Annotated in this window: 832 protein-coding genes, 13 tRNA genes, 2 other RNA genes, 18 pseudogenes, 2 riboswitches and 1 other annotated feature (2 of these 868 only partly in view); of the genes and pseudogenes, 500 read left to right on the top strand and 365 right to left on the bottom strand. The window is 40.4% G+C overall.

All coding sequences use genetic code 11. The features are described 5' to 3' along the window. The 4 genes from ftsQ to lpxC all read left to right on the top strand — a co-directional run. On the top strand, positions 1-294 hold the end of the coding sequence (gene ftsQ / locus O7C57_RS06575; protein ID WP_154622675.1) for a cell division protein FtsQ. The gene continues 516 nt to the left of window position 1, outside the view; only the last 294 of its 810 coding nucleotides appear in the window; its start codon lies beyond the left edge, outside the window; its stop codon occupies positions 292-294. A 36-nt stretch (positions 295-330) separates the two neighbouring features. Then, positions 331-1,587: a cell division protein FtsA gene (gene ftsA, locus O7C57_RS06580; protein ID WP_008910356.1), complete on the top strand. Its 1,257-nt coding sequence runs from the start codon at positions 331-333 to the stop codon at positions 1,585-1,587. 56 nt (positions 1,588-1,643) lie between these two features. Continuing rightward, positions 1,644-2,813, top strand: coding sequence for a cell division protein FtsZ (ftsZ, locus tag O7C57_RS06585; RefSeq protein WP_154622674.1), 1,170 nt, complete (start codon positions 1,644-1,646; stop codon positions 2,811-2,813). A 99-nt stretch (positions 2,814-2,912) separates the two neighbouring features. Then, the gene (lpxC, locus tag O7C57_RS06590) at positions 2,913-3,830 is read left to right on the top strand and encodes a UDP-3-O-acyl-N-acetylglucosamine deacetylase (RefSeq protein WP_154622673.1); all 918 of its coding nucleotides are present in this window, start codon (positions 2,913-2,915) and stop codon (positions 3,828-3,830) included. A gap of 58 nt (positions 3,831-3,888) precedes the next feature. Here the strand turns inward: lpxC and O7C57_RS06595 are convergent, their stop codons facing one another. Then, positions 3,889-4,410, bottom strand: coding sequence for a DUF721 domain-containing protein (locus O7C57_RS06595; RefSeq protein WP_154622672.1), 522 nt, complete (start codon positions 4,408-4,410; stop codon positions 3,889-3,891). 106 nt (positions 4,411-4,516) lie between these two features. Between O7C57_RS06595 and secM the strand changes: the two genes are divergently transcribed. The 3 genes from secM (at position 4,517) to mutT (ending at position 8,298) form a co-directional block, all read left to right on the top strand. Further along, on the top strand, positions 4,517-5,041 hold the full coding sequence (gene secM, locus O7C57_RS06600) for a secA translation cis-regulator SecM (protein WP_154622671.1): 525 nt from the start codon (positions 4,517-4,519) through the stop codon (positions 5,039-5,041). A gap of 102 nt (positions 5,042-5,143) precedes the next feature. Next, entirely contained in the window at positions 5,144-7,855 is a 2,712-nt protein-coding gene (gene secA, locus O7C57_RS06605) for a preprotein translocase subunit SecA (protein ID WP_163860899.1), read from the top strand. 53 nt (positions 7,856-7,908) lie between these two features. Further along, complete coding sequence (gene mutT, locus O7C57_RS06610; RefSeq protein WP_196713374.1) at positions 7,909-8,298, top strand: 8-oxo-dGTP diphosphatase MutT; 390 nt, start codon at positions 7,909-7,911, stop codon at positions 8,296-8,298. A 237-nt stretch (positions 8,299-8,535) separates the two neighbouring features. Here the strand turns inward: mutT and yacG are convergent, their stop codons facing one another. The 7 genes from yacG to ampD form a co-directional block, all read right to left on the bottom strand. Further along, positions 8,536-8,733 (bottom strand): DNA gyrase inhibitor YacG, encoded by a 198-nt coding sequence (yacG, locus tag O7C57_RS06615; protein ID WP_154622668.1) that lies wholly within the window; start codon positions 8,731-8,733, stop codon positions 8,536-8,538. A gap of 17 nt (positions 8,734-8,750) precedes the next feature. After that, on the bottom strand, positions 8,751-9,509 hold the full coding sequence (gene zapD, locus O7C57_RS06620; protein ID WP_154622667.1) for a cell division protein ZapD: 759 nt from the start codon (positions 9,507-9,509) through the stop codon (positions 8,751-8,753). 9 nt (positions 9,510-9,518) lie between these two features. After that, positions 9,519-10,124 carry a dephospho-CoA kinase gene (gene coaE / locus O7C57_RS06625; protein ID WP_154622666.1) on the bottom strand — a complete coding sequence of 202 codons (606 nt, stop codon included), beginning with the start codon at positions 10,122-10,124 and terminating at the stop codon, positions 9,519-9,521. A 156-nt stretch (positions 10,125-10,280) separates the two neighbouring features. After that, complete coding sequence (locus tag O7C57_RS06630; RefSeq protein WP_154635761.1) at positions 10,281-11,468, bottom strand: type II secretion system F family protein; 1,188 nt, start codon at positions 11,466-11,468, stop codon at positions 10,281-10,283. Then, positions 11,468-12,868 (bottom strand): ATPase, T2SS/T4P/T4SS family, encoded by a 1,401-nt coding sequence (locus O7C57_RS06635; protein ID WP_269723794.1) that lies wholly within the window; start codon positions 12,866-12,868, stop codon positions 11,468-11,470. Before O7C57_RS06635 ends, O7C57_RS06630 begins: the two co-directional genes overlap by 1 nt. A gap of 15 nt (positions 12,869-12,883) precedes the next feature. Beyond that, a complete protein-coding gene (gene ppdD, locus O7C57_RS06640; protein WP_154635759.1) occupies positions 12,884-13,309 on the bottom strand; it encodes a prepilin peptidase-dependent pilin in 426 nt (141 codons plus the stop codon). 399 nt (positions 13,310-13,708) lie between these two features. After that, positions 13,709-14,257, bottom strand: coding sequence for a 1,6-anhydro-N-acetylmuramyl-L-alanine amidase AmpD (ampD, locus tag O7C57_RS06645; RefSeq protein ID WP_250000490.1), 549 nt, complete (start codon positions 14,255-14,257; stop codon positions 13,709-13,711). Positions 14,258-14,513: 256 nt separating this feature from the next. Here ampD and nadC point away from each other — a divergent pair, with 256 nt between their 5' ends. The 14 genes from nadC (at position 14,514) to O7C57_RS06715 (ending at position 34,632) form a co-directional block, all read left to right on the top strand. Further along, a complete protein-coding gene (gene nadC, locus O7C57_RS06650) occupies positions 14,514-15,413 on the top strand; it encodes a carboxylating nicotinate-nucleotide diphosphorylase (RefSeq protein WP_154625097.1) in 900 nt (299 codons plus the stop codon). 945 nt (positions 15,414-16,358) lie between these two features. Beyond that, the gene (gene pdhR, locus O7C57_RS06655) at positions 16,359-17,129 is read left to right on the top strand and encodes a pyruvate dehydrogenase complex transcriptional repressor PdhR (protein WP_154625096.1); all 771 of its coding nucleotides are present in this window, start codon (positions 16,359-16,361) and stop codon (positions 17,127-17,129) included. A gap of 165 nt (positions 17,130-17,294) precedes the next feature. Beyond that, entirely contained in the window at positions 17,295-19,961 is a 2,667-nt protein-coding gene (gene aceE, locus O7C57_RS06660) for a pyruvate dehydrogenase (acetyl-transferring), homodimeric type (protein ID WP_196713371.1), read from the top strand. A 13-nt stretch (positions 19,962-19,974) separates the two neighbouring features. Beyond that, the gene (gene aceF, locus O7C57_RS06665) at positions 19,975-21,837 is read left to right on the top strand and encodes a pyruvate dehydrogenase complex dihydrolipoyllysine-residue acetyltransferase (protein WP_269723795.1); all 1,863 of its coding nucleotides are present in this window, start codon (positions 19,975-19,977) and stop codon (positions 21,835-21,837) included. Between the two features lie 204 nt (positions 21,838-22,041). After that, the gene (lpdA, locus tag O7C57_RS06670) at positions 22,042-23,469 is read left to right on the top strand and encodes a dihydrolipoyl dehydrogenase (RefSeq protein WP_154625094.1); all 1,428 of its coding nucleotides are present in this window, start codon (positions 22,042-22,044) and stop codon (positions 23,467-23,469) included. A 365-nt stretch (positions 23,470-23,834) separates the two neighbouring features. Continuing rightward, on the top strand, positions 23,835-24,188 hold the full coding sequence (locus O7C57_RS06675) for a VOC family protein (protein WP_154625093.1): 354 nt from the start codon (positions 23,835-23,837) through the stop codon (positions 24,186-24,188). Positions 24,189-24,749: 561 nt separating this feature from the next. Then, positions 24,750-27,347, top strand: coding sequence for a bifunctional aconitate hydratase 2/2-methylisocitrate dehydratase (gene acnB / locus O7C57_RS06680; protein ID WP_163860905.1), 2,598 nt, complete (start codon positions 24,750-24,752; stop codon positions 27,345-27,347). A gap of 899 nt (positions 27,348-28,246) precedes the next feature. Further along, complete coding sequence (locus O7C57_RS06685) at positions 28,247-28,879, top strand: fimbrial protein (protein WP_163860906.1); 633 nt, start codon at positions 28,247-28,249, stop codon at positions 28,877-28,879. 62 nt (positions 28,880-28,941) lie between these two features. Next, positions 28,942-29,580: a fimbrial protein gene (locus O7C57_RS06690; protein WP_251463853.1), complete on the top strand. Its 639-nt coding sequence runs from the start codon at positions 28,942-28,944 to the stop codon at positions 29,578-29,580. Positions 29,581-29,645: 65 nt separating this feature from the next. Next, positions 29,646-30,353, top strand: coding sequence for a type 1 fimbrial protein (locus O7C57_RS06695; protein ID WP_269723796.1), 708 nt, complete (start codon positions 29,646-29,648; stop codon positions 30,351-30,353). A gap of 25 nt (positions 30,354-30,378) precedes the next feature. Next, complete coding sequence (locus tag O7C57_RS06700) at positions 30,379-31,011, top strand: hypothetical protein (RefSeq protein WP_269723797.1); 633 nt, start codon at positions 30,379-30,381, stop codon at positions 31,009-31,011. Between the two features lie 36 nt (positions 31,012-31,047). After that, positions 31,048-33,474 (top strand): fimbria/pilus outer membrane usher protein, encoded by a 2,427-nt coding sequence (locus tag O7C57_RS06705; RefSeq protein ID WP_163860909.1) that lies wholly within the window; start codon positions 31,048-31,050, stop codon positions 33,472-33,474. A gap of 42 nt (positions 33,475-33,516) precedes the next feature. Then, positions 33,517-34,197, top strand: a complete 681-nt coding sequence (locus tag O7C57_RS06710; protein WP_154622352.1) for a fimbria/pilus chaperone family protein — start codon at positions 33,517-33,519, stop codon at positions 34,195-34,197. A gap of 78 nt (positions 34,198-34,275) precedes the next feature. Continuing rightward, positions 34,276-34,632 carry a helix-turn-helix domain-containing protein gene (locus tag O7C57_RS06715; protein ID WP_154622353.1) on the top strand — a complete coding sequence of 119 codons (357 nt, stop codon included), beginning with the start codon at positions 34,276-34,278 and terminating at the stop codon, positions 34,630-34,632. Between the two features lie 90 nt (positions 34,633-34,722). Here O7C57_RS06715 and O7C57_RS06720 read toward each other — a convergent pair whose 3' ends face one another. After that, positions 34,723-35,100, bottom strand: coding sequence for a VOC family protein (locus O7C57_RS06720; RefSeq protein ID WP_154622354.1), 378 nt, complete (start codon positions 35,098-35,100; stop codon positions 34,723-34,725). 216 nt (positions 35,101-35,316) lie between these two features. Between O7C57_RS06720 and O7C57_RS06725 the strand changes: the two genes are divergently transcribed. From O7C57_RS06725 to O7C57_RS06740, 4 genes are all read left to right on the top strand, one after another. After that, on the top strand, positions 35,317-35,688 hold the full coding sequence (locus O7C57_RS06725; RefSeq protein WP_154622355.1) for a YacL family protein: 372 nt from the start codon (positions 35,317-35,319) through the stop codon (positions 35,686-35,688). A gap of 147 nt (positions 35,689-35,835) precedes the next feature. Beyond that, positions 35,836-36,711, top strand: a complete 876-nt coding sequence (gene mscS / locus O7C57_RS06730; RefSeq protein ID WP_154622356.1) for a small-conductance mechanosensitive channel MscS — start codon at positions 35,836-35,838, stop codon at positions 36,709-36,711. 207 nt (positions 36,712-36,918) lie between these two features. After that, complete coding sequence (gene argO / locus O7C57_RS06735) at positions 36,919-37,539, top strand: arginine exporter ArgO (protein ID WP_154624327.1); 621 nt, start codon at positions 36,919-36,921, stop codon at positions 37,537-37,539. 113 nt (positions 37,540-37,652) lie between these two features. Beyond that, a complete protein-coding gene (locus O7C57_RS06740; RefSeq protein WP_163860911.1) occupies positions 37,653-38,387 on the top strand; it encodes an oxidative stress defense protein in 735 nt (244 codons plus the stop codon). Here O7C57_RS06740 and O7C57_RS06745 read toward each other — a convergent pair. Next, positions 38,384-39,286, bottom strand: coding sequence for a LysR family transcriptional regulator ArgP (locus tag O7C57_RS06745; RefSeq protein ID WP_154624326.1), 903 nt, complete (start codon positions 39,284-39,286; stop codon positions 38,384-38,386). The genes O7C57_RS06740 and O7C57_RS06745 overlap by 4 nt on opposite strands. Before the next feature lie 192 nt (positions 39,287-39,478). On the opposite strand from O7C57_RS06745, the gene rpiA reads away from it, so the two are divergent. Together rpiA and serA are read left to right on the top strand one after the other, a co-directional pair. Then, on the top strand, positions 39,479-40,135 hold the full coding sequence (gene rpiA, locus O7C57_RS06750) for a ribose-5-phosphate isomerase RpiA (protein ID WP_154624325.1): 657 nt from the start codon (positions 39,479-39,481) through the stop codon (positions 40,133-40,135). Positions 40,136-40,516: 381 nt separating this feature from the next. Beyond that, on the top strand, positions 40,517-41,767 hold the full coding sequence (serA, locus tag O7C57_RS06755; protein ID WP_154624324.1) for a phosphoglycerate dehydrogenase: 1,251 nt from the start codon (positions 40,517-40,519) through the stop codon (positions 41,765-41,767). Between the two features lie 40 nt (positions 41,768-41,807). On the opposite strand, the gene O7C57_RS06760 is transcribed toward serA, so the two are convergent. The 3 genes from O7C57_RS06760 to zapA form a co-directional block, all read right to left on the bottom strand. Then, entirely contained in the window at positions 41,808-42,398 is a 591-nt protein-coding gene (locus O7C57_RS06760; protein ID WP_163860912.1) for a 5-formyltetrahydrofolate cyclo-ligase, read from the bottom strand. Between the two features lie 142 nt (positions 42,399-42,540). After that, a non-coding RNA gene (gene ssrS / locus O7C57_RS06765) (6S RNA) lies at positions 42,541-42,722 on the bottom strand. Between the two features lie 111 nt (positions 42,723-42,833). Beyond that, the gene (gene zapA, locus O7C57_RS06770; RefSeq protein ID WP_154624322.1) at positions 42,834-43,163 is read right to left on the bottom strand and encodes a cell division protein ZapA; all 330 of its coding nucleotides are present in this window, start codon (positions 43,161-43,163) and stop codon (positions 42,834-42,836) included. A 174-nt stretch (positions 43,164-43,337) separates the two neighbouring features. Between zapA and O7C57_RS06775 the strand changes: the two genes are divergently transcribed. From O7C57_RS06775 to gcvP, 7 genes are all read left to right on the top strand, one after another. Beyond that, positions 43,338-43,913, top strand: coding sequence for a YecA family protein (locus O7C57_RS06775; protein ID WP_154624321.1), 576 nt, complete (start codon positions 43,338-43,340; stop codon positions 43,911-43,913). A gap of 273 nt (positions 43,914-44,186) precedes the next feature. Further along, on the top strand, positions 44,187-45,503 hold the full coding sequence (gene pepP, locus O7C57_RS06780; RefSeq protein ID WP_154624320.1) for a Xaa-Pro aminopeptidase: 1,317 nt from the start codon (positions 44,187-44,189) through the stop codon (positions 45,501-45,503). 29 nt (positions 45,504-45,532) lie between these two features. Then, a complete protein-coding gene (gene ubiH / locus O7C57_RS06785; protein ID WP_154624319.1) occupies positions 45,533-46,711 on the top strand; it encodes a 2-octaprenyl-6-methoxyphenyl hydroxylase in 1,179 nt (392 codons plus the stop codon). A gap of 25 nt (positions 46,712-46,736) precedes the next feature. Then, complete coding sequence (gene ubiI, locus O7C57_RS06790) at positions 46,737-47,966, top strand: FAD-dependent 2-octaprenylphenol hydroxylase (protein WP_154624318.1); 1,230 nt, start codon at positions 46,737-46,739, stop codon at positions 47,964-47,966. A gap of 504 nt (positions 47,967-48,470) precedes the next feature. Then, on the top strand, positions 48,471-49,565 hold the full coding sequence (gcvT, locus tag O7C57_RS06795; protein WP_247047063.1) for a glycine cleavage system aminomethyltransferase GcvT: 1,095 nt from the start codon (positions 48,471-48,473) through the stop codon (positions 49,563-49,565). A 54-nt stretch (positions 49,566-49,619) separates the two neighbouring features. Continuing rightward, positions 49,620-50,012 (top strand): glycine cleavage system protein GcvH, encoded by a 393-nt coding sequence (gene gcvH, locus O7C57_RS06800; protein WP_154624331.1) that lies wholly within the window; start codon positions 49,620-49,622, stop codon positions 50,010-50,012. Positions 50,013-50,104: 92 nt separating this feature from the next. After that, complete coding sequence (gcvP, locus tag O7C57_RS06805) at positions 50,105-52,981, top strand: aminomethyl-transferring glycine dehydrogenase (RefSeq protein WP_269723798.1); 2,877 nt, start codon at positions 50,105-50,107, stop codon at positions 52,979-52,981. Between the two features lie 96 nt (positions 52,982-53,077). Here gcvP and O7C57_RS06810 read toward each other — a convergent pair whose 3' ends face one another. Beyond that, positions 53,078-53,698: an HD domain-containing protein gene (locus tag O7C57_RS06810; protein ID WP_154624315.1), complete on the bottom strand. Its 621-nt coding sequence runs from the start codon at positions 53,696-53,698 to the stop codon at positions 53,078-53,080. A gap of 11 nt (positions 53,699-53,709) precedes the next feature. Next, the gene (gene ygfZ / locus O7C57_RS06815) at positions 53,710-54,699 is read right to left on the bottom strand and encodes a tRNA-modifying protein YgfZ (protein WP_154624314.1); all 990 of its coding nucleotides are present in this window, start codon (positions 54,697-54,699) and stop codon (positions 53,710-53,712) included. A 253-nt stretch (positions 54,700-54,952) separates the two neighbouring features. On the opposite strand from ygfZ, the gene sdhE reads away from it, so the two are divergent. Beyond that, complete coding sequence (sdhE, locus tag O7C57_RS06820) at positions 54,953-55,219, top strand: FAD assembly factor SdhE (RefSeq protein WP_154624313.1); 267 nt, start codon at positions 54,953-54,955, stop codon at positions 55,217-55,219. Then, a complete protein-coding gene (locus O7C57_RS06825) occupies positions 55,200-55,610 on the top strand; it encodes a protein YgfX (RefSeq protein WP_163860914.1) in 411 nt (136 codons plus the stop codon). Before sdhE ends, O7C57_RS06825 begins: the two co-directional genes overlap by 20 nt. A 44-nt stretch (positions 55,611-55,654) precedes the next feature. Here O7C57_RS06825 and fldB read toward each other — a convergent pair whose 3' ends face one another. After that, complete coding sequence (fldB, locus tag O7C57_RS06830) at positions 55,655-56,173, bottom strand: flavodoxin FldB (protein ID WP_154624312.1); 519 nt, start codon at positions 56,171-56,173, stop codon at positions 55,655-55,657. Between the two features lie 84 nt (positions 56,174-56,257). Between fldB and xerD the strand changes: the two genes are divergently transcribed. The 7 genes from xerD to O7C57_RS06865 all read left to right on the top strand — a co-directional run bounded on the left by xerD (position 56,258) and on the right by O7C57_RS06865 (position 66,790). Next, positions 56,258-57,181, top strand: coding sequence for a site-specific tyrosine recombinase XerD (xerD, locus tag O7C57_RS06835; protein ID WP_154624329.1), 924 nt, complete (start codon positions 56,258-56,260; stop codon positions 57,179-57,181). A gap of 19 nt (positions 57,182-57,200) precedes the next feature. Beyond that, positions 57,201-57,902, top strand: a complete 702-nt coding sequence (dsbC, locus tag O7C57_RS06840; protein ID WP_154624311.1) for a bifunctional protein-disulfide isomerase/oxidoreductase DsbC — start codon at positions 57,201-57,203, stop codon at positions 57,900-57,902. A gap of 9 nt (positions 57,903-57,911) precedes the next feature. Further along, positions 57,912-59,645, top strand: coding sequence for a single-stranded-DNA-specific exonuclease RecJ (recJ, locus tag O7C57_RS06845; protein WP_196713356.1), 1,734 nt, complete (start codon positions 57,912-57,914; stop codon positions 59,643-59,645). Positions 59,646-59,782: 137 nt separating this feature from the next. Beyond that, positions 59,783-60,884, top strand: a protein-coding gene (gene prfB, locus O7C57_RS06850) for a peptide chain release factor 2 (protein WP_154624310.1) whose coding sequence is annotated in 2 segments (ribosomal slippage) — positions 59,783-59,860 and positions 59,862-60,884 — 1,101 coding nt in all. Because the reading frame shifts where the segments join, the coding sequence is not laid out codon by codon here. A gap of 7 nt (positions 60,885-60,891) precedes the next feature. Continuing rightward, complete coding sequence (gene lysS, locus O7C57_RS06855; protein WP_154624309.1) at positions 60,892-62,409, top strand: lysine--tRNA ligase; 1,518 nt, start codon at positions 60,892-60,894, stop codon at positions 62,407-62,409. Positions 62,410-63,038: 629 nt separating this feature from the next. Then, positions 63,039-63,575, top strand: coding sequence for a hypothetical protein (locus tag O7C57_RS06860; RefSeq protein WP_154625090.1), 537 nt, complete (start codon positions 63,039-63,041; stop codon positions 63,573-63,575). A 26-nt stretch (positions 63,576-63,601) separates the two neighbouring features. Further along, a complete protein-coding gene (locus O7C57_RS06865; RefSeq protein ID WP_269723799.1) occupies positions 63,602-66,790 on the top strand; it encodes a hypothetical protein in 3,189 nt (1,062 codons plus the stop codon). Between the two features lie 274 nt (positions 66,791-67,064). Here O7C57_RS06865 and O7C57_RS06870 read toward each other — a convergent pair whose 3' ends face one another. The 4 genes from O7C57_RS06870 to O7C57_RS06885 form a co-directional block, all read right to left on the bottom strand. Further along, entirely contained in the window at positions 67,065-67,880 is an 816-nt protein-coding gene (locus O7C57_RS06870; RefSeq protein WP_251463868.1) for a helix-turn-helix transcriptional regulator, read from the bottom strand. Positions 67,881-68,619: 739 nt separating this feature from the next. Continuing rightward, positions 68,620-69,728 (bottom strand): IS3 family transposase gene (locus O7C57_RS06875; protein ID WP_269723985.1). Its coding sequence is split into 2 segments (ribosomal slippage): positions 68,620-69,464 and positions 69,464-69,728, totalling 1,110 coding nucleotides; the frame shifts between segments, so codons are not numbered across the junction. A 234-nt stretch (positions 69,729-69,962) separates the two neighbouring features. Then, positions 69,963-70,322, bottom strand: a complete 360-nt coding sequence (locus O7C57_RS06880; protein WP_163860980.1) for a nitrous oxide-stimulated promoter family protein — start codon at positions 70,320-70,322, stop codon at positions 69,963-69,965. A 233-nt stretch (positions 70,323-70,555) separates the two neighbouring features. Continuing rightward, complete coding sequence (locus O7C57_RS06885; RefSeq protein WP_154635748.1) at positions 70,556-70,774, bottom strand: DUF465 domain-containing protein; 219 nt, start codon at positions 70,772-70,774, stop codon at positions 70,556-70,558. Between the two features lie 269 nt (positions 70,775-71,043). On the opposite strand from O7C57_RS06885, the gene eco reads away from it, so the two are divergent. After that, positions 71,044-71,520, top strand: a complete 477-nt coding sequence (gene eco, locus O7C57_RS06890) for a serine protease inhibitor ecotin (protein ID WP_154624155.1) — start codon at positions 71,044-71,046, stop codon at positions 71,518-71,520. A gap of 60 nt (positions 71,521-71,580) precedes the next feature. On the opposite strand, the gene O7C57_RS06895 is transcribed toward eco, so the two are convergent. Further along, positions 71,581-72,018, bottom strand: coding sequence for a universal stress protein (locus O7C57_RS06895; protein WP_154624154.1), 438 nt, complete (start codon positions 72,016-72,018; stop codon positions 71,581-71,583). 297 nt (positions 72,019-72,315) lie between these two features. On the opposite strand from O7C57_RS06895, the gene O7C57_RS06900 reads away from it, so the two are divergent. The 7 genes from O7C57_RS06900 to O7C57_RS06930 all read left to right on the top strand — a co-directional run bounded on the left by O7C57_RS06900 (position 72,316) and on the right by O7C57_RS06930 (position 80,962). Beyond that, on the top strand, positions 72,316-73,245 hold the full coding sequence (locus O7C57_RS06900; protein WP_154624153.1) for a cation diffusion facilitator family transporter: 930 nt from the start codon (positions 72,316-72,318) through the stop codon (positions 73,243-73,245). Positions 73,246-73,547: 302 nt separating this feature from the next. Continuing rightward, positions 73,548-74,573 (top strand): UDP-glucose 4-epimerase GalE, encoded by a 1,026-nt coding sequence (gene galE / locus O7C57_RS06905; RefSeq protein WP_154624152.1) that lies wholly within the window; start codon positions 73,548-73,550, stop codon positions 74,571-74,573. Between the two features lie 23 nt (positions 74,574-74,596). After that, positions 74,597-75,649 carry a UDP-glucose--hexose-1-phosphate uridylyltransferase gene (locus tag O7C57_RS06910; protein ID WP_269723800.1) on the top strand — a complete coding sequence of 351 codons (1,053 nt, stop codon included), beginning with the start codon at positions 74,597-74,599 and terminating at the stop codon, positions 75,647-75,649. A 67-nt stretch (positions 75,650-75,716) separates the two neighbouring features. After that, a complete protein-coding gene (gene galK / locus O7C57_RS06915; RefSeq protein ID WP_425476434.1) occupies positions 75,717-76,892 on the top strand; it encodes a galactokinase in 1,176 nt (391 codons plus the stop codon). 1 nt (position 76,893) lies between these two features. Then, positions 76,894-77,934, top strand: coding sequence for a galactose-1-epimerase (galM, locus tag O7C57_RS06920; protein WP_196713350.1), 1,041 nt, complete (start codon positions 76,894-76,896; stop codon positions 77,932-77,934). Positions 77,935-78,083: 149 nt separating this feature from the next. Continuing rightward, positions 78,084-79,088 (top strand): substrate-binding domain-containing protein, encoded by a 1,005-nt coding sequence (locus O7C57_RS06925; RefSeq protein ID WP_154624148.1) that lies wholly within the window; start codon positions 78,084-78,086, stop codon positions 79,086-79,088. 242 nt (positions 79,089-79,330) lie between these two features. Further along, positions 79,331-80,962, top strand: coding sequence for a sodium/sugar symporter (locus O7C57_RS06930; RefSeq protein ID WP_154624147.1), 1,632 nt, complete (start codon positions 79,331-79,333; stop codon positions 80,960-80,962). Positions 80,963-81,331: 369 nt separating this feature from the next. Here O7C57_RS06930 and O7C57_RS06935 read toward each other — a convergent pair whose 3' ends face one another. The 3 genes from O7C57_RS06935 to prpB are packed head-to-tail and all read right to left on the bottom strand — an operon-like array spanning position 81,332 to position 84,889. Next, complete coding sequence (locus O7C57_RS06935) at positions 81,332-82,780, bottom strand: bifunctional 2-methylcitrate dehydratase/aconitate hydratase (protein ID WP_269723802.1); 1,449 nt, start codon at positions 82,778-82,780, stop codon at positions 81,332-81,334. 14 nt (positions 82,781-82,794) lie between these two features. Then, entirely contained in the window at positions 82,795-83,958 is a 1,164-nt protein-coding gene (prpC, locus tag O7C57_RS06940; RefSeq protein WP_163860987.1) for a bifunctional 2-methylcitrate synthase/citrate synthase, read from the bottom strand. Between the two features lie 46 nt (positions 83,959-84,004). Beyond that, entirely contained in the window at positions 84,005-84,889 is an 885-nt protein-coding gene (gene prpB / locus O7C57_RS06945; protein WP_269723803.1) for a methylisocitrate lyase, read from the bottom strand. A gap of 253 nt (positions 84,890-85,142) precedes the next feature. On the opposite strand from prpB, the gene prpR reads away from it, so the two are divergent. Continuing rightward, positions 85,143-86,735, top strand: a complete 1,593-nt coding sequence (gene prpR / locus O7C57_RS06950; protein WP_154635749.1) for a propionate catabolism operon regulatory protein PrpR — start codon at positions 85,143-85,145, stop codon at positions 86,733-86,735. Positions 86,736-87,387: 652 nt separating this feature from the next. Further along, entirely contained in the window at positions 87,388-88,530 is a 1,143-nt protein-coding gene (locus O7C57_RS06955; RefSeq protein ID WP_163863516.1) for an MFS transporter, read from the top strand. Between the two features lie 60 nt (positions 88,531-88,590). Here the strand turns inward: O7C57_RS06955 and O7C57_RS06960 are convergent, their stop codons facing one another. Further along, complete coding sequence (locus O7C57_RS06960) at positions 88,591-89,535, bottom strand: ATP-grasp fold amidoligase family protein (protein WP_154623621.1); 945 nt, start codon at positions 89,533-89,535, stop codon at positions 88,591-88,593. Between the two features lie 399 nt (positions 89,536-89,934). Here O7C57_RS06960 and O7C57_RS06965 point away from each other — a divergent pair, with 399 nt between their 5' ends. Then, positions 89,935-90,828, top strand: a complete 894-nt coding sequence (locus O7C57_RS06965) for a hypothetical protein (protein WP_250000252.1) — start codon at positions 89,935-89,937, stop codon at positions 90,826-90,828. Positions 90,829-90,847: 19 nt separating this feature from the next. Here O7C57_RS06965 and O7C57_RS06970 read toward each other — a convergent pair whose 3' ends face one another. From O7C57_RS06970 to O7C57_RS07010, 9 genes and pseudogenes are all read right to left on the bottom strand, one after another. Next, positions 90,848-91,942, bottom strand: a complete 1,095-nt coding sequence (locus O7C57_RS06970) for a fatty acid desaturase family protein (RefSeq protein ID WP_196713348.1) — start codon at positions 91,940-91,942, stop codon at positions 90,848-90,850. Positions 91,943-92,001: 59 nt separating this feature from the next. Further along, positions 92,002-92,478: a GNAT family N-acetyltransferase gene (locus tag O7C57_RS06975; RefSeq protein ID WP_269723804.1), complete on the bottom strand. Its 477-nt coding sequence runs from the start codon at positions 92,476-92,478 to the stop codon at positions 92,002-92,004. Positions 92,479-93,258: 780 nt separating this feature from the next. Then, entirely contained in the window at positions 93,259-93,708 is a 450-nt protein-coding gene (locus tag O7C57_RS06980; RefSeq protein ID WP_154635750.1) for a hypothetical protein, read from the bottom strand. A gap of 687 nt (positions 93,709-94,395) precedes the next feature. Further along, on the bottom strand, positions 94,396-95,280 hold the full coding sequence (locus O7C57_RS06985) for a hypothetical protein (protein WP_269723805.1): 885 nt from the start codon (positions 95,278-95,280) through the stop codon (positions 94,396-94,398). 989 nt (positions 95,281-96,269) lie between these two features. Then, positions 96,270-96,398: pseudogene (locus tag O7C57_RS06990) on the bottom strand (integrase); the annotation flags it as partial. A gap of 408 nt (positions 96,399-96,806) precedes the next feature. Beyond that, on the bottom strand, positions 96,807-98,645 hold the full coding sequence (locus O7C57_RS06995) for a hypothetical protein (RefSeq protein WP_269723806.1): 1,839 nt from the start codon (positions 98,643-98,645) through the stop codon (positions 96,807-96,809). Beyond that, positions 98,642-100,354: an AAA family ATPase gene (locus O7C57_RS21590; RefSeq protein WP_269723807.1), complete on the bottom strand. Its 1,713-nt coding sequence runs from the start codon at positions 100,352-100,354 to the stop codon at positions 98,642-98,644. The genes O7C57_RS06995 and O7C57_RS21590 overlap by 4 nt, the downstream gene beginning before the upstream one ends. 188 nt (positions 100,355-100,542) lie before the next feature. Next, positions 100,543-101,157 carry a hypothetical protein gene (locus O7C57_RS07005; RefSeq protein ID WP_269723808.1) on the bottom strand — a complete coding sequence of 205 codons (615 nt, stop codon included), beginning with the start codon at positions 101,155-101,157 and terminating at the stop codon, positions 100,543-100,545. Between the two features lie 403 nt (positions 101,158-101,560). After that, a pseudogene (locus O7C57_RS07010) lies at positions 101,561-102,199 on the bottom strand (site-specific integrase); the annotation flags it as partial. Positions 102,200-102,201: 2 nt separating this feature from the next. Between O7C57_RS07010 and O7C57_RS07015 the strand changes: the two are divergent. The 9 genes and pseudogenes from O7C57_RS07015 to O7C57_RS07055 all read left to right on the top strand — a co-directional run bounded on the left by O7C57_RS07015 (position 102,202) and on the right by O7C57_RS07055 (position 107,133). Then, on the top strand, positions 102,202-102,582 hold the full coding sequence (locus O7C57_RS07015) for an antiterminator Q family protein (protein WP_006658141.1): 381 nt from the start codon (positions 102,202-102,204) through the stop codon (positions 102,580-102,582). 222 nt (positions 102,583-102,804) lie between these two features. Next, positions 102,805-103,800 (top strand): YbgA family protein, encoded by a 996-nt coding sequence (locus O7C57_RS07020; protein WP_036960261.1) that lies wholly within the window; start codon positions 102,805-102,807, stop codon positions 103,798-103,800. 521 nt (positions 103,801-104,321) lie between these two features. Further along, a complete protein-coding gene (cspE, locus tag O7C57_RS07025) occupies positions 104,322-104,534 on the top strand; it encodes a transcription antiterminator/RNA stability regulator CspE (protein WP_006661258.1) in 213 nt (70 codons plus the stop codon). Further along, positions 104,491-104,652, top strand: a pseudogene (locus O7C57_RS21865) (hypothetical protein); the annotation flags it as partial. The gene cspE and the pseudogene O7C57_RS21865, both read left to right, overlap by 44 nt. Before the next feature lie 324 nt (positions 104,653-104,976). Continuing rightward, positions 104,977-105,054 (top strand) — tRNA-OTHER (locus tag O7C57_RS07035). A gap of 497 nt (positions 105,055-105,551) precedes the next feature. Beyond that, on the top strand, positions 105,552-105,710 hold the full coding sequence (locus O7C57_RS07040) for a hypothetical protein (protein ID WP_269723809.1): 159 nt from the start codon (positions 105,552-105,554) through the stop codon (positions 105,708-105,710). A gap of 137 nt (positions 105,711-105,847) precedes the next feature. Beyond that, positions 105,848-106,048: a phage holin family protein gene (locus O7C57_RS07045; RefSeq protein ID WP_006658152.1), complete on the top strand. Its 201-nt coding sequence runs from the start codon at positions 105,848-105,850 to the stop codon at positions 106,046-106,048. Further along, positions 106,029-106,601: a lysozyme gene (locus O7C57_RS07050; protein WP_036960270.1), complete on the top strand. Its 573-nt coding sequence runs from the start codon at positions 106,029-106,031 to the stop codon at positions 106,599-106,601. Before O7C57_RS07045 ends, O7C57_RS07050 begins: the two co-directional genes overlap by 20 nt. Positions 106,602-106,683: 82 nt before the next feature. Next, on the top strand, positions 106,684-107,133 hold the full coding sequence (locus O7C57_RS07055; protein WP_230084951.1) for a lysis protein: 450 nt from the start codon (positions 106,684-106,686) through the stop codon (positions 107,131-107,133). 616 nt (positions 107,134-107,749) lie between these two features. Here the strand turns inward: O7C57_RS07055 and O7C57_RS07060 are convergent. Both O7C57_RS07060 and O7C57_RS07065 read right to left on the bottom strand, forming a co-directional pair. After that, positions 107,750-107,983, bottom strand: a complete 234-nt coding sequence (locus O7C57_RS07060; RefSeq protein ID WP_006661264.1) for a DUF1161 domain-containing protein — start codon at positions 107,981-107,983, stop codon at positions 107,750-107,752. A gap of 186 nt (positions 107,984-108,169) precedes the next feature. Continuing rightward, positions 108,170-108,301 carry an entericidin A/B family lipoprotein gene (locus O7C57_RS07065; RefSeq protein WP_006658157.1) on the bottom strand — a complete coding sequence of 44 codons (132 nt, stop codon included), beginning with the start codon at positions 108,299-108,301 and terminating at the stop codon, positions 108,170-108,172. 471 nt (positions 108,302-108,772) lie between these two features. On the opposite strand from O7C57_RS07065, the gene O7C57_RS07070 reads away from it, so the two are divergent. Continuing rightward, positions 108,773-109,288 carry a lipocalin family protein gene (locus tag O7C57_RS07070; protein WP_036952464.1) on the top strand — a complete coding sequence of 172 codons (516 nt, stop codon included), beginning with the start codon at positions 108,773-108,775 and terminating at the stop codon, positions 109,286-109,288. Positions 109,289-109,401: 113 nt separating this feature from the next. Here O7C57_RS07070 and O7C57_RS07075 read toward each other — a convergent pair whose 3' ends face one another. Then, positions 109,402-109,770: a VOC family protein gene (locus O7C57_RS07075; protein WP_036960277.1), complete on the bottom strand. Its 369-nt coding sequence runs from the start codon at positions 109,768-109,770 to the stop codon at positions 109,402-109,404. A gap of 408 nt (positions 109,771-110,178) precedes the next feature. Between O7C57_RS07075 and O7C57_RS07080 the strand changes: the two genes are divergently transcribed. The 10 genes and pseudogenes from O7C57_RS07080 to O7C57_RS07120 all read left to right on the top strand — a co-directional run bounded on the left by O7C57_RS07080 (position 110,179) and on the right by O7C57_RS07120 (position 117,291). Continuing rightward, on the top strand, positions 110,179-110,814 hold the full coding sequence (locus O7C57_RS07080) for a hypothetical protein (protein WP_269723986.1): 636 nt from the start codon (positions 110,179-110,181) through the stop codon (positions 110,812-110,814). Then, positions 110,730-111,677: pseudogene (locus tag O7C57_RS07085) on the top strand (DUF4055 domain-containing protein); the annotation flags it as partial. The gene O7C57_RS07080 and the pseudogene O7C57_RS07085, both read left to right, overlap by 85 nt. Positions 111,678-111,706: 29 nt before the next feature. Next, positions 111,707-111,976 carry a DUF1799 domain-containing protein gene (locus tag O7C57_RS07090; protein ID WP_224050447.1) on the top strand — a complete coding sequence of 90 codons (270 nt, stop codon included), beginning with the start codon at positions 111,707-111,709 and terminating at the stop codon, positions 111,974-111,976. Positions 111,977-112,424: 448 nt separating this feature from the next. Then, positions 112,425-112,838, top strand: a complete 414-nt coding sequence (gene umuD / locus O7C57_RS07095; protein WP_036960306.1) for a translesion error-prone DNA polymerase V autoproteolytic subunit — start codon at positions 112,425-112,427, stop codon at positions 112,836-112,838. Further along, positions 112,838-114,100: a translesion error-prone DNA polymerase V subunit UmuC gene (gene umuC / locus O7C57_RS07100; protein WP_036960309.1), complete on the top strand. Its 1,263-nt coding sequence runs from the start codon at positions 112,838-112,840 to the stop codon at positions 114,098-114,100. The genes umuD and umuC overlap by 1 nt, the downstream gene beginning before the upstream one ends. Positions 114,101-114,428: 328 nt before the next feature. Beyond that, positions 114,429-114,953: a Dps family protein gene (locus O7C57_RS07105; protein WP_006659243.1), complete on the top strand. Its 525-nt coding sequence runs from the start codon at positions 114,429-114,431 to the stop codon at positions 114,951-114,953. A gap of 79 nt (positions 114,954-115,032) precedes the next feature. Next, a pseudogene (locus tag O7C57_RS21870) lies at positions 115,033-115,215 on the top strand (hypothetical protein); the annotation flags it as partial. 127 nt (positions 115,216-115,342) lie between these two features. Next, positions 115,343-115,804, top strand: a complete 462-nt coding sequence (locus tag O7C57_RS07110; protein ID WP_269723810.1) for a hypothetical protein — start codon at positions 115,343-115,345, stop codon at positions 115,802-115,804. Between the two features lie 271 nt (positions 115,805-116,075). Then, positions 116,076-116,822, top strand: a complete 747-nt coding sequence (locus tag O7C57_RS07115; protein WP_036960316.1) for a hypothetical protein — start codon at positions 116,076-116,078, stop codon at positions 116,820-116,822. Positions 116,823-116,931: 109 nt separating this feature from the next. Next, positions 116,932-117,291, top strand: a complete 360-nt coding sequence (locus O7C57_RS07120) for an MmcQ/YjbR family DNA-binding protein (protein ID WP_006659239.1) — start codon at positions 116,932-116,934, stop codon at positions 117,289-117,291. A gap of 88 nt (positions 117,292-117,379) precedes the next feature. On the opposite strand, the gene ivy is transcribed toward O7C57_RS07120, so the two are convergent. Next, a complete protein-coding gene (gene ivy / locus O7C57_RS07125) occupies positions 117,380-117,826 on the bottom strand; it encodes an Ivy family C-type lysozyme inhibitor (protein WP_036960318.1) in 447 nt (148 codons plus the stop codon). Positions 117,827-118,115: 289 nt separating this feature from the next. On the opposite strand from ivy, the gene O7C57_RS07130 reads away from it, so the two are divergent. From O7C57_RS07130 to gpJ, 5 genes and pseudogenes are all read left to right on the top strand, one after another. Continuing rightward, a complete protein-coding gene (locus O7C57_RS07130) occupies positions 118,116-118,460 on the top strand; it encodes a phage tail protein (protein ID WP_006659235.1) in 345 nt (114 codons plus the stop codon). Beyond that, positions 118,457-119,200, top strand: a complete 744-nt coding sequence (locus tag O7C57_RS07135; protein ID WP_006659234.1) for a phage minor tail protein L — start codon at positions 118,457-118,459, stop codon at positions 119,198-119,200. The genes O7C57_RS07130 and O7C57_RS07135 overlap by 4 nt, the downstream gene beginning before the upstream one ends. Beyond that, on the top strand, positions 119,197-119,907 hold the full coding sequence (locus O7C57_RS07140; RefSeq protein WP_036960323.1) for a C40 family peptidase: 711 nt from the start codon (positions 119,197-119,199) through the stop codon (positions 119,905-119,907). The genes O7C57_RS07135 and O7C57_RS07140 overlap by 4 nt, the downstream gene beginning before the upstream one ends. Further along, complete coding sequence (locus tag O7C57_RS07145; protein ID WP_006658704.1) at positions 119,904-120,509, top strand: tail assembly protein; 606 nt, start codon at positions 119,904-119,906, stop codon at positions 120,507-120,509. The genes O7C57_RS07140 and O7C57_RS07145 overlap by 4 nt, the downstream gene beginning before the upstream one ends. A gap of 60 nt (positions 120,510-120,569) precedes the next feature. After that, positions 120,570-121,223, top strand: a pseudogene (gene gpJ, locus O7C57_RS07150) (TipJ family phage tail tip protein); the annotation flags it as partial. Here the strand turns inward: gpJ and O7C57_RS07155 are convergent. From O7C57_RS07155 to O7C57_RS07220, 14 genes and pseudogenes are all read right to left on the bottom strand, one after another. Next, positions 121,224-121,874: pseudogene (locus tag O7C57_RS07155) on the bottom strand (GTPase family protein); the annotation flags it as partial. A 332-nt stretch (positions 121,875-122,206) separates the two neighbouring features. Next, complete coding sequence (locus O7C57_RS07160) at positions 122,207-122,623, bottom strand: hypothetical protein (protein ID WP_269723811.1); 417 nt, start codon at positions 122,621-122,623, stop codon at positions 122,207-122,209. Positions 122,624-122,667: 44 nt separating this feature from the next. Beyond that, positions 122,668-122,922, bottom strand: a complete 255-nt coding sequence (locus O7C57_RS07165) for a hypothetical protein (protein WP_269723812.1) — start codon at positions 122,920-122,922, stop codon at positions 122,668-122,670. A gap of 23 nt (positions 122,923-122,945) precedes the next feature. Continuing rightward, positions 122,946-124,070, bottom strand: coding sequence for a hypothetical protein (locus O7C57_RS07170; protein ID WP_269723813.1), 1,125 nt, complete (start codon positions 124,068-124,070; stop codon positions 122,946-122,948). Next, positions 124,067-124,330, bottom strand: coding sequence for a PAAR domain-containing protein (locus O7C57_RS07175; RefSeq protein ID WP_006662595.1), 264 nt, complete (start codon positions 124,328-124,330; stop codon positions 124,067-124,069). The genes O7C57_RS07170 and O7C57_RS07175 overlap by 4 nt, the downstream gene beginning before the upstream one ends. Positions 124,331-124,342: 12 nt before the next feature. Further along, positions 124,343-125,311: an SEL1-like repeat protein gene (locus tag O7C57_RS07180; protein ID WP_269723814.1), complete on the bottom strand. Its 969-nt coding sequence runs from the start codon at positions 125,309-125,311 to the stop codon at positions 124,343-124,345. 3 nt (positions 125,312-125,314) lie between these two features. Next, positions 125,315-127,237 carry a phospholipase D-like domain-containing protein gene (locus tag O7C57_RS07185; RefSeq protein WP_006662745.1) on the bottom strand — a complete coding sequence of 641 codons (1,923 nt, stop codon included), beginning with the start codon at positions 127,235-127,237 and terminating at the stop codon, positions 125,315-125,317. A 1-nt stretch (position 127,238) separates the two neighbouring features. Continuing rightward, on the bottom strand, positions 127,239-129,950 hold the full coding sequence (locus O7C57_RS07190; protein ID WP_006662744.1) for a type VI secretion system Vgr family protein: 2,712 nt from the start codon (positions 129,948-129,950) through the stop codon (positions 127,239-127,241). Between the two features lie 383 nt (positions 129,951-130,333). Next, positions 130,334-131,134 carry a serine protease gene (locus O7C57_RS07195; RefSeq protein ID WP_269723815.1) on the bottom strand — a complete coding sequence of 267 codons (801 nt, stop codon included), beginning with the start codon at positions 131,132-131,134 and terminating at the stop codon, positions 130,334-130,336. A 181-nt stretch (positions 131,135-131,315) separates the two neighbouring features. Next, positions 131,316-131,531 carry a YagK/YfjJ domain-containing protein gene (locus tag O7C57_RS07200; protein ID WP_269723816.1) on the bottom strand — a complete coding sequence of 72 codons (216 nt, stop codon included), beginning with the start codon at positions 131,529-131,531 and terminating at the stop codon, positions 131,316-131,318. A 115-nt stretch (positions 131,532-131,646) separates the two neighbouring features. Next, positions 131,647-132,264 (bottom strand): inovirus Gp2 family protein, encoded by a 618-nt coding sequence (locus O7C57_RS07205; protein WP_269723817.1) that lies wholly within the window; start codon positions 132,262-132,264, stop codon positions 131,647-131,649. Positions 132,265-132,559: 295 nt separating this feature from the next. Then, a complete protein-coding gene (locus O7C57_RS07210) occupies positions 132,560-133,144 on the bottom strand; it encodes a recombinase family protein (RefSeq protein WP_269723818.1) in 585 nt (194 codons plus the stop codon). 39 nt (positions 133,145-133,183) lie between these two features. Next, positions 133,184-133,921, bottom strand: coding sequence for a hypothetical protein (locus O7C57_RS07215; protein ID WP_269723819.1), 738 nt, complete (start codon positions 133,919-133,921; stop codon positions 133,184-133,186). Between the two features lie 163 nt (positions 133,922-134,084). Beyond that, entirely contained in the window at positions 134,085-134,291 is a 207-nt protein-coding gene (locus O7C57_RS07220) for a helix-turn-helix transcriptional regulator (RefSeq protein WP_048608913.1), read from the bottom strand. A 112-nt stretch (positions 134,292-134,403) separates the two neighbouring features. Here O7C57_RS07220 and O7C57_RS07225 point away from each other — a divergent pair, with 112 nt between their 5' ends. Both O7C57_RS07225 and O7C57_RS07230 read left to right on the top strand, forming a co-directional pair. Next, positions 134,404-135,210 carry a hypothetical protein gene (locus tag O7C57_RS07225; protein WP_269723820.1) on the top strand — a complete coding sequence of 269 codons (807 nt, stop codon included), beginning with the start codon at positions 134,404-134,406 and terminating at the stop codon, positions 135,208-135,210. A 165-nt stretch (positions 135,211-135,375) separates the two neighbouring features. After that, positions 135,376-141,522 carry a hypothetical protein gene (locus tag O7C57_RS07230; RefSeq protein WP_269723821.1) on the top strand — a complete coding sequence of 2,049 codons (6,147 nt, stop codon included), beginning with the start codon at positions 135,376-135,378 and terminating at the stop codon, positions 141,520-141,522. A gap of 510 nt (positions 141,523-142,032) precedes the next feature. Here O7C57_RS07230 and O7C57_RS07235 read toward each other — a convergent pair. Together O7C57_RS07235 and O7C57_RS07240 are read right to left on the bottom strand one after the other, a co-directional pair. Then, positions 142,033-143,274 (bottom strand): annotated as a pseudogene (locus tag O7C57_RS07235) (integrase). 354 nt (positions 143,275-143,628) lie between these two features. Then, positions 143,629-145,056: an SEFIR domain-containing protein gene (locus O7C57_RS07240; protein WP_269723822.1), complete on the bottom strand. Its 1,428-nt coding sequence runs from the start codon at positions 145,054-145,056 to the stop codon at positions 143,629-143,631. 392 nt (positions 145,057-145,448) lie between these two features. Between O7C57_RS07240 and O7C57_RS07245 the strand changes: the two genes are divergently transcribed. After that, the gene (locus O7C57_RS07245; protein ID WP_112843662.1) at positions 145,449-146,522 is read left to right on the top strand and encodes a DUF4297 domain-containing protein; all 1,074 of its coding nucleotides are present in this window, start codon (positions 145,449-145,451) and stop codon (positions 146,520-146,522) included. Between the two features lie 51 nt (positions 146,523-146,573). Next, positions 146,574-148,316, top strand: a complete 1,743-nt coding sequence (locus O7C57_RS07250; protein ID WP_112843663.1) for a hypothetical protein — start codon at positions 146,574-146,576, stop codon at positions 148,314-148,316. Positions 148,317-148,439: 123 nt separating this feature from the next. Here O7C57_RS07250 and O7C57_RS07255 read toward each other — a convergent pair whose 3' ends face one another. The 4 genes from O7C57_RS07255 to O7C57_RS07270 form a co-directional block, all read right to left on the bottom strand. Next, on the bottom strand, positions 148,440-148,820 hold the full coding sequence (locus O7C57_RS07255; RefSeq protein ID WP_112843664.1) for a hypothetical protein: 381 nt from the start codon (positions 148,818-148,820) through the stop codon (positions 148,440-148,442). A gap of 97 nt (positions 148,821-148,917) precedes the next feature. Continuing rightward, positions 148,918-149,670, bottom strand: coding sequence for a glycine zipper domain-containing protein (locus tag O7C57_RS07260; RefSeq protein WP_269723823.1), 753 nt, complete (start codon positions 149,668-149,670; stop codon positions 148,918-148,920). A 5-nt stretch (positions 149,671-149,675) separates the two neighbouring features. Continuing rightward, positions 149,676-150,071, bottom strand: a complete 396-nt coding sequence (locus O7C57_RS07265) for a hypothetical protein (protein WP_129466153.1) — start codon at positions 150,069-150,071, stop codon at positions 149,676-149,678. A 10-nt stretch (positions 150,072-150,081) separates the two neighbouring features. After that, positions 150,082-150,642, bottom strand: coding sequence for a recombinase family protein (locus O7C57_RS07270; protein ID WP_129466152.1), 561 nt, complete (start codon positions 150,640-150,642; stop codon positions 150,082-150,084). A 32-nt stretch (positions 150,643-150,674) separates the two neighbouring features. Here O7C57_RS07270 and O7C57_RS07275 point away from each other — a divergent pair, with 32 nt between their 5' ends. Continuing rightward, positions 150,675-150,836, top strand: a complete 162-nt coding sequence (locus O7C57_RS07275) for a hypothetical protein (RefSeq protein WP_259695255.1) — start codon at positions 150,675-150,677, stop codon at positions 150,834-150,836. Positions 150,837-150,892: 56 nt separating this feature from the next. On the opposite strand, the gene radC is transcribed toward O7C57_RS07275, so the two are convergent. Next, a complete protein-coding gene (radC, locus tag O7C57_RS07280; RefSeq protein WP_269723824.1) occupies positions 150,893-151,324 on the bottom strand; it encodes a RadC family protein in 432 nt (143 codons plus the stop codon). Between the two features lie 131 nt (positions 151,325-151,455). Between radC and O7C57_RS07285 the strand changes: the two genes are divergently transcribed. From O7C57_RS07285 to O7C57_RS07295, 3 genes are all read left to right on the top strand, one after another. Beyond that, positions 151,456-152,346 (top strand): hypothetical protein, encoded by an 891-nt coding sequence (locus tag O7C57_RS07285; RefSeq protein WP_269723825.1) that lies wholly within the window; start codon positions 151,456-151,458, stop codon positions 152,344-152,346. Positions 152,347-152,438: 92 nt separating this feature from the next. After that, positions 152,439-152,690, top strand: a complete 252-nt coding sequence (locus O7C57_RS07290; protein WP_269723826.1) for a hypothetical protein — start codon at positions 152,439-152,441, stop codon at positions 152,688-152,690. Positions 152,691-152,765: 75 nt separating this feature from the next. After that, complete coding sequence (locus O7C57_RS07295) at positions 152,766-155,432, top strand: DUF927 domain-containing protein (RefSeq protein WP_269723827.1); 2,667 nt, start codon at positions 152,766-152,768, stop codon at positions 155,430-155,432. Positions 155,433-155,770: 338 nt separating this feature from the next. Here the strand turns inward: O7C57_RS07295 and O7C57_RS07300 are convergent, their stop codons facing one another. The 3 genes from O7C57_RS07300 to smpB all read right to left on the bottom strand — a co-directional run bounded on the left by O7C57_RS07300 (position 155,771) and on the right by smpB (position 158,436). Continuing rightward, positions 155,771-157,459 carry a site-specific integrase gene (locus tag O7C57_RS07300; RefSeq protein ID WP_060555580.1) on the bottom strand — a complete coding sequence of 563 codons (1,689 nt, stop codon included), beginning with the start codon at positions 157,457-157,459 and terminating at the stop codon, positions 155,771-155,773. An 82-nt stretch (positions 157,460-157,541) separates the two neighbouring features. Then, positions 157,542-157,905: a transfer-messenger RNA gene (ssrA, locus tag O7C57_RS07305) on the bottom strand. Positions 157,906-157,953: 48 nt separating this feature from the next. Next, a complete protein-coding gene (gene smpB / locus O7C57_RS07310) occupies positions 157,954-158,436 on the bottom strand; it encodes an SsrA-binding protein SmpB (RefSeq protein ID WP_154624285.1) in 483 nt (160 codons plus the stop codon). Between the two features lie 154 nt (positions 158,437-158,590). Here smpB and O7C57_RS07315 point away from each other — a divergent pair, with 154 nt between their 5' ends. The 4 genes and pseudogenes from O7C57_RS07315 to O7C57_RS07330 all read left to right on the top strand — a co-directional run. Beyond that, positions 158,591-159,025 (top strand): type II toxin-antitoxin system RatA family toxin, encoded by a 435-nt coding sequence (locus O7C57_RS07315; protein WP_154624286.1) that lies wholly within the window; start codon positions 158,591-158,593, stop codon positions 159,023-159,025. Next, positions 159,018-159,311 (top strand): RnfH family protein, encoded by a 294-nt coding sequence (locus O7C57_RS07320; RefSeq protein WP_163861004.1) that lies wholly within the window; start codon positions 159,018-159,020, stop codon positions 159,309-159,311. Before O7C57_RS07315 ends, O7C57_RS07320 begins: the two co-directional genes overlap by 8 nt. Before the next feature lie 173 nt (positions 159,312-159,484). After that, positions 159,485-159,678 (top strand): annotated as a pseudogene (locus tag O7C57_RS07325) (transposase); the annotation flags it as partial. After that, positions 159,669-159,806, top strand: a pseudogene (locus O7C57_RS07330) (PCC domain-containing protein); the annotation flags it as partial. The pseudogenes O7C57_RS07325 and O7C57_RS07330, both read left to right, overlap by 10 nt. Positions 159,807-159,985: 179 nt before the next feature. On the opposite strand, the gene bamE reads toward O7C57_RS07330, so the two are convergent. The 3 genes from bamE to nadK form a co-directional block, all read right to left on the bottom strand. Further along, positions 159,986-160,465: an outer membrane protein assembly factor BamE gene (gene bamE, locus O7C57_RS07335; protein WP_154624288.1), complete on the bottom strand. Its 480-nt coding sequence runs from the start codon at positions 160,463-160,465 to the stop codon at positions 159,986-159,988. A gap of 112 nt (positions 160,466-160,577) precedes the next feature. Further along, entirely contained in the window at positions 160,578-162,239 is a 1,662-nt protein-coding gene (recN, locus tag O7C57_RS07340) for a DNA repair protein RecN (RefSeq protein ID WP_163861005.1), read from the bottom strand. Positions 162,240-162,324: 85 nt separating this feature from the next. Continuing rightward, a complete protein-coding gene (gene nadK / locus O7C57_RS07345) occupies positions 162,325-163,224 on the bottom strand; it encodes an NAD(+) kinase (protein ID WP_195848186.1) in 900 nt (299 codons plus the stop codon). 101 nt (positions 163,225-163,325) lie between these two features. On the opposite strand from nadK, the gene grpE reads away from it, so the two are divergent. Then, positions 163,326-163,916 (top strand): nucleotide exchange factor GrpE, encoded by a 591-nt coding sequence (gene grpE, locus O7C57_RS07350; protein WP_154624291.1) that lies wholly within the window; start codon positions 163,326-163,328, stop codon positions 163,914-163,916. A 231-nt stretch (positions 163,917-164,147) separates the two neighbouring features. On the opposite strand, the gene ung is transcribed toward grpE, so the two are convergent. After that, entirely contained in the window at positions 164,148-164,828 is a 681-nt protein-coding gene (gene ung, locus O7C57_RS07355) for a uracil-DNA glycosylase (RefSeq protein ID WP_154624292.1), read from the bottom strand. Positions 164,829-165,148: 320 nt separating this feature from the next. Here ung and grcA point away from each other — a divergent pair, with 320 nt between their 5' ends. Then, positions 165,149-165,532 (top strand): autonomous glycyl radical cofactor GrcA, encoded by a 384-nt coding sequence (grcA, locus tag O7C57_RS07360; protein ID WP_154624293.1) that lies wholly within the window; start codon positions 165,149-165,151, stop codon positions 165,530-165,532. A gap of 159 nt (positions 165,533-165,691) precedes the next feature. Beyond that, positions 165,692-167,146, top strand: a complete 1,455-nt coding sequence (locus tag O7C57_RS07365; RefSeq protein WP_269723828.1) for an ankyrin repeat domain-containing protein — start codon at positions 165,692-165,694, stop codon at positions 167,144-167,146. Positions 167,147-167,177: 31 nt separating this feature from the next. Here O7C57_RS07365 and srmB read toward each other — a convergent pair whose 3' ends face one another. The 4 genes from srmB to O7C57_RS07385 all read right to left on the bottom strand — a co-directional run bounded on the left by srmB (position 167,178) and on the right by O7C57_RS07385 (position 171,834). After that, on the bottom strand, positions 167,178-168,518 hold the full coding sequence (gene srmB / locus O7C57_RS07370; RefSeq protein ID WP_163861006.1) for an ATP-dependent RNA helicase SrmB: 1,341 nt from the start codon (positions 168,516-168,518) through the stop codon (positions 167,178-167,180). 163 nt (positions 168,519-168,681) lie between these two features. After that, positions 168,682-169,887 (bottom strand): sodium/glutamate symporter, encoded by a 1,206-nt coding sequence (gltS, locus tag O7C57_RS07375; protein ID WP_269723829.1) that lies wholly within the window; start codon positions 169,885-169,887, stop codon positions 168,682-168,684. Between the two features lie 295 nt (positions 169,888-170,182). Beyond that, entirely contained in the window at positions 170,183-171,100 is a 918-nt protein-coding gene (hutG, locus tag O7C57_RS07380) for a formimidoylglutamase (RefSeq protein ID WP_269723830.1), read from the bottom strand. 2 nt (positions 171,101-171,102) lie between these two features. Next, a complete protein-coding gene (locus O7C57_RS07385) occupies positions 171,103-171,834 on the bottom strand; it encodes an IclR family transcriptional regulator (RefSeq protein ID WP_269723831.1) in 732 nt (243 codons plus the stop codon). A 164-nt stretch (positions 171,835-171,998) separates the two neighbouring features. Here O7C57_RS07385 and trmN point away from each other — a divergent pair, with 164 nt between their 5' ends. Further along, positions 171,999-172,727, top strand: coding sequence for a tRNA(1)(Val) (adenine(37)-N(6))-methyltransferase TrmN (gene trmN, locus O7C57_RS07390; protein WP_163861007.1), 729 nt, complete (start codon positions 171,999-172,001; stop codon positions 172,725-172,727). Positions 172,728-172,763: 36 nt separating this feature from the next. Here the strand turns inward: trmN and nadB are convergent, their stop codons facing one another. Continuing rightward, entirely contained in the window at positions 172,764-174,365 is a 1,602-nt protein-coding gene (gene nadB, locus O7C57_RS07395) for an L-aspartate oxidase (protein ID WP_269723832.1), read from the bottom strand. A gap of 493 nt (positions 174,366-174,858) precedes the next feature. On the opposite strand from nadB, the gene rpoE reads away from it, so the two are divergent. From rpoE to O7C57_RS07420, 5 genes are all read left to right on the top strand, one after another. Continuing rightward, on the top strand, positions 174,859-175,437 hold the full coding sequence (gene rpoE / locus O7C57_RS07400) for an RNA polymerase sigma factor RpoE (RefSeq protein ID WP_154624301.1): 579 nt from the start codon (positions 174,859-174,861) through the stop codon (positions 175,435-175,437). Positions 175,438-175,542: 105 nt separating this feature from the next. Continuing rightward, the gene (gene rseA / locus O7C57_RS07405) at positions 175,543-176,169 is read left to right on the top strand and encodes an anti-sigma-E factor RseA (RefSeq protein ID WP_269723833.1); all 627 of its coding nucleotides are present in this window, start codon (positions 175,543-175,545) and stop codon (positions 176,167-176,169) included. Beyond that, a complete protein-coding gene (gene rseB / locus O7C57_RS07410) occupies positions 176,169-177,113 on the top strand; it encodes a sigma-E factor regulatory protein RseB (RefSeq protein ID WP_154624303.1) in 945 nt (314 codons plus the stop codon). Before rseA ends, rseB begins: the two co-directional genes overlap by 1 nt. A 9-nt stretch (positions 177,114-177,122) precedes the next feature. Next, on the top strand, positions 177,123-177,584 hold the full coding sequence (gene rseC, locus O7C57_RS07415) for a SoxR-reducing system protein RseC (protein ID WP_154624308.1): 462 nt from the start codon (positions 177,123-177,125) through the stop codon (positions 177,582-177,584). A 722-nt stretch (positions 177,585-178,306) separates the two neighbouring features. After that, positions 178,307-179,506, top strand: a complete 1,200-nt coding sequence (locus O7C57_RS07420; protein WP_269723834.1) for a tyrosine-type recombinase/integrase — start codon at positions 178,307-178,309, stop codon at positions 179,504-179,506. Positions 179,507-179,519: 13 nt separating this feature from the next. Here the strand turns inward: O7C57_RS07420 and xis are convergent, their stop codons facing one another. From xis to O7C57_RS07520, 21 genes are all read right to left on the bottom strand, one after another. Beyond that, positions 179,520-179,708: an excisionase Xis gene (gene xis / locus O7C57_RS21875; protein ID WP_350572664.1), complete on the bottom strand. Its 189-nt coding sequence runs from the start codon at positions 179,706-179,708 to the stop codon at positions 179,520-179,522. A gap of 17 nt (positions 179,709-179,725) precedes the next feature. Further along, positions 179,726-180,043 (bottom strand): hypothetical protein, encoded by a 318-nt coding sequence (locus O7C57_RS07425; protein ID WP_269723835.1) that lies wholly within the window; start codon positions 180,041-180,043, stop codon positions 179,726-179,728. Then, entirely contained in the window at positions 180,040-180,219 is a 180-nt protein-coding gene (locus tag O7C57_RS07430) for a hypothetical protein (protein ID WP_193450673.1), read from the bottom strand. Before O7C57_RS07430 ends, O7C57_RS07425 begins: the two co-directional genes overlap by 4 nt. A gap of 1 nt (position 180,220) precedes the next feature. Next, the gene (locus O7C57_RS07435) at positions 180,221-180,373 is read right to left on the bottom strand and encodes a hypothetical protein (RefSeq protein ID WP_158002586.1); all 153 of its coding nucleotides are present in this window, start codon (positions 180,371-180,373) and stop codon (positions 180,221-180,223) included. Continuing rightward, complete coding sequence (locus O7C57_RS07440; RefSeq protein ID WP_269723836.1) at positions 180,363-181,100, bottom strand: hypothetical protein; 738 nt, start codon at positions 181,098-181,100, stop codon at positions 180,363-180,365. The genes O7C57_RS07435 and O7C57_RS07440 overlap by 11 nt, the downstream gene beginning before the upstream one ends. Then, on the bottom strand, positions 181,090-181,335 hold the full coding sequence (locus O7C57_RS07445; RefSeq protein ID WP_196993056.1) for a hypothetical protein: 246 nt from the start codon (positions 181,333-181,335) through the stop codon (positions 181,090-181,092). Before O7C57_RS07445 ends, O7C57_RS07440 begins: the two co-directional genes overlap by 11 nt. Next, entirely contained in the window at positions 181,332-181,559 is a 228-nt protein-coding gene (locus O7C57_RS21595; RefSeq protein ID WP_269723837.1) for a hypothetical protein, read from the bottom strand. Before O7C57_RS21595 ends, O7C57_RS07445 begins: the two co-directional genes overlap by 4 nt. Before the next feature lie 12 nt (positions 181,560-181,571). Further along, a complete protein-coding gene (locus O7C57_RS07455) occupies positions 181,572-182,144 on the bottom strand; it encodes a hypothetical protein (protein ID WP_269723838.1) in 573 nt (190 codons plus the stop codon). Continuing rightward, positions 182,144-182,566 carry a Lar family restriction alleviation protein gene (locus O7C57_RS07460; protein WP_269723839.1) on the bottom strand — a complete coding sequence of 141 codons (423 nt, stop codon included), beginning with the start codon at positions 182,564-182,566 and terminating at the stop codon, positions 182,144-182,146. Before O7C57_RS07460 ends, O7C57_RS07455 begins: the two co-directional genes overlap by 1 nt. Positions 182,567-182,576: 10 nt before the next feature. Continuing rightward, a complete protein-coding gene (locus tag O7C57_RS07465) occupies positions 182,577-183,371 on the bottom strand; it encodes an ORF6N domain-containing protein (RefSeq protein ID WP_269723840.1) in 795 nt (264 codons plus the stop codon). A 2-nt stretch (positions 183,372-183,373) separates the two neighbouring features. Then, positions 183,374-183,589, bottom strand: coding sequence for a hypothetical protein (locus O7C57_RS07470; protein WP_269723841.1), 216 nt, complete (start codon positions 183,587-183,589; stop codon positions 183,374-183,376). Beyond that, positions 183,586-183,795, bottom strand: coding sequence for a hypothetical protein (locus tag O7C57_RS07475; protein ID WP_230494543.1), 210 nt, complete (start codon positions 183,793-183,795; stop codon positions 183,586-183,588). The genes O7C57_RS07470 and O7C57_RS07475 overlap by 4 nt, the downstream gene beginning before the upstream one ends. Continuing rightward, the gene (locus tag O7C57_RS21600) at positions 183,782-184,132 is read right to left on the bottom strand and encodes a hypothetical protein (protein WP_105874176.1); all 351 of its coding nucleotides are present in this window, start codon (positions 184,130-184,132) and stop codon (positions 183,782-183,784) included. Before O7C57_RS21600 ends, O7C57_RS07475 begins: the two co-directional genes overlap by 14 nt. Before the next feature lie 74 nt (positions 184,133-184,206). Then, positions 184,207-184,617 (bottom strand): hypothetical protein, encoded by a 411-nt coding sequence (locus tag O7C57_RS07485; protein WP_014656515.1) that lies wholly within the window; start codon positions 184,615-184,617, stop codon positions 184,207-184,209. Between the two features lie 4 nt (positions 184,618-184,621). Next, positions 184,622-184,873: a hypothetical protein gene (locus tag O7C57_RS07490; RefSeq protein WP_269723842.1), complete on the bottom strand. Its 252-nt coding sequence runs from the start codon at positions 184,871-184,873 to the stop codon at positions 184,622-184,624. A gap of 230 nt (positions 184,874-185,103) precedes the next feature. Continuing rightward, positions 185,104-185,298 (bottom strand): hypothetical protein, encoded by a 195-nt coding sequence (locus tag O7C57_RS07495; protein ID WP_105874178.1) that lies wholly within the window; start codon positions 185,296-185,298, stop codon positions 185,104-185,106. Next, on the bottom strand, positions 185,298-185,480 hold the full coding sequence (locus O7C57_RS07500) for a hypothetical protein (RefSeq protein WP_269723843.1): 183 nt from the start codon (positions 185,478-185,480) through the stop codon (positions 185,298-185,300). The genes O7C57_RS07495 and O7C57_RS07500 overlap by 1 nt, the downstream gene beginning before the upstream one ends. A 5-nt stretch (positions 185,481-185,485) precedes the next feature. Beyond that, the gene (locus O7C57_RS07505) at positions 185,486-185,620 is read right to left on the bottom strand and encodes a hypothetical protein (RefSeq protein ID WP_269723844.1); all 135 of its coding nucleotides are present in this window, start codon (positions 185,618-185,620) and stop codon (positions 185,486-185,488) included. Positions 185,621-185,650: 30 nt separating this feature from the next. Continuing rightward, a complete protein-coding gene (locus O7C57_RS07510) occupies positions 185,651-185,884 on the bottom strand; it encodes a host cell division inhibitor Icd-like protein (protein ID WP_269723845.1) in 234 nt (77 codons plus the stop codon). 3 nt (positions 185,885-185,887) lie between these two features. Further along, positions 185,888-186,370 carry a helix-turn-helix domain-containing protein gene (locus O7C57_RS07515; protein WP_269723846.1) on the bottom strand — a complete coding sequence of 161 codons (483 nt, stop codon included), beginning with the start codon at positions 186,368-186,370 and terminating at the stop codon, positions 185,888-185,890. A gap of 160 nt (positions 186,371-186,530) precedes the next feature. Then, entirely contained in the window at positions 186,531-187,247 is a 717-nt protein-coding gene (locus tag O7C57_RS07520) for an XRE family transcriptional regulator (RefSeq protein ID WP_269723847.1), read from the bottom strand. Between the two features lie 109 nt (positions 187,248-187,356). Between O7C57_RS07520 and O7C57_RS07525 the strand changes: the two genes are divergently transcribed. The 8 genes and pseudogenes from O7C57_RS07525 to O7C57_RS07560 all read left to right on the top strand — a co-directional run bounded on the left by O7C57_RS07525 (position 187,357) and on the right by O7C57_RS07560 (position 192,539). Further along, on the top strand, positions 187,357-187,611 hold the full coding sequence (locus O7C57_RS07525; protein ID WP_269723848.1) for a transcriptional regulator: 255 nt from the start codon (positions 187,357-187,359) through the stop codon (positions 187,609-187,611). Continuing rightward, on the top strand, positions 187,580-187,864 hold the full coding sequence (locus tag O7C57_RS07530) for a hypothetical protein (RefSeq protein WP_269723849.1): 285 nt from the start codon (positions 187,580-187,582) through the stop codon (positions 187,862-187,864). The genes O7C57_RS07525 and O7C57_RS07530 overlap by 32 nt, the downstream gene beginning before the upstream one ends. Positions 187,865-188,123: 259 nt before the next feature. Beyond that, positions 188,124-189,092 (top strand): annotated as a pseudogene (locus O7C57_RS07535) (DEAD/DEAH box helicase); the annotation flags it as partial. Positions 189,093-189,181: 89 nt separating this feature from the next. Further along, the gene (locus O7C57_RS07540) at positions 189,182-189,772 is read left to right on the top strand and encodes an HNH endonuclease (RefSeq protein WP_269723850.1); all 591 of its coding nucleotides are present in this window, start codon (positions 189,182-189,184) and stop codon (positions 189,770-189,772) included. Beyond that, on the top strand, positions 189,765-190,505 hold the full coding sequence (locus O7C57_RS07545) for an ATP-dependent helicase (RefSeq protein ID WP_269723851.1): 741 nt from the start codon (positions 189,765-189,767) through the stop codon (positions 190,503-190,505). Before O7C57_RS07540 ends, O7C57_RS07545 begins: the two co-directional genes overlap by 8 nt. Continuing rightward, on the top strand, positions 190,502-191,482 hold the full coding sequence (locus tag O7C57_RS07550) for a DUF7146 domain-containing protein (protein ID WP_269723852.1): 981 nt from the start codon (positions 190,502-190,504) through the stop codon (positions 191,480-191,482). The genes O7C57_RS07545 and O7C57_RS07550 overlap by 4 nt, the downstream gene beginning before the upstream one ends. Further along, positions 191,482-192,261, top strand: a complete 780-nt coding sequence (locus tag O7C57_RS07555) for an antitermination protein (protein ID WP_269723853.1) — start codon at positions 191,482-191,484, stop codon at positions 192,259-192,261. The genes O7C57_RS07550 and O7C57_RS07555 overlap by 1 nt, the downstream gene beginning before the upstream one ends. A 47-nt stretch (positions 192,262-192,308) precedes the next feature. Continuing rightward, positions 192,309-192,539, top strand: a complete 231-nt coding sequence (locus tag O7C57_RS07560; RefSeq protein WP_269723854.1) for a hypothetical protein — start codon at positions 192,309-192,311, stop codon at positions 192,537-192,539. 727 nt (positions 192,540-193,266) lie between these two features. Here the strand turns inward: O7C57_RS07560 and O7C57_RS07565 are convergent. Then, a complete protein-coding gene (locus tag O7C57_RS07565) occupies positions 193,267-193,545 on the bottom strand; it encodes a hypothetical protein (RefSeq protein WP_269723855.1) in 279 nt (92 codons plus the stop codon). A gap of 415 nt (positions 193,546-193,960) precedes the next feature. On the opposite strand from O7C57_RS07565, the gene O7C57_RS07570 reads away from it, so the two are divergent. The 30 genes from O7C57_RS07570 (at position 193,961) to O7C57_RS07710 (ending at position 217,382) form a co-directional block, all read left to right on the top strand. Next, a complete protein-coding gene (locus tag O7C57_RS07570; RefSeq protein WP_269723856.1) occupies positions 193,961-194,374 on the top strand; it encodes a putative holin in 414 nt (137 codons plus the stop codon). Continuing rightward, positions 194,374-194,730 carry a hypothetical protein gene (locus tag O7C57_RS07575; protein WP_269723857.1) on the top strand — a complete coding sequence of 119 codons (357 nt, stop codon included), beginning with the start codon at positions 194,374-194,376 and terminating at the stop codon, positions 194,728-194,730. The genes O7C57_RS07570 and O7C57_RS07575 overlap by 1 nt, the downstream gene beginning before the upstream one ends. A 9-nt stretch (positions 194,731-194,739) precedes the next feature. Beyond that, entirely contained in the window at positions 194,740-195,168 is a 429-nt protein-coding gene (locus O7C57_RS07580) for a structural protein (protein WP_269723858.1), read from the top strand. Further along, the gene (locus O7C57_RS21605; RefSeq protein WP_269723859.1) at positions 195,165-195,524 is read left to right on the top strand and encodes a hypothetical protein; all 360 of its coding nucleotides are present in this window, start codon (positions 195,165-195,167) and stop codon (positions 195,522-195,524) included. Before O7C57_RS07580 ends, O7C57_RS21605 begins: the two co-directional genes overlap by 4 nt. After that, on the top strand, positions 195,442-195,675 hold the full coding sequence (gene lysC / locus O7C57_RS21880) for an Rz1-like lysis system protein LysC (RefSeq protein WP_425476435.1): 234 nt from the start codon (positions 195,442-195,444) through the stop codon (positions 195,673-195,675). The genes O7C57_RS21605 and lysC overlap by 83 nt, the downstream gene beginning before the upstream one ends. 15 nt (positions 195,676-195,690) lie before the next feature. Next, on the top strand, positions 195,691-195,915 hold the full coding sequence (locus O7C57_RS07590; RefSeq protein ID WP_036940646.1) for a hypothetical protein: 225 nt from the start codon (positions 195,691-195,693) through the stop codon (positions 195,913-195,915). Between the two features lie 426 nt (positions 195,916-196,341). Beyond that, positions 196,342-197,022 (top strand): phage tail tip fiber protein, encoded by a 681-nt coding sequence (locus O7C57_RS07595; protein WP_269723860.1) that lies wholly within the window; start codon positions 196,342-196,344, stop codon positions 197,020-197,022. Continuing rightward, entirely contained in the window at positions 197,019-197,357 is a 339-nt protein-coding gene (locus O7C57_RS07600) for an HNH endonuclease (RefSeq protein ID WP_269723861.1), read from the top strand. The genes O7C57_RS07595 and O7C57_RS07600 overlap by 4 nt, the downstream gene beginning before the upstream one ends. 36 nt (positions 197,358-197,393) lie before the next feature. Next, on the top strand, positions 197,394-197,603 hold the full coding sequence (locus O7C57_RS07605) for a hypothetical protein (RefSeq protein ID WP_105874216.1): 210 nt from the start codon (positions 197,394-197,396) through the stop codon (positions 197,601-197,603). Positions 197,604-197,726: 123 nt separating this feature from the next. Continuing rightward, positions 197,727-198,203: a terminase gene (locus tag O7C57_RS07610; RefSeq protein WP_269723862.1), complete on the top strand. Its 477-nt coding sequence runs from the start codon at positions 197,727-197,729 to the stop codon at positions 198,201-198,203. 9 nt (positions 198,204-198,212) lie between these two features. Further along, positions 198,213-199,730 (top strand): terminase large subunit, encoded by a 1,518-nt coding sequence (locus O7C57_RS07615; RefSeq protein ID WP_269723863.1) that lies wholly within the window; start codon positions 198,213-198,215, stop codon positions 199,728-199,730. Next, complete coding sequence (locus tag O7C57_RS07620) at positions 199,730-201,046, top strand: phage portal protein (protein ID WP_269723864.1); 1,317 nt, start codon at positions 199,730-199,732, stop codon at positions 201,044-201,046. The genes O7C57_RS07615 and O7C57_RS07620 overlap by 1 nt, the downstream gene beginning before the upstream one ends. A 5-nt stretch (positions 201,047-201,051) precedes the next feature. Further along, positions 201,052-201,903, top strand: a complete 852-nt coding sequence (locus tag O7C57_RS07625; protein WP_269723865.1) for a head maturation protease, ClpP-related — start codon at positions 201,052-201,054, stop codon at positions 201,901-201,903. Positions 201,904-201,914: 11 nt separating this feature from the next. Next, on the top strand, positions 201,915-203,129 hold the full coding sequence (locus O7C57_RS07630; protein WP_014656489.1) for a phage major capsid protein: 1,215 nt from the start codon (positions 201,915-201,917) through the stop codon (positions 203,127-203,129). 47 nt (positions 203,130-203,176) lie between these two features. Beyond that, a complete protein-coding gene (locus O7C57_RS07635; RefSeq protein WP_014656488.1) occupies positions 203,177-203,362 on the top strand; it encodes a hypothetical protein in 186 nt (61 codons plus the stop codon). After that, positions 203,362-203,688, top strand: a complete 327-nt coding sequence (locus tag O7C57_RS07640) for a head-tail connector protein (RefSeq protein WP_014656487.1) — start codon at positions 203,362-203,364, stop codon at positions 203,686-203,688. The genes O7C57_RS07635 and O7C57_RS07640 overlap by 1 nt, the downstream gene beginning before the upstream one ends. 9 nt (positions 203,689-203,697) lie before the next feature. After that, positions 203,698-204,021, top strand: a complete 324-nt coding sequence (locus O7C57_RS07645) for a phage head closure protein (RefSeq protein WP_014656486.1) — start codon at positions 203,698-203,700, stop codon at positions 204,019-204,021. Further along, positions 204,014-204,463: an HK97-gp10 family putative phage morphogenesis protein gene (locus tag O7C57_RS07650; protein ID WP_269723866.1), complete on the top strand. Its 450-nt coding sequence runs from the start codon at positions 204,014-204,016 to the stop codon at positions 204,461-204,463. The genes O7C57_RS07645 and O7C57_RS07650 overlap by 8 nt, the downstream gene beginning before the upstream one ends. Then, positions 204,460-204,792: a hypothetical protein gene (locus O7C57_RS07655; RefSeq protein ID WP_053110561.1), complete on the top strand. Its 333-nt coding sequence runs from the start codon at positions 204,460-204,462 to the stop codon at positions 204,790-204,792. Before O7C57_RS07650 ends, O7C57_RS07655 begins: the two co-directional genes overlap by 4 nt. 61 nt (positions 204,793-204,853) lie before the next feature. Continuing rightward, a complete protein-coding gene (locus O7C57_RS07660; RefSeq protein ID WP_196993042.1) occupies positions 204,854-205,336 on the top strand; it encodes a phage tail tube protein in 483 nt (160 codons plus the stop codon). Beyond that, complete coding sequence (locus O7C57_RS07665; RefSeq protein ID WP_014656482.1) at positions 205,336-205,728, top strand: phage tail assembly chaperone; 393 nt, start codon at positions 205,336-205,338, stop codon at positions 205,726-205,728. Before O7C57_RS07660 ends, O7C57_RS07665 begins: the two co-directional genes overlap by 1 nt. Before the next feature lie 56 nt (positions 205,729-205,784). Beyond that, a complete protein-coding gene (locus O7C57_RS07670; protein ID WP_014656481.1) occupies positions 205,785-206,012 on the top strand; it encodes a phage tail assembly protein T in 228 nt (75 codons plus the stop codon). Positions 206,013-206,033: 21 nt separating this feature from the next. Continuing rightward, positions 206,034-209,114 carry a tape measure protein gene (locus tag O7C57_RS07675; protein ID WP_269723867.1) on the top strand — a complete coding sequence of 1,027 codons (3,081 nt, stop codon included), beginning with the start codon at positions 206,034-206,036 and terminating at the stop codon, positions 209,112-209,114. A 2-nt stretch (positions 209,115-209,116) separates the two neighbouring features. Next, complete coding sequence (locus O7C57_RS07680; RefSeq protein WP_014656479.1) at positions 209,117-209,713, top strand: hypothetical protein; 597 nt, start codon at positions 209,117-209,119, stop codon at positions 209,711-209,713. Beyond that, entirely contained in the window at positions 209,713-210,294 is a 582-nt protein-coding gene (locus O7C57_RS07685) for a hypothetical protein (protein ID WP_269723868.1), read from the top strand. The genes O7C57_RS07680 and O7C57_RS07685 overlap by 1 nt, the downstream gene beginning before the upstream one ends. Before the next feature lie 52 nt (positions 210,295-210,346). Continuing rightward, complete coding sequence (locus O7C57_RS07690; RefSeq protein WP_269723869.1) at positions 210,347-210,721, top strand: hypothetical protein; 375 nt, start codon at positions 210,347-210,349, stop codon at positions 210,719-210,721. A gap of 59 nt (positions 210,722-210,780) precedes the next feature. Next, complete coding sequence (locus O7C57_RS07695; protein WP_269723870.1) at positions 210,781-211,179, top strand: DUF6950 family protein; 399 nt, start codon at positions 210,781-210,783, stop codon at positions 211,177-211,179. Continuing rightward, positions 211,180-214,935: a phage tail tip protein J-related protein gene (locus O7C57_RS21610; RefSeq protein ID WP_269723871.1), complete on the top strand. Its 3,756-nt coding sequence runs from the start codon at positions 211,180-211,182 to the stop codon at positions 214,933-214,935. It begins immediately after the preceding gene. Positions 214,936-214,960: 25 nt separating this feature from the next. Then, positions 214,961-215,938: a DUF6453 family protein gene (locus tag O7C57_RS07705; protein WP_269723872.1), complete on the top strand. Its 978-nt coding sequence runs from the start codon at positions 214,961-214,963 to the stop codon at positions 215,936-215,938. Positions 215,939-216,011: 73 nt separating this feature from the next. Beyond that, positions 216,012-217,382 (top strand): hypothetical protein, encoded by a 1,371-nt coding sequence (locus tag O7C57_RS07710; protein WP_269723873.1) that lies wholly within the window; start codon positions 216,012-216,014, stop codon positions 217,380-217,382. A 38-nt stretch (positions 217,383-217,420) separates the two neighbouring features. On the opposite strand, the gene O7C57_RS07715 is transcribed toward O7C57_RS07710, so the two are convergent. Continuing rightward, a complete protein-coding gene (locus O7C57_RS07715) occupies positions 217,421-217,699 on the bottom strand; it encodes a DinI-like family protein (RefSeq protein ID WP_269723874.1) in 279 nt (92 codons plus the stop codon). A 284-nt stretch (positions 217,700-217,983) separates the two neighbouring features. Between O7C57_RS07715 and lepA the strand changes: the two genes are divergently transcribed. The 7 genes from lepA to acpS all read left to right on the top strand — a co-directional run bounded on the left by lepA (position 217,984) and on the right by acpS (position 224,697). Next, on the top strand, positions 217,984-219,780 hold the full coding sequence (gene lepA, locus O7C57_RS07720; protein WP_163863540.1) for a translation elongation factor 4: 1,797 nt from the start codon (positions 217,984-217,986) through the stop codon (positions 219,778-219,780). 17 nt (positions 219,781-219,797) lie between these two features. Further along, positions 219,798-220,769 carry a signal peptidase I gene (gene lepB / locus O7C57_RS07725; protein ID WP_154624305.1) on the top strand — a complete coding sequence of 324 codons (972 nt, stop codon included), beginning with the start codon at positions 219,798-219,800 and terminating at the stop codon, positions 220,767-220,769. Between the two features lie 268 nt (positions 220,770-221,037). Further along, positions 221,038-221,718: a ribonuclease III gene (gene rnc, locus O7C57_RS07730; protein WP_154622128.1), complete on the top strand. Its 681-nt coding sequence runs from the start codon at positions 221,038-221,040 to the stop codon at positions 221,716-221,718. Further along, on the top strand, positions 221,715-222,623 hold the full coding sequence (gene era, locus O7C57_RS07735) for a GTPase Era (protein WP_154622129.1): 909 nt from the start codon (positions 221,715-221,717) through the stop codon (positions 222,621-222,623). Before rnc ends, era begins: the two co-directional genes overlap by 4 nt. Then, the gene (recO, locus tag O7C57_RS07740) at positions 222,623-223,366 is read left to right on the top strand and encodes a DNA repair protein RecO (RefSeq protein ID WP_154622130.1); all 744 of its coding nucleotides are present in this window, start codon (positions 222,623-222,625) and stop codon (positions 223,364-223,366) included. The genes era and recO overlap by 1 nt, the downstream gene beginning before the upstream one ends. A gap of 213 nt (positions 223,367-223,579) precedes the next feature. Continuing rightward, positions 223,580-224,311 (top strand): pyridoxine 5'-phosphate synthase, encoded by a 732-nt coding sequence (gene pdxJ, locus O7C57_RS07745; RefSeq protein WP_154622131.1) that lies wholly within the window; start codon positions 223,580-223,582, stop codon positions 224,309-224,311. Next, complete coding sequence (gene acpS / locus O7C57_RS07750) at positions 224,311-224,697, top strand: holo-ACP synthase (RefSeq protein ID WP_154622132.1); 387 nt, start codon at positions 224,311-224,313, stop codon at positions 224,695-224,697. Before pdxJ ends, acpS begins: the two co-directional genes overlap by 1 nt. A gap of 150 nt (positions 224,698-224,847) precedes the next feature. Here the strand turns inward: acpS and O7C57_RS07755 are convergent, their stop codons facing one another. The 3 genes from O7C57_RS07755 to O7C57_RS07765 form a co-directional block, all read right to left on the bottom strand. Further along, positions 224,848-225,108 (bottom strand): YfhL family 4Fe-4S dicluster ferredoxin, encoded by a 261-nt coding sequence (locus O7C57_RS07755; RefSeq protein WP_154622133.1) that lies wholly within the window; start codon positions 225,106-225,108, stop codon positions 224,848-224,850. A 718-nt stretch (positions 225,109-225,826) separates the two neighbouring features. Continuing rightward, on the bottom strand, positions 225,827-226,045 hold the full coding sequence (locus tag O7C57_RS07760; protein WP_154622134.1) for an ANR family transcriptional regulator: 219 nt from the start codon (positions 226,043-226,045) through the stop codon (positions 225,827-225,829). Positions 226,046-226,177: 132 nt separating this feature from the next. Further along, positions 226,178-228,235, bottom strand: coding sequence for a DNA polymerase (locus tag O7C57_RS07765; RefSeq protein WP_163861009.1), 2,058 nt, complete (start codon positions 228,233-228,235; stop codon positions 226,178-226,180). 19 nt (positions 228,236-228,254) lie between these two features. Here O7C57_RS07765 and O7C57_RS07770 point away from each other — a divergent pair, with 19 nt between their 5' ends. Beyond that, positions 228,255-228,818: a hypothetical protein gene (locus tag O7C57_RS07770; RefSeq protein WP_154635753.1), complete on the top strand. Its 564-nt coding sequence runs from the start codon at positions 228,255-228,257 to the stop codon at positions 228,816-228,818. Here O7C57_RS07770 and O7C57_RS07775 read toward each other — a convergent pair. The 3 genes from O7C57_RS07775 to O7C57_RS21615 all read right to left on the bottom strand — a co-directional run bounded on the left by O7C57_RS07775 (position 228,810) and on the right by O7C57_RS21615 (position 230,715). Beyond that, on the bottom strand, positions 228,810-229,361 hold the full coding sequence (locus O7C57_RS07775; RefSeq protein ID WP_269723875.1) for a DUF2815 family protein: 552 nt from the start codon (positions 229,359-229,361) through the stop codon (positions 228,810-228,812). The two genes, O7C57_RS07770 and O7C57_RS07775, sit on opposite strands and share 9 nt — an antisense overlap. Positions 229,362-229,869: 508 nt before the next feature. Then, complete coding sequence (locus O7C57_RS07780; protein WP_269723876.1) at positions 229,870-230,571, bottom strand: hypothetical protein; 702 nt, start codon at positions 230,569-230,571, stop codon at positions 229,870-229,872. Between the two features lie 9 nt (positions 230,572-230,580). Further along, positions 230,581-230,715, bottom strand: a complete 135-nt coding sequence (locus O7C57_RS21615) for a hypothetical protein (RefSeq protein WP_269723877.1) — start codon at positions 230,713-230,715, stop codon at positions 230,581-230,583. Between the two features lie 145 nt (positions 230,716-230,860). Here O7C57_RS21615 and O7C57_RS07790 point away from each other — a divergent pair, with 145 nt between their 5' ends. Next, positions 230,861-231,256: a hypothetical protein gene (locus O7C57_RS07790; RefSeq protein ID WP_154621888.1), complete on the top strand. Its 396-nt coding sequence runs from the start codon at positions 230,861-230,863 to the stop codon at positions 231,254-231,256. A gap of 29 nt (positions 231,257-231,285) precedes the next feature. Here the strand turns inward: O7C57_RS07790 and O7C57_RS21620 are convergent, their stop codons facing one another. Further along, entirely contained in the window at positions 231,286-231,522 is a 237-nt protein-coding gene (locus tag O7C57_RS21620; RefSeq protein WP_163861012.1) for a hypothetical protein, read from the bottom strand. A gap of 484 nt (positions 231,523-232,006) precedes the next feature. Further along, positions 232,007-232,630, bottom strand: a complete 624-nt coding sequence (locus tag O7C57_RS07800) for a LexA family protein (RefSeq protein WP_154621886.1) — start codon at positions 232,628-232,630, stop codon at positions 232,007-232,009. Positions 232,631-232,745: 115 nt separating this feature from the next. On the opposite strand from O7C57_RS07800, the gene O7C57_RS07805 reads away from it, so the two are divergent. From O7C57_RS07805 to O7C57_RS07905, 21 genes are all read left to right on the top strand, one after another. Then, on the top strand, positions 232,746-232,958 hold the full coding sequence (locus O7C57_RS07805) for a helix-turn-helix domain-containing protein (RefSeq protein WP_154621885.1): 213 nt from the start codon (positions 232,746-232,748) through the stop codon (positions 232,956-232,958). Positions 232,959-232,961: 3 nt separating this feature from the next. Next, positions 232,962-235,199: a VapE domain-containing protein gene (locus O7C57_RS07810; protein WP_269723878.1), complete on the top strand. Its 2,238-nt coding sequence runs from the start codon at positions 232,962-232,964 to the stop codon at positions 235,197-235,199. A 328-nt stretch (positions 235,200-235,527) separates the two neighbouring features. Beyond that, a complete protein-coding gene (locus tag O7C57_RS07815; protein WP_163861014.1) occupies positions 235,528-235,959 on the top strand; it encodes an antiterminator Q family protein in 432 nt (143 codons plus the stop codon). Between the two features lie 628 nt (positions 235,960-236,587). After that, complete coding sequence (locus tag O7C57_RS07820) at positions 236,588-236,857, top strand: HP1 family phage holin (protein ID WP_154621882.1); 270 nt, start codon at positions 236,588-236,590, stop codon at positions 236,855-236,857. Further along, positions 236,857-237,327 carry a lysozyme gene (locus O7C57_RS07825; RefSeq protein WP_163861015.1) on the top strand — a complete coding sequence of 157 codons (471 nt, stop codon included), beginning with the start codon at positions 236,857-236,859 and terminating at the stop codon, positions 237,325-237,327. Before O7C57_RS07820 ends, O7C57_RS07825 begins: the two co-directional genes overlap by 1 nt. Continuing rightward, positions 237,309-237,482 carry a hypothetical protein gene (locus tag O7C57_RS07830; RefSeq protein ID WP_167520916.1) on the top strand — a complete coding sequence of 58 codons (174 nt, stop codon included), beginning with the start codon at positions 237,309-237,311 and terminating at the stop codon, positions 237,480-237,482. Before O7C57_RS07825 ends, O7C57_RS07830 begins: the two co-directional genes overlap by 19 nt. A 20-nt stretch (positions 237,483-237,502) precedes the next feature. Next, a complete protein-coding gene (locus O7C57_RS07835) occupies positions 237,503-237,952 on the top strand; it encodes a lysis protein (protein WP_269723879.1) in 450 nt (149 codons plus the stop codon). 471 nt (positions 237,953-238,423) lie between these two features. Continuing rightward, positions 238,424-238,939, top strand: a complete 516-nt coding sequence (locus O7C57_RS07840; RefSeq protein ID WP_251463908.1) for a phage gateway protein — start codon at positions 238,424-238,426, stop codon at positions 238,937-238,939. Between the two features lie 10 nt (positions 238,940-238,949). Next, a complete protein-coding gene (locus O7C57_RS07845; RefSeq protein WP_163861016.1) occupies positions 238,950-240,437 on the top strand; it encodes a DUF3383 domain-containing protein in 1,488 nt (495 codons plus the stop codon). A gap of 9 nt (positions 240,438-240,446) precedes the next feature. Next, positions 240,447-240,899: a phage tail fiber protein gene (locus tag O7C57_RS07850; RefSeq protein ID WP_154621877.1), complete on the top strand. Its 453-nt coding sequence runs from the start codon at positions 240,447-240,449 to the stop codon at positions 240,897-240,899. 50 nt (positions 240,900-240,949) lie between these two features. Continuing rightward, complete coding sequence (locus tag O7C57_RS07855; protein WP_154621876.1) at positions 240,950-241,408, top strand: hypothetical protein; 459 nt, start codon at positions 240,950-240,952, stop codon at positions 241,406-241,408. 82 nt (positions 241,409-241,490) lie between these two features. Beyond that, positions 241,491-244,004, top strand: coding sequence for a hypothetical protein (locus tag O7C57_RS21625; RefSeq protein ID WP_269723880.1), 2,514 nt, complete (start codon positions 241,491-241,493; stop codon positions 244,002-244,004). Continuing rightward, entirely contained in the window at positions 244,001-244,528 is a 528-nt protein-coding gene (locus O7C57_RS07865; RefSeq protein WP_247047228.1) for a phage baseplate protein, read from the top strand. The genes O7C57_RS21625 and O7C57_RS07865 overlap by 4 nt, the downstream gene beginning before the upstream one ends. A 2-nt stretch (positions 244,529-244,530) precedes the next feature. Then, entirely contained in the window at positions 244,531-244,824 is a 294-nt protein-coding gene (locus O7C57_RS07870) for a phage baseplate plug family protein (RefSeq protein ID WP_154621874.1), read from the top strand. Next, the gene (locus tag O7C57_RS07875; RefSeq protein WP_196713276.1) at positions 244,817-245,632 is read left to right on the top strand and encodes a baseplate hub protein; all 816 of its coding nucleotides are present in this window, start codon (positions 244,817-244,819) and stop codon (positions 245,630-245,632) included. Before O7C57_RS07870 ends, O7C57_RS07875 begins: the two co-directional genes overlap by 8 nt. Positions 245,633-245,635: 3 nt before the next feature. Beyond that, positions 245,636-246,328, top strand: coding sequence for a Gp138 family membrane-puncturing spike protein (locus tag O7C57_RS07880; protein ID WP_154621872.1), 693 nt, complete (start codon positions 245,636-245,638; stop codon positions 246,326-246,328). Next, complete coding sequence (locus tag O7C57_RS07885) at positions 246,325-246,669, top strand: hypothetical protein (protein ID WP_154621871.1); 345 nt, start codon at positions 246,325-246,327, stop codon at positions 246,667-246,669. Before O7C57_RS07880 ends, O7C57_RS07885 begins: the two co-directional genes overlap by 4 nt. After that, positions 246,662-247,849 (top strand): baseplate J/gp47 family protein, encoded by a 1,188-nt coding sequence (locus O7C57_RS07890; protein ID WP_269723881.1) that lies wholly within the window; start codon positions 246,662-246,664, stop codon positions 247,847-247,849. The genes O7C57_RS07885 and O7C57_RS07890 overlap by 8 nt, the downstream gene beginning before the upstream one ends. Beyond that, positions 247,846-248,505, top strand: coding sequence for a DUF2612 domain-containing protein (locus tag O7C57_RS07895; protein ID WP_154621869.1), 660 nt, complete (start codon positions 247,846-247,848; stop codon positions 248,503-248,505). Before O7C57_RS07890 ends, O7C57_RS07895 begins: the two co-directional genes overlap by 4 nt. Before the next feature lie 5 nt (positions 248,506-248,510). Continuing rightward, positions 248,511-250,010, top strand: a complete 1,500-nt coding sequence (locus O7C57_RS07900; RefSeq protein ID WP_269723882.1) for a gp53-like domain-containing protein — start codon at positions 248,511-248,513, stop codon at positions 250,008-250,010. A 309-nt stretch (positions 250,011-250,319) separates the two neighbouring features. Then, entirely contained in the window at positions 250,320-250,880 is a 561-nt protein-coding gene (locus tag O7C57_RS07905; protein WP_269723883.1) for a gp53-like domain-containing protein, read from the top strand. A gap of 99 nt (positions 250,881-250,979) precedes the next feature. Here O7C57_RS07905 and O7C57_RS07910 read toward each other — a convergent pair whose 3' ends face one another. Continuing rightward, positions 250,980-251,990, bottom strand: coding sequence for a glycosyltransferase (locus O7C57_RS07910; protein WP_269723884.1), 1,011 nt, complete (start codon positions 251,988-251,990; stop codon positions 250,980-250,982). An 879-nt stretch (positions 251,991-252,869) separates the two neighbouring features. Next, positions 252,870-253,328: an XRE family transcriptional regulator gene (locus tag O7C57_RS07915; RefSeq protein ID WP_154635754.1), complete on the bottom strand. Its 459-nt coding sequence runs from the start codon at positions 253,326-253,328 to the stop codon at positions 252,870-252,872. 201 nt (positions 253,329-253,529) lie between these two features. On the opposite strand from O7C57_RS07915, the gene leuE reads away from it, so the two are divergent. Beyond that, complete coding sequence (gene leuE, locus O7C57_RS07920) at positions 253,530-254,177, top strand: leucine efflux protein LeuE (RefSeq protein ID WP_154635755.1); 648 nt, start codon at positions 253,530-253,532, stop codon at positions 254,175-254,177. Between the two features lie 195 nt (positions 254,178-254,372). After that, positions 254,373-254,909 (top strand): tRNA adenosine(34) deaminase TadA, encoded by a 537-nt coding sequence (gene tadA, locus O7C57_RS07925; RefSeq protein WP_163861019.1) that lies wholly within the window; start codon positions 254,373-254,375, stop codon positions 254,907-254,909. A gap of 58 nt (positions 254,910-254,967) precedes the next feature. Here tadA and mltF read toward each other — a convergent pair whose 3' ends face one another. Beyond that, positions 254,968-256,602 carry a membrane-bound lytic murein transglycosylase MltF gene (gene mltF, locus O7C57_RS07930; RefSeq protein WP_269723987.1) on the bottom strand — a complete coding sequence of 545 codons (1,635 nt, stop codon included), beginning with the start codon at positions 256,600-256,602 and terminating at the stop codon, positions 254,968-254,970. Positions 256,603-257,047: 445 nt separating this feature from the next. Between mltF and purL the strand changes: the two genes are divergently transcribed. After that, positions 257,048-260,935 (top strand): phosphoribosylformylglycinamidine synthase, encoded by a 3,888-nt coding sequence (purL, locus tag O7C57_RS07935; protein ID WP_269723988.1) that lies wholly within the window; start codon positions 257,048-257,050, stop codon positions 260,933-260,935. Positions 260,936-261,159: 224 nt separating this feature from the next. Here purL and O7C57_RS07940 read toward each other — a convergent pair whose 3' ends face one another. Then, entirely contained in the window at positions 261,160-262,191 is a 1,032-nt protein-coding gene (locus O7C57_RS07940) for a methyltransferase (protein ID WP_154624684.1), read from the bottom strand. Between the two features lie 902 nt (positions 262,192-263,093). On the opposite strand from O7C57_RS07940, the gene O7C57_RS07945 reads away from it, so the two are divergent. The 5 genes from O7C57_RS07945 (at position 263,094) to glnB (ending at position 268,806) form a co-directional block, all read left to right on the top strand. Continuing rightward, a complete protein-coding gene (locus O7C57_RS07945) occupies positions 263,094-264,533 on the top strand; it encodes a sensor histidine kinase (RefSeq protein WP_154625172.1) in 1,440 nt (479 codons plus the stop codon). Between the two features lie 2 nt (positions 264,534-264,535). After that, positions 264,536-265,387: a two-component system QseEF-associated lipoprotein QseG gene (qseG, locus tag O7C57_RS07950; RefSeq protein WP_154625171.1), complete on the top strand. Its 852-nt coding sequence runs from the start codon at positions 264,536-264,538 to the stop codon at positions 265,385-265,387. Continuing rightward, positions 265,374-266,714, top strand: coding sequence for a two-component system response regulator GlrR (gene glrR, locus O7C57_RS07955; protein WP_163861020.1), 1,341 nt, complete (start codon positions 265,374-265,376; stop codon positions 266,712-266,714). The genes qseG and glrR overlap by 14 nt, the downstream gene beginning before the upstream one ends. A gap of 118 nt (positions 266,715-266,832) precedes the next feature. Next, entirely contained in the window at positions 266,833-268,455 is a 1,623-nt protein-coding gene (locus O7C57_RS07960; protein WP_154625169.1) for an NAD+ synthase, read from the top strand. A 12-nt stretch (positions 268,456-268,467) separates the two neighbouring features. Continuing rightward, on the top strand, positions 268,468-268,806 hold the full coding sequence (gene glnB / locus O7C57_RS07965) for a nitrogen regulatory protein P-II (protein WP_004912721.1): 339 nt from the start codon (positions 268,468-268,470) through the stop codon (positions 268,804-268,806). A gap of 445 nt (positions 268,807-269,251) precedes the next feature. Here glnB and hmpA read toward each other — a convergent pair whose 3' ends face one another. Continuing rightward, positions 269,252-270,451 carry an NO-inducible flavohemoprotein gene (gene hmpA / locus O7C57_RS07970; RefSeq protein WP_154625168.1) on the bottom strand — a complete coding sequence of 400 codons (1,200 nt, stop codon included), beginning with the start codon at positions 270,449-270,451 and terminating at the stop codon, positions 269,252-269,254. Between the two features lie 352 nt (positions 270,452-270,803). Here hmpA and glyA point away from each other — a divergent pair, with 352 nt between their 5' ends. Both glyA and O7C57_RS07980 read left to right on the top strand, forming a co-directional pair. Continuing rightward, on the top strand, positions 270,804-272,057 hold the full coding sequence (glyA, locus tag O7C57_RS07975) for a serine hydroxymethyltransferase (protein ID WP_154625167.1): 1,254 nt from the start codon (positions 270,804-270,806) through the stop codon (positions 272,055-272,057). Positions 272,058-272,137: 80 nt separating this feature from the next. Next, positions 272,138-273,289 (top strand): 3-phenylpropionate MFS transporter, encoded by a 1,152-nt coding sequence (locus O7C57_RS07980; RefSeq protein WP_247046765.1) that lies wholly within the window; start codon positions 272,138-272,140, stop codon positions 273,287-273,289. 246 nt (positions 273,290-273,535) lie between these two features. Here O7C57_RS07980 and suhB read toward each other — a convergent pair whose 3' ends face one another. Next, positions 273,536-274,339 (bottom strand): inositol-1-monophosphatase, encoded by an 804-nt coding sequence (gene suhB / locus O7C57_RS07985; protein ID WP_154625165.1) that lies wholly within the window; start codon positions 274,337-274,339, stop codon positions 273,536-273,538. Between the two features lie 124 nt (positions 274,340-274,463). Here suhB and trmJ point away from each other — a divergent pair, with 124 nt between their 5' ends. The 24 genes from trmJ (at position 274,464) to rluF (ending at position 303,180) form a co-directional block, all read left to right on the top strand. After that, positions 274,464-275,195: a tRNA (cytosine(32)/uridine(32)-2'-O)-methyltransferase TrmJ gene (trmJ, locus tag O7C57_RS07990; RefSeq protein ID WP_196713267.1), complete on the top strand. Its 732-nt coding sequence runs from the start codon at positions 274,464-274,466 to the stop codon at positions 275,193-275,195. A 106-nt stretch (positions 275,196-275,301) separates the two neighbouring features. Continuing rightward, a complete protein-coding gene (gene iscR, locus O7C57_RS07995) occupies positions 275,302-275,799 on the top strand; it encodes a Fe-S cluster assembly transcriptional regulator IscR (RefSeq protein WP_154625163.1) in 498 nt (165 codons plus the stop codon). A gap of 118 nt (positions 275,800-275,917) precedes the next feature. Next, positions 275,918-277,132 carry an IscS subfamily cysteine desulfurase gene (locus O7C57_RS08000; RefSeq protein ID WP_154625162.1) on the top strand — a complete coding sequence of 405 codons (1,215 nt, stop codon included), beginning with the start codon at positions 275,918-275,920 and terminating at the stop codon, positions 277,130-277,132. 24 nt (positions 277,133-277,156) lie between these two features. Further along, entirely contained in the window at positions 277,157-277,543 is a 387-nt protein-coding gene (gene iscU / locus O7C57_RS08005) for a Fe-S cluster assembly scaffold IscU (RefSeq protein WP_154625161.1), read from the top strand. Positions 277,544-277,693: 150 nt separating this feature from the next. After that, positions 277,694-278,017 (top strand): iron-sulfur cluster assembly protein IscA, encoded by a 324-nt coding sequence (gene iscA / locus O7C57_RS08010; protein ID WP_004921385.1) that lies wholly within the window; start codon positions 277,694-277,696, stop codon positions 278,015-278,017. 107 nt (positions 278,018-278,124) lie between these two features. After that, positions 278,125-278,646, top strand: coding sequence for a co-chaperone HscB (gene hscB, locus O7C57_RS08015; RefSeq protein ID WP_154625160.1), 522 nt, complete (start codon positions 278,125-278,127; stop codon positions 278,644-278,646). An 11-nt stretch (positions 278,647-278,657) separates the two neighbouring features. Next, positions 278,658-280,508 (top strand): Fe-S protein assembly chaperone HscA, encoded by a 1,851-nt coding sequence (hscA, locus tag O7C57_RS08020; protein WP_154625159.1) that lies wholly within the window; start codon positions 278,658-278,660, stop codon positions 280,506-280,508. Between the two features lie 2 nt (positions 280,509-280,510). Next, positions 280,511-280,846: an ISC system 2Fe-2S type ferredoxin gene (gene fdx / locus O7C57_RS08025; protein ID WP_154625158.1), complete on the top strand. Its 336-nt coding sequence runs from the start codon at positions 280,511-280,513 to the stop codon at positions 280,844-280,846. A 33-nt stretch (positions 280,847-280,879) separates the two neighbouring features. Next, complete coding sequence (gene iscX, locus O7C57_RS08030; RefSeq protein ID WP_154625157.1) at positions 280,880-281,080, top strand: Fe-S cluster assembly protein IscX; 201 nt, start codon at positions 280,880-280,882, stop codon at positions 281,078-281,080. 157 nt (positions 281,081-281,237) lie between these two features. After that, on the top strand, positions 281,238-282,533 hold the full coding sequence (pepB, locus tag O7C57_RS08035) for an aminopeptidase PepB (protein ID WP_154625156.1): 1,296 nt from the start codon (positions 281,238-281,240) through the stop codon (positions 282,531-282,533). 94 nt (positions 282,534-282,627) lie between these two features. Then, entirely contained in the window at positions 282,628-283,083 is a 456-nt protein-coding gene (locus O7C57_RS08040; RefSeq protein WP_154625155.1) for an enhanced serine sensitivity protein SseB C-terminal domain-containing protein, read from the top strand. A gap of 478 nt (positions 283,084-283,561) precedes the next feature. Continuing rightward, a complete protein-coding gene (locus tag O7C57_RS08045; RefSeq protein WP_269723885.1) occupies positions 283,562-284,560 on the top strand; it encodes an Rpn family recombination-promoting nuclease/putative transposase in 999 nt (332 codons plus the stop codon). A 121-nt stretch (positions 284,561-284,681) separates the two neighbouring features. After that, the gene (locus tag O7C57_RS08050; protein WP_269723886.1) at positions 284,682-284,912 is read left to right on the top strand and encodes a hypothetical protein; all 231 of its coding nucleotides are present in this window, start codon (positions 284,682-284,684) and stop codon (positions 284,910-284,912) included. Between the two features lie 341 nt (positions 284,913-285,253). Further along, positions 285,254-290,302 carry an alpha-2-macroglobulin family protein gene (locus O7C57_RS08055; RefSeq protein WP_269723887.1) on the top strand — a complete coding sequence of 1,683 codons (5,049 nt, stop codon included), beginning with the start codon at positions 285,254-285,256 and terminating at the stop codon, positions 290,300-290,302. A 69-nt stretch (positions 290,303-290,371) separates the two neighbouring features. Next, positions 290,372-292,693, top strand: a complete 2,322-nt coding sequence (pbpC, locus tag O7C57_RS08060; RefSeq protein ID WP_269723888.1) for a peptidoglycan glycosyltransferase PbpC — start codon at positions 290,372-290,374, stop codon at positions 292,691-292,693. A gap of 244 nt (positions 292,694-292,937) precedes the next feature. Then, positions 292,938-293,363, top strand: a complete 426-nt coding sequence (ndk, locus tag O7C57_RS08065; protein WP_154625151.1) for a nucleoside-diphosphate kinase — start codon at positions 292,938-292,940, stop codon at positions 293,361-293,363. A 149-nt stretch (positions 293,364-293,512) separates the two neighbouring features. Continuing rightward, a complete protein-coding gene (locus O7C57_RS08070; RefSeq protein WP_154625150.1) occupies positions 293,513-294,694 on the top strand; it encodes a bifunctional tRNA (adenosine(37)-C2)-methyltransferase TrmG/ribosomal RNA large subunit methyltransferase RlmN in 1,182 nt (393 codons plus the stop codon). 191 nt (positions 294,695-294,885) lie between these two features. Next, complete coding sequence (gene rodZ, locus O7C57_RS08075) at positions 294,886-295,827, top strand: cytoskeleton protein RodZ (protein ID WP_154625149.1); 942 nt, start codon at positions 294,886-294,888, stop codon at positions 295,825-295,827. A gap of 153 nt (positions 295,828-295,980) precedes the next feature. Further along, positions 295,981-297,102 (top strand): flavodoxin-dependent (E)-4-hydroxy-3-methylbut-2-enyl-diphosphate synthase, encoded by a 1,122-nt coding sequence (gene ispG / locus O7C57_RS08080; protein ID WP_154625148.1) that lies wholly within the window; start codon positions 295,981-295,983, stop codon positions 297,100-297,102. A 214-nt stretch (positions 297,103-297,316) separates the two neighbouring features. Then, positions 297,317-298,609, top strand: coding sequence for a histidine--tRNA ligase (hisS, locus tag O7C57_RS08085; RefSeq protein ID WP_163861027.1), 1,293 nt, complete (start codon positions 297,317-297,319; stop codon positions 298,607-298,609). A 10-nt stretch (positions 298,610-298,619) separates the two neighbouring features. Then, positions 298,620-299,243 carry a YfgM family protein gene (locus O7C57_RS08090; protein ID WP_154625147.1) on the top strand — a complete coding sequence of 208 codons (624 nt, stop codon included), beginning with the start codon at positions 298,620-298,622 and terminating at the stop codon, positions 299,241-299,243. Between the two features lie 132 nt (positions 299,244-299,375). Beyond that, positions 299,376-300,548: an outer membrane protein assembly factor BamB gene (bamB, locus tag O7C57_RS08095; RefSeq protein ID WP_154625146.1), complete on the top strand. Its 1,173-nt coding sequence runs from the start codon at positions 299,376-299,378 to the stop codon at positions 300,546-300,548. Between the two features lie 138 nt (positions 300,549-300,686). Beyond that, positions 300,687-302,159, top strand: a complete 1,473-nt coding sequence (gene der / locus O7C57_RS08100) for a ribosome biogenesis GTPase Der (protein ID WP_154625145.1) — start codon at positions 300,687-300,689, stop codon at positions 302,157-302,159. 148 nt (positions 302,160-302,307) lie between these two features. Next, on the top strand, positions 302,308-303,180 hold the full coding sequence (gene rluF / locus O7C57_RS08105) for a 23S rRNA pseudouridine(2604) synthase RluF (protein ID WP_154625144.1): 873 nt from the start codon (positions 302,308-302,310) through the stop codon (positions 303,178-303,180). 78 nt (positions 303,181-303,258) lie between these two features. On the opposite strand, the gene O7C57_RS08110 is transcribed toward rluF, so the two are convergent. Both O7C57_RS08110 and hemF read right to left on the bottom strand, forming a co-directional pair. Then, entirely contained in the window at positions 303,259-304,407 is a 1,149-nt protein-coding gene (locus tag O7C57_RS08110; protein WP_269723889.1) for a M4 family metallopeptidase, read from the bottom strand. A 156-nt stretch (positions 304,408-304,563) separates the two neighbouring features. Beyond that, positions 304,564-305,481, bottom strand: coding sequence for an oxygen-dependent coproporphyrinogen oxidase (gene hemF / locus O7C57_RS08115; protein WP_163861029.1), 918 nt, complete (start codon positions 305,479-305,481; stop codon positions 304,564-304,566). 137 nt (positions 305,482-305,618) lie between these two features. On the opposite strand from hemF, the gene O7C57_RS08120 reads away from it, so the two are divergent. The 8 genes from O7C57_RS08120 (at position 305,619) to cysM (ending at position 313,190) form a co-directional block, all read left to right on the top strand. Then, positions 305,619-306,050: a GNAT family acetyltransferase gene (locus O7C57_RS08120; RefSeq protein ID WP_154625141.1), complete on the top strand. Its 432-nt coding sequence runs from the start codon at positions 305,619-305,621 to the stop codon at positions 306,048-306,050. 95 nt (positions 306,051-306,145) lie between these two features. Further along, entirely contained in the window at positions 306,146-306,742 is a 597-nt protein-coding gene (locus tag O7C57_RS08125; RefSeq protein ID WP_269723890.1) for an RpoE-regulated lipoprotein, read from the top strand. Positions 306,743-307,033: 291 nt separating this feature from the next. Then, entirely contained in the window at positions 307,034-307,930 is an 897-nt protein-coding gene (locus O7C57_RS08130) for a Dyp-type peroxidase (RefSeq protein ID WP_163861030.1), read from the top strand. Between the two features lie 319 nt (positions 307,931-308,249). After that, positions 308,250-309,215 (top strand): thiosulfate ABC transporter substrate-binding protein CysP, encoded by a 966-nt coding sequence (gene cysP, locus O7C57_RS08135; protein WP_269204878.1) that lies wholly within the window; start codon positions 308,250-308,252, stop codon positions 309,213-309,215. Then, positions 309,215-310,045: a sulfate/thiosulfate ABC transporter permease CysT gene (gene cysT / locus O7C57_RS08140; RefSeq protein WP_154625137.1), complete on the top strand. Its 831-nt coding sequence runs from the start codon at positions 309,215-309,217 to the stop codon at positions 310,043-310,045. Before cysP ends, cysT begins: the two co-directional genes overlap by 1 nt. Further along, positions 310,045-310,911, top strand: coding sequence for a sulfate/thiosulfate ABC transporter permease CysW (cysW, locus tag O7C57_RS08145; RefSeq protein ID WP_163861031.1), 867 nt, complete (start codon positions 310,045-310,047; stop codon positions 310,909-310,911). Before cysT ends, cysW begins: the two co-directional genes overlap by 1 nt. Next, the gene (gene cysA / locus O7C57_RS08150) at positions 310,908-311,996 is read left to right on the top strand and encodes a sulfate/thiosulfate ABC transporter ATP-binding protein CysA (RefSeq protein ID WP_154625135.1); all 1,089 of its coding nucleotides are present in this window, start codon (positions 310,908-310,910) and stop codon (positions 311,994-311,996) included. The genes cysW and cysA overlap by 4 nt, the downstream gene beginning before the upstream one ends. Before the next feature lie 309 nt (positions 311,997-312,305). After that, on the top strand, positions 312,306-313,190 hold the full coding sequence (gene cysM / locus O7C57_RS08155) for a cysteine synthase CysM (RefSeq protein WP_196713261.1): 885 nt from the start codon (positions 312,306-312,308) through the stop codon (positions 313,188-313,190). Between the two features lie 236 nt (positions 313,191-313,426). Here the strand turns inward: cysM and crr are convergent, their stop codons facing one another. From crr to cysZ, 5 genes are all read right to left on the bottom strand, one after another. Continuing rightward, positions 313,427-313,936, bottom strand: coding sequence for a PTS glucose transporter subunit IIA (gene crr, locus O7C57_RS08160; protein WP_154625134.1), 510 nt, complete (start codon positions 313,934-313,936; stop codon positions 313,427-313,429). A 49-nt stretch (positions 313,937-313,985) separates the two neighbouring features. Continuing rightward, positions 313,986-315,713 carry a phosphoenolpyruvate-protein phosphotransferase PtsI gene (ptsI, locus tag O7C57_RS08165; protein ID WP_154625133.1) on the bottom strand — a complete coding sequence of 576 codons (1,728 nt, stop codon included), beginning with the start codon at positions 315,711-315,713 and terminating at the stop codon, positions 313,986-313,988. A 142-nt stretch (positions 315,714-315,855) separates the two neighbouring features. Next, on the bottom strand, positions 315,856-316,113 hold the full coding sequence (ptsH, locus tag O7C57_RS08170) for a phosphocarrier protein Hpr (RefSeq protein WP_008910625.1): 258 nt from the start codon (positions 316,111-316,113) through the stop codon (positions 315,856-315,858). Positions 316,114-316,465: 352 nt separating this feature from the next. Next, positions 316,466-317,419, bottom strand: a complete 954-nt coding sequence (gene cysK / locus O7C57_RS08175) for a cysteine synthase A (protein ID WP_163861033.1) — start codon at positions 317,417-317,419, stop codon at positions 316,466-316,468. Positions 317,420-317,721: 302 nt separating this feature from the next. Beyond that, the gene (gene cysZ, locus O7C57_RS08180) at positions 317,722-318,486 is read right to left on the bottom strand and encodes a sulfate transporter CysZ (protein ID WP_154625131.1); all 765 of its coding nucleotides are present in this window, start codon (positions 318,484-318,486) and stop codon (positions 317,722-317,724) included. Positions 318,487-318,834: 348 nt separating this feature from the next. On the opposite strand from cysZ, the gene zipA reads away from it, so the two are divergent. The 4 genes from zipA (at position 318,835) to O7C57_RS08200 (ending at position 323,706) form a co-directional block, all read left to right on the top strand. Continuing rightward, positions 318,835-319,848 carry a cell division protein ZipA gene (gene zipA, locus O7C57_RS08185; protein WP_269723989.1) on the top strand — a complete coding sequence of 338 codons (1,014 nt, stop codon included), beginning with the start codon at positions 318,835-318,837 and terminating at the stop codon, positions 319,846-319,848. A gap of 57 nt (positions 319,849-319,905) precedes the next feature. Then, positions 319,906-321,921: an NAD-dependent DNA ligase LigA gene (gene ligA, locus O7C57_RS08190; protein WP_154625129.1), complete on the top strand. Its 2,016-nt coding sequence runs from the start codon at positions 319,906-319,908 to the stop codon at positions 321,919-321,921. A 317-nt stretch (positions 321,922-322,238) separates the two neighbouring features. Beyond that, the gene (locus tag O7C57_RS08195) at positions 322,239-323,423 is read left to right on the top strand and encodes a NupC/NupG family nucleoside CNT transporter (protein WP_154625128.1); all 1,185 of its coding nucleotides are present in this window, start codon (positions 322,239-322,241) and stop codon (positions 323,421-323,423) included. Positions 323,424-323,490: 67 nt separating this feature from the next. Then, entirely contained in the window at positions 323,491-323,706 is a 216-nt protein-coding gene (locus O7C57_RS08200) for a DUF3820 family protein (RefSeq protein WP_163861035.1), read from the top strand. 68 nt (positions 323,707-323,774) lie between these two features. On the opposite strand, the gene O7C57_RS08205 is transcribed toward O7C57_RS08200, so the two are convergent. Further along, entirely contained in the window at positions 323,775-324,794 is a 1,020-nt protein-coding gene (locus tag O7C57_RS08205) for an LLM class oxidoreductase (protein WP_231131775.1), read from the bottom strand. Positions 324,795-324,803: 9 nt separating this feature from the next. Next, entirely contained in the window at positions 324,804-325,427 is a 624-nt protein-coding gene (locus O7C57_RS08210) for a glutathione S-transferase family protein (protein WP_154625126.1), read from the bottom strand. A 113-nt stretch (positions 325,428-325,540) separates the two neighbouring features. Here O7C57_RS08210 and O7C57_RS08215 point away from each other — a divergent pair, with 113 nt between their 5' ends. Continuing rightward, positions 325,541-326,443, top strand: a complete 903-nt coding sequence (locus O7C57_RS08215; protein WP_269723891.1) for a LysR substrate-binding domain-containing protein — start codon at positions 325,541-325,543, stop codon at positions 326,441-326,443. Between the two features lie 46 nt (positions 326,444-326,489). Here O7C57_RS08215 and O7C57_RS08220 read toward each other — a convergent pair. The 3 genes from O7C57_RS08220 to gltX form a co-directional block, all read right to left on the bottom strand. Next, a tRNA-Ala gene (locus tag O7C57_RS08220) sits at positions 326,490-326,565 on the bottom strand. 38 nt (positions 326,566-326,603) lie between these two features. After that, positions 326,604-326,679, bottom strand: a tRNA-Ala gene (locus O7C57_RS08225). 218 nt (positions 326,680-326,897) lie between these two features. Further along, on the bottom strand, positions 326,898-328,319 hold the full coding sequence (gene gltX, locus O7C57_RS08230) for a glutamate--tRNA ligase (RefSeq protein WP_154625124.1): 1,422 nt from the start codon (positions 328,317-328,319) through the stop codon (positions 326,898-326,900). Positions 328,320-328,775: 456 nt separating this feature from the next. Here gltX and O7C57_RS08235 point away from each other — a divergent pair. The 6 genes from O7C57_RS08235 (at position 328,776) to O7C57_RS08260 (ending at position 331,809) form a co-directional block, all read left to right on the top strand. Further along, positions 328,776-328,851 (top strand) — tRNA-Val (locus tag O7C57_RS08235). 37 nt (positions 328,852-328,888) lie between these two features. Further along, positions 328,889-328,964, top strand: a tRNA-Val gene (locus O7C57_RS08240). A gap of 34 nt (positions 328,965-328,998) precedes the next feature. Continuing rightward, positions 328,999-329,074, top strand: a tRNA-Val gene (locus O7C57_RS08245). Positions 329,075-329,126: 52 nt separating this feature from the next. After that, positions 329,127-329,202: transfer RNA gene (locus tag O7C57_RS08250), tRNA-Lys, on the top strand. 30 nt (positions 329,203-329,232) lie between these two features. Next, positions 329,233-329,308: transfer RNA gene (locus O7C57_RS08255), tRNA-Lys, on the top strand. A gap of 2,207 nt (positions 329,309-331,515) precedes the next feature. Further along, entirely contained in the window at positions 331,516-331,809 is a 294-nt protein-coding gene (locus O7C57_RS08260) for a helix-turn-helix domain-containing protein (RefSeq protein WP_154635756.1), read from the top strand. Between the two features lie 317 nt (positions 331,810-332,126). Here O7C57_RS08260 and O7C57_RS08265 read toward each other — a convergent pair whose 3' ends face one another. From O7C57_RS08265 to O7C57_RS08285, 5 genes are all read right to left on the bottom strand, one after another. Continuing rightward, positions 332,127-333,854, bottom strand: a complete 1,728-nt coding sequence (locus O7C57_RS08265; protein WP_154623655.1) for a potassium/proton antiporter — start codon at positions 333,852-333,854, stop codon at positions 332,127-332,129. Between the two features lie 482 nt (positions 333,855-334,336). Next, entirely contained in the window at positions 334,337-335,005 is a 669-nt protein-coding gene (locus tag O7C57_RS08270; RefSeq protein ID WP_154622346.1) for a methionine ABC transporter permease, read from the bottom strand. Then, positions 335,002-336,015, bottom strand: coding sequence for a methionine ABC transporter ATP-binding protein (locus O7C57_RS08275; protein ID WP_163861037.1), 1,014 nt, complete (start codon positions 336,013-336,015; stop codon positions 335,002-335,004). The genes O7C57_RS08270 and O7C57_RS08275 overlap by 4 nt, the downstream gene beginning before the upstream one ends. A gap of 3 nt (positions 336,016-336,018) precedes the next feature. Then, positions 336,019-337,479, bottom strand: coding sequence for an NAD(P)-binding domain-containing protein (locus O7C57_RS08280; RefSeq protein WP_269723892.1), 1,461 nt, complete (start codon positions 337,477-337,479; stop codon positions 336,019-336,021). 4 nt (positions 337,480-337,483) lie between these two features. Further along, a complete protein-coding gene (locus O7C57_RS08285; RefSeq protein WP_269723893.1) occupies positions 337,484-338,608 on the bottom strand; it encodes an alkylhydroperoxidase domain protein in 1,125 nt (374 codons plus the stop codon). A 171-nt stretch (positions 338,609-338,779) separates the two neighbouring features. On the opposite strand from O7C57_RS08285, the gene O7C57_RS08290 reads away from it, so the two are divergent. The 4 genes from O7C57_RS08290 (at position 338,780) to O7C57_RS08305 (ending at position 342,392) form a co-directional block, all read left to right on the top strand. Next, entirely contained in the window at positions 338,780-339,667 is an 888-nt protein-coding gene (locus O7C57_RS08290) for a MetQ/NlpA family ABC transporter substrate-binding protein (protein ID WP_154621782.1), read from the top strand. Positions 339,668-339,880: 213 nt separating this feature from the next. Then, positions 339,881-340,618, top strand: a complete 738-nt coding sequence (locus O7C57_RS08295; protein ID WP_154621781.1) for a cyclase family protein — start codon at positions 339,881-339,883, stop codon at positions 340,616-340,618. A gap of 190 nt (positions 340,619-340,808) precedes the next feature. Beyond that, positions 340,809-341,588, top strand: a complete 780-nt coding sequence (locus O7C57_RS08300) for an SDR family NAD(P)-dependent oxidoreductase (protein ID WP_269723894.1) — start codon at positions 340,809-340,811, stop codon at positions 341,586-341,588. Positions 341,589-341,597: 9 nt separating this feature from the next. Then, entirely contained in the window at positions 341,598-342,392 is a 795-nt protein-coding gene (locus tag O7C57_RS08305; protein ID WP_269723895.1) for a MoaF C-terminal domain-containing protein, read from the top strand. A 43-nt stretch (positions 342,393-342,435) separates the two neighbouring features. Here the strand turns inward: O7C57_RS08305 and O7C57_RS08310 are convergent, their stop codons facing one another. Further along, on the bottom strand, positions 342,436-343,680 hold the full coding sequence (locus O7C57_RS08310; RefSeq protein WP_269723896.1) for an SLC13 family permease: 1,245 nt from the start codon (positions 343,678-343,680) through the stop codon (positions 342,436-342,438). Between the two features lie 597 nt (positions 343,681-344,277). On the opposite strand from O7C57_RS08310, the gene O7C57_RS08315 reads away from it, so the two are divergent. The 4 genes from O7C57_RS08315 to O7C57_RS08330 all read left to right on the top strand — a co-directional run bounded on the left by O7C57_RS08315 (position 344,278) and on the right by O7C57_RS08330 (position 349,048). Further along, positions 344,278-346,233 carry a PTS mannitol transporter subunit IICBA gene (locus O7C57_RS08315; protein WP_154621777.1) on the top strand — a complete coding sequence of 652 codons (1,956 nt, stop codon included), beginning with the start codon at positions 344,278-344,280 and terminating at the stop codon, positions 346,231-346,233. A 10-nt stretch (positions 346,234-346,243) separates the two neighbouring features. Continuing rightward, a complete protein-coding gene (locus tag O7C57_RS08320) occupies positions 346,244-347,395 on the top strand; it encodes a mannitol-1-phosphate 5-dehydrogenase (RefSeq protein ID WP_154621776.1) in 1,152 nt (383 codons plus the stop codon). Between the two features lie 104 nt (positions 347,396-347,499). After that, positions 347,500-348,030: an MltR family transcriptional regulator gene (locus O7C57_RS08325; RefSeq protein WP_154621775.1), complete on the top strand. Its 531-nt coding sequence runs from the start codon at positions 347,500-347,502 to the stop codon at positions 348,028-348,030. 298 nt (positions 348,031-348,328) lie between these two features. Beyond that, the gene (locus tag O7C57_RS08330; protein ID WP_269723897.1) at positions 348,329-349,048 is read left to right on the top strand and encodes a hypothetical protein; all 720 of its coding nucleotides are present in this window, start codon (positions 348,329-348,331) and stop codon (positions 349,046-349,048) included. A gap of 126 nt (positions 349,049-349,174) precedes the next feature. Here the strand turns inward: O7C57_RS08330 and O7C57_RS08335 are convergent, their stop codons facing one another. The 4 genes from O7C57_RS08335 to O7C57_RS08350 all read right to left on the bottom strand — a co-directional run bounded on the left by O7C57_RS08335 (position 349,175) and on the right by O7C57_RS08350 (position 354,692). After that, entirely contained in the window at positions 349,175-350,488 is a 1,314-nt protein-coding gene (locus O7C57_RS08335) for an NAD(P)/FAD-dependent oxidoreductase (protein ID WP_247047616.1), read from the bottom strand. Between the two features lie 467 nt (positions 350,489-350,955). Continuing rightward, on the bottom strand, positions 350,956-351,621 hold the full coding sequence (locus tag O7C57_RS08340; RefSeq protein WP_154635757.1) for a hypothetical protein: 666 nt from the start codon (positions 351,619-351,621) through the stop codon (positions 350,956-350,958). An 852-nt stretch (positions 351,622-352,473) separates the two neighbouring features. Beyond that, a complete protein-coding gene (locus O7C57_RS08345; protein ID WP_251463961.1) occupies positions 352,474-353,514 on the bottom strand; it encodes a M48 family metallopeptidase in 1,041 nt (346 codons plus the stop codon). Beyond that, positions 353,511-354,692 (bottom strand): YjgN family protein, encoded by a 1,182-nt coding sequence (locus tag O7C57_RS08350; protein WP_269723898.1) that lies wholly within the window; start codon positions 354,690-354,692, stop codon positions 353,511-353,513. Before O7C57_RS08350 ends, O7C57_RS08345 begins: the two co-directional genes overlap by 4 nt. A gap of 921 nt (positions 354,693-355,613) precedes the next feature. Here O7C57_RS08350 and O7C57_RS08355 point away from each other — a divergent pair. From O7C57_RS08355 to O7C57_RS08365, 3 genes are all read left to right on the top strand, one after another. Then, on the top strand, positions 355,614-356,120 hold the full coding sequence (locus tag O7C57_RS08355) for an AAA family ATPase (RefSeq protein WP_163861055.1): 507 nt from the start codon (positions 355,614-355,616) through the stop codon (positions 356,118-356,120). A gap of 293 nt (positions 356,121-356,413) precedes the next feature. Beyond that, the gene (locus O7C57_RS08360) at positions 356,414-357,016 is read left to right on the top strand and encodes a DJ-1/PfpI family protein (RefSeq protein ID WP_154624807.1); all 603 of its coding nucleotides are present in this window, start codon (positions 356,414-356,416) and stop codon (positions 357,014-357,016) included. Between the two features lie 445 nt (positions 357,017-357,461). Then, on the top strand, positions 357,462-357,728 hold the full coding sequence (locus tag O7C57_RS08365) for a MafI family immunity protein (protein ID WP_196713244.1): 267 nt from the start codon (positions 357,462-357,464) through the stop codon (positions 357,726-357,728). Positions 357,729-358,013: 285 nt separating this feature from the next. Here O7C57_RS08365 and O7C57_RS08370 read toward each other — a convergent pair whose 3' ends face one another. Next, complete coding sequence (locus tag O7C57_RS08370; protein WP_269723899.1) at positions 358,014-358,235, bottom strand: hypothetical protein; 222 nt, start codon at positions 358,233-358,235, stop codon at positions 358,014-358,016. Positions 358,236-358,934: 699 nt separating this feature from the next. Here O7C57_RS08370 and O7C57_RS08375 point away from each other — a divergent pair. The 11 genes from O7C57_RS08375 to O7C57_RS08425 all read left to right on the top strand — a co-directional run bounded on the left by O7C57_RS08375 (position 358,935) and on the right by O7C57_RS08425 (position 368,385). Continuing rightward, positions 358,935-359,147, top strand: coding sequence for an AlpA family transcriptional regulator (locus tag O7C57_RS08375; protein ID WP_269723900.1), 213 nt, complete (start codon positions 358,935-358,937; stop codon positions 359,145-359,147). Beyond that, complete coding sequence (locus O7C57_RS08380) at positions 359,147-359,986, top strand: hypothetical protein (protein WP_269723901.1); 840 nt, start codon at positions 359,147-359,149, stop codon at positions 359,984-359,986. Before O7C57_RS08375 ends, O7C57_RS08380 begins: the two co-directional genes overlap by 1 nt. 21 nt (positions 359,987-360,007) lie before the next feature. Further along, positions 360,008-361,027, top strand: coding sequence for a P2 family phage major capsid protein (locus O7C57_RS08385; protein ID WP_269723902.1), 1,020 nt, complete (start codon positions 360,008-360,010; stop codon positions 361,025-361,027). Next, positions 361,024-361,545 carry a GPO family capsid scaffolding protein gene (locus O7C57_RS08390; protein ID WP_269723903.1) on the top strand — a complete coding sequence of 174 codons (522 nt, stop codon included), beginning with the start codon at positions 361,024-361,026 and terminating at the stop codon, positions 361,543-361,545. The genes O7C57_RS08385 and O7C57_RS08390 overlap by 4 nt, the downstream gene beginning before the upstream one ends. Positions 361,546-361,614: 69 nt before the next feature. After that, on the top strand, positions 361,615-362,127 hold the full coding sequence (locus O7C57_RS08395; RefSeq protein ID WP_269723904.1) for a host cell division inhibitor Icd-like protein: 513 nt from the start codon (positions 361,615-361,617) through the stop codon (positions 362,125-362,127). Positions 362,128-362,129: 2 nt separating this feature from the next. After that, on the top strand, positions 362,130-362,360 hold the full coding sequence (locus O7C57_RS08400) for a hypothetical protein (RefSeq protein ID WP_150375674.1): 231 nt from the start codon (positions 362,130-362,132) through the stop codon (positions 362,358-362,360). Then, positions 362,357-365,071: a DUF927 domain-containing protein gene (locus O7C57_RS08405; RefSeq protein WP_269723905.1), complete on the top strand. Its 2,715-nt coding sequence runs from the start codon at positions 362,357-362,359 to the stop codon at positions 365,069-365,071. The genes O7C57_RS08400 and O7C57_RS08405 overlap by 4 nt, the downstream gene beginning before the upstream one ends. A 300-nt stretch (positions 365,072-365,371) precedes the next feature. Then, on the top strand, positions 365,372-365,590 hold the full coding sequence (locus tag O7C57_RS08410) for an ogr/Delta-like zinc finger family protein (protein ID WP_269723990.1): 219 nt from the start codon (positions 365,372-365,374) through the stop codon (positions 365,588-365,590). Positions 365,591-365,671: 81 nt separating this feature from the next. Next, positions 365,672-365,830, top strand: a complete 159-nt coding sequence (locus O7C57_RS08415; protein WP_269723906.1) for a hypothetical protein — start codon at positions 365,672-365,674, stop codon at positions 365,828-365,830. A 661-nt stretch (positions 365,831-366,491) separates the two neighbouring features. Further along, on the top strand, positions 366,492-367,679 hold the full coding sequence (locus O7C57_RS08420; protein WP_269723907.1) for a reverse transcriptase family protein: 1,188 nt from the start codon (positions 366,492-366,494) through the stop codon (positions 367,677-367,679). Then, positions 367,669-368,385: a retron Ec48 family effector membrane protein gene (locus O7C57_RS08425; protein WP_269723908.1), complete on the top strand. Its 717-nt coding sequence runs from the start codon at positions 367,669-367,671 to the stop codon at positions 368,383-368,385. Before O7C57_RS08420 ends, O7C57_RS08425 begins: the two co-directional genes overlap by 11 nt. On the opposite strand, the pseudogene O7C57_RS08430 reads toward O7C57_RS08425, so the two are convergent. Together O7C57_RS08430 and O7C57_RS08435 are read right to left on the bottom strand one after the other, a co-directional pair. Next, positions 368,376-369,541: pseudogene (locus O7C57_RS08430) on the bottom strand (tyrosine-type recombinase/integrase). The gene O7C57_RS08425 and the pseudogene O7C57_RS08430 overlap by 10 nt on opposite strands. 164 nt (positions 369,542-369,705) lie before the next feature. Continuing rightward, positions 369,706-369,780, bottom strand: a tRNA-Arg gene (locus O7C57_RS08435). 553 nt (positions 369,781-370,333) lie between these two features. Between O7C57_RS08435 and mlaA the strand changes: the two genes are divergently transcribed. Then, positions 370,334-371,086 carry a phospholipid-binding lipoprotein MlaA gene (gene mlaA, locus O7C57_RS08440; RefSeq protein ID WP_154623994.1) on the top strand — a complete coding sequence of 251 codons (753 nt, stop codon included), beginning with the start codon at positions 370,334-370,336 and terminating at the stop codon, positions 371,084-371,086. An 843-nt stretch (positions 371,087-371,929) separates the two neighbouring features. On the opposite strand, the gene fadL is transcribed toward mlaA, so the two are convergent. Continuing rightward, positions 371,930-373,255 (bottom strand): long-chain fatty acid transporter FadL, encoded by a 1,326-nt coding sequence (gene fadL / locus O7C57_RS08445; RefSeq protein ID WP_163861077.1) that lies wholly within the window; start codon positions 373,253-373,255, stop codon positions 371,930-371,932. 352 nt (positions 373,256-373,607) lie between these two features. On the opposite strand from fadL, the gene O7C57_RS08450 reads away from it, so the two are divergent. The 4 genes from O7C57_RS08450 (at position 373,608) to sixA (ending at position 378,669) form a co-directional block, all read left to right on the top strand. Then, positions 373,608-373,904, top strand: coding sequence for a YfcZ/YiiS family protein (locus O7C57_RS08450; RefSeq protein ID WP_154623995.1), 297 nt, complete (start codon positions 373,608-373,610; stop codon positions 373,902-373,904). Between the two features lie 413 nt (positions 373,905-374,317). Next, a complete protein-coding gene (gene fadI / locus O7C57_RS08455; protein ID WP_154623996.1) occupies positions 374,318-375,637 on the top strand; it encodes an acetyl-CoA C-acyltransferase FadI in 1,320 nt (439 codons plus the stop codon). Further along, positions 375,637-377,814 carry a fatty acid oxidation complex subunit alpha FadJ gene (gene fadJ / locus O7C57_RS08460; protein ID WP_269723909.1) on the top strand — a complete coding sequence of 726 codons (2,178 nt, stop codon included), beginning with the start codon at positions 375,637-375,639 and terminating at the stop codon, positions 377,812-377,814. The genes fadI and fadJ overlap by 1 nt, the downstream gene beginning before the upstream one ends. 372 nt (positions 377,815-378,186) lie before the next feature. After that, entirely contained in the window at positions 378,187-378,669 is a 483-nt protein-coding gene (sixA, locus tag O7C57_RS08465; RefSeq protein ID WP_154623998.1) for a phosphohistidine phosphatase SixA, read from the top strand. An 88-nt stretch (positions 378,670-378,757) separates the two neighbouring features. On the opposite strand, the gene smrB is transcribed toward sixA, so the two are convergent. After that, positions 378,758-379,300 (bottom strand): endonuclease SmrB, encoded by a 543-nt coding sequence (smrB, locus tag O7C57_RS08470; RefSeq protein WP_154623999.1) that lies wholly within the window; start codon positions 379,298-379,300, stop codon positions 378,758-378,760. A gap of 336 nt (positions 379,301-379,636) precedes the next feature. Here smrB and hutI point away from each other — a divergent pair, with 336 nt between their 5' ends. Further along, positions 379,637-380,875 carry an imidazolonepropionase gene (gene hutI, locus O7C57_RS08475; protein WP_269723910.1) on the top strand — a complete coding sequence of 413 codons (1,239 nt, stop codon included), beginning with the start codon at positions 379,637-379,639 and terminating at the stop codon, positions 380,873-380,875. Between the two features lie 146 nt (positions 380,876-381,021). Here hutI and O7C57_RS08480 read toward each other — a convergent pair whose 3' ends face one another. Further along, positions 381,022-381,144: a hypothetical protein gene (locus tag O7C57_RS08480; protein WP_269723911.1), complete on the bottom strand. Its 123-nt coding sequence runs from the start codon at positions 381,142-381,144 to the stop codon at positions 381,022-381,024. 311 nt (positions 381,145-381,455) lie between these two features. Between O7C57_RS08480 and hutC the strand changes: the two genes are divergently transcribed. Further along, positions 381,456-382,199, top strand: a complete 744-nt coding sequence (hutC, locus tag O7C57_RS08485; protein ID WP_163861087.1) for a histidine utilization repressor — start codon at positions 381,456-381,458, stop codon at positions 382,197-382,199. Positions 382,200-382,246: 47 nt separating this feature from the next. Here the strand turns inward: hutC and O7C57_RS08490 are convergent, their stop codons facing one another. Then, positions 382,247-382,816, bottom strand: coding sequence for a hypothetical protein (locus tag O7C57_RS08490; protein ID WP_269723912.1), 570 nt, complete (start codon positions 382,814-382,816; stop codon positions 382,247-382,249). 376 nt (positions 382,817-383,192) lie between these two features. Here O7C57_RS08490 and hutU point away from each other — a divergent pair, with 376 nt between their 5' ends. The 9 genes from hutU (at position 383,193) to O7C57_RS08535 (ending at position 392,702) form a co-directional block, all read left to right on the top strand. Further along, positions 383,193-384,878, top strand: coding sequence for a urocanate hydratase (hutU, locus tag O7C57_RS08495; protein WP_154624003.1), 1,686 nt, complete (start codon positions 383,193-383,195; stop codon positions 384,876-384,878). An 11-nt stretch (positions 384,879-384,889) separates the two neighbouring features. Next, a complete protein-coding gene (hutH, locus tag O7C57_RS08500) occupies positions 384,890-386,422 on the top strand; it encodes a histidine ammonia-lyase (RefSeq protein ID WP_154624004.1) in 1,533 nt (510 codons plus the stop codon). A 195-nt stretch (positions 386,423-386,617) separates the two neighbouring features. Further along, positions 386,618-388,015: an amino acid permease gene (locus O7C57_RS08505; protein ID WP_154624005.1), complete on the top strand. Its 1,398-nt coding sequence runs from the start codon at positions 386,618-386,620 to the stop codon at positions 388,013-388,015. 157 nt (positions 388,016-388,172) lie between these two features. Next, a complete protein-coding gene (prmB, locus tag O7C57_RS08510; protein ID WP_154624006.1) occupies positions 388,173-389,105 on the top strand; it encodes a 50S ribosomal protein L3 N(5)-glutamine methyltransferase in 933 nt (310 codons plus the stop codon). A 74-nt stretch (positions 389,106-389,179) separates the two neighbouring features. Beyond that, entirely contained in the window at positions 389,180-390,274 is a 1,095-nt protein-coding gene (aroC, locus tag O7C57_RS08515) for a chorismate synthase (protein WP_154624007.1), read from the top strand. A 177-nt stretch (positions 390,275-390,451) separates the two neighbouring features. Then, positions 390,452-391,255 carry a TSUP family transporter gene (locus O7C57_RS08520; protein ID WP_163861094.1) on the top strand — a complete coding sequence of 268 codons (804 nt, stop codon included), beginning with the start codon at positions 390,452-390,454 and terminating at the stop codon, positions 391,253-391,255. 16 nt (positions 391,256-391,271) lie between these two features. After that, positions 391,272-391,820, top strand: a complete 549-nt coding sequence (locus O7C57_RS08525; RefSeq protein WP_269723913.1) for an elongation factor P hydroxylase — start codon at positions 391,272-391,274, stop codon at positions 391,818-391,820. Positions 391,821-391,849: 29 nt separating this feature from the next. Then, positions 391,850-392,122, top strand: coding sequence for a YfcL family protein (locus O7C57_RS08530; protein ID WP_154624010.1), 273 nt, complete (start codon positions 391,850-391,852; stop codon positions 392,120-392,122). A 58-nt stretch (positions 392,123-392,180) separates the two neighbouring features. Then, complete coding sequence (locus O7C57_RS08535; protein WP_269723914.1) at positions 392,181-392,702, top strand: GNAT family N-acetyltransferase; 522 nt, start codon at positions 392,181-392,183, stop codon at positions 392,700-392,702. A gap of 203 nt (positions 392,703-392,905) precedes the next feature. Here the strand turns inward: O7C57_RS08535 and mnmC are convergent, their stop codons facing one another. Further along, entirely contained in the window at positions 392,906-394,957 is a 2,052-nt protein-coding gene (gene mnmC / locus O7C57_RS08540) for a bifunctional tRNA (5-methylaminomethyl-2-thiouridine)(34)-methyltransferase MnmD/FAD-dependent 5-carboxymethylaminomethyl-2-thiouridine(34) oxidoreductase MnmC (RefSeq protein WP_247046783.1), read from the bottom strand. A 204-nt stretch (positions 394,958-395,161) separates the two neighbouring features. On the opposite strand from mnmC, the gene fabB reads away from it, so the two are divergent. After that, complete coding sequence (gene fabB / locus O7C57_RS08545) at positions 395,162-396,376, top strand: beta-ketoacyl-ACP synthase I (protein WP_163861098.1); 1,215 nt, start codon at positions 395,162-395,164, stop codon at positions 396,374-396,376. 63 nt (positions 396,377-396,439) lie between these two features. Here fabB and O7C57_RS08550 read toward each other — a convergent pair whose 3' ends face one another. The 4 genes from O7C57_RS08550 to O7C57_RS08565 all read right to left on the bottom strand — a co-directional run bounded on the left by O7C57_RS08550 (position 396,440) and on the right by O7C57_RS08565 (position 400,011). Further along, positions 396,440-396,868, bottom strand: coding sequence for a hypothetical protein (locus O7C57_RS08550; RefSeq protein WP_154624014.1), 429 nt, complete (start codon positions 396,866-396,868; stop codon positions 396,440-396,442). Positions 396,869-397,061: 193 nt separating this feature from the next. Further along, on the bottom strand, positions 397,062-398,582 hold the full coding sequence (locus O7C57_RS08555; RefSeq protein WP_269723915.1) for a tripartite tricarboxylate transporter permease: 1,521 nt from the start codon (positions 398,580-398,582) through the stop codon (positions 397,062-397,064). Between the two features lie 10 nt (positions 398,583-398,592). Next, a complete protein-coding gene (locus tag O7C57_RS08560) occupies positions 398,593-399,024 on the bottom strand; it encodes a tripartite tricarboxylate transporter TctB family protein (RefSeq protein ID WP_163861100.1) in 432 nt (143 codons plus the stop codon). 12 nt (positions 399,025-399,036) lie between these two features. Next, complete coding sequence (locus O7C57_RS08565) at positions 399,037-400,011, bottom strand: Bug family tripartite tricarboxylate transporter substrate binding protein (protein WP_163861102.1); 975 nt, start codon at positions 400,009-400,011, stop codon at positions 399,037-399,039. 291 nt (positions 400,012-400,302) lie between these two features. Here O7C57_RS08565 and tctD point away from each other — a divergent pair, with 291 nt between their 5' ends. Both tctD and O7C57_RS08575 read left to right on the top strand, forming a co-directional pair. Beyond that, positions 400,303-400,971 carry a transcriptional regulator TctD gene (tctD, locus tag O7C57_RS08570; RefSeq protein WP_154624017.1) on the top strand — a complete coding sequence of 223 codons (669 nt, stop codon included), beginning with the start codon at positions 400,303-400,305 and terminating at the stop codon, positions 400,969-400,971. Next, entirely contained in the window at positions 400,968-402,401 is a 1,434-nt protein-coding gene (locus O7C57_RS08575; RefSeq protein ID WP_163861103.1) for a sensor histidine kinase, read from the top strand. The genes tctD and O7C57_RS08575 overlap by 4 nt, the downstream gene beginning before the upstream one ends. Positions 402,402-402,496: 95 nt before the next feature. Here the strand turns inward: O7C57_RS08575 and O7C57_RS08580 are convergent, their stop codons facing one another. Together O7C57_RS08580 and O7C57_RS08585 are read right to left on the bottom strand one after the other, a co-directional pair. Continuing rightward, the gene (locus O7C57_RS08580; protein ID WP_269723916.1) at positions 402,497-407,164 is read right to left on the bottom strand and encodes a tetratricopeptide repeat protein; all 4,668 of its coding nucleotides are present in this window, start codon (positions 407,162-407,164) and stop codon (positions 402,497-402,499) included. A gap of 298 nt (positions 407,165-407,462) precedes the next feature. Then, entirely contained in the window at positions 407,463-408,392 is a 930-nt protein-coding gene (locus tag O7C57_RS08585) for a DMT family transporter (protein ID WP_269723917.1), read from the bottom strand. A 99-nt stretch (positions 408,393-408,491) separates the two neighbouring features. On the opposite strand from O7C57_RS08585, the gene O7C57_RS08590 reads away from it, so the two are divergent. The 12 genes from O7C57_RS08590 to O7C57_RS08645 all read left to right on the top strand — a co-directional run bounded on the left by O7C57_RS08590 (position 408,492) and on the right by O7C57_RS08645 (position 420,725). Beyond that, positions 408,492-409,286, top strand: a complete 795-nt coding sequence (locus O7C57_RS08590; RefSeq protein WP_154624021.1) for an AraC family transcriptional regulator — start codon at positions 408,492-408,494, stop codon at positions 409,284-409,286. A 126-nt stretch (positions 409,287-409,412) separates the two neighbouring features. After that, the gene (gene pdxB, locus O7C57_RS08595) at positions 409,413-410,543 is read left to right on the top strand and encodes a 4-phosphoerythronate dehydrogenase PdxB (RefSeq protein WP_269723918.1); all 1,131 of its coding nucleotides are present in this window, start codon (positions 409,413-409,415) and stop codon (positions 410,541-410,543) included. A gap of 94 nt (positions 410,544-410,637) precedes the next feature. Next, positions 410,638-411,648: an aspartate-semialdehyde dehydrogenase gene (locus O7C57_RS08600; RefSeq protein ID WP_154624022.1), complete on the top strand. Its 1,011-nt coding sequence runs from the start codon at positions 410,638-410,640 to the stop codon at positions 411,646-411,648. After that, the gene (truA, locus tag O7C57_RS08605; protein ID WP_269723919.1) at positions 411,648-412,463 is read left to right on the top strand and encodes a tRNA pseudouridine(38-40) synthase TruA; all 816 of its coding nucleotides are present in this window, start codon (positions 411,648-411,650) and stop codon (positions 412,461-412,463) included. Before O7C57_RS08600 ends, truA begins: the two co-directional genes overlap by 1 nt. A 47-nt stretch (positions 412,464-412,510) precedes the next feature. Beyond that, on the top strand, positions 412,511-413,197 hold the full coding sequence (locus O7C57_RS08610; RefSeq protein ID WP_269723920.1) for a DedA family protein: 687 nt from the start codon (positions 412,511-412,513) through the stop codon (positions 413,195-413,197). Between the two features lie 152 nt (positions 413,198-413,349). Next, a complete protein-coding gene (gene accD / locus O7C57_RS08615; RefSeq protein ID WP_154624025.1) occupies positions 413,350-414,333 on the top strand; it encodes an acetyl-CoA carboxylase, carboxyltransferase subunit beta in 984 nt (327 codons plus the stop codon). After that, positions 414,326-415,615 (top strand): bifunctional tetrahydrofolate synthase/dihydrofolate synthase, encoded by a 1,290-nt coding sequence (gene folC, locus O7C57_RS08620; protein WP_195848178.1) that lies wholly within the window; start codon positions 414,326-414,328, stop codon positions 415,613-415,615. Before accD ends, folC begins: the two co-directional genes overlap by 8 nt. A gap of 5 nt (positions 415,616-415,620) precedes the next feature. Then, positions 415,621-416,277, top strand: a complete 657-nt coding sequence (gene dedD, locus O7C57_RS08625) for a cell division protein DedD (RefSeq protein ID WP_163861114.1) — start codon at positions 415,621-415,623, stop codon at positions 416,275-416,277. Positions 416,278-416,456: 179 nt separating this feature from the next. Next, on the top strand, positions 416,457-416,960 hold the full coding sequence (gene cvpA / locus O7C57_RS08630; RefSeq protein WP_154624027.1) for a colicin V production protein: 504 nt from the start codon (positions 416,457-416,459) through the stop codon (positions 416,958-416,960). A 14-nt stretch (positions 416,961-416,974) separates the two neighbouring features. After that, positions 416,975-418,492 (top strand): amidophosphoribosyltransferase, encoded by a 1,518-nt coding sequence (purF, locus tag O7C57_RS08635; protein WP_154635736.1) that lies wholly within the window; start codon positions 416,975-416,977, stop codon positions 418,490-418,492. 762 nt (positions 418,493-419,254) lie between these two features. Then, positions 419,255-420,079: a YwqG family protein gene (locus O7C57_RS08640; protein ID WP_163861116.1), complete on the top strand. Its 825-nt coding sequence runs from the start codon at positions 419,255-419,257 to the stop codon at positions 420,077-420,079. A 73-nt stretch (positions 420,080-420,152) separates the two neighbouring features. Beyond that, positions 420,153-420,725, top strand: a complete 573-nt coding sequence (locus O7C57_RS08645; RefSeq protein WP_269723921.1) for a UbiX family flavin prenyltransferase — start codon at positions 420,153-420,155, stop codon at positions 420,723-420,725. 112 nt (positions 420,726-420,837) lie between these two features. Here O7C57_RS08645 and O7C57_RS08650 read toward each other — a convergent pair whose 3' ends face one another. After that, positions 420,838-421,572, bottom strand: coding sequence for a methyltransferase family protein (locus tag O7C57_RS08650; protein WP_163861118.1), 735 nt, complete (start codon positions 421,570-421,572; stop codon positions 420,838-420,840). A 275-nt stretch (positions 421,573-421,847) separates the two neighbouring features. Then, on the bottom strand, positions 421,848-422,750 hold the full coding sequence (locus O7C57_RS08655; protein ID WP_269723922.1) for a TIGR01777 family oxidoreductase: 903 nt from the start codon (positions 422,748-422,750) through the stop codon (positions 421,848-421,850). Positions 422,751-423,047: 297 nt separating this feature from the next. Between O7C57_RS08655 and yfcD the strand changes: the two genes are divergently transcribed. From yfcD to O7C57_RS08675, 4 genes are all read left to right on the top strand, one after another. Continuing rightward, positions 423,048-423,590: an NUDIX hydrolase YfcD gene (gene yfcD / locus O7C57_RS08660; protein WP_163861122.1), complete on the top strand. Its 543-nt coding sequence runs from the start codon at positions 423,048-423,050 to the stop codon at positions 423,588-423,590. A 215-nt stretch (positions 423,591-423,805) separates the two neighbouring features. Next, the gene (locus O7C57_RS08665; protein ID WP_154622644.1) at positions 423,806-425,041 is read left to right on the top strand and encodes a M24 family metallopeptidase; all 1,236 of its coding nucleotides are present in this window, start codon (positions 423,806-423,808) and stop codon (positions 425,039-425,041) included. An 18-nt stretch (positions 425,042-425,059) separates the two neighbouring features. Continuing rightward, positions 425,060-425,257, top strand: coding sequence for a DUF3311 domain-containing protein (locus O7C57_RS08670; RefSeq protein ID WP_154622643.1), 198 nt, complete (start codon positions 425,060-425,062; stop codon positions 425,255-425,257). After that, positions 425,254-426,708 carry a sodium:solute symporter family protein gene (locus O7C57_RS08675; RefSeq protein ID WP_154622642.1) on the top strand — a complete coding sequence of 485 codons (1,455 nt, stop codon included), beginning with the start codon at positions 425,254-425,256 and terminating at the stop codon, positions 426,706-426,708. Before O7C57_RS08670 ends, O7C57_RS08675 begins: the two co-directional genes overlap by 4 nt. A gap of 169 nt (positions 426,709-426,877) precedes the next feature. Here O7C57_RS08675 and O7C57_RS08680 read toward each other — a convergent pair whose 3' ends face one another. The 3 genes from O7C57_RS08680 to ackA all read right to left on the bottom strand — a co-directional run bounded on the left by O7C57_RS08680 (position 426,878) and on the right by ackA (position 431,590). Then, the gene (locus tag O7C57_RS08680) at positions 426,878-427,978 is read right to left on the bottom strand and encodes a hypothetical protein (RefSeq protein WP_163861124.1); all 1,101 of its coding nucleotides are present in this window, start codon (positions 427,976-427,978) and stop codon (positions 426,878-426,880) included. Between the two features lie 181 nt (positions 427,979-428,159). Beyond that, complete coding sequence (gene pta / locus O7C57_RS08685; protein ID WP_163861126.1) at positions 428,160-430,304, bottom strand: phosphate acetyltransferase; 2,145 nt, start codon at positions 430,302-430,304, stop codon at positions 428,160-428,162. An 83-nt stretch (positions 430,305-430,387) separates the two neighbouring features. After that, entirely contained in the window at positions 430,388-431,590 is a 1,203-nt protein-coding gene (ackA, locus tag O7C57_RS08690) for an acetate kinase (protein WP_163861128.1), read from the bottom strand. Between the two features lie 606 nt (positions 431,591-432,196). On the opposite strand from ackA, the gene yfbV reads away from it, so the two are divergent. The 5 genes from yfbV (at position 432,197) to O7C57_RS08715 (ending at position 436,447) form a co-directional block, all read left to right on the top strand. Further along, positions 432,197-432,652 carry a terminus macrodomain insulation protein YfbV gene (gene yfbV / locus O7C57_RS08695; protein WP_154622732.1) on the top strand — a complete coding sequence of 152 codons (456 nt, stop codon included), beginning with the start codon at positions 432,197-432,199 and terminating at the stop codon, positions 432,650-432,652. Between the two features lie 127 nt (positions 432,653-432,779). Continuing rightward, a complete protein-coding gene (locus O7C57_RS08700) occupies positions 432,780-433,274 on the top strand; it encodes a YfbU family protein (protein ID WP_154622734.1) in 495 nt (164 codons plus the stop codon). A gap of 21 nt (positions 433,275-433,295) precedes the next feature. Beyond that, complete coding sequence (locus O7C57_RS08705; protein ID WP_163861130.1) at positions 433,296-433,970, top strand: sugar phosphatase; 675 nt, start codon at positions 433,296-433,298, stop codon at positions 433,968-433,970. A gap of 87 nt (positions 433,971-434,057) precedes the next feature. After that, positions 434,058-435,887, top strand: a complete 1,830-nt coding sequence (locus O7C57_RS08710) for an SLC13 family permease (RefSeq protein ID WP_154622731.1) — start codon at positions 434,058-434,060, stop codon at positions 435,885-435,887. Positions 435,888-436,030: 143 nt separating this feature from the next. After that, positions 436,031-436,447 carry a hypothetical protein gene (locus O7C57_RS08715; protein ID WP_269723923.1) on the top strand — a complete coding sequence of 139 codons (417 nt, stop codon included), beginning with the start codon at positions 436,031-436,033 and terminating at the stop codon, positions 436,445-436,447. Positions 436,448-436,490: 43 nt separating this feature from the next. Here O7C57_RS08715 and yfbR read toward each other — a convergent pair whose 3' ends face one another. Beyond that, positions 436,491-437,072, bottom strand: coding sequence for a 5'-deoxynucleotidase (gene yfbR / locus O7C57_RS08720; protein WP_154623041.1), 582 nt, complete (start codon positions 437,070-437,072; stop codon positions 436,491-436,493). A 211-nt stretch (positions 437,073-437,283) separates the two neighbouring features. Between yfbR and O7C57_RS08725 the strand changes: the two genes are divergently transcribed. Further along, positions 437,284-437,658 (top strand): hypothetical protein, encoded by a 375-nt coding sequence (locus tag O7C57_RS08725; RefSeq protein ID WP_244316494.1) that lies wholly within the window; start codon positions 437,284-437,286, stop codon positions 437,656-437,658. Between the two features lie 541 nt (positions 437,659-438,199). Here the strand turns inward: O7C57_RS08725 and O7C57_RS08730 are convergent. Continuing rightward, positions 438,200-439,414, bottom strand: a complete 1,215-nt coding sequence (locus O7C57_RS08730) for a pyridoxal phosphate-dependent aminotransferase (RefSeq protein ID WP_154622103.1) — start codon at positions 439,412-439,414, stop codon at positions 438,200-438,202. A gap of 771 nt (positions 439,415-440,185) precedes the next feature. Here O7C57_RS08730 and O7C57_RS08735 point away from each other — a divergent pair. The 14 genes from O7C57_RS08735 to nuoN all read left to right on the top strand — a co-directional run bounded on the left by O7C57_RS08735 (position 440,186) and on the right by nuoN (position 456,874). Continuing rightward, a complete protein-coding gene (locus O7C57_RS08735) occupies positions 440,186-441,115 on the top strand; it encodes a LysR family transcriptional regulator (protein WP_154622114.1) in 930 nt (309 codons plus the stop codon). Positions 441,116-441,875: 760 nt separating this feature from the next. Next, positions 441,876-442,319, top strand: a complete 444-nt coding sequence (locus O7C57_RS08740; protein ID WP_070929231.1) for an NADH-quinone oxidoreductase subunit A — start codon at positions 441,876-441,878, stop codon at positions 442,317-442,319. A gap of 18 nt (positions 442,320-442,337) precedes the next feature. Then, on the top strand, positions 442,338-443,012 hold the full coding sequence (locus tag O7C57_RS08745) for a NuoB/complex I 20 kDa subunit family protein (protein ID WP_154622104.1): 675 nt from the start codon (positions 442,338-442,340) through the stop codon (positions 443,010-443,012). A 73-nt stretch (positions 443,013-443,085) separates the two neighbouring features. Next, a complete protein-coding gene (nuoC, locus tag O7C57_RS08750; RefSeq protein ID WP_195848136.1) occupies positions 443,086-444,885 on the top strand; it encodes an NADH-quinone oxidoreductase subunit C/D in 1,800 nt (599 codons plus the stop codon). Positions 444,886-444,887: 2 nt separating this feature from the next. After that, the gene (nuoE, locus tag O7C57_RS08755) at positions 444,888-445,430 is read left to right on the top strand and encodes an NADH-quinone oxidoreductase subunit NuoE (protein ID WP_154622105.1); all 543 of its coding nucleotides are present in this window, start codon (positions 444,888-444,890) and stop codon (positions 445,428-445,430) included. Further along, positions 445,427-446,785, top strand: a complete 1,359-nt coding sequence (nuoF, locus tag O7C57_RS08760) for an NADH-quinone oxidoreductase subunit NuoF (RefSeq protein ID WP_154622106.1) — start codon at positions 445,427-445,429, stop codon at positions 446,783-446,785. The genes nuoE and nuoF overlap by 4 nt, the downstream gene beginning before the upstream one ends. A gap of 102 nt (positions 446,786-446,887) precedes the next feature. Then, entirely contained in the window at positions 446,888-449,611 is a 2,724-nt protein-coding gene (gene nuoG / locus O7C57_RS08765; protein ID WP_269723924.1) for an NADH-quinone oxidoreductase subunit NuoG, read from the top strand. Beyond that, positions 449,611-450,588: an NADH-quinone oxidoreductase subunit NuoH gene (nuoH, locus tag O7C57_RS08770; RefSeq protein WP_154622116.1), complete on the top strand. Its 978-nt coding sequence runs from the start codon at positions 449,611-449,613 to the stop codon at positions 450,586-450,588. Before nuoG ends, nuoH begins: the two co-directional genes overlap by 1 nt. A gap of 14 nt (positions 450,589-450,602) precedes the next feature. Then, complete coding sequence (gene nuoI, locus O7C57_RS08775) at positions 450,603-451,145, top strand: NADH-quinone oxidoreductase subunit NuoI (protein ID WP_154622108.1); 543 nt, start codon at positions 450,603-450,605, stop codon at positions 451,143-451,145. 12 nt (positions 451,146-451,157) lie between these two features. Beyond that, positions 451,158-451,703, top strand: a complete 546-nt coding sequence (gene nuoJ / locus O7C57_RS08780) for an NADH-quinone oxidoreductase subunit J (RefSeq protein WP_154622109.1) — start codon at positions 451,158-451,160, stop codon at positions 451,701-451,703. Further along, a complete protein-coding gene (gene nuoK / locus O7C57_RS08785; RefSeq protein WP_004921109.1) occupies positions 451,703-452,005 on the top strand; it encodes an NADH-quinone oxidoreductase subunit NuoK in 303 nt (100 codons plus the stop codon). Before nuoJ ends, nuoK begins: the two co-directional genes overlap by 1 nt. Next, positions 452,002-453,864, top strand: a complete 1,863-nt coding sequence (gene nuoL, locus O7C57_RS08790) for an NADH-quinone oxidoreductase subunit L (RefSeq protein WP_154622110.1) — start codon at positions 452,002-452,004, stop codon at positions 453,862-453,864. The genes nuoK and nuoL overlap by 4 nt, the downstream gene beginning before the upstream one ends. Positions 453,865-453,883: 19 nt before the next feature. Next, complete coding sequence (nuoM, locus tag O7C57_RS08795; RefSeq protein WP_154622111.1) at positions 453,884-455,404, top strand: NADH-quinone oxidoreductase subunit M; 1,521 nt, start codon at positions 453,884-453,886, stop codon at positions 455,402-455,404. 6 nt (positions 455,405-455,410) lie between these two features. Continuing rightward, positions 455,411-456,874, top strand: a complete 1,464-nt coding sequence (nuoN, locus tag O7C57_RS08800; RefSeq protein ID WP_154622112.1) for an NADH-quinone oxidoreductase subunit NuoN — start codon at positions 455,411-455,413, stop codon at positions 456,872-456,874. Between the two features lie 65 nt (positions 456,875-456,939). Here nuoN and O7C57_RS08805 read toward each other — a convergent pair whose 3' ends face one another. Both O7C57_RS08805 and O7C57_RS08810 read right to left on the bottom strand, forming a co-directional pair. After that, on the bottom strand, positions 456,940-457,947 hold the full coding sequence (locus O7C57_RS08805; protein WP_154622113.1) for an alpha-xenorhabdolysin family binary toxin subunit B: 1,008 nt from the start codon (positions 457,945-457,947) through the stop codon (positions 456,940-456,942). Between the two features lie 10 nt (positions 457,948-457,957). Then, entirely contained in the window at positions 457,958-459,163 is a 1,206-nt protein-coding gene (locus O7C57_RS08810; RefSeq protein WP_269723925.1) for an alpha-xenorhabdolysin family binary toxin subunit A, read from the bottom strand. A gap of 872 nt (positions 459,164-460,035) precedes the next feature. On the opposite strand from O7C57_RS08810, the gene O7C57_RS08815 reads away from it, so the two are divergent. The 6 genes from O7C57_RS08815 to menE all read left to right on the top strand — a co-directional run bounded on the left by O7C57_RS08815 (position 460,036) and on the right by menE (position 467,169). Further along, positions 460,036-461,370 (top strand): isochorismate synthase, encoded by a 1,335-nt coding sequence (locus tag O7C57_RS08815; protein WP_163861139.1) that lies wholly within the window; start codon positions 460,036-460,038, stop codon positions 461,368-461,370. A 118-nt stretch (positions 461,371-461,488) separates the two neighbouring features. After that, on the top strand, positions 461,489-463,162 hold the full coding sequence (gene menD / locus O7C57_RS08820; protein WP_154622137.1) for a 2-succinyl-5-enolpyruvyl-6-hydroxy-3-cyclohexene-1-carboxylic-acid synthase: 1,674 nt from the start codon (positions 461,489-461,491) through the stop codon (positions 463,160-463,162). Beyond that, the gene (menH, locus tag O7C57_RS08825) at positions 463,162-463,935 is read left to right on the top strand and encodes a 2-succinyl-6-hydroxy-2,4-cyclohexadiene-1-carboxylate synthase (protein WP_154622138.1); all 774 of its coding nucleotides are present in this window, start codon (positions 463,162-463,164) and stop codon (positions 463,933-463,935) included. Before menD ends, menH begins: the two co-directional genes overlap by 1 nt. Positions 463,936-463,937: 2 nt before the next feature. Then, entirely contained in the window at positions 463,938-464,795 is an 858-nt protein-coding gene (gene menB / locus O7C57_RS08830) for a 1,4-dihydroxy-2-naphthoyl-CoA synthase (protein ID WP_154622139.1), read from the top strand. Beyond that, positions 464,795-465,766 (top strand): o-succinylbenzoate synthase, encoded by a 972-nt coding sequence (gene menC / locus O7C57_RS08835; RefSeq protein WP_269723926.1) that lies wholly within the window; start codon positions 464,795-464,797, stop codon positions 465,764-465,766. Before menB ends, menC begins: the two co-directional genes overlap by 1 nt. Further along, the gene (menE, locus tag O7C57_RS08840) at positions 465,754-467,169 is read left to right on the top strand and encodes an o-succinylbenzoate--CoA ligase (RefSeq protein WP_269723927.1); all 1,416 of its coding nucleotides are present in this window, start codon (positions 465,754-465,756) and stop codon (positions 467,167-467,169) included. The genes menC and menE overlap by 13 nt, the downstream gene beginning before the upstream one ends. Positions 467,170-467,271: 102 nt before the next feature. Here menE and O7C57_RS08845 read toward each other — a convergent pair whose 3' ends face one another. Then, positions 467,272-468,711: a catalase gene (locus O7C57_RS08845; protein WP_154622142.1), complete on the bottom strand. Its 1,440-nt coding sequence runs from the start codon at positions 468,709-468,711 to the stop codon at positions 467,272-467,274. A gap of 299 nt (positions 468,712-469,010) precedes the next feature. Between O7C57_RS08845 and O7C57_RS08850 the strand changes: the two genes are divergently transcribed. Next, positions 469,011-469,559: a YfaZ family outer membrane protein gene (locus tag O7C57_RS08850; RefSeq protein ID WP_154622143.1), complete on the top strand. Its 549-nt coding sequence runs from the start codon at positions 469,011-469,013 to the stop codon at positions 469,557-469,559. 79 nt (positions 469,560-469,638) lie between these two features. On the opposite strand, the gene tyrP is transcribed toward O7C57_RS08850, so the two are convergent. After that, positions 469,639-470,799, bottom strand: coding sequence for a tyrosine transporter TyrP (gene tyrP, locus O7C57_RS08855; protein ID WP_281506360.1), 1,161 nt, complete (start codon positions 470,797-470,799; stop codon positions 469,639-469,641). Positions 470,800-471,285: 486 nt separating this feature from the next. Here tyrP and O7C57_RS08860 point away from each other — a divergent pair, with 486 nt between their 5' ends. Beyond that, the gene (locus tag O7C57_RS08860; protein WP_163861148.1) at positions 471,286-472,626 is read left to right on the top strand and encodes an anaerobic C4-dicarboxylate transporter; all 1,341 of its coding nucleotides are present in this window, start codon (positions 471,286-471,288) and stop codon (positions 472,624-472,626) included. A gap of 61 nt (positions 472,627-472,687) precedes the next feature. Here the strand turns inward: O7C57_RS08860 and yfaE are convergent, their stop codons facing one another. From yfaE to ubiG, 4 genes are all read right to left on the bottom strand, one after another. After that, complete coding sequence (yfaE, locus tag O7C57_RS08865) at positions 472,688-472,951, bottom strand: class I ribonucleotide reductase maintenance protein YfaE (RefSeq protein WP_154624738.1); 264 nt, start codon at positions 472,949-472,951, stop codon at positions 472,688-472,690. Positions 472,952-472,953: 2 nt separating this feature from the next. Further along, complete coding sequence (gene nrdB / locus O7C57_RS08870; RefSeq protein WP_154624739.1) at positions 472,954-474,090, bottom strand: class Ia ribonucleoside-diphosphate reductase subunit beta; 1,137 nt, start codon at positions 474,088-474,090, stop codon at positions 472,954-472,956. 11 nt (positions 474,091-474,101) lie between these two features. Then, a complete protein-coding gene (gene nrdA, locus O7C57_RS08875; protein ID WP_154624740.1) occupies positions 474,102-476,393 on the bottom strand; it encodes a class 1a ribonucleoside-diphosphate reductase subunit alpha in 2,292 nt (763 codons plus the stop codon). A 335-nt stretch (positions 476,394-476,728) separates the two neighbouring features. After that, positions 476,729-477,451 (bottom strand): bifunctional 2-polyprenyl-6-hydroxyphenol methylase/3-demethylubiquinol 3-O-methyltransferase UbiG, encoded by a 723-nt coding sequence (gene ubiG, locus O7C57_RS08880; RefSeq protein ID WP_247047129.1) that lies wholly within the window; start codon positions 477,449-477,451, stop codon positions 476,729-476,731. Between the two features lie 241 nt (positions 477,452-477,692). Here ubiG and gyrA point away from each other — a divergent pair, with 241 nt between their 5' ends. Next, positions 477,693-480,290, top strand: coding sequence for a DNA topoisomerase (ATP-hydrolyzing) subunit A (gene gyrA, locus O7C57_RS08885; RefSeq protein ID WP_154624742.1), 2,598 nt, complete (start codon positions 477,693-477,695; stop codon positions 480,288-480,290). 194 nt (positions 480,291-480,484) lie between these two features. Continuing rightward, entirely contained in the window at positions 480,485-483,265 is a 2,781-nt protein-coding gene (gene rcsC / locus O7C57_RS08890) for a two-component system sensor histidine kinase RcsC (RefSeq protein ID WP_247047131.1), read from the top strand. Positions 483,266-483,354: 89 nt separating this feature from the next. On the opposite strand, the gene rcsB is transcribed toward rcsC, so the two are convergent. Together rcsB and rcsD are read right to left on the bottom strand one after the other, a co-directional pair. Next, complete coding sequence (gene rcsB, locus O7C57_RS08895) at positions 483,355-484,005, bottom strand: response regulator transcription factor RcsB (protein ID WP_154624744.1); 651 nt, start codon at positions 484,003-484,005, stop codon at positions 483,355-483,357. A 1-nt stretch (position 484,006) separates the two neighbouring features. After that, on the bottom strand, positions 484,007-486,718 hold the full coding sequence (gene rcsD / locus O7C57_RS08900; protein WP_269723928.1) for a phosphotransferase RcsD: 2,712 nt from the start codon (positions 486,716-486,718) through the stop codon (positions 484,007-484,009). 215 nt (positions 486,719-486,933) lie between these two features. Between rcsD and O7C57_RS08905 the strand changes: the two genes are divergently transcribed. Next, a tRNA-Ser gene (locus tag O7C57_RS08905) sits at positions 486,934-487,021 on the top strand. A 5-nt stretch (positions 487,022-487,026) separates the two neighbouring features. Beyond that, positions 487,027-487,102: transfer RNA gene (locus O7C57_RS08910), tRNA-Thr, on the top strand. Between the two features lie 265 nt (positions 487,103-487,367). Here the strand turns inward: O7C57_RS08910 and O7C57_RS08915 are convergent. Beyond that, positions 487,368-487,967 (bottom strand): annotated as a pseudogene (locus O7C57_RS08915) (site-specific integrase); the annotation flags it as partial. Positions 487,968-488,009: 42 nt separating this feature from the next. Between O7C57_RS08915 and O7C57_RS08920 the strand changes: the two are divergent. Further along, the gene (locus O7C57_RS08920; RefSeq protein WP_269723991.1) at positions 488,010-488,171 is read left to right on the top strand and encodes a DUF2612 domain-containing protein; all 162 of its coding nucleotides are present in this window, start codon (positions 488,010-488,012) and stop codon (positions 488,169-488,171) included. Between the two features lie 654 nt (positions 488,172-488,825). On the opposite strand, the gene O7C57_RS08925 is transcribed toward O7C57_RS08920, so the two are convergent. Both O7C57_RS08925 and O7C57_RS08930 read right to left on the bottom strand, forming a co-directional pair. After that, positions 488,826-489,113 (bottom strand): DUF2645 family protein, encoded by a 288-nt coding sequence (locus O7C57_RS08925; protein ID WP_269723929.1) that lies wholly within the window; start codon positions 489,111-489,113, stop codon positions 488,826-488,828. A 499-nt stretch (positions 489,114-489,612) separates the two neighbouring features. Then, positions 489,613-490,721 (bottom strand): IS3 family transposase gene (locus O7C57_RS08930; RefSeq protein WP_269723992.1). Its coding sequence is split into 2 segments (ribosomal slippage): positions 489,613-490,457 and positions 490,457-490,721, totalling 1,110 coding nucleotides; the frame shifts between segments, so codons are not numbered across the junction. Positions 490,722-491,999: 1,278 nt separating this feature from the next. Between O7C57_RS08930 and catA the strand changes: the two genes are divergently transcribed. Beyond that, entirely contained in the window at positions 492,000-492,641 is a 642-nt protein-coding gene (gene catA / locus O7C57_RS08935; RefSeq protein WP_247048089.1) for a type A chloramphenicol O-acetyltransferase, read from the top strand. Between the two features lie 112 nt (positions 492,642-492,753). On the opposite strand, the gene O7C57_RS08940 is transcribed toward catA, so the two are convergent. The 3 genes from O7C57_RS08940 to O7C57_RS08950 form a co-directional block, all read right to left on the bottom strand. Continuing rightward, positions 492,754-493,707 carry a glycoside hydrolase family 6 protein gene (locus tag O7C57_RS08940; RefSeq protein ID WP_154623201.1) on the bottom strand — a complete coding sequence of 318 codons (954 nt, stop codon included), beginning with the start codon at positions 493,705-493,707 and terminating at the stop codon, positions 492,754-492,756. 404 nt (positions 493,708-494,111) lie between these two features. Beyond that, on the bottom strand, positions 494,112-495,419 hold the full coding sequence (gene gltP / locus O7C57_RS08945) for a glutamate/aspartate:proton symporter GltP (RefSeq protein WP_154635563.1): 1,308 nt from the start codon (positions 495,417-495,419) through the stop codon (positions 494,112-494,114). Positions 495,420-495,943: 524 nt separating this feature from the next. Next, on the bottom strand, positions 495,944-496,606 hold the full coding sequence (locus O7C57_RS08950) for a GntR family transcriptional regulator (RefSeq protein WP_154621940.1): 663 nt from the start codon (positions 496,604-496,606) through the stop codon (positions 495,944-495,946). A gap of 391 nt (positions 496,607-496,997) precedes the next feature. Here O7C57_RS08950 and O7C57_RS08955 point away from each other — a divergent pair, with 391 nt between their 5' ends. From O7C57_RS08955 to O7C57_RS08975, 5 genes are read left to right on the top strand one after another with little or no spacing between them, the layout of a single operon-like run. Beyond that, positions 496,998-498,242 (top strand): NRAMP family divalent metal transporter, encoded by a 1,245-nt coding sequence (locus O7C57_RS08955; protein WP_154621939.1) that lies wholly within the window; start codon positions 496,998-497,000, stop codon positions 498,240-498,242. A gap of 15 nt (positions 498,243-498,257) precedes the next feature. After that, the gene (locus O7C57_RS08960) at positions 498,258-499,031 is read left to right on the top strand and encodes a LamB/YcsF family protein (RefSeq protein WP_269723930.1); all 774 of its coding nucleotides are present in this window, start codon (positions 498,258-498,260) and stop codon (positions 499,029-499,031) included. Next, positions 499,028-499,834, top strand: coding sequence for a putative hydro-lyase (locus tag O7C57_RS08965; protein WP_163861161.1), 807 nt, complete (start codon positions 499,028-499,030; stop codon positions 499,832-499,834). Before O7C57_RS08960 ends, O7C57_RS08965 begins: the two co-directional genes overlap by 4 nt. A gap of 9 nt (positions 499,835-499,843) precedes the next feature. Next, a complete protein-coding gene (locus O7C57_RS08970; RefSeq protein ID WP_154621936.1) occupies positions 499,844-501,457 on the top strand; it encodes a 5-oxoprolinase/urea amidolyase family protein in 1,614 nt (537 codons plus the stop codon). Continuing rightward, the gene (locus O7C57_RS08975; protein WP_154621935.1) at positions 501,444-503,189 is read left to right on the top strand and encodes an acetyl/propionyl/methylcrotonyl-CoA carboxylase subunit alpha; all 1,746 of its coding nucleotides are present in this window, start codon (positions 501,444-501,446) and stop codon (positions 503,187-503,189) included. Before O7C57_RS08970 ends, O7C57_RS08975 begins: the two co-directional genes overlap by 14 nt. Before the next feature lie 46 nt (positions 503,190-503,235). Here the strand turns inward: O7C57_RS08975 and O7C57_RS08980 are convergent, their stop codons facing one another. After that, positions 503,236-503,505 (bottom strand): hypothetical protein, encoded by a 270-nt coding sequence (locus tag O7C57_RS08980; protein WP_154621934.1) that lies wholly within the window; start codon positions 503,503-503,505, stop codon positions 503,236-503,238. Positions 503,506-504,785: 1,280 nt separating this feature from the next. Between O7C57_RS08980 and O7C57_RS08985 the strand changes: the two genes are divergently transcribed. Continuing rightward, a complete protein-coding gene (locus O7C57_RS08985; RefSeq protein ID WP_154621933.1) occupies positions 504,786-505,328 on the top strand; it encodes a DUF924 family protein in 543 nt (180 codons plus the stop codon). 251 nt (positions 505,329-505,579) lie between these two features. Here the strand turns inward: O7C57_RS08985 and O7C57_RS08990 are convergent, their stop codons facing one another. The 4 genes from O7C57_RS08990 to O7C57_RS09005 all read right to left on the bottom strand — a co-directional run bounded on the left by O7C57_RS08990 (position 505,580) and on the right by O7C57_RS09005 (position 510,975). Next, entirely contained in the window at positions 505,580-506,356 is a 777-nt protein-coding gene (locus O7C57_RS08990; RefSeq protein WP_250000362.1) for a dimethyl sulfoxide reductase anchor subunit family protein, read from the bottom strand. A 1-nt stretch (position 506,357) separates the two neighbouring features. Beyond that, on the bottom strand, positions 506,358-506,975 hold the full coding sequence (locus O7C57_RS08995; protein ID WP_154621931.1) for a DMSO/selenate family reductase complex B subunit: 618 nt from the start codon (positions 506,973-506,975) through the stop codon (positions 506,358-506,360). A gap of 11 nt (positions 506,976-506,986) precedes the next feature. Next, complete coding sequence (locus tag O7C57_RS09000) at positions 506,987-509,416, bottom strand: DMSO/selenate family reductase complex A subunit (RefSeq protein ID WP_251464028.1); 2,430 nt, start codon at positions 509,414-509,416, stop codon at positions 506,987-506,989. Between the two features lie 293 nt (positions 509,417-509,709). After that, entirely contained in the window at positions 509,710-510,975 is a 1,266-nt protein-coding gene (locus tag O7C57_RS09005; RefSeq protein ID WP_163861162.1) for a mechanosensitive ion channel family protein, read from the bottom strand. A gap of 335 nt (positions 510,976-511,310) precedes the next feature. Here O7C57_RS09005 and O7C57_RS09010 point away from each other — a divergent pair, with 335 nt between their 5' ends. Then, on the top strand, positions 511,311-511,814 hold the full coding sequence (locus O7C57_RS09010) for an anti-virulence regulator CigR family protein (protein ID WP_269723931.1): 504 nt from the start codon (positions 511,311-511,313) through the stop codon (positions 511,812-511,814). Between the two features lie 309 nt (positions 511,815-512,123). Here the strand turns inward: O7C57_RS09010 and O7C57_RS09015 are convergent, their stop codons facing one another. Then, positions 512,124-512,699, bottom strand: a complete 576-nt coding sequence (locus tag O7C57_RS09015) for a DUF308 domain-containing protein (RefSeq protein WP_154622390.1) — start codon at positions 512,697-512,699, stop codon at positions 512,124-512,126. A 318-nt stretch (positions 512,700-513,017) separates the two neighbouring features. Between O7C57_RS09015 and O7C57_RS09020 the strand changes: the two genes are divergently transcribed. Further along, the gene (locus O7C57_RS09020) at positions 513,018-513,866 is read left to right on the top strand and encodes a D-amino-acid transaminase (protein ID WP_154622392.1); all 849 of its coding nucleotides are present in this window, start codon (positions 513,018-513,020) and stop codon (positions 513,864-513,866) included. 19 nt (positions 513,867-513,885) lie between these two features. Here the strand turns inward: O7C57_RS09020 and O7C57_RS09025 are convergent, their stop codons facing one another. From O7C57_RS09025 to O7C57_RS09035, 3 genes are all read right to left on the bottom strand, one after another. Continuing rightward, positions 513,886-514,467, bottom strand: a complete 582-nt coding sequence (locus tag O7C57_RS09025; RefSeq protein WP_154622389.1) for a cysteine hydrolase family protein — start codon at positions 514,465-514,467, stop codon at positions 513,886-513,888. 97 nt (positions 514,468-514,564) lie between these two features. After that, positions 514,565-515,926 carry an ATP-binding protein gene (locus O7C57_RS09030; RefSeq protein WP_163861167.1) on the bottom strand — a complete coding sequence of 454 codons (1,362 nt, stop codon included), beginning with the start codon at positions 515,924-515,926 and terminating at the stop codon, positions 514,565-514,567. Next, on the bottom strand, positions 515,916-516,593 hold the full coding sequence (locus tag O7C57_RS09035) for a response regulator (RefSeq protein ID WP_154622388.1): 678 nt from the start codon (positions 516,591-516,593) through the stop codon (positions 515,916-515,918). Before O7C57_RS09035 ends, O7C57_RS09030 begins: the two co-directional genes overlap by 11 nt. Before the next feature lie 175 nt (positions 516,594-516,768). Between O7C57_RS09035 and O7C57_RS09040 the strand changes: the two genes are divergently transcribed. Together O7C57_RS09040 and O7C57_RS09045 are read left to right on the top strand one after the other, a co-directional pair. Beyond that, entirely contained in the window at positions 516,769-517,011 is a 243-nt protein-coding gene (locus O7C57_RS09040; protein WP_269723932.1) for a hypothetical protein, read from the top strand. A gap of 22 nt (positions 517,012-517,033) precedes the next feature. Continuing rightward, the gene (locus O7C57_RS09045) at positions 517,034-517,834 is read left to right on the top strand and encodes a MipA/OmpV family protein (RefSeq protein WP_269723933.1); all 801 of its coding nucleotides are present in this window, start codon (positions 517,034-517,036) and stop codon (positions 517,832-517,834) included. 84 nt (positions 517,835-517,918) lie between these two features. Here O7C57_RS09045 and O7C57_RS09050 read toward each other — a convergent pair whose 3' ends face one another. Beyond that, complete coding sequence (locus tag O7C57_RS09050; RefSeq protein ID WP_154623476.1) at positions 517,919-518,179, bottom strand: DinI-like family protein; 261 nt, start codon at positions 518,177-518,179, stop codon at positions 517,919-517,921. A 258-nt stretch (positions 518,180-518,437) separates the two neighbouring features. On the opposite strand from O7C57_RS09050, the gene O7C57_RS09055 reads away from it, so the two are divergent. Beyond that, a complete protein-coding gene (locus O7C57_RS09055) occupies positions 518,438-518,971 on the top strand; it encodes a GNAT family N-acetyltransferase (RefSeq protein WP_163861171.1) in 534 nt (177 codons plus the stop codon). Between the two features lie 21 nt (positions 518,972-518,992). Here the strand turns inward: O7C57_RS09055 and O7C57_RS09060 are convergent, their stop codons facing one another. Further along, complete coding sequence (locus tag O7C57_RS09060) at positions 518,993-519,403, bottom strand: GNAT family N-acetyltransferase (protein ID WP_163863561.1); 411 nt, start codon at positions 519,401-519,403, stop codon at positions 518,993-518,995. A 121-nt stretch (positions 519,404-519,524) separates the two neighbouring features. On the opposite strand from O7C57_RS09060, the gene O7C57_RS09065 reads away from it, so the two are divergent. Then, complete coding sequence (locus O7C57_RS09065) at positions 519,525-519,647, top strand: hypothetical protein (protein ID WP_255427368.1); 123 nt, start codon at positions 519,525-519,527, stop codon at positions 519,645-519,647. Between the two features lie 63 nt (positions 519,648-519,710). Here O7C57_RS09065 and O7C57_RS09070 read toward each other — a convergent pair whose 3' ends face one another. Beyond that, on the bottom strand, positions 519,711-520,388 hold the full coding sequence (locus tag O7C57_RS09070) for a DUF1345 domain-containing protein (protein ID WP_269723934.1): 678 nt from the start codon (positions 520,386-520,388) through the stop codon (positions 519,711-519,713). 251 nt (positions 520,389-520,639) lie between these two features. On the opposite strand from O7C57_RS09070, the gene O7C57_RS09075 reads away from it, so the two are divergent. Then, positions 520,640-521,059: a hypothetical protein gene (locus tag O7C57_RS09075; RefSeq protein WP_154635578.1), complete on the top strand. Its 420-nt coding sequence runs from the start codon at positions 520,640-520,642 to the stop codon at positions 521,057-521,059. Between the two features lie 15 nt (positions 521,060-521,074). Here O7C57_RS09075 and O7C57_RS09080 read toward each other — a convergent pair whose 3' ends face one another. Further along, a complete protein-coding gene (locus tag O7C57_RS09080) occupies positions 521,075-521,236 on the bottom strand; it encodes a thiamine biosynthesis protein ApbE (protein ID WP_154635582.1) in 162 nt (53 codons plus the stop codon). Between the two features lie 488 nt (positions 521,237-521,724). Between O7C57_RS09080 and O7C57_RS09085 the strand changes: the two genes are divergently transcribed. Further along, positions 521,725-522,051, top strand: a complete 327-nt coding sequence (locus tag O7C57_RS09085) for a hypothetical protein (RefSeq protein ID WP_154622302.1) — start codon at positions 521,725-521,727, stop codon at positions 522,049-522,051. 197 nt (positions 522,052-522,248) lie between these two features. Here the strand turns inward: O7C57_RS09085 and O7C57_RS09090 are convergent. The 3 genes from O7C57_RS09090 to O7C57_RS09100 all read right to left on the bottom strand — a co-directional run bounded on the left by O7C57_RS09090 (position 522,249) and on the right by O7C57_RS09100 (position 524,365). Further along, positions 522,249-522,325, bottom strand: a tRNA-Pro gene (locus tag O7C57_RS09090). A gap of 72 nt (positions 522,326-522,397) precedes the next feature. Continuing rightward, positions 522,398-524,116, bottom strand: a complete 1,719-nt coding sequence (yejM, locus tag O7C57_RS09095; protein WP_163861318.1) for an LPS biosynthesis-modulating metalloenzyme YejM — start codon at positions 524,114-524,116, stop codon at positions 522,398-522,400. A 21-nt stretch (positions 524,117-524,137) separates the two neighbouring features. Beyond that, positions 524,138-524,365, bottom strand: a complete 228-nt coding sequence (locus O7C57_RS09100; RefSeq protein ID WP_154622300.1) for a YejL family protein — start codon at positions 524,363-524,365, stop codon at positions 524,138-524,140. A 242-nt stretch (positions 524,366-524,607) separates the two neighbouring features. On the opposite strand from O7C57_RS09100, the gene yejK reads away from it, so the two are divergent. Beyond that, positions 524,608-525,609 (top strand): nucleoid-associated protein YejK, encoded by a 1,002-nt coding sequence (gene yejK, locus O7C57_RS09105; RefSeq protein ID WP_163861321.1) that lies wholly within the window; start codon positions 524,608-524,610, stop codon positions 525,607-525,609. Positions 525,610-525,696: 87 nt separating this feature from the next. Here yejK and rplY read toward each other — a convergent pair whose 3' ends face one another. Both rplY and O7C57_RS09115 read right to left on the bottom strand, forming a co-directional pair. Next, complete coding sequence (rplY, locus tag O7C57_RS09110) at positions 525,697-525,978, bottom strand: 50S ribosomal protein L25 (protein ID WP_154622298.1); 282 nt, start codon at positions 525,976-525,978, stop codon at positions 525,697-525,699. A gap of 163 nt (positions 525,979-526,141) precedes the next feature. Further along, a complete protein-coding gene (locus tag O7C57_RS09115; protein ID WP_269723935.1) occupies positions 526,142-527,902 on the bottom strand; it encodes a DEAD/DEAH box helicase in 1,761 nt (586 codons plus the stop codon). Between the two features lie 225 nt (positions 527,903-528,127). On the opposite strand from O7C57_RS09115, the gene rsuA reads away from it, so the two are divergent. The 3 genes from rsuA (at position 528,128) to O7C57_RS09130 (ending at position 531,147) form a co-directional block, all read left to right on the top strand. Continuing rightward, positions 528,128-528,832 (top strand): 16S rRNA pseudouridine(516) synthase RsuA, encoded by a 705-nt coding sequence (rsuA, locus tag O7C57_RS09120; protein WP_154622296.1) that lies wholly within the window; start codon positions 528,128-528,130, stop codon positions 528,830-528,832. Between the two features lie 162 nt (positions 528,833-528,994). Next, on the top strand, positions 528,995-530,125 hold the full coding sequence (locus tag O7C57_RS09125; protein ID WP_230085779.1) for a Bcr/CflA family multidrug efflux MFS transporter: 1,131 nt from the start codon (positions 528,995-528,997) through the stop codon (positions 530,123-530,125). Between the two features lie 680 nt (positions 530,126-530,805). Beyond that, positions 530,806-531,147 carry a hypothetical protein gene (locus O7C57_RS09130; RefSeq protein WP_163861328.1) on the top strand — a complete coding sequence of 114 codons (342 nt, stop codon included), beginning with the start codon at positions 530,806-530,808 and terminating at the stop codon, positions 531,145-531,147. 88 nt (positions 531,148-531,235) lie between these two features. On the opposite strand, the gene mepS is transcribed toward O7C57_RS09130, so the two are convergent. Continuing rightward, on the bottom strand, positions 531,236-531,817 hold the full coding sequence (gene mepS, locus O7C57_RS09135; RefSeq protein WP_154624342.1) for a bifunctional murein DD-endopeptidase/murein LD-carboxypeptidase: 582 nt from the start codon (positions 531,815-531,817) through the stop codon (positions 531,236-531,238). A 574-nt stretch (positions 531,818-532,391) separates the two neighbouring features. Further along, complete coding sequence (locus tag O7C57_RS09140) at positions 532,392-533,015, bottom strand: YrbL family protein (protein WP_154635579.1); 624 nt, start codon at positions 533,013-533,015, stop codon at positions 532,392-532,394. A 318-nt stretch (positions 533,016-533,333) separates the two neighbouring features. Between O7C57_RS09140 and O7C57_RS09145 the strand changes: the two genes are divergently transcribed. Continuing rightward, positions 533,334-533,672: a hypothetical protein gene (locus tag O7C57_RS09145; RefSeq protein ID WP_154635580.1), complete on the top strand. Its 339-nt coding sequence runs from the start codon at positions 533,334-533,336 to the stop codon at positions 533,670-533,672. Between the two features lie 97 nt (positions 533,673-533,769). Here O7C57_RS09145 and yeiP read toward each other — a convergent pair whose 3' ends face one another. The 3 genes from yeiP to O7C57_RS09160 form a co-directional block, all read right to left on the bottom strand. Continuing rightward, a complete protein-coding gene (gene yeiP, locus O7C57_RS09150; protein WP_154635581.1) occupies positions 533,770-534,342 on the bottom strand; it encodes an elongation factor P-like protein YeiP in 573 nt (190 codons plus the stop codon). 132 nt (positions 534,343-534,474) lie between these two features. Beyond that, the gene (gene mtr / locus O7C57_RS09155) at positions 534,475-535,719 is read right to left on the bottom strand and encodes a tryptophan permease (protein ID WP_154624868.1); all 1,245 of its coding nucleotides are present in this window, start codon (positions 535,717-535,719) and stop codon (positions 534,475-534,477) included. Between the two features lie 163 nt (positions 535,720-535,882). After that, entirely contained in the window at positions 535,883-536,320 is a 438-nt protein-coding gene (locus O7C57_RS09160) for a nucleotide triphosphate diphosphatase NUDT15 (protein WP_154624867.1), read from the bottom strand. Positions 536,321-536,481: 161 nt separating this feature from the next. Here O7C57_RS09160 and fruK point away from each other — a divergent pair, with 161 nt between their 5' ends. Further along, positions 536,482-537,417, top strand: coding sequence for a 1-phosphofructokinase (fruK, locus tag O7C57_RS09165; protein WP_154624866.1), 936 nt, complete (start codon positions 536,482-536,484; stop codon positions 537,415-537,417). A gap of 66 nt (positions 537,418-537,483) precedes the next feature. On the opposite strand, the gene nfo is transcribed toward fruK, so the two are convergent. Both nfo and O7C57_RS09175 read right to left on the bottom strand, forming a co-directional pair. Beyond that, positions 537,484-538,326, bottom strand: a complete 843-nt coding sequence (gene nfo / locus O7C57_RS09170) for a deoxyribonuclease IV (RefSeq protein ID WP_154624865.1) — start codon at positions 538,324-538,326, stop codon at positions 537,484-537,486. Positions 538,327-538,431: 105 nt separating this feature from the next. Continuing rightward, a complete protein-coding gene (locus O7C57_RS09175; protein WP_154624864.1) occupies positions 538,432-539,511 on the bottom strand; it encodes a YeiH family protein in 1,080 nt (359 codons plus the stop codon). Between the two features lie 227 nt (positions 539,512-539,738). Between O7C57_RS09175 and yieE the strand changes: the two genes are divergently transcribed. The 9 genes from yieE to dld all read left to right on the top strand — a co-directional run bounded on the left by yieE (position 539,739) and on the right by dld (position 551,949). Then, the gene (gene yieE, locus O7C57_RS09180) at positions 539,739-540,602 is read left to right on the top strand and encodes a DNA-binding transcriptional regulator YeiE (protein ID WP_154624863.1); all 864 of its coding nucleotides are present in this window, start codon (positions 539,739-539,741) and stop codon (positions 540,600-540,602) included. A 220-nt stretch (positions 540,603-540,822) separates the two neighbouring features. After that, positions 540,823-542,313 (top strand): amino acid permease, encoded by a 1,491-nt coding sequence (locus tag O7C57_RS09185; protein ID WP_154624241.1) that lies wholly within the window; start codon positions 540,823-540,825, stop codon positions 542,311-542,313. 471 nt (positions 542,314-542,784) lie between these two features. Next, positions 542,785-543,885 carry an ABC transporter substrate-binding protein gene (locus O7C57_RS09190; protein ID WP_244316512.1) on the top strand — a complete coding sequence of 367 codons (1,101 nt, stop codon included), beginning with the start codon at positions 542,785-542,787 and terminating at the stop codon, positions 543,883-543,885. Between the two features lie 22 nt (positions 543,886-543,907). After that, positions 543,908-545,002: a FecCD family ABC transporter permease gene (locus O7C57_RS09195; protein ID WP_154621898.1), complete on the top strand. Its 1,095-nt coding sequence runs from the start codon at positions 543,908-543,910 to the stop codon at positions 545,000-545,002. Next, on the top strand, positions 544,999-545,787 hold the full coding sequence (locus O7C57_RS09200; RefSeq protein WP_154621899.1) for an ABC transporter ATP-binding protein: 789 nt from the start codon (positions 544,999-545,001) through the stop codon (positions 545,785-545,787). Before O7C57_RS09195 ends, O7C57_RS09200 begins: the two co-directional genes overlap by 4 nt. A gap of 254 nt (positions 545,788-546,041) precedes the next feature. Continuing rightward, the gene (locus tag O7C57_RS09205; RefSeq protein WP_154624461.1) at positions 546,042-548,015 is read left to right on the top strand and encodes a ligand-gated channel protein; all 1,974 of its coding nucleotides are present in this window, start codon (positions 546,042-546,044) and stop codon (positions 548,013-548,015) included. A 388-nt stretch (positions 548,016-548,403) separates the two neighbouring features. Further along, positions 548,404-548,619: a hypothetical protein gene (locus O7C57_RS09210; protein ID WP_154624460.1), complete on the top strand. Its 216-nt coding sequence runs from the start codon at positions 548,404-548,406 to the stop codon at positions 548,617-548,619. Continuing rightward, positions 548,609-549,991, top strand: coding sequence for an APC family permease (locus tag O7C57_RS09215; protein WP_154624459.1), 1,383 nt, complete (start codon positions 548,609-548,611; stop codon positions 549,989-549,991). The genes O7C57_RS09210 and O7C57_RS09215 overlap by 11 nt, the downstream gene beginning before the upstream one ends. Positions 549,992-550,215: 224 nt before the next feature. After that, positions 550,216-551,949, top strand: coding sequence for a D-lactate dehydrogenase (gene dld, locus O7C57_RS09220; RefSeq protein ID WP_154624458.1), 1,734 nt, complete (start codon positions 550,216-550,218; stop codon positions 551,947-551,949). A gap of 45 nt (positions 551,950-551,994) precedes the next feature. Here the strand turns inward: dld and sbcB are convergent, their stop codons facing one another. Next, positions 551,995-553,422 (bottom strand): exodeoxyribonuclease I, encoded by a 1,428-nt coding sequence (gene sbcB / locus O7C57_RS09225; protein WP_154624457.1) that lies wholly within the window; start codon positions 553,420-553,422, stop codon positions 551,995-551,997. A 409-nt stretch (positions 553,423-553,831) separates the two neighbouring features. Between sbcB and O7C57_RS09230 the strand changes: the two genes are divergently transcribed. From O7C57_RS09230 to tmaR, 3 genes are all read left to right on the top strand, one after another. Further along, positions 553,832-554,029: a hypothetical protein gene (locus tag O7C57_RS09230; protein ID WP_230085896.1), complete on the top strand. Its 198-nt coding sequence runs from the start codon at positions 553,832-553,834 to the stop codon at positions 554,027-554,029. Positions 554,030-554,293: 264 nt separating this feature from the next. Next, positions 554,294-555,562 (top strand): MFS transporter, encoded by a 1,269-nt coding sequence (locus O7C57_RS09235; protein WP_269723936.1) that lies wholly within the window; start codon positions 554,294-554,296, stop codon positions 555,560-555,562. Between the two features lie 288 nt (positions 555,563-555,850). Continuing rightward, positions 555,851-556,183 (top strand): PTS system regulator TmaR, encoded by a 333-nt coding sequence (gene tmaR / locus O7C57_RS09240; protein ID WP_154624455.1) that lies wholly within the window; start codon positions 555,851-555,853, stop codon positions 556,181-556,183. 45 nt (positions 556,184-556,228) lie between these two features. On the opposite strand, the gene O7C57_RS09245 is transcribed toward tmaR, so the two are convergent. Both O7C57_RS09245 and rne read right to left on the bottom strand, forming a co-directional pair. Further along, entirely contained in the window at positions 556,229-556,855 is a 627-nt protein-coding gene (locus tag O7C57_RS09245; RefSeq protein ID WP_269723937.1) for an NAD(P)H-binding protein, read from the bottom strand. Between the two features lie 136 nt (positions 556,856-556,991). Then, positions 556,992-560,267 carry a ribonuclease E gene (rne, locus tag O7C57_RS09250; protein WP_269723938.1) on the bottom strand — a complete coding sequence of 1,092 codons (3,276 nt, stop codon included), beginning with the start codon at positions 560,265-560,267 and terminating at the stop codon, positions 556,992-556,994. Between the two features lie 543 nt (positions 560,268-560,810). On the opposite strand from rne, the gene rluC reads away from it, so the two are divergent. Continuing rightward, entirely contained in the window at positions 560,811-561,767 is a 957-nt protein-coding gene (gene rluC / locus O7C57_RS09255; protein WP_154624452.1) for a 23S rRNA pseudouridine(955/2504/2580) synthase RluC, read from the top strand. A 59-nt stretch (positions 561,768-561,826) separates the two neighbouring features. Here the strand turns inward: rluC and O7C57_RS09260 are convergent, their stop codons facing one another. Further along, a complete protein-coding gene (locus tag O7C57_RS09260; RefSeq protein ID WP_247047308.1) occupies positions 561,827-562,411 on the bottom strand; it encodes a Maf family protein in 585 nt (194 codons plus the stop codon). Positions 562,412-562,554: 143 nt separating this feature from the next. Here O7C57_RS09260 and yceD point away from each other — a divergent pair, with 143 nt between their 5' ends. The 20 genes from yceD (at position 562,555) to umoD (ending at position 579,983) form a co-directional block, all read left to right on the top strand. Then, positions 562,555-563,079 carry a 23S rRNA accumulation protein YceD gene (yceD, locus tag O7C57_RS09265; protein WP_269723939.1) on the top strand — a complete coding sequence of 175 codons (525 nt, stop codon included), beginning with the start codon at positions 562,555-562,557 and terminating at the stop codon, positions 563,077-563,079. A gap of 12 nt (positions 563,080-563,091) precedes the next feature. Next, on the top strand, positions 563,092-563,262 hold the full coding sequence (rpmF, locus tag O7C57_RS09270) for a 50S ribosomal protein L32 (RefSeq protein WP_004253223.1): 171 nt from the start codon (positions 563,092-563,094) through the stop codon (positions 563,260-563,262). 23 nt (positions 563,263-563,285) lie between these two features. Next, entirely contained in the window at positions 563,286-564,332 is a 1,047-nt protein-coding gene (gene plsX / locus O7C57_RS09275) for a phosphate acyltransferase PlsX (RefSeq protein ID WP_154624449.1), read from the top strand. 3 nt (positions 564,333-564,335) lie between these two features. After that, on the top strand, positions 564,336-565,286 hold the full coding sequence (locus O7C57_RS09280; RefSeq protein ID WP_154624448.1) for a beta-ketoacyl-ACP synthase III: 951 nt from the start codon (positions 564,336-564,338) through the stop codon (positions 565,284-565,286). An 18-nt stretch (positions 565,287-565,304) separates the two neighbouring features. Next, the gene (gene fabD / locus O7C57_RS09285; protein WP_154624447.1) at positions 565,305-566,237 is read left to right on the top strand and encodes an ACP S-malonyltransferase; all 933 of its coding nucleotides are present in this window, start codon (positions 565,305-565,307) and stop codon (positions 566,235-566,237) included. Positions 566,238-566,244: 7 nt separating this feature from the next. After that, entirely contained in the window at positions 566,245-566,979 is a 735-nt protein-coding gene (fabG, locus tag O7C57_RS09290) for a 3-oxoacyl-ACP reductase FabG (RefSeq protein ID WP_154624446.1), read from the top strand. 155 nt (positions 566,980-567,134) lie between these two features. After that, positions 567,135-567,371 carry an acyl carrier protein gene (gene acpP, locus O7C57_RS09295; RefSeq protein ID WP_099110956.1) on the top strand — a complete coding sequence of 79 codons (237 nt, stop codon included), beginning with the start codon at positions 567,135-567,137 and terminating at the stop codon, positions 567,369-567,371. A gap of 78 nt (positions 567,372-567,449) precedes the next feature. Further along, positions 567,450-568,700 carry a beta-ketoacyl-ACP synthase II gene (gene fabF, locus O7C57_RS09300; protein ID WP_196713187.1) on the top strand — a complete coding sequence of 417 codons (1,251 nt, stop codon included), beginning with the start codon at positions 567,450-567,452 and terminating at the stop codon, positions 568,698-568,700. A 173-nt stretch (positions 568,701-568,873) separates the two neighbouring features. Further along, a complete protein-coding gene (pabC, locus tag O7C57_RS09305; protein ID WP_247047307.1) occupies positions 568,874-569,704 on the top strand; it encodes an aminodeoxychorismate lyase in 831 nt (276 codons plus the stop codon). Positions 569,705-569,723: 19 nt separating this feature from the next. Continuing rightward, positions 569,724-570,752, top strand: a complete 1,029-nt coding sequence (gene mltG, locus O7C57_RS09310) for an endolytic transglycosylase MltG (protein WP_154624444.1) — start codon at positions 569,724-569,726, stop codon at positions 570,750-570,752. A 1-nt stretch (position 570,753) separates the two neighbouring features. Then, complete coding sequence (tmk, locus tag O7C57_RS09315; protein WP_269723940.1) at positions 570,754-571,380, top strand: dTMP kinase; 627 nt, start codon at positions 570,754-570,756, stop codon at positions 571,378-571,380. 9 nt (positions 571,381-571,389) lie between these two features. Continuing rightward, the gene (holB, locus tag O7C57_RS09320; protein ID WP_154624442.1) at positions 571,390-572,382 is read left to right on the top strand and encodes a DNA polymerase III subunit delta'; all 993 of its coding nucleotides are present in this window, start codon (positions 571,390-571,392) and stop codon (positions 572,380-572,382) included. A gap of 13 nt (positions 572,383-572,395) precedes the next feature. Continuing rightward, the gene (locus tag O7C57_RS09325; RefSeq protein ID WP_154624441.1) at positions 572,396-573,187 is read left to right on the top strand and encodes a metal-dependent hydrolase; all 792 of its coding nucleotides are present in this window, start codon (positions 572,396-572,398) and stop codon (positions 573,185-573,187) included. 28 nt (positions 573,188-573,215) lie between these two features. Continuing rightward, positions 573,216-573,566: a purine nucleoside phosphoramidase gene (hinT, locus tag O7C57_RS09330; RefSeq protein WP_154624440.1), complete on the top strand. Its 351-nt coding sequence runs from the start codon at positions 573,216-573,218 to the stop codon at positions 573,564-573,566. Between the two features lie 9 nt (positions 573,567-573,575). Next, complete coding sequence (locus tag O7C57_RS09335) at positions 573,576-573,992, top strand: YcfL family protein (protein ID WP_196713183.1); 417 nt, start codon at positions 573,576-573,578, stop codon at positions 573,990-573,992. After that, positions 573,992-574,576, top strand: a complete 585-nt coding sequence (lpoB, locus tag O7C57_RS09340; protein WP_154624439.1) for a penicillin-binding protein activator LpoB — start codon at positions 573,992-573,994, stop codon at positions 574,574-574,576. The genes O7C57_RS09335 and lpoB overlap by 1 nt, the downstream gene beginning before the upstream one ends. Continuing rightward, a complete protein-coding gene (locus O7C57_RS09345; RefSeq protein ID WP_154624438.1) occupies positions 574,566-575,438 on the top strand; it encodes a phosphotransferase in 873 nt (290 codons plus the stop codon). The genes lpoB and O7C57_RS09345 overlap by 11 nt, the downstream gene beginning before the upstream one ends. A 76-nt stretch (positions 575,439-575,514) precedes the next feature. Continuing rightward, a complete protein-coding gene (gene nagZ / locus O7C57_RS09350) occupies positions 575,515-576,534 on the top strand; it encodes a beta-N-acetylhexosaminidase (protein WP_154624437.1) in 1,020 nt (339 codons plus the stop codon). 845 nt (positions 576,535-577,379) lie between these two features. Next, the gene (locus O7C57_RS09355; protein WP_154624436.1) at positions 577,380-578,684 is read left to right on the top strand and encodes an NAD(P)/FAD-dependent oxidoreductase; all 1,305 of its coding nucleotides are present in this window, start codon (positions 577,380-577,382) and stop codon (positions 578,682-578,684) included. Positions 578,685-579,380: 696 nt separating this feature from the next. Further along, positions 579,381-579,983: a UmoD family flagellar biogenesis regulator gene (gene umoD / locus O7C57_RS09360; protein ID WP_247047612.1), complete on the top strand. Its 603-nt coding sequence runs from the start codon at positions 579,381-579,383 to the stop codon at positions 579,981-579,983. Positions 579,984-580,049: 66 nt separating this feature from the next. On the opposite strand, the gene mfd is transcribed toward umoD, so the two are convergent. Beyond that, positions 580,050-583,493 (bottom strand): transcription-repair coupling factor, encoded by a 3,444-nt coding sequence (mfd, locus tag O7C57_RS09365; RefSeq protein WP_269723941.1) that lies wholly within the window; start codon positions 583,491-583,493, stop codon positions 580,050-580,052. Between the two features lie 195 nt (positions 583,494-583,688). On the opposite strand from mfd, the gene lolC reads away from it, so the two are divergent. From lolC to lolE, 3 genes are read left to right on the top strand one after another with little or no spacing between them, the layout of a single operon-like run. Beyond that, positions 583,689-584,891: a lipoprotein-releasing ABC transporter permease subunit LolC gene (gene lolC / locus O7C57_RS09370; protein ID WP_250000392.1), complete on the top strand. Its 1,203-nt coding sequence runs from the start codon at positions 583,689-583,691 to the stop codon at positions 584,889-584,891. Beyond that, the gene (lolD, locus tag O7C57_RS09375) at positions 584,884-585,585 is read left to right on the top strand and encodes a lipoprotein-releasing ABC transporter ATP-binding protein LolD (RefSeq protein WP_154623833.1); all 702 of its coding nucleotides are present in this window, start codon (positions 584,884-584,886) and stop codon (positions 585,583-585,585) included. Before lolC ends, lolD begins: the two co-directional genes overlap by 8 nt. Continuing rightward, positions 585,585-586,832 (top strand): lipoprotein-releasing ABC transporter permease subunit LolE, encoded by a 1,248-nt coding sequence (gene lolE / locus O7C57_RS09380; protein WP_154623834.1) that lies wholly within the window; start codon positions 585,585-585,587, stop codon positions 586,830-586,832. Before lolD ends, lolE begins: the two co-directional genes overlap by 1 nt. Before the next feature lie 37 nt (positions 586,833-586,869). On the opposite strand, the gene O7C57_RS09385 is transcribed toward lolE, so the two are convergent. After that, positions 586,870-587,427, bottom strand: a complete 558-nt coding sequence (locus tag O7C57_RS09385; RefSeq protein ID WP_269723942.1) for a class IV adenylate cyclase — start codon at positions 587,425-587,427, stop codon at positions 586,870-586,872. 115 nt (positions 587,428-587,542) lie between these two features. Then, positions 587,543-588,040, bottom strand: coding sequence for a TIGR00645 family protein (locus tag O7C57_RS09390; protein ID WP_154623836.1), 498 nt, complete (start codon positions 588,038-588,040; stop codon positions 587,543-587,545). Positions 588,041-588,335: 295 nt separating this feature from the next. On the opposite strand from O7C57_RS09390, the gene cobB reads away from it, so the two are divergent. Beyond that, entirely contained in the window at positions 588,336-589,169 is an 834-nt protein-coding gene (gene cobB, locus O7C57_RS09395) for a Sir2 family NAD+-dependent deacetylase (RefSeq protein ID WP_195848174.1), read from the top strand. A gap of 60 nt (positions 589,170-589,229) precedes the next feature. Here the strand turns inward: cobB and O7C57_RS09400 are convergent, their stop codons facing one another. Beyond that, positions 589,230-589,943, bottom strand: coding sequence for an SDR family NAD(P)-dependent oxidoreductase (locus O7C57_RS09400; RefSeq protein ID WP_230085859.1), 714 nt, complete (start codon positions 589,941-589,943; stop codon positions 589,230-589,232). Between the two features lie 584 nt (positions 589,944-590,527). On the opposite strand from O7C57_RS09400, the gene ssuD reads away from it, so the two are divergent. Together ssuD and pepT are read left to right on the top strand one after the other, a co-directional pair. After that, a complete protein-coding gene (gene ssuD / locus O7C57_RS09405; protein ID WP_154622253.1) occupies positions 590,528-591,676 on the top strand; it encodes an FMNH2-dependent alkanesulfonate monooxygenase in 1,149 nt (382 codons plus the stop codon). 310 nt (positions 591,677-591,986) lie between these two features. Beyond that, positions 591,987-593,225: a peptidase T gene (gene pepT / locus O7C57_RS09410; RefSeq protein WP_196713179.1), complete on the top strand. Its 1,239-nt coding sequence runs from the start codon at positions 591,987-591,989 to the stop codon at positions 593,223-593,225. Positions 593,226-593,284: 59 nt separating this feature from the next. On the opposite strand, the gene O7C57_RS09415 is transcribed toward pepT, so the two are convergent. The 8 genes from O7C57_RS09415 to rluE all read right to left on the bottom strand — a co-directional run bounded on the left by O7C57_RS09415 (position 593,285) and on the right by rluE (position 601,283). Then, on the bottom strand, positions 593,285-594,409 hold the full coding sequence (locus O7C57_RS09415) for a cupin domain-containing protein (protein WP_163861383.1): 1,125 nt from the start codon (positions 594,407-594,409) through the stop codon (positions 593,285-593,287). 86 nt (positions 594,410-594,495) lie between these two features. Then, on the bottom strand, positions 594,496-595,953 hold the full coding sequence (gene phoQ, locus O7C57_RS09420) for a two-component system sensor histidine kinase PhoQ (protein WP_196713177.1): 1,458 nt from the start codon (positions 595,951-595,953) through the stop codon (positions 594,496-594,498). 1 nt (position 595,954) lies between these two features. Beyond that, on the bottom strand, positions 595,955-596,629 hold the full coding sequence (gene phoP / locus O7C57_RS09425; RefSeq protein WP_154624138.1) for a two-component system response regulator PhoP: 675 nt from the start codon (positions 596,627-596,629) through the stop codon (positions 595,955-595,957). A 216-nt stretch (positions 596,630-596,845) separates the two neighbouring features. After that, a complete protein-coding gene (purB, locus tag O7C57_RS09430) occupies positions 596,846-598,216 on the bottom strand; it encodes an adenylosuccinate lyase (RefSeq protein WP_163861388.1) in 1,371 nt (456 codons plus the stop codon). A 17-nt stretch (positions 598,217-598,233) separates the two neighbouring features. Then, positions 598,234-598,866: a high frequency lysogenization protein HflD gene (gene hflD / locus O7C57_RS09435; RefSeq protein WP_163861391.1), complete on the bottom strand. Its 633-nt coding sequence runs from the start codon at positions 598,864-598,866 to the stop codon at positions 598,234-598,236. A gap of 2 nt (positions 598,867-598,868) precedes the next feature. Then, positions 598,869-599,972 (bottom strand): tRNA 2-thiouridine(34) synthase MnmA, encoded by a 1,104-nt coding sequence (gene mnmA / locus O7C57_RS09440; protein ID WP_154624136.1) that lies wholly within the window; start codon positions 599,970-599,972, stop codon positions 598,869-598,871. 203 nt (positions 599,973-600,175) lie between these two features. Beyond that, positions 600,176-600,625 (bottom strand): NUDIX domain-containing protein, encoded by a 450-nt coding sequence (locus tag O7C57_RS09445; RefSeq protein WP_154624135.1) that lies wholly within the window; start codon positions 600,623-600,625, stop codon positions 600,176-600,178. Beyond that, entirely contained in the window at positions 600,618-601,283 is a 666-nt protein-coding gene (rluE, locus tag O7C57_RS09450) for a 23S rRNA pseudouridine(2457) synthase RluE (protein WP_269723943.1), read from the bottom strand. The genes O7C57_RS09445 and rluE overlap by 8 nt, the downstream gene beginning before the upstream one ends. 1,026 nt (positions 601,284-602,309) lie before the next feature. On the opposite strand from rluE, the gene icd reads away from it, so the two are divergent. From icd to lpxL, 6 genes are all read left to right on the top strand, one after another. Continuing rightward, positions 602,310-603,563 (top strand): NADP-dependent isocitrate dehydrogenase, encoded by a 1,254-nt coding sequence (gene icd, locus O7C57_RS09455; RefSeq protein WP_154622573.1) that lies wholly within the window; start codon positions 602,310-602,312, stop codon positions 603,561-603,563. A 139-nt stretch (positions 603,564-603,702) separates the two neighbouring features. After that, on the top strand, positions 603,703-604,206 hold the full coding sequence (locus tag O7C57_RS09460; protein WP_269723944.1) for a DUF2971 domain-containing protein: 504 nt from the start codon (positions 603,703-603,705) through the stop codon (positions 604,204-604,206). 119 nt (positions 604,207-604,325) lie between these two features. After that, positions 604,326-604,856 (top strand): hypothetical protein, encoded by a 531-nt coding sequence (locus O7C57_RS09465; protein ID WP_251464063.1) that lies wholly within the window; start codon positions 604,326-604,328, stop codon positions 604,854-604,856. Positions 604,857-604,975: 119 nt separating this feature from the next. Beyond that, entirely contained in the window at positions 604,976-605,503 is a 528-nt protein-coding gene (locus tag O7C57_RS09470) for a hypothetical protein (protein WP_154622570.1), read from the top strand. A 749-nt stretch (positions 605,504-606,252) separates the two neighbouring features. After that, on the top strand, positions 606,253-606,717 hold the full coding sequence (locus tag O7C57_RS09475; RefSeq protein WP_154622569.1) for an Hsp20 family protein: 465 nt from the start codon (positions 606,253-606,255) through the stop codon (positions 606,715-606,717). Between the two features lie 244 nt (positions 606,718-606,961). Further along, complete coding sequence (lpxL, locus tag O7C57_RS09480; RefSeq protein ID WP_154635547.1) at positions 606,962-607,885, top strand: LpxL/LpxP family Kdo(2)-lipid IV(A) lauroyl/palmitoleoyl acyltransferase; 924 nt, start codon at positions 606,962-606,964, stop codon at positions 607,883-607,885. A gap of 300 nt (positions 607,886-608,185) precedes the next feature. On the opposite strand, the gene O7C57_RS09485 is transcribed toward lpxL, so the two are convergent. Then, a complete protein-coding gene (locus O7C57_RS09485) occupies positions 608,186-608,365 on the bottom strand; it encodes a hypothetical protein (RefSeq protein WP_154622787.1) in 180 nt (59 codons plus the stop codon). A gap of 634 nt (positions 608,366-608,999) precedes the next feature. On the opposite strand from O7C57_RS09485, the gene O7C57_RS09490 reads away from it, so the two are divergent. Further along, a complete protein-coding gene (locus O7C57_RS09490) occupies positions 609,000-609,389 on the top strand; it encodes a nuclear transport factor 2 family protein (protein WP_196713174.1) in 390 nt (129 codons plus the stop codon). A gap of 69 nt (positions 609,390-609,458) precedes the next feature. On the opposite strand, the gene O7C57_RS09495 is transcribed toward O7C57_RS09490, so the two are convergent. Then, a complete protein-coding gene (locus O7C57_RS09495; RefSeq protein ID WP_154622864.1) occupies positions 609,459-610,301 on the bottom strand; it encodes an MBL fold metallo-hydrolase in 843 nt (280 codons plus the stop codon). A gap of 160 nt (positions 610,302-610,461) precedes the next feature. After that, positions 610,462-612,096 (bottom strand): methyl-accepting chemotaxis protein, encoded by a 1,635-nt coding sequence (locus O7C57_RS09500; protein WP_269723945.1) that lies wholly within the window; start codon positions 612,094-612,096, stop codon positions 610,462-610,464. A 374-nt stretch (positions 612,097-612,470) separates the two neighbouring features. On the opposite strand from O7C57_RS09500, the gene O7C57_RS09505 reads away from it, so the two are divergent. Together O7C57_RS09505 and O7C57_RS09510 are read left to right on the top strand one after the other, a co-directional pair. Further along, a complete protein-coding gene (locus tag O7C57_RS09505; RefSeq protein ID WP_154622866.1) occupies positions 612,471-612,809 on the top strand; it encodes a GlpM family protein in 339 nt (112 codons plus the stop codon). A 159-nt stretch (positions 612,810-612,968) separates the two neighbouring features. Beyond that, complete coding sequence (locus O7C57_RS09510) at positions 612,969-613,400, top strand: hypothetical protein (RefSeq protein WP_154622867.1); 432 nt, start codon at positions 612,969-612,971, stop codon at positions 613,398-613,400. A gap of 7 nt (positions 613,401-613,407) precedes the next feature. On the opposite strand, the gene O7C57_RS09515 is transcribed toward O7C57_RS09510, so the two are convergent. After that, positions 613,408-614,190, bottom strand: coding sequence for a class I SAM-dependent methyltransferase (locus O7C57_RS09515; protein ID WP_269723946.1), 783 nt, complete (start codon positions 614,188-614,190; stop codon positions 613,408-613,410). Positions 614,191-614,322: 132 nt separating this feature from the next. Beyond that, complete coding sequence (locus O7C57_RS09520; protein WP_269723947.1) at positions 614,323-614,811, bottom strand: N-acetyltransferase; 489 nt, start codon at positions 614,809-614,811, stop codon at positions 614,323-614,325. A gap of 161 nt (positions 614,812-614,972) precedes the next feature. Between O7C57_RS09520 and O7C57_RS09525 the strand changes: the two genes are divergently transcribed. Beyond that, positions 614,973-615,317 carry a DMT family protein gene (locus O7C57_RS09525; RefSeq protein WP_154622869.1) on the top strand — a complete coding sequence of 115 codons (345 nt, stop codon included), beginning with the start codon at positions 614,973-614,975 and terminating at the stop codon, positions 615,315-615,317. 329 nt (positions 615,318-615,646) lie between these two features. Here O7C57_RS09525 and O7C57_RS09530 read toward each other — a convergent pair whose 3' ends face one another. Further along, a complete protein-coding gene (locus tag O7C57_RS09530) occupies positions 615,647-616,798 on the bottom strand; it encodes a pyridoxal phosphate-dependent aminotransferase (RefSeq protein ID WP_163861413.1) in 1,152 nt (383 codons plus the stop codon). A gap of 271 nt (positions 616,799-617,069) precedes the next feature. On the opposite strand from O7C57_RS09530, the gene O7C57_RS09535 reads away from it, so the two are divergent. Continuing rightward, positions 617,070-617,573: a DUF1543 domain-containing protein gene (locus O7C57_RS09535; RefSeq protein WP_154623413.1), complete on the top strand. Its 504-nt coding sequence runs from the start codon at positions 617,070-617,072 to the stop codon at positions 617,571-617,573. A gap of 57 nt (positions 617,574-617,630) precedes the next feature. Here O7C57_RS09535 and O7C57_RS09540 read toward each other — a convergent pair whose 3' ends face one another. Together O7C57_RS09540 and O7C57_RS09545 are read right to left on the bottom strand one after the other, a co-directional pair. Continuing rightward, complete coding sequence (locus O7C57_RS09540; protein WP_154623412.1) at positions 617,631-617,972, bottom strand: hypothetical protein; 342 nt, start codon at positions 617,970-617,972, stop codon at positions 617,631-617,633. Between the two features lie 308 nt (positions 617,973-618,280). Beyond that, a complete protein-coding gene (locus O7C57_RS09545; protein ID WP_154635549.1) occupies positions 618,281-618,502 on the bottom strand; it encodes a HEAT repeat domain-containing protein in 222 nt (73 codons plus the stop codon). A gap of 329 nt (positions 618,503-618,831) precedes the next feature. Here O7C57_RS09545 and O7C57_RS09550 point away from each other — a divergent pair, with 329 nt between their 5' ends. Next, on the top strand, positions 618,832-619,206 hold the full coding sequence (locus O7C57_RS09550) for a hypothetical protein (RefSeq protein ID WP_154622805.1): 375 nt from the start codon (positions 618,832-618,834) through the stop codon (positions 619,204-619,206). Between the two features lie 70 nt (positions 619,207-619,276). On the opposite strand, the gene O7C57_RS09555 is transcribed toward O7C57_RS09550, so the two are convergent. Further along, a complete protein-coding gene (locus tag O7C57_RS09555; RefSeq protein ID WP_154622806.1) occupies positions 619,277-619,651 on the bottom strand; it encodes a hypothetical protein in 375 nt (124 codons plus the stop codon). A 370-nt stretch (positions 619,652-620,021) separates the two neighbouring features. Next, positions 620,022-620,258 (bottom strand): DinI-like family protein, encoded by a 237-nt coding sequence (locus O7C57_RS09560; protein ID WP_154622807.1) that lies wholly within the window; start codon positions 620,256-620,258, stop codon positions 620,022-620,024. Between the two features lie 647 nt (positions 620,259-620,905). Here O7C57_RS09560 and O7C57_RS09565 point away from each other — a divergent pair. Both O7C57_RS09565 and yddG read left to right on the top strand, forming a co-directional pair. After that, a complete protein-coding gene (locus O7C57_RS09565) occupies positions 620,906-622,363 on the top strand; it encodes an alanine/glycine:cation symporter family protein (protein ID WP_269723948.1) in 1,458 nt (485 codons plus the stop codon). A gap of 149 nt (positions 622,364-622,512) precedes the next feature. Then, positions 622,513-623,439 carry an aromatic amino acid DMT transporter YddG gene (gene yddG / locus O7C57_RS09570; RefSeq protein WP_154624067.1) on the top strand — a complete coding sequence of 309 codons (927 nt, stop codon included), beginning with the start codon at positions 622,513-622,515 and terminating at the stop codon, positions 623,437-623,439. Positions 623,440-623,468: 29 nt separating this feature from the next. Here the strand turns inward: yddG and brnQ are convergent, their stop codons facing one another. From brnQ to O7C57_RS09585, 3 genes are all read right to left on the bottom strand, one after another. Continuing rightward, entirely contained in the window at positions 623,469-624,800 is a 1,332-nt protein-coding gene (gene brnQ / locus O7C57_RS09575; RefSeq protein WP_154624066.1) for a branched-chain amino acid transport system II carrier protein, read from the bottom strand. 214 nt (positions 624,801-625,014) lie between these two features. After that, positions 625,015-625,830 (bottom strand): sugar-phosphatase, encoded by an 816-nt coding sequence (gene yidA / locus O7C57_RS09580; RefSeq protein ID WP_269723949.1) that lies wholly within the window; start codon positions 625,828-625,830, stop codon positions 625,015-625,017. Positions 625,831-626,082: 252 nt separating this feature from the next. Then, complete coding sequence (locus tag O7C57_RS09585) at positions 626,083-626,466, bottom strand: helix-turn-helix domain-containing protein (RefSeq protein WP_154624064.1); 384 nt, start codon at positions 626,464-626,466, stop codon at positions 626,083-626,085. A 651-nt stretch (positions 626,467-627,117) separates the two neighbouring features. On the opposite strand from O7C57_RS09585, the gene mgrB reads away from it, so the two are divergent. From mgrB to O7C57_RS09600, 3 genes are all read left to right on the top strand, one after another. After that, positions 627,118-627,195: a PhoP/PhoQ regulator MgrB gene (gene mgrB, locus O7C57_RS09590; RefSeq protein ID WP_230085875.1), complete on the top strand. Its 78-nt coding sequence runs from the start codon at positions 627,118-627,120 to the stop codon at positions 627,193-627,195. A gap of 197 nt (positions 627,196-627,392) precedes the next feature. Then, on the top strand, positions 627,393-628,775 hold the full coding sequence (locus O7C57_RS09595) for an amino acid permease (RefSeq protein ID WP_196713165.1): 1,383 nt from the start codon (positions 627,393-627,395) through the stop codon (positions 628,773-628,775). A 52-nt stretch (positions 628,776-628,827) separates the two neighbouring features. Beyond that, entirely contained in the window at positions 628,828-629,244 is a 417-nt protein-coding gene (locus O7C57_RS09600; RefSeq protein WP_154624061.1) for a GFA family protein, read from the top strand. A 74-nt stretch (positions 629,245-629,318) separates the two neighbouring features. On the opposite strand, the gene pagP is transcribed toward O7C57_RS09600, so the two are convergent. Then, entirely contained in the window at positions 629,319-629,894 is a 576-nt protein-coding gene (gene pagP / locus O7C57_RS09605; RefSeq protein WP_154624060.1) for a lipid IV(A) palmitoyltransferase PagP, read from the bottom strand. A 263-nt stretch (positions 629,895-630,157) separates the two neighbouring features. Then, a riboswitch (TPP riboswitch) is annotated at positions 630,158-630,248 on the top strand. Between the two features lie 51 nt (positions 630,249-630,299). Between pagP and thiD the strand changes: the two genes are divergently transcribed. After that, positions 630,300-631,097, top strand: a complete 798-nt coding sequence (gene thiD / locus O7C57_RS09610; protein WP_269723950.1) for a bifunctional hydroxymethylpyrimidine kinase/phosphomethylpyrimidine kinase — start codon at positions 630,300-630,302, stop codon at positions 631,095-631,097. A 207-nt stretch (positions 631,098-631,304) separates the two neighbouring features. Here the strand turns inward: thiD and fbaB are convergent, their stop codons facing one another. From fbaB to purM, 15 genes are all read right to left on the bottom strand, one after another. Next, positions 631,305-632,354 (bottom strand): class I fructose-bisphosphate aldolase, encoded by a 1,050-nt coding sequence (fbaB, locus tag O7C57_RS09615; protein WP_154624058.1) that lies wholly within the window; start codon positions 632,352-632,354, stop codon positions 631,305-631,307. Positions 632,355-632,400: 46 nt separating this feature from the next. Then, positions 632,401-633,306 carry a lipid kinase YegS gene (gene yegS / locus O7C57_RS09620; RefSeq protein WP_154624057.1) on the bottom strand — a complete coding sequence of 302 codons (906 nt, stop codon included), beginning with the start codon at positions 633,304-633,306 and terminating at the stop codon, positions 632,401-632,403. Between the two features lie 438 nt (positions 633,307-633,744). Then, a complete protein-coding gene (yegQ, locus tag O7C57_RS09625) occupies positions 633,745-635,124 on the bottom strand; it encodes a tRNA 5-hydroxyuridine modification protein YegQ (RefSeq protein ID WP_154624056.1) in 1,380 nt (459 codons plus the stop codon). 146 nt (positions 635,125-635,270) lie between these two features. Continuing rightward, complete coding sequence (baeR, locus tag O7C57_RS09630; RefSeq protein ID WP_163861431.1) at positions 635,271-635,966, bottom strand: two-component system response regulator BaeR; 696 nt, start codon at positions 635,964-635,966, stop codon at positions 635,271-635,273. Next, positions 635,963-637,357, bottom strand: coding sequence for a two-component system sensor histidine kinase BaeS (gene baeS, locus O7C57_RS09635; protein WP_154624055.1), 1,395 nt, complete (start codon positions 637,355-637,357; stop codon positions 635,963-635,965). The genes baeR and baeS overlap by 4 nt, the downstream gene beginning before the upstream one ends. Before the next feature lie 9 nt (positions 637,358-637,366). Beyond that, positions 637,367-640,441, bottom strand: coding sequence for a multidrug efflux RND transporter permease subunit MdtC (mdtC, locus tag O7C57_RS09640; RefSeq protein ID WP_154624054.1), 3,075 nt, complete (start codon positions 640,439-640,441; stop codon positions 637,367-637,369). Then, a complete protein-coding gene (locus O7C57_RS09645) occupies positions 640,441-643,563 on the bottom strand; it encodes an MdtB/MuxB family multidrug efflux RND transporter permease subunit (protein ID WP_154624053.1) in 3,123 nt (1,040 codons plus the stop codon). Before O7C57_RS09645 ends, mdtC begins: the two co-directional genes overlap by 1 nt. Then, the gene (locus O7C57_RS09650; protein ID WP_154624052.1) at positions 643,563-644,801 is read right to left on the bottom strand and encodes an MdtA/MuxA family multidrug efflux RND transporter periplasmic adaptor subunit; all 1,239 of its coding nucleotides are present in this window, start codon (positions 644,799-644,801) and stop codon (positions 643,563-643,565) included. The genes O7C57_RS09645 and O7C57_RS09650 overlap by 1 nt, the downstream gene beginning before the upstream one ends. Before the next feature lie 271 nt (positions 644,802-645,072). Continuing rightward, positions 645,073-646,428: an MFS transporter gene (locus tag O7C57_RS09655; protein WP_269723951.1), complete on the bottom strand. Its 1,356-nt coding sequence runs from the start codon at positions 646,426-646,428 to the stop codon at positions 645,073-645,075. Between the two features lie 595 nt (positions 646,429-647,023). After that, positions 647,024-648,484 (bottom strand): magnesium transporter, encoded by a 1,461-nt coding sequence (gene mgtE / locus O7C57_RS09660; RefSeq protein WP_154625008.1) that lies wholly within the window; start codon positions 648,482-648,484, stop codon positions 647,024-647,026. 178 nt (positions 648,485-648,662) lie between these two features. Next, entirely contained in the window at positions 648,663-650,192 is a 1,530-nt protein-coding gene (gene ppx, locus O7C57_RS09665; protein ID WP_154625007.1) for an exopolyphosphatase, read from the bottom strand. 4 nt (positions 650,193-650,196) lie between these two features. Next, positions 650,197-652,266 carry a polyphosphate kinase 1 gene (ppk1, locus tag O7C57_RS09670; RefSeq protein WP_269723952.1) on the bottom strand — a complete coding sequence of 690 codons (2,070 nt, stop codon included), beginning with the start codon at positions 652,264-652,266 and terminating at the stop codon, positions 650,197-650,199. A gap of 54 nt (positions 652,267-652,320) precedes the next feature. After that, positions 652,321-652,908 carry a spermidine N1-acetyltransferase gene (gene speG / locus O7C57_RS09675; protein ID WP_154625005.1) on the bottom strand — a complete coding sequence of 196 codons (588 nt, stop codon included), beginning with the start codon at positions 652,906-652,908 and terminating at the stop codon, positions 652,321-652,323. A gap of 269 nt (positions 652,909-653,177) precedes the next feature. Then, the gene (gene purN, locus O7C57_RS09680) at positions 653,178-653,813 is read right to left on the bottom strand and encodes a phosphoribosylglycinamide formyltransferase (protein WP_154625004.1); all 636 of its coding nucleotides are present in this window, start codon (positions 653,811-653,813) and stop codon (positions 653,178-653,180) included. Continuing rightward, a complete protein-coding gene (gene purM, locus O7C57_RS09685; RefSeq protein ID WP_163861446.1) occupies positions 653,813-654,853 on the bottom strand; it encodes a phosphoribosylformylglycinamidine cyclo-ligase in 1,041 nt (346 codons plus the stop codon). Before purM ends, purN begins: the two co-directional genes overlap by 1 nt. A gap of 438 nt (positions 654,854-655,291) precedes the next feature. Between purM and upp the strand changes: the two genes are divergently transcribed. The 3 genes from upp (at position 655,292) to hda (ending at position 658,108) form a co-directional block, all read left to right on the top strand. Beyond that, the gene (gene upp, locus O7C57_RS09690; protein WP_154625002.1) at positions 655,292-655,918 is read left to right on the top strand and encodes a uracil phosphoribosyltransferase; all 627 of its coding nucleotides are present in this window, start codon (positions 655,292-655,294) and stop codon (positions 655,916-655,918) included. Positions 655,919-655,982: 64 nt separating this feature from the next. Continuing rightward, the gene (gene uraA / locus O7C57_RS09695) at positions 655,983-657,284 is read left to right on the top strand and encodes a uracil permease (protein WP_154625001.1); all 1,302 of its coding nucleotides are present in this window, start codon (positions 655,983-655,985) and stop codon (positions 657,282-657,284) included. Positions 657,285-657,400: 116 nt separating this feature from the next. Continuing rightward, positions 657,401-658,108 carry a DnaA inactivator Hda gene (gene hda / locus O7C57_RS09700; RefSeq protein WP_196713477.1) on the top strand — a complete coding sequence of 236 codons (708 nt, stop codon included), beginning with the start codon at positions 657,401-657,403 and terminating at the stop codon, positions 658,106-658,108. A 33-nt stretch (positions 658,109-658,141) separates the two neighbouring features. Here hda and arsC read toward each other — a convergent pair whose 3' ends face one another. Further along, positions 658,142-658,498 (bottom strand): arsenate reductase (glutaredoxin), encoded by a 357-nt coding sequence (gene arsC, locus O7C57_RS09705; protein ID WP_163861448.1) that lies wholly within the window; start codon positions 658,496-658,498, stop codon positions 658,142-658,144. A 13-nt stretch (positions 658,499-658,511) separates the two neighbouring features. Continuing rightward, entirely contained in the window at positions 658,512-659,975 is a 1,464-nt protein-coding gene (locus O7C57_RS09710; RefSeq protein WP_154624998.1) for a tetratricopeptide repeat protein, read from the bottom strand. Positions 659,976-660,113: 138 nt separating this feature from the next. On the opposite strand from O7C57_RS09710, the gene O7C57_RS09715 reads away from it, so the two are divergent. After that, positions 660,114-661,187 (top strand): AI-2E family transporter, encoded by a 1,074-nt coding sequence (locus O7C57_RS09715; RefSeq protein ID WP_154624997.1) that lies wholly within the window; start codon positions 660,114-660,116, stop codon positions 661,185-661,187. A gap of 10 nt (positions 661,188-661,197) precedes the next feature. After that, on the top strand, positions 661,198-661,719 hold the full coding sequence (locus O7C57_RS09720; RefSeq protein WP_154624996.1) for an O-acetyl-ADP-ribose deacetylase: 522 nt from the start codon (positions 661,198-661,200) through the stop codon (positions 661,717-661,719). A 399-nt stretch (positions 661,720-662,118) separates the two neighbouring features. Here the strand turns inward: O7C57_RS09720 and bcp are convergent, their stop codons facing one another. Both bcp and O7C57_RS09730 read right to left on the bottom strand, forming a co-directional pair. Continuing rightward, positions 662,119-662,589, bottom strand: a complete 471-nt coding sequence (gene bcp, locus O7C57_RS09725) for a thioredoxin-dependent thiol peroxidase (RefSeq protein WP_154624995.1) — start codon at positions 662,587-662,589, stop codon at positions 662,119-662,121. 14 nt (positions 662,590-662,603) lie between these two features. Further along, positions 662,604-663,161: a glycine cleavage system transcriptional repressor gene (locus O7C57_RS09730; protein WP_154624994.1), complete on the bottom strand. Its 558-nt coding sequence runs from the start codon at positions 663,159-663,161 to the stop codon at positions 662,604-662,606. 273 nt (positions 663,162-663,434) lie between these two features. Between O7C57_RS09730 and dapA the strand changes: the two genes are divergently transcribed. From dapA to purC, 3 genes are all read left to right on the top strand, one after another. Further along, entirely contained in the window at positions 663,435-664,343 is a 909-nt protein-coding gene (gene dapA, locus O7C57_RS09735; RefSeq protein ID WP_269723953.1) for a 4-hydroxy-tetrahydrodipicolinate synthase, read from the top strand. Between the two features lie 16 nt (positions 664,344-664,359). Next, a complete protein-coding gene (gene bamC, locus O7C57_RS09740) occupies positions 664,360-665,409 on the top strand; it encodes an outer membrane protein assembly factor BamC (protein WP_154624992.1) in 1,050 nt (349 codons plus the stop codon). A gap of 420 nt (positions 665,410-665,829) precedes the next feature. Further along, on the top strand, positions 665,830-666,543 hold the full coding sequence (gene purC, locus O7C57_RS09745; protein ID WP_154624991.1) for a phosphoribosylaminoimidazolesuccinocarboxamide synthase: 714 nt from the start codon (positions 665,830-665,832) through the stop codon (positions 666,541-666,543). 60 nt (positions 666,544-666,603) lie between these two features. Here purC and O7C57_RS09750 read toward each other — a convergent pair whose 3' ends face one another. The 6 genes and pseudogenes from O7C57_RS09750 to O7C57_RS09775 form a co-directional block, all read right to left on the bottom strand. Continuing rightward, on the bottom strand, positions 666,604-667,023 hold the full coding sequence (locus O7C57_RS09750; RefSeq protein WP_250000413.1) for a hypothetical protein: 420 nt from the start codon (positions 667,021-667,023) through the stop codon (positions 666,604-666,606). Between the two features lie 83 nt (positions 667,024-667,106). Then, positions 667,107-667,859: pseudogene (locus tag O7C57_RS09755) on the bottom strand (energy-coupling factor ABC transporter ATP-binding protein); the annotation flags it as partial. A 70-nt stretch (positions 667,860-667,929) separates the two neighbouring features. Next, positions 667,930-668,772, bottom strand: coding sequence for an energy-coupling factor ABC transporter ATP-binding protein (locus O7C57_RS09760; RefSeq protein ID WP_250000417.1), 843 nt, complete (start codon positions 668,770-668,772; stop codon positions 667,930-667,932). Continuing rightward, entirely contained in the window at positions 668,763-669,467 is a 705-nt protein-coding gene (locus O7C57_RS09765; RefSeq protein WP_154624987.1) for an energy-coupling factor transporter transmembrane component T, read from the bottom strand. Before O7C57_RS09765 ends, O7C57_RS09760 begins: the two co-directional genes overlap by 10 nt. Positions 669,468-669,469: 2 nt before the next feature. Beyond that, on the bottom strand, positions 669,470-670,051 hold the full coding sequence (locus tag O7C57_RS09770; protein WP_154624986.1) for an ECF transporter S component: 582 nt from the start codon (positions 670,049-670,051) through the stop codon (positions 669,470-669,472). A 30-nt stretch (positions 670,052-670,081) separates the two neighbouring features. Continuing rightward, positions 670,082-670,525, bottom strand: coding sequence for a PPC domain-containing DNA-binding protein (locus O7C57_RS09775; protein ID WP_269723955.1), 444 nt, complete (start codon positions 670,523-670,525; stop codon positions 670,082-670,084). Positions 670,526-670,914: 389 nt separating this feature from the next. Here O7C57_RS09775 and ypfJ point away from each other — a divergent pair, with 389 nt between their 5' ends. From ypfJ to O7C57_RS09800, 5 genes are all read left to right on the top strand, one after another. Then, a complete protein-coding gene (gene ypfJ / locus O7C57_RS09780) occupies positions 670,915-671,805 on the top strand; it encodes a KPN_02809 family neutral zinc metallopeptidase (RefSeq protein ID WP_154624984.1) in 891 nt (296 codons plus the stop codon). Between the two features lie 9 nt (positions 671,806-671,814). Next, the gene (locus tag O7C57_RS09785) at positions 671,815-672,108 is read left to right on the top strand and encodes a DUF7677 family protein (RefSeq protein ID WP_154624983.1); all 294 of its coding nucleotides are present in this window, start codon (positions 671,815-671,817) and stop codon (positions 672,106-672,108) included. Positions 672,109-672,230: 122 nt separating this feature from the next. Continuing rightward, positions 672,231-672,542: a hypothetical protein gene (locus O7C57_RS09790; protein WP_154624982.1), complete on the top strand. Its 312-nt coding sequence runs from the start codon at positions 672,231-672,233 to the stop codon at positions 672,540-672,542. Between the two features lie 195 nt (positions 672,543-672,737). Further along, entirely contained in the window at positions 672,738-673,190 is a 453-nt protein-coding gene (locus tag O7C57_RS09795; RefSeq protein WP_154624981.1) for a DUF441 domain-containing protein, read from the top strand. Between the two features lie 7 nt (positions 673,191-673,197). Continuing rightward, positions 673,198-675,210, top strand: a complete 2,013-nt coding sequence (locus tag O7C57_RS09800; protein ID WP_269723956.1) for a tRNA(Met) cytidine acetyltransferase TmcA — start codon at positions 673,198-673,200, stop codon at positions 675,208-675,210. Here the strand turns inward: O7C57_RS09800 and O7C57_RS09805 are convergent. Next, positions 675,191-675,382, bottom strand: coding sequence for a YpfN family protein (locus O7C57_RS09805; RefSeq protein ID WP_154624979.1), 192 nt, complete (start codon positions 675,380-675,382; stop codon positions 675,191-675,193). The two genes, O7C57_RS09800 and O7C57_RS09805, sit on opposite strands and share 20 nt — an antisense overlap. Before the next feature lie 179 nt (positions 675,383-675,561). Here O7C57_RS09805 and O7C57_RS09810 point away from each other — a divergent pair, with 179 nt between their 5' ends. Next, on the top strand, positions 675,562-675,951 hold the full coding sequence (locus tag O7C57_RS09810) for a DUF454 family protein (RefSeq protein ID WP_163863576.1): 390 nt from the start codon (positions 675,562-675,564) through the stop codon (positions 675,949-675,951). Positions 675,952-675,994: 43 nt separating this feature from the next. Here the strand turns inward: O7C57_RS09810 and O7C57_RS09815 are convergent, their stop codons facing one another. From O7C57_RS09815 to O7C57_RS09830, 4 genes are all read right to left on the bottom strand, one after another. Then, on the bottom strand, positions 675,995-676,663 hold the full coding sequence (locus tag O7C57_RS09815) for a M15 family metallopeptidase (RefSeq protein WP_269723957.1): 669 nt from the start codon (positions 676,661-676,663) through the stop codon (positions 675,995-675,997). Then, the gene (gene dapE / locus O7C57_RS09820; RefSeq protein ID WP_154624976.1) at positions 676,660-677,790 is read right to left on the bottom strand and encodes a succinyl-diaminopimelate desuccinylase; all 1,131 of its coding nucleotides are present in this window, start codon (positions 677,788-677,790) and stop codon (positions 676,660-676,662) included. The genes O7C57_RS09815 and dapE overlap by 4 nt, the downstream gene beginning before the upstream one ends. A 14-nt stretch (positions 677,791-677,804) precedes the next feature. Next, entirely contained in the window at positions 677,805-678,170 is a 366-nt protein-coding gene (locus O7C57_RS09825; protein WP_269723958.1) for an ArsC family reductase, read from the bottom strand. Positions 678,171-678,337: 167 nt separating this feature from the next. Continuing rightward, positions 678,338-678,958: a LuxR C-terminal-related transcriptional regulator gene (locus O7C57_RS09830; RefSeq protein WP_269723959.1), complete on the bottom strand. Its 621-nt coding sequence runs from the start codon at positions 678,956-678,958 to the stop codon at positions 678,338-678,340. A gap of 417 nt (positions 678,959-679,375) precedes the next feature. Here O7C57_RS09830 and maeB point away from each other — a divergent pair, with 417 nt between their 5' ends. From maeB to O7C57_RS09855, 5 genes are all read left to right on the top strand, one after another. After that, on the top strand, positions 679,376-681,655 hold the full coding sequence (gene maeB / locus O7C57_RS09835; RefSeq protein ID WP_269723960.1) for an NADP-dependent oxaloacetate-decarboxylating malate dehydrogenase: 2,280 nt from the start codon (positions 679,376-679,378) through the stop codon (positions 681,653-681,655). A gap of 123 nt (positions 681,656-681,778) precedes the next feature. Beyond that, positions 681,779-682,666 carry a ChaN family lipoprotein gene (locus O7C57_RS09840; protein ID WP_269723961.1) on the top strand — a complete coding sequence of 296 codons (888 nt, stop codon included), beginning with the start codon at positions 681,779-681,781 and terminating at the stop codon, positions 682,664-682,666. A gap of 126 nt (positions 682,667-682,792) precedes the next feature. Next, positions 682,793-683,590: an energy transducer TonB gene (locus O7C57_RS09845; protein ID WP_154623918.1), complete on the top strand. Its 798-nt coding sequence runs from the start codon at positions 682,793-682,795 to the stop codon at positions 683,588-683,590. A gap of 20 nt (positions 683,591-683,610) precedes the next feature. Further along, positions 683,611-685,773 (top strand): S9 family peptidase, encoded by a 2,163-nt coding sequence (locus O7C57_RS09850; protein ID WP_269723962.1) that lies wholly within the window; start codon positions 683,611-683,613, stop codon positions 685,771-685,773. Between the two features lie 158 nt (positions 685,774-685,931). Continuing rightward, the gene (locus O7C57_RS09855; RefSeq protein WP_269723963.1) at positions 685,932-688,187 is read left to right on the top strand and encodes a TonB-dependent receptor domain-containing protein; all 2,256 of its coding nucleotides are present in this window, start codon (positions 685,932-685,934) and stop codon (positions 688,185-688,187) included. A gap of 255 nt (positions 688,188-688,442) precedes the next feature. On the opposite strand, the gene xseA is transcribed toward O7C57_RS09855, so the two are convergent. Continuing rightward, positions 688,443-689,822 carry an exodeoxyribonuclease VII large subunit gene (gene xseA / locus O7C57_RS09860; protein WP_163861479.1) on the bottom strand — a complete coding sequence of 460 codons (1,380 nt, stop codon included), beginning with the start codon at positions 689,820-689,822 and terminating at the stop codon, positions 688,443-688,445. Positions 689,823-689,993: 171 nt separating this feature from the next. Between xseA and guaB the strand changes: the two genes are divergently transcribed. The 4 genes and pseudogenes from guaB to O7C57_RS09880 all read left to right on the top strand — a co-directional run bounded on the left by guaB (position 689,994) and on the right by O7C57_RS09880 (position 696,438). After that, positions 689,994-691,460: an IMP dehydrogenase gene (guaB, locus tag O7C57_RS09865; RefSeq protein WP_154624339.1), complete on the top strand. Its 1,467-nt coding sequence runs from the start codon at positions 689,994-689,996 to the stop codon at positions 691,458-691,460. 86 nt (positions 691,461-691,546) lie between these two features. Next, the gene (gene guaA / locus O7C57_RS09870) at positions 691,547-693,124 is read left to right on the top strand and encodes a glutamine-hydrolyzing GMP synthase (protein ID WP_154624338.1); all 1,578 of its coding nucleotides are present in this window, start codon (positions 691,547-691,549) and stop codon (positions 693,122-693,124) included. Positions 693,125-693,425: 301 nt separating this feature from the next. Further along, a pseudogene (locus tag O7C57_RS09875) lies at positions 693,426-694,004 on the top strand (tyrosine-type recombinase/integrase); the annotation flags it as partial. Positions 694,005-694,335: 331 nt separating this feature from the next. Beyond that, positions 694,336-696,438 carry an AAA family ATPase gene (locus O7C57_RS09880; protein WP_269723964.1) on the top strand — a complete coding sequence of 701 codons (2,103 nt, stop codon included), beginning with the start codon at positions 694,336-694,338 and terminating at the stop codon, positions 696,436-696,438. Between the two features lie 338 nt (positions 696,439-696,776). Here O7C57_RS09880 and O7C57_RS09885 read toward each other — a convergent pair whose 3' ends face one another. The 3 genes from O7C57_RS09885 to O7C57_RS09895 all read right to left on the bottom strand — a co-directional run bounded on the left by O7C57_RS09885 (position 696,777) and on the right by O7C57_RS09895 (position 699,660). Beyond that, positions 696,777-698,093: a type II toxin-antitoxin system HipA family toxin gene (locus tag O7C57_RS09885; protein WP_269723965.1), complete on the bottom strand. Its 1,317-nt coding sequence runs from the start codon at positions 698,091-698,093 to the stop codon at positions 696,777-696,779. Further along, positions 698,087-698,413 carry a helix-turn-helix transcriptional regulator gene (locus O7C57_RS09890; protein ID WP_154624335.1) on the bottom strand — a complete coding sequence of 109 codons (327 nt, stop codon included), beginning with the start codon at positions 698,411-698,413 and terminating at the stop codon, positions 698,087-698,089. Before O7C57_RS09890 ends, O7C57_RS09885 begins: the two co-directional genes overlap by 7 nt. A 275-nt stretch (positions 698,414-698,688) precedes the next feature. Then, positions 698,689-699,660: an SDR family NAD(P)-dependent oxidoreductase gene (locus O7C57_RS09895; RefSeq protein ID WP_154624334.1), complete on the bottom strand. Its 972-nt coding sequence runs from the start codon at positions 699,658-699,660 to the stop codon at positions 698,689-698,691. Positions 699,661-701,127: 1,467 nt separating this feature from the next. Between O7C57_RS09895 and O7C57_RS09900 the strand changes: the two genes are divergently transcribed. The 3 genes from O7C57_RS09900 (at position 701,128) to rlmA (ending at position 704,220) form a co-directional block, all read left to right on the top strand. Continuing rightward, on the top strand, positions 701,128-702,450 hold the full coding sequence (locus tag O7C57_RS09900) for a serine hydrolase domain-containing protein (protein WP_163861488.1): 1,323 nt from the start codon (positions 701,128-701,130) through the stop codon (positions 702,448-702,450). Between the two features lie 638 nt (positions 702,451-703,088). Beyond that, positions 703,089-703,289, top strand: coding sequence for a hypothetical protein (locus O7C57_RS09905; RefSeq protein WP_154623323.1), 201 nt, complete (start codon positions 703,089-703,091; stop codon positions 703,287-703,289). A 109-nt stretch (positions 703,290-703,398) separates the two neighbouring features. Next, positions 703,399-704,220 (top strand): 23S rRNA (guanine(745)-N(1))-methyltransferase, encoded by an 822-nt coding sequence (gene rlmA, locus O7C57_RS09910; protein ID WP_163863580.1) that lies wholly within the window; start codon positions 703,399-703,401, stop codon positions 704,218-704,220. 47 nt (positions 704,221-704,267) lie between these two features. On the opposite strand, the gene mntP is transcribed toward rlmA, so the two are convergent. The 8 genes from mntP to pabB all read right to left on the bottom strand — a co-directional run bounded on the left by mntP (position 704,268) and on the right by pabB (position 712,571). Then, entirely contained in the window at positions 704,268-704,852 is a 585-nt protein-coding gene (mntP, locus tag O7C57_RS09915) for a manganese efflux pump MntP (RefSeq protein ID WP_154623324.1), read from the bottom strand. A gap of 6 nt (positions 704,853-704,858) precedes the next feature. Next, a riboswitch (yybP-ykoY riboswitch) is annotated at positions 704,859-705,036 on the bottom strand. Between the two features lie 151 nt (positions 705,037-705,187). Next, complete coding sequence (locus O7C57_RS09920; protein WP_154635697.1) at positions 705,188-705,646, bottom strand: DUF986 family protein; 459 nt, start codon at positions 705,644-705,646, stop codon at positions 705,188-705,190. Between the two features lie 90 nt (positions 705,647-705,736). Next, positions 705,737-706,588 (bottom strand): PTS mannose transporter subunit IID, encoded by an 852-nt coding sequence (locus O7C57_RS09925; protein ID WP_154622924.1) that lies wholly within the window; start codon positions 706,586-706,588, stop codon positions 705,737-705,739. Between the two features lie 12 nt (positions 706,589-706,600). Then, positions 706,601-707,407 (bottom strand): PTS mannose/fructose/sorbose transporter subunit IIC, encoded by an 807-nt coding sequence (locus tag O7C57_RS09930; RefSeq protein ID WP_154622923.1) that lies wholly within the window; start codon positions 707,405-707,407, stop codon positions 706,601-706,603. Positions 707,408-707,494: 87 nt separating this feature from the next. Further along, on the bottom strand, positions 707,495-708,460 hold the full coding sequence (gene manX, locus O7C57_RS09935) for a PTS mannose transporter subunit IIAB (protein WP_269723966.1): 966 nt from the start codon (positions 708,458-708,460) through the stop codon (positions 707,495-707,497). 652 nt (positions 708,461-709,112) lie between these two features. Next, entirely contained in the window at positions 709,113-710,477 is a 1,365-nt protein-coding gene (locus O7C57_RS09940; protein ID WP_163861497.1) for an L-serine ammonia-lyase, read from the bottom strand. Between the two features lie 173 nt (positions 710,478-710,650). Then, positions 710,651-711,211, bottom strand: coding sequence for a CoA pyrophosphatase (locus tag O7C57_RS09945; protein WP_154622922.1), 561 nt, complete (start codon positions 711,209-711,211; stop codon positions 710,651-710,653). After that, entirely contained in the window at positions 711,204-712,571 is a 1,368-nt protein-coding gene (gene pabB / locus O7C57_RS09950; protein WP_154622921.1) for an aminodeoxychorismate synthase component 1, read from the bottom strand. Before pabB ends, O7C57_RS09945 begins: the two co-directional genes overlap by 8 nt. A gap of 153 nt (positions 712,572-712,724) precedes the next feature. On the opposite strand from pabB, the gene O7C57_RS09955 reads away from it, so the two are divergent. Together O7C57_RS09955 and yebF are read left to right on the top strand one after the other, a co-directional pair. Further along, positions 712,725-712,898, top strand: a complete 174-nt coding sequence (locus tag O7C57_RS09955; RefSeq protein WP_154622920.1) for a YoaH family protein — start codon at positions 712,725-712,727, stop codon at positions 712,896-712,898. Between the two features lie 189 nt (positions 712,899-713,087). Further along, positions 713,088-713,453, top strand: coding sequence for a protein YebF (gene yebF, locus O7C57_RS09960; protein WP_154622919.1), 366 nt, complete (start codon positions 713,088-713,090; stop codon positions 713,451-713,453). Positions 713,454-713,528: 75 nt separating this feature from the next. Here yebF and O7C57_RS09965 read toward each other — a convergent pair whose 3' ends face one another. Continuing rightward, positions 713,529-713,759 carry a DNA polymerase III subunit theta gene (locus O7C57_RS09965; protein ID WP_154622918.1) on the bottom strand — a complete coding sequence of 77 codons (231 nt, stop codon included), beginning with the start codon at positions 713,757-713,759 and terminating at the stop codon, positions 713,529-713,531. A gap of 378 nt (positions 713,760-714,137) precedes the next feature. On the opposite strand from O7C57_RS09965, the gene ftnA reads away from it, so the two are divergent. From ftnA to O7C57_RS09985, 4 genes are all read left to right on the top strand, one after another. After that, positions 714,138-714,641 (top strand): non-heme ferritin, encoded by a 504-nt coding sequence (gene ftnA, locus O7C57_RS09970; RefSeq protein WP_154622384.1) that lies wholly within the window; start codon positions 714,138-714,140, stop codon positions 714,639-714,641. Between the two features lie 186 nt (positions 714,642-714,827). Then, entirely contained in the window at positions 714,828-715,214 is a 387-nt protein-coding gene (gene copC, locus O7C57_RS09975; protein ID WP_154622385.1) for a copper homeostasis periplasmic binding protein CopC, read from the top strand. A 2-nt stretch (positions 715,215-715,216) separates the two neighbouring features. Continuing rightward, complete coding sequence (copD, locus tag O7C57_RS09980) at positions 715,217-716,113, top strand: copper homeostasis membrane protein CopD (protein WP_269723967.1); 897 nt, start codon at positions 715,217-715,219, stop codon at positions 716,111-716,113. Positions 716,114-716,154: 41 nt separating this feature from the next. Next, positions 716,155-716,502, top strand: a complete 348-nt coding sequence (locus O7C57_RS09985; protein WP_163861503.1) for a YebY family protein — start codon at positions 716,155-716,157, stop codon at positions 716,500-716,502. 388 nt (positions 716,503-716,890) lie between these two features. Here O7C57_RS09985 and O7C57_RS09990 read toward each other — a convergent pair whose 3' ends face one another. The 3 genes from O7C57_RS09990 to yebS all read right to left on the bottom strand — a co-directional run bounded on the left by O7C57_RS09990 (position 716,891) and on the right by yebS (position 720,805). Beyond that, on the bottom strand, positions 716,891-717,124 hold the full coding sequence (locus O7C57_RS09990; protein ID WP_154623811.1) for a DUF1480 family protein: 234 nt from the start codon (positions 717,122-717,124) through the stop codon (positions 716,891-716,893). 146 nt (positions 717,125-717,270) lie between these two features. Beyond that, positions 717,271-719,604: a PqiB family protein gene (locus O7C57_RS09995; protein WP_196713141.1), complete on the bottom strand. Its 2,334-nt coding sequence runs from the start codon at positions 719,602-719,604 to the stop codon at positions 717,271-717,273. Beyond that, complete coding sequence (gene yebS, locus O7C57_RS10000; protein WP_269723968.1) at positions 719,579-720,805, bottom strand: membrane integrity lipid transport subunit YebS; 1,227 nt, start codon at positions 720,803-720,805, stop codon at positions 719,579-719,581. The genes O7C57_RS09995 and yebS overlap by 26 nt, the downstream gene beginning before the upstream one ends. A gap of 134 nt (positions 720,806-720,939) precedes the next feature. On the opposite strand from yebS, the gene O7C57_RS10005 reads away from it, so the two are divergent. The 5 genes from O7C57_RS10005 to O7C57_RS10025 all read left to right on the top strand — a co-directional run bounded on the left by O7C57_RS10005 (position 720,940) and on the right by O7C57_RS10025 (position 725,879). Continuing rightward, complete coding sequence (locus O7C57_RS10005) at positions 720,940-721,422, top strand: GAF domain-containing protein (protein ID WP_154623814.1); 483 nt, start codon at positions 720,940-720,942, stop codon at positions 721,420-721,422. 111 nt (positions 721,423-721,533) lie between these two features. Then, complete coding sequence (gene proQ, locus O7C57_RS10010; RefSeq protein WP_154623815.1) at positions 721,534-722,226, top strand: RNA chaperone ProQ; 693 nt, start codon at positions 721,534-721,536, stop codon at positions 722,224-722,226. Positions 722,227-722,245: 19 nt separating this feature from the next. Beyond that, positions 722,246-724,288, top strand: a complete 2,043-nt coding sequence (prc, locus tag O7C57_RS10015; protein ID WP_154635698.1) for a carboxy terminal-processing peptidase — start codon at positions 722,246-722,248, stop codon at positions 724,286-724,288. A 178-nt stretch (positions 724,289-724,466) separates the two neighbouring features. Beyond that, a complete protein-coding gene (gene htpX, locus O7C57_RS10020; RefSeq protein ID WP_154623633.1) occupies positions 724,467-725,348 on the top strand; it encodes a protease HtpX in 882 nt (293 codons plus the stop codon). Positions 725,349-725,597: 249 nt separating this feature from the next. Beyond that, a complete protein-coding gene (locus O7C57_RS10025) occupies positions 725,598-725,879 on the top strand; it encodes a hypothetical protein (protein ID WP_154623634.1) in 282 nt (93 codons plus the stop codon). A 178-nt stretch (positions 725,880-726,057) separates the two neighbouring features. Here the strand turns inward: O7C57_RS10025 and O7C57_RS10030 are convergent, their stop codons facing one another. Then, a complete protein-coding gene (locus O7C57_RS10030; RefSeq protein ID WP_154623635.1) occupies positions 726,058-726,279 on the bottom strand; it encodes a DUF2594 family protein in 222 nt (73 codons plus the stop codon). Between the two features lie 156 nt (positions 726,280-726,435). On the opposite strand from O7C57_RS10030, the gene O7C57_RS10035 reads away from it, so the two are divergent. The 4 genes from O7C57_RS10035 (at position 726,436) to O7C57_RS10050 (ending at position 729,499) form a co-directional block, all read left to right on the top strand. Next, positions 726,436-727,293, top strand: coding sequence for an NAD(P)H-hydrate dehydratase (locus O7C57_RS10035; RefSeq protein ID WP_269723969.1), 858 nt, complete (start codon positions 726,436-726,438; stop codon positions 727,291-727,293). Positions 727,294-727,483: 190 nt separating this feature from the next. Continuing rightward, entirely contained in the window at positions 727,484-728,686 is a 1,203-nt protein-coding gene (locus O7C57_RS10040; protein ID WP_269723970.1) for a sugar transporter, read from the top strand. Between the two features lie 138 nt (positions 728,687-728,824). Continuing rightward, positions 728,825-729,157, top strand: a complete 333-nt coding sequence (locus O7C57_RS10045; protein WP_154623638.1) for an SMR family transporter — start codon at positions 728,825-728,827, stop codon at positions 729,155-729,157. A 36-nt stretch (positions 729,158-729,193) separates the two neighbouring features. Further along, a complete protein-coding gene (locus O7C57_RS10050) occupies positions 729,194-729,499 on the top strand; it encodes a DUF333 domain-containing protein (RefSeq protein WP_163861509.1) in 306 nt (101 codons plus the stop codon). A gap of 310 nt (positions 729,500-729,809) precedes the next feature. Here O7C57_RS10050 and dsbB read toward each other — a convergent pair whose 3' ends face one another. After that, a complete protein-coding gene (dsbB, locus tag O7C57_RS10055; protein WP_154623640.1) occupies positions 729,810-730,331 on the bottom strand; it encodes a disulfide bond formation protein DsbB in 522 nt (173 codons plus the stop codon). A gap of 232 nt (positions 730,332-730,563) precedes the next feature. Continuing rightward, a complete protein-coding gene (nhaB, locus tag O7C57_RS10060; protein ID WP_154623641.1) occupies positions 730,564-732,111 on the bottom strand; it encodes a sodium/proton antiporter NhaB in 1,548 nt (515 codons plus the stop codon). A 222-nt stretch (positions 732,112-732,333) separates the two neighbouring features. On the opposite strand from nhaB, the gene fadR reads away from it, so the two are divergent. The 4 genes from fadR (at position 732,334) to O7C57_RS10080 (ending at position 736,874) form a co-directional block, all read left to right on the top strand. Further along, a complete protein-coding gene (gene fadR, locus O7C57_RS10065; protein WP_154621783.1) occupies positions 732,334-733,050 on the top strand; it encodes a fatty acid metabolism transcriptional regulator FadR in 717 nt (238 codons plus the stop codon). A gap of 512 nt (positions 733,051-733,562) precedes the next feature. Next, positions 733,563-734,864, top strand: coding sequence for a D-amino acid dehydrogenase (locus tag O7C57_RS10070; protein ID WP_244316419.1), 1,302 nt, complete (start codon positions 733,563-733,565; stop codon positions 734,862-734,864). A 48-nt stretch (positions 734,865-734,912) separates the two neighbouring features. Next, a complete protein-coding gene (gene alr, locus O7C57_RS10075) occupies positions 734,913-735,983 on the top strand; it encodes an alanine racemase (RefSeq protein WP_269723971.1) in 1,071 nt (356 codons plus the stop codon). Between the two features lie 138 nt (positions 735,984-736,121). Next, a complete protein-coding gene (locus O7C57_RS10080; protein WP_154621950.1) occupies positions 736,122-736,874 on the top strand; it encodes a MipA/OmpV family protein in 753 nt (250 codons plus the stop codon). 66 nt (positions 736,875-736,940) lie between these two features. Here O7C57_RS10080 and O7C57_RS10085 read toward each other — a convergent pair whose 3' ends face one another. After that, positions 736,941-737,822 carry a D-hexose-6-phosphate mutarotase gene (locus tag O7C57_RS10085; RefSeq protein ID WP_154621949.1) on the bottom strand — a complete coding sequence of 294 codons (882 nt, stop codon included), beginning with the start codon at positions 737,820-737,822 and terminating at the stop codon, positions 736,941-736,943. A gap of 171 nt (positions 737,823-737,993) precedes the next feature. Next, the gene (gene gapA / locus O7C57_RS10090; RefSeq protein ID WP_269723972.1) at positions 737,994-738,989 is read right to left on the bottom strand and encodes a glyceraldehyde-3-phosphate dehydrogenase; all 996 of its coding nucleotides are present in this window, start codon (positions 738,987-738,989) and stop codon (positions 737,994-737,996) included. A gap of 355 nt (positions 738,990-739,344) precedes the next feature. On the opposite strand from gapA, the gene msrB reads away from it, so the two are divergent. Both msrB and O7C57_RS10100 read left to right on the top strand, forming a co-directional pair. Beyond that, positions 739,345-739,758, top strand: a complete 414-nt coding sequence (gene msrB, locus O7C57_RS10095; RefSeq protein WP_154621948.1) for a peptide-methionine (R)-S-oxide reductase MsrB — start codon at positions 739,345-739,347, stop codon at positions 739,756-739,758. Positions 739,759-739,876: 118 nt separating this feature from the next. Further along, the gene (locus O7C57_RS10100; RefSeq protein WP_163861518.1) at positions 739,877-740,179 is read left to right on the top strand and encodes a YeaC family protein; all 303 of its coding nucleotides are present in this window, start codon (positions 739,877-739,879) and stop codon (positions 740,177-740,179) included. 721 nt (positions 740,180-740,900) lie between these two features. On the opposite strand, the gene pncA is transcribed toward O7C57_RS10100, so the two are convergent. The 3 genes from pncA to sppA form a co-directional block, all read right to left on the bottom strand. Continuing rightward, positions 740,901-741,557, bottom strand: a complete 657-nt coding sequence (gene pncA / locus O7C57_RS10105) for a bifunctional nicotinamidase/pyrazinamidase (RefSeq protein WP_196713136.1) — start codon at positions 741,555-741,557, stop codon at positions 740,901-740,903. Beyond that, the gene (ansA, locus tag O7C57_RS10110) at positions 741,544-742,563 is read right to left on the bottom strand and encodes an asparaginase (RefSeq protein ID WP_154621946.1); all 1,020 of its coding nucleotides are present in this window, start codon (positions 742,561-742,563) and stop codon (positions 741,544-741,546) included. The genes pncA and ansA overlap by 14 nt, the downstream gene beginning before the upstream one ends. Positions 742,564-742,758: 195 nt before the next feature. Next, positions 742,759-744,615, bottom strand: a complete 1,857-nt coding sequence (gene sppA, locus O7C57_RS10115; RefSeq protein WP_154621945.1) for a signal peptide peptidase SppA — start codon at positions 744,613-744,615, stop codon at positions 742,759-742,761. 326 nt (positions 744,616-744,941) lie between these two features. Between sppA and O7C57_RS10120 the strand changes: the two genes are divergently transcribed. Genes O7C57_RS10120 through O7C57_RS10130 form a run of 3 tightly spaced genes read left to right on the top strand, consistent with a single transcriptional unit; the run spans position 744,942 to position 748,484 of the window. Beyond that, a complete protein-coding gene (locus tag O7C57_RS10120) occupies positions 744,942-745,493 on the top strand; it encodes an NAD(P)H nitroreductase (protein WP_247047376.1) in 552 nt (183 codons plus the stop codon). Positions 745,494-745,507: 14 nt separating this feature from the next. Next, positions 745,508-746,548 (top strand): selenide, water dikinase SelD, encoded by a 1,041-nt coding sequence (selD, locus tag O7C57_RS10125; protein ID WP_163861526.1) that lies wholly within the window; start codon positions 745,508-745,510, stop codon positions 746,546-746,548. A gap of 4 nt (positions 746,549-746,552) precedes the next feature. Next, the gene (locus O7C57_RS10130; RefSeq protein ID WP_154621942.1) at positions 746,553-748,484 is read left to right on the top strand and encodes a DNA topoisomerase III; all 1,932 of its coding nucleotides are present in this window, start codon (positions 746,553-746,555) and stop codon (positions 748,482-748,484) included. A gap of 83 nt (positions 748,485-748,567) precedes the next feature. Here the strand turns inward: O7C57_RS10130 and xthA are convergent, their stop codons facing one another. Continuing rightward, positions 748,568-749,383, bottom strand: coding sequence for an exodeoxyribonuclease III (gene xthA, locus O7C57_RS10135; RefSeq protein ID WP_154621941.1), 816 nt, complete (start codon positions 749,381-749,383; stop codon positions 748,568-748,570). Between the two features lie 460 nt (positions 749,384-749,843). Here xthA and O7C57_RS21630 point away from each other — a divergent pair, with 460 nt between their 5' ends. Then, positions 749,844-750,719 carry a LysR family transcriptional regulator gene (locus O7C57_RS21630; protein WP_269723993.1) on the top strand — a complete coding sequence of 292 codons (876 nt, stop codon included), beginning with the start codon at positions 749,844-749,846 and terminating at the stop codon, positions 750,717-750,719. A gap of 1 nt (position 750,720) precedes the next feature. Here O7C57_RS21630 and O7C57_RS10145 read toward each other — a convergent pair. From O7C57_RS10145 to O7C57_RS10155, 3 genes are all read right to left on the bottom strand, one after another. Then, positions 750,721-750,805 (bottom strand) — tRNA-Tyr (locus O7C57_RS10145). Positions 750,806-750,943: 138 nt separating this feature from the next. Further along, positions 750,944-751,792, bottom strand: coding sequence for a formyltetrahydrofolate deformylase (purU, locus tag O7C57_RS10150; protein ID WP_154623829.1), 849 nt, complete (start codon positions 751,790-751,792; stop codon positions 750,944-750,946). Positions 751,793-751,991: 199 nt separating this feature from the next. After that, positions 751,992-752,471 carry a YchJ family protein gene (locus O7C57_RS10155; RefSeq protein ID WP_269723973.1) on the bottom strand — a complete coding sequence of 160 codons (480 nt, stop codon included), beginning with the start codon at positions 752,469-752,471 and terminating at the stop codon, positions 751,992-751,994. Positions 752,472-752,602: 131 nt separating this feature from the next. Here O7C57_RS10155 and rssB point away from each other — a divergent pair, with 131 nt between their 5' ends. Further along, positions 752,603-753,613: a two-component system response regulator RssB gene (gene rssB, locus O7C57_RS10160; protein WP_154635699.1), complete on the top strand. Its 1,011-nt coding sequence runs from the start codon at positions 752,603-752,605 to the stop codon at positions 753,611-753,613. A gap of 165 nt (positions 753,614-753,778) precedes the next feature. Then, the gene (gene galU, locus O7C57_RS10165; protein ID WP_251464099.1) at positions 753,779-754,708 is read left to right on the top strand and encodes a UTP--glucose-1-phosphate uridylyltransferase GalU; all 930 of its coding nucleotides are present in this window, start codon (positions 753,779-753,781) and stop codon (positions 754,706-754,708) included. 442 nt (positions 754,709-755,150) lie between these two features. Here galU and hns read toward each other — a convergent pair whose 3' ends face one another. After that, positions 755,151-755,561 carry a histone-like nucleoid-structuring protein H-NS gene (gene hns / locus O7C57_RS10170; RefSeq protein WP_163861532.1) on the bottom strand — a complete coding sequence of 137 codons (411 nt, stop codon included), beginning with the start codon at positions 755,559-755,561 and terminating at the stop codon, positions 755,151-755,153. Between the two features lie 550 nt (positions 755,562-756,111). Between hns and O7C57_RS10175 the strand changes: the two genes are divergently transcribed. Beyond that, on the top strand, positions 756,112-756,741 hold the full coding sequence (locus tag O7C57_RS10175; RefSeq protein ID WP_154623371.1) for a thymidine kinase: 630 nt from the start codon (positions 756,112-756,114) through the stop codon (positions 756,739-756,741). Positions 756,742-756,887: 146 nt separating this feature from the next. Here O7C57_RS10175 and adhE read toward each other — a convergent pair whose 3' ends face one another. Beyond that, the gene (gene adhE / locus O7C57_RS10180) at positions 756,888-759,545 is read right to left on the bottom strand and encodes a bifunctional acetaldehyde-CoA/alcohol dehydrogenase (RefSeq protein WP_154623668.1); all 2,658 of its coding nucleotides are present in this window, start codon (positions 759,543-759,545) and stop codon (positions 756,888-756,890) included. A gap of 493 nt (positions 759,546-760,038) precedes the next feature. Here adhE and O7C57_RS10185 point away from each other — a divergent pair, with 493 nt between their 5' ends. The 7 genes from O7C57_RS10185 (at position 760,039) to oppF (ending at position 768,583) form a co-directional block, all read left to right on the top strand. Further along, positions 760,039-760,683: a YchE family NAAT transporter gene (locus O7C57_RS10185; RefSeq protein ID WP_163861536.1), complete on the top strand. Its 645-nt coding sequence runs from the start codon at positions 760,039-760,041 to the stop codon at positions 760,681-760,683. A gap of 628 nt (positions 760,684-761,311) precedes the next feature. After that, entirely contained in the window at positions 761,312-762,928 is a 1,617-nt protein-coding gene (locus O7C57_RS10190; protein ID WP_425476432.1) for an ABC transporter substrate-binding protein, read from the top strand. A 92-nt stretch (positions 762,929-763,020) separates the two neighbouring features. Next, complete coding sequence (oppA, locus tag O7C57_RS10195; protein WP_269723974.1) at positions 763,021-764,661, top strand: oligopeptide ABC transporter substrate-binding protein OppA; 1,641 nt, start codon at positions 763,021-763,023, stop codon at positions 764,659-764,661. Positions 764,662-764,739: 78 nt separating this feature from the next. After that, positions 764,740-765,660, top strand: coding sequence for an oligopeptide ABC transporter permease OppB (gene oppB, locus O7C57_RS10200; protein WP_154623666.1), 921 nt, complete (start codon positions 764,740-764,742; stop codon positions 765,658-765,660). A 15-nt stretch (positions 765,661-765,675) separates the two neighbouring features. Further along, positions 765,676-766,584 carry an oligopeptide ABC transporter permease OppC gene (oppC, locus tag O7C57_RS10205; RefSeq protein WP_163861540.1) on the top strand — a complete coding sequence of 303 codons (909 nt, stop codon included), beginning with the start codon at positions 765,676-765,678 and terminating at the stop codon, positions 766,582-766,584. An 11-nt stretch (positions 766,585-766,595) separates the two neighbouring features. Then, on the top strand, positions 766,596-767,585 hold the full coding sequence (locus tag O7C57_RS10210; protein ID WP_269723975.1) for an ABC transporter ATP-binding protein: 990 nt from the start codon (positions 766,596-766,598) through the stop codon (positions 767,583-767,585). Further along, the gene (gene oppF / locus O7C57_RS10215) at positions 767,582-768,583 is read left to right on the top strand and encodes a murein tripeptide/oligopeptide ABC transporter ATP binding protein OppF (protein ID WP_163861546.1); all 1,002 of its coding nucleotides are present in this window, start codon (positions 767,582-767,584) and stop codon (positions 768,581-768,583) included. Before O7C57_RS10210 ends, oppF begins: the two co-directional genes overlap by 4 nt. 72 nt (positions 768,584-768,655) lie before the next feature. Here oppF and O7C57_RS10220 read toward each other — a convergent pair whose 3' ends face one another. Next, a complete protein-coding gene (locus O7C57_RS10220; protein WP_154623663.1) occupies positions 768,656-768,988 on the bottom strand; it encodes an HI1450 family dsDNA-mimic protein in 333 nt (110 codons plus the stop codon). 23 nt (positions 768,989-769,011) lie between these two features. Next, positions 769,012-770,472 carry a cardiolipin synthase gene (cls, locus tag O7C57_RS10225; RefSeq protein ID WP_154623662.1) on the bottom strand — a complete coding sequence of 487 codons (1,461 nt, stop codon included), beginning with the start codon at positions 770,470-770,472 and terminating at the stop codon, positions 769,012-769,014. A gap of 312 nt (positions 770,473-770,784) precedes the next feature. On the opposite strand from cls, the gene O7C57_RS10230 reads away from it, so the two are divergent. Together O7C57_RS10230 and O7C57_RS10235 are read left to right on the top strand one after the other, a co-directional pair. Next, positions 770,785-770,958, top strand: coding sequence for a YciY family protein (locus tag O7C57_RS10230; protein WP_154624651.1), 174 nt, complete (start codon positions 770,785-770,787; stop codon positions 770,956-770,958). 125 nt (positions 770,959-771,083) lie between these two features. Beyond that, on the top strand, positions 771,084-771,815 hold the full coding sequence (locus tag O7C57_RS10235) for a TonB family protein (protein ID WP_269723976.1): 732 nt from the start codon (positions 771,084-771,086) through the stop codon (positions 771,813-771,815). A gap of 104 nt (positions 771,816-771,919) precedes the next feature. On the opposite strand, the gene yciA is transcribed toward O7C57_RS10235, so the two are convergent. Continuing rightward, a complete protein-coding gene (gene yciA / locus O7C57_RS10240; protein ID WP_154624649.1) occupies positions 771,920-772,336 on the bottom strand; it encodes an acyl-CoA thioester hydrolase YciA in 417 nt (138 codons plus the stop codon). Positions 772,337-772,629: 293 nt separating this feature from the next. On the opposite strand from yciA, the gene O7C57_RS10245 reads away from it, so the two are divergent. After that, positions 772,630-772,824, top strand: a complete 195-nt coding sequence (locus O7C57_RS10245; protein ID WP_154624648.1) for a YqaE/Pmp3 family membrane protein — start codon at positions 772,630-772,632, stop codon at positions 772,822-772,824. 63 nt (positions 772,825-772,887) lie between these two features. Here the strand turns inward: O7C57_RS10245 and O7C57_RS10250 are convergent, their stop codons facing one another. Continuing rightward, positions 772,888-773,442: a septation protein A gene (locus tag O7C57_RS10250; protein ID WP_163861549.1), complete on the bottom strand. Its 555-nt coding sequence runs from the start codon at positions 773,440-773,442 to the stop codon at positions 772,888-772,890. A gap of 227 nt (positions 773,443-773,669) precedes the next feature. On the opposite strand from O7C57_RS10250, the gene O7C57_RS10255 reads away from it, so the two are divergent. Next, positions 773,670-775,391: a SulP family inorganic anion transporter gene (locus tag O7C57_RS10255; protein ID WP_247047247.1), complete on the top strand. Its 1,722-nt coding sequence runs from the start codon at positions 773,670-773,672 to the stop codon at positions 775,389-775,391. 107 nt (positions 775,392-775,498) lie between these two features. Here O7C57_RS10255 and O7C57_RS10260 read toward each other — a convergent pair whose 3' ends face one another. Beyond that, the gene (locus tag O7C57_RS10260; RefSeq protein WP_154624646.1) at positions 775,499-776,251 is read right to left on the bottom strand and encodes a YciC family protein; all 753 of its coding nucleotides are present in this window, start codon (positions 776,249-776,251) and stop codon (positions 775,499-775,501) included. Between the two features lie 421 nt (positions 776,252-776,672). Between O7C57_RS10260 and ompW the strand changes: the two genes are divergently transcribed. Next, positions 776,673-777,308, top strand: a complete 636-nt coding sequence (gene ompW, locus O7C57_RS10265; RefSeq protein WP_154635701.1) for an outer membrane protein OmpW — start codon at positions 776,673-776,675, stop codon at positions 777,306-777,308. A gap of 318 nt (positions 777,309-777,626) precedes the next feature. Here the strand turns inward: ompW and O7C57_RS10270 are convergent, their stop codons facing one another. From O7C57_RS10270 to O7C57_RS10295, 6 genes and pseudogenes are all read right to left on the bottom strand, one after another. Next, positions 777,627-777,941 (bottom strand): BON domain-containing protein, encoded by a 315-nt coding sequence (locus O7C57_RS10270; protein WP_154624934.1) that lies wholly within the window; start codon positions 777,939-777,941, stop codon positions 777,627-777,629. A gap of 220 nt (positions 777,942-778,161) precedes the next feature. Continuing rightward, a complete protein-coding gene (trpA, locus tag O7C57_RS10275) occupies positions 778,162-778,968 on the bottom strand; it encodes a tryptophan synthase subunit alpha (RefSeq protein WP_154624935.1) in 807 nt (268 codons plus the stop codon). After that, on the bottom strand, positions 778,968-780,158 hold the full coding sequence (trpB, locus tag O7C57_RS10280) for a tryptophan synthase subunit beta (protein ID WP_154624936.1): 1,191 nt from the start codon (positions 780,156-780,158) through the stop codon (positions 778,968-778,970). The genes trpA and trpB overlap by 1 nt, the downstream gene beginning before the upstream one ends. Before the next feature lie 87 nt (positions 780,159-780,245). Beyond that, entirely contained in the window at positions 780,246-781,607 is a 1,362-nt protein-coding gene (trpCF, locus tag O7C57_RS10285; protein WP_163861555.1) for a bifunctional indole-3-glycerol-phosphate synthase TrpC/phosphoribosylanthranilate isomerase TrpF, read from the bottom strand. Between the two features lies 1 nt (position 781,608). After that, a pseudogene (gene trpD / locus O7C57_RS10290) lies at positions 781,609-783,240 on the bottom strand (bifunctional anthranilate synthase glutamate amidotransferase component TrpG/anthranilate phosphoribosyltransferase TrpD). Beyond that, complete coding sequence (locus O7C57_RS10295; RefSeq protein ID WP_269723995.1) at positions 783,240-784,814, bottom strand: anthranilate synthase component 1; 1,575 nt, start codon at positions 784,812-784,814, stop codon at positions 783,240-783,242. Before O7C57_RS10295 ends, trpD begins: the two are co-directional and overlap by 1 nt. A 28-nt stretch (positions 784,815-784,842) precedes the next feature. Then, positions 784,843-784,943, bottom strand: a sequence feature (Trp leader region). A 168-nt stretch (positions 784,944-785,111) separates the two neighbouring features. On the opposite strand from O7C57_RS10295, the gene rnm reads away from it, so the two are divergent. From rnm to O7C57_RS10315, 4 genes are all read left to right on the top strand, one after another. After that, positions 785,112-785,984: an RNase RNM gene (gene rnm, locus O7C57_RS10300; protein ID WP_154624940.1), complete on the top strand. Its 873-nt coding sequence runs from the start codon at positions 785,112-785,114 to the stop codon at positions 785,982-785,984. A 306-nt stretch (positions 785,985-786,290) separates the two neighbouring features. After that, on the top strand, positions 786,291-786,911 hold the full coding sequence (locus tag O7C57_RS10305; protein WP_154624941.1) for an L-threonylcarbamoyladenylate synthase: 621 nt from the start codon (positions 786,291-786,293) through the stop codon (positions 786,909-786,911). A 142-nt stretch (positions 786,912-787,053) separates the two neighbouring features. Beyond that, complete coding sequence (gene rluB / locus O7C57_RS10310; RefSeq protein ID WP_154624942.1) at positions 787,054-787,971, top strand: 23S rRNA pseudouridine(2605) synthase RluB; 918 nt, start codon at positions 787,054-787,056, stop codon at positions 787,969-787,971. 171 nt (positions 787,972-788,142) lie between these two features. Next, positions 788,143-789,051 (top strand): hypothetical protein, encoded by a 909-nt coding sequence (locus O7C57_RS10315; protein WP_154624943.1) that lies wholly within the window; start codon positions 788,143-788,145, stop codon positions 789,049-789,051. A 43-nt stretch (positions 789,052-789,094) separates the two neighbouring features. On the opposite strand, the gene cobO is transcribed toward O7C57_RS10315, so the two are convergent. Both cobO and O7C57_RS10325 read right to left on the bottom strand, forming a co-directional pair. Continuing rightward, positions 789,095-789,685, bottom strand: a complete 591-nt coding sequence (cobO, locus tag O7C57_RS10320; protein ID WP_269723091.1) for a cob(I)yrinic acid a,c-diamide adenosyltransferase — start codon at positions 789,683-789,685, stop codon at positions 789,095-789,097. Positions 789,686-789,689: 4 nt separating this feature from the next. Further along, positions 789,690-790,454: a YciK family oxidoreductase gene (locus tag O7C57_RS10325; protein ID WP_154624945.1), complete on the bottom strand. Its 765-nt coding sequence runs from the start codon at positions 790,452-790,454 to the stop codon at positions 789,690-789,692. 179 nt (positions 790,455-790,633) lie between these two features. Here O7C57_RS10325 and sohB point away from each other — a divergent pair, with 179 nt between their 5' ends. Continuing rightward, complete coding sequence (sohB, locus tag O7C57_RS10330) at positions 790,634-791,680, top strand: protease SohB (protein WP_163861558.1); 1,047 nt, start codon at positions 790,634-790,636, stop codon at positions 791,678-791,680. Between the two features lie 92 nt (positions 791,681-791,772). On the opposite strand, the gene O7C57_RS10335 is transcribed toward sohB, so the two are convergent. Next, the gene (locus O7C57_RS10335) at positions 791,773-792,021 is read right to left on the bottom strand and encodes a DUF2498 family protein (protein WP_154624946.1); all 249 of its coding nucleotides are present in this window, start codon (positions 792,019-792,021) and stop codon (positions 791,773-791,775) included. Positions 792,022-792,311: 290 nt separating this feature from the next. On the opposite strand from O7C57_RS10335, the gene topA reads away from it, so the two are divergent. Beyond that, positions 792,312-794,906: a type I DNA topoisomerase gene (gene topA / locus O7C57_RS10340; RefSeq protein ID WP_154624947.1), complete on the top strand. Its 2,595-nt coding sequence runs from the start codon at positions 792,312-792,314 to the stop codon at positions 794,904-794,906. A gap of 367 nt (positions 794,907-795,273) precedes the next feature. Beyond that, positions 795,274-795,798, top strand: coding sequence for a superoxide dismutase family protein (gene sodC / locus O7C57_RS10345; RefSeq protein WP_163861561.1), 525 nt, complete (start codon positions 795,274-795,276; stop codon positions 795,796-795,798). Between the two features lie 345 nt (positions 795,799-796,143). Here the strand turns inward: sodC and O7C57_RS10350 are convergent, their stop codons facing one another. Further along, a complete protein-coding gene (locus O7C57_RS10350; RefSeq protein ID WP_196713131.1) occupies positions 796,144-798,177 on the bottom strand; it encodes a M13 family metallopeptidase in 2,034 nt (677 codons plus the stop codon). Positions 798,178-798,499: 322 nt separating this feature from the next. Here O7C57_RS10350 and cysB point away from each other — a divergent pair, with 322 nt between their 5' ends. From cysB to O7C57_RS10365, 3 genes are all read left to right on the top strand, one after another. Continuing rightward, a complete protein-coding gene (cysB, locus tag O7C57_RS10355; RefSeq protein WP_154624593.1) occupies positions 798,500-799,474 on the top strand; it encodes an HTH-type transcriptional regulator CysB in 975 nt (324 codons plus the stop codon). 304 nt (positions 799,475-799,778) lie between these two features. Continuing rightward, entirely contained in the window at positions 799,779-802,451 is a 2,673-nt protein-coding gene (gene acnA, locus O7C57_RS10360) for an aconitate hydratase AcnA (protein WP_154624594.1), read from the top strand. A gap of 318 nt (positions 802,452-802,769) precedes the next feature. Further along, positions 802,770-803,234, top strand: coding sequence for a hypothetical protein (locus O7C57_RS10365; protein ID WP_269723092.1), 465 nt, complete (start codon positions 802,770-802,772; stop codon positions 803,232-803,234). A gap of 48 nt (positions 803,235-803,282) precedes the next feature. Here O7C57_RS10365 and hemB read toward each other — a convergent pair whose 3' ends face one another. Next, positions 803,283-804,266, bottom strand: coding sequence for a porphobilinogen synthase (hemB, locus tag O7C57_RS10370; protein ID WP_250000447.1), 984 nt, complete (start codon positions 804,264-804,266; stop codon positions 803,283-803,285). Between the two features lie 192 nt (positions 804,267-804,458). Then, complete coding sequence (ribA, locus tag O7C57_RS10375) at positions 804,459-805,055, bottom strand: GTP cyclohydrolase II (protein WP_154624607.1); 597 nt, start codon at positions 805,053-805,055, stop codon at positions 804,459-804,461. A 203-nt stretch (positions 805,056-805,258) separates the two neighbouring features. On the opposite strand from ribA, the gene pgpB reads away from it, so the two are divergent. The 5 genes from pgpB to yciH all read left to right on the top strand — a co-directional run bounded on the left by pgpB (position 805,259) and on the right by yciH (position 808,713). Then, a complete protein-coding gene (gene pgpB, locus O7C57_RS10380; protein WP_247047042.1) occupies positions 805,259-805,963 on the top strand; it encodes a phosphatidylglycerophosphatase B in 705 nt (234 codons plus the stop codon). Positions 805,964-806,117: 154 nt separating this feature from the next. Beyond that, positions 806,118-806,435, top strand: coding sequence for a LapA family protein (locus O7C57_RS10385; RefSeq protein ID WP_163861572.1), 318 nt, complete (start codon positions 806,118-806,120; stop codon positions 806,433-806,435). Positions 806,436-806,441: 6 nt separating this feature from the next. After that, entirely contained in the window at positions 806,442-807,611 is a 1,170-nt protein-coding gene (gene lapB, locus O7C57_RS10390) for a lipopolysaccharide assembly protein LapB (protein WP_250000450.1), read from the top strand. Positions 807,612-807,652: 41 nt separating this feature from the next. Then, a complete protein-coding gene (pyrF, locus tag O7C57_RS10395; protein WP_269723093.1) occupies positions 807,653-808,384 on the top strand; it encodes an orotidine-5'-phosphate decarboxylase in 732 nt (243 codons plus the stop codon). Between the two features lie 2 nt (positions 808,385-808,386). Further along, positions 808,387-808,713, top strand: a complete 327-nt coding sequence (gene yciH / locus O7C57_RS10400) for a stress response translation initiation inhibitor YciH (protein ID WP_269723094.1) — start codon at positions 808,387-808,389, stop codon at positions 808,711-808,713. Between the two features lie 40 nt (positions 808,714-808,753). On the opposite strand, the gene osmB is transcribed toward yciH, so the two are convergent. The 10 genes from osmB to O7C57_RS10450 all read right to left on the bottom strand — a co-directional run bounded on the left by osmB (position 808,754) and on the right by O7C57_RS10450 (position 818,689). Further along, on the bottom strand, positions 808,754-808,972 hold the full coding sequence (osmB, locus tag O7C57_RS10405) for an osmotically-inducible lipoprotein OsmB (RefSeq protein WP_154624600.1): 219 nt from the start codon (positions 808,970-808,972) through the stop codon (positions 808,754-808,756). 192 nt (positions 808,973-809,164) lie between these two features. Next, positions 809,165-811,108 (bottom strand): exoribonuclease II, encoded by a 1,944-nt coding sequence (locus O7C57_RS10410; RefSeq protein WP_250000452.1) that lies wholly within the window; start codon positions 811,106-811,108, stop codon positions 809,165-809,167. Between the two features lie 108 nt (positions 811,109-811,216). Next, a complete protein-coding gene (nth, locus tag O7C57_RS10415; RefSeq protein ID WP_269723096.1) occupies positions 811,217-811,858 on the bottom strand; it encodes an endonuclease III in 642 nt (213 codons plus the stop codon). A gap of 15 nt (positions 811,859-811,873) precedes the next feature. Next, on the bottom strand, positions 811,874-812,590 hold the full coding sequence (locus tag O7C57_RS10420) for an electron transport complex subunit E (protein ID WP_154624603.1): 717 nt from the start codon (positions 812,588-812,590) through the stop codon (positions 811,874-811,876). Positions 812,591-812,592: 2 nt separating this feature from the next. Then, on the bottom strand, positions 812,593-813,219 hold the full coding sequence (gene rsxG / locus O7C57_RS10425; RefSeq protein ID WP_154624604.1) for an electron transport complex subunit RsxG: 627 nt from the start codon (positions 813,217-813,219) through the stop codon (positions 812,593-812,595). A 9-nt stretch (positions 813,220-813,228) separates the two neighbouring features. Then, positions 813,229-814,314 (bottom strand): electron transport complex subunit RsxD, encoded by a 1,086-nt coding sequence (gene rsxD / locus O7C57_RS10430; protein WP_154624605.1) that lies wholly within the window; start codon positions 814,312-814,314, stop codon positions 813,229-813,231. A gap of 13 nt (positions 814,315-814,327) precedes the next feature. Continuing rightward, complete coding sequence (rsxC, locus tag O7C57_RS10435; protein ID WP_269723097.1) at positions 814,328-816,961, bottom strand: electron transport complex subunit RsxC; 2,634 nt, start codon at positions 816,959-816,961, stop codon at positions 814,328-814,330. Beyond that, positions 816,954-817,580 (bottom strand): electron transport complex subunit RsxB, encoded by a 627-nt coding sequence (rsxB, locus tag O7C57_RS10440; RefSeq protein ID WP_154624829.1) that lies wholly within the window; start codon positions 817,578-817,580, stop codon positions 816,954-816,956. The genes rsxC and rsxB overlap by 8 nt, the downstream gene beginning before the upstream one ends. Further along, the gene (gene rsxA, locus O7C57_RS10445) at positions 817,580-818,161 is read right to left on the bottom strand and encodes an electron transport complex subunit RsxA (RefSeq protein WP_154624828.1); all 582 of its coding nucleotides are present in this window, start codon (positions 818,159-818,161) and stop codon (positions 817,580-817,582) included. The genes rsxB and rsxA overlap by 1 nt, the downstream gene beginning before the upstream one ends. Positions 818,162-818,248: 87 nt before the next feature. Then, the gene (locus tag O7C57_RS10450) at positions 818,249-818,689 is read right to left on the bottom strand and encodes a DUF2569 domain-containing protein (RefSeq protein ID WP_250000457.1); all 441 of its coding nucleotides are present in this window, start codon (positions 818,687-818,689) and stop codon (positions 818,249-818,251) included. 227 nt (positions 818,690-818,916) lie between these two features. Between O7C57_RS10450 and O7C57_RS10455 the strand changes: the two genes are divergently transcribed. Both O7C57_RS10455 and O7C57_RS10460 read left to right on the top strand, forming a co-directional pair. After that, positions 818,917-819,960: an oxidoreductase gene (locus tag O7C57_RS10455; RefSeq protein ID WP_163861587.1), complete on the top strand. Its 1,044-nt coding sequence runs from the start codon at positions 818,917-818,919 to the stop codon at positions 819,958-819,960. 54 nt (positions 819,961-820,014) lie between these two features. Further along, the gene (locus tag O7C57_RS10460) at positions 820,015-820,989 is read left to right on the top strand and encodes a bile acid:sodium symporter family protein (protein ID WP_154624825.1); all 975 of its coding nucleotides are present in this window, start codon (positions 820,015-820,017) and stop codon (positions 820,987-820,989) included. Positions 820,990-821,452: 463 nt separating this feature from the next. Here the strand turns inward: O7C57_RS10460 and add are convergent, their stop codons facing one another. The 3 genes from add to manA all read right to left on the bottom strand — a co-directional run bounded on the left by add (position 821,453) and on the right by manA (position 825,490). Continuing rightward, positions 821,453-822,454: an adenosine deaminase gene (add, locus tag O7C57_RS10465; protein ID WP_247047038.1), complete on the bottom strand. Its 1,002-nt coding sequence runs from the start codon at positions 822,452-822,454 to the stop codon at positions 821,453-821,455. 114 nt (positions 822,455-822,568) lie between these two features. Beyond that, entirely contained in the window at positions 822,569-824,203 is a 1,635-nt protein-coding gene (locus O7C57_RS10470; RefSeq protein WP_154624823.1) for a YdgA family protein, read from the bottom strand. Positions 824,204-824,311: 108 nt separating this feature from the next. Further along, positions 824,312-825,490 carry a mannose-6-phosphate isomerase gene (gene manA / locus O7C57_RS10475; protein ID WP_269723098.1) on the bottom strand — a complete coding sequence of 393 codons (1,179 nt, stop codon included), beginning with the start codon at positions 825,488-825,490 and terminating at the stop codon, positions 824,312-824,314. Between the two features lie 178 nt (positions 825,491-825,668). On the opposite strand from manA, the gene fumC reads away from it, so the two are divergent. Continuing rightward, positions 825,669-827,066, top strand: a complete 1,398-nt coding sequence (fumC, locus tag O7C57_RS10480) for a class II fumarate hydratase (RefSeq protein WP_154624821.1) — start codon at positions 825,669-825,671, stop codon at positions 827,064-827,066. Positions 827,067-827,187: 121 nt separating this feature from the next. Here fumC and tus read toward each other — a convergent pair whose 3' ends face one another. From tus to O7C57_RS10495, 3 genes are all read right to left on the bottom strand, one after another. Further along, positions 827,188-828,033: a DNA replication terminus site-binding protein gene (tus, locus tag O7C57_RS10485; protein WP_269723099.1), complete on the bottom strand. Its 846-nt coding sequence runs from the start codon at positions 828,031-828,033 to the stop codon at positions 827,188-827,190. 200 nt (positions 828,034-828,233) lie between these two features. After that, complete coding sequence (locus tag O7C57_RS10490) at positions 828,234-828,797, bottom strand: lytic polysaccharide monooxygenase (protein ID WP_154624819.1); 564 nt, start codon at positions 828,795-828,797, stop codon at positions 828,234-828,236. Between the two features lie 104 nt (positions 828,798-828,901). Further along, on the bottom strand, positions 828,902-830,164 hold the full coding sequence (locus O7C57_RS10495; protein ID WP_269723100.1) for an MFS transporter: 1,263 nt from the start codon (positions 830,162-830,164) through the stop codon (positions 828,902-828,904). 115 nt (positions 830,165-830,279) lie between these two features. Between O7C57_RS10495 and O7C57_RS10500 the strand changes: the two genes are divergently transcribed. The 3 genes from O7C57_RS10500 (at position 830,280) to bioD (ending at position 833,308) form a co-directional block, all read left to right on the top strand. Beyond that, positions 830,280-831,182: a LysR family transcriptional regulator gene (locus O7C57_RS10500; RefSeq protein ID WP_154624817.1), complete on the top strand. Its 903-nt coding sequence runs from the start codon at positions 830,280-830,282 to the stop codon at positions 831,180-831,182. Positions 831,183-831,283: 101 nt separating this feature from the next. Next, the gene (locus O7C57_RS10505) at positions 831,284-832,492 is read left to right on the top strand and encodes an ROK family protein (RefSeq protein WP_154635668.1); all 1,209 of its coding nucleotides are present in this window, start codon (positions 831,284-831,286) and stop codon (positions 832,490-832,492) included. Between the two features lie 141 nt (positions 832,493-832,633). After that, positions 832,634-833,308, top strand: coding sequence for a dethiobiotin synthase (gene bioD, locus O7C57_RS10510; protein ID WP_154635669.1), 675 nt, complete (start codon positions 832,634-832,636; stop codon positions 833,306-833,308). A gap of 37 nt (positions 833,309-833,345) precedes the next feature. Here bioD and O7C57_RS10515 read toward each other — a convergent pair whose 3' ends face one another. The 3 genes from O7C57_RS10515 to ydfG form a co-directional block, all read right to left on the bottom strand. Next, positions 833,346-833,582 carry a DUF1161 domain-containing protein gene (locus tag O7C57_RS10515; protein ID WP_154635670.1) on the bottom strand — a complete coding sequence of 79 codons (237 nt, stop codon included), beginning with the start codon at positions 833,580-833,582 and terminating at the stop codon, positions 833,346-833,348. Positions 833,583-833,608: 26 nt separating this feature from the next. After that, entirely contained in the window at positions 833,609-833,977 is a 369-nt protein-coding gene (locus O7C57_RS10520) for a DUF1283 family protein (RefSeq protein ID WP_154635671.1), read from the bottom strand. An 81-nt stretch (positions 833,978-834,058) separates the two neighbouring features. Further along, complete coding sequence (ydfG, locus tag O7C57_RS10525; protein WP_154635672.1) at positions 834,059-834,808, bottom strand: bifunctional NADP-dependent 3-hydroxy acid dehydrogenase/3-hydroxypropionate dehydrogenase YdfG; 750 nt, start codon at positions 834,806-834,808, stop codon at positions 834,059-834,061. A 748-nt stretch (positions 834,809-835,556) separates the two neighbouring features. Between ydfG and O7C57_RS10530 the strand changes: the two genes are divergently transcribed. From O7C57_RS10530 to O7C57_RS10540, 3 genes are all read left to right on the top strand, one after another. Next, positions 835,557-836,117, top strand: a complete 561-nt coding sequence (locus tag O7C57_RS10530) for a hypothetical protein (protein WP_269723101.1) — start codon at positions 835,557-835,559, stop codon at positions 836,115-836,117. A 65-nt stretch (positions 836,118-836,182) separates the two neighbouring features. After that, the gene (locus O7C57_RS10535; protein WP_269723102.1) at positions 836,183-838,375 is read left to right on the top strand and encodes an ATP-dependent nuclease; all 2,193 of its coding nucleotides are present in this window, start codon (positions 836,183-836,185) and stop codon (positions 838,373-838,375) included. A 3-nt stretch (positions 838,376-838,378) separates the two neighbouring features. After that, positions 838,379-840,319: a UvrD-helicase domain-containing protein gene (locus O7C57_RS10540; protein ID WP_269723103.1), complete on the top strand. Its 1,941-nt coding sequence runs from the start codon at positions 838,379-838,381 to the stop codon at positions 840,317-840,319. Positions 840,320-840,418: 99 nt separating this feature from the next. Here the strand turns inward: O7C57_RS10540 and O7C57_RS10545 are convergent. The 16 genes and pseudogenes from O7C57_RS10545 to O7C57_RS10620 form a co-directional block, all read right to left on the bottom strand. After that, positions 840,419-840,748 (bottom strand): annotated as a pseudogene (locus tag O7C57_RS10545) (ISNCY family transposase); the annotation flags it as partial. 638 nt (positions 840,749-841,386) lie between these two features. Next, positions 841,387-841,734: a DUF7079 family protein gene (locus O7C57_RS10550; RefSeq protein ID WP_269723104.1), complete on the bottom strand. Its 348-nt coding sequence runs from the start codon at positions 841,732-841,734 to the stop codon at positions 841,387-841,389. Between the two features lie 124 nt (positions 841,735-841,858). Beyond that, positions 841,859-842,293 carry a GNAT family N-acetyltransferase gene (locus O7C57_RS10555; protein ID WP_269723105.1) on the bottom strand — a complete coding sequence of 145 codons (435 nt, stop codon included), beginning with the start codon at positions 842,291-842,293 and terminating at the stop codon, positions 841,859-841,861. Between the two features lie 195 nt (positions 842,294-842,488). After that, positions 842,489-843,541 carry a hypothetical protein gene (locus O7C57_RS10560; protein ID WP_269723106.1) on the bottom strand — a complete coding sequence of 351 codons (1,053 nt, stop codon included), beginning with the start codon at positions 843,539-843,541 and terminating at the stop codon, positions 842,489-842,491. A gap of 343 nt (positions 843,542-843,884) precedes the next feature. Beyond that, positions 843,885-844,946, bottom strand: a complete 1,062-nt coding sequence (locus O7C57_RS10565) for a hypothetical protein (protein ID WP_269723107.1) — start codon at positions 844,944-844,946, stop codon at positions 843,885-843,887. A gap of 14 nt (positions 844,947-844,960) precedes the next feature. Then, entirely contained in the window at positions 844,961-846,064 is a 1,104-nt protein-coding gene (locus O7C57_RS10570) for a fimbria/pilus outer membrane usher protein (protein ID WP_269723108.1), read from the bottom strand. Beyond that, positions 846,061-847,527 carry a fimbria/pilus outer membrane usher protein gene (locus O7C57_RS10575; protein ID WP_269723109.1) on the bottom strand — a complete coding sequence of 489 codons (1,467 nt, stop codon included), beginning with the start codon at positions 847,525-847,527 and terminating at the stop codon, positions 846,061-846,063. The genes O7C57_RS10570 and O7C57_RS10575 overlap by 4 nt, the downstream gene beginning before the upstream one ends. Then, positions 847,524-848,273, bottom strand: a complete 750-nt coding sequence (locus O7C57_RS10580; protein ID WP_154622724.1) for a fimbrial biogenesis chaperone — start codon at positions 848,271-848,273, stop codon at positions 847,524-847,526. The genes O7C57_RS10575 and O7C57_RS10580 overlap by 4 nt, the downstream gene beginning before the upstream one ends. Then, positions 848,264-849,013 (bottom strand): fimbrial biogenesis chaperone, encoded by a 750-nt coding sequence (locus O7C57_RS10585; protein ID WP_269723110.1) that lies wholly within the window; start codon positions 849,011-849,013, stop codon positions 848,264-848,266. The genes O7C57_RS10580 and O7C57_RS10585 overlap by 10 nt, the downstream gene beginning before the upstream one ends. A gap of 21 nt (positions 849,014-849,034) precedes the next feature. Then, on the bottom strand, positions 849,035-849,571 hold the full coding sequence (locus tag O7C57_RS10590) for a fimbrial protein (RefSeq protein ID WP_269723111.1): 537 nt from the start codon (positions 849,569-849,571) through the stop codon (positions 849,035-849,037). A gap of 15 nt (positions 849,572-849,586) precedes the next feature. After that, positions 849,587-850,141, bottom strand: a complete 555-nt coding sequence (locus O7C57_RS10595; protein ID WP_154622726.1) for a type 1 fimbrial protein — start codon at positions 850,139-850,141, stop codon at positions 849,587-849,589. After that, positions 850,119-850,847: a fimbrial biogenesis chaperone gene (locus tag O7C57_RS10600; RefSeq protein WP_154622727.1), complete on the bottom strand. Its 729-nt coding sequence runs from the start codon at positions 850,845-850,847 to the stop codon at positions 850,119-850,121. The genes O7C57_RS10595 and O7C57_RS10600 overlap by 23 nt, the downstream gene beginning before the upstream one ends. An 81-nt stretch (positions 850,848-850,928) precedes the next feature. After that, positions 850,929-851,456 carry a fimbrial protein gene (locus O7C57_RS10605; RefSeq protein ID WP_154622728.1) on the bottom strand — a complete coding sequence of 176 codons (528 nt, stop codon included), beginning with the start codon at positions 851,454-851,456 and terminating at the stop codon, positions 850,929-850,931. 1,372 nt (positions 851,457-852,828) lie between these two features. After that, on the bottom strand, positions 852,829-853,062 hold the full coding sequence (locus O7C57_RS10610; RefSeq protein ID WP_154623238.1) for a YgdI/YgdR family lipoprotein: 234 nt from the start codon (positions 853,060-853,062) through the stop codon (positions 852,829-852,831). Between the two features lie 325 nt (positions 853,063-853,387). Next, positions 853,388-854,671 (bottom strand): arsenic transporter, encoded by a 1,284-nt coding sequence (locus O7C57_RS10615; protein WP_269723112.1) that lies wholly within the window; start codon positions 854,669-854,671, stop codon positions 853,388-853,390. A gap of 140 nt (positions 854,672-854,811) precedes the next feature. After that, the gene (locus tag O7C57_RS10620) at positions 854,812-855,147 is read right to left on the bottom strand and encodes a metalloregulator ArsR/SmtB family transcription factor (protein WP_163861651.1); all 336 of its coding nucleotides are present in this window, start codon (positions 855,145-855,147) and stop codon (positions 854,812-854,814) included. 542 nt (positions 855,148-855,689) lie between these two features. On the opposite strand from O7C57_RS10620, the gene O7C57_RS10625 reads away from it, so the two are divergent. The 4 genes from O7C57_RS10625 (at position 855,690) to O7C57_RS10640 (ending at position 859,705) form a co-directional block, all read left to right on the top strand. Further along, positions 855,690-856,316, top strand: a complete 627-nt coding sequence (locus tag O7C57_RS10625) for a GrpB family protein (RefSeq protein ID WP_269723113.1) — start codon at positions 855,690-855,692, stop codon at positions 856,314-856,316. A gap of 38 nt (positions 856,317-856,354) precedes the next feature. Beyond that, positions 856,355-856,867 carry a GNAT family N-acetyltransferase gene (locus tag O7C57_RS10630; RefSeq protein WP_196713115.1) on the top strand — a complete coding sequence of 171 codons (513 nt, stop codon included), beginning with the start codon at positions 856,355-856,357 and terminating at the stop codon, positions 856,865-856,867. Positions 856,868-857,537: 670 nt separating this feature from the next. Then, entirely contained in the window at positions 857,538-858,635 is a 1,098-nt protein-coding gene (locus O7C57_RS10635; RefSeq protein WP_154635614.1) for a hypothetical protein, read from the top strand. 80 nt (positions 858,636-858,715) lie between these two features. Further along, positions 858,716-859,705, top strand: a complete 990-nt coding sequence (locus tag O7C57_RS10640; protein ID WP_163861660.1) for a patatin-like phospholipase family protein — start codon at positions 858,716-858,718, stop codon at positions 859,703-859,705. Between the two features lie 182 nt (positions 859,706-859,887). On the opposite strand, the gene O7C57_RS10645 is transcribed toward O7C57_RS10640, so the two are convergent. The 6 genes from O7C57_RS10645 to O7C57_RS10670 form a co-directional block, all read right to left on the bottom strand. Beyond that, positions 859,888-864,264: an AAA family ATPase gene (locus tag O7C57_RS10645; RefSeq protein ID WP_269723114.1), complete on the bottom strand. Its 4,377-nt coding sequence runs from the start codon at positions 864,262-864,264 to the stop codon at positions 859,888-859,890. A 5-nt stretch (positions 864,265-864,269) separates the two neighbouring features. Further along, positions 864,270-865,856: a hypothetical protein gene (locus tag O7C57_RS10650; protein ID WP_269723115.1), complete on the bottom strand. Its 1,587-nt coding sequence runs from the start codon at positions 865,854-865,856 to the stop codon at positions 864,270-864,272. Between the two features lie 573 nt (positions 865,857-866,429). Then, positions 866,430-867,527 carry an alkene reductase gene (locus tag O7C57_RS10655; RefSeq protein ID WP_154623446.1) on the bottom strand — a complete coding sequence of 366 codons (1,098 nt, stop codon included), beginning with the start codon at positions 867,525-867,527 and terminating at the stop codon, positions 866,430-866,432. Positions 867,528-867,580: 53 nt separating this feature from the next. Then, complete coding sequence (locus tag O7C57_RS10660) at positions 867,581-868,180, bottom strand: TetR/AcrR family transcriptional regulator (RefSeq protein WP_154623445.1); 600 nt, start codon at positions 868,178-868,180, stop codon at positions 867,581-867,583. A 126-nt stretch (positions 868,181-868,306) separates the two neighbouring features. After that, the gene (gene uxaC / locus O7C57_RS10665) at positions 868,307-869,734 is read right to left on the bottom strand and encodes a glucuronate isomerase (protein ID WP_269723116.1); all 1,428 of its coding nucleotides are present in this window, start codon (positions 869,732-869,734) and stop codon (positions 868,307-868,309) included. Between the two features lie 14 nt (positions 869,735-869,748). Beyond that, positions 869,749-871,215, bottom strand: a complete 1,467-nt coding sequence (locus tag O7C57_RS10670) for a fructuronate reductase (RefSeq protein WP_269723117.1) — start codon at positions 871,213-871,215, stop codon at positions 869,749-869,751. Positions 871,216-871,579: 364 nt separating this feature from the next. Between O7C57_RS10670 and O7C57_RS10675 the strand changes: the two genes are divergently transcribed. The 3 genes from O7C57_RS10675 to mnmH all read left to right on the top strand — a co-directional run bounded on the left by O7C57_RS10675 (position 871,580) and on the right by mnmH (position 874,525). Then, complete coding sequence (locus O7C57_RS10675; RefSeq protein WP_154623448.1) at positions 871,580-872,344, top strand: FCD domain-containing protein; 765 nt, start codon at positions 871,580-871,582, stop codon at positions 872,342-872,344. Positions 872,345-872,381: 37 nt separating this feature from the next. Beyond that, a complete protein-coding gene (gene aadA33 / locus O7C57_RS10680) occupies positions 872,382-873,167 on the top strand; it encodes an ANT(3'')-I family aminoglycoside nucleotidyltransferase AadA33 (protein ID WP_269723118.1) in 786 nt (261 codons plus the stop codon). Between the two features lie 263 nt (positions 873,168-873,430). Next, positions 873,431-874,525 carry a tRNA 2-selenouridine(34) synthase MnmH gene (mnmH, locus tag O7C57_RS10685; protein WP_154623441.1) on the top strand — a complete coding sequence of 365 codons (1,095 nt, stop codon included), beginning with the start codon at positions 873,431-873,433 and terminating at the stop codon, positions 874,523-874,525. A gap of 102 nt (positions 874,526-874,627) precedes the next feature. Here the strand turns inward: mnmH and O7C57_RS10690 are convergent, their stop codons facing one another. Next, positions 874,628-874,891, bottom strand: coding sequence for a DUF3811 domain-containing protein (locus tag O7C57_RS10690; protein WP_154623440.1), 264 nt, complete (start codon positions 874,889-874,891; stop codon positions 874,628-874,630). Between the two features lie 294 nt (positions 874,892-875,185). On the opposite strand from O7C57_RS10690, the gene O7C57_RS10695 reads away from it, so the two are divergent. The 3 genes from O7C57_RS10695 (at position 875,186) to O7C57_RS10705 (ending at position 880,586) form a co-directional block, all read left to right on the top strand. Continuing rightward, positions 875,186-876,193: a DUF481 domain-containing protein gene (locus O7C57_RS10695; RefSeq protein WP_269723119.1), complete on the top strand. Its 1,008-nt coding sequence runs from the start codon at positions 875,186-875,188 to the stop codon at positions 876,191-876,193. A 290-nt stretch (positions 876,194-876,483) separates the two neighbouring features. Beyond that, a complete protein-coding gene (locus O7C57_RS10700) occupies positions 876,484-877,503 on the top strand; it encodes an efflux RND transporter periplasmic adaptor subunit (protein ID WP_154623438.1) in 1,020 nt (339 codons plus the stop codon). Then, positions 877,500-880,586 (top strand): efflux RND transporter permease subunit, encoded by a 3,087-nt coding sequence (locus O7C57_RS10705; RefSeq protein WP_269723120.1) that lies wholly within the window; start codon positions 877,500-877,502, stop codon positions 880,584-880,586. The genes O7C57_RS10700 and O7C57_RS10705 overlap by 4 nt, the downstream gene beginning before the upstream one ends. 66 nt (positions 880,587-880,652) lie before the next feature. Here O7C57_RS10705 and O7C57_RS10710 read toward each other — a convergent pair whose 3' ends face one another. The 4 genes from O7C57_RS10710 to O7C57_RS10725 are packed head-to-tail and all read right to left on the bottom strand — an operon-like array spanning position 880,653 to position 890,754. Continuing rightward, complete coding sequence (locus O7C57_RS10710) at positions 880,653-882,011, bottom strand: hypothetical protein (RefSeq protein ID WP_154623436.1); 1,359 nt, start codon at positions 882,009-882,011, stop codon at positions 880,653-880,655. 16 nt (positions 882,012-882,027) lie between these two features. Next, entirely contained in the window at positions 882,028-888,264 is a 6,237-nt protein-coding gene (locus O7C57_RS10715; protein WP_269723121.1) for an AAA domain-containing protein, read from the bottom strand. 18 nt (positions 888,265-888,282) lie between these two features. Next, on the bottom strand, positions 888,283-888,912 hold the full coding sequence (locus O7C57_RS10720; RefSeq protein WP_154623434.1) for a 4Fe-4S single cluster domain-containing protein: 630 nt from the start codon (positions 888,910-888,912) through the stop codon (positions 888,283-888,285). Between the two features lie 3 nt (positions 888,913-888,915). After that, positions 888,916-890,754 (bottom strand): AAA family ATPase, encoded by a 1,839-nt coding sequence (locus tag O7C57_RS10725; protein ID WP_269723122.1) that lies wholly within the window; start codon positions 890,752-890,754, stop codon positions 888,916-888,918. A 229-nt stretch (positions 890,755-890,983) separates the two neighbouring features. On the opposite strand from O7C57_RS10725, the gene O7C57_RS10730 reads away from it, so the two are divergent. Beyond that, entirely contained in the window at positions 890,984-891,421 is a 438-nt protein-coding gene (locus tag O7C57_RS10730; RefSeq protein WP_244316425.1) for a VOC family protein, read from the top strand. Positions 891,422-891,558: 137 nt separating this feature from the next. Here O7C57_RS10730 and O7C57_RS10735 read toward each other — a convergent pair whose 3' ends face one another. The 3 genes from O7C57_RS10735 to alkB all read right to left on the bottom strand — a co-directional run bounded on the left by O7C57_RS10735 (position 891,559) and on the right by alkB (position 894,316). Further along, complete coding sequence (locus O7C57_RS10735; protein WP_269723123.1) at positions 891,559-892,023, bottom strand: YaiI/YqxD family protein; 465 nt, start codon at positions 892,021-892,023, stop codon at positions 891,559-891,561. A 320-nt stretch (positions 892,024-892,343) separates the two neighbouring features. Next, complete coding sequence (locus O7C57_RS10740) at positions 892,344-893,369, bottom strand: threonine aldolase family protein (RefSeq protein ID WP_163861692.1); 1,026 nt, start codon at positions 893,367-893,369, stop codon at positions 892,344-892,346. A gap of 314 nt (positions 893,370-893,683) precedes the next feature. Then, complete coding sequence (gene alkB, locus O7C57_RS10745) at positions 893,684-894,316, bottom strand: DNA oxidative demethylase AlkB (protein WP_154622938.1); 633 nt, start codon at positions 894,314-894,316, stop codon at positions 893,684-893,686. A gap of 859 nt (positions 894,317-895,175) precedes the next feature. Between alkB and O7C57_RS10750 the strand changes: the two genes are divergently transcribed. Next, positions 895,176-897,359 carry a glycoside hydrolase gene (locus O7C57_RS10750; protein ID WP_269723124.1) on the top strand — a complete coding sequence of 728 codons (2,184 nt, stop codon included), beginning with the start codon at positions 895,176-895,178 and terminating at the stop codon, positions 897,357-897,359. Positions 897,360-897,467: 108 nt separating this feature from the next. On the opposite strand, the gene O7C57_RS10755 is transcribed toward O7C57_RS10750, so the two are convergent. Then, positions 897,468-898,346, bottom strand: a complete 879-nt coding sequence (locus tag O7C57_RS10755) for an EamA family transporter (RefSeq protein ID WP_163861701.1) — start codon at positions 898,344-898,346, stop codon at positions 897,468-897,470. An 84-nt stretch (positions 898,347-898,430) separates the two neighbouring features. Between O7C57_RS10755 and O7C57_RS10760 the strand changes: the two genes are divergently transcribed. Further along, positions 898,431-898,919: a MarR family winged helix-turn-helix transcriptional regulator gene (locus O7C57_RS10760; protein WP_154624243.1), complete on the top strand. Its 489-nt coding sequence runs from the start codon at positions 898,431-898,433 to the stop codon at positions 898,917-898,919. A gap of 171 nt (positions 898,920-899,090) precedes the next feature. On the opposite strand, the gene O7C57_RS10765 is transcribed toward O7C57_RS10760, so the two are convergent. From O7C57_RS10765 to O7C57_RS10785, 5 genes are all read right to left on the bottom strand, one after another. Next, entirely contained in the window at positions 899,091-899,975 is an 885-nt protein-coding gene (locus O7C57_RS10765) for a 4Fe-4S binding protein (protein WP_154624244.1), read from the bottom strand. A gap of 141 nt (positions 899,976-900,116) precedes the next feature. Further along, positions 900,117-900,776, bottom strand: coding sequence for a CerR family C-terminal domain-containing protein (locus tag O7C57_RS10770; protein WP_154624245.1), 660 nt, complete (start codon positions 900,774-900,776; stop codon positions 900,117-900,119). Positions 900,777-900,797: 21 nt separating this feature from the next. Continuing rightward, positions 900,798-901,580: a M24 family metallopeptidase gene (locus tag O7C57_RS10775; protein ID WP_269723125.1), complete on the bottom strand. Its 783-nt coding sequence runs from the start codon at positions 901,578-901,580 to the stop codon at positions 900,798-900,800. Continuing rightward, positions 901,556-902,062, bottom strand: a complete 507-nt coding sequence (locus tag O7C57_RS10780; protein WP_269723126.1) for a hypothetical protein — start codon at positions 902,060-902,062, stop codon at positions 901,556-901,558. Before O7C57_RS10780 ends, O7C57_RS10775 begins: the two co-directional genes overlap by 25 nt. Before the next feature lie 138 nt (positions 902,063-902,200). After that, the gene (locus O7C57_RS10785; RefSeq protein ID WP_269723127.1) at positions 902,201-903,397 is read right to left on the bottom strand and encodes an anthrax toxin-like adenylyl cyclase domain-containing protein; all 1,197 of its coding nucleotides are present in this window, start codon (positions 903,395-903,397) and stop codon (positions 902,201-902,203) included. 273 nt (positions 903,398-903,670) lie between these two features. Here O7C57_RS10785 and O7C57_RS10790 point away from each other — a divergent pair, with 273 nt between their 5' ends. Further along, positions 903,671-904,828, top strand: a complete 1,158-nt coding sequence (locus O7C57_RS10790) for an iron-containing alcohol dehydrogenase (RefSeq protein ID WP_269723128.1) — start codon at positions 903,671-903,673, stop codon at positions 904,826-904,828. Between the two features lie 49 nt (positions 904,829-904,877). Then, complete coding sequence (yghU, locus tag O7C57_RS10795; protein ID WP_269723129.1) at positions 904,878-905,717, top strand: glutathione-dependent disulfide-bond oxidoreductase; 840 nt, start codon at positions 904,878-904,880, stop codon at positions 905,715-905,717. Between the two features lie 60 nt (positions 905,718-905,777). Here the strand turns inward: yghU and O7C57_RS10800 are convergent, their stop codons facing one another. Continuing rightward, positions 905,778-907,199 (bottom strand): MFS transporter, encoded by a 1,422-nt coding sequence (locus tag O7C57_RS10800; RefSeq protein WP_249998747.1) that lies wholly within the window; start codon positions 907,197-907,199, stop codon positions 905,778-905,780. A gap of 97 nt (positions 907,200-907,296) precedes the next feature. Between O7C57_RS10800 and O7C57_RS10805 the strand changes: the two genes are divergently transcribed. After that, a complete protein-coding gene (locus O7C57_RS10805; RefSeq protein WP_269723130.1) occupies positions 907,297-908,082 on the top strand; it encodes a helix-turn-helix transcriptional regulator in 786 nt (261 codons plus the stop codon). A 303-nt stretch (positions 908,083-908,385) separates the two neighbouring features. Beyond that, a pseudogene (gene ydeE / locus O7C57_RS10810) lies at positions 908,386-909,576 on the top strand (efflux MFS transporter YdeE). 38 nt (positions 909,577-909,614) lie between these two features. Here ydeE and O7C57_RS10815 read toward each other — a convergent pair. Together O7C57_RS10815 and O7C57_RS10820 are read right to left on the bottom strand one after the other, a co-directional pair. Further along, positions 909,615-910,769 carry an MFS transporter gene (locus O7C57_RS10815; protein WP_269723131.1) on the bottom strand — a complete coding sequence of 385 codons (1,155 nt, stop codon included), beginning with the start codon at positions 910,767-910,769 and terminating at the stop codon, positions 909,615-909,617. A 269-nt stretch (positions 910,770-911,038) separates the two neighbouring features. Then, the gene (locus tag O7C57_RS10820) at positions 911,039-911,536 is read right to left on the bottom strand and encodes an aminotransferase class I/II-fold pyridoxal phosphate-dependent enzyme (protein WP_269723132.1); all 498 of its coding nucleotides are present in this window, start codon (positions 911,534-911,536) and stop codon (positions 911,039-911,041) included. Between the two features lie 21 nt (positions 911,537-911,557). Between O7C57_RS10820 and O7C57_RS10825 the strand changes: the two genes are divergently transcribed. Together O7C57_RS10825 and O7C57_RS10830 are read left to right on the top strand one after the other, a co-directional pair. Then, a complete protein-coding gene (locus tag O7C57_RS10825; RefSeq protein WP_269723133.1) occupies positions 911,558-911,896 on the top strand; it encodes an MFS transporter in 339 nt (112 codons plus the stop codon). Between the two features lie 3 nt (positions 911,897-911,899). Further along, positions 911,900-912,391 (top strand): hypothetical protein, encoded by a 492-nt coding sequence (locus tag O7C57_RS10830; RefSeq protein WP_269723134.1) that lies wholly within the window; start codon positions 911,900-911,902, stop codon positions 912,389-912,391. Between the two features lie 38 nt (positions 912,392-912,429). Here the strand turns inward: O7C57_RS10830 and O7C57_RS10835 are convergent, their stop codons facing one another. Further along, entirely contained in the window at positions 912,430-913,584 is a 1,155-nt protein-coding gene (locus tag O7C57_RS10835) for an MFS transporter (protein WP_269723131.1), read from the bottom strand. 269 nt (positions 913,585-913,853) lie between these two features. Then, complete coding sequence (locus O7C57_RS10840) at positions 913,854-915,260, bottom strand: PLP-dependent aminotransferase family protein (protein WP_163861734.1); 1,407 nt, start codon at positions 915,258-915,260, stop codon at positions 913,854-913,856. A gap of 151 nt (positions 915,261-915,411) precedes the next feature. Here O7C57_RS10840 and O7C57_RS21635 point away from each other — a divergent pair, with 151 nt between their 5' ends. Continuing rightward, complete coding sequence (locus O7C57_RS21635; RefSeq protein WP_195848625.1) at positions 915,412-915,573, top strand: hypothetical protein; 162 nt, start codon at positions 915,412-915,414, stop codon at positions 915,571-915,573. A gap of 131 nt (positions 915,574-915,704) precedes the next feature. On the opposite strand, the gene O7C57_RS10850 is transcribed toward O7C57_RS21635, so the two are convergent. The 5 genes from O7C57_RS10850 to O7C57_RS10870 all read right to left on the bottom strand — a co-directional run bounded on the left by O7C57_RS10850 (position 915,705) and on the right by O7C57_RS10870 (position 921,403). Beyond that, positions 915,705-916,361 carry a Crp/Fnr family transcriptional regulator gene (locus O7C57_RS10850; protein ID WP_154623555.1) on the bottom strand — a complete coding sequence of 219 codons (657 nt, stop codon included), beginning with the start codon at positions 916,359-916,361 and terminating at the stop codon, positions 915,705-915,707. Positions 916,362-916,379: 18 nt separating this feature from the next. Further along, entirely contained in the window at positions 916,380-917,648 is a 1,269-nt protein-coding gene (locus tag O7C57_RS10855) for a NupC/NupG family nucleoside CNT transporter (RefSeq protein ID WP_154623556.1), read from the bottom strand. A 19-nt stretch (positions 917,649-917,667) separates the two neighbouring features. After that, positions 917,668-918,915, bottom strand: coding sequence for an adenosylhomocysteinase (locus O7C57_RS10860; RefSeq protein WP_154623557.1), 1,248 nt, complete (start codon positions 918,913-918,915; stop codon positions 917,668-917,670). 153 nt (positions 918,916-919,068) lie between these two features. Further along, on the bottom strand, positions 919,069-920,133 hold the full coding sequence (gene ada / locus O7C57_RS10865; RefSeq protein WP_154623558.1) for a bifunctional DNA-binding transcriptional regulator/O6-methylguanine-DNA methyltransferase Ada: 1,065 nt from the start codon (positions 920,131-920,133) through the stop codon (positions 919,069-919,071). A gap of 85 nt (positions 920,134-920,218) precedes the next feature. Continuing rightward, complete coding sequence (locus O7C57_RS10870; protein ID WP_269723135.1) at positions 920,219-921,403, bottom strand: MFS transporter; 1,185 nt, start codon at positions 921,401-921,403, stop codon at positions 920,219-920,221. A 122-nt stretch (positions 921,404-921,525) separates the two neighbouring features. Here O7C57_RS10870 and O7C57_RS10875 point away from each other — a divergent pair, with 122 nt between their 5' ends. Then, positions 921,526-922,425 carry a LysR family transcriptional regulator gene (locus O7C57_RS10875; protein ID WP_269723136.1) on the top strand — a complete coding sequence of 300 codons (900 nt, stop codon included), beginning with the start codon at positions 921,526-921,528 and terminating at the stop codon, positions 922,423-922,425. A gap of 42 nt (positions 922,426-922,467) precedes the next feature. Here the strand turns inward: O7C57_RS10875 and O7C57_RS10880 are convergent, their stop codons facing one another. Next, positions 922,468-922,746 carry the 3' end of a helix-turn-helix domain-containing protein gene (locus O7C57_RS10880; protein ID WP_269723137.1) on the bottom strand. 531 nt of this gene lie beyond the right edge of the window, so 279 of the gene's 810 nt are visible here — the last part of the coding sequence; the start codon falls outside the window, past its right edge — the gene reads right to left on this strand; the stop codon is at positions 922,468-922,470.

The raw sequence follows: 922,746 nt of genomic DNA on the forward strand, positions 1-922,746 counted from the left end.
GAAGTTATCAAAGAGTATGTTGAATTTAAAAGAATACTGGCAGAACAAAATTTAAAATTGAAATCAGTCTCTATGACTGCACGCCATGCTTGGCAACTTATTTTAGATAATGATGTTCGAATAGAACTCGGAAAAAAAGATGTACTTGAGCGGTTAAATCGTTTCCTTGAACTTTATCCGCTGTTGCAGCAAACCACAGATAAACGTGTTGATTATGTCGACCTTCGTTATACCAGTGGCGCTGCGGTGGGGTGGGCTCCTTTATTAGTGGATGCACCACTGGAGTTACAATAATGAATATTGCTAATAACTCAGACTAGGCAGAAGCAAATGATCAAAACGACGGACAGAAAATTAGTTGTAGGCCTTGAAATTGGGACTTCCAAGGTGTCGGCCCTTGTAGGCGAAATTCTGCCCGATGGTATGGTGAATATTATCGGGGTGGGAAGTTGTCCATCTCGTGGAATGGACAAAGGTGGCGTTAACGATCTGGAGTCAGTCGTTAAATGTGTACAAAGGGCGATTGATCAGGCTGAGCTGATGGCAGATTGCCAAATTTCTTCAGTTTATCTTGCGTTATCGGGTAAGCATGTTAGCTGTCAAAATGAAATTGGTATGGTACCTGTGTCAGAAGAAGAAGTGACACAAGAAGATGTTGACAGTGTTGTTCATACCGCTAAATCAGTCCGAGTTCGCGATGAACATCGCATTCTTCATGTTATACCGCAAGAATTCGCGATTGATTATCAAGAAGGTATTAAGAACCCTGTTGGTTTGTCTGGTGTACGTATGCAAGCCAAAGTTCATTTGATCACTTGCCACAACGATATGGCAAAAAATATCGTGAAAGCCGTTGAACGTTGTGGGCTGAAAGTTGATCAGTTAATTTTTGCTGGACTTGCTGCTAGCTATTCTGTTTTGACGGAAGATGAGCGGGAGTTGGGGGTTTGTGTCGTTGATATTGGCGGCGGCACGATGGATATGGCGGTGTACACCGGTGGTGCATTACGTCATACCAAAGTGATTCCTTATGCAGGCAATGTTGTGACCAGCGATATTGCTTATGCTTTTGGAACTCCACCAAGTGATGCAGAAGCGATCAAAGTTCGTCATGGCTGTGCTGTCGGTTCGATAGTCAGCAAAGATGAAACGGTGGAAGTACCTAGCGTGGGAGGACGCCCACCAAGAAGTCTGCAACGTCAGACTTTAGCGGAGGTCATTGAACCACGCTATACAGAGCTGTTAAACCTCGTAAACGAAGAAATTTTAAATTTACAGGAACAGTTACGTCAACAAGGTGTCAAACACCATTTGGCAGCGGGGATCGTGCTTACTGGAGGCGCTGCGCAAATAGACGGTCTCGTCGAATGTGCACAAAAAGTCTTCCATACACAAGTCAGGATTGGTACCCCGCTCAATATAACAGGCTTAACGGATTATGCTCAGGAGCCATACTATTCAACTGCGGTTGGGCTTCTGCATTACGGTAAAGAAAGCCATCTTGGCGATGATACCGAAACGGAAAAACGTGCTTCAGTTAAAGGGTGGTTTAGTAAAATCACTGGTTGGCTGAGAAAAGAATTTTAATTTTTATTCAGAAGCATATTATTAGCTTCGAAGTAAGCACAAAACGGAGAGACATTATGTTTGAACCAATGGAGCTAACCAACGATGCGGTGATTAAAGTCATCGGCGTTGGTGGCGGCGGCGGTAACGCCGTTGAACACATGGTGCGTGAGCGTATTGAAGGCGTTGAGTTTTTTGCCGTCAATACTGACGCACAGGCACTGCGCAAAACCGCAGTCGGACAAACAATCCAGATTGGTACTGGTATTACTAAAGGCCTAGGTGCAGGAGCAAACCCTGAAGTAGGTCGTAATGCCGCTGAAGAAGATCGTGAAGCTTTACGCAATGCACTTGATGGTGCAGACATGGTCTTCATTGCAGCCGGTATGGGTGGTGGTACAGGTACAGGTGCTGCTCCAGTCGTGGCTGAAGTTGCTAAAGAGCTGGGTATACTAACGGTTGCTGTCGTGACTAAGCCTTTCAATTTTGAAGGCAAAAAGCGTATGGCATTTGCGGAATCGGGAATTACTGAGTTATCAAAACATGTTGACTCATTGATTACGATCCCGAACGATAAACTATTAAAAGTCTTAGGTCGTGGTATCTCTTTATTGGATGCTTTTGGTGCTGCAAACGATGTCCTTAAAGGTGCCGTTCAAGGGATTGCAGAACTGATCACACGCCCTGGCTTGATGAACGTGGACTTTGCTGACGTACGTACTGTTATGTCAGAAATGGGCTACGCAATGATGGGTTCAGGTGTTGCTCGTGGTGAAGATCGTGCTGAAGAAGCGGCTGAAATGGCTATTTCAAGTCCACTTCTAGAAGATATCGACCTTTCTGGTGCACGCGGCGTTCTTGTCAACATTACCGCTGGTTTCGATCTGCGTTTGGATGAGTTTGAAACGGTCGGTAATACCATTCGTGCATTCGCATCTGATAATGCGACCGTTGTTATTGGTACATCACTCGACCCTGAGATGAATGATGAACTACGTGTTACTGTTGTTGCAACAGGTATTGGGATGGACAAGCGCCCAGAAATTACACTGGTCAATAACAAAATGTCACAGCAGGTTTCTATGGAACAGCGCTACCAGCAAATGCAAAGTAGCATGTCTTCTATGTCTTCATTGACAGAAGAAAAACCAGCTGCGGCGAAAGCGGTGAATGACCAAAATACGCAAACAAATAAAGAACCCGATTATTTGGATATTCCTGCATTTTTGCGTAAACAGGCCGATTAATTTTAATTATATTGGTTTCTCCGCTTTTTGTGCTAAACTTTCCTGCTGGTTATCTAGTATGATAATCAGCAGGACGGATAACATTGCGAGAAAAAAACGATGATCAAACAAAGGACACTTAAACGTATAGTTGAAGCGACTGGTGTTGGTTTACATACTGGCAAGAAAGTCACGCTTACTCTGCGTCCAGCGGCGGCAAACACCGGGGTCATCTACCGTCGTACTGACCTAAATCCTCCGGTTGATTTTCCGGCTGATGCTAAGTCTGTCCGTGATACCATGTTATGTACTTGTTTAGTTAATGAAGATAACGTGCGTATTTCGACCGTAGAGCATCTGAATGCTGCTTTGGCAGGATTAGGTATCGATAACATTGTTATTGAAGTCAATGCGCCTGAAATCCCGATTATGGATGGCAGTGCAGCACCGTTCGTCTTCTTATTGCTAGATGCAGGTATTGAAGAACTGAATTGTGCGAAAAAATTCGTACGTATTAAAGAAAAAGTGCGTGTAGAAGATGGTGATAAATGGGCTGAATTCACACCATATAATGGTTTTAGCCTTGATTTTACTATCGATTTTAATCACCCTGCTATTGATAGCAGTACGCAGCGTTATAAAATCGATTTTTCTGCTGAAGCCTTTGTTAGCCAAATTAGCCGTGCGCGTACATTTGGTTTTATGCGTGATATTGAATATCTGCAATCTCAAGGCCTATGCTTAGGCGGTAGTTTCGATTGTGCTATCGTTGTTGATGACTATCGTGTCCTCAACGAAGATGGTTTGCGTTTTGAAGATGAATTTGTTCGTCACAAAACACTTGATGCTATCGGTGACCTATTCATGTGTGGACATAATATTATTGGTGCATTTACTGCCTATAAATCTGGTCATGCATTGAATAACAAACTTCTACAAGCGGTACTGGCTAAAGAATCTGCTTGGGATTTGGTGACATTTGAAGATGAAGCTGAATTACCCGTGGCATTCAAAGCACCTTCAACGGTTTACGCTTAATCAAGTTAAGTTGGTAAACAGTTGAATCAGTTGTTGTTATAAAACGCGAATGTCAGCGTTAATCTTTTCTGTTGGTTGTGCTGGTACTCTCTCCGGCCAGCGCAGCCAGCCGCTCTAGTCTCTGTTTTAAATCTTTTGAACTATTCTCTGCTAAACGTAAAAGATGCTTAGCCGTTTCCGCACTTATTCTCCGTTCATTCCTAGTTTGCATATTTTTAACTGTTTGATTATTCAGTGAGCTATTTTCAGTCTTTTTTCGCATAAGAGTAGGATTGATTCTGATGTCTATGGAAGATAAAGATGGTAGAATAGAGCCTCGTAATGCAGAAAGTAGATTAAGTTTTTCGTAATTTAATCGGGTCATCCAGCTTGCATTAGCAACCTCGATAATCAAAATGCTGTTACGATAGTTTGCAACGCGGCACATCGGCTTAAGTTCGCTAGGGAGCAATCCTTTAACAGCTTTGTTAAGCCGATTAATCGCGTTAGCAGTACGCTGAATAGTTAATAGGGGGCTGCTCGTTTTAGCGAGTGACTCCTCAAGGACATCGAATAATGCTTGTGGGTGACTATCTCTCATTTTTCGGCTCCGCCTAATGTGTTAGGTTTATTCTTAAGTATAGCTTGAGTAGTATAACGCGAACTTGAATAAAAATAGTGTAACAGCAACATAATATAAGACTTTGATGGGCATTTTAAATCTTTGGCGACAATTTGGTAGAAGATACTTGTGGTCTCATTTCCTATTAGGACTTGTCGCTACAGGGATTGGCATGCCTGCGATTTTAAATGCCTTATCAGATGCTCAGCAAACCCAGTTTAATTCGTCTGTTAATCGCCAAAATCAAGCGGTTAGTGCTTTTGATAACTTATTTGCACAACAACAACCCCAACGTTCTTCACCGTCATCGTCCTATTCTGTGAATTATTGGCAGCAACATGCGGTTAGGAATGTCATTCGACAACTGACTTTCGCTTTTTCAAACACTGAAGATGGCGATACGAATTTACAAGATGAAGCTAAAGGTTCACTACTAGCTCCACAAGTCATGCTTGATACGTTGTATGCCATGCTGGCACAACGTTCACTTCAATGGGGTGACAATGTTACCCAACCGGAACGCTACGCTTTTCCACATTTTGTAGCATATCAACCTGCAATTTGGGTTGCTCAGGTTCATGGGATCCGTGCCGGTCCTCTTATGAGTTAATTAGCAATAACATTGTCGATCTTGAGATATGCACTATGTTCTAAGCAAATTACATGATTTAATTGTTTAGTAATTAACTGAATTACCTGAGAATATATAAATATGTTAACAAAATTATTAACCAAAGTTTTTGGTAGTCGTAATGACCGTACCCTCCGCCGTCTACGTAAAGAAGTCGAAAAGATTAATCGTCTTGAGCCGGAGTTTGAAAAGTTAAGTGATGATGAACTCAAAGCTAAAACCCAAGAATTCCGTGAGCGTCTGAGTAAAAACGAAAGCCTTGAAAGCATCATTCCTGAAGCGTTTGCAACTGTTCGAGAAGCCAGTAAACGTGTTTTTGGTATGCGTCACTTTGATGTACAGCTGATTGGTGGGATGGTTTTGAACGAGCGCTGTATCGCTGAGATGCGTACTGGTGAAGGTAAAACACTGACAGCGACTCTCCCTGCTTACTTGAACGCATTAACGGGTAAAGGGGTTCACGTTGTTACAGTTAACGACTATTTGGCTAAACGTGATGCTGAAAACAACCGTCCATTATTCGAATTTTTAGGCCTGAGTGTTGGTATAAACCTTCCAGGTATGCCAGCAGGACTTAAGCGTGAAGCTTATGCGGCTGATATTACTTATGGTACTAACAACGAATTCGGCTTTGACTACTTACGTGACAACATGGCATTTAGCCCAGAAGAGCGCGTGCAGCGTAAATTACACTACGCATTGGTGGATGAGGTTGACTCAATTCTTATCGATGAAGCGCGTACACCACTTATTATTTCTGGTCCGGCTGAAGATAGCTCAGAACTGTACAAAAAAGTTGATAAATTAATTCCTAAACTTGTGCGTCAAGAGAAGGAAGACTCTGACACTTTCCAAGGTGAAGGGCATTTCTCAGTAGATGAGAAATCACGTCAGGTCACGCTGACTGAGCGTGGGTTAGTACTGATTGAGCAACTGTTAACGGAAGAAGGCTTAATGGAAGAAGGTGAATCACTGTATTCTCCATCAAACATTATGCTGATGCATCACGTGATGGCAGGCTTACGCGCTCATGCGTTATTTACACTGGATGTGGATTATATTGTTAAAGACGGTCAAGTTATCATCGTTGATGAACATACAGGCCGTACAATGGAAGGCCGCCGTTGGTCTGATGGATTGCACCAAGCGGTGGAAGCAAAAGAAGGTGTTGAGATCCAAAATGAAAACCAAACACTGGCATCAATTACCTTCCAAAACTATTTCCGCTTATACGAAAAACTGGCGGGTATGACGGGAACCGCGGATACCGAGGCATTTGAGTTTAGCTCTATCTATAAATTAGATACCATTGTTATCCCAACTAACCGTCCTATGATCCGTAAGGATTTACCTGACTTAGTCTATATGACTGAAGAGGATAAATTCGCAGCGATTATTGAAGATATCCGTGAAAGAACACAAAACGGTCAACCCGTGCTCGTGGGGACTATCTCAATTGAGAAATCAGAGCTGATTTCTAATGCATTGAGAAAAGCAAAAATTGAACATAATGTATTGAACGCGAAATTCCATGCTTTAGAAGCGGATATTGTTGCGAACGCAGGTCAAGCTGGAGCGGTTACTATCGCGACTAACATGGCTGGTCGTGGTACGGATATTATGTTGGGTGGTAGTTGGCAATCTGAGGTTGCAGCTTTGGAAGCGCCAACTCAAGAGCAAATTGATGAAATCAAGGCGCGTTGGAAAGAGCGTCATGACGCGGTACTTGCTGCTGGTGGTTTACATATCATCGGTACAGAACGTCATGAATCTCGTCGTATCGATAACCAGTTACGAGGTCGTGCGGGTCGTCAAGGTGATGCCGGTTCTTCACGTTTCTACCTCTCCATGGAAGATGCATTGATGCGTATTTTTGCCTCTGATCGTGTCACAGGCATGATGCGTAAATTAGGCATGAAACCGGGTGAAGCGATTGAACACCCATGGGTCACGAAAGCTATTGCAAATGCGCAACGTAAAGTTGAAAACCGTAACTTTGATATTCGTAAGCAGCTGCTTGAATATGATGATGTAGCGAGTGACCAACGTCGTGCTATTTATACTCAGCGTAATGAGCTGCTTGACGGTGGTGATATTAAAGAAACGGTAGATAGCATTCGTCAAGATGTATTCACGACCACTATTGATGCCTATATTCCACCACAATCTTTGGAAGAAATGTGGGACATTGAAGGGCTGCAAAAACGCTTAGTCAGTGATTTCGATTTAGATTTACCAATCAAAGAATGGTTGGATAAAGAGCCTGAATTACATGAAGAAACTCTTCGTGAGCGTATTATGGAAAAAGCCATTGAAATCTATCAGAAAAAAGAAGAGATCGTTGGCGCGGAAATGATGCGTAATTTCGAAAAAGGTGTCATGCTACAGACGTTAGATACATTGTGGAAAGAGCATTTGGCTTCGATGGATTATTTACGTCAAGGTATCCATTTGCGTGGTTACGCGCAGAAAGATCCAAAACAAGAATATAAGCGTGAATCTTTCAACATGTTTGCGAATATGCTTGAATCGTTGAAATACGAGGTTATCAGTACACTATCTAAAGTTCAGGTTCGTTTACCTGAAGAAGTTGAAGCTTTAGAACAACAGCGTAAAGAAGAAGCAGAACGCTTAGCGAAAAAACAGCAGTTGAGTCATGATGCCGGCGCTGAATCATTGATGTCTGAAGCTGAAGCACAGATAGCCACACAGGGTCATAAAATCGGTCGTAATGATCCTTGTCCTTGTGGTTCAGGCAAAAAATATAAGCAATGTCATGGTCGCTTAAAGTAATTTAATATCACATCACACAAGGCGGGGTAACCCGCCTTTTTAACGAAGAAATTATGGAAAAAAAACATCTGTATATTGCCGCTGGCATCATCCGTAATGATGACCACAAAATATTTATTACTGAGCGCCCAAGCGGCACTCATATGGCGGGTTTTTGGGAATTCCCTGGCGGAAAATTAGAAGACGGGGAACAGCCTGAAGATGCGTTAATTCGCGAGTTAGAAGAGGAAGTAGGGATAATTGTCACTGAATGTGAGCTCTTTCACTGTGTTGAGCATGAATTTGATGAACGCCGTGTGACTCTCTACTTTTATATGGTTTCTCGTTGGGAAAATGAGCCTTATGGGAAAGAGGGACAAAAAAGCCGTTGGGTCGATCAGAAAGATTTAGTGGCTAGTGAGTTCCCACCTGCGAATCGTATTATTATTGATATGCTAAAATAATTTTCCCTGAACTCACCGTCTGTTAAGAGGGGATTAATCATCATTTCTGTGCTGATAGAAGAGGGTGATTAAAATCAGGCTGTGAGTAAAAGTAAGGTAAGCTTTCGTTTATTAAGCGGTTTACGCTAAAGTGAAATGGCGCGAGTTATTCGCATAATGCCTTATATTCCCGTTAATTTATTAACAACAGGATATAAGGCATGTCATTAACAGCAATAGCTATCTTGCTTGTTGCTATTAATGTTCAGGTTGTTCACTCCAATTATCACTGTCAGAAATATCACCTTGGCTGGCAATTCGTTTTTCTTCAGCCGCCCACTCACCAAGATCGATAAGTTGGCATCGCTTACTGCAAAATGGCCTAAATGGGCTTTCTTCTCCCCAAATAACAATTTTCTGGCATGTTGGACAATTAACTTCAATTTTTTCCGTCATTTACTACTTCCCCCTTATTAACAGCAGGATAATTCAAAAGTCATCATTGCGGGTACAATACCATTTTCGCTGTCAATGTGAAGAAAACGAATTGCAAATCGTGTTTTATGGCCTGAAATTTGAGGGAAAATCAGCTTATCGCTTGATAGCCTCACCCTTAATAACTCTTTATCTTCGACACTATCTTGATAAAAGCCATTGTGACACTCTTTAATTTCAAAAGAGCCCGCTTGACGAATAAGGTTCAAGATTGTATCTAACGTATCTTTCAAAGGGGCTAGGCTTTTAAGCCAACCGCTAATAGCTTGCTCTTTCTGTTCTTGCGGCATATGTAACCACAATTGGAGTGTGGGGAGATCAAAACTACAGCATCCGCCGGGAATACTTAATCGTTGGCGAACCATACTAATGATTTTATCGTTCCTTAGCTGTTGACCAAATCTAGGTGCCGTTGTGATATTTGCGGCTTTAGTTGCAAGGTCGTTAAGTAGAGATGAAATAAGCTGATTGTCTGCATTCGGTGCATCGGACCAAGCAGATAAACGTCTACGTTGCTTTTCAAGCTCTTTGATCATATCAGATCGCACTTCGCCCCTATCAAGAATTTCTATTAATTCTGATACGGAACGGAAAAAAGCAATACCGGATGTATAGGAGGTAATGTGGCTAAGTTCATAAACTTGATTTAGCAGTGTTTCGAGCCTTAGCCATGAGCGAATTTTTTCATTCAATGGATACTCGTAAGTGACGAAGTTTACAGTGTTTGATTCACTCATATTGATTTCCTATTTGTTCTGTTGTGCTAGCGTCATATACTTTTCGTGGAGTGCAGCGACCTTTTCAGCAATATCAGATTCACCATCATGATTTGTAATAATGTCATCACTTTGTAACAAGCGGTTTTCTCTGCTAGTTTGCGATTGCATAATATTAGCTACATGTTCTTGATTAACATTATCTCTTTGCATTGTGCGCTGAATTTGTTCTTCAGGGGTAACATCAATGACAAGAACCCGATCCGCTAGGTGTGATAGCTTGTTTTCAAATAATAAAGGAACAACCCAAATGACATAAGGGTTGGTAATTTGTTGTAATTGTCTTTGTGTCTCTTGCTGAATGAGGGGATGAAGTAGGGCATTTAGCCATTGTTTTTCAGATTCATTAGAAAAAATAATTTTCCTAAGATGCTGGCGATTGAGAGAACCATCCGATTGAATAATGTTTTCATCATAACGGTTTTTAATCGCTGCAAGAGCAGGCGAATTAGGTTCTACCACCTTTCTAGCAATAATATCGGCATCGACCAGTGGTACCCCTAGCTTAGCAAATTGATTAGCAACGGTTGTTTTTCCGCTACCAATTCCTCCTGTTAGTGCAACAATATAGGCCATAATCGTATTCATTGTTTTGAAAAATAATAGGTTACACGGATTTCTCCTGTTTGTCTTCACTCAGGAGATAATACGCACTGTAAGCTTACCGGACTTACCGTCAGTAGGTAGTTTTATAGCATAAATAGATAAAATGCTATCCTATAATTAACTATATCAAATGGTTGTTATAACATTTCCTAAATTAAATATAGGGAGGTACATTGCGACCATTATGCTCCCAACAAGTAAGGCCATTAATAGGAGCAATATGGGTTCTAAGTTTTTGAGTGATTTTTCCATGAGGGCGGTATGTTGAGTTGAAAAATGAGTAAATAAGTATTGTGAAAAGTGAGGTAGTTGGCCTGACTCTTCTGCCACCGCAATCAATTGATAGACTATTGCGGGGAAAAAAGAGTTATGTTTAACGGCATTAGACAATGATTCTCCTTTTAACACAGATTGATATACCAATAAGCTAGTTTTTTTATAGATTGGTGTATGGATCGTCTCTGCTGTGCATTTCAGACATTCTGTTAATGGCAGTCCCGCGCCTAGTGTAGAGGATAAGGTTAGAAAGAATATATTGAGATTATTTATTTCAATGAGTTTTTTTATCGGGGGAATATAAAACAGTAAACTCGCCATGAATATTGAAAAATAAGCATTAAACCGCCAAATAAGTGATAAGGAAATTAGGGTAATCGGCAGTAAATAAACTAAATACTGAGTGATTAAATTAGAAATGCTTATCATTAATTTAGTGATCGCTGGTAACTCATGTTGAAAACTATGATAAATAGTTTCAAATTGAGGTAGTACATAAATTAACATAATAAAAACTAACACAATTGACAATAACACGAGTATTAACGGATATCTCAGTGACTTTATAACCTTTTTTTGGGCTTCAGCATCGTGTTTTAGCATGGTAGCGATAATTTTAAAGGTTTTTTCATAATCTCCTGTTTTTTCGGCTACTTTTACTAAACTGATAATTGTTGGAGTGAATATGTTTGGGTGCTTCTCAAGATTATTGGAAAGATTATTCCCACGTTTTAAATCATAAATTGCTGATGCGATGATTTTTCTCCACAATGGATCTTTTATATTTTTTTGTAAAATATATAGGCTTTGCAATAAATTAATGCCAGAGGAGAGGAGCGTATTTAATTGATAAAAAAAATGGACGCGATAATGAATGTTGCTCTTATTCAGAATGAATAACGATCTAAAACGGATTTGAATAGGCGTGTGTTCAGACTCGAGTAACTCAATAAATGCAGATTTTTTATTTCTAGAGATAATGGTATCTTTAATAAGATTATTTTCATGAGATAACGCGATATAGGAATAAATAAACATTATAATTCCTCTCCATATCCGATGACTGAATATAGCTCTTGTAGCGTTGTTTCTCCGCTATCGATTAAATTTAAACCATCTTGAAAAAGCGTTTGAAAATGATTGGTATGATTTTTTTCATAATGAAAAATTTGGCTAAGCGCATTTTGTTCCAGATATTCATAGATTGCTGTTCTTCCCATAAAACCCGCAAAACAGAGATCACATCCAGCCGATGACCATTCTTTAATTGAGATATTTTCACTTATTTGCACGACCTTTGGCTGTTTTACTTTACAGTTAGGGCATAATCGACGTACGAGTCTTTGTGCAATGACCATTTTTAAACACGAACTGAGTTGTGATTTACTCACCCCGAGTTGAGTCATTCTATCAATGGCACTTAACGTGCAGTTGGTATGCAAAGTTGATAATACTAGGTGCCCTGTTTGTGCAGCTCTGGTTGCAATCTGGGCTGTTTCCTCATCCCTAATTTCTCCGATCATAATAATATCTGGGTCTTGTCGAAGTAACGCGCGTAATATATGTGCAAAACTTAGCCCATATTTATCATTAACGTGTATTTGATTAATGCCTGACAATGGGATTTCAATCGGGTCTTCAATAGTCGATATATTACGTGAAGATTGATTGAGATATTCTAATGAACTGTAGAGTGTGACTGTTTTTCCACTACCGGTAGGCCCAGTCACGAGAATTAACACCTGTGGCTGCAATAATTTTTTCTTTAAACTGACCAGTAACTGATTATTCATACCAATTTGTTCAATAGAATATTTTAGCTGAGTATTCTGTATTCGTAGAACCAACTTTTCTCCATATAGCGTTGGAATCGTTGATAAACGGATACTGTAGTTGTGTCCATCAAAATACCAATTCATTTGCCCATCTTGCGGTAATCGTTTTTCCGCAATATTTAATTTTGCTAGTATTTTTATGCGTGCAATAATTTCATTATTGATTTCTAATGGTGGGGATGGAATAAAATAGAGTTTACCATCAACGCGTAGGCGGATTTTCAGCCCCTGTTTTGTCGGTTCAATATGAATATCAGAAGCGCGTTTTCTTACTGCGGCTTTCAACATATTTTCAGCAAAATCAACGGCTGGAGAAGTGATAGCTAATTGTTCTTTTTCCTGGCTATGGTATACGGTTTCTGGTTCTTGAATCTCTGCATATTTTTTATTGAAGTAGTGGTCAATTTTTTCTTTTGGCCAAATATCATAACATACAGGCACACCAGCAATAAAACGTAAAGTCGCAAGAACATTATCATGAGGTTTTTTAGGTACACCGATAGACAGTCGTTTATTATTATAATCTACAATAATAATATAATGTTTGTCACAGACACTTTTAAGCTCTTTGAATATAAAATCCTGTTCCCTGGTGGTCATCATAATTTATCCTATTTTTCAGAATACAAATGTATTTTCACATAACGTTTTTAATTTATTATCATTGCTGCTTTCACATATGACTTGCCATTGAAAGGGGGAGCTATCAGTCGGGACTGTTGGTGTTAATGTGACGGATAAACTGTCGAGATTTTTGTCTGCAGTGAAATTTATCACTCCGGATGCTACATCTATATTTTTTATATATTTTCCTTTTATATTGTTGGGGATATTTTCACTCCCTGCATTACAGGCTGCGAGTGTTCCTCTATTAAAGGCACAGATCTCTATATTATTCTTATAAGGTAAAATAGTTTGCAATACATCGGTTATGGCGGCCTTTTGCATATAACCTTGATAACCGGGGATAGCAATAGCACTTAATATGGAAATTATTGCAATAACGACCATGATTTCAATTAAAGAAAATCCTTTTTGATTCATATAGCCTCCTTGTTGGGTGAGGGGATACTTTAAAATGGAAGGGATGATTATTTAATTTAATAAAATTCATTTTGCGAAAGGCTATGTAAATGAAAAATTGAAAATGACACATATTACATTTTCTTGGGAGGAGCCTCGCAAATACAGATTGAATGGAAAATAATATGTTTTATTTATTAGCGAGTATGATAGCTATAATATGTATAAAGAATAAATAGGATAAGTTGATTATAAAAATAATAGGAACCTTATTATATATTTCTATTATTTATTGCGATTAAACGAGATTAGCAAGATATGTGATAGATCCAATTTGAAAAACGCTATGGTGCGATTAAAACAGTGGATAAATAAAAGCGGCAAAAGATGCCGCGAGATGTTAATTCATAATAGTGTTTATTAACAGTGTGTGGCTAACTGTGTTTTAAATCGTTGCCAATCAAAATAAGGTCCAGGATCTGTCTTTCGATTGGGGGCGATATCGCTATGTCCCGTGATGTGGTTCTTGATTTCAGGGTATAGCGTGATAAGAGAACACGTGAGTTTGGTTAATGAATCGTACTGTGCAGTAGTAAAAGGTTCAAAATCAGTACCTTCTAGTTCAATACCAATAGAAAAATCATTACACTTTTCTTTACCTTGATAACTCGATTGTCCTGCGTGCCACGCTCGTAGATGAAAAGGAACATATTGAATAATTTCGCCATCTCGGCGAATTAAACAATGAGCAGAAACACGAAGGTGTTTAATTTCGTCGAAAAAGGGATGCTCTGTTGGATTAAGTGTTCCAGTAAAAAGTTGGTTGATATAAGACCCCCCAAACTGCCCTGGCGGGAGGCTAATGTTGTGGATCACCAAAAGAGAAGGGGACACATTTTCTGGTCGTTCATCATGATGTGGTGACGGGATATGGGTCACATTTTGCAACCAACCATTATGTATTTTCATATCCAGTGCCATAGTATTCCTTTCTATCTATTCTTCATTTGCAAACATCGCTGTGAGGAAGAAAGATTAGCATATACATAGAATAATTCGAGTTGTATGTTTGTATTCAATAACGTGTTTTTTTTGTTAAAGCGAAGAAGATGCTAAAGTAATTTGGTTGATTATTAAGCGAGAGATAGGTTTATCACACATGCCATGTGCCTTGAAGTGACAGGATAGATGGCGAATAGCACAATACAGGTATTGGAGTTTATTGATGGCGACAAGGCGTTATGACGAAAATCAAAGACGTGAAGCACTGTTTGAAAAATTAAATACTGATATTCCTTTTATGGTCACTCATGCATTAAAAGAAGACCTTGGCCAAATTGTAGATGTTCGACAAGACATCACGGGGCAATTGTTACAGCCAGCAGCCCGCGCAACTGCTCGTATTATCACGAGAGAAGATGGTGTGTTTTGTGGTCAAAAATGGTTAGAGGAAGTATTTAAGCAGCTTGGTGGGCAAATCGATATCACATGGCATGTTAATGATGGTGATAAAGTGGTTCCAAACCAGCTACTTTGTGAAATGTCAGGCCCTTCGCACATCCTATTGACTGGTGAAAGAACGGCCTTAAATTTTATTCAAACGTTGTCTTCAGTTTCCACGGTCACCGCGCAATATGTGGCACAACTTGAAGGCACTAAAGCAAAACTCTTAGATACGCGTAAAACTATTCCAGGGCTAAGAAGCGCTTTAAAATATGCAGTATTAATGGGAGGAGGATATAACCATAGACTTGGTTTATCAGATGCTTATTTAATTAAAGAAAACCATATTATTTCTGCTGGCTCAGTAGCTAAAGCTGTCACGTTGGCACGACAAGCTCATCCTGAAGTGCCAATTGAAGTTGAGGTTGAAAATTTAGATGAATTACTGCAAGCATTAAAAGTAGATGCAGATATCATCATGCTCGATAACTTTACCGTTAATATGATGAAAGAAGCCGTGGTGCTAACGGCTGGTAAAGCCGCCCTCGAAGTGTCAGGAGATGTAACATTAGACACGATCAAAGAGTTTGCAGAAACAGGCGTTGATTTCATTTCTGTCGGTGCGCTCACGAAACACATTAAAGCGATGGATCTATCGATGCGTTTTGCGGAAGAAAAATAAGTAAGCACTGATAGATAGAAGTAGATTTAACCTATTTATGAGTTTTAACCTTCTGTATATACAGCAAAACTCTCGACCTTGATGGCTAGGTAAGAGAATGACCAAAGCGAGAAAGTGCCTTATTTTCTGGCTTTGGTGTCATCGAGTGAGCCTCGATTTCTATATCGTTATTTAATAGAGACGGTGCCGACTGATCGTTTTACTGGTGCACTGAAGTGACTTTCTAGGGAAGGAACATTGAGCATGACAAAATGCGTTGACGATGTTGATTTTATTTCTATTGTAATCAACCAATCAACCAATCAACCAATCAACCAATCAACCAACCGGTTAACCGACTGACCAAGTTATAAGCAGAGTACATATTTATTTCAGGGTGTTAAACGACATTTGGCTTATCTGTGTGGAGAGAGCTTAAAATAACGACACGGCTACGCTTTGGGCTGCATTCTTGTCTGAATACGATGTAATCGGGTTGCTTGTAGATTTTTGTATGGTTAAATTTTGCTATTTTAGTGAATCCATACAACTCTTATATTGAATAAAACAACAAATAGTATGAATAGTTAGCGATATTCTTCACTCCAACTCATGTATGTTTCTTGCGCGTATCGCTTTGATTGAGAGCAGTAAGAGAATATTCATTTTTTATGAATTTAAATTCCAGATATCTGTAACTATATCGTTTCAGCTTCTTTGTTTAAGCATATAAATTCGATAGAAATGTTAAATCGACGTGTTTGTGATAGGCGAATTGGTTATCAAAACATGCTAAATTTTAAAAAAATCTGTTAAAATTTGCAGGATTTTATGATTTAGCGCAAGGTCTTTATGGACAGTTAGTGAATACTTTGTTACTTTATTAATCCATAATGAAATTGGTATTACCAATTAACACTGAGTGATACCTAATCAATAATTAATCACTAATGATCATGGCAGGTTATGGCTTACGGTAAAATTCGCCAACCAAAATTATCGGATGTCATCGAGCAGCGCCTCGAGCATCTTATTTTCGAAGGGACATTACGCCCCGGCGAAAAGCTGCCTCCTGAGCGTGAACTGGCAAAACAGTTCGACGTTTCTCGGCCATCAGTACGTGAAGCTATCCAAACCCTCGAAGCCAAAGGGCTATTATCACGCCGTCAAGGTGGTGGTACGTATGTTCAAAAACAAATGTGGCAAAGTTTTAGTGACCCACTAACCGAACTCCTTACCGGTAATCCAGAATCTCAATTCGATCTTCTTGAAACTCGTCATGCCCTTGAAGGTATAGCGGCTTATTATGCCGCATTACGCGGTACTGATGAGGATTTAGAACGTATTCGACAAAGTTATGAATTGATCATAAAAGCTCAACAAAGTGGGGATATTGATGCGGAATCTAATGCGGTTTTGCAATATCAACTTATTGTCACAGAAGCAGCACATAATGTAGTCATACTGCACTTATTACGCTGTATGGTGCCGATGTTGGAACAGAATATTCGTCAGAACTTTGAGTTTTTATATACCCGTAAAGAAATGTATAAAGCAGTTAGTGAACATCGTGCTCAGATATTCTCCGCTATAATGGCAAGAGAACCTGAGAAGGCAAGAGAAGCTTCTCATCGTCATTTAGCATTTATTGAAGAGTTACTTTTGGATATTAGCCGTGAACAAACAAGACGTGAACGCTCTTTACGTCGGTTGCAACAACATCCTGAATTAAATTAGTAATGCAGATTACTGACTGCTGCGTCTGTATTACTGTGACTACTCTCTGTGAGAGTTCTAGCGGCAACAACAGCAGGGCCTATCTTCCCGCTATTTTCTGCAAAGTAGCGCGAAGATAGGCTCCACATAAACATTAAAAAATAGATAACAGATAAGGAATACACCATGTCAGATATGTTGAAAAATGACGTGGATCCGATTGAAACTCGCGACTGGCTACAGGCGATTGAATCGGTCATCCGTGAAGAAGGTGTTGATCGTGCTCAGTTCATTATCGAACAGGTATTGAGCGAAGCGCGTAAAGGCGGTGTAAACATTGCTGCTGGTGCATCTGGTAGTTCTGATTATATCAACACAATTGCTGTTGAAGACGAGCCTGCATACCCTGGTAACATGGATTTGGAGCGCCGTATTCGCTCCGCAATTCGTTGGAACGCAGTGATGACTGTACTGCGTGCTTCTAAGAAAGATTTGGAACTGGGTGGCCATATGGCATCATACCAGTCTTCAGCGACTTTATATGAAGTTTGCTTTAACCATTTCTTCCGCGCTCATAACAATAATGATGGCGGGGATTTGGTCTTCTTCCAAGGTCATATTTCTCCAGGAATTTACGCTCGTGCATTCTTAGAAGGGCGCTTAACTGAAGAGCAGATGAACAATTTCCGTCAAGAAATTGGTGGTAAAGGTCTATCTTCTTATCCTCACCCTAAACTGATGCCTGATTTCTGGCAATTCCCAACAGTGTCAATGGGTCTTGGTCCAATTAACGCAATCTATCAAGCTAAATTCTTGAAATATCTTGATAACCGCGGTTTGAAAGATACTTCTGCACAAAGAGTCTATGCATTCTTAGGTGATGGTGAGATGGATGAGCCAGAATCTAAAGGTGCAATCACTATCGCAACTCGCGATAAGCTAGATAACCTCGTATTCGTTATTAACTGTAACTTGCAGCGTTTAGATGGCCCTGTAACAGGTAACGGCAAAATTGTTAATGAGCTAGAAGGTATCTTTAGCGGTGCTGGCTGGCAAGTTATTAAGGTTATGTGGGGTGATCGTTGGGATGAACTGCTACGTAAAGATACTAGCGGTAAACTTGTCCAATTGATGAACGAAACCCTTGATGGTGACTATCAGACCTTTAAATCACGTGATGGTGCATACGTTCGCGAGCACTTCTTTAATCGTTATCCAGAGACAGCTGCATTAGTTAAAGACATGACTGATGATGAGATTTGGGCTCTGAACCGTGGTGGTCATGATCCGAAGAAAGTCTATGCCGCATTTAAAAAAGCAGCAGATACTAAAGGTAAACCAACTGTTATTTTAGCTCAAACCATTAAAGGTTATGGTATGGGTGAAACAGCAGAAGGTAAAAACATTGCTCACCAAGTGAAAAAAATGAACATGGATGGCGTTCGTCACTTCCGTGATCAGTTCAACGTGCCAGTGGCTGATGATCAACTCGAAAAACTGCCATATGTTACGTTTGAAAAAGATTCTGAAGAATACAAATATCTGCATGAGCGTCGTCAAGCATTAGGCGGTTATCTGCCAGCGCGTCGTACTCACTTTGATGAGAAATTAGAAATCCCTACATTGTCTGATTTCAGCCAATTGCTAGAAGAGCAATCAAAAGAAATTTCAACCACTATCGCATTTGTTCGTGCGTTAAACGTGATGTTGAAAAACAACTCTATCAAAGATCGTTTAGTCCCAATCATTGCTGACGAAGCACGGACTTTCGGTATGGAAGGTCTGTTCCGTCAAATTGGTATCTATAGCCCGAAAGGTCAGCAGTATACGCCTCAGGATCGTGAGCAAGTGGCTTACTATAAAGAAGACTCTAAAGGTCAGATCCTACAAGAAGGGATTAACGAACTGGGTGCAGGTGCATCATGGTTAGCGGCTGCAACATCCTACAGCACGAATAACCTGCCGATGATCCCATTCTACATCTACTACTCCATGTTTGGTTTCCAACGTATCGGCGACCTATTGTGGGCAGCAGGTGACCAACAAGCTCGTGGTTTCTTGATTGGTGGTACTTCAGGCCGTACAACTTTAAATGGTGAAGGCTTACAACACGAAGATGGTCATAGCCATATTCAATCACTGACTATCCCTAACTGTATCTCTTATGACCCTGCTTATGCTTATGAAGTTGCAGTCATTATGCAGGACGGTTTAGAGCGTATGTATGGTGAGAAACAAGAGAACGTGTACTATTACATCACGACTCTGAATGAAAACTATCATATGCCAGCGATGCCAGAAGGTGTTGAAGAAGGTATCCGCAAAGGTATCTATAAACTGGCTTCAATTGAAGGTAGTAAAGGTAAAGTTCAGCTGTTAGGTTCTGGTTCAATGATGCGCCATGTTCGCGAAGCGGCTAACGTGCTGTCGACTGAATACGGTATCGGTTCTGATATCTATAGCGTAACCTCGTTCACTGAGTTGGCGCGTGATGGTCAAGATTGTGAGCGTTGGAATATGCTGCACCCATCTGAAGCACCACGTGTACCTTATGTTGCTCAAGTGATGAATGATGCGCCAGCTGTTGCATCAACTGACTATATGAAACTGTTTGCAGAACAGATTCGTACTTTCATCCCAGCAAGCGATTATCGTGTATTGGGTACTGATGGTTTCGGTCGTTCTGACAGCCGTGAAAACCTACGTCACCACTTTGAAGTGGATACATCTTATGTAATCGTTGCGGCGCTAGGTGAATTGGCTAAACGTGGTGAGATTGATGTTAACGTCGTTGAAGAAGCGATTAAAAAATACAACATCAACCCAGAAAAAGTTAACCCACGTCTGGCATAAGAGGTAAGAATCAATGTCTATTGAAATCCAAGTGCCTGATATCGGTGCTGATGAAGTTGAAGTCACCGAAGTGATGGTCAAAGTTGGTGATAAAGTAGAAGCAGAGCAATCACTTATCACTGTTGAAGGTGATAAAGCTTCTATGGAAGTACCATCTCCACAAGCGGGTGTGGTTAAAGAAATTAAAATTGCAGTTGGTGACAAAGTTACCACCGGTAAATTAATTATGGTATTTGAATCAGCAGAAGGTGCCGCTCCAGCGGCTCCTGCTGAGGCTCCGGCTGCACCAGCGGCGGCAGCTGCTGCTGAGTTAAAAGAAGTATCCGTACCTGATATTGGTGGTGATGAAGTTGAAGTCACTGACATCATGGTTAAAGTTGGTGATACTGTTACAGAAGAACAGTCACTCATCACTGTTGAAGGCGATAAAGCGTCTATGGAAGTTCCTGCTCCATTTGCAGGTACGGTCAAAGAAATTAAGATCGCAACAGGTGATAAGGTGAAAACTGGGTCGCTAATTATGGTCTTTGAAGTCGCCGGTTCTGCACCAGCGGCAGCACCTGCACCAGCAGCGTCAGCATCTGCACCTGCTCCAGCAGCTTCTGCAATTAAAGATGTGAATGTACCAGATATCGGTGGTGATGAAGTTGAAGTCACTGAAATCATGGTTAAAGTTGGCGATACTGTTACAGAAGAACAGTCACTCATCACTGTTGAAGGCGATAAAGCGTCAATGGAAGTACCAGCGCCATTTGCAGGTACAGTCAAAGAAATTAAGATCGCAACGGGTGATAAGGTGAAAACTGGCTCGCTGATCATGACCTTTGAAGTGGCAGGTGCAGCACCAGCGGCAGCAGCCTCTGCGGCTCCAGCTCCGGCTCCTGCATCATCGGCTCCGGCACCTGCGGCAGCGCCAGCGAAAGCGGCTGATAGCAAGAATGAATTCGTTGAAAACGAGGCTTATGTTCATGCGACACCAGTTATTCGCCGTTTAGCTCGTGAGTTTGGGGTTAACCTTGCTAAGGTAAAAGGTACTGGTCGTAAAGGTCGTATTTTACGTGAAGATGTGCAATCTTACGTTAAAGATGCGATCAAACGTGCTGAAGCGCCTGCCGCAGCGGGTGGTGGCCTGCCAGGTATGCTGCCATGGCCAAAAGTGGATTACAGCAAGTTTGGTGAAGTTGAAGAAGTTGAACTGGGCCGTATCCAAAAAATCTCCGGTGCTAACCTGAGCCGTAACTGGGTCATGATCCCTCACGTTACGCTGATGGAAGACGTTGATACTACTGATGTTGAAGAGTTCCGTAAGCAGCAGAACAAAGAAGCAGAGAAGAAACAGCTAGGTGTTAAAATTACCCCACTGGTGTTTATCATGAAAGCTGTGGCTCGTGCGCTTGAAGAAATGCCACGTTTCAATAGCTCTATTTCTGAAGATGGGCAACGCCTATTCATGAAGAAATATATCAATATTGGTATTGCGGTTGATACACCTAACGGTCTTGTTGTTCCTGTTATCAAAGATGTGAACAAAAAAGGCATCATGGAACTTTCTCGCGAACTGATGGAAGTTTCTAAGAAAGCACGTGCAGGTAAATTGACGGCTTCTGATATGCAGGGCGGATGCTTCACGATTTCTAGCCTTGGTGGTATCGGAACAACTGGTTTCGCACCAATTGTTAATGCGCCTGAAGTAGCTATTATGGGGCTATCTCGCTCTTCCATGAAACCAGTATGGAATGGCAGTGAGTTTGTACCTCGTTTAATGCTACCAATGTCACTTTCATTCGACCATCGTGTGATTGACGGTGCTGATGGTGCTCGCTTTATCACCTTAGTAGGTCAATTGATGAGCGATATTCGCCGACTGGTGATGTAATAAATAAGACCGGCTAATAGGCCGGTCTGTTTTATTTAGGCTGGGGCAGAATTTTTTACTGTTCATCCGAAACGTTGCGAGTCACGTCACGTAATGAGCCTTTTCAGGATGTTAACAATTCTGTAAACTGCTCGCGGTGTGTATTTTCCGGTGGAATAATTCGTTTTTTCGGCAGCCCGCTGGACAAAACAAAAAGAGGTCATGATGAGTACTGAAATTAAAGCCCAAGTAGTGGTACTTGGTGCAGGCCCTGCAGGGTATTCTGCGGCTTTCCGTTGCGCTGACTTAGGTTTAGATACTGTTTTAGTTGAACGTTATTCAACTCTGGGTGGAGTTTGTTTGAACGTTGGTTGTATCCCTTCTAAAGCACTATTGCATGTAGCTAAAGTGATTGAAGAGGCTAAAGCCCTCGCTGAACATGGTATTGTTTTTGGTGAGCCAAAAACGGATATTTCCAAAGTTCGCCTGTGGAAAGAAAAAGTTATTAATCAGCTGACAGGTGGTTTGGCTGGTATGGCAAAAGGCCGTAAAGTGAACGTTGTTAACGGTCTTGGTAAATTTACTGGTGCTAACACACTGGTTGTTGAAGGCGAAAACGGTAGCACAACGATCAACTTTGATAATGCGATCATAGCTGCGGGTTCACGTCCTATTCAGTTACCATTTATTCCTCATGAAGATCCACGTATTTGGGATTCAACGGATGCACTAGAACTGAAAGAAGTTCCAGAGCGTTTGTTAGTTATGGGTGGTGGTATCATCGGTCTGGAAATGGGGACTGTGTATCATGCTCTGGGTTCTCAAATTGATGTTGTTGAAATGTTTGACCAAGTCATCCCAGCGGCTGACAAAGATGTGGTTAAAGTATTCACCAAACAAATTAGTAAAAAATTCAACTTACTATTAGAAACAAAAGTGACGGCTGTTGAAGCAAGAGAAGACGGCATCTATGTTTCTATGGAAGGTAAAAAAGCACCTGCTGAACCACAACGTTATGACGCTGTGCTTGTTGCAATCGGCCGTGTACCAAATGGTAAAAACCTTGATGCAGGTAAAGCTGGCGTCGAAGTTGATGACCGTGGTTTCATCCATGTCGATAAGCAAATGCGCACGAATGTTCCTCATATTTTTGCTATCGGTGACATCGTTGGTCAACCAATGCTGGCACACAAAGGTGTTCATGAAGGGCACGTGGCAGCTGAAGTTATCTCTGGCTTGAAACACTATTTCGATCCAAAAGTTATCCCATCTATCGCTTACACTGAGCCAGAAGTTGCATGGGTAGGTCTAACAGAGAAAGAAGCGAAAGAGAAAAACATCAGCTATGAAGTCGCAACATTCCCTTGGGCTGCTTCAGGTCGTGCAATTGCTTCAGACTGTTCAGAAGGTATGACCAAACTGATTTTCGACAAGCAATCTAACCGTGTTATCGGTGGTGCGGTTGTTGGTGTTAACGGTGGCGAACTGTTAGGTGAAATTGGCCTAGCAATTGAAATGGGTTGTGATGCAGAAGATATCGCATTAACTATCCATGCTCACCCAACACTGTATGAATCAATTGGTATGGCGGCAGAAATCTACGAAGGTAGCATTACTGACTTACCAAACGCTAAAGCGAAAAAGAAAAAATAATTTCTTAAGTCGCTTTGGTAAACAGCCTTTTTAATTCGCTGTTTATCAGTAAAGTAGATAGAAGCCAATGTGGAAGCACATTGGCTTTTTGCTTTTGTATATAGGTAGTTATATTTTTTGGGTGATTATCATATTCATTTAAATAGTTTTCTTAAATAAAAAGCGTCTTTAAGAGTGAAAGATAAATCAATATTAATGATAATGCGTATTTGGCTCATGAAATATTACATTATTTGCGCTAATTACGCTTATACTTCAAGTCGCAGCGTTGTTGACTGCGCTCACTCACACTAGTCACATAGTTGCACCTCGAATTATTTAGAGTGTAGATTAGTCCTCATAACGTATATCAATAAGCAAATGCCATGAAACTGATACCCGCTGCAATTTTAATTCATGTTCCTAATGTTTCCGTAGGCTTAGCTTGGTACCAGCAAGCTTTTTCGCAAGCGGTAGCCGAGTATCTCCCTGAGTTTGATTTTACGTTATTGCATATAGGGAATTTCACCATTGAAATTGTGCAAGCGGATGAAAAGGTCAGAGAAGGTAAGCGGGGAACCGTGCTTTATTGGCAAACTGCATCTTTAGATGCTGCAATGAAACATCTAATCACTTTAGGTGCGAAACTATACCGAGGACCAATGCGAATCGATGGTAACAACCGAATGTGTCAGCTTGAAGATCCGTTTGGTAATTTAATTGGTTTAAAAGGGCAATAAAATCAATTAAAACCGTTAAAAAAATTATAACCAATCGTAATGATTTTCCTTATCAATTAGAGAGATAAATAAAATTACGATAAAAGATATAATTTGTGATAACTAATGAAAAAGGGCACAAAAGAGGGTGCGTTAACGGTATAAATGCATTATAAAAAGTGTGGCTATAGGCTCTACTGCCAGTTGTGCGCTTTTAATTAAGGTGTTGTCATGCTCTTCATCGGGGTTTGATGCCCCTTGCGGCTGATTCACTGGTCGCCTAGCTGCACCTTGAATTAACTAGAGTTTATATCTGCTTTTTGTGACTGATTATAGAATCTTAAACTAAAAACAACCTGTAATAGATGATTAGGGCCTAAAGTAAGTAGAAGTATGTTGCTTTCTTGTGAATGAATTAACATTCTATTTAAACTCTGCTATGCTGAGTGCCCGAAGCTGGACATAATTTTACTGCCATTGAGATTATGCGAGCAAATTCCTCTGACCTGGCACCGGATGATGTTTTTTCAAGATGGTGCAGACAGCCGGGTATATAAATTACAATGAAGCGAGGAGAACGTCGTGCTAGAAGATTACCGTAAGCACGTAGCCGAGCGTGCCGCTCAAGGGATTGTCCCTAAGCCATTAGATGCTGCACAAGTAGCTGCACTAGTAGAACTACTGAAAAACCCACCTAAAGGTGAAGAAGATTTCCTGTTAGACCTGCTGACCAACCGTGTGCCCCCTGGTGTTGACGAAGCAGCTTATGTTAAAGCCGGCTTTTTAGCGGCTATCGCGAAAGGCGAAACCGCCTCACCTCTTATCTCCCCTGAAAAAGCGATTGAGCTGCTTGGTACAATGCAGGGCGGATACAATATTCATGCACTCATTGAAGCGTTAGACGATGCGAAGCTTGCGCCAATAGCCGCTAAAGCACTGTCACATACTCTGCTGATGTTTGATAACTTCTATGATGTTGAAGAAAAAGCGAAAGCCGGAAATGAATACGCCAAACAAGTTATAGAATCTTGGGCAAATGCAGAATGGTTCTTAGAGCGCCCAGAGCTCGCCGAAAAATTAACCGTGACCGTATTTAAGGTAACTGGTGAAACAAACACCGATGATCTTTCCCCTGCACCAGATGCTTGGTCACGCCCAGATATTCCATTGCATGCGCTAGCCATGTTGAAAAACCCACGTGATGGTATTGAACCTGATGATGCGGGTAATGTTGGTCCAATTAAACAAATCGAAGCTTTGAGCGAGAAAGGTTTTCCTTTAGCTTATGTGGGGGATGTTGTTGGTACGGGCTCCTCTCGTAAGTCAGCGACTAACTCAGTGCTATGGTTTATGGGTGACGACATTCCATTTGTACCAAACAAACGTGGTGGTGGCGTGGTACTTGGTGGCAAAATTGCCCCAATCTTCTTTAACACGATGGAAGATGCGGGTGCACTGCCGATCGAAGTCGATGTGTCTAAGCTGAATATGGGTGATGTCATTGATATCTATCCTTATAAAGGTGAAGTTCGTCACCATGAAACGGGTGAATTACTTGAAACATTTGCACTGAAAACGGATGTTTTAATTGATGAGGTTCGTGCTGGTGGCCGTATTCCTCTGATTATTGGTCGTGGTTTGACAGCCAAAGCCCGTGAATCTCTCGGCTTAGAACCGACCAAAGTATTCCGTCATGCTAAATCTGTTGCACAAAGTCATCGTGGCTTCTCTTTAGCGCAAAAAATGGTAGGTCGTGCTTGTGGTCGTCCTGGTATTCGCCCTGGTGAATACTGTGAACCGAAAATGACTTCTGTTGGCTCGCAAGATACTACGGGTCCAATGACTCGCGATGAGCTGAAAGATTTAGCATGTCTAGGCTTCTCCGCTGATTTGGTTATGCAGTCATTCTGTCATACTGCGGCTTATCCAAAACCTGTCGATGTGACAACTCACCATACGCTCCCTGATTTTATTATGAACCGTGGTGGTGTTTCCTTACGTCCGGGGGATGGTATCATCCACTCATGGCTAAACCGTATGCTGTTGCCTGATACAGTTGGTACAGGTGGTGACTCACATACACGTTTCCCAATTGGTATTTCTTTCCCTGCCGGTTCTGGCCTAGTGGCATTTGCTGCTGCAACGGGCGTCATGCCGCTTGATATGCCAGAGTCAGTATTGGTGCGTTTTAAAGGTGAAATGCAGCCGGGGATCACTTTGCGTGATCTGGTGCATGCGATCCCGCTATATGCAATCAAAGATGGTTTATTGACGGTTGAGAAAAAAGGTAAGAAAAACATTTTCTCGGGCCGTATTCTAGAAATTGAAGGTTTACCTGAGCTGAAAGTCGAGCAAGCTTTTGAATTAGCAGATGCCTCTGCTGAACGTTCTGCCGCGGGCTGTACGATTAAACTGGATAAAGCGCCAATCATTGAATATCTGCAATCAAATATTGTTCTATTGAAATGGATGATATCTGAAGGTTATGGCGATCGTCGTACGATTGAGCGTCGTATTAGAGGCATGGAAAGCTGGTTAGCCGATCCACAATTGTTAGAAGCTGATGCTGATGCTGAATATGCCGCGGTGATTGAAATTGATCTTAATGAAATTAAAGAACCAATTTTATGTGCGCCGAACGATCCTGATGATGCTCGCTTACTGTCTGATGTGCAAAATGAAAAAATCGATGAAGTCTTCATTGGTTCTTGCATGACTAACATTGGCCATTTCCGTGCAGCAGGTAAATTGCTCGATCAGCATAAAGGTCAGTTACCGACACGCCTATGGGTTGCTCCGCCAACTAAGATGGATGCAGCGCAATTAACTGAAGAAGGTTATTACAGTGTGTTTGGTAAGAGCGGGGCGCGTATCGAAGTTCCTGGCTGCTCGTTATGCATGGGGAACCAAGCGCGTGTTGCCGATGGTGCAACAGTTGTATCAACTTCAACACGTAATTTCCCTAACCGATTAGGTACAGGCGCTAATGTATTCTTAGCCTCTGCTGAATTAGCCGCTGTAGCGTCTCTATTAGGTCGCTTACCAACGCCTTCAGAGTACTTGCAGTTTATGGATAAAGTTGATGAGACTGCTGCTGATACTTATCGTTACTTAAACTTTGATCAGTTAGAACAGTACACCGAGAAAGCTGATGGCGTGATTTTCCAAACCGCCGTGTAGTTTTCATCTGGAAGAAAGTAACAGCCTCGAATTTATTTCGGGGCTTTTTTTTACTCTAAAAATGATATTAATTACCTATTTTATGTACAGCAATAATATAGAAAGGATAAAGTTATCCTATTAGATAAGTTAATTTATAAATATAAAACTTATCGAATTCATCATTATTCGATTAAATAATAAAGAACATGAATTTAATAAATTGTTAGTGTTATTACAAATACCGTCTTATTTTGAATGACTAAAATGGTCAATATAATAATGTTACTCTCACATCTGATAAGTAAAGTAATGATATATGACCTTTCTATCTCATTGATAAATATAATTAAATATATTGAGTTTAAATATATGTATGTTTTTATCGATAATTATACACTCCATTTGCGTATAATTTGTTAGTAAATATTAACAACTGTTAAATAAAAATAAATAAAGAGTTTAATATTATTTTTTTGTTCATAATACGTCATTTTTAATTTTATAAACTAGATGGGATGGTGTGTGAAATTAAGAAAGTAGTATATTGTCCTGTTTTTCATGATGAAATTTTTTGTTACATTTGTTTTTGTATCTGTCTATCTAGGTTTTACGTCTATTAGGTGTAATATGAATTAGTGTATAAATTGCCTATAATGTTTGCATCTGTGAAGCAGTAGGGGAATTAATAAATTTGAAGGTGAGATAAATCTTATTCATTAAATTTTCATTGTTTATAAGCCATCTAAAAAAGAGTGATGTTTTATTTGTTATTAAAATTTAATGAGTGTCTGAATATAATCTTTATTGGATGAAAGTAATTTTTATTACTGATTATGTAGTCTTATTAATGGCTGATATTCATTATTAGCTAGGGTTTTGTTTTTATTTTTTTTTATATTAAATTAAAGGTCAAAAAAATGTTTAAGAAAACTTTGTGTGCATTGTCGTTAATTTCTGTTTCATGTGCAGCTTTATCTGCTCCAGTTGCTAATTTAAAAGTAACAGGTTCAATAACACCACCGACATGTACTATTAATAATCAAAATGAAATTGATGTGGAATATAAATTTGATGTTGCACCACAGATGTTCCCTGCTACTGGTGCTTTAGTTTTACCTCCTGAATCTAAAAGAATTGAAATAGTCTGTGATGCAACAACCTATTTAAGTTTTGATGCTACAGATAATCGTAGTGATAGCGTTATGACGGTAGGAAATGGTAACTTTGGTTTAGGTAAATATGGTACTGATAATGATAAAAACATTGGTTTTTATACTATCGCTATGAAAAATGCAACGACCAAAGCAAATGCTGATGCAACAGAAAAGAAAGTAGGTGTGTTAGTTGGAACAATCTATAATGCAACTGAGCTTTCAGTAGTGAAAAATAGAAAAGCATCTTGGGGATTAGCCTCACAGGTACCTGCAGCTGCACAAATTTTTGCAGCTGACTTTGAAGTGAAACCAACATTAAGTGCAGAACTAAAGAACTATTCTGGTGATGTATCTTTAGATGGTCATACAACATTGTCATTTGGTTTTTCTATTTAATTTTACATAGATAAAGGTGGGCCTTGTGGGGCCTACCTTACTGAATAAGGTTACGGATAAAGATGAACAATTCAGTGAAATATGTAGCGTTATTACCATTATTTTTTTTAAGTGCAAGCCATGCTGATGTTGATGCAAATTTAAAAATTATGGGAACAGTAAAACCACCAACGTGTAGTATTAATAATGGAGATGAAAGTGATATTGAATATAAATTTACGGTATCTCCACAAATGTTTCCTACGACAGATAATTTAAATCTAGCACCAGAAACTAAACGTATTGAAATAATTTGTGATGCTACAACAGTTTTAAATTTTATGGCGACAGATAATCGTAGCGATAGTGTTTTAATTAAAGGTACTCGTAATTTATTTGGTTTAGGTAAGTATGGTACTGATAATAGCAAAAACATTGGTTATTATTCGATTAAGATGAAAAATGCGACAACGAAAGCAAATAGCGATGCTGAGGAAACTAAAGTCGGGATTGCATCTGGTTATAGTTTTAATGATTCGCAATTAGATGTCTATGTTGGAAAAAAAGTATTTTGGGCATCTAAATTTGCACAATTCGCTGCTGCGCAAATTTTTGCAGCTGATTTTGAAGTAATACCAGTATTAAATGGTGCTTTAAAGGATTTTTCTGGTGATGTGTCTTTAGATGGCCATGCCACTTTAGCGTTTAGTTTTTCTATTTAACCTAATGCTGAAGTTAATTATATACTCTATCTATTATGTAAGTGACTGAGGTTATTGATTTATTCATGAATAAGTTGACAAAATGTATTACACTATTTCCATTATTAGTTTCAGGCATGAGTTATGGTGATATTAATGCAAACTTAAAAGTTAATGGCGATATTAAGCCACCAACATGTTTAGTTAATGGGATGGAAAAAACAGATATTATTTATGATATGGGAAAATTATCTCTTGATGTCATACCGGTATCTGATATGTATATATTCCCTAGCGAATCATTAGTTAAAAACACGGTAACAGTGACATGTGACGCAACAACCTATTTAACGTTTATGGCGAATGATACATACCAAAGCTTAAACTTACCGGCTACTCCGTTAAAGTCATCATACGGTCATATCTATTTCCGTTTTAATGTGGGGGAGCCTCAAGCCCTAGGTGGAGTGTATTTTTTACTTGAGGATCTAGAAGTAGATAACAAGGCTGTTTATGCTCGTCGCCTTTATAGCAATATAAAGCCCACTTCTGGGATTAGAGACAATACACTGACCAAAGATGAATATTATGGCTGGGCTAATGTAGCAAAGGAAACTGTTGATACATCTGAATTTCAAGAATCACTCGTTCCTGGGAAAGTCTTTTCCGTATCATTTAAACAAGGTGGTGCGTTTATTAATTCAAGAACTGACTTATCTAAAGCCAATATTAATCTAAATGATGGCGTAAATTATAACGCTGAAGCTGTGATTACATTTAACTTTGGCATCTAATTATAAATAAACTAGGCACGTATCTATGCGTTTAATTTCATTAAAAGTAACGTTGTTTTTTATGTGCTTTTTGAGTGTTTTTGTAAAAGGCCAGGGAATATATGCCCAAAATATTCCGGCTGAAACTGTGATACCACCAAGTTGTGACATTATTCCACCGAATGATGGAAATTATCAATTTTCACAGCTTCATGCTAGTCATTTTAAATTAAATGAGTTAACAGAAATTCCAGAAGTAAAAAAAACATGGCAGGTTTTATGTAATACACCGGTAAGTCTGTTTCTTAAAATAGTTGATAATCGCCATGATTCTTCACGTATGGATAATGAAAGCTATTTTGGCTTAGGTCATGTTAATAGGCAGGGTAAAATAGGTAATTATCAATTAACACTAAGTCATGCCAGCGTTGATAATGAAAGAGCTGATATGTTCTTAAGTGAAAATATGTCTGCCTCTAAAGCATCTTCTATGACCGTGAAAAAAAATAAAACTTATGGCTGGCTGCTGGGAGAAAATACGCCAGCTTCAGGAAAAGTGTTTTCTGTAGACATTACCGTTTCAGCTAAACTGAATTCGTTAAAAGAAACGGATGGGCCTATTGTTAATGGCGCTGAACTGGATGGTAATGCTGAGTTGATTTTTTCATTTGGTATTTAATGTTTTAATAATCATCTAATAAAACAATGAGCATGTATGTTATATACTAATAAAAAAACACGATGTTACTATTTTTTTATTGCATTGATATTCATATTTTATAATGAGTCCTCTTATTCATCGAATAGCGATAAGTTAAATAAGAATTCAAAAGTAGACTTTGATATTGATTCATTGAAAGCGCTTGGCTATGGTGAAGAAGTCGCTGATTTTTTTATGCAAGGGAGTAAGTTTCTTCCTGGTAATCATGATGTCACAATAAAATTAAATGGGAGCAATAGCTATTCTGTAAATGCTAAAATAGATGATAGTGGTAACCTTTGTATCGATGAAAGTTTGCAGAAAACATTGAGACTAAAATCGACTCATCTTGGTGAGCGATGTCATATTTTTCAGGATGTATATCCTGATTCGCAGGTTGTGATGCGTCCAAATGAATTCATTATTGATATTATTGTTTCTGAGGATAACTTTGATCCTAAATTACAGGGGAGTGAATTGACCTATGGAGGTTTTGGTTTAGTCAATAATTACCGTATTTATGGTATGAAGATTAATGGAACTAATAATCAAAATTTTTATCAAGGGCAGTTTGAGACTGGCGCAAATTGGAATAATTGGGTTCTACGAAATAATAGTAGCTTTTCATCAAGTAAAGGAAACTCAGAATACCAGTTTAACGAGACAGTACTGTCGCGCAGTATCGAGTCATTAAAGTCACAATTCGAAGTTGGTCAGTTAAATAGCGTAGGTCATTATTATTCTGGTATTCCAATTAATGGTGTTCAAATTTATTCAGATAGTGCCTTACAGCTTAATAGCCGCTTGGTTGTTCCAATTACAGGAGTAGCAAATTCACTCTCAACAGTGGAAGTGCAGCAAAATGGTCGTCTGCTTTATCGAACTATCGTACCGGCTGGTCCATTTGAATTAAATAGAATTAATAATATTAGTAGTGGTGTGCCTGTCGATGTCACTATTATTCAAGACAATGGTGAACGTCAGAGATATCAAGTACTGACATCGAATCAAGCAACCGATAATTTATCGCCTTTATCTTATCAATTTGCTCTTGGTCAGTATCGCCGTGTTAATCGTGATCAAAAAGTCGATACACCGTTGATTGGTAGCTTGGAATTAAGTGCGCAGTATAAGCAAATAGATTATTCAGCAGGGTTGCTTTATTCAGATAAATATCAATCGATGAGTGGTGGAGCAAATACGTCGTACGGTTCAGACGTGGTGGTTAGTGGTGGCATTAGTGCGACAGCGTCCCGTAATGATAAAAAGCAAGGTAACCAAATTGATTTTAATACATCAGTTTCCAGCGGTGGTGCATCATTAGGAACTTCATTTCTCTATCGTAGTAATGAGTATCCAACGTTGGATGATACAGTGCAAAAAGATCTCCCCATTATTGAAGACGAGCGATTTGATTGGCCATGGTTTAGTGGTGAACTTCAGTCATCGACTTCTCTGTTTGCTAGCTGGGGTAATATGACGTGGGGAAGTTTCAGTTATAGCCTGAACCACAACAATTATTATGGAAATACACCTGATTCGGTCAGTCACACAGTTGCTTATGGGCGAAAATTTTATGATATTTCGTTGAATTTCTCTTTTCAATCTAGCCGTGAGCAAGGGGAGCGCTATTTCTTAAATGCATCGATACCAATAAATAAGCGCTCGAATGTCACTTTACAAAGCCAATATTATGATGACCGTAGCACTCTGATGGCGAATTACCATTATCGGCCAAATGATAGATGGAATTATTCCCTAGGAGCAGGTCGCAGTAGTGATACTAATCGTATCAATGGTAGCGTGAGTAATAGAAATGCATATTCACAACTGTCACTAAATGCCTCTATGACAGAAAATGATGTTTATTCATTTATGTCATCGGCTTCAGGCTCGATTGCGTATTCTAATGGGTTAGTTGCAACTTCACCATTACCTTTAAGCAATACATTTGGCATTGTTTATATTCCAAATCAGCCAAATGTTAAGATTAGTGCGTTAGGAAGTGGAACAACGATAACGAACCATTTTGGAACTGCTGCTATTTCAGCATTACCAACAAATAGGAAAACAACCGTTCAGCTTGATACGCAAGATTTACCATTAAATATTCGACTTGATACAACCACATTTGATGTTGCGGTGGCTAAAGGTAGTGTGATCACAAAAGAGATCAAAGCAACGGAAATGAGACAACTATTACTTAGTATTACCCTAAAAGATGGTTCAGAAGCACCTAATGGCGCAAGTCTTGTCAATAAAAATGGAAAGTATATTGGAACGGTGATGGGTAATGGAAATGCGCTTTTAACGAATGAACAAATTGGTGATGAATTAATTCTTCGTTCAGTGAATTCAGATGATTGTATTGTGAGTTATACCGTCTCAGATCATTTTTCACCTGAAAATCTTTATGAAGAAGCTGATGCCGTATGCCAATAAGTTATCACTAAATTCAATATGAGTTTTATGTAGAGGTTATTTATGAAGAAGTTACTTACAGTTTTAGGTTCAGTTTGCTTATTAATGATAAGCGCAAATGTTATGGCCAGTTTTCAGTTGGAAACAATGACAGTGATATTGGATGCGGGTGAAAATAGAAAGGTGTTTAACGTTAAAAATACAGGGAGTGAACCTATTTTATTATCCACAAAAGTTGAAGATCTTGAAGGCTCAACGAAACTGGCCGGTGATATTATGATTACGCCTCCTATCATTCGTATTGAGCCTCATGAGAGCCAACAAATTAATTTCATTTTGAAAAATGGCGTTAAATTATCTGATGAAGTTATTTTAAAAGCATCATTTCAAGGTGTAGGTGCTAAAAGGGAAAATGCAGCTAAAATGCCTATTCGCCAAGATGTTGCAATGTTAGTAATGCCTGAAAATATGAATGTGAGTTTGACACCTTGGGATGCACTTTCTGTTACGCAAAAAGGTGAGCAATTAATATTTAAAAATGAAGGTAAACAAGTTATTAGATTGTCACCCTCTTTTAATGTTATTCCTGGAAACCATACTTATTCTATAGGTCAGTTTTATATTAGACCTGGTGAAAATAAAGCAGTCAATATAACAGGTAATGCTACTGATATAACAATAGCACCGTTAAGCCGTTATGGATTTAAACTTGAAAGTGATGTCAATGTAAAAGTGAAACACTAATTAATAATGATGTTTTAGATTAATCAGTGTTGGTATCAAAGGATGATATTTATAGCTCTTTAGTAGGGAAGTGATAATATGAATGAATCAATTTTAGATAGCTCGATACCTAAAAATTTTTTTACTCAAATTATTGGTCGAGAGATTCAAAGGTTAAGAAAAGAAAATACTATGTCAGGAACCAAACTGGCAAATAAGTTGGGTATTTCACAACAACAATACTCACGTTATGAACGAGGTATTAATACGATATCTGTCGATACGTTATTGCATATATTATATATCCTTGAGTGTGATCTCGATTCTTTTTTTGCTTATTTACGTTATCAAATAGAAAGAGATAATCTTCCAGCTTATACTAAATTTAAGCCACTTTTTAATAAGCTGGGAACATACGATGAAATAGAACAATATTTTCTCAAAACTAAAGAGTAGATAAATTGTTCTAATAACGACGAGTCGAATGTTAAACATTCAATATGATTTATCATGCCACACTGCATGTGGCATGGTAGCGAATCACGATTAGATATAATTTGATATTTCGATAAGATTTAAATCTGGATCACGTACATAAATCGATAAGATTTCCCCCATCGCTCCGGTTCGTTTAATTGGCCCATCAATAATTTTAACCCCTTGTTTCTCAATATGTTTGATCACCTGTTCAATGGGTGTCTTGCTAATAAAGCATAAATCGAGAGAGCCAGGAACGGGCAAGTGTGCTTTCGGCTCAAATTCTTTACCATATTGATGAATATTGATTTTTTGCTGACCAAATTGCAACGCATAACGCTGTGTACCAAAGGTGATGAGCTCCATTCCGAGTACTGAGGTATAGAAGTCAATGCAGGCATTTTGATCGGTTGTTGTTAATACGAGGTGGTCTAAATAGTCAATCATCTGTGAGTTCCTACCATTATTTATAGGTGATTGTTGTTTGATAATAGATAGGCTGTCTGTTATCAAAGTGATTTTAGTCTAATATCAATATGCTCAAAGATGTATCAATGTTGCCGATTTTGTCGATAATTTTCTTTTTATGCGCAGTGAAGAGGACACAATAATATCTAACTAGAGGTATAATTATAAATAATAGAGTCTGCTTCGAGGTGTATTATGGAGTACCAATTTTTTCAAGACATAACAGGTGAGATATCGGCAAAGTTTTCGATGGATCATGAAGCGATTGGCCATTGGCTTAATGAAGAGGTTAAAGGTGATTTAAGCTTATTGGATGAAATAGAGGCTAATTACGCATTAATCAAAGGAAGCGAAAAACAGTGGGAGCTGATCGGTCACGAATATACATTATTATTGGATGATGAAGAAGTGATGATCCGTGCTAATCAATTAGCTTTTGAGACCGAGGGACTAGAAGAAGGCATGAGTTATTATGATAACGAAAGTGTCGCTTTTTGTGGTATTGACGACTTTATTAGCATGCTAAATGAATACAGACGATTTGTTTTAGAAAACAAAGTGAAATAAACTTTAATTTTGGTTGATTGTCTGATTTCGGAGACTGTCGTTATTATTTAATAATGATGCGATATGATTCGTCTGAATAGGATTAACTGTTTGGAAGATGTGGTTGTTTCATATACAAAGTAATTTAATTTAAATTTAGAGGACTCTATGAATACTGATGATGTTACAGGGGCGTTGAATGACGCAACCAACTGGTTTGCAGCTAATCAGGATCTGTTAGTTCAGTATGCGGTGAATATCGTTTCCGCAATTATCATCCTTATTGTTGGTTTGATGGTGGCGAAATGGGTAGGGCGTGGGTTACATCGTGTGATGGTAGGTCGTGGTATCGACCCTACTGTGAGTGATTTTTTATCTGCGATAGCGCGTTATACCATCATCGCGTTTACCTTCATTGCCGTACTTGGCAAAATTGGTGTTCAAACAGCGTCAGTGATCGCGGTTATGGGTGCCGCAGGTTTAGCGGTTGGTTTGGCTTTACAAAATTCACTGGGTAACTTTGCGGCTGGCGTATTGTTAGTTGTCTTTAGGCCACTACGTGCGGGGGAATATGTGCAAATCGGCGCGGTAGAAGGGACAGTTCAAAATGTGCAAATTTTCTCAACCACATTAAGAACTGCGGACGACCGCATCATTGTCATTCCAAACGGTAAAATTATTGCAGATAATATTATTAACGTAACTCGCGAACCTGACCGTCGTACCGACATCATTGTGGGTGTTGCTTATGATTCCGATATTGACCTAGTGAAAAAAGTATTAGGTGATATTGTTGCAGCAGATGACCGTATTTTACATGATAAGGGTGTGACAATTCGTCTGCATGAAATGGCGCCTTCTTCATTAAATTATTTAGTCCGTTTTTGGGCTAAAAATGGTGATACGTGGCCAGTCTATTGGGATCTGATGGAGAATTTTAAACGTGCACTCGATAAGCACGATATTGGTATTCCATTCCCACAAATGGATGTGCATGTGCATCAACAAAATCCAGTGGCGGTAAAAAAAGATTCTGCTGAATAAGATTATTAGCAGACTATTTAGAAATGAGCTGATTCATTGGATTGGCTCATTTTTTTTCACCTTTTCTCCTTCCTTTCTTGCGGTTTTTGACTCATTTATCCAAATAAATTTTTCTAATGTTCGATAAGAATTAATAATTTTCACTAATAATTTTTTCTCGCTAGAATTTGCGTGTATAAAATATGAATAATTATTAGGAATTTATGCATGTTTACTATTTATATTCAAGGCGCTTTATTGGGGGCTGCAATGATCCTTCCTCTTGGGCCACAAAATGCATTCGTTTTACAGCAGGGAAGTCGCAAGCAATATCATATCATGAGTGCATTTTTATGCGCTTTAAGTGATACCGTTTTAATTGTCGCGGGGGTATTTGGTGGAAGCGCGTTATTGAGTCAGTCCGAAATGTTAATGCAGTTGATCACTTGGGCTGGTGTCGTATTTCTGGTTTGGTATGGTTATGGTGCATTTCGGACAGCTATCAGTCACGATGATGTGGTTATTCAAGCAGAAAATAAGGTCATTAGTCGTTGGCGAGTGGTGGTAACGCTATTTGCTGTCACATGGCTAAATCCTCATGTTTATTTAGATACATTTGTGGTGTTAGGTAGTGTAGGAGGGCAGCTAGAAAGCCAGCTACGACCTTGGTTTACCGCGGGAGCATTGACCGCATCTTTTAGTTGGTTTTTTGCCTTGTCACTATTAGCAGCTTGGTTTTCTCCTGTATTAAAAAAACCTCGTTCACAGCGGGTCATTAATCTCTTTGTTGGGCTGGTCATGTGGTTCATCGCATTTCAATTAGCGAGACAGGGGATAAGTTATTGGTAATTTCTTATTAATCCGAAAATAATTTCACATAGGATGTGTTAAGGTTTAGGCAGGGTTGTAGACTAGATAATGTGTCACTACAACTTTCTTATTATTATTTATTAGGAGGTCCTGTGAAGTTAAAGTCTCTAGTTCTTGCGGCCATGATGGCTGGTGTTGCGGTTCCAGCTATTGCACAAGCTAATCCGCTTCCTGAAGGGCCACATATTACAACATCAGGTAATGCGGTAATTAAAGCGGCACCCGATATGGCCACATTAAATATCAATGTTGAAGTGACCGAAAAGGATGCCGCGGCAGCGAAGGCTGGTGTTGATAAGCGTGTCGCTGAGTATTTTGAATTTTTAAAACAAAATGGTATCGAGAAAAAAGATATCAATGCCGCGAATGTGCGCACTCAGCCTAAATATGAATATGATAAAGATTCGCAAAAATCATCGATTGTCGGTTACACCGCAGTTCGCTCTGTTGAAGTGAAAGTGACGAAACTTGATCAATTAAATACACTTCTTGATGGCGCGTTAAAAGCGGGCCTTAATGAAATTAATGCGGTACAGTTCGGTGTTAATAACCCTCAACAATATCGCGATGAAGCACGTGAAAAAGCCATTAAAAATGCGATTGAACAAGCGAATGCGTTAGCGAAAGGCTTCAATGTTCAATTAGGGCCTGTATATAGCGTAAATTATCGAGCGCCAGATGCGGTACCATATCCTGCACCAGTGATGAATTACAGAGGTAAAATGGCACTCTCTGCTGCCCCAGAGAGAGATGTGAATGAAACCTATGAGCAGCAGAGTATTGATTTTAATGACCAAGTTGATGTGGTTTTTGAATTAAAACGCTAAAGTTCATCTTCTTGTTTTAACATTTGACGTCCTGTTTTGAGCAGGGCGTCAGTGACTTTCTTCATCGTGCGGCTCTCAGGCGCAAAACGATGCCAATAGAGCATCCGGCGCTGACATAGGCCCGGTGTTAAATCTATCAGTTCACCATTTTTTAATTCATCGGCAATTTGCAAATGTGGGATCATACAGCAAGTAGAGCCCTGTTTTGCTAATTGTACGAATGCCTCTGATGAGTTCACTATATGACAGGGCACACTACCGGGTGATAAGCCAAAATTCTGCTGAACAAAAGCTTGGTGCATGTCATCAAGGTGGTCGAATGCAACGGCTGGTGCTTTAAGCAATGATGAACGTGTGACCCCTTCAGGGAAGTATTTGCTAGCAAAATCGGGAGAGGCAACAAAGATATAATCTAGAGCACCTAGCTTATCAACTAAACAGCCCGGTAGTGCTTGAGGTTGGATACTGATAGCACCCACGACTTCACCTCGTCTCAAACGCTCTTGTGTGCGCGTCTCATCTTCCACTTGAATGTTTAAGCGAATGGGAGTGTTACCTAAAACAGGATTCAGGGCTGGTAATAGCCATGTGGCCAAACTGTCGGCGTTGACCGCAAGTGAAAGTAATAGTGGCGTTGAACCCCCATTTTCGTCACCTAGCCACTGCTCTTCGAGTAATTCTACCTGATGGAGTAAGGCTAATAGCTTTTGCCCTTGCTCTGTGGGATGTGGCGGAACTGTTCGAACGAGTAGCGGTTGACCAAATAGATTTTCTAATTGTTTGATCCGCTGTGAAACCGCAGATTGTGTAATACACAGTTTTTGAGCCGCTCTCTCAAATCCTCTTTCACGAATGACAGCATCCAGTGCTTGCAACGCGCGGTAATCAGGGCGCTTCATTAGGGGGTATTCTCCTTGTTGTTATTCTACTACTCACTATGCCATATTTTATTTCAGAACTCCTGTAATATTGATGACAATGTGTGAATCACAGAATACAACGAACAAAGCTGACCTTGTTAAGGGTCCGTTATATAATAGGCTTATTCAACAAACTTTATTTACTTGTGAAAAATAATAGAAGGCATGGGCATGACTCAGGACGAACTAAAAAAAGCAGTAGGTTGGGCAGCATTAGAATACGTAAAACCGGGTACGATCGTGGGGGTTGGCACAGGCTCTACTGCTTCTCATTTTATTGATGCACTGGCGACCATGAAAGGCCAAATTGAAGGCGCAGTATCAAGTTCTGAAGCATCAACCGCTAAGCTTAAATCATTAGGTATCCCTGTACTTGACTGTAATGATGTCGACTCACTGGATGTTTATGTTGATGGTGCAGATGAAATTGACCATCATATGAATATGATCAAAGGTGGTGGAGCGGCTTTAACACGTGAAAAAATCGTTGCAGCTATTTCTAAAACATTTGTTTGTATTGTTGATGAGTCAAAACAAGTGGATGTATTGGGCAAATTTCCACTGCCTGTTGAAGTGATCCCGATGGCGCGTAGCTATGTTGCGAGAGAGCTTGTTAAGTTAGGTGGAACACCTGAATATCGTCAAAATGTTGTGACAGATAATGGTAATGTTATTTTAGATGTTCACAACCTTAGCATTGTTGACCCCGTTGCTCTTGAAAATAAAATCAATGGGATAGCAGGCGTTGTAACGGTAGGCCTATTTGCAAATCGCGGTGCTGATGTTGTTTTAATGGGAACGTCTGCTGGTGTTAAAACCATTAAATAAATTAGCATGACAATCATGATTTGATTGTCATCGCCTTACCTAGCCGTCAATCAGATAAGCCAGCCATTATGTGGTTGGCTTATTTTTTTATGTGGCATGGATTTTTGTTATCTATTTTAGCGGTATCACTGACCCGTAAAAAATTTCACTAATTTTTATTTATGATTATTTTGGTGATATATCTCACACTAATGCTTATAGTGCAGGCAAAATCCTTATTTTGTGTTACTCACCCTGATTTTCTACCATATTACTTCTTTTTCATCGCGTTTAGTGAGAGGGGCTAGGCAAACGATTGTATTGATACTGTGCCGTTTTTTGCTATGTTGGTACACGGTCAGTTCATCTGTTACAAATCTTAAGCATGATAGGGTAGGGTAAATGGTCAAAGTATCTTTGGAAAAAGACAAAATTAAATTTTTACTATTGGAAGGGGTTCACCAAAGCGCGGTTGATAATTTAAAAGCAGCAGGTTATACCAACATTGAATATCACAAAAGTGCGTTGTCGGACGAAGAATTAAAAGAAGCAATTAAAGATGCGCGTTTTGTTGGTATTCGTTCCCGTACTCATCTGACTGAAGACATTTTTGCAGCAGCTGAAAAATTGGTTGCTGTTGGTTGTTTTTGTATCGGTACAAACCAAGTGGATTTAGATGCTGCGGCTAAACGCGGTATCCCAGTTTTTAATGCACCGTTCTCAAATACCCGTTCTGTCGCTGAGATGGTGCTTGGTCAATTACTGTTATTGTTACGTCGCATACCTGAAGCGAACATGAAAGCGCACCGCGGTATTTGGGAAAAACAAGCTAAAGGTTGTTTTGAAGCGCGCGGTAAGCGTCTAGGGATTGTGGGTTATGGTCATATCGGTACTCAGCTAGGTATATTGGCTGAAGGCATTGGTATGGATGTTTATTTTTATGATATCGAAAATAAACTGCCTCTTGGTAACGCGACACAGGTGCGCTCAATGGCTGAGCTATTGAACATGAGTGATGTGGTCAGCTTGCATGTGCCTGAAACAGCGAGCACCAAGAATATGTTTGCAAAAGAGCAGTTTGAATTGATGAAGCCAGGGGCTATTTTCATTAACGCTTCACGCGGAACAGTCGTTGATATTCCTGCTTTAGCCGATGCCCTTGAGAGTAAACATTTATCGGGTGCCGCTGTCGATGTCTTCCCGACTGAGCCTGCTGCTAATAATGATCCGAATGATCCCTTCATTAGTGAGCTAATCAAATTTGATAATGTGATTTTGACTCCGCATATCGGTGGTTCAACGGAAGAAGCGCAAGAAAATATTGGGCTAGAAGTCGCAAGTAAATTAGCGAAATATTCAGACAATGGCTCGACGCTTTCTGCGGTGAACTTCCCTGAAGTTTCTCTGCCAGTTCATACAGAAGATACTAACCGTTTACTGCATATTCACGAAAACCGTCCTGGTATGATGAATAGCATTAACCAAGTATTTACTGAAAATAATATTAACGTTGTTGGTCAGTATTTACGTACTTCAGGAAATGTAGGTTACGTTGTTATTGATATTATCACTCAACAACCTGACCACGCTGACGATATCTTGGTTAAATTGAAACAATTGCCGGGAACGATCCGCGCACGATTATTATATTAATCGTTAACCAACGAGATTGAATACACATGATGGCACTGGATCACCAGTGCCATATTTTTTGGGGCGTAATAATTTCAGGTAGCGGGATATCCCAATGTGCCACAGGGAGCAAGGGAACGCGCTGGCAATCGTGTGCCAAACCAATGGGGTAAAAGCCTTTCTGTTGCCAGTTAGCTAAGGTTCTATCATAAAAGCCACCCCCCATGCCTAAACGTTGGCCTTGTTCATCAAAGGCAACTAATGGGATCATCATGATATCTAACTGATTGATAGGTAGCACTTGAGTGACATCGAGTGGTGGCTCATCGATGTTAAATCTATTTTTGATTAATTGCGTCGTTGGCGCATAGTTTAAAAACAGCAGATGATGACGGCTAAAGGGGTGTAATACAGGCAGGTAGACTTTTTTATCCTGTTGCCAGAGTGCATCGATTAAGGGCTGGGTATGGATCTCACCATCGAAAGAAAGAAACAAAGCAATGTGCTGCGCTTGAGCTATTTTAGGGTGAGATAAAGTCTGCTGTACGATGTTTTTCGCGGCCAGTTGTTGTTGCTCTGGAGTCAACTGTCGGCGTAATTGACGAACGGATTGGCGAATTTGTTGACGCATGACTGATAACTTATCTTCCATAAGATCCGCAACCTCAGAGGCTATTAACGCTATTATTATTAAAGGGTTGATAAATTTGTGAGTAAGCGTTGGAAGTATAGCGTAATGAGCGCGAGATGGTAGTACTAGACGTAAACTCAGGGGGAAGTGTCACAGAAAAATGAGGGTCTCCAAGATGCCGTTGTAGGCTGTAACCCTTGAACCCTTGGTTCAAGGTGAACGCAGTTTAGCAACCTTTAGGCTTCCTGAGCGAATCAGGCGTGCTCACCAGCGCAATAACCACATTCTATTTTTTTGAAATATCGGCTCAGGGGACTTACCCACTGACGAGCATCTCAGAGAAATTTGTTTGAGTACATATCGTTACTCTATGTACTTCATTGTATGAGTTTGGATTGAAAAAGCAACCCCATTTTTGTTTATTTTTTTATACTAATGTATGATTATTAAGCAAATTTAGCCGATAGGCATAACCTGCCTCTCAGTAATTTTCACCTGATCATGTAATGCTTGCTCAATGGTTTGTTGCAGCATTTTTATTTTCTCTTCCATATTATATGCATAATCACGCGTTTTTGTCTTTTCTTGTGTTAATTCGTGACACACGTTCAATGCAACGATAAAAATAAGCTGTTCTGTGTTGGTGACCCCACTTCTATCTTTAAGATCTTGAAGGCGTTGCTCAAGTTCTTGGGCTGATGCAATCAGGGCTTCTTTTTGTTCGACAGGGCAGTTGACTCTCATTGAGCGCCCAAATATTTGAATGTCAACAGGTTGTGCGGACATGATACCTCCATACGAATAGGACTCGCCGCAAATACAATGCTCGGCGTAAAGTAATAGATGTTATTTCACTAGTATTGGTTGCTTTATTCAAAATACAGTTCAAAAGCTTACTGGTACAGCGACCATCCTTGATGGTAGCATATCATGAATGATTAGCTAACATGACGAATTCAGATGTCTATACAAAAATCTTTACCAAACTATGAAACGTTGGACAATCTTCTCCAACAATATTCTATCGCACTTACCGCCGCAGAAATTCATGGCTTAATTACTGGGCTGATTTGCGGTGGTAGCCGCGATGGCGGCTGGCAGACATTAGTCCATGATTTGGCTAATGACGGTTTAGCCTTCCCTCAAGCGGTTGCTCAACCGCTACGTGAACTCTACGATACGACTTTTCAAGTGTTAGATGAAAGCGAATTTGCTTTTTCTATGCTTTTTCCTGATGACAATGCGTCTGTATTTGATCATGCGGATGCTTTAGCGGGTTGGGTTAATCATTTCTTACTAGGAATTGGTGTGGCGCAACCTAAATTAGCGGATAAAAAAGAAGTCAGTGAAGTGATCACTGATTTACGTAATATCGGCATGCTTGGTTACGATGAGGATGAAGACCAAGAAGAGCTTGAACAGGCGTTGGAAGAGGTGGTGGAGTATGTCAGAGTCGCTGTACAGCTTTGCTATATCTCTTTCACCGAAGGCAAAAAAGTGCAAACAGCGGCGAATAATAAACCTATTCTTCATTAATACTGTCTGGCTTTGTTAAGTCTATTTGCTTATTTGAGCTAAATCGCGCTTTACAAGGCAAAACAGATACAGATTAAGCGCTTGCCGTTGTACTCTAATTTCTTGTTGCTAGGTGACACTCGAAAGAAGCTTAGGATGTTTGCGAAGTCATCGTCATTCAAAGCGTTGTATGGTGTCAGTACTGAGGCAACTTGAAGAATGGCGAGTCTATATGCTTAAAATAGAAAGGTATAACGTTCAACTCAACAGTCTAGATAATAAGGCAGAAACGGTATGAATAAACAGGAATTTATTTCTCGTCGTAACGCATTATTGGCTCAGATGGAGCCAGCAAGTGCCGCTATTATTTTTTCAGCGCCCGTCGCTCAACGCAACGCGGATTGTGAATACCCGTATCGCCAGCACAGTGATTTTCTTTATTTGACGGGGTTTAGTGAGCCTGAAGCCGTTTTACTGTTAATTAAAAGTGATGAAAAACACAGCCACACCGTTCTCTTTAACCGTGTTCGCGACCTGACCGCAGAAATTTGGTTTGGTCGTCGGTTAGGGCAAGAGGCTGCGCCGGAAAAATTAGGGATCAGTAAAGCACTGCCTTTTGATGAAATTGAAGAGCAACTGTATCAATTATTAAATGGTCTTGATGTCATTTATCATGCACAAGGCGAATTTGAATATGCCGATAAGTTAGTTTTCGGCGCGCTCGATATTTTACGCAAAGGGGGACGTCGTAACTTACGAGCTCCACAGACAATCATTGATTGGCGTCCTTTGGTACATGAAATGCGTCTATTTAAATCAGAAGCTGAAATTGCCGTGATGCGTAAGGCTGGTGAGATATCCGCATTAGCGCACATTCGTGCAATGAAAACGTGTCGGCCGGGCATGTATGAATATCAACTCTGTGGCGAGCTGGAGTATGAATTTACGCGTCATGGTGCACGTTTTCCATCGTATAATTCGATTGTTGGTAGTGGCGAAAATGCGTGTATTTTGCATTACACCGAAAATGAATGTGAAATGAAAGATGGGGAAATGGTGTTAATTGATGCGGGGGCCGAGTTTGATGGCTATGCAGGCGATATCACCCGTACATTCCCTGTAAATGGTAAGTTTACTGAACCACAACGAGCGATTTACAATATCGTTCTTAAAGCATTAAATACCGCTTTAGAATTGTATCGCCCTGGTACCAGCATTCATGAAGTGACACAAAAAATCATTCGAATTAAAGTGGAAGGCTTAGTGGAGCTGGGTATTTTACATGGCGATGTCGATCAATTGATCGAAAACAAAGCACACTTCCCATTCTTTATGCATGGTTTAAGCCACTGGCTGGGGTTAGATGTTCATGATGTTGGATTCTATGGCGTTGACCGTGATCGCATTCTAGAACCTGGAATGGTATTGACGGTTGAACCTGGACTGTATATTGCGCCTGAAGCAGATGTACCACCAGAATATCGCGGTATTGGTATTCGTATTGAAGACGACATTGTGATTACCGAAACGGGTAATGAAAACTTGACCGATTTAGTGGTGAAGGACCCTGATGAAATAGAAGCATTAATGGCCGCAGCTAACAATGCTTAAATAAGCTGTAATAAGGTAATAAATACAACATGAACGTGATTATTGTTGGTGGTGGAATGGCAGGGGCAACCTTGGCTCTGGCTATTTCTTCATTAAGCCAAGGACGGTTATCAGTTTCGCTGGTAGAGGCCGCCTTACCAGAAGGAAAGCACCCAGGGTTTGATGCTAGGGCGATTGCACTTGCTCATGGAACATGTCAGCGGTTATCTAAAATTGGTATTTGGGATTCATTCGTTGACTGTGTCACACCAATAACTCATGTTCATGTTTCCGATAGAGGCCATGCTGGTTTCGTTAATATCCATGCACAGGATTACCATATTCCAGAATTAGGGAGTGTGATTGAGTTACATGACGCCGGTGCACGGTTATTTGATTTATTGCATAAAGCAGCGGGCGTTTCGTTGTATTGCCCTGCAAAAGTTGAAAACATTCAACGGCACAACGATAGCGTTACAGTAACCTTAGATAGCGGTGAAACCCTTTCAGGGGCTCTTTTAGTGGCCGCGGATGGGAGTCATTCAGCCGTCGGTCAAGCATGCCATGTACAGTGGCAGCAGGATGACTATGGTCAAGTGGCGATTATTGCGAATGTTAAAACATCAATTGACCCACAAGGGCAAGCGTTTGAGCGTTTTACTGAATTTGGCCCACTCGCGTTATTACCCATGTCGCATGGACGCAGCTCCTTAGTATGGTGTCATCAACAAGCGCAAGCGGAACTTATCAAAACGTGGGATGATGAAACCTTCATGTCTAAGCTGCAACAAGCTTTTGGATGGCGTCTGGGTAAAATCATTCAGGTTGGTACCCGTTTTTGTTATCCGTTATCACTTCGAAAAGCGTTAAATCCGATTAGTCATCGCACCGTTTTGGTGGGAAATGCGGCTCAAACATTACACCCTATCGCAGGTCAAGGTTTTAATCTGGGGATCCGTGATGTCATGCAGTTGGCTGAGTCGGTGGTGGCCGCCCATCAACAAGGGCAGGATATCGGTGCTTATGCACTTTTGAATACCTATCAGCAAGCGCGAGCTATTGATAGAGAACGAACCGTGACAATGACTGATGGTTTAGTGCGCGTGTTTGCAAATCGTTGTTTACCGTTAGTGGTTGGACGTAATTTAGGTTTAATGGCAATGGAAATGTTACCGTCAGTACGTGATGTTTTAGCTCGTCAAACACTTGGCTGGGTCGCGGAACAATAACCACAAAACTAAGAGGAATAAAAATATGCAATCGTTTGATGTGGTTATCGCCGGTGGTGGTATGGTTGGGTTAGCATTGGCTTGTGGTTTAGAAGGAACAGGATTACGTGTTGCTGTTATTGAACCTCAGCCAGCAAAACAGCCGTTTTCTGAGAATGAACCATATACCCTTAGGGTTTCTGCTATTAACGCAGCAAGTGAAAAGTTATTAAGCTATTTAGCTGTTTGGTCAACGATTAAATCGATGAGAGCATCGGCCTACAAAGGTATGGAGGTCTGGGATAACGATAGTTTTGGCCGTATCCAGTTTTCTGCTAAAGAGCAAAATCTTTCCCATTTAGGGCATATTATTGAAAATCATGTTATCCGAGATGCGCTCTGGCAAAAGGCCTCGTCATCCCGAGATATCACTTTATTCGCTCCTGCAACGATTCAAAAGGTGGTTTGGGGGGAAAATGATGTGTTTATTACACTCTCTGATGACTCAATGCTTACAGCAAGGTTGATTGTTGGAGCCGATGGTGCGAACTCTTGGTTGCGTGGGCATGCAGATATTCCATTGACGTTTTGGGATTATGAGCACACGGCGTTAGTGGCGACTATTCGTACGGAACAACCTCATGAGGCCATAGCACGTCAAGCTTTTGATGGGAAAGGGATACTTGCATTCCTTCCTTTAACTGACCCTCATCTCTGTTCTATTGTGTGGTCTCAACCTGCAACAGAAGCGGCTAGACGTCAGCAGCTTGATAAAGCCAGTTTTGAAAAAGAATTGGCCGTGGCGTTTGATACCCGCTTAGGGTTGTGTCATTTAGAAAGCGATAGATTGACTATTCCGCTAACAGGACGGTATGCACGTCAATTTGCCGCGCAACGTTTAGCGCTTCTCGGGGATGCCGCACACACCATCCACCCACTGGCTGGACAGGGCGTTAACTTAGGCTTTATGGATGTGGCGATGTTACTCGGTGAAATCAAACGATTACATCGTGAAGGCAAAGATTTTGGACAATATTTTTATTTGCGTACTTTCGAACGTCATCGTAAGCATAGTGCAGCGTTGATGTTAGCGGGCATGCAAGGGTTCCGTGAATTGTTTGATGGCAATAACCCCGCTAAAAAATTATTCCGCGATTTAGGCTTAGTGCTCGCGGATAGTTTACCTGGTGTTAAACCCCAACTTCTTAACCATGCTATGGGCTTATTTGATATGCCTGAGTGGCTACAAAAAATTCAAATTGATTCCGCGGAATAATCCCTTTCTATAGATTGGTGGCCATATTTTCCACCAATCTTTCCTTCCTGATAGGTTAAAAATACCCATCTTTATGTGATGGCTCATCCTGCCTTACGGTTTTTAATGTCATCATTAATTTAATTGTCAATGACTGAGAAATTCTAATTACAATCAGTTTTCGGATTAGTTTTACTAATTTTATGACTGAGTGCTAAGATTGATTTTTCGCTAACTTCTGTGAACACACGTTGATTAAGTCTACTCTTTTACACCAAATATGGTGGTATTGAGTGATCATTCTCAATTTTTTAACAAATTTAGCTGGATTATATCCCTTGTAATCAGTAATACAGAGTATCGGTAGCCCTATTTTTTTTAATGGTTTCTTACTAAAAACAGTGGTAGTTTTTAATAAGATGTTATCGTTTGCGTAGCGTTATTGGTTGTGGAGTCATAGGTCTTTTCTCTGCATAAAAAAGAGTAACGCTCACCCTATCTTATTCAAATGTAAAGAGGGTATTCATGGCAAAGCAGACCCCGCTATATGATGAACATATTGCTTGCGGTGCGAAAATGGTGGACTTTCATGGTTGGATGATGCCACTGCACTACGGTTCACAAATCAATGAACATAATTTAGTGAGAACCGAGGCTGGGATGTTTGATGTCTCCCACATGACTATTGTTGATTTACATGGTGAAGGTTGCCGTGATTTCCTTCGCTATCTTTTGGCAAATGACATTGCCAAGCTGACTGATAAGGGAAAAGCACTCTATACCGGCATGCTAAATGCCTCTGGTGGCGTGATTGATGACCTGATCGTTTATTATCTTGATGATCACTTTTATCGTCTTGTCGTCAACTCTGCAACCCGTGATAAAGATATTGCATGGATTGAAGAGCATGTTAAATCATATGCCGTTTCTATTCACGTTCGTGATGATCTTGCGCTATTAGCCGTTCAAGGCCCTACAGCACAACAAAAAGTTCACTCTCTGCTGACTCAAGCGCAATGTGCACAACTTGCTGACATGAAACCTTTCTATGGTATTCAAGTTGATGATTTGTTCATTGCGACAACCGGTTATACGGGCGAAAAAGGGTATGAAATCGCTTTACCGAAAGAGCAAGTGATTGATTTTTGGCGTCAGCTAGTTAAAGCCGGTGTGCATCCAGCAGGATTAGGGGCTCGTGATACGCTACGTCTTGAGGCCGGTATGAACTTATATGGCCAAGATATGGATGAAAGCATTTCACCGCTGGCCGCCAATATGGGGTGGACGATTGCTTGGAAACCTGAAGAGCGCCAGTTTATTGGGCGTGAAGCATTAGAGAAGTTGAAAGAACAAGGCACAGAAAAACTAGTTGGTATCGTAATGCGTGAAAAAGGCATATTACGGGCGGGTCAAACGGTACGTTTTACTGACGATCTAGGCAAATTACAAGAAGGCGTCATTACTAGCGGCTCTTTTTCGCCAACGCTCGGTTTTAGTATTGCTTTGGCGCGTGTACCAAAAGAAATACAAGATAAAGCTATTGTTGAAATACGTAACCGAGAAATGCCAGTTGAGGTGGTAAAACCGGGATTTGTTCGGGAAGGAAAGGCGCTTGTTTAAGACGAGTTAAATCCTATCTATCTAAAAAATTTGTAAATAAGAGTGAGGTTGATGATGAGTAATGTTCCTGCTGAGCTGAAATATACCCGTGAACATGAGTGGGTCCGTCATGAAGGTGATGGTGTATACACCGTAGGTATTACTGAGCATGCACAAGAATTATTAGGTGATATGGTGTTTGTCGATCTACCTGAAGTGGGAAGCTCGGTGGATATTGGTAGTGAATGTGCGGTTGTAGAATCTGTTAAGGCGGCATCGGATATTTATGTTCCACTAAGTGGAGAAATCATTGAAGTTAACGAAGCTCTTGGTGACTCTCCAGAGTTAGTCAATGAACAGCCTTACCAAGAAGGTTGGATCTTCCGTATAAAAATCTCTGATGAGTCAGAATTAGCTGATTTGTTAGATGCAGATGCTTATTCTGCGTTACTCGAAGAAGACGAATAACACAACTAACGCCCCGTAATGACTGTCATTACGGGGCGTTTTGCTTTTATACCAACCCTGTTGTTGCAGATATTAGGAATGGGAACATAGATATGACGATGTCTCTGAGTCAATTAGAAAACCGTTCGGAATTTATTCAACGCCACATCGGTCCTTCAGAACAACAAGTAAAAACCATGTTGGACACTGTGGGGGCCACATCCCTTGATGCATTAACGGACGATATTGTCCCGAAAGCGATTTTATTAGCTGAACCGCCAAGAGTAGGCAGTGGTGCGACGGAACAAGAAGCACTTGCCGAGTTGAAAGCGATTGCAAGCCTGAATAAACGTTATAAAAATTATATTGGCATGGGGTATGCCCCAGCCATTTTACCGCCTGTGATTTTACGTAACTTACTGGAAAATCCGGGTTGGTATACAGCGTATACCCCTTATCAACCTGAAGTTTCTCAAGGTCGTTTAGAATCCTTGTTAAACTTCCAACAATTAACCATTGATCTAACTGGCTTAGAGCTAGCGTCCGCTTCCCTCTTAGATGAAGCGACAGCGGCCGCAGAAGCAATGGCAATGGCAAAACGGATCAGTAAACTGAAAGAAGCTGAACGTTTTTTTGTCGCAGATGATATTCACCCTCAAACATTGGATGTAGTCCGTACTCGAGCGAACACATTTGGTTTTGAAGTGATTGTTGATAAAGCAGAAAAAGTGCTTGAGCACGAGGGTGTTTTTGGCGCTTTATTACAGCAAGTTGGGTCGACAGGTGAGGTGCATGATTACAGCGAGCTGTTGGCTAAATTAAAAGCGCGTAAGATTATTAGCTGTGTCGCGGCTGAAATGATGGCTCTGGTGGTGCTAACGGCTCCTGGAAAACAGGGGGCCGATATCGTATTTGGCTCGGCGCAACGTTTTGGTGTGCCTATGGGCTATGGTGGCCCACATGCTGCGTTCTTTGCTTGTCGTGATGAATATAAACGTGCCATGCCCGGTCGTATTATTGGGGTATCTCGTGATGCGGCGGGTAACACGGCATTACGTATGGCGATGCAAACTCGTGAACAGCATATTCGTCGTGAGAAGGCGAACTCAAATATTTGTACCTCTCAAGTTCTGTTAGCAAACATCGCGGCTATGTATGCGGTGTACCATGGCCCACAAGGGTTAAAATTGATTGCAGAACGCATTCATCGTTTTACGTCTATTTTTGCTAAAGCGTTAGAGGATGCGGGGGTTACGTTACGCCATCACAGCTGGTTTGATACCTTATCTATCGAAGTTGCAGATAAAGCAGCTGTTCTCGCACGTGCAGAAAAAGCGAAAGTTAACTTGCGTAGTGATATTCATGGCGCTGTAGGTGTTACCTTTAATGAAACAACTACACGACAAGATTTGAATGAGTTATTCACTATTATCACGGGTAGTGAGCAAAAGTTAGATTTCGAAAAACTGGATAAGCAGGTTGCATCTGCTGAGAGTGCGATTAGCCCTGCAATGCAACGAAATGATGTGATTTTGTCACATCCAAATTTCAATCGCTATCACAGTGAAACGGAAATGATGCGCTATATGCATAGCTTAGAGCGTAAAGATTTAGCGCTGAATCAGGCGATGATCCCATTAGGTTCTTGCACCATGAAACTGAATGCGGCGGCTGAGATGTTACCCATCACTTGGCCTGAATTTGGTGAAATGCATCCTTTCTGCCCACCAGAACAAGCGCAAGGTTACCATCAAATGATCGAACAGCTATCGCATTGGCTTGTTCAGTTGACAGGGTATGATGCGGTTTGTATGCAGCCTAACTCCGGCGCACAAGGTGAGTATGCGGGGCTATTGGCTATCCGACGCTATCATGAAAGTCGAAATGAAGGTCATCGTCACATTTGTTTGATCCCTGCCTCAGCGCATGGTACCAACCCTGCATCGGCACATATGGCGGGTATGGAAGTCGTGGTGGTGCGGTGTGACGACGAAGGCAATATTGACCTGACAGATTTACGTCAACAAGCGGAAAAACATCGTGCTGATCTTTCTTGTGTGATGGTGACCTATCCGTCAACGCATGGGGTATACGAAGAGAGTATTAAAGAGGTTTGTGAAATCGTTCATCAGTTTGGTGGGCAAGTGTACCTTGATGGTGCCAACATGAACGCTCAAGTTGGTCTGACAACACCGGGCTATATTGGTGCCGATGTTTCCCACCTGAATTTACACAAAACGTTCTGTATTCCTCATGGTGGTGGTGGACCGGGCATGGGACCCATTGGTGTGAAAAAACATTTAGCACCATTTGTACCGGGGCATTCCGTGGTTGAGCACGAGATGGTTACGGAACAAGGCGCCGTTTCAGCAGCACCATTTGGCAGTGCTTCTATCCTACCTATCAGCTGGATGTACATCCGCATGATGGGCTCCTACGGTTTGAGAAGAGCGAGTCAGGTCGCTATTTTAAATGCAAACTATATAGCTAAACGCTTACAAGGTCGCTATGACATCCTGTATACCGGTCGCGATGGTTATGTCGCGCATGAATGTATCGTTGATTTGCGCCCGATTAAGAAGGATACAGGGATCAGTGAATTAGACATCGCAAAACGTCTGATCGATTATGGATTCCATGCGCCAACGATGTCATTCCCTGTTGCGGGAACCTTGATGATTGAGCCAACGGAGTCTGAAAGCCTTGTTGAGATTGACCGTTTTATCGAAGCAATGTTATCGATTCGTAATGAGATTGACAAAGTCGCTAATGGTGAGTGGACCCTAGAGGATAACCCTTTGGTGAACGCTCCATATGTTCAAACAGAGCTTGTTGAGCAATGGGAACATGCTTATAGTCGAGAGTTGGCGGTGTTCCCGACTTCAGCAACCAAAGCTAACAAATATTGGCCTGCCGTGAAACGTTTGGATGATGTGTATGGCGATCGTCATCTGCACTGTTCGTGTGTGCCGATTGAAGATTATATTTAGTCAGTCTGCTGGCAGTAACAAGCGAGTAGTCTATTAGAAGTGACCCCCAATCGTTGAATAATCAATGATTGGGGGGCTTGTTATTTTAAGAGAGGCTTACAATAACCAGCCTTTTTGTTGAGCAATTTTTAATTGTGGTAACAACTGCTCCCAAAACTCAGGGAAAACCTCTTCAATAAACTCATTTCGAGCGATAACTTGCTCAAGACGAATATTATTTTCAACCCAGCTCTGCCCTTGGTTATGTAAATTTAAAAGCATTGGAATAGTTCTATCAATGACGTTGGCAAACTTAGCATCTAACGTTTCAGCCGCATCATATTCATTCCACAAGGCTAAAAATTGTTCATTTTGCGGAGAGGGAAGCAGGCCGAAAATACGCACAGCCGCTTTTACCTCTTGTTCGCGGATTGCTTCTCGTGCGGCAACATCATAAACCAGTACATCACCAGCATCGATTTCAACCACATCATGAACCAAGGCTAATTTGATGGCATGATCAACATTCACCCCTTTCACATAAGGGGCAAAGCTCATCGCTGCCATCGCGAATTGCCAACTATGTTCCGCTGTGTTTTCTTGTCTTTCATTGTTGAGCAACTTGTTTTTGCGATAAACACTTTTTAGCTTATCCAATTCCATTAAGAATTGGATCACTTCGGTAAAATCGCCAAAATTTAACACGTCTACTGGCTTATTACCTGTTACTGATGACATAAAAACCTCAATTATTGTTCTTCTTCCAAAGAGTATGGGAGTGGCTGGATAGTCAGGTGACTGTTTTCATCACCAATAACACGAAAGACACTGTCTGCTTCCATGTCATTATTCATAATGACCTGAATGTTGACGTCACCATTTGCTAATTTGACTGCGGCAAGCACTGTGCCTGTACGACGCCACTTGTCACCAAGTTGCCATTCAACGCCTTCACCAATCGCAGGTACGGAGGTTGAGTTGCCTTTTAGCCAATACATCGCGCGTTTGTTTGCACCTCGGAATTTCGCACGAGCGACCATTTCTTGTCCGGTATAACACCCTTTTTTAAAGCTAATTCCGAAAGGCAGTGCTTGTAGATTGGTAGCTTGTGGCAGGTGTTGCGCGCTATTTGCTTGATCGATAATTGCATACCCCGCTTCAATGTCTAAAGAAAGCCATTGGTCATCGCCTACCATAGGAGCATTGAGTGCATTCGATATTTTCTCGGCAGAATCATTGCCAGTAATAACGAGAAAACGCTCTTTGGGGAGTGCAAAGTGAAGGATCGTAGAGTCTCCATCAACGACAACTTGATTTTCAGCATCGGGGAGGGTACTGAACACACGAGCGAGTGCCTCTTTAGCGCCTTCTCCGGCAATACCAAGTAGCTTCAAATCATTTTTTTGTTCAAAGGTCACTTTTGAGAAAACCGCGTATTTTTTCAGTTCCGCTAACTGGCTCTCGATGAGGCTGTTTCTTACGATATAAGAAAAGCCATCAAGATGGTGGAATAGACGTAAATTACTCCACATTTTACCTTTTGGGTCACAATGGGCGGTTAAGGTATGTTGAGAAGGTGTCAATGCGGCCACGTCGGCCGTCACTTGCCCTTGAAGGTATTTTTCAGCATCAAGGCCATGTGAGTGAATCAGCCCCCAGTTTTCCAGTGAAATCAATATAAGTGGTAAAGACTGAGAATCGAGGGGGAATTGTTGAGAGTGAGCAACTTCAGTAGTCATGATTTCACCTGTTTTTTCTTTCTGATCAGAAGGTGGTTAATGGTAAAAGAGCTGGATAACATTGCAAGTAGTTATTATGATGCACCATCAATTATTCAATATTTTTAATTATCATTCTTAGATAAAAGCGCCATGAGGCATGGAAATTAGCGACATTGTACTATAGGTCATGTTTTCCTAATCGATTATCTGTTAGAGTGTTGAAAATAATCAATCTTATCAGTTAAATGTAACAAAGTAAGGTCGTAACGGAATGGATATAGAGAACAAAGCAAGAATTCATTGGGCTTGCCGCCGTGGTATGCGTGAATTGGATATTTCCATCATGCCATTCTTTGAGTATGAGTATGATAGCCTTTCCGATAAGGACAAACAGACTTTCGTCCGTTTACTTGAGTGCGCTGATCCAGACCTATTTAACTGGTTAATGAATCACGGGCGTCCAGATGATGAAGAGTTGTTTGGTATGGTTAAATTGATTCAGGAAAGAAATAAAAATCGTGGTCCTGTGGAAATCTAATCTCTCCATTTCATGGAAGACACAACTTTTTTCAACCTGTGCACACGGGCTGGTAGGTTTTATTTTATTGGTAGCACCGTGGGCGCCAGGTAATTCCATGGTCTGGTTACCTTTACTTGCCATTGTGATTGCAAGTTGGGCTAAAAGCCAAAAAAGTATCAGTAAAATTAAAGGCACCGCAGTGCTCGTGAATGGCAACAAGGTGCAATGGAAAAAAAACGAGTGGAATATTATTAAGCAACCGTGGTGTAGTCGTGTTGGTATATTATTGACGCTAAGTGCACTACAAGGTAAGCAACAGAAAATCCGCTTATGGATAGCAAAGGATGCGTTATCTGAAGAAAGCTGGCGTAATTTAAATCAACTATTACTGCAATATCCAGATATTTAATCTTAGATAATATTGCAGTAATAGAAAATATAACTATTAGATAGTTATAATAATTGTTCCAGCTCGGTTAAAATTTGCATACACCATTTGGCAATACGCTCATCGGTTTCTTCAAATTGGTTAACGTCATCTAACGCTAAACCAACAAATTGTGTTCCATCTTCAGTCAATGGTTTAGGACTTTCGAATTCATAACCATCGAGTGGCCAGAAACCGATAAATTTAACCCCTGTTGGTTTTAGCTGGTGGTAAAGCATACCGAGTGCATCGAGAAACCATTCACTATAGTCAATTTGGTCGCCCATCCCATACATGGCAACAATCTTGTTGTTCAAATCAAGTTTGGGAAGTGCATCCCAAATGGCTAGCCAGTCTTCTTGTATTTCACCAAAATCCCACGTAGGGATCCCCAAAATTAAGGTGTCATACTGTTCCATTAATTCAGGAGGTGTGTCGTTGACGTTATGTAATGTCACTAAATCGTCGCCGAGGATATCGCGTATTTTTTCAGCGACGATTTCGGTATAACAAGTACTAGAACCGTAAAAGAGACCTATTTTCATGTTAATGTAACTAGTTTTCATTGCAGTAGAGAGGTATTGTAACAGAATGAATGCTATTCGGGCAGACTCGATTGTGTGGTAATGATGAAGGGGAACACAGGTAGCGTGGAAATAAAACAACTTAATCCATTAATTGAGCAGTTTCTTGATACAATTTGGCTGGAACAGGATCTCGCTGAAAATACCTTAGCATCTTATCGTTTAGATTTGCAATCACTCGATAAATGGTTAGACGCGAACCAATTGCATTTAGAAAATGTTCAATCGATAGATTTGCAAACTTTTCTGGCTGAACGTATTGATAGTGGTTATAAAGCAGCAAGTTCAGCGCGTTTGCTGAGCGCGATTCGTCGGTTATTTCAATATTTATGCCGTGAAAAAATACGGAACGATGACCCTTCAGCGGTGATTGCAGCACCTAAAATACCGCAGCGCTTGCCAAAAGATTTAAGCGAACAACAAGTTGAAGATTTGCTGAATGCCCCAGCAATTGAAGATTCACTGGAGCTTCGTGATAAGGCAATGCTTGAAGTCCTGTATGCCTGTGGGTTACGTGTTTCTGAGCTGGTCGGGTTAACATTCTCTGATATGAGTTTGCGGCAAGGTGTTATTCGCGTCGTCGGGAAGGGCGATAAAGAACGGTTGATCCCATTGGGAGAAGAAGCTATTTATTGGGTGGAAAAATATATTCAAGAAGGTAGACCTGAATTACTGAACGGCAAGGCTAGCGATGTGCTATTTCCAAGTAAACGTGGCACTCAAATGACGCGCCAGACATTTTGGCACCGTATTAAGCATTATGCTGTGATTGCGAATATAGATTCTGAAGCATTATCACCCCACGTTCTACGTCATGCATTTGCGACCCATTTATTGAATCACGGCGCAGATTTACGCGTTGTGCAAATGTTGTTAGGACATAGTGATCTCTCTACTACACAAATTTATACACATGTCGCAACAGAACGTTTGCGCGTGTTACATGAGCAACACCACCCACGGGGGTAGTGTGCGTAAAAGGATAATTATGAAACGTAAATTATTATTATGGGCAGCTTGCATTGCGACATTTTCCACATCGATACCTGCTGCAACTGACGATAAGGTTATCGAAGAAAAACTGGCAAGGTATAACATATCTGTGGAATCAATTAAGCCATCGCCAATCGTGGGGTTAAACACAATCGATACCTCAGATGGCATTATTTATGTCACTGATGATGGTAAATATCTGGTGCAAGGACCGATTTATGATTTAAGCGGCAAAGTGCCAGTCAATATTTCGAATCAGCCGTTACTGAAAAAGGCTGATGCATTAAAAGATGAAATGATTGTATTTAAGGCTCCGAAAGAGAAGTATGTCGTGACGGTATTTACCGATATCACCTGTGGTTACTGTAAAAAACTTCATGAGTCTGTGGGTGAACTCAATGATAAAGGCGTGACAGTACGCTACCTCGCATATCCTCGACAAGGTTTAAATCATGAGTCAGCAAAACAGATGGCATCAATTTGGTGTAACGCATTGCCTCAAAATGCGTTAACTAAAGCATTTAAGGGCGATGAAGTGGCGATCATTGATGACTGTAAAATTGATCTCAGTAAACATATGAAACTCGGTAGCCAGTTTAAAATGACAGGTACACCAGCGATTGTTTTACCTGATGGCCAGCTGCTTTCAGGTTATTTAGCCCCTGATGATCTTTTAAAAATACTCGAACAAAAATAGTTAACTATCGTGAATGTAGAAACTTTTTTACAACGGCGAACACTCGCGGATGACATGAAAACATTGGACGGTTTTCCTGAGATCCTTCAGCGAGTTTATGCCCATAGAGGCATTACCGATATTGCTCAATTAGAACGTAAAGCGGCTAACTTATTGGATTACCGTGCATTATCAGGTATCGATCATGCGCTATCACTGCTGTATGACGCACTCGAAAACCATCGCGTTATCACGATTGTTGGCGATTTCGATGCTGATGGTGCAACGAGTACCGCACTCGCGATTCGCGCCTTGAAAGCGATGGGGTATGTAAACCTAAATTACATTGTGCCAAATCGATTTGAAAATGGTTATGGATTAACCCCTTTAGTCGTGGAGGAAGCCCATCATCGGGGGGCCGACCTTATCATTACCGTTGATAATGGTATCTCCTCACATGAAGGGGTCGAATTTGCCCATCAACTTGATATTAAAGTGATAGTTACCGACCACCATTTACCTGGAGAAACGTTACCCAAGGCAGATGCGATCATTAATCCTAATTTAGAAAACTGCCAGTTTGCCTCTAAATCCTTAGCGGGAGTCGGGGTCACATTTTATCTGATGTCAGCATTACGAGCGAAATTACGACAAGAAGGCTGGTTTGTTAAGCAAGGCCTAAAAGAACCTAATTTAGCCGAATATTTAGACTTAGTTGCGCTTGGAACGGTTGCCGATGTGGTGCCTCTTGATACAAATAACCGTATTTTAGTGCATCAAGGATTAAACCGAGTAAGAGCAGGGCGCTGTTGTGCGGGCATTAAAGCGCTTATTGAGGTCTCAAAGCGAGAATGTTCTCGCCTAGTCGCCAATGACTTTGGTTTTGCGTTAGGTCCTCGATTGAATGCGGCAGGGCGTTTGGATGATATGTCAGTCAGTATTGAATTATTACTGACTGATGATATGGCTTATGCGAGAGAACTGGCTAACGAACTGGATGGTTTGAACCAAGCTCGACGCGAAATTGAAGTGGGTATGCAGCAAGAAGCCTCTGTTTTATTTAATAAAATTGAGTATGGTGACAGCCAGCTACCGAATGGTCTGGCGATTTATCACCCCGAATGGCATCAAGGTGTGGTGGGTATTTTGGCTTCAAGAATTAAAGAACAATACCATCGTCCCGTCATTGCTTTTGCGCCCGCAGGAGATGGCACTCTCAAAGGTTCTGGACGCTCAGTGCCCGGTGTACATATGCGCGATGCATTAGAGCGTTTAAATACCTTACAGCCTGGACTTATGCAAAAATTTGGTGGACATGCGATGGCAGCCGGGCTAAGCCTTGAGGAAACTAAATTTGAATTATTTAAGCACCATTTTGAGTTATTGATGGGGGAGCTCATTCATCCTGAACAATTAGCTGGTGTGGTCTGGAGTGATGGTGAATTGAAACAGAATGAGTACACGCTAGAAACAGCAGAGTTGTTACGTGAAAGTGGCCCGTGGGGGCAAGCATTCCCCGAGCCTGTGTTTGATGGGCACTTTCAACTTTTACAACAACGAATCGTCGGTGAGCGTCATCTTAAATTGATGTTAGAACCTGTCAGTGGTGGGCCGATGCTCGATGCCATTATGTTTAATATCGATGTACGGCGGTGGCCTGACCATAGTGTCAAACGCGCTAAGATAGCGTTTAAACTTGATGTGAATGAGTTTCGAGGGCAAAAGAGTGTGCAATTAATGATTGAACATATTTGGCCCGAATAATGCGTTTACCTTAGCCGAGCGTGTTTATTGCAATATTGATTTTCATGGTGCTATAAACTTTGCGGAAATTTCGTTATAATTGACGGTTTCTAAAGAATTCATTCTATTTATAACGACCAAACATAAGACATTGAAAAATGACGTTTGAAATAAACCCAGTAAAAAGTAAGATTCAGGACTTGTCTGAGCGCACAGCGGTTCTTAGGGGGTATCTTTGACTATGATGCCAAGAAAGAACGCTTAGAAGAAGTTAACGCAGAGCTTGAACAACCTGATGTTTGGAATGAGCCTGAAAGAGCACAGGCGTTAGGTAAAGAGCGCTCATCGCTTGAAGCTATCGTCGATACTATCGATCAGCTGACTCAAGGCCTTGAAGATGTGGAAGGTTTACTTGAACTGGCAATTGAAGCCGATGATGAAGATACCTTTAATGAAGCGGGTGAAGAGCTAAATCAGCTACAGGGCAAATTAGAACAACTTGAGTTTCGCCGGATGTTCTCTGGTGAATATGACAGTGCCGATTGCTATATCGATCTACAAGCCGGCTCCGGTGGTACGGAAGCGCAAGATTGGGCAAGTATGCTGATGCGTATGTATCTCCGTTGGGCTGAATCGAAAGGTTTCAAAACAGAAATTATTGAAGAGTCAGACGGTGACGTTGCCGGTTTAAAATCCGCAACAATTAAAGTCATTGGGGATTACGCGTACGGATGGCTTAAAACCGAGTCCGGTGTTCATCGCTTAGTTCGTAAAAGTCCCTTTGACTCTGGTGGGCGTCGTCATACTTCATTTAGTTCAGCATTTATTTACCCAGAAGTTGATGACGATATTGATATCGAAATTAACCCAGCTGATTTACGCATTGATGTGTACCGTGCGTCTGGTGCGGGTGGGCAGCACGTCAACAAAACAGAATCAGCGGTACGTATTACCCACATACCGACCAATATTGTTACCCAGTGTCAAAATGACCGCTCGCAACATAAAAACAAAGATCAAGCTATGCGCCAGTTGAAAGCGAAGCTGTACGAACTGGAAATGCAGAAAAAGAATGCTGACAAACAAGCGATGGAAGAGAATAAATCGGATATTGGTTGGGGAAGCCAAATTCGTTCTTATGTCCTTGATGATGCACGTATTAAAGATTTACGTACTGGTGTGGAAACGCGAAATACGCAAGCCGTACTGGATGGTGATTTGGATAAATTCATTGAAGCTAGCTTGAAAGCTGGCCTGTGAGGAAAAAATGTCTCAGCAACAACAGGGCGCAGAACAAGCCCCCGATTTGAATAACGAATTAAAAACACGTAGAGAAAAACTGGTCACTTTACGTGAAAAAGGGGTTCCATTCCCAAATGATTTCCGTCGTGATATCACGTCGGATAAGATCCACGCACAGTACGATGAAAAATCCGCAGAAGAACTCGAAGATTTAAACATCGAAGTTGCCATTGCGGGCCGTATGATGACGCGCCGTATTATGGGGAAAGCATCATTTGCGACACTGCAAGATGTGGGTGGTCGTATTCAAATTTATGTTTCTCGCGATGATTTAGCGGAAGGCGTTTATAACGAACAATTTAAGAAATGGGATTTAGGCGATATTTTAGGTGCAAAAGGTCGCTTATTTAAAACCAAAACAGGTGAATTAACCGTTCACTGCCACGAAGTGCGTTTGTTAACCAAAGCATTACGTCCGTTACCAGACAAGTTCCACGGTCTAGCCGATCAGGAAACTCGTTATCGTCAACGTTACCTTGACCTAATTGCTAATGATGAATCACGCCATACCTTCATGGTTCGTTCTAAAATCTTGGCCGAATTACGCAATTTTATGGTAGGCAAAGGCTTTATGGAAGTTGAAACACCAATGATGCAGGTCATTCCTGGTGGTGCTTCTGCTCGTCCATTTATTACCCACCATAATGCACTTGATATTGACATGTACTTGCGTATTGCGCCTGAGCTATATCTAAAGCGTTTGGTTGTTGGTGGCTTCGAGCGTGTGTTTGAAATCAACCGTAACTTCCGTAATGAAGGTTTATCACCACGTCATAACCCTGAGTTCACTATGATGGAACTCTATATGGCATATGCGGACTATCGCGACTTGATCGACTTGACCGAGGAATTATTCCGTACGCTAGCGCAAAAAGTACTTGGTAACACCGTGGTGAAATATGGTGATCAAGAGTTCGATTTTGGCAAACCATTTGCCAAATTGACAATGAAAGAAGCCATTTGCAAGTATCGTCCTGAAACCAATGTTGCCGATTTGGATGACATGGATAAAGCGGTTGCGATTGCACAATCTCTTGGTATTAAGATTGAAAAGAGTTGGGGATTAGGACGTGTTCAGTGTGAAATTTTCGAAGAAGTTGCTGAAAGTCATTTGATCCAGCCAACGTTTATCATTGAATACCCAGCGGAAGTTTCGCCTTTGGCACGTCGTAATGATGACAATCCGTTTATTACGGATCGTTTTGAATTCTTTATTGGTGGCCGTGAAATCGGTAATGGTTTCTCTGAGTTGAATGATGCAGAAGACCAAGCGGAACGTTTTGCTGAACAAGTTCGTCATAAAGATGAAGGCGATGATGAAGCAATGTTCTATGATGAAGACTATGTGACGGCATTAGAACATGGTTTACCACCAACTGCTGGGTTAGGCATTGGTATTGACCGTATGGTGATGTTGTTTACCGACAGCCATACTATTCGTGATGTTATTTTATTCCCAGCATTACGCCCATCGAAAGCTTAATTTTATACCATCATTATGCCCAGATATTTCTGGGCATAATTTTATCTCATCCCAAACTATTTAATTCATAAAAGAAGACCGTCTAACACGATAAAATCGTAACTTAAGTGAAACTGATTGAGTGATATATTTGTATGGTAATAGATATAGATTATCTATTATTCCCAAGTAGGTAAAAACACATAATCAATATAAATTATATTGATAACATATTAAGTGTAATTTATTTAAGCCAATGCCAATCGTGTAACGCTGTCAATTTATTTTTTTGTTAGAAAATATTTCTCAATTGAAATATTTTACTTTATTCGAAAAATCAATTTCCTATAGCGACTCGCTTGAGATAACTGATCATTTACCAAATAAAAGTTACCACTCGGTTTGTAAGATGATAATTTGTTGTCGTGATTATTTATAAAACTCAAATTAAGTGTTCTTTAGTTTATTGTCACATTAAAAAGAGTGTGGTTAGTTCTGATTTAATGCTAAGATTAAAATAATTAACCAAAATTTATGAGATGAATCTATTTCTAGATTGGGGATTATAGAAAATAGATAAATTTTAGCTTACACTAGGTTTCTTGGATCTCATTATAATAGCGAAGAAAAAGTGCTGGTAAGGTAACCATATGTTTTTAAAAGATAAATTTATTGTTGCATCTCTGCTTTTAGTTGGGACGACGATGCTCTCTGGCTGTTCTTTGGGCTATCACACGGATAATACAGAGAAAAAGGAAGCGATAACCTCAACCGCATCTGCTTCTAATTCTTCTGAAACAAAACAGCAGTATATGGATTATTCCTATGCTGATTCCCAGTCTGCTTTAAACTCGGCTATTAGTAAAAAACCGACAGAACAGCGTTCGATGGGATTAAATGCCACTGGAAATGACCAAGAATCATTTCAACATTTAAATACCTGCATTAAAGAGCTTAATGCTTTAAAAACACTGTCACCAGCAGATTACAATCGCTTAGTTGGTTCGTTTAAAGAGGTGAGTGAAATAAATCAACTCTATAAACAAGTCTCCTCAACAGCGAGTCCAGATACGATCGAATTATTACAGATGGCAATAGAAGCTAAAACAAAGGTGCTTTGTGCCAAAGTTCGTTATAACTCAGTCTTGTCTACCGAATCAACATTGGAAAAAATTAGTGGATTATGAGAATTAACCTAAGGCTTTGTATATCATTGGCCATTTTTTCGGCTACTTTTAGTCAATTAGCAAAATCGGATAGCTTTAATAACGTCATTGATGACTTTGACACTTACCTGCAATTAGAGCAGGAAGGAAAATTGCCTGAAAAACCACTGAATATTCAAAGTCAGGGCTATGACTCATTTTCATCTTTACCACTTGCGCCTGAGCCAAAAGAAAAATCCAAATCTGCGGCGGGTAGAAACGTTGGGCAAGGAAAAACGTCTGTACGGACTCAGCCTAAGGCACAAGGTTCGGTAACGAAACAAACTCAGCCAAAAGTCACGACGACAAAGGTTGTTACACAACCAACAGAAAAAACAACGGTGCCGTTGTCTGAATGTCCATTACCTGAAAACACAACAGCACAACAAACTGGTTCAGCACACCAGTCTTTGCTATTGTCTTCCTACCCTTATTTCTTTAATTCAACGCAATGGCATCCCCAGTATTTATCGAAAGACTTTGCGAAATATCAGCTTGTTTTGGATCCGTTGGGGCTTTATTCCGCCAAATACTCAACCCATGTATTACGTGACAATACCGACTATTTAGAACAGCTCGCTGACTTATTAGCACAACAACAGTCAACACACTTATTTAAGTTTGGTGCTGCTCAAGGTGCTGGTCAGTTAATTGCTTATAAGCAGCTTTTAACTGATAGGCAATTAGTTGAAAAGTTAATCGCACATAATAAAAGTGTTGCGGAATTGAGCCATGAAATTGCTGAGAAGCAATTTGAAATAGAGCGCATTAATAACCAGCTGACTGAAAACAAGAATCAGGTTGCTTTATTAAGAGAAAAGCTAAATGCAACAGATGATAAAGAAACCATTGTATTACTCACCGATGAACTCACCGCGGTTAAAAATACGCTGACTGAAAAGCAACATAGTTTAGAACAACTGACATTAAATAATCAGCAAGCTCAGCAGGCCATTGACGCGCTTGAAAAGAAATTAAGTAACAGTATTCAAGCGCAAACAGCCGCTGAAAAGCAGTTAGCAGAAAAAGATAAAGAACTCGTACGAGCACAATCACAATTTGAAAATGCACAGAAGCAAGTTCAACAATTAACCGAGCAATTGGCTAAATTAGAAACTGATGCAAAAGAACAAGCCGATAGGTTAAATAAAAGCAGTGATGAACAAGTTAAACTTGTCACGGCTTCCCTTGAAAAACAGAAGGAACTGCTGAAGCAAAAAGAAGCAGCTCTTCAGTTAGCTCAAAAACAAAATAGTGATATTCAAGCCGAATTGGCTAAGCAGCAAGAAACATCTAAAGCTTTTGAGGCTGAACTAAAATTAGCGCAACAACAATTAAAAGCGGGTAAAGCAGAACAAGAAGCGTTAGCGAAGCAGTCTGCAAGCAACGAAAAAACACAGCAACAGCTGCAAGCGAAATTAGCGCAACAAGAACAGAATTATGCGACGGCGCAAGCGCAGTTGAAGCAAGCTAATGCGGATGTCGCACAGCTGCAAAAAGAGATTGAGAAGCAAAAACAGTTAATGACACAAGCGTCAGATCAACAGGTTAAAGCGTTGACCGCTGATCTGAACCAGCAAGTGGCGTTATTAAAGCAGCAAGAGCAGGCGTCGAAGAAAGCGGAAGCTGACAGCCAAGCGACCCGTGAGGCATTGGCACAGCAGCAGGCGGCAGCGAAGCAGCTAGCGGAACAAAATCAGCAGTTGCAAGCCAAGTTAAAAGAGCATGAGCAACAGGCAGCAAAACTGCAAGCCACGTTGACTGCACAGATGGCACAGTCTGAACAGAAGAAGAAGTTAGAGGCAGAACTAAAAGCTGCACAACAACAGCTACAATCTCAAAAAGCTGAACAAGAGGCGTTGGCGAAGCAGTCTGCAAGTAACGAAAAAACACAACAGCAACTGCAAGCGAAATTAGCGCAACAAGAACAGAATTATGCGACGGCGCAAGCGCAGTTGAAGCAAGCTAATGCGGATGTTGCACAGCTGCAAAAAGAGGTTGAGAAGCAAAAACAGTTAATGGCACAAGCGTCAGATCAACAGGTTAAAGCGTTGACCGCTGATCTGAACCAGCAAGTGGCGTTATTGAAGCAGCAAGAGCAGGCGTCGAAGAAAGTGGAAGCTGACAGCCAAGCGACCCGTGAGGCATTGGCCCAGCAGCAGGCAGCAGCGAAGCAGCTAGCGGAACAAAATCAGCAGTTGCAAGCCAAGTTAAAAGAGCATGAACAACAGGTTGCGAAATCGCAAATTATGTTAGCTGCTCAAATAGCGCAAGTAGAGCAGAAAAAAACGTTAGAAGCGGAACTGAAAGTCGCTCAGCAGCAACTGCAAACCCAAAAAGCAGAAATTGAAAAGCAAGTTAAAGAGCGTGAACAAAAAATTCAGCGCCTTGAGAGCGACGTTACTGCAAAAGATAAACAGGCAGTTGAAATTGACAAACGATTAGCAGAAGCTAATAAGCAAATCAGTGCATTAAAATTAGACGCTGAAAAGCTGAAAACGATTGATACAAAATATCAAGCTCAGCGTGCTGAATTAGAGAAATTGAAAAAGCAGCTGTCTGATAGTGCTCAATTGCAAAAAGAATTAGCAACCGCGAAAGAACAGTTGAAAACGTTGCAATCTGAGTTAAAGCAACAAAAATTCTTATCTTCAGATGAAGCACTGAAATCGCAAATTATGGAGCTGAATAAAAAGGTGATGCAGCTTCAAGAAGAGAACGATAAGCTAAAAGCAAAACCATCGTCTACAGGTGCTGCTGCGGTTCGTCCATCTGTAAAACAACTCACACAGAAAGAACTCAATGCGATTGCGGAAGAAAATAAAAAACGCAATCAAAAAATGATTGAAGAAATCACCAAGCAGAAATATAGCAAACTTGATGCCTTTACGTATTATAAGATCCTACAAAAAGGTAAGCCAATTAGTAATGTGAAGAAGAAAAGTATCACATTTATTATGCGTGAACAGCTTACCGATGGAACCGTGACGGTGTTATATACGGATAAGAATCCAGTCACATTACCTTATAATGAGTTACCTGTTCCGTTGAACTCATTTATTGAGAAGGCGGGTGAAGGGGGTATGGTTAAGGTTTATATCAAACCGGAAGGTGGTTATGGGGTTGATGGTATACCTGGACAAATACCACCAAACTCCATGTCAATTATCGATTTAAAAATCATTAGCGTTAAATAACGTATAACAGATCAAAAAAGGCCGTTTACATATTAGTAATACGGCCTTTTTTATGACGTTATCGATAGACATATTATTCACAAATTATCGATGCGATATAAAGGTTTAATTAATAGACTGTCCACCTCTAAACTAATAGCGTTGGTGGGATAAGAAAGGCTGTGTTTCATTACATGGCCATAAGATGTGCCTTTCTGTCAGTATACAGTGAATGGGCACTGCTATCACTGACAGGGCATGTATTCTTTGTCGTTTAGTTACTCAAATTAATTGGCTAACTTCTCGATTTACTAGGTGTAAATCCAAAGCGTTTACGATAACTTTGGGTGAAATAAGATTGGCTTGAAAAACCCGCCTCCATTGATATTTCCACAATACTCATTTGAGTGTTGATGAGCAATTGGTGTGCATACATAATTCTTTTCTCACTAATCCATGAACGTGGTGAGGTTGAGTAAACAGTATTAAATAATTCTTTAAATGTTGTTAACCCCATACCGAAGGTTTTTGCAAATTCAGCAAGTTTCCATTCCTTTAAAAAATTATTTTCCATAAAATTCTGTAAACGTTCAGCCTGTCGATTGGTGAGTTGTCTTAGGTTTGAAAGTAGTTGTGATCCTTGCTCACTATAAGAGAGTAACAAAAGAAATTCAGAAATACGCAATGATTCCAGTAATGGTGGACATTGTTGTTTAATAAGGTTTTTAAAACTATTCTTTAGGTCATCAATAATGGCTGATGTGGTAAATTTAATCACATCATGGCTACTATTATCTGAGCGCTCAATTTCACTTAATTGGCTACCATAGTGATTCATGAACTCACGCAAAAATTGATCTTCTAAGGATATTGAAAGAAACTCACACTCAGATTCATAATCTAAAGTTTTTAAAGCATATGAACCTTGTTGATGATAAAGAATATCACCTGGGTGTAACATTTCTATTGTTGTCGGACTTTCCCATATTAAGGTTCCTTTTTCAATAATAAGTAATCCTTTTGTGGGACGTTCTATAATAGAATATGAGCTATTTTTATTAATAGCGGTTCTTTTTATACGACAATCAGTCACATTGTTATCATTTTGCATGACGCATCCTGTATGTTAATTCTATGTAGTCAAATGTTATTTTTTTAATTTAATATTAAATACCTTTGTTGTTTTAATCAGTGAAATATAAATTCACCTTCCTTTGATTGATTGAAATTATATAAACCTCATTTTTTTGTGTCACAGTTTAATTCTAAATATTAATAAATGTGTCTAAAGGTTGTTTTTACGAGTTATTTTGAGATTTATGACGTAAATAACGAATATTAACACAGCTTGCCTTTTTTATTACCTATTGATTTTGTTTATGCTGGTTTATTATTTTGGTTATTAGGTTTTGGCAGGATGAAAACTATTTTAAGGGATTTGCTCAATTTCATTGTTTATTGATCTAGTTAGGGTTACTTACCGTTTTCAGTGTGTGAAGAAGAAATTTAGTTATATATTTTACTGTCATTTACCTCGGTAAACATATAACTGATTAACAAAATTAATGATAGGAATTGTTAACTACGTCACTAATCAAATATAATTATCGTAACGATTAATTATATATATTAAAGTCGTAAGACAATTCCTATTATTGAGACAATAATCTCATTTAACCCCAGTATTTTTGCGAATGAGCATTTTGAGTGAACATATAAACATGCATTTTAATTATTAGTTACCAAAGGGTATTAATTTTTAGAAAAACGTCACGATGGGATTTAAGATAAATACATTTCGTCATATAAGATGCAGGAAAACGCGATGTAAAGTGAGTGTCCACTCCCCATTAATTAAGACACTTCAAATTAGAGATTTCTAACTGTTTACGGTATGTCTCCGGTGGGAGGTTATTTAAACTTTCGTGGGTTCGATTTAGATTGTAATCTTGCTGCCAAAACCACACCATCTCTCGTACTTGGCTTAATGATTCAAATAAATAGGCATTTAAAAATTCACGGCGAAATGAACCATTAAATCGTTCGATAAAACCGTTTTGTTGAGGTTTACCGGGTTGAATATGACATAGCTCAATCTGATTATTTGTACAATAATTCAATAGGTTGGTTGAAATAAGCTCAGGTCCATTATCCACGCGAATTTGTTTCGGCAATCCTCTATCGATTTTCAAACGTTCTAGTACTCTAATGACTCGTTCAGCAGGCAATGACGTATCAACTTCAATTGCCAGGCACTCACGTGTCCCCTCATCAATAATATTCAAGGTTCTGAAGCGTTTACCACAGTACAAACTGTCGTGTACAAAATCCAAAGCCCATTGAATATTCGGGACTTTTTCTATCACTAATGGTCTTTTTTCACGCTTCGGAAGCACCTTTTTAACCCGTCGTTTCAAGTTCAATCCTAATCGACAATAAACGCGATAAACTCGTTTATGATTAAAAGAATAGCCTTGAAATCGCAGCCGAAAATAGCATTTCCAAAATCCTGATTTTGGTGATTTCGCTAACACAGATTGTATGGCATCGATCACCACTTGGTCTTTTTTACGCCAATCTAACGGTTGACGGTAAAAAGTAGCTCGGGGCAATGAAGTTAGTTTGCAAGCCTTAATGACTGATAAACCTGCCTCTTTTAATGATTGTGCACAGGACTTCTTTTCAGTCACTACCACCCCTTTTTTGCAAAAAGCTCCTTCATCGCATGATTTTCAAGGCTGACTTCCGCAAAGAGCTTTTTCAGTTTCGCATTTTCATCCTCAAGCTCTTTTAATCGTTTAACATCATTAGCTTCCATGCCACCATATTTTGATTTCCAATTATAATAAGTGGCGTTACTGATCCCATTTTGGCGACAAATGTCTTCCACTTTCATCCCTGAATCAGCGAGCTTTAAAATATTAACGATTTGAGTTTCAGTAAAACGGGCTTTTTTCATCATGACCTCTGCAATTTTTAGGGCAGAAACTCTAATTATAGCTGTCTTATTTTAGGGGGAGTGGACATGAGGGGGGACTGGTAAAAGTTCACAGAGGTACAGTGATAAATTAATATCGACGGTTTTAACTGTAGATAAAAGAGTTTTTACTATTAATTAACAATCTTTCTATGCATCAGAAATAGGCTATATCAATAGAATTTTCATGATGGAATATTTTTAATCAAGACATAGTTAATTATTTGTATCTGACGACCTTCTTGATTTTTTTGCAGGAAGTTCGGGGACTGGTTTTCTATCATCTAATAAATGGCGTATTGCTAATATAGGATGATGAAAGAGCATTTTGGGCCCTGACCACCGCATAATCAGTTTCATTTGTTCACGCATTTTAGGCTGATAGCAATGTATTGGGCACTGTTTACAGGCGGGTTTTTGTTCTCCATAACGGCATTTTTCAAGGCGATTAATTGCATAATCATATAATTTTTGATATTGCTCTGGTGAGTCTGCGGAGGCGGGATGCGCCTTTTCATATATTTGGATCATTTTTTCAATAGTTTTAATTTCTCTTTGAATACGTTTACCGACCATTGAATCACCTCAATTTATGCAATAAATTGCATTTAATATACAACTTATTGCATTTAATAGAAAGTAAAGATAAACGCAAGTCACGTAAATGGCATAAGTTGATACTTATGCCATAATAAAATTAAAATTTATTGAGTAGGTCTATCAGTGAGTTTAGATGACTTACAAAATTAAACACAACAATGTGGCGTGATAAGCCAAACGTCTCCTGCTATGACCTAGCCGATTGCGATTTAGACCTTATTGACGGATTGCATTATTTTTTGCATTTCGTCTTTTAAATGTAATTTTTCTTTTTTGAGTTTCACAACATGCTCGTTATAACCAGCACCGGACGGGCCTTCTAATTTGCTGATTTCTTTATCAAGCTGATGATGTTTTTCATAAAGGTTTTGAAAGCGGGGGTGTGTAGATATTAACTTTGAAACTAAATCTTGATCTGTAGATAACATACTACCTCCTCAGAATGTATTAAGCCTCACACTCAGTATAAGCATCGTCTATTATTTATGCATTATAACAAATAGGAATTTACATAGTTTTTATCAAATTTATGATCATTCCACTAAAATTAGCTATGATTAACTTTATTGAGATAGTTATATTTTCGTATTTTTAAAATTAAGAATCATCCAGAGTAGGAAAGTTAGACTTTTTAACTTATTCTAGATGCATGATATGTATTTTCAGTTAGCTTTGTTATTTTTAATAGGATTTTATAATGAAAAAAGCGATTTTATCTGTAATGGCAGCAGCATTAGTGTCTTCTTGTGCAATGGCAACAGGGGAGTTGGAAAAGATCGCACCTTATCCTAAAGCGGAAAAGGGCATGACTCGTCATGTGATACAACTGCCTACAAAACCTAATGAAGATAACTTGCAAGTCGAATTAGTTATCGGTAAGACGATTAAGGCTGACTGTAATCGCCAATGGTTTATGGGCGATTTAGAAGAAAAAACCTTAGAAGGCTGGGGATATAACTATTACAAATTAGAAGATGTAAAAGGGCCAGCTGGAACGATGATGGCGTGTTCAGAGCCAGCGAAAGAGCGTTTTGTAACAACACAACTTGGTGATGATGCTTTTGTTCGTTATAACAGTAAACTACCTATTGTGGTTTATGCACCAAAAGAGATGGATGTGAAATACCGTATTTGGTCAACTGACGATCAGTTACTTGATTCGAGCAAAAAATAATTTGTCGTCATTTTGTCTTATCAGTGCCACATGATGATATGTGGCACTTTTTCTTAGCGTTTATCTAATGACCAGTACCGATGTCTTGGCATGGCGAACAAGCGTAGATGCGGTCGAACCAAGTAAATAGGTTGAGGCACTTGGTCGATGGGAACCTATTACAATTAAGTTAGCTTCGATATCATCGGCATAACTGAGAATTTCATCTTTGGCTGAACCAATGCCAATTTTACATACCATTTTGTCATCAGGGATATTGATGTCCTTGATCACTTCTTCTAACGCTCTGAGTGCGAGAATAGAACGCTCCGCTGAGTTTTTATGACTTTCAGGCAGAATAGTCACTTCAATACCAAAAAATAGTTCAGCGCTTGGGATCACTGATAAGAAGTGGATTTCAGGGGAACCTAATTTTGATAGCTCTTCAATATGTTTGATGATTTGTGGATTAAGCGAATCTTCTAGTAGGTCGATAGGGACTAAAATTTTATTATACATAACCACCTCATTCGTATGTTAATTGGCGCTATTATAGCAGCTAGCCGTTAATATAGTATAAGTGAGTTGCCTTTTGTTAATTACATTGGATTTAAATAGAAAAACGTCTTTTTTAGCTATTCAAATTAATATTATTTTATAGAAAGTGATGATTATTAATTAACAGAATAAGCGATAATTAAATAACAAGACTTTTCTTGTTTCTTGTGTCAATATGAGTGATGCTATTAGGTAACATATTGATTTAAAAGTTCATTTAAATGATAATTGTTTTGTTTTTCATTAAGAATATAGATTATGAATAAGCGTACGCAATCAGATACAACAGACAATGAGTTAACACTCCAACAACAAAAATTTCATGCTGCTAAAAAGAGCACATTGATTAGTGTGATCGTTAATATGCTGCTTTCGTTGTGGCAAATTATTATTGGTTTCATTTCTCATTCACAAGGTTTAATTGCAGATGGTATTCATACATTATCTGATTTGATTGCGGATTTTGTTGTTTTAATTGCCAACAAAAAAAGCCATAAGCAGCCTGATGACGATCATCCCTACGGACATTTTCGTTACGAAAATGGAGCATCTTTGATTTTAGGTGTGATTTTATTAATTGTTGGTGTTGGCATGATTTGGTCGGCAACACAAAAAATGCTTAATCCAGAGTTGATTCAAGAGGTGCATACAATTGCATTAGTGGCTGCATTGGTATCATTAATCGCCAAAGAAAGCCTCTTTCGCTATATGTTACGAGTGGCGAATCAAGTTAACTCGAGTATGTTGGTTGCGAATGCTTGGCATGCACGCTCTGACGCCGCCTCATCGTTAGTTGTGGCTATCGGGATCATAGGTAGTTTATGTGGCTTTAAAATTTTTGACCCTATCGCTGCATTGATCGTCGGGACTTTTGTTTTTCGTATGGGTTATAAATTTACATATCAGTCAATGCAAGATTTGATGGATAAAGGTGCCGATGAAGAAACATTACAAGAGATCCGTACCGTTCTTGATGGTATTGATGAAATCAAAGGCTTCCACGATTTAAAAACGCGTAAGTCGGGGGATTTTTATTTAGTCGATGTGCATTTGGAAGTCGATGGGAATTTATCGATCATTGCAGGTCATGAAATTGCGGTAAACGTCCGTGATAAGCTAATGGAAAATCCACAAATTCTTAATGTAATGACTCACTTAGATCCCTATGACAAAGAGTGCATTCATTAATTCATTACCCATAATCCACGTATAGCCAGAAAATAAGACTTTCTGGCTTCTTATTACAACCAGCATTTAGTTATTTGTATTTGCACACTAATCTTTTTTCTTGCCGACATACCAAGTCTTACTATTCCCTGTTACGCCTCATGCAACTTATTTTTGCCGATTGACCGCTTATTCAGCGTTATTGCCTCTATTTGTGTAAACGTTTACACTATCGCGAGTCAGATCACAGATTAGTGGGTTAGCCCGTTGTTATACTCTGTGCAATGAATTTTTATATCCTTAAATGAATCAAGGGGTAAGCTATGCAGCCTACAAAAGTGCTTGTCACTGGGGGGATGGGATACATCGGTAGTCATACGTGCGTCCAAATGATCCTCGCAGGGTTCACACCGGTGATTATTGATAACCTGTGCAATGCAAAAACAGAAGTATTAAACCGGATAGAAAAACTAACAGCAGTACGACCTATTTTTTATCAAGGGGATGTCCGTGATGAAGCGTTGTTAGAGGCTATTTTTCGTGAACATAAAATCAGTGCGGTTATCCATTTTGCAGGTTTGAAAGCCGTTGGTGAATCTGTCGCTAAGCCACTTGAATATTATGACGTGAATGTGAATGGAACGTTAGTACTTGCCCGTTGTATGCAGCGTGCAGGCGTACACAGTATTATTTTCAGTTCCTCAGCAACGGTATACGGTGAACCCGATACTGTGCCTATTACTGAAGCATTTCCAACGGGCAATACGCAAAGCCCTTATGGCACGAGTAAATATATGGTTGAACGTTGCTTGTCAGATTTGTTTACGGCTCAACCTAATTGGTCTGTCACATTATTACGTTATTTCAATCCTGTGGGGGCTCATCCTTCAGGTTCTATGGGGGAGGATCCTCAAGGTATCCCTAATAATTTAACCCCTTATATTGCGCAAGTTGCGGTGGGACGACGTGACAAACTGTCTATTTATGGAAACGATTACCCTACCATTGATGGAACAGGGGTCCGTGATTATATCCATGTTATGGATTTAGCGGATGGGCATGTTGCTGCTCTGAAAGTGGTCAGCCAGAAGGCGGGATTACATATTTATAATCTTGGAACGGGAAAAGGAAGCAGTGTGTTGGAAGTGCTGCATGCATTTGAGAAAGCGGTAGGAAGGAAAATCCCTTATACCATCGTTCCTAGAAGGGCGGGCGATATTGCTGAGTACTGGTCAACATCTGAAAAAGCGCAACGTGAACTCGGATGGAAAGCGTGTCGTACGATTGATGATATGGCTATAGATTCATGGCGTTGGCAATCCAATAACCCTAATGGTTATGAATCATAATAGAGGATAGGAGAATAATTACGATGAATAAGCTTCCATTTAATCCGTCAGATTGCCCCCACAGACGTTATAACCCATTAACGGGGCAGTGGGTGTTAGTTTCCCCACATCGAGCTAAGCGTCCTTGGCACGGGCAAGATGAAAAGCCAGAAATAAAACAATTACCTGAATATGAAGCGAGTTGTTTTTTATGTCCAACTAACCAACGGATCTCTGGGGATATCAACCCAGACTACCAAGGTACGTATGTTTTTCAGAATGACTACTCCGCCTTATTACCCGAAGCATGCCAGCAGCCGGAAGAGCAATCTGCGTTATTTAAAACACAGTCAGTTAGCGGTTTGAGCCGCGTCATTTGTTTTTCGCCTGATCATAGTAAAACTTTACCGGAGTTATCCACGCAACAAATCGGTCGAGTGATTGACACTTGGATACAACAAGTTGACGAGCTGAGTCAACGCTTTGTGTGGGTGCAAATTTTTGAAAATAAAGGTGAAATAATGGGGTGTTCTCAGCCTCACCCACATGGACAAATCTGGGCAAGTGATTTTTTACCCAATGAAATTGCTCGTAAAGATGCCCAGTTACAGCGTTATTATCAGCAGCAAGGCAGTAATTTATTATTGGATTATGCGCAAGCCGAATTGCAAGAGGGGTCAAGAACGGTTGTTGAAACAGCGCATTGGCTTGCTGTTGTTCCTTACTGGGCGGCTTGGCCATTTGAAACAATACTAATGCCGAAAACGCCTATTAGACGTATGAACGAGATGAGTCTTGAAGTACGAGAAGACCTCAGTATTGCATTGAAAAAGCTCACATGTCGCTATGATAATTTATTCCAATGTGCATTTCCCTATTCAATGGGATGGCATTTTGCGCCTTTCTTGAGTGATGATCAAAACAGGGATCATTGGCAGTTGCATGCGTTGTTTTATCCACCTCTTTTACGTTCGGCGACAGTCAAAAAATTTATGGTTGGGTATGAAATGCTAGCAGAAACTCAGCGTGACTTAACGCCAGAACAAGCAGCTGAAAGGTTACGTGCTGTCAGTGAAGTTCACTATAAACAGCAGTGAATATTCGAAAAAACACAGTGACGTATCAAAATAGTTTAATTATTATCAAGAGGTTGCTATGAGTAGCATTGAAATTCTTCGCCAAAAAGTCACCGACGCCTTCCACCAAAAATTTGATTCTCAACCAGAGGTGTACGTACAAGCACCGGGTCGAGTGAACATAATTGGTGAACATACAGATTATAATGATGGTTTTGTATTGCCTTGTGCGATTGATTATCAAACGATAACGGCCGCTAAAAAACGTCATGACCGCATCATTCGAGTGGTTGCCGCTGATTATGCGAATGATATCGATGAATTTAGTCTCGATGAAGAGATTCAATTCTTACCTGAAAAAATGTGGGCAAACTATATTCGTGGCGTGGTTAAGTTTTTACTTCTCAGAGGTTACCAGTTTTCAGGCTGTGACATTGCGGTGAGTGGTAATGTGCCGCAAGGTGCAGGGCTTAGTTCTTCTGCTTCACTGGAAGTGGTGATAGGACAAACATTGAAGGTGCTATATCAGCTCAAGATCAGCCAACAAGATATTGCATTGAATGGGCAGCAAGCAGAAAATAAATTTGTAGGTTGCAATTGTGGGATCATGGATCAACTCATTTCTGCTTGTGGTGATGAGGGGCATGCTCTACTCATTGATTGCCGCAGCTTAGCATTGGCGCCTATTCCGATACCTGATGACCTTGTGGTCATGATTATCAATTCAAATAAACAGCGCGGTTTGGTTGATAGTGAGTATAATACCCGCCGCCAGCAGTGTGAAAGCGCCGCTAAACACTTTGGTGTTAAAGCATTACGTGATGTCACCATGGAGCAATTTAATCAAAAACAAGGGGAGCTGGAGCCTCTGGTGGCCAAACGAGCCAAACATGTTATTAGTGAAAATGATAGAACACTTGCAGCCGCAAAAGCCTTAACAGAAAATAATCTGCCTCTACTCAGTACATTAATGGAACAGTCACACATTTCTATGCGTGATGATTTTGAAATCACCGTCAAAGAGATTGATACGTTAGTTGATATTGTGAAAGCCGTTCTTGGTGAACAGGGGGGTGTCCGAATGACTGGAGGGGGATTTGGCGGATGTGTTGTGGCACTGATGAAACAACAATTGGTTGAATCTGTTGTTCAGGCTGTTGAAACACACTATCACGCCATGACAGGGCTACAAGCGGATATCTATGTTTGCCAGCCAAGCGATGGCGCTGGGCTGATAACGAATGCATTATCGTTGGGAGAATAAAGTGCAGTTATCAAAAGACCAAAGGTATGTTGCCCGTGCATCGAAAGTCATTGCACTCACCAACCGTCATGGCATGAAAATTTTATTGTCGACTTTGGGGGCAAGTTGGATCAGTTGCATCTTACCACTGCCAACGGGTAAGCGCGATGTTTTACTTGGCTCACCAAACATGGCTGCCCAGATGGATCAGGGGGTTTATTTGGGGGCAACGGTTGGTCGGGTAGCAAATCGTATCGCAAATGGCCGTTTTAATTTAGCGGGTCGTGAATATCAAGTGACAAAAAATCAAGGCGAAAATTGTTTACATGGTGGTGTGGATAATTTTAGTTATCGGGTTTGGAAAGTCACACAATTAGATCCACAAGAGGCAATATTCTCATTAACTTCTGCGGCAGGTGATCAGGGATTTCCGGGTGAACTCCAAGTGGAAGTACGTTATGTATTAACAGATGAAAACAAAGTGATCATTCATTACCGCACTCAAGTGAATGAATTGTGCCCTGTCAATCTGACAAATCATGCTTATTTTAACTTGGCCGGTGAGGATTCCGTAAGAACCGCGCTTGAGCACGACTTACAATTATCAGCGACTCACTATCTGCCTACGGATGAGCGTGGTGTCCCAACAGGAGAATGGCGGGATGTTACGGAGACTTTTTTTGATTTTCGTCGCAAAAAACGCATTGGGTATGACTTTTTACAAGATGCGGATCAAAAAGCAGCGGGGGGATATGACCATACGATGATCCTTTCAACTGACTTGATTGATGGTGAGCAAACCGTCGCTTCATTCTTTGCACCTGATGGTGACGTTCGGATGGATATAGCAACAACGATGCCATCAATGCAGTTTTATACTGGAAACTATTTAATTTCGGTACCAGGGAAATCACGTCATTATACCCCGTTCTCTGGCGTGGCTTTTGAGACCCAGTTTCTTCCGGATGCGGTTAATCATCCCGAATGGGGCGATGAATACAGGGGAATTTCACAACCGAACCAACAATACGAACAACAAACGAGTTATCAATTCATTTTTTAAGCTTAACGCCGCTTTAATGCGGCGTTTTTCGTGATGAGTCATAGAGTTGATATATTGGTTCCATGACATTATCAGGTTCTAAGACATACCCCATTGTTTTTTCTACTAATTCATTGTTTAATGAAACCAACTGAACTTAGGGGTAAAAAATGGCAACAATAAAAGACGTGGCGAAAGAAGCGGGAGTGTCGGTAGCGACAGTCTCCAGAGTGATTAATCAATCACCTAAGGCGAGTAAAACTTCAATTGCTGCGGTGAAAAGTGCCATGTCTAAGCTTGGTTATCGGCCTAATGCCGCAGCCCGTGCATTAGTGAGCCAAAGTTCAAATACGATTGGCGTGTTGGTCAATGATGTTTCAGACCCCTTTTTTGGTACCATGGTGAAGGCTGTTGATGCGGTCGCCCATAAAAATGGTAAGCATATTCTGATTTGTAATGGTTACCACACTGCCCAAGAAGAACGTCAATCAATAGAATTATTAATTAATAATCGCTGCGATGCACTGATCATTCATTCAAAAGCCTTATCAGATGAAGAGTTAATTAAATTTGCTGATGAAGTGCCGAGTTTAGTCCTGATCAACCGACGTATTGAGGCGATTGCTGACCGCTGTGTTTCACTGAATAATTATAAAGGTGCTTACCTAGCAACCGAACATCTTATCCGCCAAGGCCATACAAAAATCGCTTATATTTCATCAAATCATAAAATTGAAGATGCTGAGCAGCGGTTGCTTGGTTATTGTGATGCGCTGAAAAAACACGCTATCTCACTTCCTGAAAGTTATATTGAATATGGTATGCCTTATGGGGAAGGTGGAGAACAAGCGATGACGAATTTATTAATGAAATCATTAGAGATAACCGCGGTTGTGGGGTATAACGATTTTATGGCCGCAGGCGCTATCGCAGTCCTCGATGAAAATGATATCTCTTCCCCTGAACAAGTATCAGTCATCGGTTTTGATGATGTATTGATCGCGCGTTATATCCATCCTCGTTTAACAACGATCCGTTATCCTATCCAAATGATGGCTGAGCGTGCGACGGAGTTAGCGTTGGCACTCGCTCGTAATGAAAAGATAGATACGGGTGGTTTGATCTACTCTCCAACATTAGTACAGCGTAATTCTGTACGTCCATTAAAATCATAGCAATGTAAACGTTATCATCACTTTATGATGGTATCCTTTTTTATATTATGATTTTTTTTGAATTTTTCAAAAAAATGATATTTCAGCGATGGTTAGCGTATTTAATATACGCATAAATAGCCACTTATTTCACGATTGATCACCGAAATTAATTTATTGTGAAAATATGTGATTAATCTAACAGTGATTTTTAATGGTAACGTTTACACTGATTGCGAATCATTTTGGTGAGGGAATTGATCATGCATACAGAAGGTGTTGGCTTAAGTACATTAGATTACGGGGTATTTATCCTGTATGTACTTATCATCATATCAGTGGGTTTATGGGTTTCTCGGAATAAAAAAGGTGAGAAAAAGGGGACTAAAGACTATTTTCTAGCGGGCAAAACGTTACCTTGGTGGGCCATCGGCTCTTCACTCATTGCGGCAAATATTTCTGCTGAGCAGTTTATTGGCATGTCTGGCTCAGGATTTTCTATTGGATTAGCGATCGCGTCTTATGAATGGATGGCGGCACTAACATTAATTATTGTTGCTAAATACTTTATGCCTATTTTTATCGATAAAGGCATTTTTACCATTCCTGAATTTGTTGAAAAGCGTTTCAACCGCACACTAAAAACGATTTTAGCGGTATTTTGGCTCGCATTATTCGTGTTTGTTAACCTAACGTCAGTATTATATTTAGGGTCGTTAGCTTTACAAACTATCCTAGGTATCCCAATGTCTTACGCTATTTTTGGTTTGGCATTGTTTGCGGTTGCTTACTCTTTATATGGTGGCCTATCGGCAGTCGCGTGGACTGACGTTGTACAGGTATTCTTCCTGATCCTCGGTGGCTTACTCACGGCAATAATGGCGGTCAGTTATATTGGTGGAGACGGTGGGCTCTCTGCGGGAATGAGCCGCATGGTGAGTGAAGCACCTCAACACTTTGAAATGATCTTAAGTCAAGATAACCCTCAGTTCAGTAATTTACCGGGTATCGCTGTGCTGATTGGTGGCCTATGGATTGCTAACTTGTATTATTGGGGTTTTAACCAATATATTATTCAACGTGCTTTAGCGGCGAAATCGATCAATGAAGCGCAAAAAGGCCTCGTCTTTGCCGCTTTCTTAAAACTTATTGTGCCTATTCTGGTTGTTGTACCTGGGATTGCGGCGTATGTGATTGTGACTGACCCACAACTGCTAGCTGGTTTAGGTACCATGGCGCAGGAACATATTCCAACACTTGCTCAGGCAGATAAAGCTTATCCTTGGTTAACGCAATTCTTACCTGTAGGCGCTAAAGGCATTGTTTTTGCCGCATTGGCAGCAGCGATCGTGTCATCATTAGCTTCTATGCTGAACTCAGTGGCTACGATTTTCACCATGGATATATATAAAGAATATATCGCACCTTCAACAAGTGATCATAAATTAGTGAATGTGGGTCGAGTTAGTGCTGTAGTTGCATTAATTATTGCCTGCTTTATTGCTCCATTACTGGGTAATATTGGTCAAGCTTTCCAATATATTCAAGAATATACTGGATTAGTAAGCCCTGGAATTTTAGCCGTATTCTTGCTGGGTTTATTCTGGAAAAAAACGAATGCAAAAGGGGCCATTATCGGTGTACTGCTCTCCATTCCATTTGCTTTATTCTTAAAATTAATGCCATTAGGAATGCCATTCCTTGATCAAATGATGTATACCTTCTTCTTTACAGCCGTTGTCATTGGTTTAATTAGTTTAACCACGTCAAAAGAAGATGATAGCCAAGGCGCCATTATTTTGACATCTGAAACCTTTAAAACCTCCGCGGGTTTCAATATCGCCTCTTATGCAATCTTCATTATCTTGTGTGTTCTGTATGCACTGTTTTGGTAAGTGAATAGATTGAAACAATCAACAGGGGACGAATGTCCCCTCAGACGGCTGACAAACCGAGTATGTTTGGCGGCAAGTCGAATAGGTTTTGAAAATAAACGAGGAAAATCAATTTATTGATTTTCGGCTGATAATACAACGCGGGAAAAACCACGCTTTTATCCCGCGTTGTCAACCACCTCAGGGGACGAATGTCCCCTGTTTTACTTGATAACCCAGTATCTAGCTTGATGAAAGCCATGTTTTCATTCTTGAATGACAACACACTCTATTTAATTTTTATCTAAAACAGGAATTGATGAATAGCAAGGCGCTATTCATCAAATATGGGCGTATGGGCGCTAATGCTCCCATACTTAAACTTCATGATTAAATAACAAATAAGTCCATAAACTCATTGACGGGCATCGCTTCTAATAGCGGTTTATCTAATGAAGCAGCAAGAATGCGTAATTGCTGAGTTTCAGGAAATTGACGAGCCAAATTAGTGCGATATTTCTTTAATAGCAAAGGGATCCCTTCTTGACGGCGGCGTTTATGACCAACAGGGTATTCGATTAACAACTCATCAAAGACTTGTCCATCTTTCAGTTTGATCGTTAATCCATTCGCGATAGAGCGTTTATCAGGGTCATGATAGTCTTGAGTGAAGCTAGGTTCTTCACGGCAAACTATTTTGCTACGCAAGGTATCGATGCGTGGATCATGAGCAATATTGTCTTCATAATCAGCAGCAGTTAAACGTCCAAAAATCAGCGGGACTGCGACCATATATTGAATACAATGATCACGATCAGCTGGATTATTCAGCGGACCTTGCTTATCGATAATACGTATACACGCCTCATGGGTGCGTATTGATACACTCTCAATATCCTCTGCACTTTTTCCGAGTGATTTCAGTTTATCGTGCAGTTGTAATGCTGCCTCTACAGCGGTTTGTGCATGGAATTCAGCAGGGAAAGCGATTTTGAATAGCACGTTTTCCATGACATAGGAGCCGTAAGTGCGTTGAAAACGGAAAGCTTGCCCATTAAACAACACATCATAGAACCCCCATGTTTTGGCGGTTAATGCGCTGGGGTAGCCCATTTCACCTTTTTGTGCCATTAAAGCTAAACGCACTGCGCGAGATGTTGCATCTCCAGCCGCCCAAGATTTGCGTGAACCCGTGTTCGGTGCGTGACGATAGGTACGTAAACTATGACCATCAATCCAAGCAAGAGATACCGCATTCAGGATTTCTTCGCGATTGAGTCCTAGCATGTGAGCGACAACAGCAGTAGAAGCCACTTTCACTAAGATGACATGGTCAAGCCCAACTTTATTGAACGCATTTTCTAAGGCAATGCATCCTTGTATTTCATGGGCCTTAATCATCGCCGTTAATACATGCTTAATGGTTAAAGGGGCTTTACCTTTTGCGATAGCTTCTCGTGATAACCAATCAGCAACCGCTAAAATACCACCGAGATTATCAGAAGGATGCCCCCATTCAGCAGCAAGCCATGTGTCATTAAAATCTAGCCAACGGATCATCGCGCCAATATTAAAAGCCGCTTGAACAGGGTCTAGCTGAAATTGCGTTCCTGGAACTTTAGCGCCATTAGGTACGAGAGTACCGGGAACAATAGGACCGAGTAATTTTTTACAAGCCGGATATTCGAGAGATTCCATGCCACAACCGAGTGTATCTAAAAAACAATAATAAGCGGTTTCATAGGCAAGCTCAGAAGTAATTGGATATTCAGTAACATAATCAACGATATCACTGATCACTTTATCGAATTCTTGTTGAGTTGAAAGAGCAGTTGTCATGAATGTCATCCTTATTAACGTTGTTCCATACGAGTAAATAATTTATTTTCTGGACCAATATAATTAGCAGAAGGTCGGATAATTTTATTATCTTGGCGCTGTTCGATAATGTGGGCAGACCATCCAGCGGTGCGCGCCATTACAAACAGGGGGGTAAACATCGCGGTAGGGATCCCCATTAAATGATAGGTTACGGCTGAAAACCAATCTAAGTTGGGGAACATGTTTTTTTCTCGCTTCATCACTAACTCTAAATGATGGGCAATATCATAGAGTTGGCGATTTAAATTCTGTTCGGATAGTTGTAGCGCCACGGACTTAATAATAGGGTGGCGTGGGTCCGCAAGCGTATAAACAGGATGACCAAAACCAATCACCACTTCCGACCTTGCAAGGCGAGCGATGATATCTTGTTCTGCTTCTTCAATAGAGGAATAACGCTGCTGAATTTCTAATGAAACCTCATTTGCCCCACCATGTTTAGGGCCTCGCAATGCGGCAATGGCTCCGGTAATCGCGGAATAAAAATCGGTGCCAGTTCCTGCTATTACTCTTGCTGCAAAAGTGGATGCATTAAATTCATGCTCAGCATAGAGAATGGAGGCAATATGCATGAAACGCTCCCATTGAGCGGGCGGTTTTTTACCGTGTAATAAGTGCAAGAAATGCGCGCCGATTGAATCATCATCGGTTTCTGTTTCAATACGACGACCATGATGGCTGAAGTGATACCAATAGAGCAACATGGAACCAAGAGAGGCAAGTAACCTGTCTGCAATGTCTTTTGCACCTGCTAATGTGTGTGCTTCTTTTTCAGGTAATACACAACCCATGACTGAAACACCGGTACGCATGACATCCATTGGATGTGCGTTGGCCGGGATGGACTCCAAGGTCTGTTTGACACTAGCAGGAAGTCCTCTTAACGCTTTGAGTTTTTCTTTATATGCGGTTAACTCCGAGCTTGTCGGTAATTTTTCATGAATAAGCAAATAGGCGACTTCTTCAAATTCACATTGTGTCGCGAGGTCGTGAATATCATACCCTCGATAGTGCAAATCATTACCGTTTTTACCAACAGTACAGAGTGCAGTATTACCAGCGGCAATACCAGAAAGCGCCACGGATTTTTTAGGTTTAAATTGTGATGTTCCAGTCGTATTAAGTTGTTCATTCATCGGATTATCCTCTGTCGGTGTCGCACAACTTTTTTTATTGGAGCGATTATTTTTGTTGTGAGAAAAGTGCGTCTAATTTTTGTTCATAATCGTAATAATTAATGCTCTGATAAAGTTCATCGCGGGTTTGCATCAATGGGATAACACTTTTTTGAGTGCCTTCTTGACGTAATGTGGTGTAAACCTGTTCAGCCGCTTTATTCATGGCACGAAAAGCAGAGAGTGGGTACAGGGCGATTGCAATACCGACACTGCGTAATTCATCAAGTGTGAAAAGAGGGGTTTGACCAAATTCAGTCAGATTAGCAAGCACAGGAACTTGAGTATGATCGACAAACTGTTGGTACATATTTAATTCAGTAATTGCTTCAGGGAATAGCATATCTGCGCCGGCTTCAATATAAGCATGAGCTCTTTCTAATGCGGCTTCTAATCCTTCGACGGCAAGCGCATCTGTACGTGCCATGATCACAAAACTATCATCAACACGAGCATCAACCGCGGCTTTAATACGATTAACCATTTCTTGCGTAGAAACGATCTCTTTATTCGGTCGATGTCCACAACGTTTAGCGCCAACCTGATCTTCTAAGTGTAAGCCAGCGGCTCCTGCTTTATATATTGATTTCACGGTGCGTGCGACATTAAATGCAGAAGGGCCAAACCCAATATCAGCATCAACCATTAAAGGCAAATCACAAACATCTGTAATGCGTCGAATATCAATCAGGACGTCGTCTAAGGTCGATATACCGAGGTCTGGCATCCCTAAAGAGCCTGCTGCAACCCCTCCACCAGAAAGATAAATCGCTTTATAACCTGCTCGTTGAGCTAATAAAGCATGGTTGGCATTGATAGTCCCGACGAGTTGTAAAGGTGTTTCACTACTTAATGCATGACGAAAAGCTTGGCCTGCGGGCATTGATGGCATAGAAACCTCACGTTATCAAATTGCTAACAAAATGTATCTGTGTTTGTTATTTTATGTATAGCAAGTACCATGCCAAAATCTAATATAGGTGTAATAATTATTTTATCTATTTGAAATCAATGTGATGTGAAATAGATGAGGTTTGTGACTGACTTTTGAATTCTTGAACAAGAGGCTGTGATGTTTCATTGAAACAATGCTAGTGTTAAATGAAACGTTATCGAAACATCATAAGACTTTTAGGGCTAACAGTATGCAAAAACCGATTATTTGGACAGTTTCTGTTTCGCGATTATTCACACTTTTTCGTGATATTAGCCCTGAATTCAGTGCACAGGCGGATATTACACCGCTGAATATGGGGTTTGAGCAGGCCGCTGAAGAGGTGCGTGAACGATTAAAAACAGGTCATTGTGATGCAATAATCAGTGCGGGTTCAAATGGTGCTTACTTAAAAAGCCATGTATCGGTGCCAGTCATTATTGTTAAAGTGAGTGGTTTCGATGTGATGCAAGCCTTAGCTAAGGCTCGTGAAATTAGCCATAAAGTTGGCATTATTAATTATCAAAAAATCATTCCATCACTGGATGAATTTCAGCGAAATTTTGGTTTGCGCATTGAACAACGTAGCTATATCACCGCAGAAGATGCGCGTGCACAATTAAAAGCGTTGAAAGCGATGGGAATTAATGTCGTTGTTGGCGCTGGGTTAATTATGGATCTCGCTCAAGAATTAGAAATGACGGGGATCTTTATCTATTCAACCGAAACGATACGCCAAGCATTTTATGATGCAATAGAATTAAGTCGTATCTCCTATGACCAAAAAACCATACCAACAGGTTATCAATCTGAAAATACAACCAAAGTACGGCACACGATTAACGACTTAATTGGTGCTTCACCGCTAATGGAGCGCGTTCGCCAAGATATTATGCTATATGCGAAGTCAGAAGCGACCGTATTGATCCAAGGAGAAAGCGGAACAGGTAAAGAGATGGTCGCTCAGGCTATTCATCATGAATATCGATTATTTAATCAACATAAAAGGAATAAATCTCCGATTCCATTTGTCGCAGTCAATTGTGGCGCCATTCCTGAAAATTTATTAGAAGCGGAACTGTTTGGTTATGAAGAGGGGGCATTTACTGGATCACGACGTGGTGGACGTGCGGGATTGTTTGAAATGGCAAATGGAGGAACGCTATTTTTAGATGAAATCGGTGAGATGCCATTGGCCTTACAGACGCGATTACTCAGGGTTTTGGAAGAGATGACCGTCGTCAGAATTGGTGGCTATCGCCCCTTGCAGGTGAATGTCCGCGTCATTTGTGCAACACATTGTGACCTTGATAACTGGGTAAAAGAAGGCCGTTTTAGAGCCGATCTATTTTATCGTTTGGGCGTATTGCGTATGAAGGTACCTTCGCTACACGAACGAGGAGAGGACATTTACATGTTAGCAGAAAGATTGCTCAAACTGGCTTTCGCTGGGTTACAGCAGTCATTGCCTGCTTTTAGAGTACAACAGCTATTTAGTTGTCGTGAGTTTTTTAGCCAATATTTATGGCCTGGCAATGTTCGAGAATTACGTAATTTGATGGAACGGGTTGCATTATATTGCAGTGCTTACCCCGATAAAGGCATTACCCAAAAAATGCTCATGAATTTATCACCTGAGCGTAAAACCGAGAGAAATGATTTAGTCGAAAATCAACCGATAGGAGAGACGCTATCTGAAGTCATGGATTATTTTAATGGGGATAGGCAAGCCGTAGCACGCTATTTAGGGATTAGTCGCACAACATTGTGGCGTCGATTAAAACAAGAAAATAGCTCTCTTTAATTAAAATGAAATTAATTAAAGATAAATAAGATTTTCAATTCAAAAAATGAATAAAATAGATGATTCATACTAGTAAGTGACTTTATCAAGTAAATAGTGCAGCACAATATTGTAAGAAAATATTTTTTAATGGTTGTTCCACTAAATAAATTAACGTGATGCGGTTTAAAATTAACCAACAATGCGGCATAGGTTACAATAGAATGAGGTTTTTTCAACCTATTGTTTTTAATGCTATTTATTTATTATCTAACCTGATGGGCGTAAAAATCAAGTCGCAAAAAAACGTGATTTTTCTCACATAAATATTTTTGCTAGTGAGCATTAGTTTTTCTCATTTTAATTTAACTGAGTAAAGTTCTATATTGCCGCCAAATTAGTCTTATCATTTTATTTTAACACCTGCAGTAGTCGCCGGACTGAGTGCTTTTTAGGTACTCAATATTGCCGCGTGGCCCCCCGATGAATGCAGCGCAGATACTCTAAAAATTTTTAAATACAGCTAAGTGACCCGTGAATGTGTTACTAGGCGCATACTCCATTATGCCTCTAGTCCTAATCGCAAAGTCAGGCATGCTGCAATTTGAAATATGACGAGTCATTATTTATTTTGTCAGTGGGAGAGTAGGTCGTGAAACAGGCCTCTACATTAATGCGCAAACAAGACAGTACTTTCGTTCCTGTCGCTGGCTTGACTATTTTTGCCATCGCATCGGGCTACCTGATGAGTTTAATCCCATTATCAATGGGTGGATTCAATATTGATACCAGTTATGCGGGGTGGTTAGCGAGTGCCTATTATATTGGATTATTAATAGGTTCAATGATGATTGAGCCTATTATTGCTAAAATTGGCCATCGTCTTTCATTTATTGCCTTTTTATTACTGCTTGCGGCAACGGTAGTTATCTTACCTTGGACTCCAAGCATTGCGGCTTGGCTACCAAACCGTGTGGTTGCAGGGATTGCTGTTGCAGGGATTTTCGTGGTTGTCGAATCATGGTTGCTTATCGGTGATAGCCCTAAAGAAAGAGCTAAACGACTGAGTTTTTATATGACGTCCCTGTATGGCGGAACCACATTAGGGCAATTAGCCATCGGGGTGATTGGTACTCATGGTGCCTATCCTTTTATGGTGGTTCTAGGGTTATTATTGCTGGCGGTTTTGCCTCCCTTGTTATTTCGTCAAGGGCAACCTGCTTGCGACTCCCATCAAAAACTGTCATTGAAAAAAATAACTCGTCTGAGCAAGCCTGCCATTATCGGTTGCATGACGTCAGGTATTTTGATGGGCACAATTTATGGATTAATGCCGTTATCACTCAAAAATGGTCCATTTACTACCCAACAAGTGGGCGTATTAATGGCATCGATTATTTTAGGTGGCATGTTAATTCAGCCCGTCGTGAGCAAGCTTTCTGTGATCATGAGTAAAACGCTTCTGTTAGCGATGGTCTCATTATTAGGGGTATTCGCGATGGGGATCATTTATGTCTCTAGTGATTATCTGGTAATGATAGTGGCATTGGCGTTGTTAGGCATGTCTTCATTCGCCTTGTACCCCATTGCGATTACGCTAGCTTGCGATAACTTGGATTCTTCTTACATTGTTGCTGCAACTCAAGTCATGTTATTTAGCTATAGCGTAGGCTCTGCTGTCGGGCCGCTAGTAGCAGGTACTTTCTTAGAACAACATAATGGATTAGTGAACTTCTTCTTTATTGTTTTAACCGTCACAACCATTTATATGTTGATTGCAAGTGTACGCCGTAAAGCTGGAGTATTAGCGAATTAGCGATGATATAAAAAAACCGTGTTACTCATTGAGTGAACACGGTTTTTTTAACTAAATCAGTTATTTTTTCTTATGACTAAAAGTACCTGTGGCTAATGCTCCCTCAGCCTCTATGTTACCAGTCGCACCAATAATTTTTTGTTGCCACATCTCTCCCAATCTAAAATCCCATGACAACGGCTGAATTTCTGTACGTCCAGCATTGGGCGCAAAAGTCAGTTCACTAAAATATAATGTCTCTTCAGACATTAAAAAATCGGCGCGGCAATAATCAAACGGGCTGACAAGTCGCTGAGCTAGCCTTAACATATCTTGAAACAACGCTGGTTCAGCAACAGGTTCTAACATGTTTGGATAACCAAACGTGAAAGGTTGTAGTTGCCATTCGGTATCATAAATATTGATGAACTCATTTCCAAATTCATCGGTATAGTCGATTTCAACAAAGGTCGGTTTCCCTGCAAAGCAGTGAATACGACAAGTTTCAGGTACAAGCTTCCTATTTTTGTTTGTAAATAGGTCGATATATGATTCACAAATTATTTGAGCTTGAATATCTTTATAATGCCGTTCACGAGTAATGTAGTACAAATTTTTTATAAGATGGAATGAAAGCTTATCTTTTGCTTTTTGGAGATCAAAACGCTTTTTATCCACACAAATAATACTACTACCACTATCATGATTACACTTTAATACAAAACGCTCTGGTAACTTATCAATATCGATTGCATTAACGTCATCATAAGTGGCCAAAATGGGGACTAAATATTGCTCACCAATTTTTCGAGAGACATATTCTCTCACCGCTAGCTTGTCTGCCAGTTGTGTATATAACGGATTCCTATCATATAACATCCTATAGTTTACTTTTTCATTAAAGCTTTTAGGATTATTGAAATTAGGCGTATAGTTAAGTTTTTTTCTAAATTTATTAGATAGATAGAGCCTATCGCTGATCACTAATGTGCGCAGTTTTTTGAGTGAATATTCGACTTTTTTCATATGAGTCGCCAACCATTCTTAATGTTATTTATAATAAATTGTTACAATCTGAAATTGTTTAGTAATTATATTTCTACAAACATAAATAGATATTAAATATAGAGGCATTGTTATCTTAATTAACCTAGTGATGAACAGTTTCTTAAGAAACACTTAAGCTAAATAAAATAAGTAATAACGAATTGGGCTAGTTAATCTTATTTTGGCCTAGACTGATATCAAAAGTAGTCATTATATTTTATAGTCAATAAATTAACGTTAAGAATACATTCTCGCAACATACGATCTTCGCTAGGTACCTAAAAGCACATTATATTTCTAATCATTAGTTAGCTAATTATCAATTGGCTAACTATATTTGTAGTATGACGTTAATTAAATACATGATGAGGTATTAATGTGAAACCTAGCGAGCTCTCTCAACCTTATTTATTACTATTGGATGTTATCAATCCCGCAATTATTCAGCTTCACAAATCAACAGCCCAAATTGATACACTAATTGAAGGCCTTGGCGGTACACCGGATGGTATCGCTGTTGACCCTATAAAAAGGTTAATTTATTGGAGCAATATGGGGGATGACTATGACGCCGATGATGGTTCTATAAATGTCATGAGTTTTGATGCCACAGAAAGAAAAATGTTGGTAGGAAATGGGCTTGTACGAACGCCAAAACAACTCCAACTCGATCAACAAACTCAGCGTTTATATTGGTGTGACCGAGAAGGCGGAAAAGTTAGCTCATGTAACATTGACGGAACAGATTTACACGTTCATATTGAGCGACCTCGAAATAGCCTAAACAAAGTCGATATACTTGACCAATGTGTGGGAATTGCCGTTGATGCTCCGAATAACTGGCTTTACTGGACCCAAAAGGGAACGGCAAAGGGTGGGGTTGGTCGTTTATTTAGGGCGCCTTTACATCCCGCTAGCCATTATCAGCCATCGTCGAGAAAAGATATTGAATTATTGCTCGGTGATCTTCCTGAGCCTATTGATCTATTACTTGATCAACAAGCGAATGTCCTTTATTGGACCGACAGAGGCGGTGAACCAAGGGGTAATAGTTTAAACCGTGCTGACATTACCAGCAATGGGCTAACTCATTATCGCGTTATTTGTCGAGGCTTTAATGAAGCAATAGGTTTAACACATGATAAAGAAGCACAATTAATGTATGTTGCAGATCTGCTTGGTGGCGTTTATAAAGTGGCATTAGCGACAGGGGATGTCGATAAAATATACCAAGGTAAAGGTTATACTGGCATCACTCAGTATGCAGGTTAACCTATTTTAGACCGTTTTATTATTGTGGCTCTTTCCCCATCTGGCGTAGAAAACGAATTTGAGCGCTCAGCAATTGTCGATAGCTAATACAGCGATACGGCATATTATGTTGTTTTGCAAGTTTTTCGATAATTGCTGCAAGTGCAGGGTAATGCCGATGATGCCAACCAGGAAAGAGATGATGAGTGAGGTGGTAATTTAATCCCCCAGTTAAACGCCATAAGTATTTAGGGGAGGGGAGCCAATCACACGCAGTAATAAAATTATGTTGATACCAGCCGTGAGGCATCTGCTGATTATCAGGTGCCTCAAAAAAGGCAGTTTCTGCCCAATGTGTGCCTAACAGCAAATAGACAACAAATAAAGAAGCAATCATCTGGCTTACTAGATAGGTGAGCAAAATGGTCATCACACTAATACCATTATGATGGGCAATGAATAAGGGTAATCCTAGCATTAATAATAGATGAGCAAGTTTGCTAGTAAAAAATAATAGCCAACCTGACCAGCCTGTTAAAATTCCACGTGATTTTAGCGGGGTTTTCCCTGTCCGATCAGACCAATCAAAAACGAATGCAATCCAAGTTAGAGAGAATGAAGCAATGAGTGGCCAATACAGGTATTGGTATTTCATGACTGGGCGCCATTTTTGAAAAGGCGTTTGTCGAAAAATACCATTTTCTTCCGTATCTAAATCATAATGCTCAATATTGGCATAGCGATGATGAAAATAGACATGTCTCGCACGCCAAAATTCAGGTTCAAGTCCCAGAGGTAAGGTAACTAGACGACCAAAAATACGATTGAGCCATGGTGTTTTAAACAGCGTATTATGGCAGGCATCATGTTGTCCAAGGACATTTAATAACATGATTAACAACACAAAACAGATATAGGCAATAACATAGACAAACGTTGAATACGTCAATAGCGTGGGAATATAACAGATAATGGCAATCACAAACATACCGAGAACTAAGCAGATATCCATTGAGCTAGCGTAAACATGGTCATTTTTACATTTTAGATATTCATTACTAGCCTGTTTTAATGCAAGATGAAAACGTTGCTCATCATTATTTTTAAAGTGCAATTCACTCAATGGTGTATCCATAATCTCACATAGCTAAAAAGTTAAATAACAGGCTAGGTGGTAGTAAAATAATGATGACATTATTCGACACTATCATGACTGTCAGTGGTGTGTTTGGATAAGATAATCAAATTATTGTGTATCGTAAAGCCATTGCGTTGATAATAATTCTCGGCAGGAAAGCCTTTTTCTGTATTTAGGATAATAGCATTAAGATTATGCTGAACGCATTGTTGTTCAATGTGTTGCATAAAAGCACTTCCAAGACCTTTTCCTTGAAAATCAGGATGAATAAAGAGTTCATCAATATAATATTCTACTCCCTGATTCCACGGTTTTTTAAAGCCAAGGCAGGCACCCACAATGCGTTTATCTATTTGAATAACAAAGCCCATAAAGTAATTATTACCTAAATGATGGGTAATAAATTCGATAATGGGCTGATGCGATGGCCAATGTTCAAACCAAGGTGCTGAGCTATAGGCCTTGCAATAGAGTCTAGCGCATTCCTCAGTCATTTCTTTTGTTAGTGGTATAAAATCAGCTTGTAGAGGCATTGTGTGGTGCTCCATTATTTTTGATGGCAATAGTCTACCCAAATGGATTTAAAAGAAAATAAATGACTCGTATTTTTGAAAAATGCCTATTTCGTTTTTATTGCCGATGGAGTCTGAGTTAGAGTTTTAAGGTATTGGCCTAAATAGCTCTCTGAGGAAATGTTTTTATATCTACGTTGCACATCCGTTTCGACTTCTCTTCTAGGCTTCTCATAATGTTTTTGTAACGATTTTTTAGGTGAATTAAACCAACATTGATGTCATTCAGCTTCTACCGTACTACTCATTATTATGCCATCGAGCTGGGTATGATGACTCACTGTGATATCAAAATCTCCTTTGGCTGCATTGATACCCATTTGTTTATTTATCGATTGGTAATTACTGTGCATCTCGATTTTGCTTGATCCCCTTGCGTGTTGATGGCACGGGTTAGGCTGATAGCGTTTTTCGAGTATGGAGATAAAAAGAACGTGTAAATAGACCGATACCTTGAAATTTGAAAGTTAAGGGATGAGCAAGAGGGAGAGTGTAAAAAAATGAGGTAGCTAAATAAGAAATGGCAAAACCTCAAAATATACAAGAGGGTTATGTCCCAACCGAGGTAAACACAACGGCATACCACAACTCGTTTTACGTGGTCAGTGGCTAAAAGAACTAAGGTTTGAGGTGAGAAGCCACTATCCCCTTACTCGTTAAGCTGGACAGTTGATTATCCGGTTGGCTGAGAGCTTGTAAGATCGTTAATTTAGATTTCAGTGTGGAATAGAGATCCTCCCATTAAGTAATGGAATAAAGATCTTGAATGTAACGCTCAACAAATAGTTTTAATTCACAAGATGGATAAGACTCTTTAGTTTGAATTAAATAAGCATCATCATAAATTATTCTTGAATTCAATGAGCTAGATATTATATATAAAATTAAAGCTGAAAATTTTAAGTTAGCCTCACCTCTTGTAGAGACACTTCCCATATATGGGTACTCTATATCTTCTATATCACGTAGATTTTCTTCAATAAAATTAAAGCTTACCCAACAAAAATAATCATACTGGTGGTCATGTATATAGATAAACTTATCAACTAAGTTTACTCCTTTTTTCGCGGATATCCCTATCGTTAATTGTTTTGTAGACAAAGAAAAGTCATTAAATCCATCGATGATACTATTGAGGATATCTTCAAATTGAGGAAGCTTTTTAATTGGAAATAAAATTTCGGTAGACATTATTTTCCTCCATTTGTGCTAATTGAGCTACGTTACGTATAGTAATCTTCGATACAGTTTAACTCTACCTAGGTCTTACATAATGACTCGCTACTGTAAATAAATCAAAAATTTAACTTTATGTTAGGTAACAACTGTCTGAAATGACATTAGCTATGTTCGCTTCACAAAGTGGGCAAGCTCATTGAACCAGAGATCCGCTGAGAGCGAATTGCGGAAGTTGACCTTGCTCCGATATAATTAGTTTGTCTGAAGATCTCTAAAAATTAATGGTACGTTTTGTAGGGATACTTACACTACTTTCAGCCATTACCTTAAAAAATCACTGGCTGAAAACGGCAGGACTTGAGATCGGTTTCACATTTACCGTCAATATTTTAAACTGCTGTTTGGTATTAAATACCGGACAGTGAAGATATCCAGACGATTAAGCAGCAAAATCAGCAACAACAAGCTCAGATCACCGCATTTAAGCTTAAGGCGCTGATCGGGGAGTGGTGTGGGGTGATTTACCTGTGTTGGTGTGCAGTTATAGCCAAAGTAGGTAATTATACAATTGATTTTTTTAATTATTCATATATACCTTTTTCTTCTGCAATGGATATTAATTCATCCTCCAATGATCCCTGAATTTCATCACCTTTATACGAAATGATTGGCTTACATGCCTAAATCACATAAAGCTTATTAATAATTCACCATCGTCTTTCTTATATTTTCAATGCGTTCAGCTATATCTGGGGGAAGACGAGGTGTTAAATATGACGCAATTTTTCCGGGCATTTTCCCTGTAGCAAAACTATCTAGGCCTGATTGAAGGTAGGCATTGATTTGTTCATAAAACTGGGTTTCTGCTTTAGGATTATCAATATTCAGAAAGCTGAATAGATGAACGGCAGGGTTAAATATATATTCTTTTTTCTCGTCATTATTATATGTGAAGAGTATTATGCGTGAAAGTTCCCTATAGGAGCGTAATGATAAGTTGTCATTTATATAAACACTTTTTCCATCCCATAAATAGAAACACTTTAGTACCCTATCAATATAAAGCAACGGATGCTTCTTCCGGAAAATTATCTTCTTTGCAATCCAAATAAAACCAATAAAGCTAATCAGAAAATGAACAGAATGCATAATAAATGAAGGTGTTTCTGATACATAAGTGCTCATGTTAGGATTTAACTTACTATAAATGTAATCAAAAATATTAATTCCATCTTTTTCAGCAAGATAGCCATATCTTGCATAATATGTCTTCAATAGTCTCGTTTCAAAATTATCAGCATCGTTTTCGTCTGTATTATATTTATCAAATCCTTCCGGTGTTTTTTCTTTCATGTAAGAAATTTTTTCATTCAAAATGTACATTTTAGACTGATAAATTTCTATCTGTTCACATGTCGTGATAATACACATTATAAAAAAGAAAGCTGCCAGAGGTATATAAAACAATCTGACCTTTTGATTTTCCTTGCAATTCAGACTTATTTTTTCGGATGAAATTTTTTGGTAGAGACCTTGTCTGAAATAATCAACCTTTGTTATTTTTTCTGGGGTTTCCATTTCCATTACACTCCATTATACGTATTTATAATCTCTTTTTTATATTCAATACACAGCGCTATAACACAAAGAACTGCCATAATGATTTTTTCATCATGCACACTGCCATAATAAATTTTTGAATCATAAAAAGATAAAAAAATTAATATGACAGCCAGCGTTAATGGAAATCGGAACTTCCTGTTGTGGAAAATCAGTTTTTTTTCAGGATACATATAAATTTTGTCAGCATAGACGCGCCGCTGGATTTCAATGAAAATATAAATAATGATAAATGAGATAGAAATGCGGTTTATGATAAAAACCTCGTTCCCCATGTCAGCTCTGATTATAAAAAAAGACCATAAATAAAGTAAAACAGGCAGGAGTACCATTTTATGACGAATAATGAGAGTTGGTAGTATGACCAGATTGAGAACTGCTATAGTCAGATATTCTATGGCATTTGGCATAATAAACAGTATGTGATGAATTTAGGGTCTATTTTACAGGAGGAAGAACCAAATAACACGTAGTTTATTGGGCTTGACGTCTAGGAATTTCAAAATTCCGGAGGCCACGTAAAACCAGGCTTGCTAAGGACGAAATTCGCCCTTAATTACGCCATAAAAAGCTTGTTAAATGTCTCAAGGAGTGAAGCGGACGATGAATATGATTAACGTGGCAAGAAATAACATTCTCGATATGCGCTTACAGACAATAATTTATTTTTATACGAAAATCCGAAATGAAGATTTAAATATATTAAAAAGGGAATATATGCGTACTCGTCCAGCCTCTCGATTGATAGTCCTTTGATCTGCCTTAATAAAACAGGACACTTTAATAATAGAATATAATCTAATTATTGAGGTGTTAAATGAAAAAACGAACAAACAGAATTTATACCACTGAGTTTAAGCAAGAAGCGGTTGCATTAGTCACTAAACAAGCTACTCCAACTTTAAGTAATTATAATTAAATTCACTCGTATAAATATGTCTGCTATTGGCACAGAGCGGAACAGTGTGTTCACGATTTATCTTAATTCTGGCAGCGGGTATCTGCCATTCCTTGGTTTCAAAGTTGATTTCGTCCCAACGGGCTTCAGCGGCTTTCGCAGGGAGAGATATGGTGAGTCGCTGAGCTACATAAACAAGCATTGATCTCTTTAACTGATAAGGGGTTGGTTTGTCTTGCCAATTTTGATGTTTTATTGTTTTTAGGCATCTCAAAAACGATAAAGGTTTGCGAGGTGCCTATCAAGGTGCCTAAGATGATTGGATTTAATTAGGTGACATCAGACTGCGCAGGACATAAAAAAGCCCGCAACTCATTGAGTTAGCGGGCTTTTCAGTCTTCTTTGGACGTCCTTAGAAGATAATTTGGTGGGCTGGCGGGAGTTGAATCCGCATCCGTAATTTTTTAATTCTTTGAATATAATAGAGTATTTTAAATAAGCTGCAATCATGTGCACTAGACGTGCACATGAGAGTCCCTATATAGCTTTACTAGTGACTTTTGTCAGTGCTAATTAATTACAAACTATATTTTTAATGTATTGATTCTATCCCTACAGTTCCTGTAACTATTTTCCTTATAGCGGAGAGATGTTCGTTTAAAAGTGAAACATCATTAGTCTGTAGGGCTATAGCAGTTGATTGTGGAAAAACTGGATATTGTCCAGTTAAGCAATGACGAGGCGCTACCCTTCGTAACAAGGTTCCTGATTTTGTATGGGCAAATAAAATTATTAACATATCCACAGATGACATTTTTATTTTACCATTTTCATCCACAGAATGTATGTTCATTAGGTACTTATTAGTCAGAGTATCCATATCAAATTCTTTAACTGTATTCGAATCTTTAAATTTGGCATCTAGAATGACGGTAAATGATAAACCAGTCTCTTTAGAAGTAACTTTCATAATAAAGTCTGGACAAAAATGATGCTTTCCAAATTTATTTGCTTTAGTGTTACTTGTATCAATTAAATCTCCTGATTTACTATCAGGGCTATAAGGGTATATTTTAGCTTCATAGAGTAAGTCAATCAAAAATTCTGGATTTGAGAATACAAAATGATTATTAGTAACGCCCTCCGGACGTATGAGATCGATCCCTCCAAAGGGATTTGACTCTGAATGATAGCGAAAATTTTGAATAGTTAATTGTGTCTGAAAAACATTTTCAATTTCTCTACTAAGTAATAACAAAGTAGTAATTTCATAAATAATTGAAAGATTTTTTAATCCCAAGAGTAATTTATTGTTAGAAAAATCAGGCGAATTTGTACTATAACATTTTTCTATTCGAGAAAATGCCTCTCTGTAGTGGGAGTGCTTCTTGATATATGAAGACATTCTAGGTAAGGCAAAAGCTTTAATTTTAGAAGGTATAATTTTAAAATAGACACCTTTTAATTCTATAGCTTTATTTATTAAAATATCAATTTCTTTTATTTTTACTTCTAAAACCATTTTTGAAAATTTTTCCATCGTATGATCGAATCGTACATAATCACTCATGGGTTCTATAGTAGAAACTTTACTTTGGGTGTTGTATTCATTTTTTAAAGATTTCAAAAAATTAATTGAGTTAATTATAAACGTATTTATAACTCTATTTTCATAAATATCAAAATCTTCAAATAATATTTCTTTTGGTAATTGGTCATAATGATAACCGCGGTTATTAAAATAAATATTTATGCTATCTTGACTTGCAGGTGATAATTTATCCAAATTAGTTAAGGCCCAATATACTGAGTCAGGACCGGTAGGCGCTCCGTTTTCAGATAAAATAAGGTCAGATTGTAGCTGAGATTTTCTTTCTCGTAAAAAAAGATGAACTGAATTGCTTAAATAATCAAAAGCTTGAATGATTGCATCCACTTTATTGAATTTTTGCTCATCAGAACCAGATAAATCAGCTCCTTTCTTACTACGAGAAAAACATATTGCAATTGCATCTTCAAGATTTGCTGTTAAAAAATGCAACATTTCATTTGCTATAAATGCATTTTCTTTTCTTGCTAGTATGTCAACTGTAACAGTGATTGGTTCTTTTACCATATTCTCAAAATATAAAATAATTTCACTTTCGCCAAAAAAATTATAAAAATATTTAGACTTTGATGATGTTATTAGCTCATTGGATGTGAAGATATAATAATTTTTTTCTGCATCTTCTTGTTCTTGCATTGTCATAATTAATGGAATATCACCAATGATTATAATTGGTTCTCCATGAATAGAAAAATCAGCCGAATCCATAAGAACAGAAAATACAATTCTGTCAGTTTCTTTAAACTGTATTTTTTCACCATGCGAGAAGATTCGACAAGTTGATTCATCTATATGATTTATATAAGCCTTCCACTTTATCATAAATTATGTCCATAGCTAAACATATTTTGGTTACCATGGTTTAAAACTTTTTTGAGCATTTTAATTGATTTATCCATCTCATCAGGGAGATTCAGCATTAATGCTTCTAATCTTTTTCCAAAGTTATGACCATAGCCATTTAGGAGTGGAATAACATGTTGACATATAGCATAATCTAAACCGAGATATTTACTTTCCATGGACATTAAAGGGCCTGCGACATTATAATAAGCTCTAATTGATTTTATTTTTCTATATGAAATTATTATGGGAGTGCCATATTCAGGGCGGTCATCTCTTAAGGTTGAAACAATTAATTGCAATACTTTTTCAATATCTGCGGGAAGTTCTAAACTATTTGCTTTAAATATATCAATGAATTTTTTTCCACTTATAGCTTCGGAAGCAAAATCTATAGTATTCTCAGGGGGGATTAGGCTAATTTCATAATTTGGTTCAAAATCATCGAAGTTAATGATTGCTGCTCTGTCAAGCATTCTAGGGGTTAAAGATTGAACTGATTCATCTTGATTTATTGTACCTAGGAAGCGTAAGTATTCAGGAATATTAAAATAAGCTTTATCAGGATTTCCAGTAGTTAAAACTCTTTTAGATTCTGGATCTGCCATTTCTAAAAATGGGCTAAAATAATGTTCTGGCTGAGATAAATTAAATTCATCTAGTAAAATAATTGATGCAGCAACTTCTTTATTGTCATCAATTTCTGAGCTTAGTTGCTGAATTAGCTCATACAGTCCTGTCGATGCTGGTGAAAATGATTGAGATAGTGCATTATAAAAACCTAAAATATCTCTAGATGATGTCCAGCCTCGAGCAACAGGTATATTCAGAAAGCGATTTTTTAAACCTAAGCAGTTACCTAACATTTTTGCTAAAGATGTTTTTCCTGTTCCTGGTAATCCACTAAATAAAGTAAATTGACATTGAGATATTGTTGTTAGTATGTTGGCTGCAGTTGCATAGTCAGTTTTCCTTCCTTGTTTATTTAAGGAATCTAAAACACTATCAATTAAGTCTTCTCTGATATCTTCAGTATCATTTGAATTATAATGTATTTTAATAGCTGCGCTATAATCTAACTGTTGAACAGCAATTCTTGGTTTTAATCCACAAAGAGCATCAACATCAGGCTTTAGTTGAACTAAACGGCTGGTTAAATTCTCATTGTTTTCTTTAAGTCTAGCGCTAACTTCACTAACTTGATCTTCCATTTGTTTTTTTCTATCTCGAGCTCGATCTCTATCATCTTCAAGTGTTTGAATTTCTTTGTGAAGGTTGCTATACTCTTTTAATTTGCTATATTTTTCCTCTATAGATTTTACTTCACTGATAAGTTTATCAAGCTTACTTTTTTCATTTGAAATTTGACTTTCAATAATTTTTCTTTTTTCATCTGTTAATGTGGTTAAACTTCCTGAATTATTGACTTCAAAATCATTTCTTTCTCTTGTTTTTTTACGAATTTCTGATTCTAAGGCTTCTTTTTTCTCTTTTAGTTCATCAAATGCTTTTTGTTGCCTTTTTGTTTCTTCTTCCATCTTTCTTGTAAAATTAGCTTTTTCCTCTTTAAAATAATTGTCTTTATTTTTTGATATATAGTCAATTAATACTCTTTCACCTTCCTTAGTATTTAAAAATGACTGAATTAATTCTGTTTTAGTTGAATCCCAAACTAATGCATCCTCCAAGCATTTAAACAATCGATTGAATCTTTGAGGAAATGTTCGGTATTCAGTTGTTGATGAAAAATGTTTTCTAATTTGTGCTATTGTGCCTTTTGTGAAAGATCTTATGTCTGAGTTTAAAGCTATTTTAGTGCCATAAATTGATAGAATTTGGTCGTCAGTAATGAAATCTATTTCTTCATTTATTATTTCTAATATTTTTTTATATTCGCTAAAAATAAAGGATTTCTTTTGTCATTAGATAAATAGCTTATACAATTTTGAGTGCCTATCTTACCTATATGGTATTGTGGTAATTTACTTATAGGAGTATTAATAGACTTTAGAGCTAATGTATAGCTTTCCGTTTTTTCATCAAATTTACTTGTATAGTCAAAGGGGCCATAAATAAACCCATTATCTCTAGTAAATAATGTTTTAGTTAATGGAATATCATCTACGATTATTAGTGGATCATTAGGAGAGGGTAGGTTTACGTCATAAATTTGTGAAACTTGTAATCCTTTTATATCTTCACATGAGCTAGCACGAGTAACGTACCTACAATTTCCATCTTTTTGCTCAAAGCTAGTTGGGACACAAATAGCTTCAAATAGATTATTTTTGAATTTTTCTTTAATATCGCTATATCCGCTAGTGACAAAAACTTGCTCTGTGTCACAAAAAAAATCAATTTGATTGATGGGTGATATGTCACCGTTTTCAAGCACTTCAAAATAGGCCCTTAATTTTCCAATTTGCTCATCTCTTTCTGATGTGTATCCTTTTTCAACTGTACATAAGACTTTTCTTTCTTGCTGTGTCATTTCATGAATTCCGTGTATTAATAATTTATTATGATTTCTTACTTTATTTGAATAAAAATTAATTCGTTTTGATCAAGCCATAGATTACTTTTAATTTCAAGGCATAAATATAACTGTATTTTTTTGAGTGAAAATTACACTAATTTTTTGCAATGAGATTTAGTTAATTATCAATTTTATTTTATGCTGAAATGGTGTTTGTTTTTGGTTTTTTGGTTTTTTGGGTTTTTATTTTTTGTTTTATCATTTTTTAATTTTAATAATTAATTGAAAATAAAAGTTTTAAAATTATCCCTTTATTTTTAATTTGAGAGGACTAATCCATTGAATGGACTGTTAAATTTTATCTAAAATTGATGCTCCATAGATGATAATTTCTTTTTGTATGACAGAGTAAAATGAATTATTTAGTAATGTTATCATCATATTCTTTAAGATAAGAACCATAATGCCTAAACAACATTTCAGGTCCCTTATGCCCCATTTGTCCAGCTAGCCAAAACAGATTAGCGCCATGGCTGATATGCATCGTGGCAAAGGTATGCCTAGTTTGGTAAGGATTGCGGTATCGGATACCAGCCTTTTTCAGGGTTGGCACCCATGCTTTCTTCCTGATTGCATCAGCACTTGCCCAAGCTTTATTTGTTTTTGGATCTTCGAAAATTACACCGTCTTTCATAAACGTGAATTGCTTCTGCTCATTCAGGGCGTTCATAGCTTCACTATTTAACTCCACCTTTCTGGTACCCGCTTTAGTTTTTGTTTTCTTAATAACACCAACAACACTGGCGGATTGTACGTGTGCAGTATTTTCTATGAAATCTATATCACTCCATCTCAATGCACATAATTCAGAGCTTCTTAACCCAGTGTTAATGGCAAACTGAAATAAGTTTTTCCATTGTTCATACTTTGTTGCAGAGAGTAGGTCGGATACTTCTTGTGGTGATAACGGGTCGACAATATAGTTACTTTCGGCACCGCTATTTTTTGATTGATATCTTGATGCCGATACAAGGCTGACAGGATTAATTGATATAACGGATGCGTAATATTCAACAGGTACTAGAAATGTGGGGCGCATGGGCTGCGAATAATGTCGAGTCAGTTCAGTGGTATTCTACAGCAGCAGGCTTTAGTCGCTTAATACCTAATAAGGTTAAATCTCGACTTCAATGTTGTGACGACGATGCAATGATTATCTCTAGCTGTATGGCTCAATTAAATAAAAAGAACCGTCATATGCATGACCTGCTACTGGATTATTATTTATTTGGAAAAACATTCATGCAGCTAGCTAGAGAACATAAATGCTCAGATACTCACATAGGGAAAAAACTCCAGAAAGCAGAGGGTGTTATTGACGGAATGTTGATGATGTTAGACATAAAATTAGAATTAGATAGGTATGTAGAGAAGATTTAATAAAATACTTTACGATCGTAAAATAGCTGATATTGTGATAAGAATGACTACAATGTCAGCAGCTTATGAGCCTCACTTCAGTGGGGCTTTTTTGTTTGTTTTATTAGAGTGTGGAGTAGTGATTTATAAAGCTAGTAAATAAAGTGCAATGTTACTAATATGAATTCAATTATTACTATAAATCAATTTCGTATATAAGTGATTTCATATAAGGTGGCAATGATGGTTAATCTTCTTACCTCTAGTGATATGAGCAATACATCAGGTAAAAAAATCACTGTAGGTATTAGCTCATGCTTATTGGGTGATAGTGTTAGATTTGATGGTGGTCATAAGCGTTTTCATTTTGCTGTAGATGAGTTATCAGATTATTTCGAATACCAACAAGCATGCCCAGAGATGGCAATTGGCTTACCAACACCTAGACCCGCATTGAGGCTAGTTAAATCTGAAGAAAATAACGTTAGACTCAAATTCAGTGATGGTCGAGAAGGCGATTTAACTGAAGAAATGGTTCAGTTTTCGACTGACTATTTGAGTAGGCTTTCAGATTTAAGTGGTTATATTGTATGTAAAAACTCACCTAGCTGTGGCTTGGAAAGGGTTCGAGTGTATGATTCTGTTGGCAATGGTAATAAAAAATCTGGAATGGGGCTTTTTACTGAACAATTACTCAAAGTAATGCCTTGGTTACCAGTTGAGGAAGATGGTAGGTTAAGTGACCCCCATATTCGCGAAAATTTTATTATACGGGTATTTGCTCTTCATGAGCTAAATGAACTAAAGAAAAACTCCTTGAATCGTCACTCATTAATCGACTTTCATACTCGATATAAGCTCCTTTTATTGGCTCATTCACAACCTCTTTATCGAGAACTTGGTCGTTTTGTTGCTAGTAACAATGAATGGGATTCAATCGACTCTTATTTTGATGAGTATCGAAATAAGTTTATGAATTTATTACAGAACCAAGCAACTAGGCGCAATCATACTAATGTACTTATGCATATCCAAGGTTATTTTAAACGCTATCTAACATCAAACCAAAGACAAGCATTAAGCAAGTTAATCCTCGAATATCGACAAGGAACACAACCGTTATTAGCACCCTTAACATTAATAACGCACTATTTATCTGAATATCCTGATAACTATTTGAATAATCAAAAGTACTTTCATCCATATCCTCAGTCATTAAGACTGCGATATGGGTTATGATATTAAAAATAATACTCTAGAATTTCAAAGTTATTCATATGATTGGATTGTCCTGTCATATGAATATTGAACCTAAGAGCTATGTTAGCGTATAACTGTCTGAATGAACGAAATCATCCATATTTAAATAAATCACCTAGTGAGGCTTTTTCATATACAACCTCAGTTAATCAAATCAATACTGTTGCAAAAAATAATTGGGTTGATAAGAAATTGGCTATCAACATGATTTGTTTGAAAAAGTTATTGACGGTGAATGTGTGGTGTCTTATGCAAAATCAACTCTTTTGCGGTGAGAGTGAAAATTAAATTTGCTATCCCTGTATTTGTGTGGCTTAATAATATCACTGGTTTGGAAGTACAGACCTATTTATGAAAGCAAGTTTTGAAAGTTCCCCCGTTTAGCGTTATCCCATAGATACCCATTCGTAGTGAATTCCTCCTAATTAGTTCCATAAGTAACAAGAAACATCAAACCTATACGCCATGTGGCAACAATTAAAAATTCAAAGGAATTCAATATGTCTAATACAATGACTGGTTTAGTAAAATGGTTTAACGAATCTAAAGGCTTTGGCTTTATTTCGCCTGCTGATGGTAGCAAAGATGTGTTCGTACACTTCTCTGCAATTCAAAGTGACAGCTTCAAAACGCTGAACGAAGGACAAAAAGTTAGCTTCTCAGTAGAGAATGGCGCAAAAGGTCCAGCTGCGGCAAACGTGGTGGCGCTTTAAGGGCGATATCTTTATGAGATGCCCTTGCTGTAAAGGGTCTCAGTACAGACGGTACCATTTTGAAGCAACGAAAAGTAATCCTTCTGGTGCTAAATGTATTTTCTGTAAATCTAATATGACGTTAGCTTAAATAATACATAGATTATGAAACCCTGCAAAAAGCGGGGTTTTTTGTTTTATATATCATTACAACCCCCCAGTGAGAGAGTTATGTGTTACAATAGCTGTGACATCATACCTCATTGCTATAAAAGCAAATCTTGCAGTTGCGAGTTTTTATTTTAAAAATAGATGCGGTATCCAAAGGATTCATTTCCTAAGGGATCACCTATGAACTTACCTACCTTTTATCAACGAATTTTGTCACTAACGCAAAATGCACTAACTATTTTAGGGCTGCTTTTAGCCTCCCTTGCATTGGTCTACTGGATGTAAAATCATTCCGCCATTAACTCAATTGGAAGAGTATTTAGTCTTAGCAAAACTAAGAGTCGGGGTTCGATACCTCGATGGCGGTCCATAAGTTATAAATCTTTTGTACAATGTAAATGCGGAGATGTATGAACTATTACATTCAGACGACGATGGGACCAAAAGGTAATTACAAAATACACAAAGTTGGCTGTAAACAAATGCCGATGACTTCAAATCGTTTCTACCTAGGTAACCTATTTAATGCTATACATGCAATAGCAGCAGCTAAAGCTTCAGGATATAACCTTATTAAAATATGTGCATGTTGCACCAGTAGAAGTGCGAGGTAATACGATGAAAATATCCTACCTAGTGCAGTTTTTTGTTTGAATTCGTCGTTCAAAGCTAAAGTTAGTAAATCATAATTGTACTGTTTAGATTTAAGTCTTTTTTGGTGCGCTAAATACGCGATTACCTCAATATTTTAATCAATCTAAATCATTTGACGAATGGTGATTGTGTACGGCTATCTCTATTCAAGATATAAGCTAAATTAATCTTTATGTATAATGGTATTCTCACATATACATGAATGAGGTATTTATGTTTTTTGGTATATTTATTGTCTTCGCGGGCATAATTACATTACTCGAAAATTATGGTGTCATCTCCGGAGATGTGAAGTGGGGGTTGCCTCTAGCCATTATTATTTATGGTTTAAGTGTTGTTTACGATGCTATAACGGGTAAGAAAAAAAATTAATTATCTAGAATTTACTAAGGTCACTTCGGTGACCTTTTTTATTGCCTAAATTTCAACTGACTTCATTAACACCTTCTAGTTTTTATAGCGGGTGGACTTCTATTAACCAAATATTGGAACACTCCGCAGGGGTGGATATGCGTATGCACGAAAAATACTCTAGCCCCTTTTCTTATGCTCTTGGAGTTATCACTACTGCAGCTGGGGCGTTATCACTAGACCAGTGGGCGGTGCTCATTGGGATTATCTGTACTGTCGCTACCTTCTTGGTGAATTGGTACTACAAACGGAAAGAATTCAAATTAAGAGAGGCTAACAGTGGCAAAGATACCAAATAAAATAAAAATAGCCGCTGTGACAGGTGGGCTGATGGCATTAACTGTTGCAATGGTGACTAATTTTGAGGGATATGAGCCCAAACCCTACCGTGATGTAGGTGGTGTTCTTACGGTGTGTTACGGGCATACAGGTTCTGACATTATTCCGACGAAAACCTATACAAAAGTCGAGTGTGACGAGTTACTGGAAAAAGACTTAGCAATCGTCGCTAAAGCAGTAAACCCCTTAATTAAAATCAATATTCCTGATTACACCAGGGCGGCACTTTATTCATTTACTTATAACGTGGGAATAGGTGCTTTCTCGCGCTCAACATTACTTAAAAAACTTAATACTGGTGACCAAGCTGGCGCATGTCATGAACTAAAACGCTGGATATATGCAGGGGGGAAGGCGTGGAAAGGGCTAATGACGAGACGAGAGGTAGAAAAAAACGTGTGTCTTGGCGAGTTTGCTTATGCTTATCCTCCTTTATTATCTGTCTACCCATCTACTTGGCAATTGGCGTATACGCACTTCGAGACGACACTTGTGGTGGCATTGACAAGATGAGTTTAGAGAAGCGTTGCCAAAAAGCTATCGAGCATTATAAAGGTCGGCAAGTTAATTTTTAAACGTCTTTATGGTAATCGCCATGAATAAAGTCAGCGTATTGTTATTTATTGTCGCATTGATAGCGATATGGGGAATGTGGAAACAACACGAGAGGGTAGGTGAGTTAAATACCAAAAATGCCGGACTACTCGTTGAGTTGACAGAGCAGGTCAAAATTAATGAGGATTACCAAGAACGTGTCCAATCTCTCCATAAACTCGATACTAAACATATTCAGGAGCTAGCCAATGCAAAAATTGAAATTGATGAGTTGCGTATTGCCGCTGAGCGTAATCCTGAGCGGGTGTACATCAGAGCCAGCTGTCCGAAAGGCGAAACCGATTCCACCTCCGGCTTGGATGATGACATCGCCGCCAGACCTACAAACACCTCTATCCGAAATTATTGGTTACTCAGAGAGCGAATTGAAGAGTCTAAGCAAATGATACTTGGCTTACAGGATTACATTAGAACGGAGTGTTCACGTTAATACCAATCAGTAAATGCTCTTGCAAAAAAAATTAAATTTACGAAGGTAAGAGCGCTTAACAAGTAGATAGAGAACTTTAAAAAAAGTGTCATGATATCTGGTTGTTGTTTATCTTGAGCAATAATGAATAGGATACAGGCAAGGATAGGGATAAAAATTAGTAAGAGAGTAATAGGATTAGTATACATATAGATATCTTTATACAACTCTCTTATGTAATGAAAATTTTATCCAATAGTAAAGTATATTTTTAACGGGAAAGCAATACGAGAAATTGAACAACAAAGAAAAGCCCCAAATATCGGGGCAAAATAGAAAATAACTGCTTATGAATAGAGCGCCACTATACATTAACTATAAGTGACTACTACATAAAAAAAGTAGTAATCTCAATAAGATATTATAATTTTGACCGTCTTAAAGGTATTTTTGAGGTTTCAGAATATTTTTGCGGTAACTAGAATTGTATTGATATCAATGCGAATAATGCAGAAGCAAGCACAAGAAGGGTGACTTTGGTTAGGATTTTAAGCTAATTCTATTAAGCTATAATTTGAGACGCCGATGTTTTACGATTAAAATGGAAGGGCTCCGTGACGAGCCCTTTTGGGGCAAATTATTTTTTTGTATAAATAATTTTTTGTGTTTCATTAGAACAGTTACCTACAACAGTACCTTGTTGTGAGGCTGCTTCTTCACTTGAAACGACAGTAATGGTAAAGCTATCGCTTGGGACACCATTGTTAATAATTTTTTGTGTAATTTCTTCAACAACGCTTTCGCACGAAGCACTCGCAATGACTGGAATAAATAATGTCATTAATATTGCTGTAATTATTTTTCTTTTCATATGTAATATCCCTTATAAGTTAGAGTCAGTTAATAAAAACACACTATGATAAGTTCAATTATCTGTCTTAAGTGAAATATTTGATTTTATCAATTAATGCTAGCCATGGTATTTTATTTTTTGAAAATTGAGGCATAAAAGGTTGTATTTATATCTAAGCCTCAAGGGTTGGGTAAAAGTAAGATTTTACTCTGCAGCCCTTTGTATTGCTTCTCCACCGGCTTCTATATCTTTACCTACGCCTTTAGTCGTATTGCAGGCAGCCAAGTTCATAACGATAACTAGTGAGCATATGAGGAAACTGAATTTTTTAATCATACTTCCTTCCTTACATTGTATGAGGTTATAAGCTACAAAGGTCGTCTTTCATTATAGCAGAATAATTTGATTGTTTATTGGAACGATATGTAACGTGATAGATGATTATAAGCAATAGCTAAGTGCTTTAGTGAGATATGATATCTGACAAATTAAAAAGAGCTGCTATATTTTAGGTGGTGCTATTCATTTTGGTAATAATATAACATTAGCAATAAGGGGTACGCTCTATGATATTAAAAGAGTTATTTATCCGTATGCTTCATGTTTTTCAATACCTTTTAGTCGGTATTCTTTTAATATTATCATCAATCGCTTTACCACACTGGTTAGGGTAATTCGGGTTAGCGCGGCAATGACTTTATTTAAATGCTAGGGCTCTATAGTTACGAAATATTAAATCACTATAGTCGCTCTGTGCTCTTTTTTATGCGAAAGTATCTTCATAGATCAATTTTATGTGAGGTTGCAATGCAGATAAAGTCAGTTTTTATGTTTGTAAGTATGCTGTTACTTAATGGGTGTAGTGTGAAAGTTCCACATGACATAACACCAGTTAAACATTTTGAACTATCCCGTTATCTTGGCGAATGGTATGAAGTTGCTAGAATAGATAATCGATTTGAAAAGGGACTAAGTAAAGTTTCTGCAAACTATTCTCTACGCAATGATGGTGGTGTAAAGGTAGTCAACAGAGGATGGGATTCACAAGGGAAAAAGTGGAAAGAGAGTATAGGAAAGGCTTATTTTGTTGAATCTTCGGATATAGGTGCCTTGAAAGTGTCGTTTTTCGGTCCTTTTTACGGCGGCTATAACATTATTAAGCTTGATGACGACTACCAGTATTCACTAGTTGTGGGTCCTAATAAAGATTACTTATGGGTATTATCGCGTACACCAACTATGCCGCCAGAACTTTTAGATGAATACCTTAGCTTTGCTAGCGCTAATGGTTTTGATAGACAAAGAGTATTGATATTTCAATAGAATCAAAAGTGGATTATTTATAGCGACATTAATTTATTGAAAAGTAAAATGTAATTACTGCAAGAGACAACCCGCCTTGTGCGGGTTTTTTATTACCTAATTAACTATGATTTTTATATTTTGAAGTGCTCATATGTTGTTATTTCATACTTATTTTCGTATGGGTCTGTGAAATAGATGGATATAGACACATCATGGTCAACGATAGAAAATTGAATGTTGTTGATTCTCAGGTGTTCTATGAATTCCATCAGTGTAGTCTTATCTGTGCCAAAAGCGATTGTGTTACCGATGCTTTGTGATGTCCTTTTGAATAAGGAAAGGTGGACCTCATTATTGTTTATGACTAATGGACCACCCTGGTCAAACCAAAGCTTGTATTTGGGAGTAACGGCAAAGAATAAAATATCTTTATACCATTTTACGGCTTCATTGAGGTCATCGACATATACATGCACATGGTCTATTGAAGTTAGTTTCATTTGACTCTCCTTTAAATATTTAAAATAACATATCTTCAATGTAAATATTTTCGCTAAAAATGGTTTTAATTTGTTATGAGAAATTCTTTAAGAAATATTAATAGTTAAAGCATAAGTGTTTTTTTACTAAAGGTTTTAGGTTTTTGGTGAAACCAATCGACAGAAGAATTGCTGGCTAAGATGTAAAGATAAGAGTTTGTAGATAAAAAACCCCTTATTGCAATGAACACAGTAAGGGGAATTGCAACAATACTAAATATTGCATTTGGCAATAAAATTAACAATTAAAATCTAAAATAAAATAATTTAAATATTATTATTCTGATTTAAATTAAATTAAAGGTTTTTGCGAAAGATGCAGATCTTGTTTTTGTGTTGACTTGTTGATTTATCATGAAGGTGAAAATGATCAAAAGACCAGACTGGGAAGCCATTGAGTCGGCTTACCGAGCTGGCGTAATGTCTATAAGAGAAATAGCCTCTCAATATGAGATAACCCATCAAGCGATAAGTAAACGGGCAAAGAAAGAAGGATGGGAACGAGATCTAAAGGCAAAGGTTAAGGCTAGAGCTGAAAACTTGGTTGCCAAAAGAGAGGTTGCCACTCTGGTTGCCGCCGAGAAGGCTATTTCTGAGCGGCAACTTATCGAAGCTAATGCTGAAGTCATTGCCAATGTTCGTATGGAACATAGGGGTGATATTCGCAGGGCTAGGGAGTTAACCAACAGTTTATTTGATGAGCTATCTGCTGAATGTACGGATGTACCTGCTTTAAGGAAGCTAGGTGAATTAATGTTTGAGCCTGATAGCAATGGGCGAGACAAACTCAATGAACTCTACAATTCAATCATCTCCCTCCCCGAACGTGTTAAATCTGCTAAAGCATTAAGTGAGACACTTAAAAACCTAATTGGACTTGAGCGCCAGGCATACGGGCTGGATGACGCGCAGCAGAATAAAGTAAGCTCCCGTACATATTTCAATATCGTGCTGAAGATATTATTAACTGGCGGACTGATCGTATTAATGGCAGGACGATGCTAACGCTGGTGGTATTGCGAGAGACTGTTGAAGAGGCGGACGGTTTTGGATTTAAAGATGCCATTCAATACCGCGTGTTAGTGATAGAAGATGGCAAGTTTATCTGTAGAGTATATCGCAAGACAGCTGGCAGCAGTGTGTATCAAATCCACTCTGAATATATTCCAGAGCGTGCAGGTAGTGGTGCTTGGGATGAAATTCCATTTACGTTTATGGGTGCTCAAAACAATGACCATACGATAGATGAGGCGCCATTGTTAGGTTTGGCAAAAATTAATCTAGGGCATTATCGAAATTCTGCTGATTATGAAGATTCAGTGTTTTTCTGTGGGCAAGTTCAGCCATATCTAGGTGGGTTAGATATAGAGTGGCGAGATCACTTAGAAAAAACAGGAATCATGGTTGGGTCTCGTTCACCTTTAATGCTGCCAGTGAAAGGGTTCTTTGGTTACGAGCAAGCTCAGCCAAATATGTTGGCTAAAGAAGCTATGGACAGTAAGCGTGATTATATGGTGGCACTGGGCGCTCAATTGGTTTCCGCTGACAGTAAAGTCAAAACGGTTATTCAGTCTGTTGGTGAGCAAAACGCCCAAACTTCTATCCTTAGTATTTGTTGCTCAAATGTCTCAGATGCGTTTAGCAAAGCGTTAATGTGGTGCGCTGAATACTTAGGTTTAGATACTAAAGACACTTCTTTTGAAATTAACAAAGACCTCGTTAATCACATTGCTGATAGTTCGATGATCCGTGAAATTGTGGCTGCATGGCAATCTGGTGCAACACGCAAGTCTGACTTGGTGAGAAGTTTACAGAAATATGATGTTATCGATCCCGCTGATGATATTGATAATCGCGAAAAAAACTAATATCGGTCGCTGAAGCAATGTATGGGGGAATGACAAAGCAAGAGGCTGAAAATTTTGAGCGAGCTTTTGGCTTTCCGCCTGATATTGATGATGTTGAAGTTGTTCCTGATGTATGGGAGTCATATCTGGTATTTTCTGCGATGAGTACACAGTGGAGAGTTGGTATGAATGGTGCTACGGGACTCGACTATAGCGTTATTCCCAATGTTTTAGAGCTACTTAACATCAAAAATAAAGCGACCATATTTGATGACTTAAGGGTTATGGAGCTAAAGGCTCTTGAGTTGATAAACGAGTAGTCAGGGGCTGTAATGCCCCCAGTATTAACTTTAAATTAATAGAGCCGGTTAAAGTCATTGTCGTCTCTATCGAGAAAGCAATCAGTACGTTTAGATTGATTTTCTATACGATTGCATTTTCTAGATATTTTGGCACTTTTATCATGAGCAGCTCTGACTTCAGCTTTTTCTGCTGGAGTTAATTCTGAATAACTTCTTCCTTGACATCCAACCATTAGAATTGATGTCAGTAACAATAATGTATATTTCATATTTTCGGCAATGCAGTTAATAGTTATAAGCCATAAGTTTACTTTATAAAAAGTAAATGAAGGAGGAATAACGACACTGTAGGTCTGATTTTCTAGGAGGGGATTGCATATTTCTAGTCTTTTGATACTTGAAAATGATCTTTACAATGAAAATGAGTGAAATATACTGTATATAAATACAGCAATATTGGTGCGTTATGAAGCTAAAGCCTATCGATTCCGAATCAATTCTCAACATTCCATTATTCTTAGATAGAGTAGCAGCGGGATTTCCATCTCCTGCGGCTGACTACATGGAGGAAAGAATAAACCTTAACAGCACATTGATTAAACATCCAGATAGTACGTATATGTTACGCGTCGAAGGTAATTCTATGATTGACGCTAACATTAACGATGGCGATGTTGTGATTGTCGATAGCGCATTGGTAGCAAAGGACGGGGATATTGTTATCGCCAGTGTTGATGGGGAGTTTACAGTTAAGAGATTAAAGTCTTATCCGCCGATGTTGATACCGATGAATCCTGATTTTCAACCAATACATATTGGTGATACGCAGGATTTACAGATATTTGGCGTAGTCACATTCATTATTCATAAGGCTCAGTAATGTTTGCCTTAGTTGATGTAAATTCGTTTTATGCGAGCTGTGAGAAAGTTTTCAGACCAGACTTAGCAGGAAAGCCAGTAATTGTTCTGAGTAATAATGATGGCTGTGTAATTGCTCGTTCTGTTGAAGCAAAAAAACTCGGTGTAAAAATGGGAGAGCTTTACTATGAGAGAAGAAACTATTACCTGCAAAATCATATTAACATTTTTAGCTCGAACTATGCGTTATACGCTGACATGAGCAACAGAGTGATGTCTCTACTATCAATGTATGCTCCGCGTTTGGAAGTGTATTCAATAGATGAGGCATTTCTTGATTTCACTGGCTTGGTTCATACCTTTAATTTAGAAGACTATGGGCGAGAAATTCAATCAACGATATTGCAGCGAACTCACTTGCCAGTAAGTGTTGGCATCGGTCCGACTAAAACGCTGGCTAAAATTGCGAATCATGCCGCTAAAACGTGGAAGAAGACTGATGGTGTGGTTGAGCTATCTGATAGAAGTCGGCAAAGAAAATTACTGTCATTTATTCCGATTGAAGACGTGTGGGGAATTGGACGAAGGATTTCAGCCAAGTTAAGAATTATGGGCATTTATACCGCTTTAGACTTGGCTAATGCATCAGTGGCTACAATACGCAAAGTGTTTGGCGTAACGCTAGAAAGGACGCTCAGAGAACTTAACGGTGAGTCCTGTATTGAGCTTGAAGAAGTCAGAAAAGTTAAGCAGCAAATATTATGCTCTCGCTCGTTCGGTAAGAAAGTTTTAGATATCGACATTATGCGCAAGGCTATTTGTGACTATGCAGAACGAGCAGCGGAGAAACTACGCGAAGAAAAACAGCGATGTCGAGTTATTGGTTTATTCATTCAAACAAGCAGACACGCATTTGGTGAAGATTACGCTAATAGTGTCAGTATCAAACTTGAATATCCTAGCAGCGACACGCGAGACATCATTAATGCTGTTATGCGTGGTTTAGATTCTATATGGCGAGATGGTTACCGCTACTATAAAGCCGGGATAATGTTATCTGACTTCACAGATTCAGATGTTACTCAGTTTGATATGTTTTCTACTCAAAAACCATTTAAGAACGGCGATGAACTTATGAAAACATTAGATACAATAAATAATAGTGGTTTAGGTAAAGTCTGGTTTGCTGCGAAAGGGAGCGATAGTGGATATCAGATGAAGCGCGAAATGTTATCACCAGCGTACACGACAAGTTTTAATGAGCTGCCTGTAGCTAAAATCTAGCATGGAAAATAGAATATCGAGGATTACAAGAGTTTAAATTCAGTAAGTTAGGTTTAAAGTCTGAAGATCGGATTTAATTAGGTAGTCACATAAAGATTGATATTCAATTTTGTTTTTTAGTTAATTTATTCAATGCATTAGAATTTGATATAGATCAATGAATGATGTTATTAAGTACATAATTAAAATAATCAGCACATATTGAAAAGCAATGTTGGCTAAATAGTTTCATAACCAATTAAGAGATATATAGAAAGAACATTAGTGTAATAATTTGTTTTAACATCTTTAATATCAAAACAGATGTGACTATCTTTAGGAGTTAATTATGAGTAAAGCTAAAGAACTACAAATTCGCCCACTTAAAACGCCAACAGATTTATCTCCAAAAGCAACAAAAGATATCAGTGGAGCAATGAATGCAATTTTGGCTGATATTTTTGCTATTTATTTAAAAACTAAAAACTTTCATTGGCACATGAGTGGTCCACATTTCCGCGATTATCATTTATTGCTTGATGAACAAAGTGAACAACTATACTCCATGACAGACCCTATAGCTGAAAGAGTTCGTAAAATAGGTGGTGTGACTATACGTTCTATAGGGCAAATATCAAAAATGCAAAGGATTAGCGATAACAATGCGGAATACGTAGAACCTTTAGATATGCTTGCTGAGCTTTGTGAAGATAATAAAATGTTGGCTTCAGAATTTCGAAAAGCACATGAAGTATGCGCAGAACATGGCGATTATTCCACTACAAGCCTAATAGAAAACTGGATTGATGAAACAGAACGCCGTGTCTGGTTTTTATTCGAGGCTTGTCGAGAAGCTAAAACGTCCGGTCATTAATGTAAAATTTATGTAGTTAAGCGAGTTTAATACTAGAGGGCTTCTAAATCAGAAGCCCTCTTTGTGATTAAGAATATGGTTAGAAGTGTCAGCAAATAAAATTGGTCGTATTGCAAACAAGAACGGATTGAAAACTGACGAATTCGGTAAGTTCTTTTTGGACAAGTCAGCTTACTCATCAAAGCAGGTTGAAGCGTTCCGTTATAATGAGAACGGTATTAGCGCGTTACGCCATATTATTCACGGGAAGGAAGTTGCCTAACCTACACATAGCCCAAGGATGAGCTTGCATTCTAGATCACATAATTATTTTTAACTAAAGAGTTCGATTATGTGTAGTAAAGCTATTCAGGTATATTCAGGGGGCTAATTTATTAATGAGGTTAAAGATGATTAAGTATATTTGCGCCCTGTTTATTTTATTTTCTGGATATACCCTGTCTGCTAATAACGAGAATGATATGGGGTTATATCGAGATAATAACTATAATATTTTGGCTTTGGAGGGAAAGTATAACTGTGGAGTTTATTCCATACCTGATGACCTTAGTGATAGCAATAGATATAACGGAGTGCAAATCGGGACTGTTAAGTTGGAAGTAACTCCACATGCAGATTATAACAATGCAATGATAAATATAACCTTTGATACAGGGGTAGTTATAACATCACCAAAGCTTGAGTTGCTTTCAACTGATGCTAAAGCTACTGTGTATTTTAGTGAAAATTCAGGGGTTACATTTGCTTATATGATATACGACAGAATGGGTATTAAAGTTATTTTGCACAATAGCAACAAAGGTCAAGAAATTAGTGTCGGTCTAGCTGATTGCAAATACGAAAACAGTTGACCCGTCTATAGGTAATAGATTTATTTTAAAAAACATGAATAGATGAGAGTGACATCAAAAATTTGAAGGAATGGAACCCAATGAATACCAGAGATCTCTAGAGTCTCTAGAAGTCACACAAGAAGAGATTGCTAATATTCGTAATTTTTAATGTACATGTGCTCAACTATAAATAGTGTTAATAACCCACTCCGGTGGGTTTTTTATTGCCTGAAATTTGCATCTATCCTAATATCCATTGGACTTAAATTAAACTTATTAAGGCAATGGAATGAATAAATTACTAGCGTGCTTTTTGAGCGTATCGATTTTAAGTTCTACTGGGTGCGTAACTGCGGCGGTTTGGGATTCGAACACGGCAAAAGAGACCAATATAAGGGAACGTGTTGATTTAAAAGATAATATTGTATCTACTTTTGAATATAAAGATATTAGTGTTAAAAATAAACTAACTAATCAAAAATTAAAAGAGATTGAGCTTCCTACTTCAGGTTATGGTTTTTTAGGTGATAAATATATTTATATACTGACGAATGGTTCTGCTGAATTAATGAAATTAAATGAGTTGGTTAAAGTAATTCCATTGTCAGCATTTAATAACCCGGAGGGAGTTATTAGAATCGAGATAAAGCCAGATGAGCGCAGAGAAGGACTAGTAAAATTTAATGACAGTTACTTTGTTTATATAGATAAAAAGTACAGGTTAAGTCCAGAACAAGAGAAAAGCCTTAAGGATTTTGGTTTTAGTGAGAGGCGATTTGATAATGATAAGTCATGGGTTAAAACAATCCCGCTAAGTGGATATTTATTTGATAGGAATGGAATAACTCTTCCATTAGTACCCAATGCTAAGCTAAATCAATCATATAAGGTTGAGTTTTATACTACAGAGGAATACACATCACTTAGTGCTGGTAAATTGGCTGGTAATGTCATGATTACACCATTTACTATTGCTGCTGATATTATTGCAACGCCAATATTACTTATACTGTATGCAAATTACGTCAATAAGTAATAAAAAGTAGCAAAAGTATTGATTGGGTCGCTTATGCGACCTTTTTGTTTGCTTCAATTTGCACTCCCACTAAGTTAGCATAACTAAAACTTATTCGTGGGATGGTGAGATGAACAAAAATGAACTTATGGAATATATCCAGAGTAATTATGGTGCTGTCGCTGAGTATCCATGGGCTAAGTTTCCTAGTTACATCATTTATAGGCATAAAAATAACTCAAAATGGTTTGCTGCCATTCTGACAATATCATCAAAGAAGTTATATGAAAGCGAGAGTGATGAGATGGTAGATATTATAAACCTTAAATCACCTCCTGAATTAGTTGGTTCGTTGAGGTTAAAGAAAGGGGTATATCCAGCATATCACATGAATAAAGAGCACTGGATTACTATAAAGTTGGACAGTGGATTTCCTGAAGATGAGCTTAAAGTGTTGATTGATGAGAGTTACAAATTGACTGCAAAGTAATTAATCTAGCCCGTCCTTGGGCTTCTATTTTAACGCCATTCTATTGGCATTGGTGGGCTAATTCTGAAAATAACTACTTTAAGTTTAATTACTTATAGTTAAAATCATTAGGGTGATTATCTAGGCTGCCCGTAAGTGCTGCAAATAAAACCGTTTTCCCATCGATTGATAAATCATCGGTGATATTAAACCAGAGTAAATCCTCAGTATTGTTCTTTTCATCATTTGAAGAGAATACACCTGCCATAACATTCTTTTCTTTAGAGTACATAATCGCAATTCGCTCTGCTGGGCAATTGTGAGGTTTGCACGCTGTTGCTACTTGGTATTCATTACCGTTTAAAGTCACAGTATTTGATGGGGATTCAGTACCACCAGTTAAGACCCATGATGGGAGGTCGTTATTTTTTACAACTTGAAGGAATGCTGTTTTAGTCTTTGCATCACTAGCTAACTTACTGATAGTTAACTCGTTTCCAGCATGAGCATTGGCTGCGATGAAAAGGGCTGCGATGAGTGTCAATTTTCTAAGCATGTTAATAATCCTTTGTGTGTTTAAAGGTTATCTGGTTAGTGATGAATGTTGGAAAATGAAATTCTAGAATAATATGGCGTTAATTTAAATAAAAGTTACATACAAGCTAATTTAACCACCTATGAGTGGTTTTTTTATATCTGGAGAAAGGTAAATGGCAGATAGCCGAATACTTTGACGAAGCTAAAGATCACGCACGGAAAACTATCAAATTATTAAATCAGTAAAGATTATCTAGATTGATCCTCACATAGCCACCTTCGGGTGGCTTTTTTATTTAGGGGTAATAATGATTGAAGAGTTTAAGTGGCGAACTCAAATCCAAGACTCGCCAACTGGCGAATTTAAGCATCGAATAAAAGAAGTGGCATTTGGTGATGGCTATAAGCAAGTTTCAGGCGATGGTCTCAATACTGAATCTCAATCATGGGGATTTACCTATACAGGTCATAAATCTGAGGTAATGCCTATTTTTTCCTTTATCCGGTCGCACACAGCAAAATCATTTATCTGGGTTCCACCATTTGGTGATAAAGGTCTGTATCGGGTGAAGGCAGATTCCATCACATTAAAGCCAATTGGCGGTAGCTCTATCACTATAACTGCAACCTTTGAACAGGCGTTTAGTGTATGAATATAACATCTGACATTCAAAAATTAGAGCCGGGGAGTAAGGTTCAATTAATTGAAGTGGACGGTAGTGAGTTTGATGGACCAACTCTTCGATTCCATGCTTACAATTTGCCGCATGCACCCGAAGAAATTGACGCTGCAGAGGGAGGTATCAAACCAAAATCTATTTGGTGGCAAGGAAATGAATATGGCGCATGGGCTTATGAAATCGAGGGCATGGCTAAAAATAGTGATGGTAGTCCAGCCAGACCCTTATTAAGAGTGGCTAATATTGATGGTTTGATATCCTCGTTGTGCTTGCAATTCGATGATATGGCACTGGCGAAAGTGACTATTTATGAAACCTTCGCTCACTATCTAGATGCTAGGAATTTTCCAGAGGGAAATCCTACCGCTAACCCTGAAGAATTTTTCAAACAGGTTTATTTCATCGACAGAAAAATGAGCGAAGTCGCGGGAGAAGCAGTTGAATTTGAGTTGTCGAGTCCGTTCGACTTGCAAGGGGTTATGATCCCCGGTCGCCAAATCCACAACCTCTGTTTCTGGTGTATGAAAGGCGATTATCGAAGCGGGCGAGGTTGCAATTATACGGACAATAAATATTTCGATGAGCGTGGTGAACCGGTTGATGATCCGGCATTAGATAAGTGCGGTGGACTCATTAGCGATTGTAAAAAACGATTTGGCGAAAATGAACCTTTGGATTTTGGAGGTTTCCCTGCCGCGGGGTTAGTACGATGATCACGAAGAAATTAACAGAGGTAATATTTCAGCATGTCAAAGCGGAATACCCTAAAGAAGCGTGTGGCGTGATTTGCCAAAAAAGTCGAGTCAAAAAATATTTTCCCTGCCGAAATCTTTCCGATAATCCAACTGATCATTTCGAACTTTCCCCAGAAGACTATGCCGCAGCCGAAGATTGGGGCAATCCAATAGCGATTGTTCATAGCCATTGCGGGGATGGAGTGACGTCTCAACCGAGCGAAATAGACAAATTGCAATGTGATGCTTCGGGACTACCGTGGGTGATAGCTTCCTATCCGGAAGGTGATATCCGCATAATCCAGCCTAGAATTGAGCGTGAGTTAGAAGGTCGTCCGTTTGTGCTTGGTCACGCAGATTGTTGGTCGCTCATTATGGATTATTACCGACAGATGCACGGGATTGAGCTGCATAATTACAGCGTTGAGAGACACTGGTGGGAAGAGGGTGAAAACTTGTATATGGATAACTGGCAGCAAGCGGGCTTTGTCGAGTTTGCCGGTGACTTAAAGGAGGGCGATATGGTCATTATGCAAGTGCAAGCTCATGTTCCGAACCATGCAGGGGTGATAGTGAATGGTATGCTGCTTCACCACTTATACGGTCAGCTCAGCCGCATCGTTCCATACAGTGATTATTGGCGTGATAGGACAGTGAAAATAGTCAGACGTAAGGAGTTGGCATGAGTTTAAAAACAATACGACTCTATGGTGTTTTGGGTACCCAATTTGGTCGCGAACATCAACTTGCTATCGATTCTCCGCGTGAAGCGATTAAAGCGTTATCGGTACTCTATGATGGATTCGAGCAGTTCCTTGCCAATGCGCATCTGAAAGGGCTGGAATTTGCGGTATTTAAAGGTCAGCGCAATATTGCTGAAGACGAATTGCATCTTGATACCAGTGAAGAAATTCGCATTGCTCCGGTAATTAAAGGGAGTAAACGGGGTGGTTTCTTCCAAACTATTTTAGGGGTTGCACTAATTGGTGCTGCCGCATTTTTATCGGGAGGTCTCTCTGTCGCATTTACCGCTGCAGGGACATGGGGAGGGGCATTGGCGTTGAGTGGTGCTGCTATGGCAATCGGTGGTTTGGTGCAAATGCTCTCACCCCAGCCTCAAGGCTTATCCATGCGACAAGATGCGGATAATAAGCCATCCTATGCATTTGGTGGTGCTGTAAATACCACGGCGCAGGGCAATCCTGTGCCGCTGTTATATGGACTAGACCGCCGTGAAGTCGGAGGTGCGATTATCTCCGCGGGTATCTATACCGAAGACCAAAAATAACAAAATTAATCTTTATCATATACGGAAACGGCTTGAGTGCCGTTTTTTTATGGGTGAAATATGGAAACGATATACGGCGCTAAAGGTGGCGGCGGGGGCGGTCATACGCCCGTAGAAGCCAAAGATAATTTGCTTTCAGAATCGACTGCAAAAATTCTGTTAGCCATTTCTGAGGGGGAAATTGCGGGGGGCTTGGATGATACGCGTATTTTTTTAGATGAGACGCCAATTGGTAATGCGGATGGAACGAAAAACTTCGAAGGGGTAACATGGGAGTTTCGCCCCGGTAGCGAGCAACAAGAGTATATCAAAGGGATACCGTCGGTTGATAATGACAACGCCGTGGGTGTAGAGCTGCGAGACGATCAGCCGTATATCCGAATGATTAATAATACGCAGTTATCCGCTATTCGCCTTCGCTTTTCAGTGCCTCAGTTAATGCGTCAACACGATAATGGTGATACAACGGGATATCGCATTGTCTATGCGATTGATTTATCTACAGACGGTGCTGGGTATCAAGAACTCGTTAAGTCTGCATTTGATGGTAAAACGACCAGTGAATATCAGCGCACCCATCGTATCGATTTACCCTCAGCCACGACAGGTTGGCAATTGCGCGTTCGGCGACTCACCAAAAATCAGAATACCGCTCGTATTGCCGATAAAGTCTCGATTGCTGCGGTCACCGAGGTGATTGACGCCAAGTTACGTTAACGCCTGTATTAATTGCTCTGCTAATTCAGTGAGTTGATAGTTTTCGACCGCAGAGACTGTCATCACAGGGTGGTGCGGCTTGAATGCTGTTATCACGGCTTGCTGCTTCAATTCTAAGTTAGCCGCTTGTTCAGGGGATGGCTGGTTGTTGTGTTCATTCCACTCACGGCAGGGCTCTATCTTGTCAGCTTGATTCAGCACAAATAGAAAGCGACTTGGTTGATAACCACATTGCTCCGTGAGAAAGCGATAGCACTGTTCATCGGAAGACCATGCTCTGTCATCGGCTTTGAGTACCCAGATAATTAAATCCAGTTCGGGTAATAAGCTGTGATAGAGCTGGTGGTACTCTCTATCTCGCTCAAGGCTTTCCCCCACACCGGGTAAATCAATAAAGGTGAGGGTGTGGTTGTTTATGATCATATTGAAGCGCTGGGCTTGCCGCGTACAACCTGAAACATTACTCACAGACGATAGTTGGGACTGGAATAGTGCATTGATCAGACTGGATTTTCCAACTCCCGTTTTGCCCATCAAACCGATGGTAGGGGAGTAGTTGATTAGGTGGTTAAGTTGGTTGAAAAAAGAGGTTTGGAATGAATGAGGTAGTGCTGATAGGGGTAGTTTAAAGTGAGAATGCTGAGGCATATTACTCCTTGAAATAAAAGAAAATAACAGTTATTCAAGGAGATAATATATATCTGAAAGTATTTTGATTATTGTAATCGTGGGCTATACCAGTAGATTTATCATTGCATTGTCAAACCAAGATGGGTGGCGTAATGGCATAATATCATCAGGTATGTTTATTTCACCTATTACATTAAAATCACTAGACATTTTGATGATAGATCTTTGGGCTTGGGTGGTGTTGTTCCAAAGCTGATCCAGAGTTCGAATTAATGGCGATAAAATAAAAAAGAAATCTGTTTTCCGAAAATGAGGATTGTCTTTTTGTAAAAATAAATCAACAAAGGTCACTAGAATATACGGAACGAAAGCCAGTGTAAGTCCCCTTTGTAACGCCAAATATTCATCTTATCGGCTAGATTTAGAGCCTCTTTAAACTCTTGCCATTTACCAACGTCTGTGAGAGCGTGAAAAGTAAGATAGATCTCATAGAGATTATGGCGTACCTGCGCTCGAAGATTAAGAGCCTGTTCGTCATCATATTCACTCGATGCTAATTGCTCATATTTAATTCTATTTTTTGTGATGGTCAGGCAATTGATATTTCGTCCATGCCAAAAATGTGTGGCAGTATTGGGTGTATGAGCCGCGCGTATTTCCATTTTAGTTCCACAAACAGCACACAGTCCTTGTTCAATCCGGTGCTCTTGAAACCAATCAATGTGCTCCAAATTTAAGGTGTTTGGATCTAATGCAAAAAAAGCCATATGCGACTCTCCGCTCAGTTAATGATGACAAAATTGAATTGTGTCTAAAGTTTATTGTATATTTTGACGGCAAACTCATGGACTGCTTGCGATAAGTTTGAGGGCGTTCCTAACAGAGTCGGTGTATCATCGACATAAAAATGAATCGCTTCTTTTATTTCTAGTAAAGTCGGAGGCGGTGATATTTTTTTTAGGTTCCTGATAGCTTGTCTAAGCTCTTTGACATCCATGGGATGGGAACTAAACCATGTCGGGCGGCTAGCCCAGTACTCAATGGCATGACGAATTTTATCACTCATAACAATCACCTCTTATTAGCTTATTAACATATTATTTGTTGTAACAATAAGTTATCGTGTTCTTGGCAGACTATCAGTTGGTTTTCGGGATTATCGCTGACCAAGGACAAGGTGGTACTATGCCGAGCAATCCCACCCTTACCGAAAAAGTTATCGACATCATAAAACTGATTTAAGAGACAATGAATATCTTGCTGTACATAGCTTTCAATACATTGGCTTTTGTTTTTATCTGTGATCCTGCTATGCCACACTGAATTTAATTGGTGACCCGGTAATTGAAATTCACATTGTGTTTTCAATGCATCAGGGAAAGATTCTTTATCCGTAGATATTGGACGCAGGAGCTTCGCTTTGATTGGCACTCTTAAACGCTCGTAGAACCCTTGAGGGGCAAGTAATAGGCTAGCAGCTTCTTCACTTGCCGTGGAATCTAACTGAAATGCTAAAATAGCGTATAATTTGGGTTCAAAGGCGTTTTCATACAGCGCTAACAGCCATTCACTGAGTGATTTGTATGGCAATATTTCAACAGATTCAAGTGGCAATGATAGGCGAGCCGCTTCCTGCTCAATAAGTTCCGTCCAATTAGCCCCACTTTCTTTTGCTTGCCAATACAGTGTTATCGGCTGGGTGAGGGCGTGTTGATGATAAAACGTCGCGATTGGGGTAAGCAATTTTTGTATCGCTGTTTCTTGTTTTTCCCATAACGAAAGGGATTTCAAGGCGTTTAGTGTCAATATATTATCTTTATTAATTGGTAAAGAAGATAACGGCACACCCTCTTGTTTCTCTTCATCGATTTGAGTTAATCGTGAATGCGTTAATAATCCAAGGTGCTTACCCGCCCAATAACGCCATTCATTGTGGGCGTCATCTAACATATTCGTAAAAAGTTGATGACGATAAGCCGTGATTGAATAAATAAGTAATCGGATGAACAAGATAATGATCACCGGAAGAACAACAAATAAAGCGATTATTTGATTGTTACTGATTTCGCTAGACAATACGGTAATTGAAGATAAATACACGCCAATACCAAATCCAGCAATACCAATGAGAACAACCAAAAACAACCAAAGCCCCACACGCGGTAATGGAGGCTCTGGTGGATGCTCTAAAGAGGGGATTTTCCAACTCATCATGACTGTTCACCTGACGAGGAAAGGCTCGCAATGAGGGTACAGCCACATTCGGTTTGAAAGCCATTCAATGCCGCTTGGCGACCGGATATTAAAATACGCGTTGAGCCGGGTAAAATGGCATTGACACCATGTCCTTTTTTAGGACAACTGACTTTGTCACCCACTAAAGCTATCGGTTTGCCGTACATCACCGAACCAGAAGCGGAGATCACTTCGCCGCCATGAGTAGTTTTGTCACCTAATCGAACAAGTGCGCGCATGATAAAATCCTTTTATTGATTATCCGGTTGTTTTTTATATTCAAAGGTGCCATCCCATTCAGGGAGCTCGGCAGGTGGGAGGGGAACTATTTTATCGATATCGGGGAACTTGGCTGTTTCGTCAGAAGCGTCAATTTCTTTGACGATTGATTCATAACGGGCGGAGCGATCGAGATCTGGTTTAATAGGAATATAATACATCGAGTTTTCCTTTACATTAGGCTTAAAACCTTCAGCTAATGCTGAAGCTGATGCTCGATAACCATTTTTTACAGCTAATTGATGATATTTCATCCCATTGTCTAATTCCTTATCTACATCTAAATAATATGTTGCTAAATAATATGCAGCTTTTCCATGTTGTTGCTGTACGGCACAATCTAGCATTTGTTTACCAATTTCAGGGTAAAAGGCTGGATTGTCTTGCATATTCTCTAGCCTTTTTGAAAGGAAGATATTACCAATGACAAATTGAGCCTCAGGATTACCTAAATCTGCCGCTTGACGAAAATATGCTAACGCTTTTGTACGATCAGCAGCTACGCCATAACCTGTATCGAGATAATGTCCCATTTGGTAATAACCATAACTGATGTTTAATTTAGCCATTTTTCGGATAATATCCCACACTTCTTGTGCTGGGCCTTTACCTTTAACCGGGGGGACTTTTCCATAACTGATTAAGTTACTGAGATTCAACATGGCCTTGGGGTGATTACGTTCTGCGGCTTTACGGTATAGCTCACCAATTTGCTTATAATCCCGTTGGTGTTTATTGATTTTTTCAAGCTCACGCGCTTGTTTAAACCAAATATCGGCTTCCGGATCAACGGGCGGTAGCGTGTCTTTTTCATACACGCAGGTGAAGGTTAAATCGGGTTCAGTTTTTTGAGTCACAATGGTGTCCTTTTTATCAATGGGTTTACAAGCTGTCAGTAAAATCAAGCCAATTAATAATGTGACTTTTATTTCTATACTCATTAGTTAGTCCGCATTTTTTAAACTAATTGTTTTATCCTCAAAGGGAATTAAAGAGCTAACAGGCATTAATTTTCTACTTTTATTCAACTTATTTTTATCTATAATTTGAGTCCATTGTTTGAACTCAAGTGCCAAATTACTTGAAACACTTCCCGTCCTTTTATGCAATCCCCATAACTTTTCTCTTAACGGCTTCACAATTGGAAAATCATCGGTATCTTGCAATATCACGGCTATTTCACTGTCGAATGCCATACTGCGTAAATTAATATTAGCAGAGCCTTGGATTAAGAAAGTATCATCGACTAAGGTTAATTTACTGTGTACATACACTTGCTGCCATCTATCCGAATCAGGAGAAACAAGAGTACAGATCATTGTTTCTAGCCCCTCTATTTTTTCGGGTTGGATATCATCAGGGCTTTTGATGTTTTCATCTGGGATATAGATCCCCCAATAACCCGACTTAGGTTTGTACGACTGATCGTAAACGTGCTCTTTCATTAAATCTCGACGACCAAGTTGTTCTAGCATCTTATAAGTTTGATAGCCGCCTACCTCATTAGAACTCCCTACAGAGGGTTTTTCCGTTGAATTAGTGACAACAAAAAGATAGAACGGAGGTGGCTTAATGCCTTGTAATTTGCTGTCAGTTTCAGCAGCTTGTAAAAAACGTCGGTTTCGTTCTTCAACCATATTCCGTAAATTGGTCGCGATAGATGACAAACGAAAATATTGGTTTTCAAAATAGATGTAGTTACGGGCATGTTTAACACCATGATCATAGGCTTTTAATATATCGTATTCATCGTGTTGTGGCTGGGTTCGGCAAATTTTTCCGCCCGTGGGAACTAAAGGATTATTCGCTAAAAAGGTGTAATGGGCGTTGAGGTTTTTGATATGCTCAGGTGTCGGGATATAGTCACATCGTGAACGATTTTCTCTCTGTGCAAGTTGCTCTACATCGTCACCTTTGCTGGCGAAGAACCCATCAGTTTTTTTCCACGCCGACACAAAGTTATCATTTAAATCATACAGTAGCTCACCATACACACAGTTTGAGGTATCCTGCCAAGCAGTTACGCCATCGCGACCAAGCCATGACTCTTCCTTATAACGAGTGATGGCATGTGCATCTTGATCCCAATATTCCGAGTGCATATTGTGCCCCATCACAAAACCAATCGCATTTTCAGGCTCTTCATAATCGATTAAAACCGCTTTTTGATGATGCGTTGAACCAGCCGCTAAAGCAGCCCAGCGAGCACTTAGCTCAGTTTCTTGACTCGAAAATTGATGATTGGTTCGCGCCGTAACATCTTTTAATCGCGAATCAGGTATACTCATTGCAATATCACGAGTCCGTACTGACAAGTTTTTGACAAGGCCCATATGAACTTTACGGTTCCAAGCGATATCAAACTGATATTGTTTTTGGGTTTGATAATCGAGCTTTGCACCAAAGACAAGAAAATCATTGAGTTGGGATGGCGATATCACTTGTTTCCCCCAACCGGGAAAGCTTTTCTCAAAATGTTTTCCCACATGATCAAACCACACAAGTACACGCACTTGCACACCTTCATTGGCCTTTTGCTCTAACAACTCGCCAATCATCGGATATTGACCTTCTCGGGCATTCGAACTACGTTCAAAATACATAGAGGGTTGAAAGCCCCATGTAATAATATCAATACTTTTTTTCGATTTTCGAATGGCTTCCGCAACGGCGGCAAAGGTTTGTTGTCCATTAATTAATGGTGCATAGGTAAATAAACTCATGGGGTATTTCGTGCGTTCAGGTATCCAGCTTGGCGTCATATGTGCCACCATGCAACTTGATACTGGTATATCAATCATCGGTGGCGTTGCTGATGTTGGGAGTTGAACCCCGAGCGGGAATTGGCTCCAATTACCTGCAGACATATTACTTATCCTTTTTGAATGCGGTTAAAAACTCTGAAAGGTTTTGACTCCATGCATCGCCAATACGTGTATTTTCACGCTCTTGGCTAGGTGCGCTTGGTCTAAATCCAATATTGACTGTAGGCTCGTTACTGTCATCATCTTCAGCAGGTGGTGGTGGCACTGTAATGTCATAACGATCGCCACTGAGTAGGTATAGTTGATAGCTATCTGTGGGAATATCATGGTCAATTTGGACATTACCTTGCGCATCACTCATACCTTTTAGGAGTAGCGCACCATTGGCATACAGCTCATACGGCTCAAACGCACGCGCCTTCATCGGACTCTGCGGAGAGGAGCTCAGTTGAAAGCGCAAGGTTTGTTTTGGCATTGATTGCGGAAACTGTGGATGAGTGACATCCATTGAAGCCGCTCCTTCAACCACCCAGTTAGTTGCTTTGACGGTTTGGTTGCTGGGGCTGCCGTACTCAATCTGCCCGCCTTTCAAGCGAATATAAGCACCACCGCAAGTCAGCAATAACTCATCTTTAGCGGCGACGACAGTTTTACCGCCCGTGCTGGTGATGGTCATGTCTTTGAGTGAGGTCAAATGCATTTCATCACTTTGCGCTTGAATTTCCACTTTACCTTTTGCTGCAAAAGCTTTAATTCCTAGGGTGTGCGCAAATAAACTGATGGCTTTTCCTGCTGCTAAGGTGATTTTTTTACCTACCGAGATATCGGCCTGCTTATTTGCCGTCAGGGTGATATTTTCGCCACTGTTAGCCTGTACGGTTTTGGGGGAGGTGAGAGCAATACCTGCAGGGGCGCTGAGTAATAACGCCGCTTGCTGCAATTTATCGATAGATTGAGTCAGTAACGTTTGTTGCGCTTTTAAATCTGCTAGTTCGGCTTTTGCCACCTCTGCCGCTTCGCGTAGCGAACTGACTAAATTCAGCGCATCATCAAGCTGTTGCTTGGCTTCGCGCATATCCAGTTGTTCAGACGAGGCTTTCGTGCGTAAATCTGTGCTGATAAACAGCCCTTTTCCTGCTCGAATAGCGCCCCAGCTGTCGGTTCGCAGCTCAAAGCCATCACCGCGCTTTTCACGCCCTTGATTAACCAGATGCCCTAAATTGAGTTGCGATTTCCCCCCGTATTCGGTGCTGAATTTGATGTGTTCTTCCCCGCGTTTGTCTTCCATGCGTAGCTTATTATTTGCCGGAGTACGAATGACATTGCGGGTATTATTTTTGTCGGTGATGTGGTCGGGACGATGCGAGTCATGCAAGGCATGGGCAATGTACGGTCGGTCTGGGTCACCCTCATGGAAGGCAATGGCAACTTCTGTCCCTTGGATTAACGGAAAGTGCATCCCGTAGGTATCGCCCGCGTACGGTTTCGCTAGCCGCACAGGCATACTTTCATACCCCGTCGGTTTTTCATCACGATCCGCATCGAATTTAACCCAATAAAAGCCATGCTCATTCTGGTGGGCGTAGATATCGTGAGGTTTAGCACTGGTGACGCGTGCCATCAATGTCCCTGCAATCACAGGGCGAGGCTTCAAGGTCGGACGCCAGCACAGAGCTTCGGTGTACGACGTTGCTTCAAATTGCACGACTAAGGCACTGCTGCGGCTACCTGAAAATCGCAATCGAGTAATCAGTATTTCAGATTGAAAGTCAGACGGTAATGTTGAAGGCAGTTGGTTATCGGTAATTTTGAGCACCAATAATGGCGTTAGCATCGGTGAATTACTTTTACCGTGCAGCTGAGTTTGACGAGCCAGAAAACGCTCATGGTCAAGGCGTGACCAAAAGTGAGCGGTTTCCGTTTCTGGTTGGTACTTCTCACCGCGCTCAAGATGACGAGGTTTATAATGATAGACATCACCGTAGTGGATGTCCTCTCCCTCACCTCGCGTCATGTCCGTTTCAATGGATTGCAAGGTTTGCATCGCTTGGCGGTGATTATAATCTTTGGTGGTGACACTGCGCTCAACCACTTGATGACGTAGTGATAACCCCCAGACACTTTCTACACCCTCGTCATTCATCCCTGATGGGCTATTGAGAGGTAGCTTGAGGTCATACACATAGGCTCGTTGGCTATCCCCAAAATGAATAACTTCGGTTTTGGTATCCGGTTGCAAACTGAACGAATAGAAAATCCCCACTTCACTTAGCAGGCGTTCAATAAACTGCCAATCACTCTCATTGATTTGGTTAATTTGCTCTCGCTTGGGGTATTGGCGCTGCAAATGAAACTCAAACTCCCAGCCTTTCATGTCATGCTCACGTAAGATGAGGTCAATGATGTCTGGCACGGATTTATTTAAGAAGAAGCGGTGAGTGCGCATTTGGTGGCGTAATAAGGAGACAAACGGTTCTATCACAATTTGGTATTGTGCTTCATCAGCGGAGCCAGACAGCCGCTTGAAGTGGGTAATTACGCCATGAACACGTTTTTGCGGCTCATTCAATGTGTTCAGCATAGCCAATGGTAGGGTAGGCGATGAAAAGGTAAAATCAGCACTGCGGCGTAGAAATTGTTGCGCTTGCAGGTTTTTGTTTGGGGAGGTAAAGGTAATCTGATAACGATAAGTTTCACTAATGGCTTCACGTCCCGTGAAGTGCTCAACATCTAAGTGGGTCTGGCAACCTTGTACAGCAAGCTGGTAGCGATTATGGGATAAAAAAGGTCGTAGTGCAGTATCCATTAAGCTCATCTTATTTCCTTTGTGTCCACCGTGGTAACCGAAAGTACAATAAGCCGCGAGTGAGGTTACCCACTTTAATGTTAAGTAATTTACGTTAAGATAACGAATTATCACAAACAAAAGCAAATTGAATGTGAAATAATGTTGAAGTGTTTAGCATAAAAGAGATTTATCTGAATTCATCTACACTTACGTTGAGTTTTATTCCTTGCATTTCATTCAGATGTTGCTGACAGGATAGTTGAGTATGACAAATTAACTAAAGTTGTATACGTAGTTAATCTGCTATTTGAGAGTTTTGTTTTGCTGACCATTAATAGCCTGCTTTGTGTTAGATGCTGGTGGTATTAACATCATGGGAGCCGGATGAAGATGGGTACAGGTGACGATATTTATTTAAAGAACGCATTTAGTTCATTAGAGAAATCAATAAAGGTAGAACCCACTAGAAAGTTTCCTCTTTTAGCTCGATGTTCTTTAAATGAGCCAACTGCTCGCAGTGAATATCGTTCAGCGTCCCTACTCATAACGATCTGAGCAATTACTCCTCCACTCATCCCAGCCAGTGAAGGTGTGGATGTTTTATAACTGTTCGATCCAAATGTGATATTTTTCTTTTTGCCATTAGGGATAAAGTGGAAGAATATATCACCTGTTACCCGATCATATTGAAAAATGTGAAAAGTTAGGGCAAAAGGGGTTAACCCTCTATTTGGTCGCAATCTATGTAGTTTGTTGTGCGTTGCAGGATAACCAATAATGACAAAAGAGGAAGTTTTAATCTCCCTAGTATTAGGGAGAGAAGTGAATAATTTGCTATTAGGAATATCCATTGCAATCTTTTCTGGCAAAGGTATCACTGCATAATCCTGTTCATGATTAAAAAATATTTCTAGGTTTTCAAACAGGAATTTAACACCATCAATGGAGATAAAAGGTAAATCGCTTTTACGCATCTCAGTGATAACATGAGACGCGGTCATAATGCATGGTGCTTTACCATCAAGCAAGTAGAGAAAACCGCTACCGACCAGCACAGACTCCTGAGTACTGAATTCTTTTTTGACGAAGAATGACACTAGCGCACTTCGCCAATCCAGAACTAAGGTTGATGTTAAATTTTTTTCTATCCAGTCTGGAACAAAGGCTTCAATAGATAGATAGGGATAAATCATGGAAGTGTCAGTTAGCATACTATTCCTTACATATTGCCAGATAAATTACATTCCCTATAAAAACATCTATTGGAGTCATGTTCAACTCAATGGCGAATAATCATTCTCATCGCGGGCAGTTCTCAGGTGTACGAATGTTTGGGGTACTATGAAATCAGCTAGGTTAGTGGCGTTTTAGAACCACTAACCTTGGTTATAATCAAGAGAGGTTATACCCTATGTTCCGGGAGCTAGCACGATAGATTTTAGTGTGCTCTTTCGCTAAGTAGTTCATCCTTTGTACTAATGCAGCATAATCAGCTTCAAATGTGGAGGATTTTTGGTTTAGCCAATACGCGCAGTTTTCAGGATATTCAACTAAGGTTCCTTTATCTATGATAGGATCTAATTGTAGCTGTAACGCACTGTATACCATGCGGATGTTATCATCGTACGTAAATGGGTTTAACCGTGAGGTATTAGCTCCACCATTTGAGTAGCTACTAATATCGATTATTGTATAGGTGGCCCGAAGGCCACCATAAGTATTATTAATACTGACTACGCCCTAAACTACGACGCACAGGGCTGTACTGCTTGGAGTATTCTTTTGCTAAATAACTTAATCGTTTCATGACTAATTGGTAATCGTCAGAAAATGATGATGAAAGTTTATTTAAGCAATATCGGCAGTTTTCTGGGTAGTGTACTAATGTGCCTGTATCAAAAGAAGGATCAAATTCGAGCTGTAATGCATTGTACCAAGCAGTGGTGATCATGGTCCGTAAACTAGGCTCGAACAAATTGTAGTCCCCTAAATGGTAGTATGCGTCTTTATTGAAGACTAAAAATACATGGTAGTGAGGGAGTGTCGCGGTTGCAATTTCTTTTACCCACATATAACGCATGTTGTTTTCAAAAGTACGTTTACCTTGAAGCTTTTTACGGTGTTGATCGTGCTTAAGTTTAGCCTTTAAGGAATCAGTAAATCGGGATATAGGACTTCCTTCTAAATAAGGGAAACATGTCGGCATATCTCCATTATCGATAATAGGCGGAAAGTGAAGGTCAACTCGTATTACAGTGATACGAGAGTATTCCTTTAAAGCATAATTCAATGTATCAGCAATGCATTCTAGATAAAATTCATTATATTCATTTTTAGACATGAGTATTCCATAGGGTAATATTAACTTACCCTTTAATATGATTAAAGTAATATAGGGATAGGGCAAAGGAGCTGTGTTATCCCTTTTTTATAATTTAGCTAGTAAGGTTTAAAATGGTTTTTTATTAAATTAGATATCTTCTCCTTGGTGGTTTTTTTATGTAATGCATTCCTACTATATTTTTATCATTTGCTAGTTATGATAGATGGTATATAATACCTATCCAACACGAAAACTATATTTAGAGTCGTACTGTAACTACATTTTCTATTAATTAATTACTCTGGAGTTAGTCCTATTCGAAAATGTCTTTATTCCAGTGGCGTTTTATAGTTGAAAGACTAATGTTAAGCTTATTTGCTATCTCGCGTTGTTTATATCCCTTGTATTTCAGATCGTAAATATAATCTTTATACTTACTTCCTACTGGTCGACCTAATGACTTATTTTGGGATAACGAAATGTAATGTCGCCTGCTTAGTTTTAGTGCGTCATAGCTTTCTTCTAAATCATTTAATAGATTCAGCACGTCTAGCAAGAAAAACTTCTGTTCAAATATATTCGTGATAGACTGATTAAGGATGATAACAGCCATACCAAGTTCGTGGCATCGAGATAAAATCTGTGTAGCCTGCTGAGTATTGTTTCCTATGTCATCGAGACTCCTTGTTATTAAAGTGTCTTCTGGTGTTAAAATATGGTCAATATGCTCCATAAGTTGTGGTGGAGGAAGTTTCACATCAAGCAATGGTTGACGTTCAATGATGATATTATCCTTAACCTCAGGGCAAAACATGACAATTTCCTGTGTGTATTGCTCAAGATTTGCTAAGGCGTCACTGTCATCATGTCTTACTCGGATGTATGCATAATGGCTCATTTTATTCCCTTAGGTATCAAAAAACGTATTAATGACCTGTTATAGTGGGTTAATGATTATGGTGTTTGAGCTTTTGTCTATTCTTTTGTTGGTATTGTTCCTATCAATAACCCCAATTAGAATGCACTGATGGTTTGTGTGATAAATGGGTATAAAAGCCTCATAGGTATGTTTTAACTGTACCTTACTTTTCTTTATCGCCTCTTCAATGCCAAAGAAAACAATATCATTCATCGGTATGTTAATAATCCCATTAAAGTCAAAAACGTAATTTTTATACTCAGTGTTTTTAATTAAAATTGTATTTGATAATCCACCTGCTTTATGTAGCTTATAGTGAACATGCCTATCAGTATAAATAAAGATAGCCTTCTTAATATTGGGCTCGCTAATATAGTGCTCTAGTTCTTCTTGAATGCTTATTTTTTCTTTGAGACCAACTTTAGGACTTTTAAATGCATGAGGATAAGCATGTTGATCAATAATGACACCTTTTTCTATTATGTGCGTTTGCCATATGTCTAAAAGATGTTCAGATAAAGAAAATGTAGATGCTTTCCCTTGATAATTCATTGAAGATTTATCTGGGGAAAATAATTTACTTTCAAGCTCATTAGTTAATTGAGTGTATTGGTTTATCTCTGAAAGTAATGGGCAAGCACTCTTTAATATACTGGATATTAAAGATGAACGTGAAGTTTTATGCTTACAGCAATACTCATCTATCTGTTTTAAACTGTTTTCATTTTTTACAGTAATAGTTATCCGTTGAGACATGATAATTATTCTCTCTTACGTTTTGTATAAATAAATTTTAACGTTATTGAATAGTCAATATTCGATAATTTAGGCCGGTTTTGGTTTTACTTCTTTAACTTCTTCACAATAATAAACATTCTCAATAAAACATTAATATCGTTAATGATAAAATAATGACTAGCTAAGTTGACTCTCGTTGAAGTAACCAATCGTTGATTTCGGATTCGATCCAACCAACAGATTGTTTCCCTAATTTTTTTTGTTTAGGAAACGTTGGGTCATACCTTGGTGATGTTGGGTTGATCCAGTCATAGATGGTGGAACGACCGATACCAATACGTTCGATTACAGTGGGTAGTCGAAGAATCATGATATTGGATTGATTCATAGTGTGATTTCCTCTACTTATTAAGTTATGTCTAAGTTTGTAATAGCTATTTTATTGCGGCTTAGGGATGAAAAATATGGTGGAAGCAAAAATAATATTGAGGGTGTTTTAAGTGGATGATTTAATTGATTTAATACGTGTCGTTTGTAAGGCTACTGAAAGTAAACAAGCACAATTTCATGATGAAATAAAAAAAAGAGGGTGGAGGGGTTTACGAGCTGATTCAACGTTAAAAGTTTTAGGTATGTTGAATGGGGAAGATGATGAAGTTAAAAAGTATGCAGCGGAGTTATATGCCAAAATATCAAATAATAAAGATCCAGTAGGTAGTTATCGCAGACGAGTTAGGAGTCTGCATCTTAAATTTAATGATAAAGATAAAGGCGTTAATGTTTATCTTTTAAACAGTGTATTTTGGTCAAGTGTTAACTTTCAATTAGCGATGAATTTTTATGAAAGAAATACCCCATTCCAGCATAAAGTTGTCGTTGTTGAGTGTTTAATGCAAAGTCTAGAGGTGCTAAGCGAGAGCTTTGGATTAGGCGTTTATAGTTATTTTAGTGAAGAGTTAAATCGATTGAATAGACAACGATCTGAGGCGGCTAAAAAGGGAATCCGAACTAGGAGTGATGGCTACGCTAAAATAAGACAAAAAGCATGTGAGTTGTTGCTTGAATCGAACCCTAAGTCTTTAAAATGGAAAAACAAAACTGTTGCAGCAAAAATAATTACAGAAGATTTATGGGGGTATATTGAATTAGTGAAAAATAAATATCCACAAATAGAGATCAAATATGATGATTTAACTAACAAAATTGTCAATTGGTCTAGAGATTACGATGATGTCAGAGCTGCCATGGAGGAAGTAGCTATAACCAGAAAGTATAAAAAGAAAAATGCCAAGAAAAGATCTAAGTGAGTATGATTAAATAAATCAGTTTTGATAGCTATGTTGATATGCTATTGGTTTAGTTATAACTTTTCTAAGTTAATAGTGTTACAACGGGTAAGTGAATCATAAAGTTATCATTTTTTATATATCTAAAGGGAAGCGTGGCATTGTCTTTTTAAGGAGAATATTTGAGTGTCAAATACTAATTCAGGTGACGGTGAACGTATTGCAATGCTGGGGTATGTACCGCAGTATGAAATAGCAGCAGGCCTAATATATGAGGCTTTGCTTGATGGAAGTCTTGAGTGGTTTCGAGTGGCAGATCCAGATGCAGGAAGCTTGGATGACATACTTATAGCGACTACTGGTAAGCTTGATGCATATCAGGTGAAATGGGCGGAATACGTTGAATCAATTAGTTATGCAGACTTTGTAAGAGATAGCACTACAAAGCAGGGAGACGAAAAGCTTAGCCTTTTCAGGCAGCTTGCAGAAGGATGGAAACACTTAAATAAAAATTACAAAGAAAGAACTGTAAAAGTTCATCTGCTTCACAAATTAGTACCTAGCTCAAACCCTAGCGCAAAGATTCCTTTAAGCGATACAGCCCCTCAACATGCTCACTTTCAATCTTTCTTAAAAGAATGCTGGTTTGACAGAAGATGGTGTGAAATTGGCCTTGATAAAGTAGCCGCATGTTGGAAAGAGGCACTGTTGGACCTACAGAAACGGTCAAATTTTAATGATGACCAATTTTTGAATTTTATTCGTTGTTGTGAGCTTGAATTCAACTATAAGCGACCAACTGATATCCCTATAGCCAATCAGGGACAAGCAAGAAAACAAGAAGATGTTGAAAAAATATATAACCTACTGACGAAAATGGCGGGAGGTGAACGTCGAATTATTGAGCTATCCAAAGATGATATGTTGGACAGGTTAGCGTGGAGTCATAGGTTTAAGCATAAGTTTGTTCACGAATTTCCTATCGACCGAACCTATCAAGAAATTGAAGACACTGTTGGTGCTATATCTGATGTTTTATCAAAAATTAAGCAGGGCTATGTCGCATTGCTTGGAAATCCAGGCTCAGGGAAATCAACAACGCTTACTCATACTTTAAAGTATAAAGCAGGATATAAATTAGTTAGATATTATGCATATGTTCCCGATAGCACTTATCAAGGGCGTGGTGAAGCAACTACTTTTCTTCATGACATCACCTTGTCGCTAAAAAATCATGGATTTCGTGGTGAAAGTTCTGGGCAGTCAGGCTCAAGAGAAGAATACCTATCGTTGTTAGGAGAGCAGCTTCAGCAAGCCCATGATAAATGGAGAAATGATGGCGTAACTACCGTCATCATGGTTGATGGGTTAGACCATATTCAGCGAGAGCAAAATCCTCTACAGAGTTTGTTGTCAGATTTGCCTCCCCCTAATACCGTTCCTGATGGAGTAATATTTGTTCTAGGTAGCCAAACGTTGGAGTTGAACGATCTATCTAACACGATAAAGGAGCATGTCAGACATGAAAGTCGAACTATTGTCATATCTCCTTTGACTCGGATAAATGTCTATGCAGCCATAAACAAATGGCCAGGTTGTTCGGAACTAACAGATGATAATAAGAAGAAAATTTTCGAAAAGTCATTGGGACACCCACTATCTTTGGTTTATTTGCTGCAATTTATTACTAACGGATCGGGTAGGGATTATGATAAAGCTATTGATGATTTCCCTCTTTACCAAGGGCATATTGAGCAAAGCTACTCAGTTTATTGGCGACAAATAGAGAGTAATCAGAAGCTTGTTGACTTGCTTGCATTATTGTCAAGATTGAGAGTGCCAATAAATACTCAAGTACTTGAGAAATGGTCTGATCATTCAACTATTCGCGCTTTTATTTCAAGTGCATCTCACTATTTCAAGAAGGATAGTGAGATAAGTTGGCGTTTTTTTCATAATAGTTTTCGACAGTTTATTTTAGATAAAACGAGCCGAAACTTATTTGGTAATTTTGATGACTCAAAGAATGTTGAATATCACAAGGTATTAGCTGAGCACTGTATTCAATCGTCTAAGTATAATGATCCAATGCGATGGGAAACAGTTTATCATCTTTTTAATGCTCGGCAGATGGAAGCTGTAATTGATACAGGAACTCAAGATTACTTTAGAGACCAGTTCTTTAACCTTCGGAATACTTCGAGTTTAACAGATGATATTGACGCTGTTCTATTGTCGGCGAAGGAGCTGAACGATCCACTTGCCTTAGTGCGATGTCTTTTAATTGAACACGAGCTTAGAGAGCGAAGAGATGCCCTTAATGAGGTTGATGTACTTAATCTCTTATTTTCATCGGAAGGGGTGAGTTCAGCTCTCAGCTATATATTCGACGGAGAGCTGCTAAGGGTAAGTGATTCAGAGGCACTCAAGTTTTCTAAAGTTCTTGCTGAGAACAAATTCTTTAATGAAGCAAAAAGGGTCTTTGAATCTGCTGAGCCGCTAAGTTACTTATCGGGTGGTGACGCTGTTGTTCCGCATTATGGTGAAACCGAAGATTTGAAACGGTGGGCTGATGTAGCTCATTATTTCATACCGCTAGGCGACATTGTCTCAACTATACACCAAACGAAGTATGAAGTTGATGATGTGGGAGCATGTAGCGGAAATGATGAAGATCTGCATGCTCGCTTAATTAGACGGTTGGTTAATGGTATTTATGAAACAAAAGACGAAGGAAAAATAGGTGAGCTTTTTTCTTTCTTGTCAGAAAAAAATGAGATCTTTGATAGTGTTATAAATTTATGTTTTTCCATATGCATTAACCAATATCCATTGGCTTTGGTAGACGCCGCATTCGAGGCAGTAATTGACTGGTCTAAAAATGATGACTTGGGCTTTTCGGATAAGTTGCTAGTTGCTGAGTTGGATTATAGAGCCAATGGAAGTGTAGAAAAAACTAAAGAATTGTTTGAAAATTTAGAACAGCCAAAACTTTATAAACATGGAGATCATGGCCAATGGAAGAACTTAAGTCCATTCACAGATAGAATTCGTCTTAATAGACTACGAGCAGCTCTGGGCCAAGGGGTTGATCCTGTTAAGGTAGTCCCAAATGAAATTAAAGAAGAGTATACAGGAAACGTCTTGTTTGAACGTGCTTTAGTGAGATTTTCAAGTATTTGGGGACGGGGTTGGGCTGGAGATAAATTGCTACCAAGCTTTATTGTTCAAGAAATAAAGCCATCATTTGAATTGTTACGAAAGCCTTATAATCAAACAAGAAGTTGGATTGGGTGGTATGAGTTCAAATCAGCTGCTGTTGATTATTTTAACTTCGCAATAAGCGCTACTGCTCAACATGGGCATGATTGTATTTTGGCTCTAGCTGATGCTTTTAGAAAAGATTGGGATAGACGGTATTGGCCGACTAGTTGGCGCAGAGAAATTGCTTTCACTTTATATAAGGAAGGGTATGGCAGGGAGGGTTTAGTTGACGTACTGGATCAAATCGAAAAAGAGATCCCCGAGCTTGATGAAGTACACTCCAAAATATCAGAGTACTACGAACTTTCTATAATGTGGTCAAAGATTGGTAAGTCAGAACGAGCGGCTAGTTTGTTACCAAAAATCTTCATGGGTTCGTTTGGAATATATCATAGGAAAGATAGGCAATTTTCCCATTGGGTATCGTGGTTAGGTAAGTTTATCAGTCAATATCCTGATTTAGCTTATGATGAAATATGTCGATTTTCTTTGGCATTAGTGGACTTGGAACGGTCCGGAAATGGTCGTGGTACGCAGGAGGCCGGAGTTGATCTCATCACTATGGCCACAAGTTGGAATCCGGGATATGGTTTAAAACTCTTGAGGTGGTTATTCGATCATAAAGGACTTGATTATGCTCCGGGTCTAACAGGGTTGTTGTCTGGAATGCTTGATGGCTCTAGTCCACCATTGAAAGAAATATCAGTGATGGCCAGGAAGTTGCTAATCCCTTTCGAAGAGTACAATCCTTCTGATCTGCCTAAAAAATTAGTGTATCAGTGCTGCCAATCTTCTGATGATGGAGTGAAGGATGAGATAGAAGAACTTATTGCATCTATCAATACACATTCATTACCTTCAAATCGTTACTCATGGTTAGAAGGGATAGCACTTGGCGTCAGGGACGCGGGATTGGACAATAGTTTGTATGCATCAATGGCAATTTCTACCCCCCAAGAAAAGCATGTTACTCATGAACCTTATCTGACATTAAATACTGGGGAAAAACTTACAGATGAAGAGGCTCAGCTGAAAGTAAATTCTCCTGAAAGTCTTTTTCAGCTTCTTCGATCTGTGGAGTCGGTTGATTATTTTCGCTGGATAAACTTAATACAACCTTTTTTAAAAGGTATGAATGTCGCTCAATTAGAGGAACTCTATAAGCTCTTAAAGCCAGTTAAGCCTGATAATATTGTTGTTGCTTGTATTGCTGGTGCATTGTCTTCACATGGTGAAGTGGATAAAGCGAAAAATTTATTAGAAGGTTTATTCGATAACTCAGATGCTAAAGGTTGGGATTTGCATTGGGATGGGGGGTCTAGGCTGTCGATTTTCAGAGCCCTTGTTGAAATTGATGCTAAACAGTGGCGACCTAAAGCGCTCGCTTGTTTAGTCGATGATTATATTGGTGAATATAGGTATCCAAGCAGTTTAATTTGGAACTTACCAGAACTTGTCGATATCCTCTTTGAGGATAAAGATGTTCTGCCCATTTGGAAGGAAATCAAAGAACATGTATACCAGCTAGACGTTTTTGAACAAGGTGCTGAGAAATCACTGGCACTGTTAGATGACATTGGCGAGAAAAAGGATGCTAGTTTACTCGTTGAGTTTGCATTCAATATGCTTGATGTTGCTACTCCTGAATTAGGGGTTATGGCTCATCAGGTAATCGTTGATTTGGTTAAAATTGAAGCAAATTGGCCGGAAATTCTTAAACAAATAGCTAATAGAATAGACAAAATTGGGTTGACTCAGGTAAAAGTAGTGTCTTTGTTAAGTAGTTTGGTAAACGATTTCAAAGGGTTTGTTCTTCTATTTGAGCTGGAAATATCTTCACTATGTGCGTCAGAAGACTTTAGTGTAAGGATGATTGCTTTGGATTTGTCTAGTAGGCTAGAAATCGAAGGTAGCCTACCTCGACATGAACGTTCAACGTTATCTTTGATATACGAATTGGAGTTACCAGAAATAAGTAATAGGAAGGAAGCTATTCCTTTTTCAGCTATCCGCCCAGGTGAAGTACTTCCTGATATTGATGACCCAATTGAGTTGCTTAGACCTTTGATAACCGAAGCGAAGCTTGTGGCTAATATGTCAAACGTGCCGTTTGAGAATTTAGCCTACAGAGTTTGTGAGTTTATGAAAACTTTGATTCCAGAGAATGAATGGAATAAGCAAGCTGAGGAAACTTATAGAAACTGGCTGGAAGGGATTGGGCTCAAGCTGACCTATCATCGACTGAGACCAAAAATGGCAAAGCTAGCACTCTCTTATGTGGTTTGTGAATTATTTGACGCGGGGAGAATACCTTCTCAAGAAGTTGATCTTCTGCGAACTATTTTCAAACGTAGTGATGAATTGTTATTGAAGCTTGAGCCCGCTATTAGACCTGAATGTATTGTTGTACGGAAAGCAAAAGATCGAGATATACCTCATAACCACGATGAATGGTTGGGAAATATTGAACAAGGTATTACACAATTTGTTGATCGTATAGATACTGGAAAACAAATTGTTGGTGAACTTACAACTTGGCGTTGGTTAGATTGGGATTTACCGACGGAGGTTCGCATGTCTACAGTCTGTCATCCTGAATGGAATGATGATGTAGAAATTACTTCACCTTATGATTTCTTCCCAAATATGATGCATTGGTCTGCAATTGATTACCCTGAAATCACTGCTACCAGAGAACCATCACTGGTAATTTATGGTACAGGTACATACATCGATCATGGAGGCGTTGAGTGGTTAGCATTAAATCCATCAATTGGTTTGTTCCTAGGTTGGTCTGTTTCTGATGAAGGAGTGTTTCGCTGGATCAATGAGAAAGGGGATGTAATGGTTGAAAGTATCTACTGGAAAGATGGTCCTATTTCTCGACAACCACCTAAAATAGATGATATTTGTTCTAATGGATGGTTTGTCATTGCCTCTGACGAGGCAGTTGAAAAAATCAAGGAAGTCATTGGCGAAGCGATAAAAGTAAATGCAGTAATACGCAGTTATGGTAGAAATGCATACGAGCCTAACATTGCTTTCATCAAACAGAGAGTTAATTGGTAGTCAAACTGGTATCATTGTGCGCTGTTGCAGAGATATGCTAGAGGTAGCTATTATGCTCTAGAGAATGTCGAACGGAAAGTGAATATTAGGTTCAATTCATTCTGTAAAATGCGAAACGCATACCGCAACTTCGGTATCGAATATATTCAATAAATCGTATCATTTAAAAATACTTTTTCCATGAATAAAATACAAATCCAAAAATAAATTTCTGATTCTGATGTAAAGCGATTAAAGTTTTATTACGTGGCTATGACTCGGCCTTCACATCTCCTTTGCTTGGCAATGAAAAGGAGCTATACCGAGAATAAAAGTGGAGAAATAAACCAAGAGGAAGTTGATGTGTTGAGGAAGCAAGGATGGAGTAAAATAGCTGCTGTCAATCATACAGGAAGATGTGATTGGTTGTAATGTAACTAATGCCCGCTTTTGGCTGTAAGTTCAGCTGATGGATGGTGTATACTCTGTGCTGTTACAGTACCAGCTCAAATTTGAGCTGGTACAAATAAGTTACCCAACTAACGATATTCCCCTTATCCCGCCTTCTATAATACTTCCCCTGTCAGCCGATTCAATAAAATCAGCCCACCATTGCATCATGGGGCGTCTTTGCTCTAGGTAGTCACTGCGGTTATAGGCACGTCTCACTTCGTTTTTATCGACGTGGGCGAGGGCGGCTTCAATCACATCAGGTGGGAAGCCTTGCTCATTGAGAGCGGTACTAGCAATTGAGCGAAGGCCGTGTGAAACAAGCACACCACCAAACCCAGCGCGTTTTAATGCAGCATTGACAGTTTGGCTGTTCATTGGCTGAGTAGGCTTGATACGACTAGGAAAGATAAACTCACGATTACCACTTAATGGTTTCATTAGCTCTAGAATAGCTAAAGCAGCGTCAGATAGTGGAACCGTGTGCTCACGGTTCATCTTCATTCTAGCAGCCGGTATCTTCCATTCCTTGGTTTCAAAGTTGATTTCGTCCCAACGGGCTTCAGCGGCTTCGGCAGGGCGTGAGATGGTAAGCAGCTGCCACATAAACAAACATCTGGTAGGTAAGATAATATTAGCTGTACGCATTGTTTGCATGAGCTGCGGTAATTGCTCAGGGCGAATACTTAGCATGTTTTTTTTCTTTGGTTTTTCAAAAGCTTTGCCAATGTTGATACTTGGAATAGCATCAATTAATCCAGTATTTTGAGCATAGATCATCACTTCGTTGATACGTTGACAAAGGCGACGAACAGTTTCTAATGCACCTCTGGCTTGAACGGGTTGTATTGCTTGAACCAATATATGCGCTTTGATATCGGTAACGCTGATATTACCTATAGCGGGAAACACATCTCGTTCAAGTGAACGCCAAATATCGTTACCATAATCTTCGGTTACAGTGGACTTCTTCACTTCCCACCAACGTTCAGCGACAAGTTGAAAGGTATTGGTTTTGGCTTCTTGAGAGTTTCTTATTTGATCTTTCTGATATTCTTGAGGGTCAATATCTTTCGCCAGTAATGAGCGAGATTCCGCTCTAAGTTTTCTAGCATCGGAAAGTGTGACTGCTGGGTAGGCCCCAAAACTTTGTTTGGTCCTTTGTTTTGTATAAGGGCGGTAGTAACGGAATTGCCATAACTTGCTTCCGCTAGATTTGATTAGCAGTGTGAGTCCATCACCATCATACAGCTGATAGTCCTTGTCCTACGGTTTAGCTGCTTTGATTTCGGTATCGGTTAATGGCTTAGTTTTTCTTGCCATGAAAAATCTCCATGCGTTTAGGCCCAACAAAGATGTTAGTTCTTTTCGTTGGGCCTATCAATGGGCCTAAAGGAATTAGCTTGGGTGGGATAAAATAGGACAGTGTAGGACATAAAAAAGCCCGCAACTCATTGAGTTAGCGGGCTTTTCAGTCTTCTTTGGACGTCCTTAGAAGATAATTTGGTGGAGCTGGCTTGAAGCTCCTCCCCAATACAACTAGTTGATTCTTCTATCTATGTCGATGAGGTTAATGGCACAATAGTGTGGCACAGTTAGTTTATGGCTACAAGCGTGGGCATTGAGGTTTACTTTCAGTTCAACTCCCTTTTAAGGAGCTGAACTCAATTCTGTTTTCTATGGTGCTGTTGCAAGTTTTTTATAGCCAATTAGTGTTTCAGTATCAGTAAAGTGAGATTCCCAATGCGGTAATCTTTGTTTTCCAGCAACCATTATTGGAGCTAAATCTGACGCTTTATCTATTCCAATAAGGCATTTAATTTTATTAAAATAAGTTTTAGAACTTGCTCTAACAAATATTTCTAATGTTGGATTGAATCGATTAAGATATAGCATTGTTTCAGGATACCAGCGACTATATTCACCACGATGGAGAACTGATGATCTTAAGTATAAAATAAAATCAGCCTGCATTATATGATTAAAAGCGATATCAGTATGAGCGTTTCTTTGTTCTAATAAGTCTGCTCGTAGAGATAATCGTCTGAGTTCTAGTCGGCTATTTCTATATTCAAATGATTTTAAATATTCACGAAAAATATCATAGCCGACCATTACATCTCTGCCCAAACTGGATATATTACCGACATAATATTGCTGTGTAATAAACTGGTTAGCTAATATAAACCTTTCATTTTTAATAAGTATTGCTATGAGATATAAGTATAATTCGTGAATAATAAATTTGAAGTTATCATAATCCCAATCTGACCATTGACTAGTGTTAGGTGGTGAATACATATAAGGAATCAATGACTCAAAGAAATTGTGAAGTTTTGAAATATTTTCTTCTGTTGGAGCATATTGAGCTATACTTGTAAATAGAGAGATAGCCTCATTTCTGAATGGTAGGAACTTTTCTATATTATCGATAACTTGATCATCAAACTCGCCAGTTTTTTCTGTAATTCTAAAATTTTCAAGGTTATTGGCAAACATTGTTAGGTATTCATCAATAGCACCAGCCATGAAAGATTTATTTTCACGAATTGCAGTAACTGCTCTTTTATAACATGCTGTTGTTCCAAGAGTGATGCTGTCAGAATCATCAAGAAATGATGGGCGTTTGCCTATTTCAGGCTTAACAAATAGTGGCTTATTATAAATCCAGCGTAATAGTTGCTCAAAGCCCTCGTTATAGTTGTCTTGTTCACTGAAATCTATATACATTCGAGATTTGTAATAAACAGGCAAGTATGCTTTTCCACTACTATCTTTTTCTGTAACAATAGCAACAAATTTGCTTTGCTCTTGCTGCTGGTATACTTCACTCGATATGATCTGTGTCTCTGTGCCAACTCCGCCAGCTCTGCCATTTGCTTTTTCAGCATACATTTTATCACTGATGATTATTACTTTTTGTATTTCAGGATCAGTAACCATTTTTTCCATGAATGCAATGGCATCATGGCCTTCTTTTAAATCCCATTTGTCTAAAATAGCTTCAACGCCAGACTCCCTTAATTCAGTAGCTAAATTCAAGACAAATTGCTCATGGTCAGGGTTAGACCAACTATACGAAATAAATAATTTAGGGTTGTCCATAAGTTCATCAATTCCGAAAATCAGAGTTAAGTATTCAGGCTGAATTATAACTTCTTGGAGATGAAATGAAAATCAAAAATGCTATATATAGTTGTGATATCCTCATAAATGTACAATATGTTGTTTTTCATCTTGAGTCTTGAGTGTCGGACAATTAAGGGGAAATCAAAGAATCTTTAATTTCAATAGGTTAAAAGTTAAGTAGATCAAAATAAACGGCAGGATAATTAGAAAACATTAATGCTTAACATACTAAATGTGAGTTGAATATCTTTAAATTGTGACGTACTTCATTAGCAATACGTTGAAAATCGAATTGATTAGATAGCCTAATTTATCTATATGTCATATGCTAATTCATATAGGGAATAATGTTTAGTTGGTATAGGTATATGTCAAAGAATCCACTTGCAGAAGCGCAGCGTGAATCAGCAGGAGCGAGTACTTTTGGGAAATATAACTTTCAGTTTCATTGGGCTCTTTGTGAAATTATCAAAAAGCATAAGAGTAAGAATGAGTACGCGTTACTTATTGAGTATCATGAGGATGTAGTAATTGCGAGTAGTTTAGACCCTGAGAATGCTCAGTTTGAATTTTACCAAGTAAAAAATCAAGGGGCTACGTATACGCCATCATCACTAACAAAAAGAAAGAAAGGAGCAAATAATACCTTTAAAAGCTCAGTACTTGGTAAGCTGCTTAGTTCTTGTGTTAACACAACTTATGCGAACCGAATTGTTAAAATTGGGTTGGTTTCATCAAGTGGTTTTAGCTTAAGTATTGACGAGGGGCTTAAATTAGATGTCATCAAAATAGGTGATCTTTCTGACAATGATTTAGCTAGTTTAACTAAAAATATAAGAGATGAACTAGGAATTGAGGTATTACCAGAACATTTACAGTTTATTGTTCCTGAGATACAACTAGAAAATCAAGAAGATTATGTATTAGCTCATTTTGCTCGTCTTGTTGATGCATTATTCCCTGGAGCATTATGTAATCCAGTGAATATATATCGCTCTATTGTTGATGAAATGGGGCGTATTGGTCGTGTAGAGTATGACTATAAAGATTGGGCAAGACTTATTGATAAAAAATCACTTACATCTTCGGACGTTCAGAATGTGATAGTTCAATATTCACGGCATCCTAGTGTTGATGATTTAAAAAGTGCTTTTGATGATTTAGCTAATGACCTAGGTTGGCGTTCGAAGCAGAAACGCCAATTTAAAAGCAAACTTACTTTGCTAGCATTACGGAGAGCTGGTTTTATGAGCGCCCTAGATATTGAAATTACAAACTCATTTAAAAGGTCGCATAGCAAAATCTCTGAAGATGTCTATGCTGATGATTCCTCATATGTAGATGCTTTGCACCAACAGGCTATTGATGATGGCTTACTTAGTAAAGTAAACGACCCTGAGGAATTACTTCTAGAAGTTATATACAGTTTTTTAACGGCTTAATAATGCAAAAAAATTACAAATTATTGATTAGAAATCTTAGGAAACGAAAAAATGAAAGGCTTGCAATTTCAACGTCTAGTTCTATTGTCAGATTCGAAAAAATTGGCGAATCAGTACACGTTTCCGAAGCGGCTCAATCTCGTTACAGGAAAAGACAATAGTATAGGTAAGTCTACTTTAGTAAAATGCTTATTTTGGACTATTGGTTGTGACCCAAAATTTGATGAAGAATGGAAGTCTCACGATGTTAAGGCTATCTTATATTTTAAGATAAACCAGCAAGAGTATATTGTGAGCCGTTATTCAGATGGGATCTATTTTGGACTAAAAAACTCTTTATTGCAGCATTATTCTAAAATAACAGGGCAATTTTCTAAAGATTTTGCAAAAGAAGTTGGTTTCGATTTATTGTTAGCAAGCAAAGATGGTAATTTAGAATGCCCACCACCAGCGTTTTACTTTTTACCATTTTATATTGACCAAAAGAAAAGTTGGGATGAACCTTGGAATGGATTCGAAAAGTTACAGCAATATAGTAACTTTAGAACGAGTCTTATAAAATACATTTGTGGCTATTTATCAGTTGCTCATTTCCAACTTGAAGAGGATATATTCGAACAAAAAGAAATAGATAAAGCAGCAATTCATCAAGTTGAACGAATTGAAGAAACAATGAATGTTCTTAAAGAAATAACTCCAGAGCTTCCAGTTGCTATTACACATGCGGAATTAGAATCTATTCAAGCAGAAATAGAAAAAGATCTCATAGAGTTTTCGAATCGTCAAACATCTCTATTCAATAGTCAATCTATTTTAGCAAATGAAATTCATGAGTTAGAGCAACAATATTATATTGTTAGAGCATCTGTAGTTGAACTTGAAGAAGACTATACTTTTGCTGTAGAAAATGTGCCATTGAATTCTCTAGAATGCCCGTTATGTGGTGTTGAACATGACAATTCATTACTTAGTCGAGCTGGACTATTGGCAGATAAGGAAAGCCTACAACAACAAGCAAATAGTATTGAAAATATCCTCAAAGAAAAGTATAGGCAACGAGATAGTTTGTCAAAAGAAATAAATTACCTTACTTTTGAAATAGATAGGATTAATGAGAAATACTTAAAAGAAGATCTTCTAGAAAATAGTACTGATGAACAGCAAGTTTTTGAAAGTGCTTTATACGCACTGTCACAAAAAAAAGTAAATAGTAATGTTCTTCAAAAGAAAGAAACATTTATTCTTCAATCTAAAAAAGCTAAAGAAAACCAAAGTGACATAAAGAAAGAACAGCGAAAACTTCTTAAAAAGAAAGATAAAGATGAATTAAATGAACTATTTATCGGTAATTTAAGTGAAAATATTATTAGCTTAGCTGCAACAGGGGTAAATTTAAATGGTGTAAAATCCCCAATGAATTATAAAAAAATTCTTGGTGGGGGGGCAGCGGAAGGAACTCGAGGAATATTAGCATATCAGCTAGCTGTTCTTAGACAAATTGAGTATGCTAATAATTGTCAGATCGCCCCTTTTGTTATAGATACTCCTAATCAACAAGAACAAGCTAAACATCGATATGAACAAATTATTGATGTTGTTACTGATAATATTTCTGATAGTTATCAAGTAATTCTTTGTGCAATGGATGATAATGAAACTCTATCTACATATAAAAAGAGTGCTCATATTATAGAGCTTGACGATAATAAATTGTTGCAAAGAGAATTCTATAAACCTCTTCGAGAAGAGTATGAAAAGGTTATTCTTTCTAATATAAAAATTGTTAGAGAATAATTATTCAACTCGATTCTATCTATAAATTGTTATTGAAGTGAGTATGTCATATTAACTGTTTTTGCAATAAGTTTGATCGTTTAATGATAGCAAGTCCGAAATATAATGGACTTGCTATATTAATCACACTTTCTTTTGTATTGGTACGCAGAAAAACACGGCATGCATTGCGGGTTCATTTTCCATATTTTTAGCCATTTCTTTTATAGCACCTACACAAGTTTCATATTCATCATCTTCAAATACGTGAAGTTCTGAATACGGCGGGGTTTTACCAGCTTGAGTGCCTTTTCCTCCAGCCAGTACACCGCTGAGGTAAGGCCCCGATGGATAGTACATCGGTGTTTCTCTACATGCAGATTTTATGGACATGCCTTTTGTGCCTGCAACGGTTAGTTGACTTTGAGCTTGCTTACATGTTTCCATATCATTGTATGTGCCTACAGGGTTGGTTCCCATAGCAACAGAGCCGAGCATAAATGACAGATATAATGATGCGTACATATTGACCTCTTAAGGGTAGCATTTGTTGATTTTGATAGTCAGTCGGAGCGGCTAGGGTGCCTATGATTATTTTGCTAACCGCCATATTTGATGGTTGTTATTTGGATTTTGCCTCTCTAGTTTCAGTAAAGCCTTGGCCAGCAAGATTACCCATGCGTTTACCAAATACTTTGCCTGCGGCAGCGCCAATTCCTCCACCAACGATTGTGCCAACACCGGGGAGGATGAATGAACCAATGATTGCACCTGCTTTGGCTCCTACAACAAATCCACCTACGTTACCCGCCAATTCACCATACTTAGCTTCCTTGCTGTCAATTTGACCTGATACAACACCAATATCGACGTTAACTTGCACGACTTCATCAAAGTTTTCACAAGGAAGGTTGGCGAGTTGATAATCGGAAAAGTCGGCTAATAACTTGTTAGGTGGTACACCTTGGTTAATGAGTTCATCACAGACGCCAAGCACTAAATCAAGGCCGAATCCACGGTATAAGCGTGTGATCTTTCTAACCAGTGGATTCTCATCATATTGTTTAGTGATGGTATCTCGAATGGTTTTACCCAAAGGGTTTGAAAATAGATTATAGAGATGAGCCGCTTGACTTAACCAATTATCGTTATCCGCTAGCATAGCTGTAACTGCACTGATGCTTTTTGCTCTTTGCTTATCAGTTAGCTTTAAGTGGGTATAAAGCTCCGAATTGTTCGCTTCACAAAGTGATTTGCACAGTGTGTAGGGTATATCGACAAGACTGTCAGTATCATCTTCTTTTTCTATGAATTCGGTAGCTTGCATTATCATGATGGTTAATGCAGTAGCTTCAATGCGTTGAAAGTCGTCCATACCAACTACCCCAGAAATTTATGAAAGAAACTGGACAACCCATCAACGTGTTCGTCAGTGAGGTTATCACCAATCATTGAGATATGCTCAGATGAACCCTCAGCAATATCATGCAGTGTCATCCCTTGAAAATCGGGTATAGACATGGCTTGAAATGACCCCGTCGAACTTAAGTAGTCAACGCCACCAAAGATGTTGGGTCTCGCAAAGCCCTCTAGTTGACCCATATCGCCGTGAAACATTTCAGTGTCACCTAAGGTGCTAGTGTGGCCTAGAGACTCTCCAGTTGCTCCTGAGAGGTTATAACCACCGAATACGTTTGGCATTGCTGAACCTACATACTGACCATCTTTCATGAAAGAGATGCGGCCTGCAAAGTTTGTCATTGTATAAAACGCCATGATAATTTCCTTATAATGAAAGTCTATTTGAGTTACTTTTAACGATGCGATAGATGCTGGTAATACTGATATCAAGTTGTTTTGAAATAGCAGGTTTGGTTGCGCCTTGGGCTAGTAGCTCCAAAACTTCCGCTGTTTTGGCTCTAGCGGTTGCTTTTCGCCCTGTATACCGACCTAGTTGTTTAGCTAGTGCAATTCCTTCTGCTTGGCGTTCTAACATGATTTCACGTTCAAATGTTGCAATAGCACCTATCATTGTAAGCATTAGCTTACCTGTCGGGGTATCTGTATCTATACCTATATTCATAATCAATAACCGTACTTTTTTTGTTTCTAAGTAAGCGGATATTTCTAGTAAATGCTTTGTATTGCGAGCAAGCCGATCAAGTTTTGTCACTTTAACTGTGTCACCTTCACGAACGTAATCGAGTAGGGCAACTAGCTCTGGGCGATTATCTTTTGCCCCACTGATGATTTCTTTAAATATCTTGTCACAATCGTGTAATGCATTAAGTTGAGAATCGAGGCTTTGACCTCGGGTTGATACACGAGCGTAGCCGACAATTGCCACGAAATCCTCCTTACCTACCAATAGGGCATGGTATGATGAAAAACCACGCCAAATCAGAAAAGAGACCTTTTGGTATGGTTTCGTCACTTATTGAATGGTTTGGCTGGTGGCATGACTTTAAAGCATGCTTATTGGTAGGGGTGATAATGAAATTTAAGTTAGGTTTAGTTGTATGCCGCCGATACAACCTTTAGTAGATGAAAGGCAAACGTAATAAGTCCTTTTATTAATGCCGTTAGGATAATCCCTTTCATAGCAGACCTTTTTCAGCAAATGACATTGTTTCTCCACCAGCCACAATAATGTGGTCAAGCAGTGTTATGTCGAACAACTGCATGACTGTTTTCAACTTATCGGTAACTTTAATATCACTTTTTGATGGAGTTACCGTACCAGAAGGGTGGTTATGGGCACAGATAATGTTGGCGGCGTTGAGTTTTAAGGCTAATTTCGCAATCTCTCTAGGATAGACATTAGTGTGATTGACTGTACCGTTAAACATCTCTACGTACTGTATAACTTGGTTTTGAGCATTCAGATAGATTACTGAAAACACTTCTTGTTCTTTATCACCTAGTTGAACAGCGAGGAAGTCATAAGTATCTCGAGGGGATGTTAGTTGTTCGGTATGGTATAGCTGCATAGATAGGTATTCTCTAACCTCGTTGATTTTTTGTTGCATAACAATCTCCTAATTTATTGTTCTATTTTCTTATACCTTTTAATTAGCGTATTATTTTATGTATTCATATTGAATGATTTGCTTTACATTCTAACTGTTACATTCAGACTTTAATAACTAGAGGGATTAACATGATGGATAAAAATAAAAACAATAAAGATTTAGTTGACTATGAGCATTTACATAATTTAGTTATGTCAATGGTAAAAAATAAGAAGTATATAAGCCAGAAAGATAGCTTTAGTAAGCTACAAGCTAAAAATAAAGATGAAATTCCAGAAATACCTTATTTAAAGTATGAAAAAAACAAAAGAGTCCCAAAAGGAACTGCGGAAATGTTGTTGCGCTTTATATCCTCTATGTTAAAAATGAATATGGAATTGCCCCCTAATATTAGACGTTATTTATATGAGGCTATAGATAATCAATTAAAAAAAGGTGATGAATTTCAGTCGTTTCAGGATTCTTTTTTTCTAAATGTAGTTTATAGAAAGCAAGGGAATAAAAAAGAGACAATAAATGATTACATTTATCATTACTTGCTAACAAGGGTTTCTACAATGTATACCTTGGGTTATCCAAGGGAAAAATTAAAAAAATATAAAAACAGTAAAAAAGGAACACTCTATGATGAATTGTCTGATGAGCTTTGTTTTAAATTTAAACTTAATGGTGATATATATAAAAGAGAAAGTTATATTATAGATGGAGTCTCAGTGCATCCAGATAATTTAAAAGAGTTATTCATTAAAGAAAATATAAACTCTACAATTAAGTTCGATAATGATAATTTGCTCAATGATAACCATAAGGCGAAATTGAATGATTATGTCAAATATTTAAATTCAATAATAATAAGCAGAAAGGACCTATGGCCTTTTAATGCAGATGACGCAATAAAACGCCTAAAAGCATTGAACGATTGTCAAACGCTCATAGGTGCTCGTACTGTTTATTGGAAATACAAGTTAAAACCTTTTACTGTCACATTTCCCTTAAAAGAAATCAAGGGGGGCTTGTGAGAGGCTTTTAGGGGGAGGATTAATTTTGTAATTTATTTCTTATGATATGACCCAGCTCGCCAAGAGTGGGTCTAACTATCATAGGAGATAATATGAATAATCAATTAAATAACTTAAACCTTCGCACTAAAATCGCGCTATTTAGAGAAATCAGTAGTGAAGAAGCTCGCCTCGAATACATACCTGAACTTCTCGAAGATATTCTTTACGTAGAAGATGGTTTCGTCGAGTACTGCCCTGAATCCAATGACTATAAATTTTTCACTTGTGATGGTCATTATTTCCTCAAACTTATATTTGATGATTATGGTGACCTTGAAGAGTTTTCTATAAAAAACTATTAATTCATTAATCAATTGCCTCATTCAAATGAGTGAGGCTCATCAAACTTTTATCTTAAACACTCATTGGAGTTAAATATGACTATTGATGAACACAATCAATATGCATTCGATTCGGGATTACAGTTAGCTAAAGAACATCAACTTGCAGCTGAGGATGCTGAAATAAAAGATATCGAGGTCGACTATCCTCGTTTTAAAGATATACATGACAAAGAAGGAGAAACTAGTGGTTATATAAAAACATTAGCCGATGAAAATGGCAAAATTCATTGGTTAATGGCAAAAAGTTTTCATGAGGATTTAGGTGAGGTAACTTGGCGTAGTGATGGGTTAAGTTCAGTATCAGTAGAACAGCAAAATATAAAAATTGGTGAATATACCCAGTTGAAAGAAGCCAAGGAAACGGCTCGACAAACTCAATTTGAAGAAAACAGAGCAGAATTAAGCGAACATATTCAAAGGTTCCCTTTAGCTTCAAATAATCATCCTTATTTGTTGCGAAAAAAAGTGGAGGCGCACGGTATATTAGTCAATGGTAATCAATTGGTTATTCCATTGAGTGAGTATCAAGGTAGTTTCATTACGGCTCAACGTATTTGGCCTGATGGTACTAAACGCTTTTATAAAGATTGTGGCAAAAAAGGGGCTTGCTATGTGATTGAAGGTGATAGCAGCACCATATTGATAACCGAAGGATTTGCGACAGCGGCATCCTGTTATGAGGCGACAGGGTATACCTGCATTATGGCGATTGATTGCGGTAATTTGCCTGAAGTAGTCAAAGCTGTGCGAAGTAAAACAAATGTACCGATTGTGATTATTGCTGATAATGATAAGTATAAAGAGCGAAATGCGGGGGTTGAAGCTGCGGAAAAAGCGGCAAAGTCACATGATTGTTCGTGTTTTATACCTCAGTTTCAAGATGAATCAACACAACCGACAGATGCCAATGATTTAGCTGTTTTAGAAGGGATTGATGAGCTTAAACGTCAGTTGTGCCCTGCTATTTCTCTGGCTCGAATGGGGATACCAGCTGATTATTTTTTCAATAATGGGTGGTTGTATCAAAAACGAACTACGGATAAAGGAACGTATGACGCACAAATTTGTTCTGCATTGTATCCGCAAGCGTTGTCACGTGATAAATCGAACGAAGAGTGGGGGATCGTTTTCAAGTTTGCCGATTTAGACAGTCATGAGCATATGTTTGCTTTGCCACGGGCTGCTCTTGTTAAAGACCCATCAATAATACTGGAGCCTTTAGCGTCTAGAGGCTTGCATTTCAACCCGAGTGAATACAAAGCGTTACTAAGTTTTATTTCAACTGTTCAACCAGTAGAACGTGCCCGCAATGTATCTCAAACGGGCTGGTATGGTGAAGTATTTGTTTTACCGAATGAAGCTATTGGGGCGAGCTCTGAACGCGTTGTTTATCAGTCTATGTATGGCGCTCCGGCAGGCTATGAACAATTGGGGACGCTAGAAGAATGGCAGCGTAATGTAGCAGCTTATTGCCAAGGTAACAGCCGATTAATTTTGATGGTAGCTGCTGCTTTTGCGGGACCATTATTGGATTTAGACCATGCATTAGAATCGGGTGGCTTTCATATTCGAAGTGAAAGTAGCCGAGGAAAAACAACGGCCTTACGTCTGTGTAAATCAGTGTGGGGGCCAGCGGATAAATTGGTGACATGGCGTGCAACGTCCAATGGGCTTGAGAGTGTCGCATATGCTCATAATGATGCAACGCTTGTCATTGATGAATTAGGTCAGATGGCAGATGAAAACCCAAGTGAAGCAGCTCAGACCGTGTATATGGTGGCTAATGGGTCAAGCAAGCAACGTGCAAACCGTTCCGGTGGGGCGGCATCGCTGAAAACATGGAGACTCATTTTTGTTTCAGCGGGTGAAGTATCCTTGTCTAATTTAATGAGCCAAGCGGGAAAAATGGTCAAAGCGGGGCAAGAAGTTCGCTTTATTGACATTCCAGCGGATGCTGGAAAAGGGTTAGGTCTTTTTGAAGAACTTCATGGTTTTTCTGATGCGGCAAGTTTTGCCGAAATGTTAAATAGCAATAGCAAGCAGTACCACGGTGTCGCTTCCAGAGCGTTCTTGAAGGCGTTAGCGGGTAATAAGGTTGAGTACTCGATAAAGCTAAGGGAGCTGATGACAGCGTTTTTACAATATGTACCCGATAATGCGGATGGACAGATAAAACGCGCTGCAAATCGGTTTGCTCTCGTTGCGGCAGCGGGAGAATTGGCGGCAAACATTACTGGCTGGGAAGAGGGCGAGGCTTTTCGTGGGGTAAAAACCTGTTTTGATGCATGGCTGTTAGAAAGAGGCGAAGGCTCACACGAATCTAACCAAGCACTTGAAGTTGTTAGAGGCCGATTACTCAAATGGGGAGACTCTCGATTTGGCCAAAATACGAACGGACCAGTCTGGGGTTGTAAAGATGGGAATGACTTTTGGGTTTTCCCTGAATCGTTTAGAAACGATATTTGTCAGGGACTCGACCATAAAAGTGTTGCCAACATATTGGTTAAATTAGGATTTTTACCTCAAAAGTCATCCGTAACTAAGCGGTTGCGGGGTGGTGATTCTCACCGCGTGTACCCAATTTCCGGGCGAATATTTGATGCTGGACAGGCGGAAGAACAACAGCCCTATGTTGTATCAGGGACACACTTAGGCCAAAGCGATGAGGAGAGTGAGGTACTGGAAAGCTATACAGTTTAATCATGAAAGTTAACAAGGGGAGGGTTACCTCTCCTTGTTACGTTACACCACCAGCGGGATGTAACAAAAAGTGCTTCAATGTCGGCTTGTATCGTTGTTACGCGTGTAACGCAACTAAATACGTAATAATAGAAATAACCTTTAGATTAACTTTTAGCCTGTTCTAATTTTCGTTCAGATACGTATTTTTATGACGTAACAGTCGTAACAGCGATACACGTTGATATCACGGGGATCCCTAGTTACGTTCTCTTAAAATGTAACGTTACACTCCCACTGCAACCCGCAACACCCGCAATCTCGATTTCGTAAGTAGACTATTGAGTCATTACCCACTATTAGTGGAAGATATCCAACGTTTCATAAGGCTTTACCTGAACAATAATGGCAGAAAAATCGAGCTTATTAACCAGTTCATGCATAGCTTGTTGTTCCTTTGGTAAGGCTTTACCGTAAGAACTGGTTTGATGTCCCATAATCTTATTCAAATATTCATCAGACGGATGCAGTGCGAGCAGCTTATCCCTAAAGTAATGACGAAAACTGTAGAGTGTAACGTGCTCGGGGAGAGATCGACGGTCTCGTAAATTACGGTTGAACCATTCTCCGGGCTTGGTGGCGAAAGAATCTTGGATGAGCATAATTTCAGGGAATAGGCGAGTGTTTTGGCTATCTTGACCTGCCTTATCGTTCACAAATACCAAGAAGCCTAAATCAATAAGTTGTTGATGGATTGGGATGTAGCGTTTGGCATTTGGTGTTTTCAACCGCTGTTTTTCATATCGGTTATCCACACGAATACACCAAATGTCATTCACCTTTTCAATGTCATTAGTGAATAACTGGCAAGCTTCACCGGGGCGCATACCCGTAAATAAACACAATAGCGGTAACCAAAAATGGTAAGGCTGCTGTATCTTTTTGGTTTTGACGCCTTGATGCATCGTAAACAGGGGATGCTGAAAAACTTGTATAGCTTCCTCGTCAGTTATGACGGCTCTATCGTCTTTATGGTTAACCCGTGGAGCCGGAAGCGGCTCTTGAGGGATAGGATTGTAGGTTAAATACCCTAAGGACACTATCCAATCAAAAAACTGGGACACTTTTTGTAGGTGTGAATTCGCCGTTTCCACCGATATGATTTGAGTACGTGGATGTTTTTTTATGATTTCACTCAGTGGCTGTGCCAGCATCTCTTTTGTTTTAATCCCAAGAGGAAATGTCTTTAAGCACTCTCGAAAATGTCTGCCTTGCTCGGGTGTGATCGTATCAACAAGCACATCACCAAAGTAGCTAATTGCTAAGGCGAGGCATTGAGCATACTTATTTTGGGTCTTTTGACTGTGTCCTTTTTGCTGGCTTTCTTCTTGATATTCGCTAATCAGTTTAGATAGGGGGTAACGTGGTTTATCATCAATGATTGATTCAACCTCAAAGGTTGTGGGTGCGTTTAACCAGTCTGGTGTTGGGTTTGATAAATACGTATTGAGTCGTTGATAGTGCTGCAAAGACGCTTGGTCAACCATAAGAGCCAGTTGCTGATAGTCTTGTTCGGTTAAGTTAGAGGTGATATCCGATTGTTGCTCTTGGATTTCATCTAATAACGTGGCAGCTATTCTCTGGTTTTTGGCATTATCTCGATACTCTTTTTTAATAATACGCTTGTGATGAAACTCAATAAGCCCCGTTGCGACGTGCTGTAAATCATTGAGCTCATCAATTCCCTTATCAAGGTTGCCATGAAAATCATCCATTTCACGCTGCCACCATCTGTTGACTAATAACTTGAGTTGCTGCTGAAAAAAGGCAATGTGTTCCTTGGTCATTTTCGGGCTTCCTGAATATTGGGCTTTCCAGTGATTATATTGACTATTGAGGATTAAGGCTAATGATCGGGCTGCATGCAGTTGCTTTGTTTTGAGGCTCAGCCGGATGTCATGGCGAGCGTTTACAGTCGGGATGGTTTTACGAAACCACCACGTATTAGCACGTTGGTAAAGGTAGTGGGGGAGTTTTAATGTCGTCATGCGGTACATTCCTGCGGCACAATTTCGACATGATAGAAAGAAAAACGACCTGAAACTTGTTAAGAATCAGGTCGTTAGATAGTGGTGGAGCTGGCGGGAGTTGAACCCGCGTCCGAAATTTCTACATCCTCGGTACTACATGCTTAGTCTAGTCTTTAAATTCATTTGCCAGCTGCGGACAGACACGCCACTAACAAACTATCCTGATTAAATTTAACGCTTCAACCCCAGGCAAGGCATCCACGCGATCTCTTTTAGGTTTGACCTCTCTTGATCCCCGTCCTAAGAGCGGAGGCTAGGGAGAGAGGGCTCTATGCAGGTTATTAAGCTGCTAGTGCGTAGTTTTCGTCGTTTGCGACTATTTTTTTGCGGCTTTTATCGAGGCCAACCGCCCCTCGGCATGCACCTTGGGTTTCGCAAATCCCGTCGAATCCAGAATCAGCCCCAAGTTGTTGAACGCAGTATAACAGAAAAATACTCTAAAAAGCTAGAACTTAGCGATTAGAATGTTTCATTATACGTGCTTTATCTAATTGCCACTCACGTTCTTTAATATCAGAACGTTTGTCATGCGCCTTTTTACCTTTTGCTACGCCAATTTTGACTTTGCACCAAGCATTTTTCCAATAAAGGGAAAGGGCGATGACCGTATAGCCTTCACGGTTAACACGACCATAAAGGGTATCTAATTCTCGTTGGTTTAGTAACAACTTCCTGCTACGTGTCGGATCACAGACAACGTGAGATGATGCTACATTCAGTGGTGTGATATTTGCACCAAATAAATAAGCTTCACCATCTCTGAGTAAGACATAGCTATCACCAATGTTAGCTTTGCCAGCACGTAGTGATTTTACTTCCCAACCTTGTAAGGACAGGCCAGCCTCGAACTCTTCTTCGATAGAATATTCGTGGCGAGCACGTTTGTTCAAGGCAATAGTTGCCGAACCAGGTTTATAAGCTTTTTTCTTTGTCATAGTTTGTTCATTATACTGTAAGCTGAAGTTAAATAAATCTTTCTACGTTTAAAAATGTGCCGATTGTGCAATTATTGTGCTTAAGGCGTTTTGTTTTTTGTTTAACCAATCAATAGTGGTATTATATGTGCAGTTTTTGGGGATAGGAATTGATATGCCACAGATTAGTCGCTCTGCGTTAGTGCCATTTAGCGCAGAACAAATGTATAAACTTGTTAATGATGTTATTGCATATCCAAGTTTTTTGCCTGGATGTGTTGGTAGTCGGGTGATTAGTCATAGTGATGATGAGATGACGGCCTCTGTAGAGGTTTCAAAAGCAGGTATTAGTAAAACGTTCATAACCAAAAATGTGTTAGAGGATAATAAAGGTATCCACATGCAATTGGTTGAAGGGCCTTTTCGAAAGCTAACAGGGGGATGGCGTTTTATACCGTTAAGCTCGGATGCGTGTAAGATTGAATTTCACCTTGATTTTGAGTTTACGAATAAGCTGATTGAACTTGCTTTTGGCAAAATCTTTAAAGAATTAGCGAATAACATGGTTCAGGCATTCACGCTCAGAGCAAAGGATGTTTATAGTGTCTGAGTTAAACGTTGAAGTCACTTATGCTTTACCTGAGAAGCAATATCTACTGTCGGTCAATGTCGCTGAAGGGGCAACGGTTGAAGATGCGATTATTGCTTCAGGTATTCTTGCACTACGAGCAGATATTGACCTGAAAAAAAATAAAGTTGGTATCTATAGTCGCCCGGTAAAGCTAAGCGATACATTGAAAGACGGGGACCGTGTTGAAATTTATCGGCCACTGATTGCTGACCCTAAAGAGTTACGCCGTAAAAGAGCTGAAAAATCGAAAGATAACAAAAAATAGTGACTGTTTTTTGTTCCTTCTATTAAACCGAGAGTTCTCTCGGTTTTTTATTGTCCGCTGTAAACCACCAGCTAAGGTGATAATTGAGCCTGTGAGGCTATAGTCTAAAAGAAATCCCATGTCAGAAAACATCCTCTTATTCACACAAGTACAAAGGAAATCACACGGGTTTTATACACAGTTCATCACATGGTATTGGCACTGCACATATCATCAAGTTTGGATACCTAAATATCGTTATAAGATATTGAAAGATAAAGTAGTTAAGGCGCTTTATAGAACAATTTATATTCTCTGTAATATGAAGGACTGTGAAGCGCTAGAGCTAAATGTTCAGTCAGACCTTGTCCATTCATCGGTAAGTATAAAGTTGTTTCTCTGTTCGGCACCTTAGATGCGATGAGTGAACATTTACATCTAGCTATCTCAGATGAAAATAGCCATGTTCAAGGTGGGCATATGATGAACGGTTGTACCGTTAGAACAACCTTAGAATGAGTCATTGAAGAGTGAGATAATATCACCTTCACTCGAGAATATTATCAAAATGATTTGATCGAGGTGAGGCTGGTTAAAATTGTAATAACTACCTGTATTTATTGATGGCAGGTAGCTATTACAAATTGAGTAAAAAATAGCCAGCCGATGTAAGCTAGCTATTATTTATTAGTCAATTACTGACTTAGCATTTTTTTAGCGGGAGCTGGTTGCTCAGTAGTCGGCATACTGGGCTCTGCTGGGCTAGTAGCAGGTGCTGGCTCAGCAGAAGCTGGTTCAGATGGTGAACTTTCAATTTCTTTGGCTTCCATCGCTTCTTGCTCTGCAAGATTTTTCTCATTTTTGATCTCAGTAAGGATACCGTTGCGATCAAAAGTTAAGGTCAGCGTTTCTTGCTTAACAGGGTCATGACCAAGCTCTTGGCGGAAAACATAGTACCAAGTTTGAGTACCAAACGGGTCGGTTAACATTGGTGTGCCCAAAGTATAAGCGACCTGTTGCTGAGTCATTCCTTTTTGGATCTTAGCAACATCTTTCGCTGTCAGGTAATTACCTTGGTTAATGTCAGGATGATAGACCAAACGTTCCATCATTGAACAGCCCGTGGACATTAATGCGAGTGATAGTGCAGCAGCAGTTAACAGTTTATAACGCATGGATATCTCATTCCTTTTGGAGTCAGAACATCAATGATAATCGACATTGATACAATTTAAAACCTTCCGTATTGACTCTAAGACCATAGGAGAGCAAAAAAGTTGTCAAAATTTATGCTGCGAGTAATTCTTTTGCATTCGCCAGTGTATTTTTGGTCACTTCGCTGCCCGCTAATAAACGTGCAAGTTCTTGTAAACGTGATTTTTTATCTAGCAATTGCATCCGAGTTTCTGTTTCTACGCCATTTGTTTCTTTGCTGACATAAAAATGTTGGTGTCCACACCCTGCAACTTGAGGTAAATGTGTCACGCACATGACTTGAGTGGATTCACCTAATTCACGGAGTAGTCGACCAACAATAGCGGCGGTAGGGCCACTAATTCCGACATCAACTTCATCAAAAATCAGGGCTGGTGTATCCATTTTTTTCGCGGTGATCACTTGGATTGCTAAGGCAATACGTGATAACTCGCCCCCTGACGCAACTTTCGCGAGTGATTGATGCGGTTGCCCTGGGTTTGTTGTGACGTTAAACGCGACTTTGCTTGCACCATCGATTTGCAAATGGTCGGGGGTGAATGTGACATCGATGGTGAAGCGACCATGGGGCATGGAGAGTTGATGCATACTATTTGTGATCAACTGACTGAGCTCTTGGGCATACTCGACACGAACCTGATGTAGCTGTTGAGCGCAGGCAAGCGCATGTTGATGGTCTCGGCGTACTTGTTCACTGAGCATTTCACAGTCATCATTTTGCTCCGCAGTCTTTTGCTGTTCATCTAATAATTGCTGGTATAGCTCAGGTAGCGCTTCAGGCATAATGTGGTGCTTACGAGCAAGATGAATTTGCTTTGAGATACGTTGTTCAAGTTCATACAAACGATTAGGATCTAGTTCATATTGATCACAATAATGCCTTAGTTCATCGCTTGCTTCACTCACTTGAATAGAGGCTTCCTCGAGCATATCCAACAAGCTAGAAAACTTAGTATCCAGAGTGGCTAACTCAGTTAACTCATGTTTTGCGCTATTTAGTAAACTTAAAATATTAACGCCATCATTTTCGGACATAATCTGCATTGCATTTTGTCCGAGTGTTAAAAATTGCCCATAATTAGCTAGCTGTTTATATTCTTGTTCAATACTTTCAAATTCCCCTTGGACAGGGTTAAACTCATTTAACTCTTTTAAATGATACTCCAAAAGCTGTTGGCGTGATTCACGCTCCTGCATCTGTTTTTGAAACATGGCGAGTTGTTGGCAGGAGTGATGCCATTGTTGCCAAGCCTGTTTCATATTAGCAAGTTGTGCTTGCTGATTTGCATAAGCATCCAGTAATGATTTTTGGTGTGTATTATCTAAGAGGAGTTGATGCGCGTGCTGGCCATGAATTTGGATCAGTAAGGCACCCAGCTCACGTAATTGAGAAAGAGGGACAGCAGTACCATTGATAAAACCACGAGAGCGGCCATCTAACGTGATCGTACGCCGTAAGAGGCATTCATTATGATTATCCAGTTCGTGAGCGATAAGCCATTTAGCCGCCATATCGGCATCCACTAAGGAAAAACGCGCACATAAGTCAGCTCGTTGTGCGCCAGGGCGGACCATATTCGCATCACCCCGGTTACCTAAGCACAGACCAAGTGCATCAATAGCGATAGATTTACCTGCACCAGTTTCACCTGTAATTGTGGTCATACCGCTACGGAAATCAATTTCCAGATCACGAACGATAGCAAAATTATTAATGGTAAGTTGGGTAAGCATCTGCGCTCTCCTGTAAAAATACACACCTGTGTTTGTATACAGTGTATCCTGTTTTTTTATACAGTAAAGAGGCAGATGAAAAAAATTAGAAAGTTTTTTTAGCCCAACCCAATTTTGAACTTAATGTATTGAAATAATTGTAATCTTTAGGGTGAATGAGATTAAGGCTTTTGTTACTACGCTGTATAACAACCTCTTCACCATCTTGGATGGGTAACATAATTTGGCTATCACAACTCACTTCATAGTCAATGTTACTACGTAAAAATTTAAGTCGGATACGGCTGTCACTGCTGATAACCAGTGGGCGTGATGACAGGGTATGAGGAAACATCGGAACGAGTACAATCGCATCTAAATTAGGTGTCAGAATAGGCCCTCCGGCAGAGAGCGAATATGCTGTCGACCCCGTTGGTGTGGCAATGATTAGGCCATCTGAGCGTTGTGAAAAGGCAAAACGATCATCAATATAGACTTCAAACTCAATCATATGAGCAACTTTGCCGGGGTGGAGAACCACTTCATTAATCGCGCTACTTTTACGCGCTTTTTGGTTTGGTTTGATGACTTGAGCTTCAAGTAAAAAACGCTGCTCTTCTCGGTATTCACCATCAAGAACCCGTGAAAGTTGTTGCAAAGCGTTGTCTGGGTCAAGGTCGGTAAGGAAACCAAGATTGCCGCGGTTGATACCAATCACTTTGTTATTGTAACGGGATAAAATTCGGGCGGCTCCCAGCATGTTGCCATCGCCTCCAACAACAATCACTAAGTCTGCTTGTTGACCGATCTCTGTTAAGTTTCCCGTATTTGCATTTTGGAGTTTTAAATCTTTGGCAACTTGCTTATCAATAATGGCGTGATAATTTTTAGATAATAGCCAATTATAGATTAATTCATGGGTAGCCAAAGCTTCGGGGTGGCGTGGGTGACCAACGATACCGATGGTTCGAAAAATGGTTTGGTGCGTGCTTTTATCCTGACGCATAATTTTTTGGCCTCTCATTGCATGACGTCCCTTGAATCCCTGTTTTATATCCCCATAATACTCTAATAAATGGGATTAATGCTAAATACGCGGAGATATTCATGAGTAGTAAAGAACAAAACATGCATGATGAGCAAGCCCCTGAGCTGAATGAAGTCCAAAAATCGGAGTCAGAGCAAGAGCAAGAAGCGCAGCAGGCTGAGTCACAGGCAGAGGTGCAAGCGTTAGCAGCGCGTATTGCTGAGCTTGAAGAACAACTCGCAGCTTCACAAAAAGTTGAGCGTGAAGCGATGTTACGTGCGCAAGCTGAAATTGAGAATATTCGTCGCCGTACAGAACAAGATATCGAAAAAGCACATAAATTTGCGCTTGAGAAGTTTTCTAACGAGTTATTGCCTGTTATCGATAATTTAGAGCGCGCAATTGATGCCGCGGATCACGAAAGTGAAACGTCGAAGGCGATGTTAGAGGGCTTAGATTTGACACTGAAATCATTTTTAAATGCTGTAGGTAAATTCGGCATTGAAGTGGTTGGTGAATCTAATGTGGCATTTAACCCTGAAATACATCAGGCTATGACGATGATTGAGTCGCCTGATCATCAACCAAACCATGTTATTGACGTGATGCAGAAGGGCTATCTATTAAACGGTCGTTTGTTAAGACCGGCAATGGTTATCGTCTCTAAATAAGGTCGCGTGAATGATGAAACCGGGTCACTTATGTATTACCCGGTTCAGACGGCTGACAAACCTATGATGTTTGGCGGCAAGTCGAACAGGTTTTGAAAATAAACGAGGAAAATCAATTTATTGATTTTCGGCTGATAACACAAAGCGGGAAAACCACACTTTATCCCGCTTTGTCAACAACCTCAACCGGGTCACTTATGTGTTACCCGGTTTTTTTATGGCGATAAAACGTCACGCTTCAATGACGGGAGTCCAATCTATTGGTGTGAGGCCTTGTTGTTGTAGCAGCGCATTCGTTTGTGAAAAGTGTCCACATCCCAAAAAGCCACGATGCGCAGAGAGTGGAGAAGGGTGCGGTGCTTTTAATACATGATGGCGTTTGGTATTAATGATCTTGCCTTTTTTCTGAGCATGTGAGCCCCATAATAAGAAAATGACCCCCTCTCTGTGCTCATTAATTGCGGCAATCACTTTATCTGTAAATGTTTCCCATCCTAAATGCGCGTGGGAATGCGCATTACCTTGTTCAACCGTTAATACGGTATTGAGTAAAAGCACCCCCTGTTTAGCCCAACTGAGTAAATAACCGTGATCAGGGCGTTTAAAACCTGGGATATCCTTTTCTAACTCTTTATACATATTGACTAATGAAGGGGGTGGCTTAATGCCGGGTAGCACTGAAAAAGATAGGCCATGAGCCTGCCCTGGGCCGTGATAAGGGTCTTGCCCTAAAATGACGACTTTAACGTCAGCGAGCTCGGTATATCTAAAGGCATTAAACACATCTTGTTGAGGCGGATAAATAATTTTTCCGTTTTGACGTTCATTCGCCACATAGGCGAGAGTGTCTTTAAAGTAACTTTGTGTTTTTTCTGAACCAATAACATCGTGCCAAGTTGGAGTATTTGACATGAAAATTCCTATAACAACCAAATTATAGCTATAAGCTTACTGGTTAAGTTGCGAGAGATAAAGATGAGTTTTCGCTTAAATCATTAAAAAATAGTTTAAAAACAGCAAAAAAAATTGATTTCAATAAATGATAAAAATTGATTTAAAACATGGTGTTGAGTTAATGAGCGTTAATTCCCTCTGGAAATTATTGATAAATATCAAAGAAGCCCTAGGTTCTTGCTGGTATATAATGTGTAGAGAAATTGGTTAGACCAAATATTTAACTGACAGTCAAATGATGGGATTGATCTCAATCCTGCTCGAGCGTGGAGGTCGACATGATTACAGGTATTCAAATTACTAAAACTGACAATGCTGCATTACTAAACTCTTTTTGGTTACTTGATGAAGAGAAAAATGAAGCACGTTGTGTCTGTGCAAAAGCAGATTACAGTGAAGGGCAAATTGTGGCTAAAGATGAACTCGGTGCTTTTGAGTATCGTGAAGTGCCTTTAGAAGTCAAACCAACCGTCCGTGTTGAAGGTGGTCAGCATTTAAACGTCAACGTGTTAAGCCGTGAGACTTTAGAAGATGCGGTTAAAAACCCTGAAAAATACCCACAATTAACGATTCGTGTTTCGGGTTATGCAGTGCGTTTCAACTCATTAACGCCAGAACAACAACGTGATGTTATTACTCGTACTTTCACTGAAAGCCTGTAATAACGATATTGTTCAAGATAAAAGTATTAGCCTATAACTAATTTATAAAGCCATTGAATTCAATGGCTTTTTTATGCCCATCTAACAAAGTACATTCTTTTTCCCTTCTGGATTTTCCCTTTTAATGTTGTTTCCTATCACCATTATTTGGGAGGCTTTATGTCCTCAATTAACCAAAATATGCAAATTGAACCTGATAATCAAATTGCTATGATCCAAGAAATCATCAGCATTTATTTGAAGAAGAAGGGGTCATTGCCACAGTGTGCTCATCAAATGGAGGAGCCAGAACAATTATCATTTCAGCAATTTTTTGGTCGTGATCCACAAAATTATGATTATTTGATGGGGTTAATTGCGTATGGCGCTTATTTTTCGGATTGGGAAAATAGATATGGTGTTGAGCGTCTTAACCATCAGCAACTGAGTGACATTGGCGTTGATCCAAGACTGTTATCTGATAAGGCGACAGGCTTTGAAGCGCATATTTGTCGCATGAATGATTTATATATTATTAGCTTTGCTGGCTCAAATGAGCTCATTGATTTTTATGCGGATATACGGCAAGGGATTGGTTGCTTTGAACCTCAATATTTTCAAGCGGTTAATTTAACTAATGTGTTATTTAACGCGTCAAAAGGAAATATGATCTGTGTCGGTCATTCTTTAGGGGGAGGGCTTGCAACTTTTGCTTCCTTAGCTAGCCAAACCCCCTGTATTGGATATACGCCAGCAGGAATTGCCAAAAATACGTTACGGCAGATTGGGATGGATTATCAAGAAGCGAAAAAAATGGCAGAAAATGGTTTATCGCGTTTTTATGTTGTTCGTTACGATTGGTTAGATTTACTACAATCGCTATCGCCTTTTCCATCCGCATTAGGGAGTCGAATACTGTTAGATTATTATGATGACAGGAAATCATGGCGTGACTGGTTACCTCATCGCATAGTGACTCGTAATTTTATTGCCCATACGATGCCTAAAATACTCAAAATGATGTGTCATTTTGCGCCTTGGTCAAATTATCAAAAGGTTGTTAATGATGATTTTGATAAGCAATTAGAGGAGTTTAGTTGTAACGTATCATCCAGCCATGATCATTATACCGAATGCTGGCAAAACTGTTGTGAAAACAGTATTAGGCAAGGGAATATAACGGAATTTTCAAGATTAGTCGCAATTAGCAATAAAACGGCGCAGTTTGATGAATTAGTCAGTTATACCGTCAGATCAACAGATCCTGAGTTTATGCAAATCTTGCTGAATTCTTTCTATGCCAAGGAAATCAAAAAAACACATTTGGCCGACAATCGAAGCTATTTACACCTTGCTGCTCAATCAGGCAGGTTGGAACAATCGAAAGTGTTGTTGCAAAGCGGATTTGCGGTGAATGTCGTTGATGACTTTGGGAATAGACCATTACATGATGCGCTAGGTAGTCATGCGTTATCCGTCGCAGAGTATTTATTAAATAAAGGTGCTGATTGGAGGGTTAAGAATCACCGAGGGTATAACTGTCGCGATGTATTAAAAAATCATATGGTTAAGGCTGACTGGTTATCTTCACAAGGACGTATAATACGCGAAAGATTGATGGCCAAAATGTCGTAATCAAAAAACGGGCCTAAGCCCGTTAAGTCATTTATTCAGATTTTTGATGACTAGGTTCTGAAGCTGTTGTCACGGGTTTACGGCGTTTACCGATGTTCTTTTTATCACGATGACGGACTTTAGCTTTTTTCTTCGATTCTTCTTCTTTTTTCTTTTCTTTACGTTTAGCGAGCACTTTCTTAGATGGTTTTGGTTTGTTCATCATTGATGCAGAAGGTGCTTTAGTTGATGGACGTAAAGAATCGACAACACGCATTTTTATAGGATCTTCAATATAACGTGTCACTTTACCGAATAAAGGGTAATCGTGTGATTCAATCAGTGAAATCGCGGTACCTTTTCGGCCAGCACGACCGGTACGACCAATACGATGCAGATAAACGTCAGCAGTCCGTGGCATATCAAAGTTAAACACATGGCTGACATTTTCGATATCTAAACCTCGAGAGGCCACATCGGTAGCCACAAGAACTTTGACTTGGCCTGAAACTAAACGGCGAACCGCTTCATTACGTTTTGCTTGAACCATTTCTCCTTCAAGATAGCAAGGCTCAATACCCGCATCACGTAACCACTGAACAACTTCGCGCACACGTTCACGTTTGCGAACAAACACAATTGATTTCGTCACATCGCTCTGTGCAATGAGATGGCATAACAAGGCGGTTTTGTGTTCTAAATTATCTGCACGATAGTAAAATTGCTGTATTTTTTTCCGTTCGCGGCGGGAAGATTCAGCGTCGATCTCAACGGGGTCTTCCAACAGACGCTCGGAGAAGTCACGAATCGCCTCGCCTTCAAGAGTCGCAGAAAACAGCATCGTTTGCTTACGCCAGCGTGTTTCCCCCGCAATTGTTTCAATATCATTAGCAAAGCCCATGTCGAGCATACGGTCTGCTTCATCAAGAATGAGAATTTCAACAGCACGGCAGTCAAAATTTTCTTCTTTAATGTATTGAAGTAAGCGACCTGTTGTTGCAACAACAATATCTTGGTTTTCGCTAAAGACTTCAGCATGGTTCATATAGGCGACACCACCAGTGATTGTCGCGACATCAAGATGATTATGTGCACATAATTCTTTTGCTTGATCTGCAACCTGCATCGCGAGTTCGCGAGTTGGCGTTAATACAAGAACTCGCGGAGGGCCTGATTTTTTTCTTGGAAAATCAAGTAAATGTTGGATGGCTGGTAGCAAGAATGCCGCGGTTTTCCCTGTACCAGTTGGGGCTGAACCTAAAACGTCACGGCCATCCATCGCCGCAGGGATAGCGGCTGCCTGAATTGCAGTAGGGCGTTCATAGCCTTTATCTGCCAGCGCGTTGATCAGGCTTTCATCTAATTCAAGTTCAGAAAATGTGGTTGCAGTCATGATATACCTCTATTTGGGGCGCTGATTATAAACAGGTTAGCCAAATTGTTCATTATAAAATATAGATCTTTTAGCAAAGTGTACCTGTTTTAGCGTTTAACGGGCAGTCTTATTGCCAGAAAGCGTGCTTTTCCGAGGTGAAAAGCACGCATGCCCAAGAAGATTAACTGAGGATGTTAATTAACCAAGTGTGGTAAGGAATACCCACTAAATCAATGAGTACAGCTCCACTTAATGGAACAATCATGAAGGCTTTCATGGAAACTTGCTTATAGCGTTCACACACGGAAGACATGTTTGCCATTGCATTCGGGGTCGCTCCTAATCCGTGCCCCATTAATCCTGCACACATAACGGCAGCGTCGTAGTTTTTGCCGAGGAGTCTAAAGATAACGAATACCACTAACAGAATTAATACCACGACCTGAGCAAAAAGAATGATAAAGAGGGGTAAGGCAACATCTTTCAGTTCCCAAATCTTAAGGGACATCATTGCCATGGTTAAAAATAGGCCGAGAGAAACTTCAGAAATTAAATCGACAGATTTTTGGTTAATTTTAAATAGATGAACTTGGTCGTTGATATTACGAATGACAATCGCAATGATCATTGCTCCCACATAACTGGGTAAAGAGAAGCCCGTCGCTTTGGTAAATTGTGCTGACGCAAATTGCCCAATGACCATGATACCTAATACTAATGCCAACATTTTTAAAAAGGCATGGGCATCAATAGACTCAATTTTACTTGAAATGGTTTCGGTGACTTTTGGACTGGTGACGGTCTCATCGGCTTGAATAGTCACACGATGCTTTTTGATTAAGAAAGAGGCGATTGGTCCACCTAATAAGCTGCCAGTAATTAAACCAAAAGTCGCTGCTGCAATGGCGGCAACTGTTGCTGATTGTACACCTAAGCCTTCGGCCATTTGACCAAATGCGGCTGCACCACCATGACCACCAGTTAAAGAGACGCCTCCTGCCATCACGCCAATGACGGGGTTGATATCTAATAAATGTGCGAGTCCGGCACCAAAGGTGTCTTGGAATAATACGGTAAACCAACAAATAAATAAGTAGATAAACAGTAGACGCCCGCCACTTTTTAGAATACGGAAGATGCCATCAATCCCGATTGTTGTGAAGAAAGCAACCATTAAAAAAGTCTGTAGGCTGGTATCAAAATGGATTTCAGCCAAATTAAAGGATTTCAGTCCCCAAATAATGAGACTCACTAAAAAGCCACCGATAACAGGTGATGGAATACAAAAGCGTTGTAACCATTCAATACGCTTTTTTAAGTGAATGCCCATTAGGAGGCACAGTACCGTAAGGAGGAGTGTAGATAATGTATCGAGTTGTAATGTCATATGGATGTTTCCCTGTGTAATCTATAACCGTTCTCGCCATTTGCCGTTTTTGGCGACACGCCTACGCTCTAGCCACAGTGTGAATGTCTCTAAAGAAGTATTCGGCTACCCTTTCGCAACAGTTTAATTCTCAAGTTTTAAATTTTTATTTTGTGGTTAACGTCATAAAATAAACTTTAATGTTAAAACTGTTGCGATATTTTTTTGTCAGTATTGTTTCAATTACTGTTATGGTTATTGGGTTACAAATGTATTGAACGGTATATTTATCAGTCGCGTTGTTGTGTTTGTTTAATTAGAATAAAAATTGGTAAATCAAATAAGCTGCTAATTTTGACGTGTGGTTATCAATATCAAATTCTGGATTACATTCAGCAATGTCAAATACCGCAATTTTTTTGCTCGTTTTAATGACTGAAAATAATTGATCGAATGTTTCTGTATTAATTCCTCTCGCCGCGGGGGCGCTAACGCCTGGAGCGATTGCCGCAGAAAAAACATCAAGATCAACGGTGACATATAAATAATCGACGTGATTAATAAATTGTTGAACTTGTTCTATGGCTTTAGGTAATTGAGAAGCGGTCAGTGCCTTATCACGAATATATTGGCAACCTAATTTATCCGCCGTATCGAATAACACTTTAGTGTTGCCATGATCGGCAATACCAAGACAGAGATAATGAAAAGGGCGATTATGCTGTTCGCATAATTGTGCCGCTTGTAAAAATGGCGTGCCAGATGTTGCTATTGGCGCTGAACGTAAATCAAAGTGGGCATCAAAATTAATGATGCCAATGGTTTTCGTTGGTTGAGTCTGTTTAACGAAATCAAACAGTCCTTGAAAACTGGCAAATGCCACTTCATGTCCTCCCCCTAAAACAATAGGGGTTTGTTTCGATGATAAAATCGTGATGAGCTCATCCGAAAGACGGCGTTGTGCTGATTCTAATTGGCCATCGTCACAATAGATCGTTCCTGCATCTCGAATCGCTAAAGGTTGATGCAGTGGTAGACCTGCAAGTTGCTGGCGGATAGCATCAGGTCCTGCTTTAGCGCCTAGTCGTCCTTTATTACGTTTAACGCCTTCATCGGAAGCAAAGCCAATTAAAGCAAATTGTGCAGGGGTATTTTTATTCATGACTTGATGGATCCGTAGGTGTTCTTCGGTATCACCATCAGTACGGCCTTGCCAAATAAAAGGTGCTGCCATAATTACTCCAGATTAATGAGTTTGGTCATGTTATGAGCTGCTTTGCAGGTCTCAGAGATAAATTCGTCAATTCGATGAGTTGAACGAAATTCCGGTGCCATTACAGAAACAACTGCAATAACATCATTGCCTTTAAAAATAGGTGCGGATACACCTAAAACGCCTTCATCTATTTCGCCACATGAGATGCCATAGCCTTGCTGGCGTATTTGCATGAGTGAATGTTTTAACTGCTGTATACTGCCGGGTGATTGCAATTGTTCTGTATGGGTTTCAAACACTAATGATTGATATTCTTCGTCGCGAAACGCGAGCAATGTTTTTGCACTCGCCCCTTTGATGAGGGTATTGCCTCGCCCGATGACAAAGGAACAGCGTAGTGCTTGTGAACTCTCTATCATGTCAACACAGATGGTCTCGCACAGATTTGATGTAATAATTGCGACGGTTTCTTGTGTCTTTTTACTCAGTGATAGCAGTTCTATTTTTGATGAATTCATTAACAGGCTGTGGTGATAGTATTTTTCTTGAGTTTTGATACTCTGCGCACCAACAGTATAGGTACCATATTGTTTAGCATAAGTCACAAATTCCCAGTTTATGAGAATGGCGAGTAGTCGATAAACAGTCGAAACAGGAATATTCAATGCCTTGGATATCACTTGTGGAGTGACGGGAACCGCACTAGCAGTGATATAAGATAGAATATTTAATGTTCGGTTAATACTGTTCATGGTATCCCCCTTTTTTTCGAAGTTAGCAGTAAAAATTTTTAGGCTCAAATAATATTCTCATATTGTGAGAATTATTTTGTGAGAAAAGTGTAAATATTGCATTTTAAAATTGTCGTATAATGAAAATTTGAATGATTAAAAAATAATTAGAGTGGTTGAATAACGTGAAAAAAAGTTATCGCAAAGGCGGTTTTACCTTTAAGCAGTTTTTTGTGGGACATGATCGCTGTGCAATGAAAGTTGGAACGGATGGGGTATTACTGGGGGCATGGGCGCCCGTGCAACAGGCAAAAACAGCCTTAGATATTGGTAGTGGCAGTGGCTTAATTGCTTTGATGCTTGCTCAACGAAATCAACAAGTCATTATTGATGCGGTTGAATTGGATAGTGCGGCGGCACAGCAAGCACAAGAAAACTTTATCGAATCTCAATGGCGTGAAAGGTTACAAGTCTTTGCGCAAGATATTGTTGAGTTTTGTACTCAAAGACAACATGACTATGATTTGATCGTCAGTAATCCGCCTTATTTTGAGCCATCTGTGTCATGCAGTAGCGAGCAGCGCGAACAGGCTCGCTATACTGCCACGTTAACTCATCAAACATTATTAGATAGTGCACGGCACTGTTTGGCACCGGATGGCTTATTTTGTCTTGTACTACCTTATGATGTTGGCGAAAAGGTTGAAGCAATGGCGCATAGCGATAACTGGTTTACCGCTTATCGAGTGAATATTCGTGACAAAGCCACGATGCCATTTCACCGCATGCTATTGGGGTTAAAACGAGAGCCTGTGGTAGCGCAAATCACAACGTTAGTATTAAAAGAGGCCGATAATACGATTTATACCGAAGATTTTCAGCGGCTCATACGTGATTTTTATTTGAAATATTAATAGCTAATCCAACGGACTAGCTATTAATTCATGAGATTAAGGTTTGAGGATAGTCGGACCTGAGAGTGGCAATAACGCGGGATAATCTAACGTATAGTGTAAGCCGCGGCTCTCTTTACGTTCCAGCGCACAGCGAACCATCAATTCAGCGACTTGAACTAGGTTTCTAAGCTCTAGTAAGTTATTTGAAATACGGAAATTAGCATAATAGTCATGGATTTCTTGCTGTAATAGATGGATGCGTCGTAAGGCGCGTTCTAAGCGTTTAGTTGTTCGAACGATCCCCATGTAATCCCACATAAACAAACGTAATTCATGCCAATTATGTTGAATGACGACTTGTTCATCTGAATTATGCACACGGCTTTCATCCCACTCAGGGAGTATCGGGATATCATCGACCTGTGAGATCGTTTGATTAATATGCTCCGATGCTGACCAGCCATAAACCAAGCACTCTAAAAGTGAATTGGATGCCATGCGATTAGCCCCGTGCAGCCCTGTATAACTGACTTCTCCAATGGCGTAGAGGTTGGGGATATCTGTCATGCCATTTTGGTCAACCATGACGCCGCCACAGGTGTAATGCGCTGCTGGTACAATAGGGATTGGGTCTTTAGTCAGATCAAGCCCTAAGGTCATTAGTTTTTCATAGATAGTTGGGAAGTGGCTCTGAATAAAGTCCGCGGGTTTGTGGCTAATATCAAGGTACATGCAGTCCGCACCGAGTCGTTTCATTTCATGATCAATGGCTCTTGCAACAATATCCCTTGGTGCCAGTTCACTACGAGGATCATAGTCTGGCATGAATCGACTTCCATCAGGGCGTTTCAAATAAGCGCCTTCTCCACGCAATGCTTCCGTTAATAAAAAATTTCTGGCCTGTGGATGGAACAAGCATGTTGGATGGAATTGATTAAATTCCAAATTTGCCACACGGCAGCCGATGCGCCATGCCATTGCAATACCATCTCCCGATGAAATATCAGGGTTTGTGGTATATTGATAAACTTTCGCTGCACCGCCAGTGGCTAGAATGACGATTTTGGCACGGATCGTTTCGACGTGTTCTTTTTGTCGATTCCAGACATAAGCCCCGACAATACGCGGTTGGCCAGATGTGTCGATTTTATCAGATCGAATAAGATCGACAGCGTTATAACGCTCTTTGACATGAATATTGGGGTGGGAAAAGGCCAGATTGACGAGAGTCGTCTCAACTTCTTTGCCTGTGGCATCGGCATGATGGAGTATTCGGCGATGGCTGTGCCCACCTTCACGGGTAAGATGATACTGTGTTTCACCCGTTTCAGTCACTTCAGTATCAAACAATACGCCTTGATCAATCAACCATTGAACACAGTTTTTGGCATTGGAAGCAATAAATTCGACCGCTTGTGGATCACAAATACCTGCGCCGGCAATTAAGGTATCTTCGACGTGAGACTCTACGCTGTCTGTATTATCAAAAACAGCAGCAATTCCGCCTTGTGCATAGTAAGATGCACCTTCACTGAGCGTGCTTTTGCTTAGGATGGTCACTTGATGAAATGGTGCGAACCGTAATGCAGCGGAAAGCCCTGCGACACCGCTACCAATAATAAGTATATCAGTGTAATGCTGTGGGTAATCGTTCATAAGTGTTTTGCATGTTGTATATGCTCGCCATCTTTCAAGTTGCAGTATTGTTGGCTAGGATGACTGGTACGAGTCACTGACTGATAGACGCGTCTAGCGGTTCATTGGTTGTTGCCTAGCTGCACCTCGAAGTATTTAGAGTATAGTATCTATTGGAAGTTTCATGTTAGCCTATCAGACTTGGTAATGCTATTTTTGAAGTTGGGCTTACGCTGATTTTATTGACTCACTATTGAGTACTGTTTTACCGTTTTGTATCAGAGGGGATAACACGCAACACGCTTGGTTATCTATCTGAACTTAAAGTGAATTATTGAGGATCGTGTGGATCCTTTATCAGTAAAAACATCTTTTTTTTGTAAGTTTTTTACTATTTTTATGTATTAAATTGAACTTCACTTGTTTTTACTACTCAAAGTAACGCTTGCTTTAGGAAGGGAGACATGATCGAGTTAACAAATTTACAGCCTGATTGCGGGAGATTTTCCCAGGAATGAGCGAGCAACTGACAGACCAGATGTTGGTCGAAAAAGTTCAAAAGGGCGATCAAAAAGCGTTCAATTTACTGGTGGTGAAATACCAGCATAAAGTCGCAAGTTTGGTTTCCCGTTATGTGCCACAAGCGGATGTGCCTGACGTTGCTCAGGAGTCATTCATTAAAGCTTATCGTGCGATTGGCTCGTTTCGTGGTGACAGTGCTTTTTATACTTGGCTATACCGGATTGCGGTTAACACGGCCAAAAATTATTTAGTCGCTCAAGATCGACGCCCTCCCGCGTCGGATCTGGAAGCGAGCGATGCAGAAAATTACGAAACTGCAGGCGCACTGAAAGAAATTTCGAACCCAGAGAACTTAATGTTGTCTGAAGAATTGAAGAAGGTAGTTTTTCGAACGATTGAGTCGTTACCTGAAGATTTAAAAATGGCAATAACACTCAGGGAACTTGATGGTTTAAGCTATGAAGAAATCGCGGAGATTATGGATTGCCCTGTAGGCACTGTGCGCTCCCGTATCTTTAGAGCAAGGGAAGCTATCGATAATAAAGTACAACCGTTGATTCAGCAGCACTAGAAGTTGTTTGTATTCGTGTTATTTTTGGAATACAACACCGTGCAATATAGCGAAATCAGGGTATTAAACTGTAATTGTGATGCAATTAACTGAAGGTATTCGGGCATGCAAAGAGAGAAACTTTCCGCAATGATGGATGGCGAAGTTCTAGATGTAGAACTGATTAACGCTATCTCATGTGATTCAACGTTACAAAAACGTTGGGAGAGCTATCATCTTATTCGTGATACTCTGCGTAACGACACCCCTGATGTCATGAATTTTGACATAGCAGGTAAGGTCGCCGCAGCATTAGAGAATGAAGTTGTGCAATTTAATCCTCAGGGAGTTGTTGAGTCACAGCCTGAGCCGGCAACATGGGGAAGTATGCCGTTTTGGCAGAAGGTTCGCCCATGGGCTAGCCAAATCACCCAAATTGGTGTTGCAGCATGTGTGTCTCTTGCCGTCATCGTTGGTGTGCAACAATATAACCAAAGTAACCCCGATGAGTCGATGATTGATGAACCCGTGTTTAACACTATTCCTGTTGGGGCTGGCGCACCTGTAAGCCTAAATTTCTCTGATGGCCAACTTTTTGGTAACGAGCAACAAATGCAACAAGTTGAGCAACAAAATCAGCGTGTTAATGCAATGCTTCAGCAATATGAAATTGAAAGACGCTCCATGCTAAATCAGCAATATCATGAAAATGATGATAAAGCAGCGGTATCGGCTGGAGTTAAACAGCACTAATGAATAAGTGGTTATCCGTCATCTGCCTGGCGGGCAGCCTGATTATTGCTAATCAAGCTTCGGCATCTCAACAAGATGCCGAAGTTCTCTTTAAAGAGATGGGAAGTGCTGCCCAGAATCTTTCCTACGAAATGTCATTCATGTCTTTTAGCCCGAGAAGTATCGTTCCTGTTCGCTACCGCCATGGACTCATCAATAATGTGCCGATATCTCAGATGATCCAAATGGATTCGACGCGGCGTGAGATTGTTCAAAAGGGCGAGCGAATTAGTTATTTCGAACCCGGTTTCGATGCCTTTAGTTTGAATGGCAAACACATTGTCGATAACTTGCCTTCAGTGCTGTTCGCTGATTACGACAAAATTAAGCCATACTATAATTTTATCGATGCAGGACGCACACATATTGGTGATAAGCCGTCGTTAGTTATTCGTATTATCTCTAAAGATAACTCACGCTTTAATTATGTGTTGTTAATTGATGAAGAGAACAAGTTACCCCTACGAGTTGATCTTCTTAATAACAATAATCAAACGTTAGAACAATTTCGCGTGATCTCGACCGTGTTAGATAGTAAAGCGGTAAATGACTCTTTGGTGAATTTAAGTAAAATTAATTTACCACCATTATTAGTCTCTCCTCAAAATACGAGCCCGTCATTTAAATGGCGCGTGGGTTTTTTACCCCCAGGATTTGAAGAAATTTCACGTTCAAAGCGTAGTCTCGCACAGAATGATGAGGTTGAAAGCGCATTATTTAGTGATGGCTTGTTCACCTTTTCTGTGAATGTCACTAAGGCCGAACAAGGGCAACCTTTAGAGCAACCTATTCAAAATGGTCGCCGCACAATTTATACAATGACTCAGAAACAAAATGTGATTACCATAATAGGCGAATTGCCGTTGTTAACGGCACAGCAAGTCGCTGCGAGCATTCGTTTTTAGGAGTAAATGATGGTAAAAGAGTGGGCAACAGTTATTCGTTGGCACCAAGGAAGGGCATTATTGCGTTATGGGGCTTCTTCCGGGTGTGGTAGCTGTAGTGCACGTGGGGCTTGTGGTTCGTATGCATTGAGTAAGATAGGACCAAATACTGAACATCAATTAGAGGTTGAAATACAACAACCTTTAGTTGTGGGGCAGAAAGTTGAAGTCGGTATTCCTGAAGGGAGTTTACTTCGATCTGCGATGTTAGTGTATTTGACACCCTTAATTGGCCTATTTTTCGTTGCAGCGTTAGTACAGTTAGCAGGCTTGGAACAAATTTGGGTCGCGATTTCTGGTGTCATAGGTGGGTTTTTAGGATTCTTTTTGGCCCGAAAAATCGCCTCTTATTGGCGGGATGAGACAGCGTTTCAACCTGTTATCCTACAAATAGGCTTGCCTCCAGAAGAACGCTTAGTTCAAGTTGATTAATCAGTTAAACCACCTGTTATTTGCAGGTGGTTTTGTTTCATTAAAGTACCATTCATTGCCATTATTAGGCTAAAACCCGCATAGTTTACAGTTGTTTTACATTGAACCTTTGTGTTACAGGGATCTTCTATGTAAAATGCAGCTAATTAGCAATCTTGTGATAATCATAGCATTTTAGTTCTGTGATATATTTTTATACAGAGCTGATTTTGTAGGCAATTTAAAAGAAGATATTACCTTGAAAATCAATAACATAAGAAACTTTTCTATCATTGCTCACATCGACAATTCGACCCCCGTCAAGCCATGACAACCTAAGACAAATTAACGTTGTAATAAATTGAATTATAACGAAAAAACAAAATCAATATTGACAAGCTAAGACAACCAAAGTCACCTCAAGCCACTATTTTTGTGTCCATCATTGTGTCCATATATCCATTTGAGCTATTATAAATTACTATAAAAGTATAGCCCTATTTATCTTATTGAAAAATAAACTTTCGTATGAAAAATGCACATACCTATGGGTGAGATATGATAAAGCAATAATGGAGTGAAAATTATTACTATAACAAGTTCATATTTTAAGCGTAATCTCGAAAGAAAATAGAAAAAATACTGAAATCACGCATTCCTAACATGCTGAAAAATAAAGTGATGGACACGAATATGGACACAGTAATGGGGGCGCGGATGAATAATAATGGAGCAGGATCATCATGGCGATAACGAATGCATACTTAAAATCTAATCTTGGGAAAAAGAGAGATAAGGTTGAGGAGAAAGCTGATCGTGATGGTTTGTGGGTTAGGGTATCCCTGCAGGGGGCAGTTACTTTTTTTTATCGTTATCGATTTAATGGCAAGCAAGATAAAATGACAATTGGTAAATATCCCCAAATGTCCTTAAAAGAAGCTCGCGATGAATTATTGAAATGGTCCTCAGTTTTAAGTAAAGGTCAAAATCCAAAATACCAGAAAGTTATTATTGCGAGCGAAAAAAATAATATAGGCTCCTTCGAGGAAGTATTTCGAGATTGGTTTGATGTAATGTGCAAGCAAAGAGTTAGCGCCCATCAAATTATGAGAACGTTTGAATTACATGTATTTCCTCAAGTAGGTAGATATCCAATAAATGATTTAACTGTTCACATGTGGCTGGATTTATTAGATCAGTTATCCAAAAAATACTCAGAGATAACAAAACGTGTAATTAGTAATGCTAGGCAATGTTATTCATGGGCAGTAAAAAGGAGAGTGGCATTATCAAATCCATTAACTGATTTGACGGGTAAGGATTTTGGTATTCAAAAAGGCGTTGGTGATAGAACCTTATCTTCAGAAGAAATCGCGCTTTTTTGGTGGGCGTGCGAAGAATCGAGAGTTTCTTTTGTCAACGAGATGCTACTAAAACTCTGTCTATTCTTTGGGTGCAGGGTTTCAGAGCTAAGATTGGCTAAAATTTCTGATTTTGATTTAGTGGAAAAGTTATGGACTGTTCCTCCTGAAAATCACAAGACTGGCGGAAAAACAAAAAAACCATTAGTGCGCCCATTAATTGATGATGTTATTCCTATAATTAAAAAGCTGGTGGATCTCGCTGCTGGTGATTATTTATTTTCCAATAGCAAAGCACCTCAACTACCATCAGCACATTTAAAACTTCCTGTTAACTTGATAATATTTATCAAGAAGCACAAAAAAAGAGACTTACCTCATTTTTCTATACATGACCTTCGTCGGACTGCACGGACTAATTTTTCGGAACTGACACAGCCGCATGTGGCTGAAATTATGTTAGGTCATAAATTACCAGGAGTGTGGGGGGTATATGATAAATATAACTACATTGATGAAATGCGAGAAGCCTATCAATTATGGTGGGATAAATTAATGGCCATAACGAAAACCGCCCAATGAAGGGCGGCTTTATTTAGCGACTAGATCGGTTCAGTTCAGCATCTTGTACTTGCCACTCCAATACTTTATATTTGAACCATCGGTTTTTTGAGCCCTTGGAGCTACAGTCAGGGGCTGGGAATGGTAGTGCGGCTCTATTTCTTAGGCGGTTTAATGTTCTAGATGAAATACGAAGATGATTGCATACATCTTTTGTTGTCATATAGGCATTATCACAAATCACTCCGCACCTCCTTTTCTATACCCGTTCATTAATATTTCTGCAGCAACTTCTGCTGGAGTTCCTTCCCACATTGCATCATCGATAATGGCGTTTAAATTTCCCTTACTGAGACTTTCAACTGTTTTTGGCCATACATTTTGCGGGACGTCATAATAAAGGCATTCAGCTATCTGGCTAGTCGTCATCTCAATAATCTGTTCTGTAGTGAAATTCATTCGTTGATAGCCGGCATTCCAAACAGCCTCAGTTACATCACTCGGATCCCCACCTGCATTTTTAATGATACTGACGAGGTTAAAATCAAGCGTTGTCATAGCATCACCTTCTTACCTTGAATTTTTCCGCAATGAACGCATTGAAGGTGATAGAGCGTTCCTTCACTGAAGTCACCACCACCATAGTTTTCCTTAAAAGGATTTTTGCTAATAGCTACCCACTGATGCATACCAAAGAAACACTTCCAGTTTCGGGTATCTTTAATTTCACTCATATCAGGCCTCTTCAATTAGAAGGCTTGCTATGAAGCCAGTCCAAAGACCCAGCGCATAAACCGCTGGCTTAGGCATACCAGTTTCCATGCCGATGACGACAGTGCATACAAAAGCGATTAAGTAGATGAAGAAAAGCCTAAATTTACCCATCATTACCCACCTCCATTAACCCCTCAAGCCTCACGACTAACTCATACATTTCACTTTTGTATTGACGCACTTTTGTTAATTCGCTCATGCGGCTGTTTATCTGAATCAGCTCATCATCAATTTTCACCAGTTCGGCACGTAATTGCTTGCTGTTTGGTACGTTCAGGGTTCCGTTTGAAACGGAGGTGTGCTGCTCTGGTATAAGGTGATTTTTCTCACTTTTAAATTCTGGCTTTGTGACAGAATTAAGTGGTATCAATTGGTTGTAGGAGGTATTTTCTAAAAGAGGTGATTTCTCCTCTTTAGCGTCAACCCACTGATAAACTTTTAAGCCGTTTTTAACTAAGCTAATCACATTTCCATTTTTGATATCAGTTTTTAAACGCCCACCAATGTTATTTGCCGAATCTCCAGTTGCTTTGGCTAATTCAGCAGCCGTCATAGCATGCGTGCTTTGCTGTAAAACCTCTCTTAAGATTTCAATCTTAGGGCGCTCATCGCTAGCCTGACATGAAAACTTTGAAGCAATAGAGCTCTTGTTTATTTTTGGCTCTGGCTGGTTAGTAAGTTGATACATACCATTAACCAGTTTTACCGTACCTTTTCTCATTTGATTGGTAATCATTGCATTAACAACTTGGGCGCTTTGATCCATATGCAAAGCAAGCGTATCGATATCACATGGGCCCACTTCTTCAAGAGCATCGATAATTAAAGGGTTATTGCTCATCTTTCACCTTCCTTGCGCGTTTTTTCTTTTTGGTGATCGGGATTAATTTAGGTGCAACGATTTGTGGTGCTGGTGGTAGAGGAGGGCATACACCCATCCTGATATAACAGCGTTGTCTGAACCAGTGAATAATTCGAGCTGTGTGATCCCTACCATCATCCACATAGTGAGTAACCCGAACTATCACATCGTCGTAATCAACCATTTCATAGTCATTGTTATCTTGTTCAATCACTTGCTTTCCTCCGAACAAATGATTTTGTATGCCCTTAAAACGTGGCTTGCTTTGCCGTAAATCGTCGTCACTCGAAAAAAGAAGCCTGTTGATGATTCTTGAACTGGCGTCCATAGTTTTACTGTGTCGACAATGCGATTCAGTTTTCGGCGCTCGGTAATGAAAGACAGAATCACTACTTTGGCTGTGTTGCCTGTTTTGCTGGTGATATATTCAATTTTCATTTTTCACCATCCTTAGTGCATCGTTGGCATTGCAGGGAAAATCCCCTCTGATTGCAGTGCACGGATATAATCATCGTGAAGAATGCAAAGACCTTCACGTCCTTTGGCTGATAGGCGAGGTCCACATTCAAGTGAGATATCAAGAAAACCGACATACATTCGAACAGTAAAATCAGCCCATAGTGCTTTCCCGAACGTTTCAACCATGATCCGTTCTAGATTTTCACTTAGTGCAAGGCGTAGAGGAGCAGGGTAAATACTTAGTGACGATTTACCGTTGCTATAGATGGTTGCCAAATCAAAACCGCCGTTACCATTTGGCACTTTAATCGTGCCATTTTTTTCCTGTTGTTCTCGGATAAAGCAAGCCACTACTACCCAGCGCCAAACTGAAACTCTTTGTTCTGGTGTCAGTGTGTCTGGTTCATCGGCTAATTTGCCCATCACGGCGGCCGCCAAATGCAAGCCTTTCAGGAGTTCTTCATCGTATTGACCACATTCAAGCGCATTAACTGCATCAGAATAGGTAATCAAAGTGCCATCGTCGGCAATAACACCATTACCTGTGTCAGTAAAATAAGCCATTATTTAACCTCCGTTGTTGGCAATACTTCACGTTGATTCCAGATGCGAACGGCAGTATCTAGATAATCCTCGGGTTGTTTGGCACCGCAGCAATCGCAATGGATCACAAACATATCCTCACCATCCCAATTGGAATAATTCAGTTCAACCTCGTCATTGCCGCAGAATGGGCAGGGAAGTAGCTTAATTTGGTCTCTTGGTGGGCATAAGTTAATTTCTGCTAAAGAACTCATACCAAAACCAACTGGAACTACTGAATAAAGGGTGTGGTTAGTTGATTTGATATCACTGTCACTAAGAATTTCTTTTGATTTTTCGATGGCGTCAGCAACGCCTAACGCTTCAATTTCCATCGATAATGTGTGACGGTGTCCGCAAGGGTAATCACCTAAATAAGTCACTTGATAGCTTGTCATTTCCATTTTTATCCCCTTACTTTGAACCGAATAATTTTTTTAGATCGACGCCGTGCACTTCTAACCAAGCCTCTGCTGGCCATGATTTAACACTACCGAACCGAGAGTCGGGCACGGTTTCAACCTCAAGTGCTCGCTCTTTACACCACTTACGCATTGGATAAGGGTTGTGCTTGATGCCTGTTACATTCTGTACTGCGGTAATAGTTGCGTGCTTTACACTCTCACCTAGGCGCTCAGACAATTGGCGATTTTGGCGAGTGACAGCGCTTAATTTACCGAGTGCAGAGGCCTCACGGCTGCGGCTTATTTGTGATTTAGTACGCTTTGCTTCTTTCAGCTTGATAGTGAGCAGGTCGCTTTCTTTTTTAGCTTCCGCCCATGCTAAGGCTGATGAAACAGGGTCTAAGAAATTAGGCAGCCCCATTGCTGTAGGGTCGGCTTGGACAACTTGAATTGGGCGAAAATAAGCATCTTCCATTTTTTCAAAGAAAGACCATGCCTCATCGGTATCAACAATTTTTGACATACGGGCTGCGCCTTTTTCGGTCCACAGAATTTGCTGGCTTGTATATTTACTAACCAACCCAATACTGTTGGGTAGCCTTTTAAATTGCTGTAAATTGTCACCCTCAAGCTTGAAATAATGATCACCCTCAACAAATCTTGTTTTGTGATTAGCTAAATTCATTTGAATGCTTTTAACATCAGAACCATAACCCGCCGCTAATGTTTCCGTGGTAACAACTCGAACACCTTTCCACTCAATGACGGGCAGTCTATTTGCATCAATTGTGATTAATTCGCTCATAATTAAACTTCCTTAATATCAATTTTTAGCTTTTTGGCTAATCGGCGCTGTTGTCTATTCATTGGCATTCGAATGTCATCACCGTTTCTTTCAAATTGGGATAGGTGTTTGCAGACATTGGTATAATCTTTAACTTCATTTCTTTCTAAACTAAGCCCTTGGGCAATGGTCATGCCTGCAATTCCCTGTTGAGTTCTGCTGCGTTTTCTTTTACTCATAAATAACTCTCCGTCACTTTAACTTTTGCCTTAGATAAACATCTATCTGCTGCCGTCTTGCTTTCCTTTTCTTGATAACTCAAACCATCAGAACTGCCGGGGATTGAAATAGAAAAGGCTTGGTTGTATTTATCTGCAGCACGGCGATATAATTTCTTTGCTTCTAGCTCTTTCCCTTCATTCATTAATTGGTCAAATCTCGTCATATACATACGGCTCCCCATTTAAATAAGCAGGCATATATTTTGTAATTACATTGATTAATAATTTTCCTAGTTCGGTTATGTTTCCGTATTTCGTATAAAGTAATGCGTAAGTATCGTATATATCCTTGTCTGAATACTTACAGCGCTGCTTGCAATCCAACTCCTCATATACATCACGAAAGAAATTATTAAGGTTTTCGTTAGTTAATGTGATTATGACTTCTTCATTGTTAACGACTGCTTTAAATTGGGGCTTTTTACCTTCATGTTTAAAGTAATCTAATAGACAGTTGATGTAAGTCATTCTCCTTTTGCCTATTAATAGTTTATATTCCATTTAATTACTCCTAAGTTTAGATAAAGGGATTCCCTCAGCGTTGACGCTGATTTAAATTTAATTTGGTTATTTAATTATAAGTTTTGAGCAGCCATTAATTTTTTATATACTTCATTAGCTACGATATCTGCATCTTTGCATTTATCTTTTGCTTTTTTGTATTCCATTTCAAGGCGTTTAATTTCGCGTTCTTTTTTCAGCTTTTCGCTTAGCTCAGCATATTTAGCTTCTTTACGCTCCATGAAATGCTCAGTTGGCTCACCTCGTTTGTGAGCGATAGTACCGTTTTCAAGGGTAATATGTTCATCTTCATAGTTTGTTTCAATACCTTTTTCACGGAACTCACGTTCTGTTAGGATGCTAGATAATTTATTGAGAGCTGCACGCTCACTGAGATATGCACGTTTGGCGCCATTAATAATATACACGGGGCGCTCAACGACCTGAATCTCAAATCCTGTTGCTAATTCAATTGCTTTAACCATGACTTTATTTCCTTAAGTTTAAAAATGCGATAATTCGCTCTTTCATTTTTGGTAATTGATTCATTATTTCTTTAGCTTCACTTGATGCGTTTTCATATTCGAAAAATGAATTTACTAATTGATAATCACCATCTACCAGTTTATATATCTTGCACTCCCATTCACCATGATGTTGCCAAAATTCATCAATGTATTTAGGGGGGGGCATATTGTTCATTTTACACATGGTCATTACGTTATAAGTTGTAGTATTCATGCTTAGTCCGTATTCATTAATTTTTCTACCCCTGATAGTGTAACGCTAGTCATTAAATCAAGTTCGCTCAATAAACCAATAAGTCGACCAGCCTCTTTTGGAAATGATGTAGACAATCTATTCAGCAATGGTTTTATTTCTATTGTTAGCTCTCTTGCATATCTTTGAGCAAGTGAAGCTGTTTTATGTAAATCAGAATTCTTGCTCTCAACAGGGGGGGGGACATTAAATTATGCATTTGGAACCTCAATATTTATCTGAGCTATATTGTTATTTGCCCGTTCAATTAATTTTAATGCCGCTTCTAAAGTGTTTTCGATATCTTCATTATCCAAAATGGCTGAATTTAAAATAGTATTTATAATTGCTCTAGCATAAGTTAATTCTGTATTTGCTGAGTTTCTTAATTTAATATTGTCATTCACTATTCTTTCTCCAAAATATCATCAACCTCAGCTTCACATTGAGCGATCAATTGACTGGCAATATGTTTTTCGCTGTTATCTCGGTTTAAATATTGAGCAGCTTCTAAAAACACTTTCACTCGGTTAAATACATACATGCATTCACTAACTTGTACTTTTTTTTGGGGGGCTGTTTTATTCATGTCCATTAATCCCGTTGTGCATTTTCTTCAATTAACCAACCTGCCACAGGGTTTGATAGTTCGTAAGCCAGCTCAATTAAACTATCCACTACTGGATCCCCTACAAATTGGCTATTGAGTTGAAACAGTACCGCATTCAATTGAGCGCTTTTTTTGCGGCAACACTTAATTTAATTTCGTGTGACATGACACGCTCCTACAGGTGTTTGTGATGCCAGTGATAAAACATACTCACGAACAAGTTGTAATTTTGCTGATTTCAAATCCGTTGCGTAAACTTCCTTGCGTTCGCCTTTAGCTTGTGGATCACTACGCTTTACAGCAAAGAAGCAGAACTTAAATAGACCTGTACGGATATCAGGTTTAAGTACATCGGTATTTGACGCATAATGTATAATCGGCATTTTTTAAACCTCATCATTTTGAGTTAAATTTTTAGCTGGCTGCATTTCACCTTCACCGAGCATGAGCCACCTTAGATTTACACCTAAAGCTTCAGATAAAACTGCTCCTCGCCCAATTCCCACGCCTTTTACTCGACCAGTAGCCAATGCACTAATTGTGCTTTGTGATACGCCAATCTGTTTTGCTAAATCCGCCTGTGTCATTCCAGAGTGCGCAAGAGCTAGGCGCAAGCGTGCGGCGAATGAGGTTTGGGTGTTTATTTCGGTTTTTGATGGCGCATATTCTTTGGTTGTCAGTAATGTATTAACTAGACCGTCAGCCTTGCGCAAGGATGAGCTTGTTGATCTCATAACACATGAGATGACAGCAGAGATTTTTTCATCTTCACTCTCACTATAAGCCATTTCTAGCAGCGTCATGGATTCGCGAATTTCAGCAGTAATGGTTTCGATAGTATCTTTGATTTCTACATTGCAAATAACCATAGTTAATTACCTTTGATTTGTTTCGATGCCTTAAAGGTAATTCATAACTTAACTTATTGCAATAACTAAAGTTAATAAAAGTTATTTTAATTTGTAGTTAATTGATTTTAAATATAAAAAAACCAGCAATCAGAGGCTGGTTTTAAGTGAGGGGTGGGGGTTATACCATTACAGACCACCAAAATACACGTCCAATAATCTCAACGCTTGATAGAGGGGCGGTTTCGTCTGGGTATTCGTCAGTGTTGTAACTTTTGATTGTCAGTAGGTCTGGGCCTGTTCTATAGAGTAGCTTAATTCTTTTCCATCCATCCTGATTAATCGCGTAAATCTTGCCATCATCAATCCTTTTATCGCTAGTAATAATTCCTACTGTTGAGCCATCTGGCAGTATAGGCTCCATGCTATTCCCTCTAGCTGGAAAACATAATATATCGGAGCCGTCAGACTTTGCGCCTATTCTTCTCAGGGTTGATTTGGAAAAACGTAATTTAAATCCGTTGTAATCTGCTTCGCTACAAGCGCCGTCACCACAAGCAAACTCTATATCTTTTAGGAAAGGAACTTCAACCTCATCATCATCTAAAGGCGTTGTGGAATCCCAAGTTTTGATTGGAATCTCGCTACCTACGTTACTTTCAGTTATAGATTTTTTGTTTGAGTCTGCTTGATAGGGCTCACCAACACCAGTGGTTAACCATACGGGATCGACACCAAGGGCTTGAGCTATTTCAAATGAGCGCCTACTTGACTGAGATGCTCCGGTGGCTAGCTTCCATATTGAAGGCTGAGAAACCCCAACAGCATGCGCTAGCTCGGCTTGTGATAAGCCAGCTTTTTGCATTGCGTAGTTAAGTCTATCTGAGAATGTTTTCATAATAAGATTCTATACCTTTTGTTATTAATCTTAAACAAACTATAAGTTATTGCTCAAAGTTATTCCAGATGTTATTCTGATAAAGTTTAATAACTAATGGAATTAACTTATGAATGAATACATTCAAAAAGCTATTGATTTATTAGGTAGCCAAGCGGCTTTAGCCAGAGCCTGTGGCGTTAGTCAGCCAGCTGTTTTCCGTTGGTTGAATGGCCGTAGGGTTAAAGCTGATCATGTAATGGCTATCGTAAATGCGACCAATGGTCATGTAAAGCCCCATGAGATCCGTCCTGACCTACCTGATTTGTTCCCTCACCCAAAGGGTAAATCACATGAACCAGATACACAACATACCGATGCCTAAACATTACTTTCCTGATCGCGATGACATTGAGTTTATTCAACGAATGTTATCGCAATTGTCACCGAGTGCCAGAAATAGGGCGCTGGTGGCTTATTCAGAAGTGTATCAGCAGCATTGGGAATTAGAGCCAGTTCCATACCGCAAGGTTAACAAAGCGAGACATGAAGCGAACTCAAGGCTAAGGCAGTACGTGAGACGTTATTCGAAGGCAATGCAAGGTTATACCTCAGCGCCGTTGTTGGTTGGTCAGTAATTCATTAAGGGGGATTTAGAGGTTAAGACGTTTAGCCATCTAGATTGTTTTCTGGGGAAGAGGGGAAAACTTTCTAGGGGGGGTAAGGGGGGGTGATCTTTGAAAGGGGTGTTAGGGAAGGCACTGCCAAGGAAGGAGTTAGATCTTAAATATAGATCTCTATAGGGGGTATAAAACCCACCAGCCGTTTAGATGGCTAAATGATAAATCTTCCAAAGGCTTCGACCTTGGCAGGGTAAATTATTCAAGTGAGGAACGGATGTTAAACATTACACCAAATTTTGCACAGGAACGCGGTTTAGCTATGTTGCGTCAAAACTGGAAGCAAAACCGCACGTTCATGATTTATAGCCCAACAGGGAGCGGTAAGACAGGGCTAGCGGCATTTATCACAAACGGTTACATCAAGCGCAATATGCGAGTTATGTTCTGTGCGCCATACACAAATCTGATCGCTCAAACAGCGGAGCGTTTTCAAGAGTATGGCATACCACTGGAAGAAATCGGATTTGTTTGGGCCAATCATCCCAATTATGACCCAACAAAATTAATCCAAATTGCCTCAGCAGATACGGTTATTCGTCGTGAGTTTCCTGACAACATTGATTTACTCATCATCGACGAGGCCCATTTACGCCGCAAGAAAATACTCGAAGTCATTCGCGATACTGACCTCAAAGTAATCGGGCTGTCGGGAACGCCGTTTTCCCCGTTTCTTGGTGAGTATTACGAAAGGCTGATTAAACCCACAACGATGAAGGAGCTTATTCAGCGTGGGGATCTAAGTAAATACGAATTTTACGCGCCGACAAAACCAGATTTATCAAAAGTGAAATCAGTTCGTAGTGAGGAATTCGGTAGTGATTATAAAGAGGCTGAGATCGCTGAAATTATGTCGGGTGCGGATTTGGTTGGCGATGTGGTCGATAACTGGTTGGCTAATGGTGAAAACCTACCAACGATCTGTTTTTGCGTCAATGTCAGCCATGCAAACTACGTCACCGTTGCTTTTAACCGCTCAGGGGTAAATGCGGAAGTCATTACAGCTGATACACCACATGACGAGCGCCGAGGCATTATTCACCGTTTCGAACAGGGTGCAACTAAGATCATTGTTAATGTCGGAACGCTTGTCGCAGGTTTTGATAGTGATGTTCGCTGCATCATTTACGCCCGACCTACTAAATCAGAAATCCGCTGGGTTCAGGCGTTAGGGCGCGCATTAAGACCTGTAGACAATTACACCTCTCTATACGATGAGTATCTGTCCAAGAGAGCCAGTCTGCTAACGGCTATTAATAGCGAGGGCAAGTAACTATGGAATTTAAGCCTGTTTTTTCATGGCGTAGCGATGATATGCCAGAAACCACAGAAGCTATCGTTTTTGTGTCACGTTGCGGGAATGTGGTGAAAATCGGGAGCTACCGACACTGGAATAAGAAAAATAAGTCCTACTCAACTCGTAAAGAGCGCATTTGTGAGCAGTCAACAAATCGCGGTAAAGATGCGAAGTCTGAATTAGGTCCTTACGGTAAGTACAAACATGTTTATATCCGTAATCGCTGGTATCAGGTTCATCGTTTAGTCGCCTTAGCATGGATACCCAATCCAGATAATAAACCTCAAGTTAACCACATTAACGGTATCAAATCAGACAATCATTTCGATAATTTGGAATGGGTTACAAATCTTGAAAATAGACAACACGCCGGAGATGTATTAGTCCGAAACATGCCATGTGGTGAGGATGTTAGCACTGCAAAGTTAACAGCTGCTAATGTTGCCGATATCCGAAATCGACTTAAAAAGCCATACAAAGGGCTTTGCCGAGACCTTGCTGCGGAATTCGGTGTAGCGAAATCAACTATTAGTTGGATTAAAAAAGGTGAGACCTGGAAACATGTTTAAAGTTTTATTTAAAGTGAGTTGCGAAGAAGACGTCGAGCATGTGAGGGGCATCATCATGGCTCGCCATGTACCTAACGGGGATACAATTATTGTCTCCAATGAAACTGTACCAGCAGATATTGTAATTAATGTCCCCAAAGTAAAAAAACGCGCTGCACTCATCTTTGATCATTCCGGTTCTGTCCATCGCTTAGGCTTTCCTGATGATATCGAATATGACGAACTGCCTAGCAAAAATGACGGCATGAAAGAGGCTAATAGTTTTCGTGAGCAGGAAAAGCGCGAAAAGAAACCGAAAGAATGCACCTCATGCCACTACATGAAGCCAGCCGGTGTTTATGCTTGCCCTAAGTGTGGATTTAAGCCACTCGCTGGGGAAGACGTAGAAGTCGATACGACACGCAATATCAAAAAACTAAGCAAGACAGAAAAAGTTTATACACATCAAGAAAAGCAGAGTTTTTATTCTCAACTTAAATATTACCAAAACGTCAGAGCGGTTGAAGGTAAGCCGATTAGTGACGGGTGGGTAGGTCACACATTTAAAGAAAAGTTCGGTGTATTCCCCTATGGGCTACACAACACTCCTCAAGAGATTACACCAGAGGTTAGCAATTTTATTAAACATAAGCGGATCCGTTTCGTAAAAGGTCAGCAAAAAGCAAAAGAGCAGTTCGCTCGTATTAAAGGTCAGTTAAAAAATAGCACAGCACAGCAAGGAGCATTACTTTGAACACAATTGATGCTGCAAAAGGACAATGGGCAAAGATATTTGCGTACTATGGACTCCCTCCTATAACTGGGCGCAAACACTTTAAAGGCAAATGTCCATTATGTGAGAGAAAGGGCAAGTTTCGTATTGATGATAAAAATGGGCTGGGAACATGGATTTGCACCTGTGGTTCGGGCACTGGTTTTCAGTTGCTGGAAAAAACACAAGGTAAGAGTTTTAAAGTTCTGGCTGATGAAGTGGATATACTTCTTGGCAATCACCGAGAAAACATAGTGCCTAAACCACAAACTAAAGATACCTCAATTGCAGGATTTAGGAAACGGGTCATTAAGTGCTATTCAAACCTGAAATCGCTGAAAGATACCTCAGGGGCTAAATATCTACACAATCGCGGTATCTATGAGCTGCCGAGTGAACAGGTTAAATTTTGTGATAAGCAACCCGTAAAACATAACCCTAACAGCTTTCAAGCGATATGGGCGCTGGCAACAGACTCAAAAGGGCAACCTTGTTACCTGCATAGGACGTATTTAGAAGGCGATAAAAAGGCACGGCTATCCCTAATCAAACGAATGGACTCGCTGCAGGAAGATAATTATTTAGAGTATGCAAATTCAGTCGCTATCCGCATGTTTCCTGTGGCCTCAACACTGGGGATCGCCGAAGGACTAGAAACTGCACTCTCCTGTAAGCAAATCTATGGCGTTAATACTTGGTCAACAATGAATGCGGGCCATATGGCGAAGTTTGTTGCACCAAAGGGTGTTAAGCACCTAATTGTTTTCGCTGATAACGATTGGAGTGCAACGGGTGAGGCGGCAGCTTATGAATGCGCCAGAAAAAACCTAGTGGCTAACAATGATATTGAAAAAGTTAGTGTGAGATGGCCTGACTTAAACGATTTTAACGACATGCTCACACAAGGTTGTGAAGCAAGGGAACGTGTTTTTATTCGGAAACAGAGAGAGGCGGCTTAATGAAACTCGAAAATGCACTGAAAAACTTTCACCCTAAGTCACCGACATTTGGCAATGTAGCAGGTTGCACCTCCCCTGACCGAATAACGGGAACGGATATCATGGCTGCTATGGGGATGACTGAATCACAAGCTAAGTTCGGTATGACAGCCTTTCTGGCTAAAAATGACATCAGCGAAGAGGATAAATTTTCGACTGTGGAAGCCTTGACCCAATATGCACTTAAAGTAGCACCTAAACTAGTTCGCAAAGCTGCGGGTAAGAAACTGGGTTACTGTTTAATTGTTCTGGCCAAGATGGCATTTGAAGATTATGCCCGTTCAGCTGGTTCAGTTTGTCAGTGTTCAGTATGTAACGGGAAAGGGTTGATCTACAAAATGAAAGATGTTGTCAAACATCCCGGCATAACTACTCTTGAAGGCGAAACGATTGTTGATCCAAATATCAGAGAGGAATTGGTAGGTGAGCTATGTGTTTCTTGCAATGGCAAAGGTCAAATCACACACCGTTGTCGCTGCAAAGGACGCGGCAAGGTATTGGATGAAGCACAAACTAAATTACAGGGCGTTCCCGTATTTAAAGATTGTCCTCGTTGCGCTGGTAAGGGGTTCAACCGTGTGCCGTCGTCTGTGGCATATAATGCAATAAGACATTTAGTACCCGACCTTAACGAAAGAACATGGCGTAGAAATTGGAAGCCGCTCTATGAAAAATTAACAAGTAAGTGTTTTATTGAAGAAAGCGTAGCAGAAAAGGCTTTTAGTTGTGTCACAAAATAGAGTTCGATGTATCATTTTCGATTTATATTCAGCATAAGGAAATAAAAATGAGTCTACAAAATATTGCAAATGACTTAAGGGCAGCATTAGAAACTGGTGTGTTATCTCCATTTTGCGAAGATAGAAGCCTCCCACCAATGCAAACAATACGGAATGTGTTTTGGGATAGTTATACTAGGAATAACGCCGTTGCATACGAGCGCCTCTATGATGCACTTGATTTCCTATGCGACCAAGGATATCTAATTCAGCGTGGTCAATGGTATCGCTTCGCATAACCTGCTTGGTCAAAGCTTGCATTTTGTCCGAAATTGGCTTATTATCTTCTAATAATGGACATTCTATACCTAGTCGCATTAAACCAATTCAAGACCTCGCTTTGGCGGGGTTTTTGTTACCGAAACAGTGCCCCTCATAACCTCTACGCAGAACGGAGAAATCTGGTTTGCGATACGTTTGGGGCTTTCGATGTACCCTTATGGGGCTTGAAGACCACACCACCCGCTCGCAGGCAATAGTTGCTACCTGTACAGTGGCTTGGTGTGGCAACCTAATTTAGACAAAAGAAAATCCGCAACACCACATTACAGTTGATCTTTTGACTAAATACACACTCTTCATTCTGGAGAGTTGTGTGATTAGGGACACCAGATGATGTTTTGGTCGACGGATATCTGGTGTCCCTTTCTTAATTTAGAGGTTTATATGCTTGATGAATTCGAGTGAGCATAAAAAAGCCACCATCTTAAAAAACTGGTGGCGAATGAGTGGTACTACAAAATAATATAAGAGGTTTCTATTGTAACCATCTAATTTAAAAAAAGAAACAAACTTTATCTGACAGTCTATTTATAACTGGTTGGTATTATTCCGATGCTGGAATTCCGGTGTCGCCAATTAAAGCTGTAAGGATTGCTTACAAGTTCACATTCAAGAGGCTGCCTAGTGCGGCCTTTATTACAGGCACAAAAAGGCTACCGAAGTAGCCATTGATTATTTTCAATCTTATGCAGCTTTGCTTAGTGCCATATCAACTACTGAGTTATACCCGAGGTTATAAGCTTCAAATGCATCTTTGTGTCGAACTGCGCCAGCCTGACTATCTGGAATATATTCCAAAACAGAATCATTTTTGGCTTTTGGTGCTCCAATAAGAGCGTGTTGACGGCCTAATTCAAATGCACAGCCTGCGCATTTATGTCGACCAGTTTGACCTTGGTTATCAGAAAGATAATCGAAAGCCGGGTCATAACGATGTGGGTTTTTACAGATATTTCTACCCATATAAAGAACTCCTGTATAAATAACAGGGCTTTACACAGATCACCAAGTGAACTAGACTGAAAGGGTGATCACATGTAAAACCTGACAGTTTTATTTACCCCTTTGTAGCTCGATACTACTTAGGGGTTCCCTATATCTAGTGTGGCGTTCTCGATAAACATACTAGATACTCGGTCATTATATGTTCAAACGCAAAAAGATCAAATAAATGATCAACTTACATCAAATTCTATAAGACCCTGCCCGCTCCGGCGGGGTTTTTTGTTTCTACCATATCGAGCATATCCTCGGAATGGTCACCATTTTGCCAACGTCGGGAAAATGGTCACTCATACAGCCGCCACAGATTCGACTGCTAATCTTTACCCTCGCTAAAGAGCTGTGCGCGGCTTTCTATTAACTAAGAGAAACACAAATGAGCACATCATTAGGTATCGCCATCGGTGCTGCTGGCGGTGGCGCTATGGGCGGTATCCTTGTTGGTGCCGACTATGGTGTAGTTCTTGGGGCGATTATTGGTGCCTCAGCTTCCGTCATTGCATCAAAAGACAATAACCGACGAAAAATCTTACATTTCATTCTTGCGCTTGGCGCTGGGATATTAATCGCTAAAGAAGCCTCAGATGTTATTGCACAGATATGGAATTGGGATATTAGCCCTAAGATAACGGCTATTGCGATTTCAGCACTATTGATCCCCGTTCTCGTCTTGATGGCAAACAAGGATAATTTGAGAAAGCTATTTAGCCGGATCATGGCATCGATAGATAAGAACTTCAGCACCATCACTCAAGCGATAAAAGACTGGCGCAATAAAGGAGGATCCTAATGGAAAACCTTCTCTTATTTGGTAATGACATCATTAGTTGGTGTAAACAGAATCCACTCGGGGCTACTGACATATTGTTTATGACAGGCTCAGCAGTCACTGTGTTTCTTTGTCGCTATAAAAAGTTTCGTGATTCTATTGTGGGTACAGCGTTATTTATTTGCTGGGTCTACAAGGTCTATGAAACAACCGTTGGTGACCGAGTGTCAGCACCATCGGATGTCTTATTTAACGGTGTTATGTTTCTGGTGATCTTCTCGGCGGGTGGAAACATCATGTCAGTTATTGTTATCCGTCATTTCTTCGAAAAACTTAAATCACTCTGGCTGCTTATTAAGCGGCCTTTTCTTCGTTAAGGCGGCTATATGAATAATCAGCAACGAAAAATTGCACGCGGTGAGCGTAACAATAACCCCGGCAATATTGATTATAATCCAGTGAATAAATGGCAAGGGCAATTGCCGCACGACCCAAATATTGAATCTCGTTTCTGTCGTTTTGAATCTGCTGAATATGGAATTCGTGCTATTTATAAACTACTTCAAACATATCAGCGTAAATATAAATTAAATTCAGTCTCTGCAATCATCAATAAATATGCGCCACCGATTGAAAATAACACTGCTGGTTACATTAATCGCGCAGCGGCTTCTATTGGTGTGGGTATCAATGATCACATCAACACTAGCGATAAGAAAACAGGCATCGCATTAGCAACTGCAATTGTCAGTGTTGAGTTGGGTTATCAGCCCTATGATGAGGCTACGTTCGAAAAAGCGTGGAGCTTGTTGTGAAACTCGGTGAGATAGTTGTTAGCGCTTTCGTTACCTTGGCTATGTGTGCCTTCATTGGTTGGCAGAGTGGTAAAATTGATAGGTTAAATACCCAATTATCAGCAAGCCAGCTACTAAACAAAGTAACTCAGTCCGCTATTACTCTTCACTATCAAGCATCACTCGATAACATCAAAGCAAAGCAGCTTGAGGACTCAGAACATGTCAAAGTTAAGACTGTTATCAAAACAGTACTCAAAGACAATGAGTGCGCTAATACTTCTGTGCCCGATGATGTTGTTAGTAAGCTGCGGGAATACAAAAGAGGTATTGATTCCCGTTCAGTCGCCACAGATACCGGCGCATCTAACCGCTGATTGTCCTCAGCCTGATATTCCTGAAAAAGTGGACTGGGGCGACATGCCACAACTGCTAGTTGATGCGATGAATTCAATCGCAAAGTGCAATTTAGATAAGAAAGCCATTCGAGAGATTGAGGCAGCTAGAAATAACTCAACATTACATTAGAGAGGAGTAACAAGAATGAACAAGTCATTAGGTCAAAAATTAGTAGGTATTAGCTTTAACCCATCATCCTTGTCAGCAGTAGATGAAGCCAAGCAGAAATCAGCTGAACTTATCGATTTAGTGCATGACAGTATGCAAGGCGTGACATCAGAAGAGGCATTGATGATCCACAATGAAGCCATGCGTCGCATTATGGATGCTCAAATGTGGGCGGTAAAAGCTATCACTTGGAAGGATTGAATATACCCTCAGATTGCCGCAAGAGAAAAAAATGCCTTAGTAGCGAGAACTAAGGCAATTATGAGCTTATAACTGTTTTTGTAATTAAATGAATCCTTCAAGGAAGAGTCACTTTCACTTGGAGTTAGCGAATAATATTTTATAAAGAATTATTAATCAATTGATAGTTTGTAACTAAATACGGAAAAGAGCATACAAATTTAATTTGTTATTCAAAGAAGGCGAACTATCACCAGAGACAGCAGAACGGTATTAATTTTATTTAATTCTGCAAATGCTATTCATTGAGTGGCATTGATAGAGTTTTATATATGTTTTTACCACAGGCAGTCTCGGAATTTACAAGATCCATATAAATAAACCTAGAATAATATTCCAAATGCCATCAGTTAACCGCCGATGGCTTTTTCATTTATGGGGACAATCATGTCAGATAGAAAGACGATTCATCTAAAAGTAACGGTAGACACAACCGACTTAGATAAGCTGGAAGCACAACTAAAGCGCATTAAAGAGTTGATGGGTAGTGCAGGATTGAAGCAGCCAGCAAGCGTTGGGTTTGATGCTGATGTATTCCTTATTACAAACGGGCAAGTGTTTCTTAATGAAGCATGTATTGCAAAAGGAACAGTCACAAGCGCAAAAATTAATGGTGTAAAAGTTACACGAGAAGATAAGCAGCGAGAAGAAAATGTTTTTCGTGGTGATATTAAGGTTGAACCTGAATACTCCGTTACTTTGCCTAATGTGGTCGCTAGTATTCAAGAAACTGCAGAATTGATTAATAAATCCCAAAGCGAGTACGAAGAAACCGTGAAGCGGATTGACCAGCAATTCTGTGAGCTGCAATCACAGATAACCAATATTCAATGCTCATCAGCCGCCAGTGAGCAATCGATAGCGCAACACATTTCAGGGTTGAAACGTCAGCTTATTCAGCTAAGCAAAGAGCTTGAAGAAATGCGACTGAAAGATAGCGCCAATACGGACTCTATCATCAGCTTAAGACAAGCTATGGAGCAGCAAGAAAAGTCGATGACAGAATCTATCAAGCGGACGATTGCAGAGGATCTGTGTCGCGGTGGTACTTTGTCGCGCATGTTATGAAGAAGCCAAATGTTTATGGCGGTCGATGGGCGAAGGTCAGGCTTAGCTATTTAGCCAAGCATCCCTTATGTGTGATGTGCCAAGAGCAAGGGCGCGTTACTGCCGCAACCGTCGTCGACCATATCATCCCTCACAGATTGAAGGATGCGCTTGATTCAGGTAATCCTGAGCAGATAGCCAAAGCTCAAAAGTTATTCTGGGATACCAACAACTACCAAAGTCTATGTGCACCACATCATAACTCCACTAAGCAACGGATGGAGAAGAGCGGTATTGTTGTTGGTTGTAGTGAGGATGGCATACCGCTAGATCCTAATTCACATTGGAATAAATAGCATGACTGAATGGTCAGTGGAACAGGACAAAAGAATATGAAGAATGAAAAGCAAGCAAAGCTATCAAAACTCTATCGAGGCGATGCGTTTGTAGGATTTGGATTATCAGTGGATGGAGTTCTGCTGAGCAATCAAACCTTACTTCGTATAGAGCACTCAAATGGACGTCACCCACCACAAGTGACGGTTACATTTAATTCGAATAGTGATTTGACAGTAGATGCACCTGATATTCATTTGAAATAGTTTTGCGATGAAATCATAGCGGGAGGGGTGAGGTAAAACTTCAAAACCTTTGCCCTGAATTACCGACCGCTAACCTTCGAAATAACGCTAACCCGATTTTTTTTCTTTTTTTACGAGGCACTAATGGCAGGAAAACGAAAGCGCTCTGACAGTGTCAGCGCCGAACTTCAAGCCATGCAAAATGCTGCCGCTGATACCATCGAACCGCCACGCCATGCAGGTTTGGAGAAAAAAGCGGAGCCATTTTGGCATGACAATATCCGCTCGAAAGCCCTAGACAGTTGGACACCATCTGACCTGTTGGCGGCGGTAGAATTAGCCAATAATCAGTTCTATATCACCGTTTTACGGCTTGATTTACGCAAAGAAGAGCGAATACGAGGTGAGGAGCGTAACGAAGCACTCATTAAGGATTTACGTAAACAGATAGTGGAGTTACAGCGCACCATTTTGGCTCAACGCCGCGATTTACAGATCCACTCTCACGCCACCAATGGTGAAAGTCGTGACCAACGCAAGCGAAATCAAAATGATGCGGTCGCGAGAAAAGCGCTGAGTGACCTGCGGGATGATGATTTGCTGGCCGTGCCCATGCACTAAGGAGGAACCATGACACGAGGTGAACGTGTTATCGCGTTTATTGAGCGTTACTGTATTGTTCCCGAGGGGGAGCTATTAGGCCAACCTATGCGGTTGGATGATTTCCAAAAGCGGTTTATTTTGGCGATTTATGATAACCCACATCGTACCGATAAAGCCTATTTAAGTATTGCCCGTAAGAATGGCAAAACGGGGTTAATTGCCGGTATTTTACTGGCGCATTTAATTGGCCCTGAAGCTGTACAAAACTCACAAATTGTCAGTGGCGCCATGAGCCGAGAGCAAGCGGCCATCGTGTTCAATTTGGCAGTGAAGATGATTAATCTGAATCCGACGCTGCAAGAGATTGTCCATATCATTCCCAGCGGTAAGCGATTAGTGGGTAAACCGTGCAATGTGGAGTATCGCGCCTTGTCCGCCGAAGGGAAAACCGCGCACGGCTTATCGCCTGTTTTGGCTATTCTTGATGAAGTCGGGCAGATAGTGGGGCCGCGCAGTGAGTTTGTGGATGCCATTGTCACTTCGCAAGGGGCACATAAAAATCCCTTACTGATTGCGATCAGTACGCAAGCCGCGAGCGATGCTGACTTATTCAGTATTTGGCTCGACGATGCAAAAAACTCTAAAGATCCACACATTGTGTCTCATGTGTATGAAGCTGATAAAGATGCGGATGTGTTAGATCCCGAAGCATGGAAAGCCGCGAACCCTGCACTGGGTAATTTCCGCTCCTTGGATGATATGAAGCGATTAGCGGAGATGGCTTCACGCATGCCGTCGAGTGAAAACACCTTTCGTAACCTGAATTTAAATCAGCGTGTTTCCACGGTATCGCCGTTTATTTCCCGTTCGGTGTGGGAGTCTTGTCAATCACCGGTTCAACCGATTGTCGGCAAATGTTATGCCGGCCTTGATTTGTCAGAATCGAAAGACTTAACCGCCTTAGTAGTGATTGGTCAGTCTGCCGATGGCAAATGGAACCTGTATCCGTTCTTTTGGACTCCGAAACAGACACTATTAGACCGTGCAAAAACGGACCGTGTGCCGTATGACGTGTGGGCGAAACAAGGCCTACTTCGCACGGCCCCCGGCTCTATGGTTGATTACGATTATGTCGTGAAAGATATCGCGGAAATTCTGGCTGATTTTGATATTGAAGTCATTGCGTTTGACCGCTGGCGTATCCAAATGTTTAAGAAGGCGGCTGAAAATATCGGTTTAAGCCTGCCGCTGGTTGAATTTGGGCAGGGGTACAAAGATATGGCTCCCGCCCTCGATAAGCTTGAGCAGATGTTACTCAATAAGCAGATCCGGCATGGCAATCACCCTGTGATGAATATGTGTGCGGCAAATGCCATTACCATTAAAGATGCTTCTTCAAACCGTAAACTGACCAAAGAGAAATCAACGGGGCGGATGGACGGCATGGTTGCTTTTGCGATGGCCGTTGGCGCGTCAAACGGCGTTGAGATTGAACACGGAGATATCGACGGCTTTTTTGATGATCCAATCATGGTAGGGTGCTAATGGCCAGACGAAAATCACAACGCAAGACTCGGCAGCTACAGGCTAGCCAGCAAAAAACGCCGGTAGGGATTGATACTCAAGATTTATTAAAAGCGCTAGGCGGACTAAGCAGTAGTGGGAAGACCGTATCAACAGATAAGGCGCTACAGCTTTCTGCTGTCTGGTCATGCGTTCGGCTCCTGAGTGAGTCGATTTCAACACTGCCCTTGAAAATTTACCAGTATCAAGCTGACGGCTCTCGGGTGATAGCGAAAGACCATCCTGCTTATCGTGTACTGTGCCGGCGGCCTAACGCGGAAATGACCCCCTCACGATTTATGTTGATGGTTGTTGCTAGCCTTTGTTTACAAGGTAATGCGTATATTGAAAAACGCTATATCGGTGGAAAGCTGGTTTCCTTGCAGCCATTATTGCCACAATTAGTGACGGTAAAGCGACTTGATAATGGCCTGTTGGATTATCAATACGTGGAGCAAGGGGGGAAGAATCGGCCTATCCCCGTTAAAAACATGATGCATATTCGTGGGTTTGGGTTAGACGGGGTTGTTGGTCTCACGCCGATCCAGGTGGGGCGCAATATCTTAGGTTCGGCGATAGCTACCGATGAAACGGCCGCTAAGATTTTTCGCAATGGCTTACTCGCATCAGGCTTCTTATCCTCAAAAACAGCACTAACTAAAGAGCAGCGCGAAAAGTTGCGGGGTTACTTGAACGCATTTATCAGCTCTGAAAATGCAGGGAAGTTGATGATTTTGGAAAATGACCTGTCCTATAACGGCATTTCCATGAATCCCGAAGATGCGCAGCTATTGCAGAGTCGCTCATGGAGCATTGAGGAAATTTGTCGCTGGTTCCGGGTGCCGCCTTTCATGGTGGGGCATGCCGATAAACAGAGCAGCTGGGCATCCAGTGTGGAAGGGATGAACATGCAGTTTCTGACCAACACCTTGCGGCCGTTACTGGTCAATATTGAGCAAGAAATCAACCGTTGCCTGCTTGATAGTGATGATGACTATTACGCTGAGTTTTCAGTTGAGGGATTGCTCCGTGCGGACAGTGCGGGTCGCGCTGCATACTACACGACGGCATTGCAAAACGGGTGGATGAGCCGAAATGACGTAAGACGGCTCGAAAACTTACCCCCCATTGAAGGGGGAGACATCTATACTGTTCAGCTCAACCTGACGCCCATTGAACAATTGGGAAAAGACACATTGCGTCATGATCCTGAACAGCTCAAGGCGCAAATCACAAATTGGTTGTTCCCTGAGGGTGCTCCCACGGTTCAACACAACTCACCTCATATCGAGGAGTAATTTAAATGAAAAAAAATCATCTGCCAGTTGCACTGGAGGATCGCCCCTGCACATCGATTAGCTATGAGCTTAAACCCAAGGCGCTGGATAAATGGAATAGCGGTATTCGTGCCGCCAGTTCGGATAACACTATTTCGGTGTTGGATGTGATTGGTGAGGATTTTTGGGGGGAAGGCGTTACCGCTAAGCGGATTTCTGCCGCCCTCCGCGCTATCGGAAACCAAGATGTTGTTGTCAACATCAATAGCCCGGGTGGGGATATGTTTGAAGGATTGGCCATCTATAACCTGCTTCGTGCACACAATGGTAAAGTCACCGTTAACATTCTCGGTATTGCAGCCTCAGCCGCTTCTGTTATTGCCATGGCGGGCGATGAAATCAGAATGGGGCGTGGTGCTTTTTTGATGATCCATAACTGCTGGGCTGTGGGGGTCGGCAATCGCCATGACTTTGCGAAGTTGGCGAATGATCTGGCTCCTTTCGATAAATCCATGTCGGATATCTATGTTGCGCGTAGCGGTCTGCCAGAAGAGACCATCAGCCAGATGATGGATAACGAAACCTATATTGGTGCGAATGATGCGATTGAGAAAGGCTTTGCCGATAGCCTGCTCGCTGCCGATGCTATGGATGATGGCGATGAAAGCCCACAAGCGGCTATCCGTAAATTAGATGCCTTACTGGCTAAAGCTAAAACACCACGCTCTGAACGGCGAAGGCTCATCAGTGCGTTAACACGAAGTATGCCGAGCGCTACTTCAGATCCTCACGGTATGCCAAGCGCTACCACTGACATTAATCCCGAAACGCTTTCTGAATTGGAAAAGGCAGTCAATGCTTTTGCCACTGTTAACTAATTGGAGACACTATGTCTGATACAAATGAATTACTGAAAAACCTGTCGGCTAAAATTGAAGAAGCCAACGGTAAATTTAATGCTAAAGCCGAAGAGGCGCTAAAAGAAGCGCAAAAAGTAGGCAGCCTTAGCGCGGAAACTAAGGCCGCGGTCGACAAGATGGCGACAGAGCTCAATGCGCTGCGTGAGTCTGAAAAAACACTGAAAGCTTCCTTAGGCGAGTTGGAGCAACATGTCGCTCAAATGCCGCTAGGTAACGCGGTTCAGGCTGCAAAAAGTATCGGTCAGCAAGTCATTTCAGCCGACGTGTTGAAAGATATTAATTCCAGCATTCAGGGCAACAAGCGAATTTCGGTTCCCGTTCAGGCTGCATTGACCTCGGTTGATGTTGCAGAAGGCGTGGTTGAGCCACAACGCTTACCGGGAATTGATGTTGCGCCGAAACAACGCTTATTCATTCGCGATTTAATTGCTTCTGGGAAGACAACCTCACCGGCCATTTTCTGGGTGCAACAAACGGGATTTACTAACGCGGCTACCGTGGTGCCGGAAAATACCACCAAGCCGTACAGCGACATTCAGTTTGCAACCAAAATTACGCCGGTCACGACGATTGCACATATGTTCAAGGCGTCTAAGCAGATCTTGGATGACTTTGCACAGTTGCAGTCATTGGTGGATGCTGAAATGCGTTACGGCTTGAAGTTTGTCGAAGAGCAAGAAATTTTGTTCGGTGACGGCTCTGGCGCGCATTTGCACGGTATCATCCCGCAGGCGTCTAAGTTCAAGGCGGAGTTTGAAGTCGATAAACAAAACGGCATTGATGATTTGCGTTTGGCTATGCTGCAAGCACAGTTAGCGCGTTTCCCAGCAACGGGGCACGTTCTGCACTTCATCGACTGGGCGAAGATTGAACTGCTGAAAGATTCACTGGGCCGTTACATTCTGGCGAATCCGTCGGCATTAACAGGGCCAACGTTATGGGGCTTGCCCGTCGTGGTCACGGAAACTGCCGCATTTAAAGGTAAGTTCTTAACCGGTGCCTTCAACGCGGGCGCTCAGCTTTTTGACCGCGAAGAAACCAACGTGGTGATTTCAACTGAAAACGCGGATGACTTTGAGAAAAACATGATCTCTATCCGTTGTGAAGAGCGTTTGGCATTAGCCGTGAAGCGTCCAGAGGCGTTTGTTTACGGCGATTTTACAGCGCCTGCGTCGGGTGAGTAATCCACTTAGGCGGCCTTTGCGGTCGCCTTTCTTTTGGGAGCATCGAAATGAAACTAAAGCTATTGCGCCCCATTTGCTTTGGCGGTGGCGTGGCCGTTGAAGGTGATGAAATTGAGACGACTGAGCAGCATGGGCGTGAATTGATCCAAAAAGGCTATGCCTCTGACAGTGTTGCCAATCACACCACTGGACAGTCGAGCACAAAGCAAACGAAGGCGAAAAAGGAGAAATAATGCTTTCTCTTGAACTCGTTAAAGCGCATTGCAATATCGAGGCTGATTTTACTGATGATGATAAGTTACTGGATGTTTATACAGCGGCTGCCGTGAAGTATGTCGAAAACTACACGCGGCGGAAATTGTATGAAAGCGAATTATCTACCGGTTATCACGACGATCCCGAACCATTACTGCTAAGTGATGATGTCAAAAACGCCATGCTATTACTGATTGGTCAATGGTATGCCAATCGGGAAAATGCGGTGATTGGGTCGTCTTTCTCATCCCAGCCTCTCGCGGTTAGCGCGCTACTTCAACCTTACCGTATTTATGGTTTATAAGGAGGCGGGATGCAAGCAGGGCGATTACGACACAAAGTCACCTTTCAGAAAAACAATCCTGTTGAATTACCGTCAGGCACTTATGTGGATAATTGGCAAGATATTGCCTCGGTTCGGGCGGAAGTGAGAATGATTAGCGGTCGCGAGTTACTGGCCGCGGATGCAGAGATGGCCGAAGTGACTGTGCGTGTTTGGTTGCGCTATCGGCCGGATATTACTCCTGCATGCCGCATGGTTTACCGCGGCTTAAATTACGACATCCAATCGGTGATCCCTGATGTTAAATTCACACGTCTTGAGTTGTTGTGCAAGCAAGGAGTTTCCGATGGTTGATGTGCGTATTGATTTTGGCGGACTCCATGACGTTTCTAGGGAGTTGGAATTACTTAGTCAGGCAGAAAGTAACAGAGTATTGCGACAGGCGGCTTATGCGGCAGCGAGTGTGCTACGTGATGAAGCCAGAGTGAAAGCCCCAAAGCGTACAGGGAAACTGGCCAAAAACATTGTTGCAGGTAATCAACGCGGCCGTCAGCGTGGTGAGGTTTCGGCTGGCGTCTATGTTCGTGGCAGCAATAAAGAAGGCACAAACAGTGATAGTAAGATGAAAGCGGATGATCCGCATAACGCTTACTATTGGCGCTTTCTTGAGGAGGGAACATCAAAAATGCCCCCGCACCCCTTCATTCGCCCTGCATTTGACAGTAAAGCGGATGAAGCGGCAGAGTTTGCGATCAGCAAGTTAAATCAGGCCATTGATGAGGTGCTGCGACGATGACAGAAGGCGATATCATCCCACTGTTAAAGCCAGTTTTGCCGAACAAAGTCTTTTCTTATGTTGTACCACAAAACAAACCCGTCACCCCGCCTTGGTCTATTTTGTCTATTTACGATATCCCAAACGATGTTTTCAGTGGGCAAGCGGAAACCATGACCAACATTCAAATTGATGTTTATGCCAATACAGTTGACGAAGCGCGGATCATTCGTGATGGGATGCGGCAGGCTATAAAAATATTAGGACCCACATCAATAACGGAACGACAATCTTATGAATCAGACACTAAGCTGTTTCGTGCAACATTAGAGTGTCAAGTCTGGCAATAACTTCAAATTACCCTCACAAGCTGCTTCGGCAGCTTTTTTTATGTCTATAGGAAATCAAAAAATGGCTAAATATGAAAAAACGCAAGGCACCAAAATCAGTGTATCTAGACTGGCGGCAACGGATATTACTGCTGTCGAAACAGATTCGGTGTCGATTGATTGCTCAACGAAAGAAATTAGCTATACGGGCGGTCAAAAGGCCGACATTGATGTTACAACACTATGCTCTACCGAGCAGGAGACCATAAACGGGCTGCCAGCTCAGGCGGAAGTGACTATCAGTGGCAACTGGACACCTGACGAGGGTCAGGAGGTGTTACGTCAGGCGTATGACGACGACACGATTCATGCCTTTAAAGTGGTTTTTCCCTCGGGTAATGGTTACGTCTTTTTAGCGGAGGTGCGTCAAAATAGCTGGTCAGTTTCCACTGGTGGCGTTGTTAGCGCTTCATTTACGCTGCGCTTGAAAGGTAAGCCAACGCCCGTCGTAAAAGGCAAGTCAGCACCAGCAACGCAGTCTCAACCGACCGGAGGCACTAAGTAATGGCAAAGAAAACCTTAAACTTGCGTGATGTTGCTTTGAATGCGGCTAATTCATTTCGCACTAAAAAAGTACACGTCCCTGAGTGGGGTTGTGATGTTGTATTGCGCGAGCCGTCGGTCTCTATCTGGCTGAAATGGCTAAAAGAGCACCGCGATTTGGGGGAAACGACCGAAATGAGCACGGAAGAGGTGGTGAAGCGTAACCTTGAAACGGATGTTGAGTTCCTGATCAACGTCCTGCTTGACGAAGACTTAACCCCAGTTTTTACCCCCGAAGATAAGGGCGAGGTACTGAAAATTTACGGCCCCGTTCATGCACGGTTGGTTAATCAGGCTTTTCAACTCATTACCAGCACGAATGAGGCAGAAAAAAAGTCCGTGAGCCTGCACTAAAGTTCTTGCTCACCTTGGCCTTACGGCTAGGGAAAACCCTCTCTGAAATCAGTCAGATGCCTGCCAGTGAATTACAGCTCTGGTGGGCATTTGATTCGATAAACCCCATTGGTGATGCGCGTCAAGATGTGCATGCAGCCCAAATTACAGCCGCTATTTTTAATGCTCAAGGGGTCAAGACAACCTTGAACGATACGCTGCTCCGGTGGGATGTCGAGAGTGTGCAGGCGGAGGAGCAAGCAGGGTCGGGATTAGAAGATTTTTTTGCATCATTATCAGGGTAACGATTTTGCTGAGGGGTTTTTATGTCAAAACTTCGTGAACTTATTATTAAAATTTCGGCTAACTCAACCAGTTATCAGGCTGAAATCGCACGCGCCAGCCGAATGGGAACGGATTATTATCGTTCGATGGGGGCAAACAGTCGTCGCCTTGAGCGTGAATTACGTGCTCAGCGTCAGGCATTAAGCGACATCAATAGGCAACTAGCCACTGTCACTAACACCGCTAAGATGATGTCAGGGGCGTTAGCGGGCTTCTTTTCGGTATCAACGCTGATCACCGTTGTTGATGACTGGGGGCAGATGTCCGCACGGATAAAAATGGCATTAAATTCAGTTGAAGGCGATGTCAGTCGTTATGAGGAGCTTCAGCAGCGCTTTTTAACGGTGAGTAACCGCAACGGGAAGGCGATTGAAACGACCCAAGAATTGTATGTGGGTTCAGCTTCGGCCATGAAAGAGCTGGGATATTCCACGGAAAATACGCTGGATTACATTGAATCGTTATCGTCGGTTTTTACGGCCAATGCGACCAGTGCACAACAAACTGAATCCGCATATAACGCACTAAACCGTGCTATGGTCACCGGTGTTTTAAAGGGCAATGACTGGCATTCTGTCTTAAATGCGATGCCTAGTGTGGTGGGGGATATTGCCAAAGAGCTTTCCCGTATGCGCGGCGGGGTTAAGGTCACAGAAAATGATGTTAAACAGATGGCATCCAAAAGTGGCATTGCAATGACATTATTTGCCAACGCGTTGATTAATGCCAAAGAGGCGAATAATGCCCTTGCAGACAGCATGGATAACACAGTTTCGGATAGTTTCACCAAGGCGACCAATGCAGCCAAATCTTATTTTGGTGAAATTAACGCCAGTTTGGGGATCACTCGTTCCATGGCGGCAGGGTTAGCTACAATCAGTGAAAACTTTAGCAGCTTTGCGACAGCGGCAATTGCGATAGGGGGGATTGGTTTATCGCGCTATATGGGCAATTTGTCGCTGAGTGCGTATGAAGCGGGTAAAAACATGCTTGTTACAGCGAAAAACAATTATGTTTTGAATGCAGCACAGGCGAAAGGGCTGGAGACTACACTTGCACAAATTCGCGCTGATAAAGCACATGCAATGTCTACTCAGGAGGCGCTTGGTGTTCAGCTTCAGGCGGCAAGAACCGAGGAGCGTCGAGCAGCGATCAGACAACAACAGGCGGCTAATTATGCGAAAATTATTGCACTTAATAAAGCCGAAACAGCAAGTGTTAACGAGCTAACCGCAGCACAAAATCGCTTGAATTTTGCATCGCGAGCTTTGCGCGGAACAATGGCATTATTGGGTGGGCCTGTCGGTGCTGCCATGATGTTGGGTGGCGCTTTATTTTATGTGACTGAAAAGGTTGGTGAAACTAAACAAAAAGCTCTTGAGCTCAACTCTGTTCTTAAGATCACGGTTGCTGAATTAGCAAATCTAAGCAAGGCTCAGTTAGGAGCAAAGCTAATCGAATATAAAAAAGAAATAATGGAAATGGAGAAGGTTGCTAATGGCATTCAGGGGCAAATCCATGGTATCAAAAACGATCATACAAATAGCTTCGGTCGGATTTTCGGGAAGAAAGGCCCTGACAATGATAGGTTAACAGAAGAACAAGCTAAACTTGATACAGTAAATCAAAACCTTAACACGCTAAAAGCTAACGCCGCAACGGTGAAGGAGCTAATAGATAAAATAGATTCAGGCTCAAAGGTCGAAGTATCTGGAAATGGCGAGCTCCCCACCCCGAAATTGACTGAGAGCGATAAAGACAAAGGTAAAAATAAAGCGCTTAACGATTACCAGCAATTGCGGAAATCGATTGAGTCTGAACATTTTTCAAGTCTGCAAAAGATACTTGCTGATGAAAAGGAGAATAACGACAAATTAATTGAGTTGAATAAAAAAGGCTACGTCAGTCAGTCTGAGATGAAGCGTCTAGCGCTGCTGAATGAAGAAAATCATCAGCGCAAGCGCTTAGAGCTCGCAGAAAAATACAGTCCTTATGAAGCTATTGTTCGCAAAGAAAAAGAAGCCGCCAAGGAGTTGAACGAACTTCGTCAAGCCAATCTGTTAAGTGAGCAGCAGTATTATACCGCCAGCTTGCAACTGCGTAATGATTACATCAAGCAAAAGTTAACCGAAGAAGCCAACCAAAAGGCCTTACCAAGTTATGAGATTTCGGGGGAAATTGACCCTGTTGTTAAACTGCAAAACCAGCTTAATGAACAACGAGCATTATATGAGGCCTACCGCAACAATGACTTGATTAGTCAGGAGCGGTACCAGGAACTCATGATTGCAGCAACTAATCGCTCGAAAGAGGCTCAATTAGAAGCTGCAAAAGAGCTTTATGGTGCACAGGGCAAATGGCAGAAAATGCAGATGAACTTGTTGGAAACTGTTGAGCAACGCACTAGCAATGCGCTGACGGGAATATTGACAGGCTCTAAGTCATTTTCAGAAGCGTTGCAAGAGCTATCAGCATCACTGGCTCAAGCTATTATTCAAGACCTTGTTCGTATTGCTATGCAAGCCATGATAACAAACTCACTGACGGGGTTGTTTGGCGGCTTTGCAGGTGGCGCATCTGCAGGCGCTAGCGCAGGAGCCTCTAGTGCAAATACAGGTGCCATGGGGATGTCTACGAGTTGGCAAAGCTATGTGCCGAACGCTAAGGGCGGCATGTACAACACACCGGGGCTTAGTGCTTATAGTGGTCAAGTTATTGACGCTCCGACATTCTTCCCGTTTGCAAAAGGGGGCGTTCCATCGCTAGGTTTAATGGGCGAGGCTGGTCCCGAAGCCATTATGCCACTGACTCGCGCTAAAGATGGCTCGCTGGGTGTTCGTGCTCAACTCCCTAAAATTGATATGCCTGTTAATGAGAAACCGGCTGGTGGCACAACTATTCAGCAGGAAATTCATGTTCATGGTAATGGTGATGCTGCGCTTGAAGCGGCATTAAGAGAGGCGGCGCGCCAAGGGGCGGAAGAAGGCGCGGCAAAGGCTAAGGCTGATATCATGCGAGATTTTCAAACAAATGGTAAATTGCGTAAAACGCTAGGGAAATAAACATGGACATTCTCACTTGGCCTAAAGAGTTGGAGCCATCATCCCTTGATTGGCAACTGATTAGCAACACCAAAACCTTTATTTCAACGTTTACTGGGAGCGCACAAACAGTGCGTTTCCCTGGTAGCCGCTGGCGCTGTGATTTAGCACTCAATAACTTAACGGATGATAAATCGCGGATACTGGAAGTTATTCTGGCTCAATTAGATGGGGAGTCGGGGCGTATCAGGTTATTTGATTGGGCAAGGCGTGGTGTTGACAATGTGGGGGAGCCTGTTGTTAATCAACCCAATCAAACTGGGCGCTCCTTGTTAACTAAAGGTTGGATACCCAACTCGTTAGTGCTAAGAGCTGCTGATAACATCACAATTAATCATGAACTTAAAAAAGTAACCTCTGACGTGATAAGCGATGCGGAAGGAAATGCAACTATTGTGTTTTCCCCGATGCTTCGCAATCCCCCTTCAGTAGGTGAAAAGATTGAAGTACAAAATCCTTATGGCATCTTTAAGCTAACCGACAATAACCAAGGTCGGCTGCGTCGGGTGCCGGGTATTTTTACATCAACGACACTTTCTTTTGAGGAGGCGCTTTATTGATGAATTATCATCCTTTTTCGAATGAGATGGTTAAAGCGATTAATGAGGGGTGCTATATCGTCGTCGCCGCAAAACTTGACCTAAAGTCCGGAGTAACACGGGTGCATACATCGACGGGTAATTTAATCATTGCAGGTGAAGTCTATCAAGGTGTGGGGCAGTTTGGTGCTATTGAGACGGTATCAGAAGAAAATACAACTAGCCCTCAGCAACTTATTTTATCGCTGAGTGGCTTTGACGCTTCACTCTTAGGTGATGTAATGAACGAGCGAAGTCGAGGGCGCGAAGTTAGGCTAATGATGGTTGCGCTTAATGAGGACGGGCAGCCCGTTCTTGCTGAGGTGTTATTTGCGGGGCAGATTAGTAATATTGGTGTGAGTGCGGGGGATAAATGTGAGGTGGCTGTTACTGTCTCAAATCGATTTGAGCGTTGGTCACAAGGGTTACCTGATAGGTTTACTGACGAATCGTGGTCAAAGCGGCACAATGGTGATCGTATATTCCGTTACTCAGCACAGATGGCAGAGCGTGCAATTTACTGGGGTAGCAAAAAAGATGCTCCTGTATTTATTTATAAATAGTTAGTGTTAATATGAGGGGGAACTGTTGTTACTTACTTAATTGGGGTCTTACATGGCTAAAGTGAAAGTACATGCGGCGAATTTTCCATACTCAGAAATATCCATTACTAGTGGAGCTTTTTTTATCAAAGAAGGGGTCTTTCAGTTCAATGGTGAATGTGTTTTGGCTAACAAAATAAAAACCATTGATATAGCAAGTGAAGATAGCGTTAAAAAAGTCGGCGGTGCTCTTGGTTGGGGAGTTGCAGGAGGCGTATTACTGGGTCCTATAGGCGCGATAGCTGGTATATTTTTGGGTGGAAATAAAAAAGAAGTGACTTTTATTGTTGAGCTTGAAGATGGAAGAAAATTCATGGGAACCACAGATACAAAATCCTATACTAAAGTGGTTGCTAAAAAGATGGAATATGATTCATTTAAAATCTAGTCAATAGCACAGAAATCTGACCCGCTTCGGCGGGTTTTTTTATGCCTGGAGATCATCAAATGCGACACATCAACTGGACAACTCGACTCCCTCAAACCTTACAAAAAGCAATGAGTCGCCCTTTTTCATGGGGTGAACATGATTGCTGCTTATTTGCGGCGGATTGCGTGATGGCGATTTGTGACTTTGATCCATGTGCAAATGTGCGAGGTCGATACAAAACAAAAACAGGCGCAGCGCGTGTCCTGAAATCCGAGTTTGGTGATATCGAGTCAGCATTATCACGCTTTTTTGCTGAAATTCCCGTGAGTGCAGCAAGTCGCGGTGACATTGTTCTGTTTGAGGGTGGCGAAGGTAAAACTCTTGGCGTGTTGTGGGCGAATAAAATTTGGGCAGTTACTGAAGAAGGGGCTAGACCTGTGAAGCATCAACCAATCAGAGCATGGAGAGTAGAGTAAATGGGTAAAGTTGTATCAAGTGTTGTTTCGACGGGTCTGATGATTGCTGGCGTTATTGTTACTGGTGGACTAGGAACAGCTTTAATTGCAGCGGGCATTGCTGTTCAGGCTGCTAGCTCAATGCTCTTCAAGGATAAATTGCCTTCCGGCTATCGCGACCAATCCGAACGCAAACAAATATTACGCTCTGCTGTAGCACCAGAAACCATTATCGTCGGTAAAACAGTGTGTTCAGGGCTGCTCTTTTTTGCCGAAGAAGAAAAGGGTGACCAAACAGAAAACGAACGCTTATTTATGGCACTAGCCATTGCAGCACATAAAGTAGACCGCATTGGCAAGATTTGGCTGAACGACGATTTGATTAGTGAATTCGGCGATAAAGCGGATTATGAGTTTCACAATAGCCGCACGGATTGTGACCCCTACATGTTAAAAAATGCGCCATCATGGAAAGAAGACATGATAGGGGATGGCTTAGCGTGGTTACGCTTAACGCTAAAGTACGATGCTGAGAAATTTCCATACGGCGTACCAAACGTCAAAGTAGAAGTGTGGGGGAAGCAAATCTATGACCCGCGCACTGGTAAAACCGTGTGGAGTAATAACGGCGCATTAGTCATTCTTGATTATTATCGTAGTTATTTAAACGTTCCTGATTCCGACATTGATTTTGATGCGTTCAAAGTCGCTGCTGATTTATGTGATGAGCCTGTAATGACCCCAGAGGGTAATACGGAGCCTCGCTATACAATTAATGGCGCTTATGAACTTTCCGAATCGCCAGCATCAGTGCTTGACCACATGCACAAATGCATAGCTGCTGAGCCAACCTATGTGGCTGGAAAGCACGGTATCTTGATGCAAGCGTACAATGGGCCTGCTGTATTGCGTATCGAGCCAAATCAAATCATTGATACAGTCAATATCACACCAGAATTAGGGTTACGTGATGCAACCAATGCGATTTACGGTACGTTTGTCGATGCAGAGCAACAATATATTCAAACAGACTTTGAGCCTGTTATTGTTGAAGAGTGGGTTGAAGAAGACGGATTAGAGATAAAAGAGAACATTGACTATCGTTTTATTGTTAGCCCGTATCAAGCCGCAAGAGTCACAAACTTGTATCTACGTAAAAAACGTGCCGGTCGTCGTATTCAGTTAAAGATGAATATGGATGGTTATGCATATAGACCGGGGGATGTTGGCTTGCTGAACTTGCCCCATATCGGTATACAGAACTTTGAGTGCCGCGTGGCTGAGTGGAAGTTTCATCCGCAAGAAGGGGTCGAGTTACTGCTCGAAGAGGATGGACCACATATCTATGAAGACATCATTGGTAAGCCTTTTGTGCGCCCGCCATTTACGGTTTTACCGACTGGCGGTGTCGCTCCACCACTAAACCTAACTTTTGTGCCAACAAATATTGGTGAAGTGGTTCAAGGCTATCTGAGTTGGCAGTCAGCTGCTGCCGATGTTCGCTATAACACAGTGAATATTCTTGAAAATGGCAAGGTTATCCAGTCGATTCAAGTGCCGCAAGATAGAGTTGATTTATCTGGGCTTGTGCGCGGCTCTTATCGTGCCGAAGTTCGCTCTATCAATGCGGCGGGCGCAATGTCTGCCCCTGCTATTGTTGATTTTGACATTCAGGCACCACCTAAACCCGTTAGTGTTGAAATGGTTGGCGGCATGTTCTCATTGACCTGTATTCCACATGGCGGAGAAACCGCCCAACATGGTTATACGTTTGAGTTTTGGTTCAGCGACAAGAAACTGGCCAGCACGAATGACACCGAAGTTACCACTAAAGCCAACCGACAAGGTCAGGGGCAATTTTGGACTAAAGATAACTTAAAGGCGGGTACTGACTATTGGTTTTATGTTCGAACAGTCAATAGTTATGGAAAATCGCAATTTGTCGAAGCTGTGGGTCAAGCTAGTGGAACGCCAAAGGATATGGTTGACGAGCTGGGCGACACCTTCCTCACCAACGAGGGCGGCAAGCAGATGCAAGAGCAGATTGACTTTAGCAAAGAAGCGATTGCAGAGCTTGAGCTTGATGCTATTGATGTGAAGCAGAAAGTTGTCAGCATTGATAGAGATGTTGAAGCTGTCAACGAAGCGGTGATGACTTTAACTCAGTTTTCGACTGAGAATTACTATGAACTCAAGGAAGAATCCGCTAAAGGTAAGGCGTCAATTAAGCAGTTAGAGCAAGTTCAAGCTGATTTCACCGCCTCTCAAGCAAAGTACCAGCAAGAAGTTGCGGCTCAATTTGAGCATACGGCTGCTGATGTTCTGAATGTTCAAAATGCGCTAGCAAAATCAAATGAAGCTTTTGCAGAGGATATTAGGCAAGTTCGTGCTGATTTAGGTGAGACCAACGAGGAAGTTGGCACCATTAAAGGGCGCGTCACAACAGTCGAAACAGCAACCGCCGATTTAAAGCAATCACAAGCGAAGTTTGAACAATCAACGACAGCTGAATTCGGCGAGATGCGCGGCTATATCACGCACTTTGAGACGTCATTGTCAAATGTGGAGCTTGCTGTTTCAGAAGCGATAATGCAGACGACTGCTCAAGTGAACCAACACAGCTCTGAGTTGCTACAGTCGAAAGCGGACGTCAAGCGTATTGCGAATGCAACTGCGACGAACGAAAAAGCAACAGCCGAGCTTGCAGAGAGCGTGAAAGCGCACTACGAAGATTCGCAAGCTGAATTCGTGGATGTGCGTAAATCAATCGCAGAGCAAGACAAAGCACACTCAGAGCGCACAGAGCAAGTACGCGCAGAGCTCGGGAAAGATATTAACGCTAATAAAGAGGAAATAGACAAGACAAACAAAGAGTTATCAGATATCAGCGCCGCAGTGACAACTAACACAAAGGCCATCGCTGAGACGGATAAGACATTGACGGAGCTTGAGCAAGTGTCTTCTTCACGCTTTGATAGCAATGAAGCGACGATAGCGAACCTTCAAAACACGCAGTCTAACATCGAATCATCGCAAGCTGAAACGACGTTACAGCTCGCAGCACAGCAAAATGAGCAAGGGTCTGAGCTTTTACGTGCTAAAGCGTCAATCACTCGTATTGATAAAGTTGTAGCTGATAACAACCATGCGTTTGCTCAGTCGATTGAAAAACTAGAAACTCAGTTTGATGATGTTAATTCGAGCATCACAACGCTCAAGAAGACTGTTTCTGACAATGAAAAAGCACAAGCGGAAGTTAACGAGCTTATCAAGTCTGAAATTGGAGAGAATAAAGCAGCTATTGAGCAACGTGGGCAAACCATTTTTGACCACAACGGCAATGGCTCGGCAATTTACACTATCAAAACAGGGATTTGGTGGAATGGTCAGTATTATGATTCCAAGTTCATGATGGGAGCGGAGGTAAAAAACGGCCAAGTCGTCACGCAAATTGGTTTCAGTGCTGATACGTTTGGTATCTTTAACCCTGTAAGTGGCAAGTTGGAACCGGTTTTCTTTGTTGAAAAAGGACAAGTTTTTATCAATGAAGCGTTTATTAATCAAGCAACAATCGAAAAAATCATTGTTGGCACTGATATGCGCTCAAAGAATTATGTCGCAGGGAAAACAGGAACACGGATTGATATGAATAATGGCACTATTGAAATCAATGGTAGTGATGACTCAGGGTCACGAATGACCATCAAAAATGACCAAATTGCAGTCTATGCAGGAGGAAAACCCAAAATAGTGATAGGGCGGCTTTATGGAATATGATGTTTATATATTCAATGAGGTAGGAGTGAAAAACCCCTACTCACTGTCTGGAACGCGTAATTTTGCCTATTTGACATCGTTGCAGCTAGGTAAGCCCCCCAAAAAGACTTATGAGTATTCAGAGCAGTTCAAGATAGCAGGTAAATCATCAGGCTCAACATTGGTCGCCGTGCCTTATAAGGCGTGTAATGTTTGGTTACCCAGTCATAGGTGGCTTCAATTCAGTGTGATTAAAGATATTGTTATCTCCGATGATACAGTGACGGTTCATATGTATGTTAACTACATAAACCCTAACGGGGAAGGTGACTATGAAGGCTTCGTTGCGCCGACGGCAATCGTTCATGTTTTCGAGGTTTTTGGTGCGGATGAACAAAATTCAGCATTTGGTGTTGCCATTGATAATGCCACTGACTACACAAAAATCACGGACAAATCAAAGTTGGGATTTATTGTGTGGTCGTATAGCGGGCTTGTAACAGACGGCATGGCATTGCCAACGGATTTACCTAATAACTCATCTCAGTTAGTTTTGGCTCATTGGGATCATGATTCAGCTGTTATTGAATATGACCACAAAAACAATCGCATTGTGACAAATGGTCACTCATTAAATATGGATATCGTTATCACGCAGGGTGGATTCAATCCTCCTGCAAAAGTTGGTGAGTGGGGATTGTTTATTTTTAATGATAATGGGGAGCCGGTGCTAACACATCATTACCCGCCAATTAAAGAGCCTAAATATATTCGCTTAGGTAAAAACCCCAGTAAAGTATTTGATAAGCCGATGGTGACGCTAGGGCAGTACGGCTTATTTTTTACAGGGGCGACAGGTTCAAGTCGTCGTTCATATAACGCTGGATTACAAATGAAAAGTGGAACAATCAATATTGCTAGAGGATCTTATTCTGGGCAGCAGGGGAATCACCATTCAGGACAAGGAAGCGAGTTTTATTCTGAATGTAATGTTTTGGTTTTAAACCGAGATGATTATTTCTAACAATCAACTTAATCTATCACATAAACAAGCCGCTTAATTGCGGTTTTTTTGTATCTAAATTTCGGAGAATATTATGTACAGCGCAGGAACAGTTACCACAACAGCAAACAGCACAAAGTTAATTGGAACTAACACAAAGTGGAAAGATAACAACTCGCGAGTATCCGCAGAGCAGGTTATTTTAATTCAAAATGGCGCAACGATTTACATTAACAGCATTGCGTCTATTCAGAGCAACACAGAGATAACACTGAGTTTCCCTGTGCCTGCATCGGTGAGCAATGCACCGTATCAAATACTGACAACGATGGTGAATTCCGTTTCAGATGCAGCAAATAAAATCGTAGCAATGAACGTTTCGAATGTGCAGTTCAGCGATATCTTAAATCGATGGGCTACAGAAAGCGGTACGATTACAGTGACGTTACCCGATGGTACGACACAGCAGCTGAGAACGGCGAAAGAAATGGATAAGCTGCTAGATGGGAAGTTTGATAAGACGGGCGGAACTATCTCTGGTGACGTAACTTTCAGTAAGAACGCGATTAAGTCGACTAAAGGGACGCATACCCTACCTGCTGAATCCGGCACGTTGATGCAGGTTGGTGATTATGGATGGGGTGGAAAAGGGCCTGGATTTGAACTAGATGAGGAGTCCTATGCTTCATTTTTGAAGGAATTAAATACAGAGTCTCAAATATTTAGAAACTCTGCTGATACATCAAAATATCATTATAAGCATGGTGTAGCGATATACGGAAAGTCTTATGACACATACACTGTAATTTCAGCGGACTTTGAAGGAAAGGGTGTTATTGCTATTGGTGGCAATTCAAAAGTTCTTTATAAATATAATTTATATAATGATAGAAACACCACCAAAGACTCAAACGGCAACTTAAAAGCAGCATCGCCGATTGTTAAAGTGTTTGCTGAGCATATTGAAACCAATGACGAAGCCGAGGGGGTGACTATGCAGAAACTGGGTGTCGGTCATTACCTCATTAAAGGCGTTGTGGGTTTTAATGCAGATGGTGCATGGGGTATCAATAACGGCTTTGTTATCCCTCAAGACCACAATGGTAAAAACATGGTCCTCATTGATTACGAGGTGAGACCAGATAGTGATATTGAAGTTTTTGTTTTCCACCAACAGAACGCAGATATGCCAGAACGTTTCCAGAACAAGCGCATTAAGTACATAGATAAAGACGGCAACCCTGTTTACTACAAAAACTATGAGCCGTGTGACGTGCCTGAATCGCGCTGGATAGATATGCGCGTCGAAATGCCACCTAACTCTATCTACAACCTCAAGCAAGCAGAAGCCGAGCGATTGGCGAAAGAGGAGGCGGAGAGGCAAGCGGAGGAGGAGGCTAAGAAGGCTGAATTGGAAGCTGAAAGGGTAGAGCAGGAAGCTGCGGAACAGGTAGAGCAGCAATAAAAACTAATGCGCCAGCTCGAGTAGTTGGCGCATCTAGATCACTTATCAAAATATTCCACTTCGTCTTCTTGGGTTTCAGGAAGCCACTCACCATCATTCCAAATTTCTTCTAGTGTTTCTTCAATGTAAGTTTTCTTCTCATTCTTCCCAAGACCATCAATCGATAAATTATCTTGAGCACCCCAATTAATATCGACTTTAAGATCAGAATACTTAGCACTTAATCTTTTTGTTACTTCATTTTTCAATGCTTCGAATGTGCCTGTGGGTAGTTGACCTTTTCTGTTGCTATTAAAGCGGATCTTGATGGTAACCATAAAACACTCCTTCGCAGATTAAATTAACTGGGTTTTTATACAGTGAAATATAACTGTAATTATATACAGCAGATTGCAATCAAAGGTCAATGGATATCTCAAAGTTTATTTATTGCTTTAATTGTAAATAAGGGCTGACAAGAAATTTTTGTGTTAGGTAACTGTTGTATGTAGAATGCAATTCATTGTGAATAAATCCCTGTTTTATAGGGTTTGGTCTTGTGTCCATGAGTGTGCCCAAGGCTGATTTTGTAGGCAATTTAAAAGAAGATATTACCTTGAAAATCAATAACATAAGAAACTTTTCTATCATTGCTCACATTGACCATGGTAAGTCCACGTTATCTGACCGTATTATTCAAATTTGTGGTGGTTTGACGGACAGAGAAATGGCGGCTCAAGTTCTAGACTCCATGGATTTAGAGCGTGAACGCGGAATTACAATTAAAGCGCAAAGTGTGACGCTTGATTATAAGGCCTCCGATGGGGAGACCTATCAGTTAAACTTCATTGATACGCCTGGCCACGTTGACTTCTCTTATGAAGTATCACGTTCGTTAGCCGCTTGTGAAGGCGCACTGTTGGTTGTTGATGCGGGGCAAGGGGTTGAAGCCCAAACACTGGCTAACTGCTATACAGCGATTGAAATGGATCTCGAAGTTGTTCCAGTCTTGAACAAAATCGACTTGCCAGCGGCAGATCCGGAACGCGTAGCGGAAGAGATTGAAGATATTGTGGGCATTGATGCTCATGATGCAGTGCGGTGTTCAGCGAAAACCGGTATCGGCGTGCAAGAGGTTATTGAACGTTTGGTTCAATCAATTCCTGCTCCCGTCGGTGATTCTGAAGCACCTCTGCAAGCCCTGATTATTGATTCATGGTTTGATAACTATTTAGGTGTTGTATCGCTTATCCGTATTAAAAACGGTACCTTGCGTAAGGGCGATAAAATTAAGGTTATGAGTACTGGCCAGGTATATAACGCTGATCGACTCGGTATTTTCACACCTAAACAAATCGACCGTGATTCATTAAGCTGCGGTGAAGTGGGCTGGTTAGTTTGTGCGATTAAAGATATTACCGGTGCACCAGTAGGGGATACGCTCACAGGTGCTCGTCATCCAGCAGAAAAAGCCTTACCTGGATTCAAAAAAGTGAAGCCGCAAGTTTATGCCGGTTTATTCCCAGTCAGTTCAGATGATTATGAAGCATTCCGTGATGCACTGGGCAAACTGAGTTTAAATGATGCTTCATTATTCTATGAGCCAGAAACGTCGAGTGCGCTAGGTTTTGGTTTCCGTTGTGGTTTCCTCGGCTTACTGCATATGGAGATCATCCAAGAGCGTTTAGAGCGTGAATATGATTTAGATCTGATCACCACGGCGCCAACCGTCGTTTATGAAGTTGTACAAACGAACGGTGAGGTTGTGTATGTTGATAGCCCTGCTAAATTGCCACCGCTGAATAACATTGAAGAGCTGCGTGAGCCGATCGCGGAATGTCATATGTTGATGCCGAAAGAGTATCTCGGAAACGTGATTACACTTTGTGTTGAAAAACGCGGCGTTCAGACAAACATGGTCTATCATGGTAATCAGGTATCGCTAACCTATGACATTCCAATGTCAGAAGTTGTGCTAGATTTCTTCGATCGTTTGAAGTCTACCTCCCGAGGTTATGCTTCTTTAGATTATACGTTTAAGCGTTTCCAAGCGTCAGATATGGTGCGTGTGGATGTGATGATTAACGGTGAGCGTGTGGATGCACTGGCATTGATTACTCACCGCGCAAATTCACAGTATCGTGGTCGTGAACTGGTTGAAAAAATGAAGGAGTTGATTCCTCGTCAACAGTTTGATATCGCGATTCAAGCGGCGATCGGTAACCATATTATTGCTCGTTCTACAGTTAAACAATTACGTAAAAACGTGCTTGCTAAGTGTTACGGTGGTGACGTTAGCCGTAAGAAAAAACTGTTACAGAAGCAAAAGGAAGGTAAGAAACGTATGAAGCAAGTCGGTAATGTTGAATTGCCTCAAGAAGCGTTCTTGGCGATATTGCATGTTGGTAAAGACAACTAAAATTACAAGGAGTCTCAATGGCTAACACCTTTGCCTTGATCCTAACACTGGCAACAGTGATTACGGGGATTATCTGGTGTTTAGATCGCTTTAAATTTTCGCCTGCGCGGAAGAAGAAGCTCAAACATATACAGGAAGTGAGTCAAGGCTCATTGACTCAAGACGAGATGGAGAAAGTGGTACGCCGTCCGTCATGGGTCGAAACAGGATCTTCAATTTTTCCTGTTTTAGCAATTGTTTTGGTGGTTCGTTCGTTTATTTACGAACCATTTCAAATTCCATCTGGATCGATGATGCCAACGTTATTAGTTGGGGATTTCATGTTGGTTGAAAAGTTTGCTTATGGGTTGAAAGACCCAATAACGCAAACCACCTTGATTGAAACCGGTAAACCCTCTCGCGGTGATATTGCAGTATTTAAATATCCAAAGGATCCGAGTGTGGACTTTGTTAAACGTGTGATTGGTTTACCCGGCGATAAAATTGTTTATAACCCAGATGCGAAGGAACTGACAATTTATCCGAATTGTGCGGACAATAACTGTACCAAGCAATTGCCAATTAAATATGGCCCATTAGCGCCAAGTGAATGGACAATGTTCTTCAATGTTGATTCTGTCGTTGAGAGCCAAAAAGGGAACTATGAAATCCCCGTTGATCAACCTGTTCCAAGTAATGCATTACGTCAATATCAAAGAAGTGAAAAGCTTGATACTGTCGAGCACCAGATATTGATTATTCGTCAGGCAATAACAGAATCGCGTTATATTCAACCGAATATGCCACCAAATGAATGGATTGTGCCTGAAAAACATTATTTTATGATGGGTGATAACAGGGATAACAGTTCTGATAGCCGTATGTGGGGCTTTGTTCCTGAAGAAAATCTTGTTGGTCGCGCGGTGTTTATTTGGTTAAGCCTCGATAAACAAGAAAACGAGTGGCCTACCGGTATTCGTTTTAGTCGTATTGGACCACTAGGTTCATAATCATGTTATACGGGTTTTCGCACGAAAACCCGTATAAACCGAAGCATTATTGTTTTTCTCAGTGTACAATATAATTTAATTAAATATTTATTGGCTTCTTAATTAACTCCTATAATCATATTAATAGTATTTAGCTATATTTTTAGCTGAAATTTATTATTTAAAATTAAGGATAAAGCGTTAAGAGTCAGTGCAAACGCAACAGTTTTGTTCCTTACAGGTCTGTTGCGTGTGCTTTTTTGTCAATCAGAAAAATGGCTGGGCGCGCATGAACCCCTCTTTACTTGAGCAATTACAACGAAAACTTGGTTACAAGTTTAATCAACACGACCTTTTAATTCAGGCGCTTACACATCGTAGTGCGAGCAGTAAACATAATGAACGCTTAGAATTCCTTGGCGATTCTATTTTAAGTTTTGTTATTGCCAATGATTTATATCATCGATTCCCTAAAGTGGATGAAGGGGATATGAGTCGTATGAGAGCAACGTTAGTTCGTGGAAACACGTTAGCGGAAATTGCTCGTGAATTTGAGCTTGGTGAATGTTTACGTTTAGGACCGGGTGAATTAAAAAGTGGCGGATTCCGCCGTGAATCTATACTCGCAGATACAGTTGAAGCACTGATCGGCGGGATTTTTCTCGATAGTGATATTCAAACGATAGAACGAATTATTCTAGATTGGTATCAAAACAGGCTGAATGAAATCAGCCCGGGCGATAAACAAAAAGACCCGAAAACGAGATTACAAGAATATCTACAGGGGCGTCATTTGCCTTTACCTAATTATATGGTTGTTCAGGTAAAAGGTGAGGCTCATGATCAGGAGTTTACTATCCACTGTCAAGTGAGTGGTATTGAACAGCCTATTCATGGTGTTGGTTCAAGTCGTCGTAAAGCTGAACAAGCCGCTGCGGAGCAAGCATTGAAAATTTTGGAGATTGAATGAGTGAAAAACAACCCCACTGTGGCTTTGTGGCTATTGTTGGGCGACCCAATGTCGGCAAATCAACGTTATTAAACCAGTTGTTAGGGCAAAAAGTTTCGATTACATCGAGAAAGCCCCAAACGACTCGTCACCGTATTATGGGGATCCATACTGAAGAGGAATACCAAATCATCTATGTGGATACTCCAGGGCTGCATATTGAAGAGAAACGGGCAATAAATCGTTTGATGAACCGAGCTGCTTCAAGCTCCATTGGTGATGTTGAGCTGGTTATTTTCGTTGTTGAAGGCACGAACTGGACCGACGATGATGAAATGGTGCTTAATAAGCTAAAAAGTCTACGCTGCCCAGTCATTTTAGCGATCAATAAAATTGATAATGTAACGGATAAAACGGTTCTGTTACCGCATATTAGTTTTGTTAGCCAAAAAATGAACTTTTTGGATGTGGTACCAATTAGTGCAGAAAAAGGCAAAGGTGTTGATACAATTGCAAAAATTGTCAAGCAACACATTCCTGAAGCTGAACACCATTTCCCAGAAGACTATATTACTGACCGTTCTCAACGCTTTATGGCATCGGAAATCATCCGTGAAAAATTAATGCGTTTCTTGGGCGATGAATTACCTTATTCTGTCACTGTTGAAATCGAACAATTCAAAGTTATGGAAAAGGGCGGTTATCATATCAATGGCCTTATTTTGGTTGAACGTGAAGGCCAAAAGAAAATGGTTATTGGTAATAAAGGCAGTAAACTCAAAACGATCGGCACAGAAGCCCGTATCGATATGGAAAGACTGTTTGATACCAAAGTCCATCTTGAACTTTGGGTGAAAGTTAAAGCTGGCTGGGCTGATGATGAACGAGCGCTACGCAGCTTAGGCTATGTTGATGACCTAAAATAATGGGTGAAACGGTGAGTGCGGGCTGGCAACGTGCATTTGTGCTTCATTCTAGGCCTTTCAGTGAAACAAGCCTATTAATTGATTTTTTTACTGAAGGTGAAGGCAAAATTCGACTGTTAGCAAAAGGTGCTCGCCGTAATCGTTCACCGCTGAGGGGCTGCTTGCAGCCCTTTACGCCATTACTTATCCGTTGGGGAGGTAAAGGCGAAATCAAAACGTTAACCCATGCGGATCCGATTTCACTCTCGCTGCCATTATCGGGTACTGTGCTTTATAGCGGTTTATATCTCAATGAGTTAGTTTCGCGCGTCATTGAGTTTGGAACACCGTATTCCGCGTTATTCTTTGACTACCTTTCATGTTTACAATTACTTGCCGCGAGTGAACAAACACCTGAATCGGCATTACGTCAATTTGAATTAGCATTATTATCCTACCTTGGTTATGGAGTTGATTTCCTTCATTGTGCAGGCAGTGGCGAACCCGTTGCAGATACAATGACTTATCGTTACCGCGAAGAAAAAGGGTTTATCGGTAGTTTGGTGATAGATCAATTAAGCTTCACGGGGAGGCAGCTCAAAGCGTTAGCCGCTCGTGAGTTTCCAGACAGTGATACGCTAAAAGCGGCAAAACGTTTTACACGCATGGCGTTAAAGCCTTATTTGGGCGGAAAGCCATTAAAAAGTCGTGAGTTATTTAGGCAATTCGTGAAAGTTCCGCCTACCCATCCCCCTAAAGCCTGATTGAATCTGCACATATCCCGCATTGTGCACCGTTGACGGTTTTACCCTCCAAGTTTTATTCACCGTTATCAAACGATAAGAGATTGCAGAAAAAAACAGCGAAATGTGGAAAGGTACGCGTAGTGATAGAGATTTATTCCCAATAAATATTAAATTGCAGTAGGATAGGGGCATTCGTGCGTATTTGACCGTATCAATTATAGGGAGTGAAAAATGGCTGAGCTTTTGTTAGGTGTCAACATAGATCATATCGCGACAGTGAGAAATGCGCGGGGCACCCAGTATCCTGATCCTGTTCAGGCGGCATTTGTTGCTGAGCAAGCAGGCGCTGATGGCATTACTGTACATTTACGCGAAGACCGTCGTCATATCACTGATAGGGATATTGAATTGCTGAAAGAGACTATCCAAACGCGGATGAATCTTGAAATGGCAGTGACAGAGGAAATGCTGACGATCGCATGCCGTATTAAACCGACCTTTTGTTGTCTTGTACCTGAAAAACGTGAAGAAGTGACCACCGAGGGTGGATTAGATGTGGCGGGCCAATTACCAAAAATCACAGAAGCAGTGAAACGTCTCACTGAAGCAGGTATTCAAGTCTCTCTATTTATCGATGCTGACCACGCACAAATTGATGCAGCCCAAGCCGCAGGCGCGCCATTTATTGAAATTCATACTGGTGCATATGCAGATGCAAAAACAGAGCAAGAACAGGAAATTGAGTATCGTCGTATTCGTGATGGCGTAACTTACGCGGCGAATAAAGGTTTAAAAGTTAATGCGGGTCATGGGTTAACCTATCATAATGTTCAACGCATCGCGTTATTGCCTGAAATTTATGAACTGAATATCGGACATGCGATCATTGGTCGAGCATTGTTCAGTGGATTAGCCGATGCAGTATCCGATATGAAGAAATTACTACGAGAAGCGCGTGACTAATGGCAATTATCGGTCTAGGTACAGATATTGTCGAAGTTGCTCGGATTGAAGGTGTCATTAAGCGTTCGGCCGATAGCTTGGCTAAGCGTATATTAACCGAAAATGAATTTAAGCAATTTCAGCAACAAGCTCAACCAGCGCGTTTTCTGGCAAAGCGCTTTGCGGTTAAAGAAGCGGCGGCTAAAGCTTTAGGTACTGGCATTCGTAATGGCTTAGCATTTAATCAATTTGAAGTCAGCAATGATGCCCTAGGCAAGCCACAACTTACATTGCTCGGAGAGGCGAATCAGTTGGCTCAACGAATGAAAGTGACGCATATCCATGTTTCTATTACCGATGAGCGTCATTATGCCGTGGCGACGGTGATCATTGAAAGTTTGTCGTGATAATCGTTTAAACGCCATTTTGATAAATGGAATTCTCAGGCGGTAATCGCGATTCAAAACAGGATGCCTCGCCGTTTACGGCGGGGTATCTCATTTCGTCATAGTCATAGGTTGGTTTATTAGCGACGAACGGCAAAACGTATAAACTGATTAAATCTTATCAGCGTGATGGATCATCACAAATTTATCCCACAGTTGTTCTTGGGTTTCGATATGCTGAGGGTCGGTAATAATAGTATTAGTGATAGGACAAACGGACTGACAGGTCGGTTTATCATAATGGCCAACACACTCAGTACAGAGATCTGTGTCGATCTCGTAGATTTCATCGCCCATATAGATTGCATCATTAGGACATTCAGGCTCACACATATCGCAATTGATGCATTTTTTGGTAATTAATAGTGCCATATCAATAGGTTATATATTATTCAGTTAAAGTCAGTGAGTGATATTATTTCAGTATTCGTTATTTTTGGCGATGAGCTGCCATTTAATACCGTCTATTTTACATTGTAAAACCTAAATTCATAACACAAAACCGCAACGCATATTCTTTTTATCGATTCAAAAACAGTGAATGTGTGAGCTTTATATTTAATGTGTTGATATAAATAGGCAATCTCATGCCGACTATCGTATCATAAAAGGGCAAAAGCCCCGATTCTGATGATCATACTGACGCTTTATCGTATTGAGAATTACCTAAGTTATACACATAACTCACTGTCGTATAAGCATTTTAAAATAGCTCAATAAGCCGCGTCGATGACATGGCGAAAAAGCGCTCAATTTCCTATCAATCAACTCTCTCTTTCGCCGAAGAGGTTCCTATCAAATTTTTCCATTATTGTAGCGATCTATCTGGCAGTACTTATGACGACCTTGTGTTTTTCTCTTTGTATCCTTTCAAGATTATTGCGACCCAAAATAACGTGGCGAACCCCGAATATAAAAAGCCTCGCGTGTTCCCGTCATTGATCGGGGGCGAGGCTTTTGACTGGGGCTTTGTACTCCATAACATGTTGTTACCATCTGGCAGAATACGCCCCTACTGGGGGGATCTTGACCATTAGGAGACGTCAATGTATAAGCAATACCACCGATTTTTGGTTCATTTTCATGTACTTTACTTATGACTCGCGAGTTTATACTGTTCGCGTTTAATTTGCATAAAGCAAAAGTCAGAGCGTCGTTCGCTCCATATTTGGTTATCTCGTGATCGGGATAACCTATGGGCTTGTGACCAAGCTTTAGAAGCCTCAAAATATTTCTTTGCCTGTTCAAGACGAATCGCATCCCGAGCCGCGCGGAAATACAACGGGCTATCGTTGTTTATGAATGTCATATAGGATTCTCAAAGATGAAATTGATATGGATAGATTAAAGTGAAGATAAAGTGTGTTGTTCAACCAACGCATTAGATTGCGTAACCGTTGGGCGGCATAGGAGCCAATGTCATTGTAGTCAGCGGGACAATTTAATCCTTCCTGTAGTGATAGGCCTCAAAGCCTCCGGCATTAAGCGGAAGGTCTAAGGCCCATTCGGGGTTGGTGGCAAGTAATTTGGATAAATGTTCATGGTTGAATGCAGGGGTATCGAGTGCCTCGGTCAACACCTCATCGTGAATGGTGAGTACAATGTCATAACCGTGATCTTCAATAATTGGCATGTTACTGGCGAGAATATCACGGGCAGCGGCTTGGGTTACGTTTTCTACCAATTTCCCGCCATAGGTTTTCAAACGTTGCCATTTGCGGTTATAAGGATTAATCCCCATATAGCTGATTTGGCCGTTATCATGACGTGGGGCGGGGTAGCAAACCGCGCGGCCTGACGGTAAAACAATACGTAGCCATGCTTTATCCCGTCTAATTTTAAGCTTACGACATGGAAAGGTTACCCTCGGTGAAGCAATCGCCCGACGCACGGTATTTTCCAATTCATACCAGAAAGAGACCGTTTCGGGGTGTGCATTGCGCCACATGCGCTTAAGTGAGTCACAGGTGATAAATACGGTTTCACTGAGACCATAGGTTTTTTGGGTTTCCACCGATTTTCTATACCAACTGATCGCCTCGTGTTTCACTTTGGGTGGAATGTTAGGCAATGCCGCTTCAGCCAGCTCCTCTAAATTCAGACCATAGGTGAGGGCAAATGTTAAGAATGCGGCGACTCCTCCCCCGTAACCTAAGCCGAGTTCCATCACTTTACCGATTTGGCGCATATCTTTATTAACCTCTTCTGGACTGATATTGAATGCGCGCGCGTAAGCCAATTTATAGAGATCAGCGCCGATACCCCTGTCGAATTCGCTAAACGCGTTAATCTTCCACGCTTCACCGGCTAACCAAGCGAGCATACGGCCCTCAATATTGGAAAGGTCGGATACTACAAGCTTTTTACCTTCAGGTGCTATAATGCAACCGCGCAAAGCTGAGCTGGTCAGTTGCATAATGTCATCGTAAATGAGGTCGGCACATCCTGCTTTTAACGCTTCAATACCGTTATCAATGGTCTCTTGGTCAAGTGTTGGCCTTGGTAAATTTTGTGGCTGAAATAATCGACCCGCCCAACGCCCCGTGCGTGAAGCACCACAAAATTGCAATGTTCCACGTAAACGACCGTCTGAGCTTACGCCATTGATCAGCGCTTTGTATTTACTGGTGCTGGTGCTACTGGCTTGTAATCGAATGGCTAACAATTCACGTAGAGATAAGGGAATATCAGGATCGTTAATGCGACGTTCTAATGTGCTTTTTTGCATATCAGGCAAATCAACACCAAAAGCGGCAGAGATATGTTTTAGTAGGGCATCACGCTGAGTTGCCGCCTGAACTTCATTATCTGTCAGTTTTTGGGTGAGTTGGGCTAAACGTTTTTGTTCAACTTCAACCGCTTTAATCGCGGAGGCGGCTAATTGAATATCCATACACACCCCGCGATCGTTAATTCGTTGGTCACGATGCCAGTGTTTTAATTCACTGTCGCGGTAGTTCCAATTTGGCAAACGTTGGTGCACTTCGCGCATGGCTTCGATATCTCGCCCTGCATAGGCCACAAAACGTTTCCACTCTTCGGGATGGGTTTTGCTTGTTGCGCGGCGTAATGCTGAGTTGTTAGGTCGAGGCTTACAAAATAGCTGTATTAATGCTTTACCTTCTTGGTCTTTGGCTTTATCCAAAGGCACACCAAGCACGTCACATAACGCCCCTAAAGCACCGGGTAAACCGTGCGCGAGTGCTTGTACCATCGTATCACGCCAACGACTAACATCTATTTTGATACCACTATGGTTGAGCATGGTGCGGTCAAAATGGCTGTTATGTGCATAAATTATAGTGTTAGGGTCTGTTAACGCTTGCTGTAATTCAGTAGGCATAGAGGATTTATGCGTAATATCCCAAACGTTAACTGAATCGTTGTTTAACGCCCAAGCAAAAAGCATAATTTCAACGGTTTCTGCGTAAGAATGCGTACCGTATTGAATTGGCTTTTCACTGAATGTTTCGAGGTCTAGCCAGAGTGTATTTTTCATAATTTATAGGAGGTAATGTATGAGTAATAGTAGGGATAGATTGGCACTCGGTATTGCAATTTTATCACTAGCGGTATCTGCCGTGGCTGTTTACCTTACTTATTCAGGAAATAAAAGTCAGGAAGCTAACTTTATTCGTGCGGTTCAGCCTCGTATTTCTATTGTTCCCCAAGCGGATCCTAATAATAACGGGATAGGTTTTTATTTTTATAATGATGGTCCTGGCGTTGGCTATATTGAAAATTTAATAGTTATTGATAAAAACGGTCAGAAATTTGATTTATCTGATACCAGCGAAAAAAGTCCCTCTATAGCGTTAGCGGATATAATTGAATTCAATCAAACTTGTTTAAGGATGGGGTACCCTAAAAAAGGAAATTCGTTAGCAGTAGATAAAATGGAGCCGTTAATTGCGATTAGTACCCCAATTACCAGAATAGATTGTGCTAAATATTTAAATGAAATGGCTCGATACACAAAAAATAAAACATATAACTTTCAAGTTGAAATAATTTACCTTTCAAGTTATGGGAAGAAATACGAATATTCCTTCCCGTCAAATATAACAAGAGAACTAGATTAGTGATTCTTCCTCTTCGGCGACGCTTAAGTCGTCGAAGTCATCTTCACTCGCGACACGGGCACCTGCGAAAGCGTCACCATCACGGAAGAACTGAACACCACCAAGTGAGGCGGAAATACCCTTGCCTTGGTTGTCATAGGCAAAAATGGTGATGGTTGCGTTAACATAACAACCGGAGTAAGGGCGATGATCTTGTGTTGTTAACGGAGTGCGGTCACGGTCAATAACCAGCGGTCGCACTTTATTGCTCGCACTGATGTACATATGATCTGCATAACCGTCATACTCAATCTTTTCATCACCATCACGGAAGTTAAAACGTTTAGAATTACCACGAATTGATTTGAGAATAGCACTGGCTTTTGCCCCCCATTTTGCGGTAGCGGCTTGTTTAATCGCGCTTTCAATCGATTCGATTAAATCAGTACGGTTTTTCGGGATGAGAAACGTTCCGCGGAATTTATAATCACCTTGCCCGTTAACTTGGGTTGCTTCAAATAAATCAGGGAATGCCAAACGGACGTTGGATAATTTAACTTTCATATTGGGGACCTTTAATTAAATGGGATCAGCGATAAGTGATTTTTCGGTCACATTATCAAAATCATTTTTAGGATTCATAATGAGGGCAGCGGGGAATACAATCACAGGCTTACCTTCAGCTCAGCGAATGAGTGCCGCGAGTTTTGTCTAGCGATGAGGGTTAACTTGCTTAACCAATTTTCGGTTTTGTCAATTTTAGCTTGGCTACCCCATTTATTCGTGACTAGCTTTAAGCCTTATATTGTGTGGCTTGTATAGAATAGTTCTTTCCTACGGCGAGTTACCAAACGGTGTTAACATGCGGGCTTATTGCCTCGGCTATTTCAGCATTAACTTATGGGCTATCTGTTTTATTTAACGGATATGACCTAGCCCTGAGCTATTTTCTTATCGATTTTGTAAAACAGATTCACCCAGCGTATGAGCGACGGTACTTGCTAAAGTCCATTCAGGTTTCGTATTGAGTGCCGTTAATTCTAAGGATAAGTTCCTGCTGCATATCAGGGAGTTAACTTTCTAAGGCTTTTTTCGCCAGCGCAACCACTTCGGCTAATTTATCTTCGGGCACTTGACCTAATTTTTTAGCACCAAACTGAGTAAGAATTTCAACCGCGTCATTGCGATAGCCGCCTTTTGCTAACTGCAAAATGAGTTTTTCAGCTTGCTCAAACAGCACTTTAGGGTCGGTATCTTCTGGCGATTTGCTCGTGACCTTACCGGCCCTGAGAAGTTCGATAGCAAATTCGCGACGTTCAGTAATACCGACGATATCAGACCAATGGCGTAGCATTTCCAAACACAGGTCGTGGATGGTGTTATTTGGTAAGTTGGTGACTTCCTCTAAATTCACTAGCGCCATATAGAGGGCATCGGCTTGGGTATTTCGATGTTTACCCGTAGCAGCTATGGTTGCATTGACTTTATCAAGTTGTTCAGTCGTGAGTTCGTCAAAGTTACCGTTAAATAATACCGCTAAGACAGCGAGTTGCTCTAAATTGAGGGTATGAATATCAATCGGATTAATGACAGAGTGTGTGTCTATTTTAGCAGTTTCTTTTTTACTGATTGTTTTTGTTTCAGCTTTGCTCAGTTGAGATTCTGCATCTAGTGTTAATGTGGTATGAGGCTGTGCGACTGCGCCTGATTGCATTGTGGCAATTAATTGGCGCATGACTTCGGTGTTTTCTTTAATTGCTAGTTCGAGACTCATTTTGATACCTCAAAGATATAAGGTGATAGGGAAGGTGGTGTTAGGATTTTGTTTAAGAGCTTCACGTTTTTGTTGATAACGTAAACGGCGAACGTTGTTATTCATCGGAAATTTATCCGATGGCAACACTTTGGCTTTTTTCATTGAATGATTTCCGAGGAATAATAAAGAATTATTTTTTAAATATTAGGTGGAGTATTTTTGATGATCATTGACAATACTCCTTTGCGTTATCATTAAACACAAATACTGATATACTCCATTTCACTTAAATAAATGGATTATGATTGTGAAATTACTTACTGCTGCGGCGATCTTGTTCTCAGCATCTGGCATGGCTACAAATCAGTGCAAGCCGGATGATGTTTGTATTGTATTTAGGCCAGACTCTATAGAAGAGAAGGGCTTCTCTGTTGAGTGTGAAAATATTTACTTGGCTGAGTTAAAAGATGACTTGTACGACAGCAAGAAATTGATTGTAAAAATGACAAACCCCATAGACATAAAAAATAAATCGTCACTAACCGGCTATAGTTTTGGGGTTATCAATATCCTTAACCATAACTATGGCGGAGCAAGAATTGACATTAGCCTTTCAGATAATATTTATTTATCCATAGATGAATCTCAAGTCAATGCCGCAAATGCACTAATAAGTTGCGTTGATTCGCTTAAAGCTAAGTAGTTAACTACCATTTTTAACTAAACACGATGCTAGCTGTTATATTTCACGCCGCAGAAAGGGCAGAACGAGAATGTAACGGGGAAATCCTGCCTAGTCATGCGAGCTTTTGGTGTGCCGTCCTTCTTGAATTCTTGATAACTGATACTGTATTCAATGAAATAATTAACTGACATGATGCCGCTAGACATAAACAAGCCCGACTGTTTCCACCCAGCGGATCGTAGGTTTGCGTCTTCTGGACGTTTTGCTTTGATGCGACTTTCCATGTCCTTGCCTAGTTTCGTAAAGCATTCACACATATCTCCATCGCCTGCCTATTAATCAACTCATTATAGGCCACTCATTGAATGGCCTATAATGAGTGGTTTTGCGTTTGTACAACGCCTTACTGCCAGTGTTGCCCATTCCTTGCCGTTCTCACTCTCGTGCGGAAGTAACCTTCTTAGCAAACAGATCGTGCCTGCTAATACGTCGCATTTTTGCGTAGGGGTCTAAACAGGTGGCTTTGTACTGTTCCGACTTTCTAGATTGTTAAAGAGCAAAATCTTACTAGTTATGTAGTAAGTCGTGTGAATAACAATACTATAAAAATAGTATTTGTAAACAGTTAAAATTGTATTTTAGCCTGTGAGATACTTATCTATTTGTTTTATAAATTAATTAAACGAGTAAAAATGATATGGAGATGTGGCAAAGAGTCTTCTTGGCTGCTTGCAAGAAAACTCTCTTTGAAGGAATTGGGGGGAGAAATTACCTTTTTCGACGGTAAATTCGGTGTTCCACCATGACACCAATAAGCGCAATTTGGTAGTCGTGGCTATTGAGTGTAGGATAATCGGGATTTAACGGAACAAGCTCAAACTCGCCGGTACCAATGCCTAGCGGGCGATATTTCTTAAATGTTCCCTGATTTCCGCCATTTTTTGCAAAAACGAATTCGCCAGGATTAGGGCAAAGTTCCGTGTCGATAACAACGATATCCCCCTCTTTAAACTCAGGGTTCATGCTGTCACCTTCTATTCTTAGTGCGAATGCGTTTTCACTAATATCATCATCAACTAAGATATATTCAAAATTTCCTTCATGATCAGTAATGGGGTCTGCATCCTTAAATAATCCGGCCTGAACGTAGCTTAATAGGGGAACTCTACGAGAGTTTACCTCCGCCATTGGCATAATGCTTTTACCATTGAGTAGCCACTCTGGGTGACACTGTAAAGCTTTAGCCAGTTCTATGATATTTCTTGGTTTTCGTGTCCTACCGTTTTCAATCGACTCGACAGATTGCTGGCTGATATTTGCGCGTTCAGCTAATTCAGATTGGGTCAAATTAAGTGCTAACCTACGCTGTCGTACCCTTGTTGCTAGTGACATTTTTGTGATTCCTAGGAGTATTTTTACCTCCCACTATTAATACTAATTTTATTGTATTTGACAAACAGTTTTTGTGGTGATGAAATACTACGAATATTGTTAAAGGGGGTCGTTAATGACACTTGGTAATAGAGTAAAACAAAGACGTAAGCTACTTGGTTATACGCAGCACGATTTAGCTGAAGAAGTAGGTTTAACGCAACAAGCGATTAATAGAATAGAGAGTAATGTCATTTCTCGACCTCGATTTATCCTTGAATTAGCACAAGTTTTACAGTGTGACCCGGAGTGGTTGTTAAAGGGCTCATCAGTTTCAACGAAGGTTTAGCCTATGCGGATCACCTATTCAGTAGGGCGCTCCGCTAGGGATAATCGTCCTCAATTAGCGCAAGCGCCTAGCTTTGATGAGTATAAGTTAGCTATCAAAGCGCTTAAAAAAACGATTAATGTGTCTCCAAATGACTCAATAGAGGCCATGCGTGAGAAAAAGGCGCGTCTTAATTATATTTGGGGTGCGTTGATCAATAAAACCAAAGGGCGTAGTGCGGCTAATGCCGGTCATCGTCACGTTCTTTGGTTAGATATGGATGGCTGCTCTTTAGATGCTTGGAACCGGTTAACCGGTGTCCTGAGTATGTACCGCTGTTTTTGTTATACGACGGCTAGCCATAAACACCCAACCGCCAATAATGAGCAACGCTGGCGCATCGGCATTATGCTAGATAACAGCGTGACAGCTCACATGTATGCCGAATTAGGTCCACGTGTTGAACAAGAGATCATGGACTGTTACCAGCTGTTAAGCGATGAGCCTGTCAAATGGGATCGCTCTGTTTATGAGCCATCTCATATGGTATTTGCCCCGCATGAAGGCGCTCAATTTCTTGAATTTGATGGTGCGGTGATTAATGTTGATACCGTTCTGGCATCCAATCTCGTCTTGCACAGTAACGCTGTTGATGGCTCTGATTTTAATACAGTATCGGGCGATGACCTAACGCGCTTAGTCGATTTAAGCCACATTGATAGTCACACTTTTGAGGATATTCGCTCTGCGCTGTGGCATCCGCAGGTATTACGCCTTGCTGAAAATTACCCAACTTGGGTTGATATGGGGAATCGTTTGGCCTGGTTCAAAGATACCGATTATGAAGATAAGGCCAAAGCGTTATGGGTTGAATGGTCCGCTAAAGCAGATAAGGGCGATGAAGAGGCTGCAATAAATAAGTGGTCTCAACTCCGTGCTGACCGCACCGGCTACCAAGCGATATTCACGTTAGCCCAAAAAGAAGGGTGGATTAACCCTGGTTGTGAGCGTTTAAAAACAGCGGTTGTAACCGTAGACGATTTTGAGGCGATCCAAGTCGTTAACGAGCCATTGCCTTTACCTTCATTTAAGCGTGATAAATATGGCCGGATAGAATCTACCATTGATAATGTGGCTAAAGCGGTCATGCACCCCGACTTTATCGATATCGAAATTCGCTTTGATACCTTTCGCGATGAAATTATGTTCGCGCCAACCGGGACCAATGAATGGCAACAGTTTAGCGATGCGGACTATTCGCGTTTACGTATTGCGATGGAAAAGCGCGATTTTAAACCTGTAGGGCGTGAGCTGATCCGTGATGTGGTTTTACTTGCTGCGGAAGAGAATCAATTCGACTCGGCTATCGAGTGGCTGACTAACCTAGAGTGGGATGGCGTTAGGCGTGTTGAGACGTTTTACCACACGCATTTTGGTGCGGAGAACACACCTTATACCCGCGCTGTTTCTCTCTATATGTGGACGGCGATGGCAGGGCGTGTTTTGGTACCGGGGATTAAAGCTGACATGGTGCCTATCTTAATTGGTGCTCAAGGATGTGGGAAGTCCACGGGGGTCGCGGCGCTATGCCCTGATCCGACGTTCTTTACAGAAATCTCTTTTGCTGAAAAAGATGATGACTTAGCACGTAAAATGCGCGGTCGTTTAGTCGCTGAAATTGGCGAGCTACGCGGACTGAATACGAAAGAGCTTGAATCCATCAAAGCCTTTGTCACCCGCACACATGAGAACTGGATCCCAAAGTTTAAGGAGTTTGCCACACAGTTCCCGCGTCGTTCATTAATTATCGGTACCACCAATGAGGACGAGTTCTTAGCCGACCGTACGGGGAATCGCCGTTGGCTTCCGGTCGAGGTGATTAAGGTCAACGTTGATGATATTCGGCGTGATGTTCTTCAACTGTGGGCCGAAGCCCGCGAAATGTTTAAAGCGGATGGTGTCCAATATGAAGCCGCTGAATATTTAGCCTCACACATTTATGAAAAATACACCATTAAAGACGCTTGGTTAGAAATTATTGAACGTTGGTTGGATGAGCCTGATTTGATGACGGGTGAAAAACCGCGAACGCGTGGTTTTTTACGTGCTGCCGACGTTTTGCGAGAAGCGTTGAATCTCGATCCTAAAAATATCTCAAGACGCGAACAAATGCGAATTAGCAATGTTCTGCAAAATTGTGGGTATAAATCGATGCGTAAATTCCTTGAAGGTAAGCAGCAACGTGTATTTATTTGCGAATAAGACAACCTAGACAACCTAGACAACCTAGACAACCTAGACAACCTAGACAACCTAGACAACCTATAAGCGCGAGGTTGTCTGCTTTTAACATATTGATAATTCATTAATTAGTTAACCTAGACAACCTAGACAACCGTTTAAAAAACGATACACATATAAGTATATCGGCGCTAAAAAAGTATTAATAGAAATAGGTTGTCTAGGTTGTCATGGGTTGTCTAGTTGCTCAATGAGTTATTTTTACTTGCTTCAGTTAACCAAATGCTTTTTGTCGTGATCGATGCCTGAAATTGGGGCAATTGGTACAGAAAAACACAGGTCGGAAACTATGAACAGAGATATACAGAAAATTTTGACACATTGGGGCGGCTGGTCTGCTGGTAATCATTATGCTGCGTTAGGTTGGTCAACAGTGGCGGCAGGCTTTAGCGATTATTCACCGAGATCTAGTGGTAATAGGCTGTCGTGTAGTGATGAGGACGGTTTAGTCATTGACTTATGTGTCGCTAAACTTTCAACCGTCGGTATGGAACGTGAGCGCGCTTATCTTGAAGAATATTACATCAAGGGCAAATCTAAACGTGCCGTTGGGCGTAAGTTCAAAATCCGAGAAGATGAAGTGCGAAGGCAGATGCAAATTGCTGAAAGTTTTGTTTTGGGTTTCTTAGAAGCACTTAATATTCAATTGGATATAGATATTTTGTATAAAAAACACTCAATCGATACGCTGAAATTAGTGCGACCGCAAAATGTGTGTTAATCTGATAAAAATGGTGTTCTACCCATGGCAAAGGCCCTCAGTTTGAGGGCCTTTTCTTTTTGGGGACCGCAAAAAAACTATCAAAAATAAACCTTACGCTCCGGTTTTTAGTTAAACAGCAATAGTGACGATTTGTTAATAAAATGTTGTTCGCGATAAACAGTAAAAATAGCCTAGAAGATAGTGATTTTTAGCTGTTTGAGGTGACATTTTAATTGAGTTCAAAAATCGCGGGGCGTGTAAGGGCTATAATGTTAAATAGACCTGTTTTTCACGAAATTATTTAAAAGTCACCTCGGTGGCTTTTTTGCTTTCTAGGCAATGAAAACTCTATTTGCTAGCTTCTATCTTGCACATAGCGGCATTAAAGCGAGTAGGGTTCTCATTGTGGGGAAAATTAGCCGCAGGTGACTGATGCTTGATAAGGCATGGCGCAAACTCAAACTGACGAAAGACTGCCTTCACAATACCTATAACACGCTGAAAAAGTTCTGGTAGCACGGAACAGCCCGCATGAGCTAAATCATGCTTCAAATAATCACTTCTTCTTTTATCCCCTCAAATGAGGGCGAAAAAACAGAAATCCCCAAAAACTTTTAATTTCGGGCACTCCGTAGGGGGTGGGATTATGCGTATGGATAAATACAGCAACGCAGCCTACGGCAGTGCTGGGCTTACAGCATTCTTTGCAAGCTTATCGCTGTATGAGTGGGGCTTTATTATCGGGATGGCGTTTAGCATCATTCTTGGACTCGCCACCTTCTTTATGAATCGACGAGAGCAGCGAAAACGAACGCGTTTATTTGAAGAACTGGTACATAAAACCGATCCACAAAATCCCTCTGCGACAGCACGAATAGCGGCTGAACTTATGGCAAAAGCGCCTAAGGATATCTAATGTCACTCAAACAAAAATTAACTGTGCTTGTAGGTGCAGGGGCATCGGCTATCGCTTTAACCGTGATTGCGCATTTTGAAGGGGTTAGATATGAGCCTTATGAAGATGTCGGCGGGGTATTAACGGTCTGCTATGGGCATACAGGGAAAGACATTGTTCCTAATAAAGTTTATTCAAAAGAAGAGTGCAACGAGCTGTTAGAACGGGATTTCATGAGAACCAAACAGCAGGTCGACCGGCTAATCAAAGTTCCCATCAACGAACACACAAAAGCGGCACTATATTCATTTGCTTTCAATGTGGGTACCGGCGCATTCGCTAAATCAACCATGCTTAAAAAGCTTAATGCAGGTGATCAATATGGCGCTTGTGAAGAGTTAAAAAGATGGGTTTACGCGGGTGGTAAAGTGTGGCGTGGGTTGGTTAGTCGCCGAGAAGTGGAGGCCGCTATATGTCATGGAAAGCTGTAGTGGTTATTGCTGGTTTTGTTATTTATTTCATGGTGTTCATTGTTTCGGGCGTATACCTGCTTACTGACAACACGTGCGCTATTGACAAAACCAGTTTAGAAAAACGTTGCTTGAAGGCATTCGAACATTACAAAGGGCGACAAGTTAACTTTTAATTTTCTAGACGGTAATTGTCATGAATACAGCGAGAGCATTGCTATTTATTGCAGCGTGGGTGGCCGTATGGGGGATGTGGAAGCAGCATGAAAGGATAGAGGAATTAAACACCAAAAATGCTAGGTTGCTGGCTGAACTTACAGAGCAAATCAAAATCAATGAAGATTTCCAAGAGCGCGTCCAATCCCTTCATAAGCTGGATATTAAGCATACTCAGGAATTAGCCAATGCACAGATTGAAATTGACCAGTTGCGTATTGCTGCTGAGCGTCATCCTGAGCGGGTGTACATCAAAGCCAGTTGTAAAAAATCCGAAGGCACTACCGCCTCCGGCTTGGATGATGCAACCACCGCCCGACCTGATGACGCCGCTATCCGAAATTATTGGTTACTCAGAGAGCGAATTGCGGAGTCAACTCAAATCATCTTAGGTTTGCAAGATTACATAAAAATGCAGTGTATCCAATAACCAATATGCAAGGTTTTACCCATGTCATTCGGTGAGTGGGATGTAACCTTGTGGCACCCAGTGAAGTGAGATACCAGCAGATAAACGCCAATTATCCCAAATTTTTTTTCTCACCTAAATTCATCGGGCTAAGCGGTGGGAGATAGCTCAATACAATGAGTGTGGCGATTCGACATGTGCTTCCCGTCAAATATCAGTTGCTAGGTTAATCATCTCAAATCAAAGGGAATTCAGTCGATACGACGAACACAGACGCTGACCTATTTGGCCCAACCGCCTGACTACTGTTTGATTAACGCCATCTTTTTTACGCCCTCAAATGAGGGCTTTTGGGTATACACGATATTCAAGCCATACAGCGTGGCTTATCACCCGGTTTTCAGTTGTTAACGGTCGAAACATGATGTGCGGGTGATACGAATTGAAAATGAAATGGTTGTAAATCAATGGTTTGTATAGAGACAGAAATTTATGAAAGATTATGATGTTGAAATAGCTATTCAAAAACAAATCTTGATGCAGCTGAAAGAAGTCGGCATCGAGATCCCCGTTAAAGCGGGTTTTCCGTCTATCAAGCAAGACCGTGAAGATAATATGGTGGTCTTTTTTCCCATAAATGAACACGGTCACGGTTGGCAAAGTAGAACCTATCACGTTCAAGGTAATAAAGCGGGTCACCAAGAACATCAGTTATCTGAAAAAACGTATCAAGTTCAAGTGTTTGTGAATCAAATAGAACATTATACGTCCACTGATATTGCGGCTATTGTCAGAATGATTGTCAATTCGCTACCTTTTGCCACCACGCTGAGAAAGCAAGGTATTGGCGTGCAGCGAGCAACGTCAGTTCGCCAACCTTACTCTGTGAACGAACATGGTGATTACGAACAAAATCCTTCATTTGATTTTAATGTGACCTTTAAACGTTCTCTTTTCCCTGATACAGCTGCCATTAGTGCACTTTATCCTGATATCCATCGCATATAAGGTTTTTACTATGCCAATTAAACAAACTCGATACGTTGATATCGCATCGGCGGTTGTTGGCGCGTCTTCTGTTCCGATGCGTAAACTAACTGCTCGTTTATTTTCTACCAATCCTAAAATTCCAGCGGGTAAAGTGCTTGAATTTGCAAATGGTCAAGTCGATGAATTTCTGGGTGTTGATTCTCCAGAAGCGCATTTTGCTCGACAATATTTTAGCTATGTCAGTCCTGCTCCCGTGAGTAAGCCAAAAGAATTACAAATTGCGTCTTATGAACCAGTAGGGCGGATGCCTACACTGTTTGGTGTTAAAGCGGCAGCGTTAGCGGACTTAAGCGCGATTGCCGATGGCACTCTCTCTGTCACTATCGGTACTGTGACCAAAAACTATAAAGACATTGATTTATCGGAAGCAAAATCTTATGCGGATATTGCGTCCATCATTCAAACGAAACTCAATGCAGAAAAGGAACCGCAATTTTCCAGCAGTTACTTGACGTTTAATGCATTAGAGAGTGCTTTTGAACTCAGTGGAGGAGTGCAAGAGAGTGCTTCTATCCACGTTGATTATTCCGTGCTGGCTGATGCCATGGGGCTGTCTTCAGGTAGCGCATCTGAAGGTAACCCTGCACAAACACCGCTGGAAGCCTTTATTGTGGCAGAGCAAGTGTCGGACTCATTTGGGAGTGCCACCTTTTTAGCTGAACTGACGTTAGAGCAAGCAGTGCCATTAGCGCAGTATGTATCGGGTGAGAACGTCAAATACCAGTTACACATTAACGTTAGTGAAAAGCAGGTTGAAGATTTCAGCGCGGCTTTAATGGACACTGCGTCTGTGGGCTTGAACCTAAAAACGGACAACGTTCACTTTATTCAATCGTTACCTATGGCGGTGATGGCGGCGACCGATTATGACCGGACTAACGCCACGACAAACTATATGTTTCGCCAACTCGGAGTGACATTCCCAGCACAAGTGACCACGGATAAAGCGGCTGATCGATTCGATAAGTTGCGTGTGAATTATTACGGTGAAACCGCGATAGCAGGCTCACAAATTCGTTTTTATCAGCGAGGCTTCTTATGCGGTGGAGCATCAAACCCATTAGATATGAGTGTGCACGCCAATGAACAGTGGTTAAAAGCCTATATTGCTCAGCAGTGGTTTAGCTTGCTGTTGGCAACACGCGGTGTTCCAGCGAATAAAGACGGTGAAGCACGAGCGTTAATGGTGATTGCTGGTGCGGTCACAAAGGCGATTAATAATGGCACGATTTTAGCCGGGAAAACATTGACAGATGCGCAAAAACTCGCCATTGCGGACGCATCCGGTGATGACCTCGCATGGTATGACGTACAAGATAAAGGCTATTGGTATAACGCACAGATTGTTGAAAATACAGGAAAAAGTGGTCTGCCTGAGTATGTCATGAAATACGTATTGATTTATGGCAAAGGCGATTGGGTTCGCAAAGTCGAAGGTTCTCATAATTTAGTCTAGGAGTAGAACATGCATGATGTATCTGCAACCGGTTTGAGTTTTATTATTCAAGCCAACAAAACATTTCCCACAGGGATTTTAATTACCGCCTTTGCTGACGATGCGGATCCGCTGGATTTACCCGCGGTCGATATCGCACAAACGGGCATGGATATTAACGGTAACTTGGTGAGTTGGTCCACTCCGACACCACAAACCGTCACAATTAACGTCGTAGCAGGTAGTGAAGAAGATCAGAATCTGTCTATTTTGCTCGAGGCTAATACCGCTAAAAAAGGGCGTCGACATGCTGGGGATATCATTACCTTTGTGGCGTCTTATGGTGATGGTTCAACGGTCACGGCGCGTAATGGCAAAATTACCAATGGGAGCCGTGGTAACTCAGCGGCTTCCGCAGGGCGTTTGAAATCCAAAGCCTATACCTTTGTGTTTCAGGATTTCGATAGCACGCGAGTACGTTAATTTATTTCAAATTATGGCGGGGGATCCCGCCTTTTTTATTGGTGTTCACTATGCTAATTAAGCCTAAAGAAGTTGCTATCAAAGATGTTGATGGTATTGAAAAATCATTTGTAATTAGTCGACTACCCGCTACGGTTGGGCGCGAAATCTTAGCTAAGTACCCGTTATCCAATGCACCTAAAATTGGTAATTACGAGGTCAGCAAAGAAGCCATGCTGAAGATGATGGCATACGTATGTGTGGTTATCGACGGTGAAGAAATACCGCTTAAAACACAAACGCTCATTGATAATCATGTGACTGACGGCGAATCCCTGATCCGCTTAGAGTTGGAAATGCTGAAATATAACACCAGTTTTTTCGGGAACGACGGGAGTCAAGGTTTCCTCCACTTCCTGCTCAGCAAGGTAAGCGGTTCACTCCCGTCGATTATAAAAACGCTGATGGGTTCTTTGCCGTCATCGTCAGTGAACGCCTCGCCACCTTCACAGAGCTCAAAACCTCAATAGATTTAGAAGAAGCAATGGACCTATGGGAAATTGCCATTACTAACCGTTATAACGAAGCCCTTGCGGCTTCAAAGGATCGCTAATGTCATTAATGGATACCTTTGTGCAGGTCTTTGAGTTTGATACAAGGCAAGCGAATGAGGCATTTAAAAAAGTGCAACGTTCGACCGATGACATTATTGATGCCATGAAACAAACTCAACAGGCAGCGGAGCAAAGTTCACTGACCATTGGGAGTGTCATGGCTGAACTTTGGCGATCACTACAAAGCCTATCAACCGACCATAAAATCCATTTCACAACCAATGCCAATGACGTCAGCGCTGAAATAAGTCAAATTATGGTTCGGTTGGATGCGGTGGGGTCATCATTAAGCGCCCTTGATGCGCTGCGTCAAAATACAGAAACCGCGTGGTCATCCGCTGGGGAGGCATTAGGGCGTTGGGGGCAATCGCTACAGACTGAAATCGCCCAACTTAAAAATGACCTTGGTACCTTATCCGTGGGTGACCAAAAAACGGCATTAGAACAAGTAAAAAACGCAGTCAGTGAGTTTATTCATGAGCTGCAAAAAATTCCGCTAACCACAGCCGATGGTGCCACAGAAGTTGAACGTGTGATGGCGCATTTGCACGAATCGGTACAGGGCTTATCCGTTGAGCATGCTATTGGTTTTGTAGTTAATGCGAGCGAAGCCATTGCACAAACTGATGCTATCAAAACACGGTTAGATACGGTTACGAATTCGATGGCTAACCTCGATACACAAAGAGCAATCTCTGATGAAGGTATGCGATCAACGAGTATTGTTCTCAGTGACGTAGAGGCTCATTACCAGGCATTGCAACAAGAGTTGACTCTGCTGAATCAAGGTGTCACAGACCTGGCTAATACCGAGCATCAAGGCATCACAGCTAAACGGCTCTCAAACGCGATTATTCAAGCATTGCAAGGTAATTACACGGAGTTGATTCACCTTGTGGATACGATGAAGGTGAAGGGAATCGAAGCGGCTAACAGCGAAATTAATGCTCAAAGAAATGTGCAACAAAACATTGATAGCACGCAAAGCAAATATCAGCGGTTGGGTAATACGGTCATGTCTTTTGTTAAAAAGGCATTTGCTGCGGAGAAGTTACTGGCGGGGGCGAAAGCCTTAGTGGAAGCCTCTATCACACGTTCGGCTGAAATAGAATCTCTCGATAATCTAGGCAAAAAAATCAATGTAGCGGCAGTCGATGTGGATGCTTTCGCTGGTTCAATGGCCGAACTTGGTGGCTCGCGTGATGCAGCTCAAGCCGATTTATCTGCGATGGCAAAATCGTTTGGATTTGCTAAAAACTCCATGGAAAAGGTGTTACAAACCGCGGATAAAGTGCAGGGCATGAAGTTTGATAAAGCGAAAGCGACGCTCTCTGCCTTGGGTGTCACGGACGATAAAACCGTTGAACTCATGATGAAAGGGCGTAAAGAGTTTGAGCACATGATGGAGGCTCAAAAAGAATACTCCGGTATCAACAAAGATAGTATTGAGCAATCTATTAGGTTTAACAAAGCGATGCGAGGCTTTCAGCAATCGTCAGATATGCTGAAAAATAGCTTACTCGAAATGGTGATCCCGATTTTAGCCAAAGGGGTAGAGTGGATTAATCGGTTTGTCAGCTTCTGCAAAGAAAATCAAACATTCATCGTGGGTTTTTTTATTGCGATGGGCGCTGCTATTACAGCTTTTTATTTGCCTGCGATGTTATCGGCAGCAGCAACGACTTTGGCGTTTACATGGCCTATTTTAGCGTTAATTGCCGTTATTGCCTTATTGGCAACAGCGTTCGCATTAGTTTATGACGATATCATGAACTTTATTGATGGCAACGATTCGATGATTGGTCGCTTGCTAGATAAATATCCCGCCTTAAAAATCGTCATTATGGCGTTATGGGAAGCGTTTAAAGCGCTTTTTGAATACCTCAAAGTTGCCGCCAAATTTGTGGCTGACATTGTTATTGATGCGTATAACCTCATGAATGATGCCATGGATGAGTTCATCGGTTGGCTGGTGGCAAGTATTCAAGACGTTATCAATTGGGGGAAAGGGTTTGAAGGTATCTTTAATACGGTTTCTGATACCGTTGTGGGTATTTTCAAATGGCTTTGGAACCAAATTAAACAGTATTTAGGCTGGATTAATGACGGGTTGGATGCGATCAAAAATGGCTGGAAGACGGTTAAAGGTTGGTTTGGTTTTGATGATGATGCCGAAATAACGCAGACCGTTGAGCGCAAAGTGTCAGTGAATGGCACGATTGAATCTCAAATACCGGAGACCCCTAAACTTTCCGAGGATGATACGGCTTTTCTAGTCACAGGTCTGAGTCAGCACATTAACGGCATGTCAGCGAATACGATGAATTCGATGACCAGTCAGGCGATCAGTAATCAATCTAACATGACTAATGAAACTAACGTGTCTATTGGTGAGATTAAAGTGGAAACCCAAGCGACAGATGCTCAAGGTCTCGCAGCCGTCATGAAAGAGGCATTAACTCCCCACTTACAAGATTTAGGGCAGCAAAACAATACAGGGCTGAGTAAATGATCACAGAAATTAAAATTTTCAACATTGATGACTTCACGGTGCTATTTGAGACGGCTAGCCCCATCCAAATTAATGTACGCGATGAACACAAAGCCACGCAGTTTACTGTTGAGTCTGGGGAAACGCGTAGCGATCACGTTGTGGTACAGCCAGTTGAAATTAGCATGAGTTTGATTTTAGTCGGTGAATTGAAAAATGCCTTTGAAATGATGCAACAAGCCTATGATCAACATCAATTGGTTGGCATACAAACGCGAGTCAAAACGTATCAACCACTCTTGTTAGTGAGTTTTGATCACGATGAAAGTCCTGACATGACAGACGCGATCAAACTCTCATTGCGGTTTACAGAGTGGCGCAATATAGAGCCTGAATACGGGGCTCTGCCGCCCAGAAAAGTGGCTAAAAAAGCGCAGTCGAGCACCGTTAATTGCGGCAAGGTACAAACATCGACAATCCCTAAAAAAAAGAAAAAGTCTGTTATCGTCAAAGTCGTAGATGGTTCATTTAATGCAGAGGAGTGAGCATGCAAGAAATTCCATTAAGTGCGATACCCAATCAACGGATCAGAGTGACACTTGATGGCGATGATTGGGAATTTACGCTGAAGGCAGCGCGTGATGTGATGTGCTGTGATATCAAGTGTAATGATAGGGTTTTGTTACAAGGCTTGCGAGCGATGCCAAACCAATCCTTGATCCCCTACCGGTATTTATCAAGTAAGAGCAATTTTGCGTTTATCACGAATAATGATGTATTACCTTGGTGGGAGCAATTTAATCAATCTCAATATCTGGTGTGGTGGAGGGAGGATGATTGATTTACGCCGTATTCGATTAGGCATTGAAGTCAATGGTCGATTGCAATGGTATGAGGGGCTACGTGTTCGTGCAAGTGGCACCAAGTACGCTAACCCTTTACAGAATGAATGTACCGTCAATATCGATGGCCTCAATTCTGCAACACGTAATATGTTGTTGACCGAAACTAGCCCTTATACCAAAGCGAAGAAGCCACATCGATTAATTGTTGAGGCGGGTCGTGCCAGTACTGGTGTGTTTCGGATTTATGTAGGCGATATTGTCAGTGCCGAAATTGCCTCGCCACCTGATGTCACACTCACATTAAAGGCCAAAACTAACAATGCAACGGCACGTGACATTGTTTCTTCATCGGGTAGCGCGATGAGCAAAATGAGTGAGTTAGCTAAAAATATTGCACAGGATTGTGGGGTGAGATTGGACTTTCAAGCGACCGATAAAAATATTGCTAACTGGTATTTTTGTGGGTCGGCACTCAAACAAGTGGAGCGATTGCAAGATGCCGGTAATGTGAAAGCATTTATTGATGATGACACCTTGTATGTGAAAGACCGCGACAAAGCTTTAAACGGCCGTTTACGTATTCTCAATCAAAAGTCGGGCATGGTGGGTATTCCGAAAGCGACTGAAAAAGGTGTTGACGTCACTTATTTAATTGATGGTGAATCGTCATTAGGTGGCATGTTACGCCTGGAAAGCAAGTTTAATTCTGCGCTAAACGGTGACTATATTATTGAGCAATTAAAGTTCGACATTGCCTCTCACGACGACGCATTTTTTTACCAAGCGTCCTGCAAACGAGTGTAAACCATGAACCAACCTAATAATGATATTGCTAGCGAAGGCAGCTTGGCAGGGCAATTTATGGCTGCGTTTCGTAGTCTATTGATGAATATTGATGACATGCTTCCCGCCACAGTGGTGAGTTATGACGATAAAACTAACCGCGCTGTTATCAAACCATTAGTCATGATGGTGTCGACTGAAGGACAAAAGATTGCTCGTGCAGCCGTTCCTAATATCCCTGTGTTTCGCTTTGGTGGCGGCGGTTTTTTTATTCGTATGCCGATTAAGGCGGGGGATTTTGGCTGGCTCAAAGCCAATGACCGCGATATTAGCTTAATCTTTCAGCGAGGAGGGTTGGAAGATGAACCGAATACGGCTCGCTTACATACCTTCAGCGATGCGATGTTCTACCCCGATACGCTTAAAGGTTGGCTGATTGATGGTAAAAATACGGATGCGTTGGTTATTCAATCTATGGATGGCTCGGTGTGTTTAGCACTGCATGAGGGAAAAGTGGTGTTAGATTCTCCCATTCTTGAGGTCAATGTTCCTGAAACGACATTTAATGGCAACGTGACGATTAATGGTAACCAGCAAACCCATGGTAATAGTGAGTCAAGTGGTGGCACGTTGAAACATAATGGTAAAGATATCGGTTCAACGCATAAACATAGCGGCATTCAAAGTGGTAATAGCAATACAGGAGCGCCCATATGATGACCTTTGATGTGAATAAAAACAATGATATTCATTTGGGAAATAGCGGCAATTTAGCTATCGCCAATGGTGAACGATCATTGAAAAATCGCTGTGAACACTATGTCAAAGCGATACGCGGTGAAATGCTGCATAAGCTGGATAGGGGGATTCCTTATTGGAAAACGACATTTGGACGCCAGGCTGATATTCCGCTCTTTGAATCCGCGTTTCGGGATCGTATGCGTGAACTCAATGATGTGATATCGGTCCTGTCTTTTTCGGCTTCATTGGCGGATAACACACTGAAATATACCGCTGTGATCCAAACGATTTATGGGGAGATAACACTCAATGGCTGATTATCAATTCATTACATCGCAAGGCGTTATTATTCCTGATACCAGCACCTTACGTGATGATGTTGAAAGCGAATTTAAAAGTGTGTTTGGCCAGGATCTGGATGTTTCGCCAGAAACACCACAGGGCGCACTGATCACCATGGAAGTTGAAAATCGGGATGCAATTGTGCGAAATAATGCCGAACTGGCTAACCAAATTAACCCTGATTTAGCCGGCGGTATTTTCCTTGATGCAATATGGGCGTTAATGGGTGGACAGCGTTTTGATGCGACACATTCTTTTTTATCTCAGGTGCAATTCACCGGTATTGCCGACACCATTATCCCGAAAGGTTCACAAGCTGCCTCGCTCAATGGTGATTTATTCGAAACCACTAAGACTTTAATTATCGGTCAAGATGGTTCCGTGACGGGGGATATGCGGTCCATTGAAACAGGGGCAATTGAATGCGGAGTGGGGCAACTCAATAAAGTGGCCAGTTCGGTATTAGGCTGGGAAACCGTTCATAACCCGAGTACCGCAGTATTGGGGCGTAATGCGGAAACCGATCTACAATCAAGGCGACGACGTAAGCAGACGTTAGCGAAAAACACCGTCAGTGTGGGGGAGGCGATCACTTCCGCACTTTACGCATTAGAAGGTGTGCGTTCGTTGGCGTATCGAGAAAATTACACTGACCAACCGATGGTTTTTGACGGTATCACTTTAGTTCCTCATAGCATTTATGTGTGTGTTGAAGGGGGCGATAAAGAGGCGATTGCCCGTTCATTGTTACGCACAAAGACACTGGGTGCCGCTTTTAACGGTAGTGAAAAAGTTGAAGTATTGGAAGCTATCAGCGGTCAAACTTACCCAGTTAAATTCGATAGAGCCAAAGAAATTGTGCTGTTTTGCCGAGTAACGGTAAAAAAAGCGACGGTGGATGCACAAACAATTATCCCCGCCGCGGTTGAGGCGTGGGCAAATGGTGATATCGATGGTGAGGGGGGGTTAGTGGTTGGGCGAGATGTTTCTCCATTTGAAATTTCGGCAGGGATTAATGCTGTAGAACCTCGATTATTTATTACAGGTGTTGCACTTTCGAACGATGGTAAAACTTGGTCATCCAATAACTACGAAATCAAAATGAATGAGGTGGCAAGGCTCAAACGTAGTGCAGTACAAGTGGTGATCACATGATAAAAATCCAATCCTTCGATTTTCATTCTGATTTATTAAAAGCCATTCTTTGGCAATATGAGGATGCTGAGAATCTCAAGGCGTTAGCCAAATACAAAGCGGACTACTTTGATCAATCCACGATACAGTTTTGGCGTGATTGGTACCGTGATGTGTTTAATATCGATACAGCAAATGAGTTCGGGCTTAACATCTGGGCGCGTATTCTTGATGTGCCATTGGGGATTGATGTTCCGCCCAGTGATAAAACCAAAATTGGCTTTGGTTTTGGCAAAAAGAAAGCCAATTTTAACGCTAACTTTCGGCGTAATGCCGATTACACCTTATCACTGACCGTCGACCAAAAACGCCTCATTGTGCGTATGCGCTATTTTAACCTTACGCAAAGCCCAACGGTGACCAATATTAACGAATTTCTTAAACGATTCTTTTGGCAAGCAGATAGCAAAGTGTTTGTGCTTGATCCGCTGGATATGACCTATCTGTATTACGTGTTTAATTTCAATCCTGACGAACATTTACGAGTACTTCTTGAAAACTTTGATCTCATGCCACGCCCATCGGGAGTTGGTGTCAAATATCGTATCGTGACGAAGAAAGCTTTCGGCCACGGCCAACATCGTAAAAACTTTCTAAGCAGTAATTTCGGAGCCTAAAACCCATGACAAAAATATTTAAAATCCCCTTTGCAACACAAGGGGATCGTAATGCTATTCCTGATGCAGTGCAGGGGGATGATTCAGTTTCTTACACTCAAGGTTACAGCTATGACTATGAGCGTGATCAACAAACTGACCCTGCTGCTAAGGATATTGAACGTGAAAAAATGAATGCGTTGTTTCACGATATCACGGGAGCGATTGGTGAATTGCAAAGTTATGGCATTCCCCTATGGGCAGTGGAGGGGAAGCCCTACCCAATTCGTAGTGTTGTTTATCATAAAAATAAAACATGGCAATCCAAGATTGAGAATAACAATGTTGAACCTGCCGCAGGGGCTGCATGGCAAGAGCTGAAAGCGGATTTAACGGCGGGAGATATTCAGGTTTATAACAAAACCGAATCGGACAAGCGGTTCCAACCATTAGGCAACTATCAAACCGCCGGCTACAGCTATTCGAAGGCAGAGTCAGATACGCATTTCCAACCGAAAGGAAACTACGCCCCAGCGGGTAACTATGCCGTCAAAGGCGAAAGCTACACGAAAGCAGAAGGGGATACACGATACCAGCCAAAAGGCAGTTATCAGCCCTCGGGGGATTATGCCTTAAAAGGAAGCAGTTACACGAAAAGCGAATCCGATGGCAAATATCAACCAAAGGGCAGTTATCAAGCGGCAGGCTACAGTTATTCAAAAGCAGAATCTGACACTAGTTATCAACCCAAAGGCAATTATGCCCCTGCGGGGAATTATGCGCTTAAAGGTGACAGTTACACCAAAGCGGAAGGGGATGGGCGATATCAGCCAAAAGGCAGTTATCAGCCGTCAGGGGATTATGCGACAAATAGCACAGTAAACTCAAAATTTGACGCAGCGAACAGCAATGCAAATAACCGTGTGCCAAATACGCGCAAAGTGAACAATAAGCCACTCAGTGCAGATATCACAATTACAGCGAGCGATGTCGGTGCTTACACGAAAGCGGAATCTGACACTAAGATAGCAGACGCTAAAAAAATGGGTACAGATGCGCAAGTCACAGCAAATGCGGCTAACACGAATGCTACAAACGCAAACAATAACGCAAATGGGCGCGTGCCAAATACCCGTAAAGTGAATAATAAAGCGTTGAGTGCTGATATCTCATTGAATGCAGGGGATGTTGGGGCGTATACCAAGGCTGAAGTTGATAGTAGAATCAGTGCATCAGGTGGTAAAAACACAGCAAATAAAACAGATAATGGTTGGTGGAAATGTGGTGATACGGGAATGATGCTTCAAAACGTGCATACTACATTTAAAGATTGGTCTGATAACGTAGTTAATTTTCCTATTCCATTTCCCAATAAATGTATAAACGTTGTTGTTTCAGTAAATTCATCAACAAATAATCCTGGTAATTACGCTATTTATGTAAAAAGTTGGAATGCAAAAAGTGTAACCGTATACATATCAGGAATTGCTCCTGGTCCTTTGCACATTATGGCTATGGGGTATTGATTTTAAAATGAGAAGCTTAGGGCTATTGTGAACTATAGCCCTTTGAATAAATATAGGAACTTTAAATAATATAAAATTCTTATTTTATAAAGCTATATTCCATCAGGGAATGAACTATCTCTATTTAACAAAATGCTATTCTACCTATTTTGAATATATATTTTTCTTCTGAATAGCAATTCATTGAATTTAATCATATTACCTTGCTTTTTTAAATCTATATCGCGTTATTTAAAAATAACGTCATCAATAGGTATTTTCCAATTCATACCAGAAAGAGACTGTATCGGGGTGTGCATTGAGTCACAGGTGATAAACACCGTTAAAGGCGAAAGCTACACGAAAGCAGAAGGGAATACACGATATCAACCTAAAGGGAGCTATCAGGCCTCGGGGGATTATGCGACAAATAGCACAGTAAACTCAAAATTTGACGCAGCGAACAGCAATGCAAATAACCGTGTGCCAAATACCCGTAAAGTGAATAATAAAGCGTTGAGTGCTGATATCTCATTGAATGCAGGGGATGTTGGGGCGTATACCAAGGCTGAAGTTGATAACAAAATTGGTGCAATGGGAGGAAAAAATACAGCGAGCAAGGCTGCTAGAGGTTGGTGGAAAGATGCTAGCACTGGAATTATTATTCAGTGGGGTTCCGATTTGACCCAAAAAGATACGCTTAAAAAATTTACGTTTCACACACAATTTCCTAATGCGTGTTTTTCTGTTACGGCAACTATGAATAATGCCACAGGAAATGAAGCAATCAACGTTAGGGAATTCACTAAAGATTACTTTTCTGCAATCGGCATCAACGGTAGAGGGAGTTGGTGGGATTTCCATTTTACATGGATAGCAATAGGACATTAATAATTAAGATAAATTGAGAAGTGGGTCTCTAACATAGAGACCCATTTAACAATGAAATAGCATGAAATTTACATGGTTAATTATTCTTTTAATAATGTGCTATTTTCTAAGTATTTTTAAATAAGCGTATAAAATATACTGATAGAACGCTTGTAAATATTCTTTACAATATTTTAAGTGTTTAAATGCATATTTATGGTGTGTAATGTTTTGGGGGGTTATTAAACTTATATTTTTCCACGGCGATTTTTCTTTTGCATTCAAGAAGTAATTAACCTCATGGTAATACTTAGACCAGCTATGCCAAGGTTTAGTTACTCCAATAAAATGGACTAATACAGGGGGAGAAACAATACGGATAGCTCTATTCTTATACTTATCGTTAAGGTTTATTTTGAGGTTAAAGTTAGTATCTAGCTTTAACCAATCACCATTAATCGCAATATTTAGTGCGTCTTGATCATAATACTTGATAACAGATAATAATTTATTATCTGTAAAAACAGATATTGACTTTTCTGTTATCTGTCTGCGTTTCCATTCTTCAGTATTTATTAGCATCACACCAGAGTTAAAATATCCTTTTTTAATACCTTCAGCATTAAATAATTCAGACATTTCTATTGAGAATGAATCATTCACATCCATGACAGCGGCGACTGGTGTAGACGTTAGATCTAATTTTTTTAGCTCTTTAATGCTTCCTGCACAAAAAACATCAGAATCCATGTATAAAATTCTGTCACATTTGTTATAGAAATAATCCGCTATAATGAGCCTAAAATAGATGGCATAAGACCATTCTTTATTTGTTGGAAGGCTTCTCAAGGCATCTACATTTAAGGTGTATAGCGTTATGTTTGTATTGTAGAGATTTGTAATTTCTTTAAAAAGTTCAATATCTCTATCACTCAAAATATCCGTGAATATGTGAAAATGAAAACTCATATCCTTGTTATTTAACAAAACTGAGCAAATGGAAACACCTGTTCCAAACAAAAAATTTTTGTCGGCGCCATATGCAACATGAAGAGAGTCTGATGTATTTTCGTCTGAACTACTACCAAAAAATAACGCGTTGTTATTTACGGCATTTTCAAAGCAAATCATTTATCTTCCTGATTTTTAGTCAATTGTCTACAATTGATGGGTTTTAGATTAAAACTATAGTATGTGGACAACCTATTAGGTTTACGTATGTAACTATAATAGCAAACAATATAAAGAGCTAAAAACAAAAATCCACCATAACGCTAGCCTTCCATCACATTAAGCATTTTTTTACTGATTCAGGATAACCATCATCCGTTTTTCCAAATATTCTCCGGTCTTAGCGTACATATGTCCCATAATCTCACAAGATAAATAGCTACGCTGTGCTGCCTATCAATATCTTCTCATTTGTGTGTTTTTTTGTTGATGGCTCCACCTGCAAAAGTGATTTCTAACACAAGAACGTCATAAGGACTATTAACGCCAACTTTCATTTCTGTAATTCGAAGAACGATCTCGACATTACTTTCTCTGCAATTATTTTTTATGCTGGCACCCATGAGTCATCTTGCTAGATCTCTTCCCATATTTGACCTATCTTCTCTTTTCCATCATCTGTTTTAGCGTCGTTGATAGTGAGTGATTGTGACGAACCTATCGCGATATGTAAGCTTAATAGCGCGAATTACTCACCGATTCTTTGCATTATCTGTTCTTGTCGTGTATTACCCGTTTTATCGATTAGCTTGTGCTTGTGCTTTTTATCATAAAAGAGGGAGTATTTTGGGAAGGTCTAATAGCGTAGTGATTATATCCATCTAATTAAGAATAATATAGTTTTTTTATGCAGTAGAATAATTGACATTTTAATTCAGAAATATATTGAAAGTTTTATATAGATGAATAAACACAATAAAGTGTTGATGTGAATTTGATCAGGCTTAAAGAATTAAGGATTGAAAACAATCCTTAATTCTAGTGTGCGAGCGCTTTATTTTATTTAACGATAACTACACTAAATGATTCCCAGTTTTTTGATTTTTCGTATTGGTAGTAGTAATACAAAACACCATTAATAACAAAGAATGAGGCGGTTCTAATTTGCATTCCAGTCGCGTTAAAGGTGAAATCATAGACATTTTCAAGGCTACCATTATCCTGAACTAAATAGAATTGAATCGTTTTCTCTTCTAAGTTATAACCGTAAATATATTGCTTGTTCAGCGTTAAGTCTTGGACATATTGAAGGTTGCTGAGATAACTGTTTAATTTACCTTTATGAACAGGTGCGCTTGTATCAATAATTCCTTTATCATTTACACTATAAATAAAATACGCTTTTTCTTGAGGCGTATGACCTAAGAAGAAGACTTTTTTAGCAGCAGAATATACAAGCGTTGTCGGATAAAATTGTTCAAATATACCGGCTTGGATACCTGATTGAATAAGTGCCATATCATATCCTTTATTTATTAGTTGAGTTAAATATTTCTTAAGCACATTTATAGTATGAAAATAAAAGAAAATTAAAAATAATGATTATTATTAGCTTGTTTTAGCATTTGAAATTAATAAGCAAATAATGAGTTGAATTAAATATTCACAACTCAGAAAGATTGTGATAATAATAAGAAAAAAATCACAAAGGTCTTAATTATGTTTGAAAGTTTTGGTGTTTTAAATTTTTGGACTTACATGGCAGGGCTGATCCTAATCATCATTGTTCCGGGGCCAAACTCTTTATATGTTTTAAAATCAAGCACTTCACATGGTACTCGTGCTGGGTATCGTGCTGCGTTAGGTGTGTTCACGGGCGATGCGATATTGATCTTCCTTTCATTCATTGGTGTTGCCTCTGTCATAAAAGCCTCCCCCACGCTGTTTATGATCGTGCGTTATTTGGGGGCTGCTTACCTATTATACTTAGGGAGTAAAATTCTTTTTGTTACTTTTAAACAGAAAAAATTACCCAATACTGGTGATGATTCGGTCGTGGTCAAATCAGAAAAAATCTTCACGAGAGCGCTGATCCTCAGTTTAACCAACCCAAAAGCCATTCTCTTTTATATTTCCTTTTTTATTCAGTTTATTGACTTTAGTTATGCACAAGCATGGGTACCTTACCTTGTGCTAGCGTCAATCCTTGAATTTGTTAGCTTTCTCTACCTAAGTTTATTAATTTTTAGTGGCTACCTCATTGCGCGTTTTTTACGTGAAAAACAAGTGTTAGCTAAATTAGGAAATTGTGCAGTAGGCAGCTTTTTTATGGGATTTGCAGCGAAACTGGCAATTTTCAGTAACTAATCATAATCTTTTTGAATAAAATCTCATTGAATCAATAGGTTGCGCTTATTATCTTTGACGTTGCCGTTGCGCTAATAATAACGGCAACGTTCAGGTATTTTTTAACTCACCTAGGTATCTACATGATTCATCATCTGCATGCAAGCCACACTATTTGGGGTATAATCTATCAAAATAGACAGTGAAGAGGTTGGTGTGACGCAAGTAGAGATTGATGAGTACTGGATGAATCGCGCTTTAGAATTGGCGAAAAATGCTCAAGATGCAGGTGAAATACCTGTAGGTGCACTATTAGTTAAGGATAACCAATTAGTTGCATCTGGATGGAATCGTTCAATTGAAAGTCATGACCCTACAGCTCACGCTGAAATTATCGCCTTACAGCAAGGTGGGAAGGCACTTAATAATTATCGACTATTAGACACCACACTGTATGTGACTTTAGAACCCTGCATTATGTGTGCAGGTGCATTAGTGCATAGTCGAATAGGGCGCTTAGTTTATGGCGCCAAAGATTTTAAAACAGGGGCTTGTGGTTCATTTATTAATCTATTAGAACGCCCAGGATTAAATCATTATATTGATGTAACGGGTGGGGTACTCGAAGAAACCTGCTCTACGATGTTAAGTGCTTTTTTTAAAATGCGCAGAGCACAAAAGAAAGAACAAAAAAGAATGCTAAGTCAAATTCAATGTGAGTGTGTTGAAAATCGAAACAGCAAAAATGCCTGAATAAACGAAAGCGATATCTAACAACACATTCCTTATCGACCAATCAGATAATCATTGATTAATTCGTTACAGTATCTTCTTTATCCTGCTCGCTTTTTTCTGGGTTGATGGAGAGGAGATATTGTCCTAAAGAGGGCTGGCCATTTGCAGGTGAAATGGCTGGCAGTTTGTATGCATTGTGGGGGGATTGTTTCTGTTTTAGGCTGACTTTCTCTTTCACATCACTTTGCGTGGTAGACGGCGGCACGTTATCGACGATTGTTTCCGGATCCCTTGACGTCTCAGTGCTTTCAGTTTTGTCATTGGGGCTGTGAGGGGAGACAAGCGGTGGAAATAAAATCAATGATTTTTCGGCAATAGCCAATGCACGTTGCTTCTTATCTTGATTTTGTAAATAGCCGACTAAGCTTTGATGGTAGCGACGAATGTTTTCAACATAGCGATAGGCTTCATGCCCTCGCGCATAACCATAGTTAAGCTGTGAATAATACTTTTTTTGAGTTAACAGAGGGAGTCTCGATTTTACATCTAACCAGCGGTCTGGGTCTCCACCTTGTAATTCAGTTAGTTTTCTGACATCTTGCATATGGCCATACCCCATATTATAGGCGGCCAGTGCAAACCAAATTCTATCATCATCGGCGATAGAAACTGGAAGGCGTTGCATTAAATATTCCAAATATGCAGCTCCGCCTTTAATACTCTCTTCAGGATCTAATCTATCTGCAACGCCCATTGTTTCGGCGGTTGGTTTGGTGAGCATCATGAGCCCACGAACCCCTGTTGGTGATGTCGCCAACGGATCCCAATGCGATTCTTGCCACGCAATAGCCGCTAATAGTTTCCAATCAAGCGCCGTAGCATATTTTTCAAACAGTGGTTGATAAGTAGGAAGTTTTTTATTGATAGCATTGATAAATGATATGGTATCAAAGTAGTCAAATGAACCGACATGGCTAAAATATTTTTCATCGAGCCTTGCGAGCAAATCGGATTCATTGCTGGCATTAAAAAAATCAAGTAGAGCAGCGTTCAAGCTATCATCATTAAGGCGTTTCATATACCAAGTGATGGCATGGTCATCGACTAAATCGAATCCGACCGCAATTTCAGGATGAATACGTTGTTGTAATGCAACAGAAATAGAGTCTTCTAGCGTATAGTCAATCAGCCCTTCCGCCACCATCTCTAATAGCTGGCTAGTTGTGTATTCGGTTGTTTCTTCCCAAACCAACTCAGGATGTTTTTCTGCCGCCATTTTGAGGGTACTAGCATGAGCAGAACCTGCCATCACGACGAGCTTACCGTTAATATCCTCAAAACTTTTAGGGCGTGTAGAGCCTTTTCGGTAAACCAGTTGCTGTGTGACATTGAGATAGCTAGGCCCTGTTTTCATTTTTTTCAGCCTATCTTTATTATAGAGCAATCCAGCAACACCAATATCTGCATTGCCATTCTCAATATCATCGAAAATTAGCTCAACGGTTGGTCGCAGGGTGATGTTCAATTTAACGCCGAGATAGTCGGCAAAGCTTTGAACAAGCTCATAATCAAAACCATGCAAGTTTGCTTCGTCATCTTGATAGATCAACGGAGAACTAATTGCACTCACTCGTAGCTCACCGCGAGAGATGATTTGGTTGAGCTGATTGTCTTGCGTATTGGGCCAACGGAGATTAAGTCCAATAATCATGGCCGCTAAAAGCGCAACAATCACAATGATTAAATAGTTAACCTTTATGTTATTCAAGAAAATATCTCATATGTATACCCTCTGAACTTTTCATTGCTTTATCAATTGAGCAAATTAAGTTGCCATCCGAATATTTCATTATAGTGGCGCTAAGAAACTTTGCTGCCTACTTGTGGCTCGGAAAACCATGAGGGGTTTTATGCCGGTGTTGTTGTAAAAAAATAATTATAAGTAATGGTTATATTTCCAGTGTTTGGACATTTTGCTCAACAATTATGATCCGTACAACCAATATTGTGCTATTTCATTCCTAATAATTTTTAACGGTTTGCTTTATTTTTAGTCACGCAAACGGTTTCGTATTGATTCGCATTGCTCTATAATGTCTCCCAGTTCCCCTGCTTTTATGATCAGGGCTGGCGTTTAAATGAGAGAAATTATGACTATGGAAATTTTGCGTGGTTCACCTGCTCTATCAGCATTTCGTATTACTCGCCTTTTGGCGTTGTTTGCTGAAAAACAGCTTCCTGTTACGGATATTTATGCTGAATATATGCACTTCGCTGAACTATCAGCACTTTTGAGTGATAGCGAGCAAGGCAAATTGCGTAGTTTGCTAAAATATGGACCTTCTCTCGCGGAGCATGAGCCATTTGGCACACTGATATTAGTGACCCCACGCCCTGGTACCATTTCTCCTTGGTCATCCAAAGCGACTGACATTGCACATAATTGTGGTTTACCTCAAGTCGAAAGAATTGAACGTGGTCTCGCTTATTATGTGCAGGCGGATGCTTTATCACAGGCACAATGGCAAGCCATTGCGGCACTGCTTCATGACCGCATGATGGAAACGGTTTTTAGCGACTTTGAGCAGGCTCAAGCGCTTTTTGTTCATCATCAACCACAACCAATGAAAGTTATCGATATCATTCGCTCAGGGCGTTCAGCACTTGAAAAAGCGAATATCGAAATGGGGTTAGCGCTGGCTGATGATGAAATCGACTATCTGTTTGATGCATTTACAGGATTAAAACGTAACCCAACAGATGTTGAGTTATATATGTTTGCACAAGCAAACTCAGAACACTGCCGCCATAAAATTTTTAATGCTGACTGGATCATTGATGGTGAAAAACAGCCGAAATCGCTGTTTAAAATGATTAAAAACACCTTCGAGACAACACCTGATTATGTTTTATCGGCTTATAAAGATAATGCCGCAGTGATGGAAGGCTCTTCTGTCGGGCGTTTCTTCCCTGAACCAGAAGGTCGCACTTATCGTTATCATCAAGAAGATGCTCATATTTTGATGAAAGTGGAAACGCATAACCACCCAACAGCAATTTCACCGTGGCCAGGTGCTGCAACAGGCTCTGGTGGTGAAATTCGTGATGAAGGTGCAACAGGCCGTGGGGCAAAACCAAAAGCAGGGTTAGTGGGTTTCTCCGTGTCTAACCTCCGTATCCCGGGATTTGAGCAGCCTTGGGAAGAAGATTTCGGTAAACCAGAACGCATTGTTACTGCACTCGATATTATGCTTGAAGGGCCACTAGGGGGGGCCGCATTTAATAATGAATTTGGCCGCCCAGCGCTTTTAGGCTATTTCCGTACCTATGAAGAAAAGGTCAATAGCCACAACGGTGAAGAGCTACGAGGCTACCATAAACCGATTATGCTAGCGGGGGGGATTGGTAATATTCGCGCTGATCATGTCCAAAAAGGGGAGATCCCAGTTGGTGCAAAACTGATTGTGCTTGGTGGCCCATCAATGAACATTGGGCTTGGCGGTGGTGCAGCCTCTTCAATGGCCTCGGGTCAATCCGATGCGGATCTGGATTTTGCGTCAGTACAGCGTGATAACCCTGAAATGGAGCGTCGCTGCCAAGAAGTGATCGATAATTGCTGGCAGTTAGGTGATAACAACCCAATTCTCTTTATTCATGACGTTGGTGCGGGTGGTTTATCTAATGCAATGCCTGAACTCGTGAGTGATGGTGGCCGAGGTGGTTGTTTTGAATTACGCAAAATTCTTAATGATGAACCGGGCATGAGTCCATTAGAAGTCTGGTGTAATGAATCACAAGAACGTTATGTATTAGCGGTAGCCCCTGAACAAATGCCCCTATTTACCGCCATTTGTGAACGTGAGCGTGCTCCTTTTGCTGTGATTGGTGAAGCCACTGAGCAGCGTGAGCTCGTGTTGAAAGATGAGCATTTTAATAATCAGCCTATCGATATGCCTCTGGATGTGCTACTCGGTAAAACCCCTAAAATGCTGCGAAATGTCGACACATTAAAAGCACAACCCGATGCGCTAGATAGAACATCGATTAATTTAAATGAAGCGGTTAAGCGCGTTTTACACCTGCCTGCTGTGGCAGAAAAGACCTTTTTAATCACCATTGGTGACCGTAGCGTAACGGGAATGGTTGCGCGTGACCAAATGGTTGGGCCATGGCAGATCCCTGTCGCCGATTGTGCCGTGACGACTGCTAGCCTAGATAGTTATTATGGCGAAGCGATGTCTATTGGTGAGAGAACACCTATTGCATTACTGGATTTTGCCGCTTCTGCTCGCATGGCGGTTGGTGAAGCGTTAACGAATATCGCTTGTGCGTATGTGCAAGACCTTAAACGTGTGAAACTGTCTGCTAACTGGATGTCGGCAGCCGGTCACCCTGGTGAAGATGCAGGTTTATATCAAGCGGTTAAGGCAGTTGGTGAAGAATTATGTCCTGCTCTGGGATTAACGATTCCAGTAGGTAAAGACTCAATGTCAATGAAAACGCGCTGGCACGAAAATGGGGCAGAGCGTGAGATGACTTCACCATTGTCATTGATTATTAGTGCATTTGGTCGCGTTGAAGATGTGCGTTTGACCGTGACCCCAGAATTAAAACAACAGCCTGATTCTGCATTGATGCTGATTGACCTTGGGCAAGGACATAATGCTCTAGGTGGTTCTGCACTTGCTCAAGTTTATCGCCAGTTGGGCAATAAAGCGCCCGATGTTCGTGATCCTAAACTGCTGTCAGGTTTCTTTACGGCTATCCAAAGCTTATTATCAGAGCAAAAGCTATTAGCTTATCACGACCGTTCTGATGGTGGTTTGTTTGTCACATTAGCGGAAATGGCCTTTGCTGGTCACTGCGGTATTAACGTGGATATCAGTGAATTTGATGAGGATATTTTAGCCGCATTGTTTAATGAAGAGTTAGGTGCGGTGATCCAAATTAAACAACAAGATAGACCGTATGTTGAAGCTTGCTTTGCGGATGCTGGCTTGGGTGAGTGCCTACATTATTTAGGCACAGTAACGCAAGAGGATGCGTTAGTGATTAATAGCCGTGACACGGTAGTTTATCATGAATCACGTAGTACATTACGCGAATGGTGGGCGGAAACGACATGGCAGATGCAACGCTTACGTGATAACGAAGATTGCGCCGATGAGGAACATAAGGCTAAGTTAGACTCTCAAGACCCAGGTTTGAATACGCACCTGACCTTTGACATTGCTGATGACATTGCTGCGCCTTACATTATGTCTGGTGTTCGTCCTAAAGTTGCTGTTTTACGTGAGCAAGGGGTGAACTCTCATGTTGAAATGGCAGCGGCATTTGACCGTGCTGGTTTTGATGCTGTCGATGTGCATATGAGTGATTTGTTAGCGGGCAATCTATCATTAGCAGGTTTCCAAACACTGGTTGCATGCGGTGGTTTTTCATACGGTGATGTATTAGGTGCCGGAGAGGGCTGGGCGAAGTCGATTCTGTTTAACCCTCAAGTACGTGACGAATTTACCGCTTTCTTTGAGCGCCAAGATACCTTATCTCTCGGTGTGTGTAATGGATGCCAAATGATGTCTAACCTGTATGAGTTAATTCCAGGGGCAGAGTTCTGGCCACGGTTTGTTCGCAATCGTTCTGAGCGTTTTGAAGCTCGCTTTAGTTTAGTTGAAGTGGCGAAGAGCCCATCATTATTGCTGCAAGATATGGTTGGCTCACGTATGCCTATCGCGGTCTCTCATGGTGAAGGGTTCGTTGAAGCAAGACAGCCTACTCATATTCAGCAACTGGAAAACAAGGGGTTAGTCGCGTTACGTTTTGTGAATAACTACGGGCAAGTGACTGAGCAATATCCGGCGAACCCAAATGGCTCTGTAAATGGGATCACGTCTGTAACCTCAATGGATGGCCGAGCGACGATTATGATGCCTCATCCGGAGCGTGTATTCCGTACTGTGAGTCATTCGTGGCATCCTGATAATTGGGGTGAAGATGGCCCATGGATGCGTATTTTCCGTAATGCACGTAAACAATTAGGTTAACTCGATTAAATATAAAGTGGATAGCCCCGTCTGATGGGGCTATGAGGTTGTTGACAAAGCGGGATAAAAGCGTGGTTTTTCCCGCTTTGTGTTATCAGTCGAAAATCAATAAATTGATTTTCCTCGTTTATTTTCAAAACCGATTCGACTTGCCGCCAAATATAATAGGTTTAGCGGCAGTCTGATAGCCCCGTCTGATGGGGCTATTTTTTGTTTGCCGCGAATTAGATTGGAACAGTTTCAATGATGCTGATATGACTGTTTGTTGGGATGATTTGGGTGATCCTTAGACCCGCTTGCGAAAATAATTCCATAAATTCGTTTTTTGTCCGTTCGTTACTGTCATGAATCACACTCAAACATATAAGTTCTAACTCTTTTCCAAAATGAGGCGCATTATCTTCAGGGATAACAGCATCCATGATCAGTAATTTTGAGGTGGGCTTCATTGCGTTGCGAATAGTTTTAAATATCTCAACAAGTTTATCATCGGGCCAATCATGAGTGATGTATTTCAACAAATAGATATCGGCCTCTGGACACTGCTCAAAAAAAGAACCCGATTGCAATTTCCAGCGAGTATTATCGTTTAATTTGGACAAAATATTTTTTTCAAGCACATGCTTTTTATCAAATAAAATCCCTTTCAATGAGGGATTACGGGCTAATACTTCAAGAAGTAGGTTGCCTAAGCCGCCGGCAATATCGGCAACAATAATATTTTGGGGAAAGGTATAGTTTTGTAGGATAAATTCATTTTCAATCTTTGATAAAGAAGCCTGCCCTTCATCAAAACCATCCGGTTGTGAAGCCTTTTTTTCCCAGTACTCAAAGAATGTAGCGCCGAATAGCTCTTCAAATGGCTTTCTTCCATAAGCGAATTGTGCAAACCTTGCACTGGTTAACCAAAAGGTTTTATCTGTCAGCCAGAGGATTGCGGGACGTAATGAGTAGGGGTGATCCGAGCATAAAAATGCGGCTTCTGGAGTGAGCGCGTAATGGGTTCCCCCTTGGCAGGTAAAAATGTTACGTGTCGCAAGTACTCGCAGGATTTTTTTAATTATTTTTGCATCCACATTCATGCTATCGGCTAACTGATGAATGGTTTTTGCTCCCTGTGTTAAATGGTCTGCGATATTTAACTGCACAGCAGCACGTAGCGCAGCTTGGAAGACAAAACCGATAGTTTGTTCCAGCACATGCAGCGCGGGCTGCATATCAATGGTTTCTATCCTATTGTTTGATTGTACGTTCATAAATTTCCTCATTGAGTTTTCGAAGGCTAAAAAAGATTACCTTAACTTAAGTATTATTGATGTTTTTAGATTGGTGAAATTTTCCGTTAAAAATATCAAGTTAATAAATATCAATATAGTTAGTCATTTTGTTGTTGTGTTTTATTTTTGATACTTACAGTTAATACTTTTATTAAGTAATTTTATTAATGATTTTGTGGTTTTAGGGGTAGGCAATCAGGCGTATTTACGGATGTGTATAAATTTAGCGACAAAACCACCATTAGACTGTCGCTAATTGGCGACATTTAACTTATTGAAATTAAAGGATAATTTATATCCGAGTGATAGGTGTCTTTAATAAGAGACAATTTGTGATAATGGGGGATAGGTTTAGGGCCAGAAAAAGAAATTAATTGCGAGGTTTTAAATAAAAAACCTTAATTTTCAATTATATAAAAAATATATTGAAAAGTTGGCACGATGTATGCATAATAATATTCAGTTGCTCATTCAACATTATTATGTCGGTCCACAATAGGGTGGGAACATACCACATAAAGCAAGAATGATGCCAAAGTAAGGTGCCTACCGTCCAACAGCACAGATATTCGTCTTTAGACCTTATCAAACACCGGACGACACGTGGAGTGAGGCACCACCTATATGATTATAGAGAGATAATCATATATCAGATCAGTAAATCGCTGGCGGAATAGAGTTGAACACTTTATTCCGCCTTCCTGTTTTTATCCCCAAATTCATTCTTTTCATATTCATTTTTGTTTTCAAATAGATTGGCACATTGCTTGCTGTGACTAGCGGGATCATCCTTTTTTGAAGTGGAAAACTGAACTGTCGTAATCAGGTTCACCTAATGTACTCAGTTCTGCTACCATGGAACCACGTTTAATAGGTGTGAGATGAATGCATTGAGTAAATGGCGTCTATTTCCGCGCTCCCTGCGCCAATTGGTTGTCATGGCATTTTGGTTAGTGCTATTACCGCTATTGGTATTGGCTTATCAGGCTTATCAAAGTTTGGAGCAATTAAGTAACCAAGCGGCTCAAATTAATAAAACAACACTTTTGGATACTCGCCGTAGTGAGGCTATGGGGGGATTAGCTTTAGAAATGGAAAGAAGCTACCGTCAGTATTGTGTATTAAAAGATGCCTCTTTACATTCGCTTTATTTAAAACAATTCTCTGATTATCAACAAATGTTCGAACGGCAGAAAACAATACTGCCTAAAGAAACAGATACTTCAGCGCTTTCTCAAGCATTGAGTGAGCTAAAAACAGTGGTTTGTGAAAATAGTGAGCCACCAAAAGAAGTCACGACCGCATTAAGCCAATTTTCTGAACAAAATAATGTATTGATACAAGAAACGCGTGATGTCATTTTTAGTCGAGGCGAGCAGCTACAAAAAGCGATTGCAAATAAGGGGCAACTCTTTGGTTGGCAAAGTCTGATCCTATTTCTATTAAGCGTTTTATTGGTTGCGCTATTTACACGGATGATTATTGGACCTGTGAAAGGGATTGAGCGAATGATCAATCGGTTAGGCACGGGAAGGACCTTAACAAATAATCTTAAGCAATTCAAAGGACCCCGTGAGCTACGGTCTTTAGCGCAGCGTATTATCTGGTTAAGTGAACGCTTGGCTTGGCTAGAGTCACAGCGACATGAATTTTTACGGCATATTTCTCATGAACTTAAAACACCATTAGCCAGTATGCGTGAAGGCACAGAATTACTTGCGGATGAAGTGGCAGGGCCACTCACCGCTTCACAAAAAGAAGTCGTCGAAATTTTAGATCATAGTAGTAAGCATCTTCAGCAACTTATTGAACAGCTTCTCGATTATAATCGCAAGTTGGCTGATAGTCCGCCAGAAGCACAGCATGTCGACTTACAAAAATTGATTGAAGACATTGTTATGGCTCATAATTTACCAGCGAGAGCGAAAAATATTCAAACAGATATCCGTTTACGAATTGATCATTGCCTTGCTGAACCAACGTTACTTGGACGTGTTATTGATAATATCTACTCCAATGCGGTGCACTATGGCAGTGAATCAGGTAATATTTGGATCACAAGCCGCAGAATAGATAATAAGCTTGTCATTGAAGTTGCTAATACTGGCACGCCTATTCCTGAATCAGAGCAAAGTATGATTTTTGAACCTTTCTATCAAGGGTCACTGGTGAGAAAAGGGGCCGTCAAAGGAAGTGGTCTAGGATTAAGTATTGCGCAAGATTGTATTAAGCAAATGGGGGGTGAATTGTCACTTGTTCCCCATAAATTAGCAGATGTCTGCTTTAGAATTGAACTGCCTTTAACTGCAGAGAATGAATAATAATGGCAAATAGGTCTACAGATGTTTTGACAGCACTGCATTTGACAATGCTGTCAAAGCGATACATCGAATTAACGAAAAAAACAACGACATTTATCCAAAAGCGAAAAACGGTACAGTTAGGCGCATTATTATTGTCATTAATTTTGACAGGGTGTGCGACTAAAAGTGGACAATCGCCATTAGATACATTGGCGCAAGTTGTGGTACCCGAGGTCAAAGTCACAGACTACCGTTATGCTGATTGTCATGGAATTTGGGATAATCAGCAGCAGAGTGCGCGTGAAAATGCCCTTTTTTGGCTGAGGATGATGGATTGTGCCGATCGTCTTGATCCGAAAACAGCCCGCGCACAAGCCTTACAACTGTCTATTGATAATTGGTCGAATGCATTTCAACAAAGTATTCTTATGGGAGCAGCAGAGCCCTCGATTGCTGAGCGACGTAAAATGGTCGATAGCATGAATACCTTTAGCCTTAACTTCCCGACGGCAATTCGTCCGTTACTTCAGCTCTGGCGTGAGCAGCAAGTACAAATTATCAATCTCGCGGAAGCCAATTCTCGTTTTAAGCGCTTACAGCAAGAAACAGATAATAAGCTTGATCGTATGAAAGAGGAGAATGCTCGACTACTCTTTGAGTTGGACACGACATCACGCAAATTAGAGAATTTGACAGATATTGAAAGACAGCTCTCTTCCCGCAAGCAAAATACCAATGAAACAGAAAAAGAGGTAGAAGCAGTTGATAAAAATCAGGCCAAAGAAGCGGTTAAAGTAGAGAAGCCTGTTACTGAGAGCGAAAATTCAACCACAAATAATCAATTGGAGAGTGAGCGTAATGACCAGCCGTAAATCAGCAAATCTATTGTTGGTGGATGATGATCCTAGCCTGCTGAAATTACTCGGTATGCGCTTAAGCAGCGAAGGGTTTAAAGTCATAACAGCTGAAAGCGGAATGGAAGCGTTAAAGCTACTACAAAAAGAAAAAGTTGATTTAGTCATTAGCGACTTGCGAATGGATGAAATGGACGGCATGGCGCTGTTTGATGAAGTTCAAAAACACCATCCTAACTTACCTGTGATCATCTTAACTGCCCATGGCTCTATACCTGATGCCGTTGCAGCAACCCAACGGGGGGTATTTAGTTTTCTCACTAAGCCTGTTGATAAAGATGCATTGTATAAAGCGATTGATGACGCACTGGCATTGTCTTCAACACCGATCAGTGATGAAGAGTGGAGCGAGGGGATTGTGACACGTAGCCCGTTGATGATTCGGCTGCTAGAACAAGCCCATATGGTGGCACAATCGGATGTCAGCGTATTAATTAATGGGCAAAGTGGTACAGGTAAAGAAGTCCTCGCGCAAGCCATTCACAAGGCCAGTCCTCGGGCGAATAAGCCATTCATTGCTATCAACTGTGGCGCTTTACCTGAACAGTTATTAGAGTCAGAACTCTTTGGTCATGCAAAAGGGGCATTTACAGGTGCTGTGAGTAGCCGTGAAGGGCTATTTTTTGCAGCGAGTGGAGGCACCTTATTTCTTGATGAAATAGGTGATATGCCAATGCCTTTACAGGTGAAATTACTGCGTGTGTTACAAGAGCGTAAAGTACGGCCATTAGGGAGTAACCGTGACTTAGACATCGATGTGCGGATTATTTCTGCTACCCATCGTAATTTGCCTAAAGCCATGGAAAAAAATGAATTTCGGGAAGACCTCTATTATCGTTTGAATGTCGTGAACTTACGGATACCTGCACTGAACGAAAGAGCAGAAGATATCCCTATTTTGGCGAATCATTTATTACGTGAATCGGCATCAAGGCATAAACCGTTTGTACGTAGTTTTTCCACCGAGGCAATGAAATGCTTAATGTCAGCCAGCTGGCCGGGTAACGTGCGTCAATTAGTTAACGTAATCGAACAATGTGTTGCGTTGACGACAACACCTGTTATTAGTGAAGCATTAGTGAGCCAAGCTTTACAAGGTGAAAATACGGCATTGCCAACCTTTGTTGAAGCGCGTAACCAATTCGAATTGAACTATTTACGCAAGTTACTGCAAATGACGAAAGGTAATGTCACTCAAGCGGCTCGTATGGCGGGAAGAAACCGTACAGAGTTTTATAAGTTATTGGCTCGTCACGATTTAGAAGCGAATGACTTCAAAGAATAATGAATAACATAGTCTACATTTATCCTGTTAAGTGACTCAAGACATAGTCGCCGTAAACGAGTCACGGCTAAGAGTGAATGAAGGTATCAATATAAATGCTCGGGAGAATAAATACCTTATGAGCCGTAAGCTTAATATTTCATTAGCTCAATTAAATTGGTTAGTGGGTGATATTGAAGGTAACTGCGATCGTATGTTGCAGGTTTTTGAGAAACAAAAAGATATTGCTGACATTGTGATGTTCTCTGAGCTATCACTCACGGGATACCCCCCAGAGGATCTGCTATTTCGCTCCGATTTTAACCAGCGCTGTTTAGTGCAATTAGAACGTTTACAAAATGCGAGTACTGAAACCGCCATTATTGTTGGTCATCCATGGCATGAAGCGGGTCAAATGTATAATGCACTCTCTTTTTTCTATCAAGGAAAGTTATTAACGCGTTATTTTAAGCAAGAATTACCAAATTATGGTGTCTTTGATGAACCGCGTTATTTTTCCGCGGGCAATAAATCCGCTGTTATCGATTTTAAAGGCTATCGCATAGGCTTACTCATTTGTGAAGATATTTGGTTCGATGCCCCTGTTGATGCCATTAAACAAGCTGGCGCCGAGTTATTATTAACGATTAACGCATCTCCCTATGATCGTCATAAAGAGCATATTCGTAGTGATTTGCTGGTCGCTCATTGCCAACGCACACAGCTGCCAATTGTCTATTTGAACCAAGTTGGCGGTCAGGATGAACTGATTTTTGACGGCGCGTCTAAGGTTTTGGCCAGTAATGGTGATATGACTCATCAACTCATGGAATTCGAAGAACAAGTGGTGAACTGCCAGTTCAACGAGCTCAGCATCGTGCCTATGGAAAAGTTACCTCCTGTATTGTCGCCTGTTGCTCAGGTTTATCAAGCACTCGTTATGGCAACTCGTGACTATATTAATAAAAATGGTTTTAATGGCGCGATACTTGGCTTATCGGGCGGGATCGATTCAGGTCTTACCGTTGCGATTGCAGTGGATGCAATTGGTCAGGAGCGTGTTCAAGCCGTCATGATGCCATTTCGTTACACGTCAGAAATGAGCATTCATGATGCGAAAGAGCAAGCTGAACTGCTGGGAGTTGAATTTGATATTGTGTCAATTGAGCCTATGTTTGATGCTTTTATGGCACAGCTTCAACCAATGTTTGAAGGAACGCAAGTCGATACCACAGAAGAAAACTTACAAGCGCGTTGTCGTGCAGTTATTTTGATGGCAATGTCAAATAAACGTCGCCGTTTAGTGCTGACAACCAGTAATAAGAGTGAATCTGCTGTTGGTTATTCGACTTTATATGGTGATATGGCGGGTGGTTTTGATGTGCTAAAAGATGTGCCAAAAACATTAGTTTTCGAGCTAGCACAATACCGTAATACCGTGTCTCCAGCGATCCCACAACGCGTGATCGATAGACCACCTTCAGCGGAATTAGCGCCGGGGCAACTCGACCAAGATAGCTTACCACCTTATGATATTTTAGATGCATTGCTGGAAGGCTATGTAGAAAAAGATTATTCTGTCGCACAACTGATTGAACAAGGTTTTGATGAGGCGATTGTGCGTCGCGTTGTGCGCCTTGTCGATATTAATGAATATAAACGCCGCCAAGCACCTGTTGGGCCTCGCATTACGGTGCGTAACTTCGGGAAAGATCGTCGTTATCCAATCACGTCGGGTTTTGGCCGTAAAAATTGGTCATAACAGGAACTATTTATGAAAAAAATTGATGCAATTATAAAACCTTTCAAACTGGATGATGTCCGAGAAGCCTTAGCTGAAGTTGGGATTACTGGTATGACGGTAACCGAAGTGAAAGGTTTTGGTCGTCAAAAAGGCCATACTGAATTATACCGTGGCGCAGAATATATGGTGGATTTCTTGCCAAAAGTTAAAATTGAGATCGTTGTGCCTGATGACATCGTTGAAAACTGTGTCGAAACGATCATGCAAACGGCTCAAACAGGCAAGATTGGTGACGGCAAAATTTTTGTCTATGATGTTGCCCGTGTTATCCGAATTAGAACAGGGGAGCAAGACGAGGAAGCGATTTAACCAGCAACCCTCATCTTATTTTGTGTCATCACCTTGTGCTCTTCTTTTGCGGGCCCTAGTGACATACTTGTGTATGTTCTTAGGGATCCGCACCATCAATATCCAGCGGAAGCATTATATTTTTCAGGCGTTGTAACGCTCTCGAAGCCCTATTATCGTTGTATCAATCCCTCATTGTGTAACTCCTGATTTCTGCCATTGAGCTGGTTTTGTGTGTGCTCGCACAGCTCTTTTTTATGGCTATTTAGCGATACATCACCCCTGTTTTATCGAAGCCAACGCTCAGGAAAATAATGGTAGAGGGGATTGAGTGTGGGGAAGGGAAGGTTAATCTGTCAAGCAGTAAAAGATATCGCTGGTTTGATAAAAGGCGGTAATGGCATAAACACAGGAATGGGATTAGAACAGTGTTTAATATGCGAAACCATTACCGCTAAATTTTAAATTAGTTTAAGGATAGGACTTTGTGAGGGCCAAAACACTCATAATGAATATTATCTTCAGATATCCCCATTTCAATCAATTGCTTACCAATGTATTGCATAAAACCAACGGGGCCACAAAAATAGAAGTGCATATTCGGCTCTACAAGCCACTCTTTTACTTGTGAAAGATCCATCAATCCACTGAATTGATAGTCGAAACCTTGCTTATCTTCTGAACGAGGCTGATTAAACCATACCGCAGAGTGACTGTTTTGATGATGAGTTAAATGCTTGTTAACTTCATGCTGGAACGCATGAACCGCACCATTTTCCGCTGCGTGTAGCCAATTGATTTGTGCCTCATGGCCTTCTTTTGTTAACTGATTGAGCATACTCAACATTGGTGTTAAGCCGACCCCCGCAGAAATTAGCGTGACTGGGGTTTTATTATCAATATCAATGAAGAAATCGCCACATGGTGGCGCTAAGTAAACAATATCACCTTCATTGAGATTTTGATGGATATGGTTAGAAACAATACCTTTATCTTCTCGTTTTACAGCAATACGATAGCTGCGACCATTTGGTGCGGTCGTGAGTGAATATTGGCGGATCTCTTGATTGGCCAAACTATCATCATTGATATAGAGGGTAATATATTGTCCCGGACGATAATCAGCGACAGGTTGACCATCGACAGGTAAAAATTCAAAACTCGTGATGACATCACTTTGTGCTTGTTTAGCGGCAACTCGGAATTCACGTAAGCCTTCCCAACCACCGACTTTATCGGCATTTTGACGATAAATCTCCGCTTCACGGTGGATAAAAATATCAGCGAGAACACCATAGGCTTTACCCCACGCATCAAGGACTTCTTGGCCTGGGCTGAGTAATTCATCAATGGCGGCCAGTAAGTTTTCGCCAACAATTGGGTAATGTTCAGGTTTGATGTTTAAACTTGCATGTTTTTGCGCGATTTTTTCTACCGCAGAAATTAACGCTTCTGGGGTTTCAATGTGTGTTGCATAAGCACAAACAGCATTAAATAACGCCTCGCGCTGTGAACCGTTACTTTGATGCGTCATGTTAAAAATATCTTTTAGCTCAGGATGTTGCTTGAACATTCTTTCATAGAAGTGAGCCGTTAATTTTGGTCCTGTCGCAGCAATGGCTGGAATGGTTGATTTAACAATGGCGATAGTTTGGCTGTCTAGCATACAGGTTCTCCTGAAATAATTTCATTAGAAGATGAATTTTTATAACATGCATTTTTAATACAACTTATAACTTTTAATACACAATGTAAATAGGTCTATTACAAAAAGAGTTGAAAAATAGAGGCTTTATAAAATCAGATAGAAAAAAACAGTATTTAATGTTTTTACAGTGTGAATATGACTGATTTTATCTCGATACAACCGAACTCTTTTTAGGGCAATTAAAATATATGCAAACGTTTGCGTATATTTTTTCTTTAGGGCTATCACCCTGAAGAAAAAGAGTTTACACTGTGTGCTATTGCGATAGTTTTGTTATCAACTTATTGAATGGCTGAGGCAGGAGAAGCGAATGTTAAAGCGTGAAATGAATATTGCAGATTATGATCCACAACTGTGGGAAGCAATGGAGAAAGAAGTTCAACGTCAAGAAGAACATATTGAATTAATTGCTTCAGAAAACTATACCAGTCCACGAGTTATGCAGGCTCAAGGATCTCAGCTAACAAATAAATATGCCGAAGGTTATCCGGGTAAGCGTTATTATGGTGGGTGTGAGTATGTTGACGTGGTTGAGCAGCTAGCAATCGACCGTGCAAAAGCGCTGTTTGGTGCGGACTATGCAAACGTACAGCCTCACTCAGGTTCACAGGCTAACGCAGCTGTTTATATGGCGTTACTGCAACCCGGTGATACCGTATTAGGTATGAACTTGGCGCACGGTGGTCACTTAACGCATGGCTCACCAGTTAACTTCTCCGGTAAGCTGTATAACATCGTTCCTTATGGTATCGATGAAAGCGGTAAAATCGACTATGAAGACATCAAAGCACAAGCTCAGAAACATAAGCCAAAAATGATCATCGGTGGTTTCTCTGCTTATTCAGGCATTGTTGATTGGGCTAAAATGCGTGAAATCGCAGATAGCATCAATGCTTACCTATTTGTTGATATGGCTCACGTAGCGGGTCTAATTGCAGCAGGTGTGTATCCTAACCCTGTTCCTCATGCACACATCGTAACGACAACAACACACAAAACCTTGGCGGGTCCACGTGGTGGCTTAATCTTAGCGAAGGGTGGTGATGAAGAGCTGTATAAAAAACTAAACTCCGCAGTATTCCCTGGTTCTCAAGGTGGTCCGCTAATGCATGTGATTGCGGGTAAAGCGGTAGCACTGAAAGAAGCGATGGAGCCTGAATTTAAAACGTATCAACAGCAAGTTGCTAAAAATGCGAAGGCAATGGTAGAAATTTTCCAGCAACGCGGCTATAAAGTAGTGTCTGGCGGTACTGAAAATCACCTATTCTTAGTTGATTTGGTTGATAAAGATATCACAGGTAAAGATGCAGACGCAGCATTGGGTCGTGCGAATATCACGGTGAACAAAAACAGTGTTCCTAACGATCCTAAGAGTCCATTTGTTACCTCTGGTATTCGTGTAGGTACACCAGCCATTACGCGCCGTGGTTTTAATGAAGCGGATGCGCGTGAGCTGGCGGGCTGGATGTGTGATGTTCTGGATAACCTCAATGATGAAGCGACCATTGAAAGTACCAAACAAAAAGTATTGAATATTTGCGCAAAATACCCAGTTTACGCATAAAATTAAATTAATTTAATTTTTTAAACCCGCTTCTACACGTTGGTAAAAGCGGGTTTTTTGCATTGAAAAAAGGAGGAATAATGGTAATCCCATCAACTCGCTGGCTGGCGATTGATTATTTTACCTATTTTTTCGCTTACAGTATTTTTCTACCATTCTGGCCTATATGGTTACAGGGGGAGGGAATTGATGCTGAAATGAGCGGGATACTGTTGGGGGTTGGACTCGCTGCACGTTTCCTTGGTGCAATGTTCATTACACCGATGGTAAAGGATCCATCAAGCCTCATTAATGCATTAAGAATATTGGCGGCATTATCGTTGTTATTCTCTGTCGCTTTTGCGTTTGGCTCCCATTGGGCATGGCTATTTTTTGTCATGGTTGGATTTAATTTATTTTTTGCACCATTGGTGCCACTCGGTGACTCATTAGCGGGAACATGGCAAAAACAATTTCCATTCGATTATGGACAAATTAGGCTTTGGGGCTCCATTGCTTTTATTATTGGCTCGATAGTTATGGGCTATTTTGCTGATATATTAGGTCATAAATCAATTATGGCGGCCTTAATTATTAGCTGTTTAGCGTTATTACTCACGACGATGTTAAAACCCGCCATCATGCCTAAAGGCGCCCCGATGGTTGCAGATGAAGATAAGGTGTCTTTTAAGCAACTTATTGCCGATAAAAATGTCGTTAAGTTTTTAATTTGCGTCACCTTACTGCAAGGTGCTCATGCAGCATACTATGGTTATGCTTCGTTATTTTGGAAAGAGGCTGGCTACTCAGATGTTGTGATAGGTCGATTATGGGCGCTTGGCGTTGTGGCTGAAGTGATTGTTTTTATGTTGAGCAAGAAGTTATTTCGCCGCTGGAGCTCGCGTAACTTACTTTTACTCTCTGCTGTGAGTGGAATTATCCGTTGGGGACTCATGGGGGCTTTCACTTCATTACCTATTCTCATTATCGTTCAAATATTGCACAGCGGTACTTTCACGGTATGTCATTTGGCGGCAATGCGTTTTATTAGTGCGCGCAAAGAGAATGAAATTATTCCATTACAAGGTGTTTATTCGGCATTAGCCACGGGGGGAGGGTTAGCGATTATCACTGTCATGGTGGGGGCTATTTATGAACGGGTTCCCGATCAGCATGGCATTGTCTTTTATTTAATGGCTCTTTTGGCAATTCCAGCTTTGTTTATACGACCAAAAATCGCTGCACACTCATAGAATCATACACTTAGGTATATTCGAGCCATATTGATAACAGAATATACTGTGATGAGAAAGTATCTGTGCATGAACTCACTGCTCAGGATGCTAGGGCCATTATACCGTCGACTAATCAACACGAGTGCGATTTGGGGATGATGAGAGGAAAGGCAAGAAAATAGTGAGTATGACTTTAGACTTTGTTATAAATGAAAGACGTTGAGCGATGCTCAACGTCTTTTTCATCATGATACGACAACGCGATCAACGTTTTAATGCTTCTGACAGCTCTTCACGCATAACAGACAAAATATCTTTCACGATGCGTGGGCTACCCGCAACAATGTTACCTGAAGCTAAATAGTTATGGTTACCTACGAAGTCAGTCATGATGCCGCCTGCTTCACGCATAATTAGCTCACCACCCAAGAAATCCCAAGGTTTCAAACCAATTTCATAGTAGGCATCAACACGGCCAGCGGCGACATAGCATAAGTCTAAGGCTGCTGAACCTGTACGGCGGAAGTCAGCACAGCTATCAAACATTTTGCTCATGATATTCATGAACACAACGGAATGTTGTTTTTGTTTGAAAGGGAAACCAGTAGCAACGATTGCCCCATCTAATTCGCGAGCATCAGCACCACGCAGACGATAACCGTTTAATTGTGCACCTTGGCCACGAACAGCGCTAAATAACTCATTACGCATTGGATCGTAAACCACTGCAACTTCAGTACGGCCTTTAACACGAACAGCGATAGATACAGAAAAATGTGGGAAGCGTTTGGTGAAGTTTGTCGTACCATCCAGTGGATCAATTACCCATTGAATATCATCTTCTTTACCGAGTAATTCACCACTCTCTTCAGTAATGATGGTGTGCTCTGGGTATGATTTACGGATGATCTCGATAATGAAATGTTCAGCTTCACGATCGACATTGGTAACGAAGTCATTGGAACCTTTTTGTGAAATCTGGACATTGTCAGGCGTTTCATAGCTTTTAGCTATATGATTACCAGCCTTACGTGCTGCACGTATGGCGATATTAAGCATCGGATGCATGGGCTTTTTCCACTGGAATGTTAAAGAACGAAAAACATTGAGTGGGCGGATTATATAGATGTTCGTCACAATAAGCAATTTTGTGTTAAACTCTTGCGATTATTTTTTGAAAAACGACTAAATCATGTTAGACAATATCCGCATTATTCTTGTTGAGACCTCACACACAGGCAATATGGGCTCTACAGCCCGCGCTATGAAAACGATGGGGTTATCCAATCTTTATCTTGTTAATCCTCAAGTACAACCTGATTCACATGCCATTGCGCTCTCTGCGGGGGCCAGTGATGTCATTGGCCAGGCAACAATTGTCAATTCGTTAGATGAAGCATTAGAAGGGTGTCAGTTAGTGATTGGCACTAGTGCACGCTCACGGACACTCTCTTGGCCGATGGTTGCGCCACGTGAATGTGGAGAAAAATCAGTTGAGCAAGCGAAAACGGCGCCTGTTGCCATTATTTTTGGTCGTGAGCGTATCGGGTTGACCAATGAAGAATTGCAGAAATGTCAGTACCATCTCTATATTCCAACCAACCCCGAATACGGTTCTCTCAATCTGGCGATGGCAGTGCAGTTAGTCAGTTATGAAATTAGAATGGCATATTTAGCCTTAGATGAAAAAAATGCGGTTAACTCAGATTTGTCTGAGGTAGAATATCCCCCTGCACAAGATATAGAACGTTTTTATGTGCATCTTGAAAGCGTATTGAATGAGTCTGGGTTCATTCGTAAGGCACATCCGGGATTAATTATGAATAAATTAAGACGGTTATTTACCCGTGCTCATATTGAAACCCAAGAGCTACATATTTTACGTGGTATCCTGACGTCGATGGAAAAATGGGCTAAAAAATGAGTGGTTACTCCGTGCAGAATACTTGAGTAAATTAGTCAGGTAAATAGTTGACTAAATTAGTCGGGAATGTCACAATTGGCCTATATTTTACCACGGAGTATATGTTATGAGACTCACTTCCAAAGGACGTTATGCAGTAACGGCGATGCTAGATGTCGCATTACACTCTCAGACAGGGCCTGTGCCCCTAGCTGATATTTCTGAGCGTCAGGGAATTTCCCTCTCTTATCTTGAACAGCTTTTCGCTCGCTTACGTAAAAACGAGCTCGTGTCGAGTGTTCGTGGTCCAGGTGGTGGTTACCTACTTGGCCGAGATGCCGATCAAATTTTTGTTGCTCAAGTCATTGCTGCGGTTGATGAATCTGTTGATGCGACGCGTTGCCAAGGTAACAAAGAAGGTTGCCAAAATGGTGATCGTTGCCTGACTCATGCGCTATGGCGCGATTTAAGTGACAGAATTACGAGCTTCCTTAGTAGCATTAGCCTTGATGAGCTGGTTAAGAATCAGGAAGTGATGGATGTTGCCGATAGACAAGATAATGAAAAACGTCGTGCAACATTAGGTGGACTTTCACCTGAAACAATTATTAATGTCCGTGCTTAATTATACAATATTTTAATAAATTGCAGTTAGATACATAACGTGGTGGCGTTTCAACCATTAAGCACCGCAAGTATCATTGGAAAATGAAGACAACGTTGTCTTTTGGAGTAAGTGAGCAATGAAATTACCGATTTATCTTGATTATTCAGCAACAACACCGGTAGATCCCCGTGTTGCTGAAAAAATGATGCAATGTCTAACAATGGACGGCATTTTTGGTAACCCCGCTTCGCGTTCCCACCGTTTCGGTTGGCAAGCAGAAGAGGCCGTTGATATTGCACGTAATCAAATCGCTGAATTGGTGAATGCCGATCCACGCGAAATTGTCTTTACTTCTGGCGCAACAGAATCTGATAATTTGGCGATCAAAGGTGCTGCTAATTTCTATCAAAAGAAAGGCAAGCACATTGTTACTTGTAAAACGGAGCATAAAGCCGTTTTAGATACTTGCCGCCAATTAGAACGCGAAGGCTTTGAGGTGACATACCTCGCTCCGCAAAAAAATGGTTTGATTGATCTGAAAGAGCTAGAAGCTGCTTTACGTGACGACACCATTCTTGTTTCTATTATGCATGTGAATAATGAAATCGGTGTTGTACAAGATATCGCGGCTATTGGTGAAATGTGCCGTAGTCGCAACATTATTTTCCATGTCGATGCAACTCAAAGTGTCGGAAAACTACCTATCGACTTATCAGCTCTGAAAGTTGATTTGATGTCATTCTCTGCACATAAACTGTACGGCCCTATGGGGATCGGTGCTCTTTATGTACGTCGTAAACCACGTGTTCGCCTTGAAGCTCAACAGCATGGTGGTGGTCATGAGCGCGGTATGCGTTCAGGTACATTGCCTGTTCACCAAATCGTCGGTATGGGTGAAGCTTATCGCATCGCGAAAGAAGAAATGGCCGAGGAATCTGCACGGTTACGTGAATTACGTTTACGCTTGTGGAATGGGATTAAAGATATTGAAGAAGTGCACCTTAATGGTGACTTAGAGAACGGCGCGCCACATATTCTGAATGTCAGCTTCAACTATGTTGAAGGTGAATCGCTGATGATGTCTCTCAAAGATTTGGCTGTATCTTCAGGTTCTGCATGTACCTCTGCAAGCCTTGAACCTTCTTATGTTTTACGTGCACTGGGAATGAATGATGAACTTGCACATAGTTCAATTCGTTTTTCTTTAGGGCGCTTTACAACAGAAGAAGAAATTGACTATGCAATCAAACAGATTCATGGCGCAATTGGCCACTTACGTGAACTGTCTCCTTTATGGGAAATGTTCAAAGACGGCGTAGATCTTAACAGCATCGAATGGTCTCACCATTAATCAGACAGTTTCAGGAGCTTAAAAATGGCATATAGCGAAAAAGTAATCGATCATTATGAAAATCCACGTAATGTGGGTTCATTTGATAATAGCGATCCAAGTGTGGGTAGCGGTATGGTTGGTGCGCCTGCTTGTGGTGACGTGATGAAACTGCAAATTAAAGTCAATGATGATGGCATCATTGAAGATGCACGTTTCAAAACCTACGGTTGTGGTTCAGCCATCGCTTCAAGCTCACTCGTGACTGAGTGGATGAAGGGCAAAAGCCTAGACGAAGCAGAAGCGATTAAAAATACCGCTATCGCGGAAGAGTTAGAATTGCCACCAGTGAAAATTCACTGCTCAATTCTAGCGGAAGATGCAATTAAAGCAGCCATTGCGGATTATAAAAGCAAACGCCAAGGCAAATAATGCTTAAATTCCGGCCTCTAGGTTGTAGAAACATAGATAAATAAAATCTGTGCGACAGAACCATTGGTCGGTATAATAATGATGATTTTGAAGGCGGATGCTGCGATTAAGTGGGTATCTGCCTTGTTTGTTTCTATAGTGAGGTTCGCAATGTCTATTTCTCTAACAGAAAGTGCTGCGCAACGTATTCAAGCTTTTCTTGCAAGCCGTGGTAAAGGCGAAGGTTTACGCCTTGGTGTGAGAACATCCGGTTGTTCAGGAATGGCTTATATTCTCGAATTTGCAGATATTATCAATGAAGAAGACACTGTGTTCGAAGATAAGGGTGTCAAAGTGATCGTTGATGGCAAAAGTATCGTCTATTTAGATGGCACTGAGCTGGATTTTGTCAAAGAAGGTTTAAACGAAGGCTTTAAATTTAATAACCCTAATGTCAGCAGTGAATGCGGCTGTGGGGAAAGCTTTCACGTATAACGTCTTTCTATAGACAATATTCTTAACCAATGCGCTTTTCGTGAGCTACACGATAGGTAGGTGCTGTTAAACGACATTGGTATTCTAGTTCGAGAAACTAAGCACTTATGGATTATTTTACTCTTTTTGGGTTAACACCCAGCTATGCGATAGACAATGAACAACTAGCTCAATGTTTTCAATCGCTACAGCGTCAATATCATCCAGATCGCTTTGCAACCTGTACTGAACAGGAAAAAATGCAAGCGCTTCAGCAGGCTGCAACCATAAATGCGGCTTACCAAGCCCTTCGTCATCCACTAAAACGTGCAGAATATCTGTTGTTATTACAAGGTATTGATATTAATAACGAACAACATACTATGCATGATACTGCATTTTTAATGGAACAACTTGAGCTACGCGAAGAACTAGACAATATCGAGCGCCACAGTGAGGCGAACGATTTACTCACTGAGTTTATGGCTAAAGTAAAACAGATGCAAAAAACGCGCTCTCTTGTGATGGTTGAACAACTTGATCGTGAGCAGTGGGAACAGGCGGCTGACACAGTACGAAAATTACGTTTTCTCGATAAACTGCAACAACAGGCAGAACAGCTCGAAGAACGTTTACTGGATGATTTTTAAGAGAAACGATTATGGCTTTACTGCAAATCAGCGAACCGGGTATGACGGCTGCACCTCACCAACGTAAGTTAGCAGCGGGTATTGATCTCGGCACAACTCACTCTTTGATAGCGACTGTGCGTAGCGGTGAGGCGGCGGCTTTGCCTGATCACGAAGGACGCTATTTATTACCTTCTGTTGTTAATTATCAGGCTGATAATAAACAGGTCGGCTGGGCAGCGAAACAATTAGCTGAACGCGACCCTGTAAATACCATCATCTCCGTCAAACGGATGGTGGGGCGTTCATTGGCCGATATTCAACAGCGTTATCCTGAGCTACCTTATAATTTTACGGCAAGTGAAAATGGTTTACCGTTTATTCAAACCGCTGCGGGGCAAGTTGATCCGATTCAAGTCTCTGCTGACATTTTAAAAACGCTAGCGAAGAGGGCAGAAGCAACGTTGGGGGGGGAAATGGACGGTGTGGTGATCACTGTTCCTGCTTACTTTGATGATGCCCAGCGCCAAGGTACAAAGGATGCAGCCCGTCTTGCGGGATTGCATGTCCTGCGTTTGTTAAATGAGCCTACGGCTGCCGCTATTGCTTATGGTCTTGATTCAGGACAAGAAGGGGTTATTGCCGTTTATGATTTAGGCGGAGGAACATTTGACGTTTCTATCTTACGCCTGAGTCGTGGTGTTTTTGAAGTGTTAGCGACAGGTGGCGACACAGCCTTGGGTGGTGATGATTTTGACCATGTGTTAGCACAGTGGATTGCAGAGCAAGCAGGCTTAGTCACTCAAGGTAACCACCATTTAACCCGTCAGTTATTAAATGTCGCTACAGACGCTAAAATTGCCCTCAGTGAGGCAAATACAGCATCAATTAACTTGCCACAATGGCAAGGTGAAATTCAACGTGATGTCTTTGAGCAACTGATCCAAAACCACGTAAAACGTACACTGATGGCGTGTCGTCGTGCCTTGAAAGATGCACAAGTAGAGCCAGAAGATGTACTTAATGTGGTGATGGTTGGTGGTTCGACGCGTGTGCCTCTCGTCAGAAATAAAGTGGGCGAGTTCTTTGGCAAACAGCCCCTTACCTCGATTGATCCAGATAAAGTGGTTGCAATAGGAGCGGCTATTCAAGCGGATATTTTGGTCGGAAACAAACCGGATAGCGACATGCTATTATTGGATGTGATCCCTCTATCTCTAGGCCTTGAAACAATGGGCGGACTGGTAGAAAAAATTATTCCCCGTAATACCACGATACCTGTAGCACGAGCTCAAGAATTTACCACGTTTAAAGACGGGCAAACGGCGATGTCGGTTCATGTCGTTCAAGGTGAGCGTGAGATGGTTGCTGATTGTCGTTCATTAGCCCGCTTTACATTACGTGATATTCCTCCGATGCCAGCGGGGGGCGCACATATTCGTGTCACCTTCCAAGTTGACGCGGATGGTTTATTAAGCGTGAGTGCCATGGAAAAATCGACAGGCGTTGCAGCTTCGATTCAAGTCAAACCATCATATGGTCTCACGGATACTGAAATTTCAAGCATGATTAAAGATTCAATGACTAACGCGCAAGATGATCTTAGTGCGCGCCGCTTAGCGGAGCAAAAAGTTGAAGCTGCAAGAGTCCTTGAAAGTTTGACAAGTGCATTAGCACAAGATGCCAATCTATTGACTCCAGAAGAAGAGTCAGCGATTGATAATGCAGTCAATGTTTTAATTGAAGCGGTAGAAGGTACAGACCCTACCGCTATTGAGAATGCCATTAAACAACTGGATAAGCAATCACAGGAGTTTGCTGCGCGTCGAATGGATGCTTCTATTCGTCAAGCGTTATCAGGCCAATCTGTGGATGAGATATAATTATGCCTAAAATAGTTTTTTTACCTCATACAGAGTTATGTCCGGAAGGTGCGGTTGTTGATGCACAACAGGGCGAGTCGATTTTAAATGTTGCATTGCGTTCAGGTATTGAACTTGAGCATGCATGCGAGAAATCATGTGCTTGTACTACATGTCATTGTATTGTTCGTGAAGGATTTGATTCCCTAGAAGAAAGCAGTGAATTAGAAGATGACATGCTTGACAAAGCGTGGGGATTAGAGCCAGAAAGTCGCTTAAGCTGTCAAGCACTCGTTGCTGACGAAGATTTGGTTGTTGAGATCCCAAAATATACAATTAATCACGCTCGTGAACATTGATACTGATACAATCAACTGTGTGGGGAAACGAAGATGAGCCTTAAATGGTCTAATAGCCGAGAAATCGGCGAAGCATTGTATGATGCGTATCCGGATTTGGATCCAAAAACAGTACGTTTCACAGATATGCACCAATGGATTTGTGAATTAGAAGATTTTGATGATGACCCACAAAAATCTAATGAAAAAATCTTAGAAGCCATTTTGTTAGTTTGGCTAGATGAGTTTGAATAATGGCCAAATTGAATCGATGAACCGGGCGAACAGTCCGGTTTTTATTTATGAGCACTATCTTGATACCTATTTAGCCTCTAATAAGTTAAGTTACTTTTATCAGCTATAGAAATAGATAAAAGCTGCCTGTAAAAAAACAGATAAAGTGGGAGAAACAATGACAAAACAGATTATGCCAGTAATGATTTCATTTGAAGCCGCAGCTCCTTGTTGGGGTGAAGGTGCACTGATCAGTTCTGGTGATAAAGGAATCACTATTCATTTAAAACATCCAGGCAAGCTTTGTGCAGTACAAAGCGCAGGACGTAAATTGGATAGCCAAGGTATTCGTAATGTTTCTTTGACAGGTGAAGGTTGGGATCTGGAAAAAAGTTGGGCATTTTGGCAAGGTTTCCGTGCGCCAAAAGGGGCGAGAACAATTGAATGGCCAATTTTGCCAGAAGCTGAACGCCAAGAGTTAGAAAGTCGTATCCGTACGATTGATTGGGTACGTGATGTGATTAACGCGCCAGCTGAAGAGCTAGGTCCTGAGCAATTAGCGCAACGTGCTATTGATTTACTATGCCACATCGGAGCTGAAGAAATCAGCTATCGCATTATTAAAGGCGAAGACCTACTTGAGCAAGGTTATGCAGGTATCCATACTGTCGGTCGTGGCTCAAACCGCTCTCCGGCCTTATTGGCACTGGATTACAACCCAACTGGTAATGCGAATGCACCTGTTTTTGCTTGTCTTGTTGGTAAAGGCATTACCTTTGATTCAGGTGGTTACAGTATTAAACCTTCTGCATCAATGAATTCAATGAAGGCAGATATGGGCGGTGCTGCAACATTGGTTGGTTCATTGGCACTGGCGATTAATCGTGGTTTGAAAAAACGCGTCAAGTTATTCCTCTGTTTGGCGGATAACATGGTCAGTAGTAACGCGTTTAAATTAGGTGATATCATTCGTTACCGTAATGGTAAGTCAGTGGAAGTGATGAATACAGATGCCGAAGGCCGTCTGGTTTTAGCTGATGGTTTGATTGATGCATGTAAAGAAAAACCCTCTTTAATTATTGATGCTGCCACGTTAACCGGCGCAGCAAAAACAGCGGTGGGTAACGACTATCATTCCGTACTCAGCTTTGACGATAAATTAGTGGCTGACTTAATGGATTCTTCCGATGCAGAACATGAGTTGTTCTGGCGTCTGCCATTAGCCGAATTCCACCGTCAGCAGCTGCCATCAAGCTTTGCTGATTTGAATAATATCGCAGCACCATCTAATACGGCGGGGGCGAGTACCGCAGCGGCATTTTTATCTCATTTTGTTGAAAACTACCGCCAAAATTGGCTACATATCGATTGTTCAGCCACTTATCGCAAATCTCCGGTTAGTCTGTGGGCTGAAGGTGCCACGGGAATTGGAGTGAGAACAATTGCGAACTTGCTGATGAAAAAAGCAGGCTAAAAGGTTATTCGTTTTCTTAACAGGCACGAAAGGGGCGACTTTTCGTGCCTGTTTTTTTATTATAGTTACAATTATTTTTACATAGGGCATGAGCATGTCGCAGCAATATGAATCGAATAAACCTTTAAGCGCCGATAATGATATTGAATTTACTGAGTTAATTATCCCTGAAGGGGCCTCATTAAAACTCAGTGTGCTTGAAACAGAACCAGAAGCATTGACAGAAGCTTTAATCGAATGCTTTAAGCAACACAAAGTAGTCCGTCGTGCCTTTTTAGTTTCTGCCCAAGCTGATGATGATACTGACGAAGCCATACTTATGGTGGCATTGGAGTTTGTACCCGGAACTGAAAATATCGATGAGATTATTCATCAAGCGGGGACTCTAGCTTGTGAGTATTTAAATGATAATGAGTCTATTGATTTTTGTTTAGTTAACGAAGCTGAAAAAGGGATTAGCCATTTTATCACTGAACATGTTCAACCTTTCTACCAGCGTAAGTTAGGTAGTTGGCTACGCGATACTATCCCGATTAAAAATACCAAGTAAGTTTCCGCAGTGGGCTAGATAATGGCTCACTGTGCTTTTGGCCCGCCGTTGTTCTTTCTTATCTAATCACTATTTCCTCTAGCCCAAATAGCAGGGCGATATTTTGAGCACGTGTTCGAATTCTTCTGTTTTTCAGAGTAACTTTCACGGCGAAGTAGCTGAGTCGCTAATGACCCTTTCAGCGCTTAAGTGATACGGTTATCGTGCAATGACAAGCAGTAGGGGCACACTGTTTCTGCTAATTAGAAATAGTTAAATGACATCAATATGGCTAGATCACGAGATGATACTTTGAGCTATGCTAACGGCGTAAATACTTTATGATGAGTTTGTTTGTGATGAGTCACGTTATCGCTTGAAATAGGACGAGTGTAGGGTCATTTCAAATGTGATGCCCTTTCTAAGGTAATAATCCATTGCACCTAAAAATAAATATCTACGATGATTTTTATAGGTTTATTTTAGATAAGGCTCAATAATGAAAAAAGTACAACGACACTCAGCTCATGATGCGGCATTTAAAGGTTTTATGGCGCAAATAGAGAATGCTAAAGATTTTTTCCATTTTCATTTACCTGCTCACATCCATGCGCTCTGTGATTTTGAAACACTCGCGTTAACCAATTCTTCTTTCATCGATAAACAGCTGCGTTCACGGTTATCTGACGTATTATATTCGGTCCAAACCGCAGAGGGTGATGGGTATATTTATTTACTTGTTGAGCATCAATCGTCACCTGATAAATTGATGGCTTGGCGATTAATGCATTATGCATTTTTAGCTATGAATCAACATTTACAACAAGGTCATAAACACTTACCGCTCGTGGTGCCTGTTTTATTCTACCACGGAGATTGCTCGCCTTATCCATATTCACAACGATGGACAGATTGTTTTCCATTAGCGGATGTGGCGAAGGATTTATATACCCGCTCTTTTCCCTTGGTTGATGTCACAGTCATTGATGATAATGAACTTGTTAATTACCGTAAGGTTGCCATCATGGAATTAGCCATGAAACATAAACATTTACGGGATGAAAGTGAACACGTGATCTCCTTATTGGCTCAGGCGCTCAATAATCACTATAATACTGATAGCGATGTTATTACTATTCTCAATTATTTATTTTTTACGATGGATGCAGCAAATGTTGAGAAAATAGTCCAACAATTGAGTGAAAAAACTGAAAAGCATCAAGAGGTTATTATGAGTATTGCACAACGTTTGCAAGAGAAAGGTGCCAAAGTGGGCTGGGCAAAAGGGCACCAGAAAGGATTGGAAGAGGGCCTTGAAAAAGGCCTTGAAAAAGGTATTGAAAAAGGCATTGAAAAAGGCATTAAAAAAGGCATTAAAAAAGGAAAGCATGAGGCAAACCTAGCGACAGCAAGAACGCTTTTAAAAAACGGGATTAGTCTTGAGTTAATTATGGAAAGTACTGGGCTAAGCCGAGAAGAACTTATTTCTCTTCAATAATATGATAAGTTCCCCGTTTTGTTGATGCGAAAGGCGCTCTTTTCTTGAATTATTGCTCTTAAACGTTGAGAAAATAATCCAACAATTGAATGAAAAAACTGAAAAGCATCAAGAGGTTATTATGAGTATTGCACAACGTTTGCAAGAGAAAGGTGCCAAAGTGGGCTGGGCAAAAGGGCACCAGAAAGGATTGGAAGAGGGCCTTGAAAAAGGCCTTGAAAAAGGCATTAAAAAAGGAAAGCATGAGGCAAACCTAGCGACAGCAAGAACGCTTTTAAAAAACGGTATTAGTCTTGAGTTAATTATGGAAAGCACCGGACTAAGCCGAGAAGAACTTATTTCTCTTCAATAATATGATAAGTTCCCCGTTTTGTTGATGCGAAAGGCGCTCTTTTCTTGAATTATTGTCTTCGCATATTATAAGTCGTCGCAATATTTTCTATTGATATATTTGCTCATTATTTTTATACCCGCTATTGCCTATTTCACCCGCCGTATTGCCCCAAATAGTAAGATTTTTTTCCGTTTTGTCTTATAGGTGCTCACCGCACAATCTGTTAAATTATATAATTGATTGATACAAACTATTTTAGTTTTCGCCTATTTTATCATCAGGTCAAAATTTTTATTGCTCTCATTGAGTTAGATGAGAGTGAAAGCTCAATATATTAACTATTAAAGGAAGAATCGGTCATGAATCAACATTTTAGTTGGGCTTCATTGGCGGGTCTAAAGACAAAAAAACGTTATATTGCAGCGGCATTAGCTTCTGTCATTGCACTAACGGGTTGTGATAATACAGACGACACAAGCAAAAAAGATACAAATATTGCAGCAGAAAACAAATCAACGGTAGAAAATCCAACGAAGACTGCACCACTTGCAACGGAAAATAAATCTGCAACAAAATTATCTAAAGAAGAGATGATCAAGCGTTATGCAGGTAAAGAGTTAACGATTCTTGATGCCTCTGAGTTACAGCTAGATGGCGCGAGTGCAATTGTCGTTACTTTCTCTGTTCCCCTAGAGCAAAACCAAGATTTTAGCCAATTTTTAAATTTAGTTGATGTTAAATCAGGTAAGTTAGATGGCGCTTGGGAGCTATCTGATAATCAAATGGAGTTGCGCTTTCGCCATATACCGCCATCAAGAGAGCTAAATCTTACGGTCAATACGGGGATCAAAGCGGTCAATGAACGGACAATAACTCAACCATTTGAGAAAAAATTACAAACGGCACAAATTATCCCGACAGTTGGGTTTGCAAGTAAAGGCTCCTTATTACCTAGCAAAGTTGCACAAGGCTTGCCAGTTATCGCATTGAATGTCGATAAAGTGGATGTGAACTTTTTCCGCATTGATGAAAAACAATTGCCACAATTTTTGGCAATGTGGCAATACCGTAGTAATTATGAATATTGGTATTCAGAAGAGTTCCTCAATAAAACCGAACTTGCCTACACAGGGCGTTTTGACCTAAATCCAACCAAAAATACTCGTGAAACGGTTTTATTGCCGCTGAAAGAGATTAAAGAACTCCAGCAAGATGGTGTTTATTTAGCGATTATGCAAAAAGCAGGTAGCTATAGTTATCAATTCCCTGCAACCGTATTTACGCTCAGTGATATTGGCGTGTCATTGCATAGCTATCAAGATCAGGTTGATGTATTTACACAATCACAGGCAAAAGGTTCTGCACTAAAAGGCGTGGAATTACGTATTCTTGATGAAAAAGGGCAATTAGTTAATAAAGCCACTACTGATGGTGATGGGCATGCCAAATTAGATAAGTTAGCGGGTGGGAAACTATTGTTAGCGACCCTTGATGGTCAAACAAGTATGATTGACCTGACACAGCCAGCACTAGACTTATCCGAGTTTGATATTTCAGGTCCAGTTGGTTATGCAAAACAGTTCTTTGTGTTTGGCCCTAGAGATTTGTATCGCCCAGGTGAATTGTTATTGGTGAATGGTTTATTACGTGATGGTGATGGCCAGCCAATTAAGGCTCAGCCAGTTAAAGTCGATGTTTTAAAAACCGATGGGCAAGTCGTTAGAAGTTTTGTGTGGCAGCCTGAACAAGATCACAATGGGTTATACCAGTATCAATACGAAATTCCAAAATCCGCTGAAACAGGCGGCTGGTCTTTACGCTTTGATTTAGGTGATGGTTCACCGTTGCGTTACTATAAATTCAACGTTGAAGATTTCATGCCTGAGCGCATGGCATTGGAGATGAGTGCTCAAGAAAAACCTATTCTGAATAATGAGCCTGTTGAGTTTGATATTCAGGGGCGTTATTTATATGGCGCACCAGCCGCAGGTAATGAACTTCAAGGACAAATTTTTATTCGACCTGACCGTGAAGCGGTAGCAAAACTACCCGGTTTTGAATTTGGTTTTGAAAATGAAGAAGGGCTACAACGTAAGCTGGATGAGTTTGATTTAACATTAAATGATAGTGGTGAAACCGTTATCGCTGTACCCCAGAGTAATTGGGAATCTTTGCGTTCACCAATTAAAGTTATTGCACAAGCGAGTTTATTGGAAGCAGGGGGGCGCCCTGTGACTCGCCGAGCAGAACAGGCGGTATGGCCTGCGAAAGCAATGGTTGGTATTCGTCCATTATTTAATAAAAAAGAAATTTATGATTATCGGACTGACCGTTACACACAGCGCTATAACGTCGATGAAAACTCTCTTGCTGAATTTGAACTGGTATTTGCTGACGCGGCAGGTAATAAGCTTGCGGCCGAAAATTTAACCGCTCGTTTAGTCTATGAACGCCGTGATTATTTCTGGAGCTGGTCAGAAAGTGGTGGCTGGACATCAAATTATGATCAAAAAGATTTGATGATGGCGAATGAAAACATCAAGATTGAAAAAGATGGTACTGCGAAAGTGTCTTTCCCAGTTGATTGGGGTTCTTTCCGTCTTGAAGTGATTAATGAAGATAATAAATTAGTTAGCAGCCTACAATTTTGGGCGGGTTATTCATGGCAAGATAATGCGGGTGGTAATGGGGCTATACGCCCTGATCAAGTAAAACTAAGCTTAAATAAACCTGCATATTTACCTGGAGAAAAAGCAAAAGTTCGAGTGGAATCTCCTAAAGCGGGCAAAGGCTATATTTTGCTTGAATCCAGTAGTGGTCCGCTATGGTGGCAAGAGATTGACGTCCCTGAAAAAGGGATGGAAATTGAAGTGCCTGTTAATAAAGAATGGGCACGCCATGATCTTTATATCACTGCGGTAGTTGTACGCCCAGGGGATGATTCGAAAGAGGCGACAGTAAAACGCGCTATCGGTGTACTCCATCTACCATTGGCGGATGAGAATCGTAAAATTGGCTTATCACTGACCGCACCCACAAAGATGCGACCTAATCAAGATCTTACCGTTAAAGTGAAAGCAACCGCGCAAGATGGTAAACCATTACCTGAAAAAGTGAATGTGTTGTTGTCCGCGGTAGATACGGGTGTCTTGAACATTACTGATTTTAAAACCCCTAATCCGTATGAAGCCTTCTTTGGGCGCAAACGTTATGGCGTAGACCAATACGATGTATATGGTCACTTGATTGAGGGGCAGGGCAAACTTGCTAATCTGCGCTTTGGTGGTGATAGTGAAGAAGCCGCGTTAGAGCGCGGAGGAATGAAGCCGCTAACAGAAGTGCAAATCATTGCGGAACAAGCTCAACCTGTGACACTGGATAAAAATGGTGAAGGTGAAATCACATTACCAATCCCTGATTTTAATGGGGAATTACGCGTGATGGCACAAGCTTGGAATGACAAAGATTTTGGTCATGCCGACAGTAAAGTTGTGGTTGCCGCACCATTGATTACACAAATGTCGATGCCACGTTTTATGGCTGGTGGTGATAAATCTTACTTTGCACTGGATCTGACTAACACAACTGATAATACACAAAATGTCACGGTGACCTTTAAAGCCTCGGGTATGGTGAAATTAGATGGGGCGACCTCGAAAGAACTCTCTTTAGTGAAAGGCAAACGAACAACAGTTACCTTACCTGTTCGTGCTGATTACGGTTATGGGGAAGGTCAAGTGTCGATGACAATCAATGGTATTAACATCCCCGGCGAGTCATTGAAAGAATACAGTAATAGTTGGAAAGTCGGAGTACGTCCTGCTCAACCAGCAGAAACTCTTTCTTATGCGATTGCGATTGAGCCCGGTGAACAATGGACATTACCAACGGAAGAGTTGCGCGGTTTATCACCGGATACGCTTGAAGGGCAGGTACTGTTGACGAGTCGTCCTCCACTGCAAATCGCACGTTATATTCGTGAGTTATTTGCATATCCATATGGCTGCCTTGAGCAGACGATCAGCGGACTATATCCTTCACTGTACTCCTCGCAAGCGGAATTAACGAAGCTGGGTGTGAAATCACAAACGGATGATGATCGTCGGAAAGCCATTGAAATCGGTATTCCGCACTTATTAAGCATGCAGCGTCCTGATGGAAGTTTCTCGTTGTGGGATCGGAATGGCCGCGAAGAGTATTGGCTGACGGCTTACGCAACAGATTTTTTAAATAGAGCTCATCAACGAGGCTATTCAGTACCTCAAGATGCGTTAGTGAATGCAAATAGCCGTTTGTTAAGCTACTTACAAGATGGTAATCAAATCAATTATCCATATACCAATAATCCGGATGCATCGCGCTTTGCTGCTCAAGCTTATGCAGGCTTGGTATTGGCCACACAGCAGAAAGCTCCTTTAGGAGCCTTGCGCCAATTGTACTCTAGGGCCAATGAATCCAATAGTGGATTACCGCTAGTGCAGTTAGGGATCGCATTGAATCTCATGGGAGATAAGGCACGTGGTGACAGCGCCATTATCGATGGATTGAAAAAACAGCGTAGTCGTTACAGCTATGATGGTGACTATGGTTCAACGATCCGTGACGATGCAATGATAGTGGCTTTATTAAATGAACATCAATTAATGCCGAAATCGCGTGATCAAAAACTACAGATATTGTCCAATAACCTAGTTTCACAACAGTACTTCTCAACTCAAGAGAGTAATGCGTTGTATCTAGCGGGTCGTTATTATGTGAATGATTCCGAAACGCCATGGAAAGCGGTTATCAATGGTCAAGAGCCACCAATGACATCGGACAAACCGGTCAATGAGTTCTTGAGCAAACAACAGCTACAAACAGGCTACAGCATTGAAAATGCGGGTACCAATACATTGTATAGCCGTTTGAATGTGGTGGGATACCCGATGTATACACCAACGCCGAGTTCCAATGTATTAAGTGTGAAACGTACCTATTTAGATTTACAAGGCCAACCAATTACACTTGACCGTTTAAGATCGGGCGAAATGGTAGTTGTGAAGTTGGAAGTGAACGCTTCACAGATGGTTCCTGATGCATTAGTCGTTGATTTATTGCCAGCAGGTTTAGAGCTAGAAAACCAAAATTTGGCAAACAGCAGTGCAAATCTCAGCGAAACAGCGCCAAACTTACAAGAAGTGATCGATGATATGCAGCAAGCACAAATCAGTCATATGGAATATCGTGACGACCGTTTTGTCGCTGCCGTTGAGGTACAGCAGTATAAACCAACCACTTTAGTGTATTTAGCTAGAGCGGTGACGCCGGGTGTATACAACATTCCTGTTCCACAGGTGGAATCCATGTATGTGCCTGAATGGCGAGCTGTCGGTAATGCTAGTGGTCAATTAGAAATCGTTCGTTAATCTTTGCTAAGCCCTTATACTGTGTAGTGCTAGTCGTATAAGGGCTATTTCTTTGCGGTAGATCCATTTATGAAAAAAGGGTTACGACGCACTGGGATGACATTGATCGTCTTGGTGATTTTTTTGCCTCTGCTATTTTTATTGCTTGATAGGTTATGGCCATTACCCATCAAGCAAATTGAAATGGCACGTACCGTAGTGGCCGAAGATGGCACACCACTTTGGCGTTTTGCTGACAGAGAAGGCATTTGGCGCTATCCCGTAAAATTAGATGAAGTATCACCTGAATTTATTGAAGCACTCCTCACCTATGAAGATCGCCATTTTTATCAACATCCGGGCGTTAACCCTTTTTCGTTGCTGAGGGCATTATGGCAGGATGTGAGTTCAGGGCGTATCGTATCAGGGGGAAGTACGATTTCTATGCAGGTTGCTCGGTTAATTGACCCTCATGACCGAACAATAACAGGTAAACTCAAACAACTCTGGCGTACCGCACAGCTTGAATACCATTATTCAAAAGATGAAATCTTGGAAATGTACCTGAATCGAGCCCCTTACGGGGGAACTATTGAAGGAATTGGTGCTGCAAGTTGGGTGTATTTAAATAAATCGCCAGATAAACTGACGTCAGGTGAGGCGGCGCTCTTTGCGGTATTGCCACAAGCGCCAAGCAGACTGAGACCTGACCGTTATCCCCAAAGAGCGCAAGCTGCACGCGATAAAGTCCTTGATAGGCTCGCTGAATATCAGGTTTGGTCGGCAGATAAAGTTGCTGATATTAAACAGGAACAAATCTGGTTAGCTCCGCGTAAAAATCCTCATTTAGCGCCTTTATTAGCGCGTCGCGTCGTCAAAGATGTTCAAGATTCAATTATTGAAACCACAATTGATGCAGGGTTACAGCGTCAGTTAGAGGATATGGCGATTAATTGGAAAAACCAGCTGCCTAAGCAAACTTCATTAGGATTATTGGTTGTTGATCATACTGATATGAGTGTGAAAGCTTATCTTGGGTCAATTGATTTTACAGATAATAGCCGTTTTGGTCATGTTGATATGATCACGGCTTGGCGTTCGCCGGGATCGACACTTAAACCCTTTTTATATGCACTCGCAATGGATGATGGATTGATCCATGCCGAATCACTGTTACAAGATGTACCACGTCGTTTTGATGATTATCGACCAGGTAATTTTGATAGTGGTTTTAATGGTCCTGTGAGCGTCAGTGATGCATTAGTGCGTTCACTGAATTTGCCGGTAGTGCAAGTACTTGATGCTTATGGGAGTAAACGTTTTACGGCCAAGTTACGTAATGTTGGGACAGAATTACGTTTTCCTTTAGCAAGTGAACCCAATTTATCACTCATTTTAGGTGGAACGGCTGCACGTATGGATGAGCTAGTAGCAGCTTACAGCGCTTTTGCTCGCCAAGGAAAAGTTTCACCACTGCGCTATCGACCCAGTGAAGTGATACGCGATCGCCAGCTTATCTCACCGGGAGCTGCGTGGATTGTGCGACGTATTATGGGGGGAGAGGCGCGCCCTGTGCCAGACAGTAGTTTAAGCGCACAAGTGAATTTAGCATGGAAAACCGGCACCAGTTATGGCTATCGTGATGCATGGGCGATAGGGGTCAATCCGCGTTATACCATTGGTGTATGGGTTGGGCGGCCAGATGGTACACCTGTTGCAGGGCAATTTGGCTACGCAACGGCTATTCCGATAATGAATCAGGTGAATAATTTATTGTTAGCTCGTTTATATCAATCAACCCAATCGATACCGAAGGATACTAAGCCCGCAAGCGTTAGCCAAGCGGTGATTTGTTGGCCGAGTGGCACCGCGTTGCCAAAAGAGGATAGCAATTGCCGGCAACGTCGCTTAAGTTGGATTTTGGACAAGACGATCCCACCAACACTCATTGCGAAAGGACAGGAGTCATTATTAGGGCTACGCCAGAAAATATGGGTCAATACTCAAGGTTTACAGGTTGCGCCAGATTGCCCTAACGCAATAGAAAAAGAGATCTATTTGTGGCCGATTACATTAGAGTCATGGCTACCGTCGGGTGAGAAACGTGCTAACCGGTTACCTCGTATTGATCCCCACTGTCCACCAATGAGGAGTGAAATGCCGCTACTGTTGATTTCGGGCGTGCGTGAAGGTGAAATTCTACAGCGGTTACCAGGTAAAAGTAGTTTAGATGTACGCTTAGTGACGCAAGGTGGGCAAGGACAACAATGGTGGTTTTTAAATGGCGAGCAAATAAAAGAAACAGGACACAATGGCAGCGTTTTACTGACTTTTGATAAATCAGGAAACTACCAAATTTCTGTTTTAGACATGGGGGGACAAGTGACCTCAGTCAGTTTTAAAGTGAAGTAACGAATAAAAAGTGTGACTTAGTCAAAAAAATAGTCTTTTTTGCTATAAAAAGTTTAACAAAATGTTGATGTAACTGTAGGAAATTGTAATCGTAGCCCCTATAATCAACGCCTTGTTTCTGTTACTGGGTAGCAGAAGATTAACACTATAAAAAACAACAACTGACACATACTTTTCGTTTTTGAATTACTTGAAAAAGTTAAGAACGCTGGGTAAAAGTCACGATATCGCTAAGAGGTTATTTATGACGGTTCAACGTACATTTTCTATTATTAAACCAAACGCAGTAAAGAAAAATGCTATTGGTGCAATCTATCATCGTTTTGAAAGCGCTGGTTTTTCAATCGTTGCCGCCAAAATGCTGCATTTGACTCGTGAGCAAGCTGAAGGTTTCTACGCAGAGCACAAAGGTCGTCCTTTCTTTGAAGGTCTGGTTGAATTCATGACTTCAGGTCCAATTATGCTGCAAGTTCTGGAAGGTGAAAATGCGGTTCAGCGTCACCGTGACCTGATGGGTGCAACTAACCCAGATAACGCATTAGCAGGAACGTTACGTGCTGACTATGCGGATAGCTTCACTGAAAACGCAGTTCATGGTTCTGACTCTGTTGAGTCGGCAAATCGTGAAATCGCGTATTTCTTTACTGAAGATGAAATCTGCCCTCGCTAATTAACAAACTAATGCATTAGCATTATTCTAATAAAGTTTGTACAATGCGACGCCCTGTTAATATAATTGTTAACAGGGCTTATTTTATTATGAACGTTGTGCTATTCACATAGCACTCGCCGAAAGTGTAACAACGAGGCAACTTAAACATGTCCGATATGACAACAAGTGCACAATGTGCAACTTCCTCCGCTATTTCTGTCACACCAGAAAAAAACACACAAAAAATTAATCTCCTCGATTTGAATCGTAAACAAATGCGTGATTTTTTTGCGCAAATGGGTGAAAAACCATTCCGTGCCGATCAAGTCATGAAATGGATATATCACTACTGTTATGACGATTTCGATCAAATGACAGATATAAACAAAGCATTGAGAGCGAAACTCAAGGAAGTCGCTGAAATTCGTGCTCCTGAAGTCGCTGAAGAACAGCGTTCAGCTGATGGTACGATAAAATGGGCGATAACAGTAGGTGACCAGCAAGTTGAAACGGTTTATATTCCAGAAGATGACCGCGCAACATTATGTGTCTCTTCACAAGTGGGTTGTGCGTTAGAATGTAAATTCTGTTCTACAGCGCAGCAAGGATTTAACCGTAACTTACGTGTTTCTGAAATTATCGGGCAAGTTTGGCGTGCGGCAAAAATAATCGGTTCATTAAAATCCAGCGGACGCCGTCCTATTACTAACGTCGTCATGATGGGAATGGGGGAACCGTTATTAAATCTGAATAACGTCGTCCCAGCGATGGAAATCATGATGGATGATTTCGGCTTTGGTTTATCGAAGCGGCGTGTCACCTTATCGACTTCTGGGGTTGTACCAGCACTCGATAAGTTAGGTGATATGATTGATGTGGCGTTAGCGATTTCATTACATGCTCCGACGGATGATATCCGTGATGACATTGTACCGATTAATAAAAAGTACAATATTGAAACCTTCCTTAGCAGCGTAAGACGTTATTTGTCTAAATCAAATGCGAATGGTGGTCGTGTCACGGTGGAATATGTGATGCTGGATCATGTCAATGACAGTATTGAACAAGCGCATCAATTAGCGGAATGTTTAAAAGATACGCCAAGTAAAATTAACTTGATCCCTTGGAATCCGTTCCCAGGCGCACCTTATGGTCGTAGTTCGAACAGCCGTATCGATCGTTTTTCAAAAGTGTTGATGGAATATGGCTTTACGACGATAGTGCGTAAAACTCGTGGTGACGATATTGATGCCGCTTGTGGTCAGCTGGCGGGAGAGGTCATTGACCGTACTAAACGGACATTGAAAAAGCGCATGGCTGGGGAACCTATCAAGGTGAAAGCAGTCTGAGTTATAGATAATATCTAAATATTTGGTCTAATTATCATTTAGGTCATTTATGGATAGGCAAAATGACCCTCATCACCTACAATGATTTGTAGGTGATGATATTAATAAAATTGTCACGTTAGGATTATTACGAGTAAAGCTAAGGAAAATAGCTTTATATTTCATTCACTCGAACACAGTGTTGCTAGCAAATGACTATCGATAACAATACCGAACAAACTCCAATTACAGTAGGAAAACTACTCTCTCAAGCGCGTGAGCGAATGGGATTAACGCAAGAATCGGTCGCGGAGCGTCTGTGTCTTAAAGTTAGTACGGTAAGAGAAATCGATGAAGATGTAAAACCTGCTGGTGTCGAACCCACCTTTTTACGTGGTTATATGCGTTTATACGCACGTATGGTGAATGTGCCAGAAAGTGAATTAAATGCGCTACTTAGAAATGATGAGCCGATTGCAACATCAACGGTTTCATCTATGCAAAGTTACTCATTAGGTAAAAAACGTAAGAAGCGTGAAGGTTGGTTGATGAAGCTAACTTGGTTAATTGTCATTGTATTAATTGCAATGGTCGGCGTTTGGTGGTGGCAAGATCACCAAAAACAACAAAGTGAATTTGTCACAATGGCTAATCAAAATGATTTGCTATTATCCCAACAAAATAGCAGTGAAAATCAAGTGGAAGTGACGAGTAACGCCACGGAAACGCCTCCTGCAACAGAGACGCCAACGAATTCTGCGGTCGATCTCACCTCAATTCAGCCAAACGATAATCAAACAACCGAATCACAACCGGTTAAAACTGTGCCACTGCCAAATTCACCAAGCGCAACAGTGAACATTGATCGTACCCAATCAATTGAAGAACCTGCAACGGCACCTGTCGTTCAAGATGCACTCGCGATGAGTTTTAAAGGCTCATGTTGGTTGGAGGTTCGCGATGCGAATAATAAAGTCTTATATAGTGGTATCAAGAACAATGGTGATACCTTGGATTTACAAGGCAAATTGCCTTACCGCTTAAATATTGGTGCTCCCGCAAACGTTGATATCAAATTCAATGGCAATGCGGTTGACTTAAGCCGTTTTATTAAAGCGAATCGTTCTGCTAAGTTAAAAATACCAGAAGCATAAAGTCACAAATTAAGAAGACGCAAACTGTATCCTAAAACTAGAATTGTGATAGTTTGCAGTTTGCGTTTTTGTGTATAGTGGTCATCGAAGCAATGATTATCCACTACACAACAGTGTTTAAGAGCACATGGATGTCCAGAGAGTAAAATTAAAATGCATAATGAATCACCGATAAAAAGACGTAAATCCACCCGAATTTATGTAGGTAATGTGCCTATTGGCGATGGGGCACCTATCGCTGTCCAATCTATGACCAATACGCGCACGACGGATGTTGAAGCAACAGTGCGGCAAATCCAATCATTAGAGCGTGTAGGCGTGGATATCGTACGGGTATCTGTACCTACGATGGATGCAGCAGAAGCCTTTAAACTCATTAAGCAGCGTGTGAATGTGCCATTGGTTGCTGATATTCACTTTGACTATCGTATCGCGATGAAAGTCGCGGAATATGGTGTTGACTGCCTACGAATTAACCCAGGTAATATCGGTAGTGAAGAGCGTATTCGCCAAGTTGTGGATAGCGCTCGCTATCACAACATTCCTATCCGTATTGGGGTCAATGGCGGGTCACTGGAAAAAGATATTCAAGAAAAATACGGTGAGCCAACACCTGAAGCGCTAGTTGAATCAGCGATGCGACATGTCGATATCTTGGATAGATTGAATTTCGATCAGTTCAAGGTCAGTGTTAAAGCATCGGATGTTTTTCTTGCCGTCGGCTCTTACCGTTTATTAGCACAAAAAATTGACCAACCACTGCACTTAGGTATTACCGAAGCTGGTGGGGCACGCTCTGGTTCTGTTAAATCAGCAATTGGCCTTGGCATGTTGTTGGCTGAAGGTATTGGCGATACATTGCGTATTTCGTTAGCGGCGGATCCAATTGAAGAAGTTAAAGTCGGTTTCGATATTCTAAAATCATTACGGATTCGTTCTCGTGGCATCAACTTTATTGCTTGTCCAACGTGTTCTCGTCAAGAATTTGATGTGATTGGCACAGTCAATGCCCTAGAGCAACGTCTTGAAGATATCATCACCCCAATGGATGTATCCATTATTGGTTGTGTCGTCAATGGTCCCGGTGAAGCTGAGGTTTCCACCTTAGGGGTGGCTGGTGCGAAAACCAAAAGTGGCTTCTATGAAGATGGTGTTCGTCAAAAAGAGCGTTTTGATAATGACAATATTATTGATCAGCTAGAGGCGAAAATTCGAGCAAAAGCAGCCATGCTTGATGAAAATAACCGCATACAGATAAACCAAATAGAAAAATGATTGTCAAATAACTGGCTCTAATGGGCCAGTTTTTGTTTTTATGGTATTTTGGCGAGCACTCAACGGCACTATTTTGAGTGAAAAGGACAGGGGCAACCCTAAAAAGAGCAGAATATTCCCGATTGAAGAGGAATATTATGGTTTGTTGATTGAACCTAATGACATTTCGCTTTTATAATCGAGGCTATTCGATTCCGAAAAATAGAGACATAACGTGGCAAAAAATATCCAGGCCGTTCGTGGCATGAATGACTACCTGCCGGCAGACACTCGAGTCTGGCAGAAAATTGAAGCAGTTCTCAAAAATATTTTACAGGGTTATAGTTTTAGTGAAATTCGTACCCCGATTGTAGAGCACACCCCGCTATTTAGTAGAGCGATTGGTGAAGTGACGGATGTGGTTGAAAAAGAGATGTACACCTTTATCGACCGTCATGACACAGACAAAACTGAGGTTAGCCTCACTTTACGCCCTGAAAATACTGCTGGCTGCGTCCGTGCAGGTATTGAGCATGGTTTGCTGTACAATCAGGAACAGCGCTTATGGTATCTAGGGCCAATGTTTCGTCATGAACGTCCGCAAAAAGGTCGTTATCGCCAATTTCACCAACTAGGTGCCGAAGTGTTTGGTCTTGCGGGGCCAGATATTGATGCTGAGCTGATCATGATGACAGCACGCTGGTGGCGTGCATTAGGTATCAGTGAATATGTGACGTTAGAGTTAAACTCAATCGGTTCTTTAGAAGCTCGTGCAAATTATCGTGAAGCATTAGTGGCTTTCCTTGAGCAGCATAAAGAAAAGCTCGATGAAGATTGTCAACGCCGTATGTACACCAATCCATTGCGCGTACTTGACTCAAAAAATCAAGAAGTACAGGCATTATTAAATGATGCACCTGAGCTGTTTGATTATTTAGATGATGAATCTCGTGAGCACTTTGATGGCCTGTGCAAATTGTTAGATGCGGCTGGTATTCAATACCGAGTGAATCAACGTTTAGTGCGTGGTCTGGATTACTATAACCGTACTGTGTTTGAATGGGTGACAACCGCTCTTGGCTCACAAGGTACGGTGTGTGCAGGTGGCCGCTATGATGGCCTAGTTGGTCAACTCGGTGGTAAGCCAACACCAGCAGTTGGTTTTGCGATGGGTATGGAGCGTATGGTGCTCTTGGTTAAAGATTTGAACCCTAACTTCACTGCTGATGATTCTGTCACTGACGTGTATTTAGCTTCATTTGGCGATAATAGCCAACAAGCAGCATTGTTATTAGCTGAACAAGTACGTGATGCGTTGCCAAACATACGTGTGATGACCAATCACGGTGGCGGCAACTTTAAGAAACAATTAGCACGTGCAGATAAGCAAGGTGCAAGAATTGCGCTGATTTTAGGTGAAGATGAAATTGCTAATCAGCAAGTTAGTGTGAAACACTTACTGACTGGTGAGCAAGAAACCGTATCGCAGCAGCAATTAGCACAGCGTTTAGCTGAACTGTTAGGTTAAGGAGAAACTAATGGAAGTTTACACAACTGAAAACGAACAAGTTGATGCTATCAAACGCTTTTTTGCTAATAATGGCGTGGCGTTAATCATTGGACTTGTTGTCGGTATTGGGGCTGTTCTAGGATGGAATTATTGGCAGTCTCACAAGAGCAATGTGTTACAAGAAAGCGCTCAAAAATTTGAAAATGTCAGTACACAACTGCATTCAGGTTCAGCTCAAGGTATTGAAGCTGCACAAAAATTCGCTGCTGAAACAAATGATGTATACAGTGCGATGATTGGGTTAGAACTTGCTCAAGTTGCTGTTGATAAAGGTGATTTAGCGTTAGCAGAAAAATCATTATCAGATGCTTTAACCAAAGCAAAAACCGATGATATGCTGGATCTCATCAACTTTCGTTTAGCGCGAGTACAGCTAGCACAAGGTAAAGCTGATGCCGCGATAGCGTCAGTGGGTAATATTAAAGCTAAATCATGGCAAGCAGCAGCACAAGATATTCGTGGAGACGCTTTACTCCATAAGGGCGACAATGCAGGCGCAAAAGCTGCATATACTCAAGGGCTGGAAAGTGATGGCTCACAAGCAATTAGAAGCCTTCTTACCCTTAAACTGAACAACGTATCTGTACTCTAAGTAATTTGCGTCGCATCTAGGCAACAAGTGCAAGCATCCGAGCAAGAAATTTGTTCGGATGACTGAATGCCGATAATGATGTGACTTGGAATATGGTGAGTATAATTTATAAGAAGAAAGGAAACGATTATTATGCAGTTGCGGAAAACACTTTTGATTGGCCTAGTCGCTTCAGCTTTACTTGCAGGTTGTTCCAGCGAAACTGATTCTATCGTTATGGCGCCACTTCCTCAGGTTGAAAACCAATTTACACCTTCGATAGTTTGGGATAAATCAGTCGGAAATGGTGTTGAACAGTTTTATTCTGATCTGTCACCTGTTTGGGATGGCAGTGCAATTTATGCCGCTGATCGCAAAGGGCTAGTTAAGGCGTTTGAGCTTGATAGCGGTAAAGAAATCTGGTCAGTCGACCTTTCTAAGCGTACAGGTTTTCTTTCTGCTAACTTATCCGCACTGTTATCGGGTGGGTTAACGGTTTCTGGTGACCATATTTATATTGGAACCGAGCGTGGAACCGTCATCGCATTAAATAAAGAAGATGGTTCAGTCGTTTGGGATGTGGAAGTTGCGGGGGAAGCGCTTTCTCGTCCAGTCGCAAGTAATGGCCTCGTCATGGTTCATACTAGTAACGGTATGCTCCAAGCACTTGATGAAAATAATGGTGAAATCAAGTGGACAGTGAATATGGATACACCATCCTTGTCACTAAGAGGGGAATCAGCTCCGAGCGTCGCTTACGGTGCGGCCATTGTGGGTGGAGATAATGGCCGAGTTAGTGCGGTATTATTGTCTCAAGGCCAACTCATTTGGCAGCAACGTATTTCCCAGGTGACAAGTTCAACAGAGATTGGGCGTTTAGACGATGTGGATATGACGCCAATTATTGATGATGGTACTATTTATGCGATTGCGTATAACGGTACATTAGCAGCACTTGATATGCGTTCTGGGCAAATAAAATGGAAACGCGATTTAGGCTCCGTCAATAACATGGTCTTATCTGGTGAGAATTTATACCTTGTCGATCAAAATGACCGTGTATTATCAGTACGTAAGAGTGATGGTGTGACCTTATGGACCCAAGAGGGTTTGCTTAATCGTGGCTTAAGTGCCCCAGAAATGTACAATGGGTATATTGTTGTGGGTGATAAAGAAGGTTACTTGCATTGGTTAGATATGAGCACTGGCGGTTTTGTGGCGCAAAATAAAATCAATAGCTCAGGTATTCATAGTCGCCCAGTTGTTGCTGGTGATAAGCTCATGGTTCAGGCAAGAAACGGGACAGTTTATCTGTTAACGCGTTAATTTTCTGACAAGCAGCAAATTTCTCGATAAAATCAACAGCTCCTAATATTGGGAGCTGTTTCGTTTTTTGTTTTCTAGGTCAGTTTCACTGAAAGCACCGAATTCTTTTAGTTAATTAAAGTAGTGAGGCATCAAATAATGATACCCGTCGTAGCGCTGGTTGGGCGTCCAAACGTAGGAAAATCCACGTTATTTAATCGATTAACCCGTACCCGTGATGCACTGGTAGCGGATTTTCCTGGGCTGACTCGTGATCGCAAATATGGTCGTGCTGAAGTTGAAGGGCATGAATTTATTATTATCGACACTGGTGGTATCGATGGTACTGAAGAAGGCGTCGAAACACACATGGCTGCACAGTCACTGCAAGCGATTGAAGAAGCCGATGTGGTTCTCTTTATGGTCGATGCACGCGCAGGACTTATGCCAGCAGATGAAGGTATTGCTAAGCACTTACGTAGTCGAAAGAAAAAAACCTATCTGGTGGCGAATAAGACCGATGGTATCGATGCTGATAGTGCCATTGGTGATTTTTATTCACTCGGCCTAGGTGAAATACATTCTATTGCGGCGTCACATGGCCGTGGTGTAACCCAACTCATTGAAAAATCATTAAAGCCTTTTATTGAGATAGAAGAAGAAATTGAGCTAACCGAGGAAGAAGAAAATGCCGCTTACTGGGCTGCACAAGAAGCGGAAGCTGAATTTGACGAAGATGAAGATGATTTTGACCCAACCACATTACCGATTAAATTAGCCATTGTTGGTCGACCAAATGTTGGCAAATCAACACTCACTAATCGTATTTTAGGTGAAGAGCGGGTTGTGGTATTCGATATGCCAGGCACAACGCGTGATAGTATCTATATCCCAATGGAACGTGATGGGCGCGAATATGTCCTGATTGATACGGCGGGCGTACGTAAGCGTGGTAAAGTCACTGAAACGGTTGAAAAATTCTCAGTTATCAAAACATTACAAGCCATTGAAGATGCTAACGTCGTCTTACTCGTGATTGATGCTCGTGAAGGTATTTCTGACCAAGATCTATCATTATTAGGCTTTATTCTTAATGCAGGCCGTTCATTGGTGATTGCGGTCAATAAATGGGATGGCATGAAGCCTGAAGACCGCGAACATGTGAAAGACATGTTAGAGCTGCGTCTCGGCTTTGTCGATTTTGCGCGCATCCACTTTATCTCCGCGTTACATGGTAGTGGTGTGGGTAATTTATTTGAATCTGTGCAAGAAGCTTATGAATCAGCAACACGTCGTGTAGGTACTGCACTGCTGACGCGGATAATGAAAATGGCAGAAGATGAGCATCAACCGCCTCTTATTCGTGGTCGTCGTGTGAAAATGAAATACGCGCATGCGGGGGGGCATAATCCTCCTATTGTGGTCATTCATGGTAACCAAGTCTCTGATTTACCTGATAGCTATAAACGTTACCTAATGAATTATTTTCGTCGTTCATTACAGGTCATGGGGACACCGATTCGTATTCAATTCAAAGAAGGGGAAAACCCTTATGCGAATAAAAAGAACCAGTTAACAGCAACACAATTGCGTAAACGTAAACGTTTAATGCAACATCTGAAAAAACGTTAATCCTAGAAGTCGCACATATTTGTGATACTTCGAGAAAGCCGTGACAATTTACTCTGTTACGGCTTTTTAATAACTATTTGTTATTCGTTGTGGTGAGCTAACGTGTATCTATTCCAGCTCCCAATTATGCAGATTACAGAGGGTAACCATGCAAACTAAATCTTCTACACGTCTAAATAAGTACATCAGTGAGAGTGGTATTTGTTCAAGGCGTGATGCGGATCGTTACATCGAACAAGGAAATGTGTTTATCAATGGCAAGAGAGCGACCATTGGTGATCAAGTTTTTAGTGGTGATGTTGTCAAAGTGAACGGACAACTGATTGAGCCTAGAAATGAAGAAGATTTAGTGTTAATTGCGCTGAATAAACCAGTGGGCATCGTGAGTACTACTGAAAGCGGTGAAAGAGACAATATTGTTGATTATGTGAATCACAGTAAACGTATTTTCCCGATAGGTCGGCTCGACAAAGATTCCCAAGGGCTGATTTTTCTCACTAACCACGGTGACTTAGTGAATAAAATTTTGCGTGCGGGCAACGAGCACGAGAAAGAATATATTGTGACCGTTAATAAACCCATTACCGATGATTTTATTCGTGGTATGGGCGCGGGGGTACCGATTTTAGGTACTATGACGAAAAAGTGTAAAGTAAAGAAAGAAGCTCCTTTTGTCTTTCGAATTACGCTGATTCAAGGATTAAACCGCCAAATCCGTCGTATGTGTGAATATTTCGGTTTTGAGGTCACAAAGCTTGAACGCGTACGGATTATGAATGTGAATCTTTCAGGTATCCCATTAGGTGAATGGCGTGATTTAACGGATGATGAGTTGATTAAGTTATTTGATATGATTGAAAAATCAGACTCAATGGCTCAGGCTAAGAAACCGGCTAAAGCGAAATCAGTGGCGACAAAACGGGTAAGTAAACCGAGTGCAGGTAACAAACCAAAGGCAACGACAGATACTGCATCTCGTAAACGTTTTACTCAACCGGGTCGTAAGAAGAAAAAACGTTAAATTTTTATCTCATAAAGTCAGCCGTATTATATGGCTGACAAACTTTGTCAGTGTTTGACCGTTGTTGCATTGATATTCTTAAATGTAGATCCCAACGCCTTCCCAGCTTTTACGTGTAATATCCACCACCTTATGATCAAAGAGTTGTGTTGCTGTTCTTAGCATCGCTTGGGCAAACTCATTAAATGTTGTTCTGGTCGTGAGTGTTTTATCAAACATCGTACGGATCCAAATTTGTCCCGCTCGCTCCCATGAATAACCCCCTAACATGGTCGCTAATAGGTAAAAGGCTTTATTAGGTATGCCTGAGTTAATATGAACGCCGCCATTATCTTGGAAAATCGATAAATTTCGATAGTTTCGCATATGCCCAACTTGTGGATCTCGATTATTTTCGGATAGGCGATATGCAGTGCCTGGTGCTGACATAGAGCGTAAGGCAGGTGCTTTTTGTTTATCAATGAACAAGTTTTCACCCAGTAGCCAGTTAGATTGAGTCGCGGTTTCATTGGCTGCATATTGCTTGACCATGATCCCGACCACATCGGCGACAGATTCATTTAATGCCCCTGACTGGAAGACATAGTCAAAGTCTGTCGTGAAGGTAATAAAGCCATGGGTTAACTCATGAGCAATAATATCAATATCATTGTAAAACGGACCAAAATAGAGATTATCGCCGTCACCGAAATAGATGGCCTGTGAGTTCCAGAATGCATTAGGGTAATTTTTATCAAAATGAATGACGGCATTAATTTGTGAATCGCAGCCAAAAATTTTATTAATATTCAGTTTTTCTTTAAAAAATGATCTCACATGGCCAATGGAATCATACACAGTTTGTTCTGCTGTTGATGGCTTTATAGGGTCGCCTTCCTTCATAACGATCTGATAATCTTCATGAGGCATATGAAGTTCATAGGGACTTGGATAGCTTTCATCTAATGAGAGGTCGGAACGTGAACAAATAGGTAGATTTGAATGGACATGATTGGGTAAAAACTCTCTTTCCTGTGCATCTCTGATAATACGTTCATAATTGGTGCCAGGGCGTGCTGAACAAGCAAATAACTGTTTTAGATGCTCTTTATCTTCTGTTGAATAGGCGGTGCTCATTAGTTCATTGATATGAAATAACGTAGATTTTAATTTTTTACATTTCGACTCCTGATAGAGATGTGCAATAAGGTACGGAGGAAGATAGGAACGACCAAGAATATGACTCATAAACAGACTCCATTTTGTGTGTGAAAATGGAATCATAAGATAATGAGTTGTATATGTAACTATGTGATTAATAAGTAAATTTATTAACTATTATTGTTTTTTATCACAAAAGCCGCCAAGTCTTATGACGACTTTTATTAAGAGTAAATAATGTTACTATTTGTTCAACCAGTCTTTATTAGTCACTAAAAAATCACTATAGAGTTTTGCCTCGGGGGTATTTGGTTCAGGGTGATAGTCATATTCCCAGCGAACCAAAGGAGGCATAGACATTAAAATGGATTCAGTGCGCCCACCGCTTTGTAAACCAAATAATGTGCCCCTATCCCAAACAAGGTTAAATTCAACATAGCGACCACGTCGATATAATTGGAATTGACGTTCTCTTTCCCCCCAAGTGTGATGACGACGTTTCTCAACGATAGGCACATAAGCATCGAGAAAACCATGGCCAACAGCTTGTGTGAAGTTAAAGCAAGTCGTGAAATCAGGTTGGTTGAGGTCATCATAAAATAGTCCGCCTACGCCTCTAGGCTCATTACGATGCTTCAAAAAGAAGTACTCATCACACCAATTTTTATACTTAAGATACGTCTCTGAACCAAAAGGCGCACAGAGGTCGTGAGCGATGGTATGCCAGTGAACCACATCCTCTTCAAAACCATAATAAGGGGTTAAATCGAAACCGCCACCAAACCACCACACTGGCTCGTGACCCTCTTTTTCGGCAATAAAGAAGCGTACATTAGCATGAGTCGTTGGAATATAAGGGTTTTGAGGGTGAATGACTAAAGAGACGCCCATGGCTTGGTAGCTGCGACCTGCTAATTCAGGACGATGTGCCGTAGCGGAAGCGGGGAGTTGTTTCCCTTGAATATGGGAGAAATTAACGCCAGCCTGCTCAAATAGCGCTCCTTGAGTCAATACACGGCTACGTCCACCACCACCTTCAGCACGTTCCCACGTTTGTTCAAGGAAGGTTTCCTTACCATCCAGTTCAGTGATTTTTTGACAAATCGTTTCTTGTAGTTCAAGTAAAAATGTTTTTACTTGAAAAATATCAGGGTAATTCATTGTTTTCCAATAGAACGGTTGGTAAAAAAAAGTGACTAAAGTATACCCTTTTGAATGAAAAAAGGCATATTGAAATATTGATTGTGTGTGAAAAGCGGTGATAATGACAGAAAACTCAGTTAAAACGGGTCACTAATATGGAAATACGTATCTTCCGGCAAAGCGATTTTGAAGAAGTTATCACATTGTGGGAACGATGTGATTTAAATGAGTTTGGGGGAGACCCTGAACTTGATATTGAACGCAAACTCCAATGTGGCGCAGACCTTTTTTTGGTTGCTGAAGTGTCGGGCGAAGTGGTGGGCACGGTAATGGGGGGCTATGACGGGATCAGAGGAACAGCATGCTATCTTGCTGTACATCCAGATTATCGTGGCCGCGGTATTGCTAATGCGCTCGTGAGCCGATTAGAAAAAAAATTACGAGCGAGAGGATGTGGTAGGATTGAGTTTCTGGTTAGCGAAGAATCGGATGCCGCCATTTATATGTTTGAAAAAATGCTATACGAAGAAGAGCAGCCAGCTCGACTCATTTATGCGAAAACACTGACGAATGATCTCGATTTTTAATGTTGTTGATGATTTATTGGGTGATGAGTTGGAATGTTTTTAGGAATAGGTTGTCACAGTATGCATCAAGTAATCCAATATGAATTGAGGATGTTATGCCCAAAAGTGTCATTGTGAAGCTTTCTCAGATAGCTATTTTGAGTGGTACATTTATTCTATCGGGGTGCGCAGGCTCAGGTGGGTTTTGGTCTTCACTTTCGCCAATGAACTGGTTTAGTAGCCCTATAACGGCCAAAGCTGCTGGGGTAGGAGGGATCACGGGGTTCACCCCAATGCAAGCTGACATCACCAAAGAGCGTCTGGATGATCGTTATGTCATCCGTAGTGGAATGCAAACTGAACAAGGTGAGATTGTCACTGTATTTCAAGGCTTAGATGATGATAAGGTGAAAATTGAAGTATTTGGCCCTGAAAAAGGCTATGTTTCACGCATTAGCGTCAGTGATCCTGATATTGTCACCGAGTGGGGAATTAAAATTGGTTCACCGTTTAGTGATATTTATGAAAAAGCCTTTGGTGCCTGTAAAATCGCTGAGCCTATTGATGACCAACCTACTGTTGAATGCGTCGCACCACAGACGGCACATATTGTGTATAGCTTCACTGGTAAATGGCAAGGACCAGAAGGTTTAATGCCGCCTGATGATGAATTAAAAAATTGGACAGTGTCGCGAATTATTTGGAAGAAATAATCGCTCAGCTGCTGGTTCGATTCATTCCCTATTTGCTATGTCGCTCAATCTAAATATAGTGAGAATTTTGAGGGTGTGAGTGCGTTCAATGACGTTGTTACGGAGTTTAACTTTCGTTATTAAGCCCTCAGCTCACTATTAATGCCTAGCCTTAATCAGCCCCTTAAATTCTTTTTTGTATTATTTTCCTGTGCGCCTGAATATTTGCGTTAAAACAAGGTGAAAATCATCATTGATGAGATACTATATCTCACGCACAAATAATAAATTATTTCAAAGAGGTTGATTAGCATGTCTCATTCTCAGAGCGGTATTCTGAAAGATCATAGCCGTTTCGGTATTTTTATTGAAGCAATGGTGCAAGGGCCTCTTGCTGACATAAAAACGGGATGTCAGCGTTTTGTCGACGCATTAACACAATTACAAGAACAGTACCCATCTGATAGGTTAGGCGCGGTTATTGCATTTGGTTCTGATATTTGGAAGCAATTATCAGCACCTGAAAGCGCACCTGAATTAAAGCCTTTTCGTCAATTAGGGAAAGGTCTTGCACCCGCAACACAACGTGACCTTTTTATTCATATTCAATCTCAGCGTCACGATATTAACTTTTCATTGGCACAGGCTGCACTGAAGGCATTTGGTCCTGCGATTAAAGTTGAAGAAGAGATCCATGGTTTTCGTTGGGTCGAAGAACGTGATTTGAGCGGATTTATTGATGGTACCGAAAACCCTCAGGGAGAAGAAATCGCTGAAGTTGCACTGATTGCAGATGGCATTGATAAGGGAGGCAGCTATATTCTTGTTCAACGTTATGAGCATAGTTTACATAAGTGGGATCGCTTCTCAGAGCAAGAACAAGAAAAGATGATTGGCCGTACTAAGAGTGATAGTGTGGAGCTTGATGAAAGTGAACGTAACGTTACTTCACACGTTTCTCGTGTAGTGGTTGAAGAGGACGGTGAAGAGCTGTCTATCATGCGTCATAGTTTACCGTATGGTACAGCGAGTGGAAAACATGGATTATACTTCCTTGCTTACTGTGCGCGTCTCCATAATATTGAACAACAGCTTCTTAGCATGTTTGGTGAGAAAGATGGCAAGTATGATGATTTATTGCGCATGACGAAAGCCGTTTCAGGAAGCTACTATTTTGCTCCTTCAATCGACACGTTATTATCGCTATAACATCGCCGTATTGCCGCCAGTTGGCGGCAATTGATGTTTTCATAAACACCTGATTTTTTATTCCCATCTTATCGCCTATCCATGAAGGGCGCTCATGTGACTAACCTATTGATCATCAATATAATTTGATTGCTTATTGCCATAATTTCTTGATTATATCAATTTGATATATTAAAAGGCGATTGATAGCTACACAGTTATAACTAAAGCAGCTAAAGTAGCTTAACAGCGTAGTTTTGGTTTAGTCATAAGTAGGTGCCTAATGCAGAAAGCGATCTTAAAGAAAACAGTCTTAGCGGGTTTCGCAACCTTCTCACTTATGGGTAGTGCGCCACTGATGGCGGCTGAACTACTTAATAGCTCTTATGATATTGCACGGGAATTGTTCGTTGCATTAAATCCTGAATTTGAAAAACAGTGGAATGAGCTACACCCAGATGACAAGTTGACCATCAAGCAATCCCACGCGGGATCCTCTAAGCAAGCTTTGGCCATATTGCAAGGTTTGAAGGCCGATGTTGTGACTTATAACCAAGTCACAGATGTGCAAATTTTGCACGATAAAGGGAATTTGATCCCAGAAAATTGGCAATCAAGATTACCAAATAATAGTTCACCTTATTATTCCACGATGGCGTTTTTAGTCCGTAAAGACAACCCGAAAGGGATTAAAACCTGGGATGATTTGGCACGCGAAGACGTTAAATTAATTTTCCCAAACCCAAAAACATCGGGTAACGGTCGTTATACCTATTTAGCGGCATGGGGAGCCTATGCACAAGAAAATAAAGGTGACGAAAAGAAAACGCGTGAGCAAATGAAACAGTTTTTGAAAAATGTTGAGGTATTTGATACTGGCGGGCGCGGTGCAACCACCTCCTTTATTGAAAGAGGACTGGGTGATGTATTAATTAGCTTTGAATCGGAAGTGAATAATATTCGCCAGCAATATGGTGAGTCCGATTATGAGGTTATTGTTCCTCCGGTGGATATTTTAGCTGAATTCCCTGTGGCTTGGGTTGATAAGAATGTCGAGAAAAATGGTACGCAAGATGTTGCCAAGGCTTACCTTTACTACTTATATAGCCCAAAAGCACAGCAGATTATCACGAATTTTAATTATCGAGTGAACGATAAAGACGTGATGGCTGCAAATAAAGATAAATTCCCTGAAACACGTTTATTCACGGTTGAATCACAATTTAAAAGCTGGCCTGCTGTGATGGAAACGCATTTCGCCACCAATGGTGAATTCGATAAATTGATGGCAGAAGGGCGACGTTAATGCGTCAGTCAGGGAAACGTTTTTTGCCAGGATTTGGCCTCACACTAGGTAGCAGCCTATTTTATACCTGCTTGATATTACTGCTACCTTTGAGTGCTTTAGTCATTCAGCTATCGGAAATGACATGGCAACAGTATTGGGATGTGATCAGTTATCCGCAAGTTGTGGCGGCTTATAAGGTAACCCTCCTTGCGGCATTAGTCGCGAGTTTGTTTAATGCCGTTTTTGGTATGTTACTGGCGTGGATTTTAACTCGTTATCGTTTTCCTGGCCGTACTTTTTTGGATGGCCTCGTTGATTTACCGTTTGCGTTACCTACAGCGGTAGCGGGTTTAACATTAGCGACGCTATTTGCTGCTTCGGGTTGGTATGGGCAGTATTTGCATCAATTCGATATTAAAGTCGTCAATACGTGGCTTGGTATTGCCGTCGCCATGGCATTTACCAGTATTCCGTTTGTCGTGAGAACGGTACAGCCTGTGTTAGAAGAGCTTGGCCCTGAATATGAAGAAGCTGCGCAAACATTAGGTGCAAGTCGCTGGCAAACTTTTCGTCGAGTAGTATTACCGGAGGTTTCTCCTGCGCTTATTGCTGGCACCGTATTATCTTTTACCCGTAGTTTGGGAGAGTTTGGTGCGATTATTTTTATTGCGGGGAATATTGCTTGGCAAACTGAAGTCGTATCTTTAATGATTTTCAGCCAGTTACAGCAGTTTGATTATCCTGCCGCCAGTGCGATTGCTTCAGTGATTTTAGCGGTTTCATTAGTGCTGTTATTCACAGTCAACATAGTACAAAGCCGCTTTGGTAAAAGGTTGGGGGGCAAATAATGGCTCAAATTACGCCAATTATGGTGAGTTCACGTCAACCAATCAATTGGGCTAAATGGTTCTTGATTGCTATTGGTGTCTTATTTTCAGTTCTATTACTGGTCGTGCCCATCATTTGGATCTTTATGACCGCTTTTTCGAAAGGGTTAGATGCGGTTTTAATGAATTTAAACGATGCCGATATGCTGCATGCAATTGGTTTAACAGTACTTATCGCGTTGATAACCGTGCCAGTCAATTTAATTTTTGGCACGATGCTAGCTTGGTTGGTCACACGATTTCAGTTTCCCGGTAGGCAGTTATTATTAACATTGGTGGATATCCCATTTGCCGTATCGCCAGTGGTTGCTGGTCTACTCTACCTATTGTTTTATGGGTCCAACAGTTGGTTTGGTGGTTGGCTAGAAAGCTATGACATCCAATTGATGTTTTCGTGGCCAGGCATGACCTTAGTGACTATTTTTGTGACTTGTCCTTTTGTGGTGAGAGAGTTGGTGCCTTTGATGCTGAGCCAAGGTAGCCAAGAGGATGAAGCCGCTGTGTTGTTGGGGGCATCTGGCTGGAAAATGTTTTGGCGAGTGACATTACCCAATATTCGTTGGGCGTTACTGTATGGTGTTGTTCTAACGAATGCGCGAGCGATAGGGGAATTTGGGGCGGTTTCTGTTGTTTCCGGTGCGATCCGAGGGGAAACCTACACATTACCATTACAAGTGGAATTATTGCATCAAGACTACAATACCGTCGGTGCGTTTACTGCGGCTGCAATCCTCGCTGTGATGGCAATTATCACCTTAATTATTAAAAGTGCATTGCAATGGCATTTGAGCCGGCAGCGATCCGAATCAGGAGTTCATCTACCATGAGTATTCAAATCGAAAAAATTGGAAAATTATTTGGTAGGACACAAGTGCTACAGGATATCTCATTGGATATCGCATCGGGTGAAATGGTTGCGCTGCTTGGGCCATCGGGGTCAGGTAAAACAACGCTATTACGAATCATTGCTGGTCTAGAGCAACATAGCTATGGGGCGTTGCGTTTTCATGGACAAGACGTTAGCCGGATCCATGCAAAAGATCGGCACGTTGGCTTTGTGTTTCAACATTATGCTTTATTTCGCCATATGACCGTGTTTGATAACGTGGCATTTGGGCTAACGGTCGTGCCAAGAAAACAGCGTCTATCATCACAAGCGATCAAACAAAAAGTGACTCAATTACTTGAGATGGTGCAATTATCTCATTTAGCTTCTCGTTTTCCTGCTCAACTGTCTGGTGGGCAAAAACAGCGCGTGGCTTTGGCTCGCGCCTTAGCGGTGGAACCACAAATTTTACTGCTAGATGAACCGTTTGGTGCGTTGGATGCACAAGTACGTATTGAATTACGTCGTTGGTTGCGCCAGCTACATGATGAATTAAAGTTCACAAGTGTATTTGTTACTCATGACCAAGAAGAAGCCATGGAAGTTGCGGATAGAGTCGTCGTTATGAGTGAAGGCCATATTGAACAAGTTGGGACGCCTGATGATATTTGGCATCGTCCAGAAACACGCTTTGTGCTTGAGTTTATGGGGGAAATTAATCAACTTCATGGTCAAATCAATGGTTCCCAGCTGTTGATTGATGGTTATGAATTCCCTCTGCATCATGCAAGCGCCCATCAAGGGGAAGTGGATATTTTTCTACGCCCTTGGGATATCACACTCGTGAAAGAGGTGGATGAACAGCATCGTTTACCTGTTCGAGTGGTTGAGTCAGGGCCTAGAGGGCATTTCTGGCAGTTAACGGTACAACCGATAGGTTGGGGAGCAGGGCAGTTATCAGTAGTATGGCAATCATCGCAGCAGATCCCAATACGTGGGGAACATTATTTTCTTGGGAGTCAGAAAGCGAGAATTTACCAAGGGGATCATGAGTTGCTATTTCCCCGACTCGCGCAAAGCGCCTGATACTTGTCCAATCTGAAAGGTAGATAGTGCAAGTATATCGCTTCAATATCTCCGCGATAGGGTAATTTATCCTTCTATATTGTTTTCTACGGGGCCATATGGCCCCATTTTCGATATCTTATGACGCCTTCTTGTCAATCAAAGCCATGAGCAGCTTTTCATATATCGATATTAGTAATAAGTCTAATCACTATTATTAATTACTGATATATAAGTGAATTTTTTTCATGCTGCTAATTCCTAGGTGTTAGGATACTATCTATAACCATCAAGATAGTGATAATAGATAAAGAGAATAAGGAATTAGCAGTGGCAACTCTTGAACAATTTATAGGTAATACGCCGCTAGTAAAACTACAGCGTTTAACAGAAGGGATGGATGCTGAAATCTGGGTTAAGCTAGAAGGTAATAACCCAGCAGGCTCAGTCAAAGATAGGGCGGCTTACTCTATGATCACTGAAGCTGAAAAGCGTGGCGAAATAAAACCTGGCGACACGTTAATTGAAGCAACAAGTGGTAATACAGGGATCGCGCTAGCCATGATTGCGGCAGTTAAAGGCTATCACCTTAAATTATTGATGCCTGAAAATATGAGCAAAGAGCGTCAAGCCTCGATGAAAGCTTATGGTGCCGAACTTATTTTAGTGAGTACTGCGGTGGGGATGGAAGGCGCCCGAGACTTGGCTCAAGAAATGGAGGCGCGTGGGGAAGGAAAGGTGCTCGACCAATTTAATAATCCAGATAACCCACTGGCACATTTTAAAACGACAGGGCCAGAGATATGGCAGCAAACTAACGGCCGTATGACCCATTTTGTTTCCAGTATGGGAACGACGGGCACAATTACAGGAGTGAGTCGCTATTTGAAGTCACAATCACAAAATGTGCAGATAGTCGGACTACAACCTGCCGAAAAGAGCCAAATCCCCGGTATTCGCCGTTGGTCTCCTGAATATTTACCCGGAATTTTTCATCAAGAACTGGTTGATACCATACTGGATGTGAACCAACAAGAAGCCGAAGAGACGATGCGAGCGCTGGCTAAGCAAGAAGGTATTTTTTGTGGTGTTAGCTCTGGTGGCGCTGTGGCTGGTGCACTGAAAGTGGCCAAAACACATCCAAACGCGGTGATTGTAGCCATTATCTGTGATCGGGGCGATCGCTATCTTTCTACTGGCGTATTTGATGATTAATGGCGTCAGTGTTATTCGTTGTTTTTCACCGTAAGGTAAAAATAACAATGGCTAAGCTCGGTGAACGGTGAGAAGTGATGATACTGTCATTTATCGATCGTTAGCATTGTTAGCGTGGATGTATCGAGGGGCGAGTGTCATTATTTTGAGTCGTACAGGCCGTTGAGAGCGAGAAAAAACCACCAGCGACATTAATGCCATCTGGTGGTTTTATTGAATAATTTAAAACGACTGTATTATTTTTTGATTCGCATAATAACAGTTTCACCGACGGTGACTGCACCACTCAGCTTAGTCAGTTCTTTAATTTCATCCATGTTGGAGATCACAACAGGCGTTAAAACTGATTTCGCTTTTTCTTCCAGTAGTGCTAGGTCAAACTCAATAACTAAATCACCTTTTTTGACGAATTGACCTTCTTCTGCGATACGTTTGAAACCTTCACCTTTCAGTTCGACGGTATCAATACCGAAATGAACAAACAGTTCGATACCATCATCGGACTCAATAGAAAATGCATGATTGGTTTCAAATATCTTACCAATAGTCCCATCTACAGGTGCGACGATTTTATTCCCCGCAGGTTTGATAGCAATGCCATCCCCAACAATTTTTTCAGCGAAAACAACGTCGGGAACATCTTCAATATTGACGATTTCACCTGATAAAGGTGCGATAATTTCAATACTGCCACTGCTATTCTTATCATCCGAAACCAGTGATTTCAGTTTGTCAAACAGACCCATGGACCTTCTCCTAATCGTTTTTATATGGGACCGAACTAATGTGCTGTTCCTAGCATAACGTTTTTTCTTGGATAAAGGTATCAACAAGTTTCATCAATTCGTCAGCGGTTGGTTGAGCAAGTGCTTGTTCAGCCAATGCCTTAGTATCCGCAAAGTTTGCATTACGAATTAATTTTTTAATACGAGGAATAGAAATTGCACTCATACTAAATTCATCTAAACCCATGCCAAGCAACAATAAGGTTGCACGTTCATCACCTGCTAATTCACCACACATTCCTGTCCATTTGCCTTCTGCATGCGATGCATCGATAACCTGTTTGATCAGGTTCAAAACAGCAGGTGACATCGGATTGTAGAGGTGAGAAATCAGCTCATTACCACGGTCAACAGCTAGAGTATATTGAGTGAGATCGTTTGTCCCAATACTGAAAAAGTCAACTTCTTTTGCTAAATGATGAGCAATAACCGCCGCAGCCGGTGTTTCCACCATGACACCCACTTCAATTGCTTCATCAAAGGCTTTGCCTTCTTCACGTAATTGACCTTTTAGCATCTCAAGTTCTGCTTTTAGTTCGCGAACTTCCTCAACGGAAATAATCATCGGGAACATAATACGCAGTTTACCAAAACTTGAGGCTCTTAAAATAGCTCTTAACTGAGAATGTAGAATTTCTTTGCGATCAAGGCAAATACGAATTGCACGCCAACCTAAGAAAGGGTTCTCTTCTTTAGGTAAGTTCATGTATGGTAAATCTTTATCACCACCAATGTCCATTGTACGTACAATCACTGCTTGGCTGCCCATTGCTTCCGCAACGGCTTTGTATGCTTGGAACTGCTCTTCTTCAGTGGGGAGCGAATCTCGGTCCATGAATAGGAATTCAGTACGGTATAAACCAACCCCTTCAGCCCCATTACGTTCAGCACCCGCGACATCACGCACAGTACCGATATTTGCACAAACTTCCACTTGATGACCATCAAGTGTAATCGCTGGCAAATCTTTTAATTTAGCCAGTTCATTCTTCTCTTGCTGGTACTCTTCATTAAATTTTTTCAGCTTGTCGATTTCTTGATCTGACGGATTCACATAAATGTGATTGTTCACACCATCGAGGATTAGGTAATCACCATTTTTAATTTTAGTTGTTGCCTCGGAGGTACCCACAATCGCCGGTAGTTCAAGTGAACGGGCCATAATAGAGGTATGTGATGTCCGGCCACCTAAATCCGTGATAAAACCTAAAACCTTCTCTAAGTTTAATTGAGCGGTTTCTGAAGGGGTTAGGTCAGCGGCAACAAGAATAACTTCTTTGTCGATAGCGCTTAAATCAACAATTGGTATGTTGAGAATATTTTTTAATAGACGTTTACCAATATCACGAACGTCAGCTGCACGCTCTTTTAGATATTCATCATCAAGTGCTTCGAGCGCTTGAGCTTGGTCTTCAATAACGGAGTAGACGGCAGCGTCAGCGGTTTTTTTATCGCCTTTGATGAGGGAGATAATCTCTTGTTCAAGCTCTTCATCTTCCAGCAGCATAATATGGCCTTCAAAGATCTCAGCTTTTTCTGCACCAAGATTTTTTTCGGCTCGCTCTTTAATAAGGCTGAGTTGTTCGGCTGATTTGTTGCGTCCTTCAATAAAGTGTTGGATCTCGGTTTCTATCTGGTCGTCAGCAATTTTTTTTGTGCTAACAATGATAGGATCTTCTTTGAGGATTAAAGCCTGACCAAAAGCAAAACCTGGGGATACTAAAATACCTGAAATCATAATATTACCTTACTACTGCGGGTAGGTGTTCTGATGTTGAAGAGATAACAGTAAGTCTATCAATATGTAAACTGATATCCCTGAATGATGCCATTCAGGGATGAAGATTAACGCGGTAACACTGGTTCTCTCGCTAGCAAGATTACTCCAGCTCGCCCATCAGTTTAACTAAATGTTCAACTGCTTGTTTTTCATCTTCGCCTTCGGCAGAAATGGTCACAACAGTACCTTGAGTTAAGCCTAGAGTCTGTAGCTTGAACAGGCTTTTCGCACTTGCTGATTTGCCACCAGAAATCAAAGTAATATCAGAAGTGAATGCTTTGGCTTCTTTCACAAATTGCGCGGCAGGGCGAGTATGTAAGCCATTTGGTGCTGTAATAGTGACTTCTTGCTGGAACATATTATTTCCTCAATAACTTTAGTTTTTTATAATGACCCAAGCTATTGTAGTTGAATAAACTTGAGTTTGCGTATAGTTAGATTATTAACTGTTAAAAAGGTTTCCTACTTTGTCGAGAGTCAACACTTTTTCAGTTTCTCAGTGCAAAATACACCCTTTAATCTTCAAAGAATACCGTAAACAGCGACTATCTTTAACTTAAGGTGGATTAATTTCGCGCCTCAAAATAATTACTATGTTTAATACTAAACCCTCGTTCAGAAATCATCTCAATACGTGCTAAAGTTTGATCCATACCACAAAAAAAGCACCATTGAGGTGCTTTTTTAACGATAAATTAACGGTTTTAATATTATTCAGCCGATAGGTCAGCAAACAGAACCGTTGATAAATAGCGTTCGCCCGATGAAGGTAAAATGACGACAATATGTTTATCTTTGTATTCAGGCTCCGCTGAGAGTTTTACGGCGGCTGCGAGTGCTGCACCGGAGGAGATGCCAGCAAGAATACCTTCTTTTTCCATTAATTGGCGGGCAGTGTGAACAGCTTCGTCATCGCTGATCTTAAATACTCTGTCGATAAGTGAAATATCTAAGTTGCCAGGGATAAATCCAGCACCAATGCCTTGGATCTTATGTGGACCGGGCTTCACTTCATCACCGGATAGTGTTTGGCTAATGACGGGGGAGGTTTCCGGTTCTACAGCGACCAGTGTGACATCCTTACCCTTGGTTTTTTTCAAATAACGACCGATACCCGTGATTGTTCCGCCAGTCCCGACACCCGCGACGACAACATCGACCTTACCGTCGGTATCTTCCCAAATTTCTGGTCCTGTGGTTTGTTCATGAATTTCTGGGTTAGCTGGATTACTGAATTGTTGAAGTAAAACATATTTGTTCGGATCGCTTTTGACAATGTCTTCGGCTTTTTCAATAGCGCCTTTCATTCCTTTAGCGCCTTCCGTTAAAACAAGGTTAGCACCTAAGGCTTTCAACAGTTTACGACGCTCTACACTCATGGTTTCAGGCATCGTCAGTGTGAGTTTGTAGCCTCTGGCTGCTGCAACATAGGCTAAAGCGATACCGGTGTTACCACTCGTTGGTTCAACTAATTCTTTTCCCTCTTTGAGTAGTCCTTTTTTCTCTGCATCCCAAATCATATTCGCACCAATACGACATTTAACGCTGAAACTTGGGTTGCGAGATTCAACTTTAGCTAAGATATTACCATTACCAAAATGTTTTAAGCGTACTAATGGGGTATGGCCGATGGTTAGCGAATTATCATCATAAATTTTACTCATGGGATATCCTTATAATTAAGGCAATTAGCCAACTAGAAACTGGGTTTGAGAAAGAATATTGCTTCCCAACATACGTGAACTCATTATTATTGCAAATATAAATTAAACATAAGCTTATAACTAATCGCTATCTTAATTTTATAACCAATTGCTATATGTATGAAAATATTCTGTGTAAAAGGTTATGAGCCAAAAGCATCACTTACCACATTTAGTATAACGTTGAATAGGACGTTAAAATGAGAAAGCGCGATAGAGTTGTGAGCTCTAGCGCGCTTTTGAATGGCTATCGAAGAGTCAAATTAATAACGTGCATAACGCGCACGATATTGGTCTACCCACATTAATGTGGCGCCGCAAACCGCGACTGGCATAATCAATAAGTTGACGATAGGGATCATCATTAGCACGCTTACAGCACCGCCAAATTGAATGTTATTCATGCGATCTTTTGCTAATGCTTGTTTCATATCGTTAAAACTAACGCGGTGGTTATCAAATGGATAATCACAGTACTGAATAGACATCATCCATGCGCCAAATAGGAACCAGAGAACGGGAGCGACGGTTTGTCCAATACCGGGGATAAAAAATAAAATTAAGAGACCAATCGCTCGGGGAAGGTAATAGCCAATTCTGACGAATTCACGCTTCACCATGCGTGGCACATCCTTAGCAACATCAATAATACCGCCATCAGGTGCGGGAATACCGGTTAATTCGGATTCAAGCTTTTCGGCCAGCCAGCCGTTAAATGGCGCTGCGATAATGTTGGCCACGGTACTAAAAAAATAAGTGAATATTAATAAGATTGAAATAACAGCAATCGGCCAAATGAGATAATCTAGCCATTGCAACCAACTTGGCACATAGCCCATGATTTGGTCAATCCAACCACCAAGCTTGCTGTATAACCACCAAAACGCGCCACCAAGTAAAATAATATTGGCTAAAAGTGGTAGAATGACAAAGCGCTTAATGCCTGGGCGCGTGACAAGACGCCATCCTTGAGCGAAGTAATAAAAACCAGAGTGATTTTTTTGTTGCGAATCTGTCGATTGAATCATACTTCTTGTTCTCTCCTTTACGGTTGACCATGTATCATATAGATAGGTTTTTAGGCTGGCTAGTCAGTATTTGCTTAAAAAATCAGCAAACGAAAGCAGAATTGTCTCTTTCTTATAAGAAAATCGTTCAGAGGGTTGCACTTAGAGCGTTTGCCAAATAATCTTAAGTATATCCGTCATATTTTAAGTTGAATCTAAGTTGACGGCGTTCAGTGACTTGAATTCCTTAAAATCACACGGTAATGTGGCTCTAAGGGCGGGTGGCTGCGCATTAGCTTGCAACTTAAAGAGTTTGACTTAGTTTTTTGCCGTGGTGGCATTATCATTCAACAATTAGAGATAGCAGCGATGCAGGATTTGCGTCTAATATTAGTGGTCGTAGGTGCGATAGCCATAGTTGCGTTATTACTGCATGGTTTATGGACTAGCCGTAAAGAGCGCTCAAAATTATTTCGTGATCGTCCCGTAAAACGCCGAAAACATGACTCTCAGGATAAATCATCTCACTATGATGATGATTCTGCACTATTCAATGAAACCCATGTGGTTGAGCCATCGACCTCGTCACCTGAGGTTTCTGAACCTGCACGTCAGGTGAAAGAAGAACGTCGTGTCGAACCTGATTTGCCACCCATTTCACCTACTGTTCGTGATACTGAGCCCGTATTCACGATAACGCCCGAGCATTCAGAACCTAATGAACCTGAAATTGCTCCGCGTCCTCATGCTGTTAATGAACCCACTGCGGTAAAACCTGAACCTGCACCGTCGCAACGGGCTCAGCCAAACACAGCAATCAATCAGCGAGCGACAACGGTACCAGAACAACCTGAATTTGATTTTGATACAAGCGACAACCAAGAGGAGCCACAGCCGATACACCATGAACAGGAACAGGCGCACACTGAGAAGAAAACTGAACAACCGCAAAACCAATCTCCAGCGAACAACAAGGAGACGGTTCTGGTTCTTCATGTAGCTGCTCATCAGGGCCAAGTTCTACAAGGTGAAGCGCTGTTGCAAAGTATTCTTCAGGCAGGGTTCCAATTTGGTGAAATGCGCATTTTCCATCGTCATGTGCATCCTTCAGGAACAGGACCTGTCCTCTTTAGCCTTGCAAACATGGTTAAACCGGGTTCATTTGACCCAGAAACCATGTCTGATTTCACCACACCGGGTGTCTCGATGTTTATGATGGTACCTTCTTATGGTGATGCAGGACAAAATTTCAAGTTGATGCTACAGGCAGCGCAACGCATCGCCTCCGATGTCGGAGGGGTCGTCCTTGATGATGAACGTAAAATGCTGACACCTCAGAAAATCGAGGTGTATCATGCCCGGATACGCAATACATTGAATTAAAAATCAGTATTAACTAAACCCCCTTAACTGGGGGTTTTTTATCTTTATTGGTGAAACATGACAACAAAACAATATCTTGAGACACTCAAACAGCAATTACGCCATCATGAATATCAATACCATGTATTGGATGCACCTGAAATTCCCGATGCTGAATATGACAAATTGATGCAAGAGCTCAAGGGTATCGAAGCAGAACATCCTGAGTGGATCACCAGTGATTCTCCAACTCAACGCGTAGGGGCTGCACCATTGGCCGCATTTGATACGGTGCGCCATGAAGTGCCTATGTTGTCGCTGGATAACGTATTTGATGAAGAAAGCTATCTTGCGTTCGATAAGCGTGTCAGGGATAGATTAAAAAACAATCAAGAACAAACATTTTGCTGTGAACTAAAATTAGATGGCCTTGCGGTGAGTCTGCTGTATGAAAATGGTGAACTTGTCCAAGCAGCGACGCGTGGTGATGGTACTGTCGGTGAAAATATCACCTCAAATGTCCGAACGATTCGTGCCATTCCGCTACGTTTGATAGGTGATAACATTCCTACACGAGTGGAAATTCGCGGGGAAGTGTTCATGCCACAAAAAGGCTTTGAAGCTTTAAATGAAGAGGCTCGCCGTACAGGTGGCAAAGTGTTTGCTAACCCACGTAATGCGGCAGCGGGCTCATTACGTCAACTCGACCCACGAATTACGGCTAAAAGACCATTAACTTTCTATTGTTACGGCGTCGGCTTGGTAGAAGAAGGCTCTTTACCCGATACGCATTATGAGCGTCTCATGCAATTTAAAGCATGGGGACTACCGGTCAGCGATTATGTCCAATTACGTACAGGTGCTCAGGCCGTATTAGACTTCTATCATGAGATAGAAAAAGCGCGGCCGACCCTCGGTTTTGATATTGATGGCGTAGTGATTAAAATTAACGCCATAGCGACTCAGGAAGAGTTAGGTTTCGTTGCACGTGCCCCGCGTTGGGCGACAGCCTTTAAATTCCCTGCACAAGAGCAAATGACCCTTTTAAAAGACGTGGAATTCCAAGTTGGTCGTACAGGCGCTATTACGCCTGTGGCTCGTCTTGAACCTGTTCAAGTGGCGGGGGTCATCGTCAGTAATGCTACGCTACATAACGCTGACGAAATTGAGCGTTTAGGTGTGCACATCGGTGATACTGTCGTGATCCGCCGTGCCGGTGATGTTATTCCTCAAATTGTTAGCGTCGTCGAATCAGAACGTCCTGCTGATAGCCGTGAAATTGTCTTCCCAACCCATTGCCCTGTCTGTGGTTCAGACGTTGAACGCGTAGAAGGTGAGGCAGTTGCACGTTGTACTGGCGGTTTGATTTGTGGTGCTCAGCGCAAAGAGGCACTTAAACATTTTGTTTCCCGACGAGCCATGGACGTCGATGGAATGGGCGATAAAATCATCGACCAATTAGTCGAAAAAGAATATGTGAAAACCCCTGCTGACCTGTATCAATTAACCGCGGGGATTTTGACGGGGCTTGATCGTATGGGGCCGAAATCAGCACAAAATTTGGTCGATGCATTAAACAAATCCAAATCAACCACATTAGCTCGTTTTATCTATGCGTTAGGTATTCGTGAAGTGGGAGAGGCAACCGCTGCAAATTTAGCGGCACACTATGGCACGTTAGAGGCAGTGATGACGGCTGATGAAGAGTCCCTAAAAACCGTACAAGACATTGGTCATGTTGTCGCGAAGCACGTAGTTAACTTTTTCCGTGAAGAACACAACCAAGCTGTTATTCATGATCTCGTACATAAAGCGAATATCCATTGGCCGCAAGCGGTTGCTGTAGATGCGAGCACTATCGACAGCCCATTTGCAGGAAAAACCGTTGTCTTAACTGGCTCTCTCAGTCGACTCACTCGCGATGAGGCGAAAGATAAATTAGTTGCCTTGGGCGCGAAAGTTTCTGGTAGCGTTTCTAAGAAGACGGATTTGGTTATTGCGGGTGAAGCTGCGGGTTCAAAACTGGCGAAAGCGAATGAGTTAGGTATACCCGTCATTGATGAAGATGAGCTTATTGCGTTATTAGGTGCCTAATCTTTTTATTGACGTATCGTATTTAAGTTGCAGTGCTGTTAGCGGTATTTATGCCTCTGCTGACTCACTGCTGCTTAAAGTTTATTGCATCAATATTTGAAGAAATGGTGTATTACCTATAAAATGCGTATTGATATGACCTGCGTCAATCTTCCTGCCGAGAATCGAATTTCTCCTTAAAAGTGTGAGCCATATAGTCTTTTCACAAAATACACAGTGTTCATTTTCATGCTAATGTGATGCTTATCGCATTTAAATGTCGTCTATTACATAGAATAGTCATATGACCGCATTATTAAATTTGTATGGAGTCGCATATGACCTCGATCCTGCATTTTGTTTTATCCCTTATAGTCATTGGCGCACTTGCCGTATTAGCGAGTAGTAACCGTAAAGCGATACGGTTACGTTATGTTATTCAACTCCTCGTTATCCAAGTTGCATTGGCATATTTTTTCTTACATTCGAATATAGGTTCTTCATTCGTACTTGCTGTTGCGGGGGTCTTTACCCATTTATTAGGTTATGCAGCGGAGGGAACCAAATTTATTTTTGGGGGGATGATCGAAGAAAATTTAGCATTCTTCTTCTTACAAGTTCTTTGTCCCATTATCTTTATCTCCGCGCTCATCGGTATTTTACAACATATCAAAGTGTTGCCGATTGTGATCCGTGTCATCGGGACGGTATTATCTAAAGTTAATGGAATGGGCAAGTTAGAGTCATTCAATGCGGTCAGTTCACTGCTCTTAGGACAATCAGAGAACTTTATTGCTTATAAAGATCAGTTAGGCAAAATGTCTGAGCGTAGAATGTATACGATGGCAGCGACCGCGATGTCGACAGTGTCGATGTCTATTGTGGGTGCCTATATGACCATGTTAGAACCGCGTTTTGTGGTCGCAGCATTAGTGCTTAACATGTTTGGTACTTTCGTTATTCTCTCTTTGATTAACCCGTACCCACCAGAAGCGGAAGAAGAGTTGCAAATGAGCAACATTCATGAGGGGCAAAGCTTCTTTGAAATGCTGGGTGAATATATTCTTGCAGGTTTTAAAGTTGCGATTATCGTATCAGCAATGTTAATCGGTTTTATTGCATTGATTGCCATGGTTAATGGTATTTGTATGGCTATCTTTGATATCAAATTCCAAACCATGTTGGGCTATGTATTCTATCCATTCGCTTGGATACTTGGAATTCCAGCCGACGAAGCATTACAAGTAGGTGGTATTATGGCGGTGAAAATGGTAACCAATGAGTTCGTTGCGATGAGTGACTTACAAGCCGTTGCTGCTGGACTATCGACCCGCTCAGTGGGGATCCTATCGGTTTTCTTAGTCTCATTTGCTAACTTCTCTTCAATTGGTATTGTTGCAGGTGCTATCAAAGGGCTGAATGAGAAACAAGGGAACACAGTTGCTCGTTTTGGTCTTAAATTACTGTTCGGTTCAACCTTAGTGAGCTTCCTATCAGCGGCTGTTGTTGGATTGATTCTGTAACTCACTAAAAAGTGTTAAAGTGTTGAGCGGCATTCATGATGAATGCCGCTTTGTTTTTGGAGGGCAAATGGAAAAACAAGATCTGATCGATATAGCAAACACATCAATGCCGTTTGGCAAATATAAAGGTCGTGTTTTGATTGACCTTCCAGAAGAATACCTCTTATGGTTCTATAAAAAAGGGGAATTTCCACAAGGGCGATTAGGGCAACTGATGGAAATGGCATTAGGCTTAAAAATAGAGGGACTAGATGGCCTTGTAAAGCCTTTAAAGCGTTCTTAGGCTTGTAATTGATTAACGGCTATCATCGTCTGTGAGAGCCGTACATAAATAAATTGAGTGATTATTTGCTACCAATCCATAGGCCGTGTTGCCACGGTCTGATGTGTTGGAAAAAGAGGCAAAATGTCTAAGGCAATTTCTTCAATAACGTCTTTAGCAGGACGCTGAGAAAATTGAATGCCAAGGGCGGCATGATTAACACCCGCTGACTGCCATTGTTCTAATAATTCGATCAGCCCATGACGTCCTGTTCGTAGCACGTAACCCCCATTTAATGCTGTTCTTGGATAATTAGGGTCATCAACTAAATCAATCCATTCATTAGTGATATGCGGGCGAAAATGATTGTCTGGTATTAAATTACGCCATGTCCGAATTTTCTCAGCGAGTCGTATCGGGCCTTGTTTATCGCTAGTGGAACCGGGGTAGGTTAACCATCCATCTGAATGATCTGCAATCCATTGCAACGACTGTCCTGAATTACCCGTCACAATTAAAGGGATTTCTCCTGTACTAGGCTTAGGAAGCAACTCTACCCCCGTAAATTGTCCAAGTGATGAATTAACGGTTAATTCCCCGTGTTGCATCAATTGTCGGAAAAGCTGTATAGACTCTGCAAAACGTTCTGCTCGTTGATTGTGTTGCAAACCATAAGCAGGAAACTCGATATATCTATCACCAGAAGCGACACCTAGCACAAGGCGGCCTCCTGATAGTTGGTCAATGGTCACTGCCATTTTGGCAAGGTCGATAGGATGACGTAAGGTAAAAATGGCACTGCCTGTGGCTAAAGCAATATTTTTTGTTTGGGCTGCAATAAAAGCAAGATAGGTAAAGGGATCGAAAAGTTGCCCTGCGTCGCCGAAATCAGCCGTGAATAAGGGAATATCGCGTACCCAGATGGCCGCGAAGTTATGCTTGTCAATTTCTTGAATCAATACACTTTGTCCAGTCAGCACACGAATATCATTGCGGTAAAAACGTAGAGGTAAAAATACCCCGACTGTTAATGAATCGGCTTTGAACATCCTTTGATAGCCTGGATGATTGGAAAAGGCCATATTGTTTATTTCGTTAATATTATTCATTTTATCCTTTTAGGCTCCAGTGGCGGGGGCTGGCAAAGTGATGCCTTTGACGACGGCAGGGCGTTTAGCAATACGCTCGTACCATGCACAAAGGTGCTCAAAACGGCTGAAGTCAAAATTAACAATACGTGCAATATGCAACCAACCAAAATTAGCAATATCTGCAATGGAATACTGTTCTCCAGCGAGATAGCGGTGATGTTGTAGTTGGTTATTTAAAACGGATAAAGCATTGTCACTTAGATGTTGATAACGTTGGATGGCTTCAGGGATCTGTAACTCACTAAAAATTTCAAAATGAACTCTTTGCCCTAGCATTGGCCCAACACTTGCGGAGTGAAACTGTAGCCACTTTATGGTTTCCCAGCGAATTCTTAGGTCTCTATCAAGAAGTTTTCCGGTTTTTTCAGCTAGATAGAGCAAAATTGCAGCTGATTCAAATAAAGTTATCCCTGTTTCCGTATCCGTTATCACAGGGATCCGTCCATGTGGGTTTAAATTTAAAAAATCAGCCTGTTTATGCTCCCCCTTATCAATATTAACGGTATGCAAACGGTAGGGGAGTGCTAATTCTTCTAATAGAATGGTGATTTTAAAACCATTTGGTGAGCTGTCAGTATAGAGTTCGATCATTTTATTTCTCGATGAGTTAAACTAAACATATGATGTAAGACTTTTTAGTATTTCGTTTAAAACCAGTAAAATAAAACGATTTAATCTAACTCTGAGTTTAGAGAAACTAAATTATGAATCCCGTATTACCGCTATTAGCATTACGCGCTTTTACCGAGGTGGCTCGGTACAACAGCATAAAACAGGCAGCGCAAGTTCTCGGCGTGACTTCAGGTGCAGTTAGCCAACAAATTCGCTTGCTAGAAACGCGTGTAGGGCGCCCATTATTTATTCGGCAGCGCTATCACATGGTACTAACCGAGGAGGCTGCTCGCATCTATCCTACGCTTTTACAGGCATTCGAACAGATCGAAAGTAGTATGCGGCAATTGGAAGAGACGAAAGTCAAAAATAGTTTAACCATTAGCATCGTTCCTTCTTTCGCCGCCTCATGGTTAATCCCTCGATTAGGCGATTTTAGAACTCGTTATCCAGAAATTGAATTACGTATCGAAGCTTCTGCAAATCTCGTTAATCTAAGAAAAGATCCTGTTGATATTGCGATCCGTCATGGATTGGGAAAATATCCGGGATTGCATACAGAGCATCTAATGACGCCAACGTTACTGCCAGTTGCTAGCCCGCATTTTTTCACTCATGGTAAAATCACAAAAATGCCCGTCACCCCAGAGGCGTGTTTAAATTACCCATTATTACAAGACAGTGATCGTGCAGACTGGTCATTATGGTTAACCGCTCATGGCGTTAAAATTGATGAAAGAGCAAAAAGGGGCAGCACCTTTGATGATGATTATTTACTGATTCGAGCGGCTATTGCAGGGCAAGGGATTGCGTTGGTGCCTCAAGCCTATGCTCAACAGGAAATGACTGAGGGAAGATTAATTCAAGTGCTTGATAAGCCTTGGCCAGCTCAATTCGCGTATTATTTAGTGATGTTGGAAGCCTCACGGCAACGACCTGAAATAGATGCATTTGTTTGCTGGATACAGCAGCAGGCTGCAATGAATATAGAATAATAACGAGGTCAATTTCTAATATTTAGGGGGAGACTGAAAAAGGGAGTGGTGGAGCTAAGCGGGATCGAACCGCTGACCTCTTGCATGCCATGCAAGCGCTCTCCCAGCTGAGCTATAGCCCCAACAAAATGATTTTGATACCACCTAACAGGGAATTAGATGGTGGAGCTAAGCGGGATCGAACCGCTGACCTCTTGCATGCCATGCAAGCGCTCTCCCAGCTGAGCTATAGCCCCAAACAAAATCCTTTGGACGGAGGGCATAATATTCAAGCAATGCTAGGGTGTCAATCAAATAATGTGAAATTGAGTTTAACTGCTGAATTATAGAGCATTTAATCATCAAGAACGGGGTTTGGTGAGGTATTGGCCGGTGATTAATCGTTGCGAATGATTTATTAACAAAGCTAAACATGGCAAAAAGCCCTATTTTAAATAGGGCTTTGGGGGAGGCGTTATTGTGCAGACGCTTCGCGTTCGCTGATGAAAGCTAATGCTTTATCAATACGAGTGATTGAACGCGCTTGACCTATCGCATGTACAGTCACATCTAACGCGGGTGATTGGCCGGCACCTGTCACTGCAACACGTAATGGCATACCGACTTTACCCATACCGACTTCAAGCTCTGCGGCTGTTTGCTCAATGGCTTGATGAACATTTTCAGCTGTCCAATGAGTGATTGCCGCTAATTTTTGTTTGACGGTTTCTAATGGTTGACGAGCAACAGGGCGCAAGTGTTTTTTCGCGGCATCGGCATCAAACTCAGCAAAGTCTTCATAGAAGTAATGGCAAGATTCTGCGATTTCCTTCAACGTCTTACAACGTTCGCCTAACAATTTCACTAGCTCAGCTAATTGTGGGCCGTTTTCAGTATTGATATTTTGTTGTTCAATATGCCATGCAAGATGAACCGCGACTTCTTCAGCAGGTAACTGATTAATATAGTGGTGGTTTAACCAAAGTAATTTATCGGTGTTGAATGCACTGGCTGATTTGCTAATGGCATCTAGGCTGAAGTATTCAATCATCTCTTCACGAGAAAAGATTTCTTGGTCGCCATGTGACCAGCCCAAACGAACTAAATAGTTGAGTAGCGCTTCTGGTAAATAACCTTCATCACGATACTGCATTACACTGACTGCGCCATGACGTTTAGACAGCTTTTTCCCATCATCACCTAAAATCATTGAAACGTGCGCGTATTCTGGAACCGGCGCGCCCAGCGCTTTGAGGATATTAATTTGACGAGGGGTGTTATTAATATGGTCTTCACCACGGATAACGTGAGTAATTTCCATATCCCAGTCATCAATCACCACACAGAAGTTATAAGTTGGTGAACCATCTGTACGGCGGATGATGAGATCATCGAGCTCTTGGTTACTGAACTCAATAGGACCGCGGATGTTATCATCAAAAATAACTGAGCCTTCTTGTGGATTACGGAAACGAACGACATGAGGCTCGTCTGGTGTGTGATTATGGGCGTGATCTCGGCAGCAGCCGTCATAGCGCGGTTTTTCACCAGAAGCCATTTGTTGGTCACGTAATGCTTCTAAACGCTCTTTAGAGCAGTAACAACGATAAGCGGTGCCCGCGTCAAGCATTTGATCAATGACTTCGTTGTAGCGATCAAAGCGCTTCGTTTGATAATAAGGGCCTTCATCCCAATTCAAATTTAACCAGTTCATACCATCCATAATGGCATCGATAGCTTCCTGGGTTGAACGTTCTAAATCGGTATCTTCAATACGCAGAACAAATTCGCCCTGATTGTGACGGCTGAATAACCAGGAATAAAGCGCAGTACGCGCTCCACCAACATGTAAATAGCCTGTTGGGCTAGGTGCAAAACGGGTTTTAATTTTACTCATCGAGATTGCCTTAATTGCGATACGTGGTTTCTAACATGTTGGGCTTCTCTAGACTAAGAAGATAGATGAAGCACAAACTTATCTTCTACTTTAGGTTCATTTGATGAAAACGGGGTCAGCAGCACACGTTATTCATCACGAGAAACTCGTCAACAAGTCTAAAATGTTGCTCTATTCTATCACTCTAAAGTGATACCTCAATCAAGTTATCGATAGTTGAGGCAAATAAAATCAGTCGTAAAAGAAAAATAAAGGAGATTTTTCAAGCATAAAAATATTTTTGTTCTAGTATTGTATTTGTTGGGTGATATGGATTAACCATTTATTGGTTAAATAAGGTTCTTTTCTGGCGAATATTGGTACATCTTGCTTATTTTTACAACGAACAGAAAAAATCTATTCAAAAACCGTTGACTCAGAACGAGGGATCCCTATAATGCACCTCCATCGACGGCAGGGCGATTAGCTCAGTTGGTAGAGCATCTCCCTTACAAGGAGGAGGTCACTGGTTCGAACCCGGTATCGCCCACCACTGTCGACGATAAAAGAAGTAAATGAAGTAAATAAATGGGCGATTAGCTCAGTTGGTAGAGCATCTCCCTTACAAGGAGGAGGTCACTGGTTCGAGCCCGGTATCGCCCACCATTTATTTACAAATATGTGAAGCTTGTCATGAAGTGGGCGATTAGCTCAGTTGGTAGAGCATCTCCCTTACAAGGAGGAGGTCACTGGTTCGAGCCCGGTATCGCCCACCACTTCATTAGTTACTCGCATTATTCATAATACTGATTACAAAAGTTTATAGATGGGTCGTTAGCTCAGTCGGTAGAGCAGTTGACTTTTAATCAATTGGTCGCAGGTTCGAATCCTGCACGACCCACCATCTTAAAATTCAAAATCAGTCATACCAGATGGGTCGTTAGCTCAGTCGGTAGAGCAGTTGACTTTTAATCAATTGGTCGCAGGTTCGAATCCTGCACGACCCACCATCTTATTTATTCCTCTAAATCATCCAACAAACGTTGAAATTCCTTATTGCACATAGCGTGCAGGTGAGAAACTGCATTCAAGTTCAAGTTCAAGTTCAAGTGCAAGTGCAAGTGCAAGTGCAAGTCGGAGCGCAGCAGAGCAGCGTTGCTTTTGTCACAACGACTCGCAGGGGGAGGCCAAAGGCCGAATCATCCTGTACGACCCACCATCTTATCGACTCCTCTAGATCACCCAGCAAAGGTTTAAATTATCTATTGTACTAAACGTGTAGCTGAGAAGCTGTATTCAGGTTCGAGCCAAGCGAAGCGAGACAGCGTTGTGCTAGTGCTTCCCAATGGACATTAACTTTATTACACGCCTAGCCGCTTTTTATTCATAGGAATCGACCTAAGTCTAGCGGAACATCATCGCGAATATGCAAAACAAATAATAGTTCGTTGCACAGCATCCAGCTCCAAACTGTAAAACAGAAACTCCGCAACGCCTTTCAAAGCTCATTTATGGTGAAGTTAGAAATGATGTATTGCCATGAATGGGCGTAAAAGAAATACAGCAATCCTAAAACATAACTTAGAAGCGTATTTAGTTTTGATTGATGATTATCTTTCGATTAATAAATGTACGGAATAGCCTTAAGGATATACTTAATATCGCTTTAGTTTAACTCTTTAGCATTATTCTATATGTATCCAGATTTTGTTTTATTAAGTGTCTGGACGAGAGATTGATCGTGTTACTTGGGAAATTCGGTGGCGAATTCATTAAATATCGCGTATGTCATCGGCGAGTACGCTTATCTGAGTATATGCAGTATGAAGTATTTTTCGCGGAACAAATAGGAAGTCTATTTGCTTATCACTCAAATTAAAGATGCTCTATTTTTAAGCAACAGAATCGGGCTTGTTAAGTGTAAATTTTTCTTAATCATATTATTTCATTTATCCTCTCGAATAGAGAATATTCTATTAACGGTCATGTATAGTTGATTTTCTTATTGTCACGCCGCGTTATTTCATTGTGGGTCTAGCAGCAAAGCTGGCTGGGTCAGCTCTTTAATATGTTAAAGCTTAAAAAATGATTCATCTTGATAATGTTAGTCTTAATAGGAGTAATGAATCTTCTATAAGATAGGCTTATTAATACTAAATTTAACAATCAATAAATAAAATATCATTTCGAGCAGTTGTGGTGTGTTTTGTGCAAAAAAAGAGTATCACATAAAGATGTTTTTATTATTGTTCGTTTTACCTGACAGGGTGTTTTTACACGTAAAAATAGTAAATATCTTCCCTAATAAGTGCTTATATTTCATTTGCCTAGCGAAAAAGAGGAAAATCAAAAATAGTGGGCAATATTCTATAAAAGTTGATGATATAAAAAACTGCCAATGAAAATTTTATAGATATAATTCTCGCAAGTTTAATTTACAACAGGAATATAATTACAAATAATCGTATATAGAGGGATTTATCAGTATAAAAATCTGTGTATTTGTGGAAATTTAATTTTTTGTTTTTTGTGATATGCTTCATGTATAGCAAACCAAAATGATACTTAGGGTTAATGTTTTGTTATGTTGAGTACATTGGCTATAGTCTATTTTTTATGCTGCTTTAAAAATCGAGTATTTTTTGCCGATTGTAACAAAAGGACTATTGTTATAAGTTATTGATATTTAAGTTATCAAAATGATAATATGGGAAAGATTTCCATTTTTTACTTAGTTTTACAGTTTTAGTGTATTTATCGTATTATGTATATTCATAAAATGAATATTACTTTGAAAAATCATTAATACTGTTACAGTGTTAAATTATTCTGTTTATTTCTTTTATTTTTAGATTTTTTATCGGTTAAATGAGCTTAATTTAGATAATAACTCTGTAGCTACCTGTTGGGTTGAGTTCGAACAGAACAACAATTATTAATTGTTAAGTTAATTAACTCATTGAAAATTAAGAGTAATATGCGAGCTGTGGATTTTTTGTGATTATGAAAATATTTAGTTACATAGTTGCAATGTCTTTTTTGGATTAGTTGAAACTAATTATATGGCTAGTATATCATCCCTCTCAAGATATATGCTGAATCGTCGTTAACACACCCTAATGGCTATATCATAAATAAAGATAACAATAGAAAAACACAGAGAATCACCTGCTGATTTTTTATTTCATTAATAATATAAGTTGAAGCGAGAATGTTTATGAATACAAAATATCCTGTCGCTTGTGCAGTTGGACAAAAAATTAAATCGTTAAGAAAATCTCAGGGCTATACCGTTTTCCAGTTAGCTAAAGAGATTGATATCAGCGAACAACAGCTATTCCGTTATGAGCGTGGAGTAAATCGTATAGATATTGATTGCCTAGTAAGAGTACTAAAAGTATTAGATGTGAATATGGGCGAGTTTTTCAGTGAAGTTCTACAAGATGATTCTCATGCTAATGAGGACAAAGAATCTAAAGGGTTTGACGACTCTATTTATTCTCTCATTTAAAGAACAGTTAATTATGTTTCAAAATGAAACTTAATTAAGTGAACAACGCTTAATTGTTTCAATTAAGAACATTATTATACTAATAGCAATTGAGAATTCTCTCTATTGAGAATACTGATAAATTCTTGTATCTATCTTTATTTATCTGCTATCAAATAAAAGCCCTATTATGGGCTTTTATTTTTTTATCAATAGAATTTCAGGAGATTGTCTAAGTGAAAAACGGAGAGATGGATAAGTGGATAAAAGAAGGCGACAGATTCAACATCAGTTAATTTTATTATTCACCAAATTAACTGATGTTATGAATTTTTTGACTAATTCTCTTCTTGGGAAATAGGCTCTAATACAGCAGTAACAATCCGAGAACCAATCATCTCACTAATTCTTATCTGTAAGCTGGCAAGGCTAATCACCGTGCCTTGTGTCGGCTCACTTGTGGTAATGCTATAAATAAACTGGTCGAGAGTTTGGTTATTTTCATTATCAATCAAAATGCCGTAAGACTCATAGATTTCATCTAATCTTGTTGTTCCTTTTAGACTAAGTCCGGAGGTCGGCAGTTCAATAGGGCTGAGATCCGGAGAAACTTGTTCCGAAAACAGACGTTCTAAAAAAGGACGATTTTCTGGTTTTAGCACAACAAACAAATGGTCGTCAGCAAATAACTTTGTTGAGCCTCGTGGTGGAAGCACTCCTTTACCACGGGTTATCATCGCAATGACCGTTTGGTCAGGCAGTGCGAGCTGAGATAAACGTCTTCCCACGGCAGAACAGTCCTCACCTAAGGTGTATTCCACTAGGTCAGCATCGATTTGGTCTACCGCTGTAATATCTAGCGTCGCGGCTGGTAGCAGCGGAGGGGGTTGCATCAAATTCAGTTTTCGTGCGACATATGGCAAGGTGGAACCTTGTAAGGTTGCAGAAATCAGTACAACGAAGAAAACCACATCAAAAATGAGATTCGCGCCTGGCAACCCATAAATAAAGGGGAAAATCGCCAAAATAATAGGAACAGAACCTCTGAGTCCAACCCACGAAACTAGCGTGATCTCTTCACGGGTAAAGCCAAAAAATCTCAAAACAGGCACAACGGCAATAGGGCGAGCAATAAAGGTGAGTACCAGTGCAATAACGAGCCCTTCAAACCACACCTCGAGCAACGAGCTTGGATTGACTAATAGGCCTAACATAACGAACATAATGATTTGGCTTAACCAAGCTAATCCATCATGAAACAAAAAAGTGTTACGCTGGAAAACAAATCGTGCGTTACCAATAACCACACCAGTGACAAAAATAGATAAAAAACCACTACCTTGTAGATTACTCGCAAGACCAAATGACAACAGGCCACAGGCAGCGACAAGCACAGGGTAGAGACCCGTTGCTAACAACTTTATCTTATTAATGATTTTGATGGATATCCAACCAACGCTGAGACCAACAATCGTACCAATTCCCATTTGGCTGACGAACAGTAACAACAACTCTGTTCCTGAGGCGGTTTGGTTCATCAACAGCTGCAATAAACCAACAGTTAAGAAAATTGCCATTGGATCGTTGGTGGCACTTTCTATTTCTAACGTAGACTGCAAACGCTCATTGAGATAGATACCGGCATTACGTAATAAAGAAAAAACGGCAGCCGCGTCTGTAGAACCGACGATGGCACCGAGTAAAAGCCCTTCAAGTAATGGGATCCCAAGAATATAGGCCGCAGCGAGTCCAGTAATCCCAGCGGTGATCAGAACACCGAATGTTGCTAGGGTAAATGCTGGTTTCCAAACAAGGCGAATAGATTTTACCGACGTTTGCAAACCACCATCAAATAAGATCAGGGCTAATGCGAGTGAACCTACGGCATAAGAAACGTTAACATTATTAAACGCGATTTGGCCGATACCATCTTCACCTGCTAGCATTCCTATAAATAAGAACATAACAAGCATGGGTAAACCTAATCGAGCTGAGAGCTTACTGGAAAAAATGCCCAGTAAAATGAGGATTGAAGTGAGTAATATCAGTTGTTCTATAGTCGGCATAATCAGATTTAAGTTAGGGGTTGATAACACGCTGATGATGCAGTAGTGTTGCGTATAACGTAATCAGCAATATGATAAAAAATTAAAATTGATATGGCATTGATACTGTTTTTGTTGAAAGTAGCTGAAAAACATTTCAATCTGCCTATCGTTATGATTATACAATAAATAATATAAATGAATTGACAAATAACTGCATTATATTAAATGAAATTTACATTTGTTGCCTATTTTTATAGCCTTTTAATGGCAACTAACACTAAAAATCAGCCTTTTATTTATGCTTTTTGGTAAGACTGAGCGATAAAGTGTCTAAAATTTGGTTTTTTGTATGTTTTTAATACTAATCAATAGGCTATATGTGTTAAACACAGTGATGAGGTAAAAAAAGCCTGAAAAACATGCGGGAATAGTGAATAAAAAAGCGATTTACAGATGAAAGTGAGGTATGGCCGATATAAATGTATATCGGCCGAAGAGAATTAGTGATAGCGAGCCTTTTTAGCAAGGTAATCACCGATCATTTGCATTCCTTGCACAATAATAACCAATGTGACTACGGTGATTGCCATCGCCACGTTGTCAAAACGTTGGTAACCATAATTGAGCGCGAGATCGCCTACACCACCACCGCCAACGGCGCCTGCCATTGCGGTTGCGCCAACTAAAGTAATACTTGCTGCGGTTAGGCTAAGGATTAATGAGGACTTCGCTTCCGGTAAAATAAAATGCCAAACAATTTGCCAATTAGTGGCACCCATTGAATCCGCGGCTTCAATGATCCCAGAATGAACGCTTAACAGCGAGTTTTCGATTAAACGTGCAGTATAAGGGGCGATATAAATAACAAGCGGTACGATCGCCGCGGTGGTGCCAATTGAAGTTCCAACCATAAAGCGTGTTAATGGGATCATCGCCACCAGTAAGATGATAAAAGGTAATGAACGAATGGTATTGATCATTGGATTAAGAATGCGATAAATCCATTTATTTTCCCAAATCCCATCTGGGCGGGTCACGACAAGCAAAATGCCCAGTAAAATACCCAATAATGAGCCTATCACCAGCGCAATAGAAACCATGGTGAATGTTTCAGACATAGCAAGTAAAAACTGCTTACTTGTTAATGCGGTATCAAACCATTGTGTCATAGAACCCCCTTGCTAACAGCAACACCACGCTGGCGTAAAAACTCAACACCTTGATGAATATTTTCGTTGTCACCAATCAGTTGTACAAACATACTGCCAAGCACGACGCCACTGATTTCCTTCATATTGGCAAATAAAATATTAATTTTAATTTTATCTTGTAAGATCAGTTCATTCACAACAGGTTGTTGAGCTGAACTTCCTAAGAACTCCAAGCGATAAATATTATTTTGATGCTCTAAATTGTGGAGAACACGTTCAGGTATCTCTTCATTGAGGACGGTGCGAACAAATTTTTGGGTGGTTGGATGTTGTGGATTCGAAAATATCTCTAACACAGTACCTTCTTCGACGATACGTCCCGCCTCCATCACCGCAACGCGATGACAAACTTGTTCAATCACCTCCATTTCGTGCGTCACCAGTAAAATCGTGATTTTTTGCTCACGATTAATCTTTTTGAGTAAGGATAAAATTGAAAGTGTTGTTTGTGGGTCTAGCGCCGACGTAGCTTCATCACACAAGAGAATTTTAGGATTATTAATTAATGCACGAGCTATACCCACCCGTTGCTTTTGTCCTCCTGAAAGCTGTCCCGGATATTGGTGTTTTTTATCACTGAGCTCAACATAAGCTAAAATATCATCAACTCGCCGCTCAATGTCTTTTTTACTAACGCCAGAGAGTAACAGTGGCATCGCAATATTTTGAGCAACAGTTTTGGTTTCTAGTAAATTAAAGTGTTGAAAAATCATCCCAATACTTTTTTTATGATCGCGAATTTCAGATGCACTATGATGAGCAATGTTTTGCCCATTAATGACCACTTCACCAGATGTTGGTTTTTCTAGCTGATTCACTAAACGAATCAATGAGCTTTTGCCCGCACCGCTGTAACCAATAAAGCCAAAAATATCACCTTCATTGATTTGCAAATTAACGTCTTGTAGAGCCGTGAGGGAGTGTCCTTCCTTCTGGTATATCTTTTGAATATTTTGAAACCTAATCATATGTCACCCCACATGACTCGTTTGCTTGACGCGTTGCTGATAAGGCAACGCAGGCTGCCATTCATCACCAAGTAATTCGGCTTCAGTACTCTGTTTTACTTGTTGTAAGTGCTGCTCGTGGTAAGCGAGATACAATTTAGCGGCGATATGTTCCGCCAACTTTTGGGCGCTAGTATTGGTATTGGGGATCAAGCCAATCATGGGGCCCATACTTAAGGAGGCGGCTAAATTAAAGCAGTAGATATTGCTGAGTTCTGGTAAGTCACATTCCGCTTTCGGCAGGAATTCAAAATGCCCGCCTAAATAAGGGTAGGCGCTAAACTCGGCATTCTGTTCTTCGTTTGGTGGGGTATACATATCTGCCCATGTTCTAATAAAAGGAGCAATGTTGCTAAACGCGTTGTGTCGCTGCCAGTTAATGCGGTAACCAGTCGCTAAGATCAAATAATCAACGACGTAATTACCGGTTGTCGTCGAGATATGTAATTTATTGTCTTTGACATCAATCTGTTTAATTTGAGTATCGAAATTAAAGTAAGCATTGTCATGACGAGAAACTCTTAGCGTACTGCCGTGTGGAGCCGGTGTTTTCGCTTTAACGACATAATCACTGTAATGCCATTTTTGTGCATCGGTTAGGTGCTCATAAGCTTGGGTGAAGCCAGGGTTGCCAGCGACTTTACCGCGATTGACTCTGGGCATATCTTTATCGCGGATCAGTAATTCGACCGAACGCGCACCATGCTCAAGGGCGGTTGCTGAACTATCCATTGCCCCCGCGCTATAACCAACAACGGCGATATCTAATCCATCAAAGCGACTATAGTCGCTACCTGCATAAGAGTGTTCCCAGTAACGATGAGGAATGCCATCCATAAAATCAGGAATATTGGGTTCACTAAAGGATTCCATCCCCGTTGCTAGGATCACATGTTGTGCCTGATATTGCTGTTGCCCATGATGAGTTTGGAAAGTCAGTATGCAACCTTGCGAATTGAGTTGAGTATCGATTAATTGATACTCATTTAACACCGTGGGTGCGGTCATTTTTTTAAACCATTGTAAGTATTCATCCCATTGTAAGCGTGGAATTTTATCGAGAGCTTCCCATGCATCAGTACCAAACTGAGCTTTAAACCATGCTTGAAACGTTAACGAGGGGGAAGCGAGCGCTGGACCAACAACATGTTTTGGTGAGCGTAATGTTTCCATCAAAGCAGGCTGTTTCCAAGGACCTTCGTTGCCTTCTGGCGCTTGATCAAAAACAATTGCTTCAACACCTTGTAATTTAAGAGCAAATGCGGCAGTAATCCCGGACATTCCTGCACCGATAATCGCGACATCTAGTTGATGATTATCCGTAGAGTTTGGGGATAATGACCAGCGGTTAAGGGGTAAATTAAGATATTGTAGGTCTTGAATAATGTGTTCTTCCAAAGCCTTTAAGCCATTTAACTGTTTCATAAACTTATTCCTTGTCTTGCGTGACTTCAAAAGGCTCGCCTAAAGACAGCATCAGACGGTTCGCCCAAGAGAAAAAGGCGGTTGATTGAATAAGATCGAGAAGCTCCAACTCAGTCAGTCCGAGCTGACGAAGGGTATTAACGTGCTGAGGAGTCGCCTGTATTGGTGTTGCCGAGAGTGAGGCCGCTAAGTCAGTTATTGCTGTTAAGCGTGCATCATAGCCATTAGCTAAAACGTCTCCCGCTGGTGTTGCGAGTAACCTTGCTACATCGGTTTGGCGATCCTTAGCATATTGGCTTGCTTTACGCGCATGCACCGAAGCACAATAGATACAACCGTTAACTTTACTCACAACAGCCGCAGCAAATTCGCGTTCCCAGCGAGGTAAGCCATTAGCGGTATAAAAAATATCACGATCAATCATCGTACGTATTTCTAAGATGTTGCTGTGGTGAGCAAGCAGTAAAAAATATTCGGAATTGAGTTGGCCAAATTTTTTCATCACTTGTGCTTCATCAGCAGTAAGGCTGTGTTTATCACGAGCCTGCAACCAAGCCTCCCAGCCTAGTTGTTCTTGCGTGAAAGCGACTGGCGACGGTCTGCCTTGATGAGTGAGAGGATGGTTGTTCCAAGGGCCAGCCGTAATAGGTTCAGCTTGGTTACTGGTTGCACTTGCATCATGCAGCAATTTCAACCCTTCAATTAAGCGAGCTTGGTAAGTCACAAAGGTGACTAGCTGAGCTAGCAAAATAATATCTTGCTCATTCCATCCGCTTTCTATTAGCGAATGAATAAGCTGATAGTGCGTTTGTTTTGGATGACTAACCAAGGTTTCTACATACTTTGTAGCAGCTTTAAGTGCTGGAGTATCGAGAGCAGGTGAACGTTGTGCTAATAGCTGATGATAAAAATCAGCTAACGCTGGACTGCCTGTTTGCTCGGCAACACAGCGAGCCAATAAAAATTTAACGTCACCGGTTAATTGTGTCGAGGGAGCAGAAAAAATCGCTTCAAAAGCAGCTTGAGTATGTTCTGTCGTGTTTAAACGTTTCTTTCTAGCTTCAGCTAGCGTAGATTCTGGTGTTAGGTTTATTAGCGCATTAACTAAATCGTAATTTAAAATAGGCATCTTATAACTCACTTTTTTTTAACGTTTTTATCCTCTCCATTACATCTCAAGCAGATGGTTATTCGAACGAACAAATTATTATATTTTTATAACTATAAGTTATAAAAGTGGCTATATATATTCTTTTTGTATTAAGTTATAACGAGATGATCTAAATAGGATGTAAAAAATATGATTATACTGACCACATTATTGACACAGGGTCGTAACATCATGTTGAAACAAAAAATAAAACTTTTATCACTAATGGGTATTGCGGTTATCGCGTTAGCGGCATGTAATGATAATAATGAAAAGGGTAACCCCAATAAGAAAGAAATAACGATTGGCTTTGGTGTCGGTAATTATATCGACCAAGTCGAAAAAGGTGTTGTGCCTATTTTGGAGAAGAAAGGCTATAAAGTGAATTTACGTCAATTCTCTCAAAATAGACAAATTAACCCTGCTTTTGAAGAAGGCTCAATTGATGCGTCAGTGAACCAAAGTCGTGCATATATGGAAGCCTATAATAAGAAAAATAATATTAATATGGTGGCATTGACTGATTCGCCTAGTGCACCACAAAGTTTGCGTTCGAATAAACATAAATCTCTTGATGAAGTCAAAGACGGTATGATCGTCGCTTTATCAAATGACCCCGTGAATGCTGAACGTGGGGCTCGTATTTTAGAAGAATTAGGTTGGATTAAAATTAAACCTAATGTCAGTACATTGACATTTAGCGTTAATGATATCGAACCGGCTAAATATCGTTTAGATATTCGAGAAACAGATGCAGCACAAGGGTTACGCTTATTAGATGACGTTGATTTCGTTGTTGTTAATGGTAACTATGTTGCAAGTGCTGGACAACGAATTGCAGATGGATTAGTCGTCGAAAACTCACCATTAGAACACCGGGTGATTGTGACCGTGATGCAAGATGATGTGAATTCACAGTGGGCGAAAGACTTAAAAGAAGCATTCGAATCAAAAGAATACGCGGATTATATTCGCTCCCAACGTATTTATGATGGCTTTATTGAGCCTCAAGCATGGGCCTCTTATCCAAAACCCTAGTCTTTTTATGATGTTTAACATTGTTATTTATTACCACCTAATATCCCATTAGGTGGTTTTATTTTATCTCGATGACCCTGTTAGCCACTAAAATTTAATATGAAAATTTTTCTTATTATCGATATGGACAAAAGGGTGTTTTTGGTTAATTAATAACATAAGCAAACTGAAAATAAAAAAAATGTAATAGCGATATCATCAGGGGGAACCGTTATGACGAATGAACTTATCACAGCACTCAATCTATTAAAGTCAAAAACATGGATTGATTTAACACACGCTTTCGATAAAGATTCTCCCCATTTTTTTATGTTTGAATCAGCAAACTTTAAGACACTATTTGATTATCAAGATGGTTTTTTTGCACAACAATTTACCTTTCCTGGGCAATATGGCACACATATTGATGCTCCATGTCATTTTGTACAAGGAAAACGTTACTTGCATGAACTTGAGCTAAAGGAGTTAGTGTTACCCTTGATTGTTATCGACCAGTCAGCAAGAGCAAAACAAGATCCTAATTTTGCCTTTTCACGAGAAGATGCCCTTAATTTTGAAGCGGAACATGGAAAAATAGAGCCTGAAACGTTTGTTGCGTTACGCACTGATTGGAGCCATCGCTGGCCATCACAGCAAGCAATGGAGAATAAAAACGCGGAAGGCCATAATCAAATCCCAGGATGGGGAATGGATGCATTGAAGTTTTTATTTGAAGAAAGAGGCGTAAAAGCGATCGGCCATGAAACTTTTGATACCGATGCAGCGAAAGATTTCCGTCACAATAATGCGCTATTAGGTGAATATTATGTCTTAGAACAAGACACCTATCAGATTGAATTAATGACTAACTTAGATAAATTGCCAACGCGTGGCGCGGTTATTTTCAATTTGGTTGCTAAACCTAACAATGCAAGTGGTTTCCCTGTTCGCTCTTTTGCTATTTTGCCATAAATCATTTTCTCTCTATCAGCCTGTATCTGTTCTTAAACAGGCTGATAACCCCTCTTAATATTCACAAAAGTCATTATCTATCTTGCACTTCAGCGCATATCGTCCCTTAGGTCGATAGTCAAGCAAAGTTATTTCTATCTATATTAATACTCGAATTAACTTTATTTTAACAAATGCTGGTGGGGGTTGGATGAATTCAAGAACCGTAATCATTACCGGTGGGGGAACTGGAATTGGTGCCGCATGCGCGCAGGTGTTTGCAGAGCAAGGTGATAACGTATTGATTGTTGGACGACGTCCAGAACCGTTACAAGCCGTTGCTGCTCGCACCGGAGCGATTGCCATCGTCGCCGATGTGTCGACTGGAGACTCATGGAATGAAACCATCTTACAGCAAATCAAACAGCATACAGATGCTATCGATGTTTTGATTTGTAATGCGGGCGGAATGGGGCTAGGCCGAGTGGAAGATATGAATGACCAACAATGGCACCAAGGGATGAAAGCGAATCTCGACAGTGCTTTTGCCAGTGTTCGTGGCTGCTTACCATCGTTGATACAGCGTCGCGGTAATGTCCTTTTTGTTGGTTCGCTTGCCTCTTTAGCCGCAGGACCAGAGGCCTGTGGGTATGTGACAGCAAAGCATGCGTTAATTGGGCTAATGCGCTCTGTCGCACGTGATTATGGTCGTCAAGGCGTTAGAGCAAATGCAATTTGTCCGGGCTGGGTAAGAACACCAATGGCAGACGAAGAGATGCAACCTTTGATGGAACAACATCAATTCACGTTGGATGAAGCCTACCAGTATGTATGCCGAGATGTTCCCTTACAGCGTCCTGCTAGCGCACATGAAGTTGCATTAGCGTGTCGATTCTTGTGCTCTGCGGATGCTTCTATGATTACCGGTGCAGCACTCGTTATCGACGGTGGGGCGGCTGTTGTTGACCTACCTACACTGGCTTTTACCTAAGGAGTTATTATGATTGAAGAAGTGGCATTTATCCAAGTTGGCGCATTATCTGATGGATTTGCACCTGATAGCTATATATTAGATACCAATAATCAACTAACAGGTAAAACATTCCAATTAACGTTTGCCGAGACAGCAGCTCAGGAAATAATCTCTTTTCCAACCGAGCAACAAATAGAATGGCAAGGTGTGGTGCGTGATTGTCGTATCACCTCAATTCGTGAAGGCATTTATTTTATTAATTTTATTTCACCAGAAGATTGGCGTACAAGTATTACGATCATTATTAATGAAGCAGAGGATAATTGCGTATTAGTGCGGGGCACGCTTCCCACTGAACAAGATATCCGTATGTCAGCTTTTACAAAAGTCGAACAAAATCAACCCTTGACAGGCGTTGATGTCGATATTCATTTTGGTAGTCTGAGTAATACTCAACATCCACTACCTGCTTATACTTCAGAGTTGATTGGTATGCGTAATATGTATACCTATAACCCTAAAGAGCGTTATGAACATGTTTATTTAAATGAACAATTTTATGCGTGGCATTGTTTAGATGGCGTAGAAAAAGGATTGGCGGATGTTGATCGCTGCCATTATATAAAGGTATCCGACAATTTATATTTATTCATTTGGCGCGAAAAGATTATCCCAACGCTCGGTATTATTCTCATTGATTTACAAGGTATGAGAACGGATGGCGGAATTATGGGGTATCAAGATCAGGCATTTAGTTCAGTTAGCCTATTCCCCGTTGGGGCACATGCTACCATTTTAAATAAAACTCACTACCCTAAATAAGTATTCTATAGGCCACCCGCCGTAAACAGCGAGTGGCTTTTTTTTAAAGGACTAACACTATCCATGCGGCCGCTAAAAGCATACACAGCAGCGCAACGATGCCCCCCGACTTGGCAAATTCTGAAAATGAGATTTTGACGCCGTAAGCGGCAGCTTGCTCAACGACAATAATGCCGGCAAGACTTCCAAATACAAATAAATTACTTGAGAACCCAGAGCCTAAGACTAAGGCTGCACCTAATGAATCGGCATTGCCACTTGTGGATAGGAAAGGGACAAGTAACATCACGGCGGGGTTATTCCCGACAATAGTACTTAATACTCCCGTGACCAAAAATAGAACAATAGGGTTGTTTAATTCAACGCCATTACTGCGCAAGTCATTTAACATTTGTTGTGGTAAGCCAGTCGATGCAAAGGCGGCATTGACAACAAATAGCCCCATAATCAGTAATAGTAAATTACCATCAACGAGTTTCAACATATCACTTGAGGCTATCGAACGGTTTAAAAGTAAAAAGCCCGCAGCCGTTAAGGCAATAAGTTCTCTTGGTATATCACTGATAACGAAAGCGATGATCACAATGAATGTGATAATACCGGCTTTGGTGGTTTCCCATACATCAAGTTTTGTCGCGGAGTCAGTTGGTGCAGTAGGGGCCGAGGGCGTTGTCGCCGTTTTAGCGAGATACCAACGATTACGATAGAGAAAAACTAAAATAGCCCATGTAATAGGTAATGATAGCAAAGCTGGGATCGCCGAAGCTTGTAATAAACCAATAAAGGAAATATCTAACCCTTGTGCCGCAATCATGTTTTGGGGGCTGCCAATTAATGAACCTGAAGCACCATTGTTAGCGGCAAAACAAAATCCTAACAGAAAGGGAATTGGGTTTAATCCACGAGATAAGGTAATTGAGACTAACAAAGGTGTCATGGCGACAACAACGACATCATTTGTGAGTAAGGCGGAGAGTAGTCCGCCAACGGCAATTAATACAGCAAGTAGTACTGGAGCACTGACGTTTAGCATCGCAACGCGGTTCGCCGTCCAGCTATAGAATCCGGATACGACAAAAGATGCGGAAACGACCATCAAGCCAAATAACATCCCAATAGTACGATAATCGATAGCATTCCATGCATGTGGTGGCGTAATACTCCCTACAGCCATCATGGCCAAAGCACCAATAACCGCAGCTCCTGTTCTATCGACTTTAAAACCGGGCAACTTACCAAACCCCATCGCAACATAGACTAGCAGAAAAATAATGATCGTGAGGCTCATAACCTATTCACTCTTATTAGTAAAATTACGGCTAATTTAGCGGTGAAGAATCAATGAAGCAAGTAGAATAACCTTTAAATAATAATAAGTTGCAACAGGTCATTTAATGATGATTTTAATGAGATGAAATAGGGGCGAGATGTTGAGAAATTGAATTTCCTCACTTCAAAAAAGAAAAGCGCATCAAACGAGAGCGATATGCGACGAGATGAAAGTTTATTACAAAAATATTGAATAACAGTAACAATAGACCAAATGGTGAATTTTACTGAGTTAAAAAGTAGGCAACCTAAAAATATTTTGTGATTTTAATCACTATTTAACAAAAAACATCGCCGTAAAAAATGTGATAAAAATCACGTTAAATTGGTTTGGTGAACAAAAAACACGCAATGTAGTTTTGCTACATGCCGTTATTGAGAGTTTGATCACTAAAAACATAGGGGGAGTGAGGGGGGAATAGTGATATCAATCACAAAAAGCCCGCGTGGTACGCATCCGATAGCGGTCATGCTAGAGTGAAACTGTTCAAAAATCACAAACGTTATTTGGCGATAACGTTATAACCGTATCATTTTCGTACCACGGGGTTCTATTATGGTAACATCAAATGTCAAATTAAAGGTACAGAATTTTGGGCGCTTCCTGAGTAACATGGTTATGCCTAATATTGGTGCCTTTATCGCGTGGGGGTTGATTACCGCGCTCTTCATTCCAACGGGCTGGTGGCCAAATGACACGTTGGCGCAACTTGTCGGCCCGATGATCACGTATCTTCTTCCCTTACTCATTGGTTATACTGGCGGTCGCTTAGTGGGTGGCGAACGTGGCGGCATTGTTGGGGCGATCACCACTATGGGGGTTATCGTAGGGGCGGATATGCCAATGTTTATGGGAGCGATGATAGCCGGTCCATTAGGAGGATTTGCAATCCGTCGTTTTGACCGCTGGATTGAAGGCAAAGTCAAAACAGGTTTTGAGATGTTGGTGAATAATTTTTCATCAGGCATTATCGGGATGCTGCTCGCCATTCTTGCATACCTTGCGATTGGTCCTTTAGTGGAAGGTTTATCCAAAATACTTTCCGCTGGGGTCAATGTGATGGTGGCCCATAATCTATTACCGTTGACCTCAATATTTGTCGAACCAGCCAAAATCTTATTTCTCAACAACGCGATTAACCATGGTATTTTTTCTCCTTTAGGGATACAGCAAGCCACAGAAACAGGGGCATCCATCTTCTTTTTAATTGAAGCAAACCCAGGTCCAGGTTTAGGCGTACTGCTGGCTTATATGTTTTTTGGTAAAGGCAATGCGAAACAATCAGCGCCCGGTGCCGCGATTATCCATTTTTTTGGCGGAATACATGAAATCTATTTCCCCTATGTGTTGATGAATCCGAGATTAATTATTGCTGTTATTCTTGGTGGAATGACGGGCGTATTTGTGATGAGCATCTTTCATGCGGGGCTTGTTTCACCAGCATCTCCAGGCTCTATTTTTGCCGTATTGCTGATGACGCCGAAATCATCATTAATCGGTGTGATTTTATCGGTCACGAGTGCCACATTAGTTTCATTTTTAGTGTCGGCTATTTTATTAAAACGAACGCGTTTAGGGGATGAAGATGAGCTTGGTAACGCAACGCAAAAAATGCGTGAAATGAAAGCGCAATCGAAATCTTCAAGTGGAAAAAGTGACAAGGCTGTAGCAAACCAGACAGCAAATTTGAGTCAGGTTCGCAAAATTATCGTTGCCTGTGATGCAGGAATGGGGTCCAGTGCGATGGGTGCCGGAGTCTTAGCGAAGAAAGTGCGTGATGCTGGGCTAAATGAAATTGCAGTGACCAATATGGCAATTAATGATCTCCCTGCCGATGTAGATATTGTTGTGACACATAGAGATTTAACTGCACGAGCAAAAAACTATGCGCCTCATGCACTTCATATCTCACTGACAAATTTTTTAGATAGCCAAACGTATAATGACCTCATCACGCGTCTTATTGCTGAAAAAAGCCCACACGCCGCGAATGACAGTCGCTTGATTAAACAAACGCTAATCGCGGCAAACGATGAACATTATGATCCAGAAGAGCAAGAAGAAGCATTGTTTACTCTCAGTTCACAGCATATTCATCTTAATTTAAGCGCACCGAATAAAGAACAAGCCATTCGCTTTGCGGGAGAAAAGCTCGTTGAAGGGGGATATGTTGAACCTGAATATGTGGAGGCGATGCTAGAAAGAGAAAAGTTAACATCAACCTATTTAGGCGAGTCTATCGCGGTACCACACGGCACAATTGAAGCGAAGGCACGCGTATTAAAAACAGGCATTGTTATTTGCCAGTACCCTACTGGTGTTCGATTCGGTGATGAACCAGAAGATATTGCCCATTTAGTGATAGGAATTGCTGCCCGTAATAATGAACATATCCAAGTCATTACAAAAATTACCTCTGCACTTGATGAAGACGGAATGATTGAAAAACTCTGCAAAACTCAGAGTGTTCAGGAAGTTCTCGATATTTTATCAACACAAAGTGCCGCTTAAGGAGATTGCTATGAAAGTCATTCATTTTGGTGCAGGTAATATTGGACGTGGATTTATCGGCAAACTATTAGCAGATGCAAATTCAGAAATGATTTTTGCAGATGTTAATCAACAGCTTATTGACCAATTAGCACATCAGCAGTCCTATCAAGTCCATGTGGTTGGTGAAGAACATATCGTTGAAAAAGTTCAACGAGTGAATGCGGTTAACAGTATGGATCCAAAAACAGTGGAGCATATCGCCATTGCAGATATGGTGACGACTGCTGTCGGGCCTCAAATATTAGAAAAAATTGCAGCAACATTGGCAAAAGGTATACAGAAACGAAGGGAAATCGGCAACAGTAAACCCTTGAATATTATTGCCTGTGAAAACATGGTAAGAGGAACAAGCCAGCTGAAACAGCATGTGTTAGCTCATCTTTGCGATTCAATGCATCAATGGGTAGAGGAAAATGTTGGCTTTGTAGATTCTGCTGTCGACCGCATTGTACCTCCTATGGAGGCGGCAAACGATGACCCGCTCGATGTAACGGTAGAGACATTTAGTGAATGGATCGTTGATCAAACACAGTTTGTTGGCGACATTCCTGAAATCAAGGGAATGGAGCTGACAGAAAATTTGCTGGCATTCGTTGAGCGTAAGCTATTTACTCTAAATACTGGGCATGCAATTACAGCGTATTTGGGGCAACTCAAGGGATATCAGACGGTCTACGATGCGATCAATGATCCGCAGATTGCAGAGATTGTGAAAGGAGCCATGCAGGAGAGTGGGCAAGTCTTAATTCAACGCTATCGCTTCGATCCTATCAAGCACCAACAATACATAGATAAAATTTTAAAGCGTTTCGCTAATCCTTACCTCCATGACAATGTTGAGCGAGTCGGACGCCAGCCTATGCGTAAACTCAGTCCTGAAGATAGGCTAATTAAACCGTTACTTGGCACCCTTGAATACCAATTAGCGAATCACTATTTAGTCATTGGTATTGCTGCTGCTTTGCATTTTAGGAGTGAAGCTGATCCTCAAGCAGTTGAAATGGCTAAATATATTAGCGAAAATGGAGTCGATGAAGCTGTTAAGCGATTCTGTGGGTTAGTCGATCACCCACAGTTGGTTCAAGCTATTTGTCATGAATACCAGCACATGAATAAATAAATGGATAGCTTTATTCTTTTTATAGCCTCAAAATTATAAAGGTAGTCAACTTATCACTTGGTAGTTGTTGAATTTTCAGCTACCAAGTGGTGTAAAGAGTCATTATGGAAAATAGACAGTATACAGAAAATCAAGTCCTTGAAAGGCTGAATAAACATTCAGATATCAGGCCATTTATTCAGGAAGTGATTGTTCTGATCACCGAAGCCATTGATCAACTGATGCTAAAGGTTTTTCGCAAAGATGATTATGCGGTTAAATATGCTGTTGAGCCACTCCTTGAAGGCAACGGTCCATTAGGGAAACTCTCTGTACGCTTAAAATTATTATTTGCCTTAGGGGCTATTTCTCGCGAATTATATGAAGATATTGAACTTTTTCTTGCATTAAATGAAGTTCTCTCAACAGAACAATTGCCATTGGCTTTTACTGATGATGAGATTATTGGACCAATAAAAACACTGCATTGCATTGACCCCTTACCTGAAATGATGCTGTTTAATTTACCTGAAGATTTAATTGACCAACAATTAATTGACTTACAAAAATATCGCTATCAAGAGATGGTTAAATCAGCATTAGTGCTTTCAGTGACCTCTTTAATTTCTCAGATATTAGATACTGAGGTTTTTTAATTCAATAACACCTTTTCAGTGATTCTTATTACAACCATCATAATAGATGAATCTATTATGTTTTCTATTCTGTACAAACTCGCCATAAAGATAATATTCTCTTTCTGTTTAAAGCCAGAGTTAGCTTATCTATAAGTTAAAAAATCATACTATTCGTTATAAGAATTAATGCGTTAATATGACTTTTATATAGAGAAATGTCTTAGGCTACCTTAGATAAGAATCATTTTTTATTGGTCATCAATACTCGGGAAATGTAATGAGCCATAATTCTAAATCATTAAAGGAGAAGGTTATTATGTCAACGGCAATAACAAAAATAAACATTGATACACGCTATCAAGAAATTAACACGATTAACTCAACGTTACCGGATTCAGAAACAAATTATACCACGAAGGTGTTAGCATATAGCCATGACGCCATGCTTAGATTGAATACGGTCATAAACTCACTCGTTATTGATGTGAACCTCTTACTACCTATGTTCCAACAAACACAGAGAAACTCGATACTTGGGGATGCGGTATTAGCTAGCATTAACATGATATGTGATAAGGCTAATCACTTAGAGATAGAGACAAAAAACAGTTTTTCGGCAATCGCTATTGATGATGAAATAAATCATCAATCAATCTATAAAGCGCAAATACAAAAATCCATTGGAGGGTTTGAAAATAATTTAAATAACCTAGTGTTACAAAAAGCATCACTCATGTCAGTTTATACTGATAAAGTAAAGGACGTTAATGACTTCTTGCCTTTTTTAGATGAAGTGACTGAACGTATTAACAAAGAAATTTCACGTTTGAACGATTTTTTAGAAAAATTAAATGAATTACTATCATTAATTCTAAAAATAAAAGAATTGATTACTATGATAATAGCGGTGATTAAGACTTTAATGGAAATAATTAAACGCTTTGATGTATATAGGGTTAAAGGTAGCTCTTCTGATGGCTTAGTAAACCTTGTTAATGAATTAAAAGATTATCTTAATGGTTTTTTGAATACATAAAATTAAAAATTCTATACTTTATATTATTCAGCTTATGAGATAACCCAATAAGATTATCTTATGAGGCTATCCTAATAGCCTCTATAAACGGTATGGCGTATGTGATTATTTATAACGACATTATTGTTACATTTCACGTCTACCAAGGTACCTTTCTTTCATTAAAGATGTACTAATTGCAATGTCTAAAATGGGGGATGGGGGAAGGTAATTTGCCTTACCAAGTGCATTCATGGCTTCAATTAAAGGATGCTCAATGCCTAAAGCATAATCAGCGAGTAATGTACCTGCTATCGTTTGTTTAGATATACCTGCACCATTACAGCCTCCGGCACTATAAACCCCATGCATTAATTTCCCCCAAACAGGTGCTCCATTGCGGGTGACACTAATGGTGCCAGACCAAGTATTAACCAGTGGTACATCTGATAATTGCGGATAAATTCTATTAAAGAGCTGCTTGTGTTGTTGCGTCACTTGATAGGTTTGTTCGGCTGTTATACGGCCTTTTAAAGCAGGGGTAACATGTTGACGAATTAATAAACGGTGATCTTGAGTATAACGTAAGGTCGCGCCTGCAATAGCATTCACAGGTGTTAATCCCCAACTATTCATTGCAGGTAATCTCTGTCTCTGCTCAAGGGTCAGTGGCGCACTAATGCTTGCAAACGTTGCCATAGCGGCTTGGTAATTCGCTATAGGTCTCAATTCGCGAGAAAGTGCATTGGTAGCTAGCATGATATTGGGCGTCCGAATATTACCGTAGGGCGTAAAAATCGTATGTACTTTCGCTGTGTGAACCGCCATGACAGGGGTATTATTATAAACGGTGATATTTTCCGGAAGGCTATTTGCTAGGCCGACCACGAGGCTGGCAGGATTGACCAAAATTGAATTAGGCGTATAAATGCCTTTATTGTAAAAATGCGTACCGAGCTTTTGATACAGAGCGTCTTTATCTAAGAGTTGATAAGACTCATGCATAAGATTAAGGTTCTCAACATATTCCTGCAACACACGTTGGTTTTTGGTATCGACTTGGCAGTGATATTTGCCTACATTTTCCCAATCACACTCGATATTAAATTGCGCTATTAATGCCGTGAGTTGATTTATACCTTCTTCAAGTAATGAACGATAAAATTGTGCCTTTTTTAATTCAGCAGTCGAGCTACCAATATTATGAGGCAATCCAATAATAAATCCGGAGTTCCTTGCCGATGAGCTGTCAACCGCGGTTGCTGAATCAATCAGAATAATATTTAGGCTCGGGTTATTTTGCGCGAGCCTTCTAGCAAAAGAGAGACCTGCATAGCCTGAACCAACAACGACCCAATCTGCATCAGTATCGTTATTTAGAGTAGGGTAGGTATTGATCACTAAACCTTCTTTTAACCAACCATTTTTATTTTGATTAAATGGCACTGAAGCGTATTTCATCGATTTTGCCTAATAGTATCTGATATTGATATAGCTGATATGGACGTGTTTAAATCATAATCAAAAGATTAAATAACACCGAAAGATCATGACTATAGCGTAAATCTGATTTTTTGATAGTGAAGAAAACTCAACTTGAAATAAGGCAAAGGCGCTATTAGGATAATCTGTAAGCAAAGAAAATCGTATCGCTTTAATGAATGGTATCTATGACGAACGTGTCACATCGATCGTGTATCAACAACGAACAACTGGTTATAACTCGATATTTCATCCAATGATAATAGGCAAGTAGATGACACCTGCATTATCAGACATTCTCTACCCAGTAGCCGGTAAGTCATATTTTGATAACTAAAATTATTTATTATCAGTTAAATTAAAATAAACTTTATTCCCTGATAGGTTATATTTCATCTGGAAATAAAGCTATAATAATTTTTAATATGATATATTATCGTTATTGACTAATTTATTGCCCCTCGTTGAATAGATAATATTTCTTCTTGAATAAACTTTCGACGTTGCTCTTGAGATTTAATTTGTTCTCCCAGTGAGTCTAATTCAGCTTTATACTTAGATGATTGCTCACAAATATTACCGTAAAAATCACTCCCTCTTTTTTCGCACTCTTTCTGTGAATATCCATATTCTGAGCTTAATCTAGAATGAGTCAGATAAAGGGTATGGATATTTTTTTCAACGGAATTTAGTGTCTGTCTGAGCGCAAGAATGTTTTCATTATTTCTTTTATTGATTTCTAATTGCGTAGTATGTGCATTTTGTGCTAACTGTGAAATAAGAGTATCCCTCTCTTGCATTAATTGATTATTCTTTCGGTTTAAATCTGTAATGACTTCATTATATAAAGCTTTAACATTAGCTACGTTTTTTTCTAACCTAGAGTCTTCGCTATCGATTTGTTTTTCTAAGCGATTTTGAATGTCTTTTAATTGACTAGCCAAATGATTTTTATCTTTATTTAACTCTTCGATACGGGAAACTTTCTCTTTAATAATCAGTTCATCGATAGCAAAGTATGACCCTACGCAACTTAAAATTGCTACAATCACTATTAATTTTATATTCTTACTGTCTGTAATGTATTTAAATGATGATTCTAAAAAAGACATTTTCATAGTCCAATGAGAGAAATATTATTTAATTACATCATGTTATACAATTAAGGAAAAATCAATTAAATATAAAAATGTTCTATAAAAGTAATTTCATATCATTGGCCATAATCATGACTATTTAATTAACTATCAATGACTTATTGATATTTAAAAAGTGTCTAAATGTAATTGTGAGTATTTAAAATATAGAATAGGTCGCACCGCAGTATTTTTATTATGGCTTTAGCCAGTTTAAGTCGCGTTAGGGTCTTAAACATAAAACATCGCTTTATGGATGATCATGTTGTAAAGAACTCATACTATCCATACAGCAGCTAAAAGCCTACACAATAGGGCAACGATGATTGGCACTGTAGGCGGCAGCTTATTCAATCATGACAAGTCGGCGAGGCTACTAAATGCAAATCAATCTTCACTCGTATTTTGATTTAAAGCCGAGTATCGGGGAGTAAGTCAAGATTCCATTTAACCAACGATTTTTGTTTTGATTAAATGGCACGGATACGTATTTCATCTAATCTTGCATAATAGCATCTTGTGCTAACGATGATATATGATGGAGACTAATAGCATAATTATGAGGATAAATAAGATTTAAAGCTCATAGATATAACATAAATTTACTTTTTGATAGAGAAGAAAACTTAATTTCACAGAAAACAGAGAGTACTCGTGTGGTCACAGAGTCATAAAACGAGGCATAGTATTTTCATAAATACTGTCTCTAGCGAATGTATAAATCTTCCATTAATCATCAGGTATCTGCTGGTTTCTTTGCCAATAGGGCAATAGAGAATCCCTATCTTAGTGGGAATTCTCTATTTAGTGATTAATCAAGGGAGGTTATTAGTGTTTTTCACTCTCATTATTGGTTTTAGACGCATTTATCATATTTAAGCGCTCTTTCCATAGAGGATGGGTACTTAATAACTTACTATTCATTTCAGGTGATATGTTAGCCAACTTTATAAATATTGACTCCATCATCTCTAATGGCCGTTCTTGTTTTAACATATGCTCAATGGCAAATTGGTCAGCTTCTAATTCCATATCTCGAGAGTAGTTCAATGCCATTAATTGATTACCTGAATTTAACAATATCTCTTCAATTCCCGATGATTTACGCAGTATCCACATGCTGAAAAATTTTAACGATGACGAATTCACTAAAGAGTTCATTATGTGATGATGATAATGGTGCCCCATTTCATGCAATAAAACGGAAACGAGTTCATTTTCATTTTCAATTAAGTTAACTAGCTCATCAGTAATAATAATTGTACCGTCAGTTAATGTTAAGGCGTTGGCTTGTTTCGGATAGTCTCTAAAAATAAGCTGTGGCTTTAACTGATAGTGATTAAATTCTTTAGGCGTAATTCTGTCAAATAGGGCTTTAAGTTCTCGCTGCTTTTTTAATGGCAATTTACTTGGTTCAAGTACACTTTTATCTAACAGGACAAGTGTTTCTTGACCAAGGTCCTTTTGAATTTGAACAGGCGTCTCTTTAGCAATAACCGATGCCATTGATGGCAGAAAGAATTGGAAAAAGAGATATACCATAGGAATAATACAGGCGAGTAAATAAAGGCTAGCCATTTTATAGCGTTCTAAAAAGTGAATAACACCAAAATGGAGCTTGCTTTTTTTCAAAACAAGCTTGTTACGTAACTTTTGCTCTTTTTCACAGATAAAGCATCCACCATCAGAAAAATAGATAGAGTCTGGTAGTGATCCTAGCGGCTCTGATAAACGAATATCTTGATATGAATATGTTTTAACTTCATCGTTTACATGAAGGATGATTTGATGCTTATCATTATCTAACTCAATAAAGGCACTGTGTTTCAGTGCCTTTTTATTATAAGTATATTCACCCGCTATGTTCACAACGATAATCCAAAGTCGAAGGAATCAAGCGTTTCATCATGAAAAGAATTGGCATCAGTCTCATCATGAGCGAGTTCATTCTCTAGAGACATATCACCTGTAATTTTAGTATTTATGGCGAAATATCGTGCATAGCGAATTTGAGCAATCGGTGTCGCTAGCCCTAGCGTAAATATAATAATAAGACTATTAGAGAACAGTAGAATAAGATAAGAAAAATAGGTTATGGATGAGCTAAATTTTAGCTCGTTACTGAACTCTAATTTATTGAAAAACTCACGTCTCATCATGAGGTGAATGTAACTATAAGAGAGTAACAACCCCACGTAAAAGTACAGATATATGAATAAAAACATGAAAATAGGCATTTCCGATTCGCTGGCGCTGTTTTTGTATATTGCAATGGCCTCTGCTATAGAGATGATGCTAAACCCGCTTAAGATGATGAAAGGGAGCAGTATTAAAAACGCGATACTATAAATTTTAGCAACTGCTCGATAATTCATTTGTAGCTTAAATGCGGATTTTCCAAAGTAAAAGTTATTGGCAAAATACTCATACAATTGTTTTGTTCTTATTGCGGAAACTACATATATAGAGATAACGATTAAAAATAAAGTAACGTATGTGCCGATTAAATATTTACTATAATTTAAATGGTCATAGCTATTCGATGAATTAAATATAATGATTAAACTTATAATATTTCCTATCAAGAAAGAAACACCCGCGCCAACTAATAAAAGTAAGAGTGGAAGAATGAAAAAGTGCCAATACCCTTTTTTATAGCTACCGAGAAAATTAAATCTTACATTTCTATAGCTTGTCATAATGGCATGGAAACGGCATGAGCGAATAATAAAGTAAGGTAGCATCAAGCAAAACAAAAACAGAATAACATATGCTATTGGTAGGTAAATATAGTTAACGACTAAATATAATGCAAAACAGAAAAATATAATAATCCTAGATATTAGAATGCTTACAGGTGAGGCATGATATTCAAGGCGTGAGCCATTAATCTCAGTGTTACCTAAGAAGTAGCGTCGGGTTCTGACGGTGGCCCACGCTGAATAGATACCTAGAGTGAGTATCGTCAATAAAACATTCACTATCCATATAAAGAAATACTCAGTATTATCACCATGAAATTTAACATGATGGACTTGACTACGCATATCTTCCTTTTCAATATCAATATCCAAAAGGTTTTTGTTACATTTTCCATAAAGATCACTCTATTTATGTTTTATTTATAGCACGCTTGAGGAGTAAAAAGTAACTTACACGCAGACAATTAGGTTGAAACTAATGAGATATAACGCATAGTGATGTATATTTAGATGAAAATAATAGTGGTAATGAATTTTCAGTATAAAACACAGTAAGCTAAATATGACTCAACAGTTTATTCGTTAAAGGTGTAAATTCCCAATTTTACCAATCACAAATTTTGTGACTTAATCTAAATTATTATTAAGTGAAACTCAATATAAATAAATCATCATGTGGAGGGTTATCTTCATAAAAGGATAATTTATGGTTATTTTATTGACATTAATAGGGTAAAATAGTGAATTCAAGAATTATCCTATTTTGAGTGAATACACGGTATTGCTCATACTTTATGTGAAACACATCTGGATTTGATGAGTTTTGTCATGAAATAGAATGTGTTCTTTTTAGATATAGAGGGTACCGATACTATAAGTATTTCTTTTATATTTGGCGATAATAGCATTTTTGATTTATCGATTATGTTGGTTTAATATGGATACTTGTCACTCTCCATTTATCTAAGGAAATAGAATAAGAGGTTGTACAGTAGCGACCAGATACAAAGGATATCTCTTATAGAGATAGAAGAGTTGTATTGATGTTACTTAGCTAATGAATCATGAAAAATAGATATAGGTTATTTAGACTAGAAGATATTAATTATGGTTAATTTTATTCACCATTCAAAATGTCAATTCAGTTAGCAGCAAGAAACATCCGAACGTTGTAAGGTAATTTATATCTTTTTAGTTAAATGGATATAACGAGCCCTTAGATAGGCTTTGTTGTTTTGTGATTTACTATGAGTTAGTGAGGTTTTAGTGAAGGTTTGTATTATTGGTATTTCCGGTGCAGGTAAAACAACATTAGCTAAAAAATTATCAATTAAATTTAATACACCCGCATATGCGTATGATGATGTGTACTGGGATAAAAGCAACGGAGAATACATTAAGAATACTCAGGAAGTGATGAATTCACTGATTTCTGACATAAAATCTCAAGGAGGTTGGATAGTTGAAGGGGCTTATGACCGGCGAATGACTCCATTCTTTGAAGAGTGTTCTTTGATTATCAGATTAAAGACCCCATATAGGGTATGTGCGTTCAGAATAATAAAGCGGTTTCTATTAGCAAGAATCGCAAGACAAAAACCTAAGGAAACGTTGCTAAACACAATTGAATTACTTCGTTTTGCAAAGAAATTTGATAACAAGCTAGATATCTTTTTTAATTCAAATCAATCACTACTTCAAAAAGTGGTTGAAGTGAATGATATCAACCAGTGCTCACTGGCAATCAACAAACATTTCATTGAAACTGCATAGTATGAAAGGGGAGTAATGTCATTTCCTATGTTGCAAATAGTAACCTTTAAGTGCTCCTTACAAGCTCAACTCTTCAGTATTTCCGTATAATCACATAACGTATGTATTAGTGTACAGTGTGAATTAGGATGCGTTATGCGAGTCTAGAGCACATGCTTGGTTATTCTGAATATTCGTCATAAAAAGGAAATGAATATCAGCGTATCCAAAAATGCTCTACGTTTAGCATCTACTTTTTTTTGCGACATAAAATATTATTATGGAAATAGGTAATTATTGAGTAAGAGGTCAGAATGTTTAATGTCGCGATTGTTATTTTCGATGAGTTTACGGATATTGATTATTTTTTGATGCGGGATATTTTTGGTCGTTGTCGTGAGGACTGGAATGTCAGTGTTTTGGGAACCAAGCCTTATCACACCTCGACGCTTGGGCAAAAAGTCGACACGGATGGACATGTCTCATTAGCAAATCAAGCTGATGTTGTTTTATTTAGTAGTGGCCAGCAAGGTATTCCTAATGCCCTTGCAGATGAAGATTTTATGCGATCTTTTAAGCTTGATAGTCAGCGACAAATTATTGGTTCTATTTGTGCAGGTTCCTTTATTTTGCATCAACTTGGCCTATTGGATAATACCCAAGCGACGACACACCCAGATGCAAAAAATGCATTGATAAGCATGGGGGCAGATGTTGAAGATAAGCCTCTTGTTATTCGTGGTAATATTGGTACTGCTGGTGGTTGTTTATCGGCATTATATTTAACGGGATGGATTGCAGAAAAGCTTTTTGATAGTAATAAACGCCGAGAAATGCATCGCCAGATACTCCCCGCAAACCAACACGAGTTATATGAAAAAATGATTGTAGATGCGATCGCAGAAGCCAAAATATAGTGTCATTTTACGTTTGTGAGTATTTAAAATATAGAATAGGTCGCATTTGATTTGCCCCAAAAAGTTGGATGCTTTTAATTTAACGTAAAGGGTACAAACACATTGTGTGGCCTTTTTTATTTCACTTGTGAATCTTCTCGCTCAGAAAATGCCTGTAACTCTCTAACGTATCTATGCCATTCCATCTAACGGGCAAGCAGAAAAAATTATTCATGAAATTGGCGATATAAGAATATCACCCACGACTCAATGGTATGCTCAAACCAGAGCCAGAGGAGCATCTACTAGCAAAGGAAAGGCTGCTAGATGGGGTGCTTACGAAGAACGAGATGGTGTTAGAATTCGAGTTGTTTACTTACCTGAGACAGGTAAAGTAATAATTGTATTTCCTGATTAAAATCCAGTATCTAAAGCATATAAGCCAATTAAGTGAGAACTATAAATCATGAATAAGTTAGATGCTCAAATTAAAAATTTTGGATCACTGTTTTTCGAACGTTTAGATACAGAATTATTACAAGATGCTATTAATTACATAGAGTATGATGAAAGAGGTCTAGCGTTTGAAACTATTTGTGACTATATAAGTGAATACGAAATCCTTATAACGCCAGAGGAATATGATATAGCAATTCAAATCAGTAATGAGCTAAAAATTAATACCAATGATATTAGCTTGCTACATATGAAAGAGCTGATATTGAAAAAATAGTAAATTAAAAAATCTCAGCTTCACACTGGGAGCTTCCTTAGCGATCTAACTCGCTCTCACTCAGCCGGATAATCAATTGTCCAGCTTGGCGAGTGAGGATATAGTGGTTTCCTACCTCAGACCCCCATATCTTTCAACCACTTACCACTAAATATCAGTTGCGGGCTGGGGGTAGGTTTACTTTGGTTGGGGACGTAACCCTCTGTATACTTTCTGGTTTTTCCCCCTTCTTCTTTAGTCGTCGGTGCTAATTGCTGTATCTAATCCTTTTATTGACTTCTCTTTTTATTCAAAAATACCTTCATAAGCCATCGACAAGCGCAACTCAAAGCAATAGTGGGGCAGTTTACGCGGTAGCATCAGCCAAGCGGGCGGTGGCTCACTGAGTCTCAATGCCAGTAAACCGAAATGCACAGTGATTATCAATTGGTGGATAAACAAACTATCAGAAAGTCGATATGATTTATCTTTAGGCTTTGCCGTTTTTATTTGTTTAATAGTTAACATGTGGGCATCTCTGTATTGATTATTTTATTGGTGCCCGCACATATGCCCACTTTTAATTGTTGTAGGCAAGTAATGGGTGGTTATGTAGGGTAATGGGGAGATTGTGGTAATAGCTGTATTTAAAGTACTTTTGGTAATGGATGGGAAGGTGGGGTTATTCGGTCATGGCGTCCCCTGCAGGAATCGACTAGTAAATTCAATATATTGATTTTAAATAAATATTATTCTCTTGTTTTATTTCCTATACACATTGTTATACATAAACTCTTTGCCATAGAACCTCAATTTCAGGAATTTGTTTTAGAGTAAATATTACACAAATAATGTGTGGTTTATTTTGAGTATTTTCCTGAAATTTAAATGCATTAAATTTCAATGACTTATTTATTTCCTGCGTAAAATCACAAATTATTACAAATTGTTATAATTTATAATAAATGAAGATTATTTAACCGTTTGTTAAATTTCTAATTTGATATTGGGAACGATTAGTTATGAATGATAATGACTAGTAATACTGATAATTTTTCACTGTTATTTGCAGCGTTTAAAAATTAGACAATAATAATAATTCTAAAAATCACGCCTTAGCGCCTCTCTTTACCATTCTCAATGTTTGTGTATATATAAAGACATCCAACGACATCTAGTAACATCTAATAAAATTCAAAAATAGAATTTAATTATAAGGGAATAACTATGAGCTTATTACCTTTGGGGGAACTTAACACCGAAAGTAGGTTGTTAAGGCTACCAGAAGTAACTTTATTAACAGGTCTACCAACTTCCACAATTTATTTAAAAATGAAATCGAACGATTTTCCTAAGCAAATGAAAATAGAGTCACGTTCTGTTGCATGGTTAGAGTCTGAAATAAATGAATGGATAATCAATAATGCAAGGAGAAGATAATGACCGAAAATATATCTTTCTATAAAGATGAGTCATTAAGTTTTGTTTTAAATTATAAATCAATCCCATTTGAAGCTAACAGTAAAGATACAGGGTTTATTATTCGCGCTATAGAAATAAACCATCTATTTATGTTAAGAAATAAAATTAATACATTAGGTGAAATCATAGGGTTTAGCTTTGATAATTCAATGCCAACTGCAAAAGAAGTGAAGCTACTCATTGATAAAGGTAATCAACTATTAGAAAAATATACAGCAGATTGTGATGTACAGGTTCAGCAACTAAAGGATGCGGAAACCTACTTGGAAAACCTAAGTGAAGGGCGATTGAAAAAGCCAAGTAACTATAGAACTGCTCATGCATGGGCATCAGACTCCTACGATAAAGTTGAAAGAGCGAGAGGATGCTTAGGTAATGCTCAAGACAAGTTAAGTAAGATTAGTGGGGTATATGGACTGTTAAGGCCAGTGGTTGAACAGTTATTAAAAGAAAACGTAACTGGTTATAAATCGGAGTTTTTAATTTCAATACCGAATGAGAAAATAACTACGCATTCATTAAGATCTAATATGAATTGGGTTTATTCAAATGAATGTAATTTAATATTAGATGAGTGTGAGAACTTAAAGAAGCACATAAATAAAATTGTTAGTGATTGTCATCTATCAACTGATAAATATGTGAGAAGAAACACCTCTGATAATCAACTAAATTATTATAAAGAGTATTATGATGTTAATAATAAGTCAATGAATACAGTATTAACTGCAGATGAATATGTTTCTAAAATGGTTTCTATTCAAAAAAGAATTCAAAATAAACTAGATTTAATGTAATAAATATAAAAGGAATACGTTATGTATGCTACTACAGTACCAAATGTGGCAAGGGATTTTCACGCCAATTTTACACGCGGTGCAAATTACTTTTCTAAAAATAGTAAAACATTTTCAATTACTAATGCATCTGAAACTTTATTGCGCGTAGCAATATCAGACTCAAATTGGTTCTTAAATAAATTAACAATAGCTGATGTAAGTGAAATCAATGGGGATACAGTTAACCTTGGTGATAGTAGCCTTCATACTGGTCGTTCAATTGAGGAGCGTTTTCATAAGCGTTTAAGCACGGATGCTATTTCTTATACGTTAGAGGAAACGGATACCTGTACGGCTCTTACCTACGAACAGCTTTCGATAATTGCAAATAGCCGTAGTGGTGATGATGAGCACTTTACTAAAGTGATGTCTGATTTATTCTCTAAAACAGTATCGTTAGACATGATACGTGTTGGCTTTAATGGCGAGTTTTGTGGGTTTCCAACAAAGCCAGAAAAATATAAACGAGGGCAAGATGTTAACTGTGGTTGGCATACCATAGCAAAATCATTTAATAACGGCTCTCAAATTGTAACGGATCAAATTGTTTTAGGTAAAGACGGTGATTTCCCTAACTTAGATGCCATGGCCAACTTTCTTATTATCAAAAAAATACCCGAAGAGTTCCGTGAAGACCCTAGACTAGTCGTATTGGCTGGCTCAGAACTTGCTGCTTTATACCGTGAAAAATTATTTAGAGGGGCAGATAACGCCGCAGATATTCAAGCAAGCCAAATGGCGTTAAGTACGGTTGCAGGGCGCTTCGCTATTATTCCACCGTTTATGCCTGGTCGTCGCTTAGTGGTTACCATATTAGATAATTTGCATATTTATACCCAGAAAAAAACTCGTCGTTTTCGTGCTGAGTTTGTGGATGACAGAAAAGTCTATGAGCACAGTTATATTAGAAATGAAGGTTATGGCCTTGGTGATGGAAATCTCTATGCTGCCATTGATGAAAATGCCATCCAAATTGAAGAAGGGGTATTTTCATTATGAGTGACCCTCAATTAATAACTAATTGGATTTGTGTTGCTACAGAAGGGCAAACAGTCGATGAGCGTACTATTAAATCTGAATGGTTACAGAAAATGGCAGATACCTATGATCCTAAGTATTACACGGCTTTAATTTGGGAAGAACATAACCGTAATCTTGAGAATTTAGGTGAGGTTATCGATGCAAAAGCCGACATGATGAATGGTAAAATGCAGCTATTTTTGCGATTAAAACCAACCAAGAAACTGATTAAATACAATGAAGAAGGTCAGAAATTATTTTGCTCAATTGAGGTAGAAGAGGACTTTCAAGGAACGAGTATTTTTTACCTTGGTGGATTAGCGGTGACGGATAACCCAGCAAGCATAGGTACGGATAGATTACGTTTAAGAATTAACAAATTATATTTCGCTAATAAAAATTATAGGTATTTATTTAGTGCACCAATGCATTTTAATCTATCAGGTGGTTTAACCAAATCTAAAAATAACTGGTTTTCTGCTATCTCTGCGGGGTAAACCCTATGCCCAGATTGCTCTGGGCATAGCCTCAAATATCTATTCTTCCCAATTTAAGACATGTTAATTATGAAAATAAAAGGGTTGCATCCGTCTAAACGGTTGGGCTATATTGATCGCACGTTAGCAAAATCTAACGTCGGGATTGGCGTCCTGAATCAGTTACTGGCGACACATGACGCGCCTTGCGTCTTTTTTTGTGTCTATGCCTACGCGCACCTATTAAATGCGGTTTTGTATCGCCCTGATTCTATGGTGGCGTTGGCGGGGCAGCCTTCGGGCTGGCTGGATTCCAGTAACTCCAGTTACGCCAACCCTGTCAACGTCACCACCCCCGAAATTGGCGTTTCAGGTGGTGACTCCTTAACTAAGTTACTGGAGATCATCGACATGATGGCAACCCCTACCCAAACTCAATTTAAATTCTTATTCCTGAGCATTAAACGTGCTGATATCTCTGCAAAACCTTGCCGTCGGGCTGCTATTGCGTCAACTGAATATGATGCACGAATGCTGCTTGCTCATGATTTCATCTTGCTTTTTGCAGGTCGTTTACCTGTAAGTCAAACAAGGGAATGCTAATCATGAAAAATACAAATCATATCAATACAGTCATTTCTGCATCGGGCGAAAAACAATTATTAAGAGCCGCGCAAATGACGAGCTTTCTATCTGAATTACTTATAGCTAGTTCTATTAATGGCCAGCGTCATGTCTCAAGTGAGGGAATGGCTGCAATGATGGAATGTTTAGCAGAACAGGTTGAATTTGTGATCAGCGAAAGTAGTTTAATGAATAAGGACATAAAACAATGAGTTTACTAAATAGTTCTAATTCATTAACTGCCTCCACTCAATTGCCATCCGTTACGGATATTATGCGCTCTGCAAATGGGCGTTGGCACTATATTTTAACGAGTTTGGGTGTTTGCGTTCCTGATTATCATAAACATGGCGCTTGCCCGAAATGTGGTGGTAAAGACCGTTTTCGTTTTGATGATAAAAATGGAAAAGGTACATGGTTTTGTAACCACTGTGGCAGTGGTGATGGGTTGGATTTGCTCAAACTAGTGACAGGAAAAGATACGAAAACCGCTTGTTTTGAAATCAATAAAATATTGTTTCTACCAGAGTTTAGTAAGATCACACCAACCAAAGTAAAAAAGGTGAATACTACTCGGGGCATCGAATTATTTGAAAAACTGAAAGCGTCGTCATACCTAGGGGAAAGCCAATACTTAACAAATAAGGGCTTAATTAACCATCAATGTTTAATTACTCGGAATTCCTATAAACAAGGTGAATTAACGTTCTCAATTGGCTCAATTTTATTGCCATTGGTCGACAATCAATTACAGGTCAAAGGTGGGCAACTTATCAGCCCAGAAGGTGATAAGGCATTGTTATCTGGCTCAGGGCTTTCAGGTTCATTTATTGTTGTGTCGGGGAAAGCACAAGACACGCTTGAGCAAATTGTGATTACTGAAGGCTTTGCTACGGGGTTAAGCCTATCGAAGGCAATTGATACCTTTATTGTGGCCGCTGTTGCGGCCACTAATCTTGTGAAAGTCGCTCAGCAGCTACGGGAACGTTATCCATCGGTAAAAATCATTATTGCGGGTGATAATGATTTTATAGACGGTAAAGAGAATACGGGTAAGGTGTGGGCGGAGAAAGCCGCCAAAGTAGTTGATGGTTGGATCACCTTACCGCCAACCCATTACAAAGCGGATTGGGATGATTACCGACAAGAAAACAGCACGGTCAAAGTCAAAGAAGCATTCTTTGAGGAAATGACATACTGCGGTAAGGATAAAGCCTATTTGCCCCAAGGCTTTAGGCTGACTCAAGAATATTTGTGGTATGACAAACTGGTGAATAAATCGGATGGTGACACCGAGGTCAGAAATATCAAAATCAGCAGTCCGATAAAAGTTACCGCGATCACATGCGATGCAGACGGCAGTAATTACGGCCGTTTATTGGAATGGGATGATACCTACGCAAATTGCCGTAAATGGGCAATGCCAATGGAAATGTTAAGCGGCAGCGGTGAAGAATTACGTCGTGTACTTTTGGTGAACGGGCTTTCATATATCAACATTTCGGGGCAGGCTCGCGCTCATTTAATGGAATATATTTCATTGTGCCGACCAGAGAGAAAAGTCACTTGCGTAAATAAAACGGGCTGGCATGGCAACGTGTATGTGTTGCAGGATGAAGTGGTTGGTTCAGGAGCAGATTCTGTTATTTTGCAAACTTCCAGTGTGCAAGGCAAAGATTTTAGGGTAGCAGGCACTAGCGACGAATGGCGGGAGCATATTGGTAAATATTGCGTTGGAAACGCTAGGCTGGCATTTTCTGTAAGCCTTGCCTTTGCATCATCATTATTAAAGTTAGTCGGTGTGGGTGGCGGTGGCTACCATTTAAAAGGCGAATCAACAGACGGTAAGACGACCACCATGAAAGTGGCCGCTTCTGTTTGTGGTGGTACCGATTACTGGTACACATGGCGGGCTACAGGTAACGCGCTTGAGGGAACGGCTTGCCGTCGTAATGACGCTACGTTAATGCTGGATGAAATCCGTGAAGTGGACGGACGCGAAGCGGGCAACATTGCTTACATGCTGGCAAATGGCCAAGGTAAAGCTCGTGCAAAAACTGATGGCAGCGTCAGGGAAACGAATCGATGGAACTTATTATTTTTATCAACGGGCGAGCTGTCTTTAGTTGAACATGCCGCTAATGCAGGCGAACGCACCTATGCAGGAGTTGAAGTTCGTATGATACAAATCCCAAGTGATTCAGGTAAATACGGTGTATTTGAGGATTTACATCAATTTGCCAATGGTAAAGCCTTAGCGGAATACCTAGAGCATGCAGTCACTAAATACCACGGTACCCCGTTCCGTGACTGGCTAAAATATCTTACAAATGACCTCACGTTCATCTCAGGTACAGCAAAAACGTTATTAAAAGAGTATACTGCTAAAATGATGCCCGAAAATGCAGGTAATCAAGTTGGGCGGGCTATCACCCGTTTTGCCCTTGTCGCGATGGCGGGGGAGATTGCCACAATTGCAGGGATCACAGGCTGGCAGGAGGGCGAAGCCTATATTGCGGCTGAAAAGTGCCTAGCGGCTTGGATGAAGGAGCGTGGGCATACAGCAAATCAGGAAGATATCACCGCCTTAGAGCAAGTGACTGATTTTATCTCACGTAATCAATTTAGCCGTTTTGCAGATTGGTATGATGAGAATAGCCGACCGCTCAATATGATGTGCTTTCGTCGTGTAGAAAAAGGCACTGGCAACCAAGAACCTACAGTGCAGTTTTATGTTCTATCTTCTGCATGGAAAGAAATATGTAAAGGTTATGATTCAAGGAAGGTGGCGCGTTTATGTATTGATAAAGGTTGGTTAGAAGCAGGCAAGGACGGTAGGTCACAAAATAGCATTCGCCTACCAGAAATAGGGCTTAAACGTGTTTATTTGTTCAATAGTGACGTGCTGGGCTCTGCCGAATGATAGTAATGAAACTAACCATCTTATATTTAAAGTGTAACAGTGGTAACAAAGGTAACAGCTAGGGCTATCAAGGCTTATAGCTGTTACCAGTAAATTAATGTGAGTGGTAACAAGAGGTAACGAAAATAGGGTGTTACCTTGCGTTACACGTAATTTTACAGAAAAGGTAACAAGTTAAATTATTTAAAATCAATGATGTAACCAGTGTTACCACTGTTACCAGTGAAATTGGAAATGGATGTATTTAATAAGCTTTATTCTGGAAGGCATATAAAGCAAGGGGGATTAGCAATGCGAGTAATGAAAATATACTGCCCTGAGTGTGGTCAGGAAGCCAAAATTCAGAAAATTGATAGGCAGGGTAGGGATAATGTTCATTATATTTATTGTTCGTGCTCTGATTTTGAATGTGGACACACTTATAGGCTAACGCTGACGTTTTCACATTCTATTTATCATAAGAAGCCCGAAGATCAGCCAAAGCAACTATGTTTTGATGTTATCGAAAATAGAGCATAGCAAAAAGTAAATTAAGGCGAATGGTATAAAGGTAATTTTGACATATAACCAAGTAGCGATTATTACTAAGAGTAATTAAATATGTTTAATGAAAAACGTAATATTCGAATAGAAGTGAGTGACAATAAAAAAGTCATAGAGCTAAGGGGATATACAGAAAAAGAAGCCCACCGTTTGATTGATACGTGGTTGAATAAAGATTCATTAGTTCAAAAAACAAACACTAAAATAAAAAAGTAATTCGTTCATATTTCAGTTTTCTATTTCCTCTCAACCCGCATAGATGCTGGTTTTTCAGTTTTTATGCGGCTCATACTTTTAAGTTAAAATCTCACGTAAAATAGAAAAGTTATTTATATTCAATTGATTATAAATCAATTCGCTAGGTGTGCTTCACTTGAAAACTGAAATTTATTGAAAATTTTTTCACAGATTTCAGTTTGAGATTTTTGGCGACTCCCTAGTATTGGTAAGTCTTGGCGATATGTTTTGTAGAATTTTAAAACTGAAATAATTTTATGTTCTAAATTGTGCAGGCGGGTGCGGTGTAGTGAATTTTACGTTAGTTATGTTTTGCTTAAGCTTGAACTAATAATATTTTTTGTTATAGTTTGTTTGCGTCAGCGTTCCGCTGATTAATTGCAACCAACAATTGATAATGCTGTTAGCTTATGCTTTAAATCAGATCAGGATTTGGAGCGCCTTATTAGCATAAGGCATGTTCCGTGGGCTCGACCATCGCTGGCAACGGCGAACACATACCGTAGCCAACGGCATATTGCATGTGGTCGTATTGAATGGCGGCTGTTGCTAACAGTAGTTGGTGAAAATTTCGCCATTCTTTCGCACCCTTGATTATGGGTTGACCACATGTGACTTTGCATTCTAAGTATAAATTAAAATGACAAGTAATAAGCCAATAAGTAAATCAAAAAAGCCTATCTTAAACTTAGATGTCTTATCTGCAACATTATCAATAGATAAAGTTGAGCTTCTAAGAGTTGACTCTTTACCTTCTGATAAAAAGTATAAACAAATTACATTAGCCAAAATTGATGGGTCAAAGCGTATAGTTTATTCGTTGAGTGCTGATTTAAGAAAAATTCAAAGTAGGATTAATAAGAGAATTTTTCGTGAACTAATCATCTGGCCCGATTACCTATTTGGCTCTGTTCCGAATGAAAATGATAATGATGACTCAATAAGACGAGATTATGTAGCTTGTGCAGAACTACATTGTGGCGCTAAGTCTATATTAAAGGTAGATATCAAGGATTTTTTTGATCATATTCATCGTGACTTGGTAAAACAAATATTTGAGAATGTTCTAAATATTCATAATGATGCACTAGAGCTTATTACTAATTTATGTTGTAAAGACGATTTTATTGTCCAAGGCGCTCTAACATCAAGCTATATTGCAACTTTATGCCTATTTGACCAAGAACACGAAATTGTTACCCGTACAAGAAGAAATGGTCTAGTTTATACAAGGCTAGTTGATGACATAACAGTCTCATCAAAATTGTCTAATTTTGATTTTTCTCACATACAGATGCATATAGATAATATGCTTGCGAGTAAAGATCTACCAATAAATAAGAGTAAAAGTAAAGTTACTAAGGTTTCAATGGAACCTCTAACCGTTCATGGTTTGAGAGTTGATTTTATTTCTCCTAGGGTTTCTTCGGATGAAGTAAAACGAATTAGGGCTTCATTACATAATTTAAATATGCTAGCTAAAAAAAGTAACTCTCGAACATCAGCTGCATATAGAAAAGAATATAATCGTTGTTTAGGCCGAATAAATAGGTTGGGTAGATTAGGACATAATAAATATCCTATATTTTTAGAGTCTATAAAAAAGATAATTCCTTTGCCTTCATGGCGAGATGTATTAAAAACAAAAGCTGCTTTAAAAAGCCTAGAGTCCTCTTATTCAAAAGGAAATAAAAATAAATCTTGGTATATAAGAAAGTATGATTTAACATACCATAGAACAGCTATATTAAATAGAAGTCCAGCCTTTAATAAGCTAGTTATTTACATTCGAAATAAATTGAATGGAATAAAACCAGATGAAAGATAAAAAAAATAACAGCATGAAGACAACAGTTGTAATAATTTCGATAATAGCAGGATTTTCGATTTTATTCTTTTTTATATCAGTTGGTTATACTATATACCTAGAAGGTTTGTATAAAGAGAAATGGAATTTATCAAGCAATGGAATAGATTTTTTTTATAAAAAGATACAGGGCTCTACATCTATAATTACTTCTGCTGTCTGGGCTATAACTTCTATTGTTACTGTTAGTGGAATTATCGTTGCATTAAAAACATATAATTTGAATATTAAAAATAATGCAATAACTAATCATATTTCTCACTTCGAAATGTTTAGGGATTATATTAATTCTGAAATTGACAAGAGAGATATGTTGAATGCGGGTAAAATAAATGTTTTTTGCTTTTACAATTTGATGTTTCCTAACTCAAGGGATGGGAATCTAGAGCTTTCTGATACTTATCAGAAATTTATATCTAGTATTAAAGGAATTATTGAGGATGCTAATTCTTCAATAACTACAGAAACGGGAAATTACGAATATAAAAGGCATCAAAGAGCTATGATAGAAAAGTTGAGTGAGGTCGGAATTATATTAAGTAATGGACCAAAGAATAATTTTATTATTGTTGAAACTGAGATTTTTTCATTTATCGATAATATTAATTCAGCTTTTTCAAGTGTTAAATTGGATGAATTATCAAAGATTAAGAGGGATTATACTTGAAATAGTTTATTATAAAAAATAAGCATAGACCTTCTTCCTTCTAAATACAAAGCATGATTATAAATTCCACGGATGGAATTTTTATCAACATGAGCAAGCTGCAACTCAATCCATGCACTATCAAAGCCTTTCTCATGTAATAATGTGCTCATCATGTGCCTAAAGCCATGACCTGTGAGTCTGCCTTTATAGCCAACCTTAGCGATAACCTTATTTATGCTAGCTTCGCTAATAGGTTTTCTCACATCATTGCGACCCGGAAAAAGTAGTGAATAGTGACCCGAAATGACTTTTAGCTTATCAAGGATCTCTAATACCTGTGGTGAGAGAGGGACTAAGTGAGGGCGACGCTTTTTCATTCGTTCTTTAGGTATTTCCCAAAGTGCATTTTCAAAATCAAATTCTGACCATTCCGCGAATCTTAACTCAACAGTTCTAACACCTGTTAGCATTAATAGCTGGGTGGCATATTTCGTGATTTTACTGCCTTGGTAGTTATTAAGCGCTTTTACAAAATCAGGAATTTCACTTTCTTGCAAGAATGGGAAATGTTTGGTTTCAGGCTTATTCATTGCACCAGACAAATCTGGGGCAGGGTTATATTTTGCTCGGCCTGTAATAACTGCATACCTAAACACTTCACCACAACGACGGCGAATTTTACTTGCTTGCTCTAATGCTCCACGTTTTTCTATCTTCTGCAATACGGCAAGTAATTCTAATGGCGCTAATTGGTCAATAGGCCGACTACCAATGAAAGGGAAAACATCATTTTCAAAACAACGCAATATTTCGCTCGCATAGCCTTTTGACCATGTAGAGCATTTTGATGCATGCCATTCCATTGCAACCGCTTTAAACGTATTTTCAGCAGCGTATTTTTGTGTGATCTTTTCCGATTTGCGCGCATCACTTGGGTCTATACCATCTGAAAGCTGTTTTTTGCTTCATCTCTTTTTCTTCTGGCATCGGCTAAAGAAATTTGCCCATACACGCCAAATGAAATCATTTTAGGCTTACCCGCAAAGCGATAACGAAATTGCCACCCCTTGGAACCATTGGGGTCAATGAGAAGGGATAAGCCATTGCCATCATTTAGGGTGTAAACCTTATCTTTAGGCTTAGCTTTACGAATTTGGATATCAGTGAGCAGCATAATGTGTATAGTTTTTTTATCGAACCTAGACCTATACACAATACTATACACATTAGCACTTAGATTCCACTAGAAGTTACTAGACCTTCTTGGAAGTCAAAATAATTAATTTGTTGTTTTTGTTTGAAAAATTGGAAGTCTTGAGAGGTCTTTAGAAGTCGTGATGGCGTCCCCTGCAGGAATCGAACCTACAACTAGCCCTTAGGAGGGGCTCGTTATATCCATTTAACTAAGGGGACTCAAAGAAAGTATTATAATGTTAACGTCCGGCATTCTACTTCTGACTTCTAATTGAATCAAGTTGTTACGTTGAATTTCTTTTGTAAAAGCGCAAAAAAAAGACGTTAGGTTAACTTTTGTTCAATGTGATGTCTAAGATATAAAAGTAGCCAATTTAGCGGCATATTCCTAATGTCGCTATCCATTAGGTGATGTAAAAAATGCGTTTAGAAAGAAAACAGGGCTTATATTGGTCTGGTGAATAGAATGAAAAATAAACAATCTGACTCAACAGGGCTGTAGCTCAGGAGCAATAAAATAATTAGTCAAAATAACCGTAAGTTACCCATTTATTGTCTACGATACGGTCTCAGACTTAACCAATCGTGCATTTGATCACTTTTCTTATAAAAAAAGCTCACTTAAATAGGGTATAATTAACATTATTGCTGCTTGGTCATTTTGAGCACTCAAATTGGTTAACAATTATATCTATTTGGTTTTAATATAAACACATTGGTTTATAATTCGAAGAAAAGTGCCATGACTGTGGTACAGGGAATGGAGAGTATTATGAAGTTTCGCATGAGTGGCATGCTTCTTGCGGGAGTCTTGCTTGCTGGGTGCTCGAGCTCAATTAATCCTGAAACTCAGGAGCGTTCAGATCCGCTCGAAGGTTTTAACCGAGCAATGTTCAATTTTAACTACAATGTGTTAGATCCTTATGTATTGAGGCCTGTGGCTGTTGCTTGGCGTGACTATGTACCTATGCCGGCGCGTAACGGTTTAACCAATTTTTTTGTTAACCTTGAAGAACCTGCTAGCATGCTAAATAGCTTCCTACGAGGTGAAGTCACTCAAGGTTTCAAACACTTTAACCGTTTCTTTCTTAACACCGTATTTGGTGTTGGTGGGCTTATTGATGTTGCTTCAATGGCTAACCCTCAGCTCGCTAAGGAAGAGCCTAAACGTTTTGGTAATACATTGGGCTACTATGATGTGGGTTATGGTCCTTATGTGGTATTGCCAGGGTATGGCAGCTTCACACCGCGAGAAGAGGGGGGAAATCTAGTTGATGACCTGTATCCGATGCTGAGCTATTTAACATTTTGGATGTCAGCAGGTAAATGGGCCTTAGAAGGGATTGAAACGCGGTCACAGTTACTTGATTCCGACGGGTTGTTGAAAAATTCATCAGATCCGTATTTGCTAATGCGCGAGGCTTATTTCCAGCGTAATGATTTCTTGTCTAGTGGCGGGGAATTGAAAGCTACAGAAAATCCTAATGCGGCTGCAATTGAAGGCGAATTAGATTCTATTGATTAAAACAAGGATTAAGTCTGAGTTGAAGCTATCACTCTCTTTTGCGACTAAGCATTAGAGAGTGATAAGAGTATTATTCATTGCCTCGTTTTCCTCGAGAAGTGATAGCGTCAATAAGTGCAATAACACCTAAAACACCGATAAAGCCAACCGTAAATAATGTTCCCATACAATATCTCCTATGTTGTCATATTTGCCTCTTTAGTCATTAACGGTTAGCTTTTTATAGCGCTTAAACGTTAATTTATTTTGCCTATATGTCAGTGATACCACACCGAATTAAACAATAACTATATTGTACTCAGCATAGTGACAAGAACATGCAGGGTGTGTGATGTTATGAAAAAGAAGTGCAAAACTATTTACAACGAAATGATTGATACAAAAGAAACTGAAATAGTTTTACAGTGGTAAGCTGAATATAGTGCCAATGATAAGAATTTCACTAATCAGCTACAACTTAATTTATAGATTCAGCTGGGTAAAAGTCAAGCGTAACTCAGGCTAGAAGGGCGTTAATCCCCATTTTTAGCTAGAACGTAGTAGTGTATTTTGCTATTTAAATCAGAATGCCATGTTTATTTTTAATCAAGAAAAGCAAATGCTAGTTAAATCGTTCGGAAAAGACGGTGTTTTTAGTGCGAAAAAGGTTATTTTATTTGTGCGCTTTTTGTTTAATGACAGTGAAGAAATTTTTGAAATAGGTAGAAGAAATTACGGAAGATTGTATAAACTTCAATGATGAATTTTTTACTGATAATACAATTGAGTTGTTTAGATTATCTTGTTGTATCAGAAAATATAACAGGGGAATAACTCCCCCTGTTATATATTTGAAATGGCAGATTAGAAGGTATAGTTAAAGTTCACACCGTATAGCCACGCCGATCCTTCAGATTTAAATTGATATGCTGGAAGTGGAATTTTATCACTCTCACTTAGTTTTTCTGAAATATTCACTTTCTTACCATACATATAAGAAATACCAAGGTCTACAGAAGCATTCTCGTTAAATGCATAGGTTGTCCCCGCACTTAACCAGTAGCGATCTTGGTCTGGGATAGAAATTGAACGATATTTGGTTGGAACAGGACTTTCGTCATAGGCAATACCAGTACGGAATGTCCAGTTATCATCATAGTAATAAGTGGTACCGACAGCAAAACGCCAAGCATCTTTAAAGTTTTCAGCCTTGTGGAATAATTCTTTCCCATCACTACTGCGATATGCTGTTAAATCTTTGAATTCGCTCCAGCCAGTATAGGCTACGCTGTAGTGTAGTGCCCATTGAGGGGCAACTTTATGGTAACCTGAGAATTCCCAAATATCAGGCAGGTTTAGGTCAAGTTTACCTTTGATTTTTTCACCACCAGTACCGACTAATGGCAGGTTACTTGGTAAATTGGCTGGTAGGTCATTTGAGTATTTACCGTCTTTAAATTTAACCGTCACTTTAGAGCGGTAAGTCAAACTAAAGCGGTTGTCCGGATTGAGTTCATAGAGGATACCCGCGTTCCAACCGTAACCCCAATCATCGCCTGTGAGTTTTGCCATTGTGGTACTAGCTGGAATAGGTGGTAATCCAAGTTGTGGTGTTAATTTCCCTAAATCACCTGCATGGCGGGTGATTTCAGCATCGGCATAAACGGCATTGACACCTAAGCCAAAGCTAAAATTCTCATTTAAGCGATATGCCCCACTTAAATTTAAATTCGCGGTTTTAAGGTCAGTTTTACCGCCGATAGGGCCAGCAGCATAATTTTTACTGAAGTCAGTTGCTAGGCCAAAGTTGGTGGTCATGGATGTGCCCACAGCCCACTTATCATTGATAGGAAAAATAAAGTGAGCATTAGGTACTAGTGCACTTGGTGCAATATCATTTGCAGTCAAGTTACTTCCTAAAGGAGATGCCCCACGTCCTTTAATATCAACACTAGGGTCGATATAAACCGCACCGACTGAAATGGCTGGACGATCGAATAACATCATTGCAGCAGGGTTACGACTACCTTCACTTGCGTTATCGCCAATTGCGCCGGCACCAGAAAATGCGCGTCCGAGCGCAGATGTGGAATATTCATTAAGCAAAAAACCAGCGGCACCCGCATTGGATGAAATCATTGCCACTGCTATTGCTAAAGCTGATCGAGTAAATAGGTTTTTCTGGCTCATGACCAAAACCCTCTTGTTTATTATTTATAGTAGGCGACTTCTATCGCAAGAAGCGCAGAATTGTAGGGTCGCTTGCCTCTATGACAAATCAGACCAGTTACTAGAGTATAGGTCTGACCACCTCATGTGTTGCAAGTATGTTTTTTGTTTATCTCTAAAATGTTTTCAAAATTGAGACGTATTTAACAAAATGGCAACATATGATGAGGGCGATTCTACTTTTAATGATTATTTATGGGGTTAGATCAAACTTATAGCGGATAGTCTGAGATTCTATTGGCGACATACTGGTTTTTCCCTCTTTTTCAGCGGTATGATAACCACTTAACAGTGTGTTGATTTGGAGAATAAAATGACTGATGCGATTAACCGTTGTAGCGCGGAAGAGACTGCTGCTTGCTGCTGTGTAGATGTAGGTACAGTTTTGGATAACAAAGATTGCACTGCGTCGTATCAGCATGTATTCGCAAGCCAAGAAGAGGCAGAATCCATGTTGAAACAACTGACTGAAAAAGCAAGGTCGGTTGAATCAGATCCTTGTGTTATCAACCATACTGTTGACCATGTTGACGGTAGGTTTGAGTTATCGGCTAATTTTACGTTTAGCTGTGAAGCAGAAAGTCTCATTTTTCAATTAGGTTTGCGTTAATCAAACGGATGATTAACTTTTCATTTCCTTCACTATGGTAAAATTTAACGATAGTGAAGGATCTTTATTGTAAACATATCTCTTTTTCCGCGCTTGGTTTCTTTTCTTTTTTCTTTCATTAATCTTCATCAAGTTGTGTGCAAGCTCGCATTTTCTCAATGTTGCTATTTTCCGAATGTAAATTTTATGTTAACAATGGTGACAGGTCAGACCTCTTTGGGCGGTAGTACATTATCAACGTGATGTTGAAGAAAGTGACACTTTCTCTATCAACTCTTAAAAGAGAGGGAGAGGAACAGCTTATTCACATATGCCATCATATTTAAAATATGGGTCTAACAGGTTACTGCCGTGGTACACATGAAAGGTTTATAGGTCATCAAACTTTTTATCACTTTTTAGCAGGAGCTACCATGAACCAACTTTCCCACCATGGTGAAAGCAATTATCCGGCAAAGGAAAGGATCGCAATCATTAGCGGCCTTCGTTTACCTTTTGCCAAGCAAGCGACAGCATATCAAGGAATTGCAGCAGTTGATCTGGGAAAAGCCGTTGTTGCAGAGTTGCTAACCCGAACCGGTATAGAAAAGCAACTTATTGAACAACTTGTATTTGGGCAAGTTGTACAGATGCCTGAAGCACCTAATATTGCACGGGAGATCGTATTAGGAACAGGCATGAGCGTTTCGACAGATGCTTATAGTGTTTCACGCGCGTGTGCTACTAGCTTTCAAGCAATGGCGAACATCGCTGAGAGCATGATGGCAGGGCATATCTCAATCGGGATCGCCGGAGGGGCAGACTCATCTTCGGTATTGCCTATTGGGGTATCTAAAAAGTTGGCAGCCACACTTTTATCTTTGAGCAAAGCCAAATCCTTTGGTCAGAAACTGTCATTAATGTCTAAATTGCGTTTAAAGGATTTATTGCCCGTTGCGCCAGCTGTTGCTGAATATTCAACTGGTTTGCGCATGGGGGATACCGCAGAACAAATGGCAAAAAGCTATCACATCACCCGAGAACAACAAGATGAGCTTGCCCATCGTTCACATTTGCTTGCGACTAAAGCTTGGGAAAGTGGTGTGTTGCAACAAGAAGTCATGACGGCATATATGCCTCCATTCAAGCAAGCATTTACACAAGATAATAATATTCGTACCAACTCTATCCTATCGTCTTATGCTAAGTTAAAACCAGCCTTTGACCGTAAACACGGTACTGTCACCGCCGCGAATAGTACACCATTAACAGACGGAGCTGCCGCTGTGTTAATGATGACCGAATCTCGTGCTAAAGCGTTGGGCTATACACCGTTAGGCTATATTCGTAGTTTTGCATTTTCAGCCATCGATGTTTGGCAAGACATGTTATTAGGCCCATCCTATGCAACACCGATAGCCCTTAAACGGGCAGGTTTGTCACTACAAGACTTAACGTTAATTGATATGCATGAAGCCTTTGCCGCCCAAACATTGGCCAATATTAAACTCTTTTCGAGCCGCCAATTTGCCCAAGAAAAATTGGGGCTATCAAAAGAAATTGGCGAAGTAGATATGGATAAGTTTAATGTGTTGGGGGGATCTATTGCTTATGGGCATCCCTTTGCTGCAACAGGGGCGCGTATGGTGACGCAAACTCTTCATGAATTACGTCGACGTGGTGGTGGGTTTGGTTTAACCACAGCATGTGCTGCGGGCGGTTTAGGTGCCGCAATGATTTTGGAGGTGGAATAATGACACACCATTCGGAAACCGAAGTTCAAGCAGAGGGCATCCAAGATGCATTTCGCCTTGAGGTTTACGCTCAAACGGTTGGCGTGATTTTCATTGATGTGCCGAATGAAAAAGTTAACACGCTAAAAGCGGAGTTTGCACAACAATTTTTGGCCATTTTACAGCAGGCACAATCGACTTCTGGCTTAAAAGGGCTAGTCATCACCTCAGGTAAAAAAGACAGTTTTATCGCGGGTGCGGATATTAGCATGATCGCGGATTGTAAAAGTAAAGAGGAAGCCAGTGAGTTATCGCGGGAAGGGCATAAACTCTTTGATAAGTTAGAGAACTATCCATTGCCGATTGTTGCTGCTATTCATGGTGCTTGTCTTGGTGGGGGGCTAGAATTAGCGCTCGCGTGTCATGTTAGGGTCTGTTCCAATGATACGAAAACCCGTTTAGGTTTGCCTGAGGTACAGCTTGGTTTACTACCTGGGTCTGGGGGCACTCAACGTTTACCTAAATTGATTGGTATTCCCAATGCGTTAGATATGATGTTGACAGGGAGGCAGTTACGCGCAAAACAGGCACAGAGAATGGGGCTGGTTGATGATGTCGTACCGGACACCATTTTGTTAGATGTAGCGATAGCGATGGCTAAAAAAGGCAAAGTCCAACGTGCTCCACTTCCGTGGCAACAAAGGCTACTCAGTAGTAGTTTATTACGTAATAAAGTTTTTTCTAGTGCCAAACAAACAGTGATGCGCAAAACCAAAGGGCATTATCCTGCACCAGAAAAGATAATCCAAGTGGTCAAAACGGGTGTTGAAAAAGGCGCTAAAGCAGGGTACGAAGCGGAAGCAAAAGCGTTTGGCGAGCTAGTCATGACACCAGAATCAGCCGCTTTACGTAGTCTATTCTTTGCTACAACATCATTGAAAAATGAAACGGGATCTTCAGCTAAGCCACTAAAATTTAATCAAATTGGTATCTTAGGTGGCGGTTTGATGGGGGGCGGCATTGCATTTGTAACAGCAATGAAAGGTAACCTTCCTGTTCGTATCAAAGATATTAATGATAAAGGGGTAACTCACGCATTAGGGTATAGCTGGGATTTATTAACACAAAGAGTTAATAAAAGGCGAATGCTTGCGCGTGAACGTAGTGCTGTGATGGCGAAAATATCAGGAACCTTAACTTATCAAGGTTTTGAGCATGCAGATATCGTTGTTGAAGCTGTTTTTGAAGATTTGGCTTTGAAACGAAAAATGGTGACCGAAGTACAAAATGTGACTCAAGGAAAAGCCATTTTTGCATCAAATACATCATCGTTACCTATTCATCAAATTGCTGAACCTGCCGCTCATCCAGAAAAAGTGATTGGTCTGCATTACTTTAGTCCTGTCGATAAAATGCCTTTAGTCGAAGTGATCCCCCATCAAAAAACAGATGATGAAACGATCGCAACCGTCGTGGCGTTTGCCAAACGCCAAGGTAAAACGGCAATCGTGGTTGGGGATGATGCAGGTTTTTATGTAAATCGTATTTTAGCCCCTTACTTATGTGAAGCTGCCGAATGTTTAATGGCTGGGGAATCAATTGAACATATTGATAGTGCTTTAGTCGATTTTGGTTTCCCTGTCGGGCCATTCAACTTACTTGATGAAGTCGGTATTGACGTAGGAACGAAAATCTTACCTATTTTAGTGAATCGCTTTGGTGATAGGTTCAAGGCGCCTGATCTTTTAGACAAAGTGAATAAAGATGACCGTAAAGGTAAGAAAAACGGGAAAGGTTTTTATTTATATGGACATCAACCATCCTCTAAGCTGCGCTTTTGGAAAAAATCTAAAAAACGTCAGGTAGATAAGAGCATCTATTCATTAATCAATGTGCATCCAAAAAACCATTTAAGTAAAATTGATATTGCTGAACGCTGTGTGATGCTTATGCTCAATGAAGCTGTTCGCTGTTTAGATGAGAAGATTATTCAAAATGCACGTGATGGTGATATCGGTGCGGTCTTTGGTATTGGTTTCCCTCCTTTCTTTGGTGGGCCGTTCCGTTATATGGATAGTCTTGGGATCCAAAAAACAGTGGATACGATGAATAATCTAGCTGAACGTTATGGTGATAAATTCCGTCCGTGTGAGCTTTTATGCAAAATGGCAGAAGAAAATAAGACATTTTTTCAGTAAGTGATGATTGAGAATCATTAGCTCACTAGATAAAGCACGGATTAACAACTCAGAATACAAGGCCTGATATATTTGCTCCAGTTGGCAATTATCAGGCTTTTTATTTGTTGAGTAGAACGATTATTGTTAAGGTAAACGGTTGGAAAATAGTATTTGTTTATGAAATACCTGACATACCTTGATTAAGAGAGTGTGCCAAATTTTATGTGTTTTTCAGACAAAATCAGTGACAAAAAACTACTCAGGTCATTTTATTTGCTAGAAGTTTGATGCAGAATCACTCTTCGCCCCACTGATGGTGACTTTTACAACAAATTATATTAACAAAAAGATTAGCCAATGCTTGTCGTTAGGCTACTCAGATGGTGGATTATGCAAGTTTATATTATGCGTCATGGTGATGCAGCGTTACAGGCTGCGAGTGATGCGGCTAGAGTATTAACCCAGAAGGGAAAAGATGATTCGGCCTTGATGGCTCAATGGTTGAATAAACGTAACCCTGCCATTGATAATATCCTTGTTAGCCCTTATGTCCGTGCTGAACAAACATTGCAGGTTGTGCGAGAACATCTTAGCTTACCTCATCAAGCGACAGTCATGGATATGTTGACCCCCGGTGGTAATGCGGCATTTGTGGCTGATCATATTCGTGATTTGGCAATAATGGGCGCTAATGCAGTGCTGGTGGTTTCACATTTACCGCTGGTGGGGTATTTGGTGTCGGAATTATGCCCCCATGAGGCTCCACCTATGTTTATCACCTCCTCAATTGCATGTATTGAGTTGGATGTGAAACGTCATAACGCTCACCTTGAGTGGATGTTAAGTCCAGCACAGCTTTCTGTGAATCAGTAATCACGGATTTATGTTATCGATTTGCCCCTTAAGGGGCCTTGAATTTTTTAAACGTAAGTTTTTTTTCAACTGACTAAACAGTCGCTTGCTAGCGTCTAGTATGCTCTTGAGTTTCAATAAGTAGTAGCAAAGATGCATTACCTCCCCATTCTTTAGGTGCTTGATGGAAAGCGATAATATCAGGATGTTGTGCTAACCAAAGTGGGGTTTGCTGCTTTAAAATATGTTTACCATGACCATGCATAATACAGGCGCAGAAGACATTTTCGCGTTTACATGCTGCGATTAGTGCGCCAATTTCTTGTTTAGCTTCCATTTGAGTTAGGCCATGTAAATCGAGGAATAGTTCAGGAACATAGTCTCCTCTACGCAACTTTTTTAGCTCATACGGGTTTGACCCCGGTTTTAAATAGCGTGTAGGACCTTCATCTTCCAACTGGGGTTGGAACTCATCTGAAAAGTAAAATGAAGCATCAACTTGTTCTTGTTGTACTTTTTTTACAGAAGGTTGTGTCACTTTAGCGCGAATAGGTGGGTGCAGCATTTGATCTTGCTGAATTTTTTTGGTTCCGCGAATAGCCTCTTTAAACAGAAGAATATCATCTTCTTGTAATCCAAATTTATTTTTCATTTTTTATAAACTGTCTTTTTTCGTCAATCTTATTTTCTTTAGTGTAACCTATTTTGGGATGTGGCGGATATAACGTTGAGAGATAAGCTTTAGCTAACAATTTTTTAACTAAATATCCGAGTTTATATTGACAAGCGTTGTTTTATTAGGCTAATTGTATATACATATATAGACCTTTTATTCTAAACGCTATATTTAATGGCGTAGCACCTGTATCAAGCTGTTGTGTTACTGAGACTTTTTATCATCACATTTAAGCATGATTGACGTCATAGAAAACATAACAAATTGTTTTATCAATATAAAAAGGTATTACTAACCCTTATAGGACTCATTATGTCATTTAAAACACTTGCTCATGATGTTATTTGGCGAAATGGACGCATTGCAACCATGGATGCGAATCTCAATGTGGCGTATGGGCTTTTAGAAAATCACGATATGGTGACGCGAGATAACTTGATTGTTGCAATTGTTCCAAAGGGGGAACTTGATAGTCGTGATGCGAAGGTTATCGATCTCGAAGGGCGCTTAGTGACGCCAGGGCTAATTGACTGCCATACACATCTTGTTTTTGGTGGTAATCGTGCCGCAGAGTGGGAACAACGTATGAATGGTGTCTCCTATGAAGCGATTAGCCAGCAAGGTGGTGGAATTAATTCAACAGTTAGGGCAACACGGTCGCTCAATGAAGAGCAATTATATCAAGTCTCACAGCCGCGTTTAGAAGCTTTGATCCGCGAAGGGGTGACGACAATTGAAATGAAATCAGGCTATGGTTTGGACTTAGAAAGCGAGCAAAAGCAGTTGATGGTTGCAAAAAAACTCGCTGAATCCTATCCAGTGACCGTGAGTTCCACGCTATTATCAGCACATACTGTACCTCCTGAATATAAAGATAAATCAGATGAATATATTGACCTGATTTGTTGTGACATTATGCCTAAGTTGTGGGAGCAGGGGCTATTTGAAGCGGTAGATGTATTTTGTGAAAGTGTCGGTTTCTCACTTGAGCAAAGCCAAAAATTATTTTCTGCGGCTCAAAAGTTAGACATTCCAGTCAAAGGCCATGTTGAGCAGCTATCAAATCTTGGTGGCAGCGAATTGGTGGCTAGTTTTAAAGGGCTTTCAGTTGACCATATTGAATATCTTGATCTTAAAGGAATTCGCGCATTAAAAGAGAGTGGTACGGTTGCTGTATTGTTACCGGGGGCATTTTATTTTTTAAGGGAAACGAAGTTGCCACCGATAGACTTATTGCGTGAACACCAAGTTCCCATGGCAGTATCGACAGACTTTAACCCAGGAACAAGCCCTTTTGCATCGTTGCGAATGATAATGAACATGGCAGCCGTTTTATTTAGACTAACACCTGAAGAGATTTGGGCTGGCGTGACCTGCCATGCCGCGAAAGCTTTAGGTCGTGAAGATAGCCATGGACAATTAAAAACGGGCTATCAGGCAGACTTTGTCGTGTGGAATGCTGTCGATCCTGTTGAAATGATTTATGAGCAGGGGAGTCAGCCTTTGTATATGCGAGTTTATCAAGGAAGAATTAGCCATCAAAATGACTAACTAAACAGCGGGATATATTGTGCTAAGGGTTATTTAATAATGAACTAAGGTATCAATGGAAATATCCATCACATTATTTTTATTGATTCTGAAAAATAAGTTGAAAAACGTCCATTTATCCCGTTATTTGTTGGTTATGAAAGGTATTAAATCACTATCACAGTTCGCTTGATGGTTGATGGTTGATGGTTGATGGTTGTGGCGATGAGTGGGGGAATGGGGATTTCAATATCGATAAGGTTTCCCCACTGCTTAGCAATAGGCGGCATTATGGAGCGCGTAAACTGAGCCTTATTTTTGATTTTTAAAGTGATTTATTAAATAATAAAATTCTTATTGCTTAATGTTATGAGTATTATCAATACTTTGTATTATGCAACTAATAGCCTATAAGATAGGGTGAATTGCTGTTTTTGAATCTTAATAGGCATACTCATTAGAGTGGAACTATTAAGTTTTATTTGCGACTGTCAGTATTTGTGTTGTTTGTTAGTACAACCCAAAGGTATGAAGGTAACCCTTATATTTCATGTGTTTATATTTTAAATACACGCGAAGGGTTTGGCATTTTACGTTTAAAATGGAAATAATTGTGACAGCCGATAAAAAGGGGAATCGGGACACGCCTATCCCACTCTACTTGCAAGTAAAACAATTGATCATAGAGAAAATCCATACAGGGCAATGGCAAGCGAATGATCGCGTTCCTTCTGAATCAGAACTCGTCAAACAGTTTGAATGTAGCCGCATGACCGCAAATCGTGCATTAAGGGAACTGACCGCAGAGGGATTACTAGTCCGCGTGCAAGGTATAGGTACTTTCGTTGCTGAGCCTAAAGGCCAATCGGCATTATTTGAAGTCCATAGTATTGAAGCTGAAATTCTTGCAAGAAATCATCATTATAGCTGTCGAATTATTAAATTAGAGCAGGTACCTGCTTCAATTTCACTGGCTAGTGAACTGAATATTTCCCCTGAAACCCCAGTATTTCATTCCATCATTGTGCACTACGAAAACGAAATTGCGGTGCAAATTGAGGATAGATATGTCAATGCATTGGCTGCACCTGAGTATTTACAACAAAACTTTACGACCATCACACCCCATGATTACCTGTCGATGGTTGCGCCTTTAACTGAAGGTGAGCATATTGTGGAAGCGGTTGAGGCCGATGAGCGAGCCGCTAAATTATTGAATATTGCTGTGGGATCATCCTGTTTGTTAATTTCTCGGCGGACTTGGTCTCAATCTTTTGTTGTCACCAGCACTAAACTGCTCTTTCCAGGACATCGCTATAAATTAAAAGGGCACTTCACATCTTAATTAAAAAAAGCAACGCATTATTGTGTTGCTTTCTATCTTCACGTTAATCAATACCTATACAGCCAGTATCCTGTCGCACAGACGATTATCAATATTGCACTGAAAATAAAAAACTTAAGCCATGAACGCTTTTTTGCAGCAGGTTGCGTATCAGTGGGCTGTGCATGAATTGTTGGTAGTGGGTCTACTTCAGTCTCAGTTGTCCACAGAGATTTAATGATCTGATGCAACTTCAGTTGCATGTCATGTGAAAGAACAATAGACGCATTATTCTCATCCAAAATGTGGAGAGTCGTGGTGATTTTTTGTGAAAGGGCAATCAAGTAGCTGCCGCGGATCGCCGTATATTGACGTCCATGATGTTCAATATCATCAAGAATGGTTGTTGGATATTCCGTAGAGCCATCACTGTTCATATACGCGAATAGGGAGGGGGGAGAGTCACTATTATCCCCTGAAATCAATTCAAAGCTAATTTGTGAGCCAACTTTTTTTGACGCGATCCAAAATAGAGTATCACTCAAATGATGAGCAAACTCTTGGGTCAATTGCTCTAGCCTCTCACTATTAGTCTCATGTTGCCTCTTTGCAAATTGAGCGAATAGGTTGTTTTCCATGATTTATCCGAATTTAGGTGTGCATTTTTTATCTTTAGAGATTTTAAACACATAGATAAGGTAAATAGTCTGAATTGGTTAGTCTCTTTAGATAATTTTGCATTTTAAAAAGAAAACTGACATTGCGTGTGCGGAAAAACAAATGATGTGAACCAAATGTAAAATTAATGTGATCTGAGCTGCATAATTAGAAGAAAAATTAACCGTATTAAACATGGTGGTTTTAGTCATTGTTATTGATAAATAATAAAAAAATTGGGTTTTTAATCTTTTTTTTCTTAATGGTCATGTTAAAAAGATTATTGATTGTACATGTATATACAACTATATCTATAGGGAGACATTATCAGTACAAACTGAATCTTTCGAAGAGGGTATGAATGTGACAACGATAAATAATAAATACAGGAATGGTGATATTAGGGCACCTCGTGGTAACGCTCTTAGTGCAAAGAGCTGGTTGACTGAAGCGCCATTACGCATGCTGATGAACAACTTAGATCCTGATGTCGCTGAAAATCCACATGAACTGGTTGTATATGGTGGCATTGGCCGTGCTGCTCGTAACTGGCAGTGCTATGACAAAATTGTTGAAACCCTCAAAAATTTAGAAAACGACGAAACCTTACTTGTACAATCAGGTAAGCCTGTGGGCGTTTTTAAAACGCATGAAAATGCACCTAGAGTGCTCATTGCTAACTCCAATATCGTTCCTCATTGGGCGAATTGGGAACACTTTAACGAACTCGATGCGAAAGGCTTGGCCATGTATGGCCAAATGACCGCAGGGAGTTGGATTTATATTGGTAGCCAAGGCATTGTCCAAGGGACATACGAAACTTTCGTTGAGGCAGGGCGCCAGCATTATAACGGTGATTTAACCGGACGTTGGGTATTGACGGCTGGATTAGGTGGTATGGGGGGCGCTCAACCATTAGCTGCGACGCTTGCGGGAGCTTGCTCACTGAACATTGAATGCCAACAAAGTCGCATTGATTTTCGTTTACGTACAGGTTATGTCGATGAACAAGCGACAGATTTGGATGACGCATTAGCGCGTATTAAACAATATACGTCAGAAGGGAAAGCCGTATCTATTGCCTTATGTGCTAATGCTGCGGAAGTCTTACCTGAATTAGTCAAACGTGGCGTTCGCCCTGATATGGTGACAGACCAAACGAGTGCCCACGACCCTTTGAACGGCTATCTGCCTATGGGTATGAGCTGGGATGAGTACCGTGAACGTAGTGTGAAAGACCCTGAAGGTACCGCAAAAGCTGCGAAAGCATCGATGGCGGAGCATGTTAAAGCGATGCTTGCATTTCAAAAGCAAGGTATTCCAACTTTCGACTATGGCAACAATATCCGTCAAATGGCTCTCGAAATGGGCGTCAAAAATGCGTTTGACTTCCCTGGGTTTGTACCAGCCTATATTCGCCCGTTGTTCTGTCGTGGCATTGGCCCTTTCCGTTGGGTAGCACTATCTGGTGATCCTGAAGATATCTATAAAACCGATGCTAAGGTTAAACAACTTTTATCTGACGATAAGCATTTGCACCGTTGGCTTGATATGGCGCGTGAACGCATTAGCTTCCAAGGTTTACCCGCACGTATTTGCTGGGTGGGTTTAGGAGATAGGGCTAAGTTAGGTTTAGCGTTTAATGAAATGGTGAGAAACGGTGAAGTTTCAGCGCCAATTGTGATTGGGCGTGACCACCTTGATTCAGGCTCAGTGGCAAGTCCAAACCGTGAAACGGAAGCGATGAAAGATGGCTCAGATGCGGTATCGGATTGGCCACTATTAAACGCACTGCTGAATACAGCAAGTGGAGCAACATGGGTTTCTTTACATCATGGCGGTGGTGTTGGTATGGGCTTCTCTCAGCATTCGGGGGTCGTGATTGTCTGTGATGGTACAGATGAAGCCGCTGAACGTATTGCCCGAGTGCTACACAATGACCCAGCTACAGGCGTTATGCGCCATGCCGATGCAGGTTATGATATTGCGATTGAATGTGCGCAAGAAAAAAATCTTAATCTACCGATGCTTAAAACACGCTAAGAGGTGCCAAAATGACTAAGTTAACTATTCATCCGGGTAAAATGACACTGAATGATTTGCGTCTTGTTCTTTCACAGGAAGTCATCGTTTCGTTAGACAAACGCTCTCATTCGGCAATTGAAAAAAGTGTGGCAACGGTAAATAAAATTATTGCTGAAGATAAAACAGCTTATGGCATCAATACCGGATTTGGCTTGTTGGCTAACACACGGATTGCGGCGAAAGATTTGCAATCATTGCAACGTTCAATTGTCATGTCACATGCTGCGGGTGTCGGTGAACCTCTTGATGATGAACTTGTCCGCTTGATTATGGTATTAAAGATTAATAGCTTAGCGCGTGGTTTTTCAGGTATTCGCTTAGAGGTTATTGAAGCGTTGATCGCGTTAGTGAACCACCAAGTTTATCCATTTATACCTGCTAAAGGCTCAGTAGGGGCATCGGGTGATTTGGCGCCACTAGCACATATGAGTTTAATTTTATTGGGGGAGGGTAAAGCACATTATCAAGGTAAATGGATCAGTGCGAAATCGGCTCTTGATAAAGCGGGATTAAAACCATTAAAGCTGGAGGCTAAAGAAGGTTTAGCGTTATTAAACGGTACTCAGGTATCGACCGCTTTTGCATTAAAGGGGCTATTTGAGGCGGAGAATTTGCTGCTAAGTGGTATTGTGTGTGGCTCATTGAGTGTCGAGGCAGCATTGGGGTCACGTAAACCATTTGATGCACGCGTCCATGAGGTTCGTGGTCAGAAAGGGCAAATCGATGTGGCGAAGCTGTTCCGTGATGTCTTAACACCAACCAGTGAGTTGGCTCAATCACACGAAAATTGTGTCAAAGTGCAAGACCCCTATTCATTACGTTGCCAGCCTCAAGTCATGGGCGCATGTTTGACACAAATTCGTCAGGCCGCCGAAGTGATCCTCATAGAGTCAAATGCGGTCTCTGATAACCCTCTCGTCTTTACAGATAATGGCGATATTATTTCTGGTGGTAACTTCCATGCAGAACCGGTGGCGATGGCGGCGGATAATATCGCGCTCGCGCTGGCTGAAATCGGTGCGTTGTCTGAACGACGGATTGCTTTACTGATGGATACTCACATGTCCCAATTACCTCCTTTCTTGGTGAATAATGGAGGGGTTAATTCAGGGTTTATGATTGCTCAGGTAACAGCGGCTGCTTTAGCAAGTGAAAACAAAGCATTGGCACATCCATCAAGTGTGGATAGTTTACCAACCTCGGCAAACCAAGAAGACCATGTGTCTATGGCTCCAGCGGCAGGGCGTCGTTTGTGGGAAATGGCGAAAAACGTGACGGGAATATTAGCCATTGAATGGTTGTCAGCGTGTCAAGGCATGGATTTCCGTGACGGCCTAAAGTCAAGTGAAACGCTAGAAAAAGCACGTAAGATCTTGCGTGAGAAAGTCGCTTATTACGATAAGGATCGCTATTTTTCACCGGATATCGATGCAGCAATTAACCTAATCGCTGAACACCAATTATCAATGTTATTCACAGAGGGCTCACTCTTTTCCAATTAAGTCTTATACATCACGCAAATAATATACTCTAAATTATTCAGGATGTAGCCGCCTAAGCCGTAGAGCAGTCTTGCTCAAAGGCTACATCTTGATGCATCGCGAGTGTAAGTGGTCGGCAATGTATCGACCGCTTGTAGTATTTATCTGCACGACCATTATTAAAAACAATTATTACAATAATACGAAGGATAAATCATGCAAAGCACAACAAAACTTACGCGCGGACTTTCGGCGCGGCACATCCGGTTTATGGCCCTTGGGGCAGCGATTGGTACAGGCTTATTTTATGGTTCGGCAAAAGCAATTTCTACAGCAGGTCCTGCGGTGCTGATTGCTTATATTATTGGCGGTGCCGCGGTCTTTATGGTGATGCGCGCATTGGGCGAAATGGCCGTACATAACCCCATCGCGGGCTCTTTCTCTCAATATGCGAGTCATTATTTAGGCCCGCGAGCAGGCTTTTTTGCAGGTTGGACTTACGTCTTTGAGATGCTCATTGTGTGTTTGGCTGACGTGACAGCCTTTGGTTTTTACATGAAACTCTGGTTCCCTGACGTCGCTCAATGGATTTGGGTCTTGAGTATCATCTGTTTTATTGGGGCAATTAATCTATGCCATGTCAAAGTCTTTGGCGAAATGGAGTTTTGGCTCTCTATTATTAAAATTGTCGCTATTGTAGCAATGATCGTGGGTGGTGCGGCGATTATGCTGTTTGGTTTTGGACAAGCCTCTGATCATGCTGTTGGCATCGCTAACTTATTTGAGCACGGTGGCTTTATGCCAAATGGGGTTGCTGGTGTGATTGCGTCATTTGCAGTCGTCATGTTTGCTTTTGGTGGGATTGAAGTGATAGGTATCACAGCAAGCGAAGCGAAAAACCCTGACGTCACTATCCCTCGAGCAATCAACGCTGTACCTATTCGTATCCTATTATTTTATGTTTTAACCCTCTTTGTATTGATGTGTATCTATCCTTGGAATCAGATCGGGCAGCAGGGCAGTCCATTTGTTCAAATCTTTGATAGTTTAGGTATTTCATCTGCCGCGAATATATTGAACGTCGTTGTGATTACGGCAGCTATTTCAGCGATTAACAGTGATATTTTTGGTGCCGGTCGTATGATGTATGGCATGGCCCATGAAGGCCAAGCTCCGAAAGCCTTCACTAAATTAACTAAAAATGGTGTGCCTTGGATGACAGTATTGGTTATGTCACTTGTACTGCTCGTTGGCGTCATATTAAATTACTTGATCCCAGAAAAAGTATTCTTAATTATTGCTTCTATTGCAACTTTTGCCACGATTTGGGTATGGTTGATGATCCTCGTTTCACAAGTTGCGATGCGCCGCAAAATGACAGCGGAGCAGGTGAGTAAGCTGAAGTTTCCTGTACCATTATGGCCGGTTGGCCCCGCGCTCGCCATCGTATTTATGTTGTTTATCTTTGGAGTATTAGGCTATTTCGAGGACACACGTATCGCCTTATATGTTGGTATTGTTTGGTTAGTCATCTTGGCCGGTGCGTATGCGCTGTGGGTGAAAAAACCTGAAACCACCAGTCAAACTCGCTATGAAGCGGAGTCGGTCGAATAACGAATGTTTTCATTTGGGCCTCCATGAGTGGAGGCCTAATCAGGTGAATTCTCTTTCTTGTCATTTCCTTATTATTTTATTGAATTAATCTGCTGATTTGTGTCTCACTTCATGGCAAACTTGAAGGCTTTCGATACACAGTCTGGAGAAACCCTTCTTGGAAAAGATCTTCGTTGATGAAGCTGTTGCTGAACTTCATACCATTCAGGACATTTTGCGTTGGACAATGAGCCGCTTTAATGCTGCCAATGTTTATTATGGTCACGGTACCGATAATGCATGGGATGAGGCGTTACAATTAGTATTGCCAACGCTTTATTTACCCCTTGATATACCGGATGAACTACTGACATCGCGCCTGACTCCGACGGAGCGTCATCGTATTGTTGAGCGTGTATTGCGTCGCATCAATGAACGGATTCCAGTTGCTTATCTCACTAATCGTTCCTGGTTCTGTGGTCACGAATTTTATGTGGATGAGCGTGTGCTAATCCCTCGTTCACCCATCGGTGAATTGATCAATAATCACTTTGTTGGGTTGTTAGCGGATGAACCTCAAACTATCCTGGATATGTGTACTGGTAGTGGTTGTATCGCGATTGCTTGCGCCTATGAATTTCCTGAAGCAGAAGTCGACGCTGTTGATATTTCGACGGATGTGCTGGCGGTAACAGAGCAAAATATTGCTAATCATGGTTTAGAACATCGAGTTATACCTATCCGCTCTGATTTATTCAGAGATATGCCAGACGTGAAGTATGATTTGATTGTGACCAATCCGCCTTACGTTGATGCTGAGGATATGGATGATTTACCGGAAGAGTTTCGTGTTGAACCCGAGTTAGCTTTAGCTGCGGGCAGTGATGGTTTAAAACTGGTTCGTCGTATCTTAGCTAATGCGCCTCGTTTCCTGACTGAAGATGGTGTGCTGGTTTGCGAAGTCGGTAACAGCATGGTCCATTTGATTGAACAATATCCAGAGATCCCATTTATTTGGTTAGAGTTTGAGTATGGTGGTGATGGTGTCTTTATGCTAACTCGTGAACAATTGGTTGAGCATCATGCACACTTTCAACTTTATATTGATTAAGTGAATCCTGCACGGCATTCTAATCAATCACAACATCACAATAACAATCATTGAATATTAAGTAGGAATTTGGCATGGCAGGAAATTCAATTGGGCAACTGTTTCGCGTGACGACATTTGGTGAATCTCACGGCTTAGCCTTGGGGTGTATCATTGATGGCGTACCACCAGGACTCGCCTTGACAGAAGCGGATTTACAGGGGGATCTTGACCGTCGTCGCCCAGGAACGTCTCGTTACACGACAGCACGCCGCGAGCCTGATCAGGTTAAAATTCTGTCTGGCGTGTTTAATGGCATCACAACGGGAACCAGTATTGGCCTGTTGATTGAAAATACTGACCAGCGCTCTCAGGATTACAGTGCCATTAAGGACGTATTCAGACCGGGGCATGCAGATTATACCTATGAGCAGAAATATGGTCAGCGTGATTATCGTGGCGGTGGGCGCTCTTCTGCTCGCGAAACAGCGATGCGTGTTGCAGCAGGCGCGATTGCTAAAAAGTATTTACAAGAGAAATTTGGTATTACAATTCGCGGCTGCTTGACCCAAATGGGTAGCGTAAAATGCGAAATCAAAGATTGGTCAATTGTGGAGCAAAATCCTTTTTTCTGTCCTGACCCGAGCCAGCTGGATGCACTCGATGAGCTTCTGCGTGGATTGAAAAAAGAGGGCGATTCCATAGGTGCTAAAGTCACGGTGGTGGCTGAAAATGTGCCTGCGGGCTTAGGTGAACCTGTCTTTGACCGTCTAGATGCAGATATTGCACATGCCTTGATGAGCATCAATGCCGTTAAAGGGGTTGAAATTGGCGATGGGTTTGGGGTGATCGGCCTAAAAGGCAGTGAAAATCGTGATGAGATTACGCGAGAAGGCTTTACTTCGAATCATGCTGGGGGAATTCTTGGCGGTATCAGTAGCAGCCAGCCTATCATTGCCCATATTGCGATGAAGCCGACCTCCAGTATTACAGTGGCAGGTAAAACCTTAAATCGTGATGGTGAAGAGGTAGAAATGATCACGAAAGGCCGTCATGACCCTTGTGTCGGGATCCGTGCGGTGCCGATTGCTGAAGCGATGATGGCGATTGTTTTAATGGATCACTATTTACGTCATCGTGGCCAGTGTGCTGATGTTGTACCCGCGATGAAACCATTTAGCGAATTGTAATGGCCTATTCGTATGAGGGAGGAGATATCCTCCCTTATTTTAATGTGAAGGTTTGGATGACGCCTGCTTAAAAATACCTCATCTGGGCAGTGATACCCTGTTAGCCTTAACATACGTTATGTGTTGCGGGGTATATTACATATCTCAATCATGGCAATTCTGTAATTTGGATAAAAAATGGATTGGCTGACCGTTGTTGCACCTGAAGTTTATCTATTACTTTTTTGTGTTGCGTTGTTTGCAGGGTTTATTGATTCTATCGCGGGGGGGGGTGGCTTATTAACCATACCTGCACTATTGTCGGTTGGTATTACTCCTGTTGAAGTGCTAGCAACCAACAAGCTCCAAGCCGTTGGAGGATCTTTTTCATCGACGCTTTATTTTGTAAGGCGTAAGGCGATTAATCTGCGAGAGCAGATGTTCCCTTTTATCATGACAATCATCGGCGCCATGTTAGGTGCGATTCTCATCCAAATGATTAACACGGATTTTCTCAAACAGCTACTCCCTATTATGGTGATCTGTGTGGGTCTTTATTTCCTGTTATCACCTTCTATTGGTGCACAAGATCGTAAACAACGCATTAGTATGCCTGTTTTTGGGGTTGCTGTCGGGATGACTATCGGTTTTTATGATGGTGCATTCGGGCCTGGTACAGGATCATTTTTAGCGTTAGGTTATGTATTGTTATTAGGTTATAACCTCGCGAAGGCGACAGCTCATGCTAAGCTATTGAACTTTGCTTCAAATTTTGGCTCTTTGATATTTTTTATTATCGGAGGTCATGTTCTTTGGGTCTTAGGTTTTGTTATGCTTGTAGGGCAAATGGTGGGAGCAAGGTTAGGCGCTCGTTTGGTGTTAACTAAAGGGCAAAAGTTGATCCGACCAATGATAGTCATCATCTCCTTGTTGATGAGTATTAAATTACTTCATGATAGCCATGGCGATGCCATTAAAGCTTGGGTTGTTTCGTTATTTTAAGATGATTTGAATTTCCATGAGTAAACACCATTATCAGCAGTTGATCGATATTTTCGAACAATGCTTTTACAAAGAATATAATACTAAATTGGTGAAAGGTGACGATGAGCCAATTTATTTGCCTGCCAATGAGCAAACACCCTATCACCGTATTGTGTTCGCGCATGGCTTTTTCACGAGCGCATTACATGAAATTTCACATTGGTGCATTGCTGGTGAAGCACGGCGTCAACAGGTTGATTATGGGTATTGGTATTGCCCTGATGGCCGTGATGAAAAAACACAATGTGAATTTGAAGTTGTTGAAATTAAACCACAAGCTTTAGATTGGCTGTTTTGTGTGGCGGTAGGTATCCCTTTTAACGTCAGTTGCGATAATTTAGAAGGTGATTTCGAACCTGACCGTATTGCATTCCAGCGTAAAGTACATGCCCAAGTGATGGAATATTTAGCAAATGGTATCCCTGAAAGGCCATTACGCTTTGTGAACGCATTACAATCGTTTTACAATACGCCACCACTTTGTGCAGAAGCCTTCCCTTATCCGGAAGACATTTTTGCCTAATGATAGATTAACGACAGTAAGGATTAAGCATGCTTGCCGATTTTGAAACACGCATACTGACAAAAATTGATGATATGGTCGAACACGCGAGTGACGATGAACTCTTTGCGGGTGGCTATTTGCGTGGGCATTTAACCCTTGCTGTAGCAGAACTTGAACAAGAAAATGAAAGTAGTGCGGATGCCCTTTATCAGCGTGTTGAAGCCAGTATTCAACAGGCCATTAAAGGCGGAGAACTCACACCACCTGATCAGGTATTGGTGTTAGATATGTGGAAATCATTACTTGATGAAGTACGTTAAGCGACTTGTCATTTTTTGTTAAAGGGGAGGAAACTCCTCTTTTTTTATAGGGTTTTTTATGTTTTTTATTCGTCAGGCCGTACCTTCTGATGCCAACAAGTTACCTGAAATTGAACGCTCGGCTGCGCAACTATTTCGTGACCATCACCAATATGCTTGGATTGCCGCTGATGATGTACAGTCAGAACAAGATCACTTAAAACACATTCAACAGAATATGGAATGGGTTGCTGTCAATGATGAGGACCAACCTATTGGTTTTATCAACGCTGAAAAGTTAACCGACAGCCTGCATATCAATGAGGTGTCAGTTTGCCAATCTTGGCAAGGCAAGGGAGTCGGCCGGAAGTTAATTCTTCATGTTCTGAATTATGCATTGCAGCAGCAGTTTGCATCTGTTTCATTAACCACTTTCCGCGACGTTCCATGGAATGCGCCATATTATCAGCGCTTAGGGTTTTCTTTGATTGAAACCTCAGAGCTAAATTCGGAATTGAAAGCTATCTTAGCGCAAGAAGTTGAAGCGGGCTTTAATGCTGAAGAACGTTGTGCGATGCGTATGAGCCTGAAATCAATATAACCATATTGTGAGTTTGGATACTGAATTAAAGCGTTTTTTCGCGAATGAAGTGGAATATATCTCGTGATGGGCTTAATCATCAATTTTCTGAAGTAAGACAAATAGCTGATTAAGCCGCTGTTCAATTGGCGTTGTTATCTTTAAACGTTGATGACAACGCATCGCTTAGGCGTCGTCAGTATTTTCATTGTCAGCAAAGCAGCTTATGGTTTAGATGATGGCTTGCCTACTTTGACTTCCCGACCTTTTAGTAACTTTCTGACCCAAAAGCGGTTTGGATGTAAAGCCGCGAGTGTTTCATCATCTAAAGGTAAAGGCTCATCAAAAATTTGTGCGGCGAGCAACTCAGCACATAAAGGCGCCGTCGACAGACCTCGTGAACCTAATGCCCCTAACATAAACAAATTAGGGTAGGCAGGAGCAGGGGGGATGTCAGCTTGTTGCTTAATCTGTTCAGGCAAATTTTCGTAGGCCACCATTAATTGTGCAAAGTTAGGAATATTGCCCACCAGTGGCATATGGTCACGGATAACACAGCGGATCCCTTGACGAGACTGTTTACCTGAAACATCAACCTCTTCAGGCCAGCTAACATCGGCTAAACTATTGATGAGTTTTTGGCGATTATCCTGTTGGTCAGCCTCACTGTAATCAAAATCCAACTGGTCACGTTGGTAGCTAGCACCAATACAATGTTGCAGATTATTTGGATTAACAGGGGTCAAATAGCCTTCGTAACATAAGACATTATTTAGTTGGCTAAGGGTCTGTGTCGTTGGTATGTGGCTGACTTGCCCTTTGACGGGGGTAACCGGTAATTGCTGAGTTTGTGGAAATTGATTGAGCAAGTGACCATTAGCAATAACCACGGTTTGATGCACAAATTGCTGTTGTTGACCCGCGATCTCCGCCGTTAATTGCCAACCTTCACTAGCGTTCTGTAACTGTGTAATATCATGATTAAAATAAAATTTTACGCCATTATTATTAAGATACTGCATAAGGGCATCACAGAGTTGAGCAGGAGATAACCAGCCCCCATTAGCATAATGGATCCCTGAATGATTGACATCTAAGCCTGCCAACTCGCTTAATTGCTCGCGTGTTTTTTCGGCTGCAAATGCCTCTGGCCAATCAGTCTGGAGCATTGCGTCAATTTTTCGACGACTTCTGTCATGATAAGCCAGTTCAGAGACGCCACACCACTGCCCATCAAATTGAAGACCTAATGCCGAAAGATGATGGTAAAAGCGATGCGCATATGGAAATGCACTCACAAAGAAGCGTTCTAATGGGGTATCACGGCCATTAAGCAAAGGATAAACCGCACCTTGGCGATTACCCGACGCATTTTGAGCAACGTGTGGATCTTTGCAGTAAATAGTGACATTAGCCCCACGTTGGATTAAGGCGTATGCGCTTGCCAAACTGGCGAGCCCGCCACCAATAATAGCAATATCAGTTGGTTGTGAAGCTGGCTGTCGCGTAAACCAAGGTGTCATTTTTATGTCATGTTTGGCCGTTAAGCTACCTGTCAGCATTTCTCGTTTACGGCCGAAGCCTTTGATTTTTTTTATGGTGAAACCTGCTTGCTGTAAACCTCGTTTTACAAAACCCGCTGAGGTAAAAGTGGCAAATGTTCCTCCTTCTCGAGCAAATTTAGCCATTGCAGTGAACAGTTGTTCGCTCCACATTTGTGGATTTTTGGCAGGCGCAAATCCATCTAAAAACCAAGCATCTATCTTATTGTTTAAATTGCAATTAAGTCGAGGTAATTGTTCGTTTACATCACCAAACCATAAGTCAAGAATGATTTCCCCATTTTTTAACACAATACGTTGATTACCTGGTAAAGGTTGAGGCCATTGTTCACATAACATGTTTGATAGGGGAGCAAGCTCAGGCCAACGGCTGTGTGCGGCTTGAAGGTCTTCTCGACTAAGAGGATATTTTTCAAAGCTAATAAAATGCAAACGCTGTAGCTTTGCTTGAGGATGATTTAACTTAAACTGTTCAAAACATTGACATAAAGTGAGAAAGTTCAACCCAGTACCAAAACCTGTTTCAGCGATAACACAGGTTTCAAAAGGATGTGTTTCAAAGCGGCTTGGAAATTGATTTCCTTGCAAAAAGACATAACGGGTTTCTGCAAGGCCATCTTGATTAGAAAAATAGACATCATCAAACTGTTCTGAAATTGGAGTGCCTTCTTCATTCCAGCTAAGGCGGGCTGCTTCTACTACCGACTTTTTCACACTCATGCCTGTTATTATGCAAATAATCGTTAAATTTTAGCGCTGAACAAGCGTTAAGGCTACCTTTGAATAAAAAGGTTATTGTACTAGAGGAAAAAAAAATACAAATATTTACCCTGATCGGACTTGTTCAGCTTACAAGTGTAAGCTAAAGTGGCAACCTGTAATCCCGTACTCACATTATTAAAAGACATGAGGTAATGAATGAAGCGTGCAGTCATCACTGGCCTGGGTATTGTTTCCAGTATTGGTAATAACCAGGAAGAAGTACTGGCTTCTCTGAAGGAAGGTCGTTCCGGGATCACTTTCTCAGAAGAATTCAAAGAGGCGGGGCTGCGTAGCCACGTCTGGGGTAATGTAAAAATGGATACTGACGGCTTGATTGACCGTAAGATCCGCCGTTTCATGAGTGATTGCTCCGTTTATGCCTACCTATCTATGGAACAGGCTATTAGTGATTCGGGCTTAACAGATGAACAGATTTCGAATTTACGCACGGGGTTAGTGGTTGGCTCAGGTGGCGGTTCTCCACGCAACCAAGTCGCTGGCTCTGACGGTATGCGTGCAAAAGGCCTTCGTGGTGTTGGCCCTTATATGGTGACTCGTGCAATGGCATCGGGTATCTCAGCTTGTCTAGCCACGCCATTTAAAATCAAAGGGGTGAACTACTCAATCAGTTCCGCTTGTTCAACATCTGCACACTGTATTGGTCATGCGGTAGAGTTGATCCAACTTGGCAAACAAGATGTTGTTTTTGCTGGTGGTGGTGAAGAACTGAGCTGGGAAATGACCTGTGAATTTGATGCCATGGGTGCGCTGTCAACGAAGTACAATGAAACGCCAAGCAAAGCATCAAGAACTTACGATGTTGATCGTGATGGTTTCGTTATCGCTGGCGGCGGCGGTATTGTGGTTGTCGAAGAGTTAGAACATGCATTAGCTCGTGGTGCTCATATCTATGCTGAAATCGTTGGTTATGGTGCGACTTCAGATGGTGCAGATATGGTTGCTCCTTCTGGTGAAGGTGCTGTGCGTTGTATGCAAATGGCGATGCAAAGTATTGAAGGCAAAGTCGATTATATCAATACTCATGGTACTTCTACGCCAGTCGGTGATACTAAAGAACTCGAAGCTATCCAAGAAGTCTTTGGCAGTGAATCACCAGCCATTTCAGCCACGAAAGCAATGACTGGGCACTCTTTAGGTGCAGCAGGGGTTCACGAAGCGATTTATAGCCTGTTGATGTTGGAACATGGTTTTATCGCACCAAGTATCAACGTAGAAACCTTGGATCCGAAAGCGGAAGGACTGAATATTGTCACTAAACCAACGGAACAAGCACTAGAGACCGTCATGTCAAACAGCTTTGGCTTTGGTGGAACGAATGCCACTTTAGTCATGAGTAAATATAAAGGCTAATTGAATCCTAGCTGACATGTATGAAATGAGAAAGCGAGAGTATAACGCTCTCGCTTTCTATTATTAGTCACTCCCGCCGCCACCACAGTCTCCTCCTCCTGAATCACCGCTAGAAAAGTTGTAATCATGACTTGACGATGAATTATCTGAAGCGGTTGTCGCTGGAAGAGATTGATGACTTGATGAGGCAACCTTTTGTTGTGAACGAAAGATATTTTTTCTGATATCAATAATTTTAGATTTATCTTCAAGGATACCAATCGTAATGGTACTCACATTTTTATTGATACGTAGAATTAAGATGCCATTACAATAGATATAGATCTTTCCATCGGCTTTCACTAATAAACGGCCATTATCATCTATCTCAGTGATGGTAGAAGGGAATTGACTACTTATTTGGTATCTATCATTTAATAGCGTTGCAAACTGATTATGACGAAGTGGTTTGGGCTGCCATTTTAATAAGGATTGCAATACGCTAACTAACATAGTGAGAATGATTCCATTCGAAATTATAGTCGACAATATTAAAGTATAAATCGAGACTAACAATAGAGTCACTCTCTGATTTTTTAAGTAAGTTCTCTATTTTTATATTGTGCTACTGCTTTAGAATAAAAAAAGCCCCTATATAAAGGGGCAATGTTTAGTCAAAAAGAGCGATATTGATTGTTGAGCGAATTTAAGAGTGTTCGCGGGTTGTCGTTTGATGCTGACGTTTTTTACGAATTAATTTCACGATAGGGGGTAACACAAGGACTAATACCGCCATCACGAGCAAACATTGAGAGATTGGGCTATTCCAGAGAATATTAAATTCGCCATTACTGATTGATAAAGAACGGCGTAAGCTTTGCTCAAGCATCTCCCCGAGAACGAAACCAAGGATTAAAGGGGATAATGGAAAATTCATTTTCCGTAGGATATAGCCAAAGACACCAAGCCCCATCATCAAAAGCAGATCGAATGTTGTACTATGCACAGCATACACGCCAACCGCGGATACCGTAGCGATTGCAGGCACTAAGAACCAAAGGGGCACGGTTAACATGCGGGTGAATAAACCGATTAATGGAATATTCATAACGAGTAAGACAATATTAGCGATCAGAAGCGCTGCAATTAATCCCCATACGATATCTGGCTGCTCAGTAAACATGCCAGGGCCTGGAGTAATATTATACAGTGTCAATGCGCCCATCATGACGGCAGTAGTTCCTGAACCGGGAACACCTAAAGTGAGCATGGGAATGAATGATCCACATGCAGAAGCATTATTTGCAGCCTCAGGTGCCGCGACACCACGTACATCACCGTTACCAAACTGGCCATTTGCACCACTGATTTTTTTCTCTGTCATATAGGTGATAGCACTGGCAATGGTGGCACCAGCACCGGGGAGCACACCGACAAAGAAACCGACCAAAGAAGAACGTAAAGTTGGACCTGCACAGGCTTTAGCTTCTTTGCGGTTAAATAGCATGCGTCCTGTTTTGCGGATTAAACCTTGCCCTGTTGCAGTGCCTTCTAACATCAGCAGTATTTCGCTGACAGAGAATAGCCCAATCACCACAACAATAAATTGGATACCATCGGATAAGTTGACGCTACCAAAAGTAAAACGGTATTCGCCTGAGTTTGCATCGACGCCAACAGTAGCGAAGGCAAGACCAATTAAGGCTGCTAATAGCGATTTAATTGGGTTCTGACTCATCATGCTGCCAAGACAGGCGATGGCAAACACCATGAGGGCAAAATATTCCGCGGGGCCAAACGCGAGAGCCCACTGGGCGAGTAGAGGGGCGAATAAAATGATCCCAAAGATAGCAATGGTTGAGCCAATAAATGAACTGACAGCAGAGATGGATAGCGCAACCCCACCTTTACCTTGCTTAGCCATTGGATAGCCATCAAGCGTTGTCATAATGGCGGCGGCATCGCCGGGGACGTTCAGTAAAATAGAAGAGATTCGGCCACCATATTCACAGCCTAAATATACCGTCGCTAATAATATTAAAGCTGACTCTGCGGGAAGTTTTAGCGCAAAGGCCAGTGGTAATAGGATGGCAACGCCATTGATAGGACCTAGCCCCGGTAACATGCCAACAACCGTGCCAATAAAGCAACCAATAAGTGCGATTAGCAAATTTTGTGGAATTAATGCAACTTCAAAACCTTGCGAAAGATACATCCAAGTTTCCATGGCTATCTCCTTAATTAAACAGGTTGCCAATAGGCAAGGTGACATCCAGTAATTTGTCGAAGGCATAGAATAGAACGACACCTAATATTGGGCCGGAAATAATGGCGGCTATGGGTGTCGCGCCAAACAACAGCGCAATACTGATCGTCAATAAACTGGTAGATAAAGGAAAGCCTAGCCACTCAAACACCCAAGCATAAATGACCAATGACAGGATGAGTAATACTAAGCGACGTAAAACATATGGCTTTGGCCATTCAATTGCTTCTTGTTTACCAAAAAGCAAGATGAAGGCACATAAAGCCATTAATGAAAGTATGGCTATCGGGAAAGGGCGGGGGCCCAGTGGTTCATAAGAAAACTCACTTTGGATCCCCCAGCCAATATAAAGACCGATACCACACAATATTAGCCAGACGATGGCAAATATGCGTTGGCTCATCAACGGCCTCCGTTATTTCGCTAAACCGAATGAACGAGCTTGTTCACGGTATTGTTCGATCTCTTCTTTGACATAGTTGTCAAGTTCTTGGCCGACTAAGTTGTATTCAAATAAACCACGTAGCTCGCGTTGTTTTTTGAATTCATCGGTTTGTTGTAATTTTTTGAAGGCTTCAACCCATTGGTTATAATCTTCATCCGACACTTTCGGTCCCATATAGAAACCACGAATAATTGGCCATTCGATGTCATAGCCTTGTTCTTTCGCTGTTGGGATATTTTCGAGGCCATCACCCAGGCGCTTGTCGGAATAAACGGCTAACACACGCACTTTGCCATCGTTAAGGTAAGGGGCCATTTCACTCATATCACCAGACATGACCTGAATGTGATTACCGAGTAAAGCGGTTAATGTTTCACCACCACCTTCAAAAGCGACATAACGCATTTTGCGTGGGTCAACATCGATTTGTTTTGCCAGTAACGCCGTCTTCATCCAATCTTGGCTACCAATTGAGCCACCAGCGCCAAAGACAATGCTATTCGGGTCTTTCTTGAAAGCGTCCATGAGTTCTTTCAGGTTTTTGTAAGGTGAATCTTCACGGACAGCGATCATGCCATAATCACTACCTACACTGGCGAGCCAGCGTACATCGTTTTCGTTATAACGACCGAATTTCCCTTGGGCGAGGTTCAGTAGCGATCCGCCGGAGAATGCCACAATAGTTCCTGGTTCAGCAGGGCGTTGAGCAACAATCGCATTATAGGCGACAGCACCAATTCCTCCTGGCATATAGGTCACTCGCATCGGTTTTTCGATTTCTTTGGTTTCCAACATGGAAACTTGAACCAACTTACATGTTAAATCAAATCCGCCGCCCGGTTTTGCTGGTGCAATACATTCAGTGCGTTCAGGTAATGCTACCGCTTGATTAAGGCCAGCAAAGAAAAGTGCAGCAGCTAATGTGGTTAATGATATTTTTTTCATTCTTTATTTCCTCACGAAAAATCAGATAAAGAGAGACTTCATTGTTGTTTTTCTAATCATTATCATTGGCTAGTAAAGCTTTCATTTACCTTTCATTAACAAATGAAGTTGTTTTTTTGTGATGTATATCAGATTGCTTATTATTTGTTATTTTAAATTGTTAATTTAATGTTAATTTGTGTTTATGGGTATTCTTGTGAACCAGCTTGAAAATATTGCACTTAAGCATTTCATTTCTCAGGGGTTAATGCGAACGTATATTTATCATGGGATGAATTGAGAGCATGGCAAATGAGGATATTATTAGTTGAAGACCATGATGAGTTGTCATTGTGGTTGCAAAAAGCACTGAGTGCGACAGGTTTTGCGGTTGATATTGCGAGTGATGGTGCAATTGCCGACCAGCTATTACAGACGGAAAGTTATTCGCTAGTCATATTGGATGTTTCTTTGCCGAGAATCAGTGGCTTAGATGTGCTCGCACAGATGAGAAAACGGGGCCAAGAGACCCCTGTGTTGTTGCTAACAGCAAACTCCGATGTCTCTGACAGAGTCAAAGGATTAAATGCGGGGGCGGATGATTATCTTACTAAACCTTTTGATTTATCTGAGCTAGAAGCACGGATCAGAGCGTTATTACGACGTAGCCAAGGGCAAGTTAATGAACCACAACGTTTTGGTTCACTTTGTTATCATGAAGAAGGGTATTTCTTAATAGGGTTAGAACCGTTAGCGTTAACGCCAAGAGAATTTGCCGTATTGAATACCTTGTTTCATCGTCGTGGACGGCCAGTGTCAAAGACACAATTATTTGAACAGGTGTTTTCATTATCAGAGGAAGCCAATTTACAGAGTATTGAACTCTATGTGCATCGTGTAAGAAAAAAACTCTCGGGAACCGATGTCAATATCAATACGCTTCGCGGATTAGGATACCGATTAGAGCAGTGTAGTGTATGAAATTAGTCTCTCATCCACGCTCTCTCTTTCATCAGTTGCTGCTCTTCTTCGGTATCCCCCTCATTGTATTAGGGGGATTTACAGTATATACCCACTACTACAGTGCAAAAAATGCAGCTAACCAAGCATACGACAGAACCTTGCTCGCATCGGCACGTACTGTTGCAGAGCGATTAAAAGTAGAAAATGGTCATTTGATTGTTGATGTCCCGTATGTTGTTTTAGACAGTTTTGAACGTAATATTAATGACCGTCTGTTTTATCAAGTGATTGAACCTAATGGGAAGACTATTTCAGGCTATGATGATTTACCTGAGATCCCACCGAATTGGATGCGTTCTCAACACTATACAGCGCTTGTCTATTTTTATGATGCCGAATATAAAGGCTTACCTATCCGAGTTGCCACGTTTTACCAACCAGTTAATGAAGGTGGGATGATGGGGATGGTGCAGATCCGTGTTGCCGAAACGGTTTCTTCACGTCATGAATTTGCTAGACAATTATTAATATCCTCGTTAATGAGCCAAGGCACCGTCGTTTTTCTCACCTTAGTATTAGCGTATTTACTACTTAGTAAGTTATTAACACCATTGAAAAATCTATCTCAATTGATGATGGGACGTTCGGCTAATGATTTAACGCCATTCCCTGATATTTTGCCATGGTCAGAGTTATCACCGCTTGTTGATGCATTAAATCGCTATATTGAAAGGCTTAAAAGAATGGTAAAGCGACAAGAGCGCTTTAGCGCGGATGCTTCACACCAATTAAAAACGCCTTTAACCGTCTTAAAAACACAGGTTTCGGTGGCGCTGAATAGTGATGATGAACAGCAGCGGCAGCAAAGCTTGCAGGCTATAAACAACACCTTAGACAGCACGATTATATTAACGGATCGCTTATTACAGTTAGCGCGTTTAAAAGCGCACGAAAAAGAAGCGATTCGACAATATAGCGCAATTAACTTAGTTGAATTAGCCCAACAAGCCTGTTTTACTCGCTTAGGGCAAGCGGAAAGTAAAGGGATTGATCTTGGTTATGAAGGCGAAGAGCAATCATGGATTAAAGGAGAGCCGATATTATTGGCAGAAATGTGTGCGAATCTCATCGATAATGCCATTAAATATACCCCTGATAACGGTATTGTGACTGTTCGGGTGTCATTGAGTGAAGATAACAAGTACACCATATTAGAAGTGGAAGACTCAGGACCGGGTATACCAGATAAAAAAATTAACCGTTCAATGGAAGCATTTACTCGTCTTAATAATGCATTGAGTCTTGAAGGCTCAGGGTTAGGACTGGCTCTAGTGAAAGACATTGCCATTTACCATGGTACAGAATTACAACTTTTGAAAGGAAACGAGCTAGGTGGATTATTAGCCCGAGTTGTTTTTCAAACCAGTAAAGAGCTGGGCAAAAAATAATACAAATGTTATTGAGAATGTTTGTCTGATTTTTAGCGAAAATAGCCAATGAATTAGGGGGAGAGTTTCCCCCTAATCGTGAATGTTCTATTTGTTTATTTGTTTATTTGTTTAAAATCCCACTCTTCTAATGCTTTTATTGCATGGGGAACTTTATATTTCGCGGCTAACTGTAGGTAGTCATAGGCTTTTTGCTGGTCTTCTTTACTTTTTGAACCGACTAAACCATGGTAATACAATTCTGCGAGTTTATATTTTGCTAAAGCATGATGTATGCCTTGTTCTAAATCAGTCATTGCATAATATTGGGCGGCACGAGCGTAATCTGTCTCGATACCATCTCTCTCAAAATAGAGTAAATCGCCTGCCAGATGAGCCGTGTTACTGTCATTCAATTTAGCCCCTAGGTCAAAATAATAGAGCGCCTTTTGAACATCTTTTGGAAAATTAAGGTCATCTTCATTTAGATAGAGATGGCCAAGCGCATTGTAGGCATCCGCGTTACCGTTTTTACCTGATAACTCATAATAGTAAACAACTTTCACGGGATCGAAAGGTGCTTGGGTACCTCGTGAATAAATGATGGCTAATGAATAAGCCGCGGAGGCGTCACCTGTTTCTGCTTTCTGCTGTTTGTCGATAATTTCATCTCGATAATCACCATACTGCTGTTCATTTTGTTGATGCTCATATTCAGCTTTAACGGCTTCGCGTTCGGTATCAGAGAGAGTATTAAGCAATTTTATCTCAGGGATATCTTTCCCAGCCATTAAGCCATAATAATAAACTTTTTTAGCATCACCTTTTTCAAGATAAGCATCATAAAGCTTATTGATAGCTTGATGACCACGGTATTCTAAAGAGGTTTCATACCATTTAATCGCAGTATCAAGATCTTTTTTAACACCACAGTTTCCATAAAAATAGACATCACCTAGTTTATTTATAAGTGCACTAGGGCTGTCCGTGTGGTAATAATCATTGCCTGAGAAATGACTTTTTTCTAACCATTGAGTTAAATACAACGTCGCAGCATTTTCATCAAAACGTTTGTTTTGACAATTCTCATTAGAAAAACTGGCTTGATATAAGTATTCCATTGCTGTCGGATAGCCTTTTTCATAAGCCATTTTTAGGTAACCTAATGCCTTCTCCGGATCGCGTTTATTATAATAGTTGTATAACTGTATCAGTGCTTGATTGCGTTGAGCTGCTTCATCTTCTAATAGGGCTAGGTAGCGCTGATTATCACTTGGGTGTAGTTGCTGATTATTTTTATCACTAATCCCCTGATGATAAAGCGTACTTAAATAGTCAAAAGCAGACTGTGATATTTGCGTATCGCTCGATTTTAAACCTTGATTAAGGTATTTAATCGCTGTTTGGTATTGCTCAGAATATGTTTTTATCTCGGCATTATTCAAATCAAACCAAGCTAGCTGAACTTGTGAATAGATATCACCTTTTTCGGCGCCCTGTTGGTAAAGTTGATATTTTGTCTCATAATCATCCCTCTCTAATAGCTTATCAAGGTATGGAATAGCACGTACATCACCAGCATCAACGCTTTTGCGATACCATATTTGGGCGGCTTGGCTTTGCATATTATCTTGATACCAATTAGCTATATTAAAATAGGCTTTAGTATCACCATTTAGGGCGGGGGATACGGTGGTATTAAAGAATTTAATGCTGTCAGCAGCATGTTCTGAATTTGGATATTTATTTAACCAGATAATTGCGTCTTGCCAATTAGGAAGTAACAGCCACTTTTTTTCCTCATGATCATAATAACCATTCTGGAGTAGGCTTATATACTGATTAATTGCTTGCTCATGGTTTTCGTTAGCCGCTTGTTCAAAATAATAAACGGCTTTTTCAATATCGCGTTTTGTGCCAAAACCGTATAAATACGCATTAGCAAGTTCATATTTGGCTAATAGACTATCATCTATCACATTGAGATAAATATCAAAATTGTCCATTAATTTGATATCATAGTCTCCTATTTCACCTGCGGCTTGATAATATTTTCGAGCTTTGGAGCGATCGATATTCACCAGTTTGCTACCGGTTAAATATTGCTTGGCTAATTTATCAGCGTATTCTTGATTGCCTAATTGAATGAGTTGCTGGTAATAACCAAGTACTTTGTTCTGGTTTTTTTCAATCAGATCGTTTTTAGTGTAAAAGTGAATGCTGTCTATTAATGCTTGCTGATGATCACGCTGTGCACTGGCAGCGAGATATTTCAGCCAAATTTGTTGATTCGGATTCTGCCCATATTGACCTTTTTTATAGGCATTAGCGAGTTTATAGAGTGCATCACTATCACCGTGATTGGCTTTTTCGAGTAATTGAGTGAAATCACGATGGTCGGTTTTAATTCTTTTAAGTTGTGATGCCATATGGCTATTAGCAGGCGTTTTGATGCTAAAGTAATAAGATATCGCTTTTTCATAATCAGGATTGATGCCATATAGGCCTTTTTGGTAAATTTCACCGAGTTTAAATAAACATGTGTTACTTCCTAAATCCGCGCACTTTTGGTACCACGTCACTAAATCTTTCTGAGTTAAGCCCGTCAGGGACATAAACTTTGTCTTGTTATAAGGCTGACTATTTTGATAGTTAATGTCATCAAGGTTATGGATAATATAGATGGTGGCATCAATACTCCCCAAGTCTGAAGCCTGTAAAAGCAGATTGAAATAGGTTTTAAGTTCACTCTCTGTTGCTGAACTGATATCTTGAATTTTGGCAAGATGATTTATTGCATATAAATAAGTGATATGTGCATCTTTTCCTACTAATGATTCAACAAGTGCTGTTGCTTCGGCATTGTGCTCATTCAATGCAAAGGCGATAACCAATTCTTGGGCTTTTGGATGATGCATACCGTAATTAAATAAGAGGGCATATGCATCGTGAAGCTCTTTTTCATTCAGTGAACGATCATATTTGTGGTATTCGAAAGCATTAATAACCTGTTTTAAGGCTGCCTCTTCTTGTCCAGTTTGGTATTTTAATAATGCGTTTGCATAATGGAGCGCGGCTTTGCCGGAGTATTTACTGGTCACTTCATAAAGTTGAAAAGCTAGCGCGTGATTTTTTTGTGGATCCTGTTGAAGTAAGTAGTCGGCGTAATAGTAGCCTAATTTTGATAAATAGGGTGGATTGGCATCCTCTTTCAAAAGTGAAAGGATAAACTGTTCATCTAGGCCATTAACGGGTTGTTCATCATAATAAAGTTGTACTAATTTAATGCTCGCTATATTTTTTTCTGGCTTAAGAGTTAAGCTTTGTTTAAAGAGAGCAACCGCCTTGGTGAGATCTTTTTGGGTACCAATCGCATTGGCATATTTATCAGCTAATTGATTGATAATATCGGGTTCAGATGAGTAATCTCGAGCTTTTGTATTGAGTTCAAAAGATATTTTAGGATCATAAAGGTCAGTGCGTTTATTACCGTACACGCCACTTGCGGTGATGAGCATTTCCGCTGAGCTTGGAAACTGATTGAGCCCTTCAAGCGTATATTTTGTGACAATGGCATTCAGTTCTTTATTCGGAAAATGGTAGTGATTAAGCGAGTGATTAATTAAATCAAGGATTGCATCTAAATTTCCCAAATCAGCGGATATGGCGAGATATTTATCAGCGAGTTCTCGATTAGTTTTAAAATGAATATCGTGAATATGACCAGAATATATCTGGTAGAGCTGAGAGACGGCATCTGGATAGTTTGCATTAGCGGCATCAATAAGGTATTGCGGTTCTGACTTTGTCATTACATAGTGTAGGTAGAGGGCTTTTGGCGATTTTTTCTCGATTAAAGGTTGTAAATACTCGATAGCTTTAAGAAGATCTTTATGAAAACCATCGCCAGAGTAGAACCTTTCAAACAGCGTATAATAGGCACTGTCATCACCTTCAGCCGCGCGCTGTTCAAGTTGCTGGCGTTGCCTATTTTGCTCTTTAGGAGTGAGATAACCCTGTACAGAGAGGGGAGCGGCTTCTAAATATAATTGATTAAAATCGAAGTATTGCATAGCATCTTGGATACTTTGTTCATATTTATCAGCAAGCTGTATATTTTTTTCTATGCCATAACCCCCCTCACGATAAATGTGTGAGAGCAATAGCGCGGCGATAGCGAAGTTATCCTTTATCAAAGGCTCCAATAGACTCACGGCTTTTTGATAATCCTTATCATATTGGTAAGCGATACCCGCACTACCATATTTGGCGAGCCGTGAGCCTTGTTGACTTGCTCGCGTAAAATAATATCGAGCAAGTTCATAATCTTTTTTAATCTGTGTATGTTGGTTATCGAGGTAAATTATCCCTAATAGTTCTTGAGCATTTAATACCCCAAGGTCAGCGGCTTTATTTAATGATGTCAGTCCATATAAATCATTCGGGGTGTCAGCTATTTGTTTGTAATAACGAAAATAGCCTAAATTGTACAAGGCACTAGGATTATTTTGATCAGCAGATTTGATTAGCCATTCTATCGCCAGTGGTTTATTTTGGGCTGTACCAATACCATTCCAGTACATCATTGCAAGACTAAACGCAGACTGTGGGTCACTGTGTGCTCGCTGATTAAAATATTTAAATGCTGAGGCAAAATTCCCATCATAATATAATTGGTAACCCATCTGAGCGGAATGAGTTGCCTTTTTTTGAATTAAATGCAGCCCTGAAATAACAAAAATAGCGATGAATACAATCAACACAATTTTAACGCGTTTAGTCATTATTATTCCTATTGTGACTGATCTTTATTCACGAACAGAAAAATTCTATTTAAATATCAGCCTGTCATATTTGGTTTAATGAATTTAGGTCTAACTAAAAAAAGAACGGTATATTAAGTGAAATTTTCATTCAAGGATAAACCATTGATGCTGATTTATTATGGACAAATATCATAAAATGATAAAAGAAAGGACAAAGGAAGTGAGTGGCTAAGAATATGTTGATTGAAAAACATAGCCCCACAAGTGTGGGGCATATGAATTACGACATTGCATTGCTTGAGGTTTAATTTTACTGCTAGGTATCGTTTAAGCAATCTTTTTCCTGCTCAATTTTTTTCTTGCTTTTGAAAAGCTGTGTCAGCGGTGTACGTAGCTGTTGGGCAAGCATGACACCCAATAACACAATTCCACCGCCAATCAGATGGTAGCTCTTCAGTTCTTCACCGAGGGCAAAGATGGCAATAATAGCTGTAAATACAGGGGCTAAGTTCATAAAAATTGAGGTTGTATTTGCCCCTAAACGCATCACACCTTGGATCCATAATGCTGGTGCAAGAATAGAAGCGGCAATCCCTGCAAAAGCAACTAGGCCGATATTATGACGATTCAAAGTCACGTCGTCGGCTAATAAAAAGTTTGGTATCAACAAAATAACACCAAAGAAAACCTGAACGTAAAGTGAATCCCAGCTCGATAATTGAATCGCCCAACGTTTAGTCAATACGCCATAGAGTGCATAGGCAGCGGAGGCGATGAGCATTAATAATTCACCAGTGCCTAAACCTTGAGAAAAGAGAGCGGCTGGATTGCCTTGGCTGACTAACCAAGTAAGGCCAGCGAGTGATAATAAAGTACCGATAAAAATCCCAACCGTTGGAATAACACGGAGTACAAAAATACTAATTACCACGGTAAGTAATGGGATCAGGGAATTCATAATCCCCATAAAGGTCGCACTGACAGTATGAGCCGCATAATACGCTAAGCTTTGATAGAGCATCATACCAAGGGCACCTAAAATCGCTAATTGCCACCAATGCTTGTTCACGGTTTTCCAGTTTCGTAGCACTGAACGTAAGACAAAGGGGGTCATGACAAGCAGCGCCAACGCCCAACGGTAAAAGGATATTGCGGCAGGATCGATAGCAGTTGCCGCGGCTTTATTCACTATCGCATTCATTGACCAAAGTAAAACCGCAATCAGCGGAAATAATAAATTTTTCATTAACAGCTTCTCCCTAATGAGTGGTGCTAGTATACCTTTGTCAGATTTTTTATATATACTGATAACCAGACATTCGATAACGGTTTTCAGACAACATCTATGCAACAAATGCAAAAATCACCAACAAGGCTTATTAGTGAGTGCAATATTATTGAGCCTTCCTTTATTGCCTTACGCCATGAACAAATAGATACGCAGAGTGAATATAAATCTCACGCTCATCCGTTTGGTCAATTGTTATATGTGGTATGTGGGATCATGGAAATGGAGATTGAAGGGAAACACTATCTTGCTCCACCCGAATTTTGTGTGTGGATCCCTGCTAATACGCAACACGCAAGTTTTAATAAACAGAGCGTGAAATTTCGCATTATCGATTTTGCACAACGTTTCAGTGAGAAACTGTCATCGCGTGCTTGTGTTATCAAGTTAAGCCCCATTTTTCAAACGATTATGAGTGACCTTTATCAGAGAGGCGTGGTTGAACCTCAAACGGATGAAGATATTCGTTTAGCAAGTGTATTAATTGATCAGTTTTCGATTTCGCCATGCCAAGAAACGTATCTTCCTATCACAAAAGATAAATTTTTATCTCCAATCTTAGATGCTTTACAAAAAGATCCGGCAGATAACTCAACATTGGCGGATTGGGCTAAACGCAGTTATACCTCAGAACGCACATTATCACGTCGATGTCAGCAAGAGTTGGGGATGTCATTTAGTGAATGGCGGCAGCGGTTACGCTATTTACATGCGGTATCTGCACTAGAGCAAGGTAAAAGCGTGCATGAAGTCGCACTGGATGTTGGCTACAGCTCGGCTTCGGCATTTATTGCGATGTTTCAACAAATATCAGGAGTGACACCAGACCGTTTTCGAGCCAAAGATGAATGAAACACAAGTAATCGTTCATAGGCAATAGACTCGGAACGTGGCAAAATACGCGGTCATAAAATGAAACAACCATAAAATAATTTGTTCGTTGAGAATGGTACGAATAAAGATATTGGGGCTAATTAAGTGAAAATTTTGGTTGATGAGAACATGCCATATGCTCAGCAGTTGTTTAGTAAGCTGGGTGAGGTTAAAGCTGTACCGGGTCGTCCAGTACCTGAAGCGGAATTGCTGGACGCGGATGCATTAATGGTTCGTTCGATTACAAAAGTGAATCGTGCGTTATTGAATGAAACGCCAGTAAAATTTGTTGGTACTGCCACGGCCGGTTTCGACCATGTCGACACGGCATGGCTTAATGAAGCCAATATCGCATTTTCGTCAGCACCGGGCTGTAATGCGATTGCGGTTGTGGAATATGTTTTTTCGGCACTGCTGATGTTAGCTGAGCGTGATCATTTTGATTTACGTGACAAAACGGTAGGAATTATTGGGGTCGGAAATGTTGGAGGTCGCCTAGCTCAGCGATTATCGGATTGGGGGGTCAAAACACTATTGTGTGATCCTCCCCGCGCGAGAAGTGGAGACACAGGAGACTTTTTACCTTTAGAAACCGTGTTGAATGAAGCAGATGTACTGACATTCCACACACCGCTGAATATGGATGGCGCCGATAAGACATACCATTTAATGGAGGCTCAGCGTTTATCTCATTTACGTGACGGCACCATTTTAATTAATGCTAGCCGTGGTGAAGTAGTTGATAATCAAGCCTTATTAGCTTTGTTAAAGCAAGGCAAAAAAATAAGTGTCGTGTTAGATGTATGGGAGCCTGAACCTAATCTGGATACAGAATTATTGCAGTGGGTTGACATCGGCACACCGCATATTGCCGGCTATACTCTTGAAGGTAAAGCCCGCGGTACCACGCAAGTCTATGAAGCTTATTGCCAATTTTTGGGGCAGCCGGATAGTATTGCACTGGCGTCGCTACTACCTATTCCTGAAATGAGTGCTATCACTTTTCAGGGTAAATTAACGCAAAGCCAACTCAAAAGGTTGGTGCATCTGGTGTATGATGTGCGTCGTGATGACGCAGCATTACGTGAAGTCGCCGCAATACCTGGTGAATTTGACAAGCTACGAAAACACTACCAAGAACGTCGTGAATGGTCATCTTTGGCAGTCAGTTGTGATGATCCACAAACGGTATCTCAATTAACCGCACTGGGTTTTAATGCACATTTGATTAAGTGATCTTCTTAAATATTACGAGAAAGGGGTATATTGCCTTTCATTTAATACGTATGGATGATTTCATTTAATAGTTATATTTTTTGGAGAAACAGCAATGACTGAAGGTTGGAATATTGCGTTATTAGGCGCCACCGGTGCTGTTGGTGAAGCTATTTTAGCACTATTACAAGAACGCGAATTTCCTGTTGGCGAATTACATCTGTTAGCGAGCGAACGAACGGCTGGGGAGAGCATTCGTTTTAATAGTAAAAGCTACAGGGTGCAAGATGCTGCCGATTTTGATTGGTCACAAGCTCAAATTGCTTTCTTTGTTGCTGGGGAAGAAGCGAGTTTGCGATATGCAGAGCTTGCTGCACAAGAAGGCTGTATTGTGATTGATGCGAGTGGTGTATTTGCACTTGAGCCAGATGTGCCGTTAGTGGTTCCCGGCGTCAATCCACATGTTCTTGCGGATTATCGCAACCGAAATATTATTTCGTTAGCAGATAGCTATGTCAGTCAATTATTAAGTGCGATCAAACCATTGATTGAGGCCGCAGGCCTTGGACGTATCACGTTAACTAACATGCTGTCTGTTTCTTCTTATGGTAAAGCGGCAGTGGATGAGTTGGCGGGACAAAGTGCACGTTTGTTAAATGGTATCCCAGCGGAAGAGGGGCGATTTAATAAACAATTAGCATTTAATATGCTGCCAATGCTGGCGGATACCGCAGGGAGTGTGCAACAAGAGCGCCGTTTGGTCGATCAAGTACGTAAAATTTTGCAAGATGAAGGGATCCCTGTTGCAGTGAGCTTTATCCAGTCTCCTGTATTCTATGGAAATGCACAGGTGGTATATCTGGAGACATTACGTCCGGTAGGTGTTGAAGAAGCTCAAGATGAACTTGAACGTTTTGAGGATATTCAGGTCTCAGAGGAGGGGGATTACCCGACTCAGGTGACTGAAGCTTCTGGTAATCATTACTTAAGCATTGGCTGTATCCGTAACGATTATGGTATGCCTGAAATTTTACAGTTTTGGTCTGTTGCCGATAATGTACGCTTTGGTGGTGCATTAATGGCCGTTGAAACCGCTGAAAAGCTGGCTCAGGAGCTGTTTTACTGATGTCAGATTCAACGCAGTTGTCTCGTATTGCATTAGGCATCGAATACAATGGCAGTCGTTATTATGGGTGGCAACGTCAACAAGAGGTAAAGAGCGTTCAAGTTTGCCTTGAAGAAGCGTTATCGAAAGTGGCGAACCATCCTATTCATGTATTTTGTGCAGGCCGTACAGATGCAGGTGTGCATGCAACGGGGCAAGTGGTGCATTTTGATTCACCTGTCATTCGCAAAGAAGCTGCTTGGACAATGGGGGTAAATACCCATTTGCCAGAGGATATTGCGGTTCGTTGGTGTCAGCCTGTTGATGACGAATTTCATGCAAGGTTTAGCGCGACGGCACGCCGCTACCGTTATGTGATTTTCAATCATCGTTATCGCCCTGCCATTTTATCGAGTGGAGTCACGCATTTTCACTATCCACTTGATGAAAAAAGAATGCATGAAGCGGCACAAGCTCTACTGGGAGAAAATGATTTTACGTCCTTTAGAGCAGTGCAGTGCCAATCACGAACCCCTTGGCGTAACGTGATGCATGTGCAAGTGACTCGCCACGGCAATTATGTTGTGGTGGATATTAAAGCAAATGCTTTTGTGCACCATATGGTCAGAAATATTGTGGGAAGTTTGCTGGAGATTGGTTGCGGAAATCAGGATATTAACTGGATGGCTGAATTGCTAGAACTTAAAGACAGAACAAAAGCCGCAGCAACTGCGAAGGCTGATGGTTTGTATTTAGTTGCAGTGGATTATCCTGAAAAATTTGCCTTGCCTCAAAATACCATGGGGCCGGTTTTCTTAGCAGACGAACTGATGTAAATCTAATTTTATACATAGCACGGATGCTATTCATAATGAGGGTTTTTATGGAGTTTATCAGTTTTATAATCGATTTTATTTTGCATATCGATGTCCATCTCGCTGAGTTAGTTGCTGAATATGGAACTTGGGTATACGGTATCTTATTTCTGATCTTATTTTGTGAAACGGGGTTAGTGGTAACACCATTCTTGCCTGGGGATTCACTACTCTTTGTCGCGGGGGCAATTTCTGCACTCGATAGCAACGATTTAAATGTTCATTTAATGGTCGCATTAATAATTACAGCAGCGATTATTGGTGATGCGGTTAATTACACGATTGGACGAATTTTCGGCGAAAAATTGTTTAAGAACCCTGATTCGAAAATTTTCCGACGTGTTTATTTAGAAAAAACACATGCTTTTTATGAAAAGCATGGTGGTAAAGCCATTATTTTAGCGCGCTTTGTGCCTATTGTTCGAACGTTTGCACCATTTGTTGCGGGAATGGGAAAAATGTCTTATCGTCATTTTGCCTTTTATAATGTGACAGGTGCGTTATTATGGGTATTATCATTCACTTATGCAGGTTATCTGTTTGGTGACTTACCCTTCGTACAACAGAATTTGAAATTATTGATAGTGGCTATTATCTTTATCTCAATTCTTCCGGGGGTGATTGAAGTGATTCGTCATCGCCGTAAAGCGGCAAAAGAAAAACGTGTAACTGCACAAAAAGATGGTAATCCATAACGGATTAAAAAGTTTTTATCCACAGTGAAGTTTCATTGTGGTTTAATGGCACAAAATAACATACTGGCGTTTTACCTGAAGGGATTGAGTAATCTTTACGACAGTCACCCTGACGGAATAGCCAGAAATCAATCAGACGAAAAGGTCCATTAATGAGCTGGATTGAAAAAATATTAAAAAAAGGTAACTTGACCCAATCAAACAAAGTCAACATCCCAGAGGGTGTTTGGACTAAATGTGATAGCTGTGGGCAAGTCCTGTATGGGGCGGAACTCGAGCGTAATCTACAAGTGTGCCCTAAATGCGATCATCACATGCGTATTCATGCACGCCAGCGTCTTGAAACCTTCCTCGATGAAAATTCGACCACAGAATTAGGTAGTGAACTTGAACCAAAAGACGTTCTTAAGTTCCGTGATTCAAAAAAATATAAAGATAGGCTGTCGGCGGCTCAAAAAGAGACCGGTGAAAAAGATGCTATCGTTGTGATGAAAGGAACGTTAAAAGATATGCCAATCGTTGCGGCTGCTTTTGAATTTTCCTTTATGGGTGGATCTATGGCTTCCGTTGTAGGTGCACGTTTTGTTCGTGCCGTTGAACAAGCCCTAGAAGATAATTGCCCATTAGTTTGTTTTTCATCGAGTGGCGGTGCGCGTATGCAAGAAGCACTGTTATCACTGATGCAAATGGCAAAAACCAGCGCCGCTTTAGCCAAAATGCAAGAGCGTGGTTTGCCTTATATTTCAGTGTTAACTGACCCGACTATGGGCGGCGTTTCAGCCAGTTTAGCGATGCTTGGTGATATCAATGTCGCAGAACCTAAAGCGCTGATTGGTTTTGCCGGCCCGCGTGTCATTGAACAGACTGTTCGTGAGAAATTGCCTCAAGGCTTCCAACGTAGTGAATTCTTGTTAGAGAAAGGGGCGATCGACATGATTGTTCGTCGTCCTGAAATGCGTGACACATTAGCAGATGTGCTCGCTATGTTAACCAACAAACCAAGCTTTAACACCTCTGACGTTTCTTTGGTCGTTGAAGAAAAGGATGTGAAAATCGATATCGTTAATGACGATGTTGTCATCGATGCTCCTGAGCAAGTAAAGGACTCTGCTAAGCATAAAAAAGATGATGAATAATCCATTTTCAATACCTAATGCCGAGTCTCCATTGGAGGCTTGGCTTTCTTATCAAGAAAACTTGCACAGTCAAAATATCGATATGGGGCTGGAGCGAGTTGGAAAAATCGCTCGTAAAATGGCATTAACGCAACCAGCCCCCCGCGTTATCACCGTCACCGGTACCAACGGAAAAGGAACGACTTGCCATACGCTTGAATCTATCTTGATGGCAGCAGGCCTGAAAGTTGGGGTCTACAGTTCACCACATCTTGTTCGCTATACTGAGAGGGTACGTATTCAAGGTGCAGAGCTGTCGGAGGCTGATTTTTGCCGCGCATTTGCAGATATTGAAGCCGCCCGAGGCGATACCTCAATAACTTACTTCGAATACGGCACGTTAGCTGCTCTGAAACTATTTAAACAGGCTGCTTTAGATGTTGTGATTTTGGAAGTGGGTTTAGGTGGGCGATTAGATGCAACGAATGTTGTGGATGCAGACGTAACCGCAATCACCAGTATTGCTCTTGACCACACGGATTGGCTGGGATCAGACCGAGAACATATTGGTCATGAAAAAGCCGGTATCTTTCGTGGTGGCCGTTATGGCGTGGTTGGCGAACCGGATATGCCTCAATCTATCGGTGAATATGCGGATAAAATAGGAACTCTTCTGTTTCGTCGCGGCAAAGACTGGTCCTTCGAACAGCAAAATAACAGCTGGTCATGGCACAGTCATCAATGCCAGTGGTCGAATTTACCTGTGCCTAATGTACCGCTAGCGAATGCAGCAACGGCATTAGGGGTTATCTGCTGCTTGAAAGAGATTGATCGCACACTGGCCGATAAAATTACCGACCAAGCAATACATGAAGGGTTGAAATCAGCACAGCTGCCTGGGCGTTTTCAGATAATTAATGAAAAACCCTTGATGATTTTGGATGTTGCACACAACCCGCATGCGGCAGGTTATCTGGTTACGCGTTTAGCACAGTTACCCACCGTGCCAGGGCGTAGGGTGAGAGCGGTCATCGGTATGCTTGGCGATAAAGATATTCAAGGCACATTAGCGTGTTTATCTGAGCAAGTGACAGATTGGTATGTGGCACCGCTGACGGAGTTTCGTGGAGCCCCTGCATCACAGTTGAGCCAGTATCTTGAATCTCCACAGGTGTTTGATTCTGTTGATGATGCATGGGCGAAAGCTTGTCTTGATGCGACGGATGAGGATGTCATTATTGTTTGTGGTTCGTTTCATACTGTCGCACATGTGATGATGTTGTTAGAAAAAGCAAAAGGATAGAGTCAGTGGCAAGTAAATTTCAGAATCGTCTTGTCGGTGCCATTGTATTAGTGGCGGCGGGGATCATTGTATTACCGGCGTTACTGGATGGTGATAAGAAATATAATGAAAATGAATTTGCGGCCATTCCTATTATACCGAAACCGGGTGATGAGCAGGATATTGAAGCCATTGCACCACTGACACAAAATGCCGCATCTGGAGAAGCATCGGAAGCGATGTTGTCAGAAGCGCTGTCTGAGCAAAGGCAGGAGCAACAACAAAGTCAATCAGCTTCCACAGCTCAAGACGTGCCGGCTATTCCTGCTGAGCAGCCAATAAAGGTGGAGCCAAAGCCTGAGCCGAAACCAACGCCGAAACCTGAAGTTAAACCAGAACCTAAGCCAAAACCGGAGCCTAAACCTGAAGTTCAGGCACCGCAAGGTAAAGCGTTTGTGGTACAACTGGGTGCGTTGAAAAATTCTGCAAAAGTGGAGGAAATTGTCGCTAAATTAAGATTGTCAGGATATCAGGTTTATACGGTACCTTCTCGACCTGTTAATGGGCAATTGACACGGATCTTTGTTGGACCAGAAGCATCAAGGCAGCGTTTAGAAAGTGCTTTACCTGAATTGAGGTCAATAACCGGTTTACAAGGTGAGATTAGGGCTTTTAAACCATGATGCTTAAATAGGAATATCATAAAAAGCTTGAGCTTTTAATCAATTACAGCGGCGAAGAAGAATTTTTCTTTTCGCCGTTGGTTTTTTTAAATTGTATGTAAATTGGTTACGCAAACGTTTTCGTTTTCTGTTAGAATGCACTCCAGCCACTGCCGTGGGTGCGAATTTTGGAATAAGATATGGTCTGGTTAGATTACGCAATTATTGCCATCATTGGCTTCTCGGCACTGGTAAGCCTGATCCGTGGGTTTGTTCGAGAGGCGTTATCGCTGGTTACATGGGGCTGTGCATTTTTTGTTGCGAGTACTTTTTATCCTTATTTGGCGGAATATTTTACACGCTTTGAGGATGTACTCGTGAGAAATGGCATCGCTATCGCTGCCTTGTTTATTGCGACATTAATTGTCGGGGCAGTAGTTAACTATGTAATTAGTTCTCTAGTTCAAAAAACTGGCTTATCGGGTACAGATCGTGTTCTGGGGATCTGCTTCGGGGCGTTGCGTGGGGTATTGATTGTATCGGCATTACTCTTTTTTCTCGATACTTTTACACCTTTACCTCAAAGTGAGGATTGGCAACGTTCAGAACTTATTCCGCAGTTCAGTCATATAATCAGGTGGTTTTTTGACTACCTGCAAAATGCGTCAAGTTTCCTACCGGAGAATATTTCTCCGTCTGGCTGATGAGGAAAGACTAAATGTGCGGTATTGTCGGTATCGCCGGTGTAACACCGGTCAACCAATCAATTTATGATGCTTTAACGGTGTTACAGCACCGTGGGCAAGATGCAGCAGGGATTGCTACCATTGATGGCAAAAATAATATTCGTTTACGTAAAGCGAATGGCCTCGTAAAAGATGTTTTTGAAACGCGGCATATGCTTCGACTACAAGGTTGTATGGGTATTGGTCATGTACGTTATCCAACCGCAGGAAGCTCGAGCGCATCGGAAGCACAGCCCTTCTATGTGAACTCGCCTTTTGGTATCACCCTTGCTCATAATGGTAATCTGACAAATGCGCATGAACTTACGCGCCGTTTATTTGAAACCGCTCGTCGCCATGTTAACACCACCTCAGATTCTGAGATCCTATTGAATATCTTGGCTTATGAATTGGATCGCTTCGATCATTTTCCATTGGAGCCAGATAATGTTTTCACTGCGGTTGCAGAGATGCATAAAAGATTACGTGGGGCATACGCTTGTGTTGCACTGATTATTGGCCATGGGATGCTAGCGTTTCGTGACCCTTATGGTATCCGCCCATTGGTCTTAGGACGTCGCGTATTAGAAAATGGCGCGCAAGAGTACATGGTTGCTTCAGAAAGTGTTGCTCTTGATACGTTAGGCTTTGAATTCTTACGTGATGTAGCACCTGGTGAAGCGGTTTATGTGACAGAACAAGGGCAATTGTATACGCGCCAATGTGCAGAAAATCCTCAATTAACCCCCTGCTTATTTGAGTATGTCTACTTTGCTCGCCCAGATTCATTTATCGATAAAATATCGGTTTATAATGCTAGGTTACGCATGGGGCAAAAGCTTGGCGCGAAAATTGCGCGTGAGTGGGAAGATTTGCAAATTGATGTCGTCATCCCAATTCCTGAAACATCTTGTGATATTGCCTTAGAAATCGCTCATATCCTAGATAAGCCATACCGCCAAGGTTTTGTGAAAAACCGTTATGTTGGTCGTACTTTTATCATGCCAGGTCAGCAAGAGCGCCGTAAATCAGTTCGTCGTAAACTGAATGCAAATCGTGCTGAATTTCGTGATAAAAACGTATTATTAGTTGATGACTCAATCGTTCGTGGTACGACTTCCGAGCAAATTGTTGAACTCGCACGTGAGGCAGGTGCAAAAAATGTTTATTTTGCCTCTGCGGCGCCAGAAGTTCGTTTCCCAAATGTGTATGGTATTGATATGCCAAATGCAAATGAGTTAATTGCTCATGGTCGTGAAGTTGATGAGATCCGTAAATTAATTGGTGCTGATGGGTTAATTTTCCAAGATCTTAGCGACCTTATTGCTGCTGTTCGTGAAGAAAATCCGGAAATCAATGAATTTGAATGTTCAGTGTTTGATGGTATTTATGTCACAAAAGATATCGATCAAAGCTACTTAGATTATCTTGAGAATCTACGTAAAGATGACGAGTTAAAAATTAAAGATCAAAACGAAATTGAAAATTTAGAAATTTACAACGAAGGTTAATTATTTCTAGGTTAATAAGAAACCAGCCGATTGTATTATGGCTGGTTTTTTTATGAGAAAAATCATAGTGTCAACATTTGGTCAGTGGTATTACCCGTGTTTAAATAACTCAGTAAACAACATGAATAAACAAAGGCAGTGCCATGTTCTCATTCATAAATGCCAGCGAGAAATCTGCTGAACACCATTTAGCTTGTGCCTTCTGTTTCAACGGGTCGGTAATGATCCTCCAAGGGTGAATTGATACACGGCTTGCCTAAGGGGAACGGCCTGACGCGAAAGCGATGCTCAAAGGTCAAGAGGCTAGCTGTATGTAGAGGCACAGTGCAAGAAAAACATAAATACTCCCCGTATTGCCTGCTACAGAAGCGAGAATCATTCCCTCTAATAAAGTCGAGGAGGGAATATAATGGCAATGAGTGATGGACCTACTTAAACCAATGATTAAGCCCCTTAAATCAGCTCAAGAGTATGACGATAATGGGGAGCCATCCTTGATAAATAGCGGACTCAACAGATGCACCACTGGGCTGTAATGCTATAAACATTAATAACCGATCAGTCAAAGTCAGAATATTAAATCAAAAGAAAACACATTGGCTTCCGAAGGATGGAGTGCTGAATATGGTTGTTCGCGTGAAAAATAATGTGTTGTTGCAACCGATAAGTTAATCACGATTAAGATTTCCAGTTATATCCGATGGAGGCTTTGGCGAGATGGGGTATTTTAATCGAATTACTTATGTGTTTAAGGAACTCTTCATGACGGATTTAACCGCCTTACCAGATGTATTAAAACCTTTTTTAGATAATATTACCGCGACAAAAAAGCCGACATTGGATATGTCTTTAACGTCAGTCGAGAATCCCATTTTATGGGAAAGTCGTATCGGCGGAGTACCTTATTTGCCTGTAGGCACAGATTTTCCCGTTGATAGTCATGGCGTTCCTCTAAAGCTGTTAGCGCAAATCAACTTTGCACAAATACCTCCACTTGAACACTACCCAAAAACAGGGCTGTTGCAGTTTTTTATTGGTGGTGATGACTTGTATGGTGCAGACTTTGATGATCTACAAGCTCAAAAAGATTTTCGCGTTATCTATTGGGAAAATATCATTGAAGACGCTTCACAACTGCAACAAGACTTTTCTGCAATTGAATCGGCTTATAACGATGAGTATTACTCACCGATTGAAGGGCAATTTAGTATCGAATTTACGCCATCTACGCAATATATAAGTTCGGAAGATTTTCAGTTTGGCCGCAAAGTGTTAGGTGTTGATAATCTATATGATTATGAAGAGCAGTTTGCAGGTGAAGATTTTTACGATGAATGGTTAGAGCCATATAATGAATACTTTGGCGCTAACGGCCATCGCCTTGGGGGTTACCCATTTTTTACTCAAACCGACCCAAGGGAATATCGTGAAGAAATTCAAGATTATGTCCTATTACTGCAAATAGACAGTGATTATGAGACCGGCATTCTGTGGGGAGATATCGGTGTCGGTAACTTCTTTATTCATCCGGATGATTTAAAAAATAAAGATTTCAGTAAAGTGGTATATAACTGGGATTGTGGTTGATAGATTTAGAGGTTTTTCGTTGCGATAATTGCTACTATTAGCATGGATAAACATGAATCGTACGGGGAGCAGGATGAAGAAGCTAATCATTGGATTGACAGGGGCAAGTGGTGCAATTTATGGCGTTAGGCTATTAGAGGCGCTAAAACCTGTTAAAAATGTGGAAACACATTTAGTGATGAGTGCTGCTGCCCGCCAAACATTATCACTAGAAACTCGCTATACAGTCAAAGAGGTTCAACAACTGGCTGACCATAATTACGATAGCCGCGATATTGCCGCGGCGATTTCATCGGGCTCTTTTCGTACAGCAGGTATGGTGATTATGCCATGTACCATGAAAACACTTTCAGGTATTGTTCATAGCTATACTGATACGCTAGTGACACGAGCTGCCGATGTCGTATTAAAAGAAGGTAAAAAGTTAGTATTAGGCGTTCGTGAAACGCCGTTACATTTAGGGCATTTACGACTACTGGTTCAAGCTGCTGAAATGGGGGCGGTGATCATGCCTCCAATGCCCGCTTTTTATCATCAACCGCAAACGATTCTTGATATTGTAGACCAAACGGTTAATCGCATTCTTGATCAATTTGATATTGAATTAGAACAAGAGCTCTTTACCCGTTGGCAAGGCGCAAAATAATCACTAAAGCTTATTGAGGTTGATATTTCATCAATAAGCTTCATTATCATGTTGAGCGATGATGCTAGTGATAGGCTTATTTATAGCATCATTAAATTCATATTGTTCAAGTTTATTTATAGTGATTTTTCGATAATTTGGGAATGATTTTGGGGACTTTTTTTAGATATTCGTGATATTCCTTACCTAAGGTTTCTTTTAAATCAATTTCTTCTAGATAAATACCCCAAAAAATATAAATCGTCATGCCGATATTAAATAGTAATCGTCCACTCGTCATATCTGGCGTGAACCAAAAGGCGATTAAAAAGCCAGTCATCATAGGATGGCGTGTTAATTTATAAAACCCTCTCATTTGAAATGGGATGTGGGTATATGCTTTATTTTTCCATTGTAACCATGATTGGCGTAAGCCATATAAATCAGTATGACTGACCATAAAGGTTGAAGCAATACAGATTATCCAGCCTAGGCCTCCGATAATATTTAATAGGATTGCGCCCATGCTATGACTAGGTAACTGCCATAATTTTCCTGGAAGAGGCTGCCAATATATGGCTAACAAAATCAGAACGACACCCGAAACAAACACATAAGTATTACGTTCAATGGCAGGTGAGCAAGGGTAACGTTGTTTGAATTTTAATCTGGCGGGTATGGAGTGCGATAAAGCAAATAATATCATTAAACCAATATTTATTAACCAAGGCATAATACCTGATATACTGTCATTACTCATCATATTATGAATGCCAATATTCGTTAACAATAGAAATAAAAAGCCAATGCCAATTAAAAATAAGAGATAGCTGACAACACTGTAAATTAAAATAAGTAATCTTTTCATATCAATTACCACCCGTGTAGTTAGGTAATAGTTCAATGTTCAAAAATATATATAGACGAATATTAAAAAAATAAAAGGTATATGGCTGATAATCACAATGATTAATTAATAAGGTGATTGTTTTATTTATTTATTGTTTTTATGCGATTTTAGACTTGTTTAATCCTACGGCGTAAGATAATAAGAAGAAAAGCCAGTGAAAGCTTGGCAAAATAACATGTTGTCATAACATGAGAAAATAAACTAAGCCATAAACTCAGTTATGGCTCTTTCATTTATTGGTTTTTAAATAGGTCTTCTAAAGCAATTTTTAATTCAATATATTCAAACTGAAAACCCGCCTCTTCTAAGCGTTTAGGGATTGCTTGTTGGCCACCTAGAACGAGTGCAGCAGCTTCACCGAGAATGGCTTTAATCGCGAATGCGGGAGTGCGGACAAAAGCAGGACGATTAATGACCTCACCTAAGATTGCCGCAAATTGGTCATTGTGCACAGGGTAGGGGGCGGTCATATTAAATGGTCCTGATAATGTTTTATTATCAAGTAAGAAACAGATAGCATTTACCATATCATTGATATGAATCCATGGCATAAATTGTTTACCATGGCCAATTGGCCCGCCAGCACCCATCTTGAATATAGGGAGCACTTTCGCAAGCGCGCCACCTTTTAGTGAAAGGACAATACCGGTACGCAGCAGGCAAACACGGGTGGAATCCGATTGTGCGTTTTGTGCCAGTGCTTCCCAATGCTGACATAAATAATGAGTGAACTCATCATGTGGTTGCTCTGATTCATCGACAACGACTTGGTCTTGGTCGCCATAATAACCAACAGCGGATCCCGATAAAAAAGTATGGGGGGGTGTATCGCTTGCAGCGATTAATTCTGTTAAACGCTGTGTGATTTTCCATCGGCTATCGCATAATAGCTTTTTCTGTTCCTCACTCCAGCGTTTTTCCGCAATAGGTTCCCCTGCTAAGTTAATAACAGCATCGAATTCATTCAGATTCGTTTTATCTTGCAATGAAGTCCAACACTCGACAGCCTTGCAAAAATGGCTATAGACTTTTTGCGGAGAACGACTTAATACAGTCACCTCGTCTGAACGCGCGACAAGCCGTTGAACCAAAGGGGTACCTATCAGTCCTGTACCACCAGTAATCAGTATCCGCATAATCGCCTCCTGTGAAAAGTTGGATGAGTTAAATAAGGCTCATTTGAGCTAACTATAGCAGCAACTCAGCGATTTTGCTGAGACTGTGTTTTATTTTCTTAAAATAGGTGGTTGTATAGAGAAATAACCGACGATTAAAACCGCCAAGTTGTGATTGTCATACTCAAATTTGCTTGCTATGGCTTGCAAGCTGATCGCGAAAAGAATACCTTGTAACAGGCTGTTCGCTTGACCGATTTCAGCAATAATTCTATGGCATAAAAACTGTGTTAACAGATTGATAAAAAGGTTTTAAGGATGGATGAACAAACCGAGGTGGTTGAGTGGGTTGATATTGTTGATGAAAACAATGAAGTGATCGCCCAAGCTACACGTAGGCAGATGCGAGCAGAAAACTTGCGTCACCGTGCTACTTATATTGTTGTCCACGATGGAATGGGCAGAATTTTGGTACAACGACGTACCAGTATAAAAGATTTCTATCCAGACTATTTAGATGCCACTGCCGGTGGTGTTGTCACTCAAGGTGAAAATATTCTTGATTCTGCTAAACGTGAAGCGGAAGAAGAACTCGGGATTGCAGGTGTTCCTTTTGCTGAGCATGGCTTATTTTATTATGAAGGGGAAAACTGCCGTATATGGGGTGGTTTATTTAGCTGTGTTAGCCATGGGCCATTTGCACTGCAAGAGTCGGAAGTTGCAGAAGTCAGTTGGTTAACACCTGATGAAATTAGTGCTCGCTGCGATGAATTTACGCCTGACTCGTTAAAAGCGTTGTCATTATGGCTAACACGTAATAATGAGTTTGATAAAGCTATTTCATGTTCTGATCAGTCATAGTGACATATAGACTAAATGGAAAGGATAACCTTTTAATCCTTTCCTTGGCTCGCCTTCATACTATTCCGCTTTATAGGTTTACTTATACTATATTATAATAATTAGTTATAACTAATAAGGGTTTTAATTGCTATATTTATGCACCCGCAGGGTTGTACCTTCCCGCAGATAAATTCTTGGTACTCATCTTGAGACATCACCCGAGAGAATAAATAATGACATTTCATAAAGATGTATCTTCTTTAAAACAACAACACCTAGAGAATGTAACGAATAATGCCCGCAAAATTATGGAACGAGAGGGGATTGAAGCGCTCGTTGCGACAGTAAGCGATAACTTTTATCACCTAACAGGTTTTGCAAGCTTCTTTATGTATACCTTTAGGCAGACGGGGTCCGCTATCGCCGTTATTTTTCGCGACCCATCGATTAAATCGCTTGTGATCATGAATGAGTTTGAAGCGGCTAATTTACAGCTGGAAATGCCAAATGCACAAATGCATACATTTCCAATATGGGTCGATGTCGATGACCCCTATAATCCCGACAATGGAAAAGTCATTAAACAAAGACCAATAAACAGCCCAATCGAAACTATCTTCACTCTTTTGAAAGATGCATTAGCGGAAGCGGGTGTTTATGGAAAACCTGTAGCGATTGAACTAAACCAAATTACTCACATGGGTAAAGTATGGTTGGATAAAGTGATCCCAGGGTTAAATCTAGTCGATTCAGCTCCACTATTTAATGAATTACGCGTGATTAAGAGCGAATGGGAAATCTCACATTTAAGAAAAAGTGCACAGATTACAGAAGCAGGCATTCAAGCTGCTAGTGAGCTTATTAAAGTGGGGTGTACCTCAGCGGAATTAACGGCCGCTTTTAAAGCCAAAGTGATGGAATTTCCAGAAACTAATTATAGTCGATTTAACTTAATTTCTGTCGGCAGTGATTTCTCTCCTAAGATGTTGCCTGAAAATATACCCGCTAAAGAGGGTGACTTAATTAAGTTTGATTGTGGCGTCGATGTTGCGGGCTATGGTGCGGATATCGCTAGAACATTCGTGGTTGGTCAAGCCAATGAGAAGGTTCAAGAAATTTATCAAACCATACATAAAGGCCATGAGTACATGCTAAGTCGCGTTGCACCGGGTGTCCGGCTAAGTGATGTCTTTAATGAAACGATGGCTCTCATTCGTTGCTCTGGATTGCCACACTATAACCGTGGTCATTTGGGGCACGGTGATGGGGTGTTTGTTGGTTTAGAGGAAGCTCCCTTTGTGAGCGCAGCAACGACGGATGTATTCCAAAGTGGAATGGTGATGAGCCTTGAAACGCCATACTACGGAATAGGTATTGGCGGCATTATGATTGAAGATATGCTACTGATTACCGATGATGGTGTTGAAATGTTTAGCCATTTATCTCGTGATTTAATTTCGCGCGGCTAATCAATAAGGAATCTATTCATGAAATGGTATCACTTTTTGGTTATTTTCCCATTATTAGCGCTGACCGTTGGTATTTATTATGCCAATCGGGTTGAGCCTTTTGTGATGGGACTGCCTTTTTTAATGTTTTGGATAGTCATTTGGGTGGTTATTAGCGCATTAATTATGTTGCTAATTAATGTGTTGGATGCAAAAGACACTAAGGAAAAACAATGAGCTCAGCATTAATTGTTATTACGCTGTTTTTCCTATTGAGTATTTATTTGGCCTTAAGGGCGAAAAAAGGCAAGACTATGGATCACGAGGGGTGGTCTGTAGGTGGGCGTAGTTATGGCGCTTTATTAGTCTTTTTACTCAGCGCTGGAGAGATTTACACCACTTTCACCTTTTTAGGTGGGAGTGGTTGGGCATACGGTAAAGGACCTGCAATATTATATACCTTAGCTGTGAATGCTTTTATGGGAATATTTTTATATTGGGTTCACCCGCGTGTATGGCGTTTTGCGAAACAAAATGATGTTCGAACTATCTCTGATTTCTTTGGGGCTAAATATCAGAGCCAAGGCCTAGCATTATTGATTAGCTTAATTTCCATTGCCGCAATGGTTCCTCTTTTTGTATTACAGCTTAAAGGGCTTGGCATTATTGTTTCTCAAGCCTCTTATGGCGCAATTCCGGCAGATATGGCGATTTGGATCGGGATCATCGCTGTGACATTATTTGTGATGATATCGGGAATTCATGGTTCAGCATGGACATCAGCCTTAAAAGATTTGATGATTTTAATTGTTGTACTATTTATTGGTATTTATATCCCATTGCATTACTACGGTAGCTTTGGTGATATGTTTCGTGCAATTGATACAGCAAGCCCCGGTTTTCTGACTTTCTCAGATGAAGGCCTCAATATCCCGTGGTATATTTCAACGATCTTCTTATCTGTGGTGGCTTATTTTTGTTGGCCGCACTATATGGCCGCTGTATTTACCGCTAAAGATGAAAAATCATTAAAACGTAATAGTATTTTAATTCCGGCATACAGTCTGATCATGCTATTCGCTTTTTTTGTCGGTTATGCAGCGATATTACAAATACCGCACCTTGATGGTTCAATGGTTGATTTGTCTTTATTCGAGATCTCTAAATCGACATTCTCACCTATTATTGTTGGCTTTATTGGGGCAGCAGGTATGTTAACTGCCTTAGTGCCAGGTTCAATGTTATTGTTGACGACATCAAATATGTTAGCAGGTGTTGTACAAAAAGCATTGAATGTGAGTGAAGAAAAACGTCAATCAGGTATTTATGCACGGTTTATGGTACCGTTGGTTGCATTAGTTAGCTTGTATTTTATTTTCCACAGTAATGACACCTTAGTGGCTATCATGCTGTTAGGGGTTAATATAGTTGCGCAATTCTTCCCTGCATTATTGATGAGCTTTAGGAAAAATAACCCAATGACGGCGGTAGGCGCTATTGCGGGAATCATCGCGGGTGTTATTTTCCTTGCAGTAACCTATATTGAGCATATTTCATTATCACAACTGTTTCCTTGGTTAGGGAAAGGGTTTGAATTTATGAATATCGGTATTGCTGCCTTTATATTGAACATTATTGTTGCCACTATTGTATCGTTAGCCGTGGGTAAAAAACACAAAGCCGCTTAAAGGTTAGAATCGATAGAGCAAACATGTTTGCTCTATCGCTAATGTTATATTCTCAAACGTATTGGAAACGGTTTTTTATTTAAATCGCGATGACAAGGTTACGCTTAGCACTCACTGGTTAAGCTGTTTCTTATTTTTTAACATAGCGTTCTTCACGGGGCATTTGCCATTAATTGGCTATCAAGCTTTTTTCTACTCTAGGCGCTTGAATATCATCGAATGTTTTATCTGCCACTAATGAGCTGGATAAACTGACGGCATTCTCCCCATCTAATGTCATAAATGAATAAGATTTATTATGAAAAAACTTATCTAAAAACTTAAAAAAGTGCTGTTTATTCGTGGTTTTGAAGAGACCTTCATTAGGTTCAAAAAATTCAAAGAGGGGATTGCCATTGTTGTATTTAACGACTATTCCCATAGAGTGGGTATTACTACTCATATTTCCAATAATATTTTTTTTATTTTCCAGACAGTGGTCAATGTGTTTTTTTAAACTTTTTGAGGTGAATTTTATATTATCATCAATAAGTTCAATTGAATCGTAATTTATGCTATTAAGGTTTTCAGCTTGCATGAATCTATTTTTTGTAAGGTCTAGGTAATAATTCTTTATTAAAGAAAAAAACATAAAAAACAAACCGGTATCTATCTCATTTCTCTCATTGAAACAAAAGTCTTGGACATTCTTAACTAACTGATAATATTTATTATTATCTACTTTATCATCAGTAGGGTTAAGAGTATCTTGATAAAGTTTATTAGTGAACTCATATAGTTCAAAATATGCCTCTGCTTCATCTTCCTTAACTGACGATATATTGATCTTAAATAATCTATTGATGTACTCATGAACACTCTCATGTGAGTGTTTTCTTGACCTGTTGAATTCAGAGATAATATTATTGATAAAATAAGCTATTTGGTAGTGCTTCTGAATATTGTAAGCTTTATTGAAATTTTGGTTTAATACCGCTTTGCTATGTTTTTTTAACGATTTGTAATAGGACGGCCTTAAGTAATTAAGTGGGTTTTTCTGCGTGATATTTTTATAGGCTTTATAGGTTTCTGTGATGTACGTTTCTTCTTGTCCTGCATGAGCATAATATAAAAATGCATTCGTTAATCCGTAACATATGCCTTTTTTGAAGCTATTCACGTTATTAACTCCCACTATTTTTCTAGTGAAAATATTTTTATGCGTATCTTTGTAATAATCGATAATATTAGCTTGATCAAATTTTATTGGGTATGCGGTAGCACCTAACATATCAATCTCCATGTTATTAATGTCTTAAGTGCCTTTATTATTGTTATTTATAGTAATTAGTCTTGCAATTTTCAGCAGTTATAAGAAGGGCGCTTAAACAGAATGCAGATTTTGGCCAATAAAAAAGTCAGCCAATGTTATTTGGCTGACTTGCGTATTAAAATAAAAAGACTATTTGATATTAAGCGTTTTCATTTTGTACGGCTTGGATAGCAGTCAGTGCAACGGTATAAACAATATCATCCACCAGCGCACCGCGAGACAGATCGTTAACTGGTTTACGCATACCTTGCAGCATTGGACCAATAGAAACAAGGTCAGCTGAACGCTGAACAGCTTTATAGGTGGTATTACCGGTGTTCAGATCTGGGAAGATGAACACCGTTGCTTTACCTGCAACAGGCGAATTTGGTGCTTTTGATTTAGCCACATCAGCCATTACAGCGGCGTCATATTGTAATGGACCGTCGATCATTAAATCAGGACGTTTTTCTTGTGCTAAACGTGTTGCTTCACGCACTTTCTCAACATCACTACCCGCACCTGAATTACCGGTTGAGTAAGAGATCATCGCAACGCGTGGTTCGATACCAAATGCTTTGGCTGAATCCGCTGACTGGATAGCAATCTCAGACAGCTGTTCTGCGGTTGGGTCTGGGTTAATCGCACAGTCACCATAAACAAAGACTTGCTCAGGTAACAGCATAAAGAATACCGATGAGACTAATGAGCTACCAGGTGCTGTTTTGATCAGCTGTAGCGGTGGACGGATAGTATTCGCTGTGGTGTGGACTGCACCAGAAACAAGGCCATCAACTTCGCCTTTTTCTAGCATCAGTGTGCCCAATACAACGTTATCTTCGAGTTGCTCACGAGCAACAACTTCAGTCATCCCTTTGTTCTTACGTAGTTCAACCAAACGAGCAACGTAATTTTCACGAACTTTAACAGGATCAACAATCTCAATACCTGTACCTAATTCAATACCTTGAGCAGCCGCTACACGGCGAATATCTTCTGGGTTACCTAGCAGAACACAAGTTGCGATACCGCGTTCAGCACAGATAGAAGCCGCTTTAACAGTACGTGGTTCATCACCTTCAGGTAGAACGATACGTTTACCTGCTTTACGTGCAAGCTCAGTTAATTGATAGCGGAATGCAGGCGGAGACAGGCGGTTAGGGCGCTCAGAATCAGCGACCAGAGACTCAATCCATTCGCTGCTAATGTGGCGAGCGACGTAGTTTTGAATTTTTTCGATACGCTCATGGTCATCGGCAGGGACTTCTAAGCTGAAGCTTTGTAGGTTCAGTGACGTCTGCCAGGTGTTGCTTTTGACCATGAATACCGGTAAGCCAGTTTCAAATGCTTGCTCACAAAGTTGACGAATAGGTTCGTCGATTTGATAACCACCAGTTAATAGGATCGCACCAATTTCTACGCCATTCATCGCAGCCAAAGACGCTGATACGAGAACATCTGGGCGATCTGCTGAGGTAACGAGCAGTGAGCCTGGGCGGAAATGCTCAAGCATATGAGGAATACTACGGGCACAGAAAGTGACTGATTTCACTCGACGAGTTGTAATCTCACCTTCGTTAACAACTTCAGCATTCAAATGTTTTGCCATATCGATGGCACGAGTCGCAATCAGGTCAAAGTTCCAAGGAATAGAAGCCAAAACCGGTAGGGTTAAGCACTCTAAATCTTTAGGCGTGATATTCGCGACAGTTGCTTTCGTTGAATCATCAAAGATTTCAGAAAGGTCAGGGCGAGTACGGCCTTGTTCATCGACAGGGGCATTCACTTTATTGACAATCACACCAATAATGTTTTTATTGCGTTGACCACCAAATTCGTTACGTACTAACTCAAGACGCTCTTTCATCTGAGTAATATTGCTATTACCTGGCGCTGTGACAAATACAATTTCAGCTCCCAGTGTTTTCGCAATTTCATAGTTTAGTGATTGTGCAAAAGAGTGTTTGCGGGTCGGCACTAAACCTTCAATTAAGACCACTTCAGCATTTTTAGTTTGCTCATGATAACGCGCAACAATCTCTTCCATCAGAATGTCTTTTTTTGAAGAGGTCAATAATGACTCAACATATTCCATTTTTAATGGTTCGACGATGGTAGTAAGACTGGAATGAGAGCGTAAAACTTCAGTGGTTTGATCTTTGTTACCAGAAATGCGTGGCTGAGCGATAGGTTTAAACACGCTCAACTGGACACCTTTTTGTTCCATTGAACGAACGACACCTAAGCTGACGCTAGTCAAACCAACGCTAGTGCCGGTAGGAATTAACATAATTGTACGAGACACGGGAACCTCTTTATCGGTTACTCTAATAAACAACAGTATTATAAAGTAGTACCGCCAGCGGGTTAGGCTGGCGGTATGGGATCTTAAGCTGTTAAACGAGCAGAATCTTGGGCAATTACGAGCTCTTCGTTGGTTGGAATAACCAGAGCTGGTCGGCTGTTATCAGTGGTGATTAAGCCTTCTTTACCGAAGCGTGCTGCTAAGTTACGTTCATGATCATACTCGAATCCAAGTAGCGCTAATTTTTTCAGTGTTAATTCACGTACTTGTGCTGAGTTTTCACCGATGCCACCAGTAAAGATAATTGCATCAAGGCGACCTTCCATCAGTGCGCTATAAGCACCGACATATTTCGCTAGGCGGTGACAGAAAACATCCATTGCACGTTTTGCGTCTGCTTTAGTTTCGTAGTTATCTTCAACATAACGGCAATCGCTGGTGACCCCCGTTAAGCCCAAAAGGCCAGACTCTTTAGTCAGCATTTTGTTAATTTGATCGACACTCATGCCTAATGAGTCATGCAGATGGAAAATGATAGCAGGATCGATATCACCGCTACGCGTTCCCATAACTAAGCCTTCTAATGGTGTTAGCCCCATAGAAGTATCAACACATTGACCATTAACAATCGCAGTGACTGAACCGCCATTACCTAAATGGCAAGTGATAACGTTAAGTTCTTCAACAGGTTTGTTGAGTTTTTTAGCCGCTTCACGTGACACATAGTAGTGACTCGTGCCGTGAGCGCCATAACGACGGATGCTATGCTCTTCATATAATTCATAGGGTAGTGCATAGAGGTAAGCTTCTTCAGGCATTGTTTGGTGGAACGCCGTATCGAAAACCGCGACGTTTTTATTCACTAATTCAGGGAATGCCTTTTTCGCTTCCTCGATACCAATCAAGTGAGCTGGGTTATGCAAAGGTGCAAATGGAATGGCTGCTTTAATACCTTCAACAACTTCATCAGTAATTAACACAGAAGAAGTGAATTTTTCGCCGCCGTGAACAATACGATGGCCAATAGATGAAATTTGAGCAGACAATTCAGGTTTTGCTGCAAGAATCGTGTTAACAATGAAATTTAGCGCTTCACTGTGTGCAGCACCTGCACCTAATTCCGCTTCATGCTTAGCGCCATCCATTTTCCATTTAATACGGGCTTCCGGCAAATTAAAGCACTCAGCTAATCCAGATAAATATTCATCGCCATTAGTTGGATCGATGATGGCGAATTTCAGTGAGGAGCTACCGCAGTTTAGAACCAGTACCAGCTTACTTGACATGGAAATACCTATCGTTAATTGTTGTTGTGAAGCCTTTAATTAGCAGACTGCATAAAAAGACTTTGTAAAAAATTATGAGCAGCTAGTAGAGCCTAGCGCATTTAACACCTGATATTTCATGATTGATATCATGATAATGATGAATACATAAAGATATCGATGTCTAATTAAGGGGTTAAAAGACGATGTTGTTATGGTGCTAAGTTTTCTTGAGTTAACTTAACGCCAGGTGTTGAAATAATACGCAAAAACCCCAATCTATATCAAAGCTGTCGATGAATAAAAGCCAAATATTAGCTACAAAAATTCTCCAGCAATGCTAAACGCGGCAATTCTACTAAAAATATTTTATATTTTGTACGTTTTTTTTAGAAATAACCGCTTTGATTGATTAAAATCATAAGCATCGTGAAAAATACGCATTTTATGCAAATTTACCTATCAATCAGAATAGCTGATTTCGCCGAAAATGGTCATGTTTATGCTTAAATAATTCAAAATTATCTCTTAGTGTGTATACATAGGCATTATTGATAAAATAGCGTAAGGTAGGTAACAAGACTTGTTATTTCGTGATATAGATTTGTTAGTTGCAGGAAGGTCATTATGAGTACATTGCAAAACTCACCGCCAGGTTTTTTTAAACGCTTTAGGTTGGGGAACCTGTACCTAAAAACATTTCCTATGGAGAAAAAATTATCTCCCGTTTTTCCTGAACTGCGTATGATCAAAGCGACACGTTTTGGCATCCGCTTTATGCCGCCAATTGCGATATTTACCTTAACTTGGCAAATAGCCTTAGGGGGGGAACTCGGGCCAGCAGTGGCGACAGCCTTATTTGCTTGTAGTTTACCTATGCAAGGATTGTGGTGGTTAGGTAAGAGAGCATCAACGCCGCTTCCTGCCAGTTTATTGAATTGGTTTCATGAAATTCGTGAGAAATTTACTCAAGCAGGTATCGCAATAGCCCCTATCGAACAGCAGCCTGATTACTTGGCGTTAGCGCAATTATTAAAGCGAGCATTTAAGCAATTAGACAAGTCATTCATGGATGACGTTTAAGTGAAAAGCTCGATTTAACAACAAGTAATGAAAAAAGGTTGTCTAGATCAATAAAAGTGATGTTTTCACTGTCCATCATGAATATTGAATGCGAAGATAAGTTAAACATTTTCCGAGGAGAATCATGATGGAAATGACCAATGCACAACGCTTAATTCTATCCAATCAATATAAAATGATGACTATGCTTGATCCTGAAAACGCGGATCGTTATCGCCGTTTACAAACGATTATTGAGCGTGGCTTTGGCTTACAAATGCGTGAGCTTGATAGAGACTTTGGTGAGTTAAGTGAAAGTACTTGCCGCACGGTAATTGATATTATGGAGATGTATCACGCATTGCAGGTGTCATATGGTAATATGAGCGACGCTCAAGGCGTTGACCCTCGTCGTGTACAATTCTTAGGCTTTGATGCTGCGACAGAAGCGCGTTATTTGAGTTATGTTCGTTTTATGGTGAACACTGAAGGTCGTTACACGCATTTCGATAGTGGAACTCATGGTTTCAACTCGCAAACGCCTATGTGGGATAAATATGTGCGAATGTTGGGAATCTGGCGTGCATGTCCTCGTCAATACCACTTATCGGCAGTCGAAATTAGTCAAATTATCAATGCATAATGTGTTGTTTAAGGGGTAAAAGTGGAGTTAAAAGCAAAAGGTTTTTTATTTGATCTCGATGGTACCTTAGTCGATTCATTAGCCGTTGTAGAGCGTTGCTGGTGTTTATTTGGTGAAGAGATAGGCGTAAGTCGTGATGAAATTATTCATTTTATCCATGGAAAGCCTGCTTTAACGAGTTTACGACACTTTATGCCTGAAGCCAGCGAAGATGAAATTAAAGCGCGTTTTCGCTGGTTAGAAGAGATGGAAGCCTCGGATACTGAAGGTGTTATAGCCCTATCTGGTGCTGTGGCATTACTTCAGCGATTAGATGAGTTAGCGGTACCTTGGGCCATTGTGACATCGGGAACCGTACCGATTGCCCATGGTCGTCAACAGGCCGCAGGATTACCAGAACCTAAACACTGGGTTACGTTTGAAAAAGTGTCTAAAGGTAAACCAGACCCTGAACCTTTTTTATTAGGGGCGAAAGCCTTAAATTTAGATCCAAAAGACTGTATTGCGTTTGAAGATGCTCAAGCTGGGATTTATTCAGCTCTTGATGCCGGTTGTCAAGTGGTTGCGGTCCATGCACCAGAGAGTATGCCAAGAAGAGAACAAATTCATGCGATAATCAGTTCATTAACGCAAGTTTCGGTAACTCACTCAGACAAAAATGGTGTTTTTACACTATTAGTGTCAAAAAATGTTTAACAGTGAATTAATCAAGGAATTTCCCCGTAAAACATGATTAACTAAGGAAAATGACTAACACTATTTTTTTCGTCAAAAGGGGATATTTTGAACGGAGAATTGTTGTGGGTGTTAACCCTCCTGTTGATCGCAATTGTACTGTTCACCACAAACAAAATTCGGATGGATGTGGTGGCATTACTCGTTATAGTGGCCTTTGTTCTAAGTGATACTTTGACTTTAGAGCAAGCGACCGCGGGTTTTGCGGACCCTAACGTATTATTGATAGCGGCTTTATTTGTTATTGGTGATGGCTTAGTACGAACCGGTATCGCCTATCAAATGGGGGATTGGCTAGTACGAGTGGCTGGTAGCAGCGAAAGCAAGATGTTAGTTTTTTTAATGATCACCGTTGCTGGGCTTGGTGCCTTTATGAGCTCTACTGGTGTTGTCGCTATCTTTATTCCTGTCGTGCTGAGTGTTGCAGCACGAATGAAAATTTCTCCAAGTCGATTAATGATGCCTTTAGGCTTTGCCGGCCTGATCAGCGGTATGATGACGTTGGTCGCAACACCACCGAATATGGTGGTTAACAGTGAGTTGGTCAGAGAAGGTATCAAAGGCTTTCAATTCTTTTCAATTACACCGATTGGTTTGGTGATTTTACTGGCCGGTATCGCGTATATGTGGGTTGCGCGCCGTTGGTTAGGTAGCAGTGAACCAGACAAACTTCCTGAGCGTTACCAACGTAGTTTCCGTGATTTGATTCGTGACTATAAATTAACGGGTAGGGCGCGTCGTCTGGCTATTCGTAAAGGTTCCCCCTTGATCGGACATTCTCTTGATGAACTACATTTGCGTTCTCGCTATGAAGCTAACGTCGTTGGGATTGAGCGTTGGCGTAAATTCCGTCGTGTTATGGTGAGTGCAACTGGTGGCACAGAACTTAGAGAGCAAGATGTATTGCTGGTGGACATTTCTGTGAGTGACGATGAACTACGTCAATTTTGTTTTGAGCAGAAATTAGAACCAATGATATTACGTGGTGATTACTTTTCAGATCAGTCCCGTGATGTTGGCATGGCTGAAGTTTCTATGAACCCTGACTCTGAATTATTGGGTAAAAGCTTACGCGATATTAAGTTTCGTACTCGCTATGGCCTCAATGTGGTGGGGATTCGTCGTGATGGTAAAGCGATGGATGGTAAGCTCGTTGATGAACCTTTACGCCTTGGTGATATCTTATTAGTCATTGGGGATTGGAAATTAATTCGTATTTTATCAACCAAACCTCGTAATTTTATTGTATTGAATCTGGCCGCAGAGGTTGAAGCCGTCGCTCCTGCTTCGTCACAAGCACCGCATGCTTTATTTTGTTTGGCCTTAATGGTTGCCATGATGGTCACTAATGAAATTCCCAACTTTATTGCCGCATTAATTGCTTGTTTATTGATGGGAAAATTTCGTTGTATCGATATGGAAAGTGCTTATAAATCGATTCACTGGCCAAGTATCATACTGATTGTCGGGATGATGCCATTTGCGCTAGCATTACAAAAAACTGGAGGGATCGCCTTAGCAGTAGATGCATTGATGGAAATAGCCGGTAATTTGGGACCACATGTGATGTTACTGTGTTTATTTATACTTTGTGCCTCTATAGGTTTGTTTATTTCAAATACCGCGACCGCTGTTTTAATGGCGCCTATCGCTATCGCGGCAGCTCGTCAAATGGAAGTCTCTCCTTTACCCTTTGCTATGATTGTCGGTATTGCGGCTTCTGCTGCATTTATGACGCCTGTTTCCTCACCAGTCAACACATTAGTACTTGGCCCAGGAGGCTATAAATTCGGCGATTTCGTTAAAATAGGTGTTCCTTTCACGATAGTGGTAATGATAATCAGTGTATTGATTGTACCTATTCTTTTTCCTTTCTAATAATAATGAAGCCCTCTTAACGAGGGCTGCTAGTTTCTTATATTAATGAAAAAACTTAATGTTTAACACCTTAAAGATTTTCTCATCACCGGAGAAGGCGATATTCTCTATTGAAAATAAATAGCGATTCTACGGAGGGGAGAATGAGAAATAGCGCACATAGACGAAATACCTATTATGGGGAAGCGGATTTTGAAAATTTTTGGGGAGAGGAATTAAGTGAAGTAGTCATACGGCATCATGTAGAAAGCCATGCTATTTATAATAATATCCGACTATTAACTGAGAAGGTTTATCATGATATACCCGATAAAACAATATTAAAGAATGTGTTTTATTTTTTATATGAAATAGGAATAGATAATTCTTATGATTATTGGTATGTCAAAATTAAGACTAAAAGTGGCAAAGTATATAAAACAAAAACTAATTTCTATTGTTCTATTAGAGAAAGTGACCATGGAAAAGTGATATTGGGCGTTAACGGTGAGTCGAGAAGACTGTATTTAGATTTTCCGAGTTCATCGAATTGTTCAACGGCCTTAAATGAAGCGGATTAAACAAACAAAACTGGAATGGTAAGACGCATTCCAGCTTAGAAAGTTAATGACTAATTTCATCCAGTGAAAGTTTGAATCCCGGAACAAAAATGTCGATGAAATAATCCATTTCAGGGCTTTTTCTTTGCGCAAGAATTTTTTCAAGACGCTTTTTGGCTAATTTAAATTCACTATTTCCAGCGGATAATTCTTCTAGACATTTCAAGTAAGCACAGAGTGAGTCTGCTTGTTTTACTATACTATGTTCTTCATTTGACTGTAATTCTTCGATAAGCAGCGGTTTAAAATCTTCCTGTAATTCTTCAGGTAACATATCTAATAGCTTTTGCTGAGCAAATTGCTCGATTTTTTTATATTCATGGGCAATTTGTGAATTGTGATACTTAATCGGCGTTGGGAGATCGCCCGTAATCACTTCACTTGCGTCATGATACATGGCTAACAAGGCGATGCGCTCAGCATTGACATGACCACCAAACTTACGGTTTTTGATGATGGCCAGTGCGTGAGCGACCATCGCTACCTGTAAACTGTGCTCTGAGACGTTTTCAGTGCGTACGTTACGCATGAGTGGCCAACGATGGATGAGTTTCATTCGTGCAAGGTGGGCAAAGAAGTAGCTCATATAACCTCATTAAACAGGTAAAAAGGGAATTATAATATAGTTTATTTAAAATAGATATTGGTTTATTAAAGCTTAATAAGATGAAAATCAAATCTAATTAATAATTAAAATGCTTTACGAATATCATCATTCATTTATTTTATTATTGTTTAAACGTGACACTGTTTAATCTCACGGAGTCAATTCATTGTTGTTAAATTAATGGAGGTAAATGATGGGGGTTGAATTAGGCTGGAATTTGGGGTTTATCACATTTGAAAATTTTTGGCATGAAAAATTAAAATATGTGAGATTATATCACACGACGGATAATGGTAAGCCAACAGATATGACACTGTATCATGTTGAACATGGGAGTATTATCAAAAAAGCAGGTTCATTTGAATATGATGGTCAGCTAAATTATTGGCGATTAGAAATTATTACAGAGAGAGGAGAGAAGTTTATAACAAAAAATAACTTCTATTGTACGATAACAGAAGAAGATGATCCGGAAGTTATTATCGGTATTAATGGTGATGCAAGAACAATGTATGTTGCATTTTCTCACTCTAGTGGATGTAAAACTAAATTATTAAAAGTTTAATGATGTTAATTTAAATTGTTATAAAAATAAATCAATGGTGTGATACCAATCTAAAAAAGATAGCGAATGTTGGGTTCATAATAAATTAAAAACATCATTTATAGAGCTTCTATTATGGATGCTCTTTAATTGCCTGTATATTTGTTTTTAATTATTGTTTGATCTGCGGTGATAAAAATCTATAATCAGCATAAACATTCTTAATAAATAATAGTAGGGGACATCATGAAATACTTTCCAATTATATTATTGCTGTTTTTCTTAGCTGCTGTTTATTTTATTTCCATTATCTAACGATTAGTCATCAACAATCAATTTATGTGTATTGTCTTTTAAAGAATACCAATGAGAAAGATAGTACAATCATGATGAGATGATTTTAGATTGTTACTCAACATTATTTGATGAGACGGGGCTCTTATTTGCTTTGATAGTGAGTGAGAGCTTGTTATTTATTATCCACTATTGCATTTGCTTATCGTGCTATTTGCCATAAAAATGGCAACTCCCTCACAAGAGGAAGTTGCACAGTCACTGTCCATTACTGACGATAATTCTCGATAAAACGGCCAAATTTATTAATCGCCATTTCAAGATCATCTGCATAAGGTAAGGTGACGATCCTAAAGTGGTCTGGCTCAGGCCAATTAAATGCCGTTCCTTGTACCAAAAGAACTTTTTCTTGTAGTAACAGATCAAGGATCATTTTTTGGTCATCATGGATATTAAAGCGTTTAATATCAATTTTAGGGAACATATAAAGTGCCCCCTGTGGTTTGACACAAGAGACCCCAGGTATCTGATTAATTAGCTGCCATGCGCGCTCTCTTTGCTCATATAGACGACCACCAGGTTGAATAAATTCACTAATACTCTGATAGCCTCCCAAAGCGGTTTGAATAGCATGCTGCATTGGAACGTTAGCGCACAAACGCATAGATGCTAACATTTCAAGTCCTTCGATATAGCTTTTAGCTTGTTGTTTTGGTCCGTTTAAGACCATCCAGCCTTGTCGGAAACCGGCTACACGATAGGTTTTTGATAAACCGTTAAAAGTGACAGTAAGTAAATCTGGAGCTAATGCGGCAATAGAGTGATGAACGGCATTATCGTAAAGAATTTTGTCGTAAATTTCATCGGCGAAAATAATAAGGTTGTTCTGGCGAGCAATCTCAACAATTTCCAGTAGAAGCTCTTTGCTGTAGACCGCGCCTGTCGGGTTATTTGGGTTGATAATCACGATACCCCGAGTACGAGGGCTGATTTTTTTACGAATATCGTCAATATCAGGCATCCACCCTTGTTGCTCATCACACATGTAATGTACGGCATTACCGCCAGACAGGGAAACCGCAGCTGTCCAAAGAGGGTAATCAGGTGCTGGAACCAGCATTTCATCGCCATTATTGAGTAACGCTTGCATTGCTTGCACGATTAATTCAGAAACACCGTTACCGATATAGACATCTTCAACAGTCATTTCACGAATATCGCGTGCTTGATAATGCTGAACAATCGCTTTACGCGCAGAATATAATCCTTTTGAATCACAATAACCCTGTGAGCTAGGGAGATTACGTAGCACATCTACCAAAATTTCATCAGGGGCTTCAAAACCAAATGGTGCCGGATTACCAATATTAAGCTTGAGAACTTTATTACCTTCTTCTTCTAAACGTTTTGCTTCTTTTAATACAGGCCCGCGTATGTCGTAGCAGACATTATCAAGCTTATTGGATTTCTTTACATTATTCATTCTTTCTCTCATTACCCTATTTGGGAAGACATAAGTAGGGGGAACTCCGGCTTAGCATCTACTCTACTCCTACCTCGGAAGCTTTTGAAGATAGTAGATAATTTTTGGTGTAAAAGGTTGGTTTATGTTGTAATCCAATTGTTGATATCTAAAGATATAACTTAGTTTGGGTTTTACATTCAATTGTATCGGTTAATTTGGAATTTAATATTAATAATTGGGGCTGTTTTGGAGGAAAAAATATCAATAATGTACAGATAAAGGCAAATCATAAAAACATTGTATCAAATTGTAAGATTGATGACGAAATTGGATGTATAGAAATAAAAATTCATAGATTTCCGCGGTTTTTTAACGAAAATAAGCTCTTTTTGTTAGCAATATTGATTATTCTAGTGAGAGAATAATGAATAAAAATGAAAGAATTTATCTTAATGCATTGAAATAAGGATGTTTTTATCAAGTTGGGTGTATGTGTATAAAGGCGTTTACATTAAAATAATTGCAATTACATTAAATATGTTACTATTTAGAGGATGGCAAAAAAAGAAGGTTGTATTTGTGATTTCAATTAAATCGACTGTTTAAAAAGCTTTTTTTGTCATTTGGTGGTGCTTTCGTTTTTGGAGGTGCCTATTAAGATAAAGTGCAATAAATGCGAGTCTAAGGATTGATAAGCATTAAACAAGTTATTTAAGTTATTAAATAATCTGATCTCAGGGAGGAGAGCAGGAACACCAGGTATCATAAAATTATATAAGAGAATTCATGATGATAAATTCCAATCGTCCAATAATGAACCTTGATCTGGATTTACTGAGGACATTTGTCGCAGTTGCCGATCTGAATACATTCGCCGCGGCAGCCGCTGCGGTATGTCGAACTCAGTCTGCTGTTAGTCAGCAAATGCAACGTTTAGAACAATTAGTTGGCCGTGAATTATTTGCTCGTCACGGTAGGAATAAGTTATTAACGGCTCATGGTTTACAATTGCTAGGTTACGCAAGACAGATCTTACGAGCTAATGATGATGCAACAGCATCATTGACTTATAACGATGCAGAAGGTGAGCTGAGAATCGGTGCATCCGATGACACTGTTGATATCTTACTTCCATTCTTACTTAACCGTATCGCATCTATTTTCCCTCGCCTTGCGGTAGAAGTCCGAATCAAGCGTGCACACTTTATTGAGTCCATGCTAGATAGCCATGAAATCGATTTGGCGTTGACAACGGCACGTATTAGTCACCATCCGAAAACAGCGCTCAGAACAGTTCCTGTGTTATGGCACAGTGCACCTGATTTCCAATTAAGAACAAATGAACCTATTCCCCTGGTGGTGATGGATGAGACGAATCCATTCCGCAAATTGAGCACCGATGCTTTGGATGATGCGGGTCTTGCATGGCATGTCGCTTATGAAGCCGCATCGCTGCCAGCCGTGAGAGCAGCAGTCAATGCGGAAGTAGGGGTCACAGCACGTCCGATGGAAATGCAAAATGCGGATTTGCGTATTCTTGGTGAAGCTGACGGTTTACCTCGCTTACCCGACATTCAGTATTGGTTATACAAAAATGCGGATGAGCAAAAGGATTTTGTCCTCACGGTGTTTAGTGCAATTGAGAACAAGAAAATTCCTTATGCTGTTGCACCCATGAATGATGAAGCCGTTGTAAATGAAAATGAAGGGGCATTTTAAGCATTAATCATTATTGATGATTATTAAATGATTAATATGTACTCAAGAGAAAAGCCGCGAAAAATTCGCGGTTTTTTTTAGGCCCAAAAAGCCAAAAAAGAATAAAAAAAGAACGTATTAACCACTTAATAAGTATGGTTAAAAAGCATGTAACGTGAAATAATTGTGATGTAGATGGCAGAACATGAATTTCGTTTTTTAGTTACGAAATTGTTATGTTGTTAACAATCATATTTTGCTGAATTGATAAAATAGCGCTGCTGGGTCAGGCAGTTACTTGATTTAGTGAATAAAAAATCGTTAATATGACTTAGCCTAAATTTGAATATTCTGTAAACAGTATGCGCATATTTTCAATAAAAATGTGCGCTAGATCAAAAAAAAGAGCAAGTTTTCATCTAGTAAGACAGGTTTTTCCTGAGATAATAGTGTAGTAAAAGCGAATAATCAGTTAGACTAGTCATTGTGTTTACTAGGTGTATTATCACACTGACACGTTTTAGCTGCTTTTGAGTACTTTTTGTTGCAATCTTGTTTTTTACTGGTTGGTGGATTGTAACAATTACGGGTTATTTTGCTTAATTTAAGCAAAGTAAATAGTCAGAGAGAGGACAAACCAAACGCAGTCTTCAGGCTGATTTTTATGTTTGGTGATGATTTTTGGTCTTTCTTCTCGGTTAACTGGGCAATTATGGTGCAATACTGCCGTGATGTTGATAAGAGCAGATTACGCACCATGTGTAATGAGTAAGCAACGAGTATGTCTGAATCTATCCTAGCGTTAGCCCACAACTGGGCCTTTGCGATATTCTTTGTCGGCGCCATCGCCCTTTGTTCGTTTATGTTGGTTGCTGGTCATTTTCTCGGCAGCCGTGCCAAAGCCAGAACAAAACATGTACCTTATGAATCAGGTATCGATTCAGTAGGTAGTGCCCGTCTTCGTATGTCAGCCAAATTCTATCTGGTTGCCATGTTCTTCGTTGTTTTCGATGTTGAAGCTATGTTCCTCTTTGCTTGGGCTGTCGCAGTCCGTGAAGTAGGTTGGTTGGGCTTTATCGAGGCAGCAATCTTCATTCTGGTATTGTTGGCGGGACTGTTTTACTTGATTCGCGTCGGTGCATTGGATTGGACTCCTGTCCGTTCACGTCGCGCAGTAAAAGGTCCTAGTGAAGTTATTAAAATCAGCAATCGTCATCCGCAGTAAAAAGCGAGGCATTATACAATGGATTATACGCTCACCCGCATAGATCCGAACGGTGAGAACGACCGTTACCCCCTGCAAACTCAAGAAATTGTAACAGATCCACTTGAGCAGCAAGTTAAAAACAGTGTTTACATGGGAAAACTTTCTCATGCGCTACATGATGTCGTTAACTGGGGACGTAAAAATTCTCTTTGGCCATATAACTTTGGTCTCTCATGTTGCTATGTTGAAATGGTAACGTCGTTCACAGCAGTTCATGACGTAGCCCGCTTTGGGGCAGAAGTACTCCGTGCTTCACCTCGTCAAGCCGACTTTATGGTCGTTGCAGGAACCTGCTTTACTAAAATGGCTCCGGTAATCCAGCGTCTTTATGATCAGATGTTGGAACCAAAATGGGTTATCTCCATGGGGGCATGCGCTAACTCTGGTGGTATGTATGACATTTATTCCGTTGTTCAGGGAGTAGATAAGTTTATCCCTGTGGATGTCTACATTCCAGGCTGCCCACCACGTCCCGAAGCTTATATGCAAGCATTACTTCTATTACAAGAATCTATCGGGAAAGAGCGTCGTCCGCTTTCGTGGGTTGTGGGTGACCAAGGGGTTTATCGTGCCAATATGCAATCAGAAAGAGAAAGAAAGCACGGTGAACGTATTGCAGTGACTAACCTGCGTACCCCAGACGAAATTTAAGGCTTAAAGCCATACAGCGTAACAGAGCAATGTGTTGCGAAATAATAAACCTGATCAAGCGTTATGGTGAAGAATGATGACAGATCAGATAGCGCAAGAAAGTACCCTGCCTGGATGGCAGACACAGGATCACTTAAATGATCCTGTACTTCTGGAACTGCGCAACCAATTTGGCCCGGATGCCTTTTCTGTTCAAGCGACCCGTACTGGTATGCCAGTTATCTGGGTGCGGCGCGAGCAGCTACTGGAAGTCGTAGACTTTTTGAAAAAACTACCAAAACCTTATGTGATGTTATTTGACTTACATGGGGTGGATGAACGTCAAAGAATACATAGACAAGGTTTGCCAGAGGCAGACTTTAGTGTTTTCTATCACTTCATCTCTATCGATCGTAACCGTGATATTATGGTGAAAGTCGCATTAAGTGAAAAAGACTTAAATGTGCCTTCCATGGTGTCATTATTCCCAAATGCTAACTGGTATGAGCGTGAAGTTTGGGATATGTTTGGTATCACCTTCCAAGGTCATCCGAACTTACGTCGCCTGCTTATGTCACCGAGTTGGGAAGGCCACCCATTACGTAAAGACTATCCTGCCCGTGCAACAGAATTCGACCCATTTGAGTTGACCAAGCAAAAACAAGATCTGGAAATGGAAGCGTTGACTTTCAAACCAGAAGAGTGGGGCATGGCTCGTGGGAACGAAAATGAAGATTTCATGTTCCTGAACTTGGGACCGAACCACCCTTCATCGCATGGTGCTTTCCGTATTGTATTACAGCTTGATGGCGAAGAAATCGTAAACTGTGTACCTGACATTGGTTATCACCATCGTGGTGCAGAGAAAATGGGTGAACGTCAGTCTTGGCATAGCTACATTCCTTATACCGACCGTATCGAATACCTCGGTGGTTGCGTTAATGAAATGCCATACATATTGGCCGTTGAAAAGCTGGCCGGTATTGAAGTCCCTGATCGTGTTAAAACGATTCGTGTCATGCTATCTGAATTGTTCCGTATTAATAGCCATTTGCTATACATCAGTACTTATATTCAAGATACGGGAGCGATGACACCGGTATTCTTTGCGTTTACCGACCGCCAAAAAGTGTATAACGTCGTTGAGGCTATTACGGGTTTCCGTATGCACCCAGCTTGGTTCCGTATTGGTGGGGTTGCGCATGACCTACCGAGAGGTTGGGATAAATTATTACGTGAATTATTAGATTGGCTGCCAAAACGTCTTGATTCCTATGTGACAACAGCCCTGAAAAACTCCATTTTAAAAGGCCGTTCAATCGGTGTTGCTTCATACACTAAAGAAGAAGCTTTAGCTTGGGGAGTCACAGGGGCAGGCTTACGTGCTACCGGAATTGATTTTGACGTACGTAAATGGCGTCCATATTCAGGTTACGAAAACTTTGAGTTTGATATTCCAATCGCACATAACGGTGATTGCTATGACCGTGTGATGATTAAAGTGGAAGAGATGCGTCAAAGTATGCGTATTCTTGAGCAATGTCTGAAGAACATGCCTGAAGGGCCTTTCAAAGCCGATCACCCATTGACGACGCCGCCACCAAAAGAGCGGACGCTGCAACATATCGAAACCCTGATCAATCACTTCTTACAAGTGTCATGGGGTCCGGTTATGCCAGCCAATGAATCATTCCAGATGATTGAAGCAACCAAAGGAATTAACAGTTACTACTTAACGAGTGATGGCAGCACGATGAGCTACCGTACTCGTATCCGTACACCGAGCTATGCACACTTGCAGCAAATTCCAGCGGTGATTAGGGGTAGTCTGGTTTCCGACTTGATTGTCTATCTGGGTAGTATCGATTTTGTAATGTCGGATGTGGATCGCTAACCATGCATAATGAACATAATAAGCAGACCAGTCTTGATGGAGTCAATGTTTTTGAGCCTCAAGAAGCACAGCACGGCTTTGTGTTAACGGAAGCTGAACGTGCAGAAATTGAAGGTGAAAAGCACCATTATGAAGACCCGCGCGCTGCCTCCATTGAAGCACTGAAAATTGTGCAAAAAAACCGTGGCTGGGTTGAAGATGGTGCCATTCACGCTATCGCTGAAGTGCTGGGTATTCCCGCGAGTGATGTTGAAGGTGTGGCGACATTCTATAGCCAAATCTTCCGTCAGCCTGTAGGTCGTCACATTATTCGCTATTGCGATAGTGTGGTTTGTCATATTACAGGTTATCAAGGGTTAGAAGCTGAAATCATTAATCAGCTGAATATTCGCCCAGGCCAGACAACAAAAGATGGCCGCTTTACGCTGTTGCCAACCTGTTGTCTGGGGAACTGTGATAAAGGTCCTACCATGATGATTGATGAGGACACGCACAGTTACGTACAGCCTGAAGATATTAAAAAGTTACTGGAGCAGTATCCATGACAAACTCCTTTAAACAAGTGATCCGTACTGCGGAAACACATCCGTTGACATGGCGTTTGCGTGATGACAAACAGCCTGTTTGGCTGGATGAGTATCGCAGTAAAAATGGATATAAAGGTGTGGAACGTGCGCTTAAAGGCATGGCACCGGATGAAGTGGTGAATCTAGTTAAAGATGCTGGATTAAAAGGACGCGGTGGTGCAGGTTTCTCCACCGGGCTGAAATGGAGCCTGATGCCAAAAGACGAAAACATGAAACTGCGTTACTTCTTATGTAATGCGGATGAAATGGAGCCAGGCACCTATAAAGACCGTCTATTGATGGAGCAATTACCACATTTATTAGTTGAGGGTATGATCATCGGGGCTTATGCACTAAAAGCTTACCGTGGTTATATTTTCTTGCGTGGTGAATATGTCGAAGCGGCAAAGCATTTACGACACGCTATCGAAGAAGCGAAAGCCGCGGGCTTACTCGGTAAAAATATTTTAGGTTCAGGATTTGATTTTGAACTGTTTGTACATACTGGCGCTGGACGTTATATCTGTGGTGAAGAAACCGCCTTGATTAACTCCCTTGAAGGCCGCCGTGCGAACCCTCGTTCAAAGCCACCCTTCCCAGCAACATCTGGCGCATGGGGTAAGCCAACGTGCGTTAATAACGTGGAAACTATTTGTAACGTTCCTGCTATTTTAGAGCATGGAGAGCAGTGGTATATCAATCTCAGTGCAGGCAAAAGTAAAGATGCAGGTACTAAATTGATGGGCTTCTCTGGTCGCGTCAAAAATCCGGGATTATGGGAATTACCGTTTGGTACGACAGCGCGCGAAGTGCTGGAAGATTACGCGGGCGGTATGCGCGATGGCCTCACGCTTAAAGCATGGCAACCAGGTGGTGCAGGTACTGACTTTTTAACGGGAGATCACCTTGATTTACCTATGGATTTCGAATCTATCGGTAAAGCAGGAAGCCGTTTAGGTACTGCATTAGCAATGGCCGTTGATAACGAAATTAATATGGTGTCTCTGGTTCGTAACCTTGAAACCTTTTTCGCTCGTGAATCGTGTGGTTGGTGTACGCCTTGCCGTGATGGTTTGCCATGGAGCGTAAAAATTTTACAAGCGTTGGAAAACGGGGAAGGGCAACCGGGTGATATTGAAACGCTGGAACAGCTATGCCGTTTCTTAGGTCCGGGCAAAACTTTCTGTGCTCACGCACCGGGTGCGGTTGAGCCATTACAGAGCGCTATCAAATATTTCCGTGAAGAGTTTGAAGCGGGTATCTCGCAAAAAGATCTGCGCAATATAGCCCAGATAGCAGGTATTCAGCCCAACCTGTTAAAACAGCGTTGGTAATATTTTTTGTGAATGAGCAACCACAAAAAATCGATTTTTCACGAAGAACGTATTTTTGATTAACGCCTGCTGTGAAGCGGGCCTTTGGGAAGCATGCTGACTATGGCTACAATATATGTAGACGGCAAAGAATATGATGTAAACGGGTCTGAAAACCTGTTGCAAGCCTGCCTTTCTCTGGGGCTAGATATTCCTTATTTTTGCTGGCATCCAGCGCTGGGAAGCGTTGGCGCTTGCCGCCAGTGTGCGGTTAAGCAGTATCAAAACGCGGATGACACCCGTGGTCGCCTTGTTATGTCCTGTATGACACCGGCAACGGAAGGGACTTACATCTCTATTGATGATGAAGAAGCCAAACAATTCCGTGAAAGTGTTGTTGAATGGCTCATGACCAACCACCCTCATGACTGTCCAGTCTGTGAGGAAGGGGGCAACTGCCATTTGCAAGATATGACGGTGATGACCGGTCATAATATGCGTAAATATCGTTTTACTAAACGTACACACGTTAATCAGGACTTAGGGCCATTCATTAATCATGAAATGAACCGCTGTATCGCCTGTTATCGTTGCGTTCGTTATTATAAAGATTACGCAGATGGTACCGACTTGGGTGTCTATGGTGCACACAACTATGTCTACTTTGGTCGTACTGAAGATGGCACACTGGAAAGCGAATTTTCAGGTAACTTAGTTGAAGTGTGTCCAACAGGTGTGTTTACAGATAAGACGCATTCAGAGCGCTATAACCGTAAATGGGATATGCAATTTGCACCGGGTATCTGCCAGCAGTGCAGTCTCGGTTGTAATACCAGCCCAGGTGAACGCTATGGCGAGCTACGCCGTATTGAAAACCGTTATAATGGTTCGGTAAACCACTATTTCTTATGTGATCGCGGTCGTTTTGGTTATGGTTATGTGAATCGTAAAGATAGACCTCGTCAGCCATTACTGAATAAAGATGGCGTTAAGCAAGTTATTTCCGCTATCGAAGCAATGCAAAGTGGTGCTCAGATTATCAATCAAGCGAAGAAGGTGATTGGTATCGGCTCTCCTCGTGCAAGCATTGAAAGTAACTATGCATTACGTGCCTTAGTGGGTGAAGAAAACTTCTACTCAGGTGTATCAGCGGATGAGCAACGCCGTCTTGAACTGATGCAAAATATCCTAGAAAACGGCGGTATTTATACACCAAGCCTACGTGAAGTAGAAGGTTATGATGCTGTTTTGGTTCTGGGGGAAGACCTCACTCAGACGGGCGCTCGTATGGCTCTGTCTGTTCGTCAAGCAGTGAAAGGTAAAGCTCGTGAAATGGCAGCAGCTCAAAAAGTGGCTGATTGGCAAATCGCGGCGATCATGAATATTGGTCAACATGCCAAGTATCCGCTGTTTATCACTAACGTAGATGATACACGTTTAGATGATATCGCAGCATTTAACTACCGTGCGCCTGTTGCTGATCAAGCTCGCTTTGGTTTTGCTATTGCGAATATGGTTAATGGTGATGCGCCCGCAGTCGCGGATTTACCGAGCGAGTTAAAAGCAAAAGTACAAACCATCGCAGACGCGCTGGCGAGTGCCAAGAAACCATTGATTATCAGTGGTAGCCATTCGGCAAGTGATGCAATGATCCAAGCAGCCGCTAACGTTGCTTTTGCGCTGAAAGCGAAAGGGGCACAAGTTGGCTTGTCTTATCTAGCTTCACACGCGAACAGCTTTGGTTTAGCGATGATGAAAGCGCCTTCACTCGATAGTGCTTTTGCGCGTATCAACGCAGATGAAGCGGATGTGGCTATCGTGATGGAAAATGACCTTTACCGTCACAGTAGTGTCAATAAGGTTGATAGCACACTGGCTAAGTTGAAGCATTTGATTGTGGTTGACCATCAACATACTGCCATCATGGATAAAGCAACCTTGATCCTGCCAGGAGCAAGCTTTGCTGAAGCAGATGGTACGCTGATTAACCAAGAAGGTCGTGCACAACGTTTCTTCCAAGTCTTTGACCCATCTTTCTACGATAAAGCTATCGTGATGAACGAAAGTTGGCGTTGGTTGCACTCACTACAAACCGAAGCACAAGAGCGCGATGCGGATTGGTCACAACTTGATCATGTCATTGCGGAATGCGTGAACGCTTTACCTCAGTTCGCCGGTATAGTCGATGCTGCACCAAAAGCGTCTTTCCGTATTCGTGGTCAGAAGTTAGCACGTGAACCGCACCGCTACAGCGGTCGTACCGCGATGCTAGCGAACCAATCTGTTCATGAGCAGCGTCAACCTCAGGATAAAGACACGGCATTTGCTTTCTCTATGGAAGGGAACAATAGTCCAACCGCACCGCGCCAGCAAATTCCATTTGCATGGGCTCCGGGTTGGAACTCACCACAAGCTTGGAACAAGTTCCAAAGCGAGGTAGGCGGGCACTTGCGTTTTGGTGACCCTGGTGTTCGTTTGTTCAATTCAACAGAAAGTAAAATAGGCTACTTCACTGACATTCCAACCGCGTATCAAGCGACTGAAGCGCAGTGGGTTGTTGCGCCTTATTATCACTTGTTCGGTAGTGATGAAATGTCACAACGTTCTGATGTGATCCAACAGCGTATGCCTGAACCTTACATTATGTTGAATGCACAAGATGCCGCAACGCTTGGGCTTGCGGCGGGGACTAAAGCTGAATTTAGTCACGAAGGGCAAACTTTCAACTTGACAGTTCGTGTTAGTCAAAACTTGTCTTGTGGCCAAATTGGTCTACCTCTAGGTATGCCGGGTATTGCACCAGCCATGGCGGGTGTGTCAGTCAATAATCTACGGAGGGGGGCATGATGGATTGGATATCCCCAGAAGTGATGGAAATCCTGATTTCTATCCTAAAGTCGATTGTCATCCTATTGGTTGTTGTGATCTGTGGGGCATACATGAGTTTGGGGGAACGCCGTATTCTCGGTTTATTCCAAAATCGTTATGGTCCTAACCGTGTTGGACCGTTTGGCATGGGGCAGTTAATGGCCGACATGTTCAAAATGCTGTTCAAAGAAGACTGGATCCCACAGTTTGCCGATAAAAAAATCTTTACGCTGGCACCCGTGATTGCGTTTTGTTCACTGTTCCTTGCGTTTGCTATCGTTCCTGTTAGCCCGACATGGCATGTTGCAGACCTAAACATTGGGATCCTATTTTTCCTAATGATGGCGGGTCTTGCTGTCTATGCGGTGCTCTTTGCCGGTTGGTCAAGTAACAACAAATACTCACTGCTGGGCGCAATGCGTGCATCGGCTCAAACAGTGAGCTACGAAGTGTTCTTGGGACTTTCATTGATGGGGGTTGTGGCTCAGGCTGGCTCCTTCAATTTGATTGATATCGTCAATTCTCAAGAAGGCATGTGGAACGTCATTCCTCAGTTCTTTGGTTTTGTGACGTTTGCGATTGCAGGTGTTGCGGTATGTCACCGTCACCCGTTTGACCAACCAGAAGCAGAACAAGAAATTGCGGATGGTTACCACGTTGAATATTCAGGTATGAAATTCGGCCTATTTTTCGTCGGTGAGTATATCGGTATTGTTACTGTCTCTGCATTGATTGTCACACTGTTCTTTGGTGGCTGGCATGGGCCGTTCTTGCCGTCATTCTTGTGGTTTGCCATTAAGACTGCCTTCTTCATGATGATGTTCATCTTGATCCGTGCATCTTTACCGCGTCCGCGTTATGACCAAGTGATGTCCTTTGGCTGGAAAGTCTGTTTGCCACTGACTTTGCTTAACCTGCTGGGTACCGCAGCAGTCATTTTATACAACGCTCAGTAAGGGGTGATTGAACCATGACATTGAAAGATTTATTGGTCGGTTTCGGCACTCAAGTACGCAGTATTTGGTTGGTCGGTTTGCATGCGTTCCAAAAACGTGAAACGCAAATGTATCCCGAAGAACCGGTTTACTTGCCGCCCCGTTACCGTGGTCGTATCGTATTAACCCGCGATCCTGACGGCGAAGAGCGTTGCGTTGCCTGTAATTTATGTGCAGTTGCTTGTCCTGTGGGTTGTATCTCACTGCAAAAGGCTGAACATGAAGATGGGCGTTGGTATCCTGAATTTTTCCGCATTAACTTCTCTCGCTGCATTTTCTGTGGGTTGTGTGAAGAGGCTTGCCCAACAACAGCCATTCAATTAACGCCTGACTTTGAAATGGGTGAATGGCGTCGTCAGGATCTTGTTTACGAGAAAGATGACTTATTAATTTCAGGTCCGGGTAAATATCCTGATTATAACTTTTACCGTAAATCGGGTATGGCGATTGCAGGTAAAGACAAAGGTGAAGCGGATAACGAAGCCAAACCAATTAACGTCAAAGACCTGTTGCCATAAGGAGCGATATTCATGGAATTTACATTTTATATCGCCGGTCTGGTTGCTGTTTTAGCAACTTTGAGGGTGATAACCAATACTAACCCGGTACATGCGTTGTTGTATCTGGTTGTTTCTCTACTGGCTCTGTCGATGGTGTTCTTCTCGCTTGGCGCTTATTTTGCGGGTGCGTTGGAGATCATCGTTTATGCAGGCGCCATTATGGTGCTATTCGTTTTCGTAGTGATGATGCTTAACCTCGGTCGCTCTGTACAAGAACAAGAGCGTGAGTGGCTAACGCCGAAGAACTGGATTGGTCCTGCTATTTTATCAGCAGTACTTCTTGCACTTCTGGTTTACGGCATCATGAGTCTGTCATACCAAGAGGGTATTGCTGGCACAATGATTAGTGCGAAAGAAGTGGCTATCAGCTTGTTTGGACCTTATGTCCTAGCCGTTGAATTAGCATCACTGTTGCTACTCGCTGGTCTTGTGGTGGCGTTCCATGTCGGTCGTGACCGTAATGAAAATGGTGCTGATATTGTGAGTAGCACCAAAGCGAATGCGGAGGAACAATAATGATACCTCTTCAACATGGTCTGATTTTAGCGGCGATCTTATTTGTAATGGGACTAAGCTGTCTTGTTATTCGCCGTAACTTGCTTTTCATGCTGATCGGACTGGAAATCATGATTAACTCAACTGCTTTGGCATTTGTCGTTGCAGGGAGTTTCTGGGGGCAACCAGACGGTCAAATTATGTATATTTTGGCCATTGCACTGGCTGCAGCGGAGGCGAGTATTGGATTGGCGTTGTTACTGCAACTCCATCGTCATCGTCAGAACCTGAATATTGATAAAGTCAGTGAGATGCGCGGATGAACTTACTCTATTTAACAATTCTGTTTCCGCTACTGGGGTCTGTGTTATTAGCATTTTCCCGTGGTCGCTGGTCAGAAAATGTTTCAGCAATTGTTGGTATTAGTGCCGTCGGTTTGGCTGCTATTGTCGCCGCTTATGCAGGCATTGATTTCCTAGAACACAAGGCGTTGATGGCAAATGCCAATGATGCTTATGTTTATACACAACCGCTGTGGACTTGGATGTCAGTGGGTGATTTTACCATCCCATTCACACTGCACCTTGATGGTCTATCTCTCACTATGCTTGGCGTAGTGACGGGAGTGGGTTTCCTGATCCACGTTTATGCTTCTTGGTATATGCGTGGCGAAGAAGGCTATTCACGTTTCTTTACCTACACGAACCTGTTTATCGCGAGTATGGTGGTTTTAGTTCTCGCCGATAATATGATGCTGATGTATCTCGGTTGGGAAGGGGTAGGGCTGTGTAGTTATCTGTTGATTGGTTTTTATTACACCAATCCAGATAACGGCAAAGCGGCGATGAAAGCTTTCTTTGTCACCCGTGTTGGTGATGTGTTCTTAGCTATCGGTATGTTTATTCTGTGGAATGAACTGGGTACTCTGAACTTCAGTGAAATGGCGATTTTGGCACCTCAGAAAATGGCTGAAGGCGGCACGGCAATTACATGGGCAACCTTAATGATCTTAGGTGGTGCGGTAGGTAAATCTGCACAGCTTCCACTACAGACATGGCTGGCCGATGCGATGGCGGGTCCAACACCTGTTTCTGCACTGATCCACGCAGCAACCATGGTAACCGCGGGTGTTTATCTTGTTGCTCGTACTCATGCCTTGTTCCTGATGGCACCTGAAATTTTACATCTGGTAGGCATCGTTGGTGGTGTGACACTGCTGTTTGCAGGTTGTGCGGCATTGGTACAAACCGACATCAAACGGGTACTCGCTTACTCAACCATGAGCCAAATTGGTTATATGTTCTTGGCTCTTGGCGTACAGGCGTGGGATGCGGCAATTTTCCACCTGATGACACACGCATTCTTTAAAGCGTTGTTATTCTTATCCGCAGGTTCTGTGATTATTGCTTGCCACCATGAACAAAATATTTTCAAAATGGGTGGGTTACGTAAGCAAATCCCTTACGTCTACGCGGTGATGTTAATCGGTGGAAGCGCATTGGCTGCATTGCCTCTGTTTACCGCTGGTTTCTACAGTAAAGACGCAATTTTATGGGGAGCAGAAGTGGATGGGCAAACTGTACTGTTATGGGCAGGTCTCATCGGGGCACTACTGACTGCAATGTATACCTTCCGTATGATTTTCATCGCATTCCATGGCGAAGCGAAAATCCAAGCGCACAAGGTCAAAGGTTTTACTCACTCTGTACCTTTGGGCATTCTGGCCGTTTTAGCGACATTCGTTGGTGCACAGATTCACCAGCCGTTAGAGGGGGTATTCCCGGTTAATCCACTGGAACATGAAGCAGGTAAGTTACAGCTGGAAATTCTGTCGGGTAGCCTAGCCGTTATCGGTCTGTTGATTGTGACATTCATTTATCTGTTCAGACGTTCTATCGCTACAGCAATCGCGAAAAGTGCACCGGGTCGTTTCTTCTCTACGTGGTGGTACCATGCATGGGGCTTCGACTGGTTGTATGACGTGGTCTTTGTGAAACCTTTCAAAGGGGTTGCATGGCTACTGGAAAGCGATCCTATTAACTCACTGATGAACTTGCCAGCTTGCTTGTCTCGTTGGGCAAACAAAGGGTTAGCAGTGAGTGAGAACGGTCAAGTCCGTTGGTATGTTGCCTCATTGGGGCTGGGTGCAGTGCTGATTCTTGCTCTGCTGCTTTTGGTTTAATTAAGGGACACATTGCGCCATGCTATTACCTTGGCTAATACTCATTCCCTTCATCGGTGGCCTGCTAAGTTGGCAGGCTGACCGGTTCAGCCATCGCGCACCTCGTTGGGTTGCGCTGGCTTCAATGGGAATAACATTAATATTATCAATCCAGTTGTGGCTACAGGGAAATTACTCTCTGGCAAACCCACAAGGTATTCCACAATGGCAAGCCGTATTCTTTATGCCATGGATCCCATCGCTGGGTATTAATTTCCATCTTGCTATTGATGGGTTATCGCTACTGATGGTGGTATTGACCGCGATTATGGGTGCTTTCTCAGTTCTCAGTTCGTGGAGCGAAAACCAAGCTAACCAAGGTGCTTATCACTTTAACCTGTTGTGGATTATTGCAGGGGTGATGGGGATCTTTACGGCAGTTGACCTGTTTTTATTCTTCTTCTTCTGGGAAATGATGTTGATCCCAATGTACTTCCTGATTGCTAACTGGGGGCACAAAGGGGCAGAAAACAGACAACACATTAATGCAGCAACTAAGTTCTTTATCTACACGCAAGCCAGTGGCTTGATTATGTTAGTGTCGATTGTTGGATTAGCATTAGTCCACTTCAATGATACTCGCGTGTGGACATTTAACTACAATGAGTTGCTTGGTACTCAGATGTCTAGCACGGTTAGCTTTATGCTAATGTTAGGCTTCTTTATTGCCTTTGCAGTGAAAATGCCGTTAGTTCCATTCCATGGTTGGATGGCAGATACCCAAGAGCAATCGCCTACAGCGGGTTCTGTTGATATCTCAGGTATCATGTTGAAAACAGCAGCTTATGGTTTGCTGCGTTTTACCTTGCCTCTATTCCCTGAAGCGTCTATCCAGTTCACACCAATTGCCATGACACTTGGTGTAATTAGTATCTTCTACGGTGCATGGTTAGCCTTCAAACAGACTGACATCAAACGCTTAGCGGCATACAGTAGCTTGTCTCACATGGGGTTTGTAACCGTTGCTATCTATGCAAGTTCAGTGCTTGCGTACCAAGGGGCGGTGATCCAAATGATCACGAACGGTTTATCGGGTGCGGCATTGATTATTATCAGTGGTCAGCTGTATGAGCGTACGCAAACTCGTGATATGCGCATGATGGGAGGATTGTGGAAACGTATTAAGTGGTTACCGGGTCTGTCTTTGTTCTTTGCCGCTGCAACATTAGGTATGCCAGGAACCGGTAACTTTATTGGTGAATTCATGATCCTATTTGGAACATTCAGCCAATTCACTCTCGTGACTTGCATAATGGTCTTCGGTGTTGTGTTCGCATCGGTCTACTCACTGTGGATGATGCAGCAAACTTATTACGGAACACCGAAATCAGATAGCGAAATGAAAGGGTTAACAGCGCGCGAATTTGGTGTGCTGCTGGCTCTGGCTGTATTACTGGTTATTATCGGTTTCTATCCGCAGCCACTGCTGGATACTTCAGCGGGTGCGATGGAAACATTACATAACCTGTACACTGTTTCACTTACAACATTAAGGCCGTAATTCGCCATGACAATAACACCTCAACAATTGATCGCAATACTCCCGCTGTTGATCGTCGGATTGACCGCGGTGGTTGTGATGCTGTCCATTGCGTGGCGACGCGATCATCTAACAAGTGCCACTTTGACAGTATTCGGCTTCGCAGTTGCGTTACTCTCTCTGTTCTTTATTGCAGGGAGTTTACCAATGGAAGTCACTCCGCTTATTCGTGTTGATGGCTACGCCATGTTTTACACCGCGTTAGTCCTCATTGCGGGTATGGCGACCAGTATTTTTGCTTTTCATTGGTTGGAAGGCTTCAAGGATAATAAAGAAGAGTTTCACTTACTGCTGTCTATCGCTGTAGCAGGTGGTGTGCTACTTTCAATGGCAAACCACATGGCGTCAATGTTCATCGGTATTGAGCTAATCTCTCTGCCGTTGTTTGGCTTAGTGGCTTATACTTTTGAACGCAAACGCTCATTAGAAGCAGGCATTAAATATATGCTGCTATCTGCTGCCGCCTCTTCTTTCTTGTTGTTTGGTATTGCATTACTGTATGCGGAATCAGGTAGCCTGAGTTTTGCCGCGATTGGTCAAAGCCTAACAGATAGCCAAATTCATGCTCCATTGATTTTGGTTGGTTTGGGGATGCTGATTGTTGGTTTTGGCTTTAAGCTATCACTGTTTCCATTCCAGTTATGGACTCCGGATGTGTATCAAGGTGCGCCAGCCCCTGTATCTGCATTCCTTGCGACAGGCAGTAAAATTGGTATCTTCGCGGTACTAATGCGTATCTTTATGGAAGCACCAGCGGCACAAAGTCATACATTGGCGATTGTTGTCAGTGTTATTGCGATTGCGTCGATTCTGTTTGGTAACCTTCTGGCTATCACTCAGAAAAGTGCAAAGCGCCTGCTGGGTTACTCATCGATTTCACATATGGGCTACTTATTAGTTGCATTGGTAGCACTACGAGTCGACCCCATTGCATCACAAGTTACCGTAGCGATTTATTTAGCCGGTTACTTGTTTGCAAGCTTAGGTGCATTCGGCGCGATTAGTATTGTCTCTAGCCCATACCGTGGTGATGACCAAGACGACATGAGTGCTTTCCGTGGTCTGTTCTGGCACAAGCCAGTACTGGCAACGGTATTGACAGTGATGATGCTTTCATTGGCAGGTGTGCCAATCACATTAGGGTTTATTGGTAAATTCTATGTGATCATTTCTGCTGTGAATGCTGAATTGTGGTGGTTAACCGGAGCCGTGGTTGTGGGGAGTGCAATTGGCTTGTTCTATTATCTACGCTTTATGGCTAGCTTATATAGCCGTGATGCAGAGCACGCTGACCGCTATACAGGCCCAGAAAAGGCAACATTTGGTACCGTCGTGGCAGTGATCTGCGCCATCATCGTTATCTTAATGGGGGTATGGCCACAGCCGCTGATCAATATCGCTTCAAGTGCATTAGCAGTCATTAGTCTGTAATAACAACGTAGCACAGACATAGCATGTAAAAGAGCGGTAATCGAAAGGTTACCGCTCTTTATTTTTTAATCTGCTAACTGGCGTTGATATTGGTACTCAGTTTCCACAAGAAATTCCATTAATACTTCACAGGATTCTATTGCATTATAGACATTGAATGTTTCTTCATGTAAACAATCAGCCATATAATCGATCCATTGCTGAAAATAGCGTTGTAGCTGTTGAAAGTTAGCAGCAATCTCCTGCCGCTGATGATCGATTTGCGTGACTTCTTTACCTAATATAAGAAAATAGGTTAGTCGGTTATTTCTTTCTTCATACTGTTTTGATTTTTCATGTAAGATAGCCATTTGGTCGATTAAATATAAACGCACATCCACTAATTTCATAAAATCCAAACCATTATCAAGAATGACCAGTAAGCGTTTTGCACAATCAATAGCGATTTTTAATAAATCTTTTTTGGACGGCGGAATATTTAACGATTCAATAAACGCTATTTCTGGAAAAAACTTTTCAAACATATCAGATAATTTATAGTTTAAAATGATCTCTTCGGCGGCTACAATCGCATTAATTTCTTGATTAAGTTCTTGTATCTTTTTTTTATTCTTGGTCGCTAACCCGATAAGCTTGTTTTGATGAGCTAGATAATATTCACTTTTTAACTGATTTTCCTCCTTAAGTTGTACCGCTGTTAGGTAATCGGTGATACTTCGCATTGATAATTTTAGTTTTTCTATTTCAGTCTTAACTTCAGAAAAATCATCGATAAATTCTGTAAGTATTAAATCATGATGTTTATGATGAAGTTCAAACGTTGTATTTATGGGAGATAATTCGTTAATTGTGCTATTGATTATATAACGTGTTTTTAACTTCATTATAGGTAATGAGTCTCTCACTAACTCATTAAGTATTTCTGCTTTATCAGAGATGTTTTTTATACGATTAAAAATAACAGGGTCATAATCTAGAATGTTTTGATTAAATGCACTGAGTTTATTAATACACATCCTCATCTGATAAAATTCAATAGAAGGTAAGGTTGGGGATTTGGCAGTGAGCTTCATAATGTGACCTTTAATATAGATGAGTGTTTTTTGTTAATTGAATGTCAAATAACTCAATGAGTTGTTCTGAATAAGTTTGCACAGAAGCCCAGGCGGTGATAATTTTTTTAAAACGAGTAATAAATTTTAAAAGATTAGCGGCATTATCAATGCGAGCGAAGGTCTCTATCGATTGCTTGATTTCAGTTAAAATCACTAGCCACATATAATCTAAGTGATCAATTGCTAAGCGAGCATCTTTAAAATGACTTTCAATTTTTTGTAGGTTAATTTGAATGTCAAAGATAGTTTTCTTTATAAAACGGTCCTGATTTATTTTGTCATTAATGTTGCTTATCTCTTTTAATAATTCATTTTTTTGATGGCGGATTTTTTCTGCTTTGCTACCAAAAATTCCGCCAGTAATCACTAAACCAATGAGTCCACCCGCAAGCCCTGTAAAGCTCAATTTAACAAAATGGCTATATTCTTTTTCTAATTGAAAAATTTCTTTTGTGAGTAACGCTATTTTTTCAAGATGATAGGTTTCAGAGTCAGTTGCATCTGTGGAGTCTAGCTGCATATAAATAGATTTTACCTTAAAAAGGAGTGAGTCAACATGTTGTCGGTTGGATAGATTTCCACCAATAATGTGAATGCGAAAATCTGAAATGCTATTTTTTATGCTCGCTGTTTTATTGGCTTGTATTTTAATATCATCGTGGATAAGACCGAGTATACTTAATAGCTCAGTAGCAATTTGCTGGTCGTCATTTTGGTAAGTAATGCCATCAAGATCTTCATTAGAAAGGCCTTCAACACTATTTGCTATTTGTTGGATAATAGGCATGTCATTTATATAATGAATAATTTGATTTCCAGTTTGGACAATATTTCTGCTAATTAATGATAAATTAACAGATTGCTGTTTAACCTCTTGTTCAATACTGTCCCAATGACTTGCATGACGGTGAATCAATTGAATAGTTTCAGTCAGAACATTCGTTTCTATAGGTAAGTTTGTGGACTCACCAATTTTAAGCCAAGATAATATTTCTAGTGTAGAAGTGGGTAATGATAGCGCAAAGTGAATATATTTATGGATATTTGACAGGTCTTGGTGAGTAAAAATACCGGCTGACCTTGCAGAATAGGGATCTTGATTAGTTAATAATGCAAGAGTTGCTGTTCCAATATTCTCTTTTTCAATTATTTTATCATAAGCTATGTCACTCATAATGGTTAATTTCCAATTTAACATTAGGGGTTAAATAAAAGGTATACAACAGAAAATCACTAAATGGTTGCCACGTTGAGAAAGATAAAATAGAAATAATATAATCTCTAATCAAATGGTCCATTTAACAACATTAGATTTTCATTTACCCGCGTAAGAGTGAATAAGCTACTTGAAGCATGCGGTAAAAGTAGATACTAAAATATGAAAAAATATATTAGAAATTGATATGTTAATATAATTAATATGAAGTTTATTATCGATTTTAGCTTTAATATTAAACGATAAATAATTATTTTTGTTTTTAGTTATACAGTAAGACTCTATTTAAATTGATGCTAATTATTCACGGTTTAGGGTGATTAGCAGAATCAAAAAATCCTATTAACAATAGAATTAAATTTAAGCGATTATTTTTAATCTTATTGCTATTTGAGTTAGCTTGTTCACCATAAAGGATGGTCATTATTCTTATCAAGCGCTATTTTTATTTTAATCAATTAACAAGAATCAATGGCATTTCACATAAAGTGCTGTCTTAAGCATATTGTAATATGACGAGGTTACTATGAGTGGCTTTATTATAGATAAATATGTTTAATAAATGGTCAGCATACATAAATTTGTTTATCTTTTAAGCTATTACAGCACAAGCGTTTGATACCTACTAAAGGGGTATTTAAAGTTAAATTTATTATATTGTACAATAAGATAAGTATGTTTTTATTGCTGTGTTTATCATCAATAACGAAGACAAATTTGATTTTATTATGAGTTACATCTATTGTCAGAAATAATCAATGTATTAATAAATTATATTGCACTATATAATTATGAATAGTCTTTGTTGAGTGTGGCAGTAGGGATCGAAAGTGGTACATAAAAAAATAGATAATTTAATAACTGAAATTCTTCATCAACTGTCAACTTTGGCATTGGGCAACCAAGAATTCATTCGTTTACACTGGCAACTAGGTGAGTCTGCTACATTTCCTGGGTTAGCTTGGCTATCTGAACAATCCTGCTATCCTCAATTTTATTGGTATCACCGTACAGGAAGTGATGAATGCAGCACGATAGGCAAAGTAAAAACCTTTCATTCCATTGTTGATGCTGAACAATTTTTATCTGAGCATACTGAATATCCCGACATGCGTTTATGGGGACTCAACGGCTGGAATGCCGTAGGTGAAGGTATTTCGCTTGAAGATAAGCAACATGCCACTTTTTATTTTTTACCTCGTTTAGAAATTTATCGTGTCCGTTCATCGGTATCTGTTTACCTAAATATCCAAGGGGAACAAGACCGTTTATCGGCTATTGAATTTTTACAGCAAATAAAACCCGCACCAACACAACCTCTTACATTACATACGGAAATCGTCGGTCATGAACATTTTCCTGAAAAAGAGCAGTGGTGCAGCTTATTGACCGAGGCCATTACACGAATGAAAGCGGGTCATATGGAAAAAGTGGTGATGGCTCGTGAAACAAAATTGAGCTTATCCCAACCAATCGCTGCGGCTGAATTTTTGTCTGCGAGTCAACAAGTCAATTTTCAGTGCTATCATTTTATGATGGCGTTTAGTCAAGAATCGGGTTTTATATCATCGACGCCTGAACGTTTGTACTTACGTCAAGGCACACAATTACACTCTGAAGCACTTGCTGGTACGGTGGCGAATCATCTTGATGATACGATTGCAGCAGAAAATGCAAAGTGGTTATTGGAAGATAGTAAAAATCAACATGAAAATTTAGTGGTGGTGGATGATATTTGCCAACAATTACAAGGCGTGGTGACGGGTATCGATGTCTCTGCGGCAAAAGTTATTCGTTTACGTAAAATTCAACATCTTTACCGGTCGATTGCTGCGACGCTGATTTCTCCATCCGACAGCGAATGCTTACAGCGTTTACAGCCAACAGCAGCAGTCTGTGGTTTACCGCGTACGGTGGCTCGACAATTTTTAAGTGAACACGAGCCTTTCTCACGTCGTTGGTATGCAGGTACTGGTGGCTTTGTGAGTCTAAATAAAAGCGAGTTTGCGGTATCGCTACGTTGTGCGCAAATTGAAAATCAACAACTCTCGTTATTTTCAGGAGCTGGGATTGTCAGCGATTCAGATCCTGAGCAAGAGTGGATCGAGATTGAAAATAAAGCAGCTGGGTTGAAATCTCTGCTGGAGCGTAGCGAAAAACCTTAGTCATAACAGGGTTATTTTCTTTTGGTTTCAATTAGTTCATTAAAAATTGTTCTAAGATCAAGAAATTTATATTAAGCGCATTACACTAACTGATAATAAATAACTTATTGAGCTCATTATGTCGAATTCTGTTTTTAATCTGCGTTGGGCTGAGATTATTATCGAAGCGCTCACTCGTCATGGCATGAAACATATTTGTATTGCGCCTGGTTCGCGTTCCACACCTTTAACTCTTGCCGCGGCAAAGAATAATAAGTTGCATTGCCATACACATTTTGATGAAAGAGGTCTAGGACACTTAGCGTTAGGGTTAGCGAAGGCAAGTCTTGAACCTGTAGGCGTCATTGTGACATCGGGCACGGCGGTGGCAAATCTCTATCCATCATTAATTGAAGCAGGCTTGACGGGAGAGAAAGTCATTTTTTTGACGGCGGATAGGCCGCCTGAGTTAATCGATTGTGGTGCTAATCAAGCGATTCGCCAGACGCATATTTTTGCATCGCACCCAGCTCAAAGCTTGATGTTGCCACGACCAACCCGTGATATTTCACCCAAATGGCTGGTAAGCGCCATTGATAATGGTATGAATCAATTGCGTCATGGCGCTTTCCATATTAACTGTCCGTTTGCGGAGCCTTTATATGGCGAGACGGAAGGGGATTATGACTGGCAGCAGCAGCTCGGTAATTGGTGGAACTCTCAGTTACCTTGGTTAAGCGAACCCTTAACGAATACAGTAGCGCATATTGCGGATTGGTATTTTTGGCGACAAAAAAAAGGGGTTGTGATTGCGGGGCGAATGAACGCCCAAGAGGGTGAGCATGTCGCGAATTGGGCGAAAACATTAGGTTGGCCATTGATTAGTGATGTTTTATCACAAACAGGGCAAATTCATCCTTGTGCTGATTTATGGCTCGCCCATCCGCAAGCTAAAGCGTGGCTCGATGAGGCTGAGTTAGTGATACAATTTGGTTCGAGTTTAACTGGCAAACGGTTATTACAGTGGCAAGCACAATGCCAACCACAAGAGTACTGGATTATTGATATGATCCCAGGACGCCTTGACCCAGCAAACCATTATGGACGCAAATTGACTTGTTCAATTAAAGGTTGGTTGGATGCTCATCCCGCCCAGCCTAGAAGCCCATGGTGTGAAAAGCTATGGGCTTTGACAAAACGCACTCAACAGCATGTCACCGCGAAGTTACACAACCAGTTTTCTGAGGCGGCGGTCGCTCATCAATTACCTCAACTGTTACCCCCTAAAGGACAATTATTTGTTGGTAATAGCCTGATCGTACGGTTGGTTGATGCTTTGGCACAGCTGCCTGAAGGTTACCCTGTGTATAGTAATCGTGGGGCAAGTGGTATTGATGGATTGATATCCACCATGGCTGGTGTGCAACGCGCCACAATAAAACCTACATTAGGGATTGTCGGTGATCTTTCCGCCCTCTATGACCTCAATAGTCTTGCCCTCTTACGTGCGCCTTCAGCACCGACTATTTTGATCGTGGTGAATAACAATGGCGGACAAATTTTTTCGATGTTACCTACACCAGAAGAGGCGAGGGAACCTTATTACTGCATGCCGCAGAATGTGAATTTTGAGCATGCGGCCTTGATGTTTGGGTTACAGTATGCGGCGCCTAAAGACTGGTTATCACTCAAAACCTTGGTTGAACAATTTTGGTTTAACCAACAAGGTTGTTTGTTAATCGAATTGATTGTTGATAGTGACGAGGGCGCTCGTACATTAAAACAATTACTCGATGAAGTCGGTAATCTTTGATGTTAGCGGCATATCGTTACAATGAGAACCAAACAGGGCCTTGGCTAGTGTGGTTACATGGATTACTGGGTTGCGCGGATGAGTGGCTACCGATTATTAAACTGTATCCACATTTGCCATCATTATGTATCGACTTACCTGGGCATGGGCGATCTCAGGAGATAACTTGCTCAAGTTTTGCTGATTTTGATGAATACCTCATCCAGCTCCTGCAATACCATGGTATCGAAAATTATTACCTCATTGGTTATTCTTTAGGGGCGCGGTTGGCTATGCACACGGCATGTTACCGTCAGCCTACAGGTTTATGTGGCTTAGTTGTTGAAGGGGGAAATGTTGGCCTGAAGACACAATCAGAACGTGATGCCCGTTACCTGAATGACCACTCTTGGGCGCAACGGTTTCGCCATGAGCCAATCGAAAGCGTATTGTACGATTGGTATCAACAACCTGTATTTGCTAGTTTAAGCGATAGCCAACGTCAGCAATTAATTTTATTACGACAAGCCAATGATCCCCGTCGTATTGCCGATATGCTAGAAGGCACGTCATTGTCTAAACAACCATTTTTAGCCGATAAACTGCAACAGTTAACACTTCCATTTCGCTATTTTTGTGGTGAACAAGACCAAAAATTTCGAGGCGTTTCGCAACAATATGCTTTGCCGATTACGCTAATTAAGAATGCAGGGCATAATGCGCATCGGGAAAACCCGAATGGCTATGCCACTGCACTTCAGTATTTTCTATCATCTGTGGTTAAAGGAACTTGATAATGATTTATCCTAACGAAGAAAAACTCTATGCCCCAATCGAATGGCAAGATTGCTCTGAAGGGTTTGATGATATTTTTTATCACAAGTCACCGGAAGGGATTGCAAAAATTACGATTAATCGTCCACAGGTGCGTAACGCGTTTCGTCCACAAACCGTTAAAGAAATGATCCAAGCCTTATCTGATGCGCGTTATGACGATAAAGTTGGTACCATTATTCTAACGGGTGAAGGGGAAAAAGCATTCTGTGCAGGCGGTGACCAAAAAATTCGCGGTGATTACGGCGGATATCGTGACGAGAGTGGCACTCATCACCTGAATGTTCTAGATTTCCAGCGCCAAATTCGTACATGTCCGAAACCCGTGGTTGCGATGGTAGCAGGCTTTGCTATTGGTGGCGGTCACGTCTTGCATATGATGTGTGACCTCACAATAGCAGCAGATAATGCGATCTTTGGTCAGACTGGGCCTAAAGTGGGGTCGTTCGATGGGGGTTGGGGTGCATCTTATATGGCGCGTATTGTTGGACAAAAGAAAGCACGTGAAATTTGGTTCCTGTGCCGTCAATACGATGCAAAAGAAGCCTTGGATATGGGGTTAGTGAATACCGTAGTGCCTTACGCTGATCTCGAAAAAGAAACAGTCCGTTGGTGCCGTGAAATGCTTGAAAATAGCCCAATGGCACTGCGTTGTTTGAAAGCGGCACTGAATGCAGACTGTGATGGTCAAGCAGGGCTGCAAGAATTGGCCGGTAATGCAACAATGTTGTTCTATATGACAGAGGAAGGCCAAGAAGGGCGTAACGCATTTAATGAAAAACGTGCGCCAGACTTTTCTAAATATAAGCGTAACCCGTAATGCGTAAAGCAACACTTTATACATTTAGCCTGCCGATGGAGGCAGGCGTTATCCTGCGTTACCAACGTCTGAAAACTCGTGATGGATTGCTGGTTCGCTTACAAGATGGGGATAACGAAGGATGGGGAGAAATTTCTCCTCTCCCCGAATTTAGTCAAGAAACATTGCTAGAAGCGACTGAGGAAGCCAAGCAGAGACTGACTGAATGGGTCAGCGGTCAGCCATTGGCGGATAGTACATTACCCTCAGTTGCTTTCGGTTGTAGCTGTGCATTGGCGGAATTATCAGGTGAATTGCCTGAACAAGCTGATTATCGAAAAGCACCATTATGTAGTGGCGATCCGGACGATTTAATCTTACGCCTTGATGCTATGGAAGGTGAAAAAATCGCCAAGGTTAAAGTTGGATTGTATGAAGCGGTACGTGATGGCATGGTCGCTAATTTGTTGCTGGAAGCTGTACCTGACTTAACGTTACGCCTTGATGCTAACCGTAGTTGGACGCGAGCGAAAGCCGATGGCTTTGCCAAATATGTGAACCCAGACTATCGTGATCGAATCGCTTTTCTCGAAGAACCGTGCAAAACCCGTGAGGAATCACTGCAATATGCCAAGGATACCGGTATTGCGATCGCATGGGATGAGAGCGTTCGCGAAGAAGGTTTTAAAGTCGAAGCGCAACCGGGCGTGGCAGCGATTGTGATCAAACCGACGTTAACGGGAAGCCTTGCCTATTGTCGGCAGCTGGTTCAAGAAGCTCATCACCATGGTTTGCAAGCGGTGATCAGTTCATCAATTGAGACCAGTTTTGGGTTAACCCAGTTGGCAAGAATTGCTCATCAACTAACACCGAATACGATACCTGGGCTCGATACGTTAGATCTTATCCAGTCTCAACTTATACGTACTTGGCCAAATAGCACGCTGCCTGTTATGCAACTAGATGAACTTATTATCGAATGGCAGAGTTAACACCGTTTAAAGACTGGCCTTGGCAACACTGGGCCAGCCATCAACCTGATGCAATTGCGTTGATAACCGATGTTGCTTCACTGACTTGGCAACAATTGAATTTAAACGTCATAAATCTTACTTATCATTTTGATAAACAAGGACTCAAAAAAGGCCAAACGGTCATTTTACGGGGCAAAAACAGTGTTGAATTGTTATTAAGTCAACTCGCTATTTTGCGCTGTGGGGCGAAAGTTTTGCCGCTCAATCCTCGCTTGCCCATCTTATTGCTTGAAGAATTGCTTCCGCATCTGAATATTGATTTTGTGATTGATTTTGCAGATGGCCTGCTAAATGCATTTCATTATTCGACTTTAACGCTGCCGCCTGATCTCACTGTTTCTCAAAAATTAACACACTATGATCTGCCATGCTTTTGTGAATTAACTCGGCAACCTGCAACCTTAATTCTGACATCCGGCTCTACGGGGTTACCGAAGGCCGCGGTTCATTCCATGTTTGCTCATCTTGATAGTGCTAATGGCGTATTACAGGCGATGGACTATCAACAGAGTGACTGCTGGTTACTTTCTTTACCGTTATTTCATGTTTCAGGGCAAGGAATATTGTGGCGATGGTTAGGAAGAGGGGCGAGATTAGCGATTAAATCTTCTCCATTAACACAAGCGTTGCAAGGTATTACCCATGCTTCATTGGTACCAACACAACTGTGGCGACTTCTCAATCAGGAGGAAAATCCGCCATTAACGCTACGGCAAGTATTACTTGGCGGGGCGACAATACCCACCTCACTAACCAATTTGGCATCAAGCCAAGGTATTGAGTGCTGGAGTGGTTATGGCATGACCGAAATGGCTTCAACCGTTTGTGCAAAACGCGCTGATGGCAAAAAGGGCGTAGGATTGCCCCTGATAGGTAAACAGGTTCGCTTGATGGATAGTGAAATACAAATCCAATCACAGAGTCAAGCCATGGGGTATTGGTTTGATGGGGAAATCAAACCGTTAAAAACCCAAGATGGTTGGTTTAAAACCAATGATAAAGGTGCATATATCGATGGAGAATACCATGTGATTGGGCGCTTGGATAATTTGTTTATTAGTGGTGGTGAATGCGTACAACCTGAAGACATTGAAAGCATTATCAATAGCCATCCCGCAGTTAGCCAGAGTTTTATTATTCCTATTGATGATGCGGAGTTTGGTCAAAGGCCTGTTGCCGTCATTGAGTTAATCGACAAAAGCGTATTAGCGGGTATTGCTGATTGGTTAAAAGATAAACTGGCTCCATACCAATATCCTGTGCACTTTTATCCTTTAGACGCCGAATTAAAAAATACCGGTATTAAAGTCTCTCGTCAGCAGGTAAAAAGTTGGGTACACCAACAAATATTCTCCTCTTAATAACAACCGATTGTTATGGAGAGTCAATCAGCTTCATTGGCGTCTGTAATAAAAAAATCAGGCTCTAGAAATAAAGCCTGATTTTTCGATTAGATAACCAAATTATTTAAGGTTATTCAGTGCTTTTTCGACACCCGCGCCATACTCAGGATGTACCTGCTTAAAGAGGTCGATTTGACGTTTCTGGGTTTCTTCAGAGGCTTCAATCAATTCACCAGCAATACGTTGGAACATGCGTTGATGCTCTGCATCATCCAACAGCTCGTATAATGCACGGGGCTGGCTGAAATAATCCTCATCTTCACGATGGTTCCAATGATCAGCTGCACCTTCAAGGGTTAATGGAGGCTCACTGAAATTAGGTTGTTCTTGGAACATACCTGCACTGTTCGGCTCATAAGTTACGCCGTTACCACTGTTACCGTCAACGCGCATTGCCCCATCACGATGGTAGTTATGGAATGGGCAACGCGGTGAGTTAACTGGGATTTGATAGTGGTTCACACCTAAGCGATAACGTTGAGTATCCCCATAAGAGAATAAGCGTCCTTGTAACATTTTATCAGGAGAAAATCCGATGCCAGGCACAATGTTGGCTGGGTTGAATGCGGCTTGTTCAACATCTGAAAAATAGTTAGCAGGGTTACGGTTTAGCTCAAAATAACCAACATCAATCAATGGGTAATCTTTATGTGGCCATACTTTAGTGAGGTCAAATGGGTTATAAGGCACTTTTGACGCTTCATTTTCAGGCATGACTTGGATCTGTAGCGCCCAACGCGGATAATCACCTTTATTGATAGCATCAAATAGGTCACGCTGAGAGCTTTCACGATCTTTACCAATAATCGCTTCTGCTTCATCGTCCATCAAATTTTCAATGCCTTGCTGGCAACGGAAATGGAACTTAACCCAAAAGCGTTCATTTTTGTCATTGATAAAGCTATAGGTATGACTACCAAAACCGTGCATGTGACGATAGCTACGTGGAATGCCTCGGTCACTGACGTCAATGGTCAGTTGGTGGAGTGATTCAGGTAAGTGAGAGAAGAAATCCCATTTATAAGCCATTGAGCGCATATTGCTATAAGGGCAGCGTTTAACGACGTGGTTTAAGTCAGGGAATTTCAGTGGGTCACGAAGATAGAATACTGGGGTGTTGTTACCAACTAAATCCCAGTTTCCTTCTTCTGTATAGAATTTTAATGCAAAGCCACGGATATCACGTTCTGCATCTGCGGCACCACGCTCACCAGCTACCGTTGAGAAACGAGCAAACATATCCGTTTTTTTGCCTACAGAAGAAAATATTTTTGCTCGGGTATAGCGAGTAATATCATGGGTAACCGTAAAAGTACCAAATGCACCTGAACCTTTAGCGTGCATACGGCGCTCAGGAATGACTTCACGGTCAAAGTGAGCGAGTTTTTCTAAAAACCACACATCTTGTAATAGCATTGGACCACGTGGGCCAGCTGTCATTACGTTATTATTATCCACAACAGGGGCGCCAGATGCGGTAGTGAGACCTTTCTTTTTCATCACAATACTCCAGTAATTTACAGACAATAAAACTATAAAATGCATTTAATATGCATCAAAATAAACGGTAAGTGCAGATAATTCCGTATTATCATTCGATTATAGTTGATTGGTTGGATAATAACTAATACATGGTACCGATTGCTGTGATAACTGATTAAAAATAAATAGAAACACCCGCCTATGTTGTAGAAAAGTCGTCTTGGTGGCATGAAAAGTAAAAAACAGTAATAACTACTGAGAATAGGATTTATATATTGTAATATTAACGCATAATTTCTATTTATTGGGGCAATAATATGCGTAAAGGATTATTCTTTGTCGCCGCAGCGGCATCATCACTTATGTTTGTGGGCACTGCTCAAGCGATATCTGTCAATGCGAGTGCTGGTGAGCATTACACTGAATTAAGTGCTGGGATCGGAACTAAAGGTTCAGGGCTTGCATTTGATGGCTCATGGGCGCGTAGTGACCATGATGGCCAAATGGGGAGCTTAGGCGCAACCTTTGGTTTACCTTTAGGGCCGTTTTCAGCCTATGTTGGTGGTAAAGCATTATATCTTTCACCTGAAGACAACAAAGATGGTATGGCTCTTGCCGCGGGTGCAGGGTTAGGTTGGCAAGTTATGCCGTCACTGAACATTTATGGTGAAGCTTACGGTGCGCCAGCATCACTGACTTCAGGTAGTGATGCTTATACTGAAGCGAAAGTAGGGGCGACTTATACTGTGTTTAAACCATTATCAATTGATGCGGGCTATCGTATCATTGACATTAAAGGCAATCATAACAATCCAAGCAACAAAATTGCGGATGGTTGGTATGTTGGAGCAGGTTTAAGCTTCTAATGAGTTAGCACTTTATTGAGCTAAATAGAGAAAACCCGTACATGGTACGGGTTTTTTGTTGGCTAGTGCAGGCTCAAAATTACCCGACATTAGGTAAGAATCCTGCAACAATAGCGAATTGAATCGCAATAACAGCGACACCACAAAGTAGCACAATACCCAACACAACAGAGCCACCTTTCACTTGGTAGTGGGCTTGATTAGTGGTAGGCTTTTCAATCGCTCTGACACGTAGAGTCAGTAAAGCAGGAATGATAAGCGCCAATACAGACAACGCCACTGCCGCATAGGTTAAGGCTTGCACAAAACTACTGAAAAACAAGGCAGAAAGTAGAGGCGGTAAAAAGGTTAATACGCCTGTCTGTAGACGCCCAAATAGACGATTACTGCGTTTAAAGAGATCCGCAAGGTAATCAAATAACCCAAGAGCCACCCCTAAAAATGAAGTCGCTAGCGCAAGATCCATAAATAAACTCACCGCAATATTAACCCGTGGAGTTGCGACAACATCACGAATAGCCGTCAGTAAGCCATTTAACCCAGCTTCTTGCGCTAAAATGCCTAAAAAGGTATTGGCTGGAATGGAACCTAACGTAGCGATTTGCCATAAGATATAAGCGACGAGAGGGATTGCACTACCTGTAATAAAAATAATACGCAGTTTACGGACATCACCATTCATATAGTTCACTAAGCTTGGAACGCTGCCATGGAAACCAAATGAGGTAAAGATAACCGGAACGGCCGCAAGCAGTAAGCCTTTCTCGACAGGCATATTGGTTAAATTGACGCTTTCGACATGGGGTAACATTACCGCCAACATAATCACTAAAAAGATAATTTTAGCTGTAAATAAGAGGCGATTAATAAAGTCGACGGAATGGGTACCGATACATACCACGGCGCCGCCGATGAGTGTAAATAAAATAATTGCGGATTTTGTTGAGAGATGTAATCCCCACCAAGACAGTAAGCTATCAGAGATCAGTACGCCAGCACCGCCAATATAGGCTGTGGTAAGAGCGTACATTAATAATAACATACTTAACCCAGTCACAATCTGCCCTACGGGACCGAGATACTTTTTAGCGACTGAACCTAAACCCATATCGGGTGGATTATATTGATAGACTTCCACGAGAAGTAATGAGGTATAACTCATTAACATCCAGAGACCAATAAGTAGGCATATGATACCTGTGAAACCGACACCTGCTGCGGCAAGTGGCATAGCCAGCATCCCTGCACCGATTGTTGTTCCTGCAACGATTAAAACGCTACCTAGCGTACGATTTTTCACAAATTCCTCTGATTAAAAGTCGTAGATTAATAAGTTGTGCAGGTTATGCGATCATGATTTATCTGTCAAATCTAAATTACAATGAGTGTAAATATAATTTTACAGTGATGGGTGTTTTTTATTATGACTGCTGAAAATAACAGCGAATAAATTTTGATTGTTAATTAATTTCAGTTATGAATATTAACTATCAAAAGTGAACTTATGTGGTTAACTATGTTAATGGTGTTAATTAATGAATTGATTTTAATGTGATTTTTAATTTAACGGGATAGTGTCTCAATAAATTAAAATTAATTTTGTGACAAGGCAGGAAAATAGTGTGGAAAAATAATATTAAATTTTTTCACTCATTAATATAAATCAAAAATCTGTCAATCTTTCATCCGGATAATGTAAGGATACATTAATGAAAAGGATGAACTTATGGACTTTTTGATACAACTCGCCATTATTCTCGTCTGCTTGTTTTATGGCGCGAGAAAAGGAGGAATGGCATTAGGGCTGTTAGGCGGTGTCGGTCTTGTGATACTGGTTTTCGGCTTTGGCTTACCTCCTGGAAAACCGCCTGTTGATGTCATGCTTGTCATCATCGCTGTTGTTGCAGCATCAGCGACGTTACAAGCATCAGGCGGTTTGGATGTCATGCTACAAATTGCAGAACGACTACTACGTAAAAACCCAAAATACATCTCTATTGTGGCACCTTTTGTTACCTGCATTTTAACCATTTTGTGTGGTACAGGGCATGTGGTGTATACCATCCTGCCAATTATCTATGATGCCGCGATTAAAAATAATATTCGTCCTGAAAGACCAATGGCAGCAAGTAGTATTGGTGCACAAATGGGGATCATTGCTAGCCCCGTTTCTGTAGCTGTGGTATCGCTCGTCGCAATGCTGAATGGCATCACCATTAATGGTCAATCTCTTGAGTTTTTAGACTTATTAGCCATCACTATCCCATCGACTCTGATTGGTATATTGGCAATCGGTATTTTTAGCTGGTTTAGAGGGAAGGATCTCGATAAGGACCCAGAGTTTCAAAAATTTATTTCAGTGCATGAAAACTATGAGTATGTATATGGCGATAGTGCCACACTGCTCGATAAAAAATTGCCAAAAATTAATTGGGTAGCAATGTGGATCTTCTTAGCATCCATAGCGGTGGTGGCTGTGTTGGGCGCATTCTCTGAGTTAAGACCTCTGGTGAATGGTAAGCCATTATCGATGGTGCTTGTGATCCAGATGTTTATGTTATTGGCGGGTGCTCTGATCATCATTATTTGTAAAACTAACCCAGGGCAAATTTCGAAAAATGAAGTCTTCCGTTCTGGGATGATTGCGATTGTGGCGGTCTATGGGATTGCTTGGATGGCTGAAACCATGTTTGGTGCCCACATGGATCAGATCAAAGGGACTTTAGGGGCATTGGTAAAAGATTACCCTTGGGCTTATGCGGTGATCCTATTATTGGTTTCTAAATTTGTGAATTCACAAGCGGCTGCATTGGCTGCTGTCGTTCCGATTGCGTTAGGCATTGGTGTTGACCCTGCGTATATTATTGCATCAGCGCCTGCTTGTTACGGCTACTACATACTGCCAACTTACCCCAGTGACTTAGCCGCTATCCAATTTGACCGTTCAGGTACAACACGAATAGGTAAATTTGTCATTAATCACAGCTTTATCTTGCCGGGTTTGATTGGGGTTGGTGTGTCCTGTGTATTCGGTTGGGTATTTGCTGGATTATATGGCTATTTATAACAACTGAGCAGGTTAAGTCATTAGCAGCGATGACATTGTGTTAGCGTTATCGCTGCTATTGTTAGCCGATTTCGATATCAGAAAGGGGGTGACAGCAACAAGGCAAAATTTCACCTTCTTGAACAAAGGCAAGTGGTTTTTGTTTATAACCGACTTTTCCTTTCAGCAGCATCACTCGGCACGAACCACAGTAACCTTCTCGACACTGATACTCCACAGGAATGCGGCTATCTTCAAGAGCATCAAGTAAGCTAGCATGGACTTCGGTGTGATAGGGGACTTGTACACCCTGCGATAAGCGCAGGGTGACTTTATGGCTTGCCATGATTAGAGTTCGAAATCACTCAAGTCATCAGTATTGACTTCAGAGTCAATCTGACCGACCAGATAGGAACTGACTTCAACTTCTTGTGGGGCGACTTGCACGTTATCAGAGACCAGCCATGCGTTGATCCAAGGTATTGGGTTTGAGCGAGTCTCGAATGGCAGTTTTAACCCAACAGCTTGCATACGAATATTAGTAATATACTCAACGTATTGACACAAAATATCTTTGTTCAAGCCAATCATTGAGCCTTCACTGAAGAGATATTCTGCCCACTCTTTCTCTTGCTCTGCCGCATCCACAAACAGTTTATAACACTCGTCTTCGCACTCTGCTGCAATTTCAGCCATTTCAGGGTCATCTTGACCTGAACGTAACAGATTCAGCATATGCTGAGTGCCTGTTAAATGTAGCGCTTCATCACGAGCGATCAGTTTAATGATTTTAGCATTGCCTTCCATTAGTTCGCGTTCTGCAAAAGCAAACGAGCATGCAAAGCTAACATAGAAACGGATAGCTTCTAACGCATTAACGCTCATCAGACACAAATACAGTTGTTTCTTTAGGGCACGCAGTGACACTGTGATTTGTTTGCCGTTACAGGTATGAGTCCCTTCACCGAACATATGATAATAGTTCGTCATCTCAATCAAGGTGTCATAATAAGCAGAGATATCACGCGCACGTTTGAGGATTTCCTCATTTTCAACGATATCATCAAAGATAATCGCTGGGTCATTGACGATATTACGAATAATATGCGTATAAGAACGTGAGTGAATTGTCTCTGAGAATGACCAAGTTTCAACCCAAGTTTCCAGCTCAGGGATTGAAATGAGTGGCAATAATGCCACGTTAGGGCTACGACCTTGAATAGAATCAAGTAGCGTTTGGTATTTCAGGTTACTGATAAAGATGTGCTTCTCATGGTCAGGCAATGCATTATAGTCAATGCGATCACGAGAAACGTCAACTTCTTCTGGACGCCAGAAAAATGACAATTGCTTTTCGATTAATTTTTCGAAAATCGGGTATTTTTGTTGGTCATAACGAGCAACGTTAACCGGTTGGCCGAAAAACATCGGCTCCAACAGTTGGTCATTTCTCTTTTGTGAGAAGATGGTGTAAGTATGTGACATAACAATTCCTATTAAATTTTACACGCGCCGCCTTCACAATCTGAATCCGCTGACTCAACAACTTCTTCCAGATCACCTTGAACATCTTCCGCGCCATCGCGAGTGTTATGGTAGTAAAGTGTTTTCACACCAAACTTATAGGCGAGCAATAAATCTTTTAGCAATTGATTCATTGGTACTTTGCCAGTTGCAAAGCGTGTAGGGTCATAGTTGGTGTTTGCAGAGATCGATTGATCAATAAACTTCTGCATAATACCGACTAATTGTAGATAACCGCTGTTTGAAGGCATTTGCCATAACAGCTCATACGCGCCTTTTAGATTTTCATAATCAGGAACAACTTGACGTAAAATACCGTCTTTCGATGCTTTAATACTGATATAACCACGAGGTGGCTCAATACCATTAGTTGCGTTAGAAATCTGTGATGATGTTTCTGACGGCATCAAAGCAGACAAGGTTGAGTTACGCAAACCATATTGTTGAATATCTTTGCGTAGCGCTTCCCAATCATAATGCAGCGGCTCATTGGTTAACTTATCCAACTCTTTCTTATAGGTATCAATAGGTAGAATACCTTGCGAATAGGTTGTTTCATTGAACCAAGGACATGCGCCTTGTTCTTTTGCTAATTCGTTAGAGGCTTTCAATAGATAGTATTGGATCGCTTCAAACGTTTTATGGGTCAAATTATTGGCACTGCCATCAGAATAACGAACACCGTGTTTCGCCAAGTAGTAAGCATAGTTAATGACACCGATACCTAAAGTACGACGGCCCATGGCGCCTTTCTGAGCAGCAATGATGGGGTAATCTTGATAATCGAGCAGGGCATCTAGCGCACGTACAGCGAGCACCGCAAGTTCTTCCAACTCATCAAGACTTTCAATCGCACCTAAGTTAAAGGCAGATAGCGTACAGAGTGCAATTTCACCTTCTTCATCATTGATGTTATTCAATGGCTTCGTTGGTAGTGCAATCTCTAAACATAGGTTTGACTGACGCACTGGCGCAATCTGTGGGTCGAATGGGCTGTGAGTGTTACAGTGGTCAACGTTTTGAATATAGATACGGCCTGTTGAAGCACGTTCTTGCATCATTAACGAGAACAGATCAACCGCTTTAACACTAGACTTACGGATATTATCGTCTTGCTCATAAGTGGTATACAGGCGTTCAAACTCTTCTTGATCAGCAAAGAAGGCATCATATAAGCCTGGCACATCGGATGGGCTAAACAGGGTAATATCTTGGTTTTTGATTAAGCGCTCATACATCAACTTATTGATTTGAACACCATAGTCCATATGACGAACACGGTTACCTTCAACACCACGGTTGTTTTTCAGCACTAATAAGCTTTCTACTTCTAAATGCCATAGTGGGTAGAAGAGTGTCGCTGCACCACCACGAACACCACCTTGCGAACAAGATTTTACCGCAGTTTGGAAGTGCTTATAAAACGGAATACAGCCTGTATGGAAGGCTTCGCCGCTACGAATTGGGCTGCCTAATGCACGAATGCGGCCTGCATTCACACCGATACCCGCACGTTGAGAAACATACTTAACAATTGCACTGGATGTCGCATTGATAGAATCTAAGCTATCGCCACATTCGATCAACACACAAGAGCTGAATTGACGGGTTGGTGTACGAACCCCCGCCATAATTGGCGTTGGTAGCGAAATTTTAAATGTCGATGCGGCATCATAAAAGCGACGGATATAGTCAAGACGCGTCTCTTTCGGATAATGAGAGAACAAGCAAGCAGCAACTAAAATATACAGGAACTGAGCACTTTCATAAATCTCACCCGTAACGCGGTTTTGCACTAAATACTTACCTTCAAGTTGCTTCACCGCAGCGTAGGAGAAATTCATATCACGCCAATGGTCAATGAAACTGTCCATTTGCTCGAACTCTTCTTGTGAGTAGTCTTCCAGCAAATGCTTATCATATTTACCCATTTCGACTAGGCGTTGGACGTGCTTATACAGCGCTGGTGGCTCAAATTGACCATACGCTTTTTTACGTAGGTGAAATATCGCAAGACGCGCTGCAAGATACTGATAGTCAGGGGTATCACCTGTAATCAGGTCAGCCGCTGCTTTGATCATGGTTTCGTGGATATCAGAGGTTCTGATCCCATCATAAAACTGAATCTGTGAACGTAACTCCACCTGAGAAACTGAGACATTATTTAGGCCTTCCGCAGCCCAAGTTATCACTTTGTGGATTTTATCGAGATCAATGCGTTCTTTATGTCCATCACGTTTTGTGACTAACAGACTCTGGTTCATGAGCAAGTACACCTTGGTTGACCTACAAAATAGCATATCGCTAACATAAAAAAGCTCATAGATTAACTCCATGAGACTTGTAGTGTTAGATTTAAATTACATACTATATGTAGTGGTTTGTTGATTTTACTATAACAAGATAATGTTAATGTGCAGCTTTAGCAAGTGCACAAATCTGAGTCTTCTGTGGATAACTTTAGGGATAAAAATGATCACCATGTCGGTAAGCTGCAATATAAAAGGAATTCTATTAATCGAAACTCGCCACATGGTGATAAAAATTAATTTTGTAAAATGAGATCGTTTGCTGCTTTCTTAAACGTAACGCTTGCTATTTATTCGCTTACAGTATGGAGCATATAATTGACGTCAACGTTAGGGCCTAAGTAAAATTTATCCTTCAAAGGATTATAATGTAACCCAATGATATGTTTGTCTTTTAATTGGGTTTCATCGATCCAGCCTATCAGCTCAGAAGGGCGAATGAATTTTTTCGCATCGTGAGTTCCTTTAGGTACCATTTTCATCACATATTCGGCCCCGATCACCGCCATCAACCATGCTTTTTTATTACGATTAATGGTCGAAAAAATAACATGTCCACCCGGTTTCACTAATTTAGCGCATGCACGCACTACGGATTGAGGATCAGGGACATGCTCTAACATCTCCATACAGGTCACCACGTCATAAGCGTGTGGATACTTGTCAGCATGCTGTTCAACGGTTTCTTGCACATATTCAACAGGGATACCTGATTCTAATGAGTGCAAGCGTGCGACCATCAAGGGTTCTGCTCCCATATCAAGGCCTGTCACTTCGGCTCCTTCTCGTGCCATACTTTCTGATAAGATCCCACCGCCACAACCAACATCCAAGACTTTTTTACCAAATAAACCATCGATGCGTTGCATGATATAGCCGAGGCGCAGAGGATTAATGCGGTGAAGTGGGGCAAATTCACCTTCTAGATCCCACCAGCGAGAGGCGATCGCTTCAAATTTCTCAATTTCCTGCTTATCGACATTTTGATACGCTGAAGTTGAAGTATCATTCATGAGTGGAGCTCCTGTTACGAAATAGGTGTCCGAGCCGTAATACGTGAATTTATGGTGACTATGAAACATTTTTGTTGCTCTTACGCAATAAACTCAAAGTATCCGGACACATAAAGACATTTTTCCGCTATTATACATAGCTTGAAAGACAAATACTCACTTCTCATTTTTTTTATTAAATTGGCGAATTGTGGTATAGTTCTAAACCTTTGAATCCGAAGTTATGAGGGACAGTGGTTCCATGAGCGACATTGCCAGAGAAATCACACCGGTCAATATCGAAGAAGAACTAAAAAGTTCGTATTTGGATTATGCGATGTCCGTTATTGTCGGCCGCGCACTTCCAGATGTTCGAGATGGACTGAAGCCAGTACACCGCAGAGTACTGTTTGCGATGAATGTATTGGGAAATGATTGGAATAAACCCTATAAAAAATCTGCCCGTATAGTCGGGGACGTTATCGGTAAATACCATCCACATGGTGATAGCGCTGTTTATGAGACGATTGTTCGTCTTGCGCAGCCTTTCTCTATGCGTTATATGCTGGTAGATGGTCAGGGGAACTTTGGTTCAGTTGACGGAGACTCCGCAGCTGCAATGCGTTATACGGAAATCCGTATGGCGAAAATTGCCCATGAAATGTTAGCGGATCTTGAAAAAGAAACCGTTGATTTCGTCCCAAACTATGATGGTACAGAGCAAATCCCAGAAGTAATGCCGACAAAAATACCTAACCTATTGGTTAATGGTTCGTCGGGTATTGCTGTAGGGATGGCAACCAATATTCCTCCACACAACTTAGGGGAAGTCATTAGTGGTTGTCTTGCTTATATAGATGATGAAGATATCAGCATTGAAGGCTTAATGGAGCATATTCCTGGGCCTGATTTCCCGACCGCTGCCATCATTAATGGCCGTCGTGGAATTATTGATGCTTACCGCACTGGCCGCGGCAAAGTCTATATCCGTGCCCGTGCAGAAGTTGAAGTCGATGAGAAAAATGGTCGTGAAACCATTATTGTTAGCGAAATTCCTTATCAGGTAAATAAAGCACGTCTTATCGAGAAAATTGCTGAGCTCGTTAAAGAAAAACGCGTCGAAGGGATCAGTGCATTACGTGATGAGTCGGATAAAGACGGCATGCGTATTGTGATTGAAGTTAAACGTGATGCGGTTGGTGAGGTTGTGCTTAATAATCTCTATTCACTCACACAACTTCAAGTCTCTTTTGGGATCAACATGGTTGCTTTGCATCAAGGCCAACCGAAGATCCTTAACTTAAAAGATATTATTGCTGCGTTTGTTCGCCATCGTCGTGAAGTGGTGACACGCCGTACTATCTTTGAATTACGCAAAGCACGTGAACGCGCTCATATCCTTGAAGCATTAGCCGTAGCATTAGCGAATATTGACCCTATTATCGAACTCATTCGTCAGGCACCAACGCCTGCTGAAGCGAAAGCAGGCTTAGTTGCACGCCCTTGGGATCTGGGTAATGTCGCTGCCATGTTAGAACGCGCTGGCGATGACGCTGCACGTCCTGAATGGTTAGAAGAGCAATTTGGTGTTCATGATGGTAAATACTACCTGACAGAACAACAAGCTCAGGCTATCTTGGATTTGCGTCTGCAAAAACTGACTGGCCTTGAGCATGAAAAACTGCTGGAAGAGTATCGTGATCTTCTGAAACAAATTGAAGCATTACTGTATATTCTACGTAGTCCTGAGCGTTTAATGGAGGTCATTCGCGAAGAATTAGAAGCTATTCGCGAAATCTATAACGATGCTCGTCGAACAGAAATCACTGAAAACTCTGCTGATATCAATATTGAAGATTTAATCAGTGAAGAAGATGTGGTCGTTACCTTATCTCACCAAGGCTATGTTAAGTATCAGCCATTGTCTGATTACGAAGCACAACGTCGTGGTGGTAAAGGTAAATCTGCGGCACGTATTAAAGAAGAAGACTTTATTGAACGTCTGCTGGTGGCTAACACCCATGATACGATTTTGTGTTTCTCCAGCCGTGGTCGCCTATATTGGATGAAGGTTTATCAATTACCTGAAGCAAGTCGTGGGGCTCGTGGTCGTCCAATCGTTAATCTGCTGCCACTCGAGCAGGATGAGCGTATTACAGCGATCTTGCCAGTTCGCGAATACGAAGAAGGGTATTATGTCTTCATGGCAACCGCTAGCGGTACGGTGAAGAAAACCCCTCTGCAAGACTTCAGCCGCCCAAGAAGTGCCGGTATTATTGCGGTTAACCTCAATGACGGTGATGAGCTGATTGGTGTTGATTTAACCAATGGTTCAAATGAAGTGATGCTGTTCTCGGCGCAAGGTAAAGTCGTTCGTTTCGCTGAAGATGCTGTTCGTCCAATGGGGCGTACCGCAACAGGTGTTCGTGGTATCCGTTTAGTGGATGAAGATAAAGTGGTTTCATTGATTATTCCACGCGGTGAAGGTCATATTTTAACGGTGACTGAAAATGGCTATGGTAAACGTACGGCTGAGCAAGAATACCCAACGAAATCTCGTGCCACTCAAGGTGTTATCTCCATTAAAGTGAGTGAACGTAACGGTAATGTGATCGGGGCTATCCAAGTGGATGAAACCGACCAAATTATGATGATTACCGATGCCGGAACTTTAGTGCGTACACGCGTCTCAGAAGTGAGTGTTGTAGGCCGTAATACTCAGGGTGTCACTCTGATTAGAACAGCTGAAGATGAAAAAGTTGTTGGTTTACAACGTGTCGCTGAAACGGAAGAGGATGAAACCTCTGATGAAGACAGTATAGAGAATAGTGCGGATGCTGATACAGATTCAGCCGAATAAATGTGAAGCTGAATAATTTAACGGGCGGTTTACCGCCCGTTTTGCTATCTATAACTAGCAGGTCTGACATTTATCGCTTTTTATCAGTTGTATCGAGTATACTTAATCGTCGTTACATAGCTGGTGTAGGATAAAACTTGAGATACTTACCATCATTTAGAACATCATTACGTTTATCACGTGATTTATTTCGTATCCTTGGTTTAATGCTATGGGGAATGGGGGTATTTATTACTCTGTTCTTTCTCTACACTCAATTCAACGAAAGTAAATCCGATATACGCCAGCAATTCTATTCAAGTTTTGAGAATATGCAGGCATTTATCTTACAGACAGGAACAACCTTACGTTCTATTCAGTTTATGACGGAACAGCATGAGGAGAAACTGGTTAATCAACCTAATTATCCGACACTGCCTGTGACCGGCTCTTATACCTTATATCCCTTATCCCCTGAAGCCGATTGTGTATATTTCGAAAATAGCACAACGAATTATCTTACGGCATTCGAGCAATTAATTTATTTTTGGAAAGACAGTATTGCTGCGCCTCAAGGGTTAAATCACGTGTTTGTGATTGGTTCTAAGAGCTACTGTATGATGGATTTTTCGATCCGAACGACAGTATCAGATATCGAAATGCTTAAGAAAATTGGCTATGAGAATATCAGGTCATACCAAAGCCTTAGATTACAAGGGCAAGAACGAAATTTATATACGGTGGTTCATGGCGCACAAACGGATTCAGGACAACTTTATTTAATCCAACCTATCTATGTTGACGGCCGTTTGTATGGATTTATCGGTTTAGAAAGAACGATTAGCTTAAACCAATTTAATCAGCGTTCTAATAAGTCAATTGAATCGGTTGTCGTTAACGCCTATAACCAACCCGTTTTATACAGCACTGCGGACTCTAACCCAAAAAATTCCAGTCTATTATCTATTTCTGAGCCAAGCTTTTTTGGTTTTAATTCCGATTATTCAAAGCTAATTTTTAAAAAGCGCTTAACGCCTTCCTTAATGACGGTTATTTATGCAGTACCAACCAGTGAGATATTAGCAGAGCACAAGGTAGCCATCTTTTATAGTGTGATTATTAACATTATTACAGGAGGGATGATCTTTTTCTTAATTTTGCTGTTAGAACGAAAAATGCTAATACCCGCGGCGAATACGGCTATTCGCCTCGAAGAACACGAACAATTCAATCATAAAATCGTAGCTTCAGCACCTGTCGGTATTATTATTCTAAGGCTCAGTGATGGTGGTAATATCTTGAGTAATGAACTGGCTCATGACTATTTCCGTTTATTAAGTGAAGATGATAAGCAGCGTATACTGACGATTATTCGACAAAAATCGAGTAATTATATTGATGTGGTGACAACGAGTAGTACACATCTACAAATTAGCTTTGTGAATTCACGTTATCAAAACGAAGATGTGGCGATTTGCGTGCTTATCGATATTAGCATTCGTGTGCAAATGGAAAAATCGTTGCAAGATGTCGCGGATGCCGCAGAGCAAGCGAACCATGCTAAATCAATGTTTTTAGCGACGGTAAGCCATGAATTACGAACACCGTTGTATGGAATTATTGGTAATATTGAATTATTACAGCGAGCTGAATTATCAGATAAAGCTAGTCGGTTGGTTACAACGATGGATAATTCATCATCACTGTTATTACAGATTATCAGCGATATTTTGGATTTTTCTAAAATAGAATCCAAACAGTTAAAAATTGAAAATAAACTATTTAATTGCCGTGACGTTTTTGCTTTTGTTTTAGCCAATTATTTGCCTTTAATTGCCAAAAAACAGATTGCAATCTATTCCTTTATTGAACCCAATGTACCGGATTTATTGCTGAATGACTCTGTTAGGCTACAACAAGTCATCTCTAATATTGTTAATAACAGCATTAAATTTACAGACTCAGGTTTTGTGATTTTTTATGTTTGGCGTGATGAAAACTATTTAAAGATTGAAATTAAAGATTCTGGAATAGGGATGTCTCAGGCGGTTGTTTTGCAACTATTCGACCCTTTCTTTCAAGTTTATGATCAGAATAATGTGGGTCATAAAGGGACTGGTCTAGGCTTAGCCATTTGTGAAAAATTGATTAGCTTGATGGATGGTGATATCGAAGTTAATTCACAAACGGGGCTAGGTAGTTCATTTATTATTCGAATACCTCTTTATGGGCAAAAATATATTGAACAAAAAACACCGGAGTATCGTTTTAGTTATCGGATAGCAATTAATTGCCAAAATCAATTTTTAGCCGACTTTTTAGCCAAATTACTCAGATACCATCATTTTGTGGTATTTTCCGGTGATGAAATAGAAAAAACAGAAAGTTATGATTTGCTTATTACTGATAGTGAAGAGCCACATAAGTGTAATGTGAAAAAGGAAATCCAACTCAGTGGTTTTTATGTGGGTGACTTACGTGAAATAGCGCCTAATAAATGGCTATATAACACTTATCAAAATGAAAAATTACCCTTTATTATTGATAAAGTGATTTCAAAAACAGTTGAGGGGCAAGTCGCAAAAGCAGAGTCAATCAAAGCGAATTCACTTGAAATTGATGGCTCACTATCTGCTTATCAAGTATTAATTGTTGATGATCATCCAATTAATAGGGTGTTATTGAGCGACCAGATTGCCAATATTGGCTTTTGTACATCGACTGCGGTTGACGGCCTAGATGCGCTAAAATACTTAGAAAATCATACGGTTGATATTGTCTTGACGGATGTCAATATGCCTAATATGGATGGCTATGAGCTTGCTAAGGAACTCAGAAAACGGGGTTCAGCGGTCCCGATTATTGCATTAACGGCGAATGCAATGGCAGATGAAAAGCAGCGTTGTATAGATTCGGGAATGAATGATTGTTTATCAAAACCGACAAAAATCACAATACTGAAAGAAACATTATTAAAATATGTGATTGCCCAATAGGTATAGAATGAAGCGAGTGGTATCGAGAGGGAAGAGAAAAACCCATTTTATAGGGTTTTTCATCAATAATATAAAGATAATTCAATAGGTTAATCGCTAGGTGAATTATCAATACTGACAGAAGATAGGTAGTTAAGCAATGCGATATCATTATCAACACCAAGCTTCAACATCGCTGATTTCTTTTGGCTACTGATTGTTTTAATACTACGATTCAGCTTCTTAGCAATTTCTGTCACCAAAAAGCCTTCTGCAAATAGGCGTAAAACTTCACTTTCTTTTGGTGATAAGCGTTTGTCGCCGTAGCCACTTGCATTGACCTTCTCAAGCAGTTTACTCACACTTTCAGGGGTAAATTTTTTACCTTTTTGTAATGCGGCTAATGCTTTAGGTAAGTCAGCGGGAGCACCTTGCTTCAGAACAATCCCTTCAATATCCAATTCAAGGATAGCACTTAAGATAGCAGGGTTATTGTTCATTGTCAGAACGATAACCGAAAGGTCCGGATAGTGGCGTTTAATGTATTTAATTAATGTAATACCATCACCGTATTTATCACCTGGCATCGATAAATCAGTGACTAAAACATCAGCATTTAAACGTGCTAAATTATTAATTAAAGATGTTGAGTCTTCAAATTCACCAACGATATTGACCCATTCTATCTGTTCGAGTGACTTTCTGATACCGAAAAGAACAATAGGATGATCATCGGCAACAATGACATTTAGGTTATTCATATTATTGGTTACCTTCTAGCATTAGTTTTTTCACTGAAATATCCAGTTCTCTAATGCAATTACTTATTTTTAAGCTATTTTCTTCTGCTATGTAAAGTTCCAAATCTTCACAAAGCTTGTGAAGGAACCTAAAATCTAGCATAGCAAAAACTCCTTTTAAACGATGTGCTGTGTTTTTCAATTCGGTCAAATCCTCAACACTTTCGCTATTATACAGTTTATTAATATCTATCGGTACTGTTGTTATGAACAATTCCTTATAATCGCTTTTTGATAAAATATGTTGATAAGTGTGAAGTATACTTTCCATTGATTCATCATTGGTTTGAGCAAGCTCTTGGCTAGCAAATGGAATATGACCAATGGACTCTAAATTATTATCATCGGATGCTGCGTGTTCGATAAGCAAAGATATAGCATCAATCAGCTCATCTGCAAAGTTATAGTTAACTTCTAAATGCTGTGATGTGATTGAGTTGACACCTAGCACCGTTCCAGAAACTTTTATGATGTTTTTAAACTGGTTTTCATCATTATCAGTGATCAATAAATCCCAATCCGAGTGCGGCGAACTTTCATGTAAGTCTAAAAAGTCAGCGCCGTAATGTGTTAGTGTGTTTCTGATTATTCTTGAAGCATCAGCATTATGAATAGCTAAACGAATATGTATATCTTCAAGTAAAGTCGGGTAGCTATCGGCCATTGTTGCTGATTTAACAGGCAAAATAAGTTGGTAATGAGAGCCAATAGCAGGGCTACTATTAATTGTAAAAGTCCCATTCATCTTTTTACTGATTGCTTTACATAAATAGAAGGTAATGCCGGAACGGCTAAATCGTGATGAGGTAAGTACTTGCCCAGAAAATGGATGCTGAAGATTACTCAGTTCGTGCTTGGTGAGCCCCATACCACTATCTCTGATATCAATGATAATATGGTTTTTATCTTCTTGATAATTAAGGGTAATTGACACTTTTCCAAAAGAGGTGGTATCGATGGAGTACTCAAAAATGAGTTGTAAAAGATGTCTTAGATAGGTTGGATCTAATGAAAACATAGATTCAGGATTAATGTTATTATAAAAATAAAGCGTTAATCCTTTACTTCTAAGACGAAAAAGATTTTGTTTTAAAAATTGAGTGAGTAGTGAACTAACGGAAATTTTCTCAGCGGATGATTTACTGGCAGATGACTCAAGTGAATTTAATAAATTAATATTATTAAACCAGCGGCTAATATGAGTTGTTTGCAGGACGATGGTATCAATGAAATCTTGCTTATTTGCTGTCGGAGATTCAATAAGTCCTTCAACGGCGTTATTTAACAGCGTTAAGGAAGGTTGAATTTCCTTCTGCATATTCTCAAAGACAACCTTTCTCAACTGAATATTTTTCTTATACTCACGGTTAGCGAGTTCTTGTCGCCGTTGTGTCAATGCTTCTTTATCTTTATCAATAATAATGAAAAGATAAGTATCTTCTAGCATGTTAATTTTAACGAGAATGACTTCATAAACGTTGTTCTCAATCGAGATTTGGATCATGTCATGGTTATTTGTAGCCAATTCCTTGATATGGTTAAGATCCATAGACGGTAATAAGGAGTTGGCCGCATTATTACTGAGCAATTTTTTATTGGTTGTAAAGTCATACACCAAAATACCGTAACTAATGTTGTTAATGATGTCGTGATTAAGCGTATCTTTCAGCTTCAACTCATGTTGCATAATCGAGTTAGGTGAAATAATCCGTTTACGAATAAAGATACTGGTAAAGAAAGCCAGTAATGTCACAATAATGATGCAAGTCAACAGCCAAAGGTTATAACCAATGATACCAACAACCAGATCTTTTAAGGGAACACTATAATAAACCTGATAATTGCTACCTTCTATCTGTTGTGCAAAAACGATACTAGTGCCTCGAAGTTCAACATTAGAAAGCTTATTTGTGTCACTGTTGCGTAGTGATAAGGAAATATTATCGCCTTTAAGATTGGTTGGCAGTATAGAGTTGATTGATATATCAAAAGAAATAACACTGGTTAACTGCCCTGGCGAGTTAAACATCAAACGGTAGGTATAGTAATAGATATGCTCAGGTGTCAGTTTTTGTAGATTAGAAATAATCTCTCTTCTATCTAACAGTGTCGACTGGGTTAACATGTCTGTACGCTTTTCTTCCGCGGTTAACGTGAGATAGCTCTCTTTAAAGCGTAATTCAGGTTTTAAAATAGAATGTGTGGTTACCAAGACTAGCGTGTTATCAGAACCATTAAGAAAATACATTGAGTTGTATTCATTGCGTGCCCCCCAAACAATTTCCATGTAGTCGGCAAGCTTACTTGCTAACTGAATATTTTGCTCCTTATCATTACCAAATAAAATGGCATCGATAGTTTGGTTTGAACTGCTTAGCCAAAAAACATCGTGGCGGATTTTTGTAAGATGAGGGGGCGAGGGAAGCGTTGTGACTTCAGAAAGTGGCGTCAACTTCTCATTAACCAGCTTGTACATCAAATTGGCTTGATAACGGTAATCTTCAATCTGATAGGCCAACTGTTTTGCCATGGTATCCAACGCGGCTTTACGGCTGATAACCCATGAATGATATGAATTATAAAGCGACAGAGATAGCATCACGACCAGTAACAGGATAAAGACGTAAAATAGGCGGGAAAGCAATGTCGTTTTTATTAGTAATTGTCTGTACATATTATGGTGAGCAGTCCTGTCGGCAAAAATATATTAATTGATTAAAAATCATACGCCTATGAAAATATGAGACACCGATTTTGCACAGATATTAACACTTTTATTATGAAATAGAGAACAATTGAGTGAAGATTAGCCAAACAGAATAAAAAAATCAATTTTTTTACTTTCAGGGGTAGACAAGCTGCGTCGATTCCTCCATAATCGCGCCCCATGGAAGGATGGCCGAGCGGTCGAAGGCAGCGGTCTTGAAAACCGCCGATGGGAAACCATCCTAGAGTTCGAATCTCTATCCTTCCGCCATATTCGCCGGCTTAGCTCAGTTGGTAGAGCAACTGACTTGTAATCAGTAGGTCACCAGTTCGACTCCGGTAGCCGGCACCAAATAAGAACCCGTTATTGTCCACTAATGTGCGTCAATAGCGGGTTTTTTCTTGTTTCTAATAAAAAATACTGTCTATTTATCCAGTGAAACTCGTTATTATCCGGTGATATCCTTCAGTTTTGAGGGTTCAAAAGCGGGTACTTGAATTAGGGTGAGGGTACAAACAGTGAAGCTAACTGCAAAACAAATTGATGGCGCAAAGCCTTGCATAAAGGACTATAAACTTACAGATGGTAGTGGGTTTTTTCTTTTTTGTAATTCATGTCATTTAACCACCTCTAATAACTGATGGGACATATTTGGGACATCTTCATCAAAAAGAGCATCAATTTTCATTGCGTGTTCTTTCAAATGGGATGGGGCAAGATGCGCATATCTCTTGACCATTTCTATGGATTCCCAGCCGCCCATTTCTTGAAGTGCAGATAATGGCACTCCGGACTGAACAAGCCAACTCGCCCAAGTATGCCTCAAGTCATGAAATCGAAAGTTTTCTATGCCAGCTCTGCGCAATCCTGTTTTCCAAGCTGTATTATCGTCAACTCTCATTTTTCTAACTTTAGCTGTTGGCGTTCCATCTGACCTATGCCATGCTTCAGTATGAACAAATACAAAGCGCTGGTGTTTTCCTATTTGTTCTTTCACTACCTTGCAGGCGGTATTATTTAGGGCAACACCTATCGCTTTCCCTCCCTTTGCATCTTCAGGGTGGATCCAAGCTAGATCTATCTGTGATCATTCAAGATGGAGTATGTTTGAACGTCTTAACACTGTAGCTAATGCAAAGATAACAACTGGTCTAAATATTTCAGGCATACATTTAATTAGTGTTGCCGCTTCTTCCTTTGTAAGCCAACGCACTCTAATTTCACTTTCTGCCTGATTTTTATTGTTGGTAATTTTTCTATCTACTTCATCGACAATTATAGCGTGTCGATGAACGTTGTTATCTCAGCTAGTTACTTAACACCGTTTCGGATCTATGCAATCAAATGCCTCGACATTTTATCGAGGCTGATTGGCGTTAATTATCAATATCTTGTTTGTAATATTAGTGGGTTGTTATAGGGCTAGCTAATTGGCTATAAAAAATAAGGCGTTCTATTTTTTTGAATAGAACGCCTTATTAACAATAACTAAGCTACTCAATGTCATCAGCCGATAAGGTATTGAAATCTATCATGTGCTGATCAGAATTAACCACATTGTGTTGATTATCACAAATTTCATTCGATAACATTTTACAAGTATGTTTTATACTCTTTTCATCAATTCCTAGCCACTCTGAAAACAATTGAAAGAGGAAGGACTTGGTGTGCCTCAAAGTTATGAGAAAGCTGTCAAATTATACAAAAGAGCTTATCAACTAGGTTACACCGATATTCAATTACGGATTGACTACTTAGATAAAAAAATGCATAAAAAAAATAACTAATGTATGGATTTAACATAAAGGTGCTTAAGCTACCCAATGCTTAGGCACTCAAAATTCCCATCTTCCTACCGTAAAAAAGACCATTTTGTGTTGCTCATTTGTTATCAAAATGGCGGTTTCGGTTTCACGGTAAAAATAACGCCAACCGGCTATTTTTCCAGAATTGCCAAGATTTTTGGGTTGGTATAGGTGTGGCTGTTTCGGGGGGGAGGGGCGGTAACTTGGATTCGATTAACAGCATTGCCTGTTTAACATCATGAGTCTTGGAGGAACTGGTAGAATATTTCTTAGCAAAAAGTAAACCGAAGAAAAAATGACCATATAATATATATAATGACAATTAGTACATAGGACCACCTTAATTTTTGATTTCTTTCAAAAAAGAACAATAAGATACATGGTATTAATATTAAAATAGGCTCAATTATATACCTACCTCCAAGGGGAAGTTGACAAAGATTATCTACATCCCCATCACCAACCATCCATTCATAGTCAGATGTTGAAAGGATATTAATTAATAGTAACAAAAAGATTAAATACAGAAACGCGCCTATTTTTAGTATTATTTTCATATCAAGAAATTCCTAGAAGCTTTCTAATTCTATCTCTATTTTCTAAAATCCTCCTACCATAAGATGTCCACTCTCTAATAGGTTCTCCTTTGTTTGAGTAATAAGATTGAATAAAATCATCTAGTTTTCTAGCCGTTCCTCTCTTTATATTTGGTTAAATAATCAGCATCACCAAATGTATTCCACCATACTGTGTCTAGTAAATCCCATTTAGGGTAATCAGGAAAATTGTTCTGCACAACTGAATCAGGACACTTTTCTTAAGGAATTTTGTTCATACTCAATGGGTGGCAGATCACCGTTGGCAGTATGAAACCTTTGCAAATCACAGTTCTCATCTCGAAACGAAGCGTTACCAATTAGCAGTGTAGGGTCAGAATGGTAAATGCGTAATTGTCAATAAACAGGCCATTTCCTCGCTGTAGGTTTAGATGACTTCATTCCTTAAATATCTAATGAGAACATCAATTACACCCGAAACGTCATTGTCCACTCCCCATTAATTAAGACACTTCAAATTAGAGATTTCTAACTGTTTACGGTATGTCTCCGGTGGGAGGTTATTTAAACTTTCGTGGGTTCGATTTAGATTGTAATCTTGCTGCCAAAACCACACCATCTCTCGTACTTGGCTTAATGATTCAAATAAATAGGCATTTAAAAATTCACGGCGAAATGAACCATTAAATCGTTCGATAAAACCGTTTTGTTGAGGTTTACCGGGTTGAATATGACATAGCTCAATCTGATTATTTGTACAATAATTCAATAGGTTGGTTGAAATAAGCTCAGGTCCATTATCCACGCGAATTTGTTTCGGCAATCCTCTATCGATTTTCAAACGTTCTAGTACTCTAATGACTCGTTCAGCAGGCAATGACGTATCAACTTCAATTGCCAGGCACTCACGTGTCCCCTCATCAATAATATTCAAGGTTCTGAAGCGTTTACCACAGTACAAACTGTCGTGTACAAAATCCAAAGCCCATTGAATATTCGGGACTTTTTCTATCACTAATGGTCTTTTTTCACGCTTCGGAAGCACCTTTTTAACCCGTCGTTTCAAGTTCAATCCTAATCGACAATAAACGCGATAAACTCGTTTATGATTAAAAGAATAGCCTTGAAATCGCAGCCGAAAATAGCATTTCCAAAATCCTGATTGTGGTGATTTCGCTAACACAGATTGTATGGCATCGATCACCACTTGGTCTTTTTTACGCCAATCTAACGGTTGACGGTAAAAAGTAGCTCGGGGCAATGAAGTTAGTTTGCAAGCCTTAATGACTGATAAACCTGCCTCTTTTAATGATTGTGCACAGGACTTCTTTTCAGTCACTACCACCCCTTTTTTGCAAAAAGCTCCTTCATCGCATGATTTTCAAGGCTGACTTCCGCAAAGAGCTTTTTCAGTTTCGCATTTTCATCCTCAAGCTCTTTTAATCGTTTAACATCATTAGCTTCCATGCCACCATATTTTGATTTCCAATTATAATAAGTGGCGTTACTGATCCCATTTTGGCGACAAATGTCTTCCACTTTCATCCCTGAATCAGCGAGCTTTAAAATATTAACGATTTGAGTTTCAGTAAAACGGGCTTTTTTCATCATGACCTCTGCAATTTTTAGGGCAGAAACTCTAATTATAGCTGTCTTATTTTAGGGGGAGTGGACATCATCATGCATAAGAATGGAAGTACAAACTAAAAAGATAAAAAAATTTCCAAGTTTAAAAAACATATCTACATTATTTCCATATTTATAATGACTTAATCTTAATACCTATTGTAACAAATAGAAACATTTATCCAATAAAGGTTATTGAGCATCGAAAATAGATGGTTGGGTTAAATATCACTAAAGATACACACTTTCAGGAGTAAACGGCTCAAACAAAAATGCCCCCCGAAGTATCTTAATGCTCTGTAGGCGATATTAGGTTAAAGAGAATAGAACGGCGGTTTGCCGGTATTAGTGATAGTTAACATTATTTATGAGTATATTGGCGCAATCAAAAACAACGACTGTGCTGTTTTGGGCGTTTTTAGTGCAGATTAGCAGCGGGTAGCATGCCGCTTTGGGATATTTTCATTTATTTATGAATACAATCACCAGCAGGTGACAATATTTTTGGCTTTAATATAGATAATACATGACAGTTTTAAACTGACGTATGGTTAATACGTCAGTTTATGATCTCTGGATAAAGCGTTTAGTGATAAGCGGGTTATTTTTTTATAATTCGCTGATAGATTAATGGGCTATATAGGATAATAGCTAAAGCGATATACCCGAATATCCAGCTCAATTGGAAGTCATGGGCATAAACACCAACAAAGCTAATAATTAGTGTGGTTATTCTAAAGCCGAAAAGATTAAAAAGAGAGTATAGTAACTCGAAAAGAAAACTAAAAATTCCCACAATAGCTTCTATAAGAGAGTCCATATTTATTCCTTATTTCCATCATTTCTCTATTTCGAATAATTTTACAGTATTAAGTCAAATTTTTATAGGGGAAATGATGATAGAAAGGGGCATCATTGTTATAAAACAGTCATTAAATTCTGGTGTTTATTTTTTATCTCTTTGATTAAAAAGATAATGTAAATGTTATTGGATTGAAATAGTAGACATCGTTGATTGTGCTTTTTATCGGGGGTAAATGTTATAAATTTTTTCTATAGGGCAAAAATGATGCATTTTTTAGAGACTAGCTTTATTATAATAAACACCTTATTTGAGTGGTTCCGAGTTAATCGGATCTGACAGCAATAAATGTATGCATTATGTCATGATATGGAGCAGAAAATATGTTGCTTAGTAAAGCAGAGAGAGTCGCCCTTCTTCGTTAAAAACCATTATTAATCAACGAGAAGGGCAATAAAATGAATTATACTAAAGTGAATATTGATGAGTGGAATAGAAAACAACATTTCTCATTTTACCGTCAGGCGATGCCATGTGGGTTTAGTTTAACGACTCAGCTAGATATTAGTACGCTAAAATCGGCAATTGTTAAGCAAGGTTATAAACTTTATCCTGTTATGATTTACCTTATCTCTAAAGCGGTCAACCATTACCCTGAATCACGTATGGCCATAAAAGAGGGGGAGCTTGTACTGTGGGATCAGGTCAACCCTGCTTATACGGTTTTTCATCAGCAGACAGAAACATTTTCACAGTTATGGACTGAATATAATGATGACTGGTCGATATTTTTATCTCATTACCAGCAAGACCAATTATTATATAAAGATTGTCTCGATTTGATGGCTAAACCAGACTACCCGGAAAATCATTTTTGCATTTCGATGATCCCATGGGTGAGCTTTGAAGGGTTCAATTTAAATGTGGCTAATTTCACTGATTATTTTCCACCTATTTTTACGATGGGAAAATATCATTATTCAGGTGAAAAGGTGCTACTGCCTCTTTCAGTGCAAGTACACCATGCAACTATTGATGGTTTTCATATGGCGAGAATGGTGAATCAAATACAAACACTGTGTGATAACGTTGAATATTAGTATCTCTGTCGTTATTCATTAGTATAAAAGAAAGTGCTGATAACGATGATTATCGGCACTTTTTATATTTCTAGAGAAACTGACTCATCATCACGGTGCTTCTGATTGTAGATTAATCCCCATTAACTAATCGCACGGCTAAATCAGGACTGAATACACCCGCTTTAGGGCCACCATGGCAATCTGCTTTAGGTGAAAAATCCCCATCTGATTCTCCAGGTGGTTTAATCCATGCTGTTTTAACAGTAGCAGAGATATCTTTCGGGCCTTCACCAATTTTACGACCCATTGGATTGCACCATTGGTTAGGTAGTGATGAGGCTCCATTACCATTACGAGAAGTATCAATAATGATATTCGGGCGAGCATTAGAAAGTGCGGCGATAAACTGATTTATCTCTTCGCCATATTTGATAGTTGGCTCGGTAGGGTGATAATTAGAAACATTTAATGAGAAACCATAAGCGTCTTTTATACCCGCATTGACCAACTGTGTTGCCATTTCTTTTGCTGGCTGCCATCGCATATGACCAGCATCTATATATAGATAAACATTCGGACTTAGTGTTTTAAAGCGAGTGACAGCATAATTGAGTAATTCAATCCTTTCTTTACGTTGTGATGGCGTTAAACAGCTCATATCGGCTAAGCCATCAGGCTCAAGAATGATCGTCACCTTAGTATCTGAAATTGTTTTAGCGAGTGTATTAATCCATGTTTGATACTTTTGAGTGTTGGCACTGTTATCCGCTGACGCTTGTCCAGAGCAATCTCGGTTAGGTAACCCGTATAGAACAAGCATCAATTGAGTTTTTTGTTTATTGGCCTGCGTGATATAGCCTGAAATTTGCTGAGTTAATTCTGTTTCATTTTCTTGAATTTTGGATAGCCAAATTGCGGTAGGAACAGAGGCAATTTTTGTATTGATAAGTACGGCTCTTGGGTCATGCTTATTTTTTTCTACCCATAATGCAGCTGAAGATTTGGGGTCAATAAAATAGTCTGCTGCCATGAGCTTACCTATATAACAAGCTGAAATTAAAAATGGAAAAATGATTTTATTCATAGTATCAACTCCGGTTTTAATAAGATGTAATAACGTAATCAGTTGATATAAATATTAAACATATTTATTAATGCATTAGCTGCTTAATCATTTAGTTTTACCCTGCTAAACCGGATTGAATAATTTAGATTAACAACATGATTTGATATGGTCTGTAACGAAAAGGAATAATAGACAGTATCAATATTATTATTTTAATAAGATGAATTTTTAACATGACGGAGTGATAAAGTAAATATACTTAGTTATTTTTGTGTGGTGATTCTTGAACTGAGTTCTCATTGTTTATATTAATAGAAATTATCAATAATAATGATGTCTTAATTCAGTTATTAAAGATAGATTGGATATAACTAAAAAAACACCAAGTGTTAGCTTGGTGTTTTCGCATATACGCTCAATAGTTAGAATGTTTTTTCATATTCTTGAGCTTTGACTTCATCATAGTTATGTTCCCATTTAGCAATAACCAATGCAGCAAGGGCATTACCGATAACATTCAAGGCGGTTCGTGCCATATCAAGAATACGGTCAACGCCCGCAATAAAGGCTAATCCTTCTAATGGGATACCTACACTGCCTAAAGTGGCGAGTAGGACAACGAAAGATACACCCGGTACACCAGCAATTCCTTTTGATGTAATCATTAACGTAAATACAAGAATTAACTCTTGGCCGATAGATAATTCAATGCCATATAACTGAGCAATAAAGATAGCCGCAATACTCTGATAAAGTGTTGAACCATCAAGATTAAATGAATAACCAATAGGAATAACAAAGCTGGTAACAGATTTAGGCGCCCCGTATTTTTCCATTTTATCCATAATACGTGGCAATACGGTTTCAGAACTTGCTGTTGAATAGGCTAATAATAACTCGTCTTTTAAGATTTTCATTAAAGTAAAAATATTAATTTTACAATAGCGAGCAACGAGTCCTAACACAACGATTGCAAAAAATAAGATAGCACAATGTACAAGGATCACTAATTTTAATAATGGAACGAGTGAGGCAAAACCAAAGTTGGCAACGGTGACTGAAATAAGAGCAAATACCCCGATAGGAGCGTACAGCATAATCATGTTAGTGACGCGGAACATCGTTTCTGAGAACGTTTGTAGCACATCCAGTAAGGGTTGCTTTTTCTCTTTAGGTAATGAAGAGAGCCCTAATCCGAATAATACGGCAAAGAAGATCACGGGTAACATTTCACCACTCGCCATAGAAGCAAAAATATTACTTGGTACCATGGTTAAAATGGTATTAATGATACCGGAAGGGTGACTTTCTACTTCTTGCGTGGTTTTCTCATATTGTGAGATATCAACTTGCGTGAGTTGTGACATATCAATGCCAACACCGGGTTGAAAGATATTGGCAAAACTGATCCCGACAACTATCGCAATCGTTGTAATCACTTCAAAATAGAGAATCGTTTTAAATCCTAATGAGCCGAGTTGTTTAGTATTACCAACACCAGCGATACCCACAATAAGCGTTGAAATAACAATTGGCACGACGATCATTTTAATTAACTGAATAAATATTTTTCCCGCTGGGGATAAAACATTCACAATTAACCAATCTTTATATTCTACGCTTTCATGCAAATAGGCGCCGACAATAACCCCTAAAATCAGTGCAATTAATATTTGCCATCCTAGGCCAAACTTAAATGTTTTCTTCGTGGAAATGTGGTTTGAAGTCATAATGAAATCTCAAATATATTAATATTTTTTATGTTTGTGTTTTTACGATCGCAATTCTTATAACTAATATTCGTTAAAACTACAACTATTGATTCGTAAATATTGAATCATTTAGTTGAGTGATTGATGTTAGCAATCATTTTTTATCTTTGATTTGTATATATTTGTAACAGTATCTTTCAGTTACTCATAAAGAAAGGGATTGTATGGGGAATCGGTAATACGAACTTTAAATAGATAATGTTTTTTTATTGTTTTCATTCTGTAACTTAAATGTTATTAGATGGATGAAAAGTATTCTAAAAAAAGACATTAATAGAATGGAGATATTAAATAAATGAAGGCGCCATTAACTATAAATAGAAACTATTTTTATAATTAATATTCTAAATAAATTGGTGGGATATCAGTATCGTGATGACATGAAGGGGATATTTCATAAAATAGAGTCATTAGCTCTTTATGCTCTGAAAAGCCTCGCTAATAGGGATGGATTAATAGAACAAAAATTAATAGAGCAAAAATTAATAACCGGATTGACGACGCTTGTAGGCCGCAAGTAGGGTACGCTCCGATAAATCTAAATACTGGTGTAATTTTTCAGCGGCTTCAAGATTATGACCTGCATCCAATAATTCTAAGATGGACTGATTCTTATCAATATAAGGCGCATATAAAATTTTAGGGTCATTCAGATGACCAAAAGCCAGTCTTAACTCAGCGGCGATATTACGATAAAGTTTAATCAGTCTTTCACTATCAGATAATTCAACGATAGCGGTATGGAATTTCATATTTGCAGTTCCAACGCCAACCCAATTTTCAATTTTCTCTTGTTCGTGAGCTTCACTGACGGCTTGTTTCATTTTTTGTACAGCTGGATGCATTGCATATGCGTGCCTTAATGAATCACATTCAATCAACCGGCGAACTTGGTAAATATCGATGATTGCCGCCATGTCAGGGATAGAAACAAATACTCCCTTATTTGGTGCATAAGTCAGTAATCCTTCTTGCGTTAAAACCCGAAATACCTCACGTAATGTGTTTCGAGAAATCGCTAATTCTTCACTGAGAGCCGCTTCTGATAAGCGTTGGCCTGGCGTGAGTTCTCCAACCGTAATTTTGTGGCGGATCGTTTCGGCGATAGTGACGGATAAGGTCTGCGCAACAGGTTGTTTAGTCATATAAGTCGGTTTGTTATGGATGAATAGCCAATAAAGCGTGCCATAAAAGAATATCTTCACATATTCCCTAAAGGGCTTCAAGGTTCCTTTTGGTGCACTATGACATGGTAACCCATTATTTTGCACTTGATTGGTGCATCTACCTCTTGGAACGCATTCAACTTATGTTAATTATTTGCACGTTTTGTTAAAAAAGTGATCACCATTTGATTTTTAACCTACCAACCACGATTTTTATTGCTTACTTATTCGCCATTCACTATTAATTGTTCAACAATGCATTAAAGATAGATTAACAATTAATTTCATTAGTAGAACAATGGCACGTTTTTTGCCTTTATCACTATCACAACATCAATAACGACAAAAACAATTCGAAAGGAGTATGCATATGGCAGCTCAAGAAAACACAACCACCAGCAGTGCTGAATTTGTAAAAAATAGGCGCACTTCATTAATTGGTGCGATTTTCTTAATGGCAACATCCGCAATTGGTCCCGGTTTTATCACTCAAACTGCAACCTTTACCGTTACATTAGGGGCTGCATTTGCTTTCGGGATCCTCGCGTCAATTATTATTGACTTTGTTGTCCAACAAAATATTTGGCGAGTAGTGACATTAACGAAAATGCACTCCTCTGAGATAGCCAACGCGACCATTCCTGGCAGTGGCTATGTGTTAGCTGTATTAGTCATATTCGGAGGGCTCATCTTTAACATCGGAAATATTGCGGGCGCTGGGTTAGGGTTAAATGCCCTCGTCGGATTAGATCCTAAATGGGGAGGATTAATCAGTGCATTATTAGCGATTTATATTTTCTCTTCTCGTAAGGCGAGTACATTCATTGACCGTGTAATAATTGTATTGGGGTTAGTCATGATAGGGCTGACACTATTTGTGGCCTTTGCCTCTAATCCACCAGTTGGGGAAGCATTACGCCAAAGTGTCCTGCCAGATACTGTTGATTTTGCAATGATCACAACGATTGTGGGCGGTACAGTAGGCGGGTATATCTGCTATGCAGGTGCACATCGCTTATTAGATAAAGGTGCGGTGGGTGTTGAAAATATTCATGTTGTTTCAAGTGCTGCGACTAAGGGGATCCTAGTTGTTGGCCTCATGCGTTACATCTTATTCCTCGCTATTCTTGGCGTGGTAGCAAGCGGTGTGACCATTGATATTTCAGGTAAGGCTGCAAATCCTGCATCCCAAGCGTTTCAAGCTGCTGCGGGTAATTTTGGATTGCGTATTTTTGGATTGATTTTATGGGCAGCGGCTTTGACGAGTGTAATAGGCGCTGCTTATACCTCAATGAGCTTTATTACCGCATTTAAAAAATCCATTACAGAAAGGCAGCGTAACATTGCCACAATCATATTCATTGCAATTTCATTAGCTGTTTATTTAATGATGGGAACGGCACCAGCAGCCTTATTGGTATTTGCTGGTGGCTTCAATGGATTAATTTTACCGATTGGTTTAACCATCTTTGTTTATATCGGGTGGAAGCGTGCTGATTTGATGTCCGGATATCATTATCCGCGTTGGTTGCTATGGTCTGGCGTTATTATTTGTGCCCTGACATGGTACATGGGCGCCATGTCGGTTGAAGCTATCTTTAATTATTTGAAGTAGAGGTCAAATAGAACAATGAAAAAAATTATCGATTTAAACAGTGATCTCGGGGAAAGTTTTGGCCAATGGCAAATGGGTAATGATCACGCCATGCTGAAAGTGGTTAGCAGCGCCAATGTTGCCTGCGGATTTCATGCTGGCTCTCCTGAAGGGATCTTTAACACGTTAATTGAGGCTAAAGCCAACCATGTTGTAGTTGGTGCTCATGTCGGATATCCAGATTTAGTTGGTTTCGGCCGTCGGAATATGGATATCTCATCGAATGAACTGATTGCAGATGTGATTTATCAAATCGGGGCGCTGAAAGGGTTAGCGGTAGCTGCGGGTTGTCACGTTGATTATGTCAAACCTCATGGTGCACTGTACAACACCATCGCCCATGATAAACGTCAAGGAATGGCAGTTATTGAAGCGATCTGCGCTATTGACTCTCAATTGGTCTTGGTTGCACTTGCTGGCTCACCGTTGATTGAATGGGCGAAAGAAAGTGGGCTTACTGTCGTTGCAGAGGCATTTGCAGATAGAGCGTATCACGCGAATGGTACCTTAGTTTCGCGTAAAGAAGTCGGTTCAGTTCTACATGATCCTGAGCAAGTAGCACAGCGTATGCTGCAATTTGTCAATGAAGGTGGCGTGATGTCGATTGAGGGAACTTTTACACCGATTGATGCAGGTTCGATCTGTGTACATGGCGATAGCCCCGGTGCACTGGCTATGGCGCAAAAGGTTCGAGAACTGTTGCAACAAAATGGCGTTGAAATTACTGCTTTTGCGGGGAGAGGGCAATGACTAGGTTATTTAAAGCCTCAGAAAAAGCAATCGCCGCGGCGAGAGAAGCAAGGGAGGCGATCCGCCAAGGTTTTGACAAGCCAACAGCAGGTTTAGCGGCAGGTTTGACACAAGCTAATATGATCGCATTACCTCGTGATTGGGCATTTGATTTTTTATTGTATGCCCAGCGTAACCCCAAAAGCTGTCCTGTTTTAGACGTGTGCGAAGCGGGAAGTTGGCAAACAATTTTAGCTGAAGGCGCTGATTTACGAACAGATATCCCACGTTATCGTGTATGGCAAAACGGCAATTTAGTTGATGAAGTAACGGACGCGACCCATATTTATCAGGAACATCCGGACTTAGTAACCTTTTTAATTGGTTGTAGCTTTACCTTTGAAACGTCATTAATGGAAGCGGGGATTGATGTCCGCCATATTACGGATAACACCAATGTACCCATGTATAAAACGAATCGCTTATGCCGCCCAGCAGGGCGTTTACAAGGTGAGCTTGTTGTCTCGATGAGACCTATCTTGGCGGAGCGGGTAGCCGATGCCGTCAGTATTACAGGGCGTTTTCCATCGGTTCATGGCACTCCTGTTCATATCGGGGCGCCTGAACAATTAGGCATCAAAAATATGATGGCACCTGATTTTGGCGACCCAGTCCGTATTGAAAATGGTGAGATCCCCGTATTTTGGGCTTGTGGTGTGACGCCGCAAGCTGCGGTGATGAAATCGGGAGTCCCCTTTGCGCTTAGCCATGCACCGGGACATATGTTTATTACTGATATACCTGATGCTGCCTACCATGTATAGGAGGGGTTAATGCGATTCTTACCGGTCAATTTAAGCGCTTTTATGATCGAGCTACACAGTCTTGAAGAGACGATGGCATTGACTCATTTACTGCGCAATAGGGCACACAAACTGGCAATTGAAGAGATAACGCCAGCGGCAAGAACAGTGCTTGTTCGTTTTAATTCAATGCTCACCAATATTGATAAGTTAATTGACCAAATTGGCCGTTTAGACATTTCAGCAACGGAGCTGAAATCGGGGCCGCTAGTGACGATCCCCGTTCATTATAATGGGGAAGATCTTGCTGATGTGGCTGAGCATCTTGGTACATCGATTGAAGATGTCATAAGGAGACATACGGAGAATGAATACCAAGTGGCATTTTGTGGTTTTGCTCCCGGATTTGCTTATATGGTGGCGAAAAATGCACAGTTGAATGTACCTAGAAGGCCATCGCCGAGGATCCGTATTCCAGCCGGCTCAGTGGCATTAGCGGGAGAGTTTAGTAGTGTTTACCCGCAGGCTAGCCCTGGGGGATGGCAACTCATCGGTGTCACGGAAACGGCTGTTTGGGATTTGTATCGAGAGGAACCCGCGCTGTTAAAACCGGGTTATCGAGTCAATTTTGTTGATGCCGCCAGAGCAGAGACGACTTACAGTTTACCTCAACCGACTCATCACCATAAAAGTCATGAAAAAATGGTCTTGAGTGATGATTTGACGGTGCTAGCAACAGGCTTACAAACATTAGTACAGGACTATGGACGAATGGGGTTGTCGGCTTTGGGGATCTCCGAGTCGGGAGCGATGGATAAAGGGGCATTACGTAGCGCTAACCGCCTTGTTGGGAATGATATTCATGAAGCTGCATTAGAAATCACTCAAGGTGGCTTTAAAGCGCAGGCAAACAGACCTTTATTAGTCGGGGTAACCGGAGCCAGTTGTGATGTTGAAATCACCACAGCGGAAGGGATCCACTATTTTGCGCAGCAATATCAGCCAATTCAACTCGCCAAGGGCGACATTATCCATTTGGGGACGGCGACTAAAGGGGTTCGTAGTTATTTGGCTATACGCGGTGGCATTGAGATGACACCTATTTTAGGAAGTTGTTCTTTCGACACCTTAGCTCAAGTTGGCCCAGCGCCACTCAAGGCGGGGCAGCGCTTAGCCGTAAAAAGCCTTAAGCAGCAAACTGTCATTTCACTCAATGAACTGCCCGTTTTAAATTATCCAAGCGCTCATGAAATTGTTGTATTAGATATTGTTTTAGGTCCTCGAACTGACTGGTTTACACAGCAAGCGGTACGATTATTAACATCGCAATTATGGCAAGTGACTGCGGCATCGAATCGTATCGGTTTGCGATTAGCTGGGGATAAGGGGATCGAGCGCGCTAAACATCAAGAATTACCGAGTGAAGGGACTTGTGTTGGTGCAATTCAAATTCCCGCGAATGGTCAACCGGTCCTATTTTTGAATGATCACCCATTAACGGGGGGCTATCCGGTTATCGGGGCAGTGTGTGAATATCATTTAGACCTAGCGGGTCAAATCCCTGTTAACGCAAAAATACAATTTAATCCAATAAAGGTATTCAACGAATTTGAAGGGAGTCGGGACACTTATGCCTACAATTAATCATAATATTCAACATAAAGTGTTGATCGCGAATCGCGGTGAAATAGCGGTAAGAATTATTCGTGCTTGTCGTGATATGGGGTTTACGTCTGTGGCCGTTTATGCAGATGCAGATATTGCGGCATTACATGTCCAAATGGCGGATGAGGCCTATGGTTTAGCGGGTAATACCCCCACTGACAGCTATCTGGATATGCACAAACTGATTAGGATCGCGAAAAAATCAGGGGCTACGATGGTTCACCCTGGTTATGGATTTCTTTCAGAACGTGCAGAATTTGCACGTGCCGTGCAAGAGAATGGCCTTATCTGGATTGGACCTAATCCGGACACTATTGAAATATTAGGTGATAAGGTAAAAGCTCGTCAACTGGCCATGCAAGTGGGTGCGCCATTGGTCGCAGGAACAAAAGAGCCAGTGAAAGAGGCGAAGGAAGTCGTGGCGTTTGCTCACGCGAATGGTCTCCCCATTGCTATAAAAGCCGCATTTGGTGGCGGAGGACGAGGTTTAAAAGTGGCATGGCAGATGGAGGAAGTGGAAGAGCTCTACCACTCGGCAGTGAGGGAAGCGACAGCAGCATTTGGACGCGGAGAATGTTTCCTTGAACAATTTCTGCATAATCCTCGCCATATTGAAGCACAAGTGATTGCTGATCAGCATGGCAATGTTGTTGTCGTCGGGACTCGTGATTGTTCTTTACAGCGTCGTAATCAAAAGTTGGTGGAAGAATCGCCAGCGCCTTTTCTTTCGGAAGCATTACAGCAACAAATCATTCAAGCATCTGTCGATATTTGTGCGAAAGCAAATTATATCGGCGCTGCTACAGTCGAGTTTTTACTTAGCCAAGATGGTAAATTATCTTTCCTTGAAGTGAATACACGTTTACAAGTAGAACACCCTGTGACGGAAGAAACGACAGGTATAGACCTAGTCATTGAACAATTACGTATTGCCCAAGGGTTACCATTAAGCATCAATGAAACACCTAAGCCCAGAGGTCATGCTTTTGAGTTTCGTATCAATGCTGAAGATGCGGGAAATGGTTTTCTACCTACACCGGGCGTGATCCAGCGTTTTGATCCACCATCTGGCCCAGGTGTTCGTTTAGACAGTGGTGTTATGGCAGGGTCAACTATACCAAGCACATTTGATTCACTAATGGCGAAATTGATTGTGTTTGGCCGCACACGAGAACAGGCCATTCAGCGTGCTCGCCGTGCTTTAGCCGAATTTACTATTGAAGGTGTAGCATCGGTATTGCCTTTTCATCGTGCAGTGATAGAACAAATGGACTTTTGTGAGCAATTTAACGTGCATACACGTTGGATTGAAACCGAGTTTAGGGTACAAATTCCGCCAGCAAAACGTCAGCTCCCTCAAAATGAGCAGCCGTTAACTCATACTTTTATTGAAATTGATGGTAAACGTTGCCAATTAGGATTGCCCGCACAATTATTAGCAGGGTTATCGTTACAATCTACTGAGCAAGCCTCTACGACAACACAAGCCAATGACAAGCAGGATCATTTGCTGAATGCGCCAATTTCAGGGGTGTTATTTAACTGGTTAGTTGCTGAAGGTGATGAGGTGGCTCAAGGGGAGGTGATTGGCGTGATGGAAGCCATGAAGATGGAGGTTCAGGTAATGGCACACCGTGCAGGTAAATTGAAATATATTGCTAAAAAAGGTGATTATATTAACGCAGATTGTGCCATCGCTGAAATTGCCTAGCTGTTTGGTGGGAGCAAGTTACAACGGGCTCCCACGTTTGCCAATGTTATCGAGAAATACGTGTTGGTAATGAACGTAATGGAGGATTAGGCGCAGGCACACTGTGTTGGTCCTCTTTTTTAATTTCGTCGCTATCTCGATAGACTTCACCACACATAAAGTACAGGTTTGGGCGTTTGGATTCGAGGTAAGATTTACGGCTGATACATTCTTGTTGCGTAAAAATGGTCTCAGTAACAGGTAGCGCATCACATGCATCTGTGCCGCAAGGGCTTACCCATAAGGCCCATCCAATGAGTACCATATGTCCTGCCATTCGAACTGCTCCTCCAACAAGTATGAAAGTAACACTGGGCCACAGCGAGTGGCTGCACTAACGATGACAAATTAACTCACTTGACGGCATCTGTTAGCGACGATAAGTGTAAAAAGCGAGCATTAATTAATAGATTGAACACAAATGTTATCATTGGATTCAGCAAATGTATGTAATGTCGTGAATAATCATTGTAAATTGGCATTAAATAGCAAATCAATAAGTTAAGATTGTAACAAGTAATAATCTCTATTAGAGGCCTATCATTGTTAATATTATGAATTAAAAGGCGTTAATAATGCGTCATTATGTCGTAAAAAAATATTTTTTCAAAATTAGCAATACAAAATAGATGTTATTATCACTATCTAAACAATAAGCATTCTAATTATGATTCAGTTAATGTCACCCCCAAAGACATTTTTGGACTTGGTGTAAGAAAATAAATAGGTAATAGGCTAAATGGAAGGGGATGGATGAAGCGGAGTAGCATTATTCTATAAGATGTTTTTTGCTTATATTCGTTATTGTTGTTCAGCATGTTTGATATCGAAAGTAAGAAATATCATGGGATAGTCACAAATTGCGTTCGGTAATGTCTTATTTAGACTGTGTTGAGTATCCACCACTATTATTAACCATTTTTATTTATGATATATCAATAATGTCAAATCTTTTATGGGGAAATGTAAAGTCCACAATAGACGCTCTAAATTAGAATGAAAACCGATAAAGGCAATGGGTTGGATATTAAAATATAGACTTGTCTGTTTTGTTTTAAATAAAGGTTTCTTAAAAAATACTGATGAATTGATAAAGTACTATGACTCATTTTAGCTAGTTGATTAATTGCAACACTATGATAATAATCAATTTCTCAAACGAGAACACCTGGCGCATGTAAATATGGATAACTGAGTTTATAGCCTATACGAATATAATATTGGTTTGGTGTTATTTGTCGTGAAAAATAGCGATGTATTCACTAAATCATTTAACTGTTCATTTTTTAATGAAGGCATCGGTATCTTTTAGGTTAATTTACTTAGGCTATGTGGATTGATAGATTTTAATTATTTTTATTGAATAGCGATAGGAGAACCCTATCAGGCTGATTGATTTATAACCACGATTGGTCGCTAATTTTGGAACCGCTTCGCAAAAACGTAAAATATTTGTCTTATGATTGTTGTTTTAAGAGCTAGCTCATAACAATGATAATGGGTTTTATTTACGATAAAAAATAACTTATCACTACAGAAATTGGGTATCTAACGATTATGAATACCATGGAGAACGTTTTGACATTTTGGTTCGAAGAATCGACACCAAAACAGTGGTTTGAAAAAAGTGCAAAATTTGATGCGGTCATTACCCAACGTTTTGCCGGAACCTTAGAACGTGCGGCAAAAGGCGAACTTGCTTACTGGCGAATTTCTATCCGTGGTCGACTCGCTGAAATTATCGTTCTAGACCAGTTTTCAAGAAATATTTGGCGTGATACGGCAAAAGCGTTTGCACAAGACCAAATGGCTTTAGTGTTAGCTCAAGAAGCGATCAAACAGCCAGACTATAATTTATTGCCTTTATCTCAACGAAAATTCATTCTCATGCCGTTTATGCATTCGGAATCCAGTTTTATTCATCAACAAGCGGTGGAGTTATTTCGAGGATTAGGCGACGACAATACATTGAATTATGAAATGCAGCATAAAGCCATTATTGATCGTTTTGGGCGTTATCCGCATCGTAATGAGATATTAGGGCGGGTATCAACGAAAGAAGAAATTGCATTTTTACAGCAACCTAATTCATCTTTTTAATCATCAATTGTGGTGCTGTGCTTGAGGCTCTCTAACCGCAGTATTAATAGCGTTCGCTTAGCTTCAATTCTGTTTGGGTGAGTGAAATGACTTGGCGGTGATTTGACGTTGATAATCTGTAATTCATACTCAGTGTTACAAAGCTCACAGAATAAAATTGTCAGTGTTATTTTGTATAATGGGCAACGACAAGAGAAAGCCTGCAATTTTGCAGGCTTTCTCTTTAGTGGGAAAACAGGTGTAATGATGAATTACATCGTAATTTGCCACAGGTTATAAAAAGCGATACGCCCAGCAAGTTCTGCAAGTAAAACGGCACCCGCACAGGTTGCGAGAGTCGCTTTTGGGGCACGTTGTTTTAATGCCATGCCGACAAAACCAGCTAATGCGATCACCAGTACAACAACTTGGAATCCCCAAAAACCAGTCTGTTCTGCGCTAAGTGCAGGGCCTGTTTCGGATAAAAAGGCCTGATAACCAGCACGGCTTGCGAAGATAACGACAGCACCGACTAAGAAAGCCGTAATACCTAAACCACGAGCACCGATAGCAATCGCCAAGGCTCCGCCACCGACTAACATGGTCATCCACATTTGTAATGTGGTGTAGCTAGTATTCCAGTTTGCAATGGACGCAATATTATAAACTTGCGGAATTGACCAAACAAAAGCGAGTCCAGAGATCACCGCAGCAATGTTCGCGAGTTCGCGTAACAGCGGTTTTTTATAAAATAACGTGAAAAACAGTGTTGCTGCGGCAAAAGTGACAAAAACACCACTTAAGAACGCCTCATTACTCATTGGCGAACGACCAACACCGAGTAGCATGTTGAAAAAGCGTAGCGGTTGGCCAACGTGTAAGCCACCAATAGCTAATCCAATAATCATCACCACAAATGCGAGAATATTGGCATTTTTCAATTGTTTTTCATCAATAGATCCCATTTTTTTGCTCAAATACGCAAATAAAAATAGACCTGCCGCCGATTGCCCTAGGACGGTGAAAAAGACTAATGGTAATTCATGCATTTTACACCTCCGCTGGGTTTTTGAGTTCGCCACTTTTATCGCCAGATGGTTTGGCATCTTTGTGTGGCTTAATGACGATATTTGGATTAGTCAGGCTTGGGTCTGGCATTGGTGCAATACCGCATTCCGTGCCATGAAGCTCACGAAGGACATTGATATCATCAAAATCCAGCGCTCGTTGTGGGCATGACTCAACACAAACAGGTTTCATACCTTTAGCGACACGCTCGTAGCAACCATCACATTTGCTCATCAGCTTTTTCTTCTCGTCATATTGAGGCGCGCCATACGGGCAACGCAATTCGCAATAACGACAGCCAACACAGACGGATTGATCGACAACAACGAGGCCATCTTCTGCACGTTTGTGCATCGCTCCTGTTGGACAACCTTCCACGCAGGTTGGGTTCGAACAGTGGTTACAAGAGATGGATAAATAGTAGCTATAAACATTTTGCTGCCAAATACCATCTTGTTTCTGCCAACTACCACCACCAAATTCGTATACACGACGGAATTTAGGGCCTAAATCGAGATCTTTTTCGTCCTTACAACTGACCTGACACGTTTTACAGCCAGTACATTTTGTGGAGTCAAAATAAAAGCCATACTGTTTCATCAATTAACTCCTTAAGCGCGTTTCACTTCAACAAGGTTAGTATGTTGTGGTGTTCCTTTTGCCAGTGGAGAAGGAACTTGTGAGGTTAGGGTGTTGATACAGCCTCCCGTATCTAATCCCGCTGTATCTAAGGTACGCCATGCACCTTGTGGAACAGCGATAACACCCGGTAATACGCGCTCAGTCACTTTAACTTTAATCTGAATGCGACCACGGTCATTGAATATTTCAGCGACATCACCATTGCTTAATCCACGTTCTTGGGCATCAATAGGGTTGAGCCAGAATTGATGTGGAATAGCTTCACGTAACATCTCAACATTAAAATAGCTTGAGTGAACATGACCTTTATCATGGAAGCCCGTCATTAATAATGGGAATTTTTGTTGGCTACGTTGCTGTTCAACGCCTTCTTTATTGACGCAATATTCCGGAATTGCCGGTATACGCTGGCCTTCTGGAAGTTCCCAATTTTTAACACGCTCTGCTAATTGCTCTGAATAAATTTCAATTTTTCCAGAAGGTGTTTTTAATGGATTTGCGACAGGATCATCACGGAAATCCTTCAGTGCAATGTATTTTGACGTATCGGCAAATTGACGGTCGATAATGCCACCACCATCGGTTTCACTGAACTCAGGTAAATGAGGCATTTTTTCACGGGTTTTGTTGTAGCAATATTCAATCCACTCTTCATAAGTACGACCTTCAGTGAATTGTTCTTTTACTCCCATTTTCTCTGCAATGTCAGCTAATACATCATAGTTAGGGCGGTTTTCCCACAGAGGTTTAATCGCATTTTGCAAACGGACTAAATAGTGATAGGCGCCACTTGCATAGGAGTTATTGATAAGGTCATTTGTCTCAACGGGGGTAACATCCGGCAGCAGCAAATCAGCATATTGTGCCGATGGCGTGTGGTGGTTATCCCAAACTAAGATAAATTCACATTTTGATTCATCAGATAAAATATCGTGGGTTTTATTCAAGTCAGCGTGCTGGTTACCGATCACGTTACTTGAGTAGCACCACATAAATTTGATGTCGTTATTGAGCTTATCTGCCCCTTTGATACCGCCATTTTCAGCAGTTAACTCTTTACCGCGGACAATAGCTTCAGTCCACATAAATGAAGGTAATGTCGCTTTAACAGGGTTTGGTAAAGCGAAACCAGCAACAGGGTAAGCAATACTATTGCCCCAAAGGCCTGTATTGGTACCTGGGCGACCAATATTACCTGACATGATAGGAAGCATCATGATAGAGCGGCAGGCTTGTTCGCCATTTTCAGTACGTTGTAAACCCCAACCTTGTGAAATCCACGCATGCTTTGAATTACCAATTTCGCGAGCTAATTGGATAATACGTGAAACCGAAATACCGGTTAGCTGACTAGCCCATTCAGGAGTCTTAGCGATGCCATCTGGACCGTTACCAAGGATATAATCCTTGTAAGAACCATTACGTGGTGCGGAAGCGGGCAGTGTGCTTTCATCCCAACCGACACAGTAATTTTTCAAAAATTCTTCATCGGTTAAGCCTTCTTGGATCATGACATAGCCTAGCGCTGCAACTAGTGCAGCATCGGTACCCGGATAGATAGGGATCCATTCTGCGCCAAGTGTGGTCACACTATCAGTACGGCGAGGGTCAATGATGATGACTTTCGCTTTACTCTTGTCTAATGCGTTTAATGTTTCATAGAACTGACCGCCACCAGACATACGTGTTTCAGCAAGGTTATGACCAAACATCACAACGAGGTCTGAGTTTTGGATCTCAGAAAGCAGGGATTCTTCCACACTACCATAAACATATGGTGTGATTTCCATTAACTGAGCATAGGAATAGGTACCGTAGTCACCAAGGAACCCACCCGTCAGGCTGAGAAGACGTTTACATGCCGCACGACCATGCAAGTTAGCCCCTGTTGAACCTGTACCGTATTGGTAATAAATTGCATCGCTGCCATATTTATCAATGGTGTATTTGAGTTTTTCAGCAATGATGGTTGTTGCCTCATCCCAACTGATTTTTTTGAATTTGCCTTCACCGCGTTTACCAACGCGCACCATTGGGTATTTCAGGCGATCAGGATTGTAGGTTTTCCAACGTACTGAACGGCCACGTAAGCATGGGCGAATTTGGTGCTCCCCTAATGTAGAGTCGTCGTACATGGTTTCGTTAGAAATACGACTGATAACACCATCCTTAACATGGACTTTGAGTGGACAACGGCTACCACAGTTAACTAAGCAAGCGCTATAACTGATTTTTTCGTTGATTTCATCAGGCATGATTTCTGGTGTTTTTGCTTGAGCAGCAAAAGGTAAGGTGATTGAGCCTGCGACAGCAGCTGCGGTAGCCACTGTTGCGGAAGTTTGAATAAACTCCCTTCTGCTCAGTTCTCCAAAATGAGTATTTTTATTTGTTTTATGCATTGACATTGCCTATATGTAAAGTTCGATATCACTTTCCTATGTATGTTAAAAAAAGTTGTAACAAAGCAACATGACCTACATCAACAATATCCATGATAAATCAAAGGCTATCATGTTTTATCACATTAATATTAAAAGGGTTTTTTCGGCAATTTAGGGAAATATAGCGATTTACATTATCTATCGATATGTATTTATTTATATAATGAGGCGTACTAAAAGCAGTAAAAGAGGGTATTTTCCCTCTTTTACTGTACTACCAAAGTTGTAATACCATTAGATAAATTAATTAGTTACTCTTGGGTATTTGAATTTGCTATGGTTTGACCAATCGCGCGCATATCTGTACCCGTTGGTGATTGATGAACGCGTAGATCAAATTGTGGCAGGATGGAAAAAATATGGTCAAAAATATCCGATTGAATACGTTCATATTCAACCCATGCCGTTGTGTTCGTAAAGGCATAAATTTCAATCGGCAAACCATTTGAGTCAGACTCAAGCTGCCTTACCATGATTGTCATCCCTTTATGAATATTCGGATGCGATTTCATATACGCCTCAACATAAGCACGAAACGTACCGATATTGGTCAGCCGGCGTTGATTCAATGGTGTTGCTTTATCGTCTGGAATCGCAGAGTTGAACACTTGAATCTCAGATATTTTTTGTCCCATATAGGGCTCAAGTAAATTCGCTTTTTCTAAAGCGGTAATTTTTTCAGGTTCAAGAAAATGGATGCTGGTGGTATCTAAACGAATACTACGTTTAATACGGCGACCACCTGATTCAGTCATGCCTTTCCAGTTTTTGAATGAATCCGAAATCAAAGCATAAGTTGGAATTGTGGTAACGGTGTTATCCCAATTGCGAACTTTAACTGTTGTTAGACCAATATCAACGACTGCACCATCAGCGCCATATTTTGGCATTTCAAGCCAATCACCAATGTTCACCATATTATTTGCAGATAGTTGGATACCTGCAACTAACCCCATGATGGGATCCTTAAAGACCAACATCATGACGGCCGTCATTGCACCTAAACCACTAAGTAAGATAAGTGGAGATTTACCGATCAATAATGCAATGATCATGATGGCAATGAGCACGGTAGCGATCAGTTTTATGCTCTGAAAAATGCCTCGTAATGGTAAATGGGCTGTTTTTGCTGCTCGTTGTAAGATACTTAATAAGATATCGAGAATAGAATAAAAGGTGAGCAAACCGAAAAGTAAACACCAAGCCTGTGATGCCACGGTTAATATTTGCTGTGCGGTTGAGCCAGCATGTAGCCATAACACGGCTTGAATATTAACAACAACACCTTGGATAACAAAAGCGATGCGGTTAAATAAATTGAATTGGGTTAATTGGCGCTGCCATCCACTGTCTTTTTGCTGTCCACTTTTCTCGATACGAGGAAGAATAATTTTATGCAAAATAAAATGCAAAACGAGGGCAACGATTAAAATTAAGCCTAAGACCATTAAAAGCGAAGCAATATCGGCATATTCTTGATTAAACTGGCGTACCCAGTCTAGCAGTTGCTGCTGCATGTGCTCTCCTTTTTTATTGACATCAAACGTACAAATAAATGTTTTGGTTAAAGTATTTCACTATAAGTTACGCATAGACAATAACATAAATGTGACTCAATCTCATCTATAGTGGATAAAAAAACTGGGATAGGCAAAAAATTAAGTTGAAAGTACAATTCAATGGATGAAATTAAGTTTTAAATAAAAAAATTATGTATTTAATAGAATATTATAAATTAATAAAAAACATCAATAGCGAATTTACGTATAATTACCTAATATAAGACAATTTCCGATTGTTGAATTTCGAACGACTGATTACTTTAAGCGGGATGATTAGCGGCGGAGTTGCAATGATGGAAAAACTGAAAATGGGAAGATGCACTCTTTCTATCTTATTAATGATAATACCTTATAGCATTCAGGCAGATGCTCGGAATCACCACTGGGAAGGTCATAGTCATCATCAATATTATGACGATAGACCGCATAAACATAAGTATAAAGAGCATAGAAAACACCCTAATGCGCCTCGTTATTATCCTAATTACGGAATGATAATACCAAGTCCTGCTATACCAGTTTTAAGTGTTAATTTAAATGTTGCGTCGATTAGACCGATTGCAATTGATTATGGAATTACAGGCTATTCACGTTTACCACCTAAAATGGCAAGACAAATTATTGTTGGTCAGCCATTACCTGCTGGTATAGGGAGGCATCATTTACCGAGAGGGTTTGTATCCCAATTACCTGTTTATGAAGGGTATGAATGGCGTATAAGTGGACGCGATTTGCTACTCGTCGCAGTCAGCACAGCGGTTGTGGTTAAAGTGATTCAAGATGTATTTGAATAAAAAAACAGCCTTAAAACAATTTAAGGCTGTATTGCTAAATAATATGCATAGAACGCTAAAGGTGAGGTAATAAAGGCTTTCGTTTTTTACATAAAACGCTTAGCAAGTAATTCAATAACTTCTTGAACGTTGCTAATAAATTCTTTGATGCTATTCATGGAAACTCCAAAAGTTAAAGTGTGATCTAGATCACTTGAATGCATTTTAGCTTTTGGCTGTAGAATGTCAAGCACCTAGCTAAACATTTTTTGAATCTTTAAAAAAATTTTGATATCGGCAGTTTCCAGTTCAATATTTTTGAATTATCAATCACTTACTGCTATTTTTTAGCGCTCCAGCCAGTAGGAATAAATTAAAAGAACTAAACAGTAATTCAATACCAATAAAGAGCGTTAACAATGTGATTGACGTTTGCGCATTACCGCTTAACAGCATGTAGGCAATGATAAAATCGAGAATACCAATTAAAATATTCATCATTCCCGCCGCAGAGCTGAAAAGTTTAGCGCCAACGAAGATACGGATCACACCACCAATTATGAAGAGAATAGCGACAAATACCGCTAAGAATAATAAGCTTTGTAAGGGGTCAGTGATAAAAGCATAGCCTAAGATTAAGTAAGCAATACCTGCAATTAAGCTGAATAAGACAGATACATTTGCATACAGTCGATTGAATACAATATTTAAAATGACGGCTATACCGCTAATCAATAACATAACACCGATCAATGAACTAAATGCGATACCAGAGACAATCGGGTTAGTTATACAGACCACCCCACCAATGAGAAGCAATAAGGCGACCAAATAGATAAGCGTTCTATGACCTTTTAATTGTGAATCTGCAAGATTTTTAAGTTGATTTTGATTGAGATTAAGCATAATAAAATTTCCCCTTAAATCAAATGAGTGGCAACTGTATGGGTCGATTTGAGTTAATATCCAAAATATAGACCATTAGTGTTTAATTCAATAGCTATTTCACAAAAACACTAATCGTGGCTATTGTTAATACTAGCGATTAAGTCCAAATATGATGAGTTAAAGTGGCAAGAATAAAATTGAACAATACAATACTCAAATAATGAGTGGTTAAGTCAATAACTCAAATAATAGTGTTTTTGTAATACTAATGAGTGAAAACAGATATATCGCATCGTGAAACTTGGTATTTATAAGCTTGAAAAGGAAGTAAACATTATGATTACCTACATAAATGGTCAATTTGTGCCAGAAGAACAAGCATCAATATCCGTATTCGACCGTGGTTTTTTGTTTGCTGATGCAGTCTATGAAGTTACCGCTGTTGTTAATGGTCGTTTGGTTGATTTTAAAAATCATATGACGCGCTTGCAACGTTCATGTCATGAATTGCAATTAGCTTTACCTTATACAGAAGAGTCGTTATTAAAAATTCACCAACAGATCATTGAAAAAAATAATCTCACTGAAGGGTTAATTTATTTACAACTCACAAGGGGCAATGCTGGACAGCGCAATTTCTTGTTTCCCGATAAAACGATTACACCCACATTAGTGATATTTGCCCAACAAGCTTCGATTATTGATAATCCACGCGCTACAACAGGGATTAGTGTCGTAACATTTGACGATATTCGTTGGCAACGATGCGATATTAAAACCGTTGCTTTGCTGGCGGCATGTTTAGCAAAAGATTATGCACATTCTCAAGGGGCGGATGATGCACTTTTTGTGTCAAATGGCGATATCACAGAAGGGAGTTCAAGCAACTTTTTTATCATTACACATGAAAATATAATCAAAACTCGTGCTTTAGGTTATGAAATATTACCAGGTATTACGCGGCAAGCAATTTTAACGCTTGCTCGGGAGCAGCATTTAGCTATTGAAGAAGGTACTTTTACTGTTGAAGAGGCAATGGCCGCAAAAGAAGCTTTTATTACTTCATCAACGACATTCGTTTGGCCTGTTATTGAAATTGACGGGCGGAAAGTGGCCGGCGGAAAGCCTGGACCACTAACACACCGGTTGCGTGAAATTTATATACAAAAGATGTTAGTTGTATAAGACATGAAAAAGAGTCCATTCACTTTAGTTTTCCTTGCAGGAAATCGGCTAGGGAGGAAACGGTGACCATTCCTTGTAATGCTTGCATACTTTGATGATGTAGCTCTAATGTTGCTGCGGCGCATAGTTCATCAATGACTGTGACTTGATAACCGAAATCATGAGCTTGGCGAGCACTGCTTTGAATGGTCATCACTGAACTGACCCCACCAAAAATAACATGTTTAATGTTATTTTCTTTTAACCAATGGTTGAGTTGGTTACCTGTAAATGCGCTGACACCTTTTTTTACTATGATGACGTCACGGAGTTGAACATCTAATTTTTCAGCCCAATGGCAGCCAGCAGAGCTTAATTTTAATGCACCGATCGCTTTTGCATGATGGAACATAGGGGAACCCGCTGGGATATCATGATAATCATCCGCAAAGCCCACTTTTACCCAGATAATAGGGATATTATTTTTACGGGCAAAATCGGCGGCTTGATTCGCTCTGTCGATAATATGGCGTTCTTGAGTTTGTGGATAGCTGGTATTTAATAAACCATTTTCGCCAACGATTTCCTGAATTAGGTCGATAATAATGAGTGCTTGGGACATGAGCTTTCCTTCAAACAAATAAGTAAAAAGACTTACAGTGTTTAAGTATAGACTAAACACTGTTTAAGACTCTGTTAACCTAGTTGCAAAAAGGGCGTTAAGGCAAATCGATAATAAAACCAACACCTTTTTTATCTAGTCCATCGGTGACACGTATCGCTGCATCTATTTTTGTTGCGAGGTTATGAACAATGGATAGACCAAGTCCACTACCTGTTTCTGTTGTACCGGGGACACGATAGAAACGTGAAAATATTAATTGGCGGCTTTCTTCTGGAATGCCTCGACCATTATCTTGTACGGTAATCGTTGCGCCGAAAGGCGATAAATCTTTAATTGTGATTTTAATCTTTCCTTTTTTATCACTATATTTAATCGCATTTTCCAGTAAGTTGGTAAAAATTGTTGTTAATGCTAGTTTATCAGTGGTAATAAAGACATTATCTGCACTTTGTAGTTCGATATCGATATCTTGGTTTATAGCATGTGGTACATGCAATGAAGTAATATGAGAAATTAATACGGGTAAGTTAATCTGCTCTTTATTCACAGAAAAGTCTTCAGCCTCTAAGCGTGCTAAATCGATAAGCTGGTGTGATAACGACGCCGCTCGATTTAATGCTGCCTGCATGTCGTTAACAATTTCTTCTTTCTCTTTTACATTCTGTATTTGCATTAATAAATGAAGCTGAGCAATGACCGCGGCAATGGGGGTACGGAGTTCATGTGCAGCATCTGCCATAAATCGTTTTTCACGTTGGTTTGCAGCATCAACGCGTGACATGAGATTATTGATTGCCGTAATAATAGGACGAATTTCTTTATACTGCTCTTTTACTGAGATGGGAGTTAAATTCCCCGGTTTGCGGCTAGCGATAATCGTTGCAGCTTGTCTTAGCGGTCTTAAACTAAAATAAGCGGTGATGATAATTGCAATTAGCATGATGCCTAATATAAATAATAAAGGTATTGCAGTACCTTCAGCGGGGCTACCTATTATTGATTTCCTGTCAAAGTAAGACTCCCCAAGGATCACCTCGATGGAGTGTTCATCATTCCATGCGAAGGTAAAGTGCCAATTAGGATACTGTTTTTTGAGGTCATTGAACAAAATATTATCGGTTATTTTGATTTGGTCACTATTGCGATATAACACATCACCATGTTGGTTACGCACGGCAACAAATGGTCTATAGGATACCTCTAAACCATTTTCCATTGCGTCAGTATACATTTTTTGCAATGAGGTCATGATACGTTCAAAATATTCTGGGTTATTAGCAACGGTACCTAAAGTAGACGCAAAACCTTCAGTAACGATTTGCTGCTGGAGGTTAAAATCATCATCAATATCAGGTAAATAAAAAAATTGTAACCAACCTACTAATAATACCCATAACAGAATTACTGAGCTTATCTGTAAGAAAAAAGTATAGATAAAAAAGGATTTAACTTTCACTTGATTGCGCTTCTTTTTTAAGTAAATAACCGATGCCGCGAATAGTAATAATACGATCTTTACCTATCTTGCGCCGTAAATTGTGAATATGAACTTCAAGTGAATTACTTTCTATTTTATCATCTAACCCAAATAAACGTTGTTCGAGATCCGCTTTACGTACCACGTTATCTGCATTTTTTACTAATTCATATAATAGCTGATATTCTTTTCCTGAAAGCATTAATAGCTGATCATCTAATAGAACTTGATGGTTGATTGGGTTTAGTTGCAAATTATCCAATTGCCAAATTTCTGAAGAAAATCCTGCCATACGACGACTTACGGCTTTAACACGAGAAATAAGCTCAGGCATAGCAAACGGTTTTGTTAAAAAATCATCGGCACCGGAATCTAAACTGGCCACTAAATTATCCATCTGGTTTCGAGCGGTCAGAATAATAATTGGAATTGATTGGCCAGAACGACGCCAAGCAATTAATTCCTCATATCCATCACCATCAGGTAAACCTAAATCTAATAACATGAGATCAAAATTACGTGAATTTAATTGTTGTTTAGCATCGTTAAGTAATCGTACCCAAAGGGGATTAAAACCAGCAAGTTCTAGACCACGACATAATGCTTTGCCTAGTTGGAGATCATCTTCAACTAATAAGATATTCATTTTATCACCTCTCTAGCGTGCAGTATAAGCAGCTAATATTTTTCCGACAATATAACTAAGGTAAATTCAATGAGAGATTTAATGATCTCTTAAGGTTTGTTTAACCCATTTTTAAGGTACGAAGCGCGAATAGGATTACTATTTTAACATCTTTGCAATCCTTGGAATAACTAAAATGAAATTACAATTAATTGAACTCCCTATTTTCGTTACTGTTATTCTTATCTCAATGTTTTTAATGGGAAAAAACTTTAGTCCTTCAAAGGAAATGCTCATGACAACGCTTTCATTTAATCAGTTAGCTGAGAATACACATACTAGAAATGGTATTGAAAACGAAAGGATAAAAGACGAATTTAAAAAGAATTTGAAGCCCATAAAAGAAATTAAAGCATTTATTCGACAAAAAATTTATTAACAGAACCAGATAGGATATTTTAATGAAACGTTTGTGTTCAGCGGCAATATTAGTCACTGCCTTGTCACCCTACAGTGTTGTCGTCGCAGGGGAGAGTGTCATAGTTTTGGGAGCAGGGGGTTCTGTTATGCCTGCTTATGAAGGATCTAATAAATACTTATTTTCGCCAACCGTTGATGTGAACTACGGATATATTTCCGATGATTACGGCGTATTTAGCTTAGGGTTCGAGGGAGCAGAATGGGCTATTGGTTTAACCGAAAACTTAACGGTTTCCAGTCGGTTAGGTTATGACGCAGGACGAGATGAAAAAATAGGTATTTTGGGTCATAAGAATGAAGATTTAAAAGGTATGGGGGACCTAGATAGCTCCATGCTCGTGGGGGCAGAAATTAATTATTCTATTAATAATTTTCAGCTTTACCTTTCTGCCAATATGGCAACGAAAGATCGCCATTATGGTGGACGAAATATTGGTAGAACTGTCAATGTTGAAATGGGTGGGATTGGTTATTATCAGTTTAGTCATCGGTGGGATATCGAATATACGCTAGCAACCACCTGGGGGAATAAAGCTTACAATCAAGCTTATTTTGGCGTTTCTCCACTACAGGCGAGCCGTTCCCGTTTTAGTGAATATGATGCGGGGAGTGGATTTAAAGATGTTCATGGAGGCGCTATCCTAAACTATAACTGGAATGAAAATATAACCTTTTACACGGGGGTTGGGGCTTATTATCTTGTCGGTGATGCAGCAAAAAGTTCCATCACGGAGCAACGCCTAGGTTGGGTAGGTTTAGGTGGAGTAAGGTATACTTTTTAATTTATCATTCTGTTGATGATAAACAATAAAGGAATGCTGGACACGATAGACGATATCCAGACATTCCTTTAATTTTATGCATGCTTAATCCTCTAACGTTTGTTCTGGGATCCAGCCATCATCCATCCATATTTCTTCTAATATCTCTTCGATACGAACCTTGTCTTGGGCAAGTTTGGTTCCAGAAATATTAATACGTTGACCAGAGCTAAAACCTACCCGAGTCACCATATCTGGGTATTGTGGGCTGAGTTTGCGCGTTATCTCAGACTCAAGAGCTTGCAACATAATATCACTAGGTTTTTGTGGTGCATTTTTATCAAATAAAATTTCAATGCGTAACATAGTCGCCTCTAACTAACACTGTGTTTGTATACAGTATTTTTAGATTGAGTCACGAATAAAGTCAATATCAGATCGATAATATTTTTTCAATGACACATAAAATATGTGCAACCACGGTTTTTTACTTTTTAAAGTTAAAATAAAACAATGCGCTAGTAAGGGTTAACACTGGATAAAAACTTAAAATGAGTTGCCTAGAAAAAGAGAATAAGTATGCTAAATAGGTTTTTTTAAGATGATAGGATAGGTTCAGGTCGCATGCTCACAGTAACAAGGTTGACTAGCAGAAACGTTTTAGAAATAGCAAATGTAAACCAACTGTATGATTCAGCATTCCCCGCTCATGAAAAAAGAAGTTATCAAGGGCGGCAAAGTATCCTTAGTCATGGGGATTATTATTTATACTATTTTTCTGATAACGGTATTTTTATTGGCTTTATAGGCAGTTGGAGAGTCGATGATTTCTTTTATATTGAACATCTTGCAGTTTCATCGGCTCTAAGGGGGCAGGGTTATGGTCAAAAGGTCATACAGTTATTTGCTAAACAGGTGAACAACATTATCTTGGAAATTGATCCTGTCATTGATGAAATTAGTCAAAAGCGATTACGTTTTTATCTGCATTGTGGATTTAAACAAAATGAATATGCACATGTTCATCCTAGTTATCACCCAGAGTTTAAACCTCATCAGTTGGAAATATTGAGTTATCCAATAAAAATCAACCCGCAAATATATCAACGATTTAATCAAAAATTAATCAATGTTGTTATGCAACCTTCTTTACTCTAAAAATATGATGTTGCCAATTAACTAGGCTAATTGGCAAAAGTAAATAAGTTCGGGATCTCCCTCATCAAGATTATCGATGAAGCCACTTGGTTTGAATTGGGCTTTATCGAGTAATCGTTGCATCGGAGTATTTGACTGGTTAGTCGATGTAAATATTTTTTGAGTAAGGCAAGTCTGTTTAAGTTGTTGTAGCAATGAAAGACCAGCACCTTGCTGTCGAAAGGCTTGATTAACCATTATCATTTCAATAAAAGCACATTCAAAAAAATGGTAGTGTAATACCCCATAAGCGATAATTTGGTTCTGTTGTTCAATCAGGTAACAATGTTTGTTGTTGACCCATTGAGATATTTTTTGAGCTCGTTCTGCCGTTGTGACACTATCAAGCTGAATGAGGGATGCTATATCAGGGGGGGTTGCTAGTCGAAACATGTGCAATGAGTATTCCTTATTGATAAACATGACTGAATTGTAAATGTGCTTAAATGAGGTATGGCTGCGATGATAAACAGTGCTAATTTAGTGAATAAATAAAACACAATGGGTTATTTCTATGAAAATAATCAAAAAACTACTCAATAGTCAATATGTTGGTTATTGTCTTACTGTCTTTATGATGGTCATCTTTGGTGTGCCGCCATCTGAATGTGAAAAAGAGATGCAAAACGATAAATAAAATTGCGTTGCACTGACTACTTGCTCAGTTTGGGGATGTTTTCGCATTTTCAGTTTAAATCAGTTAGAACAAGCTTGCGGAGATATTGATACATAATCCGAGTATAGCCATATTGAAAATAAAAGAGATGATAGATTGTAATAAAACAGCACGGCGCATAGGTGTCGATGCAACCTCAATGTCTGCTGTTTGTGATGCAACAGCAATAGTAAAAGAAAAATACATAAAGTCAGAGTAGCTCGGTTCGAGTAATTTATCTGGAAAACGTAACCATGGCTGCTGCGGATTAGCATTACTATAATATAAGTGTGCATAGTGCATCGTAAAACCGGTGGGAAGAAGTAGCCATGATGAAATTAAAGTCGACGCTGTGAGTGCATAAGGGATGAATTTATCTGACTTAGAGAAATCACCATGACCGCCTAATGCAAAAAATAAAACTAATAAGCTTACACAGCATCCTGCAACCAAAAAGAAAATAACCATTTGAGCACTTTCGTCTTCAACTTTCGTGATTTCACGGATGTTTTTAGCTTTGTGATTCATAATACGCACAAAAAGAAATAATAAATACATCCAGGCAAAAGCATTCCAGCTGATGATCAAACTCATCATAGTATTTTGATAAGAGAGTAGTGCGAAAAAAGTAGCGAAGGCAACAAATAATGAAATAATAAAGCGTGGGCGAGAGAGAAACACATGACGAAAAAGGCGCATAACGCGTATCGTGTAATGTAACATGACACATACCTTAATAAATATAAAAATAATATTTATTATATCAAATGTTTGAGCCTATGTAGCAATAATACAAGCCCATAATAGGGGGGGATTTCAAGTAAATACATTGCCAATAAACTATATCGACACATTAAATTTACTTTATGTGGAAAATAAGACTGTGTTACGTTATAAATTGATCGATAGCAGAATCTATTTGCTATTTTGAATCGTCAGTATCGTTATTTTATTATTATTTAGATGATCATTTTATGAATAAAATATTTTATATCATCATTGGATTATTCCTGCTCGGTGCGGCATTTTTATTTGGCATGTCAGTCGTCTATAAAAATGAAATTAGTATGATAGAACGGGTCGAGCGTGCAGTATTAGGTTATTTAGATAACCCTAAAGCGGAATCGTTTAAAAACGTCACCTATTATTTTGACAAAATATCACATAATGGTGGCGAGGTAGGGTATGTTTGTGGTTTTGTATCACGACACTATGATTTTTCAAGAGAAACAGAAGATAAGCGCTTTATCGTAAAAACCTATATACGCCCTGACGGCACAGTCCATATTTCCATCCCAATTATTGATGGGGTAGATGAAATGTTGACGGAAGAGCAAATTGATAATTTATGGAATAAGTTCTGCAAGGGACCGTCAACAGATTTACCTGCGTGATGGCGATAGTTATCTCTAAATAGCTTTATCAATTGATTTTTCAATCGATTTACAGACAGGGGAAGTCCCTGTTGCTTGCTCAATTTTGGCAGGTAACTTTCCTTCGGGAGGATCAATTTGAATCGTGCATCCATTTTGATCAGACACTTGTTTCGTTGCTGTTGAGCAACCTAACATTAGGGTTACTGCAATTAGAATGCATGAAGTTTTTATATTCACGGTTTTGACTCTTTCAATGGAAGTAATAAATTTGCTATAAATACTTTAATAAATCGAAAAATATATTGTTAGTTTTAATAAAAATCAACTAAACAATAATGACCATCTTAATAAGAGCCTTGCTCTGACTATATATTTAGATGATGCAATACGCTTATTCAACTTATTGTAGTCATTTTAATATGATGAGTATATTAAAATGAAAAAAATAATAAAGGGCATAAAAGTGGTTCAATAATTTTTATTTGAGTTAAGTGTTTAGTGAAAATAAAAATTGATATTCATAATGATGGATAACGAGGATTATCTTATTTTGATGATCTCACGGCGTGGTTTCTATAATTATTAAAGTCACGACTCATCATCCAAAATAGGCGCTGGTGTTTTATTGCCTGAGCTCTGCATTTATCCTAATATTCACATACTTAACTTAAAGATGGTGATGTATGAAAAAGAGATTAGTCATTTTATTTTTAGGTTTGCTTTCATTTGGCTCAGTTGCTGAAATCACAGAAGATGACAAAGTGCCAGACATGGCTGCAAGTATTAATCGTCAAAAAGCGCTCCTTTGTGGTGAATTTAAGGAAGCGGTTAAAAGTCGTACCTGCAAGCGCTTGGTTGATAACATGGTATCCATGGCATATTTCCAAGGGCAGGTGAGTGTGAAGTGCAAGCAAAAAGCTGATGATCCTGAGTTCAAGAAAGTACCAAAGATTGATGAATTTTGTGGGAAAGCTGAGAATCTAATAAGTGACTTAAGCCCTAATGAATAACCCACTCCGGCAGGCTTTTTATTTACTTCAATTTGCATTCCCGCCAAGCTAACACTGAGTGGGGGCTAGTCTGTCCTTGGGCTGAGTGGGATGAAACGTTGGTGTAATCATGTCAGGACTTTTGCCGCCATTTTACCTTTTGAAAATTTCAGGCACAAAAAAACCAACCTCTTACGGTTGGTTTTTTTAGGGAATTCTGGTCGGCATGAGAGGATTTGAACCTCCGACCCCCGACACCCCATGACGGTGCGCTACCAAGCTGCGCTACATGCCGAACTGCCATAATAGTACTCATTTTCCCCATTAAAGCAAGACTTGAGTTGCACGACTGATTGATTTTTAAACGTTAATTTTCATTAAATCGCTTAAGCTCAGTAAAGATTTTTAGTAGCTGAGCAAGATCCGGTTTTTGGTCTTTCATTTCTTTACCCTGCAAGTCATAGATACTAAATTGACCATTTTTATCCATATATAAGGTTGCATCATCCGTTGTGATCACGACATCGTTATCATCCCCAGTAATGATCCAAGGGAATTTACGTTCTGGGCTGAATAAATCCTCGCCTTGGCTGTAGTCATCTGGGGAGTTAGAGACATGCAGCAACCGTTGCATAATTGTTGTCAATACATCTTGATGACTGGTGAGCTTATCAATTTGCTGGCTAGGTGTATTCGGCCAATAGATAAATAATGGAACTTGCATTTTTTCACGTGCAAAACGTTTCTGATTAAACCAGTCAGTGGTTTCGGATTGCTCAGCACCATTATAATTCGCGGTAATCACCACGATAGTATTTTTCATCCGCCCATCACGTATCAATGTTTCAATAACTTGATTGATTTGGGCATCCGTTTGTTGACTACCGGGCTGGCCTTTTATGTTCAAAAATGAGAACCAAGGCGATTCATTTTTCAAATTAGTCAGCCATGACGTCCATTGTGTAATGGTCTGCGCGTCGCTATCGGCTGCTTTTGCTGGCAACGAATAATCCGCCAAGATAGCTTGACGAAACAGCGGTGAATTAAACCCATCGGTAGAGAACAGACCGAATTGATAGCCTTGATGTTGTAACGCCTGTATGAGTACAGAAGCATTACGTTCATTCAGAATATTATCAAAGTAGCTAGCTGAAATACCGTAGAACAGGCCGAATAGGGCCGTATCATTACGTAAACCAGTCGTATAATGGTTAGTAAACTCGGTACTCATATCTTTAAAGGCGTTCAACGATGACATGTCATCTTGCTGCTTTTTATCGCCTAAATCGTCCACCACAATGAGCAGTAAATTATAGCCTATACCTTGGTCATAGTAGCTAAGTGGTTTCAATGGGTACTGGACTTTTAACGCCGTAGGGCTACCTTGTTGGAATACACGATTTTGATGTTCGGATAAGTCTAACAGTCCATATCGGTCAAGGAGTTTTCTGGCGGTCATAGGCTGAGACAGTGGGTAGTTATAGCGCTGCATCGTGATAGGACGATAAAAATTGGCATCTGACCATGCATACATCAAATGAGACATAACAAAGGTCGCGATGAAAAATCCGGCTAAAGGCTTACCAAAAGTTTGTCGGTTCAGACTACGTAATTTTTGCCAACTCCAAGTTGCGAATAACATTTGCACTAAGAAGATGATCGGAATAACAATAAACATAAGTTGCCATTCACGTGCCATTTCCCCTTGTTCAGGGTTAATGACGAGATCCCATACTTGTGGTGTTAGATGCAGGCCAAATTGGCTAAAGACACGAATATCAAAGATTAGCAATGTGGTGCCAGCAGTCGCAAGGGCAACACAAATTAGCCTCAGCAACCGCTGAGACATGACAATAAAGGTCAGTGGAAAAACGATGAGTAAGTAGCAAGCAAAGACAACGAAGCTAAAATGTCCTATCCAACTGACGAAGGCAAAAATACGCCCAGCAAGTGTGTCGGGCCAATCAAAAATAAACAGATAGCTACTACTTAGTCCCAGACTAAGTAGGATATTGAAAAGAGCAAACCAGTGCCCCCAACTGATCATCTGGGAGACTTTGTCACGGTAGCGCTGATGGGTCACCATACTGTTTATTTCATTATCTATTTAGTGGGATTTGTCATCTTTAACAGAAGACAGTAAAGCATTGGCGAAAGAGTCTGCAATCATTTTACGCTGTGCTGGTGCAACTGACGTGTTGAGCAGATTGGTCACCATATTGCCTAACACCATAAGTGAGAGATCTACAGGAGTATGGTTTTTTTCTAACACGCTGACAAGTTCAGCAAGTAGAGTTTCAACTTTTTCATCGCTATAGCGAGATGACTGTGGCATAAATTCTGACATCCTAAATTAGTAAAAGCCCACCTATGATAGCGTATAGCGGGATGATTTTCTTCTTTCTTAGCAAGAAATTTATCTTTGAGTGATAATAATGCTTATTAAGATTATTCGAATGAGTATTAGTTCAGCATTTAGGTGTAAAAATAGGCGCAAATGACAGTTTCGGTTGCAGATAAATAGTATCAGTGTTTGAATACGCGCGAGAATATTTCTGCTTGAATAAGGAGCCTACAATGAGTCTGGAAATTTCCCAGATAGCTTTACATCAGTTGATTAAACGTGATGAACAGACACTTGAAGTCATGTTGCGCGATTCTTTATTGTCAACCGATAACGTTGTACAAGACATGATGGCAGAATTACACCGAGTATATAGCGCAAAAAGTAAAGCTTTTGGTGAGTTTAATGAAGAAAGCGAACTGGCCGATGCGTTGAAACTGTTGCGTAAAGGTGAAGAAGAATTTCTTGGCTTTAGTCGAGCAATGACCGTGCGTTTAAAAGATGAATTGGCTAAATATCCCTTTGCTGAAGGTGGGGTCGTGTTATTTTGCCAATACCGTTATCTTGCTGTTGAATATTTATTAATCGCGGTGCTCAGTAGTTGCGATAGTATGTTTGTAACCGACAGCCTCGATTTATCGACCACGCATTACCTCGATATTCCTCATGCAGACATTGTTGCTCGTATCGATTTAACGGAATGGGAAACCAATCCCGAATCTACACGCTATTTAACCTTTTTAAAAGGGCGTGTTGGTCGTAAAGTATCTGATTTTTTTATGGATTTCTTGGCTGCGTCAGAAGGCTTGAATGCAAAAGTACAGAATAAAGGGCTAGTGCAGGCGCTCGATGATTTTTGCGATAATGCGCAAATGGATAAGAACACACGTCAAGCTTATCGTCAGCAAGTGCATGCATATTGTACGGAACAGTTACAATCCGGCGAAGAAATTGAGTTACAAGCACTGTCTAATGAATTACCAATAGTAGAAGAACAGAGTTTTGGTGATTTTGCCCGTCAAAATGATTATCAGTTAGAAGACAGTTTTCCTGCGGATAGAGGCACATTAAAACAGCTGACTAAATTCTCGGGGAGTGGCGGGGGAATCACGATCAGTTTTGATGCGATGTTGATGGGAGAACGTATTTTTTGGGATCCAGTGACGGATACTCTGACTATTCGCGGTACACCACCGAATTTACGTGATCAGCTACAGCGCCGTGGTGGAAAATAAGCATATGTTGAAAATAAATAACGCCGCAATTGCGGCGTTATTTACTCGGCGTCCCGATAAATTCTAAAGCTCGGCTTGTGGCTTTAATTAAACGCGCAGGAAGTCAATGTGCGTCACTTTTGGTTTGAACGGGTGACGTTGAACAGCCTGAACTTTGACTTTAGTTTCTTTACCATCGATAACCAGGTTCAGAACTTCATAAAATTCTGCTTTACCTTCTTGGTTAATCACTTCATCGTGGCTAAGAGTCACAGAGATAGCTTCTTGGTTGCCACCGTAAACGATAGCTGGAAGCTGGTTTGCTCTGCGCAGGCGGCGGCTCGCACCCTTACCCTGCTCTTTACGTGCAATTGCATTGATAGTTAACATTACTATTTCTCTATACAAGAAAAAAATAAAATCCTGCTACAGGCGACCCAGCAGCAGGTTCGATATTTGGCTTGGTGTTGTTGAAGTACGCTAATGCGAAACATCCAAGCGGGCGGCATTTTAACGGAAAATGCCTACAACGGCAATCATAATCTAATTAACATCAAGAATAGAGTTGGTCAGCAACGCGGAAGCGTCCATGATAATCGAATATTTTTTGGCGGATCTCCCAATAACTTTCTTTTTTACGAGCAACAATAAATTGCGGGTATCGTAATGCGGACTGTTGGGTAACGATATCATGGGCTGACGACCATTTGAAAGGAACGCCAGGCGCTCGTAAGTGTTCACGCAAGAAACGATGCTCAAATGCACGACGTTGTGGTGTTGTATGAAGGCGAAAACGTTCTGAGACAGAAGTACCATCCTCATCATAATAGGTGATTTTTAACCATTCACCTTTATTATCGCGACCTGTTGTCATCTCCATTCCACCACAACGTAAAATTAAAGCATCTTTTAGTTTCAATGCGGCTTTTAGCATATCGTCAGGATCCGATAGCACCTCATCACATTTTTGACAGCGTCGTGCAGCGATATCATTTTCTGCTCCACAGTGAGGGCATTGCTTAAAACGAAAACGAAATTCACATTGTTGCTTGTGTCCTAACGCATTTTCTTCCCAACCTTGGCAACGGCGGCCATAGTGCTCAATAATTTGGCCATCTTCTGTGCATTTTCCCCAAAAAGTATTCGCAAATTGACAGAGTGGACAAAAAACTTGTACAGGCACACTATTCGAATTAGGTTTGCTTGAACCAACTTCAGGGCGAAATAAGTCATGAGGATTACCCGCGTAGTCTAAAATCAAACACTGAGATTTATTAGGTGATAATCGCAAACCACGTCCAACAATCTGTTGGTATAAACTGACCGATTCAGTAGGGCGTAAAATGGCGATAACATCCACATGAGGGGCATCGAAACCGGTTGTTAATACGGAGACGTTAACTAAAAAATGCAATTGTTTATTTTTAAATTGTTGGATAATCGCTTCACGTTCCATCGCCGGTGTATCTGCGGTGACTAAGGCGGCAGTATTTTGGGGGAGATAGCTGAGTACCTCTTTTGCGTGTTCGACAGTTGCAGCAAAAATCATGCAGCCTTGTCGTGGTGTCGCATAGTCAACGATTTGAGCCACAATCTTCGGCGTAATGCGTTTTTGTTTTTGGATAGAAAGATTGAGTTCATGTTCATTGAAAATGCCCGCGGAACTGAGTGACACCTTGCTAAAATCATATTGCAGTACAGGCATGTCGAGACGTTCAGGCGGTACTAAGAAATGATTTTTAATCATATAGTGTAACGGTAATTCGTAAATACATTCGCGGAAAAAGCAATTTTCATCACCTCTGACCATGCCATGATAATGATATTGGTAAATCCAGCCTGAACCTAGTCGATAAGGCGTAGCGGTCAACCCTAGAATTTTTAGCGTTGGATTATATTGGCTAAGGCTATTGATAATTTGTTGGTATTGGCTTTTTTTATTTCCGCTAATACGGTGGCACTCATCAATAATGACCAGTGAAAAGTTGTCATGAAAGCTTTCTAGGTTGCGCGCGACAGATTGTACGCTACCAAAGACCACTTTGCTGTGGGATTGTTTACGATTTAAACCCGCAGCAAAAATATCCGCTTCTAGGCCATAAGCCCTATATTTAGCATGATTTTGTTCAACAAGCTCTTTGACGTGAGCTAACACAAGCACTCTTCCTCGAGCTAAGCGAGCAAGTTCGGCTATCACTAGGCTTTTTCCTGCGCCTGTAGGTAGCACAATAACAGCAGGTTGCGTGTGCTGGCGAAAGTAGTGAATCGTCGCATCGACAGCATCTTGTTGATAGGGGCGGAGAACAAAAGGCATATTATTCAGCATTAATTAAAAATAGTGAGTCTCTCAGTGTTAAATTTAGGTTAACACAATGGCATGAGCTAAAAACACCACATAATTTTGAGACGCTATCACTTGTGATTAGTTATTGATATAATAAAAGATGTGAACATAATCACAATAACCTTTCAATTTTATTTCTAACAACTTGGCCGCTTTATAGGGTTGAGTTGCTATTCCATCAAATTAAGAGAATTTATGCGACTGGATAAGTTTTTGTCCCAGCAATTAGGGATTAGTCGGAGTCTGGTAACTCGCGAGCTACGTGCAGGAAAAGTCACTGTCGACGATGAAATTGTTAAATCAGGTGCGCTACAGATTAGCCCTGAACAATCGGTTGCTTATGAAGGCAGTGTTTTAGTCCATGTTACAGGTCCTCGTTATTTTATGCTGCATAAGCCTGAAGGCTACGTCTGTTCAACTGACGACCCGACACACCCGACTATTCTCTATTTTATTGATGAACCGTTAGCCGATAAGCTGCATTCGGCAGGACGCCTTGATATCGATACAACAGGGCTTGTGCTATTAACGGATGATGGTCAATGGTCGCATCGTATAACGTCACCTAAACATCATTGTGAAAAGACCTATCGGGTCGAATTAGAACACGATATTGCCGATGATGTCGCACAGCGCTTTGCTGAAGGCGTCATGCTTAATGGTGAAAAATATCCAACTAAACCTGCACAATTAGAAATAATCACGCCCAAAGAAGTCTTATTGACGATCAGCGAAGGTCGCTATCATCAAGTCAAAAGGATGTTTGCGGCTGTTGGAAATCATGTTTGTGGCCTACATCGCGAACGTATTGGTGATATATGGCTAGATGCTGAGTTGGCACCGGGTGAATATCGAGTACTGACAGAAGATGAAATTAATAGCGTGACAGTTCCGCGCTAAATACCAAACGTAATACAAAAGAAGTTTAGTCATGCGCAGTTTATATACGCTTACTGTGTCATTGGCTCGTGCGCCTTAAGCGGAACGAGATAGGAGTTTAAAAGAGTGCAACAGCAGACATCATCCTACTTAGGATTGATATTAATATTAGGTTTATTATCGATGCTTATGCCTTTGGCCATTGATATGTACCTACCGAGTTTCTTAGCTATGGGTGAGTACTTCAATGTCGATGAAGGGCGCATCCAAATGACGCTAAATAGCTATATATTTGGCTTTGCGATAGGGCAACTGTTTTATGGACCAATGGCGGATAGCCTAGGACGTAAGCCTGTCATTTTAGGTGGTGTTATTGTATTTGCTATCGCATCGGCAGCTTGTGCACTTTCTGAATCCATCGATTCACTCATTCTGTTTAGATTCCTACATGGTTTTGCGGCAGCGGCAGCGAGTGTTGTGATTAACGCATTAATGAGAGATATGTTTACACGCGATGAATTTTCGCGAAGTATGTCTTTTGTCGTGTTAGTGATGACGATTGCGCCTTTACTTGCGCCAATTCTCGGCGGAGAAATGATGCGTTGGTTCTCATGGCACGCTATTTTCTGGAGTATTGCGATTGCTGCTGTTTTGGCTGTTATTCTAGTTAGCTTATTTATACGTGAAACGTTGCCTGTTGAGAAACGTCAGCCATTCCATTTAGGTAATACCTTAAAACAATTTGCGACCTTGTTTCGTGCAAAGCAGGTTCTATTTTATATCCTCGCAAGTTCATTTTCATTTTCAGGCATGTTTTCATTCTTGAATGCAGGGCCATTTGTCTATATTGAGCTTAACGGTGTATCTCCTCAAGATTTCGGTTACTTTTTTGGTATTAATATTGTTTTCTTATTTTTAATGACAACCTTAAATAGCCGTTATGTAAGACGCTTTGGGGCGGAGCATATGCTCTACCTTGGAATTATTGTGCAATTTACCATGGGTATTTGGTTATTAGCCACAACAGCACTTGATGTCGGTTTCTGGGCTTTAGTGCTTGGTGTTGCTGTCTATGTCAGTGGCATTGCGATGATCACGTCTAATGCGATGGCGGTGATTTTGGATAACTACCCACATATTGCAGGAACTGTATCTTCATTAGCGGGAACGATTCGCTTTTCGATTGCGGCGTTAATTGGCTCATTGATATCGTTGATTCCGGCTAAATCCGCATGGCCGATGGTTGGCTCGATGGTCGCCTGTGTTGCCTTTTCTATGTTATTTGTTTTATTAGCTAAACGCGCTAAAAAATAAACGACGATCAGTTTCTATCATGTCAAGCGGCTTCTGTTGTTTTAAGCCGCTTACCCGCATTAATTTCAGTTAGTCACCATATTTATTTGAATAGTGTTAAGTAAAAATTAACTACTCGATAAAACCGAATTCATCTTCAGTAAAATTAGAATTTCTGTATAAAAATGATCTGGGTCAACTATCATTGGATTAACGTTTGTTAAATTTATGTATTAAACTAAGCTGATTGGAGTTAAGTGAAAAATTGGTTGAGATGATGATTTTTATTCAAAATAACTCAGTTTATTATTAACCTCCGTTTAGTAATGTAAAAAAAATGGCTAATAGTTAGTCTTAATGTTGAATTTCAATAGTAAAAAAAATTTAAAGTTTAACATTCTGGGTAAAAAAATTCGTATGCAAGGATTTGTGTCACAAAAATTTAACGACACGAGCAATAATTAATGTTATATTTAGGTATGATAATTTAACAAACACGTTACTTTTGTGAGTTGTAGCGAATTCGGTTTGAACGAGGTTTGATGAAGTTTACTGAGCTCTAAGGATTAACTTAGAGGAGGGAGAATCAAATTGCTTAGGAGTAGGGGGGATTTATGGAAAAAACTCTACTCAGCGTTGATTAGGTAAATGGATCTCGTTCAGCAAATAATATGATGGTTAGGTAGCAATAGGAATTTGTTGTGGAAAAATCAGGTCTTTCGGTAGTGCACAGGCTGCCGCAAAGCTACCGCTGGTTATCTGGAAAAATAGGGACTGATGTTGAAGTGGTACCTACAGATGATTTTGGTAGCGATAAACTTGTGGGGCTGAAATTACTCAGTCATGACTGTGCGACAGATTGCATCGCAATGAAGCAGTTATCAGAATCATTGTCTGAATTGCAAATTGAAAGTGCAATTTTAGAGTGGCAAAAAGAAGTTTGCCTCTTTATTCATGCAAATGATGAGCTTGCGGCAATGTGTCGCTTAAAGGCCGATGGCGTTGCTATTGCCGAGCTTGGATCAGGTTTCTATTCGTCTTAATAAAACCGTATTGAATACAATAAAAAAGCTTCCAGTTTTTAAACTTGGAAGCTTTTTTATTGGCAAGGGATTAATGAGATTTTACAGCTTATGAGCCATTAATAACACGACGGCCCGCGTAGTATCTTTTGCTCCAATACTCATTGGTCATTTCAGAAACGATAACACCGCTACTGGTAGAAGCGTGAACAAATTTATTATCGCCGATATAAATGCCAACGTGTTTCATGCGACGACCTGTTTTAAATAAAACTAAGTCACCTGCTTTTAAATTATTGCGTTTGACGCTCTGTCCTGAAGACTCTTGTTCCGAGGTGGTGCGAGGCAAAGCAACACCGAATTGTTCGATAAAGGTGCGCTGAACAAAACTTGAACAATCAATACCACTCTTTGTTGTACCGCCTAGGCGATAGCTGACCCCTTTCCAGTTAGCGTATTGGTCCATAATTTTCGATTTGGTATCGACGCTCTGGACGAGTTGTTCAAACTCATCTTGCGAAGCCATCGCTAAAGAGTCAGAAGAACCATTTAACATGCGAGGTTCAGAGTGGGGAGTACGTTGAGCATTCTTTGAAGAATTAGGGGTAGTACAAGCTGAAAGTGCCGCGGCAATCGCGATTGCTGGTATAATGCGCAAAATGTTGCGCTTAAATTTTTCAGATGTTGCCATTATTCTCGATATCCCTTGCCATTTTGTTTTGTGTTTTTCCACACAATAAACGTAAACTTATCCCTGTGAAAAACGCATTTTATCAAATGCAACACTAGCTTTTCACAGAAAGTGTTTAATACAGAACAACTAAACTTTGTATATGAATGTAAATAAACTGCACGCCGTAGAAGAAGATGTGTGATATGTAAACACAATAACAGCCAGCTAGGCAGACACTCATCGTTAAAATTTGGCAGTTGCATACTTATTTCGCCAAACATAGAGAGCATACATAAACAGAACTGAAATGGCGAGTTAATAAGGGGATAATTTACAAAACATTATATTAAATACGAATAGAGTAAGGGTTTTGGCGGCTTTTTGTTAAAAAAATAGAACTTTAACTGTTAAGTGAACCAAGAATATAATAAAAATAACGATCTAGATCACATTTTAAGCTGGCTTGCTGCAATTATTAACGATTAAGACACTCTTAAATGTAAAGAAGTTTAAATTTACTTAAGCTGACCAACTTAAATAGTGATGGCAAACTCATTATCGTTAACCATCACTATACTGTAGGCATACCAAGTTAGCGAGTTAGTATCTGCATGTTGGCGAGTTTAATATGGTATTCGTTATATATTCGTCGTTCAAAATCAGCAAATCGGCGAGAGAGTGTTGTTCGCGCTAGCGTTGACGAAAAATAATCGACGGGAATTAAATTTGCACTGCCGAGGTTATCAATGATCACAAATTGACCATGAGGCTTATAGCCTAATTGGTAGACAATATTGTAAGGCTTTAATGCCATTGTCACTATGGCGTCTTTAAATATCGTTTTTTTAAAAATATCATACGCAATTCGCATATTTTTTTGATGTTTTAAAAAATAGTTTTTATTTTTAAAAAAATAATCAAGTGTATTAGATACAGCCCCTGTTTTATCTTTAATTAACTGAAATACATAACCCGTCCCCATGTTTGTTTCCTGAGTACCATAATAATCGGAGATTGTCTCTGACGACGATTTATTTCGATAAATCCGTTTGTAATATTTTATTTCGCGTATCGTCTCTTTATCATCTCTATCTGCATGATGCACTTTTACGCATAAATCCTCACGTTCAGGATGATGATAACACGCTCGTTGCCGTCCACTGGCAATCAATTGCGATGGACTAAGTACGATAGGCTTTGCAAGTAATGTCTTCATATTATAGCCATTAAGTGAATGTGAATTAGGTCGACCAAGGCTGTTGCCTTATTTATAAAAATAAACAGGCTAATTTTAATGGATAAGAAAGAAGGAAAGTGGCAATCTGTGTGATCGCTTGTTATTTTGTGATCAGGTTATCTTATTATATTTTATTTCTTAGAGTTAAAGAAAAATAAAAAACTACGGCTATCAGTTAAATATCATTTCATTCATTCAAATTAGAATCTCGTCATTCAGTGATAAAAATAAAAAACAATTTAAATATAAATAATTTATTACAAATGACGATAACTTAATTTTTAATGGATGCTTTTTATGAAACTTATAGTCAATAAAATTTCCATAGCAGCAATATTGGCAATCACAGTCATTAACTATTCACCAATAGCACAAGCGAAAGAAAAAACAGTAATCGGTAGTGGCACGATTACATTTACGGGGGCTATCGTTGCATCGCCATGTCAAATCGGGACATTTCAGGAAAATGTTCAAACCACTTGCTGGAACGATAGCGGTAAGCCCGTGACAACGCAAATCCCCCTAAAGACCTTAAAAAAAGGCACTCAAGAGCTGCCAAATAACAAAGGGACTCAAAGCTTTAAATGGATAGATAAAGCACAGACTCTGGGTGTGTATACACTGATATATAACTGATTTGAAAAGAGTCATATGATTTAAAGCAGGAAAGCGAATTCAAATTGTGTAAAGTTCGAAAGCCCTATGGGCGTCCGCCCATAGGTGATAACAACAATTAATCGCAGCGACCCATATAACGACGCTCAGGAATATGGATACGAATTTTTTCGCCGCTGGTGAGGTATTCAGGAACTTGAACCGTTAAACCGGTAGCCATTGTTGCAGGCTTTGTACGTGCGCTCGCAGAAGCCCCTTTAATGGCGGGAGTGGTTTCTACGATGACCATATCGACAGTTTGAGGTAATTCGAGTGCAAGGACTTGACCATCCATTGTTAGCACTTGCATGCCAGGTAGGCCTTCTTCAGGAATAAACAATAATTCCTCTTCAATATCCGCACGTTTAAATAGATAAGGCGTATAGTCTTCATTGTCCATAAAGACATATTCATCACCATCGATATAAGAGAAGCTAACAGCTCGGCGAGTGAGTGAGATAGTCTCTAAAATATCATCACCTTTAAAACGCTCTTCGACTTTTTGCCCTGTTTTAATGTCAGTAAAGCGCATTTTGTATAAAGTGCTGGCACCACGAGCGCTTGGCGCTTGAATATCAATGTCTTTAACCAACAACAGTTTGCCATTGTAATTCACTGCAAAACCGCGTTTGATTTCATTGGCCTTTGCCATATATAACCTTCTTGATTGTCTTCATAAAAGAGTGCGACAAAATTACTCGCAGATAGGCGATTAGGCAAGATAGTAAACACATTTTTCAGCAAAAAAATCTCCCCAGCGACTTAGCTGGGGAGGGATGTTCAATTAATAGACTGGGAGTAACCCAAATAAGGAAAGTATGTGTGCTACAGCATTAATGACACCGAATAGAATGACAAACAGAATAATACTGATACCACCAGGAGCCTGATAGCTGTTGTTTGGAAAACGTTTACGACTCGCTTTAGCCATTAATGCAGGTACGATGACAGCCCAAATTGTCGCGGCAAGACCAGCAAAACCAATCGCGTAGATAAAACCATTAGGGAAAACGAGTGCAAAGACAGTTGGTGGCAAAAATGTGATTAGGGCAGATTTAAAGCGACCTTGTTTGCTGTCATTAAATTTAAAGAAGTCAGCAATAAAATCAAATAAACCAAGTGATACACCTAAAAATGAACTTGCCAATGCCATATAGGAAAATAGCGTCAAAAATTGGGAAATGAAATCGCTATTCGTCGATGCATTCATTTGTTTCAATAATGCACCAATGTTATTGCCTTCTTCACGAATTTGAATAAACGCGGAGCGTGGGATGTTACCTTGAACCGCATACTGCCACAGGATATAAATCGCAACAGTAATAATAGCGCCATACACAAGACTACGTACAACAGAACGACTATCTTTATTGTAATACTTAACTAGACCTGGAACATTACCGTGATAACCAAATGACGTTAATAAGTAAGGTAATGCAGCGAGTGCATACGGTAAATAGTGGGCATTACCTTGATCGACTTGGTTGAGTAGAATTGAAGGGGATGCTGTTGTGACCATGCCACCAATAGACATCACAAAGGTGATGACCATACCGCCGATTAAAATCGTGCTTAAACGGTCAACGGCACGTGTCGATAACCAAACAAAGAAAGCGACCAGAAGCGCAAAGAACAACCCAGAAACGGCTTGAGGAACCGCCATGTAACTAGATAAGTTCTCAGAAATAATGGAGCTTCCCGCGGATATATAGGCATAAGTCAAAATATACAGCACGAAAGTAATGGATAGACCATTAAGTGAGTTCCATATCGGTCCTAATAAATCTTTGACCATGGTATGAAAGCTGGCACCAGCAGGGTAATTCATATTGGCTTCTAAAATCATTAACCCTGAAAGCAGCATGCAAACAAAGGTATAGATTAAAAGCACGATAGAGCCTGTAAACCAAACACCAGAGGTCACCATGGGGATTGAAAACATACCAGCGCCAACGGCTGTACCCGCGATAATCATTGCGCCACCTAAGATGGAGGGCTGTTTGATTGTTTTTGTTGTATCAACAGACATGGGAACTCCCGATTAATGTTTCTTTGTACTAGCTTAATGATACAGGCGGTGTGTGTTGATGTAAATAATAATTAACGGACAAATGTAAAAAATTAAGAGTAATTATAATGAGTTGGATGATTATTGTACAAATGACGCAATGCCATTTGCACAAAAGGAAGCCTTAAGCGGGATGGTGATAAAATTGTTGGTTCAACCATAGGTCGATAGCATTGCGGCTAGCTTCAAAGTGTGGTTCAGGCAACTCATTAGGTGCAACCCACATTAGGCTTTCACACTTATCAGCTTCCATAATTTGCGGCTCTATGTCACCGTTGTATTCAACATGCATACAAATAGAAACGGTATGCTTGCCTTCCTGTTGATAGGTATTCACATTATTACTAATACCAAAAACAGTTGGGGTAGTAATATCAATACCAATTTCCTCTTTTATTTCACGAATAGCGCATGCCTCGAATGATTCACCCGCATCGACGTGCCCACCGAAAATAGACCAGTACGGTGCGTGTTGGCTGCTGCGTTTTCCCATTAAAATTTGGCCTTGTTGATTCGTGATAATGACTCCCACACCAACGACAACACCATCAACAATAGACATGAGTTCTCCTTATATTCTTTATTTTAAGCCGGCTAATATTGCCAGTTTAGTCTAGAAAAACAATCAGGAAAAACTACAAATATCACTGAAGCCATTGTGTTTTAATGGTATAACTATGGCTAGCATGTATACGACAATAACGATAAGGGAGATTCGAGGTTATGACTCGCCGGGTTGCTACAATTACATTAAATCCTGCTTATGATCTTGTTGGGCTGTGCCCATCAATCGAAGTCGGTGAAGTCAACTTAGTGAAAACAGCTAGCCTCAATGCAGGAGGCAAAGGGGTTAACGTCGCAAAAGTTTTACGAGACCTTGGAATCGATATCACCGTAAGTGGTTTTATGGGAAAAGATAACCAAGAAGAGTTCCAACATTTTTTCAGTGATAACGGAATGGCAAACCGTTTTCATATGGTGCCAGGTAGGACAAGAATTAACGTTAAATTGACGGAAAATAACGGTGAATCGACCGATTTTAATTTTTCTGGTTTTGATGTTAGTAAAGAAGACTGGAATCGTTTCTCAACGGAATCACTCAATTGGTTAGGCCATTTTGATATGGTGGTGGTCAGTGGAAGCTTACCGAATGGTATTGAAGCTGAGGAATTCACTCGCTGGATGAGCCGACTGCGTCAATTGTGCCCGTGTATTATTTTTGATAGCAGCCGTGAAGCATTAAAAGCGGGTTTGAAAGCATCGCCATGGTTAGTGAAACCCAATCGCCATGAATTGGAAATGTGGGTTGGGCGCAAGTTACCCGATCTGAAAGATGTCATTGAAGCGGCACATGAACTTCGCGATAAAGGCATCTCTCATGTGGTGATATCGTTAGGTGAAGAAGGCGCGTTATGGGTCAATGCCTCAGGCTCTTGGTTGGCTAAGCCACCACATTGTGAAGTTGTCAGTACCGTTGGTGCTGGTGACTCGATGGTAGCGGGCCTAGCGTATGGATTGTTAAATGGTGAGTCGAGCGCACACACACTCCGTATGGCAACGGCAATTTCAGCACTATCGGTCTCACAACCGGATGTTGGCTTAAAAAATCGTAATAAACTTGCGGATATGATGGCAAAAATTGAAATGGAGTCTTTGTAAATAACCCCATTACAAGATGCATAATTTCAAGGCGGTTAAGGAAACTTACCGCCTTGATTCTATTGATTAGTTTTGCTGTGACTTCAACCACGCAATCTCTTGAGGCCAAATATCAGGATTAATGGTTTCCAAAATCAGAGGAATGCCATCAAAACGTGGGTCTTTCATAATATAACTAAAAGGGGTATAGCCAATGTTGCCTTCACCTAAACTGTGGTGGCGATCGACTCGGCTGGCAAATTCACTTTTTGCATCATTGAGATGCATGCCTTTAAGGTATTGAAACCCGACAATGTCTGAAAACTGTTGAAAGGTGTCTTCGCAAGCGTCTTCCGTACGTAAGTCGTAACCAGCGGCAAAGGCATGGCAAGTGTCAATACAAACGCCAACGCGGCTTTTATCATCCACATCTTCAATAATTTTTGCTAAATGCTCAAACCGATAACCTAAATTTGAGCCTTGGCCCGCGGTGTTTTCAATAACAGCGATAACACCTTGCGTTTCATTTAATGCGATGTTGATGGATTCCGCAATACGTGCCAAACAATCATCAACTTCAATTTTTTTGAGATGGCTACCTGGGTGAAAATTGAGTAAATCAATGCCCAACTGCTCACAGCGTTGCATCTCATCAATAAAGGCAGCGCGTGATTTTTCTAAGGCTTCGACTTCTGGATGACCTAGATTAATTAAGTAACTGTCATGAGGTAAGATTTGATGCTTACCATAGCCATATTTGGTGCAGTTAGCTTTAAACTTTTCAATGATTTCTTCGGTCAGTGGAGGGGCTTTCCACTGGCGCTGATTCTTTGTGAATAACGCAAATGCCGTGGCGTTAATTTCATGGGCGCGAATGACGGCTTGATCAACGCCTCCGGAGGCGCTGACATGTGCTCCAATATATTTCATTATTGACTCCTTTTTTAAGGAAGTATGCCATTAATAGGGAAATAAATGAAATGAACAAATAAGGCCGCATAAATAGCGGCCTTTAGAGAAGAGATGGGAAGGTAATTAAAGCATCATTTGGATAATCGCGTTGATGATGACGCCACCAACAATCAACCATGCAAATAGGATCAGCGCCATTAATAAAGGTTTAATACCTGCTTGACGTATTGCGCTAACGTGAGTGGTGAGGCCGAGTGCTACCATTGCCATTGCTAATAATACAGTATCTAAAGTAATAATGTGTTTCACGATGACTGTAGGTAATAAATCAAAGGAATTAAATGCAGCCACTAAGATAAAAATCACCGCAAACCAAGGAATAGTAATTTTGCTTTTTTGTGTATTTTCACCGTTAGTGACGATTGAACGACGGCTTAAATAGGCGGATAAAAGAATTAAGAAAGGCGCTAACATCATGACACGAATCATTTTTGTAATGACGGAAGCATTTTCAGCATCAGGACCGATAGTATGGCCGATAGCAACCACTTGAGCGACTTCATGGACTGTTGAGCCTACATAAATGCCAAAAGTATCTTGTGTTTGGGTAAACCAACCGAAATGTGCGTTAAGCTGATAAAGCCATGGGTATACAAAAATCGCAATAGTACCGAAAATGACCACGGTAGACACTGCAACGGCAACTTTACTCGCAGAAGCCTTTACGACAGGCTCTGTCGCCATTACCGCCGCAGCCCCGCAGATACTACTACCTGCGCCGATTAAAAAGGTCGTTTCATCATCGAGCCCAAAGACTTTTTTACCTAACCAGAAAGCCAAGAGGAAAGTGGAGGTAAGCGTTAAAGCATCAATGAGTAGCCCTGTGGCACCCACATCGGTGATTTGTTGAAAAGTTAAGCGAAAGCCATACAGTATGATACCGGCTCGTAAAAAATAGTGTTTGGCAAACTTTATACCGTTATCACAACGCGCACTCATCACAGGGTAAACGGTGTTACCCACAATAATACCTAAGAGGATTGCGAGAGTTAGCGCCCCTAAACCCACATCAATAAACCATTGCTGTTCACCAAGAAACATCGAAAGAGCGGTTAAGATCCCCGCTAAAATAACACCTGGAATTAGCTTGAGAGCGGGATGACTTGTGCTCTGTACTAATGTTTTTGTATTGCTTTTATCCATAACTTTACCTTCTGTTACTACTGATACCCATTAACAAAAGCTGCTAATTATGGGTATAGATAATTTTGGAATAAGCATATAACAAAACTTTTAATAATTTAAATTGATTGTTTGTATATAATCAATCTAAAAAACAGGTTATAAGTTTCTTCTGGCAAGTTGGTAATAAATCATTAATATTAACAATATTATTACAAACTCAAGTGAACAATGTGGGAGCTACCTGTATGCGAATAACACTTAGGCAACTCGAAGTATTTACGGAAGTACTGAAAAGTGGCTCCACCACGCAGGCATCTCAGTTACTCGCTTTGTCACAATCAGCAGTGAGTGCTTCTTTAACTGATCTGGAAGGGCAACTCGGAGTGCAACTTTTTGATCGTGTTGGTAAACGTCTTGTAACGAATGAGCATGGGCGGTTATTGTATCCAAAAGCGCTAGCATTACTTGAACAAGCCCTTGAAGTTGAACAACTCTTTAAAAAAGAGATGGGGGCTGTGCGCCTTGCCGCCAGTACCACTATCGGCAACTATATGCTACCGCCTTTGTTGGCAGAGTATCGTCATGATCACCCCACCATCCCACTCGAGCTGAACATTAGTAACACGGAAGAAGTTATCAAATCGGTAATGGAATTTCGTGCCGATGTCGGGTTAATTGAAGGGGTATGCCATAGCCCAGAATTAATCACAGAGCCATGGCTAAAAGATGAGCTAGTTATCTTTGCTGCACCAAATAACGCTTTAGCTGGCAAACCGTTAACATTAAAAGAGTTGCGTGATGCCCCTTGGGTATTGCGTGAACGGGGTTCTGGAACGCGTGATGTCCTTGACCAACTTTTGTTTGCTCATCTCCCTGGTTTTCATATTTTCATGGAACTCGGAAATTCCGAAGCGATTAAGCATGCCGTGCGTTTTGGTATGGGAATTAGCTGTTTATCAAGGCGTGTTATCGATGAACAACTGGCAAATGGTTCTTTAGTTGAGCTACAAGTTGCCGATCTGCAATTGCAACGTACACTGTATTTGATTTATCACCGTCAGAAACATTTATCGAACGCGATAAAAAATCTATTGGCATATTGCAAATAACATATTGAATATTATATAAAAATATAGGGTTCATATCAGTGTTATGCCTAATGCGATGACTATTTGAACAAAGATTACCTTCATTCAGTATAAGTGTTTTACTAATAATTCTGTGTGGATTATGAAGGTATCTTATAACAGCTAAGAGTTACTTAGTTCTGACAGGATGTTTTGCTAGAATTCTCTTAATATTGATTAAATAAAGAAATACAGGGAACAGATGTCAGAACAACATACCACTACGGTACAAAGTAGCGGACCTCAAAAATTACGCCGCGAGTTAAAAGCCCGCCACCTAGCAATGATCGCTATCGGTGGTTCGATTGGTACAGGCCTTTTCGTTGCATCTGGTGCGACCGTCGCACAAGCTGGCCCCGGCGGGGCACTTCTTTCTTATGCGATTATTGGTTTAATGGTCTATTTCTTGATGACCAGTTTAGGAGAACTTGCGGCTTATATGCCAGTCTCAGGCTCTTTTGCAACCTATGGCGCTAAGTATGTCGATGAAGGATTTGGTTTCGCATTAGGCTGGAACTATTGGTATAACTGGGCTGTCACCATTGCCGTTGACTTGGTTGCTGCGCAACTTGTGATGACCTATTGGTTCCCAGACACCCCAGGTTGGATTTGGAGTGCGATCTTCTTAACCATTATCTTCTTGCTGAACTATATCTCAGTAAAAGGATTCGGTGAGGCAGAATATTGGTTCTCTTTAATTAAAGTTACCACGGTTATTATTTTCATTGTTGTTGGTGTGCTGATGATTTTTGGCATCATGAGCGGCGCTGAAAATGCAGGGTGGCACAATTGGGAAATTGGTGACGCTCCTTTTGCGGGGGGATTCTCTGCGATGATTGGTGTTGCAATGATCGTCGGCTTCTCGTTCCAAGGAACGGAATTGATCGGTATTGCAGCAGGTGAGTCACAAGATCCCGCGAAAAATATCCCTAAAGCGGTGCGTAAAGTTTTCTGGCGTATCCTTCTATTCTATATCTTTGCGATTTTAATCATTAGTTTGATTATCCCTTATACTGATCCAAACTTACTGCGTAATGATGTTAAAGATATTAGTGTCAGCCCGTTCACATTGGTCTTTGAGAATGCAGGGTTACTATCGGCAGCAGCGGTAATGAACGCCGTTATTTTGACCGCGGTATTATCGGCGGGTAACTCAGGGATGTATGCATCGACGCGTATGCTGTATACCTTAGCGCGTGAAGGAAAAGCGCCACGTATTTTTGCTCGCCTTTCAAAAGGCGGCGTGCCACGTTATGCCCTAGTTGCGACAACGGTGATTGCTGGTTTGTGTTTCTTAAGTTCCATGTTTGGTAACCAAACCGTCTATTTGTGGTTGTTGAATACTTCCGGTATGACAGGATTTATTGCTTGGTTGGGGATCGCGATTAGCCATTATCGTTTCCGTAAAGGTTATATTGCGCAAGGTAAAGATCTCAAGGATTTGCCTTACCGTTCAGGCTTCTTCCCAATTGGACCTATTTTTGCTTTCGTACTTTGCTTAATCATTACGTTAGGGCAAAACTATCAAGCATTTTTAGAAGATAAGATTGATTGGGTAGGGGTGACCGCGACGTATATCGGTATTCCATTATTCTTAGCAATTTGGTTTGGTTATAAGATTGTCAAGAAAACCTCATTCATTCGCTATAAAGACATGGATTTCCCAAGCTATCGCGAAAATTTGAATAAATAATTAAGATTGCGTTGGCAGCCAAAGAAAGAGCTAACCTAGTTATAGGTTGGCTCTTTTTTTATGAGCTTGAGAAGCGATATCAAATGGTCATCTTTTGAGGTGTAAGAAAACGCGCGTTCTTATGACTGACTTACGGCGGGTCGTGAAATGAGTAACAAGCCATCGTCGTTTGGATAGCACAAGGAAGAGGTGTTTAGCCTAATGGCACTGAAAGTAGGGTTGCCCAATTGTCACTAAGTGCTTGGGTGATAGAGTCAATATTTGGTCCTTTTTATTCTTATTTAATAAATGAAAATATTAATTTTCAATTAATTAACAAAAAGTTCGTGTAAGATCACACTTCAATACCAATATGGAATTAAATTAGCAATCGTATTGATAAGTATTCTTATTTGCTTTATTGTTATGGCACAAAAAATGGGGATAAAGAGGTACGTTGTGAAGTTGATGATGAAATCGTTAGGGAAGGGAATGGGGTTAGCTTTATTTGCAAGCTCAATGTTGAGTGTTAGCTTCCATTCTCTGTCAGCAACAGTGACAGATGTTGCTGGGCGGACTGTTGAAGTTCCTGACAATGTGAATCGCATCTTACTTGGTGAAGGCCGTTTATTGAGTGCGATAGCCTTACTTGAAGGTGACAAACCCCTTGATAGAATCGTTGGTTGGCAAGGTGACTTACGTAAACTTGACCCACAAACTTACGCGACCTATAAAGCAAAATTTCCTCAAATCGATAATATCCCCCTGATTGGCAATACAAGTGCAGACAGCGTCAGTGCTGAAAAAGTCTTAACACTTAACCCTGACATTGCCATTTTTGGTCTATCTGGTCATGGTCCCGGTAAAAATAGTGAATTGGTGAACCAGCTTGAAAAAGCGGGGGTGCCTGTTGTTTTTGTCGATTTTAGGGATAACCCATTACAAAATACCTTGCCAAGTATCCGCATGCTTGGGAAAGCATTAAATCGCGAGCAAACAGCAGAGAAATTCGCTGATTTTTATGAAAAAAATCAAAAGTTAGTGACTGATATCACCAGTAAGATCCCTGAAGATAAAAAACCAACGGTATTTATTGATCTACGAGCAGGTGCTTTTGAAGACTGCTGTGGAACCGCAGGCAACGGAAATATGGGCAATTTTATTGATCTAGCGGGTGGTAAGAATATTGCTAAAGAGGTGTTACCGGGGGCTTTGGGTAACATGAATCTTGAAAAAATTATTGCGGTAGACCCTCAAATCTATATTGCAACAGGTGCTAAAGCACCGAGAAGTCAGGATGTTGGCGTGCAGTTAGGTGCACAAGGCACCATCGAAGAAGCGAAAGCAAGCCTGAAAAAAATTACTGAGCGCAAGGGGATTAGCTCATTATCTGCCGTGAAAGACGGTAAAGATTATGCGATTTGGCATAACTACTATAACTCACCCTATAACGTGCTAGCGACTCAGGTGTTTGCGAAATGGTTTTATCCAGAACAGTTCGCTGAACTTGATCCACAAAAAACGTTAAATGAATTGCATCGTCAATTCCTTGCCGTTGAGCCGTCAGGCGTTTATTGGGTCAGTGAGAAGTAAAATTTTGTAGGTAATTATAATAATGAGTCTTACTACCGAGACAATGTCAACTGTTAAGCAGTCAGTTCAAGAAAGTGATAATGGTGTAAAACAACATTATCAACACATGTTACGACGTCGAATTGCATGGATAGCCGTTATCATCGCTGCAATTTTATTGTCACTGGTTATTGATTTTACCTTAGGTCCATCAGGTTTATCCTTAGAAAAACTTTGGCAGACGCTTATCTCTCCGGAATCTGTTGAAGCAGGTACAAGAGTGATTGTGTGGGATATTCGCCTGCCATATGCTCTGATGGCTGTGGTTATTGGTATGTCACTTGGCCTTGCTGGGGCTGAAATGCAAACCATCTTGAATAACCCATTAGCCAGTCCATTTACACTGGGGGTGTCAAATGCTGCGGCATTTGGTGCGGCATTAGCTATTGTTTCAGGTATTGCTATCCCAGGTGTACCTGATCAATGGGTCATTTCTGCCAACGCGTTTATTTTTGCGTTGTTGGCTGCATTGATGCTGGATGCCGTGACCCGCTGGACGCGTGTTGCAACGTCAGGTGTTGTGTTATTTGGTATTGCACTGGTATTCACGTTTAACGCACTCGTATCCATGATGCAGTTCATTGCGACAGAAGATACGCTGCAAGGCCTAGTGTTTTGGACAATGGGAAGTTTATCCAAAGCGACATGGGTAAAACTGGGTGTAATGGCATTAGTCTTCGCATTGATTTTCCCTATAGCGATGATGAGTTCGTGGAAACTGACAGCGTTAAGACTCGGGGAAGATCGCGCAATCAGCTTTGGTATTGATGTACGTCGTTTACGTTTAACCACGTTACTTCGTATCAGTATTCTGTCTGCTTTAGCCGTGGCATTTGTTGGGCCGATTGCCTTTATCGGTTTGGTCGCTCCACATATTGCAAGACTCATGTTTGGTGAAGACCATCGTTTCTATTTACCGGCAAGTGCATTGATCGGTGCATTAGTTTTATCAATGGCGTCTATTGCATCTAAAAATATTATACCGGGTGTCATTATTCCAGTTGGAATTGTCACGTCATTGGTTGGTGTTCCGTTCTTCCTTAGTATTATTTTGCGTCATAGAGGTAACGTGTCATGACAGATGGCCTGATTATTGATCAATTTAATGCAGGTTATCCGAAAAATCCTGTGATTGAAGGGTTGAGCACACATGCTTTACCTAGAGGCAAAATAACGGTGCTGTTAGGGCCGAATGGCAGCGGTAAATCAACCTTATTACGTTCGTTGGCCGGATTAAATAAATCAACGGGACAGTTATTGTTAGATGGGGTGGATTTAACAAAACAGAATTTTGCTCAGCGAGCTCAAAATGTGGTGTATTTACCACAAAGCCTGCCTGCTGGAGTACATCTTTATGTTTTAGAGTCAGTGATTGTTGCTCAAAGAGCGTCAGGCGGACTCAGTAATGAAAATAGTAAAGATGAAGTGATGCGTTTATTACGCCAATTAGGTATTGAACATTTAGCATTAAGTTATTTAGACCAATTATCTGGTGGGCAAAAACAATTAGTGGGTTTGGCACAATCATTAATTCGTCAGCCTAATTTATTGTTATTAGATGAGCCATTAAGTGCATTAGATTTAAATTATCAATATCATGTAATGGATTTAGTCGCGAAAGAAACAAAACGACGTAATATTATTACGGTGGTAGTGGTGCATGATATTAATATAGCCTTAAGACACGCTGAGCATGTTTTAATGCTAAAAAAAGGTAAGTTAATTGCTCAAGGAGAACCTGAGGACGTCATTACGCCAAGCAGCTTAGCCGATGTCTATGGCGTGCGTGGTCGTATAGAGCGTTGTTCGCAAGGTGTGCCACAAGTCCTTATTGATGGGTTAGTTGAGAAATTAGCGAGTTAATTTTATAAGTCTTAAAGATGTCTATTAAATAAGATCAATAGGCATCTTATAGACAAGTAAGATGATATTTTGGAATAGTAATTAATTATAGAAAATTTATGAAAAACAGTAATAACCGTAAATTTTCTATAGGTAATTGATATTATCTAATAATAAAAAAAATAATAACAGTAAGTATAAGGTTATATACCTGAATATTGAGCTGATGTCATATCAATAAATTCAAATCAAAATTATCTCTTGGAGAGTTGGGAATGGTAGTTTTTAATAAAAGAAAAATTGCAATGAGTATTATCGCAGCAATTACAGCAGCACCTGCATTTGCGGATGATAGCAAGGATACCATCATGGTGACCACCGCATCTGGTTTCCAACAGAAAATCGAAGATGCGCCTGCATCGATTTCAGTGGTGACTCGTGAGCAACTTGAAAATAAAGCTTACCGTGATGTCACGGATGCACTGAAAGATGTTCCAGGTGTTCTTGTAACTGGTGGTGGTAGTAGCTCCGATATTAGTATCCGTGGTATGGATGCTAAGTATACGATGATTTTGATTGACGGTAAGCGTGTTGATACGCGTACAACTCGACCAAATAGTGATGGGTCTGGTATTGAGCAAGGTTGGTTGCCACCACTGCCTGCTATTGAACGTATCGAAGTTGTTCGTGGTCCTATGTCTTCTCTTTATGGTTCAGATGCGATGGGCGGGGTCATTAACATTATCACTCGCCGTGTGCAGCAAGAGTGGACGACAAGTTTACGTGCAGATACGACAATTACTGAACGTAGAGATTCAGGAAATACAGGACAAGGCAGTTTCTATACTTCTGGTCCACTGATTGATGGATTATTAGGCGTGAAACTTAACGGCCAATATTCACATCGTGGTGAAGATAAAATTATTGATGGTTTCGGTCGTCAAATCATCGCAAGTGGCGGTGGAACACTTTCATTAACACCAGATGAAAAGAATACCTTTGATTTGGATTTCAAAAAAGATAGTCAGCATAGGGATTATCGTGAAGGCTATACGTATAAAGAAGGTGACAGTAGCAGCTTTAGTAAATATGAGATGACCCATACAGCATTAACTCATACAGGGGTTTATGACCTAGCTAACACTGATACTTATATTCAATACGATGAAACTAAAAACCCAACTCGTAAGATGAAATTTGATGATCTCGTCATACGTAATCAAAGTGTATTCTTAATTGGTGATCACAGCTTAAGTTTAGGCGGTCAATACCGTAAAGAAAAATTAGAAGCAGGTGATAATAAATTTGCACTAAACAAACTTGACCGCTATAGCTGGGCACTGTTTGCAGAAGATGAATGGTTAATGACTAATGACTTTGCATTAACTGGCGGGATCCGTATGGATAAAGATGAAAACTATGGTTCTCATTGGACTCCTCGTCTTTACGGTGTTTGGCATGCAGATGACCAATGGACCATCAAAGGTGGTGTGTCTACTGGTTATAAAGCACCTGACTTACGCCAATCTTCCGCAGAATGGGGACAATCAACGGGTGGACGCGCAGGTAACGCGGTTATTTACGGTAACCCGAATTTGAAACCGGAGAAAAGTGTTACAGAAGAGATCGGGGTTATTTGGAATAACCAAGACAATATTACCGCCGGAATCACGATCTATAATACAGATTTCAAAGATAAAATTACAGAAGTGAGACGTTGTGATAATAGCAATCCGAATATCAGAGACTGTACATTAGATGATGGTATTGGTGATAATGGTAAACCATATCGTTTTGTTAGTGATCGTGAAAACGTGGATAAGGCAAGAATGCGTGGTGTTGAATTAACATTCAACTGGGGAATTCTGGATAATTTAGCCTTTGCTGCAAACTATACTTACACTGATACAGAGCAAAAAAGTGGTGTCAATAAAGGTAAGCCGTTAAACAAACAACCTAAACATATGGGGAATGCGACGTTAACATGGGATACCACAGAAGAGTTGCAAACGTGGACTCGTATGAATTTCCGCGGTAAAACGTCTGATTACCAAGGCCGTGGTGAAAGCATGAATAACGGTACAGCATCCTATGCACTGTTTGATTTAGGCGCAAGCTATAAGTTGAATAAGAATGCAAACATTGTTGGTGGTGTTTATAACATTCTTGACCGTCGTATTGATTCGACAAACTATGGTGCTGAATTAGAAGGTCGTCGTTACAATATTGGTATTAACTATAACTTCTAATCGATACAGTAATTGACTGATTGAGGCCTTCTTATCTTGATTAAGAAGGCCTTATTGTTTTTAGGATAAATACACATAAAAAATGCCTTTTAATCGCTAATTTTTATAGAAAAAACTAAGTTATTAGCGCATGCAGCAAAATCTGGGAATTTATCAAAAATTCTCATTAAATATTGGCCGTTTTTTTTACAATAGCTATTGCTATTTCAGCAAGTGAAGTGCAAAATGCGCGAACTAAAAAAATGACTGATACCTTAATTCTGGTATCGGTTTTTTTTTGCTTGTTAAGTTCGAATTATTTCGCGGGGCCGGATAATAGGCCGGATAGATAAATTTATATTTTTACGTGTAGCAAAGAAAATATGCTACCGATTTGAGGAATGCTTGCATGGCTTACTTTTTCGCATTCGCAGCAGGGCCTGGTGGCCGTGGTTGCCGCATTGATGACTACGGAGCAGTTGGTTGCTTCGCAACTTCACCATTCAACCTTTCATCGTTCTTTTCTGCCTATAGGCAGATGCAAAGTCTTCCCAGTAACTGTCGATTAAGTAGGTCAAATAATACTCAATCGAAAGTTATGGGAGGGCTTTATCATGCCAAATAATTCAACGCCATTATCCATCGGTAGCAACCAAACAGGTGCCAACAACCGTGTTGAACTAGCAAAAACACTCACCTTATTACAAGTGGTGATGATTGGTCTTGCTTATATTCAGCCAATGACGATTTTCGATACATTTGGCATGGTATCGGATAAAACCGGTGGTCACGTCCCGACTTCCTATATTATTGCACTTGCTGCGATACTATTTACTGCGCTGAGCTACGGTAAACTGGTCAAACGTTTTCCATCTGCTGGCTCAGCGTATACTTACGCTCAAAAATCAATGAGCCCACATATTGGCTTTCTGGTAGGATGGACCTCGTTGCTGTCTTACATCTTTATGCCAATGATCAACATATTATTAGCGAAGATTTATTTACAAGACATCTTCCCAACCGTTGAACCTGCTATTTTTGTTGTGGGATTAGTCATTTTAATGACAGCGGCTAACTTACGTGGCATCAACGTTATTGCAAACCTAAGTACCGTGATCGCAATTATTCAAGTAGGGGTAATGGTTGTCTTTACCTTTATCGTTATTCATGGTGTATCTAACGGTGAAGGGACGGGAGAGGTGTGGACCTTCCGTCCATTTGCTGATGAGCATACCGAACTTATCCCTTTGATTGCAGGAGCAACGATACTCTGTTTCTCATTCTTAGGTTTTGATGGATTAAGTTCGCTATCAGAAGAAACGCCAAATGCAGGTAAAGTGATCCCGCGCGCTATTTTCTTAACCGCATTAATCGGTGGGATTATATTCATTACAGTATCATTTTTCTTGCAGCAGTTTTTCCCTGATGTTTCACGCTTTAAGAACATTAATGAAACTCAGCCTGATATTATGAGATTTGTTGCTGGCGCATTTTTCCAGTCAATCATTTTGGTTTTCTCATGTGTTACAGTATTGGCTTCAGGAATGGCAGCTCATGCAGGTAGCGCTCGCTTGATGTACGTTATGGGGCGTGATGGTGTATTCCCTGAGAAAATTTTTGGTCATGTAAGTCCAAAATGGCGTACACCTTCTTATAACGTCCTGATGGTTGGGGTGCTCGCACTCGGCGCTATCTGGTTTGAGATGGATTTCGCCACGGCATTGATTAACTTTGGTGCATTGATTGCCTTTACCTTTGTGAATATCTCCGTGATCAGCCAGTTCTTTATTCGTGAACGCCGTATCAATGGAATTAAAAACATTCTAAATTATTTGATATTACCTGTTATTGGTACACTAACGGTATGTGTACTCTGGTTAAATATCGAAGAAGATTCAATGGTATATGGCTTAATTTGGACCGCGGTAGGCCTAGTTTATATGGCTATCTTGACGCGTATGTTCCGTCGACCAATGCCTCAAATGAGTGATTATTAATTGAGTCAATAGAATAAAAAACAGCGCTTTTAAGCGCTGTTTTTTTTATGTATAAATCAATGCACTTATCTGTCTTTCCCGCAAATTTATTCAACAACTAATCGTAAAACTGCATTAATATCCCAAACTAAAACTTTTCATAATGTGGTATGGTGAGTAGATCACTATAACATGACAAGCTATTCACAATTTATTGATAATCATCCTGACAAGAAGGCGTAGAAATGAATGCAGTAAACAGCCCTGAAAATCAACGATTATTGCTTACATTGAAAAATATTGTAGGTAAAAAAAATATCCTGACTGAACCGCACAAAACGGAACGTTATCGTAAAGGTTTTCGCTCGGGTTTCGGTGATGCTATTGCAGTCGTCTTTCCGACAACCTTATTAGAACAATGGTATGTCTTCAAAGCCTGTGTTGAAGCTGACAAAATTGTCATTATGCAAGCAGCTAATACAGGCTTGACCGAAGGTTCAACCCCCAGCGGTTACGATTATGACCGTGATATTGTCATTATCAGCACACTAAAATTAAATCAGATTCAAGTATTACCTGAGTTTAACCAAGTCGTTGCTATGCCTGGAAGTACGTTATATGACCTTGAGAAATTATTAAAACCATTAGGTCGTGAGCCACATTCACTGATTGGGTCATCCTGTATTGGTGCTTCTGTTGTTGGAGGGATTTGTAATAGCTCCGGAGGTTCATTAGTACGTCGGGGGCCAGCCTATACCGAGTTAGCGCTGTATGCCCGTGTCAACGAGGAAGGTAATGTTGAATTAATTAATCATCTAGGTATTCATTTAGGTGAGACACCAGAAGAAATATTAACGAATTTGCAAAATCGACGTTACCGCACAGAAGATATCGAACTGAGTGAAAAACTGGCTTCAGATCACGAATATGCAGAACGAGTGCGTGATGTTGATGCGGATACACCATCACGATTTAATGCGGATGAACGACGTTTATTTGAAGCGTCGGGTTGTGCCGGTAAATTAGCTGTTTTTGCTGTGCGTCTTGATACTTTCCCCGCGGATACCTCAACACAGGTATTTTATATTGGCTCCAATAACCCAGACGTACTCGAAGATATTCGACGCCATATTTTGAGTGAATTTAAAAACTTGCCTGTTGCGGGTGAATATATGCACCGTGGCTGCTTTGATATTGCCGAAGTTTACGGTAAAGATACTTTCTTGATGATAGATAAGTTTGGTACAGATAAAATGCCGCTCTTTTTTACCATCAAAGGGCGCATTGATGCGGTCTTGAATAAAGTGCCATTGTTACCATCCAATCTGGTAGATCGTACAATGCAAGCGCTAAGCAAGCTATGGCCATCTCATTTACCACCTCGTATGAAGCAATTCCGCGATAAATATGAGCACCATTTAATGCTGAAAATGGCAGGCGACGGGATTGAAGAAGCGAAGGTGTGGCTAAAATCATTCTTTGCAACGGCGGATGGCGATTATTTCGAATGTACGGCAGAAGAAGGAGCAAAAGCGTTTTTACATCGTTTTGCTGCGGCTGGCTCTGCTGTGCGTTACCATGCGGTTCATAATAAAGACGTAGAAGATGTATTACCATTGGATATTGCTTTACGTCGAAATGATCGTGATTGGTTTGAAAAATTACCACCAGAAATTGAGAAATTGTTAGTGCATAAACTGTACTGTGGCCACTTTATGTGTCATGTCATGCACCAAGATTATGTATTGAAAAAAGGGGTTGATCCTAAAGAGTTAAAAGAAAAAATGTTGGCCTTGCTAGATGAGCGCGGGGCGCAATATCCAGCTGAGCATAATGTCGGTCATTTATATAAAGCTCAGCCTCAGCTGAAATCATTTTATAAACAAGCGGATCCGACTAATACCATGAATCCTGGTTTAGGTAAGACCACGAAACGCAAACATTGGGAAGGGGATTGTGGCTGCCCACATGACCACTAACTGAGCGTTATTGATTAGTTGGGCAGGTAACCTGCCCAACTATTATTAGCTTGCTAAATCAGCGGCGTAATTGACGAGCGCTTTTAATTGCTTACAGCGTTCAACATCCTCTTGGTGTTCTACCATCAATAATTCAATGGATTGCATGTATTCCATTAACCGGCTTTCGGTAAAGTACTCCCTGCGGTGCTGCAACCAGCGTTGTTGCTCTTCATATGAGAGAATGCTTGGATAATTACGTGCTTTATAGCGAAAGAATAACGCTTTCATCCGTGGATCTTCAAAGGTTAGATCAAGGGCTGGTAGGTTTTGTGGCGATGTTTTTCGAATGATTTCCATGGTAGCGCGGTCAGCACTACTAAAGAAACCACTATAAAGCTTAGCATCGACATCGTCAGGTTCATCGAATGGTTGAGCTTGAGCAAAAATTTCAATGACCTTATTACGGATGTCAGGATGTTTGCGTAAGATTTCTAAGTTACGGAAACAGATGTCACGATCAATGCCTGTTCGCTCGGCATCTTCGTTACGCAACGTTTTAGCGGGAGCAAGTATTGGGCACTTATTGATATGCACTAGCTTTATCGGCACGGGTAATGCATCACCTAATTCACTTTTTGGCGTATACAGGCGTTCACGAAGCTGATCGACAGTTAAATTGATGAGTGGTGAAATATCAGCGGATAAATCACACATAATAACCGCATTACGATTATCAGGGTGCCATGCTAACGGTGCGACAAGGCTAACATAAGAACGTAATGCGCCAAACATACCGGAAACATGCACTAATGGCGTCATTTCGACAATATCAATTAATTGGCTAACTTTGTTTTTATTTCTCAATTGATAGAAATAATCAAACATTCTCGGTTGCGCTGCTTTGAGTCGCTTAGCCATATTGATTGTTGCTAGAACGTCAGACATAGCATCATGAGCATTTTCATGGGCAACGCCATTAGCTTTAGTAAGGTGTTCAAGACGCATACTCGGCAGTCCATCCTCATTTTCAGGCCAATTAATGCCTTCTGGACGAAGTGCGAAGCAAGCACGTAATGTATCCAATAAATCCCAGCGTGAGTTATTTTGTTGCCAGCTATAGGCGTAAGGGTCGTAAAAATTACGATAAAAAATATGACGAGTGACTTCATCGTCAAAACGAATATTGTTGTAGCCCATGATACAGGTGTTCGGCTGGCTAAATTGATGATGAATACGTTTCGCAAACTCAGCTTCATTAACCCCTTGGGCTAATGCTATTTGCGGAGTAATACCTGTGATCATCACGGCTTCAGGTTGTGGGAGATAATCATCTGATGGGGCGCAATAGAAGACTTCAGGCTCATCAATGATGTTGAAATCGAGATCTGTTCTTACACCCGCAAATTGTGCTGGACGATCAAGTGCAGGGTGCTTGCCAAAGGTTTCATAGTCATGAATAAAAAATGTAGGCTGTTTTTTAGTATCTTGCAACGTGATTCTCCGTTAGCCTTATTGCTATTTTAGCGATGAAAATAATTTGTGATGGCTATCTACAGAAAATATACGCTAAAAGCGGTATGTCACAATACTGCTCAGAAGGAACACTGTAACTTCACACTACACAAATATTTTATGGCCTATCATACCTGATACGTGACAAAACCTGAACCTAAGCTATCGTCGGCTCTGCAAATCAGAGAATGTTAATCACTGTATTAACTTTTAATTTATATCTCAGTTATCGACGCTTTATTTTTATTTATCTTTTTGATTTCAAATGCAATTAATAATAAAAATTTGTTTTTGGAAATTTAAAAAGTCGGTAAATCAGCGTAAAAATATGCGTAAATGCGGTTTTTTTGATCTATTATTTTTAAGGTCGTAGACAAAAAAGGAACGTATGATGAATACATATGATGAAAGAACGCGCTTAATTTTAGCTGAAATAGGTCGAGTCACATTGGGGCTGCTGGCTAGCGATGGAGTGACTAAACAGGGTATCGTAGATAAATTGAAAAATGATGCAAAAGAAGAAGATAACCCGGCTCGCAAAAGTATCCTTGATGATGCCGTCAACTACCTTAATAGCCAAATCTAGATAACACGAGCCCTCAAATGAGGGCTAGGGATAGTATCGCCTGCGTTTTCCTTGATATTCTCTAACATATCGGAACCATAATAAAAGCAATGCCACCGTTAGGTGTAAGTCATTCAGCTAGTTTTGGTGATCTATTTCACAAAACATAATTGTTAACGTTAACATTTGTGATTAACATCACAATATAACGGTGAATCAGTAGTCTATTAAGAATGTTAACCTTAATATTTTAGTTAATTAAGGGAACGTGTAGGCAAAATTTTAATGAATAGTGAATCGAAAAAATATTATGCTTCATTGAGTGCGCTGCTGTTTTTTTTCTTCTTTACTTGGTCATCCACATTTTCTGTTGTTGCTATTTGGCTTCGAAAATATGTGGGTTTAGAAGGCACGGATACAGGAATAATTTTTTCTTGTATTTCAATAGTTGCACTTTGTGCCCAACCTCTTTATGGCTTCTTACAAGATAAACTCGGCTTACGCAAAAATTTACTGCTATTCATTGCCGTATTATTAATATCATCTGGACCATTTTTTATGGTATTTGGTCAATTACTACAATGGAATGTGGTCGTTGGCAGTTTGATTGGTGGGTTATTTATTGGTATGACTTTTCATGCAGGGATTGGCGTACTCGAGTCTTATACTGAGCGTATCAGCCGACTGCGCGATTTTGAGTATGGCAAAGCAAGGATGTGGGGGTCATTAGGATGGGCTGTTGCCACATTTTTTGCTGGGCGCAATATTAATATCGATCCTAACTATAATTTTATTATGGCCATGGTTTCCGGTGGATGTTTCTTCGTTATTCTTTTAAGGCTAAAAACCGCAAAAGCCAATGCATTTAACGATTTAGAACATGGTAAGTCTTCAAATATTACCATCAACGATGCCTTGCAATTATTTGTCCTTCCACGGTTTTGGGCGCTGATTCTATTTGTGCTGGGTACTTGTATTTATAGTGTTTATGATCAGCAATTTATGGTTTATTTTGCGCATCAGTTCCAAGACGAAAAAACCGGTAATGAAATGTATGGCTACCTGAATTCATTACAGGTTTTCTTAGAGGCTGGGGGAATGTTTCTTGCGCCATATATTGTTAATCGTATAGGTGCTAAAAATGGTTTGTTGTTTGCGAGTAGTGTCATGGCGTTAAGAATCATTGGTTCCGGACTCGTTGAAGGCCCGCTTATGATTTCTATTATGAAACTCCTACATGCTGTTGAGTTACCGATATTATTGATCGCCATTTTTAAATATAACAGCCGCCATTTTGATAAACGTCTATCTTCTACCCTGTATTTAGTTGGATTTAGTTGTATCACCTCAATTGTTGCCAGTATTCTGTCGCCATTAGCCGGGTGGGGCTATGATAAAATTGGTTTTGCGGAGACTTACTTAATCATGGGTGGCTTTGTGGTAATGACAACCATATTGTCTGTCTTCTGTTTACGTAGCGACAAAATGGAGCCTGTTGAGCAAACTGTCAATTTACAAGAAAACCATTCGGAAACATTAACGCAAAAGGTTTAACTGAAACAATTCAGCCTATTGATAGCATTCATTGAGTAAAAATGCCATTTTCTCTGTTTTTATATCAATGAATATGTGAAATAGGGTTGTCACATAAGGCTGTTAGAAGGTATTGTGTTATATCTATCGTAGTTTTAGTTGTATGTTAGCTAGCAATATCCAGTGGGTTGGAATAGCGAATATGATCGATGTTTATCGAATAGCCTTATGTGTTGCTGACATATCACTCGAATTATTTAGGGTATAGAAATAAATGCGTTTTGTTTTTCTAACAGAGGGTTTTTAAACATGGACAACGCTAGCAAGCCGTCTTTCCAAAATGTGTTGGAATTTGTGCGTATGTATCGTCGTAAAAATAAAATTCGCCGTGAAATTACGGATAATGAAAAGAAAATTCGTGATAACCAAAAACGTGTTTTATTGCTTGATAACCTGAGTGACTATATTAAGCCAGGTATGACGATTGAGGAAATTCAAGCCATTATTGCGAATATGCGCAGTGACTACGATGACCGCGTTGACGACTATATTATTAAAAACGCAGAGCTTTCTAAAGAACGCCGCGAGATCTCGAATAAACTCAAAGAGATGGGCGAGCTGAATAAAAAAGACGTCAAATAATACCGTATGAGAGCCGAGTTTAACTCGGCTCATTTGATATTGGCCTTAGCGCCAATTCGGCTGCAAATCGGGGTCAATAACCGCATATACTTGCTGGTAGCTATGTTTATCATCCACAAGATTTGCGAGTAACATCGCCACATCTTCTCGACTGACAACACCATGAGCTTCGCCTTTGACTAGCTTGGCGTTATAAGTCGCTGCTGTATTCATTAAGCCACCCGGTCTTAAGATAGTGTAGTTTATCTCACTTGTTTGCAAATAAGATTCAGCCATGGTTTTTTGGCGAACTGACTGACCAAAAAGTGATTTTGCTCTAGGGGATAAGGTTGACCAACTGTCACCACAACCGATTGACGTGACAAGTAATAAACGACTTATCTGAGATTGTTCTGCCTTGCGGATGATATTGTAGTTACCGTAAAAATCGGCTTGGCCACCGCCTATCGTAGTAAAAATAATGCTATCGGTTGTTGTGTCAGCGAAAAGAGACTCTAAAGAGGCGATATCAGTGGCATCACCAATAAAGGCTTGCATGCCTGCTGCTGCTAATGTTTCAGCATCTACTTGATGACGAACTAAGACGGAAATGCGGTGACCCTGAGCAACGCCCCATTTTGCTAATAACAGACCAATACCTTTTGTCGCACCAAAAATTACCCAATGAGCCATGTCATTTTCCTTGCGGTAATATTCATTAAATAGGAATGTGATGGTTTAGGTTGGTATTATTAACAATGCATTAATATTTATCTACAAATAAAAAAAGCCCTGCTAATTGCAGGGCTTTTTGTCGTAAAGAGAAGGGTTATTCAAAACTTGCGGGTTTTGCCATTCCAGACGTTGCGTGGTTAGTCGCCACGTGGCCACCAGCACCTTTACCAACAAAAGTTGATGCTTCACGTTGGTAAACTTTAATCTCGAATGAAGATTCAACGACTTCAGGCGCAGGCGCTTTCATCATTGGCGAGGTTGCGTGGCGGATAGCCTTGTTAGTGACTATCACAGCAGGTCTTGATACTTTTTCTGCGATAACAGGTGCTTCCACAGCTTCAGTTGAAACTTGTTCAACCTCAACAGCCATAGACTGTGGTTGTATGACCCGTGTTTCTTCTGTATCCGCAACAGGTTGAGCTTGTTCAATAACGGTATTTTCAATCACTTCTTCTACAATAGTCGTAGATTCAACCGCAGGTTGTTTTTCATCACTCACGACTTGTGATTGAACAGTTTCTTGAGCTGACTGAGCAGGCTGTTCGGTATGTACAGCGATAACCGGTTCCGCTTGCGGAGCACTTGCAGGTTCAAGCGTCATGACTTGTGAATCGGTTGATTCAGCAACAATCTCAGCTTCTTCGACGTCTGTTTTTTGCGTTTGCTCAACAGTGACGGTCTCAGTAACTTCTTGCGAGGATTGAGTCGCTGAAGAAGAAATCGCTTCCGCTGCCTCAACCGTTGCTACGGCTAAAACACCTTGTTGTTCAAGCATTTCTTCATTGGTGATGATCGCCATGGATTCTTGCTGTGGTTGAACAAGCGGGTAACTGATACACACTTTACCTGAAGCCAGCTCAGGAGAAGCAACAGCGGCGAACAGCGGCATTGGTGATTTAGTTAAATGGCGCTCATCACGATAACGACGGCGACGTTGACCACTGACACGCAAGTGACGTGGTGAACGACGTGAGCGACGAGGAATGATCGTGTCTTGCTTCTCTTCCTCATTGCCTTGGTTATCTTGTGAATGCTCCTCGTTAACGTCAACAAGTTCGATATCTTGCTCAGCGATGTGTACTGGTGCCGGTAATGCTGCAACCGTTTTAGCACTGTTTTGGGTAACGACTTCAGCCTTGGTCGGATCTTCGTTTTGTTCAACAATGTCTACGGTATCAGTGATACGTACCTTCTGAGTTAACTGACGACGCTGACGGCGCGGTGTGACTGGGCGCGGTTGAGCTTCTTCTTTCTCAGTAGCGGTGGTATCGGTATCTTGAGTCGCATCTTGTTGAGCTTTAGCGGCCTGTTGTTGGCGTTTCTCATCTTGACGACGACGACGTTCAGCACGTTGCTCACGACGCTGTTGTTGTTGAGCTTCGCGGCTAGCATTATCAACAGTTTGCTCTTCTTGTTGACCGGAATTTTTATTGTTACGGCCTTTACGATTGTTATTATCGTCTGCTTGAGCATTACGGTTAGAACGATTTTCGCGGTTATCGCTGTTTTCATCACGATCACGACGATTATTACGGCGATTGTTGCGGCGTTCATTATGACGACGTTTATCGTTACCCGAGTTCTGACGGTTTTTCTCGACAGGTTTTTCGGCAACTTTCTCTTCTTCACCGAATAACTTTTTAAAGAACGCAGCGAGCTTGCTGAATAAACCCGGTTGAGTATCGACTTTAGCCGTTTGTTTTGCTGGCTCAGGACGTGTTTTGCTCTCTTTTGGCTTAGCCACTGCTGTTTGCTCTACAGGTTCTTGTAAAGCAAATGCAGAAATAGCCGGCTGCTCAGGCATTTTGCGTTCAGCAGCAGCGTCTTCTGTACCATTTAATGTTTCGGTTTCGTGGTATTGCGCAAGGTTGTAACTCAGAGTGTTAACTTCTTCACCTTTACGAATACGGATCACGTGGAAGTGAGGGGTCTGCATTTGGTCGTTTGGTACGATAACCACACGAACATTTCTCTGACGAGTCTCAATTTCACTTACGGCTTTACGTTTTTCGTTGAGTAGATAAGAAGCGATTTGTACAGGGACAATCGCATGAACTTCATGAGTATTTTCTTTCAGTGCTTCTTCTTCAATTAAACGAAGTACAGATAGCGATAAAGACTCATTATCACGAATGGTTCCGGTTCCCGAACAACGAGGGCAGACATGGTGGCTAGATTCACCCAAAGATGGGCTTAAACGCTGACGGGACATTTCTAATAGGCCGAAACGTGAAATACGTGCGATTTGAATACGCGCACGATCTTGACGAACAGCTTCACGTAAACGGTTTTCGACTTCACGTTGATGCCTAACTGGCGTCATGTCGATAAAGTCAATAACAATGAGACCACCAAGGTCACGGAGGCGTAATTGACGTGCAATTTCATCTGCCGCTTCAAGGTTAGTATTAAATGCAGTTTCTTCGATATCACCGCCACGAGTAGAGCGTGAGGAGTTAATATCAATAGCGGTGAGGGCCTCTGTGGTATCAATAACCAAAGCGCCCCCTGAAGGAAGACGAACTTCACGTTGGAACGCAGATTCGATTTGTGATTCGATCTGATAGTGGCTAAACAGCGGAACATCACCGCTATAATATTTGATTTTGCTGGCAAAATCGCCACGGCCAATGGCTTCAATATGGTTACGCGCCATCTCGACAACTTTTGGGTTATCAATCAGGATTTCACCAATATCAGGACGCAGATAATCACGGAATGCTCGTACAATCACATTACTTTCTTGGTGGATTAAGAAAGGAGCCGGACGGTTTTCAGCCGCTTTTTTGATGGCTTCCCAGTGACGTAGACGATACAACAAATCCTGTTGTAAAGACTCTGCTGATTTGCCAACACCTGCGGTACGGACAATCAAACCCATACCATCTGGAATTTCGAGCGAAGACAACGCTTCTTTTAATTCCGTACGATCTTCACCTTCAATACGACGAGAAATACCGCCAGCACGTGGGTTATTTGGCATTAAAACCAAGTAGCTTCCAGCTAGGCTAATAAAGGTAGTGAGTGCGGCACCTTTGTTGCCACGCTCTTCTTTATCAACTTGAACGATCACTTCTTGGCCTTCCTTGAGAACATCTTTAATATTAGGACGACCTTGGGAGTGATAGTTGCTTGGGAAGTATTCGCGAGCGATCTCTTTGATGGGAAGGAAACCGTGTCTTTCAGCACCGTAATCAACAAAAGCAGCTTCTAGACTAGGTTCAATACGAGTGATTTTACCTTTGTAAATATTTGCCTTTTTTTGCTCATGACCTGGACTTTCGATATCCAAATCATAGAGTCGTTGCCCGTCAACAAGGGCAACACGCAACTCTTCCTGTTGAGTCGCGTTTATTAGCATTCTTTTCATATTGTTACTTACTCATTATTTTTCTTTCAATAATAGAGCAGCGAAAAAGGGAGCTATTGTAAACCGATGGCCTCGTGATTTTTACAAAACCGCCTGCCTCCCGGCAGTCGTTCGTATAGAGACGCGCAGTATTCGGTGAACCTGATTTTTAGATTAAAAATTCAGCGTTCTTAATCAGGAAGCCGTCATAATTGTATTAACGGAAGTTCCTAACCCAAAAAGCTAATAATCGTTGCTCGCTAATTATTTGATTTCGCGAAGCGTCTTACGCCATTGCTGCACTTTTACTCAATCAAATAGTAAATTTGTATCTTATGCCAATTATCGTTTTATCGAACATGGTGGCAATTGCATATTATTCCATTGCCGACCTCATTATAGCAAGTCGAGACATGAGTTATATGAAAATTTTATTTAGAAATATGACTAACAAGCTATTCTTTGACCAATTAAAAAAAAATGATAAAAAAATTTACGGAGTCGGTATGATATATCCTGCAAATAAGGTCGTAATTTAATCAACCAGAGTTAACATATTTTTGAATGAAAACACAAAATCAAGTTCAGTTTATCGATATTGGCGATGACGAAGCCGGACAACGAATCGACAATTTTCTGCTCGCAAAATTAAAGGGTGTGCCTAAAAGTATGATTTATCGCATTATCCGTAAGGGAGAAGTGCGGGTGAATAAGGGGCGCATCAAACCTGAGTATAAGCTTGCCGCAGGTGATCAAGTTCGTGTTCCGCCAGTCAGGGTTGCAGAGCGCGAAGCAGCGCCCGTTTCGGCAAAACTGGATAAAGTCTCCGCTTTGGCTGATTGTATCCTGTATGAGGACGACGCAATATTAGTGATTAACAAGCCTTCTGGTACGGCAGTGCATGGCGGAAGTGGGCTTAGTTTTGGGGTCATTGAAGGATTGAGAGCATTACGTCCAGAAGCTCGTTTTTTGGAATTGGTGCATCGTCTTGATCGCGATACGTCAGGGATATTATTAGTGGCGAAGAAACGCTCAGCACTGAGGGCGTTGCATGAGCAATTACGTCTTAAACAGATGCAAAAAGATTATCTGGCGTTAGTACGCGGGCAGTGGCAATCCCATACTAAAGTGATTCAAGCGCCATTACTGAAAAATATTTTACAAAGTGGTGAGCGCGTTGTTCGAGTAAGTCCTGAGGGAAAACCTTCAGAAACGCGTTTTAAAGTTGAAGAGCGTTTTGCACAAGCCACGTTAGTCAAAGCCAGTCCGGTTACGGGGCGTACGCATCAAATTCGCGTCCATACGCTGCATGCAGGGCATCCGATTGCATTTGATAACCGTTATGGGGATAAACAATTCGATAGCCAATTAGCCGGTACAGGGTTAAAAAGATTATTTTTACATGCCAGTTCGCTGAAATTTATACACCCTAAAAGTGGCGAAGAGATGCGCTTACAAGCGCCACTTGATGACGAATTGAATCAGTGCTTGAAGGCTCTACGCGCACAAAAACAACATTAATATCGTGAGATTGCTAATAAGAGGTCGGTAGGGTTCCTGTCGACCTCTCTAGCCTCTTTTTAATCGCTTAACGGATTAAATCCGTGGTGGCGTAGCATGTCCAGTAATAGGATTAGCGGTAAACCAATTAATGTGTTTGGATCGCGTCCTTCTAACTTATCAAACAAAGCGATACCAAGCCCTTCCGATTTAAAACTTCCTGCACATTGATAAGGTTCTTCTTTGCGTAAGTAAGTGTCGATTTCGTGATCACTTAAAGCGCGAAAATAGACATTAAATAATTCACATTGCACATTATAACTGCCTGTTGCGGAGTCTAATAAGCACAGCCCAGTATAAAATGTCACCTTGCTTGCTGAGGCTTGCTTCAACTGTTTAAACGCATTGTCGTAATTGAGTGGTTTACCGACAATTTTCCCATTAATGACGCAAACCTGATCCGAACCAATGATTAAATGTTGTTGATGCTGTTCGCTAATGGCATGGGCTTTTGCGTGGGCGAGACGAGTCACTAATGCTTCAGCGGATTCATTTAATATCGGGGTTTCATCCACATTGGGCGCAACGGCTAAAAAGGGCACACCTAGCTTCTTTAGCAACTGCTGCCGATAGGGTGAGGTTGATGCTAAAATAATCGATTTCATATTTTTTCTCGAAACTCATAGCCAAAAGGGTGAACTCATTTTAAACTATCCGGCGCTTAACAGGCGATTTTTTGGTGAAAAGGCGAGTTTTGTCCGCCTTTTTCTTTGACTATAGCTCATTACAAAGTTAATATGCGCGCCTTATGCAAAAGGTAAAATTACCCCTGACTATCGATGCGCAGCGTGCAGCTCAAAAAAACCTCGACTATGTCGGGAGTTACACGCCTGAGCAGGTAACACGTATTGCTGAATCAGTAGTCAGTGTAGACAGTGATGTTGAGAGCGAATTATCATTTAAAATTGATAATCAGCGTCTGATGATCATAGAGGGGCATTCTGATGTGGATGTCACCCTACAATGCCAGCGTTGCAGAAAAGATTTCAAGCATCATGTTTACGTATCGTATTGTTTTAGTCCTGTCGTCAATGACGAAAAGGCCGAAGCATTACCGGAAGCCTACGAACCAATTCAAATTGATGAATTTGGTGAAATAGATTTGCTGGGAATGATAGAAGATGAAATAATTCTTTCCTTACCAGTGGTTCCGGTTCATGATTCTGAACACTGTGAAGTGTCCGAAGCGGTCATGGTTTTTGGTGAACTACCTCCAGAGGCGGAAAAACCAAACCCATTTGCCGTATTAGCCAGTTTAAAGAAAAGTACTTAAGGAGTAAGGTCAATGGCCGTACAACAGAATAAACCAACTCGTTCAAAACGCGGTATGCGTCGTTCACATGATGCACTGACTGCTACCCTAGTTTCTGTAGACAAAACTTCAGGTGAAACCCACCTGCGTCACCATGTGACAGCAGACGGTTATTACCGTGGCCGTAAGGTTATCAACAAGTAGTTTCTGATTTACACGTTGATACTTTGGCTAATCTAACCATTGCGTTAGATGCTATGGGCGGGGATGTTGGTCCCCGCGTCACAGTGCCTGCTGCATTGCAGGCTCTGGCATCTAATCCATCACTCAAATTACTGCTAGTCGGTCAACCTGACGCCATTCAACCTCTGCTTGCACAACAAAGTGTCGAGCTGACTTCTCGTGTCGAAATTATTCCTGCTGAAAACGTGATTGCTAACGATGCTAAACCCTCTACGGCAATAAGACAAAGCAAAGGAACATCGATGCGAACGGCGTTAGAGTTAGTCAAGACTGGGCAAGCACAAGCGTGCGTGAGTGCCGGTAATACTGGGGCGCTGATGGGCTTGGCGAAACTGATGTTGAAATCGATTGAAGGCATTGAGCGACCTGCGTTGATGACAATTTTGCCGAATCAACAAAAAGGTCAAACAGTGGTGCTGGATTTAGGGGCTAACGTCACGTGTAACAGTGAAATGCTGGTGCAATTCGCTGTGATGGGGTCAGTGGTTGCAGAAGAAGTGGCTAAGATTGTCTCACCGAGAGTGGCACTGCTGAACATCGGTGAAGAAGAAACCAAAGGGTTGGATAATATCCGCGAAGCCGCCGCACTCCTCAAAGAAACTGCGGCAATAAATTATATCGGTTATGTTGAAGGCAATGAATTGCTAACAGGCAAAACGGATGTACTAGTCTGTGACGGCTTCGCAGGTAACGTCACGCTAAAAACAATGGAAGGGGTGATCCGCGTCATTCTTTCATTGTTAAAATCAACAGAAGAAAGCAAAAAGAATAAAAAACCTAGCTGGTTGATGCAACTGGCTAAAAAATGGCTTAAAAAACGACTTATGAAGCGTTTTGGGGAGCTGAACCCCGACCAGTATAATGGTGCAACTCTGTTAGGATTAAAAGGAATTGTCATTAAAAGTCATGGCGCAGCAAATGAAAATGCATTTAAAGCGGCTATTGAACGTGCAGTTCAAGCAGTAGACAGACAAGTTCCAGACAGAATAGCAGCTCGACTGAATATCGTATTACCCAGGAGTGATCAATAACCTATGTATAGCAAAATATTAGGCACAGGCAGCTATTTACCCGCACAAATTAGAACGAATGCTGACCTGGAAAAAATGGTTGATACTTCTGATGAGTGGATTGTGACTCGCACAGGTATTCATGAAAGAAGAATTGCAGGCGAAGATGAAAGTGTTGCGGTAATGGGGTTTCACGCCGCACAAAAAGCGTTAGAAATGGCTCAGGTCGATAGCAGTGACATTGGGTTGATTGTTGTTGCTACAACGTCATCGACTCACGCGTTCCCAAGTGCCGCATGTCAAATTCAACAAATGTTAGGTATTCACGATTGTGCGGCATTTGATGTTGCTGCTGCTTGCGCGGGTTTCACCTATGCGATTAGCATTGTTGACCAATTTGTAAAAACGGGCATGGTAAAAAAAGCATTGGTCATTGGCGCTGATGCACTCTCTAAAACATTAGACCCGAATGATCGTGGTACGATTATCTTATTTGGTGATGCAGCAGGGGCCATGGTTATTGGCGCTTCTGAGCAACCCGGTATTTTATCGACACACCTTCATGCCGATGGCCGTTATGGTGATTTGCTGGCGCTGCCAAATCGTGAGCGCGGCTCAGAAGATGAAGCCTATTTAACCATGACGGGCAACGAAGTATTTAAAGTTGCTGTACGTGAGTTAGCTCACATTGTTGATGAAACATTAGCGGAAAGTGGTATTGCAAAAGAAGAACTCGATTGGTTAGTGCCGCATCAAGCGAATTTACGCATCATTTCAGCAACAGCAAAAAAACTGGATATGACCATGGAAAAGGTGGTTGTGACGCTTGATAAACATGGTAATACCTCTGCTGCATCGGTGCCAACCGCATTTGATGAAGCCGTGCGTGATGGGCGTATCCAACGTGGCCAGTTAGTGCTGTTAGAGGCATTCGGTGGTGGCTTCACTTGGGGCTCTGCACTCGTTCGTTTTTAATTTACTGAGAAAATAGACATGACACAATTTGCTATGGTTTTTCCCGGTCAGGGATCTCAGTCTCTTGGTATGTTGTCTGCATTAGCGGCAGAAAGTCAGCTTGTAGAGCAAACATTCGCTGAGGCGTCTGAAGCATTAGGTTATGACCTCTGGGCACTTGTCCAGAATGGACCAGAAGAAGAATTGAACAAAACATGGCAAACTCAGCCTGCTTTGTTAGCTGCATCTGTCGCTATCTTCCGCGTTTGGCAAGAAAAACAAGGGCCAATGCCTACAATGATGGCAGGGCATAGCTTAGGTGAGTATTCAGCGTTAGTGTGTGCTGGTGTCATCGATTTTAAAGCCGCCATTAAACTGGTTGAATTACGTGGTAAATTAATGCAAGAAGCGGTCCCAGAGGGAACCGGAGCCATGTATGCGATTATCGGTTTAGATAACGAATCTATTGAAAAAGCTTGTCAGGAAGCCGCACAGGGTCAAGTTGTATCGCCTGTGAATTTTAACTCTCCGGGACAAGTCGTTATTGCAGGTGAAAAAGAGGCAGTAGAACGCGCGGGTGCAGCCTGTAAAGAAGCTGGGGCTAAACGTGCGTTGCCATTATCAGTCAGTGTTCCTTCGCATTGTGCGTTAATGAAACCCGCGGCTGAAAAATTAGCGGTTGCATTGCAAGACATCACGTTTAATCAGCCAAATTTCCCAGTTATCAATAACGTTGATGTAAAAATTGAACAATCAGCTGAAAATATTCGTGATGCTTTGGTTCGTCAATTGTATAATCCGGTTCGTTGGACTGAAACTGTAGAATTAATGGCAGATCAAGGTATTGAACACCTTGTTGAAGTAGGCCCAGGTAAAGTGTTAACTGGTCTTACCAAGCGTATTGTCTCTAATTTAACTGCCGTTGCAGCCAATGATCCTGTATCATTAGGCACTGCGTTAGAAAACCTCTGAGGACGATATGAGCTTTGAAGGAAAAATTGCACTGGTAACAGGCGCGAGTCGCGGTATTGGTAAAGCAATTGCTTTAACACTTGCTGCGCGTGGTGCGACTGTTATTGGTACAGCAACAAGCGATAAAGGAGCAGAAGCGATTTCTGCTTATTTAGATGGAAAAGGCAAAGGTTTTGCTCTGAATGTGACAGACCCTGCATCAATTGATGAAACCTTGAATAATATTCGTCAACAATTTGGCGAAATTGATATACTGGTTAACAATGCAGGTATCACTCGTGATAACCTTTTGATGCGTATGAAAGATGATGAGTGGCAAGATATTATTGACACCAATCTATCATCCGTTTACCGTTTATCTAAATCCGTATTACGCGCCATGATGAAAAAACGTTGTGGGCGCATTATTTCAATCGCATCTGTTGTGGGTGTGATGGGAAATGCGGGGCAGGCGAACTATGCAGCAGCGAAAGCTGGGCTAATTGGTTTTAGCAAATCATTAGCACGCGAGGTTGCTTCCCGTGGTATCACCGTCAACGTCGTTGCTCCTGGTTTTATTGAAACTGATATGACCAAAGCATTGACAGATGAACAGCGTGCAGGCATTTTATCTCAAGTTCCTGCCGATAGGCTGGGTGATGCGCAAGAAATTGCCAGTGCTGTAGCGTTTTTAGCTTCTGATGAAGCTGGTTACATCACAGGTGAAACATTACATGTCAATGGCGGCATGTACATGATCTAAAGAAATGATGGAACCATTTGCATTATTAGTGTTAATTAGCGCAAAATAATGCAAAATTTAGGTTCCAACAGCCGGGATTGGGTTGTATCTTTTCCTGTATTTTATAAACTACGAAAACCATCGCGAAAGCGAGTTTTGATAGGAATTTTAATAGTATGAGCACTATCGAAGAACGCGTTAAGAAAATCATCGTTGAGCAACTGGGTGTTAAAGAGGAAGAAGTTGTAACAACAGCTTCGTTTGTTGATGACTTGGGCGCTGATTCTCTTGACACAGTTGAGCTGGTTATGGCTCTGGAAGAAGAGTTCGATATCGAAATCCCTGACGAAGAAGCTGAAAAGATCACAACAGTGCAGGCTGCGATTGACTACGTCGAGAACGCATCTAAGTAATTGTTTTAAAACTTATCTAGGCGGTCACTCGACCGCCTATGTTTCTTTGGTAACTTTTTCCCTCCTTGGAGGATATACGTGTCTAAGCGTCGTGTAGTCGTAACTGGACTGGGCATGTTATCTCCTGTCGGCAATACAGTTGAATCATCATGGAAAGCTGTTTGTGACGGACAGAGTGGTATCAGCCTCATCGAACATTTTGATACTACAAACCATGCAACTAAATTTGCTGGTGTAGTGAAAGATTTCAATTACGAAGATTATGGTATCTCCCGCAAAGAAGCACGGAAGATGGACCCATTCATCCAGTATGGTATCGCTGCTGGCTATCAAGCCATCAAAGATGCAGGTCTGGAAGTAACAGAAGCCAATGCTACTCGTATCGGTTTGGCGATTGGTTCTGGTATTGGTGGTCTAGGCTTAATTCAAGAGAACTGTGAAGCACTACAACACGGCGGTCCTCGTAAAGTTAGCCCATTTTTCGTTCCTTCTACGATCATTAACATGGTCGCAGGTCATCTGAGCATTATGTACGGTTTCCGTGGCCCAAGTATTTCTATTGCCACTGCTTGTACCTCAGGTGTGCACAATATCGGTCATGCGGCTCGTATGATCGCTTATGGTGATGCGGATGTTATGCTCGCAGGTGGCGCTGAAAAAGCAACAACACCATTAGGTGTTGCTGGTTTTGGTGCTGCACGTGCTCTTTCTACTCGTAATGATGACCCACAAGCAGCTAGCCGCCCATGGGATAAAGACCGTGATGGTTTTGTGCTGGGAGATGGTGCGGGTATTATCATTCTTGAAGAGTATGAGCACGCTAAAGCACGTGGTGCTAAAATCTATGCAGAAGTCTCTGGCTTCGGCATGAGTAGTGATGCCTATCATATGACATCACCTCCTGAAAATGGAGAAGGTGCAGCGTTGGCGATGATGAATGCTTTGCACGATGCTGGAATTGAAGCAAACGACGTGGGCTATATCAATGCTCATGGGACTTCAACGCCAGCGGGTGACTTAGCTGAAGCCCAAGCCGTTGTATCTGTCTTTGGTGAAGACACTAACGTACTGGTTAGCTCAACCAAATCGATGACTGGTCACCTATTAGGTGCAGCTGGCGCGATTGAGTCTATCTTTACGATCTTATCATTGGCTGATCAGATTGTTCCGCCAACGATTAATCTGGAAAACCCAGATGAAGCCTGCAAACTGGATTTCGTTCCAGGTGAAGCAAGAAAAGTGGAAAACATGGAGTATGCTCTGTGTAATTCATTTGGTTTCGGCGGCACCAATGGCTCATTAATTTTCCGTCGTTATCACCAAGAGTAAATTAATCTAACATTATTGCCTTATTATTAGCGCTATAATGTATTTAAAGCCCCAGTATGTTCCATACAGGGGCTTTTCTTTTATTGTCATTTTGCAGTCTCAGTCAGTTTAGTTTATGATAATAAACATCCTGTTACTGACTGATTTATCAGCCATTATTATAAGAATTATCAATGTCATATTGGGTTAATGGAATTGCATGCCGTCATATTGATGTTTCTGATCGCGCTGTGCAATTTGGTGATGGCTGCTTTACGACGATTCATGTGTTTAATCAGCAGCCCAAAATGCTTGAGCACCATATTAGGCGCTTAATGCAGGATAGCGCTCGTCTCAAGTTACCTCAACCTGATTGGCAACGTCTGCAAGAGCAAATTCTCGCCATTTGTCAGCAACAAAGTCATGATGAATGGGTACTCAAAGTGATCATGAGTCGTGGTACAGGTGGCCGAGGCTATAGTTCTTTGGGGTTCAATCAACCAACAGTGATTATGTCGATAGCGCCTTTCCCTTTGCATTATCAAGCATTGCAGAAATCGGGTATTCACTTGATGTTGAGCAGTGTGCCGATCAGCAAGAACCCATATTTAGCCGGCATTAAGCATCTCAATCGTCTCGAACAGATCTTAATTCGTCAGGAAATTGATGAAGCTCAAGCGGATGAAGCATTAGTTGTTGATTCAGATGGTATTTTGATTGAATGTTGCAGTGCAAATCTCTTTTGGCGCAAAGGTGAAACAGTATTTACTCCAAACTTAACGTTTTCAGGGGTAAATGGATTAATGAGACAAAAGATTATAGCGCTTTTAGCAACGAGTCAGTACGATCTACAAGAAGTTGAACGATTCCCTGAAGTTTTAGGATGTTGTGATGAGGTGTTTATTTGTAATGCTTTGATGCCGATATTACCGGTTGCGACGATCAACTTAGGTAAAAACAAGCCTCTCTGGCAATATTCCTCTAGAGAATTATTTGAATATTTGTTGTTACGTTGCCAAATTTAGTCACAGAAATGGTTGATGAATGAAACTAGCTAAAAAAATATTTATTGCAGCGGTCGCGATTGTGTTGATTGCAGGAAGTGTAGCCTACGTCTTGTATCAACAAGTTTTAAACTACGCGAAAGAACCGCTTAATTTAACCCAAGAAAAAATTTTTACCGTGCCATCGGGAACGGGGCGTGTTGCGCTTGAGGGTTTATTAGTTAATCAAAACATCATTAATCAAACTGATAAATTCCAATGGCTGTTAAAGTTTCGTCCCGAGTTAGCCAAAATGAAAGCAGGAACATACCGCTTGCAGCCGAATATGGATATTGAACAGATGTTGGCATTAATTGCGAGTGGTAAAGAAGCACAGTTTTCTATCCGTTTTGTTGAAGGTTATCGTTTATCCGATTGGACGAATATTTTACTTGATGCGCCTTATTTGCAGCATGAGATTGAAGGAAAAACCCCGACTGAGTTATATGCACTGATTGGCTTTGATGGCGATACAACTCTGGAAGGTTGGTTATATCCAGACACTTATTTGTATACCGCGGGAACACGCGATGTCGATATTTTGAAACGAGCTCATCAACAGATGAAAAAAAATGTCGAGGAGATATGGCAGGGACGTGATAAAGATCTGCCTTATAAAAATGCTTATGAGATGTTGATCATGGCATCAATTATTGAAAAAGAAACCGGCGTCGATAGTGAAAGAAATCAAGTCGCTTCAGTGTTTGTGAACCGATTGAAAAAAAATATGCGTTTACAAACCGACCCAACGGTAATTTATGGTTTAGGTGATAAGTATCAGGGGAAAATTTATCGTAGTGATTTAGATAACTATACGCCATACAACACTTACCGTATTGATGGGCTACCTCCAACACCGATCGCAATGCCGAGCCTTGCATCGATTAAAGCAGCAGCCCATCCGGCTAAAACGGATTATTTATACTTTGTTGCAGATGGTACTGGTGGTCACACATTCAGCCGTACGCTGAATGATCATAATCGTGCAGTCAAAGTGTATCGAAAAATTGAAAAACAGAATGATAAGTAAAATGAAAAATGCCTATATTGTCATTGAAGGATTAGAGGGAGCAGGGAAAACAACGGCGATTAAAACTGTTGTTGAAACTTTAAACCAAGCGGGTATTCAAGATATTGCTTTTACGCGTGAGCCGGGGGGAACGCCGTTAGCAGAAAAATTACGCGAATTGATCAAGCAAGGAATCAGTGGTGAGAAAGTGACCGATACTGCGGAGCTGCTTATGCTGTATGCAGCACGTGTTCAATTGGTTGAAAATGTCATCAAACCCGCCCTCGCCGCGGGCAAATGGGTTGTTGGGGATAGGCATGATTTATCTTCCCAAGCTTATCAAGGCGGGGGGAGAGGGATTGATCGCGAATTGATGCAATCCTTGCGTGATTTGGTGTTAGGGGAGTTTAAACCTGCTTTAACCTTATATTTAGATTTACCACCAGAACTTGGTTTACAACGCGCTCGGGCGCGTGGTGAGCTGGATAGGATTGAACAAGAATCCTTGGCATTTTTCGAGCGTACTCGTGCTCGTTATCTTGAATTAGCGGCAACAGACGAAACCATTTTGACGATCGATGCCAGCCAACATATTGAGCAAGTACAACAAGATATTCGCCAAACACTCCAGCAGTGGTTGGCGAAGTAAGGTGAGAAAATGAACTGGTACCCTTGGTTGAATGAAACTTATCGTCAAGTGATAACGTCCTATCAGCAAGGCCGTGGGCACCATGCATTATTGTTGCATTCACTATCTGGTAATGGTGTGGAGGCGCTATGTTATGGGATCAGCCGCTGGTTAATTTGCCAAAACACCGACGGTCTAAAAAGTTGTGGTCAATGTCATAGCTGCCAGCTGATGTTGGCCGGTACACACCCTGATTACCATGTATTAGAACCTGAAAAAGGTAAAACCACCGTCAGTGTAGATGCAGTAAGGAAACTGACGGAAACCTTAAGTGGCTATGCCCAGCAAAATGGGGCGAAAGTTGCTTATATTCCGCGTGCTGAAGCGTTAACCGATGCGGCGGCAAATGCCTTATTAAAAACGTTAGAAGAGCCAACACAACAGACTTATTTTTTATTAGGCTGTGAAAAGCGAGAAAATTTACTCGCGACACTCCGTAGCCGCTGTTTATATACTTATTTGTCACCTCCAGAGTTGCAGACGGCATGGTATTGGTTACAAAAAAACATTGCAGGCGTTAACTATAATGATGCATTGACCGCATTAAAGCTCTGCCAAGGGGCGCCAGTAGCGGCGATGTCACTGTTGCAGCCTGAAAATTGGCAGCAGCGTCATGCTTTGTGTCAAGGGCTAGCCCATGCAATGCAGCATAATGATATGTTGTCTCTGTTATCTGTCATGAATAATGATAAGGCCACTGAATTGATTGGCTGGTTGCTCGGATTGTTAACCGATAGCATGAAATTACAACAACAAGCTGCACAATTCTGTTTAAATCAGGATCAGTTGCCTCTCATTAGTGTGCTCGCGTCACGAATGACCTATACGCAATTGTTTAACGTTTATGAAGCTTGGCAACAATGCCGCCACCAATTGATGACAGTGCCTGCACTGAATCAAGAGTTACTTTTAACCAATCAGTTATTACAATGGGAAGCATTAATTGCGACTCTAACACGATGAAAAAGAGTGAAATATGTTTGTAGTTGATTCACACTGCCATCTCGATTGCCTTGATTATGAAAAATTACATACAGGTGTCGATGATGTTATCGCAAAAGCATCGCAGCGCGATGTGGGTTTTATGTTGGCGGTTGCCACAACGCTACATGGGTTTGATAGTATGAAAACCCTGATAGGCAAACGAGATAATGTTGCATTTTCTTGTGGGATCCATCCGCTTAATTTAGATGAAGGCTATGATTTTGAGCGTTTAGCACAGTTAGCGGCAGGGAAGGAAGTGGTTGCGTTAGGGGAAACGGGACTCGACTATTATTACCAAAAAGAAAATGCGGCACTGCAACAGGAGTCTTTCCGTCAGCACATTCGCATTGGTCGTCAGGTAAATAAACCGGTCATTGTACATACTCGGGATGCACGAGACGATACTTTGGCCATTTTGCGTGAAGAGAATGTGACTGATTGTGGCGGTGTATTACACTGTTTTACCGAAGATAAAGACACCGCGAAACAATTACTCGACCTTGGGATGTACATCTCTTTTTCTGGTATTGTGACTTTTCGTAATGCAGAACAAATTCGTGAAGCAGCAAGAATTGTTCCTTTAGATAGGATCTTGGTCGAAACGGATTCACCTTATTTGGCACCGGTTCCTCATCGTGGTAAAGAGAATCAACCGGCCTATGTCCGTGATGTAGCAGAATATATGGCTGTTCTCAAAGGGGTTAGCCCAGAAGAAATGGCGCGTATTACCACTGAAAACTTTAACCGCCTCTTTCATTTGAATGTCGGCGATAACAACGCGTAATTATTAGTCAATATTAAAGGAAGTTGAAATGGCAGAAGAAACAATTTTCAGTAAGATCATTCGACGTGAAATCCCTGCTGATATCGTTTATCAGGATGAGCTTGTTACCGCATTTCGTGATATCTCGCCGCAAGCGCCTTCACATATTCTTATTATTCCAAATAAATTAATTCCAACAGTGAATGATGTAGCTGCGGAAGATGAACAGGTATTAGGACGTTTATTTATCGTTGCAGCAAAAATAGCTCAGCAAGAAGGCATTGCTGAGAGTGGCTATCGCTTAATCATGAATTGTAATAAAGATTCCGGACAGGAAGTGTTTCATATTCATATGCACTTAGTTGGTGGTCGCCCTCTAGGTCCATTACTCGCCAAATAAGGCAATGACGTGAAGAAAGTCGAATATGTACTAATACGTGTGTTGGCGCTCAGTATGGTGGTCTTTTCACTGAGCGGCTGCCTGTGGGGAAAAAATGATGGCTTGGTATTTAATGAACAGCAACGTGTCATTATGGAGCCCTCGGTTTTAGCGCATGGCATTATCGTAGAACAACCCGTAGTGAGTGTTGAAAACTATGCGACAGTGGCTAAAGTCAATATGAGTAACAGTCAATCCGAGGCGGTGACCATCATGTACCGCCTTTATTGGTATGATAATAACGGCTTAAAAATAGCGACAACGCATGATATACAGCAAACAATACCTGCCAATTTATCTATTAGTGTTAGTAATCAAAGTACTTCATCACTGGCGCGTAATGTACGTATTTATGTCTTCTTACCGAAAACGCTTGGAGAAAAATAATGAAACGTATCCTATTTGTTGCAGCGGCAGCGATGATATTGGCAGGGTGTCCTTCTTTTCAATCAGAAAGACCAAAAACACCACCGCCTGTTGTACCGGTTGAACCCGTAGAGCCGACTGAACCAGTCACACCTCCACCAATCGATAAGGTCCCTACGCCACCTAAACAAAAAACGACGGACTGGTCTGCGGCGGTATCACCATTGGTGAGTGAAATGTCTGGAGCAAGCGGTATTGAAAGTGGCAAAGTATTGTTAGTCGATTCAGTCAAAAACAACACAAATGGTTCATTTTCCGTACAAAACGCAACCTCAGCGATTGTAAAAGCGGTTGATAGTAGTCACCTTTTTAAAGTTGTTCCTCAAGATGTTGTGAATACAGCACGTAAAACGTTAGGTCTATCACAAGATGATAGCTTAGTCACGCGCAGTAAGGCGATTGGGCTGGGGCGCTATGTGCAAGCAGACTATGTGTTGTACAGTGTAATTTCAGGCTCAAATAAGCAACGTGATATTGAAATGCAGCTTATGGCAGTACAAAGCGGTGAGATTATTTGGTCAGGAAAAAACGATATTGACCAATAATGATTCATTGTGGCTACTGTTAAGGCGTTATTTTCCAAAGATTGATATTAAACACTGGGAAATAACGCCCTTAGCGGGGCTGTCTGGGGGAACTTATCGTTTGAGAGCCGCCTTGGCAGATCAAGTCGTTGAGTTAATTGCTCGTGCACAGGGGCAAGTTCAACATGCGCTCTATGTCAACCGTCGTAAAGAAGCAAAAGTGCTACAGCAGTTGCACGGGTTCGGCCAAGCCCCAAAACAGCTAGCAAGAAACAGAGACTGGTTATTACTCTCGTGGTGTGATGGTCAACATCCAAGCCATACTCAATATTTATCACCTGAATTTCAATCGTTATTAGCGGCAACCATCGCTAAATTGCATACTCAACCCTTATTAAGTTACCCGTTACAGCTGCGGCAAGAGATGGCTCATTATGGGGAGTTGATTGATCCAAAGCGTAAAAACCCACGATGGCTACGGTGGCATAAATATTTTTTGTCCGCCCCAACGCCTAAAACGTTAAAGCTTGCTCCCGCCCATATGGATATTCATCGGGGTAATATTCTCTATACAGAGGATAACAGTATCATTTTGTTAGATTGGGAATATGCTGCGAATACAGATATTGGGTTGTCATTAGAAACCTACTTTCAAGCCAATCAACTAAACACCCAACAACGACATGACTTCCTATCAGAATATTGTAATAAACATCAATCATATACAGATGCTGAACGGTTGGCTGCTCAGTGTCGCCAATGGACACCATGGGTAAAATATATGATGTTGATGTGGTATGAAGTGCAATGGAATCAAAGTCAAAATAGCGATTTTTTGTTACACTCTGGAGCATTAAGGCAATATTTTCATTTGCCGTATTAAACCGCTTTGTTTAACACAAATGAAAGCATTGAAATGCGTGTTATGACCGCAAAATAGTTTAAATAGTGAGGCATGTATGGGTCCGATAATGCTAGATGTTCAGGGCTATGAGCTGGACAGTGAAGAGCGTGAAATACTGGCACATCCGTTAGTGGGGGGATTAATTTTATTCACCCGTAATTTTCATGATGCAGCACAATTAAGGGAGCTAGTGCGTCAAATTCGTGATGCATCACGCCACCGCCTATTGGTCGCAGTGGATCAAGAAGGTGGGCGTGTTCAACGTTTTCGTGATGGTTTTACCGCGTTGCCTTCCGCACAAGCTTTTGCTGCATTAAACAGTGAGTCAGAAGGGGCTAGGTTGGCCGAAGAAGCGGGTTGGTTGATGGCATCTGAAATGATAGCCATGGATATCGATATTAGCTTTGCGCCGGTACTTGACCTTGGTCATCAAAGTATTGCCATTGGTGAACGTTCTTTCCATGAAGATCCGGAAATAGCCATGGTTATGGCAGAACGCTTTATTAAAGGTATGCGTAATGCAGGCATGAAAACAACGGGTAAGCACTTTCCAGGGCATGGAGCCGTAAAAGCGGATTCACATAAAGAAACGCCTAGGGATGACCGTGACCTTGAGATCATTCGCAAAAAAGACATGTCAATTTTTAGAGATTTTATCCAGCGTGATTTATTGGATGCAGTGATGCCAGCACATGTTATCTATACTCAAGCGGATGAACGCCCTGCAAGTGGTTCGCCTTTTTGGTTGAAATCCATCTTACGTGAGCAACTTGGTTTCAATGGGGTCATTTTCTCGGATGATTTATCGATGGAAGGGGCCGCTATCATGGGAAGTTATCCGGAACGCGCTGCGGCTTCATTATCTGCGGGCTGTGATATGGTATTAGTCTGTAATAACCGTGATGGTGCAGTCAGTGTACTAGACAATTTACCCAAGCAACATGGCAGCTTAGCTTCATCGCTATTCCACAGTGGACGGCAATATAGTCTTAAAGAGTTACAAAGTACTCAGCGTTGGCAAGAAAGCCACAAACAGTTGGTTGGTTTATCCCGTCAATGGCAAGAACAACGTTAGTGAATTGACCTTACAATGCGATGATATTGTCCTATTAGGCAATGTTGTTGTCGTCAGAATAAAAAAACACCCAAGCGTTCATTCGTTGGGTGTTTTTTTCTATCATTTGATTTAGCGGGAAAGGCCGTTGATAAGTCGTTTAGTTTTGCACTCTGTCTTGCTCTCTTACACAACCTAAACGCTTTATGCAATGGGATGAGTGTCACCAAGAAAATCGGGTGCTTAAGTAGGCTAATCACGAGAGTGACTTGCTAAGTGTTTATGTTTTCGTCGAGTGAAGGGGTTACTGTAATTGCTAGCAGAAATAGGAGAACAAGTCATAACGTCATGGTATAAGTGATAACAAAAGTGAAAGAGAAAGCAATCAAGCGGATACGATACTATTCACGGTTTGATAGATAAGGAACTTCACTCAACATATCCCTTCGTATTGATCTTATGATAGGCGTCCATTCGACATATCTAAGTATTTTAGGTACAGCTGAATAGAGTGATACAAACATTATCCGAATTGTATTTGCTATCGCCCTTATAAAGAGGGTAAGGTCGCAGGCTAGATTAACTAATTATCATTATCAAATAGGTTGGAAATTATTTCGAATATTGATTAATATCAATATATCGCTAGCTGACACGATTCGTATTTTGCATAATATGAAACTAACCTGTGATCGATGTCATATTAATCAGTCAATTTGATATGCGTCAATATTTGGTATGACCAAATAACCAAGCGTGTTATTCTCAACATGGAGTTGAGGTTTATCGATTAAATGAGTGTTATTTAAGTGTTTTATCTTTTAAAAGGCTTAAATAACATTAATTTATTTTGTAATGAGGTATCCATGGCCTTTTCTCAACCAAAGATTGTGATAGTCGGTGGTGGTGCTGGTGGTTTAGAGCTAGCAACCCGCCTTGGGCGCAAATTAGGACGTAAAAAGCGTGGGGAAATCACCCTTGTCGACAGGAATCCAAGTCATTTATGGAAGCCTCTGCTGCACGAGGTTGCTACGGGGTCATTAGATGATGGTGTTGATGCACTTAGTTATCTAGCTCATGCACGCCATAACGCATTTAATTTCCAACTAGGTTCATTAACGCAAATTGATCGCGATAATAAAAAGGTCATTTTGGGGGAGTTGAGAGATAAAAATAATGAACTGTTAGTTCCTGAACGTGAAATTGACTATGACATATTGGTGATGGCGCTAGGAAGTACATCCAATGATTTTGGTACGCCGGGTGTCAAAGAACACTGTATTTTCTTAGATAATCCTCAGCAAGCACACCGCTTCCATGATGAGATGCTTAACTTATTTTTACGTTATTCAGTCCGTGATAATGCGGAAGAAAAAGTGAACATTGCGATAGTCGGAGCTGGTGCGACTGGAGTTGAGCTATCTGCTGAGTTATATAACGCGGTAGAACAGTTAACCAGTTATGGCTTTAAAGGGCTGGATACGGATGCTTTGAATGTCACCTTGGTTGAGGCAGGTGAACGTATTTTGCCAGCGCTACCTCCTCGTATTTCAGGAGCCGCGCATCAAGAATTAAACAAACTTGGCGTCAAAGTCCTGACGAAAACCATGGTAACCAGTGCAGATGATGACGGTTTGAATACCAAAGAAGGCGAAAAAATTCGTGCTGACTTAATGGTGTGGGCCGCAGGTATTAAAGCCCCTGACTTCATGAAAGAAATTGCAGGGCTAGAAACTAACCGCATTAATCAGCTGGTCGTGAAACCAACATTACAGACAACGCGTGATGATACTATCTTTGCGATTGGTGATTGTGCTTCATGCGCTAAGCCAGAAGGGGGCTTTGTGCCACCAAGAGCGCAGTCGGCACACCAAATGGCAACGCATTGTTATAATAACATCTTAGCAATGATGAAAGAGAAACCATTAAAAGACTATGTCTATAAAGACCACGGCTCTTTGGTATCTCTTTCACGTTTCAGTACCGTAGGTAGCTTGATGGGGAATTTAATGCGTGGCGATATGATGGTTGAGGGGCGAATTGCACGTTTCGTCTATATCTCATTGTATAGAATGCATCAAATAGCGCTTCATGGTTACGTCAAAACGGGATTAATGATGTTAGTGGGCAGCATTAATCGTATTATCCGTCCGAAGCTGAAGCTTCATTAATTTTCTATGTCGTTACCTTCTACACAGAAACCCTCGTTCAGTGTTGAACGAGGGTTTTTATTCTGATGAATACTATTGTTATATTAAATATTCATTCAAATGATTAATTGCCCTTCACATGATACTAAAAAAGATTAACCACTTTATTGATAACGTGTTCATTCAATAAAAATAGTTCTATTAATTCTAAAAATAGAGGCTTATTTGTGAATTATTTAGTAACAAATCATTGTTAGTTTAAGTTAATCTACGTATTGCTTAGTGATTAAACATGATTTTTTAATGAGCCTTAAAGGCTTTTTTATTAAAAAATAGTTTGCATATTAATGTTAATATAATAGTTAACTATCTAATATATAACACTATCTAATAAACTAAGAAAATGTATAAAATTTCATGATTGATAATTTTCTTGTTTAATAAATAGTTATCGATAATTTATCAGTTTGGGATAAAGCATTAAGTGGCTAACACTAAAAATATAATAAAATAAATTGATCATAATCAAGATGTAAAATTAAATTACATTTTAATTTATTGACCTAATGATGGATGAGGTCAAAGTGAATTTTTCAAAAGTTATCGTGAGTTAAGAAAATTCCAAAAATTGTGGCTATATTGTCTGCAATCATCGAATTATCAAAATGAACGGATACAATAGAGATATTACTAATTTTGTAACTAATAAGGGCGCCTATGAAGCTAACATATAAGTTTTTATTAGCAGCAATAGCTATTTGCCTCATTATTATTGCATCAATAGTATCGTTAAGCTGGTCTGAGAAGCCAACCAAACACGCAACAGTGCTGTCTATTGAACCTATCAAATCACATCGGCTGATTGAGCATGAAAACTGTTCATTCATGGGGGTGCTGGATGGGTTTAATCAAGCATATTTATCACGTTACCATCCAGCACAAAGTGAATGTAAGATGGTATTTATGATCCAAACATTACAAAGTCAGTCTTTGCCTAAATTAGTGGATCGTGAATATCGTAGCTGTGTCATTACTGAGAAAGTCGAACAAATCATTGTGGGTTATGATGTGGTGTATCGTATTGGTAATACGCTAGGTAAAGTGCGCACAGCATACGAGCCGGGGCTATTGATACCTCTTGATCAAAAAGGTCGTTTAGATTTAAGTGCTTCTAGTAATGAACTTTGTGACGTTGCTCGTAGCGACGCTAATGCACTAATACCTTTTTATTGTGTCAAAAATGATGAAAAAGTATCAAACACATTCAGTAACGCTGTTGAGATTTATCCTGGAAAGAATACGTACGCCTATTTTGATTAATATTTATTGAAACAACCTCCAGAGAAGGCTCAACTGAAGGTTGTTTCAAGGCATTTGAGCAGAGAATTAATCGATTAAGTTATCCGCAAAGTCATTTAATAACTGTTTGATAAATTCAATACGAGCATGTCTATCATTTAAATCGTGAACAAATTTGAGTCTCACAGGCCCATCGAGGCGGAACGTTTTAGGTTGATTCTGTAATAAACTGATTAAGAAGTTTGGCGACACTTTATTTTTCTCGCCAAACTCAATAAATCCACCTTGCTCATGAGCTTCTATACGCTTAATACCCAATTTTTCTGCTTCAAGCCTAATGGCTGCACTCGCCAGTAAAAAGCGCCCAGCATCGGGTAACATGCCAAAACGGTCCACTAACTCTGTACGCAGCTCGCTTAACTCCCTTTCATCACTCGCACTTGCTATACGTTTATAGAATGATAAGCGAATATTGACATCATGAATGTAATCATCAGGCAGTAGCACGGGCATGCGTAATTCGACTTCCGTTTGCTGATTCACGAGATCTTCCAATGAAGGCTCTCGTCCGTCTTTTAATGCATCTACCGCATTCTCTAATAACTCCATGTACAGTGTAAAACCGATTGTGGTCATTTGGCCGCTTTGCTCTTCACCAAGTAATTCACCGGCTCCTCGAATTTCAAGATCATGAGTTGCTAGTGCGAAACCAGCGCCGAGATCTTCAAGTGAAGAGATTGCCTCTAAACGCTTATGGGCATCAGTTGTCATGGCTTTAGGATGCGGGGTCAACAAATAAGCGTAAGCTTGGTGGTGAGAACGACCTACACGACCACGTAATTGGTGCAGCTGTGCTAGTCCAAAGTGATCAGCACGCTCGATAATGATTGTATTTGCCGTTGGAATATCGATACCTGTTTCAATGATCGTAGTACAAATTAAGACATTGAAACGTTGATGGTGGAAATCACTCATCACGCGTTCAAGCTCACGTTCGCGCATTTGACCGTGGCCAACCACAAAGCGCGCTTCTGGAACCAATTCTTCAAGGCGTTTTTTGGCTTTTTCAATATTTTCGACATCATTGTATAAATAGTAGACTTGTCCACCACGTAATGTTTCACGCAAAATCGCTTCACGAACAACCAGGTCATCATACTGACGCACAAAGGTTTTGACGGCTAAACGGCGAGCTGGCGGTGTCGCAATAATCGATAAGTCTCGCATACCACTCATTGCCATATTCAATGTACGAGGAATCGGTGTTGCGGTTAATGTTAAAATATCGACATCTGCACGCATCGCCTTGATACGCTCTTTATGACGAACACCAAAACGGTGCTCCTCATCCACCACAAGTAACCCTAAGTCATGCCAGACGATGTCGCTTTGTAGCAATTTATGCGTACCGATCAGAATATCAATTTTCCCTTCCGCAGTTTCCTCAATAATTTGCTGCTGTTCTTTTGCCGTTTTGAAACGGGAAAGCATTTCGATTCTTATTGGCCAATTTGCGAAACGGTCGCGGAAATTATCGAAATGTTGCTGAGCAAGTAGGGTGGTTGGTACAAGTACCGCCACTTGTTTATTGTTGTTGATAGCTAAAAAGGCCGCGCGCATAGCCACTTCGGTTTTACCAAAACCAACATCACCACACACTAGACGATCCATGGCGATAGGTTGGCACATATCGCTAAGGACGGCATTGATAGCCAATTCTTGGTCGGGCGTCGTTTCAAAGGGGAAGCCTTGACAAAACTCTTGGTATTGCTCTTTATCGTGCTTAAATGCAAAGCCAGGCTTGGCTGCACGTTGCGCATAAATATCGAGTAGTTCTGCTGCCACATCACGTACTTTCTCTGCCGCTTTTTGACGGGCTCTGCCCCAACTATCACTGCCAAGACGATGGAGAGGTGCGTTTTCATCTGCACCGCCAGAATAACGGCTAATAAGATGTAGAGAGGATACAGGTACATATAGCTTATCGTTACCTGCATAGGTCAGGATCAAATATTCAGCTTTAATGCCACCGGCTTCTAAGGTGGTCAAACCTTGATAACGTCCAACGCCATGTTCAATGTGTACAACGGGTTGACCGGGACGTAATTCGGCTAAGTTGCGAATGAGCGTATCGGTGTTGATCGTTCGACGGTTATCCGTACGGCGCCGAACAACACGCTCCCCAAGTAAGTCACTTTCACAAATTAAAGCGCGGTGCTGCTGAGGCTGAATAAAGCCATGTTCAGCGGCACCGACCATAATAGCAAAACGGCTGTCGGATGGACTGGTATAACGGTTAATAATTTCAGGGCGAATTTTTATGCGACCTAATAGTTCAGTCACCGTTTCACGTCGACCTTCACTTTCAACAGAGAAAACCACGGTTCCATCAAAATGTTCAATAAATTGACGGAGCTTTTCCAATGGTTGCTTGCTTTGCCCTTGAGTACTAATGTCGGGTAAAGGTTGATAGTCTAAATTGGTATTCGCTGCTTTATCCGTTAATTTCTCAACCGAAAGCTGAACTCGAGGCCATTGTTTTAATGCTTGGTTAAGTTGTTCGACAGTGAGCCATAAATCGGTTGGCGGTAGCAGAGGACGCATGGGGTCGACACCGCGGCTTTCGAAACGCTGCTGGGTATCTGTTTGGAAACGTTCTGCTGCTTCTTGATAATGTTGCGAAATAAACAGTGTGTTAGCAGGCAAATAGTCAAATAGAGAGGGTAGCGGTTGACTGAAAAATAGGGGTTGCCAGTATTCAATACCGGTAGGCAACGTTTTCTTACTTACCTGTTGATAAATATGCTCAGGATCGCGTCTAACTTCAAAACGTTCGCGCCATTGGCTGCGAAAACGCTCAATAGCCTCTTTATCGGTAGGAAATTCGTGTGCGGGTAATAAATTGATGCGTGCTACTTCTTCAAGGGTTCGTTGGCTATCGACATCAAAAGTCCGCAAGCTATCAATTTCATCATCAAAAAAGTCAATTCGATACGGTAAAGTGCTACCCATTGGGAATAAATCGAGTAACGCGCCTCGAGTTGCATATTCTCCATGCTCTAAAACCTGTTCAACGTGACGATAGCCTGCTTTATCAAGTTCATCACGCAAGCTATCACGTGAAAGTTTATCGCCTTTCGCCATGACTAGCGCGTGACTAGTTAAAAATTCAGCAGGGCATACCTTTTGCATTAAGGTGTTGACGGGCAGGATCAACACGCCTTTTTGCATTGTCGGTAGGCGATATAAGGTTGATAAACGGTGAGAGATAATTTCTTGGTGTGGTGAAAAATTATCGTAGGGTAATGTTTCCCAATCAGAAAGTATTTCTATCGGTAGTTGGGTAAATTGTTGAATTTCATCGCGTAGGCGCAGTGTGTTCTGCATATCTCTTGTGATGATGACCACAGGCCCTTGATGACGCTCTATCATCTCTCCACATTCAAGCGCACCAGCGGCCCCAATCAAGCATCCTAGATGACGGACATCACCACCGCGCGTAGGGAGTTCATAACGAAATTTTGCAGACATAAAAATATTCGGTTTCTCAATGCATCATGGTTAAACAACCTGTTTTACCCCGTACAATTGTCTGAAAGTAAGACAAACAGGCCGTGCCAATAAGAAAAAAAACCACAAAACCGGGGCCGGGTGGTTCCATTCATCATTCGTACCCTTTATTATCGCTGAACACTTCGCTTTGGCAACAGGGGCGTTACAGATTTCATGTCTCAATCTGTCTCAATATTTATAGGTCTGCGTTATATGCGCGGACGGGCTGTCGATAAATTCGGCCGTTTTGTATCCAGTCTATCAGCGATTGGTATCACGTTAGGGGTCGCTGCACTGATCACCGTGACCTCTGTCATGAATGGGTTCGAACGTTCGTTACAAGATAGCATACTCTCTTACATGCCGCAGGCCGTTTTAACATCGGCTTCAGGGCATATCGATCCTAAAAAATACCCAATAGCGGATTTACAGCATCTACAAGGGGTTAAACATATTACGCCCATTGTTCAGTCGGATGTGGTTTTACAAAGCCGTTCGAATGTTGGGGTAGGCATGATGGTGGGTGTCACGTCAGAGGAAAGGTCACCCTTGCTAGATAATGTAATTGATGGGCAGCGCTCAGAATTGGTCGCGGGGCAGTACCGCGTGTTTTTAGGCCAAAAGTTAGCTGAAAATTTAGGTCTAAAACGGGGTGATGAAGTTCGTTTAATTATACCGGGTGTGAGCCAATTGACGCCAATGGGACGTATTCCCAGCCAGCGTCTATTTACGGTGGCTGGGATATTTCAAACCAATGGGGAAGCGGATGCGAGCGAACTGATTGTGGCACAAGATGATGCGGCAAGAATGATGCGTTACCCGTCAGGGCATATTACTGGCTGGCGATTATTTCTCGATGAACCATTAAAAGTCGACACATTGAGTCAGCAAAGTTTACCCGAAGGATTGGTATGGACTGACTGGCGAGAACGTAAAGGTGAGTTTTTCCAAGCCGTTAGAATGGAAAAAAACATGATGGGCTTGTTACTAAGCCTGATTATTGCAGTTGCGGCCTTTAATATTATTACATCACTGTCATTACTGGTGATGGAAAAACAAGCGGAAGTCGCCATTTTAAAAACCTTAGGTCTGAAGCGTGGCCGTATTTTGGCCATTTTTATGATCCAAGGGGCAGGTGCAGGAATTGTGGGAACCCTGATAGGCACACTACTGGGTATGCTACTTTCGAGTCAATTGAATATTTTAATGCCTTTATTTGGTATGTTACCAAAAGGCGTTCAATTACCTATCGTGCTTGATTTTTCTGGTATTTTAATTATTGCGATATCCGCAATGCTGATTTCGCTGCTTGCGACGCTTTATCCTTCTTGGCGTGCGGCGGCTGTGCAACCTGCTGAGGCGTTACGTTATGAATAAACAACCACTTCTTGTCTGTGAGCATTTAAGTAAAATCTATCAAGAAGGGACACTATCAACACAAGTATTAAAAGATGTCTGTTTTTCGATGAATGAAGGCGAAATGATGGCCATTGTTGGTAGCTCAGGTTCCGGTAAAAGCACACTACTGCATCTATTAGGGGGTCTAGATACACCGTCAGAAGGTGAGGTGATTTTCCGCGGTCAGCATATTAATCGACTTTCTTCTGATCAACGAGCGGCTATTCGCAATAAAGACTTAGGATTTATCTACCAGTTTCATCATTTGTTACCTGATTTTACGGCATTAGAAAATGTAGCGATGCCACTATTGATTGGTGGCATCAAAAAAGCCGAAGCTTTCGAGCGTGCAACTCATATGCTGGAGGCCGTCGGGCTAGCTCATCGCTCAGGGCATCGTCCTTCTGAGCTTTCAGGAGGCGAACGTCAGCGTGTGGCGATTGCCAGAGCATTGGTGAATCAACCAGCACTGGTACTGGCGGATGAACCAACAGGTAACCTTGATTTGCGTAATGCAGATGCCATTTTTGAATTATTAGGTGAATTGAATAGCACACAAGGTACGGCATTTCTAGTCGTGACCCATGATATGAAATTAGCCCATCGCTTATCTCGCCAGCTAGAAATGCGTGATGGTCATCTACAACAAGATGTTACTCTGGGGGCAGTGTAATGTCTGGATTACCACTGACTTTACTCACTGCGCTACGCTTTAGCCGAGGTCGCCGTCGTACGGGCATGGTATCACTGGTGTCTATTGTCTCAACACTCGGTATTGTGCTTGGTGTGGCAGTACTGATTATTGGTTTGAGCGCCATGAATGGTTTTGAACGTGAATTGAAAAATCGTGTGTTGTCAGTTGTTCCCCATGGGCAAATTTACGCAGTTAAGGCGCCTTATCAAGATTGGCAGTATGCAAATAATGTGATCCGCAATACGCCGGGCGTTAAAGCCGTTAGTCCTTATGTTGGTTTTACAGGCTTGTTAGAGCGAGGAGCTAATCTCAAAGCGATACAAATAATGGGGGTTTCACCAGAAACAGAGTCTGAGGTGAGTGAACTGCCGAATTTTGTTCTCGACGATGCTTGGAAAAATTTTAAGGCTGGGGAACAATCGATTATTTTGGGGCAAGGCGTGGCGAATGCATTGAATGTCGCAGTAGGCGATTGGGTCACTATTATGATCCCCAATACGGATGCGAGTTTAAAAATACAACAGCCTAAACGGATCCGTGTTCAGGTTGCCGGTATTTTTCGTTTAAGCGGTTTGCTGGACCATCAACTGGCCTTGATTCCGCTGGCCGATGCCCAAGCGTATTTAGATTATGGCGAGGGTATTACAGGATTTGAAATTAAAGCAGATGATCCGTTTAATGCCGATAAAATTGTTTATGATGCAGGGTTGAAGACAATGCATCATGTCGTCGTGAAGAGCTGGATTGGCGATTATGGTTACATGTACAACGATATTCAAATGGTGCGCGGTATTATGTATTTAGCCATGATCCTTGTCATCGGCGTTGCATGTTTCAATATCGTTTCAACACTGGTCATGGCAGTGAAGGACAAGAGCAGTGATATTGCGGTATTACGTACACTGGGCGCTAAAGACAGGCAAATTAGAGCGATATTTTTGTGGTACGGTCTGTTAAGTGGATTAGTGGGCTCATGTATTGGTGCGGTACTGGGTGTGGTGATTTCCTTAAATCTAACCACCATCATCAAAGGTCTTGAATATGTGATTGGCCATCCTATTTTATCAGGTGATGTGTATTTTATCGATTTCCTGCCTTCTCAACTGCATTTGTTAGATGTGGTGTATGTGTTGTTGACGACGGTAGTATTAAGCCTAGTCGCTAGTTGGTATCCAGCGCGTAGAGCTAGCAAATTAGACCCCGCACGTATTTTGAGTGGTCAATAAAGCGTAATTCGCTGGGGGAATAGCGCCCCAGCGATGCTTAGCGAGTGATATTGCTCTGTGCAAGTTGGATCTCTTTATAGCTGCGTCGTTCAATCATTGTTTCATTCAAACCGTATTGCTGAGCGAGTCGCAGCATCTGCTGGGTTAATTGGGGAAGCAGATGAGATTCGTTAGCCATAATCGCAAATTCCGCGAACCACCCAATATCGACCAAATAATCAATGGTAATGTGAGCATCACCAAGAAAATAGATACTACGCACTTTACTGGCAGTAAAATAACACTGGTATCCTAAGGTGGTGAGCATCTTTTTGACGTGAGTACAATCCTCAATATCAATCGCTTTACATTCAGAGGCTTCAGGCCCTTTCACTATCCACAGTTTAATTCCTGAAGGGTGCATTTCTCGTACTGACATACTTATACCCTGTTGCGCTAGTTGCTGATCTGGGGTATCAAAAAAGTAGTCAGTTTCCGTATTGTCGGCAGTAAAAAGGTCGGCGCCATTAGCCTTGATAGCGTGTAAAAATTGCTGGTGGTGAGGTAATTTGAACTTAATTTCTGCCTCATATTGCCCAACAAAATGTTTGCTCATTGTTATGCTCATTTATCTATAAATTGAAGATTATTATTCCTCAACAAGAATGATTTTTCATGTCGTAAAATGTGTTTTAAAGGAAGAGCATTGACTCTTCCTTTAATCAAGAGGGCTATTTGCTTTTTTTCATGATCGATTGGTCAAGGTAACCCATGACAAATGCAGAAAGAACAAAGGTTAGATGGATGATGACATACCACATTAACTTATTATCAGGTATATTTTTTGAGTCCATAAACACTTTTAATAAATGAATCGAAGAGATTGCGACGATTGAGGCTGCGACCTTATTTTTTAGCGAGGTGGCATCCATTTTACCTAGCCAGTTCAATTTTTCGCTGCTGTCAGAGATATTAAGTTGAGATACAAAATTTTCGTATCCTGAAAACATCACCATCACGAGCAAACCGCCGACTAATGCCATATCAATTAAAGATAATAAGATCAGAATTAAATCAGGTTCAGGAATAGAAAATATATTGGGGATAACGTGCCACAGCTCTTGGAAAAACTTAATGGTTAACGCTAATAAGGTCAGTGATAGCCCAAAATAGACAGGTGCGAGTAACCAACGTGAAGCATACATCGTTTTTTCAAATAATTTTTCCATGCTAACCTTTTATCTGTGATGAAATAATTAAGACGTGCGTAAAGTGAGGCTATTTTAGCTCGTCTCACTCAAGACTTCGATATTTGATGGTCGATGAAAATACACTATTTTGTAAAAGAGCGTGTTTTCATAATCCTTAATTAAAATTGTCGCTAAACATTCATCCTCACACTTTCTGTTGTTATCTATTGCGTTATACTTACATTCGATTTAGGTTTGAGTCATCAACCTTGTTATTCAAGGTACTGTATGGCATCTGTGCTATAAAGACATGGAAGAAGGAAGTATATCGATGTTGCGTTTTCGTCATAGGCTAAAGAAACTTAAAAAAATTAAAATGTTACGTCGTCAACGAGATCGCAAACGTTTTTTTTACAGTGAAAATAGAATAACCAATATGAAAAATGTGAAAGTAGTCGTATTAACAGGAGCCGGAATTTCAGCCGAATCAGGCATTAAAACGTTTCGTTCCTCCGATGGATTATGGGAAGAACATCGTGTTGAAGATGTTGCAACCCCTGAAGGATTTGCGCGAGACCCTAAATTAGTACAACGTTTTTATAATGAGCGTCGCCGTCAGCTGCAACAAGAAAATATTAAACCAAACCCTGCACATTTTGCATTAGCACAGTTAGAAGCGTTGCTAGGCGATAACTTTCTGCTCGTTACTCAAAATATTGATAATTTACATGAACGTGCGGGCAGCAAACGTATTGTGCATATGCATGGTGAATTATTGAAGGTACGTTGTAGTTGGTCAAATCAAGTCGTGGAATGGAAAGGGGATCTCAGCGTGGAAGAACGCTGCCATTGTTGCCAATTTCCTCAACCACTAAGACCCCATATCGTCTGGTTTGGTGAGATGCCTTTTGGTATGGACCAAATCTACCAATCGCTTGAAGAAGCGACAATTTTTATTGCAATTGGCACTTCTGGACATGTTTACCCCGCTGCGGGTTTTGTGCATGAAGCGAGGTTAAATGGGGCACATACCGTTGAGCTTAATCTAGAGCCGAGTCAAGTTGAAAGTGAATTTGAAGAGAAGCATTATGGTCTTGCTAGCCAAGTGGTGGTGGATTACGTCAATCAGCTTATGAGTGAATTGAGTTCGACTCGCGAAAGTCAATGATAAACCCCTGTATGTGAGGGATGCTTCTCCCCCTCACATCATCATGCTTATGAATTTATATTAGACGTTCTCATCTAACATAGCTGGCATGGTAATTTCTTTTACACAGGTCGCATCACTAGTACTTAAGATAAACTTCACCGCATTTAATACGTCTTGTAATGGGATCAGTGCTCCTTCAGTTCGTGAAATAACATCTTCGATAGGCGTTGATAAATCATATTCAGTTGCTAAATAACCGAGGTTTATAACTGAGATAGCGATTTTATCTTGGCGTAGTGTTTCCCTTAACGATTGAACAATACCGCGTAATGCGTATTTTGAAGCAGAGAAAGTCACTTCATGACCATTATGGTTATCCAAACCCCAAGTTGAACCAATTAAAATGATTTTACTCTTTTTTCCAAGACGTAGGTTTGGCAACATTGCTTTAAGGTGCAAGATACAGGCACTAATATTGGTCTGAATCATATTGACTATTTCAGTGTCTTCTGTTTTTTCAAACAGATATTCATCAGTAAAAGCATGTTTTTCCCAAATACCGACGTTAAAGATGAGACAATCAATGGGCGTATCTTGAAGAATGGTTTTGACAGTTTGCGCTGAATGGTTATCTGCTAAATCAGTTTGAATCCAATGGAAGTTATCGCCAATGAATTGAGGAATTGAACGAGAAACCCCATAAATAGTATCTTGAGCCGTAGGAATACCCTCTATGAGTGCTTTTCCTAATCCTTTACTAACACCATACACTAAAAATGTTTTTTTCATCATTATTCTCTTTATTTTCAACTGATTAAAGCTGTTTAGGAGTTGTTGTGAGTCAATGTAGAGTCTATACAGGTAATAAATAAAGTCATTATCCGTTAATGTGGATGGCAAGTATGTAATTATAGTACAGCTGTGGTTACTGTTAGTATAAATATTTAATGTTCAAATTAATTAAATAACACCTATTAAGTGTCAAATAATTAATGGGAATGAATGATTAATATGTTCAATGTCTTTTTGAGTGGCGACTCTTTAAAATCAATGCATTTTTCATCCAACAAAGTTTTATTGTGGCTTGATTGAAAATATGACTAACACCGCTGTCATTATAATGAAGTAAGTTTTTATTTTAATAAAAGATAAAAATTAATAGGGCTTGAAATAGTACCCTGATATTTTTTATTAATAGATGAATTAAAATGAAATTTATTTTTATAGAGCTCCTTGTCAATATAATGTAGATGTAGGGAAGCGTTTCTTAATCGATAATTATTATATTTTCAATGTGAGCTAATGGGTTGATAAACATTAATCAGCAAGATAGCTAAAAACATTTTAATGGTAACAAGAATAAGGCATATTTAAAAATGGCAATACCGCAAAAACAACAACTATTTTGGTTTTTACCGACGCAGGGAGATGGACGCTACTTAGGAACGTCAAAAGGGGGACGTGCGGTCACTCTAGCGTATTTACAACAGCTCGCGATAGCGGTAGATAATATTGGTTTTCATGGTGTGCTCGTTCCCACAGGAAAGGCATGTGAGGATCCATGGGTAACCGCGGCAGCACTGGTGTCAGTGACACAAAAATTACGATTTTTAGTCGCGGTTAGGCCTGGCTTACAACCACCAAGTCTTGCGGCGCGTATGGCAGCAACACTGGATAGGCTTTCTGGTGGAAGGGTGCTGATAAATGTGGTGACAAGCGGGGATCCGATAGAAAATAAAGGTGATGGCCTCTTTTTCGATCATCAAGAAAGATATCATATGACGAAAGAGTTCCTTGAAGTTTATAAACCGCTAATGAATGGCCAACAAGTTAATTATCAAGGTGACTATATTCAAGTTGAAAATGCCCATCTACTGTATCCGCCGCTACAACCTTCAGGACCCGCGCTATATTTAGGAGGCTCATCGGCTGAAGCAATGGAAATTGCCGCAGAATATGTTGATACATACTTAACATGGGGTGAACCATTGGCAGAGGTCGCTGAAAAAATTAATCAGGTTAAGCAACACGCAGCCGATAAAGGTCATTGTCTGGAGTTTGGTATTCGCCTACATGTCATTGTGCGAGAGACTGAACAAGAAGCTATCGATGAAGCCAACAAACTGATTGCTCATCTTGATGATGATACCATTGCACAGGCACAAGCGACCTTTGCACGGATGGACTCGAAGGGGCAGGCTCGTATGCAGGCCCTGCATAAAGGTTCAAGAGAGAATTTATTTATAGCGCCTAATTTATGGGCGGGGATTGGTTTAGTGCGTGTTGGGGCAGGAACGGCACTGGTAGGGGATCCACAACAAATTGTCTCACGCATAAAGGAATACCAAGCTATCGGTATCACCAAATTTATTTTATCGGGTTATCCACACTTAGAAGAAGCTCATCGATTTGCAGAGTTGGTCATGCCATTATTAGAGACATCAACAGAGATATTGGCTGCAACATCGACATTAAATGAACAGTCGAAAGGAGAAGCTATTGGGGCACATTCACGTCCGAAATAATCGTCTGTAAATTAATATAAAACGTTAACTGTTTCAACGTATAAGGTATTAGTTATTTCGTTATTTTAAATAGATTAAAATGAAATTTGAATTGAAATAATAATGACAAATTTACCTATTTATCGTCACCAATAGAGAATAACGAGAAAAATAGGTTTATAAAAATTATTCAATAAGGCTATTTTATTATCATCTCTACGATGTTTTTGTCTAAAACGATTTGTGATTAACCGCAAAAGTGATTTGAAACAAGAATTGTTGATACGTTCATCCCCATAATAAGGCAATAAATATTAGGGGGGAATAAAGCATGGATAAACTTTTAGAGCGGTTTTTTGAGTATACCGCTTTTGACACACAATCAAAACTCAACGCAAAAACAGTACCTAGTAGCACAGGGCAATTAAAATTTGCTCGTGCTCTCGTCAATGAATTAAAAATGTTGGGCTTTGAAGACGTCGCGCTTTCTGAGTATGGGTGTGTAACGGCTTGCTTATCCGCCAATGTTGATTGGGAAGTTCCCACCATCGGCTTTATTTCACATTTAGACACGTCACCTGATTTTTCAGGTAAAAATGTGGCTCCACAAGTTTTGGAAAATTATCGTGGTGGTGATATTGCTCTAGGGATTGGTGACGAAGTGTTATCGCCCGTAATGTTTCCGGTCTTACATGAAATGATTGGTAAAACGCTGATCATGACCGATGGCAAGACATTACTGGGCGCTGATGATAAAGCGGGTATTGCAGAGATCATTACGGCTTTAGTTCGTCTTAAAGAGAATAAAATTCCACATGGTAAAATTTGTCTTGCTTTTACGCCTGATGAGGAAATTGGCCGAGGGGCACAACATATTGATTTAAAAGTTTTTGATGCTCGTTGGGCTTATACGGTGGATGGTGGTGCTGTCGGTGAACTCGAATATGAAAATTTTAATGCCGCTAATGTCGCTATAAAAATCGTAGGAAATAACGTTCATCCGGGAACAGCTAAAGGGGTGATGGTGAATGCTTTAGCATTAGCAAATCGTATCCATGCTGAATTACCAAAAGAAGAAACACCTGAAAATACGGAAGGTTATGAGGGTTTTTATCACCTAAACTCAATGAAAGGCTCTGTTGAAAAAGCAGAAATGAATTACCTTATTCGTGATTTTGATAGTCAGGGCTTTGAGGCACGTAAGAAAAATATCATTCGTATTGCAGAGAAAGTAGGGCAAGGTCTACATCCCAGCTGTTATATTGAGCTGACGATCGATGATAGTTATTACAACATGCATAAAGAAGTGATGAAACACCCACATGTTATTGAAATTGCTCATCAAGCTATGAAGGATTGTGGTATTGAACCCATTATTCAACCTATTCGTGGCGGTACTGATGGTGCTCAATTATCTTATCGAGGACTGCCTTGCCCGAATATTTTCACGGGTGGCTATAATTTCCATAGTAAACATGAATTTATTACATTAGAAGGCATGGAGAAAGCGGTAGAAGTGATTATGCGTATCGCTGAATTGACTGCGCAAAGAGCAAAAAACGAGCAGTAAATAGCATTGTTACCGTACCTTATGGAGAACATAAGGTACGGTATGATAGAAATATTTAATTAATCATCGAAATACCAATAACCGCTATTGATTAGTGCTGTGATTAACGCAATAAAATTCACATCATCAATAGCATCACCGAGTTGCTGAACGTTAACGGAATCGTAACGGCATAGGCTATCAGCAGCTTCATAGCAAGTTGTTTCTAGGCATTCGCCATTGACAAAAAACTGGTCGCCAACTCGTAGTGCTCTCAACCCATTGAGTTTATATAAGGTCTCTTGCTGAGTTTTGAGAAGGTCATAGATTTCGTCTTGCTCATAAGGTGGTTCCGGTGGTGCAAGATCCAGTTCATGACGTGACTGAGAAATGAATTCACCCAGCCATTTACGGAAAACGTCTGGTTCATGCAGCATAGATTCCATCATTTCCCGTAACTTAATCTGCTCGCCTTGTAAAATCTCGGCAGGGTTATCTCTAAATGACAAGTCTGGGTCACTGTAACGATAACTTCCTAAGTCATTTGAGATCAGATAATCTGCAAAGCTACTCATGAGTTCACGTGTATTCGGCGCTCGGAAACCAACAGAGTAGTTTAATGATGGTTCAATCGCATAACCTTCATGGGGAAATCCAGGTGGAATATACAGAATATCACCCGGCTCCATTTCTTCATCGATAATCGCATCGAATGGTTGAACCTGAAGAAGGTCAGGGTGCGGGCAATGCTGTTTCATCGGCACTTTTTCACCAACACGCCAACGTCTACGGCCTTCACCTTGGATAATGAAGACATCATATTGGTCCAAATGAGGCCCAACACCACCCCCCGGCACAGAATAGGAGATCATGAGGTCATCCATTCGCCAATCAGACAAGACTCTAAAAGGCTTCATCAAAGCTGCACTTGGGTGATGCCAATGGTCTACTGCCTGCACTAAAATAGACCAGTTTTCTTCGCCTAAATGCTCATAGCTTTCAAAAGGACCATGAGCCACTTGCCATATGCCCTCATTGTGGCTGACAAGGCGGCTATCAACTTCATCTTCCATCGCTAGTCCCGCGAGTTCGTCAGGCGAGATAGGATCAATAAAACGTGTAAAACCGTTTTTGATGAGTAAAGGGCGTTTCTGCCAATGACTATCGAGAAAACTCTGCCAGTCAAGATTCAGTTTATAATCCATCTTATTGTCCTAGGTTAACATATCTGTTGATAGTATACCTGAATTTGCCACTACGGCAGATGGTAAACAGACACGATGATCACAGATTAACTATCTTCATTGACACTCTGTCGACGGAAAGTCACTTGTACTCTGGCGCCGCCAAGTGGGCTATCACTGATCGTGATATTACCGTCATATTGGTCAATAATTTCAAGGGCAATGGATAATCCAAGGCCTTGACCTGGGCGTAACGTATCTACGCGTTGTCCACGGACGAAAATGATATTACGCTGGCTTTCTGGCACGCCAGGCCCATCATCATCAACAGTAATCACTAAACTATCTTGCCCAACAGCTGCTGTCACCTCGACAAATTCAAGGCAATATTTACACGCATTCTCCATAATATTACCCATGACTTCCATAAAGTCATTCGGTTGGCCTAACCAGGTGATTTCAGGAGAAATATCGACTGTAATCGACACGCCTTTATTTTGATAGACTTTATGTAAAGCACTTGCAAGGCTATCTAACACAGAGGGGACTGAGGTGATTTCGCGTAACATCAGGTTATTATCGCCTTGAGTAGAAGCACGGTGTAAATAGTAACCAACCTGTTGAGAGATACGACCAATCTGTTCTAACATGATAGGCTCTGCTTGCTCAATGGTCATTTGCTTCCCTGTTCGCAGTGAACGCAAAGTCGATTGCAAAACGGCCAAAGGCGTTTTTAAGCTATGTGTTAAATCAGAAAGGGTAGTGCGATATTTGCTATAACGTTTGCGTTCATTAGTCAGCAAGTTATTTAAATTGCGAACTAAGCCACGTAATTCATTTGGTGGGTTTTCATCCAACATTTCACGTTCGCCTTTTTCGAGGCTACTAATTTGTGATACTAAAGATTTTATTGGACGTAAACTCCAATATGCAGCCAGCCAAAGTAGTGGAATCACTAAAATTAAGTTAGCCAGCAGCACATAACCAAACCACTCCCAAACTAAGCCTGTTTTTTGTAAGTCTTGGGGTAACGTATCAACCACAACAATAGTAAGGGGAGGGAGATTTTCTGTTGCGCCATATTGGTTTACTGAAACGGAATGCGTTAATGGCTCATCGTTGTGGTTCATATCATCTAACTTGCTGTTAAATTCCGGATTATTTTGTAACAGCTGGCGTGTTTCACCAATATCGGTATCAATTTCGTACAGGCCTTCTTTTTTTAGCCAATCACGACGAATAAGATTTTCGACATTAGGCACTTCACGTTGTCGCCAAAGTACTTGTCCATTTTCATTATAAATGATGATAAGTGTTGGATTATTCAGTGTGAAATTTGGCGGTACACGAATATCAATTTTGTTATTTTGCCACTGAACTAGGCTATAAATAAGATTACTTTGGCTACGAAGTAAGGTGTATGTGGTTTTATCAAAGCTAATCAGATAGCCTAATATCGCAACGATACCGTAAGAAAGCGTAAGCGCGAGGATAACCGCTGAGGTGGCACATAAAAAACGTGCTCTCAGCGATAAAGGTTTAAGTTTAAATTTTTTTGAACGCATATTAGCCATTCACATCAAAGCGATAGCCTTGTCCACGGACTGTCACTATCACATCTTTTGCGTGGAATTGTTGTATTTTCTTCCGTAACCGCCCCATTAATACATCAATAGTGTGACTCTCACGCAGCTCCGCGTCAGGGTACAGCTGACGCATTAAGGAATCCTTACTGACCACTTTGCCGTTATTGCGGAGCAAGGTTTCAATAATGGTGTATTCAAAAGCAGTTAATTTAACGGACTCACCATTTACCATAAATTCTTTTCTTGATAAATCAATGACAAAGCCATCTAACTCTAAAATTTGAGAGGCAAGTCCACTGTTTCTCCGCATCAATGCTTGCATCCTAGCGACTAGCTCTTCAAGGTGAAAAGGCTTGGTGACATAGTCATCTGCACCACTGTTTAATGCTTGTACTTTCTCTTGCCAGCTTTCACGCGCTGTCAGCACTAAAACAGGGATATTGATTTGTGTGCTACGCCAGCGTTTAATCATGGATAAACCATCTTCATCGGGTAAGCCGAGGTCAACCATTGCAATATCTGGGCGGCTTTCATGTAGAAAATAGTCAGCTTCTTTAGCGTCTTCAGCTGCATCAACTTGATGACCCAGTTCTTTAAGTTGTACAGTTAAGTGGTGACGAAGAAGAGCATTGTCTTCAACGATAAGAATTCGCATCTAAAACCTCATATTAAAGAAGAATTACAGGTTACTTGACGATAGTTATCGCCATAATAGTCGCACTAGAGGGGATATGGTAAAAAGATATGTGCTTTACAACAAGAGATTAAGTAAACCAAAGGCAAACAAAACAGAGATATGTCAAAAAAAGAGAAAAGTAAGCGAAGAATTCTTCGCCTACTTGATTCCACTAAGACTTATTGAAATAAAACGCTATTTTAACTCATCAATAAAAGTGACAGCGTAACCGATGTAATTGGCAGGTGTCATTGCTTTCAAGCGCGTCTTTTCTTCTTCAGGGAGGTCTAATCCATCAATAAACTGTTTCATGCCTTCCGCAGTGACTCGCTTACCGCGTGTTAGCTCTTTTAGCTTTTCATATGGTTTTTCAATACCATAACGGCGCATAACGGTTTGAATTGGCTCAGCCAGAACTTCCCAGTTTTGATCTAACTCATCGAGCAGATGCTGCTCATTAACTTCTAGCTTATTCAAGCCTTTAAGAGTCGATTGGTAGGCAATTAAAGCGTAGCCAAGACCGACGCCAAGGTTACGCAACACCGTAGAATCCGTTAGGTCACGCTGCCAACGCGAAACAGGCAATTTACCAGCAAGGTGGTTAAGTACGGCATTCGCCAAACCTAAATTACCTTCTGAGTTTTCAAAATCAATTGGATTGACTTTATGTGGCATGGTTGAAGAACCGATTTCACCAGCGATTGTCTTTTGCTTGAAGTGATTGAGCGCAATGTAACCCCAAATATCACGATCAAAGTCTAATACGATAGTATTAAAACGAGCGACGCAATCGAATAGTTCAGCGATGTAATCATGAGGCTCAATTTGTGTGGTGAATGGGTTCCATGTGATCCCTAAAGAGGTCACAAAAGTCTCACTAAATTCATGCCAGTTAACTTCAGGATAAGCCGCAATGTGTGCGTTGTAGTTACCTACAGCACCATTGATCTTACCTAAAATTTCCACTTGCTCTAACTGGCGATATTGACGCTCCATACGATAAGCAACATTGGCAAACTCTTTACCAATGGTAGAAGGTGTCGCCGGCTGGCCGTGAGTACGTGAAAGCAGAGGGAGATGACGATATTCATGCGCCATTGCTTTCACTTTATCAATAATTTGACGCCATTGAGGCAGTAACACCTCTTCTCTGGCTGTTTTTAGCATTAATGCATGCGAAAGGTTATTGATATCTTCAGAGGTACAAGCGAAATGGATAAACTCAGAAACGGCGTGCAAGGCGGGGACTTGTGCCACTTTCTCTTTTAGAAAGTATTCAACCGCTTTAACGTCATGGTTGGTGGTACGCTCTATTTCCTTAATACGCATTGCGTCTTTTTCGCAGAAGTTCGCGACTATTTCATCTAGGTAAGCGTTTGCGTCAGCATCAAATGATGGAACTTCTTTGATTTGGGCGGTTGCCGCCAGTTTTTGTAGCCAGCGAACTTCAACCTGAACGCGAAATTTCAGTAAGCCGAACTCACTAAAAATAGTGCGTAGTGCGCTGACTTTATCACCGTAACGGCCGTCAATCGGGGATACAGCGGTCAGTGAGGATAATTCCATTGGTAGCAACTCCAGATTTAAAGGTGAGACAAAATTTCTTTCGCCTGATGACTCAGACGGCTTCGGGAAAACATTAATTGCAGACGGCTTCCCCCAACTTGCTGCCATAATACAGCACTTCGAATACCACACAGCAAGAGCGTTCTGACTTTGGCTTGCACGAGTGAATTTTTTAAAATTTCAGGGGAACCTGTAACTTGTATACGTGGACCGAGTGGACTGATCACATCCACATAAATTCCGGCTAATGCATTAAACACACCTTCAGACATCGGTTCAAAGTAATCCGCTTGGCGCTCGAATTGTTCAATACGTTGTCCAAGTTGGTTCATGGCCTGTTGATCTTTATTGAGACGTCGTTCTAGCACCATGATACTTAACATATAGCGGGTCATTTCGGCAGATAAACCACTACCGCTATTACCGCCTGATAACATGCTGAGCATCGCACCTAGTCCGACTTTTAGATTCGCAGGGTCGTTACCATAAACATCAATCGTTGAAGACGGATTCATGTTAGTTAAACTGTTGACCATGACTTCAAGGTCATGGTCATTACAAATACCTTCTTGAGCAAGTTTCTGTACCATGTGACTTGCTTGGCAAATGCCCGCGAGCGCAAGTGTAATATCGCGATAATTTTTAGCCACAATTACTCCTGAATACGGGATTCAATAATACCGCCACCTAAGCATACCTCATCAAGGTAAAACACAGCAGACTGACCTGGGGTAACCGCCGCCACTGGATAGTCGAAAGTGACTTCAACTTTACCTTCATTGAGCGGGGTAACAGTGCAAGGGATGTCTGCTTGGCGATAGCGCGTTTTAACAACACAGCGTAGTGTTTGTGTTAATGGCTCTCTATCAACCCAGTCTAATTGTTGTGCGATCAGTCCTGTAGACATTAGTCTTGGGTGCTCATGGCCTTGCGCAACAATCAGCTGATTATTTTCAACATCTTTATCGACGACATACCAAGGTTCATCTGAACCTTCTTTTGTCCCACCAATACCAAGTCCTTTACGCTGACCGAGCGTGTGGTACATCAATCCTTCATGCTCGCCGATGGTTTCACCTTCAACAGTAACAATAGGACCTGGCTGTGCAGGTAAATAACGACCAAGGAAATCGCGGAATTTTCGCTCACCAATAAAACAAATACCGGTTGAATCTTTTTTCTTTGCGGTGACCAATCCAATTTCTTCAGCGATACGGCGAACTTCAGGTTTTTCTAATTCGCCAACAGGGAACAGACTTTTACTGATTTGTTCATAGCTGAGTGTATAAAGAAAATAACTTTGATCTTTATTACTATCCAAGCCGCGAAGTAATTGGCTTTTACCATCAACATCACGACGGCGGACATAATGACCAGTTGCAATATAATCTGCACCGAGATCTTCTGCTGCAAATTCAAGAAATGCTTTAAACTTAATTTCTTTGTTGCATAGAATATCTGGATTTGGTGTGCGTCCAGCTTTGTATTCAGACAGGAAATGTTCAAAAACATTATCCCAATATTCTGCTGCGAAATTGATGGTATGAAGTTCAATACCTAATTTATCACAAACGGACTGCGCATCAGCCAAGTCGGTCGCTGCGGAGCAATACTCCTCATCGTCATCTTCTTCCCAGTTTTTCATGAACAGACCAACAACCTGATACCCTTGCTGCTGGAGCAAATAAGCTGAAACGGATGAGTCAACACCACCGGACATACCGACGATGACTTTTTTTTGGCTGTTATCTGACATGTAATACTCTCACTGCGGAAAAATTAAGCCCCATACTTTACCATGTTGTCCCCTTGTTACGCCAGCGTTAGCCGGGGGAATATTCTTATCGCTCGTAACAGATTACATCTTCACCGTATTGAGGCACGCCATTGCCATGACAACATAGCTGGGATGCATCTTTAATCAGCCATCTATAGGCTGTTATTATGGTGGAGCATTGATTATCGATAGTGATCACCAAATGCACCAAGTACATCAAGAGGATAGCTAGTTCCTTCAAGGAAACATCGAATACTTTCAGCAACAAGTGGAGAGCGTAAGCATTGACTTTCAAGAATATCTTGCGCACTAACCCAGTGACAGCAAGAGATATCGCTATCTTGAGGTTGAGTTTCACACTGTTCAGTCAGCGCTAAAGAAAAGAGAAAACGTATAAATGGTGTCTCATCAGGCGCAATCCATTGATGAATTTTAATGAGCCTTTGAGGTTGTCCCTTGATCCCTGTTTCTTCGAACAGCTCGCGTTCAGCAGCAGCGAGTAGCGTTTCATTCGCTTCTAAATGACCGGCTGGTTGATTCCATGTCGCTTTACCATTAACTAGCTCTTCAACAACTAAAAATTTATCGTTTACATGGACAATTGTTGCAACGGTAACGTGAGGTTTAAACAAGAGTGATCTCCTTCCATTCGCCTGGCAATAAATTATTCAGTGTATATTCACCGATCTGGTAACGGACCAATCGTAAAGTCGGGAAGCCAATATTTGCGGTCATTCGCCTGACTTGGCGATTTCGCCCCTCATTAAGCGTGATTTTTAACCAACTTGTTGGAATGTGTTTTCGTTCACGGATAGGGGGCATTCTTGGCCATAACCAACTTGGCTCATCGACTAATTCGATACCTGCGGGGCGAGTTGGTCCGTCATTGAGCACTAAACCGCGACGAAACTTTTCTAGCGAGGTTTCGTCAGGAATGCCTTCGACTTGTGCATAATAAATTTTATGCGTATTTTTGTATGGCTGCGTTAAGTGCGCTTGCAATTTTCCATCATTGGTCAAAATTAAGAGGCCTTCACTGTCACGATCTAATCGACCAGCCGCATAAACGCCTGTAATAGGAATATATTTTTTTAAGGTATCTCGGCCTTGCTCATCGGTAAATTGAGGGAGCACATCAAAGGGCTTATTAAATAAGATGACTTTGCGTGCAACGACTGATTTAGGTTTAGATGAGAATGCATGAGAATGATTAGAGGCTGGTTTGCGAACAAACTTACGTTGACTTTTTTTATTGGCTGGAGGCTTTGCTTTATGATTCGCTATGGGCATGGGAACTCATTTTAACCGATTAATATTGTATTAATAAAACTCAGACCAGCATTCTACTGACTGATTTTTTTAGTCTAGTTGATTTTCACACAAAATGACACCGGGATAAGCGTGAGCGAAGCAAAACTAAAATACAGGGCTAATTCAAGCAGTAAAATCATAATAGGATACGATAAGTTAATAAGCAAAGAATAACGCTATGGTATTTATTTCAGTATTATCAATCGCATGAGGACACGCCATTTCACTTATCCTTGTAGGATTTTTATTAGGTATTTACCAAATTAGCCACAGTTAACGAGCAGAAAACGGTGGGTACTTAATCCATCTATTTAAAAAGCGTCATTGTCAGCAGCTGTAGATTGATGCGATGTTATTTCCGTTAATCGATAAATAACGGTTTACAGTAATTTGCTATTTTCGGAGCAATGTACTCACAAAATATCGTTGTTTCTCTATCATTTTGAGGGGGATAAATAGAAAATGCGTTCGATTTACATGTGTCAAACATACTGTAAAAAATACCTATCAGGTAGAAAGGCGACTGAATTTTCTATTGGCACTTTTGTCTTAAAAAGATTGGATAAATCCGTTTTATTTAAAAATAAACATAACGAATAAATATATTCATATAGACTCAGTGATATTTAATAAATTACGTTAATATAAAAAATACATTAACAAATATTATATATATAAATTAAATAAAATTTAACAATGCTATTGATTGAAAGTGACCTGTTAATAGTTTCTTTTTTCACCAATTTTTTATTGGTTTAATAAATTATTGCTACGACATAATTTTTATGTGATATCGCCAATAATTCAAAGGGATTTGTAATGTTATGATTTTAATCCGATTCTTTCTTTTTTATAGGGATGTAACAATCATTGATAAACACGTTTAATGCGATCCACATAAAACCTTGAACGACTAACCATTGGCGTTAGAGAAAGATTGAAGTAGTATTGACGGGTCTCTTACAAAAAATTAACAAGCAAATGCGCAAGTGAAAGGAGAGGTTAATGGAAAGCAAAGTAGTAGTTCCGGCAGAAGGCGCTAAAATTACCATTGATGCCAAAGGCAAACTGAATGTTCCAAACAACCCAATCATTCCCTACATTGAAGGTGATGGTATTGGTGTTGATGTAACTCCAGCGATGTTGAAAGTGGTTGATGCGGCAGTTAACAAAGCCTATAACGGCGAGCGCAAAATTTCCTGGATGGAAATCTATACCGGCGAAAAATCTACTCAATTATATGGTAAAGATGTTTGGTTACCGCAAGAAACTCTCGATTTAATCCGTGATTACCGTGTTTCGATTAAAGGCCCTCTGACAACCCCAGTTGGTGGTGGTATTCGTTCTTTGAACGTTGCACTACGTCAACAGCTTGACCTCTACATCTGCCTACGTCCAGTTCGTTACTATAAAGGTACACCAAGCCCAGTTAAACAGCCTGAGCTGACTGATATGGTTATTTTCCGTGAGAACTCAGAAGATATCTATGCAGGTATTGAATGGAAAGCGGGTAGCGCAGAAGCAGATAAAGTCATCAATTTCCTGAAAAATGAAATGGGTGTCACCAAAATTCGTTTCCCAGAAAACTGTGGTATTGGTATTAAGCCTTGCTCAGAAGAAGGGACAAAACGTTTAGTTCGTGCGGCGATTGAATATGCGATCGATAATGGGCGTGATTCAGTTACTCTAGTGCATAAAGGCAACATTATGAAGTTTACTGAAGGTGCCTTTAAAGATTGGGGTTACCAACTAGCTCTAGAAGAGTTTGGCGGTGAATTACTTGATGGCGGCCCTTGGGTTAAAATTAAGAATCCAAAAAATGGCAAAGATATCATCATTAAAGATGTGATTGCCGATGCCTTCTTGCAACAAATTCTGCTGCGTCCAGCGGAGTATGATGTTATCGCATGTATGAACCTAAATGGTGACTATATTTCTGACGCATTAGCGGCACAAGTTGGTGGTATTGGTATCGCTCCAGGTGCAAACATTGGTTCAGAATGTGCGCTGTTTGAAGCAACACACGGAACAGCACCTAAATATGCAGGTCAGGATAAAGTGAACCCAGGTTCAATTATTCTTTCTGCTGAGATGATGCTACGTCACATGGGCTGGACTGAAGCCGCTGACCTTATCGTTAAAGGTATGGAAGGCGCAATCGAAGCTAAGACCGTAACTTATGACTTCGAACGTCTGATGGACGGCGCTAAACTACTGAAATGTAGCGAATTCGGCGACGCAATCATCAAACACATGTAATTTATTACGTGGTGTGATTAATAACGGGAGCTTAATAGTTCCCGTTTTTTATTGTCACATTTGAAGTGGTTATCAAAGATAGCCTACATTATCTACAGATAATTTATATCTTGATGACATCGTCCTAAGGGAAACTAGTATGAGAGTATTCAAGTATAGAGGTGGAGATAAAGATGTGTTTTCAAGGGATTTATCTTCATTAGAACAGGATTATTTTTGGTCTCCTAATTATGATAAGTTAAACGACCCATGTGAAGGTCTAGTATTAACAGATCAAGTATTTGATCAATTAGATGTTTTAAATAGTGCGCTTGGTAATACAAAACAAACCTCTTTAAATTCACTTGATTCATTAAAGGAAGCATTTAGTGATTTAATTGCTACTAAAGATAAGTCTGGAATTTACTCTTTGAGTAAGACTTTTACTCATGAATTGTTATGGGCGCATTATGCTGATAGCCATAATGGTTTTTGTATTGAATATGATTTAGATAAGTTGTGTGAATTTGAAGGTGCTAGATATTCTATTTTTGATGTCATATATCAAAATAAACCACCGATAATAAATGTTGGCGATATATTTGCATCGGATGCGCAAAATGAAGTTATTCAAATTCTCGTATTGAGTATTGATAAGAAGTAGATGACAACGAATACCGTTGGCTTAGTTGTTTTATCAGTTATTTTGGTGATTTTTATTGTCTGAAATCTGCAATTACCCTAGTATTTACGTACTTAAATTAAATATGAATATGGTGATGTATGAAAAAGGGAGTTGTAGCTGGTTTATTAACAATGGCTTGCTTTAATGGTTATACAGCGGAGCTAAATAATGAAACTAAAGCGCCATTCGGCTTGAAGTGGAAACAAAGCTTTGAAGACGTCAATAAAAATGAAGATATCGATTTAAGAAATTGCAAAAGTATGCGCGAATATAAGGCATGCGATATCGATTTGTATTTTTCAAATGATAAAGCGCCTTTCACTCCGTGGACTATGAATGCCATACTGTTATTTAAAGATAACGAGCTGATTTCAGTGACAAATGGGTATCATGTGAGTGAATCTAAAAAGAGTGATTGCGGTAGCATACCTGAAGAAATTAAGTACCTTTCGAGTCTGGGTGTTGACACGACACAACTAACGGAATTAACAAAATTATGCGCCACTTTCGAAAATAAGGGTATAAAGAAAATCATTAAAACACACTATGGTACTGTCGAGTTTGTCGTCATGAAAGTTCCTTTTGGTGAAGTCATTGGTATCACCACTTATAAATTGGATAATCAATAGAATCTGCACTTCTACTCAGTTAATATTCCGATGCTCACTCTTGAATTGAAGTTGTGGAACAGCGTTAGAAGCTGTATTTTGCTTTATTACTGATAAATCATAAATTACTTGTGAATATGATGAAAAAAGCTCTCTCTTCAATTGCTCTGCTATTTGTACTTCCTTGTATATTTAGTGTCAGTGTTGCTGATACTAATAACAAAATACAAAAAATTGAAAAACTTCCTCAACCATACTCCGAGAGTGACTTATATGGCTATTGGTTTGATGCTTATAACACTCCAGAAATAAAAATTCTTAAACTTATGATACTAGCTCCAGATGGAGTTGCGATAGACTCATTATTGATTCAAGCAGGGAATGATGTCGAAGAGGTAAAGCAGGAATCTAGATGGCGTTTTGACCCAAAATCCAGTGTGCTAACGCAAGAAGTCACCAGCATGACTTATACAATCAATGGGAAAGTAGAACCAAAAGATCTTGGTAAGATAGAACCGGTAAAAGTTTCAGTTGTTATTCAGAAGAGTGGTGATGATATTTATATGGGTACCGTTTCTAGTGATGGAACGTTAGAAATTTACCAAAAAATAACGAAAGCAATGAAAGATGAAATTCATAAAAAAGCACATGGTAATGTATACGAATAAAATTCAATATCACTTTGATATCTTTCCCAATAATCTGACCGCACCGTTGATTGAGGGAAGTTCGAATTTTGAGGCGTGTAGCTTTAAGTAATTTTATTCAGACTCTGTTATTGAACGCTTCAATGCCGACTCATTACCATGCAAACGTAATAATCAAAAATTGCTGACTAAGGCAAGTTATTCTGGGTGGATAAAACCCAATATTCTCTTGTTTACATCTTTGCAAATGCACTTCGCTATTCCTTTAACCTTGGGTCATTATCTTTTGTCCACACGCGCCCACACATGTCACATGACCAGTTATTTTTATTTTTGCGTATTCCATAAAAATGACAGAAAGGGCATGTTTTAGGAGTGTATGGGGTCGGTCTCTTTTTGATGGCTTCTTTCATTTGCTTATCCATTATGCTGCTATTTAAATATAAGTTATTTTAACGTAATTTAATGGCTAGCATGGGATTTCATCAAGGAAATCTGTCGGTATTATTATCACTAGACGCATGCAAACTAGCGCTGTTGGTATCATTTATATGTCTCCTGTTGTTAGCACCTTGAAAAATTTATAGCTTATCCCCATAGTTGATTATACGTAGCGTTGGGTGATAATTGATTAGTTGATTGATAATCAAGGGGGTTAAAAGGAAATATAAAAATTATGTCTTGGGGACTTGAAAAACGATTATGAGTTCCTATTTATATCATGGGTAGGTAAGAGACCCTTAAGTTTAATTAATATTGGAGGAGGAATTATGGCTAACATTAGACCTTTTTCATTATTTCCAACACTTTCTGATAATATACTTTCCAATCGATTTGACCAAATAGACCGTTTATTTAGTCAACTGACAGGAAGTAAGCCTATTTCATCGCCTATACAAACTTATAACCTCAAACAGGTTGATGATAACCGCTATGAGCTGACGGTGAGTGTTCCTGGATATCAAGAAAGTGATTTAACGGTTTCATTAAAAGGTGGTCGCTTATTGGTAGAAGGGAAAAAAGAAGAAAAAATTCAGGAAGATAACGAAAAGTGGATCCATCGAGGTATATCTCAAGGACAATTTACCTTACAGTTTGACCTCGGTAAGAATGTCCAAATAGAGAAAGCGGACCTATCCAGTGGGCTGCTCACAATTAATATTGAATATGAATTGCCAGAAGAGGAAAAACCACAAATGATAGCGATAGAGAATAAAGATAAGCAATCATCATAATAGGTTACATCAATATATTAGGCTGCACATATTGTGCAGCCTTTTTTATTCTTAGTTGGCGTCAATTATTGATGACTTAAACAGAAATGCATTCCCTTTGCAAGAGGAGATAATATAATCTTTATTTATATAATCAAAATAATCGTTTTTTATAAATAATCATGTCATAATCTTTTTGAATTAAAATTAGTTGTTAATGTCTAATTTTGATTGCATACCGTAAAGATAAAATACAGAGAAACATATGTACGCTAAAAATCTATTCTCCCTAAAACTGCTCCATCCTAAATATATTATAACATGGTTGGGAATCATCCTATTGTTTTTATTAGTTCAATTACCTTACAAATGGCTTTTGTGGCTTGGTGCATTTCTGGGGGAAAACTCGAAGTATTTTATTAAAAGAAGAGTTTCAATTATAAAAAGAAACTTAGAGCTATGTTTTCCAAATAAAAATAGTAAAGAAATAAATGATCTCGTTCATGAAAACTTACGATCTTTAGGTATTGCATTATTTGAAACGGGAATTGCATGGTTTTGGAGTGATAAAAGAGTTAAAAAATTATTTCAGGTAAAAGGAATTGATAACTACCAAGAAGCCATTGCGAAAAATAAAGGTGTCATTATAGTTGGCGTTCACTTTATGTCGCTGGAGCTGGGGGGGCGGATAATGGGTCTCTGTTTTCCTGTGAACGCTATGTATCGGCCGCATAACAATAAAGCGATGGAATATATTCAAACTAAAGGTCGATGCAGATCAGGCAAAGGGATGATTGATCGTAAGAATTTAAAATTTATGGTCCAAGAATTGAAAAGTGGGAAAGCAATATGGTTCGCACCCGATCAAGATTTTGGTAAAAAAGGAACGGTATTCGTCCCCTTTTTCTCAGTTCAAAATACCTCAACCTCAAAAGGCACATCAACACTTGCGCAACTGTCTCATTCTCCAACACTTACGGTAACACTGCTACGGAATAAAAATGGTGTGAATTATGATTTAGTGTTAGGTAAGGAACTGATTGATTATCCAACTAATGACACATTACGTGATGCGGCAACGATTAACTCTGTATTAGAAAAAGAAATCATGAAAGCGCCAGAACAGTATTTATGGGCACATAGACGGTTTAAAACAAGGCCAGATGGGGAGCCTTCTCTTTATATGTAAAAGAGAGCATGATGATCTAAGGCGGATATCCACCTTTGACAGTGATGATTATGGTTAAGTTGTCTAGGCAGAGTTTGAAGGTGTTTTTATGGACAATGATGAATAATCATTAATTTTATTAATGGACGTTATTTGTATGTTGGAAAATTCGTTTTGGTCATTAATTTAATCAATAAAAATCTAGCTAGTTTAATTGAAGTTTTGAGCATCTAGTCAGATGGTTACAAAGATTTCTTTATGAATAATGATGATAAAACCCTCATGTCGAGGGTTTTAATATTAAGTTAAGATAGTAATGCGTTATGGTCCTTCACCACCGGAATCAATACCACCTATTCCTGGCGTATAGTTGATACAAATTGCTTCGCCAGTGAGAGGGTCAATACTTGGATTTGGCGGACACCATGTTACCGTTTCAGTGGCATAAGCTGCGAAAGCTGATGAACAAAGAATAGTAAGTATAAGCAAGAAACTTTTCATGATAGTCTCCTCTGTTTGTGGGGGGTATGTAAATTTTATTATTAATAATATGCAGAGGATAAATCAGCTATTATTTATTGTGATGAACATCAATTAAATTTAGTTTTATTTAATTGATTGATTTTAAATGGCAATTAAAAGCCAATCGATAATTAGAATGAATTTTAAGGCGACATGAATATAAAACAAATGGTAGATTTTATTTGAAATTAAAAATGAGAATAAGATTTTTTTAATAATAAGATAGTTGAAATAAAAAGAGGTATATAGCTTTAGGCTAAAGGCTTATTCTTCTGAGAGGCTATCTTGATAAGTGAATTCACTTAAAAAATTCATGTAGCCTTAATAACCAACGGTATGATACGACAACAATTGGATTTAATATGATGACTCATATGTATTAAGGTTAATAAATTCTATTTTTATCAGAGGATTAAAATAGTCAAGCTTATAGTATTGAATACAAAAAGCAGTGCTATTGTTATATGCCCATAAAATCCTATTTGTTGGCTTTTGTTCGCGTTTTTTACCTATAATTAATTTTTTCATGGCATTTTTGAAGAATAGACTTGAAAAGAATGTGCAATGACAAAATATGTATTGAATAATGTTTTTAAATAGATGGAAATTAAATATGAATAATATGAATTTTGTTCAACAGGCTCTTACAAGCGTACTTGGCAAAGAAATTGGCTCAGTTGCGGTTATTGAACAATATTTTTCACCGAATTACATCCAAATTGTTGATGGTAAGCAAATAGATTATGATGAATTTGTTGCTCATCTCAAAGTACTAAAAGAAGCCACCAATAGTATTACTATCACGATCAAATCTATTGCTGAAGGGCAGAACTGTGTTCATACTCAGCATATTGCACATGCAGAGAAAAAAAATGGAGAGGTGAGTGAATTTGAAGTGTTCGCTTGTTTTCATTTATCAGACGGGAAAATTATTCGTTGTGAAGAACTCACGAGAATGATTTCTGGCGCAAAAAGCGATGGTGATCTTGGCTCAAGAGTATAGCTATTATTGAGGAATACAACAAAATTATCGAGTGATGGTGAAGAGTAGGCACCATCACTCAGCGGGTGATTATGAAGGATAGTTTAATACTAACCCGACACCAACCTCTTGAATTTTAGTATATTTTGAAAGATGAATTTTAGCTGCTAAATCAGTGCAATGACAAGGATGTATCTGTTTAGCATCAAGTTGGCTAAAATAGTCACCAGTTTGGTTTAAGACTTCATCAGAAGCTTGTTGTAAATGGAACCCACCGATAACAGTGACTATTTTATCCATTTTGGTAACTTTTTTCGCATATTCAACGATATTACAAATACCTGCATGCGAGCAGCCTGTAATAACGATTAGGCCTTCAGACGTTTTAATCGCTAATGCACTGTCATCCCATACATAATCATCAATAGGCTGATTGTTATTATCAACTGTCGTACCAATAGGTTCTTTTCCTTCAAAAGTATTAGTTCTGGGAATTTGTCCTAAGAATATAACATTATCAGTCAGATAAAATGGCTTAACGGTTTCATGGTTTTCAAAATAAGCCGTTAATACAGCTTTAGGAATATTAGCGCCGATAACTTTATCACCAAAACGTTTGGGAAGAAGGGCATCTGGATGATAGATCAGACGTATTTTTTTAGGGAAAAGGCTGTTACGACGGTCATAGTGTTGTATTAAATGATTTAGCCCCCAAGTATGGTCATTATGTCCATGTGATAAGGCTAAGTCAGTGATATTTGCTAGGTCTATGCCCATTGTGTGTGCATTATCGATAAATATGTCTGAATAGCCAGTATCAAAAAGAATTTGATGTCCATCAGCATCAATATGATAGCAAACTCCGGGTTCACCACAAAAATAGCTATCAATAAGGGTATTATTATCAACAAGAACGGATATTTTTATTGTCATGTTAACTCATTATATATTTGGTTAATCTCTTATTAGCAACATCGTTATATCAGAATAAAGCCAAAAAATAACTTATTAAAAATGCTTTCTATGTGCAAGAAAATTACGAAGGTAGTGACTAATAAGCCACTACCCAGTTAAAAAATTAAATATTTTGAGTTCAAGTATTCTGTGTTTCTAATGTGTTAGAAGTCGCATCAAGGTGAAATATATCCATAATTTCTTTTAGTAATTCAGATTGTTTTTTTAAAGATTGTAGAGAACTCTGTAATTCCTTAGTCATTGTTGCATTAGCTTGGGTTGTATTGTCCAGCTCATTAATGGCAAGATGAATTTGTCCAACGCCGTGGGTTTGTTCAGTGGATGCATGAGAAATACTTTGGATCATATTATTAATATTGGATGTACTTTTCGCAATGGAAACAATATTGTCATTAGCATCCGCGGCAAGTTGAAAGCAATGATGAATTTTTTCATTCGAATTATCGATCAGCGTTTTAATCTCTTTAGAAGCTTGGTTACAGCTCATGGAAAGCTCGCGCACTTCATTAGCGACGACGGCAAAGCCTTTACCATGTTCACCTACACGCGCGGCTTCTACAGCGGCATTTAAAGCCAGTAAGTTAGTTTGAAAGGCAATATTATCAATTGTAGAGGTAATTTTGCTAATTTCTTTCGAAAAATCGACGATATCATCCATATTTTCAACTACATCAGAAATAAGCTCATTGCTTTTGTCAATCGTTATGCTGGTTTTCTCCATTAATTGGCATGATTCATGAGTATGGGCGCTATTAAGTTTAAAAGAGGAATCGAGTTCTTCTATACTTGCCGCAGTTTCAACTATTGCAGCTGCTTGCTGATCTGCTCTAATAGAAAGATCTTGATTCATTTGTGTAATTTCATTTAGTTCGTTTTTTATACTATGCGCGTTTGAATGGATATTCTTGACAATATCGATCAGTTTTTTTTGCATGTTAGAAACATGTGATTTAAGTAACTTTATTTCAGCAAGGCCTGTGTGATCAAAATTGTGGTAAAGAATGCCTTGGCTGACTTTTTCGATGCCGTCAATGACTTGGTTTAGAGGACGAATAAATAGATATTGAAGAATGAAGCGAATTAATAATGTGACTAGCGTTAGAATCACAATGACCGTAATGATACCTATAATACTTTTTCGGTATAGCTGTTCACTCGCAACGGATATTTCATGATAGCTTTGATTGAGATTTTGGTGATAATAATTGAGGTTTTGTTCAAATGCATCTTGAAACTTTTGTGTCGGTTGATTCAAAAAATCATACGTTTTGCCTTGTACTAAAAAACTGGACAACTCTATTAGCGCGGTTCTTAGTTCAGTATAACTTTTATCTAACTCATTAAATATTAACTCATTTTTATTTTGTGATAAGCTGGCGAATTCTAGCCATTGCTGTTCTGTATCCTCAATTTTTTCATGAAATTGTTTGACTAAACTATCAACGTCAGTATTTGCTGTTTGCATTTTATTAATAACTAATAAATGTCTTGAACTTGCTCTATTTATAGTATTTCTCGCTTGTAAAAGAGATTGCCATGTCTTATTTAATGCGGATTGTTCTTGATAAATGTTGTCCAGTTTATCGACGGTTATTTGGTAGTTTTTTAGATAGCTAAAAAATAACCAACAAGAAGAAAGCAATAATACAATCAGTAATCCTGATAACAGCCAAATGAGTGTAGTTGTTTTAAGACCTGAAAACGAAAATCGGAAATTAGGTAATTTAGTTTTTTTTGCAATAGCAGACATCATTGATTATTTCCTTACATACTGTCGGTAACATGCTTGAGCATGTACAAATAAACTACTTGATAGATATAAAGTGATGACCAAATAGATATAAACAATCTGGCAATACCTTATGGCAGTCGTACAGAAGTCAGGCGTAGGCACTAATCAAAGATATCGGCAAAAACAGTGTATACTTTATATTCAAAAGGAAAATAATTTAAATATATACAGAAGCTAACTTAATGTTATTAAAAATAACTTATTGTTTTAAAATTGTATTGCCCCATGTTCCTCAGGTAAACTTAACGTGACTCGATGCGGTATAAAATCGCTGAGTATTTTTGCTTGTTCAGCGATAATGACGTTCAATAATTGAATAACATGAAGAGGTCATAATGTTTTCATTATTTATAAAGTGCTCGTTAGGTGCGCTTGCAGTTTTAATTATTGCTTTATTATCAAAAAGTAAGCTGTTTTATATTGCTGGTTTGGTTCCTTTATTTCCAACTTTTGCATTAATTGCACACATCATAGTGATTCAAGAGCAGGGAGCGTTAGCTTTACGTAAAACCGCACTATTTGGCTTGTGGTCATTAATCCCTTATATGTTGTATTTATTAACAGTTTATTTGTTAGCGATGAAGACTTCAGCGTGGGTTTGCTTAGGCGTTGCAACCCTCAATTGGATTTTAGCCGCAGCCATATTGATCTATCTTTGGCAAATATATCAATAACTTTGCAAGCAATATAAGTTAATCTCTTATACAATAAGCAACAAAAGCAGATGATATAGGATTAAATTATTTTTTTAAGGTGATTATTTTTCTGTCGCAATTTGTTACAATTTACTATAATAAATCAGTTTACATTTCATAAAAATCACTGTGAGAAATATGTTATTAAGAAGCCTAGTGCTATTGCTTATTGTGGGTGGTGCCTATATTGCCGGTATTATGACTGATATCGCTCAGGTATCAGAATTCGACACTAAGAAAAAAATTGAAAATTCAGTGGAAGATTTTCTTGCTTATCCAACTGCGGCCCAATATAGAAACGTTAATTATCATATGCTGAACAAAACGGCAGATGGTGAAGAGACGGGGTATTATTGTGGGGAAGTCTTCGGGTTTAAGAATGAACTCCCTTACGGTTTCAAGCGCTTTATTGTTAGGTATCATAAAAATGCGGTAGGCAAAACGATGGTATCCATTCCCTTTGTTGAAGAAATAGATGACATTATTCCAAAAGAACAGTTTGAATTAGTGTGGGCGAGATATTGTCAAGATAACAATCAGGCTGATCTAACAGAAAATCAACCTGAATAATTTCAAATTAGGCGACTTTAATGGCGAGTGTTGCTAAGAAAGTCGGTAGATAATTATCGATGACAAATCGTGGATTAGGTTGCCAGTCTTCTAAAAAACCTGCGATATTAAAACCAGCATTTATTTGCCCACCAATTAGGTCAGTTAATGAATGACCAAAGACAAAAGCTTCCTCATTGTGTTGTTTCAAACTAATTTGCTCTTCCGTAAGTACTTCTATTTCAGAAAAAGGCAGTTTATAAATAGGTTTAATCAATTGTTGTTCACGTAGCTGTGGATCACGATCACCAATAAACACAATAGGATTAAAAAAACTGGATAGCAATCTTCCCTGTGGTTTTAAGACTCGCTGACACTCTTGCCATACAGGATTGACATCTGGAATATAGAGATTTGAGATAGGGTGAAAAATAAGGTCAAAACTATTATCCGTAAATAGATGTAGGTCACGCATATCTCCTTGGACAGTTTCTAATTTTAGGTTATCTCTAATCGCAACTTGCCTATCTTGCTCTAATTGTTTGTCGGAAAGATCAAATACGGTCACATCCGCGCCAGCAGCGGCTAAAATAGGCGCTTGTTGCCCCCCAGCAGAAGCGAGACACAGGATCCGTTTACCTTTAATATCACCTAACCATGCTTTAGGTAGGGGAGAAGGGGTTAAATGAATTTGCCAATCGCCTTGTTTTGCTTTGGCTACCGTTTGTGAGTCAACAGGAATAGACCAAGGCTGCTGTTGCTGCGCTTGCTTATCCCACGCTTTTCGGTTGGAAGTTAAAAAATCAGTCATAAAAGAGTACTCCATAATACACATTTTTCTAATGTAACCGATAATGACGGAAATAAAAACAAAAAAATGTACTATTTAGTACATAAAATAACACAAAAAGATCAGCATGGCCTATTTATAAGTATCGAGCCATTAATGAGTGACAAGATAATAATCTACATTATTAAAAGTAAACTGAGCCACTTCCTGCATACCTATTTTTTGATGAGCAATTAAAGAGCGTTGATTATTGGCATTAATAAAGGCAATAGGATTTCCTGCATGCTTGGCACGAAGCGCATCAAAAAGTGCTTGGAGAATACCCTTTCCACGATAGGTCTTATCAATACATACAGGACCGTAAAACCAATTATTTTCCATAAACTCACTAAATTGTTGTGTAATATATTTAGCAAGAGGCGGCAGAGTGTCCGCATATGGGCTAAAACTGAATACAACACCAACGATGAAATTCTTATCATAAGCGACTATCGTATGGGTTGAGTGAGTAAACATCATCTTAACTTTACTTAATGGGTAATCCCCTAATAGTCCACCGCCTTGAGATTCTGAATTAGCTTGTAATAATTGAGCAACATTTTCACAATCGGTTATCTGCATTAAACGATATTGAATAGGCATGTTTTCTCCAAAGACGATTTGAATAATGATTAATATAGCAGGAGTTATCGAAATAAGATGATTGAAATGGCTTTTTTATGATGATGTGAAAATCGATTGTTATAGATTTTATTGTTATTCTCAGCATAATGTCATCATTATTTACTACCCGTTATTTTAAAATGCTTGCTAAATCTTATCCTATTTTATTGCTCATTATTTCGAATGTTTTTATGATGTTTGCGTGGTATGGACACCTAAAGTTTACCGATAAACCATTGTATAGCATTATTTTTTTTAGTTGGCTAATCGCACTTGTCGAATATTGCTTCGCTGTGCCTGCTAACCGCCTTGGGCACCAGTATTACAGTGCTGCGGAACTGAAAACAATGCAAGAGGTGATAACACTCTGTGTGTTTGTGATTTTTTCAGTTCTCTATTTAGGCGAAAGTATCACAATTAACCATATTATTGGTTTTCTTCTGATTTTTGCTGGCGCATTCTTTATTTTTAAAGGTCCATTCTGACGTCTTGCTTAATAAGCGCTCTGTGTCATGAGAAATGTGCGATATTGGCTAACAAGTTAAGCTTGAGTATGATGTTGAATAACATGAAGGAAAGAGGGATAGCGTTGCAAGAGAGAAGTGTTATACCTTGCTGACCATTACAGGAACAAAATAAAGATAAGCGTTGCTGTATAACGTTGAATGACGGATTGACTGAGTTGACTCTGGGCTGAGTGTTAGAAAAGTCTGGGTTTGAGTATGGGCTAATGGGATGTGAAATGAGTTTGTTGTTCTGTGATGTATTTCATTAATCCCCCCATACACCTAGTATGCGGGGGAAGCAATTTAAACTATACCCAACCTTTTTCGCGGAACTGTTTTAATATAATAACAAATTGTTCCATTTCTTCAGGTGTACCTAATGTTAAACGACTCCATCCTAATGCTGGTGGAAATTCTCGGCCTACCATCACGTGGGCATCTGCCATTCTTTGCTGATAAGTTTTTACATCACCTTTTACTTTATGGAAAAGAAAATTAGCTTGAGATGGCGCATAGGTAATTCCTAATTCATTTAATGCAGTCTCAACAATTTTTCTGGATAAATTATTTGATTTCAGACTATATGCAATAAATGGCTTATCTTTCAATGAAGCTAGTGCGGCAACTGCCCCAGCTGTATTTGTATTATCTATAGACAAAAATGCATCAATGGCTGCAATGACTTCTGGGTTAGCGATTCCGTAGCCGACTCGAAGTCCCGCTATAGCAAAAATTTTAGAAAATGTACGTGTCACGATAAGATTTTTGTGACCTTGTTTAACCAGTTCAATTGCAGTGGTAAATTTAGGATCTTCCACATACTCAGCATAGGCTTCATCTAGGATAAAAAATTGTTTTTCTGAAGCATGACTAATCCATTTTGCTAATTCACTGGCAGGGGTGATCATTGCTGTTGGGTTATTTGGATTACAGATGTAGATAATAGACAATCCATCAAACTCATTTGCTAGCTGTTCCATCTTTTGCAGGTCAAAAGTCAGGTCTTCTTTTAACGGCACTTTAGTAATTTTTCCACCGAGTGGGATGCTGTATAGCTCAGCATAATTAAAGGTTGGATCCGGTGTAACAAGTTGAAAGTTGATATTTTGTTTTTGTGCTTGTGCTGCCAGCATAGCGATGGCGGCTTGAATTGTTTCTGAAGAACCGTTCCCAAGAGAAACATGTTTATCAGATAAAGCGTACTGTTGCCCAATAGCGGTAATCAATTCCGCGCGAGCGCTATCTGGATAGCGAAAAGAGTTCGGTAAAGCGGCCACAACGGCATCTTTCGCTTTCGGGGACATGCCTAACGAGTTCTCGTTAAAATTGAGCAGTAAAGGGTGTTGAGCATCAAGTACAAGAGGGCTTTTGGTTTCAGCGATTGCTTGATTTAATAAAGTTGTGCTAGCCAATCCGCCCATGATAATTGAGCTTGTTTTTAGAAAAGAACGACGATCCATGGTGTTTCCTTACAATAGAAATAGTACAAACTGGATTAGTTATAATTGTTAATTGTTTACTTGTAAATAATTATTTAAAAAAAATGCGTTTTTATTCATTTTTATGCATGGAAATAGGTGTGTGAATACGGGGTGGATATATAACGATATGATAAATATGAAAAATTATTTATTACTGTTTTTATCAAAATATTGGGCTTTTTTACTTTGAATTTATATCGGTGTGTAATAAATTACATATCGATATTGGAAGATAAAGTCGGAATACAAAATGAAGTTATTTATGTTTTATATTGGTGGAAATGCAGGTAAATCAAATATTGAAGTGCATGATGTGCAATTTGTTGTCGCTCAACAAGCAACAGATGCATGGCCAGCATTAAGGGAAGCGTGGTTCGGTGATAAGGATAAAGTCCACATTGATGGCTATGCAATTATTGATTGGGTGGATGGCTATAGAATTGAGTTAAGTCGCGAACCTTCTGTAAGTTCACAGCGGTTGTATTTTGTTAATGTTGGAGGATATCAATCATCTACTTTAGCGGAACTCCATGAGTTTGATTTGTTTGTTGCAGAATCAGCAAGCGCTGCAAAGCAAAAAGCGATTCATTCACTTTTAGTTAATTGTCAGCAGCAGCATAAAGATAATTTAAAGGATGTTGATGATTGTCTATTGCTCAATCAGGTGGGTGAGTATTACATACATTTAGTTGAGCAACCAAACGGTGAACATTTTAAACCTGAATGGCAAGGTTATCAGCCAATAGGGATTTAAATTTTTAGTGACTGTCATTTTGTCACTGAACAGGGCAGTCTTGCTGCCCTGATTGAATTATGGATTTTGAGAAGAGTCGTTATTTAAAACTTCGATAACGGAAACACGAATAAGGTATTGCTTACCATTTTCTCCTTTAGGCGTATCTTCCGCAATTTTTTTCAGTGTTTCAGAGGGTTGCGCTGTTTGAATTGAGGTTGAGTACTGCATCATGCCATTATGTCGCCCTGAATGAGTATAGTGACGAGGACCATCACAAGGACGATTATTATATTGTTGTTGATTGTGATAACTGCCTCTATGCCAAGTGCCATCACAATAATTATTGTTATATGCAAAAGTTGTAAAACTTACGGCAAATAGGCTTGCTGAAATTAAAAGAGGTTTAAGATAATTCATAATTATACTCCTATTGGGTATCTATTAATGATTATTGTGGCTCTTTTATTTATTATTTCAATCATATTTACCTAAATGGAGGTATAAATCATAATTTCATCAAAATCCCTCTTATTTTATTCACAATGAAAAGAAACTGTTTCAGTTTTTAAAATAAAGTGATTAAGGTGTATTTTTTATTATAAAAAATACAGTTTGTTAATTTAGAAATTTATTTTTTGATATCAATCTTAGGTCGTAGCGATAGTATATAATATAAATAAACCCAATGTTTTCCTTTAAAATCAATGGTTTTTGTTTTTTTTTTGCTATAAGTCAGTGAAAAACTTGGCGAGTTTACTCAATGAACTAATAGAGGCTATGGCGATATCTTTATTATAGTCATCACATAGAACTAGTAATCTATTAATAGCTTCTTGTTGTTCAATTGAGCATTTATAATCACCTAATGCATTGATAGCCGCGATTTTAACATCATTATTTGAGCCATAGGTGAGGTCAACTAAGTTTTTCACTATTTTTTCTTTCATTTGGTTTATGTTGGTTAAATGAGAATTGTTTCTGGATTATAATGTTGAGAGTGAAAATTGAAAATGTTTTTTTTATTAATATATAATGAAAATTAATAAAAAAAGAATATTAAAGTTTATTTTTTATTTTTATATAAATATCTTTTCAAATAATTTATTTTAACTATATATCTATCATAAAGATAACCAAAATAAAGGTCTGTTATCCCATTGAGGGATAGAATGGAACCAAATTTAATGAAGCGTAAATTTGACTCATTTTGTTCACTTTCCCCCATTTAATACAGTTATAATTAGAGATAAAAGTAAACGCAAAGAAGGGTTATCTGTTGAAACGTGTAAAAACCAAACTGTTTATTGTGATCTTGATTATTATTGCTGGCTTTATATATCAATATGTTACATCAATAAATGATGCAGATATTCAAAAAATGGCTCAGCAACTTGTTGAACAAAAGTTGCCTTCACAACAGAAAGTGACCTTCAAGGATGTTAAGGTGGTGAAGCGGAATCACTATAAAGAGGGGGAAGGCGTTCGCGTGTGTGGTATGTATCAACTGAATGATAACAGTTCAGCTTTACCTTTTGTTGCGAATATTGATGTGCGTGATGGGAAATTTTCTGGATACAATCAATTATTATTGAGTGATACTGAAGCAAACCAAGCAGCAATAACCGGTATCTGCCAAGAGAAACAACAGTAAATCAGAAAGCGTCGATAAAATGCGCTCAATATTATCTGAACAAATATTGAGCGCATTTTTATATTGATGATTATTTGGCTTTGTTTAGAAGCAATTCAGTTTGGATCTTACACGCTGAAATAGAGTCATTTAGCGATGCGGTAAATTCATCTTGGTTTTTAAATTGACTTTTATTATCACGGACTGCTTTGATTGCGACATCTAAGTTTTTTTGCAAATCAGCTTCGTTAGTCTCTAATTTGGCAAGATCAACATTTTTGCTCTTTAATTGGCTAAGTGTATTTATTGCTAATTCATTGCTGCTTTTATCTGAACGATAAGCATCGTTAAGCGCTTGGCCAGTGATATCACAGTAGTCATTGGCAATTTGGCTAATGTTAAGTGGTTCATTAGCACCCATAGCAATGACAGGGGCAAAGCATACAGCAAGTAAAAGACGTTTCATGGCAGTACCTCTAGTTTTACACTAAATGAGATTTAACTTTATAGGGTAACGAACTGAAACTATAGCAGAATAGGCTGAAAAGGTCTTAGTTTACGTATCTTTTCGCATTTTGAAACAAAAAAGAGCCAGTAAAAATACTGGCTGCCATAATGAGCAAAAGCAATGTAAATGAAAATTACGTTATATAATCTATCATATAACGGTGGAAAGAAAAGGCGTTTCGCTTTTTAAGCAGGTTAGATTGCTACAAACATGATCTTGATCAGAATTAAAAATGAGAGGAATAATCAAATAGGATAGATATTGTTCACCGGCCTTCAAATGTCGTGAACGTTTAAATTAAAGGCCGGTAAGCATGAGTCAAAAATAATTATTTTGACCAATGGCCATGATGAAGAACATCTTCAACCAGTTCATGGAGAACAATATGTGCTTCTTTATCATCATGAAAACCTGAAGTGTCGAATGTTGTCGCACCACTGTCATGAACAATATATAGGTCACTACCTGGGTAGACTTCTAACACTCTAGCGCGTAATTCAGCGGTAAAGGCATCATAGAGGTTTTTAGATACTGCATCATCAGAGATTTTAATGGTGATTTTCATTTTTTAACCTTCAATAGGGTTACGATTTAGCTGTAAAGTTTATTGTGTTGCACTAATAGAAGCAATGGCTATTTATCATTGTCTTTTTTCGATTATTTTCGGATAGGTTCAGGCGCGTATTTTATCAACACTCTCCCATGAGTGTTCGCGTTCATACCAAATAACAAATGATTGAATAAAAAATTAGCATTATTGATAAATAGATTTATTGGCCTTATTAGCTGAATAACTATATTCAGGAATATAGTAAGTTCATTTTATTACAGCCATTAATATGAGAATATGACTATTATATATGCAAATAAGATAAGGTGTTGGCAGAATAAAAAATCAATTGATTAACTTTTTTATGATTGGTTGGGTTGCTTTGTAATCTATTGATAAATATTAATAATAATTGTGGTTAACCCAAGGATGTTAAGCGTGGCGATAATAAAATTTGATCTAACATATTCTCAATACAGAAAATGTTTTACATAAAAGATAAAAAAATATAGTTTTATGATCCTTTGTTCTGTATTTAATTAGGGGCGCTATAAAAAGTGAGTTTATATCGTGAACTTTGTATGCCTGAGAGATGGAATATCAAAAGGCTATCATTATATAAACAATAATCTTTATTTATATATTCATATAAGGAGAATAGTTTGGTAGAAATTGTAAATTATCTAAATAACATTGTTTGGGGCTCTCTCCTCATCTATTTATTACTTGGTGTGGGTATTTACTTTACTCTTCGAACAGGATTCATCCAGTTTCGCCATTTTGGTCATATGTTCGGTGTTTTAAAAAATAGCAACCAGTCCAGTAAAGCGGGGATATCTTCTTTTCAAGCCTTGTGTACCAGCTTAGCCGCAAGAGTGGGAACCGGAAATTTAACGGGGGTCGCTATTGCGATAACGGCGGGTGGTCCAGGTGCTATTTTTTGGATGTGGGTTGTGGCGATGCTAGGAATGGCAACTTCCTTTATTGAATCTACACTTGCACAATTGTATAAAACGAAAGATGACCAAGGAAATTATCGCGGTGGCCCTGCTTATTATATGCAAAAAGGGTTAAATCTTCGCTGGATGGGCGTTCTCTTTTCTATTTTTTTAATTATTGCATTTGGGTTGGTATTCAATGCCGTTCAGGCGAACTCTATCGCACAAGCAACGGCTGTAGCATTTGATTTTAACCCTCTATATGTTGGTATAGCCCTTGTCGTGATGAGTGGTGTTGTCATATTTGGCGGATTAAAATCAATTGCAAAGGTTGCTGAGTTTATTGTTCCGATCATGGCGTTAGCGTATTTGATACTTGCATTTTGGGTTCTCGGTCATCATATAGAGCGGCTACCAGATGTCATCATGCTAATTATCCGTAATGCTTTTGGATTACAAGAAGCTGCTGGAGGAGCAATTGGTTATGGCGTAGGTCAAGCTATGACACAGGGGATTCAGCGCGGTTTATTCTCGAATGAAGCCGGAATGGGATCAGCGCCGAATGCTGCCGCTTCAGCAGCACCATATCCACCGCATCCCGTATCACAAGGTTATGTGCAGATGCTTGGTGTTTTTATGGATACAATCGTGATTTGTAGCGCGACAGCCATCATCATTCTCTCTTCTGGTGTTCTTGACAATCCAGTTGAAAAGATTAATGGGATTGAGTTAACTCAGCTTGCCTTATCGTCAGTTGTGGGGAGTTGGGGGTCGACATTTATTGCAATTGCTATCTTCTTTTTTGCATTCACCTCTATTATTGCCAATTATGCTTATGCAGAAAGCAATATGATATTTTTAGAAAATAATCACACGACCAGCTTATTTATTTTGCGTTTGGCAGCATTAGCGATGGTGATGTTTGGGACGTTAGCGGAAATGCCGCTTATTTGGAAAATGGCTGACTTATCGATGGGGTTGATGGCAATAACTAATTTAATTGCAATTTTACTGTTATCAGGAATAGCCTTTAAGTTGGCTAAGGATTACGATCGACAAAGAAAAGCGGGAGGAATACCGACATTCGATATTGACCAGCATCCAGAATTAAAGTCCCAAGTTGAACAAGGTATTTGGGAAAAAGAACAAGTGCAACAGTGGGTTGATAAACAATCAGTCTAATTATTACACAATAAGAGTCATGTTTTTAACACTGGCTCTTATTGTGTTTTCCATTATATAAACAGTATTAATAATACTTGCTTTCTAATTGTTTGAGCTTTAAGGTTTTTCTTATAGGTGAACAAGGCAATTATCCAACCGAGAAAACAATGAATTTAAAGCGGTATGCAGCAACATTTTATGGTGTGGTCTCGATTTTACTGTGGAGCACAATCGTAGGGTTAGTACGCAGTGCGAGTGAAAATTTTGGTGCTGTTGGCGGGGCTGCATTAATTTACAGCTTAGGAACAGTGATTTTGGTTTTATTCATGGGGTTGCCCAAAATTCACCTTTATCCTAAACGCTATTTAATTTGGGGCACGTTGTTATTCGTCAGTTATGAAATCTGTTTTGTGCTTGCATTAGGGTTAGCGCGAGACCGCCAACAAGCGATAGAACTCGGTATGGTGAATTATTTATGGCCAAGTTTTACAATTGCGTTAGCTGTCTTTTTTAATCGGCAACGATTTACCTTGCTTCTTGGTATTGGGCTGTGCTTAGCGTTTGCAGGTTTAATTTGGGTTATTTCCGGTGATCAACCTATTTCTATTGAAGCTATAGCGAATAATATTTCAAGCAACCCTGTCAGTTATCTTTTAGCTTTTGTTGGGGCGATTCTTTGGGCGTTTTACAGTAATGTGACGAAGCGTATTTCAGGTGGGCACAACGGAATGGTGCTGTTTTTTCTATTGACAGCCGTGGGATTATGGATACTGTTTGCATTTGAACCAGATAAACATTTTCATATTTCGTTATCAAGTATTTTATTACTCGTGATTGCATCATTAGCGACAGGTGGAGCAAATGCTTTATGGACGTTAGCCGTGATTAGAGGCAACGTGGCTTTTTTAGGAACGCTATCTTACTTCACCCCAGTAATATCAACCGCTTTTTCGTCGATGCTATTAAGTACAACATTGACTTTAGGTTTTTGGCAAGGTGTCGTAATGGTAACACTCGGGTCAATAATTTGTTTTTTAGCGACTCGGCGTGCTTCTCTTGTCAAAGTTTCAGTGAAAAGCGCCCAACAAAAATAGAGGGCGCTATAGAAAGGTGAACGGATTAATTAAGCAAGTTCATCATTGAGTTGCGCAGGTTTACCTGAAAACATTTTTCCGATAAATAAAGAAATAATGAAAGCAATGATCCCCGGTATTAGCCAGCCCATACCTTGTTCAAACAGCGGTAAATGACTCACTAAAAATTGTTTAACGCCTTCGCTGAGTAATGCCATATTGTTGAGCGTATCTAACAAGCTCATGAAGACAATAACGGCAATTGTGATGCCATAAGATACTCTTGGTGCCGCCATATAACGTCGAGCAAATTGCAAGAACACAATCGTCACTGACGACGGGTAAATCATCAGTAGAGCAGGGATAGTGACTCTTAACAGCGTATCCAGGCCAAAGGTTGAAACAATGGTCGTGAGTAGTGTGAAAAAGACGACCCAAAAACGATAGCCTAAACGATGATGGAAGGTCGCAAAATAGTCCGCACATGCGCTAGTAACACCAACCAGTGTTGTCATACTGGCTAATAAAACAATGCCACACATAATCCATGTGCCAATTGAACCAAACAGTGCATCAACGTAGCGTGAGAAGATTTGCCCACCATTTGTCGCGGTATTCGCGACAACTTCACTGGTCGCACCAAGATAGAATAAACAAATGTAGAGAGCCGCCAGTAAGCTCACGGAAATTAAACCGGCTTTAATGGTGATAAAAGCAACTTGGCGAGGTTCAGTGATTTTTTTCGAGGCTAATGCGCGAGCTACGATCCCACCAAATGCCATTGCGGACAATACATCCATAGTTTGGTAGCCATCAATAACACCGCCAAAGAAGGCGTAATCCGCATATTGCTTCACGGGGGCATTAATTGGAGACAGCGGCTCCACAACGACAGCGATACCTACAACCACTAAGAGAACAAGCAAAGCCGGTGTCATGAATTTGCCAATAGCGCTGATCATCGTACCTTGCTTAAGCATGAAAAACAGCGAACAAACGTTGAAAATCAAAGCAAAGGTCAAATGAGATGCTGTACTTTTTTCAACAAATCCTAAAGGGATAAAGCCCATTTCAAATGCCGTATTTGTTACCCTAGGCATGGCAAAAGTGGAGCCAACAATTAAGTACAGAGCAACCCAAAAAATAACAGCGACCCATTTGGGTAAATCAACGGACAGTCTTTCTCCTCTGCCTTTAACGGCGACAGTGACCAGTGTCATGAAAGGCAGAATAACACCTGTGATAATAAAACCGAGCGAGGTACTAAACCAATCGGTACCGGACTGATAGCCTGCCATTGGAGGAAAAATGATATTGCCAGCGCCTAAAAACAGCGCGAAGACCATCATCCCAAGAATTACCATATCTTTAGTTGAAAACATTTTACTACCTGTTTGTAATGTTTATTTTGCAATGAATATTTTAGTATTACAGTATTTTTAAGGGGGCAGATAGTATCAAATTTAGAGAGGTAAGTAAGGTTTTGCTGTTGAATTATATTTTTAACAGCAGCGAAATTAAGAGGGTGATACGTAAATGAATGGTATTATTTTGTGGTATATCTTCATTTGGCAGTGAAGTTCACTGCCAAACAGATTATTGGTGGTTGATAAATTTATTTAGTGCAGCAGCAACACCATCTTCATTATTGGTTGTTGTAACAAATTTTGCGATGTTTCGAACATTATCAATCGCATTTCCCATCGCGACAGGTACTTTGGCATATTGTAGCATTTGCACATCGTTATTTTGATCACCAATACTCATGACTTTATCGGGTGTGATGCCGAGTTTCTCACAAATCAATTGTAATGCCGCGCCTTTACTGGCTGTTTTGTTCGAGATTTCTAAAAAGTAAGGGCTTGTATGCATTAAAGAGTAACTTTCAAAAGCGTCTTCAGGAATATAACCGATACCGACACTGAGCTTTTCAGGCTGGTCGACCATCATGAACTTTGTAAATTTCAGGTCAGTGTCCATTTCATTTGCAGGGCAATATACAAGAGGTGTATTGGTCAGATAGGCATCGTGGACCGTGTAATGGCTGATATGACGATTCGCTGTAAACATGGTGTTTTGTGCAAGCGCATGCATATGTACACCCACATCGTTAGCAAGGGAGACAAAATATTGGTAATCAGCGAAATCCAGTAAGTTTTCAATTAAATGAGTACCATCATTGGCTTGATGAATGACACTCCCATTATTACTAATACAGTAATCAGATGCGTTATCTAGCCCGAGCTCTTTAAGGTAAGGGGATATCCCAGAAAATGGTCGCCCAGATGCGAGTACAACACGAACACCTTTATTTTTAGCCTGAATGACGGCATCTTTGACAGCGGGTGTAATTTGGTGCTGAGAGTTGAGTAAAGTACCATCTAAATCAATCGCTACCAGTTTGATAGACATCAACGCCTCCGATTAATGATATTTAATTGAAATACCTTACTCTATTTACAAAAAATGTAAATTAGCTAAAAAAGAGTGGTGACGATAAATGTGTAAGATGGCTTTGCATATTGAATGCGTTATCCCAAGGACTTGCCTCGTCGCTATGGGATAGTTCGGGTGCGCTGATAATATAAAATTACTAAAGTGACAATGGCTTATGGCATTGAATGCGTGAAGAGACGTGATAGTTTCAATGCCAATAAGGCATCTTCACTCACGGTGGTTCGCTAAATGTAATGGTTCTTTGACGTCTAAATCAATATCAACATTTTGCCTAAAATCAAATGGCGTGATGCCATATTCTTTACGGAACATGTAGGTGAAATGCGACTGTGAACCAAACCCAAAGTCTAGTGCAATATCGAAAATAGACTGATCGCTGTTTCTCAACAGGTTTACCGCGCCAGCAAGTCGGCGTTGGCGAATATACTTACCCAATGAAATTCCAGTGACTTCTTTAAAAATTTTCTGCATATGCCAAAGCGAATAGCCTGAGTAGGCAGCAAGCTCTTCTAAATGGATAACACGGCCTAAATGTTCTTCAATCCATTTGCTTAGGGCATAAACAAGTGCTAAGTGGTTGTCTTGTGGCATCTCGATTTAATTACTGAGGTCGTTGACCTTTTGGCGTTAAATTTTGTTCGAAGTACAGTTGTTCTGTCGAATTGAGTTAATTAAAGCATTATTCCTCAATTATGTAATAAAGAACAATAGTAAAACATGTATACCCGAACTCCGTAGGGGTCATTCGTGACCAATCTAGCACGGTATGACGAACCCGTATAAAACTATTTGTCTATCATTATTGATGAAGCGGCGAGCAGAATATTTATCAATATGATTGAAAAATAAACATTAACTTCTGATAGCCCTTAATAAAGTAGCTGAAGTATACACAACTTCATTTGTTTATGACAAAGGCTGGTTGTGCGGAATAGCCATTGAATTGATGAAAAAAAGTCAATCAAACTGGGTTTTTAACGATTAGTTGGAAAATTGAGCATAAATACAAAAATGGATGGAAATTGCTTATTTTCCTCAAACTTTACTTGAATGACTGATGTAACATTTTATGTTAACCATCATCGACAGATAGCTATATCACCTTACTCGAGAGTGAATTAATTATAACACCATGAAAAGTAATATGTATTACGCCGTTTTTAAGGGAGATCATAGTTGAAATACAAATTGGTGATCGGTATTTGCATCGTGATAACCTGCATTTTCTTATATCTTTTAGCGATGGATAGCCTTTGCGACCAAGGCGGCGAAAACTTTATATATGGTATCTGCGGAGTCACTGACTGGTTACCGTTTTGAATTTATTCTTTTATGCGTCATAATGTGCTCCTTCTGCAATTTTTGTCACGTAACCTCAATATTTAATATGCTAAATGCTCATAATAGGGCAGAGTAGGTATTGAGATAGTGTTAATAATAAAATTCAAATAAACGTGTATGATTTGCTCAATAATTAGAGATAACAAGCAAATACATAGGATGATAAGGGTAAAGTTATGGCGCAAGAGCAGCAGACGCTAAAGCGTGGATTAAAGAATAGGCATATCCAATTGATTGCTTTGGGGGGCGCCGTAGGTACAGGGTTGTTTCTTGGAATAGCCACAACGATTAAGATGGCGGGGCCTTCTGTATTACTAGGGTATGCATTATGTGGTTTTATCGCCTTTCTGATTATGCGTCAGTTAGGGGAAATGATTGTTCAAGAGCCTGTTGCAGGTTCATTTAGCCACTTCGCGTTTAAGTATTGGGGCGGTTTTGCAGGCTTCTTGTCTGGCTGGAATTACTGGTTTATGTTTATCCTCGTAGGGATGACGGAACTGACCGCAGCTGGGGAGTATATGCGACGTTGGTGGCCTGACTTACCTATTTGGGTCTCTGCTGCTGTTTTCTTTATTGCTGTTAATGCGGTCAACTTAATCAATGTGCGCTCTTATGGCGAAACCGAATTTTGGTTTGCTTTAATTAAAGTGATTGCTGTAATTGCGATGATTGTCTTTGGTTGTTATTTATTATTGAGCGGTAAAGGTGGCCCACAAGCCAGCATCTCTAACTTATGGGAGCATGGTGGTTTCTTTGCTAATGATTTTATAGGGTTATTAATGGCATTAGCCATTATTATGTTCTCATTTGGTGGCCTTGAGCTGGTTGGGATCACTGCCGCGGAAGCCGAAGAGCCTGAAAAAAGTATTCCGAAGGCGATCAACCAAGTTGTTTATCGTATCCTGATTTTCTATATAGGCTCACTAACGGTATTACTGGCCTTATACCCATGGGTTAATCTAGATGGTGAAACAAGTCCATTTGTTTTAATTTTCCATGAATTAGGTGACATGCTGGTTGCAAATGCATTAAACGTGATTATCTTGATCGCTGCTCTTTCGGTGTATAATAGTGCAGCTTATTGTACAAGCCGTATGTTATATGGCTTAGCGCAACAACAAAATGCCCCTCAATTTATGGCGAAAGTAAATAAAGGTGGCGTGCCTGTCATGGCGCTGATCGTATCGGGTATTGCAACTTCTGGCGGAATTGTGATCAACTTTATCATGGAAGGTAAAGCATTTGCTTTACTGATGACATTGGTTGTGACAACGCTGGTTCTTAACTGGATTATGATTTGTGTTTCTAACTTAAAGTTTAGAGCGCAAATGAACAAACAAGGTATTGAAACGAAGTTTAAAAGTATTTGGTATCCATTCGGCAATTACCTGTGCTTAGCCTTTTTAGCGATGATTTTAATTATTATCTTAATGATGGATGGGCTAAGGATCTCGGTCTTGATCATGCCAGTATGGATTGCGGTGCTATGGATTGGTTATCAGTTCTCTGGGGCGAAGAAACAAGAAGCTGAAAAAAACAAGGCATCGACAGCTAATTAATTAGCTTCAACATCAATTAATGTAATTATTCATTTCATTGATGGGAGGCTTTATGGAGACACGATTTGCCCAATGCCATTGTGGCAGCGTTAAATTCAAAGTAACACTCACCGATGGATTGAATACCCTAAGACGATGCAATTGCTCCTACTGCCGAATGAGAGGGGCAATTGCAGTCTCGGCACCATTATCTGGTATTGAAATTCTTGAAGGCAAACAAAAGTTAACCGAGTATCGGTTTAACACTCAGCAGGCTGCTCATTTCTTCTGTTCTGTTTGTGGCATTTATACCTTTCATCAACGGCGCTCAAATCCTGAACAATATGGCGTGAATGTTGCTTGCCTAGAAGGCGTTTCGCCTTTTGATTTCGAAACAGTCAATGTTATGGATGGCATAAATCACCCGCAAGATGGCGGTGGTGGTGTTGTTGGGTATTTAACTTATCGGAAAGCAACGAATCAAAAATAATGCATCAATCAAAATGGCCAGTAACAGAATACTGTTGCTGACCACTTTTGTTGTTATTTAATGAATAATACGGATTACCACTGCCAACGAAGCCAGGCAAATAACACGTTGCCGTTATTATGAGTTCCTGGAATATAAGTGGCTTGAACCGCTAATCGGTCATATTCCATAGAAACTAATGGGAGTGGTAGAGGCAATGGAATATAGTAGTAGTCATCACGAGCCGTCACGCTTAGCGTGAAACCTGCCCCCATTTTAAAACCATCCAGTTCGCCTGGGATCCACATTTTTTGAAAAGCATAACCTGCGATTGGCTCGACTTTGTTATGTGAGTCCATGAACGCCATAGCATATAAGGCATGCCAGTCATTATCTTCATCATAGCGATATTTACCGAGACCAAATCCCCAAGGATTTTCATTATAACTGTCGGTTTTTTCTTTATCGTAAGTAAACCGGTTATGCCATGTTAAAACAGGAATATAGATGTCGTATTGATCCGAATCCCAAGTAGTACTGACATTTCGAGTAAATTTATCCCAGAGTCCCTCAGACTCTTGAGCTGTGTTGGTGGATGACGCGAAGCAGATGGAAGTCATCATTAAAGCTGATGCTCCTACAACTTGCTGCAATTTTTTATTAACTCTCATTGTAAATCCGATTCAGGTTAATGCGTGTTTCGATGGCATTGAAGTAGATAAATATGGGTAATAAGTCTCGACTATCTATCATGACTGATAATATGCTTATACACTTTAATTATTTTAGTTTACATAGGTGAGTTATAACAGCATTAATTGAATTTGCCTAATATTGGGCATTATCTTAATTGTCTCTGCATAATCAGCCATGTAAGGAAAGCTATGGCTGATAGGCTGGTCTGCTGCGAGAAAAAATGCGATACTTATTCAGTAATTTTGGCTCGGGGCGTCGCTTAAGACTGAGAAGCACCCGTATTACCTGATCTGGATAATGCCAGCGTAGGGAAGTCGGAAGCGTCAATGATAAACCTTCCAATAGACCACTCCTTATGCTGTGCTTAGGAGTGACATTTCATGAGAATCAATGCGTTAACCATTGCTGGAACAGACCCTTCTGGTGGCGCTGGGATCCAAGCGGATTTAAAAACGTTTTCGGCACTCGGTGCTTATGGAACGAGTGTAATGACTGCTTTGGTAGCGCAAAATACCCGAGGTGTGCAATCAGTTCACGAATTACCTGATACGTTTGTTGCTGCGCAGCTCGCATCGGTACTTAGTGATGTGCGTATTGATAGCGCTAAGATCGGCATGTTATTCAACCAAGAAGTCATTGCTGTCGTGGCGCAAGCCTTAAAGCAATATCATATTCCTCATATTGTTTTAGATACGGTGATGATCGCTAAAAGTGGTGACCCATTATTACTTCCTGACGCAATTGATGCGATGCGACGTGAGCTTCTGCCTTTGGTTTCACTTATTACCCCTAACTTACCTGAAGCGGCGGCATTGTTAGATGAACAAGTCGCGATAACAGAAGCCCAAATGCTCAGTCAAGGGCATCGATTACTAGAAATGGGGTGTCAGGCGGTTTTAATGAAAGGTGGACATTTAACTGACAGTGAAAGTCCCGATTGGTTGATTACTCCTGAAGGCGAGTGGCGCTTTACGTCACCAAGAGTGAATACGCGTCATACTCATGGTACAGGCTGCACTCTGTCTGCCGCATTAGCGGCACTGAGGCCTCGATTTGCTAATTGGCAGCAAACGATTCCTGAAGCCAAAGCATATTTACAAGCGGCGTTAGAGCATGCGGATAGCTTAGAGGTGGGGGAAGGGATCGGACCTGTTCATCATTTTCATGCGTGGTGGTAAGGTGAACCACAAAAGTGTCTTCTTATGAAGGCTCCATGTTACTGATTGACAGAGTGTGCTTGCTGGCATATTGGCTATGCTGATTGAAAATCAATTAGGAAAATTGGGTATCATTTTTTCTGATAACATAAAGCGGGAAAAGAGGTTTTTTATCCCGCTTTGTCAACAATTTTATCCTGCAATCAGAGGACGTTAGGTAGATAAAGCTTAAGCGATGGTGATGTCTTTATTCAGGTAAACATCTTGCACGGCATTGATTAACTCGACGCCTTCCTTCATCGATTTCTTAAAGGCTTTACGGCCTAATATTAATCCCATACCACCTGCACGCTTGTTGATTACAGCAGTACGAACGGAATCACTTAAATCATTTTGCCCTGAAGCGCCGCCGGAGTTGATCAGGCCCGCACGTCCCATGTAGCAGTTGGCTAATTGATAACGTACAAGGTCGATTGGGTTATCTGTTGTCAGTTTGGTATAAACGCGCTCATCAGTATGACCGAATCCAATGGCTTTATAGCCCCCATTGTTTTCAGCCATTTTCTGCTTAACAATATCAGCGCCAATAGTCGCCGCGATGTGGTTAGCTTGCCCTGTTAAATCGGCACTTGCATGGTAATCAACGCCATCTTTTTTAAATGCGGAGTTGCGTAAATAAGCCCAGAGAACTGTGACCATACCAAGTTCATGTGCCCGTTCAAATGCCGCTGAGATTTCTTCAATTTGGCGACGAGACTCATGAGAACCGAAGTAGATGGTAGCACCTACAGCAACCGCCCCCATTTCAAATGCTTGTTCGACACTTGCATAGAGTGTTTGGTCATATTGTGCTGGATAACTAAGGGTTTCGTTATGATTGAGCTTAACTAAAAAAGGAATTTTATGAGCATAACGACGGGAAACGGCAGCCAGTACGCCATAGGTAGAGGCAACACAGTTACAACCGGCTTCAATGGCCAACTCTACAATATTTTTAGGATCAAAATAGAGGGGGTTAGCGGCAAATGAGGCTGCTGCTGAATGCTCAACGCCTTGATCCACAGGAAGAATAGATAAATAACCCGTTCCCGCTAAGCGACCATGATTAAATAAAGTTTGCATTGAACGAAGGACGCTATTGGGGCGGTTATTATCGATCATGACACGATCGACAAAATCAGAACCAGGTAAATAAATGCTGTCACGGGGAATGGTTTGGCAACGGTGGTCAAGAAGCGTTGATGCTTCAGAACCTAACAGCTTGGCGATATCAGTCATGACTTCCTCCATTTAACAAAAGTCTAGGGGATGTTAATCATTAAATTTAAGATAACAAGCCACATTGAGGCGGTAATCGGCAGTGGATCGCTTCAGGTAGTAACTCAAAGGTGAAAGTTTCACCAGAAAGTGGCTCTCCGTCCAAATTAAATACCATTTCATGGGGGGATGAAATTTTGACCCAAGAAGTTGTTTTTTCAATTAAATGCTGATTTTTGTCATTGGTGAACAAATTCGTCAGTAGGGCGGGTATCACATCACGCGCAGGCACGATCAATAAATTCAATTTACCATCATCGATTAACGCTTCTGGAGTGAGTTGCTGACCTCCACCTGCTTGTTTACCATTGCCGATGGCGACGACTAAAGTTTCGCCTTCCCAGTTAAAATGTTCAGTTTCAATTTTACAGGTATCAGTTTTTAGGGTGTCAGGGCGTAATAGGCCGTTAATCACATAGGCCGCGCCACCGAGAGCGGATTTTAGGGCTTCTGGCGTTTCTGTGGTGATGCGTGTACCAAATCCCCCAGTGGCCATATTCATAAAAAAAGCATCATGATTCACTCTAGCAATATCGATAGCAAAAGCTTTACCTTTTACTGCTAATGCTAAAGCAGCATGGATATCCATAGGAATATTAGCGCTAGTGGCGAAATCATTCGCGGTTCCTAATGGTAAAATCCCCATAGCTGGGCGTTGTGTGTCAGGTAAAGCCATTAGCGCGCTTGATACCGCATTGATGGTGCCATCACCGCCGCCTGCAATAATGGTTTCTACGCCTTGCTTTATGGCTTCCTCAATAAAAATAGGTAACTCACTGTTTTCCCATGGGATACGCACCCAAATCGTATGACCTTCGTCACGTAGTTGATAGATTGATTTTCTGAGTTCAGGATTGGCTGCTTGTTTGCCATTAAGAATAACGAGTGCGCGATGAAGCTTATCGATAGCCATTTTGATCCTTGTAATGAAAAAAAGAGTGATAAAAGTATAGACCCGATAGTTGGGGGAGTGGCAACTATTAAATAATCACATGGCTAAAATAAGTATAATTAACGGGGAGTTCGCAGAGGTAAAAAAAGAAATGGCTAGCTCAAGGGAGATTGAGCCAGCCAAGGAGGTGGTTCCTAGTCTTATTTTATGACTTTCTAGTTCTTCATTTTCGATTGTGACTATACGACATTGAATAGCTAATTGTTGTGATCTATTGCATAAAAATGGATATTAAATACATTTTCACGGAGAATCACTATTTATGAGAATGATTATCAATTGATAATCCTGTTTTATAAGGAAATAATATAAATTGAGGAAATAAAAAATGCTAGAAAATCAATAAATTAAATTATTGATATCTAGCATTATAATCAGAATAGATAATAAGTGTCTGAACTAAGCAGTAGTTGTCATTTCTGGCTGATGAGGTGAACGTGTTGTGGTGCCTGCCAGATTCCGAATCAATAAACCAAAATCGAGTTCAACATCATCGGGAACAGGAAGGTACACAATATGCCCATTTCCTGGTGCCACTTCAATTGCTTCCCCTTTACGGTTATGAAGCGTCTCAAGGGTGAACACAATATTGCCTGCGGGTGTCATTAATTCTAGGCTATCACCAACACTGAATTTATTTTTTACATCAACCTCAGCAAGTCCATTAACGCGTTTTCCTGTGAATTCGCCCACAAATTGCTGCGTTTCTGAAACTGAGTAACCGTACTCATAAGTCTGATAAGCATCATGAGTATGACGACGTAAAAAGCCTTCCGTGTAGCCGCGATGAGCTAAGCCTTCTAAGGTTGAAAGAAGGGTAGGATCAAAAGGTTTGCCTGCAACAGCATCATCAATAGCACGACGATAAACTTGCGCCGTACGTGCACAATAATAAAATGACTTTGTACGTCCTTCAATTTTCAGTGAATGAACACCCATTTTTGTTAGATTTTCGACGTGTTCAATAGCACGTAAGTCTTTCGAGTTCATGATGTAAGTGCCATGTTCGTCCTCAAAGGCGGTCATATATTCACCTGGACGCTTTGCTTCCTCAATCATAAATACTTTATCCGTTGGGGTGCCTTCGCCTAACGTAGGGGCAACATTTTTGACAGGGATAGGCTCATGCATGTGGACGATATTGCCAACCTCGTCTTCTTTACCTTCTTCGACTTTATATTCCCAACGGCAAGCATTGGTGCAAGTACCTTGGTTGGGGTCACGTTTATTAATATAACCTGAAAGAAGACAACGGCCAGAGTAAGCCATACAAAGTGCACCATGAACAAACACTTCTAATTCGATATCAGGCACTTGCTTACGAATTTCAGCAATCTCTTCAAGGGATAACTCACGCGATAGGATCACTCGCGTTAACCCCATTTGCTTCCAGAATTTTACCGATGCCCAGTTAACGGCGTTTGCTTGCACGGACAGGTGAATATCCATGTCAGGGAAGGCTTCACGTACCATCATAATTAAGCCAGGGTCAGACATAATCAATGCATCTGGTCCCATTTCAATGACAGGAGTGAGATCACGGATAAAAGTCTTGAGTTTGGCATTATGCGGCGCGATGTTAACAACAACATAGAATTTCTTACCTAACTCGTGGGCTTCTTGGATCCCTTTAGCGAGATTTTCATGGTTGAATTCGTTGTTACGTACGCGCAGGCTATAGCGAGGTTGTCCCGCATAAACGGCATCGGCACCATAAGCAAAGGCGTAACGCATGTTCTTTAACGAACCTGCTGGAGATAATAATTCTGGTGTAAACATGGTTGGTTCTCTGTCTGATGTCAAGTCAGGACTTACCCTTTAGAGGATAAGTATTTTAAAGGGAGCTGATTTTAGCGCGATTTTTCAGGAAATCAAAATATTCCCCACAAAAAGTAAGTCTAACTGACCTGCATCAATGAATAAGGCTAGACCTCATCCCACCGATAACCAAGACCATAAATAGAGCGAATAAACGTTTTTTCACTGTCGAGGGATTCAAGTTTACGACGTAAGTTTTTCACATGGCTATCAATCGTTCTATCGGTAACAATACGATGGTCATCATAAAGAATATCAAGTAGCTGATCACGAGAGAAAACGGTTCCGGCGTTATCAGACAAGAATTTCAGTAAACGGAATTCAGCGGGGGTCAATTCTAACAGCTGTTCGCCGTAGCGAACCTGAAAAGCATTTTCATCGATGACCAGTTGTGTCTTGCTTTTATCGGAGATGGGGAGACGCTGACAACGTCGTAAGATAGTTTTCACGCGTGCCACCACTTCGCGAGGGCTAAAAGGCTTACAAATATAGTCGTCAGCACCGATTTCAAGACCTAATAAACGGTCGATCTCTTCGGTTTTTGCCGTCACCATAATAATCGGTATTTCGCAAAACTTCCGCAGTTCGCGGCAAATGCTCAATCCATCCATACCCGGCAGCATTAAATCAAGTAGGATAATATCCGGCTGATGTTGTCGCACATAATCAACGACGCCATCACCCCTTTGTAGCAGTGAAGGCTGGTACCCAGCGGCGTGAAGATAATCGTACAGTAGTTGTCCAAGTTTTGGCTCATCTTCAACAACCAATACATTGGCACTTGAAGTTTCTAATACTGTCACTGCTCATTTTCCTTTTGATTAAGCGGTAAATGGATAGCAATGCATACGCCACCTAAAGAAGAAGGGCTAGCATGTATGCTTCCTTTATGGGCTTCTATAATATTATAACAAATTGCCAATCCTAGGCCAGAGCCGCCGCTAGCACGGCTACGAGACTCTTCAGCGCGATAGAAGCGTTCGAACAGGTGGCTACATTGCTGTGCCGTTAACCCCGGAGCACTGTCTTCCCAATAAAGGGAAAACTGGTCATTTTCAACAGTGGCTCGAATCACTATTTTACCGAGAGGGTCGGTATAGCGTAGGCTATTTTCCATTAAATTATAAAAGAGCTGTAGGATACGGTCAGGATCGATATTCATGATTTGCTGCTGAGGTAAATTGGCCTCAACGGTTAACTGTTTTTCTTCAAGTCGCCAATGGGCTTGGCCAATCGTCATATCAATTAATGGAATAATATCCGCAGACTGTATGCGATACACTAATGAACCACGATCAGACAGAGACAGTTGATGCAAATCATTGACGAGTTTAATCAATGTTTGCGTTTCTGCGAGTAAAGAATTAATGGTCTCAGGGGTGGCTTTACGAACACCGTCTTGTACCGCTTCTAATTCACCTTGTAAGACGGATAATGGTGTTCGTAACTCATGAGAGATATCCGCCATGTAGTCGCGACGCATCTGTTCATTTTTTTCAAGGGTTGAAGCTAAATGGTTAAAATCTTTCGCTAATTGCCCCAGTTCATCGTGGCCGACTTCCGCAACACGGATTGAAAAATCACCATTAGCAAGCTGATTAGTCCCATATAAAAGCCGTTTAATGGGCTTTAAAAAGCCTCTTGCTAACAAAAGAGTCGCGATTAAGGCAACAACTAAAGATAATCCTGCAATTAGCCAGCTGGTTAGCATCTGTTGTTCATCAAAGCGGCGGTCAATTTCACTGCTGATACCATCGCCACTACTGGCAATCACCCAACCCACAGTCTTGCCATTGGATGTGACGACTGGTTGACGGATGACATCATCCGGTAAAGGAACATCACGGCCTAAAATCAACTGATCTTGGCTATCGTAAACCCAAAAATAAGAACGCCAACCTTTTGGTTTGGTAGGAGGAAGGGCACGTTGGTGATGTTCTATGCTGCGTAAAATATGAAAAAAGGCACGTTCATTCCGTATTAAAAAACGCCAGCTGCCGGTTTCATCGTATTGTTCAGCAAGAGCATCGGCAATAAGTTCAGTACGCTGTTGATCATTCTCGCGAATATAATCGATAAAACCATGTTGAAAGCTCATGCGCACACCTTGGTGCATGATAACAACAAGCAGTATGCAGGTGGCAAAAATGGCCAAAAACAATCGGGTGCTGACACTATTAAATCTCAGTTTCATTATGTTGCCTTAATGAGTAAGCGTTACTGCTTTTTTGCTATAACGCTGTCTGAGTTGATCAAAGCATAAATACACGACGGGTGTGGTAAATAAGGTGAGAAGCTGACTCATCACCAAGCCACCCACAATCGTGATACCCAATGGTTGACGTAACTCTGCACCATCACCACTTCCTAACGCGAGTGGTAGGGCGCCAAAGATTGCTGCAAGCGTAGTCATTAAAATAGGTCTAAAACGGAGTAAACTGGCGCGGAAAATAGCGTCACGGGCCGTTAAACCTTCATTACGTTGAGCTTGGATTGCAAAATCAACCATAATAATGGCGTTCTTCTTCACTATACCGATGAGAAGCATGATCCCGATTAGCGCGATTAGGCTAAATGGGGTATTAAATAGCTCCAAAGCGAGTAAAGCACCAACACCAGCCGAAGGCAATGTCGATAAGATGGTTAATGGGTGAATATAGCTTTCATACAAGATACCTAACACTAAGTATACGGTGATAATCGCGGCAAAAATCAAAAATAATTGTGATTTTAGAGTATCTTGAAATATTTGAGCCGTGCCTGCAAACGTCCCTCTAACCGTGGAGGGGACGCCAAGCGCTGTCATTGTTTTTTCGATTGCTGAAATAGCCTCTTCAAGGGTATACCCCTCAGCGACGTTGAAGGCAATGGTTGAGGATGCCGATAGGCCTTGATGGTTTACGCTTAATGGTGCATTTGCAGGTTGCCAGCGAGCGAAATAAGACAATGGTATCGCTTCACCGTTACTATTGATAACAAACATCTTATCCAGTGAGCTGACATCTTGAGTGTACTCAGGAGCAACCTCCATGACGACCTTATATTGGTTCATGGACTCATAAATGGTGGAAACTTGACGCTGACCAAAAGCGTTATTCAATAGGTCATTAGCAATCCGGACATCGATACCTAATTGAGCCATTAAATCTCTATCATAGGTCATAGCCATTTCAGCGCCTTTATCTTCCTTATCCGAGTTCACATCGGTGACTTGAGGAAGGTCTGCAATAGCTTTACGTATTGCGGGTTCCCACTCGCGTAGGGCATTGAGTTCATCGGCCAATAGTGAAAATTGATAGCTGGAGTTTGCTTGCCGACCACCAACACGAATATCTTGTACTGGCATCATAAATAAGTTAGCGCCTGGTTCTTTGGCTAACTTAGCTCTCAATCGATTAATGACCGCATTGGCGCTCTCTGTGCGTTCATCGAGTGGCTTTAAAGAAATAAACATAGAACCACTATTCACGCGACTACCGCCTGTAAAACCTGTGACACTTTCGACGGCAGGATCAGCCTTGACTTGCTGCATAAAGCGCGTCATTTTTTCTTTCATCGCTTGAAATGAGATACTTTGGTCAGCACGAACAAAACCGAGTAAACGCCCCGTATCTTGCTCAGGAAAAAACGTTTTAGGGATAGCGATATACAAATAGATATTGAGCCCAATTGTCGCAAATAAAATCGCTAGCACACTGCGTTTATGTGATAACACCCAATTTAACGTGACGCCGTAACTTTCTTGTATCCGCTGTAAATAACGGTGAGTGCTATTAGGCTTGTCGGTTTTTATAATCCGTTTTTTTAATAAATGGGCGCACATCATCGGTGTGAGTGTCAGTGAGATAACCAATGATATGCCAATGGCGGTGGCGAGTGTGATAGCAAATTCACGGAATAGACGCCCGACCAATCCTTCCATTAAAAGCAACGGAATAAATACGGCAACAAGGGAAACGCTCATGGAAACAACGGTAAATCCGACTTCGCTAACCCCTCTGACCGCGGCAATAAAGGGTTTAGTGCCATTTTCAATATGACGTGAGATATTTTCGAGTACCACAATGGCATCATCTACCACAAAACCGGTTGCAACGGTGAGTGCCATCAATGACAAATTATTTAAACTGAATCCACAAAGATACATGGCAGTAAAGGTGCCAATTAAGGAAACAGGTACCGCAATTGCGGGTATTAGCGTTGCGCGGCCTGAGCGTAGAAACAGTAAAACGACAAGTATAACTAAAGCGATTGCAATGATGAGTGCGCGCTCAACTTCAACCAGGGATGCACGGATCGTTGGCGTTCTATCCTGCGCGACTTTTAAATCAATTGCTGCGGGGATCATATTTTGAAATTCGGGCAGTTCAGCACGAATTCGATTAACCGTTTCAATAATGTTTGCCCCCGCTTCACGACGGATGACAATCAATACAGCGGGTTCTCCTCCAGACATACCTGCGGTACGCACATCTTGGATGGAGTCTTTAACGTTGGCGACATCACTTAATTTGACGGCATTGCCATCTTGATAGTGGACAATAATGGGGCGATAATCCGCGGCTTTCTTTAATTCATCATTGGTTTGCACTTGCCAGCGCTTGTCATCATCATTGATATAGCCTTGAGGCTGACGCACGTTGGCACTGCTTATCGCCGAACGCACTTTATCAAGCGATACACCTTGATTAAACAAGGCCGTTGGATTGAGTTCAACTCGAACAGCAGGCAGCGAACCCCCACCAACAGAAACTTCACTCACGCCTTCAATTTGTGCGATACGCTGTGATAAACGGGTTGATGCAATATCATAAATCTCACCCGTACTCAGGGTTTTTGACGTTAATGTCAAAATCATGATGGGAGCATCGGATGGGTTCGATTTATAGTATCTAGGTTTGCTTGGCATACCGCTTGGCAACAGGTTTTGTGCTGCATTAATCGCCGCTTGCACTTCACGAGCTGCATTATTGATATCTTTATTAAGATTAAATTCTAATGTAATTGTCGTACGACCCAGTGCACTGCTGGAGGTCATCTCACTAATACCCGCGATACTCCCTAATGAACGCTCAAGAGGGGTCGCAATAGAAGAGGCCATTGTTTCAGGAGAGGCGCCCGGAAGTGACGCTGTCACGTTTATCACGGGGTAATCAACCTGCGGCAACGGGGCAACAGGTAAGAAAATAAAGCTCAGCGCGCCACATAGCGAAATGGCGACGCTAATCAATGTGGTCGCTACAGGGCGGCTAATGAACAGTGCAAAGAAACGCTTCATTATGACACCTGTTGTTTACGGCTTTGACGACGGGCTTTTAAGTTATTGGAAAGACTATCAAATAACAGGTAGATTACAGGCGTCGTAAATAAGGTTAAGATTTGGCTCATAATTAGCCCTCCCACCATACAAATCCCCAGTGGTTGGCGTAGCTCTGCGCCGACCCCTGAGCTCAACATGAGAGGTAATGCCCCCAGTAATGCGGCCATGGTTGTCATGAGTATTGGGCGGAAGCGTAATAAGCAAGCTTGGTAGATAGCCTCTTTAGGCGACATGCCTTGCTGGCGTTCAGCAGCAAGAGCAAAGTCAATCATCATGATAGCGTTCTTTTTAACTATCCCGATCAGCAATATGATACCAATCACCGCAATCACATCGAGTTCACTGCCTGCCATCATTAAGGCAAGTAATGCACCCACCCCCGCAGTTGGAAGCGTTGACAGTATTGTAATCGGGTGAATAAAGCTTTCATATAAAATACCTAGCACGATATACATAGCGACAATCGCCGCGGCAATCAACCAAACGGTACTACTTAACGCCGCTTCAAAAGCGAGTGTAGCGCCTTGAAATTGGGTGGTAATTGATTTAGGCATTTCAATTTGTGCCTCAGCGTTTTTGACGGCATTTACCGCTGATTCTAGAGAGGCACCTTCAGCAAGGTTGAACGAGAATGTTGTCGCTGGGAACTGATCTAAATGATTGATGGCTAGCGGGCCATAACCTTCCTGAATGTTGACTAAGGTACTCAATGGAACTATTGCGCCATCAGTTCCTTTCAGACGGACATCATTTAATGCGTCGATGCCATCACGGGTTTGTGTATTATGCTCCAGAATGACACGATATTGGTTAGACTGGGTGTAAATGGTTGAGATCATGCGCTGACCGAAGGCATTATATAAGGCATTATCGATAGCTGACATGCTAATACCAAAACGACTTGCTGTATCTCGGTCAACATTAACGTAGGCAACTAACCCTTTGTCTTGCCAGTCACTACTGACATCCACTAATTCAGGTTGTTGTTTTAATTCCGCCAGTAATTTAGGCACCCATAAAGTTAGCTCATCCAAGGAGCTGGCTTGCAAGGTAAATTGATATTGCGTCCGCGCTAATTGTGTATCGATAGTGAGGTCTTGCATCGGTTGCAAGTATAAATTGACGCCTGAGACAGTATTCGCTATTTGTTGCAAGCGCGGAATAATGGTACTTACACGATCAGGGCGCTCGTCTAATGGTTTCAAGGTAATTTGAATACGTCCGTTATTCAGTGTTGCATTGGTTCCATCGACGCCCACATAAGTCGTGATATTTTCGACCGCCGGATCTGCCAATAATTTTTCGGCCACTTCTTGCTGTTTTTGCGACATTGCTGCAAATGAAATCGATTGACGGCTTTCAATGGTACCTTGAATAATCCCACCATCTTGTAATGGGAAGAAACCTTTTGGGATCCACATATACAGTAATACAGTTAGAACCAAGGTACCGATAGCCACAGAAAGTGTTAACCAACGATGATTTAATACACGTTTGAGCCAAATTGCATAACCTGCAATCATGCTATCGAAGAAACGCTCACAAGCGATTTCAAAGCGATTATGCTTATGTTCTGACTCGGGTTTTAATAAACGCGCACACATCATTGGCGTGAGTGTTAATGAAACCACGGCAGAGATGAGGATAGCAACTGCAAGGGTTATAGCAAATTCACGGAATAAGCGACCAACGATATCCCCCATAAACAGTAACGGGATCAGAACAGCCACGAGCGAGAATGTCAGTGAAATGATGGTAAACCCGATTTCACCGGCTCCCTTTAGGGCTGCTACGACGGGTTTATCCCCTTGTTCGAGATAACGGGAAATATTCTCAATGACCACAATCGCATCATCCACGACAAAGCCTGTGGCAATAGTTAATGCCATTAATGTGAGGTTATTGACGGAGAAACCGCAAAAATACATAACGGCGAAGGTGCCTACCAAGGAAAGCGGAACGGCAATACCGGGAATTAACGTAGCGATACCATTACGGAGGAACAGGTAGATCACCATGACAACCAGTGCGATAGCAAGCATTAATTCGAATTGCACATCGTTGACAGAGGCTCGAATCGTGCTAGTTCTATCCGTTAAGATTTTAACATCCACTGATTTAGGCAGTGTCTCGATTAATTCAGGCAGTAAATTGCGGATAGTATCTGTCGTTTCGATAACATTAGCGCCAGGTTGGCGTTGAATATTAATGACAATCGCTTGTTGCGTATTGGCCCAAGCACCCAAATAAGCATTCTCTGCGGCTTGCTCGATTGTCGCTATATCACCAAGTCGTACCGGCGCCCCATTCTGGAAAGCAACAATTAAACGACGATAATCATCCAGTGACTTCATTTGGTCATTGGCTGATAGGGTGACAGCTCGGGTAGGGCCATCGAAACTCCCTTTTGCAGAGTTCACGTTGGCATTGTTGATCGCAGTGCGAATAGTATCACTGTCTAAGCCTTTTGCTGCCATTGCTTGTGGATTCAAACTGACACGAACCGCTGGGCGTTGTCCACCTGCCAGTGTCACAAGACCGACACCATTGACTTGAGAGATTTTCTGAGCAATACGGTTTTCAATAATATCTTGTACTTGCGTTAGAGGCATCGCATCTGAAGTTACCGCAAGTGTTAATATCGGTGGGTCAGCAGGGTTAACTTTGTTGTAAATTGGCGGATAGGGCAAATCAGAGGGCAATAAACTGGACGCTGAATTAATCGCGGCTTGAACTTCTTGCTCTGCAACCTCTAATGGCAAAGTGAGCTGAAACATCAGTGTGATCACTGAAGCGCCGCCTGAACTTTGTGAAGACATTTGCTTAAGACCTGACATTTGCCCAAATTGTGTTTCTAACGGCGCAGTTACCGCCGATGTCATGACTTCAGGGCTAGCGCCAGGGTAGAGCGTCACTACCTGAATTGTTGGATAGTCCACTTCAGGTAATGCAGATACAGGGAGAAAACGATAACCGATAATCCCTGCGAGTAAGATCGCGACCATAAATAAGGTTGTGGCGACGGGACGTAAAATAAATAGACGAGAAGGGCCGCCACCTTTTTGGATCCCTGGCTGCATCAGGCTTTCTCCGCTGTATTTTTATTTTTTTGCGGTTTGGCTGATTTAGCGACCGTTTCACTATTCACGACCTCAACGCTGGTACCATCCGTTAAACGATCAACACCGTCAGTAATCACTTTTGTATTCGCGGTTAGACCACTTTCAATCACGACTTGATGACTATCTTGCATTCCAACAGTGACGGATTTTTTACTCACATGGTTATCATCACTTAATACCCAAACATAATGGCCTTCATTCCCCATTTGCAAAGCAGCTGTCGGTATGACAACGGCATTTTGCAGTGTTTCGACCTGCATTTTGATATTGACAAATTGGTTAGGGAATAAGCTTTGTAACTCGTTCGTGAAACGGGCTTTCATTTTTAATGTGCCGGTGGCTGGGTCTATTTGGTTGTCGGTGCTCAAGAGGTAGCCTTCACTAATCATCGCAATATTATTGCGATCCCACGCTTCGACTTTGACTTTTTGACCGGATAATTGGGCTTTTTGAACCGCGGGAATATCGCCTTCAGGCAGGGCAAATATGACATCAGCAGGTTGAGTTTGTGTGATCACGACCAGAGGAGTTGCGCTGCCAGCTGAAATGAAGTTACCTACATCGACTTGTTTTAAACCGACGCGCCCTGAAATTGGGGCGGTGATCTTACTGTAAGTGAGCTGTAATTTTGCGTTATCAACAGATGCTTGATCGACTTTAATACTGCCTTCTGCTTGTAACACTAAGGCTCGCTGATTATCGAGTTCTTGTTGTGAAATAACCTTCGTATTGGCTAATTTTTGATAACGGCTTAAATCTAGTCGAGCATTCGCCAAAGTTGCTTTATCTTTAGCAAGCTGACCTTCGGCTTGTGCTAATTGTACTTCAAATGGACGCGGATCAATTTCAGCAAGTAAATCACCCGCTTGCACTTGTTGGCCTTCAGTAAAATGCAATGACATTAATTGTCCTTCAACGCGGCTGGTGACAGTGACGACGTTTGCAGCCTGAACAGTGCCAAGGCCAGTTAAGTAACGAGGAACAACTTTTTCCACCGCATTAGCGTATTGAACAGGTGCGAGCATGCGATTTGGCATTCCACTAGGTCGTGTCGGCCGCGGGGTATTGGAATTATTTTGCGTGGTACTGGAAGGGTTTTCTTGCGAATAAAAATACCAACCTGCACCGGCAGCGATTATGACGGCAACGAAAATGGCTGAACGGGTGAATGTAGTACGGCGTTTTTGTTTATTCATTTAAATTTTCGCTTAGCTCAACAACAAGTAGAAAAACATCACATTAGAAGGACAAAGTCGCAGATATGCATCTGCTATATAGTTAAAAATTAGTCAGTTGCGTTATGTTAATAGTTTAACGTGGGGGTTACACGTAAAAATGAAGGAAATATGAAAAAAACGTCAACTAGTGTGCAGAATAAGCAGGTTAGCAGATTAAATTGTATAAAAAAACCTGTGGCGATTAACAACCACAGGTTTATAAACAAATAACATAACAGAGGGGGTCACATTAGCGTGATGCGCTGGTATTTAATGCGCCAACTTTATTCTGTTCTGCTTCGCTGTTGGCGGTCCATCCTTTCCAAGCTAATGGCAGGTAAGCAACAGCAACGGCTAATAAAGAGACTCCCGCCACATAATACGCTGGCGCCATATGAGATTGTTGTAACCATGCCCCAGTTAAGATAGGCGTTAATCCACCAAAGATGGCGTAAGCCACGTTATAGGCAAATGATAAGCCCGAAAAACGAATTTCAGGTGGAAATGCGCGAGTACTGATAATAGGGGTAGTCGCGATAGCCCCCACAAAAAAGCCCATCAAGGCATAGTTAAATATTAATGTTGAGGCTGCAATATCCGTGGATAAAGACGAATAAAAATACAAGGCAGTGACGGCCAACCCCCCCCATGACAAGGTCATTGAGGCACGGGTACCCATTTTATCGCCAAACCAACCCCAGAAGATACAGCCTAACGTTAATGTTAAAGTTGCAGCGCAGTTTGCTTGCAGTGCGATATCACGGTCGATCTGGTAAAGGCCTTTAAGCACAACATCAGGGGTCATCAAAATGGTCACAACGATAGCGGTAGATAATGACCAAGTCAGTGCCGCAGTGATCATACATGCTTGTTTATGCGATTTTATCACCGTTTTAACAGGTAACTCTTTTGCTAACGCTTTTTTTGCCGCCAGTTCTTTAAAAATAGGGGTTTCTTCTAAGAAACGACGTAAATAAACGGAAATAAAGCCAAAAACACCACCAAGAATAAAGGGAATACGCCATGCGAAATCATGAATTTCCTGAGCGCTATAGCTACGTTCAATAATGATGGCGACAATGGAGCCTAATAAGATGCCACCAGTGATACCAGATGTTAAAGTACCGACGCCAAGGCCATAGCGTTGTTTGGGGGTATGTTCCGCAATAAATACCCATGCGCCTGGCATTTCACCACCAATAGCCGCACCTTGCATAATACGCATCAACAGAAGCAATAATGGTGCAGCGGCGCCAATTGTGGAGTAGGTAGGCAAGAAACCAATGACAAAGGTTGGGAAGGCCATTAAGAAAATGCTAAGAGTAAACATTTTCTTACGACCGATTTTATCGCCAAAGTGCGCCATGATAATGCCACCAAGCGGGCGAGCAAGATAACCCGCAGCAAACAAACCTAGTGTTGCCATCAGAGCTAAAAACTCATTATCACCAGGGAAAAATAGCTGAGAAATAATTTTCGCGTAAAAGACGAAAATGACGAAATCATAAAATTCAAGGGTTCCACCTAAAGATGACAACCCTAATGTTTTATAATCTTCTTTTCTCAAAGGCCTTGCCGAGGGCTGGCTGGTTGTTTGCGATGTCATAATATTATCCTTTTCAAATACCGAATATATTTTTTTATTTTAAATTCGGAATAACCGCTAAATTTACTGTCGCAGACAGTAAATAATATTAGATGTGTGCAGATAAGTGGTATAAAACCTTGGATGGAACAACCTAGTTAATACGCTGTATCTTTATGCATGCACTCATTTATAGCAGAAAATTCCATATTTTGTAAACTGCAACTCTGTAAACAAGATGAATAATCTAACTATATATCTTTTTTTAATTATATATTTCATCGCGCAAAACAATCACATTATATGATGTTAATAAATAATTTTTTGCAGCAGATCATATATTCTCATTTTTGAATTAAGAGAAAATAAGGCGATTTATTGCTGTTTTTGTTGATTAATTCATCAATCCAGTCACAAATAATTAATTTCATTATTTGTCATGAATTATTTCAATAATGACAATCAACAGCGTCGTAAAATGCGAGAAAATAAAAAACAATCAAAAAGCGTGTAATTATTGGGAGAGAGTTTGAAATTAATAATGTGAGTAATGGGGTAGGCTAAGTATTATAATTGGCATACCCAGAGTGTAATTTTCTGGGTATGCCAAAAGGGGTTAAACCAAAAACAGCGTTGCTAAACCTAAGAAGATAAAGAAACCACCAGTATCGGTAATTGCAGTGATCATAACACTAGAACCGATAGCCGGATCTTTACCCACTTTGAGCATAATCAATGGGATAAGAACGCCCATAATGGCCGCCATCAGCAAGTTGAGGATCATTGCTAATGTCATGACTGCGCCCATTGCGAGGTCACCATAGAGGAAATAGGTAATCACCCCCATAATTCCCCCCCAAACGACACCATTAATAAAGGCAACCCCCAGTTCTCTCAACATTAAGAATGAGAAACTACCTGTTTGGATTTGGTGAAGTGCGATTGCACGCACAATCATAGTAATGGTTTGGTTACCTGTATTGCCTCCAATTCCGGCAACGATAGGCATTAAGGTCGCTAAGGCGACTAGTTGGGAGATCGTGTCCTCAAAGACACCGATAACACGAGATGCAATGAATGCCGTACAAAGGTTAATGGCAAGCCAAGTCCAACGCGTTTTCACCGCTTGACCAACAGGGGCAAACACATCCTCTTCTGGGCTCAACCCCCCCATACGACGGATACTGTTGTCATTCTCTTCGTTTAAATTATCAACGATATCTTCAACGGTTAACCGTCCCATCAATAGGCCGTTACTGTCGACAACAGCTGCTGAAATCAAGTCATAACGTTCGAACGCACTGGCTGCATCTTCACCTTTTTCATCGGGTAAGAAGGTGACCGTGTCTGTTTTCATGACATCAGCGACAATACGCTCTGGTGATTGCGTTAATATCGTCGTGAGGGGGAGTTCACCCTGCAAATAATTATGACTATCGACGACGAAAATTTTATCTGTTGCCTCAGGGATTTTTCCACGTTGGCGGAGATAACGTTGAACTGTTTTTAAAGTGACATTGGGGCGGACAGTGACGAACTCAAAATCCATCATTTGTCCGACGCTGTCTTTTGCATATTGCAGAACTTCACGAATACGACTTCGTAAGCTCGGGTCAAGGTAGGTGAGTAGCCTACGCATGGTATCTTGTGGTAAATGCTCTGCAATATACGCTTGTTCATCAACATGTAAGTTAGCAACAGCGCGAAGTAATTCCCTGTCAGACATATCCTTGATCAGGCTATCCCAAACGGCGACAGAAGCCTCGACTAACACTTCACCACGTTCCGTGTTATCGACGAGACGCCATAGCGCTAGACGCTCATCATAAGGTAACATCTCTAAAATATCGGCAATATCGGCGGCGTGTAAATCAATGAGGAGTTCTTTGACTGCATTGATTTTTTCGCTAAGAGCCTTATCGCTTAAGATAGCGTGTTGGTCATGTTCGACAAGCGTTTGGACAAATTCTTCATCATCCAAAAATAGCGTCAGAATCTGCTGGCGGATGTGAGCCAGTTTCTGAGAATGCGGATTGATTGTTGGTACCGCATCGATTGAGGAAGCAGGTTGTGACATTTTAATCCTTAAAACAATGACGGGTACTTGGCGTACCTGTGTGGATCCATTGGCGAAAAAACACGTATATTTTGCCATTTATTGATCGTTAACCCAAATAAATATCAACAATCAAGGCAAATTAACGTAAAACTAACTAGAACCCTATCTTAGGGAGACAGTATTCACGGTCGTCATACTAATTAGATTCTTCGCGTATATCTAATTTCCAGCCGGGCACATCCTCCCAGTAAGCGCTCTCTTTTTCGAGATCAAGCTGCATCAAAGCATTTTGCGACAAATACTGAGCAGGTAGGTATAGTGTCCAGTGTCCATCATCGGTTTCTAAGCGTAATGATGATGGGATGGTTGTGGATTGTCTTTGGTTATTTAATAGTATGGATAACCGTAAAATTTGTATCAATGGTAAAAATTGTTTTCTTTTATATAAATTAAACTTAGGTATATCATCGAATTTAATCACACGTCGGTGGTTACGTACAAGCGTCGCTAATAGAGTTTGCTGTTCTTGGTTAAACCCCGGTAAATTGGTATTTTGTAGAATATAAGCGGAATGGCGATGTAGACCACTCTGATTAATGTGCAGGCCAACTTCATGCAGCATCACAGCCCAAATTAAAATGGATTCAAGTTGCGGATTGGCTAACTTGGGATTTTGCTGAGCCCACTGATGATATAGCTCCTCCATCGTCTTTAACACGCGCCGCGCCTGCTCTCTATCTATATTATAGTGTTCTGCAAGGCTCAAGGCCGTACGTTGGCGGATATCTTGATGGCGAAAACGTCCTTCCATTTCATAAAGTACACCTTCACGTAGCGCCCCATCGGAAAGCCGTAACTCTTTAATATCTAATGAATCAAAAACAGCACAGAGTATCGCTAAGCCAGGAACAAACACGTGTTTGCGCTCAGTCGAGAGACCAGGGATTGCAACAGCTGAAAAAGTTTTATACTTCAGCGCCATTTGCTTAATCTTTTCGAGCCGTTCGCGGGTAATAATACCGTCACGTTCGCCCATCTCGACAATCACAGCATGTACGGCTTTGATTGTTCCTGAAGCACCCATCGCGACATCCCAGTGCATATGTTTAAACTTGTTGGCGGTCTGCTCAAGCTTTAAACAAGCCGTGAGATAGGCACGATTAAAGTTTTCTGAACTAATGACTTCATTCGGGAAGTAATTTCGCGCAAAGCTCACACAACCCATTCGACGGCTATCGATTAAAAGAGGTTCAAAACGTTCACCTACCACTAATTCAGTAGAACCGCCTCCAATGTCAATAACCAATTTGCGTCCTTTTTCGGGCTGGGTGTGTTCTACCCCCATAAAAATAAGACGCGCTTCTTCTTGCCCAGAAATGATTTCAATTGGATAAGGGATGATTTTTTTGGCTCGTTTCAAAAACTCTTCAACGTTTGTGGCAACACGTAAAGAGTGGGTGCCTACGATACAGACGTTTTCTTCCGTAAAGCCTTGTAGGCGTTCTGCAAATAACGCAAGGCAGGCAAGGCCCCGTTCCATGGCTTCTTCACTCAGTTCATTTGTATCACTTAAACCATCGGCAAGATGCACGCGTTGTTTTAAACGCGTCAGTATTTGTAGAGCACCGTTAACAATACGCGCAATCACCATATGAAAGCTGTTTGAACCAAGGTCAATCGCTGCGATCTCTTGAGGCCTAGGGGTTGATATATCAGTTAATGGCATAGTATTAAGACCTTGTCTCAGGCGTTTCTAGTGATTTCAAATAGTCATAAACAGCAAGTTGCGCCCGAATTTTGCGCTTATTACCGCGGGGAACATAATGATTACTGAGATCTTTGTCAACATAACGCGCCTTAACGGTATCGTTAAATTGTAATTCAAGGATATCTAAAACTAGCTGTTTCAGTCGACAGTCCACTAGGAGGACGGCCACCTCAATCCGATAATCAATATTACGGGTCATCCAGTCAGCCGATGAAATGAAGACTTTTTCATCACCTGCATTCGTAAATACATAAACACGGTCATGCTCTAAAAAGCGATCAACAATACTGGTGACTTGAATATTTTCACTATACCCAGGTTGCCCAGCAACGAGTGAGCACATCCCTCTGACTAATAAACGAATTTTGACGCCAGCATTGGAGGCGTCATACAACTTGTCGGTCAGCTCTTTATCAACCAAGTTATTGATTTTTAACGTAATGCCGCTTGGTAAACCGGCTTGGGCATTCGCCATTTCTTGGTCAATGAGTTCATTGAGCTTGAGGCGTGTGTTTTGTGGTGAAACCATTAAATTGTCAAAAGTGACAGGACGGTATGGGTTTTCAATAAAACTAAACACGCGGCGAACTTCATTGGTAATTTGCTCGTTCGCAGTGAGTAATGAATAGTCGGTATAAAGACGAGCCGTCTTTTCATTGAAGTTACCTGTTCCGATATGGGCATATCGAATAATTTGACCTTCTTCCATGCGTGAAATAATAAATAGCTTGGCATGAATTTTTAGGCCAGGAGCCGAGAAGATAACGTGTACCCCAGCCTCTGTGAGTCGCTTGGCCCAGTGAATATTGGCTTCTTCGTCAAAGCGGGCTTGTAACTCAACCACCACTGTGACTTTTTTACCGTTATGGGCCGCATGGATCATGGAATCAATAATGCGTGAGTCTTTGGCAACACGATAAATATTAATTTTTATTGATAAGACACTCGGGTCAAAAGAAGCTTGTCTTAACAGTTCTAATGTGTGCTCAAAAGTATAATAAGGGTAGTAGAGCAAAACATCCCGTTCGCGAATGGCATCAAAGCCGTTACGGAAATTGTCAAACCAGCGGTGACGCAGCCGAGGTAAAGGTTTATTGAGTAGACTTTTATTTCCTTCATTAGGGAAATTAATAAAATCTTTAAAATTGTGATAACGGCCGCCAGCGATCACGGAGTCGTCATTCGATAAACCTAATTTTTCACGTAGTACAGCGACCATTTCGTCAGGCATATCACGCTGATAGACGAAACGCACAGGCTCAGCCGTGAGCCGCTGTTTGAGTGTTGATGACATGATTTCAAGTAAACTTGATTCCATTTCTGTCGCGATATCATATTCTGCATCACGGGTCATTTTCATGGAATACGCATTTAATTCGTCGTAATCAAAGAATCCTTTAAAAATTTCATCCAAGGTGTAACGTAAAATATTATCAATCAGAACCATCGATTTGCGGCGTTTTGGCATTTCGGGTGGCAGATTAACAAACCGAGGAACTTTATCTGACGGAATTTCTAAGAGTGCATATTGCACATTACTGCTATTAATAATCTCAACAGCTAAGTAGGTGTAGTCATCTTTTAAGAACTCCACCAAGTTAGTATCGGGATTAATCAAGATTGGCGTAATATGTTGACGCAAGTGTTGACGAAAATATTGGCGTAACCAAATTTGTTGGCGAGGGGATATTTGCCGTTCGTTAATTAAGAAAATTTGGTTGCGAGCCATTTCAAGCAAGAGGTCGTTGTACAAAATATCGAACTCTTGATCCTGCTTAGCAACTTTATTTTGAATACGTTTAAGTAAATGACGAGCGCCGCTGGCGGAGCCGCGCTCTTCGTTAATTAAGATACGACGTTTTACATCGGCAAAACGGACTTTGTAGAATTCATCTAAGTTATTGGAATAAATACCTAAAAAACGCATACGCTCGATAAGAGGGTTTCGCTTATCTGCTGCTTCTTGTAAAACCCGTTCGTTAAAAGCAAGCCAGCTTAGCTCTTTTTCGTGGTATAGACGTTCTTGGGACATCGTTGCTCCATATTGTAGGAATAGATAAACTTAAGGATGAATAATTACCTTACCTTAAACGTGCTGCTTAATTGTGGCATGTGGATTAACAACACTTTCAGGGTTTGCAGACTGAGCTTTGCTTGCAAAGTATTGGTGTTGAAAAATACACATGCGGATCGCGGTATGATAGCGACCATTGACAAAAAACTCATCGATAAGCTCGCCTTCCGTATGGAAGCCCAGTTTATTGTATATGTGGATAGCTTTGATATTTTCTTTATCCACGATGAGGTAAAGTTTATATAAATTGAGAACAGAGAAAGCATAGTCCATTGCGAGTTTAGCTGCACGTGTTGCGTAGCCATGGCCTTGGTGGCTCGGAGCAATGATAATCTGAAACTCAGAACGACGGTGAACATAATCGATTTCGACCAATTCCACTAAGCCAACTTTTTCACTGTCATTTTCAACAATAAAGCGCCGCTCAGATTGGTCATGAATATGTTTATCATAGAGATCACTCAACTCAACGAAAGCTTCATAAGGCTCTTCAAACCAGTAACGCATAACACTGGCATTATTATCAAGTTGATGGATAAACGCTAAATCTTCACGTTCAAGTGGGCGCAACCTAAACGGATGAACTTGCCCGGTCGTCATATAACACCTCAATTCTATTTAAAAGATACGCATCTACTATCGATATTTTTAAGTCATAAAGACAAATAAATGCCACGAATTATTTTCACTCTTAACCAATAAGGATACCACTAATTTACGATAAAATAATGACACAAAGCAGGAGGCTCTACTAAGTGGTGAAGATTAACGCACTTTGTCGCGGATAGAGTGGCTTATCCAACAAAAAGGGCAGAGATCTCTCTTTGCCCTTAGTGAATGTCATGGTCTAGCGTTGGACAGTGATTAGGCTATTCATTTGCATAGCCTTGTGGTGGTAAACATTGACCATCTAAATAAGCAAGATTATCTTTCATGACTAAACGGTCATCGATAAACCATTGCACAACAAGTGGATAAATATTGTGCTCTTGCGCTTTCACTCGCTCTACAACCGCTTCTTCACTATCCTCTGCAAAAATAGGCACTTTGGCTTGTAATATCACAGGACCGCCGTCTAGCTCTTCAGTGACAAAATGCACGGAAGTCCCATGTTCGCTATCGCCGTTCTCTATTGCCTTGCGGTGGGTATGTAATCCGGGGTACTTCGGTAATAGAGAAGGGTGAATATTCAGCATTTTTCCCGCGTAATGTTTCACGAAGTCCGCCGTTAAGATGCGCATGAACCCAGCAAGCACCACTAAATCAGGCTGATATCCATCCATCATTGCCATCAATGCAGCGTCATATTCTTCACGACTTGCCAATGATTTTGCACTTAGCGTTAAGGCAGGGATCCCTGCCTTTTGTGCACGAATCAACCCATAAGCATCGGGTTGATTACTGATGACAGCCACTATCTGCGCCTGAAGGCCATTGGACGTCGCATCAATCAGCGATTGTAAATTACTGCCGCTGCCTGAAATAAGAACAACAATTTTTTTCATTAGCGGATAACAACCTGTTCTTCACCCGCAGGAAGCTGAGCAATAGAACCGATTTGCCATGCTTTTTCACCTAAACCGTTGAGCAGCGTGAGTGCCGCATCAACGTCATTTTGTGGCAAGGCAATAATAATGCCGACACCACAGTTAAAGGTGCGATACATTTCGTGATCTGTCACACTGCCTGCTTTTTGTAACCAATTGAATACCGCAGGCCATTGCCAACTCGCTTTATCAATTTGTGCTTGTGTATTTTCAGGCAATACACGAGGAATATTTTCCCAGAAACCACCGCCAGTGATGTGTGCGATTGCGTGGATATCACATTTTTCAATCAGCTCAAGGACGTTTTTTACATAAATACGTGTTGGTGCTAATAGGTGGTCAGCCAGTGATTGACCTTCAAGGTCTGTTGATTCTGGGTCGGTTTGACTCACTTCAAGAATTTTACGTACTAATGAGTAACCATTAGAGTGGGGGCCACTTGATGCTAATGCGATCAGTGCATCACCGGCACTAACCTTGCTACCATCAATGATCTCGGAACGTTCAACAACACCAACGCAGAATCCAGCAACATCATAGTCTTCACCGTGGTACATACCGGGCATTTCCGCGGTTTCTCCCCCGACAAGGGCACAACCTGATTGTTTACAACCTTCTGCGATACCTGTGATCACACTTGCTGCGGTATCAACATCCAGCTTGCCTGTTGCGTAATAATCTAAGAAAAATAGCGGTTCGGCACCTTGTACAATTAAGTCATTAACGCACATAGCGACCAAGTCGATGCCGATCGTGTCGTGGCGTTTTAAATCCATTGCAAGGCGCAGTTTAGTACCAACGCCATCTGTACCTGAAACTAACACAGGTTCCCGGTATTTTTGTGGCAGGGAACATAACGCACCAAACCCTCCCAATCCTCCCATAACTTCTGGTCGGCGAGTTTCTTTCACTACGCCTTTAATACGTTCAACCAATGCATTACCTGCATCAATGTCAACACCGGCATCTTTATAGCTGAGAGAGGTTTTATCAGTCACTACGGCCCCCAAGGCAATTGTGTTTTGGAAAAATAGACTTCAATAAACGCTATTCTAACAGGCTAAGCAAACGTTTGCGATAGCTTTATGAATGAAATCATCATCGTGTTTTTTATCGTAGCGAAATGAAGCTTTAGTGTTTATGGGGGAATGCTTGTTGCAAATATTTATACCGTTTACATAAGGTAAAATGCGATTGAGCATCTATAATTTTACATTGTGATTTTATTGAATATATTTCATTGCATGCATGCGGTTATTCGGTTCAAGGTAGTGGAATGTGCTATTGGCATATTGAGTGAAATGGTGAGTTTAAAAATAAGCTATTTCTGATTGTTTTGACATCAATCAAACATGGCATAGTGGCATCTTCCATAAAAAGAGGTATAATCCCGCGATTTTTTTGTGCGCTGACGTCTAAAATAGTAGGAGAATTCCATGAAGATCGTTGAGGTAAAACACCCTCTCGTTAAACATAAACTCGGCCTGATGCGAGATCATGATATAAGCACCAAACGCTTTCGTGAACTGGCCTCAGAGGTTGGTAGCCTACTAACTTATGAAGCAACCGCTGACCTAGAAACTGAGAGAGTTACCATTGAAGGTTGGTGTGGTCCTGTAGAAATAGAGCAAATTAAAGGGAAAAAAATCACTGTTGTACCTATTCTCCGTGCAGGTATCGGCATGATGAATGGCGTTCTAGAAAGTATTCCAAGCGCTCGAATCAGTGTTGTCGGTGTGTATCGTGATGAAGAAACTTTTAAACCTGTCTCTTACTTCCAAAAATTAGTTTCCAATATTGATGAGCGTATGGCTTTGGTTGTTGACCCAATGCTGGCAACGGGTGGGTCAATGATCGCCACGATCGACCTGTTGAAAAATGCGGGCTGTAAATCAATTAAAGTATTAGTGCTGGTTGCAGCACCTGAAGGGATTAAAGCACTTGAAGAAGCTCACCCAGATGTCGAGCTCTATACCGCGTCCATTGATCAATACCTAAATGAACATGGTTATATTGTTCCTGGGCTAGGTGATGCTGGCGATAAGATATTTGGTACTAAATAATAATTAGCCGACTTTAGAAGTCGGCTTTTTTTTGATGATAAAAATGCATTAAGGGGATGAAAAAATGACACGTCGTGCGATTAGTGTTGAAGAAAGGCCACCACTACTACAAACCATACCGCTAAGTTTTCAACATTTATTTGCCATGTTTGGCGCGACAGTGATTGTACCTATTTTGTTTGGTGTTAACCCAGCAACGATTTTGTTGTTTAACGGTATTGGCACCTTACTTTATCTATTTATCTGTAAAGGGAAGATTCCTGCGTATTTAGGTTCCAGTTTCGCTTTTATTTCACCCGTGATGATTTTGCTACCTCTTGGTTATGAATTGGCATTAGGCGGCTTTATTATTTGTGGTGTCTTATTCTGTATTGTGGCGTTAATTGTCAAAGTTGCGGGTCGAGGTTGGATAAATGTTATGTTTCCACCCGCGGCAATGGGCGCCATTGTTGCGGTTATCGGCCTCGAATTAGCACAAACAGCCGCGGGAATGGCGGGTTTGTTGCCTAAAGAAGGCGCTCCAGTCGATTCAAGTACCTTAATCATTTCGATTACCACACTGGTGGTGACCGTGTTGTGTGCTGTTGTCTTCCGCGGCTTTTTATCCATTATTCCTATCTTAATTGGTTTCTTGGCGGGATATGCGTTGTCTTATTTTATGGGGATCGTGGATTTTACACCTGTCATTGAAGCGCCATGGTTTGCAATACCGACTTTTTATACACCACGTTTTGAATGGTTCGCTATCTTAACTATCTTACCTGCTGCGTTAGTTGTCATTGCTGAGCACGTCGGTCACTTAGTTGTGACGGCAAATATTGTTGAGCGTGATTTAATGAAAAATCCTGGTTTGCACCGTTCTATGTTTGCAAATGGTTTTTCTACTGTCATTTCTGGCTTTTTTGGCTCAACACCGAATACCACGTATGGTGAAAATATCGGGGTCATGGCAATTACTAAGGTTTACAGTACGTGGGTTATCGGTGGTGCGGCTGTGATTGCTATTTTGCTTTCGTGTGTAGGTAAATTAGCCGCTGCGATTCAGTTAGTGCCAGTACCTGTCATGGGTGGGGTTTCATTATTACTTTATGGTGTCATTGGTGCGTCCGGTATTCGTGTTCTTATTGACTCGAAGGTTGATTATAATAAACCGCAAAACTTAATCCTAACCTCTGTCATCTTAATCATTGGTGTCAGTGGGGCGGTGATCCATATCGGTCAAGCGGAACTGAAAGGCATGGCCTTAGCAACAATTGTTGGTATTGTGATGGCTTTAGTATTCCGTTTTATTACTTTTGTGCGCCCTGAAAAACAATTTGTAACGTCAGACCTTGAAGAAATAGAGACTCACCAGTCTAAGAAATAAAAGCATTCTGCAATTGCCGATGTGATGAAAGCATCGGCAATTGAGTTTCTTCTTGTTCATTTATGCTTGAAATTTATGGTAAACTTTCTACTGTTAATTGTTTTGCACAGCCAGAGGTGCTTCTGAACACGCCATCGCAACTTTCACTACCACTCTATCTACCTGATGATGAAACGTTTGCTAGCTTTTATGCAGGCGAAAATGAAGCGTTGTTGTCTGCGATTAAACTCGCCATTAATCAACCCCACGGTAGCTATATTTATTACTGGTCTCGTGAAGGTGGAGGAAAAAGCCATCTATTGCATGCCGCTTGCGCTGAACTTTCCGAACAAGATATGGCGGTAGGGTATGTACCACTCGATAAACGTGCCTATTTTGTTCCTGAAGTTTTGGAAGGTATGGAACACCTTTCTTTGGTTTGTATCGATAACATTCAGTGTATTGCGGGTGATCCTGAATGGGAAATGGCGATTTTTAATTTGTATAACCGTATTTTAGAAATCGGTCGTACCTGCTTGTTGATCACGGGTGATAGGCCACCAAGGCAAATTGAACTTTCTCTTCCTGACTTAGCCTCTCGTCTAGATTGGGGGCAAATTTATAAACTGCATCCACTGAGTGATGAAGACAAAATCTGTGCGTTGCAGCTACGCGCTAGGATGCGTGGTTTTGAATTACCAGAAGATGTATGTCGCTTTGTGTTAAAACGTCTAGACAGAAAAATGGGGACGTTATTTGATATTTTGAACAAACTGGATCATGCATCAATTGTTGCACAACGTAAACTGACAATTCCTTTTGTCAAAGATATCCTCCAGTTATAAAAAGGCAGCCTCTTAGCTGCCTTTTTTGTATCCTTATAAAAGCTCAAGGACTTGCTCGGGTGGACGTCCTAGTTTTGCCTGTTTGCCTTTGACAACAATAGGGCGCTCAATCAGTTTTGGGTTTTCATGCATGGCTTGAATGAGTTGTTCTTGCGTTAAAGTGGTTTCCCCTAAATTTAGCGTTTTATAGCACTCTTCTTTCGTGCGCATGAGTTGGCGAGCATCTGCAAAGCCTAACGCCTTTAACAATTGTTTTAGTTGAGAAACACTAGGCGGATTTTTCAAGTATTCGACGATAGTCGGTGCAACCCCATTGGATTCTAATAGGGCTAGGGTCTCACGGCTTTTAGAACAACGTGGATTATGATAAATGGTTATTGTGTCCGTCATGGTCATCATTTCCTTACGGTTTGGCTTTACTGTCTCTTAATTGTAACTTTCTTAATTCATCAATACGTGCATCATAGCGTTGCTGTTCATAGCTGCCTAAACGACTTTTACGGCTGGCTTCGCTAAGATAATTGATCGCATTATCATAGTTACCCCGTAATGCCATTCCTTCCGCATAGGCGGCCAGCTCTTCATTCCGTTTGCCTTGTTTGGCGGACGTTTCTGCTAATAGATCCCACCCATTTGGGTCGTCAGGATTATTGAATGTATATTTATTCAGCAAAGAACTCGCATTTTGATACTGTTTATTATTAATTAACGCATTGGCAAGGTTAATTTGTAATACAGGGTTATTAGGCGATTTTTTCAATGCGTTTTGTAAGCGGGTCACGGCTTGGGATGAACGACGTTGTTCAATATCTAAATCGGTCATACTATCGATAAACCATGGGTTATCGGGTTGTTTTTCCAGCAAACTCGCCATGATTTTAGTTGCCTCAGCATATTTTTTATCTTGTGATAATTTTAATGCTTTACCGTAGTCCGCGGCCATGCGTTCTTGCGCCGTGCCTTGACTATAATTTTCAAGAATTTGGTCAAGGGCATGCTGTTGTCCCGCTGTATACATTGATAAGATACGCACTCGTGCATACATAAAATCATCGGAAGACGGTACGGTGAGTTTGGGATACTGATTAGAGCGGTTACGCGCATCCGCTAAACGGCTATCGGGTAATGGGTGCGTTAACAGTATTTCAGGTGGCTTTGACATGTAACGAGTTTGGTCTGACATGGTTTGCATAAAGTCAGCCATAGCATGAGGGTCAAAGCCTGCGCGTCTTAGTGTTTGTAAGCCGATGCGGTCTGCTTCTTGCTCGTTAGCTTGAGTAAAGCTGATCATACCTTGCTGAACGCCGGCCATTGTTCCTGTTAAGGCCGCAAATCCGGCTTGTGGGTTTGCCATGACCAATAAGAGTGAACCAATAGTGCCAGCTATAGCAAGCGGTGTGGTACTTTTTTGGTCTTCCATCATACGTGCAAGGTGGCGTTGCGTCACGTGAGAGATTTCGTGAGCCATCACAGAGGCAAGTTGACTCTCGTTTTGGCTGTAACGAAAAAGTGCTGAATGCAATACGACATTACCACCAAAGTAGGCATAAGCGTTAATGTTCGGATTATTCACTAAATAGAACTTAAAAGGTGTTCTAACGGAATCCGCATTTTTGACTAATCGCATACCGAGCTTATTGATGTATTGATTGAGGAGAGGGTCATATATCAACGGGGTACTTGCACGAATTTGGCGCGTGATCGCATCACCCATAATAATTTCTTGGTTGATACTCAGCGTACCGCCAGCGGTCGTACCGATGTCAGGAAGCGTGTCCTCAACGGCACTGTATGCGGGGAATGTCGCGCCGTTGACGCACGCTGCTATCAATAAAACTAGAAGTGGATTTTTCAGTTTTTTATTCATGAAAAAATTGCATCCCGTACAACGATTAATTTTCAGCTTAATCCATGATAGCAAAAGCTATCGAAATGTCTGTTAATTGGTATAATTTTCGCTAATTTAGGAACTGTCTTTAAAGCATCACTTCCCAAGGAGCTATATATGTTGGAAATGCTATTACAATGGTATCGGCGACGCTTTGCTGATCCTCAGGCTGTTGCGTTGTTTACGTTGCTCATTGTTGGCTTCTGTATCATCTTTTTCTTTAGCAATATATTAGCTCCGTTGTTGGTCGCTATCGCCTTAGCTTACTTACTTGAATGGCCGACACATTTACTTGAGCGTATTGGTTGCTCTCGTGTTGTTGCGGTTACGATTATTTTGACCTTGTTTGCGGGAATTAGTGCCATGGTCATTTTAATTATTGCACCAACGGCATGGCAACAAGGGATTAATCTGGTAGGGGATTTGCCAAATATGGTAAATCGTTTTAACGAATTCGCACAAACCTTACCTGAACGATATCCGGCTTTAGTTGACGCGGGTATCATTGATATGATGGCTGATAATTTACGTGGTCGTTTGTCAGGGATGGCGGAATCCGTCGTGAAAATGTCGGTGGCTTCTTTAATCGGTGTATTTACTTTAGCTATTTATACCGTTCTTGTGCCTCTAATGACATTTTTCTTATTAAAAGATAAACAAAAAATCATTAATAGTGTCCAAAAAGTCCTTCCACGAAACCGTTTATTGGTGGGGAAAGTATGGATAGAAATGAACCAACAAATTACCAACTATTTACGTGGTAAAGTCACTGAGATGATCATTGTTGGCGTTTGTACCTATGCGGGATTCGCTTACTTTGACTTGCGTTATTCGGTGTTATTATCGGTACTGGTCGGGGTGTCGGTATTGATCCCTTACATTGGTGCCGTGGCGGTAACCATCCCAGTGGTTCTTGTGGCGTTGTTTCAATGGGGGATCGGCAGTGATTTTTGGTCGCTAATCATTGTTTACCTTGTTATTCAAGGGTTAGACAGTAATTTATTCGTTCCGCTACTCTTTTCTGAGGCCGTGAATCTTCATCCGCTTGTGATTATATTATCGGTAGTGATTTTTGGGGGATTATGGGGTTTTTGGGGCGTATTTTTTGCGATACCGTTAGCCACATTGATCAAAGCGGTGATTAACGTCTGGCCTGAAGAAACAACGGAAAACCAAGCTAAACTGGAGTGAAGGGGCGACAATGCCGGCTAATATCGAGTTACAACAAGGTGATATCACTAAAGTTACCGTCGATGCTATCGTGAATGCAGCGAATAGTTCTTTATTAGGCGGTGGTGGCGTCGATGGCGCTATTCACCGTGCAGGAGGCAGTGCAATTCTTGATGAATGCCGCCAAATTAGAGCTAAACAGGGAGGGTGTAAACCTGGGCATGCAGTTATAACGACAGCGGGTCGTTTGCCTGCTAAATATGTTATTCATACGGTAGGGCCGGTATGGCAAGACGGAACATACGGTGAAACACAGGTATTAGCAAATGCGTATTTATCCTGCTTACAATTGGCCAGCCAGTATAAGGTCGCGACTATCGCATTTCCCAATATTAGCACTGGGATCTATGGTTTTCCTAAGGCATTAGCTGCACAGGTTGCTTGCGAAACTGTCGTAAATTATCTTGCCGCTCATGCGTTGCCGATGAAAGTCATTTTCATGTGCTTCGATGCAGAAAATTACCATTTATATCAACAGCAACTGCAACAATAAAACAGGATTGTGGAAGCGTTATTGTTCATGATTTTATCGGTTCAATCTGGCTTAGATTAACCTATATCGAGTTACGCTTGCTGACGCTAAAGAGGTTATTGCTCCAACGGGAGCAGTAACCGGTTTATTTTTGTTGTTTGGTTGGCTATTCATCGAGATTCATTGTCTTGTCCTCTCTGTCGATAATGCCGGAACATGAATGGGATGAATTTGAATATCATAGCAATAAGCTGTCTCTATCTTTGTTTCGCGTTCAGCGAAGAATAGAGGTGTTGGTACTGTTCAGATGAACAATCATCGTTAGTTTTTGATTGTCCTGTCTTTTGCGCGGTAGGATTAAGGTTGCTGGAGAAAGAAGAGAGGGTTGTGTAAAGCTTAACAACCCTATCAGGTAAAATATTAAGCGTGACTATTTATGTATTCGAGAACAATTTCATGGTGATTGCTGGTTTTGAAATTATCGAATACATGTTCAATAGTTCCATTTGCATCAACAAGGAAACTAATACGATGGATGCCATCATAAGTTTTCCCCATGAACTGTTTTTCACCCCAAACACCAAATTGTTCACAAACTTGATGATCTTCATCTGAGAGCAGTGTGAAGTTCAACATTTCTTTTTCAGCGAAACGAGACAATTTTTCGGGTTTATCTGTGCTAATGCCTAAAACTTCAACACCCTTTTGTCTAAGTGTATCCATTTCGTCACGCAGACCACATGCTTGGACTGTACATCCTGGGGTCATGGCCTTAGGGTAGAAGTAAACTAATACGCGTTGACCCTGATAATCTGAAAGATTGATGATTTCACCATCTTGGTCAGGAAGGCTAAATTGAGGCGCCTTATCACCGGCTTTCAATGGGTTCATTACATATATCTCCGTTAACTCTGCATTTTAGGATTATTAACAATGCTTATGTTGCCTTTTGCATTGAGTATTGTACATAGTTGTTGAAATTTATTCTTTATAATTATGCCATTATCATCCAATGGATGATGCGCTGTAATTTGAATTTCGAGCTGAGCCGGCATACCATTGTTTGCGGGTTGTGTTTTTGACACAAGCTCCGCGATATTACATTGTTGAGTTGTGAATAAATTCGTAAATTGTTCTACGATACGCGGTGCATCATCAACCATAACGTTCACTGTGACTGTTGATGGATAATCGGTTGTTTGTACACTTTGTGTACGCTTCATCACAATCAACAGATCAAGTTCGGCCCCTTTCAGCGGTAGAATAGCTTCAATTTGGGCTATCGCGTTCCAACTACCGGAAAGCATCATAATAAAGGTAAATTCCTTACCAAACATGGCTAATCGGCTGTCTTCAATATTGCAATCACACTCGCTCACAAGACGTGTAATAGTATTCACAATGCCCGGACGATCGGTTCCTAGCGCAGTAATCACAAGAAATTGCTGTTCTGTCTTAGGCAAAGTCTGTTCCTTATTTTTAATTGGCAGATCCACTTTTTAGCTTCAAGATTCCAAGCATAAAATCTGCTTGTTGATATCGGTAAGGAAACCATAAAAATGAGAATCTGCCAAGTAGGCAGATTCACTCTTGCGAAGAATGATCGAGAATTATTACTTCTGTTTAAGTTATTCATGGCGGTATTAACAAAATTCATTAAAAACCTGTGGTTGGGTGGTTTTCTTCTTTCAAATGAAAAAGTACCATGGAGACTAAACTATTTAGGGGGTATAGCTATGTCTCATTCAAACACAAACTATAAAGCGTTTTTAACTGGCAGTATTGTTGCAGTAATTACACCAATGGATTCAAATGGGCGTTTGGATAAGCAAAGCTTGAAAAAATTGGTTGATTACCATGTTGAGAGCGGTACCTCCGCCATTGTCTCTGTTGGGACCACAGGTGAGTCGGCAACCTTAACGCATAAAGAACATGTTGAAGTCGTTCACACCACGTTGGAACTTGCCGATGGGCGTATTCCTATTATTGCTGGAGCAGGGGCGAACGCGACCGCAGAAGCTATCTCGTTGACAAGAGAGTTTGAACATTCCGGAGTGGTTGCCTGCCTGACAGTGACACCGTATTACAATAGACCTTCACAAGAAGGCTTGTATCAACACTTTAAAGCAATTTCAGAAAACACGAGCTTGCCTCAAATTCTCTATAATGTACCATCACGCACAGGATGTGATTTATTACCAGAAACAGTGGGGCGCTTAGCTAAATTGGCGAATATTGTGTCAATTAAAGAGGCGACAGGGAACTTAGCAAGGGTTCATCAAATCAAAGAACTGGTTAATGACGATTTTGTTCTGCTCACTGGTGATGATGCAACCGCACTTGACTTCATGCAGTTGGGCGGTCAGGGCGTTATTTCTGTTACTGCTAACGTTGCTGCCGCACAAATGGTAAAAATGTGTGACTTAGTGCTTGCGGGCAAATATACTGAGGCTCGTGAATTAAACAAACGTCTGATGGGTTTGCATCATCAGTTATTTGTTGAGCCTAATCCAATTCCAGCGAAGTGGGGCTGCCACCGCCTTGGCTTGATTGCTGACGATACATTACGGTTACCAATGACACCGTTAACCGCAGCCGGTCAACAAAAAGTGGAAGAAGCCCTGAAACTCGCTGGGTTACTGTAAAATTTAGGGAATTTTAATGGCAACACTATTGCAAAAATCGAAGGTTATGAAGGTTGCTGGCCTGTCACTCGTTGTGTTACTGGCAGCCTGCTCCAGCGATCAGCGCTATAAACGTCAGGTCAGCGGTAACGAAGACTATCTCGATGCCGCGCCATTGAAAGTGTTAAATATACCTCAGGGAATGACATTACCATTGCAAAATGGTGAATATGAAATCCCTAAAGTCACCTCATCGGGCCCAGTAGGTAAAGCACTTGATATTCGCCCTCCAGTATTGTCTATCTCGCAACTCGCGGGTTCACGTACTGAAGATAGCGCTGAAGCAAGCCGTTTGTTGCTTGAGAATACACCTGAAAATAGTGCGCTTTGGTCACAAGTCGCAATGATTTTGGAACAACGTAATATTCCTGTTTCTTCTAAGGATGATGGTTCGCACGCGATTGAAACCGATTGGGTGAAATGGGAACGTGCAGACGAAGATGTTCCGTTAGAAAGTCGTCATAAAGTGACTGTTCAGCCGCAAGGCGGGATGATCGCATTGACTGTCACCAACTTAGGCTTGCGCCAAGGTACCGAGTCGATTAATGATCAGGCCGAAATTCAGCGTTACAATAAATTATTGTTGAATGAATTAACTGAGAGCCTGTACGCACTACGTGATACCTCGAATAAAAACAGCATTCAAAGTGCTTATGGCATCATTGATGTTCAATCAGGTAGTGATTCTACAGGTTTACCTGTGGTTATCGTACGTGCGCCATTTGATGCAGTTTGGGAACGTTTACCACGTACTCTCGAAAGCGTTGGTATGAAGGTGGGTGACCGTAGCCGTTCAAATGGTTCTGTTATGGTCACCTATAAGGGGCTAAGTAGTTCCGAATGGCAGAATTTAGGTATTGATGATCCTTCCATTCCTGAAGCAGATTATAAAATTCAAGTGGGTGATTTGAATAACCGTAGTAGCCTACAGTTTATCAACACCAAAGGTGTACCATTAACTCAGAAACAAAATGATGATATGGTTGCTGCCTTGAAAGCCGCTTTCAGTAAAGTGGGTAATAAGTAATTTTTTCTGACTTATCAAGCCGTTATCCAGCGATATTGGGTCACGGCTTTTTTTATAACTCACAATCCTGTCTTAACTCTCTTCATGGTCAACGGCATAAAAAGAGCCACCTTGATGACTTCTTTAAAACCTGAATTTTAAAATTCGCTGTCAATGGACAAAAAACCAGTGTTTAAGCTTAAGTAATCGTTTGCGTCTACACGTGAATTTTATTATCATAAATAGGTGAGGTAGATAAAATATTTAATATCAGTTAGTTAGAGAATTAGATGCATTTATTCAATCACTTATCAAAACAGAGCAGATAAGTAACGGTAGAGAGCAGATTTAACCCCTTCTGCGGTTACTTATCTGAATCTGCGGGTGTCATTTTGCAGGTTGATATCCTAATTGAATAATCCCATCTCTGGAGTGTGTAAGATGCAAAAGAAAGCTGAGTTGTATCGTGGTAAGGCGAAAACGGTCTATACCACTGAGGATCCTGACCTTTTAATTCTGGAATTCCGTAATGATACATCAGCACTCGATGGAGAGCGAATCGAGCAGTTCGAGCGTAAAGGGATGGTAAACAATAAGTTTAACCATTTTATTATGAGCAAACTGGAAGAAGCCGGTATCCCAACGCAAATGGAAGCGTTGCTTTCTGATACTGAAGCACTAGTCAAAAAATTGGATATGGTGCCGGTAGAGTGTGTTATTCGCAACCGAGCAGCCGGTTCTTTGGTTAAACGTCTTGGTGTTGAAGAAGGGATGGTGTTAAACCCGCCACTGTTTGACTTATTCTTAAAAGATGATGCAAAACATGACCCAATGGTTAATGAGTCCTATTGTGAAACTTTTGGCTGGGTAAACAAAGAAAATTTGGCGGAAATGAAGCGCTTAAGTTATAAAGCGAATGAAGTATTATCAAAGATTTTTGCCGATGCAGGGTTGATCTTGGTTGATTTTAAACTTGAATTTGGCTTATTTAAAGGTCAAGTGGTTCTTGGCGATGAGTTCTCTCCAGATGGTAGCCGTTTATGGGATAAAGCAACCTTAAATAAAATGGATAAAGACCGTTTCCGTCAAAGCCTCGGTGGCTTGATTGAAGCTTATGAAGAGGTGGCTCGTCGTATTGGCGTAGAACTCGATTAATGAACAATTAAAGCCGTCACTAAAAAGTCGCTCATATAAGAGCGACTTTTTTTTGGGGATTTATTGTTGATTCGTGCAATTAGATTGCTGGTTTAACCGTTGGCAGCCCGCTGTCGCTGATAGGTTAACGGGTTTACCTTGTTCGGATAGCCATAATTTTAGCTGTTCAGCCGCTGGGTGGCGTGTAAAGGCCGTCTGGCGCATTTTTTCATTCTTTTCACCATACTCTACTAGTTTATTATCAATAAAAATAAAATGTTGGATGGTGAAGGAGGTGGAAGACGTCATTGTAAAATGTTTTGTATAGAGCAGTAGAGTGGCATCTTGCTGTGTCGCTGAGTCAGCAGGGGATCCCATAATAGAGACCACTTGTTGTGGCGTCATGCCAGCGGTGATAGCCGTTAATGGGTTTGTTGAAGCATAGCCCACAAGGGAAAATGCTAGAATAAATATTACATAGATAGCTTTAATCGTGTGCATAATGTTCTCCGTCTTATTGAATGGGAATAAAGCTATTATTTTTAGGCTAGCCAGCGTGGACAGTTTATGGATATTGGCGTCGTTTAATCAATCGAAATCACGTGAGTACCGATAAATGTCGATGACTTGGCAATAAATTTGTTAGCCCAACATTTAGGATCGTTTTCTCGTTCAAGACCAAGTGCATTGCTCAATGAATAAAGTGTTGGGGCGGGTAAGACCGAATCAGGCTGTAAATCAGGGTGGCATAACGTATGTTCCGGAGGGCCATCAGCAATCACGGTTCCCGCAGATAAGTGGATAGCTCGCTTAAAATTACGTGCGACAAAATCAAGATCATGGCTAATGGCAAGTATTGTTGTTCCCATCGATTGCTGTAAGGCGAGCCACTGTTCAAAACGGCTCAACCAACATGCATCAAAGTCACGAGTAGGTTCGTCTAATAAGAGAATTTTAGGGGCAACAGCACTCAAACAGGCGACGGCAACCATTCGTCGTTGACCCGCGTTTAAATCGAGAGGGTGGCTATCTGCCACATCTTGCAGATGAACACTTTTCAGTGTTTTTAGGGTGCGTTCATTAATCTCTTGTTGAGATAATTTCTGACGACGAAGCCCAAAGGCAACTTCATCTTTCACACGACTATGAAAGATTTGCTTTTCAACTTCTTGAAATAAAATACCAATTTGATTGGCTCGTTGCATGGCGTTGAGCGCTGAAAGCTTGTGACAATTAACCTGAATTTGTCCTTGTGTTGGACGTAATAATCCTGCAACAAGCCGCAATAGTGTTGATTTGCCAGCGCCATTATCCCCCACGAGTGCAACACTTTCACCAGTATTTATCGTGAGTGTCAATTGAGAGATCGTCGCATGCATGGCATTAGGCCAACGGTATTCTAGGTTATCAACGACTATCATGGTAATCCTTAAAGGCATTCAGCAAAGCGTTATCGTCAGTTGGGAGTGCGGCTTGCCAATGGTTTTGCTTCATTAAGTGACCCAAAACACGCCAAGCATCAGGCATATTAATAGTCGGTTGCGCCGCAGTAAAAACACGCGTTTTGTCATGGCTAGCAATCACCTTGCCATGCGCTAATAACATTAATTGTTCACAAAAGCTGATCGCAGGAAGCAGGTTACGTTCGAATAAAATCACACTGCAACCTGTTTGCTGAGAATACTGTTTTAAGTTGAGTAACATGGTTTGTGTGGCTTTTGGCGTTAAACGACTGAAGGCTTCATCCAATAAGAGCAGTTTAGGTTGCATTGCAAGGGCACAGGCAATCACAACACGTTGCGCTTCTCCTCCTGATAAAGAGTTTGGGTGGCGGTCACGAAGTCTCTCACTATGAGTTAACCGCATAGCGTCATAGACTCGTTGTCTAATTTGTTCTTCAGGTAATCCAAGGTTTTCAGGGCCAAAGGCAATTTCTTGTTCTACGCTAAATCCACATCCTGATAATTGAAGTTGTGGTGCTTGTTGAACCAACTGCCTTTGACTACTGAGTGCAGCCAAATGGTTATTCGATATTGGTTGTGATAAGACTTCAGCGACACCGTCAAGCTTGCCTGTGAGCAGCTCAGGAAACCAACCGCAAAGAAGCTGAGCTAACGTGCTTTTGCCACTACCATTACCACCAAATACCGCAAGCCACTGACCTGCGGACAATTGGATATCGACAGGTCCGAGAGGAGAAAACTCGGTATTGCTAGGTATGAAAACCAATTGCTGTAAATTTACCACCACCAGCGGATCCCTCCTTCAATGACAATGACCATTAGAAGGCTATAACGGAAAATACTTTGCATCGTACTGTCTTTAGGGGCATCTAGAGTTGTGCGATGACTGACAGAACGAAAGCCTCGCATATCTAATGCCGCGCCACGAATTGCCATCTCACTCAATGTTTGAGTCATGAGAGGCAATAATAAAGCAGGTAATGAAATCAATCGTTGCCAAAGATGACCATCAAGGGGAACGCCTCTTGCGAGCTGAGCTTCCTTAATGCTCGCTAATTGCTGACGTAATTGTTCCAAAAAGAGTAATGGCCCAGCGAATAAATATGAAAAGCTGCTGGGCAATCGGCTGGCGAACAGTGCTCGAATAAATTTTTCAGTTGGTACGTATTGTAACCACAGCTGTGCGCTACTCATAATGGCGAATAGTTGAAACCATAAAGTAAGCGCTTTTTGTTGCTGGGGTGTTGTTGTAAATTCACCAGTCAGCCAATAGGCTAGCCATCCGCCATGGATCAACCATAAGCCACACGCCATTGGTAGCATAAACCAACACACAAACCGCCAACGATAGCGAGCCTGTCGCCAAATCAGCAAAGCAGCGAAGCTGGCTAAACTGATTGTGATTAATGGCCAGCCAAACGGCAGCAGCACTACGCTGATACTCAACCAAAGCCATAATGTTAGCGACGTAAAAGGGTGCATACTTATCTGACTCGAGCCATATGCGGAAAATTCTGTTGTGCACGTAACGGTAAGCGGCGTACTAACAACCAAGCGATTAATGCAGAAAGAATTTTATCCGCGATATTGGCACCTAAGACAGTAATAGCGACAGACTCAAGTAAGTTTTCCCCAACAGCATGGAAATAAGCGACAAAGAAATCCGCACCGCTACCCGTTGTGCCAGCAAACAGGTAGGTACGAATTGGTACGGCAACTAGCATCAACGCCAATGTAATAATCACGCCAGACAGAATAACGCGCGGTAATGTACGGAATAGCCCTGCATGAGCGAGCAAACCAGCACTAAGACCTATCATCATAGCAACGGGTGCGAATGCTGCTGCAATAGGGCCACTTAGCAATCCCCATAATAAATTGGTTAATAACCCTGTTAATACCGCAATCCATGGTCCGGCTAACAATGCACAGATCAACGTGCCGATCGAATCAAGAAAGATAGGCAGCTTAATCATGGAGCTGATTTGTCCACCTAACATATTAATGGCGATTGAAAAAACAATAAGTACCAAAGTACGACTTGAAAGAATAGGTGATTTAGACATGGAAATTTCGATCCTTAGTGGATTAACCCGTTATTTATCATGATGGTTGTGGCGTTGGGTAACAATGAGTTCGTCATAACCGGATAATTGACAATATTCTCGAGTGAAGGTGATGTTATCTAACTCTCCAATGACTAATTCTAAGGTTGTTCTCACGGTACAACCGTTCATCATATGCCCACCTTGAACATGACCATTTTCATCTGAGATAGCTAAATGCAAATGTTCACTCGTCGCATCTAAGGTGCCGATCAGAGAAACGACTTCATACTTACCCATGATCTGCTGGGTTTCTTCTCTTCCTGCAAAACGTAGATTAACTTGGGTTAAGCTACCAACACAGCCCGCAATAAAAGCGGCTTTCAATTGATTTTGTTGAATAAAATTACGTAATGTTGGAATGACATCATCGTCTGGCTGCAAGCGAAGGGCGAAATAACGCGCGCCAGAAGATGGAAGCCGAGCTGCATTCATGCTTATGATCCTAAATATACTTATAATTTGAATATGATATGGTTTTTCTATTAATAGAAACGCAGTGATAAAGTTAATTATAATAATTTTATAGTTATCTGCTGGTATTGTAAGTAACAATCAATGAGATATCAGCAACAAACTGTTTTATCGTGATCGTTTGATTAAAAGTAGGCTTAATTTATGTTAAGTAAAGAATAAACGTCTAAGGGGTAATATAACCATTTTATTTGTAAGGTTAATATCGCGAATATCTGTGTTAATTCAGTGGGCTCATTTATCTATTTGCGTGTGATGACGATGTGCAAATAAAAATAATTAATCAAGTTATGCCATTTTTAGGTTTAAACTACGGGTTAACAATTTATTAACTCATTATGGAGGTAACGATGCGTTGGCAAGACCGTCGTCGTAGTAACAATATCGAGGATAGACGATCCGAAAATACCCCTCGTGATTATCGCAATACTGGTGGTGGAATGCGTATTCCTCTACGCGGAAAAAGTGGCCTTGTGATCCTGATTGTTATTGTGGTCGCCGGTTACTATGGTGTTGACCTGACAGGTTTAATTACAGGTGAACCTATTAGTAACCCATCATCTCAGCAAGCACAAAAAAGAGCGATTAGTCCACAAGAAGAACAGCTGGCAGATTTTACGTCAGTGATGCTGGCTTCCACTGAAGACATATGGCAGTCAGAATTCAAAAAATTAGGTAAACAGTATCAGCAGCCAAAGCTCGTTATTTATCGCAACGGCACCTCAACAGCATGTGGTCAAGGTAAAGCCTTTATGGGCCCATTTTATTGCCCAGCAGACAGTAAAGTGTATATCGACCTCTCATTTTATAATGACATGAAAACTAAATTAGGTGCGGGTGGTGAATTTGCACAAGGGTATGTTGTCGCTCATGAAATTGGTCATCATGTCCAACACTTATTAGGTATTGAGCAGCAGGTGAGACGATTACAGCAAGGCATGAGCACAAAAGAAGCCAATAAATTATCTGTCAAACTTGAGTTACAGGCCGACTGTTTTGCGGGAGTTTGGGGACATAATATGGACAAAGAAGGCATATTAGATGATGGGGATCTGCAATCGGCGTTGAATGCCGCGCAAGCCATTGGTGATGATAGGCTGCAACAACAAAGCCAAGGCCGTGTTATCCCTGACAGCTTTACGCATGGCACGTCTCAACAACGCTATTTTTGGTTTAAAAAAGGGTTTGAAACGGGAGATATCAACAGCTGTAACACCTTTTCGGCTAAAAACAACATTTAAGGGGAGTGGATGAAACTTAGTGAAAGTGTTAGCAGCGCCATAAGGACGTTTAGTTATTTTATGGCCAGTGGTTCACACGTTATGCTTGAGGGGGTTGATTACTTATCTCTTTATGGTGAAGAGCCCAGTGCAATTGAACAAGCCTACGCTATTTTTATCAATACCCTTGAAATTGATGAAGCAGGGGAAGTTTTGAATTTTATTCACGCACAAAAAAGAGCAACTGATTATATTCGCAGTTATTGTGATGCATCCTTTAATGTGGAACCCCCCTATGAAGAGTGGGAAGTCGCTTTATATTAAGCACTGAATGGATTATTAAAACCCCCTTGAGAGAGGTTTCAGTGCCACAGCTAAAGTGTACGATAACTACTATTTGCTTATGTATAGGATTGAATCATGCGTTAGCGAAAACGCATTATACGATGCAAGATTTTTCATCTGAGGGGATGTTAACATTTTCTATTGATTTACCTAAAACTGGCCATGAGCAAAAACTCATCGTTAGAGGAGAGGTTTGGGGCCTAAAGTCGCAGGTTAGTCAGCCACAATGCGAAGGTACATTATTAAATAAAAACACCAATAACGAATGGATAGTGCCAAAAGATTGCGAGTGTGTTTTTTGGCATGTACATCCGTATAAAATTGAGAAAGGGCACATTGATGCTTCTAAACAAGCCACAGTGTTTATTGCCGATGAGCCCCATCATAAAAAACGCGATTACTCTCTGAACTGACGTCCTTAAATTTCAAAAATAAAATAATAGCGATAGGTGGTGAGCCTGTTAAAACGTTATTTCAGGCATATATTGGGCAATAATAATATACGCTTAGGTTTGATTCTTATTCGGGGAGCCAATAACATAGGCGTTACTTTTTATTTTTAGCGATCCTTATAAGCAAAAAATAGCGTTTTTTACAGGGAATATGATATGAGTCAGGTTGATCCTACTTTGATAATTTTATTAGTTTTAGCGGGTCTTGGGATCATTAGTCATAATATGACAGTGACACTAGCGATGTTATTTCTTTTAGTCGTACGTATAACGCCTTTAAATAATTTTTTCCCTTGGGTAGAAAAATATGGTTTAACGATCGGGGTTTTAATCTTAACAATTGGCGTTATGGCCCCTATTGCAAGCGGTAAAATCTCTGCACAAGATGTATTAGGTTCTTTTTTAAACTGGAAATCACTGCTGGCTATCGTGATAGGGATTTTAGTTTCTTGGCTAGGTAGCCGAGGTGTGACATTAATGTCACACCAACCCTCAACAGTGGCAGGTTTATTAGTGGGTACGGTGATTGGCGTGGCGCTATTTCGTGGTGTGCCTGTCGGTCCTCTTATTGCCGCGGGAATATTATCATTGTTGATTGGGAAGTCTTAGCAAAGATATGAATGACTCACTTCCTGAAATATGTGCTCAATTAAGTGACTATGGCTATCGACGCTTACTGGTATTATCGGGTGAAAGCCAGTGGGTGGTTGAACGGTTGCAAGAGATCCAATCCACCATAAGTGGTGACTGGCTGACACTTTCATCAACCATGCCAAATGCTTTACCCGTCAAAAATGCCCATTTATTATTAGGTCGAGAGTTTTTACATGCTGTTTTCGATGCCCGAGAAGGATTACACAGTGAAGCATTAGCCATGCTGGCAGGAACATTAAAAGCGGGCAGTTTATTGATTTTATGTACACCAGCGCAGCATATTTGGGCCGATACGCTAGATAGTGACAGTTTACGCTGGAATGAACAAAATGGCGCGATAGCAACGCCTAATTTTGTTCATCATCTACAACGAGTTATAAAATCACGCCCCGATGTCTTGCTGTGGCAACAGTATCGGCAACCCTATTTTTCGCGACTACCAGAACAAGCACATTGGCAAGCACCTTCAGGTGAAGCAACAGCGGCACAACAAATAACATTAAACCAATTATTAGCAGCAACATCTGGGGTATGGGGAGTGATTGCCCCTAGAGGGCGTGGTAAATCCACTCTCGCGGGGATGCTGATAAAAAAATGGCAAGGAAAATGTTGGTGTTGTGCACCCGCAAAGGTTGCTATACAAACCCTTGAAAAGTACGCTGGTGGCGCAGTGAGCTTTTTCTCGCCTGATGAGTTGCTACGTTATTGCCTGAAGGATGGCGAAATTGATGCAGACTGGTTAATTATTGATGAAGCTGCGGCGATCCCTAACTATATTTTGCGACAATTAGTCAGCTATTTTCCTCGAGTCTTATTAACGACCACGGTGGAGGGTTATGAAGGCACAGGTCGAGGCTTTATCAATAAATTCTGTAGCCATTTGGATAATTTTACATCACTTCATTTAGCGGCACCTATCCGTTGGGCAGAAAATGACCCTTTAGAAAATTGGCTTAACCAAGCATTACTGCTTGAGGAAACTGACATTAGCACAGAAACTCACTCGGTATGCTTAATCGAACAGACGACTCAACAACAGCTAGCGGACAACCCAGAACAGCTAAAAAACTTTTATGGACTCTTAACTAGCGCTCATTATCGAACATCCCCCCTTGACCTACGTCGCTTACTTGATGCCAGCCAGCAGCAATTTATGACAGCAAAATCATCGACTCAATTGGTCGGGGCATTATGGATGGTGGAAGAAGGGAGTTTAGACCATGCATTAAGTTGGCAGGTATGGGCTGGTTTGCGTCGTCCTCGCGGTAATTTGCTGGTGCAATCTCTTGCGGCGCACAGTTATTTTCCTGAAGCAGCACAAATGCGTTCCCAGCGTACTATGCGAATTGCTGTTGCTCCTGCCTATCGCCGGCAAAAAATAGGTTTACAACTACTTGCCGCACAAAAACACCTAGCCCTTGAGCAAGGAAGGGATTTTTTATCTGTGAGTTTTGGGCTGACCCCTGAATTATTAAGTTTTTGGCAGCAAGCGGGTTACCGATTAGTGCGTGTAGGCAGTCACCTTGAAGCGAGCAGTGGATGTTATACCGCAATGGCGATACTGCCGTTATCAGCACAGGCCTCACTGTTATGTGAACAAGCTGAACGGTGTTTATCAAAAGATCTGTTTTGGCGAAAAGACCTTAGTCATTTCAATTTGCCATTCTGTGAACAACAACATTTGAGTGACGAAGACTGGTTAGAACTCGTGGGTTTTGCTTTTTATCACAGAACACTTGAAGCTAGCAGTGCGGCGATACAGAGGTTACTGACTCAACACGAAGGTGGGTTGTTGTTATTGCGTTTCTATTTTCAATTACAATTATCGCTCGAAGAGATATGCCAGCAACTACAGCTAGCAGGACAAAAGGCTTGGTTAAAGCAAGCTCGGGCAGAATTGAAGCAATGCCTTCAACGTGACTACCCTGAGCTTGTGGAAATGGTAGCGCAAAAAACTAATCTTTCTTGTTTTTAGGCCAATCGTCCTCATCATCCCAAAGATGGTTGTTATCTTTATGTGGCGGTATCTCTGGTTTATTATCAAGAAATTTTTTATGATCAAACCGCATCATCTCTTTGATAGCGTTCCAGATGATGCCGACTAAAATCAGTAGGACTACCCACCAATAATCTGCTAACCAATGCATATGTAGCCTTCTATACTTGCCAATATGAGGTTACTAAAAAGGTGGAAGAAAAGTGAACACTTTTACTGGCACACATTTAGCATCACATTAAAGTTTGAAATTCGATAGGGTATTTTCCTTATCGATCATTCAGTTTATTTAACCATGTTTTCGGTGCGGTTGGGAGAGCCATTTTGAACATAACAAAAGGATTTTTAATTTTATTAGGTTGGCTCGCGGTAATACTCGCCTTTTTAGGCGTTGTATTGCCGGTATTGCCAACAACGCCATTTTTACTCTTAGCCGCATGGTGTTTTTCTCGCTCATCACCGCGTTTTCATCACTGGTTACTCTATCGCTCTTGGTTTGGTGGATATATTCGGCATTGGCAAACCTATAAAGGCCTACCAAAAGGGGCTAAACCTAAAGCAATGGTAGTGATATTGGTGACATTTATGATATCGATTTGGGTTGTTAACTTTTGGTGGTTAAAACTCGGACTATTTATTTTGTTATGTTGGTTACTCTTTTTTATGTATCGCTTACCTGTGATTGATAAACCAATCCCGAGTAAAAATGAATTGCCATGATTGCGTTATAAAAAAGCACCAAATTGCTTGGTGCTTTTTGGGTTTATTCCGCTATTTTAATATAGCGATTAAAAACGTACTCTAAATTGGCTAATAACCAATCGTGACCCAAAATATCTTCTTGTTGCAAAACAGTTTTGATGACTTCAGGTGTTAACAGTTGCTCGGCCTCATGTGACAACGGCCAATAACTAATATGCCAAGGCTCATAAGCAACACCGGCATCTTTGGCGGTAAAAGGGCGGTAGAAATCGTAGGTGGCCATATTGTCACTCAACCATTGATTCAGTTCAGCAAAATAACCGCCTGATTCGTATTCCCAAGGTTCAAGTTGCAGTGACTGCCCCGCGGGAAGGCGTAAAGGGTCATAAACATCGATTTCAGTTCCCCAGTGATGCCGACTTGCTCCGGGCAGGGCGGACCAATGTAAAATTGCCTCACATAACTCGCCTTCCGTTAACAACGTAATGTCTAATGGCTGGCTCTGTTTATCAAGTACAGGGCGTTTCCCTGAGAATTTCTCATTCCAAATCAGTTGCTGGCGAGAAAAATCACGAAATGCACTCGCAGACTGGAGTTTAAAGCCTGCTCTTGCCGCGGCTTGTTGCATGGCTAAAAATGCTTTGGTCGCATTAAACTGAAGGCGATGAGGACCACCTAATGTGACGAGATGCTCCGTTGAATGACCTGTTAGCATTTCAATCGAAATCATAATAGCAATAGCTCCATAATTCGCTCATAGATTAAAGCGAGTTGTTGCAAATCACTGACCTTGACACACTCGTCAACCTTATGAATAGTTGCATTTAATGGACCTAACTCAATGACTTGAGCCCCCATTTGCGCAATGAAACGGCCATCAGATGTTCCCCCGCTAGTCGATAACTCAGTCGTTCGACCGGTTAATTCACGGATAGCTTGGGTCGTCGCATCAACTAAATGACCTGAGCGTGTCAAAAAAGGTTGACCTGATAATGACCAAACCAACTCATATTTTAGCTGGTGGCGAGCAAGCATCTCTTCAACACGCTCTTTGATCATTTTATCCGTTAATTCCGAACTGAATCGGAAATTAAATTGGACAAAAAACTCACCAGGAATAACGTTGGTTGCGCCTGTTCCTGCTTGTACGTTAGCTATTTGCATGCTGGTTTCAGGGAAAAATTCATTTCCTTGATCCCACTGTGTCGAAACGAGTTCATCTAAAAAACGGGTCGCACGATGGACTGGATTATCGGCAAGATGGGGGTAAGCGACATGTCCTTGCGTGCCTAAAATGGTTAAATGAGCGGTCAATGAGCCACGTCGACCATTTTTAACGGTATCACCAAGTTGCGATTGACTAGAAGGCTCACCCACCAAGCAATAATCTAAACGCTCATTGCGCTGCATTAGTGTTTCAACAACTTTGACCGTACCATTGGTTGCTTTAGCTTCTTCATCGGAAGTGATCAAAAAAGCCAACCGGCCACGGTGGTTAGGATGTTTTTCGACAAAGCGTTCAGCAGCCACAATCATTGCGGCTACGGAGCCTTTCATATCAGCGGCACCGCGTCCATATAGATGCTGATTAATAATCGTCGGTGTAAAAGGCGGTGTTTGCCATTTAGCAGGATCGCCAGCAGGCACCACATCAGTATGCCCCGCAAAAGCTAAGGTTTCACCATCTGTACCATGATGTGCCCAGAAATTTTGGGTATCACCGAAGGGCATATCTTCCACCACGAAGCCTTTCTTTTTTAATCGTTCGATTAATAAAGCTTGGCAGCCTTGATCATCAGGGCTAATTGATGGGCGAGAAATGAGTGCTTGAGCAAGTTGTATAACAGGACAATCCATCGTAGCTCTCCAGCTTATTGGGTAAACTGTTGGTATTCAGCAGCAGAAAAGCCGACAAGATAACGCTTATCTGCTGATACAAGAATGGGTCGTTTGATCATTGCGGGTTCTGCCAACAAGACTTGCTTAGCACTTTCAGTATCGACAACGGCATTTTTTTCCTCGTCGCTAAGTTTACGCCAAGTTGTCCCTCTTTTGTTGACTAAGACTTCCCAACCCAGTTCTGCGATGAAAGAGGAGAGTAAGGCATCATCAATTCCATCAACGCGATAATCATGAAATTGGTAACTAATATCATTGTCTTCCAAGTAGCGGCGAGCTTTTTTGATCGTGTCACAATTTTTGATGCCATACATGATGTAAGAGGAAGTGTTGGACATGAGGTTTTCCTTTGATAACTAACAGTTAGTTGTACATGATGCGTGAAAATGACATTATGATCTACCCCTTATCACCAGAAAGAAAAGTTAATCTATTGATTAAATAAAAAAGTGACAATCCAGTTTTATCTATTTTTTAGTGAAGCGATAAACAATTTGAAAGTTTATTATTTAGAGCGCATATATATTAAGCTGGCTTCTAAACGAGAACGTACATTTAATTTTTTTAGTAAATTACGGATATGCACTTTCACCGTTTCTTCCGAGATAAAAAGTAATTTCGATATTTCTCTATTTTTTAGTCCCGCGGCTATTTCATGTAGTATTTCACGCTCTCGGCGCGTTAACGATGACACAGGATCATGCAGCCGATGACGGTTGCTCAGGCACTGATACACTTTTTCACTAAACACATGATGACCCGCAGCCGCTTTACGCATGCTGTTCATGAGCATATCAAGGTCACTATTTTTGAGTAAGTAACCTTGTGCTCCAGAATCCATTGCGCTATAGACATCTGTTTTAGATGAAGAAAATGATAGAACGAGCAGGTAGGATTTCAGGCAGTATTTGCGTAATGACCTGATCGTTTCGAATGTTTTAATACCATAGATGTTGGTGTCAATAAGAATGATATTAGGTTGTATTTCCTCCGCAATATGTAGCGCTTCAGAGCAATTACAGCTTTCTGCTGTGACATGAAAATCTTCATCTGCGTTGATTAATTGTCGTAAACCATAGCGATAAATCGGATGTTCATCAATGATCATAACGGTTTGGGAAGACATAGTGGATTCCTTTTATGCCTATACTGACAGTATGAAGTTAGTAAATAATGAATATAAAATTAATGTTTATAATATAGGGTCACTTTATTTTTTTATCATTTTTGTGTTTTATTAATATACGATTTTTTATATTAATGGCTGTAGTTAAAATAGAAGTACAGATATTTAAAAACAGACGGAACATAAAAAATAATAACGTGATTTTTACATGATTAAAATTATCAAGGATAATTATATCTATATAGAATTATTATTTGGATTAGCAGGGAAAGGGCGCAGTAAATTGTACTGAATCGTCTCATGCAATACTGTAAGCAAAAGAATTTTCTGGAAATTGTCGCCAAGATCATGATTTGCTTGCCTGATATGTTTATACTGTCACTGCTTTTACCCTACCTACTTTGAAAGGACTTGATGATGGATGATAAATTAAAACAAAGTGCTCTTGATTTTCATGAGTTTCCTCATCCAGGAAAAATAACTGTAACACCGACCAAACCATTGGTAACTCAGCGCGATTTGGCTCTTGCATATTCACCAGGCGTTGCAGTCCCATGCCTTGAAATCGCTTCTGAACCACTTAAAGCGTATCGCTATACTGCAAAAGGGAATCTTGTCGGTGTGATCTCGAACGGTACCGCCGTTTTGGGATTAGGTAATATTGGAGCCTTGGCGGGTAAACCCGTGATGGAAGGGAAAGGGGTGCTATTTAAGAAGTTTTCTGGCGTTGATGTCTTTGACATCGAAGTTGATGAAACAGATCCGGATAAACTTGTTGATATCATTGCCTCTCTAGAGCCTACTTTTGGTGGTATCAACTTAGAAGATATCAAAGCGCCGGAATGTTTCTATATCGAACAGAAACTACGTGAAAGAATGAACATTCCTGTATTCCATGATGATCAACATGGTACCGCGATCATCTGTACAGCGGCGGTGATTAACGGATTACGTATCGTTAAAAAGGATATCGGTGATGTACGCTTAGTTGTTTCTGGGGCAGGTGCCGCATCCATTGCTTGTATGAACCTATTGGTGACATTAGGTTTAAAACATGAAAATATCACGGTATGTGACTCGAAAGGGGTCATTTACAAAGGCCGTGATGATAAGATGGATGTCACAAAAGCCGCGTATGCAATTGAAGACAATGGCACAAGAACGTTGGCTGATGTGATCCCAAATGCGGATATTTTCCTTGGCTGTTCTGGCCCTGGGGTATTAACTCAAGACATGGTAAAAACCATGGCGAAAGACCCTCTTATTTTAGCGCTTGCTAACCCTGAGCCAGAAATTTTACCGCCATTAGCCAAAGAAGTACGCCCAGACGCTATTATCTGTACTGGTCGTTCAGACTATCCAAACCAAGTGAATAACGTGCTGTGTTTCCCATTCATTTTCCGTGGCGCACTCGATGTTGGTGCAACAACGATTAATGAAGAGATGAAACTCGCTTGTGTTTATGCAATTGCCGATTTGGCATTAGCGGAACAAAGTGAAGAAGTGGCTTCTGCTTATGGAAACCAAGACCTATTCTTTGGCCCTGAATATATTATTCCAAAACCGTTTGACCCACGATTGATTGTGAAAATTGCACCAGCAGTTGCAAAAGCGGCAATGGATTCAGGGGTAGCAACACGTCCTATTGCAGATTTTGATGCTTATATTGAAAAACTCAATCAGTTTGTCTACAAAACAAACTTGTTTATGAAGCCAATTTTCTCACAAGCAAAAACACAGAAAAAACGTATTGTGTTGGCGGAAGGGGAAGAGGAGCGTGTATTACATGCGACGCAAGAATTGGTTTCTCTTGGTTTAGCATTCCCAATCCTAATTGGTCGCCCAAGCGTCATTGAAATGCGTATTCAAAAATTGGGTCTGCACATTGAGCTTGGTAAAGACTTTGAAGTGGTCAATAATGAAAATGACCCACGTTTCAAAGAGTACTGGCAAGAATACTATCAAATCATGAAACGCCGAGGTGTTTCACAGGAGATGGCTCGCCGCGCCGTAATTGGTAATCCGACCTTAATCGGAGGCATCATGGTGCTGCGTGGTGAAGCTGACGGCATGATTTGTGGCACCATTGGCAGCTATAGTGAGCACTACAGTGTTGTGAAAAATCTGTTTGGTTTCCGTGAAGGGGTTCATGCCGCGGGTGCGATGAATGCGCTGTTATTACCAACCGGAAATACATTCGTTGCAGATACTTACGTCAATGAAGATCCAACACCTGAAGAGCTTGCAGAAATCACATTAATGGCAGCAGACACTGTGCGTCGTTTTGGTATTGAACCTAAAGTGGCACTCCTATCTCGCTCAAGTTTCGGTTCATCTGACTGTGCGTCAGCACAAAAAATGCGTGATACGTTAGCACTTGTTAAAGCTCGAGCACCACATCTGGAAATTGATGGTGAAATGCACGCTGATGCGGCATTAATTGAATCAATTCGTAAAGATGTTATGCCGGATAGTCCATTAAAAGGCTCTGCAAACTTGCTGATTATGCCAAATATGGAAGCGGCACGTATTAGTTATAACTTATTGCGTGTGACGAGTTCAGACGGTGTGACTGTCGGGCCTGTATTGATGGGGGTTTCCAAACCTGTTCATATACTGACTGCGATAGCTTCCGTGCGTCGTATTGTGAATATGGTGGCATTAGCTGCTGTTGAAGCACAGACTCACCCTCTGTAATTTGACTTAATCTTGGAAGACCTCTGAGTTTTTAAATTCAGAGGTCTTTTTTAATTGAAAATAATTATCATTATCTGTATTTTGAGTGATTCTATACACAATTATTAATAGATGGAAAAGATAATGATATCAGTAAGATTGAAGGTAAAATCCTCCCTTATCGCGATGGCATTACTGCTTGTTGCAGGTTGTGCGCAGCAAGTCGAACAAAAACCTTTAGAGCTTGATAGCCGATTGACAGGGCAAGGGCAAATCATTGATCTACAAACGGGGCAATCCATCACACCTCAGCAACTTATTGAACAACTATCGCAATCATCGCGCGTTATTGTTGGCGAAAAGCATGACAATCTGTATCACCATCAAATCGAGCAGTGGCTCGCACAGGAAATGCATAAAATACGTCCACAAGGATCTGTTTTGCTTGAAATGATTAAGCCGGATCAACAAAAGAGTGTGGATGCCGTTAAGGCACAAATGCAGGGGAATCCCTACATTCGGGATGAAAAGCTTCAATCAAAACTAAAATGGCAAAAAGGTTGGCCATGGGAGCAGTACGGTGAGTTAACGAAATATTTACTTAAAGCGCCTTACCCTGTGCTTTCGGCTAACTTAAATACTGAGGAAATCACAGAAGCTTATGAAAAACCTCCCGTTCTTAATGGTATCTACTCAACTCAGCCCGTTGTCCAAGAGTTGATTAGTAAAACGATTGAAACATCTCATGATGGTGCATTAACGCCAGAGCAAGTGCAAAAGATGACGGTTATTCAACAAATGCGTGACCGCAGGATGGCAAAATCATTATTACAAGCACCAACGCCAGCAATGTTATTTGCAGGTGGGTATCATGCTACACGCGCGATCGGTGTTCCATTGCATGTACAAGATCTTGCGCCAGACGCTGAATTTAAGGTGTTAATCATTTCTGAAAAAGACAATGCCATTGATAACATTCATGCCGATTATGTTTGGTATACACCAAACCAAAATAAAGTGGATGCAAAGTAACCATTTGATAACTATTAGTAATGTATTTGTGATGCTTTTACCATTTTAACTTGAAATAGTTTTCATTTGCATATGTAATTAATTATCATTTAGGTTTTAGGCATAGCAAAAATAAATAAGATTAAAATGGGCACGATGACATTAGGGTACTACCAAACCACCAAAATGAGTGGGGCGGTGATTATTGCGATTGCATTACATCTTTTAGTGATTTGGTTTTTTATCCACAGCAATGATGACCAAGCATGGGATGAGCTAACGCCACCTCCATCCGTTGTGATGGAGCTTTCCATAGAAGCGGAAGCTAAACAGTTAACGGAGGTGAATATCGGTCAAGTTCAGGAGGTTTCGGTGGCAAGTAAAGCACAAGAGGCTACGCCTGATGAACTTGACCTTCCTCCTATTCCGGTGAATGAGAATGCAGAACTGCAAGTCACAAAAGCGGAAAAGAGAAAAGCACCAACAGTTCCTAAAAAAGAAAAAAAAGAACCTAAGAAAAAGCCCGTTGAAAACGTCGAAAGTGATAATTCAAAAGCAAGTAATGCCCCTGTAACCAGTGATGCAGCGGCGCTAAAAAAGACGGACAAAATAGCAGCTGACTTCAATAGTCAATCACAAGCGACGCTTGATGCTGAAAAACAGTGGCAAGCGCTAGTGTTAGGTAAATTAAATACGTTTAAACGCTACCCTGAAGATGCCCGCCGACGTAACCGAACAGGCATTCCTGTCGTGACGTTCGAAGTGGATGCACAAGGCTATATCATTCATAGTTCGTTGACGAAAAGTTCAGGAACTCGCTCTCTCGATAGGGAAGCGGAAAGAGTTCTTTCTCGCGCACAGCCTCTCCCCACACCACCGACTGAAATGCTAAAGAACGGCAAAGTGACAGTAAAAATGCCGATAGACTTTGCACTTGAAAATTAATGGTCAATTAGAGTAACAAAATGATTATACGAACAAATTTATTGCCAGCATCAACTCGAATCGCTAAATTTTGTCTAATAGCACTTATTGGACTACAAACCAGTCATAGCCTTGCGGAGGAATTCATGTCAGCACCAAAGGCGAAAAAACAACCTTATACGATGACAACACACGGTGATGTACGTGTTGATGATTATTATTGGTTAAGAGATGATAAAAGAAAGTCACCAGATGTCATTGATTATCTTGAAAAAGAAAATGCGTATACTCAGCAGCAATTAGCGCAGGGTGAAGGGCTTAAAAAACAAATTTATGAGGAATTACTTTCGCGTATGAAAGCGGATGATGAGTCGGTTCCTTATAATTATAATGGGTATACTTATCGTAGCCGCTTTGAAGCGGGCAATAATTATCCTATCTATGAACGTCGTCCTGTTAATAGCCATGAACCTTGGCAGGTACTTGTCGATGGCAACCAGCGCGCAGAAGGGAGTGAATATTATCGTTTAGGCACCCTGACGGTTTCGCCGGATAACAAAAACATCGCGATTGCAGAAGATAGAGAAGGTCGTAACAACTATAGTATCTCTTTTCGTTCTTTAGATAGCCAAGAGTGGCAGAATGCTGAACTGACGAATACATCGGGTAATATTGTTTGGGCAAATGACAACAACACATTATTTTATGTCAATAAAGATCCGCAAACCCTCTTACCGTACCAAGTTTTTTACCATCAAGTTGGAACACAACAGCAGCAAGATGTGATGGTATATGAAGAAAAAGATGATACTTTTTATGTCAGCTTGTCTAAATCGACATCAAAAAATTATATTTTTATTGGTATCACAAGTACCGAGACTGCTGAGTATCGTTTACTCGATGCAAATCAGCCACGTAAACAAGTTGAAGTCTTTCAAACACGTAAAACCGGGGTTGAGTATTACCCAGATCATTTCCGTGATCAGTTTTACATACGCTCTAATCATCAGAATCCATTATTTGGCCTGTACTCAGCAAAGCACATTGGTGACGATTGGAATACTGTGGTTGCCCCTCGCGATGACATTGACCTAGAAGGCTTTGAGTTATTTAACCAATGGTTGGTACTGGAAGAACGACAAAATGGTTTAGTGAATATTCGTCAAATCAATTGGCAAACCAAAGCAGAAAATTTTGTGAGCTTTGATGATCCTGCCTATATGGCATGGATTGGCAACAATCCAGAGCCTGATACCCGCAAATTGCGTTATGGTTATTCGTCAATGACGACACCATCTTCTGTTTATGAAATAGATATGCAGACGCAACAAAAGCAGCTATTGAAACAACAAGAAGTCAAAGACTTTGATAAATCGAAATATCAAAGCCAACGCCTATGGGTAACTGCCCAAGATGGTGTGAAGGTACCTGTGTCATTAGTGTATCGCAAAGATCTGTATAAAGAAGCACAAAATCCATTATTAGTTTATGGCTATGGGGCTTATGGTTACAGTATTGACCCTTCATTCAGCTCCTCTCGTTTATCTTTATTAGACCGAGGTTTTGTCTATGCGATTGCTCATGTTCGCGGGGGGGGTGAGTTAGGGAAAAAATGGTATTTACAAGGAAAAACCATTAATAAAATGAACTCATTTACTGATTTTGTTGATGTAACAAAATCATTGATTAGTCAGGGCTATGGTCAACCAGGGCATATTTATGCCATGGGAGGCAGTGCAGGTGGGTTATTGATGGGAACGGTTGTCAATATTGCGCCTGAATTATATGAAGGTGTTGTCGCTTCAGTGCCTTTTGTTGATGTGGTGACTACGATGCTAGACCCCTCAATTCCATTAACAACTGGGGAATATGATGAATGGGGTAACCCTGAAAATGAAGAGGCGTATTGGCGAATCAAAGCCTATAGCCCGTATGATAATATCAAAAAGCAAAAATATCCCCATATGCTAGTGACAACGGGTTTACATGATTCTCAAGTGCAATACTGGGAACCAGCGAAATGGGTTGCTAAATTACGCGAATATAAATTAGGTGATTCACTATTATTATTAGAGACCAATATGAATGCAGGCCATGGAGGTAAATCAGGTCGTTATAATGCATTGAATGATATTGCTCTTGATTATAGTTTTATTTTAATGCTAGAAGATAAAAAACAATATTTCCCGCAATTAAAAAATTAATATACTAATAACCCATTATTAAATGGGTAATTAAAAGCAACAGTTAGGTTATAGCCTCTTTACTATAACCTGATTGTTGTGCCAAAAATTTCAATACGAAATTTTCTTTTGAAGCAAGTGAGCGCATGTTTAATTATTGCGTTTACAGGAATGGTTTAATGAATAACAAATTAAAACTACTAGGAGCCGGGTTATTATATACAGGGCTTTATGGAATTGCTTTAGCAGAAGACACACAGCGACAAGATAATAAAGACATCATAAACTTTAGTAAGTTAAAGGTTTCAGGTGCACAAACACAAACACCATTGGTTAAGGCTTTAGAACGACCAGGAGCATATAGCGCTGTTGGTACGGAGAATAAACTAGAAGGATTAGATAAAATTATTCGAACAATGCCAGGGACTTATACTCAAATGGATGCAAGTCAAGGTACTGTAAACGTGAATATTCGCGGCTTAAGTGGTTTTGGTCGCGTTAATATGATGGTTGATGGTGTTACCCAAACTTATTATGGTATTTCACCGAGTAATTATACTCACGGTCAGCAACCTAATAATGATTTTGGTGCGTTAATTGATCCGAATTTTATCGTTGAAGTTGAGGTTGAAAAAGGTCAATTAAATGGGGGGAACAGTGTTAATGCTCTTGCAGGGAGTGCCAATTTTAGAACAATTGGCATTGATGATGTGATATTCGATAAGCAGTTATATGGCGTAAGAAGTAAGGCGCGTTGGGGAGATAATGGCTTAGGTTATAACGGAATGGTTGCCGTTGCAGGAAAAACATTAACGAATTCAGATAATGGGTATTTTGGGGGATTGATGGCGGTCAGTGGACATAATATCCCTAGTTCCTATAAAAATGGTGCGGGTTATAATAGTGATGATTTTGCAACGGATAACACCTTTAAACAAAAGCCACAATCACAATTAGCTAAGTTAAAATATAAACCTAATGATAGCCATGAAATAGAGCTCAGTGGTCGTTTATATCAAAATAAATTAACGCGTCGTAAAATAGATAGTGAAGATTATTATATTAAATATAAATATACGCTACTTAATGAGCTAATTGATACTGAATTAATGATTAACTATGGTAATAGTAATCAAAAATTTAGCGGTGATTCATTAGGGTGGGCTTTACGACAAGGAGAATCTAAAAATATTTCCGAAGGTATTAATTTATCCAATACTAGCCGTTTTTCGTATGGTGATATGGATTATGAATGGCAAATTGGCTCTAAGTTGATGAAAAACAAATATGAGCGAAATGTCTCTAGTGCGGTTAATAAGGATACCTTGATTTATAATGCATTCTCACCAAGTGGGACATTAGATCTATCCAGCCTTTATACGCAATTTAACGTCAAATATGATATTTACAGCGCATCATTGAATTTAAATTACATGCACTATCAATTAAAAGGATTTAAACCTGCTTGTGACGATGATGTGAAATGTTTCCCTCAAGGAGATGCTTCAATCGATTTACGTGAAGGGGGATTCAATCCAGGCGTGCTACTCTCAGCTGAAATTATCCCAGAGTTTCAGCCTTTTGTGAGTTATTCTCATTCGATGCGCGCGCCTAATTCACAGGAAGTCTTTTTTTCTCAAAATGGCGGTAATTCGATGAACCCGTTTTTAAAAGGGGAAAAAGCACAAACATGGCAAATAGGCTTTAATAGCGTCAAACCTGATTTAATTGTACAAGGTGACCAGTTCAATATGAAAGCACTCTGGTTCAATACAAAAGTGAAAGATTACATCACGAGTAAACCTTATTTGCTATGTCGACCAAGAACAGAAGCTGAATTTGCATGGTGTTTAATGAACGACGATGTCTGGGATAAAGAGTTTCCTGATTTTATGCAGAAAAGTTATATCTATATGAATGATCCAAGAAACGTTAATTTACGTGGTTATGAACTGCAAGCTAATTACGATGCAGGGGTCTTCTATTCAACATTGTCTTACACCAAAGAAACCAGTGCTCAGCCTGTCTCAATTGCCAGTGTTGCTGACTTCAGTGCAGGTGATCTGACTGAGTTACCTGATTATTATTTGACGCTGGATAGTGGCGTTAGGCTATTCGATGAAACATTGAAATTAGGTTCGACCATTACAGTAACAGGACCTGCTAAGCGGATCGGTGTGGAATCGCTGGTCGACAATAATGGTGATGCATTTAAAGATAAATATGAAAAGCAACCTACCATTATTGATCTTTATGCTGATTATAAAATCAATAAAAATGTCAAATTGATGTTCTCGGTGAATAATGTGACGAATGAGACGTATTCGGATGCCTTAAATCGTTCAAACTCTACCGCTATTATGGAAGAACGCGGGAAGAATAATGCCACTGCAAGAGGGCGTTCCTATATGCTTGGGGGAGAAGTTCGTTTCTAACTTAATTATTGGGGTATCTAGATTAGATACCCCTTAAGACCCTTGATAGCGGTATGAGGCCTATCTCGCGGGTTAAAGGCTATTAATCCTCAAAAATCAGTCTATTATTTTCTGTTGATACGGGCCAATAGGACTCCTGCATTGGCTCGCCATTTTAAAACTGTCTGATCTTGTCCTTGCTAAATTTGATGACATCTTTTCAAAATTAACCTTGAGAAATAAATAGGTTGAAAATTTTGAGAATAACCGATTCATTTATTTGCTGATTGAGCGAGGTGTACGTTTCGCTTTCATTTTAGTCACCTCAGTGACTTCACTTTCTACCCAACCATCATTGAGGCGTGTTTTCAATTTCTGCCCCAATTTCACCTGTGAAGTCTTTTTCACCACAGTGCCATCGGCCGTTTCACTGATACTAAAGCCTCGAGCTAAAGTGGCCAGTGGGCTAACAGTTTCCATTTTTGAGCAAGCTACCGCAAAGCGCTGTTTATAGCGATTAAGTAACTCGGTCATCATATTTTGCAGATGATATTGCGTTTGCTGTAATGAGCTGTGTCGTTTTTGCAATAAAGGGCGCAAATCTTGTTGTGACAGTCGACGCTGTAACTGATCATAGCGCAACTGAGCAACTTGTAAGCGTCGAGTCATCGCTTGATTGATCTTCTGATTTAGAAGACTCAATTGGTGCTGTTGTCTAGCTAAACGAAGTTGTGGATGTTGCTGCTGCAAGCGATGCTGTAAGCGGCTAAAGCGTTGTTGCTGGCCTGCAAGATAATAATCCATTGCCATTTCAAGGTGCTGTTGAGCGGATTGCAATTGACGTATTAGTTCAAGTTGATTGCGGCTGACTAACTCAGCCGCAGCTGAAGGTGTAGGCGCTCGAACATCGGCAACAAAGTCGGCAATCGTGACATCGGTTTCGTGGCCAACTGCACTGACAATAGGCAGTCGACTAGCAAAAATCGCTCTTGCCACAATTTCTTCGTTAAAAGCCCACAGGTCCTCTAATGAGCCACCACCACGTCCAACAATCAATACGTCGCATTCATGACGAATATTTGCTAATGCAATCGCTCGTGCAATTTGTGCAGGGGCTTGCTCACCTTGAACCGCAGTCGGATAGATAACGACTGGCAGTGAAGGATCTCGGCGACGTAAAATATGCAGAATATCGTGTAAGGCTGCTCCTGTTGCCGATGTAATGACGCCAATACGTTTAGCAGGAGAGGGCAGTGGTTGTTTATGTATGGCATCAAACAAGCCTTCCGCCCCTAATGCCTGTTTGAGCAATTCAAAACGCTGCTGTAAAAGGCCTTCACCCGCTGGCTGCATGCTGTCAATGATGATTTGATAGTCACCCCGAGGCTCATAGAGTGTTACCGTTGCACGAACTAAGACTTGTTGGCCATTTTGAGGCCGAAAAGTTACACGCGCATTTTGCCCGCGAAACATAGCCGCACGAACTTGCGCCTTGTCATCTTTCAACGTCAGATACCAATGACCAGAGCTAGGCTGCGAAAAATTCGATATTTCGGCGGTCAGCCAAATTCTCCCCATCTGACGGTCTAAAAGTTCACGAACCGCCTGATTGAGTTTGCTGACAGAATAAATTCCACTATTTTCTTGAGTTGACATGTGAGCTAGATCAAATTCTAAAACAATGACTTAATTGATTGATACTAACCTAGTCAGAACAGTTATCAAGTTTTTTTTCAAAAAAGGACTGGAGGCAAACGGTTTCGGTGTGTATAATGCCGCGGCAATATTTTATACCTTTCCACAACGCTGCCTGGTGAGATATTGCCTATGTTACGCATTAAAAAAGAAGCACTAACTTTCGACGACGTATTGCTCGTTCCTGCACACTCAACCGTATTACCAAACACGGCCGATCTATCAACTCAATTAACTGCAACTATCCGCCTGAACATTCCGATGCTCTCCGCAGCGATGGATACAGTGACTGAATCTGACCTTGCGATTGCTTTAGCTCAGGAAGGTGGTCTTGGCTTCATTCACAAAAACATGTCTATTGAACGCCAAGCGGAAGAAGTTCGTCGCGTGAAAAAACATGAAAGTGGTGTCGTGACTGACCCTGTCACCGTAACACCTGATACAACAATCCGTGAAGTTCAAGAAATGGCTGAACGTAATGGTTTTGCTGGTTACCCTGTCGTTGCTGCTGATAAATCCCTAGTGGGGATTATTACCGGTCGTGACGTGCGTTTCGTTACTGATTTGGATCAGCCAGTAACTGCGGTGATGACGCCTAAAGAGCGCTTAGTGACGGTCAAAGAGGGTGAAGCTCGTGAGATCGTGCTACAAAAAATGCATGAAAAACGCGTCGAAAAAGCCCTCGTCATTGATGATAACTTTCATCTGTTAGGAATGATCACCGTTAAAGACTTCCAAAAAGCAGAACGTAAACCAAATGCGTGTAAAGATGAACAAGGTCGCCTACGTGTTGGCGCGGCTGTTGGCGCTGGTGGTGGTAACGAAGAGCGTGTTGACGCGCTAGTTGCTGCGGGGGTTGACGTGCTGTTAATTGACTCTTCACACGGTCACTCTGAAGGTGTTTTACAACGTATTCGTGAAACCCGCAAAAAATATCCTGACCTGCCAATCATCGGTGGTAACGTTGCTACTGCTGAAGGCGCAAAAGCGCTGGCTGAAGCAGGAGTTAGCGCCGTTAAAGTCGGTATAGGTCCGGGTTCTATCTGTACAACACGTATTGTAACGGGTGTTGGTGTACCACAAATTACCGCTATTGCAGATGCGGTAGAAGCACTCGAAGGCACAGGGATCCCTGTCATTGCGGATGGGGGTATTCGCTTCTCGGGAGATATTTCTAAAGCGATTGCAGCAGGTGCCGCTTGTGTGATGGTTGGCTCAATGTTTGCTGGAACTGAAGAATCTCCGGGTGAAACCATCTTGTTCCAAGGTCGTAGCTATAAAGCTTACCGTGGTATGGGGTCACTGGGCGCGATGTCTAAAGGTTCTTCAGACCGTTATTTTCAATCTGATAATGCAGCTGACAAGCTGGTTCCAGAAGGGATTGAAGGACGTGTGGCATACAAAGGTCGCCTAAAAGACATTATCCATCAACAAATGGGTGGACTACGCTCCTGTATGGGTCTAACAGGATGTGGTACTATTGACGCCCTGCGTACTAAAGCCGAGTTTGTCCGTATCAGTGGTGCGGGTATTCAAGAAAGCCACGTACATGATGTGACCATTACTAAAGAGTCCCCGAACTACCGTCTGGGGCAATAATCGATAATGATTCAGGGTAGCTCCGTGAATAATGGCGGAGCTACCAATTTTCTATTTTTGACTTGAATTTTTGGAATTCTCCTCAAATGACAACAAATATCCATAAGCATCGCATTCTTATCCTTGATTTCGGCTCACAGTACTCACAATTGATTGCTCGCCGTATTCGTGAAATTGGCGTTTATTGTGAACTCTGGGCGTGGGACGTATCAGAAGAGCAAATCCGTGAATTCAATCCAAATGGTATCATCCTCTCTGGTGGCCCAGAAAGTACGACAGCAAATGATAGCCCACGTGCGCCTGATTACGTGTTTAATGCCGGTGTGCCTGTCCTTGGTATCTGCTATGGCATGCAAACTATGTCAATGCAACTCGGTGGTGCAGTAGAAGTTTCTGGTGAACGTGAATTTGGCTACGCACAAGTTGAAATCAAGGAACAATGTGATTTATTCCGTGATATTCAAGACTCACTCAGTGAAAATGGTACGCCAGTACTGGAAGTGTGGATGAGCCATGGCGATAAAGTGACGGCTATCCCAGCAGATTTTAAAACTATCGCAAGCACTCCAAGCTGCCCATTTGCCATCATGGCCAATGAAGAGAAAAAATTCTACGGTGTTCAATTCCACCCAGAAGTGACTCATACATACCAAGGCCTGAATATCTTGAAACGCTTTGTACAAGATATTTGTCATTGTGAAGCACTGTGGACACCAGCCGCAATTATCGATGATACAGTCGCACGCCTGAAAGAGCAGATCGGTGATGACCATGTGATTTTAGCCTTATCAGGTGGCGTCGATTCTTCTGTAACCGCATTACTGTTAAACCGTGCGATTGGTAAACGTTTGACTTGTGTATTCGTTGATAATGGCTTATTGCGTTTAAACGAAGCTGATCAAGTCATGGAAATGTTTGCAGGTAAATTCGACCTGAATATTATCCATGTTAAAGCTGAAGATCGTTTCCTTGGTGCGCTGGCGGGTATTCATGATCCTGAAGCAAAACGTAAAGCGATCGGGCATGTCTTTATTGATGTTTTCGATGAAGAAGCCGCTAAACAGACGCAAGTAAAATGGTTGGCGCAAGGGACGATTTACCCAGATATTATCGAGTCTGCGGCATCAGCGACAGGTAAAGCGCATGTTATTAAATCTCACCATAACGTCGGTGGATTACCAGAAGACATGAAACTGGGCCTTGTTGAGCCTCTGAAGGAACTGTTTAAGGATGAGGTGCGTAAAATCGGCCTTGAGCTTGGACTACCTTATGACATGCTATACCGTCATCCATTCCCAGGCCCAGGCCTTGGTGTACGTGTATTAGGCGAAGTGAAAAAAGAGTATTGCGACCTGCTACGTCGTGCCGATGCGATCTTTATTGAAGAGTTGCATAAAGCAGAGCTTTACCACAAAGTTAGCCAAGCGTTCACTGTATTCTTACCTGTACGTTCAGTTGGTGTGATGGGGGATGGCCGTAAGTATGATTGGGTTGTTTCTCTGCGTGCTGTTGAAACTATCGACTTTATGACAGCACATTGGGCACATCTACCTTATGACTTCTTAGGTCGTGTCTCAAACCGCATCATCAACGAGGTCGATGGTATTTCTAGGGTCGTGTACGATATCAGCGGCAAGCCACCAGCAACAATTGAGTGGGAATGATTTCGCGTCTGGCACGACCAGGCACTTGATGGCATAAAAGTCCGCTAAGCCCGCGTAATTGCGGGCTTTTTTCTTTTTTCGTCAGGCACGATCTAGCAACAGGAGGAAGCGCCAAGCACCGTTTGAACATGGTATTAAAGCTGGTACTATCGAGTGACGATGCCATGATGGAAGCCGATACCATGCAGCCATTTTTTATGTTTTCATGGTATTATGTTTCGGTAAGTTGTTGTTCTATTTTGGAAAATTCATAATTTTACTGTTTTTCCAGCATGGTATCGGAAGAGAGAGGACAAGGTACATGCTGACCGATACCAAGCTGCGCAATCTCAAGCCCAGGGACAAGCTCTACAAGGTGAATGACTGGGATGGTCTGTATGTGGCCGTCACGGCTGCTGGTACTATCTCGTTCCGCTACAACTACTCGCTAAATGGGCGGCAGGAAACCATCACCTTTGGTCGCTACGGCATCGGTGGCACCACCCTGGCAGAAGCCCGAGAGCAGTTGGGTGACGCCAAGAAGATGGTTGCGGCGGGCAAGTCACCGGCCAAGGAGAAGGTCCGAGACAAGGCGCGGATCAAGGATGCAGAGACGTTCGGTGCCTGGGCGGAAAAGTGGCTGCGCGGCTACCAGATGGCCGACTACACCCGCGATATGCGCCGTTCGGTCTATGAGCGCGAGCTGAAACCCAAATTCAGCAATCAGAAGCTGGTGGAGATCACCCATGAGGATTTGCGGGCGCTGACTGATGCCATCGTCGAGCGAGGGGCACCAGCTACCGCTGTTCATGCCCGTGAAATCGTGCTTCAAGTTTTCCGCTGGGCAATTGAGCGTGGCCAGAAAGTCGAGAATCCGGCGGAGCTGGTACGACCAACTAGCAATGATGCTTTGCTTGGAGTTAACCGATGAACTCGCATGAGTCTACTTTCTTTGATGATGATGGTCCAAGCGCCGACTTGCCCACTTTTATTTCCACTACGAATGCCCATGAACTGTATGGCCTGAGGGAGGGGGAAACTGTGTTGGAGGCCATAGCCCGATATAAGAGTGAGAGAAGCGAACGAGTGGCAGTAAAACAAGAGGATTTGTAGGCTATAGCACTTTTGGTATTGTTGGTGAAGTCTTGATTCGTTCAATAAGTTAAATTTAGTTTTATGATGTATAAATACTAATAGTAATAAATTTAGTTAACTAGCGTGGGGAGACGTGTGTGCTTACGGTTCAGATAAGAAATTGCAACAGCATTGAAAGTGCTGAGATTAAAATCACCAAAGGAACGCTCAATATAAAATATGGGCCTAATGGATTGGGTAAAAGCTCTATAGCAAAAGCAATTCAGGCAACTGTGAGCAATGACGGCTCACTTCAAGGATTGAAGCCATTTAAGTATCGTGCAGTTGAAGGAGAGTTTGATCCTTCTGTCGCAGGAGTCGAAGATATAAATTCGGTTTTGGTTTTTGATGATACCTATGTATCGCAATTTGCATTTCAGCGTGATGAAGTTCTCAAAAATAGTTTTGATATTTTCATAAAAACGGATGATTTTCTTGCTGCTATGCAAGAGATAGAGCTGCTCTTTCAAGGGATCAAAGCAACTTTCGATGATAACGAAGACTTGAGCACTGCTATCTCGGACCTGAAAGAACTTCGTGATGCATTTGGAGTTACAAAAACAGGTACGCTTTCTAAGGCAAGTAAGGGCTACAAAGCATTTGGTCTCGGGAATAAGATTGCTAATATTCCAGATCATTTAAAGCCGTTTGAAGAGTTCATTAGAAGTGAGCAGCCAGCAACGTGGATAGCTTGGCAGTCTAAAGGTAATTCTTTCTTGGAGTTGTCGGATAATTGCCCGTATTGTTCTTCTAGTTTCCAGGAAACTGATAAGAAAGAAATCGCGCAATCCGTTGCTAAGGAGTACGACTCAAAGTCTGTGGAACATTTGAGTGCACTACAGACTATCATCGAAAGATTGGGGAAATATTTTAATGATGCTTGCCGTGAAAGCTTAGAAGAAATTACAAAGTCGAAGGTTGAGCTTTCATTGGAGGAAACCAACTTCCTGAGTGCCCTTAGGGGAGATGTTGAAACGCTGATTGCAAAACTTGAAGGGTTGCGCTCTATCTCGTTTTTCTCGCTTCGAGACGTTGAGAAGGTTGAGGACGAAATTGGTAAGTTGAGAATTGATCTTAGTCTTCTTGAGAGGCTCAATTCGGAGGGTACTAAAACTGTTGTAGATCCCGTAAATACTAAGCTTTCGGAGTTGGCAGAGAAAGTTGGGGAGCTTAAAGGGAAGATCAATAAGCACAAAAAGCTCATCGAGAGAACTGTCGGCGAAAATCAGGATGGTATCAATGGTTTTCTCAAGTCAGCCGGTTATAAATACAGTGTCGTTATCAAGTCAGAAGCCGACTCCTACAAGATGAAGCTTGTGCACCATGATCATGAGGAACATATTGAGACGGCAACGCAGCATTTAAGTTATGGAGAAAGGAATGCCTTCGCTCTGATACTGTTCATGTACCAGGTGCTGAGAGAGAAGCCTGGGTTAGCTGTTTTGGATGATCCTGTTTCAAGCTTTGATAAGACTAAAAAATTCGCTATTTTGAATGAGTTGTTTAGAGGTAAGGCCAGCCTTCGCGACACAACTGTCCTCATGCTAACACATGATATTGAGCCTGCAATAGATGTTATACGTGGCGTAAAACGATTGTTTCAGCACCCTAAACCAACAGCATATTTTCTAGCGTCGAAAGCGGGTGTGGTTTCTGAGGTTGAGATTAAAGCGGAAAATATTCAAACATTTGCACAGATATGTGTTGATAACATTCGAGATAATGAGGATGAGGTTATTAAATGCATATATTTGAGAAGGCATTTTGAAATAATCAATGATCTCGGAATGGAATATAACTATTTGGCTAACCTTTTGCATGCTAGGGATATTCCAATTCTAAAATCTGATACGGGGGGTATCAAGATGGATGGTCAACAGATTATGGATGCCGAATTAGGTATCAAGAAGCTTATTCCAACTTTTGATTACGCGGCGGTGCTTGCTGTGATTAAAGATAAGGCAGAGATGAAGCGTCGCTTCATGGAAGCTACGGTAGGGTATGAAAAAATCCAGCTTTTCCGTATTTTTAAGGAGGTACACGGTTCCGCCAATGATGAACAGGATAGCATTCTTCAAAAGTTCGTGAATGAGTCATTCCATATTGAGAATGAGTATGTAATGCAGCTAAATCCTCATAAGTTTGACAATGTGCCAGAGTATGTCGTTATGGAATGCGACAGGGTTATTCAGGCGTCCTAAATCTGCCACCGGATTTTGTATCTTTTGGCATGGTATTAATCATGGTATTTGGTTTATTTGTCTTCGTATGTTATTGAAAAAACAGATGTTATATTGATAAAACATCATTGAGTGGGAATAAACTAGCTATTGTTGATAACAGTTTTTAGTTGTCGATAAATTCAAAGGCATCAGTTAGTTACTGGTGCCTTTTTGTTTGGGTAAAGAATGTGTAGATGGTGTTGCATGTTCGTTTTTAGGCTGGTTTGAATACGTAAGACGATAACAAGATTCTTCAATTGTGGTGGCAAAAAATGATTAATTCATCACAGCATTAAATATTTAGCCTTAAACTAGCGTTAAATATTCAACCTTAAATTTTTACTCATCTCGTCGCTTAATGACTTAGGCACATCCCACTCTTTGGCTAAGCTCGGCCACGACGAAACACATTCAATGGTTTCATCAATCACTGCATTTATTTTCTTTTTACTAAATAATGGGCTCACCTTCTCTAAACTATAAAAATCTTCTCGAATAAAATTATCACGTTTGCCATTTAGGCTCATCCAATGACTGTTTACCCATTTACTGCCCGGTTTGTAGCTATAGGCCAAGTCGTAAGCAGGGGCCAATTTCCATTTATTTTCTTTCAGCATAAAGGCAAAATTCTTTGAGTGATCATCGTGGTTTCGCGCAATAATGTTAAACGTCATACGTTTGAATAATTGCAGGGCATCTTGTGCAGATAATTTTAATTGGCGAGCAATGGCAAATAACTCAGCATAAGAATATGACCCCGGTTTTTTATAATCGACATGCGCTAATCCATTGAGTGTTTGAATATGAATTTTGTTGTTACCAACGCGATCAAAACGTTGGGTCATAAAATGTCGTCGAGCACCTTCATGTAATAATTTACATGGCATCATCTCAATACCACATTCTGTTGCCATTATGTGGTAAACAAATTCCATCGCCCCATAACCTAATGGGTCACCAAAAGTTTCTTGGTTTTTATTGTGTTCACTGACCCCATCAAACTTCATAAGGTAATGTGTAAATCCATTGGGTACTGTTGTTTGTCCCGATCTCACCTGTGTGAAGTCATCATTAAAGGCTAAGACCGCTTTTGGGCGAGCACCGCCGGCGCTCATACCGACAGACAATAGCGATAACATGGCCTCGCGTGATTCTTGACCATCCCGACTCAGTTCAACTGAAAAATTCCCTCGGGTATCCAAGATTTCTTGCGCTATTGCAACAAGTGATTCAATTTCAACTTGTTGTGATGAATTAAGATTACGCATTTGAGTGGCTGGAGAATATTCAAGGGCGCCCATACCTCGTTTCCCTGTGTATTGTAATCTTTGTAGCGGGGTGATTTCTTGAGGGGATAACCCCTTATTTGCGACCCAAGCATTAAGTACAGCATTGCCAAAATCGTCGGGCAGGGAATCTGCAATTAAACCGGGAAGCCCTCTAAAGGTATTGAAATCTAATTCGGGAAAACGAAATATTGTTGAAGACAAAGGCATTTTTAAAGGGGATAGCTCGATCCCTTTTTTAATAAAGCTAGGGTCATATTCAAAAGCACCAATGCCGCTATCTGTATCAAAACTGAGGGCGCCGATGGTTTGATCATGATAATTAACATTAATGACTTCCATTACCATTCGAGGTGCTCCTCTTTATTTTCTTGTCGTTGTCCTGAGGCTCGTTGGCGTTTTTTACCTTGTAATTTAGCTAATTGCAAAGGCGATATAGGTTGTCGTGGTAAAAATAAATCAAGTTGATCCGTTAAATTTAAAGCCTGCATGATGGCAATAAAAATGTCTAGTTGCGCTTTGCCTTTTTCTGCATTAATGACCGTTTTACGTGCGACGCCAGCAAATTCCGCAACTTCGGATTGTGTTAAGTTTTGGTTCAATCTTGCTTGTTTTAGTCGTTCGCCAAGCTGTTCCGCAAGTGCAATAGCACTAATTTTCTTGTTCATATAAAGATCCCATTGGGTGACTTTAAATGCAAAAACAACAAATAATGTTACTATTATGGTACCTTATTGATATTAAGTAAAGGCGTCTATAATGTAACTAAATGTGCTCTTTACTGTCATTTTGATGCAATAAGGTAACCATAATGGAACTTTATATGTTTTGTTGTTTGGTCGTGAATTTCATTAAAGGTATAGATGGCTAAAAGCCCCTATAGTTAAGGGGCTTGTGTTCTGCTTAATTTTATGTCGCAACATAAAATTCTAGTAGAGAAAAGTTAGCTTCCGACAGGGAATTTTTCACCAACTAACTGTTCGCTTTTAAGCCATAATGTTGTCGCTAATTGAGGGTCAATGGCATAAGAACGAAGACCGTAAAAGCCAGGGCCGTCATTAATTGGTGCGACTTGGCAGTCTTCACAGTATTGCCCACCAATTTGGTCAATATCTGCAATAACAGCAGCCCATACAGTGGTAGCTGCCCCTTGAGGAATTGTTTTTGTCGTTAATTCAGATAAACCGGCTTGTTGATTAAGCGTATTAATCATAGTGCCAATTTCGACTTGATCTTCAACTGACATATTACGGCTTAGGTTGGTGGCAATGTTGCCTGGATGAATAGCACAAGCGCGGATACCAAGATGACGATAACGACGGTCAAATTCAACAGCAAATAAGATATTGGCTGTTTTAGAGCGGCTATAGGCAAGCTGTGGCTGATATTCGGTAGTGGTAAAATTAAGATCGTCGATGTCAAAATCAAATAATCGATGTCCCGCAGAGGAAACACTAATAAGACGAGAGCCAGAATGCAATAAAGGCACTAGGTGATTAACTAACACAAAATGCCCTAAGTGATTAATACCAAATTGGCTTTCAAAACCATCACGCGTATGTCCGAAGGGGGTTGCCATCACCCCTGCGTTGGTAATAATGACATCAATTGATTTTGCTTTCTCTAGAAGTCCGCTTGCACATGCACGCACAGAGTCTAATGATGAAAGATCTAATTCAATCAGTTCGAAACGACCTTGTGGGTTAGCACCACGAATAGCGTGAGCCTGTTTTTCGTTGCTAGCAATATGACGAACAGTACCTATGACATGAGCACCGCGAGCAGTCAGTGCTCGAGCAATTTCCACACCAAGTCCCGATGATGTTCCTGTTACAAGAATTCGTTTATTGGTTAAATCGATATTATTTAAAACATCATCCGCTGTGGAGGTTGCACCGAAAGAATTTTGTTTCATGTCACACTCCTAATATAAAAGTATAAAAAATCAAAAACAGTTATTGCAAATTAAGTACGAAAATAAAATATTACATGATGCTTTTTAATTGATTTTTTAACTACATTGCATTTTACCATGACAAAATGTTTTTATGTATTGAGCAATGTTACAAACGTTGAATCATTATCAAATTGAGTAAGTTGAAACCTATTTTATATTTTGACCACATTGGTTAATGTTAACTTAGAAGCATGCTTATCTATAAATATAAATAAGCGGTCTACCCCAAGTTTACAATCTATTAGGTAGTATAATCACGGATATTATTTTTAGTTTATCTTTTGATGCTGGCAAAAATAATGAGGACTGTCAATGCGTTAAAATAACTAAATATGGATTTATAATAATGAAAAATAGATGCGCATTCACGGGTTTGATAGAGTTAAAAGCCAATAATAAAACATAACCTAATGATGTTAATTGATTTTTATTTTTTTTTGTGGATAACTGAAAATATCGTAAGTTTATTTGATGGAGATTGTTCATCTTATTTTCACTGAAGCAAAGGAAGGCGATTCTTTCGTTAGTTATTGATAAGGAATAATCAGAGATTTAATAGTAACAGAGTAAAATCATGGATAACGGCGTTAGCGATATCCATGGAACATTATCTATGTCTATAAAACCTATTCTATATTGATTAAATGTCGTTTTTATATGTAGTGCAAAGTTGAAAGGATATTGACTCTTTTACACTGATTTAAATCAGTGAAGTATGTTATAAAAATCAAATGGCCACTGGTTATAGAGATAACATCATCTTTATACAAGGAAGGTGGTTTTTAGCCAGTGCAGAATAATATAGACAGGCTTCCTGAGAGATACACCCGTGTTTTAATAAAAACGTTCGGCATTAGGCGTTGATTCTAAAGTTAATATCTTAATATGACGCTGTTTAGCTTATTGTTTTATTGCCTCTATAATTAACCCCGCAGCGGCTAAACCCATCTAAACCTAGTTAGTCAGGTAAAGTAAAAGCAGCATCGACACTATGCTGCTTAAGGTTTAAAAAACCAGTAGCGATTAGAAGAACAGCTTCATTTACAGCAAAAAAAAGGGTTATCGTTTACCCTAGTTCGGTAGCTTACAGGTAGGGTATCTGGGGTCCAAGCAGTGATTGTGTTTTGATAAAAGCTTTATTTACAACTTGCTCGGATTACTTGATTTCTGATAAACCAGAGGCGTTCTGCTTCTTCTAGTTTCGCCAGTCTAATTTTCATAAATATTACTCTTAAGGGTAAATAAAATATCTTAACGACAAGAATACATCTTATTACTCGAAACCTAGAGTAGTTTATTTAAAAATTAAAAACCATTAATCACCAATACTCTCATCTTTTTGGGCGATAGCAGTAATCTAAACCGACGTTAAGATACTTATGGCAATAAAATAACAAATGGTCATTATCATAAAAAGGGCGCCTTATGAGAAAAAATAAAAAAAACGTATGTTTAATTTCAGTTTTACTCATCACATCGTTCTATGGCTATGCAAATCCAACGAATAATGAATGTGGTGTACCTGCATTAGCTAAATGTCCTCAGCCTATTGATAGGACTTATCCAAATGTCAAAGATATGCTGAAATGGGATCAAAATGAAAGGTTACTCGGTTTTCGTAATGACTATCGCGCGTATCCTGGGGATGTTTTTCATGCCGTTAATCCTAAGCCCTTGGAAAGAAAAATCCAACGTTTAGACGATGTGACTTACCAATTGAAAGGGATGACATATAACCTTGAAAATTACATAAAGCGTAATGATGTTACTGCGTTAATGGTTATCAAAAAAGGGAACGTTGTCTTTGAATATTATGGACTAGGTAACACTCCCCAAACATTATGGACGTCGCGCTCTGTCGGTAAATCCGTGGTTTCTACCCTAGTAGGGATTGCGCTACAGGAAGGCCGGATCACGTCATTAGATGATGCTATCGAAAAATATAATCCAAGTGTCAAAGGAACGGCTTGGGAAGGCGTGACTATAAGGCAATTACTGCAACACACCTCAGGGGTTGAATGGGGGGAGAATTATGAAAAAGCAAATTCAGATTTTGCCAAAATGACAGAGTGTGAAGCAAACCCAGAAATTTATGCATGCGTTCAACAATTAGTGCTAGACCCGAAACGGCAACGTTATGCAAAAGCAGGGGATGTGTGGCAATACAACTCAGGGGGAGCATGGTTATTAGGTGATACACTTGAAAAAGCAACAGGGGTATCCATTGCAGATTATCTTGAAAGTAAAATTTGGCAGCCTTTTGGGATGACTCACGATGGGGTATGGCAAAGCTATCAGCTTGGTAAACATAATAGTGGCGCGCATGGTTTTAATGCCACATTAGAGGACTGGGGTAAGTTTGGGCTATTTTTTGCAGAAAATGGTGTATTAGCAGATGGTAAACAGACATTACCAGAAAATTGGTTAAATGAATCGAAATCATGGGTACAAGCGAAAAATTCTGTTAATGCAAGTTACCCTGAAGGTATTTATGGCTTTGAGTGGTGGAATAATAGTGTGCCACAAAACACGCAGAATGTAGAACCCAAAATGGGTTTAGATAGTAATAATACATTATGGGCTTTAGGTATTTTCGGACAAATTATTGTTGTTAACCCTAAAGAGCAGTTAGTGATAGTTCAATGGTCAACATGGCCTGTAGCGCATCCTGCTGATGATGGACAACCACTCGAAGCATCTCTAATGTTTAATGCAATCAATAACCAGTTAAATAAAATATTAAATTAAACATTTAATTTAATATCAAGACTATAACGGCCGTTCGTTACAGCGAGCGGCCGTTATATTTTATCATTTAATAAAGGAAAATTTTTATATTACTATTTTCTCTAAAGCTTAATGTTCTCTGCCATTTTATTTTTCTATTGAGTTATTCATAGGAATAAAAATAAGCAGTCGTGAATTAAATAAATTTTCAGCCTATTTTATCTTTAAACTATCCTTCTTAGAATTAAATATTAATGATTATCATGGGTAAATACAATAAAAACATGATGTTATCTTTTTTTAATAAGGTTTTTTGAAGTAAAAAAGGCGTGTAAACTCTTATGTTTATTGGGTTTGATGTTTAAAAATATAAATTAATTAAATGAATTCAATGATATGTGGTTATTGATGCAATGACGGTGGAATAGAAAGACATGAATTTAATGGGTAACGGTAAATTGACTTTTTATTTACTATTTGTTGATTTTTCCGTATTGAAAATCAACGGTGCATCAACCAACTGAATAAATAAATTATCAAAGATAACCTATAAAAAATTTATAAATCTTTAAGTTTGTCCTATTGTGAATTATTCATAAAACATGATTTAGTAGCGGAGCAAGAACATCCTTGTATATATTAATTTGAAGGTGCTTATAATGAAAAGATTTTTAGCAGTAGCAACGCTATTGTCACTTGCTATTTCTGGTTCGGCATTAGCAGCAAATAATACAGTAAAAAGCGGGCAAGCCACTCCAACTGTTAAAGAGCAAAAAAGCAATAAAGTACATGCAGCAGGTAAAACCAAATCACACAATACCGTAGAAAAGAAAACGCCAACCACATCTGATAAGGGTTAATCTTCTTTCTTGTTAGAACCTTTTCAGTATCAGTGCCATGGGAAATAAGCTACCCGTGGCGCTGCATCTCTATGGTATACTGTTTTTTATTTATCAAACTATACCTGTTATGAACTATCAATGTCCTTTATGTTTTAACTTATTAACGCTGCAAAATAACAGTTGGCGATGTGAAAATAATCATCAGTTTGATTGTGCCAAAGAAGGTTACGTTAATTTGTTGCCAGTTCAACACAAACGTTCTAAAGATCCGGGCGATAGTGCAGAAATGATGCAAGCACGTCGAGAGTTTTTGAATGCTGGTCATTATGATGCAATGCGTCAATTGGTTGCAGATAAGCTCAATCACTCTATTTCTGAGAAAAAGAGTACGGTATTAGATATTGGTTGTGGGGAAGGGTATTACACGAATTATTTTATGCAAAGCTTAGCTAAGCAGAGTAAAACTCAATCTGTGTTTGGATTGGATGTGTCAAAAGTGGCTATTCGCTATGCTGCAAAACGTTATCCTTCAGTTCATTTTTGTGTCGCCTCTAGTCATCGTTTACCTTTTGCGTCGCAAAGCATTGATGCTATTGTTCGTATCTATGCACCCTGTAAAGCCGATGAGCTGGCTCGAGTTTTACGGCCAACCGGTATTCTTATTACCGTGACTCCGGCGCCTGAGCATTTACAAGAATTAAAACAATTGATTTATTCTGAAGTAAAGTTACATCCGCTGAAAGAGGAACAGCTACCTCAATTTAAATTATTGGATGAAAGTCATTTAAACTATGCTATGCCATTGGCGGGAGAGGAAGCATTTGCATTATTGCAAATGACTCCATTTGCTTGGCGTGCTTCTGAAGAAGTCAAACAGGAATTAAAACGTTCTGGGATAAAAAATTATACTGCGGATTTTATGGTTCGAGTTTATCAATTGATCGATTAACGGATATTCAATATTTCCCCCACAAAGTGTATGTGGGGGAGATAAAATTAAGCGCTATACATAAATAGTTCGAGATGTTCAAACAAGATATTGAAGCCGATAGCCATTAAAACAAGACCACCAATAATTTCTGCTTTTTTCCCGAGTAATGGCCCGACATAGCGACCAATCATCATACCTATAGTGGCCATTATCATGGTCATTAAGCCAATCGTCATTGCGGTATGAACAATATCCACTTGTAAGAATGCGAGCCCAAGGCCGATAGCCATTGCGTCAAGGCTGGTGGCAATGGCGGAGAGTACTAAACTCATTGAGCTATTACGGGATGGCTGAGTACAGCAATCTTCTTCATTTTTCGCTTTAATACCTTGCCAAATCATGCGCGATCCTAATAAGAACAGCAGGGCAAATGCGATCCAATGATCCCAGCGAATAACATATTGGCTGGCTAAAATACCGATTGCCCAACCAATGATGGGGGTTAGGGCTTCAATAAAGCCAAAGATAAAACCAGTGCGGAGGATCTCTTTAAAGCGGGGTTTATGCAGGACTGCACCTTTGCAGATAGCGACAGCAAATGCATCCATTGAAAGTGCAAGTGCTAAAATTAGGGTAGCGTAAAAACTCATAATATTAACCTCGGTTGGTGCATCCATATACACATGAATTACCCCCAACCAAAAGGCTTATTCATGTGTCTATGGTCTTGCCAACCAAGATGGCGTCCGTACCACGTTTAAACAACAAACGAGTATGTTGACACGGACATTCTGGATATATTTCCAGAATAGGCTACTCCCCAATGACTTGGAATGAAAGATATCATAAATTAATTTAAAGGCAACACTTAATTTTGTGTGCCTATTAAATAGTATTGAGAATAATTTTCATTTGCAGGAATGGGAGAGTTGAGGTTAACTTAATTTTTAATTAACCTCAATCTTAATGTGAATATATATAACTATTATTTATGATTAATAAGGAATTCATATATTCTTTGTAAATCATCAAGTTGTGATACTTTGATGTAAATTTTTCGATGCTCTAAACCAACAATCAAAATACCGTCTTCTGATAAATTCATTGTTTTTATTCTGTCATACAATATAAATGTATTCGCAAAATAAAAACCATTTTGTTTAAAAAATAATTTTGGTGTTCGAATAAAAGCCAAATAGACTGACATTAAAATGGTAGCCATTAGCAAGTATGTGGTTAATATACTGCCATGTCGTGAAATATTAGTATAAATAACAATACAGATTAATACGATGAATATAATAGCATCAGCTCTATGTTTCCGCTTTAGATTAATTTTTAGTAGAGTTTTCCCTTTACGTATATGTTGAATAAATTCATCGTAAATCGCATACAGTAGCATCAGTAAAATAATAATGGCCAGTATGAAATCATTTAAGGTCATGTTGAGTGCCTTTGGCTAAGTTAACATTCTAGAGAGCTTAAAAGTAAAAATGGGAGGCTGCAACCTCCCATTTCAATTAATGACAGTAAATTATGGTGCTAAGAACTTCAACCAAGCACCCAAAATACCTAATCCGAAGAAGCCAATGATAATCCACAATGGATTAACTTTGCGGCGAAGTAGCCACATACAGGCAAAGGTGAGTAATAATGGCACTAAACCGGGCATCAAGTCATTCAAAATATCTTGAATCGTTTTGATTTCCATGATTTTTGTTTCAGGATTCTCAATACTCGATACCACGACAGGGATATTCACATTTGTCCATTTATTCACGAGTGCCCCCATGACAAATAGACCTAATATCGATGCACCCTCAGTCAGTTTTTGTAAGAAGCCGCCACCGATATCTTGAACAATATCAACCCCTTTTTTATAGCCATAGGATACGCCATAATAGAGCGTGAGTAGGCGAACGAGGTTGAATAGCACGAAGAACAGAATTGGACCCAACAGGCTACCTGTCATCGCGATACCTGCACCCAGAGCAGCAAACACTGGACGAACGGTACCCCAGAAAATCGGGTCACCAACACCCGCTAAAGGCCCCATCAAACCAACTTTGATACCGTTAATCGCACCGTCGTCAATATCAGCACCATTTGCACGTTGTTCTTCCATCGCCATGGTCACGCCTAGAACTGGAGCTGCAACGTAAGGGTGGGTATTAAAGAACTCGAGGTGACGTTTAATCGCTTGTTTACGTTCGTCGTTATTTTCTGGATAGAGGCGACGAATGACAGGCACCATTGAATAACAGAAACCTAAGGCTTGCATACGTTCGAAGTTCCAAGAACCTTGTAATAAGTTAGAACGTATAAAGACACCTCGGATGTCGCTTTGTGTCAGCTTTTTAGCTGTTGGACTTGTTGTATCTACCATGTTGCGATCCTCCTAGTCTAATTCATTATCAAGGTTGTTGTTGCCATTGGCATTATTTTGAGTCACAACAACTTGAGACTTATTATATTTCGGGCTGAGTTGGATATAGAGAATAGCCATAACCGCACCGATAACACCCAGTGCAACTAGGTTGAAATCAGTAAATGCAGCAGTTACAAAGCCCAAGTAGAAGAATGGCATTAGGTAGCCAGCACGCATCATGTTGATGACCATGGCATAACCGACAACCACGATCATACCACCAGCAATGTTTAGACCATCGGTGACAACCTCAGGGATCGCATCCAACATTTGTTTAACTTCAGATGTTCCCACAGAAACTGCAACGATCAGTGCTGGAATTGCGATACGCATCGCTTGAAGTAGTAGTGCCGAAACATGGATCCAGCTAATTGCTGTCAGATTACCATTGTTCGCTGCACGGTCAGCTGCGTGTTGGAAAGCAACAGTGACTGTACGAACGATAATGGTTAATACTTGCCCAGCTGCGGCCAGTGGAATTGCGATAGCGATACCGGCGCCGATACTTTGCCCACCAGCGATAACCAAGATGGTTGAAATAATTGACGCAAGCGCGGCATCAGGTGCAACAGCAGCACCGATGTTCATCCAGCCTAATGCGATCATTTCGAGTGTACCACCGATGATGATGCCGGTTTTCATGTCTCCCAAAACGATACCGATAAGCGTACAGGCAACGAGTGGGCGATGGAACTGAAATTCATCGAGTATAGAGCCCATACCAGCGATACAAGCAACGATGAAAACCAGTACTATTTGAACAACGGTAAGTTCCATTGTTTAATCTCCTGTAACCAAACATGTTTGGTAAATCTGTTTTCGAGTAATGGTTAAAATTTAAAATTATTAACGGCTTAACTAGGACTAATTTTTTAATTTTTTAATCAAATCCATCATCTGAACTTTACTGTCAGAAGAAACTTTACGGACTTCCAATTCGATGTTTTTCTCATTGAGATAATTGAAAGCGTCAATATCTGTTTGATTGATAGACACGGCATTTGTCACTTGAGTTTTACCTTCATGGAACGCCATGCCACCGATATTGACTGACTTTATATCTACACCTGCTTCAACGAGTCGTTTTACATCTGTTGGGTTAGTGAACAGCAACATGACACGTTCACCCGCGTATTTCGGGTTGTTATAAACACGAATACATTTTGCAACATCAACAACATGGGCTGTAACGCCCGGAGGGGCAACTTGTTTGAGTAATGTTGAACGAACTTGGTCTTTTGCAACCTCATCACTGACAACGATAATACGTTTTACACGTGTTTCTTTTGTCCAGCGAGTTGCGACTTGGCCATGAATTAAACGGTCATCAATACGGGCGAGTGCGATCACCATATGTTCGCCAGGCGCTGCGGTGACAACTTGTGCAGGCGCAGGTTGTTGAACAGGCGCTGGTGTTACAGCGGTTTCTGGTTCTTTAAATTTCAGCGCGCGGATCCCACCACGGCCAGTTTCTAAAGCAACGGAGATTAACTCCTCAAAGGAAGGGTTATCATCGCGACACATAAAAGTTTCTACTAACATAGGCACGTTAACACCAGTGACTATTTCATAGTTTTTATGTTCGTTTACGATACGACTCGCCGCGTTAAATGGGCTACCGCCCCATGTATCGACTAGAAAAATCACTCCATTGGAGGTCTCTAAATCAGCTAGTTTTGCTGTGTATTTTTCAAATAGGGTGTCCGCGTTTTCCCCTGGTACAAAGTCAATAAACGAGACATTTTCCTGCTCGCCAATTAACATTTCGGTGGTACGGAGAAGCTGCTCTGCCGCCACACCGTGGGTACCAATCATAATAGCTATACTCACTTGATTTCCCTCTTAACAGATATAGAACGGAATTTGTTTATCAGGTCAAAATTGAATCAGGGTGATGAAACCTCCTAATTAAAGAACGGTATTAATAATATTAGCTGATTAAATTCACTCCACTTAGTACAACGAGTAAACAATTATCATGCTAATTACGATCATTAGAAAAGGTAGCATAACATTTTGTATAAGCGTAAAAACTTGTTTTGCGTCAGAAAATTAAAAACATGCAGGTTATTTCAAATAAAATGCAAGTTTTATCTGTATATATTTGTTTCGTTGAATCAATTATCTAAAAATGATTTTTAAATGGATAATTAAACTGTTATCGGTAATAAAAAAAGAATAGGAAATGTAAGGTTTTTACGCGTGAGATTAAAAAAGTGTCAAAAAATGACACGATTCAGCAGTAGGAAGTTCTGAAAGGGAGCCGTTAAAAGATAAAGAATATAAAATCACTTTTCATTAAATATTTATCACAGAATAAAATGGCTCCATGTGATGAGCAAAGTAGGAGAAATATAGAGCAGAAAAAGATATCTGTGAGGTTAAATAATGCTCAAAGTAACCGTTGCTAAATAAATACCGCGTATACAAAATAAAGTGCTATACGCGGTATCAAATAACCGTTTAATGGTAGTGTGAGTGTTTAATCACATTGGACTTTAATGGCTAAACCACCGCGAGAGGTTTCACGGTATTTTGCATTCATGTCTTTTCCTGTTTCATACATTGTCTCGATAACTTTATCGAGAGAGACTCGTGGTTCACTTGTTCGACGCAATGCCATACGCGTTGCGTTGACAGCTTTGACGGAAGCAATCGCATTACGTTCGATACAAGGTACTTGCACTTGGCCAGCGACAGGGTCACAGGTTAAACCTAGGTTATGTTCCATACCAATTTCAGCCGCGACACAAACTTGTTCAGGGCTACCACCAAACAGCTCGGCGAGGCCAGCAGCGGCCATCGAACATGCGACACCGACTTCACCTTGACAGCCAACTTCTGCACCTGAAATGGAAGCATTCATTTTATAAAGAATACCAATAGCGCCAGATGCAAGGAAATAACGGGTATAAAGCTCAGGAGTGACGGGTTCAATACAGTGATTATAATAAGCAAGTACAGCGGGGACGATACCACATGCACCGTTCGTTGGTGCAGTTACGACACGCCCGCCAGCCGCATTTTCCTCATTAACAGCTAAAGCATACATGTTAATGAGATCCACAACGTTCATTGGGTCATTAGACAGTTTGCTTGATGAAGTTACGAGGCGATTCAGTGCTGGAGCACGACGAGGCACGCGTAGTGGCCCAGGAAGAACGCCTTCAGTATTGAGTCCTCGTTCTATACAAGCCTGCATGGTTTTCCAGACATCGGCAAAATATGCCTCAATTTCTTCTTTAGTATGAAGGTCTAGTTCATTCTTCATCATCAAGCTAGAAATGGATAAGCCTGTCTTTTTGCAATGAAGTAACAGTTCTTCTGCTGATTTAAATGGATAGGATACAGGTTTGCTATCGAGAGTGGATTGACCAAAGTGTTCTTCATCAACGATAAAACCACCGCCGATGGAATAGTAAGTTTTGGTGTAAATTTCATCTTCACCTGAAAACGCATGGATGGTCATGCCGTTTTCGTGTAAAGGGAGGTTATCTGAACGGAAATTCATACCACCTTCACGAGGAAAATCGACGGTGTGAGTACCATTGGCTAGCAGTAATTTTTCCGTTTTTTCAACGTTATCGATAAAGCTTGGAATAGATTCAATATCAACGGTTGCAGGTAAGTTGCCAGCAAGGCCCATAATGATTGCAATATCGGTATGGTGACCTTTTCCAGTGAGCGAAAGAGAGCCATAAACGTCAACCGCAATGCGTGTGACGCTTGGTAATAATTGTTTATTTACCAAATCATCGACAAATTCTTTTCCCGCCTTCATTGGGCCGACGGTATGAGAGCTTGAAGGACCTATGCCCACTTTAAACATGTCGAATACGCTTATCACGCAGGACTCCTTAAAAAAAGTAGATATTTAGTGATTTATTTTAAAGGGCGCTACTTTACTGTTATTTAGTAGTGTTAACCAGTAAGTTTAAATTATTTTTTAAAATAAGGTAGCAACAAAAGGCCTATTGATTAAAAATAGCACAAAATGTCAGCGATTTCGTGATGAAGGCGCTATTTTAGTTGAAGAGCTAACTGATGAATAATGGCGGCAGTCAGTCCCCATACTAAATGGTTATTATGCCAATAGAAAAAGATGCGGTTACTGCTTCCTGCCCGTTTTACATCAACATACTTATGTTGGCTCAATGATAATGCATCAAATAGAGGCACTTCAAAGACAGAAGCAACTTCACTAGGGTTAGGGTGATAGTCAATACCTGGAGGTAATAATCCGACAACGGGGGTGACCTCATAGCCACCAAGGCTTTGTTGAGGGGTAAGCTGCCCGAGTATTTGTACTTTTTCTGGAGGAATGGCAACCTCTTCATACGCTTCCCGTAAAGCAGTGGTGATCAGAGAACCATCTTCAGGATCGCTAGCGCCACCCGGAAAAGCGACTTGACCTGCGTGAGAGCGCAAGAAAGGTGAGCGCTGTGTTAACAGCAAGGTTGGTGTTTTTTTATTAATGATCGGCAGAAGTACAGCAGCAGATTTACTCGCCGTACGTTGCGTTTGGCGAGTAACAGGAAGCGTAAACTGAAAACGGCTAATAAAGTCATTCAGTTTAGTCATTATGCTGCAATTCTCCTAACAAGGGTAATATAAGCCGTAATTTATCAAACGTTTCCTGATATTCTTTATCTGCTTGGCTGTCAGCAACGATTCCGCCACCGGCCCAGCAGTAAATACGTTTCTTATCAGTTAACAAAGTACGAATCGTTATATTAGTATCCATTTTACCACAAAAGCTAATATAGCCAATTGCACCACAATACCCATGCCGACGATGAGGTTCAAGCTCTTCTATAATTTGCATTGCACGAATTTTAGGTGCGCCAGTTATTGAACCACCAGGAAAACTGGCACGAAGCAAATCTGTTGCAGTATAAGGTGCAGCAAGAGTTGCAGTGATGGTGCTAACGAGGTGATGAACGGCTGGAAAAGCTTCAACAACGAATAGTTCCGGCACTTTCACGGAGCCCGGCACAGCAACGCGACCAATATCATTTCTAAGTAAATCGACAATCATCAGATTCTCAGCGCGATCTTTAGGCGAATTAGCTAACTTTTCAGCTTGAATGAGATCCTCTTGTTTATCTTCTAATCGTGGAAGCGTACCTTTAATTGGTCGAGTTTGAATTTCCCCATCCTGCAAAAGAATAAAACGTTCAGGTGAAATGCTTATCACTGCATTATCAGGTAGGCGTATAAAGGAAGAAAAGGGCGCTCGGTTTGATTGAGTGAGTGATAAAAAAGCATCCCATTCATTGCCTTTATAGGTGGCATCAAAACGCTGTGCTAGGTTGATTTGATAACAATCACCATTGCGCAGGTATTCATGTATTTGTTGTATTTTTTGCTGATATTGCTCTTGTGTCATGTTTGAATGCCATGCGCTAGTGAGCGTAAATTGCGTTTTGCGTGGTGCTTTTTGCTTTTTTAGCCAATTAAGACGTTCATGTACATCGGAGTAACTCAATAATGTGACCGTTTTTTCTTGATTATCGACAATCAAAGCCCATTCATATATACCGACGGCCATATCGGGAAAGTGCAGGTCAACATGGGCTATTTGTGGCATTTTTTCAATACGTCGACCGAGATCGTAGCTCCAAATACCTAAAGCCCCCCCCGTAAAAGGGAGCGAGTCGTCACGAGCGTGTTTAGGTGTGAATTGTTCAATGGATTGTTGGAGTAATTTAAACGGGTCGTCACTCGAAACTTCGACAGTTTGTAAGTGGGTTTTGGTCGTTTTATCCCCCTCGGTGATGAGCGTCGCAATAGGATCAGCAACGATAATATCGTATCGATTATGTGGATGATCCGCATTGCCTGAATGCAGGAGCATGGACCAAGGTTGATGAGCTAGTGGAGCAAAGTAATCAATAGCTGCATCAGGATGATAAGGAAGTTGTATTTTATTGATAACCATTTGTCTATACTAATCTAAAAATCCACAAAAAGAATTACTGTCCAGATTAGCATATATCTTATCTTAAACAGCTAACAGCTGTTAAAATTAGGCTAAAATTTTTTATTTTCACCTAAATCACTTAATGATTAACCAGTAAGAAGAGAGGTAAAGATGTTTTCAGGCATGCCTGCACTCAATCATCAAGAACAACAGGAAGCTGTTGAACGCATTCATCAACTAATGGCAGATGGAATGAGCAGTGGGGAAGCGATCGCACTGGTCGCACAAGAAATTCGTGAGAAGCATAAAGATAAAGAGCAGATTCATGCTCGGTTTGAAGAATAAAATAAATATGAGTAAAACAAACTATTAACATTTGTGCTAAAATCTGATAAATATTAGTTAAGTCATACCATTTCTGGCAGTTTATAAATATTTCGACTATTTTAGTTAGATGAGATAAATGTCGTAAAAAATTAACTATGGTCACTGAACTAATTTGTTACCTAACATTTTATAGGGATCGGAGGAAGCATGAAGGCTGGAAAAAAAATCGGTTTTGCTTTAGGTAGCTGTGCATTGTTGTTCAGTTCAATTGCATTCAGCGCTAATCAAGAAGAAGGCAAAGCAGCCCCCTTTATTAGCTGTGAAAAATTAGCAGAGCCTCAAATCGCTGCACAAGTTAAAAATGATTTTATGAACAATCGTCTACCTCGTTGGGGAGATGAAAAGGCATTGGTGGGTAAAAAAGCAGTTGCTTGGGTGAATAATCAAGAAGTGACTAAAACGGCGACAGGTTATCAAGTGCCGTTAACGGTAAGAGGATCTAAACAGGATTTACATTATAACGTGGTAGTTGATTGTGAAAAATCCACGATCACTTATAACTCTACAAAATAATCCTCAATATATTATTTAAGTATTGATAGGAAAGGGAGGCATTTAGCTTCCCTTTTTTATGACGCTTGATAACGTCTAACGATTTTTAGGCTCGTATGGAAGACGAGAAAAATGTTGTGAGAGTTGACGATAGTGGATCAACCTTTCCCTAAAATAGTTTCGAAGATGTTCAGGTTGTTCTTGTTCAACGGCTTCTGCAATGACGGCGATATTATAACGCTCTTTAAAGGCAACTCCGGAAGCTTGAAGATCTACGTTGATTTTATCCATTTCGTCTTTAGGTAATAATGCAAGATTATAGCTCATATCCACTCTCAATCACTTCATTGTAGAGAGGATAGTGTAGCAATTTATGGATAAAAATCACTAGATTCATGATGTTTGAAGAGATATAAATAATTTAATACTTTTTATAAAAAAGAGAATTTTGCATATAAAACACGTAATAAATTAATCAATAACCATAATGATATAATGTATTTTTAAATAAGAATAATTCTTGTTCCTCATGAAAAATAATGAAATGACATGAATAAAGATAATGAGATTGATTATTGTTAATCTTACGTAAAGTTATTAATTATCAGTAGATTATATTTTTATGTTTTATTATTGTTTTAGGGTTTTAATTATTTTTATTATATGCATAATAATGGAATTAATCTTAACAGCTAAGGAAAGAATATGTTAACAAATGATATGATCAATAAATTGAATGAGCAGTTAAATCTTGAGTTTTATTCTGCTAATTTATATTTACAAATGAGTGCATGGTGTAGCGATAAAGGCTTTGAAGGTGCTGCGGCGTTTTTAAAAGCGCATTCTCAAGAAGAAATGGAACATATGCAGCGTTTATTTGACTACTTAAGTGATACAGGTGCATTACCGAAGTTAGGTCAAATTGCAGCTCCACCGGTTGATTTCAAATCTATTGCTGATGTATTTACACAAACTTATCAGCACGAACAGCAGATTACAGCAGAAATTAATAAGTTGGCGCATTTAGCGATGACTACGCAAGATTATTCTACGTTTAATTTCTTACAGTGGTATGTTGCAGAGCAGCATGAAGAAGAGAAATTATTCAAATCCATTCTGGATAAACTGGATATGGTGGGTGAAAGTGGCAAAGCGCTATTCTTATTGGATAAAGATCTAAAAAATATGTCTGCCGCTGCACACGTTTAATATAAAACATCAATAGGCTTATGAATCGTAGTGATTAATTTCAACATTCATGAGCCTTTTTCTTTTCATTTTGTGTCAATAATCACACCTTAAACAGCTAAATCGATTTTTTTGGCGATAAAGCGTATTTCTTCCGTATAATGGTTGGCAATAAATCTAAATTCACCTGCAAATTAAGGGGTTACTATGCCAATCTATCAACTCAAATCATCGTGGCGCAAATTAAGTGCGGTTGCTGTACTGTTTTTAGGCATGTCATTTCAACAGGCATTTGCGCATGCGCATTTAAAAGATCAACTTCCAGCAGAGGGCGCTTCAGTAGAACAAGCTCCAGAGTCAATTACCCTAAACTTCTCTGAAGGTATTGAGATCAACTTTACTAAGGTAAAAGTGACGGGGCCTGATAATAGTGTAGTGAAAACAGGTAAACCGGCATTAGACCCAAGTAATGATACCAAGGTTATCGTACCTATCGAAAGCAACCTTGCGACCGGTAAGTATGATGTTAATTGGAGTGTTGTTTCTGTCGATGGACATAAAACAAAGGGTGAATATAGCTTTACTGTGAAATAATCATGTCTCTAGAGGCATTTTATACAGTCATACGCTTTTCCCATTTTGTCGCTGCGATGTTGATGTGTGGTATGTCAATATTCGCGGCTGTTCTCAGTGTTGGCTCTTTTCGTCAGGTTCTTCGTCAGCTCCTTAATCGTGCGATTATCTTTAGTGCAGTCATCACGGCACTTACTGCTTTTGCGTGGATGTCTGCTCAAGCTGGGTTAATGGGAGATGGCTGGGAAGATACACTTGATATTGATATTTGGAAGAGCGTTTTTAGTACAACATTCGGTCAAGTATGGCGTTGGGAATTACTCTTTTCCTTAATGACGCTTGTCGTTGTTTTTATTCGTTCACAAAATCTTCGTTTATACCTGCTGTTAATACTTTCGATTATTCTACTCGGATTACATGCTCTTATTGGTCATGCAGCGATGCATGATGGTTTAATAGGGGGCCTACATCGTTTGAATCAATTCATTCATCTTATCAGCTCAGCCTATTGGTTTGGTGGTTTGTGGCCATTCCTGATTTGCATTCAATTTTTACGTGATAAAAATGAATTAGCTACAGGCTTAGATAAGCAAATATTTGTTAGTTTGATTCGTTTCTCACGTGCAGGACATGTTGCTGTGGTATTGGTATTAATGACAGGGATCATGAGTTCGATAACATTATTGCCAAATTGGCCGTTAAGCTATTCTGGCTCAGAATATCAATCTTGGCTTTGGTTAAAAATTGGTTTAGTCGAGTTAATGGTCCTACTCGCCTTGATTAATCGTTATATACTGGTGCCGACGATCAAAAGAAAAGGGCGATTACAATATTTGATTGTTAATAGCTGGATTGAATTGTTGTTAGGAAGTGTGGCCATTTTGGCTGTCGCTATTTTTGCAACTTATCAGCCGGTATAATAATACGATAGTGAATTTGATGTTCTAACAAGGTAATTTTCATGAAACTGAAATTAGCGCTTTATTCTATGTTGTTGGTAAGTACCACTTTTAGTGTGGCAGCTGCCCCTATCGAGACCGTGAGTAAAAAGCAATTTGGTGATGATTGGCCATTTACCCGTGAAGAGGTGATGCTAGAGTGCCGAGGCAATGGGGCACTTATTGTGATCAATCCAGCGACACTAATGCAATACCCACTTAATGATGTCGCGGATAGCCAGATGAAGAATAAAGAGATAAAAGCTCAACCAATTGATGTGCTATTAAAGCCCATTGATACACAGAAAACCACAGAAGAGCGTATTCAACCGCTTAAGTTAGCAGCAGAGAAGCTGTGCAACAAAGCCTGATATTATATTTATAGTAAAATAATAAGTGCCGTAAATTGTAAGTATATTACTTATCATTTATGGCATTTTTTTTACCATTTATGCATTTAACCCCAGCTAAACTTGAAAGGTTACACTTATTTTTGATATAGAATTTACCTATCAATCAAATAGCTCGATATTCGAATATTAAGAAATAAATTGTGTTAATAATATGTAAAAAAATTGATAATTTATGTGGTAAGAGTGCGCTTAGCAAGCTAGTATTAAATTGTACTTTGTTACGTCTCAATGGCAATTTTTAGCGCACGGCTCTGCCAGAGCCATTTCCCAAGGCCCGGTAATCGGAATCTACCAGGCCTCTTTTTTTGCCTGTAACTTGCTGTTGATATGATAGCGACTTCATCAATTAAGCCACTCTCATCACCCAATGATGGTTATCTTTGTCATAGCGATGACGATATAACAGTACGGGTTTTTCATTAATAAGCGCTGGAATACTGGTATTTTCATCCCAACCGTCTAGCTGCATGCAAAATTCGGTATCCGAATCACAAGGGATACTGAGAATATCACTTTTATGATCATGCATAACAGCATCGTTGATTTCATAGGAAGATATTTTCAAATTAACTATGCTCATTAGATTACCTCTCATAGGGTCTGTGACAATAGATTATCGACTTAACAAAACTAAGCATAGTATAAATGAAACCTATTTCCAAAATATTTTTTTGGTGGCGTTAAAGAAAAGGTGCAATATTGTTAAAATATGCACCTTTCTAGTGATTATTGTTTAGGGATAGATGTCCCCCAGTCTAACCAATCTTTTGGTGGTTCTAATTTTAGAATGAAATGCTGATCGGGCTTGGCTTTAGGGGCAAGAGGCACTGTCGGTGGGGTAGCTAAAGAAATGCCACCACGAACGAACTGTTTGAAAGTACCACTCTTAATCATGCCGCCAGTAAGGCCAAATGACATGTTATAGCCAGATGAGATCCAAAATTGGGTATTATCGCGGATCAGGTATTGGTATTCTTTTCCGATACGTGACGCAACATAGACGCGATCGGAAAGCTCTCCCAAATATAAACCAGTAACAGTTCCTATTTCCATTCCTCTAAATAGTAATGGTGTTCCCACTTGGATTGAGCCTACTTCACTTGCATCAAGTACAATAGTTAACCCATCCAAATAGCGGGAGTCGGTGATATTGGCAGTTTGTAGTTCAAATTGGTAACGATTTCTATTTCCTCTACCGGGTTCAGCGCTGATATAAGGTTGTAGAAGGGTATCAAGGTTATTGAAACCCGCAGGAGAAAGCTCGGGAGTGACAATAGCAAAGCGGCTACCGCTTTTGGTAAAGGCCTGAACATATTCAGGGTAGAGGATTGCGCGCGCATTCACCTCGCGATTGTTCGCTGACAATTTCAATGTGTCTATTTGCCCAATATCAATCCCTAAGTAGCGAATAGGCATTCCTTCTGACAATTTAGATGCATCAAAAGTGGTTAAAGTCACTACGCTACCGATAGCTTTTGCTGCGGTCTCTGTTGGGTAAAGAGTGTGTTGTCTTGTGCTATCAAGAGCAGCACTTTGAATATTATCAAAGCTAATTGCGCCTCGAATTGCCCGTGTCAATGGAGCCGCTTGTACGGTTAATCCGTTACTGTTTAATTTGACTTTTGCGCCACCTTCCGCCCAAAAGACACTCTTTTTGGTTAATAAATGGCGATACTGGCTAGAGATATGAATATTAATCGCAAAGCCTTCATTAGTCGGCTGGATTGAGACAATTTCACCGACCGTAAATTGACGGTAAAGCACGACAGAGCCTGCTTGAATGTCGGGAAGGGTCGTTGCGTTTAATGTGATAGTGGTTGTGGGTGATGAGCCGGTTATCCCCGCTTTTGCATTATCGTCGCTACGATATAATGGGAAAGTTTCAGGCAAGGTCTCTTTCCCTTTACCAACTAATAAGTGAATGCCGCCGTCTAACCACTCTTGAGGCGTGGCCCCTTGAAACTGAATTCCAGTTAATCCTAATTGAACATCAAGGCGGCTGTTCGCAACAAATTTAGTATCAGCAAGGATGAGGTGGCGATATTTATCTAAGATGGCAACTTGAAACATCACTTTGTCGTCAAGTAAGTTACGCTGTAACACCTTACCTACTTTAACGCCACGATAAACAATAGGTTGCCCTTCATTGACGCCATATGTCTCAGGCGACCATAAAGAGACAACTAAACTTTGTTTGTGTTGCTGCTCATCCTGTTTAAGTTCATCTTTGTTCGGATGTAAAACAAACTGCTGTCCTTCTTGTGCAGGCGCACTGTGAGAGGGAGAGTCAAACGCGATAGCACCATTGATGACAGCAGAAAGACTTTCCATTTTGACATTGACACCCGAGTTCAGGTCAAAGCCGCCTTGGAAACCGGAGACATTCCAAAATTGGCTATTTTCTTTTACCAATTTGGTATAACGTTTTTCAATGACCGCCGCAATGGAAACACCTTTATCATCAGGTAAAATAGAATAATCAGAGATATAGCCCACAGGTACTTTTCGATAGTAAATGGGGGAGTTTTCATGCAAAGAGCCTAAATCTTTTGCCGTTAAATAGATCAGCAATTGCCCTTCTTCCGTTTGCAACTGAGGGGGAGAGTCTTGAGCGATAAAATTGTGTTGCTCTTCACCTGTACCGGGCTGCATTCCAATATAGTTCCCCCCAACCAAGGCATCTAACCCAGAAACGCCAGCTAAAGAAGCTTTGGGTGTGACCAGCCAAAATTTGGTACCTGCGGTAAGTGCAGGTTTCATATCTTTATTTATACTTGATTTAACAATGATTTTTTTCATGTCTTGGCTAACCGTGACGGATTGAACTAATCCAACCTCAACCCCCTGATAGCGAATGGGGGTTCTCCCAGCAACCACCCCCGGCGCTGAAGAAAATTCAATGGTCACCTCTGTACCTTGCTCTAACCAGTGTTGGAAGAGCAACCAACCTGCGATGAAGACCGCCACAAGCGGTAAAAGCCAAAATGGTGAGATACGCGCTCGTTTGCGTAAAATGGCTTCTTGCTCAGCAGGTTCATTTTGTTGATTGTGATTTTGCATAAGAGTCCCAAATTAAACGACTATCAAGCCACTCGACAGCGAGTATAGTTAAAATAACAGCAACACCGAAAAACAATGCGGCAGGGCCCATAGTAAAAGACATCAATTGATCGCGATTGATGAGTGTCATCATGAGTGCAATAACAAATAAATCCAACATTGACCAACGACCAATCCATGATACGAATTTCAGTAACTTCATTCTCAGCACAGGGTCAGTACCACTTCTATGTTGGATTGAAAATAGCAGTAGAATCATGATCAGTATTTTAATAAATGGCACCAATATGCTCGCGATGAAAACAATGGCTGCAATGGGCCAATTTCCTGAATCAATGAGTGAAACAACGCCAGAGTATATGGTGTCCTCCATTCGTTGCCCATTAATGTAGACAACGGAAATCGGCATTAAGTTAGCAGGAAACAGTAGGATCATCGCAGCAATCAGTGCGGCCCATGTTTTTTGCAAACTATAAGGTTCTCGATGATGTAACGGGCGATGGCAGCGTTGGCACACTCCGCGTTGGTTTGCAGGTGCCGTAAAATGACAGGCTTGGCAAATTAAGGCATGAGGATCATCAGCTTGCTCACGTTTAGGATAAAATGTCCGCCAAAGTTGTTCGATATTGAGATGAATTAATATCAATAGGCTAATAAGGGTCATTGTGATAAAAGCAATTAGCCCATTACCAATAAATACACTTGCGTAATCTTGCAGTTTAATCGCCGCGATACCGACGCCAATGAGATAGACATCTAGCATTACCCACTCTTTTAAACGGCTCAAGACCAGCAAAACGGGGCGTAAATTTAAGGAAAAGTATTTTCCGATATAGAGATAGATAAGCGCTATTGGCAAAAACAAGGGGGCCACAATCGCACAAAAAGCAATAATACTCGCTGATAGGGGATCCCCTTGATGGTTAATCAGGCTAATCCCTTCAATGACATTGGCGTAAATTTGCGTACCGAGCAAATGAATCGAAATAAGGGGTTGCCAAAATGCAATAGGGGCTAACATCAATAATGTAATCGAAAGAATAAACAAGCGCTTTAATGACCAAGAGCGCCCATCATCTAACTGACTATGGCACCGTGGGCATACGACAACTTGGCGCGCATTATGCGGTGGGATAGATAATTTAAGATTGCAATAGCAGCAATGTTGCGAAATTATATCACTATGATTAATGTGGTTCATTATATTGCTCGTTGGTTTTAGCTGCGCGTGTAATCTAGTGTAAAAAAATTTACGATTTAGTGACAACTTGCTAACCTACAGGTTGCACGAAATGTTAAATTTATTGCATCATTTTATTATTACAAGAAAATTTTATGGATAAAAACAAGTATTATCACGAACTTTCAGATAATTTGTCTGCTCTTTTAGCAGGAGAATATGATCTAATTGCTAGTTTAGCGAATACATGTGCACTGTTGTATGAGCGATTAGAGGGGATTAATTGGGTTGGTTTTTACCTCAAAAATGGGCAAGAATTAGTTCTAGGTCCTTTTCAAGGAAAAATAGCTTGTGTCAGAATACCGTTTGGCAAAGGTGTTTGTGGTACGGCATATAGCCAAAATAAAATACAGCGTGTCGATGATGTGCATTCTTTTCCAGGTCATATTGCCTGTGATGCAGCAAGTAACGCTGAAATTGTGCTTCCTTTGGAAGTTAATGGTCAAGTTTTAGGCGTGTTGGATATTGATAGTCCGAATTTCAACCAATTTGACCAAGATGATGAAAATGGTTTAAAACACCTTGTAAGTCAGTTGTGCCAACATCTGGCAATGTGTTCAATGCCTAATTATCACTAAATATTCGTGTGTTAACTTAATAGGAACGTGGCAATTGTCTGCAACGCTATTATAATGTCGGCTTGTTCATGCCCGTGCTGGTTGGCAAAATCGTTGTTATCAGGAAATTTCATGGAAAATCAACCTAAGTTGAATAGTAGTAAAGAAGTTATCGCATTTTTAGCTGAGCGTTTTCCACGCTGTTTTATCGCTGAAGGCGAAGCACGTCCGTTAAAAGTCGGAATTTTTCAGGATATCGTAGGTCGTTTAACTGAAGAAGATGGTATTAGTAAAACGCAATTGCGTTCAGCATTGCGTATGTATACCTCTAGCTGGCGTTATCTCTACGGTGTTAAAGAAGGCGCTAAACGCGTTGACTTAGATGGTAATGATTGTGGTGAATTAGAGGCGGAGCATATTACTCATGCACGTCAACAATTGACTGAGGCAAAAGCTCGAGTTCAAGCGCAACGTGCAGAGCAAAAAGCGCAAAAACGACCCGCTGCCAAAAAATCAGGTGATAAAAACACCCGTAAGCCGGTAACTGCAAAAGAAAATGCACCGCGCCATCGTCAGTCAGAAAATAAAGAACGCCCACAAAACTCCTCGACTAAACCTCAGCGCCGTAGCGGTGCAGCATCTCCAGAACAAAAACTGAAATCAGTGACTGATATTAACGCACTTCAAGTCGGTCAGACTTTGAAAGTGAAAGTTGGTACTAGTCTGATGGAAGCGTCTGTGCTGGAAATTGCAAAAGACGGTGTCAGAGTTCAGTTGCCAACAGGAATGGCAATGATTGTGCGCGCGGAACATTTAAAGTTCTGATACGGAGGTCAATCAGGGCATGAACAAACTTTTAAAAATTGCATTAGTTGTTAGTGTTGCCACTTTTGGTAGTGCAATTGCTAATCCTCAAGCAGTGACTCCGGTCACTGCTGCTCAGTTACCTGTTTTAAAACAGGACACTCAGCATGGCACCGTCAGTGAAAGGGTAACGTCTCGATTTACTCGTTCACATTATCGCCAGTTTGATTTGGATGAAGCATTCTCCGGTAAAATATTTGATCGTTATCTGAATATGTTGGATTACGGTCATAATGTTCTGCTTCAGTCTGATATTGATGAGTATGCAAAAGACAAAGCGAAAGTCGGTGAATGGCTTGAAGATGGAAAACTGGATAAGTTCTATGACCTGTACAACCTTTCGCAAAAAAGACGTTTTGAACGTTTTGAATATGCGCTAGCGCGTCTTGATCAGCCAATGAATTTTGATGCCACAGACTCAATTGAAGTCGACCGTAGCAAGATGCCTTGGCCAAAAGACAAACAAGAATTAGATAAACTTTGGGATCAAAAAGTTAGGTATGACTGGCTGAACCTGAAGCTATCGGGCAAAGACGATAAAGAGATCAAAGAAAAACTGACTAAACGCTATAATTTTGCGCTAAGACGTTTAACACAAGGGCAAAGTGAGGATGTTTTTCAGTTGATCGTGAATGCATTTGCTCGAGAAATCGATCCTCATACCAGTTACCTTTCTCCTCGTAATACTGAGCAATTTAACTCTGAAATGAGTTTGTCGCTTGAAGGTATTGGGGCTGTATTACAGCAAGACGATGAGAATACAGTGATTAATTCTTTAGTTGCCGGTGGCCCAGCCGCGAAAAGCAAAGAGTTAAAAGTCGGCGATAAGATTATTGGTGTCGGTCAGACGGGTAAACCCATGGTGGATGTTGTTGGCTGGCGTCTTGATGATGTGGTGGCTTTGATTAAAGGGCCGAAAGGCAGCAAAGTTCGCTTAGAAGTGTTATCCGACACGAAAGGGGCTAAACCGCATATCGTGACTATTGTTCGCGAACAAATCCGCTTGGAAGATAGAGCGGTTAAGCTAACAATTAAAAATGTGGGTAAAGAGAAAGTTGCCGTTTTAGATATTCCTGGCTTCTATGTTGGTTTGACCAATGATGTGAAGACTCAACTGCAAAAAATGGCCAAGGATAATGTGTCTGCACTGATTATTGATTTGCGTGGTAATGGTGGCGGCGCATTAACCGAAGCCGTAGCGTTATCCGGTTTATTTATTCCTAAAGGGCCTATTGTTCAGGTTCGTGATAATAATGGTCAGGTTCGTCAAGATATCGATGATGATGATGTCATTTATTACAAAGGGCCGTTGGTCGTGCTCGTCGACCGTTTTAGTGCTTCAGCATCAGAAATTTTTGCGGCGGCAATGCAAGATTATGGACGTGCTTTGATTGTCGGTGAACCGACTTTTGGTAAAGGTACAGTACAACAACACCGTAGTTTAAGCCGTGTTTATGATCAAATGCTAAAACCTGAATGGCCAGCACTGGGTTCTGTCCAATATACTATCCAGAAATTCTACCGTGTGAATGGTGGGAGTACGCAACGTAAAGGGGTAACACCTGATATTGTTATGCCAACAGGGCAAGATCCTGCTGAAACAGGTGAGAGCTTTGAAGACAATGCGCTACCATGGGATAGTATTCCGCCTGCTAATTACAGCAAGGTAGGGGATATTACTGAGGATGTGTCTGAACTCAAAACGAAACACTTAGCGCGTATTAGCAAAGATACGGAGTTCAAGTATATCGATGAAGACATTGCGCATTATAAAGCGAATAAAGAGAGTAAAAATCTCATCTCGCTGAATTATGCCCAGCGTTTGAAGGAAGATAATGAGCTTGAAGCCACTAAACTGAAACGTATAAATGAACGTTATGCAAAAGAGGGTAAACCATTGCTGAAGTCTATAGATGATTTACCTAAAGATTACGAAGGGCCAGACCCATATTTAGACGAAACAGTTAAAATTGCGATTGATCTTGCTCATCCTGAGACCAGTCTATTAACCAATAAAAAATAAATTGGTTATACAATAGATTATAGTCAGGGCCAGCAAAAGCTGGCCTTTTTTATGATGTGTGTAAAGTTATGTTAATTTTTGGTTTTTTCTTGTTAAGCCACTTGAAAAAGTATGAAAAAACCTTATTTATACAGTAAATTCTTCGTGATATTTATTTTTACCAAGGAAACAAAAAAATATGATGCGAATAGCCTTATTCTTACTCACAAACTTAGCAGTTATGTTTGTGTTTGGGATAATCTTAACCTTGACGGGTGTTAAAGGAAGCAGTGTTCAAGGTCTGATGATCATGGCGGGCCTGTTTGGTTTCGGTGGTGCGTTTATTTCGTTATTAATGTCAAAATGGATGGCGCTTAAGTCCGTTGGTGGCGAAGTTATTGAATCACCACGTAATGAAACTGAACAATGGTTGATGAATACGGTGAGCCGTCAGGCACAGCAAGTCGGTATTCAAATGCCACAAGTTGCTATTTATCATGCTCCTGATATTAATGCATTTGCAACAGGTGCTCGCCGTGACGCATCGCTGGTAGCGGTAAGCACTGGGTTGTTAGAAAATATGAGCCGTGATGAAGCAGAGGCTGTTATTGCGCATGAGATCAGCCATATTGCTAATGGTGACATGGTCACAATGACGTTGTTACAAGGTGTTGTAAACACGTTTGTTATCTTTATTTCACGTATTATTGCTCAGTTTGTTTCTGGTTTTATGTCGAGCAACGATGAAGAAAGTGAAAGCAGTAATGGTAACCCAATGGTTTACTTTGCTGTCTCGATGGTATTAGAAATCGTATTCGGTATTTTAGCGAGTATTATCACCATGTGGTTCTCGCGCTATCGTGAATTCCATGCGGATGCAGGCTCTGCAAAACTCGTTGGTAAAGAAAAAATGATTGCAGCATTACAGCGTTTGAAAACGAGCTATGAGCCACAAGAAGAAGGGCGTTTAATGGCATTCTGTATTAATGGCCGTGGTAAAGCATTCAATGAACTGTTCTTGTCGCACCCTCCATTGGATAAACGTATTGAAGCACTACGTTCAGGTGAATACTTAAAATAGTCGAAGAGTCGCAATGATATAATTGATGCTCTAAATTAGACAGAAGCCCGCGTTGAATTAATCACCGCGGGCTTTTTATTTGAAAATAAAAAATTAGTTACAGGCATTAATTTAATATAAATCAAAATAGTGTATTCTCTAAGTGAAATAGCGTAGTTTTTCTTAGGCTGTAAATCGATGAATAGTCTATGATGGATACGGGTAATAGGCCAATAGGCTTTAATAGTGAATGAGTTATAAGGATAGAAAATGGATATACTTGTGAAAACGCTGGTATTTGGTAATGAATTTGCGACAGTTGAAAACCCAGCTCGTTTAGTGCCATTTAAATTTGAAATCTATCAATCTCCAAATGGTTTTTATCATCGTATGTATAAAGAAGTTGGTATGTCTGGTGCCAATTTAGGGCAAAATTTTAAAGTATGGGCCTTTGAAGAACAAAGGGCACAGGATAATAAAACTGCCGACATGACATTAGAGAGCTATATTCAGCATTGCCAAGATATTTATGATGGGAAAGTAAAAGCCTAATTTTAAGCAAAAAAAAGCCCCCTTCATAGGGATCTGAAGGGGGAGCTAAATGAATAAAGAATGGTTTAATTCGAGATCAAAGATAAGCGATTTCAATAAATGATATTTAGTTATTTGTGCAGTTTTAAGTGTAATTGAAAAATTAACGCCCTTAAATAGCACTAATCGTTAAAATAATCTATTGGCGATACCCTGCTTTTATTTGATCTAATGTATTTCGATAAATTTCAGCTTGTTTTTCATCTTCCATTGATGCAATTTCACGCTCCATTTTAATTAAAATTTTACCTGCATCTGCTTGACCAATTGCTTTTAACATATGAGCCAGCAGATTTTTAATACAAGTCACTTCTGCCGCGAGTTCATTAACATCAGGCTGAGTAGGAAAATGTGTTTTCATCAAAAAGCGTCCTTTTAAGAAAGATAAATTTGCTAATATTCTATCATAGAAAGTTTATCCAATGTGCCATCAATGAATGGCTTAATATGAATTATTCAAATTAAGAAGAGATAATTTACGTCATCGCGCTGTACGAAAATTTAAGGAGTGCCAATTATGTTAACGATAGAAGAAAAACAGTGGCTAGCAGAACAGTTTCCAATATTCGTACAACCAAGACCAGAACAAAGTCATAAAGGCACTTTTGGAACGCTAAATATTATAGGTGGCTGTGTTGGTATGACGGGAGCTTGTGTATTGGCAGGGGTCGCTGCGCTTAAAAGCGGTTGTGGTAAAGTCATCATTGGGTTGAATCAGCAGCCACAGGCATTACACTTAGTGGAACAGGCTCCTGAGTTGATGTTACGCCAAGCGAGTCATGTTATGGATGGTGAAACCCCAACGGCTTGGGTCATAGGGTGTGGCTTAGGGACTGCTCACGAGGCGAAAATGTTGCTAGACGGTTCTTTACGTCTTATAGCGCAAAATCAGCGCGTTTTAATCGATGCTGACGGTCTCAATCTATTGGCACAACGCCCTGAAGCTGTAAAACTCTCGTCAGAAACAGTCATCACACCACACCTTAAAGAAGCGTCTAAACTACTACAAACAACGGTCGCACAAATCCAATTAGATAGGCATTTTTCTGCGCAACAGCTCAGTCAACGATTCGGTTGTTGGGTGGTGTTGAAAGGACACCATACGATCATTGCAGCTCCGGATAATCAAACATGGTGTAATGAAACGGGGAACAGTGGTTTAGCGACAGCAGGTAGCGGCGATGTATTATCAGGAATTATTGGTAGCTTACTGGCACAAAAGCTGCCAATAGAACAAGCCGTACGGGCAGGCGTTTGGTTACATGGTAAAGCCGCAGATGTATTGGTACAAAAAGGTATCGGTCCTATTGGCCTAACCGCTCACGAAATTATTGATGAGGCTAGAACGATAAGAAATAGAGCCATTATTTATTGATGGTTTGATATTGAGCGGCTTTAACTGCGGTGAAAAAATGTGATACAATTCACACAAAATCGATTGCTTCTTATTATGTCAGCGAAGCAATATCAAATTTCAGCTAACTCATGACTTCTGGTTTTTAACCAATCACTTTGTGATTGGGGGATGAGTATTTGCTGATACCAACAAAGGCGTAAGCAAGACAATGACACAGGTTTCTAGAAAAACAGCTTGGATCCGAGTTGTGGCACTAGCAGTCGCCGCATTTGTTTTCAATACTACAGAATTTGTTCCCGTCGCATTATTGAGTGACATTGCTGCAAGTTTTGATATGACAGTTGCGCATACAGGGCTAATGATCACTATTTATGCTTGGGTAGTCGCAATAATGTCATTACCCTTGATGCTACTAACCAGTAAGATAGAACGTCGCAAGTTATTAGCATTACTGTTTATTGTGTTTGTGCTTAGCCATATTCTTTCCGGTTTTGCTTGGAATTTCGATGTATTAATCATTGCTCGGGTTGGTATCGCTCTATCACATGCGGTGTTTTGGTCAATTACCGCGTCTTTGGCAATCCGTGTCGCACCAGCAGGTAAAAAAGCGCAAGCATTAGGCTTACTCGCAACTGGTACGGCATTAGCGACAGTTTTAGGACTGCCAATTGGCCGTGTGATTGGACAATTATTAGGTTGGCGAGTCACTTTCTTATGTATCGGTGCTATCGCATTGTTGACGATGGTTGCGCTAATTCGCTTCTTACCTAGGTTACCAAGCGAACATTCAGGCTCATTAAAAAGTTTACCTGTGATTTTTAAACGTCCTGCATTAGTGGGGTTATTTGCATTAACCGTTATCGTTGTGACGGCACACTTTGCCGCTTACAGCTATATTGAGCCATTTGTTCGTGAAATAGCACAACAAAGTCAGAATTTTGCAACGTTATTGCTTCTTATTTTTGGTGCAGCAGGCATTGTCGGCAGTGTGATATTTAGTCGTTACAGTCATAAATATACATTATCCTTTTTACCAATTGCGATAGCGGTATTAACAATTAGCTTATTATTATTGATGCCAGTGAGTGGCCACGTTAGCTGGCTGGTTCTATTAAGCCTATTCTGGGGAATTGCAATCATGTGTGTAGGCCTAGGTATGCAGGTCAAAGTGATTGATTTAGCGCCTGATGCAACAGATTTAGCGATGGCAATTTACTCTGGGATCTTTAACATTGGCATCGGTGGTGGCGCCTTATTAGGTAATCAAATTATTGTTCATATGGGAATGACGAATATTGGTTATGTAGGGGCCATATTTGGATTGATTTCATTGGTGTGGTGCATTTTTATTTTTAGGCGTTATAAAGGCTCATTTAACGAACAGCTGCAAGCATCCACTGCGTTACACTAAATTTCCGACGAAAAAGTGAAAAAGCCATAATAGAATTATTTCTATTGTGGCTTTTTTTATGTGAGGGTCGTTACAGGGATCGCGAACTATGCTAAATTCGCTACTATTTTAATAAGTTCAAAGAGTAAGGATGAGCGGATGAAAGGGCTAGGTTTTTTATTGATGTCTATTATCGCAGAGGTGATAGCAACAACGACATTAAAAGCATCCGATGGTTTTAGTCGTTTTTGGCCGTCCTTGATTGTGGTGATTGGCTATGCCGTTTCTTTTTGGGGGCTATCACAGGTTGTTAAGTTAATACCTTTAGGGATCGCATATGCCATTTGGTCGGGTTTAGGTATCGTATTGGTGTCTATCGCGGCGATATTTATTTATCAGCAGAAGCTCGATTTACCAGCAATTATTGGTATGCTATTAATTATCGTTGGTGTGTTGGTCATTAATCTGTTTTCTAAAAGCAGTGTTCACTGATTCAGGGAGCAGAAATCATCATAAGCGGAGTATAGAATGAATAGAAAAATCAGTAACCTGCTTAATTCTACTTTTGTTAAAGGTTTACTAGGTAGCACAATACTTATTTTAGCGGGGTGTTCTAGCTCAGATTCGATGAATACAGTGCAAGTCGATCGCTCGGCATCCCAATATGCACAACAAGTGGTTAATTTAGGACCTAAAGCCCAAGAGGCCTGTGTTTCAGCGGGTGGACTACCTTCACTTAACTTAGAACTGGATGGTGCTCAGACGGCGGTGTGTCAATTTGCCAATGGGAAGCGTTGTGCTGCCGATGTCATATTGACGGGTAGCTGTATTTAATAAAATTATTCAGTAGAACCCATCATTAACAGGTGGGTTTATGGTTTGTATTGCAGTTTCAATAAATATTGGCCTCTTTTTATGTTGCATAACCCGCCTGATATCAAACCCAGTATTCAACAGATTTCCATCATACTTTTGGGTTTTAAACTGGGGCCGATGTTTATTCAAACGTTGGCGATACAGATAAAAAAGTGAAGAAGCAATTCAAAAACGTAGCTTGTCAGGAGATAAAATGACCCCCGATAGTGTTTATCGGGAGCCTTAACCGTAAAATAATCAATATCCTTAATTGATGACGGTTTCGATATTATGCTTTTTTGTGTGAAGGGAAAAATTGGCTGATTGTGACGATAATAGCAACTAGCAGGTAAGCGCCATAAACACCAATTAGCCATTGTGGCATATCTAGCCCTAAGAAATCCCACTGTTTAACAGCACAGTCACCAGTTGCTTCGAAAATAGCTGGCGCCCATTCATTCAATGGTAACCATTCAGGGAAATTGACAAAAAAGTCACATGATGCGAACGGGGATGGATAGAGTTGTAGCATAGTGTGTTCCCATGCAAGCTCTAAGCCACGCCATGCCGCGTAAATCCAAATAATGATAGCGACCCAACGTAAAATCACATTACGTGGCGCAATAGCCCCGACTAAGCCCGCAATCATAATCCCAAACAATGCAACGCGCTCATAGATACACATAACACAGGGTTGTAGCTTCATAATGTGTTGAAAATAGAGCGCAGCGCATTCCAACATAAACGCAATAAAGGCCATTAACAGCCAAGCGCCTCGTCCTTGCGAGCAGTAGTTAAAGAATCTGAACATACTTTACTTCCCTAAATTAATGATGCGCACATTTTGCCCCTATCGACACAACAAAAAAAGATGTTAGAGACTATTTATGTGATTTTAGATAAGGATTTACCTAATATTACAAATCAAACTACTCTAGCAGGTATTTCAGAACAATGGTGACGGGATATCAATGAGAAGAATGATAAAGGCCACCCATAATGTGTCATCTGCGTGGCCTTTATGCGTTTCGGTGATGACGAAACTAAGGTAGGCTAATCCAGCCTAAGCTTTCTAGCCAATGTGTCATTGGTATCAGCCAAAACTCGACGCCTAATAAACCAACGACTGTCATTACAATGGTGTAAGGTAAGGCCATCCATACCATGCGCCCATAGGAAAGACGGATCAGTGGCGATAGTGCCGAAGTGAGTAGAAACAGAAAAGCTGCTTGCCCATTCGGTGTCGCAACAGAAGGGAGGTTAGTGCCTGTATTGATAGCGACGGCCAATAACTCGTATTGATGATGGGAGATTAAGCCTTCATTGGCGGCTTTTAATGCTTCCGTAATGTATACCGTACCGACGAACACGTTATCTGAAACAGCAGAAAGTAAACCATTGAACAGATAAAACAGTGATAGTTGCGATGATTCAGATGACTGTAAAACAAACTGAATAAAGGGGGTAAACAGTTGTTGGTCAATGATGACAGCAACAATAGAGAAAAAGACAGTCAGTAAGGCAGTAAAGGGTAATGCTTCCTCAAAGGCTTTACCTAACGCGTGCTCTTCTGTAATACCACAAAATGCAGTTGCCAAAACGATGACAGATAAGCCTATAAGCCCGACCTCCGCGAGGTGGAAAGCAAGGGCGACGATCAGCCAAATACCAATCAAACCTTGGACTATGAGCTGCGCTTTTTCTTTTTGGGTACGTTTAGCACTATTCTTTTTGTCATTATTAGTCAGCACTTGGCGAACCGGCTCCGGTAACTCAGCACCATAGCCAAATAATTTAAATTTTTCGACTAAAAAGCAAACCATGAGTCCACAGGCAAAGACTGGTAGGGTAACCGGTGCCATTCGTAAGAAGAAGGTCACGAAATCCCAATCTGCATGTTTAGCGATGATAAGGTTTTGTGGCTCCCCAACCATCGTCATCACGCCACCTAAAGCAGTACCGATACCGGCATGCATCATTAGGCTGCGTAAGAAAGCCCTAAATTGTTCAAGGGTTTGCTTTTTCTCTGCGGTATCAATGAAGCTATCGTTTTGTATATCAGTATGACTATGCTGACTAGATGCATATTGATGATAAATAGAGTAAAAGCCAACCGAAACACTAATGACAACCGCAATCACCGTCAGCGCATCTAAAAAAGCAGATAAGAATGCGCTAGCTAAGCAAAAGGCCAAGGACAATGTGCGTTTAGAGCGCACATTCAGTAACAGTTTGGTGAAGACAAACAGCAATAGCTGCTTCATAAAATAGATACCAGCGACCATAAAGATCAGCAGCAGTATGACTTCCAAATTGTTACTGATCTCATGAGAGATCTGTTTAGGCGTTGTCATGCCAATAAGGACCGCTTCGATAGCCAGAAGGCCCCCAGGCTGTAGCGGATAACATTTGAGTGCCATTGCCAAGGTGAAGATAAACTCGATGACGAGTAGCCACCCGGCGATGAACGGGTTAACGAAATAAAATACCAGTGGATTGATAACCAGAAATATTATTATTGCGAGCTTATACCAATCAGGTGAGTTCCCTAGAAAATTTTTCAAAAAAGCTCTTTTTAAACTAAAATCCATTATGTGCAGTTTTCCTCTTACTGGGTGTATTGTACAGTAAATTCACATACTACTCTTATCTTTCACATAAATTAAGTCTAATCAGTAATAGATAATATATTAATTATATGAGGGTCTTATGATTGGTTTCATTGTTTATGTGTGGTCTAACTATCTCAATTTACGACAATCTGGTATGATTTCTACAATAATCCGTCTGAAAATGTTTGGAATAATAAAAATATGGTCATAAAAGCTCAAAGTCCTGCAGGTTTTGCGGAAGAGTATATTATTGAAAGTATCTGGAATAATCGCTTTCCACCAGGGTCGATTTTGCCTGCAGAACGTGAACTATCGGAGCTGATTGGTGTGACTCGTACAACGCTCCGAGAAGTGTTACAGCGTTTAGCTCGTGATGGTTGGTTGACTATTCAGCATGGTAAGCCAACAAAAGTAAACAATTACTGGGAGACATCGGGTCTAAATATTTTAGAAACCTTGGCTCGACTCGATCATGACCGTGTGCCGCAGCTTATCGATAATTTATTGGCGGTAAGAACGAATATTGCGGCTATTTTTATCCGCACTGCATTTCGTCAAAATCCTGAAAAATCTCTAGAAGTCTTGTCTGAACGTGAAAAAGTCGAAGACAACTCAGATGCCTTTAGCGCCTTGGACTACAATATTTTCCGAGGATTGGCGTTTGCGTCTGGAAACCCTATTTATGGTTTAATTATCAATGGGTTGAAAGGGCTTTATACCCGCGTTGGGCGTTATTATTTCTCGAATCCAGAAGCGAGACGTCTTGCGCTTAATTTTTATCAGCAGCTAGCCAATTTATGCCGCGAGCAAGCGTATGAACGTATCATGGAATGTGTTAGGAATTATGGTAAAGAGAGTGGGATGATTTGGCACAGTATGCAAGGCAATATGCCTAATGATCTCGCCAATAGCCGATAATTTTAACGGAGCGCACCTCAATTGCCTTCTTTAATCTAACATCTGTTTGTCATCACTAAGGCCAGTTTGGTTTATTTAACCGACTGGCTTTTTTATTTTGTGTCCTAAGTCACTAAATTTTCGTCAATTCTAAAAACTGCGCAATAACAAAGGTATTATTCACACTAAGTAATATGATTAGAGTAATAATCTGTCATGCTGTGGTAAATTAAAATATATTAAAAGTTGTCCTTCCAAAATAAAATCCCAACAAGACAGTGTAAAACTCTAAATTAAACCACGAGCGAGCAACTGTCCAGACCGCAAATAATACATATTTTATTGTTTTTGTTAGTTATATTTAATTTTGTAAAATTTCGCCAATAGAATTTAAAACCAAAGTGTAAAGTATTTGTAATGAAATTTGAATTAATTATCTGAATTGTTAAAAATGTTAATCAACCATATTGGAAAATAAATTATAGAATATTATTCTAACTAAAAATATTTCATGCTACATGGCAGGGGGAATAATGAAAGTTTTAGTATTAGGTGCAGGTGTCATCGGTGTTACGACAGCTTGGTATTTAGCACGAGAAGGGCATGAAGTGACTGTGCTAGATAGACAAATGGATGTCGCCGAAGAAACGAGTGCAGGTAATGCAGGGCAAATTTCCCCTGGTTATGCCACTCCATGGGGAGCGCCCGGTATTCCCCTTAAAGCAGTGAAATGGATGTTTGAAAAACACGCCCCTCTCGCAATTCGGCCAGATGGAACATTGTTTCAATTACGTTGGATGTGGCAAATGTTAAAAAATTGCGATATTCAGCATTATGCAATGAATAAAAGCCGTATGGTCAGAATTGCTGAGTATAGCCGTGACTGCATTCGTCAATTACGTGCTGATACAGGCATTACTTATGAAGGACGTGAAGGCGGTACATTGCAGCTATTTAGGACTGAAAAACAGTTTGATAATGCAGCAAATGATATTGCTGTTTTACAGCAAGAAGGGGTGCCATACGAGTTATTAACGGCAAATGAGTTAGTGAAAGCCGAACCAGCCCTAGACTATGTGAAACATAAATTGACAGGTGGATTGCGTTTACCGAACGATGAAACGGGTGACTGTCAGCAATTTACCAAAAAACTCGCCAAAATGGCTCAAGATTTAGGCGTGAAATTTCGATTTGGTTGTCACATTGAACAAATTCTGACTGAGGGAAATAAAGTCAGTGGCATACGTTGTGAAGGCGAAATATTGCAGGCCGATCGTTATATCGTGGCAATGGGCTCGTATTCAACATCGTTATTACATAATTTAGTAAAAATCCCAGTTTATCCTTTGAAAGGCTACTCTTTGACTATGCCTATCATTGACATTCAACGTGCACCAACATCAACGGTATTGGATGAAACATACAAAATAGCCGTGACACGCTTTGATGATCGTATCCGTGTCGGTGGTATGGCTGAGGTTGTTGGATTCAATTTGAATGTATTAAAAAAACGCTGTGAAACCTTAAAGATGGTGGTGCAAGATCTTTATCAGGGCGGTGGGGATATTTCTCAAGCCACATTTTGGACTGGATTAAGACCAATGACACCAGATGGTACGCCGATTGTTGGTCCGACGGCTTATAGCAATTTATATTTAAATACTGGGCACGGGACATTAGGCTGGACGATGGCATGTGGCTCGGGCAAGCTATTGGCTGATTTGATTTCTGGCAATAAACCCGATATTGCATCGGACGATTTATCCGTATTCAGATATATAGATGGATTTAATACCAAATTAATTCCAAACGGTGATTTATCGCCTGCGCGTTGAGCAATTGGCTGGAAATACATTCGGATAGCATAAAAAGAAGGAAACACGATGCCTCGCCCAATTAGTGCGGTCATTCACCTGCAAAATTTTACCCATAACTTATCCATTGTGCGTCAGCATGTTGGACAAGCGAAAATATGGTCAGTCATGAAGGCAGATGCCTATGGGCACAGTATTCAACGAGTCTGGCATGCGTTAGCCGCATCAGATGGTTTTGCCATTTTAGATTTGGATGAGGCTATTTTGTTACGTGAGCAGGGTTGGCAAGGCCCAATTTTATTGTTAGAGGGGTTTTTCCAACCTGACGATCTACAGCTGATAGACCAATATCAGTTGACAACGGCACTGCATAGCCATTGGCAATTAGATGCGCTAGAAAATGCAACGGTTAACTCTGCAATACCCGTATATGTCAAATTGAATAGTGGTATGAATCGCCTTGGTTTTAGACCTGAAGAGTATGCAGAGGTACTGCACCGACTCTCTGCAATCAATAATGTGGCTTCGGTGACATTGATGACTCACTTTGCTAACTCAGATACGTTGACAGGAACAGACAAACCACACCAAATCATTAAGTCGTTTATTGATGAGAGTCTACCTGTGTGTATTGCTAATTCAGGTGCCACGTTATGGCACCCAGATACGCATTATGACTGGGTACGTTCTGGCGTCATTCTGTACGGCGCATCACCAAGTGGTTGTTGGCAAGATATTGCTGATAAGGATCTGCGCGCAACGATGACGTTGCAATCACAAATTATTGCAACGCATGATATCGCTAAGGGTGAATCAATTGGTTATGGCAGTAAGTTTACGGCGACTCATCCAATGAAAATTGCGACAGTCGCATGTGGTTACGCGGATGGTTATCCTCGTCATGCGCCAACAGGCACACCCACTTGGTTAAATGGAATGCGTTGCCCAATATTAGGGGCTATTTCGATGGATATGTTGACTATCGATATTAGTGACTGTCCTGAGGCCAAGATTGGTGATCGAGTGGAACTGTGGGGGAAAAATTTACCCATTGATGATGTTGCACAGGCAGCAGGCACTATTGGCTATGAATTGATGTGCGCATTGGCTAAAAGGGTGCCAGTGAAATATGAAAATTAGAATAATTGCATAAACTATTATTAGACATAGCTATAAATTTAGCTAAAAATGTGATCATCTCTACTAGCATTTTGGCTAAGGTGTGCATCAAGGTATGATGCACACTATTGTTCAATTATCTAATATTTCAGGTTTTATATGTCTAAAACAATTAAATTAACATCACTTGCTGTTGCACTAGGTTTCTTATCTTCCGCTGCGGTAGCAGGCACTTGGTCTGTAGGTGGTTCGGTTTTAGCACAATCAACACCGTATAAAGGCATAAAAACAAAAGATTATGTTACACCAGTTCCCATTGTTAATTATGAAGGGGAAAATTTTTACTTTCATACCTTAGCGGTAGGTTACTATTTGTGGAATGATCAAGTTGACCAATTATCCCTTGACGCTTATTACTATCCACAATTTTTTAAACCAAAAGACAATGATGATCGCGATATGCGTGAACTGGATCGTCGCAGAGACACGGTCATGGGCGGTCTGACCTACAAGCACAGAGCGGATTGGGGAACGATCAGAACCATCGCTTCAGGGGATATGTTAGGCATCAGTAATGGTTTACGTGCGGAAGTTGCTTATCTGTATGGTTTCCATGGCGATAAATGGTCTTTGGTGCCAGGTGTTGGTATCAAATGGGATAGCAAAAACCAAAACCGCTATGAATATGGGGTCTCCTCAAAAGAGTCACAAAATAGTGGTTTAGCTCGTTACCGCCCAGGTGATAGCTGGACGCCATATGTTGAGCTATCAGGTAACTATAAATTTACTGAAAACTGGAGTGCATTCGCCATGGGGCGTGTTGACCGTTTACCTAATGAGGTGAAAGATAGCCCAATGGTTAACAAATCTGTTTCTGCAATTGTTTGGAGTGGTGTGACCTACACATTCTAACGGCTGAATAGAAATGCCTAAAAAGCCCCAGACGTGCGATATGCTTTTGGGGCTTTATTTTATGTATTACTCTTGCGGTTTATTGTCTCGTGTCATCATCACTAAGGAAAGGCGAGCAGGGTGCTGACTTTCGCTTTTCATTGGTTGATTAATGCGTGCTGTTTCGACACAGACCATCTGTTTATAACCATTATTTGGCATATCTTGCATGCTGCATGATAATTCAGCCCATGGATTCCAGCACACGACATCAGAATTATGATAATGATGGATTTCAATAGTGCGTGACCAGCAATCATCTCTGACCAAGCTATACTCTTCTGGCTCAGAATAAATTCTGTCAGTATGAGCGGTTATTTTTAGGGGTTTATCTGCATAGACTTCACGGTCACTTACCTTATCAAAATAATGGCCACCTAGGCCATAGACCGTCGTTTTATGGATATCACCAACGTTGAGGTAAGTGTGCATGGCGGCCGTAGTGTCAAAATCACCATAGCTTTCTAACTCTAATTCACAGGTTTCACCGAGTTTCATACGTAATATGAGGGTAAACTCATGTGGCCAGAGTTTACGGGTATAGTCGTTATCGGTGAGGGTAAAGGTGAGGATCACACCATCTTCGTGTTCATTATGTGCAGTAAACTGCCACGGTAAAATCCGTGCAAAACCATGGCTAGGGCTGCCAGCAGGACCAAACCAAGGCCAACAAATAGGAATACCACCGCGAATAGCGGTGCCTGCTTTGAATGCACTTTCACTGCTGAGCCAGATACACGGTTTTTGACCATGAGGTTGCCAATCAATTAGTTGAGCACCTTGAATGCTAACAGCACCACGTACTTTAGGGTGAGAAATAATAATTAAGGGCAGTTCACCCAACTGACGTTGGCTAATGTAGGCTGAAAGTTGCTTAATAACGGGTAAAGCAAAGAGTGTATCATGCATAATTATTTGCCTGTATATATGGAACAGTGAATACAAATAGGTTAGCAGAACTCAGGAAAACCGTCATTCTCCCTGAGACGTAAGTGGGGGACTCCCGACAAAATTGGCGGTAAATAAAACAAAAGAGCCGCCAAAAGGCGGCTCAAATTAACCTTAAAACATGAATGACTCTTATTTAGAAATATGAGCAATCAGGTCAAGAACTTTGTTTGAATAGCCAGTTTCGTTGTCATACCAAGAAACCAGTTTTACAAAGTTATCATTCAGTGCGATACCTGCTTTAGCATCGAATACTGAAGTCAGTTTTTCGCCGTTGAAATCTGTTGATACAACATCATCTTCAGTATAACCCAGAACGCCTTTCAGCTCGCCCGCAGCAGCTTCTTTGATAGCATCACAGATTTGAGCGTAAGTCGCTGGTTTTTCCATACGAACAGTTAAGTCAACAACGGAAACGTTAGGCGTCGGAACACGGAAAGACATACCCGTCAGCTTGCCATTCAGTTCAGGAATAACTTTACCTACTGCTTTAGCTGCACCTGTTGAAGATGGGATGATGTTTTGAGAAGCACCACGACCACCACGCCAGTCTTTATGAGAAGGGCCATCAACAGTTTTTTGCGTTGCTGTAGTTGCGTGAACAGTTGTCATCAGACCTTCGATGATACCGAATTTGTCGTTGATAACTTTAGCCAGAGGGGCCAAGCAGTTAGTTGTACAAGAAGCGTTAGAAACGATTTCTTGACCTGCATAGCTCTTATGGTTAACACCCATAACAAACATTGGCGTGTCGTCTTTTGAAGGACCTGTCAGAACAACTTTTTTCGCGCCTGCTTGGATGTGTTTACGTGCGGTTTCATCTGTTAAGAAGATACCCGTTGCTTCAGCAACGACGTCAACACCCACTTCGTTCCACCTCAGGTTTGCAGGATCTTTCTCTGCGGTAACGCGAATTTTTTTGCCATTTACAACTAGGTGACCATCTTTAACTTCAACAGTACCGTTGAAACGACCGTGAGTAGAGTCATATTTCAGCATGTAAGCCATATAGTCTGCATCGAGCAGGTCGTTGATAGCAACGATTTCGATATCAGAACGCTCTTGTGCAGCACGGAAAACGATACGGCCAATACGACCAAAACCATTAATACCTACTTTGATAGTCATAGTATTTCCACCAGCTATTTATTCGTGAATTAAGTTGTAGTTAAAGTTACCAAAACCTTGCCAGCCGTCAAGCGGAATCGTGTCAATTATTGAAAAAAATCAAAACTACTCGCACTAATTGCTTACTTGTCAGCCACTTTAGAGGCAAATACATCCGCACGTATTATCGGGATTGTACGGGATAATGAAACCTGCTATCAGTGATATATGTGAAACCCGTCACAAATCAAAACACAAAGCAGCGTGTTAATTAGTTTAGAATATCTTTATAAAACTTGTTGTTAATTTTTTGTTGCGTCAAATGGGGGTATTATTAGCTTAATACCACTAAGTGATTTCAATATTTGGGTTTGATATGACAGATAAAAGTAAGCAACCGATTGATATTTCGGAGCTAAATGATATTCAGCAATATGTGACTCAACAAGCAGGAACAGAGCGTCCTTTTACTGGGGTTTTATTGCATAATCGTAAAGATGGGGTGTATGAATGTCTGTGTTGTGGTACACCACTTTTTCTATCAGAGACCAAATTTGATGCCGGATGTGGATGGCCTAGTTTTTATCAGCCAGTGAATGAAGATGCGATTAAATACATCGAAGATTTCTCTCATGGCATGCATCGAATCGAAGTTCGCTGCCAAAACTGTGATGCTCACTTAGGACATGTCTTTCCTGATGGACCGCAACCTACTGGGCAGCGTTACTGCATTAATTCAGCATCATTAAGCTTTATCGATGAGCAAACCGGCGAAAAGACTCGTGGATAGGGTGCTGAAGCAAGCTGAAGCTAAAAAACGAAATAAAGCATTATCGATTCAGCTAAATTGAAATAGATCATGAAATATCGATAGATGATTTGCTGAGTCTCTTTGAAGGAGTCGTGAAGTGAGTATAGAGTTAGAGCCAGAACAATTAGAGCAACTGTTATCAGTGATGACCCCTGAGATTTATCAGCGTTTAGTGACCGCTGTTGAATTAGGAAAATGGCCTGATGGTGTCGCTTTAACCGCAGAACAAAAAGAACATAGCTTACAAATGGTGATGTTATGGCAATCGCGTCACAATCATGACCCTGAACATATGACGATTGGTACGGATGGGCAAATTACCATGAAAAGTAAGCAGGAGCTCAAATCAATGTTTCAAGGCGAGATGCTGGCGACATTGAAACCACAAAACAAAGACTAGTTTCATCTGCTTGCCTCTTTATCTCAATAAGAGGCAAGTCATATCGATAATACGCTATTGCTAAAACGGTCTTCTCCGCTAATACAAAAGGTTAAGAGACACATTATGAAATTGTCTTCTCATTTACTCTTTTCTTTCAAATAATTTCTTCCGACGATTTTTCAAACATAAAGTCTGGCATGAGAAAGATTTTTACGGCCTCAAAGTCGGCTTTAATTAATTTGTTCACTGTTTATTTAAATTGATGATAGTCATTGATAATTAAGGTTATTTATTTGGGGTGCCATAAAAAGCATCAAAGCACTGTTTCGATAAACACGCCTGTAATTTTGCTTAATAAATAAAGATAATTTATGGCAAATAATGATTCTCATGAGCGTATCGGCAAGCCTTGATAGTGATAATAACCATGGAAGAGTCACCGGTAAGGAGGAGCTGGTGGGAGCCATAGCAACTCACATTCGCGTTCCGTAGCTATTGTTCCAGTAACAGAACGAAAGGTTACTATATTGACTAAAACTGCTCGTCAAGTTTCAGCCATTAAAGCAACAAGAATGCAGCGGTTTAAACAGACGGTGAGCAAACTTAAGTGTGTCACAGCAAGGGCAAAGTGGGCTCGCAACATGATAGCTTTAGTGATCAAAAGAGGATGCAGTTAATCTGAAATGATAGCGGGATGTTTTACCCACTGTATCATCGGATCCAGCGGGTATTTTTATGTCTATTGCAAGGAGTCGGTTGTCAGTAAAGTCGCCCCTTTTTGCGACATTTCAGCTAAGGCAAGCTCACTGTCCATCGCTGATAAGTTTACACCACGGCAACCATCAATCAGCACATCGACGTTATAGCCTAGTTTTAGTGCATCCAGTACGGTAAATTTGACGCAATAATCGGTGGCAATACCCATAATAAATAATTGCGTAATTTGCTGTTCTTGTAGCCATGCATGCAAGCGTGTTTGGCTAATCCGATCATTGTCGAAAAAAGCACTGTAGCTATCTACTTGAGGATTTTCCCCCTTAGTGAAGACTTCACAGATAGCCTCTCGATTGAGCTTTGGATGAAAGTCAGCGCCCGTTTCACCTTGCACACAATGCACTGGCCACCAGACTTGAGGAATGCCATTGAGAGTACCAATATCCCCCACACGGGTTCCTGAATTAACGGCAAAACTCAGATGGTTGGCAGGATGCCAGTCTTGGCTAGCGATAATCGGAATATTTTGTTGTTGGCATAGCTCTATGGCTCTATTCGCTGTCTCTATCACTATTTCACTGTCTGCGACAGCAAGTGCGCCGCCAGTGCAGAAATCATTTTGTAGATCAACTAAGAGTAAAGCGGATTTAATTAAATCCTCATGGGGATTATTCATCGGCATAGCTGAGTTCACCTCTAAGATTATTTTGCATTAATTCCCGAACATGTGCCGGTGTATATTCTTGACTGAGTAAGTAATGTAATTTACTTAAAGCGGCCTCAAATGTCATATCAAATCCACTAATCACCCCAGCTTCGGCAAGAGCGTGGCCTGTTGCATACCCCTCCATATTGACGCGACCAGAAATACATTGCGTCAGATTTACCACGATAATGCCGCGGTTTGTTGCATCATGGAGGATTTTCAGTAATTCAGGTTGTTGGGGAGCATTACCAATACCATAAGAACGCAGAATGAGTGCTTTCACGGGTTGCTGGAGAATATTACGTACAATTTCAATCGATAACCCTGGATAGATCATGACAACGCCAATAGGTTGAGGGGTTATCCTATGGGTAATCAACGGACCTATACCGATGGGAGCTGGACATGTGTTGAATGTGCGAATATGAATACCCGCCTCCATCAAAGGAGGACAGTTAGGAGAGGTAAATGCATCGAAGCCATCCGCATGAGATTTGACAGTACGATTGCCCCGATACAGCTTGTTGTTAAAGAACAATCCAACCTCATTAATGGGATAATTAGCGGCAAGATACAATGCATTCAGTAGGTTAGTTTGGCCATCAGAACGCAATGCCTCCAAGGGTATCTGTGACCCTGTCACAATAACGGGCTTGCGTAAGTTCTCTAACATAAAGGATAGCGCAGAAGCGGTATAAGCCATGGTATCTGTGCCATGAAGGATGACAAACCCATCATAATTGTCATAATTTTCGCTGATATCATCGGCGATATTTTGCCAATCCTCAGGTGTGATATCAGAAGAGTCGATTAAAGGTTGATGTTCTCTGATTGTAAACTCTGGCATTTCAGGACGATGAAACTCTGGCATTTTAGCTAGCTGGGCCTGAAGATGGCCTGAAATAGGAATATAACCTTGGGGAGAGTGGCGCATACCAATGGTTCCACCGGTATACACAACATAAATCGATTTCTTCTGCATTTAATTACCTAATTTATTTCTGAACACATTGCCTAACAAGATAAAAAGTGCTTGTTACCATTGGCTCTATTTGGAAGCGAGATAATTCTGACGCATTTAATTGCAGTTATCTACTGCTTAAATGGCTTTTGCTAGGGAGAATGACAAGATAAATCAATTAATCCCCTTTAGATATTCTAAAGGGGATCGGGGAGATTAATGAATATCCGCGCAATTTAGGCAAAAGGCATAACGATTTTGAGGATCGTTCATTTTTAAGAAAAATTGGGCTTGCTGGCGAATATCAGTGGCGACGGCGGGAGGTAAGAATACCTGTAACACATCGGGTACTATCGCTTGTGCGCTGTTGCTCAGTTCGAGAATTAACTGATCCATAAATGACAACTCAGGTTGCATCCAGTCCAATTGTACAGAATCAAGCTTGGCTAATTCAGCGGCTTTGGTGACGGCATCATCGAAATCACCTAATTGGTCGACTAGACCAAGTTTTTTCGCATCACTGCCGATCCAGACGCGACCTTGTGCAATTTTGTCGATCTCTTCCGGTGTTTTATGGCGTGCTTTCGCCACTAAACCAATAAAGGTTTTGTAACCATTTTCGATGGTAATCTGCATCATATCAGCAAATTCAGGGCTTATGCCTTTAGTGGCAGAAATATCAGCCAGTGGGGTTGTTGATACGCCATCCGTATAGACTCCGACAGAATCTAGTGTATTTTCAAATGTATTGATCACACCAAAGATGCCGATAGAACCTGTTATCGTATTTGGGCTAGAAATAATATAGTCAGCTGGTGTTGAGACCCAATAGCCACCTGATGCCGCCATACCGCCCATAGAGACGATAACTGGCTTACCTGCTGCTCGCGCAGAGGCTAATTCATTACGAATCAGATCAGAGGCTGTGACACTACCACCGGGGCTATTAACACGTAAGATGATTGCTTTGATGTTGTTATCTAAGCGAGCTTCTCTAATTTGCGAACTGATCAGGTCTCCACTGGCAATACCCGGCGCTTGGGGGCCATCCATGATCGCACCTTGTACAACGATCACCGCAATATTGCCGGGCATTTCAGCGCCGATACTGGTGATTTTTGCTGAATAATCATAGATACTCACGTAATTAAAATGTTTCTCTTGGTCATTCCAACCAAATTGCTTCTTGAGCACATTTTCAGCTTGTTCACGCGTATAGATTTTGTCGACCAGTTTTTGGTTTAGCGCATATTTCGCGTTATCACCGTCAGAAGCACGTAATTTATTGAGTAATGCCTCTGTACCTGGAAAAATTCCTTCCGCTGTGGTTTTACGGTTTTTAGCCAAAGTCTCTAGATAGTTACCCCATAAGGCATCTAACCACTGCTTAGTCGATTCACGAGCTTCTGGTGACATATTGTCACGCATTAGAGGCTCAACTGCCGATTTATACGTCCCTACACGGAAAATATGGCTACTGACTTTGAGCTTTTCTAACAGTGATTTGTAATAAAGGGTATTGGTTGAAAAACCTTGAATGCCGACCATTCCTTGTGGTGCAAGGAAAATGTGGTCAGCATAACTGGCTAAGTAATATTGAGATTGACTAAAGCTATCACCAACTGCATAAATAGGTTTACCAGAGTCTTTAAACTCGGTAATGGCTTTACCAATAAAATTGAGCGAAGGTTGGTCGGCTCCAACAAGATTGTCTAAGCGGAGTACCATACCGGTAATACGGTCATCGGTGGCGGCACTGCGGATCGTATCGACAATATCAAATAGCGAGTTTTCTTGCATTCGGCTATTGGGAGTCCCCAAGAGTTCACGGCTCATACGACCAAAAGGGTCAGGTGTTGAGACTTGATCAACAACTACGCCCTGTAAATCAACATACAGTGCACCAAAATAGTTTTGGTCAGGTTTAGAATCGGATTGATATAGCGCTATCGAACCAATGACTAAAAAACACAATACAAGAAAAATGGTATTGAAAACCAGCTCTCGAATAAAATTTAGTATTCGCCAACTAAACTTAAATACAGTGGCGATGATTTCCCATATTTGACGCATAATTTCTCCGACACACGAATTTGCACTTGTTATCTTAATGAAATAAAAACAGTTGTCTGCTAATGAATGATATTTTTATTCATAACAATGTTTTCTAGCGCGTTGTACAATATCGTGATTATATTTTTCAACACACACACAAATGATATAATTCAATTTATTAATCAATATAATACTGTAGTCTCTCTCAAGCGAATAAGACTGCCAAAAAGCTTTGTAGACACAGTAGAATAACCTTAAATCGGTTATTTAATCATTAAATAGCATGATTATGATTGCTTGTTTGAATGACTATTATATCAGTTTACTCTGAATCGGAGATGAATATGGATGCTTTAACCCTTTTATTGAACCGCCGTTCAGCTTCACGGCTAACAACGCCAGCACCACAAGGTGATGAATTACAAAATATTTTGGCCGCAGGCATGCGAGCGCCGGATCATGGTGCTTTACGTCCTTGGCACTTTGTTGTTATGCAAGGTGAAGGGTTAAATCGTTTTAGTCAATTACTGGAAAAAGCGGCAAAAGAAGGCAATTTAGGCGCAGAAGTTGAAGAAAAAGCGCGTAATGCTCCCTTTAGAGCGCCATTGATTATTACCGTTATTGCGAAGACACAAAAGCACCCTAAAGTGCCTGAATGGGAACAAATTGTCGCCGCAGGGTGTACTGTACAAGCCATGCAAATGGCCGCAGTAGCACAAGGTTTTGGAGGGATCTGGCGTTCAGGATCTTGGACGGAAGATGCTATTGTTCGTGAAGGTTTAGGTTGCACGCCGAATGACCATATTGTTGGTTTCTTATATTTAGGCACACCTGAGCTGAAGGCACCTGCAAAAGTTCAATTTCCTGATATGCAAGATTTTATTTCTCACTTTTGATAAGGCCAAGTTCAGTGGAAAAAATCAGATTAACTCAGTACAGCCATGGCGCAGGCTGTGGTTGTAAAATCGCCCCAAAAATATTGGAGCAAATTCTTCATACCGAACAAGCTAAATTTCACGACCCTAATTTATTAGTCGGTAATGAAACGAAAGATGATGCGGCGGTGTATGACTTAGGTAATGGCATCGGTATTATCAGTACGACTGATTTTTTTATGCCGATTGTCGATTCACCTTTTGAGTTCGGTCGGATAGCCGCCACGAATGCAATTAGTGATATTTTTGCCATGGGAGGCAAACCCATCATGGCGATTGCGATTTTAGGGTGGCCAATCGCAAAATTACCCCCGGAAGTGGCAAAAGAAGTCATCGAGGGGGGGCGAGCAGCGTGTGCTGAGGCGGGGATCTCTCTTGCTGGTGGGCATTCGATTGATGCACCTGAACCTATTTTTGGTCTTGCAGTGACTGGCGTAGTGAATACGGAATATGTGAAGAAAAATAGTGCGGCTACCGCAGGGTGTGAACTCTTCCTGACTAAACCGTTAGGTATCGGTGTGTTAACGACCGCAGAGAAAAAAGGGGTATTGGCGTCAGAGCACCAAAACTTAGCCACTGAAACTATGTGTCAGATAAATAAGTTAGGGGCAATTATTGCGCCATTAACGGGTGTGACGGCCATGACCGATGTGACGGGATTCGGCCTACTTGGTCATTTGAGTGAAATTTGCGAAGGTTCGAAAGTCCGTGCAGAAATTTACTTTAGCCAAGTACCCAAATTGGCGAATGTTGAGCAATATATCGATGCGGGTTGTGTTCCCGGTGGAACCCAACGGAACTTTGACAGTTATGGGCATCTCATTGGGCCAATGACGGAAGCTCAGCGCAAGTTACTCTGTGATCCGCAAACATCTGGTGGATTACTCATCGCCGTAGAGCCTTCTGAGGTCGCTAAAATTAAAGACATTGCACAGCAGCAAGGTGTTTTGTTACAGTCTATCGGTAAATTATTACCCCAGCGGGAAAATGTTCCTTTAATTGAAGTGAAAGATTAACTTAATGCGTTTGTTTATTGCGGAAAAGCCTAGCCTTGCGCGGGCAATTGCGGATGTACTTCCTAAGCCTCACAAACGAGGTGATGGTTTTATCCAGTGTGGTAATGATCAAATAGTCACGTGGTGTATCGGGCATCTATTGGAACAAGCAGAACCCGACGCGTATGAACCTCGATATGCACGCTGGAATTTGCAAGACTTGCCGATCATTCCTGAAAAATGGCAACTCAAACCGCGTTCCGCAGTAACCAAACAATTAAAGACAATTGATACTTTGCTCAAACAAGCGACTGAGGTCGTGCATGCAGGAGACCCTGATAGAGAAGGGCAATTGTTGGTGGATGAAGTTTTAGATTTCTTAAAACTTCCGGCCGATAAAAGGAAGCAAGTCAAACGTTGTTTGATTAATGACCTTAACCCACAAGCAGTAGAAAGAGCCATCGACCGGCTACGAGAAAATCGCGAATTTATTCCATTATGTGTTTCCGCACTAGCACGGGCACGAGCAGATTGGTTATATGGAATTAACATGACTCGAGCGTACACGCTGTTGGGGCAACGAGGCGGTTATCAAGGTGTGTTGTCGGTGGGAAGAGTGCAAACACCAGTACTAGGTCTGGTTGTTCGTCGTGATGAAGACATCGAAAATTTTGTACCGAAAGATTATTTTGAGGTCAAAGCGCATATAGTGACGCCTCAAGATGAACGTTTTGTGGCCATTTGGCAACCAAGTGAATCTTGCATTGATTATCAGGATGAGGAAGGGCGTCTATTTCATCGTCCTCTCGCTGAACATGTTGTCTCGCGAATTACCGGAAAACCGGCTTTTGTCACCCAATATCAAGACAAGCGTGAATCTGAAACGGCTCCGTTACCTTTTTCACTATCTGCATTACAGATTGAAGCGGCTAAAAAATTTGGATTAAGCGCACAAGAGGTGTTGGACATTTGCCAACGTCTGTATGAAACCCACAAACTCATCACTTATCCACGTTCAGATAGCCGTTATCTGCCTGATGAGCACTTTGCTGGACGTCATTCGGTATTGAATGCGATTTCAGTTCATCAACCAGAACTAACCCAGTTCGAACTGCCTGAACTGGATAAAAAAAATCGTTGTTGGGATGACAAAAAAGTTGATGCTCATCATGCGATTATTCCGACAGCTAAAGCAACGGCGGTTAAATTAACTGAAAATGAAGCTAATATTTATCAGTTAGTGGCGCGTCAATATATCATTCAATTTATGTCAGATGCCGTTTATCGCAAATGTACCATTGAGCTTGATATTGAAAAGGGTAAATTTATTGCTAAGGCACGTTTTTTAGCGGAAGCAGGTTGGCGAGTGGTTCTTGGGAATAAAGAGCGAGACTCTGAAAATGATGGTAGTCCATTACCTGTTGTGGCTAAAGGGGATGAGTTATTGTGTGAAAAAGGAGAGGTTGTTGAAAAGCAAACTCAGCCACCAAGACCTTTTACTGATGCAACTTTATTATCAGCAATGACTGGGATAGCGCGCTTTGTTCAAGATAAAGCCTTAAAAAAAGTATTGCGCGAAACGGATGGGTTAGGCACTGAAGCGACACGTGCAGGGATCATTGATTTATTATTTAAACGTCAGTTCCTATTTAAAAAAGGTCGTTATATTCACTCCACCCCCGCAGGCCGAGCGCTCATTCATGTATTGCCTGATATGGCGACATTACCGGATATGACCGCACATTGGGAATCTATTTTGACGCAAATCAGTGAAAAGCAAACGCGATATGATGATTTTATGAATCCGTTAAGCGCCACCTTGACACAGCTGATCTCTCAGGCTCGCCAGTTGACTAATTTACGTGCGTTTCGTGAATTACCACCGGTAACACATGCCAAAGGCACTAAAAAAGCCACTAAATCGGCTAAAAAAATGAAAAAGAGTGTACAAGAGTAGTTAACAATCCAAGAATCATTCTTGTTTTTATCATGATCAATAAGGGAATGAGAGTCACTCCCTTATTATTGAATGGGGAAAGGTTAGTCTTTCGTTAAATCGAATTCAGCCCAAACGGGGGCGTGATCTGATGGTTTTTCCATTCCTCTGATTTCATAATCAATCCCTGTCGCTAAACAGCGGCGAGAAAGAGCCGTTGAGGCTAATAGTAGGTCTATACGTAATCCTCGATTATCATCAAATCCTTTTGAACGGTAGTCAAACCATGAATAGCAATCATTGGTTTCAGGGTGCATGGCACGATAGGTATCGACTAAGCCCCAATTGAGTAATCTTTCCATCCATTCCCGCTCTTCTGGTAAGAAAGAACATTTCCCTGTTTTTAACCAACGCTTACGGTTTGCGTCACCGATACCAATATCGAGATCGGTTGGGCTAATATTCATATCACCCATGATTAACAGTTGTGACTCAGGTGTCTGAGTTGATGTAATATAGTCTTGTAAGTCCTGATAGAATTTTTCTTTGGCAGGAAATTTTGTTGGATGGTCGCGACTTTCACCCTGGGGAAAGTAACCATTCACGACAGTTAGCAGACCATTATTGGTCTCAATATCCGCCATAATAATTCTGCGTTGTGCATCGTCGTCGTCAGTAGGGAACCCTTTACGCACAGCGACAGGTTCATTTTTGGTCAATAGCGCTACGCCATAGTGGGCTTTTTGGCCGTGATAAAATACATGATAGCCTAGCTTGCTGACCTCATCATAAGGAAACATGTCATCATGAACTTTGGTTTCCTGTAGCCCGATCACTTCAGGCTGATGCTTATCAATAATAGCCGCCAATTGATGTGGGCGAGCACGGAGGCCATTTATGTTGAACGAGATAAATTTCATGGTCTTTTATCACCTGTTAGATATTGTCTGTACAGGGGGATTCTATCAGATGCGGAGTTAACTGTAACTATTAAAGAACTATTTAAACAGGACTTTAATTATGGGGAATAAATATTTTTTACCTTAATTATAATAATAACATTACATTCCAAATTTTAAGTAACATTATTAATTGTACAATTAATGAAAAATATGTTCATTGATTTCCAATTGGTGATTTATATTTAATGTGATTTAATAGTCGAGCCATAAAAAATAATGAAATGAAACAGTATAATATATTGCTTTGCATTGTTGGAAAATATAAAAATACTTTTATGAAATATTGTTACTCATTCAATGAAAAGTTAAATTAAAGTTTTCATCTGAAATGTCAAGTGATGGGCTATTCAACATATTGTTTTTAATGATTAATAATGTTGGATTCTGCATGTTTAATAAACAGAATGGGGTCATAGATATGTTCTTTTCAAGAAAATTAGAGGCATTTATAGCAGTTGTTGAAAATGGCTCATTAAGTAAGGCTGCTAGAGTGATGAACCGAACGACGCCACCTATCGCCAAGTCGATTAAAGATTTCGAAACCAGCTTGGGTAAGCGGTTATTTAAGAGAGAAAAATTTGGTATGACTTTAACTAAAGATGGACAAGAATTATATAATGACTTGCGCGATCTTTACTTGCAGGAGAAAGAAATAACCAAAAAACATTTCACGGGCTATATTGTCAATGAAGCAAATATTTATTATGACTGGGGGAAAGAAAACTTTCTTATTAATCTTTATCAAGCCGCTAATAAAAATAATGTCCAAATTAATATATTAAGATTTAATTATGAGGAGGTTGATGAAATAGTCGATTATGATGGAAATACACTAATTTTAAGTTCACAGCCAGTCGTGAGTGAGCGTTTTTCCTTACAACGAAAAATAGAAAATGCATCATTAGGAATTTTTTGTCGAAGTGAGCTATATCAAAAGCATCAACATAATATTATGGCACTATTAAAAAATTGTACTTGGTTATGTGACCCTGCATTCTATAAGAGTAATTTAATGGGGGAATTACTCGAAAAGGTGGAGCTTGAGGGTAACAAAGCAAGTGTTCGACAAATGGATAACATCAGTAGTTGTCAAAGTTTTCTACAAGTGGGTGATTTTATTGCTATTATTGATTGTTATCCTGAGCATGAAATCGCGGACAACTTACTGCAATATATTCCCTTGAATTCCATTATAGATGAGTGTAGTTGCTATATTTATAAGTCTAAATCACATTTGAGTGTGTTAAATCGCTTTATGGATACTATTGATGATTTAGGTCAGGGAGTTGCTTGAATGGTGGTGGGAGAAGGATTCGAACCTTCGAAGTCTGTGACGGCAGATTTACAGTCTGCTCCCTTTGGCCGCTTGGGTATCCCACCAGATTTTGAATTGCTGTATTCGTTGACAGCGGGCGGCATCATATCAAATGACGCGCCCCTGTAAAGCATTAATTTTTAAAAGCTGTTTAAGTGCTGTTTTTTTACTCTGCATGCATATTTAAACAGCAGCTAAGTGTCTTACAAGATAATAGTTCTATTTCCGTAAACAAAAACGCGTTGCGCTAATACCCAATATAATGCATGGCTAAGCACGTTTTTTTCTACATCTCTACCCGCTCGCATCATATCGTCAGCAGTGAAGGTATGGTCTACATTAATGACGTTTTGCGTGATAATAGGGCCTTCATCAAGATTATCATTAACAAAGTGGGCGGTTGCTCCAATGATTTTAACGCCCCGTTCATATGCTTGATGATATGGACGGGCACCAATGAAGGCGGGTAAAAATGAATGATGAATATTAATGATTTGATTCGGGTAGTGCTGGACAAATGCGGGAGTCAATACACGCATATATTTGGCTAAAACAACATAATCAGGTTGGTATTGGTCGATTTGCGCAATCATTTTCTCATCATGCTGCTCTCGGGTTAAACCTTCATGGCTAATATGATGGAAAGGAATACCAAATTGCTCAACAAGGTTTTTTAGTGTGTCGTGATTACCGATAACAGCTGCAATTTCAACGTCTAAGCCATCGTATGCGCTTTTCATTAATAGGTCACCTAAGCAATGAGCTTCTTTCGTAACCATAATCACGATGCGACGACGACCCGATGAATTTAATTCACGTTTTGAACCTACTGGTAATGCATCATCTAGGTCAGCGAGAAGGGTTTCATCATTAAAAATCCCTTCAAGCTCCGTTCTCATAAAGAACCGACCAGTACGATGATCAACAAATTCATTATTTTGGACTATGTTGAGTTGGTGCTTGTAACAAATATTGGTGATTTTAGCGATCAATCCTTTTGCGTCAGGACATATAGTGCGAAGGACTTTTTTTTGTACATTTTTTTGTTGCATGGAGGTGTCTGATCCTTAACTTACAAAGCGAATTGGCTATCATTCTTTCTTTGCGGCGACTTATGACTAGGTTCATAACGCTCTGGTGCACAAAGATAAATCCTCTCTCTGTGAACCAGTTAGCCGCGTGAATGATAAAGCAAACAATTCAGCAAGCGATACATTCTGCATTTCCGTTACGATGGGTAAAACATAACCACTAATTATTGTTACAGCATTTTTTAAATTTTTTGCCGGAACCACATGGGCATAGGTCATTTCGACCCGTCTTAGGTGTCACACCATCTATGTAATACCAACGTTTATCTATGCGAAGAAAACGGGAACGTTCATGAATAAGCTGTTTATGATCAGCTTTTTCATCAATAAAGCAAGTTGAAAATTCGACATATCCTTCATCGCTATTTTTAGCATAAGAAGAACTAATAACACGAAGAGAGATCCATTTCGTTTGTGAGAAACTTTGTTGGAGTTCTTCTCGCCACTGTTCAGCCTGACAATCAGGATGCCAAGTTGCGATGAGATAATCCGCATTGTGTGTCACATACGCACTATAGCGGGATCGCATCAGTTGTTCTGGGGTTTCAGGCGTCGCTTTATTTTCGAGATAAGGTTGGCAACATTGGCCAAAAGGTGCGGTATTGCCACAAAAACAGCACTGGTTTAAGGATTGTTCCATCTTTTTACTCTATAAAAATAAGTATAGGTAATAAAAATAACTATACTTTAAAAGTGATAGTACAATGATTTTGTCATATGAATAATAGTATTGGTAGTTAATTGCCAATTATAGCCAGAAGTAGGTTCAACATGAAAAATAAAAAGATACTCATCGTTGAAGATGAAAAAATTTTTCGCTCAATGTTAGAAGGGTACTTACAAGCACAAGGTATGCAGGTTTTCGTCGCTGATAATGGTCAAAGCGCATTAATAAGACTCACGGTCGAAAAAATTAGGCCGGATGTTATTTTGTGTGATCTTAATATGCCTGTGATGAGTGGTGAGGCTTTTATGTCAGAACTGGTCGCTCAGCATATTCATATACCTGTCATTGTGATATCGGCGACAACCGATTTTACTCAGTTGGATCGTATGCTGAGGTTGGGAGCAAAAGATGCCTTATTAAAGCCAATCAAAAATTTAGAAGAGTTGAAAGTCACGATTCACGCCAATCTTTATCCAGAGCTATATGATAGTGAACTGATAAATACATTACATCCTCAAGATATCTCATCATTAATGGATTATGATGAGCAGGATATCATTCCTGTCTTAAAGCAACTGCAACCACCAGTAAATCAGGTTATTAATGGCTATCGAATTAATTACCGTCAATTAAATGCAATTAACCAATTTGGATTATTACTGGATTTAGCACCGATATCAGATACACAAATTGGTTTTTACTGTATTGATATTGAGCGTTCGCCTAGAGAAGGTATCATGGCAGCATTTTTGATCCGGGTTGTATTTAATGACTTATTAAAAAATGCGGTGAGTTTTCCTGATAAAAAGTTGCCGAAAATTGATAAAATTATTAATCAGATAAATTATTTATTAGAAGACTCTGGTTTTAGCGGGCAATTTCCAATATTGCTGGGGTATTTCAATACATATAATAAAGCAATTATTTTGGCTAGTGGTGGTTTGGAGGTTGAAGTATCTACCGAAAACGCACAATATAGCTTGTCACGAAGTGTTCCACTAGGCACTTTAAAGCATCAACCCTCCAATCATTTGGATGTTCGAGGAACATTTTGGCAGTGTCGAATTTGGAATAATCATCAAAATATTAAATTAATGTTTAATCCAGAAGCTTAAGTTTTGTTTAAATTTAATCCATTAGATGCAATATCATTCCTTATTAGGGATTAGTACTATTTATCCAGAAATTATTCCTGTTATACTGCCTCGCACTAAAAACGCACCACATTATTACTGTTGATTTAGTCTATAGAATAAGGTGCTTAGGAGAATTCTGGAGTTATGACGAATATGACAAAAAGAAAGGTACGTAAGGCAGTCATTCCTGTTGCGGGTCTCGGCACACGTATGCTTCCAGCGACTAAAGCAATTCCAAAAGAGATGTTACCTCTTGTTGATAAGCCACTCATTCAATATGTGGTTAATGAGTGTATCGCAGCAGGTATTAATGAAATTGTTTTAGTCACTCACTCATCAAAGAACTCGATTGAAAACCACTTTGATACGAGTTTTGAACTTGAAGCTATTTTAGAAGCGCGTGTAAAACGCCAGTTACTTGATGAGGTGCAATCTATTTGTCCTAGTCATGTCACTATTATGCAAACGCGTCAAGGTATCGCTAAGGGATTAGGCCATGCAATTTTGTGTGCTAAACCACTTGTGGGTGATGAGCCTTTTGCCGTTATTTTGCCCGACGTAATTTTAGACCGCTATAGCACCGATTTAACGAAATTTAATTTGAGCGAAATGCTTGAACATTTTGAAGCAACAGGTGCGAGTCAAATTTTAGTCGAGCCTGTTCCAGAAGATGAAGTATCCAATTATGGTATCGTGGATTGTGATGGTGCGGTTTTACTTCCTGGTGATAGTAAACCAATCAGTCGTATGGTTGAAAAACCGAAGAAAGAAGAAGCGCCATCAAACCTTTCTATTGTTGGACGTTATGTCTTATCCGAAAAAATTTGGGATACATTAGCGAAAACAGCACCTGGAGCTGGTGATGAAATTCAATTAACCGATGCTATTGCCATCATGATGGAAAATAATGAACCTGTTGAAGCATATCACTTATGTGGTAAAAGCCATGATTGTGGTAATAAGCTAGGTTATATGAAAGCCTTTGTAGAATATGGGTTGCAGCATGATACTTTAGGCAAAGACTTTTCCCAATGGATTAAAAATTTATCACACGAGTTGAACAGTTCTAAATAACACAGCTTCTCTCTATGATGATTGATAAAAGCTAACTGGAAGGTTGGCTTTTTTTGTTTGTTGATTTTAGAACAGTCGATAGTTAAGGGTAGTGTAATGTAAATTATTATTTAATTTAATTTACATATTGAATGGGTAAATACATCATTTTTTTGTATAACCCTAAATCTGATTATTCAATCACGCGTTTGAGGGTAGGGCAAATTACATAACTTTACTTTATGGTGTGACAAAATTTAAATCATAATGATAAATAACTTGGAGATAAAAAGTTCAACGACGGTTATAGCAGGTTGCGGTGTTTGGGTTAGGGGGCTTTTATTTAATACAGGGAATATTGGCGGTGCTATTTGTATAGACAGGCTTATATAATAAAAAAAACAAATATCAGATAAAAAAAACGCCCTAATATTAGGGCGTTTTTTTGAATAAGGTTAAAATTTTAGATTAAGAAATCGTCCAAAGATTTACCTTGTTCTTCAATGGCAATCTTGATAACAGCTGGCGTACGGCCTTGGCCTGTCCAAGTTTTAGTTTCGCCATTCTCATCGACATATTTGTATTTAGCAGGGCGAGCAGCACGTTTAGCACGAGTGCTAGTGCCTTTACCTGTATCTAAAATTTGAACAAGTTCGTTTAGATCGATACCTTGTTCCTCTGCCATTTGACGGAAACTTTCCAGCTTACGGCTTTTCTCTTCTAGCTCTGCACGAGCTTGATTTTCTTCTTCACGACGTTCTTCAACAACGACGGTTAATTTTTCCAGCATTTCTTCCAGTGATTCTAAAGCAATTTCTCTTGCTTGTGCACGAAGAGTACGGATGTTATTTAATGCTTTTAAAGATTCGCTCATTTTCCTGGTCTCAAATTTAATTGTTGGCCTGTGTACACTAATAATAGAATGCTATTTTATTTTCTGCAATAGCTAATTTACACTATTAGTTTAAAAGTTATCTTTACCAAAAGCAATTTTTTTACAAAAGAAATATTAACTTTTCACTGATATATATATACCACTATTATCAATATCCAAACTAATGAAAAACGGATTCAATTAACCGAAGTTTTTTTGGATTATAATTTGAGGTACTCACTCGTAAACGGTGACATCTTTATTAGTGGTAAAAGCTCAAATAAATGAGCCTAAACGTAAATTTTCTTTTTTTGATACAGCAGGCTAGCTATATGGTTGATAAAATAACAGGCTATTTTGCACAAACGATAGTTCGTTATTTTACCTGTTATAGGAGCAAAAAAGGTGTTTAGTATCAGTCTAAATTCATTAAAGCCAATAGAGTTTTGTGTATTGTGCTGTTTTTAAACCCTTAAAATGCGGATTGTTAATCTAATAACATGTTTTATGGTAAGATTATTTCGTTTATTAATTTAGAGGAACTAGGCTGATGGCTCAGCTATATTTTTACTATTCTGCTATGAATGCGGGAAAATCGACATCCCTGCTGCAATCTTCTTATAACTATAATGAAAGAGGAATGCGCACATTGATTTTCACCGCTGAAATCGATAATCGCTTCTCGCAAGGTAAAGTCTCTTCTCGAATTGGGCTGTCTGCGGATGCGTTACTATTTTCGCCTACAACGAATATGGCTGAAATCATCAAAAGTGAAAATGGGATAAAAAAGGTACATTGTGTCTTAATTGATGAGTGTCAATTTTTAACAAAACAGCAAGTTGAACAGCTATGCGATATTGTCGATAACTGTGATATTCCCGTTTTATGTTATGGCCTGAGAACCGATTTTTCAGGAGAATTGTTTGCGGGTAGTCAATATTTATTAGCATGGGCAGACAAATTAGTCGAATTAAAAACAGTGTGCTATTGCGGTCGTAAAGCAAATAAAGTGTTGAGGATAGGGAATGATGGTATTCCCGTCTACGAAGGCGCACAGGTCGATATAGGCGGTAACGAGAAGTATATTTCAGTGTGTCGTAAGCACTATACGGAAGCCATCGAACAAGCAAAACTAATGAATCAAGGGGTTATTCCTAAGGTTGCTATTCACTTTAATTAACGCTAACTAATTGATGGTTACTGAAATAAAACAGAGGCAGGGCGTTATTAGTTGATAAAAGTGTATAATAAATAATTACTTATTATATTACCAAAAAGGCACTGGTTTTTAATCAGTGCCTTTTTATTAATTGTGCAATTATTTAATTATTTCTTTGAATTTTTCTTTTCTGTTTTCGCGGTTGCGACAACAGGTTCTTCAGTAAATTCACGTCCATAATAGGAATCAAGTAGCAGTTGTTTTAACTCGGAAATTAATGGGTAACGTGGGTTTGCACCTGTACATTGGTCATCAAACGCGTCCTCAGACAACTTATCAACATGCGCTAAGAAGTCTGCCTCAGCAACGCCAGCTTCACGTATAGACTTAGGAATGCCTAAATCTGCTTTGATCTCTTCAAGCCAAGCCAATAGCTTCTCAACCTTCGTATCGGTACGATCACCCGCTTTCGTCAGACCTAAATGGTCAGCGACTTCAGCATAACGACGACGTGCTTGTGGGCGGTCATATTGGCTGAATGCGGTTTGTTTGGTTGGGTTATCGTTAGCGTTGTAACGAATCACATTACTAATTAATAGTGCATTAGCTAATCCGTGCGGTATATGGAATTCAGAACCCAGTTTATGGGCCATTGAGTGACATACCCCTAAGAAGGCGTTTGCAAATGCAATACCTGCAATGGTAGCGGCGTTATGAACACGTTCTCTTGCCACAGGGTTAGTCGCCCCTTCATGATAGCTAGCGGGCAGATAGTCTTTTAATAAACTCAGCGCTTGTAGTGCTTGCCCATCTGAGTATTCGTTCGCTAAAACAGAAACATAAGCTTCTAGAGCATGCGTCACAGCATCTAAACCACCAAATGCAGTCAACGATTTTGGCATGTTCATGACTAGGTTTGCATCAACGATCGCCATGTTAGGCGTTAGAGCATAGTCTGCTAATGGATATTTTTGACCTGTTTTATCATCAGTAACTACCGCAAATGGTGTCACTTCAGAACCAGTACCAGACGTTGTGGTAATAGCGACTAATTTTGCTTTCACGCCCATTTTGGGGAAGCGATGGATACGTTTACGGATATCCATAAAGCGTAATGCTAACTCTTCGAAATGGGTTTCTGGGTGCTCGTACATTACCCACATAATTTTGGCGGCATCCATTGGTGAGCCACCACCTAATGCAATAATGACATCAGGTTTGAAGGCGTTCATTTGTGCTGCACCTTTACGGACAACGGTTAAGGTTGGATCAGCCTCAACTTCAAAGAAGACGTCAGTTTCAATATGATGTTGTTTAAGGACATTAATGACTTCTTCGACATAGCCATTATTGAATAAATAACCATCAGTCACGATAAACGCACGTTTTGCGCCATCCGTTGCTATCTCTTCAAGGGCAATAGGAAGACAACCGCGACGGAAATAAATTGAGTTAGGAAGTTTATGCCATAACATATTTTCAGCTCTTTTCGCCACAGTCTTAGTATTAATTAAGTGTTTTGGTCCAACGTTTTCAGAGATGGAGTTACCTCCCCATGAACCACAACCCAGTGTGAGAGAAGGCGCTAATTTAAAGTTATATAGGTCACCGATACCACCTTGTGAGGCAGGGGTATTAATCAAAATACGCGCTGTTTTCATTTTCACGCCAAAATAATTAACGCGTTCAGCTTGGTTATCTTGATCTGTATATAAACAAGAAGTGTGACCAATTCCGCCCATTTCCACCAGTAACTCTGCTTTTTCTACGGCATCTTCAAAGTTTTTACCACGATACATGGCGAGTAGTGGGGAAAGTTTTTCATGAGCGAATGGTTCTGATTCATCAATGACTTTAACTTCACCAATCAGAATTTTTGTCGTCACAGGAACAGTGATACCGGCCATTTCTGCAATTTTGTAGGCAGGTTGGCCAACAATGGCGGCGTTGAGATTGCCATTTTTAAGAATAACGTCTTGAACGGCTTTCAGTTCTTTGCCTTGCAAAATATAGCCGCCATGGCTAGCAAAGCGTTCACGAACTTGATTATAGATTTCATCAACGACCACAACGGATTGTTCTGAGGCACATATCACGCCATTATCAAACGTTTTTGACATCAAAATAGAGGCAACAGCGCGTTTGATATCCGCAGTTTCATCGATCACTACAGGGGTATTTCCCGCACCTACACCAATAGCCGGTTTACCGGAACTATAGGCGGCTTTTACCATACCCGGACCACCAGTTGCTAAAATCAGATTGATGTCATCGTGATGCATGAGTGCATTGGATAATTCAACAGATGGCGCATCTATCCAACCGATGATATCTTTTGGTGCACCCGCGGCTATTGCTGCTTTTAGAACGATTTCAGCCGCTTTATTGGTTGCATTTTTTGCTCTTGGGTGTGGTGAAAAAATAATTGCATTTCGTGTTTTTAAGCTAATCAGCGACTTAAAAATAGCGGTTGATGTTGGGTTAGTGGTTGGCACGATACCACAGATAATGCCGATAGGTTCTGCAATTGTGATGGTACCGAAAGTTGGGTCTTCTGAAAGCACGCCACAGGTTTTTTCATCTTTATAGGCATTGTATATATACTCGGAAGCAAAGTGATTTTTGATCACTTTATCTTCAATAATACCCATGCCTGATTCTTCAACCGCCAGTTTTGCGAGAGGGATTCGTGCATCTGCTGCGGCAAGCGCCGCTGCGCGGAAAATACGGTCAACTTGTTCTTGAGAGAAGTTAGCGAATTCACGCTGAGCTTTTTTGACACGAGCAACGAGGTCATTGAGTTCGGTAACATTAGTTACTGACATAGAGATTACTCCTGATAAATGTTAAACTTTTTAAGCCAATGAGCAGTGCATCCAGAAACACAACGGTGTTACAAAAGTGAGTAGATAATTATAGTTTATATTTATTATCATACTTTGCTTATCCGCTTATTGGCTTAAAAAGCTTTTAAATCAATATGAAAAGCGTACTTTTCTTAAATTTTCTCTCCCTATCAGTTAAGAATAGATTAACATTATTCATATTTATTAACGTGATCTAAATCACAAAAAATCAAAACTGAAACCTTTCAGCATGGCAATTTTAGCTAAATTCGCTTCTTTTTTGGAAATTAACCCAAAATATCGTTATTACGCTGGTGAAATAGAGAAATAGCCTGCTTTTTGTATGCTTATTAAGCCGATAGTTAATCGTGGTAACTAAAACAAAACTTAGCACAATGTATTTCATTAATTTAATGATAAACTTTATCTATCGATCATTTTCTCAAACGAGACTTTTTGAAGGTGCTAATGAGTGGGTGCAGGATTACTTGATTTATCTGGCTATATAAAATTTTTTATCGGCCTTTTTGCGTTAGTAAACCCAGTAGGGATCTTACCTGTGTTTATTAGCATGACCAATTATCAAAGTAGTGCAGGGCGTAATAAAACCAATACGATAGCGAATACTTCTGTAGCTATCATTTTATGTACGTCCTTATTAATTGGCGATTCTATTCTTCAGCTATTTGGTATTTCTATTGATTCGTTTCGTATTGCGGGGGGGATCTTGATAGTGACTATCGCAATGTCAATGATCAGTGGGAAAATTGGTGAAGATAAACAAAATAAGCAAGAGAAAACAGAAACTGCCGTCCGTGATAGTATCGGCGTGGTTCCTCTTGCGTTACCTTTAATGGCAGGGCCAGGGGCAATTAGTTCTTGTATCGTTTGGTCATCTCGCTGGCATGGATGGCAAAATTTTATCGGCCTTGCGCTGACAAGTATTGTATTTGCATTTTGTTGCTGGTTACTGTTTCGTTCAGCGTCATTATTAGTTCGTTATTTAGGACAAACAGGTATCAACGTCGTGACGCGTATTATGGGCTTACTTCTGATGTCATTGGGGATTGAGTTCATTGTCACAGGTGTTAAAGCGATATTCCCAGGCCTTCTCTAATCCACTCCAAAAATGACTAATACCTCCTAATTAATCGTCACTAATATGGCGATTAATTAGGTTGTTATCGCATTAGTAATAATATTCTGAACGTTATAGTGCTTAAGCAATAAAGCGTATGTGAATTTTTGTACTATCTCGTGTTAATAGAAAAAATAAAAGCCCAATATCATTATTTGATTGTCATCAAAGGGATAATTTCACACATTAATGTGCTGTTATTTTGTACTATTATAGTCTGGCAATACTTATAATAATATGTCGCATTTTTTGTCAAAGAAGGTATAAAAAGTAAGGAAATGTGAGCTGAGTAAATTTTTACGCTATTTAATTTATCTAATGTTAATGATATGTTTAAACCAGTCCTTGGTATTTAAATATAGCAATAACAGATAAATCCTCTGTTAGTACCGTAAAATCATAATGTTTATTGATTTGTATAGTAACGATAGATTTCAGCATAATTACACAATGTTAACAATTTGTTGTTTTTTATAGGTGGTACTTGTGAATTATGAAAACTAATCTAAAAGGTGAGTGGTATCGCTAACTTAGGATATTACTTTGACGAAATAAGCCGATTAAGTGCTGGATTTTGTTGTAGCAACACTTATAACCTTTGAGGGTGATGATGAATTTTCTTTATAAGAGTTTGTGTTCACTACCTATTTTTTTAGTTGCATTTCATTCTAATGCCGCGCCTGTAGCGACGGCAGTTAAACAAGCTATTACGATTAATAATGGTTCTGAAGTTGCTTCATTAGATCCACATAAAGTTGAGGGTATACCGGAAACCAGTATTATCCTTAACCTGCTTGAAGGGCTCATTTATACGGATGTTGACGGTAAAGTCACGCCAGGCGTGGCTGAAAGTTGGACTAATGAGAATTATACCACTTGGGTATTTACGCTCAGAGATAATGCGAAATGGAGCGATGGTTCTCCTGTGACTGCCCAAGATTTTGTTTACAGTTGGCAGCGATTAGCTGATCCAAAAATAGGTTCACCTTATTCAAGTTATCTGCAAAGTGCCTATATTGAAAATGCTGCTGAGATTTTAAAAGGTCAAAAACCACTGGAGTCGCTAGGTGTAAAAGCACTCGATGAAAAACATTTACAAGTCACGCTGAGCCATCCTGTGCCTTATTTTATTGATATGCTTAACCATACGGCGATGAAACCCGTAAATAAGCAAGTAATTGAAAAATATGGGGATAAGTGGACGCAAAGTAATCATTTTGTCGGAAATGGCGCCTATTTATTGGATAAGTGGGTTGTTAACGAACGTATTGTTCTTAAACGTAACCCTTTGTATTGGAATAATCAGAATAGCAAAATAGATGAAGCAACTTTTTTAACCATTTCGTCGGAAGTCAGTGATGTCAATCGTTATCGTAGTGGTGAAATTGATATTAGTAATTCCGCTATTCCCCCCGTTTTATATAAAAAAATGCAATCAGAGCGACCAGATGAATTATATGTTCGTCCTTACTTATGCACTTTTTATTATGAGATTAATAATAACAAGCCACCTTTTACTGACCCCAGAGTGCGAGAAGCCATAAAACTCGGATTGGATAGAGACATTATTACTCATAAAATTATGGGACAAGGGCAGATAGTTGCTTATGGTTTTACGCCTACTTTTATTAATAATAGTGATTTTTCACCGCCTGAGTGGGCCAGTTGGAGTGATGAGAAACGCTATCAACGTGCAAAAGCGCTTTTAGCTGAAGCAGGCTACAATGCCGCGAATCCACTTAAATTTTCTCTGCTTTATAACACTTCTGATCAAAACAAACAGCAAGCCATAGTTGCTGCTTCCATGTGGAAAAAAAATATTGGGGCAGAAGTGAGCTTACAAAATCAAGAATGGAAAACATCATTACAAAGCCGCCACGACGGTAATTATGATGTCGTACGTGCGACTTGGTGTGCCGACTATAATGAGCCTTCTGCATTTTTGAACATCATGTCTTCAGATAGTAGTAATAATACCGCTTTCTATAAAAACCCTCAGTTCGATTCTCTATTAGAAAAAGCATTAGTTGCGCCTGATGATGCAGCGCGCAAGCAAATTTATCAACAGGCGGAGGCCTTGCTTGATCAAGATTCAGCGCTTATTCCTGTTTATTACCGAGTAAGTGTTCGATTGGTTAACCCAGCAATTGGAGGATTTAAAGGTAAAGACCCTCTTGATTATATGGATATTAAGCGGTTATATATAAACCAAACTAATAAATAGTACTAAAATAATATAATAAACAGTTTACCGCGTTGGTAAGCATCACAATCCACAATATAACAATGAAATATGGTATGGGAGTAACGGATAAGATGAGTAAATACATTCATAAAACCATGGTTGCTTTAGGTGTTACTGCTGGATTGATGGCTGGAGGAATGACGAGTAGTGTTGCTGCAACGGTACCTGCTGGTGTTGAGCTTGCGCAGAAACAAACACTCGTTCGTAATAATGGCTCTGAACCTCAATCTCTTGATCCACATAAAATTGAAGGTGTTCCGGAATCCGCTTTAGCTCGTGATCTTTTTGAAGGTCTCACGATCGTTGGACCAAATGGTGAAATTTTGCCTGGCTCGGCAGTCAGCTGGGAAAATAAAGATTTTAAAGAATGGACTTTTAAAATTCGTGAGGGAGCTAAATGGTCAAATGAAGATCCCGTAACGGCCCACGATTTTGTCTATAGTTTCCAACGTCTTGTTGACCCTGATACCGCTTCTCCTTATGCAAGCTATTTACAGTATGCGCACTTGAAAAATGTAGATGACATTATTGTTGGTAAGAAAAAACCAGAAGAACTCGGTGTTAAAGCATTAGATGACCATACCCTTGTTCTCGAATTGAGTGAAGCAGTACCGTATATCCCTAAACTTTTGATCCATTCTTCAATGTCACCAGTAAACAAAAAAGTGATTGAAAAATATGGTGCAAAATGGACTCAACCACAAAACTTTGTGGGGAATGGGGCTTATAAATTAAAAGACTGGACAGTCAATGAACGCATTGTCCTTGAGCGTAGCCCGAGCTATTGGGATAATGCTAATACCATTATCGACCAAGTCACTTACCTGCCAATTTCCTCTGAAGTTACCGATGTTAACCGTTACCGTAGCGGTGAAATCGACATGACTTACAGTAATTTACCCATTGAGCAATTTAAAACGCTGCAAAAAAATATGCCAGATGAGCTACGGGTAAATCCTTATCTGTGTATCTATTACTATGAAATTAACAACGAAAAGCCACCCTTTAATGATCCTCGTGTAAGGGAAGCATTAAAACTTTCTATGGATAGAGACGTCATTACTTATAAAGTGAAAGCTCAAGGTGATATCCCTGCTTATGGGTTTACACCACCATTTACCAACGGCATGAAAACGGAAAAGCCAGATTGGTATGCGAATATGACGCAAGAGCAGCGCAACGAAAAAGCGAAACAGCTGCTCGAAGAAGCGGGTTACAACAAAGCAAATCCATTGAAGTTTAATTTATTGTATAACACCTCTGATTTACATAAGCGTATTGCGATTGCCGCTTCCTCAATGTGGAAGAAAAACATTGGCGCAGAAGTCAAATTAGAAAACCAAGAGTGGAAAACTTTCTTAGATAGCCGACATCAAGGCGCTTATGATGTTGCTCGTGCTGGTTGGTGTGCAGACTATAACGAACCTTCTTCTTTCCTCAATATGCTACTGTCCCATAGTAGTAATAATACTGTTCATTATAAGAATAAAGACTTCGATGCTACGATGAAGCAGACGTTGCAAGTGAAAACGGATGAAGAACGTGCCGATCTCTATGATAAAGCTGAAAAAATCTTAGATAAAGATTCCGCTGTTGTGCCATTGTACTACTATGTAAACACGCGTTTAGTTAAACCGTATGTGGGGGGTTATACAGGTAAAGACCCTCTCGATAACCTTCATACTAAAGACCTTTATATTATTAAGCACTAACAATAACAGTCCGGCTCTGAGGAGCCGGACAACAATGTGATGATTGGTCCGGCTAAGCAACAGATGTAGGGAAGGGCAATGTTAAAATTTATTATACGTCGCTTACTAGAAGCGATTCCGACACTTTTTATTCTTATTACGATTTCATTTTTTATGATGCGGTTAGCACCAGGCAGCCCTTTCACGGGAGAACGTAAACTACCGCCTGAAGTTATGGCGAATATAGAAGCGAAATATCACTTAAATGATCCGATGTATAAGCAATATTTCAACTATTTAGTGCAATTATCTAAAGGTGATTTTGGCCCATCATTTAAATATAAAGACTATAGTGTTAACGACTTAGTCGCGAAAGCATTTCCTGTCTCTGCAAAATTAGGGGCTACTGCCTTTATCGTTGCCGTATTCTTTGGTGTGTCTGCTGGCGTTATTGCCGCATTAAATCAAAATAGTAAATGGGACTTTACGGTCATGGGGTTTGCCATGACGGGGGTTGTCATCCCCAGCTTTGTAGTGGCACCGCTATTGGTGCTGATTTTCGCCATTCATTTGAAATGGCTCCCTGGTGGTGGCTGGGACGGTGGTAATATCAAACACATGATATTACCGATGGTGGCATTATCGCTAGCCTATATTGCAAGCATCTCACGTATTACACGTGGCTCAATGATAGAGATTATGCACTCAAACTTCATTCGTACTGCGCGTGCAAAAGGCTTACCACTTCGTACTATCATCTTACGTCATGCATTGAAACCTGCTTTGCTTCCTGTGCTTTCGTATATGGGGCCTGCATTTGTGGGAATTATCACAGGTTCAATGGTGATAGAAACGATTTTTGGTTTACCAGGCATTGGGCAATTATTTGTTAATGGTGCATTGAACCGTGACTATTCATTGGTTCTTAGTCTAACCATTTTAGTCGGTGTATTGACCATTGCCTTTAATGCGATTGTCGATGTGTTATACGCTGTTATCGACCCGAAAATTCGTTATTAATCCGGAGAAGACACTGTGTTATTGAATCAAAAGAATAGTGAAGCTCTGGAAAAACTTTCGGAGCAATTAGATATTGAAGGGCGTAGTTTGTGGCAGGATGCACGACGTCGATTTATGCATAACCGTGCTGCAATATTTAGCCTGTTTGTCCTATTTTTGATTACGTTATTTGTGATTTTTGCACCGATGTTATCCCCCTTTTTATATGATGATACGGACTGGGAAATGATGTCGATGCCGCCAGATATGGCGAGTGGGCACTATTTTGGTACCGATGCTTCTGGTCGAGATCTTTTAGTTAGGGTCGCTATCGGTGGGCGTATCTCTCTGATGGTTGGGGTCGCTGCTGCACTTGTGGCTGTTATTGTGGGCACACTTTATGGCTCTCTGGCTGGCTATGTTGGTGGAAAAGTAGACTCCTTTATGATGCGTTTATTGGAGATCTTAAACTCATTTCCATTTATGTTCTTTGTGATTTTGCTAGTGACATTATTTGGCACGAATATCTTATTGATATTTGTCGCTATTGGTATGGTTTCTTGGTTGGATATGGCGCGTATCGTGCGTGGGCAAACCTTAGGGCTGAAACGAAAAGAATTTATTGAGGCCGCTTTAGTTTGTGGTGTGAGCACTCGCCACATTATTTTACGCCATATTGTTCCTAACGTATTAGGTGTTGTTGTCGTGTATGCATCATTACTCGTGCCAAGTATGATCTTATTTGAATCGTTTTTAAGCTTTCTCGGGTTAGGTACTCAAGAGCCGTTGAGTAGTTGGGGCGCATTATTAAGTGATGGTGCTAATTCTATGGAAGTGACGCCATGGTTATTATTGATCCCTGCGTGTTTTCTTGTTGTCACACTATTTTGTTTTAACTTTATCGGCGATGGTTTACGTGATGCCCTCGACCCGAAAGACCGCTAGAGGGAATGACTATGTCTGAAATTAAATCATCTAACCCTCTACTGAGAGTTAAAGATCTCAACGTCACTTTTTCAACGCCAGATGGTGATGTAACAGCCGTTAATAAACTGAATTTTGAATTACGTGCCGGTGAAACCTTAGGTATTGTGGGAGAATCAGGTTCAGGAAAATCCCAAACGGCTTTCGCTCTCATGGGGTTGTTAGCCCGTAATGGCAAAATAGGTGGCTCGGCCATATTTAATGGTCGTGAAATCCTTAATTTAAAAGAAAAGGATTTGAATAGGATGCGAGCAGAAGAGATTTCGATTATCTTCCAAGATCCTATGACGTCATTAAATCCTTACTTAAAAATTGGAACACAATTATCTGAAGTGCTAATGCTGCATAAAGGTATGGGGAAACAGGAAGCTTTTGAAGCGTCCGTACGTATGCTCGATGCAGTAAAAATGCCAGAAGCCCGTAAAAGAATGAATATGTATCCTCATGAATTTTCTGGTGGGATGCGTCAACGCGTCATGATCGCCATGGCATTATTGTGTCAGCCTAAATTATTGATAGCGGATGAACCGACAACGGCATTAGATGTTACGGTTCAAGCGCAGATCATGACGTTATTAAATGAACTGAAACAAGAGTTTGATACCGCTATTATTTTGATCACTCATGACTTAGGCGTGGTTGCTGGGGTGTGTGACAAAGTTCTGGTGATGTATGCAGGGCGTACCATGGAATACGGCACAGCGCGCGATATTTTTTATCATCCTTCTCATCCCTATTCGTTGGGATTACTTGCAGCAGTACCGCGTTTGGATGGTGATGATGAAAGTCTCGCAACCATACCTGGTAACCCGCCTAATTTGTTGCGCCTGCCAAAAGGCTGCCCATTTTCTCCGCGCTGCCAATATGCGAATGAACAATGTATTGAACATGAGCCTGAGCTGAGCGTCTTTTCAACGGATCGTTTGAGAGCTTGCTTTAAGCCAGTGGAGGAGTTGGTATGACACAGCATGAAAATAGACCCGTTTTGCTCGAAGTTAATGATTTAAAAGTTCATTTTGCTATTCGAGACAAAAAACAATGGTTCTGGCAGCCTGATAAAAGTTTAAAGGCGGTTGATGGTGTGACACTGCGCTTATATGAAGGTGAAACACTGGGTGTCGTGGGGGAATCAGGGTGTGGAAAGTCCACTTTTGCTCGCGCTATTATTGGGTTAGTGAAATCATCGGGAGGCACCGTCAGTTGGTTAGGACGTGATTTACTAGGGTTAAATGAAAAACAGTGGCGAGATGTACGTAACGACATTCAAATGATTTTCCAAGACCCTTTGGCGTCACTAAATCCGCGTATGACAATCGGTGATATCATCGCTGAACCGTTGAAAACCTATAATCCAAAGATGCGTCAATCTGAAGTGACGGAAAAAGTCAGAAAAATGATGATGCGAGTAGGGTTATTACCCAATTTAATCAACCGTTATCCTCATGAGTTTTCTGGTGGGCAATGTCAGCGTATTGGGATTGCAAGAGCACTGATCCTTGAACCTAAACTCGTTATTTGTGATGAACCAGTATCTGCACTTGATGTGTCCATTCAAGCACAGGTGGTTAATTTATTGCAAGAATTGCAAAGGGAAATGGGCTTATCCTTGATCTTTATTGCTCATGATTTGGCCGTCGTAAAGCATATTTCTGACCGGGTATTAGTGATGTATTTAGGTAATGCGGTTGAGTTGGGAACCTATGATGAGGTGTATAACAATCCTCTTCATCCTTATACGAAAGCCTTGATGTCAGCAGTGCCTGTTCCTGATCCGGATAAAGAGAAAAATAAAGCGATAGAGTTATTGGAAGGGGAATTACCTTCTCCCATTAATCCACCGTCGGGTTGTGTGTTTAGAACTCGTTGCCCATTAGCTGATGAAGGTTGTGCGAAAACGAAGCCTTTGTTAGAGGGAAGTTTTAAACATGCGGTATCTTGTTTAAAGGTTGATCCACTTTAACGATGAAATTTAAAAGGGCCGTTAGGCCCTTTTTTTAATGCGTATTTTATGCGAAAGCCGTATCAATATTGATCAACGCTTCCATAAAATATGGTGGAAGGGAACGGCTGGATTACGGCTAATCAAAACTCGAGCAAAGATATCGTTAATATCTTCATCTGCGGATTGCGCTAAGCCAATAATCACTTCGCTAAAATTTTCTAAATTAAATTCAGGTTGAATAATGCTTTGCCAATGCGAAGTCAGTGGCACAATTTCAGCAGCGCCACACTCTTCAAATTGCAGGGCAAAAATCACCTGATCAGCAGGCTCTAAGTTTGTCATAGCGCCTTCTAGGAACAAGTCATAGGCTATTTCAATGATTTCATCCTCATCGATAAGTTGTACAGTTAGTGGCTTAGTCATGACAGTTCCTAAAGTTAAATAAATTACAATAACGGGCTAAAGAAGTAGCATAAACGTTCAACAACGCGATTCCAGAATGGTCGTTGTTCCCATTCCTCGATTTCGAGTCGTGTAGAACGGGCGATATAATCATACTGTACCATCGTTAGGTCGCTACCAAAGTTTTTATCATCGATCACAACGGTGATTTCAAAATTCAGCCATAAACTCCGCATATCCAAGTTGACCGAGCCTACGAGGCTAAGCTCTCCATCAACTAGAACACTTTTCGTGTGCAAGAGTCCATCTTCAAATTGATAAATTTTGACGCCGGCTTCTAACAACTCAGAATAAAACGAACGGCTTGCCCAACGAACAAGAAACGAGTCATTTTGCCTTGGCATCACAATACTGACATCGACTCCACGCATTGCTGCGGTGCATATAGCGTGTAATAAATCATCACTAGGAACGAAATAAGGCGTAGTCATTATGAGCTGTTTACGAGCGGAGAAAATCGCCGTCATTAATGATTGTTGAATCAACTCGTCAGGGAAACCTGGACCAGAAGCAATCATTTGCGTGGTATGACCGTTAGCTTGTTCAAATGGCATAATATTGGTGTCTGGTGGCGGTGGCAAAATACGTTGTCCCGTCTCCATTTCCCAATCAAACGCATAAACAATACCTAACGTGGTACTGACAGGGCCTTCCATACGTACCAAAATATCGACCCATTCACCCACACCAGCATCCTGCTTGAAATAGCGTGGGTCAACCATATTCATACTTCCGGTATAAGAGATATAGTTATCGATCACCACAATTTTACGGTGTTGACGTAAATCCATGCGGCGCAAGAAAAAACGCATTAGATTTACTTTTAATGATTCAACAAATTCAATTCCAGCAGCCCGCATTTTGGCGGGGTAATCGCTACGGAAAAAATGCCAACTACCCGCAGAGTCCACCATAATGCGGCATCTTACACCACGTTTAGCGGCGTTGAGTAAGGCTTCGGTAACGCCATCGACTAATCCACCGGGTTGCCAGATATAAAATACCATTTCAATAGAATGCTGTGCATTGTTGATATCGTTGACGATAGATTTAAGGGATTCTTCACAAGTAGTCAGGAGCTGAATGCGATTCCCTTTAACGCCAGCAATACCTTGGCGTTTTTCACACAACTGAAAAAGTGGCTCGGCGACAGGGCTATTTTCAGTGGCAAAAATATGTTTTGAATGACGCAAGTTTTCAAGCCAAGTCGCGACAGATGGCCACATTTGCTGTGCTTTATCAACACGCCGTTTTCCCAAATGGAGCTCGCCGAATGCAATATAGGCGATAATACCGACTAATGGCAGAATATAGATAATTAATAACCATGTCATCGCTGAGGTGACAGGGCGTCGTTTCACAAGAATTCGAACGGTAATTGCTGCAATTATTAACCAATATAAGAAAAACAATAACCAGCTCAATAGCGTATACACGGTTGCCATAATCGATTACATGCCTCACAAAATAGGAGAGTGTAAAAATAGTCAAAAAATGAAATAGACCTTATAAAATAAAAACTGATGTTAATCCTAATAGAATTTAGCAAAAAGTCATCTTAAAAGCTTTGCTAAATCTTATAGATTAATAATGAAAAAACAATTTATTCTCTTGATAGTTATCTTTTGATATCAAATTCATGCAGAGTTGAAATATTTTACCAATTTTAAGGTTATTCTTGGCTAGCGCGACTAAAGGTCTATAATATTTTACCAATTTCACTCGTAGTTAAATTCAGTAATCAAAAGGATAAAAAAATGAGACGTAGTAGGCATGAAGTGGGTCGCTGGCGGATGTTAAGACAATCCTTAAGACGCCGTCGACGCTGGCTTGAAGGGCATTCAAGGCGCAATATGCATATCTACTCAATCAGAAAATTTGATATCTATAAACGCCGCCGTTCCTTACTATTTACCCAGTGGAGTGAGTAAAAAGAGTAGGGCTCAGTCTCACAATTTTCACTTTGAATGACAAACCTTATTGAATATGATTGCTATTTGCATTTAAACTATCGATCATATTCTTTAGGTTGAAAGTCGTAGGGTAGAAAATTCGTATGCGTTGGATCCGTTGGCCTCTTATTATTATCATTTCGTTGTCTATTCATGCAGGGCTTGCTATGGCATGGATTTTCAATCAGCCGAAGACAGCAACCGTGGTGGAGCCTATGACGATAGCCATGGTTGCATTTGAGTCGGATGAACCCGCGGTCGAGCCTGCCGCCGCTCAACCGGAACCAACGCCACAACCTGAACCAGAACCTGAGCCAGAACCTATTGTTGAACCTGAACCCATTGTTGAACCGGCTATCGCATTAGAAAAGAAACCTGAAGTTAAGAAAAAGCCAAAGCCTAAAAAAGAAGAAAAACGTGAAGTTAAGAAAGAGGCGAAGCCAGTTGAAAAACAGCTAGCAAACAACGATTTAAAACCGCTATCTAACTTGAATGCCGCGGCGCCTAAATCAACGGCGAATGTCACTGCAAACAACAAAGGGGCAACGAGCTCTCAATCTACCAGTCAACGTGGACCTAAAGCTATCCGTAAACAGGCTCCTTCTTACCCAGAACGTGCTCGCCGTTTAGGTAAAGATGGTTACGTTAAGGTTCGCTATGACATTGATGCTGATGGGCGTGTTACCAATATTGAGTTTGTAGAAGCAACGCCAAAAGGTTTATTTGAACGTGACGTAAAACGCGCGATGAATCGTTGGACATTCGAAAAATTGCCTGCAAAAGGTTATGTGACGGAAATATATTTCAAAATTGATGGCACAGTAAGCCAAGTGTAAAGCTGTTTTGTTAAACGATAGAGAAAATAAAACGCCCCCATAAACGGCTAAATAGGTTTTGGGGGCGTTATTGATTGGTCAGATACTCGAATTGATATGCAAAGTTACTCAGTGCTCTCTAACTGAAAATATTGTTTTTCCTGAGGTAGTTGACGAGGCGAATTATCATCATTAACAGCCACATAGGTGAAGACGGCATCTGTTGCTCGATAACGATGACCCACTGGCTCTGTCGCCACTTTTTTTACCCATACTTCAATATTAATGGTAATGGAGCTTTTACCTGTTTTTAAACAACGCGCATAGCAGCAAACTACATCACCAACGGCGACAGGTTTTTGAAATTTAATGCCATTTACGGCAACAGTGACAACGCGCCCAAGTGCAATTTCTTTTGCTAAAATTGCACCGCCAATATCCATTTGAGACATTAACCAGCCACCAAAAATATCACCATTTGCATTTGTATCTGCTGGCATGGCTAAAGTACGTAAGACTAATTCCCCGTTTGGTAATTGCATATCAAACTCTTTATCAAAATATAGAAATATTTAAACCCATTCTCATCATAAACTAGAATGAGCGTATCCGTCACGATGAATCATGAACTGATACGTTTATTGCTGTTAAAAGCGTCAAAAGATAACTGGAATGTGTTATCAATAGCTTTTTATAAGGCAATAAAAGCAAATAAATAGACTAAAAATATGCAAAGAAACTGCAAGAAGTGTTTTTTATATTTCATATTGAGACTTGACTGTCTACAATGGCAAAATATTTGCTAAAGTTGGGTCGTAAACTCTAGGGAGATAATATGAGATTGATATTGGCAATTTTATTACCTTGGTTACAGTTTTTTACTATCGGTCGCCCATTCGCCGGCATTATTTGCCTCATTCTACAAATTACGTTAATTGGTTGGCTTCCTGCCGCAATTTGGTCAGTGTATGCCTTATCCCAATACAATACAGATAAGAAAATAGATCAGGCTCTCGGAAGAGGCCGTTAAAAATAAAAAAACCTGCAAATGCAGGTTTTCTTTTTTTTTATTCGTAATCGCGTAACTAATCTATTACTTTTCTTGTTCGATGGGTTCTTTCGACATGTTTTTGTAAATATAAATAACACTGAGGACAGTAAAAATTAACGTTCCCGCGGTTAAACCAAACACTTTAAAATTCATCCAAGTATCCAGCGATAACCAAAACGCGATATAGATATTTAATGCCGCACAGACAATAAAGAAAATAGCCCATGCGCTATTTAATTTAACCCAATGACTATCTTGTAACTTAATTTCTTGATTACTACCTAACATACGCTGAATTAATGGTTTTTTAGTGAACCATTGGCTGATCAGTAATGCCAAAGCAAATAATGCATAAATAATGGTTACTTTCCATTTGATAAAGGCGTCACTGTGGAAAATCAAGGTGAGGGAAGCAAACACCATCACCAGTATGCAAGTGATTTTTGCGACTTTTTCGACGTGTTTATAAATCAGGTATGTTGCGAGTAATGCTAAAGGGGTTGCTACCAGTAACGCACCGCTGGCATAAAAAATATCATAACTTTTATAGACAATAAAAAATATCACCAAAGGGATAAAATCAATAAGTTGTTTCATAACAGTGAGTACCACAGCCTCGCATAAAGATAATGGGGTAGTTTAACCGATTTTTAGATGAGTTGTTAAGAATTTGCTTCTTTTTACCAATAAACACGCTTTGTTACCAATCATATTTGCATTATTTTACGGTTATTTGAGATAAGTGATAGATAATCTTTGATACTTCAGATATATATAGTATCTATAATAATTTAACTCATTAATTTTTAGAGAGTTTTCTGACAATGATAAAGGCGCGACTGTTTGTCTGGATGCCCGGCTTAGAAACGTTATTTCATTATCGTTTTGCTGACTTAGGTCCTGATGTTAAAGCGGGTTTATCGGTTGCAGCAGTCGCTTTGCCTGTCGCAATTGCTTATGCTGAACTGATGGGAATTAATGCCATTATCGGTTTATATGCATGCATTTTCCCAATGATTTTTTATGCATTATTTGGCACATCAAAACAATTGATTATCGGCCCTGACGCTGCAACTTGTGCGGTGATTGCCGCTGCGGTTAGCCCTTTGGCGATGGGGGATGAAGCAACGCGATGGCAATTGATTATTGTTATGAGTCTCATGACGGGAATGTGGTGTTTGATTGCGGCTCGGTTTAGGTTAGGCACGTTTGCTGATTTTTTATCGCGACCAATTTTACAAGGGCTGTTAAATGGTGTTGCTATTACTATTATTGTCAGCCAAATCGGTAAAGTTTTTGGTATCGTCGATTTGCCGAGTGGTTTTATTGAGCGCTTAGTCGCTTTTCCAACCGCATTATTGGCTACCCATATTCCCACTTTGTTGATGTCAGTTATGACATTCATCATTATCATTACAATAAAAAAAATACGTAGCATGTGGCCATCATTATTGATTGCGATGATCTTTGCTACATTCGTCAGTTATGTTTTCGACATTGAAAAATATGGAATTAGTGTGGTGGGGGATTTGGGGGAAGGGCTTCCTTTCATTCCTATGCCGCAATTTAACCCAGGATTGATGCGTGATTTAATTACCCCTTCTTTAAACTTGGCTGTCATAAGCTTTGTGAGTTTTATGATGACAGCGAGAAGTTTCGCCAGTAAAAATGGCTATAGCATCGACGCTGATCAAGAATTACGCGCTTTAGGTATGGCCAATATTGCGTCAGCATTCTCTCAAGGATTTGCGGTTAGTGCGGCCAGTAGTCGTACCGCGGTAAATGATATGATGGGGGGGAAAACTCAGCTGGTCTCGATTGTTGCTGCTGTCGCGATTGCAATGGTGCTGCTTTTTTCTGTCGATTTATTGGAATATATACCGATGCCTGCATTGGGTGTGGTGTTAATTGTTTCGACGTGGTCATTGCTCAGTATTCGTAATATAGGGTCGATGCGCAAACGCAATAAGCAAGCCTTTACTCTGAGTATCTTTACACTCGGTGCGGTATTAGTTGCTGGGCTGATAAATGGTGTTGGCTTAGCGGTTTTGCTTGGATTATTACAGTTTATTCGCGTTATTTTCCGTCCAACAGACCAACTGTTAGGGGTTGATGACCAAGGGATGCTACATTCAATTTCTAAAGATAATGGCGTTCAACCTGTTGAAGGTGTGTTGATCTACCGGTTTAACTCACCATTGACCTATTTTAACGTTAATTATTTTAAAGAACGTTTAAATAAACATTTGGATAATCAGCCCAAACGTCCAGCATGGGTGATCGTTGATGCCGCTGTTAGCTTCACTCATAACGATGTAAGCGTTTTTTCTGCGTTAAATGATATCGTGACGGCGTTAAAAGCAAAAGGGGTAACACTGGTACTGGCGGGGCGTAGAACATCAATCAACAGCTGGTTGGAGAAGAATAAAATTAATCGTTCAGACGATGACCTGTTGGTTGTACCTGATATCTATTTTGCTATTCGTCTGATCCAAAGTAAGCAACAGAAGCAGCTAAAAGAGCTGGAATCACCCGATCCCGAATAACGCCGAGATATTGATTAGCGTTAATGATGCTAGGCTATAAAGTCAAACGGCACCTTAATGAGAGAACATTTAAGGTGCCGTTGAGCGTCATTTTTAATTAGTAATGATTACTTTTGAGTGATCAGCATATATAACCGATAAAAATACAACAACGCGAAAGCAGCAATGATGTTGTTGATGAAAAAGGACAACCCATTAGCAACGATGTGATTGAGTTGGAGTTTGTTAATTAATATGCTGACGAGCATTTGCGATGCCATCCAAATCAGAACCATCGGTAATACCACTCGCCAGTTGGCATAGGCCATTTTCCAACTTTTCCCCATTGCGCTAAAGGGATTAACATTTTCACTCATGAGTACCGCGGGGGCTAATGAGAAGCCAATAGCCAGCACTATCCCTGGGATCAGCATAATAGTGATGCCGAGTTGCACCAGCAAAGAGCAGACAACTAACAGCAAAAACATAGAAGGCGCTTTAGGTAAAGATGCTGATAACGCTTGAGTTGCGGTGATGTCTTCGCCACGGGATAACCCCGCAATATAGGATAAAACACCGCAAATCAAGATTAGGCTACCAAAGGTAACCGATAGGATAAGACCAAAAGAAACGCGTAAGATACTGCTTTTATCTTCTTCCGAAAGGTCTTGTACCCAATTTTGTAAGCCTGAATTTCCTGAATCAATTAATTGTGCCTGTGCATTATACAAAACGGCAAGCATATGGGCATTTGGTACCATTATTGCGTAAATCACAACACTGACAACCGTTGCTAACAGCACAATTGTGAATAGGCCACCCAACTGATTCTTGAAAAAATTCACACTATCATTGATGAGTGAGTTGGCCGAAATGGACATGTAACTGCTCCTATCTACAAAAACGGGACAAAATTTTAGGTGATTGTAACCGAGTATCTAACGTATAGGTAGAGAAAGTTCAGATAAGACGAGGGGTGAGCAAAAAAGGATAAATGCGGATTGTTATTTCATGAAGGACTATTGTTATCTTAAATAGATCTAACTCTACATAAGATGCATTTAAAATATAATTTATATCTTTTGAATAAAATAACAAAAGCGAGGGATCAATTCTTATTTTAAACGCATACCTGACAAAAATTGATTTAAATCAAAATTAAAAAATTTATAAATGAAATAATAAATTCAACGTAGTCAGATTAGGTCATTTTTATTAAAAGATGTGATCTTGATTTGAACATTAAATAAAATTAAACGGTATATTTTATACCAAAATAAAAACACAGGAATGGGATTAATAATGAAAAAACTCACTGCGCTTGTCTTAGCTGCTGCAACTCTTGCACCAGCAGCTTCATTTGCTCATGAAGCTGGCGATTTTATTTTCCGTGCGGGTACTGCAACTGTTCGTCCAAATGCAGGATCTGAAGATGTATTAAATCTTGGTCACTTTAATGCGAATAATAATACTCAATTAGGTCTGACATTCAGCTACATGGTGACAGATAATATTGGTGTGGAATTATTAGCTGCGACACCATTTGAGCATAAAGTTAGTTTAGGTGAATTAGGTAATATTGCGACAGTCCATCATTTACCACCAACATTAATGGCGCAATATTATTTTGGTAGCAAAGAAGATAAATTACGCCCATACCTAGGTGCGGGTCTTAACTATACCTTCTTCTTTGATGAGAAATTCAATTCAGGTGCTAAACAGCTTGGTTTGAGCGACCTAGACCTATCAAGCTCATGGGGCTTTGCTGCACAAGCAGGTATGGACTACATGCTAACGGATAATTGGATGTTGAACGCTTCAGTTTGGTGGATGGATATCGACACTGACGTTAAATTCAAATTCCAAGGTGAGCAACATAAAATTGATACTCGCTTAGACCCATTTGTATTTATGTTTGGTGCGGGTTACCGTTTCTAATCAATTTGTATTGAAGACCTTAGATAATAGGTAAAAAATTAACTCTAATGGATGAGAGTGTCATCGTAAATCCGAGAATCTATATTCTCGGATTTTTTTATTAAGAAATAATATATCCGAAAAATAATCGCTGAGTTTTTATAAATTATCTGTCAGGAAATAATAAAGCCACATCTTTTAACAATAATTAAACATGCGCGTAACTCATTGCGTTATAATAAATGGCAGTGATCATTTTATTGAGATATATAAAATTAATTTAGGCTATCAATATCAGCCCAAATTGAGCTGATATTGATAAAATTGACAGGTAACCGTTTAGCGGATTTTCATTGAATCAATCACAGACTGAACGCCTTTGACCTTTTTCGTTGTTTCAATCGCTTTATTAGCGTCAGCTCTTGAATCAACAAAACCACTTAATTGCACTCGGCCTTTAAAGGTTTCAACACTAATTTGTGTTGATTTTAAATCCTTCTCAGCCAGTAGCGCTGATTTTACTTTAGTTGTAATGACGGTATCATCAATATAACCACCGGTACCTTCAGATTTGTCTGTTGGTGCGCAGGCCGCGAGTGTGAAAGCCATAAAGATAGCGACAAATAATGCACTAACGGATTTGAATAATTTCATCCTTTTATCTCCTAACGTTTCAAACTACAAAATACGTTGATTGTTAAGTCATCCAGCAAAAATTTATCAGAGACTATAGATCATGGTGTATCACTGATAATTTTAGTATCAGTAGAAAGCGAAAAAAATTCAACTTAAAGAAGAAAATAGTGGGTATAAAATAGATAGGGTAGACAGATTGCCATATAAGATATGGGCAATCTGTCGTTATGGTTACAGGTTATTTTTGTGTAGCTGCTTTCATTTTTCTCACAAATTGAGTTAATTCAGCTAGCATGATATCTGGGCGTTGCAGATTATTCTCAATAATTTTCACAACAGCAGAACCTGAAATCGCTCCCGCAGCGCCATTGGCAATAGCTTCACTGACTTGTGCTGGTTCAGAGATACCAAACCCTTGTAGAGCAGGGGCTGCCTGATATTGGCTTAATTGACTAATGAGGTTAGTCAATGGTATTTCAGCACGTTTTTCTGTCCCAGTGACACCAGCACGGGATAATAGATACGTATAACCTTCGCTATACTCCCCAATTTGCTTAATTAATGCTTCATCAGCATTGGGTGGGCAGATGAAAATGGGGGCAATACCGTGAGCAATTGCAGATTGACGAAATGGTGTTGATTCTCGCATAGGTACATCTGCAACTAATACAGAATCTACGCCAGCTTGCTGGCAACGCGAATAAAAATGATCAATGCCATTACTGAACACTAAATTAGCATAAACTAATAAGCCAATTGGCATGTCAGGATGTGTTTGTCTAATACGAGCTAAAAGTTCAAAACATAGCGTTGGTGTAATATCACTTTTAAATGCCCTTAAGTTGGCATTTTGAATGGTAGGCCCATCAGCAAGTGGATCCGAAAATGGAATACCAATTTCTAAGGCATCTGCGCCACCAGCAATTAAAGCATCAATAATTTTCAGCGAAAGTTCAGCGTCAGGATCACCTAATGTGACGAATGGAACGAATGCACCTTGGTTTACACTGCTCAAACGCTTAAAAAGTTGTGTATAGCGTTCCATTAGATTTCTCCCTTGCTTTTTAAAATATCGTGTACTGTAAAAATATCTTTATCGCCACGGCCCGATAGATTAACGATCAACAATTGCTCTTTATTTGGCTCTTGTTCAGCCAGCTTCAGGGCATAAGCGAGCGCATGAGATGATTCTAGCGCGGGGATGATCCCTTCTTTGCGAGATAACAGTTTAAAAGCCGTTAAGGCTTCATCGTCAGTAATAGAGACATAATCTGCTCGGCCAATACTATTCAAATGCGCATGCTGAGGGCCGACAGAAGGGAAATCCAGTCCTGCTGAAATTGAGTAAGACTCTTCGATTTGTCCTTCGTCAGTTTGCATCATGGGGGATTTCATTCCAAAGTAGATCCCAACACGGCCATGTTTAAGTGGGGCACCATGTTGACCGGTTTCTATCCCCAATCCGGCAGGTTCCACACCGATTAAACGGACATTTTCTTCTGGAATAAATGAAGCGAATAGACCAATCGCATTTGAACCACCGCCAATACAGGCGATGACGGCATCGGGTAAACGGCCTTCTTTTTCCAAAATTTGTTGTTTCGCTTCATCACCAATCATGCGTTGGAAATCGCGTACAATTGTTGGATATGGGTGTGGACCCGCTGCTGTTCCCAACAGATAATGCGCTTTGTCATAACTGCCAGACCAGTCTCTAAGCGCTTCATTACACGCATCTTTTAATGTCGCTGAACCACTGTGTACAGGAATGACTTCTGCACCCATTAATTTCATGCGAAAGACGTTAGGTGATTGGCGTTCTACATCTTTTGCACCCATATAAATACGGCATTTCATATTAAGTAATGCGCAAGCGAGTGCTGTCGCTACACCATGCTGACCCGCGCCTGTTTCAGCGATAATCTCAGTTTTGCCCATTCTTTTAGCTAATAACGCTTGGCCTAATACTTGGTTGGTTTTATGTGCACCACCGTGTAGCAAGTCTTCACGCTTAAGGTAAAGCTTTGTTTTAGTACCGTCGGTTAAGTTTCGGCAGAGTGTGAGCGCCGTTGGTCGACCCGCATAGTTTTTGAGTAAGTCATGAAACTCTTTTATAAATTGAGGATCGTTTTGTGCGTCAATAAATGCATCTTCAAGCTGATTAAGCGCAGGGATTAAAATCTCTGGAACATATTGTCCACCAAATTCACCGAAGTAGGGATCTAATTTACTCATTTTATTATTCATCTCTTTATGTCATGCGACTTAATTAGGGTTCAGTTTAGGGCGTTGAAGCCAAATATAATGCCAATCAATGGGGCATTAGCTGGCTAAACAACTGAAAACTTGTTTGATCTTTGTCTCGCTTTTGATACCAGGTTCAACTTCGACACCGGAGTTAAAATCAAGGCCATTGCATAATAGTGTTGCCGCTTGTCGACAATTGTCAGCGTTTAATCCGCCGGCAACCATAACGCGGAACGGACTATGACTAGGTATTTTTTCCCAATCAAAGGTGTGTCCGCTGCCACCAGCGCCATTATCGAGAACGAGTAGGTCAATGGGTTGTCCTTCAAACTGACTAAAGTCAGGTTGCGACATGTTGACCGCTTTCCAAATTTCACAATGTTTAGGTAAGATAGCGCGCAGATTTTGCACATAGTCGATATCTTCATTGCCATGCAGTTGTACCGCGGAGAGTGCGAGTTGTTCTACCATGTGGGCAATAAAATCAGTAGATTGATCACGAAATACACCGACATATTGTAGAGGTACAGTATGGACAATCTGTTTTGCTTGTGACAGCGTCACTTTTCTCGGGGAGCTTTCAGCAAAAATCAGTCCTCCGTATGTTGCGCCAGCTGTGAGGGCGGCTTTAGCATCTTGGCCTCGAGTAAGTCCACAGACTTTATGTTCACCGATTAATAATTTTTGTAATCCTTTGTCGATATCCGCTTGTTCCATCAATGCACTGCCAATTAGAAAACCATTTACGTACTGGCTTAAGGCTTGAATATGTTGATGACGGTGAATACCTGACTCACTGATGATAATCGTCTCTTTTGGTAAACGTGGTGCGAGCTGACGCGTTCGGTTTAAATCTATCGAGAGGTCACGCAAATCACGGTTGTTAATACCGACAACGTGTGCTTTTAGCTTTATGGCGCGTTGTAATTCTTCTTCATTACTGACTTCGGTTAATACCCCCATATTTAATTGATGTGCGACGTCAGCGAGTGCAATATATTCCTCATCATTGACGACGGAGAGCATTAATAAGATAGCATCTGCCTGATAATACCGCGCAAGGTAAATTTGGTAAGGGTCGACAATGAAATCCTTACATAAAACCGGTTGTTTAACGGTATTGCTAACGATGGTCAGGTACGCCATATCACCTTGGAAGTACTTCTCATCGGTTAAGACAGAAATCGCGGAAGCATAGGGGGCATATATGTTGGCAATCACTGCCGGATCAAAGTCTTCTCTGATTAATCCTTTTGATGGCGATGCTTTTTTACATTCAAGTATGAAAGCCGGTTTTTTTGCTGATAAGGCTTCATAGAAACTGCGGCTAGCAGGGGTGACTTGACCAATGAAGCTATCCAAAGGCTGTTTAGCTTTGCGCGCCGCTAAATACGTTAGCTTATCATTAACAATTTTTTGTAATACAGTCGCTTTCATTTTATTGGTTCCTTGACGCTAGAGCAGTAACACGATCATACGCGGCACCACTACGAATAATATTTAGAGCATGTTCGCTATTGGCCTTGAGGTCTTCAAAGCCATTAATACGCATTAGCATGGCAACATTCGCTGCAACGGCGGCTTCGTGGGCAGGTTTTCCGTGACCCTGTAACAAATTGCTCAACAAAATCCGATTTTCATCGGGCGTTCCACCTTCTAGGTCAGACAGCTGATACGGTTGCAAACCAAAATCACTGGCAGTGAGCTGATAAAAAGATAAAGTTCCTTGATTGAGCTCTGCAACTTGAGTTGTTGCATGAAGAGAGACTTCATCCATTCCTCCACTGTGTACCACAGCTGCACGTGTAAAACCAAGCATTTGTAGCGTTTTTGCTACAGGTTCAACCAATGTTTCTTGATACACACCAATTAAGGCAATAGGTGGGCGTGCAGGATTAATCAGTGGCCCCAGTACATTGAATAAAGTTCGTGTTTTTAGTTGGGTACGTACAGGCGCCGCATGGCGAAAACCACTGTGATATTGTGGGGCAAATAAGAAACACACGCCTAATTCATCTAGTGCATCGCGCGCGCTTTGGGCACTTAAATCCAATGAAATACCAAAAGCAGCGAGTAAATCCGAAGAGCCTGAGCGGCTAGATACACTACGGTTGCCATGCTTAGCCACTTTAATACCCGCTTGTGCGGCAACAAAAGCACTGGCTGTAGAGATATTGATACTATTTGCACCATCACCTCCTGTACCGACAATATCGCTGAAGGGGTAATCAGGACGTGGAAAAGGTTGCGCATTTTCTAGGCAAGCCAATGCTGCACCAGCAATCTCTTCTGGTTGTTCACCACGCATTTTCATGCTGACTAATACACCGGCTAATTGCGCCTCAGTTAATTCACCGCGAATGATGGCATTAAATAATTGTTGGCTTTCTTGTTGTGTCAGCGCTTGGGCGCGGAATAATTTATCGAAAATAGTTTGCATAATAGGTTCTCTCTTCCCTGGTTATAACGATGGTGTGATTGAGCAAGTTGGTGTTGAAAGAGCCCATGCCACGGTTTTTTCCAGTAAAATGGCACCTTCAGTGGTTAAAATAGATTCCGGATGAAATTGAAAACCACAAACACGGTCATGATCATTACGTACAGCCATCACTATGCCATTCGACTGTGCACAAATTGTTAATTTTTCAGGGATTTGACTACCCACTAATGAATGATAGCGAGCGACAGGAATTGGATTATCAAGTCCGCTAAACATCGCTTGTTGGTCATGTGTTGCCATAGACGATTTACCATGCAGAATTTCCCCAGCGGCAGAAACATGGCCACCATAAGCTTCGATAATCGCTTGATGACCTAAACAGATACCAATAATAGGTAACTTACCGATAACCTGTTGTAGAACGTCAGGCATACAGCCCGCATCACTGGGTTTACCCGGACCGGGAGAGAGCACGAGTAATGGCGATTCCATCTTATTGAGAACGGATAAAATATGTTCTGAACTCACCGTGTTACGATAAATAACGACTTGATGACCACCAGAGCGGAGTTGATCGACAAGGTTGTAAGTAAAAGAATCAACATTATCGAGTAATAGTATGTTAGCCATTAGAACAACTCCTCTGCTTGGTGGGCTTGGGCAATCGCGCGAATAACAGCACGAGCTTTATTACGTGTTTCATCAGCTTCACTTTGTGGTGATGAATCAAGTACTACACCACCTCCGGCTTGTACGGTAGCAATACCATTTTCGACATAAGCAGAACGGATGACGATGCAAGTATCAAAATCGCCTTTACCGGTAAAGTAACCAACCGCGCCACCATAAGAACCGCGGCGCTCTTGCTCATATTCCGCGATTAATTGCATCGCTCTGACTTTAGGTGCCCCCGTCAGTGTTCCCATGTTCATACACGCTTGATAAGCATGAAAGATATCGAGGTCATCACGTAGCGTACCGACAACTTGCGAAACAAGGTGCATGACGTATGAGTAACGATCCACTTTGGTTAAATTCGCCACATAACGGCTACCTGGGGTACAGATACGCGCGAGGTCATTACGTGCTAAGTCCACGAGCATAAAATGTTCGGCTAATTCTTTATGATCAGTTCGCATTGACAGTTCAATACGACTATCAAGGTCTAAATCAATCTTACCTGAAGCATCGCGACCGCGAGGACGCGTGCCAGCGATGGGGTAGATTTCGACCTTACGGCTACTCGCATTGTATTTCAGCGCACTTTCGGGTGAGGCTCCGAATAGCGAAAAATCATTGTCTTGCATAAAAAACATATAAGGACTCGGGTTCTGTGCTTTCAGTTTTTGATATGCGATTAATGGGTAAGGGCAAGGCATTGAAAATTTACGTGATGGTACAACTTGAAATATATCACCACGATAAATCGCTTCTTTCATCGCATTGACCACAGCACCGTATTGCTCATCACTTTTATTGGTTTTTACGCTGAATTTTTCCGCCTCACCTAATGGTAGAGGGGATAAAAATGGACGGCATGCGGCAATGATTTGGTTATGTCGTTGCGTCACCGTTTGAATATGTTCATCAACAGTTGAAAAAAGACAACTTTTTAGGCGAGCAGCCTGATTTTGATGGTCGATCACTAAATAGTGTTCAGCGACAAAGAAGCAGTAATCTGGGCAACGATTAATGTTTTTCACTTCTGGCAGCGATTCAAAACTGGCGATCAAGTCATAAGCAAATAGCCCACCGACAAATAAATTGTCACTTTGGTGTGAATTAGCCTGTGCCAGTGTTGGTAGCAAACGTAATACATCTAAGCATGATGGGCTTTTTAAACGACTATCTTCATCGAGATCACTGCTAGGCTGCTTAAAGGAGACGGTCAAATGTTGGGCGGATAATTCACAATATTGTGCTTTATCTGCTAAGTGTGTTGCGAGCACAGGGAGTAATTGGCAGCCATTATCGGTGAGTGCGTCGATTTCTACACGTTGACCAAACGCTCGGATGCGTAGAGCACTGTCAACAATCAGCAAGCTTTGTAAGTTTGCTTTACTATTGATTTCGGCAGATTCTAATAGCATCGTCGCCGGCGTATCCTGACACAGATGATGAAATAGCAATGTAGGGTCTTGCTGGTAGTTAATTGGGCTATCCAGAAAACTAAAATGTGGTAATGTTGTGTTTTGGTTATTCATTTTATTGCCTTTTATATTGTTTTTAGACATAAAAAAACCCGCTGATAAAGGCGGGTTTGGCACTAAGGCATATCAAATTTATGCGTGTGCGACTTCCGCCCAATTTGGGAAGTTACGCCACCAACGATTTGATAAATTAATGATAGCCATAAGTGCCTCTCTGGATAATCAAACTAATATCGGCTAGCAAGCCGTCCTGTGTACTAGTAAACTGGATCGCATTGATTGTGTCAAGCTGTTTATTATTTATATTTAGGAAAAATATCCAGAAATTGGAAAAAAGGAGAAAAACACCTCATGTCACAATTTTCGAGTCCATTAATTACTCGGTATGATTTACATTGCCATACGAATGCCTCCGATGGCGATTTATCCCCAAGTGACGTGATTGAGCGTGCGATTGATATGGGAATTGATGTGCTGTCCATCACCGATCACGATACATGTGAAGGGGTTATTGAGGCACGTGAATACCTTGAACAAACACAACGGCCTCTAACACTCATTAATGGCGTTGAAATTTCAACGCTATGGGAAAATATTGAGATTCATATTGTTGGATTAAATTTTTCACCTACTGCACCGTCAATGGTTCAATTATTAAAGCAACAGTCTCAGCTACGTTTAGAACGCGGGATCGAAATGGGTCGGCGTTTACAAAAAGCGGGCATACCGGATGCATGGGAAAATGCATTGCAAATTGCAACAGGTGGGCAGGTGACCAGAGCGCATTTTGCACAGTATTTAGTGAAAATAGGCAAAGAAAAAAATATTAATAATGTCTTTAAACGCTATTTATCAAAAGGGAAGATAGGGTATGTTCCGGCCAAATGGTGCAGTATTGATGATGCAGTGAATGCCATTCATCAATCAGGAGGCGTTGCAGTACTCGCTCATCCATCGAAATATCAACTATCTAATAAATGGATCAAACGGTTAGTTGCCTATTTTAAGCAGTCTCAAGGGGATGCGATGGAAGTATCTCATTGCCAACAACCCGCAAACGAGAAGCAATATTTAGCGGAATTGGCTCTATTAAATGATTTAAAAACCTCTGTGGGGTCAGATTTTCATCGCCCTTGTTCATGGATAGAGTTAGGTCGTAACCTTTGGTTGCCGGATGACCAACAGGCTGTTTGGACCCTATGGAATGAGGTGAAAACAGCATAAACCGTTGATGTATAATAAATACGGTGTAAAATATACGCATTATACTTAAGTGGATTCAGGTTAAGTTGCTTATTTTCTATCGCGATAGAGAGAAAAATTTAATGGTGGAGAGGTGACGTTATTTGGCGCTTCTGGGTCATTGAATTGGCACACGATAAGCAAGTTAACTTGTTAAAAACTAACCTAATCATTCAGTGAACATATCATGACAGGTGTGTGCACTAGGGTAAATAATTAATAAAAGATAGTACCATTTTAAGGTTTTTTACCGGATGATGCTGTCAATACTAAAGATCAGAGGTCTGTATGAGTCAGTTTTTTTATATCCATCCGGATAATCCACAAGCACGGCTAATTGCGCAAAGTGTTGAAATTATAAATAAAGGTGGTGTGATTGTTTATCCGACGGATTCTGGTTATGCGATAGGTTGTCGTTTAGAGGAAAAAGATGCGCTGCAACGCATTTGCCGTATACGCCAACTGGATGCAAATCATAACTTCACCTTAATGTGTCGTGATCTTTCTGAACTCTCCAATTACGCCCATGTTGATAATACGGCATTTCGTTTAATCAAAAACAATACACCGGGTAATTACACGTTTATTCTTCGTGGCACAAAAGAGGTTCCGCGCCGTTTGATGAATGAAAAGCGTAAAACAATTGGGTTAAGAGTGCCATCAAACCCAATTGCTCGTGATTTGCTTGAAGCCGTTGGTGAACCATTAATGTCAACCAGCCTGATAATGCCAGGAGATGATTTTACGCAATCCGATCCTGAAGAAATCCGTGACGTACTGGGTAAACAGGTCGATTTAGTTATCCATGGAGGCTATATTGGCCAGAAACCAACGACGGTCATTGATTTAACTGACGATAGCCCAGTTGTTGTCCGTGTTGGCACCGGTGACCCATCTCCGTTCGAATAACGTTAAGTTCGATATATGGATTAATAATAGGGGATCTCCATAAACCTGTGTATAATGCGCAGGTTTTCCAATTCGTTATTTTTTGTCATCATTATTGACGAAAAATTATCTGACGCCTGTGAAGGCGACATTTGAGGGTTATATGAGCGCCAAACCGCAAAAAACTGAAAAGTTACAAAAAATTCTTGCCCGTTCAGGGCATGGCTCCCGCCGTGAAATCGAATCCTTTTTAAAAGAAGGGCGCATCAGTGTCGATGGTAAAATGGCCACGTTAGGTGATCGCATTGAAGTTAAATCATCGACAAAAATTAGATTAGATGGGCGTATTTTAGCGATAAAAGAAGCTGAAAAAGAGATCTGCCGTGTAATGGCTTACTATAAACCTGAAGGGGAGTTGTGTACTCGTCATGACCCTGAAGGTCGCCCGACAGTCTTTACCCGTTTACCAAAACTTGTTGGTGCACGCTGGATTGCTGTTGGACGTCTTGATGTTAATACAAGTGGATTATTACTGTTTACGACTGACGGTGAGCTGGCAAACCGTTTGATGCATCCAAGTCGTGAAGTCGAACGTGAATATGCTGTGCGTGTATTTGGTGAAATTACCGATGCGAAAATACGTCAGCTAACTCAAGGTGTTCAACTTGAGGATGGTCCCGCAGCATTTAAAACAGTTTCATACCGAGGTGGTGAAGGTATGAACCAATGGTATAACGTTACTTTAACGGAAGGACGTAACCGTGAAGTGCGTCGCTTATGGGAAGCCGTTGGTGTACAAGTTAGCCGCCTGATCCGTGTAAGATATGGTGATATTGACCTACCAAAAGGCTTACCACGTGGTGGTTGGACAGAACTGGGACTGGAACAAACCAACTACTTAAGAGAGCTGGTGGAACTGGAGCCAGAAACGGAAACGAAAGTGGCGGTTGAACGTGACCAACGACGTATTAAAGCGAATCAAATCCGTCGTGCAGTTAAACGTCATTCACAAGTCGCTTCAAGACCGGCCTCTAAACGCCAATCATCTAGACCGACAGCGAAGCGCCGTACACGTATCTAACGATATTTGGATTTATTATTTCTTTAAAAAAGGTTATAGAGTTTTCTATAACCTTTTTTATTAATTCTAGTAATGTATTTGTCACAAAATGATAAAAACGTATTTGAGAATACCCGGTGTTTACGGTACTTTCATTGGCTGTAAGGATAGAATAAAAGGTTATTGTCTTCTATGATTGGTTTTCGATTAATCAAGACGTTGCTAGTCGTTAGTTTAGGCTTCAGTATTAGCGCTTGTGATGATCCCAAAACGATAACATCTGAAAGTGGGCGTTTTTATTTCACAAACGATTCATCAGAAAGTTTGATATTTTTTATCGATTACCAGCCGATCGTTATTCCACATCAAGGGGTGGGCAGTATTCTATTACGGCCAGGGCCGCATTTGATGACGACAATGTCAGGCAAAGCTGTACAATTTATTGTGTACCCAGGCAATAAAGGCGGCATTCTCAATCCCAATAAGCAAATTTATTATACATACAGTTTTGTTCATGGCACTGAAGGTATTCCTTCTATTCATCATTTAAAGAAACAATCCTTAGTCGTGAATGGTTATCTGCTAAATGGTAGAATCAATAGTAGTAATGATTATATTATTGATAATAATGTGTTTAATTGTGATTTTCACGTTGGGGAAGCGGTGCCTGAAGAGATAAACAGCTCGACAACAGTCAGCCAAGTGAAAACGAAATGTTTGACGCATAAAGAATTAGTAGACTTAATTCATCAAGAGGATGGATTGATATCACAGCTTATTGTGAAAAAAATGGTGAATCACGCCAATCAATCAGTGACTGTTCATTTTGATTACCCTCTCACTCAACCCGATTTCTCAGATGAGGCCTTGCAGCTGCATGCTCAAGAGGTGGTTAATCTGATCGATAGCTTCCGGCGTTCACTCGATCCGCAAAGAAAGCAATTTTATTACAATCAATATCATAATAAAATTTCGCATATGGCGATCATTTATAGCCAAATGGGGAGCGATAGAAGCTCATTACAAGAAAAACGTAAATATGCTGAATTTATGCAGCAAACACGCGCGATATTTGGTGCTGGTACGTTGATGTATCACTAAGTTGCCGATACGCGAGTGAGCCTACCGGCAGTTGAAAAGAGAGTTACCAATCTATCCCTTTTTGGGCTTTTATACCGGCATCAAATGCATGTTTGACAGGGCGCATTTCTGTTACAGTATCGGCTAAATTGAGTAAATCACGATGACAGCCTCGTCCCGTAATAATCACTGATTGATTTTCAGGCCGATGAGTGAGGGCATGTATCACGACTTCTAGCGGCAGATAATTGTAGCTAATCATATAAGTGATTTCATCAAGCACAACCAAATCGATTAATGGGTCGGTCAGTAACTGTTGTGCATGATGCCATGTATCAAGGCAGGCAAGGGTATCGGCTTCACGATCTTGGGTCTCCCATGTAAAACCTGTGGACATGACATGAAAAGCGACACCATGAGGTTGCAATAATTCACGTTCACCGTTATCCCAGCTGCCTTTGATAAATTGCACTACCGCCGCTTTTTGGCCATGACCTACCGCTCGGCAAACTGTACCAAATGCCGCGGTTGTTTTGCCTTTACCGTTCCCTGTAAAAACAAGCAAAATGCCTCGCTCTAATTGAGCGGCTTCAATTCGAGCATCGACTTTTTCTTTTAGACGTTGTTGGCGTTCTTCATGTCGACTTTGAGACATAAAATCACTCCGTTGCCTTGACTTGTTGAGCCGGTTGAGCATCAAAACTAATGCCAGTTTTACGTAAGCTATCATTACTCATCAAGAATAGATAGATTGGCATGATATCAGCGGGGGCTTTGATGGTCATTGGATCTTCATCTGGCGCAGCGCTAGCACGCATACTGGTTCGTGTACGTCCTGGATTAATGCAATTCACACGTAAGCCAGTATTTTTATACTCCTCAGAGAGAATCTGCATTAGGCCTTCAGTCGCAAATTTAGAAACAGAGTAAGCTCCCCAGTCTGCGCGGCCTTTTTTACCTACGCTGGAACTGGTGAAAACAAGGGATGCGTTTGGCGCTTTCAATAATAGAGGAAGCAAAACTTGAGTTAACATAAATGAAGCATTAACGTTGACCTGCATAACATCATGCCATAAGTCAGCGGGCTGCTCGATGATTGGTGCTACAACACCCAATAGCCCAGCGTTATGTAACACGCCATCAAGATAAGGGTGCTTTTTAGCAATTTCATCGGCTAACTCAACATACTGTTCATAAGGGGCTGTTAATAGGTCTAATACATAGATATCAGCCGCTTTGCCAGTGAGTTTTTCGATTTCTTGGCTAACGCTTTCAAGCTTATGTTTTGTTCTACCTACAAGGATTAAAGAGGCACCGAAGCGGGCATAGGTTAATGCGGCTTCACGGCCAATACCATCACCGGCCCCAGTAACTAAAAGGGTTTTACGACTTAGCAGGTCATGTTTGGGTTGATAGTGGAGCATAGTATTTTTCCTATCCTATTTGTTAACAGTTACGATATCATCTCATTGATTGATGCTATTGGCTAATGTAGCGTAGAGATTTAAGTGAAATTACGATAAAAAGCAGAGTTATTTTACTGGTTGTTTAAGAGCAATCATGAGACTATTTTTATCAAGATAAACATGAGAAGGATGATTTTGTGGAGTATTTCTCTCTGTATGGACTATTTTTGGCAAAAGTTGTCACGATAGTCGTTGCGATTATCGCACTAGCCGTTTTTGTTTTTGGTGTTGGAATGCGTCGCCAAGGTGGTAGAGGTGAGCTAAAACTTACTGATTTAGGTGAGAATTATCGTGAGCGCCAACGCCAAATGCAGCAAGTTAAAATGAATGCATCTGAGCATAAAGTTTGGATGAAAGCATTTAAGAAACAACAAAAGGTGCAGGAAAAAAATGAAAAAGCAGGGGCTAAAATAGGTCAAACGACAGTTAAAAAGCCTTGTTTATATGTTTTAGACTTTAAAGGCAGTATGGATGCGCGAGAAGTGAATTCTTTAAGAGAAGAAGTCAGTGCTATTCTGGCTGTGGCAGAAGCTCATGATGAAGTTTTATTACGTCTTGAAAGCCCTGGTGGGATGGTGCATGGCTATGGTTTGGCTGCATCGCAACTTTCGCGCATTAAAGAAAAAAATATTCCGTTAACGATAGCTGTCGATAAAGTTGCGGCAAGCGGTGGCTATATGATGGCCTGTATCGCGAATAAAATTGTTGCGGCTCCCTTTGCTATCCTAGGATCAATAGGCGTGGTTGCTCAAGTACCTAATATCCACCGTTTGTTAAAAAAACATGATGTTGATGTTGAGTTACATACAGCGGGTGAATACAAACGTACGTTAACTATGTTAGGTGAGAATACCGAACAAGGGCGTAAGAAGTTTGTTGAAAACCTTAATGAAACTCATGAGTTATTTAAGCAGTTTGTTCATCAAAACCGCCCATCATTGGATATCGATGCGGTTGCGACTGGCGAATACTGGTATGGTAGTCAAGCACTTGAGAAAGGGTTGATTGATCAAATTGGTGTCAGTGATGATATTATTATTTCTGCGGTAGAAACCAAAGAAATAATCAGTGTTCGTTATACTCAAAGTAAAAAAATGTTAGAAAGGTTTACGGGGAGTGTTTCTGAAAATGTCGATAAGTTGTTATTACGCTGGTGGCAGCGTGGTCAGAAACCATTTATGTAATTAAATTGAGATTAAGTTTTCTCGCAAAAAATACATTTCATAACTATTATTAATTACCGGCTAAAAGCCGGTAATTTTTTGCTTAGGCATTATTACTTAAGGCGATACTGTTCAGACAGTATATGTGATAGATGTTTATACATATTGAAAGCCGCGGCACTTTTGGTTGTTGGAATACCATTGGCATCGAGAAAAGATTCACCTTTAAAGACTAAAGTGTCACGGTGTTGCTCGACGGTATGAACGAACATCCCATGAATGAAGTCATCATGCTTCCTTATGATCTCATTGGCTTTTTCTAGAAGTTCATTTTGTGTTATAGATTGAATATTGTTATCCATAAGTTAGCCCCATAAAAAAAATAATTGGTTGCGTCTGGCGTTTTATCAGGTAGAGTGTGTGCTTTTCGTTAGCCATAATTAGTTATTATACGGCTAAAATCAGTCAGCTAGCACACTTTGTATTCTTTTTAGCATAGCGTGATTGGTCTGGTAGTTTTTGCTTAAACGCAAACTATTTAAAGAAATTATATTGATATATTGCAATTGTGCCGCAATATAAAAAAGAGATTTTCATTTTGTGCATTTTAATGTAGAAATGCGCCATTGTAGAAATTTAGGTAAAGGTAAATATGGGTAAAGCTCTTGTTATCGTGGAGTCCCCGGCAAAAGCCAAAACGATCAATAAGTATCTTGGCAGTGGCTACGTTGTAAAAAGCAGCGTCGGCCACATTCGCGATCTGCCGAAAAGCGGGTCCGGCTCACAAAAGAGTACAGGCTCATCTACCGACAAAACTAAAAAGGTTAAAAAAGACCCTCAAACAGCGCTTGTGAAACGTATGGGGGTTGATCCTTACCATGGTTGGAAGGCGAATTACCAGATATTGCCGGGTAAGGAAAAAGTCGTTTCTGAATTACAAGCGTTAGCGGAAGATGCAGATCATGTCTATCTTGCGACGGACCTTGACCGTGAAGGGGAAGCAATTGCATGGCATTTACGCGAAGTGATTGGAGGCGATGATTCTCGCTTCAGTCGTGTCGTGTTCAATGAAATTACTAAAAATGCGATTACTCAAGCATTTGAAAACCCAGGTGAGTTAAACATTGACAGGGTCAATGCTCAACAAGCACGCCGTTTTATGGATCGTGTTGTGGGTTATATGGTATCGCCTTTATTGTGGAAAAAAGTTGCGCGTGGTTTATCCGCGGGGCGTGTGCAATCCGTTGCGGTACGTTTGATTGTTGAACGTGAACGTGAAATTAAAGCGTTTGTGCCGGAAGAGTATTGGGAGCTTCATGCAGATCTTGCTGACAAAAATATTGCAGCATTACGTATGGAAGTCACACACCAATTAGGTAAACCTTTCAAGCCAGTTACAAAAGCTCAGACCGAAGCGGCGGTGAGCGTGCTTGAAAAAGCTCGTTTCCAAGTTGTTGATCGTGAAGATCGACCAACGTCAAGTAAACCAAGCGCACCTTTTATCACATCGACATTACAACAGGCGGCAAGTACTCGCCTAGGTTTCGGTGTGAAAAAAACCATGATGATGGCTCAGCGTCTTTATGAAGCGGGTTATATCACTTATATGCGTACTGACTCAACGAACTTGAGCCAAGACGCAATCAATATGGCGCGTGGTTACATCAATGACAATTTTGGTGAGAAATATTTACCAAAAGAAGCTAACGTTTACACGAGCAAAGATAATTCGCAGGAAGCTCACGAAGCAATTCGTCCGTCAAGTGTTGATGTCTTAACTGATTCACTAAAAGACATGGAAGCTGATGCGAAAAAACTTTACCAGTTAATTTGGAATCAATTTGTGGCTTGTCAGATGACACCTGCAAAATATGATTCGACGACATTAACGGTGAAAGCGGGGGATTTTGAGCTAAAAGCCAAAGGGCGTACTTTGCGTTTCGATGGTTGGACGCGTGTCATGCCTGCTCTGCGTAAAAACGATGAAGATAAAACATTGCCACCAATTCAGGTGGGCTCTGAATTGTCACTCGTTGAACTGCTACCAAGTCAGCACTTTACTAAGCCTCCAGCACGTTTTAGTGAAGCCTCTTTGGTTAAAGAGCTCGAGAAACGTGGCATTGGTCGCCCATCAACTTATGCGGCAATTATCTCGACTATTCAAGATAGGGGTTACGTTAAAGTTGAAAACCGTCGTTTCTATGCAGAAAAAATGGGTGAAATCGTCACTGATAGATTGGAAGAAAACTTTAACGATCTGATGAACTACGATTTCACGGCACGTATGGAAAATCAACTTGACCATATTGCTAACCATGAAGCTGAATGGAAAGCCGTGTTAGATGAATTCTTCTCTGACTTTAGCAAGCAGTTGGATATTGCAGAGAAAGAGCCTGAAGAAGGTGGAATGCGTACTAACCCAATGGTGATCACATCAATTACTTGTCCTGATTGTGAACGTCATATGGGAATTCGTACTGCATCAACCGGTGTATTCCTTGGTTGTGAAGGCTACGCGCTTCCACCAAAAGAACGTTGTAAGAAAACCATCAATTTGATACCTGAACATGAAGTATTGAATATACTTGAGGGTGATGATGCGGAAACTAATGCGTTACGTGCTAAGCGCCGTTGCCCGAAATGTGGCACAGCGATGGATAGCTACTTGATTGATAATCAACGTAAATTGCATGTTTGCGGTAATAACCCAGCCTGTGAAGGTTATGAGATTGAAGAGGGTGAATTCCGTATTAAAGGCTATGATGGCCCTGTCATTGAATGTGACAAATGTGGTTCTGAAATGCACCTAAAAACAGGGCGCTTTGGGCCTTATATGGGATGCACAAATGAAGAATGTAAAAACACGCGTAAGATCTTAAAAAATGGTGAGATAGCACCACCAAAAGAAGATCCGGTTCCATTGCCTGAATTGCCATGTGAGAAATCAGACGCTTATTTTGTATTGCGTGATGGTGCTGCTGGGGTATTTCTTGCGGCAAACACGTTCCCTAAATCGCGTGAAACTCGAGCACCTCTGGTGGAAGAACTGCAACGCTTCAAGGACCGATTACCTGAAAAGCTAAAATATTTAGCAGATGCGCCAGCGCAAGACCCAGAAGGTAATCCAACAGTGGTACGTTTTAGCCGTAAAACCAAGCAACAATATGTCTCTTCTGAGAAAAATGGCAAAGCGACGGGTTGGAGTGCATTTTTTGTAGACGGTAAATGGGAAGCAAAAGAGAAGTAACATTCTTTATATTGCCCCTCTAAAAGCCAAAGGCGATAGACGATTCTATCGCCTTTTTCTCTGTAAGAACTCAAATAATTTTCAGGGGTGACATAGGGTTCATCCTCTCCCCCTGAAATCCCATCTTTGATGAACGGTTTATTATCTTTATCACTTTTCAGGCGCAGTCTTAAAAATGCGTATATTTAGGTTAAGTATTGATTTATGTGGCTAACCGCAAAGCAATATGATGCGGGTTTGCTATGCTGATAAATAGCGAATATCAATAGTTATCAGTTTATTGATATTTATCCGCTTTTTAGCAACAAACGCAATAATCAATGTAACGATATAAACGTATAAAAATAGACCCACGACTGGAGGTAGAATGAAATTAAAAATGTGTTTACTCGCTGGTTTACTCACCGCTTTTGCAGCTAACGCAGCGGAAAAAACAGTAGTCTTGAAAGAAGCAACTCCACAAGGTGAAGGTAAAGCCATTGGTGAGGTTGTTATTTCCGAAACGGATTATGGGTTACTGTTCTCACCAAAATTAACAGGCCTACAAGGCGGGGTTCATGGCTTCCATATTCATGAAAACCCAAGCTGTGAAGCTGGCGAAAAAGAAGGTAAAACAGTGCCTGCATTAAAAGCGGGTGGGCATATGGATCCAGCGAAAACCGGCGTTCACAAAGGCCCTTATGATAAAACAGGTCACTTAGGTGATTTACCTGGTCTAGTTGTTGATGCTAAAGGTAATGCGGATTATGCCGTATTAGCGCCACGCTTAAAAACACTCAAAGACGTTGAAAACCGTGCTCTAATGGTGCACGTTGGCGGGGATAATTACTCTGACCATCCGGAAGCGCTAGGGGGTGGTGGAGCTCGTATGGCGTGCGGTGTTATTAAATAATACTGTATGTAAATACAGTTATTAGGGAAACCCGACGAAAAATCAATCTTACGATGAGGCTCTGAGTTATTCAGGGCCTTTAATTTATTTTTATTAAGAGAAGGGTGGTGCTGAATTCATGGGTAACTGTATAAATATACAGTTACTAATAAAACCCGACCAAAAATCAATCTTACTATGAGGCTCTGAGGTATTCAGGGACTTTAATTTATTGAAAATAAATAATTTATTTTTATTAAGAGAAGGTTGATGCTGAATTCATGGGTAACTGTATAAATATACAGTTACCTGTATTTGTCAGAACTAACAAAGGCACTCATTGCTAGCGCCTTTGTTAATGGTTAATTACCAAATACGGATACGCTGTTCTGGCTCAAGATATAATTTGTTATCTTTATCAACAGAGAATGTTTGATACCATTCATCCATATTTCGTACGACACCATTCGCTCTGAATTGGTTTGGGCTATGCGGGTCGGTTAAGATTTTGTTTCGTTCAGATTCTTTATTTGACAGTTCTTGCCAAGTTCTTGCCCAAGAAATGAAGAAACGTTGTAATCCCGTTGTGCCATCAATAATAGGTGCTTCACCATTTGGGTAATTCTCTTTGACGAATTGCTTATACGCGCTCAGCGCGATATTAAGGCCGCCCAAATCACCAATATTTTCCCCTAATGTGAGTTGACCATTCACTTTTTGGCCATCGACACTAAAGCCATCATATTGCTCAACTAATTTATCAGTCTTCTGCTTGAAGTGTTGTTTTGAAGCATCACTCCACCAGTTACGAAGTTGCCCTGTACCATCATATAAGCTTCCTTGATCATCGAACCCATGGCCCATTTCATGGCCGATGACAGCGCCAATAGCGCCGTAGTTATAAGCAGGGTCAACATTAGGGTCAAAGAATGGCGCCTGCAAAATTGCGGCAGGGAATACAATCTCATTTTGAACAGGATTAAAATACGCATTAATGGTTTGAGGTGTCATTCCCCATTCCCATTGACGAACCGGTTGTCCTATTTTGCTCATGTTATCCTGATAGGACCAATTCAAGACTTGCTTATAGTTATCCAATAAAGTATCAGGCTTTAAATTAATGCTACTAAAATCATTCCACTTATCAGGGTAGCCTACTTTAACGGTAAATTGTTCAAGCTTTTTGAGCGCTTCTTCACGCGTTGGGTTATCCATCCAGTCATTATCTTTTAAGCGTGAATTGAAAGTGCCTCTAATATAACTCACCAGCTCAGTAATTTTAGCTTTTGATTCAGGGTCGAAATATTTCTCGACATAAATCTGGCCCATCGGCTCGCCTTGTAAACGGTTTACTGTTTCAAGAGCACGTTCTTTGCGGGATCTTTGTTTTTCAATACCATTCAATTTACGTGAATAAAAATCAAATCTAGCGTCAGAATAATCACGGTTTAAATAGGGGGCTTGGTCGCTTAAATAATGAAAACGCAGATAGTCTTGAAGTGTCGAGACGGGGGTATCAGCATAGATTTTTGCTAACTGTTTTACAGCACTATCATTTTCCACAATGACCTTATTCAATTGTTTGTTTGAAAGTTGCCATTGATTTATGAAGTTATCCCACTCAAATCCTTCAGTGAAATTTTTCATTTCATCGAGCGTCATGGGATGATAATTTTTGATCGTATCGCGACGTGCTTCTGGGCTCCAATGCACCTGAGCCATGGATTTTTCTAGAGCAAAAATTTGCTGAGCTTTCTGCTCAACCTCTTTTTCACCCGCTAAGTTTAAGATTGTTGCGATATAAGCAATATAGTTTTTGCGAATATCTTCCATCTGAGGGGTGTCGTCGAGATAATAATTACGATTCGGTAAGCCTAAACCGCCTTGACCAAGGTATAAAACATAAGTATCAGGTTGTTTGGCATCAAGGTCGACCCAATAAGAAATAAATGGCGTATAAGCAGGTAATGCCATCAATTTGCTAATATCATTATGGTTTTTCGCATGGCTAATGGCATCTAACTCTTCCTTAAGAGGCGCAATGCCAGTTTTTTCGATGGCCTCTTCATTAAGGTAGCTAGCATACAAGTTACGAATATTTGTTTGATTATGATTGAGCGTGTTGGCCGGCGCGTTTTGAAGTTGGTCAATAATACTTTGTAGCTGCTTTTCTGTGGTTAGGTATAGCTCAACAAACGAGTTGATGCGTGGCATACCGGTAGGGATCTTTGCCTTACTGATCCAATCCTGATTCACGTAGCGATAAAAATCATCACCAGAAGCGATGTTGTCTGATAAAACAATCTTTTGATTTCCATAGGAAATTTCTTTGGCATACAGCTGAGGGGCCATGGCGATAGTCGACATACTGATAATGAGCGCCAAAATGTTTTTCTGCATGTAACGTCCTCTCTTCGTTGAGAATTTTAATTTCCATTACTAAGGCTAAAGTGGATTTACCCATCTTACAAAGTTGCTTATCTCCTATTCAATCATAGTTTACGAAAATTGGGTCATAACTTTGCATTTCCTTACTAGTTAACTGTATAAATAGTTTTATATTTAAATTAACTTATGTGGAATTTCATCATCTGGCTATTCACAGTCTGCATTATGGTGTTATATTAGTTATATTAAATATCATATATATAGCTTTTAATTATAAGTAATAATTTTTAGCTATAGCTAAATTCTGACACGCTCTGTAGAGGTGAACCTAAAAATGAAATTACAGCAATTACGCTATATTGTTGAAGTGGTTAATCATGACTTGAATGTCTCTTCAACTGCTGAAGGGCTATTTACCTCACAGCCAGGCATCAGTAAACAAGTTCGCATGCTAGAAGATGAGCTAGGTATTCAAATCTTTGCTCGCAGTGGTAAACATCTCACTCATGTTACACCCGCCGGTGAAGAGGTGATCCGTATTTCTCGTGAGGTTTTGTCAAAAATAGAGGCCATTCGCTCAGTTGCAGGGGAGCATACATATCCAGATAAAGGCACCTTGCATATTGCGACAACGCATACCCAAGCACGCTATGCATTACCGCCTGTCATCAAAGGTTTTATCGAGCGTTATCCACATGTTTCATTGCACATGCAGCAAGGCTCGCCGACCCAAATTGCTGAAGAAGTCTGTAAGGGAAATAGTGACTTTGCAATAGCAACAGAAGCGTTGCATCTCTATAGTGATTTGATCATGCTTCCTTGTTATCACTGGAATCGCTGTGTTGTGGTGAAAAAAGATCACCCGTTAGCGGAGAAGAAAAATGTCACGATTGAGGATGTAGCACAATACCAGATAGTGACTTATACCCACGGTTTTACAGGGCGTTCTGAATTAGATATTGCTTTTCAAAAGGCAAATCTTGAGCCTAAAATTATTTTTACGGCAACAGATGCGGACGTTATTAAAACCTATGTTCGTCTTGGGTTAGGGATTGGTATCATTGCGAGTATGGCGGTGAACCCTGAGTTGGATAGTGATCTCGTTGTGATTGATATGCGGGATAAATTTAGCTATAGCACAACGAAAATAGGCTTTAAGCGAACCAGCTTTTTGCGTAGTTATATGTATGACTTTATTTGGCGTTTTGCCCCTCATCTTACTCGGGATGTTGTGGATAAGGCGATTGCACTTCGTAACAATGAAGATATTGAAGAGATGTTTAAAGACATTAAATTGCCTATCGTGTAATGACACCTTTCAACCCCTTTCTTTACCTTATGTCGCCTGTTTTTATGCGCGACATAAGGTTTCTATTTAAGTCATTTAATGATTGCTCATAAGACGAGCGAATTTCTCATATTATATTTCGATACCTATTTTTCTTAAATTTTTTTGTATTTTTTGATGAAAAGCACAGAGAATTTAAGGATTTGACACAAAATCCATAAAGTAAATATTTTCAGCAACTATAATTACAAGTAATTAACAAAACATTGTGAATTTGTTAGGCAAGTAAGATGACCCATAATCATCATAAAACCAAGGAGGAGTTATGTCGTTGAGTCTAAAAACACAGAGTGCATCAACACTCAGTGTCGGAAGCAAGCTCTATAATTACTTCAGTTTGCCGATTGCTACTAAACAACTCGGTGATGCTACGAAGCTACCCAAATCCCTCAAAGTCCTACTTGAAAACCTGTTGCGTAATATTGATGGCAAATCAGTGGTCGAAGCTGATTTGCAAGCGATCATCGATTGGCAAAAAACGGGGCATGCTGAGAGAGAAATAGCTTATCGACCCGCTAGGGTACTGATGCAAGACTTTACAGGGGTACCGGCGGTTGTTGATTTGGCTGCGATGCGTGAAGCGGTGAAATCGTTAGGTGGTAATGTTAATCAAGTCAATCCGTTGTCTCCGGTGGATCTTGTTATTGACCACTCGGTGATGGTTGATGAATTTGCGACCGACAAAGCATTTGATGATAACGTTGAAATTGAAATGAAGCGCAACCATGAACGTTATCTCTTTTTGCGTTGGGGACAAAAAGCGTTTAACCGCTTTAGAGTCGTTCCACCGGGTACTGGTATTTGCCACCAAGTGAATTTAGAGTACCTCGGTAAAGCAGTGTGGTATGAAGAAATTGATGGTCAATTATATGCCTACCCAGATACTTTAGTGGGTACCGATTCACATACAACCATGATCAATGGCCTTGGTGTATTAGGCTGGGGGGTTGGGGGAATTGAGGCTGAGGCCGCTATGCTCGGTCAACCCGTTTCAATGCTCATCCCTGATGTTGTCGGGTTTAAACTGACAGGCAAATTACGTGAAGGTATTACTGCAACGGACTTAGTTTTAACGGTCACACAAATGCTACGTAAGCATGGTGTGGTTGGTAAGTTTGTTGAGTTTTATGGTGATGGCCTTGCGGATTTACCATTGGCGGATAGGGCAACGATCGCGAACATGTCGCCAGAATACGGTGCGACCTGTGGTTTCTTCCCTGTAGATAATGTCACATTAGAGTATATGAAGCTAACAGGACGCAGTGATGATGAAATTGCGTTGGTGGAAGCTTATTCTAAAGAGCAAGGTTTATGGCGTCATGCCGGTGATGAACCGATCTTTACGAGCACCTTAGAGCTTGATATGTCGACAGTGGAATCCAGTTTAGCAGGGCCTAAGCGTCCACAAGATCGCGTCGAACTGAGCCAAGTACCAAAAGCGTTTCAAGCCGCTGTCGAATTGGAACTGAATAAAAAAGATAAAGCGGCACATCCAACGGTAAATTATCAAGGACAAACCTTTGACATGACCGATGGTGCTGTTGTCATCGCGGCAATAACATCTTGTACAAATACCTCAAACCCAAGTGTCCTGATGGCTGCTGGGCTATTAGCGAAAAAAGCAGTAGAAAAAGGCTTAACGCGTCAACCCTGGGTTAAATCTTCTTTAGCGCCGGGTTCTAAAGTGGTTACCGACTATTTAGCTTTAGCCGGTTTGACGCCGTATTTAGACAAATTAGGCTTTAATCTTGTGGGTTATGGTTGTACAACTTGTATCGGTAACTCAGGTCCATTACCAGAACCGATTGAACAAGCGATCAAAGAGAGCGATTTGACCGTAGGGGCGGTATTATCTGGAAACCGCAACTTTGAAGGGCGGATCCATCCTTTAGTCAAAACCAATTGGCTTGCGTCACCACCGCTGGTGGTTGCCTATGCACTCGCGGGCAACATGAATATCAATGTCAAAACAGACCCGCTAGGTAAAGACCATCAAGGTAATGATGTCTACCTGAAAGATATTTGGCCATCAAGCGCTGAAATTGCCCAAGCGGTTGAAAAAGTGAAAACAGAAATGTTCCGTAAAGAATACAGTGCTGTTTTTGATGGAGACGAAGCATGGCAAGCATTACAGGTTGAAAGCTCCTCTACTTATCACTGGCAGGAGGATTCAACCTATATCCGTCATCCACCTTTCTTTGAAGGTATGAAGGCGGAACCAGAGGTTGTTCAGGATATCCATGGAGCACATATTCTGGCCATATTAGGCGATTCAGTCACAACGGACCATATTTCTCCAGCAGGGAATATTAAGGTAGATAGTCCAGCGGGACGCTACTTGCAGGAACATGGTGTGGCTGTCGCTGATTTTAACTCCTACGGTTCTCGCCGTGGTAACCATGAAGTGATGATGCGTGGTACGTTTGCAAATATTCGTATTCGTAATGAAATGGTGCCAGGGGTTGAAGGTGGCTATACAAAACATATTCCAACGGGCAAACAAATGGCAATTTATGATGCCGCCATGCTGTACCAAAAAGAAAAATTGCCTTTAGCCATCATTGCCGGTAAGGAATATGGTTCTGGTTCGAGTCGAGATTGGGCAGCAAAAGGCACTAATTTGCTGGGTGTTCGCGTGGTGATTGCAGAATCTTATGAGCGTATTCACCGTTCTAACCTCATTGGTATGGGGGTTATTCCTCTGGAATTCCCACAAGGCACCACACGTAAAACGCTGGGGCTTAAAGGTGATGAGCGTATAGATGTTGAGTACTTGCAATCCATTGAGCCGGGTCAACATATCGTGGTGAAAATCACCTATGGAGATGGGCAGGTGAAAGAAATCGCCACACGTTGCCGCATTGATACAGCCACCGAGATGGAATATTACCGAAATGGCGGTATCTTGCATTATGTGATCCGTCAAATGCTGCACTAATTTTTGGCATTTGTTAGTTAAAAACGCCCATATGTATTTTTACAATGGGCGTTTTTTATTGTTATTTCGCAATATAATGCGATTAACTTCAGGTTATGATGATGTTGCTGTTAGGCTCTATGAATGGATGTACAGAGTGTTTTTTGGGTGGCGAAATACATTTTGCGGTCGGTAAGGGGGGAATAACTGCTCACAGGGGGATAAAAATGCGTAAGGAGTGGGGACGTATTTTTAAATCGGCGGATACAAATAGCGTATATTGATATTCGATAAGATATAAACGGGCTAATGAAATGATCTAACGTAAAGGAAAAAGATATGGCAGATATTAATGCAACGGATTTTTACAAAGGTGCACTTTGGGCTGCAGATATTCTCGTCTCTACCTCGTCAAGTTCGTCAAGTCATCATTATCAAAATGAAGTTCGAGATATTCTTGAACATATTCCAAATTTATATTCCATTGTGATGCAAACACCCGAAACTGAAGTTTGTGATCTCCGTTTATTGGTAGATAAAGAATTCCCATTAGGTCGTCATGCGGATTATGTCGCAATAGATATAGTCCCCTTATCTCAAAACAACGCTATTGTGGCCATGCCAGAAAAAGTAGCCAATTTGGATGAAATGCCTCACTCAAGGGCGGATATCGCCTGCTGGGGAGTGGCTGCAAAGACTGCCGATGAAAAGCAAAAATTGTTGATTACAGGCCTACATGACCCAAGTGTTGCGCAAAGTTATGCCCTACGATTAACAGAACAACTTAACAGGCAAAAAGGGTAAATGAAAATGCCCGTTAATGAATGCATTAACGGGCACTGTAGACAATCATTAGAAGGACAGAATTTTGTCTTCAGCGAGTTGAAGTGCAAAATAGGTGAAAATCATATCAGCACCAGCGCGTTTGATTGCACCTAAAGTTTCAAGCGTCACGCGAGTTTCGTCGATCGCTCCCGCCATTGCAGCAAATTTAATTTGTGCATATTCGCCACTAACCTGATAAGCGCCAATCGGCAATTCAGTACGTTCGCGTAGGTCACGAATGATATCTAAATAAGCTCCCGCGGGTTTAACCATTAGTGCATCAGCGCCTTCTTGAACATCAATCAATGATTCATGAATGGCTTCGCGGCGGTTCATCGGATTCATTTGATAGGTTTTTCTGTCACCTTTCAAACAAGAGCCTGCCGCATCTCTAAATGGACCATAGAGCGCTGACGCAAATTTTGTGGAGTAAGACATGATTGCGGTGTCTGTAAAACCCGCTGCATCTAGAGCGTGGCGAATGGCTGCAACTTGTCCATCCATTGCAGCTGAAGGGGCGATAAAGTCCGCACCTGCTCGAGCAGCAGCCACTGCTTGCAAACCTAAGTTATGGATTGTGGCATCATTATCAACAATATCACCCTGCATAACACCACAATGACCATGTGATGTATATTCACAGAAACAAGTATCTGACATCACAATCATTTCGGGGACGGTATCTTTACATATGCGTGACATACGTGCGACTAAACCATTTTCTTGCCACGCATCGCTACCCGTTTCATCCAAATGATGAGAAACGCCAAATGTCATCACAGATTTAATGCCTGCTTTGGCAATACGTTCTATTTCAAAGGCTAAACGTTTTTCAGGGATACGTACAACGCCAGGCATACTGTCGATTTGTTTATAATCGTCAATACCTTCTTCAACAAAGATAGGTAGACACAGGTCATTAAGGGAAAGATGCGTTTCTTGGAAAAGGTCACGCATTTTTTCAGTTTTGCGTAATCTTCTCATACGTTGGATAGAATGCAGGTTATTCACCGTAGCTCCTTATTATCAGAGAAATAAATTTAAGTCGTTAAATTTATTTTTCGAGATCATTGATGGGTAACAGTATAAACCTTATAGAGTGAAAGTGAATATATCAGAGAGGGAAAGTCATACAACCGATTGTTATTATTTTAATATTGGTAAAGGAAGAGCGCGATCATAAGCTCTTCCATTTTTGAAAAATTATTGATGCTTAAATAGCATATGCCCCATTTTCTCAGCTTTTATATCTAAGTAATGAGCATTGCTTGGATTACGGCCAACAATTAAAGGAACACGTTCAACAACATTAATGCCGGCTTCACGCATAATATTAATTTTTTTAGGATTATTGGTTAATAAGCGGACTTCGTTAATACCCAATAATTTATACATGTCAGAGCACAGTGTAAAATCGCGCTCATCCGCTTTAAAACCTAATTTAAGATTCGCTTCGACGGTATCTAAGCCTTGATCCTGTAATGCATAGGCACGAATTTTATTGAGTAGGCCAATATTGCGACCTTCTTGGCGATGATAAAGTAGCACTCCACGGCCTTCTTTACTAATCTGAGAAAGTGCTGCTTCTAATTGGAAACCGCAATCACAGCGTAAGCTGAATAACGCATCACCCGTTAAGCATTCGGAGTGGATACGACTGAGCACTGGTTCCGGACCTGATATATCGCCAAAAATGAGAGCGACGTGGTCACGACCGGTTGCTATTTCCTCAAACCCGACCATTAAGAACTCGCCGAAAGGAGTGGGTAATTTGGCTTCGGCAACACGTATTAGCTGCATATTTTCATTCATTAGTTGAAATAACTCTTGCGTAATTAAGAACGTTAATCGATAGGGGATAATCTATCGATGCTATATGGTGTTTAGCATATAGAGAAGACTTTTATTTGCACACGGTCTCCTATTCATTACTATAACAGAGTTAATCACTTGTGAATCAAATTTTATTAATTCAAATACTCAACAGGCATAAATAGCATAAAATGAATAGATCAATATATCCCATCATCGCTTTTGCTGTTTTATTACTTATTCCGCCTACCGTACTGTGGATGAGCGGCTGGTATTGGCTGCCGTCATCGAAAGTAGAATCGATTAAATGGCTGTTTTGGTTAACCGAAACTGCGGGGCTCCCTTATAGCCTAATAACCTCAACCGTTTTACTCGCTCTGACTTTTTATGTTTGTAAGCTCAAATTAAAACACACCATTTTATGGGGGATCGTGATTATCTGTTGTATTCTTGCGGGACAAGGTATCAAAGGGATTGTTAAAAACAGTCTCCAAGAACCACGACCTTATGTGGTTTGGTTAGAAAAAGAGTATGGCATTTCGAATTCAGATTTTTATGAATTAAAAAGAAAACAACGGGCCGAGGTAATTAAACAGTTTGTTAAAGAAAATGCTCAGGTTCCGTCATGGCAACGGAAACATTGGCAGGCTGAAACAGGGTATTCATTTCCATCAGGCCATGTTTTATTTGCCGCAGGTTGGGCGTTATTATTGATCGGGCTATTTTGGCAGCGTAGGCAATATCTACTTTCAGTGATAATTGCTGTGTGGGCTGAAGGGATTGTTTTGAGTCGATTGCTACTAGGAATGCATTGGCCAGTTGATGCTATTGCCTCCATTATCATTAGCGCGATTCTAGCCTTGGTGGCATGTGCTGTATTAAAAGAGCGAGCATAAGTCGCGAGTGATAGCACAAAAGTCGCTTAAATAAGCGCCATAAGGCATCAGCAAAGTCGGCGTATAAGATAAATTACTTTGTCTGAGTGCGCCAGAAATGCTACCTTATCAGGTAGATAATTTCATTTCATAAAAACGGATAACGGGAAAGAATGTGAAATATTTTCTGATATTATTACTAGCTGTTGTGATTTTTATCATTTCAATAACGCTAGGCTCAAGCAATAATCAGGTGATTACATTTAACTATCTGATTGCGCAGGGAGATTTTGCATTATCTTCGCTTTTGGCTTCGTTGTTTGGGGTCGGTTTTGTGCTCGGTTGGTTAGTTGCAGGGCTGTTTTATTTGCGTGCGGTGGTTAGCCTGAAAAATGCGCGCCGTAAAATCAAACGCCTTGAATCCCAACTGAGTGTGGATGATAAAACATTCTCTGATTCTACAGAAATTGTGGCTCAGAAGAACAAGGAATAAACTTGTATGTTTGAGCTGCTGTTTCTGTTGTTACCTGTCGCGGCTGCATACGGCTGGTATATGGGGCGTCGAAGCGCTCAACAAGACAAGCAGCAACATGCTAATCGCCTGTCACGAGACTATGTGACGGGTGTTAACTTTCTTTTGTCAAATCAGCAAGATAAAGCTGTTGACCTCTTTCTCGATATGTTGAAAGAGGATAGCTCTGCATTTGAAGCACATCTCACATTAGGTAATTTATTTCGCTCCCGAGGTGAGGTTGAACGAGCAATCCGAATTCATCAATCGCTTGTTGAAAGTGCATCATTATCTTTTGAACAACGTCTTTTAGCCACTCAGCAACTCGGTCGTGATTATATGGCGGCAGGGGTTTATGATCGCGCTGAAAATATGTTTCAGCAATTAACTGATGAGGTCGATTTTAAGCAAAATGCCTTGCAGTCATTACTCAGTATTTTCCAACTGACTAGTGAATGGAGTAAGGCTATCGAGATTGCCACCAAATTAGTTAAATTGGGTAATGAAGATCAACGTGAAAATATTGCGCATTTCTATTGTGAGCTAGCTAGCCAACATCTTAGCAGTGACGACCTTGATGGTGCATTAAGCTTACTCAATAAGGCAGAACAGGCCGATAAAACCTGTGCTCGTGTGTCGATTATGAAAGGGCGCATTTTTATTGAGCAAGGGCAGTATGACAAAGCCATTGCGGTCCTAAAACAAGTTTATGAACAAGACAGAGAGCTGGTGGCTGAAACCTTGCCTTTATTGCATGATTGCTACCAACAAACTGCGAATATCGAAGATTGGGAAACGTACTTACGTCAATGTGTTGCTGGCAATACGGGCGCAATTGCTGAACTTTACTTAGCCGATATTATTGTTGATAAACAGAATCATGAGGCTGCTGCAAGTTATATTAATGATCAGATTCAACGCCATCCCACCATGCGATTATTTTATCGCTTAATGGATTACCACCTACAAGAAGCGGAAGAAGGGCGAGCAAAAGAAAGCTTAATCCTGTTACGCAAAATGGTGGGTGAGCAAATTAGAACTAAACCCGATTACCGTTGCCACAAATGTGGTTTTACCTCACATTCGTTATATTGGCATTGCCCATCTTGCCGTTCATGGGACACAATCAAACCAATTCGTGGATTAGATGGACAGTGACAGTGTCACTTTTTACCAAATATGATTAAGGCTACAACTAAATGATTTCTTCAACAGAAAACCACGCTTGTGTATCTACTCACTCGCCAGTCATTGTTGCACTCGACTATGAAGATGTAGACGCTGCATTGGCGTTTGTTGACCTAATTGATCCCCGTGAATGCCGTTTGAAAGTCGGTAAAGAGATGTTTACCTTTAATGGCCCGCACTTTGTCAAGTCACTGCATCAACGAGGCTTTGAGGTTTTCCTTGATTTGAAATTCCACGATATCCCAAATACCGTTGCTCGTGCAGTCGCTGCGGCAGCAGAGATGGGGGTTTGGATGGTGAACGTTCATGCAGGTGGTGGCAGCCGTATGATGGAAGCCGCCCGAAAAGCATTAGAGCCTTATGGTAAAGAAGCGCCATTATTAACAGCAGTTACCGTTTTAACCAGTATGGATCAATCTGATTTGCTGGGGGTTGGTATTAATGCAACACCGGCAGAGCATGCTGAACGTTTGGCATTATTGACGAAAGAGTGTGGTTTAGATGGTGTCGTGTGTTCAGCGCACGAAGCAAAAAGATTAAAATCATTGTGTGGTCGTGATTTTAAATTAGTCACGCCAGGCATTCGCCCTGTAGGAAGTGATGTGGGTGACCAACGTCGTATCATGACGCCACAAGATGCATTACAAGCAGGGGTTGATTATATGGTGATTGGTCGGCCGATCACTCGTAGCGATAACCCTGCATTAGCATTACAGCAAATCAACCAATCGATTAAGGCTTGAGTATGAGTGATTCAAATAGTCGCCTAGTCTATAGCACTGAGAGTGGGCGAATAGAACAAGAGAAGCCTAAAATCCAACGCCCTAAAGGAGACGGTATTATTAGGATCCGTCGTGAAACGGCTGGGCGTAAAGGTAAGGGCGTTTGTATTGTTACCGGACTTGATCTAGACGATGGCGAACTGGCAAAACTGGCTGCGGAATTGAAGAAAAAGTGCGGTTGTGGCGGCTCAGTAAAAGACGGTGATATTGAGATCCAAGGCGATAAACGCGACATAATCAAACAACTTTTAGAAGCAAAAGGCTATCACGTTAAGTTAGCGGGTGGCTGATCGTAATACAGGCTAAGGGGAAAGCCCCTTAGCCATGAATTTATTTTCCGACTTGATGTCCAATAATCCCACCAACAGCAGCGCCACCAACAGTTCCTAGTGTGCTACCTCCCGTTAGGATTGCCCCACCTACGGCACCTACGCCAGCACCTACAGCGGTATTCTTGTCTCGTTTTGACATATTTGAGCATGCACTCAGGCTAATAGCGATAATAGTGGCTAAAGCGAATGTCGTAACGCGTTTACTTGTCGTGTTCATTTTAGTGACTCCGAGTTTTGTGGACGTAACCAAATTATCACAATCAGTAATTATACGAATCAGAATTATCGGGAATTAATATCTATAAAAAACGGAAATATAACTAAGTGTTGTAGACTAAATAAGACGGCAATAAAACAATATGCTACTGATAAAATCAGTAGCATATTTATAGTATAGTATTAAAAAGAATTATGCGGCGGGGCGAGCAACGATATTACGTGTTTCCATACGCACTTCGGCGATATTGACATGAATAATATCGTTGAGTTTGTACGCAGGTTCACCTTTAATTAATACGCTGCCCGTTTCTTGGCTACATTGTATTTCGTCGCGCACAGCATGTAAGAACGGCGCTGGGATAAAAGCAACAGCACCATTATCGGTGAGTCGGACACGAACACCACCACGAGTAATATCGATGATCTCCGCTGGGAAAACTTGGTCAGTCCCCTCAAATGGCTTTAAGAAACGCGCATATAGCCAATCACCGACATCGCGTTCAGCCATGCGGTTTGCACGGCGGCGTTCAGCTAATTTTATTGACAACTCTTCTGTTGGCTTATTCGTTGAAGGCTCGCCAGCAATCACAGACTTTAATAACCGATGGTTAACGATGTCTGTATATTTACGAATCGGTGATGTCCAAGTTGCGTAAGCGTCAAAACCTAAGCCAAAATGCGGGCCGGGTTCACTTTTCACCTCAGCAAATGTTTGGAAGCGGCGGATACGACTGTCTAAGAATTGGGTCGGTTGTGCATCTAACTGACGACGTAGTTGACGGAAACCTTCCAAAGTTAGCAATGCGTCCGCGGTCGTTTCGATACCATGATCTTTCAACGTTTGTACGACTTGGTCAATTTGTAATGGTTCAAAGCCCATGTGGACATTAAATACACCAAAACCTAAGCTGTTTTTCAGTTGTATTGCTGCACACAGGTTAGCCGTTATCATGGCTTCTTCGACAATACGATTTGCTGTACGGCGGCTTTCTACAATGATATCAATGACATTGCCTTTATCATCTAATAGGAAACGATAATCAGGGCGATCTTTAAACACCAGTGCATTTTGTTGACGCCATTGATGGCGTTTATCAGCCATCTCTTTTAGTAACTCGATCTGTTGTTGATCCGCTGGATTAGCTGGCTGCCAACTACCTGTTTTTTCCAACCAATCAGAAACTTCGTCGTAAACCAATTTAGATTTAGACTCAACCCAAGCACTAAAGAATTGAATATCTTCAGCGATACTGCCATCTGCTAATATCGTCGTGGCACAGACAAGTGCAGGGCGCTGCTCATTAGGGCGCAAAGAGCATAGGTTGTCGGATAGCTCACGAGGTAGCATTGGAATGTTAAAACCAGGAAGATAATTGGTATAAGAACGTGCCAAAGCCAGTTTATCTAATTCACTGCCTTCTTTGATATAACTGGTTGGATCGGCAATAGCAATATAAAGCTTTAGATTACCTTCAGGGGTTCTTTCAACATAGAGCGCATCATCCATATCTTCCGTGCTGGCACTATCGATAGTGACAAAATGAAGGTGAGTGAGGTCAATGCGTTCAATGCCTTCATCGTCACGTTCACTATCCACCATTTGTGGCTCTGCACGATCAAGTTGATGACGACGCAGTGTTACCCACCAAGGCGCAAAATGGTCTTCACCATCCGTAATGAATTCTGTAATGTCAGCGTAAAAACCTTTATCACCTTTTAAGGGGTGACGACGCATTTCAGCAACAACCCAATCTCCTTGTGCAAATTCATGGGTAACGTCTTTGGTTGGGCGGCAAGAAATCGTATCTTTTAGTAGCGGATGATCTGGAATAACGAATAAACGGTTATCATTATCTTTTTTCTGAATTCGACCTACAAAACGCGTGAGAAAAGGTTCGACAAGTTCTTCTGGCTCAGCGAATTCACGGTCTTTATCGGTATGAATGGCAGCCACAACACGGTCACCATGCATGACTTTCTTCATCTGCGGAGGAGGTACAAAGTAGCTTTTTTGTCCATCTACTTCGAGAAAACCGAAACCTTTGTCGGTACTTTTTATCAAACCCTCAACTCGTGGGGTTTGAGAATGTAGCTGCTGTTTGAGTTGCGCGAGCAATGGGTTGTCTTGAAACATACTTACCGTTTTTATGGAGGTTGAGTTTGACTCCCATTGTTACGTAAGACAAAGTCTTAGAGCAAGAAAAAATTGCATCGTGAACAAATTACTGGGAGCAGTGTAATATTAATTTTCAGGGTAAACTTTATCTTTAAATTCGCATAAGTCTTCGATAATGCAAGAACCACAACGAGGCTTACGAGCAATACAGGTATAGCGACCATGCAAAATAAACCAATGGTGGCAATCGACTTTAAACTCAGCGGGGACGACTTTTAGGAGCTTTTCTTCCACTTCGACAACATTTTTACCCGGTGCAAAGTTAGTTCGATTACAGACCCTAAAAATATGGGTATCAACAGCGATAGTTGGCCAACCAAATGCTGTATTTAGAACAACATTGGCTGTTTTGCGACCCACGCCGGGTAAGGCTTCGAGCGCGGCACGATCTTCGGGCACTTGGCTGTTATGTTTTTCAATTAAGATCTTACAAGTTTTAATCACACTTTCCGCTTTGGTGTTAAATAGCCCAATGTTTTTTATATATTCTTTGATGCCATCAACACCTAGCGCCAACATAGCTTCAGGTGTATTTGCTACCGGATATAATTTAGCGGTTGCTTTGTTAACACTAACATCCGTGGCTTGTGCTGATAGCAAAACAGCGATCAGCAGCTCGAAAGGGGAATTAAATTGTAATTCCGTTGTTGGATTGGGATTGTTATCGCGTAAACGAGTTAATATCTCAATACGTTTTGATTTATTCATAGCTCACAATCAATTTTATCTAGAAATATGGCTGCCGCATCCTTGTTCTTTTGGGTATTCACGTTCAGGTTGCAGACCTGACTTGAGAGCGGCTCGTTTTTTCATTTTTTCATCAATTAAATATTTACCCGCAAGCATTAATGCTAGACCGATAAAAGCACCCGGTGGCAGCATAGCGAGTAAAAACGGAGAGTCAAGCTGTAACACTTCAATTCTTAATGATTTAGCCCATGGCCCTAAAAGTAAATCTGCACCATCAAATAACGTGCCATTGCCTAAAATTTCACGCATAGCGCCGAGAACAAGTAAAGCCGCGGTAGCCCCTAATCCCATAGCAAGTCCATCAACGGCTGAAAGTGGCACTGGATTCCTTGATGCATAGGCTTCCGCGCGGCCAATAACAATACAGTTTGTCACAATCAGGGGAATAAAAATGCCTAAAGACTCATAGAGGCCGAAAGCATAAGCATTAATCAACATCTGTACGGCGCTAACAACAGAAGCAATAATCATGACATAAATAGGTATACGGATTTCACTCGGTACCCAACGACGAAATGCCGAGACAGCCACATTGGTACAGATTAATACCAGTGTTGTGGCAAGCCCAAGTCCTAGTGCATTGGTTGCTGTTGATGAAACCGCGAGTAAAGGGCATAGCCCTAAAAGTTGTACCAGCGCTGAGTTATTTTTCCATAAGCCTTGGGCAAAAAGTTCTTTAGATTCACTCATGATTATTCAGCTCCACAAATTGGGTAACTTGATAGATTTTGTGGTATTTTTTGCATAAAAACAGCAGTGCGCTTAGTGGCATTCACAACCGCTCTTGGCGTTATTGTCGCACCCGTAAATTGATCAAAATTACCACCATCTTTTTTTACCGCCCATTTAGGGTCCTGCTCAGAAGCAACGTTACCTGTTAATAGCGTGATCCAATCGGAAATTCGAGTTTCAATTTTATCGCCGAGTCCGGGGGTTTCATGATGTTCAGTCACCCTAACACCAAGGACATTACCGTTAAAATCAGCGCCAACTAATAGATGTATCGCGCCAGAATAGCCATCAGGCGCAATCGATTCGAGAGCGGCGGCGACAGGTTCACCATTCTTTCGTGCAATGTACAGTCGATGGGGTTGTTTACCGCCAAGTTGGGCCTCAGCACCGACTAAATAACACTCTTGTCCAAAATCATTATCATATAAACGGGTTGGCACGACTTGGTCAAGTAATTGCTTTTGCACAATCGCCGCTTGTTGAGCAATGGTATCCTTAGTTAACGTATAAACCGTAGCACTGAGAGCCGTTGTACCTGCTGCAAATAGCGCCAAAATAGCCCCATGACGGCGCATCGTATTCAACATACAGCCTCCTTACTTATGTCCATGCCCGTATGCACGGGGTTGCGTATAGTGGTCAATGAGAGGAACGGTAATGTTGGTTAATAAGACAGCAAAAGCGACGGCATCGGGATAACCACCATAAACACGAATTAACCATACTAATAAACCAATCATCACACCATAAATTAAGCGACCTTTTGGTGTTGTGGAGGCTGTTACCGGGTCAGTTGCAATAAAGAAGGCCCCTAACATAGTTGCGCCTGAGAGTAATTGCACTAAAGGTGGAGAGTAGCGCCCAGAATCGATTAACCAGCTTACGATTGCACAAAATGCCAATGTAGCGAGAAATGCAACAGGGATTTGCCAACTGATAATACGGCGATTCAACATGATTACGCCACCGACTAAATAGGCAATATTCACCCATTGCCAGCCAATACCAGCGAGAGAGCCTTGCAAAATAGGCTGCTGTAAAACATCTGAAATAGGATGAGTTAAAAGCCCTGTTTTAAAACTGTCTAATGGGGTTGCTTGGCTCATTCCATCGACACCCATTCGTAAGGCATCAAGCGTAACTCCAGTTGGGGTATGCCCTGTAAAAATAATTGATAGACTTTCTAATGCATTGATATTTAAAGTCTGTAACTCATGGGGAGGTAACCAACTGGTCATTTGTACGGGAAATGAAATTAAGAGTACAACATAACCGACCATAGCAGGGTTAAATGGGTTTTGTCCTAATCCACCATAGCATTGTTTTGCAATAATTATCGCGAAAGCTGTCCCTAAAACGATCATCCACCACGGCGCTAATGGCGGTAGGCTAATACCTAATAATAGCGCCGTTACAACCGCAGAGTTATCTTTGAGTACATTCAATACAGGCTTTTGACGAAGGCGAATAGCAATGCCCTCGACGATAATGGCCGTGATTATGGCTAAAACAATTTGATAGAGAGTACCAATACCAAAAAAGTAAATTTGTGCCGCAATACCAGGCAAAGCGGCCAATATCACCCATAGCATAACAAGGCTAGTGCTTTGATTATCATGGGTAAATGGAGCGCTTGCAATTTTTAAACGGCGATTATTTGGGTCAATAGGCCTAAATTTCATGGTATTTAATCACTTACTCTGTCATGGTTTGTTCGTTTTGTTTTTGAGCCTGTTTCGCTTTTACACGAGCTATCGCTGCGGCAACGGCGACTTTACGAGGATCTGTTTCTTCTTCAATTGGCTGCTCAGCAGCAGGGGAAAGCATTTCCTCTTCATCGGCTTTCGCGATAAGTTGTGCTTTATCTTGTGCTGCTTTTTTGGCTTTCGCACGGGCAATGGCCGCAGCAACCGCAGCCTTACGTGGATCAACCTCAGCCGGTTCGTCAGCGCTGGTTGGCTCTACGTTCTCTGAGGCGATAGTCTCCTGTTGAGCCGCTTTTTTGGCTTTAGCACGGGCAATAGCGGCGGCAACCGCTGCCTTACGTGGATCAACCTCAGCTGGTTCGTCAGCGCTGGTTGGCTCTGCGCTCTCTGAGGCAGTAGCCTCCTGTTGAGCCGCTTTTTTAGCTTTCGCACGAGCAATAGCGGCGGCAACTGCTGCCTTACGCGGATCAACCTCAGCCGGTTCGTCAGCGCCGGTTGGTTCTACGTTCTCTGAGGCGATAGTCTCCTGTTGAGCCGCGTTTTTGGCTTTCGCACGAGCAATAGCGGCGGCAACCGCTGCCTTACGTGGATCAACCTCAGCCGGTTCGTCAGCGCCGGTTGGTTCTACGTTCTCTGAGGTGATAGTCTCCTGTTGAGCCGCTTTCTTGGCTTTCGCACGAGCAATAGCGGCGGCAACCGCTGCCTTACGTGGATCAACCTCAGCCGGTTCGTCAGCGCCGGTTGGTTCTACGTTCTCTGAGGCAGTAGCCTCCTGTTGAGCCGCTTTTTTGGCTTTTGCACGAGCAATAGCGGCGGCAACCGCTGCCTTACGCGGATCATTCCCCTCGTTTGCTTCCGTAGGTTGAGTGACAGTGTCACCTTTGCTTTCTTGCGCGGCCGCGGCTTTTCTCGCCTTAGCACGAGCAAGTGCAGCGGCTACGGCAGCCTTACGTGGGTCGTTAGTATTATCTTCTGCTATCATTGTAGCGGCTTGTTTCTCGGCCTGTTTTGCTCTCGCTTGCTCTTTACGTGCCGCTCTTGCGGCAATAACCGCACTGTTATCAGGCTCTGCACCTACAATGACATCAATTGCGGATGTGGCAGCTGATTTTTTGGCTTTTACACGAGCAAGGGCTGCGGCAACAGCATCTTTATCGGATGCCTCCACTTGAACAGCTGATTTTTTATGGCGTTCTTCTCGGGCCAGTTTTTCGCGTTCCATCCGCTGCTGTTTCGCTTCAAAACGTAATTTTGCTTCTGCTGCCCGTCGTTCCTCTTGCTTAATCTCACGTATTTCTGCTTTTTCTTGTCGGTAATATTGCACGAGTGGAATATTACTTGGACAAACATAGGCGCAAGCGCCGCATTCTATACAATCAAATAGGTTATGCTTCTGTGCTTTCTCATGCTCTTTACCTTTACTGAACCAATACAGTTGCTGAGGGAGCAGAGCAGCAGGGCATGCATCTACACATAAACCACAACGAATACACGCTTCTTCAAGAGGCTTTTGCCCAACCTCTTCGATACTAGGAACCAGTAAACAGTTACAAATCTTAACAACGGGCGCGTTAAGGTCAGGCAAAGTAAACCCCATTAATGGGCCACCCATAATGACCATTTGCTCAGTTGCAGGCGTAAAACCTGTCTGTTGTAAAAGGTGTTGTACAGGGGTACCTAGACGAGTCCAAAAGTTACCCGGAGAGGCGATCGACTCACCCGTTACGGTCACGACACGTTCGATTAAAGGTTGACCATCAATCACGGCTCGTTTTATTGCAACCACCGTTCCCACGTTCTGCATTAATACGCCGATTTGAGATGAACGAGCACCGGAGGGAACCTCTTTACCCGTCAAAATTTTAGTAAGCTGTTTGGCTCCGCCAGAAGGATATTTAGTCGGAATGACCCGAATAAAAATAAGCTTATCATGAGTGGTTATTGCTTTTTTTAAAGCCGCAATAGCGTCTGGCTTATTGTCTTCAATACCAATAAGAATTTGATCAGGATTGAGTAGGTGTTGCAAAACGCGACAGCCTTCGATGACCTCATCTGCATGTTCTTGCATGAGGCGATCATCCGCGGTGATATAAGGTTCACATTCCGCGGCATTCACAATTAAGGTCTTGATCGCATCTTTCCCCCCGGCAAGCTTAGAGGCTGTTGGAAAGCCTGCCCCCCCAAGTCCGGCGATACCTGCTTGTTCAATTTTTTGCAATAGTTGCGCTGGGGTGAGTTGTAAATAATTAGGCTCAGGAAATAATTCGCACCAAGTATCTTCGCCATCAGCGTTGAGGCAAACCGACAGTTCTTTTAAGCCAGAAGGGTGAGCGGTAACCATCGGTTTAATTGCGGTGATTGTACCGGACGTTGAAGCATGGACAGGTACGGTTCGGCCAACACCACGTGTTAAAGGTTGGCCTTTGAGTACATGATCACCCGCTTTAACAATTAACTCACCTTCAGGGCCTAAATGCTGTTGTAACGGAATAATAAGCTGCTCAGGGATTGAAGCCACGCGCATTGGAACTTGGCTGGATTGAAGCTTCATTTCAGGTGGATGTATGCCGCCTGAAAAATCCCAAATAGTATCTTTTTTCAGCCAGTTAAATAAATTAAACATGTGCATCACCTTTTACCGCAGAAAAGGGTGATTTGGGCTGTTGTTCATTAGCTGACACAGGAATATTTTTAACTGGAATACTGTTTAAATCCCATTTCCAGTTTGCCGTCGTCGTTTTCACGGGAACCAGTTCAATACAGTCGGTTGGGCAGGGCGCGACACATAGGTCGCAACCTGTACACAAGTCTTCAATGACGGTATGCATCGCTCTGGTTGCACCAACAATGGCATCGACAGGACATGCTTGGATACATTTGGTGCATCCAATACAGTTTTCCTCATCAATAATGGCAACTTTACGAACGGGATTCTGTGCACTCTCATCGCCGTCAATCGGTTGAGGGTCGACATTCAGCAGCTCGGAAATTTTCAACATAACTTGCTCGCCGCCGGGGGCACATTTATTGATCATCTCACCATTATTAGCGACGGCTTCCGCATAAGGACGACAGCCTGGGTAGCTGCATTGACCACATTGGCTTTGAGGCAAAATCGCATCAATTTTTTCGACAATAGGGTCTTCTTCAACTTTAAAGCGTAGAGAGGCATAGCCAAGGACTAAACCAAAAATCAGTCCCAAAACAGCTAAAATGCCAATAGCAATCCATAACGACATCATTAGAATTTCACCAAACCACTAAAACCCATAAATGCTAAAGACATAAGTCCAGCAGTAACTAGGCCAATAGATGAACCACGAAAAGGAGCAGGGACATCGGCAACAGCAAGCCGTTCACGAATAGCGGCAAACAAAACCATGACCAATGAGAAGCCGACTGCGGCAGCAAAACCATAAACGGCTGACTGTAAAAAACCATGTGACTGGTTGATATTTAACAGAGCAACACCTAACACAGCACAGTTAGTTGTAATGAGTGGGAGAAAAATCCCTAATAAGCGGTAGAGTGTTGGACTGGTTTTTCTGACAACCATTTCGGTGAACTGAACAACGACGGCGATCACTAAAATAAAGCTGAGGGTGCGTAGATAGAGAAGGTCAAGAGGCACTAAAATTAACGTGTCCATCAGCCAAGAACTGATGGAGGCAAGTGTCATGACAAAAGTCGTAGCAAAGCCCATTCCAATGGCTGTTTCGAGTTTTTTTGATACGCCCATAAATGGACACAGACCAAGGAATTTTACCAGCACAAAGTTATTAACCAGCACTGTTCCAATAAATAGTAAAAGATAATCAGTCATTTCATAGCCTGAAAACAAAATTAAAGAACAAAGACCGACGTATGTCAGTAAAACTGAGCGTATGATAACAAGCTATTTTTGTGATGCTTATCGATCTTGTGTGAAAGTCATTTTCACGCGGGCAGAATTTTTAATGTAAGGCACAAAGACTCCCGCGCCAATAAGTGGCCAAGCGAGTGTTTTTAGTGCGATATCGTCTTCAACGGCAGCGAAGGCGAAGGTTTTTAATCCCAACAGCAATAACACTAATAGCCAAATAATAAAACGGCGAGGGAAATGTTTAGAACGAATAAACATCAATTTCAAAATATGAGCGGTAAATAGCGCCATCACAACGGTAATAAGAAATGATAAACACCAATCTAACGGGATATAACTGGACCAATTCTCAATAGTGGTGACAATTTGATAAAGTTTAATGGAATACATTACTACCATGGCGCACACAGCAAAAAATGTCATTAAAATAAAGGCGGCTGGAGCAAGGAGCCAACCCGTAATTCGATGATGGTCATAGACAGGCGTCATATCAATTTATTCCATATTTAAGTTCATAATAATTCAAATACATATTGTTACCTGCCTAAGAGCATCTAAGCTAGCGTTTAAAATGCTTTTTTTCAGTGTTCAATGGTACTTAAAATTATTTTGATAGAATCAATCAATGGATATCCTACCATAGTTTTATTTGCTAATTAATTGGTTATGGTGATACTTTTTATACGTTCTGTGGAAACTAATAAAATGAGGTTATTATGTCTGCACCAATTAAAGTGGGTATTATTGGTTATGGTTATGCAAGTAAAACATTTCATGCACCTTTTATTGCCACTTTGCCAGGTTATGAGCTGACAGCAATTTCAAGCAGTCAGCCAGATAAAGTGACGACAGATTGGCCGAATGTTACGGTAGTCTCCTCTCCAGAACAGTTACTTGCAAATCCTGAAATAGAATTAGTTATTATTCCAACACCGAACGATACTCATTATCCGCTGGCGAGCCAAGCACTAGCGGCAGGTAAACATGTTGTTGTGGATAAACCTTTTACCGTTACTGTTGAAGAAGCCGAAGCGCTACAACAACAGGCCCAAAAAGCAGAAAAAATACTTTCTGTGTACCATAATCGTCGTTGGGATGCGGGCTTTTTGACGTTAAAACAGCTCTTTGCTGACGGCTGCTTAGGTGACATTAAATATTATGAATCTCATTTTGATCGCTATCGTCCAGTGACACGCCAAAGATGGCGTGAATCGGCTGTTGCCGGCGGTGGAATTTGGTATGATTTAGGCCCGCATTTATTAGATCAAGCCTTACAATTTTTTGGTAAGCCTACCAGTATTCATGCAGATTTAGCGATGATCCGCCCTAATGCAGAAGCCGTCGATTATTTCCATGTATTGCTTAATTACGCAGATAAAAAAGTGATTCTTCATGCTACCACCGTGGCTGCGGCGGAATCTCCGCTTTATGTCGTCCATGGCATGAAAGGCAGTTATGTTAAATATGGTCTTGATTCCCAAGAAGATAAACTAAAAAGTGGGGCGTTACCCAACGATGAAAATTGGGGGGTTGATGAACGTAACGGAGTTGTGACGCTGTCACAAGGCGATGAATTGATTTCTAAAGAGTGGGTGAACAAAAAAGGTCATTACGGTGGTTATTACCTTAAGATTTTCGACGCAATCCGTCATGGCGCCGAAAACCCAGTACAACCCCAAGAAGCGATTGAAATCATGAAGCTGATTGAAGCCGGTATCATTTCAGCCAAAGAAAAACGTACTGTAGATATTGATTTCTAAAATTAATTTTAAATTAATGAGCCAGCAAAAGCTGGCTCTTTGTTAGGTACTAAAATGAATTTGTTAGCAAAACTTAAAATTGATCCTTTCTTGCTTATCATGATTTGTGTTGTGGTAATTGCTAGCCTATTTCCTTGTGAGGGGGAGATTAAAATCGGCTTTCAATACTTAACGACAGCAGCAATTGCACTGTTATTTTTTATGCATGGCGCAAAGCTGTCTCGCGAATCTATCATGGCCGGAATTGGACACTGGCGACTGCATTTATTGGTTTTTTCTAGCACATTTATTTTATTTCCTATTATTGGTTTAGGGTTGCATTTCATGGTGCCAACTTGGATGTCACCAACCGTGTACATGGGCTTCCTTTACCTTTGCGCGTTACCTGCAACGGTACAATCGGCAATTGCATTTACTTCTGTTGCAGGCGGGAATGTTGCCGCGGCAATTTGTAGTGCCTCAGCATCGAGCATTTTGGGGGTCTTTTTATCGCCGATCTTAGTGGGCTTCTTAATGGATGAAGATGGCAGCCAAGCGATGGATACACTGAATGCAATTGGTGCTATTTTATTACAGCTAATGTTGCCATTTGTCGTAGGGCACCTTTCTAGGCCGTTATTAGCGAATTGGATTAACCGGAATCGCAAACTAATTAATATTACCGACCGGTCATCAATATTATTGGTTGTTTATGTTGCATTCAGTGAAGCGGTCGTTGAAGGGATATGGCAGCGTATTGATGCCTATTCACTCTTTATGATCGCTGTAATCAGTTGCCTTATTTTATTTATTGTTATGGTGCTCAATACATTAGCGGCTCGCCTATTTAAATTTAGCAAAGAAGATGAAATAACGATTGTATTTTGTGGCTCTAAAAAAAGTCTTGCTAATGGTGTTCCGATGGCGAATGTTCTTTTCCCAGCCTCAGTCGTTGGAGTGATACTATTGCCATTAATGATATTCCATCAAATACAGTTGATGGTTTGCGCTGTTCTTGCTCAACGCTATGCAAAGCGCTTAGCTAAATAATTAGTCCTGTGTCGAGTAGAGGTATCTACTCGATAAAACACTCGCATTTAGTTACAACATACTAATGGGTAGGAACAAACTTCATACATTAGCCACTGAGTATGAAAATGAAAAAGCTAAACAGGGCAGAATTTGGTTGAACTGCCCTAAACGGGGATGTTTGGGGTTAGAATACAGCTTATCTGACTTTATCTTAAAATCCGTTTAAACATTTAATGACAGCGGATAGTAAGGTTGAAAATGAATATTCAATCTATTAACTAATTGAATAATAATCTTATATATTATTTCTATGTCCCATCAACTCAATAACATCGATTTTATCCACTGTTAAAGGAGGTTGTTTATGGCGGGAGAGCGGCTCGAAACTCTCATGCCTTAATGCGCTAGAGCAAAAGTTGATAGCTAGCAACCGTTTGTTCTCTAAGCCAACCTCCCAAAATGAAAAAGGAATATACCCTGATTAGCGAAGGGCAGCTTTTTGTCGCAATTGCTGCTTTTCGCTCTCACTGAGAAAAGACATCGTTAATCCATTGATTTGCGCCTGTTCAATTTCAGCTTGCGTTAATCCTGCCATCGGAGCGGCGATATTATATTCATGGTCTAGCTCAATACCTTCAACCGCCGGGTCATCTGTATTGATTGAGGCTAATACGCCGTGATTTAAAAACATTTTCAACGGATGTGCAGATAATGATGATACTGTACTCGTTTGAATATTGGAGGTTAGGCAGCTTTCAATACCGATTTTATGTGAGGCTAAGTACTCAATGAGTTCTGGGTCTTCATTTGCTTTAACGCCATGACCGATTCTTTGCGCACCTAACTGTTTAATCGCATGCCAAATACTCTCTGCACCTGCCGCTTCTCCCGCATGAACCGTTATTTGCAAACCGGCATCACGAGCTCGGGTAAAGTGGGTATTAAATAGGGAGCCAGGAAAACCAAGTTCGTCACCAGCAAGATCTAGCGCACAAAGCTTATCACGATGAGCGAGAAGACCCGCTAATTCTTGAGAACAAGCTTCTGGTCCGAAAGTCCGGCTCAAAATACCAATTAAATTGATCTTGATATCATACTGCTTACAACCCGCCATTATCCCATCAATCACGGCTTCAACGACACCTTCAATGGGTAATTTGTGTTGCATTGCCATATAGTAGGGAGAAAAACGTAGTTCAGCGTAGTCAATGCCTGCATTATAAGCATCTTCAACATTTTCTTGAGCCACTCGTTTGCAGGCATCTAAATCTGCTAACACAGCGACTCCCCAATCTAATTTTTGTAAAAATCCGACTAAATCAGCTTCTTGCGTCATGATTTGTACGTGAGGGCGTAGAGTTTCTAGCTCATAGGCAGGCAACGCGATATTATGCTGTTGAGCGAGAGAAAGAATCGTTTCAGGGCGGATATTACCATCTAAATGGCGGTGGATATCCGTTAATGGCAGTTGTCTGTTAATCACTAATTGCATCCCTTTATCTTGCTGATAGTTCGTTGTATATATGTTCTTAGTATAGATGTAAAAACGCCAGTCAAAATTGATTGACTGGCGTTTTAAGATTTATTTTAAACTAAATTAGTTTGCTGGTTGTGCGACTTCTGCACCTTCAGCTGGCGCTTCTTCAACTTCAGGAACGATGATTTCTTCTTCTTCATAATCCAGAGTGCTTTCTGGGCTAGACATGATCTTCATCTTAGTTAAGAAGTCAGCTAAAGTGTATTTATCCGCGTTGAAAGTAATATCATTACCTGCAAATTTGATAGTCATTGTCAGGTCATTACCTTTTTCAACCATCCACGGTGATTTTTTCTGCTTAGCTTTTTCAGCACGTTCTTCGTCAGTCATAAACATTTCTTCAAACGGAGAAGAGAACATATCAGAAGTCAGCATCATTTGTGCTTGTTCAAATTCAGCTGTTGCTTGTTCCACATACTGTTTTTTGATTTCAGCATCGACAGCTTTACCTTGATCTAAAATAGCTGCTTGAGCAAGCAACTCGATCGCCATAGGTTTATTCAGCGTGAAATTAAAGTCAAAAGAGGTCAACAGGCTCTTAACTGCTTCATCAACCTTATTCGACAACGCTAATGAAGTCAGTTCGTCTTGATTCCATTTGTTGAAAGTCATGCTTAAGTCAATTGAGCTTTGTCCAGCATCATTTTTCCAGTAAGCAGGGCTAATCGAAAAGGTTGGTTTGCTTTGCAGCAGTTGAGGTAATGTTTTTGTGACTATATCCATAGCAATTTGTTCCCCAGCAGCGGATGGATTACCACTTGCCAGACCTTCTGCTAAGGCTTTGTTATACTGCTCAACAAATTGACCTAATGCTTTTGCATCTAATTTATCGATTGAAAGAACCGCTTTACCTGAACCTAAGTTTTGTCCTAGCGCTGTCAGTCCATCAATGCTATAAGCTAAATTCCCTTTGACCGTTTCTTTTTCAAGAACAGTATCTGAATTGATAGCTAAATTTTTGAAAGAAAATTTAACTTCAGGGATATTAAAATCAGTATCTGCGATAACAAACTCTTGTTTACCCGTATAGAAGCCATATTGAGTTTTCGTTACGTTAGAGATTAATTTCAATCCTTTTAAGGTCATTCCCTCAGATTTATCTGCTTTTTGAATCACTAAATTATCAGTGATTAGAGATGCATCCACTTTTTCGAGGTCAGATGTCGTATTGAACACCATTTTTGAACCGCTGAAAGAGATACTTGCATCTTCTTTCGAATATTCAATCGGTAACAGTTCTAAATCTGAATCAATACTTTTGCTATAACCAATTACAGCATCACCTGAAATAAAAGGTTTACCTTTTGTTATTTCAAATAATTCTTTTGTAGAAGCGTTATTTGCCAATTCAATATGTGCTGCACCTAATTTCGGCATTAGGTTAAATTTAGCAACTTGTGATAGCGGGAAAGGGCCGTGATCAATATCGGTATTGAAAACGATAGTTTCATCAGGACCTGCTGATTCAGCTGCTGAAATAACGATATTTGCTTGAGATGAGAATACGCCACGTTTAAAGTTTTCAACTTTAAATGTGAGTCCAGCTTCTGGCGCATTTGCAGCAAAAAATGCGTTAGTGTTGCTGATAACTTTGTTTAATTCCTTTTCTACTTTAGAGCCAGTATACCATGACGCCCCTGTCCAAGCAGCACCCACAGCAATAATAACACCAACTGCAACTAATGACTTTTTCATTATAAACATCCATCCTTTCAGCACGTTATTCAACATGCAATGAATTTTGTACAAGTTTTAACAAACCGTCTTTTGCGTGCAATCAAGACGAACAAAACGCAAAATAAATCAAAGGTTATACACGCGAGCAAGTTCACCTATACCTGCTAAGCGAACTTCTTTTTCAAAGGCTGAAATAAAAACAGATTCTCCAGAACTGATTTTTAATTCTTCACTGCCTGATCTCAAAACTAACTCACCGTCTATACAAAATAAGATAGAAGCTGTCTCATTAGTTATGTTTATCTCCGTGCCGTTAATAGAATATATATTAAATGCAAAATCTTCTACTGGTATATGGTATTTACAGATATTTCCTGATTTCTGGGGTTCACTAAGTAAACTTTTGCTTGTTTTAGGAACAAAATCAACGTTAGCTATCAATTCAGGCACATCAATATGCTTATTGGTCAAACCAGCTCGTAGGACATTATCTGAATTTGCCATGATTTCTAAACCTACACCTTCAATATATGCGTGTGGCGTTCTTGCATATAAGAACATCGCTTCGCCAGGTTGTAACTCAATCACATTAAGCAGAAGTGGCACAAATAAACCAGTATCTTCAGGATAAAGGCTAACCATTTGTTTTATCGTATTCCAAGGTTCACCTTGGCGGCTATTAAGTGCCGCTTTTAATACACCTAATGCTAATTCTTTCTGCTCCCCAGAAAGACTGAGAATTTGTGCAAATAATTTAGCCAGCTTTTCTTCCGTCGGTGATTGAACAAAAAATTGAATTTCAGGGTGTGCCGCGGAAACAAAATCAAGTAACTCGGCGATCTCTTGCAATGGGCGAAATGCATTCATCGCTTTAAAAGGGGTGAGCGCATAAATTAGCTCAGGCTTATGATTATCATCTTTATAATTACGGATAGGTGAGTCTAGAGGGATACCCGCTGCATTTTCTTTAGCGAAACCAACCTCAGCGTAAACTTTATTCGGATGAACCTGTACAGAAAGGGGTTTTGCTGCACACAATACTTTGAATAAAAAGGGCAAGCGTGATGAAAAAGACGCGGCTACTTTTTTGCCTAGAATTTTCTCAGGATTACTGGCAATGTAATCAATTAATGAGAGTTTTTGACCGGTTTTAGCGTTAACAACATAAGAACTCGCTTTAGGATGGGCCCCCATCCATAATTCGGCCATTGGCAAATGTTCTGGGTTAGGGATAGCGTATAACTGTGTGAGCGCAGTTTTACTTCCCCAGTCATAATTTTGAACTTTATTAATCATTTTTAGCATAGCCAAACTCTCTTTTTCTAAAAATCAACTTATTTCCTTGATACTACAATACAATAAACACGGTTAAGTCGCATTATTGAAATTAAATGTGTGGCATCATAGAGGGGTATTGCCAGCTTACCTGCAAGCTGGTGATTTTAAAACCGATTATTCTGTGTATGTACTTAAGGAGATAGTAATGGCAGCCACTCGCATTGAAAAAGACTCAATGGGACCAATTGAAGTACCAGCTGACCAGTTGTGGGGCGCGCAAACCCAGCGTTCTTTAGAACATTTCCGTATATCTGTAGAGAAGATGCCAGTTGCTTTAATCCATGCCTTAGCGGTGACTAAAAAAGCAGCTGCAAGCGTTAACATGGATTTAGGATTACTTCCTAAAGATCGTGGCGATGCGATTATCGCTGCTGCTGACGAAGTACTCGCTGGTAAGCATCCGACAGAATTCCCTCTTGCTATCTGGCAAACAGGTTCTGGCACTCAAAGTAACATGAATATGAATGAAGTGCTTGCAAACCGTGGTAGTGAGATCTTAGGTGGCCAAAGAGGTAATGACCGTCTTATTCACCCGAACGATGATGTTAACAAGAGCCAAAGTTCCAATGACGTCTTCCCAACAGCTATGCACGTTGCGGCCGTTGTTGCTATTCGCGAACATTTACTTCCTGAGCTAAAAGCATTACATAAAGTATTAGATGCTAAGGCAAAAGAATTTAAAGATATCGTTAAAATTGGTCGTACACACCTACAAGATGCAACTCCGCTGACGTTAGGCCAAGAAATTTCTGGCTGGGTAGCGATGTTAGCTCACAATGAAAAACATATTGAAAACTCTGTACCTCATGTGTGCGAACTGGCTCTTGGCGGTACCGCGGTCGGTACGGGTTTAAATACTCACCCTGAATATGCTGTACGTGTCGCTAAAAAAATTGCTGAGTTAACAGGGCAACCATTTGTTACTTCACCTAACAAGTTTGAAGCATTAGCAACGTGTGATGCTTTAGTTCACGCTCATGGTGCACTAAAAGGTCTTGCTTCATCTTTGATGAAAATTGCGAATGATGTTCGTTGGTTGGCATCTGGCCCTCGTTGCGGTATTGGTGAGATTGCAATCCCTGAAAATGAGCCAGGTAGCTCAATTATGCCAGGTAAAGTTAACCCAACACAATGCGAAGCGCTAACGATGCTTTGTGCTCAAGTTATGGGTAACGATGTTGCTATCAATATTGGTGGTGCTTCAGGTAATTTTGAGCTGAACGTATTCCGTCCAATGGTCATTGATAATTTCTTACAATCAATTCGCCTCTTGGCCGATGGTATGCGTAGCTTCAATGAGCACTGTGCGATTGGTATTGAACCAAACCGTGAGCGCATTGAAAAACTTCTGCATGAATCACTGATGTTAGTGACTGCACTAAATACCCATATTGGCTACGATAAAGCAGCTGAAATTGCTAAAAAAGCCCATAAAGAAGGGTTAACGCTGAAAGAATCAGCTTTAAAACTGAATTATCTAACCGCTGAACAGTTCGACGAGTGGGTTCGTCCTGAAGATATGGTTGGCAGCATGAAAAACTAATTAACAGATTAGTTTAAGCTAAAAAAAGCACTTGCTTAACAATAAGTAAGTGCTTTTTTATGTTGCATAATCTATGTACTTTTTATCACGCTCAATCTCCAACGAACATCGCATTTTATCTCTAGACTTCTTGATATAAGTTGAGGCGAGGGATCAATAATTCTATGGGCTTTGATCGGGGGCGGTTGCGAAGAGTAATATTGTCTGCGTTATAATCCGGCAAATCACCGATCACAATATCATCTAATGATTTTTCGACGGCAAATATGATTAACGGATTGGCACAGGCAAGTTGAGTCTGTTTTTGTTGTGCGCTATCCCAAACACGAGCAATAGGCTGAACTTTCACCGGTCTCTGAGTTTTAAGTACGGCATCCTGATTTAGCTGACTAATTAGAGTAATTTCTTGCTCTAATTGCTTCAGCCAATGTTCTCTAGGTATACCTAATGGTTGACGGCCATTTTCTAATGAGGCTTGCAACTTATTTAATACCTGTTCTTTGGTGGTCTTATTGATGACTTTTTTATTTGCCCAGCCAAATCTAACGGTATCGACATCCGTTAGATAAGTTAAAGAGCGATAAGTATTTAACGTCAATAGACCATGGAGACTATCATGAATAAACTCAAAACGTTGTGATTCATCGACGCCAGATTGCTGAGTCACAATCTTCTTTATTTTCACTTTTAACTCATTGATATCTTCTAGTAATGAATGAAACATCCGATAAGTAGAATAGGGCGCATTTATACAAATAGCACCGGGTAACCTAACTGCCGATTTGTTGCTGGTTAACTCTGATTTATCATGAATAAACAACAAATTAAAATGCGCTATAGCATGATTGATTGCATCTTTTCCTGTTATTTTCTCAACCTCAATATGTTTTATTTCATTATTTTCATCACCTTTCATAATTTCAGGGAGACGAAATACGGAGGCAGAAAAAACGGGCTGTTCAGCCATGAGATGACTAAACTTACTTATTTTGTTCTCTAATTGATTAAAGCAATTTATAAGCTCATATTTAGCATTTGTCATAAGCCAATATACCCATTTAGTTACAACATTCTGTTTATTGAAAATATAACAAATATTCAGCATCGTGCAAAATAAATCTGTCTAACAGAACGAAAGGGGACTTCTTTTCCCCTTTATAAAAAGTCTTATTTGATATTGAGGTCTATCACTTGATAAAAAGCATTACCCGTATCAGCAATCGTCCAAACCGCTAACACCAGTTGATAGCCTAAATTTTCTTTTGGTAATGTACAATGATGCTCGACGACTGAACCAGGGCGTTTGGGTTCATCATACTGGCAAAATGGTGTTAAAACTAATTGATTACGGCTTATTGGTAAATTAGGGTTCCAATTCGGCTTGGTAATAAAGTATTCCCACTTAGATGTTGAATGTCTGGCAGTTAAATACCATTTAAACGTTTGTTGAGAGTGATGAAGATCATTTTTGCTCCAACGAGCGGCTGTTTGCACATCAAGTTCAGCAAAGCGAGTAATACCCGCACTTGCGATTTGACCATCTATAGGGCCTGATAAAGGGAAACCTTTTGCAGCTTCAAGAGATTGTGGCTCATATTGTATTGCACCACACTCGGCATTGAGCTTTTGATTACACAGGTAAGCACGGCTTTGTGGTTCAAATACATAGCCGTGCGCGAATATAAATGTTGAAAAACAGAGTAGAAAAGGAAGTAAAAATAGATTTTTCATTGGTTGCCCTCATCGTTGTTGAGAGCAACATTTTCACTGAATCAAACTCACAAAATAAATTTCATCATTTAATAGGTATTGATAAAGCAAAGACACTGGCTTGATCAGCAGTTAGCCTTTAATTTGTAAGCGATTAGCATACCAATAAGAAGCAGCCCAGCAATAAACCAAGCAACGCCAGCCCATCCAAATTGCAACCAAAAAATCCCGCCAACAGTTCCTGCAATACTTGAACCTGCATAATAACTAAACAAGTAAAGTGAAGAAGCTTGGCCTCTAGCCCGTTTAGCTCGGTGTCCAACCCAACTACTGGCGACTGAATGAGCAGAAAAGAACCCAGCTGTTAACACCGTCATGCCCAAAAGGATGAGCCAAAAACTCGAAAATAGTGTTAACAAGATCCCTGACAACATGAGAACTAATGCAGCAATCAGCACACTTCCCAAACCAAATCTAGAGGTTAAACTTCCGGATTTCGATGCGCTATATGTACCTGTTAAATAAATTATTGATAATAAGCCAACAGTAGCTTGGCTAAAATGATAGGGGGCTTCAAGTAATCGATAACCAATATAGTTATACATAGTGACAAACCCTCCCATCAAAACAAAGCCTTCAACAAATAACCATGGTAAACCTTTATCACGAAAATGAAGGCGTAAGTTAATCCACAAATTTTTGGGTTTTAAAGAGCTTGCTCTAAAATGTTGTGAAGGTGGCAATAACCGCCAAAAGCCAATTGCAGCAATTAAAGCTAGGCTGCCCAACAAAATCACAGCGACACGCCATGAATAAAAATCAGCGATAACGCCCGTAACAAGACGTCCGCTCATTCCACCAATAGAGTTACCACTAATATATAATCCCATTGATAACGCGACATAGCTAGGATGGATTTCTTCACTTAGGTAGGTCATCGCAACCGCTGCAACACCACTCAACGATAATCCAACGAGCGCTCTAGCAATTAAAATACCTTGCCAACTTTGCATAAAAGCACTTAACAGTGTGAACAATGCCGCACTTGTTAACGCAACGACCATGACATTTTTTCGTCCAATCGCATCGGAAATTGGTCCAGTAATCAGTAGCCCTAGCGCCATTAATCCAGTACTTAATGATAACGAGAGACTAGCCGTAGCAGGGGAAACATTAAAATCCTCTGATAACATCGGCAAAATCGGTTGCACAAAATAAAGTAATGCAAATGTGGCTAACCCCACGGTAAAGAATGAGAGTGTCACGCGCAAATATAGTGCATCATCACGTTGAATATAGTGCTTTTTAGGGACAGTATTCTTATTTGAGTTATCCCGCGTTCCGTTAGCGGTGTCTTCAGTAGTAAGACTATTTGATGAATGTTCCATAGAGATTTCCTTGCCATATAACCCAATTGATTTCGATCAAAGGATAGAAATCTCAGACTATTTTGTCTAATATATTAATAATTACCAATAATACTTTAAAGATATCATAAAGAAAATGGCTATTGAATTAAGACACTTACGCTATTTTGTGGCTGTTGCAGAAGAGTTACATTTTGGGAGAGCGGCTGATCGACTGCATATTTCTCAACCACCATTGAGTCAGCAAATTCAGTCACTTGAAGAGCAAATCAATGCAAAGTTACTTGAGCGTAATAATAGGAATGTATCCTTAACCCCCGCAGGCACTATGTTTCTTAAAGAGGCTTATCAAATATTGTCTCAGGTCGAAGCTGCCGCCACGAAAGCCGCAAGAATGGAAAAGGGCGAGTTAGGCGAACTTTCTATAGGCTTCACCTCAACAACCCCCTTTATGCATAAAGTGACGATGTGTTTACGTCAATATCGTGAATCCTACCCTGAAGTCGCTATTCATATGCATCAAATGAATACAAAACAACAACTTGCACCATTATTAACGGGTAGGATTGATATGGGTATTATGCGTAATACTCAATTACCTGAACAATTGAATTACCAATTATTGTTTAAAGAACCTTTCATGGTTGCGGTGTATGAAGGGCATCCGCTATTAAAATACGAAAAAACAGGTGTCGATATTCACTTATTGGCTGATTATCCTTTAGTTTTTTTCGAAAGAGAGGTGGGAACGGCGCTTTATGATGAAATACATAATCTGCTTACATCCGCTGGGGTCACGCCTAAAATATCTCAAGAAGCCGGTGAAGCGATGACCATTTTAGGATTAGTTGCAGCTGGCATGGGAATTTCTATTATCACAGAGTCCTTCACTCGCATGAAGATTGATGGTGTAAAGTACATCAAATTTTCTAATATCAATGCAGCATCGGAGGTATGGTTAGTCTACAATAGTCGTAGGACATTACCAGCGGCCGCACAAAAATTAACTCAGTTACTCATAAAAAACATTGTTGGTTAAATCATGTGATTTAAGTCACAATTAACATGTGGATCAAGGCGTTGATGACTTATATTACGCATAATAGCTGGCTGCTTTAGCATGGGATTTAATATTTCATAATGGAAAATCAAACCGGTCATATCGATCAGATTAAGCAACTAAATACAGGGATTGTTTACCGAGTGATTGATCAACACGGGCCAATCTCGCGTATTGCGTTGTCCAAACAATCACTACTCGCTCCAGCGAGTATTACAAAAATCACCCGTGAATTGATCGATGCTCACTTAGTGAAAGAAATTGAATTCCCCGTTCTTGGCTTACGTGGTCGACCAGCCATTGGCTTAGTAATAGAAAGTGAAGGGTGGCAATTTTTATCTATCCGAATTGAAAATGGTTCTATCAGCTTAGCCCTAAAAGAGATCAATACCCAAACCATCGTAGAACAAAGCTATCCTTTTCACGTAAAAGGTAATGATGAATTCTCAAATACTCTCTCATCTTTAATTAGCCATTTTTTTGCCACTTACTCACAACACCTTGAGCGTGTCACTGCAATTAGCATTATTTTAGATGGTTTAATTGAGCCTTTTTCCGGTGTGATTTATAAATTACCGGACTATGATATTGATCATTTATCACTTGGCCATCACTTAACAGAACAAACCGGTTTACCAACCTATATTCAACCTTATGTTAATACGTTAGCCTTAACCGATTATTTTTCTTTTCATGCTAAAAGAACGGCTAAAAATATTATTTATTTACAAATCGATGATGTGGTTAGTGCCGCCATTATCAATAATGGTATTGCGCTAGATAGCCATACCAGACGTACCATTTATTTCGGTCATGGACAGATTCAGAACAGCCACGAGAGTTGTTATTGTGGCGGGATTGGCTGCTTAGAAAGATCGATTTCGATTCCAGCGATCTTAAAGCGTATTCCTAAATTATTTCATTTATACCCAGAAACCTCGCTTTTAAATGAAGAAATTAATTTCGATAATTTCTGTTTAGGTATTGAAACTGAAGATCCTCTTTGCCTGCACATATTAGATAATATTGCTCAAATACTCGCAGGGCAGCTCTATCAATTAATTAATATTTTTGGCATTGAGTTAATTTTGATCAATTCGCCATTAAATCGTGTCTCTTCGCTATTTTATCCACTTTTATATCAATACTGTCGCTCCCAGTGCATTCATATCTACTATCAAGAATTGCATATTGAAAAATCTGAAATTACTAAAAAAGAGAGTGAAACTGCTTTAATTCAACAGGCTTTATACGATGGCTCTTTATTGATCCAGTTACTACAAGGTTAACAAAAGTTGATAAAGTTTTTGCTATTAACTAGAAAATTGAGCTAACGCAAACTTAAGACTTGCCCATTCCCATAAACTGATTCCATATCATTTTTCACTGCAATTATGCAGTCGTCTGTCACTTCAGGATAGAAAATAACTATGATGAATCTATTTATTACCGGGACAGATACAGATGTCGGGAAGACAGTATCCACATTGGCCATATTGCAGGCGCTTAATAGCCAAGGAATTAAAGCGGTAGGCTACAAGCCCATTGCTGATCAATGTATTGATACTCCAGAAGGTATGAGAAATAAGGATGCTTTACTCATTCATGGAATATCACAAGAGGTTGTATCATATGATGATATCAATCCAATAAAAATTAAAGATAATTACAATCACGAAAACCGTATTGATTTCAGTAAAATTAAACTAGGCTTAGAAAACCTAAATAGTCAATGCGATACCGTTGTTATCGAAGGTAATGGTGGCTGGCGTTATTTATTAGATGACAATACGTTTTACACTGATTGGTTAAAAGGCCAAAAGGTTGGTGTAATACTTGTTGTCGGAATTCAACACGGTTGTGTTAATCACACATTGCTTACAGCAGAGGCAATACGAGCCGATGGTTTACCACTTGTCGGCTGGATAGCGAACCGAATTAATCCAGGCCTTGCCCATTACGCTCAGATTATTAGTCGATTACAAAAGCACTTAAAAGCACCATTACTCGGTGAGATCCCCTATTTATTGCGGCCAGAAGAGAAAGAACTCTGTCAATATTTAGATAAAGATAAGCTTAAAGAATTTATGTGTGAATATGCTTAGATAAAATTGAAAAGGGCGCTCAAAGCGCCCTAGCTATTTATTGGTGACGAGTATAAATGATTTTATACGTCTCATTCTGACAGTGGCCAACAACCTGTCCTTGTGTTTGATCGACTTCGTCATTTGGAACAGCCACTAAGCTAAAATTATCAGCAGGTACACCATTATTGATAATCTTTTGCTTAATTTCTTCAATCACACTTTCACATGATGCCTGTGCTAATACAGGGGCAAACAGGATACACAGTGCTGGAAGTATAAGTCTCGTTTTCATAATAACTCCTTAATTAGGTTAATGAGTTATGGGCGAGCTAATGGGCGTCCAGTATTTACATCAAGACAACGTTGTGTATTAGGTTCCCAATAAGCATTTAAATTAAGACTTTTTTCGCATGCATCTTTCGCATCAAACGCGGCATCAACCTTATCGAACTCTTTTTCAGTGCGCGCATTCACTTTTGTACGTAACTGACGTGTTTGATCCCACTGTTCTTTTTCTTGGCGAGCTTGCTCTTTCGTCAGAACACTATCAACATTTCCTGACGTTACACAAGTACTTCCCGCAGTGCAGTTGACATTCGCAGCATGCGCTGAAGAAAGCCCTAACAAAGGAAGACACAGCAATAATGCTGACAAGCCTTGCTTAACAACTTTGAGAGATGAGTTCATCATTAAATCCTTACTAAATGAGTTCCATTTCGCTATTTAACCACAAATATGAGGCAAATCCCTTTAGAAAAGTACGAAAAATCACTCTTCTTTATGAACGGTTAAACCTGCAAATGTTTGGCACACAGGCATTAATTCAAGTGTATTCACATTCATGCGAGCAGGCAAGGTAGAGACCCAATAAACTGTTTCAGCGATATCTTCAGGGGTAAGTGCATCGGCGCCTTTATATATATTAGCAGCTTTAGCATCATCGCCATTGAGTCGAACATTAGAAAACTCAGTTCCGCCAACCAAGCCAGGTTCAATGTCAGTGACACGTACTTTTTTACCTTGAAGATCTGCACGCAAACCTAGTGAAAACTGCCTAACAAAAGCTTTGGTTGCACCATAAACGTTACCACCTTTATACGGCCAATTTGCAGCGGTTGAGCCAATGTTAATAATATGTCCATGATTATTGGCCACCATCGTTTGCAGTACTTCATAAGTCATGTTAACCAACCCTTTAGTATTAGTATCAATCATGGTGGCCCAATCTTCTGGATTAGCATTGAAGGCGGGTTCGATACCCAACGCTAAGCCCGCGTTATTAACTAATACATCAATGTTTTTTAGTGATGCTGGCAAGCCTGCAATTGCTGATTGAATAGCTTCTCTATCACGAATATCAAGCGTAATAGGGTGAAATTTATCGCCTAACTCTTTTTGTAATGCGACTAAACGTTCAGTTCGTCGACCGGTACCAATAACGGTTGCTCCATGCTGAATGAAACGACGAGCAATTGCTTCGCCAAAACCTGATGATGCTCCTGTAACTAAAATGATCATGCTTACCCCTGTCTCTTATTATTGCTTAGTGTTCAGTTATTCTAACGCGCTTGCAGTAATGATCTACAAAAAACTTATTGTTATTACACAATAAAGAGTAGAGGGATGACGCTGTGAGGCCCCAAACTTGGCAGCTACAATCTTCACAATTTGCTGTTCTGAAGCTGTGTAAGTTAATAAAAACGTCATTTTTCAGCATAAAGAAGTCAATCTTTTGCTGAAATAAGGGGCATTAAAATATTGGTGGCTATGTCGGATAAAGAATAAAATCGGGTCAATGTGATTCAAACCGTGAGTGATAATCCTAACGGTATCTTGGAAATGCCAGCGGATCGGCCAAAATCTTGTAATAAATTCAATAAAACTGCCTTTCAAATTATTAATTACCAATATTATTACTGGTGCAATAATAACGGCTATCTATCCAAACAGATGAATAGTTATGAATAGAATGCCTCAATCCGAACTTGGCATTGAGGGAGATGAAGTTATTCCGTGATGCTAACGGCAGAGAAGGGCCTTACGCTTACATCAAACCACAGCATGCGAATTCAAAAGTGTTATTATATTTTATAGAGAGAGAAATAACTTTGTAACGCAAGGTCAAACTGGACAATACTCAGCTGTTTTAACTTGTTTCTCCAATTTTATCTATATATTCCACCAAATAGTTAAATTATGATGCATGTTACATATTATTCATCACGAATTATGTATCCTCGGTACTTTGACACCTGAGGAAATTCTAATGCGAAGAATAATATTACTGGCATTACTTACGGCGGCCCCCTTATTAAGCTATGCCTCTGATTGGATTGTTCCTGATCTAAATATCGGAGAGCCAAAATTGAGCCAGTCCGTAATTAAAAAAGATTTGAGTGAAGGAGCCACTCTGTATGAAATAAAAAGAGGAACAGTAGGGAAGGATGGGTATATTCTTTTCACTGGTGTAATAAATTCTCAGACAAAACAAAAATATATAGACGAACTTAAAAATTTAAATATTCCCTTTGAAGTCAATTTCGCCCCTGAAACAGCGCCACTAGGCAATTTCATTGGCCCCATAATTAGAATTAAGGGTTTTAATAACCAAAATGAAGCTAAAGACAAGGCGGATAAATTACAAGCCAAAGGCCTTGAATTTAATGTGCGGTATAGCGCACAGGAAGGTTTGCATACAAGTGGGCCATTCGATATTAGCGTATTAAAGATTGATTTAAATAAATTTGATGGGAAGATTGTTAGCGCCCTAGCTAAAGATAATGAAGTCAGCTCACATAACTTAATAATATTTATTGAGTTTTCATAACCAAAGCATAAGAATATGTAAACATATATTGATTGATGTGCAATGCTATTAATACAAGGCGCTATATGAAAATTTCTTCTTTTAAATTAAAAAATTATCGCCGGTTATCGGACATTACACTAACTCTTGATGACAAAACTACAATTCTAGTCGGTGCAAATAATAGTGGAAAAACATCTTGTATTAAGGCTCTATACACTTTTTTGAGTCGACGTGGCAACATGCACATCAAAGACGTACCTAAATGTAATTGGAAAGAAATTAGAAGGTTAGGTCAGTTAATTGAGGAAGATTTCCCATCTAATAATGATGAAGAAAATAAGTTTTTAACAAATTTGACACATTTCCTCCCATTACTGGATATTGAAATTAATGCCGATGTAAAAGAAACCTATAAAGTTAGAGATATTCTACCGGATCTGGAATGGAAAGGTGGTTCTCTTTTTATCCGTATAAAGTATGAACCTAAGAATATCACGGAATTGTGTCAAGAATTCAGCGAAGCAAGAAAATTGGTTTCAGGACACAGTAAAACTTCGCTTTGGCCTAAGGATCTCTGTGATTTTCTAGAAAAAGGTAATAATTTTGAACGTTATATTGAGAAAAAATATTATATCCTGAGTGATGACTTTTTACAGCCACTATCATCAACAGTTTTGGAAACATTAATCCGAGTAGATGTTATTTCTGAACAGCGTGGGCTGGGGCAAGATGACAATGATATAAACAAAGGACCATACACAGAAAAGCATAGCCTCAATAAATTATTGCGTAATTATTATGATAGCATTTTAAACCCTGAAACATTTCCCGATCCAAAGGATATCACTGTACTGAGGCAACATCAAAAACTAGAAGAAGATTTTTCAAATAGATTGAACTCCCAATTTACAGAACCTATGAACGAATTAAAAACAATGGGCTATACTGCTATTGGTGGTAACCCTAGCGTTCAAATAGCTGCAAAAATTAGCGGTATAGATGCGCTACAAAGAGCATCATCTATACGTTATCACTTCGATGATAAAGATGTTGAATATATCCCAGAACATTATTTAGGGCTTGGATATCAGAATCTAATCTATCTGACTTTTAGACTTCTTGAATTTCGTGATAAATGGATGCGCGTTGGGAAATCGGCAATTGCCCAAAATTCATCAGAAACGAAGTCAGAGTTAGCACAAATTGAGCCAATCCACTTAGTCTTGATTGAAGAGCCGGAAGTTAATTTACATGCTCAAGTTCAACGGGTTTTTGTTTCAAATGCGTATAATGTATTACGAAATCACCCTGAATTAAGAAATAAAGATAAGAAGGATAATCCAGAATACTATACACAATTAGTCATTAGCACACATTCTAGCCATATTATTAATGACGTTGATTTCAAAGAGTTACGATATTTTAAACGAATGAGTGCAACTTCACTGTTACCGATGAATCATACGATAATTGCAAATATGTCTGAGTTATTTGCATCCCCAAAAGAAGAACTAAAATTTGTAAGAAAACATCTAAAACTAACTCACTGTGATATCTTTTTTGCTGATGGCGTTATTTTTGTTGAAGGGCAAGCTGAACGTATTTTAATCCCTCAGTTTATTGCAGAATATTTTCCTGAGCTAACAAGTCGATATCTCTCAGTTATTGAAGTTAGTGGTGCACATACACATAAGTATAAAGATTTAATTGAACACCTTGGAATGAAAGCCTTAATTATTACAGACATTGACTCGGTCAATAAAGAAAACAAAAAATGTTATCCAAAAATAAAATCATCACAAAAAACAAGTAATACAACACTTAAAAAATGGCACCCTCAAAAAGAGAGTTTAGATGAACTTATAAAACTATCAAGCAAAAAACATGTCATTACTTCCCAAAATTCAGATGTTTACATAGCATATCAAAAAGCAACGGAGCTTGAGGGAAAAAAGATACTATCAAGAACTTTTGAAGATGCTTTGATTCTGGCTAATATTAAGAATAGCTTTTTTAATAAAATTGAAAAAATAACAAGTGCAAGAAATGAATTCGCACTAAATCAAGATGTAGATGCATTATGTGAATCACTTTTCAACTACGTACAAGAGCTAAAAAAAGGGGACTTCGCTTTTGACTGTCTATTTTATCTTTCTGAAATTGAAGACCATAAAGAACCTCTGGATAAAGAAAAAGAGAGTTTTTTTCCTCCTAAATACATAAGCGATGGACTTGATTGGCTAAAGAAAGAATTAACACCAAAGAAGGGAAAATAGCTTATGTCAATAGACTTTTTTCTTGCAGAGACACGTTCGGCAAATCATGATGATAGTGTCGATGATATCATTAAAAAATGCATACATTCTAAGTCAAAACATAGTTTTATTACTTTTGCAGGAGCCGGTTCAGGTAAAACGTATTCTTTAAAACAAGCATTGATTTACCTCAAAGATGAACATTCGATTGATTTTTCTCGCAAAGGAAAACAAGTTGCCATTATTACTTATACGAATAATGCTGCGGATGAAATATCTAATAGAATTGATAAACACCCTATGTTTGCTATTTCAACAATTCATAGTTTTTGTTGGACCTCGATTAAAGGATTTAACGAAGATATTCGGCTCTGGTATTTAAATACCATTCCTAAAGAAATTGCAAGAATTGAAGAATTAGAACGTAAAGGACGTTCAGGTAAAGCTTCCGATACCAGGAAAAAAACACTTATTCGCTTAAATACTAAGTTAGAATGGTTAAGTGAACCTCAGAAGTTTGTATATGACCCTAATGGTATCAACTCCACTAAAAATGCCTTATCACATACGGATGTCCTGAACATTTTTTCTGATTTTCTTACAAAGAAACCAATGATGAAAGAATTAATTGCAAGCAAATATCCTTTCATATTTATTGATGAAAGTCAGGATACAGACAAAACTGTTATTAATTCATTTTTTAATTTACAGCAAAGCAAACAAGACCAAATAGTCATAGGTCTTTTTGGTGATACTATGCAGCGTATCTTCGGTGCTGGGGATGAGGAACTAGGTCTAAAATCACCGCCAGTACCTGGTTGGGAAGTGATTAATAAAGAAATGAATCACCGCTCTGCACGTCGAATTGTAGGATTGGGTAATCAAATCAGAAGCAATGTTGATAATCGTAAACAATACGCAAGAGAAGGAACACCAGAAGGATATATCAGGTATTATTTACTGCCTCAAAATGTAGAAAATAAAGCTGAAACAGAAACAAATATTCGTAGAGAAATGGCAAATCTGACAGGAGATCAAGACTGGAATGATATTGAAGGAAAAAATACTGCTGTTTTACTCTTAGAGCACAAAATGGCTGCTAGGCGCCTCGGGTTTCATCTGTTATGGGAAAAATTAGAACAAGTAAGCAACCTAAAAGATAGTATGAGTGATGGCAGCAATACTGAATTGAATTTTTTCGCAAATATTATTCTGCCACTTGCAGACGCTAGTATTAATAACAAACGTGCAGAGTTGATGTCAATACTTCGGAAATATAATTCACCTCTTTTAGAGCCAAAGATCTTTGAGGCAAACAAAGACGACCCGTTACTTTCCGCTCGCACAGCTGAATATGAATTCAAGGCAACCATTACAAATAATGATGTTAGCTTTCAAAATGTCCTAGATATTCTAGCTCGATACAACTTGATGAAAATTCCATCTAAATTGCAATCATTTTTGACATTGAATGAAGATCAAGATATTAGCATGACATCAGAAAATAACAGCTCATCTGCCGATACTAATGAGTTTGAGGTATGGGATGACGCACTAAAAACACGTTTTTTTCAAATCAGGGGTTATAAAAAGTATATTTCCGATGAATCAAAATACCGAACCCACCAAGGGGTAAAGGGAAATGAATTTGATCATGTTATGGTTATTATGGATGATAATGAAGCCGGAGGATTTATGTTTTCTTATGAAAAATATTTTGGGGTCAAAGGTTTATCCACCTCTAGCTCAAAGAAACAAAATACTGAAGAACAAAAATTAAAAGGGCTAGAGCGCACTGCTAGGCTATTCTACGTAACCTCTACAAGAGCAAAGTTAAGCCTTGCCCATGTCATCTATACATCAGATGTTCAGGCGTTAAAAAATAAACTTATTGACAAAAAACTAGCCCGACCAGATGAAATAATTGAACCGCAAATAACAGAAGCAAATATTGTTAAATTCTAGTTCTTACCAAAAATCTCCTTTGAACGCCCTTGAAGTTTAACGAGGGCTTCTAACATGTCATTTTGGTCGATAGAGCGTGGGATTTTTTTTCTAGCGCTTTTCAAAATAACTAAAGGTGGATTCAGATTTAACAAACCTTAATTGCATCAAAGCACTTATTGCATCATCAACATAAACTAAAGCCGTACAAGCTGGCGCGCGATCTTCAAACCAAGGGTGGTCACAACCATCAATTTGGATAAGCTCTCCAGTACAAGCTCTACGGTAACGAGGTTGCTGAATTTTAGGGGATCGTTGTTTACGAGGAACCTATAAACCGGCTTTAATCATGAGTGTTCGAACAGTTTCTTTGGATAAATAAACATCATGTTGTTCAGCCAGCTTCTCACAAGCTAAGGTTGGACCAAAATCATGATAATGTTCCCGAATAGAATAATCGTGAGAGCATGTTTGGGAAGCTGATTATTGCTTAGGTTCGCATAATGCATATTATGTTAAATAGGATATAATGACCAATAGCTTCATAAGATGAATCCCTTTCAATGAATTAGCGCTTCTAACCCCTGTTGATTCAGATACGTGTTAAAAATTTAATCACTTCACTTCTCGCCAATTTGTGCATTTTAATGAGATACGTAGTACAGCATGGATAAGAAACAAATACTGACCTAAATCGATGAGCAAACCAACTCTTCCATCCTTGTTTAAAGTACTAAAAGCATAGTTTCAATTCAAAATGTATCTTTTGAATCATGTAAAAATAATGCTGAGCACCTACGAACAATGTCTAAATTCTTTTAATAAATAGGAATCAGTGCTTTCAATAGATTGACAGGTATGACATCTGGACGCCACGCGATTGAAACGGATGCTACATAAAGTAATCGCTCAGAATTTTAGCAAAGTACAGCCAGGTGATATGAAGCACAATCCCAATTACCGGAGTTTAACGAAAGAGCAACTATTATGCCTTGATAAAATGCTACTACCCTATTCTCCTTTGATATCAGAATCATTACCTGTAGTGATCCAGTGATTCTATTAACTATTTATTAAAAATATTATTTTTATAAACGTGATTTCAACTGAATCCATTCATTTTTAAACACCATCTTAAGATAATAGATAAAAAAAGACATTTTTAGCCTTCCTAAGAATTTGTTTTTTATGCTTTTTATTTTTACTATCTCTGTAAGCAATTGCTCTTCATCAAAAAAATAACAAACAGGCGGAACTGGCGATATAACATTGAAGTAGCAAGCTGGAGCCACATAATTAAACAACACATCTTCAATGTATTTAATATCATAATTTTTAACCATGTAAGCTATATAATCGTAGTCTATAGCGTTATCAACAAAAATAAGTGACAACGTCACATAAAGACGTTCTTCATTATTTAACGAATTGCCCATTTCGTAAGCTCTTCTATTTCATCATCAAGACTATCCGTTACAACTGTTCCAGAAATTATTGCACTTAAGGATTGCGCCGGTGCTTTTACCCTTATTCAATAAACTCAGGATGATATTGAACGGTTTAGCGAAGAATTAACGCCATCAGAATTTCATCCCGATATTCCGTGCCCTCTTTCAGTGCACGAGGTTCCACACCGTAGATTTTGAAACCCTGTTTTTCATAGAGCTTGATAGCGGCGACATTTCCATCTACTACGCTCAGCATGATTTGTTCAACATGCTTAATCGCATAATTTTTCACTGACTGTAATAGTTTTTCAGCTATACCTAACCCTCGAAATTCAGGCTCAACAAAAACACTCGATAAGCTAGTTTGCTGGCAACCATCACACATACCGGGCACCTTTTGGGATGTATTCTCTACCGCAATCGCAATTTCGGCGTTTTTACCTTTGTAATTATCATTTATATCACTAAACAATTTCTGCTCGGCATGATTGTAATTAGTTTGGCCATTGCTCGTAGAGACACTTGGAATACTTTTACTATCACTCACAACAACTTTATAATTAATACCATCAACGTTAAGTAAAAATAAAATTTATCGGGCTAGTTATCACAATGGAGTGTGAAGCCTAACGAACGTGAGCCACTCTTCACCCGCGACATTGTTATTTACGTCCACTACAGCCAGTATGATTTGTTCCACATATTCGCTTGCGTAATCCTTCACTGCCTGTAGTGATACCGCTTAACGCATAATAACGGAAAGTTCCACGGAACCACGTGCTACGCCGGTTATCCCTGCCCCCTTTGAATATAACTCATATTCAAGCGTTTTCGTCATATTGATATTGTTTTCATTTGCGTTAATACGTCCAAGCTCGACCATCGTCTGATCTAAACGTATCGGTAATTTAGAACCGTTATGGTGTACAAATAATTTCACATATGCGGCAGCTCTACGACTTGCGTTGTTTAAATTAACATCAAAAGCATTACCAGAATAAAACTCTGGTTTAACGTTAGCTGAAATTCCGATATAGGCATCAACTTGATCTTTAAATTGGCTACAATTTATCGTCATAGGACGTTGAACAGAAGCTAATAAAGTACCTTCAGCCGCAGCTGAGTCTTGAATACCAAAATTAATTTTATTCGCAGTCTGTAAATTACATGTTAGTCCAGAAACCGTGATATTTATTGGCTCAGTTTTAGAAACTAATACTACCCATGCCCCTTCATTTAAATTACGCCAGTCTTTAATTGAAGTTCCTATATTATCTTTTAAAAAGTATGTACCACTTTTTTGATTTCCAGTTCCATAAACAAGCAAACGCCCCGTGATTGTTACATTATGAGTTAAACTCATTTCGGGGGTTGATTGGTAAGGTTCAAAAATACATGCTGAGGTATATGGATATTGGTTGGTACCAGAACCCCAGCCATTAAAGTGCCCTGTTACAGTATCTATGGGTAGGAATGGATAAGTCATTTTTGTTCGTTTATCCGTATAAGTAAACTCAGGGACTAGCATTAAGTCATTACTAATCGGTATTCCCCATATGCCATCGACTTCCATCATAATACGTTGATAGCATTGGTTATAGTATCCATTAAAATGATTAGTTAAAGTAACATACTGATATACATCACCAACATTAGCATGTGTAGTCATACGGTTAGTTTTCCAATAATAACCAAATACCCCGACTAAACCTCGCCCATTAAATACCTTAACGTCCGCAGCTAATGTTGGTAACGTTATACTTGTCAAAACTATTGCGAATAAAATCTTTTTCATCATATTACCTAAAAAATAGAAACCGCTATAACCAACTCCTAAGGTTGTTATCGTATCCTTACATTCAAAATAATCTTTTAAAATAAATTAAATCTTATTTGCCAAATGTTCGATTTATATAAGATAAAAAACGACTGTATTGATATCCGCTTAACCACAATGCAAAATTATCTTTTAGACGGTAGCCCGTATGGTTAAATTATGAAAAACTACCATTAGGATTTTATCTCAATATTCAGTCCCTTTTTTAGAGTCAATCACAGTATTAAATCTACTGTCATGGTTATTGGTGAGCTATCGCTAATTTTAAAATGCCTAGTTTAAAATCAATCTTACGATAAACTTAACGCATAATAACCGAAAGTTCTACGGAACCACGTGCTAAACCGGTTATCCTTGCCCCCTTTGAATATAACTCATATTCAAGCGTTTTCGTTATATTGATATTGTTTTCATTTGCTTTAATACGACCAAGCTCGACCATAGTCTGGTCTAAACGTATCGGTAATTTAGAACCGTTGTGGTGCACAAATAATTTTACATACGCAGCAGCTCGATTACTTGAATTAATTAAATTAACGTCGTAATTATTCCCTGAATAGTACTCGGGTTTAACGTTAGCAGATATTCCAATATATGCATCAACTTGATCCTTAAATTGACTACAACTTATGGCTATCGGACGTTGAACAGATGCTAATAGGGTACCTGCTGCTGCATTCGAATCTTGAATACCAAAATTAATTTTATTCGGGGTCTGCAAGCTGCATGTTAGCCCAGAAACAGTGACATTGATGGGATCCGCTTTATCTACTAATTTTACCCATGACCCTTCATTAATATTACGCCAGTCTTTGATCGAGGTGCCTATATTATCTTTTAAATAATACGTACCACTTTTTTGATTCCCAGTTCCATATACTAGCAAGCGACCTGTTAGGAAAACCTCATGTTCGATAACAGTTTCTGGCGTTGTTTGATAAGGTTCAAAAATACAATTCCGGTACCATGGAAATTGATTTGTACCTGAACCCCAGCCATTGAAATGCCCTGTTACTATATCGAATGGGGCAGGCCGAGGATAAACTAATCCCTTTCTTCGCTCATCTGTAAAAATAAACTCAGGCACTAGCATTAGTTCATTACTAATTGGTATTCCGTAAATACCATCAATTTGCATTAGAGCGGGTTGATAGCAACGGTTATATGAATCATTGAAAGTATTGGTTAATGTAACATAGAAATAAGATTCTCCAACGTTACCGTATGTTACCATTTTGTTTTTTGCAGTGTAATTCCCAAACACTCCAACTAAGCCACGCCCATTGAACACCTTAACGTTTGCGGCTAATGATGACATTGTTATACTTGTCAAAATAATTGCGAATAAAATTTTTTTCATCATATTACTCAAACTAGTTATTGGCATGTAACAGTTAAATTACGCAGCGACGAGTAGGTGTTTTCAGTTGATTGACTCATATCAAATGGAACTTGACATTGCTCAGAGTTTGCTCTTCCCCATACTACTGATAATGTCCCTTTTTCAGGTAACCCGCTTATATATACACGACCATTTTCACCAACAATTCCTGATATTAAACTAGAACTATCTTGTTCTGATTGTTGAAGTGATGCTACAGCCCCCATTGGAATAGTTTTTGGACCCGTTAAGGTGAGCATTGCCTGATACCCTTTCAAGGTATTAAACTGAGTTTGAACTAAAGCGCCTTTTGTTGGATAGACATTAACGGATGTTTCTTTACTTTCAACATCTGTTGGTAATGTATTAATATCTAGATTAATAATATTTTGGCTGTATTCCATCATATTAGGCACAATAGCGTAACCCCGAGAGTCAATAACGGCCATCCCATTATTGATACTTGTTCCCGCAGCATCTGGCGCATACACTACAGCAGCAGAATTACCAATGAACTGACCCAATGTAACCCCACCAGGGTGAATGACGGCAGCACCATTTCCATTCACATAAGTAAGTTGGTTTTCACGGCCATAACTGTAACCAACACCCGCATAACCTTTACTTCCTTGATAACCAATATTGATAGAGCTGGATAATTTCTGGTCACGGTTATCGCCACTTTCACTTAACTGATAAGTCAATTTATTGTCTAATAACTGGCCATTAATACCCAACTGTTGATAGGTTCTACCTGTATTATCGTGACTTATTTGGAAGCTACTGTAGATATTTTCAATATCTTTGTTATGTGAAAACAGACTAAATGGTACGCTAACGTTGAAGCTAACTTGGCGGTTTTCAGGCCAGTTTCCATCGCCTTGTGTACGGCTAATACTGTAATCGATACCATAAGATAAACCTTTATAGAAACCGCTATAACCAACCCCTAAGGTCGTTATCGTATCTTTACGTCCCCAATAATCACTCCGCATACCTCTAAAATAAATTGAACCCCATTTACCAAGAGATTGGTTTATATAAGATTGAAAGCTACTACGTTGACGCCCGTTCAACCACGGGGCAACATTATCTTTCAAACGATAACCTGCATGGTTAAAGTCTGAAAACTATAGTAGTCTTTTGTTGAGTACCTCAACGCGGTCAAGTCAATAGATGTACCAAAATCAGATAAGTTCTTTGAGTAACGAAGTCTGAAAGATTGGCCTTGCTTATTTTCATCTCTGATTGTGGCATAGGCATGGGTCGCATCGATTGACATAGCACCAAATGAGCCTAATGAGAAACCTGTACCAACAATACCTGTCCAGTAATGATTAGCCCCTAAAAAACCAGTATAGAGTGTGACCGCTTTTGGTAATCCGTATATGAGTGTCCCCATCAAGAAATTACTTTTTTTATTACCATCGGTTATGCCACCATTGTATTGACCTGCTGTAACTTCATATTTAAATGTTCCAGCTCGTTGCATTACGGGCAATGATGAGAATGCTTGAGTGAATACTCGGACAGAACCATCTTCCTCATGAATTGAAACCTCCAAGTCCCCTGCTGTACCTGTTGGATAAAGGTCATTAATCACAAAGGGTCCTGGTGCAACGTACGTTTGGTATATGGTATTACCATTTTGGCTTATCGTGATGCGGGAATTAGATGATGCAACACCTCTAATTTGTGGCGCAAATCCCCTATCACCTCGTGCTAACATCTGCTCATTGGATAATAAACGAACCCCTTTGACTGGAACACTGTCAAGTACATCATTGAGTGTGCTCGTTTCACCCATTACAATTTCAGAATTTAAGTGCTGAATATCCCTTGAAACGGTTGTATTATTAAAATCGCTTTGACGATTACGTGCGGTCTGACCATCAAATTTATTTTCATTTTCAATGTAAAAATATTGGGAACGTAAACGCCACGCACCAAGATTTAATCCGCCTGTAATGTTGGCAAAAATAGAGTTATTTTTTGTTTTACCGCCAATTCCACCCGTAAATTCTTGTCGGCTCCCACTAACTTGATAGTTTAATACCAAGCCAGGTAAACCTTGGTCAAGAAGCTCTATCGGTACAGCACCTCTAGCCTTCTGGTTCATAGAGATTTGCGGGATATTTAAATTTAGTGTTAATTTTGAAACATCGAATTGAACTTGTGCATTTTCTATTACCGATGATAGAGAGGTAATTTTGTGAGTCGCAGGCATTCCTTTCAATACAGGATTACCTTGAATATTTACGCCGAACTCTTCTAACATCGCAGGCGTAAATTCAGGCACAATGTTACCTTCCTCATCTTGTATGAAATAAATTTCCTTCTGGCCTATCTCTTCTTTATTTATTTTCATAGTAACCATATAACGGCCAGGAGCTACTGTATCAGAACGTGCAAATACAGATAAATCGATACTATCTTTATCTGTTCCTGCCGGCAGGTTTAAAAGGGAAGGATCAAAATAAGGTTCAGCATTTGTGACACCACCAAACAGACAAAACATAAGCGCTATTGAGATAGGTTTTAAGATAAATATTCTGTTATTCATAATATACTCTCATCCAATACGCCAATGCTCAGTTTTGTTATTAATCCATATTCATTTAAAGCTTGCCAAGTCACCTCTCCAGAAACAGATTGAGGTAGTTCAATTTGGTTTTCACTAAACGGAGGAAAACTGTCATCGATTAATTTCATTGGTACTTTATATGAACCAATAGTTAATGAAGTTAATGTTATTGAAAGAGCTGACGGGTTTTTGATCATCAGTTTATTTTTATTTATAGAAAAACGCATTTTGTCCACTTCCTTGTCAATCCGTAATTCTTCAATTGCTTTAGGTCGATACAGCATTTTAAAATAGAGTGTCGGAGTAATAATAAACTCCGAGGTGTTCTTATCTGATACTTCGGGAATAGTTTTTAATGAAACATAAAATACACTTTCTCTATCTTTTGCTAAATTACCATCAGCAACCCGTTGTATTTTCCAACTATAGCGAACACCACTATCTAAACGATGTAATGGTGGTGTGATTAAAAAAATATCTGATTCTTTATTAATCAGTGGTTTCAACGTTTTTTCATTTGCAGCAATGATTTGAGACTGGACGAGTATTGCCTCGTTATTCGCATTCTCTAACATGGTTGAAACACCTTTTTTTTCCGATTCTTTATAAATTATACGTTCAGGTGAAAATAACAAACCATCCGTGATATCTATATTTGCGAAAGAAGACCCCATATAATAAACAAATGAAACAATTAAAATAATGATTTTTTTAACTATTGACATGTTTTCCTCTCGCCTAATATTAGTGAAGCCGTGTTATCTTCACTATCACCACCATAATCATTAACTGCTTTCCATACTATTTTGCTTGAGTGATTTACTTCATCAGTATTGTTTACTAAGTATCTGCTTCTGGGTGGAATTATTACTCCAGATATTTGCGGGTACTGTTTATTATTTATTTTTAGAAAGCTTAACGTTATATGGTATGGTGACGGATTTTCTATACATACATTCTTTTTATGTAAATAAAACTGTAGCCCTTTAATCGCATCTTCACTTGATTGCGTTAATCCATTGGGGCGATAAAATAGCTTTATCACTAAACGTGTACCTATCGATAACCTTGCCACTTGTTCTTCATTATTGTTAGGTGTAACACCGGGTATACCAATAACACTAAAATAAAATAAGGATTCTTTATCTTTAGGCAGTTGAGTTAATTTTTCTTCAGGCAAAATTTTCATTGCCTGCTGACTATTTGGATTCAATCGATATAGTGGTGGCGTAACTAAAAATACGCCTGATTCTTTCTGTCCAATAGGCGTATCAAACACCCCTGATTGCACTAAATATACACTGTCACTATCGTTTTTTAAGGTAATGGATTCTTGCGTTGAATCACCATTCCAAATGATTCTTGTTTGTTCTAAGAGTAGCCCAGCATAAGCATTAGAAGATAACTCTGGTAATAAAGTTAAAGTACCAACCAAACAAAATAATGAAAATATGATTCTACGCATATTAGATACCCTAGAGATTAGCTAGTCAGTGAATACGGTGAATATCATTGACGCTTTAAAACTACCTTTTGCTATTTGACTCGTATTGTTACATTCACCGCAAGATAATGCGGTCGTCACTGTAAAGGTATCACCGATAGCATTACTAGAATTAAGTTGGAAAAGAACATCACCATCTGTTTTTGCAATGTCATCAACTAATAACTTAATACCGACACCTTTTGAAGTTCCACTTTCTTTAAATAAAGGTTTTCCATTAAAAATTTCTGTCTGTCCAGATACAAAAATTTTGCTTTTAGATAAATCGCTAACATTTGCACATCTTGCTAGCTTCAAAGTTATATCTCGATTTAACTTTGTGGTTTCACCTGAATCATTTTTAACAATATCAATTGGAGAAACTTTTTTGTAATCAATCACTGCTTCTGAAACATCAACTTCACAAGTCTTTTTATAAAAAGAGACTTCAAAATCTACATTAACACTATTCATTTGTGCTAATACTGATTGACAAAATACAATCGTTACAAAAGATAAAATTAACCGAAGCACATTCATACCCTCTTTTCTAAATTATGGCATTACAACGGTTAATAAAATTGATGCTTTTGCAGAACCCGCTGTAACGGTGCTATTGTTTGATTGACGTACAAATCCGATTGTCATTGGTAAAGAACCTGTTGTACTACCAGCAGGTAAATAAAAACTTTCATTATTTTTTAAGGTTTTTCCCTTAGAATAGAACCCTACCAACTCTGACACTTCACCATTTTTCAGCATAAAACCAACCCCTTTTGCTCCAGCAGGGTCCGCTGTTAAAAATAGATTAGGATCATTTGATACATCACCTGTTACCATTACTTCCGGCATCACCGTTGTTTCATAATCGCGGCATTGGTATGAAAGTTTAATTGGCGTAATATCGACAGCATCATTTAATCTAAAATCTGCAATAACAGGACGACGAGTCATTTCGATATTTGATGGCGTTACTTCAATGTCACATTCACCTATACTATGTATATCTGCAAGTATTTCTAATTTATTCCCTGCAAAAGATTGCATTGTAGAAGCCATTAATAAACAGGCGACTAAGGTCGATAATTTATGGTTTCGTATGTTCAACATAGCCCCCTAAATCATTAATAGTTACCCAAGTGGTTGGGCCTGTATTCACCGTTGTCGGATAAATGATATTGCTAAAAGGCGCCACCATCGTGTTGTTCTTTTTAGCGGAAATATCTATCTGCTTATTGCCCACTTTTAATGATGCTAATGTAATATAATAGGGAGAGTTGTTTGTGACTTGCACACCGCCTTGAACCGCTGAAAACGTTAGACTTTCTTGCGCTTTATCAGAAGTTTGAACTAACCCAGCTGGGCGATAAAAAACTTTAATCACATTTTCTATTGCAATTTTTACATCGCCTTTCATATTTGAAACATTTAACTCTGCATTTTTTTCACTGCGTGCGATTGCTCTTGCATGTAAGTAATAAATGGATTCACGATCTTTTGGTAAATTCATTGAGCTAGAAGTTTCGGTAATACGAACATCTCGCTGTTGTCCCGGCTTTAAATAGAGCATAGGAGGAAGAATATCAAATACTGTCTCTTGGGTAGAATCACTAGGTGTTTTCGTTAAATATACCTGAACCAGATATTCTTCGTTCTCTGTACTATTGCGAACAGTTACCGGAATAGATTGGCTATTTTGTGGAAAAACAATTCGAGTAGTATTAAGGCCTACCCCAGCAGCTGATAGTCCTGTAATTTCAAGACCAAATATCATCATTCCAATTATTGAGTATCTGATAGTTGACATCAAATTCATAATTTATCTCCAATAGTCATTCTATTAAGTAACAAGTAATAAATGAGATGGCCATTTTCTGCCATCTCATTTAAATAATTATTATTCGTAGCTTACAGAGAATGTAATTGGAGCATCAATGCGTTGTGAAGCAGGTGTTCCTACTGTTGAATATAAGCCAACGTTCATTGCGATTGAAGCAGAAGAACCTTGAGCTAAACCAGTCACAGAAGTTAAATCAACACTTGTGTTAGGTTTAACTGGCTTAGCATCAGCAGTTAATTTAACACCAACAGTTGCATTTGCAGTGTTGTTGAAGTAATCACCATTCGCGTCTAGTGCAGTTCCTTTAGCGAATAATTGCACTGATGCACCTGTTTGGTCTTTGCTACAATTAGTTAATTGTAGAGTGAAGTCTTTTGCGCTTGCAGCAATATCACCAGCCGCTTGAATATCAGCAGAAATGTGAGTACCTAAGTCAATATTAGGATTGCTAACGCTTAAATCACAGGTTGCCGCTGCGATTTGACCTGAAACATTTACTTGAGCGTTTTGAACTGCAGAAGCAGCACCAGTAAATCCTAAACCAGCAGCAACACATAGAGCAATCATATTTTTTTGATTAAACATAATAAGACCTTAAATTTTTATTAATAATTGGGTGTAAGTTAATATTTACCCTACGATTACAACACCCTTTTAATCGCAGGACTTAAATAGAAATGAATTGATTTCAACTTCATGAATGGGCTAATCGATTCTTTTCCAGTTTTCTTCTTAAATAAGTTTATTTATAAACTCTAAATTCATTTTTCCGTATACACTTCCATGTTTCCATACACATTTCCATTATGTTTCCCTATTTGCATCCGCGTTTAATTGGTTAAAAAACTTAAATAACTCAACTAACAGAATCGCTAGAGATTCCAATCAAGCAAAGCTCTTCTTATTAGCTGAAAAAACTTAAATTACTCAATTGACGGGATTGACGGAGATTCTAATCCAAAAAAAATTTTTTTCTAGAGGGGGTATTCATGCAGTGAGTAAGCAAATGTAATTGGCTTTTATTTTTAATAAGTCAATGATTAAATATTCTTCATTAAAAATGAAAGTAAAACACCCTGTTGTTCTTAGCTGCGATTTAACACCTATTTAACTTACTCATATTATGCACATCATTGCCAGAAAACAATAACTCTATGAATAAAAAGATATTTTTACATTTCAAATAATAATTTGAAAATTGATTTGAAATAAAAAATTAACATCAAACAAAAAAACAACACATAATACATATTAAAAATTGAAACTCATCAACCCCCTAATTAAGGTTGAATATTGAATTAAAAACAGATTTTTCTTAACAATTATTATTGTTTTATTGAAATATATGTTTACATGTAGTTACTAACATATAAATATAATAGCCTATTACTTAAATATTTTTTTAATTTAACTAAAATTTTTTTACTGCCAAATGTAAGAATATATACTATAAGTATAAAAAGATGTGTAAATACTCAATTCGTATCCTTAAATTTAAAACCCAACATAGTGAAGTAGTGTTATTATTCCATTTTGTAACAATGTAATGTATCGAAAGCATTTACAGTAAGATAAGGTGTTAGCAATTAGTAGTTAATACTGATTTAAGGCATTAATATCATATTATTTGAGTTTGTTCACAATATTGTTTATGGAGTGATTATCGTAAGAAACTAAACTTGCATGATTGAAGATAGTGTTTTCATCTTCAGGATGATATGTATTGATAATAAGATGAATACAGCAAATACTTATTGATAATAATACTGACGACTTGGTTAAGGCGGTTAAACTCAGTTTCACATCTGCTTGATGAACATTAATTGATCATTAATTTGCTTTTTTATAACCAAATCACATCGAAAAATTCCTTTCAAGAAAACATTTTATTTCTTGAAAGGAATATAGCCGCATCGGCATTATGAAAATGTCACTACTAAATATTTTAGTTTAGTCATTAATTTTCAAGTTCACTCATATTGGTGATCTCATTGCGGTTAATTTGCTCATTTTTTCCTGTTTGAGCATCTTTATAAGAAACCAATCCGGTATCATTATCAACCTGAGGTTTACCATCGGTGATAATAGTACGTCCATCCGTGGTTTTTATTGCTTGGTTTGAAGAGCAGCCTGTTACAGTAAAGGCGACAAGAGAGCTTAGAATAACAGCAAACAATGTAACTTTTTTCATATGTTCTCCTTATGTATCGATATTTATGTAACAAGTTCAGTATAGGTAAATTTCTATGCATTGTTAACCTATCCTATGAATAATTACTTAACTATAAAAAATTTTCATTAACGTAAATAAATTTATTTACAGATGAATTTATTGATTTATGTGACAGTACCTACCCTAAATAAATTATTTACCGTCAAAAATTGGCTTCAGGAATAGCGGTATAGACATGATTTTGAGTGTCAGCACATCAATAAATTATTCCAACAAAGCCAACGTTTATCAGATAGGATAACATTGCGCTTTTTGGCGGCGTTCAACGCAATGCCACATTCACTTAAATAGATAGTCTGAGTGCTAAAGCAATCAATGTTACTGTCAGCACAGGAATGGTCATAATAATACCGACTTTAAAATAATATCCCCATGTAATAGTCATATTTTTTTGCGATAATACATGTAGCCAAAGTAAAGTCGCCAAACTTCCAATCGGCGTAATTTTAGGCCCCAAATCAGCACCAATAATATTCGCATATACCATCGCTTCCTTGATCAGCCCAGTAGCACTGCTGCCCTCAATTGACAACGCACCGATCAATACAGTTGGCATATTATTCATAATTGATGATAAGAAAGCAGTGATAAATCCAGTGCCTATTGTTGCGCTCCATAAACCGCCATCAGCAAGATAGCTTAATATGTTTGAAAGATAAGTGGTTAATCCTGCATTTTTTAAACCATAGACAACCAAATACATACCCAGTGAGAAAATCACTATCTGCCATGGCGCACCCTGTAATACTTGTCGGGTATTGATCACGCGACCTTTAGAAGCAATAACCCAGAGAATTAACGCCCCTATCGCAGCAATAGCACTTATTGGAAGACCTAAAGGTTCTAATACAAAAAAACCTATCAATAACAGTACCAATACAAAGCAACCTGCCTTGAATGTTTTTAGATCTTTAATCGCTAAGGTTGGTTTACTGAGCTTTGTTACATCATACTGCTGTGGAATATCTTTGCGATAAAGCCAGTGTAATATCACTAATGTTGCAATGATCGATGCAATGTCGACAAAAACCATAATGGATGCATATTCAGAAAATCCAATATTGAAAAAATCGGCAGAAACAATATTAACTAAATTAGAGACAATCAGTGGTAAGCTAGCTGTATCTGCAATAAACCCCGCCGCCATGACAAAAGCTAACGTTGTTCCTTTATTGAACCCCAACGCCAATAGCATAGCGATAACGATGGGAGTTAAAATTAAAGCTGCTCCATCATTGGCAAATAAAGCGGCCACCATTGCACCAAGCAAAACGATATAACTGAATAGTAACCGCCCTTTTCCATTCCCCCATTTAGCAACATGTAATGCAGCCCATTCAAAGAAACCGCTTTCATCTAAAATCAAACTAATCATAATGATGGCAATAAAAGTGGCCGTTGCGTTCCAAACAATATTCCAAACAATCGGAATATCTTGAAAATTAATCACACCAAAAGTGAGTGCCAGTATTGCCCCTATTGTTGCACTCCATCCGATGCTAAGCCCCTTAGGCTGCCAAATAACCAACGTGATCGTCAGAACAAAAATGAATACTGCAATAAACATAACAACCTCAATTTCTAAAGGCTAACTCGCCTTTTTAGTTCGAATCACAATAAAGTGTTGAGAGACCAATGGCCCAAATATGATTTATCATGATCACGCCTTCATATACGATTTATCATATATGTTAAGATAAAAATTTTTTATGAAGAACAGTGACTAGCAGAATTTTTATTTTCTAGCGCATTAACTAATTCTGATATTCGATGTTTTTCTGCTAGATATGTTAGGTCAATGATATCTTTTATCCATGGCAATAATGCGGGTGATAAGCGGTAGTGAACCCATTTGCCATGCTTTGAATCCCGTAATAAGCCAGATTCTCTTAACATAGCCAGATGACGAGATGTTTTCGGCTGAGATAAATTCAAAGCAGTATAGATATCACAAACACACAATTCACCAGAGGCTTTTAGTAACAAGATAATGTCTAACCTAGTTTGATCTGCCAGTATTTTAAATAACTGTAAGGGTTCCATACTCACTCCTTTTCTATCTTCGAGTAATATAATGCCAATGAACATATTCGTCAAATCAGATATGTAGTATCTGTCATGTTAGTCACCCTTTTTATAAATACCTTTTTCTAGCTAAACAAATCTCTGCTTGTATGCGTTATCGCTCAATCTTACCTAAAGCAGGTGTTTTTCCATTTATCAAAATTTTTCTAATTTGTAAGTTATTTGAATATATTCCTAAACTAAATACCGTCTATCTTTCCTATCTATACATTGATAACGTCACTCCGTAGCTCAGGGATAAGCAGCTGGATCCTTGTGCACATGACACAGCAATCAATATTGATCCTACCTAAAAAATTTATTGCGGTATGTTTCTGAATATAATATAAAAACCAGAGAATCCCCCCTTCGTCAGGATTTAAAGATGAAGCATCACTCACTACTCGTCGGAGTAGGAATATAGATGGTTGATATGACATGACCATGAAAATTATCAAAGCTCCCGATACTAATTTAGCGACATTAACTTGCCCCATATACGATTAATGATGAGTTGAAAAATGAATCCATTTAGTAAAACCTTAGATGCATTATCTCCAGAAGAAATTGCCGCGGTGATGACCTTTGAAGATGGCGACCCAAATGAAAATCCATGGGTACTCGAAAAACCACGAGCATTGAAAATTGATGTTAGCGATTATGATCCCAGATGGGCAGAATGCTTTATACAAGAAAAAAAACGTATTATGGCGATATTGGGGGATACCGCACGGCATATTGAACATGTTGGTTCAACCGCAGTGCCTGGCTTGTCCGCTAAGCCAATCATTGATATTGATTTAATCGTGGCAGATCCAACCGATGAAAGCCGTTATATTCCACAGCTAACTGCTTTGGGATATGTGCATACCATTCGTGAACCCTCTTGGTATGAACACCGAATGCTTTACTTAGATAACCCGCAAGTCAACCTACATGTTTTTGCCCCCCACTGCCCTGAACATCTTCGTCATCGATTATTCCGTGATTGGCTGATCACCCATCCTGATGACGTTAAAACTTACGCGGCCAGTAAAATGCAAGCCAAAAAAGGGATTAATACAATGATGGATTATAACCAGAAGAAAAATGATACTGTGCGGTCAATTTATGAAAAATTATTTACTTCACTAAAAAATAAAATGTAACTAAGCAATAGCCCATTTCCGTGATGAGCTATAAATACATGCGTAAAGACCATATTAACGAGGAAGTCATGCATAGAGTCATTCGCCAATTAAATAAGAACGATATTCAATTACATCTCCCTGTCTTGGCAGAATTGTTACACCAAGAATGGCGTGCATTCACACCATGGGCAACCCCAGAAACGATCACTAACCGATTACAAGCTCGTATATTAGCGACAAATTTAAATGAGGTTTGGTGTGTTTGGCAAAACAATCAGTTAGTGGCTACGGCAAGTATCATCGATAAAGAAATAGACTTTATTGATGACGCACAATGGTGGATCGGTGAAATCTACACTCATCCCACATATCGAGGGCAAGGAATTGCGTCAGCGCTTATCCAAAATGTCACCGATGATTATTGGAAAAAAACAGACCAAGATTTATATCTATACACCCCAGATCAACAGAAGTTATATCAAAAGATGGGCTGGTCCATAACTCAAAACTTAATATACCAAGATGAAATGGTCAGTATAATGAAAAGGACAAAGCATATTGACTTTTAAGAATACTTAAAGGTGATTTTTTAATTAATCACCTATTTCTTACTCAAGATTGAATTACTCCATTATGTTGTATAATTGGCAGGAATTTAAACACCTGAATAGAATCATTTGATTGTTTAATTATTATTGAATTTATTTTTCATTTTACATGTTTATATTGCTAGTGTATTTCAAACTTTTGATTTTATTTTTACAACATAAATAATAAAGTTTATTAAGTATACGGTAACCCCCTTAACATCGATGTTCTAGAAGAATTCAACACAATACAACAAGGCACCTTCCTAATTGAAAAGGATGTCAAATCTATAAATGAACGATATTTAATATTGTTATTTTTATTTCTTTGACCTAATATGTGATTTATTAAAGTTACCATGTTTTTATTGTTTGATTTGTTATTTTTTAGGTTGCCTTACTCTCTAAGAAACCCGTAAAAAATCTATCATTTGATTGTTGCGCTACAGCGTATTAAAAACATCAACCTTTAAATACACCACCTTACTAAATTAAACGTTTGTATGATATTAGATAAATCATAAAACCATTTGACGTGTATTAACGCACTCATGAAAGAGGGATTGCCATTAATTAAAATTAGCCAAAGTTAACTATGAATTATTTTAATAACATTAACTAGATACTATTGCTTATATATCAGGAGCGTTTTATGAAAAATATCAAAAAAAAAAGAGCCAGCACCGATCTTATTACTTACTTGAATTACCTATCCACATGGGAAACAGAAAGTGAAGAGAATATAGACATATTAATCAATGAACATAACCTATTCTTAATGCTAGGTGACTTTGATTCTGACCATATCGTAGATAAGGAATTCGATTATATTTATCATCTAGCGAGTAATATGAAGCTTGAAACCACTGCTGATGATGGTATTAGAATAACTGCTGACGCTGCTGCTATCGCTTCTATCTGGTCATTAGGCTTAAGTATGGCTGTATTTGCAAACCTTGAGGCATCTAGAGTCATTTTAGAAGGTGTTATTTCAAAGCATGCGAAAGAACTCAATGAACGATTAAAAAATGCAGATAATAATATTTCGCATGAAATTGGCAGTAATGTTCATGACTATATCACTCACTATAAAAAGAATAATACATTAATCGCAGCAAAAGCACCTGCTGGATTAGATGCAAGAATTTGTAGAAGTCACTTATTTCAATTTATGGGTGCGATAGAAAGAAAAGAAAAAAAATTAGATGCAAGAATCTTTCGGTTATATGCAGAATCTGCGCGACTACTCTTCCATAGCGATGAAATTAATAAGGTATACAATGCGTTAGATGAATTGAACTTTAGCAAAAAAACAGATGATGATGTTAAAAGATGTATAGATATTATTAAAAATATTAATATACCACCTGATGCGATATATGCTTTTAATATTATCCTTCCTTTAAGTTTTTCTATCATGATTTATAAGTTAAAAATTTCAATGAACACAATTAAAAAACAGTCAGAAGAAGTCGGCATTCCCGCAGAGGAAGTGAGTCCCTGTTCATTTGAAGTCATGGATGCAATAGGTAGATTTGCAACAGTTATCACTATCACACTTAACATGGTTGATATTTTTTTAGCTATCTTAGATATAGTGGCAGTAATACAACAATGTAAGGAGCTGTGTGATAAAATAAATGGAGTCATTAGAGTTAATTATAAAGCATACTACAATGGTATTAAATTAGCATCTAATGAATATAAAAAAGCCATAAAAAACTATAGGGAATCAATAATAACTGATTAATTTACTTATTTTTTCTTCAACTCTGATATCAAACAAAATTTAATATCAGAGTTTTTTTAAATAACGCAGAAAGGTCAAAAATGTCATTTAATATGATAAGTTTTGATGGTGGAGGCATTAGAGGCTTAATCTCTGCTGTCATTATTAAAAAGCTAGATGAAAAATACCACATCCTCAATAAAACTAATGCATTTATTGGCACATCGACTGGAGGTATATTAGCTATTGCTCTTGCTAATGAGATCCCTATCTCCAAGATCATAGAGAGCTATACTGATAATGCATCCATTATATTTATGCCGAATAATAAATTCTCTGCTGAGGGTTTAATACCTGAAAATATTCTAAGTCTATTCCACAGTAAATATACTCATGTTGGAATGAAGAAAATTTTCAATCGCTTTTTTGGTGAAAAAAAACTCTCTGAATCAAAAAAAATCATTATCGTTAACACTGCGCAGTTACTAAATACGACTAAACAAGGCTGGGAACCGGTAATTTTATCTAATTGCGTTGATAATATTTATAAAAATATCAAAATGATTGATGCTGCATTAGCCACGGCAGCAGCACCAACTTATTTTCCACCCTATCGTATAGATGAAAATAATTTAGGTTATTGTGTGGATGGTGGCGTTTTCGCGAATAATCCAACCACGATCGCCATCAGTGAAATCATCTCACAACAGTTAGTCTCTAGCCTGAGTGAGCTTTGTGTACTATCAATAGGAACCGGATATAAAGCCACAGGAATACCATTAATAGAAATGAGTAATCCTCTCAACGTAGGGGCAAATTTTTGGTTGCTACCTCATATCCATAAAGGACAAAAAAATATAGCGCCATTTTCAATTTTACAATTGATCTTAGACACCTCTTCTGAAATTGTTACCAAACAAGGTTCCCAATTATTAAAAGATAACTTTAAAAGAGTTAACCCCACATTGAGTAAAGATATTCAATTAGATGATTGGCACAGTATAAACTTAATATTAACAGAAACTGATAACTACCTTTTAAGTCAAGAATGGGAAGAGGTCTGTAACTGGGTTCAAGACAGATGGAAATAATGATCATTTATTATGACTGAAAATTAATCATATGATTAACAGACGATAAATATAACCAATCTCCTATGTTACCCTACTGACTACATCAAGTTTACCCTATTCAAGTAATCCTTTGTCAATATCAATGACAGTAGTCATGTAGGGCATGCAAATAAATTCACCTCTAGATGATAAATGGCTGGTTATGAATCAGCTTTTCTGCAACTTTCAACCTGTTCTAACTTTCTTTTTATTTCTTCACTCGCATCATCAAATAGCGCCCTTCTGACTGCATTGCTGTATTTAGCTCGACAATATGGCATTAAAAGCGTTGAGATCATCCAGTTTCGCACTTCTTCATCAGGGTCCTTAGCAAGTGTCAAATAAATATCTTCACTACTTGTGATGGAAAATATACCGAATAATGTGCTTATTAATTTTTTCCTAATTTCCTTATCAGGATCTTGAACGAGTACTTGCTGAGCGTCTAATGACAATTGATTTACGTAGTTAGATTCTTCCATGAGTTTTATTTTGATACTAGCATTAGTCTCTGCCGCTAATTGTGCTTGAATATTCGAGTGCAGACGAGTGTAACCAGCAAGCGCAAGGCGCACATCAAAATGTGAATCATGAGCGAGTATTTGCTGTACTTCTTCACTTAATGGTGTTCCCATCCAGCTTTCATCACGTTTAGCCAACGCAACTCTTACGCTAAGTAAATCGTCTTTCGCTAATATTAGCTGTGCCGCCGGATCTAATTGATCATATGCCGCCAAAAGCTCTCGAATTTCAGGTTCTTTGTCTCTCGCTAGCATCTCTTGAGTCGTTCGTTTAAGGTAAAACATGATGTTGTTTTTGCCTTTGAGTAAGGTAGCGCGAACGTCTTTTTCTGGAGATTGGGCAAGTATTATCTGTGAGGATTTATCTAAATCATCGCAGCCAGCTAAAGCTTGACGAACTATAGGTGAAGGATCCCGAGCTAACTGTCGCTGTATTTCACTTTCTAGCCATAAATTATTAGTCAGCGCAGCTCTCACTGAGGCAACGGTATCACTCATTAATTTTAGCTTAACGTCATAACAAATATTGTTATTCGCAGCCAAAATTTCACGTACACTTGCACTTTTATGATTTACAAGCTCTTTCTGTACGATTTTAGATATAGCGGTATTTTTCGCCAGTACTTTGGCTAATTCAAGTAACTCATCACCTTGTTTTAGTAAAATGAGCTGTAATGCCTCAGGTAATTGCTTGTTACTGGCTAGAGCGAGTTTACTTTTAGAAATAGTATTGGAGGTTAAACCAAATATATTCATTCTCCCCATCAATGAAGAGTCTGAGTCTTTCCGCCAATCACATATTTGCTCCATCAGACTTTCACCTATTTTAGGGTTTGACGCTAATATTTCTCGCACATCTTCTGAGCCTTTTTTGAATAGTCGGAGATACTGCGATTCACTCAATTGTAAGTTATGTGCTAGGCTTTTTTGCACATCCTCAATATCTTCAATTAACTTATCGGCAACTGAAGGCGTCAATGAAAAATTATCTGCAAGGCGAGTTCGTACTTCTGTATTACTGTTTTCAGATAATAAAGCTTGTATCGTACTATCAAGGGATGGGTTACTGGCTAAACAAAGCAGAACCTCAGGATCGTCTATTTCTAAAAGTTGCTGCTGTATTATTAGGCTAATACACGGATTCCTAGCGAGTGTTTCATATATTTCAGGATCCTGTTCAAATAATATTTGCTGGATTTCATCCTGTAAATTTATTGCACCGGCGAGTGTTTTACGCACTCTAGGCTCAGCGTCATCAGCCACATGCTGTTGTATGACAAGCGGTATCTCACGATAGCGATAGCCATATTTCACTAATATTTCACGGACCTCTGCACTTTCATCCTTAACTAATATTTCAGCGACCTCTTGTGAGATACTGTTATTCATCGCTAAATCATTACGTACTGGTTCGCAAGGATCTTGTGCCAGTAATATTTGGGCTTCAATGTTAATTTTTCGATTGCGTGCTAACGCTCGACGAACATCTTCGAATTGACTTTGACTCAGTGTTGATTGGAATTCATCCGGTAAAGTATCTAGATGAGAATTACCCGCAAGTTCAATCTGCACTTCTTCTATATCTTGCAGTAATGCTTGTACCGCGGCATGTGACAATGAATTGTGGTTAGCTAATTTTTTACGCACTTTAACATCAGTATGCTGCGCTAAAATTAACTGTGTTTCAGCTGAAATACTTTCGTTATCAGCCAAAGCTAAAAGAACCTTTGGCTGATCTTTGATTAGGATTTTCTTCGTTTTATCAGATAATTTTGACCCACCATCACGACTTGCTAATTCGATACGAATGTCAATATCCCTATCTCGCGCTAAGATTAGCTGGGCCTCTTCAGTTAGGTCATCGTAATACTCAGTTAATGTTGCTCGAACATCATAAGATTCATCTCGAGCAAGAATTAATTGTACTTCATCTGTCAATTCAGCAAATTTAGCTAGAGCCTCGCGGACATCTGAACATGTATCTCGAGCAAGTTGCAATTGCGCCTTCAACGATAAATTATTGTTATGGACTAGGCTGGTACGTACTTCAACCTCTCTATCTTTAGTTAATAAAAGCTGTTGTTCAGAACTTAGATTTTCATTACGAGCAACTAATTGGCGAATAGTGATATCTTCATCCTGTAATAAGCAATCGAGCAATAAATTGTGAGTGCTTTTACTCGCTAGAAGCTTTTTATGCTCCATTGTGAGTTTTAAACGTTGATATTGTGAGGCCAATAAATCATGAGGAGCATGAGGGTGAATACACGCTAAATGCAATAAATCTAGGTCATAGTCTGCTTGCCCTTCTCCTATATTAATTCGCATGCTCAACAGCCGTTCAGGGCAATTCGGATTTTCGTATACGGCTGTCCTAATTTCTGGTTCAGAATCATTAGCTAACTTCTCTAATAAATCATCGGGGCAATCTTCATTAGTTGCGACACTTTTACGACGAATAGCATTAGGGTCATCCGCCAGTCTTAGCATCTGTGCAACACTGAGACCTTCAATTGTCGATGCCGGTTTAAGCTTAAGTTTTTCAAATAATTCTTCGTATTTAGCAACTTGCTCCCGCAGTGTTTCTCTTAAAGGTACAGTTTGCTCAATAGCAAATTCTAACTCTTTAAAGTTTAATTCTCGGCTATCGAGAAACACGGATTCTTTGGCTTCGTTCACCGCATTTTGAATATCAGCACCTGCAAAATCTCTACACTTAGTAACGAGTTTGCTACGCTCTTCAGCTTTAAGCGTTAATCCCGTTCCCTTAAGATGAATATCGAGAATTGCTCCCCGTTCAGCGGCATTTGGAAAACCGACATAAAAGACCTCATCAAAACGCCCTTTACGTAATAATTCAGGTGGCAACACCGTAATATTATTTGCTGTAGCAATGACAAACACGGAACCTGTTTTTTCTTGCATCCATGTCAGAAAATAACCAAAAAGCCGTGATGAAACCTCTGAGCCACTGCCATTGTTCATACCAACAAACGCTTTTTCCAACTCATCTATCCAGAGAATACAAGGACTCACAGATTCAGCCATGGTTAATGCACGGCGCATGTTGTTTTCACTCTCACCAACATATTTACCAAGTAATGAACCGATATCTAAACGTAATAATGGCAGTTGAAATAAGCTTGCAGCGGCCTTAGCCGTTAATGATTTACCACAACCTGGCATACCGGCTATCAAAACCCCCTTTGGCGTTTGTATTTTTGCAGTAACAGCCTCTCCCAAACGGCAGAAAATCTGTGAGCGACGATGAAGCCAACTTTTAAGATTTTCAAGACCACCAATATCTGAAGCATTTTCACTGACTTTAATCATCTCAAGCACACCACTTTTAGCGATGATTTGCTCTTTTTCATGTTGAATGAGAGCCAGCCCTGCTTCGTCAAGTTGCTCTTGTTTCTGGCGAACCATAGCAAGTGCTTGGCGAATTTCTTCCTGACTTAAACCACTACAAGCCGCACATAAACGCGGTTTTAGCACTTCAGGAGTGCGTAAACTCACTTGTTGGCACACTATATCGACTAGGTTCGATATCTCTTCACCATGAGGAAGTTTTAGCGGTAAGAGCGTAATTTGTGCTTCGATTTGAGCAGGTATATATAGACTTTCTGATACGAGGATCACCGCAGAATGACCACGGTGATGACGTTGAATGCGGTTTAATAATTGTTTCAGTCTAGCGACTGCCAGTGGATGGTTTTCTAGAGCATTTTTAGCATCTTTAATAATGAATAGCTTACCTGTTAAGTCATCATCAAGTAAGGTCATTAAACCATTGGCTAGTTCAATATTTTCATTTTGGCAATCGCGCGGCTGTTTATGATAAAAATCAACCCAACCATAACCAAGGTTCCATTCTTTGGGATATAACTCTAATTCTGAGGCAACCTCTTGTAATAAGGCATCAACCCTAGCTTCTTCACCTGACTGTATGTATAAGCCTGGATATCCAACAGATAAATAAGTTATTAACTTTTCTTTAATTTCAGATCGATTCATTGTATTTACCACAGCGAAAAAAGTGAAGATGCAAAGTTGCTGATACCACGCCCGATGGATTTGATTGCTTGCCCTGTACTTTCTACAACGCTACTCACCACTTCAATGGCTTTTTTTGCGACGACCTTACCGGCATCATAGATGATTTCACCCACTTTACTGCCCGCAATGCCTCCAGCCACACCACCGATAAAACCACCCGCAGCCATGCCGATAGGACCAAAAACTGTCCCCATCTTCACGCCGACCATCGCGCTTTTCGTCGCGCCCAAAATTGCCATGGAAGCTGTCACTGTCGTGCTACCAATTTCATCAAGCGCTTCACTTTGAGTTAATTCACCTTTACCTAATTTATAAAGAACTTTCGCATTTTGTAAGCCGATACAAGCGATATTGGTGATTAATCCTGCTGGCGTATTGCGTAATAGTGCCCCTAGGTAGCCATTTTTTACCGCAACGACAACAGCACCAGATACTGCAATCTGTGCAGCTGTCTCAGTGGTAGAGCGCAATGAACTTGAAAAAAATTCCTTTAGATCGTCGTTAACACTTGGATTTTGGCGGCCATTCAGTCGATTCCAAGCTCGACGGGCGAGAATTCTTACCCCCTGCATACCAACAGCAATACAAGCACCGAACAGAGCTTGCTTACCTATTTTTTTAGCAATATCAATGCGGTTGGTATCTTTCCACTCATATTGATACGTTTCTCTTTCTGCCTGAGCTTGTTTTTGAAGGGCCTTAGCTTTTTCTTTAGATAAAGGGGTCGAGGTGACACCACCAGCCTCGATCACTTCTGTACTATTAGGAACATCGTTCCCTTGGCCTTCTGGAACTAAACGCTGTTGACCGGAATAGTCACCACGCTCAAATTGGCTATGGGTTGATTTGGCATCTGAGCCATATTTCGATTGATACTGCCCCACCACATTACCGTTGACATCCACAATTTCAATATCAACTGAATTCAAGTCATGAGAATTGACCATTCGTGCACGATAAGGACTTCCTTTCACCGTGGCATCGATATTAAAGGTATCGACATGGTGTTGTTCAGCGATAAAGCCATCCAAATTATAGTTGCCATTGATTTCACCGCCTAAAGTGCTCACTATTTTACGAGCATTAGCCGTTGCATCTGCCAAAGCGCTATCAATATCAGTCGCATATCGACCTACATCAACTGAGCCACTAACCGCCGCATTTTTTTCAATTTCATTGGCCAACCAAGATGCGCGGCTGCGCCCTTGTTCTTGATGACGTTGTAATGAATGACGTGAAACATTAAAAGCATCTGTAGATTCAATCACATCTCGTGTCGTGTTTCGTATTTCCTCATCATTTTCCCAGATCTCCGGATATTTACGAAATTCATCATGCAGCCATTGATCTAATGGCTTTTCACCTCGTTGATTACAGGATGCAACAAACGATGCAATGAGAGTGGTTGTCTTGTCAGAATTTTGCGTATTTTCGAATAGAACTAATTCCGTGTTTTTAGCCATAATAAGTGAAGCGCTATCACATTCTATTTCCCAATCATTACTGCTAATGTTTTTATCACTCAGTTCGTTATCTTTATTGATGTTCATTATGCTAACCTTTTTAAATCACTATTATTCGATAATCACTTATGTAATATATTGTTCAATAGATCACCGTTAGCATAAAAAAATAAAAATGACGATTTGCTAATGAAAAGGCGCCTATAGCTCAAAAACCACATAAAAAACTTTTATTTTAAGTTTGCCGTATATGCAAGTTTAAACATTTTCCTTATAAATTAATGCAATACCTTGTTGGCATTAGCCAAAAAATGAGTATGACCATTAATGTGTTATCCGATATACACAGTTAAAAATAAGCCATAGCGCAAAGGCTTTATTCAAATAATAAGCAGTGTGATTTTTACATCATTGACTCTTAATGGTAAGAGATATTACGGAGATAAACTTTCAGGTCAATATTTAAATTAGATGTATAAAATAAATTATGGCAGGGTATTTTGAGGGATAAAAATAAATTAATGATACTTTAGCGACCATCAATTTTTAAATAAAAGTCTTATTGTAAACTTAATAAGTTTTACTCACTAAAAACACTAGCTTTGTTTCTATCCTCGTAGAGGATAAGCGGCGATAATCCGCCGCTACCAAAATTAAAATCTAAAGAAAAGGATAGTCGGTATACCCTTCTGCTCCTCCTCCATAAAAGGTTTCAGGACGTTGCGGATTTAACGCCGCCTTATGCTGGAAACGCGTCACTAAATCTGGATTAGCAATAAAATCACGTCCAAATGCAACTGCATCAATCAATCCCTTCTCGATCAGATCTTCAGCTTTCTCAACCGTATAGGCCCCCGCACCGATAATCACTCCCTCGAAACGCTCACGAACTTGTTTGCGAAAATCTAAGCTGTATGGTTGTCCTCCAGCCCAATCAGGTTCAGACATGTGAAGATAAGCAATGTGTCGTTTATTCAATTCGTTAATAAGATATAACGCATCTTCAACTTCATTTGGCCCATTATCGGTATTTTGAAAACGACCTAATGGAGAAACACGAATACCAATGCGTTCAGGACTCCATTCTGCACAAACAGCATCAATGACCTCTAGCAGAAAACGCGCACGGTTCTCCCTTGTTCCACCATATTGGTCGGTGCGATGATTGGCTGATGGTGATAAGAATTGATGTAATAAATAACCATGTGCCGCATGCAGTTCAACCATGTCAAAACCCGCTTCCCTTGCATTAGCAACAGCTTGACGAAAATCATTAACGATGCCGGGGATTTCAGCAAGTTCTAATGCTCGCGGTGTAGACGTATCAACTCGAATAGCTCGCCCATGTTCATCTCTTAATGATGTTCTGGTTCCCGCATTGATAGCAGAGGGTGCTACTGGTGCAGCGCCTTCAGGTTGAAGGCTTGTATGAGAAATTCTCCCTGTATGCCATAGCTGTACGGCAATACGCCCTCCTTCACGATGAACGGTAGCGGTAATTTTTTTCCATGCTTCAATTTGTTCGGCACTATGTAAGCCGGGAGCGCCCGCATAGCCTTTTGCCTGAGCAGAGATTTGAGTTGCTTCTGAGATAATTAAGCCAGCTGTCGCACGTTGACGATAATATTCAGCCATCAAAGCCGTTGGAATATCCCCCGGTTCAATGCTACGTAAGCGAGTTAATGGGGCCATAAAAATACGATTTGGAGCAGTTAACGACCCCACTTTAAGCGCTGTGAATAATTTTTTCTGTGACATAAAATCTCCAGATTAGACCGGTCGACTAGTAGTTAGGTAAATAAAAACGCCTATCAACAATCAGGCGTAGTGATGATTTTTTCCACATAAGCCAGAGCACTTTCCATTGGTGCGCGACTTCGAGAAATTTTGGCTTGTAAATTCGCACCTAGCCAGAGTGAATAAAGTACCTGTGCGACAGACAATGGCTCACCCGAGAAGCTCAACGACTTTTCATTTCGGCCATTAACCAGTGCTTGTGCCAGTATAGCCACTACTTGACTGACACCTTTATCCATAGCTGTGTTCATATCCTCTGATAAGTCACATACCTCAGCGGATAATTTGACCGTCAAACAACCTGTTATATGACTAAATGCACAAGTGTTATCCAGCACCTTTCCATAATAAGCCAACAAGCGATCTCGATAATTCCCTGTGCCATGCTCAAAGTGCCCCTCTAGCCGTTGGAGGTAAACCGCATAATAGCGTTCTAACATAGCCACGCCAAAGGCTTCCTTCGAGCGGAAATAATGGTAAAACGAGCCTTTTGGTACCTCTGCGGTTTTTAACAGCTCATTTAACCCCATGCCGACAAAGCCTCGCTGAAGACAAAGGTTTTCTCCCGTAACCAAAAGGTGTTCTCGTGTATCCTGTTCTGACTTTCTGTTCATATCTCTACTGTAATAGACCGCTCGGTCTAGAGCAAATTACTTTTTGTTATTATATGGCAAAATAAGCTATATAAAAAATATTACAGTACCTTAAAAAGACTCAAACAACGATAACTTGCGTGAATTTCACTGACTAAGGGGAGTTATTGCTGAAAAATAACGCTTAGCATTATAAAAACAAATATTCTCAACCAGTTGACCTATCATTTTTTCCTCTGCTGGCATTTCACCGTTCATCACTAAAGTCCCTAGCATATTACAAAGGATACGCCGGAAGTATTCATGCCGTGTATAAGATAAAAAACTCCGTGAGTCAGTCAACATTCCGATAAATAGGCTGAGCAAACCTAACTGAGATAACTGCTCCAATTGCCTCTGCATTCCTTCTTTTTGGTCATTAAACCACCAAGCGGAGCCAAATTGGATTTTGCCCGCAACCTCACCATCCTGAAAATTACCGATTAATGCCGCCAAAACGTCGTTATCGCGTGGATTAGCACAATAGAGAATGGTACGAGGGAGTTCGTTAGTTTTATCCATCTCATCAAGAAGACGGGAAAGTGGATAGGCAATCGGTAAATCACCAATAGCGTCAAATCCACTGTCAGAACCCAGTAACGTAAATTGTCGGCGATTGTTATTACGCATCGCGCCAATATGCAATTGCATCACCCAACCGTATTTAGCATACTGTTTTCCCAACCATCCTAATATCGCGGTAGAAAATTGTGCAATCGCGATTTCATCCAGGATTTTTCCTTGCAAGCGAGCTTGTAATATCCGATCAAGCACCGTTTCATCGGGTATCGGTGCATAACGCACAATATCAATACCATGATCGGATGCGATACACCCATGAAATGCAAAATATTCCAATCGTCGTTCTAGAGCGAAAAGTAAATCGCTAAAACGCGAAATAGCAATATTCGCACTCTCCCCTAATTGTTCAATGTAGTCAGCAAAACCAACCTGCTCGATTTTAAATACACGATCTGGCCGCCAGCTAGGGCGGACTTCTATATTAATTGTTTTATCTTGAGCTATTTGCTGATGGTATATCAAAGAATCAATGGGATCATCGGTGGTACCAACCATATGCACCTGCATTTGTTGCATAATCCCGAGTGTTGAAAACGCTGGCTGAGAAAGCCGTTCATTCGCTTCATGCCAAATGTCATCCGCGGTCGTTGGACTTAATAATTTTCCAGTAATACCAAATGGGCGACGCAATTCAAGATGGGTCCAATGATAAAGCGGGTTACCCAATGTCATTGGAACCGTTTTGGCCCAAGCTAAATACTTTTCATAGTCGCTACTTTCACGACCTGTAATGAATCGTTCTGGAATACCCGCCGAGCGCATAGCTCGCCATTTATAATGGTCAGCTTCTAACCATATTTGCCCAAGGTTATCAAATTGACGATTTTCAGCTATTTCTTGAGGATTTAAATGGCAGTGATAATCATAAATTGGCATTTTGGCAGCATAATCATGATATAAATTCTGCGCTACTTTATTGTTTAATAAAAAATTTTCGCAAAGGAAGGATTTCATAAGAAGCTCCAACGTTATAATGTCGCCACAGCTTGTCGTGCACCAACATCCAGTAACTTCTGATACGCCAATTTCACTGCTGTAATAAAAGAGGGATTATTTGCTAAATGTTTATCAAATATCGATTCAATGGCTAATAACTCTTCAACGACCCCGACGGAAAGACCGTGTTTTGCATATATAGCCGCAAATGTTTTTTTTAGTGGGTCTCGTATATCTATAGTATTACCTTGCTCATCAATACCACTGATATAACGCATCCATCCCGCTATGCCTAATACTAAGCAAGAGTGTTCCGTTCCATGCTCTAAATGCCATAAAACTGAGTCCAATAAGCGTTGAGGTAATTTTTGACTACCATCCATCGCGATTTGCCATGTTTGATGCCTTAACGCTCGATTTGTGAAGCGGGCCATGAAACTGTCCGTATAAGCGATAAAATCAATATCTTCCGATACCGTAACCGTCATTGCTTGCTCATTAAGCATCAGCTTTCGTACTGCATTGCGGTAATCAGGATTATCCATCGTATCCGCGATATAGGTATAGCCGCCTAAATAACCTAAATAAGCCAAAAAGGAGTGGCTGCCATTGAGCAGACGTAATTTCATTAATTCAAAAGGTTTCACGTTCCGCACAAATTTAGCGCCAGCAAGTTCCCATTCAGGACGTCCATGAACAAAATTGTCTTCAATTATCCACTGTTTAAAAGGCTCGCAAATCACAGCACACCGATCGTTTTTACCAAGTAACTGAGTCATTTCATTGGTACTTTCTTCCGTAACGGCAGGGACAATTCGATCTACCACCGTGCATGGAAACGTGACATGTTGTTCAATCCATTCGCTGAGTTTCCGATCTTGCAAAGATGCCAACCCAATAACGGCTCGACGAACCATATGACCATTATCACGAACATTGTCACAAGAGAGCACAGAAAATGGAGGGCGCTGACGTTCGAAACGTCGTTTCAGGGCCGCGGTTATAAACCCTATTGCTGAGCGAGGGGTATCTGGAGTTGTAATATCTTGTTTTATCAATTCATTATTAAGATCCAGTTGACCTGTTACTGGGTCAATACAATAACCTTTTTCTGTTATTGTTAACGAAATAATACTGATATCAGGCGAAGCCATCTTTTCAATGATAGCGTCGACGCCATCAATCAGCGGATGCATCGCTTCTTTCATCGAGCCTATGACTTTCAATGCTGTTGTTGAGGGTCCTTTTTCTACAATAGCATATTGCATCGATTGAGCTTTGAGGGCTTCAATGATGGCGATATTACGCACAGACATCAAATTGACCTCACAATAGCCCCAGTCACTCTGCGTTTTTTCTAAAACAAGATGCATATAAAGCGCTTGATGTGCTCGATGAAATGCCCCACACCCGAGATGAACCATACGAGTTGTCAAACGGTCAGTCGTCCAGTTAGGATAGACAATAGCAGGGTCAGTCATCGCCAGTTTATTTTTCATGACGGGTTCCTAGGGGGCTAGCAAGCACAAAATTAGGAAGTCTATTGGTTCAATTTGGAAAAGCATAGTGGCATACAAATCACTATTCGACTATTTCCCTTAATTTATTTGGTTAACCTGATCACAGTATTAGTACGTATAAGTTAACCAATAGAGTCGTTAAATGAATTAGCAAAATGATATAACACCTTACTAATTATTTATTACTCAATGCGTTCTATTAAAATAAGCCGAATCCATAGGGTATATATTGTCTAAGTTTATATGCTGTCATTTTTTATGAGTAGCTTCCATAATCACATTTGGTCAACCAATTTGTGCTAAACTACTTTAACTAAGACGGGAGATTGATATGGCCATTATCATGACATCATCGACTGAAACTAAACGTCCTTACCAAGAAGTGGGCCACTTACTGCGGCAAATGATCACGAATATGGGCTATGCCATCGGCGATAGGCTTCCCCCTGAAAGAGAAATAGCCGAGATGCTAAATGTTTCTAGGGCTGTTGTTCGCGAAGCGTTGATCATGCTAGAACTTGAAAACCTTATTGAAGTGCGAAAAGGCTCCGGTATTTATCTGATTGCTCTGCCTAATCAAAAAGAAAACACGACCTCTGCCTCTTGCGCGCTGAATGCAGCAGGCCCATTTGAATTGTTGCAGGCAAGGCAGCTACTCGAAAGCAATATTGCTGAGTTTGCTGCGACGCAAGTCACCCCTGTTGATATCGCCAATATTCGTCAAGCATTACAACGGCATCATGACAATCAGGATCCTGAAGAGTCAGAAAACAACGACCGCGAATTCCATCTCACCATTGCTGAAGCAACACATAATAGTTTACTCGTTGAACTGTTAAAACAATCATGGGCTTGGCGAGATAATAATCCTATGTGGTTAAAATTACATACACGAATTACTGATATCAATTACCGCCAAGAATGGATGAAAGATCATCAGGCCATTTTAGCTGCCATGGTTAAAAAAGACCCTATTGCGGCGAAACAAGCCATGTGGCAACATCTCGAAAATGTCAAACGGCGGCTATTAGAATTATCTGACGTTGAAGATCCTAATTTTGATGGCTATTTATTCAACTCTTATCCTGTCGATTTAGTGCGTAATTAATATTTCGCATAACAAGAGATAAAAAGAAACGTTTTTGATGAATTTTGAACATATAGACAGCAGTATACAGAAACAAGTGAAATCCGCCTGCTTACTTATTGAGAAACATCTTGGTGATTCACTCAATACTATTCACCTTTATGGCTCTACTTTGCATGGGGGACTAAAACCCCTTAGTGATATTGATTTGCTTGTTACCATTCATGCACCACTGACGGAGCAGCAACGTAAACGATTAATGAGAGAGCTTCTAACGGTATCGGCTTGGCCTGGAAGTGATCCTACGTTACGTGCATTAGAAATCACTATCTTACTCAGTGCAACCGTAAAACAGTGGCGCTACCCTCCTCATCGCGAACTACAATTTGGTGAATGGTTAAGAGAGGACATTAACTCAGGGATCTTTGAACCCCCACAAATAGATCCCGATGTCGCGATTCTCCTCACCAAAGTGAGGTTACACAATATCGCAATACTCGGTGAAGATGCTGCCCACACATTTGCCCCTATTCCATTAGAGGATTTATCACAGGCAATCAAAGCGACATTGGCTCAATGGAATAGCTCGGATGATTGGCAAGGCGATGAATGTAATATTATCCTTGCCCTCGCTCGTATATTTTATACGTTATCGACTCACGACATTGCATCTAAATCAGAAGCTGTAGATTGGTTATTGAATAGAACGAATCATATTTCGCATCAACGCATACTTGCGGCAGCACAGCATGCTTATTTAACAGGAAAACCCTTCGATATTTCTGATCCTAAAGCTATCGAAGATTGTATTCTTGCCATAAAAGCGCAATGCAACAACATGTAATTCATTGATATTCATTTTTTCTGTCAGCATTAAATGCTCTAACGGTGACTTATCAACCGTTACCTGTCGCTGACAGAGTTGAAAAATCTTACACATCATCATAAAAGGTAAGCAAACTGAATCATTGACAGAATCACGAAATAAGTGACAGCGTCACGATGGAAGTATCCTGTTATTATTCCGTTAGGATCATGACGTGCCTTCACGCCCACATAGGAGTATAGTAGGCGCTCCTATAATTTGGATTAATAACCGTTTTCACCATGGAATCAGCAGCATTACCGCAAAATATCCGCCAAATTTTAACTACTGGCACCCCTTTAATTGATGTCCGCGCCCCTGTTGAGTTTCAGCAAGGGTCAATGCCCAACGCGCACAATATCCCTTTAATGAATGATGCGGAACGTTCTGCTGTTGGGACATGCTATAAACAACAAGGCTCAGCAAAAGCAGTAGAATTAGGTCATCGATTAGTCAACGGTGAAATTCGAGCCAAGCGAATTACTGCTTGGCGTAAAGCATGCCAACAATATCCTCATGGCTATATCTGTTGCGCTCGAGGGGGCATGCGTTCACATATCGTTCAGCAATGGCTCCATGAGATAGGGATTGAGTACCCATTAATTATTGGTGGCTACAAAGCATTAAGACAAGCTGCCATTGAGGTAACAAAAGAGTTAGCTCAACGCCCTATCATTTTGATAGGCGGATATACTGGCAGCGGTAAAACGATGATGATACATGAATTACCTAATGGTATTGACCTTGAAGGGATCGCTCATCACCGAGGTTCCTCTTTCGGCAGAACATTGCAACAACAATACCCACAAGCCACATTCGAAAATCATCTAGCAGTGGAAATGCTCAAAAAATCTCAACAACATACACGCTGGATACTGGAAGATGAAGGTCGCACCATTGGCGCAAATAGTCTACCGGAGGCGCTACGCGCGCAAATGGCAAATGCAGCTATTGTGGTTGTTGAAGACCCTTTTGAATTACGTTTACAGCGACTAAAAGAAGAATATTTTGACCGGATGACGCATGCGTTTTTAACCGCTTATGGTGAAGAACAAGGGTGGATAGCCTACAGTGAATATCTGCACCATGGCCTATCAGCAATTCATCGCCGTTTAGGTTCGCAACGCACCATAGAATTAACAACATCACTGGATATTGCATTAGCCGAACAACAAAAAAGTGGTAAAACCGATGCCCACTTAATTTGGCTAGTACCATTACTTAATGAATACTACGACCCCATGTATCACTATCAGCTTAGTCAAAAACAAGACAGAATTGTGTACCGTGGCAATTATCAAGAGGTTTTACAGTGGCTGATAACCCATGGAAATTAAGGGTTATTTTTACAACAAACATACTGACAGAGCCAATTTAATAGCTCTGCCAGTTTCAAATGAATTAATTGTTATCTATATAGCTCATTGATTAACTATATTTTAACGGAGACCCCTACGGTGGTTATGAGTTGACCAACTGTATGTTTCCTCACTGGCAACTAATTTATCTTTCTTTTTCTGCGCTCTGGCCTTTTTAGCTGCCAATTCAACCTCTTTTGATATTTCAGAGACAATTTCGTTCTTTACCCTACTGTGCTCCGCATTGGTTAATTCACGCCCCAATTTTTTTCTTTCTTGACCTAGCCTTGTACTTACTCTCATGCGTTGAGCATCAGTCATCTCTTGTAGCGTTAACATCTTCATATGTACACCTCAGTCATCGCGTAGGAGTTCATAATATAGCATCCAACGCAATAAACTGAACCTCATTCATATCAATTTCACGCGATGATATCTTCTTTTCTGAACAAATAATATTCGATGGATGGTTCAACTAAGTAATATTAACTAACCCAATATTGGCGTCATTAAATAACGCTATATTTGCGTAAATTAAACTCGTCATAACTACAGATTCGTAAAGGATCTTGCCTTATATTTCTATCAATACTAGGGTTAACTAATTGATATATTTAGGACGATATGGGGTTTAGTCTAATGCGGTGTTTTACAGGTTTAATTTTGATTTCAATTACCGCGAATAGCTATGCTGATAATATCTACTTAAAAAATGGTGATTCACTCTCTGGTGATATCAGCCTTATTGATAATAATAAAGCGCTTATTAAGACCAGCTATGCTGGAGAATTAAGAATAAAACTTAACGATATTAAAACATTTAGTATCGATAACCCCGCTGTTGTAAAATCTAATGCTTCCTCTGAGTGGCAGCAAATTGATGCAATACAGGCAGCAGATACAAAACACGTCATATTAATTCATGGTGATCAACAGCAAAAAATGGCTATTAACGACCGCTTAGTTTTGAGTAAGAAAATCGAAGAAAAACACCCAAAACAAACTAAGATAACGGGCGGTGTAAATGCGGGAGCAGCATACAATAAAGGCGCTTCCCGTAGTGAAAAATATTCACTTGATGCAAATATGCAAGTTACCTCCAAAAAATGGCGTCATGGCGTCACAGCAGCCATGATAAGAAATAAAGATAATCATACGGTCAGCACCTATTATTACAATTTAGGTTATGAACTAGACCATTTTATTAATCCTGCTTTCTTTTGGCGTAATTCTGTTAACTATCAGCATGACTGGATTGAAGATATTAAATCGAAAGGTGGCCTAGGAACAGGTCCTGGTTGGCAAGTCTGGAATAATGAAAGAAGCGCCCTTTCCTTTACTGGCCTTATTAGTTACCAACGTATGACATATCGAGATAACAGTAAAGAAAATTACATGCAAGGAAATCTGGCTTGGGACTTTAATCAAAATCTATTTGCAAAAACTATCAATGTCTATACTAAAGGGCATATCGGCCGAGGATTTAATCACGACGTAAGCTTAGATTTTAATGCGCGTTTAGGAATGATGTACTACCTAACAGATGGATTAAACTTAAATGCGAATATCATTCGAGAAAAAATCAATGCCAATAAAGGTGACTCCAATAATACCAATTACACGATTGGTGTTGGCTATAAATGGTAATACCCCCCACTCCAGTTTAGGCTAAGTTCATCCGCCTTTTCAGTGTGACCTCTTCATCTATTTCAAGTTAGAGTATTCCCTTCAGACTTATCATAAACTCATGATGAATATTTTTTAGCTAACCTTAACAGAAGATTAAGGTTTAACTCCGGTTTATGGTAACAAATAATGTCTCTGATTATATTAAGCCCCATATTCACTATCGGCTTTCTTTATTTATGACACGTTTTTTTTATTTTTGTTTTTTTTCCATACTTATCATCATATCGATACCTTCTCGCGCTGAAAATATGCGCCTGAGTGTAACTCAACCACAAAAAATAGAGCACATAGAGGTTATTAGCTTACCCGGTAAATTTATCGCAAAAAATGAAGTTGCCATTGGCTCACCATTACAGCAACAAATGGTCATCGATGTTTTTGTCGAAGAAGGCCAATGGGTAGAGAAAGGACAGCTATTAGCGACGCTAGAATCGCCACTCCAAAATGCGTCAGTCGAGCAATTACAAGCAGAAACAGAAAAGGCGGCAGCTTATATTCAGCAACAGAAAGCATTATCAGAACAATCACAAAAAGAGTTATCTCGATTAAAACCTCTTGCACACAAGGGGGTTATTTCAGCCAATGATTTTGAAAAAGCGAAATCGGAAGCCGTGGCACAACAAGCTATGTTAAATGCCAGTCGTGCTGAACTGCGCCAGCTGCAAGCACAATTATTAAAAGAACAAAGCCAGCAAGAAAAATCAAAAATCATTGCGCCCATTTCTGGTGTTATCAGTGAGCGACATGCAATACGTGGCATGTTAACGGATAATCAGCTGCTTTTTAAAATCATTGAAAATAATGAAATTGAATTTGAAGCATTCGCGCATTCTTCTGAACTGAAACGGCTATCAACCATTGAATCGATAACATTAAAAGCAAATGATAACAACCAATTTATAGGCAAGTTACGCTATTTATCTCCTAAAATAGATGCAATCTCACAGCTAGGGAAAATACGCATATCAATGACAAATGAACGCCCTAATATTCAACTCGGTGAGTCGGGCACGGCGATAATAAATAAAGCGGCAAAACCCATTTTAACCCTACCTTATAGTGCAATTAGAACCATCGATAACGGTGAAAGGATCATTTTTACTGTCGAGAATAATACCGTTAAACAGCAAAAAATCGTCATAGGCCAAGTACAAGGAGGACGTGTCGAAATAGTAAGCCCACTGCCTACTGATATTAATGTCGTTAATAATGCTCAAGCTTTTCTGACCGAAAATGATAAGGTTATACCTGTAAAGGATATCAAATGAGATTGCAGTTATCCTCTTGGGCAATTACTCGCCCTATCCCTACCATTGTTATTTTTTTAGCATTAACAATAGCAGGTATATTTTCATTTATTCATTTACCTGTTACTGCAAATCCTGTTATTAGCTTCCCTATTGTAACGGTAACCGTTACTCAGGATGGTTCCTCGCCCACTGAATTAGAAAATGCAGTGACCAAACAAATTGAACAAGCTGTATCAGGGATACCCGGTATTCGTCATATCTATTCAACGATTACTGAGGGTATTTCGACGACAACCATTGAGTTTGATTTAAATATTGATGCCTATATAGCAACAAATGATATCCGTGAGCAAATAGCACAAATCAGAAGTGATTTGCCCCAAACTATCGATGAGCCATTAATTAATCGGGTTGATGTTGAGGGTGGCGCCATATTGCGTTACGCCATTTCATCGGATACGCAATCTATTGCAGACCTCTCTTGGTTTGTTGACGATACTATCAGCAAACAACTGATCATGATCCCCGGTGTTCAAAAGGTCAACCGTTTAGGGGGAGCCGACAGTATTATTAGAGTGGAACCTGATGCGAATAAATTAGCCGCATTACAACTTTCTATTATCAGCATTAACGAATTACTGCGAAATGTTCACCAAAACTCAGCAGGCGGATCATCAAAATATAATGACCTACAACACACTATTCGGGTTTTAGGTGAGAAAAAAAATATTGATGATATTAAAAATATCCAACTCCCGCTTAGTGACCAGCAATGGGTTAAGCTAGGTGACATCGCTACGATTTATTTAGGGCAAAAAACAACCAAAACAGTCTCACAGTTAGATGGGAAAGATGTTGTTGGTTTTGCCGTTTTTCGTGCTAAAGGATCCAGTGATACAATCGTTGCCGAAGAGGTCAATCGCGCTATTGCAGAACTCACACAAAAACATCCCGATGTTGCCATTGAATTGGTATCTTCAACCGTAAAATATACGGAATCAAGCTACCATTTAACCATCCAAACACTTTTGGAAGGCGCATTCTTAACCATCATTATCGTTTTCTTCTTTTTGAAAAGCTGGCGAGCCACACTTGTTGCAGCTATCGCCTTACCATTGTCGATTTTACCAACATTTTTTATATTAGCGCTTTTTGATTACAGCCTGAACAGTATTACATTATTAGCATTAACACTGGTCATTGGTATTCTAGTCGATGATGCGATAGTTGAGATTGAAAATATCCAAAAATATATTGAACGTGGTGAACGTCCTTACTTAGCGGCATTAAAAGCTTCCGATGCCATTGGATTCGCTATCGTCGCAATAACATTAACTATTGTCGCGGTCTTCTTGCCGGTCAGTTTTATCGGGGGATTTGTTGGTAAATATTTTGTGCCATTTGGAATTACAGTCTCTGCGGCCGTTTTATCTTCATTACTCGTTGCTCGATTAGTCACGCCACTCATGGCCGCTTATCTATTATTACCGACCTCAAAACCTGTTAAAAAAGACAACGTCCCTAAGTGGATCTTAAAATATACACGGTTCTTATTAGTGACATTACGGCATCGTAAACTTGCTTTGTCTTTAGCGTTATTATTTTTAATTGGCTCGGTTTCAACAATTGCCTATTTACCCGCTGGATTTATGCCTGAGGGGGATATTAGTGTTAGCCAAATTGATGTGGAATTACCACCAGGCACACCGGTTGAAGAAACAAATAAAGCGATCAGTCATCTGGCGAAATTACTCGGAGATAGAGAGGAAGTTAAGTCCATTTATACTATTGCGGGGATCAGTGATGATGCCGATGGTATTGCTCAACATAAAGGCCAGCTTATTCTTACTTTAATTGAACCACATGAACGCGCCATGTCTCAAAAGCAATTTGAAAACTCGATTGCTCATTTATTACAACAAAGTCCTGACGTACGTTATACCTTTAGTAATAGTGATGGGAATAAAGAATTTTCGCTGACATTCACAGGTACTGACCCTGAAGAATTAGAGGCGGCTATGCACACATTACGCGATAGCATTGCAACAGTGAAAGGGATCAATAATGTGCGCGTTGTCAAACCGCTATTACGTAAAGAATTAATCGTTACGCCCTCGACGAATGATTTAGGTCGTACGGCGGTAAGCGCAGATGAAATTGCAAATACCTTACGTGTTGCAAGTATGGGCGAATCTAATTCCAGAAGTGCTAAATTTAATTTACCGGAAAAACAATTAGCGTTGCAGGTGATACTTCCTGATTACCAAAAAGATGATCTTAATGTTTTAAACAATCTTTATGTTCGAAGTAATACTCAGCTGAGTGTTCCTATCAAATCCGTTACTAATATCGATTTTAGTGATGGCCCTACCCAAATTGATCGCGTGAACCGTTCTCGAAAAATGGTCATTGAAGGAAACTTAGAAGGGTTAACACTCGGTGAAGCATTGGAAAATGTGAAGGCTCTTCCCGAATATAACGCATTACCCTTAAGCGTTGAACCGCTTGAAGATGGCGATATCGAATACATGAATGATATGTTTAACCGTTTTAGTACCACTATGCTATTCAGTGTATTATTGGTATTCGCTATTTTAATCATCTTATTTAAAGATTTTATGCAGCCTATTACCATTTTAGCGGCTCTGCCGTTTTCCATCGGTGGTGCAATCATCGCTCTTGTCTTGTACGGTGCAATGATCGACTTACCTGTTATTATCGGTATTTTAATGTTAATGGGTATCGTCACTAAAAACTCAATCTTATTAGTTGAATTTATTTTAGAAAAAGAACGTCGCGGTTTAAGCCGTGAAAACGCGATCATTGAGGCTGGTCAAGAGCGAATTCGCCCTATTATTATGACAACATTCGCCATGATAGGGGGAATGATACCGTTAGTGCTGACTACAGGGGCCGATGCAGGGTTCAGAGCGCCAATAGCGGTCGCCGTGATTGGTGGTTTACTCAGTTCTACCGTTCTCAGTTTACTGTTCGTTCCTGTTATCTATAGCTTTATGGATGATTTGAAAAAGAAAATATTACCGCAATTAGCAAAACTGACGTCTGTCACCGAGGCTGATCGTAATGTCAAACATTGGTAAACGAACATCAAAGTATTAGAGTACGCGAAAAGGGGTAATGCCCTTTTCGCATACAGAAGAGGGTGATTAACGCAACGTTTTTTGATGCGGTAAATGGCTTATAATATTGCGATTTTGTTCATTTTCATCTGTGATTTCAACTACTTTCATCTCACCACTTCCTGCGGGTAATGCCCTATCAATCATTAACTCCGCATCTGATTGCGCAAGAATATCTTGCAGTTGTTGATGCTGGTTACACCAAATAGCATCCACATCGTGATCACGCTGATTATCACGTTGTGAAGAAAAAGCCACCGTGCGAGCCTGAAAGCGCGTCTGCTTCCCCCCCAATTCGAGGCCATAGCCCGGAGTTGCTGGGTGGGTAATCACCACTTGCCCATTTTCCAACCATGAAGTCACTGAGTTTTCACGCACTTCGTAGCCTAATTTGCTTAAACCTTCAAGTATGGTTTCCCGTTGCGCACGGATAATAATCGCATTTTCCGCTTGCTCTATGGCCGCTTCTATCTGTTCAATTAATCGCTCAATCTGTGAGATTGGGTTAATTCTTGAAGCTTGATCCGCTTGTTGAAGAAGTGAAGCAAACTCTACATTTTCAAAACTTGCGAGTTCATCTCTCACCTGCGCCAGCCTTTCGATTAATTCAAGGTGTTTTTGATTATCACGTAACTGTTCAGCCATCACCATAATTAAGGAGTCTGCACTCATCTGGCGCTGAGCATTCTCTGGCATTGATTGGAGTTCAGTTAATCTTTCTGTGTGTAATGTCGCCTCTTTTTGACAGCCAAGTATATTTAGTTTCTCAATCATCAAGGCAATTTGTTCACATTGGATTGCAAATGGGCTTTGTGGTCCACCACTTTGCCAAAACAATCTTTTACCTTCTGACTGCGCTTTTAGCTGAGTTAACAGTTCATTTTGCGTTTCTGCTGGTGATTTAGCGGCATTTTCCAGCACTGTCATCGCACGAAAAATAAGCGAGGCCATCTGCTCATCATCTAAAATAGCCTTATTTTGTAACTCTGCAATTAAGGCTATTTCATGAGGTGCTTGCTGCTGAAGCCGCTCGAGTAATTCAGCAAGATTACGTTGTCGATGGTATTGACTACGCGCAGCGATTGCTTGTTCTTCAATGAATTGCTCTCTTATTTGGCGCATTTCACTATTCAAAGTTACCGTAAAACTTGCCATTTCTTGATTAAATGCGTTCAATTCACGGCTGGAAAATTGTGCAATTTTATCGTGCTTTTCTCGTAATTTTTGATATGCCGTTGTGATATGAGTTGTCCTTTCGTTGCGAGTGAGCCGCTTTTCACTTAAAGCTTGCCATTGCTGAAACAACCTATTCATCACTGCCAGTTGTCGTCGACTGCGGATCTCATTCATTTCTCTTACAGAAATACGGTGAACAGATGAACTCATAATGAATTATCCTTTATTAATTTAATGAAGCACGATGAATTGCATCAAGTAATCGTTGTTGCGCCTCTTCTTTTGCATAATACCATTCTGTCAGTGAGACACGGTGCCTATGTGGCACAATACGCTCCAACACCCCTGCTCGCCATAGCTCACGTGCTCGAGCACGTTGCAGCAGTGAATGATGTGGCATATCACATTCAACGCCTAGCAAAAATTTTCCTGTTGCTTCATTTTCAATCAGGCAATCAAAATAGAAAACACCAACATGTTCTGGCGGGGCAATTTTCCATCCATGTGAACGAATGAAGCTGACAACAGACTCAACGAATGCATCTGATTGAATTGTGGTTTCTTCTTGTGCTGCCGCGGTATGACACATTCTACTGAGCAATTTATGGTTTTCTTGTTGCATCAATGGATCATTCAGGTTTTTGGCATAGGCTAAGTAGCCTTGTAAATAATCACGAGGAATTTCAGGTTTCCGGTAAGTCGTGAGTAAATCAGAGATCTCATCAATAGGCATTGATGACATGATCACCACTTGTTGACGAGCGCGTGTAATGGCGACATTTAATCGTCGCTCGCCACCTGTTTGCCCCAACCCCCCAAAATTACGACGAAAAGTTCCCTGAACGTTACGCCCAAAAGTCGTTGAAAATAAGATCACATCACGTTCATCTCCTTGAACGTTTTCCACATTTTTGACAAAAAACGACATGTCTTCATCGTTAGTTTGTCGTTGGTTTTCTTCGATATAGGCCTGATGGAACTGCTCATCAAGTTGGATTTTCGCTCGAATATGTTGATTAATCAGTTGAGCTTGTTTTTGATTGAAGGTTACGACCCCTATCGACGGTCTTTCATTAAATGGTCGCTTCCACAGTTCAGTTAAATGGTCAATAACCGCTTTCGCTTCATCTTCATTGCTTTGATTCACATAAGTACCATTAATCGGTAATAGCATTAATGGCTTGATATCATTAATAATTCTCTTGGAGTGCTGAGCAGGAATATTGAGCCTGTTTTCATAAAAGGCATAATTTGAGAAATTGATTAATTCGCGATACACCGAGCGATAATGAATATCAAGGGAATGAATAGGCAATACAGTGCGCGCAAGATGGAGCAGATCTGGACAATCACTAATTTGGCGATAATTCCATTGCTCATCAACCTGTTCTTGCTGCTCTTCATCTTCCTCATCACCATCTTCTTCGACGACTTTTCCACTGAAGAATTTTGATGGTGGCATCTGTTTTTCATCACCACTGACAATAGCTTGCCGACCTCTAAATAAGGTAGGTAAAGCAAATTCAATAGGCATTTGCGATGCCTCATCATAAATAACAGTATCAAACATCGCGGCTTTCAAAGGAAGTATTTGGCTCGCAACATCGGGTGTCATCAACCAAACTGGTCGTAATTGCATTAACCCAAGTTCACATCCTTCACTGACAAACTCTCGTAATCGCCTTGCTCGTGGCCCCGCGAGACGGGTAATCGCTTCCCATTCACGACGAGTGGCTAATAATAAAGAATTTATATTGAGTGTTAGCGCTTGTTTATTATATTGCTGCAACTGCTTCTGTAATTCAGAGAGCTTAGTAATATGCTCAGTAAGCTGAGAATGATTTAAACTCAAAATGGGTGATCGGGTTTCAATTTTGTTTTTAGCAAATACGAAAAAATAGTGTTTCAGCGTATTCGCTAGAGTATCAACCCAGTGTGGCATTTCCTCTTCGCTTATTTGAGGCTGTAATAATGCCAAACACTGCCAATGTGCATTCGTAAAGTGTACCGTTTCAGTTCTAAACAATTGAAACTGAATTAAGTCTGGCAGCGCACGTTGCAATTGTTCAATAATTTGTCTTAATGAACCATCTGCCTCAATCGTTTCTTTAAACTGCTGGAAATGTTCTGTTTTCAGTGTAGGTGCTAGTTGATTAAGTGTTTCAATACTCCTTTGTCGAGCTTCTGCCTTAACGATAGCGGATTCCACTTCACGGCATTGTTGCATAAAGCCATCATGCTGCTGAGTTCTTATGCTATCAAGGAAATGTTCAGGTTGTGGGTATTCAGCCAAAATAGTCGCATTGACTTCAACATGTTTGAGTAATTCAATTAGCCCACTCAGTTTATGTCGCCACTGTTGCCCATATTCTGTTGGCGCTATCGCTAATTGGCCATATATAGGCTGTAATTCTTGATACAATAAGCGCCATTGTTGTTCAACATCGATAGTTTTTAACAGACTCTGTAGTTTACCCTCATCTTTTCCTATGCCACTCGAAGTAATAAACTGGTTTAACTTACTTTTACGTACATAGTAAAAAGGATTGAAAAACTTGAGTAATGAGCCTTGGCGTTTTTCGCTAATAGCGCGAGATAATTCGCTTAAATTGTCGTGATCTAACTGAGTAAACAGTGGAAAATACAAAGGGTCACACGCGGTAGTATCAATCATACATAAACGATCATTCAGTTGCGTTAACTGCTGTATGATCATCGTGCCGACGGTTTGTTTACCATTTTCAGTTAAAAATAGGGTTAACCACTGTGAAAAATGGTGCCATTGTTCCGTCGTCAATGCAGAAAATTGTTTTTGGCATTGACTAAAGGCGGCTCTATGATTGGTTAGCTCGTGAATATTGATTTGGCTTTTACTTACAGCATTCACATTTTCACGCTGTTGTTCATCATCCACCCACTGTGGAAAATAGTGATTAAAACAGTGGTATTGCGAGTCATGTGATAAGAAAGTAGTTAAGCAATTCAACGGGTTATTCTGGTAATTGAGCGATAACCAACGTGGAGCATGGCTTTTCAGATCATGCACAAACTGAATCACGGTATGCCTATCTAATGATGCGAGATAAGGCTGTATTTGATCCTTGTCTAATGAAAAATAATCGGTTTGCTCAGTCAGCAGTAATTCAGATAGTACCTGCTTATAAGAAAGTTTTAGCTGTTCATCCTCGCTAAACATCGCCTGATAATAATCATCAAGTAGGCACTCATGCTGCTTCAGCGTGGCTTGTATTTGTCGACGTTGATGACGCCAATCATCATCATGTAACGCTATGGCTAACCTGCCCCATAACTGTTCAATTTGCTCTCTCACCGCTTGAATAATTTCTCGAGGCTTTTGGTTCTGATTGATCAAAAGTACCCGATCGGTTAATCCATTGGCAACTAAGCGTTTATACACAACGTCCAGCGCTGCCGGTTTTTGGCAAATAACCAGTACGGTTTGTTGGTGCCCTATCGCATCTGCGATTAAGTTCACAATTGTTTGGCTTTTGCCTGTTCCGGGAGGCCCTTCAATTAATAAACCCGTACCTTGTCGAGCCGCTTGTACCACAGACTCTTGAGAAGGGTCAGGTAATGATAAAAAATATTGCTCATCCGTTTTTATCGGGCTGCTCTGTTGAGGTTCTGAATGGTCAAGATTCAGCATAGTGGCAAGCGCCGTTTGTTGAATTGATTGCGATGCGATCAATCTAAGATCACTACTGATCGCCTGACCAATGAATGAGGTATGAAATAGTACGGCTGAACACACAATTTGCGCGCTATTTTCTGGAACTTCCTCCGTAATCGAAGGTAATGGTGTCAGTGCCAATTCTCTTGCTGGCAAGGTGTTGGCGAGTGTTGTCATGACCTCTTCCACACTCAAAGCAGCCAAAGACAGAATTTTATCCAGCACTTTCTGCCATTCACTCATGGCAGGGATCCCAACAAAATTGGCCAACGCTGGATTTAAGCGTACGGCCGCTCTCTCATTATCAAAAGCTAATTGTATTGGACCTCGTTGTAATTCCGTCGATTGGATGGATACTGGCCATAAAAATAAAGGCGCAATCCTAGGTTTAATTTGATTAGGCTGTGTATTCAGCAATAAAAATGGAAAACCCAAGTACATTCCATTAATACCAGTATCTCTCTGGTACAACTGAGTATCTGACTGTAACGTCCATAAACGATTGTTCACACCTTTGCGCTGTAACAGGAGATCACCGTCTACAGTGATAGGACGACTTTTCCGATTGATCAGATGCTCAAGGAGTTTATCTGCACCCGAGGTAGAACTTGCGCATTCAACTAAATCAACGCGACCCGCGTTTGCAGTTAAGCGCATACGGACTAGATTACCCCGTTGAGTGACAGACACTAATCTTTTCGAAAAAAAGTTTAAAACTTCAAGAAGATATTTCTGCGATTCGGGCACTTGCCACTGCTCTTTTGGGATAGCGAGCATGACTAGAATTTGTGGTAATGGTAAGCGGCGCGTCAGTAAAAAAGTGTCTACCCACTGGTCTATCACAAGAATGCCAATACGCTTAAAACCCGCTAACCGATCGACTAATTGTTGAAATAATTCAGCGCGTGGTAATGTTAATTGTTGTTTAGCAATAGTCTCATCAAAATCACTTATATCCTGTTGTTGAGCTAATCGTGCCGCCTCATTGGTTATCGTTTCCAATGAGATAAATTGCCCAATATCGGCACTTAGCAACAGGATATAATCATCCTCTTGCAGCTTCTGCTTCCCAATCAATACTTTTAAGCTATCGTTATGAGTATCCGGAAACTGTTGGTGAAAAATATCCCAACGTGCAGCTAACTGACTGACGGACGTTATCAACAGATAAAGTTTTAAACTTTCCTCATTTAAAGGAATTTTTTGTTGCTCCGCACGCTGTCGAATACGGCATTGACGGTAATAAAGTTGAGCTAGCCAATGTTGTTCGTCAATACGTTGGATTTCATCAGTCAACGGTTCACTAATAAATTGATAACCTAATGCGGGATGCGTCAATAACCAAGCTGGAGTGATGATTTCTCCTTGATAAACAAAAGGAATATTAGGATTCAGGATCCGCAGTGCTAAAGTCAGTTTAAGGTTATCTTCCATCTCGGAATGACCCACTAAACGTTGTAACTGACTAAGCACGTTCCCCATATCAGCAAATTTTGCTAACCAAGAAGTTATTTTCCCTCGTGTTAACATCGCAACGGCATCATCCCAATGCGTCGCCTCAGCAGCCATCATGGCCAATTCATTAGGATGTTTAAATTGATGTCCCGCAAACTGTAAGCTATGCGATACGAAATCACGATGAGCAGGTGTTGTTTCAAGCGCTTGTACCGGACGACCTTGTAGCCAAGCAGAAACTTGCGGCCACTGCCAACGCAAAAAACGATCCCTATTTAATAAGCCTCGTAATAATAATTGAGTGTTAGGATCCAAATCATCGGGTAGCTCTACACCATTGGTCATAATTTGAATCAAAAAAGCGTTATCATGAATATGCTCAAAACACTGACCTCGCGTAAGCTGTTCAAGCAAAATCATGCCTAAGCTCCACCAGTCAGAAGCTGCACAAACTCCACCAGCAAGCGTTTCAGGCGCGGTATAGCGTGAGATATCTAACGGTGAAACAATATCAAGGTCAAACTCAGATAAGCTAGCCGAGCCATATTCGATCACTACGATATCTAATGGCTCACGACTACGGATCAGTAAGTTAGAAGGTTTCAATGCCCGATGACGCAAGCCATGTTCAGCGAATGTCGCTAGCGCTTGCCCCATCTCCTCGACCAATCGTGGAATTTCATCTGGTCGCCAAAACTCACCTCGCTGAATAAATTGACTGAGCGATCCCCCCGTTAATGTTTCTGTTACATGCCAAGCTCGATTTTCCCAACGCCCTGTTTCATAAAAAACTGGGATATGCTCGACAGGAATAACGTTTAATACCTGATAGATAGCAGGATCAGGCTCTTCGCCCTTTTGATAGAGTGTGAGCACACCTACTTGGCCGGTTATTTTATTTGTGACAGCGTAACGTTCTCGTTCACTATCGACATCATTAATTCGCTGCTGTAAACACCAATTACCTATCATTCGTTCAGCCAAAATCACGGGCTGATTAATATCGCTCTGTTGCTCTTCAGCTATATCCGCACCACATTGGAAGCAAATGAGCTCACCCTCTTCCATTGGATGGCCGTTGGTGCAAACACTATTTTTTATTGGCGGAGTGTCATGAGCTAAGTCAATACCTTGATTATCTTTAGCCGTGTCAATTGAAATAACCTTGTCTTGGATCGGAGCTTCCCAGTCCTCATCATGAATAGGTTCAAGAGTCAGATCCCAGCCACAAGTTTGATTGTTTATATCTCCTTCACAAAAAATCTCGGTTAATGGACGTTTTGTGTGGCAGTGTGGACAAAAGCGTATCATGGTCATCCGTTATTCCAATTTAGGTTATTTCTTTAGTTGTTTTAGGGGCTGCTCTTGTTGCTCAAGTAATGTTCGTAAACGCAACATATCATGGCGCTGTGGGATGCCTGTTAAAAAGATACGCCCTGTCTGATCAAGTGCTAAATCAAGTATTTTATCATTTTCGGTTAACGCTCTGTCGTATTGAGCAAATCGCGCATCGCCAAGGGGGGTGAGCCGGTGTAATTGCTGATTATCACTTCCTCTAAGAGCTTGCGTTTGTGGCGCATTCTCTAGGTAAGGGCCACTCATCAGCGCATCAATCAATCCATCCATTTCTAAAACCTGCTGCTTGATTTGCTCCCATTCATAACCGCTATAAACGAAAATATCTCCCTGGAAGTGCTGTCGTAACGCTTTCAGCAACTGCTGCAACGCTTTTGGTTGTTCGAAAGGTTCACCACCGGAAATGGTGATACCATCCGCAAAAGGAAACCATTGACTAAGTTGTGCAATCAGCTCACTGATCTCAATTGCATTATCACGTTGATGCCAAGTATCGGGCGATAAACATCCTTTACAGTGCAAAGAACAACCTTGTACCCACAAACCAATTCTCTGGCCAGGTCCTAAGGTTGTAACAGGAAAATGTAGGCGTGAAAGACTGATTTTCATGCTTTAACTGACCTGCGGCTGTAATGTGATATGTGTCAGCTCGCCAATTTCAATATCTGTTATTTGATAATTTACTCCAGCAGTCAATTCACTATCAAATATGGCCCGTGATAATGGATTAATTAAATAAGCCTCTAATTGATTGCGAATTCCCCTTCCACCATTTGACAAATCAGACAAACAACGTTTTTTTAGGCCTTCTTTCGCTTGTGGAGAAATGGAGATATTCAACGCTTGTTTATCTAGTCCGGAAAGAATATTACTGACCATTTGCTCAAATATCTGCTCGGCGACATCAGGACGAATAAAATCGAATACAATGATATTTTCACCAATTCGGTTGAGCAATTCAGGTCGATTAAGCACCAATTTAAAATGACGCTCAATTTCATTTTTGACATTACGCGTGACGGTTTCAAATGGCTCATGCGGCTGTACATTCGCGACTCTTTCACCATTATCATCTAAACGGTAAATACCAAGATTTGAGGTAAAAATAATGAGTGATTCAGAAAAATAAACGCGATCGCCACGTCCCGAAGTTAATACACCGTCATCAATAATTTGGAGGAATTTATCCATCAAACGTGGGTGTGCTTTTTCAATTTCATCGAATAACACAACGCTAAAAGGCTTTTCTCTAATGGCATTCGTTAACTCACCGCCAGAATCATAGCCAACATAGCCTGGAGGTGCTCCTATTAGGCGCTGATCTGCATGTTCAGCACTAAATTCCGACATATCAAAGCGGATGTACGCATTTTCATCACCAAATAGCAGCTGAGTGACAGTTTTTGCAAGCTCAGTTTTACCAACTCCCGTAGGTCCTGCAAGAAAGACAACACCACGTGGGCGACCACCTTTGTGATTAGCAACCCCCGTCATAGCCCGTTTAATGATATCCAATATGTGAGTGATCGCGTGTTGCTGCCCTTTCACTCGGCGTTGAATAACCTGTGGTGCATTATGTATTTTTTGCTTATCAATTTTTTTCCATGGATCTTCAGTTATCCCAACTTTATACCGTCGTACTGCATCGCTGATACGAGAGACCTCGACCAATTCAATACGGGCTAGTTGAATAATTGCTGTAAGGTCAAGCAACAATAACCCTTCTGTTTCATCAATAAAATCATTGATGACACGCTCTTTTTCTGAATCAACGAGTTGCCCAAAACCTTGCAGTGAAGCCAATAATGTTGGTGCCAATTGGCGTCTTACTAAACTATCCGGTTTGGCAACAGAAATCGCCCGTATCCGTGGATTATTAACGAGAAACCAATCCGGTAAATCAGTTTCCTTTTCCACAATCCAAAACAACGTATTGAAGAAGGGCTGATTTTTCTCTCCAGCAGGCCGAGCTTTCGCTTGATGGGAAACAACCAGTGCACGCGTAAATAGGCTATGTTCAGCGGGGGTTAAATTGGCATGATGCGAAATCAGGCATGACGCAAAATCAATACATAATGCGATCGGCTGTTCCTGATAATTTATCCATTTTTCTAACACTTGATTAAGAAGGTCAATACCTCCGGCCGCACGCCCTCCTGACGCTGTTAACCCTAATTGCTGCATTAACACGTCTCCTTCTTGTGCTTGGCGAGAAGGATGCGTTACCCACTGAAATCCCATAAGGGGGGTATAAGTAATAACATGCGCATAGCCTGCATCAAAAAGACCATTAAAAAGAGCCTGATTAAAAGGTAATGGCGTAACTATATTAGGGGCAATTTCACTGGCTTGCAGGTCACGCACATTACCAAATAGTACGAATTGACTTTTTAAGGGAATAAATCGTAGTAAATCACGCAACCAACGAGGTTTTTGAAAAACAGGCTCCATGTTATTCCTTACATTCTTGTTAGATATTTTTTTAAAGTTTACCGTAAATATCAATGAATAGCGTATTTATATTAATGAGATTTTCAATTATCTGAACATTCTCATACGGCAATAAAAACAGCCTAGGACCCTTTATACTTTATTGATAAATATTAGAACAAAATAGACTCAGAAATAACTCGATATTTTATAAAATTACTTATATTTTTTAACCTATAGAGTGTCCAAAATGGCAGTAGAAATAATGAAATTAACACAGTTATGGCGTAAACAACCATCAAGTGAACACTTAACGACACCTCGAGTGATGGCCCGTGTTTTTGTCGCACCAGGGGAACTAGAAGACAGCATCACTTTTTATGAACAATTGCAAAAAGTCACCATGGATGGCTTCTTTCCGTTCCCTGAACATCAATTACGTCTCGCGATGGTCGGTGCTTTTCTTATTATTGAAGGCCCCGATGAAAAATTAGTGCCCTTTACGAGCACGCATACCACTTTATTAGTGGATGATGTACAACCTTATTACGATAAGCTTATCCAATCAGGAGCAAAAATTATTTTTCCACTCCAAAACGTTCCCACAGGGAAAGCTTTTAATGCCATTCATCCTGACGGAACCGTGATTGAATATGTTCATCATAGGCCAAATCATAAAGGTCAGTAGAAATAAAAAATAATAAGAGATATCACTGATAGATGTGTTTTTAGAAGTCGTGGATAAGTATTTACTCATTTAACACATAGACTATGTCATCTTAAATCGATTTTGTTAAGATGACACACATTGGTAGGATAATGAATCTATTGAGTTGCTAGCTGCTTTCTGCGGTGTAGTAACCATTTATCTAACTCATTAGCAAACTGTTGACGGTCACGCTGATTTAAACTAGCAGGCCCTCCTGTTTGTACGCCACTCGCCCGCATTGTGTCCATAAAATCCCTGATAGTTAAACGCTCACGAATGGTTGCTTCACTATAACGCTCACCTCTAGGATTCAGTGCTATAGCGCCTTTTTCCATCACTTCAGCAGCCAAAGGAATATCCGAAGTCACGACTAAATCACCCTGCTGTGCACGGCGTACTATTTCATTATCTGCCACATCAAAACCAGCAGCGACTTGTAACGTACGTAAAAAAGCAGAAGGAGGAACGGTTAGTCGTTGATTAGCAACAAACGTTACCTGAACCTTTTCGCGATCAGCTGCACGGTATAATACTTCTTTGATCACCTTTGGACAGGCATCTGCATCTACCCAAATAAACATAACATTATCCTGTAATCACAATATCAAAGCCTATATTACCAACTTCTTTAGATAAGAGGCATTGCTATTTCAATCGCATACCTAATTTTCTAAATGTTCGAGAAAAAAGATCCTTTCCCAAAGGAAAATCAGTTCAATACCCCAACGAAAAATGGAATTGTGAATGTTTACTCGAGAGAAACTGACCTATTAATATACAAACAAGGGGCTTTAAAGACGCAATTCACCACCGCATTGAAGTGTCCCCGATAATATCAAACATTATCGGAGCCACTTCCCCTATACAATGTCATCCAGTCACTTTATTCTGCATCTTTAGCTTAAATAAGTGACTTAAATGTGGTAATGAACTTGTCGACATCTTGCTGTGTTGTTGACCAAGATGTACATAAACGTAAACAACTTTGGCCATGTTCAGGTTCACAAATTTTGCGCAATACATAATGAGTCATCAGCTTCTCAGCTAATTCATTGGGTAGAATCACAAAAATTTGATTAGACTCTGGTGGCGCTAGGAACCCAAACCCTTTTTCTTCAAAAAGTTTCACTAACTGAGCCGCTTTATTATTCACATAAGCACCTAGCTGGAAAAATAAATCATCGGTAAATAATGCATCAAATTGAGCAGCTAACAACCAACCTTTAGCCTGTAAAGCCCCTTTTTGTTTTAACGAATAACGAAAATCTGATTTTAGTGTGGGGTTTAAAATAACCAATACTTCTGCTGCAAATGCGCCTATTTTTGTCCCGCCAATGTAAAACATGTCCGTTAATTGGGCGATATCTTCAATCGTTAAATCACTGTTGCTGGACATCAATCCAGAGGCTAAACGTGCGCCATCCATAAACAGTAATAGTCCATGTTTATCACATTCAGTGCGAAGTGCTTGAAGCTCTTGCTTACGATAAACTGTTCCAATTTCAGTTGAATTACTGATATAAACTAATTTAGGTTGAACCGCATGCTCATCATTGTGTTCTGCCAACACTGCCTGAATATGCTTAGGCTCAAGCTTACCTGACTCTGAGCGAACAGTAATCACCTTATGGCCGGTTGCTTCAATAGCGCCAGTCTCATGAGTTGCAATATGTCCAGACTCTACGGCAATTGCGGCTTGATGTGGACGTAATGCATGCGAAATTGCGGTTAAGTTGGTAATGGTCCCACCATTAAAAAAATGTATATCCGCATCAGGACATCCGATTCTCAACTTAATCTTATCTGCTATTTGTTGAGTATATTGATCAGTACCATAGCCATCAAAACGCTTTCCAACTAAGTTATTCAGCGTATTCATGACTGACGGATGTGCTATTTCATTATAATCATTTTGAAAACTGTACATTATTATTCCCAGTGTTATTTTTGTTAGTATTTTTTGAATCACTATTTATATTCTGATAATGGGCTATCTTCAATAGTCTACGTTGCATACCTGTTTTAAATACTGTTTAACCTTTATTGGGTAGTTTTTTAAATTATGACAACATAAATTTATGCATAAAATGATGGCGTATAATTTACCTAATAATATTAAGGGTATTTTTCTGTTTATTTACCTCCAATGAACAACAGGCTGCTACAGTTGAAGGAATTAACCATCTGTATTGAAATATCACCAACCTATACATGATGGAAAAATAATCTATTAACTCATTTTTACTGGCAGCGGCGAAAAGTGATATTAATACGATATTCGCCTAAAACAGGGTGACTCCCCGCTTTGATACTACGTACACCATGGTAATTTAATCGCGACTTTCCTCCCCAAACGACAACGTCACCATGTTCCAATAATAATGCTTTTTTGGGCGCCTCTCGGGTTTTACCGCCAAAATCAAATATTGCAGGTAGTCCTAAGGAGAAAGAAACAATGGGCTGCGAAAAATCAGTTTCATCTTTATCTTGATGCAAAGATAACTTTGCCCCAATAGAATAACGATTGATTAAGCAAGCATCCGGTAAAAAATTAGGGAAACCGGCCATCTCAGCGGCTTCTTGAGCCAAAGTCATAAAAATAGCGGGCATAGTTGGCCAAGCTTCTTTTGTGACAGGGTCACTCATTTGATAACGGTAACCTTGTCCATCAGTGACCCATCCCCATGGACCACAATTTGTCATAGCAACTGACATACTATGCCCCCCAGGTGTCACCATAAAACGAAAAGGTGATTGTTCTACGACCTGATTTAATGCCAACAATAGCGCCTCACCATTTCCTAATAAAAAGCCTTTTAATAAAAAAGCATCCTCGGCAATGGGTAGTGTGTTTTCTTCATTAGAAAATAGCATATTGGCCCCAGGTTAAATTAGAATGAGTCGTAAATTCTTGAGCGAAATACGACAATATTCGAGGTGACTTTACTGGCTAAAAAATAACACTTGATTACTTTTTAGTCTCTCCAAATATTATCCCTACATATCTAATTGAAATCTAAATCACTCATCGCTTTTTCTTAAATAACTTTATGGCGCGAATCACTAGCTCTACTGCAACTTTAATTCATGTTCCGAATGTCAGTGAAAGATTGGCTTAGTTCCAAAACGCTTTTTCGAATACCATTACAGAATATTTACCTGAGTTTGATTTCATTTTATTACATCTAGATGATTTTTCTATCGAAACTGTTCAAACGGATAGCAAAATCAGCGCAGGCAAAAAGGACTCTCTTATATTGACATGTCAGCAATTTTACACAAGCGATAGCACATTTTTCAGCCTTAGGTGCCCCTCTTTATCGTGGTCCTATGGATATTGCTCAAAGTCTGAAGATGTGTCAAGTTGCCGACCCTTTGCTAATTTGATTGGATGATAAGAAAAATAGAAAACAAATCATAAAGGGATGGTCTGCTTTCTATTTTTCTACCGATGGAACAGCAATGAGTACGACTTTGATGGATCAATTATGCTACGGGCACACATTTGCCGCGATAATCCCGAATATTACGCCTAATATTAATAGAACACATTAACATTTTATGTAACAGTAATTATTCAACGAAAAATAGTTTTGTAGAAAAGTATATTTTGTTTAATACGATTAATTCGAACTTTAACCCATCATTAAATCTGTTTTTGTTTTTTTTATGTGCAGGTTAAGATTTTATTTACCACAGTACCAATATATTATAAACACGGGTTTCTTACTGCATGAAAAAATACCATTGTAAACTCGCCATAACGCTATTATTTATTAGTTCAATTTCTCATGGTTTAACACTCAAAAATAATGATTTTTCTATTACTATAGAACCTGAAACGCTAAAAATCGCCCATGAAAATGAAGTTATTAATAAGGGAATTCAACAGCGTACAACCCAAAAAATCAAAGCAACTGACGATAAAGCCAGTTGGTATTGGCCAGACAGGCAAATGAACGTTTCTGCTAGACTTGAAGGTCAGCAACTTCGTTTACGTTTTACAACTAGTCAAGTCCAAACATTTTTTTGGTATCAATCACCTAAGGACATCTCTGCGTTATATATGCCACTGGGTGAAGGTAGCCATATTCCAACTGACAATATTATATGGCAACAATATTTATTAAAGGAACAAAATGGTATTGATACCAATTATGACCTAAAACTTCCTTTATGGAGCCAACAACAAAATCGAGTATATAGCTGGCTATTAATAAATCCATTTAATAATAAAATTAATTTTTCAACACAATCTAAACAACTACACATGTCTTCTGGTCATATTTTCGACCAATTTAATCTTGAGCAACCTTTTGACGTTATTCTTTCGGTTGGTAACTCTCCTATTGATGGAGCGCTTGCGTATCGGCAATATTTAGAATCCATCGGTGAAATAAAAACACTACGAGAAAAATTTACCTATATACATGATGGTTATAAATTAATTGGTGCTACCCATATTTATGTTTGGGGTAAAGGATTACTTGATCAACAGGATATTAAAGATTGGCAAGGGCTAAGCCAATATTTGCAATCTTCGAGCGGCAAACGTATTTGGCAAGCTCTTGAAAAGGATGCACAAACCGCCTTCAAAAAAATCACACTTGCTCCCCCAGAAGAATGGCAGCGGCCTTATTTAACCAATGCTTTAAACAATGCTTTTAAACGCATTATTCCTAATTCTAAAGCTCCTTACGATGCGGAATTTTTACAACATCAGCAAGTGCAAGCTCAAAAAATTAAACGTTTCGCTGCTCTGCAATTAGGTCCATGGTTAACCGCTAGTCAAAATTGGGGACAAGGGTTATCCATTCCTCTAATTAACCAGCTAAATATTAGAGGATTAGATAGAATTTGGTTAGGTGTTGATAATTGGGCTGTCACCTTTTATCAGCCTCAAGCCGTCGATCAGACATTAGAACTAGGTTATTTAATCGGCAGTTATGACTCCTATGACACAGGGATCCCTGCTGGAGTGAATGACCAATGGCTTACCGCTCAGATTCCCTCCGAGTTACGTAAAAAATGTGCCATTGTGCAAAAAAATGGTCAAAAACTACCGGGGTTTGGAGGTCAAGGCTATTACCTTAATCCAGGCTGTATGCTGAATTACTCAAAAAATAGAATCAAAAATATCCTTGAATTATCACACACTAATAGCCTCTTCCTGGATGTTGATGGTACTGCGATGGTGACGAATGACTATCATCCAGAGAATAGAACGAGCGCACAACAAATGGCTCAGGCACGTAATACACGTCTAGAATGGATTGAAAAAAACCTTAGGATCCCTCTCGGGTCTGAAGATGGTAATGCCTTAACAGCCAAACATTTAATGTTTGCTCATGGAATGGAAACTTGGGGATTTGGTTGGGGAGATCAGAGCATCCATAAAGATAAAAATTCGCCTTACTATTTAGGTGCATGGTGGCCTGAAAGTGAGCCCGCAACATTCTTCAAAAAAGCAAAATTAAAACAACCTTATTTAACGGTTGAATTTGATCCTCGCTGGCGGCTCCCGCTATATCAAGCTGTATTTCATGATACTATCATTAGCACTCATCACTGGACTTTCGATAATTTGAAATTCCCAGAGGTACAAACAACTCGGGAACTACTCAGCCAATTATATAATACAGCACCACTATATAATTTAAGTCGTAATACAATCCAAAAACGGCTCCCTGACATACTCAAGTCAAATGAGGTTTATCGTCCATTGCACGAGGTTTTATGGGACAAAAAGATGGTGGGCTTCCAATGGCTCGATAATGAAGGATGGGTACAAAAGACAACTTTTAGTGATGGAACCGTCATTATGGCCAATTTTTCTAAACAAGCCTTTAACGATTTACCCCCTCAATCCTTGAAAGCCATTTTGGCAAGCGGAAGAGTTATTCAACAAAGCTACTGACATTCGCGCCACCAGCAGTAAACAAACTAAAGGGCAAAGCGTCCGGATACGACTTGCCCTTTTCTTATATTATAAATTTATAGTTATTTTTATTAATTAGTCGCTTAATTATACGGCTTGTTGTAATTTCCGTTGCGCTAATCGTTTTTCTGACTGTTGACTCCCCCAAACACTAACTAATATCACCACCATACCAACAAATTGTAATAAACTTAGGTGCTGTTCTAATACTATCCAGCCTAATACAACTGCACTCACTGGGCTCAAAAAACCTAAAGAAGCGACCGAACTCGGCCCCAATAATGCAAGTCCTCTAAACCATAATGCATAAGTTAATGCACCACCAATCAAAGTTAGATAGCTGATCCCAAGCATATTCATGACGGTGAGTGAAGGTAATGCAGGTTCTAACCATAAAGCAAACGGTAATAATACCACTCCACCTGCTGTTAATTGCCAAGCAGTAAAAGTTAATGGTGTCACCGGTGGCTGCCAACGTCGACTAAGTACGGTACCCGCTGCCATCGAAAAAGCGCCAGCAAATCCTGCAATGATACCTGTAAAGTCCAGCGCTGCACTTGGAGTTAATAGCAATATTGCAACCCCTGAAATACCTGTCAATGAAGCGACTATTGATAGTACTGAGAGTTGACTTTTCAACAACCAATAGCTTAAAAACAATACAATTAACGGTTGTACAGCCCCCACCGTTGCAGCAACACCACCAGGTAAACGGTACGCTGAAACAAACAACAACCACCAAAATAACGAAAAGTTTAAGATCCCCAATACAATAACCCGTAGCCACCATACGCCTTGTGGCAGCTTACGCAGCCAAATCAATAATAATAACCCCGCAGGTAACGCTCTTAATACCGCTAAAGTTAGCGGAAATCCAGCGGGTAGCATTTCCGTAGTAATTAAATAAGTACTTCCCCAAACAATAGGTGCTAATGCAGTTAGCAATAAAATGGAATAACGATTCATTATCAAACTCGGTTAATTTATCTTGATATCAAGATAGTTTTAACTTACCTTGACGTCAAGATAAATTATTGACATAATTCACCTATGGATCGCATAGATAAAATCACTCAACAATGGGCCAATCAACGTCCCGATTTAGATATTAGTTCGATGGGCTTGATAGGTCGTTTAAGCAATATCGTTTTCCATCTCACTCGTGAAATGGAAAAAGTATTTGCGCAATTTGGCCTTAATCGTTCAAGCTTTGATGTGCTAGCAACCTTACGCCGAGCAGGAAGTCCTTATACCCTATCCCCTGGTGATATGCTTGCTACTCTCATGGTTACGTCAGGGACAATGACAAATCGAATCGATCAGCTAGAAAAAATTGGGTTAGTCGCACGCCACCCTAATCCTGAAGATGGGCGTGGTTTTTTGGTTTCATTAACTGACAGTGGATTAGCTCTCATCGATCAAGCAATTGAAAAGCATGTTGCCAATCAAGCAAGGCTAGTGGAAGGTTTAAGCCCTGAAGAACAGGCGTCGTTAAATCAAATTTTACGCGTATTTCTTGCCTCTTTAGAAAGTCAATAAATCACCTTCTAGCTTCAAATTATTTGAGCGATATAACACTATCGCCCAATGTATCAACTTGTCACTAGTTAATGCGTTATACAGTGCATTAAAGCCGAGCCATTCGCGAAGAAATAGAAAGCTAAGATTTTAACGCAAAAATGTATAAGGCAATCTAAGCATACCCCGACTTTATAACCAACCTTGCTTTTTATGCTGTGCACAAATCGGACATAAACGCTCATTTGGTTGCCAAGCTAAAAAAGAGAGTCGACATTTTTCGCATTGACCATCGTAATAATGGTATATTCTTGCTTGATTATCTTTTGCCACAAAGGGTTTGACGTCAATGGATTGAGGAAAGCATACCACTTGGCAACTCATACAACCTGTGCATTTTTTCTCATCAAAAATAAATTGATTATTTTCTAATTTAATAGCCTGTTCATCACAAACTTTTGCGCAAGCACCACATAAAATACAACTCTCTGCATTTAACTCAATCTGGAACCAACTATCTTGCGGATAAAATTGCTTACGCGCATTAAGACCGGTTCTGACTTGACCTTTACTTAATGGGTTTTCGTCTAATTTTTGTCGAAAAAATAATGAACGTCGCCCACTATCAACTTCAGGCGCTTCAGTCACCACTAGCTGCCAGACAGGCTCTTGAAGATGTTTAAGTTTTACATTCAGTGCAGCAAGTACTGGTAACCACTTATCCACTAATGGTTCAGCAATTTCTATGCCATTAATCTGATATTGCTTATGCCACACTAATAACTCTTCAATACTAGCTAATGGCTCATCATGGCTAATGACTAAACGGTTATTATGATAGGAGCGTTCATGAGGATCGATATTATCGATTGCATCAACGGGGCATGAAAACAAACAATTACCACATTGATAACAAAGTTGATTATCAATAGCAGCACTCATAGAACCCAAAGTAATCGCCTCAACAGGGCAAACCTGTGCACAACTATCACAAACACTATTTTTGAGGCGTTTTCTTACGCATTTACCATTAATCATAGGCTCAGGAGGAAGCTCCATCCTAATAAAACGCCTCATACAACTAAACTCCATGACTTAGCAATAAGCGCCATTATACCCATTAATCAGAATTTATGGGAATGATAGTAAACCAATGATTGATCATGGACAGGTAATAACAACAGTCACCATGATAGAGAGTATGATGATAACTGTTTTTTATACTCGTAATGCCCTACTCGCTAATAGACTTATTTGCTGTAAAATTTCATCAAGTAATGATTGGTCAATGTTATCTTGATTCAACCTTTTCAATAACGGTCTTTTCGCCACGACGAAACCTAAGACCTGACCAATAATTGCATGTGCACGAATAATTGCAGTCTGTTCATCCAGTTGATTGATAAACTGAATCAAACCTGATAACCGAATATGAAATGGTTCAATAAAATCACGATAAATAATTTGGTAATTCTCTGTCGGTTCAAGCTGCTCCCTTAAGATCAATACCGAATAATAATTATGCGCTGGCTGTAACAACGCATTCCCAAGACCATTGATTAACATATGCAGTAAAGCATTGGCTTCTTCTGTTTGTCTGGATGACTGCTGTGTCAGTTTCGTGAAAGCCCGATCAAATTCATGAGGATGGCTCGCAGCCGCAAGATCGGACGCAATTTTTTGAATAACAGCGGAATAGACCCCTAACTTTCCTCCCATATGATAAGGAATGGCTGATTGGTTGACCCCTGCATTGTCAGCTAACTGACGAGTTCTTACCCCAGCAATTCCATGAAGAGCAAATAATTTGATGCCTTCATTTATCAATTTTTCTTTGGTTAGCTCAGAAGAAAGCGTATTTTTATTCGTTTCTGTCATATCCCGCTGTGACCTTATGGGTTAAATATCGGCTCGCATCAAATACGTGGAATTAGTATTTAATTCAATGCCTTTTTCTTTGCCAACGACGACGGTTCCGCCTAAATTACATAAATGATAACCAAAGGCGCAATTAGGTTCAAACGCAAACGTCATACCTGCTTTTAGTACTAATTCTCTGCCTGGATTAGGTAACCTTTCTAATTGGCGATACTTTTGTGCAATAGGCAGTGATTCAATGCCAGGCGCTGTGCCGAAACCAATTGGCCCATAAGGATTAATACTATGAATCAATGGATGCACGTGCCAACCCTTTGATTTTAATAAAGGTTGTTCCATTTTATCGACAACCTCACCAAAAGTAACCCCTTCTTTCAAATATTCAATACCAATTTCATAGCACTCACGTGCCACTTCGGCGGCTCTTTCGACGTTAGGATGAACTTTACCGACAGCAACAGCGGCTTGATGTTGAGTTTCATACATGCCATACAAAGCAAATATTTCTGTTAAAACAATATCACCCTCTTGGATTTCACGAGGTTTTTGTGAACGATATTGCCACGCGGGTTGTCCCCAACCAATATATTCAGGGCCCGAACCCATTAAGATTTCAGCCGTAAATCCTCCCATAGATAAACAAGTCGATGTCACAGCAGCTGCAATGTCGGCTTCAGTATTCCCCGGAATTGCAGTTGCACGCATGGCTTCACTCATCGCTTCACCAATCATCGCAGCATGCCGAATATGCGCTAACTCCTCTTCACTTTTAACAGAAGCTAACTGGAAAAATTGTTTATACACGGGAACAAAATGGATATTGGGTAACCTTTTTTAATTTCTGTTAAGGTATTAAATGGCATCGCCCCATCAAAATAGAAAGGAGGGTATGGCTCTAAGCCTATTACACCTATTTTGGCGTTAGATGAGATATCTAAATCAATTAATATTTGTGCAATATTACGCCCTGTTTTACCTACAACAATTTGTTCAGGTGAAATCCACTGTAGATCACCACGCATGGCTGCTTGCATATGGTCAGCAACCATCATGGGAGCAAAAGTAACCACGACTGGCGGCTTATCAAGGTGGAACAAAACAACCGATCCTAATCGGTCATTGGTAAAATAATGGTCGATACAAAATGGTGCTGGTGCCGCAGACTCCCTATCACCATATACCATCAAGACTTCAAGACCATTAGCTTGCATAATTTGACGTGCAAGGTTCCACCTTCTATCTCGTTCATTAATAGAAAATGTATTTGGGATCATCGTATTTTTCATAAAAACCTCATTTCATTCATTTGAATGAATTAAATGTAGATCATATCCTAACCGTTTGTCAAAAAAATTTGTGTTATGTGAGTAAATATATGATGTAAATGTCTCTAAGGTATTGTTTAAACATATCTAAATTCATATTTAAAAATGAGTAATTTTTGATTTTAAATTAACCATAGAGAGTCTACGTTTAGCGTATTCAAAGCTTGGACGTCTGACTGAGGGTAATTCATTTTTCCACAAAGGATTAATGTTAATGTGGTAACCCTCTTCTTTGGCTATTGTTATCAATTCCGCCAATTCCTCTTTATTGGCGATAATGCATAACTCATCAAAATGCCCTATCTTTTTAGGTAAAGCAAAAGTGGCGGGAAAATTTGCCTCTAATTCAGTCATTGGATTCGTCGCATCTGCACTATGATGGACCACTTTTTCGGCCTCTCCCACCAGCGCTTTATTGATCAACGAGATCATTTCCTTTGCCCGTGGTGAGGCATTACCTACCTCACGATCTTCATTCTGATAAAAATGAGTTTCATCCATGTAACCTTGTCTCAGGTTTGAGTCTTTAGGTAAATTTTGATATGTTTCAATACGTTGTTTATATATTGAATGTGCGACATCAGGGACGGGTACCCTATCTTGAGAACCAAAATATCGCATATGTGGGCCAATCAATAACAGATCATAATCAGCAGTAATAGGAACAAAGTTTTGAACAGAAGCCAACACTTCAAGTGTTTTTCCTTCAAAATAAATACGGTATTTCTGCTGTTGTGGCAGCCATTTAGCTGCAAATTGATAATTGCGTCGACTCGGTCCTTCAGCAGTAAAGTGCCTAATACCTTGTGAGTTTTCGAAACTAAGCTGATGAATCGCCCCCAACTGTAATAAGGTTTGTAACCGCTCCTCCGTTATTTCAAGCGGTACCGGTATAGAATGTCCTTTTTCAATACAATCACGTACAAAAACGTTATATTTATCAATTTGTTGTTCTGATTTATTCTCTAATTTGCTAAAACGTTGGTCGACACAAATTAACCCTGCCTGTGCCCCCCATGAAGCACTTTTACCTTTAATATGAAAGCCCTTTGTTGGATTACCGGCAGCAATCAGCTGTGTTGCAAAACGATCAACAGGGCGGATACCAATAATACAATCTTGTTCCTTTGCAACTTGATGTAATGGAGATAAATGGCTCGATACTATACCTGTATTCCGGCTAACCTCTTCTACGAGTCGTTCTATACTATGAATGCATTTCTGTTCTGTAGAAGGGGTTAAGTTTTCATGATATTCATTACTAATCTTGTGGTGATATTTATGTATTGGGATCATAAGCCTTCCTTAGCTGATCAGGTAAATTTCCTCACCTTGTATCAAAATCCCTCTCCGTTCGCTTGCACAAAGCGACTTCTTGATATTGATATAAAAAATAAATAGTTACATGTATTTATGACAAATAACACCTTGCGATAATACATAATCTAATTATGTCTGTATAATGTGTTAAGCTAGTTAATACATTAATAATTTTTAATGTTTTTGCCTTTTTCCCAGTTGTTCAAGGCAAAAAAATATCCCTGTTCCATGCTGAAATAAGGTCTATCTATGAAAAATTTCGAATTTTATAACCCAACACGTATTGTCTTTGGTGAAGGTAAAATCGCTGAATTGAATAGATTGGTGCCAAAAGAAGCCAAAGTTTTGATCCTTTTTGGCGGCGAAAGCGCTCGTAAAACAGGCACATTAGATGGGGTTGAAAAAGCATTAGGTAACCGTCAAATTGGCCTATTTGGTGGTATTGAAGCCAATCCGCGCTATGAAACCTTAATCAAAGCCGTCGATAAAATTCATCAAGAAGGCTATGACTATTTATTAGCTGTCGGTGGTGGCTCAGTCATTGATGGAACTAAATTTGTCGCTGCTGCTGCAAATTTTTCTGGCGATAGTTGGGACATTCTCACTAGCGGCGGTGAAAAAGTGAATACCGCGTTGCCTTTTGGTACTGTGTTAACACTGCCGGCAACAGGTTCAGAAATGAATAAAAACGCTGTAATTACCCGTGAAGCAACACATTCTAAACGTGCTTTTATGCATGATACTGTGTATCCACAGTTTTCTATTTTAGATCCCGTAAAGACATTTACTCTCCCCCCACGCCAAATCAGTAATGGTGTCATTGATGCTTTTGTTCACGTGATGGAACAGTATTTAACCTATCCAGCGAATGCGCCTGTACAAGATGTTTTCGCTGAAGGCTTATTAAAAACACTGATTGATATCGGCCCTAAAGCCTTAGCTAACCCACATGATTACGATACGCGTGCGAGTTTAATGTGGACTGCAACTTTAGCATTAAATGGTCTTATCGGTGTTGGCGTGCCACAAGATTGGTCAACACATATGTTAGGACATGAAATTACTGCATTATATGGGTTAGATCACGCGCAAACTCTTGCGATTGTATTACCGTCTATGTTGCTCGAAAAACGCCCGCAAAAACAGGCTAAACTTGTGCAATATGCACAACAAGTCTGGGGTATTCATGAAGGCTCTGAAGAACAACAGGCTATTCGTGCCATTGAACTCACTCGAGAGTTTTTTGAACGAATGAATGTGAAAACGCGCTTCAGCGATTACAATTTGAATCAAGATGTCATTGAACCTTTAGTAGAAAGTTTGATCAAAAATGGCATGACCGCGCTGGGTGAGCATCATGACATTACACCTGAAATCAGCCGCCGTATTTATATTGCGTCTTTATAAATAACTCGGTACTTACTCAATGTAGCAAGCTAACGAATTGGAGATAAAAATGAATAATTCAACCTATACCCCTCCTAAAGTTTGGAAATGGGAAAAAGGTAACGGTGGTAAATTTGCGAATATTAATCGCCCTGTATCAGGTGCAACACATGAAAAAGCCCTGCCTATTGGGAAGCACCCTCTACAACTTTACTCGTTAGGGACTCCTAACGGGCAAAAAGTGACTATTATGCTGGAAGAGTTACTGGAGCTAGGGATTAAAGAAGCAGAATATGATGCTTGGTTGATTAATATCAGTGAAGGCGATCAATTCAGCTCAGGATTTGTAGAAATCAATCCAAACTCGAAAATTCCAGCGCTCGTCGATCGAAGTGGTGAGCAACCGATACGAATATTTGAGTCTGGCTCAATATTGACTTATCTTGCTGAAAAATTTTCTGTATTTTTACCCACAACACAGCCTGAACGGGCGGAAACCTTATCTTGGCTATTTTGGCAAATGGGTTCGGCTCCTTTTCTGGGCGGCGGTTTCGGGCATTTTTATGCGTATGCGCCAGAAAAATTCGAATATCCGATCAATCGATTTGCAATGGAAGCTAAGCGCCAACTTGATGTACTCGACCAACGTTTAGCCAATAATCAATATATTGCAGGTAATCATTACTCCATCGCGGATATTGCGATTTGGCCATGGTACGGAGCATTAGTTAAAGGCTGGCAATACGATGCGGGTGAATTTTTGAGTGTTCATGAATATAAACACCTACTTCGCTGGGCTGATGAAATCTATGCCCGTCCAGCAGTACAACGTGGACGCCGTGTTAACTGTCTGCAAGGTGATCCTGCTCAACAAGTTCGTGAACGCCACGATGCCAGTGATCTACTGTAATTCCGTTAATTCATTATGATGCATTAAGCCTTATACTATTTGTATAAGGCTTTTTATTTTTTACGGATGCTTTGGAAGCTCTTTCATTGTCGCTTTGCCGATAATCTTTAATAATAAAACCGCCGCACAGACCGCCATTAAAAAGTTAAACACTAATCCCAAACTAACCGCATTTTTAAGTTGTTCAAAGGGTAATTGGTATGAGAAATGAGTTAAGCCATATTGCATGATCACTGATACTGCTGTTGCGCCTATTGCGGCGCCAACTTGCTGTAATGTCGCCGTAAAACCAGAAGCTTGCCCTACCATTTGGGATGTTACTTTCGCAAGAACTAGGTTCAACATTGGCGTCATAATCATTCCTTGAGTAAAGCCTATAGCCAGCAGAATAGGACTCAGCCATACCACTGAATGATTTGATGAAAACCAATAGAGACCGGTCAGTAATAATATATAGCTCGCCCCATAAAATACGGCTCCCCAAAATACAATTCGCTCACCATAACGATTTATCCAATGGGGCGTGAGTAATGAAGAAATAACAAAACCAACACTGGCTGGAACAAAAACTAAGCCTGATAAAAAAGGCGTTAATCCGATTCCGTTCTGAAGTAACAAAGACAACATTAAAGGAAATGCGGATGAAGTCGCATAAACACTCATGACCACCCATAAACCAATAACAAAAGAGCGATGACGCAAAATACGCATACTTAACAATGGAGCTTTTTCCTGTTTTTCCATCCTCAGTTCATGACGAACAAACAACGTTAACATCAATACGCCACATAAAAACAGTAGTGAACTCACTGTTGACCAGCCCCACACGGGTAACATGAGAAACGGTAATAACCCACAACAAATACCCATGCTTGACAAGAAAACGCCACGCCAATCTAAATCAACTCGACTTTTTTCTCCTTCCTGTAAGAATCGAGATAAGGCAATAGCAAGAATACCTATCGGCACATTAACAAGAAAAATAGTTCGCCAATTGAGTTCAAATAGATTTAATGTGATTAACCAACCACCAAACGCCTGCCCTGCAATGGCCGCTAATCCCAAACTCATTCCTAAATAACCGAAGGCTTTTTTAGCCTGAGATTCATTAAAATTTAATCGAATACTGGCATATACTTGAGGGAAAAGTAATGCGGCAGACAACCCCTGCAAGAAGCGAGCGATAACTAATAATGTCGCTGTCGGCGCAAGTGCACAAAATAAAGATGTGATCGTAAAAAATGCCATGCCAGTGCGGTATAAGGACTTTTTACCATAAATATCACCTAAGCGCCCGCCAGTAATTAGCAATAGACCAAAGGCCAATTCATAACCGACAATGATTAATGTTAGTTCGGTTAAATTAGCATTCAATGACTGTTGAATACTAACTATGGCAACATTCACCACAAATAAATCAAAAATTGTTACAAACCCTGCCAATAATAAGACAAAGAGTGCGATACGTTGCTGCTGATTCATAATCTTCTCATTCAGATGACTAAAGAATGAGGACTATAAATAGAAAATTATCATGGTACAATTTAACCATTTATACTATTACTAAAGACAATAGGCTATGAAAGAAAAACAACGTCACCGACCTGAACTTGCTGATTTTTTAAGGCAAAAACGTGAAAGTCTTTCTCCTGAATCGGTTGGCTTACCGAGAACCTCTCGGCGTCGAACACCAGGATTACGCCGTGAAGAAGTCGCGGCACTGGCAGGTGTTGGGCTTACATGGTATACATGGCTTGAACAAGGCCGTGATATTGGTGTATCCACACAATTTCTCGATAATTTATCAGCAGCTCTGCATTTAAATAGCGCAGAGCGCCAGCATCTTTATTTGTTAACCCATAATCGGGAACCTATCGCAACCGCCAAGACCGAGCACCATGTTCCCTCTGCTATTTCTCGACTGATCGCTGATTTCCCTGAAAATTATTTATGTTATGTACTCAATCTTCATTGGGATGTACTGGCTTATAACCCTCGCGCAGACGATTATTTCCATTTCTCTGAGGCGGAACCTTATTATTGTAATTTCCTATATTTATTATTTATGGATCAACGTTATCAGGAACTGTTCGCAAATTGGCCGTTAGTGGCACAGCAATTACTGGCAAGCTTCCGCCGTGATTATGCTCGCACTAAAAATGATCCTAATATCAAAAAGCTCATTAAAATATTAACAGAACAATCCACATTATTTAGCCAGCTTTGGAATAAACACGAAATATACCAGCCATGCACAGGAGTGCGGGAGCTGGTCTATCAAGGGAAAATAGCCGATTATGATTATTCTTCCCTAACTTTTGACATTGAAAAAAGTAACCGCCTATTAGTCTATATCCCTAAATAAGCTAATATGCTGAGGGGTGAAGATATTTTCACCCTTGTCATCTTTGTTTTAATAGCTTACCGATTAATACCATCCAGCCAATATAAAAGTAGTAGTGTATTACACTATAAATATGATGTTATTCCCCCTATACCCTATTTTAAAAATCCGAATACGAGATAGGTATAAGGGAATATTTTGTTTTTATCTTTTTTAGCGATTGTTGCTGCTCCCCCATTCCCTGTCATCACAAAATTCGGTAATTTATAACGTTAACAGTCAGTGCTACAACTCAATAACAATTATAACGCTAGGTCGTGAGTCATGTTGTCTAAATCAAATATTTCAAATAGCGCTTTACTCTGCTCTTCACTGCTATTAACCATTGGACGTGGTGCAACATTGCCCTTTATGGCAATTTACCTAACACGCGAATATCAAATGGCGATTGATATCGTTGGTGTTGCGATGTCTTTAGCGCTGACTGTCGGTGTCTTATTCAGCATGGGTTTTGGTATTTTGGCCGATAAAGTTGATAAAAAACGTTGTATGCTCCTTGCTGTTATCGCCTTTATTTGCGGTTTTATTGCTATCCCATTATCTAATCATGCTGTATTAGTGGTTATTTTCTTTTCGCTCATTAACTGCTCTTATTCTGTTTTTTCGACAGTATTAAAAGGTTATTTTTCAGATACACTCTCCCTTTCCGTTAAAGCGAAAGTATTTTCACTTAATTATACTTTTTTAAATATTGGTTGGACAATTGGGCCACCACTTGGAACATGGTTATTGATGTATAATATCAATTTACCTTTCTGGTTGGCTGCTATCTCTGCTTCTGTTCCTATTTTCTTTATCCAACGTTATGTACAGAGTGTAAAACCTGTTTCTCATCACGATGAAACAAAACACCTTTGGAACCCCGCAGCAATGCTGCATGACAGAGCGCTTGCGTGGTTTATTCTATCGACTTTTCTCGGTTCTCTCGTGTTTGGTTCTTTTACAACGTGGATGTCATAATATGTGATTACTGTTGCAAACAGTGAGTTTGCACAAGCCGTTATTGGCGTTGTACTCCCTGTGAATGCCGTCGTGGTTGTCACCTTACAATATATGGTAGGCAAACGCCTCACGCCTGATAACCTTAAACGTTACATGACGATAGGGACTATCTTCTTTGTCGCTGGTTTAGCCACATTTATGGAAGCGGGTGAAAACTTGTACTTATGGGCGTTAGGTTCATTTATTTTTACGTTGGGAGAACTTATTTATGCACCAGGTGAATACATGCTTATCGATAACATTGCTCCGGAAGGCATGAAATCAAGCTATTTTTCTGCTCAAGCACTGGGTTTACTCGGTGGTGCATTTAACCCCATGATCACAGGGATTGTCCTCACTGAATTACCGCCTAAAGCTATTTTTATCATCTTGATGATCTTCACTGTTCTTGCTTGGATGAGTATGCTCAGAGGCATGAGTGTGAGACAACATCGTCTATTACAAACACAGTAATAATCGTTGGTGAAGCGATAACCACTTCACCAATTACCTTACGCTTCAGGACGTTTAGCATCAAATCCACAAATCATTATTGAAATGACTAATACAAGAATACTCATCGCTCCCATGGTTAGTATTCCATAGTTCATCAATAACCATGACAATAAGGGTAACATTGAAAATAGCACTATATTATTCAAGCTTTCCGATACTGCTAGCACTTGCCCTTTATTTTCACCACTTCGAGTCGCGATTATTGTTGTACTGAGTGGTGCAGCCATTCCCAGAAAATTGCCCCAAATCACTAAGCATAGTGTATGAGCAATTAATGGAAAATAGGCAAAAATAAACGTAGCCACTGCAATCGCCATCATTGAAATCACGAGTAATAACCGTTGACTATCATTCAATAATAAATTGTTCAATTTACCGACAAGCAAATTACCTATAAATAAACCAGCACCAAACGCGCTGATAACAAGACCAATCAATGCACTATCTATTGCAAATTTATGTCGTAATATTTCCCCTGATAATAAAAAAATACTGACGGCCGTACCATTCCATAATGCTTTTGCACCAATAAAATGGGTAATTTTAGTATTACGTAGCCACTGAAAACTGCCCTGTGTTTTCAAAGTATGAATTTGTTTTGAAGAAGGAAGTATTTTACATGCACAAAACCAAACGATCAGACTTCCGAGCGTCGTCATGATAAATGGTGCATACCATGTTAAATATTCTGTTAACACACCGGCTAACGCTGGGCCCGTAACAATTCCCACTGTCATACCAATCATTGCCGTTCCCATCGCAGAGGACTGCTGGCGAGAAGGAAAGATATCCGCAATTAAGGAAAAAATAGTTGGCACAATCGCTGCTGATGCTAAGCCACCACAAATACGAAACAGCAGAGCTATCGTGAAGTTTGGAGAAGCAATAATGGCTAGACTATCTATTGCAAATAGAAACATAGCAACTAACAGTAATTTTCGTCGCTCAACTCTGTCAGAAAAATAACCTAATACTGGCGCACTAACCGCATAAGTCAGCGCATAAGCTGAAATTAGCCAAGATGCTTGTGCGCTAGTAACGGAAAACACCTCCGCTAGCGGCGTTAGCGTCGCCGATAACATAAATTCTGTTGTGCCGACTAAATAAACAGCGGCTGCAAAAACTAATAATAAATAACGGTTCGATTGCATAGGATTCTCTTGCGTAAATAAAAACACCCCGTTCTCTGCTGACGTTCAGTCACAGATATAAGCAAAAATGATTAAATGTAGAGTTAAAAAAAGACGTTAATAGTGATAATGAAAGACTTTGACGCGATATCAAAAAGCGAGGTGTTCAGAAATAAAGGGAAATGACGATATAGAATTTGGGAGAGGTTATGAGTCTATCGAAGACAACATTTAGCGTCAAATAAAATAATTGCACCCCATCACGACCAAGGCGCAATCTCATGGTTACACTATAAGCTGGCTAATTTTAATGTCTCACCTAATATCTTTAACCCATTACGGCGTCTCGGAATCAATGGTAATGCATAGTTAATTCGTAAATGATGAGTAAAACATCCTGCCGATGAAAAATGTTCTCCTGTAAGCACGATCACTTTATTTCGGTTTAAGACATCCATTAATTTACGGTTATCGACAGGTGGATGCTCAATCCATAAAGAAAATCCACCTTGTGGTCGAGAAATCCGCGTCATCGGTGGAAAATAGCTTTCCACTAACTCACGATACTGGCTTTGTAACGCCTCGTAATGTTGTCGCATAGAGCGTAAATGCGGAAAATAGTGCCCTTCACGCAAAAAATTAGCGACCACTTGTTGCATAAATATTTCCCCCGAGCAATGAGATAAATATTTTAAATGCATGACTTTTTCTTTGTATTTACCCGGTATAACCCACCCCGTACGGACCCCTGGGGCAATGGTTTTAGAAAACGAGCTACAAAGGATCACCCGACCTTCACTATCGAATGATTGTTTTCAGATACACTCTCCCTTTCCGTTAAAGCGAAAGTATTTTCACTTAATTATACTTTTTTAAATATTGGTTGGACAATTGGGCCACCACTTGGAACATGGTTATTGATGTATAATATCAATTTACCTTTCTGGTTGGCTGCTATCTCTGCTTCTGTTCCTATTTTCTTTATCCAACGTTATGTACAGAGTGTAAAACCTGTTTCTCATCACGATGAAACAAAACACCTTTGGAACCCCGCAGCAATGCTGCATGACAGAGCGCTTGCGTGGTTTATTCTATCGACTTTTCTCGGTTCTCTCGTGTTTGGTTCTTTTACAACGTGGATGTCATAATATGTGATTACTGTTGCAAACAGTGAGTTTGCACAAGCCGTTATTGGCGTTGTACTCCCTGTGAATGCCGTCGTGGTTGTCACCTTACAATATATGGTAGGCAAACGCCTCACGCCTGATAACCTTAAACGTTACATGACGATAGGGACTATCTTCTTTGTCGCTGGTTTAGCCACATTTATGGAAGCGGGTGAAAACTTGTACTTATGGGCGTTAGGTTCATTTATTTTTACGTTGGGAGAACTTATTTATGCACCAGGTGAATACATGCTTATCGATAACATTGCTCCGGAAGGCATGAAATCAAGCTATTTTTCTGCTCAAGCACTGGGTTTACTCGGTGGTGCATTTAACCCCATGATCACAGGGATTGTCCTCACTGAATTACCGCCTAAAGCTATTTTTATCATCTTGATGATCTTCACTGTTCTTGCTTGGATGAGTATGCTCAGAGGCATGAGTGTGAGACAACATCGTCTATTACAAACACAGTAATAATCGTTGGTGAAGCGATAACCACTTCACCAATTACCTTACGCTTCAGGACGTTTAGCATCAAATCCACAAATCATTATTGAAATGACTAATACAAGAATACTCATCGCTCCCATGGTTAGTATTCCATAGTTCATCAATAACCATGACAATAAGGGTAACATTGAAAATAGCACTATATTATTCAAGCTTTCCGATACTGCTAGCACTTGCCCTTTATTTTCACCACTTCGAGTCGCGATTATTGTTGTACTGAGTGGTGCAGCCATTCCCAGAAAATTGCCCCAAATCACTAAGCATAGTGTATGAGCAATTAATGGAAAATAGGCAAAAATAAACGTAGCCACTGCAATCGCCATCATTGAAATCACGAGTAATAACCGTTGACTATCATTCAATAATAAATTGTTCAATTTACCGACAAGCAAATTACCTATAAATAAACCAGCACCAAACGCGCTGATAACAAGACCAATCAATGCACTATCTATTGCAAATTTATGTCGTAATATTTCCCCTGATAATAAAAAAATACTGACGGCCGTACCATTCCATAATGCTTTTGCACCAATAAAATGGGTAATTTTAGTATTACGTAGCCACTGAAAACTGCCCTGTGTTTTCAAAGTATGAATTTGTTTTGAAGAAGGAAGTATTTTACATGCACAAAACCAAACGATCAGACTTCCGAGCGTCGTCATGATAAATGGTGCATACCATGTTAAATATTCTGTTAACACACCGGCTAACGCTGGGCCCGTAACAATTCCCACTGTCATACCAATCATTGCCGTTCCCATCGCAGAGGACTGCTGGCGAGAAGGAAAGATATCCGCAATTAAGGAAAAAATAGTTGGCACAATCGCTGCTGATGCTAAGCCACCACAAATACGAAACAGCAGAGCTATCGTGAAGTTTGGAGAAGCAATAATGGCTAGACTATCTATTGCAAATAGAAACATAGCAACTAACAGTAATTTTCGTCGCTCAACTCTGTCAGAAAAATAACCTAATACTGGCGCACTAACCGCATAAGTCAGCGCATAAGCTGAAATTAGCCAAGATGCTTGTGCGCTAGTAACGGAAAACACCTCCGCTAGCGGCGTTAGCGTCGCCGATAACATAAATTCTGTTGTGCCGACTAAATAAACAGCGGCTGCAAAAACTAATAATAAATAACGGTTCGATTGCATAGGATTCTCTTGCGTAAATAAAAACACCCCGTTCTCTGCTGACGTTCAGTCACAGATATAAGCAAAAATGATTAAATGTAGAGTTAAAAAAAGACGTTAATAGTGATAATGAAAGACTTTGACGCGATATCAAAAAGCGAGGTGTTCAGAAATAAAGGGAAATGACGATATAGAATTTGGGAGAGGTTATGAGTCTATCGAAGACAACATTTAGCGTCAAATAAAATAATTGCACCCCATCACGACCAAGGCGCAATCTCATGGTTACACTATAAGCTGGCTAATTTTAATGTCTCACCTAATATCTTTAACCCATTACGGCGTCTCGGAATCAATGGTAATGCATAGTTAATTCGTAAATGATGAGTAAAACATCCTGCCGATGAAAAATGTTCTCCTGTAAGCACGATCACTTTATTTCGGTTTAAGACATCCATTAATTTACGGTTATCGACAGGTGGATGCTCAATCCATAAAGAAAATCCACCTTGTGGTCGAGAAATCCGCGTCATCGGTGGAAAATAGCTTTCCACTAACTCACGATACTGGCTTTGTAACGCCTCGTAATGTTGTCGCATAGAGCGTAAATGCGGAAAATAGTGCCCTTCACGCAAAAAATTAGCGACCACTTGTTGCATAAATATTTCCCCCGAGCAATGAGATAAATATTTTAAATGCATGACTTTTTCTTTGTATTTACCCGGTATAACCCACCCCGTACGGACCCCTGGGGCAATGGTTTTAGAAAACGAGCTACAAAGGATCACCCGACCTTCACTATCGAATGATTGTATTGTCGCTGGGCGTGGATATTCGTAAGCTAATCCAGCAAGCACATCATTTTCAATGATTGTCACACCATACTGATTTGCCAACGCCAATAGTTGTTGCTTATGTGTGTCAGGCATAGAACAGCCCATAGGATTATTGCAGGTGGGTGTGACGACAATAGCTTTCACAGGCCAATGATGAAAAGCCTCTTGTACCCTTTTCAGTTTAATCCCTGTTTGCGGGTCTGTTGGGATCTCAATAATTTTCCTGCCCAACCCATACAGAGTTTGTAATAACCCTGGAAAGGCGGGTGACTCAATCGCAATAACGTCATTACCTTGTGTACAAGCTTGAATAGATAATGATATTGATTGATGACCGCTAGTCGTCGTCACGATGTCATCTGGAGTGAATGACGGTTTATGAGTAGAAATACTGTGAATTTGCTCGCGTAAAGCGGGCAATCCTTGTAAACAATCATACTCTAATACTAAGCTATTTTTACGACGGCTGATCATGTTGATTTCTTGCCACAACGGTTCCAACGTTTTGCTTTCAATATTAGGTACCGCGCAAGATAGCGAAGTAACGTTATCACGTTCTTCTACACGCAAAAAATCAATAGTTGGGTTCCATTGAGCAATCTGAACTGGCTTTTGTATATAATTGACAGCCTTAGGCAATAGAGCTTCGTTTTTATTTGGGATGACAAAGTAACCTGATTTAGGGACCGCGTAAATCAACTGCATCTTTTCAAGTTCACGGTACGCAAGCTGAGCCGTGGTTAAACTCACCGCATGTTCACGCCCAATTTCCCTTACTGAAGGCAGCTTTTCACCACTCAAAAAATCCCCCCGATAAATTTTTTCTTGTAGTGTCTGCGCGATTTGCTTGTACAGTAACATCTTCCAGCCCTTTCACCGTTTCTCTATTGCGGTAATGTAATACAGATTTGTTCTTTTTTGATCTGTATTATGCAAAAAATAATATCTGTCACTTTTTTGACATTATTCCCTATGCCAATTTAAAAATAGACATACAGCATAGGAACGCAATATGGAATACGAACATAATAGAAATGGCAAACATTATCCTTCATTTATCTTAGTCACTGCGATTATCTGGATAGCCAAAAAATTATTTTATTTAATAAAGAAAATTTATCATTATTTTAAGAATCGCAAAAAATATGAAAAATATAAAGGTCAGAAAATATAAACTAAATAGATAAATAGTATTAGCATATAAAAGATAAACCAACTTATTGATATAATTTATTTTTAAACTAATCTGCATGCATGCTTATAATATTGACCATACAAAAATAGAAATTTAATTTAGTCTATAGATTAACGGGAGCTTAATAAAATTATTGGGCCTTCTTGTTGTATCACCCCCTGCTCCTTGAGTTTAAATAAAACTTTATCTAAATGACGGCGTGATGTACCTAAAATTGCAGCTAACGTTTCTCTTGGTAAACGAATTTGATGACTGGATAGTTGGGTTAAAATATACAGGAGATTCTTTTCAATAGAGTCAACGGCTGTCATTAGCCGTTGTTCTCCATTAATTAATGACCGTTTTGCTAATTGACGGTTTAAAAGAATGGATAAACGATGATCTTGAGATAGCCAGACTAAAAAGCTGTCAGAGGGAATGCGGATAACTCGCGCATCTGTTAATGCAATAACATCATAGCGATAGCCTGTTTGTTGACAAAGAGCTTCCATCTCACCAAGAAACTCCCCCTTATAACAGAAGGTAAGTGCAAGCTCTTTACCATTATCAGCAAGTTTATTCACGACAAACTCACCTTCAATAATAATGTAAGTGTATTTATTATCGGTGCCTTGATGGATTAACTTGTAACCTTCTTGCAGATGAATTGTACAAAACGTATTTTTGACGGAAGGTGGCGCATGACGAAATAACCAATCAACATCGGGCAGGAGTTCTTGTTCACTAAACTTGAGCCACAATTCGCGAAAAGGCGTTTCATCCATCATATATGCCACCTACCATTATTAACCTAAAATTAATCCAGCAATTGCGCCATTCATCAGGTTAGCTAATATTGCCGCACCGAAGGCTTTAAATGCGATACTGGTTAATTCGCCCCGACGTTCTGGACACATAGCACCAATTCCTCCTATCGCAATACCGATAGTGCCTATATTCGTAAAACCACACAAAGCAAATGAAAGAATGACTTGTGTTTTCACGCTTAAGGCTTCTCCGGTAGCTGGGAGAATTGAACCATCTAAATAAGGCTGTAGATTAGCATATGCAATAAATTCATTGAATAGTACTTTTTGCCCTAGCAGCTGTCCTGCAAACTGTGCTTCAGTCCAATCGACACCTAATAACCAAGCCACTGGTGAAAATAACCAACCAATCAGCTGAGTCAGCGAAATCTCATGGCCTGTAAAGCTCGTCGCCCACATCATTATGCCATCAAACATCGCGATAATTGCCAGTAACGCTAATAGCATACCTGCAATATTTAACGCCATACTGACACCAACACTAGCACCTTGAGTCACCGCATCAATACTATTGCGGTATTCTGACTTTTCCTCTTTCATCGAGTTAGCGCTCGTATGCTTATCACTGTTTTCCTTAGTTTCAGGATAAAACAGCTTCGCAAACAATAAACCAGCAGGTGCAGACATGAAAGATGCCGCTAATAAATATTCAATTTTTACACCATATTGCGCGTAACCTAATAGTACAGTGCCAGCAATTGATGCTATTCCTCCGACCAAAATGGTAAAAAACTCTGAGGAAGATAAATATTTCAAATAAGGACGGATCACCAGTGGCGCTTCTGTAACACCAAGAAAAATGTTTGCAGCGGATGACATCGATTCTGCACGTGATGTGCCTAATAAACGATGCAAAGCACCACCAATCAAAATGATCAGTTTTTGCATAATGCCAACATGGAACAACAATGCAGATAACGCAGATAAGAATACCAATACAGGTAATACTTTAAACACAAAGATAAACCCATCAGCGCCAAGCAAATCAAACATCTTGTCTGTTGCCAAGCCACCTAATAAAAACTGAGTCCCTATTTGTGTGTAGTCTAACAATGCAGTGACTTTATCAGCCATCCACATCATGACCTGTTTTCCAATAGGAAGATATAACATGCAAAATGCAAACGTAAATTGCATTAATAGTGCGATAGAAACGAGCCGTAGGCTAATCCTACGGCGGTTATTAGAACAAAGGTATGCAACCAACAGTATGACAGCAATACCTAAAAGGCTATTCAGTATCGACATTAGCGTTCTCCGACTATTTTTATTTCAGTTCGAAGGCGTTCAAATACTGATATTGTCTGTCACTAAGAGCATCAAAAGTGACACCCATATCTTGTAATTTTAAGCGAGCCACTTCACTGTCGATTTCATCAGAAACAGCATACACTTTCTTATCAAGATCATGCTTAAGCAAATACTCTGCACCTAATGCTTGTAAAGCAAAACTCATGTCCATAATTTCAGCCGGATGACCATCTGCACAGGCGATATTGACTAATGCACCTCGACCTAACAGATAAACAGTACGACCATTTTTTAAGCAATACGCATCAATATTTTGACGAGCCTCATACGTCGAAACACTTAATGCTTGTAAGCCTTTCAAGTCTATTTCATCTTCAAAATGGCCTGTGTTACTGATAATCGCCCCTTCTTTCATTAAACTAAAATGCGCCTCAGTTAATACATCACAGCAACCCGTAGCGGTCACAAAAATATCGCCTAATGGAGATGCTGCTTCCATGGTCATCACTTCAAAACCATCCATCTTCGCTTCAAGTGCTTTGATCGGATCAATTTCAGTAATAATGACTTCCGCGCCTAATCCTTTTGCACGCATAGCACAGCCTTTGCCACACCAGCCATAGCCTGCAACAACAACTTTTTTACCCGCAATCACTAGGTTAGTTGTTCGCATAATGCCATCAAATGTGGATTGGCCAGTACCATAACGGTTATCAAATAAATGTTTGGATTGCGCACCATTAATAGAGATGACAGGGAAATTCAGTTCATGACTTTTCTCACGCGCTATCGCCCTTAATACACCCGTCGTTGTTTCTTCACATGCGCCAATGACATGATTCGCATATTCTGGATACACACTGTGTAACTCATGAACCAAATCACCGCCATCATCAATAACAATATGAGGTTCACAGGCTAAGGTTTCTTTTACAAATTGTTGATATTCTTCACCACTCGCCCCATGAATAGCGAATGTATTAATACCATTTTTGACAAGTGCAGCCACAATATCGTCTTTCGTTGACATTGGATTGCTGCCAGTCACAGACACTTTGGCACCACCAGCCGCAAACACTTGCGCGAGATAAGCCGTTTTCGCCTCTAAATGAATCGACAAGGCAATGCGTTTGCCTGCAAAAGGTTTTTCTTCACTAAAACGCGCTTCTAAAGCGCGCAAAAGTGGCATATGCGCACGAACCCAAGCAATTTTTTGTTCGCCTGAAGGAGCCAGAGATAAATCTTTATAAATGCTTGTAACCATCTTAAATTCCTTTCACTATGTTGCTTCAAATGAAGAAAACATACAAAACGAACGATCGTTACAATAGGTCATTTGCCCATATCAGATTGAAAAAGTGTTAACAGGATATAATTATGGCAAACAATTTTTCTGAGTGATTATTTATTAAACTCATTACTTCTTTATTGCTTCCTTGTTTAGCAAGCTACGCTTACGTTCTATTCCCCAACGGTAGCCTGACAACGATCCATCTGTTCGTACAACACGATGGCAAGGTATCGCAACCGCAAGCATGTTTGCCGCACAAGCGCCAGCAACCGCTCGAATAGCTTTCGGATGACCAATTTGCTTTGCAATGTCACTGTAACTCACTGTTGAGCCAACGGGGATCGTACGCAATGCTTGCCATACCCGCTGCTGAAACGCAGTGCCGCGAATATCTAAAGGCAAGTTTAAGCCAAGTTCAGGCGCTTCAATAAACCCAATCACTTTCGCAACCAGTTGTTCAAATTGGCTATCACCACCTATTAATTCAGCTTGAGGAAATTTATCTTCTAAGTCTTGTAACAGCTTTTCAGGATCATCCCCCAGTAAAATAGCGCAAACCCCCACTGTGCTTTGAGCTACCAAAACATGGCCTAACGAGCACATCGCCAATGCAAAATAAATGATTGAGCCATCGCCTCCCGCTTTCCAGGCTTTCGGCGTCATGCCTAAGCGTTCCGTTGCCGTTTCGTAAAATCGACTATTAGAACTGAATCCCGCATCATAAATAGCATCCGTAATACGTGGTTGTTGTTGTAACTGTTGCTGCAATTTGCCATGACGATGCGCATCCGCATACGCCTTCGGGGTTAGCCCTGTTTGCGCTTTAAATAAACGATGAAAATGATAACGACTGATCCCTACAACTGCGGCAAGTTCATCTAACTTCACCGTCGTATGACTCTGCTCAATATATCGACAAGCTTGGGCTATTTTTTCCTGATAGAATTGTTCAAGTTGAGCAGCCTCTTTACGACTACGTTTCCCCGCATGATAACCTTTGTCTATCGCTTGCTGTTCGTTATCAAAAAATTCGATATTATCTCGTTTGGGTAAACGCCCCGCCGCCGAGGGATGACAGTAAATTCTTGAGGTACGAACACCATAAACAAAATGACCATCCGCCGCTTTGTCACGGGCGACAATTGCTTGCCAACGCGCTTCATCACTTAACCATTTGTTTGTTGCTGTCATTGTCATACTCCAATCTGCCCTGTGTTACCGCCATTATTAAACTGATCAGGCAGCAACAAACTCCATCTCTTGCTTTTTAGTCCGATTAATCACACAGACAAGAAGCTGGGTGACAAACTTCTTTTCGTGAGTTTTGGCGTATTTTAAGCCATAAGGCGACAATACCGAGTAATGCGACTAAAGCTCCCATATAGCTTACCGTTGAATAATCGTAGCCAAATGATAATACGCTAGCACCAATCGCCGCACCAATGGCATTACCAAGATTAAATGCCCCCACATTCACAGAAGACGCTAAAGCTTGCGCTCCTTGTGCTGCTTTCATCACTAAAATTTGTAAAGGAGGCACCACACCAAAGCTAAAAATACTCCAAAATACTAGCCCAAACCCTGCACCGATCGTCGTTGTGCCAATAATAGGAAAGATTGCCATGCTGAGCGCTAACATACCAAAGAAAACAAATAATGTTCCATACAACGATTTGTCTGCAAATAATCCACCGAGATAATTTCCTACCGTAAACCCTATCCCAACAATAATTAACATAAAGGTAATCATTTGGTCAGATGCGTTAATAAACTGCATTAGCATTGGCGTGATATAGGTGTACAAGGTAAACATAGCGCTTGCACCTAACACGGTACTCAGCATTCCTAGCATCACTTGAGGTTTGCGTAAAATACGTAATTCAGCGCGAACATGTATTGTTTGACCCGATAGATGGCGAGGTAACGCTAGGATCAAACTGATCAAGGTCATCAGCCCCAACCCTGATATGACAAAGAAAGCGGGCCGCCAACCAATCACTTGCGTCAGTTTGGCCATGAATGGTACTCCGCCTATATTTGCAATCGTCAATCCCATAAACATCGCCGCAATCGCACTGGCTTGTTTACTTGGAGGAACAACATTCGCCGCCACTAATGCCCCTAATCCAAAAAAGGCCCCATGATTTAAGCTAGTAACCAGCCGAGAAAGTGACAGCATCACCAAATCAGGCGACATCGCGGATAACAGATTACCGAGCGTAAAGATGGACATAAGAAAAACGAGTGCATATTTAGGGGGATATTTAGCTAATACTAATGTCATGATAGGGGCTCCAACCATCACCCCCAATGCATAAATCATCACGATTGCGCCTACGGAAGGAATCGTCACGTTCAGGTTATCGGCGATATAAGGTAGCATTCCCATTGGCGAAAACTCAGTCACACCGATAGCAAATGCGCCTATTGATAATGCTAATAGTGCTGTATTGATCTTCATAGATTGACCTTACGAATAACTGTCTCATTTTATTGAATACATTAAAGATGCGTGATTTTTTCATATTGATGTGTCTTGAAAAAGCCATTAAGGTAAGAAAAACTTTTGTTGGAATTGCAAAAATGAAGATGACATTTGAAGAGTTACAAGTCTTTATCAGTGTCGTTGATTGCGGCTCTATGACAGCAGCTGCCGAACAGCTGAATATGACCATATCAACGGTAAGTAGGTTGCTTCTTCGACTAGAGGAAAAAATACAAACCACCCTAATTTACCGTACAACACGTAAGATCAAGCTCAGTGATGAAGGTTGTGCATTTTTGCAAAAAGCGCGAGAGATAGTTCAACTTGCTCAAGAAACCGAGGAAATGTTATCCGTACGTCAAACTATCCCTTCTGGAAAATTACGCGTTGATGCTTCGACTCCTTTTTTAACTCGAGTTATCGCGCCTTTGATGCCACTATTTAGTGAGCAATATCCACAAATTACGTTAGAAATTACCAATTTTGAAGGTGTCACTAATCTGCTAGAGAAAAAAACGGATGTCGCCTTTCGTATTGGTCAATTAAAAGACTCATCACTTAATGCAACATTAATTGGTTATAGTCAGAAACGGCTGTTGGCCAGCCCTGCTTATCTTAGCAAATACGGCATGCCCAACACGATTGATGATTTACATCACCATCGTTTATTAGGTTTTACCACACCGGAAACATTGAATATCTGGCCAATAAACAAAGCGGATGGCACGCCACTTAAAATAACGCCAGATATGTCAGCATCCAGCGGTGAAGTGTTATTTCAATTAGCGCTTCAAGGCTGTGGGATACTGCTTTCTTCTGATTTCGTGAGCCATGAAGCTCTCTCAACAGGTCAACTGGTTCAAGTATTAACAGAACAAACAGATAGAGTAAGGCAGCCCATTCATGCTGTTTATTATCGCAACCAAGCCGTTTCACCTAGGTTACGATGCTTTATTGATTTTGTGAAAAAACATGCTACACAAATTGAAGCAAGCTAATGACATATCTCAGTCATAGCCATGATTTTTCCTAAAATGCGATTATGTCACGCCTGTGTGTCGCTTAAAATATCGGCATAAATAAGAGGTATCTTCAAAATTTAATAACACCGCCACTTCTTTGATTGATTTATTCCCAGCCCCTAATAGCGCTTTGATCTCCAGTATAACTTGTCTATCTATCAATGCTTTAGGAGTATCATTAAAAAAACTCTTGGTTATCTGTGATAAATAAAAGGGGGTTACTGCTAATTTTTGTGCATAAAACTGTACTTCTCTGTGCACTTTGCAATACTGAGTAATCATGTCCCAAAAACGCCA

Source organism: Providencia sp. 21OH12SH02B-Prov (assembly GCF_027362595.1).
Lineage (GTDB): Bacteria > Pseudomonadota > Gammaproteobacteria > Enterobacterales > Enterobacteriaceae > Providencia > Providencia zhejiangensis.

Coding starts and splice junctions, on each gene's coding strand:
- ftsA (WP_008910356.1), top strand. CDS start 331: ATGATCAAAACGACGGACAGAAAATTAGTTGTAGGCCTTGAAATTGGG.
- ftsZ (WP_154622674.1), top strand. CDS start 1,644: ATGTTTGAACCAATGGAGCTAACCAACGATGCGGTGATTAAAGTCATC.
- lpxC (WP_154622673.1), top strand. CDS start 2,913: ATGATCAAACAAAGGACACTTAAACGTATAGTTGAAGCGACTGGTGTT.
- O7C57_RS06595 (WP_154622672.1), bottom strand. CDS start 4,410: ATGAGAGATAGTCACCCACAAGCATTATTCGATGTCCTTGAGGAGTCA.
- secM (WP_154622671.1), top strand. CDS start 4,517: ATGGGCATTTTAAATCTTTGGCGACAATTTGGTAGAAGATACTTGTGG.
- secA (WP_163860899.1), top strand. CDS start 5,144: ATGTTAACAAAATTATTAACCAAAGTTTTTGGTAGTCGTAATGACCGT.
- mutT (WP_196713374.1), top strand. CDS start 7,909: ATGGAAAAAAAACATCTGTATATTGCCGCTGGCATCATCCGTAATGAT.
- yacG (WP_154622668.1), bottom strand. CDS start 8,733: ATGACGGAAAAAATTGAAGTTAATTGTCCAACATGCCAGAAAATTGTT.
- zapD (WP_154622667.1), bottom strand. CDS start 9,509: ATGAGTGAATCAAACACTGTAAACTTCGTCACTTACGAGTATCCATTG.
- coaE (WP_154622666.1), bottom strand. CDS start 10,124: ATGGCCTATATTGTTGCACTAACAGGAGGAATTGGTAGCGGAAAAACA.
- O7C57_RS06630 (WP_154635761.1), bottom strand. CDS start 11,468: ATGTTTATTTATTCCTATATCGCGTTATCTCATGAAAATAATCTTATT.
- O7C57_RS06635 (WP_269723794.1), bottom strand. CDS start 12,868: ATGATGACCACCAGGGAACAGGATTTTATATTCAAAGAGCTTAAAAGT.
- ppdD (WP_154635759.1), bottom strand. CDS start 13,309: ATGAATCAAAAAGGATTTTCTTTAATTGAAATCATGGTCGTTATTGCA.
- ampD (WP_250000490.1), bottom strand. CDS start 14,257: ATGAAAATACATAATGGTTGGTTGCAAAATGTGACCCATATCCCGTCA.
- nadC (WP_154625097.1), top strand. CDS start 14,514: ATGGCGACAAGGCGTTATGACGAAAATCAAAGACGTGAAGCACTGTTT.
- pdhR (WP_154625096.1), top strand. CDS start 16,359: ATGGCTTACGGTAAAATTCGCCAACCAAAATTATCGGATGTCATCGAG.
- aceE (WP_196713371.1), top strand. CDS start 17,295: ATGTCAGATATGTTGAAAAATGACGTGGATCCGATTGAAACTCGCGAC.
- aceF (WP_269723795.1), top strand. CDS start 19,975: ATGTCTATTGAAATCCAAGTGCCTGATATCGGTGCTGATGAAGTTGAA.
- lpdA (WP_154625094.1), top strand. CDS start 22,042: ATGAGTACTGAAATTAAAGCCCAAGTAGTGGTACTTGGTGCAGGCCCT.
- O7C57_RS06675 (WP_154625093.1), top strand. CDS start 23,835: ATGAAACTGATACCCGCTGCAATTTTAATTCATGTTCCTAATGTTTCC.
- O7C57_RS06685 (WP_163860906.1), top strand. CDS start 28,247: ATGTTTAAGAAAACTTTGTGTGCATTGTCGTTAATTTCTGTTTCATGT.
- O7C57_RS06690 (WP_251463853.1), top strand. CDS start 28,942: ATGAACAATTCAGTGAAATATGTAGCGTTATTACCATTATTTTTTTTA.
- O7C57_RS06695 (WP_269723796.1), top strand. CDS start 29,646: ATGAATAAGTTGACAAAATGTATTACACTATTTCCATTATTAGTTTCA.
- O7C57_RS06700 (WP_269723797.1), top strand. CDS start 30,379: ATGCGTTTAATTTCATTAAAAGTAACGTTGTTTTTTATGTGCTTTTTG.
- O7C57_RS06705 (WP_163860909.1), top strand. CDS start 31,048: ATGTTATATACTAATAAAAAAACACGATGTTACTATTTTTTTATTGCA.
- O7C57_RS06710 (WP_154622352.1), top strand. CDS start 33,517: ATGAAGAAGTTACTTACAGTTTTAGGTTCAGTTTGCTTATTAATGATA.
- O7C57_RS06715 (WP_154622353.1), top strand. CDS start 34,276: ATGAATGAATCAATTTTAGATAGCTCGATACCTAAAAATTTTTTTACT.
- O7C57_RS06720 (WP_154622354.1), bottom strand. CDS start 35,100: ATGATTGACTATTTAGACCACCTCGTATTAACAACAACCGATCAAAAT.
- O7C57_RS06725 (WP_154622355.1), top strand. CDS start 35,317: ATGGAGTACCAATTTTTTCAAGACATAACAGGTGAGATATCGGCAAAG.
- mscS (WP_154622356.1), top strand. CDS start 35,836: ATGAATACTGATGATGTTACAGGGGCGTTGAATGACGCAACCAACTGG.
- argO (WP_154624327.1), top strand. CDS start 36,919: ATGTTTACTATTTATATTCAAGGCGCTTTATTGGGGGCTGCAATGATC.
- O7C57_RS06745 (WP_154624326.1), bottom strand. CDS start 39,286: ATGAAGCGCCCTGATTACCGCGCGTTGCAAGCACTGGATGCTGTCATT.
- rpiA (WP_154624325.1), top strand. CDS start 39,479: ATGACTCAGGACGAACTAAAAAAAGCAGTAGGTTGGGCAGCATTAGAA.
- serA (WP_154624324.1), top strand. CDS start 40,517: ATGGTCAAAGTATCTTTGGAAAAAGACAAAATTAAATTTTTACTATTG.
- O7C57_RS06760 (WP_163860912.1), bottom strand. CDS start 42,398: ATGGAAGATAAGTTATCAGTCATGCGTCAACAAATTCGCCAATCCGTT.
- zapA (WP_154624322.1), bottom strand. CDS start 43,163: ATGTCCGCACAACCTGTTGACATTCAAATATTTGGGCGCTCAATGAGA.
- O7C57_RS06775 (WP_154624321.1), top strand. CDS start 43,338: ATGTCTATACAAAAATCTTTACCAAACTATGAAACGTTGGACAATCTT.
- pepP (WP_154624320.1), top strand. CDS start 44,187: ATGAATAAACAGGAATTTATTTCTCGTCGTAACGCATTATTGGCTCAG.
- ubiH (WP_154624319.1), top strand. CDS start 45,533: ATGAACGTGATTATTGTTGGTGGTGGAATGGCAGGGGCAACCTTGGCT.
- ubiI (WP_154624318.1), top strand. CDS start 46,737: ATGCAATCGTTTGATGTGGTTATCGCCGGTGGTGGTATGGTTGGGTTA.
- gcvT (WP_247047063.1), top strand. CDS start 48,471: ATGGCAAAGCAGACCCCGCTATATGATGAACATATTGCTTGCGGTGCG.
- gcvH (WP_154624331.1), top strand. CDS start 49,620: ATGAGTAATGTTCCTGCTGAGCTGAAATATACCCGTGAACATGAGTGG.
- gcvP (WP_269723798.1), top strand. CDS start 50,105: ATGACGATGTCTCTGAGTCAATTAGAAAACCGTTCGGAATTTATTCAA.
- O7C57_RS06810 (WP_154624315.1), bottom strand. CDS start 53,698: ATGTCATCAGTAACAGGTAATAAGCCAGTAGACGTGTTAAATTTTGGC.
- ygfZ (WP_154624314.1), bottom strand. CDS start 54,699: ATGACTACTGAAGTTGCTCACTCTCAACAATTCCCCCTCGATTCTCAG.
- sdhE (WP_154624313.1), top strand. CDS start 54,953: ATGGATATAGAGAACAAAGCAAGAATTCATTGGGCTTGCCGCCGTGGT.
- fldB (WP_154624312.1), bottom strand. CDS start 56,173: ATGAAAATAGGTCTCTTTTACGGTTCTAGTACTTGTTATACCGAAATC.
- xerD (WP_154624329.1), top strand. CDS start 56,258: ATGAAGGGGAACACAGGTAGCGTGGAAATAAAACAACTTAATCCATTA.
- dsbC (WP_154624311.1), top strand. CDS start 57,201: ATGAAACGTAAATTATTATTATGGGCAGCTTGCATTGCGACATTTTCC.
- lysS (WP_154624309.1), top strand. CDS start 60,892: ATGTCTCAGCAACAACAGGGCGCAGAACAAGCCCCCGATTTGAATAAC.
- O7C57_RS06860 (WP_154625090.1), top strand. CDS start 63,039: ATGTTTTTAAAAGATAAATTTATTGTTGCATCTCTGCTTTTAGTTGGG.
- O7C57_RS06870 (WP_251463868.1), bottom strand. CDS start 67,880: ATGCAAAATGATAACAATGTGACTGATTGTCGTATAAAAAGAACCGCT.
- O7C57_RS06880 (WP_163860980.1), bottom strand. CDS start 70,322: ATGGTCGGTAAACGTATTCAAAGAGAAATTAAAACTATTGAAAAAATG.
- O7C57_RS06885 (WP_154635748.1), bottom strand. CDS start 70,774: ATGTTATCTACAGATCAAGATTTAGTTTCAAAGTTAATATCTACACAC.
- eco (WP_154624155.1), top strand. CDS start 71,044: ATGAAAAAAGCGATTTTATCTGTAATGGCAGCAGCATTAGTGTCTTCT.
- O7C57_RS06895 (WP_154624154.1), bottom strand. CDS start 72,018: ATGTATAATAAAATTTTAGTCCCTATCGACCTACTAGAAGATTCGCTT.
- O7C57_RS06900 (WP_154624153.1), top strand. CDS start 72,316: ATGAATAAGCGTACGCAATCAGATACAACAGACAATGAGTTAACACTC.
- galE (WP_154624152.1), top strand. CDS start 73,548: ATGCAGCCTACAAAAGTGCTTGTCACTGGGGGGATGGGATACATCGGT.
- O7C57_RS06910 (WP_269723800.1), top strand. CDS start 74,597: ATGAATAAGCTTCCATTTAATCCGTCAGATTGCCCCCACAGACGTTAT.
- O7C57_RS06925 (WP_154624148.1), top strand. CDS start 78,084: ATGGCAACAATAAAAGACGTGGCGAAAGAAGCGGGAGTGTCGGTAGCG.
- O7C57_RS06930 (WP_154624147.1), top strand. CDS start 79,331: ATGCATACAGAAGGTGTTGGCTTAAGTACATTAGATTACGGGGTATTT.
- O7C57_RS06935 (WP_269723802.1), bottom strand. CDS start 82,780: ATGACAACTGCTCTTTCAACTCAACAAGAATTCGATAAAGTGATCAGT.
- prpC (WP_163860987.1), bottom strand. CDS start 83,958: ATGAATGAACAACTTAATACGACTGGAACATCACAATTTAAACCTAAA.
- prpB (WP_269723803.1), bottom strand. CDS start 84,889: ATGCCATCAATGCCCGCAGGCCAAGCTTTTCGTCATGCATTAAGTAGT.
- prpR (WP_154635749.1), top strand. CDS start 85,143: ATGCAAAAACCGATTATTTGGACAGTTTCTGTTTCGCGATTATTCACA.
- O7C57_RS06955 (WP_163863516.1), top strand. CDS start 87,388: ATGCGCAAACAAGACAGTACTTTCGTTCCTGTCGCTGGCTTGACTATT.
- O7C57_RS06960 (WP_154623621.1), bottom strand. CDS start 89,535: ATGAAAAAAGTCGAATATTCACTCAAAAAACTGCGCACATTAGTGATC.
- O7C57_RS06970 (WP_196713348.1), bottom strand. CDS start 91,942: ATGGATACACCATTGAGTGAATTGCACTTTAAAAATAATGATGAGCAA.
- O7C57_RS06975 (WP_269723804.1), bottom strand. CDS start 92,478: ATGCCTCTACAAGCTGATTTTATACCACTAACAAAAGAAATGACTGAG.
- O7C57_RS06980 (WP_154635750.1), bottom strand. CDS start 93,708: ATGTCTACCGAAATTTTATTTCCAATTAAAAAGCTTCCTCAATTTGAA.
- O7C57_RS06985 (WP_269723805.1), bottom strand. CDS start 95,280: ATGGAAATGGAAACCCCAGAAAAAATAACAAAGGTTGATTATTTCAGA.
- O7C57_RS06995 (WP_269723806.1), bottom strand. CDS start 98,645: ATGATAAAGTGGAAGGCTTATATAAATCATATAGATGAATCAACTTGT.
- O7C57_RS07005 (WP_269723808.1), bottom strand. CDS start 101,157: ATGACACAGCAAGAAAGAAAAGTCTTATGTACAGTTGAAAAAGGATAC.
- O7C57_RS07015 (WP_006658141.1), top strand. CDS start 102,202: ATGCGTAATATTCAACAGGTACTAGAAATGTGGGGCGCATGGGCTGCG.
- O7C57_RS07020 (WP_036960261.1), top strand. CDS start 102,805: ATGGTTAATCTTCTTACCTCTAGTGATATGAGCAATACATCAGGTAAA.
- cspE (WP_006661258.1), top strand. CDS start 104,322: ATGTCTAATACAATGACTGGTTTAGTAAAATGGTTTAACGAATCTAAA.
- O7C57_RS07040 (WP_269723809.1), top strand. CDS start 105,552: ATGTTTTTTGGTATATTTATTGTCTTCGCGGGCATAATTACATTACTC.
- O7C57_RS07045 (WP_006658152.1), top strand. CDS start 105,848: ATGCGTATGCACGAAAAATACTCTAGCCCCTTTTCTTATGCTCTTGGA.
- O7C57_RS07055 (WP_230084951.1), top strand. CDS start 106,684: ATGAATAAAGTCAGCGTATTGTTATTTATTGTCGCATTGATAGCGATA.
- O7C57_RS07060 (WP_006661264.1), bottom strand. CDS start 107,983: ATGAAAAGAAAAATAATTACAGCAATATTAATGACATTATTTATTCCA.
- O7C57_RS07065 (WP_006658157.1), bottom strand. CDS start 108,301: ATGATTAAAAAATTCAGTTTCCTCATATGCTCACTAGTTATCGTTATG.
- O7C57_RS07070 (WP_036952464.1), top strand. CDS start 108,773: ATGCAGATAAAGTCAGTTTTTATGTTTGTAAGTATGCTGTTACTTAAT.
- O7C57_RS07075 (WP_036960277.1), bottom strand. CDS start 109,770: ATGAAACTAACTTCAATAGACCATGTGCATGTATATGTCGATGACCTC.
- O7C57_RS07090 (WP_224050447.1), top strand. CDS start 111,707: ATGACAAAGCAAGAGGCTGAAAATTTTGAGCGAGCTTTTGGCTTTCCG.
- umuD (WP_036960306.1), top strand. CDS start 112,425: ATGAAGCTAAAGCCTATCGATTCCGAATCAATTCTCAACATTCCATTA.
- umuC (WP_036960309.1), top strand. CDS start 112,838: ATGTTTGCCTTAGTTGATGTAAATTCGTTTTATGCGAGCTGTGAGAAA.
- O7C57_RS07105 (WP_006659243.1), top strand. CDS start 114,429: ATGAGTAAAGCTAAAGAACTACAAATTCGCCCACTTAAAACGCCAACA.
- O7C57_RS07110 (WP_269723810.1), top strand. CDS start 115,343: ATGATTAAGTATATTTGCGCCCTGTTTATTTTATTTTCTGGATATACC.
- O7C57_RS07115 (WP_036960316.1), top strand. CDS start 116,076: ATGAATAAATTACTAGCGTGCTTTTTGAGCGTATCGATTTTAAGTTCT.
- O7C57_RS07120 (WP_006659239.1), top strand. CDS start 116,932: ATGAACAAAAATGAACTTATGGAATATATCCAGAGTAATTATGGTGCT.
- ivy (WP_036960318.1), bottom strand. CDS start 117,826: ATGCTTAGAAAATTGACACTCATCGCAGCCCTTTTCATCGCAGCCAAT.
- O7C57_RS07130 (WP_006659235.1), top strand. CDS start 118,116: ATGATTGAAGAGTTTAAGTGGCGAACTCAAATCCAAGACTCGCCAACT.
- O7C57_RS07135 (WP_006659234.1), top strand. CDS start 118,457: ATGAATATAACATCTGACATTCAAAAATTAGAGCCGGGGAGTAAGGTT.
- O7C57_RS07140 (WP_036960323.1), top strand. CDS start 119,197: ATGATCACGAAGAAATTAACAGAGGTAATATTTCAGCATGTCAAAGCG.
- O7C57_RS07145 (WP_006658704.1), top strand. CDS start 119,904: ATGAGTTTAAAAACAATACGACTCTATGGTGTTTTGGGTACCCAATTT.
- O7C57_RS07160 (WP_269723811.1), bottom strand. CDS start 122,623: ATGGCTTTTTTTGCATTAGATCCAAACACCTTAAATTTGGAGCACATT.
- O7C57_RS07165 (WP_269723812.1), bottom strand. CDS start 122,922: ATGAGTGATAAAATTCGTCATGCCATTGAGTACTGGGCTAGCCGCCCG.
- O7C57_RS07170 (WP_269723813.1), bottom strand. CDS start 124,070: ATGATGAGTTGGAAAATCCCCTCTTTAGAGCATCCACCAGAGCCTCCA.
- O7C57_RS07175 (WP_006662595.1), bottom strand. CDS start 124,330: ATGCGCGCACTTGTTCGATTAGGTGACAAAACTACTCATGGCGGCGAA.
- O7C57_RS07180 (WP_269723814.1), bottom strand. CDS start 125,311: ATGAGTATAGAAATAAAAGTCACATTATTAATTGGCTTGATTTTACTG.
- O7C57_RS07185 (WP_006662745.1), bottom strand. CDS start 127,237: ATGTCTGCAGGTAATTGGAGCCAATTCCCGCTCGGGGTTCAACTCCCA.
- O7C57_RS07190 (WP_006662744.1), bottom strand. CDS start 129,950: ATGAGCTTAATGGATACTGCACTACGACCTTTTTTATCCCATAATCGC.
- O7C57_RS07195 (WP_269723815.1), bottom strand. CDS start 131,134: ATGCTAACTGACACTTCCATGATTTATCCCTATCTATCTATTGAAGCC.
- O7C57_RS07200 (WP_269723816.1), bottom strand. CDS start 131,531: ATGGTATACAGTGCGTTACAGCTACAATTAGATCCTATCATAGATAAA.
- O7C57_RS07205 (WP_269723817.1), bottom strand. CDS start 132,264: ATGTCTAAAAATGAATATAATGAATTTTATCTAGAATGCATTGCTGAT.
- O7C57_RS07210 (WP_269723818.1), bottom strand. CDS start 133,144: ATGAGCCATTATGCATACATCCGAGTAAGACATGATGACAGTGACGCC.
- O7C57_RS07215 (WP_269723819.1), bottom strand. CDS start 133,921: ATGTCTCAACGGATAACTATTACTGTAAAAAATGAAAACAGTTTAAAA.
- O7C57_RS07220 (WP_048608913.1), bottom strand. CDS start 134,291: ATGAATCAATCCAATATCATGATTCTTCGACTACCCACTGTAATCGAA.
- O7C57_RS07240 (WP_269723822.1), bottom strand. CDS start 145,056: ATGGACAACCCTAAATTATTTATTTCGTATAGTTGGTCTAACCCTGAC.
- O7C57_RS07245 (WP_112843662.1), top strand. CDS start 145,449: ATGTCAAAGAATCCACTTGCAGAAGCGCAGCGTGAATCAGCAGGAGCG.
- O7C57_RS07250 (WP_112843663.1), top strand. CDS start 146,574: ATGAAAGGCTTGCAATTTCAACGTCTAGTTCTATTGTCAGATTCGAAA.
- O7C57_RS07255 (WP_112843664.1), bottom strand. CDS start 148,820: ATGTACGCATCATTATATCTGTCATTTATGCTCGGCTCTGTTGCTATG.
- O7C57_RS07260 (WP_269723823.1), bottom strand. CDS start 149,670: ATGGACGACTTTCAACGCATTGAAGCTACTGCATTAACCATCATGATA.
- O7C57_RS07265 (WP_129466153.1), bottom strand. CDS start 150,071: ATGGCGTTTTATACAATGACAAACTTTGCAGGCCGCATCTCTTTCATG.
- O7C57_RS07275 (WP_259695255.1), top strand. CDS start 150,675: ATGATGAAAAACCACGCCAAATCAGAAAAGAGACCTTTTGGTATGGTT.
- radC (WP_269723824.1), bottom strand. CDS start 151,324: ATGCAACAAAAAATCAACGAGGTTAGAGAATACCTATCTATGCAGCTA.
- O7C57_RS07285 (WP_269723825.1), top strand. CDS start 151,456: ATGATGGATAAAAATAAAAACAATAAAGATTTAGTTGACTATGAGCAT.
- O7C57_RS07290 (WP_269723826.1), top strand. CDS start 152,439: ATGAATAATCAATTAAATAACTTAAACCTTCGCACTAAAATCGCGCTA.
- O7C57_RS07295 (WP_269723827.1), top strand. CDS start 152,766: ATGACTATTGATGAACACAATCAATATGCATTCGATTCGGGATTACAG.
- O7C57_RS07300 (WP_060555580.1), bottom strand. CDS start 157,459: ATGACGACATTAAAACTCCCCCACTACCTTTACCAACGTGCTAATACG.
- smpB (WP_154624285.1), bottom strand. CDS start 158,436: ATGACAAAGAAAAAAGCTTATAAACCTGGTTCGGCAACTATTGCCTTG.
- O7C57_RS07315 (WP_154624286.1), top strand. CDS start 158,591: ATGCCACAGATTAGTCGCTCTGCGTTAGTGCCATTTAGCGCAGAACAA.
- bamE (WP_154624288.1), bottom strand. CDS start 160,465: ATGCGTTATAAACTGTTAACTGCTGCTGCACTATCACTCGCATTAATG.
- recN (WP_163861005.1), bottom strand. CDS start 162,239: ATGCTTACCCAACTTACCATTAATAATTTTGCTATCGTTCGTGATCTG.
- nadK (WP_195848186.1), bottom strand. CDS start 163,224: ATGCGTCAGGATAAAAGCACGCACCAAACCATTTTTCGAACCATCGGT.
- grpE (WP_154624291.1), top strand. CDS start 163,326: ATGAGTAGTAAAGAACAAAACATGCATGATGAGCAAGCCCCTGAGCTG.
- ung (WP_154624292.1), bottom strand. CDS start 164,828: ATGTCAAATACTCCAACTTGGCACGATGTTATTGGTTCAGAAAAAACA.
- grcA (WP_154624293.1), top strand. CDS start 165,149: ATGATTACAGGTATTCAAATTACTAAAACTGACAATGCTGCATTACTA.
- O7C57_RS07365 (WP_269723828.1), top strand. CDS start 165,692: ATGTCCTCAATTAACCAAAATATGCAAATTGAACCTGATAATCAAATT.
- srmB (WP_163861006.1), bottom strand. CDS start 168,518: ATGACTGCAACCACATTTTCTGAACTTGAATTAGATGAAAGCCTGATC.
- gltS (WP_269723829.1), bottom strand. CDS start 169,887: ATGACATTACAACTCGATACATTATCTACACTCCTCCTTACGGTACTG.
- hutG (WP_269723830.1), bottom strand. CDS start 171,100: ATGGCAGCACCTTTTATTTGGCAAGGCCGTACTGATGGTGATACCGAA.
- O7C57_RS07385 (WP_269723831.1), bottom strand. CDS start 171,834: ATGAACAGTATTAACCGAACATTAAATATTCTATCTTATATCACTGCT.
- nadB (WP_269723832.1), bottom strand. CDS start 174,365: ATGAACGATTACCCACAGCATTACACTGATATACTTATTATTGGTAGC.
- rpoE (WP_154624301.1), top strand. CDS start 174,859: ATGAGCGAGCAACTGACAGACCAGATGTTGGTCGAAAAAGTTCAAAAG.
- rseA (WP_269723833.1), top strand. CDS start 175,543: ATGCAAAGAGAGAAACTTTCCGCAATGATGGATGGCGAAGTTCTAGAT.
- rseB (WP_154624303.1), top strand. CDS start 176,169: ATGAATAAGTGGTTATCCGTCATCTGCCTGGCGGGCAGCCTGATTATT.
- rseC (WP_154624308.1), top strand. CDS start 177,123: ATGGTAAAAGAGTGGGCAACAGTTATTCGTTGGCACCAAGGAAGGGCA.
- O7C57_RS07420 (WP_269723834.1), top strand. CDS start 178,307: ATGGCGATAACGAATGCATACTTAAAATCTAATCTTGGGAAAAAGAGA.
- xis (WP_350572664.1), bottom strand. CDS start 179,708: ATGACAACAAAAGATGTATGCAATCATCTTCGTATTTCATCTAGAACA.
- O7C57_RS07425 (WP_269723835.1), bottom strand. CDS start 180,043: ATGACAACGCTTGATTTTAACCTCGTCAGTATCATTAAAAATGCAGGT.
- O7C57_RS07430 (WP_193450673.1), bottom strand. CDS start 180,219: ATGAGTGAAATTAAAGATACCCGAAACTGGAAGTGTTTCTTTGGTATG.
- O7C57_RS07435 (WP_158002586.1), bottom strand. CDS start 180,373: ATGATGGGTAAATTTAGGCTTTTCTTCATCTACTTAATCGCTTTTGTA.
- O7C57_RS07440 (WP_269723836.1), bottom strand. CDS start 181,100: ATGAGCAATAACCCTTTAATTATCGATGCTCTTGAAGAAGTGGGCCCA.
- O7C57_RS21595 (WP_269723837.1), bottom strand. CDS start 181,559: ATGAAAATTGAATATATCACCAGCAAAACAGGCAACACAGCCAAAGTA.
- O7C57_RS07455 (WP_269723838.1), bottom strand. CDS start 182,144: ATGGCTTATTTTACTGACACAGGTAATGGTGTTATTGCCGACGATGGC.
- O7C57_RS07460 (WP_269723839.1), bottom strand. CDS start 182,566: ATGGAAATGACAAGCTATCAAGTGACTTATTTAGGTGATTACCCTTGC.
- O7C57_RS07465 (WP_269723840.1), bottom strand. CDS start 183,371: ATGAGCGAATTAATCACAATTGATGCAAATAGACTGCCCGTCATTGAG.
- O7C57_RS07470 (WP_269723841.1), bottom strand. CDS start 183,589: ATGAGTAAAAGAAAACGCAGCAGAACTCAACAGGGAATTGCAGGCATG.
- O7C57_RS07475 (WP_230494543.1), bottom strand. CDS start 183,795: ATGACGAGATTTGACCAATTAATGAATGAAGGGAAAGAGCTAGAAGCA.
- O7C57_RS21600 (WP_105874176.1), bottom strand. CDS start 184,132: ATGGAATATAAACTATTAATAGGCAAAAGGAGAATGACTTACATCAAC.
- O7C57_RS07485 (WP_014656515.1), bottom strand. CDS start 184,617: ATGGTTAAAGCAATTGAATTAGCAACAGGATTTGAGATTCAGGTCGTT.
- O7C57_RS07490 (WP_269723842.1), bottom strand. CDS start 184,873: ATGAATACTACAACTTATAACGTAATGACCATGTGTAAAATGAACAAT.
- O7C57_RS07500 (WP_269723843.1), bottom strand. CDS start 185,480: ATGAATAAAACAGCCCCCCAAAAAAAAGTACAAGTTAGTGAATGCATG.
- O7C57_RS07510 (WP_269723845.1), bottom strand. CDS start 185,884: ATGCCGATTATACATTATGCGTCAAATACCGATGTACTTAAACCTGAT.
- O7C57_RS07515 (WP_269723846.1), bottom strand. CDS start 186,370: ATGGTTATTTGCAATGTAGAAATCAAAGATACTATCGAAACCATTACT.
- O7C57_RS07520 (WP_269723847.1), bottom strand. CDS start 187,247: ATGAAAACATTCTCAGATAGACTTAACTACGCAATGCAAAAAGCTGGC.
- O7C57_RS07525 (WP_269723848.1), top strand. CDS start 187,357: ATGAATGAATACATTCAAAAAGCTATTGATTTATTAGGTAGCCAAGCG.
- O7C57_RS07530 (WP_269723849.1), top strand. CDS start 187,580: ATGAACCAGATACACAACATACCGATGCCTAAACATTACTTTCCTGAT.
- O7C57_RS07540 (WP_269723850.1), top strand. CDS start 189,182: ATGGAATTTAAGCCTGTTTTTTCATGGCGTAGCGATGATATGCCAGAA.
- O7C57_RS07545 (WP_269723851.1), top strand. CDS start 189,765: ATGTTTAAAGTTTTATTTAAAGTGAGTTGCGAAGAAGACGTCGAGCAT.
- O7C57_RS07555 (WP_269723853.1), top strand. CDS start 191,482: ATGAAACTCGAAAATGCACTGAAAAACTTTCACCCTAAGTCACCGACA.
- O7C57_RS07560 (WP_269723854.1), top strand. CDS start 192,309: ATGAGTCTACAAAATATTGCAAATGACTTAAGGGCAGCATTAGAAACT.
- O7C57_RS07565 (WP_269723855.1), bottom strand. CDS start 193,545: ATGGGTAGAAATATCTGTAAAAACCCACATCGTTATGACCCGGCTTTC.
- O7C57_RS07570 (WP_269723856.1), top strand. CDS start 193,961: ATGAGCACATCATTAGGTATCGCCATCGGTGCTGCTGGCGGTGGCGCT.
- O7C57_RS07575 (WP_269723857.1), top strand. CDS start 194,374: ATGGAAAACCTTCTCTTATTTGGTAATGACATCATTAGTTGGTGTAAA.
- O7C57_RS07580 (WP_269723858.1), top strand. CDS start 194,740: ATGAATAATCAGCAACGAAAAATTGCACGCGGTGAGCGTAACAATAAC.
- lysC (WP_425476435.1), top strand. CDS start 195,442: ATGTTGTTAGTAAGCTGCGGGAATACAAAAGAGGTATTGATTCCCGTT.
- O7C57_RS07590 (WP_036940646.1), top strand. CDS start 195,691: ATGAACAAGTCATTAGGTCAAAAATTAGTAGGTATTAGCTTTAACCCA.
- O7C57_RS07595 (WP_269723860.1), top strand. CDS start 196,342: ATGTCAGATAGAAAGACGATTCATCTAAAAGTAACGGTAGACACAACC.
- O7C57_RS07600 (WP_269723861.1), top strand. CDS start 197,019: ATGAAGAAGCCAAATGTTTATGGCGGTCGATGGGCGAAGGTCAGGCTT.
- O7C57_RS07605 (WP_105874216.1), top strand. CDS start 197,394: ATGAAGAATGAAAAGCAAGCAAAGCTATCAAAACTCTATCGAGGCGAT.
- O7C57_RS07610 (WP_269723862.1), top strand. CDS start 197,727: ATGGCAGGAAAACGAAAGCGCTCTGACAGTGTCAGCGCCGAACTTCAA.
- O7C57_RS07615 (WP_269723863.1), top strand. CDS start 198,213: ATGACACGAGGTGAACGTGTTATCGCGTTTATTGAGCGTTACTGTATT.
- O7C57_RS07620 (WP_269723864.1), top strand. CDS start 199,730: ATGGCCAGACGAAAATCACAACGCAAGACTCGGCAGCTACAGGCTAGC.
- O7C57_RS07625 (WP_269723865.1), top strand. CDS start 201,052: ATGAAAAAAAATCATCTGCCAGTTGCACTGGAGGATCGCCCCTGCACA.
- O7C57_RS07630 (WP_014656489.1), top strand. CDS start 201,915: ATGTCTGATACAAATGAATTACTGAAAAACCTGTCGGCTAAAATTGAA.
- O7C57_RS07635 (WP_014656488.1), top strand. CDS start 203,177: ATGAAACTAAAGCTATTGCGCCCCATTTGCTTTGGCGGTGGCGTGGCC.
- O7C57_RS07640 (WP_014656487.1), top strand. CDS start 203,362: ATGCTTTCTCTTGAACTCGTTAAAGCGCATTGCAATATCGAGGCTGAT.
- O7C57_RS07645 (WP_014656486.1), top strand. CDS start 203,698: ATGCAAGCAGGGCGATTACGACACAAAGTCACCTTTCAGAAAAACAAT.
- O7C57_RS07650 (WP_269723866.1), top strand. CDS start 204,014: ATGGTTGATGTGCGTATTGATTTTGGCGGACTCCATGACGTTTCTAGG.
- O7C57_RS07655 (WP_053110561.1), top strand. CDS start 204,460: ATGACAGAAGGCGATATCATCCCACTGTTAAAGCCAGTTTTGCCGAAC.
- O7C57_RS07660 (WP_196993042.1), top strand. CDS start 204,854: ATGGCTAAATATGAAAAAACGCAAGGCACCAAAATCAGTGTATCTAGA.
- O7C57_RS07665 (WP_014656482.1), top strand. CDS start 205,336: ATGGCAAAGAAAACCTTAAACTTGCGTGATGTTGCTTTGAATGCGGCT.
- O7C57_RS07670 (WP_014656481.1), top strand. CDS start 205,785: ATGCCTGCCAGTGAATTACAGCTCTGGTGGGCATTTGATTCGATAAAC.
- O7C57_RS07675 (WP_269723867.1), top strand. CDS start 206,034: ATGTCAAAACTTCGTGAACTTATTATTAAAATTTCGGCTAACTCAACC.
- O7C57_RS07680 (WP_014656479.1), top strand. CDS start 209,117: ATGGACATTCTCACTTGGCCTAAAGAGTTGGAGCCATCATCCCTTGAT.
- O7C57_RS07685 (WP_269723868.1), top strand. CDS start 209,713: ATGAATTATCATCCTTTTTCGAATGAGATGGTTAAAGCGATTAATGAG.
- O7C57_RS07690 (WP_269723869.1), top strand. CDS start 210,347: ATGGCTAAAGTGAAAGTACATGCGGCGAATTTTCCATACTCAGAAATA.
- O7C57_RS07695 (WP_269723870.1), top strand. CDS start 210,781: ATGCGACACATCAACTGGACAACTCGACTCCCTCAAACCTTACAAAAA.
- O7C57_RS21610 (WP_269723871.1), top strand. CDS start 211,180: ATGGGTAAAGTTGTATCAAGTGTTGTTTCGACGGGTCTGATGATTGCT.
- O7C57_RS07710 (WP_269723873.1), top strand. CDS start 216,012: ATGTACAGCGCAGGAACAGTTACCACAACAGCAAACAGCACAAAGTTA.
- O7C57_RS07715 (WP_269723874.1), bottom strand. CDS start 217,699: ATGGTTACCATCAAGATCCGCTTTAATAGCAACAGAAAAGGTCAACTA.
- lepB (WP_154624305.1), top strand. CDS start 219,798: ATGGCTAACACCTTTGCCTTGATCCTAACACTGGCAACAGTGATTACG.
- rnc (WP_154622128.1), top strand. CDS start 221,038: ATGAACCCCTCTTTACTTGAGCAATTACAACGAAAACTTGGTTACAAG.
- era (WP_154622129.1), top strand. CDS start 221,715: ATGAGTGAAAAACAACCCCACTGTGGCTTTGTGGCTATTGTTGGGCGA.
- recO (WP_154622130.1), top strand. CDS start 222,623: ATGGGTGAAACGGTGAGTGCGGGCTGGCAACGTGCATTTGTGCTTCAT.
- pdxJ (WP_154622131.1), top strand. CDS start 223,580: ATGGCTGAGCTTTTGTTAGGTGTCAACATAGATCATATCGCGACAGTG.
- acpS (WP_154622132.1), top strand. CDS start 224,311: ATGGCAATTATCGGTCTAGGTACAGATATTGTCGAAGTTGCTCGGATT.
- O7C57_RS07755 (WP_154622133.1), bottom strand. CDS start 225,108: ATGGCACTATTAATTACCAAAAAATGCATCAATTGCGATATGTGTGAG.
- O7C57_RS07760 (WP_154622134.1), bottom strand. CDS start 226,045: ATGACATTCATAAACAACGATAGCCCGTTGTATTTCCGCGCGGCTCGG.
- O7C57_RS07765 (WP_163861009.1), bottom strand. CDS start 228,235: ATGAAAAATACACTCTGGCTAGACCTCGAAACATTCAGTGAAAAGCCA.
- O7C57_RS07770 (WP_154635753.1), top strand. CDS start 228,255: ATGAGTAATAGTAGGGATAGATTGGCACTCGGTATTGCAATTTTATCA.
- O7C57_RS07775 (WP_269723875.1), bottom strand. CDS start 229,361: ATGAAAGTTAAATTATCCAACGTCCGTTTGGCATTCCCTGATTTATTT.
- O7C57_RS07780 (WP_269723876.1), bottom strand. CDS start 230,571: ATGAGTCTCGAACTAGCAATTAAAGAAAACACCGAAGTCATGCGCCAA.
- O7C57_RS21615 (WP_269723877.1), bottom strand. CDS start 230,715: ATGAAAAAAGCCAAAGTGTTGCCATCGGATAAATTTCCGATGAATAAC.
- O7C57_RS21620 (WP_163861012.1), bottom strand. CDS start 231,522: ATGGAAAGTCGCATCAAAGCAAAACGTCCAGAAGACGCAAACCTACGA.
- O7C57_RS07800 (WP_154621886.1), bottom strand. CDS start 232,630: ATGTCACTAGCAACAAGGGTACGACAGCGTAGGTTAGCACTTAATTTG.
- O7C57_RS07805 (WP_154621885.1), top strand. CDS start 232,746: ATGACACTTGGTAATAGAGTAAAACAAAGACGTAAGCTACTTGGTTAT.
- O7C57_RS07810 (WP_269723878.1), top strand. CDS start 232,962: ATGCGGATCACCTATTCAGTAGGGCGCTCCGCTAGGGATAATCGTCCT.
- O7C57_RS07815 (WP_163861014.1), top strand. CDS start 235,528: ATGAACAGAGATATACAGAAAATTTTGACACATTGGGGCGGCTGGTCT.
- O7C57_RS07820 (WP_154621882.1), top strand. CDS start 236,588: ATGCGTATGGATAAATACAGCAACGCAGCCTACGGCAGTGCTGGGCTT.
- O7C57_RS07825 (WP_163861015.1), top strand. CDS start 236,857: ATGTCACTCAAACAAAAATTAACTGTGCTTGTAGGTGCAGGGGCATCG.
- O7C57_RS07830 (WP_167520916.1), top strand. CDS start 237,309: ATGTCATGGAAAGCTGTAGTGGTTATTGCTGGTTTTGTTATTTATTTC.
- O7C57_RS07835 (WP_269723879.1), top strand. CDS start 237,503: ATGAATACAGCGAGAGCATTGCTATTTATTGCAGCGTGGGTGGCCGTA.
- O7C57_RS07840 (WP_251463908.1), top strand. CDS start 238,424: ATGAAAGATTATGATGTTGAAATAGCTATTCAAAAACAAATCTTGATG.
- O7C57_RS07845 (WP_163861016.1), top strand. CDS start 238,950: ATGCCAATTAAACAAACTCGATACGTTGATATCGCATCGGCGGTTGTT.
- O7C57_RS07850 (WP_154621877.1), top strand. CDS start 240,447: ATGCATGATGTATCTGCAACCGGTTTGAGTTTTATTATTCAAGCCAAC.
- O7C57_RS07855 (WP_154621876.1), top strand. CDS start 240,950: ATGCTAATTAAGCCTAAAGAAGTTGCTATCAAAGATGTTGATGGTATT.
- O7C57_RS21625 (WP_269723880.1), top strand. CDS start 241,491: ATGTCATTAATGGATACCTTTGTGCAGGTCTTTGAGTTTGATACAAGG.
- O7C57_RS07865 (WP_247047228.1), top strand. CDS start 244,001: ATGATCACAGAAATTAAAATTTTCAACATTGATGACTTCACGGTGCTA.
- O7C57_RS07870 (WP_154621874.1), top strand. CDS start 244,531: ATGCAAGAAATTCCATTAAGTGCGATACCCAATCAACGGATCAGAGTG.
- O7C57_RS07875 (WP_196713276.1), top strand. CDS start 244,817: ATGATTGATTTACGCCGTATTCGATTAGGCATTGAAGTCAATGGTCGA.
- O7C57_RS07880 (WP_154621872.1), top strand. CDS start 245,636: ATGAACCAACCTAATAATGATATTGCTAGCGAAGGCAGCTTGGCAGGG.
- O7C57_RS07885 (WP_154621871.1), top strand. CDS start 246,325: ATGATGACCTTTGATGTGAATAAAAACAATGATATTCATTTGGGAAAT.
- O7C57_RS07890 (WP_269723881.1), top strand. CDS start 246,662: ATGGCTGATTATCAATTCATTACATCGCAAGGCGTTATTATTCCTGAT.
- O7C57_RS07895 (WP_154621869.1), top strand. CDS start 247,846: ATGATAAAAATCCAATCCTTCGATTTTCATTCTGATTTATTAAAAGCC.
- O7C57_RS07900 (WP_269723882.1), top strand. CDS start 248,511: ATGACAAAAATATTTAAAATCCCCTTTGCAACACAAGGGGATCGTAAT.
- O7C57_RS07910 (WP_269723884.1), bottom strand. CDS start 251,990: ATGATTTGCTTTGAAAATGCCGTAAATAACAACGCGTTATTTTTTGGT.
- O7C57_RS07915 (WP_154635754.1), bottom strand. CDS start 253,328: ATGGCACTTATTCAATCAGGTATCCAAGCCGGTATATTTGAACAATTT.
- leuE (WP_154635755.1), top strand. CDS start 253,530: ATGTTTGAAAGTTTTGGTGTTTTAAATTTTTGGACTTACATGGCAGGG.
- mltF (WP_269723987.1), bottom strand. CDS start 256,602: ATGATTATTGGACTTAATCTCCGTTGGCCCAATACGCAAGACAATCAG.
- purL (WP_269723988.1), top strand. CDS start 257,048: ATGGAAATTTTGCGTGGTTCACCTGCTCTATCAGCATTTCGTATTACT.
- O7C57_RS07940 (WP_154624684.1), bottom strand. CDS start 262,191: ATGAACGTACAATCAAACAATAGGATAGAAACCATTGATATGCAGCCC.
- O7C57_RS07945 (WP_154625172.1), top strand. CDS start 263,094: ATGAATGCATTGAGTAAATGGCGTCTATTTCCGCGCTCCCTGCGCCAA.
- qseG (WP_154625171.1), top strand. CDS start 264,536: ATGGCAAATAGGTCTACAGATGTTTTGACAGCACTGCATTTGACAATG.
- glrR (WP_163861020.1), top strand. CDS start 265,374: ATGACCAGCCGTAAATCAGCAAATCTATTGTTGGTGGATGATGATCCT.
- O7C57_RS07960 (WP_154625169.1), top strand. CDS start 266,833: ATGAGCCGTAAGCTTAATATTTCATTAGCTCAATTAAATTGGTTAGTG.
- glnB (WP_004912721.1), top strand. CDS start 268,468: ATGAAAAAAATTGATGCAATTATAAAACCTTTCAAACTGGATGATGTC.
- hmpA (WP_154625168.1), bottom strand. CDS start 270,451: ATGCTAGACAGCCAAACTATCGCCATTGTTAAATCAACCATTCCAGCC.
- glyA (WP_154625167.1), top strand. CDS start 270,804: ATGTTAAAGCGTGAAATGAATATTGCAGATTATGATCCACAACTGTGG.
- O7C57_RS07980 (WP_247046765.1), top strand. CDS start 272,138: ATGGTAATCCCATCAACTCGCTGGCTGGCGATTGATTATTTTACCTAT.
- suhB (WP_154625165.1), bottom strand. CDS start 274,339: ATGCATCCGATGCTTAATATCGCCATACGTGCAGCACGTAAGGCTGGT.
- trmJ (WP_196713267.1), top strand. CDS start 274,464: ATGTTAGACAATATCCGCATTATTCTTGTTGAGACCTCACACACAGGC.
- iscR (WP_154625163.1), top strand. CDS start 275,302: ATGAGACTCACTTCCAAAGGACGTTATGCAGTAACGGCGATGCTAGAT.
- O7C57_RS08000 (WP_154625162.1), top strand. CDS start 275,918: ATGAAATTACCGATTTATCTTGATTATTCAGCAACAACACCGGTAGAT.
- iscU (WP_154625161.1), top strand. CDS start 277,157: ATGGCATATAGCGAAAAAGTAATCGATCATTATGAAAATCCACGTAAT.
- iscA (WP_004921385.1), top strand. CDS start 277,694: ATGTCTATTTCTCTAACAGAAAGTGCTGCGCAACGTATTCAAGCTTTT.
- hscB (WP_154625160.1), top strand. CDS start 278,125: ATGGATTATTTTACTCTTTTTGGGTTAACACCCAGCTATGCGATAGAC.
- hscA (WP_154625159.1), top strand. CDS start 278,658: ATGGCTTTACTGCAAATCAGCGAACCGGGTATGACGGCTGCACCTCAC.
- fdx (WP_154625158.1), top strand. CDS start 280,511: ATGCCTAAAATAGTTTTTTTACCTCATACAGAGTTATGTCCGGAAGGT.
- iscX (WP_154625157.1), top strand. CDS start 280,880: ATGAGCCTTAAATGGTCTAATAGCCGAGAAATCGGCGAAGCATTGTAT.
- pepB (WP_154625156.1), top strand. CDS start 281,238: ATGACAAAACAGATTATGCCAGTAATGATTTCATTTGAAGCCGCAGCT.
- O7C57_RS08040 (WP_154625155.1), top strand. CDS start 282,628: ATGTCGCAGCAATATGAATCGAATAAACCTTTAAGCGCCGATAATGAT.
- O7C57_RS08045 (WP_269723885.1), top strand. CDS start 283,562: ATGAAAAAAGTACAACGACACTCAGCTCATGATGCGGCATTTAAAGGT.
- O7C57_RS08050 (WP_269723886.1), top strand. CDS start 284,682: ATGAGTATTGCACAACGTTTGCAAGAGAAAGGTGCCAAAGTGGGCTGG.
- O7C57_RS08055 (WP_269723887.1), top strand. CDS start 285,254: ATGAATCAACATTTTAGTTGGGCTTCATTGGCGGGTCTAAAGACAAAA.
- pbpC (WP_269723888.1), top strand. CDS start 290,372: ATGAAAAAAGGGTTACGACGCACTGGGATGACATTGATCGTCTTGGTG.
- ndk (WP_154625151.1), top strand. CDS start 292,938: ATGACGGTTCAACGTACATTTTCTATTATTAAACCAAACGCAGTAAAG.
- O7C57_RS08070 (WP_154625150.1), top strand. CDS start 293,513: ATGTCCGATATGACAACAAGTGCACAATGTGCAACTTCCTCCGCTATT.
- rodZ (WP_154625149.1), top strand. CDS start 294,886: ATGACTATCGATAACAATACCGAACAAACTCCAATTACAGTAGGAAAA.
- ispG (WP_154625148.1), top strand. CDS start 295,981: ATGCATAATGAATCACCGATAAAAAGACGTAAATCCACCCGAATTTAT.
- O7C57_RS08090 (WP_154625147.1), top strand. CDS start 298,620: ATGGAAGTTTACACAACTGAAAACGAACAAGTTGATGCTATCAAACGC.
- bamB (WP_154625146.1), top strand. CDS start 299,376: ATGCAGTTGCGGAAAACACTTTTGATTGGCCTAGTCGCTTCAGCTTTA.
- der (WP_154625145.1), top strand. CDS start 300,687: ATGATACCCGTCGTAGCGCTGGTTGGGCGTCCAAACGTAGGAAAATCC.
- rluF (WP_154625144.1), top strand. CDS start 302,308: ATGCAAACTAAATCTTCTACACGTCTAAATAAGTACATCAGTGAGAGT.
- O7C57_RS08110 (WP_269723889.1), bottom strand. CDS start 304,407: ATGAGTCATATTCTTGGTCGTTCCTATCTTCCTCCGTACCTTATTGCA.
- hemF (WP_163861029.1), bottom strand. CDS start 305,481: ATGAATTACCCTGATATTTTTCAAGTAAAAACATTTTTACTTGAACTA.
- O7C57_RS08120 (WP_154625141.1), top strand. CDS start 305,619: ATGGAAATACGTATCTTCCGGCAAAGCGATTTTGAAGAAGTTATCACA.
- O7C57_RS08125 (WP_269723890.1), top strand. CDS start 306,146: ATGCCCAAAAGTGTCATTGTGAAGCTTTCTCAGATAGCTATTTTGAGT.
- O7C57_RS08130 (WP_163861030.1), top strand. CDS start 307,034: ATGTCTCATTCTCAGAGCGGTATTCTGAAAGATCATAGCCGTTTCGGT.
- cysP (WP_269204878.1), top strand. CDS start 308,250: ATGGGTAGTGCGCCACTGATGGCGGCTGAACTACTTAATAGCTCTTAT.
- cysT (WP_154625137.1), top strand. CDS start 309,215: ATGCGTCAGTCAGGGAAACGTTTTTTGCCAGGATTTGGCCTCACACTA.
- cysW (WP_163861031.1), top strand. CDS start 310,045: ATGGCTCAAATTACGCCAATTATGGTGAGTTCACGTCAACCAATCAAT.
- cysA (WP_154625135.1), top strand. CDS start 310,908: ATGAGTATTCAAATCGAAAAAATTGGAAAATTATTTGGTAGGACACAA.
- crr (WP_154625134.1), bottom strand. CDS start 313,936: ATGGGTCTGTTTGACAAACTGAAATCACTGGTTTCGGATGATAAGAAT.
- ptsI (WP_154625133.1), bottom strand. CDS start 315,713: ATGATTTCAGGTATTTTAGTATCCCCAGGTTTTGCTTTTGGTCAGGCT.
- ptsH (WP_008910625.1), bottom strand. CDS start 316,113: ATGTTCCAGCAAGAAGTCACTATTACAGCACCAAATGGCTTACATACT.
- cysK (WP_163861033.1), bottom strand. CDS start 317,419: ATGAGTAAAATTTATGATGATAATTCGCTAACCATCGGCCATACCCCA.
- cysZ (WP_154625131.1), bottom strand. CDS start 318,486: ATGATTCAATCGACAGATTCGCAACAAAAAAATCACTCTGGTTTTTAT.
- zipA (WP_269723989.1), top strand. CDS start 318,835: ATGCAGGATTTGCGTCTAATATTAGTGGTCGTAGGTGCGATAGCCATA.
- ligA (WP_154625129.1), top strand. CDS start 319,906: ATGACAACAAAACAATATCTTGAGACACTCAAACAGCAATTACGCCAT.
- O7C57_RS08195 (WP_154625128.1), top strand. CDS start 322,239: ATGACCTCGATCCTGCATTTTGTTTTATCCCTTATAGTCATTGGCGCA.
- O7C57_RS08200 (WP_163861035.1), top strand. CDS start 323,491: ATGGAAAAACAAGATCTGATCGATATAGCAAACACATCAATGCCGTTT.
- O7C57_RS08205 (WP_231131775.1), bottom strand. CDS start 324,794: ATGAATAATATTAACGAAATAAACAATATGGCCTTTTCCAATCATCCA.
- O7C57_RS08210 (WP_154625126.1), bottom strand. CDS start 325,427: ATGATCGAACTCTATACTGACAGCTCACCAAATGGTTTTAAAATCACC.
- O7C57_RS08215 (WP_269723891.1), top strand. CDS start 325,541: ATGAATCCCGTATTACCGCTATTAGCATTACGCGCTTTTACCGAGGTG.
- gltX (WP_154625124.1), bottom strand. CDS start 328,319: ATGAGTAAAATTAAAACCCGTTTTGCACCTAGCCCAACAGGCTATTTA.
- O7C57_RS08260 (WP_154635756.1), top strand. CDS start 331,516: ATGAATACAAAATATCCTGTCGCTTGTGCAGTTGGACAAAAAATTAAA.
- O7C57_RS08265 (WP_154623655.1), bottom strand. CDS start 333,854: ATGCCGACTATAGAACAACTGATATTACTCACTTCAATCCTCATTTTA.
- O7C57_RS08270 (WP_154622346.1), bottom strand. CDS start 335,005: ATGACACAATGGTTTGATACCGCATTAACAAGTAAGCAGTTTTTACTT.
- O7C57_RS08275 (WP_163861037.1), bottom strand. CDS start 336,015: ATGATTAGGTTTCAAAATATTCAAAAGATATACCAGAAGGAAGGACAC.
- O7C57_RS08280 (WP_269723892.1), bottom strand. CDS start 337,479: ATGAAACAGTTAAATGGCTTAAAGGCTTTGGAAGAACACATTATTCAA.
- O7C57_RS08285 (WP_269723893.1), bottom strand. CDS start 338,608: ATGCCTATTTTAAATTACGATTTAGTTAATGCGCTAATAAACCTAACA.
- O7C57_RS08290 (WP_154621782.1), top strand. CDS start 338,780: ATGATTATACTGACCACATTATTGACACAGGGTCGTAACATCATGTTG.
- O7C57_RS08295 (WP_154621781.1), top strand. CDS start 339,881: ATGACGAATGAACTTATCACAGCACTCAATCTATTAAAGTCAAAAACA.
- O7C57_RS08300 (WP_269723894.1), top strand. CDS start 340,809: ATGAATTCAAGAACCGTAATCATTACCGGTGGGGGAACTGGAATTGGT.
- O7C57_RS08305 (WP_269723895.1), top strand. CDS start 341,598: ATGATTGAAGAAGTGGCATTTATCCAAGTTGGCGCATTATCTGATGGA.
- O7C57_RS08310 (WP_269723896.1), bottom strand. CDS start 343,680: ATGAGCCTCACGATCATTATTTTTCTGCTAGTCTATGTTGCGATGGGG.
- O7C57_RS08315 (WP_154621777.1), top strand. CDS start 344,278: ATGGTAACATCAAATGTCAAATTAAAGGTACAGAATTTTGGGCGCTTC.
- O7C57_RS08320 (WP_154621776.1), top strand. CDS start 346,244: ATGAAAGTCATTCATTTTGGTGCAGGTAATATTGGACGTGGATTTATC.
- O7C57_RS08325 (WP_154621775.1), top strand. CDS start 347,500: ATGGAAAATAGACAGTATACAGAAAATCAAGTCCTTGAAAGGCTGAAT.
- O7C57_RS08330 (WP_269723897.1), top strand. CDS start 348,329: ATGTCAACGGCAATAACAAAAATAAACATTGATACACGCTATCAAGAA.
- O7C57_RS08335 (WP_247047616.1), bottom strand. CDS start 350,488: ATGAAATACGCTTCAGTGCCATTTAATCAAAATAAAAATGGTTGGTTA.
- O7C57_RS08340 (WP_154635757.1), bottom strand. CDS start 351,621: ATGTCTTTTTTAGAATCATCATTTAAATACATTACAGACAGTAAGAAT.
- O7C57_RS08350 (WP_269723898.1), bottom strand. CDS start 354,692: ATGCGTAGTCAAGTCCATCATGTTAAATTTCATGGTGATAATACTGAG.
- O7C57_RS08360 (WP_154624807.1), top strand. CDS start 356,414: ATGTTTAATGTCGCGATTGTTATTTTCGATGAGTTTACGGATATTGAT.
- O7C57_RS08365 (WP_196713244.1), top strand. CDS start 357,462: ATGAATAAGTTAGATGCTCAAATTAAAAATTTTGGATCACTGTTTTTC.
- O7C57_RS08370 (WP_269723899.1), bottom strand. CDS start 358,235: ATGTTAACTATTAAACAAATAAAAACGGCAAAGCCTAAAGATAAATCA.
- O7C57_RS08375 (WP_269723900.1), top strand. CDS start 358,935: ATGAGCTTATTACCTTTGGGGGAACTTAACACCGAAAGTAGGTTGTTA.
- O7C57_RS08380 (WP_269723901.1), top strand. CDS start 359,147: ATGACCGAAAATATATCTTTCTATAAAGATGAGTCATTAAGTTTTGTT.
- O7C57_RS08385 (WP_269723902.1), top strand. CDS start 360,008: ATGTATGCTACTACAGTACCAAATGTGGCAAGGGATTTTCACGCCAAT.
- O7C57_RS08390 (WP_269723903.1), top strand. CDS start 361,024: ATGAGTGACCCTCAATTAATAACTAATTGGATTTGTGTTGCTACAGAA.
- O7C57_RS08395 (WP_269723904.1), top strand. CDS start 361,615: ATGAAAATAAAAGGGTTGCATCCGTCTAAACGGTTGGGCTATATTGAT.
- O7C57_RS08400 (WP_150375674.1), top strand. CDS start 362,130: ATGAAAAATACAAATCATATCAATACAGTCATTTCTGCATCGGGCGAA.
- O7C57_RS08405 (WP_269723905.1), top strand. CDS start 362,357: ATGAGTTTACTAAATAGTTCTAATTCATTAACTGCCTCCACTCAATTG.
- O7C57_RS08410 (WP_269723990.1), top strand. CDS start 365,372: ATGAAAATATACTGCCCTGAGTGTGGTCAGGAAGCCAAAATTCAGAAA.
- O7C57_RS08415 (WP_269723906.1), top strand. CDS start 365,672: ATGTTTAATGAAAAACGTAATATTCGAATAGAAGTGAGTGACAATAAA.
- O7C57_RS08420 (WP_269723907.1), top strand. CDS start 366,492: ATGACAAGTAATAAGCCAATAAGTAAATCAAAAAAGCCTATCTTAAAC.
- O7C57_RS08425 (WP_269723908.1), top strand. CDS start 367,669: ATGAAAGATAAAAAAAATAACAGCATGAAGACAACAGTTGTAATAATT.
- mlaA (WP_154623994.1), top strand. CDS start 370,334: ATGAAGTTTCGCATGAGTGGCATGCTTCTTGCGGGAGTCTTGCTTGCT.
- fadL (WP_163861077.1), bottom strand. CDS start 373,255: ATGAGCCAGAAAAACCTATTTACTCGATCAGCTTTAGCAATAGCAGTG.
- O7C57_RS08450 (WP_154623995.1), top strand. CDS start 373,608: ATGACTGATGCGATTAACCGTTGTAGCGCGGAAGAGACTGCTGCTTGC.
- fadI (WP_154623996.1), top strand. CDS start 374,318: ATGAACCAACTTTCCCACCATGGTGAAAGCAATTATCCGGCAAAGGAA.
- fadJ (WP_269723909.1), top strand. CDS start 375,637: ATGACACACCATTCGGAAACCGAAGTTCAAGCAGAGGGCATCCAAGAT.
- sixA (WP_154623998.1), top strand. CDS start 378,187: ATGCAAGTTTATATTATGCGTCATGGTGATGCAGCGTTACAGGCTGCG.
- smrB (WP_154623999.1), bottom strand. CDS start 379,300: ATGAAAAATAAATTTGGATTACAAGAAGATGATATTCTTCTGTTTAAA.
- hutI (WP_269723910.1), top strand. CDS start 379,637: ATGTCATTTAAAACACTTGCTCATGATGTTATTTGGCGAAATGGACGC.
- O7C57_RS08480 (WP_269723911.1), bottom strand. CDS start 381,144: ATGCCGCCTATTGCTAAGCAGTGGGGAAACCTTATCGATATTGAAATC.
- hutC (WP_163861087.1), top strand. CDS start 381,456: ATGGAAATAATTGTGACAGCCGATAAAAAGGGGAATCGGGACACGCCT.
- O7C57_RS08490 (WP_269723912.1), bottom strand. CDS start 382,816: ATGGAAAACAACCTATTCGCTCAATTTGCAAAGAGGCAACATGAGACT.
- hutU (WP_154624003.1), top strand. CDS start 383,193: ATGAATGTGACAACGATAAATAATAAATACAGGAATGGTGATATTAGG.
- hutH (WP_154624004.1), top strand. CDS start 384,890: ATGACTAAGTTAACTATTCATCCGGGTAAAATGACACTGAATGATTTG.
- O7C57_RS08505 (WP_154624005.1), top strand. CDS start 386,618: ATGCAAAGCACAACAAAACTTACGCGCGGACTTTCGGCGCGGCACATC.
- aroC (WP_154624007.1), top strand. CDS start 389,180: ATGGCAGGAAATTCAATTGGGCAACTGTTTCGCGTGACGACATTTGGT.
- O7C57_RS08520 (WP_163861094.1), top strand. CDS start 390,452: ATGGATTGGCTGACCGTTGTTGCACCTGAAGTTTATCTATTACTTTTT.
- O7C57_RS08525 (WP_269723913.1), top strand. CDS start 391,272: ATGAGTAAACACCATTATCAGCAGTTGATCGATATTTTCGAACAATGC.
- O7C57_RS08530 (WP_154624010.1), top strand. CDS start 391,850: ATGCTTGCCGATTTTGAAACACGCATACTGACAAAAATTGATGATATG.
- O7C57_RS08535 (WP_269723914.1), top strand. CDS start 392,181: ATGTTTTTTATTCGTCAGGCCGTACCTTCTGATGCCAACAAGTTACCT.
- fabB (WP_163861098.1), top strand. CDS start 395,162: ATGAAGCGTGCAGTCATCACTGGCCTGGGTATTGTTTCCAGTATTGGT.
- O7C57_RS08550 (WP_154624014.1), bottom strand. CDS start 396,868: ATGTTAGTTAGCGTATTGCAATCCTTATTAAAATGGCAGCCCAAACCA.
- O7C57_RS08555 (WP_269723915.1), bottom strand. CDS start 398,582: ATGGAAACTTGGATGTATCTTTCGCAAGGTTTTGAAGTTGCATTAATT.
- O7C57_RS08560 (WP_163861100.1), bottom strand. CDS start 399,024: ATGAGCCAACGCATATTTGCCATCGTCTGGCTAATATTGTGTGGTATC.
- O7C57_RS08565 (WP_163861102.1), bottom strand. CDS start 400,011: ATGAAAAAAATATCATTAACCACATTAGCTGCTGCACTTTTCTTTGCT.
- tctD (WP_154624017.1), top strand. CDS start 400,303: ATGAGGATATTATTAGTTGAAGACCATGATGAGTTGTCATTGTGGTTG.
- O7C57_RS08575 (WP_163861103.1), top strand. CDS start 400,968: ATGAAATTAGTCTCTCATCCACGCTCTCTCTTTCATCAGTTGCTGCTC.
- O7C57_RS08580 (WP_269723916.1), bottom strand. CDS start 407,164: ATGACTAAACGCGTTAAAATTGTGTTGATTGTATTCATCGCTATTTTT.
- O7C57_RS08585 (WP_269723917.1), bottom strand. CDS start 408,392: ATGAAAAATTTATTATTTCCGCTGATTGCGGTTTTACTTTGGTCAATG.
- O7C57_RS08590 (WP_154624021.1), top strand. CDS start 408,492: ATGCAACAAATGCAAAAATCACCAACAAGGCTTATTAGTGAGTGCAAT.
- O7C57_RS08600 (WP_154624022.1), top strand. CDS start 410,638: ATGACTGAAGGTTGGAATATTGCGTTATTAGGCGCCACCGGTGCTGTT.
- truA (WP_269723919.1), top strand. CDS start 411,648: ATGTCAGATTCAACGCAGTTGTCTCGTATTGCATTAGGCATCGAATAC.
- O7C57_RS08610 (WP_269723920.1), top strand. CDS start 412,511: ATGGAGTTTATCAGTTTTATAATCGATTTTATTTTGCATATCGATGTC.
- accD (WP_154624025.1), top strand. CDS start 413,350: ATGAGCTGGATTGAAAAAATATTAAAAAAAGGTAACTTGACCCAATCA.
- folC (WP_195848178.1), top strand. CDS start 414,326: ATGAATAATCCATTTTCAATACCTAATGCCGAGTCTCCATTGGAGGCT.
- cvpA (WP_154624027.1), top strand. CDS start 416,457: ATGGTCTGGTTAGATTACGCAATTATTGCCATCATTGGCTTCTCGGCA.
- purF (WP_154635736.1), top strand. CDS start 416,975: ATGTGCGGTATTGTCGGTATCGCCGGTGTAACACCGGTCAACCAATCA.
- O7C57_RS08640 (WP_163861116.1), top strand. CDS start 419,255: ATGACGGATTTAACCGCCTTACCAGATGTATTAAAACCTTTTTTAGAT.
- O7C57_RS08645 (WP_269723921.1), top strand. CDS start 420,153: ATGAAGAAGCTAATCATTGGATTGACAGGGGCAAGTGGTGCAATTTAT.
- O7C57_RS08650 (WP_163861118.1), bottom strand. CDS start 421,572: ATGAAAAGATTACTTATTTTAATTTACAGTGTTGTCAGCTATCTCTTA.
- O7C57_RS08655 (WP_269723922.1), bottom strand. CDS start 422,750: ATGCGGATACTGATTACTGGTGGTACAGGACTGATAGGTACCCCTTTG.
- yfcD (WP_163861122.1), top strand. CDS start 423,048: ATGGATGAACAAACCGAGGTGGTTGAGTGGGTTGATATTGTTGATGAA.
- O7C57_RS08665 (WP_154622644.1), top strand. CDS start 423,806: ATGACATTTCATAAAGATGTATCTTCTTTAAAACAACAACACCTAGAG.
- O7C57_RS08670 (WP_154622643.1), top strand. CDS start 425,060: ATGAAATGGTATCACTTTTTGGTTATTTTCCCATTATTAGCGCTGACC.
- O7C57_RS08675 (WP_154622642.1), top strand. CDS start 425,254: ATGAGCTCAGCATTAATTGTTATTACGCTGTTTTTCCTATTGAGTATT.
- O7C57_RS08680 (WP_163861124.1), bottom strand. CDS start 427,978: ATGTTAGGTGCTACCGCATACCCAATAAAATTTGATCAAGCTAATATT.
- ackA (WP_163861128.1), bottom strand. CDS start 431,590: ATGTCAAGTAAGCTGGTACTGGTTCTAAACTGCGGTAGCTCCTCACTG.
- yfbV (WP_154622732.1), top strand. CDS start 432,197: ATGAGTACATTGCAAAACTCACCGCCAGGTTTTTTTAAACGCTTTAGG.
- O7C57_RS08700 (WP_154622734.1), top strand. CDS start 432,780: ATGGAAATGACCAATGCACAACGCTTAATTCTATCCAATCAATATAAA.
- O7C57_RS08715 (WP_269723923.1), top strand. CDS start 436,031: ATGAGAAATAGCGCACATAGACGAAATACCTATTATGGGGAAGCGGAT.
- yfbR (WP_154623041.1), bottom strand. CDS start 437,072: ATGAGCTACTTCTTTGCCCACCTTGCACGAATGAAACTCATCCATCGT.
- O7C57_RS08725 (WP_244316494.1), top strand. CDS start 437,284: ATGATGGGGGTTGAATTAGGCTGGAATTTGGGGTTTATCACATTTGAA.
- O7C57_RS08730 (WP_154622103.1), bottom strand. CDS start 439,414: ATGAATAATGTAAAGAAATCCAATAAGCTTGATAATGTCTGCTACGAC.
- O7C57_RS08735 (WP_154622114.1), top strand. CDS start 440,186: ATGATAAATTCCAATCGTCCAATAATGAACCTTGATCTGGATTTACTG.
- O7C57_RS08740 (WP_070929231.1), top strand. CDS start 441,876: ATGTCTGAATCTATCCTAGCGTTAGCCCACAACTGGGCCTTTGCGATA.
- O7C57_RS08745 (WP_154622104.1), top strand. CDS start 442,338: ATGGATTATACGCTCACCCGCATAGATCCGAACGGTGAGAACGACCGT.
- nuoC (WP_195848136.1), top strand. CDS start 443,086: ATGATGACAGATCAGATAGCGCAAGAAAGTACCCTGCCTGGATGGCAG.
- nuoE (WP_154622105.1), top strand. CDS start 444,888: ATGCATAATGAACATAATAAGCAGACCAGTCTTGATGGAGTCAATGTT.
- nuoF (WP_154622106.1), top strand. CDS start 445,427: ATGACAAACTCCTTTAAACAAGTGATCCGTACTGCGGAAACACATCCG.
- nuoG (WP_269723924.1), top strand. CDS start 446,888: ATGGCTACAATATATGTAGACGGCAAAGAATATGATGTAAACGGGTCT.
- nuoH (WP_154622116.1), top strand. CDS start 449,611: ATGGATTGGATATCCCCAGAAGTGATGGAAATCCTGATTTCTATCCTA.
- nuoI (WP_154622108.1), top strand. CDS start 450,603: ATGACATTGAAAGATTTATTGGTCGGTTTCGGCACTCAAGTACGCAGT.
- nuoJ (WP_154622109.1), top strand. CDS start 451,158: ATGGAATTTACATTTTATATCGCCGGTCTGGTTGCTGTTTTAGCAACT.
- nuoK (WP_004921109.1), top strand. CDS start 451,703: ATGATACCTCTTCAACATGGTCTGATTTTAGCGGCGATCTTATTTGTA.
- nuoL (WP_154622110.1), top strand. CDS start 452,002: ATGAACTTACTCTATTTAACAATTCTGTTTCCGCTACTGGGGTCTGTG.
- nuoM (WP_154622111.1), top strand. CDS start 453,884: ATGCTATTACCTTGGCTAATACTCATTCCCTTCATCGGTGGCCTGCTA.
- nuoN (WP_154622112.1), top strand. CDS start 455,411: ATGACAATAACACCTCAACAATTGATCGCAATACTCCCGCTGTTGATC.
- O7C57_RS08805 (WP_154622113.1), bottom strand. CDS start 457,947: ATGAAGCTCACTGCCAAATCCCCAACCTTACCTTCTATTGAATTTTAT.
- O7C57_RS08810 (WP_269723925.1), bottom strand. CDS start 459,163: ATGAGTGACATAGCTTATGATAAAATAATTGAAAAAGAGAATATTGGA.
- menD (WP_154622137.1), top strand. CDS start 461,489: ATGTCGAATTCTGTTTTTAATCTGCGTTGGGCTGAGATTATTATCGAA.
- menH (WP_154622138.1), top strand. CDS start 463,162: ATGTTAGCGGCATATCGTTACAATGAGAACCAAACAGGGCCTTGGCTA.
- menB (WP_154622139.1), top strand. CDS start 463,938: ATGATTTATCCTAACGAAGAAAAACTCTATGCCCCAATCGAATGGCAA.
- menC (WP_269723926.1), top strand. CDS start 464,795: ATGCGTAAAGCAACACTTTATACATTTAGCCTGCCGATGGAGGCAGGC.
- menE (WP_269723927.1), top strand. CDS start 465,754: ATGGCAGAGTTAACACCGTTTAAAGACTGGCCTTGGCAACACTGGGCC.
- O7C57_RS08845 (WP_154622142.1), bottom strand. CDS start 468,711: ATGAAAAAGAAAGGTCTCACTACCGCATCTGGCGCCCCTGTTGTGGAT.
- O7C57_RS08850 (WP_154622143.1), top strand. CDS start 469,011: ATGCGTAAAGGATTATTCTTTGTCGCCGCAGCGGCATCATCACTTATG.
- tyrP (WP_281506360.1), bottom strand. CDS start 470,799: ATGCTGGCTATGCCACTTGCCGCAGCAGGTGTCGGTTTCACAGGTATC.
- O7C57_RS08860 (WP_163861148.1), top strand. CDS start 471,286: ATGGACTTTTTGATACAACTCGCCATTATTCTCGTCTGCTTGTTTTAT.
- yfaE (WP_154624738.1), bottom strand. CDS start 472,951: ATGGCAAGCCATAAAGTCACCCTGCGCTTATCGCAGGGTGTACAAGTC.
- nrdB (WP_154624739.1), bottom strand. CDS start 474,090: ATGTCACATACTTACACCATCTTCTCACAAAAGAGAAATGACCAACTG.
- nrdA (WP_154624740.1), bottom strand. CDS start 476,393: ATGAACCAGAGTCTGTTAGTCACAAAACGTGATGGACATAAAGAACGC.
- ubiG (WP_247047129.1), bottom strand. CDS start 477,451: ATGAATGATACTTCAACTTCAGCGTATCAAAATGTCGATAAGCAGGAA.
- gyrA (WP_154624742.1), top strand. CDS start 477,693: ATGAGCGACATTGCCAGAGAAATCACACCGGTCAATATCGAAGAAGAA.
- rcsB (WP_154624744.1), bottom strand. CDS start 484,005: ATGAATAACCTAAATGTCATTGTTGCCGATGATCATCCTATTGTTCTT.
- rcsD (WP_269723928.1), bottom strand. CDS start 486,718: ATGTACAGACAATTACTAATAAAAACGACATTGCTTTCCCGCCTATTT.
- O7C57_RS08925 (WP_269723929.1), bottom strand. CDS start 489,113: ATGAAAATAATACTAAAAATAGGCGCGTTTCTGTATTTAATCTTTTTG.
- catA (WP_247048089.1), top strand. CDS start 492,000: ATGAATTATACTAAAGTGAATATTGATGAGTGGAATAGAAAACAACAT.
- O7C57_RS08940 (WP_154623201.1), bottom strand. CDS start 493,707: ATGAATAAAATCATTTTTCCATTTTTAATTTCAGCTTGTTATATAGGT.
- gltP (WP_154635563.1), bottom strand. CDS start 495,419: ATGACTTCAAACCACATTTCCACGAAGAAAACATTTAAGTTTGGCCTA.
- O7C57_RS08950 (WP_154621940.1), bottom strand. CDS start 496,606: ATGACTAAACAACCTGTTGCGCAGACCTTATCCGTCACTATCGCCGAA.
- O7C57_RS08955 (WP_154621939.1), top strand. CDS start 496,998: ATGGCAGCTCAAGAAAACACAACCACCAGCAGTGCTGAATTTGTAAAA.
- O7C57_RS08960 (WP_269723930.1), top strand. CDS start 498,258: ATGAAAAAAATTATCGATTTAAACAGTGATCTCGGGGAAAGTTTTGGC.
- O7C57_RS08965 (WP_163861161.1), top strand. CDS start 499,028: ATGACTAGGTTATTTAAAGCCTCAGAAAAAGCAATCGCCGCGGCGAGA.
- O7C57_RS08970 (WP_154621936.1), top strand. CDS start 499,844: ATGCGATTCTTACCGGTCAATTTAAGCGCTTTTATGATCGAGCTACAC.
- O7C57_RS08975 (WP_154621935.1), top strand. CDS start 501,444: ATGCCTACAATTAATCATAATATTCAACATAAAGTGTTGATCGCGAAT.
- O7C57_RS08980 (WP_154621934.1), bottom strand. CDS start 503,505: ATGGCAGGACATATGGTACTCATTGGATGGGCCTTATGGGTAAGCCCT.
- O7C57_RS08985 (WP_154621933.1), top strand. CDS start 504,786: ATGAATACCATGGAGAACGTTTTGACATTTTGGTTCGAAGAATCGACA.
- O7C57_RS08990 (WP_250000362.1), bottom strand. CDS start 506,356: ATGCATGAATTACCATTAGTCTTTTTCACCGTCCTAGGGCAATCGGCG.
- O7C57_RS08995 (WP_154621931.1), bottom strand. CDS start 506,975: ATGAAACAGTATGGCTTTTATTTTGACTCCACAAAATGTACTGGCTGT.
- O7C57_RS09000 (WP_251464028.1), bottom strand. CDS start 509,416: ATGCATAAAACAAATAAAAATACTCATTTTGGAGAACTGAGCAGAAGG.
- O7C57_RS09005 (WP_163861162.1), bottom strand. CDS start 510,975: ATGCAGCAGCAACTGCTAGACTGGGTACGCCAGTTTAATCAAGAATAT.
- O7C57_RS09010 (WP_269723931.1), top strand. CDS start 511,311: ATGATGGAAAAACTGAAAATGGGAAGATGCACTCTTTCTATCTTATTA.
- O7C57_RS09015 (WP_154622390.1), bottom strand. CDS start 512,699: ATGCTTAATCTCAATCAAAATCAACTTAAAAATCTTGCAGATTCACAA.
- O7C57_RS09020 (WP_154622392.1), top strand. CDS start 513,018: ATGATTACCTACATAAATGGTCAATTTGTGCCAGAAGAACAAGCATCA.
- O7C57_RS09025 (WP_154622389.1), bottom strand. CDS start 514,467: ATGTCCCAAGCACTCATTATTATCGACCTAATTCAGGAAATCGTTGGC.
- O7C57_RS09035 (WP_154622388.1), bottom strand. CDS start 516,593: ATGAATATCTTATTAGTTGAAGATGATCTCCAACTAGGCAAAGCATTA.
- O7C57_RS09040 (WP_269723932.1), top strand. CDS start 516,769: ATGAAATTACAATTAATTGAACTCCCTATTTTCGTTACTGTTATTCTT.
- O7C57_RS09045 (WP_269723933.1), top strand. CDS start 517,034: ATGAAACGTTTGTGTTCAGCGGCAATATTAGTCACTGCCTTGTCACCC.
- O7C57_RS09050 (WP_154623476.1), bottom strand. CDS start 518,179: ATGTTACGCATTGAAATTTTATTTGATAAAAATGCACCACAAAAACCT.
- O7C57_RS09055 (WP_163861171.1), top strand. CDS start 518,438: ATGCTCACAGTAACAAGGTTGACTAGCAGAAACGTTTTAGAAATAGCA.
- O7C57_RS09060 (WP_163863561.1), bottom strand. CDS start 519,403: ATGTTTCGACTAGCAACCCCCCCTGATATAGCATCCCTCATTCAGCTT.
- O7C57_RS09065 (WP_255427368.1), top strand. CDS start 519,525: ATGAAAATAATCAAAAAACTACTCAATAGTCAATATGTTGGTTATTGT.
- O7C57_RS09070 (WP_269723934.1), bottom strand. CDS start 520,388: ATGTTACATTACACGATACGCGTTATGCGCCTTTTTCGTCATGTGTTT.
- O7C57_RS09075 (WP_154635578.1), top strand. CDS start 520,640: ATGAATAAAATATTTTATATCATCATTGGATTATTCCTGCTCGGTGCG.
- O7C57_RS09080 (WP_154635582.1), bottom strand. CDS start 521,236: ATGTTAGGTTGCTCAACAGCAACGAAACAAGTGTCTGATCAAAATGGA.
- O7C57_RS09085 (WP_154622302.1), top strand. CDS start 521,725: ATGAAAAAGAGATTAGTCATTTTATTTTTAGGTTTGCTTTCATTTGGC.
- yejM (WP_163861318.1), bottom strand. CDS start 524,116: ATGGTGACCCATCAGCGCTACCGTGACAAAGTCTCCCAGATGATCAGT.
- O7C57_RS09100 (WP_154622300.1), bottom strand. CDS start 524,365: ATGCCACAGTCATCTCGCTATAGCGATGAAAAAGTTGAAACTCTACTT.
- yejK (WP_163861321.1), top strand. CDS start 524,608: ATGAGTCTGGAAATTTCCCAGATAGCTTTACATCAGTTGATTAAACGT.
- rplY (WP_154622298.1), bottom strand. CDS start 525,978: ATGTTAACTATCAATGCAATTGCACGTAAAGAGCAGGGTAAGGGTGCG.
- O7C57_RS09115 (WP_269723935.1), bottom strand. CDS start 527,902: ATGCCTTTTGTTCTCCGCCCCTATCAACAAGATGCTGTCGATGCGACG.
- rsuA (WP_154622296.1), top strand. CDS start 528,128: ATGCGACTGGATAAGTTTTTGTCCCAGCAATTAGGGATTAGTCGGAGT.
- O7C57_RS09125 (WP_230085779.1), top strand. CDS start 528,995: ATGCTTATGCCTTTGGCCATTGATATGTACCTACCGAGTTTCTTAGCT.
- mepS (WP_154624342.1), bottom strand. CDS start 531,817: ATGGCAACATCTGAAAAATTTAAGCGCAACATTTTGCGCATTATACCA.
- O7C57_RS09140 (WP_154635579.1), bottom strand. CDS start 533,015: ATGAAGACATTACTTGCAAAGCCTATCGTACTTAGTCCATCGCAATTG.
- O7C57_RS09145 (WP_154635580.1), top strand. CDS start 533,334: ATGAAACTTATAGTCAATAAAATTTCCATAGCAGCAATATTGGCAATC.
- yeiP (WP_154635581.1), bottom strand. CDS start 534,342: ATGGCAAAGGCCAATGAAATCAAACGCGGTTTTGCAGTGAATTACAAT.
- mtr (WP_154624868.1), bottom strand. CDS start 535,719: ATGTCTGTTGATACAACAAAAACAATCAAACAGCCCTCCATCTTAGGT.
- O7C57_RS09160 (WP_154624867.1), bottom strand. CDS start 536,320: ATGTCTATTGTTGATGGTGTTGTCGTTGGTGTGGGAGTCATTATCACG.
- fruK (WP_154624866.1), top strand. CDS start 536,482: ATGACTCGCCGGGTTGCTACAATTACATTAAATCCTGCTTATGATCTT.
- nfo (WP_154624865.1), bottom strand. CDS start 538,326: ATGAAATATATTGGAGCACATGTCAGCGCCTCCGGAGGCGTTGATCAA.
- O7C57_RS09175 (WP_154624864.1), bottom strand. CDS start 539,511: ATGGATAAAAGCAATACAAAAACATTAGTACAGAGCACAAGTCATCCC.
- yieE (WP_154624863.1), top strand. CDS start 539,739: ATGCGAATAACACTTAGGCAACTCGAAGTATTTACGGAAGTACTGAAA.
- O7C57_RS09185 (WP_154624241.1), top strand. CDS start 540,823: ATGTCAGAACAACATACCACTACGGTACAAAGTAGCGGACCTCAAAAA.
- O7C57_RS09190 (WP_244316512.1), top strand. CDS start 542,785: ATGGGGTTAGCTTTATTTGCAAGCTCAATGTTGAGTGTTAGCTTCCAT.
- O7C57_RS09195 (WP_154621898.1), top strand. CDS start 543,908: ATGAGTCTTACTACCGAGACAATGTCAACTGTTAAGCAGTCAGTTCAA.
- O7C57_RS09200 (WP_154621899.1), top strand. CDS start 544,999: ATGACAGATGGCCTGATTATTGATCAATTTAATGCAGGTTATCCGAAA.
- O7C57_RS09205 (WP_154624461.1), top strand. CDS start 546,042: ATGGTAGTTTTTAATAAAAGAAAAATTGCAATGAGTATTATCGCAGCA.
- O7C57_RS09210 (WP_154624460.1), top strand. CDS start 548,404: ATGGCTTACTTTTTCGCATTCGCAGCAGGGCCTGGTGGCCGTGGTTGC.
- O7C57_RS09215 (WP_154624459.1), top strand. CDS start 548,609: ATGCCAAATAATTCAACGCCATTATCCATCGGTAGCAACCAAACAGGT.
- dld (WP_154624458.1), top strand. CDS start 550,216: ATGAATGCAGTAAACAGCCCTGAAAATCAACGATTATTGCTTACATTG.
- O7C57_RS09230 (WP_230085896.1), top strand. CDS start 553,832: ATGATGAATACATATGATGAAAGAACGCGCTTAATTTTAGCTGAAATA.
- O7C57_RS09235 (WP_269723936.1), top strand. CDS start 554,294: ATGAATAGTGAATCGAAAAAATATTATGCTTCATTGAGTGCGCTGCTG.
- tmaR (WP_154624455.1), top strand. CDS start 555,851: ATGGACAACGCTAGCAAGCCGTCTTTCCAAAATGTGTTGGAATTTGTG.
- O7C57_RS09245 (WP_269723937.1), bottom strand. CDS start 556,855: ATGGCTCATTGGGTAATTTTTGGTGCGACAAAAGGTATTGGTCTGTTA.
- rne (WP_269723938.1), bottom strand. CDS start 560,267: ATGAAAAGAATGCTAATAAACGCGACTCAACAGGAAGAGTTGCGTGTT.
- rluC (WP_154624452.1), top strand. CDS start 560,811: ATGAAAACACAAAATCAAGTTCAGTTTATCGATATTGGCGATGACGAA.
- O7C57_RS09260 (WP_247047308.1), bottom strand. CDS start 562,411: ATGAAATCGATTATTTTAGCATCAACCTCACCCTATCGGCAGCAGTTG.
- yceD (WP_269723939.1), top strand. CDS start 562,555: ATGCAAAAGGTAAAATTACCCCTGACTATCGATGCGCAGCGTGCAGCT.
- rpmF (WP_004253223.1), top strand. CDS start 563,092: ATGGCCGTACAACAGAATAAACCAACTCGTTCAAAACGCGGTATGCGT.
- O7C57_RS09280 (WP_154624448.1), top strand. CDS start 564,336: ATGTATAGCAAAATATTAGGCACAGGCAGCTATTTACCCGCACAAATT.
- fabD (WP_154624447.1), top strand. CDS start 565,305: ATGACACAATTTGCTATGGTTTTTCCCGGTCAGGGATCTCAGTCTCTT.
- fabG (WP_154624446.1), top strand. CDS start 566,245: ATGAGCTTTGAAGGAAAAATTGCACTGGTAACAGGCGCGAGTCGCGGT.
- acpP (WP_099110956.1), top strand. CDS start 567,135: ATGAGCACTATCGAAGAACGCGTTAAGAAAATCATCGTTGAGCAACTG.
- pabC (WP_247047307.1), top strand. CDS start 568,874: ATGTCATATTGGGTTAATGGAATTGCATGCCGTCATATTGATGTTTCT.
- mltG (WP_154624444.1), top strand. CDS start 569,724: ATGAAACTAGCTAAAAAAATATTTATTGCAGCGGTCGCGATTGTGTTG.
- tmk (WP_269723940.1), top strand. CDS start 570,754: ATGAAAAATGCCTATATTGTCATTGAAGGATTAGAGGGAGCAGGGAAA.
- holB (WP_154624442.1), top strand. CDS start 571,390: ATGAACTGGTACCCTTGGTTGAATGAAACTTATCGTCAAGTGATAACG.
- O7C57_RS09325 (WP_154624441.1), top strand. CDS start 572,396: ATGTTTGTAGTTGATTCACACTGCCATCTCGATTGCCTTGATTATGAA.
- hinT (WP_154624440.1), top strand. CDS start 573,216: ATGGCAGAAGAAACAATTTTCAGTAAGATCATTCGACGTGAAATCCCT.
- lpoB (WP_154624439.1), top strand. CDS start 573,992: ATGAAACGTATCCTATTTGTTGCAGCGGCAGCGATGATATTGGCAGGG.
- nagZ (WP_154624437.1), top strand. CDS start 575,515: ATGGGTCCGATAATGCTAGATGTTCAGGGCTATGAGCTGGACAGTGAA.
- O7C57_RS09355 (WP_154624436.1), top strand. CDS start 577,380: ATGGCCTTTTCTCAACCAAAGATTGTGATAGTCGGTGGTGGTGCTGGT.
- umoD (WP_247047612.1), top strand. CDS start 579,381: ATGAAGCTAACATATAAGTTTTTATTAGCAGCAATAGCTATTTGCCTC.
- mfd (WP_269723941.1), bottom strand. CDS start 583,493: ATGTCTGCAAAATTTCGTTATGAACTCCCTACGCGCGGTGGTGATGTC.
- lolC (WP_250000392.1), top strand. CDS start 583,689: ATGTCTCAATCTGTCTCAATATTTATAGGTCTGCGTTATATGCGCGGA.
- lolD (WP_154623833.1), top strand. CDS start 584,884: ATGAATAAACAACCACTTCTTGTCTGTGAGCATTTAAGTAAAATCTAT.
- lolE (WP_154623834.1), top strand. CDS start 585,585: ATGTCTGGATTACCACTGACTTTACTCACTGCGCTACGCTTTAGCCGA.
- O7C57_RS09385 (WP_269723942.1), bottom strand. CDS start 587,427: ATGAGCAAACATTTTGTTGGGCAATATGAGGCAGAAATTAAGTTCAAA.
- O7C57_RS09390 (WP_154623836.1), bottom strand. CDS start 588,040: ATGGAAAAATTATTTGAAAAAACGATGTATGCTTCACGTTGGTTACTC.
- O7C57_RS09400 (WP_230085859.1), bottom strand. CDS start 589,943: ATGATGAAAAAAACATTTTTAGTGTATGGTGTTAGTAAAGGATTAGGA.
- ssuD (WP_154622253.1), top strand. CDS start 590,528: ATGGCAATACCGCAAAAACAACAACTATTTTGGTTTTTACCGACGCAG.
- pepT (WP_196713179.1), top strand. CDS start 591,987: ATGGATAAACTTTTAGAGCGGTTTTTTGAGTATACCGCTTTTGACACA.
- O7C57_RS09415 (WP_163861383.1), bottom strand. CDS start 594,409: ATGGATTATAAACTGAATCTTGACTGGCAGAGTTTTCTCGATAGTCAT.
- phoQ (WP_196713177.1), bottom strand. CDS start 595,953: ATGCGTTCAAAAAAATTTAAACTTAAACCTTTATCGCTGAGAGCACGT.
- phoP (WP_154624138.1), bottom strand. CDS start 596,629: ATGCGAATTCTTATCGTTGAAGACAATGCTCTTCTTCGTCACCACTTA.
- purB (WP_163861388.1), bottom strand. CDS start 598,216: ATGGAATTATCCTCACTGACCGCTGTATCCCCGATTGACGGCCGTTAC.
- mnmA (WP_154624136.1), bottom strand. CDS start 599,972: ATGTCAGATAACAGCCAAAAAAAAGTCATCGTCGGTATGTCCGGTGGT.
- rluE (WP_269723943.1), bottom strand. CDS start 601,283: ATGCCCATAGCGAATCATAAAGCAAAGCCTCCAGCCAATAAAAAAAGT.
- icd (WP_154622573.1), top strand. CDS start 602,310: ATGGAAAGCAAAGTAGTAGTTCCGGCAGAAGGCGCTAAAATTACCATT.
- O7C57_RS09460 (WP_269723944.1), top strand. CDS start 603,703: ATGAGAGTATTCAAGTATAGAGGTGGAGATAAAGATGTGTTTTCAAGG.
- O7C57_RS09465 (WP_251464063.1), top strand. CDS start 604,326: ATGAAAAAGGGAGTTGTAGCTGGTTTATTAACAATGGCTTGCTTTAAT.
- O7C57_RS09470 (WP_154622570.1), top strand. CDS start 604,976: ATGAAAAAAGCTCTCTCTTCAATTGCTCTGCTATTTGTACTTCCTTGT.
- O7C57_RS09475 (WP_154622569.1), top strand. CDS start 606,253: ATGGCTAACATTAGACCTTTTTCATTATTTCCAACACTTTCTGATAAT.
- lpxL (WP_154635547.1), top strand. CDS start 606,962: ATGTACGCTAAAAATCTATTCTCCCTAAAACTGCTCCATCCTAAATAT.
- O7C57_RS09485 (WP_154622787.1), bottom strand. CDS start 608,365: ATGAAAAGTTTCTTGCTTATACTTACTATTCTTTGTTCATCAGCTTTC.
- O7C57_RS09490 (WP_196713174.1), top strand. CDS start 609,000: ATGAATAATATGAATTTTGTTCAACAGGCTCTTACAAGCGTACTTGGC.
- O7C57_RS09495 (WP_154622864.1), bottom strand. CDS start 610,301: ATGACAATAAAAATATCCGTTCTTGTTGATAATAATACCCTTATTGAT.
- O7C57_RS09500 (WP_269723945.1), bottom strand. CDS start 612,096: ATGATGTCTGCTATTGCAAAAAAAACTAAATTACCTAATTTCCGATTT.
- O7C57_RS09505 (WP_154622866.1), top strand. CDS start 612,471: ATGTTTTCATTATTTATAAAGTGCTCGTTAGGTGCGCTTGCAGTTTTA.
- O7C57_RS09510 (WP_154622867.1), top strand. CDS start 612,969: ATGTTATTAAGAAGCCTAGTGCTATTGCTTATTGTGGGTGGTGCCTAT.
- O7C57_RS09515 (WP_269723946.1), bottom strand. CDS start 614,190: ATGACTGATTTTTTAACTTCCAACCGAAAAGCGTGGGATAAGCAAGCG.
- O7C57_RS09520 (WP_269723947.1), bottom strand. CDS start 614,811: ATGCCTATTCAATATCGTTTAATGCAGATAACCGATTGTGAAAATGTT.
- O7C57_RS09525 (WP_154622869.1), top strand. CDS start 614,973: ATGCTTGCTAAATCTTATCCTATTTTATTGCTCATTATTTCGAATGTT.
- O7C57_RS09530 (WP_163861413.1), bottom strand. CDS start 616,798: ATGGATCGTCGTTCTTTTCTAAAAACAAGCTCAATTATCATGGGCGGA.
- O7C57_RS09535 (WP_154623413.1), top strand. CDS start 617,070: ATGAAGTTATTTATGTTTTATATTGGTGGAAATGCAGGTAAATCAAAT.
- O7C57_RS09540 (WP_154623412.1), bottom strand. CDS start 617,972: ATGAATTATCTTAAACCTCTTTTAATTTCAGCAAGCCTATTTGCCGTA.
- O7C57_RS09545 (WP_154635549.1), bottom strand. CDS start 618,502: ATGAAAGAAAAAATAGTGAAAAACTTAGTTGACCTCACCTATGGCTCA.
- O7C57_RS09555 (WP_154622806.1), bottom strand. CDS start 619,651: ATGAAACGTCTTTTACTTGCTGTATGCTTTGCCCCTGTCATTGCTATG.
- O7C57_RS09560 (WP_154622807.1), bottom strand. CDS start 620,258: ATGAAAATCACCATTAAAATCTCTGATGATGCAGTATCTAAAAACCTC.
- yddG (WP_154624067.1), top strand. CDS start 622,513: ATGAATTTAAAGCGGTATGCAGCAACATTTTATGGTGTGGTCTCGATT.
- brnQ (WP_154624066.1), bottom strand. CDS start 624,800: ATGTTTTCAACTAAAGATATGGTAATTCTTGGGATGATGGTCTTCGCG.
- yidA (WP_269723949.1), bottom strand. CDS start 625,830: ATGTCTATCAAACTGGTAGCGATTGATTTAGATGGTACTTTACTCAAC.
- O7C57_RS09585 (WP_154624064.1), bottom strand. CDS start 626,466: ATGCCACAAGACAACCACTTAGCACTTGTTTATGCCCTAAGCAAATGG.
- mgrB (WP_230085875.1), top strand. CDS start 627,118: ATGGATAGCCTTTGCGACCAAGGCGGCGAAAACTTTATATATGGTATC.
- O7C57_RS09595 (WP_196713165.1), top strand. CDS start 627,393: ATGGCGCAAGAGCAGCAGACGCTAAAGCGTGGATTAAAGAATAGGCAT.
- O7C57_RS09600 (WP_154624061.1), top strand. CDS start 628,828: ATGGAGACACGATTTGCCCAATGCCATTGTGGCAGCGTTAAATTCAAA.
- pagP (WP_154624060.1), bottom strand. CDS start 629,894: ATGAGAGTTAATAAAAAATTGCAGCAAGTTGTAGGAGCATCAGCTTTA.
- thiD (WP_269723950.1), top strand. CDS start 630,300: ATGAGAATCAATGCGTTAACCATTGCTGGAACAGACCCTTCTGGTGGC.
- fbaB (WP_154624058.1), bottom strand. CDS start 632,354: ATGACTGATATCGCCAAGCTGTTAGGTTCTGAAGCATCAACGCTTCTT.
- yegS (WP_154624057.1), bottom strand. CDS start 633,306: ATGGCTATCGATAAGCTTCATCGCGCACTCGTTATTCTTAATGGCAAA.
- yegQ (WP_154624056.1), bottom strand. CDS start 635,124: ATGTTTACACCAGAATTATTATCTCCAGCAGGTTCGTTAAAGAACATG.
- baeS (WP_154624055.1), bottom strand. CDS start 637,357: ATGAAACTGAGATTTAATAGTGTCAGCACCCGATTGTTTTTGGCCATT.
- mdtC (WP_154624054.1), bottom strand. CDS start 640,441: ATGAAGCGTTTCTTTGCACTGTTCATTAGCCGCCCTGTAGCGACCACA.
- O7C57_RS09645 (WP_154624053.1), bottom strand. CDS start 643,563: ATGCAGCCAGGGATCCAAAAAGGTGGCGGCCCTTCTCGTCTATTTATT.
- O7C57_RS09650 (WP_154624052.1), bottom strand. CDS start 644,801: ATGAATAAACAAAAACGCCGTACTACATTCACCCGTTCAGCCATTTTC.
- O7C57_RS09655 (WP_269723951.1), bottom strand. CDS start 646,428: ATGACATCGCAAACAACCAGCCAGCCCTCGGCAAGGCCTTTGAGAAAA.
- mgtE (WP_154625008.1), bottom strand. CDS start 648,484: ATGTCACAACCTGCTTCCTCAATCGATGCGGTACCAACAATCAATCCG.
- ppx (WP_154625007.1), bottom strand. CDS start 650,192: ATGCCATTAACTGATATATCAACCCCTAGGCCTCAAGAGATCGCAGCG.
- ppk1 (WP_269723952.1), bottom strand. CDS start 652,266: ATGTCCCAAGAACGTCTATACCACGAAAAAGAGCTAAGCTGGCTTGCT.
- speG (WP_154625005.1), bottom strand. CDS start 652,908: ATGACGACCGGGCAAGTTCATCCGTTTAGGTTGCGCCCACTTGAACGT.
- purN (WP_154625004.1), bottom strand. CDS start 653,813: ATGAAAAAAATTGTTGTTCTTATTTCAGGCAGCGGCAGTAATTTACAA.
- upp (WP_154625002.1), top strand. CDS start 655,292: ATGAAGATCGTTGAGGTAAAACACCCTCTCGTTAAACATAAACTCGGC.
- uraA (WP_154625001.1), top strand. CDS start 655,983: ATGACACGTCGTGCGATTAGTGTTGAAGAAAGGCCACCACTACTACAA.
- arsC (WP_163861448.1), bottom strand. CDS start 658,498: ATGACGGACACAATAACCATTTATCATAATCCACGTTGTTCTAAAAGC.
- O7C57_RS09710 (WP_154624998.1), bottom strand. CDS start 659,975: ATGAATAAAAAACTGAAAAATCCACTTCTAGTTTTATTGATAGCAGCG.
- O7C57_RS09715 (WP_154624997.1), top strand. CDS start 660,114: ATGTTGGAAATGCTATTACAATGGTATCGGCGACGCTTTGCTGATCCT.
- O7C57_RS09720 (WP_154624996.1), top strand. CDS start 661,198: ATGCCGGCTAATATCGAGTTACAACAAGGTGATATCACTAAAGTTACC.
- bcp (WP_154624995.1), bottom strand. CDS start 662,589: ATGAACCCATTGAAAGCCGGTGATAAGGCGCCTCAATTTAGCCTTCCT.
- dapA (WP_269723953.1), top strand. CDS start 663,435: ATGTCTCATTCAAACACAAACTATAAAGCGTTTTTAACTGGCAGTATT.
- bamC (WP_154624992.1), top strand. CDS start 664,360: ATGGCAACACTATTGCAAAAATCGAAGGTTATGAAGGTTGCTGGCCTG.
- purC (WP_154624991.1), top strand. CDS start 665,830: ATGCAAAAGAAAGCTGAGTTGTATCGTGGTAAGGCGAAAACGGTCTAT.
- O7C57_RS09750 (WP_250000413.1), bottom strand. CDS start 667,023: ATGCACACGATTAAAGCTATCTATGTAATATTTATTCTAGCATTTTCC.
- O7C57_RS09765 (WP_154624987.1), bottom strand. CDS start 669,467: ATGCACCCTTTTACGTCGCTAACATTATGGCTTTGGTTGAGTATCAGC.
- O7C57_RS09770 (WP_154624986.1), bottom strand. CDS start 670,051: ATGTCTAAATCACCTATTCTTTCAAGTCGTACTTTGGTACTTATTGTT.
- O7C57_RS09775 (WP_269723955.1), bottom strand. CDS start 670,525: ATGAATGCAGCTCGGCTTCCATCTTCTGGCGCGCGTTATTTCGCCCTT.
- ypfJ (WP_154624984.1), top strand. CDS start 670,915: ATGCGTTGGCAAGACCGTCGTCGTAGTAACAATATCGAGGATAGACGA.
- O7C57_RS09785 (WP_154624983.1), top strand. CDS start 671,815: ATGAAACTTAGTGAAAGTGTTAGCAGCGCCATAAGGACGTTTAGTTAT.
- O7C57_RS09790 (WP_154624982.1), top strand. CDS start 672,231: ATGCAAGATTTTTCATCTGAGGGGATGTTAACATTTTCTATTGATTTA.
- O7C57_RS09795 (WP_154624981.1), top strand. CDS start 672,738: ATGAGTCAGGTTGATCCTACTTTGATAATTTTATTAGTTTTAGCGGGT.
- O7C57_RS09800 (WP_269723956.1), top strand. CDS start 673,198: ATGAATGACTCACTTCCTGAAATATGTGCTCAATTAAGTGACTATGGC.
- O7C57_RS09805 (WP_154624979.1), bottom strand. CDS start 675,382: ATGCATTGGTTAGCAGATTATTGGTGGGTAGTCCTACTGATTTTAGTC.
- O7C57_RS09815 (WP_269723957.1), bottom strand. CDS start 676,663: ATGATTTCGATTGAAATGCTAACAGGTCATTCAACGGAGCATCTCGTC.
- dapE (WP_154624976.1), bottom strand. CDS start 677,790: ATGGATTGTCCTGTTATACAACTTGCTCAAGCACTCATTTCTCGCCCA.
- O7C57_RS09825 (WP_269723958.1), bottom strand. CDS start 678,170: ATGTCCAACACTTCCTCTTACATCATGTATGGCATCAAAAATTGTGAC.
- O7C57_RS09830 (WP_269723959.1), bottom strand. CDS start 678,958: ATGTCTTCCCAAACCGTTATGATCATTGATGAACATCCGATTTATCGC.
- maeB (WP_269723960.1), top strand. CDS start 679,376: ATGGATGATAAATTAAAACAAAGTGCTCTTGATTTTCATGAGTTTCCT.
- O7C57_RS09840 (WP_269723961.1), top strand. CDS start 681,779: ATGATATCAGTAAGATTGAAGGTAAAATCCTCCCTTATCGCGATGGCA.
- O7C57_RS09845 (WP_154623918.1), top strand. CDS start 682,793: ATGGGCACGATGACATTAGGGTACTACCAAACCACCAAAATGAGTGGG.
- O7C57_RS09850 (WP_269723962.1), top strand. CDS start 683,611: ATGATTATACGAACAAATTTATTGCCAGCATCAACTCGAATCGCTAAA.
- O7C57_RS09855 (WP_269723963.1), top strand. CDS start 685,932: ATGAATAACAAATTAAAACTACTAGGAGCCGGGTTATTATATACAGGG.
- xseA (WP_163861479.1), bottom strand. CDS start 689,822: ATGTCAACTCAAGAAAATAGTGGAATTTATTCTGTCAGCAAACTCAAT.
- guaB (WP_154624339.1), top strand. CDS start 689,994: ATGTTACGCATTAAAAAAGAAGCACTAACTTTCGACGACGTATTGCTC.
- guaA (WP_154624338.1), top strand. CDS start 691,547: ATGACAACAAATATCCATAAGCATCGCATTCTTATCCTTGATTTCGGC.
- O7C57_RS09885 (WP_269723965.1), bottom strand. CDS start 698,093: ATGGTAATGGAAGTCATTAATGTTAATTATCATGATCAAACCATCGGC.
- O7C57_RS09890 (WP_154624335.1), bottom strand. CDS start 698,413: ATGAACAAGAAAATTAGTGCTATTGCACTTGCGGAACAGCTTGGCGAA.
- O7C57_RS09895 (WP_154624334.1), bottom strand. CDS start 699,660: ATGAAACAAAATTCTTTCGGTGCAACCTCCACAGCGGATGATGTTTTA.
- O7C57_RS09900 (WP_163861488.1), top strand. CDS start 701,128: ATGAGAAAAAATAAAAAAAACGTATGTTTAATTTCAGTTTTACTCATC.
- O7C57_RS09905 (WP_154623323.1), top strand. CDS start 703,089: ATGAAAAGATTTTTAGCAGTAGCAACGCTATTGTCACTTGCTATTTCT.
- rlmA (WP_163863580.1), top strand. CDS start 703,399: ATGAACTATCAATGTCCTTTATGTTTTAACTTATTAACGCTGCAAAAT.
- mntP (WP_154623324.1), bottom strand. CDS start 704,852: ATGAGTTTTTACGCTACCCTAATTTTAGCACTTGCACTTTCAATGGAT.
- O7C57_RS09920 (WP_154635697.1), bottom strand. CDS start 705,646: ATGACCTTAAATGATTTCATACTGGCCATTATTATTTTACTGATGCTA.
- O7C57_RS09925 (WP_154622924.1), bottom strand. CDS start 706,588: ATGGTAGATACAACAAGTCCAACAGCTAAAAAGCTGACACAAAGCGAC.
- O7C57_RS09930 (WP_154622923.1), bottom strand. CDS start 707,407: ATGGAACTTACCGTTGTTCAAATAGTACTGGTTTTCATCGTTGCTTGT.
- O7C57_RS09945 (WP_154622922.1), bottom strand. CDS start 711,211: ATGACTAAACTGAATGACTTTATTAGCCGTTTTCAGTTTACGCTTCCT.
- pabB (WP_154622921.1), bottom strand. CDS start 712,571: ATGGTTATCAATAAAATACAACTTCCTTATCATCCTGATGCAGCTATT.
- O7C57_RS09955 (WP_154622920.1), top strand. CDS start 712,725: ATGTTTTCAGGCATGCCTGCACTCAATCATCAAGAACAACAGGAAGCT.
- yebF (WP_154622919.1), top strand. CDS start 713,088: ATGAAGGCTGGAAAAAAAATCGGTTTTGCTTTAGGTAGCTGTGCATTG.
- O7C57_RS09965 (WP_154622918.1), bottom strand. CDS start 713,759: ATGAGCTATAATCTTGCATTATTACCTAAAGACGAAATGGATAAAATC.
- ftnA (WP_154622384.1), top strand. CDS start 714,138: ATGTTAACAAATGATATGATCAATAAATTGAATGAGCAGTTAAATCTT.
- copC (WP_154622385.1), top strand. CDS start 714,828: ATGCCAATCTATCAACTCAAATCATCGTGGCGCAAATTAAGTGCGGTT.
- copD (WP_269723967.1), top strand. CDS start 715,217: ATGTCTCTAGAGGCATTTTATACAGTCATACGCTTTTCCCATTTTGTC.
- O7C57_RS09985 (WP_163861503.1), top strand. CDS start 716,155: ATGAAACTGAAATTAGCGCTTTATTCTATGTTGTTGGTAAGTACCACT.
- O7C57_RS09990 (WP_154623811.1), bottom strand. CDS start 717,124: ATGAGCATAGTTAATTTGAAAATATCTTCCTATGAAATCAACGATGCT.
- O7C57_RS09995 (WP_196713141.1), bottom strand. CDS start 719,604: ATGCAAAATCACAATCAACAAAATGAACCTGCTGAGCAAGAAGCCATT.
- yebS (WP_269723968.1), bottom strand. CDS start 720,805: ATGAACCACATTAATCATAGTGATATAATTTCGCAACATTGCTGCTAT.
- O7C57_RS10005 (WP_154623814.1), top strand. CDS start 720,940: ATGGATAAAAACAAGTATTATCACGAACTTTCAGATAATTTGTCTGCT.
- proQ (WP_154623815.1), top strand. CDS start 721,534: ATGGAAAATCAACCTAAGTTGAATAGTAGTAAAGAAGTTATCGCATTT.
- prc (WP_154635698.1), top strand. CDS start 722,246: ATGAACAAACTTTTAAAAATTGCATTAGTTGTTAGTGTTGCCACTTTT.
- htpX (WP_154623633.1), top strand. CDS start 724,467: ATGATGCGAATAGCCTTATTCTTACTCACAAACTTAGCAGTTATGTTT.
- O7C57_RS10025 (WP_154623634.1), top strand. CDS start 725,598: ATGGATATACTTGTGAAAACGCTGGTATTTGGTAATGAATTTGCGACA.
- O7C57_RS10030 (WP_154623635.1), bottom strand. CDS start 726,279: ATGAAAACACATTTTCCTACTCAGCCTGATGTTAATGAACTCGCGGCA.
- O7C57_RS10035 (WP_269723969.1), top strand. CDS start 726,436: ATGTTAACGATAGAAGAAAAACAGTGGCTAGCAGAACAGTTTCCAATA.
- O7C57_RS10040 (WP_269723970.1), top strand. CDS start 727,484: ATGACACAGGTTTCTAGAAAAACAGCTTGGATCCGAGTTGTGGCACTA.
- O7C57_RS10045 (WP_154623638.1), top strand. CDS start 728,825: ATGAAAGGGCTAGGTTTTTTATTGATGTCTATTATCGCAGAGGTGATA.
- O7C57_RS10050 (WP_163861509.1), top strand. CDS start 729,194: ATGAATAGAAAAATCAGTAACCTGCTTAATTCTACTTTTGTTAAAGGT.
- dsbB (WP_154623640.1), bottom strand. CDS start 730,331: ATGTTCAGATTCTTTAACTACTGCTCGCAAGGACGAGGCGCTTGGCTG.
- nhaB (WP_154623641.1), bottom strand. CDS start 732,111: ATGGATTTTAGTTTAAAAAGAGCTTTTTTGAAAAATTTTCTAGGGAAC.
- fadR (WP_154621783.1), top strand. CDS start 732,334: ATGGTCATAAAAGCTCAAAGTCCTGCAGGTTTTGCGGAAGAGTATATT.
- O7C57_RS10070 (WP_244316419.1), top strand. CDS start 733,563: ATGAAAGTTTTAGTATTAGGTGCAGGTGTCATCGGTGTTACGACAGCT.
- alr (WP_269723971.1), top strand. CDS start 734,913: ATGCCTCGCCCAATTAGTGCGGTCATTCACCTGCAAAATTTTACCCAT.
- O7C57_RS10080 (WP_154621950.1), top strand. CDS start 736,122: ATGTCTAAAACAATTAAATTAACATCACTTGCTGTTGCACTAGGTTTC.
- O7C57_RS10085 (WP_154621949.1), bottom strand. CDS start 737,822: ATGCATGATACACTCTTTGCTTTACCCGTTATTAAGCAACTTTCAGCC.
- gapA (WP_269723972.1), bottom strand. CDS start 738,989: ATGACTATCAAAGTAGGTATTAATGGTTTTGGTCGTATTGGCCGTATC.
- msrB (WP_154621948.1), top strand. CDS start 739,345: ATGACAGATAAAAGTAAGCAACCGATTGATATTTCGGAGCTAAATGAT.
- pncA (WP_196713136.1), bottom strand. CDS start 741,557: ATGCCGATGAATAATCCCCATGAGGATTTAATTAAATCCGCTTTACTC.
- ansA (WP_154621946.1), bottom strand. CDS start 742,563: ATGCAGAAGAAATCGATTTATGTTGTGTATACCGGTGGAACCATTGGT.
- sppA (WP_154621945.1), bottom strand. CDS start 744,615: ATGCGTCAAATATGGGAAATCATCGCCACTGTATTTAAGTTTAGTTGG.
- O7C57_RS10120 (WP_247047376.1), top strand. CDS start 744,942: ATGGATGCTTTAACCCTTTTATTGAACCGCCGTTCAGCTTCACGGCTA.
- O7C57_RS10130 (WP_154621942.1), top strand. CDS start 746,553: ATGCGTTTGTTTATTGCGGAAAAGCCTAGCCTTGCGCGGGCAATTGCG.
- xthA (WP_154621941.1), bottom strand. CDS start 749,383: ATGAAATTTATCTCGTTCAACATAAATGGCCTCCGTGCTCGCCCACAT.
- O7C57_RS21630 (WP_269723993.1), top strand. CDS start 749,844: ATGTTCTTTTCAAGAAAATTAGAGGCATTTATAGCAGTTGTTGAAAAT.
- purU (WP_154623829.1), bottom strand. CDS start 751,792: ATGCAACAAAAAAATGTACAAAAAAAAGTCCTTCGCACTATATGTCCT.
- O7C57_RS10155 (WP_269723973.1), bottom strand. CDS start 752,471: ATGGAACAATCCTTAAACCAGTGCTGTTTTTGTGGCAATACCGCACCT.
- rssB (WP_154635699.1), top strand. CDS start 752,603: ATGAAAAATAAAAAGATACTCATCGTTGAAGATGAAAAAATTTTTCGC.
- galU (WP_251464099.1), top strand. CDS start 753,779: ATGACGAATATGACAAAAAGAAAGGTACGTAAGGCAGTCATTCCTGTT.
- hns (WP_163861532.1), bottom strand. CDS start 755,561: ATGAGCGAATCTTTAAAAGCATTAAATAACATCCGTACTCTTCGTGCA.
- O7C57_RS10175 (WP_154623371.1), top strand. CDS start 756,112: ATGGCTCAGCTATATTTTTACTATTCTGCTATGAATGCGGGAAAATCG.
- adhE (WP_154623668.1), bottom strand. CDS start 759,545: ATGTCAGTAACTAATGTTACCGAACTCAATGACCTCGTTGCTCGTGTC.
- O7C57_RS10190 (WP_425476432.1), top strand. CDS start 761,312: ATGATGAATTTTCTTTATAAGAGTTTGTGTTCACTACCTATTTTTTTA.
- oppA (WP_269723974.1), top strand. CDS start 763,021: ATGAGTAAATACATTCATAAAACCATGGTTGCTTTAGGTGTTACTGCT.
- oppB (WP_154623666.1), top strand. CDS start 764,740: ATGTTAAAATTTATTATACGTCGCTTACTAGAAGCGATTCCGACACTT.
- O7C57_RS10210 (WP_269723975.1), top strand. CDS start 766,596: ATGTCTGAAATTAAATCATCTAACCCTCTACTGAGAGTTAAAGATCTC.
- oppF (WP_163861546.1), top strand. CDS start 767,582: ATGACACAGCATGAAAATAGACCCGTTTTGCTCGAAGTTAATGATTTA.
- O7C57_RS10220 (WP_154623663.1), bottom strand. CDS start 768,988: ATGACTAAGCCACTAACTGTACAACTTATCGATGAGGATGAAATCATT.
- cls (WP_154623662.1), bottom strand. CDS start 770,472: ATGGCAACCGTGTATACGCTATTGAGCTGGTTATTGTTTTTCTTATAT.
- O7C57_RS10230 (WP_154624651.1), top strand. CDS start 770,785: ATGAGACGTAGTAGGCATGAAGTGGGTCGCTGGCGGATGTTAAGACAA.
- O7C57_RS10235 (WP_269723976.1), top strand. CDS start 771,084: ATGCGTTGGATCCGTTGGCCTCTTATTATTATCATTTCGTTGTCTATT.
- yciA (WP_154624649.1), bottom strand. CDS start 772,336: ATGCAATTACCAAACGGGGAATTAGTCTTACGTACTTTAGCCATGCCA.
- O7C57_RS10245 (WP_154624648.1), top strand. CDS start 772,630: ATGAGATTGATATTGGCAATTTTATTACCTTGGTTACAGTTTTTTACT.
- O7C57_RS10250 (WP_163861549.1), bottom strand. CDS start 773,442: ATGAAACAACTTATTGATTTTATCCCTTTGGTGATATTTTTTATTGTC.
- O7C57_RS10255 (WP_247047247.1), top strand. CDS start 773,670: ATGATAAAGGCGCGACTGTTTGTCTGGATGCCCGGCTTAGAAACGTTA.
- O7C57_RS10260 (WP_154624646.1), bottom strand. CDS start 776,251: ATGTCCATTTCGGCCAACTCACTCATCAATGATAGTGTGAATTTTTTC.
- ompW (WP_154635701.1), top strand. CDS start 776,673: ATGAAAAAACTCACTGCGCTTGTCTTAGCTGCTGCAACTCTTGCACCA.
- O7C57_RS10270 (WP_154624934.1), bottom strand. CDS start 777,941: ATGAAATTATTCAAATCCGTTAGTGCATTATTTGTCGCTATCTTTATG.
- trpA (WP_154624935.1), bottom strand. CDS start 778,968: ATGGAACGCTATACACAACTTTTTAAGCGTTTGAGCAGTGTAAACCAA.
- trpB (WP_154624936.1), bottom strand. CDS start 780,158: ATGAGTAAATTAGATCCCTACTTCGGTGAATTTGGTGGACAATATGTT.
- trpCF (WP_163861555.1), bottom strand. CDS start 781,607: ATGAAAGCGACTGTATTACAAAAAATTGTTAATGATAAGCTAACGTAT.
- O7C57_RS10295 (WP_269723995.1), bottom strand. CDS start 784,814: ATGAATAACCAAAACACAACATTACCACATTTTAGTTTTCTGGATAGC.
- rnm (WP_154624940.1), top strand. CDS start 785,112: ATGTCACAATTTTCGAGTCCATTAATTACTCGGTATGATTTACATTGC.
- O7C57_RS10305 (WP_154624941.1), top strand. CDS start 786,291: ATGAGTCAGTTTTTTTATATCCATCCGGATAATCCACAAGCACGGCTA.
- rluB (WP_154624942.1), top strand. CDS start 787,054: ATGAGCGCCAAACCGCAAAAAACTGAAAAGTTACAAAAAATTCTTGCC.
- O7C57_RS10315 (WP_154624943.1), top strand. CDS start 788,143: ATGATTGGTTTTCGATTAATCAAGACGTTGCTAGTCGTTAGTTTAGGC.
- cobO (WP_269723091.1), bottom strand. CDS start 789,685: ATGTCTCAAAGTCGACATGAAGAACGCCAACAACGTCTAAAAGAAAAA.
- O7C57_RS10325 (WP_154624945.1), bottom strand. CDS start 790,454: ATGCTCCACTATCAACCCAAACATGACCTGCTAAGTCGTAAAACCCTT.
- O7C57_RS10335 (WP_154624946.1), bottom strand. CDS start 792,021: ATGGATAACAATATTCAATCTATAACACAAAATGAACTTCTAGAAAAA.
- topA (WP_154624947.1), top strand. CDS start 792,312: ATGGGTAAAGCTCTTGTTATCGTGGAGTCCCCGGCAAAAGCCAAAACG.
- sodC (WP_163861561.1), top strand. CDS start 795,274: ATGAAATTAAAAATGTGTTTACTCGCTGGTTTACTCACCGCTTTTGCA.
- O7C57_RS10350 (WP_196713131.1), bottom strand. CDS start 798,177: ATGCAGAAAAACATTTTGGCGCTCATTATCAGTATGTCGACTATCGCC.
- cysB (WP_154624593.1), top strand. CDS start 798,500: ATGAAATTACAGCAATTACGCTATATTGTTGAAGTGGTTAATCATGAC.
- acnA (WP_154624594.1), top strand. CDS start 799,779: ATGTCGTTGAGTCTAAAAACACAGAGTGCATCAACACTCAGTGTCGGA.
- O7C57_RS10365 (WP_269723092.1), top strand. CDS start 802,770: ATGGCAGATATTAATGCAACGGATTTTTACAAAGGTGCACTTTGGGCT.
- ribA (WP_154624607.1), bottom strand. CDS start 805,055: ATGCAGCTAATACGTGTTGCCGAAGCCAAATTACCCACTCCTTTCGGC.
- pgpB (WP_247047042.1), top strand. CDS start 805,259: ATGAATAGATCAATATATCCCATCATCGCTTTTGCTGTTTTATTACTT.
- lapB (WP_250000450.1), top strand. CDS start 806,442: ATGTTTGAGCTGCTGTTTCTGTTGTTACCTGTCGCGGCTGCATACGGC.
- pyrF (WP_269723093.1), top strand. CDS start 807,653: ATGATTTCTTCAACAGAAAACCACGCTTGTGTATCTACTCACTCGCCA.
- yciH (WP_269723094.1), top strand. CDS start 808,387: ATGAGTGATTCAAATAGTCGCCTAGTCTATAGCACTGAGAGTGGGCGA.
- osmB (WP_154624600.1), bottom strand. CDS start 808,972: ATGAACACGACAAGTAAACGCGTTACGACATTCGCTTTAGCCACTATT.
- O7C57_RS10410 (WP_250000452.1), bottom strand. CDS start 811,108: ATGTTTCAAGACAACCCATTGCTCGCGCAACTCAAACAGCAGCTACAT.
- nth (WP_269723096.1), bottom strand. CDS start 811,858: ATGAATAAATCAAAACGTATTGAGATATTAACTCGTTTACGCGATAAC.
- O7C57_RS10420 (WP_154624603.1), bottom strand. CDS start 812,590: ATGAGTGAATCTAAAGAACTTTTTGCCCAAGGCTTATGGAAAAATAAC.
- rsxG (WP_154624604.1), bottom strand. CDS start 813,219: ATGTTGAATACGATGCGCCGTCATGGGGCTATTTTGGCGCTATTTGCA.
- rsxD (WP_154624605.1), bottom strand. CDS start 814,314: ATGAAATTTAGGCCTATTGACCCAAATAATCGCCGTTTAAAAATTGCA.
- rsxC (WP_269723097.1), bottom strand. CDS start 816,961: ATGTTTAATTTATTTAACTGGCTGAAAAAAGATACTATTTGGGATTTT.
- rsxB (WP_154624829.1), bottom strand. CDS start 817,580: ATGATGTCGTTATGGATTGCTATTGGCATTTTAGCTGTTTTGGGACTG.
- rsxA (WP_154624828.1), bottom strand. CDS start 818,161: ATGACTGATTATCTTTTACTATTTATTGGAACAGTGCTGGTTAATAAC.
- O7C57_RS10450 (WP_250000457.1), bottom strand. CDS start 818,689: ATGACGCCTGTCTATGACCATCATCGAATTACGGGTTGGCTCCTTGCT.
- O7C57_RS10455 (WP_163861587.1), top strand. CDS start 818,917: ATGTCTGCACCAATTAAAGTGGGTATTATTGGTTATGGTTATGCAAGT.
- O7C57_RS10460 (WP_154624825.1), top strand. CDS start 820,015: ATGAATTTGTTAGCAAAACTTAAAATTGATCCTTTCTTGCTTATCATG.
- O7C57_RS10470 (WP_154624823.1), bottom strand. CDS start 824,203: ATGAAAAAGTCATTAGTTGCAGTTGGTGTTATTATTGCTGTGGGTGCT.
- manA (WP_269723098.1), bottom strand. CDS start 825,490: ATGCTAAAAATGATTAATAAAGTTCAAAATTATGACTGGGGAAGTAAA.
- fumC (WP_154624821.1), top strand. CDS start 825,669: ATGGCAGCCACTCGCATTGAAAAAGACTCAATGGGACCAATTGAAGTA.
- tus (WP_269723099.1), bottom strand. CDS start 828,033: ATGGCTGAACAGCCCGTTTTTTCTGCCTCCGTATTTCGTCTCCCTGAA.
- O7C57_RS10490 (WP_154624819.1), bottom strand. CDS start 828,797: ATGAAAAATCTATTTTTACTTCCTTTTCTACTCTGTTTTTCAACATTT.
- O7C57_RS10495 (WP_269723100.1), bottom strand. CDS start 830,164: ATGGAACATTCATCAAATAGTCTTACTACTGAAGACACCGCTAACGGA.
- O7C57_RS10500 (WP_154624817.1), top strand. CDS start 830,280: ATGGCTATTGAATTAAGACACTTACGCTATTTTGTGGCTGTTGCAGAA.
- O7C57_RS10505 (WP_154635668.1), top strand. CDS start 831,284: ATGGAAAATCAAACCGGTCATATCGATCAGATTAAGCAACTAAATACA.
- bioD (WP_154635669.1), top strand. CDS start 832,634: ATGATGAATCTATTTATTACCGGGACAGATACAGATGTCGGGAAGACA.
- O7C57_RS10515 (WP_154635670.1), bottom strand. CDS start 833,582: ATGAAAACGAGACTTATACTTCCAGCACTGTGTATCCTGTTTGCCCCT.
- O7C57_RS10520 (WP_154635671.1), bottom strand. CDS start 833,977: ATGAACTCATCTCTCAAAGTTGTTAAGCAAGGCTTGTCAGCATTATTG.
- ydfG (WP_154635672.1), bottom strand. CDS start 834,808: ATGATCATTTTAGTTACAGGAGCATCATCAGGTTTTGGCGAAGCAATT.
- O7C57_RS10530 (WP_269723101.1), top strand. CDS start 835,557: ATGCGAAGAATAATATTACTGGCATTACTTACGGCGGCCCCCTTATTA.
- O7C57_RS10535 (WP_269723102.1), top strand. CDS start 836,183: ATGAAAATTTCTTCTTTTAAATTAAAAAATTATCGCCGGTTATCGGAC.
- O7C57_RS10540 (WP_269723103.1), top strand. CDS start 838,379: ATGTCAATAGACTTTTTTCTTGCAGAGACACGTTCGGCAAATCATGAT.
- O7C57_RS10550 (WP_269723104.1), bottom strand. CDS start 841,734: ATGGGCAATTCGTTAAATAATGAAGAACGTCTTTATGTGACGTTGTCA.
- O7C57_RS10560 (WP_269723106.1), bottom strand. CDS start 843,541: ATGAAAAAGATTTTATTCGCAATAGTTTTGACAAGTATAACGTTACCA.
- O7C57_RS10565 (WP_269723107.1), bottom strand. CDS start 844,946: ATGATGAAAAAAATTTTATTCGCAATTATTTTGACAAGTATAACAATG.
- O7C57_RS10575 (WP_269723109.1), bottom strand. CDS start 847,527: ATGAATAACAGAATATTTATCTTAAAACCTATCTCAATAGCGCTTATG.
- O7C57_RS10580 (WP_154622724.1), bottom strand. CDS start 848,273: ATGTCAATAGTTAAAAAAATCATTATTTTAATTGTTTCATTTGTTTAT.
- O7C57_RS10585 (WP_269723110.1), bottom strand. CDS start 849,013: ATGCGTAGAATCATATTTTCATTATTTTGTTTGGTTGGTACTTTAACT.
- O7C57_RS10590 (WP_269723111.1), bottom strand. CDS start 849,571: ATGAATGTGCTTCGGTTAATTTTATCTTTTGTAACGATTGTATTTTGT.
- O7C57_RS10595 (WP_154622726.1), bottom strand. CDS start 850,141: ATGTTGAACATACGAAACCATAAATTATCGACCTTAGTCGCCTGTTTA.
- O7C57_RS10600 (WP_154622727.1), bottom strand. CDS start 850,847: ATGAATTTGATGTCAACTATCAGATACTCAATAATTGGAATGATGATA.
- O7C57_RS10605 (WP_154622728.1), bottom strand. CDS start 851,456: ATGTTTAATCAAAAAAATATGATTGCTCTATGTGTTGCTGCTGGTTTA.
- O7C57_RS10610 (WP_154623238.1), bottom strand. CDS start 853,062: ATGAAAAAAGTTACATTGTTTGCTGTTATTCTAAGCTCTCTTGTCGCC.
- O7C57_RS10615 (WP_269723112.1), bottom strand. CDS start 854,671: ATGTTTATTGCAGTATTCATTTTTGTTCTGACGATCACGTTGGTTATT.
- O7C57_RS10620 (WP_163861651.1), bottom strand. CDS start 855,147: ATGGAACCCTTACAGTTATTTAAAATACTGGCAGATCAAACTAGGTTA.
- O7C57_RS10625 (WP_269723113.1), top strand. CDS start 855,690: ATGAATCCATTTAGTAAAACCTTAGATGCATTATCTCCAGAAGAAATT.
- O7C57_RS10630 (WP_196713115.1), top strand. CDS start 856,355: ATGCGTAAAGACCATATTAACGAGGAAGTCATGCATAGAGTCATTCGC.
- O7C57_RS10635 (WP_154635614.1), top strand. CDS start 857,538: ATGAAAAATATCAAAAAAAAAAGAGCCAGCACCGATCTTATTACTTAC.
- O7C57_RS10640 (WP_163861660.1), top strand. CDS start 858,716: ATGTCATTTAATATGATAAGTTTTGATGGTGGAGGCATTAGAGGCTTA.
- O7C57_RS10645 (WP_269723114.1), bottom strand. CDS start 864,264: ATGAATCGATCTGAAATTAAAGAAAAGTTAATAACTTATTTATCTGTT.
- O7C57_RS10650 (WP_269723115.1), bottom strand. CDS start 865,856: ATGAACATCAATAAAGATAACGAACTGAGTGATAAAAACATTAGCAGT.
- O7C57_RS10655 (WP_154623446.1), bottom strand. CDS start 867,527: ATGTCACAGAAAAAATTATTCACAGCGCTTAAAGTGGGGTCGTTAACT.
- O7C57_RS10660 (WP_154623445.1), bottom strand. CDS start 868,180: ATGAACAGAAAGTCAGAACAGGATACACGAGAACACCTTTTGGTTACG.
- uxaC (WP_269723116.1), bottom strand. CDS start 869,734: ATGAAATCCTTCCTTTGCGAAAATTTTTTATTAAACAATAAAGTAGCG.
- O7C57_RS10670 (WP_269723117.1), bottom strand. CDS start 871,215: ATGAAAAATAAACTGGCGATGACTGACCCTGCTATTGTCTATCCTAAC.
- O7C57_RS10675 (WP_154623448.1), top strand. CDS start 871,580: ATGACATCATCGACTGAAACTAAACGTCCTTACCAAGAAGTGGGCCAC.
- aadA33 (WP_269723118.1), top strand. CDS start 872,382: ATGAATTTTGAACATATAGACAGCAGTATACAGAAACAAGTGAAATCC.
- mnmH (WP_154623441.1), top strand. CDS start 873,431: ATGGAATCAGCAGCATTACCGCAAAATATCCGCCAAATTTTAACTACT.
- O7C57_RS10690 (WP_154623440.1), bottom strand. CDS start 874,891: ATGAAGATGTTAACGCTACAAGAGATGACTGATGCTCAACGCATGAGA.
- O7C57_RS10695 (WP_269723119.1), top strand. CDS start 875,186: ATGCGGTGTTTTACAGGTTTAATTTTGATTTCAATTACCGCGAATAGC.
- O7C57_RS10700 (WP_154623438.1), top strand. CDS start 876,484: ATGCGCCTGAGTGTAACTCAACCACAAAAAATAGAGCACATAGAGGTT.
- O7C57_RS10705 (WP_269723120.1), top strand. CDS start 877,500: ATGAGATTGCAGTTATCCTCTTGGGCAATTACTCGCCCTATCCCTACC.
- O7C57_RS10710 (WP_154623436.1), bottom strand. CDS start 882,011: ATGAGTTCATCTGTTCACCGTATTTCTGTAAGAGAAATGAATGAGATC.
- O7C57_RS10715 (WP_269723121.1), bottom strand. CDS start 888,264: ATGACCATGATACGCTTTTGTCCACACTGCCACACAAAACGTCCATTA.
- O7C57_RS10720 (WP_154623434.1), bottom strand. CDS start 888,912: ATGAAAATCAGTCTTTCACGCCTACATTTTCCTGTTACAACCTTAGGA.
- O7C57_RS10725 (WP_269723122.1), bottom strand. CDS start 890,754: ATGGAGCCTGTTTTTCAAAAACCTCGTTGGTTGCGTGATTTACTACGA.
- O7C57_RS10730 (WP_244316425.1), top strand. CDS start 890,984: ATGGCAGTAGAAATAATGAAATTAACACAGTTATGGCGTAAACAACCA.
- O7C57_RS10735 (WP_269723123.1), bottom strand. CDS start 892,023: ATGTTTATTTGGGTAGATGCAGATGCCTGTCCAAAGGTGATCAAAGAA.
- O7C57_RS10740 (WP_163861692.1), bottom strand. CDS start 893,369: ATGTACAGTTTTCAAAATGATTATAATGAAATAGCACATCCGTCAGTC.
- alkB (WP_154622938.1), bottom strand. CDS start 894,316: ATGCTATTTTCTAATGAAGAAAACACACTACCCATTGCCGAGGATGCT.
- O7C57_RS10750 (WP_269723124.1), top strand. CDS start 895,176: ATGAAAAAATACCATTGTAAACTCGCCATAACGCTATTATTTATTAGT.
- O7C57_RS10755 (WP_163861701.1), bottom strand. CDS start 898,346: ATGAATCGTTATTCCATTTTATTGCTAACTGCATTAGCACCTATTGTT.
- O7C57_RS10760 (WP_154624243.1), top strand. CDS start 898,431: ATGGATCGCATAGATAAAATCACTCAACAATGGGCCAATCAACGTCCC.
- O7C57_RS10765 (WP_154624244.1), bottom strand. CDS start 899,975: ATGAGGCGTTTTATTAGGATGGAGCTTCCTCCTGAGCCTATGATTAAT.
- O7C57_RS10770 (WP_154624245.1), bottom strand. CDS start 900,776: ATGACAGAAACGAATAAAAATACGCTTTCTTCTGAGCTAACCAAAGAA.
- O7C57_RS10780 (WP_269723126.1), bottom strand. CDS start 902,062: ATGAAAAATACGATGATCCCAAATACATTTTCTATTAATGAACGAGAT.
- O7C57_RS10785 (WP_269723127.1), bottom strand. CDS start 903,397: ATGATCCCAATACATAAATATCACCACAAGATTAGTAATGAATATCAT.
- O7C57_RS10790 (WP_269723128.1), top strand. CDS start 903,671: ATGAAAAATTTCGAATTTTATAACCCAACACGTATTGTCTTTGGTGAA.
- yghU (WP_269723129.1), top strand. CDS start 904,878: ATGAATAATTCAACCTATACCCCTCCTAAAGTTTGGAAATGGGAAAAA.
- O7C57_RS10800 (WP_249998747.1), bottom strand. CDS start 907,199: ATGAATCAGCAGCAACGTATCGCACTCTTTGTCTTATTATTGGCAGGG.
- O7C57_RS10805 (WP_269723130.1), top strand. CDS start 907,297: ATGAAAGAAAAACAACGTCACCGACCTGAACTTGCTGATTTTTTAAGG.
- O7C57_RS10815 (WP_269723131.1), bottom strand. CDS start 910,769: ATGCAATCGAACCGTTATTTATTATTAGTTTTTGCAGCCGCTGTTTAT.
- O7C57_RS10835 (WP_269723131.1), bottom strand. CDS start 913,584: ATGCAATCGAACCGTTATTTATTATTAGTTTTTGCAGCCGCTGTTTAT.
- O7C57_RS10840 (WP_163861734.1), bottom strand. CDS start 915,260: ATGTTACTGTACAAGCAAATCGCGCAGACACTACAAGAAAAAATTTAT.
- O7C57_RS21635 (WP_195848625.1), top strand. CDS start 915,412: ATGGAATACGAACATAATAGAAATGGCAAACATTATCCTTCATTTATC.
- O7C57_RS10850 (WP_154623555.1), bottom strand. CDS start 916,361: ATGATGGATGAAACGCCTTTTCGCGAATTGTGGCTCAAGTTTAGTGAA.
- O7C57_RS10855 (WP_154623556.1), bottom strand. CDS start 917,648: ATGTCGATACTGAATAGCCTTTTAGGTATTGCTGTCATACTGTTGGTT.
- O7C57_RS10860 (WP_154623557.1), bottom strand. CDS start 918,915: ATGGTTACAAGCATTTATAAAGATTTATCTCTGGCTCCTTCAGGCGAA.
- ada (WP_154623558.1), bottom strand. CDS start 920,133: ATGACAGCAACAAACAAATGGTTAAGTGATGAAGCGCGTTGGCAAGCA.
- O7C57_RS10870 (WP_269723135.1), bottom strand. CDS start 921,403: ATGAAGATCAATACAGCACTATTAGCATTATCAATAGGCGCATTTGCT.
- O7C57_RS10875 (WP_269723136.1), top strand. CDS start 921,526: ATGAAGATGACATTTGAAGAGTTACAAGTCTTTATCAGTGTCGTTGAT.